The organism is Arthrobacter sp. Marseille-P9274, assembly GCF_946892675.1.
Classification (GTDB): domain Bacteria; phylum Actinomycetota; class Actinomycetes; order Actinomycetales; family Micrococcaceae; genus Crystallibacter.
In genome coordinates this window covers 226,624-1,144,160 of sequence record NZ_CAMPOV010000001.1, presented here as the reverse complement: position 1 = coordinate 1,144,160, position 917,537 = coordinate 226,624, and the positions used below count along the sequence as shown (strand labels likewise).

The window sequence follows — 917,537 nt, the reverse complement described above, 5'->3', positions numbered from 1 at the left end:
GCGCACACCCCGGATGTCAAGAACCTGCTGCCCGATCTGCAGAGCTACAAGCCGACCTTCATACTGGCGGTGCCGCGAGTCTTCGAAAAGGTCTACAACAGCTCCATGCTCAAGGCCGAGGACGCCGGCAAGGGCAAAATCTTCCACGCGGCAGCGGAAACGGCCGTCGCATGGTCCCGGGCCGAGGCCGCGGGAAAGGTCCCGCTGCTGCTGCAGCTGAAGCACAAGCTTTTCGACAAACTGGTCTTCCACAAGATCCGGGAGGCGATGGGCGGCCGGGTCGAGCATGCGGTCTCCGGCGGCGGGCCCCTCGGCGAGCGGCTGGGCCACTTCTTCCACGGCGTCGGCCTGCTGGTGCTGGAAGGCTACGGCCTCACCGAAACCACCGCCCCTGTGTCGGTTAACACCCCGCAGCTGATCAAGATCGGCACGGTGGGCGCACCGCTGCCCGGCAATGCGGCGCGCATTGACGACGACGGCGAAGTCCTCGCCAAGGGTGCGTGCGTCATGCGCGGCTATTACAACCGGCCGGACCTCACCGGCGAGGCTTTCGTCGACGGATGGTTCCGGACCGGGGACATCGGGGAGCTCGACGACGATGGCTTCCTGAAAATCACTGGCCGCAAGAAGGAAATCATCGTCACGGCGGGCGGCAAGAACGTCATCCCGGCCCTGCTGGAAGACCAGATCCGCGCCGACGCCCTGGTGTCCCAGTGCGTGGTGCTCGGCGACCAGCGCCCCTTCATCTCCGCGCTGGTCACGTTGGACGAGGAGGCCCTGCCGGGCTGGCTGGAACGGCACGGGCTTCCCGCCGGCACCAGCGCCGCGGAGGCCGCCGGGCACGAGAAGGTGCGCGTGGCAATCCAGGCCCTGATCGATGAAGCCAACAGGAGCGTCTCGCAGGCCGAGGCGATCAAGGAGTTCCGTGTCATCGCCGAGGACTTCACCGAGGCCTCGGGCCACCTGACTCCATCCTTGAAGATCAAGCGCGCCCAGGTCATGAAGGACTACGCGGAGATCGTCGAGGACATCTACGCGCCCGCGGCTTCCCGCCGCTAGCGGAAGCGCTCCCCCGCCGGCGGGACCGGCCGCGTTCGGTCCGCCTACGCCCGAGCTGGCTGGGCTTCGATGCCGAGGGACAGCAAAGCGTTCTCGACCACTTCGGCCAGCGCCGGGTGGATCCAGTACTGCCCCCGGGCCATGGAGGCCACGTCCAGGCCGAAGGACAGCGCCTGGATCAGCGGCTGGATGAGCAGCGACGCCTCGTGGCCCATGATGTGGGCTCCGAGCAGCTGGCCGCTGCGCCTGTCGGCAACGAGCTTGACGAAGCCGGTGCTGTCCTCCATAGCCCAGCCGTAGGCAGTGGTGCCGTACTCCTGGACCGTTGTGACGACGTCGTACCCCTTCAGCTCGGCTTCCTGCCGGGCCTCGGCCTCCGTCAGGCCCACCGCGGCGATCTGCGGCTGCGTGAACACGGCCGAGGGGACGAAGCGGTGGTCGCTGCTGCGCAGGTCCTCCGGGTGCTCCAGGTTGTGCGCGACGACCCGCGCCTCATGGTTTGCAACATGCTTGAGCTGGTACGGGTTGCTCACGTCGCCGAGCGCGAACACGCCGTCCGCAGGTTCCCCGTTGCGCAGCACGCGCTGGCACGCATCGACCGCGACCCTGCCGTCCTGTTCCAGGTCGTAGCCGGCCGCCTGGACGTCGAGAGTGTCCGAGTTCGGCACCCGGCCCGTCGCCACGAGGACAATGTCCGCCTCGATGGTCTCCTGGCCGCCCTCCGCACCGTTAATGACCGCCTTGACCCCGGCGCCATCTTCGTGGACCGCCGCCAGCGTCCAGCCCAGCCGCACGTCCCAGCGGGAGGCTGCTGCAGCCGTGAAACGTTCGGAGACCAGGGCATCGGCCGACTTCAGCAGCGGTGCCGAGCGGTTGATCTGGATGATCTGCGAGCCGAAGGAGGCGAACACGGCCGCGAATTCGGCCGCCACGAAGCCGCCGCCGACAATCAGCACCCGGCCCGGCAGGTCCGGGAGCCGCATCACGGTGTCCGAGGTGTGCACCTGCGGCAGGTCGATCCCCGGTACGTCGGGCAGCACCGCCCGGGAACCGGCGGCGATGACGATCTGTCCGGCCTCGATCGACTGGCCGCTGTCCGTGACGAGCGTCTTCGGCCCAGTGAACCGCACGTGCTCGGAATAGAGCGTGACGTTGTCCAGCTCCTCGTCCCGGTAGCGCCGCCCGCCGTCGGAAATCGCGTCTATCCGGCCGAAGATCCGGTCCCGGATGTCCCGCCAGTGCACCTTGCCCAGCGTCAGCTCCACACCCAACCCAGCGGCTTCCTTGGCAGCGGAAGCCAGCTGGGCCGGGTAGGCATACATCTTGGTCGGGATGCACCCGACGTTGAGGCAGGTCCCGCCGAAAGTGCCGCCGTCAATAATGGCGACCTTCCGGTTGTCCCAGAAGGGGGTGATGAGCGAGTTGCCGGAGCCGGAGCCGATGATGGCCAGATCATAGTAGGTCACAGCCATGCATTTTAGCCCTACTCGATGACCAGCAGCAGATCACCGCCCTGCACCTGCTCGACGCCCGAGAACGCCAGCCGCTTGACGGTGCCGGAAACCGGGCTGGTGATGCCGGCTTCCATCTTCATCGCTTCGATCGTGGCCACGGTGTCGCCGGCCTTGACGCTGTCGCCGGCCTTGGCGACGAGCGTGACGGCGCCGGCGAACGGCGCGGCAACCTGGCCCGCCACAGCGGGGTCGGCCTTCTCGGCGACCTTCACCGAGGACTCCACGCTGCGGTCACGCACCGAAACGTTGCGCTGCTGGCCGTTGAGTGTGCAGTGCACGGTGCGCATGCCGCGCTCGTCAGGCTCGGAGATGGCGCCCAGCATGGCAATCAGCTTCACGCCCTTGTCCAGCTCAATGACGTGCTCGGCACCGCGCTGGAGACCGTAGAGGTAGTCGCGGGTGTCCAGCACCGATACGTCGCCATAGGTCTCCCGGACGTGCTGGAACTCCTTGGTGGGCCCTGCGAAGAGCAGCCGGTTCAGCGTGCTGCGCCGGGTCGCGGAATCGGCCTGGAGCGCGGCCGAATCCTCAGCGCTCAGTTCGACGTCGCGGACCTTCACCTTCCGGCCCTGCAGGGCCTTGGTGCGGAACGGCTCCGGCCAGCCTCCGGGCGGGTCGCCGAGCTCGCCGGAGAGGAATCCGATGACCGAGTCCGGGATGTCGTAGTTCTGCGGATTCTCCGCGAAGTCCGCCGGCGGCACGTTCGCGCCGACCAGCTGCAGGGCCAGGTCGCCGACCACCTTCGAGGAAGGCGTCACCTTGACCAGACGGCCGAGGATGCGGTCCGCTGCGGTGTACATGTCCTCAATGGCCTCGAACTTTTCGCCCAGGCCCAGGGCGATCGCCTGCTGGCGCAGGTTGGACAGCTGGCCTCCGGGAATCTCATGCCGGTAGACGCGGCCGGTGGGGCCGGGCAGGCCCGATTCGAACGGCGCGTAGACCCGCCGCACGGCTTCCCAGTACGGCTCAAGCGACCCGACCGCATCCAGGCTGATCCCGGTGTCCCGCTCGGTGTTGGCCAGGGCCGCCACGAGGGCCGAGGCAGAAGGCTGGCTGGTGGTGCCCGCCATCGCTGCGCTGGCGACATCTACGGCGTCCACGCCGGCGTCGACGGCGGCGAGCAGCGTAGCGAGCTGGCCGCCGGCCGTGTCATGCGTATGCAGGTGGACGGGCAGGTCGAAGCGTTCGCGCAGCGCGGTCACCAGCTTGGCCGCGGCCGCCGGGCGCAGCAAGCCGGCCATGTCCTTGATGGCGAGGATGTGTGCACCCGCGTCCACGATCCGCTGGGCCAGCTCGAGGTAGTACTCGAGCGTGTACAGCTTCTCATCCGGATCAAGCAGGTTGCCGGTGTAACAGAGTGCCACCTCGGCCACGGCGGTGCCGGTCTCGCGTACGGCCCGGATGGCCGGCTCCATTTGCGAGACATCGTTGAGCGCATCGAATATCCGGAAGATGTCGATGCCGGTGGCCGCCGCTTCCTTCACAAAGGCCTCGGTAACCTCCTCCGGGTACGGCGTGTAGCCGACGGTGTTGCGGCCGCGGAGGAGCATCTGCAGGCAGATGTTCGGAATGGCCTTGCGCAGCGCCGCCAGCCGCTCCCACGGATCCTCGCCGAGGAAGCGTAGCGCCACGTCGTAGGTGGCCCCGCCCCAGGCTTCCACGGAGAGCAGTTCCGGGGTGAGCGTCGAGATCGCCGGGCCCGCGGTGACCAGGTCCCGGGTGCGCACACGGGTCGCCAGCAGCGACTGGTGCGCGTCCCGGAACGTCGTGTCCGTGACCGCCACCGGCGTCTGCTCGCGCAGGGCACGGGCGAATTTTTCCGGGCCGAGTTCCTGCAGCAGCTGCCGGCTGCCCCGTGCCGGGACCGCCTTCAGCACGCCGGTGGATTCGAGGGCCTCGCGGGCGGAAAGGGGCAGCTTGTCGGCCGGAGCGGTTGCGGCGGCCAGCGGCCCGTTGGGCTTGTTGACGGTGACGTCGGCGAGCCAGGTCAGCAGCTTCGTGCCGCGGTCCGCGGAGACCCTGGCCTTGAGCAGCTCGGGACGTTCGTCAATGAAGGACGTGGCGACGTTGCCGGCCACGAACTCCGGATCGTCGAGCACGGCCTGCAGGAACGGGATGTTCGTGGAGACGCCACGGATGCGGAATTCGGCCAGCGCACGGCGGGCACGTGCGACGGCGGTGGCATAGTCCCGCCCGCGGCAGGTCAGCTTCACCAGCATCGAGTCGAAGTGCGGGCTGATCTCGGCGCCCGCATACACGGTGCCACCGTCCAGGCGGACCCCCGCACCGCCGGCGGACCGGTAGGCGGTGATCTTGCCGACGTCGGGGCGGAACCCGTTACTCGGATCCTCAGTCGTGATGCGCGACTGCAGGGCGGCACCCTTGATGGAGACGTTGTCCTGGCTCAGCCCGAGATCGGCCAGCGACTCCCCTGCGGCGATGCGCAGCTGGGCCTGGACAAGATCCACGTCCGTGATTTCCTCGGTGACAGTGTGCTCCACCTGGATCCGCGGGTTCATTTCGATGAACACGTGTTCGCCGGCACGCTCTCCGACGGTGTCCACGAGGAACTCCACGGTTCCGGCATTGGCGTACCCCAGCGCCTCGGCGAACTTGACCGCGTCCCGGTAGAGCGCCTGGCGGATGTTGTCGTCCAGGTTCGGCGCCGGCGCGATCTCAATGACCTTCTGGTGCCGGCGCTGCAGCGAACAGTCGCGTTCGAACAGGTGCATCACGTGGCCCTGCTGGTCCGCCAGGATCTGCACTTCGATGTGCCGCGGACGAAGCACGGCCTGCTCCAGGAAGACGGTCGGGTCGCCGAAGGCGGTGTCCGCTTCGCGCATCGCCGCGGCCAGCGCCTCCGGAAGCGCTTCGCGGGTGTCAACGCGTCGCATCCCGCGCCCGCCGCCACCGGCGACGGCCTTGACGAAGATGGGGAAGCCGACCTCGTCGGCCTCGGCGATCAGCTTCTGCTGGTCGGAACTCGGTGCCGAAGACTTCAGCGTCGGGATGCCGGCAGCCTTGGCCGCATCGAGGGCACGCACCTTATGGCCGGCGAGCTCCAGCACGTCCGCCGGCGGACCGACGAACGCGATCCCCGCCCCCGCCGCAGCGCGGGCCAGCTCCGGGTTTTCGGAGAGGAAGCCGTACCCGGGATAGATCGCGTCGCAGCCGGACTCCTTGGCTACGCGGATGATTTCGTTGACGTCGAGGTAGGCGCGGACGGGATGCCCTTCCTCGCCGATCAGGTACGCCTCGTCTGCCTTCTGGCGATGGATCGAGTTGCGGTCCTCATGGGCAAAGACGGCCACCGTCTTTGCGCCGAGTTCGTAGGCGGCACGGAAGGCACGGATGGCAATCTCGCCACGGTTGGCCACCAGGATTTTCGAGAACATAGCGCTCCTGCGTCATCGCGGTTAGTCGGGGGTTGTGGTGCAAGTCTCAGGTAACTGCCGAGGCAATAGCAAGCCGGTGTAGTGCAGGTCACCATTTTCCCATACGGCGGGCGTAATGAACGGCCATAGGTAACGACGGCGGCCACGGCAAGGGCGACCGGCCAACGGTGCGCGGGGGCCGAATCAGGCTATGGCCGGGCGGCACCATATGATGGTGGGGGAACAATCGCGCCCGCAGGTCAGGGCCTGCGTTCCCGTCAAGCAACACGCAGCCGTCATGACTCGACATGTTAGGTTTTGGTTTTACACGTGCAAGTAGTGAGCATCAGCAGTCTCAAGGGCGGCGTCGGCAAGACTTCAGTGACACTGGGCCTGGCCTCGGCGGCACTGGCGGCAGGGATTCCCACGCTCGTCGTCGACCTTGACCCCCACGCCGATGCGACGACAGGCCTGGGTGTCCGGCCGAGCCGGCAGACGGACATCGGCCGGCTGCTCAAGAACGTCCGTCGCGCGGATCTTGGCGCGAACGTCATATCCAGCGGATGGGTCGCCACCGCCGCCTCCAACGGCGGACACAATGTCGGCCCGAAGGTCCTCGACGTTGCCGTCGGTTCGGCCTACACCGGAATCTATGACCGCCCGGACCTCAGCCGCCGCGACCTGCGGCGCCTGGCGACCGTCCTGTCCCGGGTGGAGGGCTACTCCCTCGTCCTGATTGACTGCCCGCCCTCGCTGAACGGCCTGACACGCATGGCCTGGTCCGCGAGCACCCATGTCCTGCTGGTCGCGGAACCGAGCCTGTTCTCTGTTGCCGGCACCGAGCGGACCATGCGCGCCCTCGACCTCTTCCGGGACGAATTCGCCCCGGACCTGACGACGGCGGGGGTGGTGGCCAACCGCGTGCGGACAGGGTCCAACGAGCACGCCTACCGGCTCGCGGAAATGAAAACCATGTTCGCGGACCTGCTGCTCTCCCCCACCATTTCCGAGCAGGCCAACTGGCAGCAGATCCAGGGCGCGGCGCACCCCATCCACCACTGGCCGGGCGAGTCGGCCCGCCAGGCCGCCGGCCTCTTCGACGAGTTGCTCAAGAACCTCACGGAGACGGGCGGGCTGCGCAACCGAGTGCTCCGCCGCTAGCTGACGCCGCCGGACCATCCGCTGCTGTGCCGAATGCGGCACAAAGAAAGGGCACCCCGCCGGGGTGCCCCTTGTGTTGGAGTGCCGCCGGAGGGGTCCGGCGGATTTGTCAGCTGATTTTGCGCGCGGCCCGGCGGCGGCTGAGCTCGTCGTCGGGGAAGTCCGGCTGGTCTCCGACATGCTCGCTGGGCAGCTGAGCCAGGCTGCCTTCGACTTCGCGCCAGACCCGGCCGACGGCGATTCCGAAAACGCCCTGGCCGCCTTGGACGAGGTCGATCACTTCGTCGGCGGAGGTGCACTCATAGACGCTTGCACCATCGCTCATGAGCGTGATTTGGGCGAGGTCTTCTACGCCGCGCTCGCGCAGGTGGTCCACAGCGGTGCGGATCTGCTGCAGTGAGACGCCGGTGTCCAGCAGTCGCTTGACGACCTTCAGGACCAGGATGTCCCGGAAACTGTAGAGGCGCTGGGAACCAGAGCCCGAGGCGCCGCGAACGGCGGGTTCCACGAGGCCGGTCCGCGCCCAATAGTCGAGCTGGCGGTAGGTGATGCCTGCCGCTTTGCAGGCCGTGGGGCCACGGTAGCCGGCGTCCTCGTCCAGTACCGGCAGATCCTCGGTGAACAGCAAACCCTGGGCGCTTGCGGGTAGGCCGGCACCCGGTTTCACCGCGCGGGACTCGCCCGCATCACCTTTAGGACTCACGTGAACCCTCCTTGTCGAAAGTTCCCTAGGGGGAAGTCGGCGCCGCCGGCAACTCAGGGGTCAGATCTAAGTCTGCCCTGTGCCGCGCGCCGGTGCAATGGGAACTGTATTCTTTGACGTTAGAACCACGGGGGCCGGCGGTCAAAGATGCTGGCCTTTTCACGTTCGGCGTGTCGGATGTCCCTGACCTCGGCCAACAGGCCCCGGAGCTCCGTTCAGGCCCTAAGGTCCAGCCGTTGAATGCCGGACCGGTTTCCTACTTCTCGAAGTCTTCGGGCTCTACGTCGGCCAGGAATTCCCTGAACTCGCGCATCTGGTTCTCGGCGTTTCCCTCCGGCGCCGCGGCGTCGTCATCCTCGGCGGCCTCGGCGATCTGCACTCCTGCCTCTTCCAGCACTTCCTCGGCACAGAAGATCGGGCAAGGCACGCGCAGAGCCACGGCCAGCGCGTCCGACGCCCGGGAACTGACCGTAGTACCGCCGTCGAACACGAGCTCTGCATAGAAGACGGTGTCCTGGACCGTCACCAGCCGCACCTCCGTGATGGTGCGGCCGAGTTCGGTGACCACGCTGCACAGCAGGTCGTGCGTCATGGGCCGCGGCGGCTTGATCCCCTGCTGGGCAAAGGCGATGGCGCTGGCTTCCGGCGCGCCGATCCAAATGGGAATGTGCCGTTCTCCGGCCTTCTCCTTCAGCAGGACCAAAGGCTGGTTGGAGGGCAGTTCGATGCGAACCCCGACAACCTCGACTTCGAGCATGGTTCCTCCGATCAGCGATCCATTCGCGCGATGTGCCCGTGGACGAGGGCGCTGTGCAGGTTCAGGCAGAGGTCGCTGATTTCCTTGGCAGCTTCGGCCGCCCGCGCTTTCGACGCTACATCCTTCCGGGACGAAAGGGGCGCGACGGCCCGTTCGACCAGTCCCATCTCGCGGTCGGCTGCCGATCGGAACGGACGCAGGTGGCGGGGCTCGATGCCGTGCGTCCCGAGCTTCGCGCAGGCCTTGACGACCTTCAGCGCGTGCTCATCGTAGCGTGCGTCGGTCTCCTGGATCAGCCCGAAGCTCAGCAGCTCGCGGATCAGTTCCTCGGAGGCGCCGGCCGCCTCCTGCAGCTGCGGAAGCGTGAAGGAGCGGGCACGTCCCGCCAGCTCCTGGGCCAGTCCGTCGGAGACCATCCGCGGTGACAGGGACATGCCGCCGGGGAGGGCCTCGGGCCGCTCGCCGCGGTCAATGGCGTCCACGTAGTCCTTGATGACCTTCAGGGGGAGGTACTGGTCCCGCTGGAGGGCCAGCACGAAGCGCAGGCGCTCGACGTCCTGTGCCGAGTACTTGCGGTAGCCCGCGGGGGTCCGCTGCGGGCTGATCAGCCCCTTCTCCTCGAGGAACCTGATTTTGGATGCGCTGATCCCGGGGAAATCATTGCTCAGTTCCTGCAGGACTTCCCCGATGTTGAGGACTGTGCTGCGGAACGTGTCCCGTCCTGAGCCGAGACCGCGCCGTGCTGGCTGCGATGCGGGCACTGCCTAAGCCTGGCCCTTCGGCGCTGCTTCGCTGGCGTAGTAGGTCAGGCGGAACTTGCCGATCTGGACCTCGTTTCCACTACGCAGGGCGAGGCTGTCGACCCGGTCGTTGTTGACGTAGGTGCCGTTCAGGCTTCCGGCGTCCACCAGCGTGAAGCCGGTCCCGGTGCGCCGGAACTCGACATGCTTGCGGGAAACGGTTACATCGTCAAGGAAGATATCCGCGTCCGGATGCCGGCCCGCCGAGGTCACGTCCTGGTCCAGCAGGAAACGCGCCCCGCGATTCGGTCCGCTGTGCGCAATCAGCAAAGCCGACCCCGCTGGCAGCGCGTCAACCGCGGCCTGTTCCTCCAAGGTGAGCAGGGGCTTGGGATGGAGTGTCGTGGCTGCGGGCGGCAGTCCAATGGAAGTGGTCTCGGCCGCAGGTTCCCGAGGGCCACCGGCCTGTCCGGAACCTGCTGCGTTGCGCTCGTCGCCCACCATGAAGAAACTTCCTCCCATGCACTGTTGCAGCAACCGGCCTGCCGCCGGTTGCTCGTTCAAATTCCCATTCCGGTAGCTCTAGCCTACCTGCTGTTCGTACTCCGAAGCACTGAGCAGCGATTCGACAGCCGAGGCGTCCTCGAGGCGGACTTCGAGCAGCCAACCATCGCCGTACGGATCCGAATTGATCAGTGCGGGATCAGATTCCAGCGCGTCGTTTGCGGCGACGATCTCGCCGGACACCGGGGCATAGATGTCGCTCACGCTTTTCGTCGACTCGACCTCGCCGATCACATCGTTGGCCGTGATCTTGGTACCGGCTTCCGGCACCTGCACAAAGACGACGTCGCCGAGCGCGTCCTGGGCAAAATCCGTGATGCCGATGCGGACGACGCCTTCGGCACCGGCCTTGGCGATCCATTCGTGCTCGGCGGTGTAATGCAGTTCTGCGGGAACGTTGCTCATGAGTCGGGCCTTTCTCGCGTGGATCGAATATCAGCCGTGGTTCCGGCGGCCGGGGGCCACCGCTGAAAGTATAGGCACAGACGTTCACCGTCCACACGTCGGTTCGCCGCTTCGCGACGCCCGTCCCGCTGGCCCGCCGGACTCCCCCGCAGGCCCGGAATGCGGAAAGTCCCGGCCGCTCCGAAGAGCGGCCGGGACTTTCCCACCGTCGGGTTGACAGGATTTGAACCTGCGACCCCTTGACCCCCAGTCAAGTGCGCTACCAAGCTGCGCCACAACCCGTTGTTCCTTCCGGACCTTCCCGGCGGAACCACCTCAAATACTGTACAGCATTTTTGGCGAAGGTCTGACCACCACCGCTGACGCGGGTCAGGGTCAGCGTTTACGCGCCCGCTTTTCGCGCACGCGCATGCTTACCTCGATCGGGGTCCCCTCGAAGCCGAAGGTTTCGCGCAGCCGGCGCGTAATAAAACGGCGGTACCCGGGGTCGAGGAATCCTGTGGTGAACAGCACGAACTTGGGCGGCCTCGTCGAGGCCTGGGTGCCGAAGAGGATACGGGGCTGCTTGCCGCCCCGCAGCGGGTGCGGGTGCGCCGCCACAAGCTCCCCCAGGAAGGCGTTGAGCCGTCCGGTGGGAATGCGGCGGTCCCAGGATTCGAGCGCACGGTCCAGCGCCGGCACCAGGCGATCCTTGTGCCAGCCCGTGCGGGCGGACAGGTTCACTCGGGGCGCCCAGTCCACGTGCGCGAGGTCCTGCTCGATCTCCCGCTCCAGGTAGCGGCGCCTGTCGTCATCGAGCAGGTCCCACTTATTGAAGGCCAGCACCAGGGCGCGGCCCGAATCAATGGCCGTCTGCAGGATGCGCACGTCCTGCTCGCTCAGGACTTCGTCCACGGCCAGCAGGACTACGGCGACCTCGGCCCGCTCGAGCGCGGACTGGGTCCGCAGCGAGGCGTAGAAGTCGGCGCCGTGCTGCATGTGGACGCGGCGGCGGATCCCGGCGGTATCGACGAACCGCCACATCCGGCCGCCCAGTTCGATCATCTCGTCCACCGGGTCCCGGGTGGTGCCCGCCAGCGAGTCCACGACGACGCGGTCGCTGCCGGCCAGCTTGTTCAGCAGGGAGGACTTGCCGACATTGGGGCGGCCGATCAGCGCCACCCGGCGCGGCCCGCCCGTCCGGATGACGCCCCCGTGGGCGGAGAATTCGGGCAGCACTTCCATGACAGCATCCAACATGTCCGCGGTGCCGCGCCCGTGCAGGGCGGAGACGGGGTAGGGCTGGCCGAAGCCGAGGCTCCAGAGCGCTGCGGCCTCCGCCTCCTGCACCATGTCATCCACCTTGTTGGCGACGAGGATGACGGGCTTCTTCTTGCGCCGCAGCATCCGCACGACCGCCTCGTCCGTGGCCGTTGCACCGACGTTCGCGTCGACCACCAGCAGCACGGCGTCCGCCATATCCGCGGCGATCTCGGCCTGCTCGGCAACCCTGGCATGGATGCCCTTGGCGTCGTGCTCCCAGCCGCCGGTGTCCACGAGGGTAAAGTTGCGGCCGTTCCAGTGCGCCGAATAGGACACCCGGTCTCGGGTTACGCCCGGGGTGTCCTCGACGACGGCCTCGCGCCGGCCGAGGATGCGGTTGACCAGGGTGGATTTGCCGACATTCGGGCGTCCCACGATCGCCAGCACCGGATCAGGCTTCGGCGGGGCCTGCTGCTCGGGCTCCAGGTCCAGGCCGGCCAGCAGCGCCGCGTCCTCCTCGTCGAGCTCGTAGTCCGCCAGGCCGGCCCGGAGCGACTCGGCACGCAGGTCCGCTTCGTCGTCGTCGATCTGTTCCAGGCGCTCCGCGATACTGTCCTCGCCGGCGGGCTCGTAATCGCCGTCGGGGTAACCCTCGTCGCGGGGCCCGTTGCCGGTGGGTGTGGCACTCATGGTCAATATCCTTCGTCAAGCATGGGAGGTGTGCTGGCGTGTCCATTCAAACACGCAGCGGTGACGCGCGTACCGCCTGGGGCGGGCCGGCGCTGAGGAACGAGTCAGTGCGCCGCGCGGCGGACGACTTCGAGAACGGCGTCGATGGTCTCTTCGAAATCCAGATCGGAGGAATCGACGGTGAAGACGCCGTCGGCCGCTTCGCTGAAGTTCACCACGGTGGAGTCCTTCGCGTCGCGGGCGATCACCTGGTTGTGCAGGTCCTGCTCGGACTGGGTGCCGCCAAGCTGGAGCCCGCGGCGGCGAAGCCTGGCCTCCTCGCTCGCGGTCAGCAGGATGCGGACCTCGGCGTCCGGGGCCACCACGGTGGTGATGTCGCGGCCCTCGGCCACGATCCGCCGGCCGGAGTCCGCGATGATCTGCTGCTGCCGCCGAATCAGCTCGGCGCGGGCGCCCAGCGTCGTGGCCACGGCGCTGACAGCCCCGGAGATTTCCGGTTCGCGGATGGCTTGGGTGACATCTGTTCCGCTGACCGTGACCTGCTCGTGGTCCGGATGCGTACTGATCCGCAGGTCCACCTCGCGGGCGGCCTTTTCCACTTCCGCAGCCTCCTGCAGCGCGACGCCGGTCTTGAGGCAGTACCAGGTCACCGCCCGGTACATTGCGCCGGTATCGAGGTAAGCGGCGTGCAGGCGCCGGGCGGTCTCGCGGCTGACGCTCGACTTTCCCGAACCGGAGGGACCGTCGATGGCCACCACCAGCGGCTTGCCCAGCCGGTATGTCTTCATGTCAGTTGCGGCCTCAGTGGCAGCCGGGGTCATTGCAGCACCTTCCATCCGTGCGAATCCAAGTAGTCGATCAGTTCCTGGCGCCTGCTGGGCAGCACCGAGATTTCCACCATGCCCACGTCCTGTCCGGACGAATGGTCGAGGCGGAGGTCCTCGAGGTTGATGCCCACCTCGCCGATTTCCGTGAGCAGCCGGGCAATCTGGCCCGGCCGGTCGTCCACGAGCACGGTCAGCCAGGCGAAGGACTGCGGCGGGGCGCCGTGCTTGCCCGGGATACGGGCCTGGCCGGCGTTGCCTTCGCTCATCAGCTGGGCCAGGTCCAGCCGTGCTCCGGGTGCCTCCGGCTGCTCCAGCGTGCCGATCAGCCGGTTCAAGTCCTCGCGGACACCGTACAGGATCTTGACCAGCCGCGGAGCGTTGGCGCCGAGGATCTGGACCCACAGCGCCGGGTCGCTCGCGGCAATCCGGGTCACGTCGCGCAGCCCCTGGCCGGCCAGCGCCAGCGCGTGCGGCTCCGTGTCCTGCAGCCGGCTGGCCAGCAGCGAGGACATCACCTGCGGGAGGTGCGAAATCAGGGCGACGCTCTGGTCATGTTCCTCGACCGACATGCGCGACACGACGGCCCCGAGGTCGATGGCGAGGGCCTGCGCAGTCTTCAACGCGGCTGCGCTGGTCGAATCGTGCGGGCACAGCACCCAGGGCATGGACGTGAACAGCTCGCCGCGCGCCGCCACCGGGCCGGACTTCTCGCGTCCGGCCATCGGGTGGGTTCCGACGTAGCGGGCCATCTCCTCAGGGCCCAGCTCAGGATCCGCCTGCAGCTCGGCCAGGACCGACGCCTTGACGCTGGCAATATCAACAACGACGGCGGACGGGTAGTCGCGCAGGGCCCGCGACACGATGCGGGCGGTGACGTCCGGAGGGGAAGCGACGACCACGAGCTGCGGCGTAGCGTGCTGCCCCGGCTCGAGCGCGCGTCCTGCGCCGATGTCCTGGGCGACGGCCTGAGCGGAGGGCGAGAGGTCGGAGAGCAGGACCTCGATGCCGTGGGCGCGAAGTCCCAAACCGATGCTGGCGCCGAGCAGGCCGGTGCCGATCACCAGCACCGGCCCGGCCAGATGGGTGGCCTGAAGGCGTGATGGGTTCAACGCCTACATCCCCACCAGGGCCAGCAGATGGCCGGATTCCGTACGGCCCAGGGCCCGGATGCTCCCCTGCCGCTGGTCGCCGAGCCGGATCGGCCCGACCTGCGTACGCACCAGGCGCTCCACCGGGTGCCCGACGGCGTCGAACATGCGCCGCACGATCCGGTTCTTACCCGAGTGCAGCACGACTTCCACCAGCACGTGGCCGGGGGTGGAATCCACCAGGCGGAAGGAGTCGACCCGTGAGACGCCGTCCTCGAGCTCGATTCCATCCCTCATCTGAGCTCCGACGCCCTGCGCCATCGGCCCCCGGACCTGCACGAGGTACGTCTTGGGAACCTCATACGAAGGATGCGTGAGGCGGTTGGCCAGTTCGCCGTCGTTGGTCAACAGCAGCAGGCCTTCCGTGGCCTGGTCCAGCCGGCCCACGTGGAAGAGCCGCTGGTCCTTGTTCTTCTTGAGGAAGTCGCTGATGCAGGGCCGGCCTTCCGGATCCTCCATGGTGGAGACGACGCCCTTGGGCTTGTTGAACACGTAATAGACGAGCGTCTCGTCCGTCTGGATGCGGATGCCGTCGACATGGATGACGGCGGTGGCCGGGTCAACGCGGACTCCGAGCTCGGTGACCACGGCGCCGTCCACCTCCACGCGGCCGGCCGCGATCATGTCCTCGCACACCCGGCGGGAGGCAACGCCGGCCTGGGCCAGCACCTTCTGCAGCCGCACGCCATTGGGGTCGTGCAGGCCCTCGGTACTGCCGCCGGCCTGGCCGCCCTCGGCGCGCTGGGGGCGCGGACGATTGCGGACCGGACCGAGGTTCTGTCCGAACCGTTCCCTGCCGAAGGGACGCGGCCCGGCCGGCTGGGCCTTGGCTCCCGGCTTCCGTCCGGCGGCGGGCTTGCCCGGACGGGCCTTGCCCTGGCCCGCCTTTCCGCTTCCCGCGGCGCTACCGGGGCGGCCGGAGCCGTCACGGCGCTGTCCGGGAGCCGGCTTACCGCCGCGCTCGGAACCGAATGCCGGCTTACCGCCGCGCTCGGAACCGGAGGCAGGCTTACCGCTGCGGTCCGACCCGAATGCCGGCTTCCCGCCGCGGCCCTGTCCGGAGGAGGGCTGGCCGCCACGGCCTTGTCCGCCGGCGGCACCCGGCTGGCGAGCCGGCTTGCCTCCTGGCTTCGGGCCCTTGCCGCCGCCGCGGGGGGTGTTGCGGCCGGAACCGGATCGGGGCGCCTGTGTCATTTGTGTCCTTAAATACTCGCGGAACGGTACATCTCAATAAACGGATTCGTCGATATCTGCCAAGTGTTCCAGCCCCGGCAGATGTGGTGCCAGTTCGGGGAGCTCGGAAAGACTTCCTATACCCAATCTTTCCAGAAAATACGAGGTGGTCCGGTACAGCACTGCCCCGGTCTCCGGATCGGTGCCGGAATCCTCGATTAATCCGCGCTGCACGAGGGTCCGGACCACCGAGTCCACATTGACACCGCGGATGGCGGAAACGCGGGAGCGCGCCACCGGCTGGCGGTACGCGATCACGGCCAACGTCTCGAGAGCGGCCTGGGTCAGGCGTGCCGTCTGGCCCTCCAGCACGAAGCCCGACACGATATCCGCGAAGTCGCTGCGGGAAAAGATGCGCCACCCCCCGGCCAGCTTCCGCAGTTCGAAACCGCGCGGTGCCCCGCCGGGCGAGCCCCCGCCGTCGTAATCCTCCTGCAGTTCATGCAGCAGCGCGCTGACCTGGGCCACCGGCAGGTCGACGGCGGTGGCCAGTTCGATGTCCGTGGCGGGCTGGTCCAGGACCATCAGGACGGCCTCGAGGGCGGCCCGGGCACCGCCCGGCAGGCTCTCCACGCCCGCCGCTTCCCCGCCGGGCCCTTCCCCGCCGGCCGGGGCCTGCTGCACATCCTCACTCATTGGTCTCCTGTATGTCCTCGTATTCTTCGCTCAGCCGCTCCGGCGTCCAGTCTCGGTCGGCGCCGGCCCAGCGCACGGTCAGTTCCCCAAGCGGCGCAGCCTGGTCGAAGGCAATCACCGCATCGCGGAAGAGCTCCAGCAGCGCGAGGAACCGTGCGACGACCACGAGGGTGTCCGGCGCGTCGGCCGTCAACGCACGGAAGGAGAGCGGCGTCCCGGCCTGCAGCCGCCGTGCGATGATCCCCGCCTGTTCCTTCACGCTCACCGGCGGGGCGTGCAGGTGCGCCAGGCCTACTTCGGTGGGTTTGGGCTCCTTGGGCTCGAGGGCCTTGGCCGCGAGGGCGGCGAACTCGGCCGGCGGCGTCCGCCAGACGAGCTCGGGCAGCAGCGCCGCGAACTGCGGTTCCAGGCCGACCTGCCGCGGGTAGCGCAGGCCCTCCTCTTCCAGCCGCTGGCCCATCATGGCCGCAATCTGCTTGAATGCGCGGTACTGCAGGAGCCTGGCGAAGAGCAGGTCCCGGGCCTCGAGGAGGGCGATGTCTTCGTCGTCCTCGACCTCGCCGGCGGGCAGCAGCCGAGCAGCCTTGAGGTCCAGCAGCGTGGCCGCGATGACCAGGAACTCGCTGGCCTCGTCCAGGGCACGGTCCAGGCCCGCTTCCTGGAGCCGGCGGATGTAGCCGATGAACTCGTCGGTGACGCGGGCGAGGGCCACCTCGGTGATGTCCATCTCGTGCTTGGAGATCAGCCCCAGCAGCAGGTCGAAGGGCCCGGTGAAATTGTCCAGCCGGACCTCGAAGCCCGCGGTCCGGCTCCCTGTTTCCGGTTCCGGCAGCGGCGTCTCCGCCGGCACCGCAGCCGTCATTACGGGGCGCCGCCGCGGTAGATCAGTTCCCTGGCCAGCTGGCGGTAGGCCTCGGCGCCGGGATGGTTGCCGGCATAGGTGGTGATCGGCTCGGCCGCTACGGTGGCATCCGCGAACTTGATGGTCCGCTTGATCACGGTCTCGAACACCTTGTCGCCGAAGGCCTCCAGCAGGCGGCCGATGACCTCTCGGCTGTGCAGGGTCCGCGCGTCGTACATGGTGGCCAGGACGCCGTCGATCTGCAGCCGCGGGTTGAGCCGGTCCTGGACCTTCTCGATGGTCTCCACCAGCAGCGCGACGGCGCGCAGCGCGAAGAACTCGCAGATCAGCGGGATCACGACGCCGTGGGCCGCGGTCAGCGCGTTGACGGTCAGCAGGCCGAGCGAAGGCTGGCAGTCGATCAGGATGACATCGTAATCATCGCTGACCTTGCGCAGCGCCCGGTCGAGGACCTGCTCGCGGGCCACCTCGTTGACCAGCTGGACTTCGGCGGCGGAAAGGTCGATATTGGCCGGCAGCAGGTCGATGTTCTCGATCTCGGTGCTCTGGATCGCCTCGTAGATATCCGCCTTGCGGTCCATCAGGACGTTGTAGACGGTCAGGTCGAGCTCGTGCGGGTTCGTCCCGAGGCCCGCCGAGAGCGCGCCCTGCGGATCGAAGTCCACCAGGAGGACCCGGCGGCCAGCTTCCGCCAGCGCCGCTCCGAGGTTAATGGTCGAGGTAGTCTTGCCGACACCGCCCTTCTGGTTGACCATCGCGACGATGCGGGCGGGGCCATGTGAAGTCAGCACGGGCGGTTCGGGAAAATCGGTCTGCGGCCGGCCGGTGGGCCCCAGGACGGCTTCTTCCTGCAGAGTCGTCGAACCCTGTTCGCTACTCACGTATCAATCCCAGCTTCCATGGTTGCTTGGCTGTCCATTTATCCCCCAAGGCTACAGCGACGGTGCCGCATTCCGCCGAATGTGGCGCACGGTACCGGCGAGCCTTTAGCTTCAAGTAGAGGTCTAAAGTTTAGACTGTGCCGTTTGGCTTCCACTGCCACGGACGACGGCGGTGCACCCGGTCAAGAATCGGGTGCACCGCCGTCGTTGTGCCAGGTAGCTGCGGCTCAGCGGTCAGCGTACGCCGGCCAGCTCCCGGTCGGCTTCCCGGTCCGCCGCAGCCGAATCGGCCGCTTCCGAGGCGTGGCCGTGGCCAGCCTCCATGGTCTGCTCGTCGAAGGGCAGCCGGCGCTCCAGCACCTCGTCCACGCGGCTCCGGTCGATCTCCTTGGTCCAAGTTCCGATCAGCACCGTCGCGACGGCGTTGCCAGTGAAGTTCGTCAGCGCGCGGGCCTCGGACATGAAGCGGTCGATGCCGACGATCAGCCCGACGCCGTCCACCAGGTCCGGGCGGTGGGACTGCAGGCCGCCGGCGAGCGTGGCCAGGCCGGCGCCGGTGACCCCCGCCGCACCCTTGGAGGCGATGACCATGAAGACCAGCAGGGAGATCTGCTCGCCCAGCTCCAGCGGCTTGCCCATGGCTGTGGCGACGAACAAGGCAGCCATCGTCAGGTAGATCGCGGTGCCGTCCAGGTTGAAGGAGTAGCCGGTGGGAACGGTGACGCCGACGACGGGCTTGGACACGCCGAGGTGTTCCATCTTCGCGATCAGCCGGGGCAGCGCCGCCTCGGAGGAGGAGGTGGAGAAGATCAGCAGGTACTCGCGGCCCAGGTATCGCATCAGCTTGAAGATGTTGACGCCGGTGACGAGCTTCAGGATCAGGCCGAGGACCACCACGATGAACAGGACGCAGGTGATGTAGAAGCCGATCATCAGGGTGGCCATGCTGATGATCGCCTGGACGCCGGTGGCGCCGACGACGGCGGCGATGGCACCGAAGGCGCCGATCGGGGCCAGCCACATCACCATGATGAGGATGCGGAAGACCAGGGCCTGGATGTGGCCGACGCCGCGCAGGATCGGCTGGCCCGCCGGGCCCATCTTCTGCAGGGCGAAACCGACGATGAGGGCGACGAACAGCGTCTGGAGGATGTTGCCTTCGGTCAGCGAGGACAGCAGCGAGGTGGGAATGATGCCCAGCAGGAAGTCCACGGTGCCGTGGCTCTCCGTCGGCTCGGTTTCGTAGCTGGTGCCCTGGATGTCCAGCCCGGCGCCGGGGTGGATCAGGTTGCCGACAAAGAGACCGATGCCCAGGGCGAAGGTGGACATGACCATGAAGTAGAGCAGCGCGAGCCCGCCGACCTTGCCGACGGTGGCGGCCTTGGCGATCGAGCCGACGCCGAGCACGATCGTGCAGAAGATGATCGGGGCGATCATCATTTTGATCAGGCCGATGAACGCGGTGCCGACAGGCTTGAGGGACTGCGCGAAGTCCGGTGCCACCAGGCCGACGATGGCGCCGAGCACCACGGCCGCGATGACGGCGATGTAAAGGAAGTGGGTCCTGTCCTTCTTCGGCTTGGAATCAGCCTTCGGGACCTGCGTGGTCGCTGCCAATGATTTACTCCTTGGAGGTGTGATGCCGCTCTCGGGCGGCGGGCTGGAACCATCTTGCTCCGCGCAGTGACGCTGATCACCATTGCGTTCATACTGTTCTCGGCAGGGAAAGCAGGGAAATAGGAGACCGATGAAGCACTGGAGCCTTGCCTCCCGGATCCTCGTCAGCCAGCTGGCGTTCCTCATCCTCCTGACGGCGGCGGTCGCGACCTTCCTGTTCCTCGACGCGCGGCACCAGGCCTATGACCGCGCCGGGCAGCGGATGACCTCGGTTGCCGTGGCCATCGCCGATAGCCCTTTTGTGCTCGATGCGGCGCAGTCGGCGGATCCCGCAGGGCGCCTGCAGCCGTACACGGAGCGGGTCCGCCGGGACGCCGCCGTCGACTTCATCACGATCATGTCCCCGGACGGGACCCGCTTCACGCACCCGGACCCGGCGCAGATCGGCGCCGAATACATCGGCAGCGTGGACGAGGCGCTGGCGGGACGGCCGCAGACCGAGGTCTTCGCCGGGACGCTCGGCCCGTCCATCCGCGCCATCGTGCCGATCAAGGACGGATCCGGAAAGGTCCAGGGGATGGTGGCCTCAGGTGTCACGGTTTCCAACGTGTCCGTGGCGGTCGCGGCCCGGCTCCCCTTCGTCATCCTCACGGCGCTGGCCGTCATGGCGGTGTCGTCGCTGGCGTCATGGCTGCTCAGCCGCTACCTGGACCGGGTGACACTGGGCTGGGGGCCGGCCCAGCTGTCCCGCATCTTCGTCTTCTACGACACGGTGCTGCACTCGGTCAGGGAAGGCATGCTGCTGGTGGACACGGAGGGCAGGCTGGTGCTCTACAACGACCAGGCCGCCCGCATGCTCGACCTGCCCGTGCGCAATCCCGGCGATCCGCCGACCGATGTCGCCGAGCTCCAGCTGCCGCCGGCGCTGAAGCAGCTGCTGCTCGAGCGCCGGACCGTCCACGAAGAAGTCCTCGTCACGGACCGGCACGTGCTGCTGGTCAGCCAGGATCCCGCGGCGACTCCCCGGAGCGGAACAAGGAGCCCGGCGGAGGGTGCCCTCGACGCACCCGCTCTGGGCGTGGTGGCGACCCTGCGCGACCGCACCGAGGTCCAGTCCCTCGCCGGCGAACTGGAGTCCATGCGTACCCTCCGCGATGCCCTCCGTGCGCAGACGCACGAGCACTCCAACCGCCTGCATACGATCGTGTCCCTGATCGAGCTCGGCCGGCACCAGGACGCCCTCGATTTCGCCTCCCGCGATCTGCAGCAGTCCCAGCAGCTGACGGACGAGGTCGTCGGCGCCATCGACGAGCCCTTCATCTCCGCCCTGCTGGTCGGCAAGGCGGCCCAGGCCAACGAACGCGGCATCGAACTGCACATCGCGGCCAGCCCGGGCGCAGGTTCGGCGACGCCGCTGCCCGGCCGCCCGGGCCTGGATCCGGAAGCCTTGGTCACCATTGTGGGCAACCTGCTGGACAACGCTTTCGACGCCGTTTCCTCCTGCGAGCGCAAGGAAGTATCCATCGACTTCCTCACGACCGAGGACCGGCTGTGGATCCAGGTCCACGACAGCGGGCCGGGGCTGCCCGACGGCGAGCGCGACGACATCTTCACCTTGGGCTTCAGCTCAAAGAAGAGTGACGGCGCGCAGCGCGGCGTCGGCTTGTCCCTCGTCCGGCTGGCGGTCACTAGAATGGGCGGGGAACTGACCGTAGACAATGACGAAGGGGCGCTGTTCACCGTGTCGCTGCCGCTGGGCGGACCTGCGTCTTCCGCCAACGGATTCCGGGACCCGCGGCATGGCTGAACCGATCCGCGTGCTCGTCGTCGAGGACGAGTCCGTCGCCGCTGCCGCGCACGCCGAGTATGTCCGGAGGCTTGCCGGCTTCGAACTGGCCGGCGTCGCTTCGACTGGCTCCGAAGCGCTCGCCCTGCTGGGGCTGTCCGGCGGACCGGCCGCCGGCAAGGCGCCCCGCATCGACCTTGTGCTGCTGGACATGAACCTGCCGGATCTGCATGGGCTGGACGTGCTTCGCCGCATCCGCGGATCCGGGGCCCCGGTTGAGGTCATCGCGGTCACCGCCGTGCGCGAGCTGCCGATCGTCCGCAAGGCCATCTCCTCCGGTATTGCGCTGTACCTGATCAAGCCGTTTACGTTCGCCGCCTTCAGCGACAAGCTCCACCATTACCGGCAGTTCCGCGACAGCCTGGCCCAGCACGGGAGCTCCACTACCCAGGCCGCCGTCGACCGAGCCTTCGCCCAGCTGCGAGCGCCCTCCCCGACGGCCCTCCCCAAGGGCCTCAGCGAAGAGACGCTGAACAGCGTCGTCGGTCTGCTCAAGTCCCGCCAGGCGCCGGTCTCGGCCGTGGAAGTCACCGCCGAAACCGGCATGTCCCGCGTCACCGCGCGCCGCTACCTCGAGCACCTCGCGGACCAGAATTCGGCTATCCGCACGCCCCGCTACGGGACCCGCGGACGGCCGGAGTTCGAGTACAGCTGGCGCCGGGACTGACCCCGCCCGGCGGTCAGGACCGGATCGTGCGCACCAGATCGTCGATCACCGAGGGATCCTCGATGGTCGAGGGCACCGTGTAGTCTCCCCCGTCGGCGATCTGGCGCATGGTCTTGCGCAGGATTTTGCCCGAGCGGGTCTTCGGCAGCGCGGCCACGACGCGGACCTCCTTGAAGTCCGCCACCGGCCCGATCTGCTGGCGGACCAGGGACACGAGCTCGCTTTGCAGCTGGGCCGGGTCCACCCCGGCGCCGGCCTTGAGGACCACGTAGCCGCTGGGCCGCTGGCCCTTAAGCTCGTCCGCAACGCCGACGACGGCGCATTCGGCCACCGCGGGATGCTGCGCCACGACCTGTTCCATCGCCCCCGTGGACAGCCGGTGCCCCGAAACGTTGATGACGTCGTCGGTACGGCCCATGACGAAGAGGTAGCCGTCGGCGTCGAGGTATCCCGAATCGCCCGTGGCGTAGTAGCCGTCGAAGGTGCGCAGGTAGGAATCCACAAAGCGCTGGTCGTTTCCCCACAGGGTGGCGAGCGTGCCCGGCGGCAGCGGCAGCTTGATCACGATGTTGCCCTCCGTGCCGGCCGGTACCGGCTCTCCCATCCCGTCGACGATGGCGACCTGGTATCCCGGCACCGGCACCGTGGGTGAACCCGCCTTGACCGGCAGCTGCTCGAGGCCGAGCGGATTGGCGGCAATCGCCCACCCGGTCTCCGTCTGCCACCAGTGGTCGATGACCGGCACGCCCAACGCGGCGGCGATCCATTCGTACGTCTCCGGATCCAGCCGCTCCCCCGCAGCGAACAGCGTCCGAAGGCTGGAACGGTCGTAGTCCGCGAGCAGTCGGGCCTGCGGATCGGCCTTGCGGATGGCCCGCAAAGCGGTCGGGGCGGTGAAGAGGACATTGACGCCGTGCTCCTGGACCACCCGCCAGAATGCCCCGGCATCCGGGGTACCCACCGGTTTTCCTTCATAGAGCACCGTGGTCGCACCGGCGAGCAGCGGCCCGTAGACGATGTAGGAGTGGCCGACCACCCAGCCGACATCCGAGGCCGTCCACATCACGTCGCCCGGGCCGACGTCGTAGATGTTCTTCATCGACCACGCCAGCGCCACGGCGTGCGAGCCGTTGTCCCGGACGACCCCCTTGGGGGCGCCGGTGGTGCCGGAGGTGTAGAGGATGTAGAGCGGATCGGTGGCCGCGACCGGCACGGCGGCGGCCGGCTCTGCCGAGGACGTGAGGTCATCCCAGTCGAGCCAGCGGGCGGTGCCGCCACCGAAGGTATCCACCCCGTGGGAAAAGCCCTCGCGGGCCTTGACGACGACGTGGGGCACCTGGTGCGAGGCCATCCGGATGGCCTCGTCCACGGCGGGCAGGTACTCCACGCGGCGCGAGGGTTCGATGCCACCGGTGGCCGTGACCACTGCCGCCGGCTTGGCGTCGTCGATCCGGGCCGCCAGCTCCCGCGGGGCGAAGCCGCCGAAGACCACCGAATGCACCGCACCCAGGCGGGCTGCGGCCAGCATTGCGATGGGCGCCTCGGGGATCATCGGCATGTAGATGATCACCCGGTCGCCGTGCCCGACGCCGAGGCTCCGCAGCGCACCGGCGAAGGCCGCCACCTCGGACAGCAGTTCGTCGTAGGTGTACCGGCGCTGGATGCCGAGCATGGCCGAGTCGTAGACCAGAGCCGTATGCGCTCCCCGGCCCGCGGCGACGTGCCGGTCCAGTGCGTTGGCGCAAGTGTTGAGTTCCCCGTCCGGGAACCAGCGGTAGATCGGAGCCCGGCTGCCGTCCAGCGCCTGCTGCGGGGATTTCGACCATTCGATGGCGCCGGCTTCCCCCAGCCAGAACTGTTCCGGATCATCCACACTGGCCTGGTAGGTGGCGCGGTAGCTGGCTCCCATGGCTTCCCCTCAATACTCGGAACGAAGGACTGTGACGCACATCATCCTAGCCGGGCAGGACGGGGGCAGGTCAAGGGTTTTGTATACACCACGAGTTTAAGGTCAACAGGATTCTCGGGGAAAGCCTTGACCTGTGGACGTCTGTGTATACAATCGAAGCGTGAGGCACCGGACATTTGAACCTGCGGCGAAGGAGGCCCGGATGCGTGCCAGCGAACGCGCCTACTGGGCGCTGCGCGAAGACATCGTCGAGTGGCGGCTGCCGCCCGGCACGGTCCTGGCCGAAGTGGAACAGGCCGAACGCCTCGGCGTATCGCGCACTCCGCTGCGGGAAGCGCTGGGCCGGCTGACCGCCGAGGGACTGGCGGCGCCGCATAGCGGTCGCGGAGTCGTGGTCGCGGATATTTCGCTCGAGAACATCACGGAAATATTCGAACTGCGGTCTGCGCTCGAATGCCAGGCGGCCGCGCTTGCCGCCCGCCGGGGAGACCGGGACGCCTTCGGGAAGCTGCAGCAGGAGTTCTTCTCGGCGGCCGAACTGCTGCGGCGGGACGACCCGGCCCTGCACGACTACTACCAGCTCGTCGCGCGCCTGGACTCCGCGATCGACGAGGCCATCCGCAACCCCTACCTGCTGCAGGCGCTGAGCAACCTGCGGGTCCACCTGGTCCGGATCCGCCGGCTGGCCAAAGACAACCCGCTGCGCCTGCTGGCGGCCGCCACCGAACACGCCAACATCGCCGGAGCGATCGCCGCCGGGGACAGCCAGCTGGCCGCCGCCGCGACGGCCGTCCACCTGCACCAAAGCCTCGAACATCTTAAATCCACCCAGCAGACAGCCGAGAGGACAGCTTCATGACCGTCAACCACAAAGTGCGCGTCTACCGCAGCGAAGAGAACCTGCCGCGGGAGGACCAGCTCGCCTACAAGATCGCCAGGGTCGCCGTCGACCCGGTGGAGGTCACCGACGAAGTCACCGAGATGGTGATCAACCGCATCATCGACAACGCCTCGGTGGCCATCGCTTCGCTGAACCGCGGCCCCATCGTCGCCGCGCGCGCCCAGGCGCTGAGCCATCCGGTCGCGGTCAACGGCAAGGGCGCCGGCGTCTTCGGCATCATCGAAAAGTCCTCGCCGGAGTGGGCGGCCTGGGCCAACGGCGTCGCCGTCCGCGAACTGGACTACCACGACACCTTCCTGGCGGCCGAGTACTCGCATCCGGGCGACAACATCCCGCCGATCCTCGCCGTCGGCCAGCACGTCGGCGCAAGCGGACGCGACCTGATCCGCGGCATCGCCACCGGCTACGAGATCCAGGTCGACCTGGTCAAGGCCATCTGCCTGCACAAGCACAAGATCGACCACGTGGCCCACCTCGGCCCGTCCGCCGCGGCCGGCATCGGCACCCTGCTCGGACTGGACGCGGAGACGATCTTCCAGGCTGTCGGGCAGGCATTGCATACGACGACGGCGACCCGGCAGTCCCGCAAGGGTGAGATTTCCACGTGGAAGGCCCATGCCCCCGCGTTCGCCGGCAAGATGGCCGTGGAAGCCGTGGACCGCGCCATGCGGGGACAGACCTCCCCCGTGCCGATCTACGAAGGCGAAGACGGTGTCATCGCCTGGCTGCTGGACGGGCCCGAGGCCTCCTATGAGGTGCCGCTGCCGGAGGCCGGCGAGGCCAAGCGCGCCATCCTCGACACGTACACCAAGGAGCACTCCGCCGAGTACCAGGCGCAGGCCTGGATCGATCTGGCCCGCAAACTGCACCGCGAGCACCCCGAGGCGACGGATCCGAAGAACGTGGCCTCCGTCAAGATCAAGACATCGCACCACACCCACTACGTCATCGGCTCCGGGGCCAACGACCCGCAGAAGTACGATCCGACCGCGTCCCGCGAGACGCTGGACCACTCCATCCCCTACATTTTCACCGTCGCCCTGCAGGACGGCGCGTGGCACCATGTGGAGTCCTACGCGCCGGAACGTGCGGGCAGGGCGGACACGGTCGAACTGTGGCATAAGGTGACCACCGAAGAGGATCCGGAATGGACCCGCCGCTACCACTCGCTGGACATCGCCGAGAAGGCCTTCGGCGGTTCCGTGGAAATCACGCTCGCCGACGGCACCGTCATCCGGGACGAAATCGCCGTCGCCGACGCCCATCCGCTCGGCGCCCGCCCGTTTGCCCGCGAGCAGTACGTCAACAAGCTGCGGACGCTGGCCGCCGGCCTCGTCGAGGACGCCGAAATCGACCGCTTCCTGGCCGCCGTCGAGCGCCTGCCCGAGCTGGCCGCCGGTGAACTGGACCAGCTCAACATCACCGCCGCGCCGGGCGTCATCGACCTGGCGGCCGGGCCGAAGGGACTGTTCTAGATGCTCTATTCACAGACCACTCCGGAGCAGAAAAGGGCGGCGCTGCGTGCCGCGCTGGGCTCCGGGACGATCCAGCAGTTCCCGGGGGCGTTCAATCCGCTCTCCGCCCGGCTGATCCAGGAGAAGGGGTTCGGCGGCGTCTATATTTCCGGCGCGGTACTGGCCAATGACCTGGGCCTGCCGGACATCGGCCTGACCACCTTGACCGAAGTGGCCACCCGCGCCGGGCAAATCGCGCGGATGACGGACCTGCCCGCCCTCGTCGACGCGGACACCGGCTTCGGCGAGCCCATGAACGTGGCGCGGACCATCCAGGAACTGGAAAACGCCGGCCTGGCCGGGTGCCACATCGAGGACCAGTTCAACCCCAAGCGCTGCGGCCACCTCGATGGCAAGAACGTGGTCGATCTGGACACAGCTTCCAAGCGCATCCGTGCCGCCGCCGACGCCCGCCGTGACCCCAACTTCCTCATCATGGCCCGAACCGACATCCGCGCGGTCGACGGCCTGGAAGCGGCGCAGGACCGGGCCCGTGCCCTGGTGGACGCCGGAGCCGACGCGATCTTCCCGGAGGCCATGCGCACCCTCGAGGAGTTCCGGGCCATCCGCGACGCCGTCGACGTCCCGATCCTGGCCAACATGACCGAATTCGGCAAGAGCGACCTGTTCGGGGTCGACGAGCTGGCCTCCGTCGGCGTGAACCTGGTCATCTATCCCGTGACGCTGCTGCGCATCGCCATGGGCGCGGCCGAGCGCACGCTGGACACCATCAAGGCCAGCGGCAGCCAGGAAAAGGAGGTCGGCAACATGCTCACACGTGCACGATTGTACGAATTGGTGGATTATGAGGCTTATAACCACTTCGACACGTCTGTCTTCAACTTCCACGTACCCGGACAGCACCAACCGCAGACGAAGGAGTCGCTATGACTACCCAAGCAGCAACCGAAGTCCCGGAGATCCACAAGGGTCTCGCCGGCGTCGTCGTTGATACCACGCGCATCTCCAAGGTGAATCCGGAAACCAATTCCCTGCTCTACCGCGGCTACCCGGTCCAGGACCTGGCGGCCCGGTGCAGCTTCGAAGAAGTGGCCTACCTGCTCTGGCACTCCGAGCTGCCCACCGCGGAGGAGCTGGCGGAATTCACCGCCCATGAGCGGGCCGGCCGTGCCCTGGATCCGGTCGTGAAGTCCGTCATCGACACCCTGCCGCTGAGCGCGCATCCGATGGACGTCTGCCGCACCGCGGCCAGCGTCATCGGAGCCCGGCACCCGCAGGCGGAGGACTCCTCGCCCGAAGCCAACCTGGCCAAGGCCAAAGACCTCTTCGCCGCCTTCCCGGCCGTGGTGGCCTACGACCAGCGCCGCCGCCGCGGGCAGGACATCGTGGAGCCGCGGGAGGACCTGGGCTACTCGGCGAACTTCCTCTACATGACCTTCGGCGAGGAGGCTGCCCCCGACGTCGTCGACGCCTTCAACGTCTCGATGATCCTGTACGCGGAGCATTCCTTCAACGCCTCCACGTTCACCGCCCGGGTGATCACCTCGACGCTGGCTGACCTGCATTCGGCCGTCACCGGGGCCATCGGCGCGCTCAAGGGCCCGCTGCACGGCGGCGCCAACGAGGCGGTCATGCACACCTTCGAGGAGATCGGCTCCGAGGGTCCGGACATCACCGCGCGGGCCAAGACATGGCTGGATGACGCGCTGGCCAGCAAGAAGAAGATCATGGGCTTCGGCCACCGGGTCTACAAGAAGGGCGACTCCCGCGTCCCGACCATGAAGGCCGCGCTCGACAAAATGGTGGCGCACTACGACCGTCCGGACCTGGCGGAGCTGTACGCCGCGCTGGAATCCGCCATGGCGGAGAAGAAGAACATCAAGCCCAACCTGGACTACCCAGCCGGCCCGGCCTACCACCTGATGGGCTTCGACACCCCGACGTTCACGCCGCTCTTCGTCTGCGCCCGGATCACCGGCTGGACCGCGCACATCATGGAGCAGCTGGAGGCCAACTCCCTGATCCGTCCGCTGAGCGAATACAACGGTCCGGAGCAGCGGGCCCTGTAGCCCGGCCCCTCCTAAACCGTCAGAGCGGAACCGCGGCCCGGACCGTCGCGTTGTCCTCGTTGAGGATGATGCGCAGGTTCGGGCCGTGCCCGTCCAGGGCCATCGGCAGCCAGGTGCCGGCATCGTGCCACATCAGTTCCAGCGGCAGCCGCCCGACGTCGTACCACTCGGGTGCGATCTCGTCCGACTCCGCCGGCTCCCCCTCCCAGCTGCGCGTGACGTACAGCAGGGTGTCCATGTTCAGCTCGGGCCGGTAGGGGAAATCGAAGAAGATCCTGCCCGCGGGGACCAGCGCCTCCGGCCGGACCACCACTCCGGTCTCTTCCAGGACCTCGCGGCAGGCGGCCTCGAGCGGCCCTTCACCGGGCTCCAGCTTGCCGCCCACACCAACGACCTTGCCGGTGCCGAAGCCCGTTTTCTTGTGCCCGAGCAGGACCGAGCGCACCCCGTCCCGTTCGCGCAGCAGGAAACACAGGACGACGTTGAGCGGCTTCATGGCACCGAGTCTAGCCGCGCTCCCCCGCTGCCGCGGTCCAGCTCCGATCAGCGCGGGGCTGCTAGCCGAGGGCCCGCGGGTGCGCCGCCGCGTAGACCTCGCGCAGCGTATCCGCCGTCACGAGCGTGTAGACCTGCGTCGTCGTGACCGAGGCATGGCCCAGCAGTTCCTGGACCACGCGGACATCGGCGCCGCCCTCCAGCAGGTGCGTGGCGAAGGAATGCCGCAACGTGTGCGGAGAGACATCGCGGTCGATCCCGGCCTTTTCGGCGGCAGTCTTCAGGATCGTCCAGGCGCTCTGGCGGCTCAGCCGTCCGCCGCGCGCATTCAGGAACAGGGCGGGCGTGCCGCGCCCCTTCGAGGCGAGCAGCGGGCGGGCGCGGACCAGGTAGTCGTCAATCGCCTTCGCGCCGTAGGACCCCAGCGGCACCACGCGCTCCTTGGAGCCCTTTCCGAACAGGCGGACGACGGCGGTGCCCTCCTCCGCGTCGATCGCGGCGACATCGTCCACGTCCAGTCCGACCGCCTCGCTGATCCGGGCCCCGGTGGAGTAGAGGAACTCCAGCAGCGCCCGGTCCCGCTGGCCGGTGGCGGACTCGGTGTTGACGGACTCGAGGATCCGGGTCACTTCATCCACCGTGATCGCCTTTGGGAGCCGCTTGCCGGGCATCGGAGGATGCACGTCCGCGGCGGGATCTCCCGCCGTGATGCCTTCCAGCACCCAGAACCTGTGCAGGCCCCGCACCGCGACAATAGTCCGGGCCGCGGACCGCACGCTCAGCGCCGAGGCCCCGTCCGAACCGTCGGACAGGGCCTGGGCGAAGGCGGTCACATCATGCCGGGTGACCTGCTCAGGCGCCTCGATCTGCCGCTGCGCCAGAAACTGCAGATACCGCCGCAGGTCGCGCCGGTACGCCGCCAGGGTGTTGGCTGCGAGGCCGCGTTCAACCGCCATGTGCTGCAGGTAACCGGCTACGGCGCGGCCGGCAGCGGTGGCGCTGAATTCGTCGGCGGCAGCGGCCGGCGCGATGGCAGCCATTACCTCAGCGGTCGGCGTCCGCGCGGACGGGCAACTCACTCCGCTGGCTCGGATGCTCGGGCCAAGGCGCATCCGCCGGACGCAGCCCGGTGAACCCGGAGCGTGCGGCCTGGGCTGCGGCCAGGATGCCGGCCACCGCCGAGGGGTTATGCACCCGCCCCGACAGGATCGCCGCGACGGCCTCCTCCAGGTCGACCCAGAGGTGCTCGATCTCCGCTTCTTCTTCCGTGCGTGTATGCCGCTCGTCCTCGGGGACGTCGGCCAGGTCGCGCGCCAGGTAGATCCGGATCGCTTCGCTGGAGGAGCCCGGCGAGTTGAAGAAGTCCACCAGCACGTCCCAGCGGCCTGCCGTCAGGTCGGCTTCTTCCGCCAGTTCCCTTGCCGCCGCCGCGACGAAGTCTTCGCCTTCGACGTCCAGCAGGCCGGCCGGGACCTCCCACAGGGACATCCTGGCCGGCTGGCGGTACTGCTTGAGGAGCAGGACGCGGTCCTGGTCGTCCAGGGCCACGATGGCGACCGCCCCCGGATGGGAGATGTAGTCGCGGACCAGCACGTCGCCGTCGTCCCCGGACAGGGTGAACGCGTCGCTGACGACGTTCCAGATCCGCCCCTCATAGAGCGTCTCCGACTTGATCACCCGGCGCGGGTCATGCTCGTCGGCGAACCCCTGGCCCGAGGCCATGCTAGGCGCCGGCCTTTTTGCCGTTGCTCAGGGCGGCGGCGACCAGGCCCGCGAAGAGCGGGTGCGGCCGCGTCGGCCGGGAACTCAGTTCCGGGTGCGCCTGGGTGGACACGTAGTACGGGTGGACCTTGCGCGGCAGCTCGACGAACTCCACGAGCTTGCCGTCCGGCGAGGTGCCGGAGAAGACCAGGCCGGCCGCCTCGAGCTCCGCACGGTACTTGTTGTTGACCTCGTAGCGGTGCCGGTGCCTCTCGGCGACCTTGGTGGCGCCGTAGGTCTCGGCCACGACGGAGCCGCTCTTGAGCGCGGCGTCGTAGAGTCCCAGACGCATGGTGCCGCCCAGGTCGCCCTTGCCCTCGACGATGTCGAGCTGCTCTTCCATCGTCGCGATGACGGGGTACTTGGTGTCCGGGTCGAACTCGGTGGACGACGCGCCTTCCAGCCCGACGACGTTGCGGGCGTATTCCATGACCATGGACTGCAGGCCCAGGCAGAGGCCCAGGGTCGGCAGCTTCTTCTCGCGCGCGAACTTCAGGGCGCCAAGCTTGCCCTCGAGGCCGCGGATGCCAAAGCCGCCGGGCACGCAGATGGCGTCCACGCCTGCCAGCGAGCGGGCGGCGCCCTCCTCGGTGGCGCAGTCATCCGACGGGACCCAGCGGATCCGCACCCGGGTCTGGTTGGCGAAACCGCCGGCCCGCAGCGCCTCGGTCACGGAGAGATAGGCGTCCGGAAGGTCGATGTACTTGCCGACCAGGGCGATCTCGATCTCGTGCTTGGGGTTGTGGACGGCTTCGAGCAGCCGGTCCCACTTCGACCAGTTGACGTCCTTGAACTTCAGGTCCAGGTGCTGCACGATGTACGCGTCCAGCATCTGGGCGTGCAGGGTCTTCGGGATGTCGTAGATGCTCGGGGCGTCCGGGCAGCTGATCACGGCGTCCGGGTCCACGTCGCACATCCGGCCGATCTTGTCGCGCATGGCGGCGGGGATCTCCCGGTCCGAGCGGATGACAATCGCGTCGGGCTGGATGCCGATGGACCGCAGGGCGGCCACGGAGTGCTGCGTCGGCTTGGTCTTCAGCTCCTGCGACGGGCCGATGTAGGGCACCAGGGAGACATGCAGGAAGAAGACGTTGTTGCGTCCCACGTCCTGGCGGACCTGCCTGGCCGCTTCGAGGAAGGGCTGGGACTCGATATCCCCGACCGTGCCGCCGATCTCCGTGATGATCACGTCCGGGGTCTTCTTCGCCTCAGCGGGGAGGCGCATCCGGCGCTTGATCTCGTCCGTGATGTGGGGAATGACCTGGACCGTATCGCCGAGATATTCGCCGCGGCGCTCCTTGGCGATCACGGTGGAGTACACCTGGCCGGTCGTGACGTTGGCCATGCCGTCGAGGTTCTCGTCCAGGAACCGCTCGTAGTGTCCGATATCCAGGTCCGTCTCCGCGCCGTCGTCGGTCACAAAGACCTCGCCGTGCTGGAACGGATTCATCGTGCCCGGATCCACGTTCAGATAGGGATCGAGCTTTTGCATGGTCACTGAAAGGCCACGCGCCCGGAGCAGGTGACCGAGGCTCGACGCCGTCAGACCCTTCCCGAGAGAAGACGCCACACCACCGGTGACGAAAATATGCTTGGTCGTCTTGGACGACTTGGAAAACCGGGAATTCGTTCGCTGCACCACGGAATTCGAGCCTATCACCTTTCCCGCGGCTTGGCCGCGTCGATCAGTTCCTGCGCATGCGCCCGGGCCAGCTCGGACTCTTCCTGGCCTGCCAGCATGCGGGCCAGCTCGGTGACCCGCTCCTCATCGGTGAGCAGACGCACGTCGCTGGCGGTCACGCCGTCATCCTTGGCCGTGGCCTTGGTCGAGGACTTGTAGACCCGGATGTGGTGGTCGGCGAACGCCGCCACCTGAGGCAGGTGCGTCACGACGATCACCTGCACGTAGCGGGCCAGCATGGCCAGCCTCCTGCCGATCTCGACGGCCGCCTTGCCGCCGACGCCGGAGTCCACCTCGTCGAACACGAAGGTCGGCACCGGGTCCACGGCGGCCAGCACCACCTCGATGGCCAGCATGACGCGCGAGAGTTCGCCGCCGGAGGCGCCCTTGCCCAGGGGCCGGGCGGGCGCGCCGGGATGCGGTTTGAGGAGGAAGGCGATGTTGTCCGCGCCGTGCGGCCCGAGCTCGCCGGCCGGCTCGACATCGATCTGCAGCTTGGCGTCCGGCATCGCCAGCGCGGTGAGTTCCTGCCCGACCTTCTTGGCGAGGTCGGCGGCGGCCTTGGCACGCACCGCCGTGATGATCCCCGACAGCGACGCCAGCTCCGCATCCAGCGTGGCCAGCTCCGACTCGAGCGCCTCGATCCGGCTCGAATCATCGGTCAGTTCGTCCAGCCGTGCACGGGATACCGCGGCCCATTCAAGCACCTCGTCGATGGACGGCGCGTATTTGCGCACGAGGACGGCAAGGTCGCCGCGGCGGGCCTCCAGCTCCGCCAGCCGTTCCGGGCCCTCGCTGTCCAGCGAGGCGCCGTAGCTGGCCAGCTCCGTGGCCACGTCCGCGATGATGTAGCCGACCTCGGCCAGCCGTCCCGCGGCCTTGCCGAGCTCCGGGTCCTCCTCCTGCACCTGCTCGAGCGTCCGCTTGGCCGTGTCCACCAGCGACGTCGCGTCCCCGGTTTCGGTGAATTCCTCGGCGACCAGCGCCTGGTGGGCCAGCAGGGCCGCCGCGCGCAGCTGCTCGACGTTGGCGAGCTTGGTGGCCTCGGCCTTGAGCTGCTCGTCCTCGCCGGGCTGCGGGTCCACCCGGTCGATCTCCTCCAGCGCCAGCTGCAGCCCCTCGGCCTCGCGGAGCCGCTCCCGCGCTTCGCTGCGCAGCGTCTGCAGCTCCCCCGAGGCCTCGCGCCAGCGTCCGTACGCCGTCCGGTAGGCCGCCAGGGGTTTGGCGAGTTTGGACCCGGCGAACTTGTCCAGGGCCTCGCGCTGGGCGCTTTGGCTCCTGAGCCGCAGCTGGTCCGACTGCCCGTGGACCGCCACGAGCTGCCCGCCGATCTCTGCGAGCGTGCCGACCGGGGCAGTCCGGCCGCCGACGTGGGCCCTGCTGCGGCCGTCCGCGTTTACGGTCCGGACAAGCATTAGTTCCGCGTCGCCGTCGTACTCCTCGATGGACGCACCGGCCTCCGCCGCCCGGGCCAGCGCGGGACTGTCCGGGGCCAAGCGGAGCACGGCCTCCGCGACCGCGGACCGGGCGCCGGTGCGGACCGCTCCGGCATCCGCCCGGGCGCCCAGGAGCATGCCCAGTGCGGTCACGACCATCGTCTTGCCGGCGCCGGTCTCGCCGGTAACCACCGACAGCCCCTTGCCCAGCGGCAGCGTGGCGTCGGTGATGACGCCCAGGTTGCTGATGCGGATCTCTTCGATCACGGTTTGGCCTCCCCTTCCGGCACGATGTGGTGCGGCTCGACCGTCCTGACGGTCGGCAGCGATGCGGTGGCCGGCTGCTCTTCGTCGGCCCGGACCGGTCCGCGCCAGCCCTGCGTCGGCAACTCGAATTTGCGGACCAGCCGCTCGGAGAACGGGGTCCGGCTGGTCCTCGCCAGGCGGACCGGCTTGTCCGAGCGGGTCACTTCGACGCGCGATCCGGGCGGCAGTTCGAGGCTCCGGCGGCCGTCGCACCAGAGCACCCCGTTGGCATCCGTGCGGTTCAGGACCTCCACCGCCATGATCGAATCCGGCGCCACCACCAGCGGCTTGGCGAACAGGGCGTGGGCGCTGATCGGGACCATGAGCAGCGCGGCGACTTCCGGCCAGACCACGGGCCCGCCGGCCGAAAAGCCGTAGGCCGTGGAGCCCGTCGGCGTCGCCATCACCACGCCGTCGCAGCCGAAGGTGCTGATGGGCCGGGCATCCACTTCGACGACAACCTCAATCATCCGCTGCCGGTCGGCCTTCTCCACCGTCGCCTCGTTCAGCGCCCATGTGTGGCCGATCTTCCGCTTGTCCAGCCAGACCTGCACGTCAATGGTCATCCGCTCTTCGACCGTGTACTCGCGCTCCACCACCCAATGGACGGTCTGCGCCAGGTCGGCACGCTCGCTCTCGGCCAGGAACCCCACATGGCCCAGGTTGACGCCCAGCAGCGGGACGTCGGACTCGCGGACCAGTTCGGCCGAGCGCAGGATCGTTCCGTCCCCGCCCAGCACCATGCCCAGATCGATCTCGTCCAGGCCCACATCCTCGCCGAGGATTTCCACCGGCGCGGCCAGTTCGCCGTAGACCTGGCGGCAGTGCTCGGCCTCGGCGCGCCGCAGCACCGGCACCAGCCCGGAGGAGTGCAGCTGCGCACAGGTCTCCTGGGAGGCAGCCATGGCGTCCTTGCGGCCGGTATGGGCCAGGACCAGTATCTTCCTGCTCATGCTGTCTCTCCCGATTGTTGGTGCGGTGGTTCGTGCCCGGCGGCCGGATAGAGGGCCAGCGCCCTTCCGACGGCGGCCTCAAGCTCATCTCCGATCCTAGGCTCCCGTACTGACAGGGGAACCTTGATCCACAGGAAGAACTCCACGTTGCCGTCCTGGCCGGGCAGCGGACTTCGGGCTATGCCCTCGATGTCGAGCCCCTCGGCCAGGGCGGACCGCAGCACCAGCCCCACGGCGCGGCGGCGTTCGTTTTCGGAACCAACGACGCCGGTGCTCGCCAGGGCTTCGCGTCCCACCTCGAATTGCGGCTTGACCATCAGGAGCATGTCGCCGCCGGCAACGGTGGCTCTGCTCAGCGGCTGCATCACCAGGGTCAACGAGATGAAGGAGAGGTCCGCCACGGTCAGCGCCGCCGGGCCGCCGATCTCGGCGGGATCCAGGTAGCGCACGTTGAGTCCCTCGAAAACATGGACGCGGTCATCGTCGCGCAGCCGCTGGACCATCTGGCCGTGGCCGACGTCCACCGCTGCGACCTCGCGGGCACCCGCACGCAGCAGCACGTCCGTAAAGCCGCCGGTGGAGGCCCCTGCGTCCAGGCAGCGCAGGCCGGACGGAGAAACCGCGGGGAAGGCCTGCAGCGCCCCCGCCAGTTTGTGTCCTGCGCGGCTCACGTAGTCCGGGCCGGACCCGGCATCCACGGAAAGCTCGTCGGCTGGCACCACCGTTGTGGACGACTTGGTCAGGACGGCACCGCGACGGCTGACCCGCCCCTCAGCGATAAGTTTGGCGGCGTGGGTGCGCGACCGCGCCAGCCCCCGCGCCACAAGTTCCTGGTCAAGTCGGGACATACGGAATCAATCGGCTCCGGCTTCCAGATCGGCCAGGAGTTCGTCGTGGATGCGCTCGAACACCGCCGCCTGTCCAGCGACGGGGACGTCGGGCAGCTGCGGCAGCACAGAGATGATTGCATCGACGTCGTCGTCGGCCGTCGCACCCACCGCCTGCGGCCAGTGGACCACTGCCGGATCCCGGGCGGCGTTCCCGCCTGTCTCCGGGCCGGTTTGATGCTGGTCCATGGTTGTGCGGGAACTCCTCAGGTGAGTTGATGAGTGGCGGTCTGCTTCGTTCAGTCTAGCCGCGAGCCATGTTCGATCGGAGGAACAGCAGGCCCGTCCGTGTCCGGAACGGCGGCCCACCAGGCCGCGCATGCCGCCCGCCACGCACCCAGCCCCGGTTCCCCGGCCAGGTGCAGCGTGCCGTCACGGACTTCCGCTGAGGCGCCTCCACAGCGGAACACCGTGCCAGCGCGCAGCGGCTCAGCATACGGCCGGTACAGCTCGCCGAGGCCTGACAGCAGATAGCGCGGACGCTCCGCAGTACGGGCCGCCAGCACACTTTCGACCGTATCGACGCCCGTGAGCACGACGGCGGTATCCATCCCGGCGTTGTTGCCGCCCAGGATATCCGTGTCGAGCCGGTCACCCACCACGAGCGGCCGTTCGGCTCCGAGCTGAGCCGCCGCCGTGCGGAACAGGGCAGCTTCGGGCTTGCCCGCGACCAGCGGCTGCGCGCCGGTCGCGGCGCTCACGGCTGCCACCAGCGAGCCGTTGCCAGGGGCGATGCCCTCCGCCCGCGGAATCGTCAGGTCGGTATTCGTGGCCACCCAGAAGGCGCCGGCCGCGATGGCGTAGGACGCCTCGGCCAGGTCGGTCCAGCCGATCATGGGATCGAAACCCTGGATCACCGCCGCCGGTTTGTCCTTCGCCGAGCCGACGGTCACGAAACCCCTGTCCTGCACCTCGCGGGCCAGGGTCTCGCTGCCCGCGACCAGGACTTTGGCTCCGGGCTCCACATGGTGGGCCAGCAGCTCCGCTCCGGCCCGCGCCGAGCCGAACACCTGCTCGGCCTCAGCCGGTGCCCCCAGCTCCCGCAGGTGCGCCGCCACCTGCTCGGCCGAGCGGGAGGCGTTGTTGGTGATGTAACCCAAGGCAACCCCGACGGCCGCCAGCCCCTCCAGGGCTTGGGTCGCCCCATCGATGGCTCCGGCGCCGGCATAGACGACACCGTCGAGATCGCAGAGAAGCGCGTCGTAACCGGCGATCAGGATCGGCTCAGTCATCGGAGCGTTTGGCACTCTCGCTTGGCTCTGCCTCTGCCTCTGCCTCTGCCTCTGCCTCGTCGTCGGCCGGCTCCAGGTCATCCACTGGCTCAACCTCGCCCTCGCCGGCAGCGAAATCCTCCGGCCCGACCTCATCAACCGGCCCAACCTCATAAACCGGCTCAATGTCGCCCTCGCCCGCCGCGAAGTCCTCCGGCAATTCCTCAACCGCGGAATCTTCGACTGCCGGCGCCTCCTCGCCGCTGGCCGACGGCTCCGGTGCGTCATCGCGGAACGGCCGAGAAGGCTTCACAGGTTCATCGTCCCCGCCCACGTCGAAGATCTCGGGTTCCTCGAACTCGCCGACGCCCAGCGCGCTCTCGGCCACGCGGGCCTGCCGGCGCCAGTCCTCGGCCTCCGCTCCGCGGCCGGCGGCCTCCAAGGCGTCGGCGTACGCGCGGAACAACCGCGGGCTGAACGAAAACGCCCGGTTGCGGTCCAGCTGCGGAATCTCCAGTGCCGAAACCGCTGCCTCGGCCTGGCCCAAGTCGCTACGGGCCCCGGATACGACCATCGCCAGCTCAACCTTGCCGGCTGCATCGAGCTCGGCCGCATCCTCCGACCGCGCCATCTCCAATGCACGCTCCGGCCTACCGAGGCCGCGTTCGCAGTCGGCCATGACCGGCAGATGCATGTTGGAACCGCTGATCCGGCGGAACGTCCGAAACTCCCGCAGGGCCTCCCCGTAATGTCCGGCGGCATAAGCCGTCAGGCCCACGGCCTCCCGCACCGGCGCCATCCGGCCGCCGCGACGGCTGGCCGCCAAGGCGTGCTGGAATGCCAGCTCTGGCTCCTCGTCCATGAGTCGAGCAGCCATCACCAGATGCTTGGCGACCCACTCGGCACTCTTGGACTCCAGGGTCCGCAGCTGCGCCCGGACCGACCGGTCCAGCTCCTGACCCGTCACGTCGTCGTCGATATCCGGAGACCTCGGTCGATCCGGCCTGTTTGAGCTGCGGAGGTCGTGCCGGGTTGGCTCTTCCCGACGTGCAGCGCCGCGCTCTTCACGGCCCGGCACCCCCTCACTGTCCCAGCGGGGCCTGGGCTCGAAGCCACCCTTGTGCGAATCATCGCCACGGGGACGTTCATCCCGTGCGCGGAATCCTTCGCCGCCACGGCGCCGGTCTCCGGAGCCCTGCCCCTCCGACCGACGCTCATAGCCGCCCTCGCGACGTTCGCCGCCGGATCGCTCGTCACGGCGACCGTAGCCACCCTCGCGACGGCGATCGGAACCGCCTTCATCGCGGCGCCCGTAGCCGCCTTCGCGACGCGGACCGCGATCGGAGTCCTGGAGGCGCGGCTTGAATCCCTCGCCGCCACGGCGCCGGTCTCCGGAGCCCTGCCCCTCCGACCGACGCTCATAGCCGCCCTCACGGCGTTCGCCGCCGGACCGCTCGTCACGGCGCCCATAGCCGCCCTCACGGCGTTCGCCGCCGGACCGCTCGTCACGGCGACCGTAACCGCCCTCGCGACGTTCGCCGCCGGACCGCTCGTCACGGCGACCGTAGCCACCCTCGCGACGGCGATCGGAACCGCCTTCATCGCGGCGCCCGTAGCCGCCTTCGCGACGCGGACCGCGATCGGAGTCCTGGAAGCGCGGCTTGAATCCCTCGCCGCCACGACGCCGGTCTCCGGAGCCCTGCCCCTCCGACCGACGCTCATAGCCGCCCTCACGACGCCCGCCCTCGGCGCCGTCGTTGTAGCGCGGGCGTTCGCCGTACTCGCGGCGAGGGCCCCGCTGGTTGAAGCCGCCTTCCTTGCGACCTTCGCCGTCGCCGCGTGAACGGAAGCCCCGAGGCTCCCCGCCGGAGTTGCTGGTGCCGCGGTACGGACCACCCTGGCCGCTGCGGCTGCCGCCTCCGCGCTTGCCGGGGCCGGAACCCTGACCCGAACGGCCAGCCGAACCTCCACGGCCGCTGAACCCGCCCCGGCCGGCATCGCCCTTATCGTTCCGTCCATCGTGAGCACGGAAATCAGCCATGCCGGAGCTCCTCTCAATGCGGGCCGGAGATCTCTGCTACCCGGCGGCCGCCGTACGCTGTTTATCTTGTGGTTGGGGGGTGATCGAAAAGATCAGAAAAGGCGCAGTGCGCCACGGCCATTCTAGTCGAGTACGACGCCGTACCGGTGCCAAGGCCGCATGTGGCTGGTGTGGGGTGGGGTGGTTAAAGCGGTGAGGGGCGCCGCCGTCGTTGGCGGTGCCCCTCATCGTGGTGGTTGTGTCCGGCGGTGACCTACTCTCCCACACCCTCCCGGGTGCAGTACCATCGGCGCTGCGGGTCTTAGCTTCCGGGTTCGGAATGGGACCGGGCGTTTCCCCCGCGCTATGACCGCCGTAACTCTTTCTCACGCCCCCCTGGTGGTTGCCGGGGGTGTGAAGTGTTCGGGTTACGGCCAGTACCTGCGTGGTGACTGGACGTTATTCAATTATGGTGTTTTCCCTGGACGACGGTTGTTGTCTGGGAACCACATAGCGGACGCGTAGCACTCATTGTTTAGTGTGGTGTAAGTTATCGGCCTATTAGTACCGGTCAGCTTCACAGGTCGTTAGTCCCTGCTTCCACATCCGGCCTATCAACCCAGTGGTCTGGCTGGGGGCCTCTCCCCCTTGCGGGGATGGAAATCTCATCTTGAAGCCGGCTTCCCGCTTAGATGCTTTCAGCGGTTATCCAATCCGAACGTAGCTAATCAGCGGTGCACTTGGCAGTACAACTGACACACCAGAGGTTCGTCCGTCCCGGTCCTCTCGTACTAAGGACAGACCTTCTCAAATTTCCTGCGCGCGCAGCGGATAGGGACCGAACTGTCTCACGACGTTCTAAACCCAGCTCGCGTACCGCTTTAATGGGCGAACAGCCCAACCCTTGGGACCTACTCCAGCCCCAGGATGCGACGAGCCGACATCGAGGTGCCAAACCATGCCGTCGATATGGACTCTTGGGCAAGATCAGCCTGTTATCCCCGAGGTACCTTTTATCCGTTGAGCGACGGCCATTCCACAATGTGCCGCCGGATCACTAGTCCCGACTTTCGTCCCTGCTCGAGATGTCTCTCTCACAGTCAAGCTCCCTTGTGCACTTACACTCGCCACCTGATTGCCAACCAGGCTGAGGGAACCTTTGGGCGCCTCCGTTACTCTTTAGGAGGCAACCGCCCCAGTTAAACTACCCATCAGGCACTGTCCCTGACCCGGATTACGGGCCGAAGTTAGATGTCCAGAGTGACCAGAGTGGTATTTCAACGATGACTCCGCCCGAACTGGCGTCCGGGTTTCACAGTCTCCCACCTATCCTACACAAGCCACACCGAACACCAATACCAAACTATAGTAAAGGTCTCGGGGTCTTTCCGTCCTGCTGCGCGTAACGAGCATCTTTACTCGTAGTGCAATTTCGCCGAGTTTATGGTTGAGACAGCGGGGAAGTCGTTACTCCATTCGTGCAGGTCGGAACTTACCCGACAAGGAATTTCGCTACCTTAGGATGGTTATAGTTACCACCGCCGTTTACTGGGGCTTAAATTCCCAGCTTCGCCCCAAAGGGGCTAACCGGTCCTCTTAACCTTCCAGCACCGGGCAGGAGTCAGTCCGTATACCTCGTCTTGCGACTTCGCACGGACCTGTGTTTTTAGTAAACAGTCGCTTCCCCCTGGTCTCTGCGGCCCCGATCCCCTCCCCGCCGCGCGGGCGGTTCAAGGTTGGGGCCCCCCTTCTCCCGAAGTTACGGGGGCATTTTGCCGAGTTCCTTAACCATAATTCTCTCGATCGCCTTGGTATTCTCTACCTGATCACCTGTGTCGGTTTGGGGTACGGGCGGCTAAAACCTCGCGTCGATGCTTTTCTCGGCAGCATAGGATCACCAGATCCCCCCGTACGGGGGTCCCGTCAGGTCTCAGGCTTATGAACGGCGGATTTGCCTACCGTTCGCCCTACACCCTTGGACCGGGACAACCATCGCCCGGCCTGGCTACCTTCCTGCGTCACACCTGTTAATACGCTTACCTCCCCGGATCAGGTCCCGCGCGCCCCGCACACACCGGCCCCGAAGGGCACACATGCACGGTTTGGGCGGTTAGTATCACCGGCTCGGTATTGGCGGTTTTTCGCCGGTACGGGAATATCAACCCGTTGTCCATCGACTACGCCTGTCGGCCTCGCCTTAGGTCCCGACTTACCCAGGGCAGATTAGCTTGACCCTGGAACCCTTGATCATTCGGCGGACGGGTTTCCCACCCGTCTTTCGCTACTCATGCCTGCATTCTCACTCGTGTAGGCTCCACCACTGGTTTACACCGCGGCTTCACCGCCCACACGACGCTCCCCTACCCATCCACGCTCCTGAACCACGAAGGCTTGGAAAAATACGCGGATGCCACAACTTCGGCGGTGTACTTGAGCCCCGCTACATTGTCGGCGCGGAATCACTTGACCAGTGAGCTATTACGCACTCTTTCAAGGGTGGCTGCTTCTAAGCCAACCTCCTGGTTGTCTGGGCAACTCCACATCCTTTCCCACTTAGCACACGCTTAGGGGCCTTAGTTGGTGGTCTGGGCTGTTTCCCTCTCGACTATGAAGCTTATCCCCCACAGTCTCACTGCTGCGCTCTGACTTACCGGCATTCGGAGTTTGGCTGACGTCAGTAACCTTGTAGGGCCCATCGGCCATCCAGTAGCTCTACCTCCGGCAAGAAACACGCAACGCTGCACCTAAATGCATTTCGGGGAGAACCAGCTATCACGGAGTTTGATTGGCCTTTCACCCCTACCCACAGCTCATCCCCTCCATTTTCAACTGAAGTGGGTTCGGTCCTCCACGACGTCTTACCGTCGCTTCAACCTGGCCATGGGTAGATCACTCCGCTTCGGGTCTAGATCACGCCACTGCATCGCCCTGTTCAGACTCGCTTTCGCTACGGCTTCCCCCCACGGGTTAACCTCGCGACGTAACACTAACTCGCAGGCTCATTCTTCAAAAGGCACGCCGTCACAGTAACAAGACTGCTCCGACGGATTGTAAGCACACGGTTTCAGGTACTGTTTCACTCCCCTCCCGGGGTACTTTTCACCTTTCCCTCACGGTACTTGTCCGCTATCGGTCATCAGGTAGTATTCAGGCTTACCAGGTGGTCCTGGCAGATTCGCACGGGATTTCTCGGGCCCCGTGCTACTTGGGATCCTCTCCAAGCGGCGGCATACATTACGGTTACAGGGCTAACACCTTCTCCGGCCGGCCTTTCAAGACCGTTCACCTATGCACCCGCACTCACTTCAGCTGTCCGGCAGAACAGCAACGGAAAGTCCCGCAACCCCGGCCATGCAACGCCCGCCGGCTATCACACATGGACCGGTTTGGCCTCGTCCGCGTTCGCTCGCCACTACTAACGGAATCACTATTGTTTTCTCTTCCTGCGGGTACTGAGATGTTTCACTTCCCCGCGTTCCCTCCACGCACCCTATGTGTTCAGATGCGGGTCACCCGGTCACTCGCGCGCCGGGCGGGGTTTCCCCATTCGGACATCCTGGGATCACGGTCCGGTTATCGACTCCCCCAGGCTTTTCGCAGATTCCCACGTCCTTCTTCGGCTCCTGATGCCAAGGCATCCACCGTGTGCTCTTAAAAACTTGACCACAAAGATCAAATCAGCATTCTCGAGAGAACCACGGACCCAAAGATCCAGGTTCACAAAAATTGCGTCATTTATAAGATGCTCGCGTCCACTATGTAGTTCTCAAACAACAACCCCGTCACACCCCTCCCCCGGAACCCGCCCCGCGGCACAAACACCACGACACAAACCCGGACCAGGACATGCAGGAAAACCGAAACAACCAGACACCGGCCCCCCAAAAAAGGAACCGGCCCTGTTGCCTCAAAACCCAACAGTGTGCCAAACAACAACCCCCGCAGCCCGCCGGCGCGCTTTCCCCGCACCCCCTCTTTACGAAAAAAAGAAGGCACCGTACTCACACCCAACAGACCACAACAGGGCCGCCTATCCGCTGATATTCCACCCTCGAGCACCCGCCGGATGACAAACGCATCCGCAACGGGCTCTCCTGCAGACCCCCGCCACCGGCACACAGACCGGCACGCAAAAGATCCGAGGCGCTCCTTAGAAAGGAGGTGATCCAGCCGCACCTTCCGGTACGGCTACCTTGTTACGACTTAGTCCCAATCGCCGGTCCCACCTTCGACGGCTCCCTCCCGCAAGGGGTTAGGCCACCGGCTTCGGGTGTTACCAACTTTCGTGACTTGACGGGCGGTGTGTACAAGGCCCGGGAACGTATTCACCGCAGCGTTGCTGATCTGCGATTACTAGCGACTCCGACTTCATGAGGTCGAGTTGCAGACCTCAATCCGAACTGAGACCGGCTTTTTGGGATTAGCTCCACCTCACAGTATCGCAACCCTTTGTACCGGCCATTGTAGCATGCGTGAAGCCCAAGACATAAGGGGCATGATGATTTGACGTCGTCCCCACCTTCCTCCGAGTTGACCCCGGCAGTCTCCTATGAGTCCCCGCCATCACGCGCTGGCAACATAGAACGAGGGTTGCGCTCGTTGCGGGACTTAACCCAACATCTCACGACACGAGCTGACGACAACCATGCACCACCTGTGAACCGGCCCCGAAGGGAAACCGCATTTCTGCGGCGATCCGGCCCATGTCAAGCCTTGGTAAGGTTCTTCGCGTTGCATCGAATTAATCCGCATGCTCCGCCGCTTGTGCGGGCCCCCGTCAATTCCTTTGAGTTTTAGCCTTGCGGCCGTACTCCCCAGGCGGGGCACTTAATGCGTTAGCTACGGCGCGGAAAACGTGGAATGTCCCCCACACCTAGTGCCCAACGTTTACGGCATGGACTACCAGGGTATCTAATCCTGTTCGCTCCCCATGCTTTCGCTCCTCAGCGTCAGTTACAGCCCAGAGACCTGCCTTCGCCATCGGTGTTCCTCCTGATATCTGCGCATTTCACCGCTACACCAGGAATTCCAGTCTCCCCTACTGCACTCCAGTCTGCCCGTACCCACTGCAGACCCGGGGTTGAGCCCCGGGCTTTCACAGCAGACGCGACAAACCGCCTACGAGCTCTTTACGCCCAATAATTCCGGACAACGCTTGCGCCCTACGTATTACCGCGGCTGCTGGCACGTAGTTAGCCGGCGCTTCTTCTGCAGGTACCGTCACTTCCGCTTCTTCCCTGCTGAAAGAGGTTTACAACCCGAAGGCCGTCATCCCTCACGCGGCGTCGCTGCATCAGGCTTGCGCCCATTGTGCAATATTCCCCACTGCTGCCTCCCGTAGGAGTCTGGGCCGTGTCTCAGTCCCAGTGTGGCCGGTCACCCTCTCAGGCCGGCTACCCGTCGTCGCCTTGGTAGGCCATTACCCCACCAACAAGCTGATAGGCCGCGAGTCCATCCAAAACCAAAAAATCTTTCCACCCCCCACCATGCGGTGAAGAGTCATATCCGGTATTAGACCCGGTTTCCCAGGCTTATCCCAGAGTCAAGGGCAGGTTACTCACGTGTTACTCACCCGTTCGCCACTAATCCCCGGTGCAAGCACCGGATCATCGTTCGACTTGCATGTGTTAAGCACGCCGCCAGCGTTCGTCCTGAGCCAGGATCAAACTCTCCGTTAATGTTCAAACAGACACACACCCGCCACCAAGGAAAATTGGCGGCCAGGCATGCACAAAATTCAAATCCAGGCTAAAAAACATCGCAGCACACCACGGGGGTGGCACACCACGACAATAATTCAACCAATAAAACAATTGGTATCAACAAACTTGGCACACTATTGAGTTCTCAAACAACAGGAGCAAACAAATACTTTGGAAGACCCGCGTTCCGTTTCCGGTTCGCATTGTTTCGCTTTTCTTTGCTGCGATGTTTCTAAGTTATTCCATCCTTTTTGTTTCTGTCAAATCGGCGTTTTTCGCGATTTTCCGTTCCCAAAAGAATGAACCCATGACGAATTACAAAGCATATCCGGCTTCTGCACGGGGCATAACCGAACCACTTTGAATTCTCAGGGGGTTTGGCCGCCTGCTCGTAGTCCGTTTTCACGGCCTCGGCGGCGACTCAGAAGACATTACACGCCCCCCGACCGGTTCGCAAATCGGCGCCGCATCCGTCCCTAAAACCGAGCGGGCCCGGCCTGCTGCCCGCCCTCATGGGACGATGCAGCAGGCCGGGCCCGCTCGTTGGTTCCCGCTGCGGGAACAACCGGCTAGGACGCCGCGACCACCATGGCCAGCGTGCGCTTGCCGCGGCGCATGAGCAGGTACTTGCCATGCAGGAGTTTCGCGGAATCGATCACGGTTTCCGGATCGGTGATCTTGTCGTTGTTGACGTAGGCTCCGCCTTCGGAAATGGTGCGGCGGGCCGCGGAATTGCTGGCCGCCAGCCCCGAGGCCACCAGCAGGTCGACAATGTTCAGCCCGCCGTTGCCGGCCGCGGCACTGGGCAGCTCAGCCGTCGCGGCGACGAGCGTCGCCTCATCCAGCGCAGCGAGATCGCCCTGCCCGAAGAGGGCGGCGGAGGCGGCAATGACTTTGTCCGTTGCCTCGGCACCGTGGACGATCGAGGTCACATCGTAGGCGAGGGCGCGCTGCGCTTCGCGGGTATGCGGCCGTTCGGCAACGGCCCGTTCCAGCTCTTCGATGTCCGCCTTGCTGCGGAACGTGAACACCTTCAGCCGCTGCACCACGTCCGCATCGGCGGTGTTCAGCCAGAACTGGTACATGGCGTAGGGCGAGCACATGGCGGCATCGAGCCAGATGGCGTTGCCCTCGCTCTTCCCGAACTTCGTGCCATCCGCGTTGGTGATCAGGGGCGTGCCGACCGCATGCACGCTCTTGCCCTCAACCTTGTGGATCAGGTCGATGCCGCTGGTCAGGTTGCCCCACTGGTCCGAGCCGCCTGTCTGCAGCACGCAGCCGTACTGCCGGAACAGTTCCAGGAAGTCCATGCCCTGGAGGATCTGGTAGCTGAACTCTGCGTAGCTGATCCCCTCGTCGGAGTTCAGGCGGGAGGCGACGATGTCCTTCTTGACCATCGTGCCGACCCTGAAGTGCTTGCCGATGTCCCGCAGGAAATCGAGCACGCTCATCGGCGCCGTCCAGTCGAGGTTGTTCACCATCCGGGCGGCGCTGGCTCCGTCGAAGTCCAGGAACCGCTGCACCTGACCCTGCAGGTAACCGACCCACTCCGCGACGGTCTCCTTGGTGTTCATGGTGCGCTCCGCCGTCGGACGGGGATCCCCGACCAGGCCGGTAGAACCGCCCACCAGCGCCAGGGGCCTGTGGCCCGCCAGCTGGAGGCGCCGCATGGTCAGCAGCTGCACCAGGTTGCCCAGGTGCAGGCTGGGCGCCGTCGGGTCGAACCCGCAATAGTACGTGACCGGCTCCCCGGCGAGCAGCTTTTCCAGCTCGGCCTCGTCCGTCGAAACTTGGACCAGGCCACGCCATTTGAGCTCCTGCCAAACATTGGCGAAGCCTGGATCATTCTTTTGGGAACTCAGAAACGTATTCGTTGACACGGGACCTAAATTATCAGCCTTCCAAGCCTGCCGGGATATCGCGTGCCGCGATGACGCGCAGCCGCTGCGTCGGCCGGGTCATGGCCACGTACAGGTCTCCCACCCGGCCGGCGGCACCTTCGAGGATTTCCGCCGGTTCAAGCAACAGCACGCCGTCGAACTCCAGGCCCTTGGCCTCCTTGGGTCCTATGACAGCGATGTCCTGGTCCAACCCGCCGGCACCGCCGCCGACCCTGCCGTCGTAGGCCCCGGCCAGGGCCCGGCGCAGGTGCGGAACCCGGCGCTCGGCGGCGATGACGGCCAGCAGGCCGCCGTCGAGCAGTCCCAGCTCCTGCGGCACCGCGTCCATCATGTGTGCGGCAACCTCGCCGTGGTCCACCCGGTCGACGACGGGTGCCCACTGGCCTTCGCGGACAGCCTTCGGCGCCGAGACCACCTGCCCGGCGGCGTTGGCGACGCGCACCGCGGCCTCGGCGATCTGGGCGGGCGTGCGGTAGTTGACCGTCAGCTCCTCCAGCCGCCAGCGGTCCTTCGCGAAGGGCTCAAGCGCCTGCTGCCACGACTGCGCGCCAGCTGATGAGCTGGTCTGCGCGATGTCGCCGACGATCGTGAACGACTTCAGCGGGCAGCGCCGCATCAGCAGGCGCCACTGCATCGCCGAAAGCTCCTGTGCCTCGTCCACAATGATGTGTCCAAACGCCCAGGTCCGGTCCGAGGCGGCACGTTCCGCGGCCGTGAAGCGTGTCTCTTGGGCCTGGTTATGGGCGGCCAGATCCTCGGCGCTGACGAGGCCGTCGATGCCGGTTTCCTTCAGCATCTCGTCCACGTTCCTCAGCGACTGTTCCGCATTGGCCACGTCGCGGGCCCGGTCGTGCTCGCGCTGGGCCCGGTCCCGGCCGGCCGAGGCGTCCATCGGGCCGAGGAGTTCCGCCGCCTCATCCAGCAGGGCAACGTCCGCCTCCGTCCAGGCGGCGTCCCGCGGCCGCAGCAGCAAGGCGCGTTCCTGCTCGGTGAGATTGGGGGCGGCGGCCTCAAGGTGGGTCGGCTTGCTGAACAGCTCCCCGATCAGCTGCTCCGGAGTCAGCGGCATCCAGCACAGGTTCAGCGCAATCCGCACGTCGCGGGAGGTCCTGACGTCTTCGGTCAGGTAGGCGCGGTCCGTGTTGTTGCCGGCCCCGGCGGACCTGTTCAGCACGTCCGTGAGCTGCTCCGTGAGCTCGCGCAGCAGGATCTTGACGAAGCTCGTCCGTGCTTCGTTGTGCGGTTTGCCGGTGGCCCGGGCCTTGTCCCGCGCGCGGATCACCTGCCGGGGCGTCAGCGTCAGCGTGGTCCCCTCGACGTTGAGCTTGCGCGGGCCGGCGGGAATGCGCTGGCGGTTGGCGACGGCGCGGGCGACCACCTTGGCCATGGACGCGCGGCCTTTGAGCTCGGCCACGGCGGGATCCGCCTCGGCGACGGCGTTGATGCCCGGCATGAGCCGGCCCACGGTCGACATGACGACGCCGGTTTCACCCAGTGAGGGCAGGACGCGTTCGATGTACTTCATGAAGGAATTCGACGGGCCGACCAGCAGCACGCCGGCCGACTTCAGCCGCTCCCGGTGCATGTAGAGCAGGTACGCAGCGCGGTGCAGGGCCACCGCCGTCTTGCCCGTGCCCGGGCCGCCCTGGACGACGAGCACGCCCGGCATCGGGCTGCGGATGATCCGGTCCTGTTCGGCCTGGATCGTTCCGACGATGTCCGACATCTGGCCGGTCCGCTTGGAATTCAGCGCGGCCAGCAGCGCGCCCTCGCCCTGCAGGCTGCTGGAGTCCGTCAGCATCGACGCGTCCAGCACGTCGTCCTCGATGGCCTTCACTTCCCGCCCCTTGAGGACAAGGTGGCGCCGGCGGCGCACGCCCTGGCGCTCGAAGGCCGTGGCCTGGTAGAAGACCCCGGCTTCCGGGGCGCGCCAGTCCACCATCAGCCGCTGCAGGTCCGCGGTGCTCAGGCCGATGCGGCCAATGTACCGTGACTCGCCGCCGTCCAGGTCCAGCCGGCCGAAGACCAGCCGGTCATCGACGGCGTTGAGCTGCTCAAGGCGGTCTTCATACATCGTCGCGAACGCGTCGCGCTCCGAGATGTTCTGCATGGATCCGACTGCGCCGGTGCGCCGGACGCGGTCGAGCTGCTCCTGCTTTTCGGCACGGAGTTCATCGAGCCGGCGGTACAAACCCGCCACATATTCGCGCTCAAGGCCAAGTTCGGCGTGAGCTGCAACCGTTTCCTGCATTTTCCCGTTCCCCTCCCGCAAAGGCAGACCATCCATTTTACAGTGCCGCGGGTGAATTTTCCTTCAACCGCTGGCAAACCTGCGGGAACGGCAGGAAACCGGGGTGCCTACTCGCGGACGAGGGAACGGATCCGCCGGCCGGCGAGGTTGGCCCGGCCGCGCAGTCCCGCCAGTTCCAGGACCACGCCGAACCCGGACACCTGGACGCCGGCGCGTTCGAACAACCGTGCCGAGGCGGCCAGCGTGCCGCCCGTGGCCAGCACGTCGTCGAGGATGAGCACCCGCATGCCGGGACGAAGGTCGTCCATGTGCAGCTCCAGCGTCGCGGTGCCGTACTCCAGCGTGTAGTCCTCCGAGTAGACGCGGCGGGGCAGCTTGCCCTTCTTACGGACGGTGACAACCCCGGTGCCCGAGGCGTAGGCACCGGCGGCGGCCAGCAGGAAGCCGCGGGCCTCGATCCCGGCCACCGCGTCGAACTGGCCGTCGAACGGATCAATCAGCGCGTGCACGATGCTGTGCAGGGCCGGGCCGTCAGCGAAAACCGGAGTCAGGTCGCGGAAGACGACGCCCGGCTGCGGATAGTCCGGGACGGTAGCCGAGAGCCGTCCAATGATCGGTTCAACAGGTTCGGAAGAGCGTTCTCGCACCCGTCTACCCTACCTGCCCCGGCCGGCAGGTCAGTCGGCGCTGCGGCGACGCGGCTTGGCGGACCGGTAGGGCGAGACGGTCTTTTCGCCTTCCAGCCAGAACCGCCACGGATAATTCTCCGAGCCGCCTTCGCCGCTGACGCCTACCCGCGGCCCGCTCCGGACATGGGCGGCCGGGGCCGGCACCGGCGGCAGGTGCAGCTCGAGTTCGCCGGGCACGAAGGCCCGGCCGTTGTCCGCCAGCGTCAGCCCCAGCGCCTGCGCCAGCCGGGCCGGGCCCCTGGCCAGTTCCAGCGCGCCGCGGGCGGAGGGCCGGCGCCGTTCGGCCAGCGGCACCCCGTCTACGACTTCGCCGGCGCGGATCAGCACTCCGGTCGCCTGGCCGGGATGTCCGCAGACGATGTTCACGCAATGGTGCATGCCGTAGGTGAAGTAGACGTAGATGTGCCCGGCCGGACCGAACATGGCCTTGTTGCGGTTGGTCTGGCCCCGGAAGGCGTGCGACCCGGGATCGTGCTCCCCCAGGTATGCCTCCACTTCGGTGATGCGCACGCCCACCGTGCCTTCCGCCGTCGTACTGGCGAGTCTGGCCCCCAGCAGTCCGGGCGCGACGTCGACCGCTGACCGCGCGAGCCATTGCAGCAGTGCGGCGTCCACTACGGCTGGGTGCCGCCGGTCTGCCGCCGGTAGAAGTGGGTCAGGGCCTCCAGCCGGTGCGCCGAAAGATGGACTTCGCCGCCGGAGAGCATCACGGCCAGGCCGTCCAGCCTGTGGTGCCAGAACGCCAGCAGCTCGGCCGCGCGGGCAGGCGACCTGAGGTTGTGCCGCAGCTTCAGCAGGGTCCGGCCGTTGCCGCCCTCCAGCAGCCAGTGGACCGCGCTGTCCTGGACTTCGGGACTCCGCCAGCTGTGCTCGAGCCCCTGGCCGTTCTGCACGTAGGTGACGTCGCCCTCCATGATGAACGTGTCGAAGTCCAGCCGAATGCCGCCCCCGGCCTGCAGCTCGAGGCTTCCGGGCGCCAGCCAGCGGGAGAACTGCGGCTCCTCTGTCAGCGCCTGCCAGACGGTTTCGCGGTCCGCCGGCAGCAGCCGCTCGAAGCCGATGCACGGGTGTCCGGAGTCCTTGTCCAGGTTGCCCATGGTGTTCGAGAGCGAATACTCGCGCGCGTAGGCGTCGCGCAGCTGGTCCCAGCGGCCCGGTTGCGGCTGCGGGGTCCGGCCGGCCGCCACCTCCTCGAGCGCGTCCAGGAGCGTGTCCCAGCCGGCGCTGCCTTCGGTCAGGAAGTCGCGGTTCTCGGCCCGGGACCGGAACTGCAGCAGGGTTCCGCCGCTGCTGTCCAGCGTCCGCCATTCGATCACGGACTCGTCGCCGAGTTCGTCTTCCCAGGTGAACTGGAGGCTCAACGGCGGATTCAGCTGCAGGACCGTTCCGGTGACTGCTCCCCCGCCGACATCCAGCTCGTAGGGCTGCCCCAGTTCGAACCCGGAAATGGGCTTGCCCAGCCACTTGGCCAGCTGGTCCGGTTCCGTCAGGAGGCTCCAGATGTAGCGGCGCGGGTAGTCGATTTGCCGGTCGAAGGCCAGCACGTAGTCCGAATCCACCCGTTCGATCCGCCCGGAGGGGACCGCCTTCTCCTCATGCGAACTCAGCGTCGTCATCGTCACATCCTCCGCTTCGGTTGACTCGGGGCTTCGAGTCACAAACTACCCCAAAGACCGTTGTTACCGGCGGGTAACCTCGTCCTTCCGGCCGGTAAAAAGGACGACGCCGGGTGCCCGCCCAAAGCGGGGCGGGTACCTCAGCGTCGTACGTCGTCCAGCGGTGGTGTCAGGAGCCCTCGGCGTACCTGCGGACGGCCTCCAGCTGGCCGGCGAGCTGCTCCAGCTGGCGTGCCACTGCTGTGGGCGCGGTCCCGCCCTGGGAGCTGCGGCTGCCGAGCGAGCCCTCGACGGTCAGCACCTCGCGGACCTGCGGAGTCAGGTGCTCGGAAATACCGGCGTAGTCCTCGTCGGTCAGGTCCCACAGCTCGACGCCGCGGCCCTCCGCCAGCTGAACCGCTGCGCCCGAGAGTTCGTGTGCGTCGCGGAAGGGCACGCCCTGGCGGACCAGCCACTCGGCGATGTCGGTGGCGAGGGCGAAGCCCTGGGGCGCCAGCGATTCGAGCCGCTCGGTGTTGAACTTCAGCGTGGCGACCATGCCGGAGACCGCGGGGAGCAGCAGTTCGAGGGTATCGGCGGCGTCGAAGACCGGTTCCTTGTCCTCCTGCAGGTCCCGGTTGTACGCCAGCGGCAGGCCCTTGAGCGTGGCGAGGAGGCCGGTCAGGTCGCCGATCAGCCGTCCGGCCTTGCCGCGGGCCAGCTCCGCGACGTCCGGATTCTTCTTCTGCGGCATGATGGACGAGCCGGTGGAGTAGGCGTCGTCGAGCGTGACGAAGGAGAATTCCTTGGTCGCCCAGAAGATGACCTCCTCCGAGATGCGCGACAGGTCCACTCCGATCATGGCGGCGACCCAGGCGAACTCGGCGAACACGTCCCGGGAGGCGGTGCCGTCGATCGAATTCCAGGTCGCGGAGTCGAAGCCGAGCTCCTCGGCGACGGCGTTCGGGTCCAGGCCCAGCGAGGAGCCGGCCAGCGCGCCGGAACCGTAGGGCGACACGGCGGCGCGCTTGTCCCAGTCCTGCAGGCGCTGCACGTCGCGCAGCAGAGCCCAGGCGTGGGCCAGCAGGTGGTGGCTGAGCAGCACCGGCTGGGCGTGCTGCAGGTGGGTCCGGCCCGGCATGGCGACGCCGCGGTGTTCCTTCGCCTGCCCCACCAGCGCCTCCACGGTGGCCAGGACGCCCCGGGCGATGATCCGGGCATGGTCGCGGAGGTACATCCGGCCCAGGGTGGCGATCTGGTCGTTGCGGGAGCGGCCGGCCCGCAGCTTGCCACCGAGCTGGGGTCCGGCGCGCTCGATCAGGCCGCGTTCGAGCGAGCCGTGCACGTCCTCATCCGTCTCCGCGGCCGTGTACGCGCCCGAGCGGACGTCCGCGTCCAGCTGGTCCAGCGCGGCGAGCATGCCCTTCAGCTCGCCGTCGTCCAGCAGCCCGGCCTGGTGCAGCACCCGGGCGTGCGCCCGGGAGCCGGCAATGTCATACGGAGCCAGCCGCCAGTCGAAGTGGGTGGACTTGCTGAGGGCGGCGAGCGCGTCCGCGGGACCGCCGGCAAAGCGGCCTCCCCAGAGAGCTCCTTCATTCGTTCCGTGGGCAGCCATGGCTAGAATCCTTCGTCCGTAAGTACTTGTTCGCTGATCAGTAAATCTATGTCCGACGCACGCAGTCCCGCGCACCGGGGTGCGCGCCGCCGTCGTGCCGGTGACGGAGACCTGCCCCTCAGGCCTCGGTCTGCTGCGGGTCCGCCAGCGCGAGGAAGCGGGCGGCCATTTCCTCGCCGCCCTGCGGGTCGCGGGTGACCAGCAACACCGTGTCGTCGCCGGCGATAGAACCCAGGACGGCGGGCAGCACCGAGTGGTCGATGGCCAGGGCCAGGAAATTGGCCGCACCGGGCGGCGTGCGCAGCACCACGATGTTGCCCGATGCCTCAGCGGTGACCAGCAGCTCGGCGCAGAGCTTGGCCAGCCGGGCGTCCAGCACCTCCTGTGTCACGCCGGTCTGCGGCAACCGGCTGCCGCCCTCGCCCCGGATGGCGTAAACGAGCCCGCCGTCCACGCCGCGGACCCGGATCGCGCCGAGCTCCACCAGGTCCCGGGACAGCGTCGCCTGGGTGACCTGCACGCCCTCGTCCGCCAGCAGCGCCGCCAGCTCAGCCTGGGACCGCACCGATTCCGCCCCCAGGATGGCCTTGATCCTGGCCTGCCGGGCGGTCTTGGTGGACGGCTGCGAGGCCGGCTGCGCGCTCATCGCCCGCGGGCCGCCGAGGGTTCCGACGCGGCCAGCCCGGAAGCGGTGAGCAGCCAGGCCATCAGCGCCTTCTGCGCGTGCAGCCGGTTCTCCGCCTCGTCCCAGACCACGGACTGCGGACCATCGATGACGTCCGCGGCGATCTCGTAGCCGCGGTAGGCGGGCAGGCAGTGCAGGACGACGGCGTCCGGGTCGGCGAGCTTCATGGCCGCGGCGTCCACGGCGTAACTGCGGAACAGCTCCTGCCGCGCCGCCTTCTCCTCTTCCTGTCCCATCGACACCCAGGTGTCCGTGGCCACCACGTCCGCTCCGGCGAGGGCATCCGTGGGGTCGGTGGTCACCATCACCGAGCCGCCGGTTTCCGCGGCGCGCGCCCGGGCCGCCTCGACGATCCGCTCCTCCGGCAGGTAGCCCTCGGGGCCCGCGACGCGCACATGCATTCCCGCCGTGGCGCCGGCCAGCAGATAGGAGTTGGCCATATTGTTGGCGGAGTCGCCGAGGTACGCCATGGTCAGCCCGGCCAGCGTGCCCTTGTGCTCGCGCACCGTCAGCAGGTCTGCCAGCAGCTGGCACGGGTGGTAGTCGTCGCTGAGCGCGTTAATGACCGGTACCCGCGAGCCGGCCGCCATCTCCTCCAGGCCCGACTGTGCGTAGGTCCGCCAGACAATGGTCGAGACCATGCGGCTCAGCACTTTGGCCGAATCCGCAATCGACTCCTTGTGGCCCAGCTGCGACTCCCCCGGGTTCACGATCAGGGTGCTGCCGCCGAGCTCGGCGATGCCCGCGGCGAAGGAGACGCGGGTGCGGGTGGACGTCTTGTCGAAGAAGACGGCCACGGTCTGCGGACCGGCAAGCGGCCGGTAGCCGTAGCGGTCGCGCTTCATCGCCTCGGCGAGGTCCAGCACTTCGGCCTGCTCGGCCGGGCTGAGGTCCGTGTCCACCAGGAAGTGGCGGACGACGGCGGGGTTGGGGGTGGTCACTTTTCCTCCTTGGTGGCGGCGGCATAGAGATCCGGCAGCGCGTCGATGAACCGCTGCACCTGTTCTGCCGTCACGATGAGCGGCGGAGCCAGGCGGATGGTCGCCGGACCCGTGGAATTGACGATGAAGCCGGCGTCCAGCGCGCGCTGCACCAGCGCCGGCGCGGCCTCGGCGGCGAGGTCGAACCCGATCAGCAGGCCTTCGCCGCGGACCTCGGTCACGAAGTCCAGCCCGGACAGCGCCGCGCGGACGGCCTGGCCGGTCTGCCGCACGTGCTCCAGCAGCTGCTGCGACTCGATGGTGTGCAGCGTGGCCAGCGCCGCCGCGGTGGCCACCGGGTTGCCGCCGAACGTGGTTCCGTGCTGGCCGGCGGTCAGCAGAGTGGATACGTCCGGGCCGAAGGTGATCATGGCGCCGATCGGGAAGCCTGCGCCGAGTCCCTTGGCGAGCGTCATCGCATCCGGGAGCACGCCTTCGGAGGCGAACCACTTGCCGGTGCGGCCGATGCCGGTCTGCACCTCGTCGAAAATCAGCAGCGCCCCCGCTTCGCGGGTCAGCTCGCGGGCCAGCTGCAGGTAGCCTTCCGGGTAGCCGCGGACACCGGCTTCGCCCTGGATCGGCTCGATGAACACCGCCGCCACGGTCTCGTCCACGGCGGCGCGCAAGGCGTCGGCGTCCCCGGCCGGGAGGTGCTCGACCCCGCCCGGCAGAGGTTCGAACGGCTCCCGGTAGGCCTGCTTCCAGGTCAGGGCCAGAGCGCCCATGGTGCGCCCGTGGAAAGCATTCTCCAAGGCGAGGATCCGCACCCGCTTGCCCCCGGCGTCGTTATTGCCGCGGCGGCGCGCGAGCTTGAAGGCGGCCTCAACGGCCTCGGTGCCCGAGTTCGCGAAGAACACCTTGGACCCGGCCGGCGCCGCGGACAGGCCGAGCAGCTTCTCGGCCAGGGCGATCTGGGACGGGCTCGTGAAGAAGTTCGAGACGTGGCCGAGCGTGGCCAGCTGGCTGGAAACCACGCTGGTCAGAAGCGGGTGGGCGTGTCCGAGCGCATTGACAGCGATCCCGCCCAGCAGGTCCAGGTACTCCTTGCCGTCCGCGTCCCATACAGTGCAGCCGCTGCCGCGCACCAGCACGCGCTGCGGCGTGCCGAAGACACCCATCAGGGACTGGTTGTAGCGGCCGAGCAGCTCCTGGTTGTGCAGGCCCTCGAAGCCCGCGAGTTCCGTTGCCGACGTTCCCGCCGTTGCTGTCGGGTTCTGGCTCATTCCGTGTCTCCGTCCGGTACGATCTGGGTCCCGATACCGGCCGTGGTGAAGACCTCCAGCAGGATCGAGTGCGCCATCCGGCCATCGACGACGGCCGCGCGTTCCACCGTGCCGTCGACGGCCTTGAGGCAGGCCTCCATTTTGGGAATCATGCCCGATTCCAGTCCCGGCAGCAGGTCGCGCAGCTCGGAGGCGGTGAGCGAGGAGATCAGCGAGGACTTGTCCGGCCAGTTCGCATAAAGGCCCTCGACGTCGGTCAGGATGACCAGCCGCGAGGCACGCAGGGCGTCGGCGACGGCCGCCGCGGCGGTGTCCGCATTGACGTTGAGCACCTGCCCGGCGTTCTCGCCGTCGCGGCCGGTTTCCGGGGCCACGGTGGAGATGACCGGGATGCGTCCGGCCTCCAGCAGGTCCAGGATGGCCGACGGATTGACGCCGACGACCTCGCCGACCAGACCAAGGTCCACGTCCTCGCCGTCGACCACGGTGCCGGTGCGCACGGCCTGCAGCAGGCCCCCGTCCTCGCCGGACATCCCCACCGCGTACGGGCCATGGGCGTTGATCAGCCCCACCAGCTCGCGGCCGACCTGGCCGGTGAGCACCATGCGGACCACGTCCATGGCCTCGGGAGTCGTCACCCGCAGGCCGCCCTTGAACTCCGACTCGATGCCCAGCCGCTCCAGCATCGAGTTGATCTGCGGGCCGCCGCCGTGCACGACGACCGGCCTGATGCCGACGTGGTGCAGGAACACGATGTCCTCGGCGAAGGCACGGCGCAGTTCATCGTTGATCATGGCGTTGCCGCCGTACTTGATCACCATGGTGGTGCCGGCGAAGCGCTGGATCCAGGGCAGCGCCTCGACCAGCGTGGCCGCCTTGTCCTGCGCAACAAGCATCGAGTTGTTCGGGGATGGCATGGCTTCCTTCCGTTGCCGCGCCGGGGGTACCGGCGGTCAGCTGGAGTAGGCGGAGTTCTCGTGGACGTAGTCGTGGGTCAGGTCGTTGGTCCAGATGGTCGCCGACTGGGTGCCCGCCTTGAGGTCAATAACGACGGCGACGTCCCGCCCCTCGAGGTCGACCTGGTCCCGCGGATCGCCCACGCCGCCGTTGCGGCAGACCTGGACGCCGTTCATGGTGACATTGAGGTTTTCCGGCTCGAAGACCGCGTCGGTCGTGCCGACCGCGGACAGCACCCGGCCCCAGTTCGGGTCCTTGCCGAAGATCGCGGTCTTGAAGAGGTTGGAGCGGGCCACCGCGCGGCTGACCGTCTCGGCGTCGCGCTCGGACGCCGCGTTGATGGTGGTGACGGCGATGTCATGGCTGGCGCCCTCGGCGTCGGTGATCAGCTGGCGGGCGAGCTTCGAGCAGAGCATGCCGAGGCCCCGGCTGAACTCGTCCAGGTCCGGCACCGCGCCCGACGCGCCGGAGGCCAGCAGGACCACCGTGTCGTTGGTGGACATGCAGCCGTCCGAATCGGTGCGGTCGAAGGTGAGGCGCGTTGCCTCACGCAGCGCCATTTCGAGGGCTGCCGCTTCGATGTGAGCGTCCGTGGTGATGACCACCAGCATGGTGGCCAGGCCGGGGGCCAGCATCCCCGCGCCCTTGGCCATCCCGCCGATCGTGTAGCCGGTGCCGTTGAACACGGCCTCCTTGGCGACGGTATCGGTGGTCATGATCGCCTCGGCGGCGTCCGCTCCCCCGTCCGCGCCGAGTGCCTTGGCCGCTGCCTCCACGCCGGGAAGCAGCTTGTCCATGGGCAGCTGCTCGCCGATCAGGCCGGTGGAGCAGACCAGCACGTCGCCGGCGGAGACCCCGAGGAGTTCCGCGGTTTTTTCGGCGGTGCGGTGCGTGTTCTGGAAGCCCTCGGCGCCAGTGCAGGCATTGGCGCCGCCGGAGTTCAGGATGACCGCGTCCGCGCGGCCGTCGCTGATCGCCTGGCGGGACCACTGCACGGGGGCCGCCGCGACGCGGTTTGAGGTGAAGACGGCCGCGGCGGACCGGGACGGGCCGTCGTTGACCACCAGCGCGACGTCGGGCTTCCCCGAAGCCTTCAGGCCGGCGGTAACGCCGGCTGCGCGGAATCCTTGGGCTGCGGTGACGCTCACGGGGCAACTCCCTGGTGCGATAGGCCTGTGGTCTCCTCGAGACCCAGGGCGATGTTCATGGACTGGATCGCTCCGCCGGCCGTCCCCTTGGCCAGGTTGTCGATGGCGCAGCTGACGATGACGCGGCCGGCGTGCTCGTCGTAGGCGAGCTGCAGGGCCACGTGGTTGGAACCCTGGACGGCCTTGGTGTGCGGCCACTGCTCCTCGGGCAGCAGGTGCACGAACGGCTCGTCGGCGTAGGCCTCGGCCCAGGCGCCGCGCAGCCGCTCGCCGTCGACGCCGGATTTGACCCGGGCCGTGGCGGTAGCGAGGATCCCGCGGCTCATCGGGGCCAGCGTCGGAGTGAAGGACACCTTCACCTGCTCGCCGGCGGCCGCGGAGAGGCCCTGCTCGATTTCCGGCGTGTGGCGGTGGCCGCCCCCGACGCCGTAGGGACTCATCCCGCCCATGACCTCCGAGCCCAGCAGGTGCGGCTTGGCCGACTTGCCCGCGCCCGAGGTGCCGGACGCCGCCACGATGACGACGTCGTCGGCCTCCAGCAGCCCGGCGGCGAAGCCGGGCGCGAGGGCCAGCAGCGAGCTGGTCGGGTAGCAGCCGGGCACGGCGATGCGCTTGGCCTTGCGGAGACGCTCGCGGTGGTCCGGAAGTTCGGGCAGGCCGTACGGCCAGGTGCCGGCGTGCGCCGTCCCGTAGAACTTCTCCCACGCCAGCGGGTCCTCCAGCCGGTGGTCCGCCCCGGCGTCGATGACCAGGGTGTCCTTCGGCAACTGGGCCGCGATCTCCGCGCTGGCGCCGTGCGGCAGCGCCAGGAACACCACGTCGTGGCCGGCGAGGTTCTCCACCGTAGTCTCGGTCAGCACCCGGTCGGCCAGCGTGTGCAGGTGCGGCTGCAGCCCGCCGAGAGTGCCGCCGGCGTTGCTGTGGGCGGTGATGGCTCCGATCGCCACTTCAGGATGGGACGACAGGAGCCGCAGGACTTCGCCTCCGGCATAGCCGCTGGCCCCGGATACTGCTACGGAATAAGTCATGGCGCCACTCTACAGCAGTTTTATTCACAACAAGGGATATTTATGCACGTTACGATGGTGCCAAGGTGCGCCGACCGGCTCTCCACGGCCCGATTCTAGCCGTCTTCCAGGCCGGTCCCGCACCCTGCGCGAAGAACCGGTCTTTTTATGAAGGAGTGGCAGAGCCCATGGCAAAGGCAATCGTTGCGGCAGCACCCGGCGGACCCGAGGTCCTGGAACTGCACGAGGTCGACAAGCCTGTACCCGGCCCCGGACAGCTGCTGGTGAAAATGGCTGCCGCCGGCGTCAACTTCATCGAGACCTACGAACGCAGCGGCGTCTACAACGTCAAGTTCCCCTACACACCCGGCAGCGAAGGGGCCGGGACGGTGGAAGCGGTCGGGGACGGCTCCGGGAACTGGGCTGCCGGGGACCGCGTGGCCTTCTGCGAGGGGGCGCGCACTTACGCCGAATACTCGCTCGTCGACGCGGACAAGGCCCTTGCCGTGCCGGACGGGATCAGCGACGAAACCGCCGCCGCCATCCCCCTGCAGGGACTGACGGCACACTACTTGGTCAATTCCAGCTTCACGGCAGCCGAAGGACAGACTGTCCTGACCCACGCAGGCGCAGGGGGTGTGGGCCTGATCCTGACACAGCTGCTCAAGGCCAAGGGCGTCCGCGTCATCACCACGGTCTCCTCGGACGAGAAGGAAGAGCTCGCGCGCGCCGCCGGCGCCGATGAAGTCCTGCGCTACGACGGCTTCGCCGACAAGGTGCGGCAGCTGACCGGCGGTACGGGTGTCGACGCCGTGTACGACGGCGTGGGCAAGGACACGTTCGACGGTTCCCTCGCCAGCCTGCGCACCAGGGGCACCCTGGTGCTGTTCGGCGGTGCCTCCGGACAGGTTCCGCCCTTCGACCTGCAGCGCCTGAATTCCGGCGGCTCACTGTTCGTGACCAGGCCGAAGCTCAAGGACCACCTGCTCGATGCCGACGAGCGCGGGTGGCGCGCCCGCGAGATCTTCGGCGCGGTCGCTGCCGGCGACCTGGACATCAGGATCGGTGCTTCCTATCCGCTGGCGGACGCTGCCCGCGCCCACGAGGACCTGCAGGGACGGCGGACCACGGGAAAACTGCTGCTCGTTCCGTAAGGTTGCGCACTTTACACCGTAATTGGGGCCGTTTGTTCATTTCGATGGGGGAAACTTGGCCGAATGACCTCCTTTGCCCCCCAGCTGCCCGGCTCAATGGAGACGCCGGCGCCGCGCACCCTCATCGACATCCTCGTCGCGAGCGCCGAGGCGTTTCCGGACGCCACGGCGCTCGACGACGGCCGCCAGCCGTTCAGCTACAGCGAGCTGATGGAGGCTGTGCGGGCCAAGGGCCGCCAGCTCCATCTGGCCGGCCTGGGCGCCGGAGACAAGATCGGCATCCGGATTTCTTCCGGCACGCGCGAGCTGTACATCGCCATCCTGGCGACGCTGTACATCGGGGCGGCCTACGTCCCGGTCGACGCCGATGATCCGGAAGAGCGCGCGCGGCTCGTCTTCGGCGAGGCCAAGGTTGCAGGCATCCTGACCGACGGAGACACCATCCAGGTCACCCCTGGCCGCCCCGCCCCCTTCCCTGCAGCACGCCCGGCCGAGCTGACCGACGATGCCTGGGTGATCTTCACCTCGGGGTCGACCGGCACCCCGAAGGGCGTCGCCGTGACCCACCGGTCCGCGGCGGCCTTCGTGGACGCCGAGGCACGGATCTTCCTGCCCGCCGAGCCGCTGGGGCCGCAGGACCGGGTGCTGGCCGGTTTGTCGGTGGCCTTCGACGCCTCCTGCGAGGAAATGTGGCTGGCCTGGCGCCACGGCGCCTGCCTGGTCCCCGCGCCGCGGTCGCTGGTGCGCAGCGGCATGGACCTCGGGCCGTGGCTGCTCAGCCGCAATATCACCGCCGTGTCCACCGTGCCCACCCTGGCGGCCCTGTGGCCGGCCGAGGCCCTCGAGAATGTCCGGCTGCTCATCTTCGGTGGCGAAGCGTGCCCGCCCGAACTGGCCCGGCGCCTCGCCGTTGAGGACCGCGAGGTCTGGAACACCTATGGCCCGACCGAGGCCACGGTCGTTGCCTGCGCCGCCCCGCTGGGCGGCGACGGGCCGGTGCGGATCGGGCTTCCTCTGGACGGCTGGGACCTGGCCGTCGTCGACGAGGCCGGAGTTCCGGTCCCCGCGGGCGGCACCGGCGAACTGATTATCGGCGGCGTCGGCCTCGCCCGCTACCTCGACCCGGCCAAGGACGCCGAGAAGTACGCGCCGATGCCGACGCTCGGCTGGGAGCGGGCCTATCGCAGCGGGGACCTGGTCACCTACGACCCCGCCGGACTCCTCTTCGTCGGCCGCGCCGATGAACAGGTCAAGCTCGGCGGCCGGCGGATCGAGCTGGGCGAGGTCGACGCGGCTCTGCAGGCCCTTCCCGGCGTCTCCGGCGCCGCCGCTGCCGTCAGAACGACGGCCGCCGGCAATCAGCTGCTCGTGGGCTACCTCGCCACCGCGGACGGCTACGACCTGGAGCGGGCCCGCGAAGTCCTGGCCGGCCAGCTGCCGGCCGCCTTGGTTCCGCTCCTCGCCGTAGTAGATACGCTGCCCGTCAAAACCAGCGGCAAGGTGGACCGCAACGCGCTGCCCTGGCCCCTGCCCGGCGCGCAGATCGCCGACAAGGCCGGCGTCCCGGACCTGGACCCGGAGGCGGCCTGGATCGCCGAGCAGTGGGAAGCGGTGCTGGGCACGCCGATCGCCTCCCTCGATGCCGACTTCTTCACCCACGGCGGAGGCTCGCTGGCCGCGGCCCAGCTGGTCTCCGCACTGCGGAGCAAGTATCCGACGATCGCGGTGTCCGAGATTTATGCCCATCCGCGCTTTGGCGCGCTCGTCGACGCGGCGCGGCAGTCCGTCCCGGACGACCAGCCCGCCCATCCGCGCGAACGTGACGTCCGCCGGACCACGCGCAGGGCCCAGGTCTTCCAGACGCTGATGGGCATCCCCCTGGTCATGCTGATCGGCCTGCGCTGGCTGACCTACCTGATGGTCATCAACAACGTGCTCTCCTACACGGGAGTCCTGACCGCCGCGCCGACTGTGTCCTGGTGGTGGGTTCTCGCGCTCTGGGCCGTCTTCGTCAGCCCGGTCGGCAGGATGGCCATTGCCGTCGCGGCCGCGCGGCTGCTCCTGCGCAAGGTCACCCCCGGCAACTATCCGCGCTCGGGCAAGGTCCATCTGAGGCTCTGGCTCGCTGAGCAGATCGCGGACATGGCCGGCGCCGTGTCGCTGGCCAGCGCGCCCTTCGTGCCCTACTACGCCCGGGCACTGGGCGCGAAGATCGGACGCGACGTCGACCTGCACTCCATACCTCCCGTGACCGGAATGCTGTCCGTGGGCACCGGCGCGGCCATCGAACCCGAGGTCGACCTGTCCGGCTGGTGGATCGACGGCGACCGCGTCCACATCGGGCCCGTCCTGATCGGTGCCGGCGCCTCTGTCGGCGCCCGCAGCACGCTGATGCCCGGCGCCAAGATCGGCGCCCACGCCACGATCGCCCCGGGTTCCGCGGTCAGCGGCAAGGTCAAGGCCGGCCTGCACTTCTCCGGTTCGCCGGCTTCCCGGAAGGGCAAGGCGCGGCAGGAGTGGCCGGACGCCCCGCCGAAGTCGTCGCCGCTGTGGTCGCTGTTCTACCCGCTGGCTTCGGCGTTCCTTGCCCTTATCCCCTACGCGGCCGCCGCGGCGGCCGTCGCCGTCGTCGTGCTCCTGGTCCCCTCCGAAACCAGCCTGGCGGAGGCATTCCTGCCGCTGCTCGCGAGCGTGCCGCTGGCGGCCGCCGTCTGGTTTGCCGGGCTGATGCTGCTCGTGGCCCTGACCGTACGGCTGCTGGGCGCTGGGCTGAAGCCCGGCTTCCACCGCGTGCGCAGCCGGATCGGGTGGCAGGTCTGGGCCACTGAACGCGTCCTGGACATGGCCCGGGACCTGCTCTTCCCCATCTACGCCAGCCTTTTCACCCCCACGTGGCTGCGCCTGCTCGGCGCCAAGGTCGGCAAGAACGTCGAGGCCTCGACCGTCCTGCTCATTCCCAAGATGACGACCATCGGCGAGGGTGCCTTCCTAGCCGACGACACCATGGTGGCCTCCTACGAACTCGGCGGCGGCTGGATGAAGGTCGGCCCGGCCAAAATCGGCAAGCGCTCCTTCCTGGGCAACTCAGGGATGGCGGGCGCCGGGCGGCGGGTTCCGAAGAACTCGCTGGTCGCGGTGCTCTCCGCTACCCCGGCCAAGGCCAAGTCCGGGTCCTCCTGGCTGGGCAGCCCGCCGGTGCGGCTGCACCGCACGGAGGTCGCTGCGGACGTGAGCCTCACCTACGACCCGCCCGCAAGGCTGAAGCTCGCCCGATCGCTCTGGGAACTGTGCCGGTTCGTTCCGGTCATGGTCACGGTCGCCCTGGCGCTGGCCGTCCTGGCCGCGCTCGACTGGGCTGCCGGAGCCTACGGCTACCTCGCGGCCGGGCTGGCCGGAGGCCTGATCCTTGCCGCGGCCGGTGCGGTTGCCGCCGGCAGCTCGGTGCTCGCCAAATGGCTGCTCGTCGGCCGGATCCGCGCCGGTGAACACGCTCTCTGGAGCTCCTTCATCTGGCGCAACGAGGTCGTCGATACCTTCGTGGAGCTGGTGAGTGCCCCCTGGTTCGGCCGGATCATGTCCGGTTCCCCGCCTTTGGTCTGGTGGCTGCGCGGGCTCGGCGCGAAGATCGGCCACGGCGTCTGGTGCGAGAGCTACTGGCTGCCCGAGGCCGACCTCGTCGCGCTGGGCGACGGCTCGACCGTCAGCCGGGGCTGCGTGGTCCAGACCCACCTGTTCCACGACCGCGTGATGAGCATTGATACCGTGGAACTGGCGGCCGGCGCCACCCTGGGCCCGCACGGAGTCATTCTCCCCGCCGCTTCCATTGCCGCCGGAGCAACGGTCGGCCCCGCCTCGCTGGTCATGCGCGGCGAGACCGTCCCGGCGGCCAGCTACTGGATGGGAAACCCCGTACGACCGTGGATCACCGGAGCATGAGTTCAAACGCCGACACCCGCCCGGTGGAAGCCGGCGCCACCGCAGCCCCGCCCAGGGCGCTGAACCCGGCCTTCCACCGCCCCGACCCCTATCTTCCGGGATCGGGCAGCACCGCCTTCACCGTCTCGCATTACGACCTTGACCTCGAAGTGAAGCTCGCGGCCAACAGGCTCTCGGGCCGCGCCCGGCTGACGGCGCGGGTCCTTGAGTCCACCCAGCGGCTGGAGCTGGATCTGGCACGCCTGACGGCGTCCAAGGTCCTGGTCAACGGCCGGCGGCCGAAGAAAGTCTCCCACCGCGGTGGCAAACTGATCCTGGCGCTGGCCGCGCGGTTGGACGCCGGGGCGGACGTGGAACTCGACATCCGCTATGACGGCTCGCCCGCTCCGATCCGCGGCCTGTGGGGCGAAGTCGGCTGGGAAGAGCTGACCGACGGCGTCCTGGTCGCCGGTCAGCCCAACGGCGCCCCGTCGTGGTTCCCCTGCAACGACCGCCCCGCCGACAAGGCCACCTACCGGATCGCGGTGACCACCGACGCGGGCTACCGGGCCGTCGCCAACGGGGACCTCGTCCAGCACAGCAAGAAGTCGAGCAGGGAAACCTGGGAATACCGGATGGACCAGCCGATGGCCAGCTACCTTGCCACGGTCCAGATCGGCCGGTACGGCCTCGAGGATCTGGCAGACGGGCGGCCGGAACCCGTCACCCGCAGCCGCGGGATCATCCGGCAGTACATCGCCGTCCCCGGCCCGCTCGCGGCCGACGCGCGCAGCAGCCTGGCCCGCCAGAAACACATGATGGAAACCTTCATCGAACGGTTCGGGCCGTACCCGTTCAGCCAGTACACCGTCGTCGTCACCGAGGATGAGCTGGAAATACCGCTGGAGGCACAGTCGCTGTCGGTGCTCGGGAGCAACCACCTGCACTCCACCTGGGAAGACCAGCGGCTGATCGCGCACGAACTCTCGCACCAGTGGTTCGGCAACTCCCTGACGGTGGCGCACTGGCAGGACATCTGGCTGCACGAAGGCTTCGCCTGCTATGCGGAGTGGATCTGGTCCGAAGAGTCCGGCTCGATGCCCGCCGCGGCCCGCGCCAACGCCGCGTGGAAGAGGCTGGCGGCGCTTCCGCAGGACATCGTGGTCGGCGATCCCGGCCCGGAGCTCATGTTCGACGACCGCGTCTACAAGCGCGGAGCCCTGACATTGGAGGCCCTCCGCCGATCGGTGGGCGACGCCGCCTTCTTCCGCGTGCTTCGCCACTGGGCCACCGAGCACCGGCACGGCTCGGTGGACACCGGCATGTTCATCGCAGTGGCGGAGGCCGAAACCGGCTTCGACGTCCGGGGACTTCTGGACGCCTGGCTGTTCAGCCGCGCGCTGCCAGTTCTTCCCGGAAGATAATCCCCGGTTGGGACGAGCCGCCGACGGCCAGTGACGCGGCCAGCGAGGCCGGGACAGGGCTCCCGGCCTCGTTGGCGGGCAGGTCGAGGTCGAGGAGCCGGATTCCCGGCCGCTCCCCCGCGTGCCCGGGCCAGAGCATCAGTTTGGGGCTGCCGTCCGTATCCGCCACACCGACGAGATCCGGGGCCAGCCGCAGGCCATGGCCCGTCGACTTCAGCAGCGCTTCCTTGCGGGTCCACAGCCGTGCGCGCATCAGCCGGGCCGAGTCCGAGGACCTGACCAGTTGCCGTTCCTCCTCGGTGAGGGCGATGGCGTCGATGTTGTCGGTCTCCCCGAAGGCGTCCGAGTCGGCGTCTTCCAGATCGACTCCCAGCAGGACCGGCCGGAAAATGAGCGCCACCAGCAGCCACCCCCCGTGCCGGCTGTAGCTGAGCCGGACCGGGGAGGGAGCCCCGTCGAGCTGCAGCTGCGGCTGCCCGTGGCTGCCGTCGTTCCCTCGCTCGCAGTCCCGGCAATCGAACAGCAGCTCCAGCCGCTCCCGGGCCACGTCCAGTTCCTCGGCCGCGAGGAGCAGGACCCGCTCACGCGCCCGCCGGCGGATTCCGTCGCGGCGCATATGCTGTCCGCTGTCTTCGGCGTCCGCCTCGAGATGGACCAGCCGGATAATCACCTCGGCCTTCATACCTGCATCATTTCCTACCCCCGGTGGCGGCGGGACCTGGGTGTCCCGCCCGGCCCCGCCGTCGTTGTTCACACTTATTACTTGCTGGAGCGCCCGCTGCGGAGCGCGGAGTCAGCGTTGGACGGCACCGAACCGCTCCGCGGCCAGCGCGACGGCGGCCGCGCGCGCCTCCGAGGCCTCGTCCGCGGTCAGCGTGCGGTCGTTAGCCCGGAAGCGCAGGCCGAAGGCCAGCGACTTCTTGCCGGATTCGATCCCTGTGCCGGAGTAGACGTCGAAAAGCGCGATTTCCTCCAGCAGCTCCCCTGCACCCTCGCGGAGGGTTTCCAGCACCATGCTGGCCGGGGTCTCCTGGTCCACCACCAGCGCCACGTCCTGGGTGGCCAGCGGGAACGTCGAGATGTGCTTGGCCACGATGACGTCCGGGGCCGCCGCGAAGAGCAGGTCGGCATTCAGCTCGAGCGCCACCGTGCGCGCCGGGAGGTCCCGTGCCGCCAGCAGCTTCGGATGCAGCTCGCCCGAATAGCCCACGGTCTCGCCGCTGCGCAGCAGGATCCTGGCCGTGCGGCCGGGGTGGAAGGCCTGGTGCAGCCCCTGCTCGATGACCAGTTCGACGCCGAGGACGTCGCCGACCAGGCGGGCCATGTCCAGCGCGTCGGCCCAGTCCCACGGGTGCGGCGTGTGGCCGGCGCCGGCCGGCGAATCATGCCCCATGAAGACTGCCGCGATGTGCAGCGGCTGGTCCGGAATGCCGTCGTAGAGGCCATCCAGCACGTCTTCGTCCGGCAGTGCACCCAGCGGCGGGATCGATGCCGAGCCGAGCCGCTCGCCCGGCAGGAACACCAGGCCGGCCTCGTAGAGGGCCAGGTCGCGGAAGCCGCGCGAGTGGTTGCGCCGCGCCGTCTCCAGCAGGCCCGGCAGGACGCTGGTGCGGAGATAGCCGTGCTCGTCGCTCAGCGGGTTGGCCAGCTTCAGCGCGCTGCGGCCGGTGCCGTCCGGCGAACCGAAGGTGTCATTGTCCGCCTTGGTCGCGAACGGGTAGGAAAGCACCTCGGTCAGGCCGGCGTCCGCCAGCGACTGCAGGACGCGCCGCCGCTGCTGCTGGCTCCGCGTCAGGCCCCGTCCGGGCGGAGCGACGGGCAGCGTGGCGGGAATCTTGTCGTAGCCGACCAGCCGCGCGATCTCCTCGGTCAGGTCCTCCTTGATGACCAGATCCTGGCGCCAGCTGGGCACCGTAACGCGGTAGCCGCCGTCGTACTTCTCCACGCCGGCGCCCAGGTCCTGCAGGGAGGAGACGATCTGGTCCTCGGAGAATTCCATGCCGATGCGCTCGGCCGCGTAATGCGCCGGGAGGTCGATAACGACGGCGGCAGGCTCCTGCCCCGCGTCCGTGGCGGTGGCTTCGGCGGTACCGCCGGCCAGCTCGGTCAGCAGGTCCACGGCACGCTGGGCCGCCTCGTCCGCGACCTGCCAGTCGACGCCGCGCTCGAAGCGCTTCGAAGCCTCGGACGGCAGCTTGTGCCGCCGGCGGGAGCGGGCGATGCCGACTTCCTCGAAGTGGGCCGCCTCGACCAGGACGTTGACGGTGCTGTCCGAGACTTCGGTGGCGGCGCCGCCCATGACGCCGGCGATGCCGATGGCGCCGGATTCATCGGTGATGAGCAGGTCTTCGGGATCCAGCTTACGGACCTTGCCGTCCAGCGTCTCGAGCGTTTCGCCCTGGTTCGCGCGCCGTACCACGATGTCGCCCGCGAGCCGATCCAGGTCGTAGAAGTGCAGCGGCTGGCCGAGTTCGAGCATCACGTAGTTGGAAATATCGACGACCAACGAGATGGACCGGATGCCGGCCAGCCGCAGCCGCGAGGCCATCCACGGCGGCGTCGGCCGGGAGGGATCCACACCGCGTACCGTGCGCGCCACGAACCGGTCGCAGCCGGGCTTCCCGTAAATCGGGGCCTGGTCCTCGAGCCGGACCGGGTAGCCCGGGCCGTCCGCCGCCGCCACCGCCACGCGCGCGGCGGGATCCGTGAATTCCGTTCCGGTCGCATGGGCATATTCGCGGGCCACGCCGCGGATGGAGAAGCAGTAGCTCCGGTCCGGCGTGACGTTGATCTCGGCTGCCTCGTCGTGCAGGCTGAGGACCTCAAGGGCGTCGCTGCCGATCTCGGGGTCCAGTCCCAGGGTGGAGAGCACGAGGATTCCGTCGTGGTCCTCCCCGATGCCGAGTTCCCGCACCGAGGCGATCATTCCCGCGGACAGGTGGCCATAGGTATTGCGCGGCGTGATCCGGAAGTCACCGGGCAGGACAGCGCCGGGCAGGGTCACGACGACCTTGTCGCCCGGTTTGAAGTTGTGGGCGCCGCAGACGATGCCCTGCACGCCGGAGGGGTCGATGCCCTCGCCGGTGAGGGTCTGCTCGCTGCCTTCGGGGACCACGCGGACCTGGCACCAGTTGATGGTCTTGCCGTTGGACTGCGGCTCCTTCTCCGCGGAGAGCACCTGGCCGACCACGATGGGGCCCTTCAGCTCGTCCAGCGGACGATGGACCGCCTCTTCCTCGAGGCCGACCTTGACCAGTTGGGCCATGACGTCTTCGGCCGTCGCTCCGGCCGGAACCTGGGCATACTCCCGCAGCCAGGAAAGTGGGATACGCATTACTTAGATCTCCATCCCGAAGTGTTCGCTGAATCGGACGTCGCCTTCGATCATGTCGTGCATGTCGCCAACCTCGTTGCGGAACATGAGCGTGCGCTCGATGCCCATTCCGAAGGCGAAGCCGGAGTAGACCTCTGGATCGATGCCCGCGGCGCGCAGCACGTTGGGGTGCACCATGCCGCAGCCTCCCCACTCGATCCACTGAGGGCCGCCCTTGGCACCGGGGTGCCAGATGTCGAGTTCGGCGGAAGGCTCCGTGAACGGGAAGAAGTTCGGGCGCAGCCGGATGGACGCTTCGGCGCCGAACATCTGCCGGGCGAAGTGCTCCAGTGTGCCGCGCAGGTCCGCCATGGACAGGCCCTTGTCGATGGCCAAGCCCTCGAACTGGTGGAACACGGGCGTGTGCGTGGCGTCGAGCTCATCGGTCCTGAAGACCTTGCCCGGGCACAGCACGTAGACCGGCAGGTCCCGTTCCAGCATGGAACGCACCTGGACCGGTGACGTGTGCGTGCGCATCAGCAGGTGTGCTTCAGGCGGCTCGACGAAGAAGGTGTCCTGCATCTCGCGGGCGGGGTGGTCAGGCTTGAAGTTGAGCGCGTCGAAGTTGAACCACTCGGACTCCACCTCGGGGCCTTCGGCGATCTCCCAGCCCATCCCCACGAAGATGTCGCTGACGCGGTCCTGCAGAACGGACAGCGGGTGCCGGGCACCGGCACGACGACGGCGGGGGGCCGCCGTGACATCGACGGCTTCCTCCACGAGGATCTGGGCGTCGCGCGCGGCTTCGAGTTCCTCGGTCCGGACGGCGAGCGCCTTGTTCAGGCGGCCGCGTGCGGGTCCGACCAGCTTGCCGGCGGCGGCTTTTTCCGCCTTGTCCAGCTTCCCGATCTCCCGGTTGGCCAGGCTCAGCGGCGACTTCTCCCCGGTATGGGCAATCCGCACGGCCTTGAGTTCCTCAAGGTCGGCCGCAGCCGCCATGGCATCCAGTGCGCGCTCTACGGCGGCGGCGATGGCTGCTTCATCAAGCGGGTGCGGCACGGCGGCAACCTGGGGGGACTCGGTCCCCACGGTGGTTTCAGACATGTGTGAGTACTTACCTTCGGTTAGCGTACAAGCGCCGCGACAGCGCCGATGCGGCGCCGCTGGCCCGGCAATCGGGCCTGTCGTGGCACCCCTAAGTCTAGTGGACACCACCGACGCCCACTGAACGCGGCAACCTATGATGAACCTATGACCGCCGGGGAACGCCTGCGCCGCCTGCTCAACTGGATCAACCTGTCAACCCTGCTTGGGCTCGGAACGGCCAAGCTGGCCCGCTGTTCGCTTCGCGACGGTCCCCGGGGCCTGATCCTCGCCCACGGCTACACGTGGCCGCTGCCAAAGGCCGCCGCCTTCACGCTCGGCAACGTTGTCCTGTTCCGGCCGGAGTCCGCCCGCCTCGCTGATAATCCGGTGCTGCTGGGGCACGAAGCCCGGCACAGCACCCAGTACGCCCTCTGCCTCGGGCTGCCCTTCCTGCCCCTTTACCTGGCGGCGGCGCTGTGGTCCCTGCTCCGGACCGGCGACCCGGCCTCCCGGAACCCCTTCGAGCGTTCGGCGGGATTGCGCGAAGGCGGTTACCGCGAGCGCCCGCTGCGACCTCTCCGGGCCGACGGCGGTTACCGTGCGCGCCCGCGGCTGCCCTTCCGGGGCGACGGCTACCGTGAGCGCCCGCCGCTGCCCTTCCGGCGCAGGCAACACCGCCCTTGAGCAATACTCGAATATGTGTTCGAATAGATAAATGCGTTGGGATGGACAGTCATTGGTGGCCGAAGACACATCCGCCCTGCCAGGCCTGACCCGGCTGGCGGGGCTGGTCCGGTCGGTGCAGACACCCGAATTCGCCGGGGTGACGTTCCACGAGATCGCCTGCAAATCGGCGCTCAGCCGGGTTCCGGCCCAGTCTGGCATGCCCTTCGAGTGGACCATCAACCCCACGCGCGGCTGCCTGCATCAGTGCACGTACTGCTTCGCACGGAAGACCCACGAGTACCTGGACCTGGACGCCGGACGGGACTTCGACACGCAGATCATCGTCAAGACGAACGTCGTCGAGGTGCTCCGCAGGGAGCTGTCCCGCCCGTCCTGGAAGGGCGAGCCCGTCGCCCTGGGCACCAATTCGGATCCCTACATGCGCGCTGAAGGCCGTTACCGGCTCATGCCCGGCATCATTCGGGCCCTCGCTGACTCCGGCACATCCTTCTCCATCCTGACCAAGGGCCCCCTGCTCAAGCGCGACCTGCCGCTGCTGCAGGAGGCCTCAGCCAGCGTGGACGTCGGTATCGGTGTCTCGCTGGCTTTCGCGGACGCCCGGCTGCAGCAGCAGGTGGAACCCGGCACACCGACGCCGAAAGCCCGGCTGGACCTCATCCGGGCGGTCGCGGACGCGGGCTTCGAATGCGGCGTGATGGCGATGCCGATCCTGCCGTGGCTGACCGACAGCGACGAGCATCTGGACCGTCTTTTTTCCCAACTGGCGGCGGCCGGCGCCTCCGGGGTGACCACTGGCGCCCTCCATCTGCGGCCGGGTGCGCGGGAGTGGTTCCTCCAATGGCTGGCCCGGGAGTATCCGTCCTTGGTCGGCCGGTACCGCGACCTGTACAACGGCGGCTCCTACGCCTCGAAGGACTACCGCCAGTGGCTGGCTGGGAAAGTCAGGAAATTCAAGCTCCGCCACGGACTCACGGACGGCGCCGCCCAGCTGCGGGTATCAGCGACGGCGGCGGCCCGACGCGGGGCGGTCCCGCCCACGGCGGAGGCTTCCTTCGAGGCACTTCCGGTGCATGAACCCACCCTCTTCTAGGCAGCGCCGGCCGGCTTCTAGGCAGCGCCGGCCGGCCGCCCTCAGGGCAGGCTGCTGTGCGCCGTTTGCGCGGCCTCCAATACGGCCGAGACGATGGGGAAATCCGCCGGAATCCAAGGCAGCGCCGTCAGCTCTTCCGGCCGCAGTTGTATCCAGCGCAGCTCATCGTGATCCTCCAGCGGGCGGGGCTCGCCGTCAACGATCCGCGCGTTCCACACGCGCATGGCGGCCGCATCGTTCAGGGGCCACCCCTGGTCGAGCGGGCCGACGACTTCCGTCCCGAGCTCCACGTCGACGCCAAGCTCCTCGCGGATCTCGCGGCGAAGGCCGTCTTCGCAGCCCTCCCCGGGTTCCACTTTGCCGCCGGGAAACTCCCACATGCCGGCCAATTGCTCGGGTGCGCTCCGCCGGGCGGCGAGCAGCCGCGTGGGGCTCTCCAGCGAATCCAGGATGGCGGCGCCGACAATCTGCTTCAGTCGTGGTTCCACCCCACGAGTCTACGGCCAAGGTCCGCACCGGACCGCCCGGAAAGTGTCCTCCGCTACAGGGCGCCCCGGACTACGGCGTCGAAGTGTTACGTTTACGGCACCGCCCGACTCATGGCCGATCCGGCCTCGCCTACCCGGAGTCCCATAAATGCTTTCCAAAGACGACCATGACCCCGCGCACAGCTACGGGCGTGTCCCCATCGCGGCAGCCATCATCGCCCTCGCGGCCGGCGGCTTCGGCATCGGGACCACGGAGTTCGCCATCATGGGTCTGCTGCAGAACGTGGCGGAGGGCCTGCAGATCAGCATTCCGCAAAGCGGCCAGCTGATTTCCGCCTACGCCCTGGGTGTCGTCGTCGGCGCCCCGGTACTGGCCGCCCTCGGTGCGCGGCTTGCCCACAAGCACATGGCGCTGGGGCTGATGGCGCTCTTTACGGTCGGAAACCTGTCCTCGGTCCTCGCCCCGGACTTCGGCTCCATGCTGGTGACCAGGTTCATGTCGGGCCTGCCGCACGGCGCCTACTTTGGGGTTGCCGCCGTCATTGCGGCCTCCCTGGTCGCCCCGTCCAAGCGCCCCCGCGCCGTCGCCGCGGTCATGCTGGGCCTCGCCGTGGCCAATGTCGTGGGCGTTCCCATCGTGACCTGGCTTGGACAGAACTACGGCTGGCGCCTGATGTTCGTGGCCGTCGGGATCATCGGCGTCATCACGCTGCTCCTGGTCCAGCGATTCGTGCCGTTCCGGCCCGCGCACGCCGAGGCGAGCATGCGCCGCGAGCTGCGGGCGTTGAAGCGCATCCAGGTGTGGCTTGCCCTGCTGATCGGTGTGGTCGGCTTCGGCGGATTCTTTGCCGTCTACTCCTACATCAGTCCGACCATGACGGACGTCGCAGGCCTGCCCGAATCTGCGCTGCCGCTCGTCGTCGGGCTGTACGGACTCGGCATGGTCGCCGGCAACATCCTAGGCGGACGGCTGGCCGAGCGCTCGGTGATGGGCAGCATCTACCAGGTGATGACAGCCATCGTGTGCGTGCTCGCCCTCTTCTGGGTGGTCGCGGATGTCGCCGTCCTGGCCGTGGCTATGGTGTTCCTGATCGGCGTCGCCGGTTCCAGCCTGATCCCCGGGCTGCAGACCAGGCTCATGGACGCCTCACCGGACGCCCAGACGCTGGCGGCTTCGTTGAACCACTCTGCGCTGAACATGGCCAATGCCCTCGGTGCCTTCCTCGGCGGGGCCGTGATTTCCGCGGGCTGGGGCTACAAGGCGCCCGCCTTGGTCGGGGCGGGCCTGGCTGTCCTCGGCCTGGCCGTGGCGGTTATCTCGGGCCTCCTCGAGCGGAAATCCCAGGCGTCGGCCGGTCCCGGCACGGATGCCGCTTTGTCGGACCGGAAGATACTCGGCTCCAGGTAGAGCACCCCGGCGATCGGTACTGCGTCCCGGATCCGCCGCTCCACACCGTCTATCCGGCGGCGATCTCCCGCCATGTGCTAAGCGCCGTAGTCCGCCAAGCTATACCCGATCACGCTGGGCCCGGGCGGAAGCATACAAGCAGACTGTTGCCGCGGTACCGACGTTCAGGCTCTCGGCCTGGCCGTACAGGGGAACCGCCACGCGGTAGTCTGCGGCGGCCAGCTCCGCTTCGGAGAGGCCCTGGGCCTCATTGCCGAATAACCAGGCCGTCTCGCCTTCCAACGCCGGGCCCGCGGCTCCCTCGCGGCCCGTAGCCGCTGGTCCCCCGCCGCCCCGGCGTAGGGCGCTCTCATCCTGCAGCCGGTCCAGGTCGATGTCACCGTAGCCGTCTGCCGCCAGCACGGCCACGTGCTGCTCCCTCAGCTGGTCCACGAGCGAATCGAAGTCGGCTCCGATGACGACGGGCAGGTGGAAGAGGGAGCCGGCGGTCGACCGGACCGCCTTCGGGTTGTAGATATCCACACTCCCGCCGATCAGGATGACAGCGTCCGTGCCCGCCGAATCGGCCGCGCGAAGCACCGTCCCCGCGTTGCCCGGGTCCTGGACCCGAACCATGACTGCAAGCAGCTCGGGTCCGGCCGCCAGCACCTCCTCCAGGGGCCGGTCCAGATAGTGGCAGACGGCCAGAATGCCCTGCGGACTGACGGTATCGGACATGGCCGCGATGACGTCGTCGTTCGCCAGGCGCAGGTCCACGTCCGCTGCCAAGTCGCCCAGTTCCGGGTAGCGTTCCAGGCACGACTCGGTGGCGAAGACCTCGGACACGACCGGAGGCCGCCGCTCCCCCATGGCACTGCGGTGGGCCACGAGCGCCTCCCGCACCGCCTGGGGACCCTCGGCCAGGAACTGCTGGCGCTTTAAACGCGCCGGGCGCCCAGCCAGCTTCGCTACGTCCTTGACCCGATCTGCTCGGGGGTTGGACATAACTGCTGGTGGGCGCCCGGTAATGCTCATAGAGCGACTATAGCGTTAGTGCAGGCTGCCGCCTGATTCGCAGAATTACTCGGCGATCTTCTGGCGGGCTTCGCCGCCGGCGGGCTCGTAGCCGGCGGCCTTGGCGGCCTCTACAGTGCTGAACCAGTAGACCGGAGTGGTCTGCTCGTACCAAGTCGAACCCGGCACGTGGTACTTGTTCGACTGGTTGCCCTTGATGGCGAAGCCCTCGGGAGCATCCTGGCCATCGACGGCCTTCACAGCGCCGGACAGCTCGCCCTCGGCGGCAGCCGGAGCGGCGGCGGGAGCAGCCTTCGCGGCGGGGGCGGCCTTGGCAGCCGGAGCAGCCTTGCGCTCCGCCGGGGCCGAGGTGTCGGCGGGCAGCGAGTCCTTGGCGATCTGGACCAGCGCGGCGAAGGTGGCAGCGTCGGAGACGGCCAGCTCGGCCAGCATGCGGCGGTCAACCTGGACCTCGGCAGCCTTCAGACCCTGGATCAGGCGGTTGTAGGTCAGGCCGTTGGCGCGGGAAGCAGCGTTGATGCGCTGGATCCAGAGGCGGCGGAAGTCACCCTTCCGCTTGCGGCGGTCGCCGTAGCTGTACACGAACGAGTGCAGCAGCTGTTCCTTGGCCTTGCGGTAGAGACGGGACCGCTGGCCGCGGTAACCGGACGCGCGCTCAAGAATTACCCGGCGCTTCTTATGGGCGTTGACTGCCCGCTTCACACGTGCCACGTGCGTACTCCTTTAGGTGTTGGACGGCGGGAACTGGGCCCCGGCGTCGGAAAATGCTGAAACGACTGGCAACGGCAGCTGCGGCCGGAACCTGGTCGGAAAGGGTGTGTTAGATGCCGAGCATCTTCTTGATGTTCTTCACATCAGCCGGTGCAACAATCTTGTCGCTCGCCAGACGGCGGGTGAGCGTGGAGGGCTTGTGCTCCAGGTAGTGGCGGCGGTTGGCCTGCTGCCGCTTGAGCTTGCCGCTGCCGGTGAGCTTAAAGCGCTTCTTGGCGCCACTGTGGGTCTTCTGCTTCGGCATAGCTGCCGTTCTCCTTACGTATCCTCAGGCCAGAGCCGTCGGTTCGTGCGGCTCCCTGCGGGAACGCGCGGTTGACATGTCTACCGGAGTCCGGGAGCGCAATGCTCCCGGACTGCCAGATGAACCCGGTCTGTCGTCAGCTCTTGGAGCTGCCGCGACCGGAAGGTTTGGGTGCGGACGGCTTGGCCGGGCCCGGCATGGGCTTCGGCCGTGCCTGCGGCTTCGGCATCGCCGCGGGCTTCGGAGCGGCCGCCGGCTTCGGAGCCGGCGCCGCCTTGGGGGCGGCTTCGGTCTGCGGCTTCGGCGCCTGCTGGACCGGCGGCCTAGGCGCCGATGCCTGCGGCTTCGACTCCTGCTGCGCCCGGGGCTCGGCCTTCGGCTCAGGTGCCTTCTCGGCCTTCGGCTCAGGCGCCTTCTCGACCTGCGGCTCAGGCGCCTTCTCGGCCTTCGGCTCAGGCGCCTTCTCGACCTGCGGCTCAGGCGCCTTCTCGGCCTGCGGCTCAGGCGCCTTCTCGACCTGCGGCTCAGGCGCCTTCTCGACCTGCGGCTCAGGCGCCTTCTCGACCTGCGGCTCAGGCGCCTTCTCGACCTGCGGCTCAGGCGCCGCTGCGGGTGCAGCCTCGGCAGCGGACGGCGCTTCCGCCGGTTCGGCCGCGCTCGTGGTCAGTCCTTCCGGCAACAAGTCGCCCAGGCTCTGCGTCATCGGCGCCTGGTCGGAGGAAACGTCGACGCGCTCATTCTTGGCGGCGTTGGCTGCCTTGGCCTCTGCCTTCTGCGTGGCACGGCGGGCTTCGGCCTTGGCTTCCGCCTTGTTCTTGGTCGGGCCGATCACCATGACCATGTTGCGGCCGTCGATGCGGGGGCTGGACTCAACAATGCCGACCTCGGCGACGTCGTCCGCAAACTTCTGCAGCAGACGAATGCCCATCTCCGGGCGCTGCTGTTCACGCCCGCGGAACTGGATCATGGCCTTGACCTTGTCGCCCGCGCCGAGGAAGCGGAGGGCGTGCCCGCGCTTGGTCTCGTAGTCGTGCTTATCGATCTTCAGCCGGAACCGGATTTCCTTCAGAACAGTGTTGGTCTGGTTCTTGCGGGCTTCACGGGCCTTGACTGCTGCTTCGTACTTGTACTTGCCAAAATCCATGAGTTTGCACACCGGAGGCTTGGCCTGCGGTGCTACCTCAACAAGATCCAGGTCCGATTCGGCGGCCAGACGCAGGGCGTCCTCGATGCGGACGATCCCCACCTGTTCGCCGGCAGGACCTACCAACCGCACCTCGGGGACGCGGATCCGATCATTGATTCGTGGCTCGCTAATGTGTGGCTCCTGATTGTTGTGGTCACGGTGACCGCCCCGCAACAGGAGAAGGCCCCCTATTGCGTGCGCAATCGGAGGCCTCGGATGCCGGCGTTCGGCGCCGCCCCAAAAGGGACTGCGCGCATCAGCTTCCCCAGCGGGGACTGTATGCCGACCGGAACCCGGCAGCTGTGGATAATCCATGCCGACAGGTGGGAGACGAATCCGCTTGCAGATTGATCCGTTATTCCTTCCGGAATCCCGGTGTGCCCTCGGGCACGAAAATAACAGGAATCAATTGGTCTGTGACAAGCTTACCAGTATGAGCACCCCAGATAACAACCCTGCCCCCGATGCCGGCCACCGCCATTCGTTTGACGGCCCGGAAAATGCCGGCCAGGACCAGGAAGTCCTTGCGCAGATGCGGGACATCGCGGAAGTACCTGCAGTGGAAGTCATTACGACGGCGGCTGTCCACCTGATGAGCGCCGCGGCAGTCAAGTGCGGGCTGGCAGCCGGCGAGGATGCCGAGCAGCTGAAGGACCTTGACGAAGCCCGCAAGCTGATCACCGCCTTGGCCGGGTTCGTCACCGCCGCGGCACCGGAGATCGGCAGCCAGCATGCCGGCCCGTTGCGCGACGGGCTGCGTTCCCTGCAGCTGGCCTTCCGTGAAGCATCGGTGCTCCCCGACGCTCCGGGCCAGGGTCCGGGCGAGAAGTTCACCGGGCCGGTCAACTGACAAGGCAACAGCTTTCGCGAAGAGGCGCCGTGGCACAGACCCGGCGCCTTTTCGCTGCCCGCGGTCGGCCCGGCATGCCCAGCCCTTCCGGACCGGGATGCCCGGCCTGGCGTGCCTGGGCCCTTGCACGCCGGCAGCAGCCTAGCTCTTTGCGTGCCCGCCGGCCGCGTCCCGGACAAAACTGATCTCCAGCGAATCCACCCGTTCGGCGAAGTCCTTGGACGCACCCAACCGGGCTTGCAGCCGCTCGGCCAGTCCCTGCAGCTCCGCCTGGCTTAGACCGTCCTTGACAGCCAGGACCAACCGCAGCTCCGGTCCCGGCCCGCCGCCGGCAAGAACGCGCCCCGAGGCCGTCCTGGAGGCGATGCCGCTGCCGGGCGCCAGAGCGGTGTGCAGAACGTCCGGTTCCCTCCCGACCGCATCGGCGACGACGTCCGCCAGCGAAGGATCGGCATAGGAGGGCACCCACTCGTGCTGCTGGGCCAGCGCCCAGACGCCCGGGCGGCGCACAACGAAGGTCACCTCGGAGCCGGGGTCCACGACCAGCAGTTGGGCGCTTTCCGCCACGGCCGACAAGGCCGCCCGGGCGGCATAGACGGCCACGGGCCTGGCATCGGCGTGCCAGGCCTCCAGGGCGGATGTGGAGGTGAACACCGGCAGCGCCCGGCGCCCGTCGGGCGCCTGCAGCGTTACCAGAGCCATGTCCGCCTGCTTGTCGGCGGCGAGTTCGTTGGCTCCGGCCGCTTCCTCACCGAGCTGCGCCACAATCGGAACGAAGACGCGGGCCGATGCCAGAGCCTGCAGCACCTGGGACTCTCCCCCGGTGCCGTCGGCCAGCGCCGCGATGGCCTTCAGGTAGCCCTGGTCGGCGCCGCCGTCGTCGTCGTTGAAATTGTGCAGCGGGTTGCCCGGCCCGCTCAGGTCGCGGCCGCTCCACGGCCTGCCCGCCGAGTCCGTCGCGCCGCCGGCACCGGCCAGTGCGGCCGCGATGTGGCCCGGCAGTTCCCTCTTGTCTGCCAAGGCTCAGCGGCGGCCGGCGGTATCGAGTGCCTGGGGCAGCGTGAACTTCCCGGCGTACAGCGCCTTACCGACAATCGCTCCCTCGACGCCGTGCGGCACCAGGGTGCGCAGGGCCGCGAGGTCATCGAGGCTGGAGATGCCGCCGGAGGCAACCACCGGCTTGGCCGTGCGGGAGGCGACCTCCTTGAGCAGGTCAAGGTTGGGACCCTGGAGCGTGCCGTCCTTGGTCACGTCAGTGACGACGTAGCGCGCGCAGCCGGCGTCTTCCAGACGGGCCAAAACGTCCCAGAGGTCGCCGCCCTCCTTGGTCCAGCCGCGGGCCGCCAGGGTGGTGCCTCGGACATCGAGTCCGACGGCGATAGCGTCGCCGTAGCGTTCAATCGCCTTGGCCGTCCACTCAGGGTTCTCCAGCGCCGCGGTCCCGAGGTTGACGCGGGCAGCGCCCAGTTCCAGCGCACGGTCCAGCGATGCATCGTCACGGATGCCGCCGGACAGCTCAACCTTGATGTTCAGTTCCCGCACCACGCGCTGCAGCAGGTCGATATTGGAGCCCCGCCCGAAAGCCGCGTCAAGGTCCACCAGATGGACCCACTCGGCGCCGTCGTTCTGCCAGGCCAGGGCCGCGTCCAGCGGATCACCGTAGCTTGTCTCGCTGCCGGCCTCGCCCTGCACAAGCCGGACCGCCTGGCCGTCGGCGACGTCCACGGCGGGCAGCAGTTCGAGGATCGGGGCATCTTGCGTCGTCATAGGGGGAATCCGCTTTCTGAACTAGTCGAAGGAATTACTCGGCCGGGCCGAGAGTAAGCAGGTAGGCGGCCACGAGGGCCATGGCCGCCAGGAACCAGAAACTGATAATCAGCCATTTCGGCGCCTGCTGGCCGCGGAAGGCAATGGCGCCTCCGGCGAGGAGGCCGGCCAGACCCATCAGGACAACACTCCACATACCGGGTCAGCCCAGGGTCCGAAGCCAGTTTTGCAGCATGGCGGCGCCCGCGTCCCCGGACTTCTCGGGGTGGAACTGCGTTGCGCTCAGCGGACCGTTCTCGACGGCGGCAATGAAGGGACCGCCGTGATCGGACCACGTGACCATGGGAGGAGTCATGGCCGGCTGGTTCACGTCGAAGTTCCAGTGCTGGACGCCGTAGGAATGCACGAAGTAGAACCGCTCGTCTTCGATCCCGGCAAACAACTGGCTGCCTTCCGGGGGCCGAACGGTGTTCCACCCCATGTGCGGGACGACCTCGGCGGCCAGGCGCTCGACGGTGCCCGGCCATTCACCGATGCCTTCAGTCCTCACGCCGTGCTCGACGCCGGCCTCGAACATCACCTGCAGTCCGACGCAGATCCCCAGGACCGGGCGGCTGCCTGCGACGCGCCTGCCGATCCAGCGGATGGCGTCGACGGACTTGAGTCCTTCCATGACGGTCGCAAAGGCCCCGACGCCGGGCACAACCAGGCCGTCGGCCTCGAGGACTGCCCGCGAATCGTGGCTGAGCGTCACCTCGGCGCCGACGTGCTCCAGCGCCCGGACTGCCGACCGGATGTTGCCCGACCCGTAGTCCAGAACGGTCACCTTGGGCGCCATAATCAGAGCGCTCCCTTGGTCGACGGAATGCCCTCGACGCGCGGATCCGGCTCCACGGCGGCGCGCAAGGCGCGGGCGAAGGCCTTGAACTGGGCCTCCACAATGTGGTGCGGGTCCCGGCCGCCGAGCACCCGCATGTGCAGGCAGATCTGCGCGTGCAGCGTGATTGCCTCGAAGACGTGGCGGGTCAGGGAACCGGTGAAGTGGCCGCCGATCAGGTGGTATTCCTGGCCGGCCGGTTCACCGTCGTGGACGAGGTAAGGCCTGCCCGAGATGTCGACCACGGCATGGGCGATAGCCTCGTCCAGCGGGACGGTGGCTTCGCCGAAACGGCGGATCCCGGCCTTATTGCCAAGCGCGTTCTTCAGGACTTCCCCAAGCGTGATGGCGACGTCCTCGACCGTGTGATGGGCGTCGATGTGCGTGTCCCCCGAGGCCTTCACTGTCAGGTCGATCAGCGAGTGCTTCGAGAGGGCCGTGAGCATATGGTCGTAGAACGGCACGGTGGTGCTGATATCGGACTGCCCGGTGCCGTCCAGGTTCAGCTCAACCAGCACCGACGACTCGCTGGTGGTGCGTTCGAGGCGTGCTGTGCGTGCAGTGGTGGCGATATCCGCGGTCATGGAATTCCTTTGTGGCAAGAGGGGTCATTGCGGGTCCGCACGGAACCCGCACTTATCAGTCTAGAAGACTCCGCTCAGAGCAGTTCCCGCAGCCGGTCGAGGAATGCGGTGGTCTCGGCCTCGGTGCCGGCGGTGACGCGCAGGTGCCCGGCGATCCCGACGTCGCGGATCAGCACGCCGGCATCCAGCAGCCCCTGCCAGACCCTGTGCGGGTCCTTCAACCCGCCGAAGAAGACGAAGTTCGAGTCCGACGGCGCGGGCTGCAGCCCCAGCGACGTCAACTCGCTAACGATCCGGTCCCGCTGGCTCTTGATCTCTTCGACATTGGCGAGCAGCGCGCCGGCATGATCGAGCGCCGCCAACGCGGTCGCCTGCGTGACGGCCGAGAGGTGGTAAGGGAGCCGGACCAGCCGGAGGGCGTCCGCAATCTGGGGAGCTGCGGCAAGATAGCCGACGCGGGCGCCGGCGAGGGCGAAGGCCTTGCTCATGGTCCGCGAAACGATCAGCCGCTCCCTGCCCGGCAGGAGCGTCAGGGCACTGTCCGTCCCGACATGGGCAAATTCTGCATACGCTTCATCGACGATGACGATCGCCTGGCTCGCTTCGCCGGCTTCGTAGACAGCTTCGACGACATCGAGCCCGAGCGCGGTCCCGGTCGGATTGTTCGGTGAACACAGGACGACAATGTTGGCTGCGGTATCACGGACCGCCTTGGCAGCTTGGTCGGCGGTCAGGCCGAAGTCCGCGTCGCGGCGGACGGTCACGTACTCCGTGTCCGTGCCGCTGGCAAGGAGGGGATACATCGAGTAGGTGGGCGGAAAACTCAGCAGCCGGCGCCCCGGGCCGCCGAAGGCCTGCAGTATCTGCTGCAGTACCTCGTTGGACCCGTTCGCTGCCCACATGTTCCCGGCGGAGAGCCCGTGACCGAGGTAGTTGGCCAGCGCCTCCCGCAGCTCCGTGAATTCGCGGTCCGGGTAGCGGTTCAGGCCCCCCACCGCCGACTGGACGCGCGCCGCAATCGCGTCGGCAACCTCCTGAGGCAGCCCGTGCGTATTTTCGTTGACGTTGAGAAGCACGGGTACGTCGAGTTGCGGAGCTCCGTACGGTGTCAGCCCGCGCAGGTTGTTGCGCAGGGGCAGTCGGTTGAGTAGATCCAGCTGGTCGTTCACCTGACCAGCTTAGGCTCCGGCGGGCCCGGGGCAGGAATCGGGCCTGCCGGAGCGGCTCTTATTACAGCTGCTAGTCCCCCAGCGGGACGAACAGCCGCTGTCCGGCACGAACGACGGAATTCGGCAGATTGTTCAGCTGCTGGATCTCGGCAATGACATCGTGCGGGTGGCGGTCCGGCGCTGCCAGCACGGCCACATCCCACAGCGTCTGGCCGGGCGCGACGGCGACCGACACGGTGCGGCCGGGGCCAAGGTCAGGCCCCGAGCTGGCCAGGGCCGGCGCCGTAAAGAAGCCGATCAGGGTCAGCAGGACTGCGACGCCAAGCATCAGGGGCAACCCGATGAGCACCAGGCGGCCGCGGCGGGTGAGCCGCAGCGCGGGCGTCGAGCCGGGCAAAGCCTGCGGGGCGACGTGCGGGGCGAGCTGAACAGACATGAGGGTACCTTCCCGTTCCGCGTGCATATGCATCTTGGTTTCGAACGCATATTCGAACTGTCGGTTTCCATTTGTAGCACTTGTGATCGAATGTTGTCGAGACTCGATCGAATAAATGTTTGAGATCGTAGTAGGGCTGCCCTAGGCTTGAAGAAATGGCGGCCATGCCTGAGTCCATCAGCTGCCACTGACAACATTGGACCGGCCACCCCTGGCTAGCCCGGGGTGGCCGGATAGAGAACCGGGGCCAGTTCATGTCGAGGAAGATTGCAGCTACTTCAGGTGCCGACGGCACGGGAACCGCACGCAAGCGCGCGGCCGCGTCCCCCAAGAGCCTGACGCCCCGCCAGAAGAAGATCCTCGAAAGCATCCAGCGTTCCATCAGCGCCAAGGGCTACCCGCCGTCGATGCGCGAGATCGGTGACACCGTCGGGCTCGCCAGCCTCTCCAGCGTCACGCATCAGCTCTCGCAGCTGGAGAAGCTCGGCTATATCCGCCGCGATCCCAAGCGGCCGAGGGCCATGGAGGTCCTGACGCCGCTGACGCTCGAGAAAGGGGCGGTGGAGATCGAAGGCATGGCCGAGCCGGAGAAACTCCGCAGCATCGGCGGCCTGTCGGTATCGGAACTGGCCACGGCTTCCGATACGGCGATCGTTCCGCTGGTCGGCAGGATCGCCGCGGGCGGGCCCATCCTGGCGGACCAAGTGGTCGAGGACGTCATGCCCCTCCCCCGGCAGCTCGTCGGGCACGGCGAGCTCTTCATGCTCAAGGTCTCCGGCGATTCCATGATCGATGCCGCCATCTGCGACGGAGACTGGGTCGTCGTCCGCCGGCAGCCGAGCGCCGTCAACGGCGAAATCGTCGCCGCGCTGCTGGACGACGAGGCTACCGTCAAGACTTTCCGGCAGCGGGATGGCCACACCTGGCTGCTGCCGCAGAACACCCAGTATGAACCGATCCTCGGCGACGGCGCGACGATCATGGGCAAGGTCGTTTCGGTGATGCGCGCCCTGTAGCCGCCGCCCGGCGGGCCCTCAGCCCGCCAGGCGCTGCAGGATCTGGAGCGCCGTCGCCCGGTCCTTCGTCGACCAGAACGGCGGCAGCGCCGCCCTGAGGAAGCCCCCATACCGGGCATTGGCCAGTCTCGAATCGAGCACGGCCACCATGCCCCGGTCCCCCGCGGCACGGATAAGCCGTCCGGCACCTTGGGCAAGCCGTACCGCGGCGTGCGTGGCCGAAATGGTCATGAAACCGTTCCCGCCCGCCTGCGACACTGCCCGCGTGCGGGCGGTCATGAGCGGATCGTCCGGCCGGGGGAAGGGAATCCTGTCGATGACCACCAGGCGGCAGGCCTCTCCCGGCACGTCGACCCCCTGCCACAGCGTCATCGTCCCGAACAGGCAGGTATTCGGTTCGCTCGAGAATTGCCGGACCAGCGCCGCCATCGACGACTCGCCCTGGCAAAGGATCGTGAAGGGCAGCCGCTTGCGCATCTCCGCGGCGGCATCCTCGGCGGCCCGCCGCGACGAGAACAGTCCGAGGGCACCTCCATTGGAGGCGCGAAGCAACGCTTCGAGCTCGTCCAACTGCTCGGGGCTTGTCCCCCGGCCTGGCTTTGGCAGGTGGGAGGCCACATAGAGCACGCCCTGCTTCGGGTAGTCGAACGGGCTCCCGACATCGGCGCTGCTGTACTTCGGCGCTCCTTCGCCCAGCAGGCCCAGCGAGCCGGCGACGGCGTCGAAGGCGTTGCCGATGGCGAGGGTCGCGGACGTGAGGACGACGGTGTGGCCCTCGAAAAGCCCCTCGCGAAGCCGGGAAGCCACCGACAGCGGCGCCACGTTCAGCATCGGCGGCAGGGTCTCGTCCGGAGGTCCGTAACCGCTGCCCGCTGTGAAGCTGCTGGGACGGGTTATCCATAGGACCTCCCGGCTGTGGGCGGTGGACACTACCCGGTCGCACAGCTCCAGGATGGCCGCCAGCCGTGACCTTGCCATCTGCCTGCCGCCGTCCGCCGCGCCCGAGCCATCGGGCTTGGAGTCGGACAGTGCCGTTCGAGCCGCCTCCCGCAGCTGGGTCAACGCCAGTTCCTGCTCGGGCCGCAATCCGGCCGCCATGAGTCCGGACGGAACCGAATCGAATGCCGCTTCGAAGCTCTTGGCGGCAGCGTTCAGCGCATCGACGCTGATTGCCGTGTGCTTGCGGGCACTGGAGGCGGCGGCGGTGATCATGGCGGCCGAGAGTTGTCCGGAGACCGCCCCCGTCACGCGATCCTGCAACTCATGGGCCTCGTCAATAACAACGAAGTCGTAGTCCGGCAGGACGGCCAGCCCCTCGAACGCGTTGATGGCCAGCATCGCGTGGTTGGTGATCACCACGTCGGCCTCTGCCGCGTGCATGCGTGCGCGCTCACTGAAGCATTCCGCCGCGACCGGACACCGCTGGGCCCCGAGGCACTCCATGGCGCTCACGGAGACCTGCCGCCAGGCCCGGTCGCTGACCCCAGGGACAATCTCGTCCCGGTCCCCCGTGTCGGTCTCCTCGGCCCAGGCCCGCAGCCGCTTGATTTCCTGTCCCAGAGCGGTGGTCGGCCCGGGGGCCGGCGCCGGATGCGGGACGGTCTCATCGGCGAGGTCGAAGAGCGCCTCCGGAGCATCGTCCGCCGGGAAACCGCCGTCGACCTTGTGCAGGCACAGGTAGTTGTTCCGGCCCTTGAGCAACGCGGCATCGATCGGTCGCGGAAGCTCATCGGCGATGGCTTCCAGCAGCCGCGGCAGGTCCCGTTTGACGATCTGGGACTGCAGGGCGAGGGTAGCCGTCGCGACGATCGCCGGCTTCTCGCTCTCCAGCGCATGCACGATCAGTGGAATCAGGTAGGCAAGGGACTTGCCCGTTCCCGTGCCCGCCTGGACCAGGAGATGTTCACGCCGCCGGAAGGCCCCATCGACCCGGCCGGCCATATCGTGCTGGCCCTGGCGGTCCTGCCCGCCCATCGCCTGCACGGCGACGTCGAGCAGGCGCAGGGCCTCCGCCTGTCCCTCAGCCACGCCGGATGAAGGCCTCGAGTTCGGCCGCCAGGCCCTCCCTGACCATGACTTCGAGTTCGGTGCCCTCTTCGCCATGGTCCATCGACAGGATCTCCGCGTCCGGGCTGTGCAGCCGGCTCACGACGTCGCCCCTGTCATAAGGAATCAGGAGGTCGAGCTTGACGGCGGGCCGGGGAATGCCGTCGCTGATGGCCTGGAGCAGTTCGGGGATGCCCTGCCCGGTACGGGCCGACACCACGACATGCCGCGGTTCCCGCTGGCGAAGCCGTTCGATGACGAACGGATCAGCTGCGTCAGCCTTGTTGAGCACGATGATCTCGGGAATCTTGCGCGCATCCACTTCCGTCAGCACCTCGCGGACCGCTGCGATCTGGCCTTCCGGATCGGGATGGGATGCGTCCACCACGTGGAGGATCAAATCCGCGTCGGCGGCTTCCTCAAGAGTCGACCGGAACGCTTCCACCAGTTGCGTGGGCAGCGAGCGGACGAAACCGACGGTGTCCGCCAGCGTGTAGCCGAGCCCGTCCGAGGTTTCGGCCTTGCGGACCGTCGGGTCGAGGGTCGCGAACAGCGCGTTCTCCACGAGGACGCCGGCGTTGGTCAGCCGGTTGAGCAGCGAGGACTTGCCGGCGTTGGTGTAGCCGACGATCGCGACCGATGGCACGGCGTTGCGCTTGCGGTTGGCCCGTTTGGTCTCCCGCGCCGGCTTCATTCCGGCGATCTCGCGCCGCAGTTTGGCCATGCGCGTGCGGATGCGCCGCCGGTCCAGCTCGATCTTGGTTTCGCCGGGGCCACGGGAACCGATTCCGCCGCCGGCCGCGCCGACGCGGCCGCCGGCCTGGCGGGACATGCTTTCGCCCCAGCCACGCAGGCGCGGCAGCAGGTATTCCAGCTGGGCGAGTTCGACCTGTGCCTTGCCCTCGCGGCTCTTGGCGTGCTGCGCGAAGATATCGAGGATCAGGGCGGTGCGGTCAATGACCTTGACCTTGACGATGTCTTCAAGACCACGCCGCTGCGAGGGCGACAGCTCGCCGTCGACAATCACCGTGTCAGCGCCGGTGGACATGACGATGTCCCGCAGTTCCTGCGCCTTGCCCGATCCCAGGAACGTTCCGGGGTCCGGCTTGAGGCGGCGCTGGACGACGCCGTCGAGGACTTCCGACCCCGCGGTCTCGGCCAGTGCGGCCAGTTCACGCAGGGAATTGTCCGCGTCTGCCGCCGTCCCCTCGGTCCACAAGCCGGCCAGCACGACCCGCTCCAGTCGGAGCTGGCGGTACTCGACCTCGGTGACGTCTTCCAGTTCCGTCGACAGCCCGGCCACGCGCCGCAAGGCGCGCCGCTCCTGAAGGTCCTGCTGCTCGCCGTCGAACTCCGAATGCTCTTCGTCCAGCGCGGAGATGGCCTGTGCCTTGCCCCGGAAACCGCTGCCGGTCTTGGTGCGGGCTGCGGAATCCTTGGCCAGAATCCGGTCGATGACGGCCTGGATCTCCTCCGGGGTCAGTTCCGGTTCCTCTGCCGGCTGGCCGGCGCTGCTGTTGGTCATGCTCTCCTTCGGAAGGTCTGTAGATCTATGGTAGTCCTCCGCTGCTGCGCGGGGGTGGTTTGCCTGCTGTGGTTGTTGTCGGGTCATGGGAGTCTCCTGACGGGGAAGGCGGTCCCTGGTGCGCTGATCCGGGGCCATGCAGCCGCGATGCGCTGGAGGGCGCAAGGAGGTGCAGGGGCAGTTGCAGCCAGGGGACGCGTGGGAATGACAGATTGGTTCGCGGTAGTGGTGCCTACCGATCCCGGAGCCGGGCTCAACGGGAGCGGCGTCTGATGCGGGCCGAAGCCGGCCTAGACCACCGCAGTCACTTGTTTGCCATGCGGACCAGCATAACAGGCTCCGCGCGTGGCTTAGGCAGGCCTAGATACAAATTCCGCCGAGGGCGCACTAGTCTGGCGGATTATGGCCACCGATCATTACTTCAGCGCCGAGCCGGGCAAGCCGGAAATACGTAAGCCGCTGACCGTCGAACTCGACGGTCAGGTCCGGCACTTGACGACGTCGAACGGCATCTTCAGTCCCGAGGGAATCGACAAGGGCACGGCCGTGCTGCTGGCCGAGGTTCCCGCCCCTCCGTCGGCCGGCAATTTGCTCGATATCGGCTGCGGCTGGGGTCCGATCGCGCTGACGCTGGGTCTGAAGTCACCTGCTGCGGCGGTGACGGCGGTCGATGTCAATACCCGCTGCATTGCATTGACCAACGACAATGCGCAGACACTGGGGCTGCACAATGTGCAGGCCTGCCTGCCGGACGAGGTGGACCCCGAACTGCGCTTCGACGCCATCTGGTCCAATCCGCCAATCCGAATCGGCAAGAGCGAACTTCACGACCTGCTGATGCTCTGGCTTCCGCGCTTGGCGCCCGGCGGCAACGCCTGGCTGGTCGTGCAGAAGAACCTCGGTTCGGACTCCCTGCAGCGCTGGCTTGCGGCCGAGCTGCCGGCGGAGTTCCGGGTCAGCCGCGAAAGCACCGCCAAGGCCTTCCGGATCCTGCGGATCCGCCGCGCGGCTGCTACGCGATAACCCCGCGCGCCACGAGGGCGGCGGGCCCGCTCAATTCGACATGTTCGCGCCCATCATCGGCGACGAAGAACCGCACGTTCACGGTGCCGCCGGGCACGTTGACCCGCCAGTCGTCCGGCGCGCCGGCGCCTGCCCAGTAGCGGATGGCGACGGCGGACGCGCAGGCGCCGGTTCCGCACGATTGTGTCTCCCCGACGCCGCGTTCGTGCACGCGCATGGTGATGTGGCCGGCACCGTTGTGGACCAGCGGTTCAGCCGGCACGACGAATTCGACATTGGTTCCGTTAACCGGCTTCGGCTCGACCTCCGGTGCCTCATACAGCCCGGTCGCAGCCAGCTCGGCGAGCTCGGCAAGCGCGACCACGGTGTGCGGGTTGCCCATGCTGATGCTCAGGGCGGGCCGGGGCACCTCGAGGCCCGCCGCATTGACGACGGAGTCCGTGGCCTTTGCTGCGGCCTGGTCCGGATAGATGAACTCCCACGGGCCCATGTCCACGGCATAGCCGTCTTCCGAACGTGTGATGACCTTGATGCCCGCACGCGTACCGATGGACATGGACTTGCCCTCCGCGAGGTCGGCCAGGCCCTGGTCAAGCAGGAAATGCACGAAGACGCGTACACCGTTGCCGCACATTTCCGAGACCGACCCGTCCCCGTTGCGGTAGTCCATGAACCACTCGGCTTCCGGAGCCGACGCGAGCAGTTCCCGTCCTTCCGGAAGATGCTCGGAACGGACTGCGCGGATAAGACCGTCGCCGCCGATGCCCTGATGGCGGTCACACAGCACGGAAACGGCAGCCGAGTTGATCTGGTGGTCGCCGTTGGGGTCGGCGACCAGCACGAAATCGTTGCCGGTGCCATGGCCCTTGGAAAAGGACAGGCCGGTCAGGGAACGCAGGACAGCAGAGGAAGATTCGGTCACTGTCCAAGCTTATCGACGAGTGCAAATGCGGTGTCCACCAGCCGCGGGTCCTTCCAGTCGAGCCACTCGATCCGCGGATCGGCGCCGAACCAGGTCTGCTGCCGGCGGGCGAACTTCCGGGTGGCCACGATGGTGTCCTGCACGGCCTCGTCGATGGTCAGTTCGGCATCGAGGACCCGGAGGAACTGTGAGTAGCCGAGCGCTTTGGACGCTGTTTTGCCGTCCCGCAAGCCCTCCCTCTCGAGCCGGCGGACCTCTTCCAGCAGGCCCATATCCACCATCCGGTGCACCCGGAGGGCCAGTCGTTCCTTTAGCTCCTCCCGGTCGACCTTGAGCCCCAGCTGTAGGGCCGGCTGCCAGTAGCGCCGCTCCGGCATGAAGGAGCTGAAGGGCCGCTGCGTCAGCTCGTACACTTCGAGGGCACGCACCACCCTGCGGGCGTCGCCCAGGCGCGCCGCAGACACCGGGTCGACTTTTTCCAGCCGGCTCCGCAGCGCGGCCAGACCGTCGGTTGCCAGTTGCAATTCCAGCTTGGACCGAAGCTCCGGATTGGTGCCGGGAAACTCGATGACGTCCAGGGCCGCCCGAACGTAGAGACCCGATCCGCCGGCCAGAATGGCCCGCCGGCCGCGGCGGTGAATGCCGGCGATGGCCGCGCGGGCCTGCTCTTGGAAGGCCGAGACGCTGGCTTCATCGCGGACGTCGAGGATGTCCAGCAGATGATGCGGCACACCCTGCCGCTCGGTCGGCGTGATCTTGGCCGTACCGATGTCCATTCCGCGGTAGAACTGCATGGCATCAGCGTTCACGACTTCGCCGTCGATCCGCTGTGCGAGTGCCACAGCCAGGTCCGACTTGCCCGATCCGGTGGGACCGACTACAGCGATGACAGGCGGTACCTGCTCCGGTTCGCTCACCATCCGGCGGCGTCAGCCGCGCACGGGCAGCGCCGGCATGCCGAGCGAAACCGCCTTGCCGCCCGCCGTCGTTCCCGGCGCCGGCGCGGCACAGGAGTCTGCCTGCGACCGGTCCCACGCGTCCCCCGCCCGCGAACGGCGGACCGAGTAGTCTGCTGGCACCGGGTCGGCGATGAGGTGGAACGGTGCGGCCTCGGTCACCGTTACGGTGACCAGGTCGCCGGGGCGCGGCACTGCCGCTCCGTCCGGCACCGAGAAATGGACCAGCCGCTGGTCCCGCGATCGGCCGGAGAGCCGGTGTGTCTCACTGGCCTTGCGCCCCTGCTGCGCGGTAACCAGCACCTCGACCTGCGTGCCGACCTGCTTGGCGTTCTCTTCGGCGGAGATCCGGTCCTGCAGGGCGATCAGCCGCTCGTACCGCTCCTGCACGACGGACTTGGGCAGCTGCTCCGGCAGGTCGGCGGCAGGAGTTCCGGGCCGCTTGGAGTACTGGAAAGTGAACGCCGTGGCGAACCGTGACTGTTCGACGACGTCGAGCGTTGCCTGGAAATCTTCCTCGGTCTCGCCTGGGAAACCCACGATGATGTCGGTGGAGATGGCGGCGTGCGGAATGCGATCGCGGACCTTGTCCAGGATGCCCAGGAACTTTTTGGAGCGGTAGGAGCGGCGCATGTCCTTGAGGACTTTGTCAGAGCCGGACTGCAGCGGCATGTGCAGTTGGGGCATGACGTTGGGCGTTTCGGCCATCGCCTCGATGACATCGTCGGTAAAGGCGGCCGGGTGCGGGCTGGTGAAGCGGACGCGCTCAAGGCCGGCAATGTTCCCGCACGCGCGCAGCAGTTTGGCGAAGGCTCCCCGATCGCCGAATTCCACGCCGTATGAGTTCACGTTCTGGCCCAAGAGGGTCACTTCGATGGCGCCGTCGTCCACCAGGGCCTGGACCTCGGCCAGGATGTCTCCCGGCCGCCGGTCCCGTTCCTTGCCCCGGAGCGAGGGAACAATGCAGAAGGTGCAGGTGTTGTTGCAGCCGACGGAGATGGACACCCAGCCCGAATACACGGCGTCGCGCTTGGTGGGCAGGGTGGAGGGAAAGACATCGAGCGATTCGAGGATCTCCAGTTGGGCTTCGTTGTTATGGCGCGCACGCTCAAGGAGCGCCGGCAGCGAGCCCACGTTGTGGGTGCCGAAGACGACGTCGACCCAGGGCGCCTTCCGCAGGATGGTCTCGCGGTCCTTCTGCGCCAGGCAGCCGCCCACCGCAATCTGCATCCCGGGACGGCGTTCCTTCACCGGCGCCAGCTGTCCCAGGTTGCCGTACAGCTTGTTGTCGGCGTTTTCCCGCACCGCACACGTGTTGAAGACGACGACGTCCGCCTGCCCGTCCGTCGCTTCGACCAGGCCGGCGTTTTCCAGGAGTCCGGCCAGGCGCTCGGAATCGTGCACGTTCATCTGGCAGCCGAAGGTGCGCACCTGGTAGGTGCGCCCGTCGGCACTTGAAACAGTCGGATCGGGGGCAGGGAAGGTCACGCTCACTTCTTAAGGGTAAGACCTTCCCCGCCGGCCGCCACAATCCGCGGTGCGCGGCAACGCCCCTGGGTGCCCGCCGGCGGGAGGGAGCCTGGAGGTCCGGGGTCGGGAGCCATTGCAGTCCGCGGTTCTCAGTCTGCCTGCACGGCGTCCAGTTCCTCGGACACTACCCTGAAGGCGACCGCGGGCGGGTAGCCCTTCCTGGCCAGCATGGATGCCAGCCGGCGGGTGTGCTTGTCCTTGACTTGCCGTTCGTTGAGGTCCCAGTCCGGCCGGATCTTTCGGCGCACCAGTTCCCTGGCACTGCCCAGTTCATCGTCCGGGCTGAGCTGCTCGAGCGCTTCTTCAGCCAGCTCCGGCGCGATGCCCTTGTCCGCCAGTTCGCGCTTCAGCGCCCCGCGAGCCAAGGACTTGGTCTGGAACCGGCTCCGGACCCACATGCGGGCGAACTCGGCATCGTCGATCAGCTGAAGCTCTTCGAAGCGGTCCAGGACGGCCACGGCAACCTCTGCCGGAACGTTGCGTTCGGCCAGCTTGTCAGCCAATTGCCGCCGGCTTCGCGGCCCCATGGTCAATTGCCTGAGGATGATGGACCGCGCGACATCGCCGGGGTCGGCCTCAGGCGTCAGGTCTGCCGGGGAGTCGGGAGTCGGTTCCTGTCCTCCCCGGCGGCTTCGGCCCTGCACGCCGATCAGAGGCCGTCCACGGCCTTGAGCTTCGGTTCCTTGGCGACCCCTTCGGTGCCCTCTTCCGGCTTGTCGATACCGAGCTTCAGCCGGATGCGCCGCTCGATCTCGTCCGCCAGATCCGGGTTGTCCCTCAGGAACTTCCGGGAATTCTCCTTGCCCTGGCCGAGCTGGTCGCCGTCATACGTGAACCAGGCGCCGGACTTCTTGCAGATGCCATGCTCGACGCCCATGTCGATCAGGCCGGACTCGCGGGAGATTCCCTGCCCGTACATGATGTCGAACTCCGCCTGCTTGAAGGGCGGGGCCATCTTGTTCTTGACGATCTTGGCGCGGGTGCGGTTGCCGATCGGGTTTGAGCCCTCCTTGAGGGTCTCGATCCGGCGCACGTCGATGCGGACCGAGGCATAGAACTTCAGGGCCTTGCCGCCGGTGGTCGTTTCCGGGCTGCCGAAGAAGACACCGATCTTTTCGCGGAGCTGGTTGATGAAGATCGCCGTCGTCTTGCTTTGGCTCAGGCGTCCGGTGATCTTCCGCAGGGCCTGGCTCATCAGGCGGGCCTGGAGGCCGACGTGGCTGTCGCCCATTTCGCCTTCGATCTCGGCGCGTGGCACCAGGGCCGCCACCGAGTCGATCACGATGATGTCCAGCGAACCGGAGCCGATCAGCATGTCCATGATTTCGAGGGCCTGCTCGCCCGTGTCCGGCTGGGACACCAGCAAGGCATCCGTGTCCACGCCCAGTTTCTTGGCGTACTCGGGATCCAGCGCGTGCTCGGCGTCGATGAAGGCAGCGATGCCGCCGTTGCGCTGGGCGTTGGCGACAGCATGCAGGGCCACGGTGGTCTTACCCGACGACTCCGGACCGTAGATCTCGACAACGCGGCCCCGCGGCAGGCCTCCAATGCCGAGCGCGACGTCGAGGGCGATGGAGCTGGTGGAAATCGTTTCGATCGGGGCACGCGTCTCGTCGCCGAGACGCATCACGGAGCCCTTGCCGAACTGCTTGTCAATCTGCGCGAGTGCTGCTTCCAAAGCCTTCTCGCGGTCCGGTGCTGCGGCCATTATTCACCTCGGTTTCTTATGGCCCTGCGGGCCGTGTTCTTCGCTCGCTTCGACCGTATCGCCCCGCTCCGACAGAATGCGCAGCCGCCTGTGCGGCTGTGGACAATCCGTCGATGCGGCGCCGGTTCCCGGCTCTGTGTAGGAGCATAGCCGCCCCCGGAGACAGATTCGAACATATCTGCGAATATCGTTGGGCGTGTCTTCTTCAGCGCGAAGGCTTGATGTCGCGGCCCAGGCGCCGCGCAGGTGGCACTTCCTGCATCTCGCAGACGGCCAGCCAGACGGTCTTCGGCGGGACTCCGGCCGAGAGGGCCTCGGCCGCGGTACGCCCGCCGAGCATCGTGAGGACCAGATCCGCGGCCAGGACCCTTGAATAGCCGGAGCCGAACTCCTCGTCCATCAGCCGCCAAAAATCACTCAATCGCACGCTGATATCTTCTCACGGCTGCCGTCCGGCCGCAGTCGCCGGCGGCTCACTACAATAGCGTCATGACCGGACAGGATTCTGCGCGGCAGGATGAGGACTTCGAGAGCGCCATCGACTCGCTGGAGCAGCAACTGAGCATGCTCTGGCGCCGCGCCCGCGCCAACTCCCACCGGGTAGCGCGCGAGGTCCATCCCGACATGGAACCAGCCGCCTACGGGCTGCTGACGGTGCTGCAGCGCGAGAAGTCCATGCGGTTGACCGACTTGGCCGCCAGCATCGGCGTCGGGAAGCCCTCGGTCAGCCGCCAGGTGGCCATGCTGGAGCAGCTCGGCCTCGTCAGCAAGGAAACCGACCCATCGGACGGCCGCGCCCAGTCGATTTCGCTCACGGAACTGGGGCTGCAGAAACTGAAGTCGGCGCAGTCGGCCAGGAGGTCCGCCTTCGTCTCGCAGCTCGAAGACTGGTCCGTCAGGGATCTCAATTCCCTGGCCGGGCTGTTGGACCGGCTCAACCGCTCCTAGTCCGGCCGGGCTGGAACCGCCTCCGGTAGGCGCGCGGCCCCTCTACCGCGCCGCGGCGGCGCGGGTAGCCCGTCGCGGCAGGCTCCAGCCAGGGGGCGCCGGCGCCAGGAACGCCCAAAAAGCGGGGTGTCAGAGCGCGAAAGAGCCGGGCACAGGGTGCCCGGCTCTTTCCGGCGCACGGCCGGGGGCGTCAGGAACGTGCCGAGGCCAGTCCCCTGCTGAGGTCTTCGGGCAGTTCGTCCGGAATCTCGGCGACGAATTCACGCGAAAGCTCCTGCGGGACGGTGTCCGGAATGACAACGCCTTCAGCGTCCGCAACACGGTCGCTGACCTCGCGCAGCATCAGGGACAGCGGAACATCCAGAGCCGAACAGATGGAGGACAGCAGCTCCGAGGAGGCCTCCTTCTGGCCGCGCTCAACTTCACTCAGGTATCCGAGGGAAACACGAGCGCTGTGTGAAACTTCACGCAGGGTCCGGCCCTGGCGCTGGCGTACGTCACGCAGGACGTCGCCGATTTCGTGGCGTAGCACTACCATCTTGCGCTCCTTCTTTTCCCGTTGCGTCTCGTCGGACAGACCCACATCACGCCAACGGACAACCCCGTTCACGGATACGGGTTGCTTGACCATTTGTATCGCCTTACTCCCTCTGTGTACACGGGTTCCACCGCGTTTTCTAAAGCTTATGGCACCAACCTTGGAAGTTGCTGCCACCTTGGATAACTATCCGGAACATTAATTTGTTCCCCCGCCACCTCGCGGGCGCCCGGAGCGCACCCTCCCGCCCGGTCCTAACGCGTAGCGGCGGTGGCCGACTCGACGGCCGCCAGCAGGGCGGACAGGGCGGCGTCTCTTGCCTGCTCCCGGATCCTTGCGCGGTCACCGGCGAAGGAGAAGGCGGCAGCATGGGAACCGGCCTCGGTGGCGACGCCGACGTAGACGGTGCCCACGGGTTTGCCGCCGTGCGGTTCGGGCCCGGCCGCCCCGGTCGTGGCCACCGCGATATCCGCGTCCAGGCAGCGGCGCGCCCCCTCAGCCATCTCGCGCGCAACCTGCGGATCGACGGCCCCGTTGCGCTCCAGCAGCGACGCATCCACGCCCAGCAGGCCGGACTTGACATCGTTCTGGTAGGAGACGACCGCGCCCTGGAGGGCACCGGAAGCACCCGGGACGGTCGCCAGCGCTGCTGACACCATGCCCGCCGTGAGCGATTCGGCCGTCGCGATGGTCAGCCCCTTCGCCACCGCCGCCAGAATGACCTTTTCGGAAAGGTTCTGCCGGTCCACGGCTCAGTGTCCCCGTCCGGCCGACCGGAGGCGCAGGGCCTTGATCACGTAGTCCGCGCCGGTCACGACCGTGACCGCGACCGCGACGAGCATCACGATATAGGCGACGACGGCGGCCCAGTCCCCCAGCCACGACTCCAGGGGCAGCAGGTAAAGGAAGATCGCCAGCGTCTGGAGTACCGTCTTGAGCTTTCCGCCGCGAGAGGCCGGCATCACGCCGTACCTGATGACGACGAAGCGCAGCAGCGTGATGCCGAGTTCGCGGACGAGGATCACCACGGTGATCCACCACGGAAGTTCGCCCAGGACGGAGAGCAGGATCAGCGCCGATCCGATCAGCAGCTTGTCGGCGATGGGGTCGGCAATCTTGCCGAAGTTCGTGATCAGCCCGCGGCTCCTGGCCAGGTCCCCGTCGAGTTTGTCCGTGTAGATGGCCACCGCAAAAACGGCGACGGCGAGCCAGCGCAGGAGGCCGTCGTTGCCGTTGTCAGCCAGCATGAACCAGATGAAGAACGGCACCAGCACGATCCGGATGGTGGTGAGGACGTTGGCGATGTTAAGGGTCGGTACCGGGCTGGCAGGCGAATCAGTCACGTCCCTACACTACCGAACCCGCTAACGCCCGGTGAGACTCCAGGCGTCCTCTTCACCCGACTCGCCGTCGTCGTCGTAATAGTCCACCGCCTGCGCGCGGGCGTCCAGGTCCTCGGCCACGAGGTCCCGGGGGCCGTCGAAGCCGTGGTTGGCGTTGGCGTTGTCCGCCAGGGCGGCGGTGCGGGGATCGGCCGCCGCGGGCGCGGCCGGGTCCGCCGGGGGCGGCCCGTCTCCCCGGATGGCGGCCAGCGTGGCGGCCAGGTCATCCGGCTGGACCAGCACGTCGCGCGCCTTCGAGCCCTCGGAAGGGCCCACCACTCCCCTGGACTCCAGCAGGTCCATCAGCCGTCCCGCCTTGGCGAAGCCGACGCGCAACTTGCGCTGGAGCATGGAGGTCGATCCGAACTGCGTGGTGACCACGAGCTCCGTGGCCTGCAGCAGCACATCGAGGTCGTCCCCGATATCGTCGTCGATCTGCTTCTTCGGCGCCTCGACGGCGACGTCCTCGCGGTACTCGGCCTTCAGCTGGCTCTTGACATGCTCCACGACCTCGTGGATCTCGGACTCCGAGACCCAGGCGCCCTGGACACGCATCGGCTTGGAGGCGCCCATCGGCAGGAAGAGCGCGTCGCCCTGGCCGATCAGCTTCTCGGCGCCGGGCTGGTCCAGCACGACGCGCGAGTCGGTGACGGACGAGGTGGCGAACGCCATGCGGGACGGAACGTTGGCCTTGATCAGGCCCGTGACCACGTCCACCGACGGGCGCTGAGTCGCCAGCACCAGGTGGATGCCGGCGGCGCGCGCCAGCTGCGTGATGCGCACGATCGAGTCTTCGACGTCCCGCGGAGCCACCATCATCAGGTCCGCGAGCTCGTCCACGATCACCAGCAGGTACGGGTAGGGCTTGATGACCCGCTGCGAGCCCTCCGGCGGAACCACCTTGCCGTTCCGCACGGCCTTATTGAAGTCGTCAATGTGCTTGTAACCGAAGTTCGCCAGGTCGTCATAGCGGGTGTCCATCTCGCGGACCACCCACTGCAACGCCTCGGCCGCTTTCTTCGGGCTCGTGATGATCGGCGTGATCAGGTGAGGGACGCCTTCGTACGCGGTGAGCTCCACGCGCTTGGGGTCCACCATCACCATGCGCACCTCATCCGGCGTCGCACGCATCAGGATCGAGGTAATCATCGAGTTCACGAACGAGGACTTACCGGCCCCGGTGGCGCCGGCGACCAGCATGTGCGGCATCTTGGCCAGGTTGGCGACCACGAAGCCGCCCTCGACGTCCTTGCCGACGCCCATGACCATCGGGTGCTCCGTCTTGCGCGCGTTGTTCGAGCGCAGCACGTCGCCAAGCGAGACGGTCTCCCGGTCCGTGTTCGGGATCTCGATGCCGATCGCCGACTTGCCCGGGATCGGGCTGAGGATGCGCACGTCCGAGCTGGCGACGGCGTAGGAGATGTTCTTGGAGAGCGCCGTGACGCGCTCGACCTTCGTCCCCGGGGAAAGCTCGATCTCATAGCGGGTGACCGTCGGGCCGCGGGAGAAGCCGGTCACCTTCGCGTCCACCTTGAACTGGTCCAGGGTTTCGGTCAGGGCATTAACGACGGCGTCATTCGCCTCGGAGCGTTCCTTCGACGGCGGCCCCGGAGGGAGGAAGTCCGACGGCGGCAGCGTGTATGTCACGTCGCCGGAGAGCTGCAGCTGCTCCGTGCGCTGCGGAATCGGGGTCGCGGGAGGCTGCGGCTGCACGGGGTTGGCAGGCACCGGCGGCACCGCGGGAGCAGCGTGCGGCAGGACCGGAAGGGCTTCGGTGGCACCCTCCGGCAGCAGCCCCTGCTCGCGCTTGAGCTGTTCGGCCGCCAGTTCGGACTGGGTGGGGCGCCGGACTCCCGGCGGCACCTTGGGCGTCGCCGGGAGCGTCGGTACCGGGCCCGTCACCGGCGCGTCATCGATCACCGGCGTTTCGAACGCTTCGTCCCCGTAGAAGCCCCCGTCGTCGTAATCCCCCTGCTCTTCCGCCGGCTTGTCCCGCCCGAACACTCGTTTGCGCTGCTTCTTCTGCTTGGGCCGCTCGGGCTCGTCGCCGTACAGGTAACTCTGGTCGTGCTCGTCCCCGCGCTGGGGACGGTGAGCCGGTTCCTGCCCCATCAGCTTCTCGTAGACGGCGCGCAGCCGGGCCGGAATATGCCGGAACGGGGTCGCCGTGATGATCAGGAGGCTGACGAAGGCCAGCAGCGAGTAGACGACGACGGGCAGGACCCAGGTGATGGTCGCCAGCGGCGAGGAGATGAGGAAACCCACCATGCCCCCGGCGGCCCAAAGCGCGTCCAGGCCGTCCGCGAGGGCGGGCTGGCCGCCGATGATGTGGGCCAGGCCCGTGCCCGAAAGCGTCATCAGGGACAGCCCGATGGCGATGCGGTTGTTGCCGGCGACGTCCTCCGGGCTGCGCATCAGCCGGACCGAGAAGACCAGGAGGAACATCGGCAGCAGCAGCGCCATCCAGCCGAACGTGCCGCCGAAGACCGCATGGACGACGTCGGCGAAACCACCCTTGAGCGCCCACCATTCGACGGCGGCGATCATGGCCGCCAGCAGCAGCATGAAGAAGCCCGTGCCGTCCCGGCGCAGTTCCTTGTCGGGAAGCACGTCGGGGCCGAGCTTGCGTACACCGGCTGCCACGAGGTGGGCGACGCCCATCCACGCACCGCGGACCATCCGCAGCGGCAGCGGCAGCGGGTCCTCGGCCGGCAGCTCGATGGCCTTGGTCTTGGCGGTGGAACGCCCAGACGATGAGCGCGCAGTACTGCCCGTGGTTTTACCGCGCGACTGCTGGGTGCCTTTTTTGGCAGGGGAAGTTCGAGTCGCCATACCGGAAAGACTACCTGCCGAGGCCGTCCGGCGTCGGGATTGACCTACCGGTCAGCGCACCGGTGTCAGCCGGATCACGCCCTCGCCGCCGGCCTCACGCCTCGAGTACCACCGGGACGATCATCGGCCGGCGCCGGTGCCGCTTGTTGACCCAGCTGCCGATGACCCGGCGTACCACCTGCTGCAGCTGGTACGTGGTGTGGTCCTTGCTGCTGACCACGGCTTCTTCGAGCGAGGCGATGATCTGCGGCTTGATGTTATCGAACACCGAGTCGTCCTCCGCGAATCCGCGGGCGTGGATCTCCGGGCCGGAGACGATCTTTCCGGTGCTCCGGTTGACCACGCAGATCACGGAGATGAATCCCTCCTCGCCGAGGATCCGCCGGTCCTTGAGGTCCGCGTCGGTGATCTCGCCGACGCTGGATCCGTCCACATAGACGAACCCGCACTCGATCTGGCCGACGATCCTTGCCGTGCCGTCCGCCAGGTCCACGACCGTGCCGTCGTCCCCGAGCAGCACGTTCTCCGCGGGGATTCCGGTGGCCTGTGCCAGCTTGCCGTTGGCGATCAGGTGCCGGGTCTCGCCATGGACCGGCATGGCGTTGCGCGGCTTCAGGATGTTGTAGCAGTAAAGCAGCTCGCCGGCGGCCGCATGGCCGGAGACGTGGACCTTGGCATTGCCTTTATGGATGACGTCCGCGCCGAGCTTGAGCAGCCCGTTGATCACCCGGAATACGGCGTTCTCGTTGCCGGGGATCAGCGACGAGGCCAGGATGACCGTGTCCCCCGCGCCAACCTGGATCCGGTGGTCCCCGTTGGCCATCCGGGACAGCGCCGCCATGGGTTCCCCCTGCGAGCCCGTGGACATCAGGACCACCCGGTCGTCCGGCAGTTCCTCGACGTTCTTCAGGTCCACGATGATGCCGGCGGGAACGTTCAGGTAGCCCAGCTTCTCGGCGATCGCCATGTTCCGGACCATCGACCGGCCCACGAAGGCGACATGCCGGCCATGGGCGGCCGCGGCGTCGAGCACTTGCTGCACGCGGTGGATGTGCGAGGAGAAGGAGGCAACGATGATGCGCTTTTCGACCTGGCCGAAGAGCCGCTCCAGGACCGGCCCGATCTCCTTCTCGGCGGTGGTGAAGCCCGGGACGTCGGCGTTGGTGGAGTCCGCCATGAAAAGGTCGACGCCCTCTTCGCCCAGCCGGGCGAAGGCGCGCAGGTCCGTGATGCGGCCGTCGAGCGGCAGCTGGTCCATCTTGAAATCGCCGGTGTGCAGCACGTTGCCGGCCGCGGTCCGGATGAACACGGCCAGCGCGTCCGGAATCGAGTGGTTGACCGCGACGAATTCGCACCCGAACGGCCCGAACTGCTCGACCTGGCCTTCGGTAACCGTGACGGTGAACGGCCTGATGCGGTGCTCGGCGAGCTTCGCCTCGACCAGCGCCAGCGTCAGCTGCGAGCCGATCAGCGGCAGGTCCCCGCGCAGCCGCAGCAGGTACGGCACGGCGCCGATGTGGTCCTCGTGGCCGTGCGTGAGCACCACGCCGACGATGTCGTCGAGCCGGTCCTCGATGTAGGAGAAGTCCGGCAGGATGAGGTCGACGCCGGGCTGGTACTCCTCGGGGAACAGGACGCCGCAATCCACAATCAGCAGCTTCGAATCGATTTCGAACACGGCCATGTTCCGGCCGATCTCCCCGAGGCCGCCCAGCGGGATGATCCGCAGGGTCCCATCGGCGAGCTTCGGCGGGGTGCGCAGCTGTGAAATTGTGGATTCGCTCATGCTGTTGGTCAGGCCTCCAGGTGCCAGCCGGCCTCTTCGAGGTCCGCGCGGATCGGTGCGATCTCGGCCTCGGTCGGCTCCACCAGGGGCAGGCGGACCACCGAGTTGGACAGTACGGACTGCCACTTGAGGATCAGTTTGGCCGCGACGGCGCCCTGGATGTGGGACATCACGGCGCGCTGCACGGGGTCCAGTTCGAAGTGCAGGCGGCGGGCGGTGGCGAGGTCGCCGGCCAGCATGGCGTCGACGAGCGCCCGGTACTTGGCGGTCGCCACGTGCGCGGTGACGGAGACGACGCCGACGGCACCGGCTGCCATCAGCGGCAGGGTGAGTCCGTCGTCACCGGAGTAGACGTCCAGGTCCGTGTTGGCCAGCACTCGGGTGGTCTCCTGGTAGTTCGCCTTGGCGTCCTTCAGGGCCACGATCCGCGGGTGTTCCGCGAGCCGGTAGAGGGTCTCGGTTTCGATCGCGATCCCGGCGCGGCCGGGGATGTCGTAGACCATGACGGGCAGGTCCGTGGCGTCCGCCACGGCTTCGATGTGCGCGCGCACGCCGGCCTGGCTCGGCTTGTTGTAGTACGGCGCGGTGACCAGCAGCCCGTCTACGCCCAGGTCCGCCGCCTGCTTGGAGAGCCGGACGGAGTGGCGCGTGTCGTTGGTTGTGGAGCCCGCGATGACCTTCGCGCGGCCGCCCACGGCCTCCTGGACCGTCTTGAACATGCCCAGGTTCTCTTCGTCCGTCAGGGTGGAGGTCTCCCCCGTGGTGCCGGTGACGACCAGGCCGTCGCAGCCGTCGTCGACAAGCTTCTCTGCGAGTTCGCCGGTCTTCCGGTAGTCCACCTCACCGTCCTCCGTGAAGGGGGTGACCATGGCGGTCACGAGGGTTCCGAAAGTGTATTCGCGGGCAGTGGACTCAGACATAGAGGAAACGTTACCGTGCCGGCCTGCGTTTCCAGCAACGGCGGCGGAGAGTTTCGTATCACGACGGCGCGGGCCGCGGACCTGCCGGCGGCCTCCGGCGACCTGCGCCGCTGGAGGAGCACGGCGGGCCCGCTGTGAGAATATCGGACCATGGCATCCACACAGACCGGCCGCCGTCTCGCCGGCATCGATGCGGCGCGCGGCTTGGCGCTGCTGGGCATGATGGCTACCCACATCTACCCGCTGTGGACGCAGGGAGCGGATCCGCAACCGAACTTCACCGGCCTGGTACTCTCGGGCCGCTCCTCCGCCCTGTTCGCAGTGCTGGCCGGCGTGGGGCTGGCCCTGCTCTCCGGCGGCAGCAAACCGCACCACGGGCGTGCGCTGCTCGCCGACCGCGGGGGCATCGCGGTCCGGGCGGCGCTGATTGCCGCCGTCGGCCTGATGCTCGGCACCTTGGAAGTCAATATTGCGGTCATCCTGGTCCACTACGCCGTGCTCTTCTGGTGCGCGCTGCCGTTCCTGCAGCTGAGGCTGCCGGTGCTGGCCGCGTGGGCTGCGGGGTGGCTGCTGCTCTCCCCCGTCGCCGCCTACCTGATGCGCGGCGGACTGGAGGCGGCGCTGGATCCGCCAAGCCTGGGGCACAATCCCAATGTGCTGGACGTTTTCACGCCGGCGACGTTCCTGGCCGACATCTTCGTGACCGGCTTCTACCCGGTGCTGCAGTGGCTCGGCTACATCCTGGTCGGGCTCGTCATCGGCCGGCTGGAGATCCGCAGGACGGTGGTGCAGCTGTGGCTGCTGGCCGGCGGGCTCGCGGCCGCCGCCCTGGGCAAGGCTGGTTCCGCACTCGTGATGGGGCAGCTCGGCGGCCTGTCGGGGCTCGCGTCCACGGAAGCGGCGCAGCAGCCGGATTTCGGCTTGATCTACCAGGTCAACCTCGGCTGGGTCGACATGGACGACTCCTTGTGGTGGCTCGGGGTGGCGGGACCGCACTCGGGCACCACCTTCGACCTGCTGCATACCTCCGGCACGGCGGCGGTGGTCCTCGCCGTCTGCCTGCTGCTCACCAGCCGCCGGCCGAGGCTGCTGCTCCCCCTCTCGGGCGCGGGAGCGATGACGCTCTCGCTGTACGCGGCGCATGTGTGGGTCATGAGCATCCTGCCGGACGGAGCCGCGGCCCCGTCCGACCACATGCTCTATTGGGGCCAGGTCATCGTCGCGCTGTCGGTCGGCGCGGCGCTCAGCGTGCTGTCGATGCGGGGGCCGCTGGAGCTGGTGACCTCCTCCGCGTCCCGCCTGGCCCGGAACGCCCTGCGCGGGAACCGCCAGCTCCGCTAGGGCCCTCGGCCGGACTCCCCAACAACGGAACGGGCCGGATCAGCCCTGCCGGCTGAGCGAGATCGCGTGCCGCATCGACTCCCGGGCGCGCTTGCGGTCCCGGGCGGCATCGTAGGCGCAGGACAGCCGGAACCAGCTGCGCCAGTCCTCCGGCGCGGCCTCCGCCTCGGCCTTGTACTTCTCGAACTCGGCGTCCGCCGCGTCCTGCACGATCCGTCCGCCGGGGGTGCGCGGCAGGTTGTCCGGCGGCAGCCCGCCCTCGGCCTCCAGCACCTTGGCCAGGCGGGACATCCGGGCCCCAAAGAGCACTTCCCGGATCAGCGCCCAGGCGCCGACGAGCGGGAGGATCAGCAGGGCGGCGCCGATCGCCTTGGCGATCAGCTGCGGGTCCTGCAGGAGCAGCCACGCCCGGTGCACGGTCAGCGACATGTAGGCCAGCAGCAGCAGGATAATGACGGAGACCCAGATCTTCTCGCCGTGCCGCGCATACCAGGTGACCGTGCGCTTTGTTCCGCCCGCTGGCTCAGTCCCCGCTGGCTCAGTCCCCGCTGGCTCAGTCCCCGCTGGCTCAGTCATTGAGGTCAAGGTAGCCGTCCAGCCCGTAGGTCAGACCCGGGTGTGCCGCCACCTGGCGCACGCCGAGGAGGACCCCCGGCATGAAGGAGGCCCGGTCGAAGGAGTCGTGCCGGATGGTCAGCTGCTCGCCCGGCCCGCCCAGCAGCACTTCCTGGTGGGCCACCAGGCCGCGGAGCCGGACGCTGTGCACCTTGACGCCGTCGACATCCGCGCCGCGGGCTCCCGACAGCGACTTGGTGGTGGCATCCGGGCTGGCCGGCACGCCCGCCTGCGCACGGGCGGCGGAGACCAGCTGCGCGGTCCGCACGGCGGTGCCCGACGGCGCGTCCACCTTGTCCGGGTGGTGCAGTTCGATGATCTCGACTGACTCGAAGTAGCGGGAGGCCTTGGCCGCGAACGCCGAGGCCAGCACGGAACCGAGCGCGAAGTTCGGCGCGATCAGCACGCCGATCTGCGGGTTCTCCTCCAGCAGCGCGGCCAGGGCGTGGCGCTTGCCCTCGTCCCAGCCGGTGGTGCCGACGACGGCGTGCATGCCGTGTTCGACGGCGTAGCGTACGTTCTCCTCGGTGCTGTCCGGCGTGGTGAGGTCGACGACGATATCGGCGCGCGCCTCCACGAGGGTCTGCAGGCTGTCCGAACGGCCCAGGGCCGCCACGAGCTTCAAATCTTCCGCGGCGTCGACGGCTTTGACCGCCTCCGCGCCCATCCGTCCGCCAGCGCCCAGCACGGCCACCGCCAATTGTTCAGTCATGGGTTCCAGCCTATCGTTACTGGCCGATACCCACCCATTCGGTGCTGCCGTCGGCGAAGCGCTGTTCCTTCCAGACCGGCACCCGTTCCTTCACCGTGTCTACCAGTTCGGCGGCGGCAGCAAAAGCCGATGCACGGTGGGCCGACGCGACGGCGGCCACCAGCGCCGCATCCCCGATCTCCAGCGCTCCGGTCCGGTGCGCGACCCAGATGCGCACGCCGTCATACTTCTGCGCGATCTCCGCGGCGACGTCGGCCATGACCCGCCCGGCGGACGGATGGGACGAGTACCCCAGCGCCGCCACGGGCTGGCCGCCGTCGTGGTTGCGGACCACGCCGCTGAACGTGACCACGGCTCCGCACTCGGCGGACTCCGCCGCCGCCATCGCAACGGCGACGTCGAGCGGCTCCGCGGTGACCTCCGCGTGCAGGACCTCGCTACTGACCATCAGGACCTCCGGTGTGTTGTGCGGGGGCGGCCGGGTGCCCGGCGTCGCGCTGCCCCGCCAGCTGTGTGCAAATGTGTTCAAGGATCGGAGCGAGGACCTGAAGCCCGTCCCGCACGCCGCCGGCCGATCCGGGCAGGTTGGCGATGAAGGTTTGGCCCGAGACGCCGGCCAGCCCGCGGCTGAGCACCGCCAGCGGCGTCTTGGCCGCGCCGGCGGCGCGCATCGCCTCGGCGACGCCGGGAAGCTGTTTCTGGAGGAATCCCGCGGTCATTTCCGGGGTCAGGTCGTCCGCCGTGATCCCGGTGCCGCCGCTGGTGATGATCACGCCGGGCCCCTCCTCGAGCAAGGCGGCCAGCGCCTCCCGGACCGGAGCGCCGTCAGGCACGACGCGGATCGGAAGCGGGGCGAACCCCTGTTCCTGCAGCCATTGGCTGATGATCGGCCCCGTGCGGTCAGGATAGGAACCGGCCGCCGCGCGGTTGGAGGCAATAACGACGCCGGCGGTGCGGTTCACGGGGCGCGGAGCCGCGGGTTCGGGTGCTGCGGGCAGCGGGGCGGAGGCGTCTGCCGAGTTCACAGCGACCAGTCCCCGCTCTTGCCGCCGGACTTGGCCAGCACCTTGATGTCCCCGATCACGGCGTGCTTGTCCACGGCCTTGATCATGTCGTAGAGGCTGAGGGCCGCGACCGAGGCGGCGGTGAGGGCCTCCATTTCGACGCCGGTCACGCCACGGGTGCGCACGGTCGCCTCGATCCGCACGTCGCGTTCGCCGGGATGGAAATCCACGGTGACCTTGCTCAGCGGCAGCGGGTGGCAGAGCGGGATCAGCGAGGGCGTCTGCTTCGCGGCCATGATGCCGGCGATCCTGCTCACGGCTAGCGCGTCCCCCTTGGGCAGCCCGCCGGAGACGAGCAGCTCGACCACGTCCGGCCGCATGCTCAGCACGGCCTGGGCGGTCGCTTCGCGCGTGGTTTCCGGCTTGGCGCTGACGTCCACCATGTGGGCGGAGCCGTCCTCGCGGACATGGGTCAGCGCGGCGGTTGTTTCGGAGTCCTTCATAGCAGCCATATTTCCACGTTTTCGCCGGCCGCGGCCGAGCCCGCATCCGCGGGCAGGTGCACCAGGGCGTTCGCCTGCGCCAGCGCGTGCAGCAGGTGGGACCCCGCACCGCCCACGAGGCTGACCGCGGCGCCGTCGTAATAGCCCCTCCGGACCTGGTGCTTGCCCTTGGGGGATTCCACGGCCTCGGCCAGCGGCACGCGCAACACGGTCCGGAGTGCCGGCGCGCCCAGCACTTCGCTCAGCGCCGGCCGCAGGAACATCTCGAAGGAGATGAGGGAGCTGACGGGGTTGCCCGGAAACCCGAGGAAGGCGACCGAGTCCACGGTGCCGATGGCCTGCGGGCCGCCCGGCTGCATCGCGACGGATTCGAACCGCACGTCCTCGGCGGCCAGCGCCTGCTTGACGACTTCGAAGGCGCCCTTGCTGATCCCGCCCGAGGTCACCAGCAGCTGCGGCCGGTGCTGCCGCAGGTCCTCGCGCAGCCGTGCACTGAACGCTTCCGGCGAGTCGGCCAGGATCCGGCTGCCGGCCACGTCCGCGCCGGCCTGCGCCAGCGACGCGGCCAGCAGGGTGTTGTTCGCATCGAAGATCTGGCCCGGTGCTGGTACCGTGCCGGGCGGCACTACCTCGTCCCCGGTGCTGAGCAGCAGGACGCGGGGCCGCGGCAGCACCGGCACCCGGTCCAGGCCGAGCGCGGCCAGCAGGCCCAGCTGCGGAGGGTCGAGCCGTGTGCCACGGCGCAGCGCGAGGGTTCCGGCAGCGATGTCGCTCCCGGCCGGCCGGACGAACTGCCCGGCCGGGACGCGGGCCGGCAGGGTGACGGTCTGTCCCGCGCGGAACGGCCTGAAGCCGTCCGGCAGGGCCTGTTCGATGGGGACGACGGCGTCCGCGCCGGGAGGCAGCATCGCCCCGGTCATGACCGGGAGGGCCGTCCCGGGCGGCAGCGGCGGGGCCGGGTGTCCCGCGGCGACGGTCTGCCCCACCGGGAACTCGGTGCAGGCGTGCGTGGACTCGCTGGACACGGCGTATCCGTCCATCTGCGAATTAGCGAACGGCGGCAGGCTCACGGGCGCAGTGATGTCCCGGGCAAGCGGCCGGCCGATGGCTTGCAGCAACTCCACGGTCTCAGCATCGCCCGCGAGGCTCGCCAGCGCGGTGCGTAGCAGCTCAGTGACCGCGTCCCGGTGCTCGGCTACCGATCTTGCCACCGGCGTCTCCCTTCCCTCTGGTGCCATCCTAGGGCAACGCCTCCGCTGCCTAGGGCCCGCCCGTCAGTTCGCGCTGCGCGCCGGATAGACGGCCACCTCGCTGGCTTTCACCGCGAAGAAGACCCGGCGCCCGGGCTGGAGGTCCAGGTCCGCGGCCGCGGCGTGCGTGACCTCGGCGGCCAGCCGGCCGGCCCGGACCACTAGATGTCCGGTGGCCGGTTCAAGTTCTTCGATGGCGGCTTCGAGAACGTTCCGCGGGCTGCCGTGGGGGCGTTCGGTGAAGACGCTGACGGCCGCCGGGCTGAATGCCGCGACCGCCGGCTCGCCGTCGAGCAGTTCCGGGGCCCGGTTGCCGAAGACCACGCTGCCGGCCGGGATGGGGGGCTGCTGGGCCGCCGCGCCGAGTCCGCCTTCCGCGGCGCGGCCGCTGATGAGGTTCAGTCCGGCCAGCCCGGCGGCGAAACTGCTGCGCGGTCTGGAGAGCAGCTGCCGCGGCGTCCCCTCTTCCGCCACCCGGCCGTGCTCCAGCACCACGACCCGGTCTGCCAGGTGCAGCGAGTCCAGGATGTCGTGCGTGACGATGAGGGCACGCCGGCCGTCCAGTACCCGCCGCAGCATCCGCCGGATCACCGGTGCGACGGCGACATCGAGCGCGGCCAGCGGTTCGTCCAAGAGCAGCAGCGACGGCTCGGCGGCCAGGGCGCGGGCGATGGCCACCCGCTGCGCCTGCCCGCCGGACAGCGCGGCCGGCCGGCGCTCCGCCAGCTCGGCGGCCTCGGCCTCCGCCAGCCAGCGCCGGGCCTGCTCCCTGGCTTCCCGCCGGGATGCGCCGCTGCTGCGCGGCCCGAAGGCCACGTTCTCCAGCACGGTGAGCTGCGGAAACAGCAGCGCCTCCTGCGAGAGCAGGGCCACCGAACGCCGGTGCGGCGGCACCCAGTGGCCCGGGCCGAACAATCTGCGCCCTTCCAGCATGGCCTCGCCCCGGTCGGCACGGAGCAGCCCGGCGGCCAGCCCCAGCACGCTGGACTTGCCGGCGCCGTTGGCACCCATCAGCGCCACGGTTTCGCCGTCCCCGATTCGCACTCCCACGTCCAGGCCGCGGTCCGCGAGCCCGGCGGTCATCGTGAAGGTCATCCCGCGCCGTCCCGGCCGAGGGACGTCCGGCTGTACGTCAGGGCCACGATCACGACGGCGGTCGCCACCAGCAGCATGGACAAGGCCATGGCCGCCTCCGGGTCCGTTTCGTGCTGCAGGTAGATTTCCAGCGGCAGCGTCCGGGTCACCCCGGCGAGGCTGCCGGCGAAGGTGAGCGTGGCTCCGAATTCCCCCAGCGCCCGGGCGAAGCAGAGGATCGTGCCGGACAACATCGACGGCAGCAGCAGCGGCAGTGTCACGCGCCGCAGGACGGTTCCCGGCGCGGCCCCAAGGGTCGCGGCCACCCCCTCGAACTTGGTACCCGCCGTGCGGAGCGCCGCCTCGACGCTGAGCACCAGGAAGGGCAACGCCACGAACGTCTGTGCCAGTACCACTGCGATCGTCGAGAACGCGATCTGGATTCCGAGGACCTCGAAGGCCTCGCCCAGCAGCCCGCGGCGCCCGAAGGTGTAGAGCAGCGCCATGCCGCCGACGACGGGCGGCAGGACCAGCGGCAGCAGCACAAGTGCCCGCAGCAGCTTCAGGCCGCGGAACCGGCCACGGGCTAGCACCAGGGCGAGCGGCGTGCCCAGCACGACACAGAGCAGGGTACTCACCGCCGCCGTGCGGAGGCTCAGGCCCAGGGCGGCCAGTGCGCCGCTGCTGGTGACCAGCGCCGGGAAGTCGGCCCAGTTGGTGCGCAGCGCCATCGCGAGCAGCGGGAGCACGATCAACAGCGCCCCGGCACCGGCGAGGGCGAAGACCCAGCCGGGCAGTCCGAGGGCCATGGCCCGGGCGCCGCCCGCGCGCGGCAACCCGGCCGTCCGCTGTTCCTCGGCGAGTTCGCGGGTCATGGCTTCCCGAACCCGGCCTGTGCCAGGACGTCTTGGCCCTTCGCGCCCGCCACGTACTCCACGAAGTCCTCCGCCAATGCGGAGCGCTCCGACGCACCGGCGGACCTGGTCACCCCGATCGGATAGGTCACGGCGGCCCGGTCCGCATGCTCGACCGGGATCGACTCGACCTCGCCGCCCGCCCGCACGGCGTCCGTGCGGTACACCAGGCCGGCATCGGCCTCGCCGGCACGGACTTTCGCCAGCACCGCTGTCACCGAACTCTCCTCGCTGACCGGCCGCAGGGTGACCGAGTTGGCCGCGGCCAGCCGCCGCCCGGCCGCCCCGCACGGTACCTGCTCGGCGCACACGACCACGGCGACGCCGTCGTCCTCAAGATCCGCGAGCCCGGTGATCCCGGCCGGGTTGCCCGCCGGCACCACCAGGGCCGGAACGTTCGACGCGAAGTCCCGGGGACCGCCGTCGAGCTCCCCCGCGCCGTCCACGCGCTTCATCGTGGCCGTGTCCGCCGCCGCGAAGACGTCGGCCGGAGCCCCCTCGAGGATCTGCGTCGCCAGCTCCGAGGAACCGGCGAAATTCAACCGGACGGACGAGCCTGGTTCAGCCGCCTCGAAGGACCGGGCGAGTTCGGTGAACGGCTCGGCAAGCGACGCGGCGGCGTAGACCGTCAGCACTTGCCGTCGGCGGTTTCCGGGCCCCGGTCCGGTTCGATGTGTCCGCGCAGCCGGACAGCAGCAGGTGCCCGCGGCCGCGGACGCCAGCACCGCCGTACGGAGGGACCGTCCGTAGGCCGCCCGCCCCGAGCCGCCCGTCCCGCCGGACCGCCCGCCCGGGCTCGGCGCCCTCACGCCCGCTGCCTCTGCGCCGGGGCGGACGGCGTCTGCACGATCACGTTCGTCGCCTTGATGACGGCGGTGGCGACCGATCCGGGTTCCAGCCCGAGCTCCCGCACCGCCTCCGCGCTCATCAGGGACACCACCCGATGCGGGCCGCACTGCAGCTCCACCTGTGCCATGACCTTGTCCATGACAACCGACGTGACCAGCCCGACGAAGCGGTTCCGTGCCGAACTCCCCGCCGCGGCGGTGTCCGGGGGCAGTTCTGCCTGCTTCTTGGCCAAGGCCGCCAGTTCCGTCCCCTCCACCACCGTCCGGCCGGAGGCGTCGCGCGCCCCGGACAGGGCCCCTCCGTCGATCCAGCGCCGGACCGTGTCATCGCTGACGCCCAGAAAGCGCGCTGCGTCGGAAACTCGTATTTGCGTCACAGAAGCCATCTTAGAACCGCAGATGCGCCAGCAACAGAGGCGACGCTGCCGCAGCCGACGGAAGTTCCGCCGTCGTCCCCTGCAACGGCGCCGCGCCTGACGTACCCTCGATATATGAGCGTTGAGTTGGGTATGCCCCGGGTCCCAGGGAGTTCCCCTGAACCGGCGCGCCCGCCCGGTACCGGGCCCGACCTGGTCGACAGGTTCGGGCGCCGCGCAACAGACCTGCGGATCTCGCTGACGGACAAGTGCAACCTGCGCTGTACGTACTGCATGCCCGCCGAGGGACTCGACTGGCTACCCAAGGAGCAGGTCCTCGCCGACAGCGAGATCGTCCGCCTGGTGCACATCGGCGTCGAACACCTCGGCGTGCGCGAACTGCGGCTCACCGGCGGCGAACCCCTGGTCCGGGCGGGCCTTGCGGACATCATTGCGGCAGTCCGCGCCAACCATCCGGACCTGCCGGTCTCGCTGACCACCAACGGCCTCGGCCTGGACAAGAAGGCGCGCGAACTCAAGGCCGCCGGGCTGACGCGCATCAACGTTTCGATGGACTCGCTGCACCCCGAAACCTTCGCCCGGCTGACGCGCCGCCCGTTCCTGGACCGCGTGCTCAAGGGCATCGACGCGGCCCGCGACGCCGGGCTGGGGCCGATCAAGATCAACGCCGTCCTGATGCGCGGCATCAACGACCAGGAGGCGCCTGGGCTGCTGGACTGGGCCGTGACCCGCGGCTACGAACTGCGCTTCATCGAACAGATGCCCCTGGACGCGGACCACGGTTGGACCCGGCAGGACATGATCACCGCCGCAGAGATCCGCGGGCTCCTCGAGCACGGTTTCGTCCTGTGCCCTGACCCCCGGCGGCGCGACGGCGCGCCGGCGGAACGCTGGGAAGTACGACGGCGGAACTCGCCGGAGGAGCTCATCGGTACGGTCGGCATCATCGCCTCGGTGACGGAACCGTTCTGCGCGGACTGCCGGCGCACCAGGATCACGGCCGAGGGCAAGGTCCGCTCCTGCCTCTTCTCGCACGAGGAGACGGACCTGCGGGACCTGCTCCGCAGCGGCGCGGGCGACGAGGCCGTCGCCGACCGCTGGCGCGCGGCCATGTGGGCCAAACCGCGGGCGCATGGCATGGACCATACGGGCCTGGACAGCGCCGACTACGTCCAACCCGACCGCAGCATGAGCGCGATAGGCGGCTAAATGATCATCAGGTATTTCGGCGCCGCCCAGGCCGCGGCCGGCATCGGCGAGGAGACCCTCGACCTGCCGAACGGCAGCACTCTCGGAGAGCTCCTGCGGCTGCTGGCAGAGCGCCATGCCGTACCGGCGGCGCCGGGCGCACCGGAACTGGCCACGGTCATCAACCGCAGCAGCTTCCTCGTCAACGAACTGGCCGCCCGTGACCGGGCGATGAAGCTCATCGATGCCGACACGATCGACATCCTCCCGCCCTTCGCCGGCGGGTAGGCCGTACCGGAACGGCCGGCCCTCCACCTGCGGAACCGCCGCCCTATCCTGACCAAAAAAGGCCGTTGCCTCCCGCTTCCGCAGGTGGCAACGGCCTTCAGCGCCGGAAGGTCCTCAGAGCCCGAAGTCGGCCGGGCTGTCGAAGGGCCCGACCACAGTGATGGTCCGGGGCGCCGCGGCGAGTTCCGCGGCCAGGGCCTGGACCTCGGCGGCGGTGACGGCCTGGATGCGTGCCAGCGTTTCGTCCGCATCGAGGAACTCGCCGGTCACGAGTTCCGCCCGGCCGAGCCGCGACATCCGCGATCCGCTGTCCTCGAGGGCCAGGACGATTCCGCCGGAGAGCTGCCCCACGGCCTTGCGCAGCTCCTCGTCGGTGATGCCCGTGGCCGCGAGCTTGTCCAGCTCGGCCCCGAGCAGCCCGATGACCTGCTTGGTCTTGGACGGCGAGCAACCCGCATACATTCCGAAGTACCCGGCGTCCGCGTAGGCGCCGGCGAAGGAGTAGGTGGCGTAGACGAGTCCGCGCTTCTCCCGGATCTCCTGGAACAGCCGGGATGACATTCCGCCGCCGAGGACGGCATTGAGCACGCTCATGACGAACCTCTGCGGGTCCGTCGCGACGATGGACTGGCAGCCCATCACGATGTTCACTTGCTCGACCGGCCGCCGGTGGACGTGGATGCCGGGGATCGAGTTGATCGGGGCCGGTTCGGTGGGACGCCGCTCGACGGGTTCCGCACCGGGCTCCAGGGCCCAGCCGGCACTCTCCAGGGCCTGCAGGACCAGGGCGCACACCTCGTCGTGGTCCAGGCCGCCGGCAGCCGTGACGACCAGTTCGTCCGGCCGGTAATAGCGCTCGTAGTGCTCCCAGACGGCCTGCCGCGGCACGGCCATGATGGCCTCCGGGCTGCCGCCGATCGGCCGGCCGAGCTCGTGTCCGGCCAGCACCGCCTCCACGAACTTCTCGTGGCAGACGTCGGAGGGATCGTCATTGTCCATGGCGATTTCCTCGAGAATGACGTGCCGTTCCTGCTCGAGCTCGTCCTTGTCGAGGACCGCTGACGTCACCATGTCGGCGATGACGTCGATGGCCATGGGCAGGTCCGTGTCCAGCACCCTCGCGTAATAGCAGGTGTTTTCCTTCGCCGTGGCCGCGTTGGATTCCCCGCCGACCTCGTCGAAGGCCGAGGCGATGTCCAGCGCGGTGCGGTTCCGGGTTCCCTTGAACAGCAGGTGCTCGAGGAAGTGCGTGGACCCGAAGTGGCCTTCGGCCTCGTCCCTGGATCCGACGCCTACCCAGAAACCCAGGGTGGCCGAGCGCAACCCGGGCATGGCTTCGGTCAGGACGCGGACGCCGCCGGGCAGCACGGAACGGCGGACGATGGCGGTGTCCTGGCTGCTTAGGCGGATTTCCATGGGCATAGCGGAACTCCCCGCCGCCGAGCCTTGCTCTGCAGCGGGGAGTTCCCGGTCAAATGCTTCAGGCATTTAGTCGTCGGAGCCTTCCGCAGGTTCCTCGGTGTTGCCCGGCGCTTCGGCCTGGCCGGCCTCGGCGGATTCCTCGGCCACGACCGGGGACAGGGAGAGCTTGCCGCGGTCGTCGATCTTGGTGATCTCGACCTGGACCTTCTGGCCCACGGAGACGACGTCGTCGACGTTGTCAACGCGCTTGCCGCCGGCGAGCTTGCGCAGCTCGGAGATGTGCAGCAGGCCGTCCTTACCCGGGGTCAGGGAGACGAAGGCGCCGAAGGTGGTCGTCTTCACGACCGTGCCCAGGTAACGCTCGCCGACCTCGGGGATCTGCGGGTTGGCGATGGCGTTGACCGCTGCACGGGCGGCCTCGGCCGAGGAGCCGTCCGTCGCGCCGATCAGCACGGTGCCGTCGTCCTCGATGGAGATGTCGGCGCCGGTGTCTTCCTGGATCTGGTTGATCATCTTGCCCTTGGGGCCGATGACCTCGCCGATCTTGTCCACCGGGATCTTCACCGAAATGATCCGCGGAGCGAACTCGGAGAGCTCATCCGGGGTATCGATCGCCGCGTTGATCACGCCGAGGATGTGCAGCCGCGCTTCGCGGGCCTGCTTCAGCGCCGCCGCGAGGACCGAGGCGGGGATGCCGTCCAGCTTGGTGTCGAGCTGGATGGCGGTCACGAACTCGGACGTACCGGCGACCTTGAAGTCCATGTCGCCGTACGCGTCTTCGGCACCCAGGATGTCCGTCAGCGCGGCGTAGCGGGTCTCGCCGTCGACCTGGTCGGAAACCAGGCCCATGGCGATACCGGCAACCGGAGCCTTCAGCGGCACGCCGGCGTTGAGCATCGACAGCGTCGAGGCACAGACCGAGCCCATCGAGGTGGAGCCGTTGGAGCTCAGCGCCTCGGAGACCTGGCGGATGGCGTACGGGAACTCCTCGCGGGAGGGCAGCACCGGAACCAGGGCGCGCTCGGCGAGGGCGCCGTGGCCGATTTCGCGGCGCTTGGGCGAACCCACGCGGCCGGTCTCGCCCGTGGAGAACGGCGGGAAGTTGTAGTGGTGCAGGTAGCGCTTGTGCGTGACCGGCGACAGCGAGTCAATCTGCTGCTCCATCTTGAGCATGTTCAGCGTGGTCACGCCCATGATCTGGGTCTCGCCGCGCTCGAAGATAGCGGAACCGTGCACCCGCGGGAGCACCTCGACCTCGGCGGTCAGCTTGCGGATGTCCGTCAGGCCGCGGCCGTCGATGCGGACCTGGTCCTTCAGGATGCGCTGGCGGACTACCTGCTTGGTGACGGAGTTGAACGCGGCGCTGATCTCACGCTCGCGGCCGGCGAAAGCGGAGTCCTCGGAGCCGGCAAGCTGCGCCAGGACCTCGGCCTTGAATTCGTCGGCGGCGTCGTTGCGGGCCTGCTTGTCGGCGATGGAGAAGATCTCCGTCAGCTTGCTGGCAGCAGCGGACTCGACGGCGGCGTAAGCGTCCTCTTCGTAGTCCTTGAAGACCGGGAACTCGACCGTCGGCTTGGCGGCGCGGGCCGCGAGGTCCGACTGAGCCTCGCACAGGGCGCGGATGAACGGCTTGGCAGCCTCCAGGCCCTCTGCCACGACCTCTTCGGTCGGCGCGGTGGCGCCCTCGTCCTTGATCAGGTTCCAGGCGTTGTCGGTGGCTTCGGCCTCGACCATCATGATGGCGACGTCGTCGCCATTGGCGTCGGAGACCACACGTCCGGCCACGACCATGCTGAAGACAGCGCGTTCCAGCTCAGAGTGCTTCGGGAAGGCGACCCACTGGTCCTCGACCAGGGCAACGCGGACGCCGCCGATCGGGCCGGAGAAGGGCAGGCCGCTCAGCTGGGTGGACATGGACGAAGCGTTGATGGCAACGACGTCGTAGAGCACGTCCGGGTTGATCGACAGTACCGTCACGACGATCTGCACCTCGTTGCGCAGGCCCTTGACGAAGGCCGGGCGCAGCGGGCGGTCCATCAGGCGGCAGGCCAGGATGGCTTCCGTGGACGGGCGCCCTTCGCGGCGGAAGAAGGAGCCGGGGATGCGGCCGGCAGCGTACATGCGCTCCTCGACGTCCACGGTCAGCGGGAAGAAGTCGAAGCCTTCGCGCGGGGACTTGCCGGCGGTCGTCGCCGACAGCAGGGCGGTGTCTTCGTCGATGTAGACCATCGCGGAGCCGGCGGCCTGCTGCGCAAGGCGGCCGGTTTCAAACCGGACGACGCGCTGGCCGAAGCGGCCGTTGTCGATGACGGCTTCGGAGAACTGGATTTCGGGACCCTCCAAGAGAGCCACCTCCGTTTCTGTGGTGGCGGAGGAAACCGGCACCGCCGCCAGGCTTGCCTGCCGGCCACTGTGGTCGGCGCCTGGTTGCGGCCGTTGGGCCGGATCAACACCCGGTCTTCGATCGAGACGCCCGGGGCGGCGCTGCGGTGCAGCTGCCTCCCGGAGGTCACTACCGAGGACCGCGAATGCTGACGATGCCGGTCAACTCCTGTTGATGTAATTGTGGTGGTGCAAACAAAAGGCGGCTCCCCCAGGTGCGCTCAGCAGTTCCGAGGGAGCCGCCTTCGTTGTCAGACTAGCGGCGCAGGCCGAGACGCTCAATCAGCGTACGGTAGCGGGCGATGTCGGTGTCATGCAGGTAGCCAAGCATGCGCCGGCGGCGACCGACCAGGGCCATCAGGCCGCGGCGGGTGTGGTGGTCATGCTTGTGCATCTTCAGGTGTTCCGTCAGGTCCGAGATGCGGCGGGACAGAACAGCGATCTGTACCTCGGGAGAACCCGTGTCGCCCTCGTGGGTGGCGTATTCCTTGATGATTTCCTGCTTGATAGCGGCGTCCAATGCCACAGTAACTCCTAGAAGTTGTGCCGTGAGGCCCGAATCAGCACTTCGCTGCCGGGGGCTCCGCAACCCTGCGACGGACTGGCCGGCAGGCACGGATAAATCCAGCCGCCACGGACCGCAGCCGGATTCGCCCTCAAGTCTACCGGCCCGGACTTACTCTGTCGAAAGCAGGGCCCGGCACTGGGCCACGTCAAGCTGCATCTGGGTCACCAGCGCCTCCGCCCCGGTGTACGCCACCATCCCCCGCAGGTGCTGCACGAATTCCACCACGACCTGCTGGCCGTAAAGGTCGAAGTCCGCGGTGGGCTCCGCAGGCCGGTCGATGACGTGGGCCTCGACCCGGCGGCTGGCGCCGACGAAGGTCGGATTGGAGCCGACGGAAATCGCCGCCGGCCACCGCGTCCCGGTCTGGTCGATCAGCCACCCGGCGTACACGCCGTCGGCCGGCACCAGGCCGCTCGCGTCCTTGGAGAGGTTGGCAGTGGGGAACCCCAGTTCGCGCCCGCGGGCATCCCCGTGCACGACTTCGCCGCGCACCCGGTGAAGCCGACCGAGGATCTGGGCGGCCGTGGCGACGTCGCCCGCGATCAGCGCCTCCCGAACCCAGGACGAGGAGCAGCGCCGGTCACCGTTCAGCACGTCCGGGGCGTCCGGCTGGTCCGAGCCGTACTCCTCGATGACGTCCACGGCGAAGCCGAACTGCTCGCCGAGTTCCTGCATGGTGACCAGGTCCCCCGAGTTGTCCTTGCCGAAGCGGACGTCGTGGCCGATGACGACGGCGCACACGCCCAGGGTCTCCACGAACACCTTGCGGACGAACTCTTCCGGGGTGTCGGCGGCCAGCTCCAGCGTGTAGGTCATCATCAGCAGGCCGTCGATGCCGGTTTCTTCCAGCGCGGCGACGCGGTCAGCCAGGCCCATGATCTGCGGCGGGGCGGACTCCGGACGGTGGACCTGGGCCGGATGCGGGTCGAAGGAGATGGCGACCGCGCTGGCGCTGTGCCGCGCGGCGGTCTCCACCAGGGTGGTGAGCACCTGCTGGTGGCCGCGGTGAACGCCGTCGAAGTTGCCCAAAGTTACCACTGAGGGACCAAAGCCGGACGGTACTTCGGCCAGGTCTTTCCAGTAGTGCACAGTTTCTCCTCGCGTAGTTCGGCTTCGGCGGCGGCTGCCGGCCCGCGCTGACGCGGGCGGGAAGACCTCATCCATTATGCAGACGGCGGCGCCGTTACCGCATTTCGGTACTGCCCGGCCGGTGCCTCCACAGCCACCATAGTCCCAGCAGCGGCAGCAGCAGCGGCACGTAGCCGTAGCCCTTGCCGAAGCCGGACCAGACCGTGTCGTCGGGCAGCAGCGCGGCGTCGAACACGCTGAGCAGGCCGACCACGAGCACCCCCAGCAGCTCCACGCTGATGGCGGCCACCGAAATCCAGTACCAGCGCAGGCCCTTCTTGGCCAGGGCGACGGCGGCGAGGATGTAGACGGCCGCGGCGAACGCGGACAGCAGGTACGCCACGGGAGCCTCGGAGAACTTGGTGGCGATCTGGTAGGCCGCCCGCGCCGTCGCGGAGACGGCGAAGATCCCGTACACGGCGATGATCAGCCGCCCCGGGCCGCTGGCGCGCTGCTCCATGCCGGCGGCGCGGTCAGCCTGCCCCTGGTTGGATTTCCGTCCGGCCGGACTGGTTGAGCTCATGGTTCCTAACTTCGCTTTCATAGTGCCGTTCCGGCTATGTCCCAGATCTGCTCCATGCGGACCAGCATCACGGCGATGGTGAGTCCGACGGCGCCCAAGACCAGGTTGCTCCAGCGGCTGCGTTCCAGCATGGACCACCAGAACGCGGCGACCGGGACCAGGAGGGCCGTGATCCAGTAGCCCCAGAACTCCCAGGCCTCCCCGGCAACCGGTTCTCCCCCGAGCTGCCGGAAGATCGCGGCCACCCCGTAGACGAGCAGGAAAAGTTCGACGGCGGCCACGGCCAGAATCGTGATGTCGTTCGGTGGCTGCCGGATGACCGCGGCGACGATGCAGATCAGCGCCGAAACCAGGCAGATCACCACGCCCGTGATGAAGAATCCGTCGACGACCACTAACGCCCGGCCTCGTCGTTGCCCGGTGCGAACACCAGCAGCGGCTTCGCATCGGAACCCTTGTTGTCCAGCAGCGCCACGAGCTGTCCATCGGGCGCGAACGCCGCGACCGGACCCGCCTCGGTGCTGGCGGAGATGCGGCGCCCGTGCGAGAGGTCAGCGGCCTCGGCCGGTTCCAGCTCCCGGGCAGGAAAGAGCGCGCGGGCCGCGTCGTCCAGTTCCAGCAACTGCAGCTCCTTGGCCAGCTCCTCGAGCGTCGCGGCTGAGTCGATCCCGTAGGGACCAACCTGGGTCCGCCGGAGGGCCGTCAGGTGTCCCCCGACCCCCAAGGCGTCGCCGAGGTCCCTGGCCAGCGCCCGGATGTAGGTGCCGGACGAACATTCCACGGTGGCATCGATGTCGAGAAGCTTGCCGCCCCGTTCGCGCCGGATGTCATGGATGTCGAAGCGGTGGACCGTGACCGGCCGGGCGGGTAGGTTCACTTCGGCGCCGGCCCGCACCCTCGCATAGGAGCGCTGGCCGTTGACCTTGATCGCGGAGACGCTGCTGGGGACCTGCTCGATGTCACCGGTCAGGTTGGCGACGGCGGCGCGGATCGCGTCCTCGGTGACGGCCGCGGCGATGGTCTCGTTCGTGACGTCGCCCTCGGCGTCGTCGGTCACGGTCGACTGGCCCAGCCGGATGGTCGCCGTATAGGTCTTCCTGGTGCCCACGATGTAGGTCAGGAGCCGCGTCGCCCGGTTGATTCCGACGACCAGGACGCCGGTGGCCATGGGGTCCAGCGTGCCGGCGTGGCCCACTTTCCGGGTACCCGCCAGGCGCCGCATGCGGCCGACCACATCATGACTGGTCCACCCCTGCGGCTTGTCCACGATTATCAGTCCTGAACGGAGCGGCCCGGAATTCACGCCTTCCAGTATATGGGTGCCAGGATGCTGCGAACGACGGCGGCGTCTCAGTATTCGGTCTTAGCGTCCAGTTGTTCCCAGCTTCGGAAGGGTTCCTGGGAGGTCGGCACCGTGATCTGGGAGACGGGCATCAGCGATTCCTGGCCCCGCCCCATGATGTAGTCGTAGAAGGCGGCGTCGTCGAAACCCGCCCGTGCGGCGTCATGGCGGTCGGCGGCGAAATACACCCGGTCCAGCCTGGACCAGAGCGCGGCGGAAAGGCAGAGCGGGCACGGCTCGCAGCTGCTGTACAGCGAGGCGCCGTCCAGGTTGAACGTCCCGAGCTCTTGGCAGGCGCGCCGGATGGCGACGACCTCTGCATGGGCGGTGGGGTCGTTGCTGGCGGTGACCCGGTTGGTGCCTTCGAAGACCCGGCCATCCGCAGCGACGACGATGGCGCCGAAGGGACCGCCCTGGGCGTCGACGTTCCTGACCGCCAGTTCCACCGCCTGGGTCAGGTATTCGGCGATCTTGTAGTCCATGGCACCACCTTGGTTCGGGGCTAATGCTTCGGTCGCTGACAGCTGCCGCTGCGCGGATAGCTTGACCCTACTGCACCAGCTTGTGCAGTTTCCACGCTGCCGCTGGCTGTGGGCCTGGGCCTTTAGCACCAGCGTGCCGCCTGCAGCCTTTCGAGAAGCGGCACAATCCGGACGAAGACGTGACGTACGGGTTCCGGGACGTCGAGAGCAGAGCATCCAGCTGCGAAGAAGCCCGGAGCCGTGGAGATCGCGCATAACACGCTCTTCGCCACGGTCCGGGCAGTTCCGGTGTCTCCCCCGGCGGGCAGGCGCTGAGCCGGCCCCGGGATCAGGTCAGCGGGATTGGATCAGCGGGTACCGTCGCGCTCGTCGGGATCCGCCGCGAAGTCTTCCTCGTCGTCGTCCTCTTCATCCTTGCGGTAGGGATCGGAGTCCCCGGCGAAGGTCGCGCCCTCGGCGAGGGCGGCCACTTCCGCATCCCGGGCCTTGGCCGTCCGCAGGAGTTCCTCCAGGTTGCTGGCGTTGACCGGGATCTCGTCCGGCACGAACTCCAGGGTCGGCGTCAGCCGGGCCGTGATGTTCTTGCCGACCTCCGAGCGGAGGATGCCCTTGGCCGACTCGAGGGCCTTGCGGGTGTCGCTCTGCTGCGCCTCGTCACCGAAGACGGTGTAGTACAGCGTGGCGTGCTGCAGGTCGTTGGTGACGCGGGCGTCGGTGATGGTGACGAAGCCGAGCCGCGGATCCTTCACCCTGCGGTCCAGCGCCTGTGCTACGACGACCTTGATCCGGTCAGCCAGCTTGGCTGCGCGGGCTGGATCAGCCATGGGTCCCCTCCTCATGTCGGGTGGTTAAGGGGCGGACGCCTGGCCGGCTGTGCGGCCGGTCCAGGCGCCCGCCCGGGAGAACTGACTAGACGCGCGGCTTCTCGCGCATCTCGTAGGTCTCGATGATGTCGCCTTCCTTGAGGTCGTTGAACGACCCCAGGCCGATGCCGCACTCGAAGCCCTCGCGGACCTCGGTCGCGTCGTCCTTGAACCGCTTGAGCGACTCGACGGTGAGGTTCTCACCGATGACGTTGCCGTCGCGGGAGACGCGCGCCTTGGAGTTACGGCGGATCGTGCCCGAGCGGACAATCGAGCCGGCGATGTTGCCGAACTTGGAGGAACGGAAGATCTCGCGGATCTCGGCGGTGCCGAGCTGCGCTTCCTCGTACTCCGGCTTCAGCATGCCCTTCAGCGCCAGTTCGATGTCATCGATCGCGGCGTAGATGACCGAGTAGAAGCGCATGTCGACGCCTTCACGGTCGGCCAGTTCGGCCACGCGCTCGGCCGGCTTGACGTTGAAGCCGATGATGATCGCGTTGTCCACGGTCGCCAGGTTGACGTCGTTCTGCGTGATCGCACCGACACCGCGGTGGATGACGCGCAGCTGCACATCTTCGCCGACATCGATCTTGAGCAGCGAATCCTCCAGCGCTTCGACGGCACCGGACACGTCGCCCTTGAGGATGAGGTTGAGGGTGTCAACCTTGCCCTCAGCCACGGCCTTGTCGAAGTCCTCGAGGCTGATGCGCTTGCGGCGCTTGGCCAGCGCGGCGTTGCGGTCCGCAGCTTCGCGCTTCTCGGCGATCTGGCGGGCGGTGCGCTCGTCGTCGGTCACCAGGAAGGTGTCGCCCGCGCGCGGCACCGTGGACAGGCCCAGGACCTGCACCGGACGCGACGGAGAAGCCGCCTCGACCTGGTCGCCGTTCTCGTCGAACATGGCCCGCACGCGGCCGTGTGCAATGCCGGCCACGATCGTGTCGCCAACCCGCAGCGTGCCGGACTGGACCAGCACGGTAGCGACCGCGCCGCGGCCCTTGTCCAGGTTCGCTTCGATGGCGATGCCGCGAGCGTCCTTGTTGGGGTTGGCCCGCAGGTCCAGCGCCGCGTCAGCGGTCAGCAGGACGGCCGAGAGCAGGTCATCGATGTTGAGGTTCTGGCGTGCGGAGACGTCGACGAACATGGTGTCGCCGCCGTACTCCTCGGGTACCAGGCCGTACTCGGTCAGCTGCCCGCGGATCTTGTCCGGGTTCGCGCCTTCCTTATCGATCTTGTTCACGGCCACCACGATGGGCACGCCGGCGGCCTGCGCGTGGTTCAGCGCCTCCACGGTCTGCGGCATGACGCCGTCGTCCGCGGCGACCACCAGGATGGCGATGTCGGTGACCTTCGCACCACGGGCACGCATGGCGGTGAACGCCTCGTGGCCCGGGGTATCGATGAAGGTGATCCGGCGCTGCCGGCCGTCGTGGTCGAAACCGATCTGGTAGGCACCGATGTGCTGTGTGATGCCGCCGTGCTCGCCCTCGACAACGTTCGAGTGCCGGATGGCGTCGAGCAGGCGGGTCTTACCGTGGTCCACGTGGCCCATGACGGTCACAACAGCCGGACGCTTCTCCAGGTCCGCGTCGCCCTCCGCCTCGAGTTCGGCCTCAAGGTCGATGTCGAACGAATCGAGCAGCTCGCGCTCTTCGTCCTCGGGGGAAACAACCTGGATCTTGTAGCCCAGTTCCGCGCCGAGGACCTCGAAGGTCGCCTCGTCCAGCGACTGGGTGGCCGTGGCCATCTCACCGAGATGGAACAGCACGGTCACCAGTGCGGCCGGGTTCGCCTCGATCTTGTCGGCGAAGTCCGTGATGGAGGAGCCACGGCGAAGGCGGACAACCGTGTTGCCATCGCCGCGGGGAACGCTCACGCCGCCCAGCGACGGTGCGCTCATCTGCTCCAGTTCCTGGCGCTTCGCGCGCTTCGACTTGCGCTGCTTGCCGCGGCCGGCGCCGCCCTTGCCGAAGGCGCCCTGCGTGCCGCCGCGTCCGCGGCCGCCCTTGCCGAAGCCACCGCCGGCCGGTGCACCACCCGGGGCACCGCCCGGACGGCCGGGAGCACCCGGACGAGCGGGACCGCCGGAGCGGCCGGCGGGTGCAGGACGCTCGGTGCGGTTGGGCATCATGCCCGGAGTCGGACGCGCGCCACCGGGACCGCCGCCGGGCCGCGGGGCGCCGGGACGGGGTGCGCCCGGACGGGGCGCTCCGGGACGGGGTGCGCCGGGACGCGGCGCGCCCGGACGGGGACCGCCCTGGCCGGCTGCGGGACGGGGACCGCCCTGACCGGCAGCCGGGCGGGGCGCGCCGTCACGGCCGCCCCGGGGCATGCCCTGGGACGTCGCGAAGGGGTTGTTGCCCGGACGCGGCGCACGATCGGAATCGCGGTCGCCACGGCCCCGGGGCATACCCTGGGACGTCGCAAAAGGATTGTTGCCCGGACGGGGGCCGGAAGGCCGGGGTGCGCCGGGGCGCGGGGCGGCGGAACCGGGCTTGGGAGCAGCCGGGGCCTCGTTCGGGGTTGCCGGAGCGGACGCAGCAGCCGGAGCGGACGGCGCAGCCTGGGCCGCAGGTGCCTGCGGTTCGACAGGTGCCGAGGGAGCGGTCGGCGCCGCAGGTTCGGCCGGCTGGGACGCGGCCGGAGCCGGCGAGGGCTTAGCGCCCGGACGCGGCGACGGGGCGGCACCGGGCTTGGGCCCGGGAGCCGGACGTCCTGCAGGCGCAGGCCGTTCGGCGGGCGCAGCGGCGCCCTTGGCACCGGCGGCCGGGAAGGCATTGCGAAGCTTCCTGACTACGGGTGCCTCGATCGTCGACGAAGCGGACCGGACGAATTCGCCCAGTTCCTGCAGTTTGGCAACTGCATCTTTAGAGGTAATACCGAGCTCTTTCGCGAGCTCGTGTACGCGGACCTTGGCCACATTTCTCCTGTCTCGGTCCGCACCGAGCCAGGTACGAACCGTCTATTTCTTGCTGCGGTCTCCCGCACCGCACGTGGGGTGCTGCGGAGAACGACCGTGAGCAGTGCACAACAGATAAGTCATCGTTGGGCACTCATCGCTTGGCACTCATCGGGTTTCCATCAGTTTTCTGACCCGCTTTCAGGTTGGACGGTTGTTCGCGCGTTGAAGTAGCTTTCGACCGCGCGGCTATCAACTTTACCCCTAAAGGCTCGGTTAAAGGCACGCCGTTTCAAAGCCAAGGCCATGCACGCGGAATCCGGGTGCAACCAGGCACCCCTCCCGGGCAAGCGGCGGTGGAGATCGACGACGACGGCACCAGGGCCGTCCGGCGCGATGGCCAAACGCAGCAGGCCGGGCTGGTCATCCTGCTTCCGGCAGCCAATGCAGGTACGCTGCGGAGGCTTCCGGGGAGACCGGACCGTAATCATTCTAGCGCTTTCGGCAAGCCGGCCACGAACCGGGCCGGTCAGATCGGGCAGGGATGCTATTGGACGGCCACCGCATCCGAGACGATGTCGATCCGCCAGCCTGTCAGCTTGGCCGCGAGGCGGGCGTTCTGGCCCTCCTTGCCGATGGCCAGGGAAAGCTGGTAGTCCGGCACCACCACGCGGGCTGACCGGGCGTCCGTGTCCGTGATCGTGACGGAGGTGACGCGCGACGGCGACAGCGCGTTGCCGATGAAGGTCGCCGGGTCATCGCTGAAGTCCACGATGTCGATCTTCTCGTCATGCAGCTCGGTCATGACCGCGCGCACCCGCGAACCCATCTCGCCGATGCAGGCGCCCTTGGCGTTCAGGCCCGGAATGTTCGCCTTGACGGCGATCTTGGTCCGGTGCCCGGCCTCGCGCGCCAGCGCGACGATCTCGACGCTGTGGTCCGCGATCTCCGGAACCTCGAGTTCGAAGAGCTTGCGGACCAGGCCCGGATGCGAGCGGGACAGCGTGATCGACGGGCCCTTCAGGCCGCGGTGGACGTCCACCACGTACGCCCTGAGGCGGGCGCCGTGCGGATAGCTTTCCCCCGGCACCTGCTCGGGCGGCGGCAGCAGCGCCTCAACCGTGCCCAGGTCAACCTGCACCATGTTCGGATTGTGTCCCTGCTGGATGACGCCCGAGACAAGCTCGCCTTCCTTGCCGCGGAAGACACCGAGCACGTTGTCATCCTCGGCATCGCGCAGGCGCTGCAGGATGATCTGCCGGGCGGTCGATGCCGCGATGCGGCCGAAGCCGTTGGGCGTGTCGTCGAACTCGCCGACGACCTCACCGTCCTCGTCGACCTCGGCGGCCCAGATGGTCACGTGCCCGCTCTTCCGGTCCAGTTCGGCCCGGGCCTTCTCGATGGAGCCGGGCGTCTTGTGGTACGCCACCAGCAGCGCCTGCTCGATCGTCGGAATGAGCAGATCCAAGGGGATTTCGCGTTCGCGTTCCAGCAGCCGCAGGGCGCTCATGTCGATATCCATGTCAGTCTTCCTCATTCTCAAGTTCGCCGCGCTGCTCAGCTGCGGCCAGTTCTTCGTTCAGCTGGGTGAATTCTATTTCCACTTTCCCGCTGCGGATGTTGCCGAAGGCCAACTCCACGGGATCGCCTTCCTTGGGCTTCATCCCCTTCCGGACCGCCAGCTGCGGGCGGAGTGTGACGCCGTCTTCCCGGACCTCCAGCAGGCGCCCGGTCACATCCTCACCGTCAATCACCTTGGCCCGCACCAGCCGGCCGAGGTTCCGCCGCCAGTGCCGCGGTTCGGTCAGCGGCCGGCTCACTCCGGGCGACGACACTTCAAGATCGTACGGGTCGGCGGCATCGTGCGGATCCTCGTCCAGGATCTTCGAGAGCACCTGCGACAGCTCCGCGATGGTGTCCAGTCCCACACCACCCAGCTGGTCCTCGGGCAGGTCCACGATGACATGCACGGTGCGCTGGGTGCCGGTGGTGCGCACCTCGACATCCTCCAGGTAGAGCTCCTTGGCGGCCACGGCCGGCGCTACGAGTTCCTTCAGGCGATCCGCCTCTGCATTGGTGCCGGTTGGATTCCCCGGCTGGAACCCGCCGGTGCGATCGGGCCGATCCGCCATTGCTGCCTCCCGCTAGATGATGTTGTAGCTACTAGCCTAGCGACTTTCCGGGGCAGTCGTTGACGCGCGCCCCGGCGCGGCATGGCATCATCGACTGTTGTGGAACCGTCTCCTGCACCGTCCGCCGCCGCGAAGTCCGGGCGGTTCCTGCGCCGCACGCTCCTGCTGCTGCTGGCCGGTGCCCTGGTCATCGGCCTGGGCACCGTCGTCACCCCTATCGACGACGGCCCGCCTCCCCTGGAGACCACCGAACAGCTGCGCGTGGACGCGGAGGATAGCCTGCTTGATGCCGCGGGCAGCCTCGAGGCGCTGGCCGGAGCGGAGGGGGAAAATAACGACGGCGGGTCCCGGCTGGCCGCCCGGCTCGCCGGAGACCTGCGCCGGCAGGCGGCGCTGTTCCCGCTGGTCACTACCTGGCCGTCCGGTTCCCCCGCGGCGCAGGACGGTCCAGCCGAGACGCGCCCTTCCGCAGGGAGCATGCCGCCCGCGGGCGGGGAGCCCTCCGCCGCCGCATCCGGCGCGGCCACGAGCGAACCCGAGCCGAGCCCGCAGCAGGCACTCAACGCGCTGTCGGCCACGTACCGGCTCCTGCTCGACGGCTCGCAGGCCGCCGATCCGGGGCTGGCGCGGCTGCTCGCCTCCGTCGGCGCCGCCGTCTACAGCCAGGCCACCGCCCTGCACGGCGCCTTCCCCCAAACCGAGCCTCCCGCGCGGTGGACGCCGCCGCCGGAGGCATCCCCGACGGGATGTGCGCCCGCCGCGAGCGGAGCCCCCTCGTCCTCCCCCGCCACGATGCCTCAGCCCGAGGACAGCACCTCCCCGGGCACCCCAGGCGGCAACGAAGCGCAGGCCGTGGCCGGCGTCGTCGTCACCGAATACCGCACGATCTTTACCTACGAAGCCGCGCTGCCCAGGCTCTCGGGCAAGGAACGCGCCGCCGCCGAGGAACGCTACGCGGCGCACCGCGCGCTGGCGGGGAGGTGGGAGGATCTCGCCGCCTCGGCCTGCCTCGGGCTGCCGGAGCGCGCGGCCGCCTACCCGTTCCCGGCGGATCCGGCCGCGCAGCCGCTTGACGCGCTGGCGGCAACCGAGCGGGACGCGGCCTCCGCGCTGGCCGATGCCGTCGCCTTCAACCGGTCCCTCCGCGGTGCGGCGGCCGCCGACCTTGCGGCGGCGGCTGTCCGGCTCGCCGAGACCGGAGGCCGGCCCCCGCTCACCCCGGGACTGTACGAGGACGGCCGCGAGGGCTGAGCCGGACGCGCGGGCAGGTTGCAAACGCGCGGGCGGCGGCCAACGGGCGGTCCAGCCGGCGGAGCTACCGGCCCAGCACGTTCTCCTGCACCACGTCGTAGCCGAGCTTGATGATCAGCGCGGCCACGACCACCAGGAACACGACGCGGATGAACCGGCTGCCCTTGGTGATCGCCATCCTGGCGCCGACGTAGCCGCCGGCCATGTTGGCCACGCCGAGCAGCAGGCCGAGGCCCCACAGCAGGGCACCGCTGGGCAGGAAGAACATCAGGGCGCCGGCGTTGGTTGCCATGTTGACGATCTTGGCCTTGGCGCTGGCGGCCAGGAAGTTGTAGCCGAGCATGGCCACCATGGCGATGATCAGGAATGAGCCGGTCCCCGGCCCGATCAGGCCGTCGTAGAAGCCGATGACGAGCCCGATCCCTGCAGCGGTGCCGAAGTGCCGCACGCCGCTGTAGCGCAGCTTCGTGAGGGTCCCGGCGGTGGGGCGGAGCGCCGTAAAGACGGCGACGACGACCAGGGCGACGATGATGATCGGCTTGAATACCTCGGCCGGCAGCATCGTGGCCACGATGGCCCCGCCGAAGCTGCCCGCCAGCGCCACCCCGGCCATCGGCAGCGCCGTCTTCAGGTCGGGGTGGGCCCGGCGGTAGTAGGTCACGGCGCTGGTCGTAGTGCCGAAGATGGAGCCCATCTTGTTGGTGGCCAGCGCCTGGACCGGGGCGATGCCGGGCACCAGCAGCAGGGCGGGAAGCTGGATCAGCCCGCCGCCGCCGACCACGGCATCGACCCAGCCGGCGGCGAAGCCGGCGGCGAGCACCAGCAGGATCGTCGCGAGCTCGAGTTCCTCGAGCCCGGAGATCACTTTCCGGCCAGCGCCGCCACGTGGGCGACAGCGTCCTCCAGGGGAATGTTCTGCGCCTCGCCGGTGGCGCGGTCCTTCACTTCCACCACGCCGTCCGCCAGGCCGCGGCCCACCACCACGATCGTCGGCACGCCGATCAGCTCGGCGTCGCCGAACTTCACGCCCGGAGAGACCTTGGGCCGGTCGTCATAGATAACGTCGAGGCCCGCAGCTTCGAGCTCGTCCGCGAGCTCGGCGGCCGCCTCGAAGATTTCGGTCCCCTTGCCGGTGGCCACCAGGTGAACGTCTGCCGGTGCGACGTTCCGCGGCCAGACCAGCCCCCTGGCGTCATGGTTGGACTCGGCCAGCGCGGCCACGGCACGGGTAACGCCGACGCCGTAGGAGCCCATGGTCACGGTGGTGAGCTTGCCGTTGGAGTCGAGGACCTGCAGGCCGAGCGCCTCCGCGTACTTCCGGCCGAGCTGGAAGATGTGTCCCATTTCGATACCGCGGGCGGCCTCGAGCGGGCCGGAGCCGTCCGGGGCGGGGTCGCCCGCGCGCACCTCCACGGACTCGATCACGCCGTCCCAGCCGAAGTCGCGCCCGGCGACGAGGCCGAACACGTGCTTGCCGTCGAGGTTGGCGCCGGTGATCCAGCTGCTGCCGGAGACCACGCGCGGATCCACCAGGAACAGCAGGCCGGTCTTGCCGTCGGTGCCCAGCACCGCGGCGTCGAGGCTCTCCCCAGGCCCGATGTAGCCCTTGACCAGGCCCGGGTGCTTCTTCAGGTCGTCCTCGGTGGCCGGCTCGATGCCCACTTCGCCGCCAACCGGCAGGAAGCCCGCGATGTTGGCCTCCACGCGCTTGAGGTCAACCGCGCGGTCGCCAGGGACGCCGATCACCAGGATCCGACGTTCCCCGGTGGGCAGCATGGCGGCCAGCACCACGTTCTTGAGCGTGTCAGCGGCGGTCCACGGCCTGTCGGCCCGGGGCGCGATGTCGTTGGCGGCGGCCACGAGGGTTTCGATGGTCGGCGTGTCCGGGGTGTCCTTCACCTCGGCCGCGGGCGCTCCGCTGAAGTCGATGGCCGGCGGAACCACGGTGGTGACGGCCTCGACGTTGGCCGCATAGCCGCCGGCCGAGCGCACGAACGTATCCTCGCCGACCTCGGTCGGATGCAGGAACTCCTCGCTCTTCGAGCCGCCCATGGCTCCTGCGGTCGCCTTGACCGGGATGACTTCCAGCCCGAGCCGGTCGAAGATCCGCAGGTACGCGGCGCGGTGCGCAGCATAGCTCGCGTCCAGCCCGGCGTCGTCGATGTCGAAGGAGTACGAGTCCTTCATGATGAACTCGCGGCCGCGCAGCAGGCCGGCCCGCGGGCGGGCCTCGTCGCGGTACTTCGTCTGGATCTGGTACAGGCAGACCGGCAGGTCCTTGTAGGACGAGTACAGGTCCTTGACCAGCAGCGTGAACATTTCCTCGTGCGTGGGCGCCAGCAGGTAGTCCGCGTCCTTGCGGTCCTTCAGCCGGAACAGCCCCTCGCCGTACTCGGTCCAGCGGTTCGTCGCCTCGTACGGTTCGCGCGGCAGCAGCGCCGGGAAGTGGACCTCCTGCGCGCCGATCGAGTTCATCTCCTCGCGTACGATCGCCTCGACCTTGGCCAGGACCTTCAGGCCCAGCGGCAGCCAGGAGTAGATCCCCGGGGCGGCCCGGCGGATGTAGCCGGCGCGGACCAGCAGCTTGTGGCTGGCGACCTCTGCGTCAACCGGGTCTTCGCGCAAAGTGCGCAGGAACAGAGTGGAAAGTCGCAGGACCACGCTTGGAATCCGTTTCTGGGTCAGGGAGGAAGAATCAGTTACCCATCCTACGGTTCCTCACCCCGCAGGCGTGAACCGGGCGGCCCGCTGCCTGTCCGCCCGGCGCGGGGACTTCAGAACAGCACGGTCGCGAAGGTGCCGACGCGGGTGAAGCCGACCCGCTCGTACGCCAGGATCGCCCGGTGGTTGTAGTCGTTCACATAAAGGCTCGCCACCGGGGCGAACCTGCGGGAGAGTTCGACGACGGCGGCCAGGGCCGGCGCGGCCAGTCCCCGGCCGCGGTACTTGGGATTGATCCACACGCCCTGCAACTGCACGGCCGCGGCAGAGACGTTGCCCAGCTCGGCCTTGAAGACCACCTCGCCTGTGATGTCGCGCTGGATGAGCGAATGCCCCTTGGCGATCAGGCTGCGCACGCGCTGGCGGTAGTGCTGGCCGCCCCCGGACATCGGCGAGTAGCCGACTTCCTCTTCGAACATGGCGACGCAGGCCGGCAGCAGCACGTCCAGGTCCTCCGGCTCGGAGAACCTGACGTCGGGCGAAGCGGGGACCGCCGGTTCGCCGCGCAGCTCCATCAGCGGCTGCCGCGGGCGGACGTCGAAGGGCCGGCTCGCGGTCTGCTGGTAGGACGACCAGATGCCCAGGACCGCCTCGGCCGGACCGAAAATCGACGACGTGCGGCGGTTCGCCGCGGCCAGGAAGCTGCCGAGGTGGGCGCCCTCCTCGGCGCTCAGGCCGGTCGGGACGACGTTGACGCCGGCCCAACACGCCCCGGTCAGTCCTTCGGGGGTGAAATAGCCGAGGATCTCGGCGCCGGAGCCGGTCGGACCGGCGGTCTTGGCGGCCTCGAGGTGGGCAGCGAGGAACACGTTGCCCACCGGATCCCGGTTGACCACGTCCCACAGGGCCGACGTGTCCTCGTCGGCCAGGACCCGGATGCCGGCCTCACCGGGGGCCGCCTGAGCGGCACCGGTGGTGCGGTCCCGCTGCCTGCTAGCTGACGGTAACCACGGGGCTACCCTGGACAGCATCTTCGCCATCGGCGTCCCCCATTTCCTCGGCAATTCTCATTGCTTCTTCGATGAGTGTCTCAACAATCCGGTCCTCAGGCACAGTCTTGATGACTTCGCCCTTCACGAAGATCTGGCCCTTGCCGTTGCCGGAGGCCACACCGAGGTCGGCTTCCCGGGCTTCGCCCGGACCGTTGACGACGCAGCCCATGACGGCCACGCGCAGCGGAACCTCCATCCCTTCCAGTCCGGCGGTCACCTCGTCAGCCAGGGTGTAGACGTCCACCTGGGCCCGTCCGCAGGAGGGGCACGAGACAATCTCGAGCTTCCGCTCGCGCAGGTTCAGCGACTGCAGGATCTGCAGGCCGACCTTGATCTCCTCCACCGGCGGCGCCGACAGCGAGACGCGGATGGTGTCCCCGATGCCCTTGGACAGCAGCGCGCCGAAGGCGGTGGCGGACTTGATGGTGCCCTGGAACGCCGGACCGGCCTCGGTCACGCCCAGATGCAGCGGCCAGTCCCCGCGCTCGGCCAGCAGCTCGTAGGCGCGGACCATGACCACCGGGTCATTGTGCTTGACGGAAATCTTGAAGTCGTGGAAGTCGTGCTCCTCGAAGAGCGACGCCTCCCACACGGCGGATTCGACGAGGGCCTCGGGGGTGGCCTTGCCGTACTTCTGCAGCAGCCGGGGATCCAGCGAGCCGGCGTTGACGCCGATCCGGATCGAGGTGCCGGCCGCCTTGGCCGCATCCGCGATCTCCTTGACCTGGTCATCGAACTTGCGGATGTTGCCGGGGTTCACGCGGACGGCCGCACAGCCGGCGTCGATCGCGGCGAAGACGTACTTGGGCTGGAAGTGGATGTCCGCGATGACCGGGATCTGGGACTTCTTCGCGATGATGGGCAGCGCCTCGGCGTCGTCGGCGCTCGGGCACGCCACCCGGACGATGTCGCAGCCGGCGGCGGTGAGCTCGGCGATCTGCTGCAGCGTCGCGTTGATGTCCGTGGTGGGCGTAGTGGTCATGGACTGGACGCTGACGGGCGAGTCCGACCCGACTCCGACCGAGCCGACTTTGATCTGGCGGGTCTTGCGCCGCGGAGCCAAAACGGGCGGCGGCGCCGCCGGCATTCCTAGGTTGACCGAAGTCAATGCATCCTCCATGAGCCTTGGGGCAGTTGCTGATCAGGTTTCATTATCCTCCTCGCGGCGCGGCCTTTCGATTGCGCGCCGTGTGGGAAACCTCATGCGTAGTCGGCGAACGCTCCCGTAACCGGCTGCCACTCGGTGACCTTCAGTGCCGAGACCAGGTTCTGCACGTTGAAGGGGTCCTGCTTCAGCTCCTGCAGGAGGCCGGCCTCGTCCTCCGCGGTAAAGATCAGCAGGGCGCCGGCGCCGTCTGCATAGGGCCCGGAGGCCAGCAGCCTGCCGCCGGCAACGAAGCCGTTGAGCCATTCGCGGTGTGCCGGCCGGTACTCGTCGCGTGCGGCTTCCGAGTCGGCGGCGTAGACATACTCCACAGCAAAAACAGTCATGGTGGACACCTTACCCGCCTCGGGGACCGCCGGATTAATCACTGGTACGACACGAACCACGGCGCCGGACTGACGCCCAGATACGTCCGCTCGGGCGTGAAAACGGGCATGTCCTCGTCGTAGAAGTTCTTCCATCCCATCCACGTCCCCTTCGGCAGGTCCTGCCGCAGGGCCCGCCAGGTGTCCAACTTCTGTTCCGGGGTGCCGTGCCCGTCCGCATGGACGACGACGGCGACCTCCTCGTGCGACATGTCCAGGCCTTCGCGGTTGGTGATCATGCGCAGCTGGAACTGGTGCAGGACCAGCACCTTCTGCGGCAGGTTGTTCCGGCGGGTCAGATTGGCCAGCCAGGCCGAGACTTCGTTGACCTCCGCCGCCGGCACGGAGCCGATCTGCTCCATGTGCCGCTGCCCCTCCTGCAGCCGCCACTCCGGGTCGAGGGCCAGGCCGACATGCGGCAGCTTCAGCAGTTCTTCGTAGCGCTTGGCCTGGGTCAGGAAATCCGTGGTTCCCGGCTGCAGGTCCAGCACCACGTAGACGCCCGCCTCGCCGGCCGCGTCCACCCAGCGGCGCAGTTGGGACACGTCCGACTCCGCCGAGTAGTCGCCGTCCGCCCCGGCCGAGTCGGTGGCGACGGTCGCGATGATCTCGAAGGCCGGCTGCACCGGCTCGTCGCTGTACGGCTGGTACTGCTTCGCGAGCTCCTTCGCCCGCTTGATCGACGCCTGCACGCCCTGCTCCCCCAAAGCACCGAGCGCAGCACCGGACGAATGGCCGTAGAGCGCCACCATGCGCCGTGTCGGGAACGCAAGCAATCCGCCGCCCGGGAGTTCCGGCACAGTGAGGGCCGCCTCGACACGGGCGGCGAAAACGTCGGCATCCCCGAAGGCCGCACCCAGCCCGATCACGTTGTTGTCCGGTGCCGCCCGCAGGAAGTCAATGGTCTCCGGGGCTTCGCGCGGGTCCGCCGCCGGGTCCTGCTGCACGCGCGCACCGGCAGCCCGGGCGACCGCCACCGCCGCCGGCAGCTCGCCTTCCGCCTCGGGAGCCAGCAGCACGGAGCCGGGCGCCGTTCCGCCGGCTCCGGCGGGCCGCTCCGCCGGGTCGTCCGGACCGAGGAGCCCGATTCCGGGCAGCAGCGAAGACCACCCGGCTGTTGGCGTTGCCGACGATGCCCTCGCCCCGGATGTTTCGGCGGGGCGCGGACCTTGGGCCGCTCCCCCGCCGGCAGCGGGGGAGGCACCCGGGCCCGCCGTCGTCGTCGTGCTCTGCGCGGGAGTGCCGAAGACCTTGGCGCTGCGCACCCCCAGCCGTTCAAGCTCGGCGTTCAGCCCGTCGCCCGCCAGCAGGACCGGCACGCCCAGGCTGACCGCTTCCGCGGCGGCCTGCTTGACGGCCGCGGGGTCTTCGGGCGGCGCGAGCACCGCGAGGGGACTGGACTCGAAGAGGGCGCGGCTGGCCGCGAGGGCCGCCTCGGCATCAGGCCCGGCAATCAATTCGGGTGCCGCTCCCCCGGATTTCAGGACGACGCGGGCCCGCTCGTGTTGGGCCGACTGGCCCGGAGAGGCGCCGCCCTCCGCCACGGAACAGCCGCCGAGGACCAGCGCCGCCGCGGTCGCGGCCGCCGCCAGCGCCCGGGCACGACGCGGGTACCCTCCCGAGAGCACCCGCCCCGGTTGCCTGTCCGCCATCTCTCCCCTCCCGCCGTCGTCAGTACTGCCAGACTAGGCCGATCGCGAAGCATTGGGGAGGCAGCTACGGTCCCCGGGCGTGTCAGGGCGACAGGGGGCAGGGCGGCGACCGCGCGGCGGCGACCGCGCGGCGGCGGGGGCTATCCGAAAATGTTCACCGGTTTGACGATGTCCGCGTAGATCAGCAGCGCGCCCATGCCCAGCATGAGGATCGCGACCGCGTACGTCAGCGGCAGCAGCCGGGCGATGTCCACCGGCCCCGGGTCCGGGCGGCGGAAGAGTCTGGCCACGCCGCGGCGCACGGCCTCCCACAGCGCGCCGGCGATGTGTCCGCCGTCCAGCGGCAGCAGCGGGATCAGGTTGAAGACGAACAGGGCCAGGTTGACCGAACCGACCAGCCCGATCAGCGACGCCACCCGTGCCTCCATCGGGATCTCGTCCATCGCCGTGATTTCGCCGGCAATCCGGCCCACGCCCACCACGCTCATCGGGCCGTTGGGGTCGCGCGGTGCATCGCTGAACGCGGCCTCGGCGACGTCGGCCAGCCGCTGCGGGAGGTGGAGTACGACGCCGGTGATCGCCTGCAGGTTTTCGCCCACCGCGGGCAGTACCTCCGTGGCGGGCTGCGGGGCCAGTTCGGTGGTGGAACCCATGCCGACGAAGCCGGCCTGCTCCACGACCGGGTCGCCGTTGGCATCCAGCACCGGCTGGTTGTCCTCGCCCAGCACCGGGCGCTCGGTCAGGATCGGGGTGATGGTGGTGCGGATGGTCTGTCCGCCGCGTTCGAGCACGATCGGGGTCTGCTGGCCGGCGGCCTCGCGGATCCAGCGGGTGAGCTCGTACCAGTCGGTCACGGGCTTGCCGTCGAATTCGGTGACGGTGTCCCCCGGCCGGATGCCGGCGGCCGTGGCGGGCGCCTCGGGGTCGGAGGGCAGGCAGTCCGTCTGGCCGGTCTCGGCCTGCTGGCTGGCGGGGACCACGCACTTGTTGACCTGCGCGATGGTGGTGCTCGGCTGGGCAGTGCCGAAGCCGACCATGACAATGCCCAGCAGGACGACGCCGATCAGCAGGTTCATGAACGGGCCGCCGAGCATGATGATGATCCGCTTATAGACGGGCAGCTTGTAGAACAGCCGGTTCTCGTCCCCGGGCTGCAGCCGCTCGGCGTCGGCTGTCCGGGCGTCCTCCGCCAGCTGCTGGAACAGCCCGGTGCTGGACTTGCGCACCCTGCCGTCCCCGCCCTTCGCCGGCGGATACATGCCGATCATGGAGACGTAGCCGCCGGCCGGGACCGCCTTCAGTCCGTACTCCGTCTCCCCCTTGCGCCGGGAGAACAGGGTCTTGCCGAAACCGACCATGTACTGGGTGACGCGCACGCCGAACAGCTTGGCCGGCACGAGGTGGCCCACCTCGTGCAGCGCGATGGACGCGGCGATGGTGACGGCCACGAAGAGCACGCCGAGGACAAAAAGAAGTACGGTCACAACATTCCTAAACGCTCGCGTGCGGTTTTCCGTGCCCACCGTTCTGCGGCCAGCACCGATTCGACCGTCAGCTCGCCGGAGGGTGCGTGCTGCTCCAGCACTGCCGCGATCGTTTCCACGATGGCAGGGAAGCCGATCCGGCCCTCGTGGAAGGCATGGACGGCCTCTTCGTTGGCGGCGTTGTAGACAGCCATCCCCGTGCCCGATGCGGCGCTGGCCTCCTTGGCCAGCCGCACCGCCGGGAACACGTCCTCATCCAGCGGCTCGAACGTCCAGCTCGTGGCCTTCGACCAGTCGCAGGGCGGGGCTGCGCCGGGCACGCGGTCCGGCCAGCCCATGCCGAGGGCGATCGGCAGCCGCATGTCCGGCGGCGAGGCCTGGGCGATGGTGGAGCCATCGGTGAACTGCACCATCGAGTGCACCACCGACTGGGGGTGGACCACGACGTCGATCCGCTCCAGCGGCACATCGAACAGCAGGTGCGCCTCGATCACTTCGAGCGCCTTGTTGACCATGCTCGCGGAGTTCGTGGTGACCATGCGGCCCATGTCCCACGTGGGATGGGCGAGCGCCTGCGCCGGCGTCACGCCGGCCAGCTGCCGCCGCGTGAAGCCGCGGAACGGACCGCCTGACGCGGTCACGATCAGCCGGTCCACCTCGCCGGCGGTCCCCGCGCGCAGGGCCTGGGCCAGCGCCGAATGCTCGGAATCCACCGGAACGATCTGCCCCGGCCAGGCGGCCGCCTTCACCAGCGGGCCGCCGGCAATCAGCGACTCCTTGTTCGCCAGCGCGAGCACGTGCCCGGCTTCGAGGGCGGCCAGGGTGGGTGCCAGCCCGATGGAGCCGGTGATGCCGTTGAGTACGACGTCGGCGTCCTCCCAGGCAGCGGTCCTCGCCGCCGCGTCGGGGCCCGCAAAGAGCTGCGGCGAATAGCCCGCGAGCGCCGCGTCCTCTGCGGCGGCCTTGATCGCCGTCGACAATTCCTCCACTGTTCCGGAAGCGATGCCGACGGCCTGGGCACGGGTGTGGACCGCCTGCCGGGCGACCAGTTCCAGCTGTCCGCCGCCGGCGGCGAGCGCGGTCACTTCGAAACGCTCCGGCACGGCGTCGACCACGTCGATGGCCTGGGTGCCGATGGAACCCGTGGAGCCGAGCAGCACGACCTTCCGTCTGGTCGGCGGGGCAGCGTCTCGGCTCTGGTCGCGGAACTCCATAACTTCCAGTATCCCGCACCGGCCCGCCGCCTTGGACGGGCCCGGGCGGCGCATGGCCACCCCCGGCTAACCAGGCGGCGGCGCTCCGGCCTACCAGTCGGCGGCGCTCCAGCCTACCCCCCGGTCGAACCCGGAGCCGTCCCCGCTGCCTCCAGCGCATTGCGGTGCCCTTCCTCGGTCCACATCAGGCAGGTCCGGCTGGCCGTGGCAACGACGACGCCGTGCTGGTTCCGCCCCGTGTGCGCCATCGTGACGATTCCCTGGCCTGGCCGGGAGGACGAGGGGCGCTTGTCGGTCACGACCGTCTCCGTGTAGAGCGTGTCCCCGTGGAAGAGTGGATGCGGGAACGTCACGTCCGTCAGCCCCAGCTGCGCCACGATCGTGCCCTGGGTCAGCTGGGTGACGGACTGCCCGACCACGGTGGCCAGGGTAAACATGGAATTAATCAGCCGCTGGCCGAACGGCTGGGTCTCGGACCAGGCCGCATCCAGGTGGAGTGCCTGCGTGTTCATGGTGGCCGTGGTGAACAGCACGTTGTCGGTCTCGGTCACGGTCCGGCCGGGGCGGTGGACATAGGTCGTCCCCACCTCGATCTCGCCGAAGTAGAGGCCGCGCTGGACGACGGTCTTGTTCATACGTCGTCCACCTCATGCTCCTCGATCCTCAGCTCCGCTCCCGTCGCGGCGACCACCTCGTCCACCGAGACGCCGGGCGCGACTTCGCGCAGCACCAGGCCGCCGTCCGTGACATCGATGACCGCCAGGTCCGTGATGATCCGGTCCACACAGCCCTTGCCGGTGACCGGGAGCGTGCACTCGGTCAGGATCTTCGGACTGCCGCTGCGGTCCACGTGCTCCATCATCACGATCAGCCGCTTGGCGCCGAAGACCAGGTCCATCGCGCCGCCCATGCCCTTGACCATCTTGCCCGGGACCATCCAGTTGGCCAGGTCTCCGTTTTCGGCGACCTGCATGGCGCCGAGCACGGCCACGTCCACGTGACCGCCGCGGACCATGCCGAAGGACGTGGCGGAGTCGAAGATCGCCGCGCCCTTGTTCAGGGTCACGGTCTCCTTCCCTGCGTTGATCAGGTCCGGGTCCACCTTGTCGTCGGCAGGATACGGTCCGACGCCGAGGATTCCGTTTTCGGAGTGCAGCACCACCTCCACGCCGGCGGGAATGTAGTTGGGTATCAGCGTGGGCATCCCGATACCCAGGTTCACGTACTGCCCGTTCCTGAGTTCCCGGGCTGCCCGGGCCGCGAGCTCGGTGCGGGAGAGCGCCATGTCAGTTCCCCTCTCCGCCGGTTCCGGCCGGCAGCGGCGCGGCAACCGTGCGCTTTTCGATCCGCTTCTCCACGTTTCCGGCGACGACGACGCGCTGGACGAAGATGCCCGGGGTGTGGATCTGCTGCGGGTCCAGCTCGCCCGGGTCCACCAGCTCTTCCACCTCGGCGATGGTGATCCGGCCGGCCATCGCGCACAGCGGGTTGAAGTTCATCGCCGTTACGTGGAAGACCAGGTTCCCCAGCCGGTCGCCCCGCCAGGCATGCACCAGCCCGAAATCCGGGCGCAGCGATTCCTCGAGCACGTAGTCCTCGCCCCCGAAACTGCGCACCTCCTTCGGCTCGGACGCGATCGCCACGTTCCCCTCGGCGTCGTACTTCTGCGGCAGTCCGCCCTCGCTGACCTGGGTACCCACCCCCGCCGGCGTATAGAAGGCCGGGATGCCCGCGCCGCCCGCGCGCAGCTTCTCAGCCAGAGTGCCCTGCGGGGTAAGGACCACCTCCAGCTCTCCGGCCAGGTACTGCCGCGCGAACTCCTTGTTCTCGCCCACGTAGGAGCTGATGGTGCGGCGGATGCGCCCGTCCCTGAGCAGCACGCCCAGGCCCCAGTCGTCCACTCCGCAGTTGTTGCTGATGGTTTCCAGGTCGGTGGTGCCGGCGTCGTGCACTGCCTGGATCAGCGCCACGGGGATGCCACAGAGCCCGAATCCGCCGACCGCCAGCGAGGCGCCGTCGCGGATGTCCGCCACGGCCTCCGCGGCGCTGGCTACAACCTTATTGATCACTGCAGTCCTCCTTTGGGCCTCGGCCGGCGCCGGGTTACAGGCCCAGTCCCCGGGCGATCAGCATCAGCTGCACCTCCGTGGTTCCCTCCCCGACTTCGAGGATCTTCGAGTCCCGATAGTGCCGGGCCACCCGGAACTCGTTGATGAACCCGAAGCCGCCGAAGATCTGCGTGGCATCCCGGGCATTGTCCATAGCCGCTTCGCCTGACACCATCTTGGCAATCGCGGACTGGGTTTTGAAGGGCTTGCCCGCCAGCATCCGGGCCGCGGCATCGTAATAGGCCAACCTGGCGGTGTGCGCGCGCGCCTGCATCCGGGCGATCTTGAACTGGATGGCCTGATAGTGCCCGATGTTGTGGCCGAACGCCTGCCGCTGTTTGGCGTAGGTCAGCGCCTCGTCCACGCAGCCCTGCGCCGCGCCGGTGGCCAGGGCGGCGATGGCGATCCGCCCCTCGTCCAGGATCTGGAGGAAGTTCGCATAGCCGCGCCCGCGCTGCCCGAGCAGGTTGGCCTCCGGCACCCGCACGTCATCCAGCGTGAGCGGGTGCGTGTCCGAGGCGTTCCAGCCGACCTTGTTGTAGGCCTTCTCCGCGGTGAAGCCGGGCGTGTCCGTGGGCACCAGGATGGTCGAGATCTCCTTGCCGGCACTCCCGTCCGCCCGCTGCACGGTGCCCGTGACCGCCGTGACCGTGACCAGCCGGCTGATCCGCGTCCCGGAGTTGGTGATGAATTCCTTCCGGCCGTTGACCACCCACTGGCCGTCCTCCAGCCGCGCGGTGGTCTTGGTGCCGCCAGCGTCCGAGCCTGCCTCCGGCTCGGTCAGCCCGAAGCCGGCGAGGGCGTCGCCGCTGGTGAGCATGGGTAGCCACTGCCGGCGCTGCTCCTCCGTGCCGAAGCGGTACACCGGCATGGCCCCGAGCGAGACGCCGGCCTCTAGCGTGATGGCCACGGACTGGTCCACCCGCCCGAGCTGTTCGAGCGCAAGCGCGAGGGCGAAGTAGTCGCCGCCCATGCCGCCGTACTCTTCCGGGAACGGCAGCCCGAACAGGCCCAGCTCGCCCATCTGCTTCACGATCTCGTACGGGAACGAGTGCTCCTCGTCATGCTTCGCGGAGGCCGGCGCGACGACCTCGTCGGCAAATTCGCGCACGGTGTCCACCAGGTCCTGGTAGTCCTCGCTCAGGGAGAAATCAGGCATCTCTTGGCCTCTTTCTGTACGGGCCCGGCCGAACGGCCTGGAAGGGCCGCCGGGCACCCTGCGGCGGCGCGCTCCGCACCGCGTTCGCGAGGCACGCCGGGCTGGTAATGTCCACCCGGGAAGGCAGAGTCCACATCGACGTCTTCTTCCTCTGGCGGGCCGCGGAGCCGGCCCGGGACTGGCCTTGGCCAGCCGTTTTGGTTAGTGTGGATTAACTGAAATTCAGCGTAATGTCCGTCACATCAAATGTCCAGCACCACCGCTGGCAGGAGGAAATGCCGTGTCCGTCAACGCCGCAGCCGACGCCGGACGGGTCACCGGACGCAGCAAGGCCAAGGCATCCCGCCGTGCGGCGCTGCTGGCCGCCGCAGCGCAGCTCTTCGCCGAACGGGGCTTCAACGGAGTCTCCATCGAAGACCTCGGCGCTGCCGCGGGCGTCAGCGGGCCCGCCGTCTACCGTCACTTCAGCAGCAAGCACGCGGTCCTGTCCGCCCTGCTGACCGGGGTCAGCCAGGACCTGCTGGACGGCGGTCGTGCCGTCGTCGACAGTTCTCCCGACCCCGAGGACGCCCTGCGCGGGCTGATCGAATTCCATGTTGACTTCGCCCTGAGCAATCCGGAGGTCATCCGCGTGCACGACCGGGACCTGGACAGCCTCCCGGCGGAGGAATCGGCGCACGTGCGGGACCTGCAGCGCCAGTATGTCGAGGTCTGGGTGGCCGTGCTGTCCCAGATGCTCCCGGCCCAGGACGGGCCGCGGCTTCGGATGCGCGCCCACGCGGCCTTCGGGCTGATCAATTCCACGCCGCACTCGCTGCACCGGGGCAAGCGCCAGCGGGACAGGGGCTGGCGCCGAAACCTGCTGGAACAAATGGCATGGGCAGCCCTGAAAGCCGAGTAGTCTGTTGAGACCACCTAGACCCGAAAGGTTCCAAAATGATTGAGCTGCGCCCCGTGGAGCCGGCGGACCTGGACAAGTTCTTCGAGTACCAGCGGGACCCGGATGCCAACCACATGGCCGCATTCTCCGCCAAGGACCCTTCCGACCGAGGCGTCTTCAACCACCACTGGCAGAACATCCTCAACGATGAGCAGATTGTTGTCCGCACCGTCACCGCAGACGGCGAGGTCGTCGGCAGTGTCCTGGTCTATCCGTCCGAAGGCTACCCGGAACTCAGCTTCTGGACCGCCAAGTCGCACTGGGGCCGCGGCATCACGTCCGCCGCGGTAGAGAAGTTCCTGGCCGAGTTCACCGCCCGCCCGATCCGCGCCCGCGCCGTCAAGGACAACCTGGGCTCCATCAAGGTGCTCGAAAAGGCCGGTTTCAAGCCGGTCGGCGAGTCCAAGGGCTTCGCCAACGCCCGCGCAGCAGTGGTGACCGAGGAGATCCTCGAACTGGTCTGATCAGACCATCGCCAACAGCACGGCGGGGTCGCTGATGATCGCGCCGACGTCCGCCAGGAACAGCGCCGCCTGCTCCCCGTCCACCAACCGGTGGTCGAAGGACAGGCTGAGCGTCATCACCTGGCGCAGTTCAATCCCGCCGCGGTATTCCCACGGCCGGCGCTGCACCGCGCCGGTCGCCAGGATGGCCGCCTCCCCCGGATTCAGGATGGGTGTGCCGGCGTCGATCCCGAATACGCCGATGTTGGTCAGTGAGATGGTGCCGCCTGAGAGCTCGGCCGGGGCCGTCTTGCCCTCGCGGGCCCTCCGGGTCAGCTCCGCCAGCGCCCCGGCGAGTGCCGCCAGGTCCAGCGTCTGGGCGTCCCTGATGTTCGGGACCAGCAGTCCTCGCGGTGTCGCGGCGGCGATGCCCAGGTTGACGTAGTTCTGCTGCACGATCTCCTGGTGCTCCTCGTCCCACCGTGCATTGAGCAGCGGGTGGCGGTCCAGCGCGATGCAGAGGGCCTTCGCCGCCAAGGTCAGCGGGGTCAGCTTGGTTCCGGCGAAGGCGCGCTGCCCGTGGAGGCGGTCCAGCAGTTCCAGGCCCGCCGTGGCATCGACCGTCAGGAATGACGTCGCATGCGGAGCCGTGAAGGCGCTGGCCACCATCGCCGCGGCCATCTGCTTACGCACGCCCTTGACCGGCAGCCGGCTTTCACGCTCCGTGGCGCCGCCAAGCCAGCGCCCGCCGCCGGCAGCCGCGGGCAGTCCTGCGGGCGGCAAGGCGGCACCGGCGCGGAAGCCTTCGACGTCCGCACGCGTGATCAGCCCCTCCCGCCCCGTGCCGCGCACGAGGGCGAGGTCCACTCCGAGCTCCCTGGCCAGCTTGCGCACCGGCGGCGTCGAACGCGGCCGTTCCTTCACCGCCGGTTCCGTCCCGCCGGCAGCGGCGGGGGCAGGATGGTCCGCAACCGGCACAGCGGCGGGCAGCGGCGCATCAAAAGTACGACGGCGGCGCGCCGGTTTCCCTGTCCCCTCGGCCTGGGCGCCGTACCCGACCAGGACTGCCTCGCGGGCCGGGGCGGCCGCCGAGGCCTCCGGCGCCGCGGATCCACCCTCTGCAAGCCTGGTTGGTCCGGCATCCGCCTGTCCGGTATTCACCTCGCCGGCCACTTCGAAGGAGACGATCGGTTCGCCCACGTTGACCGTGGTTCCCGGAGCCTCATGCAGGGTCTTGACCACGCCGGCGAACGGCGACGGCAGCTCGACGACGGCCTTGGCCGTCTCGACTTCGCCCAGGATCTGGTTGAGTTCGACCTTGTCCCCCTCGGCCACCCGCCAGCTCACGATCTCCGACTCGGTCAGGCCCTCGCCCAGGTCCGGCAGCTTGAACACGCGCACGGCCATCAGTGCCCCTCCCCGCCGCCGAGCGAATTCCGGCGGTCCAACACCCGGTCCACGCCGTCGAGGATGCGGTCCAGGTTGGGGAGGTGGTGGTGCTCCATTTTCGCCGGCGGGTACGGAATGTCGAAGCCGGTGATCCGCTCCGGGGCGTGCTCCAGATGGTAGAAGCAGCGCTCGGTGATGGAAGCGGCCAACTCGGCGCCCAGGCCTCCGGTCCTGGACGCTTCATGGGCCACGACCAGCCGGCCGGTCTTGCGCACCGAGGCCTCCACGGTACCGAAGTCGATGGGCGACAGCGAGCGCAGGTCGATCACCTCGAGGGAGATCCCCTCCTCGCGGGCTGCTGCCGCTGCCTCTCGTGCGACCTGGACCAGCGGCCCGTAGGTGACGAGCGTCGCGTCGTCGCCGGACACCTCCACCCTGGCCTGCTCCATCGGGTAGCTGTCCAGCCCGGCCTCCTCGTCCACTTCTCCCTTGGTGTGGTAGCGGCGCTTGGGCTCGAAGAAGAGCACCGGGTCATCGCAGGCAATCGCCTGCTGGATCATGAGGAACGCATCCTGCGGGTTCGACACAGAGACCACGCGCAGGCCCGGGGTGTGCAGAAAGTATGCTTCCGGCGATTCCGAATGATGCTCCGCCGCCCCGATTCCGCCGCCGAACGGAACCCGGATGGTCAGTGGCATCTTGACCCTCCCCCGGGTGCGGTAATGCAGCTTGGCCACTTGGCTCACGATCTGGTTGAACGCCGGATAGATGAACCCGTCAAACTGGATTTCGCACACCGGGCGGTATCCGCGGTAGGCCATGCCGACGGCCGTACCCAGAATCGCGGATTCCGCCAGTGGGGCATCGATGACCCGGTGGGCACCGAAGTCTTTTTGCAGCTCGTCCGTGATGCGGAAGACGCCGCCGAGCATCCCGATGTCCTCGCCGATGAGGACCACCTTCGAGTCCCGTTCCAACGCGCGGCGCAGACCGGAGTTGATCGCCCGGCCAAAGGTCATGGTGCTCATGACGTGCCTCCCGGACCCGTCTCGAAGGATGCCAGGTACCGCTGGTAGTCCCGGCGCTGGCCGGCCAGGACCGCGTGGGGCGTCGCGTAGACGTTGTCGAACACGTCGAGCTCGCCCGGCTCGGGGATGCTGACGCACGCCTCGCGCAACTCGTTGGCCGCCCGGTCCGCGGCCGCCCGGATCCGTTCTGTGAAGTCCGTCCCGAGGAGCCCCTCCGCCTCCAGCAGCCGGCCGAGCCGGTCGATGGGATCGCGCCCCTTCCAGTCCTCCAGCTCGTTGGGATCCCGGTAGCGCGACGGATCATCCGCCGTCGTATGCGGACCCATCCGGTAAGTCACCGCCTCGATGAAGGCGGGACCGCCACCGCCCCGCGCCCGCTCCAGGGCCTGGCGGGTCACCGCAAGGCAGGCCAGCACGTCGTTGCCGTCCACCCGGATGCTCGGGATGCCGAAACCGGGAGCGCGGTCCGCAATGTCGCGCTGCGCCTGCAGCCGCACCGGCTCCGAGATGGCCCACTGGTTGTTCTGGCAGAAGAAGATGACGGGAGCCTGGAAGCTGGCGGCAAACACCATCGCCTCGTTCGAGTCCCCCTGGCTCGTTGCGCCGTCGCCGAAATACGAGACCGCCACCGCGTCGGCGCCGTCGAACTTCGCGGCCATCGCATAGCCGGTTGCGTGCAGCGTCTGCGCGCCGATGATGACCTGCGGCGTAGCCATGTTGACGGCGTACGGATCCCAGCCGGAGGGCGCGTTGCCGCGCCAGACCCGGAGCATGTCCGCATAGCCCACGCCCCGGCAGTAGGCCACGCCGTTCTCGCGGTAGCTGGAGAAGACGAAATCGTCCTTGCGCAGGGCGCGGCCGGAGCCGATCTGTGCCGCCTCCTGCCCCAGCAGCGGCGGCCACAGCGCGAGCTCCCCCTGCCGTTGCAGGGCGGTGGCTTCCTGGTCGAGCCGGCGCACCACGACCATGTCTTCGTAGAGGCCCTGCAGCGCCGCGCCGTCGACATCCTCGATCCACTCTTCGAAGCCGGAGCTGCCGGTCCGGCTGCCGTCCGGCGCGAGAAGCTGGATGAGGTCTTCCTGTGGAACCGGGCCCATGCCATGTAGGGACACTGCTGCACGCGCTCCTTCGCTCGTGGTGTTCGCCGACCCGGTGTTCTTGTGGATGTCCGGACCGGCGTAGGGCCTTCCGACGCGATTGTCGGAAGGTAGTTGTGACGATACTCACATGGGGCATCAAGCGCAATCACCCTCGCCGCGTCTGCGCATAATGCTCTGCCGGAGCGGGTTTGATCGTGCTAACGTTTCGCACTATGCGGACCTTGGACGCCACTGACATCCGATTGCTGACGGCTCTGTCGCGGGACGCCCGCAGCACCGTCGTCGCCCTCGCGCAGCAGTTGGGGCTATCCCGCAACACCGTGCAGGCCCGGCTTTCCCAGCTCGAGGCCAGGGACGTGTTCCTGACGTTCGAGCGCCGGATCAGTCCGGCCGCTTTGGGCTACCCGCTGATGGCGTTCATCCACATCCATGTGCAGCAGCGCAAACTGGAGCAGATCACCGCGGAGCTGGCGCTGATTCCCGAGCTGCTGGAGGCCTACGGTGTGACAGGCAATGCGGACATCCTGGCCCAGGTGGTCTCGCGCAGCGCCGAGGACCTGTTCCGGATCAACAGCCAGGTGCTCGCCATCGACGGCGTGGAGCGCACCGACACCTCCCTAGCCATGCATGAGCTGGTCCCATTCCGCGTCAGCCCGCTGCTGCACCGGGCCGAAGTCCCTCCGGTCGGCTGACTACTGCACAGCCGTGCGGTTCGGGAGTAGGCTCGGGGCACGACGGCCCGCGCACCAGCCGCCAGCAGGAGTACGACGGCGGCCCGTGGGCCCCAGGTGCGAAGGAGTCAGTGCCATGCAGATCGGCGTTCCCCGCGAAGTCAAGAACAACGAGTTCCGGGTGGCGATCACCCCTGCCGGCGTCAATGAGCTCATCCTGGCCGGCCATTCCGTCACGGTGGAATCCGGGGCCGGCCTCGGCTCCTCGATCACCGACGAGGACTACATGGCGGCGGGAGCCCGGATCGCCACCTCCGCGGACGAGACCTGGTCGGAGTCCGAACTCGTCCTGAAGGTGAAGGAGCCTGTGGCGGAGGAATACCACCGGCTCCGCCCGGACCTGACCCTCTTCACGTACCTGCATCTGGCCGCTGACGCCCAGCTGACCGCGCAGCTGTGCGAACAGCGGGTGACCGCGGTGGCCTACGAGACCGTCCAGCTGCCGGACCGCACGCTCCCGCTGCTAGCACCAATGTCCGAGGTCGCCGGGCGGCTGGCACCCCAGGTCGGAGCCCAGACCCTGCTCAAGCCGCAGGGCGGCCGCGGCGTGCTCATGGGCGGCGTGCCGGGCACGCACGCCGCCAACGTCGTCGTGATCGGCGCGGGCGTGGCTGGGACCAACGCCGTCTCGATGGCGGTCGGCATGCGGGCCAACGTCACCGTGTTGGACACGAACGTGCGCCGGCTCCAGCAGCTCGACGAGCTGTACCAGGGGCGGGTGAACACCATCGCGAGCAACGCGTGGGAGCTGGAGACGGCGGTCCTGCAGGCGGACCTGGTGATCGGCGCCGTCCTGGTCCCCGGGGCGAAGGCGCCAAAGCTCATCACCAATGAACTCGTCTCGCGCATGCGGCCGGGCGCCGTCCTGGTCGACATCTCGATCGACCAGGGCGGCTGCTTCGAAGACTCCCGCCCGACCACGCACGCGGATCCCACGTTTCCCGTGCATGACACCGTCTTCTACTGTGTCGCCAACATGCCCGGCGCCGTCCCGCGGACCTCGACCTACGGGCTGACCAACGCCACGCTGCCCTACGTCAGGGCGATCGCCGAGGAGGGCGTGGACGGCGCCACCCGGCGGCTGCCCGAACTCCTGCTCGGCGTCAACACCCGGGACGGCCACATCGTCTCCGAACCGGTCAAGCTCGCCCACCCCCAGCTGGCCTGACCCCGGAACCCTTCCGCAGCCGCCGGGACGACGGCGGGCGGGCCCGGAATGCTCCGGACCCGCCCGTGGTCTATCCGGCTCCGGCCGCTGGAACGGCCGCCGGCGCTGTGAGGCCTAGTGGTCGACCGCCTTCTCGGCACCTACGCCGGTGAGCGAACGGACTTCCATCTCGGCCTGCTTCGCCGGGTCCTCGACCGTCTTGTCCAGCACGGTGCCGAGCCATCCGAGGAAGAACGCCAGCGGGATGGAGACGATGCCCGGGTTCTTCAGCGGGAACCAGGCGAAGTCGGCGCTGGGGATCATGGACGTTTCGGCCCCGGAGACCACCGGGGAGAAGACGATCAGGACGACGGCGGCGGCGAGGCCTCCGTACATCGACCACACGGCACCCCGGGTGGAGAACTTCTTCCAGAACAGGGAGTAGATGATCGTCGGCAGGTTCGCCGAGGCCGCGACCGCGAAGGCCAGCGCCACGAGGAACGCCACATTCTGCCCCTGGGCGCCGATGCCGCCGAGGATCGACAGGACGCCGATGACCACGACGGTGCGGCGTGCCACCTTGACCTCGCCGTCCGCGTCGACCTTGCCCTTGCGGACCACGTTGGCGTAGATGTCGTGGGCGAAGGACGCCGCGGCCGTGATCGTCAGGCCGGCGACGACGGCCAGGATGGTGGCGAACGCCACGGCGGAGATCACGCCCAGCAGCAGCGGGCCGCCGAGGTGGAAGGCCAGCAGCGGGGCCGCGGAGTTCACGCCGCCCGGCGCCGCATTGATGGCCTCGGGGCCGATCAGCGCGCCGGCGCCGTAGCCGAGCACCAGGGTGAACAGGTAGAACGCGCCGATCAGCCAGATGGCCCAGACCACCGAGCGGCGGGCCTCCTTCGCCGTCGGGACGGTGTAGAAGCGCATCAGCACGTGGGGCAGGGCCGCGGTGCCGAGCACCAGCGCCAGGGCCAGCGAGATGAAGTCGAACTTGGACGTTCCGCTCACGCCGTACTGGAGTCCCGGGTTGAGGATCTCGGGGTTGCCGGCCGTCGCAGCGGCGTCGCCGAGCAGTGCGGAGAAGTTGAACCCGTACAAGGCCAGCACCCAGATGGTCATGACGAACGCGCCGGCGATCAGCAGGCAGGCCTTGATGATCTGAACCCAGGTGGTGCCCTTCATGCCGCCCACCAGGACGTACAGGATCATCAGGGCGCCGACGACGGTGATCACGATGGACTGGCCAAGCCGGTCGTCGATGCCGAGCAGCAGGGAGACCAGCGCACCGGCGCCGGCCATCTGGGCCAGGAGGTAGAAGAAGCAGACGGCCAACGTCGTCGTCGCCGCGGCGATCCGCACCGGACGCTGCTTCAACCGGAAGGACAGCACATCCGCCATGGTGAACTTGCCGGTATTGCGCAGCAATTCGGCCACCAGCAGCAGCGCCACCAGCCACGCCACCAGGAAGCCGATCGAGTAGAGGAAGCCGTCATAGCCGTTGATGGCGATCGCCCCGACGATGCCGAGGAAGGATGCGGCGGAGAGGTAGTCGCCGGCGATGGCGGTGCCGTTCTGCGGGCCGGTAAAGGACCGCCCGGCGGCGTAGTAGTCCGCCGCAGTCTTGTTGTTCCGGCTGGCCCGGAGCACGATCACCATGGTGATGGCCACGAACAGGCCGAAGATCGTCATGTTCAGCCACGGCTCGCCCACCTGCGTGGTCTCCTGCGTGACGGTGGTGAGCGGAAGCATCACTTGGTTCCTCCTGCCGGGGGCTGCGCGGTGGACTCCAGGTCATGCCGAATACCGGCGGCGATGGGGTCCAGCTTCTTATTGGCGTAGCTGACATACCACATGGTGATCGCGAAGGTGCTCACGAACTGGAGCAGGCCCAGGACCAGGCCGACGTTGATATTGCCCACGAGCTTGATGGACATGAAGCCGTGCGCATAATCGGCCAGCAGCACGTACAGGAAGTACCACAGCAGGAATGCGATGGCCATCGGGAAAACGAAACTGCGGTGACGGTGACGGAGCTCCTTGAACTCGGGCCGCTGCTGGACTTCCTGGAAGTCCACGGCGGCCGTCGGGTCGGCCTCCGGGGTGGGATGTTGTCCCATGTCTGCCTCCTTGTGAGGGTGTGTGACAGGGATCACTCTCCTACACGGCCGCGCGTGCTGTCCTGCCCTTCGCGGGTACGATCGCCGAACGGCAATTGCGCTGCGACGAATGGCGGCCCGTTGCGCCGAACTGCCGTTAGGGTGAAGGCATGGTCAGCCCGGCGGTCGATATTGCGCTCATCGCGGCGATCGCCATTATTACCGTGGCGGTCGTCTCGTTGGTCGGCTTCAAGCTCAGCCGGTCCAGCCGGGAACTGGGTTCGGAGGCGGAACTGGCCACGTACAACACTCTGCACACGGCAGGGCTGGCGGGTCCGCACCTGCGCAGGGGCCTGACGCCGGACGGGGCGGCCAAGGCTGCGGGTTATCTTCGCGGGATGCTGGACAGCAGCCGGCTGGTGATCACCGACGAGGCCGGCGTGCTGGCGTGGGACCCGCAGACGGAGGACCGTGACGCGGACGCCATGGTGCTCGCGGCCAAGGTGCTGGAGTCCGGGCGCACCCAGGTATATCGCCGGCCCCCGGAAACGCCGTCGGACGGCGCAGCGGAGGGGTTCGCGGCGGAGGCGGTCTTCTCCCCCATCCGGGTCCAGGAGCGCGTGGTGGGAACCATCGGCGCCTACAGCGGCCAGGTGCGGCCGTCGCTGGTCCGCGCCACGAACGAGGTGGCCGCCTGGGTCGCCACGCAGATCGAGCTGGCCGAGCTCGATGCTTCCCGGACACTGCTGATGGAGGCCGAGGTCCGCGCGCTGCGCGCCCAGATCAGCCCGCACTTCATCTACAACTCGCTCAACGCGATCGCCTCCTACATCCTCACGGATCCGGTCCGCGCCCGCGAACTGGTGATCGAGTTCGCGGACTTTACCCGCTACTCGTTCCGCCGCCACGGGGACTTCACCACTGTCGCGGAGGAACTCCGGTCGATCGACCGCTACCTACTGCTCGAGCGTGCCCGGTTCGGCGACCGGCTCAATGTCAGCCTGCAGATCGGTCCCGAAGTGCTCAGCACCGTCATTCCGTTCCTGTCCCTGCAGCCGCTGGTCGAGAACGCCGTCCGCCACGGACTGGAGGCCCGGGAAGGTCCCGGCCATATCACCATCACCGGGCGGGACGACGGCGAGTATGCGGTCTTAGGTATCGAGGACGACGGCGTGGGCATGGACCCGGAGCGACTGCGCCAGATGCTCGCCGGGCACACGGCCGGCGACCACGTGGGCCTGCGCAACGTCGATTCCCGGCTGCGCCAGGTCTACGGGGACGACCACGGCCTGGTCATCGAGACCGCGCCCGGTGCCGGGACGCTGATCACGATGCGGATCCCGAAGTTCCAGCCCGGCCACGAAGTGTGAGCAGGACCGGCGCGCAAGGCCGTGCAGGAGGCCGGACCGGGCGGGGGCCGGCCAAGCTTCCCCGGCCGGAGGACTCAGTAGACTGTCCCCATGGTCAACGTTGTCATCGCCGATGATGAACTCCCCGCCGTCGAAGCCCTCGCCTACCTCCTTGCCAGGGATCCGCGAATCGGCAGGATCCACAAGGCGACCAGCGGCGCGGAAGCACTGCGGGCGCTGGAGAACCACGACGTTGACGCGATGTTCCTGGACATCCACATGCCGGCCCTGACCGGCCTCGACATCGCCAGGGTGATTTCGCGCTTCAGCCGGCCGCCCGCCGTCGTTTTTGTCACGGCTGACGAAGACCAGGCCCTGGAGGCCTTCAACCTGGCCGCGGTGGACTACCTGCTGAAGCCGGTGCGCGCCGAACGGCTCGCCGAATCGGTCCGGCGGGTCTGCGAGCTGATGGAAGACGGCGCGGCCCAGCCGGAAGTGATCACGGTGGACCAGGGCGGCATCACGAAGATGATCAGGCGGGACGAGATCAAGTTCGTCCAGGCCCAGGGCGATTATGCCCGGCTGCACACCGCCGAGGGCAGCTACCTGATCCGGGTGCCGCTGAACGACCTGGAACGCCAGTGGGCCGATGCCGGCTACCTGCGGATCCATCGCTCCTACCTGGTGTCGGTCGGCGCGATCCAGCAGATGCGCACCACCGACGGACGGACCAGCGTACTGGTGGACGGTGCCGAGCTCCCGGTCAGCCGGCGCAGCCTGCCCGCGGTCCGCGACCGGCTGGAGGCGAACCGCGTCAGGCCGGGCGGATGAGCCAGGAGCCCCAGCGCCGCCCGCCGGCGCGGGTCCGCGTCACCGCTCCCCGCACCCGGGCAGCCGCTGCCCGGAGCCGCTACAGCGTCTCGCGCGAACTGGCGGAGCAGTCCGAACTCGGCGAGATGTTCATCCGCTCGCTGATGCGTTCCCAACTCCGGCTCGCCCTGGTCGTGGCGGGCGGGTTCGGGCTGATCCTGCTCGGCGTGCCCGTGCTGATGCTGGTCTTCCCCAGCGTCAACGGCATGAGCGTCTTCACCGTGCCGCTGCCGTGGCTGCTGCTCGGCGCGGGTGTCTACCCCGTCATCTTCGTCTGCGCGGTCCTCTACAACCGGGCGGCGGCGCGCAACGAGGACCGCTTCCGGCAGCTGGTCGACGACGACCGCGGCTCCCGGCCGGCCTGGTCGGCGGAGCCGGAATGACCCCGGCGGTACTGGTCGGGCTCGCCACGGTCTGCGCGGCCACGGTGCTGATCAGCGTCTACGGGCTGCGGATTTCCAGGACCACCGGAGATTTCTACGTCGCGTCCAGGACGGTGCGTCCGTGGTGGAATGCGTCGGCGATCGGTGGCGAGTACCTGTCCGCCGCCAGCTTCCTCGGCGTCGCCGGGCTCATCCTCGTTTCCGGCATCGACGCGCTCTGGTTCCCGATCGGCTACACGGCCGGCTACCTGATGCTGCTGCTGTTCGTTGCGGCACCCCTGCGCCGCTCCGGCGCCTACACCCTCCCGGACTTCGCCGCGGCCAGGCTCGACTCGCGTCCGGCGCGGCGGGTGACCAGCGTCCTGGTGGTCACCATTGGCTGGCTGTACATCGTGCCGCAGCTGCACGGCGCCGCCCTGACCGTACGCATCACAACCGGGCTGCCCGCGTGGGTGGGCGCCGCCGTCGTTGCCGTGGTGGTGGTGGTGACCGTAATGGCCGGCGGGATGCGCTCTATCACGTTCGTCCAGGCCTTCCAGTACTGGCTGAAGCTGACCGCACTGGTGGTGCCGGCCGTCTTTGTGCTGCTCACGCTCGGTGCCCAGGGCGCGCCGATCACCGACGGCGGGGCGGCGTTCCACCAGGACCTGGACGTCACCGAGGCGGCCTCGCTCTACCGCAACGTTTCGCTGATCATCGCACTGCTGTTCGGCACCCTCGGGCTGCCGCACGTCCTGGTCCGCTTCTACACCAATCCGGACGGGCAGGCCGCGCGGCGGACCACGGTAATTGTGCTGGGACTGCTCTCGCTCTTCTACCTCTTCCCCACAATCTTCGGGGTGCTCGGGCGGATCTATACGCCCGACCTTGCGGTGGGCGGCCAGGCCGACGCCACGGTGCTGCTGCTCCCGCAGCGGGTGCTCGGATCGACCGCCGGCGACCTGCTGGCCGCGCTGGTCGTCGGCGGCGCTTTCGCCGCATTCCTGTCGACGACGTCGGGGCTGGTGGTATCGCTGGCCGGGGTGGTCAGCCAGGATCTCTTCCACGGCAGCGTCAAGGGATTCCGCTTGGCCGCCGTCCTCTCCGCTGCGGTTCCCCTGATCGTCGCCCTGGCCACCGATTCAAGGGCGCTGGCCGGCAGCATCGGCACGGTCTTCGCGTTTACGGCCTCCACGATCTGCCCGATGCTGCTGCTGGGCATCTGGTGGCACGGACTGACGGCGGCCGGCGCCATCGCCGGCATGGCCGCCGGCGCGGCGGTGTGCGGTTCGGCGATCGTCGCCGCGGCGGTCGGCGGTGAAGCGCTCGGCCCGTTCGCGGAACTGCTGGCGCAGCCCGCCGCCTGGAGCGTGCCGCTGGCGTTCGCCGTCATGGTCCTGGTGTCGAAGCTGACGGCTTCCCGCCGGCCCGCGACCGTCAGCCGCGTCATGGCCCGGCTGCACTCGCCGGAACGATCGGACACCGGCTGGCGGCCAGCGGGACCGCAGGCCTAGTCGATCGCCGCCATCAGCTCGACCGCGCGGTCCAGGAAGGCGTCCACCTGGGCCTCTTCGTAGCCCTCTTCGCCTTTGGCCTCGCGGAACACCGCCCGGCGGACCACGTCAACGCTCAGCGGCTGGTCCTTCTCCAGGTACCCCAGCAGTTCTTCGCAGAGGGCGTCCACGTCATCAACGTTGTAGCTCGGTGCGTTGCGCTTGGTCGGCCGGCGGAAGCGTTCCCCCGATCCCCGGTGCAGGCGGGCACGCAGCACGGCGGAAACCCGGCCGATCTGTCCCAGCCAGGCCTCCTCGCCCTCGGCGTCGATCAGGGCATCGCGCTCACGCTGGGCGAAGACGTCCTCCAGCCGGTCCAGGGCGGCGTCGACGGCCCCCGGATCGTATCCGCCGCGTGCCGGTTCGAAGGTCATTGCCCGGACGTCGCGGCTGGTGATCCGGCCGCCGTCGGCTTCGTGGGAATTGAAGTGCTCCCGTGCACGGGCCAGGAATTGATCCACTTGGCGGACGTTGTAGCCGAGTTCGCGGCGTCCCACCCGCTCAAAGGGCCCCGTCTCCCTGTTCCCATCACTTGCTAGTCGCGCCATGGTCAGCTGGAGCATCCCCCTTCAAGAGCGGCTTCGGTCGCCGCGGTCCAAGCTTGGTCCGGCCCTGCTGCCAGACTCATCAGATAATAGTTTAAACGGCCATTCCGCCGCACGTGCCGCTCAGCACCGTGACACCTGGTGGCCGGCGGCCGGGATCACATGATGGCGCCGGGCGCCAGCAGCACGGCCAGTACGTAGGCCACCGGCGAGGCGAAGACAATGGAATCAAGCCGGTCCATCACGCCGCCGTGTCCCGGCAGTATGTTGCTCATGTCCTTGATGCCCAGTTCCCGTTTGACCATGGACTCGGCCAAGTCGCCGGCGGTGGAGGCCGCGACCGTTGCGATGGCCAGCACGAGACCGAACCACCATTGCAGGTCCAGGATGAAGACCGAGCAGAGCACGCCCACTACGACGGCGCCGCCCACCGATCCGGCGAAGCCCTCCCAGGACTTCTTCGGGCTTATCTTCGGAGCCATCGGATGCTTCCCGAACAGCACCCCGACGAGGTAGCCGAACGTATCGTTGGCCACGACGAGCAGCAGCATCGTGGCGATTTTGAGCGCCCCGTCCTGCTCGTCGAGGAGCAGCAGCGCGAAGCTAATGAACAGCGGCACCCAGCAAAGGATGAACACCCCGGCCATGATTCGCCGCACCGCGTCCCGCGCCGTATCCAGGCACTGGTAGACCATGATGGCCACCGTCGTCCCCACCAGCGCGAAGGCCTGCGCCTCAGGCCCGCCGTAGTAGGCCGCGAAGGGCATGGCCACCGCGCCCGCATACAGCGGGGGCTTGGGCACATGGATGTCCTTGACGGCCAGCGCCCGGGATACCTCCCACACGCCGATGACGCAGAAACCGGCTACCAGTGCCACGAAGGCATCCGGCAGGAAGAACAATCCGACCAGGACCGTGACCAGCAGCGTCAGGCCCACGGCGATGGCGGCGGGGAGATTGCGGCCTGCGCGGGACGGCTGCCCGGTAGCCCGCTTCCGGCGGCGCCGGGCCGCCCGCACGCCGGCACCAGCCTCGGAAGCCGGCTGACCGCCAGCCCGGGTTGAAGGCTGGTCCGTATCCATCAGACTTCGAGCAGCTCTGCTTCTTTGCGCTTGAGCAGCTCGTCCACGTTGTCAGTGTGGGACTTCGTCTTCGCGTCCAGGTCCTTTTCGGCGCGGGAGCCCTCGTCCTCCCCGATGTCGCCGTCCTTGACCAGCTTGCCGATGGTGTCCATCGCCCGGCGGCGGATGTTGCGGATCGAGACCTTCGCGTCCTCGGCCTTGCCGCGGACCACCTTGACGTACTCCTTGCGCCGTTCCTCGGTCAGCTCCGGCAGGACGACCCGGATGACGTTGCCGTCGTTGGCCGGGTTGGCTCCGATATCGGAGTCGCGCAGGGCCTTCTCGATGTCATTCAGCGCCGACTTGTCGTACGGAGTGATGAGCAGGGTGCGGGCTTCCGGGTTCTGGAAGGACGCGAGCTGCTGCAGCGGGGTCGGGGTGCCGTAGTAGTCCACCGTGACCTTGGAGAACAGTGCCGGGTTCGCGCGGCCCGTCCGGACGGTCGCGAAGTCTTCCTTGGCCACTTCAACGGCCTTGTCCATCTTCTCGACAGCCTCGTGCAATGTTTCCTGAATCACGGTCTCTCCTTAGACATTCTGTGCCCGCCTCGCGGCGGCAGGGGCTCTGCTATCCATCCTAGGCCATGCTCCGCGGCCCTTCGGCTAAGCGGAAACTGCCGTCCCGATCTTCTCGCCGAGGATGGCACGCGTAACGTTGCCTTCACCCTCCATGCCGAAGACGACCATGGACAGCTTGTAGTCCTTGCAGAGGCTGAAGGCGGTCTGGTCCATGACCCGGATGTTCCGCCGCATGGCGTCGTCGTAGGTCAGCGTGTCGAGCTTCTGCGCCTGCGGGTCCTTCTTCGGATCGGCCGTGTAGACCCCGTCCACCCCGTTCTTCGCCATGAGTACGACGTCGGCATGCACTTCCAGCGCGCGCTGGGCTGCGACGGTGTCAGTGGAGAAATAGGGCAAACCGGCGCCAGCGCCGAAGATCACGACGCGGCCCTTCTCCATGTGGCGGATGGCGCGGCGCGGAATGTAGGCCTCGGCCACCTGGCCCATGGTGATCGCGCTCTGGACGCGGGTGTCCACGCCCGCCTGCTCGAGGAAATCCTGCAGAGCCAGGCAGTTCATCACTGTGCCGAGCATGCCCATGTAGTCGGCGCGGGAACGGTCCATGCCCGACTGGGAGAGTTCGGCACCGCGGAAGAAGTTCCCGCCGCCGACGACGATGGCGACTTCGACCTCTCCGACGGTCGCAGCGATCTGCTTGGCGATCCCCCGCACCGTATCGGGGTCGACGCCGAGCTTGCCGCCGCCAAAGACCTCACCGGAGAGCTTGAGCAGGACCCGCCGCCTCTTGGGAAGAACCTCGGGGTGCTTGGTTTCGGTTACGGTCTGGGATTCCATCGTGCCTCCCGGGCGTGCTTTGGTTCGACAGTTTTAGCTGGGTTCGTTGACGGTTTCGGGCAGGAAAAAGGGGCGGCCACCGCTGGTGACCACCCCCTCCTCGCTGGTCGGATCAGTGCCTGTTGGCGCTGGATCCTCTAGATGCTATCCGCGATGCTATCAGGCACCCACGCGGAAACGCGCGAAAGCGGTTGCGTTGGCGCCGGCCTGCTCGAGGACCTTGCCGACAGAGACCTTCGGGTCCTTGGCAAACGGCTGGTCGAGCAGCACGATCTCCTTGAAGAAGCCGTTCAGCCGGCCTTCGACGATCTTCGGCAGCGCGGCCTCGGGCTTGTTCTCGGCGCGTGCGGTCTCGTCGGCGATGCGGCGCTCGTTCTCGACGGTCTCGGCCGGGACTTCCTCGCGGGTGAGGTAGGTCGGAGCGAAGGCGGCGGTATGGACGGCCACGTCGTGGGCAGCCGCCACGGCGGCGTCACCCTCGGCGTCGACGGCGAACAGCACGCCGACCTGGGCCGGCAGGTCCTTGGACGTCTTGTGCAGGTAAGCATCGACGGTCTTGCCCTCGACGCGGGCCAGGCGGCGGACAACGACCTTCTCGCCCAGCACGGCGCCCTCTTCGACGACGACGTCGTTCAGCGGCTTGCCGTCCACCTGGGCGGCCAGCAGCGATTCCAGATCGGAAGCGCCGGAGTCGACGGCGACGGACAGGACCTTGTCGGCGAGGTCGATGAACTTAGCGGACTTGGCGACAAAGTCGGTCTCGCAGTTGACCTCGACCATGACGCCGACGGTTCCGTCGATGACCTTGGCAGCAACCAGGCCCTCGGCGGTGGAACGGCCTTCGCGCTTGGTGGCGCCCTTCAGGCCCTTGATACGGATAAGCTCCACGGCCTTGTCGGCATCGCCGTTGGCCTCGTCGAGAGCCTTCTTCACATCCATCATGCCGGCGCCGGTGCGCTCGCGCAGAGCCTTGATATCAGCAGCGGTGTAATTCGCCATTTGGACTCCAGTCCCTCCGTAGTAAGTACTAATGCTGTTCCACCAGTGCGGCTGGCCGGGTACCGGCCAGCCGCAGCAGTGGAGACCCGGCAGGCCGCAAACGGCCTGCCGGGGAGATCGGATTTACTTTTCGGTCTCGGCCTCGGCCTCGGCCGGGGCTTCGGCGGATGCTTCGGCCGGTGCGGCCTCGGCAGCCGGAGCCTCCGCAGCCGGAGCCTCGGCGGAAGCGGAACCCTCAAGCAGTTCGCGCTCCCACTCGGCCAGCGGCTCTTCGGTGCCGCCGGCAGCAGCACCGCCACCCGCAGCACGGTTGTTGCGCGCGATCAGACCCTCGGCAACGGCGTCGGCCACAACGCGGGTCAGCAGGTTTACGGAGCGGATGGCGTCGTCGTTGCCCGGGATCGGGAAGTCGACCTCATCCGGGTCGCAGTTGGTGTCGAGGATGGCCACCACGGGGATGTTCAGCTTCTTGGCCTCGTCAACGGCCAGGTGCTCCTTCTTGGTGTCCACGATCCAGACCACGGACGGAGCCTTGGTCAGGTTGCGGATGCCGCCGAGGGTGGTTTCCAGCTTGGTCTTCTCGCGCTGGAGCAGCAGGAGTTCCTTCTTGGTGTGGCTGGAGCCGGCTACATCTTCGAAGTCGATCTCTTCGAGCTCCTTCAGGCGCTGGATGCGCTTGGAGACCGTGGAGAAGTTGGTGAGCATGCCGCCCAGCCAGCGCTGGTTCACGTAGGGCTGGCCAACGCGGGTGGCCTGCTCGGCGATGGCTTCCTGGGCCTGCTTCTTGGTGCCGACGAACAGCACGGTGCCGCCGTGGGCCACGGTGGCCTTGACGAACTCGTAGGCGCGGTCGATGTAGGACAGCGACTGCTGCAGGTCGATGATGTAGATGCCGTTGCGCTCGGTAAAGATGAAGCGCTTCATCTTCGGGTTCCAACGACGGGTCTGGTGGCCAAAGTGAACGCCGCTGTCGAGCAGCTGGCGCATGGTAACGACTGGCATGTCGTCACTCCTTCCGGCAGTATCGGCGCGCTTCGCGCAGGCCATACTGCCTGTAGACGGTTGTCAGCCCGCAGCCCGGTTGGGCGGGGCTCCTGGCACCGGCCAGCCCTGGTCAACGAGGATCAGGGCGCACGTCCGGACCGGCCGAGCCGGACCGCCTGGACATACCCCGATCGGGGAGAATCCCCGGCGGGTAACAGATGCGCGTAGTCAGTTCGTTCTTCATCTCAGATCCGCACTTCGTTTGGACATGACTCATGGAGACAGGAAACTGCTCCGCCTAGTGTACTACAGCGCGAGGGCACCAACCTACGCGGGAAAGCGGCAGGACCGACACCTTCGGCACTACTCCTGCACAGGGCGGCGGCGGTAGCGGTCCGCCCACATTCCGGCACGGGCCGCGCCCATCCGGGGACCCGGTCCGGCAGGATCGGCACATGGCGATTCGTGTAACTGCGTTGCGTGCGGCCGCGCTGCCGCTGCTCGCCGCAGCCCTGGTCCTGCCGGTCCCCGCGGCGGGGACCGGCGCCGATGCGGCCGGGTTTGCACCGGACTGGGACTGGCCCGCAGAACCGGCGCCGGATGTCCTGGCCCCCTTCGATCCGCCGCCGGAGCCGTGGCTCAGCGGGCACCGCGGGGTGGATCTGGCAGCGGCGGATGGAAGCGACGTGCTGGCTCCGGAGGCGGGCCGCGTGAGCTTCGCCGGCACTGTCGTCGACCGCGGAGTCGTCACGATCGACCACGGCAGCGGACTGCGCAGCAGCTTCGAGCCCGTGGACAGCAGCCTGCGGAAGGGCGATCCGGTCGCGGCCGGCGACGTCGTCGGCACCGTATCCGGCACCACCCATTGCTCCCCGGACTGCTTGCATTGGGGCGTCCGGCTGGGCGAGGAGTACGTCAATCCGCTGCAGTTCGTCATCGACCTGCGCCCCTCGGTACTCCTCCCCCGACCCGGGCAGGACAGCTAGGCGGACGGAATCTAGACGAAGGCCGGAATTCCGGTGACGGCGCGCCCGACGACCAGGGAATTGATCTCATGCGTTCCCTCGTAGGAGTAGATGGCCTCCGCGTCGGCAAAGATTTTTGCCATCTCGTAGTCGGTGACGATGCCATTGCCGCCCAGAATGCCGCGTCCCAGCGCCACGCTTTCCCGCATGCGCGCCGTCGTGAACGCCTTGGCGAGTGCGGACTGCTCATCGCGGGCAGTCCCGGCGTCCTCCAGCCGCGCCAACTGCACCATCATCCCCATCGACGCCACGGCGTTGCCGAGGATCTGCACGAGCTGGTCCTGGACGAGCTGGAAGGATGCCAGCGGCCTGCCGAACTGCTGGCGTTCGACGGCGTAGCGCCGGGCCACATCGAATGCCGCCAGCTGCTGTCCGACCGCCTGCCAGGCGACAGCCAGCCGGGTGACCTTCAGGACCTTGTTGGTGTCCTTGAAGCTGTTGGCGCGCTTCAAGTGGTATTCGTCCGGCACGGCAACGTTGTCCAGGACGATGTCGGCGTTCTGCACGGTACGCAGGCTGATCTTGTTCTCGATCCGGGTGGCGGAATAGCCCGGGAGCGTGGTGTCGACGAGGAAGCCCTTGACCTGGTCATCCTGTACGTCGCGGGCGTAGACGACCACCCAGTCGGAGAACGTGGCGTTGCCGATCCAGCGCTTGGCCCCGTTGAGGATCCACTGGCCGCCGTCCCGCCTGGCCGTGGTGCGGGTGCCGCCGGCCACGTCGGATCCACCCAGCGGCTCGGTCAGGCCGAAGGCCCCGATCTTCTTGAGCGCGTAGATGTCCGGCAGCCAGGCCTGCTTCTGTTCCTCCGACGCCAGAGCCTCGATGGAACCGGTGAACAAACCGTCGTGGACCCCCATGAAGGTGGCGATGGAGGTGTCGGCCCGGGTGAACTCGGCGTGGATCATGCCTGCCAGCAGATTGGAGTAGCCCTGCCGCCGGACCGGCGAGACGACGTCCAGTTCGGCCAGCTTGGGAATGATGCCCATGGGAAACTCGGCCCTGTTCCAGCAATCCACCGCGATGGGCCGGACCTCCTTGTCCAGCCATTCGCGCACTTCCCGGAGCCTGTCCCGCTCGGCCGGCTCCAGCTGCCGCTCGAAGCCGAAGAAGTCTCCGTCGGGATAAGGAAGGTTGTTCAGATCGATCGAGGGTCGCCCCATTGCTGCTCCTTGCCGCTCGCCGGCGCCACGGGCGCCGGACCACTAAGTTACCCGCGAGTAACATAGCCGATCCGCGGCAAGACGGCAATGAGCGCCTGCGGGCAGGAAGCGCGCAGGGAAGATCAAATGGCCCCGACGGGTCGTCCCATAGGGGAACCGACGGGGCTTGGACTCGTCGATACAACGCGGTTCACTGCCGCGGGATTCTGGCCATGGCCAGCGTTTTTTACTGTTCTTCTTTATCGTCGAGATAGTCCAGGAGGATCTTCGGCAGCCGCGGGGGCGTCCCGCCCAGACGTTCGATCGTGCTGTTTAGACGGAGAATGTGCGGGAGGTAGATCCGATCCCTGCATTCCAGGCGGTCCACGTGTTGCCGCATGGTTTTCAGCTCTTCCTGCAGCTGGTCGATGAGAGTATATCCGCCGGCGATATGCGCCTCCTCTGTTTGCGACCGCCCGGCATGCCTGGCGTTGACACCAGTGATGATGATGCCGCTGAGGAAGACACCGAGAGCGATGACTAGTTCCATCCACTCAAACATCGCATTTGCCCTCAAGCTCTCCGCCGACGGTGCTGGATCGACCATCTTCGCTGCGCCACGGCACGCAAAAAGCTTCCCGGGGCAAGGCAGACGGCGAGGGTTCAACGCCAGCGGGGCCTGTGGTGGATGACCTGCCGGGGCCGCGTGGCATCTCCAGCCCGGACCGGAGCTTGCGTGCCAGGGAGCCGGCAGAGGCGATGGCTGGATAGGCGGTCATGGCGACAGTTCCTTCCTTGCTACTGGTTGCGGCGGTGTTGAGGTAGGTGTCGAGGACACCGGCGGGGACTGGCACTGAGCCGCGTTTTTCTTGTGATTGCGGCGTGGACGTATTCCATCGCCGATAGTCCGGGGATAGCTTGAGCATCTCCCGCAGGGGCTGGCCATGCTCGAGGATCGTCATCCGGACTGTGCTTCCGCCCCTTAATGCGGATGAGCAGGTCGAGTATCAGCTCCAACCCTGGCAGCAATATTGGGTGTTCGATTTCCCCAGTCGATATGTGTTGCGCAGTCCCATTTTCACCCTATTTGAGTTGGTGGTCAATCCTTTACGCTGGTTTTATCTGGAATTATTGAATTACTCGACTTTAGGGGTTGAATTGGGCTTTTTCGAGTTGAGCATCCGCGTTAGGCTGTCGTTATGTCAGCAGGAAAACCACACGCACCTGGCCCCCTGGCCCGCGCCGTTTCTGCCGAAATCCGCGCGGCCATGGCCCGCCTCCGCCTCTCCCAAATGACTGTCGCCGAAGCCTCGGAAGTGTCGCAGAACTATCTTTCCAAACGGCTCCGGGACGAAATGTCATTCACGCTCACCGACTTGGAACGGCTCTCCCCCGTTCTTCGCATGGCGCCGGAGGACCTTATCAACAAGGCTGTCGATAGCCTCAGCCGCGATGCGGTCGGAGAAGAAGTCGGCACGGGACCTACAGTGGCCCGCAATAAACCGCGTGCAGCGAAGGGACGGTCATCTACGGGATGGAGGACCACCGCTGGATGGACGCCGGGACGCCCTCGGCCGGACTGGTGACAGGCGGGCACCTCCGACAGGAAGCCTGGTTTATTGTTATGCCTTTGTGCTTGGCCCCGACGGCAGCAAGCGCGTTTAATGGTTTCCTCACCTGGCGGGGCCAATGGCCGGGCGGGCGGGTTGGCAACAGAAATATGAGGTTGGGGCCATGTCTGGGATGACACCTGACGATATTCGTGCCCTCCGCGGGGAACTGGAGTTGTTGCGGCAGCTGGAAGAAGTCGAACAGCGAAGGTACTCGCAGACGGGCTCAGCAACGGCGCTCCGACGGTGGCGGCTGTACAGGACGACGGCGGATAGGGTCCGGCACATACTGACCAGCTGGGATTCGGAACGGACCCTGTCCGTGCTCACGGCCGCCATTGCCCTGATTGCGGAGTAACCCGCCCGGTTGGACACCGCAGACCGGGTCGGATTAAATACCGTGCCCGGCCTGCGGCTTTGTCGTAGGGCGACTGGGACTTGAACCCAGGACCAAAGGATTATGAGTCCTCTGCTCTGACCGGCTGAGCTACCGCCCCAAACCGTTGGCTGCCCGCGGTACCGCAGCCCGCGAACAAGTCAACGTAGACATACTAGTGGTTTGGCGAGGCCAAACGCATCCCGGCGCGGCGCGGACCCCGCTCAGGACCTGAAATCTTCGGCTGAAGCCCCGCGGTACAGCTTTTCGAACGTGTCCATCGTCTTATCGATTGCGTGCCGGACGGCCTTGGTATGGCTGGCCCGGCCCATCGCCTGCAGATCCTGCTCAGGCTGCTTGAGCACCAATTCCAGCTTGGCAGCAAGGTCCACGGCGTCGCGCGGGGTGAAGAGGTAGCCGTTGACGCCGTCGTCCACCAGGTGCGGCAGCGCCATGGCGTTGGCCAGGAGTACGGGCTTGCTGGCCGACATCGCCTCCAGCGAGACCAGCGACTGCAGTTCCGCCGTTCCGGGCTGGCAGAAGACCGTGGCCCGCAGGTAGGCGCGGCGCAGTTCGTCGTCGTCGACGTAGCCGAGGAACTTCACTCGTCCGCCAAGGTTCAGTTCGGAGACCTTGGCCTCGAGCTGGGGGCGCACCTCGCCGTCGCCGACGATTTCCGCGTGCACATTTAGGGCCGGGTCGGTCTTGGCCAGGGCCTCGATCAGCACATCCACATGCTTCTCCTGGGCCAGGCGACCGACGAAGAGTACTGTGGGGTGCACCGGCCTGTCGATAACCTCCCCGTCAGCGAGCTCGTAGTGCGCGGAGTCGATTCCGTTGGACAGCGGCAGCACCTTGTCCAGGCGCGCATGATCCTTCATCGCCTTGGCTGCCAAGGGTGTCGGCGTGGTAACGACGGCGGCTTTGCCCATGATCTTGCCCATGTCGCGCCAGGAGTTCCGCGCCACGATGTCGAGGAACCACTGCGGGAACGGCAGGAACGGTTCCAGGTTCTCCGGCATGAAGTGGTTGGTGGCAATGGTGCGGATGCCGCGCCGGACGGCCTCTGCGATGGTGGCCTGGCCGATCATGTAGTGGCACTGGATATGCACGACGTCGGGCTGCACGTCGTCGAAAATCCGCCGGATCTCGGACTTGATCTCCCAGGGGAAGCAAATCCGCCAGTTCTCGTGCGTGGGAACCGAATGCGACCGCAGCCGGTGGACGCGGGCCTCCTGGCGCTCTTCGAGGTAGCTGGCACCCTTGCCGGGGCGGGCCGCGATCACGTGGACTTCGTGGCCCCTCCGGGTCATGGCCTGCGCCAGCCGAAGGCCGAAGACGGCGGCACCGTTGACGTCCGGCAGGTAGGTGTCGGCCGCGATGAGGATCTTCAGCGGCCGCTGCCCCTTGCCGTTTTCCGCCTGTTGCAGAACTCCCTGTTGGGCCATCGCAATGCTGTTCATATGCTCTATTCGTACCTAGGGTTTCCTCGTGGCCGCGGACTGTGCCCGCCGTCGTGCTTCTTCCTGCTTCTGCAAAACGTCAGGATGGTGGCGGGATAGAACGATGACCCCAACAATAGCAACCAACCCCATGCCAACCATGGCAATTGCGATCACGGGTTGGACGTCGGGTCGCAGTTCGCCGAGCAGGAAAATGCCGATGGCGATGCCGACGAGCGGGTCGATGACGGTGAGGCCGGCAATCACCAGGTCCGGCGGCCCGCTCGAATAGGCGCTCTGCACGAACCAGGAGCCGAGCCCCGCGGCCGCAGCAATGGCGATAACGCTGAAGATCGGCACGTTGGCGAGGAACCCGCCGTTGGGATTGAACAGGTTCAGGCCGATGATCCTGACCAGCACGGCAACGAAACCGAACAACATGCCGGCGCCCAGGATGTAGGTGAACGCGTTCAGGCGCCGCCGGAAAGACAGTTCCAGTGTGAGGAATACGGCAATAACGACGGCGAGCAACAGTACCGTCGACAGCTCCTCTGCGGGGGTGACCGGATGGTTTTCACCCGTGACGTTCACGGCCAGCAGCACGAAGCCTGCGCTGCCGGCAACGCAGGCAGTGATGGCCACGACGGTGATGCGGTTGAGCCGGATCCCCTGGTCCTTGGAGTTGACGATTGTCGTGATGACCAGCGCGATCGCGCCGATGGGCTGGACCACGGTGAGCGGCGCGCTCACCAGTGCGAAGACATTCAGGCCCATGCCGACGCCCAACATCAGCAGGCCGAGGACCCACCGCGGATTGCGCAGCATGCGCAGGAGGCCGCCCACCGTCAGTGACAGGCCCCCGGTGTTCGCCTGGACGGCGCTCGCCTGGCGCTGGGTTCCCAGCGCCAGGAAGAAGGCGCCGCACACGGCGCTGAGGATGGCTAGCCAGACCATGCGGTCCTGACTGCGGCCGGTACTCCCGCCGCGCGCCCGGATCCGCGGTCACTCATGGGCCCGGGCTTCCGGAACGTCGCCGCTCCCTTTCAACTGCAGCCGGCGATGCTTGAGCGATGCGGCGCGCATGTACCCCCAGCATGCGGCGATGTGCCCCAGGCAGCCGAGCGCCAGCAACACGTAGGCAAGGATCCGGAGCCACTCGTGCCCCGGTTCCAGTGCCTTATGGAGCAACAGCAGCGGCGTCCCGGCCAGGAGCAGCGCCGTGCGGATCTTGCCGATATTCGTTACGGGGAGGTCCGGGCTGCCCCGGAACAGCACCAGCGTGTAGACCAGCAGGAGGGCATCGGGTATCAGGAGGGCGAGCAGCAGCCACAGCGGCGCGATGCCCGTCGCGAAGAATGTCACGGCGACGACGATCATTGCCAGCCGGTCCGCCAGCGGATCCAGCCATCTGCCAACACTGGAGATCTGGTCGAAGCGCCGGGCGATGTACCCGTCCACCCAGTCGGTTGACCCCAGGACTGCCAGCACAATCGTCGCCTCGAGGTAGGCTTCCCGGACCACGAGCCAGGCGAATAACGGCACCGCCAGGAAGCGCAGGACCGTGATGAGGTTGGGGACGGTCCAGAAGGTGTGGAGCTCGCGGTACTCGTAGTCTTCGCGCGTCCCCGCCCCGATGATCCTCATGCTGCCCCTCCCCTCCCGGCATGCCGCCTGTCCTGCGCGGGCAGGTCAGGCGGGTTCCACAACTGTGATGCGGCCGTTACTTCCGCAGCAACCGCCGCAGCAGGACCGCGAACGTGGCCAGCGAGGCGGCCAAGGCGGCCAGCGGCTTCCACCGCTCCTGCAGGTCATAGGCCGTACCCGCGGAGCCGCTGCTCGCGCTGCGCTTGACGGCGGCGATCCGCAGCTCGGCTGCGTGCCTCGCGCGGGAAGCCGCCGAGGCTGCCTCCGACTTGATCCTCTCAGACTGTGGCTTGACGTCCAGTTTCTGGCCCAGTCCGTCACGGATCCGGGCCAGATGCTCGCGGCGTTCGCCGGCGCGGGCCCGCAGCTCCTCCAACGAGGGAGCCGGTTCCTTCGGGGCCTGGTCCTCCTTCTTGGGCTCTTCCTTCGGCTCAGGCTTCTGGTCGAGAGTGGACGGATCGAAGCTGCGCCCTTCCTTCAGGACGCCAATGTCGTGCTTGATGCCACGGATGGCGTTCTCCGGCAGCAGCGGCATTTCCTTCTTGATCCGCAGGGCCCCGATGAGTCCCAGGATGCCGCCCACGATGAGGAAGAAGGCGGCGAATAGCAACGCGGACAACCACGGGGCAATGGCCTCGCCCAGACCGAGAATCGCGGCAACGAGCAGGGAAATCGCCATGGACGCCAGCAGGAGCAGGGCCCCGGCGAGCAAGCCGGCGGCAACCCCCACCTTGACGCCCTTGCCCTTGAGCTCGGCTACGGCCAATGAAACTTCATCGTTCAGCTGGCGGGGCACCAGGCGGCCGGCCACTTGGACAAGTCCCACCAGCGACGACCTGTCGGCGACCGCAATGGTCCTGTTGTTGTCTACGCGAGTCATGGACCCTGCCTCCATTGCTAGATCGGTAGTGCTCGACTTGCCACAGTCTAAAATTATCATTCGGCGCAGCCGTAACCCGTCAGCCGAAGGAAGTACGTCTGCGCACCCAATCCGTCCATTGCAGCAGGTCACGGGGCCGAAAGCCATGGCCAAAGCGGTCCCGGGCGTTATGCTGGCGGGCAATTGCCCAGCGCAGAGCCCCCGGGGGAAAACGAATGCCCGCACAACTGCAGTTTCCGAACGAGTTCCTTTGGGGCGCGGCCACCGCGTCCTACCAGATCGAGGGCGCGGCAGCAGAGGACGGCAGGCGCGACTCCATTTGGGACACTTTCTGCCGGTTGCCGGGGGCCGTTGCCGGCTCCGACTCAGGGGGCACCGCCTGTGATCACTACCATCGCTACCCCGAGGACATTGCCCTCATGCAGGAGCTGGGGCTGGGCGCCTACCGGTTCTCAACCTCGTGGGCCCGAATCCGGCCGGACGCCGGACCGGTCAATCCCCGGGGCCTGGACTTCTATGCCCGGCTCGTCGACGGGCTGCTCGAGGCCGGCATCACGCCCTGGCTGACGCTCTATCACTGGGACCTGCCGCAGGCCTTGGAGGACCGAGGGGGCTGGGCCAACAGGGACACGTCCTATGCCTTTGCGGAGTATGCGCTGAGCGTGCACGACCGGCTGGGCGATCGGGTTCGGGTATGGACTACGTTGAACGAACCGTGGTGTTCGGCCTTCCTCGGCTACTGTTCCGGCGTCCATGCCCCAGGCAGGCAGTCAAGGCCGGATGCCTTGGCCGCCATGCACCATCTCCTGCTCGGCCACGGACTGGCGACGGCGGCGCTCCGCGAACGGGATCCCGAGGCGGAACTGGGGCTAACGCTCAATCTGACGGTGCCGGACCCGGCGGATCCGGGCGATCCGGTCGACAGGGACGCCGCGCGGCGCATCGACGGGCAGTTCAACCGGGCCTTCCTCGATCCGGTGTTCCGGCAGTCCTATCCGCCGGACTTCCTCGCGGACGTCGCGGAGTATGGGCTGGAACGGCACATCCGCCCGGGAGACCTCGAACTGGTCGGCACCCCTATCGACTTCCTGGGCGTCAACTACTACCACGGTGAAGCCGTGACCGGCCATCGGACCAGCACGCAGTTGCTCGCCCACGGCGCCCCGGTGGAGCGGCCGGCGGCCTCGCCGTACCCGGCCGCCGACGATGTCTCGGTGGTGCCGCGGGGACTTGCAACGACGGCGATGGGCTGGGAGGTCCAGCCGGAGGGACTGTTCCGGCTGCTGATGCGACTGCAGGAGGAGTACGCGGGCCCCGCCGGCACGGCGCTTTACGTCACCGAAAACGGGGCGGCCTATAACGATCGTGTCTCCGCTGACGGTTCGGTTCAGGACCTTGACAGGATTGAATTCATTCGGGCCCACGTGGCCGAGTGCCACCGGGCCATCCAGGCGGGAGCCGATCTGCGGGGCTATTTTGCATGGTCGCTGCTGGACAATTTCGAATGGGCGTGGGGCTACGCCCAGCGCTTCGGGCTTGTCCGCGTGGATTACGACACGTTGGCTCGAACCATCAAGGCCAGCGGGCGGTGGTTCGGCCGGACGGCGGCCGCCAACAGCGTTGCCGAGGGAACCTAGCCTTCGAACTCCTTCAGTGCCGCCAGGCAAAAGAGCCCGTCCTGACGGATCAGGACGGGCTCTTTATCTTTTGCTCCCCCGACTGGACTCGAACCAGTAACCCTTCGATTAACAGTCGAATGCTCTGCCAATTGAGCTACGGGGGAAAGCAGCAGAGACAACCTTACAAGGCTTTTTCCCGGAAATGAAATCCTGTTGAGCGGCAGCAACCGCTGTTCAGGACGCCTTTTTCCGAACCTCTCGGGCTCCCTCGGGCCTCAACGAGTTTACTAAAGAGCTGCGGGAAACACCAAATCGGCTCCCGCGGCCACGGGCTACTCGCTGCGCAGCGCCCGGCGCTGCATCTCCAGCTCCATCAGTTCCCGGTTCAGCCGCTGGAACGCCTCGGGGTCCGCTGCCGGGTCGGTGCGCTGCAATTGGCCCATCTTGTCCGCCTTGAGCTGCGTGATCTGGATGTCGAAGAGCCGGTTCAGGATTCCCCGGCAGTAGAGCCGGACGGCATCGTCGTTATGGGCCGGCAGCGGCGTGACCGCGAGCTCGGAGACCAGTCCCCTCAGTTCCTCGGGCACCGCCTGCCGCACGCTCTCGACCCATTGCGAGGGCGTCGCCCCGGCAAAACCGGCAGCCCGGATCGCCTCATGCACCATGGCGTGCGCCTGTGCCCGGAAGCGCGACACCGTGAAGTGCTGCCACTGTTCGGCGTCAAGCAGGCCCGGCTGCTGCAGGGCGACGATCAAGGCGTCGCGTTCCATTCGCACCGAGGGATCCCGCAGGTCCGGCAGGCTGACTACAGGCTTCGACGGGGCCGCATCTTCCGGATGACCGGCATAGGCGTCCGGAGCTGCGTAGCCGGCCTCCCCCGGGTAAGGGGAATGCTGCTGCTCGCGGCGCTCGACCGGGCGGCCCTGGCCGCCATACCGGCCGCCGTCACCCTGCCCGCCATAGCGGGAGCCATCACCCTGGCCGCCATACCGGGGGCCATCACCGTAGCCGCCATAGCGGGAGCCATCACCCTGGCCGCCATACCGGCCGCCGTCGGGGCGGCTCGGGGCGCCGGAATAGCCCCGTGGCTGGCTGCGGTCCTGGTGCTGGCTCCCTCCGCCTGGCTGTCCCTCCCCGCGGTACTGCTGGCCGGGGCCGGAGTGCTGCCGCCCGGGTTGCCGCTGCTGGGCGCCGGTTCCTTGCGGGCTGGCTGCGGCCGTGGCCGGCTGGTCCTTGGCCCGCTTGCCCGCGGCGGAAACGGCGCGCAGCACGTCTTCCACATCCACTCCGAGCCAGCCGGCGAGTTCGCGCGAGTAGGCGGGCCGCATCGCGGGGTCCCGAATCTGGGCCACTACGGGAGCGGCCGCACGCAAGGCCTGGACGCGGCCTTCCACCGTATCGAGGTCGAACCGCTTTAGCGTCGCCTTGATGGCGAATTCGAACAACGGACGGCGCGAGGAGATCAGCTCCCTGACCGCGGGCTCGCCGCGGGTCATGCGCAGGTCGCAGGGGTCCGCTCCGGTCGGCTCGACGGCCACGAATGTCTGGGCGATGAACCTCTGGTCTTCCTCGAACGCGCGCAGCGCCGCCTTCTGCCCGGCCTCGTCGCCGTCGAACGTGAAGACGACCTCTCCCCCGCTGCCGTCGTCGGACAGCAGGCGACGGGCGATCTTGATGTGGTCGGCGCCGAACGCCGTGCCGCACGTGGCCACTGCGGTGGTGATGCCCGCCAGATGGCAGGCCATGACATCCGTGTATCCCTCGACGACGACCAGCTGCCGGTTCCGGGCGATATCGCGCTTGGCCAGGTCTATGCCGTAGAGGACCTGGGACTTCTTGTACAGCGTGGTCTCGGGAGTGTTCAGGTATTTCGGACCCTGGTCGTCCTCGAACAGCTTGCGTGCGCCGAAGCCGATGGTGTCGCCGGAGATGTCACGGATGGGCCAGATCAGCCGGCCGCGGAAACGGTCGTAGATCCCGCGGTTCCCCTCAGAGAACATTCCGGTGAGCTTGAGTTCCTCGTGGGCAAAGCCGCGGCCGGTCAGGTGCTTGAGCAGCCCGTCCCAACCCTGCGGGGCATAGCCCACCCCGAAGTGGTCCGCCGCGGCCTGGTCGAAGCCTCGCCCCTCGAGGAATTTCCGGCCGGCGGCGCCGCCCGGCGTCAGGAGCTGGGCGCGGAAGAACTCAGCGGCGATCTTGTGCGCATCGAGCAGCCGCTGGCGCTTGCCGACGTCTTCACGGCGCGGCCCGGTCCCGCCGTCTTCGTAACGCAGGGTGTAGTTGATGCGGTGCGCGAGTTTCTCCACCGTCTCGCTGAAGGTGGTGTGGTCCATCTTCTGCACGAAGGAGATGACGTCTCCGCCCTCGCCGCAGCCGAAGCAGTGGTAGGTGCCGACCTGGGGCCGGACATGGAACGATGGCGAGCGTTCATCGTGGAAGGGGCACAAGCCTTTGAAGGATCCGATCCCTGCGGACTTGAGCGTGACGTAGCCGTCGACGATCTCCTTGATATCCGTGCGCTGGCGGACCTCGTCAATGTCTTCGCGTTTGATCAGTCCGGCCATGAGAACAGTTTAGGCAACCCCGCCAAATCGGCGCCCCGCCGCCCCGGCCTGTGTAGGCGGGGTCACTGACGGGAGGGCTCGCTTCAAGGACAAGGTTTGGCGGGCAGGATCCCAGCCGCGTCCCCCTCCTTAGCGGGCGGGCCGCGCTCCCTCAGAGCAGGGTGCGGTGCGAGCCCATGAGCCTCTCGTGCAGCGCGATGGCGGAAACATCGGTGAGGGACGCGATCTGGTCGATGACCACGCGGAGACGCGCACCGTCGTCGTCCGCGGCCTGCCAGTCCGCCGCGAACGCCTGCTCCAGGTGGCGGGCGCCGGTGGCATGCAGTTCGTGGACCAAGTCGGTCAGGATTTCCTGCTGGCGCTCGTAGATCGGCTGGCGGAGGTCAGCGGTCATAACGAACGTGGTCGCCAGGCCCTTCATGACGGCGATTTCCAGCACGGTCTCCTGCGGCACCACCAGTTCGGCGGCATAGCGGGTCAACGGGTCCGGCCCGTAAATGGCACGCGTGGCTACCATCGCGCTGGAGCAGAACCGGCCGATGAGCTGGCTCGTCATGTCCTTCAGCGCCGCCATGGACCTGCGGCTCCCGTCCGCTTCCGGCACCCAGACCCCGGACTCCTGGAGCCTGGTCAGCGCGGCATCAACCTCCGCCGGGTCCGTGTGCGGCAGGTACCACTGCCGGGTGTAGCCGATGACGCGGCTGCGGTGGTCGGCGGTGTCCATCCACTTGAGCTGGACGCGGCCGGCGACGATCGCGTCTTCGACGTCGTGCACCGAATATGAGATGTCGTCCGCGAGGTCCATCACCTGGGCCTCGATGCAGGACCGGCGCTCGGGCGCGCCCTCGCGCAGCCACCGGAAGACCGGCAGGTCATCCTCGTACGCGCCGAACTTGCTGGTGCGCTTGCCATGGATCACCGGCGCATCCGCGGCCGACCAGGGGTACTTGCTGGCGGCGTCGAGGCTGGCCCGGGTCAGGTTCAGGCCCGCGGGAGTGCCGTCCGGGCGCACAACCTTCGGCTCCAGCCGGGTGAGCAGGCGCAGCGTCTGGGCGTTGCCCTCGAAGCCGCCGATGGCGTGGGCGGCGGCGTTGAGCGCGGCTTCCCCGTTGTGGCCAAACGGCGGGTGGCCGAGGTCATGCGCGAGGCAGGCCGTGTCCACGACGTCCGGATCGCAGCCCAGGCTGCGGCCCAGCTCCCGGCCGACCTGCGCCACCTCGAGGCTGTGGGTCAGGCGGGTGCGGACGAAGTCGTCCGTGGACGGCGAGACAACCTGGGTCTTGGCACCGAGCCGCCGGAGGGCAGAGGAATGCAGCACGCGGGCGCGGTCCCGCTCGAAGTGCGTGCGGTAGGTGCTCTTGGCGGGCTCCGCCACCCAGCGTTCCTGGTCCGTGTCCGTGTAGCCCGGCATCAGCGGGGCGGGCGTCAGCGCCACCTGCTTAGCCACCGGAGACGTCCAGTTCGGCCGCGGAGATCATGGCCCGGTGGTTCTCGTCCAGCTCCCGGCTGTTCAGCCAGCCGTCCGGCAGGGCCGGCCGTTTGGGTGTGCCGGCCCGCCCGCGCGGTCCTTCGGCGTCCGCGCCGGGATACGGGGCGGCCGGATCCAGCTGGTCCAGCAGGCCGCGGAGGACCTCGAGCGTGGGCACGGCGGCCAGCGCCGCCCGCAGTTCGCCGCCGACCTGGTAGCCCTTGAAGTACCAGGCCACGTGCTTGCGGATGTCGCGCAGGGCCTTGCCCTCGTCCTCAAAGTAGTCGACCAGCAGTTCGGCGTGCCGGTGGAAGCTGTCCGCGACCTCTTTCAGCCCGGGCCGGAAGCGCCGGTCCGTGCCCTCGAACGCGGCCTGCAGATCGCCGAAGAGCCAGGGCCGCCCCTGGCAGCCGCGGCCGACGACGATGCCGTCCACGCCGGTCTGGCGCACCATCCGGACGGCGTCTTCAGCGCCCCAGATGTCTCCGTTGCCGAGGACGGGAATGTCCGGCAGGGCTTCCCGGAGCCGGGCAATCGAATCCCAGTCCGCCTCGCCCGAGTAGAACTGGCTGGTGGTGCGTCCGTGCAGTGCGACGGCGGCAACACCGGCGTCGCGCGCGATCTTGCCGGCGTCGATGTACGTCAGGTGGTCCTCGTCGATGCCCTTGCGCATCTTGATGGTCAGCGGAATGTTGCCCCGGCCGGCCTCGCGGGTGGCCGCCTGGACGATCGCGGTGAACAGTTCCGTCTTCCACGGCAGCGCCGAGCCGCCGCCCCGGCGGGTGACCTTGGGCACCGGGCAGCCGAAGTTGAGGTCGATGTGGTCCGCCCGGTCCTCCTCGACCAGCATCCGCACGGCGGCTCCGACCGTCTTCGGATCGACGCCGTACAGCTGGACGGACCGGACCTTCTCATCCTCGTCATGCGAGATGATGCGCATCGATTCGCGGTTGCGCTCCACCAGTGCGCGGGAGGTGACCATTTCGGCCACGTAGAGACCGCCGCCGTACTCGCGGCAGAGCCGGCGGAAGGCCTTGTTGGTGATGCCGGCCATGGGAGCCAGGACCACCGGCGTGTCGATGGTCAGCGGCCCGAGCTTCAGCGGAGGGAGCTCCAGCCGGGTGGCGGAGGCGGGTACAGCGGTAACAGTCACCTGCCTATTCTCTCAAATCCGGGCAAATCCGTGCCTGCGCCTGTGGACGGGCGCCGGGGAGAGTCCTAATCCGACTCGGCACGCCGCCGGGCCCGGCGGGTCAGCGGCCGCTCCGCAGGCCTGCCCGCCGTCACCGGACCGCCGCCGGGGACGGGAACCGTGACGGCGCCGTCGTTCCCGTCCGGATACTCTGCTGCAGGGCGCGCCGCGATGGTGGAAGAGGCGTTCAGCGCTTCGCCGCCGGCCACGCCTACCGTGACCTCCTGGGGGCGCCGGAGGCCGGTGGCCTTGACCACCAGGACCGCGATGAGCGTGGTCATCGGGATGGCCAGGACCAGGCCGATGGAACCGACCAGGGTCCGCACGATCTCTTCGGCCAGTTCCCCGCTGGAGAGCGTGTCGAACAGCGGCCGCTCATAGAGCGAGACCAGGATGAGCACCGGGAGCGCGGCGCCGGCATACGCGAACGCGATGGTGTAGACGGTGGAGGCGATGTGGTCGCGGCCCACGCGCATGGCTCCGGTGAACAGCCGGCGCGCGGAGGCCTGCGGCGCCAGCTCGTACATCTCCCAGACGGCCGAGGACTGTGTGATGGTCACATCGTTGAGCACGCCGAGGCCCGAGATGATCAGCCCGCACATGATGACGCCGGAGAGCGAAATCGTGTCCGCCATGTTGACCAGTTGGTAGGTGTCCTCGTCCCCCACGCCCGTCAGGTAGGCGGCGTCCGTGGCCCAGCCGGCCATCAGCGCCGTCACGCCAAGGCCGAACATGGTGCCCAGCAGGGCCGTGGAGGTCCGCGCCGAGAAGCCGTGCGCGAAGTACAGTACCCCGACCATGATCACCACCGAGCCGATCAGCCCCAGCAGCAGCGGCGGTTTACCCTCGACCAAACCGGGCAGGACGAACTGCGCCAGCACCACGAAGGCGCCGGCCAGGCCCAGGATCGCCCGGAAGCCGCGCCAGCGGGCCACCGCCACAACGACGACGGCGTACAGCACCGCGAGCAGCACCATCGGCACGCTGCGGACGAAGTCGACGAAGATCAGCGTGTTCGGCTGGTCCGGCATAATCCGGCTGAGGTCCAGGTAGCGGATGGAGTCCCCGGCCTCCACCCCGCGGGACTGCGCGATCTCCGGGGTGATCTCGACCGGCTGGAGCGCGCCTCCCGACTTCGGCTCGGTGTAGGCCACCATGCACTGCTGGCCTTCGCCGCCGGCGTCGATCGCGGACTGCGAGGACGGGCAGGTCTCGGTTTCCACGCGCTGCACCGTGCCGGTCTCGAAGGAGACGCCGGGGGCCGTGGCGTACGGGTCCACCACGGTCACGCCGGAGCGGTCCCCGGACGGCCACAGCGCGATCACGCCGATCAGGGTCAGGACGGTGACCGGCAGCAGGATGGCCGCGAGCAGCAGGTTGGCCTTGCGCCTGGCAGCGAGCGTCGCCGGGTCGGGTGTGGCGTCCGCGTCGTGCGTGTGGGTGTGCCCGTGTCCCACGCCTCAGTCGCTGACGATGACGGTGGCCGGGCCAGTCCTGACCGCCGTGCCCGCCGCCAGCAGCGGCTCGAGCACGGCGACGACGGCGGTCATCGAGTCATCGACCTCGACCTGGACCGGGTACTGGTGGACCAGCATCGCGAGCAGGCTGCGCACGGCCCGCTCGGCCTCCGCCGGCGCCAGTGCGGTGTCATAGCCCAGCAGCACGTCGGCCGGGGCGTCGGTTCGCTCCTGGGTGTAGCTGACGGCGAACGCGCTGATGGTGCCGCCCTGGTCCTTGGACGCACTGCGCAGCACCACCGCTCCGGAAGCGCCCGCGGCGTCGTTGAGCAGGATCTGCTGGGCACGGCCCAAGGTCATGTCCGCCCGGTCCCACACGTGCACGGAATTGTAGAAGTCCGTGACCGCCGTCGTCAGTTCCACCGAACCGGTGGCAGCTTCTTCCAGGCGCGGTCCGCCCTCCGCGGCCAGGTCCGGCAGCGGCAGGGCGCCGGGCTGCACCGTGACCACCCGCGAGGTCTGGATCGGGCTTAGCCCGGCGGCCGCGGCGAATCCGGCGCCGCTGCTATCCGGCACCACCTTTGCGCGCAGCCTGGTCACGCCCGACGGCAAGTGTTCGGCTTCCCCGCGCAGCATGCCCAGGAGCGTGGTTGCCACCCCGGCTCGGCGGTGGTCCTTGGCCACTTCGACGTAGGCCCAGAGCCGCTCGGGGTGCAGGCTCGTCTCGTAGACCACGCCCGCGGCGACCGGAACACCCTGGTCCTCGGCCACGATGCAGCGGGACCAGGGCGCGTCGGACGAGGGGCGCAGGACCGCGCGAAAGTGCTCCGCCTGGGTGGTTTCCGGGTCGCCCCAGATTTCCAGCAGGGCCAGGTCGTCGCCGTCGCGCCACTGCCGGTAGTTCAGGTCAGCCATGTTGCTCCTAGGAAGTTGCGTCGCTTGTGCTGCCGGCGCGGTTCAGGCCCCGACGAGGCGGCCGGCCAGGTAGCTTTCCACCTTGTCCAGGCTGACCCGGTCCTGCGACATGGTGTCCCGCTCGCGGATGGTCACGGCCTGGTCCTCGAGCGTGTCGAAGTCCACCGTGATGCAGAACGGCGTGCCGATCTCGTCCTGGCGGCGGTAGCGGCGGCCGATCGCGCCGGCGTCGTCGAACTCGATGTTCCAGTTCCGGCGCAGCTGGGCGCCGAGTTCCTTCGCCTTGGGAGAGAGGTCCTCGTTGCGGCTCAGCGGCAGCACCGCGGCCTTGACCGGCGCCAGCCGGGGGTCAAGCTTCAGCACGGTGCGCTTGTCCACGCCGCCCTTGGCGTTCGGGGCCTCGTCCTCGGCGTAGGCGTCGACGAGGAAGGCCATGAAGGAGCGCGTCAGGCCGGCCGCCGGCTCGATCACGTACGGGGTGAAGCGCTCGTTGGTCGCCTGGTTGAAGTAGCTCAGGTCCGTGCCGGAGTGCTTGGAGTGGGTGCTCAGGTCGAAGTCCGTGCGGTTGGCGATGCCTTCCAGCTCGCCCCATTCCGAGCCCTGGAAGCCGAAACGGTATTCGATGTCCGTGGTGCCCTTGGAGTAGTGGCTGAGCTTGTCCAGCGGGTGCTCGAAGAGGCGCAGGTTCTCCGGATTGATGCCCAGGTCGGTGTACCACTTCAGGCGGGTTTCGATCCAGTACTTGTGCCACTCTTCATCGGAGCCGGGCTCGACGAAGAACTCCATCTCCATCTGCTCGAACTCGCGGGTGCGGAAGATGAAGTTGCCGGGGGTGATTTCGTTGCGGAAGCTCTTGCCGATCTGGCCGATGCCGAACGGGGGCTTCCGCCGCGACGTGGTGAGCACGTTGTTGAAGTTCACGAAAATGCCCTGGGCGGTTTCCGGGCGCAGGTAGTGCAAGCCTTCTTCGCTGGCCACCGGCCCCAGGAAGGTCTTGAGCAGGCCGGAGAATTCCTGCGGTTCGGTCCATTCGCCCTTGGTGCCGCAGTTGGCGCAGGCGATGTCCTTCAGGCCGTTCTCGGCCGGCCGGCCCTTCTTCTCCTCGTACTCTTCCTCGAGGTGGTCTGCACGGTAGCGCTTGTGGCAGCTCAGGCACTCCACCAGCGGGTCGGAAAAGACCTCGACGTGGCCGGAGGCCTCCCAGACCTGGCGGGGCAGGATGACGGAGGAATCGAGGCCGACGACGTCCTCGCGGCCGCGGACCACGGACTGCCACCACTGGCGCTTGATGTTCTCCTTGAGCTCGACGCCGAGGGGGCCATAGTCCCAGGCCGAGCGGGATCCGCCGTAGATCTCGCCAGCTTGGAAGACAAAGCCGCGGCGCTTGGCCAGCGAGATGATCGGATCAAGCTTGGATTTGGCAGCTGCCATCAGGTGGTTCTCCAGTCTCTGCAAGGGCCGCTGGGTGCGGTCCGTGGCGTGTCAAAGCGCCGGGCCGTTTCCGCCGATGCCGCTGTGGGCGGCGGGAAGGGCCGGGCGCTGCCGTTGGTGCGTAGCAAAGCTACAAGGCTAGCCTACCGAAGTGGCCCGCGGCCGCCCGACAGGGACGGTTGCATGACGGGACGCGCTGCTTCAGGGAAAGCCGACGATGCCGGTGCGGCCGGTAATCCGCCGGGCCAGGCTCTCCATGGTCAGCCGGTCGTTGTCCATGCCCGCGTGGTCATGCGCGTCGCTGCGGCTGTCGGCCGGTCCTCGCAACCGGGGCGACCAGATCGCTTCGGCCGCCGTCCCGCCGGCGAAGAGCGCCGTCAGTTCCGGATCGGCGGCCACGTTCTCCTCGAGGCCGAGCAGCGGGGTATCCGGCTGTTCCTCCAGGGCGTGGTAAATCAGGTACAGCAGCGACTTGTTGTAGAACGTGATGCCCAGGACTTCGCACACGTCGTCGAGGGCACGCTGCCGGCCGAGGCCGAACTGCGACAGCACCCTGATCCGGTTGCCAAGCAGCGGCAGCAGGCCGGTCTTGAAGTCCGCCGCCGTCAACACCGGGTCCAGCAGCGCCAGGGAATCGAAGGCCCCGACGCCCTCTTCAAAGGCCGCCCGCAGGAAGCTGGACTGGAAAATGGCCCCGGCGCTGTGGCCGACCGCGTGCAGCCCGACGGCCCCGGCGTGGGTCCGGCTGAAGGCCGCGAGCCGGCGGGCGACGTAGCGCGACCCGCCTTCGCCGGCGACGCTGCCCGCCTTGGCCCCGGCGCGGGCGGCGCTGGCCTTGATGTCGGCCCAGACCGCCGGGCCCCCGGCGCGCCGGGCCACCCATTCAACGAACGCGTCGGCGGTTTCCTTCAGCGGCGGCAATGCCCGCGGCATCAGAGTCGGCACCGGCGCGGCGGCGCTCACGCTGCCCGCCCGCATCAGGCTCAGCGCCGGAAACAGCCCGAACCGCTGGGCACCGCGCCGGATCCGTTCGGCCAAGACCCGCAGCAGGCCCGTTTCCCAGACGAAGTAGACCGGGTAGACCCCGTTGGCCAGCCACCACTGCACCTGCCGGGCCGCCGCTTCCAGCCCGGTCTTCTCGTCCACCAGTCCCCCGTGCGCCCAGAACACCACGGGAACCGGAGCCGTCCGGCCCTGCACGAAGCGGGGCAGGTGCCGGTCAAAAATCCGGTCGACGTCCGCCGGGCTCGTGGAGGCCAGCCCGCCCGGCACCAGCCGGCCGTTGCTCAGGTTCACCAGGTGCGGGCGCAGCCCCTCGAAGCTGCCTGCCGGTTCGCTCACAGCCTGCCCCGTCCGGCGGTCCGGCGGCGGAGGACGGCGAACGAGGCGCGGGGCCAGGGCAGGGTGGCGAGCACCACCGCAACCAGGGTCAGCACCGTGCCCAGGACGGTCGCCGTCGTAATAATGGTGCCGGGTGCGGGGACGAGCATGTCGAGCAGCAGCGAGCCCAGCACCTGCCCGGCGATCATCCCGAGTCCCGTGAGCAGGACGCCGAGGGACCGGACCAGCACGGTCGCGAAGTTGATGAAGAGGCAGCCGATGGGACCGCCGAGGTAGTACCACCACTCGGCCGGGAGCGGGTTGCCCGGGCCGGCCACGGCCACCTTGACCAGCCACGCTATGTACAGCAGCACGGTCCCAACGATGAAGTTGACCATCGTGGCCGGAAAGGGCGAACCGTAGTGCGCGGACTGGGTGCCATTGAAGGCCTGCTGGAAGCTTTGCAGGAACCCCGCCGCCAGCGGCAGCAGCACCAGCGCGAGCCAGCTGGCCGGGTCGGTGCCGGCGGAAAACTTCGGCGAGACCGCCCAGGCGACGGCGGCCACGGTGAGCAGTGCGCTCAGTACGCGGAGGGGCGTGATGCTCCTCTTCCCCGCGGGCCCGAGGCCCAGCCGGTCCACGAGCAGGCCGCTGACTGACTGTCCCGTGACCGCGGCGACGGTGAAGAGCGCAATGCCGATCAGCGCGACGGTGACGCCCTGGCTCAGCACCAGGAGGGCTCCGCTGGCGCCGGCCAGCAGGTACCACCACGGGAACTTCCGCGCCCGGACCGCCGGCAGCACGCGGCGCATCCCGGAGCGGGCGCCGGGCGCGAACGCGCAGATCAGGACCATCAGCACCAGTCCGGTGCTGAAACTGACGACGGCGGCCGCCAGTCCGTCGTCGAGCCTCGCCCCGAGCGCACCGTTGATCCGGCCCTGAACCGGCATCGACAACCCCGCAAACAGGGCCAGGGGCAGGCCGACGGCGAGGGGCATTTTAGGGTTCATCGGCACACATTCACCCTATCGTCCGGCGCGTGGCTCCCCGGGAGCGCCCGACGCGGCATGATGGAACCATGGCTGCTGACGATATTGACGGAATTGAAGATGTCCACATCCGCGACGAGATGATCCGCCTGGGCCAGCTGCTGAAGCTGGCCAACCTGGCCGAGGACGGCCTGCAGGCCAAGGAGTTCATCGAGGACGCCCAGGTCCAGGTGAACGGCGAGACCGAGACGCGCCGCGGCCGGCAGCTCCACCCCGGGGACACGGTGAGCTTCGGCGGGCGGACGGTGCGCGTCGCCCGCGGCTGAGCGGAACGCTAACGACGGCGAGGGGACGGTATGCGCCGTCCCCTCGCGTTGTTCCGCGGCTACTTTGCGTTGAGCACCTTGTAGGTCAGGAACTCCTTGACGTGCGCCAGTTCCTGGGCGTTGATGCCGTGACCGATGCCGGAGTAGAGCACCTTGGTCAGGTTGACGTTCTCGTTGAGCCACGCGTGGGTGAACTCGATCTTGTCCGGCGTGATGACCTGGTCCGCCTGGTCGCGGCCCCAGAACACGGCGGGCTTGAGCGACTTGACCGCTTCGTCCTGGAAGAAGGCATCGCTGTCGGCGGGGATGACGAAACCGGACAGTCCGACGACGGCGGCGATCTCGTCCGGGCGATGGCGCATGACGGAGGTGGCCACGGCCATGCCCATGGAGAAGCCGAGGACCGAGACGCTGGAATGCTGGTCCTTGACGGAGTCCAGCCAGCTCCACACGTCCGCCACGGCGCCGGTCACCTTGTCCACGGAGAAGTCGGGCTCATGCATCAGCGGGAACCAACTGAAGCCCGGGCCCAGCGCCACCGGCGCGCGGACGGCGGCGACGGTAAACTCTTCGGGAAGGCCGGGAACCAGGCCCATGAGGTCCTGTTCGTTGGAGAGGTAGCCATGGAAGAGCACGAGCAGCGGCGTGCCGGCACGCTCGGCCTCCGGCTTGGACCAGACAACGACGGGCTTGTAAGTAGTTTCGGTCATTCCGCCATCATCCCATACGACTACTTGAAGCTTCAAGTTAGGTCGGTCGGGGTTACCGCGGCCTTTCAGCGCGGGGCTTAGTGCAGCCCCGCGGCCGATTCGATATGCGCGGTCAGCTCGGCCTGGAATTCGGCCGGATACTCAAGGTGCGGCGAATGCCCGCAGTTCGGCAGTACCACCTCCCGGGAACTGCCGCCGCGGGCCGCGTACTCCTCAAGCAGTGCACGGGTCTGGGCGACCATCGGCTGCGGCGGTGCAACGTCCTCGCCGGGCCAGCCCGGAATAATGCCGGCTTTGCCCAGCTGGTTGACATCGAAGAACGACGCGTCCGAGACGATGGCATCCGCATCGCCGCGGATCCAAAGGATGGGCGGCTTCACCGTCAGTCCAGCGAGCGCGCTGACGTTGAAATACCCGGGGGCCATCGCATTCGCAATTCCCCGCTTGCCGGCGGCGAAGCCCGGCCAGTTGTCCGACGGCAGCGAGTCGCCCGGGTAATGGTCGTCGCCGGTGCGCGTGCTGAGCATCGATTCCACCCAGACGTCCTCGAGCGGGGAGCTGAAGCCGGCATGGATGTAGGCCGAGCGGAAGACGCTCAGCGGTGACGTCGGCGCCTCGGCGCTCCGGTCGCCGGCACGCAGCCGCGCCACAAAATCCGGGCTCACTCCCCCGCCGCCGCACCCGGCGTCGTCCTCGGTCAGCCGCCGGCCCTCGGGACCGGCCGTGCCGCCGAAGCCATAGGGCGGAACCGGCGCCTGCAGCGTGAGCGAATGCACCGGGTGCTCCAGCGCGTACTGCATCGCGACTCCGCCGCCCATACTCCAGCCGACCAGGTGCACCGCGGCCAGCCCCAGGACGTCGACGGTGGCGGCGAGATCATCGCTGAAGTCACCGAGGCCGCGCGTGGCATCCACGGGGGCCGGGTCGGTCGCCCCGAATCCGCGCAGGTCGACCGCGATGACCCGGTAATCCTCCGGCAGCCGGAGCATCAGCTCCTGCCAGAAGAGCGCTGACGAGATGTTGCCATGGACCAGGACCACCGGGATGCCCTCAGGACTGTCACCCTGCCGTTCCAGCACGTTGACGGTCAGCCGGTCCGTAGGCAGTCGGCGCGCAGCGATGCCATCCAGCAGCGTCATGGTTCCTCCCGAGGGGTCCACGGCAACCCTCGTTGGCCGCCTTGGACCCCAACACTAGCCCCGCTCTCATGGTGGGCGCCAGCATTTTCTGAAAGGCGATTCAGGTTTTTGGCCAACCGTTTCGGTGGCGAAGTTGGGAGGCGGGAGAGACCATGGTGCTTGTGACCAACCTGAGCCATGCCGAACCATTCTCGTCTCCGAGCCGCACGCCCGACCACCCGTGGAGCCGCTTCGTCGCGATGGGCGATTCCTTCACCGAAGGCATCGGCGACCCCGACCCTGACAGCCCCGGCGGCCACCGCGGCTGGGCGGACCGGGTGGCAGAAGAACTCAGCCGCGGCCACGCCGACTTCGCCTATGCCAACCTGGCCATCCGCGGCCGGCTGCTGCAGCAGATCATCGAAGAGCAGCTGCAGCCGGCGCTGGACCTGTCGCCGGACCTGATCTCCATCTGTGCCGGCGGCAACGACGTCATCCGGCGCAGCGGCGACCCGGATGCGCTGGCCGAGAAGATGGACGTCGCCATTGCCAAGCTGGCCGATTCGGGGGCCACGATCGTGCTCTTCACGGCACCGGACATCGGCGACACGCCCGTCATCGGCAGCGTCCGCGGCAAGGCCGCGATCTTCAACGAGAACCTGCGCACCGTGGCCGCCCGGCACGACGCGATCATCGCCGACATGTGGGCCCTGCGCCAGCTCAAGGATGCACGGATGTGGGCGCCGGACCGGCTGCATTTCTCCCCGCTGGGCCACCACACGGTCGCCGCGATGGTGCTCGATGCCTTGAATGTCCGGCACGCGCTGCACCCCGAGATTCCGAACCCGCTGCCGCCGAAGCGTTGGCGGACGGCGCGGAGCGAGGACCTGGTCTGGGCTCGGCAGCACCTGGTGCCGTGGGTGGTGCGCAGGCTGCGGCACCAGTCCTCGGGCGACGGCATCTCGGCCAAACGACCGACCGCGGGCCCCATTTTCGGCCCGGGCATGCCGCCGGGCGCGGCGGGGTAGCGCCGGATGCCGGGGGTGCTGGCGGCAGCCGCGATTCCGCGCCGGCGGCTGCTGGCCCAGCGGCTCTGGGGCCCGGGAGCCGCGGACGCACCCGCTGCCGTGAAGGCCCTGCTGGCCGTCCAGGCCCAGGAGTACGCGTACGCGCGCTGGTCCCTGGCCCAGCGGTGCGCCGGTTCCGGGCAGGACGACGCCGGAGCCGTCGATTCGGCCATCAGGGGCGGGACGGTCCTGCGGACCCACGTGCTCCGGCCGACCTGGCACTTCGTGCACCGAGGGGACCTGCGCTGGCTGATGATGCTCTCCGCCCCGCGGCTGCGTGCCGGCAACACGTCGCGGGACCGCCAGCTGGGGATCGACGCCGACACGGTGTGCAGCAGCAACGACGTGCTCGGCGCCGTCGTCGCGGACGGTCGGAACGCGACCCGGGAGGACCTGGCCGCCGCCTTGGAACAGGCCGGGCTGCTGCCGGACACCGGGGAGAAACTCATGGGCTCCCCGCTGCGCAACCAGCGGCTGGCCCATCTGGTCTACCACGCGGAGCTGGACGAGGTCCTGGTCAGCGGCGTGCCGCGGCCGACCCCCGGCGGAACCGTGCGGCAGACCTATGCCGCCTTCGACGAGCGGGTGCCCCGTCTGTCCTGCGGCTTCGACCGGGACACGGCCCTGGCGATGCTGGTCCGTCGCTACTTTTCCGGCCACGGCCCGGCCACCGTCAAGGACTGCGCGCTGTGGTCCCGCCTGACGCAGTCAGACGTCCGGCGCGGCCTCGCGGTATCGGCGGGCTGCGCGGATGGTGCCGCCGGTGTTGATTCTGCCGGTGTTGATTATTCCGGTGTTGATTCTGCCGTGGTCGACGGCCACGAGTTCCTCTGGTTCGACGACGGCGGGTCCCCCGCGCGCGGTCCGCGCAGTCCGCGGGTGGACCTGATCCAGTGCTACGACGAGTACGTCATGGGCTACACCCCCACCCGTGGCTATCTGGGCGGCGCCGCTCCCGCCCCGGCCAACGCGAAGGTGCCCAGCCACGTGGTGCTTCTGGACGGGCGGATGATCGGGAACTGGCAGCACGCACTCAAGCCGGGCACCGCCGTCGTCAATCTCCTGCTGCACCGGACGCTGGAGGATGGCGAAGAGCAGGCGCTGCACAGTGCGCTGGAACGGTACCGGACGTTCCTGGCCCGGCCGCTGAGCGCGGACATCTCCGTGCGCGCCGCCGCCGGTTAGCAGCCCGTGGAGCTGGCGCTGCCGCCGCCGGCGGAGGTGCGAAGCTAGCCGCGGGGGAAGAAGCTGGCGGCGAACTCGTCGTGCAGCTGGTGGATGTCCGTCAGGAACCCGTCGTGGCCGGTCGGCACCTGGATCATGTGGACCTTCACGGGGTTGGGCAGAGCCGCTGCGAGCTGCCGCGACTGCTCCGGGAAGTACAGCCGGTCCGAGTCGACGGCGGCGATCAGGAACTCGGTCTCCGCTCCCGCCAGGGCCTCAGCCACAGAGCCGCGTCCGCGGGCCACGTCGTGGCTCATCAGGGCCTCGGTCATGTGGATGTAGCTGTTGGCGTCGAAGCGGCCCGCCAGCTTGGTGGCCTGGTGGTCCAGGTAGCTTTCCACCGCGTAGCGGCCGCGGCCGGCGGCGGTGACGCTGCCGAAGGGCTGCTCGGCGCCCTGGGCGTTGCGGCCGAAGCGGTACTCGAACTCCGGCTCGGAGCGGTAATTGATGTGCGCGATCCGGCGGGCAATGCCGAGGCCGTCCACCGGGGCCGGACCCTCGTAGTAGTCGCCGCCGTTGAAGTTCGGGTCGAGCCGAATGGCCAAAACCTGGGCCTGGGCGAAGGCGATCTGTTCCGCCGTGCTGGCGGCGCCGCAGGCAATCACGGCGCAGCGGGCTGTGCGCTCGGGATAGGTCGCGGCCCATTCGAGCGCCCGTGCCCCGCCCATGGATCCGCCGAGGACCGCGTGCCAGCGGCGGATGCCGAGCAGGTCCGCGAGACGGGCTTCGGCGTGGACCGAATCACGGACGGTGACCATCGGGAAGCGGGAGCCCCAGGGACGTCCGTCCGGTCCCGGCGATGCCGGGCCAGTGGATCCGTAGCAGCCGCCAACCATGTTGGCAGCCACCACGAAGTACCTGTCGGTATCGATGGTTGCCCCGGGGCCCACCAGCGCATCCCACCAGCCCGGCTCGTCGGAGACTCCACGGGCAACATGCGTGCTGCCGGTCAGGGCATGCTGGATGAGCACGGCATTGGAGGCATCCTCGTTCAGGGTGCCCCAGGTCTCGTAACCGAGGACGACCTCCGGCAGATAGCCGCCGGTCTCGAATTCCAGGGCTCCGATGGATGCGTGGCGCAAGATGCCGTCCGCTGCCGTGTTCAGCAATTCCTGTGGTTGCAGTGTTGTCAAAGTGATGCCCGTGATTCCTTCATCTCTAAGCGCCTAGGCTGCGCCCTTGGCCGCGCGGAAACCGGCTTCCAGGTCCGCGATGATGTCGTCGATGTGTTCAATGCCGACGGCGAGCCGGACGAGGCCCGGGGTGACGCCGGCGGCGGCCTGGGCCTCCGGCGACAGCTGCGCGTGCGTGGTCGACGCCGGGTGGATCACCAGCGAGCGTACGTCACCGACGTTAGCCACGTGCGAATGGAGTTCCAGTCCGTCGACGAAGCGCTTGCCGGCTTCGAGTCCGCCGGAGATCTCGAAGGCGATGATGGCCCCGGTTCCCTTCGGGCCGTACTTGCGGCCGCGGTCGTACCACGGGCTGGAAGGCAACCCCGCGTACGCAACGGACTCGACGGCGTCGTTCTTTTCCAACCACTGCGCCACCTGCTGCGCGTTGGAAACGTGCCGCTCCACGCGCAGGCTCAAGGTCTCCAGGCCCTGGGCGATGAGGAAGGCATTGAACGGTGCCACCGAGGAGCCCAGGTCGCGCAGCAGCTGGACGCGTGCCTTGAGGATGTAGGCGAGGTTCGCGCCGAGCGCGCCGCCGACGCCGAGGTCGCGGGCGAAGACCAGGCCGTTGTAGCTCTCGTCCGGGGTGTTGAAGCCCGGGAACCTCTCCGGGTCCTTGGCGAAGTCGAAGTTGCCCGAGTCCACGACGACGCCGGCGATGGCGCTGCCGTGGCCGCCCAGGTACTTGGTGGCGGAGTGCACGACGATGTCCGCGCCCCATTCGATCGGACGGATCAGGTACGGGGTGGACAGGGTGTTGTCGACGATCAGCGGCACGCCGGCCTCATGGGCGGCGGCGCTGACGCCCTCGATGTCCAGGACATCCTGGCGCGGGTTCGAGACGACTTCGCCGAAGAATGCCTTGGTGTTCGGCTGCACGGCCGCGCGCCACTGGTCCAGGTTGTCCGGGTCCGCCACGAAGGTCACCTGAATGCCGAACTTCCGCAGCGTGTTCTGGAACAGGTTGTAGGTGCCGCCGTAGAGGCTCGGGCTGGCAACGATGTGGTCTCCGGCCTCCGCCAAGTTCAGGATGGAGAACGTGGACGCGGCCTGGCCCGAGGACAACAGGAGCGCGCCGACGCCGCCTTCGAGGCTGGCGATGCGGGTTTCGACGGCTTCCTGCGTGGGGTTCCCGATGCGGGTGTAGATGGGCGCCAGCTCCTGCAGCGCAAAGCGGTCGGCCGCGCTGTCGGTGCTGGGGAAGACGAACGATGTGGTCTGGTAGATCGGCAGCGCCCGGGCTCCGGTTGCCGCATCCGGCTCCTGGCCGGCGTGGATCTGACGGGTTTCGAATGACCAGTTGTTGGACATAACTGCAACTCCCTCGCTGATATGAAGGGGTCAGCACTGCGGCCGCCGGTGGCGTGGCTGCAGGTTGCGACCCGCGCTTGCTTCGCGCCTGGTGGCGGAAACCAGGTCTTCACCCGGGGCACCCCACCGCGGTTGGAGGGTTGCCGGCCAGCAAGCCGGGGCTCGATGCTGGCACTCATGACCTGTATCAAGGTTCGGCGAAGGCCTGCGGATCGGCAAGTATGTGACGGCGTGTGAATGTAGCTTAGGCCACCCTAAGTCGAGAGGCACATCACAAAATGCCAAGATGAGTTATGCGTTTCGACCACGTTTCCTATGCATGTGAACCCGATGGCCTGGCTGCCACCACCGAGCGTATTGCCTCGGCCCTAGGCATCGAGGCAGTCAAGGGCGGGGTGCATCCCCGCTTCGGCACCCGGAACACGATCTTCCCCCTTGCCGACCACCACTATCTCGAGGTCGTCGAGGTGCTGGCCCACCCGGCGTCGGACAAGGCACCCTTCGGCCAGGCGGTGCGCGCCCGGTCCGAGGCCGGCGGCGGCTGGATGGGCTGGTGCGTTGAGGTCGACGACCTCGCGCCGTTCGAGGAAAGGCTGGGCCGGCATGCCGTCCCGGGCAATCGCAAGTTCCCCGACGGCCGGGAGCTGACCTGGCAGCAGATCGGCATCAAGGGCCTGATCGCGGACCCGCAGGTGCCGTACATGCTGCGCTGGGACGAGGGCACGGAAGACCTGCATCCGTCCAAGGCCTACGATGCGACCGCCAAGCTGATCGGCCTGACCATCGCCGGCTCCTCGGCGCGGGTGGCGGACTGGCTGGGCACGCCGGTGGACGCGCTCCTGGACGACATCAAGGTCGCCTGGACGGCACCGAACGGCACGCCGGGCATCATGTCCGTGCGCTTCGAGACCCCGAACGGCATCGTCGAGCTCTAGTTCCCGGCGCCCGCGCCCCTTTTCTGCCTGAGGCTCCGTTTTGGTTGCCTGCTCCGCTTCGAACTGGAGCGGAGCAACCAAAACGGAGCCTCTTGCATTCTGCCTACACAGGATCGCCGGGGCTCTCGGGATCCACAGACCCGGACATGACCATGCACCTACCGCTCTGTCTGGCGGCAGGCTGTGGGCATGCGACTCATCTATTCCCGAGACGTCGAAATAGCAGGCCAGGACCGGCATGCGCTGGCGGTCAAGGCCAGAATCGGAAAGCTCATTAGGCTCCGCCGCGGCGTGTATGCAGAGGCGGCGCCGTTCGAAGAACTGCCGTGGTGGGAGCAACAGCGGGTCCGCATCGACGCTGTTGTCGGGACCGGGAGGAGGGACCGGGCACTGATCCGGCAATCCGCCGCCGCTTTATGGGGCATTCCGGTAATCCGCCGATCGCCCCTGGTGTACGTCCTGGCACGCGATGGTACGCATGGACGCACACGCTCGGGAGTGGCCGTCCAGCAGTGCGTGCTTCTTGAGCCGCTGACCACATATGGCGGCTATATAGTGACATCCCGAGCGCAGACGGTCATAGATATCGCCGCCAACAGCCCCTTCGCGGAAGCCGTGCCTGCAATGGACCATGTCCTTCGAGTCGACGACCGGCACGGCCTTGCTGCCCTCGACGTTGAGCGGCTCCGGTTTCTGGCTTCGATGCTGCCCCCTGCGAAACGGCGCCGGGTCGAGAAGGTGCTGGCCTTTACCAATGGGGCGGCGCAGTCTGCCGGCGAGTCCTACTCAAGGGCTCTCATGTACGTGAATCACTTTCCGGAACCGCAATTGCAGTGGCCGGTCGATGATCCGCAGGGCAGTAGGGTCGGAATCCTGGACTTCTTCTGGCCGCTCCAAAAACTGGCAGGCGAGTTCGACGGGGCCGTCAAGTACTCCCGGGACGCCTATCTGAAGGGCGACACCCCCGCAGGTGCAGTTGTTCGGGAGAAGAAGCGTGAGGATCGCATCAGGGCCACCGGTATTCGGGTTTCCCGCTGGATGTGGGATGACATCTGGCAGCCCGATTCCCAAGAGCCGCCGCGCTTGGTCTCCCTCCTTCGCCAGGCGGGACTCCCACAGGATCGTTGGAGCCAGAGCTGGACCAATATGTAGCGGCAACTGTTTCGTGCGTCTTCCGCTCCGGCTTGGTATGACGCTCCGTTTTGGCCGCGCGGCTCCAGTTCGAGTGGGAGCTCGCTGCCAAAACGGAGCGGGCCGCTTCGGCTGAGCCCGCCGCGGGGTTGCGTGAGTCGGTGCGGGAGCGGATGGGGTGGGTCAGTTGCCGATGCCGATGGCGGGGCCGAGGAGGGCGTAGCCGACGAAGCCGGCGATGTCGAGGAGGGCGTGGGCGACGACGAGCGGCATGACGCGGCGGGTCCGGGTGTAGGCGTATCCGAAGATGAGGCCCATCAGGAAGTTGCCGACGCCGGGCCCGATCCCTTGGTAGAGGTGGTAGCTGCCGCGGATCGCGGCGCTGGTGAGGATGACGGTCCAGGTCCCCCAGCCAAGCTTGGCCAGCCGGTCGAACAGGTAGCCGACCATGACGACTTCCTCCAGGACGGCGTGGCGGAGGGCGGAGAGGATGAGCACGGGAACCGTCCACCAGTACTGGTCGAGGGCAGCCGGGACCACCGCCGTCGTAATTCCCAGGGCCCGTCCGGCAGCGTAGACGCCCAGGGTGCCGGCGCCGATCAGGGCGGCCAGGCCGAAGCCGAGGCCGAAGTCGATGCCCGGCCGGGAGAAGGTGAAACCGATCTTCCTGAAGGCTGTCTTGCCGGGCGAGGTCATCAGGAGCACCACCAGCGCCACCGGCACGAGGGCAAAGAAGATGCCGAGCAATTGGTAGAGCAGGTCGAAGAACTCGCGCTCGTTGAGCACCGGGTTCAGGGACGTGGTCTGCGAGGCCAGCGGGCCGCGGGTCATCTTGTCGGCCAGGTTCACGATGGAGTAGACGGCGGACTGGCCCAGCGAGAGGCCGAGCACGATCAGGATCTCGGCCCGGTAGTACTTGCGGGTGCGGGGCATCGCCCCGGTCGTCACGGTCTCGCTCTGCATGGATCTATCTTGCCAAGCCGGCGGCTGTGGGGCATGCATACGGCGCAGGCAGGGTGTTCGGCCACCTCCCGCGATCCGCTCTCGCGCCGCGGGCGGCCCGGATGCTCGGGAACGGCGGGCATCTACCTCGCGCAGTCAGGGTTGGCTCCACTTCCCGCGATCCGCTCTCGAGCCACGGGCGGTCCGGGTGCTCGGGAACGGCGCGCATGTTCCTCTCGCAGGCCGGGCGTTGAGGCACTTGCGGCCCGCGTGGCCCGCGGCCACACTGGAGCAACGGCAGGCGAGCGTCCGAGGAGGCACCCGGCATGATCGATCTAGTTCCTGCAGCGCGCGAGGTTGCCATGTTGGCCGTGGGCATCCAGGACCGTCAGCTGGACGCTGCGACGCCATGCGAAGGGAAGACCGTCGGGGACCTGCTGGACCATTTCATGGGACTCACCGTCGCCTTCCGCGACGCGGCGACGAAGGCGTCCCTGGAGGCCGGCTACGACGACGGGCTAGCGGGATCTCCCGCGGAGATGTGGGGCTCGGGCGTGCGGCTGGATCCGGACTGGCGCCGCCTCCTTCCTCAACGACTCGATGAGCTGACGGCGGCGTGGGCCGAACCTGCCGCTTGGGAGGGCATGGCGCGGGCCGGCGGCGTCACCTTGCCCGCCGAGGTGATGGGGCTGGTCGCCTTGGACGAGCTGGTTCTCCACGGGTGGGATCTCTCCCGCGGCACGGACCAGCCCTTCAGCTGTGATCCGGTCAGCCTGAAGGCGGTCCACGGTTTCGTCCTGCAGTCCACGGAGGAACCGGCCGCCCGGGAGGGCGTGTTCGGGCCGGTGGTCGAGGTGCCGGAGGATGCCCGGCTACTGGACCGCACCCTGGGTCTGGCAGGCCGCGACCCGGACTGGACCCCATAGCCAGTCGGCCGACCTGATGAACCCCGTAGCCGGCGCGGGGCTATCCCGGGGAAGGGATCAGTCCGCCCGCTCGCCAGCGCGGGACTGTCCCGCAAGGGGCTCAGACAGCCCGTTCGCCGGCCCGCCACACGGCCGCGGTCAGCGGCATGCCCGGCCGGTAGGCCAGGTGCGTCACGGACGGTGCGTTGAGCAGGTGCAGGTCGGCGCGGTGTCCGACGGCGACCGATCCCACCGCGCGCAGGCCGTCCTCGTCCGACCCCCTGTGCCGGCCCAGCGCCAGCGCGCCGCCATAGGTCGCCGCACGGACAGCTTCGTGCACGCTCAACCCCATCTGCAGCACGGCCGTGGCCACGCAGTAGTTCATCGAACTCGTGTACGAGGTGCCGGGATTGCAGTTGGAGGCCAGCGCGATCTCGACGCCGGCGTCGAGCAGCCTGCGTCCGCGGGCCAGCGGCTGGCGGGTGGACAGGTCGCAGGCCGGCAGGCAGGTAGCCACGGTGCCCCGCTCCCCCGTCCCGCCGCGGGTGTCCCAGCCGGACCACGTGCCCGCGAGCGCGTCCACGTCGACGTCGGTCAGGTAATTGACGTGGTCAACGCTGGCGGCTGCGAACTCGACAGCCAGCTGCACGCCGGGCCCCTCGCCCAGCTGGTTGCCGTGCACCCGCAGGCCCAGCCCGGCGTCCCGGCAGGCCGCGAGTACCCGGCGCGACTGCTCCTCGGTGAACGCGCCGCGCTCGCAGAAGACGTCAGCCCACTGCACGTAGGGGCGCACCGCCGCCAGCATTCCGCCGCAGACCAGCTCGGTGTACTCGTCCGCGTCCGCGCCCGCCGGCACCAGGTGGGCGCCCAGGTAGGTCACCTGGTCCGCCACGGTGGAGGCGATCCGGGCGCTGCGGGCCTCCTGCTCGACCGAGAGCCCGTAGCCCGTCTTGGTCTCCAGGTAGGTGGTGCCGCCGGCGACGGCCTCCGCGGCGCGGCCCAGCAGGAGCCGGGTCAGGTCGTAGTCGCTGGCCCCGCGGGTGGCAGCCACCGTCACCGCGATCCCGCCGGCGGCGTAGTCCTGCCCCGCCATCCGGGCCTCGAATTCGGCCGTCCGGTCCCCGGCGAAAACCAGGTGGGTGTGCGAGTCCACCCAGCCCGGCAGCAGGGCTCGGCCCTCGGCGTCGAACCGCGAGTCCGCGTCCGGCGCGTCCGCCGCGGAGCCGAGCCAGCTGATCCGCTCACCCTCCATCACGACGGCGGCATTCCGCAGCACGCCCTCCGCGCCGCGGGCTGGGTCCACGGTTGTGAGTTCCCCTATGTTCGTGATCAGCGTCGACGGCCGGGTCATGCCGAGACGCCGTCCGCCGCGGAGACCGAAGGCTCGCCGTGCCGGCCTACGGCCCGCGCACCGGCGTCGTCCACCCGCTCGATCGCCGCGGCCAGCAGCCGTGCGGGATCGCCCAGCGTGGCGTGTATTCCGTGGCGCGCGGCCAGCCGTCCGCTCACGACGACGGCGGTAACATCCTGCGCGGTGGCCGTGAGGGCGAGCTGGTCGGGCCGGGAGCCGACGGTGCGCACGCTGGCCGGGTCCACCGCCATCAGGTCGGCGTAGCTGCCCGGCCGGAAGCCCGCCGATTTCCGCCCGAGCGACAGGGCGCCGCTGTCCGTGGCCGACTGATGGAGGTCCTCGGGCCGGAACCAGCCACGCTGGCCGGAGCGCAGCCGTTCGCCGTGTTCCAGCGCGCGCATCTCCAGCCAGGGGTCGACGACGGCGTGCTGGTCCGTGCCGAGGGCGATCCGGGCGCCCGCGTCCCGCAGCTTCGCGGCGGGGCCGATCCCGTCCGCGAGGTCCGCTTCGGTCGTCGGGCACATCACGATGGTGGCATGGGCGCGGCCGAGCAGCGCGATGTCCGCCTCGGTCAGGTGCGTCGCATGCACGGCGCTGAGGCGGTCGGTGAGCAGGCCGTGCCGGTGGAGCAGGGCCGTCGGCGTCATGCCGGTGGCCTGCAGGCACGCCTGGTTCTCGGCAGGCTGCTCCGACAGGTGGATGTGCAGCGGCAGGTCCGCTGGAAGCTGTTCGGCGATGTCCGGCAGCGCCTCGGCCGGCACCCCGCGGACGGAGTGCAGGGCCGCGCCGACCGTGACCTGGTCCGGCCCGAACTTCCGCGCCACCGTCTCGCGCAGCGACTGCAGCCGGGTCAGCCACGCCTGCGCATCGGCGTCCCCGAACCGGGCCTGCTCGGGCGCCAGCGGCTGGCCGATGCCGCCAGCCAGGTAGCAGGTGTCGAGGAGCGTCAGCCGGATCCGCGCGTTCACCGCCGCCCGGGCCAGCGCGAGCTCCATCGCATGTTCGCCGCCGGACTCCGGGCCGTAGGGGGTGCCGTCCGGCCGGTGGTGGACGTAGTGGAATTCCGCCACGCTGGTGAAGCCGGCAACGACCATCTCGGCGAAGACCGCAGTGGCCAGCTGCTCGTAGACCTCGGGCGTCAGCGCACCGGCGGCCTTGTACATCTGCTCGCGCCAGCTCCAGAAACTGCCCACTCCCATGTCGTGGGTGCGGCCGCGCAGCACCCGGTGGAAGGCGTGCGAGTGCGCATTCGCCGCCGCCGGGAATGCCACTCCGGACAGCCGGACGTCGGCGGGCTCCGGCTTCGTGCCGGTCTTCATCCGGGTCACGATTCCGCTCGCGTCGACCTCCAGCCGGACGCCCTCGAGCACGCCGCGGCCGCGGATCCAGCCCGCCTCGCACCAGACGCCGCTCACAGCAGGGCCTCCAGCACGTCCGCGAGCGCCTCGGCCCCGGCATCGGCGTCCGCGTCCTCCACGTGTTCCTCGGGAGAATGCGAGATGCCGGTCGGGTTGCGGACAAAGACCATGGCCGACGGCGCATAGCCGGCCAGCACCCCGGCGTCGTGCCCCGCTCCGGTGGCCAGCAGCGGGGCTCCGGGTAGGGCGTTGCCGACCTGCCGCTGCAGTGCCGCATCGAACTGCACCGTCCCGCTGAAGGACTCCTCGGTCAGCGTCGCCGTGCAGCCCTCGAAGGCCGCGATCTTCTGCGCCTTGCCGTGGATGGCCTCCACCAGGCCGGCCGTGACCTCGTCGTCGGGATGCCGGACGTCCAGCCAGAGGTCCACCCGGGAGGCGATGACGTTGGTCCCGCCCGGCACCGGCTGCAGCCGCCCCACCGTGGCCCGGGCGTCCCTGCGGGCGGCGGCGACCTGCCGCACGGCCAGGACGATCTGCGCGGCGGCCACCATGGGATCCTGCCGGTCCTCCATCAGGGTGGTGCCCGCGTGGTTGCCTTGGCCATGCACGCTCAGCTTCCAGCGGCCGTGGCCAAGGATGGAAGTTCCGACGGCGATGGCGGGCCCGTCCTCGCCAAGGCCGCGGCCCTGCTCGACGTGCAGTTCGACGAAGTCCCCGATCCGCCCGAGCGCCTCCTCGTCCCGGCCCAGCAGCCGGGGGTCCAGTCCGTTGCGGCGGGCCACGTCGGCCAGGGTGTTGCCGTCGTCGTCCCTCAAATTCCTCGCCCTGTCGGCATCGATGGCGCCGGTGAGCAGCCGCGAGCCGAGGCAGGCGACGCCGAACCTGGAGCCCTCCTCCTCGGGAAAGACCGCCACGGCCAGCGACCGGTTCGGCTCCACGCCGCGTGCCTTGAGCACGTCCACGGCCGCCAGTGCCGATGCGACGCCCAGCGGCCCGTCAAAGGCCCCGCCGCCGGGCACCGAATCCAGATGGCTGCCGGTGACCAGGGCGCCCCGCTGCGGTTCGCCCCACCAGGCCCAGAGGATGCCGTTGCGGTCAGTGTCGACCGCCAGCCCGCGGCGTCCGGCCTGCTCGCTGAACCAGGCGCGTAGGTCCAGTTCGGCCGCCGAGTAGACCGGCCGAGTGTAGCCTCCGCGCACCGGGTCGCGTCCGACGTCGGCAATGGAGTCCAGCAACGATGTGACGGTGTCCATGGGCACTACCCTACTCACCCATCGGGATGCGCACCCCGCGCTCGGCGGCAACCTCCGCGGCGCGCTCGTAGCCGGCGTCGACGTGGCGGATGACGCCCATGCCCGGGTCGTTGGTGAGCAGGCGCTCCAGCTTCTGCGCCGCGAGCTCGGTGCCGTCGGCGACGGAGACCTGCCCGGCGTGGATGGAGCGGCCGATGCCCACGCCGCCGCCGTGGTGGATGGACACCCAGGTGGCGCCGGAGGACGTGTTGACCAGCGCGTTGAGCAGCGGCCAGTCCGCGATCGCATCCGAGCCGTCCGCCATCGCTTCGGTCTCCCGGTACGGGCTGGCGACCGAGCCGGAATCCAGGTGGTCCCGGCCGATCACGATCGGCGCCGAGACCTTGCCCTCGGCCACGAGCCGGTTGAACAGCAGGCCCGCCTTGTGCCGCTCGCCGTAGCCGAGCCAGCAGATCCGCGCGGGCAGGCCCTCGAACTCGACGTGCTCGGCGGCCGCATCGAGCCAGCGGTGCAGGTGATCGTTCTCCGGGAAGAGCTCCTTGATCGCCTGGTCCGTGACGCGGATGTCCTCCGGGTCGCCGGAGAGCGCCACCCAGCGGAACGGGCCCAGGCCCTCGCAGAACAGCGGGCGGATGTAGGCGGGGACGAAGCCGGGGAACTCGAAGGCCCGCCCGTAGCCGCCCTTGCGGGCCTCGTCGCGGATGGAGTTGCCGTAGTCGAACACCTCGGCGCCGGCATCCTGGAACTCCACCATCGCCTGCACGTGCCGGGCCATCGATGCCTGCGCCTTCTTCGTGAAGCCGGCCGGGTCCGCCTCGGCCTCGGCGCGCCAGTCCTCGAACGCGATGTCTTCGGGCAGGTAGCTCAGCGGGTCGTGGGCGGACGTCTGGTCCGTCACGACGTCGACCGTGAGTTCGCCGGCTCTGTGCCGGCGCAGGAGCTCGGGGAACACCGCGGCGGCGTTGCCCACGTAGCCCACGGAGAGCGGACGCTTCTCCTCCTTCGCCTTCAGGACCTTTGCGACGGCGGCGTCCAGGTCCGTTTCCACCTCATCCAGGTAGCGCTTGCCGGCGCGGCGGCGCAGCCGCGACTCGTCGACGTCGACAATCAGGCACGCTCCGCCGTTCAGCGTCACGGCGAGCGGCTGGGCCCCGCCCATGCCGCCGCAGCCGCCGGTCAGGGTCAGCGTTCCTGCCAGCGTGGCTCCCTGCTCTGCGAATTTCTTGGCCGCCACGGCGGCGAAGGTCTCGAAGGTGCCCTGCAGGATGCCCTGCGTGCCGATGTAGATCCAGGAGCCGGCGGTCATCTGGCCGTACATCATCAGGCCCTCGGCCTCGAGCCGGCGGAACTCCGGCCAGTTGGCCCAGTCCCCCACCAGGTTCGAGTTGGCGATCAGCACCCGCGGGGCCCACTCATGGGTGCGCAGCACGCCGACCGGCTTGCCGGACTGCACCAGCAGGGTCTCGTCCTTCTCCAGGGTTTCGAGGGTGCGGATGATGGCGTCGTAGGCTTCCCAGCTGCGCGCTGCACGGCCCGTGCCGCCGTACACCACCAGGTCCTCCGGCCGCTCGGCGACCTCGGGATCCAGGTTGTTCATCAGCATCCGCAGCGGCGCCTCGGTCTGCCAGCTCTTGGCAGTCAGGGCGGTGCCGCGGGGCGCTCGGATGGAGCGGGAGGGATCGTGCCGGGTGAACGTCATGGTGTCGAACTCTTTCTGTCCGTCGGGGCTGTCAGGAGGCGAACGGGGCGGTTGTGGCGGCCGGATCGACCACCGTGGGGTTGGCGAACAGCCGGCCGGCTTCCGCGGCGACGAGCTCGCCCAGTGACCGCGCGGCCTCCTTGGTGGTGCGGTAGCTGGGCGCGACGATACTCAGGGCGGCCACGACCTTGGATCCGGCCAGGACCGGGGCGGCCACCGCGGTGATATCCGGCTCCACTCCGTTGGCCACGACGGCGAAGGAACCCGGTTCCACGCCGCCCGCCAGGGCTTGGCCGGCGGCGCTGCCGTCCAGCGGGAAGGCGCGGCCCACCCAGTTGACGTGCCGGACCGTGTGCGTGCCTTCTTCGATGGCCAGGTACAGGCCGTGGGCGGGGCCTGTGGCAACGCTCAGGTAGGCCGATTCGCCGGTGCGCTCGACCAGGGCCCGCAGCGAGGCGCGGCTCGTTGCGACCAGCGACTCGTGGCTCAGGGCCTGCACGCCCAGCTGCACCATCCGGAATCCCGGCCGGTAGAGCCCGTCCCCCCGCTTCGCCACAAAGCCGCTGGCCTCGAGGGTGCGCAGCAGCCGCAGCGCCGTGCTCGCCGACAAGTCGACTTCCTTGGCGGCGTCGGCGAGTTTGACGCCGTCGCGCTCGCAGACCACGCGCAGCAGGCCGAGGGCGCGGTCGGCGGCGCGGGTAGTGGCATCGGGCCCGTTGGCGGAAGCCATGGTCACGCTCCGGAATCTCGTGGATTTGTTGCACTCAGTAAAACACTCATTTCATTGACCGGCAATACTGTTGCACGAAAAGCATTGACGCGGCGCCGCGCCCTCTGTACCTTTCAGTTAGCAGTCTTGGCGTTTTACAGAACGAAATACCCCTACCGCCCTTCGGCATATCGGGAGCACACATGGTGACACAGTCCTCGGCCCTCAGGTCCGTCCGCCGCCGCACCGCTGCGGCCGCCGCAGCAGCCGCAGCCACCCTGGTACTAGCGGGCTGCGGCGGAGGCAGCCCGTCCTCCAACAATTCGGCCCCGGCCACGGGCAGCGAGGGCTCCGGGAACCTGGAACAGGTCAGCGTCGGGCTCATTCCCATCACGGACGTCGCCCCCGTCTACCTGGGCATCCAGGAGGGCTACTTCGAGGATGAAGGGATCGACCTCGAGGTCCAGCTGGCGCAGGGCGGGGCCGCCATCGTTCCGGCTGTCATGACCGGCGAGTACCAGTTCGGCTACTCGAACGCCGTCTCGCTGCTGGTCGCACAGGACAAGGGGCTGCCGATTTCCGTCGTCTCCAACGGCTCCAGCTCCACGAATGAAGCCGGACAGGACGTCACCGAGGTCGCCGCCATGCCGGAGAGCGGCATAAAGGACGCCGCCGACCTGTCCGGAAAGACCGTGGCCGTCAATGCCCTCAACAACTTCGCCGACGTCACCATCCGCAACTCGATGGAGCAGGCCGGCGCCGATCCGCAGAGTGTTGACTTCGTCGAGATGCCCTACCCGAACATGCCGGCCGCCCTCGAGCGCGGCGACGTTGACGCCGCATGGACCACCGAGCCGTTCCGCACGCAGATCCTCGACGCCGGCGGCACGATCGTGGCCAGCCCGATGACCGACCTGGCCGACAACTTCGACTCCGCCTTCTACTTCGCCTCCCAGGAGACCCTGCAGAAGAACCCCGAACTCGTGGAGCGTTTCCGGCGAGCGCTGGCCAAGTCCTTCGAGTTCGCCGCCGCCAATGACGACGAGGTGCGCACCATCATCCAGGACTACGCAAAGATCACGCCCGAGCTGGCCGGCAAGGTGGAAATGTCCACGTGGCACGAGGACGTGAACATGGACGCCCTCCAGAAGCTGGGCACCGCGGCCAAGAAGTACGGTGTCCTCGAAAAGGAGCCCGACTACCAGGCCCTGATCGCCGAGTGAAAACCCGACTTGAGCATCATCCCCGCCCGCAGCATCCGAAAGGCACCATGACCACCCCGGCTACCACTCCGGCCCCCGTCGCGGCCACCGTCACCGTCTCCACCGGCCCGCTCTCCCCCGCCGAGGTGGTCTCCGTCGCCCGCCACGGCGCCCGGGTCGAGCTGAGCGACGCTTCGCTCGCGGCGATGGCGGAGTCCCGCGCCGTCATCGAGGCCCTGGTCACGGACGACAAGCCGCACTACGGCGTCTCCACCGGCTTCGGCGCGCTCGCCACCCGGCAGATCCCCCTCGAGCAGCGGACGCAGCTCCAGCGCAGCCTGATCCGCAGCCATGCCGCAAGCTCCGGCGCCGAGGTGGACCGGGAGGTAGTCCGCGGGCTGATGCTCAACCGGCTGGCCACCATGGCGACCGGCCGCACCGGGGTGCGCCCCGCCGTCGCGCAGGCCTATGCCGGCATCCTCAATGCCGGCATCACGCCCGTCATCGGCGAATACGGTTCGCTGGGCTGTTCCGGTGACCTCGCGCCGCTGGCCCACTGCGCCCTCGCCCTAATGGGCGAAGGCCAGGTGCGCACGCACGACGGCGGTCTGGCGCCGGCCGCGGACGCGCTGGCTGCCGCGGGGCTTGAGCCGGTGGAACTGCGGGAAAAGGAGGGCCTGGCGCTGATCAACGGCACGGACGGCATGCTCGGCATGCTGCTCATGGCGGCGGACGACCTTCACCGGCTGCTGAAGACGGCGGACCTCGCGGCCGCGATGAGCATCGAGGGCCTGCTCGGCACGGACGACGTGCTGGCCGAGGACCTGCACGCGCTGCGCCCGCACCCGGGACAGATCAGCGCGGCGTCGAACATGCGCCGGATCCTGGCCGGCTCGGACCTGGTCGCGGGGCAGAAGGAAGCGGGCGGCAACGCACACCGCTTCACCCGGGTGCAGGATGCCTACTCGCTGCGCTGCGCCCCGCAGGTACACGGCGCGGCCCGCTCCACCCTGGCGTACGCCGAGTCCGTCGCCGGCTACGAACTGGCCTCAGCGATCGACAACCCGGTGGTCACGGTGGACGGCCGAGTGGAGTCGAACGGCAACTTCCACGGCGCCCCGGTCGGCTACGTGCTGGACTTCCTGGCCATCGCGGTGGCGGACCTGGCCTCCATGAGCGAACGCCGCACCGACCGCTTCCTGGACGCCGCGCGCAGCCACGGGCTGAACGCCTTCCTGGCCGGCGATCCCGGCGTGGATTCCGGCCACATGATTGCGCAGTACACCCAGGCCGGCATCGTCTCCGAGCTCAAGCGATTGGCCAACCCCGCCTCGGCCGATTCCATCCCGTCCTCGGCGATGCAGGAGGACCACGTCTCCATGGGCTGGGCCGCCGGGCTGAAGCTGCGCCGGGCGGTGGACGGGCTAACCCGCGTGCTGGCGGTCGAGCTGCTGACCTCGGCCCGGGCGCTGGACATGCGCGACGGCGGCGTCGACACCTGCCGCAGTTCGCCCGCCATCGCGGCGGCCCGGCGCCAGATCCGCAAGGTCGTCGAGGGACCGGGTCCGGACCGCTACCTGGCCCCGGAGATCGAAGCCGTCCGCGTACTGGTCGCCGGAGGCACGCTCCTCGAGGCCGTCGAGCAGGAGCTGGATTCGCCGCTAAGCTGATTCCTGTGTCCGGCCGGCAGCCTCAACGCCGGCCGTCGCTGCGCGGGAGGGGGCGCTTCGTGGAACCAGACCAGTCCGAGCCGGCCGCAGAGGGCAGGCAGATTCCGAGTCGCCGCACGCTGCTGCAGCGCGCCGTTCCCATCATCGCCGTCGGCCTGGGCGCCGGGACCGCCGGTGCGGCCGCGACCCACGCCGCCACGGGCGCCCCGGGCCTCCCGGGCAGTGGGCCCACCGTGCCGCCGTCGGACGAGGACATCGCGCGGCTGGTCGCCGATCCATCCTCGGCCACGCACCGCGCCCTCGCGGAACTCCTCCGCCCGGCCGCCGCGGGCGGCCAGGCCGCGGGCCTCCCCGCCCCGAAGAACGGCCGGACCGATCCGCGCAAGGCCGGCGCCGACGTCGTGCTTCTGGTCGGCCAGTCCAACATGCAGGGCGCCGGGCTGCCCTACGATCCCGCGCTCGACGCCGGGTTCGACGGCGTCGAGCAGCTCGCCGGTTCGGGGCCGTACGCGGGCAAGGTGCTCCCGGCCGAGGACTCGCTCTTCCACGTCACCCAGTACCTGTTCGGCGGATCGCCCGCGGTCGGGCCGGGGATGGAGTTCGGCCGCCAGCTCTGGCTCCACCAGGAGGCGGACCGCAAGGTCCTGCTCGTGCCGGCGGCCCGCGGCGGCACCGGCTTCGCGGGCAACGCGGACTACAGCTGGGACCCGGACAACAAGGCCGCGGCGGTCAACCTGGCCCGCCGCGCCGCGGACGCCTGCGCCCGGGCGCTGGCGCTGAACCCGTCCCACCGGCTGGCGGCGATCCTCTGGCACCAGGGCGAGGCGGACGCCATGGCCCGGGTGGACGAACGGTGGTACCGGCGGAAGCTGCTGCAGCTGATCGACCTGTTCCGCGCGGAGCTCGGGCCGGTGCCGTTCCTGGCCGGCGGAATGGTGCCCGAGTGGGTCGTCGCCAGCCCGTCGGCGCGCGGCATCGACCGCGTGCACCGCGCCATCTCCTCGGAACGGCCACTGACGGCCTTCGTCGAGGGACCGCAGGGGGCCGCGACCGCCGGCGACACCATCCACTACAGCGCCGCCGGTGCGCGCGAGCTGGGCCTGCGCTACTTCCGCGCCTACAGCAAACTGACCGGCGGCCTCAGCTAGCGGGCCCGCCTCTTTCCGGCGCCGGGAGGGGCCGCCTGCCGGGACTCAGCGCAGCCGCAGGTGCTTCACCGAGGACCAGGACGGATCCATTTCGGCGCCCACGCCGACCTGCCCCTCCGGCCAGTCCACGCTGCCGGCCTCCAGCTGCCAGGCGGCCGAGGTGGTGGAGTCCACGTAGAAGTGCAGGGTCCGGCGGCCGGGCGTGGTCTCCGTCGCCACGAGCCTGCCGTCCGCGCCCAGGCCGGCGGAGAGTGCTTCCTCCAGCTCCTGCAGCCGCTGCGCCGAGGTGCCGCCGGGCTGGCCGCCGCCGAGTTCCGTCTGGTAGGCCAGCCGGATGGCCACGTGCTGGTCGAAGTCCGGCCAGAAGGCGGAGACCAGCGGGACCTGGACGACGGCGGTGATCGGCTCCCCGTCCACGGCCACCCCGTGCAATTCCTCCCAGATCGGCTGCCCGTGCTCGTCCAGGGCGCCGGCGCGCAGCCGGTCGACGACCTCCCGCAGGCCGGTGAGCGGGATGTCCTCCGGATGCGGCTGCAGCACCGGCTCGACGATGCCGATCCAGGCGGCCGCATCCGCCTGCCCGATGGCGTGGTCCAGCATCACCGAGACCGGCAGCATGCGCTTGTTCTCGGGGAGCTGCGCCAGGTTGGGGTGGTAGACGGCGATGTCCGCGGAGTAGCGGTTGAGCAGCAGCCGCACGCGGAAATCCTCGGCCGCGAAGTCCTCGCCGGAGATGCCGAGCGTGAGCTCTTCGAAGTCCGCGGCCGCCTGCCGCCGGTCCGAGTATTCCCAGTGCAGGTCCGGGGCCGGGGCCGCCTTCAGCACGCGGCGGGCCAGCGCGGCCTGGGCGGGCTGCTCGGCGAAGATCACCAGCTCGTGCTCCGCCACCGACCCGGTGCCCAGCTCCCAGGCCAGGCCCCGGCTGATCCGCGAGATCCGCTGGTTCAGCCGCTTGACGTAGGGATCGGCGAAGCCCTCGCCGCCGGTGCAGATCTTCGCTGCCGCCTCGTCCTCCCACCACTGCCAGAACGCCCGCACCATCGCGTCCTGCGACGGCCGGCGTTTCTTGAGCCGGTGCCGCAGTCCCATCAGCCCCCGCCTATCGCCGCACGGGCCGCCACGAAGGCAGCGACGCACTGCTCGACGTCGCCCTTGCTGTGCGCGGCGGACAGCTGCACGCGGATCCGGGCCGCGTCGCGGGGCACCACGGGGAAGCTGAAGGCGGTGACATAGACGCCGCGCCGGAGCATCTCCTCAGCGGTCTTCGCGGCGAGCACGGCGTCGCCGAACATGACCGGGACGATCGGGTGCTCGCCCGGCAGCAGGTCGAACCCCTCCTCGGCCATCCGGCTCCGGAACAGCGCGGCGTTCTCCCGCAGCCGGCCGCGCAGTTCCCCGGAGCCCGCCACCAGATCGAGTGCCCGCAGCGTGGCGGCGACGATCGCCGGGGCCACGGAATTGGAGAACAGGTACGGCCGGGCGCGCTGGCGCAGCATCGCGACGATCTCCGCGCGGCCGGACACGTAGCCGCCGGAGGCGCCGCCGAGGGCCTTGCCGAACGTGCCGGTGTAGATGTCCACGCGGTCCGCGACGCCCGCGTGCTCGGGCGTGCCGGCGCCGCTGTCCCCCATGAAGCCGACGGCGTGCGAATCATCCACCATCACGAGGGCGTCGTACTGCTCGGCGAGGTCGCAGATGGCGCGCAGCGGGGCCAGGTAGCCGTCCATGGAGAAGACCCCGTCGGTGACGATGACCCGCCGCCTGGCGCCGCCGCCGTCGTTCATCTGCGCAGTTTCCCGCAGCCGCGCCTCCAGCTCCGCCATGTCCCGGTTGGCATACCGGTAGCGTTGCGCCTTGGACAGCCGGATCCCGTCGATGATCGAGGCGTGGTTCAGCGCATCCGAGATGATGGCGTCCTCGGGGCCGAAGAGCGCCTCGAAGACGCCGCCGTTGGCGTCGAAGCAGGAAGAGAACAGGATGGTGTCCTCGGTGCCGAGGAACTGCGAGACCCGCCGCTCCAGCTCGAGGTGCTTGTCCTGCGTGCCGCAGATGAAGCGGACGCTGGCCATGCCGAAACCGCGCTCGTCCAGCGCCGTCTTCGCGGCGGCGATCAGCTCCGGATGGTCCGCCAGGCCCAGGTAGTTGTTGGCGCAGAAGTTCAGCACCTCCGCCGCCGCCGAGCCGGCGCTGCCGGCGGTGATGTGGCTGGACTGCGGGGAGGTGATCCGGCGTTCGGCCTTGAACAGCCCGGCGTCGCGGATCCCCTGCAGCTCCGCGGCGAGCTGATCCTTCATGGCTGTGTACATCGGCCCTCCTTCAGATCCGGGTCCAGTCCAGGACGACTTTGCCGCCGGTGCCTTCGCGCGCGGTCTCGAACCCGGCGGCCCAATCGGAGGCCGGCAGCACGTCCGTGATCACCCCGGAGACCGACTCATGCAGCTGCCGGTTGGACTGGAGCATCGCGCTCATCGCGTACCAGGTCTCGAACATTTCGCGCCCGTAGATGCCCTTGAGCGTGAGCATGTGCGTGACCACCTTGCCCCAGTCGACGGCGATCTCCTCGGCGGGCAGGCCAAGCAGCGCTATCCGTCCGCCGTGCGTCATGTTGTCGATCATCTCGCGCAGCGCCGACGCGCGGCCACTCATTTCCAGGCCGATGTCGAACCCCTCGGCCAGGTGCAGCCGGGCCTGTGCTTCGTCCAGGTGCATGCGGCCGACGTCCACGGCCATGTCGGCTCCCATCCGCTTGGCCAGTTCCAGCCGAGAGGCGGAAACGTCCGTGATCGCGATCTTGCGCGCGCCGGCGTGGCGTGCCACCGCTACCGCCATCAGGCCGATGGGCCCGGCCCCGGTGATCAGCACGTCCTCGCCGACCAGCGGGAAGCTCAGCGCGGTGTGGACGGCATTGCCGAACGGGTCGAAGATGGCACCCAGTTCGGGCGTGATGGACTCGTCGTGGTGGACCCAGGCGTTGGTGTCCGGGATGACGACGTACTGGGCGAAGGCCCCGTCCCGCTGGACTCCGACGCTGATAGTGCGGATGCACATCTGCCTTCGGCCGGCCCGGCAGTTCCGGCAGGTCCCGCATACGATGTGGCCCTCGCCGGAGACGCGGTCCCCGACCTTGACGTCCTGCACCAAGTGGCCGGCCTCCACGACCTCGCCGTAGAACTCGTGGCCGGGAACCAGCGGCGTGGGGACATTCGCCTGCGCCCAGGGATCCCACGCCTGGATGTGCAGGTCGGTGCCGCAGATGCCGGTGGTCATGACGCGGATCTTCACGTCCCTGTCGCCCGGCACCGGCTCGGGCCGGTCGACGAGCTCGAAGCCCGGCTGCGGACCGGATTTGAACAACGCCTTCACGCAATTCCCTCCCGGGAGGTCTTGGCCGTGCGGTTACCGTCCTTGTACCCACTCTACGTAAAGACGGCGCCGGCGTGCCCCCTTCGTACGGACTGGTCCGGCTGGGCTAGGGTGGAGGCCACCTAAGACAGGCGGAGGGGCGCAGATGGCGGAAGTGCTGGACTATCGGGCCGCGACGATTTGCAGCGAGGACCCGTATTCGGACGCGAACCTGGCGGACCCGTACCCGCTGTTCGAGCGCATGCGCTCGGCCGGCCCCGCGGTCTACCTGGAGAAGTACGGCGTCCTCGCCTTCACCCGCTACGCCGAGTGCCGCGACATCCTAGCCGACCCCGCGACCTTCATCAGCGGGGCCGGGGTGGGACCTCGGAACCTGCACCGGGAGCCGTCGTGGAAGCCGCAGGGCATCCTGGACTCCGACCCGCCCGTGCACACCCGGCTGCGCAAGGCGATGGCCTCCGTCATCTCGCCGAAGGGCGTCCGCGCGCTCCGGGCCGGCTTCGAGGCCTACGCCGCGGAACTGCTGCCGAAGCTGCTGGCCCGCGGCACCATCGACGGGGTCAAGGACCTGGCCGAGGCCTTTCCGCTGCGGGTCTTCGGCGATGCCGTCGGCATTCCGCGCGAGGGCCGGGCGGAGAACCTGGTCAGCCAGGGCGCGATGAGCTTCAGCTACTTCGGCCCCGAGGACGAACGGCAGCGACGCTTCGTCGAGCAGGGCGCCGGCACTTTCGAATGGGTGATGGACCGCACCGCCCGGCACAATCTGGCGCCGGGCGGTCTGGGCGCCCGGCTCTGGGAGATCGCGGACGCCGGCGGAATCGGCGCAGACGAGGCGCCGCTGCTGGTCCGCGCGCTGCTCTCCGCCGGGCTGGACACCACGGTCATCGGGCTCGGCAACGCACTCAAACTGCTGGCCGGGCACCCGGACGAGTGGGCCCGGATCCGCAGGAACCCCCGGCTCACCAAGTTCGCGATCGACGAGGTGCTCCGCTTCGAGTCGCCCTTCCAGTCCTTCTTCCGCACCACCGCGGAAGACACCGTGTTCCGCGGAATGCGTATCCCGGGCGGCACCAAGATCGTGCTCTTCCTCGGCGCCGCCAACCGGGATCCCGTGCAGTTCGGCCCGGACGCGGACCGGTTCCGGGTCGAGCGTGATGCCTCCGGCATGATCGCGTTCGGCACCGGGATCCATCGCTGCGTCGGGCAGCCGCTCACCCGGCTCGAAATGGAAGTGGTGCTCGACTGGCTCGCCGCGCACGTCGAACGCCTCGAGCCGGCCGGCGAGCCGCTCCCCTACCTGCACAACACCCTGAAGGGCTGGGAGGCGCTGCCCCTGCGCCTGGTTCCGGCATGACCGTCCCACGCCGGCCTCCCGGCCCGAGCATCCCGCCTTCCGCCGTGCACCGCCGACGCCGGCCGGCGTCCTTGCCTTCGCAGGTAGACTGTGAGGCGTGCCACTTTTACGAAGGTGCGGGGGGACTGTGTGAGTGGAGCGAAGGTGCGTTCTCAACTGCAACCCGGCGCGCGGCCTGCGCAGCGGCAGGCGTACGCCGCCCATGAGCTGCTGGACCAGGCCGCCGGCGGCGTCACCCGCCGGCTGGCCCGCTATGACGGTACTGAGGACGGCGCCTTGCTGGGCGGTGACTTGCTGGACGGCGTGCGCGAGGTGGTCCGCGCTTCCTGGCAGCGCTCGCTGACCTTCGCCGATCCTGACTCGGCGCTGGCCCGGGTGGATCTGGCCGAGGACGATTTCCGGGCGTACCGGCTGAACCACCCGCTGGCCGGCGTCATGCCCGTGGTCCGCAGGCTCCTGGTCGAGCCCAGCCACGAATCCGGGATGCTGGTGGCCGTCGGCGACGAACACGGGCGGCTGCTCTGGGTGGACGGCGATTCCGCCCTGAAGCGCCAGGCCGAAGCGATGCACTTCGTCGCCGGCGCCGACTGGTCCGAACGCACCGTCGGCACCAGCGCTCCGGGCACGGCCCTGGCTGTAGGCCGCGGCGTCCAGATTTCCGGGGCCGAGCACTTCAGCCGGATCGTCCACCCGTGGAGCTGCACCGCCGTGCCGGTGCGCGACCCGGACACCGGCGCGGTCATCGGCGTCGTGGACATCACCGGCCGGGAGCAGGCCGTCGCCGCCCATACCCTGTCCCTGGTGCAGGCCACCGTTGCCGCCGCCGAGGCACAACTTCGGATCCACCGGCTCGAGCAAGGCACGCGCCTCCGCCGCACCCCCGCCCCGCCTGCCCGCAGCGCCGATGGTTCCGGCAGCCGCCGGCAGCTGCGGCCGTCACCCACGCTGAAGCTAACCGGCCGGGACCAGGGCCTGCTGGACATCGGCGGCCGCAGCATCGAGCTGTCGCTCCGGCACACCGAGATCCTGGCCCTGCTGGCGCTCCATCCGGCCGGGCTGAGCGCCGGAGAGCTGGCAGCGCTGCTCTATCCCGACGCCAGCAGCACCACCCTGCGGGCGGAAATGGTGCGGCTGCGCAAGGTCCTCGGCGCCGCGGATCCGCAGGCGATCCCGCAGTCCCGGCCCTACCGGCTGCCGGTTCCGCCAGTCCTGGATGCCCGGCAGGTCCTCGACCACCTGCGGCGCGGCGCGCACCGGCTGGCCCTCAGCCACTACCGCGGCACCGTGCTGCCCGCGTCCGAGGCGCCCGGCATCATCCGCCTCCGCCGGGAGGTGAGCGCCACCCTGCGCGAGGCGGTGCTCAGCGACGCGTCGCCGGAGACCCTGCTGCGTTACCTTGAACTTCCGGAAGCCGAGTACGACGCCGAGGGGTGGCGTGCCGCGCTCCGCCTCCTTCCGCCCCGGTCGCCCAGGCGGTCCGCCGTCGTGGCCCACCTGCAGTGGATCGAAGCCGAGCTCGGCTGACCTGCAGCACAGGAACGCGTGATAGGTTCCTGCAGTGGCTACCCCCGTACGCCCGTGGCCGGCCATGTGGTCACTGGTCATCGGCTTCTTCATGATCCTCGTCGACACCACCATCGTGTCCGTCGCCAATCCCGCCATCATGCGCGGCCTGGCTACCGACATCAACTCGGTAATCTGGGCGACCAGCGCCTATCTGCTCGCCTACGCCGTCCCCCTGCTGATCACCGGGCGGCTCGGCGACCGGTTCGGCCCGAAAAACCTGTACCTGACCGGCCTGGTCATGTTCACGCTGGCGTCGGCCTGGTGCGGTTTCGCCAGCGACATCCGGATGCTGATCCTCGCCCGCGTCTTCCAAGGACTCGGCGCCTCGATCATGACGCCGCAGACCATGGCGGTGATCACCCGGATCTTCCCGCCGGACCGGCGCGGGCAAGCGATGGGCTTGTGGGGCGCGGTGGCAGGCCTGGCCGCACTCACTGGTCCGATCGTGGGCGGCCTGCTCGTCGACTCGCTGGGCTGGGAATGGATCTTCTTCGTCAACGTGCCCGTGGGTTTCCTGGCCTTCGTGATGGCCTGGCGCTTCGTGCCGTCCCTTCCCCGGCACTCCCACCGGTTCGACGTGCTGGGCGTGCTGCTCAGCGCCACGGGCATGTTCCTGCTGGTGTTCGGCATCCAGCAGGGCGAGACCTACAACTGGGGAACCATCGCCGGACCGCTCACCGTCTGGACCCTGGTCGTCGGCGGACTGATCGTCCTGGCGCTCTTCGTGCTCTGGCAGTCCAGCAACCGCAAGGAACCCCTGCTGCCGCTGAAAATTTTCCGCGACCGGAACTTCTCCCTGGCCAACGGCGGCATCAGTACCGTCGGGTTCGCCGTCACGAGCATGTCGCTGCCGCTGATCTTCTTCTACCAGAGCGTCCTCGGCCTCACGCCGACCCAGTCCGCGCTGATGCTCGCTCCCACCGCGGTCATCTCCGCCGGGCTGGCGCCCGTGGTCGGTCGGTTGATCGACCGGTTCAACCCCAAGTACTTCGCCACCACGGGGCTGCTGCTGATGGCCGGCGGACTGGCCTGGTACGCGTTCCTGCTGACTCCGCAGACCGCAATCTGGCTGCTCCTGCTCCCCGCCGCGGTGCTGGGACTGGCCAACGCCTGCATCTGGGGCCCGCTGTCCACCACGGCGACCCGCAACCTGAAGCCAGCCCTGGCCGGCGCGGGCTCCGGCGTCTACAACACCACCCGCCAGATCGGTGCCGTCCTCGGCAGCGCCTCCATCGCCGCCCTCATGCAGGCGCGGCTCGCCGCGGAACTGCCCGGCGGCGGGTCCTCCGGAGCCCCCGCCGAGGGCGGTTCCGCTGTCCTGCCAAACGCCCTGCACGACGGGTTTGCCGCGGCGATGGGCCAGTCCCTGCTGCTGCCCGCGGTTGTCGCAGTTGCCGGCGCGCTCATTACGGTCTTCTTCGCGAAGCCGCAGCCGGTCTCCGGCTGGGACCAGGAGGAGGCGACCGCCGCCGAAGCCGCGGACCCGGCGTCGTCCCCGTCCCCCATTGCCGCGCGCCCGCCGTCGTCCCCCGAGGCCGGCACCGGACGGGCGGCCAAGCGGCACTGAGGGCAACCAGTTGCAACGTCCGTGCAACGTTGCCCGTCCTAGGCTGTCTGCTACGAGTCCGAGGTCAACGATGCCCGGCTCGAGACTGCTGAAGGAGTAGCAATGACTGTTTACGCACAGCCCGGTCAGGACGGTTCGCCGGTCAGCTTCAAGCCCCGCTACGAGAACTGGATCGGCGGAGAATGGGTGGCCCCGGTCAAGGGCCAGTACTTCGAGGACATCTCCCCCGTGACCGGCAAGCCGTTCTGCGAGGTCGCCCGCGGCACAGCAGAGGACATCGACCTCGCCCTGGACGCCGCGCACAAGGCGGCACCGGCCTGGGGCAAGACCTCGGTGGCCGAGCGCGCGGCAGTGCTGAACCGGATCGCCGACCGGATCGAGGAGAACCTCGAGCTGCTCGCCGTCGCGGAGACCTGGGACAACGGCAAGGCCGTCCGGGAGACCCTCGCCGCGGATATCCCGCTGGCCGCCGACCACTTCCGCTACTTCGCCTCCGCCGTCCGGGCCCAGGAGGGCCGGCTGTCCCAGCTGGATGACGACACCACCGCGTACCACTACCACGAGCCGCTCGGCGTCGTCGGCCAGATCATCCCGTGGAACTTCCCCATCCTGATGGCTGTCTGGAAGCTGGCCCCCGCGCTCGCGGCGGGCAACGCCGTCGTCCTCAAGCCCGCGGAACAGACCCCGGCGTCCATCCTGGTGCTGATGGAACTCATCGCCGATATCCTGCCTGCCGGCGTGGTCAACGTGGTCAACGGCTTCGGCGTGGAGGCCGGCAAGCCGCTGGCGTCCAGCCCGCGGATCCGCAAAATCGCGTTCACCGGCGAGACCACGACCGGCCGGCTGATCAGCCAGTACGCGTCGCAGAACCTCATCCCGGTCACGCTGGAGCTGGGCGGCAAGAGCCCCAACATCTTCTTCTCCGACGTGGCGGCCGAGAACGACGCGTTCTACGACAAGGCGCTGGAGGGCTTTGCGCTCTTCGCCTTCAACCAGGGCGAGGTCTGCACCTGCCCCTCGCGCGCGCTGGTCCAGGACTCGATCTACGACTCCTTCATGGCGGACGCGCTGGCCCGCACCGGGAAGATCATCCAGGGCAACCCGCTGGACACCGACACCCAGATCGGCGCCCAGGCCTCCAACGACCAGCTGGAGAAGATCCTCAGCTACATGGACATCGGCAAGCAGGAGGGCGCCAAGGTCCTGATCGGCGGCGAGCGCAACATCCTCGACGGCGACCTGGCCGAGGGCTACTACGTGAAGCCGACGGTCTTCGAAGGCACGAACAACATGCGCATCTTCCAGGAGGAGATCTTCGGGCCGGTGGTCTCGGTGACCCGGTTCGGCGACTACGCGGAGGCCATGGAAATCGCCAACGACACGCTCTACGGCCTGGGCGCCGGCGTCTGGAGCCGCAACGGCAACGTTGCCTACCGTGCCGGCCGCGAGATCCAGGCCGGCCGGGTGTGGGTCAACAACTACCACGCCTACCCGGCGGGCGCGGCGTTCGGCGGCTACAAGTCCTCGGGCATCGGCCGCGAGAACCACGCGATGATGCTGGACCACTACCAGCAGACGAAGAATCTGCTGGTCAGCTACAACGAGAACAAGCTCGGCTTCTTCTAGGATCGGGGCACGGGCATGGAGCAAAATTCCGACGCTCACCTCCGGGCCGCCGCGGTCATTCCCGGCGAAGATTTCTCCCGGGTCTCGCTGACCCCGGCCGCGGTGTCGCTGCTGGAGAAGCTCCGGGACCGCCACGGCCCGCTGATGTTCCACCAGTCCGGCGGCTGCTGCGACGGCTCCTCGCCGATGTGCTATCCCGCCGGGGACTTCATCACGGCCGAGGCCGACGTGCTGCTGGGAACCTTCGGGCTGCCCGGCGGCGAGAGCCTGGATTTCTGGATGTCGCGCGAGCAGTTCGAATACTGGAAGCACACCCATCTGACCGTGGACGTGGTGGACGGACGCGGCAGCGGCTTCTCCGTCGAGGCGCCGGAGGGCAAGCGGTTCCTCATCCGCTCCGCGCTGATCGACAGCCGGAGCTGAACCGCAGGCGCCGGGAGGGCGGCCGGACCGAGAGGTCCGGCCGCCCTTTTGGTGCGCGCCGCCGTCGTTCTCATCCTCACCAAGTGCCCGCCGCCTTGGTGACCTCCCCCATTCCCTGTCCGCTAACGACGGCGGGTGCGCACCCTTTTGCTGAGGTGCTTTTGGTGCTTTTATGTAGGGGGGCCCAAAACCCAAACATCGGAGCACCACGTGGCCGGTCAGCTGTTCAGGATTTTTCGTTCCGCTCGCCGCCACGATCTGCCGGATGTGGGTAGACGTTTCAGCCGCGGCCCTGGGCACGGGCAGGTCCGGCCATGACCGGCTGGAGCGAGGAAAACACCGCCGGTTCCGCCGGTGAAGGCGCTGTGACGCTGCTGGAAGGGACCTCCTTCTGCATCTCCTTCGCCAACGGCGACATGACTCCCGACCGGCCTCACGGCTTCTTCTTCCGCGACACCCGCTTCGTATCGGACTGGCTGCTGACCATCAACGGACATCCGGTCGAGCCGCTCGAAGCGATCTTGTACGAACCGTACCGAGCCGTCTACATCGGTCGCGCCCTGCGCACGGACGGGCTGGCGGACAGCCACCTGCTGGTGGAGCGGCGCCGGATCCTGGACCACGGCGTGCAGGAAGAAATCGTGGTGAGCAACTACTCGCGCGAGGCGGCCACCTGCCGGATGGAGTTGAGAGTCGGTGCGGATTTCGCCGACCTCTTCGAAGTGAAAGCCGGCCTGAAGGAGATCACCCACGCCCAGGCGGCCGAAAGCCGAGCGGACAAACTCATTATCGAGTCGGAGGGCCTACCGATCTCGGCCCGGATCATCGTCGCGGCCGAGGGCGCCGACATCGTTGGCAACTGCCTCAGCTACGACATGGTGATACCTGCCCAGCAGAATTGGACGGCCAAGATCACGGCCCTGCCGACCCTGGAGGCGGATCGGCCGGTCGACGATGTGCTGGCGACCCACCGGCAGGTTCGTTCCTCCCTGCCCGAAGAGCGGCTGATGGAGTGGCGGCGGAACGCTCCGCTGGCGAGGATGGACAACAAGGACTACGAGCAGGTGCTGGATCAGAGCCAGGCGGACCTCGGATCCCTACGGATCTTCGACCCGGACCACCCGGGCCGGGTCGTGGTGGCGGCCGGCTCGCCCTGGTTCATGGCGCTCTTCGGCCGGGACTCGCTGCTCACCTCCTTCATGTGCCTGCCCCTCGACCCGTCCCTGGCGCTCGGAACCCTGCAGACCCTGGCGGAGCGGCAAGGCACGGAGGTCGATCCGCGCAGCGAGGAGGAGCCGGGCAAGATCCTTCACGAAGTACGCTTCGGCTCCAGCGTCGGCCATCTCCTCGGCGGCGAAAACGCCTACTACGGCTCGATCGATGCCACGCCCCTCTTTGTCACGCTGGCCGGCGAACTGACGCGCTGGGGCTTCTGGTCTGAGATCCACGGTTCTCTCCTGCCAACCATTGACAGGGCCCTGGACTGGATCAGCCGATACGGCGACGCCGACGGCGACGGCTTCGTCGAGTACCAGCGGGCCACGGACAAGGGCCTGCTGAACCAGGGCTGGAAGGACTCCTGGGACGGTGTGAACTTCGCGGACGGGCGGATGGCAACGTCTCCGATCGCCCTGTGCGAGGTGCAGGGCTACGTCTACTCGGCCTATATCAGCCGCGCGCTGATGGCGCAGTCCGCCGGCGAGCCCGAGCTCGCCGCCGCATGGGCCGCCCGCGCTGCCGCCCTGAAAAAGGAGTTCAACGAGCGGTTCTGGCTGGAGGACAAGGGCTACTACGCCATCGCGCTGGACAACGACAAGCGCCCGGTCGATTCGTGCGCCTCCAACATGGGGCATTGCCTGTGGAGCGGCATCGTCGACGATGACAAGGCAGGGCTTGTGGCCCGCCGGCTGATGTCGGACGAGATGTTCTCCGGCTGGGGCGTGCGGACTTTGGCGACCGACATGGGCGCGTACAACCCGGCCAGCTACCACAACGGCTCGGTGTGGCCGCACGACAACGCCCTGATCGCGGCGGGGCTAATGCGCTACGGCTACATCGACGAGGCCCTGCGGATTGCCCGCGGCCTGTTCGCGGCGGCCAGCGCCTTCGGGGGGCGGCTGCCGGAGCTGTTCTGCGGACTGGAGCGCGCCACCTATCCGGTGCCGATCCCCTACCCCACGTCCTGTTCGCCACAGGCCTGGGCGGCGGCGACGCCCGTGCACCTGCTGCGGGTGATGCTCGGGTTCGACCCGTGCATCACGCACGACGGGGTGTGGCTCGCGCCGCGGATACCGGAGGAAATGGGCCGCCTGCAGATCAGCAACGTTCCGTTGGCTGGCTCCCGCATTTCGCTAACGGTCAACGACGGGCAGACGGATGTCCAAGGGATTCCCGAAGCCATCACGCTGCACCGCAGAGCACGCAAACCACTGGCGGACCTACTGGAGGTCCAGGGGAGCCAGGCCGGAAACTAGGGCAGGAGTATTGCAATGCGCATCGGCATCGTCGCGCCCCCATGGATCACGGTTCCGCCGGCGCGCTACGGCGGCATCGAAGCCGTGATCGACGCGCTCGCCAGGGAGTTTCTCGCCGCCGGGCACGAGGTCCTGCTGGTAGCGGCCGAGGGAAGCGACTGTCCGGTCCCGCAAGTCCCCGGCCTTCCCGGCGCGCGGCTGACCGTCCTCGGGGCCGGCGTTGACGAGCTGGCGCATACGGTCCTGGCCCACGAAGCGCTGGCCGGCGTCGTCGATATCATCCACGACCACACCCTCGCCGGGCCCCTGTCCCGCCACCGCCCGCCCGGCATCCCGCTCGTCACCACCGCGCACGGCCCGCTGAACGGGGCCTTCCGCACGGTCTACCGGGCCATCGCGCAGGACGCTCCCCTGATCGCCATCTCCCGGCACCAGGCGATGACCGCCCCGGAGGTTCCCGTCCGCCAGGTCATCCACCACGGCATCGACGCTTCATGCGTCCCGCTCGGCCGGGGCGACGGCGGGTATGCCTGCTTCCTGGGCCGCATGCACCCGGACAAGGGCCCGCTGCAGGCCATCGAGATCGCCCGCGAGGCCGACGTGCCGCTGCGCATCGCCGCCCGAGTGGCGGAGGATGTCGAGCGCGAGTACTTCGAGACGGTCATCAAGCCGCTGGTCAAAGCGCCCGTCGAGTTCGTCGGCGAGGTGAAAGCCGAGGAGAAGTACAGTCTGCTGGGCGGCGCCGTCGCGCTGCTGAATCCGATCCAGTGGCCGGAGCCCTTTGGCATGGTAATGATCGAAGCCATGGCAGCCGGCACACCGGTAATCGCCACGCTGCAAGGCTCCGCGCCGGAGATCGTGGAGGACGGCGTGACCGGCTTCCTGCGCGGCGGGAACCACCAGCTCGCGGCGGCGCTCCAGCAGGCGGAGACGCTGGACCGGGCGCGGTGCCGCAAGGTGACCGAGACCTACTTCAGCGCGGCGCGGATGGCGGAAGAACACCTGCGGCTCTTTGCCGAAGTGATCGACCACCAGCCGGGCCGCCGCGGCAGCCCCGCACGGGCCTCCTGACAACTTCGCCCGTCTGCCGCGGCTCAAGTTGCCCCGGCCCCTCCCGCCGGGCCTCCCCAACAGGGCCCTTCCGCACGAGCCTCTGGCTGGCTCAGTCCGTGAGGACCTGGGTCAGCACCTCTTCACCCATCCTGCGGATTGCCGGATGATCCTCCGACGCGTCCAGCATGGCGGTAGCCATGGCCAGCGCCCAGCCCCGCGCGCGGACCCACGTGGGTTCGTCGACGGCAGCCGCCGAGCCGATGCGCGCCGAGTCGATCCGGTCCCTGAAGCCGCGCCGCCCGGCCGCGTCGAAGACCAGCCAGGCCGCCGCGAGGTCCGTGGCGGGGTCCCCCGCTGCCAGGTCGCCGAAATCGATCACCGCCGCGAGCCGGCCCCCGCGCAGGATCAGGTTCTCCGGGTGCAGGTCCCCGTGCAGCCACACCGGCTCCCCGGTCCACGGCGGGGCCGCGCTGAGCTCCCGCCACAACCGACCAGCCTGGGCCGCGTGCGGGACCAGCCCGCCCGCGAGCCGCCGGCGCACCTGCGGATCCCGGGTCGGCAGCGGAACACCGCGCACGGGATTGCGCGGCGCCTCCGGCGGGGCCGGACGGTGGAACGCGGCCACGAACTCCGCCAGGCCGCCCGCTGCCCGGCGCCGCTGCCCCGGGGAGACGCGTGCCGCCGTCGTACCTTCGATCCACGGGACCACGGACCACGGCCAGGGGAAGAACGACGACGGGGCGCCGCACCGCAGCGGCGCCGGCGTCGCGACGGCCAGCCCCGCGGTGAGCTCCGGCAGCCAGCGCTGCTCGTTGCGCAGCAGCGGCACGGCCGCTTCCCGGCGCGGCAGCCGCACCGCGAGGTCATCGCCGAGACGGAACACGGCGTTGTCCCAGCCGTTCGCCGCCAGCCGCAGCGGCAGCCCCGCAAGGTCCGGGGCCTGCTCGGCGAGCAGCCGCCGCACCAGCGGGACATCGATCTCCAGGTCTGCTGCGGGCATGAGGGCCATGCCCCCCATTATTCCCGCCGCCGAACCCGCCGATCCCGCCGACTTGAACCCGCCGGCGCGGGAGCCGGCCCGCGCCCGGTCCTGCGGCTTAACCCAACCGCTCCGGTTTGGTCCTCCCGCTCCACCTCGAAGCGGAGCGGCGGCTCCGAAACGGAGCACGGGACCAAACCGGAGCAGGTCCGGTGCTACGGGGCTTACCCCTGGACGCCGAGGCGTTCGAAGATCAGCTCGCGGACACGGCCGGCGTCGGCCTGTCCCCGGGTGGCCTTCATGACCCCGCCGACGATGGCGCCGGCGGCCTGGACCTTGCCGCCGCGGATTTTCTCCGCGACGTCGGGCTGGGCGGCGAGGGCAGCGTCGATGGCCTCGAGGAGGGGGCCGTCGTCCGATACCACGGCCAGGCCGCGCTTGGCGATGACTTCCTCGGGCGTGCCTTCGCCGGCGAGGACGCCGTCGAGAACCTGGCGGGCCAGCTTGTCGTTGATCTTGCCGGCCTGGACCAGCTTGTCCAGCTCCACGATCAGCTCGGGGGTCACGCCCACGTCCACCGGATCCACTTCGGCTTCCTTGGCGCGGCGGGAGATCTCGCCCATCCACCACTTGCGGGCGGCGGCGGCGGAAGCACCGGCGGCGATGGTCTCCTCGATCGCGTCCATCACGCCGGCGTTGAGCACATCGCGGAACTCCGCGTCGGAGTAGCCCCAGGCTGCCTTGAGCTTCTTGCGCCGCTCGGCCGGCGGCTCGGGCAGCCGGCTGCGCAGCTCCTCGATCCACTCCGGGGTGGTGACGACGGGGACCAGGTCCGGCTCCGGGAAGTAGCGGTAGTCGTCCGCGTCCGACTTGGGCCGGCCTGAGGTGGTGCTGCGGGTGTCCTCGTGCCAGTGCCGGGTTTCCTGCGTGACCTTGGCGCCGGAGTCCAGCACCGCGGCGTGCCGCTGGATCTCGAAGCGGACGGCGCGCTCGACGGAGCGCAGCGAGTTCACGTTCTTGGTCTCCGAGCGGGTGCCGAACGTCGTGGTGCCCTTCGGCATCAGCGAGACGTTGGCGTCGCAGCGGACGTTGCCGCGTTCCATGCGCGCATCGGAAACACCGAGGTTCTTCACGATCTCGCGGATGGCGGCGACGTACGCTTTGGCCAGCTCGGGTGCGCGGGAGCCGGCTCCGACGATCGGCTTGGTGACGATCTCGACCAGCGGCACGCCGGCGCGGTTGTAGTCCACCAGCGAGTACTCGGCGCCCTGGATGCGACCGGTCGCGCCGCCCATGTGGGTGAGCTTGCCCGCGTCCTCTTCCATGTGCGCCCGCTCGATCTCGACGCGGAACACCTCGCCGTCCTCGAGTTCGATGTCGAGGTGGCCGTCGTAGCAGATCGGGTCCTCGTACTGGGAGGTCTGGAAGTTCTTCGGGGTGTCCGGGTAGAAGTAGTTCTTCCGGGCGAAGAAGCAGGACTCGGCGATCTTGCAGTTCAGTGCCAGGCCGATCATGATCGAGTATTCGACCGCGGCCTTGTTGACCACCGGCAGCACACCCGGCAGGCCGAGGTCCACCGGGGAGACGGCAGTGTTCGGTTCGTCGCCGAAGATGTTCGGGGCGGCGGAGAACATCTTGGTCTTGGTGTTGAGCTCCACGTGGACCTCGAAACCGAGCACCGGGTCGTACTTCTCCATGGCCTCATCGAAGGACAGGATTTCGTCCGTAACAGCGGTCATTAGTTGGCTCCTGACATGGTTTCGGCGGTGCTGGCGCTCAGGTCGGGGACCTGGGCCAGCAGCGGCCCGCCCCACTTCTCCTCCAGCAGCGATTCGAGCACGTGGCCCACCCGGTACAGCCGGGCGTCCTCACGCGCCGGGGCGAGGAACTGGATGCCCACCGGCAGCCCGTCCGCCAGGCCGCCGGGAACGGAGATGCCGGGCACGCCGGCCAGGTTCGCCGGGATGGTCGCGACGTCGTTCAGGTACATGGCCAGCGGATCGTCGAGCTTCTCCCCCAGTTTGAAGGCCGTGGTCGGCGCCGTCGGCGAGATCAGGACGTCCGCCTGCGCGAACGCGGCGTCGAAGTCTCGCTGGACCAGGGTGCGGACCTTCTGCGCCGAACCGTAGTAGGCGTCGTAGTAGCCGGCCGAGAGGGCATAGGTGCCCAGGATGATGCGGCGCTTGACCTCGTCGCCGAAACCGGCGGCACGGGTCGCGCCCATGACCCGCTCGATCGTCAGCGGGCCGTCCGTCGGCAGGACCCGCTGCCCGTACCGCACGCCGTCGAACTTGGCCAGGTTGGAGGACGCCTCGCTCGGCATGATCAGGTAGTAGGCACCCAGCGCGTAACGGAAGTTCGGGCAGGAAACCTCAACGATCTCCGCCCCCGCGCCGCGCAGCAGCTCCAGGGACTCGTCGAAGCGCTCCTGGACACCGGCGTCGTACCCCTCGCCCTGAAGCTCGCGGACCACGCCGATCCGCAGCCCGCGCACGTCCCCGTTCCGCGCGGCCTCGGCCAGCGCACCCACGGGATCGGTCAGGGACGTCGAGTCGTGCGGATCGTGGCCGCCGATGACCTCGTGCAGCAGCGCCGAGTCCAGCACCGTGCGCGAAACCGGGCCGATCTGGTCCAGCGAGGAGGCCATGGCGATGGCGCCGTAGCGCGAGACCCCGCCGTAGGTCGGCTTGACGCCGACCGAGCCGGTCACCGAGGCGGGCTGCCGGATGGAGCCGCCGGTGTCGGTGCCCAGCGCAAGCGGGGCTTCGAAGGCCGCGACGGCAGCCGCGGACCCGCCGCCCGAGCCGCCGGGGATCCGGTCCAGGTCCCACGGGTTCCGGGTCGGGCCGTACGCGGAGTGCTCGGTGGAGGAACCCATTGCGAACTCGTCCAGGTTGGTCTTGCCCAGCATCGGCATCTTCGCCGCGCGGATCTTCCTGATCACCGTCGCGTCGTACGGGCTCATCCAGCCCTCGAGGATCTTCGAGCCGGCCGTGGTCGGCTGGCCGACGGTGACGATCAGGTCCTTGATGGCGATCGGGACGCCGGCCAGCACGGGCAGGTCCTCCCCGGCGGCACGGGCCTTGTCCACGTCTGCCGCGACGGCCAGCGCTTCCTCAGTGTTGACGTGCAGGAAGGCGTTGACGCTGCCGTCCACCTCGGCGATGCGGTCAAGGTGCGCCTGCGTGACCTCGACGGAGGAAACCTCCTTGGCGGCCAGCAGTTCGGCCAGCCGCGCGGCGCTGTTACGGATAAGTTCTGTCATGTCTTTACTCCTCGTCCAGGATGGCGGGGACCTTGAAGCGGCCGTCGGCCGAATCCGGCGCGCCGGACAGCGCCTGCTCGTTGGTCAGCGTCTCGCCGACAACGTCTTCGCGGAACACGTTGGTCAGCGGGATCGGGTGGGATGTGGCCGGCACGTCGTCGCCGGCGGCCTCCTGGACGGATTTGATCGAGTCAACGATGACATCGAGCTCGCCGGCCATACGGTCCAGCTCAGCGTCGGTCATCTCAATGTGGGCCAGCCGCGCTAGATGCGCCACGGCCTCACGGTTGATCTCAGACATGAGTCTCCTACGCGGATTGATTGGGTTTTCTACCAACCAGTCTACTGGCGCGCCGGATCGGCCGGGCGCGCTGCACAGCAGGCCAGCGGCTTCACGAACACCAGCAGCGCAATATCCTCGTCCGGCACCTTCCAGTCGCGCCCGGGCTCGCGGACGAACCCGAGCGATTCGTAGAGCCGGTGGGCGCCGCGCATGTTGTCCACACTGGTCAGGCTCACCGAGTGGATGCCGGGAAGGGTCTGCGCATAATCGAGGATGGCCTGCACCATCGCCCGTCCCACGCCGCCGCGCTGCAGCTGCGGATCCACCGCAAGCATCCTGAACTCCAGCTCCCCCGGGCGGGCGATGTCCGAGTACTCCTGGCCCTCCAGCGTCAGCGCGACCGAGCCGGCGATCCGCCCGTCCACCTCGGCCACCCACACGATCGCATGCTCGGCACGGTGGGCAACGTCACCCAAGGTCTCAAGGTATTCGTCTTCCTCGCGCAGATGCCCGCCGGAAAGGTACGCCTGGCGGGTAATCCGGGCAACGTCGTCGTAATCGGCTGCAGTCGCGGGGCGGATGGTGATGCTCATGAAGCGGCTAAGGTCCTTCGGCAATCGGTGGAAGTACGACGGCGGCCTGCCGCCGTTCCATTCTGCCTCACCCCCGGCAGCGCCCAGTGAGGGTCTCGGCAGCCCCGGCCGGCCAGGCCCTCCAGCCAGCGGCTGATGGCACCAGCTAGTCAGCCCAGCATGGCCAGGCCCTCCTGTCAGCGCCACAAGCAGCCAAGCCCGCCAGTCAGCGCCACAAGCAGCCAAGCCCTCCAGCCAGCGCAGCCGCTGATGGCACCAGCCAGTCAGCCCAGCAAGCGGAGACGGCCCAGCGTCCTGCACAACGGCTACGACGTGCGGGCGCTGTCCGGCCCGTCCCGCAGCGGCGCCAACTGCGGAGCCACCCGCCGCTCGAGCGCCGCCACGGCCTCCGGTGGCAGGGCTAGCAGCCCGTCCAGTTCCTTCCGCGCCCGACGGTACGCCAATTGACGTTCAGCCGAGGTGCCTGCGCTGTCCACAGCAATGGTCAGCAGCCGCCGGGCAGTATTGAGCCGCTGGCGCTCCGGACCGCTGAAGTGCTGATCCTTGATCCGGCGGGCCTCCCGCTCGGCAATCTCGAACGCAACCTCGTAGGCACGCACGGCATCGCGGTACTCCTGCAGCCGTTCCGCCGTGGAGATGTCCTCCGCGACGGCCGGCCTCAGCCCATCCGCGGCGCGCTTGGCCCGGAGGAACCCAACCGTGAGGGGTTCGCGCACGTCCGACATCATCGGATAGTCGATCAGCTTGGCCACGTCTAGCTCGTACTCCAGCCAGCGGGCGTTCACGGCAGCATGATCCGCCATGACTGCTGCCGTGTCACGGCGAAGCTGGTCCAGCCATGCCGCCGCGCTGTCCCTGCGCTCACGCTCAGCACGCGCCTCCGCCTCGCGGCGTGCCTTGTGCTTCAGGTGTTTCCGGCGACTGCGGTGGAACTTCTGCCCCATACCTGAGAACACGGCGAAGCCCACCCAGATCATCCACCAGGGAAAACCATCCGAGAAGAGCTCATTCATCGCCGCTCACCATTACATGGTGGCATGCACCCGGCACGGGCTCAATGCCGCCCGCGGCAGGTTCACCCATCCCGGGCGACCGCCCGTGCCACCTCCCCGGGCCAGCGGGCTGCCGTGCACCCCGGAGACCTGGCTTCAGAAGGCCTCCCGAGCTCGGCGGGCTGCCCTGCACCCCGGCGACCCGGCCACCTTGCTTCCGAACGCCTCCCCGAGCTCGACGGGCTACCCTGCACCCCGGCGACCCGGCCACCTTGCTTCCGAACGCCTCCCCGAGCTCGACGGGCTACCCTGCACCCCGGCCACCTGGCTTCCGAACACCTCCCCGGCCTCAGCGGCCACCCTGCACCCGAAGATCTGGCTTCCGAACACCTCCCCGGGTTCGGACTCCTCCGGCCACCCCGTTTTTGCCCTCCACGTAGACATCGGTTGGCTTACTTCTCCACAACTGAAAAATCCGGGCCGAATCTGTCAGTAGCGGCTTATAGCGTGGGGACATGGAAAAGGTTCCAGAGGAACGGTATGAGGCGTGGATGTTCAGTCCCGCGCCCGCGCTCACTCGTGAGGGCCGCTTCTCCGTCTTCGAATATCAGCTGCATAAGGCCCTGCTCGAGCAGTGGCTGCGCAGCATGTACCCCGGCAGTGGCACCCGCCCAACGAAACCCCACGACCCCTCACCGCGCCGAAGCAACCGCGCCATCGCCGCCGGTAAGAAGGACGGCGGAATTACTGTTCCCATCGACGGGCCGAACGACGAGGAGCCCGACGCCTCAGCAACGGGCCCGGTTTCTAATACGCCTGCACCTGCCACGGACGGCGAGAGCGGCTATTCACAGGATGTCCCGGGGCCAGAAGCGTCTGACAAAGGAGTCGCATCGGTTTCCGCACCCAGCGAAGGCGAGATGAGGTCCGCGCCAGCCCTGCCGCAGGCTGATCGAGAGCCGAGCCCATCCCAGGGTGAAGCTCAACCCGTAGGGCCCCAAGTCGACCCTGCGGCGCCTCAGGCTCCCTCTGGAGCTGGCGCCGCCGCAATCCCTGTTCCTTCTCCGCCCGCCGAGGAAACCGGAACCCCGGGCCCACAACACACGGCCGAACCTCCCCTGGCTGCGTCCGGTCGGGCGGAGCCCGTTTCCGCTGATCCCCTGGCAGCGTCCGAGCCGGTACCGGCGGCGGGTGAGGCTGGGGATGGGGATGAGGTGCCGGATTGGGCGTTGTCGCCGGCCCGGCGGGTGGAGCGGGAGCGGGCCAGGGAGGCGGCCCGGCCGAAGCCGCCGGCGTTGGTGGAGCACGGTCCGGTGGAGTGGTTTCAGGCGTGGCGGGACATCGCACCCCTGGATCTGGCCGTCATTTTGGCGCGGCAGGACCTGTCCGGACTCTCTGACGGGGTGCTGCTGGAGTACCTGGCCGCGGTGGAGAAGGCCACGGCGTGGTTGCAGTCGCTGCGGGTGGTCGGGCTGGCCGAGTTCGCCGGCCGCCGGACCGAGCCCGGGTCCCCGCTGATGGGCCCGGAGGGCTACGAGCAGGGCACGGTGAAGGAGCTCAGCGCGCACCTGCACCAGTCCCGGAACACGCTGGCCCCGCAGCTGGCGGACGCGGTCCAGCTCTGCGGGCACTTCCCGGGCACGGTGGCGGCGATGGGCGAAGGGCGGGTGGATTTGGGGCGGGCGAGTGCGATCGTGCGCGGCTCCCGCGACCTGCCCGCCGCCGTACTGGCCGAGTACGAGCAGGCGGTTTTGCCGGAGGCGGAGCACGTGGTCCGCGAGACCGTGCAGGACCGGGCCCGGACGGCACGGCACCGGCTGCACCCGCAGACCCTGGACGAACGGCATACGAGGGCGATGGAGCACCGCGGGCTCTGGTTCCGGCCGCAGGAGGACGGGATGGCCGAACTGAGCGTGCATACCGGCGCGGATACCGCGATGGCCGTCTACAACCTGGTGCAGGAGCACGCGAAACACCTGAAAACCCTCGACGGGGAAACCCGCACCCTGGCCCAACTGCGCGCCGACGTCTTCACCGACCTCTGCCTCCGACCCCTCACCCCGGCAGCCCCCGCCGCCAACGGAACCGACGGCCTTGCCGACGGCGGCAGCAGCCGCGGCTCGGCGCCCGGAAACGGAAACAGGAACGGGGTGGGGAGCGGGACGGATTTCAGGGCCGCCGTCCTCCCGCCGGCCGGCGGGAACGGGGCCGGAACGGACACGCTCGCCGGCGTCACGGACGGCCGCTTCGGCGCCGCGGCCGGTGACCCCGCTGCCGGTGCCGCCGCCCAGGTCGGTGACGCCGTTGCCGGTGCTGCCTGTGCCGGTGAGGTGTGGGGCGGCGGGAACGTGAAGGCGTTTGTCGCGGTGACGATCCCGCTGGCGACCGCAGCGGGCGGGGACGAGCCGGGCGAGCTGGCCGGGTACGGGCCGATCCCGCCCGGGATGGCGCGAAGGATCGCGGGCCTGGCGAAAACGTGGCTGCCGGTCATCACCGACGAACACGACAAAGCCGTGATGGTGGCCCGCGAGATGCGGCACCCGCCCGAATGGCTCAAACGCCACGTGCGTTTACGCGACGGGACCTGCCGGGGCCTGGGCTGCCGGACGCACTGGAAGCACTGCGAGTTCGACCACACGCAGGCGTGGGAACACGGCGGCAAAACCGAACTGGACAACCTCGCCCTGCGCTGCAAACCCGACCACCTGTCCAAGCACAACGACGGGTGGCACACCACCCAGGAACCACACGGGGTCATCCGCCACCAAACCAGGACCGGACAGACCTACACCAGCTACCCGGACGGGTCCTGGATCTCCCACGGCATCACACCGCCACCGCCCCCGCCACCGGACCCCTTCACCGACACCACACCGCCACCCTTCTAGAACCGGGAAGCGTCCCGAATCGTTGCTGAATCCTGCTCGTGAAACCGCAAGAGGACACGGGCGCTATGAGCGGAGAGTCTCCACAATCAGACCAGGAACACTTCGACAGGCCTGGGCCCGCGGAAGCCGGAGAACGGCGAATCAGATCCCGCCGCATTCAGTCGCTGCCGCCATGAGAGAGCCCGAGCCGCAGGTGTCCGGACGCAGATGGATACCACTGCCGAACGATTGGGTGGAGACGGTGCGCCGCGGATAGTTCCGTCTCAGTATTCGACGACCGGCGTCAGGGTCACGTTGCCGTCATTGACGGAGAGGCTGCCCGTGAAGTTGAACTCTTCCTCTAGCGTCTGCGGCTCCGCGGCTCCAGTGAACAGGTCGATCTCAACGACGCTGAGCTTGGCCGTACCGGTGAGCGGCTCCATAACCCATGTGCCGTTGCTGGGATTGATGGCCACCTTGGGATACTTGGTGACTTCCCAATCGATGCTGTTGTCCTTGACCCGGTCCATCGAGGCGCTGAACGGGCACCCGGCCGGCTGCAGCACGGCCTGCTCGGCGCATCCGTCCAGGAAGCCGCGGACCTGCTTGTCCACCTCGTCGACCAGCTTCTCGGTCGCCTTGGTCTCCAGTGACAGCCGGGCCTCGCCCTCCTGCTCGGGATCCGTCAGCACCGACTCCACCACAGGCGCAGCAAAGAACTCGCTCGTGAAGTGGGCCTCGAACGAGCCGGGGTAGAACACCGCGAACTTGTTCTTGCCTTCGGGGAGCGCAACCCGTGTGCCGTTCAGCGATGCCTCGTTTTCGTTGACCACGCCGACTTCGACAGTGGGCAGTTCCGTCGGAACGAACCGCCATCGGTCGAAAAACAGCCAGCTCGTGCCGGACTTCTCCAGTTCGAACGACGTCGTGTGGGGCGTCCCCTCAATCGTGTAGTTCGCCGGCACCTCGACCCGGTCGCCGTCCAACTGCACGGGATCGCCGACTTCAAGGTCGCTGATATCCGCGACGGACTGTTTCAGTGGCGCGCCGTCGAGCAGCGCGGCGTTCGCGTCCGGAACCTTGGCATCGAGCAGCCCGAGCGCTCGGCCGCCGTCACCGTCCTTGAGCGCGTCGAAGTACGCGCGCACTTGGTGCTGCGGGCTGTAAACCTTGGCATTCACAATGACGATCGTGACGACGGCGGCGGCTACAGCGAGCATGAGGCAGAGCAGCCACGCAGCTGCCGTCCGGAGGACCGTCGAATTTCCCACCCTCATACGTTACCTGTTGGGCTGAAGGAAGCTTTGTCGCGTGAGCCATTACGACGGCGGTGGCTAGGTCGGCGGTGCGGCGGGAGTTCCGGCCGGGGGGGAGTGCGACGGCGGTGTCGGGCCTGGGCGGAGATGCGACGGCGGTGTCGGGCCTGGGCGGGCCGGGTACTGTTAGCGGCGGCGCCGGCGGCGGTGCCGAAGAGGCCGCGCATGAGTTCACGCCGAATACGGTCGCGGCCTGCATGGCGACGTCCTTGATCATGTCGGCTGTCTCATCCTTCTTCGGTGCCTGACGAGGCTCGTCCTGCCGCGGTGAACTGGAGCGGCCTCGTGAACCTCGACCGGGCTCGGCGGGACCAACCGTCGGGACCGGGGAGCGGGTTGGGCAGCGGGGCCGGCGGGTGGACTCGGGTATGGCGCCGGGCGGCTTGAGGGCCGGCCCAGGATTTCTTCTTCGATCCTGCGGGCCTCGGCGTCGATCTCGGCCGGCGTGGGCTGGCGGGAACCCGCGGAACAAGCGGTGCCGGAACCAGCAGTGCCGGAACCAGCAGTGCCGGAACCAGCAGTGCCGGAACCAGCAGTGCCGGAACCAGCAGTGCCGGAACCAGCAGTGCGGGAACCTGAACCTCCGGAACGGGAGGCGTCGGCCGGAGCGGGCCCCGCCGTCGTCGTACTTCCCGTGGCATCGCCGGAGGCAGGTATTCCGCTCAGTTTCTCGAACGCGGAGCGGCTGTCCACGGCCGGACCGTAGACGGCCAGCAGGGGCGAATTCCGGACCAGGCCGCCGACGGTCTCCGCGGGGGAGGGGCCGATGGTCGATTGCGGCGCGCACATGCGGGTCAGGGCCACTGGCGTGGGCGCGCCCCTCTCGTTCATGACGGTCACGACGGCTTCGCCGATGCCGGCGCTAGTGAGGACTTCCTCGAGGTCGTAGTCGCTCATGGGGAAGGTCGAGACGGTGGCCTTCAGTGCCTTGGCATCGTCCGGCGTGAAGGCGCGCAGGGCGTGCTGGATCCGGTTGGCCAGCTGCCCGAGCACTTCGGACGGCACGTCCTTGGGCGTCTGGGTCACGAAGAAGATGCCGACACCCTTGGACCGGATCAGCCGGACCGTCGTCGTGACGGATTCCAGGAAGGCCTTGGACGCGCCGCGGAACAGCAGGTGGGCCTCGTCGAGGAAGAAGACCAACTTGGGTTTCTCCAGATCGCCCACCTCGGGAAGTTCGGCGAACAGGTCGGCCAGCAGCCACATGAGGAATGTGGAAAAGACGGCCGGCTTGCCCTGCAGCGTCGGCAGTTCCAGGCAGGAAATGATGCCGCGCCCGTCGTCGGCGGTGCGCAGCAGTTCGCCCGTTTCGAACTCGGTCTCGCCGAAGAATTTGTCCATGCCCTGGGCCTCGAGGGAGACGAGCTCGCGCAGGATCACTCCGGCCGTGGACTTCGAGAGCCCGCCCAGCGCCTCGAGCTGCTCCTTGCCGTCGTCGGACACCAGGAACTGGATGACCGCGCGCAGGTCCGCAAGGTTATACAGTTCCAGGTCGTTCTTGTCCGCGTAGTGGAACACCAGCTGCAGGCTGGACTCCTGGGTCTCGTTCAGGTCCATCACACGGGCCAGCAGCAGCGGGCCGAAATCGGAGATGCGGGCGCGCACCGGGACGCCTTTACCGTCGCCGCCGAGGCTGAAGTACTCCACCGGGAACGCGGTCGAGGCCCAGTCCTGTCCCACACTCTGCGTCCGCTTGGCCAGCTTGGCGCCGCCTGCCGCCGGCGTGGAGAGCCCGGTCAGGTCGCCCTTGATGTCGGCGAGGAACACGGCCACGCCGTGGGCGCTGAGCTGCTCGGCGATCACCTGCAGCGTGACGGTCTTGCCCGTGCCGGTGGCGCCGGCCACCAGCCCGTGCCGGTTCATCATCGCCAGCGGCAGCCGGACCGGAGCGTCCGCGTAGGCGGCGTCGCCCACCATCGCCGCGCCAAGGTGCACGGTCGGCCCCTCGAACCGGTAGCCTTGGCGGATCTTTTCCAAGTGGTCGGCAGCCTCGAGTTTCGCCATGAGAGCAGACTACACAGCATCGCCCGGCAGGACGCCGGGTTTGTTCAGGCGAGCAGCCCGGCCAGCACCGTCATCGTCGGCACCGCGAGAATCGTGGTCAGCAGCACCGTGTCCTTCGCGATCACCACTCCGCTTTCGTAGCGCTGCGCGGTGACAAAGACGTTCTGCGCGCTGGGCAGGGCCGCGAGGACGACGGCGGAAAAGAGCAGGTGCCCCTCCATCCCCAGCGCGTAACGTGCGACGACGTAGGCGACGGCCGGCTGCAGGACCAGCTTCAGCGCAGAGCCCAGCAGCACATCCTTGCGGCGGCCGCCGTTGGCCTGGAGCGGCTTGGACCCGTTGAGGGAAATCCCGAAGGCCATCAGCATCGCCGGGACGGCGGCGCCACCGATCAGCCGGATCGGCTCCATCACCACCTCGGGCAGCTCCCACCCGGTGGCGGCCAGGACCAGGCCGATCGCCGTGCCGATCAGGATCGGATTCCGCACAATCTGGAGCAGGAAGCTGAAGACCGTGGTGCGGTACCGGCTGGTGGTGGAATCGAGCGCCATGAGGAACAGCGGAGAAAAGAACGCCAGCTGGAAGATCAGCACCGGCGCGACCAGCGTCGCGTCGCCCAGCACATAGGCCGCGACGGGGATGCCCAGGTTGGCGGAGTTCACCAGCGAGGAGGACATGGCCCCGATGAGCACCTCCGAGATCCCGCGCTTGAACCAGATCCGGACCACCGCGAAGTAGACCAAGGCCACCACCACGGCGCTGGCGGCGGCCACGATGAGCGTGTTGGAGAAAATGACTTCCAGATCGGATTCGCTCAGCGTCTCCAGCAGCAGACACGGACTGGCCACGAAGAAGGCGAGCCGGCTCAGCGCCATGCTGCCGCCCGGACCCAGCAGGTTGCCCCGGCCTACGGCAAAGCCGACGAGGATGATGGTCCAGACAACGGAGAACCCGGCGATGACCCCCAGCACGGCGCGGCGTTCGCAGCCGCTACTTGACGGCGAACGGCGGGCGCAAGAGCCCTTCCGTGATGGCCTCGGCCGGATCCGACCCGAGCTCGACGATCTTGTTCGCGGCATCCACGTGGACCACCTTGGGCATGTAGGCCTTCGCCTCGTCCGTGGTCATGTCCGCGTAGGTGATCAGAATGACCATGTCGCCCTGGTGGACCAGGTGGGCGGCCGGGCCGTTGATGCCCAGCACGCCGGAACCGCGTTCGCCTGCGATCGTGTAGGTTTCCAGCCGGGCGCCGTTCGTGACGTCCACGATCGAAACCAGCTCGCCGGGCAGGATGTCCGCGGCGTCGAGCAGGTCAAGATCCACCGTCACGGAGCCGACGTAATGCAGGTCTGCGTGGGTGACGGTGGCGCGGTGGATCTTTGACTTAAACATCTTCCGGTTCATCGGTTCCCAGTCTAGTCCGTGTCCGCGGCCGCAACTACGACTGGTCCTTTACGCGCGTCCGCCCAGTTGCCGGGTCTCGAGCCAACTGAGCCGGCGCCCTCCACAGAAGTGAACCGTGTGTATGCCCAAGTGAACCGCGCGGCATTGCTGGCCTGGTCCCAGGGCCGGGTCTACGCTGGAGGCAGAGGCGGCCGGCCTGCTGCGGCAGCGAACCGGCCAACGAACCGACCGGAGCAGGAGGCCCTGATGAGCACGAATGCGCAGGACAAGAACGACGGCGGTGCGCGCCGCAATGACGCGAATTTGACCGCCGATTCGGCGGCGACGTCCGGCCCGGCGGCGGGCGGCGGCAGCCGGCCGGGGGCCGAGCGGAGACGGCGCCGCAGACCACGGTGCTGGGAACGAGCGGAGGACCGGGTGCAACCGGTGCCGGGACCGATGAGACCACCGTGCTGAATACCTCGGGGCGGGCGGGGACAGCAGGGGCGCAAACGACACCACCGTGCTCGATACTCCGGGCCGGACTGGGGCGGGCACCGGTGCGGGGGGCTTCCAACGACACCACTGTGCTGGGGACGTCGGCGGCGGGTGCCGGCGCTGCTGGCGCGCGGGCTCGGCGGCCGGCGGCAACGCCTCAGCGCCGAGCGGCAGCTGGATGATGAGCGCTCCTACACGGACACCAGCGCCTACCGGCCCGTCACCCCGTTGGACCGGGACACGATGTACGTCAACCAGCGCCAGGCCTACGGCGGCGTCAAGGTCGGCTCCGCGTTCTTCGGCTGGCTCAGCGCCGCCGCCCTGACGGTGCTGCTCTTTTCGCTCGCCGCCGGCATCGTCGCAGCCGTCGGCTACAACAGCGGCGCGCTGCCGCAGGATCCGCGGTCCCTGGCGTCCGACAACAGTGCGCTTGGCATCACCGCCATTGTTGTCGCGCTGGTGCTGTTGTTCATTGCCTACTTCGGCGGAGGCTACGTGGCGGGCCGGATGGCGCGCTTCGACGGACTACGGCAGGGCCTGGCCGTGTGGGTGTGGGCGATCGTGATGGCCGTGCTGGCCACGGTGATCGGGCTGGCGACGGGCGGCATGGACCTGGTCAATACCGTCACCGGCAGCGCTGCCCTGTCTTCCATGGTGCAGGATCTGTCGGTTCCGGGATTGATCACCCTCGGCGTGGTACTGCTGGTCACGCTGGCCGGCGCGCTGCTCGGCGGCCTGGCCGGGATGCGCTTCCACCGCAAGGTGGACCGTGCCGGGTTCGAGACCCAGGAAGAGTACTAGGGAGAATCCGTTCCCAGAACGTTGTAGGGCCCTGCCGCCGGCAGGGCCCTACAACGTTCTGTGGAGCGGGCGACGGGAATCGAACCCGCGTATCAAGCTTGGGAAGCTAGCGCTCTACCATTGAGCTACGCCCGCCTGCGTCGTCCGGCACTCGGGCGACTGCCCGTCGAACAACGAGGTTTAGCTTACCCCAGAGTGGTCCCGGGTTGAATTCCATGCACTGGTGTGTCCGGACTTTTCGGAGGCAATCGGGCCGGGGCGGGGTCAGCGCAGCGGCGTCCAGCCGATGGGTAGTGGCCCGCCTATGGTGGCGCGGCGCCGATCACTGTCGGCCGACCAGCCCTGTGCCTCGTGGGTATTGGATGGGCCGGCCGCGCCGCGGGCCGGACCGGCAGGACGCGCCGAGTACGCGCAGCCCGGCCGGCACCGGGCGCAGGGGTGGTCGCCGCAGATTCCGGCGTCATGGCTTCAGCGTCGTGAGAACCGGCGGCTCCGCCGGGCTAGACGTTGGCCCGGTCGCGCTCCCGGGCGTCGGCGATTTCCTCAGCTCGGGCGGCGTTGGCTTCCTCGGTCAGGGCAGCGCCGGAGGCCGCGTCGCGGGTGAGGTTCTCGCCGGTCTCGGGGTCGAAGAGGTGCAGTTTCCGGGTGTCCAGCCAGAGCTCGGCGGGGCGGCCGCCGCGGATCCGGCTGGCTGCGTCCAGGGTCACCACGATCTGCGGGCGCAGCTCGTCCGCGTCCATGTCGCGGGCCAGGCCGTCGAGCAGGGCCCGCACCTCCGGGTCGGGATCGAAGTTGATGTAGCCGTACTGTTCGTTGCCGAGCCACTCGGTGTGGGTCAGCTCGGCGGTGAAGGTGGAGCCGTGGGGGAGTTTGGCCTCATCCACCAAAGAGGCGTCCTCGAAGAATTCCGGGCGGACGCCGACCAGGACCAGGCGCTTGCCCTCGATCGCGCTGGCCTTGCGGGAATCGACCTGGATGTCCCCGACGGCGGTCTTCAGGACGTTGCCGGAGACGGTGGCCGGGACGAAGTTCATGGAGGGCGAGCCGATGAAGCCGGCCACGAACAGGTTGACCGGCTGCTCGTACAGCTCCCGCGGCGAGGCGATCTGCTGCAGCACGCCCTTCTTCAGGACCGCGACCCGGTCGCCGAGCGTCATGGCTTCCGTCTGGTCGTGGGTGACATAGACGGATGTGACGCCGAGGCGACGCTGCATCTGCGAGATTTCCGAGCGCATCTGGCCGCGCAGCTTGGCATCGAGGTTGGAGAGCGGCTCGTCGAAGAGGAAGGCGTCGGCCTGCCGCACGATGGCACGGCCCATGGCGACGCGCTGGCGCTGGCCGCCCGAGAGATTGCCCGGCTTGCGCTCGAGATGGTCCGTGAGCTCCAGGGTCTTGGCGGCGTCCGTGACGAGGCGGCGGATTTCTTCCTCGCTGTGCTTACCCTTTCCGAGCCGGAGCGGGAAGGCGATGTTCTCGAACACGGTCAGGTGCGGGTAGAGGGCGTAGTTCTGGAACACCATGGCCAGGTTGCGGTCCCGCGGCGCCTTCTCGTTGACCCGCTGGCCGTCGATCAGCAGGTCTCCGGAGGTGATGTCCTCCAGGCCCACGATCATGCGCAGCAGCGTCGACTTGCCGCAGCCCGAAGGTCCCACGAGGATGATGAACTCGCCGTCGGCGATGTCGATGCTGACGTCGTTGACCGCGGGGAATCCGTCCCCGTACTGCTTGACGAGATGGTTGAGGGTGATCGATGCCATGGCTTCGGCTACCTTTCTGTGGCGCGGGTCAGCCCTTGACGGCGCCCTGGGTCAGGCCTGAGACGATCTGGCGCTGGAACAGCAGCACCAGCAGGACGATGGGGATGGTTACGATGATGGCGGCGGCGGAAATCGCGCCGACCGGGGCCTCGAACTGGGAGGCGCCGGTGAAGAAGGCCAGCGCCGCCGGCACCGGCCGGGCAGCCTCCGTGGAGGTGAGCGAGATGCCGTACACGAAGTCGTTCCACGCGATGAAGAAGGCGATGATCGCCGTCGTGAATACCCCCGGTGCGGCGAGCGGCACGATGGCCTTACGGAACGCCTGCCAGGTGGTGGCACCGTCCACCTGCGCCGCCTGCTCCAGCTCCCACGGGATCTGGCGGAAGAACGCCGCGAGGGTCCAGATGGAGATCGGCAGGGTCAGCGACAGGTAGGGGATGATCAGGCCGGGCCAGGTGTCGTAGAGGCCGATGTTGCGCCAGAGGTTGAACAGCGGCGTGACGATCGAGATGACCGGGAAGATCGACACCGCCAGGGCCGTGGTCAGGATCAGCTTCTTCCCCGGGAAGTCCAGCCGGGCGATGGCGTAGGCGCAGAGCGTGGCGAGCACGACGGCGATGAACGTGGCGATGAGGGCGATGCCGATCGAGTTCCAGAGCGAGCTGAGGAACAGCTCCTGGGCGTCGCCGACCAGGATCTGCTCGTAGTTCACGCTGCTCCAGTTCGTGGGCAGGAACTTGCCGGAGGTCAGGTCGCTCGGCTCTTTGAAGGAGGTCGCGAGGATCGAGGCCACCGGGAAGAGCGCGTACACCAGCACGAGGATCGAGATGATGGTCCAGACCAGCCGTTCCTTGGTCCTGGGTTTCATTATTTACCTCCTCGGGCGCCGGCGAGGTCGACTTTGAAGAGCTTGATCGCGATGAAGCAGATCAGCAGCACGCAGATGAACAGCAGGACGGACACCGCCGAGCCGAGCCCGATTTCGAGGCGGCTGATGGAGGTGCGGTAGGCCAGCAGCGAGAGCACTTCCGTGCCGAACGCGCCGTTGGTCATGATGAAGACGTTGTCGAAGATCCGGAAGGCATCGAGGGCCCGGAACAGCACGGCCACCATGATGGCCGCCTTCATGTTCGGCAGGATCACCCGGCTCATCCGCTCCCACCAGGTGGCGCCGTCCACCTCCGCGGCCTCGGTCAGCTCGTCCGGCACCTGCGCCAGACCGGCCAGCAGCAGCAGCGAGATGAACGGCGTGGTCTTCCAGATTTCCGAGGCCATGATGACGAAGAGCGAGGTGCCGCCCTGGGCGAACCAGTTCAGGTCCGGATCGATGCCGGGCACCCAGTCGAACCAGTTGTTGATGAAGCCGGAGTTGATGTCGAAGGCGTAGAACCAGGCGAAGGCCGAGACCACGGTGATGATGCCGTAGGGCACCAGGATGGCGGTGCGGAGCAGGCCGCGCACGGACTTCAGGGCCTTGTGCATCACCAGGGCCAGCGCGAAGCCGAGGATGAGTTCGACGACGACGGTGATCACCGTGATCAGCAGCGTCACGCCGAGGTCGCGCCACCAGACCACGTCCGTGAGGATCACGAAGTAATTGCCGAGGCCGATGAACTCGCGCTCGTCCGGCGCCGTGAGGCGGTAGTTGAAGAGCGAGTCGAAGACCGCCTGCAGGATCGGGTAGGCGGTGACGGCCAGCATGACCACAAAGGCCGGTCCGGCCAGCAGCCAGCCGAGCCGTCGCTCCGCCTTGGCCCGGTCGCTGTACTGCGGCGGCGGCTTCTGCACGGTCTGCGGGCGGGCGGGTTTCACTGAGGTACTCACAGCAGGTTCTCCCCTCTGAGCACTGATGTGATGAAGTCTGCGGTGGTCCGCGGCGTCCTTTGCGGATCCACGCTGGACGGCGGTGTCCAGCGCTGCTGCAGGCTGGTGGTGACTTCGTTGTAGTACGGCGTCTGCGGCCGCGGTGCCGACTGTTCCAGGGACTCGCGGATGGTGTCCGCCATCGGGAACTTCTCCTTGATGGCCGGGTCCTTATAGGCCTCGGTGTTCGACGGCGGATTGCCGTTGGTGACGAAGTATTCCGCCTGGTTTTCCGGAGACACGATGCATTCGATGGCCTGGTACGCCAGGTCCGGGTGCTCGCTGTCCGCGCCGACGCCGAGGTTGATGCCGCCGAGCGGGGGCCGTGCTTCCTCGCCGGCGTTCACCTCGGGGTAGAGGGTCCAGCCGATGTCGTCGATCAGGGACTTGTCCAGCGACCCGGATTCGACGCCGGCGTTGGTGGCGGGCCAGACGAAGGGCCAGTTCACCATGAAGGAGCCCTCGTCGCCCTGGAACAGGATCATCGAGTTGTTCTCGTCCTGGGTGGGAAGGCCGGGGCTGCCGAGGCCGTCCTTGCCGATGGTGGAGATGATCTCGGCCGCCTTGATGCCGGCATCCGAGGTCAGGCCGAGCCGGATTTCGTCGCCGGGAGCCTCGGGGTTCTCGATGATCTGTCCGCCCCCGGACTCGACCAGCGCGTTGATCCAGACCGTCATCGATTCGCCGCGCTGCCCCTGGACGCCGAGATACTTGTCCTGGCTTTCGGCGGCCTCGATCAGTTGGTCCCAGGTGACCGGCTTGCTCATGTCCAGGCCGGCGGCCTCCGCCACCGACTTGCGGTACCAGAGCAGCTGGGTGTTGGCCCAGAACGGGACGGTGACCAGCTGGTCCTTCCAGCGGGCCCCGGCGAGGGCGCCGTCGACCACGTTCGCGGTGGTCCGTTGCGCGACGTCCTCCGGGACCGGCGCGAGGAAGCCCGGCTCGGCGAGCTCGGGAATGAACGGCGGATCCAGGCTCATGATGTCCAGCGAGGAATCTCCGGCGGCCAGCCGCCGGGCCAACTGCTCCCGCTGGGAGGCCGCCTCGTTGGGCAGCAGCGACGTTTCGATCCGGTAGGCACCGTTGGATGCCTCGGTGCACTTTTGCGCAATGGCTTCCTGGCCCCCGTCGTCGGGGTTGATGTACCAGGTCAAAGTGGGCGGGCCCTCCTCGGGTGCGCACCCGGTTAACAGCATCGCGCCCAGGGCCAGCGTCACGCCGGCCAGGGCGCGGGGTCTATTTCGGCCCGTGGACTGTGGCCTCTCCGCTCGCGGCATAAATATCGCGCCTCCACCTCGTTGTAGGACGCCTTAGCAACTGTGCGCCCGGTCACTCCTAAGTAGCCTTGCCATCCGACCATATGCCCGAAAAAGGAATTTCGGCTAGTCACAGCGGCATCCCGCAACCGAAAAGATGTGGAGAGGGCCGGGTCAGCGTGCGATTTCGGGCTCGCGGGCCAGGCGGCGGACCACCGGTTCCGCGAAGCGGGCGATCACCGGACCCGCCACGGCGGTCAGCATGACGTAGGCCGTGACCAGCGCGGCCAGCTGCCCGTCGATGGCCCCCGACGCCACGGCCAGTCCGGCGATGACGATGGAGAATTCGCCCCGGGCAATCAGCGTGGTGCCGGCGCGCAGCTGGCCCCAGCGGCCGATGCCGCTGCGCCGCGCCGCCCAGGTTCCGGTGGCCATCTTCGTCGCTGCCGTCGCGACCGCGAGCAGCAGCGCCCACCCCAGCACCGGCGGGATGGTGGCCGGATCCGTGTTCAGGCCGAACACCACGAAGAACATGGCGGCGAAGACGTCCCGCAGCGGCTCCAGCACCCGCACCGCATTCTCCGCCGTCGACCCCGAGATCGCGATGCCCAGCAGGAAGGAGCCCACAGCGGCCGAGACCTGCAGGGTCGAGGCGATCCCGGCCACAAGGAGCGCGGCGCCGATGAGCCTGAGCAGGAAGGTTTCCTGGTCCGGGCTGTGGATCCAGGAGGAGATGCGGTGCCCGTGCCGCAGCGCCAGCAGCAGGACCGCGGTGACGACCAGCAGCGAGATTCCGACGGCCTGCAGGCCGCCGAGGAAGCTGGCCCCGGCGAGCACGGCCGTCAGGATCGGCAGGTAGACGGCCATGGTCAGATCCTCCAGCACCAGGATCGAGAGGACCGTGGGCGTCTCCCGGTTGCCCAGCCTGCCCAGGTCGGTCAGCACTTTCGCGGCGATGCCGGATGACGAAATATAGGTCACCCCGCCGAGCACCATGGCGCCGACCCCGCCCCAGCCGAACATCAGCGCCAGTACGGCGCCGGGGGTGAAGTTGAGGACCAGGTCCGCCAGCCCTGCCTGCCACGCCTGGCCGAGGCCGGTGACCAGTTCTTTGGCGGTGTATTCCAGGCCGAGCATGAGCAGCAGCAGGACCACGCCGATCTCGCTGGCAATGTGGCCGAATTCGGCGATGCCGCCGAACTCGATAAGCCCGCCGTGGCCGAAGGCCAGGCCGCCGAGCAGGTAGAGCGGAACGGGCGACATGCCCATCCGTGCAGCAATGCGGCCCAGCATGCCGAGGCCCAGGAAAATGATCCCGAGTTCGAGCAGCGCAACCGTCGTGCCGCCCATGGCGGCTCAGCTTCCGTTCAGGATGGCCGCGGCGGCGGCCAGGCCTTCGTCGGTCCCGACGATGACCAGGACGTCCTCGGCCCGCAGCTCCTCCGACGGCGCCGGAGAGGGCAGGATCTCGCCCTGCCGGGCGATGGCCACGATGGAGGCCCCGGTGCTGCTGCGGATATGCGCGTCGCCCAGGGGCCGCCCGGCGAATGGCGAACCCCGCGTGAGCGGCACCTGTATGGTCCTGATGCCCGGCAGCTCGCGGTGCTCCTCGCTGAGCTGGGCCACCAGCTGGGGGCCGCCCAGCAGGCTGCCCAGGGTGGCCGCTTCCTGCACGCTCAGCGGGATCGACGCGAGGCAGGCATCCGGGTCGTCCAGCTTGGAGACAATCAGCTCGGTCTCGCCGTCGCGGTGGATGACAATCCCCACGCGGCGGCCGGAGTCGAGCACCAGTTCACGTCTGACCCCGATGCCCGGCAGGGGAGTCTCTTCCACGTCCATGGCTCCACTTTAGACGGCACTGGGGCGCCCGTGGCGGCGGCGCGTACGCTGGTAGCAAACCGCCAGGCAGACACGCCAACCCGACAATGGAGCGCCATGTCCGTGGAGAAGAATACCCGCAGCTTCGAGCAGGGGATCGAGACCGATTTCTCGGACAAGATGAGCTACGGGTCCTACCTGAAACTGGACCTCCTGCTCGCCGCCCAGCAGCCGGTCAGCCGCCCCGAGCACCACGACGAGCTGCTGTTCATCATCCAGCACCAGGTCACCGAACTCTGGTTCAAGCTCATCCTGCACGAGCTGCGCGCGGTGCGGGCCGAGCTGCGCGCTGACGACCTCCGCGAGGCGATGAAGGGCATCGCCCGGGTCAAGCACATCCAGCGCACGCTCACCGAGCAGTGGTCCGTGCTGGCCACGCTGACGCCCTCCGAGTACGCGCAGTTCCGCGGCGACCTCGGTGCGTCCTCCGGCTTCCAGTCCTGGCAGTACCGCGCCGTGGAGTTCCTGCTGGGCAACAAGAACCCGGCCATGCTGAAGGTCTTCGCGGCGGACCCGGCCGCCCATGAGCTGCTATCGGACCTGCTCGATGCCACGAGTATCTACGACGAGTTCCTGGCGCTGCTCCACCGCCGCGGCTACGCGGTGCCCCCGGCCGTGCTCGAGCGCGATGTCCGCCACGCCCACGTGTTCAGCCTGGAGCTGGTGGCCGCGTTCAAGTACATCTACGAGAACACGCATGACAACTGGGACGTCTACGAGGCGTGCGAGGAACTCGTGGACCTGGAGGAGAACTTCCAGCTCTGGCGCTTCCGGCACCTGAAGACGGTGGAGCGCACCATCGGCTACAAGCCCGGCACCGGCGGCTCCTCCGGCGCGGCGTTCCTGCAGAAGGCGCTGGAGCTGACGTTCTTTCCCGAGCTGCTCGCGGTCCGCACGGAGATCGGCCGCCCCTGAGCGGACACGGAGTACGACGGCGCAGGCGCACCTTCCGCGCGCAAGGCGCGGTTCCGCCGTCGTACTTCAGGCTGCCGGCACCCGGGCGGCCACGGGTCAGCGGAAGACGTTGTAGCCGGTGAAGCCGGAACCTTCCTGGCTGCGGATGCCGAAGCGGCCGGCGGTGTAGGGGTAGTAGCGCAGGGCACCGTCCTTGAACTTCGCCATGAAGCCGGTGGAGCCCGACGCGGCGTAGCCGTAGAGCGGGGTGATGGAGGAGACCTTGTCCCAGCCGCTGCCGCCGATCTGCTTGCGCGCCGACGCGGAGGTGCTGACCGAGCCCGTGCCGTTGCCCGGATAGACGTACAGCTCTCCGGTGCGGCGCACCGCGACGATGTCCTGCTTGCCGTCCTGGTTCCAGTCCAGCAGGGTCGGCCAGTAGGCGCCCCAGCCACGGCTGAAGACCTTGCCGCCGGAGAGCCCCGCGCCGGAGCCGTTGCGGTAGTAGAACAGGGAGCCGTCCGACCAGCGCTTGGCGACCAGGCCCGGATAGCGGTCCGCAGACACCCAGCTGCCGGCGGTGATGTCGAACCTGGCGAAGCCACTGCCGACCTGCCGCGGGGCCTGGAAGCCGCCGCCGGCCCTGCCGTAGTTGACCAGCAGGCGGCCGTCCTTCATCTGCAGCAGCAGGTCGATGGTGCCGTCGCGGTTCCAGTCCACCGCCGTGCCGGTCCTGACCCCGCCGTAGGCGGTGTCGATCCGCACCCGCGCGTGCAGCCTGCTCGCGCCGCCGGGATAGCGCCAGAGCTCGCCGGCCGGGTCCGCGGCGAGGACGTCGGCATAGCTGCGCACGCTGGGCTTGCCCAGGACGTAGTAGTGCTCCATCGTCGGGATCTTCTTGGACCGCATCTCGGTGGCCAGCGCGACGCCGACGTAGCGCAGGTGCCAGGGCTCGTAGGTGTAGCCGGTGGTGGCTTCGTGGCCCTTGGGGTAGCGGATGATGAAGCCGAACTTGTAGGCGTTGGCTGCCACCCACTTGCCCGCCGCGGTGTCGCCGAAGCAGGCGGCCAGGCCGCAGGAGCCGCTCGCGAGACCGACGTCCACGGCCAGGCCGGTCTGGTGCTCGCTGTAGCCCGGCCGGGCGGAGATCCGGTCCGCGTAGGCCTTGCCGTACGTCTGGACGTAGTAGTTGTAGAGGTCGCGCTGCTGCGTGTAGGAGCGGTAGGCGCTGACGACGGCGATGGAGTGGCCGGCGTTGGCCGCCCCCGTGAACAGGCCGGAGAGCTTGGACCTCACGTCCGACCGCATCCGGTAGCCGGTGCCCTTCCAGCTCACCAGGGACGGTGTGTACTTGGCCGGACTCAGCGGGTGGTCCTTGTTGACCAGGACCCTACTGTGCCCGGGGTCCCGGACCGGCTCGGCGGCCCGGGCCGGAGCCGCGGTGAACAGGGCGAGGATCAGGGCGGCTGCGGCGGCGAGTGCTGCCAGCATGGGCCGAAGACGGCGCGGCGGTGCGGTGGTCATGCGTGTTACCCCCCTTGGAGTTGCCTCACTGCGGCGCAGCAGTGCTCCCATCTTGGCACCGGCCGGGTTGGGAGGGACAGCTTTTCTCCGTGTTGCGCGGCCGCAGCGGACGGATTCAGGGGCCGCGTGGCGGATGCGATATTTTGGGATGGTGCTGATCTCAGACCGGGACATCCGGAAAGAAATCGATGCCCGGCGCATCGTCCTGGAACCCTACCTGCCGGAGATGGTCCAGCCGTCCAGCGTGGACGTGCGGATCGACCGGTTTTTCCGGCTGTTCGACAACCACAAGTACGCCCACATCGATCCGCAGCTGGAGCAGCCCGAGCTGACCCGCCTGGTCGAGGTGGATCCGGACGAGCCCTTCATCCTGCACCCGGGCGAGTTCGTGCTCGGCTCCACCTATGAGACGGTCACGCTGCCGGACGACGTCGCCGCCCGGCTCGAGGGCAAGTCCTCGCTGGGCCGGCTGGGCCTGCTGACCCATTCCACCGCGGGCTTCATCGACCCGGGGTTCTCCGGGCACGTGACGCTGGAACTGTCCAACATGGCGACCCTGCCGATCAAGCTGTGGCCCGGCTCCAAGATCGGCCAGCTCTGCTTCTTCCGCCTGTCCTCGCCGGCCGAGTACGCCTACGGATCGGGCCAGTATGGCAACCGCTACCAGGGGCAGCGGGGGCCGACGGCGTCGCGCAGCCACCTCAACTTCCACCGCACCCGGATCGAACGCTAGGCGGCGCCGGCCGGAGGTTCGCAACCCGCCAGCCCGCCGCACGCTAAGCGGCGCCGGCCGGAGGTTCGCGGCCCGCCAGCCCGCCGCACGCTAAGCGGCGCCGGCCGGAGGTTCGCGGCCCGCTAGCTTCGGCCGAGGTGCCCTTCCGTTTGGGCAGTATTAGGCCGCCCTGCCCTTGTTTAAGGTTCAAGGATCGCTTTGACCAGCGGGTTCGTAAAGCTTGAAGCCTAAAGATGTACGGGAGGACGCCGCTCTGCCGGAGCGGCCCAAGAGGGCGCGCCCAGGAGCGGGCGGACGGGCCCCTGACACCGCTGAGGCGGCCGGAGTCGCCGCCGCTCAGGAGTCCGGGCCCCTGCCGCCGCTCAGGCGGCCGGCGTTGTGGCGGTGGGAATTTCGCGCGGCTCCTTGACCGGCAGCAGCAGCAGCAGTCCGGCGAGCAGGACGATCAGGATGCCCAGGATGCCGAAGCGCTGGGCGCCGAAGATGCCGATGCAGAGGGCGAAGAGCGAGGGAGCCAGGAAGCTGACGGCCCGGCCGGTGGTGGCGTAGAGGCCGAAGTATTCGCCTTCCTCGCCGTACGGCGCGAGCCGGGCGAGGTAGGCGCGGCTGGAGGCCTGGGCCGGGCCGACGAACAGGCAGAGCAGGAGGCCGCAGACCCAGAAGGTCGTGTCGCCGGTCCACGAGACGCCCAGGACGCTGTGGCTTTCGGCGCCGAGCAGGAAGATCGCGGTTCCGGCCGCCAGCAGGCCGATCAGCGAGCCGACGATGACTTTCTTGGGCCCGACGCGGTCGTCCAGGTAGCCGCCGACGACGGCGCCTAGGGCGGCGACGACGTTGCCGGCGATCGCGAAGATGATGACCCCGGTCAGCGGGAAGCCGAAGGTGCCTGCGGCGATGACGCCGCCGAACGTGAAGACGGCGGCCAGGCCGTCCCGGAAGACGGCGCTCGCGAGCAGGAAGAAGATGGTGTGCGGGCTGGTCCGGTAGATGGCCTTGATCCGGCGGAACAGCAGCCCGTAGGAGGCCGCGATGCCGAGCGCTGCCGCCTTGGGCTGGCGCGGAATCTCCGGGACGGTGAACAGTACGGGCAGCGCGAAGGCCATGAACCACACGGCGGAGAACACGGCGACCAGCCGGATGTTCAGGCCGTCCTCGGCGGTGGCCCCGAACCAGCCGTTCTCCGGGAGGACGAATCCGACGAGCACCAGCGCCAGGGCCACGATGCCGCCGACGTAGCCCATCGCCCAGCCGAACCCGCTGATCTTGCCGATCGTGGCCGGCGTGGAGATCTGCCCCAGCATGGCGTTGTAGTTGACCCCGGCGAACTCGGCGAACACGCTGGCCAGCGCGATCAGGGCGACGCCGAGGAAGAGGAAGCCGGGGGAGGGGTACACGAAGAAGCACAGCGCGGTCAGCACGGCCACGGCAACGCTGTTGACGCCGAGCCAGTACTTCCGCCGGCCGCCGGCGTCCGAGCGCTGGCCGGTCAGCGGGGCGAGCAGTGCGATGGCCAGCCCGGAGAGCGCGAGCCCGTAGCCCAGGATGCCGGAGGCATAGTCCTCGCCGCCGAACGCTTCGCCGGTCAGGTAGACCGTGAAGACGAACGTCGTCATGACCGCGTTGAAGGCGGCCGAGCCCCAGTCCCACGAAGCCCACGCCAGCACATGCTTCTTGTTGATTTCCCCCAGGGCTGAATTCCCGGTCCCGCTGGGCGAGGCCGGGGAGTGAGGCGAGTGGCTCATAGCCAGATGGTACCGCCCGTCCGGGAACGTAAGTATTCCATGGGTAGAATGGAACCTGTCTTCCCCCTTGTCTTGCCGTCGACCCCCAGAAGGTAGCTCCGGAGAATATCGTGCTCGTTGTGCTCGCCCTGTTGTTCTTGGTGGCCTTCGTAGCGCCCTGGATGTTTCGGAAGATCGGCCGGTCGACGTTCTATATTCTCGCCGCGGTACCTGCCGGCGGGTTCGTGTGGCTGCTGGCGACGTTTGACCGCTACACCGGAGCGGAGCAAGGCGCCCTGACCGGCGCACCCAATGCGCCGCCGTCGGAAACCGTCATGTGGATCCCGGAGCTGAAGCTCGAACTGGCGTTCCGGATGGACACCCTCTCCGCGGTGCTCTCCATCCTGATCCTCGGCGTCGGCGCGCTGGTGCTTTTTTACTGCGCCCGGTACTTCAAGGTCCAGGACCCCAACATCGGCCCGTTCGGCGCGCAGCTGCTGGCCTTCGCGGGCGCGATGTTCGGCCTCGTGATCACCGATGACCTGATCATGCTCTACATGTTCTGGGAACTGACCACGATCCTGTCCTACCTCCTGATCGGCTACGCCCGTAACCGGCTGGCCGCCCGCCGTTCCGCCCTGCAGGCGCTGATGGTCACCACCTTCGGCGGCCTGACCATGCTGATCGGCCTGATCATGGTGGGGCAGACCGCCGATACCTACCGGATCTCGGAGATCATGGCGCGGGCGCCGGAGCTGCTGCAGCAGCACGGCATGCTGATCAACGTCGCCATCTTCCTGATCCTGGTGGGCGCGGTGAGCAAGTCCGCGCTGGTGCCCTTCCATTTCTGGTTGCCGGCCGCCATGGCCGCCCCCACTCCGGTCAGCGCCTACCTGCACGCCGCGGCCATGGTCAAGGCGGGCATCTACCTGGTCGCCAGGCTGGCCCCGGGCTTCTCCGACACCGCGTTCTGGGACTGGACCGTGCTGGGCCTCGGCCTGCTCACCATGCTCGTGGGCGGCTGGCTGGCACTCAAACAGTTCGACCTCAAGCTCATCCTGGCCTACGGCACGGTCAGCCAGCTCGGCTTCCTGATGATGGTGGTCGGGCTCGGCAATCGCGACGGCGCGCTGGCCGGGCTCGCGCTCCTGCTGGCCCACGGCTTCTTCAAGGCGACGCTGTTCCTGGTCGTCGGCATCATCGACCACCAGTCCGGAACCCGCGACATCCGCAAGCTCTCGGGCATCTACCGCACCTCCAAGCCGCTCTTCGCGGTGGCCCTGATCGGCGCCGCGTCCATGGCGGGCCTGCCGCCGCTGCTGGGCTTCGTGGCCAAGGAGACGGTCTACGAGACGTTCGTGCACGAGGCCGAAAAGTCCGGGGCGGTGGGCTACCTGCTGCTGGCGGGCGTGGTCCTCGGCTCGATGCTGACGTTCGCGTACAGCGCCCGCTTCCTCTGGGGCGGCTTCGCGTACAAGCCGAACGTCAAGAAGACGGCGTTCACCCCGGTCCCGGCGAGCTTCCTCGCCGCCCCGGCGGTCCTCGCCGTAGCCACGGTGCTGGCCGGCCTCTGGCCCGGCCCGGTGGATTCGGCCGTCCAGCCGTACGTAACCCTGTACGCGCCGGACGGCGCCCCGGACGGGCACCTCGCGCTGTGGCACGGGCTGACGCCGGCGCTCGGCCTGACGGCGGTCACCCTGGCCGTCGGGTACCTGCTCTTCCGCTTCCGCGGTAAGGTCAGCTCCTTCCAGGACCGCTTCTCCGGCGGCCTCACCGGCGAGCGTGCCTACCGCGGCATCGTCGGCGTGCTGGACGAGACGGCGGTCTGGATCACCGGCCGCACGCAGCGCGGCTCGCTCATCTACTACCTGTTCGTCATCCTCGGCGTGGCCGTGGTGACGCCGCTCAGCGCCGTGATCCTGATGGATCCGCCCTGGCCGGACAGCTGGCTCCTGGCGGACACGCCAGCCCAGCTGATCGCCGGAGTGGGCATTATCCTCGCCGCGTTCGGCGCGATCCGCGCCAACAAGCGTTTCCTGGCCGTGCTGATGGTCTCGGTGACCGGCTACGGCATCGCCTTCATCTTCGCACTGCAGGGCGCTCCGGACCTGGCGCTGACCCAGATGCTGGTGGAGACCATCGCGCTCGTGGCGATCGTGCTGGCGCTCCGGTCGCTGCCCGCGCGGCTCTGGCTGCGTGCCCCCGGCGGCTTCAAGCTGTTGCGCGCGCTGGTCGGCCTGGCGGTCGGCGGGGCGATGGTGGCCATCGCGATGACCTCGATGGCCGCCCGGACCCAGCTTCCGGTGTCGCTGGAGTTTCCGTCCCTGGCGTACGACGGCGGCGGGGGCGCCAACATCGTCAACGTCACCCTGGTGGACATCCGGGCGTGGGACACCTTCGGAGAGATCTCGGTGCTGGCCATCGCGGCCACGGGCGTGGCGAGCCTGATCTTCGTGCGCAGCCGCGGCGACAAGCGCACCCGCGCCGCGGGGGTCGCCTCGGGCTCCGTGGACCGCGTTACCGAACTGCCGCAGCGGCACGGAGACAAGGCCGCGCTGCTCACGGCCCGGCGCTTCGCGACCGTTGCCAAAGAGACCTGGCTGGTGGCCGGGCGCACTCTGGCCCCGGAACGCCGCTCCATCATTTTCGAAGTCGTGACGCGGCTGCTGTTCCACTCCGTGATCATCTTCTCGATCTTCCTCCTGCTCGCCGGCCACAATGCCCCGGGCGGAGGCTTCGCCGGCGGTCTGCTGGCGGGGCTGGCGCTGACCGTCCGCTACCTGGCCGGCGGTCGCGTCGAACTGGCCGAGGCCACGCCGGTCAGCGCGGGCTTCCTGCTCGGCGCCGGCCTGTGCACCGCGTCGCTGGCGGCAGTCATCCCGCTGCTGCTCGGCGGCGAGATCTTCCAGAGCGCGATCCTGCACTTCAGCCTGCCGGTCTTTGGCGACCACAAGTTCGTCACGTCGACGGTCTTCGACATCGGCGTCTACCTCGTAGTGGTCGGGCTGGTCCTTGATGTGCTGCGCAGCTTCGGCGCCGAGATCGACGAACGCAGCGAAGACCAGCAGCCGATACCGCATCGGGGCAGGCCTCATGAAGCACCGGAACCAGTCGAGGAAGGAGTCGCGCGATGACCGTGAACATTACGCTGCTGGCGGTCATGGGCGTGCTCATCGCCGTCGGCGTCTACCTGATCCTCGAGCGAAGCCTGACCCGGGTGATGCTCGGCCTGATGCTGCTGGCCAACGGCGCCAACATCCTTCTGCTGAGCACCGGCGGGGCCGCCGGGCTCGCGCCGATCTACCGCGGGGACGTGGCGGCCGAGGACTACAACGATCCGCTGCCCCAGGCGCTGATTCTGACCTCGATCGTCATCTCGTTCGCCGTGACCGCCTTTATGCTCGGCATCATCTACCGCTCCTGGGTGCTGGGCCGCCAGGACGAGGTCCAGGACGACATTGAGGACCGCCGCGTGCGGAACCAGTCCAGCTTCGATGCCGAGGATGATACGGCCCTACCGGTGGAAACCACGGAGTTCGTCCCGGAGGACGCGGACGAGCGTCCGGCCGGAAAGAAAACGAAGCAAAGGGGAAGCCGATGAATGCCGCGTCGCTGGCGCCGCTCGCCGTCGTCCTTCCCATCGTGGGGGCAGGGCTGACGTTCCTGCTGCTCCGCCACCCGGGCGCCCAGCGGTTCTTTTCGGTCAGCACGCTGTCCCTGACGCTGGCGGTCGAACTCATCCTGCTGGTGACGGCCTGGACGTCCGGACCGCAGTCCGTGTCGATCGGCGGCTGGGTTCCGCCGTTCGGGATCAACATGGTGGTGGACGAACTGTCCTCGCTGATGCTGGTGATTTCCACCTGCGTGAGCCTGTCCGTGCTGGTGTACGCGGCCGGTCAGGGCATGGCCGACGGGGACGAGGACGGGCCGGTCTCGATCTTCCACCCGACGTTCCTGATCCTGGTGGCGGGCGTTTCGAACGCCTTCCTGACCGGCGACCTGTTCAACCTCTACGTGGGCTTCGAGATCCTGCTGACGGCCAGCTACGTGCTGATGACCATGGGCGGCACCGGGCCGCGGGTCCGTGCGGGCGTGACGTACGTGGTGGTCAGCGTCATCTCCTCGATGCTGTTCCTGCTGTCCATCGGTATGATCTACGCCGCCACCGGCACGGTGAACATGGCGGACCTCGCTGTGAAGCTGGGCGAACTGGACAGCTCGACGCAGATGATCCTGCATTTGATGCTGGTGGTCGCGTTCGGCATCAAGGCCGCGGTGTTCCCGCTGTCCTTCTGGCTCCCCGACTCCTATCCGACGGCGCCGGCGCCGGTCACGGCGGTGTTCGCCGGCCTGCTCACCAAGGTTGGCGTGTACGCCCTGATCCGCACCGAGACGCTGCTGTTCCCGGGGGACCGGATCAACAACTTCCTGATGATTGTCGCGCTGCTGACCATGGTGGTCGGCATCCTCGGCGCGCTAGCGCAGATCGACATCAAGCGAATGCTGTCCTTCACGCTCGTTAGCCACATTGGCTACATGGTCTTCGGGCTGGCGCTGGGGTCGGCGCTCGGGCTGGCCTCCACGGTCTATTACGTGGCCCACCACATCACCGTCCAGACAAGTCTTTTCCTGGTCACCGGTTTGATCGAGCGGCGCGGCGGGACCTCCAACATGGACCGGTTGGGCGGACTGGCCCGGCTGTCGCCGCTGCTGGCGATCCTGTTCTTCGTGCCCGCGATGAACCTGGCCGGGATCCCGCCGTTCTCCGGCTTCCTTGGCAAGCTGGGCCTGCTCCAGGCCGGCGTCGACCTGGGTACGCCGCTGGCCTACCTGTTGGTGGTCGGCGGCGTGCTGACCTCGCTGCTGACCCTGCTGGCCATGGCGCGGGTCTGGAACCGTGCCTTCTGGCGCACTCCGGCGGACGCGGAGCATCCGGACCCGGTCCTGCTGGCCGCCGTCCCTGACCGTGCGCCCCGCGGGGAGCACCTCGTGCCGGCGAAGGCTCCCGCCGCCGCCCTGCAGGTTGCGGCCGGAAAGGCGCCGCAGCCGACCAGCAACGTGCTGCCCAAGAGCATGGTTGGCGCCACGATCGGCCTCGTCGTCCTCGGCGTCGCGCTGACGGTGTTCGCCGGCCCGCTCTTCCAGCTCAGCGAACAGGCGGGCCTGGGCCTGCTGGAACGCGTGCCCTATATCGAAGCGGTGCTCGGGGCCGGCGCGGCGGAAGGAGCGCAGCCGTGATGCGCACCCGGATCCCGCTGCTGACCGAAATCCCGCTGCTCGTCTGGCTGGTCGTCCTGTGGGGTGCCCTGTGGCAGGACTACAGCGCGGGCAACCTCATCTTCGGCCTGGCCATCGCGCTCGTCGTCGTCAATGTCTTCTACCTGCCGCCGGTGGAGCTGGGCGGCAGACTCAATGTCCTCGCCGGCCTGGTCTTCGTGGTGCAGTTCATCGGCAACGTGGCGGTAGCCAGTTTCCAGGTCCTGTGGGTGGCCCTGACCAAGGGGCCGCGGACCAGGAACGCGGTGCTGGCGGTCCGGCTGCGCAGCCGCTCCGACCTGATCGTGACCGCCACTGGACACACCATCTCGCTCATCCCCGGGAGCCTCGTGGTGGACGTGGACCGATCCACCTCCACGCTCTACCTGCACTGCCTGGACATCGAATCCCCGGAGGGGGCCGAGCGGTTCCGGGACCAGGTGCTGCGGATCGAGGAAGGGCTGATCAAGAGCATCGGCAGCAAGGAGGAACTGGCCATCGTCAGGGACGGAAAACTGCAGGGGCAGCGGGGAGGCGCACGATGACCGGCATCATGGACGTTGTGCTGGTCATCGTCGGCGCGATCCTGACGATCGCGGCCGCGGTGGCGATCTTCCGCATCGTGAAGGGCCCCTCGATCCTGGACCGGGTGATGGGGATCGACGTCCTGCTCGCGATCGTCTGTGCCGGCATCATCGCCGACATGGCGGTCCGGAAGCACCAGGACAACATGACCCTCGTGGTCATCATTTCGCTGGTCGGCTTCATCGGCTCCGTCGCCGTGGCCCGCTACGTGATCGACAGGCGGCCCCATGAACACTGACGCTGTCCTCGAAATCCTCGCCGCGGCGTGCCTGGTCGTCGGCTCGCTGATGTCCCTGGCCGCGGCCATCGGCATGCTGCGCTTTCCGGACCTGCTCTCGCGCATGCATGCCGCTACCAAGCCGCAGGTCTTCGGCCTGTTCCTGCTCCTCATGGGGCTGGCCCTGCAGCTGCGCAGCTGGGCCGCGGTTCCGGTGCTGATCCTCGCGTGGCTGTTCCAGCTGCTCACCGTCCCGGTCTCGGCCCACATGGTCGGCCGCGCGGGTTACCGGACTAAGCACCTGCGCAGGGACACGCTGAGCATCGACGAACTGGACGAAGTGGTCCGCAAGGCGGCGGAAGAAGAAAACCTGCCCGTTCCCGAGGAGCCCGGGAGTGCCAATGCGGACGAGGCGGAGGAGTTCGACACCGCGGCCGCGGAAGCCGAGCTGGCGGCGGAGTCGGCGGCGCGGGCGGACCTGCGCCGGGACGCCGACGGCGCTGCCGGACCAGCGCCGGGACGCTGAGGTGCTGCCGGACCAGCGCCGGGACGCTGAGGTGCTGCCGGACCTGCGCCGGGAACCGGCGGTGCTGCCGGAGTTGCCGGAGCTGCGGGCCGCCGGATAACGACGACGGAGGCCAGGAGCGCGCCTGGCCTCCGTCGTCGTTATTTACCCCTAGACCAGGTCCCGCGTCTTCGTGAAGCGGTTGATGGCCTGCTGCGTCCCGCGCTGGGAGAGCACGCGGATCATGGCGCTGACGGCGCCGGAGATCACCGCGAACACCAGAGTGGCGCGGAGGGTGTTCTCCATCGCCTCGGTGTCCTGCTTCGGGGAATCCTTCCCCGTGACCAGCTTCCAGAGGATGTCGATCAGCTTCGCTCCGGCCAAACCGGCCGCGATGCTGACGCCGGTGCCCATCAGCTTCAAGATCAAATGCATTGCCGCTCCCTTGAGTAGGTAATCGTCATTTACGCCCAGCCTAACCGCTCGGCGCCGATGGGAGCTTAGGGCGGGCCGGAGTGTAGACTTGAAGGCGCTGATAACAGCACATGACGACAGGGGAGCGTCCGATCCGGGAAGGCGGCAGCAGCCGTGCACCGGGCGGGACGCTGAGAGTGCGGCCAACCGCAGACCCTCGAACCTGCTCCGGTTAGTACCGGCGAAGGGAGTCGAGTTCTCAGGGCTGCCCGTATCGGGCTGCCCTCCCCTCCTGGACCTCAGGAGGATTCCATGAGCACCTTTGAACATTCCGCGCCGGCGGCGGCCCGCAAACCCAACTACAGTTGGCGCGTCGTCGACATCGTGGTCGCGGCACTGATCGCCGTGGCCGGCGGCGTCATTTTCTGGGCCTGGTCCCAGGGCGCCAACGTCGTTTCCGCGCCGGTGAACGCCCTGTATCCGCCGCTGACCGGGCTATACGCCGGCGGCTGGATGATCCCGGCCGTGCTCGGGATGCTGATCATTCGCAAGCCGGGCGCCGCGCTGTTCTGCGAGACCGTCGCCGCTACGGGCGAACTGATCATGGGCTCGCAGTACGGCACCACGGTGCTGCTCTCCGGCATACTGCAGGGCCTGGGCGCCGAGCTGGTCTTCGCGGCATTCCTGTACCGGAAGTTCAACCTGCCGGTCGCGCTGCTCGCCGGGGCCGGGGCGGGGCTGTTCTGCGGACTGAATGATTCCTTCGCGCCGTGGGGCTGGAACATCGCGTACGAGGCGGGGGACAAGCTGTTCTACATCGTCTGCACGGCGATCTCCGGGGCGGTCATTGCCGGGGCCCTGTCCTGGGTGGCCACCCGCGGCCTGGCCAGGACCGGGGCGCTCAGCTCCTTCGCGTCCCGCAAGGCGGCGACCGAGCCCGTCTTTTCCTGATGGCTGCCTCGGTAGCAGACGCGGCGGGAACCACCGCGGCAACGCGGCCGGCCTCGGTTTCCGCGCGGGGCTGGGGCTGGCGCCATGCCGGCCGGACCGCGCCGGCCGTCCACGGACTGGACCTGGACATCCGGCCGGGCGAACGGGTGCTGCTGCTGGGCGCCTCGGGGGCCGGAAAATCCACGCTCCTGCACGCCCTGGCCGGGGTCCTGGGCGACGACGACGACGGGGCCGACGAGGCGGGCACACTGCTGATCGACGGGACGCCGCCGCGCGGGCAGCGCGGGCGTGCCGGCCTGATGCAGCAGGACCCCGAGACCCAGGTGGTGCTGTCGCGCCTGGGCGACGACGTCGCCTTCGGCGCCGAGAACCTGGCCGTGCCGCGGGACGAAATCTGGCGGCGCGTCGGCGAGGCGCTGGACGACGTCGGACTCGGCGGCCTGGCCCTGGACCACCCCACGTCCGCCCTCTCCGGCGGGCAGAAACAGCGGCTCGCGCTGGCCGGGATCCTGGCCATGCGTCCGGGTCTGGTCCTGCTCGACGAGCCCACGGCCAACCTGGACCCGGCCGGGGTGCTGGAGGTGCGCGACGCCGTCGGCCGCAGCCTGGACAAGACCGGAGCCACGATGATCGTCGTCGAGCACCGGGTCGCCGTCTGGAAGGACCTTGTCGACCGGATCGTCGTGCTGCAGCCGGGCCTCTCCGCGTCGGGAGCCCAGCAGTCCGCCGTGCTGTTGGACTGGCGGCCCGGCGAGGTGCTCGACCAGGCCGGCCGGATGCTGGCGGCGGCGGGGGTGTGGGTTCCCGGGCTGGTCCCTGCGACCCGGCCCCGGGCCAATTCCGGCAGCGGCGAACTCCTGCTGGCGGCCGAGCGCCTGGCCGTCTCCCGGGAACCCGCCCGCCGCCGCGGCCGCGGCAGGGCGCCGGTCCAGTCGGGGATCGACGCCGAGGTGTCCGCCGGCCGGGCACTGACGGTCACCGGCCCCAACGGCGCGGGGAAATCGACCTTTGCGCTCACCCTCGGTGGACTGCTGGCACCGGCTTACGGCAAGGTGGGCGCCGCCGTCGGCCTCGCCGCAGGTGCCGGGACGGACCCCTTCAAATGGAAGGCGAAGCAGCTCATCGCGCGGATCGGCACGGTCTTCCAGGAACCCGAGCACCAGTTCGTCACCGGCACGGTGCTGGATGAACTGATGGTCGGCCCGCGGCACCTGGGCCGGGGCGCCGAGGCCGTGGACGAGTTGCTCGCGCGGCTGCGCCTGGACCACCTCACCGAGGCCAACCCCTATACACTCTCCGGCGGCGAGAAGCGCCGGCTCTCCGTGGCCACCGTGCTGGCGGCCCGCCCCCAGGTGCTGGTGCTGGACGAGCCGACCTTCGGGCAGGACGCCCGGACCTGGGCCGAGCTCGCGTCCTTCCTGACCGAGCTCCTCGACGCCGGCACGGCCGTCGTTTCGGTGACGCACGACGAGGAATTCACCGCCGTCCTCGGCGGCTCGGAGCTGCGGCTCGGGTCCGCACGGCTGGAAGCGGGTGCGGCATGAGGGAAGTGCTGACCATTGGCGGCAACTCCGCGCCGCTGACCCGCGCCAACCCGCTGGCCAAGTTCGCTGCCGTGGTCTTTATCACCGCGGTGCTCGCTGTCTCCATCGACTGGGTGTCGGCCGGGACGGCGCTGGCCGCCGAGGTCGCCCTCTTCGGGCTGGCCGGGCTGACCCTGCGCCTGCTGTGGCAGCGGGGCTGGCCGCTGATCATCGCCGCCGCGGTGGGCGGCTGGAGCACCGCGATCCTTTCGGCGGACAGCGGGCGGATCCTGGTCGACGCGGGCATCTGGTCGATCAGCGAAGGGTCCCTCGAACTGGGACTCGGCTTCATGCTGCGCGGGCTGGCCATCGCACTGCCCGCGATCCTGCTGATGAGCTGCACCGACCCGACCGACCTGGCGGACGCGCTGGCCCAGAAGGCCAGGCTGCCGCACCGTTTTGTCCTGGGCACGCTGGCGGCCATGCGCCTGGTGGGGCTCATGGCCGAGGAATGGCAGACCATCGGCATGGCCCGCCGCGCCCGCGGCATCGGCTCGCACGGCACTCCGCTGCAGCGACTGCGGGCGACGTTGGGGCAGAGCTTCGGGCTGCTGGTCCAGGCCGTGCGCCGCGCCTCCCGCCTGGCCGTCACCATGGAGGCCCGGGGCTTCGGCGGCGCCGAGCGCACCTGGGCGCGGGAATCGACCTTCGCCCGGATCGACATCTGGGTGGTGCTCGGCGGGGCGCTCATCGCGGCGGCCGCCTTGGCCGCCGCCGTCACCGCCGGTACGTGGAACCCCGTGCTTTCCTGAGCCGCTGAGCCGGGCGGCTCAGTCCTGGCTGCCCTCGGCCAGCAGCTTCATGAGCTCCTCGGTCATGGGCCCGGACACCGGGATCGGCTTCCCGTCGATGCTCTTGACCGGGGCCAGCAGGCGGATGCTCGAGACGAGCCACACGGCGTCCGCTTCCAGCAGGTGGTGCGGCTGCAGGGGACCGTAGCCGAGCTGCCAACCGGCGGCCGCGGCGGCCTTGAACAGCGCCCCCTGCGAGGTCCCGGGCAGAATCCCGTTCTCGAGCAGCGGCGTGACCAGCGTCTTCACGCCGTCGTGTTCGGTGGCCATCAGGACCGTCGACGTCGGCCCCTCGAGCACCAGGCCGTCGGTCGAGGTGAAGATGACGTCGTCCGCCCCGTGCGCCTTGGCATAGCGCAGGGCGGCCATGTTCACCGCATAGGAGAGGGTCTTGGCGCCGAGCAGCAGCCACGGGGCGCGCTCGGCCAGCGAGCTGTCGTAACCACGGTCCAGAAGCAGGATGTCCACGCCCTCGCGGCGCTGCTTCCGGCCGACCGGCCCGGCCGCATTCGCCTGCACCCACGCCGTCGGCCGGCACGCGCCTTCCACGCCGCGGGTGACCAGGAGCTTGATCACGATTTCCTCGGCCGGGGGATGCTCGGCCAGCGCGGTTGCGATGGCCCGCCGCCAGCTGTCGGCGGACGGGATGTCCAGTTCCATGGTCCGGGCGGACTTTGCCAGGCGGTCCAGATGCGCGCCGACTTTGCGTGCCACGCCATCCACGGCGAGCATGGATTCGAAGATGCCGTCCCCGCGGGTGGCACCGAGGTCCGTGGCCATTAGCTGGGGCTGTGCAGGGTCTGCAACCCTGCCGTTCTCATGGGCCGGGTCGAGAAACACCAAAACTGTCATGGCTTCAGCTTAGATTGCTCCCGCCGGCAGATTAGGCTGGGGGAAGACGCGCCGGGGGACGGCGGGAAGAAAGGACGGATACTGCCGTGCTGTGGTCGCTTGCCGGTTTCGGGACACTCCCGGACTGGGCTGTCGTTCTGCTGACCGTGGTGGACTTTGCCATCCGGATCGCCGCGCTGGGCATCGTGCCGGGCAACCGCCGCCCCACCACCGCGATGGCCTGGCTGCTGGCCATCTTTTTCGTGCCGCTCGTGGGCCTCGCGCTGTTCTTTATGTTCGGCAGATTCCGGCTCTCGGACCGCCGGATCGCCAAGCAGATGGAGACCAACCGCCGTGTGCAGGCGGCCACCCAGAACCTGGAGGAGCCGCGCAGCGAACGAGAGGCTCCGGGCTGGGTGCACTCCGCGGCGGAGCTGAACCGGAGGCTCGGCTCCTTCCCGATGGTGGACAGCAACCACGTGGAGCTCTACCCGGACTACAAGGGGTCCATCGCCGCGATGGCCAAGGCCGTGCGCGAGGCGCAGGAGTTCGTGAACATCGAGTTCTACATCATGTCCCGCGACGACGTCACCGGTGAACTGTTCGATGCGCTGAAGGAGGCCGCCGGCCGCGGCGTGCGCGTACGGCTGCTGTTCGACCACCTGGGCGCCATGCGCGTCAAGGGCTACCGGCAGTTCCTGAAATGGCTGCAGGACAGCGGGATCGACTGGCGCCGGATGCTGCCGCTGCTTCCCGTCCAGGGCCAGTGGCGCCGCATCGACCTGCGCAACCACCGCAAGATCCTGGTGGTCGACGGTCGCGTCGCGTTCACCGGGTCCCAGAACCTGATCCATCCGGGCTACCACCGGGCCTCGAGCGCCCGCGTCGGCCGCCAATGGGTGGAGCTGATGGCCCGCTACGAAGGGCCCATCGTCACGGCGCTGAACATCGTCTTCGCCACCGACTGGTCCAGCGAAACCGACGACACGCTCGAGGGCGAACTGTTCACGCCGGCCCCGTCCCGCGAGCCGGGCCCAATGACCTGCCAGGTAGTGCCCAGCGGTCCGGGCTTCGCCACCGAGAACAACCTGCGGCTGTTCAACACGCTGATCTACGCCGCGGTCGAGCGGCTCTCCGTCTGCAGCCCCTACTTTGTCCCCGACGACTCGCTCCTGTACGCCATTACGACGGCGGCGCAACGGGGCGTCGACGTCGAACTCTTTGTTTCCGAACAGGGGGACCAGTTCCTGGTCCACCACGCCCAGCGGTCCTACTACCAGGCCCTGCTCGAGGCCGGCGTGCGGATCTATCTGTACCCGAAACCCTTCGTCCTGCACGCCAAGCACTTCACGGTGGACGACGAGATTGCCGTGCTGGGCTCGAGCAATATGGACATGCGCTCCTTCTCGCTCAACCTCGAGGTGTCCGTCATGATGCTGGGCGACGGCGTTGTGGGGCGGATGCGCAAGGTCCAGGACAGCTACCGGGAAGTCTCCAGGGAGATCACGCTGGAGGAGTGGACCAAGCGCAGCCGGCTGGAACGCTACGTGGACAACGTCGCCCGGCTGACCGCGACGCTGCAGTAGGACGTCCCGACGGCTGGCTCCGCGCGCTCCGGACCAGTCGGCCGGGTGGCACCGGCCGCCCGGGCCCGGGTCTTCCCGGCCCGGGCAGCGGTCAGTCCGGGAAGGCGGCGCCGAGGGCCGAGAGCACCCCGAAGGCCTTCGCCCGGACTTCGTCCCACTCTGCGGCCGGATCCGAATCGGCGGTGATGGCACCGCCCACTCCAAGGCTGAGCCGGCTGCCGTGGCGGACCAGCGTGCGGATCACGACGGACAGGTCGGAGGCGCCGCTGAGCGAAAAGTAGCCGGCCGCCCCGGAGTAGATGCCGCGGGGGCCGGATTCCAGGCGATCGAGGATGGCCATGGTGCTGATCTTCGGCGCGCCGGTCATGGAACCGGCCGGGAAGGCGGCGGCCACGGCCTCCGCCCGGGACGCGTCCGGCAGGAGCTGCGCATCGATGGTGGAGACCATCTGGTGCACGGTGGCGTAGCTTTCGATCGCGCACAGCCGGCTCACCCGGAGCGTCCCCGGCACGGCATAGTGGCTGAGGTCGTTGCGCAGCAGGTCCACGATCATGATGTTCTCGGCCCGGTCCTTCGGACTCGCCGCCAGCTCGGCCCTGGCCGCCGCATCCTCCGCCGGATCCTCCAGCCGCCGACGCGTGCCCTTGATCGGCTCCGCCCGCAGCCACCCGTCGGCGCGGATGCTCATGAACCGCTCCGGGGACGTGCTGGCCACCGTCAGGTCGCCGAACCGCAGGTAGGTGGCAAAGGGTGCGGGATTACGACGGCGGAGCGCCAGGTAGGTGTCCAAGTCGTCAAGGTCCGGAGAAGCCTCGGCAGCCAGCTCCGTGGTCAGGCAGATTTCGTAGGAATTGCCCTCCGTGATCTCCGCCTGTGCCCGGCGCACCTTGTCCAGGTAGGAGGCCCGGCTGTCCCGCAGCGTGAAGGCCGGAGCCTCGGGGGCGGAGGAGTCTTCCTGCTGTTCCCCGCCGTGTCCGGGCGCGCCGGCGGCCAGCGGTTCGATGGCCTGGCGGGCCTGCTCCCGCCACTGCGCCGCCTCCCCGAAAGCCGCATCGTCGGTGCCCGCGGCGTGGGTCAGCGTCAGCAGGTAGGTGTGCTGCCGCTGATGGTCCAGCACTATGCCGCGCCCGGCGAATATCAGCGCCGCGTCCGGAGTCGGGGCGCTGACGTCGTTGCCTCCGGACTCGCGCTTGAGCTCATAGCCCAGGCAGCCGATCCAGCCGAGCGCGAATCCTTCCGGCACGTCGTCGGGAAGCCGAACTTCGGCCCCGCCCCAGACCGAGTCCAACCAGCGGAAGAACGGACCCCGGATCCGCACGCTCACCCGGCCCCGGGTGATGGTGGTGGTCCCCGCGCGGTGCTCGGCAAGCGCCCCCAGCGTCCCGCCGCCGTCCGCCATGATGCTGACCGCATTCCGGTCCACAGGCCGGCCCGCGGCCGCGTTGGAACTGTCCAGCCAGACCGCGTGGGACGAGGCGCCGTACAGGGCACGGAAGAGGGCGGCGGAATCCGGGGAACTGGCCAGCCGTTCCACCTGAAGCTCCGGCCGCGGCAGGTGCGACCGTTCCAGGGCCAGCAGCGGCTCGAGCTGCGGCAGGTCGAGCAGCGCCCGCAGGACGGCGGAGGGAGAGAGCAGGTCCGGGCTGTCCCGGACCACGATGTCCGCGGCGCCGGCCACATCGTCGGCGGCGAGCCATTCCTCCTCCTGCCCGGCCCAGGTCTCCCAGTACGGTTCGTAGCCGTCGCCGTCCCGGGCGATGGCGCGGGTGCGCCGCTGTCCGGCGTCCGCCTCGATCCAGATGACCGCATCGAGGAGGCGGCGGGCGGCGGCATCGGCGGCGCCGACGCCCTCCAGGATCACGACCTCGGCGGGCTCGGTGACGCGGCGCTCGCCGTCGTCGTCCGCGGTCCAGTCCCAGGCCGTCCAGTCCGCGCTCAGGCCGCGCGAGAGCGGTTCCAGCACCGTTTCGCGGTACCGGCGCCGGCCGGCATCCAGGCCATTCCAGCCGGGGTAGATGTCTTCCAGATGGAACACGCCGACGCTGCGATGGCGGCGCAGCAAAGCGGCAAGCTCCAGGGCGAGTGTGGTCTTGCCCGCCCCGGACCGGCCGTCGACGGCGATCAGCACCGGCCTGTCAACGGGCTGCAAGAGCGGCCCTGACGTGCTGTACGATTCCCGGAACCGCTCCGCTGATCATGTCCCAGCTGGCCTCGAAATCCGCCTCGTCCCCGAACCACGGGTCGTAGATTCCCTGTGCCGCGGGCTCCTTGTCCGCCAGGGCGGGATCGAAGGAACGGAACATCCGGACCTTGGCCAGGGAGTCCTCGTCCGGTGCGTCCGCCCGAAGCTGCTCGTAATGGTCGATGTCCAGCGCCAGGATCAGGTCGCGGTCCCGGTACCAGGCCGGCAGGAACTGGCGGGCGCGGTGCCCGGTGCTGGGCAGGCCCGCCAGCTTGAGCCGCGCCGCCGCACGCTCGTCGATCGGCCGCCCGGCCTCCCAGTCCGACGTCCCGGCCGAGTCGACCGTTGCGCGGGCCGCTAGGCCGGCCTCCGCCAGGGCCTTGGTCAGCACGTACTGTGCCATGGGCGAGCGGCAGATATTGCCCGTGCAGACGGTGATGATCCGGTACATAGGCTCGATTGTAGTTAGAAGAAGGCCAGGATCAGGCCGACGCCGATGAACAGCGTGCCGAAGATCGTGCTCATGGTCCGCTGGCCACGGGCGCTGCGCGTGAAGCGCTGGAACGTCCGGGCGGCCGCGGCGAAGAAGAACCACATGACGAGGATATCGATCAGCACGATGGTCGCTCCCAGCACCACGTACTGCGGTGCCAGCGGCACCTCCGGCCGGATGAAGCCCGGCACGAACGCCAGGAAGAACACCACGGCCTTGGGATTGAGCAGGTTCACCCACAGGCCGCGGCGGAACATCGACCACGCGGGTTCGTTCCGCCGGCCGAGGGCCACGGCCTCCTCCGCTTCCGGCTTGGCCAGCAACTGGCGGACACCCAGGTAGATGAGGTAGGCGGCGCCCGCGTACTTGATGGCGTAGAACGCCGTCGGGGAGCTGGCCACCAGCAGGCCCACGCCCAGGGCGACGATGGCCAGGTGGACGACCAGCGCGGCCTGCTGCCCGAGGATGCCCCAAATGGAACGGCGGAAGCCGGTATTGAGCGCGTTGCTCATCGTGTTGATGGCTCCCGCGCCGGGGGTCAGGCTGATGACCGTACCGGCGCCCACCAGGGCCAGCCACAGGGTAAATTGCACGAGGAGATACTACGCTGGCCACGCCCGGGTCACCACAACGTGTCCACCAGCGCGAAATCCTGCAGCGCGAAATCCTGCAGTGGGTCAGCCTTCTTCGAGCAGGGCCATGGCGGCGTTGTGGCCGCCCAGGCCGCTGACGCCGCCGCCCCTCCGCGCGCCCGCGCCGCACAGCAGGATGCGCTCGTGGCCGGTGGCAGCGCCCCAGCGCTGCGCCGCAGTGTCCAGGGGCTCGTCGTCTTCGGCGAACGGCCAGGAGAGCGGGCCGTGGAAGATGCTGCCGCCGGGCATGGCGAGGCTGTGCTCCAGGTCAAGGGTCGTCTTGGTCTCGATGCAGGGGCGGCCGCCGGCATCGGTCATCAGGCAGTCCTCGATCGGCTCCGCGAGGACTGAGTTGAGCGAGTCGAGCACTGCCCGCTGCAGTTCCTCGCGCAGCCGGTCATTGCTGGCCTCGGTCAGCAGCCGATGCGGTGTCTGCAGGGTGAAGACGGTGAGTGTGTGGGCGCCTTCCCGCTGCAGCCGCTCCGGCAGGATCGACGGGTCCGCGAGCGTGTGGCAGTAGATCTCGGCCGGCAGCGGAGCCGGAATCGAGCCGCCCGCGGCCTCCGTGTAGGCCCGCTCCAGCTGGGAGTACGCCTCGTTGATATGGAAGGTGCCGCCGAAGGCCGCCTCGGGACCCAGGCTGCTGTCCTTGAGCCGGGGCAGCCGCTTGAGCAGCAGGTTCACCTTGGCCTGGGCGCCCTCCGCAGGAGCGGACGTCGGAGCCGAGGTCGGAGCGGCCGCGGCGCCGAGGAGCCGCTCCAGCACCCGCGGGGCCACATTGGCGAGCACAAACTCCCCGTGCACCGTGGCAGGGCCGGCGGCACCGCCGTCGTACGCCACGTCGCCGCCGGGGGACACCGCGGTGACCTCGGCCGAAGTGCGGAACTCGACGCCCGCCGCCCGGGCGGCCTTTTCGAGCGCGCCGCTGACCGCGCCCATGCCGCCTTCCGGGACGTCCCAGTGGCCGGTCCCGCCGCCGATCACGTGGTACAGGAAGCACTTGTTCTGCTGCAGGTCCTCCTGCCCGGCGCGGGCGAAGGTGCTGATCAGCCCGTCCGTGAGGACCGCACCGCGGACCAGGTCGGACCGGAACGCCGTTTCGATGGCCTCGCCCAGGGGCCGCTCGAAGAAGTCGGCCCACAGACCCTCGTCGTCCAGCAGGGCGCGGACGTCGCTGCGCCGGGGCAGCGGCTGCGTGACCGTCGGCCACAGCCGCTCGGCGATGGCTCCGGTGCGCTCGTAGAAGCGGGTGAAGGCCTCGAAGTCGGCTGCCGCGTCCACGGCTGCGAAGGACGCGCGCGTCGCCTGGGCATCTTCGTTGTCCACCAGCAGGCCCGTATCGGTGCCGGGCAGCGGCGTGTAGGAGGAGTAGCGGCGCCGGATCAGCCGCAGGTCCAGGCCGAGGTCGTCTATGATCTGCTGCGGAAACAGGCTCACGAGGTAGGAGTAGCGGGAGAGTCGGGCGCCCGTGCCCGGGAACACCTCGGCGGAGACGGCGGCGCCGCCGAGGTGGTCCTGCCGCTCCAGCACCAGCACCGAGCGGCCGGCGCGCGCCAGGTAGGTGGCGGCGACCAGGCCGTTGTGCCCGCCGCCGATAACGACGACGTCGAAATGCTCTTGTTCGTGGGCATGCAGGGGCATGGGGCTCCTCTATCGGGCCAGGACGGCCGGCGGGCGGCGCTGCTGCGCCGTCGGGTCAGGGCTTGCGGGCGAGGATCTCGCCGTTGGGAATCAGGAACCAGCCGTCCGCGGCCATGGCCCACTCCTGCCAGCCCTGCGCGATGCGGTCCAGCCCGGCCTGGTCCAGCAGGCCCCGGTCCAGCGCCTGTTCGCCGTACGCCGAGTGCAGGACCCGTTCGTACCAGACGTTGCCCCACCAGGTGCGCTGTTCCTCCGTGGCATAGAGCCAGTTGGAGGAGGACGGGCTGATGTCGCTGAACCCGGCGGCCTGCGCCCAGGACAGCAGGTGGCGGCCGGCGTCCGGCTCGGCGCGGTTGCCGCGGGCGATCTGCTGGTAGGTGTCCATCCACTCGTCCAGTTCCGGGAGTTCCGGGAACCAGCTCATCCCGTGGAAGTCCGCGTCACGCACGGCGACGATGCCGCCCGGCTTCGTCACGCGGCGCAGCTCGTACAGCGCGGCCACCGGATCGGTCAGGTGCTGGAGCACCTGGTGGGCGTGGACGACGTCGAAGGTGTCGTCGTCGTAGTCCAGGTCGTAGATGTTGCCGCTGACGAAGGTCGCGTTGTCCACCCCGCGCAGCGCGGCGAGCTCGGCGGCCTGCTCCAGCACGTCATCGGAGCGGTCCAGGCCGACCACCTCGCCGGGGGCGACGAGCTCGGCCAGGTCGGCGGTGATGCTCCCGGGCCCGCAGCCGACGTCGAGCAGCCGCATTCCCGGCCTGAGGTGCGGCAGCAGGTAGGCGGCGCAGTCCTCGGCGGTGCGGACGGCATGCGCGCTGACGACGCTCTGGTGGTGGCCGTGCGAGTAGACCTCTTCCTTCATAGTGGGAGGGTACTCTGCACCACAGCCTGAGGGGTAACAGCGCGGCCGCTTGTTGCGCTATTAGTCGCGGAGCAGGGCATTCGTCGGAGCCGGGCAAAGTATCTCCATGGTGGAGATACTTTATAGTTGAGCTAAAAGCCGCTTCCCCATAGAAAGGCCGGTCGGATGTCCCGCTGGTTGAGAGTATTCGTGCCCGTGCTGGTGGTGCTGGCCTGGTTGGCCGCGGCAGGCCTCGGGGGGCCAACCTTCGGCAAGCTCTCGGACGTGTCCACCAATGACCAGGCCGGGTTCCTGCCGCAGAGCGCGGAATCGACGGAGGCGGGGGAGTGGCAGCAGCGGTTCCTGGATTCCGAATCCGTGCCCGCCGTCGTCGTTGTTGAGTTCGATGCCCCGCTGGCGCCGCAGGAGCTCGGCGGCCTCGCCTCGCTCGGCGAGCAGCTTGGCGAGGCGGCGGGCCTAACGTCCGACGGCGGCCCGCAGGTCGCCGGTCCGATCCCCGCCGAGGATTTCACCGCGGTCCAGTTCGTCGTCCCGGTTCCCGACGACGGCGAGGTGGGTGCGTCAGTCGACGGGCTGCGCGACGTGCTGGCGGCCGAACTGCCGGACGGCGCCACCGGCTACGTGACCGGTCCCGCGGGCTTCGTCGCAGACCTGGTCGAGGCGTTCGGCGGCATCGACGGGCTGCTGCTGGGCGTGGCGCTCGCCGCCGTGTTCCTCATTCTGCTCGTGGTGTACCGGGCCCTCCTGCTGCCGTTCCTGGTGCTGCTGACCTCCATCTTTGCCCTGTGCGCGGCCATTCTGGTCGTCTACTGGTTCGCGCTCCTCGGCTGGATCCAGCTCAGCGGGCAGAGCCAGGGCATCCTGTTCATCCTGGTGATCGGCGCCGCCACCGACTACGCGCTGCTCCTGGTGGCGCGCTACCGGGAGGCGCTCGGCGAGGAGGAGTCGGCCTGGCGGGCGATGCGTACGGCGTACCGCGCCGCGGTCGAACCGATCGTCGCCTCCGGGGCAACGGTGACGCTGGCGCTGCTCTGCCTGCTGTTCTCGGACCTGAACTCCAACCGCAGCCTGGGGCCGATCGCGGCCATCGGCATCGTCTTCTCGGTGGTGGCCGCGCTGTCGCTGCTGCCGGCCCTCCTGCTGATCTTCCGCCGCGCGGCCTTCTGGCCGATCGTTCCGCGCCCGGGCCGGCACACGCACCGGTCCGCCGCGGAGGATGTTCCCGCCGGGGCGGAGGGCCTGCGGGGAATCTGGCGCCGCACAGCCGGCCTGATCGCGCGCCGGCCGCGGCTGACCTGGCTGGTCTCGCTGGCGGTCCTGGCGGCGGGATCCCTTGGCGTGCTGCAGCTGCAGGCCCACGGCGTGCCGCAGTCGGAGCTGGTCCTGGTCCAGACGGATTCCGCGGACGGGCAGGACGCCCTCGCGCGGCACTTCGATGCCGGGTCGGGGTCTCCCGCCGTCATCATTGCCAACGAGGCGCTGCGCGACGAGGTCCTCGAGGTCGTTCGCGGCCAGGATGGAGTGGCCGACGCGGAGCTGCTGGCGGCCGGAGGCGCGGTCGTGGAAGAGGACGGGCGCGTCCTCATCAACGCCACCCTGGCGGACGTCGCGGATTCTTCGGCGGCCGAGGAGACCGTGGCCGAGCTACGTACAGCGCTCGATGCGGTTGACGGCGCGGCCCTCGTCGGCGGCACCACCGCCGTCGCGCTGGATACCAACAATTCAGCCCAGGCCGACCTGCTGAAGATCATCCCGATTGTGCTGGCCGTGATCCTGGTGGTGCTGATGCTGCTGCTGCGGTCCGTTGTCGCGCCGGTGCTGCTGATCCTCAGCGTCGCGCTGTCCTACCTCACGGCCCTCGGCGTCTCGGCCTGGGTGTTCAACCATGTATTCGGATTCCCGGGCGCCGATGCGTCGGTGCCGCTCTATGGCTTCGTCTTCCTCGTGGCCCTCGGCGTGGACTACAACATCTTCCTGATGACCCGGGTGCGCGAGGAATCCCTGCGGCTGGGCACCCGGCCGGGGATCCTCCGCGGCCTTGGGGCGACCGGCGGTGTCATCACCTCCGCCGGGATCGTCCTCGCCGCCACCTTCGCGGCGCTGGGCGTCATTCCCATCCTGTTCCTGGCCCAACTGGCCTTCATCGTCGCGTTCGGCGTGCTGCTGGACACCGTGCTGGTGCGTTCGCTGCTGGTGCCCGCGCTCTCCTACGACCTTGGCCGGCGTATCTGGTGGCCGGGAAGGCTGTCACGGGAGACGCGGCACGGGGAGCCGGCCAAGCCGCCGGCCTACATCGACGCTTGATCCCTTTCGACGCGTGATCCCCCTGTGGACGCGTGATCCCTATGGAGGGGGCGGCCGGTTGGCCGCCCCCTACGGTGCTTCCGGGGCCCGGGGCCCGTCCGGGGACCCGCCCAAACTTGAGTGCCCGCGACTCAAGTTGAGTTGACATCCTCAAGGCCCTGAGTAGACTTGAGTTCAGAACGCTCAATCCCGAGCCGCCCTTTCGGGGCGGCACGTCTGAGATCCGTGGCCGCCAAGGCCAGCCAAGAAAGGACAAGCGTATGTCTCGTGCAGTAGGTATCGACCTCGGAACCACCAACTCCGTGGTTTCCGTGCTGGAAGGTGGCGAACCCACCGTTATCGCCAACGCCGAGGGCGGCCGCACCACGCCCTCCGTTGTCGCCTTCTCGAAGGCCGGCGAGGTCCTCGTCGGCGAGATCGCCAAGCGCCAGGCGGTCAACAATATCGAGCGCACCATCGCTTCCGTCAAGCGCCACATGGGCACCGACTGGAAGAAGGAAATCGACGGCAAGAACTACACTGCGCAGGAAATTTCCGCCCGTATCCTTCAGAAGCTTAAGCACGACGCCGAGTCCTACCTGGGCGAAAAGGTCACCGACGCAGTGATCACCGTTCCGGCGTACTTCAACGACGCCGAGCGCCAGGCGACGAAGGAGGCCGGCGAAATCTCCGGCCTGAACGTCCTGCGCATCGTGAACGAGCCGACCGCTGCCGCCCTGGCCTACGGCCTCGACAAGGGCAAGGAAGACGAACTCATCCTGGTCTTCGACCTCGGCGGCGGCACCTTCGACGTCTCGCTGCTGGAAGTCGGCAAGGACGAGGACGACTTCTCCACCATCCAGGTCCGCGCCACCGCCGGTGACAACCGCCTCGGCGGCGACGACTGGGACCAGCGCGTCGTGGACTACCTGCTGAAGCAGGCCAAGGCCAAGGGCGCCGACCTGTCGAACGACAAGATCGCGCTGCAGCGCCTGAAGGAAGCCGCGGAGCAGGCCAAGAAGGAACTGTCCTCGGCGTCCTCCACCAACATCTCGCTGCAGTACCTCTCCGTGACCCCCGAGGGCCCGGTCCACCTGGACGAGCACCTCAGCCGCGCCAAGTTCCAGGAACTGACCGCGGACCTGCTGGAGCGCACCAAGAAGCCGTTCCACGACGTCATCAAGGAGGCCGGCATCAAGGTCTCCGATATCGACCACATTGTGCTCGTCGGCGGTTCCACCCGTATGCCGGCCGTGTACGACCTGGTCAAGGAGATGGCCGGCGGCAAGGAGCCGAACAAGGGCGTGAACCCGGACGAGGTCGTCGCCGTGGGCGCCGCCCTGCAGGCTGGCGTCTTGAAGGGCGAGCGCAAGGACGTCCTGCTGATCGACGTCACCCCGCTGTCCCTGGGCATTGAGACCAAGGGCGGTGTGATGACCAAGCTGATCGAGCGCAACACGGCCATCCCGACCAAGCGTTCGGAGACCTTCACGACTGCGGACGACAACCAGCCCTCCGTGGCCATCCAGGTCTTCCAGGGCGAGCGTGAGTTCACCCGGGACAACAAGCCGCTGGGCACCTTCGAGCTGACCGGTATTGCGCCGGCCCCGCGCGGCGTCCCCCAGGTGGAGGTCACCTTCGACATCGACGCCAACGGCATCGTGCACGTCTCCGCCAAGGACAAGGGCACCGGCGCAGAGCAGTCGATGACCATCACCGGCGGCACCGCGCTGTCCAAGGATGACATCGACCGCATGGTCCGCGAGGCCGAGGAGCACGCCGCCGAGGACAAGAAGCGCCGCGAGGCCGCCGATGTCCGCAACTCGGCCGAACAGCTTGCGTACTCCGTGGGCAAGCTGCTGACCGACAATGACGAGAAGCTGCCCGCCGAGGTGAAGACCGAGGTCCAGGCCGACGTCGACTCTCTCAAGGCCGCCCTGGAGAAGCAGGATAACGACGACGAGGTCAAGGCCGCGTTCGAGAAGCTCCAGGCATCGCAGACCAAGCTGGGCGAGGCAATCTACTCGCAGTCCCAGGCCGGCGCTCCCGGTGAAGGCGCGCCCGCCGGCGACGGCGCTCCCGGAGCCGGTTCTGCCAACGCCGACGAAGACATTGTCGACGCCGAAGTAGTCGACGAGGAAGAGAAGAAGTAACCATGCCCCACCACGGTAACGAGCACGAACACGAGTCAGAGCCGGTGAGCTTCCGCGACAACCGGAAGATCGACCCGGAGACGGGCAAGGTCCGTGGGCCGCAGGAGGAGGCTGCCGCCGGGGATGCGGCGGCCTCCGCGGAGGCCGCCGGCCACGAGCACGAGGACGTCACGCCCGTGGACGCCGCCCATGACTCCGGGGACGCACTGGCGCAGGCCGAGCAGATCCTCAACGAGGCCTCGGCGGAACCCGCGGCCGACCAGGCCCTGGTCGAGGAGCTCCGCAATGACCTGCTGCGGCTGCAGGCGGAGTACGTCAACTACCGCAAGCGCGTGGAACGGGACCGGGCGGTGGCCGGAGAGATGGCCGTCATCGGCGTCCTGAACTCCCTGCTGCCCGTGCTTGACGACATCGACGCGGCCCGCCAGCATGGCGACCTGACGGACGGCCCGTTCGCCGCGATCGCCAGCAAGCTGGACGGCGTGCTGGAGCAGTACGGCCTGAACCGGATCAACGAGGCCGGCGTGGAGTTCGACCCGAACATCCACGAGGCCCTCATGCAGCAGCCCAATCCGGAGGTCAAGGTGGACACCGTCAACCAGATCCTCCGCGGCGGCTTCAAGTCCGGCGACCGGGTGCTGCGCGCCGCCCAGGTCGTTGTGGGCGTGCCGGAGTAAGCGGCAACGCCCAAACGGCCGATGCCGGGAGCTGCCTGCCTCGTGCAGGCAGCTCCCGGCACGACCCGTCCCGCCGGCCACGGCGGGACCCACGACATTAACGACGACGAGAAGGAGGCATCCGGATGGCCAGCCAGGATTGGGTCGATAAGGACTTCTACAAGATCCTCGGTGTCTCCAAGGACGCCTCGGACGCGGACATCAAGAAGGCCTACCGCAAGCTGGCGCGCAAGTACCATCCGGACACCAACGCGTCGGACGCCACCGCCGAGAAGATGTTCAAGGACGTCTCGGAGGCCTACTCGGTGCTTTCGGACCCCGAGGAACGCCAGCAGTATGACGCGATCCGTGCCATGGGCAGCGGAGCCCGCTTCTCGGCCGGAGGTGCCGGCGGTCCCGGCGCCGGCGGTTTCGAGGACGTCTTCGGCAACCTTTTCGGCCAGCACGCCGGCCGCGGCACCCGCTCGGGCGGCTTCGGCGGCGGCAACGTCCCGCCCGAATTCGCCGACCTCTTCGGCGGTTTCGGCGGCGGCGGCTTCCAGGCTCCGCAGGCACCGCCGCGGAAGGGCGCCGACCGGACAGCATCGACCACCATTTCCTTCGCGGGCTCGATCAACGGCACCAAGATCGGCCTCCGCGAGCCCTCCGGCGAGGTGATCGAGGTCCGCATCCCCGCCGGCATCAAGGACGGCCAGAAGGTGCGGGTCCGGGGCAAGGGCCAGCCCGGCCCGGCCGGCAACGGCGACCTGATGGTGACCGTCAACGTCCAGCCGCACGGTTTCTACACGCGGGACGGGGACAATATCCGCGTCCATGTCCCGGTTACCTTTGCCGAGGCGGCGCTGGGGGCCCAGATCGAGGTCCCCACGATGAACGGCGAGCACGTCAAGGTGAAGGTCCCGGCGGGAACGCCGTCCGGCCGCACACTGCGGGTGAAGGGGCGGGGCGTCAAGACGTCGAAGACGACCGGCGACCTGCTGGTGACCATCGACGTCGTGGTTCCGCAAAACCTGAACAAGCAGGCCGAGGAGGCCGTGAAGGCCTTCGCCGCGGCTACGTCCGACGCAGACCCGCGGGCTTCGCTGGGCGCCAAGGCCCGGTTGTAGACGCGTGAAGAAGGGAGGAACGGCGATGGGCATCGACCGCAATGCGCCGATTTTCGTGATCTCCGTGGCAGCCGAGCTGGCCGAAATGCACCCGCAGACCCTGCGCCAGTACGACCGGATGGGGCTGGTGTCTCCGTCCCGGCAGCGGGGCCGGCAGCGGCGGTACTCGCAGCGGGACGTCGACCTGCTCCGCGAAGTCCAGCGGCTGTCCCAGGAGGGCGTCTCGCTGGAGGGGATCAAGCGCATCCTCGAACTGGAGAACCAAGTCACCGCGCTGCGTTCCCGGGTGGCCGAGCTGACCGCCGAACTGGACCAGACCCGGCGCCTGACCAGCGCCGAGGCCAGCCGCGTCTTCGCCGCCGGGCTGGCCGGCGACGTGGTCACTCTGACCCGGGGCAAGCGTCCGAGGCCGCGGAGCCAGGCGCTGGTGGTGTGGCGGCCCCAGTCCTGACCGAAGCCCGCCGCGCCAGCTCCATGGCCCCCGCCAGCCGGGCGGCCAGGGCGGCGCCCACCCCGGGAATCTGTTTCAGGGCCTCGGCATCCGCGGCCAGCAGCCCGGCAGGACCACCTGCCTTCTTCAGGATGAGCTGACCCAGTTCGAGGCTGCTCGCCTCCCGCGTTCCCGAGCCGATGACCAGTGCCAGCACCTCGGCGTCCTTGAGCCGCCGGATCCCGAGCCGGGCCATTTTCTCCCGCGGCCGGTCCGGGGCCTCCATGTCCGCAATGGATGTGTGTGTCTTCATGCAGCCAAGCTACGGGCCGATGCCGGTCGAGCGGACCGGCGCGAGCCCGGATGTGCATGACGGCGCTTCAGGGCCAACCTGTGGAGGCAGGGTCAAACCCCGCCGCCCGTCCTCCGACGCACGCTTACGAATTCTGCTCCACGGCGCGTTCCAGGATGGCCAGGACTCCGTCGTCGACCTCAGCCGGGGAACGGAACCGCAGGCGCCGGCCGAAGGGATCCCCGGAGCGGACCTTGACCGCCTCGAGCCGAGGGTCGTCCGCCTCGACCCGCAGCAGCAGGTCCAGGCTGCCCTTGTTCGCCGGCGTGATCTGGGCGAACTTGCGGCGCGGGGAATGGACCGAAACGTAGGTCTTGCGTGCCTGCAGCCACACCCCGTCGAGGGAAAGCGCCATGGCCATCAGCCGGTCGGCGATCGGACGCAGCGCAGGCCGGTCGGCGTACTGGCCGTCGATCAGCTCATCGCCCGACTTGAGGAAGAACTCCGGGTAGCCGAACACCTTCCACGAAACCGCCATGGCGGCGTAGCCGGCCACGCCCTGCTCCCGCAGCCATCCGGACAGCTCCGCCTCCGTCGAGATGCCGGAGTCCCGGGCCTTCCCGGCCCAGGCCTCCGAACCCTCGCCGGTGCGCCGCACCAGCAGCTCCTCGTTCCAGTCGATCATCCCCTGCCAGGATGCAATGTCTCCCATCCCACCAGCGTACTGAGGTCAGCGGATCATCGTCCCGTCGGGGGCCACCACGTACCAGACCTCGTTGACGTTCTGGCCGGTCACGTCGCCCGGCTTCGTGTCCTTCTGCCAGTAGTAGACCGGCATGCCGTCGATGGTGACCTGCTTCTTGCCCTCCGGGGTCTCGATGGTGCCGATCTCGGCCGTGACGCCGTCGACCTTGGGGGAGTCGCTTTCGGTCAGGACCGGGGGCCAGGCCACGATGCAGTCGCCGGTACAGTTGCTGACGCCCGAATCCTTCTCGTCCTTCGTGAAGTAGTAGACGGTCATTCCCTTCCCGTCGACCACGATTTCGCCAAGCGAGCTGTTGGCCGTCTTCAGGTCGACGGAGCCGGCCGCGGCACTGCTTTCGCCCGCGGTCGGCATGGCGCTGGTTTCCGGCATCGCGCTGGTTTCCGGCGCCGCCGGTGGAGCAGCTTCGTTGTCGTCTCCGCCGCCGGCACAGCCGGCCAAACCGAGGAGGGCGGCGGCCATCAGGACGCTGGCGCCCCTGCTGCTGATCTTCATGATTGAGTCCTATCGGTTCAACGGGCTGGGTTCGGTGCAGCGCCGCCGGGTGCGGGCCACTATTGGCAAAGACGTGCCCCGGCGCCAGAATGGTTCAACTGCGCAGTCCGCGGCGCAGTTGAACCATGGGGCCACCCGCCGGCGTCTGAGCAGGTACGGGTGTCATTTCGGCGCACGCTCGAAGGGATCGGCCATGGCGATGGAAGACGAAGCGGTCGCGCAGCTGTACCGCGAGCACGCGGCCGCGCTGCGGCGGTTTGTGCTCGCCGCCACCTCCGATCCGGCGCAGGCCGACGACGTGGTGCAGGAGACCATCCTGCGGGTCTGGAAACTCGGTCCCGACGTGGAGAACATGCGCGGGTACCTCTACCGGACGGCCCGCCACGTGATCATCGACAACTACCGCCGCCGCAGCCGCCGGGCGCCGGAGACCCGGATGCCCGAAGAGGATCCGCCCGCCGAGGACAAGGTCGATACCCTGCTGCTCAAGGTGGTGGTGGAGGAAGCCCTGTCCCGGCTCAGCGTCGACCACCGCAATATCATCCTCGCCCTGTACTACCAGAGGCTCACGGCGACGGATGCGGCCAAGGCCCTGTCCCTGCCGCTGGGCACGGTGAAGTCCCGGGCCTTCTACGCGGCCAGGGCGCTGCGCTCCGTCCTCGAGGAGATGGGGGTCCAGCCATGAAACACAACCACGAACAGCTGAGTGAGCTGATCGGACTCTACGTCCTGGGCGGATTGGAACCCTCCGAGCGGCGCGCGTTCGACCAGCACCTGCGCGACTGTCCGGAGTGCGCGGCCGAGCTGGCTCGGCTTGAGTGCCTGCCCGCCCTGCTGGACGGCGTGCCGCGCGAGGTCGCCCTGGAACTGGCCCAGCCGTCGCCATCGGACGTCGAGCACAACACCAAGCGCCTGCTGTCCGAGCTCCATGTGCGCCGGCGGCAACAACGACGGCGGGTGGCCGGTTTGGTCGCGCTGGTGGCCGCGGCATCGCTCGTCATCGGAGCGGTCGCCGGTCCCGCGGTCACCGGCCCGCGGCAGGTGAAGGACAGCTACACGATGAGCGCCTCCAGCGGCCTGGAGGTGCAGCTGGACCTGGTCCATAAGGGCTGGGGGACGGAGCTGGCCATGGATGGTGAACGGCTGCCCGACAGCGGCGTCCTCTCGCTTTGGGTCACCGACTCCACCGGGAAGGCGCACGAGGTCGCCACCTGGAAGGCCACACAGGCGGGCCGGGCCCGGCTGTCGGCGGCCACCGCCGTCGAGACGGAGGAGATCGTGCGGGTCGAGATCAAGGATGCGGACAAGGTTCCCGTTGCCTCGGTGGTCACCCGGGGCTGAGCGCCGGGCGGTCTTGGGCGACTGGCCTCAGTCCGCTGTCCGGCGGAAGGTCAGGTCGAAGATACCGCGCCCGGCCTCGTGCGCCTTCTGTTCGAAGCTGGTGAGCGCGCGGCCCTCGAACCGCGGTGCCCAGCCGCCGAGTTCGTCCATTCCCTCGCCCTGGCTCGCATTGCCCGTGCTCACCGGAGCCTTGCCTTCGCGCACCGGGGCGCCGCCCACTTCCTGCTCGACTCCGCTTTCCCAGACCTGGGTGAGCGGGGATGACGGACCAGTGCGTTCGCCGTCGTGCACGTTGACGAAGTCCGCCGCCGCGTTGCCCACTTCCCGCATCTGGATGGCGTAGGAAGACCAGTCCGTGGCCAGCCGCCAGAGTCCGCCGGGTTCGAGGACCCGCGCCGCCAGCAGGGCGAAGCTGTCCTTGACCAGGCGGCGCTTTTGGTGGCGCGTCTTGTGCCACGGGTCCGGGAAGAAAACCCAGAGCTGGGCGACCGATCCCGCCGGCAGCATGGTCGCCAGGACCTCCGGCGCGTTGGCCTGCACGACGCGGACGTTCGAGAGCTGCTTCGTCCCGATGCGCAGCAGCGTATGGGCCAAACCCGGCCGGTAGACCTCGACGGCGAGGAAGTTCCATTCAGGGTGCTCGTGGGCGGCGTGGCAGACGGCTTCGCCGAGCCCGGAGCCGATCTCCACCACGAGCGGGGCCCGCCGCCCGAAGGCGGCCTCCGCATCGAACTCGTAGCCGGGATCCACGGAGGTGTCGCCCCCCACGCGCGGCACGTCGATGACGAAGGCCTCGGCATAGTCGTCCCAGGCCTGCTGGCGGCGGCCCTGCAGGCGCGAGCCGCGGCGGACGTAGCTGACCGGCTGCGTGTGGAAGGAACCCGGCGCGGGCGAAGGAGCGGGGGAGGGTCCGGCGCCGTCTGCGGCGGGGGAATCCGGAGTGGAAGGCTGGTGCATCATCCACCTCAGGATAGCCGCGGTCGGACAGCGCGCGCGTCGCTGGTAGACTGGTGGGTACTTGGAGCGTGCCCGCGGGCCCGTTCCCTGCGTCGATGAACGCTTCACACTTCTCCCGCAGTTCCAGCGCGGGGCGTCAGACCTGCAGCCAGCAGGCAGCCCACGCGAGCGGTTGACTCTGATTATTTCTTCGGCGAAACCCTGGGCCATACCGGTGCCGGGGCCACTGACCGAAAGTACCCCTCGATTTCCATGACCCTTACCACTTCCGTGCGCTCTTTTAAGCAGCTCGGCGTTCCGTCGCAGCTGGTGACGGCGCTGTCCGCCTCCGGCATCCTTGAGCCGTTCCCGATCCAGTCCGAAACCCTGCCGGATACGCTGGCCGGCCGGGATGTCCTAGGCCGGGGCCGCACGGGCTCGGGCAAGACCCTTGCCTTCGCGCTGCCGCTGGTTTCCCGGCTGGCCGAACGGGAAGCGGCCTACCGCCGCCGCGCCGGCCGTCCCCTCGGCCTGGTGCTGGCGCCCACGCGCGAGCTCGCCACCCAAATCAATGCCGTTATCGAGCCGCTGGCCAAGGAACTGGGCCTGAACACCACCGTGATCTACGGCGGCGTCTCCCAGGCGCGCCAGGAAAAGGCGCTGGCCGCCGGCGTTGACATTGTGGTGGCCTGCCCCGGCCGCCTCGAGGACCTGATGAAGCAGCGCATCCTCACGCTGGAAGCCGTGGAGATCACGGTGCTCGACGAGGCCGACCACATGGCCGACCTGGGCTTCCTGCCCGTCGTCCGCCGCCTGCTGGATGCCACCGGGTCCGAGGGACAGCGGCTGCTCTTCTCCGCCACGCTGGACAACGGCGTGGACAAGCTGGTCAACCGCTACCTGACGAACCCGCTCACCCACTCGGTGGACGAGCCGCAGGCGGCCGTCAGCACCATGGAACACCACGTGCTGGTGGCCCCGGACCTGACCGTCAAGAAGCAGCTGATCAAGGAACTGGCTTCCGGTCTGGGACGCCGCGTACTCTTCACGCGTACCAAGCACCACGCCCGCAAGCTGGCCAAGACGCTGACCGACGCCGGGATTCCGGCGGTGGACCTGCACGGCAACCTCTCGCAGAACGCGCGGGACCGGAACCTGGCCGAATTCTCCTCCGGCGACGTGCGTGTCCTGGTCGCCACCGACGTCGCCGCCCGCGGCGTGCACGTGGACGACGTGGAACTCGTCGTCCACGTGGACCCGCCGACCGAGCACAAGGCCTACCTGCACCGCTCCGGCCGCACCGCCCGGGCCGGCTCGGACGGCACCGTGGTCACCTTGTCGCTGCCCGAGCAGAAGCTCGAAGTGGGCAAGCTGATGAAGGCCGCCGGCGTGGATGTCGCTTTCGAGCGGGTGACGGCGAGCTCCCCGCTCGTGGCGAAGCTCGTGGGCGAAGCCGCGGCCGCGGTGGACCCGAAGGTTCGGCGTGCCGCCCAGGAGGCCAAGGCCGCACACCGCGGCCCCGCCCACAAGCAGGGCACCTCCACCGGAGCCAACGCGCAGCGCAAGCGTGCGGCGCGCCAGAACGGACGGAAGCAGGCCGCCGGCACCGGCGGGCAGCCCGCAGCCGCCCGCGGCGCGGGACGGGCAGCCGATTCCCGCGGCGGCGCCCGGACAGCCGATTCCCGCGGCGCGGCCCGGACCGGCGATGCCCGCACGGCCAGCCAGGCGGCAGCGTCCGGCAACGGCCGCCGTCCCGCGCGGACCGACGCCGTCCAGCAGCCCGGCCGTTCGCGCCGCCCCGCCACCGGACAGCGCGCCGCCGCGCAGCCGTCGTCGTCCCGAGGGTCCCAGCGCTCGGCTTCCGCGGCCTCGCCGGCGGGACACCGCGCCGCGGCCCCGGACAGCCGCCGCGGCAACCGTCGTGCCTCGGCCCCGGCGAGCAACACCCGCCGCAACGCCCGATAGACGGCAGCCGGGACCCGTAGCCGGGACGCGATACCAGCACCCGGCGCCGGCCACCCGGCGCCGGCCACCCGGCGCCGGCCACTCGGCGCCGGCCAAAAGGCCCTGACCCGCCCCTTTCCAAGGGGTGGGTCAGGGCCTTTCCCCATGGTGCCAGCGGCCTTCAGCGGCAACAATGGGTTGCATGAACGCTGTCCTGAATATCATCTGGTTGCTGCTCGGAGGCATCTGGCTCGCACTCGGCTACTTCCTGGCCGGCATCATCTGCTGCGTGCTGATCGTCACCATCCCGTTCGGCATCGCGTCCTTCCGGATCGGTGCCTACGCCCTGTGGCCCTTCGGCCGGAAAGTGGTGGACAAGGGCGGACGCACTTACGTCCTGTCGACCCTGGGCAACGTCATCTGGATCCTGGTGGCGGGCATCTGGATCGCGCTGGCGCATGTACTCACCGCGATTGCGCAGGCGATCACCATCATCGGCGTCCCGCTGGCGATCGCCAACCTGAAGATGATCCCGGTATCCCTGACGCCGCTGGGCAAGGAGATCGTGCCCTCGACCCACTCCTTCATCGGCTATGACCGGCACTACGCGGGCGGCTACCTGCGCTGAGCCAGGCTCATTCCACGTTCAAGCGGCGGGCGTCACTGAGGCCCATGCTCCGCCGGGACGCGGCCTGCACGCGGAAGCGGCGGCCGGTCACCTGGTCCGGGACGATCCGCATGAAGTTGTTCTTCTCGCCGGCCTGCCACGGGAAGAGCGGCAGCAGGCTGGAGGCGAGCACATCCTCGATGCTGGCGAGCCGCTCCGCCGGTCCCTTGACTACGACGCTCCAGGCGACATTGCTGGCCGGATGGTAGCCGTCCGTCTCGAACGCAACGTTGCTGCCGCCCAGGGCGCCGTCGAGCTTGGTGCCGCGCGCCGTTCGGAAGACGATCGAGCCGTGGTCGACAACGTAGTTGATCGGGAAGAGTTCCGGCTGCCCGTCGACCACGACGGCTAACCGGCCGACGTCCGTGCTCCGGAACATTTCCCAGCATTCGCTGGTGGACAGATTCTCTATGCCGTCGGGCATCTGCGTGGCCGTCATGCTCCCAGTCTATTGAGGGCCGCGGCCCGACGATAGTCCCGCCCACGGCGCGGCAACAGGGCCCCGGCCTGCGGATATATCCGCCCCTCCGGAGATGCATTCCGCTAGGGGATGTGCTGGAATTACGGTGATAGCGGCAACGCTATGCACTGTTGGGCTGCCATCCATCGGCCCGCGGGGACGCAGTGCTTGTGCCACAACCCCCAGGAGGCGTCACGATGTCCGAACTTACCCCCGAGATGTCCGGAGAGTGGCGGTTCGACCCTGCCCATACACGCATCGGCTTCTCCACCCGCCATGCGATGGTCACCAAGGTCCGCGGAGCCTTCAATGACTTCGACGGCGTCATCCGCGCCGACGTCGAGAACCCGTCCAACTCTTCGGTGCGGCTGACCATCAAGGTCGCCAGCATCGACACCCGCAACGCGCAGCGGGACGAACACCTGCGCACCAACGACTTCTTCGACGCGCCGAACTATCCGGAGATCACCTTCCGGAGCACTCACATCGACCAGGTCGAGGACCGGAACTTCATTGTGAACGGGGACCTCACGATCCGCGGCGTCACGAAGCCGGTTTCCATCCCCATCGAATTCGTCGGGGTGGAGCGGGACCCCGCCGGGAACCTGCGCGCGGGCTTCGAGGGCTCGCGCCGGATCGATCGGCAGGCGTTCGGCGTGAAGTGGAATACCGCCCTCGATTCCGGCGGCGTACTGGTCTCGGACCGGATCCTGCTGGAATTCGAAGTGTCCGCCGTCAAGGTGGAGAACGACGCCGGGTAGCGGCCGGCGTCATTCCGTTGCGTCGAGCGCGAAGATCGAGATAAGGGCGGCGAACCCGCGGCCGCTGACCGTCACGCCGTGGGTGGCGCCGGCGGAGGCAGCGCCCCCGGCGACGGTGTCGAACGGGGCAAGCTGGTCGGTCTGCGCGCCCTCCGCCGCCTCCGCCTTGCCCTGCAGCAGCACGGCGAACTGGCCCTCCGCCAGCGTCAGGGGCTGCTTCTTCGATAGCTCGGCCACGAGCACTCCGGCGCCGGCCGCGCCGCTGCGCACCATGACGTTCAGTGCCCGGCACGGGCCGGTGGGCAGCGCGCAGGAAGCCGCACTGCCGCCGTCGAACCTCAACGGCCGGAACCGCTCCAGCCTGCGGACCGTGCCGTCCACGGTGAGCTCGGCGACCTCGCCCTCGATCACCATGAAGGTGCGCTCCATTCCGGGGAATGCCGAGAACTCCCCGGGCTTCTCCAGGTCGGCGATGCTCAGGCGCCAGTCGGGGGAGGCGGCGCTGCCGCCGGAGGCAATCTCGCGTGTCGAGCCGCCGCCGTTGCGCCACGGCTGCGGCTTCAGCGAGGCAAAGGGAATGACAAGCATTATCGGCGCTCCTTGGCCTACTAGAGATTCCGGGTCCAGTTGAGCACGTAGGCGTCTTCATAGCCATCCTCACCCTGCGAGCCGAGGCCTTGAGCGGGCTCGAATCCGGCGGCCAGCACGATCCTTGCCGAGGCCGTGTTGCCGGGCCGGACCCGGGCAAGCAGCGGCGGCAGTTCGAAGAGCTCGTTGGCGTGCGCGACCACGGCGCGCACGGCCTCCGTGCCGTAGCCATGGTTCCAGAAGCGGTGGTCGAGGCGGCAGTAGAGATTAAGCACCGCCCGGCCGTCGAAGAGGACGTGCTTGACGCCGGCGAAACCGATGGGTTCCGCGCGGTCCGGCAAACGGACCGCGAAATAGCCGATGCCGTGCCGGTCCCACTGCTCGTCCCAGTGCTGGAAGAGCCCCTCTGCCTCCTCGCGCCAGTTCAGCGCATCGCCGGGGTTGTGCCTGGTGGTGCGGCGGTCGGAGAGGATGCGGAACATCGTGTCGACGTCTTCTCCGTGCGGCCGGTTCAGGATCAGCCGCTCGGTCTGCAGCGTGGTTTCGACGTCCCGGCCGAAACCGCCGATGGATGGTGCCATGGACCAAGACTAATCCCGCGGCCCGCCGCCGGTACCCGCGTGCGACCCAGCCAGCCCCTTCTCCTGCAGGCGGGCCAGTGACACGATGGGGAGCGGCGGCCGCTGGCCGGCGCATTCCGCGGGCCGCGAAGGTGCCGGGACAACTTTACTTTGAAAGTTGAGCTAAGTAGACTCAACTTAATTGCGTTGGAGCTTGTGCATGACGATGGATGGAAGGAGCTCGGATTGGACGCCAAATTCACCACCAAGAGCCAGGAGGCGCTGTCTTCCTCGGCCATGAATGCTTCGACAGCGGGCAATCCGCAGATCGAACCGGTCCATCTCCTCAAGGCGCTGATGGACCAGCGGGAGGGGGTCGCCGTCGCGCTCCTGAAGGCCGCAGGCTCGGACCCGGACACGGTCAGCGTGCACGCGAGCACGGCTATCAAAGCCCTGCCCTCGTCTTCGGGGACTTCCGTGGCCCAGGCACAGTACTCCCGCGGGATCCTGCAGGTCATCAACGTCGCACAGCAGGAGGCCGAGAGGCTGGGGGACACCTACGTCTCCACCGAGCACCTGCTGCTGGGGCTGGCGGCGGACAGCGGGGCGGCGGGCAAGGCGCTTCGCGATGCCGGGGCGTCGTACGAGGCCCTCGCGGCGGCCCTGCCGGGCGTGCGAGGCGACCGCAAGGTGGACGGCCCGGACCCGGAGAACACGTTCCAGGCCCTGGAGAAGTTCGGCGTGGACCTGACCGCCATCGCCCGGTCGGGCAAACTGGACCCGGTGATCGGGCGCGATTCCGAAATCCGGCGCGTGGTCCAGGTCCTCTCGCGCCGGACCAAGAACAATCCGGTCCTCATCGGCGAGCCCGGCGTCGGCAAGACGGCCGTCGTCGAGGGGCTGGCGCAGCGCATCGTCGCGGGTGACGTGCCGGAATCGCTGCGCGGCAAGACGCTGATCAGCCTCGACCTTGGTTCCATGGTGGCCGGGGCGAAGTACCGCGGCGAGTTCGAGGAACGGCTCAAGGCGGTGCTGGAAGAAATCAAGAACTCGGACGGCCAGATCGTCACCTTCATCGACGAGATCCACACCGTGGTCGGGGCCGGCGCCGCGGAGGGCTCCATGGATGCGGGCAACATGCTCAAGCCCATGCTGGCGCGCGGCGAGCTTCGCCTGATCGGCGCCACCACCTTGGACGAATACCGCGAGAACGTGGAAAAGGACGCCGCGCTGGAGCGCCGCTTCCAGCAGGTCTATGTGGGGGAGCCGAGCGTAGAAGACACCATCGGCATCCTGCGCGGGCTCAAGGAACGCTACGAGGCGCACCACAAGGTCGCCATCGCGGACTCCGCGCTGGTCGCGGCGGCGACGCTGTCCAACCGCTACATCACCGGCCGGCAGCTCCCGGACAAGGCCATTGACCTGGTGGACGAGGCGGCTTCGCGCCTGCGCATGGAGATCGATTCCGCGCCGGAGGAGATCGACCAGCTCCGCCGCGCCGTCGACCGCCTCACCATGGAGGAGCTGGCGCTCGCGGACGAGACGGACGAGGCCTCCCGTGAACGGCTCGAGGCGCTGCGTGCGGACATGGCCGACAAGAAGGAGCAACTGGCCGCACTCAATGCACGGTGGGAAGCGGAGAAGGCGGGGCTCAACCGGGTCGGCGACTTGAAGGCGAAGCTGGACGAGTTGCGCAGCCTCGCGGACAAGGCGCAGCGCGACGGCGACCTGGCCGAAGCCTCCCGCATCCTCTACGGCGAGATCCCGACCCTGCAGAAGGAGCTTGACGCCGCCCAGGCCGCCGAAACCCAGGTGGAGGCACCGGACCTGATGGTCTCCGAGGACGTCACGGCTGACGACATCGCCGAGGTCATCTCGGCCTGGACCGGCATCCCCGCCGGCCGCATGTTGCAGGGCGAGTCGCAGAAACTGCTCCACATGGAGCAGTTCATCGGCGGCCGCCTGATCGGGCAGACCAAGGCCGTGGAGTCGGTCTCGGACGCGGTTCGGCGTGCCCGCGCCGGAATCAGCGACCCGGACCGGCCGACCGGCTCCTTCCTGTTCCTGGGTCCCACCGGGGTCGGCAAGACCGAGCTGGCCAAGGCGCTCGCCGACTTCCTCTTCGACGACGAGCGCGCCATGGTGCGCATCGACATGAGCGAGTACTCGGAGAAGCACTCCGTGTCCCGCCTGGTCGGCGCCCCTCCCGGCTATGTCGGCTATGAGGAAGGCGGCCAGCTGACCGAGGCGGTGCGGCGCCGGCCGTACTCGGTGGTCCTGCTGGACGAGGTGGAGAAGGCCCATCCCGAAGTCTTCGACATCCTGCTGCAGGTGCTCGACGACGGACGCCTCACCGACGGCCAGGGCCGGACCGTGGATTTCCGCAACGTGATCCTCGTCCTGACGTCCAACCTGGGTTCCCAGTTTTTGGTGGACCCGACACTCGATGACGCCCGGAAGCGCGAGGCCGTCATGAACGTGGTCCACGCCAGCTTCAAGCCGGAGTTCCTGAACCGGCTCGACGACGTGATCATCTTCGATCCGCTGAGCATCGAGGACCTGTCGAGGATTGTCGACCTGCAGGTGCAGTCCCTCGCGGCGCGGCTCAGCGAGCGGCGGCTGACGCTCGAGGTAACGGATGCCGCCCGCGAATGGCTGGCACTGACCGGCTTCGACCCGGCCTATGGCGCCCGTCCGCTGCGGCGGCTGGTGCAGCGCGAAATCGGCGACCGGCTGGCGCGAGGCCTGCTCGCCGGCACCATCGTGGACGGCGACACCGTCCTAGTGGATCGCGAGGAGACAGCCGCCGAGGGAGCGGGCGCCGATCAGCAGCAGGGGCTGGTCGTGCGCGCCAAGTAGGGCCGCGGTCCCGACCGGCCGGAACGCAAAGGCCGCGCCTGTCCTTCCCGGACAGGCGCGGCCTCTGCTGCTGTTTTTGGGTGTCAGTCGATCAGCGACGCCTTGATGGCATTGCCCTTGTCCGAGACGACGAAGCAGTCGATCCGCCGGTCGCCTTCCTGCCAGGTGCCCTCGGACGGCAGTCCGTAGGAGTTCCTCAGGGCAGGGTAGTCGGCGGCCTTGTCATTGAGGTCGACGGCGCCGCAGAACTTCTCTGCCTGGACGTTGAGCGCGTCCTTGCCCGGGAACTTGTCTGCTTCTTTGTAGAAGTAGGTCCCGACCAGCTGGGCCGCGTGCGGGGTCTCGCAGGTCACCACGGTCGCGTTCTGCGTAGCCGCCTTGAAGTCGATGAAGCACTGTCCGGCCTTGAAGTCGAACGGCGTAACGTTCTCCGCAATGACCCCGTCCGCGCCCGGGGTCGCCTCGGCGCCGGCCGAACTCGAGGCGGCCTGGGAACCCGGCTCCGTCCCCCGGTTGGCCAGGCTGATGACGATGACCACGATGATGATGATCGCCGCGAGGATGCCGGCGCCGATCAGCAGCAGGGGCTTCAGCGCAGGCCGGCCACCATCCCCGGACCCCACGGCGGGCTTGCCTGCCGGCGGCGGGCCGGCGGAGAACCAGTCGCCCTGCTTCGACGTCCCGGCCGCGCCGCCTGCGCCCTTTTCCCAGCGCGAAGGAGGCGTGCGGCTCGGCTCGGAACCGGGTCCCGCAGCGCTGCCCGGGGCGGGCGGCGTGCCGCTCCCTTCGGGCTTCTTGTCCTGTTCGCTCATGGGAAAACTGGCCTTCCTCATACCCGGCCCGACGATGCGGGAGAATGTCTTTAGCCTCGACTTTAGCCAAACTACCGGGGCCGACGCAGTTCCGCCGCCTCGCGCGGCGGTCCTGGTTGTGCCTCGGCCGGCGCGGAGGTCCGATTGCGCGGGGCTGCGGGGCGGGCCGTTGGCCGCAGCACGACAAGAAAACATGTACCCTATAGGTACGACAGAATTGATCAAATATTCCGGGGCCTCGCTCGCTGCCTGAGCGACCACCTCCGGATCGACGCGAAAAAGGGGGTCACGCCATGGGGCGCGGCCGTCAAAAGGCAAAAGCTACCAAGCAGGCTCGGGAGATGAAGTACTTCACCCCGAACACTGACTACTCTGCGCTGCAGCGCGAGCTCTCCGGCGCAAAGAGTGCTTCCGCCCGGTACCCGGAGGAGCCGGCCGAGCCGGACTACTCCGAGTATGAGGACAAGTACGCGGATCAATTCGATGAATGGGACGACGACGGCGGCACCCGCCGGATCGGTTGACTCCCGCCGGCGTGACGGCCGGCATCATCGGCAGTAAACTCCCACCGCAGCGGTCTGCCCAACGGCGGCCGCTGCGGTGAGTGCTGTCCAGTTTCCTTCGCCGCCTGCGTGCGTCCCGTCTAGCCGCCGGATTACGGCCACACCTCCAGGACCTTGCGGTGCCGGTGGTCCCCGCCGGGGCGCATATCCACGAGGCAGGCCTGCCGGACATCAACCGTATCGCCCGGGTGCAGCCTGCCGACCGTGTGGCTGACATGGGGCCGGAATCCGCCGCGCGTCTGGTGCGGGCTGAGCAGATGGACCTCCGGGCCCAGAGCGTCCAGCAGCGCTTCATGCAGCGACTGGAGTCGCGCGTCGGGTTCCACGCGTGATACCTGCACCCTGCCGTTCCGGCCGAAGCGGTCGTCCTGGCCGACCGTCACCGGATAACCGACTCCAAGCGCTAGGGCCGGGCCGATGCGCTCCGCTACGTCCTCAGCTGGTTCCCGGGTATCGAAGCGCGCCAGCGTGATGTGCAGGGGCCATTGGGAGGTCTCGAAGACCAGCCCCCGGGTCACCGGCGTGACAAAGACAACGACGACGAACGCACCCATGTGCCCAGTGTGACAGAACGCGGCGTTACACAGTGCGGCTGGGGCCGTCCGCGCGAACTAAACGGAGCGGGCCCTCTCCGCAAGGGAAAGGGCCCGCTCCGTATGTTCAATATATAAGCCGTGCGACCGGACATTGTGCGCCGGCTCCGCGGAAATCAGGCGTAGCTGCCGACGAGGCGGACGGCGCCGCCGTCGACCCCCTTCGCACCCTGGACGAAGTCCGGACCGGACAGCGACGTGTCCAGGGCGCCGACCGTGCCCATGGTCCAGGCGGTCAGCCCGCGCTCGTTGAGCCGGCGCAGGGCAGCGTCGGCACCGGCCGCGTCGACGATCGCCACCATGCCGACGCCGAGGTTCAGCGTGCGCTCGAGGTCCGCCTGCGGCACGTTGCCGAGCTCGCCGACCAGCTTGAAGATGGCCGGCAGCTCCCAGGTGGAGCGGTCCACGGTGGCCATCAGTCCCTGCGGCAGGACGCGGGCCAGGTTCGCAGCGAGGCCGCCGCCGGTGACGTGGCTGAAGCCGTGAACGCCGGCCGCCTCGTAGCGGGCCAGGTCCAGGCAGTCCGCCGCGTAGACCTTGGTGGGCTCCAGCAGTTCCTCGCCGAGGGTGCGGCCGAATTCGGAAACCTGGCGGTCCAGGGCCCAGCCGGCGTGGTTGATCACGCGGCGGACCAGCGAATAGCCGTTGGAGTGGATGCCGGAGGAGGCCATGGCGATGACGACGTCGCCGTCCTTGACACGATCCGGCCCCAGCAGGTCCTCGGCTTCCACAACGCCGGTGGCCGCTCCCGCGACGTCGTACTCATGCTCGCCCAGCAGCCCGGGGTGCTCGGCCGTCTCGCCGCCCACCAGGGCGGTTCCGGCCACCTCGCAGGCGGCGGCGATGCCGCGGACGATGTCGGCGATGCGCTCCGGCACCACCTTGCCGCAGGCGATGTAGTCCGTCATGAACAGCGGCTCGGCACCGACCACGACGATGTCGTCGACAACCATCCCGACCAGGTCGTAGCCGATCGTGTCGTGGATGTCCATGGCCTGGGCGATGGCGACCTTGGTGCCGACGCCGTCCGTGGACGTGGCCAGCAGCGGCCGCCGGTACTTGAGCAGGGCGGAGACGTCGTACAGCCCGGCGAAGCCGCCAACCCCGCCGATCACGTTCTGGTTGTGGGTGGCCTTGATGGCACCCTTCATCAGTTCGACGGCCTTGTCGCCGGCTTCGACGTCCACGCCGGCGCTGGCGTAGGTGATCGGGCCGGGGCCCTGCTCAGGGGAGGTCATACGTGTTCTTTCTTGTCGTCGTCGGTCAGGAGGTTCTCCAGGTCCGAATCAGGCCCGGGATCGCAGGAGCCGTGTTCCTGTTCGGTGCTGTTGGAGCGCTCCAGCAGGTTCTTGCCCAGCCGCTCGGCGTCCGGGAGCTCGATCGGGTACTGGCCCGTGAAGCAGGCGGTGCACAGCTTCTCGCGCGGCTGCTCCGTCGCCTCGATCATGCCGTCCTCGGAGATATAGCCGAGCGAGTCGGCGCCGAGGGAGGCGCAAACGTCCGCAATGCCGATGCCGTTGGCGATGAGTTCGGCGCGGCTGGCGAAGTCGATGCCGTAGAAGCAGGGCCATTTGATGGGCGGCGAAGAGATCCGCACGTGGACCTCGGCCGCGCCGGCCTCGCGCAGCATCCGCACCAGGGCGCGCTGGGTGTTGCCGCGGACGATCGAGTCGTCGATGACCACCAGGCGCTTGCCGCGGACCACTTCCTTCAGCGGATTGAGCTTCAGCCGGATGCCCAGTTGGCGGATGGTCTGGCTCGGCTGGATGAAGGTCCGGCCCACGTAGGCGTTCTTGACCAGGCCCTGGCCGTAAGGGATGCCGGAGGCTTCCGCATAGCCGATGGCGGCGGGGGTGCCGGACTCCGGAGTCGGGATGACCAGGTCCGCCTCGACAGGGTGCTCCGCGGCGAGGCGGCGCCCCATTTCGACGCGGGCGGCGTGGATGCTGCGGCCGTTGATGGCGGTGTCCGGGCGGGCCAGGTAGACGTATTCGAAGACGCAGCCGGCGGGCTTCTTCTCCGCGAAGCGCTGGGTGCGAAGGCCGTTCTCGTCCACGGCAATGAATTCGCCGGGCTCGATCTCACGGACGAACGAAGCGCCGACGATGTCCAGCGCCGCGGTCTCGGAGGCGACAACCCAGCCGCGTTCCAGCCGGCCGAGCACCAGGGGCCGGACCCCGGACTCGTCCCGGGCTGCGTACAGCGTGCCCTCGTCCATGAAGGTGAAGCAGAAGGCGCCGCGCAGCTTCGGCAGCAGCTCCATGGCGCGTTCTTCGAGCGTCTGGCCGGGCTCGCCGGCCAGCAGCGCCGTCACCAGTGCGGTATCCGTGGTGTTGCCCTGCGCCAGTTCGCCGCGCTCGGGCCTGCCGAATTTCTCGATCACCTTGTCGAACAGGTCCGCCGAGTTGGTCAGATTGCCGTTGTGCGCCAGCGCCACGGTGCCGCCGGCGGTAGCGCCCAGGGTCGGCTGGGCGTTGGCCCAGGTGGAGCCGCCGGTGGTCGAGTAGCGGCAGTGTCCGACGGCGATGTGCCCGGTCAGCGTGTTCAGGATCGTTTCGTCGAACACCTGGGAGACCAGGCCCATGTCCTTGTAGACGTTGATGCGCTTGCCGTCGCTGGTAGCGATTCCTGCGGACTCCTGCCCGCGGTGCTGCAGCGCATAGAGACCGTAGTAGGTCAGTTTTGCGACTTCTTCGCCGGGAGCCCAGACGCCGAAGACGCCGCAGGCGTCCTGGGGTCCCTTTTCGCCGGGGAGAAGATCATGGGAGAGTTTTCCGTCACCGCGTACCACCCGAGTATTGTCTCACGAGCCCGCACGGCCGCGGCAATGGATGACGGGCTTCAGGCTGTGGTTCCGGTCTCGGTGCCGGAGTCCTTCCGGCCGCCTTCGGAGCCGCCGGGGGCGGGGCTGTCCGGATCCTCGGTTTCCACCGCCAGCATCTTGCGGCTGTGCCGCACGCTGACGCGGTCGACGACGAGCACAACGAGCGCGCCCACGAGCATGCCGGCGACGCCAAACAGCACGGCCAGGAAGCCGAAGACCGCGCCGCGGGTGAACTCGGCGCTCTCCGGCCCGGTGTAGGCGGAGACCGCGGCAACGATGATGCCGAGCACGACGCCTGCGCCCATGAACGGGCCGAACTTCGGGGCGTGGCGGACGCTGACTTCGCGGGGCTGCCCGGAGCCCGAGGGGGCGGGGAGGTGCTCAGAACTCATGCGCTTAAGCCTACCGCCCGGCCGCGGTGGCTCCGCCGTCGGGGAAGAGCGGCAGCAGGCCGGTCAGCTCGGCCCGCAGGCCGGAGGCGGAGACCTTTCCACGGCCGACGGCGGCGGACCAGGCCAGCTCGCCCGTCGCCAGCGCGAGCCACGTGGCGGCATCGCACTCGATGACGTTCGGCGGGGTGCCGCGGGTGTGGCGCGGACCCTCGATGCACTGGGCCACGCCAAACGGCGGCACACGCACCTCGACGCTGTTGCCCGGCGCCCGCTCGGCGAGCTCCTCGAGGCTGAAGCGCACCGCGGCGGCCGTGGTTTTCCGGTCCGCGGACCCCTGCCGCCACGCCCGCAGGGCCGCCTGGCCCTCGGCCGGAGCGATCCGCCGTCGTACTCCCATGCCGTGCCCTAGTCCAGCAGCGCCATCACCGGGGACGCCAGCCGGATCTTGCCGACCGGCTGTCCGCCGCCGAGCACGGGCTTGACGACCTTTTCCAGCACCGGCGCGATTTGTTCCGCGTCGATCGCGCCGGCCGCGGCCAGCAGCGTCAGGCCCACCAGGGAGCAGGCTCGTCCGTTGCCGTCCAGCATCTTGACGGCCACCGAGACTCCGGTGTCCGTGCCCATCACCATCACGCCCTCGGCGCCGAGCTTGGCGAGGATGCCCAGCTCCTCCATCACGATCGTGTTTTCCCGGCCGTTGCCCTGCACGGCCCACGGGTAGTCCAGCATCGCGGTGGCCACCGTCGCCGCGCGGGCGTCCGCGTTGCGGTCCCCGGGCGCCTTCGCGAGCCGCCCAACGGCGCGGGCCAGGCCGGTCAGCGAGACCGCGGGCACGGGGGCGCCGCAGCCGTCCACGGCCAAGTGGCGGACGTCCTCGCCCGTGTAGTCCGACACGACCTCCATCACGCGGCGCTGCAGCGGGTGGTTCGGATCCAGGTAGGTGGCGGTATCCCAGCCGTTTTCGGTGCAGGCCCAGAGGAAGGCGGCGTGCTTGCCCGAACAGTTGAAGGCAAGGCGCTGTTCGTTGCGGTCGGTGCGCACGAGCCACGCCCGGGCTTCCTCGTCCTGCGGCCAGGCCGGCGGGCAGCGCAGGTCTTCCGGGCCGAGCCCGGCGGCCTTGAGCATGCCGTCGACCACGTCCATGTGGTCGAAGGAGCCCACATGGCTGGCGCAGGCGAGCGCCACCTGGGCGCCGCGCAGCGGCACCCCGGACTGCATGGAGGCCAGCGCCTGGAACGGCTTGAGGGTGGAGCGCGGGAAGATCGGGGCATCGACGTCTCCGAGGGCGGTGACCACGGATCCGTCGGACGCCATGACGACAGCCGCGCCCAGATGGCGGGACTCGATGAAGCCATTGCGTTCGACGGCGGCCAGTTCGACCGCGTCGGCGGCTTTGATGGTTTCGGGCATGGCACCCAGTCTAGGGGGCGCAGCGTCCTGGCCGGGTGCGGAAACACTTCGAGCGCCGCGCCTCGGGCCAGTAGGCTTAGACCTTGTGAAGGTACTTGTGATCGGCCCCGGTGGCCGCGAACACGCAATTGTCCGCTCGCTGCTGGAAGACCCGTTTGTCACGGAGGTCCACGCCGCTCCAGGCAACGCCGGGATCGCCCAGTTGGTTTCGACCCACGCGATCGACGCCAACGACCCGGACGCGGTGCTGGCCCTGGCCCGCAGGCTGGAGTCGGACCTGGTGGTCGTGGGACCGGAGGCACCGCTCGCCGCCGGCGTGGCGGATCCGCTCCGCGAGGCCGGCATTCCGGTCTTCGGCCCGAGCAAGGAAGCCGCCCGGCTCGAGGGATCCAAGGCCTTCGCCAAGCAGGTCATGGCCGCCGCGAACGTCCCGACGGCGATGGCCCGGGTGGCCACGGACCTGGACGAGGCCGCCGCCGCGCTGGACACTTTCGGCGCGCCCTACGTGGTCAAGGACGACGGGCTGGCCGCAGGCAAGGGCGTGGTGGTGACCTCGGACCGCGGCGAGGCCCTGGCGCACGCCCAGTCGTGTTTCGACGCCGGCGGGCAGGTGGTGATCGAGGAGTACCTGGACGGTCCCGAGGTCTCGCTGTTCGTCATTTGCGACGGCGAGCATGCGGTTCCGCTGGTACCGGCGCAGGACTTCAAGCGCATCCACGACGGCGACGAGGGCCCGAACACGGGCGGCATGGGAGCCTACACGCCGCTGGAGTGGCTGCCGGAGGGCTTCGTGGACGAGGTCATGGACCGCGTCGCGCTGCCCACGCTCAAGGAGATGGACAACAGGGGAACGCCGTTCGTCGGCGTGCTGTACTGCGGCCTGGCCGTCACCAGCCGCGGCCTGCGCGTCATCGAGTTCAACGCCCGGTTCGGTGATCCGGAGACCCAGGCCGTGCTGGCGCGGCTGCGTACGCCGCTCGGCAAGCTGCTGCTGGCGGCCGCCAAGGGGGAGCTGGACGGGAAGGAACAGCTGCGCTGGTCCCGGGACAGCGCCGTCGCCGTGGTGGTCGCCGCCGAGAACTACCCAGGGACGCCGCGCACGGGCGACCGGATCCGCGGGCTGAAGAAGGCCAACGCCCTCGAGGGCGTGCACGTGGTCCACGCCGGGACCAAGCTGGACGAAAACCACAAGGTGGTCAGCGCCGGCGGGCGCGTGCTCGCCGTCGTCGCCCTCGGTGAGGACTTGGTCCACGCCCGCGAGAAGGCCTACGAAGGGGTCGAGCTGATCCACCTGGACGGTTCGCAGCACCGCACGGACATCGCGCTCAAGGCGGCGAACGGCGGCATCAGCATTCCGGCCCGGGGCATCAACACCGAAACCGCGAAGGAGCAGGCATGAACTTCGAGCCAGGACACCCGGAGCTGCCGGGCTGGACCCACGTCTACTCCGGAAAGGTTCGGGACCTGTACGTCCCGGAGGCAGACGCCGACGGCGACACGGTGCTGGTCGTGGCGAGCGACCGGATCAGCGCCTACGACCACGTGCTGGCCACGCCGATCCCGGACAAGGGCCGGATCCTGACCCAGCTGAGCCTGTGGTGGTTCGAGCAGCTCGGGGGGATTGATAACCATGTCGTCTCCACCGACGTGCCCGAGGCCGTGGCCGGCCGGGCCATGGTCTGCCGCAAGCTGGACATGTTCCCGGTCGAGTGCATCGCCCGCGGCTACCTCACCGGCTCGGGCCTGGCGGAGTACCGTGTATCCGGAACGGTGTGCGAGCTTCCGCTGCCCGGCGGTCTGGTCGACGGATCGCGGCTGGAGCCTGCGATCTTCACGCCGTCGGCGAAGGCCGAGGTCGGCGAGCACGACGAGAACATCACCTACGACGACATGACGGCGATCGTGGGTGACGACATCGCCGCCAAGCTGCGCGACACGACGCTCGCCATCTACCGCCGCGCCGAGGAGATCGCCCGCAGCCGCGGCATCATCCTGGCCGACACCAAGGTGGAGTTCGGCACGGACCCGGTGACGGGCGCGATCACCTTGGGCGACGAGGTGCTCACGCCGGACTCTTCGCGCTTCTGGGACGCCGCAACCTATGAGCCGGGCAAGGCCCAGCCCTCCTTCGACAAGCAATTTGTCCGGGACTGGCTGACCTCCGATGCCTCGGGCTGGGACAAGGCCTCCGATACGCCGCCGCCGGCGCTGCCGGAGGACATCGTGGCCAAGACGCGGGCGCGCTACGTGGAGGCCTACGAGCGCCTCACCGGCCGGCAGTTCGACTGATTCCGGCGGCTGCTTCCGCCTCGTCCAGCCGGCGGGAGAACTCGGCGACCGCCAGGATGTAGGCCGAGGTCCGCTGTGCGGCCGGGAGCGCCGAGGGGTCCGGCCGCAGCCGGTTGGCGCGGTCCAGCGCGCGGACCATGGCGGACGTGGCCGGGGCGGCGGGATCCGTCAGGACCTCGGCGCCCGGCGGGGGAGCGGGGTTGAGTTCATAGGCCAGCCAGCGCGCCGCCAGCGCTGCGTGGGTATCGGCCGCCGGCTGCCAGGCGGGGTCCGGAGGAACGGGACGCCGGTGCCCGATGGTTTTCAGGACATGCGCCGCGGCGGGGATGCCGGCCAGCAGGAGCAGCGCCAGCACGGTGGCGCCGGCCGCCGGGCCGAGCGAATAGGCCCACAGCAGCGGCACCAGGGCCGCTACGGCTCCGGCGAAGCAGTACCAGAATGCTGCATCCGTCCCCCCGCCTCGTGGCGCGGCGGCGGCCCGGCTGCTGGCCGCAAGGATGCCGACGCCAGCCAGCCCGGCCAGCACCAGTTGGGCGTATTCCAGCAGGCTCATGGCGACCTCCGCGCGCAGTGGCTCCTTCAGCCATTGCAGCGCCGAAGCCGGTGGTTGTCAACGTCCTTCGTAGCCGACGACGGCGTCCAGTTGCTTGAGCCGGAAGCTCTTGGGCAGCAGCCGCATCGCGGTGTTGCGGGCCTTGCGGAGCTTCTCCGAATCCAGCTGGGCCAGCCGCGCCATGGAGTGGGACTGCGAGACGATCTTGTTGGCGCGCCGGGTCCGGGCCGATTCGTAGGCGATCAGGCCGTCGGCCACCGCTTCGTGCTGGGCGAGGGCGTCCGCCAGCGCCACCGCGTCCTCCAGTGCCTGGCAGCCGCCCTGGCCGAGGAACGGCAGCATCGGATGCGCCGCGTCGCCAACGAGCGTGGCGGAGCGGGCGGACCAGACGGGTTCCGGCTTCCGGTCGAAGAGTTCGTGGGCCATGATGGCGTCCTCCGGCGTCCGCTCGATCACGGACCTGATGCCCCGGTGCCAGGGCGCGAAGGTGCTGGCGGCGGCGGTCTTCCAGCCCTGGCTCCGGTACGGGTCCAAGGCCTTGGTCGGCAGCGTGCCGTACCAGTAGACCCGGCCGCCGGGGAGCGGCGTGGCGCCGAAGACGCCGCCGTCGCCCCACATCTCCCCCCACGGAACCAAGCCGTTGTCCAGCCCGGCGGCGTCGCAGATTCCGCGCAGAGCCGTCGTGCCGGAGGAGCGGGGGGCGCCAACCCCGAGCAGGGCGCTGCGGACCACGGAGTAGAGACCGTCCGCCCCGACCACCAAGTCGGCATTCTTGCGTCCTCCCGTGCTGATTTCGACGGAGCTGCGCGGGAAGCCCAGGTGGAAGGCCGTCACTCCGAGTCCGAGATGGACGGTGTTGACCTTCAGCCGCTTGGCCAAAATCGAGGTGAGGTCGTTGCGGTGGATCATCTGGATGGGCAAGCCGTACCGGCGGCGGACCTCGAGCTGCTCCAGCAGCATGATCGGCTCGCCGTCCATGTCCAGCACGTCGCCGCGGACGGGCACAGCGGCCGCGAGGATCTCGTCCAGGACGCCGAGGCGCTCGAGCGCGGCCAGGGCATTGGGCCAGAGCGAGAGGCCGGTTCCCGGGGGTTCCAGCGATCCGGAGCGCTCCAGGATCTCGACCTTCCACCCGGCGTTCTGCAGGGCAAGTGCCGTAGCCAGCCCGCCGATTCCCGCTCCAACGATCAGCGCCTTGCGCTCTCCTTCAGCCATGGAACCAATACTTTGTGGAATCGGCGCAAAGATCAAGCCACGTGCCGGATAGGCGGGGCGCCGGCAGCCAAGGGAAGGCCGAATGGGGAAAGTTGCATGGAGGGCTGGACGGAGGGCGAGGAACCTGCGCAACTGAAAAGGACCCCCGGAGCCGGCTGAATCAGCCGGCCCGGAGGCCCTTTGGAGAGTTCCGTCGGGGTGACAGGATTTGAACCTGCGACCTCGTCGTCCCGAACGACGCGCGCTACCAAGCTGCGCCACACCCCGAAACTGAAGCCCCGCCGTCGTTGTTCACATCGGCAAAAGCAACTGTTCAAGAATAGCGGAGATGTGCGAAAAGCTGAAATCGGGGGCGCCGTGAACCGCGACACAAAGCCCGCGCCCGGCTTCCCGGCTCAGGCGGGACGCGCCGTCAGGTGGAGCAGGACGGCTTCCGGGCGGCAGGCGATCCGGATGGGAGCCATCCGCGAAGTGCCCAGCCCGGCCGAGACGTTCAGCGGGACGCTGTGGCCGGCATGCTCCCAGTAGGTCAGCCCGCGCGCCCGCCAGGTGGGCAGGTCGCAGTTGCTGACCAATGCCCCGTAGCCGGGGACGCAGACCTGGCCGCCGTGGGTGTGCCCGGCAAGGATCATGTCCGGACGGTCGGCAGTGAAGTAGTCCAGGACGCGCTGGTACGGGGCGTGCGCCACCGCGATCCGCAGGTGGTCCGACTGGCCGTCGGTGGAAGAGCCGTGGGGAAAGCCGGTGTACCGGTCGCGGCCCAGGTGCGGATCGTCGACCCCGGTGAAGTCCAGTCGCAGGCCGTGCAGCACCATGGACTGGTGCCGGTTGGAAAGGTCGATCCAGCCGGACTCGCCGAAGACGGCGTGCATGCGCCGCCACGGCAGCTCCCGGTCGGCGTAGTCCGGCGGCTGCTTGGAGGGACCGGCGAAGTACGTGAACGGATTCTTCAGGACCGGCGCGTAGTAGTCGTTGGAGCCCGGCACGAAGACGCCGGGGAACTCGCGGAGCGGGCCGAGGGCGTCCAGCAGCGGGTCGAGGGCCTGGCGGTGGCTGAGGTTGTCGCCGGTGTTGACGACGAGGTCCGGTTCCAGGTTGGCCAGGGCCTGCAGCCAAGCCTGCTTGCGCTTCTGGCCGGGCGTCATGTGGATGTCCGACAGATGGAGCAGCTTCAGCGGGCGGCGACCGGGCGGCAGGACCTGCAGGGTTTCTTCCCGCACTCCGAAGAGGTTGCGTTCGATCAGGCTTCCGTAGGCCAGCACGGCACTGCCGGCCGCGGCGGCACCAAGTGCCACCCGGCCGGCAGTAACAAGGGTGCGGCGCAGAGTGTCAGCGGCCACGGTCAGTCGTCGTTATTTCCGTTGCCGCCGTTGTCCGAAGACCGGCCCGGCTCGTTGACCAAACTGCTTGGCGGGCTCCCGAAGCTGCCGGTGTCGTAGAGCGGAGCGACCGCGGACATGTAGTCGGTCCACTGCGCGCCGGCGATGGTGGCGCCGTCCACATAGTCACGGGAGACGCCGTTGATCGGGATGTCGTTCAGCGACTCGTAGTTGGTCCAGTTGCCCACCCACGAGGCGGTGGAGATGCCCTTGGTGTAGCCGACGGTCCAGGTCTGCTCCGACACGTCGGTGGTACCCGTCTTCGCCGCCGCGGGGACGCCGATGGGGTTCATGTAGCCGGGACTGTCGTTGACCAGGTTCTCCAGCGGGACCGTCACCGCCTTGGCGACGTCCTCGGAGATGGCTCGTTCACAGGACTTTTGCGGCACCTCGTACTTCTTGCCTTGGGCGTCCGTGACTTCGTTCAGGGAGATGGGGGTGCAGTACATGCCGCCGCTGGCGATCGTGGCGAAGGCCGCCGACATGGTCAGCGGCGACACCTCCTGGCCGCCGATCACGAAGGACGGGCTGTTGACCTCGAACGGCTTGCCGTCCACGGCCCGGTGCACGCCCATCCGGGTGGCGGCGTCGCGGATGTCGCACAGGTCCAGCATGGCCGCCTGGGCTACGGTCGCGGAGTTGACCGACTTGGTCAGGCCGTAGCTGACCGACATCGGCCGGGTGTAGCCGGGGAGCGCGTTCTTGAAGTCCCACTTGTCGAACCAGGCGCCCGCAGGCAGGCAGCTGGCGTTCCAGTTGTAGCCCGCCGGGTAGGAGGTACGGGTGGCGTCGACAGTCTCGTTCAGGGTGCGGCCGGATTCCAGCCACGCGATCGTCGTGAACGGCTTCATGGTCGAACCCGGCTGGAACCCGTAGGAAGTACCGCCCATGTCCGCGTCGACGTTGAAGTTGAGCTCGGTGTTCTTGGCGCCCTGCTCCGGGCTGTACTTCGTGTTCTGGGCCATGGCGAGGATCTTGCCGGTGCCCGGTTCCACCGACACCATCGACGAACCGGCGCCCGACTCGTCGCCCATCGGCACCTCTTCCTCGATCTGCTTCTGGGCTTCCTTCTGCAGCCGGGAGTCGAGGGTGGTCTTGATGGTCAGGCCGCCGCGGGCCAGGAGCTTGGCGCGCTCGGTGGCGTCCTTGCCGAACTGGTCGGACTGCATGATGACGTGCTGGACGTAGCTGCAGAAGTAGTCGGCGAAGCTGGCCGCGACGCAGCCGGAGCTGACCGGCTGCAGGTCTACGCCCAGATCCGATGCGGCAGCCTTGTCGTACTCTTCCTGGGTGATTTTCTTGGCGCTCAGCATGGCGGCGAGCACCGAGTTGCGCCGCTCCTTCGTGGCCTCGGGGTTGGACACCGGGTTGAAGTAGTTGGGCGACTGGACCATCCCGGCGAGCATGGCGGACTGCTGGATGTTCAGCTTGGAAGCCGGAATCCCGAAGAACGTCTGGGCCGCCGCCTCGATGCCGTAGGTCTGGCCGCTGAAGAGCACGATGTTCAGGTACCCCTGCAGGATCTCCTCTTTGGAGTACTCCTTCTCCAGCGCGATGGCCAGCTTGGCTTCGCGCAGCTTGTCCCCGATGGACTTGGTGCCGCTGATGGTCAGTTCGTCGGCGCTCTTGCCCTCGGAAGCTCCGGCGTCGATCAGGACGTTGTTGACATACTGCATGGTCAGCGTGGACGCGCCCTGGAGGCTGCCGCCGGCCATGTTGGTCACCGCGGCGCGCATGATGCCCTGGGGATCCACGCCGCCGTGCTCGTAGAACCGCACGTCTTCGATGGAGACGATGGCGTCCTGCATGTGCTGGGAGACCTTGTCCAAGGTCACAGGCACACGGTTCTCCGCATAGAACGTGGCGATCAGCTTGTTGTCCGCCGAGTAGATCTTGGAGGGCTGGGACAACGGGTTGGTCTGCAGCTCGTCAGGCAGCTGGTCGAAATAGTCGATGGATGAGGTTGCCCCGACGCCTGCCACAGCCGCTGCAGGAACGAGCAGACCGGCCGCCAGAACGCCGCAGAGCGCACTGATGCCAAGGAATGCCACGATTTTGCCCAGCGTTGTAGCAGTGTCAAAAAGGGGGGATTTACGAGCCGCCATGCGCCCTAGTTTACAAGCAGGCGTTACCGTTGACTTATGACGAAATGGGAATACGCCACTGTACCGCTCATTATCCACGCCACCAAGCAGATTCTCGACCAGTGGGGCGATGATGGCTGGGAGCTGGTCCAGGTAGTTCCGGGACCGGACTCCACCAACCTTGTTGCCTACCTGAAGAGGGAGAAGAACTAGCATGGCGCAGCAGCAGGATGCCCGCGTATCAGCCGTCGAGGAGCGCCTCGCCGAGCTCGGCCTGACCCTCCCGGAAGTGGTGGCCCCCGTGGCCGCCTACGTGCCCGCCGTGGTCTCGGGCGACTACGTCTACACCTCCGGCCAGTTGCCCATGGTCAGCGGAGAGCTGCCGGCGAAGGGCAAGGTGGGCAACGGTGCCGACGCCGTCTCCGCCGATACCGCCAAGGACCTGGCCGCGACCTGCGCCCTGAACGCCCTGGCGGCGGTCAAGAATGTCATCGGCGACCTGGACCGCATCACGCGGATCGTCAAGGTTGTGGGCTTCGTCGCCTCCGAGCCGGACTTCACCGGCCAGCCCGCCGTTATCAACGGCGCGTCCGAACTTCTGGGCAAGGTCTTCGGCGAGGGGGGCTCCCATGCCCGTTCGGCGGTCGGCGTGGCCGTCCTGCCCCTCGACTCTCCGGTTGAGGTGGAACTGATTGCCGAGTTCAGCTAGCCCGCTCCGCCAGACAACGCGGCGGTTCCAGCTGCCGCCGGAGCAGCATGCCGCGGCCCGGAGCTGGTTGGAGCACGGCGAGCGGTCGCCGCTCAAGGCCCGCCTCGCCAGCAGCGTCGTCCTGGTGCGGGACGGGGTCGACGGGGCCGAGACCTACGTTGGCTACCGCTCCGGCAAATCGCCCCTGGGCACGATTGCCTTCCCCGGGGGCAGCCTGGACGAGGCGGACTACGGGCCCGTCGGCTGGTTCGGTCCGACGCCCGGCAAATGGGCCGAGAACATGGGCATCGAGGACCACCAGCAGGCCCGGGCCCACGTCGTCGCGGCCATCCGGGAGCTGTTCGAGGAGACCGGAATCCTGCTTGCGGGCCAGGACGAGGTCTCCCTGGTCGAGGGCGGCAACAGCGAGGACTGGATGCGCGCCCGCCAGCTGGTGGCCGAACAGGAAAGCAGTTTTCCCGCGCTGCTGGACCGCTGGGGACTGGGCCTGCGCACCGATCTGCTGCGCCCGCTGTCCCGGTGGATCAGCCCGGACTTCGCCCACCGGCGCTTCGACACCCGCTACTTCGCCGCCACCCAGCCGGTGAACCAGCAGCCGGTCCGGCTGGACGGCAAGGGCGTGTGGGGCTCGTGGGTCAGCGCCGCGAGGGTGATCGCGGAGAGGGACACCAGCAACCTGGGGGACACCGCGGACCAGGAGGATACGCGCGGCCGCACCCTCAGCGAGGTGACATCGCCCGCCGTCGAAACCATGCTGGAGAAAATCTCTACCGCCCGCGGCTGCGTCGCGTACCTTTCCCATAAGCGGCAGCCGCAGACCTACCATCCGCAGCTGGTCGTCGTGGACGGAATCCCCATGCTGGAGGTTCCGACGGCGGTGGGAACCGAAGGCGGTTCGGTCCAGCGCGGGCGGTAGCTGCGTCCGGCGGGGGCGGTAGCAGCCTTGGACCAGGACGTTAAATACAGCGGCGGCGGCCACCTGCGAAAGGTGGCCGCCGCCGTCGTCGTTAAGCCGGTTTAGCGGGAACGCTGACGCAGCCGCTGGATGTCCAGGATCACGACCGCGCGGGCCTCGAGCCGGACCCAGCCGCGCTGGACGAACTCGGCCAGGGCCTTGTTCACCGTTTCGCGGGAGGCGCCGACGAGCTGGGCCAGTTCTTCCTGGGTCAGCTCGTGGGCGACCAGGATGCCGTCGGTCGCCGGGCGGCCGAAGCGGTCCGCCAGGTCGAGCAGTGCCTTGGCCACGCGGCCGGGAACGTCGGAGAAGACCAGGTCGGCCAGCGAGTCGTTGGTGCGGCGGAGCCGGCGGGCCAGGGCCTGCAGCAGCTGGGCGGAAACCTCGGGACGGGTCTCCAGCAGGCCGCGCAGGTTCTCGTTCTTCAGGCCGGCCAGGCGCGTCTCGGAAACGGCCGTGGCTGAGGTGGAACGGGGGCTGGGATCGAACAGGGCCATCTCGCCGAAGAGCTCGCCCGGGCCGAGGATGGCCACCAGGTTCTCGCGGCCGTCCGAGGCGGTGCGGCCGAGCTTGATCTTGCCGGAAACGATGAAGTACAACTGGTCGCCCTGGTCACCTTCACGGAACACCGAGGCACCACGCGAGAGGTCAACCTCTGTCAGCTCATCCGTCAGCGCGGCAAAAACGTCGTCGTCGAGGGAAGCGAAAAGAGGTGCGCGGCGAAGTATCTCGATGTCCATTTAGTCTCCTGATTCAGTCATTTTGCTTGGCAGCTGGAACAGAGCCAGCTGCGGCACTGCCTACCATTCTGCCGCATGAGCAGTCGATGTGACATCTTCCACAGGGCGATTTCGCTCAGAGACAACGGGATGCCCCTCCACTCGAGAGCCCACGGCAGGGGTGCCGTAGCGCTTAACCAGTCCGGCCCCGGGCATATTCCCAGCCTCGGATATTAGACTTGTGCATAAACCCCCGGCCATCGATGGAGACAGCTTGCTATTCGGCCTGACGGTTCTCGACGTCGTCCTGATCCTGATCCTGCTTTCCTACCTCATTGCGGGCCTGCGCAAGGGGTTCTTCGTGACCCTGGGCGGAATCGTCGGCTTCATCCTCGGCGCGATCGCAGCCTTCCTCGCCATTCCGTACGTGAGCATGTGGGTGCCCGACCCGGCCTGGCGGCTGACGGCCATCATCGCGGGGGCAATCCTGCTGGTCATCCTCGGGCATGCGATCGGATCCGGCATCGGCCGCGCCATCCGCGGGCGGATCGACTTCCCCACGGTCAGGCCGGTGGACCGGCTGCTGGGCGGGGCGGCGAACCTGGCCGTGGCAGCGCTCGTGATGTCCATGCTGGCCTTCAGCATCGGCGCGCTGGGCATCCCTTTCGTCTCCCAGCAGATCGCCGCCTCCAAGGTCATCCAGACGATCGACTCGGTGACGCCGAATCCGGTCAAGACCTGGCTGGCGCAGGCCCGGTCGATCGCCGTCCAGGACGGTATCCCGATGGTGACGGACCAGGCCGCACCGGCGACCCCGGCACCCGTTCCCGACGCCAGCGTGGACACCCCCGCGCTCAACCAGGCCGCCGCGTCCGTCCTGAAGATCGCCGGCACAGCGTTCCAGTGCGGCCAGAACCAGACCGGCTCCGGGTTCGTCATCGCGCCGGACCGGGTGATGACCAACGCCCACGTTGTCGCCGGCGTAAACGAGCCGATCGTCGAGATTCCGGACGGGCGCGTGCTGCCCGCCCGGGTGGTGCACTTCGATCCGCAGCGTGACATCGCCGTGCTGGCGGTGGAGGACCTTCAGTTGCAGCCCCTCGCTATCGGGGACGTGCTGCCGAACGGTGCCCTCGCGGCGTTCCACGGGTATCCGGCCGGCGGGCCCTTCCAGAGCCACCCGGCCACGGTCCAGGGTAAGTCGACCGTGCTGGTGCAAAACATCTACGGCGCCGAGCCCTCGAAACTCGAGGTGTACACCCTGGCCGCCAACGTGGAGCAGGGTAATTCCGGCGGTCCGCTGCTGGACGACGAAGGCCGGATCTCCGGCATGGTGTTTGCCAAGGCCACCGACGACGTTCCGGTCGGCTATGCCCTGTCGCTGGCGGAGATCCGGCCGGTGATCGACGAATCGATGGTTTACCAGGAAACCGTGGCGGCCGGGCAGTGCGTCCGGAAGTAGCGGAGCGCTTCCGCGGCGTCCGGACGTAACCGGGCAGCATCCGGGCACTGCCCCGGCCGGGCAGCCCGGGCCGGACAGGCCGGGGCAGGTTTCCTAGACCCGGTCCGCGAGCAGTTCGATCGCGAACCGGTAGCCGCTGATGCCGGCGCCGGCGATCACGGCCTCGGCAATGCCGGAGATGTAGGAATGGTGGCGGAATTCCTCGCGGCGGTGGACGTTGCTGATGTGGACCTCGACGACGGGCAGGTCGACGCCCGAGAGGGCATCGCGCAACGCGACGGAGGTGTGCGTGAAGCCGCCGGGATTGATGACGATGCCCGCGGCGGTGCCCCGGGCCGCGTGTACGGCGTCGATCAGGGCGCCTTCGTGATTTGACTGGAAGCACTCCACGGTCATGCCCCGCGTTTCCGCCGCGTCTGCGGCGAGTTTTTCGACGTCGGCCAGCGTGTCGGCGCCGTAGATGTGCGGTTCCCGGGTGCCGAGCAGGTTGAGGTTGGGGCCATTGAGGATCAGGAGTTTGCGGCTGCTGCCGCCGGCGGGATCGGTCATGGTTCCACTATGCCGCACCTGCATGTCCGGCCGGAGGTTCGCTACGCCGCCCCGACACGCACGGGGGCGCCGCAGCTGTGCTGCGGCGCCCCCGTGCGGATGGTGCTGGAGGATCAGCCCTTGAGCGAGGTGGCGATCTGCTGCATGACGGTGTTGTCCGCCAGGGTGCTCGCGTCACCTGCCTCGCGCCCTTCGGCGATGTCCTTGAGCAGGCGGCGCATGATCTTGCCCGACCGGGTCTTGGGCAGCTCCGGCACGACCAGGATCTGGCGGGGCTTGGCGATCGGGCCGATCTCCTTGCCGACGTGGTTGCGCAGCGTTGTCACGATCTCCGGGTCCTCCGCGGCGCTGCCGCGCAGGATCACGAACGCCACGACGGCCTCGCCGGTCGTGTCATCCGCGGCGCCGACGACGGCGGCCTCGGCGACCGACGGGTGGCTCACCAGGGCGGATTCGATCTCGGTGGTGGAGAGCCGGTGCCCGGAGACGTTCATCACGTCGTCGACCCGGCCCAGCAGCCAGATGTCCCCGTCGTCGTCCTTCTTGGCGCCGTCCCCGGCGAAGTACATGTTGTCGAACCGGGACCAGTAGGTGTCCTTGTAGCGTTCCGGGTCGCCCCAGATGCCGCGCAGCATCGCGGGCCACGGCTCGCGCACGACGAGGTAGCCGCCGTGTCCGTTGGGCACCGGCTCGCCCAGTTCGTCCACGACGTCGACGGCGATGCCCGGAACCGCGACCTGCGCCGAGCCCGGCTTCGTCTCGGTGACCCCCGGCATCGGGGCGATCATGTGGGCGCCGGTTTCGGTCTGCCACCAGGTATCGACGATGGGGGCCTTGTCCGAACCGATGACGCGGCGGTACCACATCCAGGCCTCGGGGTTGATCGGCTCGCCGACCGAGCCGAGGACGCGGATGGAGGACAGGTCGAACTTGGCCGGGATGTCCTCGCCCCACTTCATCATGGTGCGGATGGCCGTCGGGGCGGTGTACATGATGGACACCTTGTACTTCTCCACCAGTTCCCACCAGCGGCCCTGGTGCGGGGTGTCGGGCGTGCCCTCGTACATCAGTTGGGTGGCTCCGTTGATCAGCGGGGCGTAGGTGACGTACGTGTGGCCGGTGACCCAGCCGATGTCCGCGGTGCACCAGTAGACGTCCGTCTCCGGGTGCAGGTCGAAGGTCGCCTTGTGGGTGAACGCACCCTGGGCGAGGAAGCCGCCGGTGGTGTGCAGGATGCCCTTGGGCTTTCCCGTGGTGCCGGAGGTGTAGAGGATGAAGAGCGGGTGCTCCGAGTCGTGGGGAACTGGCGTATGGTCGGCCGAGGCGGTCTCCACCACGTCGTCCCACCACTGGTCGCGGCCCTCATGCCAGTCCACGGCTTCGCCGTTGCGCTTGACCACGACGACGTTGCCGACGCTGTGGCCTTCCGCCTCCAGCGCGGCGTCCACCGCGTTCTTCAACGGGCTCGGCTTGCCCCGGCGGTAGGTGCCGTCCGCGGTCACGACGAGCTTGGCCTCGGCATCGTCGATGCGGCTGCGCAGGGCGTCCGCGGAGAACCCGCCGAAGACGACCGAGTGGATCGCGCCGATCCGCGCGCAGGCCAGCATCGTGATGACGGCCTCGGGGATCATCGGGAGGTAGACGGCAACCCGGTCGCCCTTGGCCACGCCGAGCGACTCGAAGGCGTTGGCGGCCTTCTTGACCTCTTCGGTCAGCTTCGCGTACGTGTAGGTCCGGGTGTCGCCCGGCTCACCCTCGAAGTAGATGGCCACCCGGTCGCCCAGGCCGTTCTCGACATGGCGGTCCAGCGCGTTGTAGGCAGCGTTGAGGGTGCCGCCGACGAACCACTTCGCGAAGGGGGCGCCCGACCAGTCCAAGGTCTGGGTGAAGTCCTTGTCCCAGGTCAGCAGTTCGCGGGCCTGCTTGGCCCAGAACGCCACGCGGTCGGCGTCCGCTTCCGCGTAGATATCGGCGTGAACGACCGCGTTCGCGGCGAACTCCGCACTGGGTGCGAACTTCCGGTTTTCCTGTAGGAGGTTCTCCAGGGCATCGCTCTTGGCTGCGGACGAGGCACCGTTGGCTTCAGACATTCGAAGACCTTTCGTGTTGCGGCTTGCATGGCCTGCCGATGGCAGCGGCTGCCATCCGTGTCGATTATCACACTAGCGCCTGCCTGTGACACCAGTGTGCGGCGTCACATTCGACGATGTGAAAGGCTGCAAATCTGCGCCGAGCGGTCAGATCGGGTTCGGTCCGCTGCCGCGGTTCGGCTAGTGAAGGCCCACATCGTTGACTACGCTGAAATCAGCTGGCACTGGTGGCCGAAACGAACGGAGATAGACCATGACTGATCCTGCCGTGACCAACCGCGACGGCGTGGGAGAGGCGGTGGCAGGTCCCTTTACGATGCGCGACATCACCGTGGCGCTGGCCGTAGTCCTGCTGTTCCTCGCGTCGGTACTGCCCGCGGGGGTGTTCCGAGGAATTGTTTTCAACATCTGGAACTCCGCAGGTCTCTTCCAGCTCGGCCTCAGCATTCTGCTGCCGGTCATCGTGCTGGTTCTGTTCGCCATCCGGAGGCTGGCACCGAAGACCAAGCTGCGGATCGGATCCCTGTCCGTGGACCAGTTCGCCTCCGTGGTGGCGTGCTTCAACGCCGCCTACTACTTCCTGGAGCTGGTATCGGGGCTTCAGCCCGTGTCCATCATCGGGTTCGTCGGTGGTCTGGGCCTGCTGGCCGCCACTGTCTGCGCGCGTTGGATTCCGCAGTTCCGGGCAGACTTTGTGGGACGGCCGGAGACCACCGCGCACCCGGTGGCCCGCGACGCCATCGAGCCGCGGCCGAAGACGGCCAAGCCCAAGGCGGCCACGGCTCCGGCAGCCCGGGCGGACCAGGCCGCTGCAGCCGGCGGTGCTTCAGCCGGGGCGGCAGCGGCAGATGCGGCCGGCGGGCCCGCGGGGCACAGCGCCCTTGCATCCGCCGCCGAAGGGTCACGCCCCGGAGCCGGGGATCGGCAGGGCAGCACCGCCGTCCCGACGAAGAGCGAGTCCAAAGCTGCTTCCGGCCCCTCGCCGGCAGCGGGATCAAAGGCCGCAGCTGCAGTCGCCGGAGCCGCCGGAGCTGCCGCAGCCGGGGCGGGCTCTGCAGCCTCGGCCGGCACTCCCGGCACCGGTGCAACCGGAGCAGCAACCGGAGCCGCGGCCGGAGCCGGCACGGCGCGCCCGTCAGGCTCTTCCGGCTTGTCAGGCATCTCGGGAGCCGGTGCGGCAGGCCGCACCGGTAAGACCCATGGGGTGACGGCGCCGACGGGGCCGGCGGCAGAGACCTCCGCCGCGGCAGCGGACGATGAGGCGGCGCCGGGTGCAGCCGACGGCGAAGCCGTGGGAATCCCGGTCTCGGACGACGAGGCTGTTGCCTCCGCCGCAGGACGTTCCGCCCGACAGGGCAGCGCTGCTGCTTCGGCCGCGGCCGCCAAGGAGGCCACGCCGCCCGCAGAACTCGGAGCCAAGACCGAGGCGAACAGCATTGCGGGCGCCGGCTCACGCGGCCCCGACGCTGCCAAGGGTCAGCCCGATGCTGCGCTCTCCGCGGCCGGAGCCACCGGCCGGACCGCTCCGGAGACGGACCGCGCCCCGCAAGAACAGGACCGCGCCCAGCGGGAAGAACGCGCAGAGGAGGCAACGGCGTCGTACCCCAAGACCGCAGCAATGGGCTCCGTGGCTGCGGGTAACAGGACGGCCTCCGCAGGGCCGATCAGCGCCACGCGCGAACACTATGAAGAGCCGGAAGAGGAAGTCACGTACGAGGCGTTCTGGTTCGCCGTGGGCCGGACGCGCCCCGTGTTCGATGAGAACACCGGCCAGGTGGCGTTCACCCTGGAACCCGGTGCCTGGATCCTGGCACTGCAGGACCGCGGCGATGAGTTCCTGGTCCAGCACACGGACGGGCGCGTCGGGGTGCTGCGGGATCTGACGAACATTGAGCGTGCCTGAGAAGGCTGCGCGCAGGCCGCGCAGGACCGGCGCGGAAGAGACTCCGCTGGCGCTCAAGCGGCGGGCGCGGCGGATCAACAAGATCCTCGCCGAACAGTACCCCTACGCCGTCGCGGAACTGGACTTCCGCAACCCTTTCGAACTGGTCGTCGCGACGGTCCTGTCCGCGCAGACGACGGATGTCCGCGTGAACGCGACGACTCCTGCCCTGTTCGCACGCTATCCGGATGCCAGGGCCATGGCCGAGGCGGATGAGGCGGAGCTGCAGGAGATGATCCGGCCCACCGGGTTCTTCCGTGCGAAAGCCCAGAGCCTGCTGGCGCTCTCGAACCGGATTGTCGACGAGTACAACGGGGAGGTCCCGGGCAGGCTCGAGGACCTCATCACCCTGGCAGGAGTGGGCCGCAAGACGGCGAACGTGGTGCTGGGCAACGCCTTCGGGATTCCGGGCATCACGGTGGATACCCATTTCGGCCGCCTGGCCAGGCGCTTTGGCTGGACGGCTTCCACCGATGCGGTCAAGGTCGAGTTCGACGTGGCCGAATTGTTCGAGCCCAAGGACTGGACCATGCTGTCCCACCGCGTGGTGTTCCACGGCCGCAGGGTCTGCCATGCGAAGAAGCCGGCCTGCGGTGCCTGCGCCGTGGCCGACCTTTGCCCGTCCTTCGGTGAGGGGGAAGTCGATCCGGACAAGGCCGCCAAACTCCTGAAGTACGAGCTGGCTCCCGGCCGGGAGGAGCTGCTGGCCCGCATGCGCGCAGGCCAGACGCGGGCCGAACTGCGCGCCGCCGGTTTTAAGCTGGATGCATGAGTGCCAAGGCGGATCTCGAAAAACTGGTGAGCGTGCCGTTCCACGAACGGCTGTCGGTCCGCGACCGGGAACGCTGGTACAACGTGGAGCTGGACGAGGACGAAGCCCGCACGGCTGCCGTCCTGATGCTCTTCGGAGCCCTGGACGATACGCCCGCCGAGTTCCATCACTCCGTGGTGCCGGACGATCTCGACCTGCTGTTCATCGAACGGGCGGCGACGCTGTCCTCCCATCCCGGTCAGGTAGCGTTCCCCGGCGGGGGGATCGACCCGGACGACGACGGACCGGTGGCGGCCGCGCTTCGGGAAGCGGTCGAGGAAACCGGCCTGGACGCCGGCGGTGTCGAAGTCCTCGGCACGCTGCCAGAGATCCCGCTCTCCGTCAGCAATTTCCTCGTGACACCCGTCCTTGCGTGGTGGACCTCGCCGTCTCCCGTCTCCGTGGTGGATTTCGCGGAATCGGCGCAGGTCTTCCGGGTCCCCGTCGCCGACCTGCTCGACCCGAAGAACCGGCGCACGGCGGTCGTCGAGCGTAGCGGCAACGTCTTCAAGAGCCCCTGCTTCCTGGTCCACGGGGTGACGGTCTGGGGCTTCACCGCGATCCTGCTGAGCCATCTTTTTGACGACTTGGGGTGGACGATGCCCTGGGATTCGTCGCAAGAAATCCCTGCTCCGCTGCGTCCCGCCCGACCGGCCGGGGAGTAGCGCCGAGCTTCACCCGCAGCCGCGCCGGCATGACGAGCGCTCCGGGCGTGATCGAGGGGAGCGCGGGCGCAGCAGCCGCGCGGAGATATCCGTTGGGCGACGCTGTTTCTCCGGCATCCTGGACCCGGCCATGCTGCCGGCTGGCGCCCACCGCGACAATCGAAAACCTCGACCCGAAGTCCAGGTTGTGGATGACCCTCCAGGCGAAGGACGAGCCTGCGGGGCCTCCGTGGGCCGCGCCGCCCGCCGCCCGTTCCAGGCCGGTCTTGGCCGCCTTGGCCAGTCCGTGCGACAGGATGCCGGCCGGTCCCGAAGCGGCGAAGGAGAGGGCGTAGTCACCGCCCGTGCGTGCCGTCTCCAGGGTGCGGCCTGCGGGCGTGGGGCCGCTGAGGCCGTGCAGCCGGATCACCGGCTGCCGCATCCCGTCGGCCAACGGCAGGACGGCGGTCCGCAGGCTCTTCGGCAGGCTGCCGGCCAGCGCCGATCCGGAGGTGCGCAGCAGCTGCCGCGCGATGCCGGCGTCGGCGGCGAAACGATCGGTGACCGCTTGGAAGACCCGGACCGCCGTCAGGAGCCGGCCGGCCGCCGCGGCATTCGCGAGCAAGGCCCCGATTCCCGCGCTGAGCACGGACACGAGGACCGAGACCCCGACGGACACGGCGACGTCGCGCACGAAGGACTCGATTTCGGTCGCAAGCTGGGCGTGGGCGTCCTCGACCATTCCGGCCATGTGCGCGCAATCGCCGGCGAGGGCACGGCATGCCCCGGCGATGTCCAGGCAACTGCGGTGGAGCTGCCCGTGGTGCTGTTCGAGCAGGGCGACGTCCGCGGCCCGCTGGCCGGCGAGGGGCAAGGTGGCCGAGGATAAAGCGCGGGCCGATTCCGCCTCGAGTTCGGCCGCGACGTAGGACCAGGCCGCGGCCGTGGAACGCATGGCCGAGGCATCGCCCGACGGCCAGGCGCGGCCTGCGGCGTCCGCGACCACCTGGCCGAACTCCGGCATCAGCGGGACCCGGCCCCCTACCGCGGAAACGGCCTGCGGCCCGCACACCCAGGCGACCGGTTCCGGCGGGACTTCGTACGGCACTGGCGCTCCGCCGGACAACTGCTCCGTGAAGGCGTAAAGCGATGCCGCTACCCGGGTATGGAACCCGGCCGAGGCGTAGGCTGCCGACAGCTGGTCCAGTGCGGTCAGGATGCCGGCCGCGGCGGTATCGTATGCCTCGCCCCATGCCAGGGCCTCGGTTTCCCAGCCGGACATGCCGGCAGCGGCGGCCGACCTGCCGACGGCGTCCCGGCGCAACGCGGCCAGATTCGCGGCGGCGCCCTCCGCCGACGCGGCCGACGCGCCCAGCGCCTCGATGTCGATCGTCAGAACAGCCATCTTCCTCCTCCGCCGCCCGGCCTTCCTCCTCCGCCGTCCGGCCTTCCCTGCCGTGCTCGGGACGAGGCTATGCGACTCAGGCCCCGGCGGCCACGGCCCCTCCGCGGGCTGTGGAAAAGCCGCTACTTGGCATCGGCATAGGAATCGACGCACGCGATGCTGACGGGAAATTCGACCGGTATGCGCCCGAACATCAAACGGGTGGCATCAGCGGCAGCCTCCGCCACGAGGGCGCAGGCGGCGTCGGCCTGGTCCCGCCGCACATGCAGGACCACTTCGTCATGCAGGAAGAACACCAATTCCCCGATGAAGGTGCCGGACGCCGCGGAGGCGCGCAGCCGCCGTCGTACTTCCGCCAGCCAGCACAGGGCCCACTCCGCCGCCGTCGACTGGACGATGAAGTTGCGCGTGAAACGGCCCCGGCTACGCGCGGCCGCATCGGCCCGGCGCTGTTCCTCCGCGGTGGCGGTGAGCTGGGCGCGCCGCCACGCTGCCGGGGGCTCCGGGCAGCCCCGGCCCAGATGGCTGCTGACGACTTCGCCGGCCTCGCCGGCCCGGGCCGCACGCTCAACGGTCGCGAGGGCCCGGGGATACGTCCGGGCGAGCTGCGGCACCAGGCGGCCGGATTCGCCCGTCGTCGCCCCGTACATCGCGCCCAGCATGGCAACCTTGGCCTTGGCCCGGTCCCCGCCGAAGCCGGCATCGGCGATGCCCTGGTAAAGATCTTTGCCACGCGCGGCCGCCGCCAGCGCATCGTCCCGGCCAGCGCGGCGAGGATGCGCGGCTCCAGCTGGGAAGCATCGGCCACCACCAGCCGGTGGCCGTCGTCCGCGCGGCCGCGTCCCGGACCTGCTGCGGGATCTGAGGCCCCGCCGCCCCGCGAAGCCCACCGCCCCGTGACGACCCCGCCGACCACGTACTCGGTCCGGAACCGTCCTCGCCGGCCCAGGAATCCAGCCACTCCCAGCCGTTGGCGGAGGCCAGCCGGGCGAGCTTTTGTATTCCAGCAGCGGCCCGATCGCCGGTGCCGTGTTCCGCAGCCCCAGGAGCGTGTGCTCCGGACTTCGATGCCCGCACGGTGCAGGGCCCGCAGCAGCTCCTGGGGCGAATCCGGATTGAACGCGGGAACCCCGAGCAACCGGTACAGCTCGCGGGCGAGCAGGTCCAGCCGGGACGGGCGTTGGCCCGGCCGCGGGCGCGGGCCGAGCAGCCGGGTGAGGATCTCTTCGTGCACGTCGCGGCGCCAGGGCAGGCCGGCCCGTTCCATTTCGGCGGCGACCAGTGCCCCCGCGGATTCGGCCGCCACGAGGAGCTGGAGCCGTTCCCAGCGAGGCGAACCTGCGACGGCGGCCAGCTGGTCCTGCAGTTCCAGCAGCACCGATTCAATGGTCGCTGACGCCGGCTGCCGGTCGAAGAGCGTGAATTGGTCCGGTTCGTCGTCCTGGCGCGGCTGGCCCGCCGGCCGGCGCTCGCTGTCGGCGCGCAGGGCCCGGACGTAGGGAGTGTCCGCCGCGTACTGCGACAGGACCAGCAGTTCCCGGGTCAGGGACAGGTCATGGCAGCGTTCGACAGTGGTCCCGGCACGAAGCAGAGGCAGGTAGGTCCTGCGGGTTCCCTCCCAGACCCAGCGCAGGGACGGCCCTTCCAGCGCCGCCACGGCGGCGGGAAGGTCCGCTGAACTAACGACGGCGGCCGGCGCCGCGGGCGCGCCGGTTGCGTCCGCGCGTTGCAGCAGGAAGGAGGCATCGCCGGCGGCGCCGACGTCGCCGGGGGATCCCGGCGCTAGAACCATGTACACCCAGCCATTTTCGCCCACGGTTGGCCTGCGGCTTGTCCTCCACAGGCCGCGGCCGTCCACAGCGGCCGTATCGGCGGTTTCGTCGCCGCCCGCGGAAGGGGCAGGTTGGTCGTATGCAGACGGAAAGTTTGGCGGCACGGCATTGGACACCGCGGCACGACGGAGCCGAGGTGCTGCTAGTGACGGCGTCGGCGCGCCTGCGCGACGAAGTGGCACGGGTTGCGGCGGCGGCCGGCGTGGACGTTCGCCTGCTCGAGGTCGAGGAGGCCGGGCACATTCCCGAAGGCAGCGTGGTGGTGCTCGGCAGCGACGCCGCCGCGAGATTGCCCCGGCTGGCGGCGGACGTGATCGTCGCGGGGTTCCCGGACGAATCAACCCTTTTGTGGGAGCAGGCGGCTGAAGCCGCGGCCCATCGGGTGGCTGTGCTGCCCGAGGCCGCGGGCTGGCTGGCCGAGTACCTCAGCCGCAGCCGGCACGGCGACGCACGTGGCGCGGTGGTCGCGATCCTGGGAACCAACGGCGGTATCGGCTGCTCAACGCTGGCCTGCTGGCTCGCCGCGGATGCCGCCGCCCGAGGCTACGCGAGCTTGCTGGTGGACACGGATCAGCTGGGCGGAGGGCTGGAAGCCAGCCTGGGATGGGATCACGCCGAGGGGCTGCGCTGGCCGGATCTGGCCGGGGTGCGGGGCACTGTCAATCCCGCACAGTTACGCGCCTCGCTGCCCGCCGCCCAAGGCTTTTCCCTGCTCGGCTGGGGCCGCGGCGGGGAAGCGGTGGACATTCCCAGGCAGGCCGTGTCCGAAGTCATGACGGGCGCGGCGGCCGGTTTCGACTTGGTCATTGTCGACGCCGGCCGGGTCCGCGCCGAAGCGGGCAGTTGGCTCGCCGTGGCGGACCGGGCGGTGCTGCTCATGCCGGCGGGTACCCGCGGGATCGCGGCAGCTGCCGCGGCGGCCGACTTTCTGCGTCCTGTGCCAACCAGCGCCGTGGTCCGCGGCCCGCTGCCGGCCGGCGTGGATGAAGACCTGGCCGCGGAACAGGCCGGGGTGGAACTTGCCGGCTACCTGCCGCGCCTGCACGGGATGGCGGCCGCCCAGGACCGCGGGAGGCTGCTGGAGAAAGGGGCGCACCGCAGCGTCCGCCGCTTGCTGCTGCGCCTAGGCCCTGCCATCTCGCCGGCCCGGACGAGGGCGGGCTGAGCGGTGGATTTTCGGACAGGAACGCATGGACGCCGGGCCGCCAGGGCCTCACTGGGAACTCCGCTGGACCTGAGCGCCTTCCGTGACGCAGTGCTGGCGGACCCGTCCCCGGTTACCGGAGCCCGGGTGGCGGCGGCCGTCCAGACGAGCGGCCAGGTTCTTGGCGCGGCGGCCGTGCTGGAGGCCGTTGAGACCCTCAACGCGGACCTGCGAGGCCTGGGTCTGCTGCAGCGTCTGGCACAGGAAAGCGGGGTCACGGACATCCTCGTCAACGGGCCGGATGACGTGTGGACGGACGGGGCGGCAGGGCTGCGGCGGAGCGACGTGGTGTTCGCCAGCGACGCCGAGGTCCGGGCCCTGGCCGCCCGGCTGGTGACGGCCGGAGGACGCCGGCTCGATGACAGCAGCCCTTGCGTGGACGTGCGTCTGGAGGGCTACCGCGTCCACGCGGTCCTCCCGCCGGTCTCCACCCAGGGCACACTGCTCTCGATCAGGATCCGGCGTCCGCGGGTCTTCACCCTCGCCGAACTGCTCGGGCAGGCGCCGGCCTGGATCCCGTACCTGGAAGCCGTCGTGGGCAGCCGCCTGAGTTTCCTGGTCAGCGGCGCCACCGGATCCGGCAAGACCACGCTGCTGTCCGCGATGCTCGGGCTGGCCTCCGCCGACGAGCGGCTGGTCCTGGTCGAGGATGCCGCCGAACTGAACCCCGATCATCCCCACGTCATCGGCCTGCAGAGCCGGCACAGCAATCTGGAAGGCAGCGGCACCGTCGACCTGGGCGAACTGGTTAGGCAGGCGTTGCGGATGCGGCCGGACCGGCTGGTGGTCGGAGAATGCCGCGGCGCCGAAGTGCGCGACTTTCTCGCTGCCATGAATACCGGACATGCCGGGGCCGGCGGCACCGTCCACGCCAATTCCGCGGCCGGGGTGCCGGCCCGCCTGGCGGCCATGGGCGCACTCGCCGGGCTGTCGCCGGAGGCAGTGGCCTTGCAGGCCGGCAATGCCCTCGACTTGGTCATCCATCTGGAGCGGACAGAGGGCGGCCGGGCAGTCGCCGAGCTGGCCCTGATCCGCTGCACGGCGGCGGGATCGTTGGAGACGGTGCCTGCACTGGCCATGGACGGCGGTGTCCTGCGGCAGGGGCCGGGATGGACCGCGCTGCGGGAACGGCTGTCCCGGTGGGGCTTTTCCTTTCCGGCGGCTGAGGCGGCATGAGCGGGCTATCGGTTTTCCTGCTGTGCCTCGCGGCCGCCCTGTTGTTCCGCGTGCAGGGTTCCGTCCGCCGCCGGAGGCACCAGCGGCGGCGCAACCGCACGCGCGCCGCCGGCAGCAAGGCCTATGCGGACTGCCTGCACGAACTGCCGATGTTCGTCCGGCAACTGGCCGCATTGCTGCGTTCGGGCAGTATACCCGCCCGGATGTGGGCCGAAGCGGACAGGATCTACGGTACGGGTGCCGACGGACCGGCTAGTCCAGCCGGGCCGGATCCCGGCGTCCCGGAGACCCTGCGGCAGGCCGCGCTTTCCGCCCTGCTGCAGCCTGGAATCCGCGCCGCCAGCCAGGCCGCAGGGCTGGGACTGAGCGTTGCGGCCGCGCTGCGGCACGTCAAGCTTCCCGCGGGCATGCCAGCGGAGACCAGCGCCATGACCGTGCGGCTCTGGCGGGATCTCGGCGCGTGCTGGGACGCAGCTGAACAGACGGGGGCGCCGCTGGCACTGCTGCTGGAAAACTATGCGCACCACCTGCAGCACCAGCTCGACGCGGCGGCCGCCCGCAGGACCGCGCTCGCAGGACCTCGGGCGACGACCACGCTGCTGGGCTGGCTCCCGCTGCTCGGGCTTGGCCTGGGTATGGCGATGGGTGCTGATCCGCTGGGCATCCTCTTGGGGTCACCCTCGGGATGGCTTATTCTCGCCGTCGGGGTGGCCTTGCTGGCGGCCGGCCGTCACTGGTCCGTGCGGCTTGTCAACGCCGCGGCCCGGGAGTAGTCCGGATGCTGACGGCACTTGCGGTGGCACTGCTGGCCCTGGCCGGCTTCTTGCTGCTCGACCCGCCGGGATCAGGTGGCCCGCCCCGGCCCGTGTCCGGACCTGAAACAGGCAGCAGAGCGGCGCCATCGCGTCTCGGTGGAGGCGACCGGGCCGGTACGCCGCTACCCGATCCGGCGCTCATGCTGGACCTACTGGCCGCCATGTTCCGGGCCGGCACCTCGCTGCCGGCGGCGGTACGGACGCTCGCTAGGGCGGCCGAAGGAGACGGCCGAATACGGCTGGAAAAGGTTGCCGCGGCTCTGCAGCTGGGTACCGAATGGGGCAGCGCGTGGGCGCTCGCAGGCGACGACGAAGGCCTGGCCCGGATCCGCGAGGCACTGACTTTCGGCGCGGCGACCGGGGCGCCGTCTGCCGAGATCCTCCATGCCCAGGCCGAACAGCTCCGGCGGCGGCGCAAGCAGGAAGCCGAGCGCCGCGCGGCTGCCCTGGGCACCCGGCTGGTGCTGCCGCTGGGCCTGTGCGCCCTTCCATCCTTTGTCGCACTCGGCATCGTTCCGGTCCTGATCTCGCTGCTGCCCCGGCTTTGACCGGCGCGAGTCATCCTCCACAACAGAGGCGGATGCGGCGGATATCCACCTAGGCGAAGAGCCCACTGATCGTCCGGAGCCCCATCCGGAAAGCTCGTGAATACCGCAACACCGCGGCAAACCACAGGAGGAAAAATGTCACCAACACCATCCCTGGCACCCCGCCCCGCAGGCACTGCCGCGGAACCGGAACCGGCCGCCGGCCGGGACGCGGACATCATCGAGTTTCCGGCCGCCCCCGCCGAAAAAGCGGAGCGCCGGTGGCAGGACCTGACAGGGTCCGAAGCGGGGATGGCCACTGCCGAGTACGCCATCGCCACGCTGGCAGCAGTCGCCTTCGCCGGGTTGCTGGTGCTGATCCTGCGCAGCGGCGAAGTGCGGGGGCTGCTGATGAACCTCGTTGAGCTCGCCCTGACCGCAGTGTGAGCACCATGGTCCGGCTTTCGGCTCTGCGCATGCACAGGGCATTCCGCCCGGCAGCGAAGCCGCCGCGGCCGACGGAGGTCTGCAGCGAACGCGGTTCGGTGACCGCCGAAACAGCGATCGCACTTCCGGCGGTGGTGGCGGTGCTGGCCATGCTGCTGGCGGGAGCGACGGCCGGATCAACCCAGCTCCAGCTCGAGAAGGCGGCACAGACTGCGGCCCGCCAGCTTGCCCGGGGCGAGTCCGGAGCCGATGCTGGCTCGGCCGTCAGGCGTATTGCCGGGTCGCGGGCGGTACTGGCATCCGGGAACACGGGCGGGTGGATCACGGTGGAGGTCAGCACAACCGTGCCCGGCCCCTGGGCCGGCGCCGGTGGGTGGAAGCTGACCGCCGAGGCCTCGGCTCCGGCGGAGCCGCACGCCGGCTACGGGACAGTCCCATGAGCCGCGCGCTGATCGGCTGTCGAGCTGCCGGGTGCCGCAAGGAACTCGGCGCAGGCACGGTCCTGGCGGCCGGGATCGCCATCCTGCTGTGCCTGCTGCTGGCAGCCGTGGCGATGGCGGTGCAGGCAGGCGCGGCGTCGTCCCGGGCAGCGAAGACGGCCGACTTGGCCGCACTGGCAGCTGCCGATGCCGCGCGCGGCCTGATCAGCGGCGAACCGTGTTTGCGGGCGGCGGAAGTCGCCCGCAAACACGGCGCCGCGCTACAGGACTGCCGCCGGATAGGGCCGTCCGGGCACATCGTGGACGTCGACGTTGCCGTTCCGCTGCGGCTGCTCGGCTGGCTCGATTCACCCTGGCGGGAAGCCAAGGGCGTCAGCAGGGCCGGCCGGCCGCCGGGACGCGGGCCATGAGTGCCTACGCGGGCCGGCAATGCCTACGCGGCCGTGAGAGCCTACGAGACGGGCTGTTCCAGGGGCGTCTTGGCAGCGTGCAGGAGGGCGTTGAGGAGGACGACGGCTCCGGCCTTGTCCAGCGGATTGTTCTTGTTGCCGCACTTGGGCGACTGGACGCACGAGGGGCAGCCCGAGTCGCACTCGCAGGATTCGATGGCGTCCCGGGTGGCCGAGAGCCAGATGCGCGCAGCGTCGTAGCCTCGCTCGGCGAAGCCGGCCCCGCCTGGGTGGCCGTCGTAGACGAAGATGGTCGGCTTGCCGGTATCGGCATGCAGTGCGGTCGAAACCCCGCCGATGTCCCAGCGGTCGCTGGACGCGACGAGCGGCAGCAGGCCGATCCCGGCGTGTTCGGCGGCATGGAGGGCGCCCGGGATCCTCGCCGCGGTCAGGCCGGCGGCGGCCAGGTCCGGCTCATCGATGGTGAACCAGACGGCCTTGGTGAACAGCTCGCGGGACGGCAGCTCCAAGGGTTCTTCGCCGAGAATCTCGTTGGAAATGAAGGCCTTGCGCTGGAAGGAGATGACCTTCGTCGTGACTTTGACATCGCCGAAGCAGGCACGGACGGAGCCCCATTCTTCGCCCCGCAGTTCTCCGAGCACCTCGATCTGGGTGACATCCCGTGCCTGCGTGTAGTAGTCAGGGTTGGACCGCGTGACCATGGCGCAGTGGTCCTGTTCGTTGAGCTCCTCGACCAAATAGGTCGTGCCCTGATGGACATAGACCGCCCCGGTATGGGCCTGGTAGTGCGACTGGGGAGAGTCCATGGTCCCGAGTAGGGTGCCGGATTCGCTCTCGACGATGCTGATCGGACCGCCCCCGTCGGCCCGGAGATTCACCATGGCAGCGGCGCTTTCTGCATGCGTCCAGAACCAGCCCGCCGGACGACGGCGCAGGAAACCGTCCGCCGTCAGTTCGTCGACCAGCCCGCCGGCGGACGGGCCGAAGAGCTCGACGTCGTCTGCCGTCAGCGGCAGCTCCTGGGCGGCAGCGCACAGATGCGGGCCCAGGACATAGGGGTTGGAGGGATCGAAGACCGTGGCCTCGACGGACACGTCGAAGACCGCCTCCGGGTGGTGGACCAGGTAGGTGTCGAGCGGGTCGTCGCTGGCGACAAAGGCGGCCAGCGCGTCCTGGCCGGCTCGCCCAGCGCGCCCGATCTGCTGGAACAGCGATGCGCGGGTTCCCGGCCAGCCGGCGACGAGCACCGCATCCAGTCCGGAAATATCGATCCCCAGTTCCAGCGCCGATGTGCTGGAGACGCCCAAGAGCTGGCCGGAGCGCAGCTTGGCTTCCAGTTCGCGCCGCTCCTCGGGCAGGTACCCGGAGCGGTACGCCGCGATCCGGCCGGGCAGGGAAGGATGGACCTCCTCGAGCAGCCGTTTCGTAATGCTGGCGATGGTTTCGGCGCCCCGCCGCGACTTGATGAAGGCAATCGTGCGCACCCTTGCCGATACTAGGTTGGCCAGCAGGTCGGCCGTCTCCGCGATCACGGTTCGGCGCTCGCGGGCGCCGTTTTCCCCCTTGAGGTCCGTCAGCTGCGGTTCCCAGAAGGCGACCGTGGTGCTGCCGTGCGGGGAACAATCGTCTGTGACGCTGCCGGCCGCCGCTCCGATGAGCCGACTGAAGGAGGCCGCCGGCTCGCCGGCCGTGGCGGAGGCGCCGATGAACACCGGGTCGGCTCCGTAGCTCGCGCAGACCCGGCGCAACCGCCGCATCAGGTTCGCCACATGGGAACCGAAGACCCCGCGGTAGCTGTGGGCCTCGTCGACGACGACGAACTTCAGGCGGCGGAAGAACCGCGCCCACCACGTGTGGTTGGGCAGGATGCCGAAGTGCAGCATGTCCGGGTTCGCGAGCACGAAATTGGCGTGGTCCCGGATCCAGCGCCGCGCACCGGGGTCGGTGTCGCCGTCGTACGTCTCGGCACGGACGGTCGGCAGCCTCAGGGATTTCACTGCTGCCAGTTGGTCGGCCGCCAGCGCCTTGGTCGGTGCAAGGTAGAGGACAGTGGCGCCGGTGGGCTCCAGACGGGCCTGGTCCTCGAGGGCGGTGCGGTGGATGGCATCCAGCGCGGGCAGTTGGTAGGCGAGCGACTTTCCCGACGCAGTGCCGGTGGCGATGATCGTGTGCTGCCCGGCATGGACCTGCGAGGCCGCCTTGAGCTGGTGCCGCCACGGCTGCGCGACACCCAAGGATGCATAGGCACCAACGACGTCGGGGTGGACCCAGTCCGGCCAGGGATCGTGGACGGCTTCGCGCGCCGGCACTTCGCGCACGTGCATGAGCTGTTCCGGATCGGCGCCGGAACCGAGCAACGGAATCAGCGAATCATGCAAGGCCACCACAGCATTGTTTCATCCCGCTGGGGCAACCGCTGGATCGCGGCGCCAGCGGCAGGATGGCACCGGCAATCGCGGGATCGCGCTAACAGCGCCGGGAACGATGCCCCTGCGCAACTGCCGAGCGTCGTGGCGGTTTGCGGGCGGCCGCCTCAGGCAGCGTCCGTGGGTTTGAGGATCATGACGTCGCACACGGTATCCCAGCCCAAATGCTGGTAGAGCATGCGGCCGTCGTGCGACGCGATGAGCAGCCCCATCTCGACGATGTGCTCGAATGCCGAGGCCGCCAGGGCGCGCATGATGTGGGTCGCCAGGCCGCGGCGGCGGAAGTTCTCATTCGTTTCAATGTGGTCGAAGATAGCGAAGCCGTCCACAACGGCCATCACGCCGTGGGCCGCTTCCTCGTCGCCGAACATGACGCGGGCACGATGCACGTTGCCGTCCCGGTCGATCTCCGTCTTGAACTCGGGGTCGCGGTACCAGGGATCCTCGGCGTCCTGGTCGGACATGTTCGTGACCATCATGGACTGGTCACTGTGGTGCACCCGAAGACCGTGCTGCGGGGCCAGAGCCTTGAAACGCTCGGTTTCGCGCGTCAGCACTGTGAAGATGCGCTTGGGAGACGCGATGGTGTTCCTGGCCAGTTCGGCGAATTCCTCGTCGCCCGGTTCATAGGCAAAAAACTCCCAGTCACCCGTCTTGTCAGAGAGGACAATGGCCGGATGGCCCGCCTCCTCGGCCGCCGTGTAGCCGCGGCAGGCCGACCAGCCGGCGACCCAGGCCGGGAGCAAGTTATCGGGTACGTCTGCAGTGAAATCGAGGCCCATAGGATGACAGTACCTAACCTCGCGCACTCTGGATATGCACCGGTGATCAGGCGCGGTCACAATCTGCGGTTTGGTGCTGCGTCGTAACCTTAAAGACGTGGCTCTTAACCGAATTGTGCTTTACTACGCCTTCGCTCCGATTCCTGACCCAGAGGCCGTGCGCCTCTGGCAGCGGGCTCTGTGCGAGAAGCTCGGGCTCACCGGGCGGATCCTGATTTCCAGAGACGGCATCAATGGAACGGTCGGCGGTGAAATCAACGCGGTTAAGCAGTATGTCAAGACCACCCGCGAGTACCAGGCCTTCCGCGGCCTGGACGTGAAGTGGTCCGACGGCGGCGCCGAGGACTTCCCGCGGCTCAGCGTCAAAGTCCGCGATGAAATCGTTTCCTTCGGCGCGCCGGGCGAGCTGAAGGTGGACGAAAACGGCGTAGTCGGCGGCGGCACCCATCTTCGGCCGGAGGAATTGCACGAGCTCGTCGAGGCGAAGGAACAGGCAGGGGAAGAGGTCGTTTTCTTCGACGGCCGAAACGCCTTTGAAGCCCAGATCGGCAAGTTCCGCGACGCCGTCGTGCCCGACGTCGCCACCACCCATGACTTCATCCGCGAACTCGACTCCGGCAAGTACGACGGGCTGAAAGACAAGCCGGTGGTCACCTATTGCACCGGCGGCATTCGCTGCGAGGTCCTTTCATCGCTGATGGTCAACCGCGGCTTCCAAGAGGTGTACCAGCTCGACGGCGGGATCGTCCGGTACGGCGAACAGTACGGGGACGGGGGCCTCTGGGAGGGCTCGCTCTACGTCTTCGACAAGAGGATGCATCTGGAGTTCACGCCGGAGGCCAAGACAATCGGCGAGTGCGTGCGCTGCCAGGCCCCCACGAGCAAGTTCGAGAACTGCTCCAACCAGAGCTGCCGGAACCTCACGCTGTACTGCACCGAATGCGCCGCGAGTCCGGAGACCTTGCGCTGTCCCGACGGCTGCGCGGCATGACTCCTACGGCTGGACCGAAGCCGCGAGAGTTGGATAGCGCGGCCTGATCAGTTCCGCCTGCCGCGCCGGACGCCTCGGCCGTCGACTCGTCCGCGCCGGAAACCTGGGCCGTCGACTCGTCCGCGCCGGAAACCTGGGCCGTCGGCTCACCCGCGCCGGAAACCTGGGTCGTCGGCTCGTCCGCTTCGCCCGCCGGGCCGGACGCCCTGCCCCTCCCCGCACCCGCCCCGCCTAGACTTTCCTCCGTGACTGAGTTCAATACCGGCAACGTTCCGCATGCCCCGCAGAGTACTGATCAGCGGCTGATCGCGGCCCTCGCCAGGGACCTTCGAGCCCTCGATTACACCGTCGACGGCGTCGAGCGGCTGCTGGGGCCGGCGGCCTATGAGGCGCTCGGCCGCGACCAGCTGGTCCCTGCCAAGCTGGCGACCGAACGGAAACCCGAAGCCGATGCGCCGGACCCGCTGGCCGCCGTCGTGCGTTTATGGCTGCTGGGCGAGGACGTCGAGGAGGCGCACCTGGCTGCCGCCCTGCCGGAGCTGGGTCTGGACGGGCTGGCCGCGCTGGGGCTGGCCACTAACGACGGCGGGCGGGTCCGCGCCAGCGTGGACCTGCGGCCGTATGCGTTCGATGTCACGAATCTCTGGGTGGCCAGCGACCTAGGCGCGCACCAGCAGGCGGGAGTGCTGCGGCACGACCATGTGCTCGGCATCGGCCAGGCGTCGCTGACGCTGGCGCAGCTGACCATCCGCCGCGACCTGGACCGCGCGCTGGATCTGGGCACCGGCTGCGGCATCCAGCTGTTCCACCTGCTCAGCCACGCGCGGCACGTGACCGCCACCGACATCTCCGAGCGGGCGCTGGCGTTCACCCGCTTTAACCTGCTGCTGAACGCGCCCACGCTGGACCTGGACCCGGAGGACCTGGCCGCCCGCGTCAGCCTGCGGCTGGGCAGCCTCCTGGACCCCGTCGCGGGGGAGCGGTTCGACCTGGTGGTTTCCAACCCGCCCTTCGTCATCACGCCCCGGACGTCGGAGACGGCGGCTGATGAGCTGTTCACCTACCGCGACGGCGGCCTGCCGGGGGACGACATCGTGGCCACGCTGGTGCGCCGGCTGCCGTCGGTGCTGGCGCCGGGCGGCGTGGCGCAGATGCTCGGAAACTGGGAGATCCCCGCGGACGCGCCGTCCTGGCACAGCCGCCTGGAGTCCTGGCTGGACCCGGACACCGAGGCCTGGGTCATCCAGCGCGAGCAGCTCAGCCCCGCCGCCTACGCCGAGACCTGGCTGCGGGACGCGTCGGAGAACCGGGATCCGCGGCTGTACGAGAGGGTCTACCGGGCCTACTTGGAGGACTTCGGGACGCGGAACGTCGAGGCCGTCGGGTTCGGCATGGTGTGGCTGCGCCGTTCCGGCGCGGCTCTGAGGCGCGACGGCGGCGGGCGGGTCTTGGGGCGCGACGGCGGCGGGCAGGTCTTGAGGCACGACGGCGGCGGGCAGGTCTTGGGGCGCGACGGCGGCACGTCGGTTTCCGGGGCCGGCGACGTCCAGACCCACGATGGCAGCGGCGGGATGCTGCGGCGGTTCGAGGAGCTGACGTATCCGCTGGAGCAGCCGATCGGGCCGCACCTGGCGGCGGCCGTGGAGCGGCACGATTGGCTGGCCGCGCACCGCAGGGACTTCGCAGATCAGCGGCTGACCGTGGCGGAGGACATCACCGAGGAACGGCACCAGCGCCCGGGGGCCGAGCACCCGGGCGTCATCCTGCTGCGCCAGGGCGGGGGCCTGCGGCGGACCAACCTGATGAGTTCGGAACTGGCCGGCCTCGTCTCCGCCAGCGACGGCGAATTGACCGTGGGCCAGCTGGTGACCGCGCTGGCGGCCCTGCTGGAGCAGCCCGGGGAGGAATTCGCAGCGCGGCTGCTGGAGGAAACCCGGAACCTGGTCCTGGACGGCTTCCTGCTTCCGGCGGCGCCGTGACGAGCCGGCGGCGCCGTGAGGATCCGGCGGCGCCGTGATGACCCGGCCGCGGCATGCCGGAGGCCCGGTAATGCAGGTGCCGGCACCCCTGCCACCCGCGGCGGATGAAGCTGGTCACCTGGCCCGCGCGGCGGGATAGACTTACTGTTCATGACAAAAGGTGCATCGCCCTCCCTCGACCCTGTCGCGGGGGAGGCTTCGAACGGCCCGGCGGACCGGGTCAATATTTCCGATGCCAGGGCGATCAGGGCGCTGGCGCATGCGGTGCGCCTGAAAGTCATCGAGGAGCTGTTCGATACCCAGCAGCCGGCTACCGCGACCGAACTGGCCCAGCGGCATGGCCTGACCCCGAGCGCCATGAGTTACCACCTGCGTGCGCTGGAGAAGTGGGGCTTCGTCAAGCGCAGCGCCAACCAGGGCGACGGCCGCGAGCGGCACTGGCAGGCGGCCGCCGGACGGCTGGACGTGACGTCGGTGGCGGACAGCCGCGCCGCAACGCTGGGCGTCGTCGACGTCGAACTCAACGACCTGCGAGAACGCCTCAGTAAATATGTGAAGCGGGACAAGGAAACCCCCAACCCGGATACCTGGCGGCAGGAAGGGCACCTGGCGGCGCTGAGCACCGGCCGGTTCTATCTGACGCCCGAACAGCGCGCGGATCTGGGCCGCCGGATCGGCGAAATCCTGCTCGAATACAGCCCGACGACCAACCCCGACAAACGGGGAGAGGGCGCCGAAAAGCTCTACTACGTCTTCTCGTTCCTGCCGGGCGATATCGACGACGCCTGAGTCCTCCGGAAGACTTCCGTGGGCGGCCCCGCTTCCGTTTTGCGCTAATGTTGCGGCTACCCTAGTGCAGGTAAGCACCGTCGAGCCCCAGCGGCGGCGACGCACCCGCAGAACCACAGCAATTCGTCAGTAGGAGCAACGTGCCAGCGAAGGCCCGCGAGAAGACCGGCAAGAAACTCGTCATCGTCGAGTCTCCTGCCAAGAGCAAGACCATTGCCGGGTACCTCGGCGAGGGCTTCGAGGTCACAGCATCGGTGGGCCACATCCGTGACCTGCCGCAGCCATCGGACCTGCCGGCCGAGCTGAAGAAGACCTCGGTGGGCAAGTTCGCCGTCGACGTCGAGAACGGGTTCGAGCCCTACTACGTGGTCTCGCCCGGCAAGAAGAAGACGGTCGCCGAGCTGAAGTCGCTGCTCAAGGACGCCGACGAACTCTATCTGGCCACTGACGGTGACCGCGAGGGCGAGGCCATCGCGTGGCATCTGCTCGAAGTGCTGAAGCCGAAGATTCCCGTGCACCGGATGACGTTCTCCGAAATCACGCCCGAGTCGCTGCAGCGCGCACTGAACGAACTGCGGGACATCGACACGGACCTGGTGGACGCGCAGGAAACCCGGCGCATCGTGGACCGGCTGTTCGGCTACGAGCTCTCGCCGGTGCTCTGGCGCAAGATCAAGGCCGGGCTGTCGGCCGGCCGTGTCCAGTCCGTCGCCACCAGGCTGGTGGTGGAGCGCGAGCGTGAGCGGATGGCGTTCCGCTCGGCCTCCTACTGGGACCTGCTGGCCACCGTCGAACCGCTGGAGACGGCCAAGGGCGGCAGCTTCAAGGCGAAGCTGGCGCAGGTCGACGGCGACCGCGTGGCCACCGGCCGCGACTTCGACGACCGCGGCGCGCTCAAGACCCGCGGCGCCGTGCATCTGGACGAGGCCGCCGCCACCGCGCTGGCCGAGGCGCTGCAGGGCGCCGAGTTCGCGGTCCGCTCGGTCGAGAACAAGCCCTACACCCGCCGCCCCGCGGCCCCGTTCACCACCTCCACGCTTCAGCAGGAAGCCGCGCGCAAGCTCGGGTTCTCCGCCCGGACCACGATGTCCCTGGCCCAGCGGCTGTACGAAAACGGCTACATCACCTATATGCGTACGGACTCGCCGGCGCTGAGCGACCAGGCCGTCAACGCCGCCCGTCGGCAGGCCTCCGAACTGTACGGCCCCGAATACGTGCCGCAGTCGCGCCGCGTCTACAAGGGCAAGTCCAAGAACGCGCAGGAAGCACACGAGGCCATCCGTCCCGCCGGCGACTCGTTCCGCACCCCGGGGCAGGTCCGCAGCCAGCTCGGCAACGACGAGTACCGGCTGTACGAACTGGTCTGGAAGCGTACCGTCGCCTCCCAGATGGAGGATGCCCGCGGATCGACGTCGACCGTCCGGCTCGGGGCCACGGCTTCGGACGGGCGCGACGCCGTGTTCACCGCCTCGGGCACGGTCATCACCTTCCCCGGCTTCCTGGCCGCCTACGAAGAGGGCAAGGACGCCAGCCGCAACGAACAGGACGACACCGAGGGCGGGCGCCTGCCGAACCTCGCCGAAGGTGACGGGCTGACGCCGCAGGAAGTGACCGCCGTCGGCCACGAAACCTCGCCTCCGCCGCGCTACACCGAAGCCTCCCTGGTGGCCGAGCTGGAAAACCGCGGAATCGGCCGCCCGTCGACCTACGCGGCGACCATCTCGACGATCATGGACCGCGGCTACGTCCGCAAGCGCGGCTCCGCACTGGTGCCGAGCTGGATCGCGTTCTCCGTGGTCAAGCTGCTGGAGGACCACTTCCGCGACTACGTGGACTACGACTTCACCGCAGAGCTGGAGCAGGGGCTGGACCGGATTGCGGCGGGCGAGGCCAAGCGGACGGACTGGCTCAACGGGTTCTACTACGGTGACCGGCACGAGACCGGGCTCAGCACCGTGGTCAACGACCTGGGCGAGATCGATCCCCGCGTCGTGAACTCCATCGACATCGCCGACGGCATCACCCTGCGCGTGGGCAAGTTCGGGCCGTACCTGGAGCGGGCCGGCCAGGAAGGCGCGGAGGAACCGCAGCGGGCGAACGTGCCGGAGGACCTGGCGCCGGACGAGCTGACCGCGGAAAAGGCTTTGGAGCTGATGGAGACCCAGGGCCCCGGCGAGCGGGAGCTGGGCCAGGACCCGGAGACCGGGCGAACCATCGTGGCCCGGGAGGGCCGGTACGGCGCGTACGTCACCGAGGTGATCCCGGAGCCGACGGCGGAGGAACTCGCCAACCAGCCGGTGGAGTACTACAAGAACGGCAAGCCGAAGCCGCCGAAGAAGCCTGCCAAGATCAAGCCCCGGACCGGTTCGCTGTTCAAGTCGATGACCGTGGACACCGTCACGCTGGAGGACGCGCTGAAGCTGCTCAGCCTGCCGCGGGTGCTGGGCGCGGACGCCGAAGGCAACGAGATCACCGTGCAGAACGGACGCTTCGGGCCGTACCTGAAGAAGGGCACGGACTCGCGCTCGATCGGCTCCGAGGAGGAGATCTTCACGATCACCCTCGAGCAGGCGCTGGAAATCTATGCGCAGCCCAAGCAGCGCGGGCGGCAGGCCGCGGTCCCGCCGCTGGCCGAGTTCGGCGTCGATCCCGTGTCGGAGAAGAACATCGTGGTCAAGGAGGGCCGCTTCGGCCCGTATATTACCGACGGCGTCACGAACATTACGGTGCCCCGATCGACCACCATCGAGCAGCTGACCCGGGAGCAGGCGATCGAACTGCTGAAGGAAAAGCGGGCGAAAGGCCCGGCCAAAAAGCCGGCGACGCGGCGCAAAGCCGCCGCCAAGAAGTAAGGCCCGGATGCCGCCGGTCCGCCGCTATGCTCCGGGCGATCCGGTCTGCGTTCAGCTGGCCCGGACCTCAGGCCACATAATGGGACCATGCGTCTAGGCGTCCTCGATATCGGTTCCAACACGGTCCACCTGCTGCTCGTGGATGCCCACCCCGGCGCGCGGCCGGTCCCGTTCGCCTCGCACAAGCGTCCGTTGTCGCTGGTGGCCTACCTGGACCGTGCCGGCAACATCACGGAGTCCGGCCAGCGGGAGCTGGTCTCGTTTGTCCGCGAGGCCTGGCGCTTCGCCGTCCAGCACAGCGCCGAAGACATGCTGGCGTTCTGCACCTCCGCCATCCGGGAATCGACCAACGGCGACGCGGTGCTCGCCCGGGTCAAGCGGGAGGCCGGCGTCGAGCTGCAGGAGCTGAGCGGGCCAGAGGAAGCGACGATGACCCTGGTGGCCGTTCGCCGCTGGTACGGCTGGGGCGCCGGTACCGTGCTGGACCTGGACATCGGCGGCGGTTCCTTCGAGATGGCCATGGCCCGCGACGAGCAACCTGAGGTGGCGGTGTCGGTGCCGCTCGGCGCAGGCCGCCTGACCCGGGAATGGCTGCCGCAGGACCCGCCCAGCGCGGGGAGCGTGAAGGACCTGCGGAACCACATCCGCAATACCCTCGAACCGGCCATCAAGCAGTTCGACGGGCTCGGCGTGCCGGACCTGGTCGCGGGAACGTCCAAGACGTTCAGGTCACTGGCGCGCATTACCGGCGCGGCGCCGTCGGCCGCCGGACCCTACGTCCGCCGGGAACTGCGCCGGAACGACCTCTCGCTCTGGACCCAGCGCCTGGTGGCCATGCCGGTCGAGGACCGCGTCCACCTGCCCGGCGTCTCCCGGGTGCGGGCGCCACAGCTGCTGGCCGGCGCGATGGTTGCGGAGGCCGCGATGGAAATGTTCGACGTCGACACCCTGCTGATCTGCCCGTGGGCCCTGCGGGAGGGACTGATCCTCAAACGCTTCGACCACCTGCTCTACGACAGCGACGCCCCGGTCCGTCCGGTTGGGACCGCGCTGGTCCAGAAGGCGCTCCAGCCCGCGTCGGCAAACGGCAACGTGCGGCCGTGACGGCGGCGGCCGCTGCCCCAGGCAACGGCGCCGGGATACCAGTGGCACTGTCCAGCGCTTCCGTCTATCCGCTGGCGGTCCACGACGCGTTCGCCGTCGCGGCGGACCTCGGCTACGACGGCGTGGAAGTCATGGTGACCAACAACCAGGACTCGCAGGACCCGGACGCGCTCCGGAACCTGCGCGAGCGCTACCAGCAGCCGATCGTCGCGATCCACGCGCCGACCCTGCTGCTGACCCAACAGGTCTGGGGCAAGGCCTGGAACAAGGTCGTCATGTCCGCGGCCATGGCGGCCGAGGTCGGCGCCTCCACCGTCGTCGTGCATCCGCCGTTCCGCTGGCAATCCGGCTACGCCGAGAACTTCCCCGAAGGCATCCGCAACATCATGGAGGACTTCGGGGTCACCATCGCGGTGGAGAACATGTACCCGTGGAAGGTCCGCGGGCGCGAAACCAAGGCCTACTTGCCGCACTGGGACCCGCGTCCGCTAGACTACCAGCACATCACCTGGGACTTCTCGCACGCCGCCTCCGCCGGAGTGGATTCCCTGGCGGAGATCAAGCTGCTGGGGGACCGGCTCAGCCATGTGCACCTGGCGGACGGCTTCTACACCAGCTGGGATGACCATCTGGTTCCCGGACATGGCGACCAGCCGTGCGCGGAGAGCCTGCAGCATCTCGGCAGCAGCGGCTGGCCCGGGATCGTCGTCGCGGAGGTCAGCACGCGCAAGGCCCGAGGCGCGGGCGAACGCGAGGAATGGCTGGGCGAAACGCTCGACTTCGCCCGCCGGAACCTGGGCCTCGGCGCCGCCGCCCAGGCCGCGGAAACACGTCCGCGCCGGACATAGCCGGGCCTTGCACGCTCGGTCATACTGATGCCATGAATGACTCTGCGACCCGGCCGCGGCGCCTGCTGCTCGGGATTCTGGTCCTGGTCGGAGTCCTCGTGGTCGCGGCGCTGGCCCTGGTTCTCACCCGGGGCGCGCCGAAACCCCTTGACGCCGCCACCCCCGCCGGGGTGGTCCAGCGCTACACGGCCGCAATCATCGACGGCGATGAGGACGCGGCGGCGCAGTATCTGACTGCTCACGCGCGGGAACGCTGCAGCGAGCCGGAGCAGCCCTACACGGACAATCTCCGGGTCTCGCTGATCTCCACGGTCGAACGGGAGAGCTCAGCCGACGTGAAGGTGCTCATCGTGACCTCCAGCGACGGCGGACCCTTCGGCATGTCCGAATACGAGACCGAGGAGGTCTTCGACCTCGTCAAGGAGGACGGCCGGTGGCTCGTCGAGTCGACGCCCTGGCAGTTCGCCCTGTGCACGAGCAAGGCGGCGTCCCTGTGACGGCGGCGCTGGCACCGGCCCCGGGCCCCGGCGCGGGGACCGTGCAGCGGACCGTGCGCCATCTGGTCGTCTACACGCTGCTCTTCGTCCTGGTGTGCATCGCCGCCAGCGGCGCCGCGGCCCTGCTGGGACGGCTGTTCGGGATCGGGTCCGAATTCGTGGCCGGCGACGTCGCCGGCCTCGCGCAGGGATTCGCCTTCTTCCTCATCGGTGGTCCGCTGGCCGCAGTTCTCTGGTGGTCGGTGTGGCGGCGGTTGGCAGAACCGGCCGAGCGTTCCTCACTGGCCTGGGGCCTCTACGTTGCCGCGATGTACATCGTCTCAATGATCATCTCCACGACCTCGCTGCTGGCCACGCTGTCCGAACTGATCGCCGGCCGGACAGCCGGATGGGGAATGACCATCGGCGGCGCGCTGGTCTGGGGCACCGTCTGGTTCGGGCACCGGTGGATGTGGCGGCATGCCGGAAAGGGCCCCCTCCGGCTCGCCCAGGTTCCCACTGTCGCCGGAACCGTCTACGGCCTGGTCATTGGCGCCGGCGGCAGCGTCACCGCGCTGGCCGCGCTGTTCGACTCAGCGGTTGATTCGTTGACGGGTACGACGGCGGTGGGCAAGCCGTGGTGGGTGTTCGCACTGCAGGCCCTTGCGTGGGCCGTTGCCGGCATCCTCCTCTGGCAGTGGCACTGGATCCACGAAGGAGGCAAGCGCCTGCGCTCCCGGCTCGCGGACGTGGCGCTCGTGGTGGCCGGCGTCCTCGGAGCCAGCGTGCTGGCCGTGACGGGCTGGGGAACACTGCTGTTCATTATTCTGCGGCTTGCTTTTGACCGGTCCGAGCCGGTGGGGGACTTGCTGGAGCCGCTGGGATTTGCGGTCGCGGCGGCAGCGGTTGGCACGGTGGTCTGGCTTTACCACTCCTCGGTGGCGACCGGCCGGGCGGAAGCTACCCGGGAGGGAGCGAGACTCGTGGTGTGCGGGGTGGCCCTGGCAGCCGCAGCGACGGGAATCGGCGTCGTCGTGAATTCCCTCCTCGCACTCGCCGGCACCACGCTGGCAGGAACGGACCCGCGCACGCTACTGCTCGGCGGGATCAGCGCCCTCGTCGTCGGCGGACCCCTGTGGTGGCGCAGCTGGCAGCCGGGCAAACCCGGACGGGCAGCGGCGGCTCCAGCGGAACCGGCAGGCCGGAGGGTCTACCTGATCACGGTGTTCGGTGTCAGCGCGGTGGTGGCACTGGTGACCCTGCTAGTGATCGGATATCGGGTGTTCGAACTCCTGCTCGACGGCACCACGCCGGGCAGCCTGGTTGACCGGATCCGCGCGCCGTTCGGCCTGCTGGCAGCCACCGGATTGGTCGCCGGATACCACTTCAGCGTGTGGCGGCATGAGCGGCCGGCCGTCCCCTCCCGCGCGCCCGGCCGGTCGCGGCCCATCGGCCACATTGTCCTGGTGGCCGCGGGAGACCCCGAACCCTGGCGCCGGGCGGCAGAGGAAGTGACCGGCGCCCCGGTCACGGTCTGGACACGAGCCGGTTCGCAGCAACTGCCGGTCGCAGGTCGGGAAGGGCCTGGACAGGAGGAATCGGAAGCCGTGCGCCTGGAGCGGGCGCTGGTGGATATCCTGGCCGAACGCGTCCTGGTGATCGCCGGGCCCGGTAACAGACTGGAAGTCATCGCGCTCGCCGATTAGTCCCTCAAGGCGTTTACTCCCCTCCCGTGTCGGCACTCCCGCCGATTAGTCCTCCTGCGTTGACACCGCCACGCTAACTGGCCATCGAGCACGCCGAGGGTTTACGTTCGTCATCCGCTACCCGGGGCGCCCGGGACACCGGCCATTTCCTACGGGCCATGGCATCGGTCCAACCCCGAGTGCCCGCAAGCTGGTGGCAGCCTTGGGCGGGTTCTTCCGGCGGTCGTCCGCGGAGGTGACCCTGTGAGACCTGGGCTGCGGCCGTCGCTTCGTGACGGAGCTGTCAATTGGCCTGTGCGTTTAAGGACAGGGGGTGCCGGTATCTGTTGCGTCGTGGGACTTGGGATGGGTCGGTGTAGGCGGGCGGGATGAACCACGGTATCCCGTCTATCGATTCGATGATCCAGTCTCCGGCGTGGATGAGGTGGTGGTGGAAGGAGCAGAGGAGCACGCCGTTGGCGACGGAGGTGCGGCCTTTGTGTTTCTTCCAGTAGCGGATGTGGTGGGCTTCGGTCCAGTGGGCTGGCATGGTGCAGCCGGGGAAGGCGCAGCCTTTGTCGCGGGCGACGAGGGCGCGGCGCTGGGCCGGGGTGAAGAGCCGCTGTGCGCGTCCGATGTCGAGGACTTCGCCTTTGCCGCCGAACACGATGGGGATGAGGTCGGCGTCGCAGGCCATTTTGCGGACCGTGCGGGGTGTGATGAGTCCGGTGAAGACGGCCTGGCCCGAGGTGCCGGCTTCGGTTGCACTCATCAGGTCCTGGTAGTCGATGGTGACCATGACCTGGGGCCGGTGGCCTCCGCTGGCGGGAAGCTTGTCCGTGGACAGCGCGATCTTGCAGGCTCCGACCAGACCCTGAAGCAGTAGCTGGGGCCGGGTGGGCATCGGCCAGTCCGGGTTTGGCGCATCGTCGTCCGTGAGCGCGGCTTCGGCCCCGGCAGCTTCGCCGCCTTCGGCCGTGACAGCTAAATCACGGCCCGCGTTCGTTCCAGACTGGCCGCTTTCGGGTTCGAAGGTCGCTTGTAGTCGCGGATTGGTTGCCGTGTTCATGGCGGTGATCAGGTGTTCGTACTGTTCATCCGTCGCACACACTTCGAGCCGGTGCAGGCCCCAGCGCTTCCGTTTGATGAAGACGCCTTGCTGGGCGGCGAGCTGTTCCATACTGGGTTCGCGTCCGTCCGGATCAATGGCCGCTTCCCAGCTCCTGGCCACGATGCGGAGCGTATCCAAATCCGCCTCCGCCGCCTGCCGGGTCAGCTGCTGCTCCATGGCGGCCAGGTGGTCCGGAGCGGCGACCGGGCGGATGCGTTCCAGGGTGTCGTGGATGAGCGTGGCAGCCGTGCCGCCGATTTCAGACTCTGCCAGTCCGGCTGCCAGGTGTTCATACTTCGGCGGTGCCTCGCCGCCGCTGATGAGGGTCTCCGGCATCGTGCCGGCACCCACTCGGATCCGGCGCCGGGCTTCGCTCCGGCTGATCCGCAGCCGGGCCCGGAGGTAGTCGGCGGTGTCCCGGAATTCGGACTTCGACTCCGGGTTGCCCGGGTCCCGGCCCGTCATGGTGGACACGCCCAATTGCTCGATGGCATGCGCGCCGGTCAACTGCAGTTGCTCGACGGTCCTCGAAAGATCCTCGAACAGCCCCACACACTCCGCCAGGACTCCGGGGCTCTGCAGGACGGCCTCCTGACGGAAGACGGACGCGAATTCCTGGAGTTCGTCGCGCATCGAAGCGAGGAAGCCCGCGGCTTCCCGAGTCGCTTCGAACGTCCTGACTGCCATAAATCAACGCTATCGAGCGCATCTTCTCAGCGCACTCGAAAATGGGTCGTGTGTAGGACAGGAGAGGAAGCCGCGGCATAGAAGGGTCAGGGCCCGGTGAGGACCTCGCCCAGGCGCGGGAGATCGCCGTCGTACTTAGCGCGAATTTCCCGACACGTGCCATCAACTAACGGCTGGCTCAGGTCTGCTTCTGCTTCCAGGAGGCGTGGCCCAGGGCGGCGATAACCGTCAGGAAGATGCTCGCCACCAGGCCGAGGAGGAAGATCGTGCCGTACTGCCGGTCGTCGGCGAGCCCGGCGGTGACGAAGTTCTGCAGCGAGCTGCCGAGGAACAGCGAGCCGGCAAACAGTGCGACGCTCGTGGCACGGGCCTGCGGGGCGATGTCGGTGGCCCATCCCTGCATGGAGGAGTGAAGGACGGCATTGGAAACGCCGACAAGCACCGCCGTCGTTGTTAACGCTGCGGGGACGTGCCACAGCGACGAAACCAGGAACGCAGTGACTAGCACGGCTCCTCCGATGGCGATGAGCTGGGTGCGGGTGAACCCCTGGACCAGCCGGCGCATGATGCGGGCCCCGAGGATTACTCCGACGCCGAATCCTGCGGCGAGCATGCCGGCCAGACTGACCCCAACCCCGGCGTGCTGCAGGGCCGGGACGATGTACGTCAGGATTCCCATGAGCACGGCGCCCTCCAGGACCGCCAGCCCGTAGATGCCCAGGGCGGAGGGCGAGAACGCGTGCCCCAGCCGGACGCCGCCGCGCCCGGAGTGCCCGTCGATTTCCAACCCGCGCAGCAGGATCAGCAGGACCAGGCAGCCTACGGCCGGCAGCACAAACACCAGCCGCCAGTCCACCAGCGCGGCCAGCGTGCCGGTGGCGAGGGCCGCGATGGTCGTCCCGAGCGACGAATAGATCTGCAGGTCGGACAGCCCGCGGGCCCGCTCGATCCCGGTCCGCGTATCGCCGAGGATCGTCATCAGGGTCGGATACAGCGCGCCGGCCATCAGCCCCGTGAACGCCCGCGCCAGGAGCAGCGGGACGTAGCTGCCGGACAGCGCGCTGGCCACCGACCCGACCAGGACCCCTGCCAACGCCGTACGCAGGATCGCCAGGCGGCCGAACCTGTCGCTCAGCAGCCCCCACACCGGCTGCCCGATGGCGTAAAGCAGCGCATACGCCGCCACCAGCTGGACGGCCTGGCCGAGCGACAGGCCCGTCCGGTCAGCCAGCACCACGAGCATCGGCGGCGTGCCGAAGCGGTCGAAGAAGGATAGGAAACCCACCGACCGCAGGACGGCATCGGATACACGGTTCCGCGGCTTGTCGGGCTCTCCGCCGGAACCGGCTGCACTCGCCATCATCTAGTCAGCATTTCCTTGTCGTCGCAGGCCGCCCGCGGAGGACCCGGTGCGTCCGTGGGGGGAGCGGGAAACCAGCCTTCAGGATAGTGAAAATTACGACGGCGGCGCTCCGGACACGCGTTCGGGTCACCGTCCGGAATCTACCGGTCCGCTGGCATAGCAAAGCATATGAACGCCCGCAGCCACTCATTTGGGGGTTCCTCCCATCCCCAGAACTGGAATCTGGTTCGCCGGCGCCGCGGAAGGCAGACTCAGAGTGTGCCGGATCGCCCGTCCTCCTTGGGACGGCCCGGCCGCGGAGCGGGGCCGACCCCCAGACCCGTTCCTTTGTGCCCCTCCCGCGAAGGGGCGGCGGCATTGCCCCGGGAAGCCTAGGCGCCCGGGGCGATGTCGTTTCCGGGGTGCTGAACCTCTGCCGGTTAATCTGCCAACAACCCGCGCAAGAAACCTGCGGATTCTGGTTGCGCCGCTTTCAGTCGTCTAGCCTGTGAGCACAGCGGACCTACCTCTAAGGAACACTTCCATGCGGAACACCGTCAGGCTTCCAGCGGTTCTGATCACCGGGCTCCTGCTCGTCCTGGGCATGGTCGGCTGCAGCGCCAGTCCGTTCGAGGACGGACAAGCCAGCGCCGGGGCGGCCGGGTCCCAGGCGCCCTTGCTCGTGGGATCGGCGAATTTCCCGGAGAGCGAGACCCTCGCCGAGATCTATGCAGGGGCTTTGAACGCCGGAGGCCTTCCCGCGGCAACCAAACCGCGGATTGGCTCCCGCGAGGTCTACGCCCGGGCAGTGCAGGACGGCTCCATCGACCTGGTGCCCGATTACAGCGGCAATCTTCTGCGCTATCTGGACGAGGGCACCTCAGCGCGGAGCGCCGAAGAAGTGATGAAGGAACTGCCCGGAAAGCTGCCGAAGGGGCTTGCGGTACTGGAACCGGCTGCCGCGGAGGACAAAGACGCGCTCGTCGTCACGCAACAGACTGCGGACAAGCACGGACTGGAATCCCTCGAGGACCTGGGCAAAATCTGTGACCGTATTGCCCTCGGAATGCCGCCCGAGGCCCAGGAGCGTCCGCAGGGACTGTCGGGGCTTGAGGCAGTTTATGGATGTGTCCCGAAGGAGTTTGTCCCGTTTAGCGACGGCGGCGGGGCGCTGACGCTCCAGGCGCTGCTGGACGACCGGGTCCAGGCCGCCAACATCTTCACCACTTCCCCGTCGATCGCGGCGAACAGGCTGGTCGCGCTGAAGGACACCAAGGACCTCTTCGCGGCCCAGCAGGTGCTTCCCCTGATCCGCACCGACACCGTCGGCAGCGAGGCCAGGGACATCCTGAACAAGGTCTCGCAGGTACTGACCACTGAGGACCTCATGCAGCTCAACGAGCAGGTCTCCGGGGACGCGAAGCAGAACCCCCGTGACGCCGCAGCCGCCTGGCTCAAGGACAAGGGACTCGCCTGATTGGACGCCGCCGGCCGGCAGGGCCGCTGCAGTGAATGAAGTCCCGGCGAGACCGGCCGGCGCTCAGCTGCACTAGCGGACCGCGGGCCTACCTGGCAAGCCCCTGCAACCTTCACCCGCGCGGCGGGTAACAGGACGTGACCTTCCGTCATGTTCGCCGGAAACCGTTGCCGCCAGCCGCCGGCGCGGCATACCTTTGCAACAGATCACGAGTTCCAACGCGAAGCCCTGGCTGGTTGGACGGCAACCCTCTTCGTGGTGGGGTGCCCCAGGTGAAGATCCGGCCGGGCACAACCGTGTTCCGGCAAGCATCGAGCCGGCTCAAACGTGAGCCCTCCCGCACAGACGGAACCTCCCCATGTCCTTCATCTGCCTCATCCTCTCCGGCGTGGCACTGCTGACCAACGGTCTGGCCCTGCTCGGACGCATACCGCCGCGCGACAGCGGCACCCTGAACCTGCTCATCGGCGGCCTCCAGCTGATCCTGGCCACCCTGATTGCCGTGACCGCCGCGGGCGATCCGGCCGAGCTGCTCAGCGCCGCCGGTGTCGTCCTCTTCGGCCTGACCTACACGTACGTCGGCCTGAACTCGCTGTTCGACCTCGGCTCGGCCGGCGTCGGCTGGTTCTGCGTCCTCGTCGCCGCGCTCGCGGTGGTCTACGCGGTCTCCAACCTGGCCGCCGACCCGTTCTCCGCGGTGCTGTGGGCCAGCTGGGCCGTGCTGTGGACGCTGTTCTTCCTGCTCCTCGCCCTCGGCAAGTCCGCGCTCACCGCCTACACCGGCTGGGCCACCCTGCTCACCAGCCAACTAACGACGACGCTGCCCGCCCTTTTGGGGCTGAACGGTGCCTGGCCTTCGGGCTGGGGGAGTGCCGCGGCAGCCGCCGTCGTGATCGCCCTCCTGTTCACGGCCGCAAGGTTCCTGGCCCTGCGCACCGGCCGCGCCGCCGTCGTACTTCCCAACCCCGAACCCGCTCGGGCAGACAAGGTCCGCGCGTCCGCCGACGCTGAACTTCCGAAGCCCGTCCAGAAGCCGGCGCCCGCCGCCGTCTGACCCGCCAGACTTCCAAATTCCCGCAACAACGAAAGGCCCGTCATGACCTCCGTAACCACGCACACCACGCACGCCGCCGAGACCGACTACGAGACTCTTGCCAACCGCTTCCGCCCGATCTTCGCGCGCATCGCCGAGGGTGCCAGCGCCCGCGAGCAGGACCACCAGCTGCCGTTCGACCAAATCAAGGAGCTGACCAAGGCGGGCTTCGGCGCCGTGCGCGTTCCGGTGGCCGACGGCGGTGCCGGCGCCACCCTGCCGCAGCTGTTCCGCCTGCTGACCGAGCTCGCCGCCGCGGACTCGAACATCCCGCAGGCGCTGCGCGGCCACTTCGCCTTCGTCGAGGACCGGCTGGTCTCCTCCGGTCCGCAGCGCGCGGTCTGGCTGGAGCGCTTCGTGAACGGCGAGATCGCGGGCAACTCGTGGACCGAGGTCGGCAGCGTGAAGATCGGCGACGTCATCACCAAGGTCAGCCCGGACCCGGACTCGGCCACCGGCGGCTTCCGCGTCAACGGCACCAAGTACTACTCGACCGGCAGCATCTTCGCCGACTGGATCGACACCTTCGCCCAGCGCACGGACAACGACGTCAAGGTCATCGCCGTCGTCAATGCGCACCAGCCGGGCGTCACGCATTCCGACGACTGGGACGGCTTCGGCCAGCAGACCACCGGCTCCGGCACCAGCACCTTCAAGGACGCCGTGGTCGAGGCCGAGAACGTCATCGACTTCGACACCCGCTTCAAGTACCAGACCGCGTTCTACCAGGTCGTCCTGCTCGCCGTCCTCGCCGGCAGCATCAAGGCCGCCGAGCGCGACATCGCCACCGAAGTCCGCAACCGCACGCGCATCTTCTCGCACGGCAACGCCGACTCCTTCCGCGAGGATCCGCAGATCCTGCAGGTCATCGGCGAGGTCTCGGCCCGCGGCTACGCAGCCGAAGCCACCGTCGAGCGCGCCGCCCAGGCACTGCAGCGCGCGTACGAAGCCGCGTTCCTCGGCGACCTCGAGCGCGAAGAGCACCTCAACGACCTCGCCGAGCTCGAAAGCGCCCAGGCCCAGGTGGTCCTGACCGACCTCGCCACCCGCGCCACCTCGGACATCTTCGACGCGCTCTCCGCCTCGGGCACCAGCACGAAGAAGAACTTCGACCGGCACTGGCGCAACGCCCGCACGGCCGCGAACCACAACCCGTGGGTCTTCAAGGCGCGCATCATCGGCGACTACTCGGTCAACGGCACCGTCCCGCCGCGCGTCTGGGCCATCGGCGCCGGCCCCGGCGCCAAGAAGTAGGAACGGGGCCAAGAAGCAGCACCGGCGGCACCTGAAGCGGCGGCGGGGACATTCCCGCCGCCGCTGTCGCCTGCCCCGCCCGACATCGGACCAACCGTTCGGTGCTGGACTGGTGGCGGACTGCGGAGATACTTAGCGGCGCACGCTCGCAGGTGAAACAATCTCGACGCGCTCCCGCCCTTCGCATAAAGTGGCCGAACGCATTCTTCAACGTCTTGGGGGCCTCGTGGGTGTCATCAACAGAATGTTCGCAGTGCTGCTGGCCGTGTTCGTGTGCCTCGGCCTGGTCGCTCCCGCCGCGACGGCGGCGACGGTCAACGGCTATGAGATCGACGAGGTTTCCAGCCTGCAGGTGGTGGTGAACAAGCACCGGAAGCTGAACCCGCAGAGCTATGTCCCGTCCCGCATGGTGAGGATCCAAGGCCAATCGCTGCGGGCGGAAGCCGCCGATGCTTACAAGAAGTTCGCCAGCGCTGCCAAGAAGGCGGGCGTCAGCATCGTGCCCGTGAGCGGATACCGCTCCTACAACCAGCAGGCCAGCCTCTACAACAACTACGTGCTGCAGTACGGCCAGGAAACGGCCGACACCCTCGCTGCCCGCCCCGGCTACAGCGAGCACCAGACCGGCCTGGCCATGGACATCGGCAACCCCGGCGGAACCTGTGCCCTCGATCCGTGCTTCGCGAACACTCCGGCCGGCAAATGGGCCGCCGAGCACGCCGACGACTACGGCTTCATCATCCGCTACCCGAAGGGAGCCGAGGCCACCACCGGCTACACGTACGAGCCATGGCACCTGCGGTACGTCGGCACGTCCCTCGTGGCGGACATGAACGACGGCGATTTCCTCACCTTGGAGGATTTCTTCCGGCTGGACGCAGCGCCTGACTACCCCTGAGCCGACGGGGGTACGCCCAGCAGGGCAGCCGCTACCGTCTCGAACCTGGCGGTGATGTCCTTCCCGGTCGGGGCGGCTGCGTCGAGGAAACCCGCGGCCTGGCCCGTGGTGTAGCCGTCGGTCAGACGCAAGAGGATATCGACGATGTGGTCGATTGGTGCGACCGGGTGGAATTCGCCGTCCTGGGTCCCTCGTCTGATCAGAATCGCGTTCACCGTGTCGGCGGCGATGCTTTAGATCGCCTCGTCGACTAGGTTCTCCTTCCAGCCGAAGTAGTGCTGCACAGTGCCGATGGACACCCCATCGACCGCACCGTCACCCGCGAGCGGGACTGGCAGCAGCTCTCCGGCCTCGTCACTCAGGCTTTCCCGGCCTGGAACCCGACCGCGTTGCAGCCAAGATGTGCATGGTCACGGATTCCCCCGACGGCCAGTTCCTCCTCGGCCGCCTGCACCCGGGCTCGCGCATCATCGTCGCCAGCGGCGACACCGGCCACGGCTTCAAGCACGCCCCCGCCATCGGCGAACTCGCCGCCCAGATAGCCCTCGGCGAGACCCCTTTCATCGACCTGGACTTCCTGGACCCCGCGCGTTTCGCCGCCGACAGGCCCCTCGTTAGGCCCATCGGCCGGTAGATAACCAAGCTAACAACGACGCCGGTGCGCCCGGGATGTCTCCGGGCGCACCATCGCCGTGGAGCCGTGGAGCCGTGGAGCCGTGGAGCCGTGGAGCCGTGGAGCCGTGGAGCCGTGGAGCCGTGGAGCCGTGGAGCCGTGGAGCCGTGGAGCCGTGGAGCGGTGGAGCCGTGGAGCGGTGGAGCTGTGAAGCATTGGTGATAGCGGAGCCGGAGAGTGGAGCCCGTGGGAGCGCGCTCCACTGTTCGGTTTTTCTAACCGGTATGCATGGGAAAAGCCCGCTTTACCCTATGCATGGGCAGCCTGCATGCTGGATTGGCGGAATCACATCAACGGCTAATGAAAGGCACTTCGCATGAGCCACTCAAGGACGAGTACTCTGACCACTCCAGCAGCGCCCGGCAGGACCGGCCTGTTTTCGGCGGAGAACCTCGGCCCGTACGACGCCCCGTGCTCCGAGCCGGAGTGCGCCTACTGCGCCGGACCGGAGACGGACTGAACGTTTGGACCCTCCGAGGCCTCTCCTGCACCATCCCGCAACTGAAAAACGCTTGAAGGAGCGCGAGTTTCTACCAGGGCGGTTCGTTCGGTTGCAGCGGTCCGTCGCCGAATGGGCGACTCCAGTTGTCGGTTGATTCGACAGGGGCCGGGGCCGGAGGACTGGCCGTGGCGGTGAGCACTGGAGATCCTCCTGATGGCTCGTTGCAGCCGTCTGTCTGTCGGGCCGGAGCCGTCAATTGGCCTGTGTGTTTGAGGACCGGCGGGTGCCGGAATCTGTTTCGTCGTGGGACTTGTGAGGGGTCTATGTAGGCGGGCGGGATGAACCACGGTATGCCGTCGATCGATTCGATGATCCAGTCTCCGGCGTGGACCAGGTGGTGGTGGAAGGAGCAGAGGAGCACGCCGTTGGCGACGGAGGTGCTGCCTTTGTGTTTTTTCCAGTAGCGGATGTGGTGGGCTTCGGTCCAGTGGGCCGGCATGGTGCAGCCGGGGAAGGCGCAGCCCTTGTCCCGGGCGACGAGGCCGCGGCGCTGGGCGGGGGTGAAGAGCCGCTGTGCGCGTCCGATGTCGAGGACTTCGCCTTTGCCGCCGAACACGAGGGGGATGAGGTCCGCGTCGCAGGCCATCTTGCGGACCGTGCGGGGTGTGATGAGTCCGGTGAAGACGGCCTGGCCGGTGGTGCCGGCTTCGGTTGCACTCATCAGGTCCTGGTAGTCGATGGTGACCATGACCTGCGGGCGGTGGCCTCCGGCGCTGGGAAGCTTATCCGTGGACAGCGCGATCTGGCAGGCCCCGACCAGACCCTGCAGCAGTAGCTGGGGCCGGGTGGGGTTCGGCCAGCCCGGGGGCGGTCCTGCTTCTCCCGCCGGGCCGGCTGCCGCTTCGCTTGCCTCCCCGGCGGCGCCGTCCGTGAGGTGGCCGAGGCTGCTATGGGTAGCCTGAGGGTCGCCGGCTTCGGGGCCGAAGGTGGTTTGCAGGCGCGGATTGGTGGCCGTGTTCATGGCGGTGATGAGGTGCTCGTACTGTTCATCCGTGGCACATACTTCGAGCCGGTGCAGGCCCCAGCGCTTCCGTTTGATGAAGACGCCTTGCTGGGCGGCGAGCTGTTCCGTGCTGGGTTCGCGTCCGTCTGGATCAATGGCGGCTTCCCAGCTACGCGCGATGATGCGCAGCGTGTCCAGATCGGATTCCGCCGCCTGCCGGGTCAGCTGCTGTTCCATGGCGGCCAGGTGGTCCGGGGCGGCAACCGGACGGATGCGTTCGAGGGTGTCGTGGATGAGCGTGGCGGCCGTGCCGCCGATCTCGGACTCGGCCAGTCCTGCTGCCAGGTGTTCGTACTTCGGCGGCGCCTCGCCGCCGGAGATGAGGGTTTGCGGCATGGTGCCGGCGCCGACGCGGATGCGGCGTCTGGCTTCGGTCCGGCTGATCCGTAGCCGGGCGCGGAGGTAGTCCGCGGCGTCCCGGAACTCCGACTTTGACTCCGGGTTGCCCGGGTCCCGGCCCACCGCGCTTGCTACGCCTTGCCGCTCCACCGTATGCGCCCCGGTGACCTGCAGCTGCTCGACGGTCCTCGAAAGATCCTCGAACAGCCCCACGCAATCGGCCACGACCCGCGGGTCCTGAAGGCCGGCATTCTGACGGAAAATCGTGGCGAATTCCTGTAGCTCGTCGCGCATCGAAGCGAGGAAGCCGGTGGCTTCCTGAGTCGCTTCGAGGGGTGCGATCGCCATGCCTAATTCTATCGAAAATGCGTTCTGATAGCACGATAAATCTGCGCTGTGTAGGACGAGTCAGGGCTCCTTTGGACGGCCACTTATGGTGTCCGTGTAAGTAGACTCCCCGCATGTGAATCGGGCTCGGTCGCGGCTAGCGGTTAGGAGATCCGGGCCAAGAAGAGCAGTTCGAGGTCCGCGTGTTATACCGGCGAACAAGCCCAGCTCTTATCCCGATGGATGGATGGAAAGCGAGCCGATATCCATCAGTGCGGGTTCGCCGTCAGCCACTCCAGGACCTGCTGCGCGTGCTTGTTCGGCGGGAAGATGGGGTAGAAGACGTGTTCGATGATGCCATCGAGAATCACTAGTGTCAGCCGCGAGTACAGCTTCTCGTGCCCCGGGGCGGAGAACACCGGCAGGTCCAGGGCCTCCTGGAGCATAAACTCCTGGTCCGAGAGCATCGGGAACGGCAGTGACAGCCGCTCGACCACTTCCCGCTGATAGCCGGTGTCCTGGCTGGAGAGTCCAAACACGCGCGAGACTCCGGCCGCGGCCAGCTCCTTGAAGTGGTCGCGGAAATCGCAGGCCTCGGTCGAGCAGCCGCGGGCGCCGGGGATCTCGTCCCAGCCCGCCGGCAGGTCCACCCCGGGCCGGCCGGTCAGCGGGTAGAGGTAGATGATGGAGCGGCCCGATCCCAATTCGGCCAGGTTGACCTGCTGCCCGTCCGTCGACGGAAGCGTAAGCGCAGGTACCGCCAGGCCGGGAAGGTGCGCCGCACCGCCGTCGTCCGTTGGAATAGGCAAACCCTCGGGCAAAACGCTGTAGTCGGTCATGGCGGAAGTCTCCAGACTGTTGAAGGAACGCTCCGCGCCGTCCTGCATGCGTTTGGCGAGCAGCGCGCGGCGGGCGGTGAGCAGGGCAATGGCGCGGTCCAGCTCGCTGATGCTGTCCCGGTAGGCGGCCAGCGACGCCGGACATTCGTCGCCGTGGACGTGTCCGGCGTCGAGGCACTCGATGAAGGGCGCCGCACGGCTCGGCGCGATCCCGCACTCGGCCAGCTGTCGGACCTCTCTGACCGCGCGCACGTGGAACTCGCCGTACTCGCGGTACCCATTCGCCCGCCGTTCCGGGACGATCAGCCCGAGCGACTCGTAGTACCGCACGGCCTTCGCCGTGACCCCGGCCCGTTCCGCCAGTTCTCCGATCCGCATCTTGCCCTCCTCACGCCCCCACCGTAGACCTTGCCCCTAAGGGCAAGGTCAAGTGCGGACCAACACCGCGTTCGCGGCACTACCGCGGACGGGTCATGAGTCCTTTGAGGGCCGCGACAAGCTTGTCGATCGCGCCCGGCGAGAGGACACGCAGCGGCACGTTGGGTGCGCGGCTCTTGAAGTCGGTCGCCCTGAATTTCTCTGCGACGGGCCTAAACTCCGGGATATTAGCGAGATCGTTCAGGAACACCTGCAATATTTCGGTGGGAGGCCGCTCGTCCTCCGGCTTGGACGCCAGGCGATTGAAGTTCAACTCGACGGAAGTGCCCATGCCGCTGTAGGCGAGCACGGAGAGGGTGCCGAGTTGCTGCCCGGAGCCGTCCAGGATCGGAAACCCCGCGGCGGGTTTGGCCGCCAGCGAGCCGGTGAGCATCAGCCCTGCCAACTCCGCGGCGGACACGAGCACATCGAACCCGGCGATGGCCTGCGAATCGTTCTGCTGTATCCACGAACGGTACGTGGGCAGGTCCCATACCACTCGGTCTGTCCCGGACCGGTTGGCCTTGGCCTCCGCCGACTCCTGCCCGTAGACCTCCGGAACCAGGAGTTCAACCTCCCCGTGGCTCATCCGCGTGTACGCGACGGCGATCACCGACGTTTCCGGTCCGCTCATGGCGTTCAGGTACTCGACCATGCGCTTCAGCGGCTTGTTGAGGTCGTCCGCGGCCAGGACAAGCCGGAACCGCCCGCCGGACAGGTTCCGGGCGATCGCTTCGCGCAGCACCTCGGCCTTCTCATCGTCCAAGGCCTCCAGCAGATCGGGACCTCGACGACGCCACTTGGCCAGGAAGTCGTTGACGTCCATCTTCCAGAAACAGGACGCGTAGTCGAAAAGCTGTCCAATGATTTCCCGCCGGACCTGAGGGTTCGCAGCGAGCTTGCATTCGACCAGCGTGAGCTCCCCATGCTCATCCACGATGACGAGGTCTATCGGCCCCGGCTCCGTCAGGAATTCACGGCAGGAGCGGGCGCCAGGTCCAACCCCGGGGACCAGCGCAGGATGTTCGGCAAGGAGCGCCTGCACCTCGCTTTCCAGCGCATACCCGGCGACTTTAGGAGCAGTCCAGCCATTTTCCTGCCTGAGCAAAATCTCAGTCATGCTCCTGTTCCCTTCCCCGGTTGCATCACTATAGTGCTCGGACGGCAAAGGCACCACGGGCCAACGTCCTGCAGTCCGACCGGAGATCTGACCGCAGTTTCGTGCACCCGTTTCCACGAACCCTGCACCCAGATCCAAGTCGACGGCCTCGCTCCCGGACAAGACTGGAGCATCAGTTAGGTGAGCTGCATCACCGCAGAGTTTGGGAGGCCAAAGATGGCGGTCAACGAGTTGGATTTCATTGTGGTCGGCGCCGGTTCCGCCGGTTCGGTCCTGGCCCGCAGGCTGATCGACGCGGGCAAGACGGTAGCGGTACTGGAGGCTGGCGGCGAGGATACCAACCCGGTGATTGCCGATGTCTTCGCGGCAGGCGCGCTCTGGCACGGCCCCGAGGACTGGAACTACTTCACCACCGAGCAGGAAGCCTGCGGGGGCCGGCGCCTGCACCTGCCTCGCGGCAAGGTCACCGGCGGCTCGCACGCGCTGAATGCGACCATCTGGGTCCGCGGCGCCAAACAGGACTACGACACCTGGGCCTACCTGGGCTGCCCGGGCTGGAACTGGGAGGACGTCCTGCCGGTCTTCAAGGCCATTGAAAAGTACGACGGCGGTGCCTCCGAGACGCGCGGCGGTTCCGGCCTGCTCGACGTCGTTAAGGACTTCCCGCGCAACCCGGTCCAGAACGACATCCTCGAGGCCGCGCAGGAAGTCGGCGTAAAGCTCAACGAGGACTACAACTCCGGCGATGTCGAGGGCGTCTCCAAGATGCAGCTCAACGTCCGCAACGGCAAGCGCTTCAACACCTGGCACGCCTACCTGAAGCCCGTCGTCGGACACGAAAACCTCACGCTCATCACCGGCGCGCACGTCCGCCGCCTGCTGCTCGAGGACGGAACCGTCACCGGCGTCGAATACGAAAAGGACGGCCGGCTGCACACGCTGACCGCGGGGGAGACCGTGCTCGCCGCCGGCGCGATCAACTCGCCTGAGCTGCTGCTGCGCTCCGGCATCGGCCCGGCCGAGGAGCTGCGCGAGGCCGGCATCGAACCCGTGCTGGACCTGCCCGGAGTCGGCAAGAACCTGCATGACCACCTGCTCTCGCCGGTCATTTACACGACGACGAAGAAGGAGGTCCCGCCGTCGGAGGTTGCCGCCGCGGAAGTGCACCACTTCTGGAAGAGCAGCCCGGACCTGGCCGTGCCGGACACGCAGCCGATCCACTTCTCCATCCCGATGTACTTCCTCGACGAGATGACCGGCCCGGAGAACGGCTTCTCGCTGATCGGCGGCATCGTCCGCCCGCTCAGCCGCGGCGAGATCACGCTCTCCGGCCCCAATCCGGAGGATCCGATCCGGATCGACCTCGGCGCGCTCAGCGCCGAGGAGGACGTCCGGGCCCTGGCCGCCTCGGTCCGCCAGTGCCGCGAGATGGGCCGCACCGCAGCCCTCGCCGAGTGGGGGCCCGAAGAGGTCTACCCCGGCCCGGAGTACTCGGACAGCGACGAAGACCTCGAGCGCTACGTCCGCGAAACCGCCGTCACCTACCACCACCAGGTCGGCACCTGCAAGATGGGCCTGGACGAGCTCGCCGTCGTCGACCCGCGCAGCCTCAAGGTCCGCGGCCTCAACGGCATCCGCATCGCCGACGCCTCCATCATGCCGCTCGTCCCCACCGGCAACACCAACGCCCCCTCAGTGCTGATCGGCGAAAAGGCCGCCGAATTCATCACCGGCACCCCCGCCGGCACCGAGGCCTAGAAAAGCAGATCCATTACCCACTCCGGCGCCACGCTGGGCCTTGTCGCCGGCGAACTGCTGGCCGGCGAGATCCTGACGGGGAGATGCATCCGATGCTGGCGACCTTCCGGCCGGAGCGCTTCGCCAAGTAGCCGCGGGTTGAAGGAGGACGGGACGGAACCGCATTTCACCGTGGTCCGTCCCGTCCTTCGCGCCTGCCCTGTGTGGTCAGTGCCGGGGCGGCGCCGCCGATCCGCGCTCGATGAAGCGCGACTTGAGTGTGTGCACTTCGGGCTCGGGATCCTCCCCCTTGATCCGGGCAAGGAGCCGTTCGGCGGTGAGGGCGCCGGGCCGCAGCATCGGCTGTTCGATCATGGTCAGCGGGGGATCCATCACCGCTGCCCAGGAACTGTCATCGAAACCGATGAGCGAGATATCGCCCGGATACTTCAGCCCTGCGGTGCGGACGGCGCGCAGGGCGCCTGTCATGGCATCGCTCTCGGCGCATAGCAGGGCGGTCGGGGGATCCGGCAGCCTGAGCATTTATGGGCCGGTGTAGCCGAGGGCCTCGCTCGCCGAACGGGCCGCTTTCGCGACAATCGGCCCCAACGTCCCCACATCCGCCGGTCCCACGCGCTGCGTCGGAAAACCCAGTCCGAGCGCGCCCGCGAGTTGGCCGGCGTGGTCGAAGACTGGGGCGCTGATGGAGCCTACATCGCTGTGGCGCTCGCCGAAAGCCGAGGCGAAACCGTGCTTGCGTGTTTCTTCAGCCTGGCGGTCGAGATCGGCAAGGTTTTCGGGGGTTGTGGGTGTGAACTTCGTCAGAGGTGACTCGACGATGGCCCCCCGTGCTTCCGGATCAAACGCGAGGAAGACCTTTCCGGCCGCGCCGGCATGCATGGGCATGACCTGTCCAACCATGAAGGGCCGCATCACCACGTGGCGGGTTTCGGCGACCGCCACAATCGTCCGGTATGCGCCGTCGCGGACGTAGAAGCACGCGCTTTCGCCGGTATCGTCACGCAGTTGCTGCAGGACTGGCCTGACCAAACGTACGACGTCGAGTCCAAGCGTTCCGGGGGTCGCCCACCGCACGAGGCCAATCCCGATCCGGTACCGGTCGCCGTCGCGGTCCAGGAAACCTTCCCGCACCATGTTTTGCACCAACCGCTGACAGGTGCTGGACGGCAGGCCGGTCCTTCGGGTGATCTCCTGCAGTGTGGGGTCCGGTGCTTCGATGGAGAAGCAGTCGAGGATCTGTGTCACCTTGTGGAGGACCAGGATCGGGGACGATGCGCCGCTATTCTCCGCTGCCAAACTACGTTTCCTTGCCCGTGATTTTTCCTGTCGGATGCCCGGTAATCCTACCGCTCCTTCCCGCGGTCCCCGGGCGCCAGGAAGCAGTCGGAGGGCTTGGCTCGATGTGATCCAGTTGACATTGGGCGGAAATAACCCGCATCATGGTTTCCGATCCCACCAAGTGGGTTTAGGACATTACCGAAGACCGTGGAGAAAATACGTGAGCACCCCTGACATTGCATGCGAGACCGTTTCTGCCCCGAAGCAGGCCGGACTGTCCCGCATCGGACTGATCGTTCCCAGCTCGAACACGACCATGGAGACCGAACTGCCGGAGCTCTTCCGCCGCCAGTCTGAGGCCACCGGTCACAGGTACACCTTCCATTCGGCGCGCGCTGGCATGAAGAACGTGAACCGCGAAGAGCTGCTGGCCATGGTGGGCAAGGCCGCAGACTGCGCTGCGGCGGTCTCCGATGCCAACGTCGACGCCATCGCGTATGCGTGCTTGGTGGCTGTGATGGCACAGGGGCCGAATGCCCACATCGGATCGGAGGAGAGCATCGCGCAAGCTGCCGCAGACAACGGCCACCCGGCCGCGGTTACCAGCAGCGCCGGCGCGCTGGTCCGCACCCTCCAGGAGATGGGCGTCCGGAAGATCGCCATGGTGACTCCGTACATGAAGCCGCTGACCCAGATGGTGCGCGAGTACATCGAAGGTGCGGGCATCGAGGTTCTCGAGGCCGTCAGCCTTGAAGTTGCGGACAACCTCGCCGTCGGCTGCCTGGACCCGCAGAACCTGCCGGAGATTGCGCGCAACCTCGCGCGCGAAGGCGCCGATGCAATTGTCCTGTCCGCCTGTGTGCAGATGCCGTCGCTGCCTGCCGTCCAGATGGTCGAGGACGAGCTGGGCCTGCCGGTCATTACGGCAGCCACGGCAACCACGTACGAGATCCTCAAGGCCCTGGACCACAAGCCCTCGATCAGCGGCGCCGGCAGCCTGCTGTCCGGTGCGCCGGCCAAGCTGCCTGCCGGCATCTAAGGGGAAGCAGCCATGTCAGTGTCCCTCATCGCCTTCGCCGTACTGGTCGTGGCCTTCGCGATCGGCTCGTTCACCCGGATCAACGCCGGCCTGATCGCCACCGTCGCTGCCTTCGGCGTCGGTACCTTCGTGGCCGGACTGTCCATCAAGGACGTGATCGGCCAGTTCCCGGCAGGGCTGTTCTTCATCCTCGTCGGCGCCACCTTGCTCTTCGCCATCGTGCGGATCAACGGCACGATCGACCTGCTGGCGTACTGGGCCGAAGTGCTGGCCGGAAACCGGCGCTTCCTGGTGCCGGTCCTGATGTTCCTGCTGACCGCAGCCTTGGCCTCGGCCGGAGCGTTCACGCCTGCCGCTATCGCGATCGTTGCTCCCGTCGGCTTGGCCCTCGGTACAAGGTTCGGGATCAGCACGCTCGCCATGGGCCTGGTGATTGTCCAGGGCGCCAACGCAGGCGCTTTCTCTCCCGTGAACCCCTTCGGCGTGCTGGGTAACGTTATGCTCAGCGATGCCGGCGCCTCCCAGGACTCGCTGAAGCTATACCTTTACTGCTTCGCTTTCAACGCTGTGCTCGCAGTGCTCGCCTACCTGCTCATCGAAAGCATCATGAAGAAGCGGGCCGCCCGCGCCGCGGCTATCGAAAGCAGCGGCGCCCCGCAGTCCGGGGGCGAGCGTCCCGGATCGCCCGCGCCGGTCGTAGGCGGAGGCGCAACGGCCCTCCTGACCGCACCCGCCACCGTCGACGCCCCCGAAAGGACGCCGGTCAAGGTGGCCGCGACCCCGATCCGTATCGCTACCTTGCTCGGGATCGGCGCCCTGCTGGTCATGACCACTACGTTCGGGCTGGATGTCGGCGTGGCCTCGTTGGTGGTCGCGCTGGCACTGATCATCCTGAACCCCGGTGTCCAGAAGCCCGCCGTAGAGAGCATGCCTTGGTCCGCTATCGTGCTGGTGACCGGCATCGTCACCTACGTGGGCATGCTGGAGGAGATGGGCGCCCTCGAGGAACTCCAGGCCGGCATCGCCGGGCTGGGCAACAGCTCCGTCGCCGCCCTGATCACCAGCTACGTCGTCGGCATCGTGTCGGCCTTCGCCTCGACTACCGGCACCCTAGGCGTCATCAGCCCCATCGTGACCCCGATCGCCATGGATCCGTTGCTGACTCCGATTGGCGTCGTCACTGCCATTGCGATCAGCTCGTCCGTCGTCGACGTCAGCCCGATGTCCACCAGCGGCGCTCTGCTGATGGCCAGTGCGCAGCCCAAGGACGAGCGCATGTTCTTCCGGGCCCTGCTGCTGTGGGCCGTGGCCATGATTGCGGTCGTGCCCCTGCTCGTGTGGTTTGTCTTCGTGCAGCTCGGCATCGGCTGATTCTGGCTGCGCCCGCCGGGTTCGGTGAAGGAAAGTACGACGGCGGCCCGCCCCTTTATGACTTCGGTTCCGGAGTCGAGGGGCGGGCTGCCGTCGCATCTGTGTGAAGGTTTTCCGTTATTCCTCCACTGGGCCCGGACGGAAATGGCCCGGCCATTCTGCTTTCCTGATCCGCTTGATTTCGCGCACCTCGCCCATCGTTCCCCATTCATCCAGGCCGAGTCGCGACAACGGATCCAGCTGGTCGACCCGCGGATGCGTCCCCTCCAAGACATCGGACGAGACGGCAGCATGCACTACCTCTCCGAATACCAACGTACAGTCGCCCATCGGCAGTAGTTGGTGCAGTTTGCACTCCAGCGCCACAGGGGACTCCTGCACTCGCGGCGGCTTTACTATCCGGCTCGGTTCCCTCGTCACCTCGGCTGCGTCAAACTCGCTCACCTCAGGATCGAAATTCGTGCCGGTGGCATTGACCTCAGCCATCAGGCCCGCCGTGGCAAGGTTTACGACAAATTCCCCGGTCGCCCTGATATTCCGCAGCGAGTCCTTCTCACCCACCGACGTGAACTGGACAATCGGCGGTTTCACCGATGCCACCGTGAAGAATGAGTGCGGTGCCAGATTGTCCACGCCGTCCGCAGACGTGCTCGAAACCCAAGCGATCGGCCGAGGAACCACCACTGCTGTCAGCAGCCGATAGAAATCCCGGGACGATAGTTCCTCAGGGCTGAAGTCGCTTCGCATGGTTCCACCCTAGCCAGTCCTTTCCTTCTGGCCTCGCCGCGAAGCAACAGCGCTGCTGGTCAGCGTGGGTCGGCAAGAACCCGCACGACCAGTTGCTCTTGCCGGTCATCTACACGACACGCTCTCCGACCCCCAGCGGAGGACCCGATCTGGATCGACCTAGGCGCGCTGACCGCCGAAGAGGACGTCCGCACCTTGGTCGCGTCGGTCCGGCAGTACCGCGAGATGGGCCGCACAGTGGCGCTGGCCGAGTGGGGACCCGAAGAGGTCTACTCCGGACCGGAGTACTCCGACAGCGACAAAGACCTCGAGCGCTACGTCCGCGAAACCGCCGTGACCTACCACCACCAGGTCGGCACCTGCAAGGTGGGCCTGGACGAACTCGTTGTCGTCGACTCTCGCAGCCTCAAGGTCCGCGGCCTGGACGGCGTCAGCATCGCCGACGCCTCCATCATGCCGCTCGTCCCCACCGGCAACACCAACGCGCCCCCGGTGCTGATCAGCCAAAAGGCCGCAGAATTCATCACCGGCATCCCCGCCGGCACCAGCGCCTAGTCAGGAGCGGGAGGTCTTCGCAAAGTTCATCCGCGGCGACCTCCCGTATCGGCTTAGCGCTGGAGGCCACAGTTCATGCGGTCTTAGACGGCAGACCCCGATCCTTTGCGGTGTGACAGCTGCTGTTACTCTGGCCCATTTCCTCGACGGCCGAGTTCCCAGCCAACGATGTCCAAGGCGCGCAGCGGACTGATCTTGGGACCGGGTGCGAGAGCAGCTAGCTCCTGCCAGGAGGCTAGCTGGCTAATGAGGTCATCCTTCACCGCCGGTAGCCAAGCTTTCAGGTAGCCCTTCCAGCTGCGCTCGGGGTCTTTCGGCACCGGCGGATCTCCCAGCTCGCTGTAGCAGCGGACGATGTTCTTATCGAATAGCGGGAGCAGCTCCGGCTTTTTTAGGTGCACGATCTTGGCGACCTTCGTGGGCCCGGGCACAAACCGCGTCGGAAAGTCGCTGGTGATGCCTAGCAGTTCTGCGATGGCGCCCAGAGTATTCGGTCTGGCATCCTCGAAGGTCCCGGCTAGGGCGGGATGCGCGAGACGTCGGTTGAGCTCGGGTAGCAGTTTCTCCAGTCCGTAGTACGTCTCAATCGCGTTGTGCCCGGCGTTCAGCAGGGTGATGGCTAGTAGGTCCTGCCTGCCGAGCTCCCCGCCCGGGGTTCCCGGGTAGGTATCGTAGGCCGGGTACGCGTAAGTGCCGCTTTCGTTGCGCAGGTATCTGCCGGCGATCTCGCGTGCCTCTGTGAAGCTGATGGCGGCGCCGCCAACTCGCAGGAAGTCTGTCATAACTGAATCCTCGCATCCATCTATATCAGCCCTGCCACGCCCAAGAAGTTCCGGTAGTCCTGATCGTGATTGAGTCAGTGGTCATGTGGACATCAGTTAGTCTCTGTGAGGGGCTGGATCAAAACCGACTTGATCGACAGGGAGCTAGCTGGACGCAGCGTCGAGGAAGGTGACGCGCAGTCCGAGCGAGCCGAACATGCCGGTCAGCATGGTCTTGGTGTTCTCGGCAGCCTGCTTTCGAAGCTCCGACTCCTCCGCGGCGGCGCTCATCTTCGTTTCGGCGAGTTTGTAGAACTGCTGCTGTTGGGGAGTCTCGATCGCATCGGCGATCCGGTCGACAACGCCGCGCTTCTGATCGAACATGTAGGACCGGTCTTGATCAAGGTTGGGCTTGTCCAGCTGCGGTTCAGGCAGCCGCACCGTCACCGACTTGCCGTCCTCGGACAGCTTCAGGTCCTTATCAGCGAGACCGGACAAGTCGACATAGGCGTTGACGGTGCCCGCCGCTACAAACAGCGTCCGCCGTCCAGCGATAATGTCGGGCATCCACGCTATGTCGTCGTCCTCGCGGTCGACCACCACCTCGAAATTACCGACCACGGAGTGGTACTGGCTGATGTCCTGAATTGAGGTCAGCAGCGCGGGCTGGCTCCGGTCGACCTGGCTCGACTGGAACGGGCTGAACCCCAGATTGTTTGCTGCACCGAGCAGGCCCAGCGCTAAGAGCGCGCCAACCACCACGGAGGCGACGTGTTTGAAAAGCTTGGCCATCATCGGCACCCTTCTACCCTTGAAATGCCCCCAGGGCAGTACCTATCAGTATGCCTGACCGATGGAGTCCGGCTGGGCTGATCTACCTCCGTGTAGCGTTCCGAGTTAACTCGGCCGCCATGCCCATGCGGAGCCTGCCTTTGGCGCATCCGCCATCTGATCGCATCACGCTTCTGACGAGCAAGGGCAGGTGATCTTCGGCGAAGTTGGGTCATCGTTGGGATTCCAGCACGGCTCGGACCATGTCTTGGTAGGCAGCAAGACCCAGATCGCCGTGCCTCGCCATGATGGTCACGACGAAGTCTGTGCCGATCGCGGTTCTCTCGGCGCTTCCAGGCTTTGGGTCTTTTGCTACGAACTTGTAGTTCTGGTTGCCGTCTTCGATCTTCGTGACGAGACAGTCGTGCAATCTGTCCGCCTGCTTCCGACTGACGCGCACGTGGGTGTGCAATTCGCGGGCTAAGGCATCGTTGATGGCGACTTGGATTCGGTCGATGGATTTTCGGCGTAGGGCGAGGCGGATCGGTATCGAGGACAGCAGGACGAGCAGGAACACCGCAAGGGCAATGCCGGCGTTGCCGCCGCTCACAGAGGCGATGATCAGCCACAACAGGGAAGCCAGCACGGCGAATCCCAAGAGACAGCCACCCGTCGTCCGTTTCGTCACTTCGACGTCGACGCAAGTGGTGCAGGATTGCGCACTGGCATTATCGGGGCGTTTCTTCATCGCCACTCCTTCAATTCGGCCAGTGCCTCAGCTTCGCGGGCCAGCTGCAGGGCTTCGCGGAACTCGGGGAGTGCCTGGGCGGGCACCGTGGGCAGCGGTTCCCCGAGTGCGGCCAGCGAAGCTAGATGGGCTTGTCCCTCGATGAGTTTCTGAGCTACATCGAGCCGGTTACGGGCTTGGACGAGCTCACCGCGTACGGCGTTGAGTTTGTTCTGGCGTCCCTGCTCGTGGCGGAGTTGGGCTTTCCAATGATCGCGATTTCTTTCAGCTGTAGCCAGCATCGTCTTGCCGGTCTCGATGAGGCCGGTGACGCGGGGATCGGAGATATCGGCAGCGAGCAGCTTGTGAAGGGTGTCTTGGTAGCCGGCGACGATCTCCCGGTAGTGCTGCGATGTCTTCAGTGCGATTTCGAGCGCTGGCCTGAGACCGTCCGCTGCATGCTCGATGGACTCTATGGCGGAATCCAGCCGCTCTCGCGTTTCTGCGTAATTGTTAACGTCCGGTCGATGACCTGGCATTTTTGTTCCCCCAACTACAAACTTCTATCGGTCCTGTTCCGGTCCTCATCAGTCGTACAGGGCACCCCGCACCACCAAAGGCTCCACGTCATAGAGCTCGGCGATGTCGTTGAGCGACAAGCCGCCGTGGAGCAGTTCCATGAGTACGAGACGATCGGGAAGTCCCGTCGCGCTGTGCGTGTCGACGCGCCAGTTGTAGCCGCACTCATCGTTTTGGCAGGCCCACTCAGGGGCGTCGGGGCCGATGACACATCCTGCCATTACGGCCTTCGGCGCTGGCTTATCCCGCTCTGGAATCCACATCCCGAAGCGGACGGGCCAAGCTTCGTTCGCGCACCGGGGGCAGATGGTCGTGCCATCCTTCGCTACCTTGGGACGTTTCCTCTCGACTCCCGTCCACCCGCCCATGGCCCGCACTATTTCTTCCGCAGGGATCCGTAGAGCCCTTGAGACTCGACGTAGGGAAATGCCCTGACGATGCAATTCGACGACACGCGGCCAAAGCTGGCTGTTCCTCAAATCCCCGTCCATCAGTTTTCCTTTCCAGGTTCAGATTGTTCGAAGCCTGCAGGCTTGTCCTAAGCGGCCAAGGCCAGCGGTGAGCCGACCAGCTGGTTGCGTGCTTCTTCCCTCACACCGGCGGTCAACTGATATGTCTCCTCGTCCGAGAGGCCCGCTTCCTGGCAGCGCCGCGAGAGCACGGCCAGACGGTCCGCGAAGATGTTGGGCAGATTGTCCGCATGGCCCTTGACCCAGCGGAAATCCACGTTGGTGCACCGGACGATCCCTCGAATACGCAGGACTTCGCTGACGCAGCGGGCATCGGCCGACGGCGGTTCGAAGCCGGGCTCATTGATCATGCGGAGCGCAAGCCGGCTGTCCGAGCTCACTGTCACGGCGCTATGGCCATCCAACGCGCCTACGTAAATCTCTCGGGCTGCCAACAGGCCCAGTCTGAAAGCCCGGAGCTCGCCCTCCAACACACTGCCGCCGTCCATGGCCTTGTGTCCGAGTGCGGGCTTTGTCCCACCTGGAAACACCAGGACCCAACCATGCCCCACCCAACGGGAACGTCGGCTGCGTGAGGCATCGGTCGCAATCTCCACGGTGGCGAAGAGCTCCTCGACCTGCGAAGTGATCACTTCCTGCAACCCCAGGACCGCAGGCGCAGGAGGATATAGAGCCGAAACTTCTAGACCGAATAGGCGCAGTGATTCCGCCCTGTCCTCACTTTGGCAGAAAACATCCAAGGAGGTGCCGCTCTGAAGCTGCCGAACGGCATCGTAAATTGCCTTCAGCAGCCCATGTTGACTGCCGTTGACCGATTCGGTAACCACCGACCCGGAGCGGGTCCCTACGACATGCTCGCCCACTGTTCGAACGGCTGCCCAGAGGAAATGGCCTCGGCGGTACTCTGTGTTGACGGAGATTCCGCTGCGGCTGGTGACTTCGTCGGCGGCGCTGATGAAGCGGCGGACGGGTGGAACGGGTACTGGAAACTGCATGGCGACCTCCTCGGCCTGTAGTTGGTGTGGGTGCTGGCGTTCCTTTGCTGTATGGACTAAGTTGTCCGGCGGCCGAGCCGGCGAAGTTCGGTCATGATTTTGGCAGCCTCGATGTCGTAAACCTGCGTGAGGCTCGTGATCGGCCGGCCGGTGGTCTTCATGAGGAAGGCCAGGGCTTCGTCCTTCGAACGAAGCCCGGCAGCACGAAGACCGTCGATGATTTTGAGCCGATTGGTCTGTCCGAGCAGAAGCCGAACCGGATCTCGCTGGTCATTGCCAGTGTCGAAAATTGCATAACCGTCGCTCATGATTCCCCCAAGAACGTCCGCGATTTAGTTGTGGCAGCGGATGCCTGCCCCACTTTTCACGGTAAAGGTTGCCTCTGACAGTTTTCGAGCCTCACCTTTCAGGGAGCAACGCGCTCATCGAGAGGAGTTAGGGGGGGCGCGTGTTGGCATCTGCCGCTCGGCATCATCCAGCTTGTCAATACGGCGGTCCTCATGGTCATGGCGAACGAATGGTTGTCGCCAAATTCGTTAGGTCTCCACGTCAGCGAGCGAAAACGAAAAACGAATGAGAACCTAGGCGAGGGTTACGTCTGCGGCCTGTGGTTGAATTGGTGTCGCTGCCACCGTCTGTGGTGGATGTGAGTTTGGGGGAGGGGACAAGACATGACCACCGAAAACAAGGTGCCTGTTCCAGTATGGACGCTCGCGACGGAGGCTGTGAGCGTGCCGAACGTGCTAGGCAATCACAGTATGAATCCGGCTCGACTTGCAGAATTGAGAACAGCTCTGGCAACGCTTGCAGATTCCCCAATCGCAACTCTGGAAGCGCATCCGATGCCGGCCGAACGTGGTCGGAACGGTGGGATTCGGCTTCATGCAGCCAGTCCGCTCGCGCAGCAGTTATCGCGCCTCGTGGCGCAGACCGCGAAGTCGACACCCGCGAAGCTGAATGTTGCCGATAGCGGCGAGGTGCTTTATCGAATGGTGGTACCGGCAAAAGTAGCCGCGCAGGTCGGTAAGGGACTAGTAAAACCAATGGCTTCGAAGGCGGTTGCCGGAGGCGTGTACAGCGCATTGCGCGGCCCTACCGGCATCGTAGCCAAAGCGACGTTTGTTCCCGTTGCTGGTAAGGCGGCGGCTACAGGTGCCGCAACCGGTTCGGCCACAACAGCTGGTGTGGCGGTAGCCAGTGCTGGAGTGTTGACAGTGGCTGCGCCACTTGTGCTGATGGCCGTAGCAGTGGGCGCCAGCGCATACGCCGATCACCAGCGCCAGCAAGCGATCGAGCGCATCACCGACCTCTTGGAGCAGTTACACGAAGACAACCTCGAGAAGGAACGCGGTGAGCTGGACGGTTGTCGCGACGCAATCGACAAGGCGACGTCGATTGTTTTGGATCAGGGCAGAATAGGCCTGTCGCTGGGACTAGATTCCTCGTCGTACGCGATCAGCACGGCGATAGAACGAGCGAAGCGTCGACTTATGAAATGGCAGAATGGGCTAGATGCTCTGCCTGATGGTCCGGTTGAAGTCGGTGCCCTGACCAAAACATTCCCGGGCATCAACGAGGAAGGCGGAACATTCCGCGCACATTTGGAGCTTGCGCGACTCGCTATCGCTCTCAAGCGCCGAGTACTGGTGCTGCAAGCAGTCGAACACGCTCAGCTGGAGGGAACGGGCAATCCGTTCAAGCGCTTTATGGGAACACTTCGCGACGACGAACGTCGAGTCGACGAGTTGGAGGCAGACATCAGTTCAATACTCCTTCGACTCTCCACTCTCGAGTTGAAGCGAAATGGCGGTTTCCGGATCCCCGCGTTTACTCCAGGCGAGGTCGACGAACTACTCGAAGCTGCATACCGCCTCCGTGCGATGGGCGATGGGCTCAATGGGGGAACCCACCAGACAGACGTTGCAATTGAGATCGAACGAAACAATGACGGATCACTCGTAGTGTTCCCCGCAGTCGCTGCCTGACAGGACGCCGCGCAAGCTAATCGACCGTTGCGACCTCGCGCGTCGGCAATTCGATGAAGGAAATCTGTCCTCAATGCCATCGGGGCTGGTGCCATTGAGGACAGGCCGGTTGCGTGCGTGGCAGTCACAGGGCCGGGGAACGAAGACCGAGGCAGCCTTACGCTGCCGTGAGGACCAGCCGCCCCGCCATCTTCATCGGGGCTCGTGTGAGAGGCGGTGCAGCGCGAGGCGGAAGCGGGGTTTGGGCTGGCGTTGGGCGGCGCGGACCTTAACGAGGGCTTTTTCGGGGGTCATGCCGGTGACCATCGCGCCGTAGAGGGCGGCGACGGTGAGGGTGCGGCTTTCCATGCGGACGCAGTTCAGCAGGACGCGCTTTCCTTCGAAACGGGAGAGTGCGACGGCGGCAGCGGCTTCCCGGAGCACGTAGTCCAGGTGCGCGTTGAAGTCGGCGCCGGCTTCGTCCAGTAGGCAGAACGAGGCATGGTCGGCAGGGTCCACGTGAGTTTCGGAAGTGCAGATGCGGGAGAGGGAAACGACGCCGTCGTAGTCGGTCCGGGACAGCGCCGGGCAACCGCCGAGGAAACTGGCTAATGAAATAGTGGGCAGCCAAGCTTGATATGTAGCTTCGGGAGCCCAGAATTCAGAACACGTCTGGGAGAAAATGCTCCAAGCGGGCGCGAAACCTTTGCCCTACCTTTCTCGGCTGGGATGCGTGCGGTCAATTCGATCTTCCTTCTACGAAACGGGCCATGGCTTGGGGGCCGACGGTCGCCGAACCGTCGAGCAGAGAGGAAACTTTAACCCCTGCTATGCGATCGAAAACGGAGATCCTCGCTAGCCGAATGCGTGGATCTGACAAGGACGCCGCGTCTTTCATGGCGTCGTAGAGGGCACGCTGCTTCCATCTAGGAGCTCCGCCTGCACTGAGTACACCCGGCGTAGCTGGTAGTCCGAACATCGACTCGCAGGACGGATTCGTCCACCGTTTGCCCCATCGTCCAGCGCTCAGACAGAGGGGCTCGTGAGCCATTGAGAACCGGCAATAATCGGCGTGCCAAGGAAGTCGTTTCGACCAGTTGGGCTCGAGAGTCAGCGTGCGGTAGCGGTTGAAGTGGAGTTCCTCGTCGAGCTCGACGACGAGCCCGCCCTTGAATGCAAGGTCCCAAGAGCCCGGACGCAAGTTAGGAGCTTCTTCTACTCCGCCGAGTTGCCTATAGAGGTCCAGTACATCGGTCGCAAGTCCCGGGGAGAGATCAGAAATGCGAGGTGCTCCCGGGGTAGCCACAGACTCGTAGCCGGAGCGAGACAAGAGCTGCTCGAGCGCTACGCCACGTCTGCCAGTTCGTACCATGATTCGCCTGTCTACATGGAGATTGGCGGAATTAGCTTGCTGTGACGACTTCGTAAACCTTCCCCAACGCGGGCAAGTGAATCAGCGTCTCGACCACCGGCCTGCCCGTGGCCGCGAAGACAGCCTCGCGGTATGCGTCCATTTGGCCGAGGTAGTTATCCCGGATGTGCTCGGCGGGTTCCTTGCCGGGATAGCTCTTGTGATCGACCAGGACGTAGCCCTCCGACGTCTCCAAGAGCAAGTCAATCCAGCCTTCCATCACCTGATCAGCACCGTTGCGCCAACCGATCGGAATCTCCCGCTGTCTCTCGGCCCCCGGGTAGTTGTCGGCCAGGAAATCGGCTAGGCGCTCACCCGCCCTCACCAGCATGTTGGCGCCGACTAGATGGCGAACGTTCCATCTGTCGACGATCTGCTCGGCCAAGCCCAGTTGCTCGTCCCGGGACAGTGCCTCGTAAGCCGTCCCGAGGTAGGTGTGGATTGCGGAGCCGACGGCGTCCCAGCTTTGATCGCCGTGGGCAACCAGTCGTGAGCCTAGATCCGACTTCTCGGCGACTTCGGCGGTGCCGTCCGTGGATGCCTGCTTGCTGGCTTGGATGCGCGCGGGCAGATGCACCTCTTCGTCGCCGGTCTGCGGCAACACGTCCGTGTACTGTTCTACGGCGGCCGCTCTGTCGCGCTGCTCCGCTTCCCCAGGAGCGTAGGAGAATGCCGTGCCCGGAAGCGGCGCTGCGGTGCCGGCCACGCGGATGCTCCCTGCGCCGTCGGATCCGGACCAGGAAATGAGCTCCGGGATACCGAGCAGGTTCAAGCCCGCGGGCTCCGCCGTCTTCGAGGTCAGCACCGTCGTCTCCACCGACCGTGTCATGCCCACGTACATCAGGCGGGCCAGGTTCTTGCGCTCGCGGTCCTCGCTGCGGGTGGCCACCGCGGTGTTCCGAGCCGCCTCGTCCAGCGGCGACCCACCATACGGGAACGGTGAGGGCCAAAAACGGATCCAGCGTCCGCCGAGCGGCGCGGCCAAGTCGAAGGCTCCGTCCTGCTCCACGGCGGTGCCGAAAGGACTGGCGCCGCTTTTCTTGTCCAGGCTCTCCATGATGACCACCGGCCACTCGAGTCCCTTGGCTTTGTGGTATGTCAAGACGTTGACGACGTCGTCGCCCGAGTTCTCCGCGCCCTTCTGCTCCTCTTCTGCGAGGAACCGGAGACAGCCGCGCAGCGTGCCAGGGGTCCTGAGCGCCTTGCAGGACTCGTAGTAGCTGTTGAGGCTGGCTCGGAAGGCATCCAGGTTGCGCAGCCGGGTGGCCGGCAAGGACCAGGACTTGATCATCCCGGGCAAACCCAGCAGTCCAACGACCTCTTCGAAGACCTCCGTGGGCGTGGCACGGCCCGCTCGTTCGCGCAACGCTGACAGCGAGGCGATGAGCGGGTCCGCCGCCCATGCGGCCAGCGCGTCGGCGGGCACGACGGCGCCGAGCAGCTCCTGCTGCCAGTTCCCGTGTGCGGCGTGATCCGGATGCAGGGCGACGATTTCGGTCAGCGCGACGGTGTCCCCCCTGTCTGCGACGAAAGCGAGCGCGGCGCGGACCAGCTGGATTTCGCGGGGCTCAAAGAGGGACTGCTCATTAACACTCGCGCGGATCCCCAGATCGGCCAGCGCAGCTGCGATGGCGGAAACATCGGCATTGGAGCGGCACAGGACGGCCACGTCGGAGGGCTTTAGCTCCGGGCGGCGGCGGAGCAGGTCGGCGACTCCGGCGGCGGTGGCGGCCAGCCGGTCCTCGTCCTTGGACTGCCCGCGTGTCCAAGCCTCCAACGACCCCTCGGGCCAGTCGGCATGATCCTCGGGTTGATCCAGCAGGACGGACTCCGGCTTCATGCCAATGAGATCGAACACCGGCACGAACACGGCGTTGGAGAGGTCAATGACCGCCCGCTGGGACCGCCATGAGTAAGAAAGCCGTTTGACGTGCCTTACGCCTGCCACGACGGCGCCCATCAACTCCGGGTCGGTCCCGCGGAACTGGTAGATGGCCTGCTTGGGGTCGCCCACCCAGACAACCTCATCCACCAGGCGGCTCAGTTGCAGGAACAGCTCCAGCTGCAGCGGGCTGGTGTCCTGGAATTCGTCGACCACCAGGAACTTCACCCGCTGGCCGAAGGAGGCGCGGAAGGCCTCGTTGTTGCGGAGCAGTTCCACCACCAGGGTCTCCTGGTCCACGAAGTCCATCAGGCCATGCAGGCGCTTGAAATCGGCGAACGCCTTGAGGCAGTCGGCGGCGCAGGCGAAGACCAGACGGATGTACTGCTCGACGTCGTCGTGGAAGGCCGGATTCGAGAGCAGGCCGTCCCGGACGGCGGTGCGGGGCCCCTCGAAGTGGCTCTTGATCCAAGCCGCGGAATCACTCGGAACAGCTCCGCGCCACTGCTCCCAAGAAATGTTCTCGACAGTGTCCATGGCCGAGATCCTGTCGTTGATCACTGGCCACTTGCCGGCGAAATTGCCGCCCGAAGTCTTGACCGGCTTCCCAGCAGCGTCCACGCCGGTCCGGGCGACCGACACCAGCTCTGGCAGCGCCTGCCGGAACTGATGCAGCCAGCTGGACCGGTCGTCCGTCGCAGGCTCATCCAGCAACTCTCTGAAACCGGCCCAAGAACGCTCGGCGCACTCCGCGAGAGCCTCCGGTCCGAGCAGGTTGTTCCGGGCGGCGTCGCAGATGCTGCGCACCGTCTTGTCCCACGCGCCGTCGTCCTCCAGTTGGCTGAGCCGCTGCGCCAGAGGCAGGATCTGCCCGGCATAGTCCGCCAGAACGGCGTCAGTGGCGAGCCGGAACATGCCCGCCTGCTCCTCCTCCGCGATCACCTCTAGGGCAGGGGATAGGCCGGCGTCGATCGCGTATTCCTGCAGCAGCCGACCGCAGACGCCGTTGACCGTGCCGATCAGGCTGACGGACAACTGCTGGGCTGCGTCCCGAAGCCGTGCCGGGTCCTGGCCGTCGCCGGGGTGGTCCAGCAGCTTCGCGGCGATCCGCTCCCTGAGCTCGCCCGCGGCCTTCTTCGTGAAGGTGGTGGCCATGATGGCCGAGGCGGGAACACCTTGGGCGATCTTCGAAGCGATCGCGTTGGTCAGGTAGTAGGTCTTACCGGTCCCCGCACTGGCGGAAACCATGGTGATGTTGTCCAACGCGTTCACGAAAAGTCCCCCTTGAGTCCGCAAAGCCTGCTGAAGTCACAAAATTTGCAGGGCGGCTTCCCGTACAGCCGGCCATCCCCCTCCGCCAGTTCTTCGCCCGAAGGTTCGCCGGCGGCAGCCAGGGCGGCGTCCAGCAGCGGTCCGGCGGCCACGCGGCCGTTGACCACCTCGTTGATGGAGAATTCGGCCGCCGCGATGGCCTTGCCCCACAGCTCCGCCGGCTTCTGCTGGGCCTGGATTGGGTTGCCGAAGGCCGCGGCCGTCGATGCGAACGTGCCCTGTTTCAGCAGATAGTACGCCGTCGGTGAGTCCGGCACCTCGTCGCCGTCGTCGTTCAGCGCCCACTGGTAAAGGGTCAGCTGGAGGGACTTGCCCTCGCGCACTTCGGCCAGCCGGTACTTGTCCCGGTTGTGCCATTTGAGGTCGATGACCGCCCGCTGACCGTCGGCGTCGATCCCGACGACGTCGGCGGACCCGGTGACGGGGATGCTCACCTCGGCGCCGTCCACAATGAGTGCCAAGTCCTTCTCGAATTTCTGCTCCATGGACTGGATGACGATGCCGGCCTTGCTGAGCGTTGTAAAGAATTTCAGCACCGAGGCACCGACGACCCTGTGCAGGTGCTTTAGCCCGCTGCGCCGGCCAGGCAACAGAAGTTCTGACGCCAGCTGGGGCAGCAGCTGGTCGATCTTCGCGGCCACCTGATCTGGAGTGGGCACCGACTGGTTCGCGGCTTGGAGGTCCCGGTGGAGCTCCTCGACCACCTTGTGCATGAAGGTGCCTATCATCTTGTTGCCGCCGGGCACGCTGCCCGCGTCCGCAACGTGCAGCCTCACTTTCCTGTCCAGCACCCAGGCGAGCGTGCATCCGATCAGGTTGCCTAGCTGTGAGAAGGACAGTGAATCCGGCCTGAGGTCCGGGCGCTGTCCGATGTCGAAGGACAACGGCGGGGCCGCGGCTTCGCGCGCCGGTACCGGTACCAACCGGGCCGAACGGCCCGCCAAAGCCCAGTCGGCGCCGTTGTTCACGTCCCCGGGAGTGACCTTCCGACGCTTGACGAGCTCGGCGATGCCCGGCTGCCGGCCGTCTGGCCCGGGCAGGACCGGCTGCGCCGCGACAAGGGCCTCGAGCAGCGGATTGCCCTCGACGCGTTCGCCGTCCTGATGCGTGGTCTGGATGATGAGCAGGTTCTTACAGCGGCTGGCGGCGGTGACCGTTTGGGCCACTTGCAGCGCCGCGAGGCTTTCTGGCGAGGGAAGTTCGACGCCGAGCCGGGCGAGCGCGGCGACGTCCCGTTCCTCCCAGCGCCGGCCCGGCGCCGGTGAGCTCGACTGGAAGCCCCACCATAGGACGTCGTCGACGTCGTCCATCAGCTCGTTCAGGTGGTTCAGCCGCAACCAGGGTGATGCCTCGGCGGCGGCAAACGGGCTCGAGGTCTCGGTGACAACGGAGGAGATCATCCGCCGCAGGTCGGGCCGGGAGACACGCGGCATGCCGTCGAGTAGTGTCAGCAGACTCTGCAGCTGCGCGGACGTTGTCTTCGATGATTCGTCGCGCGCGGCCAGGCTGCCCAGCCGTCCGGCCAGCCACCTGCTTTTTTCCACGATGTCGGCACCGCTGACGCCGTTATCCTCGACGAGAAGCTGGCCAGAGAACAGTGCGTCCAGCTCGGTGGCCATGCCCGGCCCGAGTTCTTCGTCGTCGGCGATGGACCGCAGGGCGTCCTCCCAGGCCGCGCCTCCGGTTCCGGGCTCCTCGGCCAGGGCCTTCAGCAGTGCCCGAGCGGCCTTGGCTCGGACCGGCCCGGGGGAGAGCGGGAGGGACAGGAACTCGCCCAGAAGCTGCACGTTCACCGGGCCCCAGATCACTTCCATGAACAGCGGGACGATCTGGTCCTGCGCCCGCCAGGCGGACTTCTCGCTGATGCCGAGCCGGGGGAGCGCGTGGCTGGACAGATGCTGGTCCAGGACGGCTGTCGACCGGGAGGCGACGACGGCGGTGGTCTCCTTGCGTTCCCCGGCGGCGAGCCAACGCGCGGCGTGCTCGGCGGCCTCCCATTCGGTCTCCGTCTCCAGGACGGTGATAATGGGCGCCTCCTCGGCCTGGGGATGAGGCTCTTGGACCCGCACGCCGCGGGCGGCCAACTTGCCGAGAATCGTCCGCCAAATGGCTGGCAGGGCGGCGCTTGGGTGCTGAAGTTCGATGACGGAGATGCCGAGCGGAAGCGGCGAGTCCAGCGCGGATACCAGTCCGGAGACGTCGTCGGCCAGGGAGGGCGCGAGGGGCAACCCGACCTGCTCGAGCCCGGCCAGGCTGTGCACCAGGTCGGAGACTTCGTCATCCGGCAGCGAGCCGTCCCAGCCGTTGGCGACGAGTTCGTCGCGGGCGTACAGGAGGTCTTGGGCTGTGCCCCACGGGTCCACCGCGAAGGACCGGTGGAACCAGGCGCCGGGAGCATCGAGTGCGCGCAGCCTGGCTGCGTACTGGTTGACCCGGAGGGTATGGGTCGTTTCCGGTCGGGTGGTGCCGAGCCTCGTTTGGAGCAGGGCTGTCAGGCCCAGCCGGCCTACGCGCACCGCATTGAGTCCCGGCGCCCTGAAGGCCCAAGGCGCGCGGTCTAGAAACCAGCCGAATTCAACTCTCATCATTCCCCCTGCTAACGAGCCCCCGGCGCCGCCATGGCGGAGCGGGGGTCAGTTCCTGAATCGTTCTACCACGGTCGGTGCCTGGACCGGCGGTTCCCCCAACCGCGGCGCCGGCTCTTGGTGCTATCACTGTGACACCTGCTTCGGACACTTTTGGCCGCTGCCCTCGTGCGTTTGGACTGAGCCCCGCCGACGGTGGACCCGTCGCGGAAATGGACGGCCGCACCAACTATTACGGGCTCTGGCACCAGCTCGTCACGCTCGGAGTCCACCTACCGGATAACCGGCTGAGGGTCCCCTCGCTCCTATCCGGCCACCATGTCCACAGCGGGTTCCATATATGGGTCCCAGGCCTCGGCGCGCTTTAGTTCGGCGGCCAGCCGCGCTCCGCCGGCCTTCTCAAGCAGGGCCGGGTCGCCGACGACGACCAGCAGGCTGCGGGCCCGGGACAGCCCCACATACAGCTGCTCCGGCGCGCGGGCGGCTTCCTTGAACCCGTTGACGCACAGGACAACGACCGAGCGCTCCAAACCCTTGAAGCCCAGCACGTGCCCGTAGAACTCGGCCTCGTTGGCGTGGAACTCCCGCCAGTATTCGGGGACGGTCCCCTCTTCGAAATGCCTCTGGTGCTCGGGATGCCGGCTCCGGGTGGTCAGCAGTGCGATCTGGTTGCTGGCCCAGCCCTCGCCGATGAGTGCGTCCACGCAGTCCCCGGCCGCATCCAGCGCGTCCGCGGTAGCACAGCTGACGAACCGCACGGGCAGTCCGGTACTTCCCTTTGGCTTGAAGGGCTCGCCGACGAACACGCCGAAGGTTTCCGCAATGCGCCGGGTGTTGCGCAGATTGTCGTCGATCCGGATCGGCACCAGATCCACCGCGCCCAAGGCGGCGCCGACGGCGGCCTCATCCCAGCGCCGGTAGACATCCTGCTGGTCGTCCATGAAGGCGTAGACCTCGCCCGACGCAGGATCCTTCAGGCAGGCCAGCAACGCTTCCCACCACAGAGGAGCGAAATCCTGCGCTTCATCGACGACGACGGCGTCGAGCTTGTCCCGTTCCGGCAGCAGGGCGGCGGTTTCCCTGAGCAGGCGCGGCATCTCCACGTCGAAGTAGGCTTGGCCGTCGCCGTCCGGCACTCCTAGAGAGCGGACATATTCGTGGAATTCGCCCACGAACACCGGCTTGGCATGCCGCCAACCGGACACCTGGTGCTGGAGGTACTGGCCGAGGCCCTTGTTGTAGCAAAAGAGGCCTACGCGCTTGCCTTGGCGGCACAACCGGCGGGCCTTCTCCACCGCCAACCAGGTCTTGCCACTGCCTGCTCCGCCGGAGAACCGGATGCGAGAAATATCCCGCGTAGCCGATAGCAGAACTGCCTGCTGTGCAGTCAAACGCTCCTGATCGTCTTCCTGCTCTTGGCTGCTCAGGCGCGGCCCCTCGTCGGGCTGCAGCGTGCCGGCGAGCTTGGCGGCCACGCGGTCGGCGTACGACGACGCCAGCTGGCTGGCGCCGCTGCCTTCCTGCTCGATGGCGCGCCGTATTTGTTCGGCAGGGTTATTCAGGTCTCCTTCGTCCAGAACCAGGGAGCGCAGGCACCCAGCCATGGTCCAGTCCGCGGGCACGTGCGTGTAGGGCAGGCACACCATGTAGGCGAAGCGGCTGGTCAGGGGAGTGCCGAGCTGGTCGCCGATCCACGCCTTGAAGGCGTGGGCCGAACTCTGCGACTGCGCGACCGGACTCTGGATGCAGCGCCTTCCGTCCTTGCCGCCGGACTGGTACCACTGCCCGTTTTCTATGCTGACGAGCCCGCCCTTAACCTCGATCGCGGCCAGCCCTATGCCGGGCCACAGCACCAGCAGGTCGATCTCGTGCTCGGCCCGCCCGTGCCGGACCTGCACCGAGTGGGCCAGGACGACGTCGTCGGGCAGACAACTGCGCAGCTTCTCCCAGACGGCCTTCTCCGCCGACTGCCCCTCGCTGAACTCCGGCTCCTCCGGAATGCACCGCATTTTCGACCCCCCGATCCTGACGGCCGGAAGTCTGGCCCGGCACGTGTGCCTCCACCGTACCGTGGCCCGTTCCCTGCTCCCAGCAGGCCAAGCAGTCCGAGGCGGTGGCGCCATCAGTCCGGGCGGGGAGCATCCTCGTCGGCGACCAGCCCGTACGGCTTCATCCACTCGAGGTGCTCTTGGAGCTTCTCGTCGAGCGCCTCGAGCGCGCCCGGAGGAACGTCTTGGGGGCGGGTTTTCTGGAGCTCCAGCAGTTGCTCGTACTTTTCGAGCAGCTGGCCCGTCGTCGTCTCCGCATGCCCTAGTACGGCGCGGGTTTCGATGTCGGTCTCTTCCTCCCGGGACATGAATGCATCGCCCGGACGGCTTAGATCATCGGTCATATGATTCCTTCCACAAGGTACGGGGAGGGCCGTCGCGGTCCCTCAGTACAGGTCCATCTTCTCCGGGTGCAGCTCCGTCACTGAGGCCTGCGGCGCGGGTTCGGGCAGCGGCGACAGGAACGCGCGGCCGAACCGGCCTTCGCAGGGGCGGTAGGCGGTGCCATTCACGTAAGCGATACTGCGGGCGACCACTTCCGCGCAGGCGGTCCCGTCCTCGTGGTCGGCGCCCAGGCCGGACGCGCTGAGGACGCCGGAAACGTTGTCCAACCCGTTGAACAGCCGCACCTTGCGCCCCAGCACATCCGTCGCCGGGCCCTGGCACGCCGCGCACAGATAGTTCCGCGGGACCAAGCGGTCCTGCCGCTGGCCCCCGCAGTGCGGGCAGGCACGTTCCCGGTTTGCTCTCACTGATCTTCCAGTGAGAGCCGGCGGAGCGCTTGGCGGAAGCCGTGGTTCGGGCGGGCGTTGGGCAAGACCTCGCGGACCTTATCGAGGGCTTCCTCGGGGGTCATGCCGGTCATGAGGGCACCGTAGATGGCGGCAACGGTAGGAGTACGGCTTTCCATCCGGACGCAGTGCAGGAGCACGCGCTTTCCTTCGGATCGGAAGAGTGCGACGGCGGCAGCGGCTTCCTGGAGCACGTATTCCAGATGCGCATTGGAGTCAGCGCCTGCTTCGTCCAGCAGCCAGAAAGAGGCGTGGTCGGCAGGGTCCACGTGCGTTTCGGCGGTGCCGACGCGGGAGAGGGAGACGACGGCGTCGTAGTCGGTCCGGGACAGGGCCGGGGCGCCGCCGAGGAGCACGCCCGAGTCCAGCGGGTGCTCGGCGACCTCGGTCCGCGTCGGGCTGATGTAGGCGGAGTTGTCGAAGACCGGCAGGTCGGGCCAGCTTCCCTCGGTACGCCCCTTGCCGCGGGCCAGCTGGAGGGCCAGCCGCTGCAGGTCGCGCGCCGTGTATCCGGGCCAGCCGTGCAGCTTTCGGCGCCATTCGAACGGCACTGCGGTGTAGCCGTAGGCCGCGCCGAGCAGTCCGCCGGCGATCGCGGCCACCGTGTCGGTGTCGTTGCCGCCGCGGACCGCTGCCTCCAGGGCGGCACGCAGGTGGGCCGGACCGGAAGCCGCGCCCGCCGTCGTCGTTATTGCGGACCATGCGGCCTGGAACGCCTCGACGACCCAGCCGTTGCGGGTGAAGTCCCGCGGGAACTTAACTTCGGCTGCCTCGATCCGTCCCGCCCAGAGGACGGCGCGGTCTTCGGGTAACAACTCCAGCCCGACGCGAATATCGAGTTCGCCGGTGAGGACCGCGTGACGGATGACCAGGCACCAGAGCGCGCAGGCTTCGCCGGCTTCGGGGTCGAAGTGGGTCAGGGCACTGACCTCGACCGCCGCGTCCCGCAGCGCTGCCGGTTCGGCGCCGAGGAAGGCCAGAGCCAGGGGAGCGGTGCGCATGAGAGAGCCGTTGCCGCCGGACCGGCCGGAGGAAAGGTGGACCTGCTCGGACGCGGCGTAGGCGTCGGCGGCCGTGATGCTGGAGCGGCCGCCGGTGGCGGCAGCCTGCCGTGCGCGGCCCAGCACCGAGCTGGTCTGCACGCCAACGTCCTTCGCGGCACGCGCCCACTCGGACCAGGACTGCGCCATCGCGCCCTTGGTCGGCTCGTCCAAGCCGCGCCCGTCACCGGCCGCCTCGAGCAGGGACTCGGCGATGACGATCGCCATGGACGTATCGTCCGTCCACTCGGCGGGGGCGAAGCCGAACGGTCCGCCGCCCTTCATGCTGACCGGCGCGCTGTCCGGCAGGGCCGGCCCGAATTCGTAGCCGGCGCCCAAGGCGTCGCCGGCGGCGAGGGTGACCAGGACGCCGGCGGCGCGGTCGTTCTGCAGGGAGTTTAGGTTCATAGGGCCTCCAAAGGCTAGGGGGTACTGCGGGTTTGAGGAGATGAGGTGAGCGGCGGCGGTTAGATCGCCATCATCGGGTGGCGGGTGTCCCAGCCGCTCAAGTGTGCGAGGGCGGGACCGGTCTTGGCCGGTGCCGAGATTCCGCTGACCGCGACCGGCCCGACGTTCTGGGCGAAGCCGTGGGGGAGTGGCGGGAGGCTGAGCTCCATCACCCGGACGGCCAGGTCCCGTGCCGACTGCGCCGGCGTCCCGACGCTGGGCACGTGGCCGGCCGAGACCTGGATGTCCAGCCACGCCGCCTCGACCATGGAACGGTAGTGCTGCGCAAACAGCCTGTGGCTGCCGAAGAGCTCCAGCATCAGGGCCTTGCCGCCAAAGCCAACGACGACGCCGCGCTGGCCGTCGACCGGTGCCGGCAGCTTCGTCAGGTTCAGGGCTGCGTGACGGGTGCCGGCGTCGAGGTGCTCCACCAGCGAGCCCGAGGCCGACATGGTGTGCATGCCCTGGAACCGGGCCACCCGTTCCCAGACGCGGCCCTGCGTCCCATGGTCACGGACGGATCGATTCAGTTCCGCCCGCACGTTCAGCGGGGCTCGCCGTCCGGACCGGCCGTGCGCCGAAGCGCCGCCCCACCGGCCCTGCTCCACGCAGTAGGTGTCCACGTCGCGGCTTTCGCCCGGAGCCAGGATCATGTCCCGGGCGCAGACCCGGTGCTGGTGGCCGCCTTCCAGCAGCTCACCTTCGAGCAGCAGGACCGGCTGGGTGTCGCGGTTGGTGACGGTCAGTTTGGAAACCTGCGGGCCGGAGGCAAGCTCCGTGACCTCCAGGTTCGCAGCCGCGCCGGTTGCCAGTCCGATGGTGCCTCGTCCTTCTGCCCAGACCGGAAAGAGAGTGAGCGGGCCGAGCCGGGTTCCGGCCCCTATGTGCAAAGTGTTGATCTTCATGATTCCCCCAATCTGCCGCCGGTTTTCTCCTCAGCTTTGAGGTTCTATCCCCCGCGGCGAATCTTTTGAGCGTTTCTGCTCTTATTCGAGAGTAGGGCGCTTGGAGAGTTTGCGCAACTGTGAGCTAATTGATTCTGTGGAAGCAACTAACGACGCCGGCAAGAGCCTGAGTGCCTATCCCCGCCCTTCGGTAGCAGTAGACGCGGCGGTACTGACAGTTTCCAACGAAGGACTGTGCGTCCTGGCCGTCTCGCACGACAAGGCGCCCGGGCACGACTGGGCCCTGCCAGGGACGTTCCTACACGAGGGGGAGCGGCTGGCCGACGCCGTCCTCCGCTCCCTGCGGGAGAAGGCCCACGTCTCCGGGCGCCAGCCAAAGCAGCTGCATGTCTTCGATGACCCGCAGCGCGATCCCCGCGGCTGGGTCCTCTCCGTCGCCCACGTGGATGTCGTGCCGCTGGAGGAACTCGAGCCGGCCCTCGCCACCGAGGGCGTCAAACTCCTGCCCGTGGCCAACCGGATTCCCGACCTGCCGTATGACCACCCCGCCATCGTCACCAAGGCTGTCGAACGTGCCCGCGCCGCCTATGCTGCAGAGCCGGACCCGGGGGGCCTGCTCACAGGAGCTTTCACTCTCCGCGACCTGCGCATGATCCATCAGGCCGTTATAGGCGAGGAGCTGCAGCGCGACACCTTCCGCCGCGCCATGGAACCCAAGCTCGTCCCCACGGGCGAAATGACAGACGGCGCCCGCGGCCGCCCCTCGAGGTTGTTTCGTATAAGGCTTCCCTAAGGCCCAAAGTCAGAGGTGCCTCATGACGTTGGGCTGTGCAAGCGTTGCGGCTGCCGCGGCGGAGTCTTTCGTCCGGATCGACAAGGTTCTGACAGCAAGATCTAGAGGCAACGCTGCAGAGAACTTGAGACCTTCAACGGCGTCAGGCGCTATCGCAGGGAAGGCGTCGTGCACGCGACTTGATGCCGCGCGCACCTGATCCAGTGGTACCCAGGAGGGCAGGCGGATCTTGCTGTTATCGGCTTTGCAGTCTTCGATGTTTAGTGCGGCGAGAATTGTGAGATTTGCCTTTAGACCTGCCCAAGTCCAGACGCGCTGCTCCTTATCGCCTCTTTCAACAACTATCCCGGCCTCATCAACGGAATTGCTGCCTTCGTCCCTGATTTCTGCCAGGTGTTGAACGGCCCGCTTCGAGAGCTGGATATCCGGCGTGGCGCCCAACAGGACCTTACGCATAGCTTGCATCAGTTCGAACGACTGAGGGACCGGGTCGCTTTCCCACTTCGAGCGGCCTTTCTCCTTCAATTCACTGACACGGACGATGTGCTTATCCCACTCGACGGCCTCCACACACCACGACCGGCCTGACAGGAGGAGCTTTAGGCCTTCGCCGTTGGTATTGCGCTGTGCCAGCGTCAGGGGAGAGACAGACCCAATCTCCCGTTGACCGGCGATGACTCGGAGCTCAGGAGCGGCAGTGAACGCGCTGAGGACGTCCATAAAGTGCCGCCGGCCGAATTTCTTCTCCGCTTCAGGACCTATGAACAACATCCCCCCGTCGGTTTCCAGGTATCCCGCACTTCGGAGGTACTCCAGGATCTCTGTGGCTTGCTCCATGACCGGTAAGGATCCCCACCACTGGGCCCAGCGATTAGCGCCAACCTGGCTTTCCTGAAGGGCTAAGGCCAGCAGTTGCTGAGCAGCTATATGGTTGGGCGACGGCGGGGGGAGAACCGGTTCAACAAAGCCTTGCGACCACAGATGCAGAATGGCAGCAGCACGCAACAGTGACTCATGGGTGGTTGTCAGGAACAGCGTGTTGCGTGTGGTGCCCGTTCTACGGCCTGTCCGTCCCAAACGTTGCAGGAACGAAGATACTGTCCACGTCGAATCGATCTGAATGACCCGGTCCAGATCACCCACATCGATTCCCAGTTCCATCGTTGAAGTAGACACGATGACACAATCCCTCGACTCGGCAAAGGCGCTTTCACTGATCCTGCGTTCATCCGCCGATAGGGATGCATGAGATACGAATGTTGTGACGTTCCGCTGCCGGAGTGCATAAGCGAGTTCTTCTGCATCTGAACGCGAGGAGCAGAACGCAAGACGCTTTTCACCCCGGTGCAGTCTGGAGATTACTTCAGCTGCATTGTCGAGCGTACCGACATAGTCAAGGACTATTTCCGGCATCAGGGCACTCGCGATTGGATCCTCGACGATAACTCTCGACGGCCGGCCGTTGTCAACGCCGGATCCTTGCAGCCAGCGAAGGATGCTGTCCGGATTGCCGAGCGTTGCGGAAAGGCCAATACGCTGAAGTGGTTTGTCAGCGAGGCGCTGAATACGCTCCAGGACGGCGAGCAGATGCCAACCACGGTCATCTCCGGCGAACGCATGGACTTCGTCGATGACGACGGCCCGTAAGTTCGAGAACAGGGCTCGGTGATCCACCCTCCGCGACACCAGCATGGCTTCGAGCGACTCAGGAGTAGTCAGAAGGACCTCAGGCGGGTCATTGAGCATCCGGCGGCGTAGGGTAGGCCCGACGTCGCCGTGCCACAAGCCGACGCGGTGCCCGGTCCAGGCAGCGTAGGCCTCAAGCCGCGGATGAAGATTGTTTAGCAGTGCACGCAACGGCGTGATGTAAAGAATGCAAAGCCCGCGCCAGCTTTCCTCGACCACTTGGGACAACAACGGAAAGAACGCGGCCTCGGTCTTGCCGCCGGCGGTAGGAGCCAGGAGCAAGCAGTCATCGCCTGAGCGTATCGGCTCGACGGCAGCCTGTTGGAGAGGCCTCAGCGCCGGCCATCCGAGCGAATTGACAACGTGGTACTCGACGGCTTCGTTTAGGCCGGTTCCTGACACTACAGATTCAACTCCACGTCATCCACGGAACCAGGAGACAGCGTATTTCCAAGCCTAGTTACGGCCGCTTCCTCATCCGTCAGCTCTCGAGAAGACACTGTGAGCGAGTAGTCTTTCCTAGGATCGAAATCCGCAAATTGATCAACTCTGTCCAGTACGTCTGCCACAAGTTTTTTGACGAACAGGCGTGGTGCCACGCCGGCTTTGCCACCCAGTTCACCGGCAACCGCTCGCGATAGGTCAGAGATGTACTTGTCATCCACAATCGCGGAGATGCGCGGTGAGGTTCCGGATCCGGACGCATAGATGTCTCTAACTTTGATCCCAAGCCCTGTGAGGGAGTCGAGATTGAACCCTGGAAGCCGAATCTGTGGAGCACGAGGGTTGTCAAAGCGTGCATCAGTGGAGAAATCCACGGCGAGCCGCTGAGCTAGGGGCGGCAGCCGCTGCATGCCCTGGGAACCATCGAAGAATGCGGGGGTGCCAGTGATGACCAGATACAGCCCGGGAAATTTTCCGGCATCGATCTCATCAACAAGCTGGCGGAGAGCGTTGAGGGATTTTTCCCGTACATCAGAGCGGACCCTTTGAAGGGTTTCCACCTCATCCAAGACCAAGATCAAGCCCTTGTACTCGCTATCCCGCAGGATTGTCAGCAGGCCCTGCAGAGAACCGAGTGCTCCGAAATGATCCAGTTCTCCACGTATGCCCGCAGCTCGCCGGACTGAAGCCGCAACATGGGGCTGGCCGCCGAGCCAGGCGAGAAGTCCTTCCGCCTGCAGCTGATCCCCGTCAAGCATGGCCTGGTGGTATCCACGAAGAACCGTGGCGAATGCCGGTGCGGTACGTACAACGGAGTCGAGCCTGCGTTCCATGAGAGTGAGCACCGCTGCGTTAAAGGCCGAATGATTAGCACGATCACCGCCGGAAGCTTCAACATCCTGTTCCAAGGTGAAGAACCACCCATCGACGACGTCGCGCAGGGCACTAGGAGCGAATTCGGATGTCGCGAGATTCTCCGTGACTCTGCGGTAGATGGTTTCAAGCCGGTGCAGAGGTGTTTCGGTCTCCGAAATCTGGACCTCGGCGGAGGCGAAACCCAGTTTCTTTCCTTTTTCTATGAGCCAGCGCGAGAAAAAAGTCTTACCTGACCCGTACTCGCCCCGAACCGCTTTGAAGACGCTTCCTCCCGAAGCGACCATGCCGAGTTCGTCTGCTGTGGCTTCCTCGAAACGCCCCAGGCCGACGGCAAGGACATCCAGACCTTGCTGAGGGACTGTGCCCCGACGGAGGGCATCCACGACTTCACGGCGGCGGCGCCCACTGATTTCAAGCACTTTGGTGGTCCAGTTCAAACTGCTCGGACAGCAGTTTCAGATCAAGAAGAACAGTCACGCCGTCGCTGTCCTGCGAAAGCACCGGGTACCCTTCCACGTTCAGCAGTCGCTTCAAAGCGGCGAGTTCTGAATTCATCTGTGCAGAGCTGACACTTGAGGCTTGTGCCAGGGTGTCTTTGTGGACACGACCCCGATACTCGACCAGCACTTGAAGGATTGCCTGCACCCGACCCGGGGTCAACGCGCGCCGGCCGGCGCGTTCGCTTTGCTCATGGTAGATGGTACTGGCCAGAACAGATTCCGCAATGGACATTTCTGCACCAACAGGTGCTCGAACTGCCGGCGGGTGTTCCAGCTCAAACAGAGTATCCGGCATTTGTTCAAGGCTTGGACTAGCCGTCTGCTTCTTCTTGCGCGCGGACTTCTGTTCCCTCCGGCCACCAGGCACTGGCTCGGCGGCGATGACGCGTTCGTTCCACCAAACGGGAGCCTGTGGCGGTGCAGGGGCCCATCCCGCGGGGCTGGGCCAGCCAGGCCTGCTGAACACCAGTAGTGGAATCGCCATCTCTGCCAGACTTGCACCACCGTGGTAGCCCGCCTGCAGGTTTCCATAGCGTATGTCTTCCAGCCAAGGCAGTACCGCTTTCCCTCCGGGGGCTAGAACCCGGAGGCCTTCGAAGAGTATCTCTCCGTCTGAGGGAGGCCCGGACGTCTCCGGACGCCAGCGCGTGCCTGCACCGGGCACCGGCCTCGATGTACTTCCACGCTCCACGACATGGCCATGATCGGAGGTGAGGATCACTGTCCGGCCATGCTCCAAGGCCGAATCAAATAGCTCACGCAGATACTGAATGTTTTCAAGTCTCCACTGAGTGCCGCCCGGGTCATGCTTGGCGAGAGTATCGTCAATGGTATTAAGAACGACGGCGACCAAGGGCTGGTGCTGATCTGCTAGCGCAGCACTCAGTTCGGTCGAAAGCCGCTGGCCGGCCGGCGCCCGGAGGTCGTTCTTGTGGAATAGCGGTCCATTGAAAAGGGCCTTTTCGTCGGATTGCTGACCAGCCTTCAGGTACCCGGCGAAGAGTGAAGTTCGCGAGTATGTCGTCACGGTAGGAAATACTGCGAGGGCCGCCATTCGTTGAGCGGCGCCCCCATTAGCAACCCGGACCTGTTCTTGCCATCCTCGGGCGGCCGCACCCTCTGCTATTTCCGTGGCATTTGACGCACTCATACCGTCCAGGACTATCAGCAGCGAACGCGACTTCAGGGGACGCACTACGTCCTCAAGTACCGATTCGATGCAGGGAACCGACTGCATGGATGTACCGGCGCCGGCCTGGGTCCACTTTGAAGCCTGGGCAGCAGCTACTCCATCTCGGGATGCGCGCCGGGCCGCCGCCTGATCGGCGAGCTTGTTATACGAGACCGAAATGGACTCATGAACCGAACCGGACCAAACTGCCGACCGGGCACGGTCTATCCAGGCGCCATCCGTCATTTGAAGGGATAGCGACTCCTCCAGAGATGCAGTCGGCTTCTCAACCCGTGTAAGCCACCGGCCTACGCGGACGGCCATCTGGGCAGCCACAATCTCGGGATTAGTTGGTTCGGCCTTGTGATGTCCAAGAATCTCCCGAAGAGCTCCTTCGGCGGCGAGGACATTTTCGGTGCGTACGTTGTCAGTATCCAGAGCTTGCCCCAGCATACGGAGACGCGCGGCGAGGCCTTGCGGCAGGATTGAAGAACGCTCTGCGCCTTCGGCCCAGCCCAGGTCGTTCAGCAGTTCCTCGGCCTGGGTCAAGACCTGCATGAGCTGCGGTGTATCGTTCAAACCCCTTCGGAGCACCATTGCGATAGCTGAGTCGGCTAGTCGTCGGGCCGCGCCTGCGTTTATCGGACCGTTTCCGAATCTTTCTACCCGGGTCCGGGCGGCCACTTGGTTAGGCTCGGCAGAACCAGAAATATCAGGCCATAGGACATCGAAGGCAAGCCCGAACGCCAATGTGGAAATGGGCGACTCTGAGGCAAGAGTCAACGCCAAGCTCGCAGCGGTACCGAGTACATCCGAGGTCCATGCAATCAATTCCTGCCTGAGTTCGAGAGGAGCGTTTCGCCAGGCAGACCTTGAGGATGGGTTATCTAGAATTTCAAGAAGCCGCACTTCGTCCAGATCAGGCCCGGTACTTCCAAGGACCGAGGACAGAAGAGCAAACAGCACGACGTCGCCGGTGAGCGAGCCGTTTGGCACCTGAGGCCATCCCGAAGCAGGTCTTCTTTCGAGAAGCGCCGCGGGCACCCAGTTCCCACGTTGGGTCAGACTCCGGTCCAAGGCGGTCGCCCCAAACAGGGACGGTACTGCGCTCCACTGGTCCAGAATTTCCACTGACTGGTTACGCGTATGCACCATAACTGCGTCGCCGAGATCGGCTGCAGACATGTCCGTCAGGAGGATCAGAAACTCGTCCTCTGATACGTCCACGATGGCTTCAATGGCGGCGAGCTGGGAGCTCACCGGCTGAACATGGACGGCAGTTCCTCCAACGTCCATAACCGGTTCGCCCTCCCACCGCGGCAGGGCCTGGAGGACCTGAAGTCGCGCCGACTTCTGCTCCACCAACCGTTTGGCATATTCACGAACCAGAGCCGTGGACGCCGTCGGCAGCATCGTCGATTCCATCATTCGAGCCACCACTTTATGCGAAGCTTCTTGCCGGGGTTGTTCGTTAGGGTTTGCTGCACCCGATTTTGCAGCGCTTGAAAATCTGATTGCAGATTATCGACATCAATCGTCAACTCGATCTCATCTACGGTCTCTGCGCCGTACCCATCGACAGGAGGGGTGGGCCCCAATGGTTCCTGCCCGCCAGTGTCTGGTTGTTTAGGAGGCTGGGGGCGCCTCGACGTTCCGAGGATGAGCGATAAGGCGTCCTCTTTTGCTTTTTTGAGTCGGGGGGCCAACTGAATGTGTAGCTCTTCTGCCTTGGCGCCTTCGGCCAACGTCTGTCGAACGTTTGCTGCACTGGAGGACTCCATGCTGTGCAGCTTTTCCAGGACGTTCCAATCTGCACCTTCCAGCGCAGCCAGAACTTGCGACGAAGTCACGAGAGATTTCACGAAGGCTTCGGGCTCCTGCGGAAGGTCGAACTCAGCCAGAACCGTAATTAGCAGAGCGTCGTCCGCTTCCGCAGAAAGAGCGCCAGCCAACTCCGCTGCGCGCTTGGCAGTCACGAAACGAGATGAATCGTCGGGAATTCCCAATATCTCTTTGTGTAGATGCAAAGCACCAACAAGCCGCTTCGAAGGGTCCATCAATGTCCGGGCTTTTTCCCGGACTGCCCGCGCCGTCCGTAAGACGCTTTGGGTGCTTAGGCGAGGTTCGCCCTGCACGCCGAAAAGCGATTGGGCTCGTTTAGAAGCAATAGCCCAGTCTTCCTCGGCGGGCAGCTCAGGAACGCGAAGGGCCATGTCGTCAGTTAGAGAGCCGACTGCGGGCACCGCGACGAGGGGCGCCGATGCACGCAGCCACTGCCTGTCCTCCAGCATGGACCACACGAGAATTAGAACGTCCTCGACTTCGCGGGTCATACCGAAGACTTCAAGCTCATCGCGGAGATCCCGGATATAGACGTCGCTTGTGGCACCTGCCGTCCAGCGGGTGAAGCCTTCCCTCCAGCCAAAGTTGGCTGCGCTCAACGAGTAGACGCTTTCGCGCGGCTCTCCGAGTTGCAGCGGAGCGGCTACCCGATGCAGGACGGCGGCCTTGCTCCGGTCGATTCCCTCAATGCGACCACCAGCGCTGATGGCCTTTTCGGCCAGGTCGACGACTGTGGCCAGGTCTGCTTTCCGGACTTCTGTTTCACTTGGCTCAAACTTGGGGTGCTTGGGATACAACTCGTCCTGCCCTTGCGCCAGCGCTTTGTTCAGGGCGTTTTTCAGGTCTGCAGCCACCGGCGGATGGATGTTCAGCCCGGGGACCAGGGTGGAAAAGACTTCGTTCACCTGGATGACAACGTCTACGTCATCCTTTTTCGCCGTATCGACGCCGTAGGCCTGCCGAAGTGCTTCCTGCAGTCTGGAACGCAAATTGGTCCTTTGACTTTCCAGTTGCCGGCGCGCCAGGGGACGGTCGGCGGGTGCTAGTCCTGTCGCGTTCTGTTCGAACTGTTCGCCCGAGCCTTTTAGCAGATGCTCCAGCAGAACCAACTGTCCGACATCGTTCATCCGCGCTGCGGTCAGGAAGTGCGGAACCCAGGCCAGCGTCTTGCTATCCAGGCCACCGTCGCGGAGTTTTGCCAGTCTGTTCAGGTCTTCTTGGGCGCCATGGTCCTCGGAATCAAAGGGATAATCGATGACCACCTTCCAGCGATTTCCGTCAGCCCTGAGGGCGTCGTCCGGCACCTCGGCAGTGTCCCGGATGTTGCCAAAAATCACGTCAACGGTGATTTTTTGGCCCCGCCACACTAAGGTATGTTCCCGGTGGGACATGAGTCCCACGGCCTCGGGAATGCCCAGGGAGGCGCTGATCAAGGAACGGATCAGGGTGCGGCGGGCATTTGGCGTGTCTTCGCCTTGGACCCGCTCGACGATGGCATCAGAATCCACGCCGGTCAGGCTGACGCTAATGACGGGATCGGCCGTCGAACCTTCCAACGTGACTTCGCCGAACTCTTTAGCCCAGTCACGCACGTGTTGCAGGACGGTCTGGCTTTCCTGGCCCGGGATAAATGACCTGATGGTGCCGAAGTTGAGCGCCGCGAGTTTGGCGGCGGTGAGGTTTTGCAGGGAAACGGCGCCGGGGGCAATCTCGGCAACCAGCAGGGTACGGGCGAGTCGGTCCTCGGTACGGAAGACGTGGTCCCGTGACAGCCCGTGTGTTGAAGACTCCTCCAGCCCGTGTTTTCTAAGCAGGTAGGGGCGCATCTTCTGCATGTAGAAAGTCGCCGCAATCTCGAAACGCTTCTTCATGTCTGAGGTCAGGGGCTTGGCCTGCCCTAGCACGATGAGCTCGAAAACATCCCCAACAGGCACAACGTCAGTCACCCGCAGCTCGTCGCGGCCGGCGCTGAGCAGTTCACCCAGGATTTTCAGCGCGGTCCGCTCCCGCTGCATGATCGCAGAGAGCGCCACAAGTGCATCAATCAGGGCAGGCGAAAACGGGTACACGAGTTCGAAATCGGTTTCGTTGGAGCCTGCTTCGTCGGCCAAAAGATGCCGCATGGCGCCCGGGTTGCTTTTCACCGAAGCGGTAGCTGCACTTAGAGCCTGCCGTCCGTCATCAGTCTTTGGCTGCAACAACCGCTGATGCACAATGCGAGGCAGATCAGCAGCTTCGAGGGTAATAGCCTCAAACCGGTCTTCCCACCACTGGAAGCTTTGGCCGATGGCTTCGCGTTCGGCGCCAATTGCCGTGCCGCCCAAGAAGTCCTTCAGGTCACGCTGCCTGGCGACGAACGACACTAGTGGCAGAGCTAATGAACTCGCGCCGGTCTCCACCAGCTTGGCAACCTTGGAGGTCTCGGACTGGATAAACGAGGTGTCGCCGAGGTGTTGGGCGAGCCAGAGGACCAGTTCGTCCAGGAAGAGTATGACGCCCTCGTACCCAAGACCCTGAGCGTGCAGGGTCATGGCCTGGAGTCCGTCAGTGATGTCCAGCCAGTCGCCGGTCTTGGTGTAGCTGCGGAACATCGTGGACGTCAACGCCTGGACAAGACGTGTTCTTTCACCGCCGGCGACAGGTTCCCGGATCGCTGCGTCAAAGGTGGCTGAATCCCACGCTGCGGCAAAGGCTCCCCAGCCCGAGGATGAGCTGCTGGCCTCATTGAGCTTTTTGAAGAACGCATCATCGCCCAGGATTTCCCGGGTCTCAACAGCGTCTTCAAATAGGCGGCTGCTTTGGTGAAGAACGGCGGGAGCAGCATCGGGACGCTCTCGAGCAACCGTGTCCAGATAGCCCTTGAAAAGCGCACTCTCGAAGCTTTCGGCTCCCAGCAAGTGGTAGTCAACAGCCAGGAGCTTCTTCTGCAACGTTGCCTCATGCTTGGCGACGGCCGCCTGCAGATTCTTGAGCTGACGAGCTCTTGTGTTCCCTGCCAGCAGCAGATGAAGAACGGCCATGAAATGGCTCTTACCCGAACCGAACGAACCATGGACGAAAGCGCCCTTGCTTCTCCCGTCGGCCAGAGTCCGACCTACCAAACCAAGGGCCTCGTCAAAGGAGCGTGCGAGCGAATCCGTAATGACATATTCGCCGATCGTCCGGTCTGCTGCCTCAACGCCGTTGTGGAGCTGCAGGACAAAGTCCGAGGCGTCTACGCGTTCCGGGATGTCCAATGCATCTTTAAGCATCATTGCGTCTACCCCGTTCATGCGTTTTCCCCTTCCTTCACCTGTGCACTCTTGCGGCGGCGTCCCGTCGCGGTTGCTGGCGCCCTCCATGACTTGAGGTCTTCACGCGTCAGCCCGAGTCGCAGCAGGTACTGATCCAATAGTCCTGAGATAGCGGCAGCTGGGCTCCCGCCGATAGCTGGGTCCATCTCGGCATGCCACTGAGCAACCCAGGATTCGAGTTCCTCCAAGCCAGCCAGGAGCGGGACCATGTCATCTTTTGATGCGCCGCTGGCATCCTGCTCAGTCAGCGTCCGGGCGAGCGCCAGTGCAGCTTCCGCATGGTTCCAACCGGCCCAGCCGAAAATTTGTGAGCCGTCTCCCGGCCGGTGGACATTTGGATAGCTGATGAAGCGTTCCTTAGGCACATCCAGTTTTCCACGGGCCTGCCAATATGTCGTCTTCAGGAAATCCGTTGGCTTGTACTTTGGCGGCACCGGAATCTCGACTTTGTCCCCGGCGTCCTCGCGGCGTTGGAGAGCCCAGACATGCTGCCAGTCGCGGAACTTTGTCAGTCCCGATTCTTTGTACCGGAATTGCGCGACGAACGGCACCGCTTCATCGGTTATGAGCGACGTTAGCGCGGGCACCAGATCGATGTCCGCTGTTCCGGTGAGGACCTGCAGGGCCTGTGTTAGTTTGGCGTCGCCCTTGACGGCATCAGCCAGCTGAGCCACGGTGCGGTGAACAGGACCTTGGCCGTCTTGCCAGTACTTGGGGTCTTCCAGTCGATCTCGAACAAAGTCCGTTAGCGCGTCACGCTGCTGTGCTTCCCACGGGACACTTGCCCAGCGGCGCTTGAATTCGGGCCGTTCCAGCAAGGCAATATCGGGGTTGCTTCCGATCAGATCCAGACGCTTTTGAACCAGCACATGGTAGTCCTCCGGCCACTCAGCCGGAATATCGGTGCGAGGCGAAGAGCTGTGGCGGTCAAACCAGGCTGATTCTTCCTGACCTTTCGCCATGTTCCGGGCCAGATGAATTTCGAAGGCCCGTTCGCCCAGGTTCAGCTCAGCAAGACTTTGGCCGTGATAAGTGAGGTCCTCCTCTACCAACCCGTACGACTTGTAAACTTTCCAATCCAGCTCTTCCTGTAGGAAGACCATTCGGGCACGCAATTTTTCCGAAAGTTCTCTGCCCTCTGCGAGCAGAATGGCCAGGGTGTCTGTGACCGTTCCATCTCCAAAGGCCTTGACGATAGCACCCGGGAGAGCATTGGTCAGGGCAGTAGAAGCTCCGTCTATTTGCTCAGGTAGGTTGGCATTCAAAACGCTGGGCAAAGGAAAACTTTGGAGCTTGGTGCCGGTAAACTCATAGAAGTCTTCCCATGGAACCTGGGTCTGCCGAGCGCCCTTCGTGTCAACCGTGCTGCCCTTGTTATGGCAAACCTGCTTGAGCCAGAAGCAGGCCGTGGAGGAGTTGAGGACCCCGAGAAGCTTCAGATGATCCTCCTCAGTAGCGTCGGCCGGCAGCTTGATGACGGGGGCGGAACGGTTAAACACCTTCCCACCGCGGTCGAGCACGAAGTGATTGTGGGTGGCAACGAAAGCAAACGTAATTGACATCGGTTGGACATGACGTTTAGCGAAATACATTGCGTGGTCGAACCAGCGGAGCCCTCGTTGTTCGGGAGTCTGTCCAAAATAGATTCTCTTGGCCAGCTGTGAGCGAAGAGGCCAGAACCATTGCGCTAGCTCAGAAGTAGGTTCTAGTGGGGTACCAGTAATAGTGACTGGAAGTAGCGTCCGTTCTTCGGTATCGATTCTGTAGTCTCGAACGCGGTCGCCTTCAACGAAAACTGGGGCATGAGCGATCCATCCAAGCCGTCTTGCAACTCGTTGAGGGACAGTAAAGGCGTCGTCTTCGCCGGTTAGATCCGTGAGACCAATGTCCACACCTTCGGAAGCAAGCCTCATTTTGCCAAATGCATCAAGAGCCTGCTTTAGGTCGCCAGCTCCACCTCCCGAAAGTGACCAAGGATGTGTGGCAAAGACTTCCCGTGGGGGCGTTGCTACAGTGACGTAAGATCCATTGTGTTGCGTAGCTCCGATGTTTTCGACAATTTCTGACCAGACCAACCCTTTAGCGGGATTCGCTGGCTGGCCCGGTTCACCACGGACACCCAGAACGGCACGGACAGTATCAGCCACAGGATGGCGTCGTCGGCCAACGAGGATGACGGTAGGCGTTCCGTGACCGGGAATGTACGCGCCCGAGGTATCAATAATCGCAGTCAGATCGACGGGGTTTGAAATTGACTTTCCGGACAACAGATCCTGAATGACCTTCTTGCCAAATTCGCGCTTCATAAACGAGTTCGACGTAATCTGGCCAACATACCCTGCTGCTGACTCTGCCGTACCACGGATGGCCAGTCGGAAGAACAGCTCCATGAACGGGACAGACAGGGCGTACTTACCTGCGCACGTCTCGTACGCTGCCCTGTACCACTCGTTGAGGGCCTTGTCCTTCACCGTGATGTAGGGAGGGTTTCCGACGACGACGTGGTACTGATCCGGCCGCAGAATATCCCCGTACTCGCTGACATCTTCTGCCGCATAGGAGAACTCGGAATCTTCGGCAAACAGGTCTCCCTGCCGGCCCTGCGCGCCAATCAGCGAATCGCCGACGGCCAGATGGTAGCCAAAGGCAGGTGCGCTGGTCAGGGTTTTCTCTCCGATGGTCTTCAGCGCGGCAACTGTCAAGCGGAACCTTGAAATGGCGACGGCGAAGGGGTTGAGGTCGATCCCGTGAATGGAATCGAGGGCCTTCTGTACGCGTTCACGCTGACCGATGCCGGGAGCGAATTCCGTCCATTCCCTGTTGAGGCGCTCAAACGCGCCGAGGAGAAAGTGGCCGCTGCCGCAGGTCGGGTCGATGAGTTTGAGCCCGTCCAACCCGAACTCCGCGATGGCCGGAGTCAACGTTTGGTCGAGGATGAACTCCTCCACAAAATCCGGGGTCTGAAGCAGGGCGAATGTCTTCTTCGCATACTCGGACAGATCTTGATAGAGATCCCCGAGGAACCGCGTTTCCAAGTCCGGATCACGGAAGTCGTGGACCAGCCGGCCGTCGTCGTGGGTTGCCCGCCAGAAATTCAGAAGGTTTCTGGCCGCTTCGGAACTGATAGGCGCATTCCAGACTGCATTGTGCCGCCGGTCAACTAGAGCTCGTCCGGCCGGCAGATCAGCCAGGACGCCGAAGGCCTCGCGGAGCCAATCACGGGCATTCGAGGTTGGATGTTCCACGAAGAACGCCGTTTCAGCCTCGACCGCACGGTTCAGGGCCGTGTCATTTCCTGCTATCCAATGGGAGGGCAGCAACCTGTTGTCTTCACAGAAACGGATAAAGGTCGAGGCAACGATCCAGGCAACTGAAGCCTGCGAAACTTCGCCTTCCAGCCAGTCCGAGAATGTCCGTGCCGTGCGACCCTTTCGCGTGGCTTCCGCGTGCTGGTTCTTCAGTGCATCTGACCAGAGCAGCGACTCCTCGCCGGACGGACGAGTCGCCTCGGCTCGCAAGTCCGCCTCCAGAAGCTTGAGCTGTTTCTTCAAATCGGCCAGCAAAAGCTTGGAGTCGATCATGCGGTTTCCTTCCGTGATGAGTTGAGGTCGTTGGTTGTGAGCAGATCAGAAAGATTACGCGGCATGTCGATCCACCCGTCCGGGCCCATGGGTACCGGCTTGCCATCTACCTTGGGTGTCTCGTCGTACCCTCGCCGGTGGGCTAGAATCCAACGGGCCGCAGGGCGTTGGTGCGAGAGATCCAAAAGTTTGGAGACGTCGGGACCGAAGCCATAGCGGATCAATGGACCAATATTGGTCAAGAGCACCGGACCGGGTACCTGCATCATCTCACCCCACATCGGGCGGATTGCTGCCTGCGCCAATCGGGTGAGGTTGGTAAAGTCGCCCGATGACTTCGGCTCGGAGTCAGAGCGGAGCACCAGTTCCCAGCTGACATCTGCTTGCCTGGCAGTGGATTTGATTACGCGGAGCACCTCTGCGGCAATATCGATCCGTTTCACCCCAAAGCGCTGGGCGAGCGTGGAAGCAGCTTTGAGGTAGTCCCGCGGATGTGCAGCGAGTGTCAATGCAGACTTCCGGTCCAGCGAGTCCCGCAACCTCCGCTCCAGTTCGGAAACCGATCCTGAAGCAATGAAGGTGTAGGTGGAGGAGCCTGCGACCGAAGTCTGGCCGTGCTTGTCAACGACGGTATAGCGGTTCTGGTCCCATCGCATATCCGGCAAGGCACGTTGGACCAACTTATCCAGCCCGGGCCGTTTGGGGATTTCCGTGATGAGGGGGAACCTTGAGGTGACCCGTCGTCTCAGGCCGGGCTCGGAGAGCTCCCGCACCACTGCTTCCCGCAGTGCAATGACTACTGCCTCCTCGGCAGGAAGGCTGACCTCATACAGCTCACCTCGGCCGGACAGCGCGGTGCGGCTCGAGGCTGCGACGGCCAGCCGAATGATTCGCTCGTCAGTCAGCGAGAGGCCGTGGTCTTCGATGGAACGCAGAGCGGATCGTGCCGTTGCCCCCGCGACAAGCGGGATTTCTGCGTCTTTGACCACCATTACGAGTTCATCCGCTTTGGAGCCGAGCTGCTGGGCATAGTCGAGGAGGTGATCAGGGTCCAGCCGGAACTTTTCCACTGCCGCCATAGCAGCCACCACGACCCGGCCGGTTTGCCGATCCCGCCTGATGTAAAGCTGTGGATCGGTGGAGCGAAGATCAGTTTCATAGGCAGCGCGGACCAGCCCGGCAGCCAAGCGCGCACGGCCTGAACCGATCGCGGACGAACCGTGTCGAGCCAACAGTGCAGCGGCAACCTCTGAAAGTTCTGCCACACCGCCTTCAGCGGAAATGATTTCGGATATTTCGTCAACGACAGCAGGCAGGTCTTTGCGTCCAGACCAGCGTTTGGCTGCTCCGTCCACCAACTGGGAAATACGGCTGCTTGTAACTCCGACCTCATTCGCCAGGTCCTTGACCGTCGGCCAATGCGTGTCGGTGACTACCAAATCATCCAAGGCTCCAGAGGGCCGAGCAGTCGGAATGCCGAGCAACAACCGTTGGGTAAAGACATCTGCCGCGTTGACCTTGGTTGGTGTAGGAACGAGCGACTGCAGCAGGGTTTCGATGCTCCGGTCTTCACCTGCGGGTTGCCTGTGCTGATGGCCAGTTGTTCCAGCAGACAATAGGCGTGATCTCCAGGCACGGATACGGCGCTGAATTTCTTTTCTCGTTTGCTCGCCCTGGCCCCTGATCGAGTTAATGATCATCGGTGAGGTGCCGAGTAGTTCGCCGACTGTACTGACGTCCAGCCTAGAGGCCGCGGAGAGCGCCCGAGCCGAGAGGCCCGATTGGGGGAGAGGAGTGTCGAGTGTCGCCGCCTCTGCAAGGCGGTCCAACGACGGATTGTCTGGCTCCTCCTCGCCACTTGGTCCTGCCAGGTTTTTGAAGTTCTCCCTCCAAGCGAGGGCCAGTGATTCGAGATCCGGGAATCGCTTTAACGAATCCGGGTTCAGGGCCTTCGTGAAGAACTGCCCGAGATTCTTGGCCACCGAGGCTTCGAATAGGCTGTCTGCCACGACGACGGTGTCTGTGGCAGACGCCGGCGAGGCGTCACCCTCCGACCACCACGGCATGGTCGCCGTTGCCATTTCAAACAGCGTGACCGCAACCGAATAAAGCTCGGCGGCTTTATCGTACTGGCGCCTCCGGCCTTGCCCCAGGAACGGATCGAGATAACCCCGCGTACCCGAATCGATGGCAGTCAGAGGTTCGCGCGCCAGCGAGAGGTCAAACAGGACGAGCCTGGGCTTGCGGGTTTTGGAGTCGCGTTTGATGCCGAGGTTGGAAGGCTTGATATCCCGATGGAAGATCCCGGCCGCGTCAAGGTGGGCCACCGCATCGAACAGATCGGAAGCATAGGATTCCAGCTGCTCGATGGTTGCGCGACCCTCGGCCTCGATCCGAGAGGCCAGGGTTTCAGCCCCTGCGTCGCTCAAGATCAAAGCCGTCTTGCCATCTACATGAATGGGCCCTTCGATCAGCTTAACGATCCGCGGGCTGTCAAGAGCTTGGATGACTTCGGCTTCGACGCGGAGTCGGGATGCTGCCGAATCATCCTTGGCTACCTTGAGGATGACGCCTTCGCGTTCTGTCGCATAGTCATCCACTTCGAAGGCGACACCTGTGGAACCGCTGCCGCGTCGGGCCTTGACTTCGAACCGGTCGCCAATGATGCTGCCGCGGCCTGCATCGAGTGGATTGGGGGCCACCGGCTTTTCGCCGGGTTCGGGAGCCGTGAATTTCTCGATCGCTTCGTCAAGCTGCTGCAAGAAGATATCGATGCTAGCCGTTCGATCACTTTCGACGGCCCGGGTTGCGTTGTATACGACGTCGACGAACGGCTCCGCAATGTCGTTGTGGCTGGCCAGACTCAAGCCGCCCTGTTCGCTGAGCGTTTTCTCCAGCTCGGCCATTGTGGCAGCGGGCGCCTTACTGCCGAGGATGAGATATGCAAGCGCACCCAGGCCGTAGACGTCGAGGGGTACGTCTGGCAGGTCCTGACCCCCGCGCAAAGTTTCGGGAGCCAGATAGGTCCAGGAGCCCTGGCTGATGAGGTCTTTGGGTGCCTGGGTTCCCATGGACGTCATCGTGTAGGTCGCAGTGGCTGTGGCGGTGCTGCGTGACTTGGATCCGGTGTACCAGTCCCGGATTTTCGTACGGAGAGAGGTCCCGCCCCGGCGGACAAAGACCTGTTTGGGGGTCAGCGTGCGGTGGCGCAGGTGGCGCCGGTGGGCAAATCTCAGGGTCTCGCCGATGTTTCGGATGAGATTCAGCCGATCATCGAAACCGAGAGAGGCACCGTCCGAGACGAGGAAGTCCTCCAGGGACTGCTCGCCGTCGTCGTAAGAAAACACCAGAGCTGGCCCGGCAGCGTCATTGAGGAATTCCATCGGAGTTACGATGCCCTCATGCACAATGCCCTGGGTCATTTTGACCTCGCGGCGCGCAGACTGTTCGATTTCTGCCCGTGCTGCAGCTGATGAACCTGGCGCGATGTCAAACAGGCGGATACGCCGGTATACGCCGGGCAAATCCGGGTGGCCGGCCTTTAGGTCCTGCCAGCTGGGCCCCTCGCCTAGGGGGTCGGCCTTGTCGATTGAATACTGACCGACAAATCTTGTCTTGGGAGTCGGTTTGAGCCCTGAGGCTTCAAGGAGCGCGCGGATTTGCTTACACCGTTGCAAGTCAACGAGCGCCTTTTCGTCGAGGACAGGTGCCTTGAGGAAATCAGAGAACGATTTCCCGTGAAGTCCTTTGACGCTGTAGCCATCCAAGGCAAAGACGCCGGTTTGGCCTAGTTCATCCAGCTTTATCTGGGAATCCTGTCCGTGGAACACAACTAGGGCTTTGACGAACGGGACTGTCTTCTGTGCACTCGAGGGCGCCTTCATTTTGAGCAGCCCTGCGAGCCTCTTGGCCTTGGCCTCGGTAAGGATGTAGGGATTGCGTTCGTAACGGCGGACACCGTTGGGCGCAATGTGCTGCCAGTTCTGCTGGTTCCCGGAAATCGTTCCATGCCAGCCCTTGAGCTCGACGACGAACAGACCCTGCTTGGTCAGCAGGAGGACGTCTACTTCATTGGTACGGCCGTCCTGGCTGAGGAATGTGACGTTGGGCCACGCGTAGGTTACGCCGTCGTCCGGAAGGAGCTCACGAAACCGGTCAAGTGCCAACTGCTCTGCCGGCGTCGCCGCTGGACCCATCTCGATCCAATGATTTGAACCAGCTTTCATAGGTCCCCCTCCCTATTCTTAGATTGCGGATCGCAATGCTCCTTGCTTCGAGCACTATGAGCCACGGCATCTAGCTTAAACGATGTTGAACGAAGATTGATGCCGCCGTTCTGCTACGGCTGACCGCCGGCGCACAGGATCTGGATGACCGGGAACATCAGCTCCGCTCGAGCAATCAGGAACCGCTCATAATCCTTGGCGACCTGGTCGCCGTCGTACTCGCTATAAGGTCCTGCCACTGCCAGGTCGTTGTAGGGAATGACATGTGAGGCGAGGCGTGACTGGATCTCCGTCTCGCCCAGCTCCGCCTTGCTTGTCCGGTCTTGGAGGTATTCAAGCGGCGGCTTGCTCGAGATGGTTCGATTGGTGCTCCAAGTAATGAGAGCGCAGTTGAGTGCTCTCATCGACTTGCTTGGCTCCAGGTTGCCGATCTTCGTAAGCAGGGCATCCGGAAAGAGGTGGTGGTACTCCCGGGACTGCAGGTGCGCCGCCGTGACAGTCTGGTCGTCTGCTATATCGCGCGCTCCAGCCCGAAGAGACACTGCGAGGATTCCCCGCGCGAGAATTTCACGTCCTTTAGGCCATCCTGCGGCAACCAAATCCTGAGTGATGGGGAGCGGCGTGACTTCTTCGTCGAAGATGGGGGCAGCGGCCGGGCGTGATTCCCTGACACCTGTCAAGAGCATCTTGAGTCCACGGTAGTCCTGGAGAGCACGGGATCCAGCTGCCTGGTCGTAGCGTCTGGTAAGAAACGCGCGCCACATGTAGGCCCGGATAAGCTGCCTGGCATTTCCAGCTGCATCCAAGGCCTGCGGCAAGTGCTGGTGGATTGCCGCAAGGACGGGCAGCACGACGATGGAAGGCAGCCGCTGCGCATCGAAGACGCGCTCGGACTCAAGGAATTCGATGGCCCACTTGATGCCGGCTACCATGTCGTCCCATTGCTCGCCGACCTCCTTGAGATTGAGCTTTTGGTAGCTTTGCTGGACCGCAGCTCGGTCTGATCGCAGGGCAGCCACATCGAGGGCGAGATTGCCGGCGTCTGCGTAGCGATGCAGCGAAGGAACCTGGGCCCGAAGATCATCCACGAGGTCGTGCAGTGACTGGCCCATCGCCTCTTCCAGCTGTGCTACTACGATGTCGAAGGCACTGAGACGGACGGACGAGGTGTTCATCTTGATGAAGACATCCAGTGCAACGTCCTTTGGCGTTGTCACCGGCAGGCTGAGGAACGGCACGTTGTATGACTTCACGCTTGCCGACAGTTTCGCTATCTTGTCGCTAATCTCCCAGACCATATCGGCGTCGTCGTCGCACGCTTGCCGTGCCCACGCACGAGCCTTTGAAGAATCTTCGTTGAGCAGTTGGAGGGGGATGTATCCGCGGTCCCAAGTGTCAGCAGGATTGTCGCACCAAACCGGGTAAGTAGTGCCACGCCATGTCCAGCGTTTCTGAGCGAGTACGACGGGGACTCTTCCGCCGTGTTCCTCATCCTCCTCGAATCGAAGAAGATACTTGCGGTCCGGATAATTGTCATGGAGTGAGCGCCACAAAGCTGTCAGCCGCTGCTGTCCGTCAAGTAGATGCTCAGTGACTCGTTCTCTAGGGACTGGAGCGCTTTCCAAGGGCCTGCTGACGAACGGCTCTCGGTCGCCGACTTCGAGAATCAGGGTCGCGCCTGAGGGGAGCCCCCGCAGAACAGTCTCGACGAGGCCAGCTACTTCATTGTGGCTCCAGGCCTCGAATCTTTGAAACCGTGGTAGTCGCAACTGTCCCGTCCTGATCCGAGCAAACCAGTCGTCCAGTGACCTGTTACGTGCATCCACTTGTTGCTGCCCCCCGTGCGGTTCATTGACTTAGCTCAAATCAGAGCTTATCGATCCATGTGTCTTCTTCGCGGTTATCCCAAGCGCTGCCGGTTGTGTCCCCGGCTCTCTGCGAATAAGCATCGAGACGGCGCAGAATCGGGCGGACGTCCCTGGCGTAAAGGTCTCTGAGGGAATCTACATGTCGGATGGTGCAGCTAATAACAATCTGCTGGCGTTTCTCCTGGCTTGTGACGCCTGCGCGCTCAAAGGCGGAACGGACTGCTGAGATCTGCTCTCTTGAGATGGGGCGCTCTGCAGAGACGCCGGCATCATGAGGTTCGGCAGAGGGGAGATCAAAAAGGGAATTGTCAGCTTCTTGCATCAGTCCATCATACGAATTCGAAACACAATGCTGCGGAACCAAAGACAATGCCGTGCGTGTAAGAGCTCGTGCCGTACGATCAAGTTCCTTTCGCACGTCCGTGCTTCATCCACCGCTGGCGTCAGTTCCCGCGGTCACTCTAAGGAGTCCCGATCAGTAAGTATTCAGACGTCGAGGAGCCCGCGCTTCTTGCGTACAGACTTGTCAAGTCTCTCGAGGCACAGGGAGCCAGTTTCTACGAAGCTGTTCGCGATATCGCTGTGGAGATGGAGCTCGAGCCCAATGACTTGCGTCGACTAGTCCGCAAAGCTGATGACGTGAGGGCGAAAGCAGCGCGCACGCGAGACGAACTCGAGCGTGAAATCCACGCCATTGAGGCAGGACAGCGATTGGCCCGGTTCGTAACGGTGACACCGGAACTGGCTCAGGCTGTTGCTTTTGCGATGCCAGTTGGGGAACGCATGGTCCTGGCATTCGATTCTCTGGATCTGGGAGAGGACGAGGAGGGGGCGCTGGAAGCTATCGGTCGGGTCTTCGAGCGGTCGGATGAAACTGGGCGGTTGAAAGCCGTGCTGGAGGTATCCCGAGAGATGCAGCTGCAATCTGCAAATGATCTTCGTCATTGGGTGCGCTCGGCGGAAAAACTTGCGGTGGGTTATGCGATGTCTGAGGGGATTGAGGAACATCTCCAAGGTCTATACGAGGTCCGCGCGGAACTCGCATCTTTGGACAAGGATTGGGGCGTTTCCACTTAGGGGATCGCCGCACAATTGATCGCCTTTGGGACTTAAACGTTTAGGTAGAGTCGAGGTAGAATTTGACAGACTATTTTATAGCTGTTGGGGGAATTTCGTGGGGTCAGCGCCAAGTGCCCGATTGAGCACCGATGCTCGCAAAAAGCTTCTTGCCCAAATGCGGGCATGGCGGGAGGACTTGCTGTCAATCGACAGGCGTCAGAAGCTCGTCTACTTTTCACACCCCAAGAGCGGGTCTTTCGAAATCATTGAGCCGGGCATGGTGGGCATTGAACAGTTGGTCCGCACTGGTACCGTCCATTTGCGTGCAGAGGAGTCAGAAGAGGGCGAAGGCGACACTGCAGTCGACCTCGGACTCCCAGCGATCGACGAAAACCGGGTCTTTCGTGTCCGAAGCAAGACAAACCAGCAGATCGTGTCGACGTGTAAGCGGCTGCACCAACGGTCGGAACAGGAGTACGCAGACAAAGGCATCTGGGTTCTTTATCTGGGACTCGGCATGCTTACCTGGGTTGATCCAGCCGACAAAAAGAAGGTCAGTAGCCCACTCCTGATGGTGCCCGTCCGCCTCACCAAGGCCGGGCAGGTGTATGTCCTTGGGCGCACGGACGACGAGCCCTTCCTCAATACCGCTCTGTCGTTGAAGATGAGCCGGGACTTCGGAATTGAGCTGCCGGACTTTGACGACGACGACGTTTCGATCGTCGACGTAGCCGAGCGTGTCTTACAGGCCACGAGCGGCCAGCCGACATGGACAGTGGATTCGCGGGCCATCCTTATGCCCTTCAGCTTCCACAAAGAGGCGATGTATAAGGACCTGGAGCAGAACGAAGACACGATTATCAGCAGCGACCTCATCCAGCTGCTCTCTCTCGGTCCCGAGGCGCCGAGCGCCGGTTCCTTCGCCTATGAGCCACCGTCTGACGAGCAGCTCGATACTGTCATCGCGCCGGAGAATCTCCACAGTATCCTGGACGCAGACGGCAGCCAGCGTCGTTGTGTGATTGCAGCACGCGACGGCAGTAGCTTTGTCATGGATGGTCCTCCTGGTACGGGTAAGAGCCAGACAATCGCCAACATCATTGCTGAGCTAATGGCTACCGGAAAGAGCGTGCTGTTCGTATCCGAGAAAGCAGCGGCCCTTGACGTGGTGCGTGACCGCCTTGCAGCCCGAAACCTGGATCCCTTCCTGCTCGAGCTGCACAGTCACAAGGCAACCCGCAAACAGGTCGTGCAGACCTTACACGCGGAACTACTCAAAAAACCCGTTGCTCGCGAATCGTTCGGAGCCGTGGAGCAGAAACGGCTCGGGCAGACGCGTTCAGAGTTGAGTGCATACGCGCAGGCCATGAACGAGGTTCGTCGACCGCTGGGAAGATCTCTGCATGACGTACTCGGCCGACTGTCCCAGCTCACCGGCGTCGAGAACTATCCCACAGGTGATAAAGATACGTTCTCCGAGCTGAGCGCTGAGCAGCTTGCCATGCTCTTGGAACATGCGATTCAGCTTGCGGGCGTTTGGCGACCCGCCGAAGATGGCGATGCCTTCCTATGGCGCGGACTGCGAGGCGAATTGATGTCGATGAGCGACCGCAAGAATGCCGAGGATGCTGCTCTGGCGGCCGCAAAGGCCGTCAGCGGTGTGGTAGACGCCGCACAGTTTTTCGACTCGTCTCTGCCGTTCAGGGACTTCGATCTGAATGACGACGGACTTCGGCAACGCCTCGAAGTGCTCAAGGTCTATGGCGTAGGACGTTTCGTTCCTGCTTCTTGGTGGACCATTGATCAACTCGATGAGTTGGACCGTCGGGTCATCGAGCTGCGCCGGATCACCAATGAACGGCTAACTGCGATCGAAGAGATTGCCGCGAATTTCGGGGCTGCTTGGAGGTCAGAGGACCGTCAACTTTTCGATGCTCTGGGAAACGCGATGGCCGCGGACCCAAATGTATTCCCCGAAGCATTGGGCGACATGACAGTCGTCGATATCAAAGAAGCCGCAGGCAACCTCCGCGGGCTCATTCAGAATTTTGGTCAGCTGGCCGAGATAGCAGGAAAGCTCGGCAAGCTGTTCAAGGTCGATCCTGACACTGTTTCGATGGGCAGACTGCAAGCTTTGATCGCCCTGGCACGGTTGTCCCAGTCGGGGAATCTGCCGGAGGCCAACTGGTTGAACCCGAGTGTGCAGGGAGCGCTGGATGAGAGCGCCCGAGTCCTCGACAATTTGACCGCCATGGTGCGCGAACGCGAAGAGACTCTGAATTCCGTTTTCAAGCCGGAAGTATTGGACCTCGACTTGGTAGGTCTGAAGGTCCGCTTCGCCGAGCGCAAGGGCTTCAAGGTTTGGAGCAAACAAGCGCGGGAGGACAAGAAGACGCTGCGGGGAGTGACGCAGAGCGGCGGCGCCGGCAAGGAAATCATTGCGAGGTTGGATGAAGCCTTGGCCTGGCAGCAGGCACAACGGGATTTGAGCAGTGGTGAAACGGAGTATTCGCCACGTCTAGGCGAGTATTATCACGGGACCAGTACGGACTTCGGCCGGCTTAGCGCCGCCCTCGAAGTTGCACGGGAAGCTATCCGGTTGGCTGGCCAAGACATTGCGCCAGGCGCTCTGGCTTCTCAAATCGCCAGGGGCACTGAGCCTGAGTTCGACCTCATCCCCACCGCGGACCGTGCTGAAGAGCAACTGAGCAGCGTCCGTGAAGAAGTCCGGTCACTTCTGCATTCCGAGTACGGGAGTGCGCTCTACACTCTGCCGCTGCCCGAGGTCCTGACCCTTCTAGGACAGGTGGCGGAGCGCTTGTCCAACTCCTCAGCGGAACGCGAGCGGTTGGAAGCGATGGGCGGTTCAGGTCTTACACTGCATGCTTGTGTCGAGGGAATCGGCAAGATCGGCATGCTGCATGAACTGGAAGCAGCAGTTGAGGCTGCCGCTACGGATGATGCGGAGCTTATCGGCTCCCGCTACCAGCGGTTCGAGACAGACTGGGACGAGACCGACGCCGACCGGAAATGGTGCCGCGAAGTACGCGACGTCGTGAAGGCGCCGCTGGACGCCACAGCGGTGCCCTTTTTGGAAGAATTCCGTCCGGAGGACCATTCCTTGGTTGGACTTGTGGACACATGGCGGGCCGCGAGGGAAAATCTGCTGGATTTTTTCGCGCCGGTTCAACGGACTGAACTCGAGAACACGCTTAACGAGTCGTTGTCCTCTGCAGATGCGTTGCTCGAGGAGATGGCGGACAGCGCAGCCACGGACATCGACGTCTGGTTCGAATTCAGCCGCCTTACCAACGTCATGGCCAGGGAAGGCATGTCGGACGTCATTCCGGCGTTAGAGGCTAAAGCCGCACCCGCAGCCGAAGTTTGCGACGCCGTCGAACGCGCTGCATTGGAGCCATGGGCCGAATCCGTCATCGGGGTCGACGAACGACTCAAGTCCCACCGTGCCGATAACCGAGATCAGCTAGTTGGCTCATTTCAAGAACTCGACAACCGACTCGTGCAAGAAGCCTTCAGCGCTGTTGTCACTGCCTGCGCAGCACGACGGCCGCGTTCGAACGCAGGTCCGGCCGCAGTCATAGCCCACGAGGCCAATAAGAAGACGAGGCATAAGCCAATTCGGAGGTTACTGGCAGAAACCGCGGGACTCGCACAGGCCTTGAAGCCCTGCTTTATGATGAGTCCGCTCTCGGTCTCACAGTACCTGCCTTCAGAGCTTAAGTTCGACGTCGTTATCTTTGACGAGGCTTCCCAGGTAATGCCGGCGGACGCCGTGAACTGCATCTATCGCGGACGACAGCTGATGGTGGCCGGCGACCAGAAGCAGCTGCCGCCAACTCGTTTCTTCGCCTCCGCTGACGCGGAGAGTGAAGACGAAGAGGCGCCGGACGACTTCGACAGTGTTCTTGACCTCTGCAAGGCATCAGGCTCACTGCCTTCGCTGCCATTGACCTGGCACTACCGGAGCCGGCACGAGGACTTGATCACTTACTCGAACTATAGGTTCTATGAGGGAAAACTAAGCACCTTCCCCGGGGCGACGCATGAGGCCGGCGACCTAGGCGTTCATCACGAATATGTAGCCGACGGAGTCTATCGGCGCGGTGGCGACCGTTCCAACCCCATCGAAGCAGAGAGGGTAGTTGACCGGATCGTCGAGCACCGGCGAAACAACAGCGACCTTTCGCTCGGTGTAGTCACCTTCTCGACAGCGCAGGCAGATGCAGTCTCCGACGCCATTGAGCGGCGTGTGGACACTGAACCGTTGTTGCGTGGTCTGATGGAGGACCACGACCGCTTGCACGGTTTCTTCGTCAAAAACCTCGAATCCGTTCAGGGCGACGAGCGCGACATCATCATCTTCAGCATTGGCTACGGCCCTGATGAGCATGGAAAATTCACGATGATGTTTGGTCCGTTGACTAAGAAGGGCGGCGAACGTCGACTCAACGTTGCCATAACTCGTGCCCGCCGGCGCGTCGAGATTGTCAGTTCCTTCCGCTCGAGCGACATGCAGGAGACAGGCTCGGACGGAAACAGGCATCTGAAGAACTACTTGGATTTCGCTGAACGAGGCCATTCCGCTCTCGCTGAGGATATGTCAGGAAGCGTGGGCGATGTTGAGAGTCCGTTTGAGGAGGAAGTCGTTCGAACCATTCGGTCCTGGGGCTATGGTGCGGTTTCTCAGGTGGGCTCGGCTGGTTACCGCATCGATATCGGGGTACCTCATCCAGACCAGCCAGGCCGCTTCGTGCTCGGCGTGGAATGCGACGGCGCTGCCTACCATTCCGCTAAGACTGCCCGCGACCGAGATCGTTTGCGGGAGTCGGTGCTTCGGGGACTCGGCTGGGAAATCCACAGGATCTGGGGAATCAGCTGGTACCGCGACAGGGCGACGCAGGAGGAACGGTTGAAGGCGGCTATCCAGCAGGCCATTCGAGCTGCCGATCAGCCGAAAACCCAGCCAAAAACGGCCAAGGTCGAGCCGATGGAACAGCTTGAATACCAAGAAGTAGACTTAGAGGCTGCTCCCGAATGGACCGTGCCCTATCGAAAGTACAGTCAGCGCGATGAGTCGTATAGATACGAGCCCGGTAAGGTAGATGCACTCCCTGATCTGATCTCTTACTGCTCCGCTGTGCTCTCTGTCGAGGCCCCTGTGCATGTGGATACCGTGCTGGAACGAGTGAAGGCAGACTGGGGCGTCGGCCGTGCGGGATCGCAGATTCAGAAGAACGTGCGTCAAGCTCTAGGGATGGCGCGCGTCAACGGTTCTAGGGCGAAGGTCTATGCAGACGGATTTGTTAGGGTTCCGGGAGATGAATCAACACCGGTTCGTACACCAGATGACGACGGTGACATCCGCAAAGTGAACCTCATTCCACCGGAAGAGATCGAAGAAGCCGTCGTGAGAGTGGTTGCTGATGCTGTCTTCGCCAATGAGGAACAGATCAAGCAGACCGTTCGGGGTATTTTCGGCTGGAACCGTTCGGGAAACGATATCCAAACTGCGGTCCAAAAAGCACTGTTCAAAGTCGTGAAAAACCGCCGGTGCGTCAAAGACGACAGCGGCAACTACTTTGTAGCCTGAACCGTCACCGGTCAGTCTCGGAATAATGTCGGCGGTCGCCGCTACTGTTTAAAACGCAGCTCATGGCTGCATCGGCGCGGTTAGTTAGGGGAGTTTCAGTGTCGGTTGGGGAAATAGCAAGCAGCAAGATTGAAGAACTCAGGCGGGAACAGGAGTATTTCGACGCTGCGCAGGCCGCTCGAGACCACGCTACGGACGGATGGAGCGCGGATAAATGGTCTGCGGGAACCGCGGTTGAGCGCCGAGCCTTCAAACGGGCCGTGGAGAAAAAACAAACCTTCTCCTCGGACGATGAGGTGGCTTTCGGCCGCATCGATCTCGAAGACGGTGAGACCTATTACGTTGGCAAGGCGCCCATTTTCGACGTCGAAAAAAACCTTCTGGTCGTAAACTGGCAGGCGCCAATCGCAGCTGCTTATAACCAAGCAACAGCCAAGGACCCAAAAGGTTTGGTCCGGCGGCGCAAGTTTGATGCTCCTAAGAACCGCATTCAGGATTTCGAAGACACAGTATTCAAAGAGCTTGCAGCGGCTGTCGCAGAGCTCGAGGGGTGGGACGAGCCGGACGACGAACTTCTGAAAGCGTTGAGCCGCAAGCGAAGCGGCTCAATGACAGACATCGTCAAGACAATTCAAGCCGCCCAGGACAAAATCGTCCGAGCGGAAAAGGACCGGCTGTTGATCGTGCAGGGCGGCCCCGGTACAGGTAAAACGGCCGTAGCACTGCACCGCGTGTCCTGGCTCCTCTTCAATTATCAGGAAGAGCTGGATCCGGAGGATGTATTGGTCGTTGGCCCCAACCCGACATTCACACGCTACATTCGCCGTGTCCTGCCAGACTTGGGCGACAACGACGTAGTTCAGCGCTCCCTACAGGACCTGTTGGCGCCTGGCATTACTTCGTCTGCGATGGAAACAGATGACGTTGCAGCGCTGAAGGGATCAGCTGTCATGGCCGACGTGTTGGCGGCGGCTCTGGATGACCGAATTAAGGAACCGAAGGAGCCAGTAAGAGTCCAGCGACGTGACAGCGGTTTGTATGTGTCGATTCCGGCCGAACCACTCGCTAAGCGAATCAAGGAACTGAAGAGCGAGATTTACCTTGAGGGCCGTGCGAAACTTCGCCAGTCATTGACTGAAATGGCGCGGCAAGAATTGCCCGTACGCGGAATGCAAGCTGCTGCGGATCTTTTGGATCCTGTTTCCCTGAATGACGCAGTCAATACGATGTGGCCGCAGCTCAATGCTCCGCAATTTGTCCGCGAGTTGCTGGGGTCGAAGGACCGTCTCATCAAGGCCGCAGGCGACCTGCTTCGGGCTTCGGAGGTCGGAATGCTTCATAGGCCGATGGCAAGACGAATCGCGGATGAGCCGTGGACGTTGGCTGACCTGGCGCTGATGGACGAGGCCACGGAACTCCTTCGTGGAGAGTCAGAGATCTACTCCCACATTGTCGTCGATGAGGCGCAGGATTTATCCGAGATGCAGCTAATGGCCATTCGCCGTAGGTCCCGCGATGGGTCCATGACAGTCGTCGGTGATATCGCTCAATCCACCGGTCCTTACGCGACCGATTCTTGGGACAGTGCGAAGACTCTGCTTAAATCGAACCTCCCGACGGAATTGGTGGAACTCGAACACGGGTATCGTGTTCCCGCAGAAGTATTTGAAGTTGCTCGGCCTGTCCTTGAAGTGGCGGCACCAACCGTGAGCGCGCCGGAAATCGTACGCTCGGCTGGTGCCGATCCAGAATTCACCGGTATCGATACCGAGGACCTTCCCACCGAAGTCGCAAAAATTGTTACTCATCACAGTGGTAAAGGTCGCTTTGTCGGAGTTATCGCTGTCGCGGAACAGTGGGAGGTAATCCGGAAAGCCTTTTCCAGCCAGGACATTCAGTGGAGTGAATCGACTTCAGGTGACCTAAGCAATGCTATAAACCTAGTTACTCCTGAAGACTCTAAAGGTCTGGAGTTCGACGCTGTCATTGTCGTCGATCCGCAAGCAATATTGGATATGCATCACGGCGATCGAATGCTCTACATCGCTTTGACTCGAACTACTACTAGGCTCGACATCGTTTACCCCGAGGGCCGGCTTCCTCGGTTGCTGAGCGGAGCACCAGTTGCCGGTGACAAAGAATCGGAGACACCTGACTCTGCTGGAGATGAATCGAACCAGGACAAAGGACTGGCGGATGAAGAAGCGGAGGCCGTCAAAAAAGACGAAGGTGAGCCGGAGCCTACGAGGCTGTGGGAGACACCGATCCAGAGTCGGACCGAGCGAACTGTCGTGAAGCTGGAACCTCTGGAACAGAAGATTGCTGAAGGCGCTGCGCAGCTTCTGGCTGAACAAATTTTGTCGAGTGTGCAACCGAAGCTTTTCGATGCCGTTATCGCGGAGTTGGAGCGCATCATGCAGGATCACAAGTAGCAGATTCGGGCGGCCAGCCACTATCGACAGGTGTAGATATGACAACTATGACCAGCATGGTTGAAGGGCTTTCGTTCAGCCACAGGCTAATCAGGCCGCAGTCCTGGTGGATTGCCACTGAGCTCTGCAGACGGCATCCGCAGTTTCGCATCGTCGAAACTCATCCGGGAGGAGGCATGTACGACTGCCTCGGGCTGCACGATGACCGTGTGAACGTGACTGCCGTACATCTCAACCGCAACGGCAGCATTCATGTGGGTCATGGGGCGCGTCCCGGAAGTTTTGGTTGGGCTGAGGCGTTTTCCCGTGATTCGTTCGAGTTCATCGAACACCTTGAAGATCTGATGGGTTTGAAGGCGCCCAATAGCACGTCAACAACAACAGCTCGCTTGCTTTGTTACCGCGTCATAACAAATATCCTGCTCCAAAGTATGAACGCCAGGAAGCCTTGGGACGCTCATTGCCTCGAAGAAGCGTTTTGCGATGACGAGGGAAAGAAGAAGTTCGTTACCCAGTTTCCAGGAATCGAGCTGGACACTGAGAGAAGCGACTCTTCTTACCTTGATGGGTCTATCGCCAGGCATTGGATGCTGCGCCGAAAAGATGGACGACCTGAACTGGTCCTGAATGATGATGGCATGCTTTATCGGCGCGATAGCCGGCCAACCGATCTCTACAAGCTATTCAAAGGCAACTCGCGGAGCATCAGCGCAACCGTCGGTCTCGGATTGGGCGACATCGTCAAATAGCCACACTGAGGCCATTGTGGACAGCAGCGCTGATCCGACAATTGAGCGATTCACTGCCAGAATGACACCATGGCGAGGCCTTTTACTCTGATCCAGCTGCGGTACTTCGCGGTGGTGGCGGAGACGGAGAATATGACGACGGCGGCGCGGCGGCTGCGCATTACCCAGTCGGCGTTATCGAATGCGATTTCGCAGCTGGAGCAGGAGTTGGAGGTGCAGCTGTTCATCCGGCTGCCGCAGCGGGGGTTGAAGCTGAGCCCTGCCGGGCGGGAGTTCGCGAAGGAGCTGCCGGCGTTCCTAGAGCATGCGGATTCGCTGTATGAGTCGGCGCGGGGAATGTCGGAGAACCTGACTGGCGATCTCAAGGTGGGGTTGTTCGCGCCGCTGGCTCCGTTCCGGGCGCCGGTGATCCTGCAGGCGTTCGAACAGCGCTATCCGGATGTGCGGGTTTCCTTCCTGGAGGGTGACCAAGAGTTCCTGCGCCGGTCGCTGCTCGAGGGGCGCTGCGAGGTGTCGCTGATGTACACGCTGGGGCTGCTGGACGGCGTGAGCACTCAGTTGGTGGAGCGGGTGCCGCCGCATGTGCTGGTGCACGAGGGGCATCCGCTGGCGGCGGATCCGGACGGGGAAGTGGCGCTGCGGGAGCTTCAGGACGAGCCGATGATCCTGCTCGACCTTCCCCATACGCGCGAGTACTACTTGCAGCTGTTCCAGATCGCCGGCATCACGCCGAACATCCGGCACCGGGTGTCGGGCTACGAGACTGTCAGGTCATTCGTGGCGCGCGGACACGGCTACTCAGTGCTGAACCAGCGGCTGCATCATGACCTGACGTATTCGGGCGGCAAGGTGGTGCCGCTGCGGCTGGTGGACGAGCTGCCGGGGATCGAGGTCGTCATCGCTCGGCCGGCGGGACTGCGGCCGACCAGGCGGGCCTTGGCCTTCGAGGAGATTTGCAAGAAGCTGTACGGCGCGGACCGGTAGAGGAGATGACTGCGCAAGACCGACGCCGCCGTCGTTCTCGCATTGATGGAATCGATGGAGACTGTGGAAATTATGAATTGGACAGCTGTGAGGGGTATCACAGAGACTGGTGTGCATTCCGAAGAGGTCGAGCCGGCGGCGATGGAGTTGTTCCCCGTGAAGATACGGGGGAGCGGCCGCGGCTCGGCCAACGCAACCAGGAGGAACTGCATTGCGACAGAACCTGCCATGTTTCCGTTCGATTGCCGGGGGACCCGCTGAGCCGGCCCCGGCGCGAAACTTTTCCCGCCCGAACGCTTTACAGCGCCGTAACGTCGGGCAACTGAACCGCAATTCCGCCTCCGTACGGTGGGAGTCATGACGACCAACGAAACCCGGATGCGGCCGGGAGCCGCCAGCGCTGAGGCCTTCGCGCAGTCCACCAAGACCAGCGGGATGCAGAAGCGCGTCCTCGCCGGCGGCAGCGTGGGCCAGTTCATCGAGTTCTACGATTTCGCGCTCTACGGCCTCTCCGCCGTGACGCTCTCGCAGCTGTTCTTCCCCGGCGAGAACGCCCTGATCGGCCTGCTGGCGACGTTCGCGACGTTCGGCGTCGCGTTCGTGGCGCGTCCGATCGGCGGCCTGTTCTTCGGCCAGCTGGGTGACCGGATCGGCCGGCGCAAGGTCCTCTACATCACGCTGGTGACGATTGGCGGGGCGACGGCGCTGATCGGCCTGCTGCCGCCGTACGCGGCGATCGGTGCGCTCGCGCCGGCGCTGCTGGTGCTGTGCCGGCTGCTGCAGGGCTTCTCGGCCGGCGGCGAGTCGGTGGGCGCCCCGGCGTTCGTGTTCGAGCACGCCCCGGTGCACCGCCGCGGCTTCTGGCTGAACATCACGCTGGCGGCCACCGCGCTGCCGTCCGTCGTCGCGGGTGCGATGATCCTGATCCTCAGCCAGAGCTTGTCCGACGAGGCGTTCTTCGCCTGGGGCTGGCGGATTCCGTTCCTGCTGGCGCTGCCGCTGTCCCTGTTCGGCGTGTGGATCCGCTCCAAGACGGAGGAGTCCGAGGCGTTCAAGCAGGTCGCTGCGAAGGCCGAGCAGAAGGAGTACAGCCCGATCCGCGAGGCGTTCCGCGAGAACAAGCTGCGGATGGTCCAGGTCATCTTCGTGATGGGCATGACCGCGATGGGCTTCTACTTCCTCTCCGGCTACTTCGTGGGCTACGTGCAGACCACCGGCAACCTCAGCCGCGAGTCGTCCCTGCTGGCTAACGCCGTGGCGATGCTGTTCTACGCGCTGCTGCTGCCGATCGGCGGAATCATCGGCGACAAGGTGGGCCGCAAGCCGATGCTGATTGCCGGCTCGGCCGCGATCGCGCTGCTCGCGTTCCCGTGCTTCATGCTGGTGACCAGCGGCTCGCTGGGCCTGGCGATGCTCGGCCAGCTGCTCTTCGTGGTGCCGCTGTGCATCTACGGCGGCGGCTGCTACACCTTCTTCGTCGAGATCTTCAGCACCAAGACCCGCTTCACGTCGGCGGCGGTCAGCTACAACGTGGGCTACGCGCTCTTCGGCGGCACCGCTCCGTTCATCGGCACCGCGCTGGTCAACGCCACCGGAGTCTCGTACTCGCCGGCCTACTGGCTCTGCGGCGCGGCGGTGATCGTGTTCCTGCTGCTGACGCTGACCAAGGTGCCGGAGACCCGCGGCCGCATCGGCTAAAGGAGGACGACGGCGGGAGCCCGGCTTCCGCCGTCGTACTTTCCTTCCGTTTTCACTGACTTCCGCCGGCCCCTCATGCCGGCGCTGCACTTCACTTTGAACTAGGAGTACTTCGCCATGTCCGCTGATGCCTTCCTGAAGGATTTCCACCACGTCGCCACGATCGGCGCCACGCCCAACAACGGCGTGGACCGGCAGGCGGCGACCGAGGAGGACCGCCGGACCCGCGACTGGTTCGCCGGGTTCGCCGCCGAGCGCGGCTGGGAGGTCCGGGTGGACGGGATCGGCAACATGTTCGCGCTGCTCGAGTTCCGGCCCGGGGCGAAGTTCGTGCTGGTCGGCTCGCACCTGGATAGCCAGCCGCTGGGCGGACGGTTCGACGGGGCGTACGGCGTGATCGCCGGACTGCACGCGGCGGCGCGGCTCGAGGAGCAGGTGCGGGCCGGCGGGGAGCTGCCGCCGTTCAATCTGGCGGTGGTCAACTGGTTCAACGAGGAGGGCGGGCGGTTCGCGCCGTCCATCATGGGCAGCTCGGTGTTCGCCGGAATCATGGACCGCTCGACGATGCTCGAGGTGCGGGACCTGCAGGGCGTGTCCGTGCGGGAGTCGCTCGGCTCGATCGGGTACCTGGGGACCGACGCCGGGCCGGAACCGGTCAGCTACGCGGAGATCCACATCGAGCAGGGCCGCATCCTGGAGCGCGAGGGGCTGCAGCTCGGCGCCGTGGATTCGAGCTGGTACACGCAGAAGCTGGACATCGAGGTGCTCGGCGAGCAGTCCCACACGGGGGCGACGGCGATGGCGGACCGGCACGATGCGCTGGTGGCGGCGTCGAAGATCGTGCTGATGGTGCACGACGTGACCGGCGACTTCGAGGAGGAGGCGCTGGTGTCCTCGGTGGGGCAGCTGACGCTGGAGCCGAACTCGCCGATCGTGGTGCCGCGCCGGGTGCACCTCGTAGCGGACCTGCGCTCCAACGCGAAGTCGATTGTGCAGGCGGCGCGGGATTCGCTGCTGCGGGACATCGCGGCGCTGGCCGAGGAGCACGACATCCGGATCAACGTGAAGGACTTCGACATCCGGAGCAACCAGTACTACCCGGAGTCCGGCGTGGAGCTGACCGAGAAGCTGGCCGCGAACCTGGGCCTGGGCGTGCGCCGGATGCAGACGATGGCCGGACACGACTCGGTGGCGATGAACCGGATTGTGCCGTCGGTGATGATGTTCATTCCGTCGGTGGACGGGGTCAGCCACTGCGAGCGGGAGTTCAGCACGGACGAGGACATGGTGGCCGGCGTGGAGGCACTGACCGCCGTGGCGCGGGAGCTGGTGTTCGGGGCGCTGGTGGAGGAGGACGCGTCGTCGGCCGCTGCTGCCGGGGCGGGTGCGCGATGACCAAGCTGCATTACCTGTCCGCGGTCGAGGCGCTGGGCCTGTTCCGTTCCCGCGAACTGTCGCCGGTCGAGCTGATGGAGGCCGTGATCGAGCGGGCGGCCGAGGTGAACGGGACGGTCAACGCCTTCACGGAGCAGCTGCAGGACGAGGCGATGGCCGCGGCCCGCCTCGCCGAGCGGTGGTATCTGGCGGGGGAGTACGACGGCTCGGCTCTGCTGGGGCTGCCGGTCGCGACGAAGGAGAAGCACGCGATTGCCGGGCGGAGCTTCAGCCAGGGGCTGCTGGCCTGTGCGGAGGACGTCGCCGCCGTCGACCACCCGGTGGTGGAGCGGATCAAGACGGCCGGCGGGATCATCCACGCGCGGACCACGTCGCCCGAATTCAGCTGCGCGACCGTCACGCACAGCCCGATGTGGGGCGTCACGCGGAACCCGTGGAACCCGGACTACTCGCCGGGCGGTTCGTCGGGTGGAGCCGGGGCCGCGCTTGCCGCCGGCATGACTACCTTGGCCACCGCATCGGATATTGCGGGATCGACCCGGCTTCCGGCGTCGTTCACCGGAAACGTGGGCTACAAGGCGCCGTACGGCCGGATCCCCGGGATGCCGCCGCTCTCCGCGGACTGGTACCGCGGCGACGGGCCGATGGCGCGGACCGTGGCGGACACGGCGCTGCTGGCGAACGTGATGGCGGGCCCGCACCCGTTGGACCACACCTCGGTGGGCCCGGCGGCGCCGCTGCCTCTGGAGTTCGAGGGCGTTGAGGGGATGCGGATCGCGCTGTGCATCCGGCTCGGCGACTACCCGGTGATGTCCGACGTGGAGGCCAACACGCGTGCCGTCGCCGCCGCGCTCGAGGCGGCCGGCGCGGTCGTCGAGGAGATCGAGCTGCCGTGGACAAGCCGCGGGATCAGCGAGACCATCTTCACGCACTTCGGCCACATCCTCGGGCCTGCGATGGAGAGGGCCACTGCCGGCAACGAGGACAGGCTCGCCGCGTACACCCGCCGCTTCATGGCAGATGCGCGCGCGGCCGCGTCGCGCCATACACTGCTGGACGGGCTGACGGCCGAGGCGCGGATCCAGGCGCAGCTCGCCGATGCCATGGTCGGCTTCGACGCGCTCATCTGTCCGGCCTCGGCAGTCTCCGCGCTCAAGGCGGACGAGGACTACCTGGACGGGATCGACGTCGGGGGAGTGAAGCTCGAGCACTATTGGGAGGCGCACATGACCGCGCCCTTCAACATCAACAACCGTTGCCCGGTGCTGGCTGTCCCCAGCGGCCTGGCCGATGTCGGCATCCCCACCGGCGTGCAGATCGTCGGGCACCCCTTCGACGACCACACCGTCTTCCGCATCGGCGCCGCCGTCGAGAAGATCAGGCCTTGGGCCGGCATGACGCCGCCGCTGTAGTTCCTGCCCGGATTCGGCATTCATTGGCCCGAAACGACCTGTTTAGACGCCGTATCCAGCCATTTCCGGCCAATCGTTAAGCCTGGCTGCTTTCGTGGAGGTCGGGCTGGCTGTTGAGCGGGGCTGGCTGCGAAGCGGGGCTGGCTGTTGAGCCGGGCTGGCTGTTGAGCCGGGCTGGTTTCGTGGGGCCGGCTTCGCGTGAGGGTCAGGCCTGGGCCATGGCCTGCTGGGCTTCGGCGGGGTCGACGAGCTCTTCGGCGACGAGCCAGGTGATGGCGTGCTGGCGCATGCGCCTCTGGTGGAAGGCGTACCAGTCGTCGCGGATCTTGGGGTAGTGGTAAACGGCGTCCTTGAAGCGGCGGTAGGGCCGCTTCCCTTCGATGGCGTGGTGCAGGGTGGCGCGGGCCTGCTCGTCGTCGAGGGTGGCGATGAAGTCGCGCATGTCGCGGTAGCCGCGCTGGGGGTCGTCCGGGGGGATGGGGACGGCGCCGTGGTCGTCGAGATCCCAGGCGGGGAGGGAATTGCCGGCGTCCTCGCTGGTCATTTCTACTTGTCCGGTGCTCGGATCCAGCCACCATTGGGCTTCGAAGGTGTCGCTGATTTCCATGGCCGTAATCAGCAGGTCCATGTCGATGGCGTCGATGCTGAGCATGACTGCCTCCAGGGGCGGCGTTAGGTGAGGGATGAGATTAAGCGTAGTCCTGCATGCCGGATCTGGCACCGGCCCGCACAGATGCGGAATCCGTCGGTAGCGTGTGTGGCATGGCGGAGCTGGACGGAAAAGCGCCGCCAGTGCACACGGGTTTCGGCGCGCCTCAGGCGGCGTCCGCCGTCGTTGTTCTCCATGTGCGCGGGACCACTATTCGCTGTGCTATCTTAGTCCAGATAAATCTGATTTATTGTCGGCTAGGCCACTCGAAATCAGATGTAAAGAGGCGTCTGAGGAGTTTCCCATGGCAGATCAGAACCTGCCCCCGATTGTTGTGATGGGTGTTCAAGGATCCGGGAAGTCGACGGCCGGCCGGGCCATCGGCGAACGCCTGGGCCTGCCTTTCATCGACGGCGACGACCTGCATCCGTTGGCCAACAAGCAGAAGATGGCCGCCGGGAATCCGCTGACCGACGAGGACCGCGAGCCGTGGCTGGCCATTATCGGCCGCAGCCTGGCCGAGGGGCTCCGGCACGGGGAAGCGCGGGTGATCGCCTGCTCCGCGCTCAAGCGCCGTTACCGCGACCAGATCCGTTCCTTCGCGCCGACGGTCCGCTTTGTCCACCTCGCGGGCGAGCAGGACCTGATCGCGGGCCGGCTCACCGGGCGCAACCATGAGTACATGCCGCCGGCGCTGCTGGACTCGCAGTTCCAGGCGCTGGAGCCGCTGGAGGCCGACGAGGCCGGTCTTCGGCTGGACATCACGCTTTCCCCACATGACATCGCCGAGGCCGTGGCCGACGCGCTCGCCGGCGGCCGCTAAGGCGCCGGCAGTTCCCCCACCCCTGATAGGACAATGATGACCGACCTCGAACTCAACTGGACGTTGAGTACGCCGGCCCTGCTGGGCGTTGCCGCCGCGGCGATCGCCGCGCTGCTGGTGCTGATTATCCGCTTCCGCGTGCACGCGTTCCTCGCGCTGATCCTGGTCAGCCTGCTGACCGCCGTCGCCACCGGAATCGGTGCCGCCGACATTGTGCCGACGCTGCTGCTCGGCTTCGGCACGACGCTGGGCAGCGTGGCGTTGCTAGTGGGCCTGGGCGCGATGCTCGGGCGCATGCTGGAAGTCTCCGGCGGCGCGGACGTGCTGACCAACGCGCTGATCCGCCGGTTCGGCGAAAAGCGTGCCCCGCTGGCGCTGTCCGTGGCGTCGCTGCTGTTCGGCTTCCCGATCTTCTTCGACGCCGGCCTGGTGGTCATGCTGCCGATCATCTTCACCGTGGCCCGCCGGCTGGGCGGTTCGCTGCTGCTCTACGCGTTCCCGGCGGCGACCGCGTTCTCGGTGATGCACATCTTCGTGCCGCCGCACCCGGGCCCCGTGGCCGCGACCGGCCTGCTGGGCGCCGACGTCGGGCTGGTGCTGGTCCTCGGCCTGGCCATCGCGCTGCCGACCTGGTACATCGTCGGCTACCTGTTCGGTACGTTCCTGGGCCGCCGGATCCAGATCCCGGTGCCGACCATCCTTGACGCGCCGCAGGGCTCGGCCGAGTCCGAGTTCAAGTCCTCGCCGAAGCTGGGCACCATCCTGTTCCTCCTGCTGCTGCCGCTGGTGCTGATCTTCCTCAACACCGGCCTGAACATGCTGGCCACCGCGGGCGTTGTCTCGCTGGAGGACACCTGGGTCCAGATCCTGCGCACGCTCGGCGAGACTCCGGTGGCGCTGCTGATCACCGTCTTCATGGCGATGTGGATGCTCGGCCACCGGCAGGGCAAGCCGCACAGCCTCACCGAAACCGTGGTGGACAGCGCGCTCGGCCCGGTCTGCTCGATCATCCTGATCACCGGCGCCGGCGGAATGTTCGGCGGCGTGCTGCGCGCCAGCGGCATCGGCAACGCGCTGGCGGAGTCGCTGGACGCGATCGGCCTGCCGGTCATCGTGGCCGGCTTCCTGATCGCCGCGATCGTCCGCGTGGCCCAGGGTTCGGCCACGGTCGCGCTGACCACGGCCGCGGCGCTGGTCCAGCCGGTGGTGGCCGGCAACCCCAGCTACAACCCGGTGGAACTCGCGGCGATCGTGCTGGCCCTGGCCGCCGGCTCGGTGTTCGCGGGCCACGTCAACGACTCCGGGTTCTGGCTGGTCAGCCGCTTCTTCGGCATGGACACCAAGACCACCCTGAAGACGTGGACGGTGGGCCAGGCGCTCATCGCCGTGATCGGCTTCATCCTGGCGCTGGCCATCTTCCTGATCGCCACATCCTTCTAGCACCCCTCCAGCACCTCTAGCACCGGGAGCGGGGACGGCGCCGTCGTCCCCGCTCCGCAAGGGAACACTATGCCTGTGAACATGTTCGACATCTCCGGCCGCGTCGCCCTGGTGACCGGCTCCAGCCGCGGCATCGGCAACGCGATCGCCCGGGGCCTGGCCGCCGCCGGCGCCACGGTGGTACTCAACGGGCTGGACCCGGCCCGGCTGGAGGGCGCCCGCGCGAAGCTGGCGGCGGAGTTCGGCGGGGAGCGGATCTTTGCCAAGGCCTTCGACGTCACCGACGCGGAGGCCACGGCCGACGGCGTTGCCTGGGTCGAGCGCGAAGTCGGACCGCTGCGGATCCTCGTCAACAACGCGGGAGTCCAGCACCGCGTGCCGATGCTGGACCTGGACGTGGCGGACTGGGACCGGGTGCTGCGGACCAACCTGACCAGCGCCTTCCTGGTCGGGCGCGAGGCGGCCCGGCACATGATTCCGCGCGGCGAGGGCAAGATCATCAACATCGCCTCTGTGCAGACGGACCTGGCGCGGCCGACCATCGCCCCGTACACCGCGTCCAAGGGCGGCATCCGGAACCTGACCCGGGCCATGACAGCCGAGTGGGCCGCCTCCGGCCTGCAGATCAACGCGATCGCGCCCGGGTACATCCACACCGAGATGACGCAGAACCTGGTCGACGACGAGGCGTTCAACAACTGGATCCTCGGCCGCACGCCGGCCCACCGCTGGGGCACGGTCGAGGACATCATCGGCCCGGCCCTGTGGCTGGCCTCCGATGCCGCCAACTTCGTCAACGGGCAGGTCGTCTTTATCGACGGCGGCATGACCACCGTTGTCTGACCCAGCAGAACCACAAGGAGCGTCCGAGATGACTGAACTTCCCACCCGGGCCCTGGGCGTCGTCGCACACAGCGCCGGCGACCTCCGCGTCGAGCCCTTCGAACGGCCCGAACCGAAGCCGGACGAGGCCGTCGTCGAGGTCGTCTACGGCGGGATCTGCGGCTCCGACCTGCACTACTGGCAGCACGGCGCGGCGGGGGAGTCCATCCTCAAGGCGCCGATGCTGCTGGGCCACGAGGTCGTCGGACGGGTTGCCGCGGCGGCTGCTGACGGAAGCGGGCCCCAGGCGGGCACCGCCGTCGCGGTCCACCCGGCGACCCCGGGACCCGGCGACGGCACGCGCTACCCGGAGGACCGGCCCAACCTGTCCCCGGGCTGCACCTACCTGGGCAGCGCCGCGCGTTTCCCGCACACCGAGGGGGCGTTCGCCCGCTACATCAACCTGCCCGCGCGGATGCTGCGCGAGCTGCCGGCCGGGCTGCCGCTGCGCCGGGCCGCCCTGGTGGAGCCGGCCAGCGTCGCCTGGCATGCCGTCTCGCGGGCCGGCGAGGTCAAGGGCAAGCGCGTCCTGGTGATCGGTGCCGGGCCGATCGGCGCCCTCATCGTCGCCGTGCTGCGGAGGGCCGGCGCGGCGGAGATCATCGCCGTCGACATGCACGACAAGCCGCTGGAGATCGCCCGCGAGGTCGGCGCCACCCGAACGCTGCACGCCACGGACGCGGAGGCGATTGCCGCCGTCGACGCCGATGTCTGCTTCGAGTCCTCCGGCAACCACCACGGCCTGGCCTCCGCCGTCCGCGGCGCGACCCGCGGCGGGCGCGTGGTCATGGTCGGCCTGCTGCCCTCCGGCGAACAGCCCGCCCTGATCTCGCTCGCCATCACCCGCGAGCTGGAGCTGGTCGGCTCCTTCCGGTTCAACGACGAGATCGACGACGTGATCGCGGCGCTGGCCGAGGGCAGCCTGCAGGCGGACCCGGTGATCACGCACGAGTACGGCGCGGAGGATGCGCTCGCGGCCTTCGGGACGGCGCGCGACTCGGCCAGCAGCGGCAAGGTGCTGCTGCGCTTCGGCGACGCGGACTAGTAGGCGGAAACCGAGTAGCGGGGCACGTACGATCCGGCGCGGCGGTGTCACCAGCCGCCGCGCGTCGGTGTGTGCCCCTTGCGGGCATCGTCGGGCATGGCCATTTCGGCCCGCAGGCCCAGGAGCCGGATGGGACGGCCTGCTTCGATCGCGGTTGCCAGGTCCAGGGCCCGCGCGAGGACTTCGTTCCGATCGAACGTCTCTGGAATCTTCTTCGCGTGGGTCTTGGTGAAGAACGGCGCGTACCGGACCTTCAGGGTCAGCCCGACGACGGGCCGTCCTTCGGCCGCAACATCCTCCAGGACATGCTTGGCAAGCTCCCTCACGGCGTCGTCCACCTGGGCGGGCTCGGTCAGGTCGCGCTGGAAGGTGGTTTCCCGGCTATGCCCGCGGGCAACCCACGGGGTGTCGTCTACGACGCTGGCGCCGTCCCCGCGTCCGAGCTCCGCGTACCAGGGGCCCATCCGGGGGCCGAACTCCGGGACCAGGTCCTGGGGGTCGGCCGCGGCGAGCTCGGCGACGGTGTTGATGCCGAGTTTGGCAAGCCGGCCCGACACCTTGGTGCCGACGCCCCACAGGTCCTTGGTGGGACGGCTGCCCATGACGTCGAGCCAGTTCGCGGCGGTGAGGCGGAAGACGCCGGCCGGCTTGCCGAATCCGGTGGCGACCTTGGCCCGGACAAGGGTGTCGCCGATGCCCACGCTGCAGTGCAGCCGCGTCCGCTCCAGGACGGAGGACTGTATTTGCCGGGCGTAGGCCTCCGGGTTCTCCGTCTCGGTCCCGACGAAGGCTTCGTCCCAGCCCAGCACCTGCACGGTGGCTCGGGGCTGTTCGCGCAGGGTGGCCATCACCGTTTCGGACGCCGCGAGGTAGGCCTCGTGGTCGACGGGCAGGATGACGGCGTCGGGGACTTTCCGGGCCGCGATGCGCAGGGGCATTCCGGAGCCCACGCCGAACGCCCTGGCCTCGTAGGATGCGGTCGACACCACGGCCCGTTCCGTGGGGTCGCCCCGCCCGCCGACAATGATCGGCCTGCCCGCAAGTTCCGGCCGCCGGAGCACCTCGACCGCCGCGATGAACTGGTCGAGGTCGACGTGCAGCACCCACGGGATTCCGCTCACGCGACCAGTCTGCCTCAAACTTCCCCGGCTGGCACCGCTCTCCGCGGGGTTTGATGCCTGGACGTGGCAGCTTCAGCCGAAGACGCGCGGCTCGTCCCGCCAGACGCTCTCGACCTCGGCCACGGTCCGCCGCATGATCTTGTCCATCGCCTCGCGGGCCGCCTCGGGCTGCCCGCTCTGGATGGCGTTGGCGACGTCGACGTGCAGCTGCAGCGCCTCCTCGTGCGGATGGGTAGGCATCAGGCCGTAGTCAGTGCGGCCGCGCAGCACCTCGGCGATCATCGACTCCATCTGCGTGAACATCTCGTTGCCGGAGGCGGCGAGGACCAGTGCGTGGAAATGGATGTCCAGCTCAAGGAATCCCTGCAGGTCTCCGGCCCGGCCCAGCTTCCGCATCCGGGCGGCCACCGCGAGCAGTTCCGCCGCGATGTCCTCGGGGGAGTGCTGCGCCGCCAGCTCCGCGGCCGCGGGTTCGACGGCGGCGCGCAGCTCGGTCAGCGACCGCAGCTGCGCGCCCTTGCCCGCGTCGGCCAGCCGCCAGCGGATCACCGACGGGTCGAAGACATTCCAGCGTTCCCGCGGCAGCACGCGGATGCCCACGCGCTTGACCGTCTCCACCAGCCCGAGCGACTGCAGCACCCGCACCGCCTCGCGGGCCACGGAGCGGGAGACGCCGAGCTCCTCTTCCAGCCGTTCCGAGAACATGGTGGCGCCCGGAGCGAGCTCCCCGGAGACGATGCGCCGGCCGAGCGTCTCGATGACCAGGCTATGCAGCCGCGAACTCATGCCGTCCCCCGGGTAAATGTCACCCGCTCATTCTATGTGGGCGCTCGCGTTACCCCGCCTGGCAGCGCGCCTCGATCCACGCGATGACGGGCTTGACCGTCTCGTCGGAGTTGGATTCGAAGATCAGGCCGTGGCCGTTGCCCTCGATGCCGTGTTCCTTCAGATGCAGCAGCTCGGCGTCCGCCCCGGCTGCCTGCAGGAAGGAGACGACGTCCGGTTCGAAGCCGGCGAAGGGCGAGGCGCTTCCGACGACGACGGCCACCGGCTTGCCCTCCAGGCCGTCAATAGCGAGGGTGTCGGGATCCGCCTCCCGCGCTTCCTCGGCGGTGGCGAATTCCTGGCGGTAGCCGATCGGCGCGGAGGTCAGCCCCCACGAGAGGGTGCCCATGCCCGGCAGCTCCGCGAAGGGCGGGCCGACGGGCTCGACGGCGGCGATCCCCTTGACCAGGTCCGGCCTGGCGTCAGCTGCCAGCCAGCCGGCGGGGCCGCCGGCGGAATGCGTGACCAGGACGGCGGGCCCGATGAGGTCGAGCAGCGCGGCGAGGCGGTCCGCATCCATGGCCTGCGATTCGGCGAGGTCGGCCGGCAGCGGCCCCATTGACGCCGTCAGCTGGTCCAGATGCCAGGAGCCGACCTCGCGGTCGTAGCCCCACTGGGTCTGCGCGCCGGCAGCGTCCTCGGGCAGGAACAGCCCTCCGGCGGCCTCGTACGGGAACGCGCCGCCCATCGGTCCGACGACGTCAGGGTGGTACGGCGAGCGGCCGTGCGCCGGACGGTCAACGATGTAGACGGCGAAGCCGGCCTCGACGAACCGCTGGGCCCAGCCCGGCCGTCCGTCCGGCGTCCCGGTCCAGTCGGTGCCCTGGCCGCCGCCGCCGTGCACCAGCACGAGCGGGTAGGGCCGGGTGACGGTCTCAGGTGCCTCCCACATGACGAACATGGGCCCGCGCTGGACGGTGCCTCCCGGCGTCGCCACTCTCTCCCCGGGCACCCAGAACTGTCCGCGGCGCGAGGTGACCAAAGGTGTATCTGCAAGGTGGGGTGCGGTGGACATTCAGGACTCCTTCGTGGTGAGCGCGCGCAGCAGGCGGCGCATAAGGATGACGGCGTCGACATTGATGTGGTGTTCGGGGTCGTCATAGGTGGTGAGTTCGACGGCGGCGCCCGCCTTGGAGAGTGCGACGGCGGTGGCCTCGATCCGCGGCAGCGGTACCCAGGCGTCCTCCGCGGCAGAGGCGAGGAGGACGGGCACGCCGTCGAGCGCTCCCTCCTCTGGCCAGCCGTGCTCCACCGGACCGAGGTAGCCGCCGGTGTGCAGGACGGCGGCGGCGTAGCGGTCCTGGTGGCGCAGCAGGTACTCGGAGAGCAGGCATGCGCCCTGCGAGAAACCCAGCAGCACGGTCCGCTCCGGGCCGAAGCCCCGGGCACGCAGACCGTCGAGATGGGTGCCGATGGCTTCCAGTGCGTGGTCGAGGTGCGGCTGGTTGTCTTGGATCGGCTGCATGAAGCCGCCGGGGTACCAGGTGCTGCCCGACGCTGCGGGCAACAAGTAGCCGAAGCCGGGCAGCCCGATCCGGTCCGCCAGATCCTGCATGAAGGCGGGGGACTGGCCGCGGCCGTGGACCGCGAGGACGGCGAAGTCGGCATCGTCCAGCGCGGCCCCGTGGAGCACCGGTTCCGGTTCGAGGTGCGGGTTGGGCGTCATGAGAGGGCCGAATGGTCGCCGAGGTGGTGCCAGGTGCGGTTGTGGTAGACCAGCGGGTGCGACTGCCCGGCGGCCCGGGCCTGGTCGTCGGGCACCTTGACCTGGAGCACCTGGACGGCGACGACGGTCGAATCGCCGGCGTCCATCTGGTTCACGATCTTCCCGCGCAGCCACGCGTTGGCCGAGGGAAGGACCGGTTCGCCGGTGACCAGCCGGGTCCAGCTGCCGGCGTCCGCGAAGCGGTCGATCCCGCTGGTGGAGAACGTCTTCGCCAGATCCAGCTGGTCCGCGCCAAGCAAGTGCACGACGACGGTTTCCGCCCTCCTCAGGGCCGGCGCCGAGGAGGAATGCCCGGAGAGCGAGAACACGAGCAGCGGGGGATTGGCGGAGACGGAGAAGACCGAGGTGGCAGTGAGGCCGACGGGGCCGTCCCCGGGGTCCGCGGTGACGATGGAGACGCCGGCCGGGTGGTTGCGGAAGGCCGCCTTGAAGTCGTCCGCCGCGAGCAGCTGGTCGAAGTGTGCGGCCGGGCGGTCCGCGGCCTGGGTGGAGGTGCTGGGCATGAGGGGCTCCTTGAGGTCGCCAGAGATGATCGAAGGCGTGCCGGCCGAAGGCGCCGGCCGGCACGCCGTGGGTGAATGCCTACTGGTCCTTCAGCTCGAGGAAGACCCAGTGGGCGTTGGGTGCCAGCCCGGCCAGGTGGCGGCCGCAGTTCTGCAGGACCACCGGCCCGGAGGTGACGTGCTGGGTGCCGGCATGCATGTCGCGGAAGAAGCGCTGCAGGTCGCCGGAACGCAGCGCCGCGGTGGCGGCCCACTTGTAGACCGTCATAACGACGTCGTGGGCGGACCAGGTGGTGTTGTTCAGCGTCAGCCGGGTCAGGGTTTCCTGCTCGGTAGAGAGCAGCTCGCCCTCGTCCAGGGTCGCCTCGTTGTCCGCCCAGGTTTCCATGACCAGGGCACGCGCCGAGCGGAGTTTGGCTTCGGCCTGCGCGAAGGCCGCGTGGAACTGGTCGGTGTCCACCGAGGCGCCGGGAGCACCCGACTTCTTCTGCGCGAGGTCCTTCATCTCGTCCAGGACGCGGCGTGCGACGCCGAGCGCCCAGCCGGTATGGCAGATGCCGGACATGTTGGCCAGGCCCAGGTGGTAGATCGCGCCGCCGTTCAGGGCATCCATGGTGGACACCTCGTAGACGTAGCTCTCCGGCACGAACACGTCCTCGATGACGTAGTCGATCGAGCCGGTGGCCCTCAGGCCCATTACGTCCCAGTTGTCGATCAGGGTCGCCTGCTCCTTGGGCAGGGTGAACACCAGCGCCTGCCCGGTCTCTTCGCAGAAGGCCGCGGTGTGGATGTGCGTGGCCTGGTGCATGCCCGAGGCGAAGGACCACGACCCGGAAAGCCGGTAGCCGCCGTCGGCCTTCACCGCCTTGCCCAGGCGGGTGCCCTGACCCGCGATGAGGGCGTATTCGTCGCCCCCCGGGAACAGCTCGGCGGTGGCTTCTTCGGGCAGCCACGCCGCGGTGGTGCCGGTGATCATCTGCAGGGCCATGAAGACCCAGCCGGCGGAGGCATCGGCGTAGGAAATTTTCTCGATGGCCTGGATCACCTGTCGGGGCGAGAATTCGTAGCCGCCCAGGCTGCGGGGGATGCCGACCTTGTAGGCGCCGGATTCCTTCAGCGCGGCTTCCACCTCGGGGGTGAGGCGGCCGCCGGCTTCGTTCGCGTCGGCGTTCGCCTTGAGCAACGGTGTGATGGCGTCGAGGCGCTCCATCAGGGCATCGAACTCGTCGCTGACATGCAGCCGCGACGTGGCGAGGGTCTGTTCAGTCATGGTGTTCTCCTTGGTCTGACGGGTGCCTAGACGTCGATGTGCTCGAGCTGTTCGAAGATTTCGCCGCGGCGGTGCTCGAACTGTTCCGGAAGCTGGAAGGCGCTGCCCAGTTCCTGCGGGGACTCGTCGCAGGTCCAGCCGCCGTCCTCGTGGGTGACGGCCAGTTCGAAGAGGGCGCCGCCCGGGGTGCGGACGTAGACGGACTTGAAGTACTTGCGGTCCTTGAGCTCGGAGATGTCGGTATAGCCGGCGCCCTCGATCCCGAACTTGACCTCGTCCTGGTTCTTGAGGGTGTCCAGGTTCCAGGCGAAGTGGTGGTAGGTGCCGGAGCCGTAGTGCCAGGTGCCCTGGTCCTCGCTGATGTTCGCGGTCAGTTCGACGTGGTTGCCGTACTTGGCGTTGCCCACCTGGAACCGGGCGAGGTCGCCTTCTTCGGAGAGGTTGCCCTGGGAGAAGAAGGTGTCATTGGCGAAATCCACCATGCGCTCCGGGGTGGTGACATGGATGCCGACGCCGTGGATGCCGTGGATGGCGTGTTCGGTCGGGACGCCGTTGCCGGCGAAGCCTTCGCGCTCGTCGCCGACGGTGGGGACAAAGACGTATTCGATGCCCGAGGGGTGGCGGAAGGCCAGGCGCCGCTGGTCGAACCGCTCGATGTTCTCGACCTCGACCTTGTGCTCGGTCAGGCGCTTCTGCCAGAAGTCCAGCGAGCCTTCGGGTACGGAGAGAAGTACTTCGCGGGCCTGGTTCGTGCCGCGTTTGCCGTGGAGGCCGGCCTGGGCCCACGGGAAGGTGGTGACGACCGACGAGGGATCTCCGTTGGCATTGGAGTAGTACAGGTGGTAGATCGGCTTGGAGCCGTCGAAGAGCACCGTCCGCTTGATGAAGCGCATGCCCAGGGTCTTGACGTGGAAGTCCACGTCCTCCTGCGCGCCTCCGACTGACAGCGTCACGTGGTGCGAGCCTTCGATGTAAGTCATGGTTGTCTCCTTCGACATGTTCTGAACCCGGGTCTTGCTGACGGGCTTGGCACCAACCGTAGTTGTGATCCGTGCCACTGAAATCACGTGAGAGTGAGCTGCAATGTCGAATGCGTGCAGCGTTGGCGGAGCACAGGGCGCGGGACGGCGCGTGGGGAAAGAGGCAGGCTGGCGGACGGCCGGTGGATGGTGCGGCCGGGCGCCCTGGGCAGGGGAATGGAGTCGGCGGCCGGTTGGACGTCGTCAGGAGAGGGGCGGGATCAGCGGATTCCTGCGCCGGCGCGGTGCCGGAATTCAGCCGGTGTCAGCCCGGTTGCGGCCTTGAAGATCTGGCCGAAGTGCGAGGCGCCCTTGAAGCCCCAGCGGCGGGCGATCGCGGCGGCCGGCACGTGGGTGAGTGCCGGGTCGGCCAGGTCGATGCGGCAGCGCTCCACCCTTCGGTCCCGGATCGATGCCGCGACGCTGGTCCCGCTCTCCTGGAAGAGGCTGTGGAGGTACCGCACCGATATGAAATGCGCGCCGGCGACTTCCTGCGGACCGAGTTCCGGGTCGCCCAAATGCTCGTCGATGTACTCGTGGATACGTCGCAGCAGGGACACGCGGGTCTCTTCGGGGCGTACTGGTGCGGGAGCGCCGGCCTGGCTGGCAAGCATCGCTCCGACCAGGTTCATGACACTGCTGACGGTCGAATAACGGTTGACGTTGGAAACCGAATCGACGGTCTCGCTGAGTGTGCTCAGCAAAGCCCACACCGAGGGAGCCAGGCCTGAATCGGCGTCGAGGCGTGTGGCAGTGAGCTCGTCCAGTGCCTCGCCCGAGGCTGCCACGAGTTTCTTCGGAAACTTCAAGCAGAGCGACCGGTAGTCGTCGCTGCTGGAAACCGACGCCGGCTTGCTGGAGTCGTAGAACGCGAACTGGCCCGGCTTGAGGATGGCCGTCCGGTCATCCTGGGTGAGGCGGAACTCGCCGGAGAGCTGCAGCGTCAGCAGGTATTCCGGGCGCTGACTCTGGTTGATTTTCGAGGCGTCCCGGTAGGCCGCGTGCCGGCCGCACGCCATATTGATGAACTCAAGGTCCGCGAACGGCCTGCTGCTCACCGCTCCGGTGAAGGACTTCGGCTCGTCGAAATCGAAATCGAAGTGCAGCAGGGATCGGGCGACCGTGTCCCGCCAGCCGACGGACGACACGGGCTGGTCCAGTGCAGGACCGCGCGACACGGGTCCTGCTGAGTTGGCTTGAGCCACGCACACTCCCTCCCTGGAATGCCTGGTTGAAACCTCGTGCAGTCCCGCGGGGCCGCGACGCCGGCGGGTTGATGCATTCTAGCGCGTCTCCTGTGCCGGACATCACAAAATGTACGTCCATTGCCGTGGGCGCGGGCTTGGGGCAGCAGCGCCTGGCGGGCAGTGCGCGCATTCGACAGCGTTCTGCAGGCTGTAAGGATCGCAGTGACGCATGCCACTTGTAGGCTCTGAGTGTGCAAGCCATATCCCGGCAGACCGGTAGAAAGGAATCAAGCGTGGTTACATCCCTCATGCTGCCCCGCAACCTGCGCGTGGGCGGAGGCGCCATCGAAGAACTGCCTGACGTTCTGACCCGTCTGGGCGCCGCCAGGCCCCTGCTGGTTACGGATTCCTTCCTCGTCGGCACAGGTCTCGCCGAAAGGCTGCTGGCCGGACTAAGGAACGCGGGCCTGGACGCAGGGCTGTTCGCCGGGACTGTTCCGGATCCCACCACCGACTCGTTGGTTGCCGGCGTACAGGCGGTCCAGGCCCACCGGGCCGATTGCCTGGTCGGCCTCGGCGGCGGTAGCCCGATGGATACAGCCAAGGCGCTCGCGCTGCTCGCCGTCCAGGGCGGAGAAATGCGCGACTACAAGGCTCCCCGGGACAACCGCGGTCCCGCCCTTCCGGTGGTCGCAATTCCAACCACCGCCGGCAGCGGCTCGGAGGCAACCCAGTTCACCATCATCACCGACAGCGCCTCCGACGAGAAAATGCTCTGCACCGGCCAGGCCTTCCTGCCGGCCGCGGCGATCGTCGATTACGAACTGACGGTGTCCATGCCCCCGCGGCTGACGGCGGACACCGGCGTCGACGCCCTGACCCACGCTGTGGAAGCATTTGTCAGCCGGAAGGCGAACGCCTTTTCCGACGGGCTGGCGCTGACCGCAATCAGCACCATCAGCCGCAATATCCGCAGGGTCTATGAGAACGGCGAGGATCGGCAGGCCCGGGAGGCGATGATGTTCGCCGCCACCCAGGCTGGCATCGCGTTTTCGAACTCCAGCGTCGCTTTGGTACACGGCATGAGCCGTCCCATCGGCGCGCACTTCCACCTGGCGCACGGGCTGTCCAACGCTATGCTGTTCCCGGCGGTCACGGCCTTTTCCGTCGGCGGTGCCGAAGCCCGGTACGCCGAATGTGCCCGGTCCTACGGCGTGGCCGGCGAAGCCGATTCGGATGCCTTGGCCGCCGGCAGGCTGGTCGAGGCGCTCGCGGTCCTGTGCAAGGACCTGGACGTCCCGACCCCGCAAACCCTGGGCATCGAGCAGGCCAGGTGGCAGGAGCTGGCCCCGCTGATGGCGCAGCAGGCGCTCGCCTCCGGGTCCCCGGGAAACAACCCGGTCATCCCGACTGCAGAGGAGATCGAGAAGCTGTACGCACAGATCTACAGCTGAGCAGCCGGTCGCACCATGGCTTCCCGGCGCGGACATTGACGACGGCGGATCAGCCTTGGGTGCCGACGGCGGCATCGGCGCGTGCCCGGACCGCGGCCCGGGTGTCGTCGTTGACGAGGTCGGCGTTGACGGCGGCGCCGGCCAGGACACCGGCTCCGGCCGCCGAGGCGACCATGGAGCCGAGGTTGCTGACATTGCCGGCGGCCCAGACGCCGGGGATCTTCGTCTCGCCCATCGGGCCGGCCTCGATGAACCGCCCCAGGGGCATCTCCGCCAGGCTGCCGCCGAGCTGCTCGTACAGGTCGGCCTGCGCCACGAAGCAGGGCGCGACGACGACGGCGTCCAGCTGGTACTCGTTCCCGTCCTCGAGCACAACGGCGCGCAGGGCGTCGTCCTCGCTGCGCAGCCGCTCGACCTTCCCGCGCACCACGTTGATGTCCAGCGCGGCCAGCTGCTCCCACGCGGCGTCCTCCGGCTCGGGCATCGTGTTCAGGAAGAGTGTGACGTCGTCGCTGAGCTGCCGGAACAGGAGCGCCTGATGGATGTTGTGGTCGCTGGTCCCGAGCACGCCGATCCGCCGGCCGCGCACTTCGTAGCCGTGGCAGTACGGGCAGTGCAGCACGCTGCTTCCCCAGTGCTCCCGCACGCCCGGCACATCCGGCAGTTCGTCGATCAGTCCCGTGGCAAGCAGCAGCCGCCGCACGCGGACGGAGGCACCGCCGTCGTACTCCACCTCGAATCCGCCGTCCACGCGGCGCGCGGCGACGGCCCGCCCCTCGCGGAACTCCGCCCCGTACTGCTCGGCCTCGCGCCGACCGGTTGCGGCCAGCTCCAGCGGGGAGATGCCTTCCCGGCCGAGGACGTTGTGCGCGGCGTGCGAGGGTGCGTTGCGCGGCTCGCCCGCATCGATAACGACGACGGAACGCAGCGAGCGTCCGAGGGCGACTGCCGCGCTGAGGCCGGCTGCGCCGCCGCCGATGACGGCGACGTCGTGGGTGAAATCAGTGCTCATGGTGGGCTCCTTGGCTCAGATGGTTTTTCGGGGCAAGTCGTGTTCAGGGACGGCGGGCGGCCCAGGCGGTGCTGCTAACGCGGACCGCCAGGTCGTTGCGGTTGAGCAGGGCGTCCGGATTGTCGGCGTCCAGGAGATGGTCGAGGGTCCGGCGGTCGGCGGCGGAGAGTTCGCCGTCCAGGGCCCGCCGGACGCGGGCCAGGAAGGCATCGGCGTAGCGGCCGGCTGCCTCGCCCGGCCGCGCCTCGGGGGTGAAGCTGCGCTGCGCCGCGATCCGGAAGCCCGCCCGCTCCAGCGGAAGCCGCCAATCCGGGTGCGCGTTCCAACCGGCACGGGCGAGGGCCTCGTGGCAGCGGAGCTCCAGCCCGGGTGCGCCGAGTCCGACGTCGTGGGGCAGGAAGCGGGGCAGGGTGTCCATTTCGATGGCCACCAGCAAACCATTCGACGCCAGCGAGGAAAAGGCGTCTGCCAGAATCCGGTCCGGCCGCGCGACTTCATGCAGCGACGACGCGGCCCAGACCAGGTCGGCTTCCCGGATGCCCGGCCACTCCTCGTCCAGGTCCGCCGGCACCGTGCGGATGCGGCTGGCGAGCCTGTGGCGGGCGGCGGCTTCCCGGACGCGCTCGAGCATGTGCGGGGAATTGTCGACGGCGGTCACCTCGGCCGACGGGAAGCGCCGCGCCAACGCGATGCTGCCGGCCCCGGTGCCGCAGCCCAGATCGACGATGGTCCGCGGGGCTGCCGCGACGAGCTCTGCGGCCCAGGCCGCGATCTCGTCCGAGTAGGTCCCCAGGGCCGCCGCCTCGAGTTCCAGCAGCTCCGCCACGCCGGCCTTGCCGCCGTAGTCCTCGTGACTGTGATCGTGCCGGTGCCCGTGTTGATCCTGCCCGGAAAGGTGATGATGCTGCGTCGTCATGGTTCTACCGTAGGCCGCTCCTGCTCCTTTGGCATACAATCTTGCTCATGACGCAAGAACTTGACCTGGATGCCGTGATCCGCCAGCGGATCCGCGGCCTGCGCCTGGCCCGGGGCTGGTCGCTGGACTCGCTGGCGGCCCGCTGCTTCATCAGCCCGTCCTCGCTCAGCCGGATCGAGACCGGGCACCGCCGGATCGCGCTCGACCAGCTGGTGCCAATCGCCCGCGCCTTGGGCACCACGCTCGATGCGCTCGTCGAGTCCGCCGAGGACGAGGACGTCGTCATCCGGCCCGAGCCCGAGCATGCGAAGGGGCTGACCACCTGGCTCCTGTCCCGCGAGGGCGCGCTGAACGGCATCACCGTGGCGAAGATGCGCATCACGCCGGACCGCGAGACCGAGCAGCCGCAGGTCCATCCCGGCCGCGAGTGGTTCACCGTACTCTCGGGCACCGTCCGCCTGCAGCTGGGGGAGCGGACCATCCTGGTCGAGCCCGGCCAGGCCGCCGAATTCTCCACGATGGTCCCGCACGGCATCGGTGCGCACGCCGGCCCCGTCGAGATCCTGACCATCTTCGACCACGACGGCGACCGCGCCCACCTGCACGGCCCGGACGGCGACCGCGCCAAGCAGCCCGCATCGAAGGACAGGCCGAAGAAGTGATGCGAACGTTAGGCGGGATCCGGAGCGAAGGCGGATGCCGCCGTCGTACATTGGGCAGATGAACCCCCTGAGCCGTTGGGCCGCCGCTGCGGCGCTTGCCGCCATCGCCGTCCTGGCCCTGCTGCTGCGTGAACCGGGCGAGGCGTGGTTGCCAACGATCTTGACCGCCGCAGTGCTGCTGGCTGGCGCGTGGGCGGTCAGCCCGGCCTTCCGCGGTCCGCACACGCCGTGGTCCAGGCTGCGGGAGGAAGCGGCCCGGACCGGCGGGGTGGTGATCTTCTGGCGGCCGGGCTGCATGTACTGCCTGCGGATGATGGCTGTGCTGGGGCCCTCGGGGCGTAAGGCCAGATGGGTCAACATCTGGCGGGATGCCGCCGCCGCGGAATTCGTCCGCCGGCGCAATGGCGGCAACGAGACCGTGCCGACCGTCATCCTCGCCGGAGAGGTGCTGACCAATCCCGCCCCCGGCCTGGTGAAGCAGGCGTTGGCCGCAGGCTAGCAGGGCCCGTCCCCGTCGGAGCGAGCGGCCGGTTCATGCCGCGGGCGGCCGCTTTGGGGGCGGTGCGTCGATGGTAGCTTTGGCAGGAGCGAAAGAGCCGAAGCAAGGGGTTGAACCATGGCAGACCTGCACCTGGCCGGAGAACCGGCGGCCGACGAACTGCTGGGGACCAATCCGTTCGCGCTGCTGACCGGGATGCTGCTCGACCAGCAGATCCCGATGGAAGCGGCCTTCAGCGGTCCGGCCAAGCTGGCCGAGCGGCTCGGCGGGCTGGACCCGCAGCGGGTCGCCGACATGGATCCCGAGGAGTTCCTCGAGGCGTTCCGGCAGAAGCCCGCCGTGCACCGGTTCCCCAAGTCCATGGCCGGCCGCGTGCAGGACCTCGCGCGCGCCATCGTCCACGATTACGACGGCGACACGTCCCGGATCTGGACCACGGGGGACCCGGACGGGGCCGAGGTCCTCACGCGCCTGAAGGCGCTGCCCGGCTTCGGCGAGCAGAAGGCCAAGATCTTCCTCGCGCTGCTGGGCAAGCAGTTCGGACTCCAAGCCGCCGGCTGGCGGGAGGCCGCGGGGGATTACGGGCGCGAGGGCGTCACCATGTCCATCGCCGACGTCAGGGATTCCGACTCGCTGCTGGCCGTGCGCGCGTACAAGCAGGAGCAGAAGGCCAAGAAGAAGCAGTGAGCGATTCCGGAATACTGGACCAGCGAGGTTCCGAGGGAACGGACGGCCGGAGCCTCCGGGGGAAGGCGCCGCGCCAGTCCCTCCGCGAAGTCCAGAAGCAGCTGACGCGCGAACGGCTGATCGAGGCGGCGCAGGAGGAATTCCGCAGCCGCGGCTACAACGAGACGACCGCTGAGAACATCGCCAAGGCCGCCGGCGCGAGCAGGGCCACGTTCTACGTGTACTTCCGGAGCAAGGCCGAGGTGGTTGCCGAGCTCATGCTGCGTGGCGAGGAAGGCGTCCTGGCCGCGTACCGGAGCCTGGATGCCCTTGAGGATCCGGACCTGGGCGCGATCATGGACTGGCTGGACGGCACCATCGAGCTGTGGCGGGAGCGGGCCAGCGATTTCAACACCATGGAGCAGGCTCTGGCCAACGACGAGCTCGTTACCGAGACCTGGATCAAGGTGCTGGGCAACAGCTACAAAGTCATGCCGAGGATTTTTTCGCGGTTTCCGGATCCCGACGAGCATGAACATGCCCGGCTCCATTTGCTCACGCTGCAGATGGCGCTGGATCGCACACTCTTCTTCGCCGTCATCCGCCAGCGGCCCGTCGATATGAAGATCCTCAAGGAAGTGCTCGCGGCCCAGTGGCTGGAGTTTGTCCGCCGCGGCACGTAGCAGGAGAAGATCCGGGCCGAGGAATTCCTCCCGGACATATGGCGTCCGGAAGGAACCCAAGCCGGGAGCCGCGCCAAGGCCGGGAGTCCCTGGAGGGGCTCCCGGCCTACGTGCCTTCCCGGCGCCGGTCAGCGGCTGGTTTGTGGTTAGTCAGCGGCTGGTCAGTGGCTCGCTACCTCGGTCAGGCGCACGCTCTTGGAGAGGGAGAACGCCGCGGCAATGGCGATGACGCAGACGATCGCCGCGGTGAGGAAGCCGAGGCTGTAGTTCCCGGCTGGCGGCAGCGGCGCCGCGGGCGTTGTGTTCAGGCTGATGATCGCGGCGTAGATGGCCGTTCCGATGGAGGATGCGGACAGCGCGATCCCGACGTAGATGGAGGCGGTGCCCGCGCCCTTACCCTCCGGGGCTTCCGCGGCGATGATCGAGATAGCGATGGTCAGCACCGTGGTGTAGGCGACGCCGTAGAACAGGATGCCGACGATGACGGCCCACAGCTGGGTGTGCATGAAGTACAGCCAGATGAAGGAGAGCATCAGCAGGAAGGCGCCGGCGGCCAGCGGTGCGCGCGGCGGGACCTGGTGCAGCAGGCGGGGGATGAAGACCGAGACGACGATGCCCGCGACGGTCATCGGGATGAACAGGAACCCGGCCGTCAGCGGGTTCAGGCCGAAGCCGTAGCCGGCCAGCTGCGGCGGGGTCATGGCCAGGCCCATGACGAAGTTAAACAGCATGATGCCGGCGATGCCCAGCGAGATGAAGACCAGGTAGGCCGGCAGCAGGCGGGTGCTCAGCAGGAGGCTGATGTCGACCAGCGGCTGCTTGCTCCGGGACTCGGCGATCAGCGCCAGCACCAGTCCGGCAACACCGGCGATGACCCAGGTCAGGGTTGCGGCGGAGAAGAGGCCCCAGGCGGAGCTCTGGCTGATGCCGATGCAGATGGCGGTGAGCGCGAAGCCAAGGAGGACGACGCCGGTCACGTCCAGGCGCTGCTGACGGCCGCGGTTGCGCAGGACGGCGTCCGAGTCGGAGCCCCAGAGCAGCATGCCGACGAGGCTGAGGACGGTCAGGACGGCGCCGATCCAGAAGGTGGTGCGCCATGTGGCGCCCAGGACGACCATGAGCCCGCCCAGGCCGAAGCCGAAGGTCACGCCGATGGCCTGGCCGCCAGCGATGATGCCGATCGCCTTCTTGCGGTCGAAGTTGCTGAGCCTGTCGTTCATGATGCCGACAACTAGCGCCTGTCCGGCCATGATGCCCGTGAGCGCGCGCCCGATGACCAGGACGGCAAAGGTGGAGGCAACGGCGGAAATAACGTAGCCCGCCAGGATGCCGAGGATGCAGAGGATCATCACCTTGCGGTGGCCGAACAGGTCACCCGCCTTGGAGAGCAGCGGAATCGACGCCGCTCCCATCAGCAGCGTGGACAGCAGCGCCCAGGAAACCTGGGCGGGAGTCAGCCCCAGTTCCAGGCTCATCGACTGGTAGAGCGGAATCGCCATCATGGCGCCGATCTCGTTGAGCATCTGCAGGCCGGAAAAGGTGATGGCCATCAGCATGCCCGCACGCTTCCAGGGCAGGGTGCCCCGGGTCAGCGGCAGGTCCGCCGTGGCGCTCGGAGTGAAGGGAGCAGTCATGGTTCTCCTACAGGAATGGCCCCGCAGGGCCGCGAAGATGCCGGCGCGGGAAGCGGCTGCGCTGATCGGGCAGGGGTGCCGGCATGGAAAGCAAACAGGACTAACACGGAAAAGGGTGTGACGCGCCTCATAAGGAGCTGAAGCGAGAACAGCATATCGCTGGACATACGTCTGGCAATAGGACAGCCGCATTCTTTTTAACTATGGGTCCGGGTTTTGACTAGACACATGTCTTGTGAACTGCAACACTAGTGTCCACGATCACAACCCAAGCCCGCTCCGTAGGGCGGCCAACAAGAAGGACAGGCTATGAATCTCGAAGGCAAAGTGGCGTTCATTACCGGCGCAGCATCCGGAATCGGCCTGGCCACCGCCCGGGCCTTCGCCGCTGCCGGAGCACGGGTAGCCGGCGCGGATCTCTCCGAGGCTTCGCTGGCCAAGGAGTTCGCCGCCATTGAAGGCTCCCTCCCCGTCGCGCTGGACGTCACCGACAGCGCCGCCGTCAATGACGCCTTCGCGAAGCTGGACGCCGAGTTCGGCCGCCTCGATGCCGTGATCAACGCAGCAGGGGTCAACGCGCCGAATAAAGCGGCTAACGACAAGCTGGTGGAGTCCAACGTGCGTTCCTTCCGGGCGGCGCAGTCCGGCGAGGAGTATTTCCCGGACTTCCTAGGCGACATCTCCGATGAGGACTTCCGCCGCGTGCTTGAGATCAACCTCTTCGGCCCCTTCTACGTCATGCGGGCCGCGGCTCCGCTGCTCAAGCGCACCGGCGGCGGCGCGATCGTCAATGTGTCCAGCTCCGCGGCCCTGATCGGCGTTCCGATGCCGCTGTATTACCCGGCGTCGAAGGCCGGCGTGCTGGGCATGACCCGCGGCGCGGCCGCCGAGCTCGCCCCGTTCAACATCCGCGTCAACGCGATCGCCCCGGGCGCAGTGGACACCCCGCTCTTCCGCCAGCAGCCGGAGGAGATCACCGGCATGCTGATCGGCATGCAGCCGATCAAGCGCCCCGCAAGGCCGGAGGAAATCGCCGAAACACTGCTCTTCCTGGCCAGCGACTCCGGCGCCTACTACACCGGCCAGACCCTCGAGCCCTCGGGCGGCCTGCACATGTAGTAGGCCTGCGCCCCAAAGCACCTCTGCGCCACTGCAACGTACGACGGCGGCGGCGCACCGCCGTCGTACGTCCCGCCTTCCCCCACCCCAGACTTCCGCGACCCACAGGAGAAGACTCCATGAGCCACGACTTGAATCCCGAGACCCTCGAACTGCTCGAGACCACCATCCGCAACGACATCGGCGCCGGAGACTACGACGGCGCGCGCGTCATCGTCGCCCGGCACGGCGAAGTGGCGCTGGACGCCACGCTCGGTTGGGCGGACCGGGCGGGGCAGCGCGAAATGCGCGAAGACAGCATCTTCCGGGTGCTGTCCCTGACCAAGGCGTTCACCAATGCGCTGGTCTACCAGGCCCTCGGCGAGGGAAAGCTGGCCCTGAGCACCCGGGTTGTGGACGTCATCCCGGAGTTCTTCGGCCCCTCGCGCTTCCGCGCCCTGCGCAAGGACCGGGTCAACCTGGCGCACCTGCTGACGCACCGCTCCGGCATGCCGGCCACGCCCGAGCCGCTGCCCACCGAAGAACTGGGCAACCTCGCCAAGACGATCGAGGCGATCTGCAACCTGGACGTCATCCACGAGCCCGGCTCCAACCTGACCTACTCGCCGGCCGTCAACCACGCGCTGATGGGCGAAATGCTGCGCCGCGTCTACGGGGCGGACTCGTTCCGGGACCTGGCCGAGAAGAACCTGTTCGGACCGCTCGGGCTGAAGGACACCCGCTTCGGCCCGCTGGAGGAGTGGCAGGAGCGGATCGTGCCGCTCAAGGCGTACATTCCGGACAGCGGCTGGCTCTCCGCCCGGGACGTCGAGATCCTCAACGAGGTGGTGGACGAGGAAGCCGAGATGCCGTGGGTCGGTTCGGTCAGCACCGCGGCCGACGTCTTCGCCTTTGCGGAGATGATCCGGCGCAAGGGCGAGTCCGGCGGCCGGCAGCTGATCGCGCCGGCGGTCCTGGACGCGGCCACCACGCTGCAGACCGGCGACATGACCAATGACCTGTACGCCATGATCGCCCGTGCCCGAGGCTGGGAGGAGCCCAAGGGCAACTTCGGCCTGGGCTTCTCGCTCAGCGGCACCGGCACGCACGCGTCCTTCTTCGGCCCGTTCACCAGCCCCCGGACCCACGGTAACTACGGCGCCGGATCCACCCTGTTCTGGATCGACCCGGAGCGGGACATGACCTTCGTCTGCCTCACCGCCGGCGTCATGGACGAGGGCGACAACGTCCTGCGCTTCCAGAAGCTTTCCACCATCGCCGCCTCCGCGGCCCTCTGATTGGAACCCTCATGAGCACCGAGACCACCCAGGTCCGCGAACGCGGCCCGCTGGCCCCCGACTTCGACCCGATGGGCGACGACTACTACCGCGACCCGGCACGCCACTTCGCCGACGTGCGCGGCGACTCGCCCACCTTCTTCTTCCCGTACCTGAACGCCTGGATCGTTACCCGGCGGGCCGACGCCGAGATGATCCTGCCGGACTGGCAGAAGTTCTCGAGCGCCTCCAACGCCGGCCTGATCACCGTGCCGGAGAAGCATGCCGAGACCATGCCCGCGGAGCTGATTTCGCGGATCCTGGTCGGCTCGGATCCGCAGGGGCACACGATTGCCCGGCGCGTGGCGCAGAAGGCGTTCCTGCAGCCCCGGATGGATGCACTGCAGCCCGAGATCGAGGCCCGCGCCCACCGGATCATCGACCGCATCGAGGCCGACGGCGGCGGGAACCTGATGGACGCCTACTGCCTGGAGCTGACCACCCAGACACTGATGGCGCTGATGGATCTGTCGGCCGAGCTGGAACCGATGATGCGCCAGCTGCGCGACGACTTCTTCCAGGTGCTGGCCAGTGCGCAGGAGCCGCTGCCGGAACCGCGCCGCACCGAGGTGTGGGACCGCTACGTCGCCGCCCAGCTGGTGCTGCGGGACATTGTGCGCGAACGGCGGGAGAGCGCGGCCGACGACCTGATCTCCGTCATGGCCCGCGACAAGGGCCGGGACGGCAACTACTCGCTCTCCGAGGCACAGATCGCCCTGCACCTGGGCGAGTTCTCCGCGGCAGGCACGGACACCACGGCCCAGGCCATGGCCAACGCCGTGATCTTCCTGACCGAGAACCCCGCGGTGCTTGAGAATGCCAAGGCTGACGGGCTGTGGCAGCGGGTCTTCGACGAGACCGTCCGCCGCCGGCCGTCCTCCACCTTCGCCTCCCGCCGCGCCAACGTGGACGTGACCATCGGCGGGGCCGACATCAAGGCCGGCGACATGATCTGGATCGCGCTGTCCGCGGTAAACACCGACCCCGAGTACTACGACCGGCCCTTCGAGTTCGATATCCACCGCGAGGACCCGCGCGACCACCTGGCCTTTACCAAGGGACGGCACACCTGCCTCGGCCAGCCGCTGGCCCGGGTGCAGGGGTCGACCGGACTGCACGTCCTGTACGAGCGCCTGCCGAGCCTGCGCCCGGCGAAGGACTGGGGACTCGACTTCATCCGGATGGCGCTGCTGCCGGTGCGCCGCAGCCTGGACGTGGAGTGGGATGTCGCGGCCGCAGCGCCGCAGCACGCCGTCGAACTCCCCGCCGATCCCGCGGCGACGCTGGAGCTTCGGGTCAGCGAATGCCGGCAGGAATCCGAGGGCGTGCTTTCCCTGACCCTCGAGGACCCGGCCGGGGCGCCGCTGCCCGCGTGGACTCCCGGGTCGCACATCGACGTCCATGTCGGTGGCTTCGTCCGGCAGTACTCGCTGTGCACCCCGGGCGGGAACCAGGAGGCCTGGCGCGTCGGCGTGCTGAAGGAAGAGGCCGGCCGCGGCGGTTCGCGGGCCATCCACGAGACTGTCCGCGCTGGCGGGACGGTGACGGTCAGCCAGCCGCGGAACAACTTCGTCCTCCAGCCCGCGGGGCGGTACGTCTTCATCGCCGGCGGTATCGGGATTACGCCGATCCTGGCCATGGTCGAGCAGGCGGAGCGCGAGGGCGCGGAGTGGACCTTGGTCTACGGCGGCCGGTCCCGTTCCACGATGGCCTTCCTCGACGAGCTCGAAGGCTACGGGGACCGGGTGCGCTTCGTCCCCGAGGACACGGACGGACGCGTTGACTTCGGCGCCTACCTGGCCGAGGTGCGGCCGGACACGCTGATCTACTGCTGCGGTCCCGAACCGCTGCTGAACGTCGTGGAAAAGGCGTCCTCCCACTGGCCGTCCGGGAGCCTCCATGTGGAGCGCTTCGTCGCGAAGGACATCGACACGACCGGGGACGTGGCGTTCGAGGTCGAGTTCGTAGACAGCGGCGTCACGCTGACCGTACCGGCGGACAAGTCCATCCTCGAAGTCGCCGAGGCCGCAGGACTGCCGGCGCTCTCCTCCTGCAACGAGGGAACGTGCGGGACCTGCGAGACCCCGGTCATTTCCGGCCGGCCCGACCACCGCGACTCCATCCTGACGGACGACGAGAAGGAGAGCAGCGAAAGCATGTTCATCTGCGTCTCGCGCTCCCAGGGCGGCTGCCCGCTGAAGCTCGCTCTCTAGGCATTTATGCCTGAGGCAGGCGGTCGCTTCGGCTCTCCCGGGCTAGGGCGACCGCTTCGCTCGGGGACCGAGCAGGACCTCGACGAACTTGGATGCCACCTCGGTCAGCGCCCGCTGCGAGCTCCACATTGCAACGACGTGCAGCGGCGGCAGGGGCGGGTCGACGTGCCGGGTGACGACTGTGGTCTTGGCGATCTGCTGGATTTCGGGCGGCATGATGCTGATGCCCATGTCCGCAGCCACCAGCGGCAACGTCGTCTGCAGGCTCGTCACCGACTTCATGCGGGGCAGGGACAGCCCCTGCTCCAGCCAGTAGTCGACCATCAGTTCGGTGATGCCCGGCACCCGGATGGTCGGCGCGGGCAGAAGCCAGGTCTCCTCCATCAGGTCCGCGAGGCCTACGGATTTGGGGGAGTCCTTGAACCGGTTCGGCAGCACGGCGGACAGCGAGAGCTTCGAGATGGGCTCGATCACCATGTCCTCCTGGTACATCGTGCGCAGCTTGGCGGGGGCTCCGGTTGCGACGATGGCGATATCGAGGCTCCCCGAACGGATGCCTTCGATGACGGTCGCCGACTGGACGTCGGTGAGGGTGACATCGGCATTGGGGGAGAGGTCGCCGAAGCGCGCCAGGACTCGGGGCAGATACGCCCAGGCAAACGGCAGGATGACGGCGAGGTGAAGGCTGCCGCTCAGCCCTTTGCCCTGTCGGCTCAGTTCCCGCGCAAGCTGGTCCGTCTCGTCGACCAGCCGGGTGCCCTTCTGCAGCAGCAGTTCGCCCGCCCTGGTCGGGACGATGCCTCGCGCCGTGCGCTCGAGCAGCTTGACGCCCAGTTCATCCTCCAGGTTCTTGAGCGCTGCGCTCAAGGGCGGCTGTGTCATTTGCAGCACCTTGGCCGCCTTCGAGATCGACCCTTGGCGGCTGATCTCCAGGAAGTAGCGAATGTGGCGAATATCCATACTTTGAGTGTATGTCTAACCCGCTCGGTTTGTTGTAAAAGTATGGCTGTGTCGCCTGCGTCACCTTAGGGTGGTCTCAAATCAGTGACAGCTATCACACGACAAGAGCAAGGAGGCTGCATCGTGACCATCGAAGCCAACCCCCGGATTCAGGACGACTGGAACCCGATTGAGGTGACCGACTACCCCTCCGAATACGACCGGCTGCGGGCGGAGCGTCCGCTGGCTTTCACCAGCGACTACGACGGCTTCTACGACTTCACGCGCTACGCGGACGTGCAGAAGGGCTCCCGCGACTGGCGGACCTACGCGAGCGGGCAGCCGTTCCTGGAGTTTCCGGAGTTCATGCGGTCCATCCCAATCCAGGAGAACCCGCCGACCCACACGTTCTTCCGCAAGTTCCTGGCGCAGTACTTCACCCCGCAGCGGGTGGCCATGCTTGTGCCCGACATCGAAGATATCGTGGCCCGCAGCCTTGATCCCCTGATCGAAGCGGGAGGGGGCGACATGATCGAGGAATTCGGAACGATCGTGCCGCAGCAGGTGTTGGCCAAGTTCATGCTCCTGCCCGACGATGCCTGGAAGACCATGGCCGCCAGCCTTGCGAAGGCGGACGCCGTCCGGCACGACGTCGAGGCCCTGCGCGAGGTCAACAAGAACCTGTGGAATCCGACGGTCGAGGCGCTCATCGAGGACCGCCGCGCCAACCCGCAGGACCCTGCCATCGACATCATGACCGGCGTGCTGGAGCTGGAGCCCGAGGGCCGGCCGGTGACGCACGAAGAGGCGGTCGCCATCGGCGTGCAGATCTTTTCCGCCGGAGCCGACACGACGACCGCGGCCATCGGTTCCATCATGTCCTACCTCGGCAGCCATCCGGAGGCGCAGGACGAGCTGCGCCGCAAGCCGGAGCTCATTGAGTCAGCCGTAGAAGAGCTGCTGCGGCTGGCGCCGCCGCTGCACCACACGGGCCGCAAGGCCACCAAGGACGTCGAGGCCTACGGCATCACGATTCCGCAGGGCTCGAAGGTGGGGCTGAACGTGTACTCCGCCAACCGCGACGAGGACAAGTTTGAGCAGGGGAACGAATACCGCGCGGACCGTTCCCCGAACCCGCACCTGACCTTCGGCCACGGGCCGCACCAGTGCATGGGCGCGCCCATTGCCCGGGCAGAGCTGCAGACGATGCTGGCGCAAATCCTGGCCAAGACCAGCAACTTCGAACTGGCCGCCGAACCGGTGTCCAACGGCCGGCCGCTCCGGACCGGGTGGAGCCACGTCCGCGTTCGTTTCGAGAAGTAAGGAGAAGACGACATGACTGCCGAAACTTTGCAGCGGCCCCTGACCGTGCTGGACCGCACCCCCTTGCAGCTCCGGACCAAGCGCAGTGCCTCCGACTGTGTCGCCGAACTGGAACTGGTCCACCCGGAGGGAACTGATCTTCCGGTATGGGAGCCGGGCGCACACATCGAGGTCCATCTGCCCTCGGGGCTTAGCCGCCAGTACTCGCTGTGCAGCGCGCCGGAGGCCAGCGGATCCTACCGCCTGGGCATCCTGAACGAGCCTGCGGGCCGGGGCGGTTCCCGGTACATCCACGAGGAACTGCGCGAGGGCGATATCGTCGAGGTGTCCGGCCCCCGGAACAATTTCCCGCTGGTGGAATCCCCTGCCTACCACTTCATCGCGGCAGGCGTGGGCGTCACCCCGATGATGCCCATGATCGAGGCGGCAGAGCGGCAGGGCGCGGACTGGAAGATGACCTTCATGGGACGCTCACGCTCTTCGATGGGCTTCTGGAAGGAACTCGCGGACGCGTACCCCGGCAAAGTCGAGATCCGCCCGGATGATGAGTTCGGCTTCCCGGACCTGGCCGCCCTTTTGGGGACTCCCCGCGAGGACTACAAGATCTATGCCTGCGGTCCCGAGGGGCTGCTGCGGGCGTTGGAAAGCACGACGGCGGATTGGCCCGCCGGGACATTGCACCTGGAGCGCTTCGCGCCCAAGGACGCTGAGGCGCTGACGGCCGCAACGTCGTCGTTCACGGTCAGGCTCGCCCTGAGCGGACTGGAAATCGAGGTGCCCGCGGACCGTAATATCGTCGAGGTCGCCGAGGAAGCGGGGGCGCCCGTGATTTTCTCCTGCATGGAAGGAACCTGCGGAACCTGTGAGACCCGCATCCTGTGCGGCGAGGCCGACCACCGCGATTCCATCCTCAGCGACGAGGAAAAGGCTTCCAACGAGATGATGATGATCTGTGTCTCCCGGGCCAAGTCCGACGTCATCGAACTCGAACTCTAGATCAGGCAGGGACATCACAGCATGAACAACGAGCAGCAGCAGCCCGTCCTCATCATCGGAGCCGGACCCGTTGGCATCCTCAACGCTTTGGGCTTGGCCCGGGCCGGCGTTCCGGTGGCGGTTTTCGAGCGGGCGGCCGAGGTTGTGCAGTCGCCGCGGGCCATGGTGTACCACTGGTCCGTCCTGGACGGGCTGGAGCGCCTGGGCCTGTTCGAGGATGCTACCGCGAGGGGCTTCCTCAAGCAGGACTACACCTACAAGGTGCACAAGACCGGCGAGGAGATCCACTACGGGCTCAAGTCCCTCGAAGGACACGTCAAGCATCCGTACAACCTGCACCTCGGCCAGAACGTCCTCGTCGAGATCGCCCTTGAACATCTGTCCCGCTACCCGAACGCCGAGGTCTTCTGGAACCACAAGTTCGTCGGGCTGGAGCAGGACGCGGACTCGGTGACTGCCAGCTTCGAAACGGCGAAGGGCACGGTCACGGCGTCAGGTTCCTGGCTGATCGGTGCCGACGGAGCGCGGAGCCGGGTCCGCCAAAGCCAGGGCATCGACTTCGACGGCATCACCTGGCCCGAGCGCTTCGTGGCTACCAACATCCGCTATCCCTTCGAAGCTGCGGGCTACAGTCAGACCACCATGCTCATCGACGACCAGTACGGCGCGATCATCACCAAGATCGATAACAGCGGCGAGACGGGGCTGTGGCGCTACACCTACTGCGAAGACGCGTCCCTGCCGGAAGAACAGGTCGCGGAGCGCATGCCCGGCTTCTTCGCCTCCATCGTCAAGGACCCGGAGAACGTGGTCGTCGAGGCCTTCTCGCCCTACAGCATGCACCAGCGGGCTGCTACCTCGTTCCGCTCCGGACGGGTGCTGCTGGCCGGAGACGCGGCCCACGCGACCAACCCGACTGGCGGGCTCGGGCTGACCAGCGGCCTCTTCGATACCTACGTGCTTGCCGAGGCGCTGGCCGCGGTTATCCGGGGCGAGGCCGACGACGCCGTGCTGGATGAGTACGCCCGTGAACGCCGCCGGGTCTTCACCGAGATCGTCAACCCGACCGCCAGCAACAACAAGCGGATGGTCTACCATTCGTCGGATCCCGAGCGGCTGGAGGAAGACCTGGCGGCACTCCGCCGGCTCCGCACGGACGAGGAAGCCGTGGTCAAGCGCCTGCTCTTCCCGAAGTCCCTGGAAACGCCTTCCCTGATCGGAGCGTGGTAATTATGGCCGGCATCAGCGACTTCGCCGGACGGACGGCCGTTGTCACCGGCGGCGCCAGCGGCATCGGCTTCGCCATGGCACAGCGTTTCCTGCAGGAAGGCATGCGCGTGGCGATTGCCGACGTCGAGCAGTCCGCCCTGGACAAGGCGACCGGCGAACTCTCCGCCCACGGGGAGGTCGTTGGGGTCCGCACCGACGTCCGCAGGGTCGAGGACCTGCAGGCGCTGGCCGACGCGGTGCTGGCCAAATTCGGCCGCGTCGACGTCGTCTGCAACAACGCCGGGGTGGAAACCGGCGGCAGCTTCCTGAGCATTCCGGAGGAGGCCTGGCGCTGGGTGATGGACGTGAACTTCTTCGGCGTGCTCAACGGCTGCCGGGTGTTCCTGCCCCTCCTCGAAGCGAACGGCGGCGGCCACATCGTCAACACCGCTTCCGTGGCCGCCTTCAACTCGGGCACTGCGACCATGACGCCGTACTGCGCCTCGAAGTTCGCGGTGCTGGGGATGAGCGAGTCCCTGGAGATCGAGCTGCGCACCGGAGGCAGCAACGTCGGTGTCTCGCTCCTGGCACCGGGGCCGGTCAAGACCCGCATGGTCGAGGCCGAGCGGAACCGGCCGGCCGACGTGCCCGCCGCGACCGAGCCCGGCCGCGTCGCCGTCATGGAGCGCCTGGCCGCGACGACCGCGGAGATCGGGCTGGAGCCCGCCGAGGTGGCCGACAAGGTCCTCGACGCGATCCGCGACAACAGCTTCTTCGTCCTCACCCATCCCCAGATGGCGCAAGCGGGTGTCCGGCGGCGGCTCGACTGGATGACTACGGGCATCCCGCCCGCGGCACGTCAAGCCGGCTCCTGATCATTAGAACTGTCCACGAAGGAACGCAATCATGACTGAAACCATCATCGAGGCGCCGGTTTCCGACTACGACGCCTTTACCCTCGAGTCGCTCCACGACGTCCACCGGTACGACGGCGAACAGCGCGAGATCGCACCCGTCGTCTACATGGAGAAGTACGACTACTACGCCATCACCCGCTTCGCCGAAATCCAGAAGGCGCTGCGTGACTGGCGGACGTTCTCCTCGACGGACCGCCCGTTCTACGCGCCCTCGCCGTTCCGCCCGCGCACCCTGATCCTGGAGGACCCGCCCGAGCACACGGCGTCGAAATCCGCCGTGTTCAAGGTCTTCGACGCGGACAACCTGGCCAAGATGTCGGAGTACTTCAGGGCCGAGGCCGAGAAGCTGCTCGACAATATGCTGGCGGACGGCCCGGCCGAGATCAACGCCTACAACGACCTCTCGGTCAAGTACGTGCTCAAGGTCTTCCCTGACGTGCTGGGCCTGCCCGAGGAAGGCCGCGAGCTGCTGCTGAAGTTCGGGGACGCCGTCTTCAACGTCTTCGGGCCGCCCAGCGACCTCCAGGCCCGGAAGCTGGCCAGCGGCGCCGAAGCCATGGAATGGGTCGAATCCAACACGGCCCGCGAAGTGCAGCGCGAGGGCGGCATCGGCTGGCAGCTCTACTCGATGGCGGACGAGGGCAAGATCTCCGAGCACACGGCCCAGCAGATCCTGAAGTCCATCTTCGCAGCCGGTTTCGATACCACCACCGCATCGATCGCCTCGATGATCCGCGCCTTCGCCGATAACCCGGGGGAGTGGGAGAAACTGCGCGCCAACCCGGACCTCGTCGACAACGCCTGGGAGGAAGCGATCCGTTTTTACCCGGCTTCCCGGTACGGCGGCCGGTACGCGGCCAAGGAGACCGTCCTGGGCGGCGTCCGGATTCCCCAAGGCGCCAAGATCCTCACCATGTGGCTCGGCGCCGGCCGGGACCCGCGCCAGTATGACGCACCGAACGAGTTCCGCGTCGACCGGGACCTGAAGGGCGGGCACCTGTCCTTCGGCTTCGGCATCCACACCTGCGCCGGCAACCAGGTGGCCCGGCTGGAGGCCCGCACCCTGTTGCGCGCTATGGTCGAACGCATCGAGAAAATCGAGCTGGTCGGCGAGCCGCGCCAGACTGTGAACTACCAGGCCTTCGGACATGACTACGTGCCCGTCCGGCTGACTCCCGCGGTCTGACGGGTATGCCAGCGATGGCTGAAAACGCTGCCGGTCCGCACCACAGCGCCTTGGCGCGTACGGTGCGGACCGGCGGGTTCTTCCTGCCCGGCGATCTGCAGGACTCCGGAAGGCGGGCGTGGCAACTGGGCCCTGCCTGGGTCCAGTGGGAGGCTCCGGCCTCCGGGACGGACAAATGCCCGTTCGTCTTCGTCCACGGCGGCGGCGGGCAGTCCACCGACTGGCTCGGCGTGGCGGACGACGTCCCCGGCTGGGCGCCGCAAGCCGTGGAACAGGGTTTCCCCGCGTACCTGCTGGACCGGCCCGGGCACGGGCGCTCGCCGTATGACCCGGAGCGGTTGGGGGCGCGCACGGGGTTCCCCGGCTATGCGGGGGCGGCGGCGGTTTTCGTGCCGGAAGAGGGAAGTGCGACGGCGGAAAGTACGACGGTGGGAAGCATGACGGCGGTCAATCCCGCCTGGGCATGGGGCCGTCGACCCGGTTCGGCAGAGCTGGATGCCCTGGTCGCCTCCTCGTCCGGCATGCTGACGGACACGCCCCTCGGGCAGGAGCTGGACGCCCGGCGCATCGCCGACCTGCTGGAGCGCACCGGCCCGGCGGTGCTCGTGACCCATTCCGCCGGTGCCGCCGGCGGCTGGCTGGCCGCCGCCCGGGCCCGCCATAACGTCCGCGCCATCGTCGCCGTCGAACCCATCGGGCCTCCGTACCAGTCCCTCGGGCCTCGCGGGCGGCTGGAGCACGGCGTGACTGCCGTCCCGCTGGAGGCGCCATTCGGTAGCCACGAGCCGCCCCTGGGTGGAGTGCCGGTGCTCGTAGTCTCCGCGGAAGCCTCCGGCCGGGCGGACAACGACGCCAAGACGGTGGCCTTCTTGAACAGCGCGGGGGCAGTCGCTTCACAGCTGCGGCTGGAGGAGCTGGGGATCTCAGGCAACGGGCACGGATTGATTTTCGAAAGCAACACCAAAGACATTTTTGCGCCGGTCCTGCAATGGCTCGCCGGTCTCGACATCAGCTAGGAGCACGCAATGACGCAAGCTACGCCTCTGTCCGCCCGCCGGCAGGAGGTCCCGTCGACCAACCTGCGCATGTGGGGACTCGATTCACCCAAGATGGACATCGATGCCGCCCATCTGGTGGTCGGTGCCGAGGGAACCGTCCGGATTCCCCTCCCCGCGTACCTGATCGAGCACGAGCAGGGACTGGTCCTGTTCGACACCGGCATGAACCCCCTGGTCTGCGACGATCCGGGACTCGTGTACGGCGAAGGCCGGCCGGAGCGGGACATGATCGTGGGCGAACCGGAGCAGCGGATCGACCGGCAGCTGGCCAAGCTCGGGTACCGGCCGGAGGACGTCACACATGTGGTTCTCTCGCATACCCATGCAGACCACGCGGGCGGCCTGTACCTCTTCCCGCAGGCCAAGTTCTACGCCGGCCCCGGTGAACTGCAGTGGCAGGCAGGCCACGGTCCCTCCACCTCGCATCTCTTCAACCCCACCGACTTCACCGAGGAGGTCCAGGCGTTCGACTGGCATACCGTCCAGGCACCGAGCCAGGATCTGTTCGGCGACGGCGCCATCACCATCCACCACACGCCCGGCCACACACCGGGGGAACTGAGCGCACTGGTCCGGCTGCCGTCCCAGAACATCCTCCTGACCGGCGACACGGTGCACCTGCGCGAAGCGGTGGAATGGGACGAAGTCGATCCCTCGGACTGGGACTTCGACGAGGGACGAGCCTCCATCGCGAAGCTGAAGCACCTGCGCGACACGGAAGATGCCAGCCTGTGGATTGCCCACGACCCGAGGGACTGGGAAGACTTCGGCGGTGCGCTGCAGGAAATCGTCTGATGGCGCGCCTGCTCTTCGACTACCGCTGCACAGAGTGCCGGGCTGACATCGAACTGTTCGTGCCCACACCGGCCCCGCCCAGCATGGAATGCCCCGCTTGCGCGGGTGAAGCCCGACGGCGGTACACCAGCAGGGGACTCGCCCTGCGCGGGGAGAGCCTACGGGCGGTTGCGCCGGCCTCCGGCGGCGTCGAATGTCGGGACAACGCCGACGTTCCCGGGCTGTGCCACGTGGCTCCGGCCGCCCGCCGCCGCCTGATCTCACGCCACCGCGGGGACGTGGAGACGTACGAGGCGGAAACCAAGCGGCAGACCCGTGAGTTCGAGGCCAAGGGGCCACCCAAGCTCCACCAAGTCATCAGCCAAAGCCACTAGGCGGCAGCACAGCCGCGCCGGACCGCGCAGACGGGTCCGGCGCGGCTGCGCCAGCTCGGCGGCCAGGATCGTGCGTCGAGCAGGCCCGCGTGACCGATCATCGGATAACAAAGAACTGTCCGGCCAGCTCCCGCAGCTGGCCGGACAGTTCTTTGTGGTTGGCTTGTCCCCGGTACGCGTCGTTAGCCGTTATGCCCCGCCCAGCGGGCGATCTCCGTGTGGTCGGCCGTCGGCTCGAGCTCGGCTGCCGCCTTCGACCACAGCTCGACGGCGTAGCTGCCGAGCACGCTCGGCTGTTTGATGTCCGCTGCCAACTGGGTTGCGATCCTCATGTCCTTGAGCATCAGCCCCAGCCCGAAGCCGGAGTTGTAGCCGCCCGTGAGGACGAAGTTCGGCCACTTGTTCTCGGTGGAGCCGCTGCGTCCGCTGGAGGAATTGAAGACCTCCAGCATGGTTTGCGAGTCCAGTCCGAATTCCTGCCCGGCGACCATGGCCTCGGACGTCGCCAGGAGGTGGGTGGCGGAGAGCAGGTTGTTCAGGGCCTTCAGCGCGTGGCCTGATCCCACTGCGCCGGTATGGCGCACGCGGCCGAGCACCGAGAGCACGGGGGAGAGCGACTCAATCGTCTCCGTTTCGCCGCCGGCCATGATGGTCAGCGTTCCCTTTTCCGCCCCGCCGACGCCTCCGGAGACGGGCGCGTCCACCAGTTGCGCAAGGCCCTGGGCCGCCAGCCGTTCGGCAAGGGCCCGAGTGCGCAGCGGCTCCGAAGAACTCATGTCCACGATCACGGCGGATGCAGGCAAAGCCGCGGCGACACCGTCGTCCAGCAGGACAGACTCGACGATGGCCGAGTTGGGCAGCATCAGGATCAGGACGTCGGATGCCGCGGCGACCTGGGCCGCGGTTTCGACGGCGGTTCCCCCGGCCCGGGCCAGACGGTCACGGTTTTCCTCGGCGAGATCGGTGCCGGTGACGGAGAATCCGGCCTCGACCAGCCGGCCGGACATCGGGGTTCCCATGTTGCCCAGGCCGATGAAGCCGATCCGGGGCTTGGCCACCTCAGACATTGACGCTCATTTCCTTGATCGTGGCTTCGGCGATCCGGAAGGACTCCAAAGCGGCCGGAACACCGACATAGATCGCCGTCTGCAGGAGCACCTCCCGGATCTCCTCGGGCGTGACGCCGTTGTTGATGGCTCCCTTGACATGCACGGAGAGTTCGTGGCCGCGGTTCAGGGCGGTCAGCATCGCAAGGTTGACCAGGCTGCGGTCCCGGCGCTCCAGTCCAGGGCGGGACCAGGTAGCGCCCCAGCAGTACTCCGTCACGAGTTCCTGGATGGGGCGGGCGAATTCGCTGACGCTGGCCATCGACTTCTCCACGTGCGCGGCGCCGAGCACCTCCTTGCGGATTTCCAGTCCTTCGGCAAATGTCTCTTCGTGGGTATGGTGCTTTTCCATGATTTCCTTTCCGGGGGCGGTACGTGGGTGGCTGCCGGGCTAGCCGGCGGGCGTCGGTTCGGTGCCGGCAGGGGCGAGCACGATGTCGAAGCGCGCCCGGGTCCAGCCGGAAGCCAAGGCGCGGCCGTCCGGAGTCGGCGTGCCGGCCGGCTGCTGGACGAAGTCCTTGACCAGCGACTCCTTGACGCCGAAGACCGTGTCCGACTTCAGCAGCTCGTCGCCGCGGACGAAGATGTGCGTGACCAGGGTGCGCAGCCCCTCGGCGGTGACCATGAAGTGCAGGTGCGAGGCTCGCATCGGCGACCGTCCGGTGGCCTCGAGCATCTGCCCGACCGGGCCGTCGTGCGGAATCGGGTACGGGGTCGGCGTCAGGCCCCAGAACGAGTACTTGCCCTCCTCGTCGGCGAAGAGGTGGGCCCGGCCGGCGACCCGGTTATCGGAGTACTGCACGTCGTAGAAGCCGTCCTCGTCGGCCTCCCAGACCTCGATCCTCGCGTTCGGTACGGGGTTGCCGTCCGTGTCGGTGACCGTGCCTTCGATCCAGCAGGGCTGGCCTGGCGCGCCGCCGGCGATGTCGCCGCCGTTCGGGATCTCGGGCGCGTCATCGACGAAGAACGGGCCGAACACGGTCGCCTCGGTGGCGACGGCGCTGCCGGTGCAAGTCGGGTTGTTCACGGCGATGGTCTGCATCGAGGCGCCGAGGACATCGGATAGCAGGATGAATTCCTGGCGCTTGTCGTCGGTGATGTGCCCGACGGCGGTGAGGAACCCGATCGCATGGTTCCACTCCGCCTCGGTCAACCGGACGTCGCGGATGAAGCCATGCAGGTGGGTCACCAGCGACTGCATCACCTGCTTGAGCCGGGCGTCCGGGGCGTTGTCGAAGGAGGCGAGGACGTTGGCGACCAGGCGCTCCTCCACGGCCGACTGGTCGGCGGTGACCTTCCTTGGCATGGGCTGGTTTGTTTCGGCAGTGCTGCTCACGGTCGGCTCTCCTTCGTTCAGGTCGTGGCCAGGGCCCGGACGGCCGGGACCTGCCCTTCGAGGGCGGCGTGCAGAAGCGCCGTGACGCTTTCCTCGGCCACGGCAGCAGGGTTCGACGCCGGTGCGGCCTTGACGATGCGGCGCACAGCCTCGGGGATGTCGGCTTCGGTGAAGCCGTGGTCCCGCAGCGAGACCGGGGCGTTCAACCTGCTCCGCAGTTCGTTGAGCAGCTCCACGGCTTCCTCTGCGGCGTCGGTGCGGCTACCGGAGGCTGAGGCCGCTCCCATGCCGGACCGTAGGGCACCGGCGAGCCGGGCAGCGGCGTCGGGCGCGGCCGGGCCGTTGAATGCGAGCACGTACGGCAGCACGGTCGCGTGGGTTTCCGCGTGGGGCATGTTGAACGTCCCGCCCAGGACGTGGCAGATCTTGTGGTGCAAACCCGAACCTGCCGAGGCGAAGGCCACGGCGGCGAGGTAGGCGCCGTAGAGCGCCGTCTCGCGCCCCTCCAGGCCTTCGGGATTCCCTGCGATGCGGGGGAGGCCGTCGGCCAGGGCGCGGACGCCTTCGGCCGCGAGAGCCTGGTTGATCGGGTCGGCCTTCGGCGCCCACAGCGAATCGACGCAATGCGCGAGGGCGTTCAGACCCGATGCGACTGATAGGGCGACCGGCAGGCCGACGGTGAGTTCGGCGTCGTAAATCACCGCCGCGGGAAGGACCTTGTCATCGACGCCGGTGGTCTTGGTTGCCCCCTCCGTCAGGCCCCAGACGTTGGTCGCCTCGGACCCTGCGTAGGTAGTGGGAACCGCAACGATCGGGATGCCGCTGGTCAGGGCAACGGCCTTGGCCAGGCCGGTGGTGGAACCGCCGCCGACACAAACGATGAGGTCGATGTCGCCGTCGGCGGCAGCCTTGCGGGCCTTCTCCGCCGTCTCGACGGGAACGTGCTGGACCACGTCGGAATGCCACAGGACTACGTCGATGGAAGCAAGGGCCTTGTCTGCAAGGCTTCGCTCGAATTCCGAGGAGATGCACATGACCCGGCGGGCTTCGTGCCTGGCCACCTCCTTGGCGACGTGTTCGGCGGCCTTGCCCGTGCCGAAGAGCACTCGCTGGCCGAGGGTGATGTGTTCGAAGTTCATGGTTTCCTTCCGGAAGAGGCAGTGGACTGGCTAGTTGGCAGCGACAGGAACGGATTCCCGGGGATCGAACAAGCCCTCCTGCGATTTGCGCGCCTGGGCGAGCACGGCCAGGCGGACCAGGCAGATCATCGAGATGGCCAGGGTCGCGGCGACGAAGACCGGCACGGCGTAGAGGTTCCCCGTCGAATGGAGCAGCCAGGTGGCGATCATGGGCGTGAAACCGGAGCCGACGACGTTCGCCAGCTGGTACCCCAGCGACATGCCGGTGAAGCGGACTTCGGCCGGGAACGCGTCGGCGAAGAGGGCGGGCTGCAGCCCGTAGCAGATGGTGTACAGCCAGCCGAAGCCGACCGCGTACGCGACGCCGACGAGCAGCGGCTGGGCGGTGGAGACGGCCCAGAACATGAAGAAGATCGCGACGATGGCGGCCACGGAGCCGATGATGATGAGGCCCCGGCGGCCGTACTTGTCGGAGAGGTGGCCGGAGAAGAGGATCATGGGGATCTGGATGGCGAAGGAGAGCATTGTGAAGGTCAGCATGGTCGACGCCGGAATGCCCATGTCCTTCTGGCTGTAGCCCACCAGATACGTCATGACCACCACGGAGAAGGCGCCGAAGCCGAGGAAGCCGCCGGCCACCAGGAGCACCGCCCGCATGTTGTTGCGCAGGACCGAGGCGATCGGAACCTTGACATCGCGGCCCTGGTCCTTGGTCGCCTGGAACTCGGGGGATTCGGCGATCTTGAGCCGGATGAACATGCCCACGATGACGAGGACGAAGCTGAACAGGAAGGGCAGGCGCCAGCCCCAGGCCATCAGCTGGTCCTGCGGCAGCAGAGTAACCAGCAGGAACACCGCATTGCCCAGCAGTGCACCGGTAGCCGGGCCGACCTGCGGGATCGCGGCGAAGAGGCCGCGCCTGTTCTCCGGGGCGTACTCGAAGGCCATCAGGATGGCGCCGCCCCACTCGCCGCCGAAGGCAATGCCCTGCAGGAACCGCAGGGCGGTCAGCATGACCGCTGCCCAGATCCCCACCTGCTCGAAGGTGGGCAGCATGCCGATCGCCAGCGTCGCGACACCCATCAGGAGCAAGGTGATGACCAGCATGGGTTTGCGGCCGATCCTGTCGCCGAAGTGTCCGAACACGACGGCGCCCAACGGGCGGGAAATGTATCCGACGGCGAGCGTGCCGAAAGTGGCGAGGGTCGCGATGAACGGATCATTGTCCGGGAAGAACAGCTGGGGAAAGACGAGCGCGGCAGCCAGTCCATAGATGGAAAAGTCGTAGTACTCGATGGCGTTGCCGGCAAGGCTGGCGCCTGCCACACGGCGTAGCGCGCTGCGCGGAGCCTCGCTTGTCTGGAGCGGGAGCGACACGGGCTTCCTCCTTGAAGACAGTTGTCTGACGTTGGTGTCCAGCCACGACTGTGCGGCAGGTCACTGCGATACTAGGAGCGCGGACACATACGCTACAAGTAAGTCAGACCGGGTAGGCATAGCGAAAAACTATGCCTCGCTCCTGGTGCCGCCGTTCCAGGAGCCGAAGCCCGCCTATTGTTTCCCCAACCCCCGGGTGGAAGTATGCCGTCATGGCAAAGTCACTGACCGTCGGCTACGCGGCCATGCTCGAGCAGTTCCACCCCAGCGAGGCGGTGGCGCTGTCCGAGCATGCGGAGCAGCACGGCTTCTCCGGCGTCATGGCGGCCGACCACTTCCAGCCGTGGGTGCCCGCGCAGGGCGAATCGGCCTTCGTCTGGAACGTGCTCACGGCCCTGGGGGAGCGAACCAAGGGCGACATCGGGCCGGGCGTCACCTGCCCGAGTTTCCGCTGGCACCCGGCGATGGTGGCGCAGGCGTCGGCCACGCTCGCGGCCATGTATCCGGGCCGGCACTGGCTGGGGCTGGGGTCCGGCGAGGCGCTGAACGAACACATCGTGGGGCAGTACTGGCCGGAGCCTCCGGAGCGGATCAACCGGATGTTCGAGGCGATCGAGATCATCAACAAGCTCTTCGCCGGTTCGCTGGCGGGCAAGGACGTCCGGCACAGCGGCACCTACTACAAGCTGGAGTCCACGAGGCTGTGGACGATGCCGGAGGTGCCGCCGGAACTCCTGGTCGCAACGGCGGGCCCGGTGACCGCCAAGCGCGCGGGCAAGAACGCCGGCGGGCTGATCACCGTCGGCGCGCCGCTGGACAAGGTCGCGATGCTCTTCGACCGGTTCGACGCCGGAGCCAGGGAAGCGGGTAAGGATCCTTCCGGCATGCCGAAGGTGCTGCAGCTGCACCTGAGCTGGGCCCCGACCTATGAAGAAGCGCTGTCCAACGCGATGACGGAGTGGCCCAACGGCGGCATGAAATTCCCCAAGGCGGACATCCGCTCTCCCTTCGAGCTGGAGCAGATGGCCAAGCTGGTGCGCCCGGAAGACTTCGAGGGCCGGATGGTCATCTCCGAAGATCCGGACGTGCACCGTGCCGCCATCCAGAAGTTCGCCGACCTGGGCTTCGACCGCATCTACCTGCACAACGTGGGCCGCAACCAGCGCGAGTGGATCGAGGTCTTCGGCGGCACCGTGGTCCCGGCGCTGACGCGATGAGCCCGCGCGCGCTGTCTGTTTTCGCCGTCGAGGGGATCGGCGAGATCACCGCCGGCGACGACCTGGCCGCCGTCATCGAGGCGGCCGCGGGCGGTGACCTCCAGGAGGGCGACATCCTGGCGGTGACGTCCAAGATCCTCTCCAAGGCCGAGGGCCGCCTGCTGTCGGCGGCGGACCGGGAGGACGCGATCACCGCGGAAACGGTCCGGGTGGTCGCGACGCGTGCGCATGACAACGGCGTGACCCGGATCGTGGAGAACCGGCTGGGCGTCGTCTCCGCAGCCGCGGGCGTGGATGCCAGCAACACGCCCGAGGGGACCGTGCTCCTGCTGCCGGTTGATCCCGACGCGTCCGCCCGCCGGCTGCGCGCGGAACTGCACCGGCGCTGCGGAGTGAACGTCGCCGTCGTTATTACGGATACCCTCGGCAGGCCCTGGCGGAACGGGCAGACGGACGCCGCGATCGGCGTCGCCGGGCTGGCGCCGCTGGCCGACCTGCGCGGTTCCGTGGACAGCGCGGGCCGCCGGCTGAGTGCCACGGTCACCGCCGTCGCCGACGAGATCGCGTCCGCCGCGGACCTGGTCAAGGGCAAGACCAGCGGCTGCCCGGTGGCCGTGGTGCGCGGGCTGGGCGCGCTGGTTAAGCCTCCAAACAACGACGGCGAAGCGAGCCTCGGGGAGGCGGGTGCGGCTGCGCTCATCCGGTCCGCCGAGCAGGACATGTTCCGCCTGGGCACGGCCGAGGCGATGGAGGCAGGGCGGCAGGAAGGGCTGGAGGCCGGCCGCCGCGAGGGATTCGATGCCGGCCGGCGGGAAGGCTTCCGGCAGGGCTACACGGCCGGACTCGCGGAAGGCTCGCGCGGCGTGGGATCCGCCGAAGCATTCCGAGGCGCGGGATCCGACGATGAAGCACCGTGCGCAGGATCGGACAACGAAGGCGCGGAGGGCGGGGCCTCCGGCAACGGGCCGAAGGCCACCAGCGGCCTGCCCGTGAGCGGGTGGTCCAGCACGACGGCTTCGACCCCGTAGACCCGGCGGATCAGGGCGGGCACCAGGACCTCGGCGGTGGGACCTGCCGCGGCGACCCGGCCCTGGTGCAGCACGATGACCCGGTCGCAGTAGGCCGCCGCGAGGTTGATGTCGTGCAGGGCGGCCAGCACGCCCACGCCGCCGGCCGCCAGGTCCCGGACCAGCTCCATGGTGGACAGCTGGGCGTTGACGTCCAGATGGTTGGTGGGTTCGTCGAGCAGCAGCACTTCCGGTTCCTGGGCGAGGGCCTTGGCCAGCTGGACCCGCTGGCGCTCGCCGCCGGACAACGTGGAGTACCGGCGGCAGGCAAAGTCTTTCAGCCCCACCGCCTCGAGGCTCCGTCGGGCGGTGTGCAGGTCCTCGCCGCCGGTGCCGGCCAGCACGGAGCGGTAGGGCATCCGGCCCAGCAGCACCACGTCCAGCACGGTCAGCGGCAGGTCGGTGGCGGCACTCTGCTCGACGAAGGCCAGGCGGCGGGCGCGTTCCTTCCGCGGCAGCGCGTGGAGGCTGGCGCCGTCCAGCAGGACGGTGCCGGCATGCGGCGCGGCGACGGCGGCCAGCAGCTGCAGCAGGCTCGTTTTGCCCGCGCCGTTGGGGCCCAGCAGCCCGGTGACGCTGCCGGCCGGGACCGGGCAGTCCACGCCGTCGAGAATCAGTGTGCCGCCTGCCCGGTATTCGAGGTCGACTCCGCGGAGGTTCATGCCGCGTCCCTCCTGTGCCAGAGCATGGCGATGAAGACGGGGGCGCCGAGCAGCGCGGTGATGATGCCGACGGGGATTTCCCGCGGGTCGAACAGCGTCCTCGCGAGCGTGTCCGCCCAGACCATGAAGACGGCCCCGGCCAGGGCCGCGAGCGGAAGCAGGGCGCGGTGCCGGGCACCGGTCAGCAGCCGGACGGCGTGCGGCAGGACCAGGCCGACGAAGCCGATGGAGCCGCTGACCGAGACCATGGCCCCGGTGAGCACCGCGGTTCCGCCCAGCAGGAGCCAGCGGATGGCGCTGACGTTGAGGCCGAGGGCCGCCGCCGCGGTGTCTCCGAAGGCGAAGCCGTCGAGGATCCGGCCGGCCAGCAGCACCGGCACCCCCGCCGCCACGAAGGCGGTCCCGGCAATGGCCACCGAGCTCCACGAGGCGGCGGACAGCGAGCCCATCATCCAGCTGAGCACCTCGCGGTAGGAATCGCCCTGCGCGGAGAAGAAAATGATGAAGGCGGTCAGGGCGGAGGCCAACGCGGAGACGGCCAGCCCGGCGAGCACGGTGCGGGTCGGGGTGATGACGCCGAGCGCCGAGGCCAGGCCGAGGGTGAGCACCATCGCCGCCATCGCGCCGGCGAACGCGGCCACCGGCAGCAGCATGGCGGCACCCAGCAGGAGGACCGCGACGGCGCCGAGTGAGGCTCCGGAGCTCAGCCCCAGCAGGTAGGGGTCGGCCAGCGGATTCCGCGTGAGCGCCTGCATGACCGCGCCGCTGACGGCCAGGCCGGCACCGACCAGTGCCGCGGTGAGCAACCGGGGCAGCCGCAGCTCCCAGATGATGGCGTCCTGGATCGGCGTCAGGTCCGCGGCACCCGGCGACTCCGGGCGGAGTCCCAGATGCTGGAGGATCGAACCGAGGACCTGCTGCGGAGACAGGTTGGCCGGCCCGAACGAGACGGCGGCCAGCACCGAGGCCGCCAGCGCGGCCAGCAGGACCAGGCCCCACAGCACGCCCGACCCCGGCGTCAGGTCCGCGGAGGCGGGCGCCGCCGTCGTCATTTTTTGCCCGCTGTGCTCGCGAAGGCTCATGGTGCGTCCAGCTTCGCCAGCTGGTCCGTCAGCGACTGGACGGTTTCGACGCTGCGGACGCCGGCTTCGGAGGCGGCGAACGGCACCACGAGGTACCGGCCCTCCTTGACCGCGTCCAGCTGCGAGATCACCGGATGCTGCTCCAGCACGCCGATCTTCTTCTTGACGCTGCTCCAGCTGGAATCCACCAGCACGATCACGTCCGGGTTCCGGTCCGCAACCGCTTCCCAGGACAGTGGCGACCAGGCCTGGTCCACGTCGGCGGCAATGTTCCGCAGCCCGGCCGCCTCCATCACCAGCTGCGGAGCCCCGGTGCCGCCGCCCACATACGGGGTATCGGACCCGGAGCTGTACCAGAGCGCGGACAGCCCCTTGCCGTCCGGCTCGACGGCCTCCAGCTGCCTGCGCTGTTCGGCGACGAGTCGGTCCGCCCGGGCGCCGGCGTCGAAAATTGCCCCGACCTCCCGGATGTCCGCGAAGATCTGGTCGAAGGTCAGCGGATCCGGCTGGTAGCCGGGCTCCCGGCAAGCCGCGGGGGAGACGTAGGTGTTGATCCCCAGCTTGCCCAGCGCCGCGCGCTCGCCGGCGCCGTCGGCGGAGAAATTCGATTCCCAGCCGGCGTAGACGAAGTCCGGATCCAGGACCAGCACCGGCTCCTGCGCCGGGAGCTGTTCGGAGATCACCGGCAGGTCCTGCCGCCACCGCTCGGGGACGGGGCCGTCGGCGAAGGCCGTGCCGACGATCCGATCGCCCAGGCCAAGGGCGAGCAGCAGTTCCGTGCTGGTCGACTTGATCGTGACCACGCGCCGGGGCGGGGCGCTGACTGTTACCTCGGTGCCGCAGTTGTCCACGGTGAAGGGAAAGGCCGACGCCGGAGCTCCCGCGCCGTCGTCGGGTCCGGTTGCGGAACCGGTTGCCGCGGCGCCGGGCGCGGTCCCGGCCGGCGCGGGCCCGCCGCACCCGCTGAGCAGCAGGGAAGCGGCGGCCAGGACGGGTAGCGTCCGGAGTAAAACGGCGGGAGTGCGCATGGGACCTCGGTTCGTCAGCCGGCGAGGGGTGTCGAAACAACCGGCGCTGCAAAGGGACCGGCAACGGCCGGAGACCGGCGGCCTAAGTCCAGGCCGCGGGAGCCGGCCATACGCAACCGGCGGGTCTGGCACAGAGTATAGGCGCGCGAACCGGAGCCGGGCGAGGATCCATGCCTCCCTGCCATGGTTTTCCCAGCATCGTGGGGCTAATGTTTCAGGCACGAATCGATACACGTTTGTCTGATGCGCGTAGGACCGGATATCGGAGGCAGTCGATGACCATTGTTAGGGCAGCACTCACGCAGACCACCTGGACCGGGGACGAGGAGTCCATGGTCCGCAAGCACGAGGACTTCGTCCGCAAGGCGGCGGCGGAGGGCGCCCAGGTGATCTGCTTCCAGGAACTCTTCCACGGTCCCTACTTCGGCATTGTCCAGGACAGCAAGTACTACGGATTCGCGCAGCAGGTGCCGGGGCCGCTGACCGAGCGCTTCTCGACCCTCGCGGCCGAGCACCACATCGTCATCATCCTCCCGGTCTACGAGGAGGAGCAGCCCGGGATCTACTACAACACCGCCGCGGTCATCGACGCGGACGGCAGCTACTTGGGCAAGTACCGCAAGAACCACCTGCCGCATGTGGACAAGTTCTGGGAGAAGTTCTACTTCCGGCCCGGCAACCTCGGCTGGCCGGTTTTCGACACGGCCGTCGGCAAGGTCGGCCTGAACATCTGCTATGACCGGCACTTCCCCGAGAGCTGGCGCGTCCTCGGCGTCAACGGCGCGCAGTTGGTGTTCAACCCGAATGCGTCCAAGCCCGGGCTGTCCAACCGCCTGTGGGAGCTCGAGCAGCCCACCGCCGCGGCGGCCAACGGCTACTTCGTGGTGGTGCCCAACCGCGTCGGCTCCGAGGCCAACGAGTTCGGGGATGAGGCGGTGAACTTCTACGGCACCTCCTACGTCGCAGACCCGCAGGGCAACTACGTCGGCGAGCTGGGCAGCGGCACCGAGGAGGAACTGCTGATCCGCGACCTGGACATGGACCTGGTCCGGACCGCGCGCAACAACTGGCAGTTCTACCGCGATCGCCGCCCGGACGCGTACGGGCCGATCGTCGCACCGTAACCAGCAGAGGACCGAGCGGCAGGAGGAGCAGCCATGCCAACAACTTTGATTACCGGCGGCACCGTGGTCAGCTCCACCGGCCGCGCGGAAGCCGACGTCCTGATCGACGGCGAAACAATTGCCGCCGTGCTGGCCCCCGGGTCCGCCCTGCTGGGCCACGACCTGAAGTCCTCCGTGGACACCGTGCTGGACGCCGCCGGCAAGTACGTCATCCCCGGCGGCATCGACGCGCACACCCACATGCAGATGCCCTTCGGCGGCACCGAGGCCAGCGACACCTTCGAGACCGGCACGCGGGCGGCGGCCTGGGGAGGTACGACGACGATCGTGGACTTCGCGATCCAGAAGTACGGTGAGCGCGTGATGGACGCGCTGCAGTCCTGGCATGGGAAGGCGGACGGCGAGTGCGCCATCGACTACGGCTTCCACCAGATCATTGGCGACGTGAACGACGATTCGCTCAAGGCGATGGAGGGCCTGATCGGCGAGGGGATCTCCAGCTACAAGATGTTCATGGCGTACCCCGGCGTCTTCTACAGCGACGACGCGCAGATCTACAAGGCCATGCGCGTCGGCGCGGAGACCGGCCTGATGACCATGATGCACGCCGAGAACGGCCCCGCCATCGACGCCATGGTCGCCGAACTGCTCGCCCAGGGCAAGACCGATCCGTACTACCACGGGGTGGCCCGCGCCTGGCAGATGGAGGAGGAGGCCACCCACCGGGCCATCATGCTGGCCAACCTCACCGGCGCCCCGCTCTACGTTGTCCACGTCTCCGCCAAGCAGGCCGTCGCCCAGCTGGCCGCCGCCCGGAGCAGCGGCCAGAACGTCTTCGGTGAAACCTGCCCCCAGTACCTGTACCTGTCGCTGGAGGACCAGCTGGGCGCGCCGGGTTTCGAGGGTGCCAAGTGGGTCTGCTCCACGCCGCTGCGGTCCAGGCACGAGCATCACCAGGACCACATGTGGCAGGCGCTGCGGACCAACGAACTCCAGATGGTGTCCACGGACCACTGCCCGTTCTGCATGAAGGGCCAGAAGGACATGGGCGTGGGGGATTTCTCCAAGATCCCGAACGGCATCGGCGGGGTGGAACACCGGATGAACCTGCTGTACCAGGGGGTGGTGGAGGGCAGGATTTCGCTGGAGCGGTGGGTGGAGATTACAAGTACGACGCCGGCACGCATGTTCGGGATGTATGGCAGGAAAGGTGCCATTACCCCGGGAGCCGATGCCGACGTCGTTATCTACGACCCCGCCGGGCACACCTCGATTGGCCTGGAGAAAACCCACCACATGAACATGGACTATTCCGCCTGGGAAGGGTTCGAGATCGACGGCCACGTGGACACGGTCCTGTCCCGGGGCCGCGTCATCATCGACGACAACCAGTACCTGGGCAGCAAGACGCATGGCCGGTTCCTGCGGCGTGATCCCAGCCAGTACCTGATCTAGGAGCGAGCCATGGAATTCGGAGTTGTCCTGCAATGCGACCCGCCGGCCGCCCGTACGGTGGCGCTGGCGAAGAAGGCCGAGGAGCACGGGTTCGACTACGTCTGGACCTTCGATTCGCACCTGCTCTGGCAGGAGCCCTACGTGATCCACAGCCGGATCCTGGCCGAGACGCGCACCATCAAGGTGGGGCCGATGGTCACCAACCCGGCCACCCGGGACTGGACCGTCACGGCGTCGACCTTTGCCACCCTGAACGAGATGTACGGCAACCGGACGGTCTGCGGAGTGGGCCGCGGCGACTCGGCGGTGCGCGTGATCAACGGCGCGCCGACCACCCTGAAGACCCTGCGCGAGGCCATCCACGTGATCCGCGAGCTGGGCAACTCCCGCCCGGTCGAGTACAAAGGGGCCACCCTCCAGTTCCCGTGGAGCAAGGGGTCGCAGCTGGAGGTGTGGGTCGCCGCCTACGGCCCGATGGCGCTCAAGCTCGCGGGCGAGGCGGGGGACGGCTTCATCCTGCAGCTGGCCGACGTCGATATTGCCGAATGGATGATCCAGACCGTACGCACGGCCGCGGCCAACGCCGGCCGGGATCCGATGGCCGTCAAGTTCTGCGTCGCCGCGCCCATGTACGTTGGCTCGGACGTGGACCACATGCGGGACCAGTGCCGGTGGTTCGGCGGCATGGTCGGCAACCACGTGGCGGACATCGTGGCCAAGTACGGCTCCGACTCCGCCGTGCCGCAGGCCCTGACCGACTACATCGCCGGCCGGCAGGACTACGACTACAACGAGCACGGCCGGGCCGGAAACGTGCACACGTTGTTTGTCCCGGACGAGATCGTCGACCGGTTCTGCGTGCTCGGCACGGCGGAGCAGCACATCGAGAAGCTGGAAAAGCTCAAGGCGCTCGGGGTGACCCAGTTTGCCGGCTACCTGCAGCATGACAATAAGGAAGAGACGCTGCGGGTCTACGGCGAAACCATCATGCCGGCGCTGCGCGAGCACGTGGTGGCCAAGGCCTGAGCGAACCCGCTTTTGCAGTTCCCTCCGGCCGGAGTTGGCCAAAGGGGTTGTTATCTGCCGCCGCCCTCGCCAGAGTGGTAAGCGACCTGATTATCTGATGCAGAGGAGCGCGTTATGCAGATCGACAAGCAGCAGATCCTAGACCTTCTCCGGTCGACCGGCGACACCAACAAGGCGGACCAGGCAGACCAGCAGTTGCCGGATCAGGTGGACACGGAGCGCGACTCCGGCCTGCTGTCGAACCTGGGCATCGACGTCAACGACCTGCTCAGCAAGCTCCCCGGCGGACTGGGCGACAAGCTCGGCGGACTGGGCGACAAATTCGGCCTCTGATGTTGTAGGCCTTTCCTGACTCCGGCCCGGCACGAACCACATTGTTTGGGGGGTGCCGGGCCGGTCTTTTTCCTGCCGCCCAGCAAGGAGCACTGCATGTTCATCCTCTTCGGATTCACCAGTCGGCCGCGCGTACTGACCATGCGCCCCGGTTCCTGCTCCTACTGCGGGGTGCACGGGCCGCACCGCATCATCGAGGAGGCCGGGAAATTCTCGGTTTTCTTCATCCCGCTCTTCACGACCAGCCGCAAGTACTACTCGATCTGCGCGAACTGCGGCGGCCGCACGGACATGTCCAGGCAGCAGAAGGACGCGCTGCTCCGGGCATGATGCGAAGCAGAAGCCGAAGCTAGGGGCGGCGGCAGCTCAGGCGGGGACAGGCACGATGTTGTGGTTCAGCCGGAAGAGGTTGCCGGGGTCGTAGCGGTTCTTTAATGCGAGCAGCCGCTCGTAGGTCTCCGGACCGTAGGCTTGGCGCGCGGCCTCCGTTGCATCGTGTCCGAGTTCTGCGCCTAGGAAGTTGACGTACTGGCCGTGCTCGGCAAACGGCTGCATGAGCGCGTAGGCCTTGCGGGCGAAGTCGCTCAGCCGCTTGTCTTCGGCGGGGTCGTGCCAGAAACCATAGATGTTCAGCCAGTACTTCGCCGAGCGGTTGGGGAACGCCGTCGCGTCTTCCGGCACGCGCCCGAAGGCCCCCTGCATGTGGTGGATGTCGATCCCGGTTCCGGCCCAGGTCACCTCGGAGGCGAAACCAACCAGGACGTCTACGGCCTCCTGGTCCAGCCGGGAGAAGGACACGTTCTTCCAGTACCCCCGGGAGCCCTTGGGAAAGAGGTCGTCCATGGCGGACTGCCACTCCAGCCAGGCGGTGGGGCCAACCTCTTCCGCGTCGGGAGGCGCGGCGACCCGCAGGCGCTCGATCAGCCCAAGCCCGGGCTGGTGGTCCTCCGAGGCCCAGTTGAAACCGACGATCATCCACGGGTCTTCGCCCATCCCCAGGTCGGGCGGGAGCACCAGGAAGGAGACGATCGGGTTCATGTCCTCGGGCAGGTCCTGCGTCCAGCGGTCGAACGCGGTCAATGTGCTCTTCCAGTGCTCCGGCCGGTAGAAGAAGTTCCCGCCGAGTACGGCGGCGGGCAGCGGCCGGGCGCGGAAGACGAAGGAAGAGACTACGCCGAAGTTTCCGCCCCCGCCCCGCAGCCCCCAGAACAGCTCGGGGTTCTCCTGCTCGCTCGCCTGCAGATGCTCCCCGGTGGCGGTGACAACGTCGGCGGAGACGAGGTTGTCCAAACTCAGGCCGTTGGAGCGGGTCAGCCAACCCACCCCTCCGCCGAGCGTCAGCCCGGCGACGCCGGTCGCGCTAATCACCCCGAGCGGCACGGCGAGGCCGTGCGGCGCGGTGGCCTCGTCGACGTCCTTCAGCGTTGCCCCCGGCCCGACGGTCACCAGCCGCTGCTCCGGGTCGACGTCCACGCTCCGCAGTGGGCCCAGGTCCAGCACCAGGCCGCCGTCGGCCGTGCCGTGACCGGCGATGTTGTGCCCGCCGCCGCGGACCGCCAGCGGCAGGCCGGTGCGTTTGGCTGCGTCCAGGACGGGATCGATGTCCGTTACGGCGGCCGCCCGGACGACGGCGCGCGGATGGAGGTCGATCATGCCGTTCCACACCGCCCGGGCGTCGTCGTAATCCGGATCCTGCGGTTCGATCACCGACCCCGCCAGCTGTCCGCGCAGCTCCTGCAGGACGCGCTCTATTGCGCCGTCCTGGTTTCCGTCATGCCCAGTGTTCATCGGTCTGCTCGTTCCGTGCCAAGGGGCTGATGCCCCCGGTCCAATAGTGGATGGCTCGCGCCGTGATCCGTGCCGCCGGACGGACCCTTCGGCGGACGCCCGGTCCTGAAGTCCCGCCCGGTCACGGTCCAGCCGGAAATGCGCTGGAGCAGCTTGTGGTGGTGGCCCCAGTATAGGGTCGCCCGTTGGAGCGGACAACGGACCAGATGGGGGTCGATATGAACTGGTCCCCAGAAGCTGGACCGGATAAATAAGAGCCTAAGCCGCGAGGGCCTGAGCACGGTATTGCACCGGACTCAGGCCCTCAAGCTTTGTGGAGATCCTTTCGGTGTTGTACCAGCGGATGTAGTCGTGGAGTGCTGATTCCAGTGCGCTGGTGCTGAGGAATCGGACGTGGTGGAAGAGTTCTTCCTTGAGGTGACCGAAGAAGTTTTCCATCACGGCGTTGTCGTAGCAGTTGCCCTTGCGGGACATCGATTGGATGGCGTTGGCGTGCTGTAAGAGTCTCCGCCACGAGGCGTGCTGGTACTGGAACCCCTGGTCCGAATGCACGAGCGGTTTCTGCTCATGCTCGAGCGTTCTCAGCGCAATACGCAGTGAGGTGTTGGTGAGCTCCAGGTTCGGGGACAGGCCCACGGCGTAGGAGACGATCTGCCGGTCGAAGAGGTCCATGACGGGTGAAAGGTAGAGCTTTCGGCCGTCGACTCTGAACTCGGTCACATCCGTTACCCACTTCTGGTTCGGGGCATCAGCGTCGAATTCCCGGTTCAGCAGGTTGGGGGCAATTTTGCCCTGTTCGCCTTGGTAGGAGTTGTAGCGTTTCTTTTGCCGAACCTTGCAAACGAGCTGCAGGGAGCGCATGAGCTTCAGTACGGTTTTCTTCGCGACCGTCCAGCCTTGCTTGGTCAGTTCAGTGTGGATGCGGCGGTGCCCGTATCTGCCGTGGTTGTTGGTGAAGATCTTCGTGGCGGCGGTCTTGATGGCTTCCTTCGGATCGGGAGCCCGGATGCGGGCCTGGTGATAGAAGAACGTCGATCTTGCAAGGCCGGCGACCTGCAGCAGAACCGGGAGTGAAAAGTCGGCCTTGAGGGCGATGATGGCCTGAACCTTCACCGTTGTTTTGGTGCCCTCAAGGCCCGTAATTTTCCCAGGTAGGCTACTTCTGCCCGCAGCCGTTCGTTCTCCCGGCGCAATCGTTCCAGCTCAGATGGCTCCGCAGGCGGTGGAGCGTCGGGTCTCCGTGGTCTGCCCTTAGGCTTCGGGCGCAAAGCGTCGGCACCCTCCCGGCGATACTTCCGTACCCAGTGATCGAGCAGGCGAGCCGAGGACAAGCCCGTCTCCGCGGCGAGGTCCTGAGCGGTCTCACCAGCAAGGAATCGTTTGACCAATGCGATCTTGAACTCGAACGGGTACGACTGCCGTGTCGGTTTGGCCATGAGCGCTCCTCGACCGTGGATTTTCCATCGCCGATAGAGAAGCTTGACTGGCCAACGAGACACACCCAGTAGTCTCGCCGCCGCACTGTCGGCGACACCCTTCTCAAACCACGCTACAGCGGCCTCCCGCTGGTTCTCCGACAACGAACTACGTGCATCCATAAAAACTGCTCCCCGGAAGTGGAACTGAATTTCTCAGTCCAACTTCTGGGGAGCAGTTCAATAGCGGTACCGGGTCCTTCGGAAATGCGGTTAGCAGGGCTTCACGGCGGTGCCGAGGACGAACGGGTTCACGGGGAGCCAGGCGGGCTCGAGGACGAACTGCTCCTGCACGTCCGCGGCGAAGCCGGCGGCGGCGATGGCTGCCGGGGTGTCGCGGTTGATCTGGCAGCCTTGGGCCCCGAAGGACCAGAGGGGCCGGAGGAGGTCCTGGGCCTTGGCGTGCCGGCCCGTGCCGCGGATGTGTTCGAGGAAGAGCAGCCGGCCGCCGGGTTTGAGGGCGCGGCGGGCTTCGGCGAGGGCTGCGGGCTGGTCGGGGACGGTGCAGAGCACGAGGGTGAAGACGACGGCGTCGACGGTTCCGTCCGCGGCGGGCAGGGCCTCGGCGGAGCCGGCTGACACGGTGACGGCGGCGTTGGGGGCACCGGAGGCCACCTTTTCTTCGAGGCGCCGCCGCATGTGCGGGTCCGGTTCCACGGCGGTGACCGTGCACGACGGCGGGAAGTGGGGCAGGTTGGCGCCGGTGCCGGCCCCAACGTCGAACACGCTGCCCGCCAGCCCGGCGAGGAGCGCGGCACGGCGGCGGCCGAGCTCGGTCTCCTCGATGCGGCGGGTGGCCGCGTCGTAGCGCGAGGCGAACACTGCGCTCCTGATGCCCATCTGCGTAGGTGCCTTCCGACGTCGTTATGGTTGCCTGCCGGGATGGCAGCTATTCGCGGAGCAGTCCGTACTGGAGGACGGCGTTGCCCTTGCTGGTGATCTGCGACTGCTGCAGCTCCAGCCGGGTCGTGGGATCCTCGGGGCCGAAGAGGCGGCGGCCGGGGCCGGCGATGACCGGGTGGAACATGACGGTGAGGGAGTCGAGCAGGCCGGCGAAGAGCAGCTGGCGGACCACGGAGATGCTGCCGCAGACGGCGATGTCGCCGCCGGTGCCGCCCTTGAGCTTCCGGACGAAGTCCTCCAGGTCGCCGTCGATGAGCTGCGAGTTCTGCCATTCGAGCTCACCGGTGAGGGTCCGGGAGGCGACGAACTTCTGCACCGGGTTGATGAAGTTCCCGAATTCGTCGGTGGCCGTCGGCCAATAGCCCGCCCATTCCTGGTAGCTGACACGGCCGAGCACCACCGTGTCCGTCCGGCGCATCATGTCGTCCAAGCCGTTGCCGAGCTCCTCGTCGAAGCTGTCGAACTGGAATTTGAAGGGGTCCTGCACCACGCCGTCCACGGAGCTGAAGAGCCCTGCCGTGAGTTTCCGCATGTCGAACTCCTTCTATTGGACGTCTTCGTCCAATTCGTCGTCGGCCTCGTCGTCCTGGGCAGCCTCCGGCGCCGGGCCCAGCGCGGCGAGGACTTCGCGGGCGACGACGTCGCTGGAGGCCGGATTCTGCCCGGTGATGAGGTTGCCGTCGCGGACCAGGTTGGGCTGCCACGCGGGACCGGCCTGCACGATGGCGCCGCTGTCCCGCAGCGTGGATTCGACCAGCCACGGGGTGTTCTCGCCGGTGCCGCCGCCCAGCTCCTCTTCGTCCGTGAAGACGGTCAGCTTCCTGCCTGCGAAAGCGAAATCCCCGGCGTCGTCGGTGGCACTGAGCAGGGCGGCGGGGCCGTGGCAGAACGGGGCGATGATGATGCCTTCGCGGTCCGCCTCCACCAGCAGCCGGCCGAGGTTCGCGTCCGAGGCGAGGTCCGCCATGGGCCCGTGGCCGCCGGGCAGCACGATCGCGTTGTAGTGGGCGGCGCTGACTTCGGAGAGCACCAGCGGCGAGGCCAGCTCCGGCTCGATCTCCTCGAGGTAGGCGGCGAAATCGTCCGCTTTGGCCTGGCCGCCCGCGTTCTCCGGGTTGAGGCTGATGGCGTCCACGGTTGGCTTCTTGCCCCCGGGCGTCGCGATGTTCACGGTGTGACCGGCCTCGGCGAGCAGCCGGTGCGCGGTGACCAGCTCCTCGGCCCAGAAACCGGTGGGATGCTCCGTCCCGTCCTTCATTGTCAGGGAATCGGCGGCCGAGACGACCATCAGGATCCGTGCCATGTGCTGCTCCTCTTTGCCGGCCCGCGCCGGAGCGGCCCGCTGATTGGTGAGCCGTGTAGGGGAAGACCGGCTACTGGAAGGCTAGTCCGGGACGGGAAAGCAGGACAAGGGCAGGATGCCTTTTCAGGCTGACTTGGGGCTTCGCCGGCGGCGCCGATTGCCCTATTTACATCCCCGCGGAAGAGTGCTTCCATTGGTTTCACGTTCCACCCCGCGGGTGGATCAAAATAGGTGGATTTTGGGGTCAGTTTTGCCGGGGGAGGGGCCGTGGCATTTCGCATCGCCGTTCCGGCCGCCACCGCGCGCGTCTGCATCGCGGCCGGCCTCGGTGCCCTCGGGTGGACTCTTCTGACAACGACGACGGCGGATGCCGCCGATTCGGACGCCGGCGGTTTGCCGTCGGCGGACTCGGTCGTGCACATGGCGGAGGAGCCGGCTCGCCATGTGGCGGGCCGGGCGGCGGGCGCCCTCGATGGAGTCGGCGGGGTGGCCAACGGGGCAATTGGTGGAACAGCAGGTCTACCGGGCGGGACCGCAGCGGAATTGGAAGCCGCTGCGGCTCCGGCCGGAGCCGCGGTGGCCCAAGTCGTCGCGCCGGCTGCGACGCCTGAGGTACCTGTCGTGGAGCCGATCGTTGGCCCGGTCACGCATCCGGTTACCGGCTCTGCCGCGGGGACCATCGCACAGGCCGCCAACTGGGCCGCGCCCGCCGACCTGGCACCTGTTGCCGAACTCGGTGCCTTGATCGAGACCCCGGTAGGGGAGCTCGCCAAACCCGTCGCCGAGGTCGTCGCCCAACCTGTCGGCGCCGTAACCAAACCGGCCGGCGAGGTGCTCGCGTCGGTGACGGATCAGCTCAAGCCTGTCACCACCGCTGTCGGCGAAGTGCTCAAGCCAGTGACGGATCCGCTCCGTCCCGTGACCGACCAGGTAACTCCGGGGCTACCCGGGCTGCCTTTGTCGCCAGAGGATCCGGTCCTGCCTGGTGCGCCCGAGGAACCATCCGACCCTCCGACTGCAGCCCCGCCCGCGGGACCCGCCGACCAGGCGGACGATCCTGCGCCCGGGACGGCAGCTATCGAACCGGACGCAGCGGCGGTTCCGGTTCCGCTGCCGTCGGTCAGCTCTACCGACCCCGATCCAGCGGTTGAGGCTGGGGTCGCGAATGCCCGGCCGGATGCCGGCACAGCCACGAGCCAGCGGCAGTCCCGGACCCTGGGCTACCTGGACCTTCCCGGCATCGCGGGCTCGGGCACAGCTGCGCCGACGATCGGCGCGATTGACCGCCCTGCGGTGCTTCCCCCGAACTTCGGCGGCACTCTTTCCGGGTCTGTCCCCGTGGCCAACGGCGGCACGGGGAGCGCCGGCACAGGAGCTGCCGGACACGTGTCGGCCGACGCCTTCCTGGCGGACGGGCCGAACCTTGAGCTTGCCAGCCTGTTGACCCGGACGGCGGACAGCACAGTCCTGCCCGCTTCCCCGGCATTCGATCCTGGCTCCACGCCCGACTGATCCACCCGAGCCTGCCCATGGTTTTTGGCACGCGTCTCCCGAATGACACTTCCGCACCCAGCCCCGGCATCCTGAGCGCCCGGGCCGCGAACGGACCGGCTTTGCCCCGGTAGCCGCGGCCACACGCCGATGCCCCGCGGGCCGACCGCAACCATCGCGGGGGCCAGCGCTTCACTGAACGCCGCCCTTGCAGGCTTCCCGTCGGTTACCGCCCCAGTGCGGACCCTAGGAACATCATCTGCCGAACGCCGTCGCGTGACGGGCCCGGCCGGAGTACCCATGGAAAGGGTGAGACCCATGAAGGCTTGGGATTGGTAACCGCGAGCTGAGGGGTGCCCCGCCGCGAAGGCGGGGTGCCCCGCCGTCGTACTCCTCTTCGTTGCCGGGAGCTACCTGCTCCGGATCTGCCGCACGGCCGCGGAGCCCAGCTGGACCAGGCGAATGCACGCGGCGGTGGCCAGCGGCGCACCGATCAGGACACCGGTGGTGCTGGTGCCGCCGGTCGCGAGGATCGCCGCGCCGGCCGACAGGACGACGGCGTAGAAGACAGCGAGAATGACCGGGGTTGCTGCGTCGGACGCGACGGCGCGGCGGATCGCGGCAAGGGAAAACATGGTCTGTCCTGGAGACTGGAAGGGACGGGCGAAAGCCCTGGCACGGAGGTGCTCCTTCAAATTATCGGGCCAGTTCAGCGGCTCCTTTGACGCAACTCAATATGGCGTTGCTCACTAGCAGCCCCGTTATCCACAGGCGGGAGAATGAACGTTCAAATCACGGGCGGCGCTCAGTAGGGTGGGCGCCAGCCCACTCTCCCCAGGACCTGCGCTACACCCAGCCACGGGAATGGCGGAAAGCCGCTGTCAGCGCTCCCGCACTATGCGGCTACCTGTGGCTAAATGTTTCATCTAGCCCCGGATTATCCGGTGCCCGGGCAACCACCGCCGCAGCAAAAGAAGGGCCTGGCCATTACCGCGCTGGTCCTGTCGATCGTCGCACTCGTGCTGTGCCTGATTCCTGTCATCAACAACTTTGCCATCGTGCTGGGTCTGGTCGGACTCGGCTTCGCTATTGCCGCACTGGTCATCGCATCGAAGCGCCAGCAGAAAAAGGGGATGGCCATCGCCGCGTTGATCATGTCCGTGGTCGCGATAATCGGCGCCATCGTGTCGCAACTGATTTTCGTCGCGGCGCTCAACAGCGTCAGTGATGCGATTGAAGAGGGATCCGACGGCGTCGTTCCTCTGACGCAGGAGCAGCAGTCCGAGGCCGCTGAGAGGCCGGCGCTCGGGCTCGGCGAATCCTCTGCCGTCGGCGATGAGTACAACGTAATGGTGAACGCGGTGAACTTAGACGCCACCGAGGACATCCTCGCCGTCAACGAGTTCAACGAGGGGCCTCAGGGCCAGTTCGTACTCATTGATCTGTCCGTCGAATACACCGGCAGCGAAGAGGGCGATCCATGGATCGACCTGGGCGTGAACTTCGTTGGCAGCGACGCCCGGCAGTACGACTCAAGCACGTGCACTGCCGTCCTGGAGAAGAATGGATCGGACGTGCCAACGCTTGAGAACGGCGGCAAGGGCGACTACCAGGTCTGCATGGACGTGCCGGCCGAAGCAGTGCAAGATGCCCAGATTTTCGTCGAGCCGACCGTGTCCTTCGACAACGACTCTCGGGTTTACTGGGCAGTGAAGTAGGCGGCGGGGGCCAGCCACCGCTTAAGCACGACGTATTAAAACACGACGTCGGCACCCGACTTGGGCGCCGACGTCGTGCTTTCACAAGTAAGGGTCAGGCGGCCGCTCTGGCGGGTGGCCGGTTCAGGGCTGGACGGCGGGTTCGAGGCCCGGGATGCCGTTCGGCAGGTGGGCGAACATACGGTCGAAGACATTGCCGCGGTCGAACTGCAGGGCGAACCTGCGGGCCCGGCGCTCCTGCTCGGCACGCTCGGCCGGGCTGGTCTCCAGGATGGCGTGGTCGAGCGCGGCGGCGATGGCGGCCGGGTTGTCCACCGGGACGAAGGCGGCGCAGTCGCCGACGGCCTCGCGGATGCCGCCGGTGTCGGCGGTGATGACGGGGCCGCCGCCGGCGAGCATCTTCTCGGCCAGGGCGATGCCGAAGGTTTCGACGAATTCGGGACGCGGCTTGCTGGGCAGCACGAAGGCGGCGCAGCCGGCCATCAGGTGCGGCTTCTCGGCGTCGTCGACGTCGTCCAGGAAGGTGATCCGGTCGGCGGCGGGAGAGGCCGCCGCGAGGTCGCGCAGCTGGTCGGACTCGGGGCCGCGGCCGGCGATGACCAGCTTCAGGTCCGCGCCGGAGCGGCTGGCGGCGAAGCCGTGGATCAGGTCGTCGACGCCCTTGGCCGCTGCCAGGCGGGAGAGGAAGAGCACGTAGCCGTCCTTCGCGAGGCCGCGCGCGGAGAGGACCCGCTCCTGCTCGGCCGGGTCCAGGTCAAGGTAGGCGGCGGTGTTGATGGCGGGGTAGGAGATGCCGATGCGTTCGCGGCACTGCGGGGCGAACGAGGTGCCGTGGCGGGCATCGATCTGTGCCGCGGACTCGATGATGAGGTCCCGGGTGTACTCGGAGACGGCGACGCAGTGGTCCTGGCTGAGGTAGCTGGAGAGGATGTGCGCGGCGGCGCCGAAGCGGCCTTCGGTCACGCAGGCGCGGACGACGTTGGTGACGTCCGAGCCGACGGCCTCGGCGATGGTGGTGACGTTGACGGGCAGGCCGGTGCTCCAGGCCGCGCGGACGGCGTCGGTCACCGCGACCGTGTGCGGGCTGAGGTAAAGGGAGAGGCAGACGGTGGGAACGCCGTCGGTAAACAATTCGATGAGGCGGCCGGTCAGACCGGCGAGGTAGCGGCCGTCCGGGACCTTGTAGTCGCCCACGGGCTCAGGCCGCTCCACGACGATGCCGTTGCTGTAGGGCAGGACGCCGTCCAGGGGTTTGAGCGGGAGGCCGGCGGCTTCGAGCCGTTCGATGGGCCAGGTGATGATGCGGACTTCGTCGAAGCCGCGCTGCCGGGCGGCCTCGGCCAGGTTGCGGGCCTCGCCTGAATGGCCGCAGATCACGGGATCGGCGCGGACAACGATGACCAGGCGGTTCACGGGCTGTCGGGTCATGATGCGAGTACCTCCGAGGGTGTCGACGGGTTTGAGGTGGAATCCGAGGGCGGCCGGTTGGCCGTGCCCCACCCGGATGGGTCGGGGCCGAGATGCAGGACGAGCTGGCCGCCGCGGTGCAGCTCGTTGCCCCGGAGCCAGCTGCGTTCCAGGGGCTTGCCGTTGAACTCGGCGGACTGGACGTACTGCGGCGGGCCGCCGTGCTCCGGTTCCCTGAAGCCGCGGGTGAGGATCTCCAGCGACTTGTCGGCGATGCTGACCGTGGCTTCACCGAAGGACGGCGCGTTGACCAGCACCAGGTTCTGCCCCGCGACCGGGAACAGGCCGAGGGATGCCCAGACGTACCAGGAGCTCAGCCCGCCGGAGTCGTCATTGCCGGGCAGGCCGCCGCGGCCGGTGCCGAACTGCTGGTGCACGATGTCGTGCACGATGCCGGCGGTCCGGTCCGGGCGGCCGGCATACTGGTAGGCCCACGGGGCGTCCATGTCCGGCTCGTTGTTCAGGCCTTCGAAGCGCCCCAGCGAGTAGCCGGCCAGCAGTTCCTCGACCGAGGGGTGCAGTCCGGGCTGCTTGACCGGGTCCGCGCCGACGCCGAAAAACTGGTCCAGCAGTGCCATGAACGGCCCGTCCCCGCCGGCCAGCTGGATCCGCGCGGCCATGTCGTGCAGCAGCCGGAACGAGTAGTTCCACTTGCTGCCTTCGTAGTACGTGGAGTCGATCAGCAGGCCGGTGGTTGGGTCGAAGGCGTTGGTCCAGCGCCGGATCAGCGGCTGGAACTCGGTCGCCAGGGCGTTGTCCCGCACATACCGGGCGACCTTCGAAGTGCACCAGTAACCGAGCGCCAGGTCCAGCGTGTGGCTGATCGGATGGGCCAGGCCTGCGACCAGGTAGTCCTCGCCGTAGGTCCGGCGCAGGTCGTTGTGCATGTGGACGAGCGCCCAGTCCCAGTCGATGCCGGGCAGCTCCAGCTGGCACAGGTCGCCCAGGAAGGTGTGGGCCAGGGCGCTGCCCTGCCGGGAGAACCGGTCTTCGCCGCGGGCCATGCGGTAGCCGATCGGGAAGTTGCCTTCCTCTTCGCAGATCGTCAGGAGGGCGTGGCCAAGTTCGACGGCGCGCGCCGGCAGCAGCGTGGTCAGCAGCGGCAGCTGGGTCCGGTAGATGTCCCACATGGTGCAGATGTCGAAGGCGAAGGGGCCGCGGGTGGGCCAGAACGGGCTCTCGTTCTCGGCCAGGCAGGGCTTGATGAGCGAGTGGTACAGCGCGGTGGAGAAGATGGTCTGCCGGTCCCGCGACGGAGTGTCCACCTTGACCAGGCGCAGGTGGTCCTTCCACGCCTCGTTGGTCTGGGTCCGGCGGGCGCTGAAGCGGCCCGGGCCGGTGCCGCAGTCCCGGTGCAGGTTCTGTTCGGCCTGTGCCACGCCGCGGAGCGAGAAGCCGAACCGCAGTTCCACCGACTGGCCGGGCTCGCTGGGGCCGGCCCACATGAGCCCGAAGGGGCGCAGCGTCGTCGGCCGGATGTGGTCGAAGTCCAGGCGGGTGCCGCCGGGCATCAGCCGCCGGTCGTACCAGAGCATCTGCCGCCACTGCAGCGCGTCGCACTCGATGTGGACGGCCAGCGGGGCGCCCTCCATCACGATCTCGCCCTGTGCCACGCCGGGACCGACGGATTCCAGGTGCGCCCGCAGCGGCACGGTGATGCCGTAGGGAATGGAGAGGCCGCCGAGGGAGAAGTCCACCACCAGCCGGGCGTCGCGGTGGCGCGGGAAGGTGTAGCGGTGCACGGCGCTCTTCGGCCCGACGGTGATTTCGGCGCGCACCCCGGAGTCCAGCGTCGCGGCATACCAGCCCGGCTCGGCGCGTTCCTCGTCCAGATCCCAGTGCCGGCCGAGCGAATCCAGCGGCTCGAGCATCGGGGTGACACGGAAGTAGTTGTAGTACTTGCGGATGGCGCCCGTGCCGGATTGCTGGAAATGCGTGAAGCCCGAGGCGACCTGGCGGTCGTGGATGGTCGGCGGCAGGCCCTCGGTGGACAGATCGTAACGGCCGTAGCCGGTGGGGTAGGCGCCCGAGTACGAGCAGGCCGACACCATGCCCAGCGGATAGGCGGCACCCGGATGCGTATTCCCCACGGCGGGTTTCGGCCACCACCAGGTGGCCGGAAGGCCGGTGGGCTCGGGCAGGTCGGTGATCTCCGTTCCGATGAACGGATCCACCCGCTCTATCACCGGCTGCTCCCCGCGGGCCCCGGCGGCTTACCGGGCGCTCTCCGGGCGGCGTCGATTCTCATGGGTGGAGCGTACTACCAACAAATAGCCGCGTCATGAGCGGCAGATGACAATTTCGTATCGGGGACCGAACCGCCCGGGTACTAGCTGCCCTCGCCGGTGAGCGCCTGCAGGCCGACGGCGCCGTCGGCGTCGAGGTAGTCGGCGAAGTAGGCGGCGATGGCATTGCGGGCCGTGCTGCCGGCGGCGGCCGGGTTGCCCGTTTCGATGGCGTGCAGGATGGCGCGGTCGCGTTCGACGGATTCCTGCATGGCGGTGGTGCTGTCGGCGGACCGGTCCATCCGGTCGTTCATGAGTTTGAGGATGGAGCCGGCGACGGCCTCGCCGCAGATGCGCAGCAGGGCGTTGTGGCTGGCATCCCAGACGGCGGCGTGGAAGTCCAGGTCCGCTCGGTTGAAGCTGTCTGAACCGTGCGCCACTTCGGCTTCCATGCGTACGACGGCGTCGCGCATCTTTTCGAGCTGTTCTTCCGTGCGCAGGGCGGCGGCGAGCTGGCAGGCGGAACTTTCGAGCACGATCCGGAACTGGACGAGCTCGGAGAGCGAGAGCGATGCGATCCGTGCGAGGTTGGTGAAGGAGCGGCCGAGACTGTCGGGGGAAAGGGCCTGCACCTGCGGGCCGCCGCGGCCGCCGGGTTTCGAGGCGATCAGGCCCTGGCTCTGCAGGACGCGCAGGGCTTCGCGGATGGTGGGACGGCTGACGGAGAACTGGACCATGAGGTCGCGTTCGCTGGGCAGATGCTGGCCGGGTTTGATGCTGCCGGACAGGATGGCCTGCTCGATCTGTTCGACCACGCGCTGGTAGGTGAGCGTGGGTACGGCCGGAGAAAAGGTGATGTCGCCCACAACCTGCCTTCCGTCGTCGTTATTTTAACTCAACTGGTCAGACCATGTAACTAGATAGCAACATCATCCTGCCATAGTGTTGGATGGATCACACTGATGGATTTGAGCCGGTTCGATGGAGGGCCCATGCGTTCGAATAAGAAGTTCGGTCTGGCCGCGGCGGTGCTGGCCGGCGCCCTGTCCCTGACAGCGTGCAATGCCGGCGCGGGTTCCACCGCGTCGCAGGAGGCGCAGCAGGACTCGGTCACGGTGGCGCTGACGGGGGAGCCGGTGAACCTGGACTTCACGACGACTGCCGGCGCGGCGATTCCGCAGGCGCTGATGTCCAATGTGTACGAGGGCCTGGTGGAGATCGACCAGGAGGGCAAGATCCAGCCGCTTCTCGCCGAATCGTGGGAGCTCAGCGAGGACCGGAAGACCTACACCTTCAAGCTGCGCGAGGGGGCGAAGTTCTCCAACGGCGAGCCGTTCACGGCCGAGGACGTGAAGTTCAGCATCGAGCGCGTGCAGTCCGATGAGTGGGTGTCCAGCCTGAAGTCGAAGATGGACGTGGTGGACGCCGTGACCGTGCTCAGCGATACCGAGGTCGAGGTGGTGCTGAAGCAGCCGAGCAACGCGTGGCTCTTCGACATGGGCACGCTGGTCGGCGCGATGTTCGACCCGAGCGGCGTCGACGACCTGGCCAACACGGCGATCGGCACCGGCCCGTACGCGATCGAGGCGTGGAACCGCGGGCAGTCCATCGAGCTGGCTGCCCGCGACGACTACTGGGGCGAGAAGCCGGGCGTCGAGACCGCGACGCTGCGCTACTTCGCGGACGCGGTGGCCACCACCAACGCGCTGCAGTCGGGCGACGTCGACGTGGTCTACAACATGCAGGCCCCGGAGCTGCTCTCTTCGTTCGAAAGCAACGACAAGTACCAGGTGCTCGAGGGCACCTCCAACGGCGAGATCGTGCTGTCGATGAACAACAAGGAGGCCCCGTTCGACGACGTGCGGGTGCGCCAGGCGGTGATGCACGCGATCGACCGGCAGGCCGTCGTCGATACCGCGTGGAACGGCTACGGCACGGTCGTGGGCGGGCCGGTGCCGCCGACGGATCCGTACTTCGAGGACCTCAACAACGTCTACCCGCACGATCCGGCGAAGGCCAAGGAACTGCTGAAGGAAGCCGGCGCGGAGAACCTGGACATCACGTTCACGGTGCCGACCCGGCCGTACGCGACGGCGGTGTCCGAGATCGTGGTCTCGCAGCTGGCAGAGGTGGGCATCAACGCGAAGATCGAGTCCGCCGAATTCCCCGCCGTCTGGCTGGACCAGGTCTTCACCAAGCACGACTACCAGATGTCCGTGGTGCTGGCGGTGGAGAGCCGGGATGTGCTGACGATGTTCAACAACCCGGACTACTACCTCGGCTACGACAACTCGAAGATCAAGGACCCCGCGGCGAAGGCCGACGCAGCCGACGAGGAGGGCTACGTCGAGGGCATGAAGGACGTGGTCCGCACCATCGTCGACGACGCCGCGGCGGACGTGCTGTTCATCTTCCCGAACATCGTGGTGGCGGACGCCAACGTGACCGGCATTCCGGCCAACTCCGTCACGGAAGCGCTGGACCTGACCAACATCGGCTGGAAGTAAGCCCTCCGTGGCGATCCGGCTGCTGATCAACCTTGCGCGGTTCGCGGTCACCTACGTGGCCGCGACCGTGCTGGTGTTCCTGTTTATGCGGGCCATCCCGGGTGATCCGGCGCAGATCGCGCTCGGCGTGAACGCGACGCCGGAGCTGCTCGCCCGGACCCGGGCGGAGTTCGGGACCGACCGGCCGCTGATCGTGCAGTACTTCGACTGGGCGCTCGGGCTGCCGTTCGGCGACTTCGGCACGTCCTACGTGACCCGGCAGGACATCAGTCCGCTGGTGCTGGACCGGGTGCAGGTCAGCCTGATCCTGGTGGTGCTGGCGATGATCGTGGCGCTGCTGATCGCGATCCCGTTTGGCACGCTCGCGGCGGTCAAGCACCGCAGCCCGGGCGGCATCCTGGTCAGCGGCCTGAGCCAGCTGGGCGTGGCCGTGCCGAACTTCCTGGCCGGCATTCTGCTGGTGGTGGTCTTCGCGGTGGGGCTGGGCTGGTTCCCGGCGAACGGCTGGACCCCGCCGGGGCAGGACTTCGGCGACTTCGCCTCCCGCGTGGCGCTGCCGGTGCTGGCGCTCGCCTCGGTGCAGGGCGCCATCCTCACCCGCTATGTCCGCTCCGCCGTGATGGAGGTGATGAGCGAGGACTACCTGCGGACCGCGCGGGCGAAGGGCCTGGGCAAGATGGAGGCGCTGTTCAAGCACGGGCTGCGCAACGCGTCCATCCCGGTGCTCACCGTCACCAGCGTGCAGCTGGCCGCGCTGATCATCGGCGCGGTGGTGATCGAGCGGGTCTTCGTCATCCCGGGCCTCGGCTCGATGTTGCTGGACGCCGTGGGCAACCGGGACCTGCTGACCGTGCAGTCCGTGGTGATGGTGCTGGTGGCCATCACGCTCATCATCAACCTGGTGGTCGACGTGCTCTACACGGTCCTCGACCCCCGCATCCGGAAGGCGTCATGACTACCCAGCCCGCCGCCGTCGTCCGTTCCACCCGCCGCCGGCCGGCACCGACCCTGCTGATCGGGGCCGCGCTGGTGCTGCTGGTGGTGCTCGCCGCGCTCATCTCCTTCGTCTGGACGCCGTACGACCCGGTGCAGGCCGCCCCGGCGGACCGGCTGCAGGGCTCGAGCGCCGCGCACCTGATGGGCACGGACCGCTACGGCCGCGACGTCTTCTCCGGGATTCTGTACGGCGCCCGGATCACCCTGCTGGTGGGGCTGGTCGCCGTCGGCATCGCCCTGCTCATCGGCACGCCGCTGGGGATCCTGGCCGGGATGCGCGGCGGGGCTGTGGAGGAGGTGTCGATGCGCGCCGCGGACATCCTCCTCGCCTTCCCCGCGCTGCTCGTCGCCATCATGTTCGGCGCGGTCTTTGGGGCCAGTACGACGACGGCGATGCTCGCCATCGGGATCGGCTCCATCCCCGGTTTCGCACGGGTCGCGCGGAGCGGGACGCTGCAGGTGATGAGCACCGAGTACGTGCTCGCGGCGAAGGCCTCCAGCCAAGGCCAGTTCCGGATCGCGCGGCGGCACGTGCTGCCGAACATCGCCGGCATGGTCGTGGTGCAGTGCTCGGTCTCCTTCGCGATCGCGGTGCTGGCCGAGGCCGCGCTGTCCTTCCTGGGCCTGGGCACGCCGCCGCCGGTGCCGTCTTGGGGCCGGATGCTGCAGGAATCGCAGCAGTTCCTCGGCACCTACCCGATGCTCGCCGTCTGGCCCGGCCTGGCCATCGCCGTGGCGGTGCTCGGGTTCAACCTGCTGGGCGACGGCCTGCGGGACAAGTTCGATCCGAAGCTGAACGGAGGCCGCTGAGCATGGAACGCGCAAGCGATGACGTCCGCGGGTACAACTCCGGGCACGACTCCGCCGAGCCGCTGCTGCGCGTTGAGTCCCTCACCGTCTCCACCCCGGACCGCCCGCTGGTCTCCGGCTTCAACCTCAGCATGGCGAAGGGCGAGCGGATCGGCCTGATCGGCGAGTCCGGCTCCGGCAAGTCCATGACGACGACGGCGCTCATGGGGCTGCTGCCCGAGGGCGTCTCCGCGACTGGTTCCATCCGGCTCGCCGGTCACGACCAGGACCTGGTCGGCGCGCCGGACAAGCGGCTGCGCCGGATCCGCGGGAACGACATGGCCATGGTCTTCCAGGAACCGCTGACCGCGCTGAACCCGCTGATGAAGGTCGGCCCGCAGGTCGCCGAGATCATGCTCAAGCACAAGACCGTTCCCTCCGGTGCCGCGGTGGCGGCACGAGCCGTCGAGTTGCTGGCGGACGTGAAGCTACCGGACCCGGCGGAGGCAGCGAAGGCGTATCCGCACCAGCTCTCCGGCGGGCAGCGGCAGCGCGTTATGCTGGCGATGGCCCTCGCCAACGACCCCGCGCTGCTGCTCTGCGACGAGCCAACCACCGCGCTGGACGTCACCGTGCAGCGGCAGGTGCTGGACCTGATCCTCGAGTCCGTGCAGCGGCGCGGCACCGGCCTGCTGTTCATCACCCACGACCTGTCGGTCGTGGCCAGCATCTGCGACCGCGTGCTCGTGATGCACCACGGCGAGGTTGTGGAGGAGGGGTCCACCGAGGAGGTCTTCGCCCGGCCGCAGCACGCCTACACCCGAGGACTGCTGGCAGCCTCGGACCTGGACGCCACGGACGAGGCCGGCCGGCTCTACACCGTGGCCTCGGCAGGCGGCTACACCCCGCCCGCCCCGGACCACGTCATCGAAGAAGTGCCCGCCGCCGCCCTGCACCTGGCCGGCGAGGCGGCCACGCCGGACGACGGCACCGCCGGGTTCGGTCCCGCAGCGGCGGATGCGGCCGAAACCGCCGCCGCCCTGAGCCCCGCCGCCGATGGCCCGGTCGTCGAGCCTCCTGCCGACGCGGCCGCCCTGAGCCCCGCCGCGGAGCCGTCTGCTTCCCGCGCAGCCGCGTCGGCCCCGGAGAAGGCGACCGCCCCCGCGGAGCCGGCGGGCGCCGTCGTCGTGGGCTCGGAACACATGCGCGACGCCGGCACGCCGGTGATCCGCGTGCGGGACCTGGTCCGGACCTACCAGCGGCAGCGGACCTCGCTGTTCGGCAAGCGGAGCGAGGTGCAGGCGCTGCGCGGGATCTCGTTCGACGTCGCCACCGGCCAGCGCTTCGGTGTGGTGGGCGAGTCCGGGTCGGGCAAGTCCACGCTGCTGCGGATCCTCGCCGGGCTGGACCAGCCGACCTCGGGCAGCGTGCGGGTGGCCGGCAACGAGGTGGCCGGGGCCAAAGAGAGCGAGCTGGCCGAGCTGCGCCGGCAGCTGCAGATTGTCTTCCAGGACCCGATGGGCTCGCTCAATCCGCGCATGAAGGTGCAGGACATCGTCTCCGAGCCGCTGCTGGCTCCCGGCCAGAAAGTGGACAGCGCGCGGCAGCGGAGGCTCGTCGCGGAGATGCTCGGCGCCGTCGGGCTTCCCGCTGATTCCGCCGATCGCTTCCCGCACCAGTTCTCCGGCGGCCAGCGCCAGCGCATTTCGATCGCCCGCGCGCTGATCTGCCAGCCGCGGGTGCTGGTGGCGGACGAGCCGGTCAGCGCGCTGGATGTCTCGGTCCGCGCGCAGGTCCTGAACCTGCTCTCGGACCTGGTGGACGAGTACCAGCTGACCCTGGTCTTCGTCTCGCACGACCTCGGCGTAGTGCGGTACATCTGCGACAACGTGGTGGTGATGAACCGCGGCCAGATCGTGGAGAGCGGCAGCACCGAGCAGATTTACGAGGCGCCGGGGCACGAGTACACACGGACGCTGGTCAATTCGTCCATGTCGCTGCGCGCCGAGCTGGCCGCCCGGGAGGCAGCCATGTCCGGCTGACGGCCGGGCGCAGGCGGGCTGTGCCGGCCCCTTGAACCTGCCGTCGGCGTCCAGCAATCTTGATCCATTCCCGCTTCATCGGAAGGCCCGCATTATGTCCCAGCAGCCCCGTTCCGCACTGCACAACCTCACCGCCCGGGAACTCGGCGAGGCCTACGCAGCGAAGGAGCTTTCGCCGGTGGAGGCGGCCGAAGCCGTCATCGAGCGGGTCGAGGCGCGGGAGCCGGTGCTGAATGCGCTGTACCAGTTTGAACCGGAGGCCGTGCGTGCGGACGCCAAGGCGAGCGAGCGGCGCTGGATGGAGGGCGCCGCCCGCGGCCCGCTGGACGGCGTGCCGATGACCGTCAAGGAGAACATCGCCCGGGCCGGCGTGCCGATGCCGTCCGGGACCGCGCTCTCCAGCCCGAAGGTGCCGCAGGCCAACGCGCCCATCACGGACCGGATCCTCGAGGCCGGCGGGGTGATCGTGGGATCGACGGTGATGCCTGACTGGGGCATGCTTTCCTCCGGCGTCTCCAGCCTGCACGGCATCACCCGCAGTGCGTGGAATCCGGCCTGGACCACCGGCGGCTCGAGCTCAGGCGCCGGTTCTGCCGCCGCCGCTGGCTACGGCCCGCTGCACGTCGGCACGGACATTGGCGGCTCCATCCGGCTGCCCGGGACCTGGCAGGGACTGGCGACTCTCAAGCCCAGCGCCGGACTGATTCCGCTCGATGTTCCATATATCGGCCGGGCCGCCGGACCGATGGCGCGGACGGTCGGGGACGCGGCGCTGTTCATGGCCATCCTGGCGCAGCCGGACATCCGGGACTACACCGCCCGGCCCTATCCCGCGATGAACTGGGACATTGCCGACGAGTTGGACGTGTCCACGCTCAGGATCGCGCTGCAGACCGACGCCGGCGCCGGGGCCTGCCCCGATCCGGAAGTCCTCGCCGCCGTCGAGGCCGCCGCCGAGCTGTTTGCCGCGACCGGCGCCACGGTGGAGCGGATCGGCCCCTTCATCAACCAGGACATGCTCGACGGCCTCGACAACTTCTGGCGCACCCGGTCCTGGGCCGACTACCGGGAGCTGAGCCCTTCCGAGCAGGACAAAGTCCTGCCGTACATCGTGCGCTGGTGCTCCCGCGGCGCGGAGTTCGACGGCGCCGAGACCATCCGCAATTTCGGCAGCATTGACCGGATGCAGCAGGCGACCATTGCCGCAACGGCAAATTACGACGTCGTTCTCTCACCTGTGGCGCCGATGGCCGCCTTCCCCGCGGAGCAGGCAATGCCGGTGGACGATCCGGACCGCACCATGGCCCACATCGGCTTCACCGTCCCGTACAACATGTCCGGCCAGCCCGCGGCGACCGTCAACTGCGGCTTCACCAGCGACGGGCGTCCGATCGGCCTGCAGCTGGCCGGCCACGTCGGGGCGGACGACTTCATCCTCCACGCCGCCGCCTGGTACGAGGCCGCCCGTCCCGCCTCGGCCGTTCCCGACTGGGCCGGCCTCGACTAGCGCCCCCCAATTCCACGGGTGGAACTGCTGAACCATTGCCGGCCGTTCCACGACCGAACCGGACTGAGCAGCGCAGGGATCGGCAGGACTGTCACGGGCTGATCGCGACCGGTCACTGCCGACCGGCACCCGCTCTTCCTCGGAGGGCGGCGCGAGGATTCAGAAGGGCGGAGCGGGGATCCAGAAGGGCAGGAGACGGGGGATCAGAGGCGCGGCGCGGGGATTCAGAAGGGCGGTGGCGTTGGATCGGCGAAGGGGTCGGGCGGCGGTTCCGGCGGTGGTTGGACGCCGAGGCGGATCCAAGTGCCGTCCGAGTAGCTGATGTATGCGTGGCCGCTCTTGCCTTGATGGCGGAGCACTCCCTTGTCCTCCTGCGTGGTGCGCCAACCACCCTCGTGCTTCGCAATGTGGTCCGGTTTGCAGTACGGCGCGAGGTTAGCCAGCTCGGTCTTGCCGCCGGCTTCCCAGGCGATGGTGTGGTCCAGTTCGCAATGCCTGGAATCGACGAGGCAGCCGGGTCCGCGGCAGCTTTCGTCACGGAGCCGGACCGTGCGTTTGAGCCATTCCGGCGGATGCCGCATCTCCTTTGCGACGGCCACCGCCTCGCCGCCTTCATCGACCAGCACCGGCAGCCAGGTCTTCGCCAATGCGGCGATATTGCGGGCGGTCTCCGGCGGGATCGGTCCGTATCCGGCGAGGTGGCCAGGCTCGGTGCCGATCCTGGCGGCGGTCGCTAGGGGGATAGTTACCGCAACCGACGCCGTGATGTTGCCGCCTGCAATGACCGGGCCAGGTCCGCGGGCGCATGATCCGCAAGCCCCGTCGGGACTGACGTCGCCGGGGCTGGCGGCTGAGGCCGGCTGGAAGGCATGTCCCGGCGCCTTCAGGAGCAGGTCCGCCAGGACATCGGCGCGGAGCTGGCCCAAGGTGCGGGTTTCCTCGGCGGTTTTGAGGGACATGGCGTGTGCCTGAAGCAGGTTGTAGATCAGCAGTGCCTTGTCGGCACTAGTGCGGATGTACAGTTCGGCCATGCCGTCCTCTTGGGGAAAGAACGAGACACCCCGTCCTTCCATTTCGCGCTCGTGCCGCACGGTGAGGCCTTCCGGGTGCAGATCATTGCGCACGCCCCGGATTCGAGCCTGCAGGGACTCCTTCAGGATATTCTCGGCGCCCGGGAGTACGTTCGCTTCGTAGACGGGTAGGAGATCGTCCGGCAAGCCGCGGGCGCCGTGGGCGATTGCCGCTGCCCGTGGAAGGTCGATGGTGCCCGAATCCATCGCGGCCACCGTGCCGGGCAGCCAGTTCCACAGCTGCACGGCGTCAGCCAGCTCCTTACTGACGGAGCGCTTCGATTGATGGATGTGCGGGGCGATTTCCCCGGAGGCAAACCGGGAGTAGCCTCCGTGGCCCGTGATGCCGGTCCCGTCCTCGGTCCGGTGCTGCGCGAAGCGGGCCAAGCCGCGGACTTTCATCGCCTGCGCCCATGCCGTTACTCGTCCGGTCGCGGCCAGGTAGTCCAACGTGTCTGCGTCGGAGAGTGAACAGACGTCAACGGCGTCGAGGAGGACCGCCAGCGTCGCGGGCGGGACCTGTTCCCACACATCCCGCCAGTCCACGGGGGACGCATTCTCCGCGGTTGTCTCCAGGTCCTTGCCCGTGGGCGCAGCCTGGTCAGGGTCATCGGAGGACGAGATGTTGTGGGGCGAGGTGCCCTGGGTGGGCGTGGTCGGAGACGGCGTGGCCTGGGGCGGGACGCCCAGGGCAGCAGGTATCCGGGATGGTTCGACCTGCCGGGTTGACGGTTCTGAGCGGCGCACCAGTTCCCGGGAGGCGGATTTCCCTTCCGGTGGATCAGCAGGGGTACGGTACCCGGACGGCGCCGGGACAAAGTCCGGTTGGACGATCGAGTCCTCGTTGGGCGGATCGCCTGCCTCCGGGTACATCAAGCGGAGGCGCCGTTCGAACATGGCCCTGTGGAGGTGGTATTCGAGCAGGGAGAAAGCGCCGGCGGGCCGGGACGGTAAGCCCCGCCACGCCGTCGGACCTTCTTGCTGGAACTCCTCCATGCATCCACGGTAGTCGCCGCTACTGACAGTATTGGGGCGGCCGCAGGCGGGGTTTATGATCCGGAACTTTGTGCTCTGTTTAATCCGCCGGACCGGGACTAGCATGTGCCTCATGCCGAACCACGGAGCGTCACCGGAAACGGAAATCCTGGACGAACAGGAATGCTGGAGGCTTCTGCGGGGCGTCTCGTTGGGCCGACTTGCCCTGTGGGTGGAGGACCATCCGGACATCTTCCCGATCAACTACACCGTGGACCACGGCTCCTTGGTCTTCAGGACCGGGGCCGGGATCAAGCTGCGGACCCTGCGTGCTATCGAGGGGGACATTCCGCTGGCGCTGGAGGCCGATGGCGTGGATGCCAAGGCCGGCATCGCCTGGAGCGTGGTGCTGAAGGGCTATGCCAGCGAGATCGACGTGACCGACGAGTTCCTTGATTCGGTGGCGAGGGTCCTCTTCCCGTGGCAACCCGGTCGCAAAGACCACTTCGTCCGGATTGTGCCGTCATCTGTCAGCGGCCGCCGTTTCGCCGTGGTCCAGCCCAAAGCGTGGTGGATCTCCCTGGACGAAGCGACGCGCGCGGGACTCGAATGAGCGGATAGAAGGGAGACCCGGCCATGATGTGGTGGGACGGCGGCGGCTGGGGTGGTTGGGGGATGGCGGCCTGGATGGGGATCAGTGCCCTGCTGGCGCTGGCCGGTGTGATTGTCTTGGTGGTCCTGCTGGTTCGGGTCCTGGGCGGCGGGGTCGCTTCCGGCGGCCGGCCCGGGCTTCCGCCCCTGCCCAGGAGCAACGCCGAACACATCCTTGAGGAGCGGCTGGCCCGCGGGGAACTGACGGTGGACGAGTACCGCGAGCTGCTCCGGGTGCTCCGGGGCGGATCGGTCGGACCTGGCGGACCGGGTGGAATGGGCGGGCCCGGCGGTCCGGCAGGAACTGGTGGCGCTGATGCAACCGGCGGGCCGGACAGAACTGGCGGCCCAGGTGTGCCCGGTGGAACCGGTTAGCCGCCGTCAGCTGCTGCTGTGGGGCGCGGGCGGGCTCGCGGCGACGGCCCTCGGCACAGCCGGGCTGGTGCGCGGAGCGGCGCTACTCGACGGTGCCGCGGGCGGAGCCGTGGCCGTGCCGCGGGAGCTTAAGAGCAGCGGAAGGAATCTCGAGGTGCAGTTGGCGGCGGCGCGGGGGCCCGTCCGGCTTGGCAGCGGGGAAGCGACGATGCTGCGCTACAACGGAATGCTGCCGGGGCCCACTCTTCGCCTGCGCCCTGGAGACCGGCTGAAGGTGGCCCTGCGCAACGACCTGTCCGAGGCCACCAATCTGCACGTGCACGGCCTCCATGTCTCGCCGCAGGACAACGGGGACAATCCGTTCGTCCATATCGAGGCCGGAAGCACTTTTGACTACGAGTACGAGCTGCCGGCGGACCACCTGCCCGGGGTGTATTGGTACCACCCGCACCTGCACGGAAGCGTGGCGGAGCAGGTATCCGGTGGTCTCTACGGTGCCATCATCGTCGAGGACCCGGAACCGATCGCCGCCAGCAGGGAGCGCGTGCTGATGATTTCGGACGTGGCGCTGGGTCCTTCGGGAAGGATCGAGCGCCCGTCTTCCATGGAGCGGATGATGGGGCGCATGGGCGGCGTCCTGCTGCTCAACGGCCAGGTCCGGCCCCGGCTGGAGGCCCGCCCGGGCGAACGGGAACGGTGGCGCGTAGTCAATGCGTGCGTTTCGAGATATCTGCGGCTGAGGCTGGACGGGCAGCAGATGCAGCTGCTCGGTATGGATTCCGGACGCTATGCGGTTCCCCGCGCAGTCGACGAGATGTTCCTGCCGCCCGGCAACCGGGCGGACCTGCTCGTCACGACTGCCGCGGGGACGTCGCGGCTGCGCACCTTGCCCTACAACCGCGCCAACATGGGCGGCATGGGCAACATGATGGGACAGGACTCCGGCGGGGAACACACACTCGCCGCGCTGGTGGTGGCGGGGGAGCAAGCCCCGGCCCCGGCACCCGTGGCCGCCCAGCCGGGCTCCCGCGACCTCCGGGGCGAGTCGCCCGCGGCCACGCGTGAACTGGTGTTCTCGGCAGCCTTCGGCGGAATGATGGGCGGAGGTCCAGACGGAGGTCAAGACGGACCTGGCGGCGGACCGGCTTTCGGCCGCTTCACCATCGACGGCCGCGAGTTCGATCCGGCGCGTACCGACGTCCGGGCGAAGGCGGGCAGCGTGGAGGAGTGGACGCTGACCAACACCAGCCCGATGGACCATCCCATCCACCTACACATCTGGCCGATGCAGCTTGTCGAAACCGGCGGGCGGCCGGAGCAGGAAATCCTCTGGCGCGACGTGGTCAACGTTCCCGCGAACGGGCAGGTCCGCGTCAGGATCGCCTTCGACGACCACGTGGGCCGCTCCGTCTTCCACTGCCACATCCTCGATCACGAGGACAACGGCATGATGGCGGTCATCGAGGTGCGCTGACAGGGACGGTCGGGAGCGTTCCAGGGGTGCCGGATGCCAAGGGAAGACGAGGTGCCGAGGGAGGACGAGGTGCCGGGGGCGGCCGGCGTCGCGTGGGTTGTCGAGGGGCGGCGGGAGCCCGGGCGTCAGGAGTTCGGCGGGTCGAAGCGCCCGTCGACCGCCGTCCACCCGCCGTCGACCATGAGCACCGAGCCGGTGACGTAGGTGGAGGCGCGGGAGGCGAGGTAGACCACGGCGCCGGCGAGCTCGTCGGGCGTGGACCAGCGGCCCAGCGCGCCCTTTTCGGCGTAGGCGTTGTACCACTCGGGGTTGTCCTTGATCTGCGCCGTGAGCGGGGTTTCGACCACGCCGGGGGCGATGACGTTGACCCGGACGTTGGACGGGCCGAATTCGGCGGCGGCGGTGCGGGCGAGCTGGACGAGGCCGGCCTTGGTCGCGGCGTAAGCGCCCTGGCCGGGTTCCACCGTGAACGCTCGGATGGAGGCGAAGCCGATGATCGAGCCGCCGCCGTTGGTCGCCATCTTCGGGCCGAACGCCTGGATCAGCGCGAAGGAGGCTTTGAGGTTGAGGTTGACCACCCGGTCGAACTCGTCCATCGTGTAGTCCGCGATCCGCTTGCGGACATTCGTGGCGGCGGTGAAGACGAGCGCCGCGATGTCGGAGTACTCCTCCGCGGCGGCGCGTACGGCGTCCTGGTCCAGCACGTCCACAACGGTGGACGTGGCGGAGCCGCCGATCATCGCGGCGGTCTCTGCCGCCGTCGTACTGTCCCGGTCCGCGCAGATCACACTGGCCCCGTGGGCGGCGAGGGCGAGGGCGGCTTCGCGGCCGATCCCGCTGCCGGCGCCGACGACCAGGACGCGGTCGCCGTCCAACTGGAAAAGCCGGGTGTAGTCCATAGTGCGTCCTTCGTGCGGGGTCATGGGCGGATCATCGCCATGCGCGTGACGGTGAATTCTTCGATGGCGAAGCGCGGGCCTTCGCGGCCGATGCCGGAGTCCTTCACGCCGCCGTACGGCATGATGTCCGAGCGGAAACCGGGGATCTCGTTGACCACCACGCCGCCGGCCTCCAGTTCGTCCACCGCGCGGAAGGCCGTCGGCAGGGACTTCGTGAAGATGCCGGCCTGCAGCCCGTAGCGGGACTGGTTGACCAGCGCGATCGCGGCGTCGATGTCGGGAACGGTCTGCAGGCAGACCACGGGCCCGAAGATCTCCTCGCACCACAGCTCGGAATCCGCGGGCACGTCCGCCATGACCGTCGGCTGGACGCTGCGGCCCTCCAGCGCGCCGCCGGCGAGCACCCGCGCGCCGCGTTTGCGCGCGGCGTCGATCCAGCCGAGGATCCGCCGCGCCGACGCCTCGTTGATGACCGGGGCGACCCGGGTTTCCGGCGAGCGCGGGTCTCCGACGGTGACCTCGCCGAGCCGGGCCAGCAGCGCCCGCTCGAACTCCGCGGCGATCGGCTCCTCGAGCACGATCCGCTGGATCGAGATGCAGGCCTGGCCGTTGGCGTAGAAGCCGCCGCGGAGCACGGCATCCACGGCGTCGGCAACCACGGCATCCGCCGCGACGATGAAGCCGGTGTTCGACCCGAGTTCCAGCACGGCCTTGCGCGGGGCGGCGGCGCGGGCGATCCGGTGGCCCACCGCGGCGGAGCCGGTGAAACTGACGACGGCGGCGCGCGGGTCCGCGACGAGCGTTTCGCCGACGTCGACCCCGCCGGTGACCAGCTGCACGGCCGAGGGGTCGATGCCCTGGGCGGCGAGGGCTTTGCGGATCAGGTGCACGGCCCACAACGTGGCAAGGGGCGTGTTCGGAGCGGGCTTGAGGATGATCGGGCAGCCGGCGGCGAGGGCAGGCGCGAGCTTGTGGCTGGCCAGCAGCAGCGGATAGTTGAAGCCGGCAATGCCAATAACGACGCCGGCGGGGCGCCTGGTCCAGTAGCCCACCATTCCTTCGCCCAGGGGCTGCAGGTCCAGCGGCACAGTCTCGCCGTGGGTGCGGGCCACTTCTTCCGCGGCGGCCGCCCAGGTGGTGAGCGTCCGGGCGACCTCGGTGCGGCAGTCGACGAGGGGCTTCCCGGTCTCGAGCACCAGCAGTTCTTCCAGCTCGGCAGCGCGTTCGGCCAGGGCGTCGTGGACCGCGATGAGCAGGGCCCGCTTGCGTCCGGCGCCGAGGCCGGCCACTTCCTTGAAGACCTTCTCGGCCGCGTCCAGTGCCTGCCGGGCGTGGTCCACCGTTCCCACGGGAGCATAGCCGACGACGGAGCCGTCGAAGGGGAAAACAACCGGAGCGCTGTCGGCGCACGGAACCCAGCCGCCTCCGACGGGCAGTCCGTCCGGGTGGGCCTTCGAATAGCTGGACACGCTTCCTCCTCAGCTCATCCACGGGCAGCTCGTTGACTGGTCAGACCAGTGGCTTCGTCAGGCTAGCCAATGGTTCTAGCGCCGGTCAATACTTTTCGTGGTGCACGCCACAATTCCGTCACGAAGCGCTGCGAAGGACACCGCCGTCGTACCGTGGCTGGCGAGACCCCGTCACGTGATCAGGAAGGTAACCCCTGTGCGCAACCATCGGATCGCCGTCGTTCCCGGCGACGGCATCGGCCCGGAAGTCATCGACGCCTCCCTACAGGTGCTCGCCGCGGCGGAAACCGCCTTCGGATTCGGCACGGAGCTGACGCGGATCGAGGCGGGCGCGCGGCACTACCTGCGCACGGGCGAGCTGTGGACACCGGACCTGGAGGAGCAGTTGCGCGGCCACGACGCCGTGCTGTTCGGCGCGATGGGCGACCCTGCAGTGAAGCCGGGAGTCCTGGAACGAGGCTTCATCCTCGCGATGCGCAAGGCGTTCCAGCAGGCGGTGAACCTGCGTCCGGTCAAGCTGTACGCGGGAGTGGCGACGCCGATCGCCGGGCTGACGCCGGAGCGCTGCGACCTGGTGATCGTGCGGGAGAACACCGAGGGTGCCTACGTCGGCCGCGGTTCCACGGTGCACGCCGGCACCCCGTATGCGGTGGCCGTGCAGGAGTCCGTCAACACGCGGCCCGGGATCGAGCGCGTGGTCGACTACTCCTTCCAGCTGGCGCAGCAGCGGCGGAAGAAGCTGACGCTGTGCCACAAGAAGAACATCCTCATCGAGGCCGGCAATCTCTGGCAGGACACCGTGGACGAGGTCGGCCTACGCTATCCGGATGTGGAGGTGGACTACGTGCACGTCGACGCGATGTGCTTCCACCTGCCGGTCGCGCCGGAGCGGTTCGACGTGGTTGTGACCGACAACCTGTTCGGCGACATCATCACCGACCTCGGCGCCGTGATCCAGGGCGGGCTGGGGGTGGCGGCCAGCGCCAACCTGAACCTGGACGGCTCGGCCCCGAGCATGTTCGAGGCGATCCACGGGTCTGCGCCGGACATTGCCGGGCGGGGCTGGGCGAACCCGGTGGGCGCCGTGCTCTCCACCGCGATGTGCCTGGCCTCGCTGGGCGAGCGGGAGGCGGCTCTGGCGATCGAGGCCGCGGCCGTGCAGGTGCTGGCCGGCCTGCCGCAGCTTTCCGGGTCAGGCATGGGCCTGGACACCGCGGGCGTCGGGAAGGAGATTGCGTCGCTGGTCGGGGCCGGGCTGCCTCCGGTCCCCGGGCGGTCGGTGATGGAGGACCTGGCCGGGGCGGGACACGGGAAATAGCCGGCGCCCTGACTAGCCTGGGCGCCCTGACTAGCATAGGAGTGAAGTACGCCACGGCCGTCGTCAACGATGGGCGGCCCGCGGGCGACGCAGCCGAGGAAGGGGAATCCCATGCAGCTCGTAACAGCCGTTGTCCAGCCCGCGAAGACCGAGGCGGTGACGCAGGCCCTGCAGGATCTCGGCGTGCGGGGCATGACCGTCTCCTCCGTGTCGGGAATGGGACGGCAGCGCGGCCACACTGAAACCTACCGCGGCGCGCGGATCCAAACGAACACGGTGGACAAAGTGCGGATCGAGATCCTGGCCCACGACGAGGAACTCGAAGGGATCATCGGCGCCATCGTGGCCGCGGCGCGCACCGGGGAAATCGGCGACGGGAAGATCTGGGCGGTTCCGCTGACCGACGTGGTCCGGGTCCGGACGGGCGAACGCGGCCCCGACGCGATCGACTGAGCCGGGCGGGGCCGCCGGGCTACTTGCCGTAGGTGTACCAGCCCTGACCGGACTTGCGCCCGAGCTTGCCCTCCGCGACCAGGCGGGCGATGGCCGGGTGCGGAAGGTCGTCGTCGTTCCCGGTCTCCGCGTGCGTCGCCTCGGCGATGAACGCGATGACGTCCAGGCCCACCATGTCCATCAGTTCGAACGGCCCCATCGGGTGGCCGAGCGCCGCCTTGGCGGTCGTGTCGATGTCCCCGACGCTCGCGATGCCCGCGCTGTGGAGGGCGAGTGCTTCCTTCTGCACGGCGCCCATCAGCCGGTTGGCGACGAAGCCCGGGATCTCGCGGTTGATCAGGACCGGCTCCTTCCCGAACCGGCGGGCCAGTTCCATGGTGGCCTCGACGGTGGCGTCCGATGTCTGCCCGTGCCGGACTACCTCTACACACTTCATGACCAGGGCCGGGTTGAAGAAATGCATGTTGCAGACCTGTTCCGGGCGCCCGCTGGCGTCGGCGACCTTGGAGGAGCCGAGGGTGGACGAGTTGGTGGCGAGGACGGCGTGGGCCGGCGCGAGTTCCCCCAGCCGCTCGAAGATCTGCCGCTTGACGTCCAGCCGCTCGGTGGCCGCCTCGATCACGAAGTCGGCGTCCGCCGCGGCAGCCGCCAGATCCGTGGTGAACGTGAGCCGGCCCAGCGCCACCTCCGCGTCCTCGGCGTCCGTCCTGCCCTTGGCGACGTTGGCCTGCATCCGCGCGGTCAGCTGCTCTTTCGCCTGCGCGAGCATGTCCTCAGCGATGTCCTGGACGCTCACGCGGTAGCCGGCGAGGGCCGCGACCATGCCGATCTGCGAGCCCATGGCGCCGGAGCCGATGACGAGGATGTGCTTGATGTTCTCGATGCTGGGGAAGCTCATGGTTTCCTTCGGGTAGGCGCGGGAGGCGGACGACGGCGGGTGGCCTGGGGAGCGGGTGGCGGACGACGGCGGGTGGTCGGGTCATGCGCCGGGCCCCTCGGAGTCCGGGCTATACGCCGGCCGCTCCGCCTCGGAGGTAGACGGTGGTGGTGTGGGTGAAGAAGTCCTTGGCCGCGGCGCCCTGTTCCTTGGGGCCGTAGCCGGACTTCTTCGCGCCGCCGAACGGGACGTGCGGGTCGGCTCCGGCGGATTCGGAGTTCACATGGAGGATGCCGACGTCCAGGTCGTCGATGGCATCCAGGGCGCGGGTGACGTCCTGGGTGAACAGGGCGGCGGAGAGGCCGAACTCGCTGTCGTTGGCGAGCTCGAAGGCCTGCTCGGTGCTGGCTGCGCGCCGGACGGCGAGGACCGGGCCGAAGAGCTCTTCGCGCCAGACGTCCAGCTCGCGGTCGGCCGGCAGCTCCAAAATTGTCGGAGGGACGAAATAGCCTGAGGCGAGCACACCGTCGTCGTACGCTTTGCCTCCGGCAATCAGCTCCGCGCCCTGGGCAAGCGCGGTGCCGATCCCGTCCAGGATGGACTTGCGTGCGGCGTCATTGACCACGGGCCCCATGGCCACCGATGGATCGGTCGGGTCCCCGACCGATAGGGAAGAGACGCGTTCGGACAGCGTCGCAAGGAATTCGTCCGCGATGGCTTCGGCCACGATCAGCCGCGAGGTGGCGGTGCACTTCTGCCCGGTGGAGCGGAAGGCGCCGAGCATGACCTGTTCGGCGGCCAGTTCCAGGTCGGCGTCGGCGAGCACGACGGCCGCGTTCTTGCCGCCCATTTCGGCCTGCACCGGGATGCCCCGGCCGGCGGCCGCGGCGGCGAGCCGACGCCCTACGCCGGTGGAGCCGGTGAAGGTCAGCCCGTCCAGCGCGGGGTGTTCGACGACGGCGTTGCCCATGGAACCGGGGCCGATCAGCAGGTTCAGCACACCGGCCGGCAGCCCGGCGGCGTCGAGCGCCTGGGCCAAGCGCACGGCCAGCAGCGGCACGGTGCTGGCCGGTTTCCAGACCACCGTGTTGCCGTAGGCCAGCGCCGGGGCGATCTTCCACGCCGGAATGGCAATCGGGAAGTTGAACGGGGTGACCACGCCGATCACGCCGAGCGGCTTGCGGGTGACGAGGATCTTCTCGCCGCGCCGCGGGGACGCGAAGATTTCGCCGGCCGTGCGGTCGCCGTCGTTGCCGTAGTACCGGAAGATCTGGGCCGCGCGCAGCACCTCGCCGCGGCCCTCGGCGACGGTCTTGCCTTCCTCTCGGGCCAGCTCCAGCCCCCAGGCGTCGGCGTTCCGCTCCAGCTCGGCGGCCGCGCGCAGCAGCACCGCGCCGCGCTCGTGCGCCGGGGTGCGCGCCCACTCCCGCTTGGCGGCGGCGGCTGCGGCTGCGGCCCGGTCCACCTCGGCGGCGCCGGCCTGCCGCCCCCGCGCTACGGTCTCCTCCGGGCGGGCCGGGTTGGTGCTGGCGATCGGGGAACCGTCGCCCTCGAGCCAGGCGCCGTCGATGTAGTGCTGCAGCTGTACGGGCGTGGGGGAGTTCATGCGCGCTCCTTGGACGTAACAAGAGGGGAGGAAAGGTGGAGGGGCAGGACGGGCAAGGGCGGACAGGCAAGAGACCAGGATGGGCCGAAGCCCGGGCCCGGCCGCGGAGCTGACTCATCCCGCGGCCGGACGCGGCCCGGCTACCGGAAGGCCCGGCTACCGGAAGGCGGGGATGCCCGTGATTTTGTTGCCGAGGACCAGGGTGTGGACTTCGTCGGTGCCTTCGTAGGTGCGGACGGATTCGAGGTTGTTGGCGTGGCGCAGCGGCGAGTAGTCGAGCGTGATGCCGTTTCCGCCGAGGATGCTGCGGCATTCGCGGGCGATCTCGATGGCCTCGCGGCAGTTGTTCAGCTTGCCCACGGAGATCTGGTGCGGCTGCAGCTGGCCGGCGTCCTTGAGCCGGCCGAGGTGCAGCGCGAGCAGGAAGCCCTTGTTGATTTCCAGCGCCATGTTGACCAGCTTTTCCTGCGTGAGCTGGTAGCCGGCCAGCGGCTTGTCGAACTGCAGGCGCTCCTTGGAGTAGTCGACGGCGACCTGCCAGGCGTCGCGGGCCGCGCCCATCGAGCCCCAGATGATGCCGTAGCGGGCCTCGTTCAGGCACTCGAACGGGCCGCGCAGCCCCTTGGCGTTGGGCAGCAGGGCGTCGGCGGGCAGCCGCACGTCGGTCAGTTCGATGTCGCACTGGATCGAGGCGCGCATGGACAGCTTGGGCTCGATCGGGGTGGCCGTGAACCCGGCGGTGTCGGTTGGCACCACGAAGCCGCGGACGCCGTCGTCGGTCTGTGCCCAGATCACGGCGACCTTTGCCACCGAGGCGAGGCCGATCCAGCGCTTGGCGCCGTTGATCACCCAGTCGTCCCCATCGCGGCGGGCGAAGGTCTTCATGCCGGCCGGGTCGGAGCCGGCGGTGGGCTCTGTCAGGCCGAAGCAGCCGATCGCCTCGCCGGCGGCCATCTGTGGCAGCCACTCCTTCTTCTGCTCCTCGGAGCCGTGCTTGTAGATGGCGCTCATCGCCAGCGAGCCCTGCACGGAGACGAAGGTGCGCAGGCCGGAGTCGCCGGCCTCGAGCTCGGCGCCGGCCAGGCCGTACTCGACGGCGGAGCGGCCGGCGCAGCCGTAGCCCTTCAGGTGCATGCCGAGCAGGCCCAGCTTGGCCATCTCCGGCACGATCTCCAGCGGGAAGACGGCGTCCTCGTACCAGCCGGCGATGTTCGGCTTGATGGCGGAGTCGACGAAGGAGCGCACGTTCTTCTGCAGCAGCCGCTCCTCCTCGGTCAGGAGGGATTCGAAGCTGATCAGGTCGTAGTCGAGGGACATCGTGATGCTTTCTGTAGGGAGGTGCGGCGGCTGGGTGGAAGGGCTAGCGACGGCGGCTGGCCGGGTGGCTGACGACGGCGGCGGTCAGGCGAGGGCGGGAGCGGCGGCTTCGTCGGTGCGTGCGCCGGCCTCCGCGGCCACGTCCAGGATCGCCTGGCGCAGCACCGCCAGCCCGTCGCGGAGCAGTCCGTCCCCGATGACCAGCGGCGGCAGCAGCCGGATGACGTTGCCGTGGGTGCCGCAGGTCAGGGTGAGGACACCCTGGGCGTGGCAGCGCGCGGAGATTTCCTTGGCCAGGTCCGCGCGCGGGGCGAGCGTGTCCTGGTCCGCGAACTCGAGGGCGAGCATGGCGCCGCGGCCGCGGAAGTCGGCGACGATGTCCGTGCCAGCCACGAGCGGTTCCAACACTTCGCGGGCGGCGGCTTCGATGGCGCGGGCATTGGCCAGCAGGCTGCCGTCCTCGAACGCCTCGAACACGGCCAGCGCCGCCTCGCAGGCGAGCGGGTTGCCGGCGTAGGTGCCGCCGAGGCCGCCGGCATGGACGGCATTCATCAGGTCGGCCCGCCCGGTGACGGCGCTGAGAGGCAGGCCGCCAGCCAGTGCCTTGGCGCTGAGCGTCATGTCGCCGGCGATGCCCTCGTGCTCGCTGGCGAACAGGGCGCCGGTGCGGCCCATGCCGGCCTGGATCTCGTCGATCACCAGGACGATGCCGTGCCGGTCCGCGATTTCGCGCAGTCCCTTGAGGAAGCCGGGCGCCGGCACCACGAAGCCGCCTTCACCCTGGATCGGCTCGATGACCATTGCGGCGAAGGTGTCGGCCCCGTGCTCGGCGAGCGTTGCCTCGACCGAGGCGAGGGCCGCGGTGGTGACGTCGGCACCCGACGCGGGGCCGCCGTCGTCGTTGGTTCCTGCCGCGGAGGCAACGGCGCTGGCGCCGGGACGCAGCGGGTTGGCCGACGCCGCGCGCACGATCTCGGCGGGGAAGGGGCCGAAGTTCAGCCGGTACGGATTCTCCTTGGCCGTCATGGCCATGGTCAGCAGCGAGCGGCCATGGTAGGCCTCGTCGAAGACCAGGACCTTGGGCCGGCCGGTGGCGGAGCGGGCGATCTTGACCGCGTTCTCGACGGCCTCGGCGCCGGTGGAGAACAGCGCCGTGCGCTTCTCGAAGTCGCCGGGCGTGTGCTCGTTGAGCCACTGGGCGACCTGGGTGAAGGACTCGTACTCCGTGACCATGAAGCAGGTGTGCGTGAAGCGCTCCAGCTGTGCGGCCACGCGCTCGCGGACCCGCCGGTGGCTGGCGCCGATGCTGGTGACCGCGATGCCGGAGGCGAAATCGATCAGCCGGTTGCCGTCCACGTCCGCCAGGATGCCGCCGTCTGCGCGCTCGACGAAGACCGGCAGGGCGACGCCGAAGCCGTCGGTCACGTGCGCCTGCCGCTCGGCGTGATGCGCCTTGGAGCGGGGCCGGGGATGGCGGTGGCCAGATGGCGGGACTGGGGAGCGGGCGGGGCCTGAGGTCTGTGCGGTCATGGGACCACGCTAGCGGCGGCGCAACCGTCCGGTCATTGGACGCTCTGTCCACGGATACCCGCCGCGTTGGATAATCGGACCATGGTTTCGCTCGCCCAGCTCAGCGCGAACTCGGCCTTTCCCGCACCGCGCCGTTCCCGGCACGGTGCCCGGCGTCCAGCTCAGCGGCGTGCATGTGTCCGAGCTGGAGGACCCCACCGCCTATCTGGAGGGCGGCGAGCTCCTGCTGACCACCGGCATTCCCCTCGGCGGAACGGCGGCTACGGCATCCGAGTACGTCCGCCGGTTGGCGGCCAGGGGCGTCGCCGCGCTCGGGCTGGGGCTCGGCGAGGGGCTGGACAGCGTTCCGCCGGCGCTCATCGAGGCCTGCGCCGGGGAGCGGCTGGAGCTCATGGTGGTGCCGGACGGCGTGCCGTTCCTCGATGTTTCGCGCGCGTTCTGGGACCTGGCCGGGCGCAGCGGGCAGGCGGACCTGATTGCCGGACTGGGTACGCAGACCGCGCTGGCCCGCGCGGCGATGCGGCCCGATGCACTGCCGTCGGTGGTGCAGGGGCTGGCGCAGGCGCTCGGCGGCTGGGCCGCTTATTTGCCGGCCGACGGGGGAGCCGAGACGATCTGGCCGACGGGATCCGCGGCGCTGCTGCCGCACCTGCGCGAGGAGACGGCCCGGCTGAACCGGGCGGGCGCGCACTCGGCGGCGACGTTCTGGCTGCACGGCAGCCCGGTGGTGGAGTACCCCATCCTGGTCGGCCGCCGGATCGAGGGCTTTCTCGCCATCGGCTCTGGGCGCACCCTGGCCAAGGCGGACCGGCAGATCATCATGACGGTCTGCGTGCTGCTCGCCCTCAAGGCCCAGCAGCACGAGGAGCTGACCGGCACGTCGGCGGTGCTGGGGTCCGCAGTGGCCAAGCTGATTGTCCGCGGGCACGTCGAGGCGGCCCGGCTGCTGGCGGCCGACGTCGGGCTGGGCCCGCTGCCGGAGCGGGTGCGCATGCTCGCGGCGCGGACGGAAAACGGTGACCTGCGGGCCCTGGCCGCCACCGTTGCCGGGCTGCCGGCGGAAGACGGTGCCCCGGGGCCGGGCGCGGCCCTGGCCGTGAGCCGGCTGCGCTTCGCCGAGGACGGGCTCGGCTTCTTCCTGCTGGACACGACCGACTTGGTGCCGATTGCCGCACCCGAGCCGGAAGAGTACGACGGCGGACTGCTGCCTTGGGAGGGCGGGCCCGACGCAGCGGGCGGGGAGCAGTCGAGCCCGTCCGATGCCGCCGAGCGGCCGCGCACCGGTGCGGCCTGGACCGAGCCCGTGCCGCTGGCCGACGCTGCCTCCCAGGCCGCCGTTCTGCGGCGCGCCGCCCTGCAGGCACCGGCGGGCCGGCTGGTCGGGACCTCGGGGGATGAGGATTCCCGCGCGGAACGGTGGGCGGACGCGCTCGCCGGCTACCAGCGCGCGGACCTGCTTGGCGCCGTCGCCGCCTACCTACGCCGCCGCGGGCATTGGGAGGACACAGCGCGCGATCTCGCGATCCACCGGAACTCGCTCCGCCATCGGATCGCCGTTGCGCAAAGGCTGCTCGGCGTCAGCCTTGATGATCCGGACACCGCCGCCCACCTCTGGCTCGCCCTCCGCCGCCGCGGACTCTGACTGCGCCGGACTTCACCTTTAGCGGAGTGGTCCAGCCTCTCAGCGGCGCAGCCACTCCAGCACGGACTCGGTGTGCTCGCCGAGGGCCGGCGGGGCGCTGCTGCGCGGTGCGAAGGCGGGAGTCCAGCTGATCGGATGCCGGACCTGCCGGCCGACCGTCTCGCCGGCGGCGTCCTGGACGTCGATGGTCGGCTGCAGCCCGAGGGAATCGGCGTACTCGATGCCGGCGTCGATGGTGGCCACGGGGCCGGCGGGAACGCCCACACCGACGAGCTTGTCCTGCCAGACGGCGGCGGTCGCGGTGCCAAGGGCCTGCTCCAGTAGCGGGATCAGTTCGGTGCGGTGTTCCACCCGGGCGCTATTGGTGGCGAACCGCGCATCCCCCGCCAGCCCGGGCCGCCCCAGCACTTCGGCCAGCCGCCGGAACTGCCCGTCATTGCCGCACGCTACCGCGAGCGGCCCGTCGGCGCACTCCAGCAGCTGGTAGGGCACGATCGAGGGGTGCTCGTTGCCCATCCGGCCGGGCACCTTGCCCGCGCCGAGGTAGGCCTGCGCCTGGTTGGCCAGCGCGCCCTGCAGGCTGGAGAGCAGGTTGACCTCCAGCAGGCTCCCGCGCCCGGAATTGTTGCGCGCGGTGAGGGCCGCGAGGATGCCGATCGTCGCGTCCTTCGCCGTCAGCACGTCGACCAGCGCGACGCCGGCCTTGTAAGGGGAGCCGTCCGCCTCGCCGGTAATGCTCATCAGCCCGCCGACCGCCTGCACGATGAAGTCGTAGCCCGGCAGCGACGCGCCCTGGGCCGACCCGAAGCCGGAGATCGAGGCGTAGACGAGCCCGGGATTTTCCGCCGACAGCTCGTCGTAGCCCAGGCCCAGCTTGGCCATGCCGCCGGGCTTGAAGTTCTCCACCAGCACGTCCGCCCGCAGCGCCAGTTCCCGGGCCACAGCGAGGTCCCCGGGGTCGGACAGGTCCAGGCAGACGGACTCCTTGTTCCGGTTGACGCTCTCGAAATAGGTCGATCCGGTCGCGGAGAACGGCGGGCCCCAGCTGCGGGTGTCGTCGCCGGCCCCCGGCCGTTCCACCTTGACCACCCGCGCGCCCAGGTCGGCCAGCGTCATGGTGGCCAGCGGCCCGGCCAGCACGCGGGAAAAGTCCGCCACCAGAACGCCTTCCAACGGGCGTGCAGCGGACGACGGCGGGAGGCCGGGCTGTGCAGGCATCGGTGCCCTTTCGTTGGGGAGGGGCCGGACGATTGTCGGCCCGGAACTGGCGACCAGTCTAGGGAGGCCTTCGGTGCTCCGCATTGGACGACTCGGCCCAGAGGGGGATGGAATGCACAAGGGTCGGGCAGCCCCACGAGGCGAACGGTTCGCTCGGGGCCCGGCGAGGTTCGGGCTGGATAGGAGGGAGGCCGGAGCGCAGGGATCGGACGGGAGTGCGGTGTCCGCACGGGATCGGGCGGGACTGCGATGTCTGCAGGGGAGCAGGCGGGACTACGATGTCCGCATGGGAGACGGGCGGGTGCCCGAGGGCTGCGCGGGCCGGGTAGGCGGAGCGGATCGGGACGGCCAGGCGGCGGCCGCGATTCTGGCGCGGCTGGACGAACTGGAGCCGTTCAGTGCGCGGGATCCTGCGGGGGAGGACGTAGAGCCGGGCTCGCCGCTGGCTTTGATGGACCGGCATTTCGCTTCGTCGCGGAGCGTCAGCAGCCTGCTGCAGCAGTCGCTGGCGGCGGCGATGGACAACCTGCAGGCGCTGCGGCGGCTGCTGTTCGTGGAGGACCCGTCCGGCGGGGTGTTCTACCGGCTGAACTCGCATGCGCCTTATTCGCTGGTCCGGACGGTGATCGAATGCGGCACGACGGTGCTCTGGGCGCTACAGCCGGAGGAGGGCCGCGAGCGAATCCGGCGCAGCCTGGTGCTGGTCGCACGGGATGTCTTCAATGCGGCCTCCTTCTGGGACGCCTACCTCGAGGAGTTGCATCCCGACCTGCATCCGGACGCGCAGGTTAGCTTCGAGGGACTCCGTCATGAGGTGAACGAGGCGGCCCGGGCGGCTGGCCTGCCGCCGATCTTCACCAAGAAGGCCGAGGGCCGCTGGGGCTACGCGACCAAGAACAGGACGCAGACGGCGATCCTCAAGGATCTGAGGGCCGACGGCGGCGTGCCGGCCGAGCTGATCTACATCTGGCAGTTCTGCAGCGGCTACTCCCACGGCCTGGAGTGGGCCACCGGGAAGCCCGGTAGTTATCCCGGTCCCTTCAGCAGTCAGGGCGGCGAGCTCCGCCGTCCGAGCACTGAGCCCGGCAGACCAAGCAGCAAGCGCGCCGGTTCCAGTGCGGAGCACGGTACCGCCGGCGGCATGGAGCAGCTGCGGCGGGCTTCGGACGCCGCCTGCGATCTGATTCCCCGGGCCTGGGGGCTGTACGACCTGCGGCGCCGGGTCTGGCCCCTGCTGTAGCTGCAGAAATCTGTCGGAAATAAAGCTTTTCCTGATGTTTACAGCCTTCGTGGGCTGCGCCATACTCCGCGGATTGGCGGACGAAATAGCGTGGCGATAGCGCGGCATCAGCATTCAGAACTTCGATGCCGCCAAGAAAACTTCCCGAACGGCCCTTGCGTTCTAAAACATTCATTTATAGGGTTTTTCCGTGATGGCGATCACGTGGTCTTCGTCACAACGGGGAATGGGGCTCCTCGAAGACCACGCCTGGCCGCATATAACTATGAGTCCTGAAGGAGCGCAATGTCCGCCGAAATGACGCGGCCCGCTGGGGAGGCCGGCATCGATGAGGATGCCGAGCATCTGGCCAGCCTAGGCTACTCGTACGATCAGCAATTCAAGCGCGAAATGACTTTCTGGGGGAACGTCTCCCTCGGCTTCACCTACCTTTCTCCGGTGGTGGGCATCTACTCGCTGTTCGCCGCGTCCCTGGGGATCGCCGGGCCGCCCATGTTCTGGTCGCTCATTATCGTCGGCGGCGGCCAGCTGCTCGTGGCAACCGTGTTCGGCGAAGTGGTTTCCAACTACCCGGTTGCCGGCGGCGTGTACCCCTGGTCCCGGCGCCTGTGGGGCCGCAAGTGGGGCTGGATGAACGGCTGGGTCTACCTGTGCGCGCTGCTGGCCACCATTGCCAGCGTCGCCTACGGCGCCGGCCCGTTCCTCAGCTCGCTCCTCGGCATGGAAAGCAGCGTCAACTCGGTCATCCTGGCGGCGCTGGGAGTCATCCTGCTCGCAACGATCCTGAACCTCGGCGGCACCAAGGTGCTGAACAAGGTCGCCATGCTCGGACTGCTCGCCGAGCTCGGCGGCGCGCTGGTGGTCGGGTTTTGGCTGATCGTCACCGCCCGGCACCACGACCTGAGCGTCCTCTTCCAGAGCTTCGGCGCTGGGGAGGGCAGCAATTACTTCATCGCCTTCGCGGCGGCCGGCCTGATCGGTATCTACCAGTACTACGGGTTCGAGGCGTGCGGCGATGTGGCCGAGGAAGTTCCGAGCCCGGGGCGCACCATCCCGAAGGCCATGCGGATGACCATTTACATCGGCGGTTTCGCCGCGATGTTCGTCTGCCTGTCCCTGATTCTGGCGGTGCCGGACTTCGGTGCAGTGATCAGCGGGACCGACGCCGATCCGGTCGGCAACGTGCTCCTCTCGGCCTTCGGTCCGGTCGGCATGAAGGTGGTCCTCGCCGTCGTCCTGATCTCCTTCGTTTCCTGCGTACTGAGCCTGCAGGCGGCGTCCTCGAGGCTGGCCTATTCGATGGCCCGCGACGGCATCCTCCCGGCGAGCAAGCTGCTCAGCAAGTTCAGCGAGTCCCGCCACGTGCCGCCGTATGCCCTGCTGCTGGCCGGCCTGGTCCCGGCGCTGATCGTGATCGGATCCAAAGTGTCCGAGGATGCGCTGGTCACCATCATCTCCTTCGCCGCGATGGGCATGTACATGGGCTTCCAAATGGTGGTCCTGGCCTCCCTGCGGGCCCGGCTCAAGGGCTGGCGTCCGCGAGGTGCCTTCCAGCTCGGCGCCTGGGGCATTCCGGTCACCGTCGCCGCGCTCGCCTGGGGTGTGCTCGGCATGGTCAACATGGCGTGGCCCCGGACCCCGGAGGCGGGCTGGTTCTCGAACTACATCGTGCTGATCTCCGCCGTCGGCGTCGTTCTCCTGGGGCTGGTCTACATGGCCTGGAAGAAGCCCTATCTCAAGGGCGATGCCCCGGCCGGCGACGCCATCCCGTCCGGACCGCGGCACTCCTTCACCGACTGAGCACCCCTCGGCCCTCGGGCACCCACCAGTAGCACACAGACGAAAGAACAGGTTCCACCATGAGTACGTCCACCGTTGAGGTTCCCTACCTGAACATCTCGGACCCGTCGTTCGCGATGCAGTCCGAAGAGCTCCGCACCGCCCGCGAGCAGAGCTGGTACGCCCGGACCAACTTCGGGCTGGCCGTGCTGCGCTACGACGAAGTGAGCAAGCTGCTCAAGAGCCCCAAGCTCTCCCAGGGCAGCGCCAAGTGGCCGGCGCACAACGGCGTCCACGGCGGGCTGTTCTTCGACTGGTGGACCAAGAACCTGCTGGTGCTGGAGGGCGAGGACCACCACCGTATCCGCCGGCTGCTCAATCCGGCCTTCTCCCCGCGCCTGATCAAGGAGCTGGTGCCCCGGTTCCAGGAACTGGCCAACGAGCTGGTGGACGCGTTCATCGAGAAGGGCGAGTGCGAGTTCATCCGCGACTTCGCCGAGCCCTACGCCACCCGCGTGCTGACCATCCTGCTCGGCATTCCGGAGAGCGAGTGGCCGAAGATCGCCCGGCTCGCCTCCACCGTAGGCCTGGCCCTGGGCGTGACCTTCAAGCAGGACCTGGACAAGGTCGAGGCGGCCGTCGCCGAACTCTACGACTATGCCGAGGAACTGATCCGGGACCGGCAGGCAAACCCGGGCGAGGACTTCGTCTCCCGCCTGGTGCTGGCCAGCCGGGACGGCGACCGGCTCAGCGACGAGGAACTGCGCAACGCGCTGGTGCTGCTGATCTTCGGCGGCATGGACACCACCCGCAACCAGCTCGGCCTGGCCATGCAGTCCTTCATCCGCAACCCGCAGCAGTGGGAACTGCTGGCGGAGCGGCCCGAGCTCGGCGGCAAGGCCGTGGAGGAAGTCATGCGCACCAATCCGACCGTCACCTGGGTGACCCGCGAGGCCGTCGAGGACTTCGAATACCAGGGCCTGACCATCGAAAAGGGCACCACGGTGCACCTGTTCACCCAGTCCTCCGGCACGGATCCGCTTGCCTTCCCGAACCCGGAGATGGACCTGCTCGGCGAGCACGCGCCGCACTACGGTTTCGGCGGCGGGGTGCACCACTGCCTCGGCCACTTCGTCGCCCGGGCGGACATGAGCGAGGCGCTGCCGCTGCTGGCGGGCCGCCTGGCCAAGCCGCACCTGATCGGCGGCGACGAGTGGCTGCCGGACTCCGGCAACACCGGCCCCATCCGCCTGCCCATCGGCTTCACCAAACGCTCCTAGCACGCCAACTGCTCCCCAGCACCACAGCACCACCTACGGAAGGACTTTCCCATGCGGACCATCGACGTCGACCGCAGCCTCTGCGACAACCACGGCCAGTGCGCCATCGCCGCCCCGGAGGTGTTCCGGATGAACACCGACGGCGTGCTCGAGTACGAACCGACCTTCGACGACACCCTGCTGGACGAGGTGGAGGAAGCCATCGACGTCTGCCCCGTCCAGGCGATCTTCCTTAAGGACTGATGATGACCCGCAGAATTGCCGTCGCCGGAGCCTCGATGGGAGGGCTGCGCGCCGCCGAACAACTGCGTTCGGCCGGCTGGGAGGAGGACATCGTCGTCCTCGGCCAGGAGGCCCGTCCGCCCTACAACCGGCCGCCGCTGTCCAAGGAACTGCTGGCGGCGCCGGGCTCGGCCGCCGAGGCGCTGGCCGCGGTCACGCTGCGCCAGCGAAGGACCGCCACCGGCATCGACTGGCGGCTCGGCGCGCCGGTCACCCGGGCCGACCTGTCCGCCCGCACGCTGACGCTGGCCACCGGCGAGGAGCTGGCCTACGACGGCCTGGTCATCGCCACCGGCCTCCGCCCCGCAAGGGTAGAGGTGCCGGGCCCGCGCCATGGCCGCCACGTCATCCGCACGATCGATGACACCCTGGGGCTGCACCGGGAACTGCGGCCGGACACGCGCGTGGTGGTGGTCGGCGCCGGCTTCATCGGCTGCGAGGCCGCGGCTACTGCGACGTCCCTGGGCTGCCGGGTCACGCTCGTCGAGGGCGGCAGCGGCCCGATGGAGCGTCCCCTCGGCCGGCGGCTGAGCGTCGGCGTCCGCGGCTTCCTGGAGGGCAACGGCGTCCGCTGCCTCTCGGGCCACCGGGTGGTGGAATTCCTGTCAGAGACAGGGGACGAGACGGGAAACTGGTCCGGTGACGGGTACGACGGCGGATCGCACCTCAGGTGCGCCGGTGTCCGGCTGTCGGACGGCACCGAGGTGCCCGCCGACGTCGTGATTGAAGCCGTGGGATCAAAGCCGAATACCGAATGGCTGGCCGGCAACGGCCTGGACCTGGCGGACGGCGTGCTCTGCGACGAGTCGATGCGCGTCATCGGCGCCGGCGGGGCGCTGCCGTCCGTGGTGGCCGTCGGCGACGTCGCCCGGTACCCGGACCAGCGGGCGGGCACCGGAGCCCGCCGCGTCGAGCACTGGGCCACCCCGGCGGACACGGCCAAGATCGCCGCGCCCGCCCTGGTCGCCGGGCTCAACGGCGCGGAGGTTCCGGAACCCGCGGCGCCGCTGCCCTCCTTCTGGACGGACATCTTCAAAATCCGGATCCAGGGCGTCGGCAGCCCGGCGCTCGCCGAGCGGATCGAGGTGCTCGAGGGTGACCCGGACCGCCCCGCCGCCGGCGCCGCGCTGGGCTACTACCGCAGCGGCCGGCTCATCGGAGCCGTGACCTGTGCCCTGCCCGCCGACAAGCAACTGCACTACCGCAAGCTCGTGACCGATGCCGGTGTGGCCGCACGCCTGGCCGCCGCCTAACCGCCGGCTACGAACGACTGAAAGAAGACTGCCATGACTCTCACCCCCGTACGGCCCGATTCGGCCGGAACCGACCTGCTGGCCGGACTTAACGACCGCGAAGCGTTTGCCCGCCACCGCGAGCGGAACCTGCGCCCTGACGTCGTCCGCGACCTGGGACGCAAGATCCAGGAAGCCGGCGTCGAGTACGTCTATTACGCGCTGCCGACCATCGGCTCGCGCATGGTGGCCAAGATGGTCCCGGCCAACCACTTCAAGCGCAACCTGGAAAAGGGCATCTGCTTCCACCGCACCGCCCTGTCCGACCTGCAGAACGACCGCTACGGCAACCTGATCGGCGGCGGCATCGAGGCCCGCGAGTTCTGGGCGCTGCCGGAGCCCGACACCTTCGTGGTGCTGCCCTGGGACACCTCGGTGGCGCGGATCTTCTGCACCGCCTACGAGCCCCCGCACCTGCCGGAGGTCGGCGGCCGCCTGCTGCCGATCGACACGCGCTCGCTGCTGATCCGCAGCCACGAGGACTTCACCGCCCGCACCGGCTTCGAGGTCCGTTCCGGCACCGAACCCGAGATGACCTGGGAAGGCCCGGGCCTCGAGGTCGTCAAGAAGCCCGGCACCAGCCCCGCCTACCAGGTGGAGAACCTGGAGCGGATGCGCCCGATCTACAAGCAGATTGTCACCTACGCGAAGGCGATGGGGCTGGACATGATCGAGGGCGACTATGAGGACGACGGCCAGCTCGAACTGAACTGGATGTACGACCGCGTGGAGAACACCGCGGACCGGCTGGTCACCTACCGGCAGATCTGCAAGCAGGTGGCCCGCGAGTTCGGCGTCACGGCCAGCTTCATGCCCAAGCCCTACAACGGCCAGATGGGCAACGGCTGCCACCACAACCTGAGCCTGTGGGACGGGGACACCAACGTCACCGAGGACCCGGGCCGGGTGGAGCTGCACGTCTCGCAGACCGCGCAGCACGCCATCGGCGGCCTGCTCGCGCACGCCCCCGGTTCCATGGCGGTCATGGCCTCCACGGTCAACTCCTACAAGCGGTTCTGGGACGCCGGGCAGTTCGCCCCGAGCACGGCCAACTGGGGCCTGGACAGCCGCGGCTGCCTGGTCCGGATCTCCTCCAATGGCCGGATGGAGTACCGGGTGCCGGACGCCGCCGTGAACCCGTACCTGTCCCACACGCTGCTGATCGCGGCGATGGAGGACGGCCTGAACCGGCAGCTGGATCCGGGGCAGCCCGACGACGGCGGCGCGGACGTGCCGGCGATCGGCGGCCAGCTGCCGCTCACCCTGGGGGACGCCATCGACGCGTTCGTCTCGGACACCTACCTCACCTCGGCGCTGCCGGCGGACCTGGTCTCCATCTACACCCAGCTGAAGCAGGAGGAGTGGGCGCGGTACTGCGGCGCCATCACGGAGTGGGACCGCGAGATGTACTGGGAGACCATCCCGTGAGCCGCGGAGCAACCCTTTCCCCCGGCGTCCTGCGGCTGGCCTGCATCGACTCGGAGGCCCCGCCGCTGTTCAACCTGGCCGACGGTGGACACCGGCGCGGCTACGAGCCGGCCGCGGCCGAGCTGGCGGCCTCCGTGCTGGGCCTGCGCGTCGAGTGGGTGTTCCTGGCCTGGGACGACATGCTGCCGGCCGTGCGCGAGCACCGCGTGGATGCCGTCTGGTGCGGCCAGGGCATCATCCCGGAGCGCCAGGCGGTAGTGAATTTCACCGACCCGTACGCCGTGTTCGACGAGACCGTGCTGGTCCGCAAGGGCGATCCGGCGCGCTCGCCGGAGGACCTGGCCGGCTACAAAGTGGCGGCGATCGAGGGCAGCGCGAATATGAAGCTCGCGGTGACCTTCCCCGGCGCCGTCCCGGTGCCGTTCACCGGCGAGGACGTCTTCGGGGACATGCTCGCGGCCCTTCGCAACGGGGAGGTGGACGCCATGGTGGACGACGACGTCGTCACCGTCCCGCTCGGCGGGGACCCGGCCTACGACGTGGCCTTCACGCATCCGACCGGAAACCGATGGGGAGTGGGCGTGGCCCAGGACAACCCGTTCCTGCTCGCCGACCTCAACACCGCGCTCGCCACGGTGGTGGCCGACGGCCGGCTGGAGCGGATCTGGGGGCAGTGGATGCCGCAGCTGCCGTTCCCGCTCGGAGCGGAGGTGGCCGCATGAGCCGGCCGCTGATCGGGGTGCCGGGCATGTGGTCCAGCTCGGTCCACGGGCTGCGCTTCGAGGGGGTGGCGGTGGCCGCCCAGGTGCTGCGCAGCATCGCCGCGGCCGGCGGCGAGCCGGTGATCATGTTCCCGGAGGGCGCGGCCGCCGCGGACCAGGTGGAAAGGTTCGACGGCGTGGTGCTGCCCGGGGGCGCGGACGTTTCGCCCGCGCTGTACGGGGCGGAGCCGGACGAGCACTACTGGCCCGCCGACTACGCGGGACAGGACGCGTTCGAAACCGAGGTCCTGGCCGCGTGCGTCGCCGCGGGGGTGCCGACGCTGGCGATCTGCCGCGGGCTGCAGCTGCTCAACGTGGCCCGCGGAGGCACATTGATCCCGCACCTGGAGCCGGGCCGCGAAGCGGACAGCGTCCAGCACAAGGGCGCCGTGCACCCGGTCACGGTCGCGGCCGGGTCGCTGCTGGCGTCCGTGGTCGGGGCCGGGCCGGTGGACGTCTCCTCCTACCACCACCAGGCGGCAGGGGAACTGGGCGCGGGCCTGCAGGTCACCGCGCGGGCCGACGACGGCGTCGTGGAGGCCCTCGAGGTTCCGGGCGCGCCGCTGCTGGCCGTGCAGTGGCACCCGGAGGACACCGCCGACAGCAATCCCGCCGACCATGCCCTGTTCGCCTGGGTGGTCGAGGCCGCCCGGGCCTACCGCGGCGGTGAAGGGCAAGGCCCGTCGGCGCGGGGTGCTGCCGCCGGCCCGCAGCTGGCAGGTGCCCGGTGAGCGCGGAACCGCTGCGCGTGGATCCGGCCGCGGTGCTGCCGGACAACGGGACGCTCGGCCCCGAGGCGCCGCGCATCGCCGTCGTTGTTTCCCTGACCTTCCCGGGCATGACGGAACAGACGCTGGAACTGATGGAGCGGTTCACCCGCGTGGCGTTCGAGACGCTGCACGCGGCCGGCGCGCGGGCCGAACTGGTGGACAGCGCGGCCGAAGAACTGCTGCCGGAGGCCGCGCTGGCCGGCTACGACGGGGTGCTCTTCCTCGGCGGCGGGGACGTGGACGGCTCGCTGTACGGCCATACCGATCCGGTGCCGAACGCGTACGGCGTGGACCTGCGCGCGGACGAGTACTGCCTGGAGCTGATCCGCGGGGTGCTGGAGCGGGACCAGCCGCTGCTGGCCATCTGCCGCGGCTCGCAGCTGCTCAACGTGGCGTGCGGCGGGACGCTGATTCCCGACCTGGACCCGTGGCACCTGCACCGGGGCGGGCCGGGGGAGCCGATGTTCCTCGACGAGGAAGTGGACCTGCTGCCGGGGTCGAAGGTCGCCGCCATCCTGGGCCGGGACTCGGTGACCGTGCGCTCGGGCCACCATCAGGTTGTCGGGACCGTGGCCCCGGAGCTCGCCGTGGCGGCGGTGGCGCGGGACGGCGTGGTCGAAGGCACCGAACATCCGGGCAGGACCTGGGTGGTCGGCGTGCAGTGGCATCCGGAGGATTCCGACGGCGACGCGGGGCACCGCTCGCTGCTGTTCGAGGAATTCGTGCGGCAGAGCCGGGCCAACGCCGTGGCGGAGGTGCGAAACCTAGCCGAGGCGGGTCGGACTTGAGGCGGGCCGGACCTGATGCGGCGGCCGGCCTGGTCTGTGCGGCTACTCAGCCGCGCAGATCAGGCGCAGGTCGAGGTTCGGCACGTTCAGCGGGATGAAGCAGAAGCCTTCCGGCTCCGTCTTGACCCGTTCCCCGACGATGAAGCGGCCCGAGTTTCCCAGGATGACCCGGTTCTGGCCGTTGAGGATCGCGGCGTCGCCCGGGATCCTTCGGACGAACGGGATGAAGGTATTTTCCAGGTCCCGGATCCGGATGTCGCAGCCGGTGACCCCGATGAACTGCCCGTGGACGTAGCTGGGTACGGTGCAGGTCATGATGTACTCGTCGAAGCCCAAGTAGTCGACGTACGGACCGGCGATGGACTGCCGGCCGGTCTTGGCCGCAATGGAAAACCATGGGAGTTGCTCGTAGTCGTAGAACCGTTCGCCTTCGGGCGCCAAATCGAAATCCAGCTTTTCGATTTCCCCCGCGGCATTCCGGAACCACCATTCCAGGACGCCTTCCGCGTCCTTTAATGCCGAAATGGAGAAAATGACTCCTGCCCCGACTACAATAGGGTGGGAATTCAGGAATTCGACGGATATTCCACGCAGTCCCGAAATGTCATTCCGGGAGACTTTATCGCCCGCATGGATCTTCGCTTCCAGCTGCTCCTCCACCTGGGCGGAGCAGGACGAGAGGTCCCGGTACAGCGCGTTCAGCCACGACTCGATGGCCGTGCCCATGGACGTGGCCACGGCCCGGGCCGATACGGGCGCGTTCATGGGATCTCCTGTTCCTCGACGGAATGGGTCAGCGTGAGCTTGGTGTCGATCAGATGATAGGTGTTCCGCCGGATGTGCTCCTGGACCAGCCGCTGGGCCCTGTCCGGATCATCCGCCCGCACGGCGTCGACGATCTCCAGATGCTCCCGCGCGGCTGCCGCGGAGTCGAAAATAGCGGCCAGCGGCGTCCACAGCAACTGGCCGACTTCCGCCTGCAGCCGGATCTCCTGCGCGGTCAGCCGGGGTGACTGTGCGACCACGGCCAGCTCGATGTGGAAGCGGCTGTCCGCCCGAGCCCGGCCCTCCGGGGAGTCGGCGCGCTCGAGCCCGCGGGCCAGCTGTTCCAGCCGGTCCAGGTCATTGGGGTGGGCGCGGTCGCAGGCCAGGCGGGCGGCGGCGGACGCCACTGCCGTCTGCTCATCGCCGAGGTCGCGCAGGTCCGCGATGGAGGTCTCCCGCAGGTACCGGCGCAGCTGCTCAGCCTGCGTGGCCGGGGACTTCACTACGAAGGTTCCGCCGTTGCGGCCGCGCCTGGTCTCCACCACGCCCTGGTCGCGGAGCGCCGCCAGCGCCTCGCGCAGGGTCGCACCGGCGACGCCGAACATCTCGGACAGCTCCGACTCCGCCGGGAGCCGTTCGCCGACCCGCAGCATGCCGAGCGAGATGGCCGTCGAAATCCGGCGCACGATGGCTTCCGAGCGCTCCATCTCGGGCAAGGAGCGGTAGATCTGCGACTGCAGCACCGGGGGTGACGCCACGATCTCTCCTTACGGCCGGATCCAGGCAGGCATGACGGCTGGCCACTGCCGGGAATGACGATATTCTACTCTGCCGGCGCGGGGATATTTCAACATTGCCGATCGATTTGTTCGCGCATGGGATAAATCCGAAGAAATATGGGGAAATGCTGGAGCGGCCACCCTGATAAGGAGATATTTTGATGAGCATGAGTCATTACCAGAGCATCAATCCAGCCACCGGGGAAACGATCTTCGAAGCACCCACCGCCAGCGACGAGGAAATCCAGACCGCGCTGAAGCAGGCACAGACGGCTTTTGAATCGTGGCGGCATTCCGCCGTCGGGGACCGCTCCGAGGTCCTGCGGCGCGTGGCCGCGCTGTACCGCGAGCGGCGACAGGAACTCGCCGAGCTGATCAGCCTCGAAATGGGCAAGCCGGTCAGCCAGGCGCTGGGCGAGGTAGGCCTGGTGGCCGACATCTACGAGTACTACGCCGAAGAGGGCCCCGGGTTCATGGCGGACGAGCCGCTCAAGGTCCGCGGCGGCGGCGAGGCGGTAGTCCGCTCCGCGCCCGTTGGCGTGCTGCTGGGCATCATGCCGTGGAACTACCCCTACTACCAGGTGGCGCGGTTCGCGGCACCCAACCTGATGCTCGGCAACACCATCCTGCTCAAGCACGCGCCGAGCTGCCCGCAGTCCGCGCTGGCCATGGAACAGATCTTCCGGGACGCCCAGCTGCCCGAGGGCGCCTACGTGAATGTCTTCGCCACGAACGGGCAGGTCGCCGACATCATCGCCGATCCGCGCGTCCAGGGCGTCTCCCTGACCGGCAGCGAACGCGCCGGCGCCGCCGTGGCCGCCCTGGCGGGGCAGCACCTGAAGAAGTACGTGCTGGAACTCGGCGGCAGCGACCCGTTCATCCTGCTGGATTCGGAGGACCTGGACGCCACCGTGAAGGCGGCGGTGGGCGGACGGATGGGCAATGCCGGCCAGGCATGCACCGCGTCCAAGCGCTTCATCGTCGTCGAGGACCTCTACGAGGAGTTCGTCGAGAAGTTCACGGCTCGGATGGCCCGCATCACGCCCGGCGATCCCCTGGACCCGGCCACCCGGTTCGGGCCGCTGTCCTCCCGCGCCGCCGCCGAGGGGCTGGTGGAACAGATCAACGATGCCGTCTCGAAGGGGGCCACCCTGCACACCGGCGGCCACCTGGTCGACGGCCCCGGCGCCTACGTGGAGCCTACGGTGCTGACCGGAGTGGAGCCGGGTATGCGGGCCTACACGGAGGAGCTCTTCGGCCCGGCCGCCGTGGTCTACAAGGTCGCGGACGCCGCGGAAGCGATCGAGCTGGCAAACAGTTCTCCCTACGGCCTCGGCGGAGCGGTATTCAGCGCCGACGTGGAGAAGGCCAAAGACGTCGCGGACCGGCTGGACACCGGGATGGTCTTCATTAACTCGGTTGCGGACACGCAGGCGGACCTGCCGTTCGGCGGCGTGAAGCGCTCCGGCGTGGGCCGCGAGCTGGCGAGCTTCGGGATGCAGGAGTTCGTGAACAAGAAGCTCATCCGCGTCCCCGCCGCCCGGTAGGAGGCGGCCAAGTAAGAGATGGCCGGCGGCGGGTCGCTCCGCCGCCGGCCGCTCCGGCTACCCGTGCCGGCGGAGGACCTCCTCGAAGACGGGCAGGCTGCGCCGGACCATGTCTTCGCTGGCGGTGAGCGAGACCCGGAAGAAGCCCGGGGTCTCGAACAGGGCGCCGGGCATCACGAGGACCCCGTCCGCGCCCACTTCCTCAGTGAAGGCCATGTCGTCCGGGCCGGGGGAGGGGATGTAGAGGTAGAAGCTGCCCTCCGTCTTCCGGATGCGGTAGCCCATCCCGGACAGAGACTCCACCATCAGGTCCCGCTTCCGTTCGAGGGCGCCGATATCGATGGTGAACCGCTCGAGCGCGGGCAGCGCATGCTGAAGGACGGCGTTGGGGTAAATCCAGCCCATCGCCAGCTGGAGGGCGGCCAGCGCGTCGGCCAGCTGCCGGCGGACCGGCATGGCGGCGGGCAGGGCGAGGTAGCCGATGCGCTCACCCGGGGCCAGGTGCGTCTTTCCGTAGGTGTAGGCGACCAGGGTGTAGGGGTAGAACTCGGCGGGACTGTGGAAGCGGGCGCCGTCGAACACGATGCGATTGTAGGCTTCGTCGGAGATCAGGTAGATGCGCCGCCCGATGCGCGCCGAGGCCTCCTCGAGCAGCGCCGCGAGGGCGGTGAGCAGCTCCGGCGGGTAGATCCGGCCGGTGGGGTTGTTCGGCGAGTTCACGATCACCGCCCGCGTGCGCGAAGTGATGGCCGCGGCGATGGCGGCCAGGTCGACGTCGAACGTGTCCGTGTTGATCTTCACCTTGGCCGGCACCAGCGCGGCCTCGGTGATCAGCGGTTCGTAGCAGAACCACGGCGGCAGGCTGTAGATGACCTCGTCGCCGGGATCCGCGATGGCCTTCAGTGCCATGGCGATCGCCGTGAAGCCGCCGGTGGTCAGGTAGAGGTCCTCGGCGTGGAAGCCGACGCCAAGGTGCCGCTCCAGCGAGGCCGCGGCGGCCTCCCGGGCGGCCGGCTCGTTGGTCTTGTAGGCGTACCAGGCCTCGTTCCGCGGGCTGAGCGCCTCGCGGTAGGCGGAGACGTACTGCTCCGAGGGCATGTCGTGCGGGTTGCCGAGCGCAAAGTCGCAGACTCCGGGCTCGTCCCGCCGCCGGGCATAAACCGAGGTTGTCAGGAAGTCGTTGATCCGCCGGTAGGAGGCGACGCCGGCGATTCCTGCGGCACGGTACGACGCCGGTGCCTCGGTGGCCGGGGCGGGTGCGCCTTCGTCCGGGTGCGGCATGGCTGCTCCTCTCCGAAGGCCATGTTCCTCCTGGACCGGCGGATGCGGCAACGGCCGATTGTCCCTGACCCGGACGGGACGGGACGGATAACGCCTGCCCGGCCACCCGCCGTCGTCCGTCAGTTCCCGGTGGGAACGGTCCCGGCCGAGGGGAGGCGCACGACGAATTCGGTATGCCCGGGGCGGCTGTCGACGCCGACGGTGCCGTCGTGCGAGGCGACGATGGCCTTGACGATCGAAAGGCCGAGGCCGTGCGTGCCGTTGCGGTCGGAGCGGGACGCGTCGGCGCGGGCGAAGCGGGAGAAGATCTGGCCGACGAAGTGCTCGGGGATCCCGGGGCCGTCGTCCGCCACACTCACCCGCACGTAGCCGTCGCCCCGGGCCAGCGAGGTGACGACCGTGGTCCCCTGGCCGGTGTGCCGGTGGGCGTTGGTCAGCAGGTTGACCAGGACCTGGCGCAGCTGTCCCGGATTGGCGCGGATCGTGACCGGGTCGTCGGGGACGTCGAGGACCCAGCGGTGGCTCGGCGCGATGGCGCGGACGTCGTTGACGGACTCGGCGACCAGTGCGGTCAGGTCGACCTCGCTTTGCTCGGCGCGCTGGCCTTCGTCCATCCGCGCGAGCAGGAGCAGGTCCTCGACCAGGGCGGTCATCCGCTTGGCCTCGGATTCCACTTTCCCGATCGAGGACCGGCCCTGCGGGCTGAGCTGCTCGGTCAGCCGGATCATTTCGGAGTAGCCGCGGATGGCGGTCAGGGGAGTGCGAAGTTCGTGGCTGGCGTCGGCCACGAACTGGCGCAGCTTGGTCTCGCTCCGGTGCCGGGCATCGAAGGCACCCGCGACGTTGTCCAGCATCAGGTTGAAGGCATGGCCGACTCGCCCGACCTCCGTGGTGGGGGCGGCGATCTTTGCGGGGACGCGTTCGCCGATGGCGACGTGGCCCCGGCCCAGCGGCAGCCGGGAGACCGAGGTGGCGACGCCGGATAGCTGCCCGAGCGGGCGCAGGGTCCGGCGGATGATCAGGGTGCCGATGAGGGCGGCCGCCACCAGGCCCGCGACGGACACGCCGGTCATGGTCCGGGTCAGCGAGTCGAGGGTCTGTTCTTTGGCCAGCAGGGGCAGGCCGGTGACGATCGTGGCCTCGCGGCGCTCGCTCCAGCGGGCGACCAGCCGGTACTCGCCGAACGAGAGCTGGCGCTCTACGGGGGCGGCGTTCAGCTCCAGGCCGGTGATGGCCCGCATGTCCGCCGCGGTGAGGTCCTGATGTTCGCCGTCGGGCATAAAGACACCCGCATTGCGGACGTCGCTCTCGCTGATGCGCGCGTTCAGCACGCCGACGACCTGGCCGGGGGTGGTCAGGGGATCCGCCGGTTCGGGTGCCTGTCCGGACCCGTTCTGGTCCGACTCGCTGTCGCGGCCGTCCCCGTTGCGGTCGTCCTCGTCTTCGGGGCGGAAGTCATCCTGCGACCGCAGGGCACGGGTGGAGGCCTGTTCGAGCTGCTCGTTCAGCTGGCCGCTGAGGAAAGATTCCATGGCGGCGTGGGCAGAGAGGCCGACCGCGGCGCAGATCGCGGCGATCAGGGCCAGGACGATGATCACCAGCTTGGTCCGCAGCTGCCACGGCCGGAACAGGCGGCGGCCGCGGCCGTGCCCGGGCAGCTCCCGGGGCACGGCCGCTTCGGTGCCCCCCTGCGCCGTGTCCGGCTTCCCCCGATTGTCCATGTTTGTCTTCCGGATCTGTCCTTCGCGAGCGGAGCTCCCAGCTCCTTCCCAAGGTGATGAGGTAACTGTAATGGCTATTGTTGGTTCAGTATCTGCCCGTTGACGTGATCTTCAGGAGCGCTTGTATGGCCGCGCAGGATTCCCTCGACTTCGTGGCCAGCCTGCCCCGGCTGAGCCGTCCGGACGGCAGCCGGATCCGCGCCCTGGTGGTCGACGACGAACCACAGCTGTCCGACCTGGTCCGCATGGGACTGCAGCTGGCCGGCTGGGAAGTCGCGGTGGCCGACGACGGACCGTCGGCCGTGCGGCTGGCCCGGGAGACGCGGCCGGATGTGCTGGTCCTGGACGTGATGATTCCGGGATTCGACGGACTGGACGCGCTGAACCGGATCCGGACCTTCGCGCCGGAGGTGCCGGCCCTGTTCCTGACCGCCAAGGACGCGGTGTCCGACCGGATCACCGGCCTGGCCGCCGGCGGCGACGACTACGTGACCAAGCCGTTCAGCATGGAGGAGCTGCTGCTGCGGCTCTGCCGGCTGGTGCAGCGGTCCGGTGCGGCGGCGGCGCGGACGGCCGAGCTGGTGGTCGGGGACCTGGTGATGAACCTGGACACCCGTGAGGTCACGCGCGGCGGCGAGCCGGTGCAGCTGACCACCACGGAGTTCGACCTGCTGCACTACCTGATGGACAATCCGCGGACCGTCCTGAGCAAGGGCCAGATCCTGGACCAGGTCTGGAACTACGATTTCGGCGGGCACAACAACATCGTCGAACTCTACATTTCGTATCTGCGCAAGAAGATCGACGCCGGACGGGCGCCGATGATCCATACCCTTCGCGGCGCCGGGTACGTCCTCAAGCCGGCCGCTGCCTAATCGTCCCGCCACTCGGCCTCCGCGAGCCATTCGTCGTCGTCGCTGTCCGAGCCGTTGCCGGCGTCGGCCGAGGTCTGGTCGTCCCAGTCGTCCTGCTGGTCCTGCCAGTCCTGCCAGTCTTCCTCGTCATCCGTGGTTCCGACGTTGTCATCGGTGCCCCTGCCACGGTCCTGGTCTGGCTGGTCGTCGCAGTTGTCCTCGGGCGCAGCGGAGGGCGATGGCGTGGCGGAGGGCACGGGCGCGGACGAAGTGTTGTCCGCGGAGGCGGGCGAGACACCTCCAGTGAGGGCCTCGAGATCGGTGCGCAGCTGGGCCAGCGCCGCCTCGGCCTGGAGCCACTGCTGCCGGGGCAGCTCTCCGGTGGCACCCGCGTCGCGGACGTCGTCGGTCAGGGAATCGATCTCTGCAAGCGCGCCAGTGTAGTCCTTGTCCTTGGCCAGCTGCATGACGGACTGGGCGCGTTCCTGCAGCGAGCCGGGAGCGGCCGGCGAGACCTTGGCCTGCTGGGCCGAGCAGCCGGCCAGCAGCAGGGCGGCGAGCGTGCCGCCGATGAGGGGCTTGGCGAAGGGCGCTGAAATGTTCATGGGGCCAGGCTTTCTTCGAGCAGGGTCAGGTTGTCGTCAAGCCGCTGGAGGACGGCCGGATTGGGGGCGGAACCCGCCGGGTCGGAGGGAAAGACGGCGGGAAGCATGGCGGGCAGGACTGCGACGCCGGCCAGGGCCGTGGCGGCGGCCGAGGCGAGGATGGCGGCGCGCCGTCTTGGGAAGGGTCGTCGACGGGCAGCCGGCGGCGCGTCGGGGGGGAGGAGCTGGCCGAGGCTGGCTGTCGGCGGTGCCGGCGCCACGGCCACGGGCAGGAAGGCCCGGGTAGCGTTGGTAAGTTCGGCGGGCCGCAGGGCGGGAAGCAGCGGCGCCAGGTCCGGCGGCCGGAGCCCTGGCGTCTCGTGCTGCGCGGGGTCGCGCAGCCGGCGTGCGGTGTCCGGATCGCTGCCTGCCCGCCTCAGCGAGAGGGTGACTTCCGCTGCGGTGGGGCGGTGCGCCTCGTCCGAGTCCGTCATGGCTTGAAGAAGTTCCGCCACGCCCCCGGGAAGGTCCGCGGGAATCCGCGGCGGACGGGTCAGCCGGGCCAGCGCCGAGTCGATGGGCGGACCCTGGTATTCCGTTTCGCCCGTGAGGCACTGCAGCAGCACCAGCCCGAGCGAGTAGATGTCCGACGGCGGGCCGGCCTCCCGTCCGCGGACCTGTTCGGGGCTGAGGTAGGCGGCGGTGCCGACGGTCAGCTCCGGTACGGGCCGCGGCCGCCCGATGAGCGCGGCGATACCGAAGTCGGCGAGCTTGGGCTGCAGGTCTTCGTCGTCGGAATACCTGGCCAGCAGGATATTGCTGGGTTTAATGTCGCGATGGATGGTTGCCCGGCCGTGGACGTAGTGGAGAGTGGCGGCCAGCCGGGCCCCGAGCCGCGCCGTCGTCTCCAGCCCCAAGGGAGCTGCCGCCAGCTGGAGCCGCAGGTCCACTCCCGCGACGAGCTCCATGACCATGAAGGACAGCTCCTGCCTGTCATGCCTGGCGGTGCCCGCGTCGTAGAGGGCGACGAGGCCGGGATGGTTCAGCCGCGCCATGGTCTCGGTTTCCAGCCGCTGCGAGTCCAGCAGGCCCGGCTGGTGGAGATCCGGGTGGAACACCTTGACGGCGACTTCCCGCCGAAGGACGTGGTCCACGGCCCGGTAGACGGTTCCCATGCCGCCCCGGCCGATCATCGGACCCACTTGGTAGCGGTCGTTTAGCAGGCTGCCCCGGATCTCCGGGGCGGTCGTGCTCGACATGGGAACCTCCTGTGCTGGCAGGGCCGGGGCCGGTCAGGCAGCGCCGGTCGCCTGGAGGGCGTCGATGATCTGCGTCAGGATGGGTAGTACGAACCTGATGAACAGGTAGACGCAGATTCCAAGGAACAGGACCACCAGCAGCAGCACGAAGATGAACTCGGGCCGCCGTATCAGCGGAAGGCGCGGCTCATCGTCCTGCGGTGCGGGATCAGGATCGCTGCCTCCGGTTGAGCCGTAGAGGAAGGTGTGCGGTGTGTTTTCAGAATGATTTGTCATGCTTCCACGGTGCGGCCCGGGCCTAAGCCGCCACTGTGGCGTAACTGTGAAGCTGCTGTGGAACGGGCCCGCTTCTGCTGCCCTCAGGAAGAAGCCGGACGTGCGCTGCACACGATCGTTCCGGCCGCGCCGTCCACGGTGATTGTGTCGCCGGTGGCAATGCGAAGGGTCGCGTCCGGGACACCAACGACGGCGGGGATCCCGTATTCGCGCGCCACCACAGCTCCGTGCGACACGGGTCCGCCCATCTCCATCACCAGGGCCCCGGCGGTCAGGAAGAGCGGAGTCCAGCCCGGGTCCGTGGACGGAGCGACCAGGATTTCGCCCGGCTCCAGCCGGGCCCCGGCCGGGTCCAGGATGACCCGGGCGGTTCCGGTCACTGTGCCCGCGGAGGCCGGCGCCCCGACGAGGGTTCCCGGCGGAAGCCGGTCTCCCGCCGTCGTTGTTGCCGCTGCGGCGAGGGCCGCCTCCACGTCCGTGCCGTCGGAGAGGATCAGCCGCGGGATGTGCCGGCGGCGCAGTTCGCGGGCGTAGGTGCGGCGGCGACCGGCCACGATGCCGTGCAGGTCCGCGCCGCGCAGGCCCACCCGAGCCTCGGCGAGGTCGAGGAAGAAGACGTCCTCGGCCGCCGCGACGGACCCGGCGGCGGCGAGCTCTTCCCCGACCTTCCGCAGTTGCGCGCGCAGGGCGGCGAGGGCCGTGACGAGCCGGTACTTCGGGTACTCGCGCATTCCGGCGCTAGCGCGGGCCCGGCGAAGGCCGTAGGCGATGAGCCGGCTGCGCACCGGACCGAACGCCTCGGCCCGCCGGACCAGGTCTGCGACCTTGGCGTCCGCCTGCGCTGCGGCGCGCGCGAACTGGCGGTCCGGCGCCTGCTGGGGATCGTCCAGCCGCAGGTAGTTCGCGATGACGTTGATGATGTGCGACGGATCCTCCGCCCAGCGCGGCACGCCGATGTCGATTTCGGCGACCGCGCGGTGCCCGTACGCGGCCAGGAAGGCCGCGAGCCGGCGCTGCGCCTCCGCCGGAAGGGTGCCCTCGCGGTAGGCACGGGCCAGCTCCTCCGGGGCCGCGGACCGGATGGCCTCCGCGGAGGCGGGGTCCCGGCCGATGGCGGCGGCGGCATCCCAGAGCTTGAGGTCCATCTCGGTCGTGACGTTGTGCGGCAGCCCGCGCAGCACCTCCTGCACTTCGCCGCGTTCGACGAGGGACCCCAGCAACCAGCGGGCCACACCCAGCCAGAGGTAGCCGGCGGCCGGCGGGGGCAGCAGCCGGAGCAGGCTCTCGGTGACCTCCCGGCTGAACATCTGTTCCACGAAGTCCAGCCGCTGCGCGGGGGTGGCCGGCTCGGGCAGCCGGAGCCGGGCGTCGAACTCCCGCTCCGCCGCCCGGGAACGCCGCAGCGCGGCAGCCGGCCGGAACAAGGCATGCAGCACGGACGGCAGCAGCACCAGCTGGGGGACGGACCGGAACAGCCCGGCGGGGGAGCGCGGCACGCGGCGCCTGGCCACGGCGAAACGCGGATCCTCCATCAGGTGCTCGAGCACGCCGACGGACCGGGCGTCTGCGCCCTTCATCATGCGCGGGAGCAGCCGCCGGCCCCCGGGGCTGCGCAGCACCGGGGTGATGTCCACAAAGAGCCGCAGGCCGACGCTGAGGTAGCGGAACGCTGGCGGTGGTCCTGACCCGCCGCCCGCCGGCTTCCAGGCCGCGGCGAGGGTCTCGAACGCGCACAGCCCCATCGGCGTCAGCGGCCGCGTCAGGCCCTGCAGCAGGCTGGCGCAGAGGTAGGCCCGGGTGCTCTCGTCCGCCTCAGGAAGCGGGTACAGCGTGGTGATGGGCCGGGTCTGGACCAGCGCGAAGCCGCCGGCGGGGGAGAGCGTCCATTCCAGGTCCTGGGGCGCCCCGAAGAGCTCCTGCGCGGCGCGGCCGAGCCCCGCGAGCTCGCGCACCTGCTCGTCGGTGAGGCTCGGTTCGCTCCCGGCGGCCAGGGGCAGCTGCTCCGTGCCGCCGCCGGGCAGCGGCCTGACCTGCACCAGCTTGTCGCCCACCCTGCGCTCCACAATCCGGCCGGTTGCCGTGTCCACGACAAACTGGTCCGGGTTGACGGCGCCGGAGACCACGGCCTCGCCCAGCCCGGGGCTGGCGTCCACCACGGTCTGCCCGCGGGTACCGGTGAGCGGGTTCGCGGTGAACATGACCCCGGAAACGGCGGCGTCCACCATGCGCTGGACAACGACGGCGAGGCGCACCTTCCGCTGGCCGATCCCGTTCGCGTAGCGGTAGGCCGTGGCCCGCTCGGTCCAGAGCGACGCCCAGCAGCCGCGCACGGCCTCGAGCAGCGCGTCCGCGCCGACGACGTTGAGGAAGGTGTCCTGCTGGCCCGCGAAGCTCGCCTCGGGCAGGTCCTCGGCGGTGGCGGACGAACGCACGGCCACCGGCACGTCCTCGCCGAGCCGGGCGTAGGCGCGGCGCAGTTCCCGTTCGATCCGTGCCGGCACCGGCGCGGCGGCCAGCCGGTCGCGCGCCTGCCGGGCCAGATGCTGCAGGCTGGCGGCGGTGGCCGCGTCCCCGGGTGGCCTGCCATGTTCCGCCGACGGCCGCACCGTCTCACCGGCGGCGGATTCCATCGCGGCGAGCAGCCACTCGAGCCCCGCCGCCGTCGCCACCTGGCGGTAGGCCGCCGTCGTTAGGCAGAAACCATCCGGAACCGGGAGCCCCGCGGCGAGCATGACGCCGAGGTTGACCGCCTTTCCGCCGGCCTCGGCCAGCATGCCCGCGCCGACCTCGCCCAGCGGCACCGTGATGCTGTCCATCGTCGGCCCCCTAGCTCTGCAGCGGGTCGGACCGGCGCGCCGATTGCTGCGCGGATGGCGGCCCGGCCGGCTGCGCGGATGGCGGCGCGGCCGCCTGGCGCGGCTCCAGCAGCACTCTGGCCACCTCGCGCACCCGCGGATGCTCAGGGTCCTTACGGTCCGCCTCGCCCTTCTCCCACCGGATGGCCAGGCCGTTTACGGTGTCCTCAAGTGTGGCCAGGTTGTTGTCGAACCAGGGGCCCTTCAAGCCCCGCCACATGAACGGGGGCTCAGGCACCTTGATGGAGCGGGCCACCAGCGCACCGACGGGAGTGGCCACGCCGTAGGACATGACCGCAGTGAAGGAGCGCATCAGCCGCGGCAGCGGATTGCGGATGGGCGAGCAGACCGCCTGGACGATCCGGCTGCCGGTGGAGCGCTGCACCTCGGAGGCGTAGGAGTAGTGCACGTCCCCGGAGAGGAACGCGATGATCGCGGGAGCGGGGCCGCGCCGACCGTCCGCTACCTCCTGCACCAGGCCGGCGACCTCGCGGAAGCTGTTCTGGAAGGCCGCCCAGTGCTCCAGGTCGATGGCCTGCCGCAGGCGTTCGCCGATCCAGCCGGCCAGCGGGCCCCAGGCCCCTTCGCTCATCGCCTCGTTCCAGGACTCGACATGGTGCAGGCCGGGAGGCAGCAGGAAGGGCAGCGACGTGCCGATCAGCAAGTGGCGGAACCCGCCTTGCAGCTGTTCGTCCAGCCACGCCAGCTCGTCCTCGTCCACCAGCGCCCGGCGTTCCGGGGCCAGCTCCCGGGCCGCCCGCGAGTCCACGACGATCAGCCGGGTGGAGCCGAAGTCCCGGCAGTAGCTCCAGCGGTAGCTGCGCGGCTCCTTATCGGCCCGGTCGGCGAAGGCTTCGAGGTCCTCGGTGAGGTCCAGCTCGCGGTCCCCGCCGTCGTCGTTCCCTGCCTGGTACGCGGCGATCCGCCGCCAGAGCGGGTCCGTCGCACGCTCCGCGGGGGAGAGGTTGCCCAGGTGCTGGTAGACCCAGTAGGAGGTCAGGCCCGCGACGATCCGCCCGTGCCACCAGGACGTCGCCTCCATCTTCCGCTTCCAGCTCAGCGAGGCGTTCCAGTCGTCGCGCACGTCATGGTCGTCGAAGATCATCGCGCTGGGCACCGTGGAGAGGAGCCAGCGGTTGGCTTCATCCGAGTAGGCCAGCCGGTACAGCTCCGCGTACTCCTCGTAGTCCTTCAGTTCCTTGCCCGGGGGCTCCTTGATGTTGCGGCGGGCTCGGATGAACTTCTGCATCTCCTTGGTGGTCGAATCCGCGTAGACCTGGTCGCCCAGGAACAGCAGCAGGTCCGGCCACCGGTGCTCCGGCTCGCGGGCCAGCCGGAGCGCGAAAGCCCGCAGCGAATCCACGCCGTGGGTGCGGTTGCCGGACTTGCCGTGGTCGGTGCTGGTGCGGCAGGATCCGAAGGCCAGGCGCAGCTGCCTGCCCGCGGCCAGGGTGGGGATGACGGGCGGCGGGAAAGGTGAGTCGAGCTCCGGCCAGGCCTGGAGCCCGTTGACTTCCAGGCTGTAGGGGATGGATGAGCCGGGTTGCAGTCCGTCGACTTCCACCAGGGCGTAGTGGTGCCCCCGCACACTGAAGGTGCGGGCCTGCCAGCTGCGGGCCTCGGCGCGGACGACCACCCGGGCGGCCTCGCTCGTTTCCACCCAGATGCTCGCCGAGGTCTGGTCGACATTCCTCATCATTGGTCCGAGGACCAGAGGGGCTTTCCCCATGCATCAGTTGTACCCGCTGGGCAGGCAGTTCAACCAGCGCGGGGGCGGAAAATGCTACTGGTTTGGTTGCGGTGCGTCCTTGGGCAGCGCCGGCACGTCCTTCACATCGCTGTCGGGCTTGCCCGGCGCGGGCAGGACGTCGTCTTCGGGGAGCGAAGGTACGACGTCGGAGGGCTGCGTCTCGCGGGCATCCTCCAGCAGCTTTTTGGTTGCGTCGCCGGCCTCGGACGGAATGCTGCCGGGATCTTTGACAGCGCCATTGCCTGCCTGCTCCGGTAGCGGGGCAGGCTCTGCAGGATTGCCGGAGCCAGACTCTGAACCGGAGCCGGAGTTTCGGCCGGTTTCATCGGCGGAACGGCTGCCGCCGGAAGTTTCCTCCGCCTCTGCGCCGGAACCTGCGGTTCCACGGTCCGCCGCGCCGGTACCCGAGCTGTCGCCCGGGTTCCCGCCGGCGGGCTGCTGCGGCGCATCCGATTCCCCGGTCTTCCCATCGGTCGACGGCCCTGCCTGCCGGCCGTCATCCGACGGGTCGAAGAATCCGACCACCTGATCCACCGCGGTTCCGGCTGCGGCACGGAACTCGGGGCTCGCAGCGGCAACGCCGGAGACGCCCAGTCCGGTGGCGGCCACGACGGCCAGGCCCAGCGCCGCACCGCGCACTGTCCGGCGGCGGCGGAGCGGAATGACCTGCCCCGTGGGTGAGGACTCGGGTGAGGACTTCGGGGCGGCGGCAGTCCCGGCAGCGGACGTGACCGGCAGGACGGAGGTGGCCGGCGCTTCCGGGTCCGGCAGGACGGACGTGGCTGGCACTCCCGTGGCCGGCGCGGCTGCGGGGCCCATGAAGGCCAGCAGCTCGGGGGAGGGGGCGGTCTTCATGGGTTCGTGGCCCGCTGCCCGGAGCGCCATCAGCGAGGCCTCCAGCGGAGCCGTCTGCTGCAGGCCGGCTTCCTCCAGCAGGTGGCGGACGTCGTCGTCGTTATGGCTCACTGCACGGTTCATACCAGGGCCTCCTCCCGTTCAACGATCGATTTGAGTTTGAGCAGCGCCCGGCGCTGCAATTGCTTGATCGAGCCGGTGGACCGGCCCATGATTTCGGCGACCTGCTCCAGCGACAGGTCGGCCACTACGCGGAGCAGCAGCACTTCCTGCTGCTCCGGTTTCAGCTGCTTGAGCTGCTGGCCGATGCCGGTCGCGTCCAGCGCTTCGAGAGCGGCGGTCTCCGCCGAATCCACCGCGCGGACGTCCGTGTCCGGGTCGTAGCCGGAAACCTGCGGCTGGCGGGCGCGCCTGCGAACGGCGTCGACGTAGCGGGCGTGCGCCACGGAAAAGATAAACGTGCGCAGGCCTTGGAAGCCGCCGTGGACCGAGCCGATCCGCGAGAACACAGTGAGGAAGACTTCCTGGGCGGCGCCTTCGTGGTCCTCGAGCCCGCGGACCTTGAGGTAGCCGTTGACCCCGGGCGCCAGGGTTGCGTAGATCCGGCTGAAGGCAGCAGCGTCCCCGGACTGCGCGGCGGCCACCACGTCATCGGGAAGAGCTGAGCTCAAGACTGGGTCCTTACATCTGTTCGGGCGGGCGCGGGCGCCATCAAGTGTAGCGGCCCGCGCCCCGCCCGGACGCGGAATTACTTTCCGGCGTTGGCGCTGCCGGAGACGGACACGCCGGTCCCGGCGCGCAGTTCAGCGGCGTCGGTGCGGGCATCGATCTTCGCCTGGGCGTCGGCATTGGCGGACTCGGGCAGCTCCGGAGTGGCCGGGGTCGCGGGAACGGCGGGTTCGCCGTCGGTGCCCGGGATGGCCGGGGTCGCGGGAACGGCCGGGGTCACGTCGGCGCCCGCGCCGACCTCGGCGGCTGCCTCTTCGGCGGCAGCCTCGGTCTGTGCGTTGGCCTCGGCCTCGGCTTCGGCTTCGGCTTCGGCACCTTCTTCGTCGGCCTCAACCTCGGCGGCCGCGTCGGTCTTGGCCTTGGCCTCGGTCTCCGCGGGGGTCGCTGGAACGGCCGGAACTGCTTGCTCGGCGTCTTCGGCGGAAACGGCCGGGGTGGCGGGGACGGCCGGAGTCACGGCGCTCACGTTCTCCGGAGCGCTGGTCAGGGCCGGTGCGGCCACTGCTGCGCCGGCTCCGCCGACGGCGATGATGGCTGCCAGTGCGGCGCCCTTGGCGGGCAGGCTCAGGGTACGGAAACGGTTGGTCATGGATCTCCTCAATCATTGGCGACGGCGGCGCCACGGCTTCTGCCCGCGGCGTGCCCGTACACCCGACTAATCGAGGCGGGAGGGTGAAAGGTTACGGTTTCACGATGTTTTTTCGCAGCCCGTTACCCAGCAGCCCGTTACTCGAACGGGGAAGGGTCTCCCATGCCGCGCCGCACGATTTCCGCGTAGCCGTCCGAGAAGTCGACGACCGTGGTCGGCTCGGGGCCGCAGTCGCCCGAGTCCACCACGCCGTCCACCTGGTGCTCGAGCCGCTCCTTGATTTCCCAACCTTGGGTGAGCGGATCCTCCTGGTCCGGCAGCAGCAGCGTGCTGGATAGCAGCGGTTCCCCGAGCTCGTCCAGCACGGCATGGACCACCTTGTGGTCGGGGATGCGTACGCCGACCGTCTTCTTTTTCGGGTGCAGCATCCGGCGCGGCACCTCCTTGGTTGCCGACAGGATGAAGGTGTAGGGGCCCGGGGTAGCGGCCTTGATGCTGCGGAACACGTTGTTGTCGATGTTCACGAACTGGCCGAGCTGGGCGAAGTCCTTGCAGACGAGCGTGAAGTGGTGCTTGCTGTCGAGCTGCCGGATCAGGCGGATCCGGTCCAGTGCCTCGCGGTTGCCCAGCAGGGCCCCGAGCGCGTAGCAGGAGTCCGTCGGGTAGGCGATCAGCCCGCCGGAGCGCAGCAGCTCGACAACCTGCCCGATCGTGCGGGGCTGGGGGTCCTGCGGGTGTACGTCGAAGTATCTGGCCATGTCGAAAGCCTAGGGCCGGACCGCCGAAACGGGAACCTCAGGCCCACGGCCGGCTAGGCAAACCGGAAGGCCGGCAAGGGAAGGATCTGCCAGGCGCCGGCGTCGATCTCGTTCCCCGGCTCGCAGCGCAGGGAGGTGTCGTCGCGCAACTGGCTGACGGCGTCGTCCGCATTGACCGCGGGCCGCGCGAATGTGTGCACCAGTTCCCAATTGCCGGCCAGCAGCTCCGGGTTGTCCAGCGCCTCGGCCAACTGCTCGGCGAGGAGGCCCGGCTGGCCGCGGTAGATGCGCAGGGGCGGCGCGATGGCTCCGGGCAGCTGTTTCTGGAAGACGGCGAAATGCTCTCCGTGGGTAGTCAATGGATGCTCCTGACGTGCCGATGAAATATTCTCCAAGCTACTTCGGTTGTCGCCCCCGTGACTACATCGCAGAGAACCATGACCGAGTCTCCCCTCCTGTCCTTCCATGACGGCCGCACCATCCCGCAGCTTGGTTACGGCGTCTGGCAGGTCGAGGACCAGGTGGCTGAGAAGGTCGTCGGCGAGGCCTTCCGCGCCGGCTACCGCCATATTGACACTGCACGCATCTACGGCAACGAAGAGGGCGTGGGAAGGGCTATCGCCTCGTCCGGGCTGGACCGCAGCGAGCTGTTCATCACGACCAAGCTCTGGAACGCGGACCAAGGCTACGAGAGCACGCTGCAGGCCTTCGACGAATCCATGGAGCGGCTGGGCCTGGAAACCCTCGACCTCTACCTGATCCACTGGCTGCAGCCGAAGCAGGGCAAGTACGTGGACACCTGGAAGGCGCTCATCGAGCTTCAGCGGCGGGGCCGGGTGAAGAGCATCGGTGTCTCCAACTTCACGGTGGACGCCCTTGAGGAAATCATCGCGGAGACCGGCGTCGTTCCGGTCATCAACCAGGTCGAGACGCATCCCTACTTCAACCAGGCGGAGCTGCGCGCCTTCGAGGCGGACAAGGGTATCCTGCACCAGGCCTGGTCGCCGCTTGGCCAAGGCCAGGGCCTGCTCGAAGATGCGACGCTGCGCGCCATCGCGGACCGGCGCGGCGCTACTGCCGCGCAGGTCGTCATCGCCTGGCACCTGGCGCTGGGCAACGTGGTGATCCCGAAGACCGTCACGGCAGCCAGGATCGCCGAGAACTTCGGAGCACTCGACGTGGTGCTGGAGGACGAGGACATCGCCGCCATCGACGCGCTCGACAAGGGCGCGGCAGGACGCATCGGCGCGGACCCGGCCACGGCGGACTTCGCCTAGGCGGTACACGCCGAAACGGCGGAAACGACGACGACGGTGCCTCGATGCGCTAGAACGCATCGAGGCACCGCCGTCGTTGGTGGAAGTCGGGCCTAGTAGGCCTTGACGCGCTGGTCCACGATCAGGTGGATCAGGGCGAAGGTCTTGTCTTCGTCGATGGCCTTCAGCGCGGCCTGGACGGCGGCGGGGACGTCGGCATCCTGCTCGACGCGGACGCCGAAGCCGCCGAAGGCCTGCGCCATGAGGGCGAAGTCCGGGTTCTTCAGCTGGGTGCCGGAGATCCGCTGGGGGTAGTGGCGTTCCTGGTGGGTGCGGATGGTGCCGTATTCCTGGTTGTCCATGACGACGACCAGCGGGGTGGCGCCGTACTGGGCGGCGGTGGCCAGCTCCTGGCCGTTCATGAGGAACTCGCCGTCACCGGCGATGGTCACGACGCGGCGGCCGGGATGGGCCAGCGAGGCGGCGACGGCGGAGGGGATGGAGTAGCCCATGGAGCCGTTGCGGGCGCTGATCATCGAGGCGTAGCGCTCGGTGGGGAAGTAGCGGTGGGCCCAGTTGGTGTGCTCGCCGGCGCCGAGGGTGATCACGGCGTCCTCGGGCAGGGTGGGCACGAGGTTGGCGATCAGGGTGTCCATCCTGGCCTGTCCTGCGGAGGGCTCGGCCGGGGGCAGGGCGGCGAACTTCTCCTGCTCGGTGCGCATGCGCTGGGTCCAGGCCTTCCATTCTTCCTTGACCGGCATGTCCATCATGACCAGGTCGCGGACGAACACGTCGGGTTTGGCCACGATCTGCCAGGAGACCGGGCCGGAGCGGCCGCGCAGGGAGGGGTCGATGGTGACCAGGAAGTTCTTCTTTTCCCAGTCCTGCCGGACCAGGAAGCCGTCGGTGATGACGTCGCCCGGGACGGTGCCGACGAAGACCAGCAGGTCCGTCTCTTCGAGCAGGTCGTAGGTGGGCTTGGGCCGGCCATAGCCGATCGGGCCGACGTAGGACGGGGAGCTGAACGGGATGTTGCCCTCGCAGCGCCATTCGGCGGCGGCGGGGATGTTGTGCTCCTCGAGCCACTGGGTCAGCAGGGTGGCGCCCTCCTGGGTCCAGTCGTTGCCGCCGGTGACGAAGAGCGGCTTCTTGGACTCTTCCAGCGCCGCCTTCAGCGCCTTCCAGTCGGTGACGCTCATGCCGCCCGGGGCGACGGGGATCGCCGGGTGCAGGGTGGCGTCGACCTGTTCGCGGATGATGTCCTCGGGCAGGCCGACGACAACGGGCCCGGGGCGGCCGCTCATCGCGGCGAACATCGCCTCGGCGACGATCTCGGAGGCGCGCTCCGGGTGGTCGAGGACCATCACGCGCTTGGCGCCGGTGTCGAACCAGCCCTTGATGTCGAACTCCTGGAAGGCCTCGCGGTCGCGGTGCTCGAACGGGATCAGGCCCACGAAGAGCACCATCGGGGTCGAGTCCTGCCAGGCGGTGTGCAGGCCGACATGGGCGTTGGCCGCACCCGGGCCGCGGGTGACCATGGCGATGCCGGGCAGCTGGTTCATCTTGCCGTCGGCCTCGGCCATGTAGGCGGCGCCGCCTTCGTGCCGGCAGACGATCGTCTCGATCGGGGACTCGTGCAGGCCGTCCAGCACGTCCAGGAAGCTTTCGCCCGGGACGACGTAGGTCCGCTTGACGCCGTGCGCCAGGAGCGTGTCGACAATGACATGTCCGGCCGACTTCATCGATGTGCCGGACGCCGGCAAGGCCTCGGCCTGCTCCGCTGCGGTCTGCGTCATTCTGCTGTCCTTCTTTCCCCGTTGAACCAAAGTACTTTTGCGGGACGCGTCAATGTGCGGATGCATGATTTGCGCTCGCCCCGGTTGAGCAAAAGGTACAGCAATTAGCCGGCCGGACGCCGATGGGCAGGACACAGTGCAGTAATGATTGTGAGCGGGGCCATACTACCGGCCGGTATTCTGCGAACGACGGCGGCCTTCCGCAGCTTGCGCTTGGCGCCTTACCTTTCCAGCCGGAAACCCTCGGCCAGCGCGATCCGCCGGCCGCTGATTCCGGTGGGCACGATCTCCACGTAGGTCGTCTTCATCGTCGACGTCCACGGATGCAGCGGCATGGCCTCCGCCCTCGCCAGTTCCGCCTGCGTCTGCAGGATCCGTGCGGTGCCCTTCGCGACGACGGACCAGAACGAATGCAGCGACCTGCCGTCCGCCTCGAGTGCCACGGTGCTGTTCACCGTGGCCGCGGCGAGCTTCGTGCCCTGCCCCGTGCGGATGAGGATGCGCCGGTCGTGCGCCAGGAAGTTGACCGGATACAGCTCCGGGCGGTCCCTGACGCTCACCGCGAGCCGTCCGAGCATCGTGCCGATCAGCAGGTCCCAGCACTCCTCCGGGTCCAGCTCGAGCACGGGATTCTCCGGCCCGGGGAGCGGCGGTACCGGCGCGACCGGTGTGGAGTCGGGGAGTTTCGGCTCCGTGATGCCGGCCATGAACGGCCGGCGGTGCGGGCTCGTTGGATGCTGCTCGGACATGCCGGCTCCTTGCTGGGGTTCTCGGTCAGTAGCGTTCTTCGGGTCCGACGGCGATGCGGCGGCCGGTGATCTTATCCGGGCTGAGTTCCAGGAAGGCGCTGTCCGGAGCGAGGATCCAGGCCCGCAACCGGCGCTGCCGGACGGCCTCCAGTTCCTCGGGCCGATCGAGCTCCCTGACGGTGCCCTTGGCCATCACGCTCCAGACGGTGCCGGCCTCCCGGCCGTCCGCCTCCAGCGCGACGTGCTGACTGGAACGCCCGACGGCGACGAGCACGTTCTGCGGGCCGTGCACCAAGAAGGTTGTCCCGTGGGCCCAGAAGTTGACCGGGAAAATGTCGGGCTCGTTGCGGCGGCTGAGTGCCAGTCGCCCCAGCTGGGCACCGGCCAGCAGTTCCCGGCATTCGGCCTCGGTGAGGACCTGCACGGGGTGCTCGGCATCCGTAGTCCGCGGGAGGTCATTCATGCCGCCACTCTGCCACGGAACTCCGTCGGCTGAATAGGGCGGTGCTGCCCGGCGAAGGCCGGAGACTGCTGTCGGTCCCATCCAGTGGAAGGCGAGGCTGGGCCGCCTATGTGATGCACGCTACACTTCTGGGTTCATGAGCATGACGGCCAGGTCCCTGAAGTTCAGCACCACCGGCATCCCTGCTGCCAACCGCATGGAGCTGTGGGCACACCACAATGCCAAGGCGCTCATCTCGCTGGACATCCGCACCATGGACGAGGCCCCGCTGAGCGCGGCGGAGGTGAACCTGCATCTTCCGTCGCTGCAGTTCGCGCACGTCAAGGGCAGTCCGCAGGTTATCGAGCGCAACGAAAAGTACATCCGGCAGAACCCTATGGATGTCGTCGCCGTGTTCTTCGCGCTGGAGGGCGAGGCCTTCTTCTACTACCAGGGCGGCCTCGAGGCGCTCCGGCCGGGCCAGGCCGTGATGTGCGACGTGGACCGGCCGTTCATGCGCGGCTTCAGCAGCGGCGTGCGCGAAATGGTGCTGACCATTCCGCGCGAGGAGTACCGCGAACTCTCCGGCGGCCGGGACCTGGTCCGGCCGAAGGTGTTCGACTTCAACCGTCAGGGTGCCGCGGACCTGCACATGCGCGCCCTGGCGAAGCTCGTCAGCGGCACCCTGCGGGACCCGGCCGCCAACCCGCGGTCGGCCGAGCATCGCGCGCTCGAGCTCCTAGGCCTGTTGACCGCCGGCTGCCGCAGCGGCACCGGCGATGGATATCTGGCCGCCGCGAAAGCCTGCATCGAGGACCGCCTAGGCAATCCGGCCCTCAGCCCGGCGGTGGTGGCAGCCGCGGTGGGCGTCAGTGAACGCCACCTTGCCCGCATCTTTGCCGCGGAAAACGGGGAGCCGCCCAGCCATTACATTCTCGCCAGGCGGCTGGAGCTCGCCCGCAGCATCCTGGCCGATCCGCGCAGGAGTACGACGCCGGTCGGGGCCATAGCTGGCCAGACCGGATTCGCGTCCCAAAGCTACTTCAGCCGCGCCTTCAAGGCCCGCTTCGGCATGACGCCGGTGCAGGCGCGCAGGGAAGCCGCGACCCCGCCGTCGTAGTTTTTGCACTTGGCGGACGCGCTTTTTCACTCTCCCGCCGCATTCGCGGTCCGGCCACCCATGGGTCGATGTGACTTGGAACACTCATGACTGCCGGAAGGACAACCGGCGGCATGAAGGAGAGTGACATGACCACCACCAACCAGTCGTCGCCCGGTCCCCGCGGGCGGGCGGCCGGAACGTCGACGATCGATCCGCGGGAACTGCGCAACACCTTCGGCCAGTTCGCCACCGGCGTCACCGTGGTGACCTGCCGGTCCGCGGACGGCACACCGCACGGCGCCACCGTGAACGCGTTCACCGCGGTCTCGCTGGACCCGCCGCTGGCGCAGGTCACGCTGACCCGAAGCTCCAAGGCGGCTCAGTACCTCGAAGACGCGCCGTTCGCGATCAACATCCTCTCGCAGGGCCAGCTGGACGTCGCCTGGCACTTCGCCGGCAAGGCCCTGCCGGAGGAACCGGCCTGGACCCTCGACGGCGAGGTGCCGGTGCTGCTGGAGAACAAGGCCACCCTGGAGTGCCGGCCCTGGCGGATCTACGACGGCGGCGACCACATCATCGTCATCGGCGAGGTCCACAAACTCGAGGTCACCGAGCGGGACCCGCTGCTGTTCTTCGGCGGCAAGTTCCGCGAGATCGGGCCCCTGTCCGGTCCCAGCCCGTGGCACCACTGTGGCGATTCGCTGGACGCCGGCTGGTTCTCCGGCGCCGATTCCTTCAAGACCCTGGTCCACGCCTGACCTGCAGGCCGGGACCCTCCCCTAACCGCCGGCGGCAGCCGGCCCCTCCACCCCGCACGGAAGGAAGCACCACCATGACCGAAACCCTCGAGACGCAGGAAACCACCGCCGTCGATATGTCCGCCCGGACCACTCCGGCCAACCCGCTCAAGCCCCAGACCGGCGACGAATACATCGAGTCGCTCCGGGACGACCGCGAGGTCTGGATCTACGGCGAACGCGTCAAGGACGTCACCACGCACCCGGCCTTCCGCAACTCCATCCGCATGGTCGCCCGGCTCTATGACGGCTTCCACAAGCCGGAGACCGCCGACAAGCTGCTGGTTCCCACCGACACCGGTTCCGGCGGGCAGACGAATCCGTTCTTCAAGGCGGCCCGCAGCATCGATGACCTGAAGGCATCCCGCACCGCGATCGAGACCTGGGCCCGGATGTCCTACGGCTGGCTCGGCCGCTCGCCCGACTACAAGGCGGCGTTCCTCGGCACGCTCGGCGGCATGCCGGACTTCTACGAGCCCTACCAAGACAATGCCATCCGCTGGTACAACGAGTCGCAGGAGAAGGTCCTTTACTGGAACCACGCCATCATCAACCCGCCGGTGGACCGCCACCTGCCCACCGACCAGGTGGGTGACGTGTTCATGAAGGTGGAGAAGGAGACCGACGCCGGGCTGGTGGTCTCCGGGGCGAAGGTCGTGGCCACGGGCTCGGCCATCACGCAGTACAACTTCATCGCGCACTACGGGCTGCCGATCAAGAAGAAGGAATTCGCCCTGATCTGCACCGTCCCGATGGACGCACCCGGCGTGAAGCTCATCAGCCGCGCCTCGTACAGCCAGCAGGCCGCCGTCATGGGTACCCCCTTCGACTACCCGCTCTCCTCCCGCCTGGACGAGAACGACTCGGTCTTCGTCTTCGACAAGGTGCTCGTGCCATGGGAGAACGTCTTCGCCTACGGGGACGTGGAAAAGGTCAACAACTTCCTCCCGCAGACCGGCTTCCTCAACCGCTTCACCTACCAGGGCGTGATCCGCCTGGCGGTGAAGCTGGACTTCATCGCCGGCCTGCTGCTCAAGGCCCTGGAGATCGCCGGTACCCAGGACTTCCGCGGCGTCCAGGCCCGCGCCGGCGAGGTCATCGGCTGGCGCAACATGTTCTACGCCCTCGCCGACGCCATGGCCGCCAACCCCGACCAGGGCCCCAACGGCACGGTCCTGCCCAAGCTGGACTACGGCCTCGCCTACCGGATGTTCATGGCGACCGGCTACCCCCGGATCAAGGAAATCATCGAGCAGGACGTGGCCTCCGGCCTGATCTACCTCAACTCCTCCGCCCTGGACTTCAAGACCCCCGAGATCCGCCCGTACCTGGACAAGTACATCCGCGGGTCGCACGGCATCCAGGCCATCGACCGGGTCAAGCTCATGAAGCTGCTCTGGGATGCCATCGGCACCGAGTTCGGCGGCCGCCACGAGCTGTACGAGCGCAACTACGCCGGCAACCACGAGAACGTCAAGGCCGAGATCCTGTTCGCAGCGCAGGCCCAGGGCCACACCGACATGATGACCGGCTTCGCGGACCAGTGCATGAGCGAGTACGACCTCGACGGCTGGACCGTACCCGACCTGATCAACAACGACGACGTCAGCATCTTCCTCAAGAACCACTGACCTCGGCCGGACCCGAGCACGGCCAACACGCCGGTGCCCCGCCCCTCGGAGGCCGGGCACCGGCGTCGTTGTTGTCCGACCAGGCTCAGCACCACCGCCGGTCCCAACCCGCCACCAGCCGCTACTGCTCCACCTGCGCGATGCCTGCGACGCCCGCCTCGATATGGACACTCGCGGCGGTGTGGAGGGGCGCGCCAGGCCGGCTGACGTAGGGGACCACCTTGTAGTCGCTGCGCCAACTGGCCGGGGTCAGCTCGCAGCGGACGTAGCCGCGCTGTGAGTTATGGAATTTCATGTGCGGATTCTCCTGCAGCCAGACCAGGCCGAGGTCGTCCATCGGCTTGCCGTCGCGGCCGGAACTGATCGACGTGCCGAGGAACTCGGTCCCCACGGTCGCCGAGGACGGGTCGTTGAAGTCGGTCTTCAGGTCCGCCGCGGCGCTGCGGTGCGCGTCGCCGGTGAGGATGACGAAGTTCTCCACGCCCTGGTCCCGGACGCCGTCGAAAATCCGCTGCCGCGCTGCCGCGTAGCCGTCCCACGTGTCCAGCCCGAAGCGCGTTGGCTCGCCGGCTTCGTGGTCCGCCTGCATGGCGAAGATCTGGTTGCCCAGGACGTTCCAGGTGGCCTGTGACCGGCCGAGCCCGTCCAGCAGCCAGTCCTCCTGCGCGGCCCCGAGCATGGAGCGGTCCGGATGGAGGCGGTCGGCCTGCTCCGCGACCTGGTCGTCGCGGTACTGGCGGGTGTCAATCATGTTGATCTCCGCCAGCCGGCCGAACGCGAGCCGCCGGTAGAGCTGCATCTCCGCCCCGTTCGGCTTGGAGGCCAGGCGCAGCGGCTGGTTTTCATAGAACGCCTGGAAGGCTGCGGCACGGCGCTGCAGGAAGACCGCCGGATCCTGGTCCGGTTCCTTGTCCACCTGCGAAATGCTCCCGGCCCAGTTGTTCTCCACCTCGTGGTCGTCGACCGTGACCAGCCACGGCGCCGCAGCGTGGGCGGCCTGCAGGTCGGCGTCCGCCTTGTATTGGCCGTAGCGGACGCGATAGTCGGCTAGCGAGAAGATCTCCGCCACGGGCAGGTGGCCGCGGCCGATGCTGCCCTGCCCGCCGGTCTCGTAGATATAGTCGCCGAGGTGGATCACCAGGTCCAGGTCCTCGTTGGCCATGTGCCGGAAGGCAGTGAAATAGCCGTCCGGGTAGTTCTGGCAGCTGGCGAACGCGAAGCTGAGCGAGGCAAGCGCCGCGTCGGGGGTCGGCGCGGTCCTGGTCCGTCCGGCCTGGCTGACGAAGCTGCCCACTCGGAAGCGGTACCAGTACTCGCGGTCCGGCCGCAGCCCGTTGACCTCCGCGTGCACGCTGTGGCCGAGCTCCGGCACCGCGTGTTCCGTCCCGGCCTTCACCACGCGGGCGAAGGCCGGGTCCTCCGCGACCTGCCACGTGACCGGGTAGCTCGACGCCGGCATGCCGCCGCTGCCGTCGGGTGCAATGGGGTCCAGGGCCAGGCGGGTCCAGAGCACGACGCCGTGGGGCAGGGGATCGCCGGAAGCGACACCGAGGGTGAAGGGATCGGACGCAAAACGGGGATCGGCGACGGCGGGGGCCGACGACGCCATCATGCCCGCGGCAATGGCCACGGCGCCCCCGCCGGCCAGGGTCAGGAATCGGCGGCGGTCGGGCAGGAACAGGGGAGAGGGCATGGCAAAGCTCCTGGATGCTGGGGGAGTGATGCTGGGGAAGGAACTGCCTCTCCAGTACTTCGCACGGAAGTGAATGGTTCTATCCCGCCGAGTAAATCTCCGGCGTCCCCCAGGAAGCCGCCCCTGAACGTTTGGCGACGCCGGTGAACGCAAGGTTCCGTACCGGACGGGTCGCTGAACCCTAGGCCAACACTCGCCGAACCTGCCGGGTTCCGTGGCTCCGCCACCGGGCGCCGGCCCTACGTTGTGGCTGTGAATGACTCCTCCGCACCAGCAGCAACCGCCCCCGAGACACCTTCCGCCCCTGATGCCCCTTCCGCCCGCGCCGCCGCACCACTCGTGCGCCACCTGAAGCGTAGCGCCCTCGCGGCCGCCGCGACCCTGGCCGCCGGTGGCATCGTGCTGCCCCTCGTCCTGCCCGGTACCGCCGTGGCCGGTTCCGGCTCCCTCCCCGCCGTGACGTCCTCCCTCCCTGCCGCCAACCGCGGCGCGCTTCCGGACGCCCCGTTCCTGGACCTCGGCGCAGCCAGCCTTTCCGAAACGCGGACCGCCCGGGAGCTCGCGCCGGGCGTGACCCATACCGCGATTGCCCGCGGCACCGGCAACGAGCAGTTGCCCTGGACCGTCGAAGTGAAGCTGCCCTCCGGCGTCGCTGGCGTTGCGGATGCAGCGGTGAGGGACGAGGACACCGCCCGCCGGGTCGCCGGCGAGCTGGCCGCTTCCGGCATCGAGGCGCGGGTGGAGCGCGTCGTGTCCGAACGGCTCGCCGATTCCGGCGGCGACCTCGGCTACCGTGTCCGGGCCGGCGAGTTCGGCAGCCGCGAGGACGGCGCCGGCACGGTGGCCCGCATCAAGACGGCCGGCTATGCCTCAGCTGTTTGGTATACCGGCTGGGACGGGGACTCCGCCGGCGCCAATCAGCAGCAGGGCCCTTGGAACCTCGAGGTCCTGACGATCGACCCGAAGGAGTTCGACGGCGAGCTCGCGGCGGCCTTCGGACCGGACCTTGAGCAGCGCGAAACCACGAGCCAGTTGGCCGCCGCTGCCGACGCCCTGGCCGCGGTGAACGGCGGCTTCTTCGTGTTCAACGCCTCCCACGGTGCAGAGGGTGATCCGGCCGGTGCCGGAGCCTACAACGGCAAGGTGCTCAGCGAGGCCGTCGGCGACCGCCCCTCGCTGGTGATCGACGGGCCCAAGGCCCGCGCCGCCGTCGAACGCCTCACCTGGCAGGGAACCGTCGCCGCGGGGGGAGAGGAGCTGGCGCTGGACGGGATCAATCGGGTGCCCGGCCTGGTCCGCAACTGCGGCGGCACCGACGACCAGCCGACCGAGGCGCCGAAACACGACGCCACCTGCACCGACGCGGACGAACTGGTCGCGTTCACCGCCGATTTCGGGTCCGCGACGCCATCCGGTCCCGGTCTCGAGGTCGTCCTGGACGCGAGGGGCAAAGTCACGGCCATCAACGGCAGCCGCGGCACCGCGGTCCCGGCCGGCGGCCGGACAGTCCAGGCCACGGGCGGGGACGCCGACCGCCTGGCGAAGCTGGCACGGAGCGGGACGCCCCTGAAGGTCAGCTCCGCGTTCGCCGGCGCGGACGGCAAGGACCTGCGGCTGGACAAGGACAGCCACGTGGTCAACGGCGGCCCGCTGCTGCTGCAGGACGGCGAGCTCATGGTCACCGCCGAGCGTGACGGCATGGTCCACGCCGACAACCCGGGCATGTTCTACGGCTGGGTCCACCAGCGCAATCCCCGCACCATTGCGGGCGTGGATGCGGCTGGCCGGCTCATGCTGGTCACCGCCGACGGTCGGCAGACCTCGGCGCTCGGCCTCAGCATCCACGAGGCCGCCGCGGTGGCCAAGTCGCTGGGCATGGTCGACGCCGTCAACCTCGACGGCGGCGGGTCCACCACTATGGTTGCCGACGGCGAAGTGGTCAACGTGCCCTCCAACGACGGCGGTGCCCAGCGGGCCGTGGGCGACGCCCTGCTGGTGCTCCCGTCCCGGAAGTGAGCCAGTAGCCGGTGCCTTGGAGGACGCGCGGGTTCGCGCCGGATGCAAAAGTGCCTGCGGCCGGATCTGCCGCTTTGGGTGTTGGGCCGGCATGATGGGCGGTATCGTAAGCAACCTGACTAATTGATGCATCTTACGTCAGGACCCCACCGTCGAAGGAGAAGCAATGAGCACCAAGGTCGACAAGCGAATCCTCGTCAATGTTCCAGTCAGCACCGCGTACAACCAGTGGACGCAGTTCGAGGATTTCCCGCAGTTCATGGGCGGAGTCAAGAGCGTGACCCAGCTGAGCGACGATCGGCTGGAATGGGTCGCCGAGATCGCCGGCGTCAAGCGGCGCTGGGAGGCCAGGATCCTGGAGCAGGTTCCGGACCGCAAGGTGGCCTGGGCCGCGACTGAGGGCGCGACCAACGCCGGCTCCGTGGAGTTCGAGGACGTGGGCGGCGGCCAGACGTCGATCAGCCTGTCCCTCGAATACGAGCCCGAGGGCCTGGTCGAAAAGGTCGGCGACAAGCTGCACGTCGTCGAAAAGCAGGCCGAGGGCGACCTCGAACGCTTCAAGGAGTTCATCGAGTCGGAGCGGTACGCCACCGGCGCCTGGCGCGGCTCCGTCAATGAAGGCGCAGCGGTCGGAACGCCCGGCACGGAAGCTGCCGCAACGTCGCTCGGTGATTCGGGCAAGGCGGGTATCTCCGGCAAGGCCGCTGCCGCCGGCGTAGCCGCGGCGGGTGCGGCAGCCGCGGGCGTGGCAGCAGCAGCGGCAGCCGGGAAGAAGGACGACGACGAGACCGTGGTCGTCACCGAGGAAGTGCTGACACCGCCCGACGCGGTCGTGGTGGAAACGGAGAGGACGGTCATCGAGGGTAACGATCCGGACCTCGGGACTACGCAGGGGCGGACCGGGCACGTCGATCGGGGCGACACCCTGAAATAGTCCGGTTGGTCCTAGTGGACCGGCACAGTCGCTCCAGGCCCGCGGTTTCCATAACCGCGGGCCTGGGGCGTCTTTTTTCTCAGATTCGCGCCTCGTGGGGAATCAGCGGCTTTTCGGCGCGCACCTTCATCTGCTGCACGGCCCAGGTGTTGCCGTCCGGGTCGCTGAAGCCGAAGAAGGTGCCCCCGTCGCGCGGGTCGATGACGGAGATGTCGCTGCATTCCACGCCGCGGCCCAGCAGCTCCTCGCGGGCCGCCTCTGCATCCGAAACCACCAGCTGCAGGCCGCGGAGCGAGCCCGGCGCCATGTCGCTTTGCCCCGGCAGGTTCCCGATGACGATCGAGCAGCCGGAGCCGCGCGGAGTGAGCTGCGCGAAATCCATTTCCCCGTGCACGGTGTGGTGGTCCAGGGCAAAGCCCAGCTGGTCCCGGTAGAACCGGATGGCCCGGTCGATATCGCTCACGGGGACGATGACAACTTCGAGCGTCCAGTCCAATGGAGGCTCCTTTCCGGCGGTTCAGCTGGCCTGCGCCAGGAGGGTGTCGAGTCGATCGTAGCCTTCGGTCATGCCACGCTCCATCCCTTCCTCCAGGTAGTGTTTCCGGGAGTCCAGGTCGGGGAAGACGGAGCGCCCGGTGAGCCGCGACCGGCCGCCCGGCAGGTCCTCGAACCTGGTGTATTCGAGGGTGACGACGTCCGGCCAGCCCTCGTATTCGAAGGTGTTGAGGATGAACTCGCCCTCCCGCACGTTGTGGACTGTGCCGCGGAAAGCGTACTCGACGCCGTCGTGCCCGTGCTGGACGAAGCGGAAGGACCCTCCCGCCCGATAGTCGTGCTCGTCGATCCGGGTGGTCAGGCCGTGCGGGCCGATCCACTGCAGGTACAGCTCCGGGTCGGTGTGCGCGCGGAAGACGGCGGCGGCCGGGGCGTCGAACTCGCGCTCATATTCGGTGTAGGGCAGGCCCTCGGGATTCCTGACGGTCAGTGCGTTGCTCATGGTGTGCTCCTCTCCAGTGTCCGGTCCGGCACCCGGGCCGGGCGCCGGCGTCGTTGTTTCAAGACACCCGCTGCGCGGCGAGCAGTTCGTCCAGGCGCTCGTACCCCTCGCTCATGCCGCCCTCCATGCCGGACTGCGCCATGCCATCCCTCGCCTCGAGGGTGGGGTAGACGGCGTGTCCGACCAGGCGGCAGCGCCCTTCGCCGAGGTCCTTGAAGGTCATGAATTCGATGCTCACGACGTCCGGGTAGCCGCCGAACTCGAAGGTCTGGACGGCGAGCTCGTTCTCGCGGACCGTGTGGAAGATTCCGCTGAAGGTGTACGGCGTCCCTTCCGGATCCGTGTGGATGTAGCGGTAGCTGCCGCCGGTTCGGAAATCGTAGTGCTCCACCTCCATGTGCAGGCCGCGCGGCCCGAGCCACTGCTTGAGGAGGGCCGGGTCCTTGTGGGCGCGGAAGACGTCGGCCACGGAAAAGTCGAAATCGCGCTCGTAGTCGATGAAGGGCAGGTGTGCCGGGAGATCGAGTTTCAGATCGTTGCTCATGGTCATTCCTTAAGTTGCGGGCCGCCGGCGGCGGCTTGGGAGCGAAGGACGGCGTCGAGGCTCCTGAACTGCGCCTCGCGGACCAGCCGGTACTGGTCGATCCACGACGTCAGCGCCTCCAGCCGGGCGGGATTCAGGTGGACGGGCCGGCGCTGTGCCTCGCGGGTGCGGGTCACCAGCTGCGCCTGCTCGAGGACCTGGATGTGCTTCGAAACCGCCTGCTTGGTGATCTCAAACGGTTCCGCCAGTTCGTTGACTGTAGCGGGCCCCCGGCTGAGCCGGGCGATGATGCGGCGGCGGACCGGGTCGGCCAAGGCCATGAAAGCCAGGTCGAGGGTGCCGTCGTCCGTGTCCATTAGTCAACTTCCTCATTTATCAACCAATTGGTTGACTATGAATCTACTCCCGGCACTCCCAAGGGTCAAGAGGCACGACGATGGGATTTGGGCTGCGTGCCAAGGGCAGGCTTTTGGCCGTGCCGGGTTGCGGCTGGGGGTACGTGGCGCCGCCCGACCCGGCGTGCGGTTGGGAAACCCCGACCGTCCGATGCGGGTGGTGCATTGTGGTGGAGGGGAGGAAGCTGGGGGTTGTTGGAACGAACGACAGGCACCTGCCAGTGAAGGAGTCTTGAGCATGTTGTCCGATACTTCCACCCCCGTTATCAAGGCGACGCTCCCCGTAGTGGGGGAGAACATCCAGGAGATCGCCAAGCGCTTCTACCAGCACATGTTCGGCGAGCACCCGGAACTGCTGGACGGGCTGTTCAACCGCGGAAACCAGGCGGACGGCCGTCAGCAGCAGGCGCTAGCGGGATCGATCGCCGCGTTCGCCACCACGCTGATCGAGAACCCGGACGACCTGCCGGACCACTTGCTCTCGCGGATCGCGCACAAACACGTGTCGCTCGGCCTGCGCCCGGACCAGTACCAGATCGTCCACGACAACCTGATGTGGGCCATCGTGGACGTGCTGGGCGAGGCCGTGACCGAACCGGTGGCCAAGGCCTGGGACGAGGTCTACTGGCTCATGGCCAACCTGCTGATCAACAAGGAACGCGGGCTCTACGACGCGGTCCACCTGCAGCCGGACACGGTCTGGCGGACCTGGCGGGTGGCGGAGCGGATCGAGGAGTCCGCCGACGTTGTGACATTCGTGGTGGAGCGGACGGACGACCGGCCGGTCAAGCCGTCGCTGCCCGGGCAGTACGTGACGCTTAAGCAGCTGATGCCGGACGGCGTGCACCAGCCTCGGCAGTACAGCCTGACCCGGGCCGACGACGGCGAGCACCGGCAGTTCGCGGTCAAGCGGGTGCACGAATCCGGCAAACCCGACGGCGAGGTCTCGACCCTGCTGCACCGGGACATCAAGGTCGGCGACGAACTGGTGCTCTCGGCACCCTTCGGCGATGTCGTGCTCGAGTATTCGGACCGGCCCATCGTGTTCGCCAGCGCCGGCATCGGCATCACGCCGATGGCCGGAATGCTCTCGCACCTGGTCAAGGACGGCTCGACCCGGACCGTGGTGCTGTTCCACGCCGACCACTCCGAGGAGACGTTCGCGCTGCGCAACCAGGTCACCGAGGACCTGGCGAAGCTCCAGTACGGCTCGATGGCAGTCTGGTACGAAGAACCGGGCCACCGGACGCAGGAGGTCGAGGGCGTCAATGTCGGCTACATGGACCTAACCGACACCGAACTGCCGGCCGACGCCGAGTTCTACCTCTGCGGCCCGCTGGTCTTTATGAAGGCCGTCCGCAGCGCGCTCATCGCCCGCGGCATCCCCGCGAAGGACATCCAGTACGAAGTGTTCGGCCCGGACCTCTGGCTGGCCGACTTCGAATAAGCCCTTTGCCGGCTTCCAAGAAGCCAGGTGCCGGCCCCGCCGCGCCCGGATCAGCCGCGTCCTCGATCCGTCAGTGAAGGCGGGTCGAAGATCCAGGGTTCCCGCGGGAGCCGTGCCGGATCGAAGGACGGCAGCGCGTCCGCCAGCGTTCCCGGCGGGAGGCCGAGCGAGGCCAGGATGAGGTGCCGCACGTCCTCGGCGCCGAGCCCGGCCAGGGCCAGGGATGCGAGGGTGACGGCGCCGTCGCGTTTGGCGAGCCGCCGGTGGTGTTCATTCAGCGCCAGCGGTACGTGCGCGTAGTGCGGGCCCGGCAGCCCCAGCAGCGAGGCGAGGTAAGCCTGGCGCGGGGCCGAGCTGAGCAGGTCGTCCCCGCGCACCACCTGGTCGATGCCCTGCTCGGCATCGTCGACGACCACGGCGAGGTTGTAGGCGGGGACGCCGTCATTGCGCAGCAGGACAAAGTCGTCCACGGTGCCGGTGAAGTCTCCGTGCAGCTCGTCGGTCACGGTGTACTCGGTGACCGAGGCCCTCAGCCGCAGGGCCGCGGGACGTTCCTGCCGCCGTCGTTCCCGTTCGCGGTCCGTGAGGTTGCGGCACGTCCCGGGGTAGGCGCCCGCCGGCGCGTGCGGAGCGCTCGGGGCCTCGGAGATCTCCCGTCGGGTGCAGAAGCATTCGTAGACCAGTCCGGCCTCTGCCAGCTGCACCACGGCGCGTCGGTAGCGGGGCATGCGGTCCGTCTGGCGGGCCACGTCGCCGTCCCAATCGAGTCCGACGGCGGTGAGGTCGGCTAGCTGCGCGGCTTCGGCTCCCGCGCGGGCGCGGTCCAGGTCTTCTATCCGGAGCAGGAAGCGGCGGCCGGTGCTGCGGGCGAACAGCCAGGCGAGGACGGCGGTGCGCAGGTTCCCCACATGCAGATCGCCCGACGGGCTGGGGGCGAAGCGGCCGGCGCCGCGGTGGGTCTGGGGCACGGTCACTAGTCTACAAAGCGGCTCCCGGTGCCTGTGCCGGGAGGCCCCGGTGAAGGCGGCGGGACTTAAGGCCCTCCCCGCCGTCACAGTTCCGTTACATGCTTAAACGACGTGACAAGGACCGGTCGAAGCGTGGGCGGCTGGTTCATCCCCAGCACGAAATTCATGGACTCATCATTGGAGCGAAGATGCCCTTCCTGACAACCCGCCCGTCGCAGTCCGGACCGATCCGCCTGGCCACCCCGCAGCGTCCATTTTGTGAGGCCTGCGGGAGCGATGAATTCCTGGTCTACGAGGAGTTTGTCCCGGCCCGAGTGCTGACGGCCGGCGCCGCCAAGCCGGCCGAGGCCAGCTATACCTGCATCGAATGCGGCCAGTTTTCCGCACACGCGGTCCCGGACGGCTGGGAACCGCCCGGCTGGTTCTGGTACGCCTGAGGGCGGCCGCGCCGGTCATCGGCGGCGTACGAGAGCCCGTCCGGGGCGTCGCCTTATGCCCTTGCGGCGCGTCCGACCGGCTGGAAGTCTTGACCTTGTGCGGCCCCAACCGCACTGTCCTGACGTGAGGAGCTAGAAATGAATGAAGTTTTCAAGCGGCCCTCTTTCGACCTGCGGCGCTCGCCCTTCGAAATGATGGAGCCACTGCGCCGCATGTTCGAAGGGGACTTGGAATCCTCTGCCATCCGTGTTGAGGAACTGGTGGACGGGAACACCCTGGTGGTCCGTGCGGAGCTTCCGGGCATCGATCCGGAGCAGGATGTTGATATTTCCGTCGCGGAGGAGCACCTGCACATCCGCGCGGAGCGGCAGGAGCGGAAAGAGGAGAAGGGCAAGGACCGCTACCGGTCCGAGTTCCGGTACGGCTCGTTCTCGCGCAGCATTCCGCTGCCCAAGGGCGTGAGGAACGAGGATATCTCGGCTACCTACCGCGACGGGGTGCTGGAGGTCCGGGCACCGCTGCCGCCCGAAACGGAGCAGGAACCGGCCCGCAAGATCCACATCACGCGCGGCTAGCGAGCTGCCGAGCGGTGCGGTTCGGCCCCGGCGCCCCGGGAACGCGTGTGTCCGGGCCCGCGGTCAGCCTGACCTGCGGACCCGTCCGCGCGGATTGATCTGATTCATCCTGCTGGCCCGGCTTGCTGACCGCAGCCGGGCCGGCAGCACGCGTGCGCAGGACCAGCGGTGGTGCCTCGCGCGTCAGTGGCGGTGCCGCCTGTGGGTGCGGAACCAGTCGGCGGCGGAAACCATCAGCCCGGCGCACAGGGCGATGATGCCGAGCATGGCCAGCAGCAGCGAGTTGCCGGCGATCCCCACAAAGAGCAGCAGCGCGCCGGCCAGCGCCACGAGGACGCCGGGCCCGATGGTGAATCCGAAGAACCTGAGTCCGTTCCCGGAGAGGGATTTAGCGAGGCGCGGGTCTTCCTCTTCCAACTGGCGCCCGAGGCTGGCCAGCCGTTGTTTTTCTTCGTCCGACAGGGACATGTCGACCTCCAAGGAAGAGCGTTGCGCCGTACCTCTAAATGTACGCTTCCTACGTGCGCTCCGTGCATGAAAATCCGCGGCTCCTTGCGCCGCGGTCCGGATCGTCATGCGCGGATGCTTCGAAGGACGGCGCAAGCTCACGGGACCTTCATACCTTGTCTTGGATCACATCGAACGGGAAGATGGTCAAGGATGGCGCCAGCACCCGGCCGGGTTAGTGGGGAAGCCGGGAAGCCGCGCTGCGGGAGGGGAGAGGCGTTATTTCGTGAAGCTGCCATCGGATCAGGCCGCAAGGGACGACACCAAGCGGCTGCGGATTTTCATCCTGGACGACCATGAGGTCGTCCGGAGAGGCCTGCAGGACCTGCTGGAGGGCGAAGGCTTCGAGATCGTCGGCCAGACCGGTTCCGCGCGGGAAGCCACCAAGATGATCCCCGCGCTGCACCCCGACGTGGCCGTGCTCGATGTCCGCCTGCCGGACGGGACGGGGATCGAAGTCTGCCGGGACGTCCGTTCCATCGACCCTTCGCTGCGCTGCCTGATCCTGACCAGTTACGACGACGAGCGGTCCCTGCGCAGCGCTGTCCTCGCCGGCGCGGTGGGGTACGTCCTCAAACAGATCAGCGGCAATGACCTGGTCGCCGCGCTGCGCCGCGCCGCCGCCGGCGAAACCCTGTTCGATCCGGGCATCGAGTCCCGGGTGGTCGAAGGCATGACGAAACCCGGCGCCGTCGACCCCCGCATGGAGGACCTCAGTCCGCAGGAGCAGCGGATCCTGGGACTGATCGGCCAAGGCCTGACCAATAAGCAGATCAGCGAGGAGATGTTCCTTGCGGAGAAGACCGTGAAGAACTACGTTTCCTCCGTCCTTGCCAAACTTGGCTTCGAACGCCGCACGCAGGCCGCCGTCTACGTTGCCAAGCACGGGGCGGACGGACCCGTCTCGGGAAACCTGTACGACTTTTAGGCCAGCGGCACCTGCCAGCGGACAAGGGTTCCCCGGCCGGGCCCGCTGACCAGCTCCAAGGAGCCGCCCAGCAGGACGGCGCGCTGCTCTATGTTGGCCAGACCGCTGCTGCGGATCTCACCGCTGATCCCGGAGCCGTTATCCTGGACCAGCAGCTCCACGGATGCCGGTCCACCGGCGGCTTCTTCGTGGACCGAAACCACCACGTCGATGGCTGTGGCGCTGGCGTGCCGGATGGCATTGCTCAGCGCCTCGGTCAGTACGGCCAGCAGATGGGCGGCCACGCCTTCGGGCACCGGCCCGTCGACCCGGCCTTCCATTCGGACCCGCGGGGAGAACGGCATTGACTTCACCGTATTCTGCACGGTTTGGAGGATCCGGCTGCTGAGCAGTTCCCCGGTGCCGGTTGGTTTAAGCGAGTAGATGGTATCCCGCAGTTGGCGGATGGTGTCATCCAGGTCCGACGCGAGGGCACTAATCCTGTCCTGCACGGCTTCGCCCGCAGTATAGCGGCGCAGTATCTGCAGGTTCAGGCCTGCGGCAAAGAGCCGTTGGATGACCACGTCATGAAGATCCCGGGCGATCCGGTCGCGGTCCTCGAAGACCACCAATTCCTCCCGCAGCCGCTGGCTCCGCGCGGAGTCCAAGGCCAGCGCGGCGTGGGTGCAGTAGACGGTGCTCATCTTATGGTCGACGCCGGGCACCGGGCCGGTATTGCGCTTGCGGCCAAGGACGAGCACACCCGTTGGTCCTTCCAACGGGCAGATCGGTGTCAGCAGCAACGGCCCCAGGTTCGAGCCGAGTTCCTCGCCGAGGAACTTCGTGGCATCGTCGAGGACCGCCGGTTCCTCCAGGTCCCAGAGGGACGACAGGACCGGCGAAGGCAAGGTGAGTTCCGGCGGGCCGGATGCTCCGGCCAGCTCGCCCCCAACGGCGGCAAAGCGGAGTTGGCCGCCGTTCTCGGGCGGGAAGCCGATTCCGGCCCAGGCCCAGCCGGACACGGCCAGGACCTGCCGGACGATGATATCGGCCGCGTCGGCTGTCTTGGACGAGACCTCCGCGCCGACGGCCATGGAGGCTTCGAGCCACTGCTCGCGGCGTTCCGATTCGGCGAACAGCCGGGCGTTATTGACCGCAACGCCGGCGGCCGCGGCCAGGGCGACGACCAGTTCCTGGTCCTCCTCGGTGAAGTCGCCGCCGCCACGCTTCTCGGTCAAATACAGATTGCCGATGATCTTCCCCGAGACACGGATCGGAACGCCCAGGAACGAGTTCATCGGCGGGTGGTTCGGGGGAAAGCCATAGGAGTCGGGATGCTTGCCAAGATCATGCATCCTGATCGGCTTCGGATCGCGGATCAGCAGGCCCAGCACGCCATGCCCGACGGGGAGATGCCCGATCCGCTCGATCTCCTCCTGCGTCATGCCGACGGTGATGAAGTTTTCCAGGACCTGGCCGCTGGAAACCACTCCTAGGGCGCCGTACCGCGCGTCCACCAGCGTGCACGCCGCCTGCACCACCTGTTCCAGGATCGTCCCAAGGCTGTGGTTCTCGGCGATGGAGACGATGGCCGAAATCAGTTCCTGGATATGGTGTTCCGCGCGCGCCAGATCATTGGAATCCCGCACCCTCCACGGCGCCATGATCCACCTCCTGTGGCCGCACGACAGACGTTGGACAGCCCCCCAAAGCCCAGGACCGCCGTCGTTACTGGCAGGCTAGCAGAGCGGAGGCGGGACCTTTAGCCCTATTGGCCGATTGCCTCGGGCGGGAAGCTGGAATCCGGGCGCGCCCGACGCTTCAGCAGCAGGGGGCCTGCCGGACCAGCCGGTAAGGGTCAATGGGGACAAGGACCGGTGAGGGCGCGCCCGATATTTTCTTTAACGATCCGTTTCCGCGGCGGGGCCCGGGCTGCCCATGCCGGAGGCTCAGCGCTGCTCGGGGCGGGGATGCCGCGCGGCACCAAGGGGCCGGGCTCGGGTATCGGCAGCGGGCCGGGGCCGGACCGGCGAGGGCGAGGCGGCGGTTCCCGCCCGGAGTGCCTGGTTCGGGCCCGGGTCCGGAAAGGTCCGGCGCAACCGGATCCGGTCCCGGGTTCGGGAAGGGCTCGGGTTCAACGGGCTCCGGTCCGCCCGGCGGCGGCTGCGGCGAAGTGGGATCCGGGCTGGGCTCGGGCGGCGGCTGGGGGATGGTCATGTTCGGCCCCTTGACTCTGCGATGGCCGGCTGGGGGATGGTCCGGGCACCGGGTGCCCGCGTGCTGTCAGGATACGCCGCATGCCGAGGGCCGGACAATCATGCCGCTGAGGGCCGGGGGAGCTCCGCCCGCCACCAGCTCACGGTCTCGGCGGCGGCATCGGCCAGTGGCGTTGGCGTAAGCCCGAGCACCGACTGTGTGTGGCCCGACTCCAGCACGAACGGCTCCTCGAACTGATAGAGGGTTTCTGCCAGCTCGCGCAGATCGGGAAGCGCGATTCCCAGGGTGCGGATCAGCCAGCCCGGCAGCGAACCCACTCTCGGCGCCGCGACGCCGGCTGCATCGGCAAAGACCCGGACGAGGCCTTCCTGCGTCAGGGCCGGGACGGTCGGGGCATGCAGCACCGAGTTCCACACGCCCGGCTGTTGCGCAGCGCGGATCATCGCCGCGGCCAGGTCCGGGACATAGGTGAACGAATGCGGCATATCGGGCCGGCCCATGACCCGGACGGTCTTTCCCGCCAGGACCGCCGGCACCATGCGCTCGCCGGCATGGGCGTTGCGGACCCGCGGACCGAAGAAGTCAGAGGCGGCCACGCTGACCGTCGGTGTGTCCGAGGCCTCCCGGGCCTTGAGCAGCTGCGTGCGGATGCCGCGCTTGCCGCCGGCGGCGGCGCGCGGGCTGTCTTCCGCCATGGCCGGTTGCGGCCGGTCGTACGAGTAGAGGCTTTCGGGGAATACGACGACGGCGCCCGCCGCACCGGCCGCGCCAAGTACCGCCTGTTCGGCGGCGGGTAATTCGGCGGCCCAGGCCCGGGCACTGTAGGCGCTGCCGTGGATGCAGTGGAAAACGGCGGCGGCCCCGTCGAACTCGGCTTCGAGCAGGTCCGGCTGCGAGACGTCGACGGACCGCCGTTCGACCAGCGGATGTTCGAGGCCGGAGCCCGAGCGGGTCAGCACGCGGACCGGGTGGCCCTGCGCCGCCAGCTGTTCGGCGATGGTCCAGCCGACGGGTCCTGCTCCGGTGACGATCTGTAGCTGCGGCATGAGGTCTTCCTGTTCCTTGGGGCCGGAGGTTAGAGAGCGCTGCTCTCTCTTTCACGATCGCGGGTGCGTCCGTCAATGTCAAGAGCAGTGCTCTTGAAAGTTGACAGCGCTCTCTCTTGAGGCCAAGGTGGAGCCATGTCCGGCACCCCGCGCGAACGCGCCCGCGAACGAACGATTGGCGATATCGTCCGGATCGGCCGCGAGCATCTGGCCTCCCACGGTGCGGCGGCGCTCTCGCTCCGGGCGGTGGCCCGTGACCTTGGCGTCGTCTCCTCTGCGGTCTACCGGTACGTCAAGAGCCGGGACGAGCTGCTGACCCTGCTGGTGGTCGACGCTTACGACGAGCTGGGCGACGCGGTCGACGAGGCGGTGGGCGGGCTGCCCGCAGCGGACTTTCCCGGAAGGCTCCGGGCGCTGGCGCGGGCCGTCCGCGGCTGGGCCCTGCGGGAGCCGGCGCGCTACGCGCTGCTGTTTGGCAGTCCGGTACCCGGCTACGAAGCGCCGTCGGAGCGGACTACCGGGCCGGGGACGCGCGTTGTGCTGGCGCTGGTGGCGATTGCTGAAGCCGCCTGGCGGGCCGGAGCCCTTGCGGTGCCGGAGGAAGGTCCGCTCCCCAAGCAGCTGGCACAGGACCTCGAGGCAATCCGGGGCGAGTACGCGCTGGAAGCGCCCGCCGCCGTCGTTAGCCGTTGGCTGCAGGTCTGGGCCACGCTCTTCGGCGCGGTGAGCTTCGAGGTGTTCGGGCAGTACGGCGGAACGCTGACCCGCCCCGGGGAGCTGTTCGAGCAGCAGCTGGACACACTGGTGCAGCTGGCGGGGTTGGGGGCGGCGGCGAGCCGGGCCTAAGCCAGCCTGCCGAGCAGGCTGGTGTCGAACGCTGCCACGAGCTCCTTCGGGTCCCGGTAGATTTCCGCAGCGCCGGCTTCCCGCAGCTCGGCGCCGCTGGTGCCGCCGCAGGTGAGCCCGATGGTCGGCATGCCCAACTGCTGCGCGGCCTGGACGTCCCACACGGTGTCGCCGACGTACAGGCAGTCGCCGGCCCGCAGGCCGCCCGCGGCCAGGGCGGCCTCGAGAATGTCGGGCGCCGGCTTGCTTTGCTTCGCGTCGGAGGCGCTGGTGGCCGCGGCGATGGCATCGTCCGCACCCAGGGCCGCGGTGAGCACGTCCAGCTCCTTGCGTGTGGCAGAGGAGGCGAGCACCACGGTCAGCCCGGAACCGGCGCAGCGCAGGAGCAGGTCCTTGGCTCCGTCGAAAGCGCGGACGGACGACCAGTAGGTGGAGAAGACCGCGGCATGCGAGTCCTCCATGACGGAGTCCAGGGTGCGGTCCCGGTCCTCGCCGAGCAGGTGGTCCATCAGCTTGTCGGCGCCCATCCCCACCGCGCGGTGGATGAACGCCATGGGCACCAGCACGTCCTGCTGCCGGAACGCGTGCCACCAGGCGAGCGTGTGCAGGTAGGTTGTGTCCGTCAGCGTCCCGTCGACGTCAAAAAGGACGCCGGGCTTCCCCGAAGTTGTCATGAAAGCAAACTCCTGCCTGGTCTGCGGTGATGCTCAGAGTGTAGCCAAATGCAGGGGGTTTGGGCTGAAAGTGCGGTCCGCCGGCGATGTTTATCCGCGCCGATCTGGAGTAACCTAGGAGGGCAAAAATCTACGGCAGCAGGGGTCCTTCGCCTCCGTCGACGCACGCGGACCCCGACGACCTGCCCCGCCATGTGCCTGACCGGATCGAGTATCGCCGTGTACCAGCTCAAGGACGGGTCGCCGCGCTATGGCGTGCGGACCCAACACCAGGACAGCGAACAGCTCCAGCCTGCTCTCCAGCGCGGCAATCCCGAGGCCATCGCCCAGGAAGCCGCGCAGCTGGGGCTGCATCATCTGGGGGCGGCTGCGGACCACCGCCTGACCCGGAAATGGGCGGACCATGACGACGAGCTGCTGGTGCGGCTGCGGGAGGCACACCCGGCGGAGCTGCAGGAGGCAGAGCAGATCGTCAATGCGAAGCTGGGCAAACCCAAGCGGTGGCTGCTCAAGGCCCGCTCCAACTATACCCGCGGACTCGCGCCCGTCATTGCCCGCCGGCAGGAGGCCGGCATGCTCCCGCGGGCCATGTTCCTGAGGCTGTTCCTGATCGTGCTGCTGATCGTGCCCTCCGTGCTGGCCGTGAGCTTCTCGGTGCCGCTGCTGTACCTGGTGTTCATTGGCATCGCTTCGATCCTGCTGGCCCTGTATCTGGGCGGGGTCGTCACCGAGTGGCTGCGCCTGCCGGTCCAGCCGGGCATCCGCAGCGGCTGGCTCAAGGAACTGCGGCAGGACATCGTGGACGCCACGCTGCTGGCGGTGCTGGAGAACAAGCGCGCGCTCGTCGACAGCCAGACCTCGGCCGCCGCCCGGCGCGGCTGGAAGCACATCCGCTTCGTAGCGGCCCAGGTGGACCGGATCGACCAGGGGCCGGGAGCCTGAGCCGCAGCGGAAGGACAATTTACCTTTCCGCAACCGCGCCGCCATCCGGAAGGGGCCCGGCTGAGCGTACGATCAGTGCATGTCCGACGCTCTCGAGACCATAGGTCTGATCTCGGAGCTGGTGACCTGGGCGACGCTGGCTCCGGGGCTGGTGCTATTGCTCGTAGCCTGGCTGGTCAGGGTTGCCGGCGTGAAGTGGCGCAGCGCCGAGGGCGTGGCGTTCGACGACGGCGTGCGGAGCGGGATCCGCTGGTTCGACCATGATCACGGCTTCCTCGAAGCGGTGCTGGCCCCCGGCGAGACTATTCCGGCGGCATCCGGATCGGACGTGCTGGTCTACTACGACTCCCACGACCCGACCCGCTGGCGCACGGCGGAACCGCCCAAGCGCGGCGAAGTGCCGCTGTTGCTTGGCAAGATCCTGACCGCAGTCGGCGTGCTGTCCCTGCTGGTGGGCTTTCTCGTCATGATCCTCTAACGGAACCGGGACCTTCTCCCTATGGTCGGAGCCATGCGCTGATTTAGCATGGGCCGGGGGTAGAGGAAGAGCCGCCATGTCCCACCCAATAGCCTTTGAGCGGGCGGGTGCCCGCTGATGCGCGGTGTTTCGAAACGCCGGTCTGCGGTTCCCTATGCCGGGCAGGCCGTCGTCGCCGCCGTAATGCTGTTCGCCGTGTGGATGGCCGCAACCTACCTCCTCGAGGGCCTGCGCCTGACGCTGCAGCGGCCGGATGCCATCACGGACCGGCTCGTGTACGCGCTCGTCGCGAACATGGTGATCGGCGTCCTGGGATCGGTCCTGGTGCTGTGGATCTTCGCGAAGGCCGGCACGGTGGACATCCGGCGGGCCGGGTTCAACCCCTGGAGCTACTCCTTGATTGCCGTACTGGCCGGCGCCGTGCTCGGCTTTGTGCTCTACCTTGCGCAGGGCGGCTGGCTGCTGGAGCCGATGGTCCTGGTGAACGTCTATGCGCAGGTCCTGGTGGTGTCGATGGCCGAAGTCCTGGTCTGCTGGTGCGTGCTCGGCAGCCTGGTGGAGGCGTCGCTGCTGCACCGCAACCGCTGGCTGGCCGTCCTGGTCGCCACCGTGGTCTCGAGCGTGCTCTTCGGGCTCTACCACTTCGCCCACTCGCCGCCGTTCAACACCTGGGAGCTGGCGCTGCTGCTCACACTGATCGGCCTCGTGACCAGCATCTTCTTTTTCGTCTCCCGCAGCGTCTACGGGACCATCGCGTTCCACAACTCCCTGGCGATCTACGGCGTGATCGACACCCTGGAGGCCTCCGGTTCGCTGGACGTTTTCCGCGAGCCGGTGGTGCCGCTGCTCGTGATGGCGGCCGCCGCCGTTCTGGTGCTGATCGGCGGCCACCTCCTACTCGTGGCCCGCACGCGGCCGGGCCACGGCTGACTATGCGTCGAGGCGGCCAAGCAGCCCGCGGACCTGCGCGTCCAGGTCCCGGATCCGCTGGACCTCGATGAGCGACTTGCCCGCGGTGTCCTCCACGGCCCAGTCCTCGTAGGCCTTTCCCGGATAGACGGGCAAGCTGTCGCTGATGTCCAGGGTGATCACGAGTCGGACGCGCGCAGGACGTCGTCGGTCAGCGGTTGAGTGGAAGGACACCCATCCGGCGCGTAATGCATCGAACGACGGCGGATCCCGGGTAAACGTTTTGAGTCTCCACGCGCTGTTCTGCGGTGGCGCATGCCGGATTCTGCCGGACGTGTCCCATACTGTCCGTGGGGAGGCCCCACAGCAACGGGCGGCACTCCCTCTCCGCTCGTTCTCTGCAGGCTCGCATCACTGGGGGTTAATCATTAAACGTCTCACCTCATCGCAGTTGCCCGGGACGGTACGGACCGCGGCCACGGCACTCGCGCTGTCGGCCTTGGTCCTGGCCGGGTTGCCGGCCCAGGCTGCCACCGCCCAGCAGGGCGGAGGAACCGCCTCGGACCGGGCCACCGCCGCTGCCACCACGCAGCCGTCCACGGCCGATGCCTCCGAACCGGCACCGTCTTCCGCGCCGGCCACCGAGCCGGGGGCTGCACCGACCTCCGGCTCCGTATCCTCTCCGGCCACCGAGCCGGGGCCCGACCCCGGCACCGGAGCGGAAACCGTCCCGGCCCCCGGATCCGTTCCTGTTACCGAGCCGGGGACCATGCCGGCCACGGAACCGGGAACGTCGGCTCCTGCAGAGCCCTTACCCGCAGTGCCGCAGACGGGCGCTCCCGCGGAAGGCACCGTCCCGCCGTCGTCCGCGTCCCCATCACCTGCCTCCCCTTCGCCCAACCCCGAACCGGAGCGCAGCCAGGCCGCCGCTCCCGCCAACGACGGCCGCGAGGCGATCGAGGCCAAGGCGGAAGAGCTGAAACTGGTGCCGCACAACGAGTTCAAGTGCGGACTGGCCGGCGACGGCTGCGTGCGCACCTACACCTCCGAACCGGAGGGGACCAAGCGGATCGCGATCTACTGGAGCCCGGCCACCGGGGCACACGCCGTCGACCTGCAGCACTACGTCGGCAGCGTCTTCAAGCTGGCGCGGTACGAGGCCGGCGAGTACGGCTATCCGGCCTCTGACCTGGTGACCGACGGCGCCGGCAACGCCTCGCAGGCCTTCCAGCACGGCAAAATTTCCGCGACACGCGGCGAGCTCGCGGTGGATGACCGCGCCCGCGAGCTGCGGCTCCTGCCCGTCAATGACTTCAAGTGCGGGCTGGCGGGCGGAGGCTGTGTGCGCAGCTACAAGCCCTCGGCCTCGAGCAGCAGGGTCATCGCGGTCTACTGGAGTGCCGATACCGGCGCGCACCCGGTCGAGCTGACGCACGCCGTGGGGAAGACGTACCGCGCAGCGGGCTGGGAGGGCGGCAAGCTGGGCTATCCGACCTCGGACATGGCCACGGGGCTGAAGGGCAAGGGGGCGCGGCAAAGCTTCGAGCACGGCCAGGTCGCCTACTCGCCGGCGACGGGCGCCGTCCCGGTGCTCGAGCCGTTCCTGGCCGCCTGGCAGAAGCGGGGCAGCCAGGACGGGTCGCTTGGCTACCCGAAGGGCTGGGCGAAGACCACCGCGGGCGTGCTGCACCAGCCCTACCAGGGCGGCGTGCTGGTGGCCGGCTCCGCCGGAGTGTCGGTGGAGAAGACGCACGTGTTCCACGGCCAGCGGGCCCTGGACGCGCGGGCCAAGCAGCTGCGCTACGTCCCCGTGAACGGCTACAACTGCAACCTGGTCGGCTCCGGCTGCGTGCGGACGTATAAGTACTCCTCGACCAGCACGGCCCGGGTGGCCCTGTACTGGACGGCCAAGACCGGCGTGCGGGCGGTGAACCTGAAGCACGCCGTCGGCCGCAAGTTCGCCGCAACGGGGTACGAACGCGGCGGGATGGGATATCCGACCTCGGATGTGGCCTGCGGGCTGCGGGGTTCGGGCTGCGTACAGCCCTTCCAGAAGGGGCAGATCAGCTATTCTCCCGCCGCGGGCGCGCACACTATGAGCGCGCAGATCCTGCACAGCTGGAAGCAGCGCGGCGGTGCAGGCGGCGCTCTGGGCTATCCGATCCAGGACAGCGTCTCCCGCAGCGGCAAGACCACCCAGGTCTTCCAGAGCGGCTCGCTGGTGGCGGCCAACGTGGGCGCGGTGATGTACCCGAAGAACGAATGCTGGGCGCTGGGAGCGCACAAGACCCGGTACGCGCATTACTGGAAGGACCGGATCTCGTTCGCGATCTCGGAGAAGTACGGCACCTACAAGGCCAGCTTCATCAACTGCGTGCGGGTCGGCTCGGTCTACCGGCAGGAGTGGAAGACCACGAAGGCAACGGTCGGCCTGAGCGGGTTCAAGAAGCCGGGCGTCGCCTCGGGCCACACCATGTACCGGTGGTCCCCGCAGGGCAGCTTCTCCGTGACCGAGTCATTCGGGGAGGGCAATCCGGGCACCGGCTTGGCCTACCGGAAGCTCAATTCGCGCTCGCAGTGGTCCGGAACTCCGGGAGGCGGCTACAACAAGTACTTCGAGTCGTCCTTCAACCGCTGGCCGGATGAGCAGATGTACAACATCATGCGGGCACCCACCGGCGACTACCGGCAGGGCGCGGTGATCAACTACAACCGGCCGCCGGATTCGCCGATCAGGCAGGGAGCGGGCTTCGCGATCTTCCTGCATGCGAACCCCGTGCCGACCTACGGCTGCATCGCGCTGGACCTGTCCAACGTCACCAAGTACCTGAAGACGGCCAAACCCGGGGACCGCATCGTGATGGGCGTCCGGGCGGACATCTTCAAGTCCTGACCGCCGCCGCACGCGGGGCGGGAGCCGGTCCACGCGGGCCGGTTCCCGCCCCGCGTCGCTGTCTTCCCCGCGGGCGGCCGGGGCGAAAGGCTGCCTCTACTCAGGGGCGCGGCACTCCCATAGTGTGGGTACATGGAAGAGGTCGTGCTCGTAGGTTTTGATGGTTCGCCCACCAGCAGGCAGGCCCTCGACTGGGCCCTGGCCGAAGCGAAGACCCGCGGTTGGCCGGTGCAGCTGGTCAGCGCCTTCACCCCGGCACCGGTTGACGATCCAATGGTCAGCGAACGCTACGCCGATGCGGCCGCGCACGGCGGGCACACGCTGCTGCAGGAGGCGCTTGATCGGGCCAAGGCCGGCAACGTCCCGGCGGAGAGCCGCGTGGTGGCGGGGGACCCGAGCGAAATCCTGGTGGACCTCTCGCACGATGCCGGACTCGCCGTCGTCGGCAAGCGCGGACGCGGCGGATTCACCGGCCGGCTGCTGGGGAGCGTTTCCTCGGCGCTCGCGGCCCACGCCGCCTGTCCCACCGTGGTGGTGCCGCAGAACTGGACGGCCGGCGGCGGCCGCAACGGCGGGACCGCGGACAACGGCCGCGTGAAGGCCCGCCGCCCGGGGACCGGCTACCTGCCGTGGCTGGTCTCCTCGCCACCCGGCATGCGCGGCAACAAGGGGCTGCATCCGGACGACAAGGACTCCAGCTGGAACTACGGCGGCCAGGTGGTGGTGGGTATCGATGCCCTGGGCGTCAACAACCCGGCGGTCTGGGCAGCGGCATCCACGGCGCAGTCGCACGGCCGCCCGCTGCGGCTGGTCTCCACGCGTGCGCCGTTCTACCGGGACTCCATCTGGCTTGATCACGGCGAGAATGCGGACCGTTTCCGTGAAGACGTCGCCGGCGAGCTGGACCCGGTGCTCGCCGAAGTCCGGGAGCGCTACCCGGAGCTGGACGTCAGTTGGAACTTCTACATCGGCAAACCGGCCGAGATCCTGGTCCACATCACGCACACGGCCGAACTGATGGTGCTCGGCACCCGCGGCCACGGCGGCTTCCCGGGCCTGCTGCTCGGCTCGGTCAGCCAGGCCGTCCTGCATCACGGCAGCTGCCCGATGATGGTGGTCCCGAAAGAGCCTGCGTGACCGGCAGAGGCCGCCGTGCGCCCGGAGGGCCGCAGGGTTGGACGGCAGTCCCGGACCTGCGCGGGTTGGATTTTCATGCGTTTGCATGCAAAGATGCCAATGACGGAGGATGGCCGGACGCGGCAGGGAGCCCGCTCCGCTTTGGCAGGCTGCTCCTGTTCGAAGCGGAGCAGGATGGCCAAAGCGGAGCCGGCACCTAGCTGGCGCAGCGGCACGGAAGGAAGAGGAAGCAGGGAGCCATGAGCAATCTTGAACGGGACCCGCTGGAGCTGGTCTGCGAGGAAGAGGGGAAGGTCCGGCTGGCGCAGTCGCCGGTGGAACTGCTGGAACCGCGCGACGTTCCGCTCGGCGGTCCGCGCGCCATGAACGTGCGCAGAACGCTGCCGCAGCGCAACCGCTCCCTGATCGGCGCCTGGTGCTTCCTCGACCACTACGGCCCGGACCGCGTGTCGGAGACCGGCGGCATGCACGTGCCGCCGCATCCGCACACCGGCCTCCAGACGGTCAGCTGGCTCTTCACCGGCGAGATCGAGCACCGCGACAGCGCCGGCTACCACGCGATGGTCCGCCCCGGCGAGCTGAACCTTATGACCGCCGGCTCCGGCATCTGCCACTCGGAGATCTCCACCCCCGGAACGGATATCCTGCACGGCGCCCAGCTCTGGACCGCGCTGCCGGAGAAGGCCCGCTTCGTCGAGCCCCGGTTCGACCACTATGCGCCGGAGCCCGTCATCACGGAAACCTACGAGCTGCGGGTCTTCATGGGATCGCTCGCCGGCAGCACGTCGCCGGTGCCGCTGCATTCGCCGCTGCTGGGCGCCGAACTGCTGCTCGAGGCCGGCGCCAGCGTGGCGTTCGACGCCGACACCTCCTTCGAGCACGGCGTCCTGGTGGACAGCGGCAGCGTGCGTTTCAACGGGATGCTGACGACGGCGGATCAGCTCGCCTACCTGCCTCCGGGGCACGGCACCCTCGAGCTTTCCGCAGAGCCGGGGGAGCGGGTCCGGCTCCTGCTGCTGGGCGGCGAGCCGCTCGGAGAGTCCATCGTGATGTGGTGGAACTTCGTCGGCCGGGACCACGACGAGATCGTCGAGTACCGGAAGAACTGGCAGGCCGAGATCGGCGCCGAACCACGCACGGATGGCAGCGCCGAAACCGACCAGTTCGGCAAAGTGGTCGACAATACCCTGGACTACCTGCCCGCCCCCGTCCTGCCCAACGTTCGAATCCGTCCGCGGCGCTGACCGGCGCCGCGCCAGAAAGGAAGACATGGCCTCCGAAACCCCCGCCCAGGACGAAAGCCGGCCGATCGCCGTCGTCCATAATGCCGACCGCCGCCGCTATGAACTGCAGGACGACGGGAATGCTATCGGCTTCACCAAGTACCGCTACCGCTCCGAGCAGAACCAGATGGTCTTCGTCCATACCGAAGTGGACGACGCCTACTCCGGGCAGGGGCTGGCCTCGAAGCTCGCCCGGTTCGCCCTGGATGACGTCCGGTCGCTGGGCCGGCGGATCGTGCCGCTGTGCCCGTACATCCGCGCCTATATCCGCAAGCATCCGGAGTACGCCGACATCACCGACCTGCCCTCGGAGGAGCAGATCGAGGCACATGACCGGGCGGAGCAGGCCGCGGGGGGAGCCAAGTGAGCCAGGTGACGGCCGTCAAGCACGACCGGGTGTTCCTCGACAAGCAGCACCCGGCGGCCTATCGGGCGCTGAACGGCCTCGGCCTGAAGGCGCGGGAGGCCGCGGAGGAGGCCGGCTTCGACCGGAAGTTCGTCGAGCTGATCAACGTGCGGGTCTCCCAGATCAACGGCTGCGCCTACTGCCTGAACATGCATGTCAAGATGGCGCTGGACGCGGGCGAGAGCCAGCAGCGGCTCGCTGTGCTGACCGCCTGGCGTGACACGGCACTGTTCTCCGAGCAGGAACGCGCGGCCCTCACCCTGGCCGAGTCGATCACCGACCTGCCCCCGCATGAGCTGGCCGAGCATGATTACGCCTTCGCCCGCCAGCGGCTGACGGCGGACCAGACCTCGGCGATCAGCTGGGTGGTGCTGACCATGAACGCGTTCAACCGCCTGTCCATCGTCAGCCAGCACCCGGTGCGCCCGGACTCATCGGACTGGACACCGGGCAGCTGAGCCTGCTCAGCGCCTGAGCGCCGCGGCGAAAGTCGATACGGCGGTGGCCGGACGGGACTCGGCAGCGACGAACCCGTCCGGCCGCACCAGGTAGAACAGGCCCTCCTGCAGCCGCCGGTTCCCGTGCAGCGGCAGCACGTGCACCTCGAGCCCCAGCGCCGAGCGGACGTGGTGCGCGGCCACGGCCGGCATGGCCCCGTAGGCATGGACCTGCCACTGGAGCGAACGCAGCGGCCCGAAGTTGTCTCCGGTGTACTGCAGCCTCCGTCCGACCACGAGGCCGCGCCGCCCGCGCGCGGCCTCCTTGGCGCCCTCCGACATCCAATAGTGGACCCGGATCTGCGAGACGTACTCGAACAGCTGGGACGCCCGCCGGGTCCGCGGGGCCAGGAACGTCGCCACCGGCGCCAGCACGGGCATCAGGCCGCGCCGCAGTGTCCGGGCCAGCGGGTTGACGGAGGTGACGAAGCCAAAGAGCCGGTCCGTCGTCGCCACGAGCCGGCGCGCCACCGGCCGCCGCTCGGCCTCGTAGCGGTCCAGGTACGATTCGCTGGCGCGGCCCCGCAGCACGTCTGCCAGCTTGAAGGCCAGGTTGTGCGCGTCCTGCAGGCCGGTGTTCATGCCCTGCGCGCCCACCGGCGAGTGCACGTGCGCGGCGTCGCCGGCCAGGAAGACCGCGGCGTCCCGGAACCGGGCGGCGATCCGGTGGTGGACGCGGTAGGTGGCGAACCAGGCCGAAGGCCCGTAGGTCACGCCGTACACCCGGGCCAGCCGCTCCCGCACCTCCTCCTCGGTGAGGGTGCCCGGTGCAGCGGGAAGGTCCGACGGCGGAGCCTCCAGCGGGGGAGGGGAAGTGTCCCGGACCGTGCCGATCAGCCGGACGTGGGCGTCCCCGCCCATCGGAAAGCCGAGCAGGAAGTCCTCGGTGCCGGGCCGGACGTTGACGCCGTCGGGGGCGAGGCCGCGCACCCTGGTCGCGTCCGCTACATAGAAGGTGGCGGGGTTGGTGATGCCCTCAAAGGGAATTCCGCGCAGGCCGCGCACGGTGGAGGAGCCGCCGTCGGTCCCGACGCAGTAGCGGGCCCGGACCTCTGCCTCGCCGTCCGGCCCGGTCAGCGCCGCGCGGATCCCCGGGCCGTCCGCGTTGTCGTCCAGGGCCGTGAGGCGGTGGTTCCAGAGCACGCCCGCGCCGAGGGAGGAGAGGTTGCCGGCCAGCAGCTTCTCGTTCTTGCTCTGTTCGTAGAAGGTGATGCCTTCGAAGGGCGTCAGGCCGCGGGCGAACCGGCCGATCGGCAGTACGCCGAACATCCTGGCTTCGTAGCCCAGGTACAGCCGCCGGGCGCGGGTGCTGTCCGCAACCACCGCTTCCGCCAGGCCCAGCTGGTCGTAGATTTCCAGGCTCCGCGACTGCAGGCCGAGAGCCCGGGACTCGCGGGTGGGACCGGACTTGCCGTCGGCGAGCACCATGGCGACACCGAGCTTGGTCAGCCAGTTGGCCAGCATCAGCCCCGTGGGGCCGGCGCCGACCACCAGTACCTCTGTCTCGATCTGCCGCCTGTCCATGGGTGCGACCTCCTGCCTGTGAGAGTACTCCGGTGAATCGGTAGCAAGCGGTGCAAACAGGACTATGATGCTGGAATCAATCACTGGAAGGAAGGTCCATTGTGGACAAGGCCTCGGAGAACGCAGGTGCCGCTTCGGCCGCACCTGCCGATGCGAAGTTCGGGCAGCTGCTCGACGAGAAAATCGCCGAGGCCCGGGCCCAGATCGACCGCCTGACGCTGGACATCCAGGAGGCGACGCTCGCCGCCAAGGATTTCCCGGCCGACGACGAACATGACCCCGAGGGGTCGACCCTGACACTGGAGCGGGCACGGGAGGTCACGCTGCTGGAAAGCACCGAGGAGGCACTGGGCGAACTGCTCGCCGCCAAGGCGCGGTTCGATGCCGGGACCTACGGCCGCTGCGAAAAATGCGGCAAGGTGATCCCCGATGAGCGGCTCGAGGCCCGGCCGGAGGCCCGGTTCTGCATGGAGCACGCCGGGAGCCGCCGGCACTGATGCGGCCCGGCGTAGCCCGGCGCAGCGATTACGCTGATGCCATGACCTCGCCTGAACCATCCGGCAGCAACCGCATGCTCGCGCGCATTGTTGCGATCCTCGACGCCGTGGAGGGTTCCGCGGCTTCCGCCAGCGAACTGGCCCGCCGGTCCGGTCTCTCCGTGTCGACCGCGCACCGGCTGGCGCTGTCCATGGTGGAATACGGTTTCCTGCGCCGGACCGAGAGCGGCGGTTTCCGGCTCGGGCACCGGTTTGTGCGGACGGCGCTTGAGAACGCCGCGCTGCCAGTCCTGACCGCCCTGCGCGACGAGACCGGAGAAACCGCCCAGCTATGGCTGCGCCGGGGCGACGAGCGGATCTGTGCCCTGACCATCGACAGCCAGCAGGAGCTGAAGGCGACCCTGCCGGTCGGATCGCGGCTCGCCCTGCCGGCAGGGTCCAGCGGCAGGCTCCTCGCCCGGGACCCGGACGCGCTGGACGAACTCGAGCGGCTGGGCTGGGTGGAGTCCGTCGCCAAGCGCACCCCGGGGCTGGGGTCCGTCAGTGCGCCGGTCATGGCACGCGGCGAAATGATCGCGACGGTGTGCCTGGCGGTGCCGCTGACCCGGGTACAGGCGTCGCCCGGCCAGGACTTCGGCGGACAGGTGCGCGCCGCGGCAGAGCACATCGGGCTGGAATTGGACCAGTCCACGCAGGACTGAATCTGCCCCGCACCAGCGGCCGAAAAAATCCGTTTGCCTCAAGGCTTGTGTGTGCCCCAGCTCACTTGCTAGCATCTTCCCGCTAAACGGCATGCAGTTCCCATTGGCTGGGAAGTTGCAGCTACGGGATGATGAAAGCAGGATCTGTGACTGAGAATCTACGGCTGGCCAACAGCCTTCCGCTGGAGGGCATCCGCGTGCTCGAGCTGGGCAACTTTATCGCCGCTCCGTTCGCCGCGAGACTGTTCGGTGACTTCGGCGCCGAGGTCATCAAGATCGAACGGCCCAACGGCGGAGACGAGCTGCGCGACTGGCGCAAGACCCGCGGCCAGACCTCGATGCTGTTCCGGACGCTGGGCCGGAACAAGAAGTCCGTGACCCTGGACCTCCGCTCCGAGGCGGGCCAGGCAGCAGTGAAGAAGATCGCCGCACAGTGCGATGTGGTGATCGAGAACTTCCGCCCCGGCACGCTGGAACGCTGGGGGCTGGGGCCGGACGTGCTCACTGAGCTGAACCCCGACGTCGTTATTGTCCGGATCTCCGGCTACGGGCAGACCGGTCCGTACAAGGACCGTGCCGGCTTCGGCAGCTCGGCCGAGTCCTTCGCCGGGCTGCGCTACATCACCGGTGAGCCGGACCGGCCGGCCGGACGTGCCGCGGCCAGCATGGGCGACACCGTGGCCGGGCTCTACGGCGTGATCGGCGCGCTGATGCTGATGCTGCAGAAGGCCCAGGGCGTCAAGCACGAGGGCCCGCAGACCGTGGACGTGGCACTGTACGAGGGCGTGTTCAGCCTGCTCGAATCCCTGGTACCGGACTATGACGCATACGGGATGGTGCGCCGGCGCACGGGCGGCCAGCTGCCCGGCGTCGTACCCACCGGCTCCTACCTCTGTGCCGACGGGCTGGAGGTGGTCATCGGGGGCAACTCGAACTCGGTGTTCGTGCGGCTGATGAAGGCCATGGGCCGCGAGGACCTGGCGGCGGACGAGTCACTGCTCACCACCGAGGCGCGGGCCGCCCGCGAGGACGAGCTGAATGGCGCCATTTCGGCCTGGACCGGCAGCTACAAGCTGTCCGAGGTGCTGGACCTGCTGGACGCCGCGGGTGTCCCGGCCGGACCCGTGTACGACGCGCCCAGCATCGCCGAGGACAAGCACTACCTGGCCCGCGGCATGATCCAGACGCATGAAGTGGTGATCGAGGACAAGCCGGAGAAGGTCCGCTTCCCCGGCGTCGTCCCGAAGATTCCGGGCCACGACGGCGAGGTCAAGTGGGTCGGCCCGGAACTGGGCGAGCACACCGAAGAGGTGCTGCGCGACCTGGCCGGCCTGGATGAGGAAGAGATCGCCGACTTCACCGCGGGCGGTGTGCGCGCATGAAGGTCCGGATCACCGACGTCTTCCTCCGCGACGGCCTCCAGGACGAGGACGTCGTCGTCTCAACAGCGGACAAACTGGCCATCGCCGAGGCGCTGGTCGCCGCGGGCGTGGACCGGATCGAGGCCGGCTCCTTCGTCAATCCGAAGAAGGTGCCGCAGATGGGCGATGCCCCCGAGGTCTTCGCCGGGCTGCCGGGCGCCGGGGGCATCACCTACACCGCCCTGGCCCTCAACGGCCGCGGCATCCAGCGCGCCGTCGACGCCGGCGTGCGGCACATCTCGGTGGTGACGTCGGCCAGCCAGGCGCACAGCAGCGCCAACGCCGGCCAGAGCATCGAGGACGCGCTGGCCAGCCTCGGCGAGGAAGTGGCCCGCCATCCGCAGGCCGAGTTCGTCGCCGGGATCTCCACGGCGTTCACCTGTCCGTTCGAAGGCGACATCGATCCGGCCTACCTGCTCCGCGTGGTCCGTGCCTTCAAGGCGATGGGCATCAGCAACATCGGACTGGCCGACACGCTCGGCACCACGCCGACGGACCGGTTGATGGCGAGCCTGGACTACGTCCGCGCCGCCGAGCCGGACCTGACCTACTATCTCCACCTGCACAACGCCCACGGCCAGGCGCTCGCTACCGTTAGCGCCGCCGTCGACGTCGGAATCACGAATTTCGACGCCGCCCTGGGCGGCTTCGGGGGCTGCCCGTTCGCCCCCGGGGCGCACGGCAATATCGCCACCGAGGAACTGGTCCGCCATCTCCATGCCGGCGGACACGAGACCGGGATCGACGAGCAGCGTCTGGCCGAAGCCGTCAGCCTGGCCCGCTCCATCGTCGCGGCTTCACCGGCCGTTCCCGCCATCCAACCCGCCGCAGGCTGATTAGCGGACCTTCCTTCGACGCGGCCGGCCCGTCCAGGGCCTGCCGCTCCCAATCCACGGGAGACAACGATGTCCAATACCACCCAAACGAGCGGCCCGTCCGCGAACGACGCGACCGCCGAAACCGCGCAGCAGGCCCCGGCCGCGAAGCTGCCGGGCGTGCACTACCCGGGCCCCCGCGGCTTCCGGATCACCAGCATGCCCGGCGGGATCTACTTCGCCCTCTTCGGCCTCCTGCTGGTCGCGGCCCTGACCGGGAACCTGCCGGACACGATGATCGCCGGCTTCGCGGTGACCATCATCTTCGGCGGGCTGCTGATCTGGATCGGCAACCTCTTCCCGGTCGTGCGGGACTACGGCCTGCCCACCATCCTGTGCACCTTCGTCCCCGCCACGATGCTGTTCCTGGGCCTGATCCCGGAGAACGCCGTGACGGTGGTGCAGAACTTCGTGGACGGCCACGGCTTCCTCGACTTCTTCGTCGTCACCATCATTGCCGGCTGCATCCTGGGCATGCCGCGGGCGCTGCTGCTCAAGGCCGGCCCGCGGTTCGCCGTGCCGGTGGTCGGCTGCCTGGTCGCCACCTTCGGGCTGGTCGGCCTGCTCGGCGCCGTCACCGGGTTCGGGTTCCTCGAGGGCATCCTCTTCATCGCCGCCCCGATCATGGCCGGCGGCCTGGGCCTCGGCGCGGTGCCGATGTCCGAGATGTACGCCGCCCGCACCGGCGGCACCTCCGAAGCGTTCATGGGCGACCTGATCTCCGCCGTCGTCATGGCGAACGTCGTCTGCATTCTCATCGCCGGCATCTACAACGGGCTGACCAAGCGCGGCACCCAGCTGTTCGTCGGCTTCAACGGCCACGGCCAGCTGCTGCGCGTGAAGGGCAAGTCCGAGGACCTGACCATGCCGCCGGCCAAGGACGTGTCCTCCTTCATCTCGCTGGGCAAGGGCCTGGTCATCGCCGGCTGCCTCTTCGTCCTGGGCCAGCTGATCGGCGCCTACCTCCCGGCCCTGCATCCCTACGCCTGGACCATCATCGCCGCGGCGGCCATCAAGATCTTCGGCCTCTTCCCGAAGGAGCTCGAGGAAGCCAGCTCCGAGTGGGGCGACATGATCTCCAGCACCATGGTTCCGGCCCTGCTGGTGGGCGTAAGCATCACCTTCATCAACATCGAGGAAGTGCTTGCCTCGCTGAGCAACCCGATGTTCATCGTCCTCACGGTGGCCACCGTCATCATCGCCACGCTGACCTCGGGCCTCCTGGGCTGGCTGGTCAAGTTCCACTTCGTCGAGGCGGCCATTACTCCGGGCCTGTGCATGGCGGACACCGGCGGCAGCGGCGACGTCTCGGTGCTCAGCGCCGCCAACCGCATGCACCTGATGCCCTTCGCCGCGCTGACTAACCGGGTGGGCGGAGCCCTGGTGCTCTTCCTGACCTCGCTGCTGGTCCCGCTGTTGGCCGGCTGAGCGGCAGCAAAACAACCATAACGACGTCGGTGCCCCGCCTTCCCAAGGCGGGGCACCGACGTTGTTGGTTACCGGGATCGCGCTGCTGCGCTTGGTAATGCCTACTCGGGCAGTTCCAGGGCCGGGCTCTCCTGGCGCAAGGTGCCGCCGCGGAAGAACTCCGGCCGGCGGCGCCGCATCCAGAGCATGACCAGCAGGCCGAGGGCGATGATGCCGACGCCGATCACGAAGACCAGGCCGACCCCGAAGAGCTCGGAGCCGCTGCCGAACGCGGGATCCCAGCTGTCCACGGCCGTCTGCAGGAACACGACCACCAGGGCCAGCCCGCCCAGCAGCGGGAAGACGAAGCGGAACCACAGGTTGCGGGCGCTGCTGAACGCGGTGCGGCGGAAGTACCAGACGCAGGCCAGCGCCGTGAGGCCGTAGTAGAAGCAGATCATCAGGCCCAGCGCCATGATGGTGTCGTTCAGGACGTTGTCGCTGACGAACCGCATCAGGGCGTAGAACCCGGCGGAGATGGCGCCGGCGACCACCGTGGCGAAGACCGGGGACTTGCTCCGGGCGCCGACTTTGGCGAAGCTATCCGGCAGGGCCTTGTAGTAGCCCATGGCCAGCAGGCTGCGGGCCGGGGAGATCATGGTGGACTGCAGGGACGAGGCACAGGAGGAGAGCACCGCAAGCGAGAGCAGGATGGCGAACGGGCCCATGACCGGCCCGGCGATCGCGGTGAAGACGTTCTCGGAGATATCCGGGTTGTTCAGACCGAGCCCGGTCTCCCCGGTGCCGGCGAACATCACCGTGGCGACGGACCCGGCCAGGTAGATGGCCAGGACGGCGACTGCGGTGATCGCGGCGGCCGCCCCAGACGTGCGCCGGCCATTGGTGGTCTCCTCGTTCACGGTCAGGCAGACGTCCCAGCCCCAGAAGGCGAAGATGGACAGCGACAGGCCCAATGCGAAGGCGGAGAAGGACTCGATGCCGAACGGGTTGAACCACTCCCAGCTGAAGGCCAGCGGCTCGGTCCCGGGGACGCTGCCGATCCGGCTGAGGGCGCCGACGGTGAACCAGGCCAGCACGCCGAGCTGGAACGCGACCAGGATGTACTGGACGTGTTTGGTGGTCTTCATGCCGCGGCAGGAGACCCAGACGGCCAAGGCCATGAAGGCCAGGCAGGTCAGGACATTGACCGGCTTGTTGGCCGCCAGCTCGGCGAGGGATGCGTTGCCGGTCAGCTGGGCGAGGAAGAGGTAGAAGAAGTCGACGGCGACGCCGGCCAGGTTGGAGAGGACGATGATGTTCGCGGCGAGCAGGCCCCAGCCGCCCATCCAGCCGATGAACGGCCCGAACGCCTTGGTCACCCAGGTGAAGGTCGTGCCGCTGTCCGGCGAATCGGCGTTCAGCTCGCGGTAGCCCAGCGCGACCAGGAACATCGGGATGAAACCGACGATGAAGATGGCCGGGAGGTACGGGCCGATGGCCTGGACCGTGGGGCCGAGGGTGGAAGTCAGCACATAGGCCGGCGCGATCGTGGAAATGCCGAGGACGACGACGGCGAGCAGGCCCAGCTGCCCGGCCGCGAGGCCCTTTCCGCGCTGCCGGTTCGGCGGCGCTTCGGAGGGGGTGTGGGTGGTGCTCATGGGCGGGCCTTTCGGGACGGGCGCGGCTGCTGCTGCGTGATGCAGTGGATGCCGCCGCCGCGGGCGAACAGTTCGCGGGCATCGACGCCGACGACCTCGCGGCCGGGATAGGCGCCGGCCAGGATGGCGAGAGCCTTTTCGTCTGCCGGGTCGTCGAAGGTGCAGGCGATGACCGCGCCGTTGATGACCAGGTGGTTGATGTAGCTGTAGTCGACGAAGCCCTCGGCGTCGCGCAAGGTGTGCGGCGCCGGCACTTCGATGATGTTCCAGTCCCGCCCCGCGGCATCGGTGGTGCCGGCGAGGCATGCGACGATCTCTCGGCTGACCTCGTAGTCGGGGTGCTCGGGGTTGTCCTGCATGTGGACCAGCACGGTTCCGGGGGAGGCGATCGCCGCGACGATGTCAACGTGGCCGCGGGTGCCGTAGCGCTCGGAGTCGCGGGTCAGTCCTCGCGGCAGCCAGATGGCCTTGGTGGCGCCCAGGGTGCGGGCCAGCTCGGCCTCCACCTCGGCCTTGCTGAGGCCGGGATTGCGGAACGGATCCAGCTGGACGGTCTCGGTCACCAGCACGGTGCCTTCGCCGTCCACCTGGATGCCGCCGCCCTCGTTGACCAGGAAGGAACCGATCCGCTCCGCGCCGGCGAGCCCGGCGATCCGGGCACCGATCATTGCGTCCTTGTCCCAGCGGGCCCAGTCCTGCTGCCCCCACCCGTTGAAGACCCAGTCCACGGCACCCAGCCGCCCGCCGTCGAAGTTGTTGAGGACGAAGGTGGGCCCGATGTCCCGCATCCAGGCGTCGTCCAGCGGGGCCTGCTCCAGCTCGACGGCGGGGGACAGGTAGGTGCGCGCGGTGTCCGCGTCCTTCGGCTCCACCAGCATGGTGACCGGCTGGAACCGCGCGATGGCATTGGCGACGGCGGCCCAGGTGGACCGCGCGGCGTGGGCCTGCTCTGCGGTTTCGCCGAGCGTGTAGCCGCCGGGCGGGAAGGCCATCCAGATCCGTTCCTGCTCCGCGGTCTCGGCGGGCATCGTCCAGCCCATGGTCAGGCTCCCGCCTGGACCGGGGCCGCGGCGGGCGTACCGAAGGGCTCATCGCGCCGGACCGGTTCGGCGAGCCGGGCGTAGGTGTCCGGGCGGCGGGTGGCCAGGAACGGGAAGAGCGCCAGCCAGTCCCGCCGCTGGTCGAGGTCCAGGTCCGCGACCAGCACGGCGGATTCGTCCCGCGGGGCCTGCACGAGGATGCGCCCGTACGGATCGGAGATGAAGGACGAGCCGTAGAAGGTGTTGGTGCCCTCGTTGCCCCAGCGGTTCGGCGCGACCATAAAGAGGCCGTTGGCGATGCCGTTGCCGACGATGACCTGCTGCCACAGCGGCCGGGTGTCGAAGTCCGGGTGGTCCGGCTCGGAGCCGATCGCCGTCGGGTACACCAGCAGTTCGGCCCCGCCAAGCGAGTACATTCGGGCGACCTCGGGGAACCATTCGTCCCAGCAGGTGGGCAGGCCGAGCCTCGCGCCGCCGAGTTCGGCCGGGGTGTGGACCTGGTAGGCGTCCGCGTCGGCCGGGCCCTGGCGGAAGTACTGGTCCTCGTAGTAGCCGGCGGTCACCGGAATGTGCAGCTTGTGCGTGCGGGCCACCAGTTCGCCGGACGGGGAGACGAGGATGGCCGTGTTCAGGCCGAGCTCGTCCTCGGTGCTGTCGGCCCGCTGGTAGAGCGAGGCGTGCACGCAGACGTTGTTGGCGCGGGCCGCCTCGGCTGCGAACGCGAACGTCGGCCCGGTCAGCAGGTCCTCGGCCAGGTCCGCAGCCCGTCCCCGGGGGAGGGTGTCCGCCGGGTAGCGGGAGAGCGTTAGTTCGGGGAGGAAAACGACGGCGGCGCCCAGCGCAGCGGCGCGGGCGATGCCTTCGTTCAGTTCGGCTATCGTATCGGCGGGGTCGGGATGCCAGCGGTGCTGGACGAGGCCCACCCGCAGCGGCGGCCGGCCGCTGGCCTCGGTGCGGGCGGGGGAGGCGGGCGGATCCAGCCGGGACAGTTCTAGCATGGCGAGTTCTCCATGGGACGCAGATCACAAATGAACAAGATTCATTTATACAGGGCTGTGGGCCGCAGCACAATAGGTAAATGAATGACGTTCTTTTCTCCGAAGCTCCCGCTGGTCCGACCGGTGATCCGGCTCAGGGCGGGACATGGGTAGCTTCGCGTTCGCTGGTCGGTCAGGAATCGAAGCCCATGCCGATGGCGTCCATCGCCTTCAGCCACAGCCCGCGCCGGCCCTGGTTTTGGTCCGCCCGGACGAGGGCCGCCGTCGTTGCCTTGACGCCCAGCCACGCGAGCGGCTCGGGCGGGAAGGGCAGCGGCTTGCGGCGCACCATGGCCAGTTCGGTGCGTTCGGTCGGCGTGCCGCCGAGCAGGTCCAGCATGACGTTCGCACCGAAGCGGGTGGCTCCGACGCCGAGCCCGGTGTAGCCCGCGGCAAAGGCAACCCGCCCGCTTTGGGCCGTGCTGAAGAACGGGAAGAAGCGGCTGCAGGTGTCGATCGCCCCGCCCCACTGGTGGCTGAACTTCACGTCGCCGAGCTGCGGGAAGGTGGCAAAGAAGTGCGCCGCCAGCCGCCGGAAGGTCTCCGGCCGGTGCTCGTACTCGGGCTTCATGGTGCGGCCGAAGCGGTAGACCGCGTCGTAGCCGCCAAACAGGATGCGCGTGCCGCCGGCGGGGTCGGTGGCCAGCCGGTAGTAGTGGAAGCGGTTGTCCAGGTCCGCAAGGCCCTGCCGGTTCTGCCAGCCGATGGCCCGCAGCTGCGCATCGGAGAGCGGTTCGGTCATCAGGGCGTAGTCGTAGACCGGCACGATGTGCAGCCGGGTGCGCTTGAGCAGCGACGGGAAGACATTGGTGCCCAGCGCCGCCTGGCTGGCCGTGACCGTCCCGTGGTCGGTGGCCAGTTCGACGGCGTTGCCTGCCCTCCGCAGGCTCCGCACCGGGGTGTGTTCGAAAATTTCGACGCCGGTTTCCAGGCACGCGCGCTGCAGTCCCCAGGCGAGCCGGGCCGGATTGAGCATCGCCGTGCCCTTCCTGTCCCACAGACCGGCACGGAAGAGCGGGGACGCGACTTCCTTGTGCACGGCCTCCCGGTCCAGGAAGACCACATCCGGGCCTGCGCCGCCCTCCTCCTTGAGCCAGCCGACGTGGTGGTCCGCCGTCGCCACGGAGAGCGTGCCGGTCCACTCGAAGCCGCAGTCGATCCCGTACCGGGCCACGGTGTCCGCGATCTGCTGCAGGTTCTCCCGGCCGAGTCCGCGCAGCCGCGCCGCCTCCTGCGGCAGGTGCTTCTCTCCGTTCGCGTCGCCGTGCGTGAGGCTGGCTTCGCAGAAGCCGCCGTTGCGGCCGGAGGCGGCCCAGCCGATCCGCCGGCCTTCCAGCAGCACCACCCGGCGGCCCGGGTCCCGCTCCTTGGCCATGAGCGCGGTCCAGAGCCCGGAGTAGCCGCCGCCCACTACTGCCAGATCGGTGCGGGCGTTGCCGGCCAGCGGCGGCAGCGGCTCGGGGCGCGCCGGATCGTCCAGCCAGAACGGCCCGGCGGAGGCCCCGGCCAGGGCGGCCGCCGTCTGCGCGCGCGGGACCAGCCGTTCGGCCTGCTCGTAGGTGGTGCAGTTGGCGCGGCCGGCCGTGCTCATGCCGCCGCCCCCGACCGTTCGCGGCTGTGCACGATGCGGCCGCCGACCATGCTCAGGGCCGTGCCGACGGTGTGCAGGTCGCCCGGGTCCAGTCCGAACGGATTGCGATCCAGTACCACCAGGTCGGCGGCCTTCCCTGGGAGGATGGCACCGCCGTCGTCATGGCGGTTCAGCCAGGCTGAACCCGCCGTGTAGGCCGAAAGCGCGGTCTGCAGCGTGACAGCCTCGGCGGGCACCAGCGGCGGCGCGTCCGGGTAGGCCGGGTGCGTGCGGTTGACCGCTACGTGGATGGCCTGCCACGGATCCGGCGTGGAGACCGGCCAGTCGGACCCCATCGCCATCCGGGCGCCGCCGGCCAGCAGCGAGTGGAACGGATACTGCCAGCCGGCCCGTTCGGCGCCGATCAGCGGCAGCGTCATCTGCAGCATCTGGTCGTCGTTGCAGGCCCACAGCGCCTGGGCGTTGACGGTCACCTCAAGGGCGGCGAAGCGGGCAATGTCCTGCGGGTGGATGATCTGCAGGTGGGCCATGTGGTGCCGGCCGCGGAAGCCGCCGGGCGTGCGCGGATTGCCGGCCCGGAGATGTTCGATGGCGCCCAAGCCCTGGCGCACGGCCCGGTCGCCGATCACATGCATGTGCAGGTCGAAGCCGGCTGCGTCCAGCGCCGCGGAGACCTTCGTGAGCACCTCCTCGGGCAGGTACAGCAGGCCGCGGCTGTCCTCGTCCTGCGCCGGTGCGCGGCCGCCGGGTCCTTCCGCATGCTCGCAGCGGCAGGGGCGCAGGTAGGGATCGAGCATGGCGGCGGTGCGGTTTTCCGGGACCCCGTCCACCATGATCTTGGCGCTCGTGCTGGCGAAACCTGCCTCGCGGTTTATCCGCCGCCGCTCCTCGAAGTTTGCGACCAGCTCGGCGGTATTGTCCGCCGTGGTGCTGCGCGGGACCCAGAGCGCGCCGGTGGCCCGCCCGGTCAGCTGGCCGCGAGCGGCCAGGCTGCGGTAGGCGCTGCTGGCGTCCGGATAGCCTGCATAGTCCCCGAGGATCGCCTCCTGCCAGCCGGTGACGCCCACCGAATGCAGGTAGCGCTGTGCCTCGAGCAGCCCGGCGCAGAGATCCGCGTCGGTCAGCGGCGGCAGGCAGCGGCCGACCAGGTCCATGGCGCCTTCGTGCAGGGTGCCGGACGGAAACCCGTCGGCGTCCCGGTCCATCCGGCCGTCTGCGGGATCCGGTGTGACGGCGTCCAGTCCGGCGAGCTCGAGCGCGCGGGTATTGACCCAGGCGCTGTGGTGGTCCGCGTTGATCAGGTAGACCGGGCGGTCCGGCACGACGACGTCGAGCAGGTCGCGGGTGGGGTAGCCGGTGGGGAAGTCCGCCTTGTGCCAGCCGCCGCCGGTGATCCAGGGCTTGTCCGTCGACGCGGCGCAGCTGCGGATGCGCTCCAGTACGGCGTCCAGCCCTGACACTTCGGAGAGATCGCAGCCGAGGCGCTCCACGCCGCCGTAGACCGCGTGGACGTGGGCGTCCGTGAAGCCGGGAGTGAGGAGCCGGCCGCCGAGGTCCACGGCTTCCGCAGCGGTCCCGGCAGCGGCCCGGACCTCGGCGTCGCTGCCGACGGCGGTGATCCGGCCGTCCGTGACGGCCACGGCCGTGGCTGTTGGATGGAGCTGCAATCCGTCGAAGATCCGGCCGGAGTGGAAGATCCAGTCTGCACTCACAATGTCCTGCTTTCCCGATGCGGTGGCGTCGATTGAGTGAGTCTTATCGAACTGAAAGCCGCTTTGATTGTCAACGGTGTTGACTCCCCCAGGGTTGTGAGATGAATCACATTCATTATGAGTTGTCGCCCAACGCGGGCTGTGGAAGTGTTCTGTCAACGTTGTTGACAGTGCTGTTGACTCCATCGGAAGGAAGGACCACCATGTCCCGCACCTCGTCCCTGACGGCTCTCACGCCTAAAGTCGTTACCGGTTTCCTGGGAACCTGGGTTTTGGCGCTGCTGGCCGCCAACCTGGTTCCCGTCCTGATCGGCGCCCTGGTGGCCGACCTCGGCATGTCGGTCGGTGCGGCCTCCACCTTGGCGACGGCGATGTCCCTCGGTACCGCCACCGGCATCTTCGCCACCAATAAGTTCGTTGCCCACGGCGACCGGCCGAGGATTGCCAGGGTCGGCCTGGTGGTCATGGCATTGGGCTTCGGTGCAGGCGCGGTGATCTTGGCGGAGCCTGCTGTGGTCATCGGCGTGGTTCTTGGCGGCATCGGGGCGGGAGTGGTGGTGGCGACGGCGACCGCCGCCTCCGCCGCCACCCGGGACCCGGATAAGACGGTCAACACCGTGATGATCGTCAACCGGTTGGCTGCTGCGGCACTGCTGGCTATCGTTCCGTTCCTCGGCAGCGACCTGCGGAACATCCTGATGATCCTGGCCGCGCTGGGCCTTGCCGGGCTGCTGGCAGCCGGTGGATTGCCGAACCTGCCCATCGAGGCTGCGCAGAAGCCGGCCACCGAGCGGCGGTTCGGGTCCAAGGCCGTCATCCTCGCAGTGGTTTTCGGGGTCTGGAGCATGACCGAGGACCTGGTCTATGCCATCTCCGGCGTGATCGGGATGGAGAGCGCCGGCATGAGCCTGGACAGCGTCTCCTTCGTTATCTCGCTCAGCGTCGTGGGCGGGTTGCTGGGCGCCCTCGCCTCGCCGCTTGCGCTGAAGCTGCTCGGCCGGTCGGTGGCCGTCGTCGCCATCATCACCATCGGCTCCCTTTGCAAGTACGCCGTCCTTACCGCGGGCTCGGCCGCCGTCCTGTCGGTAGGAATCGTGCTGGCCGGCACCATGTACGGCGCTGTGCTGGCCCTGGTCTTCGGCCTGGCCGCCCGCATGGACCTGTCCGGCCGGGTCGGAACCCTGGTCATGGGCGTCTACATTGTCGGCGTGGCCCTGGGACCCGTCATCGGCGGCAACCTCATCGGGCTGATCAGCGCCCAGGCGCTCGGGTTGGCGATCGGCATCCCGAGCCTGGTCCTGGGAGCGCTGCTCTTCTGGATTTCCCGCCGCAGCGGCGTCTCGGAACGCGGCGGCGAACTGGCCGTGGCAGCCGAAGGCCGCGAGGGCCAGCCGACCTTGGCCGGGTGACCGCCGCCGGCACCGGCCGCGGATGACGTGCGCGGCTACAGTAGGATGACTGCTCGGCGGACAGGAGGCAAGCGATGGCAGCAACCGGAACCAGCACCCAGCGGCAGAGGGCCAAGGGCCTCTCGCGCGAGGTCATCATCGATGCCTGCCTGCAGTTGGCCGACGAGTCCGGCAGTTCGGCGCTGACCTTCCGCCGCATTGGGCAGCTGTTGGGTGCCGATCCGACGGCCCTCTACCGCCACTTCAAGGACAAGGACGAGCTGCTGCTGGCGCTCGCGGACCGGCTGATCGGCGAGGCACTGAAGGACTTGGAGCGGGAGGGGTCATGGCGGGCCACCATTAAGGATCTGATGGTACGGGGCCGGCGGGCATACTTGGCCCACCCGCAGGTGGCGGCGCTGGCCGCGGTGCGGGTGACGCGGCAGGAATCCGAAATGCAGTTCATCGAGACCATGCTGGCCACTTTCCGCCGTGCCGGATTCGGCCCGGAGGAGGCGGTGCGGATGTACCGGGCCTGCGGCGACTTCATGCTCGCATGGACAGGATTCGGTGCGGCGTTGAAGTCGCTGGGGGAGAAGTCGGAGGCGGATAACCGCGCCTGGGCGAAGGCTTATGCCGAAGCACCAGCGGAACGCTTCCCGAATGCCTCGGCCTCCGCCGCCGCGATGGCCGGGATCAGCGACGAGGACAACTTCGCTTTCGCCCTGGACCTGCTGCTCGATGGCATCGAGGCCCGCCTGCTCCGTTCCTGAACATTGGCCTGGCTCGCGCTGGCTCCGCGGCACCGTAGTGCAACAATCGGGGCATGACACCTCTCGGCGAGGCCCACCGGTCCGCGGCGGCGAACGTGCTGTCGCCCGCGGCGCTGGACTGGCTCAGGGACGGTGATCCGTCGATCCGCTGGCAAGTGCTGCGGGACCTCGCGGACGCTCCCGCCGCCGAGGTCGAGGCGGAGCGTGCCCGGGTGGCGGCCGACCCCGCGCGGCGGCGAGCCGGAAACCTGCGAGGCAGGCATGGCGGTCCTGCTCTCCGCCGGGTTGGGGTATCTGGGCGGGGAGCCGCAGATCGAACGGGCGGTTCAGTGGCTGCTGGGGGAGCAGCTGGACGACGGCGGGTGGAACTGCGAGGCGCGGCGCGCCGGTTCGCGCCACGGGTCCTTCCATACCAGCATCTCGGCCCTGGACGCACTCACCGAATACCGGAACGCGGGCGGGCAGCAGGAGGTGGACGCCGCCGTCGTCCGCGGGCAGGAGTTCTTCCTGGCGCACCGGCTCTACCGTTCGCACCGGACGGGGGAGCCCGCGAAGCCCGCGTTCCAGCGGTACCCGTTCCCGCCGCAGTGGCACTTCGACGTCATGCGCGGGCTGGAGCACTTCCGGACCTGGAACGTGCGCGACGCGCGGCGGGAAGAGGCCGTCGACGTGGTGCGGCGGGGCCGGAAACGGGACGGCACCTGGCACCGGCACAATCCCTACCCGGGGAGGTACTGGTTCGAGCTGGAACCGCCCGGGCCGAGCCGCTGGGCGACGCTGCGGGCAGCCCGCGTGCTGCGGTGGTGGGACGGGCCGTAGTAAGCGGCGGAATAGGGGGGGGCGGGCGGAAGAACCCCCGCCGGCCCCGCCGAAGTTGGTATAGGACCGCGCGTCAGCCTTCGGCGTGCTTGTCCGCCGTTTCCAGGGCCGCGTCCAGGATGGCCAGGCCGGCCCGGGCGTCTTCCGCCGAAATGTTCAGCGGCGGGACCACATGGATGCGGTTGAAGTTGGCGAACGGCAGGAGCCCGCGGGACTTGCAGGCGCCGATCAGCTCATTCATCGCGGGGCTGGAACCGCCGTAGGCCGCGAGCGGCTCCCGGGTCTGCTGGTTCTTGACCAGCTCGATCGCCCAGAAGGCGCCGACGCCGCGGACCTCGCCGATGGAAGGGTGTTTGGCGGATAGCTCGGCTAGCCCCGGCCCGAAGACGGTTTCGCCCAGGTCAGCGGCATGCTCCACCATCTGCTCGTCCCGCATCGCGTTGATGGTTGCGACGGCGGCCGCGCAGGCCAGCGGGTGGCCCGAGTAGGTCAGCCCGCCCGGGTAGGCCCGGTCGGCGAAGGTCGCGTAGATCTCCGGGGACATGGCCACGCCGCCGAGCGGGACGTAGCCCGAGTTCACGCCCTTGGCGAAGGTCAACAGGTCCGGCACCACGTCGAAGTGGTTGATCGCGAACCACTTGCCGGAGCGGCCGAAACCGGCCATGACCTCGTCCGCGATGAACATTATCCCGTACTTGGTGGCCAGCTCGCGCACGCCCTGGATGTAGCCCGGCGGCGGGACCATGATGCCGGCGGTGCCCGGGATGGACTCCAGGATGATCGCGGCGAAACGGTCGGCGCCCTCGAGCTGGATGGTCGTTTCCAGGTGCTCCAGTGCGCGCTGGGTTTCCTCGGCCTCGGTGGAGGCGTGGAACTGCGAGCGGTACAGGAACGGCGCGTGGAAATGCACCGTGCCGGCGTTGCCGTAGTCGTTGGGGATGCGGCGCGGGTCCCCGGTCACGTTGACGGCGAGCGCGGTGCCGCCGTGGTAGGAGCGGTAGGCCGAGAGCACCTTGTAGCGGCCGGTGTGCAGCCGTGCCATCCGGATGGCGTGCTCCACCGCGTCCGCGCCGCCGTTGGTGAAGAAGATCTTGTCCAGTTCGCCCGGCGTCAGCTCGGCGATCAGCCGCGCCGCCTCGGACCGCGCGTCATTGACGTGCTGCGGGGCGACCGTGCACAGCTTGCCTGCCTGCTCCTGGATCGCCGCGACGACCTTCGGATGCTGGTGGCCGATGTTGGTGTTGACCAGCTGCGAGGAGAAGTCCAGCAGCTTGCTGCCCTCGCCGTCCCAGACATAGGAGCCCTCGGCGCGGGTGATGGTCATGGGCTTGATCTGCTCCTGGGCGGACCAGGAGTGGAATACGTGCTTGCGGTCCAGCTCGTAGGCGCGCCGGCCGGCCTCGAGCTCGGCCTCGCTGACCTCGGCGCCGGTGTGCGCTGCGGTGGTGGTCATTCAGGTCTCCTTTTCTAACAACGACGACGGCGGTGGGCTGGGCGCGCTGCCTCAGGCGTTCTGCGGGAACCCGAGGTTCAGCCCGCCATGGCTCGGGTCCAGCCAGCGCGTGGTCACGACCTTGCCGCGGGTGAAGAAGTGCACGCCCTCGGCGCCGTGCGCGTGGCTGTCGCCGAAGAGCGAGTTCTTCCAGCCGCCGAACGAGTAGTACGCCATCGGCACCGGGATCGGCACGTTGATGCCCACCATACCCACCTCGACCTCGTTCTCGAAGCGCCGGGCGGCACCGCCGTCGTTGGTGAAAATCGCCGTGCCGTTGCCGTAGGGGTTGGCGTTGATCAGGGCCAGCGCATCGTCGTAGGTCTCGGTGCGGACCACGGAGAGGACCGGGCCGAAGATCTCGTCGGTGTAGACGGACATGTCCGGCGTGACGTTGTCGAACAGGGTCGGGCCGAGGAAGAAGCCGTCGCCTTCCGCGTCCGCCTTCACCTGCCGGCCGTCCAGCACCACGGTGGCGCCCGAGGCCTCGCCGGCCTCGATGTAGCCGGCCACCTTCTCCCGGTGCGCCTTCGTGACCAGCGGGCCCATGTCGGTGCCGCGCAGGCCGTCGCCGATCCGCAGCGTCCGGGTGCGCTCGGCGATCTTGGCGACCAGCTCGTCGGCGATCCCGCCGACGGCGACCAGCGCCGAGATGGCCATGCAGCGTTCGCCCGCGGAGCCGTAGCCGGCGCTGACGGCGGCGTCCGCGGCCAGGTCAAGGTCGGCGTCCGGCAGCACGATCATGTGGTTCTTCGCGCCGCCCAGGGCCTGTACGCGCTTGCCTGCGGCCGTGCCCTTCTCGTAGACGTACTTCGCGATCGGGGTGGAGCCGACGAAGGAGACCGACTTGATCTCCGGGTGATCCAGCAGCGTGTCGACGGCCTCCTTGTCGCCGTGCACCACGTTGAAGACGCCGTCCGGCAGGCCGGCTTCCTTCCAGAGCTCGGCGACCCAGTTCACGGCCGTCGGGTCCTTCTCGCTGGGCTTGACCACCACGGTGTTGCCGGTGGCGATGGCGACCGGGAAGAACCACATCGGGACCATGGCCGGGAAGTTGAACGGGCTGATGATCGCCACCGGACCCACCGGCTGGCGGATCGAGTGCACGTCCACCTTCGTCGACGCGTTCTCCGTGTAGCCGCCCTTGAGCAGGTGCGGGATGCCGCAGGCGAATTCCACGACTTCCTGGCCGCGGCTGACTTCGCCGAGGGCGTCGTCGAGGACCTTGCCGTGCTCGGCGGTGATGATGGCGGCGAGCTCGCCCTTGCGGGCGTTGAGCAGCTCGCGGAAGTTGAACAGGATCTGGACCCGCCGGGCGAGCGAGGTGTCGCGCCAGGCCGGGAAGGCACCCGCGGCCGCGGCCACTGCCTCGTTGACGACGGCGGCGCTCGCCAGCGCGACGCGGCCGGAGACTTTGCCGGTGGCGGGGTTGGTGACGTCCGCGTGGCGGCTGTCGGCGGGGGAGGCATAGGCGCCGTTGATCCAGTGCTGGATGGTCTGCATGAAGGAAACTCCTGATGGTTCGCTGGTGAAACTGGCCGGTGGTCTGCCGCTGACACCATCCTGCGCCTTTCGGACCCGCACGCACCATTGCCAGACTGTCAGGAGAACGGCGGTCTGGTTTACACTGTGTCAATGCATGTCACGCTCGAGCGCATCCTGCGGCTGCCACCGCTGGCTTCCGGCCGCCCGGAGGTGCTGTCCGGGACCGGCCGGCTGCAGGAGCCGGTCCGCTGGGTCCACGTCGCTGAGCTGAAGAGCCTCGCGGGTCTGCTGGAAGGCGGCGAGCTCGTCCTGACCACCGGCCTGGGCTTCGGCACCTCGGCCGCCGAAGCCGCCCGCTACCTGGGTGAGCTGGCCGCGCTGGGGGCCGCCGGCGTCGTCGTCGAAATCACCGCGGACCGCCCCGAGGCCGAAGCCGCACTGCGGCAGGCCGCTGGCGGTGCAGCGCTGCCTGTGGTGGTGGTGACGCGGCGGGTCAGGTTCGTGGAAGTGACAGAGGTAGTGCACCGGCTGATCGTCGCCGCCCAGCTGGAACGGGTGGAGAAGGCCCGCGAGGTGCACGAGGTCTTCACCATGCTCAGCCTCGAAAGCGCCTCGCCGGAGGAGATCGTCGCGCGCACTGCAGAGCTGATCCAAACCGCCGTCGTGCTCGAGGACGTCGCCCACCTGGTCCTCGCCTTCGACCCCGCCGGCACCGCGCCGGGGGACCTGCTGGCGGACTGGAAGCGCCGGTCCCGGGCCGCCCACTTCCGCGAGGAGACCGCGCGCACCGGCGACGAGGGCTGGCTGCAGACACCGGTGGGACTGCGCGGCCAGCGCTGGGGCCGGCTCGTGGTGCCGGGCCTGCCCGGCGATGAGGCGGAGGCGGCGATGGTGCTGGAGCGGGCCGGGCAGGCGCTGACCATCAACCGGATGGCGGAGCGGGACCAGCGCGAACTCGGCCACCAGGCGCAGGCCGGCCTCCTGCACGAGCTGCGCCAGCCGCGTTCACTGGACGAGGCGGAGGCGCTGACGCGCGCCGCCGCCCTCGGGCTGCCGCCGGCCCCGCTCTACGTGCCGGTGGTGCTGCGCCTGGACCACGCCTCCGCCTCGGAACCCATCGCCCTGCAGCGCCGCGAGCGCGCCCTGCTGGAACTGGTCAACCGGGTGCTGGCCGCCTCGCGGAACTCGGCGCTCGCCGCCAGCCTGCAGACCGGCTCCGTCGCCGTGCTGCTGGCCCTGCCCGCACGGCAGCTGGAGGACTCCGTGCTGGAACGCATCTGCGGCGAGCTGGCCGACCGGTCCGCCGGCGCCGCCGAGGATCTCCGCTGGACCGCCGGAGTGGGCCGCCCGCATGCCCGGCTGCTGCAGGCGGCCGCCGGGCTGGATGAAGCCGGCCAGGTCGCCGAGACCGCGAGCACGCTGCCCGCCGGCGCCAAACGCTTCTACCGCTCCACCGACGTCCGGCTGCGCGGCCTGCTCACTCTGCTGCGGCACGATCCGCGCGTGCAGACCTTCGTGGAGGCCGAGCTGGCCGGCGTGCTGGAGTCCGGGAACGACGGCGGGGATCTGGACCTGCTGCAGCGGTACCTCGAGAGCGGCGGCAACAAGTCGGAACTGGCCCGCAGCGGGTACCTGAGCCGGCCCACGCTGTACGCCCGGCTGGCCCGGCTGGAGCAGCGGCTGGGGGTGCGCCTCGACGACGCCGAATCGCGGACATCCCTGCACGTGGCGCTGCTGGTCCACAGGCTGCAGGGACTCTAGCGGAACTGTCCTTGCCCGCTGGTAGTGGGCGCGGCCAGCGGGGCGAGGATGGCTTAGGCGCCTTTATGCCGCCTCCGGGCCCCAGGGTACAGGAGTACCGCTAGCTCGCGGTGACGATGATTTCCCGCTTGGCGAGCACCGCCGTCGTGATCCAATGCGTGAGCTCGACGGTCAGCTTGTACTTTCCCGGCACCGGCGGGCGCAGCAGCATGTCGTAGCGTTCGGCGGCTCCGAAGTTCAGTGCCGAGGCCGTGAGCGGGCCGTCCGTCTCGCCCACGGGCAGCGCAGGGCCGACCGGGTCCGAGGTGTCGCGGAAGGCCCGGCCGTCGTGCGAAATCAGCTCGGCCATGCGTACGGGGTTGCCGGCCATGTCGGTGAAGTAGGCGTTGACCGGAAAGAACTCGCCGTTGAGCAGCCGTAGCAGCGTCGGTTTCCGGCCGTTGCCTGCCACATTGGCCCGCATGGAAGACAGAATCAGCGGGCCCTCCTTCCGGGGCCGCTTGGCCAGTTCGCCGCCGAGCAGGTAGAAATGCTTGGGATCGAACTTGTCCAGGCGGGCGTCCTCGCCGGACAGGCCTTCTGCATGGTTCATTTCGTGCCACCGCGGGTCGACGGCATAGGCGACCAATAGAGTCTCCGTAGCAATGTCATATTCAGGTCCGTCCACGAAAGCCCGACGGGCGCCCGGGCTAACCGGATAGTCGGGATGCACGTACGGGTCGATGATCAGCGGGCCGAACATACCCATCTGCACATGAAGCGGAGTGTTGACGTGGCAATGGTAGAAGTAGGTTCCCGAGGAGCCGAAGTTCGGGTTGCCCGGGCGGCCGCGCTCCGGCCGCCACTGGTAGGTGTAGTGTCCGGACACCTCGAAGGAGGTGTGGCCGACGCCGTCATTGCGCGGATCGGGTTCGATGCCGTGCCAGTGGATGGTGTGGACCTTCTTGCTGGGCTTAACAGTGCCTTGGAAGAGCTGGCCTTCGGTGAGCCGCAGCAGCGGCGCGGGGAAGATCCGGCCTGAGTTCTCCGTCTCAAAGGTCCACATCTCGAAGCGGCCGCCGTCGTCGAACTTCATTTTGCGGCTAAAGAAATCGAACTCTTCCTTGCGGTCCGCCTTGAGCGGGAACTCGGTCTTCGGGCTGCCCTCGTGGATCTGGTCCGAGCTGAAATCCACCTGGGTGCGGTAGCGCTTGTGGTCCGGGGGCTTGATGGCAGTGCCCGGTTTTGCGGTCAGGGCACGCGGCGGTTCGGCATTAGGCCCGGGCGGCGGAAGCGCCCCCTCCGGAGGCACCGGCACATCCGCGGGTTCGGCCACGGTCCAGTGGCCCACCAGCCCGCCGGGATACATGCCGCCTCGGGCAACCTGCGACGGTTCCGCGTGGCAGTGCATCGGATAGTGCCAGTCGCCGGATCTGGCGTCCCAGATCTGGTCGGTAGCCTCGGGCGGGCGGCGCACGGGCAGGACGGAGTCCTTGCGGTCCAGCGGATGGACCTCCACCACATCCTCCCACTGCTGCAGCACCACGTGGTTCTCGTCGTCGACGAAGCCGCCGCTGCGCGGGAAGAACGTCCCGTTGCGGCGGACGGTCCAGATGTGGTTTCCGTGGAAGTGCAGCTGGTGGTGGACCACGCCGGCATTCACGAAGCGCATCAGCTGGCCGGTCCGCACTGTGTCATCCGTGGCGCGCTGGCTGAAGTTCCGCACGTCGATGGAGCGGGCGGAGCCGGACATCAGCGAGTCCTCTTCGCGCTCTTCGTTGAGCGCTTCGTCGGTGCTGATGCCCAGTGACTGGAAGCCAGCGCGGCCGTTCAGCGTGAAGTAGCGCGGGAACGCCGGCGTCTTGTCCGGGTCCACCTCCACGCCGCGCGAGGCCTGGCGGGCCCACTCCGGATCCACGTTGTGCAGGATCCACAGCCACTGCCGCTCGAACTCCGGCCCCTCCGGCTGCAGGCGCCACGGCTCGTCGGGGTCCGTGACCAGCAGCGCTCCGTACAGGCCGAGGATGCGCTGCACCGGATCGGCCGTCGGGTCGTCTTCGTCGCGGCCGGGATCGCAGTAGACGTAGGTGCCCGGGGCAGGCGCCTCGAACTCCAGCTCCGCATCGTCGCCGGGAGCGATGCTCCCGGTTCCAACATGGGTGCCGGGTCCGTCGACGTCGAGGAACTGCAGGGCCTGCGGCTGGGCGAGGTTGTTCCGCACCCGGAGCCGGATGGTGCTGCCGGTTTCGGCGATGAGCGCGCGCTTCGGGTAGAAGCTGGCCCAGAATGCCCGCCGGACCAGGTACTCGCCGGGATTGAACGGATCCTTGTAGGCCGGCTCGGGCCGGCCGAGCGGCGGGAGCTCGGCGTCCAGCGGGTAGTGGCGGGTCTCCACCACGCCGCCGTCCCGGGTGAACACGTGCGGGCCCAGGGCCAACGCCGGTTCAGGATCGGTTGTGGCGGTGTGGCGTTCGCCGTAGCCGCGATGGTAGACCAGCGAGCCGTCGACCATCGGCAGGTAGCCGTCATTGATGTGGATGTCCAGGGCGCTCATGATCGCTCCATCACGGTGACGAGTTCGGGCACGCGCAGTTCCGCCACGCTGTCCTGCAGCGGATCGGTGAATTCGACGATGAACCGCCCGGCCGTCTCGGGCGCCAGGAAGCTGACCCATACGTGCTCAACGGCTCCCGGTGCCAGCGGACCCGCATCCCGGCCCGAGTCCTGCAGGCTGGTGCTCATGGCGTTTCCGGCCGGCCGCAGCCGCAGCTGGCCCGGCGAGAACGGCATGGGCGCGCTCCCGGTATTGGCCACTTCGAGCTCGAGCAGGACGATATCGCCCCAGGTGTGGTTCTCCGGTTGCGGCCACCGCAGGCCCGGAATTGCGCCGCCGTGACCGTGGCCGGTAGCCGCCGGCACCGCGATCCCGACGCCGGCCCCGGCGATTGGGACGCTGTCGCCCGACAGCCTGGCCAGCGCCAGCCGCCCGACCAGCGGCGAGCGCGAACCGTCGGCCGAGAGCCGGGCCAGCCGCGCGGCACGCAGCAGCCGCACCGAGCCGAACGCCGTTCCGGCCTGGACCTGGGCGTGCTGGACCGTCTTCGCGACGACGCCGAAGCCGGCGCCGCCGATGATGACGGCGGCGCCGCCGCCGAACAGCAGCCCGAGCTGCCGCCGGCTGAGCACCGTTCCGCCCAAGCCCCGATCTTTCCCGTCGTCATCCTCATCAAAATGCGACATGGCCTTCGCCTCCCCCTTTGGCGTTAGTCAGGCACGATGGTCACCCGGGAACCTTGCAAAAGCCTTGTTTACTTTCCGTTCACTTTGTGCCGGTGCCGCCGCGGGGAAGCAGAGAAGTACGACGCCGGGTGGCCGGCTTTATTGCTTAGCCGGCCACCCGGCGTCGGACGCGGGAACGGGAAGGGACTGCTACAGGTGGTTCAGGCCCTCCGTCAGGACGGAGCGAAGGATCTGCTCGATCTGGTCGAATTCCCGCGGGCCGATCGTCAGCGGGGGAGCGAGCTGGACCACGGGGTCACCGCGGTCGTCGGCGCGGCAGTAGAGACCGGCGTCGAACAGCGCGTTGGAGAGGTAGCCCCGGAGCAGCCGCTCGGATTCATCATCCGTGAAGGTCTCCTTGGTGGCCTTGTCCTTGACCAGTTCGATGCCGTAGAAGTAGCCTTCGCCGCGCACGTCTCCGACAATCGGCAGGTCCAGCAGCTTCTCCAGCGAGGCGCGGAACAGGGGCGCGTTCTGCTTCACGTGGTTATTGAGGCCCTCGCGCTCGAAAATGTCCAGGTTTTCCATGGCGACGGCGGCGGAGACCGGGTGGCCGCCAAACGTGTAGCCGTGGTAGAACGTCGTGTCCCCGTGCTTGAACGGCTCGAACAGCCGGTCCGACGCGATCATGGCGCCGATGGGGGAGTAGCCGCTGGTCATGCCCTTGGCGCAGGTGATCATGTCCGGGATGTAGCCGAAGTCGTCGCTGGCGAACATGGAGCCGATCCGGCCGAACGCGCAGATCACTTCGTCCGAGACCAGCAGGACGTCGTACTCGTCGCAGATCTCCCGGACGCGCTGGAAGTAGCCGGGCGGCGGCGGGAAGCAGCCGCCGGAGTTCTGCACCGGCTCCAGGAACACGGCGGCGACGGTGTCGGGTCCCTCGAACTCGATGGCCTCGCCAATGCGGTCCGCGGCCCAGCGGCCGAATGCCTCCGGGTCTTCGAGCCCCTCCGGTGCGCGGTACTGGTTGGTGTTCGGGACCCGGAAGGCGCCGGGCACGAGCGGTTCGAACGGGGCCTTCATGTCCGGGATCCCGGTGATGGACAGCGCCCCCTGCGGGGTGCCGTGATAGGCCACCGCACGGGAGATGACCTTGGTCTTGTTCGGCTTGCCCTGCAGCTTGAAGTACTGCTTGGCCAGCTTCCACGCCGTCTCCACCGCCTCGCCGCCGCCGGTGGTGAAGAAGACGCGGTTCAGGTCGCCGGGGGCGTGGTGCGCCAACCGCTCGGACAGGTCGATGGCGGCCGGGTGGGCGTAGGACCAGAGCGGCATGAATGCCAGCTCCCGGGCCTGCCGGGCCGCAGCCTGCGCGAGCTCCTCGCGCCCGTGGCCCACCTGGACCACGAAGAGCCCGGCCAGGCCGTCGATGTATTCGCGACCCTGGTCGTCGTAGATCAGGTGGCCCTCGCCGCGGGTAATGACGGGCACGGTGCCGCCGCCGGCCAGGTTGGAGTGGCGGGCCATGTGCATCCACAAGTGGTCGCGGGCCGCCTGCTGGCGGTCGGTGCCGCGCGGCGTGCTGTAGGTTCGTTCGGTGCTGGTTTGAGTCATCGGGTTCCCCAGTTGTATTCCTGCTTCCGCAGGGAGAGGTACATGAACGTTTCCGTGCTGAGAACGCCGTCGATGCCGCGGATCTCGGTGATGAGCCGCAGCAGGTCATGGTCGTTCTCGCAGATCACTTCGGCCAGGATGTCGAAGGAACCGGCGGTGACCAGGCAGTAGTCCACCTGGTCCAGCGCCGCGATCCTGTCGCCAACGGCCACCAGATCGTCGTCGGCCTTGATTCCCAGCATGGCCTGGCGCGAGAAGCCGAGCTGCAGGGGGTCCGTCACGGCGACGATCTGCATCACGCCGCCGTCCGTGAGTTTCTGGACCCGCTGCCGCACGGCCGCCTCGGAGAGCCCGACGGCCTTGCCGATGTTCGCGTAGGACCGCCTGCCGTCTTCCTGCAACTGCTCGATGATCGCCTTGGAGACGTCGTCGATCGGGCCGTTCGTCCCGGGAACGGCGCCGCTGCCGTGCTGGGTGCTCAAGGGAGTTCCACCTCCTTCGAAGGCTTCGTGGGAATGCTGCTATTGAAGTCGTTGGCGGCGGCGTGCGCAAGACCCTTAGGCTGCGGAACCAGTGGAAAATCGCCAATCCGACGATGAGATCAGTTGAGTAACAAAAAATTTACAACTGAAAACCTTGTCTGCGTGTTGGGGGTCTGCCAGTATCGACGGCACAACAGCATCCGCCTCTGACCAGGAGCCCACATGCCACAGCGCCTACCCGACGACCCCCGCCTGCGCCGCCTGGTATCCGCCCAGCTCTCGCGCCGCAACATGCTCATGGGCACCGGCGCCTTGACGTTGGCCGGGCTGCTGGCGGCCTGCGGAACGGGCGGCTCCGGCACGTCGGCCGCGGACGGGAGCCCGACCGCAGCCGCGGACCGGTCGGATGCCGACAGGGTGGTCAACTGGGCCAACTGGACCCTCTACCTGGACTACGACGACAAGGCGCAGGCGTACCCGTCGCTGGAGGCCTTCTCCAAGTCCCGCGGCATCCAGGCCAACTACTCCGAAGACATCGACGGTAACGACACCTACTTCGGCAAGGTGCAGGCGCAGCTCGCCGCCGGCCAGGACATCGGCCAGGACATCATCACGCTGACGGACTGGATGGCCGCCCGGCTGATCCGCCTCGGCTACACGCAGGAGCTGGACCTCGGCAACATCCCCAACTCCAAGAACCTGCTGGAGACCCTCCGGAACGTGGACTTCGATCCCGGCCGGAAGCACTCGCTGACCTGGCAGTCCGGGTTCGCCGGGATCGCGTGGAACAAGCAGGCCGTCCCCGGCGGCCTGCGTACCGTGGCGGACCTGTGGAAGCCGGAGCTCAAGGGCCGCGTGGAGGTGCTGGACGAAATGCGCGACACGATGGGCCTGCTAATGCTGGACAACGGCGTGGACATCTCCGGCGAGTGGGGCACTGGCGAATTCGACAGCGCGCTGGACGTCCTCAGCAAGCAGATCGCGGACGGCCAGATCCGGCAGGTCAAGGGCAACTCCTACAAGGAGGACCTGATCTCCGGCGACGCGCTCGCCGTCATCGCCTGGTCCGGAGACATCACGCAGCTGAACTTCGAAGAGGGCGACAAGTGGGAGTTCGCCCTGCCGGACGCCGGCGGCACGCTCTGGTCGGACAACCTGATGGTGCCGATCGGCTCCCCGCACAAGGCCAACGCGGAAGCCCTGATGGACTACTACTACGATCCGGAGAACGCCGCCACCGTGGCCGCGTACGTAAACTACATCTGCCCGGTCGAGGGCGCCCGCGAGGCCATGGAGGCCATCGATCCGGAGCTGGTGGAGAACCCGCTGATCTTCCCCACGGAGGACTTCCTCGCCAACGCCCACGTGCTGCGCACCCTGTCCGCGGAAGAGGAGACGGACTTCAGCGACCGGTTCCAGAAAGCGATCGGCAATTGATGGTCCAGGAACACCTTGCGGAGGAAACAACGACGGCGGCGGGCCGGGACAGCGGGGGAGCGGACCTCGTCCTGGATTCGGTCACGAAGCGGTTCGCCGACTTCGTCGCCGTGGACGAGCTGGACCTGACCATACCGGCGGGCTCGTTCTTCGCGCTGCTCGGGCCCTCCGGCTGCGGCAAGACCACCACGCTGCGCATGGTGGCGGGGCTGGAGCAGCCCACCTCCGGCGCGCTGCGCATCGGCGGCCGGGACATCACCCGCACCGGCGCGCACGAGCGGCCGGTCAACACCGTGTTCCAGAACTACGCGCTGTTCCCGCACATGAGCGTGCTGGACAACGTGGCCTTCGGCCTGAAGCGCCGCAAGGTCCGCGGCGCCGAGGCCCAGGCCAGGACCGCCCTGGAGCTGGTGGAGCTCGGCCACCTGGCCGCCCGACGTCCGGCCCAGCTCTCGGGCGGGCAGCAGCAGCGCGTGGCCCTGGCCCGCGCCATCGTCAACCGGCCGGCCGTGCTCCTGCTGGACGAGCCGCTCGGCGCCCTGGACATGAAGCTCCGCCGGCAGATGCAGGTGGAGCTGAAGAACATCCAGCTGGAGGTCGGCCTGACCTTCGTGCACGTCACGCACGACCAGGAAGAGGCCATGACGATGGCGGACACGGTCGCCGTGATGAACGCCGGCCGGGTGGAGCAGATGGGCGCACCGCGGGAACTCTACGAGCTTCCGCGCACCGCCTTCGTGGCGAACTTCCTGGGAAAGTCCAATCTCGTCCCCGGTGAGGTGGTCGAGGACCGCGGGGACGCCGTCGTCGTTAATGCCCGGGACAACCGGCTCACCGTGCTCAAGGAACGGGCCGCCATGCACCACGGGCGGGTGCTGGTGGGCATCCGGCCGGAGAAGCTGAAGATGATGTGGCCGCAGGACGCCGTGGGGGACCCGGACAACATGCTGCACGGCCGCGTGGCGGATACGTCGTTCACCGGCGTCAGCACCGACTACCTGGTGGACGTCGCCGGAGTGGGGCGGCTCGGCGTGTTCTCGCAGAACCACGGACAGCAGCTGGCCCGGCCGGGGGACGAGGTCGTGCTCTGCTGGGACACAGCGCACGCCTTCGGACTGGACGGCCGCGAGGACTCCAGCGCCGGCGCGGCCGAGGCCGCGGGAGCCGCGGCGCCATGAGCCTGCTGGCCCGCAACCACGGCAACATTCCGGACGCACAGGACCTGCCCGGCAATGCCGCCCGGCGCGGCCGGAAGGACCCCCGCAGCGCCGGCGAAATCGGAGCCGACCGCCGCCGCGGCCGGACGGGCTACTGGCTGATCCTGCCCGGCTTCGCGTTTATGCTGCTGTTCTTCGTGCTGCCGGTGTTCTCGCTGCTGGCCACCTCGCTCTACACCAAGCCGCCGGGCGCCGACGTCGGCCAGTTCGTGCCGGCGCTGCAGTTCAGCAACTACGCCGACGTGCTCGGCGCCTACTGGCAGGAGCTGCTGCGCTCCTTCGCCTTCGCCCTCGTCGCCACGATCGCGGCGCTGCTGATCGGCTACCCGATGGCCTACCTGGTGGCGGTCCGGCTGCGCGGGCGGAAGCTGCTGCAGGGCATCCTGCTGGTGCTGATCATCGCGCCGTTCTTCACCAGCTTCATCCTGCGGACCCAGGCCTGGAAGCAGATCCTGGCCGACGAAGGCCCGGTGGTGGCCGTGCTGCGCGCACTGTCCCTGCTGCCCGAGGACGGTCGGCTGACCGCCACGGCCTTCGCTGTGGTCTGCGGCCTGACCTACAACTTCCTGCCCTTCATGACGCTGCCGATCTATGCCAACCTGGAGCGGCTGGATACCCGGCTGATCGAGGCCGGCAACGACCTGTACGCCAGTCCGTTCCAGACCTTCCGGACGGTCACGCTGCCGCTGTCCATGCCCGGCGTGATGGCCGGAACCCTGCTGACCTTCATCCCGGCGTCCGGCGACTACATCAACGCGGCCCTGCTGGGCAATAACCAGGACACCACCATGATCGGCCAGGTCATCGACTCCAGGTTCTTCCGCGTGGTGGATTATCCCGGCGCCTCCGCGCTGTCCTTCGTGCTGATGCTGGCGATCCTCGCCCTGGTCATCCTCTACGTCCGGCGCTTCGGCACCAAAGAACTACTTTGAGATAAGGAGGTCAGGCGGCATGCGGCAAACCATCGGACGCTGGCTGGTCCCGGTCATCGGCGGGCTCGCCTTCCTGTTCCTGCTGGTCCCCATCGCGTACGTGTTCGCGTTCTCCTTCAACGACGCCGGACGGACCAACCTGTCGTGGCGCGGCTTCACGCTGGAGAACTGGCAGAACCCCTGCGGCGCCCCGGCTGTCTGCCAGGCACTCGGCAACAGCCTGCAGATCGGCGCCACCGCGACCCTGCTGGCGACGATCCTCGGAACGGCCATCGCCATCGGGCTGGTGCGGTACCGCTTCAGGTTCAACGCCACGGCGAACCTGCTGATCTTCCTGCCGCTGGCCACGCCGGAAGTGGTGCTGGGCGCGTCGCTGCTGGCGCAGTTCCTGAACATCGGCGCCGACTTGGGCATTGGCACGATCATCATCGCGCACACGATGTTCTGCATCTCGTTCGTCGTGGTGACCGTCAAGGCGCGCGTGGCCAGCCTGGATCCCAAGCTCGAGGAGGCCGCCGCCGACCTCTATGCCTCGCCGATACAGGCCTTCTGGCGGGTCACCTTCCCGCTGCTGCTGCCCGGCATCGTCGCCGCCGCGCTGCTCGCCTTCGCCATGAGCTTCGACGACTTCATCATCACGAACTTCAACTCCGGCAACGTGGACACGTTCCCGAAGTTCATCTACGTCGCGGCGACCAGGGGCATCCCCGCGCAGGCCAACGTCATCGGCTCGGCCATGTTCATCGCCGCCCTGCTGGTGGTCATCGGCGGACAGGTCCTGGCCAACCGCCGGGCCAAGCTGCTCGCAGCCCGCTAGCCGGCCGGGCCGCCGGCCGACCGATGGGTATGGTCAGCGCGCAGCCCAGGTGTCGCGCTGCGCCTGCAGCCCGCCGATCAGCCCCTCCAGCCCGAGCCGGAAGGCCGCATCCGCGGCCGATCCGCCGGTGCCGAGGTCCTGGCTGCGGACGGCGGACGTGAACTTCGGGTTCGCCTCGGCGAGTTCGCCGGACTCGAAGATGTCCTCCGGCGCCGTGACGTCGAAGGCGGAACCGAAGATGAAGGACTCCAGCGCCACGATGGCGGGCACGATCAGCGGCTCCGGCCAGCCGTCGTCCAGGAAGGCTGCGGTCAACGTCTCGTACATCCGCAGGGTCTGCCCCGCGCCGGTGACCGGCAGCACCGCGATCACCGGGATCAGCGGCGTGTGCCGGGTGAAGACGTCCCGGTACGACCAGGCCCAGCGGCGGATTGCGGCCTCCCACGGCTCGGTCCCGAAGGCGGAGACGTCAATGCTGGTGATGATGTCGTCCTGCACCAGCACCAGCACATCCTGTTTGGAGGCCACATGGTTGTACAGGGCGGATGGGGCAACCTGGAGCGACTTGGCCAGGGCGGACATCGTCAGCCGTTCGTAGCCGCCGGCCTCGATGAGCTTCAGCGCCGCCGCCGTGATGCGCTCCTTGGACAGGACCTTCTGCGTTGGCCTTCCCGCCGGGCGGTGCGCCCCGGATGCTGCCTCGACTGCCATACCTGCGGCTTCCTCCATTGGCTACGCGTACGGATCTCCGGGCGCCGGCTCGGGGCCCGGACTTCATCCTACGTTCTGTCTTCACATGGGCCGTCGGTGCCGCTACCATGGATGTAAATGAACATCATTCATTTATGAGACCCGCAGGAGTGGAGACCATGACCAACATGGAACGTGACGTCGTCGTTATCGGGGCAGGACCATCCGGCCTGAGCGCAGCCCGCCGTTTGCAGCAGGAGGGGCTCTCCGTGGCCGTCCTCGAGGCCCGGGACCGGGTGGGCGGCCGTACGTGGACCCAAACCATCGACGGCGCCATGCTGGAAATCGGCGGCCAATGGGTATCCCCGGACCAGACGGCGCTGCTGGAAACGCTGGAGGAACTGGGCCTGGAGACCTTCCAGCGCTACCGCGAGGGTGACTCCGTGTATCTCGCCGCGGACGGCACCCGCACCCGCTACACCGGCGAGATGTTCCCGGTCAGCGCGCAGACCCAGGCCGAGATGGAACGGCTGATCGCCCTGCTGGACACCCTCGCGGCCGAGGCCGGCCCCCTGGCGCCCTGGACGCATCCGCTGGCCCGCGAGCTGGACACCATCTCCTTCCACCACTGGCTCCGCCGGCAGTCCTCCGATGAGGAAGCCTGCAACAACATCGGACTCTTTATCGCCGGGGGAATGCTCACCAAGCCCGCCCACTCCTTCTCCGCCTTGCAGGCCGTGCTGATGGCGGCGTCCGCGGGTTCCTTCAGCAATCTTGTCGACGACAACTTCATCCTCGACCGCCGCGTTGTGGGAGGCATGCAGCAGGTGTCCGAACGCCTCGCCGAACAGCTGGGGAACGATGTCGTACTCAACAGTCCCGTACGGACGCTTCATTGGGGCGGCGAAAACGGCGAAGGCACGGGAGTAACCGCCGTCTCGGACCTCGTGACGGTGCAGGCGCGCTACGCCATCATGGCGGTTCCGCCGAACCTCTATTCACGCGTGTCCTTCGAACCCCCGTTGCCGCGCCGGCAGCACCAGATGCACCAGCACCAGTCGCTCGGCCTGGTCATCAAGGTCCACGCCGTGTACGGCACGCCGTTCTGGCGGAAGGACGGACTGTCGGGCACCTGCTTCGGTCCCGGCGCCCTGGTGCAGGAGGTCTACGACAACACCAACGACGGCGACGACCGCGGTACGCTGGTGGGTTTCGTTTCGGACGAGAAGGCGGACGCGGTGTTCGAGCTGGCCGCCGACGAACGCCGGCAGCGCATCCTCGAATCCATCGCCGGCTACCTCGGCCCGGAGGCGTTGAACCCCGAGGTCTACTACGAATCCGACTGGGGCTCCGAGGAATGGACGCGCGGCGCCTACGCCGCCAGCTACGACCTGGGCGGCCTGCACCGCTATGGGCCGGACCAGCTCAAGCCAGTGGGCCCCATCTACTGGTCGTGTTCCGACCTGGCCGCCGAGGGGTACCAGCACGTCGACGGCGCCATTCGGATGGGCCGGCAGACGGCGGATCGTATCCTCGCCGCCGACCGGGCATCGTCGGCCGTGCCCCGCTGACGGACGTACCGCGGCCCGCGGCGGTACAGTGGCAGCATCGTCAGGGAGGACGCAGATGACTGAGGGCACTGATTACACCCCCGCCTACGTGGCAGATCTGGCCCAGGAGCACGGCCTCGAGCTCATTCCCGCCAGCGTGGACTTCAACGAAGCGGGCCTGGACTATCTGGTGGCATTCGCAACCGCGAAGGACGGCAAGGCCTGGGTCCTGCGGATTCCGCGGCGGCCCGATGTCTCCGGCAAGATCGCCGACGAGGCCCGCATCCTCAAGCTGGTCAGGGGCCGGCTCTCGGTGGCCGTTCCCGACTGGCGCATCCGGAGCAGGACCCTGGTGGCCTATCCCGCGCTGCCCGGGCATCCGGGGCTCACCTTGGAGGACGGCGAAGTGGCCTGGCATTTCGACCGGGACTCGCCGGCCTACTGCCGGTCCCTGGGCCGGCTTATTGCCCAGCTGCACCGGGTCGATGCCGAGGCGGCCCAGGCAGCCAGAATCCCGACCCTTACTCCGGCCGAGGTCCGCGAGGAGTGGCGCACCAACCTGGCCAAGGTCGGCGCGGAATTCAGCATCGCCGAGCGCCTGCTTGACCGGTGGAACGCCTGGCTGGACGAGGACAGCTACTGGCCCGATTTCACGGTCTTTACCCACGGCGAGCTCTATCCCGCCCACCTGCTGCTGGACGACGACGCCGAAATCGTCTCGGTGCTGGACTGGACCACGGCGAAGGTGGGCGACCCCGCGGTCGACTTCATGTTCCACCACAGCATGTCCACGCCGGAGGCCTTCGAACTGACGGTCCGGACCTATGTCGGTGAAGGCGGCCGCATTCCCGGGCGGCTGGCGGAGCAGTGTGCCGAAATCATGGCAGCCGGGCCGATCGGCTACGGCGCGTACGCGCTGGCGACCGGCGACCCGGACCACTGGGCAGCGGCGGCCGCCCAACTCGACCCGGAGGAGTGACGGGCGCGCCGAGCGCTACGCAGCCGAAAGAACCGGCGAGAGCAGCAAAGAAGGGCCCTGCCTTCACGGAAGGCAGGGCCCTGGCTCGCAGCGGGGCGGATCGGCACAGTGCCTCAGGCGCTTCGTCCCCGGGGCTTGCCCGACTTGGACTTGGTGCCCTTGCCCTTGGCGAGAAGGTTGCTCTTGGCCGGTTTCCCGGCCGCCGCGGGCTTGCCGGATGAAGCAGTTTTTTCGGCCGCGGCCGGCTGCGCTGCCGGACGGGCCGGTGCTGCCTTGGGGCGGGCCGGGGCGGACGCCGCGACGTCCGGACGGGCCGGTGCGTTCCGCCTGGCGAGGGCGGCGGGGTGGCCGGCGCTGCTACGGCGGGAACGCCGCCGTCGTTATTGATACCACCGGCACCCACGGCATGCTCAGGGACGGCCAATGGGGACGCGTCGCCTGGGGCGCTGGAGCGGGCGGGCGGAAGCCGCCGGGCGGCGGGATTGCGGAACGGTCGCCGTGCCGGAGGCTTCCAGGAAGACCGGCTGCGGCCTGTTGGCGTCCGGGCGGCGCCCCGCGGACTCGGGCCGAAGAACTTGTCCGTGTGGCCGAGCCGTTCAATGATCGTCCAGACCGATGCGGCGGCGATGACCAGGGTCAGCAGCACGGCGGCGCCGGTGCCGTAGATCCGCACGAGGGCCTCGACGGGCGAAATCGCGTTCTGCTGAGCGTAATTCGCGAGCCTCAGGGCAACCCAGAACACGGCAATGACGGCCAGGACGGCAAGGGGAACACCGATGCCTGTTTCCCGAATCCGCTCTACGGCGTGGTGCCAGCCGTCCATCAGGCGGCTCGCGGGTGTTGTCCGGCGCTGCTCTGAGGTTTTGCTGGGAGACGGGGAAGTCACTTGGTGCTCCTTTCCTTAGGTTGTGGAGTCGCCCGGGTGCGAGGCGACGAGTTCGCGGACAAAGCGGTCGAGGAGGGTGGCCAGCGCCTGCCGGTCCTTCTTGGACCAGCCGGCGAGCAGTTCGTCGAAAAGCTCCGCTCCTGCGGCGCCGATCCGGCGCTGCAGTTCGCGGCCTTCCGGCGACGTGCTGACCAGGGTGGCACGGGCGTCATCCGGGTCGTTGTGCCGTTCGATGAGGCCCTTGCTGTCCAGCCTATTGACCTGGGGTGTCATGGTCGACTTGTCCACGCCATGGTGGCTGGCCAATTCCGAGAGCCTGACCGGTCCGAAGTTGTGGATGAAATCGAGCAGGACGACGTCGTTCGCGGACATATCCTCCGCCGCGGGGCCGAAAAGTTCCTTGCGGCCCTGGGACCTGGCGGTCCAGCGCATGAGCTGCGTGACGCCGGCGCGGACGAGGTCCCCAGGTGTTGGGGATTCGTCTGATGGGGGATCTGCGGAGGCTTCCTGCATGCCTCGATTCTAGTCCGTTTTAGTTTGATTTGGCCAATCAAACTGTTTGATTCGCCCAACCAAATGGGCATTGTGGGCAAGCTCACTGAGGGGTGCTTCGACTGGACCGGAACCGCATGTTCGACGGCCTGCAAACGGAGAGCCGGATTCTGCACTAAGCATGCTTATGACTGGCTATACTGGGGGTCATCAGGGGAGCCGTGATGCTTCCGGCTCGCTGGAAGGAGTTCTAAGGATGACCGCGGAAAGCGCTCCGCAGTACTGGGCAATGGACGGGGACGACGGCGCCGCCGACCCGTGGTGCACCGAATGCGGCACGGACGAGTATCTGATTGTCGAGGACCTGGAGCCGGCCGTCGGCGCTGATCCTTCCGGCCGCCCGCTCTGGAACATCAGCTACTCGTGTTCCGAATGCGAAAGCTTCTATGGGCACCTGACCCGCAGGCCGTTGCCGGGGCTGGAGGACAGCCTGAGCCGGCTCGTCGCCGACGACGCTGGGTACGTCCACTGCGGCGAGCCGATGCAGCCGGTCGAGGCCGGGCTGCGCCCAATCTACGATCCGGTGTCCAATGATGGTCCGATGGAGGGCCCGGTCCTGCCGCTGGTCCAACTGGAAACGGTGCTGCTGAGCTGTGCGTGCGGCTTCCGGATGGAAGTGCCCGCGGAAGCGTCGTCCGAGGGCAACTGACGCGGACGACGATGCGGAGAAGGCGGGCCCGCCGGCGGGCCGTGTCAGGAGGACGGCGCTGCGCGGAACGCTTCCTCGGCTACCGAGGCCGCGCCGGGCACGGCCTCGCGGATTACGGAGGCCGCCTCGCGGGCCCGATGCGCGGGCGCCATCGTCTCCTCTTCGGCCCCGGGCGTCCATGACAACGTAATTTGCATGCCGTCTGCGAGTTCACTGATCCGCAGCGTCAGGTCTTCGTCGTAGAGATCACGACGCCGTCCGAGGCCTTCGCTTTCGGCCTGGGCCGTGAGATGGGCAACCGCGAGGGCCATCGCCCTGCCCCAGTCGTACGGGTGCTTGCTGTTCGTCTTCGTGGTGGCTGAGTACTGGAAATCCTGCATTCCGTGTCCTTTGGCTCTCCGATGCGCGGCTCCGTTGCCGCACGCAGATCATCTTCAGCATAGGACGCGCTCCGCCGGCGTGTCTTGGGTCTTTCGGCAGGGAATCCGATGGCCCCCTGTGTGGGCCGGCTAGCGGACTGCGGCCTCGGGCTCGAAGCCCATCAGCAGCTCGGGCTCAAGCTCGATGGTCTCGCAGTTGAGCACGTGCGCGTGCGGCTCGCCGCGAAGCAGGCCCATCGTGACCCGGATGAGCGTGCCGTGGGCAACGGCGATGATCCGGCGGCCCGCATTTTCCCGGACGAGCTGCTGCAGTGCCTCCACGCTGCGCGCCGCGACGTCGGCCTCGGACTCGGAAACCAGCAGCAGCTTGTCGATGTCCTCGCGCTCCATGCCGAGCAGGACGGAGCCCTCGGCCCCGCGGAAGTCGCGTTCGATCAGGTCGGGAACGGTGAGTGAGAGGTCGAGGCCGACGTGGCTGCCGATGATTTCTGCGGTTTCGACCGCGCGCCGCAGCGGGGAGGATACGAGCAGGTCCCAATCCTGTGCGGCGAGGGCGGCGCCAGCGTCGTTCGCCTGCCTCCGGCCCAGGTCATTCAGCGGAATGTCAGTCCGTCCCTGCAGGCGTCCCGCGGAATTCCAATCCGTTTCGCCATGTCGCACCAGTGCCAGCACCCTTAGGCCTCCTCATTTCGGTCCCTCTCCATCCTGCCCTAACGTCCAGTGGATCGGAAACGCGGGCCCAGGGTTGGTAGGGCCTGGTGAACGGCGGGTAAACGATTCATGAGGGGGCTCTCATCAAGGAATCATTCTCGTTTCATGAAGGCTCGGTTCACTAGTGGATGTCAACGGAACCCGCACCAAGGAGCAAGCAAATGAGCCTCGTAATCCACCCCAGCGATTTCCCCTCGATGGCGGACTCGCACGTTGATCCGGAACGGCTGCGCCGCGCCAAGAAGGCCTACACCACGCGTTTCCTGGCCGATGCGCTAACCCTGGACGCCAGCGGTTATGAACTGTGGGATGCCACTCCCTCGGCCGGCGACGTCGTCCTGGCCCGCGTGACGGACATCGGGCACCACAAGCGCCTGGAAAGCCCGGCCTCCCGCCGGCAGAGCATGTTCGTGGGCGACGAGATCCTGGTCGCATACGGCAACCGCTACGCACCTGACCAGTTCCGCGCCGTGGTTCCCGCAGACCTTGGCCCGTGCTCGCTGGTGGCCGGCGGCGGACTGGCCGCCACGGTCGTCGAGCAGCACGCCGACATCATCCGGGCCACCTCCATCGAGCCGCTCGGGTTGCTCGCCAGGAATGGCGTGGTGGTCAACCTGCAGGACTCCGCCCCGCACCGGGTCAGCTCTGTGACGGCGCTGCCCGGCCGGCCGCAGGTCATCGCGGTGCTGGGCACCTCCATGAACTCGGGCAAATCGACCACGTTGGGCTGCCTGGTCAACGGCCTGGGCCGGGCCGGGCTGACGGTGTCCGCGGGGAAGGCGACCGGCACCGGCGCCGGCAACGATCCGCGTCTCTTTACCGACGCCGGGGCCAAGCGCGTGCTGGACTTCACGGACTTCGGCTTCCCGACCACCTACCTGCTTGACTACCCGACGGTCCGCGGCCTGCTGACCAGCATGATCGACGCGCTGACCACGGCGGAGACCGACGTCGTCGTGGTGGAAATCGCGGACGGCGTCTACCAGGGGGAGACAGCGCGGCTGCTGCGCGATCCGGTGTTCCACAGCGCGGTGGACCGAGTGGTCTTCGCGGCCGCCGATGCCCTCGGCGCCGCGGCGGGCGTGGAGGTCCTGCGCCAGGCCGGCGTGGCCCTGGCCGCCGTGTCGGGCCTGCTGACGGCGTCGCCGCTGGCCGCCCGGGAAGCGTCCGGCGTCATCGACGCACCCGTCATCGACACCTACGAGCTGTGCAACCCGTCGACGGCCGTGAAGCTGCTGCCGGCGCGCAAGTAGGCCGCCGCACCATGACGGATAACTCCCTGCCTAAGCTGCTCGCCGGCCGGCGCCGGGGGCTGATGGCCCTGCTGATCGGGACCGGTCTGGCCATGGCCGCCCTGGCGGGCGCGAGCGCGCTGCTGATGACGCGGCTGCTGGACGGCGGCCCAGCGGCCGGCAGCACGGGGCCGGCGGTCGCCGGACTCGCCGCCGCCGCGCTGGGTGTCGGCGCGCTGCGTGCACTGGAGCGCGTGCTGGCCGAAAAGCTGGGCCAGGACTACATCCATGAGATCCGCAAGGGCCTGGTGAAATCGGCGCTGGCCACCGACCGGGGGCCGTCGCCGGGCGTGACGATCGCCCGCAACACCAACGACCTCTCCAGCGTGCGGAACTGGATCGCGCTGGGAATTGCGCCGCTGGCCGTGGGCATCCCGCTGATCCTTGGAACAGCCGTGGCGCTGTGGTTCCTTTCACCCGCACTCTCCGCCGCCGTCGTCGTTCCCCTGGTGGTGCTCACCGGCGGACTGGCTCTGCTCGCCCGTCCGGCCTTCCACCGCGCCCGGACGCTCCGCCGGCAGCGCGGACGGCTGGCGGCGCGGCTGGCCGACACCGTGATCGCCGCGGGCACCATCCGGGCCGCCGGCGGCGAGGCCCGCGAGGTCAGGCAGGTGGACAAGGCCGGCCGCAAGGTCGTCGATGCCGCCGTCCACCGCGCGGCGATCGCCGGCTGGATCCGCGGGTCCGCAGCGGCCGGCGCCGCCCTGGGCAGCGCCGCGGTCGCCGCCGTCGGCGTGTGGCAGGCGGTTCCGACGCCTACCATTGCGGCGGGGCTGACGATCGTGGGCATGATCGCCGCACCGGTGGCGGACTCGGGCCGGGTGGTCGAGTACCGGCAGAACTTCAAGGCCGCCCGGCGCATCCTCGCGCCGGCGCTGGCCGTGGCGGCAGAAGCCAGGGAAGAACGACGGCGCCGCGGCCCCGGGGCGGTCCCGTCCGGTGCCGGCGCGGCGGCGGGAATGGACGGCGGGGACCTGCCGGGTTCGGTGCTGGTCACCGGCCTCTCCGAGTGCCGCAACTGTGCGGTGCCTGACCTGCACGCCGGCCCGGGGGACCGGGTGCGGATCCGGTCGGCGGACCCGGCCACGGAGACACGCGTGCTGGAGAAGCTGATCGGCGTGCGCAGCGAACCGGATGCCTACACGCAGATCGACGGGAAGTCCCTGCTGGACAGCGGGGGCCGGACGCGGCGGGAGCTGCTGGGCTATGTGGCCGCGGGGACGTACCTTGAGCGCGGTTCGATCGCGCGCAGCGTCCGCTACCGGATGCCCGATCTGGATCCGGCGGCCGGAACCTCGGCGCTGGAACGGGTGGGGCTTGCCGAGCGGATCGCCCGGCTGTCCCGCGGCGAGCAGACCCAGCTGAAGCGCGGCGGGGAGCCGCTGTCGACGTCGGAGCGGGCACGGCTGCTGCTGGCCAGGGCCGCGCTCGGCGACCCGCCGCTGCTGGTCCTGAACCGGATCGACGCCGACCTGGACCACGCGGGAATGGCGGTGCTGGCAGGCCTGGTCCGGGACTATCCGGGCGTGGTCCTGTTCGCCTCGGACCACCCCGGCTCCGTGGCGGGGGAGTACACCGAGTGGAACGTCGACTGCCCGCACGCCGGGCTGGACCTGGTGTGGGCGTCCTACAGCTGGAAGGGCGACCGGGCCAGCATCTGACCCGCACAGTTCCGAACGAGCACGTGGTCGTCGAGCGGTGAAGCGTCCTGGCGCCGGCTTAGGGTTCTGCCTGGAGCCGGCGCTCCAGTACGTGGTCGCGCAGGACCAGCCGGGCGGTGGGAAAGTCCATGCCGCCGACCGTGCGGAAGCCGTTCTTGGCGTAGAACTTCTGCGCGCGCAGATTGTGTTCGTTGACGGAGAGCCACACGGCATGGGCGCCGGCGCGCCGCGCGGTGTCGAGGGTCGCGGCCATCAGTCGTTGCGCCAGCCCGCTGCCGTGGGCGTCGGCGCGGACGTAGAACTTGCTCAGCATGGACGCCGGCTGGACGGTGAGCGCCGCCCGCACCTCTTCATCCGCGGGCGGGGTGTGGATGAGCATGCTGTAGCCCGCCAGGACCGGCGAAACCTCCGCATCGTCCTCGACCACCAGCAGGCTGCGGCGCGGATCGGCCAGGTACTGCTCGAAATGCTGTGCGCCAAGGTTGGCCGCCACGTAGCCGGAGATGTCCTCGGCCGTCATCTCGGGCGGGCAGGCCATGGGGAAGGTGGCGGCCGCGCACTCGGCAAGTGCGGTGCCCTCGCCCGGGAGGGCGGCGCGGATGCTTGACGACGGCGGTGCCTCCGCGGCGGGAGGGGTCACGTTACTCACGCGCACCATTTTAGGCGCGCACCGCCGTTGTTCGTCGAAACGGGTCTGCCGGGCTACTCGCTCCGGATTACGTGGCAGTGAGGGAACGGCGCGGATTCTTCGGGTCCAGGATCAGCGACAGCGCGATGCCGAGCATCCAGACGTCCTTGGCCAGGGCGGTGCCCTCGGTGGTCGGGCGGACGCTGCCTTCCTGCGTCATGCCCGGAGTCTTGAGGTACATGCCGACCAGCGAACCGGAGAAGACGGCCAGGGCCAGCCCGGCGAGCCGGCTCGGGATGAAGGGCGCCAGCAGCATGCTGCCGACGGCGATCTCCCCGTAGCTGACGAACTTGCCGAACTGCTCGGGTTCCATCTGCTTGACCTGCGGGAAAATGTTGGCGGCCATGGCCTGGATGCCGGCCGCGCTGTCCCTGTCCAGGCCCGTCTTGCCGAGGCCGGAATTGAGGATGAATCCGCCGGTGGCGAGGCGGAGCGGGATATGGCTGAGCTTCATGATGGTCCTCTCGTACGCCGGAATACGGTCGACGTTTTAGAGCCTACGTCCCTGCGGCGCGTGCCGCCAGAGCGCAATAATCCGTAGTTCGACGGCCTGTTAACTTGAAGTTTGAGCCCCGTCTGCTTGGATGGATTGTAGTAAGAACCGTTAAACCCGGTTCAACCAGCAGAAAGCAAATGATGGATTACATCCAGGCCGAGCATCCCAGGCCGAACCATTTCATACTGCACATGAGCGACACCCATCTGGTGGGCGGCTCGGATCCCCTCTATGGAAGCGTCGACAGCGAGGCACGGCTGCGCGAGGTCTTCGACGGCCTCGAGTCGTCGGGATCGCAGCCGGAAGCGATCGTTTTCACCGGCGACCTCGCGGACAAGGGGGAGCCAGAGGCGTACGAGAAGCTGCGCGCGATCGTCGAGCCATCCGCCCGGCGCCTCGGGGCCGAGGTGATCTGGGTGATGGGCAACCATGACGACCGGGCGAACCTGCGCGCCGGGCTGATGGACTTGCCGGCGGACATGGCGCCGCTGGACAAGAGCTACGACGTCGGCGGCCTGCGCATCGTGACGCTGGACTCCACCGTCCCCGGCTTCCATCACGGCGAGGTCAGCGACCAGCAGCTGCAGTGGCTCGAGGACGAACTGGCCGTCCCCGCGCCGGACGGGACCATCCTGGCCCTGCACCACCCGCCGGTCCCCAGCGTGCTGGACTTGTCCGTGCTGGTGGAGCTGCGGGACCAGCGCCGGCTGGCGGACGTGGTGCGCGGCAGCGACGTGCGCTCCATCCTGGCCGGCCACCTGCACTATTCGACGACGGCGACCTTCGCCGGCGTCCCCGTCTCCGTCGCCTCCGCCACCTGCTACACCCAGGACCTGAACGTGCCCGTGGGAGGCACCCGCGGCCGGGACGGCGCGCAGGCCTACAACCTGGTGCATGTCTACGACGAGACGATCGTCCACTCCGTCGTGCCGGTCGGCGAGCACCCGACCGTCGGGCAGTACGTGGACGCCGAGGAGACGCAGCGCCGGCTGGAGGCCGCCAAGATCCGGATCCCGGACGGCAGCCGGGAGCTCAGCCGGGTCTAGCAGGAGCTGCCGGTTACAGAGGCATCCCCTGGGACCGGTTCAGCTGGGACCGCTTCAGCGGTTCCGCGCGGCGGAGACAATCCGGGCGACCGCCTGTCCGCTGACCCAGACCAGCGGAATCATGACGGCGAGCACGGCGATCGGGTTCGGAATGAAGCTTGCCCGGCCGTTCTCGTCCGCGGCCAGGATGCCGACCGGAAGCACCGCGCCGCCCCCGCCCCCGCCGCCGTCGTTCCCGGTTCCGCCGCCGCCGAAACCGACCTTAACCAGCGCCACGGGAATGACCTGCTGGTCGCCCACCTGCACGGGATCGCCGAAGGAGCGGCGCCAGGCAAAGGACTTGAAGTCCTCGGAGAGCATGGACAGGATGCTGCGCCGTTCGCCCGGGGCAGCCGTTGAGGAGTCGTTGGACATGCTGCCAGCCTAGATGCCGGCGGACCGGGCGGGAAGTAGCAAAGGGCCCGCGCGGCGGGCGGGAAGCGGGCGTCGGCCAGCGGTGCCCTAACGCCTCCGGGGTCACTTCTCCCAGGGCGCGGGGACCGGGAAGTACTTCTCGAGGAAGTCCGTCACGACATTCTGCCGTTCGTCCGCCGGGACCTCCGGGAAGCTGCCGTCGTTGAGGCAGAAGAAGTCATGGTTGCGCTTCTTGAGCAGCCGGGCCAGCTGCCTCAGGCCGGAGTACATGGTGGTGTCGACGTACTTCACCTTGGCCTGGGTCTGCGTGACGGCGCGGCCGGTGAGCAGGGCGTAGTAGTGGTACAGCGAGTTGGTGACCGAAATGTTGTCCTTGGCGCGGAAGCGGCTGGCGGCGGTGGCGGTGAACTGCTCGGCGAAGACGTCCTCCATTTCGAACAGTACGCTCTTGCGCAGGGGCGCGGCGCAGTGCTCGAGATGGCGGGTGGTGATCCGGCCGAAGCGTTCGTAGAGCAGCTTTCGGTTGACCCGGGCGGCGTTCTCGAAGCCGGAGCGGTCCAGATGGTTGTCGCCGAGGCCGATCCGGGTGCTGGCCTCGATGAACTTGGTGATGCCGCCGGGGGAGAAGAAGACATCCGGGCCGACGGGGCGGCCGAAGAACATGTCGTCGTTGGAGTAGAGGAAGTGTTCGCTCAGGCCCTCGATGTGCTGGAGCTGGGCCTCCACGGCCTGCGAATTGTGGGTGGGCAGCACGGAGGGGTCTTTGAAGTGCTCCTCGCTGCGCACGATGGTGATCGCTGCGTGCTCCGCATCCAGCCATTCCGGAACGGGGGAGTCCGTGGCGATGAAGATGTGCCGGATCCAGGGAGCGAACATGTGCACGGAGCGCAGCGCATATTTGAGCTCGTTGATTTGGCGGAAGCGGGCATCCGCCTCGTCGCCTTCGCCGAGGGCGACGCCTTCCTGGCGCTTGCGGCGGGCAGCCTGGTAGGCCGGATCGTTGCCGTCCACCCAGGAGAAGACGATGTCGATCTCGAAGTCGATGTCCGTGGCGTGGTCCGCGAACATGTTCTCGATCGTGGGCCACTCCAGGCCGTAGCGGAAGACGGTGCCCCGGACGGCTTCGGCGGCGGGAAGCGAGCGGCGGGTCAGCGAATTCTCGATCGGCAGGACCACATGGTCGCCTTCCCAGCGCCAGAGTTCGATCTGCACGCCGGCGGACTGCCCGTAGACGAGGCCGCCGTTGGGCTCGATGCGCGGGCGGTAGAGCCGGAAGATGCGGGCCTTGTTGCCCTCGGCGAGGAGGCCGTCGCCGACCAGCAGCGCGGTCTTCTTCTTCGCGTCCACGGTCATCGAGTAGAAGGGCTCGTTGCGGCAGGCTTCGGCCAGCGCCGACTGCAGTGCCTTGCGGTCTTCCCAATTGACGGCGATCACCGGGCGCGCGTCGTTGCCGCGGACCAGCAGATAGCGCAGGCCCGCGTCGTCGAGCACGCGGCGGATGAAGAGCAGGTCCTCGACCATGGCCTCGTGCGGCGTGCGATCCCGGTTGACGAGGGCGTAGCGCCGCTTGACCTTGACGACGTCGGCGCGGTCTTCCAGGCGTGCGACGGCGGCGGGTGAAGTGACCTCGACGACGTCGCGCTGGGTCTCCTCCGGCTCCGGCGCACCGAAGTAGGCGCCGGCAATGTCAGTTGGGGCAAGCGAGTCCGTGATGGAAGGATCCTCTTTCATGGGCAGGGCAGATGTAGCGGATTCCCTCCATAGTAAGCCCAGCGGCGCTGCGGCCGTCCCGTCAGCTTCCGGTGCGCGGAGGATGGACCGTGGCGGCGAGCAGCCGCTGCGTATACGCATGCTGCGGGGAGGAGAAGAGGTGTTCCGCCGGACCCTGCTCCACGATCCTGCCGCGCTGCATTACCGCCACCCGGTCGCTCATGTGCCGGACAACGCCGAGGTCGTGGGAGATGAACAGGTAGCTCAGTCCGAACTCCCGCTGCAGGTCGTCCAGCAGGTCCAGGATCTGTGCCTGTACGGATACGTCCAGCGCCGACGCCGGCTCGTCGCAGATGATGATTCTCGGCTTGGGGGCCAGCGCCCGGGCGATCGCCACGCGCTGGCGCTGACCGCCCGAGAGGGTCCGCGTGCCGCGGGCCGCGAAGCGGGCCGGCAGGCCGACCAGATCCAGCAGCCGCGCCGTGTCCGCCGCCTGCGCTTTGGGGTTCAGGCTCCGTCCGCCGGACAAGGCATCGGCCAGCAGCTGGCCGACCGTCAGCCGCGGGTCGAACGAGCTGAGCGGGTCCTGGTAGACGGCGCCGATCAGTGCGCGGCGGCTGCGGCGCTCCCGTTCGGGGAGTCCGCTCCAAGGCTGGCCGAAGAGCCGGACCTCGCCGCCATCCGGCTCGGCCAGGCCGAGCACCAGGCGGGCGGCGGTGGTCTTGCCCGAGCCCGATTCGCCGACCAGGCCCAGCGTCTCGCCGGCGGCCAGTTCGAAGGAGACACTGTCGACGGCGGTGAACGGCTTCTTGTCCGGCGTACGGAAGGATTTTGTGAGCCCGGCAGCCTGCAGGACCGGGGCGGCAGCGGGCGCTTTATCGGCCTGCATCCGAGCGGCAACCGTCAGTTGGCCGGCCGCGGCCGGTCCTGCGGATGCGCCGGATCCGCCAGGTGTTTCGGCGGCGCCGGCTGCCGCCCTCCCGGAAACGTGCGAAGCTGTCTGGTCAGCCGGCTCGGGGGACGCGGAGAGCCGGGTGCCTCGGGGGTGGTCGGCGGGCACGGCACGCAGCAGCTTCCGGGTGTATTCATGGCGCGGCGAGCCCAGTACCTGGGCGGCGGGCCCCAGCTCCACGATCCGGCCCTCCGTCATGACGGCGACCCGGTCCGCGACCGACTCCACGACGGCCAGGTCGTGGCTGATCAGCAGCATCGCGGAGCCCCGCTCCCGCAGGGCGGCGAGGAGGTCCAGGATCTGCGCTTGCACCGTCGCGTCCAGCGCGGTGGTGGGTTCGTCGGCGATGATCAGCTCCGGATCCAGGGCGATGGCCGAGGCGATGAGGGCACGCTGGCGCATGCCGCCGGAGAGCTCGCCGGAGCGCTGGCCGGCGCGCTGGGCCGGGTTGTCCAGGCCCACGTCTTCGAGCAGCGACAGAATCCGGCGGGCCCGGTCCCGCCGGCTGTCTTTCGAGCCGAGCCGGAGCGCGTCATCGATCTCCCGGCCGATGGTGCGCAGCGGGTCGAGCGAGACCAGGGCGTCCTGCAGGATGAAGCCGATCCGGCTGCCGCGCACCTGCTGCCAGGCGCGCTGGCTGAGTCCGGCCAGGTTCCTGCCGGACAGCTCAAGCCGGTCCGTGCTGACCTTCGCGCCGGCCCCGGCCAGGCCGATGAGGGCCCGCGCGGTGACGGACTTGCCGGACCCGGATTCGCCCACCAGCGCCAGGCACTCACCGGCCCGGATCTCCAGCGAGACGCCGCGCACGGCCGGTTCGCCGCCGAAGGCGACATTCAGGTTCTCCAGCCGCAGCACGGCGTCGTTCTTCGAATTCACCGCGACACCGCCCGCCGCTGCAGGGCACGCCCGAGTACCGTCGAGGACGCGGCCGCCAGCACGATGGCCAGGCCGGGGAAGAGCGTCATCCACCACGCCGTGCCCAGATAGGTCCGGCCGGCGGCGAGCATCGCGCCCCATTCGGCGGCCGGCGGCGGCGCCCCGAGGCCAAGGAAGCTCAGGGACGACGCCCATACCACCGCCTGGCCCAAGCCGAGGGTGCCAAGCACAAACACGGGGGAGAGGGCGTTGGGCAGGATGTGCCGCGTCAGCACCTGGGCCGGGCTGCGGCCCAGGACGACGGCGGCCTCCACCATCGGCGAGGAACGCACCTGCACGATCTGGCCGCGGATGATGCGGGCGTAGCCCGGTGCGGTGGACAGGCCGACGGCGACGACCGATGTGGTGATGCCGGGACCCGCGATCGCGATGAAGACCAACGCGAGCAGGAGCCCGGGCAGCGCGAACAGAACCTCTAGGATCCTGCCGATGCCGAAGTCCAGCCAGCGGCCGCCCAGCCCGGCGGCGGTGCCGAGCAGCAGCGCCAGCCCCAGGCCGATGGCTGTGGCGGCGGCGCCGATCAGCAGCGAGGGCCGGGCTCCGTGGACCACGCGGGAGAAGATGTCCCGGCCCGATTCGTCGGTGCCGAACCAGTGCTCGGCGGAGGGGCCCTGGAACGCGTCGCTCGGGTTGATGGCCAGCGGGTCGAACGGGGCCAGCAGGGTCGGGAAGCAGGCGGCGAAGACCAGGAAGAGCGCTACGGCGGCCGCGGCGATTTCCAGGCCGCGCAGGCCCGGGAAATGCGCGGCCAGCGCCGGATCCCGGTGGGTGCGCCTGCTGGAGAAGATGCTCATGCCGTCCGCAGCCTCGGATCCGCCGCCCGTTCGGCGACGTCGCTGGCCGCCATGACCAGCACGTAGGCCAGCGCGGAAACCAGGGCGACGCCGGTCACGAGAGGGATGTCCCGCAGCGTCACGGCGTTCAGCAGCGTCCGGCCCAGCCCCGGCCGGGCGAAGATCGATTCCACCACGACGGCGCCGCTGAGCAGATTCCCGAAGGCCCAGCCGGAAAGCGCGATGCCCGGCAGCGCTGCGTGCCGCAGGGCATGGCGGAAGAGCACCCCGGACTCGCCCTCGCCGCGGGCCCGGGCCGAAAGCGCGAACGGGCTGGACATGGCGGCGAGCATCGACTCGCGCATGACCTGCCCGAGGAAGCCGGCCAGCGGCAGCGCCAGCGTGACGACCGGCAAGATGAGCCCGTCGGCGGAACCGGTGTTCACCGGAGGCAGCCAGCCGAGCGAGTTGCTGAACAGCAGGATCAGCACGCTCGCCAGCCAGAAGTGCGGCACCGCTGCTGCGGCGATCTCAAGCCCGGAGGCGACGACGGCAGCGGCCCTGCCGTTGAGCGTGGACCAGCCGGCGAGGCCGAGGGCCAGCAGCCAGGCCACCAGCAGGGACAGCGCCGCCAGCAGCAGCGTGCCCGGCAGCTGGTTGGCGATCAGGTCCGCCACCGGCATCCGCAGCGAGTAGGAATCGCCCAAATCGCCCCGGAAGAGCCGAGCCAGCTGCGCCGCGTACTGCACCAGGAGCGGCTGGTCCAGGCCATAGTCCCGGCGGACCTGCTCGAGGGCCTCCGGCGAGGCCTGCGAACCCGGTCCGCCCAGGATCGCTTCGGCGGGGTCCCCGGGAATCAGCCGGATGCCGAAGAAGATGAGCGTGGCCACGGCCCAGAGCACGAAGACCGCGCCCAGGACCTTGGCCAGCACCCAGCGGACGGGCTTCAGTTGGTCAGCCACGCATCGTGGAAGGTCGGCGTGGAAACGGTGGGCAGCGCCTTCACGCCGGAGACCTCGGAGCGGTTGAGGAAGTGGTTCTGCTGGTCGTAGAGCGGCAGGATGTAATAGCCCTCGAGCACGATCTTCTGCGCCTCATCGTAGAGCTTCTCGCGCTCCGTCGGCTCCGAAGTTTCGCTGGCCTTCGTCAGCAGCTCGTCCAGCTCATCGGACTTCACCTGCGACAGGTTGGCGAAGTAGCCGCTGGGTGCGGGCTTGGTGCTGTCCGAGTGGTACAGGATCCGCAGGACATCCGGCCCGACCTTGGTATAGGGGGCGCTGACCAGGTTGTAGTTGTTGTCGGCCAGCGCGCCGTACCAGCTGGAGAGGTCCAGCAGGTTCAGCTTGACCTCGAACCCGGCCTCCTTCGCCGTGGCCTGGAACTGCTCGAACAGCGACTGTTCCGCCGGAATCGACTGGTTGGTGCTGACCGGGAACTGCAGCGTCAGCCGCTTGCCGTCCTTGACCCGGTAGCCGTCCGAATCCCGCTCCGTCCAGCCGGCCTCGTCCAGGAGCCGGTTGGCTTCCTCCGGGTCGTACCCGAACAGGGACTGGTCCGAATAGGCCAGCGGTTCCACGCTGGACAGCGGTGAGTAGGACCTCTCGGCGGTGTCGAAGAAGAGGGTGGACACGCCGTCGTTCACGTTCACGGAACGGACAAACGCCTCCCGGACCTTCGGGTCATTGAACGGCGCCTTGCTGCTGTTCAGCTCCAGGCGGTTGGACGCGCCGGGCCGCGGGGCGTCCAGGTGCTTGATGACGTCGCTGCCCTCGGCCGCCTTGATGGTGTCCGGCTGCGCGTTGTCGATGACCTGTACCTCGCCGGCCTGCAGCGCCGCGTACCGGGTGGCGGATTCCGGAATGAACCGCCAGGTGATGGAGTCCAGGTAGGCCGGGCCCTCATGCCAGCCTTCCGCGGGCGGAGCCGAGTAGTCCTCGTTGCGCACCATCGTGACGGATTCCTGCTTGACCCACTTGTCCACGATGAACGGCCCGGTGCCCACCGGGGCGGCGCAGTTCTCCTCCTGGCTGCGCTCCAGGGCCTTCGGGGACTGGATCGCCACCCACGGCATGGTGAAGGACTCGAGCAGCGCGCTGTCCGGCGAGCTCAGCGTCAGCTTCAGGGTCTGCGCGTCGACCGCCTCGGCGCTCTTGATCTTGCCCAGCGCCAGGTAGCCGGTCGAGGATGCCGTCGCGGGGTCCTGCACGTGTTCGATGTTGGCCTTCACGGCCTCGGCGTCCAGCGGCGTGCCGTCCGTGAACTTCACGCCCTCGCGGAGCGTGAAGGTCCAGCTCAGGCCGTCCTCGCTCTGCTCCCAGCTACTGGCCAGCCACGGGATGATCGCGCCGTCGGAATTCTTCGACACCAGCGGCTCAAGGTACTGGCTGGAGATCAGCGCCTGCGGGTAGTTGCCGCCGACATGCGGGTCCAGGCAGGTGGGCTCTGCGTCGCCCGTCGCGTAGACCAGATTGCCCCCGCTGACCGGCTCCCCGCCGTCGTCGGGGGAACTGCCGCCCCCGCTGCATCCGGCCAGAAGTACGACGGCGGCCACGGCACCTACCGCGGCAGGCACACCCCGGACGGGGGTACGGAAGGGAAACGACATTGGGCAACTTCCTCAACTTATCGGCGGGCGGCGGCTGCGCACCCGCGGCAGGGCCCTGCTGGGTAAGACCTGCACCCATCAATGCTAGGCCAGCGGATGCCCCGGGTGTATGCCGCGGGCCTGTGATGTGGGCGAATCCGGCGGTTCTGCAGCCTGTGGAGGACCACAAGCGCGGCCGGCTGTAACCGAAGTCTCATTCGGCCCGGCGGAACCGTACTATGGTGCTGGACCGGCCGGCGGAGCAGCCAGTGCCGGTCCAACAGCACGGGCAGGACCGCCGCCGGTGCTGCCCGCAGCCGAAGATTCTCGAACTGGAGCCTGTCGCGTGCTTGATCAGACGACCATTGAAAAAATTGCCGATGAACTGGTGGACGCCGGCCGGAACCGCCAGCCGGTGCCGCGGCTGACCGCGCGCTACCCGGAGATGACCGTGGAGGATTCCTACGCGGTGCAGAACCTCTGGCGGGAGCGCAGCGAGGCCAACGGCCGGAAGCTGGCCGGGCGCAAGATCGGCCTGACCTCCAAGGCCATGCAGTACGCCACCGGCATCTCCGAGCCGGACTACGGCATCATCTTCGACGACATGATCCTCGAAAACGGCTGCACGGTGAAGTGGGACCAGTACACGCACCCGCGCATCGAAGTGGAACTGGCCTTCGTGCTGAACCGCGACGTCAAGGGCCCCAACGCGACGATCTTCGACGTGCTGAACGCCACCGAGTACGTCGTCCCGGCGCTGGAGATCCTCGACTCCCGGATCGAGATGGAGGGACGCACCATCGTCGACACCATCTCGGACAACGCGGCCATGGGCGCGATGGTCATCGGAGGAAACCCGGTCCGGCCGCAGGACGTGGACCTGCGCTGGATCTCCGCCATCCTCTACAAGAACCAGACGGTGGAGGAAACCGGCGTCGCCGCCGGCGTGCTGAACCACCCGGCCGCCGGGGTCTACTGGCTGGCCAACAAGATCGCACCCCATGGCGACCACCTCAAGGCCGGCGAAACCATCCTCGCCGGTTCCTTCACCCGGCCCATGTGGGTCTACGAGGGTGACACCGTCTTCGCCGACTACGGAAAGCTGGGAACCATCACATGCCGTTTCGAGTAGAAGCCGCGCCGTCCTTCAAGGACCTCATCCGCTCCACCGACCGCACCGTCGCCGGCATGTTCGTCTGCTCCGGCGACGCGGGCGTCGCGGAGATCTGCGCCGGGTCCGGGCTGGACTACCTGCTGATCGACGGCGAGCACGGACCCATGGGCCTGGAGTCGATCCTGGCCCAGCTGCGCGCCGTCGCAGGCTACCCATGCCTTTCGGTGGTCCGCGTGCCGTTCAATGACGCGGTGCTGATCAAGCAGTACCTGGACCTCGGTGCCCAGACCCTGATCGTGCCCATGGTCAACAACGCCGAGCAGGCCGAAGCCGCCGTCGCCGCCATGCACTATCCGCCCCGCGGCATCCGCGGCGTCGGCTCGGCGCTGGCCCGTTCCGCGCGCTGGAACCGGATCCCGGACTACCTGAACCGGGCCGGGGACACCCTGACGCTCATCGTGCAGATCGAAGCGGCGGAGGCCGTGCAGAACGGCGCGGCCATCGCCGGCGTGGACGGCGTCGACGGCGTCTTCATCGGTCCTTCTGACCTGGCCGCCTCGATGGGCGTCCTCGGGCAGCAGGAGCACCCGGACGTGGTCGAGGCCGTGCTGCAGAGCATCCGCGAGGTCAAGGCCGCGGGCAAATTCGTGGGGGTCAACGCCTTCGTCGAAGCCTCCGCCCGGCGCTACATCGACGCCGGCGCGGACTTCGTCAACGTCGGCGCGGACGTCGCCCTGCTGGCCCGCGGCACGGAGGCCCTCGCCGCCAAGTTCATCCAGGCACCCCAGGACGCCCCCGCCGGCACCCCCGCCAGCTACTGAGCCCGCCAGGAACCGGGGTGATCCGTGCGCAGAGGCGGGCCGCCCCGGTTCCACATTCATTGGCCTTTAGTGGCTGGAATGGCCGCTGAATCCAGCCACTAAAGGCCAAATGAATGCGTCCGTAGGGCCTGGCCCGCGCCGGTCCAGCCGCCTGGTCAGGCCAAGAAGGCCTTGGCTTCGAGGTTGAGCGTGCGCCGCTTCACCTCGATGGCCTTCGTGTAGTAGCCCACCAGCTGCTCGCAGAGCACCGGCCAGGTCCGGCCGCGGACGGCGTCCCGGGCGGCCCGGCCGAAGGCGCGGCGCTTGATGTCGTCGCCCACCAGATCCATGACGTAGCCGCGCAGCTCATCCAGCCGGCCCGGCGTGTACAGCCAGCCCGTGCGCGAGGGATTCACCAGATCCAGCGGCCCGCCCCGGCCCACGGCCACCACGGCAACGCCGGCGGCCTGCGCCTCCTGGATCGTCTGGCAGAACGTTTCGGACTCACCCGGATGGACGAACAGGTCGAAGCTGGACACCATCCGCGCCAGGTCCTCGCCGCCCTGGAAGCCGGCGAAGTAGGCCCCGGGGAGCTTCTGCCGGAGAGTGTCCTTCAACGGACCCGAACCAACAATGACCAGCCGCGTGCCCGGAATGTCGGACAGCACGGCCAGATCCTCGACCTGCTTCTCGGCGGCGAGGCGGCCCACAAACCCGATGATCCGCTCACCGTTCGGCGCCACGGAAGCCCGCCACCCGGCGTCGTACTTCTCCGGATTGAAGCGCGCGCTGTCCACGCCCCGCCGCCACAGATGCACCCGCGGCACCGAGTGTGAATGCAGCTGGTTCATCGCGAAGCTCGACGGGGCCAGCGTGACGGTGGAAAGCTCGTGGATGTTCTCCACGTGCTGCCACAGCAGCTGCTCGAGCCAGGGAGCCCCGTAGCGGGCCGCGTAGGCGGGCACTTCGGTCTGGTAGATGGAGACCGCGGGCAGGCCGAGCTGGTGCGCCGCCTGGACCGCACGCCAGCCGAGCACGAACGGCGAGGCCACGTGCACCACGTCCGGCGCGAAATCGGCCAGGATCCGCCGGATCCGGGTGACGGTCCCGGCGGCCACGCGGACGTTCGGATAGCCGTGCAGCGGGATGGACGGCAGGCGGTGCACCGGGTAGCCCTGGACCTCGGCGGGCGCCTCGTCATCGAGCCACGACGAGGCCGGCGCGATGATCAGGGCGTCGTCTCCGCGGCGGCGCAGATGCGCAATCACTTGGAGGAGCGAGTGGGTGACGCCGTTCATATGCGGCAGGAACGATTCAGCAACAATGGCTATCCTCACACAGCCAGCGTGGACGCCGCGGTAGGACGGCGGGGGAGCGGGACGTGACGTGACGGTGAACACCAAGCCAAAGCCTGACGACGGCGGCGCCTCGCCTGGGCGGGCACGCGGCGGCATGCTGTGGTGGCTGTGGCACGGGACATAGCGTCTAAGGTGGGTCGGTGACTATTGGACTGCTCGGCGTGATTCTGGTGGCGATCTTCATGGGCTCGGTGGCCCAGCGGATCGCCGGTGTGGGCTTTGCTCTGCTGCTCTCCCCGGTCCTGGTCATGCTGCTGGGAGCCCACACCGGCATCATGATGATCAACATCTGCAGCGTCGTCTCCTGCGGGCTGATTGTTCCCCGCGTGTGGTCCCACATCGACTGGAGCATGTTCCGCTGGCTGAGCGTTCCGGCTTTGGCCGGCACAGTGGGCGGATCGATGCTGGCGGTCAAACTTCCTGCCGCCCCGCTGGTCATCGCCGTCGGGGCGGTAGTGATCGCCGCGCTGGCGCTGTCCGTCCTCCTGAACCGGGCCTCCGTGACAGTCAACGGCAACCCGCCCAAGGCGCTCGCCGGATTGGGCTCCGGACTGACCAACGCGCTGGCCGGGGTGGGCGGCCCCACGGTGAGCGCTTACGCTGTCCTGGCCCGCTGGCCGCAGCGCGAATTCGCCGCCACGCTGCAGCCCTACTTCCTGCTGCTCTGCCTGGCAACCGTCGGTGTGCGGACCTGGCTTGATCCGAACGATGTCCCGCAGTTGCGGTGGTGGATGTGGGCCGCGCTCGCCGGCATGATCGTCGCCGGGATCTGGGCGGGGGAGAAGCTTATGCGGCACATCAAGGACCACCATGCCCGGACCGGCGTCATCGTGATCGCCTTTGTCGGCGCCGCCGCGGCGATGGTCAAGGGCGTGCTGGACCTGAACGCGTAGCGGCATCCTGTAGCCGGCGTGGCTGACCCGCTGGCTCCTCATGGGCCCCGGGGCTGGGAAAGCTTCCGACGTGGGCCTTTCTTTAAGCCGCTGGCTTTTATTTTTTTATCGGGTATGGTGTGGATTTACCGATTGTATTTCTGCTTGAAGGAGCTGGAATGTCAGAAAAATCCCCACGCGGCGCGAATAATAAAAAACAGGGAAAATCCGTTAAGGAAAAGCGCGCCGAGAAGCGTGCCAAGGCGGCCACCGAGGAATTCCTCCCGAAGCGCCGCAAGGACGCCCGCTAGTCCGGATGCCGGGCTGCAGCCGCCTTAGGGAATTGCGGCCCGAACAATAAGCGGGCGGAGGATCTCCGTTGCCTTCCGCGGACAATGAGGTTTGCGTCGATTTGCCGGAGAGGTTTATCCGCCTGACAGGGGCGGCTGGTTTTCTTTTGTGGAAACCAGCCGCCCTTTCCAATTCCCGCCGTTATTTTCGCAGCGGCATGAATGTGGCGCCGGGCGAACCGGCCGGGGCGGGACTACGGTCCGGAGAACGTCTTCCACGGCAACCAGAACATCCTGCCGGCGGCCGCGGAACCTGTCGCAGGCTGATCCGGACAGGCGGAAAAGAGGAGGCACCGGCGTCGTACGTTCCCCTAGCCCGGCTCCAGCCGGGCGCGTACCGTGGGACAAAACCCGCCGGTAAAGGGCCCCGCGCGGCCCGCGGATCAGCGACAGGAGCTCCTGGGATGAAAGCACTGACCTGGCAAGGTAAGCGGCAGTTGAGCGTCGAGGAGGTTCCCGACCCCACGATCCAGGAGCCGACGGACGCGATCATCCGGATCACCTCGACGGCGATCTGCGGCTCGGACCTGCATCTGTATGAGCTCATGGGCCCCTACCTGCACCGCGGCGACATCCTCGGGCACGAGCCGATGGGAATCGTGGAGGAGGTCGGCAGCGCCGTCACGAACATCAAGCGCGGCGACAAGGTGGTGGTCCCGTTCAACATTGCCTGCGGCGACTGCTTCATGTGCAACCTCGGCCTGCAGTCGCAGTGCGAAACCACGCAGGTCCGCGAGACCGGATCGGGCGCCGCGCTGTTCGGCTACACCGAGCTCTACGGGTCGGTACCCGGCGGGCAGGCGGAATATCTGCGCGTGCCCTTTGCCAACTACGGTCCGATCAAGGTCGGCGACACCGGGATTCCGGACGAACACTATCTGTTCCTGTCCGACATCCTGCCCACTGCGTGGCAGGCGGTCGACTATGCGGACGTGCCCGACGGCGGCACGCTGGCGGTGTTCGGACTGGGACCGGTCGGGCAGCTGGCGAGCCGGATCGGCCGGCACCTCGGCTACCGGGTGATCGCAGTCGAGCGGATTCCGGAGCGCCGGGCGATGGCGGAACGGCACGGGATCGCCACGCTGGACTGGAGCAAGAGCTGCGCCGATGACCTGCGCGAGGTGACCTCGGGCCGCGGTCCGGACGCGGTGATCGACGCCGTCGGAATGGAGTCGCACGGCTCACCCGTGGCCGCGGCGGCGCAGGCCGCCGTGGGGGTCCTGCCGCACCCGGTGGCGAAGCTAGCGATGAGCCACGCCGGCGTGGACCGGCTGGCCGCGCTGCATGCGGCCATCGACGCCGTGCGCCGCGGCGGCACGGTGTCCCTGTCCGGCGTCTACGGCGGCGAAGCGGATCCGATGCCGATGCTGAAGATGTTCGACAAGCAGATCCAGCTGCGCATGGGACAGTGCAACGTGCGGCGCTGGATCAGCGACCTGCTTCCTCTCGTGGAGGACGACGCCGATCCGCTGGCTTTGTCCGATCTGGTCACCCATCGTGTGCCCCTGGACCGCGCGCCGGAGATGTACGAGATCTTCCAGAAGAAGGAAGACGGCTGCATCAAGGTGGTGCTCCAGCCTTAGCCGTCTTGGTCGGAATGGGCTCCGGCCCGCGTCGCTGAGCGGCGGCGGCGCCGGGAACTGGCACCATGGAAGCAATGAAACTGACATGGCGACCGGGCGGCCAGAGCGGACTGCCCATGCCCCTTTGGCTCCAGGGGGCCTTCGAACTCTTCCAAAGCGCGCTGCTCTCCGCGATCGTGGTGCTGCTGCCGCTGGTGGGCGTCTGGTTCGCCGACGGGTTTGAGGACCGCAGCTTCGATTCCCTGGCGCGCTTGGGCGGCCAGGCCTGGCTGCTGATCCACGGGGTGCCGCTGCAGCTTGAGGTCATGATGGGCGCCAGCTCGGCTGACACGCAGCACGGCACGCTCTCGCTCATCCCGCTGGGGCTCTCCCTGCTGCCGTTCTTCCTGTGCTGGCGCGCGGGGAGGCGGCTGGCCCGCGCGTCCTATACGGACCAGCTCTGGCAGGCGTTCCTTGGCGCGCTCGGCATCTACGCGTTCGTCGGCGGCGCCACCGCCTACCTGGTGCAGACCGACGAGGTGCGGATCTCGCTGGTCGCCGGCGCCCTGATTCCGCTCCTTCCCGCGGGCGCCGGCCTGATCATCGGCGCCTATCGCGAGGCCAAATCCTGGGGCCGGCTGATCGGCGTGGATGCGGCGGCATGGGTGGCCAAGACCAGCCAGCATTCGCGCTGGGCCGGGTCCTACGTCTGGGCCGCCATCCGCGCCGGGCTGCTTGCGACAACCGCCGCCGTCTGCCTCTCCGCGGCGCTGCTGGCCACGGACATCGCCCTGCACTGGGCGGAGGTTCTCGAGATCTACCAGGAGCTGAGCCCCGGCATCATTGGCGGTGTCGTCCTCACGGTGGCCCAACTGGGCCTCCTGCCGAACTTCGTGGGCTGGACCCTCGCCTGGTCCAGCGGTGCAGGTTTCGCCGTCGGGACGGGCAGCTCCGTCACCCCGATGGCCACCACCGTCGGCCCGATGCCGGCGTTCCCGCTGCTCGGCGCGCTGCCCACCGGCGAGCTCACCTACGGCCTGGTGGCGCTGGCCCTGCCCGTGCTGGCCGGGGTGCTGGCCGGCTGGTGGTTCCTGCGCGAGGGGGAGAACCACCTCGACGAGTGGCTGTCCATCAAGATGCGCTCCCGCTGGTTCACCGCGTCGGCGTCCACCGTGGTGCTCGGGCTGCTCATCGGCCTCGTGGCCGGCGCTGCAGCCGCAGGCCTGCTCTGGCTCACTCGCGGCTCGCTCGGCGTCGGCCGCCTGGTGGACCTCGGCCCGAACCCGCTGTGGGCCGGACTATGGATCGCCGGAGAAGTCGCGCTCGGCGTCGTTATTGGCCATGCCCTGGGACCGTGGCTGGAGCGCGAACCGCGCCGTGCGAAAGCCTCCGCGCAGAAGAAGTAACCGGCTTCAGTCCTGCGGATTGAACATCTTGTTGTACTGCATCAGCCGGTCTGAATAGTCCTTGGTGCAGGCCTCCTGCGCCGACTGTGTGACTGCCGCGCTGGTGCAGGCCTCGAAGTCGGCGGTCACCGGCCAGAACACGATCTGGGCCAGGCTGGTGAGCAGGAAGAAGCCCGCGGCGATCAGGCCCAGCACGAAGGTGATCCGGAACGTTCCCGGCAGGCCGGCCCGGACCACCTTGACGAGGCCCACGATCGAAACGACCGCCGTCACCAGGGCGATGGCTGCAGCCGCCGCCTTCCACGGCAGCGGAAGCGACGACGCCAGCAAGGTGGCCAGCATGAGCAGCAGGACAATCCGCAGATAGAGGCTGGACGTCTTGAGCTGTTCATCGGTCGGCCTCGGCCGCGTCTGCTGTTGCATGGGTTTAAGCCTAGGCGAGCCCGGAGCATAAAGTTGACCGCATGCGCATAGTGGTACTCGTCTCCGGTTCCGGCACCAATCTCCAAGCCGTCATCGATGCAGTCAAGGGCGGCGAGCTCGACGCCGAGATCCTCGCCGTCGGATCGGACGTGCCGGGCTGCCTCGGACTCGAGCGGGCGGAGAAGGCCGGCATCGCGACCTTCACCGCTGCCCCAGGCGACTTTGCCAGCCGCGCAGAATGGAACCGAGCCCTGCAGTCCCGCATCACGGACTACGCCCCCGACCTGGTCCTCCTCGCAGGCTTCATGCGGATCCTCGACGCCGAGTTCGTGGCCGCCTTCGAAGGACGCATGGTCAACACCCACCCGGCCCTGCTCCCTTCCTTCCCTGGGGCCCACGGCGTCCGCGATGCCCTCGCCCACGGAGTCAAAATCACCGGCGTTACCGTTCATCTCGTCGACTCCGGAGTCGACACCGGGCCCATCCTGGCCCAGGCCGCAGTGCCCGTCCTCCAGAACGACACCCAAGAGACCCTGCACGAGCGCATCAAGACCGAAGAGCGCAGACTCCTCGTCGAGACCCTCGCCAGTCTCAGCGCCAGCATCGGCTGACGCCAGGGCGAAGCTCCAATTATTTTGGCCTCGGGACCCCCAAAGGCCTGTGGATAAGGTTCACGCCCGCTTAAACGTCTGACTACACTGGCGGCAACACCGACTCATCAGCCGACCAACGGGGGTCTGAGCCACATGTTCCTTACCGACGCACGCCCGCGTGCCCGCCGCCTCGCCGCCAGCGCCTTGCTGGCCGCGGCAGCGCTCGCCCTCACGGCCTGTGGCGGGGACGCCGAAGGCCAGCCGGACCCCACGGCATCTCCTGCACCCTCGGCCGCTGCCGAGACTCCCGCTCCTACGCCGACAGCAACACCTAGCTACAAACCCGCCTCCGCCGACGGGCCCGCCGAAAACGTGCCCCTCCCCAAGATGCCTAAGGACGCCAAAGAAAAGACTCATGCCGGGCTAGAGTCCTTTGCTCGCCATTGGTATGCCCTTCTGAACTACGCCTATGAGTCTGGCGATGTTGAGCCAATCCGTGCCATCACATCAGCAAAATGCGCCAGATGTGAGGAAGTCTTCAAAGGAATTGAGGACTGGAACATGGCCAAGAGTTGGACAGTGGGCGGTAGGGTCGAAGTTCTGGAAGTAAGCACCAATTTCACTGCGAACTCCTCAGAGATTTATCAACTCCCTGTGCAGATCCGCCACAGCGCTGCGGTCAACTATGAAGGCGGCACAAAGGTTTCAAATGACCCGGCCACAGCTGCATCCATTGATTTGCTGATGGCTAAGCACGTTCGGGCCGGTTGGAAGGTAGAAGATATCGGTGTCGTACGTCCAGAGTCATGATGAGGCGTTCACTAAAGAGCGGCATCGCAGTGGCTCTGTTGAGTTGTCTCACCTCGCTGCCGTCTCAAGCCACGGCTGTCGAATCGGGTAAACCTCCTCGCTGGCAAGAATCTGGAGTTGGTATTGAAGACTACGAACTAGTCGAGGGCACCGATCAATGGGCGCTTATTCCGGGTGGCGGATTGACCGATGATCGACAGTGGAAGTTTGAGGCTGCCTGCCTAGAAGACGAAGACATTGCCATCGACTGCCTGCCCATGGCGCCCGAATGCGACGCGGGGGAAGACGGTAGGCCAGTCCAGTGGCTTTGGCGTAGTGAATCGCTCGGGATTGACAGCTGGACGCCCTACGACGAATTCGGGTGCGTTTACGCAACCAATCCAAATGACGTCTTAGAGGACATCGCCGATCGGATCTTGTCCGAGTTCCGGAATCTGCCCATACATGCAGGCGACATCGAAATTCAACCGAGTCCCCACACGCTCATTGGTGCTAACACGAATGTTTACGCTTCGGTCGAGTCGCAGACCCTAGAAACTGAGCTGCTCGGACAAGACATCGAGATCGAGGCGACACCCGTAGAGTATCGGTGGGACTACGACGACGGCTCGTCGGCTGTAGCCCTGGCGATACCGGGCGGCCCCTTGCCCCGCGAACGTTGGGGCGAAGCGACTCCAACTAGTCACGTTTATGAATCCACTGGAGACTACGCCGTCTCGTTAACGACGACGTTTAGCGGAACGTACAGCGTGAATGGCGGCCCGGCAATACCGATTCCTGGCACCGGCACTTTCACAGCTGCCCCTGTCACGATCAGCGTGTGGCGGTCGGTCGTCAACAACTATGCGGATAACTGCCTGGAGAATCCGAATGGGGCTGGATGCTGATTAGTGGAGTTCGGCGCCTTTAGTTTCGGGCGCGAACTTGGCCATCCAGAGGACGGAGATGACGACCAAGGCTGCGGCGATGGCGAAGGACGTTGCGAGGCCGAGGTAGGGCCACATGACCGAGACGAAGATGAGCGGCCCGAAGCCGGCGCCGACGCGGGAGAACGTGGAGGCCCAGCCGAAGCCGGAGCCTCGGAGTTCAGTGGGATAGAGCTCGGAGACGTAGGCGTAGAGAACCGGGATCGCAATCTGGACGATGAAGCCGTAGATCAGCAGCCAGGTAACGACTGCGGCCGGGACTTCGACACTGAGGGCAACGATGACCAGGGTGAGTGCTGATAGCGGGCCGGTGATGGCGAGGATCCATTTGCGGCCGGTCTTTTCGACGAAGTAGGCCGCGACGATGACGCCGAGCAGGCCGACGGCGGCCATGCCTGCGGTGGTAATGAAGGCTCTGACTTCGGCGAAGCCGGATTCGATGAGGATGCGGGGCATCCACGTCAATGCCAGGTAATAGACGAGGAGGATGGAGAAGAACAAGGCCCATGCCGCCGTCGTAATTTTCCAGTTGAAGCGCCAGACGGCGCGCAGCTGGTCGGCGACGTTGCCGACGGAAAGCTTGGGTGCCGCCGCCGGGTCCGGCAGCCGCCAGTTGGTCGCCGTGCCGCCGGTCTTGCGGACGAGTTCGTCGATAATGCTGCGGGCTTCCTCGCCGCGCCCCTTGCTGATCAGGTACAGCGGCGATTCCGGAACGGAGCGCCGGATCCAGAAGACGAGCAGGGCGGGCAGGACCATGATGAGCATGGTGTACCGCCAGTCGGCGAAGGTCGCCATGATGGCGGCTGAGACGAAGCCGCACAGGGCTGCCCCGACGGGCCACCAGCCGTCCATGGCCGTCAGCACCCGGCCGCGTTGGCGGCGCGGGGTGAATTCGCCGACGAGGGCGTAGTCCACGGGAACGCAGCCGCCGAGGCCGAAACCGGCGATGAAGCGGAAGATGCAGAACCAGACGATGTCGGGGGCGAACGCGCCGCAGACGGTGAAGATCGAGAAGACCAGGAGGGTGGCGGTGAAGGCGACCTTCCTGCCGATGAGGTCGGCGACGGAGCCCCACACGAAGGCGCCGAGGGCCATGCCGATCAGGTTCGCGGTGCCGATCCAGGCGGCCTGCGACGGCTGAAGGTCCCAGTGGTCCGAAAGCAGCGGGATGAGTACGCCGTTGAGGGTCACGTCCCAGGCATCGAACATGAAGCCGAGGCCGCCGATGAGGAAGATCTTTCCCTGGACCTTCCAGCGCCACGGCAGCTCCTGCACGATCTGGTCGCCGGTGGGAAGCCGTTGGGTCTCGGTCATGGTGCCTTCCGGGGGAGGGGGAGCGGAACGTCAGGCCGAATGCGCCTGTGGCTTGGCCTTTTGCATGATGAGAAGGCCCTCATGTGCCTCTCCTCATTGTCTCACTTTCCCCCGGCAGACTTCCGTGCAGTAGGACTTCGCACACACGAGGAAGGCTCGACATCATGAACAAGCGTAGTTTCTGGATTGCCACAGGTTCGCTCTCCGCCCTGGCGTTCGGCGCCGGGGCAGCGGTAGCCGCAGGCGGGCCGGAGGCGCCCGAGGACCTGGGCGGCAGTGTCACGGATCGGGCGGCCGTTCTGGATACGGCCAGCGTGGCGGAGACGAACATGTCCCCGGCAAGAGTCGACCTGTCCGACCATCCGGTGAAGACGGCGGCATCGGCGGCGACCTCGCCGTCGGCCCCATCCCCGGCGTCGGCGATGACCGCGGTTTCTCCGGTATCGGCGCCCAGCCCGGCATCCGCACCGACGGCGGCAACGGCACCGTCGGGTCCGAGCCCGGTGTCCCCGGTTTCGGCTCCGAGCGCCGCTTCAGCTCCCAGCGCGGCGACGGCGGACTAGCCCTCCGTCTGCGCGCGGCCTGGCTGCCCGGCTTCACAGTCACGGGGCGGCCGGGCGCGTGAACTAGACTGGGACGCAACCCCTACTGAAGAACCTTTGGAGTTTGCGTGAGCTTGAAGCAGCTTGACCGTGTTCCCATCCACCGGGCCCTGATCTCGGTCTACGACAAGACAGGGCTGGAGGAACTCGCTCAGGGTCTGCACAAGGCCGGCGTGAGCATCGTGTCCACCGGCTCCACCGCCAAGCGGATCGCCGAGGCGGGCGTGCCCGTCACCGAGGTCTCGGAGGTGACCGGCTTCCAGGAGTGCCTGGACGGCCGGGTGAAGACGCTGCACCCGCGCGTCCACGCCGGCATCCTGGCGGACCGCCGCCGCGACGACCACGTGGCCCAGCTGAAGGAACTCGGCGTCGAGGCCTTCGACCTCGTGGTCGTGAACCTCTACCCGTTCGTGGACACCGTGAAGTCCGGCGCCGGCGAGGACGACGTCGTCGAGCAGATCGACATCGGCGGCCCGTCGATGGTCCGCGCCGCAGCCAAGAACCACCCGAGCGTCGCCGTCGTCGTTGATCCCTCGAGGTACGCGGAGGTTGTCACCGCGGCTGCGGAGGGCGGCTTTGACCTTAACGCACGACGGCGGTTGGCGGCTTCCGCGTTTGCGCACACCGCTGCGTACGACAACGCAGTCGCCAGCTGGACCGCGGCGCAGTTCGGCGACGGTACCGAGGAAGGTAAGGCCTGGCCGCCGTACGCCGGCCTGGCGCTGGAGCGCTCCGAGGTGCTGCGGTACGGCGAGAACCCGCACCAGGCGGCCGCGCTCTACGTCGAGCACGGTGCCACCCCGGGCATCGCCCAGGCGGACCAGCTGCACGGCAAGCCGATGAGCTACAACAACTTCGTCGATGCGGACGCCGCGCTGCGCGCCGCCTTCGACCATGCCGACTCCGCGGTGGCGATCATCAAGCATGCCAACCCCTGCGGCGTGGCGGTGGCGACGCCGGGCGCCGAGGACCCGATCGCTGACGCGCACGCCAAGGCCCATGCCTGCGATCCGGTTTCCGCGTTTGGCGGCGTGATTGCCGCCAACCGCACGATCACCGCCGGCATGGCCAACACGGTCAAGGACATCTTCACGGAGGTCGTCATCGCGCCGGACTTCGAGCCGGAGGCCGTGGAGATCCTGTCCCGGAAGAAGAACATCCGGCTGCTGACGCTGCCCGAAGGCTACCGGCGCGACCCGGCCGAAATCCGCCAGGTCTCCGGCGGCGTGCTGGTCCAGGTTTCGGACACGCTGGAGGCCGACGGCGACGCCCCGGCCAACTGGACGCTAGCGGCAGGTCCGGCCGCGGACGAGTCGACCCTGGCCGACCTTGCCTTCGCCTGGAAGTCCGTGCGGGCTGCCAAGTCCAACGCGATCCTGCTGGCCCATGACGGCGCCGCCGTCGGCATCGGCATGGGGCAGGTCAACCGGCTGGACTCGTGCAAGCTGGCCGTGGAGCGGGCCAACACCCTGGGTGTGGCCGTCGACGGCGGCGCTGACGCAGCCGGCGGCGCGGCCAACGTCGAGGGCGCCGGTGCTCCGGAGCGGGCCCGCGGTGCTGTTGCCGCCTCGGACGCCTTCTTCCCGTTCGCGGACGGACTGCAGATCCTGATCGACGCCGGCGTCCGCGCTGTGGTGCAGCCCGGCGGTTCCGTGCGGGACGAGGAAGTCGTCGCGGCGGCTAACGCGGCCGGCATCACCATGTACTTCACGGGAGCCCGCCACTTCTTCCACTGACAGATCAACGCCCGCACCTCGGGTAAGTTGAATATCGAGACCCCAATAGAAACCCACAGTTCAGGGAGACGCCTCACTCATGGCCAAGATTATCTATACCCACACTGACGAAGCGCCCATGCTGGCGACCTATTCGTTCTTGCCGATCGTCGAAGCCTTCGCTTCGAAGGCCGGTGTGGAAGTGGAGACCCGGGACATTTCGCTGTCGGGCCGCATCATCGCCGCCTTCGGCGACCACCTCACCGAGGAGCAGCGGGTCAGCGACGCGCTGGCCGAGCTGGGCGAACTGGCCAAGAAGCCGGAAGCCAACATCATCAAGCTGCCGAACATCAGCGCCTCCATCCCGCAGCTGAAGGCGGCCATCGCCGAACTCCAGGGCAAGGGTTACGCGCTGCCGGATTACCCGGATGACCCGTCCTCCGACGTTGAAAAGGAAATCCGCGCCCGCTACGACAAGATCAAGGGCAGCGCCGTCAACCCCGTGCTGCGCGAGGGCAACTCGGACCGCCGCGCCCCGCTGTCTGTGAAGAACTACGCGCGCCAGAACCCGCACAGCATGGGCGCCTGGTCCGCCGATTCGAAGACCAACGTCGCCCACATGGAATCCGACGACTTCCGCTCCAACGAGAAGTCCGTGGTCATCCCGGCTGACGACAAGATCAAGATCCAGCTGGTCGCCGAGGACGGCACCACCACGGTGCTGAAGGATTCCTTCCCGATACTGGCCGGCGAGCTCATCGACGGCACCGTCATGCGCGCCGCCGCGCTCGACGAGTTCCTGGCGGCCCAGGTCGTCCGCGCCAAGGAAGAGGGCGTGCTGCTCTCGGCGCACCTGAAGGCCACCATGATGAAGGTCTCGGACCCGATCATCTTCGGCCACGTGGTCCGCGCCTACTTCCCGGACCTGTTCGCCCAGTACGGCGAGCAGCTGGAGGACGCCGGCCTGAGCCCGAACAACGGCCTGGCCTCGATCCTCAACGGCCTCTCCGAACTCCCGGCCGACGTCCGCGAAGGCGTCGAAGCCGCGATCAAGAAGGGCTACGAAGAGGGCCCGGCCCTCGCGATGGTGGACTCGGACAAGGGAATCACCAACCTGCACGTGCCCTCGGACGTGATCGTGGACGCCTCCATGCCGGCCATGATCCGCACCTCCGGCCACATGTGGGGCCCGGACGGCAAGGAAGCCGACACCCTGGCGGTCCTGCCGGACAGCTCCTACGCGGGGATCTACCAGGTCGTCATCGACGACTGCCGCGCCAACGGTGCGTTCGATCCGACCACCATGGGCACCGTGCCGAACGTCGGCCTCATGGCGCAGGCCGCTGAGGAGTACGGCAGCCACGACAAGACCTTCGAGATCCAGACCGCCGGCACGGTCCAGATCATTGACGGCTCCGGCGCAGTCCTGATCGAGCACCAGGTCGCCCCGGGCGATATCTGGCGCGCCTGCCAGACCAAGGACGTGCCGGTCCGCGACTGGGTCAAGCTCGCCGTCAACCGCGCCCGTGCCTCGCAGACTCCGGCCGTTTTCTGGCTGGACGAAGAGCGTGCCCACGACGCCAACCTGATCGCCAAGGTCAAGGAATACCTCAAGGAGCACGACACCGAGGGCCTGCAGATCGAGATCATGTCCCCGGTCAAGGCCACCGCCTTCACCCTGGAACGCATCCGCAAGGGCGAGGACACCATCTCCGTCTCCGGCAACGTGCTGCGCGACTACCTGACGGACCTGTTCCCGATCCTCGAGCTGGGCACCAGCGCCAAGATGCTCTCGATCGTCCCGCTGATCAACGGCGGCGGCCTCTTCGAAACCGGCGCCGGCGGCTCGGCCCCGAAGCACGTGCAGCAGCTGCTGAAGGAAAACCACCTGCGCTGGGATTCCCTCGGCGAGTTCCTGGCGCTGGCCGTCAGCTTCGAGCACCTGGCCACCACCACGGGCAACAAGCGCGCCCAGGTCCTCGCCGACACGCTGGATCGCGCGACCGGCACCTTCCTGCTGGAGAACAAGTCCCCGAGCCGTAAGGTCGGCGAGATCGACAACCGCGGCAGCCACTACTACCTGGCCCAGTACTGGGCACAGGAACTGGCCAAGCAGGACCAGGACGCCGAGCTGGCCTCCGCCTTCGCCCCGGTCGCCGACGCGCTGACGGGCAGCGAAGAGCAGATCAACTCCGAGCTGCTGGGCGCCCAGGGTTCCCCGGCCGAAATCGGCGGCTACTACCGCCCGGAGGACGAGAAGGCCGCGGCCGTCATGCGTCCCTCGGCCAAGCTGAACGAAATCCTGGCCACGCTGTCCTAACCGACCGCGCCAGGCCATAACGAAGGCGGCCGGTACCTTTCCCCGCGAAAGGTGCCGGCCGCCGTCGTTCGCGGAGGGCACCGGACGATGCCCAAGGTCATGAATTTACGCCGCGGGCGATGCGGCTGGAACGATACTCGTTATGCCAACTGACTATTCCTCCCGCCCGCAGGCGGTTCGGACGGCCGATCCTGCCGCGGCGGCCGCCTCCAGCGCCGAAGAACGCAGCGCACGCGTCGCGGTGACCCTCTTTCCCCTTTTGATCCTCGCCGGCGGCGCGCTGGCGCTGTTCTTCCCCTCGCCCTTCACCGGCCTGGCGGCCTTCATCAACCCGGCCCTGATGCTGATCATGTTCGGAATGGGCCTGACCCTGACCCTGCCGGACTTCGCGCTCGTGGTCCGACAGCCGCTGCCGGTGCTGCTCGGCGTCGTGGCGCAGTACGTCATCATGCCCCTGCTCGGCCTCGGCGTCTCGCTGTTGCTCCAGCTGCCGCCGGCCCTCGCAGCCGGCGTCATCCTGGTCGGCTGCGCGCCCGGCGGCACGGCGTCCAACGTCGTGACCTACCTGGCCAAGGGCAACGTGGCGCTCTCCGTGACGATGACGAGCGTCTCGACCCTGCTCGCTCCGGTCTTCACCCCGCTCCTGACGCTCTGGCTTGCCGGACAGTACATGCCGGTCGACGCCGGCGCGATGGCGCTGAGCATCGTCCAGATCGTGCTGATTCCGGTGGTTCTGGGGCTCGCCGCCCGGACGTTCATCCCCGGCCTGGTCGACCGCGTGATCCCCGCGCTGCCGTGGGTTTCCGTCCTGGCCATCACCTTCGTCGTCATCGCGGTCGTGGCCGGCAGTGCCGAGGCCATCTTCAGCGCCGGCCTGCTGATCCTGCTGGCCGTGGTGCTGCACAACGCAGGCGGCTACCTGCTGGGCTACGGTGCCGCCAAGCTCTTCCGCCTGCCGGTACCGTCGTGCCGCACGATGGCGGTTGAGGTCGGGATGCAGAACTCGGGCCTGGCGGCCGGCCTGGCCAAGACCTACTTCGCACCCGAGGCGGCGCTGCCCGGGGCCGTGTTCTCGGTCTGGCACAACGTCTCCGGCGCCATCGTCGCGGCCTTCTGGCGGCGCAGCAGCAAGTAGTCCGCGAACCAGTCCGACGGCGGCCGGCACCTTTCACACGGAAAGGTGCCGGCCGCCGCTGTCAATGGTCAGCCGATGACAGCGGCGACGGGCCAGGTATGGACCGGCAGGTTGCTGTGCATGTTGGAGGCATACAGGCTGGTCAGCCGCGCCAGCGCCGCACCGCGGTCCAGGCCGTCGGACTCCAGCCGCTGCAGCGTCTCGATCTGCCACTTGGCGCCGTTCTGTTCCGACTGCGCCCGGTCCCGCAGCACCCCAAGGTACTCCTCGATCAGGTCGGCATCCACGCCCAGGTCGGCCAGGCCCTCGGCGGCGAGCGGCAGCAGGTGACGGATGATCAGCTCGACGACGGGCAGGTCGCCGATGCCCGGCCAGTACACGGTGGCCTCGAGCCCGTGGCGGGCGCAGGCCAGGAAGTTGGCCTCGGCGCTCTTGAACGCGAGCCGGGACCACAGCGGCCGGTCGGCGGTCCTGAGCCGGCGCACCAGCCCGAAGAAGAACGCCGCGTTGGCCACGGTGTCCAGCACGGTCGGGCCGGCCGGCAGCAGACGGTTCTCCAGCCGCAGGTGCGGCAGGTCCCCGCTCGGGTCGTAGATGGGGCGGTTCCAGCGGTACACCGTCCCGTTGTGCAGCCGCAGCTCCGGCAGCAGCGGCGCCCCGCCGCGGGCCTGGCGGCCGGTTGTGCGGGAGAGCTCGGGGAGCAGCGACGGGAAGTACCGCACGTTCTCCTCGAACAGATCGAAGATCGAGGTGATCCACCGTTCCCCGAACCACACCCGCGGCCGCACGCCCTGGTTGCGCATTTCGGGCGGCCGGGTGTCGATGGCCTGCTTGAATACCTCGATCCGCGTCTCGTGCCAGAGCAGCTTCTCCATGAAGATCGGCGAATTCGCCGCCAGCGCGACCTGCGGGCCGGCGATGACCTGCGCCGCGTTCCAGACCGGGGCGAACTCCGCCGGCTCCAGCTGGACGTGCAGCTGCACGCTGGTGCACGCGGCCTCCGGCGCGATGTTCTTGGCGTAGAAGGACACCGACTCCAGGCCGCGCAGGTCCATCAGCACATCCTCGCCGCGGGCCTGCAGCACGGAGGTGTTCAGGGCGGCATAGCGCTTGCCCGGGCTGAGCCAGGACATGTCCTCCACCAGGTCCTGCTTCAGCGTGGGCAGGATGCCGATCATCAGGATCTGTGCGCGGACCGCCGCGGCCCGCTCCTCGGCGCGGTTCAGCTGCCGGCGCAGCCCGTCCTCGAGTTCCTTGAGCCCGGCCCCGGAAACCGAGAGCGCCGGGTGGTTCATTTCGATGTTGAATGCGCCGATCTCGGTCTGGAAGGACGGGTCGGCGATCGCTTCCAGCACGTCGGAATTGCGCAGGGCGGGGGAGCAGTCAGCGTTGGTGAGGTTCAGCTCCAGCTCCAGGCCGATCGTGCCGGTGTGGGCGAAAGTGCCTGTGGAGAGGTAGTCGGCGAAGGTTTCCAGGTTCTCGAGCAGCCGCTCCCGGTAGCGGGTCCTTTGTTCGCGGGTGAAGGTCTTGGTCTTGACTTCTGCGCCCATGGTTGAAGGTAATCACTGCGTCCCGCCGTTGTACAGCACAGGTGGCATCAGGACGCGTACGACGACGGGACGCGCCTTCCGTGCGGAAGGCGCACCCCGTCGTCGTTATCGGGTCGGTCAGCGGATTGGACGGATTAGGCGTCGGCCGGCTTCTGCTCGGCGCCGCCGGCTTCCACAGCACGGTCGGCCGGCGCGCTGACCACCTCGATCTTGCGCGGCTTGGCCCGCTCGCTGACCGGGATGGTCACGGAGAGCACGCCGTTCTCGTAGTGCGCCGTGATCGCGTCGATGTCGATCCCCTGGCCGAGGTTCAACTGGCGGAGGAAGGACCCGCCCTCGCGCTCCCTGGTCAGCCACTTGACGCCGCTGTCGGGACCCCGCAGGGTCCGTTCGGCGCGGATGGTCAGCAGCTGTCCGTCGACGTCGATGTCGACCGAGCCCGGATCGATGCCGGGCAGGTCTGCGTTAAGGACGTAATGGTCCCCGTCGCGGTAGAGATCCATCGGCATCAGGCGCAGGCCCGAGCGGTTTTCGAAGAGGGCACCGGCCACGCGGTCGATTTCGCGGAACGGGTCGAATCGAGCAGCCATCACTATCAACTCCTGTAGTTCGTTGTCCTTGCGGGCTAATCCATGAGGATAGTTGAGCGTCTTTGACTCAACTACAATTCTAAATTAGCACTCCGCGCTGCGAGTGCCAAGCGTCCGGATGATTGCCCAGAGCGAACAGGGGAGCCGACTGGAAGATGGGGAGGGCGGGCAATCAGCGGCCTGCCGTAGACGCCCCGTGTTGACGGTCGTAATCTGTTTCATGGATCGTTTATCCGGCAGACCGCGGGGGTGGTTTCCATGGGCCTTGGCTCATTGGATCAGGTTTGCTGCCTCATGCGCCGTGCCCTGCTGATCTCCGGCGCAACCGTTGGGCTCGCGCTGCTGGGTGTTTCCGCGGCGCAGGCCGCTGGGGATGAACCCGGCGGACTCGGCGGAGCGATCGCGACCGTTACCGAAGCTGTGGAAGTGCCGGCCTCCGAGGCCGGCGCGCATGCCGCCGAGCCGGTGCAGGAGGTTGACCGCGCGGCGTCGCCGGTGGCGGAGGCGGCCGTGCCTGTAGCCGGGGCCGCCCAGCCCTTGCTGGATAAGGCAACGGCGTCTGCCGTGCCGGCCGCGGCTGCCGTGTTCGAGCCCGCGGGCCAGACGGCCCATCCCATCACCGCCACGGTCGCCGAACCGGTGGGTCAAATGGCTCAACCCACCATTGCTGCGCTCGCCGAGCCGGTGGACGCGGTCTCCCGACCCGTGCTCCAAGCCGTCCGCCCCGTAACAGGAGCCGTCACGGAAGTGGTTTCCGACGTCGCGCAGCCTGCTCTTGAGGCAGCCCGGCCCGTCCTTGCGTCTGCCGGTGGCAGCGTCGAGTCGGTGGCCGGGCAGCTCGACCGCGCGGTCGCCCCGATCGAAGAATCCCTTGAATCGGCAACCGGTGGAGCGGCCTCCGCCCCTTCAGCGGACAGCCCCGCTCCGCAGCAGGTGGAGCCGGTTGTCGAGGTCCTTTCCAAGGGGCCGACCGCTTCCGCTGATTTGAGCGTCACGGCCGCGCCGGAATTGGGGAAGGGAACGCCCGAGGCGTCTGCCACCGCGCTATTTAACGTCGCAGGGCCAGGCATCGTTTCGCCGGTTGCCTCCGTCTATGAGGGCGGAAGCGTGCTGCGTGATGCCGCTGCAAACGCCGGGACCGTTCCGCCCGCGGAGTCCCAGCGTCCTGCCCATCCGGTGCAGCCCGCCCTGCCTGCCGCCGGTCCTTCGGGAGCCCTGGCCGGAGCAGGGCCGGCGTCCGGTTCTGCGCCTGCCGATATCGCGCCCGGCACTGGGCTTGACCCCCGGCTGCTCGTCCACGTCCTGCCGACTGGTGGCTGGACCCTGCCATCCTCTCCTTCGCAAAGTCCCGGTTCTTCACCTGATTGATGCCGTCCGTGCCGCTCCCATGTGAGCGGCGGGCGGACCGGCCGGCTGACACAGCCGGCACAGACTCAATCAGGAGAAGGACAATCATGCGAGCAATAATGCGGACGACGCTGTGCGGCGTCGCTCTGAGCGGAGGACTGTTGGTCCTCGGAACAGCCGCGGCTTCGGCCGCCGAAACCGAACCACCCGAAATTCTAGTGACGGACAATGCCGTGTCCGTGGAGGCAGACGCTGCCGCCGACGTCGAGGTCCTCTCGTCCGACGCCGTGGCGGATGCCACCGCTTACATCGACCTCGACGCCGAAGTCCTCGGCCTTGATGCGACGGCCGACGTCCCGATCGAAGTGCAGGTCCTGGCCGATGGCGAGCCCGCGCCGACCGAGGAGACGCAGCCGATAGCCGATGTGGTTGTCGATGCCGATGCGGATGTCAAGGTGGGTGGAGCCGGCCATGCTGTTGCCGCCGAGCCGGTGGCCGAGGCTGCCGCGGACGCGGCGGCCGATGCTGACGTCACGTTGATCGGTGCGGGAGATCCGACGGCTGCTACGGCCGAGGCAGTGGTAGATGCCGACGCCGCCTTGGGAGCCCAGGGATCTGCTGTCGATGGCGGCGCGGCCGATGCCGTGGCCGACGTCGACGTGGCCCTGGGATCCGTGGAGGAGGCGTCCGACGCCACGGAAGGCGTTGCGGCGGACGTTGCCGCGGAGGTCGACGTGGTTCTCAGTGGTACCGAAGCCGCCGTGACTGACGCCACGGCCGACGTGTCACCCAATGCCGATGCCGCATCGGGTGCAACTGGGGAGACTGTGGCTGAACTAGCTGCGGATGTCGCAGCGGAGGTGGGCGCCGGTGACGGCAGCCTGTCCTCCGCCGATGGGCTCGGTCTCGCAGCCGACATCTGCCTCGATGCCGCGCTCGCGCTGGGCGGATCCGCCTCGGCAAGCGGGTGCGGCGGGGCTGCAGCGGGCGACGGCACCGCAAGCGACGGCGCCGGTTCAACCGGAGGTGACAGCGGAAACGGCGCGGGCGAGGAAAGCACGACCGGCTGGGAAGCCCCGGCCGGCAGCGGCCCGCAGTTCGGTGAAGAAGGCCGTGCTGCTGCCGAGGGCGCAACCCCGTCCGGTGACAGTGACCGCGAAGCGACTATGGGCATCAGCGCCGTAGCCGGGGATGCGGGCGCTGCGTCCGCCGGTTCGGGCACTGCGTCCGCCGGTTCGAGCACTGCGTCCGCCGGCTCGGGCGTTGCTCCGGTTGTTGCTGCCGCCTCGGCCGATCGCTCGCTGGTGGCCGCAAGTGCCGCTCCGGCAGCGGGCGGTGATGCCCAGGGCAGCGAAAGACTGGCAGAGACGGGCTGGTCGACCGGGCAGCTTCTGTGGTCCGGCCTGTTGCTGATCGTGGCCGGGGCATGGGTATCCCTGTCCCGGGTTCGGACCCAAAGGTTGCCGGTCCAATAACCGCGCGATAGGCGGCCGCGCGGCCCTCCGTCCCGGGCCATCTCCCGGGGCGGAAGGGCCGTGCGGCTGGCCTGCCCAGCTGGGCTGCGGACCGGCGGCTCGGTCATGTACGGCGTGGCGCGGGCCGGGAGCCGGGTCGTCTAGTCCAGGACCGGGACGGCCTTGTCGTTGGCGTAGCTGACGCCGATCTGCGCCCGGACCCCGTCGAAGAGCCGCATCGTGTTGAGCGTGTCCTCCAACGGCATCGTGGGGCTCTCCGTCAGCCCCTCCTGGATGCAGCGGGTCACTTCGCGTAGCTCGTACACGTAGTTCTGGCCGATCCGGCCGAACTGCTCTGTCCGCTGGCCGCCGGTGTGCCGGTGGATGGTCAGCTCGGTGGGGTGGTGCAGCGGCGCGCCCGAGCGCAGCCAGCCGGCGCTTCCGCAGACCGTGGCCGTCCTCGGGGAGGAGGCCACCAACGACGACGTCAGTTGGGCTTGGGCGCCCGAGCCGTACGTGAGCGTCAGGGCGTTCTGGGCGTCCACGCCGTCGTCGTTAAGATGGCCGCTGGCCAGGACCGTCCGCGGGAAGCCAAAGATGCCCAGCGCCCAGGTCAGCGGGTAGACGGTCACGTCCAGCAGCGCTCCGCCGCCGGCCGCGGGATTCCAGAGCCGGGAGGCAGCGTCGTACGGGGCCGGGAAGCCGAGGTCCGCCTGCAGCCACTCGAGGTCGCCCAGCTCGCCGGAATGGGCGATGTCCCAGGCGCGGTGGATGACGGGCAGGAAGCGGGTCCAGACGGCCTCCATCAGGAACAGGTTCCTAGCACGGGCCAGTTCGGCCAGTTCCAGGGCCTCGCGGGCGTTGATGGTCAGCGACTTTTCGCACAGCACGTGCTTGCCGGCTTCCAGGGCCAGCTTCGCGATTTCGTAGTGCTGGCCGTGCGGGGTGGCGACGTAGACGACGTCGACGTCCGGATCCGCGAAGAGCTGGTCATAACCCTTCCCGGCGGCGCCGTCGAAATAGGACGTGGCGAAACCGAGCCGGTCCGCAAAGGCGCGGGCGTTGGCCTCGACGCGCGAGCTGACGGCCTGCAGGACGGCATCTTCGAGCAGGGCCAGGTCCCCGCTGACCTTGCCGGCGATCCTGCCCGTGGAGACGACGCCCCAGCGCAGCGGGCGACCGGTGGCCTGCAGCGGACTAGGCGCCCCCGGCTCGGCGCAGGGCGGTGTGATGATCCGCGGTGGCATAGTCATGCGCACCATCATTCCTGCTCAGCACGGCATCGTCCATTGTGCGCGTTCCCTATGCCGGGGGAGCAAGCAGTGATACAAAAGTAAGTACGCTGAGGTTCCCGTCCAGCAGGAAGAGGCGCAATACCCATGGATTCTTCAACAATTATCTGGATAGTCGTAGCGGTTGTCGTGCTGCTCATCATCATCGGCCTGATCGCCTACCTTGCCAGCAAGCGGAATAAGGCCAAGGTCCTCGAGCGGCAGGAGGCCGACCGCCGCAAGGCCGCCGATCTGCGCCAGGCCGCCCAGGCCACGGAACTGGGGGCGCGCGAGCGCGAGGCCCAGGCCCAGCGCGTCAAGGTGGATGCCGAACAGGCCGACATCGAGGCGGAGCGCGCGCGTATGGAGGCGGAACGGATGCGCAGGGAAGCCGAGGCGCGGGCCGAGGACGCCAAGGGCATTCGGGAGCAGGCCCAGGGCAGGCTGCGCGAAGCCGACGAGCTGGACCCGGACGTCAATACGGACAAGCGGGCCCGCGGGGACCGGACCGCGGGCGCGGCTGATTACGACCGCGGCGCTACCACCGACGCCGACCGCGGCGTTAGCACCGATGCCGACCGCGGCGCTACCAGTGAAGCCGACCGGGGCGTGGTTCGTGACGCCGACCGCGGTGATGAGGGCCGCCATGTGGCACCGGAGGGCGACGTCGGCGACCAGCGTCCGCGGGAGCGCTGACCGAAAGGCTTATCGGCGGCGCCGCAGTCCGGCCTTTAGTGGCGGGGCTGCGGCGCCGTTCTGTGCCCACCCGGCCGGACCGCTGGCCCGGCCGAAGGAGAGGGGCGGGCAACGGTCAGGAGGCGGCTTCGCGGTGCAGCTTGGCCAGCTCCACGTAATGGGACGCATTGTCTAGGACCGACTGGTACTCGTCATCATTTAGTTCCCGGCGTACCTTGGCCGGAACTCCGGCCACCAGGGAGCGCGGCGGAATCTGCGTGCCCTCCAGCACCACGGCGCCGGCCGCCACCAGGGAGCCCTCGCCCACGACGGCGCCGTTCATGATGGTGGCGCTCATGCCGATCAGGCAATTGTCCCCGACGGTGCAGCCGTGGACGACCGCGGAGTGGCCCACGCTGACTCCCGCGCCGACGGTGCACGGGAACCCGGCGTCCGCGTGCAGCACCACGTTGTCCTGCAGGTTGGTGCCTTCGCCGACGCGGATCGGGGCGGAGTCGCCGCGGACGGACACGCCGTAGAAGGCGCTGGCGCCGGCGGCCAGCTCTACGTCGCCGCTCAGGACGGCGGTGGGCGCGAGGAAGGCGGACGGATCTGCGGCCGGGGTCTGCCCGGCAATGGTGATGATGTGAGCCATGGCACCACCCTACTGGCTTTCGCGGCGGCGCCCGGTCAGAACTTCGCGAGGATGAAGTACTGGAAATGGCCGGGGTGGCCGGGGGACTCCCAGGTGGTGAAGTCCTTGACGCTGCCGTGCGGCTCGAAGAGGCTCAGCACCGTTTCGTCGGAGCGGAGGCTGGAGAAGCGGCGAGTGGCGTAGCCGTCCACCAGGTCCAGTCGTTCCTCGTCCTCGCCGGAGCGGAGCCCCACCGCCAGCGGCGCCCCGGGTTTGAGCACGCGCAGGAACTCGTCCAGCACCCCGTAGAGCTCGGTGTTCGAGACGTGGGTCAGCGTGCCCATGCACCAGGCGGCGTCGAAAGTCCGGTCGGCGAACGGCAGTGAATCCGGGGCGGCGACCGATGCTTCCAGATGCCTGGCGCGGGCGGCCCGGACATGTGCCTCGGAGCGATCGACTCCCGTGTAGTTGATGCCGGCGGCCTTGAAAGCCAGACCGTCTTCGCCGGTGCCGCACCCGATCTCGAGCAGTTGGTGCCGGTGCTCGCTGGTCAGCCGCCGGATGAACTCGTCCCGCTTGGCATCGCGGTCCGGATCCCGATCCGGCTCGTTTCCCGGGTTGCCCATGGTCCGACCCTACGCGGAGTCCGAGCGGACCAGAAGGCCGGGCCCCGAAAAGGCGCGGGAACCCGCGCGGTCGGCCTCCGCCGTCGTCAGTTGAAGATGACGGTGCGGTGGCCGTCCAGCAGCACGCGGTGCTCGGCGTGCCACTGCACCGCCTGGGCAAGCGTGCGCGCCTCGACCGCTTCGCCCATGGTGACAAACTGCCGGGCCGACCGGGAGTGGTCCACGCGGATGACTTCCTGCTCGATGATCGGCCCCTCGTCGAGGTCCGCCGTCACGTAGTGCGCGGTGGCGCCGATCAGCTTGACGCCGCGGTCGTGGGCCTGGTGGTAGGGTCGGGCGCCCTTGAAGGACGGCAGGAATGAGTGGTGGATGTTGATGGCCTTGCCCTCGAGCTTGCGGCAGAGGTCGTTGCTGAGCACCTGCATGTAGCGTGCCAGGACCACCAGCTCGACGTTGTGCTCCGCGACGAGATCCAGCAGGTCCTGCTCCGCGCTGGCCTTGGTCTCGGGAGTAACAGGGATGTGGTGGAACGGGATGCCGTAGAAATCCGCCAGGCCGGCCAGTTCCGTGTGGTTGGAGACGATCGCCGGGATCTCGATGGGCAGCGTTCCGGAGCGCTGGCGGAACAGCAGGTCATTGAGGCAGTGCCCGGACTTCGACGCCATCACGAGCGTGCGCATCTTGGCGCCCTGCGGGTCCAGGCTCCAGTCCATGCCGTAGGACTCGGCGACGGGGCCAAGCCGGCGTTCGAGTTCCGCCCGAGTCCGGTCCGAAGCTACCGCGACGCGCATGAAGAACCGGCCGGAGGCGGGGCTGCCGTACTGCTGCGAATCCACGATGTTGCAGCCGGCCTGCACGAGGGCTCCGGACACGGCGTGGACAATGCCGGGCTGGTCGGCGCAGGAAAGGGTCAGATTGTAGGCGATCCGGGTATCCGGGGCGGCGTCAGTCACGCAGACAAGGTTACCCTGCGGTCAACGTCCGCCTTGAGCCTGCGCAGTGCCGCCGCGGCCCCGGCGCGGCCGGCTCGGGTCGCCCCCACTGTGGACGCGGAGGAACCGTAGCCGACCAGGAACAGCCGGGGCTCGCGCACCACGGACACGGCGTCCGGCGCCATCAGGATTCCGCCGCCAGGCTCGCGCAGCTGCAGCTGGGCCAGATGATCCAGCGAGGCGCGGAAGCCAGTGGCCCACAGGATCACGTCCACCTCTTCGCGCGAGCCGTCCGCAAACACCACGGCATTCTCCGTGATTCGGCTTAGCTTGCCGCGGGAGACCAGCACGCCGGCCTCGATACCGGCGCGGTACGTCTCGGTCAGCGGCAGCCCGGTGGCGGCCACGACGCTCAGCGGCGGCAGGCCGGCGCGGGTGCGTTCGTTGACGCGGCGCTCCACGTCGACGCCCCACTCGGCGTCGAACGGGGTGGCGGTGAAGTCAGGGGCCCGGCGGGTGGACCAGAACGTCGTTGCACCCGCGGCGTCCAGCTGGAGCAGGAACTGCAGCGCCGACGTGCCGCCGCCGACCACCAGCACGCGCTGGCCGCGGAATTCCTCCGCGGACCGGAAGTCATGGGTGTGCAGCTGGCGGCCCGCGAAGGCCTCGCGGCCGGGGTAGTAGGGCCAGTACGGGCGGTCCCAGGTGCCGGTGCCGCTGACCACGGTGCGGGTCAGCCAGGTCTCGCCGGAGGCCGCGGTCACCATGAGCAATCCGTCCGGCCCGTCGTCGATCCGCGCCACCCGAACCGGCCGCTGCACGGGGAGGCCGTACTGCTGCTCGTAGCTTCCGTAGTAGCGGCTAACGACGGCGGAGGCCGGTTCCTTGGGGTCCGGTACCCCGAGCGGGAGTCCCGGGAGGTCGTGGAGTCCGTGCGCGGCGTCGAAGGTGAGCGACGGCCAGCGGTGGCGCCAGGCGCCGCCGGGTCCTTCGTTGGCATCGAGCACCACGAAGTCGCGTTCCGGCCGAAGCCCGCGGTGCTGCAGGTAGTAAGCGGCGCTCAGGCCGGCCTGGCCCGCGCCAATGACGACGACGTCGAGCGGCCCTCCGCGCGTGTCCGCCACGGCGGTTGCGCCTGCTGTTCCCGCAGATTCCATCCGTTCGACCTTTCCATAAATGTTGAACTGTCAACTAATGGGTTCAACCGGCCGTTGGTCCGCGATATTCCGGCCGATTGGGCCCCTGCGAAAAAAGTCATTGATTCTTGACCTCATGTCAGCTATTTTTTACATCAAGGCCTAGGGGGGGAGCACGGAAATGGGTTCGGAGGAACGAAGCGCCTGGATCATGCTGGTGGTGACCATCGCCGCTTACGGCGCATACGCCGTCGTTATTTTCACCAGGTCGGCCTCGATGCCGCTCAGCGAAGTGCCTTACGTGGGCGCCATGCTGTGGAGCATCGGCGGAGCCATCGCCGGAGGGATCCTGCTGAACATTCTCTCCGGAATGCTGCTGATGAGGGGTACGCCGCGGAAGGACCAGCGGGACCGGGAGATCTACAGGTTCGGCGAGTACGTCGGGCAGTCGTTCCTGGTCGTCGGCGGCGTGGGTGCGCTCATCATGGCGATGGCGGAAGCGCCGCACTTCTGGATCGCCAACACGGTCTACCTCGCGTTCGGCCTCTCGGCGGCATGCGCCTCCGTGGCGAAACTGGCCGCCTACCGCAGGGGCCTGCCGGCGTGGTGAAGCCGACGAAGGTCAGGAACGAGATCCGGCGGCTGCGGTTCGCCAGCGGCGAGATGACCCAGGCCGAACTGGCGGAGCGGATCGGAGTGACCCGCCAGACCGTGATCGCCATCGAACAGGGCCGCTATTCGCCCTCGCTCGAGATGGCCTTCCAGATTGCGCGGGTCTTCGGGGTCCCGCTCGACGAAGTGTTCCAGTATCCGGTTGAAGAGGGGGAGGCATCATGAAGGCGATCGTGCAGGATGCATACGGCGAGTCCGAGGTGCTGCGGGTGGAGGACGTCGGCAGGCCCGAGCCGGGGGACAACGAGGTCCTGGTGCAGGTTCGTGCGGCCGGAGTCGACGCCGGTGTCTGGCATCTCATGGCGGGACGGCCTTACCTGCTGCGGCTGTTCGGTTTCGGGCTCCGCGGTCCCAAGCTGCGGGTCCGCGGCCGCGATGTCGCCGGCGTGGTGGCGGAGGTGGGCCGCAACGTCACACGGTTCCGTCCCGGCGACGAGGTCTTCGGCACCTCGCTGACCGGGACCTATGCCGAGTTTACGAGTACAAGCGAGGACCGGCTCGAGCTCAAACCCGTGAACCTCGGTTTCTCGGTGGCGGCGGCGGTGCCTGTCTCCGGCTGCGCCGCCCTGCATGGCCTCCGCGACGCCGGGCAGCTGCGGCCGGGGCAGGCCGTGCTGATCATCGGCGCCGGCGGCGGCGTGGGCACCTTCGCGGTACAGCTGGCCAAGGCCTGGGGTGCCGAGGTCACCGGGGTGTGCAGCGCGTCCAAAGCGGAGCTGGTTCGCTCCCTCGGGGCGGACCGGGTCATCGATTACGCGCGCGAGGACTTCGCCGACGGCACGGGGCGCTACGACCTCATCCTGGACATCGCCGGCAACAGCGCGCTGCGCCGGCTCGGCCGCGCGCTGGCGCCCGGGGGAACGCTCGTCATTGCCGGGGGTGAAGGCGGCGGACGCATCCTCGGCGGCGTCGATCGGCAGTTGCGGGCGCTGCTGCTCTCGCCGTTCTCCCGCCGGAAGCTGCGCATCCTCATGTCGGCAGAGGGCAGGCAGGACCTGAAGGACTTGAAGGACCTGATCGAATCCGGCAAGCTGGCGCCCGCGGTGGACCGCGTGTATCCGCTGGGCGAGGTTTCGGCGGCCATCGGCCGGCTTCGTGCCGGGCAGGTGCAGGGCAAAGTGGTGATAGCGGTAGGATGAGAACGCCGCGACTGGCGTTAGATGGGGCACCATCAGGAAGCGGCGGCCGGCGGGCAACCGCAAGCCGGCACAGCGCAGACCACGGATCGCACGCCTGGGCCGAGGGTCATGTCCGGCCGGTCATGATTGCGCGCCCGTGACATGGATCATGCGGCGGCGCAGGCACAACCGGTAGCCTGACCTTTAGCACAACTGCTTCCATTCCCAGGAGAAACCGTGACGTCTTCCACCCTGCCAGTCACCGATCTGCCCTTAGCTGAGGTAGACCCCGAAATCGCCGCCGTCCTCGACGCCGAGCTCGGCCGCCAGCGCGACACGCTGGAAATGATCGCCTCGGAGAACTTCGCGCCGCGCTCGGTGCTGGAAGTCCAGGGCTCGGTGCTGACCAACAAGTACGCCGAGGGGTACCCGGGGCGCCGCTACTACGGCGGCTGCGAGCACGTGGACGTGGCGGAAAACCTGGCGATCGAGCGGGTCAAGGCCCTCTTCGGCGCGGAGTTCGCTAATGTGCAGCCGCATGCCGGCGCGCAGGCCAACGCCGCCGCGCTGGCCGCGATGATCAACCCGGGCGACAAGATCATGGGGCTGTCCCTGGCCCACGGCGGGCACCTGACGCACGGCATGAAGCTGAACTTCTCCGGCAAGCTGTACCACGTCGCCGCCTACGAGGTGGACCCACAGACCTTCCGCGTTGACATGGATAAGGTCCGCGAGCAGGCGCTGGCCGAGCGGCCCAACGTGATCATCGCCGGCTGGTCCGCCTACCCGCGCCACCTGGACTTCGAAGCTTTCCGCTCGATCGCCGACGAGGTCGGCGCGTACCTCTGGACCGACATGGCGCACTTCGCCGGCCTGGTGGCCGCCGGCCTGCACCCGAGTCCGGTGCCGCACTCCGACGTCGTTACGTCCACGGTGCACAAGACCCTCGCAGGCCCGCGCTCGGGCGTGATCCTCGGCAAGCAGGAGATGGCCAAGAAGATCAATTCCAATGTGTTCCCGGGCCAGCAGGGCGGACCGCTGATGCACGTCATCGCGGCCAAGGCCGTGGCCTTCAAGATCGCGGGCAGCCAGGAGTTCAAGCAGCGGCAGGAGCGGGTGCTGGAAGGCGCCCGCATCCTGGCCGACCGGCTGACCGCGCCGGACGTTGCCGAGGCGGGCGTCTCCGTACTGACCGGCGGCACGGACGTGCACCTGGTGCTTGTGGACCTGCGCAACTCGCAGCTGGATGGCAAGCAGGCCGAGGATCTGCTGCATTCCGTGGGGATCACGGTCAACCGCAATGCGGTGCCGTTCGACCCGCGGCCGCCGATGGTCACGTCCGGCCTGCGGATCGGCACGCCGGCGCTGGCGACCCGCGGCTTCGGCGCGGCCGAGTTCACCGAGGTGGCCGACATCATCGCCGCCGCGCTGAAGGGCGGCGCCGATGTCGAAGAACTGCGCAACCGCGTAACCAAACTGACGCAAGAGTTCCCGCTTTACCCGGGACATGAGGAGTGGTGATGAACCTGTACACAACCCCGCAGCCGGCCCGGATCCTGGACGGCAAGGCAACCGCGGCGACGATCAAGTCCGAGCTCGCCGAGCGCGTGGCGGCACTGAAGGCCAAGGGCATCACGCCGGGGCTGGGCACTGTGCTGGTCGGGGAGGACCCCGGCAGCCAGTGGTACGTGGCCGGCAAGCACCGCGACTGCGCGGAGGTGGGCATCGAGTCCATCCGCCGCGACCTTCCCGCGGACGTCTCGCAGGCTGAGCTGGAAGCGGTGCTGGACGAGCTGAACGGCAATCCGGCCTGCACCGGCTACATCGTGCAGCTGCCGCTGCCCAAGCACATCGACACCAACGCCATCCTGGAGCGGATCGACCCGGCCAAGGACGCCGACGGCCTGCACCCGACCAATCTGGGGCGTCTGGTGCTCAACGTGAACGAGCCGCTCGATTCGCCGCTGCCCTGCACGCCGCACGGGTGCGTGGAGCTGCTGCTGCGCCATGACATCGACCTCAAGGGCAAGAAGGTGCTCGTGGTCGGCCGCGGCGTCACGGTCGGGCGCCCGCTCGGCCTGCTGCTCACCCGCCGCTCGATCAATGCCACCGTCACGCTCGCCCACACGGGAACGGAGGACCTGGCCGCCGAGCTGAGCCAGGCCGACGTGGTCATCGCCGCGGCCGGCATGCCGCACATGATCAAGGGCGATGACATCAAGCCCGGCGCGATCGTGCTCGATGTCGGAGTCAGCCGCGTGGAGGATGAGGAAACCGGCAAGGCCAAGGTCACCGGCGACGTCGATCCCGAAGCCAGGGAAGTGGCGAGCTGGATCTCGCCCAACCCCGGCGGCGTCGGCCCGATGACCAGGGCGATGCTGCTGGCCAACGTCGTGGAGGCGGCCGAGCGCCAGGCCCGCTGAGCTGCCCGCAGGCCACGGAAGGCCTCAGACGAGCGAAGGGGACGTACTCCTGCCAGGAGTACGTCCCCCTGTTTTACCTTGCCGGCGCCGGGGTCCGCTGCGTTCATCCGCATCGGATGATGTGTCCGCGCGTGAGGGCAGGCAGTATGGGCGGGTGACCCACTCTGCCGGCCCATCCCGCCGGTTTCTCCTGGGTGGAAGGAGATGATCGCATGACGAATTCGGCATCGCAGGCGGCAGCAACGGACGATCACGTGGCCAGGTTCTTCGACGAACTCGGGCAGCGCGGCGACGAACCGTTATTGCGCAAGGTCTCCGGGCGGGTCCGGTTCGATCTTGTGGACGGGCCGAGCGTGGAACCCAGGCTCGTGGTTATCGATGAGGGCAGGCTCACCGTGGCACGCGATGCGTCCCCGGCCGACTGCACGGTTCGCGGTGAAGTTCCGGTCTTCAGGGAACTCGTCGCCGGCCGCATGAACTTCATGGCTGCTGTCCTGCGTGGTGAGCTGGCCTGCCATGGCGATCTCGAGTTGATGTGGGCTATCCAGCGGATTCTCCCCGCCCCGCCCCGAGGGTGGGACCCGACCGCAGGCACCAGGAGCGCGTGATGAGCGACGGTATGGTGAAGATCCTCAACGGCAACACTTTCGTCGTCAGCGACGCGCGGGGCGATGTCGAGGCCTCGCCATCGGACCCGACGGGGCTGTTCTCGTTCGACACCCGGTTCTTGTCCAAATGGGTGCTGACCGTCAACGGCGACCGTCTGATGTCGCTGTCGACCGACGACCTGCAGTATTTTGAGGCCCGGTTCTTCCTCGTCCCCGGGGTAGGGAGCGTCTATGTGAACGCGACGCTGTCGGTGATCCGCCAGCGTTCGGTCGGCAACGGCTTCCACGAAGTGCTCGCGATCCTGAATCACGATGACGCGCCGGTCGACCTCAGGGTGCGGATCGACGCCGATTCCGACTTCGCGGATTTGTTCGAGGTCAAGGACACGCTGCAGAAGCAGGGGTCCTATGCGAGGCAGGCAGGCGGAAGCTCGCTGCTCCTGCTGTACCGGCGCGGCACCTATGCGCGGTCGACGGCGATCTCGTCGTCGCAGCCGTGCGCATTCGACGAGGGCGGGCTGACGTTCACGATCACGATCGCCCCGCACGCGACCTGGACGACCGAGCTCGATGTCGCCATCCAAATGCTGGGACAGCAGATTGCGGAGCCCGGACAGGAAATCGGGGGCGCAGCCCGGACGCTCGAGGACCAGGTGAAGCGGCCGATCCCGGACATGGCACGGAACCTCGCCCGCTGGCTCGAGGAGGCCCCGCGGCTCGAGTGTGATTGGGAAACACTGCAGAGGACCTACCGCCGCAGCCTTGTGGATCTGGCCGCGCTCCGCTTCTCCCCGCTGACGGCCGGCGGCAACAGCCTGCCCGCTGCAGGATTGCCGTGGTTCATGACCATGTTCGGGCGCGACAGCATTTTCACGAGCCTGCAGGCACTGCCCTTCACCGCGGGGCTGGCGGCGACGACGCTGCGCGAGCTCGGGCTGCGCCAGGGCACCCGCATCGATGACTTCCGCGACGAGGATCCCGGGCGGATCCTGCATGAGATGCGCTACGGCGAGATGACCGCGTTCGAGGAGCGTCCGCACTCCCCGTACTTCGGCACTGCCGACGCCACGCCGCTGTTCGTGGTCTTGCTGGACGAATATGAGCGGTGGACGGGAGACACGGACCTCGTCCGCGAGCTCGAGGGCGAAGCCCGCGCCGCGCTGCATTGGATCGACGCCTACGCCGACCTCCAGGGCAACGGCTACATCTCCTACGAGCGGCGCAACGCCGAGACCGGCCTTGAAAACCAGTGCTGGAAGGACTCCTGGGACTCGATCTCCTTCCGGGACGGCACGCTGCCCGGCTTCCCGCGTGCCACCTGCGAGCTGCAGGGCTACGCCTATGACGCCAAGATGCGCGGCGCCCGGCTGGCACGCGAGGTGTGGCACGATCCCGTATTCGCGAGCCGGCTCGAAAAGCAGGCTGCCGAGCTGAAGCAGCGCTTCAACCGGGACTTCTGGGTCGCCGACGGCGAGTACTTTGCGATCGCCCTCGATGCCGACGGGCGGCAGGTCGACTCGCTGACCTCGAACAACGGGCACCTCCTCTGGAGCGGCATCGTCGACGAGTCGAAGGCCAAGGCCGTCGCCGGACATCTGATGAGTGACCGGCTTTTCTCAGGCTGGGGCATCCGCACCCTTGCCGTGGGGGAGAGCCGGTACAACCCGATCGGCTACCACAACGGGACAATCTGGCCCTTCGACAACTCGTTCATCGCCTGGGGACTGCGCCGCTACGGCTTTAAGGACGAGGCTGCCGCGGTCGCAGCCGGCAACCTCGAGGCCTCCGGGTACTTTGACGGACGCCTGCCCGAAGCCTTCGGCGGCTACCCGCGGTCGATGACGAAGTACCCGGTGCAATACCCCACCGCCTGCAGCCCCCAGGCATGGTCCACCGGCGCACCGCTGCTGTTCCTGCGCACCATGCTCGGCCTCGAACCGGTGGGCGACCATCTGGTGGTGGATCCGGCGCTCCCGATGGCCATCGGCCGGCTGGAGCTGCTCGATATCGCGGGGCGCTGGGGACGAATCGACGCATTTGGACGCGGTCGCGTCGACACCTCCCATCTGTCCAGCCAGGGTGAGGGCGCTGACCGCTGAGACGGAGTTCCGCAGCGCCTGGAAGCGGTGCGCTCGCCGCCGTCGAACTCAACCTCCACAACGCAGATGGCTCCCGTCCGGTTCTCAGGAACTGGACGGGAGCCATCCGCTGATTGGCGCTCCGGCGGCGCTGCTAGGCGTCGGCCCTTACCGGCTCTTCGTAGGCGGCGGCGCGGCGGGTGTCGAAGATGGTCGCCCCGACTTCCTGCTCGGCCTGGTTCTTGATGCTCAGGTCGATGCCCGGGCGGTCACGCAGGATCAGCACGGCGGCGATGGAAACGGCCGTCATGACGAACAGGTAGACCGAGACCGCGGTGCTGGTGCCGGTGGCCTGCACCAGGGCTGTGGCGATGGTCGGGGCGAAGGCGCCGCCCAGGATCGCGCCGAGGGCGTAGGAGATGGACACGCCGGAGAAGCGCACCGAGGCCGGGAAGATCTCGCTGTACCAGGCGGCCTGCGGGCCATAGCCAAGGCCCAGCCCGACGGTGAACAGTCCGAGCGCCAGGTAGAGCATCGGCAGCGACCCGGTGTTGATCAGCCAGAACAGCGGGAAGACCGCCAGCAGCTGCGCGGAGAAGCCGATCAAGTAGGTCTTCTTGCGGCCGATCTTGTCCGACAGGATGCCGGCCAGCGCGGTGAAGACGAACCACATGGCGGCCGCGAAGGTGATGGCCAGCAGCACGTCGGTGCGCTCCAGGCCGACCGCGTCGCTGGTGGCGTAGCTCGGGATGAAACCGCCGGTGGCCATGTAGCCGGCCGCGTTGTTGCCCGCGAAGACCAGGGCGGCCAGGATGACCAGCAGCCAGTGCTTCTTGAAGAGTTCGGCGGCGGGAGCCTTCGCCTGCTGCTTCTTCTCGGCGATCTCCTGGAAGACCGGGCTCTCGTCAACGGTCCGGCGGACGATGTAGCCGACGATGATCAGCACGAAGCTGAGCAGGAACGGAACGCGCCAGCCCCACTCGAGGAAGGCGTCGCCGGGGGAGATGACGCCGGTCATGAGTGCGGTAATGCCGGAGGCGAGCAGCATGCCCAGCGGGACACCCAGCTGCGGGAAGGACCCGGCGCGGCCGCGGCGGTTCTTCGGGGCGTGCTCGACGGCCATCAGGACCGCGCCGCCCCATTCGCCGCCGGCGGAGATGCCCTGGACGATGCGGAGCAGCAGCAGCAGCACGGGTGCCATGACGCCCGCGGTTTCGAAGGTCGGCAGGACGCCGATCAGGGTCGTCGCGCCGCCCATGAGCAGCAGCGTCAGGACGAGCATGGCGCGGCGGCCGATCTTGTCCCCGTAGTGGCCGGCCAGGAAGGCGCCCAGCGGCCGGAAGAGGAAGCTGATGCCCACCGAGGCGAAGGAGAGCAGCAGGCCGATCTGGGAGCCTGCGGGCTCGAAGAACAGCTGGGCGAAGACGAGGCCGGCGGCCGTGGCGTAGATGAAGAAGTCGTACCACTCCACCGTGGTGCCGACGATGGTGGCAAAAGCCACGCGCCGCTGATTGGCGGCAGCGGAGTGCGCGCGAACGGAATTGCTCATGAAGTTTCCTTATCCAGGAGCCATGTCGCCATGGCCTGAGGTGTTACACGGGTGTAGCCAGTGTCACATGTGATCTTCCTCCAGTAAACTTCATAAAACTGCATTACTTCTTTGATCGGACTGAACAATGCCGGACTTCACGCTGCGCCAGCTGGAACTCTTCGCCGCCCTGCCGGACCACACGACCCTGAGCGCGGCGGCGGCGAGCCTGCGTATCTCGGAATCGGCGCTCTCGCAGGCGATCACGGCCCTCGAGAAGCTGGTGGGCGAGCAGCTCTGTGTGCGGCGGAAGGCGCGCGGCCTGCAGCTGACTCCGGCGGGCGTCTTCTTTGCCCAGCGGGCACGGCTGCTGCTGCAGCAGGCCGACGGCCTGGTCCACGACCTGGCCGGCCGCACCGGCGAGCTGAAGGGGCCGGTGCGGCTGGGATGTTTCGGCAGCTTCGCCAGCAACGTCCTTCCGGCCATTCTCCAGGGGCTGCCGGAGGCCTACCCGGGGATCAGCATCGAGGTCACCATCGGCACCCATGACGACCTGCTGCCCGCCCTGGACGCCGGGCTGCTGGATTTTGCCATCGTCTACGACATGCTGCTGCCCGGCGGCTACAGCCAGCGCACCATCTACGCGACGGAACTCGAAGCCGTGCTCCCGCCCGGCCATCCGCTGGCGGCACAGGAGAGCGTGGACCTGGCGCAGCTCGCCGCCGAGCCGCTGATCATGTACGACACGAGCCCCAGCACCGCCAACACCTACCAGGTCTTCGCCGAGCGCGGGCTGCGGCCCAAGGTCCTGACGAACATGCCGCAGCTGGTGCTGGTGCAGGCGTTGGTGGGGCGGGGACTGGGCTACGCGCTGCTGATGTCGCGGCCGAACTCTCCGGCGGTGTCGCTGGAGGGCCTGCCGGTGGCGGTCCGGCCGATCAGTCCGCCGGCCTCGCGGACCTCGGTCGTCGGGATCTGGCCGCAGGAAATGCGGCTCAGTCCGCGGGCGCAGGCTGTGCTGGGCTTCGCCGTGGAGGTCCTGCACGGCGAAGCCCAGCGCTCTCAGACAGCGGCGGCCGCGGCCTTGGAGTAGGCCTTGAAATCGAAGCTGAGGTCGGCGGCCTGTTCCGGCGGCAGGCTCCGTTCCTGCGCGAGCAGGCGCCGGGCGGCCATGTGGTCGGACGGCTGGTTCACGGATTCGACGGCGACGAGCCGGCCCTTGCGGTAGCAGAAGACGGAGAACTTGCCGGTAGCGGGGTCGCCGCGCAGCACGGTCTCGTCCCCGGGCTGGACAATGCCGGCGATCTGCAGGCGCAGGTCGCCCTGGTTGGACCAGAACCACGGCAGCTCGCGGTAGTGCTCGGCGTCGCCGTGGCGGCCGAGGACGGACTTGGCGGTGTGCCGGGCCTGGTCGGTGGCGTTCTGCACGGATTCCAGCCGGGTCCGGGTTTCGGCGTGGTGACTGGGGTAATTGGCGCAGTCGCCGAGCGCGAAGATGTCCGGATCCTCGGTCCGCATGGCGCTGTCAACCAGGATGCCGTTGGCGACGGCCAGGCCGGCGGCCTCGGCCAGTTCGGTGCGGGGGATGACGCCGATGCCCACGAGCACCAGGTCCGCCGGATACGTCCGGCCGGTGGTGCTGACCGCGGCGGTGACCCGGCCGCCGTCGTCCGTGGCGAAGGATGCGATGCCCTCCCCGAGGCGCAGGTCGACGCCGAGGCCGCGGTGCGCCTCGGCGAACCAGGCGCTCGTCACCGGCGACAGCGCGCGGGCCATCGGCCGGTCCGCGTACTCGAGCACGGTGACCGCCAGCCCGCGCTTCCGCGCGGCCGCGGCGAACTCCAGCCCGATGAAGCCTGCTCCGATAACGACGACGGTGTGCACCTTCTCAAGCTGCGCCTGCACGGCTTCGGCGTCGGCGAGGGTCCGCAGGCCGTAGATGCCCTCGGCTTCGCTGCCGGGCACGGTCAGTTCGCGGTTGGCCGCCCCGGTGGCGAGCACCAGCTTGGAGTAGCCGAGGCTGCTGCCGTCCGACAGCGACACGGTATGACCGGACCGGTCAATGGAGGTGACCTGCACGCCCAGGCGGGAGTCGACGTCGTTCTCGGCGAAGAATTTCTCCGCCCGCAGCGGCAGCGGGGACGCCGCCTTGTCCGCGGCCATGTAGTCCTTGGACAGCGGGGGCCGCTGGTACGGGAAGTGCTCCTCCTCGCCGACCACCGTGACCGGCCCGGCGAAGCCCTCCCTGCGGAGGGAATCGATGAGCTGGATGCCGGCCTGGCCGTTGCCGACGATGACGATGCGTTCCTCGGAGGTCATGCGTGCTGCCTTTCGATGGATCAAATCTGGCTGGCGGGAAGATCGACTTCGATGCTATCGAAGGCTTCGCCGGCCTTGAGCTGGCAGCCGAGGCGGGAGCGCTCGCCGTCGCGCTCCTCGGTGGTGCAGTCGAGCATTTCCTCTTCGTCGTCGCCGATCCCGGGCAGTCCGTCGAGGTATTCGGGGCGGACGTAGACGTGGCAGGTGGCGCACATGGCCTGGCCGCCGCATTCGCCGATGATGCCGTCGATGCCGTTGGTCACGGCGGCGCGCATGATCGAGGTGCCGGGGTCCACGTCCAGGACGTCAACGTTGCCGTCGGAGTGGTGGAAGCTGATTTTCGCCATGGTGTTGGCCTTTCTGTAGGGGAGCGGGACTACTTGTTGTCCCAGAGCACGGGGAGGGAGGTCATGCCGCGGAAGACCCAGCCGGCGTCGACCGCGGGCTGGGCGGGATCCAGCCGCAGGTTGGGCAGTTCGGCGAAGAGCTGCGGCAGGGCGATGCCGGCGACCGAGGCCTTCGCCACCCACGCCCCTGCGCAGTAGTGGTTGCCGCCGCCGAAGGCCAGGTGCGGCTTCTTCGCGCGGAAGATGTTGAAGCTCTCCGGGTCTTCGAAGACCTTCGGATCGCGGTTGGCGGCGCCGACCACGACGCCGAGGCGGGCGCCCTTGGGCAGCTGCACACCCTCGAGCACGGTGTCGCGGGTGGTTTCGCGCGGGTACATGCCGATCGGCGCGACCCAGCGGACGGACTCTTCGAAGACGGCGGGGAAGAGGGAGGTGTCGGCCAGCACGCGGTCCAGCTGCTCCGGGTGGGAGAGCAGGGCCCAGACCGCGACGCCGAGGACGTCGCGGGGCTCGTTCAGGCCGCCGCCGATGGTCATCTTCATGTTGGCGCGGATGGCTTCCAGCGGGATCGGCATGCTGGTCATGCCGGAGAGCAGGCTGGAATCCGGGTTCTTGCGCAGGTAGGGCAGGATCTCGTCGATCGCGTCGTCGACCTCGTTGTAGGACTGCTCCGAGGCGGCCCAGACCTCCGGGTCGTCCGCGTAGTTGCCGGTGCCGTTGATCATGGTCTGCGACCAGCGCTGCATGTCCTCCTGGGTGGCGTTGTGGAAGCCCATGATGAGGCGGAGGTTCTCGGCGGCGTAGGGCGCGGCGTACTCCCGGATCAGGTCGGCACCGGGGCCGGCGGCCTTGAGCCGGGCCAGGTACTTGTCGCTGTTGGCCTGGAAGATGGCGTTCCAGTGCTCCTTGATGGCCTTGGGCCGCAGCACCGAGCCGTAGGACTTGCGGTCCACGTCGTGCTCCGGATCGTCCTTGCGCAGCATCGAGTGGCCCATGGCCCGCTTCATCAGGGAGTTCGTCTCGTTGGCCGAGTAAACCGCCTGGTCGTTCTCGATGATGTGGCAGGCCTCATAGCTGGTGACCATGTAGCGGTTGACCGCGGGAACCCAGTGCACCGGAGCCTCTTCGCGCATCTTGCGGAAGATCGGGAACGGATTGCGGTGCAGGTCGGGGATGGTCACCCAGTCCGCGGTGGGAACGGGGCTGGCCTCGAGTGCTTCGGCGGTCATGTGCGGCTCCTTTGCTCTGCTGTCTTGCGTGCGTCCTGCGCCTGCAGGCAACCTTCTGCTTGCGGTCGACGGGTACGACGCCGGCGCTGTGCTCTGTCTCTCACAAGAGTGTGACCCGATCCATATCCGCAGGTAAAGTTCAAAGAAGCGGGATATCACCCCTGAAAAATAGTGGTAGTGCGGGCGGCGCGACAAAACATAGCGGCGATCCGGGACGGCGTTGGACGATGCGGGATGGAAGGGAGGGCGAACATGGCGCGGTATACATTGCGGCAGCTGGCCTACTTCACCGCGGTGGCGGACGCGGGCTCGATTTCGGCGGCGGCGGCGAAGCTGCACGTTTCGCAGACGGCGGTCGCCGCGGCGGTGACCGAGCTGGAGAGGATCTTCCGCACCCAGCTGACGGTCAGGCGGAAGGCCCACGGCGTCTCGCTGACCCCGGCGGGCAGCTACCTGAACGCCAGGGCCGCCGAGCTCCTGCGGGCCGCCGAAGAGCTCGAGCTGAGCACCGCGAGCGGCGGACGCCAGCTGGCCGGTCCGCTGGTCATCGGCTGCTACCAGACGGTCGCGCCGACGATCCTGCCCGTGCTGATCGAGGGGTTCAGCGTCAACCATCCCCAGGTCGGCCTCGACTTCGTTGAAGGCGCCCAGGACGTGATCCAGGAGCGGCTGCTGGCCGGCGACATGGACCTGGCCATCGTCTACGACATGGATCTGGGGCCGGGACTCGGTTCGGTGCTGCTCTATGACGTTTCCGCCTACGTGCTGCTGCCGGCCTCGCACCGCCTCGCGGACCAGCCCGACGTCACCTTGGCCGAGCTGGCCGAGGACCCGATGATCCTGCTGGACGCACCGCCGAGCAGCCACCACACGCTGTCGCTCTTCGAGAAGGCCGGCGTCCGACCCGACATCCGGTACCGGACCCGCGACTTCGAACTCACCCGCTCGCTGGTGGGCAGGGGAGTGGGCTACTCGGTCCTGGTGCAGCGGCCGGCGGTGGACCGCTCCTACGAAGGGCGGGCCGTGGTGGCCAAGCCGATCAGCCCGGCGGTCAGTCCCGTGGCGGTGAAGATGATCTGGCCGGAGTCCATCAGGCTGACCGACCGGGCCGAGGCGATGGTGGCCTTCGCCGCCAGCGCTGCGCCGAACACACAGCAGCCCCCGCCGGAACCCGAAGGCGGAAGCTAGGGCCCGCCGCCCGCCGTCGTCAGCCCGCTGCCCGCGCCGGAGGACGGCTCGTGGATCTCGTCGTGGTGGATCCGTTCGTCCAGGCTGCCCAAGGGCTGGCCGCTGCCGCCCCACTGCTCGGCGATGATCTCGGCGGCGATGGACACCGCGGTCTCCTCCGGCGTGCGCGCGCCGAGGTCCAGCCCGATCGGGCTGCGCAGCGGGGCCAGCTCCGCGTCGGTGAGGCCGGCCTCGCGCAGCCGGGCCAGCCGGTCCCCGTGCGTCCGCCGGGAACCCATCGCCCCGATGTAGGCCAGCGGCCCGGCCCGCAGGGCGACTCCCAGCAGAGGCACATCGAACTTCGGGTCGTGGGTCAGCACGCACACCACCGTCCGGGCATCCACCACGCCCCGTTCCAGCTGCCCCGCGAGGTAGCGGTGCGGCCAGTCGACGATGACCTCGTCCGCCTCCGGGAAACGGGCCGGCGTGGCAAAGACCGGCCTGGCATCGCAGACCGTCACGCGGTAGCCAAGGTAGCTGCCCATTCGGGCCAGCGCCGCGGCAAAATCGATGGCGCCGAACACCAGCATCCGCGGCCGCGGGGCGAAGCTGGAGAAGAAGACGCGCATGCCCTCGCCCCGGCGCTCGCCGTCCGGACCGTACGTCAGCGTGGTGTTGCGGCCGGCGGCAAGAAGGCCCTGGGCGTCGTCGCTGACCGCATGGTTGGCCCGCGCGGAACCCAGGTCGCCGTCGAAACCGTGCGGGCGCACCACCAGGTGCCGGCCCAGCCAGGCCTCGTCCGGGTGCTCGATCACGGTGGCGACGGCGGCCGGCCGCGACGCCTCGACGTCGGCCCCGACCTCCTCAATGTCCGCGAAGGTCTGCCGGGACACCGGCTCCACGAACACGTCGATGATGCCGCCGCAGGTCAGCCCCACCGCGAACGCGTCATCGTCGCTGATGCCATAGCGCACCAGCTCCGGTCGGCCCCGCTGCACCACCTCGGTGGCCAGTTCGTAGACCGCCGCCTCCACGCAGCCGCCGGAGACCGAGCCCACGGCCTCGCCGCCCGAGGTGACCAGCATCGAGGCGCCGGCCGGCCGCGGCGCGGAGTCGAAGGTCCGCACCACCGTGGCCAGGCCCGCGGTTCCGCCGGCCCGCCAGTCGCGCAGCAGCGCCTGGAGGACATCACGCATGGCGGCTCCAGCTGCGTCCGGGTGAGCAGCGGCCGGCAAGGTAGCCGAGCACCGCTGCCGCCGCGAGCAGGGCGAGGACCTTGCCAGGGCTCGCCAGCTGGTCCGCGAGCATTCCCCTGGCCACGGCCAGGGCGTCCAGGCCGGAGTCAGCGGACGACGGCGGGGCGCTCGTGCCGTGCGAGGTGCCGGTTGGGCCGGTGGTTTCCGTCGGGGCAGCCGCGGCGGCTGCGGCGGGCGGGGGCGGGGCCGTGGTCTCGCCGGGCGCGGCCCCGGCCGTGGTCCCGACGGGAGGTTCGGCCGCCGGCTGCTGCGGCGACCCGCCGGCCGGCGCGGGATTGCTGGAAGAGTTCAGCATGCTTTGCAGATTACCCGTGAAGGCGCCGAGCATCTGGTCGGCAACGCTGCCGATCACGCTCCGGCCCATCACCGCGGCCTTCCCGGAGAGCGTGATGGCCGCGGAGGCAGTCCCCGTCGTCGTACTTCCCTCCTCCGCCAACTGCAGGTCCACCCGGGCCTTGGCCGTCCCCTGCCCGTGTGTTTCCTGCGCCTGGCCCTCCATGACGGCGCGGCGGGCGGCCTCGTCGCGTTCCACCACGTTGAGCGTTCCCTTGTACTGCATGCTGACCGGCCCCAGCTTGACCTTCATGCCCACCTGGTAGGTGTCCTCGGAGAGCTTCTGCAGCACCTGCGCCCCGGGCACGCACCCGGCCACGCGTTCGATGTCCATCAGGGCATCCCAGACAGTGCCGATAGGTGCGTTGACGGTGAAAGTACGCTGGAGGTCCATCACAGTATCCTTCGTGTCGCGGTGGCGGGTTCGCCGGCGGGGCCGGAGCGGATGGCGGACGCCAGTTCGGCGAGCGCGTCGTAGCTGTGGCCGCTGACAAAGGCGTCGCAGAACGGCAGCGCCGCGGCCATGCCGCCGGCCAGCGGCTGGTAGCCGGGGGCGGCCTTGCGCGGATTGACCCAGATGATCCGGAACGCCAGCCTCCGCAGCCGTGCCATCTGGGCCGCCACGTCCTCCGGGTCATCCCGCGCCCAGCCATCGGAAAAAATAACGACGACGGCGCCCCGCGCGGCCCCGCGCCGGCCGTACGCGTCGATGAAGCTGCGGAGCCCGTCCGCCAGCCGGGTGCCGCCCGACCAGTCCTCGGCTCCGGCAGCTGCCCGCGCCAGGGCCAGGTCCGGGTCATGCAGGGCCAGCTGCCGGGTGAGCCTGGTCAACCGGGTGGCGAACACGAAGGCCTCGGCTTTCGCGGAAGCCACCGCGGCCTGCAGCACCGTGAGGTAGGCCCGGGTGAATGCCTCCATGGAACCGGAAACGTCGCAGAGCATGACCAGCTTGCGCGGCTGCCGGCGGCGGCGCGTTCTTTTCGCCCCGGGCTCCCATGAGCTCCGCGTCGTCGTCGTACTCGCCGAAGACCGCGGCGAACACGGCGTCGAAGAGCGGAAGCTGGTCCTTGCCCGAAACCAGGACGGTGCGGCAGGTCCAGTAGAGGCTGGCGCGGGTCGCCGGCGGCACCAGCCGCAGTGCCTGGGCGAGCCAGACGGCGCGTTCGGGTGAACCGCCGGCGCCGGCGCGGTGCAGGGCGGCGACCAAGGCCGCGGCCAGCTCGGCGGGCTCAAGGCGGCGGAGCGCGGTCTCAGCCATGTCCGCCTCCGGCCAGCCACGCCGCGCCGCGTTCCTTCGCCGCGGCCAGGTCCTCCCGGTTCTTCAGGACCGCGCCCCAGGTCTGTTCCACGGCCCGGGCATCGAGATGCTCCGTCCCCAGCATGTCCAGGGCGGAAGCCCAGTCGATGGCTTCGGCGATGCCCGGCGGCTTTACCAGGTCCAGGGCGCGCAGCCGGGTGATGGCCGAGGCCGCCTCCAGCGCTATCGGAGCGGCGCTGCCGGGTACCTTGCGGCGGACAATCCTGGCGATCCGCTCGGCCGACGGGTAATCGATCCAGTGGTAGATGCAGCGCCGGGTCAGGGCATCGTGCAGGTCCCGGGTCCGGTTCGAGGTCAGCACCACGATGGGCGGGTGGAGCGCGCTGATGGTGCCGAGCTCCGGTATGGTGACCGAGGCTTCGGCCAGCAGTTCGAAGGTGAACGCCTCGAACTCGGCGTCGGCCCGGTCGATCTCATCCAGCAGCAGGACGGCGGGCCGCGGACCGGGATGCTCGACGGCCTGCAGCAGCGGCCGGCGCAACAGGTACCGCCCGGAGAACAGATCCGATTCGTCGAGGCTGTCCTCGTGCATCTCGGCGAGCCGGATGCCCAGCAGCTGGCGCTGGTGGTTCCACTCGTAGAGCGCCTCGCCGGCGTCGATCCCTTCGTAGCACTGCAGCCGGAACAGCGGCGTGTCCAGCACCCGGGCCAGCGCCTTGGCTGCCTCTGTCTTGCCCACGCCGGCCTCGCCTTCGAGCAGGATCGGCTGCGGCAGCCGCAGCGCGAGGAAAAGGGCGGTGGCGAGACCGTCATCGGCGAGGTAGTCCGCGTCGTCCAAGGCGCGGGCCAGCGCGGCAGGGTCCGGAAAACGCTGCCGCAACTCCTCCCGCGGATCTTCCTCCGGGGCGCCCATCATGCGCTCCGCAGCCTGGCCAGAGCTTGCTCATAGTCCGCCTCGGTATCGATATCCGGCGGGATCCCGCCCGGTACCGGGACCTCTGCGACCTCATCCGCCCGCCGGTCCAGCATTTTCCACACGCCCTTGTCTCCGTGCAGGGCGGCCAGATCGTCGAAGACGCCGCGGGCGAAGGCGAAGGGATGGCCGATTCCGTCCTCGTAGCGGCAGACGGCCAGCGGGGCATCGCCGCGTCCGGCCAGCAGGAGCCGTACGCTTTCCGCCCGGATGCCGGGCTGGTCCCCGAGCAGCAGCACCAGCAGCTCAATGCCGGGGTGCAGCGCCGGCAGGGCCGCGGCGATCGACGAGGAGCAGCCGGAGCCGAAGTCCGGGTTGTCGGCCAGCTCGAAGCCTGAGGTGTCCACCTGTCGGCGCACTTCTTCCCCGGCGCTGCCCAGGGCCAGGAGCAGCTGGTCGAACCCGCACCGGCGGACGGTCTGCAGGACGGCGTCGAGCACGGTGCCGCCGGCATAGGGCAGCAGCTGCTTGGGCCGGCCGAGCCGCCGCGATGCGCCGGCGGCCAGGACGAGGCCTGCGGTCCGCGGGTCAGGAGGCTTGGGCATAGCGCTCCGGTGCGGCCAGGAACGCCTTGCGGCAGCCGGCCGAACAGAAGTAGATCGTGGCGCCCGCGTGTTCCGCGTGCAGGCTGGCCTCGACGGCCGCGACGCTCATGCCGCAGACGGGGTCGACGGCGGCGGCCGGGGCGGCGGCTGGCTGCAGGGAGGGTGCGGGGCTGCGCAGGCGGCGCTCCGCAACCAGCTCGGCCAGGATGGACAGGGCGGTCTCCGCCGGCGTCCGGGCGCCGAGGGCGAGCCCCGCGGGACAATGCACGCGCGCCCGGTCGGCATCGGAGACGTCGAGCGAGGCCAGCACGTCGGAGCCGCGCCGGCCGCTGGCAACCAGCGCGACGTACCGGACGCCGGCCCGCAGTGCGGCTTCGAGCGCCGGCTCTTCATCCGCGCCGTGCGACGCCACAATCACGGCGGCGTCCGCTGCGGTCGGCGACAGCGCCGCGCCTTCTGCCAGCTCGGTTTCGAAGCCCAGCACTTCTCCCAGGGCCTGCAGGGCCCCTGCCGTCGGGGAATTCCCGACCACCAGCACCCGCGGAGCGGGCAGCCGGGGCTGCAGGAAGATCTCCACGGCGCCGCCGCTCAGGCAGGGGTTCGCCACGTTTACGGCTCCCTCCCCGGGGTCCTCCGGGAGCGGGCCGGACAGGACGCGCAGCAGCAGCGGTTCATCCGCGGCCAGCACGCGCAGGCCGTGATCACGCACCGAGGCCTCCACGCAGTTGCCGCCCACGAAGCCTTCGATGCTGCCGTCGGCCAGGATCACGGCGGTGTCCCCGGGGTGCGCACTGCTGGGATGCTGGGCGCGCACCACCGTGGCCAGGACGTGCGGCTCCCGCCGGTCCTCGAGTTCCCTGGTCCGCGCCGACAGCGCTTCGCTCTGCCGCGCCATGTCACACCGGCGGGGTCGGCCGGCCCTGCATGGCCTCCCAGACGCGGGCCGGAGTGCAGGGCATGTCCATATGCGTAACGCCGAAGGGAGCCAGCGCATCCACCACCGCATTGACGATGGCCGGCGGCGAGCCCACGGTGGCCGATTCGCCGATGCCCTTCGCACCAATGGGATGGTGCGGCGAAGGGGTCACGGTGAAGCCGGTCTCCCAGTCGGGCACCTCCATCGCGGTGGGAATCAGGTAGTCCATGAAGGAGCCGCCGAGGCAGTTGCCGTCGTCGTCGAATTCGATGATCTCCATCAGCGCCATCCCCACGCCGTCCGTGAGCCCGCCGTGGACCTGGCCCTCGATGATCATCGGGTTGATCCGCGTGCCGCAGTCGTCGACGGCGATGAAGCGGCGGACTTTGACCCGTCCCGTCCCGGGGTCCACGTCCACCACGCAGATATAGGCGCCGAACGGGAAGGTCAGGTTCGGTGGATCATACGTCACCTCCGCGTCCAGGTTCCCGTCGATGCCCTCGGGCAGCGCGAGTGTGCCGTGCGCGGCCAGCGCGATCTCGGCGATGGTCCTGCCGGCGCCCGGATCACCCTTGACGAACCATCGGCCCTTTTCCCATTGGAGGTCCTCGGCCCGCGTCTCCAGCATGGCAGCGGCGATGAACTTGGCCTTCTCCCGCACCTTGCGGGCGACCAGGGCGACGGCGCCGCCGCTGACGGGCGTCGACCGGCTGCCGTAGGTGCCCAGGCCGAAGGGGGTCTGGTCCGTGTCGCCGTGCACCACGTCGATATCCTCCGGCGGGATGCCGAGTTCCTCGGCGACGATCTGCGCGAACGTTGTTTCGTGGCCCTGTCCCTGGGACTGCACGGAGAGCCGGACCACGGCCTTGCCGGTCGGATGCACGCGCAGTTCGGCGCCGTCCGCCATGCCCAGGCCGACGATGTCGAAATGCTTCCGCGGGCCGGCACCGACGGTCTCGGTGAAGAAGGCGACGCCGATGCCCATCAGCTCGCCGCGTTCGCGCTTCTCCGCCTGCTCGCGCCGCAGGTCCTCGTAGCCGGCCAGCTGCATGGACAGCCGCATCGCCGGCGCGTAGTTGCCGGAGTCGTACTCCCAGCCGGTCTTGTTCTTGTAGGGGAACTGCTCGGGCCGGATGAAGTTCTTCAGCCGCAGCTCCGCCGGGTCCATCTGCAGCTTCGCGGCCAGCACGTCCACCATCCGCTCCACCAAGTAGACGGCCTCGGTGACCCGGAAGGAACAGGCGTAGGCGACTCCGCCGGGGGCCTTGTTGGTGTAGACGCCGGTGACCGAGCAGTAGGCTGCCTCAAGGTCGTAGCTGCCGGTGAAGATGCTGAAGAAGCCGGCCGGGTTCTTGGTCGGCTGGGCGGTCGCGTTGAACGCCCCGTGGTCGGCCAGCACGTTGGTGCGGACAGCCAGGATCCTCCCGTCCTTGGTGGCGGCGATTTCGCCCTTCATCAGGTAGTCCCGGGCGAAGGAGGTGGACATCAGGTTCTCCGACCGGTCCTCGACCCACTTGACCGGCTTGCCGGTGAGGATCGAACCGACGACGGCCAGGATGTAGCCAGGATAGATGCCCACCTTGTTCCCGAAGCCGCCGCCGATGTCCGGCGAAACCACGCGGATCTTGTGCTCGGGGATGCCGGCCACCATGGCGAAGAGCGTCCGGTGGGCATGCGGGGCCTGCGTTGTTTCGTACAGAGTCAGGCCGCCGTCGATCGGATCGAAGTCCGCCACGGCGCCGCAGGTCTCCATCGGTGCCGGATGCACGCGCGGATAGACCATCTCCTGGGCAACCGTCACGTCGGCCCGCGCGAACACCGCGTCGGTGGCGCCCGCGTCGCCCATCTCCCAGTCGAAGATCCGGTTGTCGGTGCGGCCCTCGATATCGTCCCGGATGACCGGGGCGTCCGCGTCCAGCGCCCGGCGCGCGTTGACCACCGGAGGCAGGATGTCGTACTCCACCTCGATCAGTTCCAGCGCGTCCCGGGCGGCGTAGCGGTCCTCGGCCACCACGAAGGCCACTTCCTGGCCCTGGAAGCGGACCTTGTCCGTGGCCAGCACCGCCTGCACATCCGCCGACAACGTCGGCGCCCACGCCAGCTTGAGCCCCTCGAGGTCCTTGCCGGTGACCACGGCCTTGACCTTGGGATGCGCCGCCGCGGCGCTGGTGTCGATCGAGACGAGCCGCGCGTGCGCCACGGGCGAGCGCAGGATGGCCCCATGCAGCATGCCCGGCAGCACGATGTCGTCGATGTAGCGGCCCTTGCCCCGGATGAACCGGGGATCTTCCTTGCGCTGGATCCGGCCGAAGCCGACCGGCCGGTCCGGATCCCCGGCGGCCGGATTGGCAGGATGCTGCTGGGTGGTGGTCATGCCGGCACCTCCTCCTCATCGGTACCGGTGCCGGTTGCGTCCCCGGCGCCGGCCGGATGCTCCGCCGCCCACTGCACGGAGCGCACGATCGTGGCGTACCCCGTACAGCGGCAGATTTGCCCGGAAATGGCCTGCCGGATCTGCAGCTCGTCCGGGTGCGGATTCTTGTCCAGCAAGGCCCGGGCTGTGAGCATCATGCCCGGCGTGCAGAAGCCGCACTGCAGCCCGTGCTCGGCCATGAAGCCTTGCTGGACCGGATCCAGCGACCCGTTCGACGCCAGCCCTTCCACCGTCCGGATGTCATGCCCGTCCGCCGAGGCGGCCAGGACGGTGCAGGATTTCACCGGCTGCCCGTCCAGCAGGACCACGCAGGTGCCGCAGTTGGTGGTGTCGCAGCCCCAGTGCGTGCCGGTGAGCCCGAGCTCCTCGCGGATGAAGTGGACCAGCAGGACCCGCGGTTCGATCTCGCGCGTGACCTCTTCGCCATTGACTTTCATGCTGACCTGCATCGTTCAGCCTTCCTGCTCCGCACCCGCGCGCTCGCAGGCCCGGCGCAGGACCCGCCGGGTGAGCTCGTCGGCCAGATGCCGCTTGTAGTCCACCGGTCCGCGCTGGTCCGCCACCGGGTCGCACGCCGCCGCGGCCGCCCGGCCCGCTTCGGCGAACAGTTCCTCGGCGGGACGTTTCCCCCGCAGCAGCGCTTCCGCTTCCGTCGCCGTTCCCTCAAGCCCGACGGCGGTGAGTCCGACGGCGGCGTCATCGATGGTTCCGTCCGGTGCCAGTGCGACCGCTGCCCCCGCGGCAGCCACGGCCCAGTCGCCGACCCGGCGCTCGACCTTTTCGTAGGCGCTGCCGGAACGCTGCCGGACGGGCAGTCTGACTTCGCACAGCAGCTCGGTTTGTTCGAGCGCGGTCTCGTACGGGCCGCGGTGGAACTCGTCCATCCGGAGCACGCGCTCGCCGCCCGGCCCGCGGATCACGGCTTCGGCCCGCAGCACCCTGCACACCGTCGAGAGGTCCTCGGCCGGATCCGCCTGGCACAGCGATCCGCCGATCGTGCCACGGTTGCGGACCACGGGATCGGCGATCACCTGCTCGGCGTCGTGGACGATCGGGAAAAGCCGGCCCACGTCTGAGGATTCGAGCAGCGTGGTATGCCTAGTCATCGCGCCGACGCGCAGCACATCCGCGTCCTGCCGGATGTAGTCCAGTTCGGTCAGTTCATTGATGTCGATCAGCCACTCGGGCCGGGCCAACCGGAGCTTCATCATGGGCAGCAGGCTGTGCCCTCCGGCCAGCACACGGGACTCCGGGCCGTGCTGCTGCAGCAGGGCCAGGGCGTCGTCGATGCTGCTGGCACGGACGTAATCGAAGGCAGCAGGAATTTGCATATGCACCACATCCCCAACATTCGCCCCGCATCGTCGAGGGGCTCGAATACGGCCAGTGTTGTTGGTGAAAGTGGATAAGTCAAGCAAACCGGGCATCGATTGGCTTTCCTCAATCGCGGCTCTGTTCTAGGCTGGTTGCGTGTCCCACGCCACAGTCCCGAAACAGCTGACCAAGACCGTCATTTCGGCCCGCGACCTCGTCAAGAGGTACGGCGATTTCGCCGCGGTCGACGGCATCTCCTTCGACGTGCCGGCGGGGGAGTCCTTCGGCCTGCTCGGGCCCAACGGCGCCGGCAAGTCCACCACCATGCGGATGATCGGCGGCGTCTCGCAGCGCACGTCGGGCGGGCTGTCCATCATGGGGCTGGACCCGGAGCGGAACGGGCCGGAGGTGCGGGCCCATCTGGGCGTGGTGCCGCAACAGGACAACCTGGATGACGAGATCCGGGTCCGCGACAACCTGATCGTCTACGGCCGGTACTTCGGCCTGCCCTACAGCTACCTGCGGCCCAAGGCGGACGAGCTGCTGGAGTTCGCGCAGCTGACGGACAAGGCGAAGGCGCGGGTGGACTCTCTTTCCGGCGGCATGAAGCGCCGGCTGACCATCGCCCGCTCGCTCATCAACGAGCCGAAGATCCTGCTGCTGGACGAGCCGACCACCGGCCTGGACCCGCAGGCCCGCCACATCCTCTGGGACCGGCTGTTCCGGCTGAAGGAGCAGGGCGTGACGCTGGTGCTCACCACGCACTACATGGACGAGGCGGAGCAGCTCTGCGACCGGCTGATCGTCGTCGATAAGGGACGGATCATGGCGGAAGGTTCGCCGGCGGCGCTGATCCACGAGTACTCCACGCGCGAGGTGCTGGAGCTGCGCTTCGGATCGCAGCGCAACTCCACGGTCGCGGGCCAGCTGGAGGGCATCGGCGAACGGCTCGAGACCCTGCCGGACCGGGTCCTGGTTTACGCGAACGACGGCGAAGCGGCCCTTGAGCAGGTGCATTATCGGGGGCTTCATCCGGTGACCTCGCTGGTGCGCCGCTCGAGTCTGGAGGACGTCTTCCTCCGGCTGACCGGCAGGAGCCTCGTTGACTGAGCCGCAGCGGCCGACGCTCCGGGAAGCCGACGCGACGGCGCCGCTGCTTTCCCTGCGGGTGCCGCTGACCCCGGAAGAGTCCGCCGCCAAGGCACGGCGGTTCGGCTCCCTGTATTTCGCCGAGCACTGGCTGCGCACCATGCGCGGCTACGGCTGGACCGTGCTGATGACCGCCGTCGGGACGCCGCTGGTGTACCTCTTCGCCATGGGCGTCGGGCTGGCCACGCTGATCGACGCGAACACCGGCGCCTCCCTCGGCGGCGGCAGCGGTGCCGGCCTGCCCTACCTCGTGTTCGTGGCGCCGGCATTGCTCGCGACCGCCGGCATCATGGTCGCCTCCGAGGAGAACACCTACTCGGTGATGTCCGGCTTCAAGTGGCGCCGGACCTACTACGGCCCGAACGCGTCGCCGCTCTCCAGCGCGCAGCTGGTCAACGGGCACAGCCTCGGCGTGCTGTTCCGGCTGCTCTTGACGACCGGGCTCTACTACCTGTTCCTGCTGCTGTTCGGCGCCGTCCCGGAACCCGCCGGCTGGCTGATGATCTTCACCGCGGCACTGGGCGGCATGGCCTTCGGGCTGCCGCTGATGGCATACGCCTCCAGCATTGTGGAGGACAAGGGCCAGTTCGCCATGGTGCAGCGCTTCGTCGTCATGCCGCTCTTCCTGTTCTCCGGCACGTTCTTCCCGCTCGCGTCGATGCCATGGGCCGTGCAGTGGATCGGCTGGATCTCGCCGCTGTGGCACTCCACCGAGCTTGGCCGGGTGCTCAGCTACGGCTATGCCGAACCGGCGTGGCTGACCGCGGTGCACGTGCTCTACCTCGCAGTCCTGGCGGCGGCCGGCTGGGTCCTGGCCAAGCGCAACTACTCCAGGAGGCTGGGCCAATGACCCTCCGCAATGACCAGGCCGGACCGGCACCGTCCCCGACCGGCGGGCTACGGCTGGGCGCCCCGCGCCGCCCCCTCGGCTCCCTCTACTCCGGAAACGTCCGTGCCGTCGTCGGACGCGGACTGAAGGCGACCTGGGGGAGCAACTGGGCGGTCATGGCCAGCGGCTTCGTCGAACCGGTGCTGTACCTGATTGCCATGGGGATCGGGCTCGGCTCGCTGGTGGGAACCGTGGAGGGCCCCGGCGGCACCGAGATCAGCTACATCGCCTACATCGCGCCGGCGCTGCTGGCCGTCTCCGCGATGAACGGCGCGGTGTACGACTCGACCTGGAACGTGTTCTTCAAGCTCAACTTCGCCAGGCTCTACCAGGGCATGCTGAATACCTCGCTGGGGCCGCTGGACGTCGCGCTGGGCGAAATCACGCTGGCCCTGCTGCGCGGCGCGCTCTATTCCACCGGCTTCACCGCAGTGATGGGCATGATGGGCCTGCTCACCACGCCGTGGGCGCTGCTAATGATCCCGGCCTCGGTGCTGATCGCCTTCGGCTTCGCCTCGTTCGGGATGGGCATCACCAGCTTCATGAAGACGTTCCAGCAGATGGACTGGATCAACTTCTTGATGCTGCCGATGTTCCTGTTCTCCGCCACGTTCTACCCGCTCAGCGTCTACCCGGAACCGATCCAGTGGCTGGTCCAGGCGATGCCGCTCTGGCACGGCGTGGAACTGCTGCGCCAGATCAGCGCCGGCGCGTTCACCTCGGCCACCGGCATCCACGTCCTGTACTACGTGGTCATGATCGGACTCGGGCTGGTGCTGACCACCGGCCGGCTGCGCACGCTGTTCCTGAAGTAGCGCGGCGGGACGTGGCCCGCCGCCTCGTCCGGCGGCGGCCGCCCCGGGACCGCTATCCTTGGGACGTGTCAACAACCAACGGGAATCGGCTTGAACTGGGCTTCCTCAGCTTTGTCCACAACACCGGCGGGCGCACCAACAGGGCTGACGCCGCGGCGGCGCTCCAGGCTGGAATCGACCTGTTCCGCCACGCCGAGGACCTCGGATACGACGCCGGCTGGGTCCGCAACCGGCATTTCGAACCGTTCCTGTCCTCGCCTCTGCTCTTCCTGACCGCAGTATCCCAGCACACCCGCCGCCTCAGGCTTGGCACCGCCGTCGTTCCCATTCGCTACGAGGACCCGGTCCGGCTGGCCGAGGACGCGGCGAACCTGGACTTGCTCAGCGGCGGCCGCTTCGAACTGGGGCTGAGCAGCGGTTACCAGGCGCCGGTGCTCGAGGAGGTCTTTGGCGCGAGCGGGCTGGACTTCCGCGACGAGGTCCGGCGCCGGCTGGATCAGTTGCTGGCGGCCCTGCGCGGCGACGTGCTGGCCGTGCCGCAGGAACAGTTCTCCACGCTGCCGGCCGGGACCGAGCTGACGCTGACCCCGCCGGCCCCTGAACTGATGGGCCGGCTCTGGTACGGCGCCGGCAGCTTGGCCACGGCCGAGCGTTCCGCCCGGCAGGGATTCGACCTGCAGGTGTCCACTCTCAATACGGAGGAGACCGGGCAGCCGTTCGAAGTCCGGCAGGCGGAACAGATCCGCGCCTACCGGAAGGCGTTCGCCGAAGGGCAGCCGAAGCGCACGCCACAGGTCAGCGTCTCGCGCATCATGATGCCGTACCTCGACAAGCGCGACGGCGAGGAGCTGCAGGGCTGGCTGCGGTTCTACTCGGACCGGATGGATGACGAGGGGAGGCCCAAAAACGGCGCGAAGATGCGCTTCAGTCCGGCCTACCACGGCGATCCGGAGGCCATCGTGGAGGCGCTGCTCAAGGACGAAGCCCTGGCCGAGGCGACCCACCTGACGGCCACGCTGCCGTCGCTCGCTTCGCTGGAACTGCACCGCCGGACGCTGGAACTGATCACCACGCACATCGCCCCGCATCTGGGCTGGACTCCGGCGGCCTGACGGCCGATGAGCGGGCAGCGGCCGCGGGCCGTTCGCCTGCGGTGGAAGCCGGCCGCGTTGGGGGCCCCGATTTGAGAGAATAGGCGCATGCAATCCTTGGGCAGCTCATCCCCGAATACGTCCGCCAGCCGGGCCGTCCCCTTCAAGGCCGGAAACATCGGCATCGCCGTGATGGTGCTGGTGTTCCTCTTCGCCGTGGTGTTCGCGGCCAACCAGAACGATGTGATCGGCTGGATCGTGGCCATCGTCGCCCTCGGCTGGCTGGTGCTGGCCGCGTTCGTGGTCTTCAGCGTCCGCGGCGCCACCAGGAAGGCTAAGGAGAAGTTCGCCACCGCGCAGGCCGGCTTCGCCGCGCAGCAGGCTGCCGCCGCGCCCGGTACAACCACGCTGGTGGAGGAGCATGTGGCCCGCGCCAACTCGGTGCGCGACGAGAAGCTGGACCACAGCTTCAAGATCGTGCAGGTGCAGGCGAAGGTGATCCGGGATCACCTGGGCAAGGACCAGGGCATGGTGGACCGCGCGATCGAGACCATCGAGATCACCGCGCACAACGGGCGCGGCATGATCAAGAACAACGACGGCGAGGGTCCCGTCACAGGCACGGTTATCAACTGAGCTGCGCGCTTGGGTAAGGTAGTCGAGTGAGTTTGGCACCCGAAAGCGTCATTGAGGATTCCACCGGCTCGGCAGTGGCAGCAGCCATGTCCGCGGGGCACCGGCTGAGGGTGGCCACGGTCAACGTCAACGGCATCCGCGCCGCCTACAAGCGCGGCATGGGGGACTGGCTGGCGGACCGGGACGTGGACATCCTCTGCCTCCAGGAAGTACGCGCTCCGGACGCAATCGTCCGCAGCCTGCTCGGCGACGGCTGGCACATCCTCCATGCCGAGGCGGAAGCCAAGGGCCGCGCCGGCGTCGCCATTGCCTCCCGCGTCGCCCCGGTCGCCACCCGCGACCATATCGGGGACGAATACTTCCTGACCTCCGGCCGCTGGGTCGAGGCGGACTTCGAGGTCCCGGAGGCCGGGGGCACCAAGCTGCTCACTGTCGTCAGCGCCTACGTGCACTCCGGCGAGGCTGACACGCCCAAGCAGCTGGACAAGTACCGCTTCCTCGATGTCATGGCCGGCCGCTTGGCGGACCTGCGGAACGGCAAGGACTACGCGCTGGTGGTCGGCGACCTGAACGTCGGACACACCACGCTGGACATCAAGAACTGGAAGGGCAACGTCAAGAGGTCCGGGTTCCTGCCCGAGGAGCGCGCCTACTTCGACCGGTTCTTCGGGGACGAGTTCGGCTGGAGGGACGTCCAGCGCGTCTTCGCCGGCGACGTGGCCGGGCCCTACACCTGGTGGTCCTGGCGCGGACAGGCCTTTGACAATGACGCGGGCTGGCGCATCGACTACCAGTTGGCCACCCCCGAACTCGCGGAGCTGGCCGCCCACGCGGTCGTCGACCGCGCCGCCAGCTATGACGCCCGCTTCTCGGACCACGCCCCCGTGGTCGTGGACTACCAGTTCTAAGGACGAGATGACCAGCACAACCGAAACCAGCGGAAAGCCCGAAACGAGCGGCAGCCCGGCGACCGCCTCCGGCCTCGCGCAGGCCACGCGGCGGCGGCTGCTCTCCGGCATGCAACCGTCGGCGGATTCCCTGCACCTGGGCAACTACCTGGGGGCGCTCGTCAACTGGGTCAGCATGCAGGACGAATACGAGGCGATCTACTTCGTCCCGGACATGCACGCCATCACGGTGCAGTACGACCCGGCGGACCTCGCCCGGCGCACCCGGGTCACGGTGGCACAGTACATCGCCGGCGGCATCGACATCGAAAAGTCCACCCTGTTCGTCCAGTCCCACGTGCCCGAGCACGCCGAGCTGGCGTGGGTGCTCAACTGCATCACCGGCTTCGGCGAGGCCTCGCGGATGACGCAGTTCAAGGACAAGTCGGCCAAGCAGGGCTCGGAGAACGCCAGCGTCGGCCTGTTCGCCTACCCCGTGCTGATGGCCGCTGACATCCTGCTCTACCGTCCCTACGGTGTGCCGGTGGGAGAGGACCAGCGGCAGCACCTGGAGCTGGCCCGCAACCTTGCCCAGCGCTTCAACCACCGCTACGGCGAGACGTTCGTAGTGCCGGAGGCCGTGATCCCGGCCGAGGGCGCCAAGATCTACGACCTGCAGAACCCGAACGCCAAGATGTCCAAGTCGGCGGATTCCCCGGCCGGCCTGATCAACATCCTGGACAACCCGAAGGCCGCGGCGAAGAAGATCAAGTCGGCGGTCACGGATGACGGCACGGAGATCCGCTTCGACCGCGAGGCCAAGCCGGGCATCTCCAACCTGCTGACCATCTATTCGACGCTGAGCGGCAAGAGCATCGATTCGATCGTCGGGGACTACCAGGGCAAGATGTACGGACACCTCAAGGTGGACCTGGCCGAGCTGGTGGTGGAGCGGCTGGCGCCAATCCAGGCCCGGGCCCAGGAGCTCCTGGACGATCCGGCCGAGCTGGACCGGCTGCTGGCCCGCGGCGCCGAGAAGGCCCGCGCCATCGCGTCTTCCACTCTGGCGGATGTCTACGACAAGGTCGGTTTCCTTCCCGCGGGAGCCAGGCGCTAGCAATGTGCGGGCAGCACCTGCAGTCCAACGCTACCGTCGCCAAGGACGGCGATGCCCGCCCGGGTGCCCGGACCGGCTGCGTCGGGGTGGTCATCGCCGTCCCCGAACCGATGGCGGGGGAACTGGAGAGCTGGCGGGCGTCCTTCGGGGACCCGCTCGCGGCGGTGATTCCTCCGCACATCACGCTGGTCACGACCACGCCCGTGCAGGACTGGGAGGAGACCGCCAGGCACGTGCGCCGGATCGCGCGCTGCCAGGCCCCGTTCCGCATTACCCTGCGCGGCACCGGCACCTTCCGTCCGGTGTCCCCGGTGGTGTTCCTGAGGATCGCGGAAGGCTTCGACGAGTGCGTGGACCTGCACGGCAAACTGCAGTCCGGTCCGCTGCAGCGGGACCTGGAGTTCAGCTTCCACCCGCACCTCACCGTGGCGCATGACGTCAGCCAGGCCGGGATGGACGCCGCGGAAGCGAAGTTGGCCGACTATGCCTCGTCTTTCACGGTCAGTAGCATGGGCTTGTACGAGCACGACCAATCGGGCGTGTGGATCCTACGGGAAGAGCTGAGCTTTGACGCGGAGCCGGAGCGTGCCGGCTGTGCCGGAGGCGGCCGGGACTGACTCTCCGGAGCCGCTTCCGCTGAAGCGCGGGCAGCTGCGCAACGAGGTGTTCCGCCGCCGGCGCGAGTTCAGCCGGGCCCGGCGCGAAGCGGGGATCGTCAGGCAGCTGGTGGTATTGGGCAGCTACGCGACGGCCTGGTTCAACGCAACCCGTCCGCTGCGGGTCTGGAACCTATACCTGATGCGCCGCGGACCGCTGATGGCCGCAGGCAGCGCCTACAACATGTTCTTTTCGGTGGCGGCCATGCTGGTAGCCGGCTTCGCCGTGTTCGGCGTGGTCGTTTCCAACACACCGCGGCTGCAGTCTGCCATTGTCTCGGTGATCAACTATTCCGTCCCGGGTCTGATCGACACCGGCAGCGGCGGGTTCGTCACCCCGGAGCAGCTCTTCTCGCACGGCGCGACCTTCAGCGTCACCCTGGTGATCTCGACCATCACGCTCCTCCTGACCTCGCTTGGCTGGATCGCCGGCCTGCGTGACGGCATGCGCGGCATTTTCGGGGTGCCGCGGCTGACCAGGAACTATTTCCTGATCAAGCTCAAGGACCTGGGCGTGCTGCTGTTGCTGGCCGTGGCACTGGTGCTCACCTCCATCCTGGTCATCGTCGCCGGCAGCCTGCTCGACGCGGTGGCCCATTGGCTGCAGTTTGTCGGCGCAATGGCAGCGCCGCTGGCCCTGGTAACCGGCGTGCTGGTGATGCTGCTGCTTGACGTGGCCGTCGCGGTGGTGCTGTTCCGGCTTGCCGCGGGACTGCGGATGAAGCGGGCCGTCATGTGGCAGGCTGCGCTGATCGTGGCGGTGGGCAGCGCCGCCCTGCGGTTCTTCGCCTCCGCGCTGCTCGACGGCGTGGCCAAGAATCCGCTGCTGGCGCCGTTCGCGGTTGTCCTCGGCCTGTTCGTCTGGTTCTTCTTCCTTAGCCAGGTCTATCTGGTCGCTGCGGCCTGGGGCGCGGTGGGAATGGCTGACGCGCACTCGCCGGTCAGCAGCAAGGACGTGCGTCGGCGCGCCAGGTCGGCACGGCAGCAGTCCAGGCGCCTGAACGGCCGGCAGGGTCCGCGGCCGCGCCGCCGGCGGGCCACCCACGCCGGCGCCTGACCCGGTTCAGCCAGCCGGCAGGTACCCATCGACCCAGGCCGCGACCAGCCCGGCGATCCGTTCGGCCTGCCACCGCTCCGTGAGCAGGTGGTCGCAGCGGTCCAGCGAGATGAAGGACTTGGGATGCATCGCCGCCTGGAAGATTTCCCCGGCGTTGTCGATCCCTACCGTCTCATCGGTGGGGGAGTGCATGACCAGCAGCGGGCGGTCCAGTTCGCGGATGCAGCCGCTGAGGTCCGCCCGCTCGAGGTCTTCGATCAGCTGCTTGCGGATCTGCAGCCGTTTGCCGCCCAAAGTGACTTCCCCGACTCCCTTCCGCTCGACGTCGTCCATGGCCTCGTCGAACAGATGCGCCACGTGGATGGGCTGGTACGGCGCTGAAACCGTCACCACGGCCTTGACCTCGGGCAGGGCCGGCGCAGCGCCCAGGACTGCGGTCCCTCCGAGCGAGTGGCCGATCAGCACAGTAGCCGGCCGGCCCGAGGACGCCATGAATCCGACAGCCTGCTGTACGTCCTGGACCTTCGTCGTGAAGGTGGTCTGCGACCAGTCGCCGGTGGACCCGCCCAGCCCGACTGCGTCGTAGCGCAGGACGCCGATGCCGCGCCGCGCCAAGGCCTTGGAAGTCCGGGCAGCGGCCGCGCTGTTCTTGCCCAGCGTGAACCCGTGGCAGAAGACCGCCCACGCCCTCGCCCCGCCGTCGGGAATGTCAACGGTTCCGGCGAGGACCTCCCCGGTGACGGAAGGAAACTTCACGGACTCGATGCTCGTCATGGGGATATCCTTTCGCCGGCCGGCGGCGGGTTAAAGCCCAAGGTGCCGACCCGTGTGGAGCCGGCACCTTGGCTGGTCAGCGGACCTTACCGGTCCATCGATCCGTGACGGATCAGATCTTGCGGTTCAGGACCGCCTGCTTGACCTCGGCGATGGCCTTGGTCACCTGGATGCCGCGAGGGCAGGCCTCGGTGCAGTTGAAGGTGGTGCGGCAGCGCCACACGCCTTCCTTGTCGTTGAGGATCTCCAGGCGCATGTCGCCGGCATCGTCGCGCGAATCGAAGATGAAGCGGTGTGCGTTGACAATCGCGGCAGGGCCGAAGTACTGGCCGTCGGTCCAGAAGACCGGGCAGGACGAGGTGCAGGCCGCGCACAGGATGCACTTGGTCGTGTCGTCGAAGCGCTCACGGTCCTCGGCCGACTGCAGGCGTTCGCGCGTCGGCTCGTGGCCCGAGTTGATCAGGAACGGCATGATCTCGCGGTAGGACTGGAAGAACGGCTCCATGTCCACGATCAGGTCCTTCTCCACCGGCAGGCCCTTGATCGGCTCGACGAGGATCGGCTTGTCCGTGTCCAGGTCCTTCAGCAGCGTCTTGCAGGCGAGGCGGTTGCGGCCGTTGATGCGCATGGCATCCGAGCCGCAGACGCCGTGGGCGCAGGAGCGGCGGAAGGAAACCGAGCCGTCATGCTCCCACTTGACCTTGTGCAGGGCGTCCAGCACGCGGTCCGTGCCGTACATGGTCAGCTTGAACTCGTCCCAGCGTGCCTCCTCGGAGACCTCCGGGTCGTAGCGGCGGACCTTGAGCGTGATGTCGAAGCTGGGGATTTCTCCGCCGCCACCGACGCCGGGGGCGAGATCGACCTTGGATGCAGGTTCCACAGTTTCAGCGGTCATTAGTACTTCCTCACCATCGGTTCGTAGCGCGTGAAGACAACGGGCTTGGTCTCCAGGCGGATGCCGGCGACGGACTCCGATGTGGCCATCTCGTCCTTGTACGCCATCGAGTGCTTCATGAAGTTGGCGTCGTCACGGTCCGGGAAGTCCTCCCGGAAGTGGCCGCCGCGGGACTCCTGGCGGTGCAGCGCTGCGACGGTCATGACCTGGGCCATGTCCAGCAGGAAGCCGAGCTCGACGGCCTCGAGCAGGTCCAGGTTGAAGCGCTTGCCCTTGTCCTGCACGCCGATGTTCTTGTACCGCTCGCGCAGCGAGGCGATCACGTTCAGCGTTTCGGTCAGGGTCTCTTCGGTGCGGAACACCTGGACGTTGGCATCCATGGTGTCCTGCAGTTCCTTGCGGAGCTGGGCCACGCGCTCGGTGCCGGCGGCGGCGCGGACACCCTCGACCAGTTCGATGGTGAACTGGTCCGCAGCCTCCGGAACCTCGACGAAGTCCGCCGACTTGGCGTACTCGGCAGCAGCGATGCCGGCGCGCTTGCCGAACACATTGATGTCCAGCAGCGAGTTGGTGCCCAGGCGGTTGGACCCGTGGACGGAGACGCAGGCGACCTCGCCGGCGGCGTAGAGGCCCGGGACAACCGTGTCGTTGTCCTGCAGGACCTCGGCCTTGATGTTGGTCGGGATGCCGCCCATGGCGTAGTGCGCGGTCGGGAACACGGGCACCGGCTCGGTGTACGGCTCCACGCCCAGGTAGGTACGGGCGAACTCGGTGATGTCCGGCAGCTTGGCGTCAATGTGCGCCGGCTCCAGGTGGGTCAGGTCGAGCAGAACGTAGTCCTTGTTCGGGCCGCAGCCGCGGCCTTCGCGGACCTCGTTGGCCATCGAGCGGGCGACGATGTCGCGCGGCGCGAGGTCCTTGATGGTCGGCGCGTAACGCTCCATGAACCGTTCGCCTTCCGAGTTGCGCAGGATCGCGCCTTCGCCGCGGGCGGCCTCGGAGAGCAGGATGCCCAGTCCGGCGAGGCCGGTCGGGTGGAACTGGAAGAATTCCATGTCCTCCAGCGGCAGGCCGCGGCGGAAGGCGATGCCCATGCCGTCGCCGGTCAGGGTGTGGGCGTTCGAGGTGGTCTTGAAGACCTTGCCCACGCCGCCGGAGGCGAAGACGACCGACTTGGCCTGGAAGACGTGGATCTCGCCGCTGGCCAGGTCGTAGCTAACGACGCCGGCAACGCGCTTCTGCTTGTAGGGTGTGCCATCGGCGCGGGTTGCGTCTTCTTCCACGAGCAGCAGGTCGAGGACGTAGTACTCGTTGTAGAACTCAACGTTGTGCTTAACGCAGTTTTGGTACAGCGTCTGCAGGATCATGTGGCCGGTGCGGTCCGCGGCGTAGCAGGCCCGGCGGACCGGGGACTTGCCGTGGTCGCGGGTGTGTCCGCCGAAGCGGCGCTGGTCGATCTTGCCTTCGGGGGTGCGGTTGAACGGCAGGCCCATCTTCTCCAGGTCCAGCACAGCGTCGATGGCCTCCTTGGCCATAACCTCGGCTGCGTCCTGGTCAACCAGGTAGTCACCGCCCTTGACGGTGTCGAAGGTGTGCCACTCCCAGTTGTCTTCCTCGACATTGGCCAGGGCGGCGCACATGCCGCCCTGTGCTGCACCGGTGTGGGAGCGGGTGGGGTACAGCTTGGTCAGTACTGCGGTTCGCGCGCGTTGGCCGGATTCGATGGCTGCGCGCATACCGGCGCCACCGGCACCGACGATGACGACGTCGTACTTATGGACCTGCATACTGGATGCTCTTTCTGTTGAAACTAAAGGTTCTTCTCAAGGAAGCGGGCGCTGCGGTTGGCAGCGCCCGTCATGCCCTTACGGTGCCGGGCAGAAGGACGGCAGCAAGTCGGCTGCGGCGTTCGGCGGGCACGGATCGAAGGTGAAGATCACCAGGGTTCCAAGGACGATGATGACGGCGGTCGCCGCGTAGAGCACGGCCTTGAGCCAGAAGCGGGTGCCGTCCTTTTCCGCGTAGTCGTTGATGATCGTGCGGACGCCGTTGGTGCCGTGGAGCATGGCGAGCCAGAGCATGGCCAGGTCCCAGACCTGCCAGAACGGGTCGGCCCACTTGCCGGCGACGAAGCCGAAGTCGATGGCGTGGACGCCCTCGCCGACCATCAGGTTGACGAACAGGTGCCCGAAGACGAGCACCACGAGTACGAGGCCGGAGACGCGCATGAACAGCCACGCGAACATCTCGAAGTTGCCGCGGCTGCTGCCGTGCCGGCTGTACTCGGGAGCGATGCGCCCCGAGCGGGGCGCCTGGATTTCAGTTGGTGCTGCCATGATTAGTGACCCCCGGTGAACGCGAGCGTGAGGTGACGGATGAGGAACGGAACCATGACGATGACCCACAGCCCGATAACGCCCCAAAGCAGCTTGGCCTGGTACTTCGGGCCCTTCTTCCAGAAGTCCACGAGGATCACGCGGAGGCCGTTGAAAGCGTGGAAGACGATCGCGGCAACGAGGCCGGCTTCCAGGAGAGCCATGATCGGGTTCTTGTACGTATCGATCACGACGTTGTATGCCTCAGGAGATACGCGCACCAGAGCGGTGTCCAGAACGTGTACCAAGAGAAAGAAAAATATTGCGACGCCGGTGACGCGGTGTCCTACCCAGGACCACATGCCTTCGCGGCCGCGGTAGAGGGTCCCTGCTGGTGTCTTCGACACTGAATTAACCTCCCTGCATCGCAACGGCGCCAGCGTGGACCACGCAGAATTACGCCAGTGCGAGAGTGCTCTTTGTCAGATCTAATCTAGGCTTCGCTCAGAGCTTATTCAATTTGGGAACTCGCGGTGTGAGCTTTTTAACACCTCCGCCGCAGCGGCGCGGAATGGTGCGGGATGCGCCGGGGGTGGCGGCGGGATTTACGTAACTTAATTGTGCGCTAATTTCCCGCCGGCGGCGTGGCTCCTGCCGGGCCGGGACCATATGCCGCCGTCAGTGAAATCAGTCTTTGGAATGACCCGCCAAGGCAACGCCTGGTTTACCTTTGGAGTGATGACTACTGACAGGCCGCTGGGCCAGGACCCGGCTGATGACGATGTGCTGGACCGGTTTTACGGGGTGATTCCGGCTGGTGGGGTGGGGACCCGGTTGTGGCCGCTGTCGCGGGCCGCGGCGCCGAAGTTCCTGCATGACCTGACGGGTTCGGGGAGCACGCTGATCCGGGCGACGTACGAGCGGCTGCGGCCGTTGTGTGACGGCCGGACGATGGTGGTGACCGGGGCGCTGCACCGCAAGGCGGTGATGGCGCAGCTGCCGGAGCTGGGCAAGACGAACCTGGTGCTGGAGTCGGAGCCGAAGGATTCGGCGGCGGCGATCGGGCTGGCCGCGGCGATCCTGTACCGGCGGGATCCGAAGATCATCATGGGTTCGTTCGCCGCGGACCAGGTGATCACGCCGGTGGAGCAGTTCCAGGACGCGGTGCGGGCGGCGGTGCATACCGCGGCCGAAGGGTACATCGTCACGATCGGGATCAAGCCGACGCATCCGTCGACCGGGTTCGGGTACATCCGCACCTCGGGCAGCCTGGGCATCGCGGCCGCGCCGACGGCGGAGGGCGTGGCGGAGTTCGTGGAGAAGCCGGACCAGGAGATGGCGGAGGCGTACCTGGCGTCCGGGGAGTACCACTGGAACGCGGGCATGTTCGTCGCGCCGGTGGACCTGCTGCTGAGGCACCTGGAGACGAACGAGCCGCTGCTCTACGCCGGGCTGATGGAAATCGCCGCGGCGTGGGACACCCCGAAGCGGCGCGAGGTGGTGCGCCGGATCTGGCCGGGGCTGCCGAAGACCGCGATCGACTATGCGGTGGCCGAGCCGGCCGCGGCGGCCGGCGACGTGGCGATGGTCCCGGGCGTGTTCTCCTGGGACGACGTCGGGGACTTCGCCGCCATCGGGCGGCTGAACGCGGCGTCCGAGACGAACAACCTGACCGTGCTCGGCGACGGGGCGAGGGTCTACGCGGACAAGGCCACCGGCGTCGTGGTCTCCGATACCAAACGCGTGATCGCGCTGATCGGTATCGACGACGTCGTGATCGTCGATACCCCGGACGCGCTGCTGGTGACCACCAAGGAACACGCCCAGCAGGTCAAGAAGGCCGTCGAACACCTCCGCGCCAGCGGCGACACCGACGTCCTCTAGGACCCTCATCGCGGCCGGGCCGTAAGCGCCGGGCAGGATTTCCGCGCGGGGGAAGGGCGCGGTCCGACGGCACTCGGTACAGTTTGTCTGTGCAGACAATTACGGAGACCTCGGACAGCATTCCTCGGATCGGCGTGTGGGCGGCACCGTTCGTGGATGGTTTGCGGCGCTTCCGGCGTGATCTGCACCAGCACCCGGAGCTCTCGCATAAGGAATTCAAGACGACGGCCAAGCTGCTGGAGCGCCTGCGCGCGGCCGGGCTCGACCCGGTGCCGCTGGAGGGCACCGGGCTGTACGTGGATATCGGCGAGGGGCCGATCGCGATCGGCCTGCGCGCGGACATCGACGCGCTGCCCATCATGGAAGAGACCGGGCTGGAGTATGCCTCGGTGAACCAGGGCATCAGCCACGCGTGCGGCCACGACATCCACACCACCGTCATGCTCGGCGTGGCGCTGGTGCTGTGCAAGCTCAACGAGGAGGGCCAGCTTGGCGGGCGCGTCAGGGTCATCTTCCAGCCGGCCGAAGAAACGATGCCCGGCGGCGCCCTGGCCGTGATCGAGCAGGGCGTGCTCGAGGAGATTCCCCGGATTCTGGCGCTGCACTGTGATCCGCGTGTCGACGTCGGACAGGTGGGCACGCGGATCGGCGCCATCACCTCCGCGTCCGACACTATCCGGATCGAACTCGCCGGCCGCGGCGGCCACACTTCCAGGCCGCACCTGACCGAAGACCTCGTGTTCGCGCTGGCGGAGATTGCCGTCAATGTGCCCGGCGTCCTCAGCCGGCGGATCGACGTGCGCAGCGCCGTGTCCGTGGTCTGGGGCCAGATCCGCGCCGGTGCCGCCCCGAACGCCATCCCCGCCCACGGCTTCATGGCCGGCACCATGCGCTGCCTGGATGGCGACGCCTGGCACGCCGCCGGCGAACTGCTCGACGAGGTGGTCCAGCAGGTGGCCGCGCCGTTCGGCGTCGAGGTCAAGCTCGAACACATCCGCGGCGTCCCTCCCGTGGTCAACACCGAGCGCGAGACGGGCCTGATCGAAGCGGCCGCGCGGCTCGAACTCGGCGGCGGCGCGGTGACGCTGACGCCGCAGTCCATGGGCGGCGAGGACTTCGCGTGGATGACGCAGATGGTGCCCGGGGCCATGATGCGGCTGGGCACGAGGACGCCCGGCGGCGAGACGTTCGATCTGCACCGCGGGGACTACACCCCGGACGAGCACGCCATCGGCGTCGGCGTCCGGGTGATGGCCGCCGCCGCGGTGCTGGCCTGCCACGGCAAGCAATTCTGACCGCCCGGCAGCTACCGAAAAGTAACAAGTTTTCAACAATGTCGGGCCATCGGGATGGATTCGTTACACTCGCCCGCCCCGCCCACTAGGGTGGCTGTAGCCGCCGCCCGCGGACCACGGGCACGGAGCATCGCATCTTTCCTGGAGGAACATTGAAGAAATCACTGCGCATGACCAAGCGTGGCACCGGCCTCTCCGCCGCGGTGCTCGCGTCTGCCGCACTCGTCCTTGCCGGCTGCGGCGCGCCGCCGGCCGAGAATGCGCCCAGCGGGTCGGCTGCAGCCGGTGCCTCGGACTACCTGGGCTGCATTGTCTCGGACCAGGGCGGTTTCGACGACCGCTCGTTCAACCAGTCCAGCCATGAGGGCCTGATGAATGCCAAGCAGGATCTGGGTATCGAAACCAAGGAAGCCGAATCCAAGGCCGAAACCGACTTCGTGCCGAACCTGGACAGCATGATCCAGGCCGGCTGCGACCTGACCCTGACCGTGGGCTTCCTGCTGGGCGATGCCACGAAGGACGCGGCCAAGGACAATCCGGACAGCCACTTCGCCATCGTGGACTATTCGGACCCCGAGTTCACCGACAACGTCAAGCCGATTGTCTACGACACCGCGCAGGCGGCGTTCCTGGCCGGCTACCTGGCTGCCGGCACCAGCAAGACCGGCAAGGTCGCCACCTACGGCGGCGCCGAGATCCCCACCGTCACGATTTTCATGGACGGTTTTGCCGACGGCGTGAAGTACTACAACGAACAGAAGAACAAGAAGGTCGAGCTGCTCGGCTGGGACAAGGCCGCGCAGAACGGTACCTTCGTGGGCAACTTCGAAGACCAGGGCAAGGGCAAGACCAACACCCAGAACTTCATCAACGAAGGTGCCGACGTGATCATGCCGGTGGCCGGCCCCGTGGGCCTGGGCACCCTTGACGCCGTGACGGAGGCCAACGCCGGCGGCAAGAAGGACGCCAAGGTCGTCTGGGTGGACTCGGACGGTTACGAGACTGCCGGTAAGGCCGAAGAATACATCCTGACTTCCGTGATGAAGCTGATGGGCCAGGCGGTCGAGGACGTGGTCAAGACGGACCTGGAAGGCAATTTCGACAACACCCCGTACGTCGGGACCCTGGACAACGGCGGCGTGGCACTGGCCCCGTTCCACGATCAGGACAAGAACGTTCCGGCGGAGCTGAAGAGCGAGCTGGACACGATCAAGGCGGACATTATCGCCGGCAAGATCAAGGTCGAGTCCGCGGCCAGCCCCAAGTAGGCAGGCCCGGACCAGGACCGAACCGCCGCCTCCAACGCGGTCATGCCGCGCCGGGGGCGGCGGTTCGTTCTGTCCAGGCACCGGGTTAGGCTGTAGCCAGATCCGGATCGGACCGCCGCCCGGGGCCGGTCAGCACCCGGCCCCGGCGGCCGTGACATGTTCAGGATAGGTGGGTTGGAGTTGTGAAGCTCGAACTTAAGGGAATCACCAAGAAATTCGGTACTTTGGTCGCCAACGACCACATCGACCTCGTGGTCGAGCCCGGCAAGGTCCACACCCTGCTGGGCGAGAACGGGGCCGGCAAATCCACGCTAATGAATGTGCTCTACGGCCTGTACCAGCCGACGGAGGGCCAGATCCTCGTCGACGGCACGCCGGTTTCCTTCGGCGGTCCCGGGGACGCGATGGCGGCCGGGATCGGGATGGTGCACCAGCACTTCATGCTGGTTCCGGTTTTTACCGTCGCGGAGAATATCGCCTTGGGCAACGAGGCGACCAAGGCCGGCGGCCTGCTTAATCTGGACGAAACCCGGGCGAAGATCCGCAGGATCTCGGACGAGTATGGGTTCGATGTGGATCCGGACGCGCTGGTCGAGGACCTGCCGGTCGGCGTCCAGCAGCGGGCCGAGATCATCAAGGCGCTGGTCCGGGACGCCGAGGTGCTGATCCTGGACGAGCCGACGGCGGTGCTGACGCCGAAGGAGACGGACGAACTGCTGGCCATCATGGGCCAGCTGAAGGCGGACGGCAAGGCCATTGTGTTCATCTCGCATAAGCTGCGCGAGGTGAAGGCCGTGTCCGACATCATCACCGTGATCCGCCGCGGCAAGGTCGTCGGCGATGCTGATCCGGACGCGCCGGCGACCGAGCTGGCCTCCCTGATGGTGGGGCGCTCGGTAAGCCTGGCCCTTCAGAAGGCCCCGGCACAGCCCGGCGAGGTCACCTTCCGGATCGATAACCTGACCGTCACCGCCGCCAACGGCCAACGTGCGGTGGACGGCGTCACGCTGCAGATCGCCCGAGGCGAGATCCTCGCCGTCGCCGGTGTCCAAGGCAACGGCCAGACCGAACTGACCGAAGCCATCCTCGGGCTGAAGGAGCACGTGGCCGGCTCCATCACGCTCGACGGCGAGGAACTGGTGGGCCGGAAGGTCAAGGACATCATCAACGCCGGGGTGGGCTTCGTGCCCGAGGACCGCAGCGTCGAGGGCCTGGTGGGCGCGTTCTCGGTAGCCGAGAACATGATCCTGAACCGCTACGACCAGGCTCCCTTCGCCAGGGGCCTGGCCATGAATCCGGCCCGGGTGGCGGAGAACGCCGCGCAGCGCATTGCCGAATTCGATGTGCGCACGCAGTCCGCGGCCGCTGCGGCCGGCACCCTGTCCGGCGGCAACCAGCAGAAGGTCGTCATGGCCCGCGAACTGTCCCGGCCGCTGAAGCTGTTCATTGCCTCTCAGCCCACGCGCGGGGTGGACGTCGGTTCCATCGAGTTCCTGCACCGGCGGATCGTGGCCGAGCGGGACGGCGGCACGCCGGTGATGATCGTCTCTACCGAACTGGACGAAGTGCTGGACCTGGCGGACCGCATCGCGGTCCTCTACCGGGGCCGGCTGATGGGCATCGTGCCCGGGAACACCTCGCGGGACACGCTGGGCCTGATGATGGCCGGCATGTCGGCGGAGGACGCCGAAGCGGCCCGGGCCGATTCGGCAGGGACGGATAGTGCGGGAGGAGACAAATGAGCACGCACAGGCCGGACGACGGCAGGTCGGCAGGAGCCGAGGCCAGATCCGAGGCGATAGCGGAGGAACAACGGCTAGAGGCCGCAGTGGAGACCGACGACGGCCGGATGGCGCCGACGGCCGTGCCGCCCTCGGCGCAGAGCGGCCAGCTGTACCCGGAGCGGGCCGGAACCGAGCCGCTGCTGCAGCGGATCCTGGCCAGCGAGACGATGGTCGCCGTCCTGGCCGTCCTGCTGTCGCTCATCGTCGGCGGCGTGCTGATCGCCCTGACGGATGAGCAGGTAGCTGCCGCCTCCTCGTACTTCTTTGCCCGGCCGGGGGACATGCTGGGGGCGGCCTGGACCGCCGCGTCCCAGGCGTATGCCGCACTGTTCCAAGGCGCCGTCTTCAATTTCGAAGGCGAGACCTTCGCCCGGATGATCTACCCGCTGACCCAGACGCTGACGGTGGCCACACCCCTGATCTGCGCGGGTCTTGGCGTGACGCTGGCCTTCCGCGCCGGGCTGTTCAACATCGGCGCCCAGGGCCAGATCATCATCGGGGCCACGCTGGCCGCGTGGGTCGGTTTCACCTGGCATCTGCCGGTGGGGCTGCACCTGCTGCTGGTGATCCTGGCCGGAATTTTCGGCGGTGCCCTGTGGGGCAGCCTGGTGGGCCTGCTCAAGGCCAGGACGGGTGCGCACGAGGTGATCGTGACGATCATGCTCAATTACATTGCGATCTACCTGGTGGGATACCTGCTCACTACCCCGGGCTTCCAGCGGCCTGGCTCATCCAACCCGATCAGTCCCCAGCTCGATGACACGGCGCTGTACCCGCCGCTGTTCGGCGACGCCTTCCGGCTGCACTGGGGCTTCGTGGTGGCGGTGCTGGCCACGGTCTTCGCCTGGTGGCTGCTCAACCGGTCCACCATCGGCTTCGAGCTGCGCGCCGTCGGGGCGAATCCGATGGCGGCGCGTACCGCCGGCATTGGCGTCACGAAGAGCTACGTGGTGGTCATGCTGGTCGCCGGCGGGCTGGCCGGGCTGGCCGGCGTTGCGCAGGTGGCCGGCACAGAAGGCGTGCTCACCGCGGGGGTGGCCGCCAGCTTCGGTTTCGATGCGATCACCGTCGCGCTGCTGGGACGTTCGACGCCGTGGGGCACCTTCGTTGCCGCCCTGCTGTTTGGCGCCTTCCGCGCCGGAGGCGTCACCATGCAGACCAACACCGGCACCAGCATCGACATCGTCCTGGTGGTGCAGTCGCTGATCGTCCTGTTCATCGCCGCCCCGCCGCTGATCAGGTCCCTTTTCCACCTGCCGGAGCCCGGCGAGGTGCGCCCGGCCAAGACCGGAAAATCCGGAAAAACCGGTTCCCCCGCAGCGACCGGAGGTGCGGTATGAGCACGACGACAGCAACCGTTTCGGACCAGGCCGCTACCAGAAGCACCGTGCGCAACTGGAAGACGCCCATCATTCTGTCCGTGCTGGCCATCGTCGCCCTAGTGGTCTTCGCCCTGGGCGCCCCTGCCAACTCGGTGACCTTCCGGCTGTCCGACCCCTCGGACGCCGTGGTGCTGCCTGACCTGGTGCTGTCCGCGCCGGTGACGGGCTGGATCTGCGCCCTGCTGATGCTTGCCGCCGCGGTGCTTTCCATCCTCGAAGTCCGGGCCGGCCGGCGGGTACCCGGCTGGCTGGTGGCGGTCTTTGCGGTGCTCTTCGTGGTGGGCTTCCTGACCTGGGTGGTCGGCAGCGCCACTACACCGAACGTGGCCCTGTACGGCTTGCTGGCCGGTTCCGTCACGCTGGCGGTGCCGCTGATTTTCGGTTCGCTCTCCGGCGTGCTGTGCGAACGCTCCGGGGTGGTGAACATCGCGATCGAAGGCCAGCTGCTGTTCGGCGCGTTCGCGGCGGCCGTGGCCGGCTCGCTCTCCGGCAGCGCCGTGGTTGGCCTGCTGGCGGCCGCCGTGGCCGGGGTGCTGGTCTCGCTGGTGCTGGCGGTGTTCAGCATCAACTACATCGTCAACCAGGTGATCGTCGGCGTGGTCCTGAACGTGCTGGTCTCGGGCTTGACCGGCTTCCTGTTCTCCACGGTGCTCAGTGCCGATGCGGAGACCTGGAATTCGCCGCCGCGGCTGCCGGTGCTGCCGATCCCGTTCCTGTCCGAGATCCCGGTCATCGGCCCGATCCTGTTCCGCCAGACCATCGTCGGCTACCTGATGTACGTAGCCGTGGCAGTGATCTACGTGGGGCTGTTCTACACCAAGTGGGGCCTGCGCACCCGCGCCGTGGGGGAGCATCCCAAGGCTGCGGACACACTTGGGGTCCAGGTCAACCGGATGCGCTTCACCAACGTGCTGCTGGCCGGTGTGGTGGCGGGCATCGGCGGATCCTTCTTCACCCTGGTCTCCGTCTCGGGCTTCGGCCGGGACATGACCGCGGGCCAGGGGTACATCGCCCTGGCCGCGCTGATCTTCGGCCGCTGGAATCCGATCGGCGCGTTCTTCGCGGCGCTGCTGTTCGGCTTCGCCACCAACCTGCAGTACGTGCTCAGCTTCCTGGGCACCCCGGTGCCGAACGAGTTCCTGGCGATGCTGCCGTACGTGGTGACAATCTTTGCCGTAGCCGGGCTGGTGGGCAGATCCCGGGCGCCGGCCGCGAGCGGCATCCCGTACATCAAGGGCTGACAGAGGGAGCTGTATGGACACCGTCAATACCGGCCGCAACACAGGGCCGGACGTCGACTGGGACGCGTTGCTGCACGCGGCGCGGGCGGCCATGGCCCGGGCCTACGTGCCCTACTCGAAGTACCCGGTCGGGGCTGCCGCGCTGACCGAGGACGGCCGCATCGTCTCCGGCTGCAACATCGAAAACGCCTCCTACGGCCTCACACTGTGCGCGGAGTGCTCGCTGGTCAGCCAGCTGCACATGACCGGCGGCGGCCGGCTGGCGGCCTTCAGCTGCGTCGACGGCGAAGGCAACGTGCTGATGCCGTGCGGCCGCTGCCGCCAGCTGCTGTACGAATTCCGCGCCCCCGGCATGGTGCTGCTGACCGTGTCCGGCGTGCGGACCATGGACGAAGTGCTGCCGGACGCGTTCGGACCAGAGAACCTCACCTGAGAAGGAGCCAGAGCCAATGACCGAGAACTTCGACGCCGTCGACATCATCCGGATCAAGCGGGACAAGGGCACGCTCACCGCGGAGCAGATCGACTGGACCATCGACGCCTACACGCGCGGCGTCATCGCGGACGAGCAGATGTCCGCGCTGAACATGGCCATCCTGCTCAACGGGATGGACCGGGCGGAGATCTCGCGGTGGACGACGGCGATGATCGCCTCCGGGGAGCGGATGGACTTCTCCTCGCTCGGCAAGGCGACGGCGGACAAGCATTCCACCGGCGGGGTGGGGGACAAGATCACGCTGCCGCTGGCCCCGCTCGTCGCGGTTTTCGGCGTCGCCGTCCCGCAGCTCTCCGGCCGCGGACTCGGACACACCGGCGGCACGCTGGACAAGCTGGAGTCCATCCCCGGCTGGCGCGCCGACCTGACCAACGATGAGCTGATGGCCCAGCTGGCGGACGTCGGGGCGGTCATCTGCGCCGCCGGGGCCGGGCTCGCTCCGGCGGACAAGAAGCTCTACGCGCTGCGCGACGTCACCGGCACCGTGGAAGCAATCCCGCTGATCGCCTCGTCGATCATGAGCAAGAAGATCGCCGAGGGCACCGGGGCGCTCGTGCTGGACGTCAAGGTCGGCTCCGGTGCTTTCATGAAGGACGAGGACAGCGCCCGCGAGCTGGCCGAGACCATGGTCGCGCTGGGCCAGGACGCCGGGGTCACTACCGTCGCCCTCCTGACCAACATGGCCACCCCGCTCGGCCTGACCGCCGGCAACGCGATCGAAGTCGAGGAAGCCGTGGAAGTGCTGGCCGGCGGCGGGCCCGAGGACGTCGTGGAGCTGACCGTACGGCTCGCCGAGGAGATGCTCCAGGCCGCCGGGGTTTCCGACGCGGATCCGGCCGCCGCGCTGAAGGACGGGCGCGCCATGGATGCCTGGAATGCTATGATCGCCGCGCAGGGCGGAGACCCGAAGGCCAAGCTGCCCGAGGCGAAGCACTCCGACGTCGTTTATGCCCCGGCGGACGGGGTGCTGCTGGAACTGGACGCCCTCTCCGTTGGCGTCGCCGCCTGGCGGCTGGGAGCCGGCCGGGCCCGCAAGGAGCACCCGGTCCAGGCGGGCGCAGGAGTCCGCCTGCACGCCAAGCCGGGCGCCGTCGTCCGCGCCGGCGAGCCGCTCATGACCCTGCTGACCGACACCCCGGAAAAGTTCGACCGCGCCCGCGAGGCCCTGGCGGAAGCCGTCCTGATCGCTCCCGAGGGGGACCGGCCGGCCCAGCAGCTGATCATCGACCGGATCTCCTGAAACCTCAGGTCCGGATCAGGGCGACACCCGATGGCGGCACTAATTCAGATGTGAAACCGTTGGTATTACCGACCAGCGGATAGGACTTTCTCGTGCAGGCTTTTATGGACGCGCTCAACGTCTTCATCATCGATGCGGCGGCCCAGTGGTGGGTCTATCCGGTGCTCCTCGTCTGCTGCTTCGTCGACGGCTTCTTTCCCCCGATCCCGAGCGAATCCGTGGTTGTCGCCCTCGCGGCGCTGGCGGTGTCCTCCGGCGCCCCGATCCTCTGGCTCGTCGCATTGGTGGCCGCCGCGGGTGCCATTGCGGGAGACAACGTCGCCTTCCTGATCGGCCGCAAGGTCGGCACCCGGGGCTTCCGCTGGATGCATCGGCCGCGCGTGATGTCGGCCTTCGCCTGGGCCCGCAAGGAGCTGGACCGCCGCGGCGCGCTGCTGATCCTCAGCGCCCGCTACATCCCGGTCGGCCGCGTCGCCGTCAACATGACGGCGGGAGCCACCGGGTTCGACCAGCGCAAATTCGTCTTCTTCAGCGTCATCGCCGGCATCTCCTGGTCCGCCTATTCGGTCGCCATCGGCGCGCTGGCCGGCCAGTGGTTCCATGACCACAGCCTCGTCGCCGCCGGCATCGCCATCGTGCTCGCCTTGCTGCTTGGCTTGCTGGTGGACCATGGACTGAAACTGGCCTACCGCCATCGTGCCCGCAAGGCCCGGCGGGCGGCCGAAGCCGCCGCGGCGGAACGCGGCGGCCAGGCGAGCGACCTGCCCGGGGACACCCGCGAGGATGCCTCCGCGGCGTAGCCGCTTGCCGCAGGGAGGTTCCCGGGCCGGGGCCGTCGCGTATGGTGGTGCCTGTGACTGAGCCTAACTTCTCTGCCGAACCTGCCTCCGACGTCGATATCGACATCCGCAGCCTGCCCAAGGTCTCGCTGCACGACCACCTGGACGGCGGGCTGCGGCCGGCCACCATCATCGAACTGGCCGCCGAAGCCGGGCACCAACTGCCGTCGACGGACCCGGTGGCGCTGGGCGAGTGGTTCCTCGAGTCGGCTGATTCGGGGTCGCTGGAGCGCTACCTCGAGACGTTCGACCACACCGTGGCCGTCATGCAGACGAAGGAGGGCCTGTTCCGGGTCGCCAAGGAGTTCGTGGAGGACCTCGCGGACGACGGCGTGGTGTACGGCGAGGTGCGCTGGGCGCCGGAGCAGCACCTGGCCAAGGGGCTCACGCTGGACGAGGCCGTCGAGGCCGTGCAGTCCGGGCTGGAAGCCGGCGTTGCGGCCGTGGAAGCGACCGGCCGGCCGATCCAGGTGGGCCAGCTGATCACCGCCATGCGCCACGCGGACCGCGGCCAGGAAATCGCCGAGCTGGCGGTCCGGCACCGCGACAAGGGCGCGGTGGGCTTCGACATCGCCGGGGCCGAGGACGGCTTCCCGCCCTACCGCTTCAAGGACGCCTTCACCTACCTGGCCGAGAACCAGTTCCCGGTCACCGTCCACGCCGGCGAAGCCGCCGGGCTGGACAGCATCGTCGACGCGCTGGTCAGCGGCCGCGCGCTGCGCCTCGGCCACGGCGTCCGGATCGCCGAGGACATCCAGATCGACTTCTCCGGCGACAACGGTCCCGAGGACGAGGCCGAGGTCGGCCTGGTCACCCTCGGACGCGTGGCGGCGTGGGTCCGCGACCGGGGCATCCCGCTCGAGTGCAGCCCGTCGTCGAACCTGCAGACCGGCGCCATCTCGGTGTTCGGCGAGGGAATCGAGAGCCATCCGTTCGATCTGCTGTACCAGACCGGCTTCAAGGTCACCATCAATCCGGACAACCGGCTGATGAGCGGCGTGAGCCTGTCGGACGAGTACGAGCTGCTCGTGGAGACGTTCGACTACGACCTCGACGACCTCCTCCAGCTGACGCTCAACGCCGCGGAGTCCGCGTTCCTGCCGCTGGAGGAGCGCGAGGCGCTGGTCGAGTACATCGCCGAGGGATTCCGTGCGGCCCAGGGCTGACGCCTGCCATGGGCGGAGGGCCAACGGGTGGAGGGCCGACGGCGGTGGCCCGGCTCGTGGAGGTCGTGGCGCAGCTGCGCGAACACTGCCTGTGGACCGCGGCCCTGACGCACGAATCGCTGGTGGAGTACCTGGTCGAGGAATCCTACGAGCTGGCCGAGGCGATCGAGACGGGCCACACCCGTGCGGAGGACGCCGAGGAGCTCAAGGGCGAACTGGCCGACGTCCTCTTCCAGGTGCTGCTGCACGCCCGGATCCAGGAGGAGCGCGGGACGTTCGATTTCGACGAGGTCGCGCGGTTCCTCACTGGCAAGCTGGTCCGCCGCAACCGGCATGTGTTCCGGCCTGACGGGACCCTGCAGGATTCGTTCCCGGCCACGGTGGAGGAGATCGTGGCCGGTTACGATGCCGCGAAGGCGGCGGAGAAGCCCGGGCGCAGCACGCCGTTCGACGGCATTCCACGTTCCCTTCCGGCGCTGACGCTTGCGGCGAAGTCGCTGGACCGTGCCGCGCGGGCCAGGATCGCGGGAGCGGAGGGAACCGACAGTCCCGCGACCACGCCCCCCGCCGAAGCCGCCGCCCCCGTAACGGAAGACGACATCGGGAACCTGTTGTTCGACGTCGTACGCCACGCCGTGACGAACGGGGTGGACGCCGAGCAGGCGCTGCGTGCGGCGGTGAGGCGGTTTCAACGCGACGTAACGGGCCCGTGAGGGACCGGCGTTCTCGACTACGCTTAGAACGACAGTGCTGCCGCTAACGGCTGTCGTGACGAGATCCAACTTTTCGTTCCCTCTTGAGTTCCAACGAACAGGAGCAAATCAATGGCGCTAATCGATGCCATCCATGCGCGCGAGATCCTCGATTCCCGCGGTAACCCCACGGTCGAGGTCGAGGTGCTGCTTTCGGACGGCTCCATGGGCCGTGCCGCAGTGCCCTCCGGTGCCTCCACCGGTGCATTCGAAGCGGTGGAACGCCGCGACGGCATCAAGGACCGCTACCTGGGCAAGGGCGTCAGCGAGGCCGTCAACGCCGTCATCGACACCATCCAGCCGGCGCTGCTGGGCATCGACGCCACGGACCAGCGCCTGATCGACCAGACCATGATCGACCTGGACGGGACGTCGAACAAGTCGAACCTGGGCGCCAATGCCATCCTGGGCGTTTCGCTGGCCGTCGCCAACGCCGCGGCCGAGTCCTCGAACCTGCCGCTGTACAAGTACCTCGGCGGACCGAACGCGCACGTGCTGCCGGTGCCGCTGATGAACATCCTGAACGGTGGCTCGCACGCCGATTCCGACGTGGACATCCAGGAATTCATGATTGCGCCGATCGGTGCCGCCACCTTCTCCGAGGGCCTGCGCTGGGGCGTCGAGGTCTACCACACCCTCAAGTCGGTGCTGAACGAGAAGGGCCTGTCCACCGGACTGGGCGACGAGGGCGGCTTCGCCCCGAACCTGCCCAGCAACCGCGCCGCGCTGGACCTGATCTCCGAGGCCATCTCCCGCGCCGGCTACACCCCGGGCAAGGACATCGCGCTGGCGCTCGATGTCGCCTCCTCCGAGTTCTACAAGGACGGCGGCTACCAGTTCGAGGGCAAGTCCCTGAGCGCCGCGGAGATGAGCGAGTACTACGCCCAGCTCGTGGCCGACTACCCGCTGGTCTCCATCGAGGACCCGCTGGACGAGTCCGACTGGGAGGGCTGGGCGAAGCTGACCGCGGACCTGGGCGACAAGGTCCAGCTGGTCGGCGACGACCTGTTCGTCACCAACCCGGAGCGCCTGCAGCAGGGCATCGACTCCAAGACCGCCAACTCGCTCCTGGTGAAGGTCAACCAGATCGGTTCGCTGACCGAGACCCTCGAGGCCGTGGCCCTGGCCCAGCGCAGCGGCTACACCACCATCACCTCGCACCGCTCCGGCGAAACCGAGGACACCACGATCGCCGATATTGCCGTCGCCACCAACGCCGGCCAGATCAAGACCGGTGCCCCGGCCCGCTCCGAGCGCGTGGCCAAGTACAACCAGCTGCTGCGCATCGAGGAAGAGCTCGACGACGCGGCACGCTACGCCGGTGCCTCGGCTTTCCCGCGTTTCAAAGCCTGAACCGCCGCAGGACTGGGTATCGTCTTAAGGACGGCGCCGCGAAGAGGCGCTGACCTAGACGGAAGTCCCAAGGAGTTGCATGTCCACCCGACGTCCCAAAGTGCCGCGGGCCGCCCGTCCGGCCGGAGGCAACGGGTCCGGACCACACGGTCCGGACCACGGGGCGTCGGGTGACGGCGTTTCCGGGGGAAAGGTGATCCGCGCCGACTTCAACGGCGGCAAGGACCCTGCTCCGGAAAGGCCTGTGTCGGAAAGGCATCCGGCGCCAGGGAGGGCCGCGCGGCCGCCGGCCGAAAGAGCAAAGCCCACGCCGTCCGAGGCGCGGGCCGCCGAGCGGCAGGAACTTTCGGAGGCCATCCGGCAGCCGGGCGGGAAGCGGCCTTCGTCCCCGGAACCGAAGTTCCTGGAACTGCACGACGACAACGCCGCACCGGTCCCCGCGAAGGCGTTCTCCGGCCGCATGCTGGCGCTGGCCGTGGTGCTGGTGACCATCACCGTCCTGCTGGCCCCATCGGTGCGCGTTTTCATCGAGCAGCGCTCCGAGATCGCCGCGCTGCAGCAGGACATCAGCACCGAGCAGGAACGCCAGGACAAGCTGGAGCGGGAGCTGGCCCGCTGGGACGACCCGGCCTACATCAAACAGCAGGCGCGGGATCGCATATTCTATGTAATGCCGGGTGAAACCCGCTACCTGGTGACCGGCGCCGAAGGCCTGGGCGATTCCGAAGAGCACGCCTCCGAGGCGGCTCCGGCCAAACTGCCGTGGGTGGACGCCCTGTGGGACTCGGTCAAACGCGCGGCCACGGACAAGCCGGCCCAGGACTAGCCCGCCCGCGCCGCCGCATCGCCTATCGAAGCGCGACCAGTCTTCGACAAGAACCATTTGGAAGGACCCCCGCGCCATGGATACCGCCCAGCGCACGCCCACTCCGGCGGACCTCGAAACCATCAGCCGGCAACTGGGGCGTCCCGCCCGCGACGTCGTGGAAATCGGGGCGCGCTGCATCTGCGGCAACCCGCTGGTTGCGACCACGGCGCCGCGGCTGGGCAACGGGATCCCGTTTCCGACCACGTTCTACCTGACCCACCCCGTCATCACCTCGGCGGTCTCCCGGCTGGAGGCCGCGGGCGTCATGACGGAGATGACGGAGCGGCTGGAGCGGGACGAGCAGCTCGCGGCCGCTTATCGGCGCGCCCATGACGCGTACCTGCGCAGCCGGGACGAGATCGGGCAGCGCACCGGCGTCGGCGCGGTGCCCGAAATCGCGGGCGTCTCCGCCGGCGGGATGCCGTCCCGGGTCAAATGCCTGCACGTGCTGGTCGGGCACTCGCTCGCCGCCGGCCGGGGCGTGAACCCCCTCGGGGACGAGGCTCTCGACGGCATCGCCGAATGGTGGACCACGGACCGCTGCTACTGCGGCGGCGCCTGGGACGAATCCGGGCCTGTCCCTGACCGGGACCTGAGCCGGCACACCAAGACACAGGGGCTCAGCCCCGAGGAACTCGAAGCCAAGCGCGCCGAACGCCGTGCCGCCCGGGAAGCCGGGCAGGACGCAGGGGAAGAAGGACTGTCATGAGGGTCGGAGCCATCGACTGCGGAACCAATTCCATCCGCCTGCTGATTGCGGACGTTGACGACGGCGGACGCCTCACCGACGTGGTTCGCACCATGAAGGTGGTGCGGCTGGGCCAGGGCGTGGACGCAACGGGAATACTGGCGGACGAGGCGCTGGCCCGAACGTTCGCCGCGGCCGAGGAGTATGCCGGCCAGCTGCGCGGACACGGCGCTGAGAGCCTGCGCTTCGTGGCGACGTCGGCCACGCGGGACGCCGGCAACCGCCAGGTCTTCGTGGACGGCATCCGCGACCGGCTCGGAGTCGAGCCGGAGGTCATCAGCGGCGGGGAAGAGGCGGAGCTGTCCTTCACCGGCGCAGCCAGCGCCTTGTCTGCGCACCCGGACGAGCGGATCTTGGTCGTGGACCTTGGCGGGGGCAGCACCGAGTTCGTCCTCGGTAACGGGTCCGGCGTCCTGGCCGCGCGCAGCACCGACATGGGCTGCGTCCGGTTCACCGAGCGGCACCTCGTGACCGATCCTCCCTCGGCGGCCGAGATCGAGGCCGCCGAGAAGGAGATCAACGCCTACATCGACGAGGTGCTCCGCGACGTGCCGCTGGGGGATGCCGACCGGCTGGTGGGCGTCGCCGGATCCATCACCACGGTGACCGCGCACGCGATGGGCCTGGCCGAGTACCAGCCGGACGCCATCCACGGCACGGCCCTGGACGCCGCCAAGACCAGGGCGGCCTGCACCTCGCTGCTGCGGATGAGCCGCGCCGAACGGGCTGCCCTGCCTTATATGCACCCGGGGCGCGTCGACGTCATCGGCGCCGGCGCCCTCATTTGGCGCACCATCAACGACCGGGTTGGAGAGCTGACCTCGGGCCGGGTCGACGGCGCGACCGCCAGCGAACACGATATCCTCGATGGCATTGCCCTGAGCGCCGCCCGGCCGCGCTCCGAGGCCAACTAGCCGAAACCGGAAATCCGTAAAGTGGGAGAGATGGACGACAAGCAGCCGCGAGCCGCACGCCGGAACCGCCGGCCCGGGCCGGCCACCATGCGGCGCACTGCCCGCACCCTCGTGCTGTCCATGGTCTCCGTGCTGGCCCTGGCCGGCGGCGCCGTGTTCGCCCCGGCCGCCGTCGCGGACGAGCACCGGGAGAAGGAATACTGGCTGGATTCCTCCGGCATCCGGGACGCCTGGAAAACCTCGCAGGGGGAGGGCGTCAAGGTCGCCGTGATCGACAGCGGCATCGATGCAAAGCACCCGGACCTGAAGGGCGCGGTGGTCGGCGGCGCGGACGTCTCCGGGGCGGGAGACCCGAACGGCCAGAGCGGCATCGGCCAGACGCCTGAGCACGGCACGCTCGTCGCGACCCTGCTGGCCGGACGCGGCCACGCATCGGACAAAGAAAAGCAGGACGACAAGAAGCCGGCGAGCGGCGTCGGCGCCGGATCCGACGGTGTCATCGGTGTCGCGCCCAAGGCGGAGCTGCTCGCCGTGTCCACCTGGCTTGGCTCGCCGAACCCCGGCGGCGTAGGCATCGAGGAACAGATTCCGGCCGCCGTACGCTGGGCCGTCGACAGCGGCGCGAAGGTCATCAACATGTCGCTGACCAGCTCCACGACCTCCTGGCCCGAAAGCTGGGACGACGCCTTCCTCTATGCGGAACAGAACGACGTCGTTATTGTCGCCGCCGCGGGCAACCGGGCCGGCGGGACCGAGCAGTCCGGTGCCCCGGCCACGATTCCCGGCGTGCTGACCGTCGCCGGCCTCAGCCGCGACGGCAAGGCCAGCGAGAAGGCATCCGCGCAGAGCATCGTCATCGGCGTCGCCGCCCCCGCGGAGGACCTGATCGGCGGCATGCCCGGCGGACAGTACGCGGACTGGTCCGGCACCTCCGGCGCCACGCCGCTGGTCTCCGGCGTCGCTGCCCTGATCCGGTCAAAGTATCCGCAGATGAGCGCCGGGGAGGTCATCAACCGGATCATTTCCACCGCGTCCGACGCCGGTGTTCCCGGCCACGACCCCATCTACGGCTTCGGCATCCTCGACGCTGAGGCCGCCCTGAACGCGGACGTGCCCGAGGCGGGCGCCAATCCGCTGGGATCAATCGCCCAGTGGATCACCATCCACCGCAGGGGCGAAGTCGCTCCGCCCAGCGAGGTGCCCGTGAACAAGAACGTCAAGGAAGAGCCTGCCGTTCCCGAGCCCACCACACCCGCGGCCGAGGAACCCAGGCTGGAGGGCGACGTGCTGCCCGGCATCCTCGTGGTCGGGTCCGGTGTCCTCCTGTTGGTGATCGTGGGCCTGGGCGTCCAGCAGACCTTCCGCGCGCGCAAGCAGTCCGGCGCCGGAACGGGCTCGGCGGACCGAAAGCCAGAGGGGCCCGCCAACCCATCCGGCCGCTGAGGGCGGACTCCGGCAAGGCCGGAAAAGCGCGCCCGGGCGGGCTAAAGGATGCGGCTGCATGAGTTCGTGAAAACTTTCACAATTGAGGCTACACTGGTGTCATGGCATACACTCCTGCGCTCTCAGACCGTCCCCGCGTCCTGGTCGTCGGCGGCGGCTACGTCGGCCTTTACGTGGCTCTCAAACTCCAGAAGAAGGTCCGGGAACACGGCGGGATCGTGACCCTGGTGGACCCGCTGCCGTACATGACCTACCAGCCGTTCCTGCCCGAGGTCGCGGCCGGATCCATCGAATCCCGCCATGCCGTGGTCTCTCACCGCATGCACCTGAAGCAGACCGAGGTCATCACCGGCCGCGTCACCTCGATCGACCACGCCAATAAGACCGCCACGGTCGATTCCGAAGACGGCGTGACTTTCGAGCTGCCGTACCGCGACGTCGTGATCGCCGCCGGCGCCGTGACCCGTACGTTCCCGATCCCGGGCCTGGCCGAGCAGGGCATCGGCCTGAAGACCATCGAGGAAGCGCTCGAACTGCGCAACACCGTGTTGGAGCGCATCGAAGCCGGCTCCATCCTGCCGGACGGCCCGGAGAAGAAGCGCGCGCTGACCTTCGTCGGCGTCGGCGGCGGCTTCGCCGGTATCGAGGCGATGACCGAGATCGAGGACATGGCCCGCCATGCCGCCGAGCAGAACCCGCGCCTGAAGCGCTCCGACCTGCGCTTCGTGCTGGTCGAGGCCATGGGCCGGATCATGCCCGAGGTCACCGAGCACCAGGCCGAGTGGGTCGTCGAGCACATGCGCTCGCGCGGCATCGAGGTCCTGCTGAACACCTCGCTCGCCTCCGCCGTGGACGGCAAGCTCGAGCTGATCAACATGCCGGACAAGAGCCCGGCCCAGTCCTTCGAGGCGGACACCCTGCTGTGGACCGCGGGCGTGCAGGCCAACCCGGTGGTGCGCAACTACGGCTTCGCCCTTGACGAGCGCGGACGAGTCAAGGCCAATGCCGAACTGCGTGTCATCGACGATAACGGCCAGCCGGTCGAGGGTGCCTGGACCGCGGGTGACGTGGCGGCCGTACCGGACCTCACCGGCGGCGGCGTCGGCGGCTTCTGCGTCCCGAACGCGCAGCACGCCGTCCGCCAGGCCAAGCACCTGGCCAAGAACATCTACGCCGAGCGCTGGGGCGTGGGCCAGGTGACCGAGTACAAGCACGAGAACCTCGGCGCCGTGGCCGGCTTCGGCATCAACAAGGGCGTAGCCAAGGTGATGGGCATCAAGCTCAAGGGCACCCTGGCCTGGCTGGCGCACCGCGGCTACCACGGCTTCGCCATGCCGACCTGGGAGCGCAAGGTCCGCGTCATCGCCGACTGGTTGCTCAACGCCGTCCTTGGCCGCGACACCACCGAGATCAGCGACCTGGAGACCCCGTACCGGGCGTTCCGGACCGCCGCCACGCCAGCCAAGAAGCCGGCGGCGGCCAAGGCAGAGGACGCGAAGGACGGCCAGAAGGCAGAGGACAAGGCCGGCGCCCAGACGAAGTAGGCGCGCAGGCCGAGTAGCGGTGCCGGATCCGGTCTGCACCGGACCACAACGACGGCGGGACAGAGGTAGCGCAGCAGCGGAACCTTTGGTCCCGCCGTCGGGCGTTAACCGCACGGTGGCACGGCGCGCCCGACGGAAGGAAGTGCGATGACGGTGGAGACGGTGGAACTGCGCAGTGAACGGCCGGAGGACCGGGACGAAGTGCTCCGGCTGACGGGGCGCGCCTTCGACGGTGGCGACGGCCGGGAACCCGTGGAGGTGCATTTGCTCTCCGAACTCTTCGGCTGCGACGAGTACCTGCCGGACCTGTCCATCGTGGCCGTCGCCGGGCGGCCGGGCGGCGGATCCGCGATCGCGGGGCACTCCATCACGACGCGCGGCTGGATCGACGGGCAGCCGGCCCTGGGCCTGGGACCGATCTCGGTCCTGCCCGAATTCCAGGGGCAGGGCATCGGTGCCGCCCTGCTGGAAGAAACCAAAAGCCGCGCCGAGGCCCGTGGCGATTGCGTGATCGTGCTGCTTGGGCACACCGGCTACTATCCGCGCTTCGGCTACCGTCCCGCGGCGGAGCTCGGCATCCAGGCGCCGGACCCGCAGTGGGGCGAGCACTTCATGGCGCTGCGGCTGGCAGGCCGCGAGGTGCCCGCCGGCCCCTTCCGCTACGCCGAGCCCTTTTCCCGCCTCTAACCAGCGCACCCTCCCGGCCCAAGCTCCGGTTTAAGGCTGAAGCTCACGCCCCGGTTCTCGCGGCGGTAGCGCCGCCGTCGTGCTCCGGGGCCCCGATCCAGTACGCTGGATGAAGCCCTTCACACGGGGCCCGCCCCAGTAGCCCAATGGCAGAGGCAAGCGACTTAAAATCGTTTCAGTGTGGGTTCGAGTCCCACCTGGGGTACCAATGGGCCGCCCCTGCAATTCTGAACGGTTTGTTTCCGATCGGTGTCGGCCGCTGTGACGAGCGTTACGAGGATGTAACCCAATAGCCTTATTTTTTGTTGCTTTCTGCACTAGTTTCTTTTCATAATCACCGAATCCATGGTGGTTGCATCGAGGGTTCGCGGACCTTGTGATCGAGGAGAAGACTTTATGACTGCAACACGTAATGCAGTGCTGTTCGGCAACGGTGCGCGTGGCGCCAAGCTGGCGGCGCTTGGCTTGGGGGTAGCCCTCTTCGCATCAGCCTGTGGCGGTTCCGGCACACCCGAGCAGGGAGGCGAGTCGTCGGCGCCGGCCGCCTCGGGCCTGACCTGCCCCGAACCAACGCAGAACGGCGCGGGAGCCAATCGCACCAAGGGCGATCCGTCCGCCGTTCCGGCGAGCAAGGGCTCCACTGACCAGCCCTTGAAACTCGGCACGCTGCTGCCGACCACGGGCACGCTGTCCTACCTTGGTCCGCCCGAAATCGCTGCCACCAACCTGGCCGTGAAGGAGATCAACGCCGCCGGCGGCGTCCTGGGCAAGGACGTGGACATCGTCCACCGTGATTCCGGCGACACGACGACCGACATCGCCACCCAGTCCGTCACCGACCTGCTGGGCCAGGACGTCAGCGCCATCATCGGCGCGGCGTCGTCGAGTGTCTCTTTCAACGTGATCGACCAGGTCACTAACGCCGGGGTGGTGCAGTTCTCGCCGGCCAACACGTCGCCCGACTTCACCGACTACAAGGACAACGGACTCTACTTCCGCACCGCCCCGTCGGACGTCCTGCAGGGCCGGACACTCGGCAGCTACATGATCTCCTGCGGTGCCCAGACCCTCGGCATGATCGTCCTGAACGACCCGTACGGCACCGGCCTGCAGGGCAACGTCAAGGAGTCGTTCGAAGGCGCCGGCGGACAGGTCGTGGCCGAGGAAATGTTCAATACCGGCGACTCGCAGTTCAGCTCGCAGGTGGACGCGGTGGTCGCGGCCAAGCCGGACGCGATCGCGGTGATCACGTTCGACGAGATCAAGAGCATCGCCCCGCTGCTGCTCGCGAAGGGCGTGGCCCCGAATCAGCTGTTCCTGGTGGACGGCAACACGGCTGACCTGAGCAAGGACCTGGATCCGGGCGCGATGGAAGGGGCGCAGGGAACCATCCCGGGCACCTTCGCCAAGGATGACTTCCGGGCGGACCTCAAGACGGTGGACAAGGACCTGAAGGACTACGCGTACGCGGGCGAATCCTACGACGCGACGACGATGATCGCCCTGGCCGCCGAGGCGGCCGGCAGCACCGCGGGCAAGGACATTGCCAAGGAGCTGGAGGGCATCTCGAAGGAAGGCGAGAAGTGCACGGACTTCCCCAGCTGCGTGACCCTGCTGCGCGAAGGCAAGGACATCGACTACGACGGGCTGTCCGGACCGATTACGTTCAGTGACAAGGGCGACCCGACCGAGGCCTACATCGGCATCTACAACTACGACGCCGAGAACGTCCCCCAGCCGGCCCGCGAGGAGTTCGGCAAACTCTAGAGCTTCAGTCCCTCACTCGCACTGAAGCAGGAAGCCCCCGCCAGTCCAAGCACTAGCGGGGGCTTCCTCGTGCCCGGCGTCCGTCCGGGCCCGGCCCCAACGGCAGCACGCGGAACGGCGACCTCCCCGCACCGGGGGAGGCCGCCGTCGTGCGCTGTGGCAGCTGGCCTGCTACGCGGATTCGGCCAAGGTGCCCAGGTAGAGCTGGATGACCTTGGGGTCCTTCAGCAGCTCGCGCCCGGTGCCGGTGTAGGCGTCGCGGCCCTGGTCCAGCACGTAGGCCCGATCGCAGATCTGGAGGCAGCGCCGGGCGTTCTGTTCGACCATGATGACCGAGACGCCGGCCCGGTTGATCTCGTGCACGCGCAGGAAGGTCTCGTCCTGCTTGACGGGGGAGAGGCCAGCGGAGGGCTCGTCCAGCAGCAGCACGGCGGGATCCATCATGAGCGCACGTCCCATGGCAACCATCTGGCGTTCGCCGCCGGAGAGCGACCCGGCGCGCTGCTGGCGGCGCTTGCCCAATTCAGGGAAGATGCCGGTGACGAAGTCGAAGCGTTCCTTGAAGTCCTTCGGTCGCTGGAACATGCCCATCTGCATGTTCTCCTCGATGGTCAGGGTGGCGAAGACGTTGTTGGTCTGGGGTACGAAGCCGATGCCCTGGGAGACCAGCTTGTTGGCCTTGAGGCCGGTGATATCCCGCCCGCGCACGATGACCTTGCCCGAGTGGATCTTGACCAGGCCGAACATCGCCTTCAGCAGCGTTGACTTGCCCGCGCCATTGGGGCCGATGATGCCGATCAGCTCCCCGGGACGTGCCTCGATGCTGCAGCCGTTGAGGATGTTGACGCCCGGCAGGTACCCTGCGACGAGGTCCGTCACCGTGACGACGGCGTTGCCGCCCTCCGGAGTCTGCTGGCTCATGGTGCGTCCTTCCTGTCCCGGCCCTCGTCCGGATCGCGGCCGTCCTGTTCGGTGATTCCGCGGCCGAGGATGCCCTCGTCTGCGGTGCCGACGACGGACTCCTTGTCCTGCGCCAGCTGGTGTTCCAGCACCTCGATGCCCTCGGCCGCCCCCAGGTCCACGTCATGGTGCGCGCCGAGGTAGGCGTCGATCACGGCCTGGTCCTTCATGACCTCTGCCGGCGGGCCCTCGGCCACGATCCTGCCCTCGGCCATGACCACGACCCAGTCGGCGATGTTCCGGACCATGTGCATGTCGTGCTCGACGAAGAGTACCGTCATGCCTTCGGACTTCAGGTTCCGGACGTGGTCCAGCAGCGACTGGGTCAGGGCCGGGTTTACTCCTGCCATCGGCTCGTCCAGCATCACGAGCTTGGGGTCGGCCATCAGGGCCCGGGCCATTTCCAGCAGTTTGCGCTGGCCGCCGGAGAGCGAGGCGGCATAGTCCTCGCGCTTGGTGTCCAGCTTGAACTTTTCCAGCAGCCCGTCCGCGTGACGGGTGATCTCCCGCTCTCGGCCGCCCCAGATGTTCTTGAAGAGCGCCTTGGAGAGCTTCTCGCCCTCCTGCTTAGTGGCCCCGAGGCGCATGTTCTCGATGACCTTGAGCTTGCCCATGACCTTGGTCAGCTGGAAGGTGCGGACCATGCCCATGCGGGACACCTTGTAGGACGGGACGCCGTGCAGCGATGTGCCGTCGAAGGTCCACTCGCCCGAGTTCGGCTGGTCGAAGCCGGTCAGCAGGTTGAAGAACGTGGTTTTGCCCGCGCCGTTGGGGCCGATCAGCGCGGTGATCTTGTGCCGGGGGACCTCCAGGTACTCGACGTCGACGGCGTTGATCCCGCCGAAGGCGCGGGTAACGTTTTTGGCCACCAGGATCGGGTCCCGCTTCCGGCAGCCCGGAGCGGCCGGTTCGGAGGCGATGGGACGCGTGTCGGTCATGTAGTCCACGGCGTCGGTCCGGACGCCGGCAGTTCCGGACTCGTCCGGCGTTGGATTGGCCATGCTCACGAGTACACCAGCTCCTTCTTGTTGCCCAGCAGGCCTTGCGGTCTGAAGATCATCAACAGCATCAGCGCCACACCGACCATGATGTAGCGCAGCTGGCCGGCCTGGGGGATGGAGATGAAAGTAATGTAGCCCGCGCCGATCGCGCCGTACAGCAGGCCCTGGGTCAGCGAGAGCACGACCCAGAACAGCATGGCGCCGACAACCGGCCCGAGCACCGTGGCCGCGCCGCCGAGCAGGAGGCACGTCCACAGGAAGAAGGTCAGCTCGGTGCCGTAGTTGGCCGGCTGGACGGAACTGCGGGGGAGCGTGAACAGGATTCCGGCCAGTGAGCCAAAGACGCCGCCGATGATCAGCGCCTGCATCTTGTAGGAGTAGACATTCTTGCCGAGCGAGCGGACGGCATTCTCGTCCTCGCGGATGCCCTTGAGCACACGGCCCCAGGGGCTGCGGACGAGGAGCCAGACGATGAAGCAGCAGACGGCAACGACCGACCAGGCAACCACGCGGACCCAGAGGTCCCGGGCGCTGAGGGTAATGAAGCCGAGGTTGTACGTTCCCTCGGGGAAGGGATTGAGGGCGTAGAAGCCGCCTGCGAAGCCGTTGAGCCCGCCGGCGGAACCGGTGATATCGGTCAGCTGGTTGGTCGTCACGATGTAGCGAATCACCTCGGCGGCGGCGATTGTCACGATCGAGAGGTAGTCCGCGCGCAGCCGCAGGGTCGGGATGCCCAGCAGGAAGGCGAAGGCAACCGAGCAGGCCAACGCGACCAGGATCGCGGCCCAGAAAGGCGCGTTGAATGTCAGGATGGCAATGGCGAAGCCGTAGGCGCCCATGGCCATGAACCCGGCCTGGCCAAAGTTGAGCAGGCCCGTGTAGCCGAAGTGCAGCGCCAGGCCGAGGGCAGCCAGCGCGTAGGCGGCCGTCGTCGGGCTGATGATTTCGCCGAGTGCACCGCTGAGAATATTGAGAAAGTCCATTCCGAGCCTCCTAACCTACGCGCTCTTTGCGGCCCAGGATGCCTTGGGGCCGGAACAGCAGGACAATGATCATGATCAGCAGGGCACCGACGAACTTGAGGTCGGCTTCGAGCCAGATCGTAGATACTTCGACGAAGATGCCGACGATGATCGAACCCACCAGGGCGCCGAAGACGGTGCCCAGGCCGCCCAGGACCACCGCGGCGAAGATCAGCAGCAGGATCTGCTGTCCCATATTGAAGGTCACACCGGGCCGGTAGTAAGCCCAGAGGATGCCGCCGAGTCCGGCCAGGACGCCGCCGACCGTCCAGACGATCCGGATCACCCCGTCCACGTCGATGCCGGAGGCGGACGCCAGCGCCGGATTGTCGGCCACCGCGCGGGTCGCCTTGCCGATCCGGGTCTTCAGCAGCAGGAAGGCCACCACCAGGACCACGACCGTGCTGATGACCAGCGAGATCAGCGTGTTCTGGGAGATCGATACCGACCCCAGTTCGATCTGCGGGCTGCGTGCGCCCGGCAGCTGCCGGGTGCTGCCGCCGAAGAACAGCTGGATGGTGTAGCGGGCCGCGAGCGCAAGACCGATGCTGACGATCATCATCGGGATGATGCCGGTCCCACGCCGCCGCAGCGGCTTCCACAGGCCGGAGTCCTGGAGATACCCGGAGAGGCCGCCGCCCAGGACGGCCAGGACGGCCGCCAGCCAGACCGGCATGCCGAGGCCGCTGAAGAAGAACATCAGCACCGCCCCGAGCGTCACCATCTCACCGTGCGCGAAGTTGGTGAGCCCCGTGGTGCCGAAGATGAGCGACAGGCCCACCGAGGCCAGCGCCAGCAGCAGGCCGAAGCTCAGGCCTGCCAGCACGCGTTCGACGAGCAGCTCCCCGAACGACTGGGTTTGGACCACGATTCCTGCGCCGAGCGGAAAGATCGCTCCGGCGTTGGACGTGTTGGCGAACGTGACCTGGCGCGGGTTCTGTGCCCCTTCTGCCAGCGTGACGCCCTCGGGAAGCGTGCTGACGTCCAGCTCCACCTCGTACGTGCCCTGGACCGGGACGCCGATGCTCCATCCGCCGGTTGCGGAGGAGACGGCCTCGCCGCTGAAGCCCTCGCCGGTCGCCCGGATGGTCACTCCGGCCACCGGCTGCCCGGCATTCCGCAGGACGCCGTTGATGGTATTGGGGAAGGACTCAGGGGTGCCGGTTGGTTCGGCTGGCGATGGTGCCGGTGTCGAGGTGGAAAGCGGGGCAGCCATGGTCTGGGCCTGCCCGGCCGGTGCCGATAACAACAGGGCTGCGAAAACCGCCAGCAAGGCGAACAGCAGTCCCATCGGCCGAGCAAGCTTCGGCAATCTTCTCAAGTTATGAACCTCCACAGTGGGGGCTTGCCGGCCCCACGAACCGGCAACGCTGACGACGCCGTGTGAACTTGGTCACTGACGTGTCGTTCATGTTACTCGGGGAATGTGTTCAGCATGTTGCGAAATGCTTGCTTTTGGTCGCGATCGCATAACAACTGCCCACGTGGAGGGCACATAGGGGCACGGCCCGGCGCAGGTCCGCCGGGCGGCTAGAGGTAGAGTCCGGTGCCTTTGTCCGTTTCCTCGGGTTCGGCGACGGCGTGGATGTCCCGTTCGCGCAGGAGGATGTAATCGGTGGCGTTGACCTCGACCTCGGCGCGGTCCTCCGGGTCGAACAGCACCTTGTCGCCCACGCCGACCTGCCGCACGTTCGGGCCTGCGGCCACCACGGTGGCCCAGCCCAGGCGCTTGCCCATGGCGGCCGTCGCCGGAATCACGATCCCGGACGAGGAGCGGCGCTCGCTGCTGTCCTTGTCCGGGGCCACCAGGATGCGGTCGTGCAGCATCCGCAGCGGGAGGTTGGCGGGCGCGGAGCGTTGGTTCCGTTCGGCGGCGGGGCGAGGATTCACGCCAACAGTCTAAGCTCCCGGCAGGCCGCGGAAATCCGGCGGGATAGAACCGGAGGCGCCGAGCGTTGCATTGATAGGGTTGAAGTAGCTCGTACCCCCTGATCGGAGGACAAATATGGCCATGGGTGGAAATCCCGTATTCAGTAATCCCAACGTATTCCGCAGCCAACCGCAAAGCTCCGCGAACGCAGGCGCCGGCATGCTCGCCGGCCAGTCGCAGATGTCCAGCGAGCAGCTGCAGGATCTGTACAACCAGCCGTCGGCAGGGCCGGCCCAGACCGGGCGGATGACCTACGACGACGTCATCATGAAGACGCTGGCCTGCCTGGCCCTCGTCCTCGCCGGCGCGGCCGTGGGCTGGATGGTCCCCGCGCTAATGATCCCGGGCATGCTCGCCGGCCTGGTGCTGGGCCTGGTCAACGCCTTCAAGAAGGAGCCGTCCAAGGGCCTGATCCTGACCTACGCCGCGGCTGAGGGCCTCTTCGTCGGCGGCCTGTCCGCCATGCTGGACGGAATGTTCCCGGGCATCGCCACCCAGGCCGTCCTGGGCACCGTCTGCGTGTTCGCCGTAACCTTGGCGCTGTTCAAGAGCGGCAAGGTGCGGGCTACGCCGAAGGCCATGAAGTTCTTCATGATCGCCATCATCGGCTACGCCGTGTTCTCGCTGGTCAACCTCGGCCTGACGATGTTCGGCGTCATGGACAACCCGTGGGGCATTCGCGGCGCGGACATCCCGGGCACGAACATCCCCTGGGGCGTAGTCATCGGCCTGTTCGCCATCGGCCTGGCGGCCTTCTCGCTGATCATGGACTTCACCTCCATCGAGGAAGGCGTGCGCCAAGGCGTGGACCGCAAGTACTCCTGGACCGCAGCCTTCGGCCTGACCGTCACGCTGGTCTGGCTCTACGTCGAGATCCTGCGCCTGCTGGCCATCCTGCGCGCCGTCGCGGAGGACTAGGACCGGGCGTCCGGAACAACAACGTGGGACTCCGCCTCGGCGGGGTCCCACGTTGTTTTAACGGCCGCATCTTTGGCAGGCGCCCCCATCGCCGGGAGTGGCCGCATCTTCGGGGCGTTTCAGGCGAGCCGGCCGGCGCCGTCCGCTGCGGCGACCGGGAAGATGTCCGGCCGGGCGTGGCCGGCAGCCTGGAAGGCATTAACGACGGCGTTGCCCACCGCGGCGGCGAAGGACCGGGGTACCAGGGCAAGGGCCGAGCCGCCGAAGCCGCCGCCGGTCATGCGGGCCCCCAGCGCACCGTGCTCGAGGGCGGTTTCCACGGCGAGGTCGAGTTCCGGGCAGGAGACCTCGTAGTCGTCGCGCAGCGAGGCATGGCCCTGGGTGAGCAGCGGCCCGATGCTTCCCGGCCCGCAGGCTTCCAGCAGGTGCACGACCTTTTCCACCCGTTCGTTCTCCGTGACGACGTGGCGGGCCCGGCGGAAGGCCAGCGCGTCCAGCCGTGCATCGGAGCCCGCCAGGTCGTCGCCGGACAGTTCGCGGAGGGAGCGGACCCCCAGCAGTCCGGCGGCCCGTTCGCAGTCGCGGCGCCGCTCGGCGTAGCCCCCGCCGGCGTTGGCGTGGGAGACCTTGGTGTCCATCACGAGCAGGCTCAGCCCGTTCTCCTGCAACCGAAGCGGGACCGGGCGGGTGGTGCCGCTGCGGAAATCCACCAGCAGGGCATGGCCGCGGCGCCCGCCGAGCGACGCCGTCTGGTCCAGGAGGCCGGTCGGCGCCCCGGCCATCTCGTTCTCGGCCTGCTGGCACAGCCGGGCCAGCCCGGCGCTCCCGAGCCCGGTGCCGAGCAGGTCGTCCAGGGCCACTGCGACCGCGCACTCCACGGCCGCCGAGGAGGACAATCCGGCCCCGAGAGGCACGTCCGTCTCCAGGTGCAGGTCCAGGCCCGGCACCGGGAAGCCGGAGCCGGCGAAGGCCCAGACGACTCCCAGCGGGTAGGCCGCCCACCCGGACACCGCCCCCGGCGAGATTTCCGTGGCCGGCAGGCTCACGCCGTCGTTCTTGTCCTGCAGTGACTCCTGCAGTGACTCCTGCAGTGACGTTGACACCCGGACGGTCCCGTCCCGGCGGAGCGCGGCGGCGGCCACGGTCGCGCGGTCGATGGCCAGCGGAAGGGCCAGGCCCTGGTTGTAGTCCGTGTGCTCGCCGATCAGGTTGACGCGGCCGGGGGCGGCCCAGAGTCCGTCCGGGGCAGAGCCGTAGCGGGCAGCGAAACCGGCGCGGGCGGCCGCCGCCAGCGCGCCGGGATGCGGGCTGCCGGCGGCCGCTCCGGTCACGCCGTCGCCGCCTCGCGGAGCCGGGCCGCGGTCTCCTCCGGCACGGTGTCGTTGATGAAGGCACCCATGGCGGCCTCGGATCCGGCCAGGTACTTGAGCTTGTCGGCGGCGCGGCGCGGCGACGTCAGCTGCAGGTGCAGATGGCCGGCCGGGCGGAATTCGGCGTCGACCGGGGCCTGGTGCCAGGCCGCGATGTAGGGCGTGGGGGAGTCGTAGAGGGCATCGAACCGGCGCAGCAGTTCCGGGTGCAGCTCGGCCAGTTCGTCGCGTTCCTCGCCGTGGAGCCCGGCCAGGTCCGCCACGTGGCGGTGCGGAACCAGATGCACCTCCAGCGGCCAGCGGGCGGCGAACGGGACGAAGGCGCTGAAGTGCTGCCCCTCGAGCACCATCCGCGAGCCGTCGGCGCGCTCCGCGGCGAGGATGGCGGCGGTCTGGCTCTCCAGGCCGCCGGACCGGAGGAAGTGCCGCCGGGCCTGTTTGGCCATCCGGGCCGCGCGCGGCGTGACGTAGGGGTAGGCGTAGATCTGGCCGTGCGGGTGGTGCAGGGTGACGCCGATTTCCGCGCCGCGGTTCTCGAAGCAGAACACCTGCTGCACGCCGGGCAGGGCCGACAGCGCCTCGGTCCGCTGCGCCCAGGCATCGACCACCGTGCGCACCCGCTCGTAGGGAAGTTCGGCGAAGGAGCCCGTGTGGGAGTCGGTGAAGGCGATGACCTCGCAGCGGCCGTAGGCGGGTTCCGAAACCTGGCCGACCTCGGGACCGGGATCCGCCGGGAGGACGCCGTGCTGCGGGCCGAAGGACGGGAACCGGTTTTCGAAGACCGCCACCTCGTATCCGGTAGGGATTTCGGTCCGGCGGGCCCCGTCCGAGGGGCAGAGCGGGCACTCGTCCTCCGGGGGAAGATGGGTGCGGTCCTGGCGGTGCGCGGCGACGGCGACCCATTCTCCGATCAGCTCGTCGAAGCGGACCTGGCCGGAACCCGTGCCGCGGGCCGGCAGGCTCCGGCGGTCCCGGACCTGCTCCGGATCCCGGTGGCGCCCGGCGGCTTCCTCGCCGGCGTCGAAGTACAGCAGTTCCCGGCCATCCGACAGCCTGGAGGGGGTCATGATGGTCATCGCGGCTCCTGCGAGGATTCTCCGGTACGTTTTAGCTATGAGCCACCATACCTTTGCCACCGGCGAACAGTTCAGGATCGAGCGGGGCAACTCGTATGCGGTGATCACCGAGCTGGCCGGCTGCCTGCGCATCTTCGTCAAGGACGGCATCCAGCTCACGGAGTCCTTTAACGACGGCGACATCCCGCCGGGTGCGTCCGGCATCCTGCTCGCGCCGTGGCCGAACCGCGTGGCCAACGGCAAGTGGACCCTGGACGGCAAGGTGCAGAAGCTGGATATCACCGAGCTGACGCGCGGCCACGCCAGCCACGGCCTGCTCCGCAATACCGGCTACCGGCTGGTGGACCGCAGCGAGGACGCCGTGGAACTGTCGGCCGAGATCTTCCCGCAGCACGGCTACCCGTTCCGCCTGACCCACGTGGTCCGGTACCGGATCGACGAGGCCGGGGACCTGGCGGTCACGCAGGAGCTGGTCAACCACTCGGCCGCCGCCGCCCCGGTGGCGCTGGGCGCTCATCCTTACCTGCGGCTCGGGGACCTGGAGGCGGCTGACCTGACCCTGAGCGTCCCGGGAGCCACCTTCCTGCATGCGGACGAGACGCTCATTCCGTCCGGTTCCGCGCCGGTCGCCGGGGAGACGGACCTGCGGGGCGGCGCCGCCGTCGGGCCTTTGCGGAAGCTGGACCGTGCCTACACCGACCTGGCGACCGCCGGCGGTCGGGCCGAGACGACGCTGGCATCGGCCGACGGCCGCTCCGTCACGCTGTGGCAGGATGAGTCGTTCCCCTATGTGCAGGTTTTCGTGACCGACACCTTCCCCGGGCGGACGCTGGCGGTAGCCGTCGAGCCCATGACGGCCCCGGCCAACGCGCTGAATTCCGGCGACGGGCTTGTCTGGCTCGAGCAGAGCGAGCGCTTCGGCGGCAGCTGGGGCATCAGCGGCCGGCTTCATCCAGCCGTAGCCGGCTGAGGATGTGAAATTATTGTCTCTATGAGTCAGCCTATCCCTGACAGCACCCCGCAGGGCCCCGCCGGTCCTGTGCCCCGCGTGCCGGACTCGACCCGGGACGATGTTCCCTACGCGCTGCGGATTGCCGCTTCCTGGGCCTGGCGGATCGGCCTGGTCATCGTCGTGGTCGGGGTGCTGATCTGGCTGCTGAGCTACGTTTCGCTGCTGCTTATCCCCGTGATGGTCGCCGCGCTGATGGCCGGCCTGCTGCAGCCGGTCGTGCGGTTCCTGCTCAAGGCCAAGGTGCCGAAGGGCCTGGCCGTCGGCATCACGATCCTGGGCTTCCTGGGCCTGATCGGCGGGGCGCTATCGCTCGTGGGCCGGCAGCTCTACTTCGGTTTCCGAGAGCTGTGGGACCAGGTGCTCGAGGGCGTGCGGCAGATCCAGACGTGGCTGATGGACGGGCCGCTTAGCCTGACCTCGGCACAGCTGAACGACTACATCAACGACCTGCTGGTCCAGCTCCAGAACAATAGCAGCACCATTCTCTCCAGCGCCCTCAGCGTGGGCTCCACCGCCGGCCACCTCGTGACCGGCCTGCTGCTGGCGATCTTCTCGCTCATCTTCTTCCTGCTCGATGGCGAGCGGATCTGGATGTTCATCGTGGGCCTGATGCCCCGCCGCGCCCGTTCGGCCACCAACGGTGCCGGCCGCAAGGGCTGGAATTCGCTGGTCCAGTACATCCGCATCCAGGTGTTCGTCGCCGCCGTCGACGCCGTCGGCATCGGTGCCGGCGCGGCCATCATCGGCGTGCCGCTGGCCCTGCCGCTCAGCGTGCTGGTGTTCCTGGGCTCCTTCATCCCGATCGTCGGCGCCCTGGTCACCGGCTTCGTCGCCGTCCTGCTCGCGCTGGTCGCCAATGGATGGGTCAACGCCATCATCATGCTGGCCATCGTGCTGGGCGTCCAGCAGCTGGAAAGCCACGTGCTGCAGCCCCTGATCATGGGCAAGGCCGTCTCGCTGCACCCGCTCGCCGTGGTCCTGGCCGTCGCCGGCGGCACTATGGTCGCCGGCATCCCGGGAGCCCTGTTCGCCGTTCCGGTGATGGCCATTATGAATACGGTGGTCAAGTACATCGCCGCCCGCGGCTGGGAGCACGACGACGCGCTGGGCGGCCGGCTGCGGCCACCCGACGCCGCCGTGCAGGTCGAAGCCGGGAAGGCGCGGACGACCGCCAGAACCAAGCGCCAGAAGGAAGCCCCAGGCGGGGACGAGAGTGGCACCCCCACCGAAGACAGGAACGAACTGCCGAAATGATAGATCTGAAGACCTTGCCGGTCACCGTGGATGACGTGATGGACGCCGCCGAGCTGCTCGACGGCATCATTGAGACCACGCCGATCGAGCAGTCCCGGGCCTTGGGGCGGATGACCGGCTCCGATGTCTACTTCAAGTGCGAGAACCTCCAGCGCGCAGGATCCTTCAAGGTCCGCGGCGCCTACGTGCGCATGGCCAAGCTGAGCGAAGAAGAGAAGGCCCGCGGCGTTGTCGCGGCCTCGGCCGGCAACCATGCCCAGGGCGTCGCTGTCGCGGCCGCACGCCTGGGGATCAAGGCACGGATCTACATGCCGCTCGGCGTCGCACTGCCGAAGCTGGCGGCTACCCGCGGCCACGGCGCCGAGGTCGTGCTCCACGGCCACAACGTCGACGAGGCCCTGGCCGAGGCCCAGCGCTTCGCCGAGCAGTCGGGCGCCGTCTTCGTCCACCCGTTCGACAACGCCGACATCATTGCCGGACAGGGGACCATCGGCCTCGAAATCCTCGATCAGATCCCCAACGTGGACACGATCGTCATGGGCGTGGGCGGAGGCGGCCTGCTGGCCGGCGTCGCCACCGCCATCAAGGCCCGCGCCAAGGAGCTCGGCCGGGAAATCCGGGTCATCGGCGTGCAGGCCGAAAACGCCGCGGCCTACCCGCCCTCCCTCGCCGCGGACGCGTTGGTCCCGCTGAAGAAGGTCTCGACGATGGCGGACGGCATCGCCGTGGGCCGTCCGGGCCAGCTGCCGTTCTCGATCATCCGGGAACTGGTCGACGACGTGGTCACGGTCAGCGAGGACGCGCTGGCCCGGGCCCTGATCTTCCTGCTCGAGCGCTCCAAGCTGGTGGTCGAGCCGGCCGGCGCCGTCGGCGTCGCGGCGCTAATGGAAGGCGTCATCGAGAACCCCGGCACCACCGCGGTGATCCTCTCCGGCGGCAACATCGACCCGATGCTGATGCTCAAGGTCATCCAGCGAGGCCTCTACGCCTCCGGCCGGTTCCTCTCGGTGCGCATCATGCTCGACGACCGTCCCGGCTCCCTGGCCAAGATCTCGCGCATCATCGCCGAATCCGACGCCAACGTCACCCGCGTGGACCACACCCGGATCGGCGGCTCGATCAGCATGGGCGACGTGGCGATCACCATCGACATCGAGACGAAGGGCCACGAGCACTGCGAACTGGTGCTCGGCAGCCTTCGTGCGGAGGGCTTCCAGCCCGTCGTCGTGCACTAGGCCGTGCAACAGGTGGAGCGCATTCAGTGAGCGGGGCCAGCCGGGGAACCCGGGCACGACGCGCGCTCGGCGCCCTGCTCGGTATGGCAGGGGTGCTGTGGGCGGTCTTCCTGCTGACCCTGCTCGCCGGGAGCCAGGTCTATTACCTGCTCGGCAACATCCCGCGCCGGATCGAGGGCCTGGACGGCATCGTCTTCTCGCCGCTGCTGCACGCAGACGTCAACCACCTGGCCAGCAACACGCTGCCGCTGGTGGTGCTGGGATTCCTGGTGTTCCTCGAAAGCGCCCGGCGCTTCGCTGCAGTGCTCGCCATAAGCTGGCTGGTGTCCGGCATCGGGGTCTGGCTGACCGGCCAGGGCCTGACGGTCGGGGCCTCCGGCGTAGTGTTCGGCTTCCTCGCCTACCTGCTGGTCCGCGGGTTCTACAACCGCAGCTGGCGGCAGGTCCTGCTTGCCGTCGTCATCTTCCTCTTCTACGGCTCGGTGCTGCTGGGCCTCTTGCCGACGGCGGGAGCAGGGGTCTCCTGGCAGGCGCACCTGTTCGGCGCGGCCGGGGGAGTGCTGGCCGCCGTGCTGATGCGCAAGGACCGGATCCGCGGCCGCAGCCGGCAGCGGCTGCGGTAGCCGCAACCTGGGCCGGTGCCCGGCGCTTCAGGCCCTGGCATCCGCCGGGTACGGCAAAGGGCGGGTCGGCTCTCCACTGGGAGTAACCGACCCGCCCTCAGCCGGGCGGCAGCGCCGCCCCTGGTTAGCCTGCGTACGGCTTAGCGGAGATGATCTCCACCTTGATTTCCTTGCCGTTGGGCGCAGTGTAGGCGACGGTCTCGCCGGCCTTCTTGCCGTTGATCGCCGCGCCCAGCGGGGACTTCTCGCTGTAGACGTCGATGCTGGCGTCGCCGGCAACTTCGCGGCTGCCGAGCAGGAACGTCTCGGTATCCCCGGCGATCTTGGCCTCCACGACCATGCCCGGTTCGACGACTCCGTCATCCGCGGGAGCTTCCCCGACATGGGCATTGCGCAGCAACTCGGTCAGCTGGCGGATGCGAGCCTCGGCCTTGCCCTGTTCCTCCTTGGCGGCATGGTACCCGCCGTTCTCCTTGAGGTCCCCCTCGGAACGGGCCTGCTCGATGCGGGCGACGATCTCCGTCCGGCCCGGGCCGGACAGGTAATCCAGTTCAGCCTTCAGGCGGTCGTAAGACTCCTGAGTGAGCCAAGCCACGGATGCGCTGGATGTAGACACGTACTTCTCCTTAGTATGGCCTTCGGCTGCGGCGTGCCGCTGCCTCAGCATGGGTACTCCCTCGCCCGACTAGGCCGCTGAGGCCGCCACATCAAGCAAAGACCCCGCTCTCTGGTGACTCGTTCATATCTGAATCGGAGAGACCACCGGAGGGGCGGGGCAGAATGTATTGAATAAGTGTAGTCAGTCCTCCGGGCATTTCCCAAGAACCGAGACGACTCTGAAACATTTAGTGCACTCGCGGCGGCGGTGCGCGAAGCTACTTCACGATCCAGCAGGCGTTGACGCCGCCGGTAACGGAAGGCGATTCAGTCCTTAGCTGAATCCGGTGCACGGTGGTGCGTCCGCCGTCGTTCCCTTCGCCTTCTGCGGCGGGGCCGATGGTCGCGACCTTCCAGCCGACAATGGCGTAGGTTTCGTTGAGGGCCTGGATGGCGCATTGGGCGGTCGCTTCCGGGTCCTTCGTGACCTGGAAGTCAACGGTCGCGTGGTGGGGATCCGACACGTTGAAGCCGACGTCGGTGCCGGAGACGGAGGGCTTGCCCTGCACGAAGGCGAAGTAGCCGGCCAGCACTACCGCGACCGCCAGCGCTGCGATGACGATGCCGCGCTTGGCTCCGCGGCCCAGATGCTGCTTTGGGGCCCCGTACCGATTGGCTACGCTTATCCCTGAAGAAGTAGGGTGCGTGGGGGTCGGGCCGGTAGTGCTCACGCCTCCAACCTTACCGTGTTGCACGTTGTGTCCGATCATCAGGAGTTTGAGTTGAGCATCCCCGCAAAAGCTGCCGAACGAACCTCGGAATTCCGCCGCGGTGATGGGCTGCGCCTCCTGACCGTGCATGCCCACCCTGACGACGAATCCAGCAAGGGAGCGGCCACCATGGCCAGCTACGCCGCCACCGGCGTCGAGACCATGGTCGTCACCTGCACCGGCGGCGAACGGGGGGACATCCTCAACGGTCAGGTCGCATCCGAGCCGCAGGCACTGCGGGACCTGCCGGGGCTGAGGCGGCGTGAGATGGCCAAGGCCGCCTACGAACTGGGGGTTGCCCATCGCTGGCTGGGCTTCGTCGATTCCGGCCTCCCGGAGGGCGATCCGCTGCCGCCCCTGCCGTTCGGCAGCTTCGCGACCCTTCCGCTGGAGCGGGCGGCCGCCCCGCTGGTGCGGCTGGTCCGATCGTTCAAACCGCACGTCATCGTCAGCTACGACGAGAACGGCGGCTACCCGCATCCGGACCACATCATGGCGCACAAGGTCGCCGTGGAGGCATACCACGCAGCGGCTGACGCGGACCGCTACCCGGAAGCCGGCGAACCCTGGACGCCGCTGAAGCTCTACTATGACCGCGCCTTCAATCCCGAGCGTTTCCGCGCCCTGCACTTCGCCCTGGAGGAAGCAGGCCTGCAGTCGCCTTACGCCGCGCGCCTTGCCGCGTGGCAGGAAGCGGACGCCGAAGGCCACCAGCCGCCCATGCCGACGCACCGGACCACCACCCAGATCGACTGCGGTGACTACTTCGAGCACCGGGACCGCGCCCTGCTCTCGCACCGGACCCAGATCGAGCCCGAGGGCTTCTTCTTCGCCGTGTCGCCGGACATGCAGCGCAGGATCTGGCCGTGGGAGGACTACACCCTCGTGGACGCGAGGGTGGAGACAACGCTGCCCGAAACCGACTTCTTCGCGGGCATACGATAGAGGTAGCCCGCCCCTGATTTTCCGGACCGCCGCCGCGTTTCGGTCCTTGCCAGAAAGAGATCCATCTTGCAACTGCTGCACCTGCTCGCCGCCGCCGGACCCAGCGGGGAACCGACGCTGAAGCCTGGCCTCGACCCGAACCAGGTCACGCCCGGTCCGTGGGGCTTCTTCATCACGTTCGGCCTCGCCGTCGTCGTTATCCTGCTGATCTGGGACATGAGCCGGCGCATCCGCAGGGTGCGGTACCGCGAGCAGCTGGAGCAGGACGCGCATCGTGCGGCTGCTTCGGGGCAGCAGGTTCCTGACGCGCCCGACGCCGGGGGCGTGCCCGCCGCGTCCGGCCGCGGGGAGCGCAGGGAGACCCAGGAAGAGCGCCAGCGCCGCCTGGACCGGGAGCTCAACGGCAAGGTGACCGGCCGCCGGGACCCGGGTTCGCCGGCGGACGACGCGTCCGGACGCGGTCCGTCCGGGGACGGGCCGACAGGGAGCTGACCATGGCCGGCAGACTGCGCAGCGAAGCCTCGGCCTACCTGCGGCAGCATGCCGGAAACCCCGTCGACTGGTGGCCCTTCGGCGACCAGGCCTTCGAACAGGCACGTCTGCGCGACGTGCCTGTTTTCGTTTCCGTGGGCTACGCCGCCTGCCACTGGTGCCACGTCATGGCGCACGAATCGTTCGAGGACCAGGCGACCGCGGACTACCTCAACGAACACTTCGTGAGCATCAAGGTCGACCGCGAGGAGCGGCCCGACGTGGACTCCGTCTACATGGCGGCCACGCAGGCGATGACGGGCCAGGGCGGCTGGCCCATGAGCGTCTTCACCCTGCCGGACGGCCGGGCCTTCTATGCGGGGACCTACTACCCGCCCCGGCCCGCGCCCGGCATGCCGTCCTTCCGGCAGCTGCTGGAGGCGGTCACCGACGCCTGGGATCAGCGCCGGCCCAGCGTGGAGGCCAGTGCGGCCGCCCTGGTCGAGGTCCTTGAGGGCGCCGCGGACAACAACCGCAAGCTGATGGGCAACCTCCTGCCGTTCGACCCCGGTACCGGGCCAGCCTCGCTCGGCATTCCGCGCTCGATGCTCGACGACGCCGTCCGGGTGCTGGCCGGAGAAGAAGACCGCGACTATGGCGGGTTCGGCGACGCACCTAAGTTCCCGCCGTCGTCCACTATCCAGTTCCTGCTGCGCCACGCCGCCGTCGTCCGGGCGGAGGCAGAGGGCACCGCATCCGGCGAGGACCGTGAGAACGGGGAACCCGCTGCAGAACCGGCGCGCGGCTTGGCCGAGCGGACGTTGGAGGCCATGGCGACCTCGGCCCTCTACGACCAGCTCGAGGGCGGCTTCGCGCGCTACGCCGTCGACCGGCAGTGGTCCGTGCCGCACTTCGAGAAGATGCTTTACGACAACGTGCAGCTGCTTCGCGCCTACGCACAGTGGGCGACCCAAGCCGCCCCCGGCTCCGATCGCGATTTCGCCTGCGCCGTCGCGGCAGGAACCGCCGACTGGATGATCCAGCGGCTCGGCCTGCCCGGCGGGGGCTTCGCCTCTTCGCTCGACGCCGACACCGTGATCGAGGGCGTGCACCAGGAGGGTGGCACCTACCTGTGGAGCCTCGATCAACTGCGGGAGGCGGTTGGCGAGGAAGCCGAGTGGGTCGCGGACGCCATGGGAATCGGCGAGTCCGGAACCGTGACAGCGACCGGCTCGCCGCTGCATCCCGGACGGCGGCTGGACCCGGAAGACCAGCGGCGGTGGGACAGGCTGAAGCCGGCGCTTCTCGCAGTCCGGAACCGGCGGCCGCAGCCTGCCAGGGACGAGAAGGTGGTAGCGGGCTGGAACGGCCTCGCCATCGCCGCGCTGGCGGAGACCGCCGGGCTCCTGGGCCGCGAGGACCTGCTGGCGGCTGCCGTCGGGGCGGCCGAATACCTCCAGCGCGTCCACCTCGACGACGGCGGAACGCTCGTACGGGTTTCCCACGACGGTTCCGCCGGTGTTGTCCAGGGGCTCCTCGAGGACTACGCAGGCTTCGCCGAAGGACTCTTCGCGCTCTACGCCGCCACCGGAGATGACCGCTGGTATCTGCTCGCCGAACAACTGGTCCTGGACGCCGAGCGGACCTTCCTGAACGACGGCGTCCTCGGTGACACCGCCATCAAGCCCAGCCAGCTGGCGGCAGCCAGCGGACCGGCCAATCCCGCCGATCCGTTTGAAACCGCAACGCCCAGCGGTACCAACCTGCTGGCCGGGGTGCTGCTGACCTATGCCGGCTACAGCGGCTCGTCCCGGCACCGTCAGCTCGCCGTGCAGCTGCTGCAGTATCTTGAGCGCGTTGCACCGAAGGTCCCGCGCGTGGCGGGCTGGGGCTTGGCTGTCGCCGAAGCCGCACTGGCGGGACCGGTGGAACTGGCCGTCGTCGGCGAGCCCGGACCGGCGGACGAGTTGGTGCGCGCAGCCAAGGCCACGGGCAGCCCCGGCATGGTCGTCGCCGTGCGGACGGCTGCCAGGACCTCGCAAGCCCGGGACGCAGCCGGCGCCGAGCCGGGGACTCCTGGATCCGGTGCCGAACGGGTGCCTCTCCTTGAAGACAAGCCGGCGCCGGAGTCCGGTGCCGTGGCGTATGTGTGCCGCGGGATGGTCTGCAGGCGCCCGGTCTCCACAGCGGATGAGCTGGTTGCCGAACTGTCGTCCGAAAGGTAGCGGCGGGAAATCGGGAGGGTGGCAGCAAGTCTTGGAAGGGGCCATGTGGGGGCGCCGGCCGTCGTGTAGACGCACCGGGTGGTCCTTGAGGAGCGGGGTGTGTTTGATCAGGGCTGCTGCCTTTTAGAAGGGTGGCGGTTCATCGGTGCCGCTGGCCGGGACTCCTGGGTGCGGCGTGCCGGCGTACGGCGGCTCTGCTGGTCCGGCTGGTTCGGATTGTCCGGTTTGTTGGTGTTTGCGGTTGTAGTAGGCGCGGAGTTTGGTGTTGATGGTGTGGATTTCGTGGTGTTCGAGGATGCTGGCGAGTTCTTCGGGCGGGGTGTGCACCAGGGGCTCGGGCCTGGTCGGGTAGCCGATTCCTGCGGGAGAGGTCCAGTCGAATTCGCCTTGGTTGGGTTGTTGCAGGTTCCAGTCGGTTTCGGTTTTGAGGCGGTGGTGGCGCTTGCATTCCGGCCCGAGGTTGGCCGTGTTGGTGGATCCGCCGTCGGCCCAGCCGATGGTGTGGTCGAGTTCGCAGTGGTCGCTGGAGCGGGAGCAGCCGTAGAACGTGCATTTTTCGTAGAGCAGGCGCAGGTAGCGGCGTTGCGCGGCGGTGGGCCGGTACTGTTTGCGGTCCATGGTGAGGACCGCGCCGGTGACCGGGTCGGTCAGGACGCGGGTGAACGAGGGGGCGTTCGCGGCCAGGCGGGCGGCTGCGTCGATGGGGATCGGCCCGTATCCGTCGAGGTGGGCAGGTTCCTGGCCGAGGCCGAGCAGTGTGAGGGCGGGGATGGTCAGCGCGACGGTGGGCACGATCCCGTACCCGGTGCCCGGGGGAAGGCCGCCGTCCAGGGCGGGGTGTTCCCGCGGGTCCACGGGCCCGGGACCCCCAAACCCGCCGGCAGCAAGGCCGCCAGCGGGTTTGGGGGTCCCGGTGAGCAGGAGGTGGGTGAGGGCGTCGGCGCGGAGCTGGGTCAGGGTGCGGGGTTCTTCGGGGCCCTGCACGGAGAGCGCGATGGCCTGGACGCGGTTGAACGCGGCGACGGCGGTTTCCGCGGGCAGGTAGGCGGAGAGCCAGGCCATGCCGTCGTAGTCGGGTTTGAGTTCGAGGTGGCGGTCGGCTGCTTTCTTGGCGCGGCGGGCGGTGATGGTTTCGGGGTGGCGTTTTTCGCGGAGTGTTTTCGCGCGGCGGCGCAGGCTGCTGGTGGAGCATGCGGGGGCGAGCTCGAGGAGTTCGTGTTCGAATCCGGGCCGGGCCTGGGGCGGCAGCGATGTGGTTTCGTCGGTAATGATGGCTGCCTGCACGCCGGTCAGGTTGCCTTGTTCGAGGGTTTCAAGGGTGTTGGGGCATTCACCGGCGATGGTTCGGGCATAGTTGATGCGGATCGCGGCGGTCCTTTCCGGGATCTGCAGTGCGGCGGCGGCTTCGGCGATGGCCGCGGCTTCGGCCAGATGTTCGTCCGGCGTGCCCGGCCCGAGGGGTGCGGGCCAGCCGTGGGGCTGTTCGTTCACGGCCTCGCGGACCAGGGCGTTGAGCAGGCGCAGGATGCGGGCCTCCAGCCAGGCGGAGGCGCGGCGTGCGGCGATGAGTTCGTGCGCGGCTTCCTGGTACAGCATGCGGGACGGCTCCCGGGACCCCAGCAAGGGCAGCAGGTCCTTCACCTGCCCGGACCGGGCCGGCAGCACAGGCTCCCACGCCGGCGGTGTAAACGCGCCGCGGCTTCCGGCCCACGGGTCCTCCTCCAACGGGGCGTCATGTCCGGTCAGCACGTAGAGCGGGATCGGGGCATCCGGCGCGTCGAGGGGAATGCCCTCGGCATCCACGGCCTCGCCCTCCTCCCACGAGTTCTCGTCCCACGGCGGACGGCACGAGAACGGATCCGCCGGCCGCAGACCAAACACGGGAACAGCCGCAAGAACGGCTGAAGGCTCAGGGCCGGCAGATCCTGAGGGGCTGGCATGCGCGCCACCGGGACGGCCCGAGGCCTCCGGGCCTTCTGCCTCCTGCGGTGATTCCGCTGGTGTGTTCGCCATCACACCATTCTAGTAGAATAAACGTTCTATTCCTAGGGGTGTGGATAAGTAGCGCAGCTGAATCGCCTCCGTCTAGGTGGGCCTCCGTTTACGTGCGACCGAGGACGGCGAGCATGATGGCGGCGAAGTGGCAGCTGAAGGCCACGACGGTGAAGGCATGGAAGAGCTCGTGGAATCCGAACCATGTGGGGGAGAAGTTGGGCTTCTTGATGCCGTAGAAGACGGCGCCGGCGATGTAGAAGGCGCCCCCCACAACGACGAGGACGGCAGCGGCGGGACTGGCCGTGAAGAAGTCCGGGAGGTAGAAGAGTGCACCGAGGCCGAGGGCGCAGTAGATCGGCACGTAGAGCCAGCGGGGTGCATGCGTCCAGATGACGCGGAAGGCGACGCCGGCGATGGCGCCGCACCAGATGAGCCACAGCAAGAGTGTCGCCTTGGACTGCTCGAGCAGCGCCCAGGCCAGGGGTGTGTAGGTGCCGGCGATGACCAGCATGATGTTGCTGTGGTCGAGCCGCTTGAGGACCAGCTTGGTTTTCGGCTGCCAGTTTCCCCGATGGTAGACGGCGCTGACTCCGAAGAGGAGCAGACCGGTGACTGCGTAGATGGCGGAGGTCGTCTTGCCCGCCGCTGTGGGGGCCAAGGTGACGAGGACGATGCCCGCGATGAGGGCCAGCGGAGTGGCTCCTGCATGCAGCCAGCCGCGGAATTTGGGTTTGATATTGAGGGCGTCGGCAAGGCTCTCGACGGCGGTTTCAACAGGGCCGTCGATGCGATCCGGGGCCCCGGCCGGCTGGGGCGAAGGGGCGGGGCCGCTCGGGTTCATGGGCCGATTCTACCGCCGCCGACGGGCACCGGAATACCGGCCGGTAACAGCCGGAACATGACGGTCGGGTGCGGTGCCGGGCGGCCGGCGTCGGTTCCCTTAAGGTCTAAGCGATAGAATCTTTCCCGGTGTCCGCTGTCCGGCGGCAGTCCTCGAAGCGGTAATAGAAAGGCAGGAGCGGTTTGAGATTCCCCGCAGTTGCCTACCGCATGTACGAGCGCCGGCTGCAGCGTTCGCTGGCGGATGACCGCATTCCCCGGCACATCGGCGTCGTTGTTGACGGGAACCGCCGGTGGGCAAAGCTGGCGGGAAGCCCCACTCGCGAGGGCCATCAGGCCGGTGCTGACAAGATCCTCGAGTTCCTCGGCTGGTGCGATGAGCTAGGCGTCAAGGTCGTCACGCTGTACATGCTCTCGACCGACAACATGAACCGATCCAGCGAGGAGCTGGACCAGCTGATGGGCATCATCGCCAACACTCTGGACCGGCTGGGCGAGGGCAAGAACGTCCGGGTGCGGCCGGTGGGCGCGCTCGAGACGCTGCCGGCGTACCTGTCCGGCAAGCTGCGCGCGCTCGCGGAGCAGACGGCCGAGGTCCAGGGCGTGCACGTGAATGTGGCCGTCGGCTATGGCGGCCGGCAGGAGATCGTGGACGCGGTCAAGGAACTGCTCCGGACCGCCGGGAAGGCCGGTCGCGACGTCGAATCCGTGGCGGAAACCCTGGACGTCGACGACATTTCCCGCTACCTCTATACGAGGGGACTGCCGGACCCGGACCTGGTCATCCGCACCTCGGGGGAGCAGCGGCTCTCGGGCTTCCTGATGTGGCAGAGCGCGTACAGCGAGTACTACTTCTGCGAGGCGCTCTGGCCCGATTTCCGCCGGCTGGATTTCCTCCGGGCGCTGCGCGATTACGCGAGCCGCCAGCGGCGCTTCGGCGCCTGAAGCGCGCCGCCGGGCGACTGGCTCCCGCCTTCCGGGCCTGCTCCGGCAGGGGTCGAAAGTGGCCGCTGCATGCATCGCTGACGACGGCGGGTGGCCGGCTTCCGGGGTCCGGCCGCGTTCACAGGGAATTTACCCAATCGTCCCGCCGGGGGCATTGTGCACCCGAATTACAGGGGCGTAGTTTGGGGGTATCAGTCAGCAACCCCGCCGATTGATCGGGAGGTCGCCACATGCAGATGCATGGGGGGAGGCCGGTACCGGCCAGGTGGCCTCACCGCGTCGCCCCAATCCGAGCGATTCGGAGCAACAGCGCTCCGGACGGGAGTTAATGTGGCCACCTTTGAAATGACGAGCCGGACCGGAAACGCGGCGCAGGAAATAGGTGGGCATGCGGCCCAATCCTTCGTGCTCGATACGTCGGTGCTGCTGTCCGACCCGCTGGCTTTGAAACGTTTCGCCGAGCACGAAGTGATTCTGCCTGTCGTGGTGATCACCGAGCTGGAGGGCAAGCGGCACGATCCGGAACTTGGCTACTTCGCCCGGAAGGCGCTGCGCCTGCTGGATGACCTGCGGGTCGAACACGGCGGCCTGAACCATGCGATCCCTCTCGGGGAAGAGGGCGGATCGCTGCGGGTGGAGCTGAACCACATTTCGCCGGACGTGCTGCCCGCGGGCTTCCGTGGCGGCGACAACGACAGCCGGATCCTGGCGGTGGCGAAGAACCTCGCCGACGAGGGCAAGAACGTCACGGTGGTCTCCAAGGACCTGCCGATGCGTGTGAAGGCCTCCGCGATGGGGCTGCAGGCGGACGAGTACCGCAATGAGCTGGTGAAGGACTCGGGCTGGACCGGCGTCGCGGAGCTGGAGGTTCTCGAGGACGACGTCAACGAGCTCTACAACCACGAGCCGGTCTTCATCCCGGCGGCGGCCGAGATGCCGAGCAACACCGGCCTTGTCCTCCTGTCCAACCGCGGTTCCGCGCTGGGCCGGGTCGGAGCCGACAAGCAGGTCCGCCTGGTCAAGGGGGACCGCGACGTCTTCGGGCTGCACGGCCGCTCGGCGGAACAGCGGCTGGCGATCGACCTGCTGATGGACCAGGAGGTCGGCATCGTTTCCCTGGGCGGCCGCGCCGGCACCGGCAAGTCAGCGCTGGCCCTCTGCGCCGGCCTGGAAGCCGTGCTGGAGCGCCGCGAGCACCGCAAGGTAGTGGTCTTCCGGCCGCTGTACGCCGTGGGCGGCCAGGAGCTGGGCTACCTCCCGGGCTCCGAGTCGGAGAAGATGAACCCCTGGGCGCAGGCGGTCTTCGACACCCTTGGCGCGCTGGTTTCCACCGAGGTGGTCGAGGAAGTGATGGACCGCGGCATGCTCGAGGTCCTGCCGCTCACCCACATCCGCGGCCGCTCGCTCCATGACGCGTTCGTGATCGTCGACGAGGCGCAGTCTCTGGAGAAGAACGTCCTGCTAACGGTCATGAGCCGGATCGGCCAGAACTCGAAGATCGTGCTGACCCACGATGTCGCGCAGCGGGACAACCTGCGGGTCGGACGGCACGACGGTATCGCCGCCGTCGTCGAAACCCTCAAGGGCCATCCGCTCTTCGGCCACATCACCCTGACGCGGTCCGAACGGTCGCCGATCGCGGCGCTGGTGACCGAGCTGCTCGAGGGCGCGGAAATCTAGGCAGGCTGCACGCCGAGGAAGCGGGCCGCCTCCGGGTGGCCCGCAACCTCGAGCGTCCATTCGGGCCTCCGGAAGTCCTCCGGCACCAGGCGCATGCGCTGCATGTTGGTGACCTGGCTGCGGCCGCCGGAATGGCGCCAGACTCCGTTGAGTGCGTAACCGAGCGACCGGGAAACGGCCAGCGAGGCCTTGTTGAAGTCCATCGCCTCGCTCTCCGCGACCTCCGCGCCGAGGTAGTCAAAGGCATAACCGACGACGGCGGCGCGCATCCGGGTGCCGACACCTTGCCCCTGTGCCGATCGCTTGAGCCAGGAGCCGGTGCTGACGGTTCGGGTCTCGGCGAAGCTGGAGGCGAGCAGTTCCTGGCAGCCCAGGAACTCGCCGCGGCGCCACACGCCGAACAGGAGTGACCAGCTACCCGGGCTGGTTTTCGAGCGCTGCTGCCAGACATGCATGGCGGTGTTGCGCGGCAGGTCTTCGGGCGGGACGTCTGTCCACGGGAACGCAAACGGCGACTCGCCGGGTTCGTGGATGCCGCTCAGGACGGCGTCGACCAGCGGCGGAAGGTCGTCATCGGCGACCGGACGCAGCGTCAGGTCTCCGGCCCCCAGCGTCAGGCCGAAGGGCGGCCACAGGTCGGTCAGTCGCGTCATCTCCCTTGTGTATCACGCGGGCAGCCTGACCAGGACCTCCGTTCCCTGTCCGGGCGCCGAATGCAGCGACAACGTCCCTCCGGCGGCCTGCACCGTGTCCCGCAGGATCTGCAGGCCGAAGTGCCCCGCCTGTTCGGCGACCTCGGGCGCGAACCCCTCGCCGTCGTCGTACACGGCAAGCTCAAGGTGCCCCGAGGCGGCATAGGTGAGTGAAACGCTGACCAGGCTCGCGCCCCCGGCGTGCTTGACGGCGTTGGTGACCGCCTCCCGGGCGGCCCGGTAAAGCAGCGCGGATTGCTGCTCGTCGGCCTCCGGCGCCCCGTGGAGCCGCAGCGACCAGGCCATGTTGCGGGCGCGTACCGGGTCGCCGAGCCGCTCGAGGGCTCCGGCCAGGCCGAGAGCCGCCAGGTCCGGCGGATAGAGCTCCGTGGTGATGCCGCGCAGGATGCTGATGTTGTCCTGCACCAGCATGCGCGTGCGGCCCAGGAACTCCCGGCCGGGCGGGCGGTCCTGCAGCTCGTAGGATTCGAGCGAGTAGGCCAGTCCGGAGAGGTCCTGGATCACCTCGTCGTGCAGGTCGCGGGCGAGCCGCTGGCGCTCCACTTCCGAGGCGTCGATGGCCTGCTGGAGCAGGGCCCTCTTGGTGGCGTTGTCCCGCTGCAGGCGCTGGGCCATGCGCAGGGCGGGCACCAACTGGACCAGTTGCAGCACGGCCAGCGCGCCGAGGATCGGCGGGAGGATGCCCAGCATCATGCCCCGCTGGTCCGCCTCCACCTCGTCGGCGGTGTAGTAGATCTCGAAGATGATTGGCTCTCCGGCGGCGCTGTTCGTGCCGACGTACACCTCGACGAGCTTGCCGGAACCTGCCTCCAGCTGGTTTTCGGACTCGCTCTGTTCCTCGAAATGCGCGAAACCGGGTCCTCCGGCCAGCAGCTGGTCAGAGCCTTCCGGCAGGCCGAAGTTCTGGCCGATCAGCGAATGCTGGTCCGAATAGAGGATGGTGCCGTCGCTGGACCAGATCTTGATCCGCATGATCGCGTTGCGTTCGAACCGCGGAGCGAGCAGGCGGTCCATCCAGGCCAGGTCTTCCGGATGGCGCTGCACCAGATGTTCGGTGACGAAGGGTCCGACGGCGAAGTCCGCGGTTCCCTGCGTGCGCTGGATCGCGTGGTCCAGCGCCTGGTCGCGCGCGATCGCGCTGGCACCGAACACCACCGGGACCACCACGATCAGCAGCGTTGCGAAGGTGCTGATGGTGAAGCGCCGCATGGCCTTGTGCAGTTCCGAGCGGTCAGCGCGGTCCGCGCCGAACCCGGCAGGATCGGACCTGCGGACGAGACGGGCAAGGCGTGCCGGCATCCTGCCCCACGCCCGCCTGCGCGCCCCGTTGCCGGCGGGCAGGGCCGGTTCCGGGTCGCGCTGCTCGGGTGTTCGGACCTCGAGCGCGCTACTCATGGTGGGCGGAGGCCAGCAGCCCCAGCCGGCCGGCGACGGCGACAGCTTCCAATTGCGTGTGCGCGTCCAGCTTCGCGAGGATGGACTTCACGTAGCCGCGGCAGGTGTTTTCCGTGATGCCCAGATGTTTGGCATTGGCCCGCACATCATGTCCCTGGGCCATCAGCGTCAGGACCTGCCGTTCCCGCGTGGTCAACGCCGGCGCGTCCGGCTGCTCCGGCACCGTCTGCTTGCCGATCATGGCGAGCAGCGACGGATGGATCACCATCGATCCGCTGCGGGCGTGCCGCAGTGTGTCCAGCAGGGTGGTCAGCGAACCGTCCTTCGGCAGGAAGCCGCAGATTCCCGACCCCGCCAACTGCGCCAGGATGTCCGCGGCGGCGTTGCCGGTCAGCATGATGATCCTGGTAGCCGGACGGTCCGCCAGGATCTCGCGGGCGGCATCCAGCCCGTTGCCATCCGGCAGGTGGTAATCCATGACCACTACGTCCGGCTGTTCCGCGCGGCACAGCGCGATGCCTTCCTGGACGCCGCCGGCGGTGCCGGCATTCTCCAAATCCTCCTGCCGGTCCAAAGCGTCCGACAGCAGTTCCGCAAACGTCGTATGGTCGTCAACGACCACGACTCGGGACGTATCCCGCGTTTTTTCTTCGGTCATAGCAAGTCCCCAACCCAAGCCCCCCGACACGGTCATAATGCAGTATGCGCCATGGCTGAACCGTTGTACATAGCCGCGGTTTGCCGGTCGCGCCGCCACAAGGGTCGATGACGCCTTGTGACGGCGCAGCCGGTCCCGTTTGCCGCAAGCCAAGTACGACGGCGCCGGCGCACCTTTTGCGCTTAGGCGTTGGCCAGGGCGCGGTTCAGGAAGGTGCTGATGACCCTGCCGGCCCGTTCGTGCCCGGGGCCTGCCGGGAACGAACGGGATTTGGCCGGAACCGCAGCCCGGGTGGCCGGCGGCAGCGGACGGCTGTGCATCTGGTCATTGAGGTAGAGCAGAGCCTCGAGCACCTCTGACAGGTCGCCGTCGGAGGCCGCCGTGGCCTGCAGCAGCCGGGCGTGCGCGGCGCGGAGGCCCGGGCCCGGGGTACAGCCGAGGTCGCGGTCCAGCAACCGGCGGCACTTGTCGTAGGCCTGCAGCCCCTCGGAGTAGCGGCCGGCCGCCTCGAATCCGCTGACCAGGGCGGACCAGGCCCGCTCATTCAGCGGCTCGGCGGCCACGGCCTGCTGGCTCCAGTGCACCGCCTTATCGGCCTGGCCTGCGGCGCCCGCGGCCTCCGCCGCCATGACCTGCACGGCCGTGACATCGGCGGCGTGGTTTTCCCGCGCCTCCTCGGCCCACTCCGGTGCGAGCTCGTCGCCGAGCAGCGGCCCGGTTGCCAGGCCCAGCGCCTCGACCAGCAGCGGGTACGCCTCGGCGGGCGTGCTGTGCTCCGCGCGGAGCATCAGCGCGTTGAACCGGTGCAGGTCCAGGTCCACCAGCGACTGCTCCAGTACGTAGCCGCCGTTCGCGGTGCGCAGCGGGCCGGTCTTCGCGCAGCCCGGCTGCAGGTTGCGCCGCAGCACGCTGACATAGCTTTCCAAGGTTGCCAACGCTTCGCCGGGTGCGCGGCCGCCCCAGAGAAGTTCGATGAGCCGGTCCTTGGAGACCGGCGTGCCCAGGTTCAGCAGCAGGATCTCGAAGATCTGCCTGGGCTTCGGGCCGCCCAGCGAGGCCGCGGTCAAGACCGTTTCGCCCCGGTGGACCTGCAGGTTGCCAATGATTCTGACGGAAATGGGCATGGCATGCCCGGCTGACATTTGCTCCACGACGTCCCCCTCGTAGTAAGCACCCCCAACGAATGCTGGTTCCATAGTGCTGGTTGGTGATACGAGTAACAACCCCCAATGTGCTCCATACTGCCCCCCAATGTTGGGGGGTGGCGCAGCCCCTCCTTTATCGGTTCACAGCCCAAGGGTTTTCCCAATAGGCCGGGACGAAGGTTGTTGAACCTGCAGCAGCGGCTGCCAGGCAGGACGGATGTCCGGCAATCGTGCAGGTGGCGCCAGACAGCGCCGTTGATGAAAGAACCCGGGCCTCGGCATCGCCCCCAAACGCCGGGGCCCGGGCTTTTCTCCGGGCGAGTTTTCGGCAGGTCCTGCGCATTCCCGCTGTCCCGGAACCGGAGCAAAGACCCGCCGGCTCAGGGCAGCCCGGGCTGCAGCGGCCAGGGTATGTGGGCGCGCACGTCGGTGAGGTTCATGCTCACTTCAACGAACAGGTCGTCCAGCATGTATTCGTCGACGCCGTGGATGGCCAGGCTGTGACCGGCACCCGCGGCGGGCCCGTCCATGGCGTGGCTGTAGACGCAGACGGCGGTCTCCCAGTCGAGCCGCACCAAAGTCCTGCCGGGCGCAAGAAGCGGATGACCGGCGTCGTACGGGCGATAGCCCTGGTTCGGGGAGAGGACGGCTTCCAGGACCCGGCGGCCCTCGTGCTCTGCTTCGCTGACGGCCAGCAGCTCCGCCACGTTGGCGTACGGTGTCTCGAAAGACACGGGCGCCGGCCCGGCCAGCTCCACCGGGTCCAGCATGGCCGACCACCGGCCGTTGCCGAAGACGGGTTCGCCGTAGGCGGCCTCCGGGCGGCGGCGGACCAGGCCCTCGCTGGTGTAGACCGGGTGGACCAGCTGTGGAGGCAGTAGCCAGGAGCGGCGGGTGGCGCTGACGTAGAAGTCGTCCTTGGAGTCGTTGATGTCCGTGGTGCTGTAGAGCAGCAGGCCCTCGAGCGATTCGACGCGCAGCGCGTTCGGCCGGCGGGCCCAGGCGCGAAGACCGGACGCTGCCGAAGCGTCCTGGCCTTCGGAATCGGCGCGCAGGGCACGATACTCAAAGCGCAGGCTCTGCCAGCGCCAGGGCGAGGAGCGGCACAGGCAGCGGAAGCGTTCGGCGTCCGTCAGGCTGACCATATCCACAGTGTAGGTCTTCGGTCCGCCCGGTGTGCCGGGGGTGAAGTACGTTGGGACCATGCTCCTGGAACTGTCGCGGCTGTGGCCGGCATACCCGCTCGCGTTCAGCGCACTGTTGGCCGCCGGAGCCTACCTGCTGGTCATCGGGGCGCGGCTGAGCTGGATAGACCTGCGCACCCACCGGCTGCCCAACCGGATTGTCTTCCCGGCGTACCCGGTGGCGGGCGTGCTGCTGGGCACGGCGGCGCTGGCCGGTGACGAGCCGGGCCGGTTATGGGGGCTCGCGGCGGGCGGGGCGCTGCTGTGGCTCTTCTACTTTGCTGTCCGGTTCGTGTATCCGGCCGGCATGGGCTTCGGGGACGTTAAGCTGGCCGGCGTGCTGGGGCTGTACCTGGGCTACGTGGACTGGATCCTGCTGCTGTGGGGGACGTTCGGGGCATTCCTGATGGGCGGCCTGTACGGGGTCGCGATGATGTTGCTGCGCCGGGCCGGACTGAAATCGGCCATCCCGTTCGGCCCGTTCATGATCTCGGGCGCGCTGCTGGCGCTCACGCTCCCGGCATCGGGGTGAGCCCGGCTGCGCCGACCGGCGGGCGCCGGACAGTACGCTGGAGGAATGCCCACCCCTGACTTCATCCTTGAGCTGCGCAAGAAAATCGGCCACGACCTGCTCTGGCTGCCCGGCACCACCGCGGTGGTGCTTGACGCGGACGATCGGGTGCTGCTCGGCCGGCGCGCCGACAATGGGGTGTGGACGCTGATCACCGGCATCCTCGAGCCGGGGGAGCAGCCGGCGGTGGGCATGGTCCGCGAGATCTTCGAGGAGACCTCGGTGGTTGCGGAGGTTGAACATCTGGCCGAGGTCTACGCGGGCGAGCCGATGGAGTTCGTCAACGGTGACCGGGCACAGTTCCTGACGCTGAACTTTCGCTGCCGCTACGTCTCCGGCGAGGCAAAGGTGAACGACGACGAGTCCTCAGAGGTGGGCTGGTTCCGGCTCGATGACCTGCCGCCGCTGCCGCCATACCACCAGGACCGGCTGCAGTCGGCGCTGCGCTCCACTGGCGTTCCGGAGTTCGTTCGCTAATCCGGACAATGGTTGCATGCCGCCCCCGCGGCGGATACATTACGTGCCATGTCTGAAGGACAGGAACCGGGGGATTCCGCTTCACGCCGCCTGGGGGAACAGCGAGCGCCGGAGCGCACCATGCCGCGCCGGCCGCAGATGTCGGACCTGACACCGGCGCCGATCCACGCGCGGATCCCGCCGCCTGGGACCGTCAAGGCGGCACGGGCTGCCTGGGTGCTGAGCTTCCTCGCGGCGGCGCTGATGGGGGCGATCGCCTATTTCGACAGGGACAAGGAACTGGAGCGGCTCCGCCAGCTGATCAACGGGATGCAGCAGGCGGACGCGGACACGCTGCACGCTGTCGCATCGGGGGCGCTGTGGGGCAGCCTGGCCGTCATGGGACTGGTGGTGCTGGTGGAGATGGTCCTCCTGGCCGCAATGATGCGCCGGCGCAGCGGCGTCCGGTGGATCCAGCTGGGAGTCCTGCTGCTCCACGGCGGCGCCACGGTGCTGGCCGACGCCGTCCTGGTGGACGTCGCCGAGCAGGGAAACTATCTTCGCGGGCTGCTCCTGGCGCAACTGGCGCTCGCCGCCGCCGGGCTGCTGATCAGCCTGCTGCCGGGGGCGGAGCGCTGGTTCCGGGCCACGCACGAGCCGACCCGCCGCACCCTGCCCTGACGCTCGCGGCGCCGCAGACTAAGCCGTAGCAGCCCCCGCTGATGCGCGCGGCGCCGCCGAATGGGACCCCGCCGAATGGGACCCCGCCGGCACCGGCAGCTCCGGCCTTCCCGTTGCCGCCTGCTGCGACCCGACCGACGCCGGCTGCAGCTGGGCGAGAATCGCTTCGCAGCTGCGCTGGACCACCTGGCATACGCCGGCGGCGGAGCGGCCGGTGAGCGGGTTGGCGGCCAGCGCCCGCCAGCGGTGCAGGCTTTCCAGCGCGCGTTCGCGCAGCTCGGTGCCGGTGGCCTCCTCGTCCAGTCCCAGCCGGCGGGCTGGGCCGATGCCGTGGCCGCCGATCAGCCGCTCGGCTTCCAGCGCGTCTGCCGAAGCCAGGCCGAGGCCCGCGGTGCGGGCGTCCGCCAGCAGCCGCAGCTCGCGGAACTCGTGGGCGTTCGACTGGATTCTCTCCAGCGCTGCGTCCAGCGGCTCGATCCCCGGGCGCGGGCGTTCGCGCAGCAGCTTCTCCACCCCGATCAGCGCGGTGCGGGCCTTGAGCTGCTCCGCGCGGGCTTTGAACTGTCCGGCCAGCAGCTGGAGCAGGTCGTTCAGTCCGCTGCGCCGCGCCAGCTCGTGGGCCAGCTCCGTCGGGTCCGCGATGCCGCCGCGGATGAGCACCGCGGCCAGCCGGATGCCGAACAGGCCGAAGCGGTCCAGCAGCTCGGCGCGTTCCCGGTCGGTGCCTCCGCTGCCTCCGCTGCCGCCGCCGTCGCGCACGAAGCGGTCTGCCGAGAGCAGCAGCCGCTCGCGGGCGTCGCGGTCCAGCCGGGCGATATCCCGCAGCATGGCGAACTCCCGCTGGCGCAGGGTGCGTGCGCTTTGGGCGAGCAGGCCTGCGATCGGCACCACGCCCAGGGCCAGTGTCCGCAGCCCGGGGTCCTGCCGGTAGCGTTCGGCGATGCTGGCCGCCGAGAGCAGCGAGTCGATCCGGCCGGCGCCGATTTCGTCCGCGCGCGAGAGCACGGCCAGCGCGTTGACGGTGCCGGACTGGCCGGTGGCTGTGTCGCGGAAGGCCTCCAGGAAGTTCAGGTCCGAGGCGTGCAGGTGGCGCATCAGGTAGACGGCGGCGTCCGCCTCGGAGGGCTTGTCCTCCGGCAGCAGGAAGCTGCTGGTCCGGGCGGACACGTCGGTGGACAGGGAGGCGATGCCGGGGGTGTCGATGAGGGTCAGCTCGCGCAGGCTGCGAGCCGGCCAGTCCACCACCAGCCGCGCGACGTCTTCGGCCCGGAACCCGCCGAGGTCGAACTGCAGCCGGCCGGCCGATCGCCGCACCGGCAGCGCGCGGGGAACCCCGGCCGCAGGATCGGCCGGGTACAGGGTGATCCCCGGCGTATCGCCGTGGCGGTACCACGTGACGATCCTGGTGCACTCGCCGGTGTCCGTGGGCGCGATCTCTTCGCCGATGATCGCATTCAGCAGGGTGGATTTGCCGGCCTTGACCATGCCCGCGATGGCCACGCGCAGCGGCTCCCGGAGCCGCTGCGCGTAACCGGTGAGCAGAGCGGACGCGTGTGCGTCGCCGTCGTAAATAACGACGGCGTCCCGCACCAGGGCGGCGACCTCCGCACCGATGCCGGATGGGCCGATGGCGGGCGGGTGGACCGTCACGGCCGGCCCGCCAGCGCCGATTCCGGTGCAAGGGACTGGGCCTGCTTGTGCAGTGCTTCGACCTTCTTGAGTTCGAGCTGGATCGCCCGGATGCGCTGCTCCCTCTCCTTCGCGTAGGTGGTGGCCGCCTTCTGCGCCGCGGCGACCGAATCGCCCAGGGAGCGGTGGTGCTCCTCGGCGATCTCGGTGAAGTGGTCCCGGGTGGCGCGCTGGATCAGCCGCAGCCGGTCCTTGAGCTGCTTGCCGACCTGGAAGATGACGTCGTCGATGTAGCGGCGGACCAGGTTCTTGGCGTCGGCCTGGCGCCGCTTGAGCCGGTTCTCTTTGTCCTCCTTGTAGGCCTTGCCGCCGAGCAGCAGGCCGGCACCGACGGAGAGAGGGTTGATCAGCGCCATGCCCACCACGCCGGTCAGTAGGCCGAACATCAGTACCCCGCCGTAGGAGCCGCGCATGCCGATCAGTACCTTTTCGAGGGGCCCGAGCCGGCCCGGGTCCAGCTCCGGCACCAGTTCCACCGGGTCCAGCACGTCCTCGGTGTCTTCGACCCTCAGCATTGGCAGTGGCGGCTCGTCCTCGGCGAAGTGCCCCGCGACCTCGGCGGCCAGCCACTGGCCGCGTTCGCTGGTCCAGACGAAGGTGTCGGAGACGGCCGCTGCGCTGCGCTGCTCCAGCCATTCGACGAACTGCGGCCAGATCTTGCCCGGATCCGAGACGTCGATGGCTTCCTCCGCTTCGCGCTGGATCCGCCGCAGCCGGTCGCGCAGGTCGTGCTCCATGTCGGAGATGAGGTCGCTGATGCCGTCATTGAGCGTCACCTGCCAGCGCGACGAGCGGCGGCGCAGGTCGTCGGCACGCTCCCTGGCGGCCTCCAGTCCGGCGATCATCGCGGGCGTGCTCTCCGGGTCCTGCAGCGCGCTGAGCTCGGATTGCAGCGACAGGCGAAGGTGGTCGGAGGCCGAGAGCAGGTCCTGCGCCACGGAGCGGCGCTGCAGTTGCTCGGCGCGCCCGAGCACGTCCCGGCGCAGGTAGGAGATGAGGGCAGGGAATCCCGACTCGGTGTTGAGCTCGGTGTCCTGGAGCCGGGCGGCGTGCAGCCGGAGGTCGGCGGAGACGGGGAAGAGTCCGACGCCGGGGGCTGCCTCCGCCAAATGTGTCCGGTCGAGTGCGGCCACCTGCCGCCATTGCGGGTAGAGGTCCGTCTTGGTCAGCACGCAGGCGGCGTTCGGGCAGACCCGCATGGCCTGGCGCAGGAAGCGGACCTCCGGCTCGGTGTACTCCTGCGAGGCGTCGGAGACCAGGAGCATGGCATCCGCCGTCGGCAGCGCGGTAAGCGTGGTGAAGGAGTGGGTCGAATTGAGCCCGCCGACCCCGGGGGAGTCCACCAGGGTCAGCCCGCCGGAGAGGAGCTTGCGCGGGAGGAAGACTTCCGCGGCGGCCAGCCGGTGCCGGTTGCCGGAATTGCCGTTCTCGGACACGTAGCCGGCCAGGTCCTCGATCGGTACCTCGCGCCGCTCGAGTTCGGGTTCGCCGCCGGTGTCCTCGCCGCCGTCCCGGGGGACCATGATCCTGGCGGAGGCCGGATTTCCGTGCCGGACCACGGTTGGCACCGAGGTAGCGATGTCGTCATCAACGGGACAGACCGGGGCGTTGACGAGCGCGTTGATCAGTTTGCTCTTGCCCTGCTTGAACTCACCGACCACGATGACGCGGACGGTCGGGTCGAGCACTCGCCGCCGGGTCTGCTCCAGCCGCCGGCGCAGATCCGTCCGATCGGCCTCCGCCGCCAGCGCGATGCTCTGCTCCACGAGTTTGACCAACTCAGCCATACCTGCCTCCTCCTGCGTGCCAGCTTTAAGCACAGACCTGCCCGGCAGGAACTCCCTCCCTTCCTGCCGGGCCGGCTGTGCGCCAGTGAAGTCTGCGTCGATGATTAGTCGACCACGACTGCGCTGTCTTCCTCGACCTCGTTGTCCGCTACGACGACGTTGTCCTCGACGGTGGTGGTCGTGTCGTTGAAGGACTCCTCGAATTCGACGTCCAGGTTGTTCTCCTCGTTGGCGACGTCCTCGAGGTTCGTGGAGTTGTCCGAGTTGTCCTGGAAGGAGTCCTCGACCACCACGTCCACGTTGGTTTCCTCGTTGCCGACGTCCTCGAGGTTTGTGGAGTTGTCCGAGTTGTCCTGGAACGAATCCTCGATAACGACCTCGGTTTCCTCGTTGCCGACGTTGTCGAGGTTTGTGGAGTTGTCGGAGTTGTCGTTGAACGAATCCTCGAGCTCGACGTCGACGTTGGTTTCGGTGACATCGACGTCGTTGTTGTTGCCATCGATGCCGTCGTTGTCTTCGCTGTTGTCCTCGTTGAAGGACTCATCGATGTCGATGTCGGTGTTGTAGGAATCCTCGACCGTCTCTTCTTCGTTGAAGGAGTCGACAATCGTGGTGTCTTCGCTGCCGATTTCGATGTCGGCATCGCCGTCTACATCGATGTTGGTGGAGTTGTCCTCGGAGTTGTCCTGCTCGACGTCTCCTCCGGCTGCGATGGAGTCGTCGCCTTGCGCCACGTTGGCGTCGTCGCCGGCAGCTACCGCGTCATCGCCGGAGGCAACCACGGAATCGTTGTCGAAGATCTGGTGGACGTCGCCATCGGCCCAGATGTTCTGGTTCACGGACTGGTCGACGATCGTGTCGCGGTCGTCCACCTCGGAGGTGTAGGAGTAGTGGTTCAGGATATGGGTCAGCTGGGTGACGGCGTGCCCGTGATCGTCGTCCCAATCGTGGCCGTTGTCGTCGTCATCATCGTCGTCCCAGTCCCGGCCGTTATCGTCGTCGTCCCGGTCCCGGCCGTTGTCGTCGTCGTCCCAGTCCCGGCCGCCGCCCCCGCCGCCCCCGCCGTTGTCGTCGTTGTCGTTGCGGCCGTTGACCGGGTTGAACGGGTTGTTGTCCTCAATGGAGGACTCGTTGCGGCCGGTGTTGTACTCCCGGTCAAAGGATGAGTCGACGGAAACCGGTGCGAAGTCCAGGATGACCGGGCGGACTGCGTCGACATCGCTGCTGCAGACCCCCTCAAGCCCGGCAGCCTGGAGCACACGCTCCGGATCGTCGCGGAATTCCGCAGCCTTGTCCGGGTCGCGGAACAGATCCATCAGGAAATCAACCAGCATGGTCGTGATCGAAGTCGTCATTGCAAACCCCTCATTCGAATGTGCTTGTGAAGTTCGTTCACCAGGCTCGATGCTTGGCTGGTTACAACGTAGGTCCGGGGGACCGGGGCCGGCATCGGTGATAGTTCCCCTACCGAAACCCCGATAGTGGGGGGATCCGGCCGCCCCCGATTAGGGAGGGAGGGGCCCTAAGGCACGGGGGATGGGAGACCCCCGGATGAGGGGGCCTCGTCCTCGAGTTCAAGACGGAGCTGGTCGAGCAGCTCGGAGCGTGAGGAGGCGCCGAGCCGGCGGCGGATCCGGGCGATGTGGTGCTCGGCGGTGCGCGGCGAGATGAACATTGCTTCGCCAATCTCCCGGTAGGTCTTTCCGGCCAGGACATGCCGGGCAACATCGCGCTCGCGGCTGCTGAGCCGCGCGCTCTGCCCCGCATCTGCCGGCTGGGGCGGTACCGGCGGCGCGGAAGCGCTGCCGAGGGCGGCCGGGCGGCGTTCCAGCGGCGGTTCAGCCGGCGCCGGCGTATTGACCGGATCGAGGTTTTCGGCGGATCCCGGATGGAGGTCGCGCGCGCAGGCAAGAAGCCTTGCGGTATCGCGGCGCTCCTCAGCGCGTCCGGCCGCGTGGCCGGCGAGCCTCGAACCGTCCCAAGTCAAGCCGACCGTAGCCAGTCCCCGGGCGGCGGTCTCGACGGCGTTTGCCTCCACCTGCCCGGACAGCACCTGCAGCCAGGCCCGGCCGGCGGCCGCGAGCACAGCGGCCAGATGGTTGCTGCGCGAGGCCCGGACCAGGGCGGCGGCGTGCGGTGCCAGGTCGGCGGGGCGCTCGGAGAGGATGCCGGCCTGCACAGCCTGCCAGTGCAGCGGAACGGCCCAAAGCGGCGGGTCGCCCAGCCGGTCCAGCAACGACCAGGCCTCGGCGAGATGCGGCTCCAGCCTGGCGGTCTCGCGGAGCCTTGCCGCCGCGACCATCAGTTCGCCGAGCGGCAGCAGGCTGAACAGGTCGATGGCCACGTGCAGCAGGCCTTCGCGAGCACGCCGCCAGGCCCGTACCAGCGCCGGAACGTCGTCCGTCCGGCGGGCGAGTCCGACGTCGAGGGCGAGCAGCAGCAGTTCGTCGCACGGCGCGACGGGATGATCGACGGCGGCGGCCTCGGCCATAGCGGTCCGGGCACCTTCGGGGCGGTCCTGCAGCATGCGTGTCCACGCGCGAAGCAGCAGCAGGCGCCGGCGGCCGACGGTTCCGCCCTGGCCGCCGTCAACGGCCGCGGTGAGGACAGAATCCGCGATGTCGAGTTCGCCGGCATGCAACGCGGCCAGCGCGGCGAGGGCCGCGGGCAGTTCGGGCAACGGGTCCAGTGAGCCGGAGGCGGTCATCATGTCGGAGGCCCGGATCAACGTCGGCAGGACCAGCGCGGGCGCATCACCGATGGTCGCCAGGGTGCCTTGGGACATCAACCGGACGGCCACCGCCTTCAGCGTAGGCGAACCGCCCGCGGGCGCAGCGGCAGCCATCTCCTCCGCTCCGTGCCGGTCCCCGGTGGCGACCATGGCAACTACCGCCAGCGGTGCCGAGGCTCCAGCCCGCTCCAGACCGAGCCAGCGGTAGACATCGGCCCCGCGCAGGAACATGCCGCGCTGGGCCCACATTGCGGCGGCCACGTCGGCACCGCGGAGCACGTCCGGAGCGTCATCGTGCACCAGCAGTCCGTCCAGGATCCGGCCCGCGCCGTCGAGGTCGCCCAGGACATAAGCCGCCTGGGCGCGGCGCGCTGCGGTTTCGAGCCCCTCCGCTCCCGCGGCCCGGGCTTCGTCGTAGAGCTCGGCGGCGAGGCCGGGCTGGGTGGGAAGGGCACGGTCTGCCGCACGCTCCAGCGCGGCCGCGACCCGGGCGTCCTGAAGCCCGGTGTGCGCGAGCGGCCTGGCCGCGCGGCCAAGAGGGAGTCCGCCTGCAGTCAGGCTGTCGACCAGGGCTCGTTGCAGGCCATGCAGCTGGTGGGAGGGTGTCGTCTCCAGCATGGTGCGGCGCAGCAGCGGGACCAGCCGGCCATCGGGCAGCAGCAAGCCGGCGTCCTTGGCCTCGAGCAGGAGCCGGTCAGGATTGCCGAGTTCCTCCACCGGTGGGGCAGCGGCCGACAAATCGAAGCCGACCGCAAGGACCAGCAGCAGCTGCCGTAGCGCCGGCTCCAGCCTGTCGAGCTCATAACCCAGTTGGTCCAGCAGACCGGGCGGGAGCGGACGGTCGTCGCCCTCCGAAAGGACACCGGGCCAACCCGCGGCAGCGCCGAGATATCGATGCACCAGCCAGGGCAGCCCGCCGGTGGCCTCGAGAATGATTTGGCCCAAGGCCTCCGGTTCCGGTACCGCCTGCAGTTGAGCGGCGCGATCGACGATCTCGACTGCGGTGAGCGGGCCGAGCACTACAGGGGCACGGTGTTCTTCGAGTTGGCGCACCAGCAGCTCCAAGGCGTTCGATATCCGCCGAGGGCGGTACGCGACCACGAGGCTTATCTCCGGATCAGCGACGAGCGCGTGGATCCTGGACAGCCCGCTGTCGCCGAGCATATGGGCGGTGTCGACGAGGACCGCTCCGCGCGCGGGCAGGGCGCAGCAGCCGAGGTCGTCCTGGATGCGGCTGACCGGAACGCTGCGGGCGGAAAGGCGGCTGTCCAGCTCGTCGAGCAGGGCGGTCTTGCCGGTTCCACCGGCGCCTGCAATGGCCGCCAGCAGCCGGCCGGGCGGAATGGATTCGGCGTCGCCGAGAATGCCGCCCCAGGCGGCGGCCGGCAGCAGGCAGGCTGAACTGCGCGATGATGTCGCGGGATTCAACCGGCTCACCCCTCCGGTGCCGGCGGGACCGGGTCGGAAGGAGGTGCGGGGGCGGGTTCCGAACTCGGCGCCACCGTTTCGGGCGCGACCGTCGGTTCAGGCGCAGGCACCGGTTCAGCGGGAGCCGGGTCGGACGCGGGCGGAGGTTCGGCCGGGGCCGGATCGGATACGGGCGGCGGTTCGGCGGGGTCGGATCCGGCACCGGTTCTGGCGCGGGATCGGGTGCCGGCGCGGGGTCGACGGGTGCAGGATCCGACGGCTGGGTGGGCTCCGGGCCGGGGCGGGTGACTCCGGCTGCGTCACCGGGGTCGACGGCGCGGGTGCCTGGGTGCCCGGCGGTGCCGGGAAGGGCGGCGGCAGGGTTCCCGGAGGACTGTGTAGCCGGGCCGGACGCACCATCGGCGGCTCGCGCACTCGGGCGCGCGGCCGCCGCGGCCTGCTGCTGTTCCGCGCCGCCTGTCGGGACCCGCGGAGCCTCTCGCCGCCGGCCAGGGTGGACGGGCTGGGGAACCGGGGCCGGCGTTGCCGTCAGGCCCGTACCATCAGGGCCGAGCGGGAAGGCAGGCACGGCTCCGGCGCCGCCGGCAGCCTCCGCCTCCCGCGCCACCGGTGCCCGCGGTGCTGGCGGTTCCCTGCGGTGTGGCGGCGTCGGCAGCGCCGGCGCCCGCGATGGACCCAGGATCCCAGGTCCAGCGGCGCCTGCGCGGCGGTTGCGCTGATCACTGCCAGCCCGGCGACCGCCGCGGCCACGGCCCGGCCCGCACTGCGGTGTGCTGGCGGGGCTTGGCCGCCGCCGGCCGGTGCGTCGGGGCGGCACCGAAGAACGTGGCCTCCCGGGCCTCCTCCGCCGCGGTACGATCCGCGCTTGGGCCGTTGCCGCCGTCGTCCGTTGCCGCTGGTTCCTCGGTTGCCGGCACGGGCAGGGCCGCGGCCGCCGCGAGCGCGGCACCCAGGCTGATCGACGCCTTCGGGTCGGCGTCGATGGCGATGGGACGGTCCAGCCCGGCTGAGAGCTGCTGCGCCACCAACGGGATGCGCGAAGAGCCGCCAATCAGCAGCACGGCACTGAGCTGCGCGGGATCGACGCCGGCCGCCTCCAGCGTGTGGCGGAGCGTGCCGATGGTCTGCCCGATGGCGCCGTCGATCATGGCTTCGAATTCCTGCCGCACCAGCCGCACCTGGGTCTGCGCCCCGGGCAGCAGCACGGGGATGGTCGCCTCCGAGTCGGACGACAGCGCCTCTTTGGCCTCGGTGCATTCCCGGCGCAGCCGTGCGAGCGCCAGCAGAACCGCAGGATCGGCGGTGTCCAGTCCCTCGAAGGCCTCGGCCGCGCCGGCGGTCACATGGTTGAAGACGGCGTCGTCGAAGTCCGCACCGCCAAGCTGGTCGATGCCGTTCGGCCTGCCCAGCGGGCTGAAGCTGGTCCCGCTGTCCTTGCGGAGGATGGCGGCGTCGAAGGTGCCTCCGCCGAGGTCGTAGACGGCGACCAGGCTGCCGTCCGGGACGCGCTCCTGCGAGGCGTAGTGCAGGGCCGCCGCCTCGGGCTCGCTGACCAGGGCGGCATTCGCGAGGCCGGCCTGGGCCAGGGCCTGGCGCAGCAGTTCGGACTTGTAGCCGCCCCAGGACGCGGGATGGGACACGGTGATGGCCTGAGGCGCGGAGCCCTCGCGTTCCGTGGCGCGGTCCACCACCCAGCGGGCCATGGTGGCGAGGAGTTCTTCCGGGGCGGCGAACCGGTCGCCGACGATGATAGGCACGGAATCGCCGACGCGGCGCTTGAACTCGCGCACCACGCGTTCGGGCTGGGCGACGCCCCGCCGCTCGGCGGCATCGCCGACCAGCACCTGGCCGTCACCGCCGAAGAAGACCGCCGACGGGATGGTTGCGGCACGCTGGCCTAGGTGAAACGATTGCGGTCCTGCCGGACCCTGCGAGCCGGTCCGGGCTACCGCCGCGGCCGTAAAACTCGTGCCGACATCAATGCCAAGTACGTACGCCATGGTCCCCCCAAGGGCGAGCGCACCAACTCCCCCGTGGACGAAACCTGCGAGCCCGGCCGTCCAGAGTTGCTGCTCGGAATGTCCCCTACAGTAGCACCGGGACCACCCACGGGGAGGGAAAAGAGGCCCCCCACGTTTGGGGGTTGAACGGGCAACCTGACCGGCTGGGGACGGGGAAGGCCCGACGGCGGCGGGGCCGGCCGCACGCATCCCCGGTTTCCTGCCGATCCGCGGGGAGCGCGGGGGCGGCAGGGTGCCTACCTACAGGCGACGGGGAAGAGGTAATCCCCACCAGCGAGGGGCGGGGATTACCTCGTACGAGGGGCACGTGTTACGAACGGCCCGCACACCGTTTCCCGGTCGGCCTAGGGGCGGGAGGCCGTCTCCCGATCGGCCTCCGGAGCCTCGGCACGCAGGTGCTCCGTGGCGAGCCGCTCAGCTTCCAGCCGCTCGGCTTCCTCGCCGCCGATGGCCTCGCCCCGGGCCACCATGCCGGCCACGTCGGAGAGCGGGATCTGCTTCATCGTCAGGGCCAGGACGAGCGCGATGACCAGGAACGGCACCAAGTACCAGAAGACCGGCGCCAGCGACTCCGCGTAGGCGGTGACGATGCCTTCCCGGAGCTGCTCCGGGAGCTGGCTCATGGCATGCGGTTCGAGGCTGGCTGTGGCATTGGCCGCGTCCCGGGCTGAGGCGCCGAAGCCGGAGAAGACGTCGGTCAGGGACGTGGTGAGCCGGGAGGTGAACATCGCGCCGAAGATGGCGACGCCGAGTGCCGCGCCGACTTCGCGGAAGTAGTTGTTCGAGCTCGTGGCGGTGCCGATCTGGTCCGCGGTAACGGAGTTCTGCACCACGAGGACCACGACCTGCATGATCAGGCCAAGGCCGGCGCCAAAGAGGAACAGCTGGGCACAGATCACCCAGATCGGCGTGGCCGCGGCCAGCGTGGTCATCCAGAGCATGGCCGCAATCACCACGGCGGAACCGGCGACGGGGTAGGCCTTGTACCTGCCCGACTTGGTGATAGCGATGCCGGACCAGATCGAGGTGCCCATCATGCCCACCATCATCGGCAGCATCAGCAGCCCGGAGACCGCGGCCGAGGTGCCGGAGGACATCTGCAGGAACGTCGGCACGAACGCGATCGCCGCGAACATGGCCACGCCGAGGGTGAACCCGATGGCGGTGCTGTTGACGAAGATGCGGTTGCGGAACAGGCTCAGCGGGATGATCGGGTCCTCGGCCCGGCGCTCCGCGAGCACGAACAGCACGGCCGCGAGCACCATGCCGGCGCCGAACAGCCAGGTCAGCGGCGCATCCCAGCCGTAGTCGTTGCGGCCGCCGAAGTCGGTGAAGAAGATCAGGCACGCCGTCGCCGCGGAGAGCAGTACGACGCCGGCCATGTCGATCCGCTTCTGCGCCTTCTTTGTGGGGAGGGTGAGGGCGAAATAGGCGATGAGGAACGCGCCGATGCCGATGGGGATGTTGATGTAGAACGCCCACTGCCAGGTCAGGTGGTCCACGAAGTAGCCCCCGAGCAGCGGCCCGGCCACGGCCGAGAGGCCGAAGATGCCGCCGAGCGGGCCCATGTACTTGCCGCGCTCGTTGGCCGGCACGATGTCCGCGATGATGGCCTGGGAGAGGATCATCAGTCCGCCGCCGCCCAGGCCCTGCATCGCGCGGAAGACGACGAAGGTCCAGAAGTCCGGCGCGAAGGCGCAGCCCACCGAGGCCAGGGTGAAGATGGCGATGGCGAACAGGAAGAGATTGCGGCGGCCCAGCACGTCGCCGAACTTGCCGTAGATCGGCATCACGATGGTGGTCGCCAGCAGGTAGGCCGTGGTGATCCAGGTCTGGTGCTCCACCCCGCCGAGCTGCCCGACGATGGTGGGCATGGCGGTGGAGACGATGGTCTGGTCGAGGCTGGAGAGCATCATGCCGGCGATCAGCGCGGAGAAGATGATCCAGATCCGCTTCTGGGTCAGCAGCAGCGGTTCGGTGCGTGCAGCTGTGGCTGCGGTTGCTGCGGTAGTTTTCACAGGAGTCCTTGTTCGGGGGCCAGGAGGGCCCGGGCGGTGTTGACGGTGTCGGTAAGGATGTCGCGGTAGCTGCGGGTGTTCCACTCGGCGAAGAACTCCGCTCCGGCGCGCTCGACGACCGCGGAAAGGAGGCTGACGGCCAGGCGGATGCGGCGGTCCTCGGGAAGCAGTCGTTCGCGGGCCGCCAGCAGTTGGGCGAAGGCGTCCTGCGCCTGCCGGGTGCCGTGCGTGGCCTTGGCCATCAGCTTGGGTTCGCTGGAAATGGCCTGCTGGAGCCGCAGGAGTTCCTTCCGGCTCATGGCCAGCCGCTCCGTCATGGCGGCGGCCAGTTCGATGAAGTCGTCGAGCAGCGTCGGCGTCAGGGCGCCGGACTGCGGCGCCGGAGCAAACTTCCGGCCGCCCTCGACGAAAGCCTTGGCCAGGGATTCCGGGATGCTGTCGGTCGGGTCGCCCAGGATGGCGTCTTCCTTGCCGGGGAAGTAATTGAAGAAGGTGCGGCGCGAGATGCCGACCTCTTCGCACAGCTGTTCCACGGTAAAGCCGCTGACGCCGTGCGCCGCCGTCAAGGCACGGGCGGCATCGGTAATGGCCAGGCGGGTAGCCGCGCGTTTGCGCTCCCTCAGCCCTCCGCCGTCGTACTTTGCACTCTCACTCACGAGAGTAAATTTTTGCACTCAGGAAGCAAAAGTGCATAACAATATGGCGGGAAACACGGCGGCGCCCCCGGTCCGCGGGGGACCGGGGGCGCCGACAGGCCGGAGGCTGCCTACTTGGCCTGCGGCGGGGTGGTCATCGAGAGCACGTCCAGGGCGCTGTCGAGCTGCTCCTCGGTCAGCTCGCCGCGCTCGAGGAAGCCGAGGGCCACGACGGACTCGCGGACGGTCAGGCCTTCCTTCACCGAGTGCTTGGCGATCTTGGCCGCGTTCTCGTAGCCGATGTACTTGTTCAGCGGGGTCACGATGGACGGCGAGGCCTCTGCCAGGAAGCGGGCGCGCTCCACGTTGGCGGTCAGCCCGTCGATCATCTTGTCCGCCATCACGCGGGAGGTGTTGGCGAGCAGGCGGATGGACTCGAGCAGGTTCGCCGCCATGACCGGGATACCGACGTTGAGCTCGAAGGCGCCGTTGGTGGAGGACAGCGCGATGGTCGTATCGTTGCCGACGACCTGCGCGGCGACCATGATCGCGGCCTCGCAGATGACGGGGTTGACCTTGCCCGGCATGATCGAGGAGCCCGGCTGCAGGTCGGGGATGGCGATCTCGCCCAGGCCGGTGTTGGGGCCGGAGCCCATCCAGCGCAGGTCGTTGTTGATCTTCATGAAGGAGTAGGCGATGTTGCGCAGCTGGCCGGAGGCTTCGATCAGACCGTCGCGGTTGGCCTGGGCCTCGAAGTGGTTGCGGGCCTCGGTCAGCGGCAGGCCGGTGTCCGCGGCCAGCAGCTCGATCACGCGGGCGGAGAAGCCGGCCGGGGTGTTGATGCCGGTGCCGACGGCAGTTCCGCCGAGGGGGACCTCGGCCACGCGCGGCAGGGAGGCGTTGATGCGCTCGATGCCGTAGCGGACCTGCGCTGCGTAGCCGCCGAACTCCTGGCCGAGGGTGACCGGGGTGGCGTCCATCAGGTGGGTGCGGCCGGACTTGACGACGTCCTTGAACTCCTCGGCCTTGCGCTCCAGCGAGGCTGCCAGGTAGTCCAGGGCGGGGATCAGGTCGTTGATCAGCGCGGAGGTGGCGGCGACGTGGACCGAGGTCGGGAAGACGTCGTTGGAGGACTGCGAGGCATTCACATGGTCGTTCGGGTGGACAACCTTGTCGCTGCCCGCGTCCTTCAGCGCACGCGTGGCGAGCTCGGCGACAACCTCGTTGGTGTTCATGTTCGAGGAGGTGCCGGAACCGGTCTGGAACACGTCGATGGGGAAGTGTCCGTCGAATTCGCCGCCGGCAACCTTGTCCGCGGCTTCCTCGATGGCCTTGGCCAGCTCGCCGTCCAGCACGCCCAGCTCCGCGTTGGCGGTCGCGGCGGCCTTCTTGATGCGGGCCAGCGCCTCGATGTGTGCGCGCTCGAGCGTCTTGCCGGAGATCGGGAAGTTCTCGACGGCGCGCTGGGTCTGTGCGCGGTAGAGGGCGTCTACCGGAACGCGGACCTCGCCCATGGTGTCGTGTTCAATGCGGTACTCAACGGAGTCGGCAGTCGTGGAAGTCATGGCTCCAAGCTTATGCCTGCGGCCGCGCCGGGTCCGAATCGTGTTGCGCACCCGGCGGCGGCGTCCCAGGGCAGTATGCGAAGGCTAGAGGGCGCCGTGCCCGGCGACCAGGTCCGCGTGTCCGTCGGCAAGACGGTAGGCGACGCCGACGACGGCCGTCCGGCCCGCGTCGACCGCCTCTGAAATGGCCCGCGAGCTGTCCAGCAGGCGCGCCGAGGACTGCCGCACGTTTTCGATCACCATGTCGTTGAGGTTGTCGTTGCCGGCCCGCCGGGCTGAGAGCACGGACGGCGTGATGCGCTCGACCAGGTCACGGATGCCGCCGCGGGGCATCTCACCGGTGTCCACGGTTTCCTTGGCGGCCGTCACTGCGCCGCAGCTGTCATGGCCCAGGATGACGATCAGCGGGACCTCGAGGACGTCGACACCGTACTCCAGCGAGCCGATCACGGCCTCGTCCAGGACGTGCCCGGCGGTGCGGACCACGAAGGCGTCGCCCAGGCCCAGGTCGAAGATGATCTCGGCGGCCAGCCGGGAGTCGGAGCAGCCGAAGATGATGGCGAAGGGATGCTGCGCATTCACCAGCGAACTTCGCCGGGCGGCGTCCTGGTTGGGGTGCATGGAGGAGCCCGACACAAAGCGGGCGTTGCCTTCGAGGAGTTTCTTCCAGGCTTCTGCGGGGGTGAGGTTGGTAGTCACCCTGCTTACTTTACTTTGTGGCCGGGGCGTCCAGTTCCTTGACGACGGCGGCGGCCAGGGTGTCGAACTCGTCCAGTTCCGCGCCTCCGCTGAGGATGACGGTGTAGCCGTCCTTCTCGAGGACCAGGTGCTTCTCGCCTTCCCCGCGGTCGCGGAGTTCCCAGGATTCCCCGCCGGCCTTGCGGTCGCTGGTGACGGGGGCGTTGTCCGTTGCCTGTGCCGTCCACGTGGGGTTGGCCTTGTCCGTCTGGACCAGGGCGATGTGCTGGCCCTTCGGTGTCAGGTAGCCGACCTCCCAGGCCGGCACCCGGCTGCTGCTGCCGGAGTTCCAGCGGGCATAATTGGCCCGCCACGGCTTCGCCAGTTCGACCGTGAGGGGCAGGTAGCCGGCCGTGCCTTCCGCCTGGGCTGCCACGCTGGCGACGTCAATGTTACGTTCGTAGACTTCCGACTTACTGCTCGGGTTGAGGAAGAAGACCGGCAGGAAGACGGCGATCGTCAGCCCGATGGCAATCAGCATGCCGGTGACGGTCGCGTTGGCGCGTTTGGCCTGCTTCGCCGTCAGGACAGGGGTCGGGGCCGGCTGGTCGGTCGCTTCGGGACGCACTTCACTCACCCCACCATTGTCCCTTAATACGCAGGGGCCGGGCACCGCCGTCGTACGCGGTTGCCGGTTGCGTGCGCACAGTCACAAACGCCGCGACGGGTGCGGCGGACTATGATCGAAGTGAAGCACAAACGTGTCCAACCGCTCGAAGATGAGGTTCTCGTGTCCAAAGCTGTTCAGGCCGCCCAGTACTCCACGCTCTCGCCGTCGCTGGCGGTGCGCGATGATGAACCGGACCGCAACCTCGCGCTGGAACTGGTGCGGGTGACCGAAGCCGCAGCGATCGCCGGCGGCCACTGGGTGGGCTACGGCGACAAGAACGCCGCGGACGGCGCCGCCGTCGACGCCATGCGCTCCTTCCTCTCCACCGTCCACTTCAACGGCGTCGTGGTGATCGGCGAAGGCGAGAAGGACGAAGCACCGATGCTCTTTAACGGCGAGCGGGTCGGCGACGGCTCCGGCGCCGAGTGCGACGTGGCCGTGGACCCGATCGACGGTACCCGCCTGACCGCGCTGGGCATCAACAACGCGCTCTCCGTGCTGGCCGTCTCCGAACGCGGCACCATGTTCGACCCGTCCGCCGTGTTCTACATGGAGAAGCTGGTCACCGGGCCGGAGGCCGCCGACCTGGTGGACCTGCGCCTGCCGATCAAGCAGAACCTGCACCTGATCGCCAAGGCCAAGGGCAAGAAGATCAACCAGGTGGTCGTGATGATCCTGGACCGCGACCGGCACAAGCCGATGGTCCAGGAGATCCGGGACGCGGGCGCGCGCACCAAGTTCATCATGGACGGCGACGTGGCCGGCGCGATTGCCGCTGCCCGCGAAGGCACCGGCGTGGACGTGCTCATGGGCATCGGCGGCACCCCCGAGGGCATCGTGGCCGCATGCGCCATCAAGTCCCTGGGCGGCGTCATCCAGGGCCGGCTGTGGCCGACCTCCGACGAGGAGAAGCAGAAGGCCCTCGACGCCGGCCACGACCTGGACCGGGTGCTGACCACGGACGACCTTGTCACCAGCGACAACTGCTACTTCGTGGCAACCGGCATCACCGACGGCGACCTGCTGCGCGGCGTGCGCTACAAGCCGAACACCGTGCTGACCCAGTCCATCGTGATGCGTTCGAAGTCCGGCACCATCCGCTTCGTCGAGGGCGAGCACCGTGCGGACAAGTGGGAGACCTACGCGCGCAAGCGCTGAGGCTGCCGCTTCAGGCTATGGGGAACCCGCTTCGGCTTTGGCCGGGGCGGGTTCCTTGCTTTTCGGGCCTGGGTGCAGGGGGCGGGACCGAACTTCCCGCGTTTGAGGCTAACTTTCCAGGTTTAGGCTTCAAGCAAAGCCCTGACGTGGGCCGATGCCGGCGGCCGGTTTTAAACGTGGAAGGTTGCGCGTGCAGGCCGGCCGACGGCACCGCTCTACGGCGGCGCGCCCGGCCAACTGGACAGGATTAGACCGCCTTAGACATCTTTAGGCTTCAAGCAACGCGCTGACGTGGGGCGATGCCGGCGGCCCGTCTTAATGCTGTGCAGGATGACCGACGGGCACCGCGCTAGGGCGGCGCGGAAGAGCCGGGCCGGGGATTGCCCGCGGGCGGAAGATCAGGGCCTGAGACTGTACGCGGGGAGGAAGGGCCGGGCCGGGGACTGTCCGCGGGGCGGATGGGCCTGAGACTGTACGCGGGGAGGAAGGGCCGGGCCGGGGACTGTCCCCGGGGCGGGGCGGGCCGACGGGCCGCCCGGTCGGGGCGTCCCCGGCGGCAGGTCAGCGGCTGCTGCGGGCCTTGCCGACGGCGGTGCGGGCCTTCTGCAGAACGGGGCCGACGGCGGTGCGGGCCTTGTGCAGCGCGGGACCGGCGGCGTCCCTCAGTCGGCGGGCGATGCCGTAGGCGGTGTGCATGGTCTTGTTGACGGGGAGGTCCCAGGAGCCGGGGTAGGCGACTTCGAAGCCGCCGAAGGAGCGCTTGAAGCGGGAGAAGCCGGCCCATTTGTGGTCGGGTTCGTCTTCGGGGGAGACGCCCCACATGTCGAACCGGCTCATGCCGGCCTGCTTGGCGTCCATCATCATGTTGACGACCAGCGGGATGCCGGCGTTGAGCTTGCGGTGGTTGTCGTCCGCGGCGGCGTGGGCGTAGACGCGGGTGGTGTCCGTGTCGTACGAGAGGGCGGCGGCGATGGGGGTGCCGTCCAGCTTGGCGATGAAGAGCTTGGCCGCGCCGGCCGGGATGAGGGTGCGGGCGGCGTGGGCGAGGTAGTCGTCCGACTGGGCCTTGAAGTCCGCGCGCTCGGAGACGTCGTGGAGGAACCCGAGCAGGATGGAGATGTCTTCCGGGTCGGTGGAGACCTCGAAGGTCACGCCCTTCTTGTGGATGTTCCGATAAAGGTTCCGGCTGGTGCTGCGCATCCCGGCGAGGATGGCGTCCTCGTCCTGGGTCAGGTCCACCATCCAGGTCAGATGCGGCTGGACGTCGGCCGGGGCCTTGACGAGGCCGAGGCCGGACAGGACGGCGGTGGCGTCGGCGCCGAGATCTGCGCCGACCGGCTCAACCCGGACGTAGTGGGCGCCTTCGGCCCGGGCCAGTTCGGCCAGGGCCTCGAGGGCGCGGTCCAGGGCCGGCACGTCGGCGGCGGTGGGCCCGTAGGGGGTGTAGAGGAAGCTGCCCAGCGGGGTCTTCTCCTGGATCGCCAGGAAGGACCAGCCGTCGCCGCTTTGTTCGAAGACCTTCTTCCCGAGGCTGCGCTGGAAGGTGGCCCAGGCGGCGGACTGCAGGATGGAGGAAGTCATTCGTCGGTTTCCGTTCTTTGTTCGTCGAATTCAGCGGCGTTGCCTGCACAGGTGACAGCGAAGAGCACGGCGGGCGAACCGCCGTCGATCACGGGATGGACCAGCACTGGCTGCTCCGAGGCCGGGATGAACGCGGAGTCGCCGCGCCGCAGGGTCAGGTCCGTCACCGGCGAGTCCAGCATAGCCCCGCCACTGACGGCCAGCACCACAGCGGGACCGTGCTGCGCCAGCGCCACGGGGGTGGCGCCGTCGTTCAGTTCGATCCGCTGCAGCTGGAACTCGGCGAACGGCGGGCAGTAGAGCTCCTGGCCGGCGTCGGTGAACTGGGGCCGAACGTAGGGCGGCTCGATCGGCTGGAAGTCCGTGATGTTGAGCAGCTCGGGAATGTTGATGTGCTTGGGAGTCAGCCCGCCGCGGAGCACGTTGTCGCTGGTGGCCATCACCTCGATGCCCAGGCCGTGCAGGTACGCGTGGACGTTTCCGGCCGGGAGGTAGAGCCCTTCGCCCGGCTCCAGCGTCACCAGGTTGAGCAGCATCGAGATCAGGGTCCCGGGGTCCTTCGGGTACAGCTCGATCAGCCAGCGGACCGTGGTGAGCTCCGGCCCGATGCCGCCCTCCGGCAGCTTGTCCAGCACGTTGGCGGTGCTGTCGACCAGAGCTGCGGCGTCGGCGCCGCCATCGAGCAGCGCAACGAAGGCGTCCCGGATGGCGGCGGAGGGCTCGGGTCCCTCGAGCAGTGCGATGACGCGCTCCAGCAGGCCGGTCTGGGCGTCGGCCGTCACCAGGTGCTCGAGGAGGTTGCGGAAGAGCGCTGCGGACTGCGCCGGCTCGCGGAAGCCGCAGAGCGCTTGGAACGGCGTCAGCGCGAAGATCATTTCGGGCTTGTGGTTGTCGTCGCGGTAGCTGCGCTCCGGGGCGGTGAACGGGATGCCGGCCTCGTTCTCCCGGGCGTACCCGGCGCGGGCCTGTTCCAGCGTGGGGTGCACCTGCAGGGACAGGGCTTCCTCGGCGGCCAGCACCTTTGTGAGGAACGGCAGCTTCGGCCCGAACAGTCCCATCGCGTCGTCGCCGAGGGCGAGGCCGGGGGCATCATCGATGAAGTCCGTTAGCGGCTGTTCCTCGCCGTCCGGCAAGGTAACGGTCGACGGCGAATCGGGGTGGGCGCCGATCCAGAGTTCGGCTTCGGGGCCACCCGAGGGCTTGCGGCCGAACAGGTCCGCGATGGCGGTCAGCGAACCCCATGCGTAGGGTCGCATCACGTTGGTCAACCGATACATGCTTGATGCCTCTTCTGTCGGATCCTGCCCGCCGCAGCGGATCTGCCTGCCTGGTATGTCCTGCAGCCCGGGGGCCGGGGGCCTCCCTAGGGGTAAGCCTAGGGCACCTTGCAGTTGCCGTTGTCCGCCAGCAGTGTCCCGAGCGTGGCGGTGTCGCCGATCTCGGCCAGCTGCTGCAGGTACTCCTCGGTGATCTCGGGCTCAGCGGTGGCCGGCGCCTGTTCCGCCGGCGTTTCCTGCGCGGCCGAATCCCCGCCGGAGCCGCTGCCCGAGGTTCCCTGGTCCGCGGAGCCGCTGCCGCCGTCGTCGTTGCCCGATTCCTTGGGCTTGGACGCGGCCTTGCTCTTAGTCTCCTCTTTCTGGATGAACTTCTCCTGAACACGGGAGTGGACCTGGTCGAAATCGGGGTAGGTGACGAAGTTGTCCGCGGCGGTGCCGAAGTCCGGCGGCCCGACCGTCAGCCTCTCGATCTTCTCGCCCTTGGCCTTCATCGCCAGCGAGACGAAACTGCCCAGCTGCTCGCCCGGGATGTCCGTCTCCACGACCTGCTCGCCGGCGGCCGCCAGCTGCTGGAAGCGGGTCAGGACGGTGGCCGGGTCCAGCTGCTTGACCATCGCCTGCATCACGCACTGCTGGCGCTGGACGCGGTCATAGTCCGTGGCGAATTCGCGCGACCGCCCGTACCAGAGGGCATGGTAGCCGTCGAGCTTCTGGACGCCGGGGGCGATCCAGCCCTTCGGGGGATAGTGCTGGTTGGTGCCCGGGATGGTCCTGTTGGAAATCGGAACCCAGTTGCCGGCGTCGACGGTGATTCCGCCCATGGCGTCCACCAGCTGCTCGAAGCCGCCCATGTCCACCAGCGCGTACGCCTGGATTTCGATGCCGAGGATGCCGGTGACGGCGTCCTTCATGCCCTCGGCGCCGGGGTCCTTGGCACCGGGGTAGAGATCAGCGTGGTTCTGGACGACATCCTCGTAGAGCGCGTTGATGATGCACTCGTCGCCGCAGTCGAAGCCGTTGGGGTAGACCTGCTTCAGTGGCGAATCGTCGGGGAACGGCGCATTCTGCAGGTTGCGGGGGATGCCGAACATGACGGTCTGGCCGGTCTTGGCGTCGACACTGACGACCTGGATGCTGTCCGGCCGCAGCCCGGTGCGTCCGGCGCCGGCGTCCCCGCCCATCAAGAGGAAGTTGTAGCGCCCGTCCACCGGATCGAAGGCGGGCCGGGACTCGAAGATGCTGCCGATCGTGTTGCGGCTGACGTTGAGCAGATAGGCCGAGTAGCCCAGCGTGCCGGCGGTCAGTCCCATCAGCGCCACGAGGCTGACGGCGATGATCGGCCGCATCCCCGGCGCCAGCAGCTTCGGGCGGATGATGCGCAGCGTGTCGAGGAACAGGAAGGCCCAGAACACGGCCAGGAGCGCCAGCACGCCGACCAGTACCAGCGAGGTCCAGCGGTGGGTGACGATGGTGACCAGGAGCGTCCAGTTGACCAGCGCGATGATGCCAGCCGCGATGAGCAGGACCCACACGCTGAGCGTGACCGCCAGTGCCTTGCGGCCCAGGCTGCGGCTGCCGGCGACTAGCTGGGCGCTGCCGGGAATGAAGACGGTCAGCAGCAGCAGGACGAAGGCCCGCTTGGTCCGGACCGGCGCGGCGGCGCTCTGCGGGTAGCGGACGGGGTCGGTGGACCCGTAGCCGCTGCGGCGGTTCCCGCGTTCGTTGTCCATGCTCATGACAACTTGGACCGCAGCGCCGCACCCTTGTCATAGGCGCTTTGGCGCAGTTGCGTGGCGAACTCCGCCAGCTGGGGCCGCAGCCGTCCGGCCAGCTCGTCCGTCCCCGCGGCGAGCATGCGAACCGCAAGCAGCCCGGCATTGCGGGCGCCGCCGATCGACACCGTGGCCACGGGCACGCCCGCCGGCATCTGCACGATCGACAACAGGGAATCCATCCCGTCCAGAGTCTTCAGTGGCACCGGCACTCCGATCACGGGCAGCGCCGTCACGGAAGCCAGCATGCCCGGCAGGTGCGCGGCTCCTCCTGCCCCGGCGATGATGGCCCGAAGCCCCCGGTCCTGCGCCTGCTTGCCGTAATTGATCATGTCCTCGGGCATGCGGTGCGCTGAGACCACGTCGGCTTCGTAGGGGACGCCGAATTCCGCCAGTGCGTCGGCGGCTGCCTGCATCACCGGCCAATCCGAATCGGAGCCCATAACGACGCCGACCAGTGGGGTTTCGCTCATTAGTTACCTTCCTGCGGGTCTGTCCCGTCGCGGATGATGGCAGCCACGCGCGATGCCTTGCGGCGCAGCTCGTCAACGTCCGGACCCTTCCGGCCCACCACGTTAACATGTCCGATCTTCCGTCCCGGACGCACGGACTTGCCGTAACCATGGACCTTGACGTCCGGTTCCGCCGCCAGGGCCTGCGGATATGCGCTGAACAGGTCGGTATTGGCGCCGCCCAAATAATTCTTCATAACGACGACGTCACCGAGCGGCTCGGTGCCCCCGAGGGGCAGGTCGAGGACCGCGCGCAGGTGCTGCTCGAACTGGCTGGTCACGCAGCCGTCCATGGTCCAGTGGCCGGTGTTGTGCGGGCGCATCGCCAGTTCATTGATGACGAAGCCAGCGCCCTGGCCGGGGGTTTCGAAGAGCTCGGCGGCCATGACCCCCGTGACACCGAGTTCTTCCGCGAGCCGCAGCGCGGCCCGGCGGGCGGCCTCGGACACCTCGGCGGGAAGTTCCGGCGCAGGGGCGATGACCTCGTCGCACACGCCGTCCACCTGGATGGTGTGCACGACCGGCCAGGCCTTGGCCTCGCCGGACGGGGTCCGGGCCACGAGGGCCGACAGCTCGCGGCTGAAGTCCACCTTGTCCTCGGCCAGCAGGGGCTCCCCGGTGAACCAATCGGCGGCCTCGGCGGCGGCTTCGGGGCCGTCGATCATCCGGACGCCCTTGCCGTCGTAACCACCGCGCGGCGTCTTCAGCACCACTGGCCACCCGGTCTTGTCCCCGAAATCCACCAGTTCTTCCACGGTGGACACCGCGGCCCAGGCCGGATTCGGCAGCCCCAGCTTCTCCACAACGGAGCGCATGATGAGCTTGTCCTGGGCGTGGATGAGGGCGTCCGGGTGCGGCTGGACGTTCACTCCCTCGGCGATCAGGGTCTGCAAATGTGCGGTGGGGACATGCTCGTGGTCGAACGTCATCACGTCCAGGCCCTGCGCGAAGCGGCGCAGCGTCTCCAGGTCCTTGTAGTCGCCCACCGGGGCATTGGCGACGGCGGCGACCGCCGAGACGTCTTCGGCCTCGGCCAGGACGCGCAGTTCGAAGTTAAGGGCAATTGCGCAGGGCGCCATCATGCGCGCGAGCTGGCCTCCGCCAACCACGCCGATTACGGGGAAAGTCACCCAGTAAGCGTACCGAACCAGCCTGTGCCTCGGCTGTCAGCGGCCGCCGGGACCCACCGGAGGGCGGGCCTTTCTTAGGAATCATCCAGCCGGCGGTCCTACAATGGGCCGTTGGCCTCCGCCCGGGGCGCCGGCGTCCATGAGAGGAATCGAAGCGCAGCTTATGCACAGAACGATGGCAGAACGCATCCGGGGCCTCGTCTCGCTCTTCTGGCGCGAAGTCGCGAAATTCGGCACGGTAGGCGGCGTCGCCTTCGTCATCGACAACGGGCTCTACTGGTGGCTGATCAACGGCCCGATGTCCCAGAGCGAGGTCAAGGCCCGGCTGGTCTCGGCCTCCGTGGCCACCCTGTTCTCCTGGCTGGCCAACCGCTACTGGACGTTCCGGGACCGGCGGCAACCCAATCCGGTGCGGGAACTCGTCATGTTCGTGGTGATCAATGTCATCGGCATGCTGATCTCAGCGGGCTGCGTCTGGATCGCCAAGTACCTGCTGGACATCGACGGCCGGACCGAACTGCTGGCGGCCGGGGTCTTCGGCACCGTGCTGGCCACCGTCGTGCGATTTTTCGCCTACCGCTTCCTCGTCTTCAACGCCGAACTGGACGCCGAGCCGGAATTCGCGCACGACCACGAGATCTTCGACCACGAAGAGGAACAGCCGCAGAGCCAGCACGGCCGGCACAGCGGCCACGGGACCCGCCCGGCCCCCAACCGTCCCGAGGCCGGCAGCACCCCGGAGCGCTGACAGCGGCCCGGGCCCTGTCTGGCGGCAGGCTATAGCTGCTCGCTGATCCGCTCGTTCTCCACGATCTTGGGGCTGTGCGCCGCCGGGTGCACCAGCACCACCGTGCCGCCGCCAAGCCAGGTGGCCACCGCGGCCCGCAGCACGTCCGCCCAGTCCGCCGTCGCCGGCACCAGAATGTTCCGCGCCGCAGGCTCCAGCTGCAGCAGCTGCGCAAAGGTGACCTCCCCGCCGTCGTGCTTCAACGCCGTGGCGTGAAGATCGGCGGACCCGGCCCCCAGGAAAACATCCGCGTAGGAACGCACCTCGGCCGCGTAGTCCAGCACCCCGTCCGGCAGTTCGCCCGGCCACCCCAGCGCGAGGGCGCCCTCGGCCACCGCCACCTGGTAGGCGGGCCCGGACCCCAGCGTTGCCGGATCGGAACTGACGACGACGTCCGCACCTTCCGCCCCGCCGTTGCCGCCGGAGGACACATCCACCGTCGCGCCCACCTGCCAGCCGGCCAGCGCCCAGACGACCGAGCGCCAGTGCGGTGCCATCTCCAGCAGGACCACGGCGCCCGGCTCGGCGTCCAGTTCCTCGGCCAGCAGGTTGGCCGTCTTGGCCACCCAGTTGTCCAGCACCCGCCCGGAGAGCTCCACGCGTTCGCCGTCCGGGCCGTACCAGATGAGGGCGGGGGAGGAATCCGGGCGCAGCAGGGCGAGCAGCTGGTCGATGGTGCGGGCTTGGCTCACGGTTTCTCCTGTGGATCATGGGCCTGTGCAGAAGAACACAGGCGGTGGCAGCTCTCTAATGGTTAAAGCTATCGTCAAAGGGGCGGCGGGCTTTGGCCAGCCTGCTTGCACAAAAGCATCCCACGCGCCCGGGCGTGGCGTACACGCAAATATCGATGGCCAGTGGCTAAGATTCCCGCCTTCGCTTGACTTAGCAGTATTACACCAATGTAATTATGGGTGGAACAGCAAGGCCGCGGCGGCTGCGATCCGGCAGAAGCAGAACTTGGCAACAGGCTGGTACATCAGAACCGGGAGGGCTCATGGGGCAAGCAGAGCGAATTCAGTACCGTGAAGACTTGGAAGCGCAGGCTTCGGTCAGCTACGGTTCCCGCGGCGTACCCGCAGACTGGTATGTCGATCCGGCCGATCCGTCCGCGGCGGACCGTTACCGGGAAGCGAGCCGGCCGTCCCTGGACGACGCGGCGACGGCTTTCCTGGCCGCGCACGAGGCCCTGGACGCCGGGGTAGGCGATGCCCCGGAAGAGGCCGAGGCGCTGCAGGGCCCCAGCCGCCGGCTGCGCGAGGCGCCGGAGCGCAAGGAGCAGGCCGTCTGGATCGGCCTGCCCGGCCTGGATCCCGCGGACGACGGCGAACTGGCCTGGCAGGCGGACGCCCTCTGCGCCCAGACCGACCCGGAGGCGTTCTTCCCCGAAAAGGGCGGTTCCACCCGGGACGCCAAGAAGGTTTGCGGGTCCTGCACGGTGCGGGCGCAGTGCCTGGAGTATGCCCTGGAACATGACGAACGGTTCGGGATCTGGGGCGGGCTTTCGGAGCGCGAGCGCCGCCGCTTACGGAAGAGAGCAGTCTGATTCACCAGCAAGTTCGCGTAACGGCCGTCGTCGTAGCCCATAACGGCGCCGGCTACCTGCCCCGCACCCTCAAGGCCCTCGATGCACAAACCCGCAGGGCCGACTTTCATATAGGCGTGGACGCCGGTTCGACCGATGCGTCCGGCTACGTGCTGCGCTCGACCCTGCCGGAGGGCAGCCCGGTGGCGACGGCGCCGGACCGGAACGGTTTCGGTGCCGCGGTCCGCGTGGCCGTAGACGAACTGGGCAGGCATCCCTTTGAGCAGGCGGATACGGCCGACGGCGAGGCGGGCCCGGGCAGCAAGGTGCAGGAGTGGCTGTGGCTGCTGCATGACGATTCCGCCCCGGAACCCCAGGCTCTGGAAGAGCTCCTGCTCGCGGTCGAAACCGCGCCGTCGGTGACCATCGCCGGCTGCAAGCAGGTGGACTGGGACAACCCGCGCAAGCTGATCGATGCCGGGTTGACCATCAGCCGCGGCGCCGAACGGCTCACCATGATCGATCTGGACGAGCTGGACCAGGGCCAGTACGACGGCCGCAGCGACTTCTTCGCCGTGAATTCCGCCGGCATGCTGATTCGCCGCGACGTGTTCGACCAGCTGGACGGCTTCGACCCGGGGCTCCCCGGGATCGGCGACGACGTGGACCTCTGCTGGCGCAACAGGCTCGCCGGGCACCGCGTGGTGGTCGTGCCGACGGCTATCGTCCGGCACGCTACCGCGGCCCGGGCCAACCACCATTCGTCCGCCATGGCCGCCCGCCAGGCCCAGGTGCACCTGCGCCTGAAGCACGCGCCGTGGTGGAAGCTTCCGTTCCTCTGGGCCGGCAGCCTGCTGGGCGGGCTCTTCAGCTTCGTCGCCAGCACCGTGGCCAAGGATCCCGGGCACGGCCTGCGGCAGCTGATCGCGACGGTACAGGCTCTGTTCCGCCCGATGGACTTCCTCCAGTCCCGCAGGCAGGCGGCCCGGACCCGCGCAACCTCCCGCAACATCGTCCGCCCGCTGATGGTCCGGCGGCAGGACGTCTTCGCCTACCGCCGCTCGCTGATGGAATCGCTCAGCGCCGAGCACGTCGTCGGGGACGGCACCGGCACGGACTCCGCCGGGAGCCATGAGCCGACCGGCGGCTCGGACGATTTTGCCGCCCTGGCCGCGCCGCTGCGCTCCTGGGTGGGCACCGGCGCCGTCGTTGCCGCCCTGGTCCTGGCTTTGGTGTCCGTCATTGGCATGTTCGGCTTCCTGGGCGCGCCCGCGCTTGCCGGCGGTGCCCTGCGGCCGGTCTCCGCGGACCTGGGCGAAATCTGGAACAACGCCTCGACATGGTGGATTAGCCTGGGGTCGGGCCTTCCCGGCCACGGCGACCCGTTCGGCTATGTGCTGTGGCTGCTTGCCCTGCTCGGGCTGGGCAATGGGTCGGCCGCCGTTCTGACGCTGGTCCTGCTGGCGATGCCGCTGGCCGGTGTCGCCGCGTGGATGGCGGCCGGCGCCTTCACCCAGCGGCGCGCCCTGCGATTCTGGGCCGCGTTCTTCTGGGCCACGGTGCCCGCGCTCCAGGTGGCGCTCGGCTCCGGCCGCCTCGGTGCGCTCATTGCCCACCTGATGATCCCGTGGGCCGTGCTCGGCCTGGCCCGCGCGACGGGTTCGGCCCTCCAACGGCAGAACCCGGACCCGCTGAAGCCGCGTCCCGAGATCGTGCACAAGCCGGGCATCAACGGCATCCCGTCCTGGACCGCCGCCGCCGCCAGCGGCCTGGCCCTCGCCGTCATCACCGCTTCCGCGCCGGCGCTGCTGCCGGTGATCATCGTGTTTGTCGGCATCCTCAGCCTGTCGCTCGGCCGGCGCGCCCGCACCGTCTGGTGGGCACTGGTGCCGCCGCTGGCGCTGGCGCTGCCGATGGTCATTTCCGCCCTCGATACGCCGCGCGCGCTGCTGGGGGACCCGGGCGTGCCGCTGGGCTTCGACGCCGCTCCGCTCTGGCAGCAGCTGATGGGCTTCCCCGTGGATTTCGACGCCGGTGCCGGACTCAGTGCCTTCGGCCTCGTGGAGTCCTGGGCGGCGGCGCCCTGGGCGCTGGTTTTCGCGCTGCTGACTGCGGTGCCCATGCTCGTGCTGGCGGCGGCGGGACCGCTGCTGCCGGGACCCGGCCGCGGCGTGGCACGGCTGGCTTGGCTTGGTGTCGCGGCCACCCTCGCCGCCAGCTGGCTTTCCGCCATGGTGGCCACCGGCATCGCGCCGGGAACCATGGTCACGCCCTTCACCGGGCCGTTCGTCTCGCTCGCGCTCTTCCTGCTGGCCGTCGCCGCACTGATCGGGGCGGACCGCTGGCTGGACAGGCTGGACGGCCTGGGCCGCACACGCCAAGGCGCCTACCGCGCGGTCGCAGCCATCGCCGTCGTTGTCCTGGCCGCGGGGCCGGTCCTCAACCTGGCGCACTGGCTGCTGCCGCAGCTGATCCAGGAGGAGACGGTGGCGGCCGAGGGCCGGAGGCTGACGGATTTCGGCACCGGAATGCTCGTGGCCCCCAGCGGCGAACGGATCCTGCCGGCGACGGCGACGGACCGCGGTATGTCTGCGGAGCGCGCCCGCACGCTGGTGCTGGGGACCGAGGGCGGGGAAGTTTCGGCGGCCGTGATGCACAGCGGCGGCACCACCATGGACCAGCTGTCCAGCATCTACGCCGCCCGGCCCATCACCGGGGGCCTGCTGGACCCGGCCCGGCGCGAGGACGACGGTGCGGCCGCGGCAACCCGGGACACGGTCGCGGTCCTGGCTGCCGCCAGCGGTGCTGATCCGCGTGAAGAGCTCGCCCGCCTAGGGGTCGGTTTCGTCGTGCTGCAGCAGTCGGATACCGCCGCGGAGCTGCTGGCCCGCAAGATCGACTCGGTCCCCGGGCTGGCCGCCGTGGGCCGCACGGATGCGGGCTGGCTCTGGCGCGTGGTGCCGGAGGGATCCGAGGAAGATCCCGCGGCCGGGACGCTGACCAGCCGCGTGCGGGTGGTCGACGCCAACGGCAAGCTGCTGCAGACCGTCGACTCATCCTGGGTTTCCGCCGGTGCCACCGTCCCGGAAGGTCAATCGGGGCGCACGGTGCTGCTGGCCGAGAGGATCAACCCGGGCTGGCGGGCGACGCTGGACGGCCAGCAGCTGGACGTGGCCGACAACGGGTGGGCCCAGGGATTCAGGATTCCCGAGAATGCCGGTGGCGAGCTGCGGATTTGGCTGAGCAACCCGTGGGGCGTCTGGATCGGAACCGTGCAGGTGCTGCTGATCGGAATCACCGTGCTGCTGGCAGTGCCGATCCCTGCCCGCCGCCGATTCGTCCCGCGGCGGATCGACCATGTGAAGACCACAGGCTCCGACAGCAGCCCGGGCGAACTGCTGGTGGCGGCGCACGAGATCGACAGCATCGAGGACTACCGGGGCGACGGCGAGTCCGAGGCCCCGGACGACGACCGGGAGGAAAGCCCGGCAGCCGGGCACCGGGACGGAGCGGAGCCGGATAACGAGCGTGCTGACGATGACCGCCGGGACGACTCCGTGCCTGCCACGGCCGGGAAGGACGCATAGCCATGGCGGACAAGCCAGGAGAAGAGCAACTGCCGGGGCCGGACGCCGCTCCGGCCGGGGGACGCCAGGCGCGGAAGGCCGCTCGGGAAGCCGAGAAGGCCCAGGCCGCGCGGGAAGCTACCCGCGACAAGGCTGCCAAGGTAGCGCACAAGGCGCAGGCCGCCAAGGAAGCCAAGGAAGCGAAGAAGGCCCGGAAGGCCGGGAAGACTGACAAGGCCACGGCGGCCGGGCAGGCTGCCACCGTGACGGCGGCAGGGGCTGCTGGCACGGATGCTGCAGCCGGGGCCTCGACTGTCCCGCCGGCGCAGGCCGAGCAGGGTCCGACGGAGGCGGCCGGTGCCGGCCCGGCCCCGACCCGGACGGCTGGTTCCGCCGGTTCCGGCCCTGCCTCGGCCCGGACGGCTGGTCCCGCCGGTTCCTCCGCGATGCCAGGCGGCGGAGGCGAAACCCAGGCCGCCAGGCGGAAACGTCCCCTGCTCGGTGCGGCAGCCGGCGTCGGAGTTCTCTTGCTGGGCGTCGGGGCGGTGGCAGCGGGCAGCCTGGTCGAGCCGCCGCGCGGCGCCGCGCCACTGGACCCCATTTCCGCCGCAGTCCCCGCCGGCAACCTCATCGGCGTGTGCCCTGAGCCGCTGAAGCTGCTGGACAGCGCCGCCGATGAGGTGGACCCCGAGTTCAGTCCTGTCTCGAAGACGGCCGTTACCAAGGCCCGCGCCACGGTGTTCAGCGACCTCGGCGGAACCATCCCAGGCAGCGCCCTGACCGAGCTCGGCGCGGACTCGCCCTTGGTGGAGATCGCGGACTTCACGGGTAAGGCCGGCTCCAGGGGCAGCAATGAGGCCGGGGAGACGAAGATTGTGGCCAAGGTGGTAGCCGGCCAGGACATTACCGCGCCGACGGTGCTGTCGGTGGAACCGCTAGGCGAACAGCATGCGCGCGCCGGTGCCGCCATGAGCTACACCGCCTCGGACGGCGACCTGCGGGGCCTGGCGGCCGCCAACTGCCTCACCCCGTCGAACGATTTCTGGTTGCTCGGCGCCTCCACCACCGTGGGCGCCAGCTCCGTGCTGAACCTCTACAACGCGAGCGAAACGCCGTCGACCGTGGACCTTGAGCTGATTGGCGCCGCGGGCGCCATCCAGGCCGCCGGAAGCCGCGGGCTGCTGCTGGCGCCGGGGGAGAGCCGTTCCCTGGTGCTCGCCGGGCTCGCCGCCGGCCAGGAATCGCTGGCCGTGCACGTCAGTTCCTCGGGCGGGGCGGTCGCCGGAACGATCCAGCAGAGCGTTCTGCGCGGGCTGACCCCTGGCGGCGTCGAACTGCTGCAGCCGGGCAACGGCCCGGGCCTGCGCGAGGTGGTCACGGGCATCGAGGTCCAGGACGCGAAGGTGGCCCGGCAGATCCGCGGCCAGAGCGGCTATGAGAAGGCGGCGCCGGCCCTCGAAGTGGTGGTCCCGGGCAGCGGCGATGCCACGCTCGAGGTCCGCTTGCTCGGTCCGAAAGGCCAGGTCGAGCTGCCGGGTGGTGGCGTGCTGACGGCTGCGGCCGGAAGCGTGCTCTCAATCCCCCTGGACTCGCTGCCGGCCGGCACGTACTCGGCGGACATCTCGTCCAATGTCTCCATCAACGCCGCCGCCCGGGTCAGCCGCGGCACGGGCACGGACAAGCCAGTGGACTTCGGCTGGGCGCCCTCGTCCGGGCGGCTCGGCAACGAGCACCTCGCCGTCCTGCCGCCCGGCGGGAGCTCCAAGCTGTCCTTCACCGCGCCGGACGGGGATGCCCAAGTCAGCCTGCGCCCGGTGGACTCGAAGGGCAATATCGGCGCGGAGCGGAAGGTCGCGGTGCCTGCCGGGACCACCGTGACGGCCGGCGCTAAGGACGGCGGGGATACTGCCGCGCTCCTGGTCAGTGCCACGGGCGAGGCGGTCTACGGTTCCCAGATTGTCACCAACGGATCCAAGCCGGACATTTCGGTGCTGCCGATCCCGCAGGGTACGCAGGGCCAGCAGAGCGTGCCGGTCGTCATCGGCTACTGACGGGCGGCAGGGGCGCTGGCTGCCTCCTCGCTGGGGCCGACTCATCACCGGGCCGTGACGGAAAGCGGCGGTTTCAGCCAAAACCTGCGGGAATCCGTCGGACGCGTCCAGCGTCCGGAGTGGTCAGGATCCGGTGTGGCCGTAGCCGGGATCGACGGCCTCGGGGGACATCCCGAGCAGCTGCGCGGTCTGTTCGACGACGACGTCGTGGACCAGTTCCGGCAGCTCTTCCTTGCTGTGGGCGGCGATTTCCACCGGCCTGCGGTACACGGTGACGACGGCTGGCCGTCCCGGGCCGGCAGGCGTAAAGCTTCCGAGCGGGGCAGGCTCGCCCCGCGCGACGAGAACCTCCAGATTCGGCGGGATGTCCGCCACCACGAACTGCGCGGCTTCGATCGGGTCGCCCCAGAAATAGTGCAGCCGTTCCGCGGAATCGGAGACCCAGCCTTCGAACCGTTCCGCCCGGCTGAGGTTGCCCGGCAGATGGGCAGGCAACAGGGGACCGCGCAGTCCGCGCCCATGGCGGTTCCGCCGTCGTTCCCCAAACGAACGCGGCGTGGCTGCTGGATCCGCCGAATCACCCACCCTGATGCTGAGTGAAGGTCCGTTTTCCATATATCGACTCTAGCCCCGCGCCCGGCCAAACGCACGGTGGCAGGGGAGGGACCGGCGTCGTAAACGTGGCTCCCTGGCCGTCTGCACGGCCCCCGCACAGGACGGGCCCGCATGGAACCCGGGGCGTATTCCTGCCTCGACCGTGCCGCTTTCCCGTCCCGGCTGGATTGGCGGGTAAGATGCTTAGTCGTGGGATCCATACGTCAATGTTCACGCTCGGCCTGCCAGCGTTCGGCCATCGCAACTCTGACGTATGTCTATGCCGATTCCACCGCGGTGCTGGGGCCGCTGGCCACCTACGCCGAGCCGCATAGCTACGACCTGTGCGCCGACCATGCCCAGCGGCTGACCGTCCCGCGGGGCTGGGAGGTGCTGCGGCTGGCCCTGCCGGACCAGGCACCGGTGCCCAACACGGATGACCTGATGGCGCTGGCCAAAGCGGTCCGCGAGGCGGGCTCGGAGCCAGCGCCCTCGGAAGAGCCGCCCGCGCAGCGCGGCCCCCGCGAACCGCTGGAGCCGCCGGCCGAACCGGGCGGCGCACGGCGCGGGCACCTGCGTATCCTGCGCGGGCCGCAGTAGCGCCCAAGACCAACAGAACGGACCCCCATGGCCAACCTTTCCCCGGAGCTGATTGCCATCCTGCGCTGCCCCGTCACGGGCAGTTCACTCGAGCAGCAGGGCAGCGAACTCGTGACCACCGGTATTGGTGCCGACGGGCAGAAACGGCGGTATCCGATCGAGCAGGGCATCCCGCTGCTGCTGCCGCCGGACCTGCTGGCCGCTGCCCGCGAGGCGAATCCGCGCACCTCGCACAGCGCCTGAACACCGACCACGCCTGACTTTCCGCACCACTACCCAGGAGCCCGCATGTCATTCGATTACAAGGTCAAGGACCTCTCCCTGGCCGAGGCCGGACGCCACCAGATCCGGCTCGCCGAGCACGAAATGCCCGGGCTGATGGCCCTCCGCGAGGAGTTCGGCGCCAGCCAGCCGCTCAAGGGCGCCCGGATCGCCGGTTCCCTGCACATGACCGTGCAGACGGCGGTGCTGATCGAGACCCTGACTGCGCTCGGCGCCGAGGTCCGCTGGGCGTCCTGCAACATCTTCTCCACCCAGGACGAGGCGGCTGCTGCCGTCGTCGTCGGCAACGGCACTCCGGAAGACCCGCAGGGCGTCCCCGTGTTCGCGTGGAAGGGCGAGACCCTCGAGGAATACTGGTGGACCGCCGAGCAGATCATGACCTGGCCGGGCGCCGCCGAGAACCCTGAACTCGGCCCCAACATGATCCTTGACGACGGCGGGGATGCCACGCTACTGCTGCACAAGGGCGTGGAATTCGAAGCCGCCGGCGTCGTGCCGGAGGCCACCGCCGAGGACGCGCACGAGTACACGATCATCCTCGACGTGCTGCGCAAGTCCCTCGCCGCCGACCCGCAGAAGTGGACCCGGACCGCCGGCGGCATCCTCGGCGTGACCGAGGAAACCACCACCGGCGTGCACCGCCTCTACCAGCTGGCCGAGCAGGGCCAGCTGCTGTTCCCGGCGATCAACGTCAACGACTCGGTCACGAAGTCCAAGTTCGACAACAAGTACGGCATCCGCCACTCGCTGCCGGACGGCATCAACCGTGCCACCGACGTGCTGATCGGCGGCAAGATCGCCGTGGTCTGCGGCTACGGCGACGTGGGCAAGGGCGCCGCCGAAGCGCTGCGCGGCCAGGGCGCCCGCGTGATCGTCACCGAGATCGACCCGATCTGCGCGCTGCAGGCCGCGATGGACGGCTACCAGGTCACCACCCTGGACAAGGTGGTGGGCGAGGGCCACATCTTCATCACCACCACCGGCAATAAGGACGTCATCATGGCCGCGGACATGGCCAAGATGCGGGACAAGGCCATCGTGGGCAACATCGGCCACTTCGACAACGAGATCGACATTGCCGGGCTGGAAAAGATCGACGGCGTCCGGAAGGTCGAGATCAAGCCGCAGGTCCACGAGTGGACGTTCGACGCCGGCACCGACCATGAACGCTCCATCATCGTGCTCTCCGAGGGGCGACTGCTCAACCTGGGCAACGCCACCGGCCACCCGTCCTTCGTGATGAGCAACTCCTTCGCCAACCAGACCATCGCGCAGATCGAGCTGTTCACCAAGGCCGGCAAGCCCGCGGCGGATTCGGCCACCGGCGAGCCCGAGTACGCCAAGCAGGTCTACGTGCTGCCGAAGATCCTGGACGAGAAGGTCGCCCGCCTGCACCTTGACGCGCTCGGCGTCGAGTTGACCAACTGACCAAGGAGCAGGCCGCCTACCTGGACGTGGATGCGGCCGGCCCGTTCAAGCCGGACCACTACCGCTACTGAGCCAAGGCGCTCCGCCTCCGGGTTTCCGCTAACGACGGCGGGCCGGTCACCTTCGCGTGGCCGGCCCGCCGTTCCATCTGGTCGGTCCGGCTGGCTCCGGTGGCCGCCGCGCCCACCTGCCCGAGGCCGGGCCCACCGGCCCCGAAGCCGTGCCCACCCGCCCCGACGCCGGCTTACCTGGCGCGCCGCCGGCCTTCCCAACACCAACTCCCCGCCCCGACGCCGGGCCCACCGCCGCCCGCCGGCTTCCCCCCATTTGGCTGGCCAGCGTCGGTTCCCTGGCGCGCCGCCGGCCACCAGCACCCGGCCGACACCAACTCCCCGCCCTTCAGCAGCCCTCGGGAGAAAGGCGCAGGTCAGGGGCTTGCTTGAAGCCTAAAGCAGGAAAGGAACGCCCAAGCGAGGGAAGTTGGGCCAGGCTCCCGGGCCGAGGTGAGCGCAAGGTCCTCTCGTGGCAGTTTGCCCTCTGAGGCGCCCGCCGACCGCGCCGCCCCGCATCTTCGCCCGGAACCATGGCTCTGCCGTACATCATCAGCCGCTCTTGAACACCTTTAGGCTTCAAGCAACGCACTGACGTGGGGCGATGCGGGACGACTCTTCCAAACGTGGGCGGCACGTCGGCCCGCCGGCGGCCATGGGACGGCCGTGGCGCCGCTAGTCCCGGAAGGGCAGCGAGTGGAGGCGCTGACTGCGCTGCTGGGAGCTTTCGTACTGCCGGCTCAGCCGGGCGAAGTCGCGTTCACGCCGCTCGGCCATCACGGCGATCAGGAACATCTCCGGCGCGGTCCCCGGCGGCGGCGCCGGCGACACATACTGGGCCGTCTCCGTGGCCAGGTCGACGGCCAGATGCTGCCGCGAGGCCGGGATCATCTTCGGCGCCTGCGTGAGGAACTGCGAGACGCGCCGCGCCAGCGATTCCGGCAGCCGGCCCATGTCCACCAGCTTGACCCACGGCACCAGCTGCGGCGGCGTCTGCGGCAGTTGCTGGTGGATGACGCCGACCCGCTCCCGCATGCTGTACGTGCCGGCCAGCAGATCGCCGAGCCGCTTGGACCGGTCGTTGAACAGGGCCGTCAGGAACGCGACGGACCCGAGCAGCAGGTAAAGCTCGAACACCCCCAGAAGTCCCCGGATCAGGGCATGCCGGAAACGGATGGCACCGCCGTCGTCGCGCACTATCCGCAGCCCCATGATCAGCCGCCCCAGCGACTTCCCCCGCGTCAATGTCTCGAGGCCCACCGGCACGATCACCAGGAAGAACACGAACATCGTCAGGCTGAGGGCCTGCACCGCGGCCGCATCGAAGTTCAACTGCAGCGTCTCGGCGAGGAACGCGATGGCCAGCACCAGCAGCAGGAAGTTCGTGACGCAGTCGATGATCGAGCTCACCGCGCGCACCCCGAAGGACGCCGGCCGCAGCTCCAGGACAACGGCCTCGCCCGTGACGATGTTGCTCATACGTTTACTCTAGCGGCGTCCCGCGCGCGTGCATTGCCCGAAAACAACGACGACGGCGCGCGGGCCCGGCACCGCGGGCAGGGCGGCTGCCGATAGGCTGGGAGCGTGGATATCGATGCCTTCACAGCGGTGCACCAGCATGACTGGAAGCGCCTGGATGAGCTCAGCGCCAAACGCCGGCTGACCGGCGCGGAGGCGGACGAGCTGCTGGTCCTCTACCAGCGCGCCTCGACGCACTTGTCGATGATCCGCTCCATCGCACCCGAGAGCCAGCTCTCGGCCGCGCTCTCCACCCGGATTTCCCGCGCCCGGACCCGGTTCACGGGCGCACGCTCCAACTTCGCCGAGGACGTCGCCAACTTCTTCGTCTTCGCTTTGCCCGCGGCGTTCTACCGGCTGCGCTGGCTGACGGTCATCATCGGCGCCGCCTTCATCCTGCTCTCCTGGCTGTTCGGCGCCTGGGTAGCCGGCAACCCCGAGGTCATCAAGGCGATGGGCTCGGACGCCGAGCTGCGCCGGTACGTGGAGCAGGACTTCGTCAACTACTACTCGGAGAACCCGCACGCGTCCTTCGCCGGGATGGTGTGGACCAACAACGCCTGGATCGCCGCCCAGTGCGTGGCCTTCGGCGTGACCGGCGTGTGGGTGCCGCTGATCCTGTGGATGAACGCCCAGGGTGTCGGCATGGCCGGCGGCATGATGGCGGCCTACGGCGAGCTCGACACCTTCTTCCTGTACATCCTGCCGCACGGGCTGATGGAGATCACTGCGATCTTCATTGCCGGCGCCGCCGGGCTGCGGATTTTCTGGGCCTGGGTGTCGCCGGGACGGATGAAGCGGTCGGCGTCGCTCGCCCGGGAGGGCCGCTCGCTGATCACCGTGGCGCTCGGCCTGGTGCTGGTGCTCTTCGTGTCCGGGCTGGTTGAGGGTTTCGTGACGCCGAGCGGGCTGCCGCACTGGGCGCGGCTGGGGATCGGCGCGCTGGTGCTGGCGGGGTACTGGGTGTACGCGCTGGTGCTCGGCAGGCGCGCGTACGAGGCGGGCGAACGCGGGGACTTGGGCCATTTCGATGCCGGAGAGGTCGCCCGGACGAGCTGATGCAGCGCTGGCTGTCCCGCGGGTGGGCGCGGCGCAGGATATGTGCTTCGGCGGGAACGACGGCGGTGGCGCGGGTCCCGCGGAACGGTTCGGGGAGTTCCGGGGTGGCATTCCGCAGCGGTCGAGGGGGACGCAGGTACTGTCGATACTGAGGGTCAGCAAGGACATTCCAGGAAAGAGGACAACGTGGCGCGCGAGGACAGGAAAGCCGACAGGTTCGAGGTGAACCGCGGGTCGGACCAAAACCCGGGACGGCTGTCCGATGGCAGCGCCGGGTTGGCTTCGGTCCCGCCGGAGTCCGCCGGGCGGATGGGCGGGGCGGACGAGGGGGTCAAGGCCGGGCTGGGCGAGGCGCCGCGGAGCGGCAGGTCTTTTGAGGGCTTCCGCCCCGACGCCGTTCCCGGTTGGGGCGAGCCGACACCTCCCGGAATGGTGGCAGGATCCGCAGTCGCGGAAGTGAACGGGCCGGCTGCCGGGGCGGCGGGGCAGGAAGACAAGCCCGCGTCTGCCGGCGGAGTGAGTCGCGCCGACAAGATCCGCTTTCTCGGAGGCATGTTCGGGGCCGGTAAGGAACCGGGCGCGAGCGGACGCGACGGTCGCCAGAGCGACGGTGGCAATCCCGAACGGCCGACGGACCAGGGACCCCGGGAGCGACCGGCCGGCCAGGGCATCCAGAAGCGACCGGCCGACAACGCGGGCCAGGACCGCACGGGCCGGCCAAGTGCACCGGCCGGTGTCGCGCCGGAAGAGTCGCGCGATGCTGCCCTGAAGAACGCTGCGCGGCTCGCGGCCGGAGGAGCGGCTTTCGCCGCCACTTCGACGGGTACTGCCGCCTCAGCCGGGGCCGAGGAAGAGACTGCCGGCAGGGAAGGCCGTCCCGAAACCCGGCCCGAGGAAGAGAACGCGGGCAGTGGAAGCCGCGCCGAAACCCGGCCCGAGGAAGAGAGCGCGGGCAGCGAAAGCCGTCCCGAAACCTGGGGCGGGGAAACGGGCAGCGAACGCCGCGCCGAAACCCGGCCCGAGGAAGAGAGCGCGGGCAGCGAAAGCCGTCCTGAAACCCTGGGCGGGGATGCCGGAAGCGAAGACCGCACCGAAACAAAGGGTGAGGGGACACCGGCGGGGGGAACGCCGCCGTCGTCTGCGACAAAGCCCTCTGGTGTGGCGGTGGGCGCCGCCGCGGTAGGCGTCGCAGGCGCGGCAGCCGTAGCCGCCCAGGCCGCTAAGCGAGGAACAGCCGGAAAACCGGACGAAGCCGCCGTGCCGCCCCGGGACGGAGAGCCGACTGCGGCCGACGAAACCAGCGAAGCAGGCCACGCAGCCCAGGCGGGCAATGCGGCCCAGACCGACCTGCCCGTTCAGACAGGCGATCCGGCCCAATCGGACCTGCCCGCGCAGGCCGACCTTCCCGGCCCCCTCGCCAAGCCCGGTCGTGTTGACAAGACCAATCCTGCGCATCAGCCCGCCCACGCCGCCAAGGGAATGAAGAGCCACCGGGCGACGAAGGACCAGAAGAACGGCAAGGACCTCAAGAAGGACAACGCGCCGCAGGACGCCACCTTGGACGAGGCCAACCCTGGAACCGGCTCGCTGTCCATCAGGCCGCCGCGTTCCGAGGTCATCAAGCGGGCCAACCAGCGCGAGGAGGCGCTGCGGGCCAAGCCGTTGGCGGGGCGGATCCTGCAGGTTGTGCTGGCCGCCTGTTTCCCGTTCCTGCTGCTGATCGGTGCCATCCGGCTGGTGTGCACGCCGCTGTTCCTGTGGGCGGAGTACAACCGCCCGGGTTTCCCCGCGGACAGCTTCGGCTTCAGCACGGATGACCGGATGACCTACGGTTCGTACGCAGTGGACTACCTGCTGAACTGGTCCGGACCGCGGTACCTCGGTGACCTCGCCGGAACGGACGGGCGGCAGCTCTTCCTCGACACCGAAGTGGGCCACATGGCGGACGTGAAGGCCGTCATCATGGGAGCCTGGATCGCCGGCGCCGTCCTGCTGGTGCTGGCCGTCGTGTCCGCGATCTACCTGGCGCGGCGCTACCCCGGAGGAATCCGGCGCGGGCTGTTCGCCGGGTCCGTGGCGACGGTGCTGCTGATCGTGGTCCTCGGCGTGCTGGGCGCGCTGAACTGGCAGATGTTCTTCACGGAGTTCCACCGGATCTTCTTCGCCGAGGGGACCTGGACGTTCTTCACCGACGACACGCTGATCCGGCTGTTCCCGGGCCAGTTCTGGATGGACGCCGGGATCGTGATCGGGCTGCTGGTGTTCGGGGTCTCGTCCCTGGTGCTGGCCTTCACGTGGCCGACCAAGTCGCGGCGGGTGCACAGCTCGGAGAAGCTCGAGGCCACCCGGGCGCGGTACATGGGGGAGCCGGAGGAGACCCGGTAACCCCGGCCCGGCCGACCGGCGCCTCCGGGGGCGGCTAAGGCTTCCCGTAGAGCCTCTCGACCTCGGCGGCGAAGTCCTCGATCACCTGGTTCCGCTTGAGCTTGAGCGACGGGGTCATGTGGCCCGAGGCTTCGGTCAGCTCCTGCCGCAGAACCCTGAACCTACGGATCTGCTCGGCGCGGGAGACGAGGCGGTTGGCATGGTCCACGGCCCGCTGCAGTTCGGCGAGGACGTCGGGATCCGTGGCTGCGGCGCCGATGTCGAGGTGCGGCTTGCTGTGGATGCGGCACCAGCGGGCCAGCCCCTCGGGGTCCAGGCCGAGCAGGGCGGCAACGAAGGGCCGGCCTTCGCCGATCACCACGCCCTGCGCCACCAGCAGATGCTCGCGCAGGGCATCTTCGAGCGGACCCGGCGCCACGTTCTTGCCGCCGGCGGTGACCAGCAGGTCCTTCTTGCGGCCGGTGATGGTGAGGAAGCCGTCGTCGTCCAGCCGCCCGAGGTCGCCGGTGCGGAAGAACCCGTCTGCGAAACCGGCCGCGTTGGCCTCGTCATTGTGGTGGTAGCCGCGGGTGATGCCGATGCCCCGGATCAAGACCTCGCCGTCATCGGCGATCCGCACGGTGGTGCCGGGCAGCGGCAGGCCGACGGTGCCGATCTTGTTGCGGTGCGGCAGGTTGACCGTGGCGGGGGCCGTGGATTCCGTGAGTCCGTAGCCTTCCAGCACGGGGATGCCGATGCCGGTGAAGAAGTGTGCCAGCTCCGGGCTCAGCGCACTCGCGCCGGAGACAGTGAAGCCGACCTGCCCGCCGAAGGCCGCGCGGAGCTTGGCGTAGACCAGCTTGTTGAATACGGCCCGCTTGGCCTTGAGCAGCAGCGAGGGGCCGACGCCCTCGCCGCGGGATTCGGCGTCGACTGCCTTGGACAAGGCGATCGCGGTGGCTGCGGCGGCGTCGAAGATCCTGCCCTTGCCGCCGTCCTCGGCCTTCTGCCGCGCGGTGGCGTAGACCTTCTCGAAGACGCGCGGCACCACCAGCAGGAACGTCGGGTTGTAGGTGCCCAGGTCCTCGATCAGCTCGCCCATGTTGGCCGTGTGCCCCATCTTGACGCCGGCGGCGAGGCAGATGACCTGCACGGCGCGCGCCAGCACGTGCGCCAGCGGCAGGAACATGAGCGACTTGGCGCCGGGTTCCTTGAGGATCTCGGCGAGGAACTCGGTGGTGTTGACGGCGAGTTCGGCGAAGTTGCCGTGGGTGATGATGCAGCCCTTGGGCCGGCCCGTCGTGCCGGAGGTGTACACCAGCGACGCCGTGTCCTCCAGGGTGCGTGACGTCCGGGCCTGCTCCAGCGCGTCATCGGTGACGTCCGCTCCCTTGGCCTGCAGCTCCTGCAGCCCGGAACCGGGCCCGGTCATCGTCCACACGGGCAGCGGCTCGGGCAGCTCCTCCATCGACCTCTCCACGGTCCCGGCCCGGGCGGCGTCCTCTGCGAAGACCAGCTTGGCGCCGGAGTCGGCGAGGATCCACTGGACCTGGTGCGGCGAGGAGGTCTCATAGATGGGGACGACGACGGCGCCGGCGTACCAGCTGGCCAGATCGACGAGCGTCCACTCGTAGCGGGTCTTGGACATGACGGCGATCCGGTCGCCCGGCTCGATGCCGGCGTTGATCAGGCCCTTCGCCAGCGCGCTGACCTGGCCGTGCAGCTCGGCGGCCGAGACGTCGGTCCAGGCGCCGTCCCGCTTGACCGCGTAGAGGGCGCGTCCGGGCTCCCGCCGCTGCCGGGACACCAGCAGGTCGGTGATGTTGGTGCCTTCGGGCATCCGGGCCAGAAGTTCAGTTGCCGCTTCCCGCATCTGCGCGCCTTTCGTCGTTGAGAAGTTGGTCTGGTCCGCCGGTCATACCCAGCTTGGCATCCACATCCGCCACCGCCAGTCCTGGTACGGAATCTGCTCCGCGGTCCAGACGGGCAGGAAGAACGCGGCCACCAGCAGCGCGGCGACCAGGAACAGGCCCACGATGACCAGGCCCTGCCGGCGCCGCCACGGCGGGTCGGTGCTCCGCCCCAGCGCCAGCCCCAGCACGTAGGTCAGGGCGAGGATGAGGAAGGGCTGGAAGGCGATCGCGTAGAAGAAGAACATGGTCCGCTCCGGATAGAGGAACCAGACCAAGTACCCGGCGGCGATGCCCGAGAGGATGGCGCCGGCCCGCCAGTCGCGCCGCCCCAGCCAGGCGAAGACGACGGCGATCAGGGCCAGCGCGGCTGCCCACCAGATGATCGGGTTGCCCACCACGGTAACCGAGGTAGAGCAGTCCGCGACGGGACAGCCGTTCACGCCCTGCTCTTCGCCCTGGTAGTAGAAGGACGTCGGCCGTCCCATGAACAACCAGGTCCACGGGTTGGATTCGTACGGGTGGGAGGAATCCAGGCCGCTGTGGAACGTGTAGGCGCTGCGGTGGTATTCGGCCAGCGAACGGAGCGGGTCGGGGATCCAGCCCCAGATGCCGCCGCCGTGGTCGCGGGCCCACTGCCGGTCATAGCCATCGTCCGAGAGGAACCAGCCGGTCCACGATGCCAGGTACGTGGCCGCGGCGAGCGGGATCATGGTGAAGAACGCGGGCAGCCCGTCCCGCACCACCCCGGCGGCGAACCAGTGCCGGATCCCGGCGACACGGCGCGCGTTCATGTCCCACAGCACCGCCGTCAGGCCGAAGACCGCAACGAAGGCCAGCGCCGACCATTTGGTGCCCACCGCCAGGCCCAGGCAGACCGCGGCCGCGAGCCGCCAGGGGCGCCACAGCACCGGCGGCCCGTACAGCAGCTCCGACTCCCGGGGAGTACCCCCGCCCCGGGCGAGGGCCGCCACTCTGGCGGCCAACCGCCGTCGTCCGTGCTCCCGGTCCAGCAGCAGGGCGCCGAACGCGGCCACGATCCAGAAGCTGAGGAAGATGTCCAGCAGGGAGGTGCGCGAGTGCACCAGGTGGTGGCCGTCGACGGCGGTCAGCAGCCCCGCGATGCCGCCGAGCGCGGTGGACTTGAACAGCTTCTGCGCGATCAGGGCGATGAGCAGGATCGACACGGTGCCGGTCAGGGCGGCGCCGAACCGCCAGCCGAAGGCGTTGTCCGTGCCGAAGAGCGCCATGCCGAAGGCGATCATCCACTTGCCGACGGGGGGATGCACCACGTACTCCGGCTCGTCCCGGGGCTGGCCCGGGCTGCCGGCGTTGAAGGCATCGTTGGCGTCCTCCGGCCACTCGCGCTCGTAGCCGAAGTGCAGGTAGGAGTAGGCGTCCTTGACGTAATAGGTCTCATCGAAGACCAGGGAGCCGGGTTCGCCGAGCCGGTAGAAGCGGAGGACGCCGCCGATCGCCGCCACGAGCAGGGGGACCAGCCAGCCCCACTTCCCGAAGAATTCGGGGGAGCCGAGCAGGCGCCGCGTCAGCACGGCCTCGGAGAAGGCACGGGCGGGGGATTCGATCCAGCGCCGTTCGGGGGCCCGCGCGGCGCCGGTGGCGTAATTCACGTCCGCCATCCTACCCGCCGGTAACCTCAGGAGTGCGCCGCGGGGAGCCGCCGTCTGGGCGGCGGATCGACCCGGGGACGGATGAAGCCACCCTCCGACTCTAGGGCATCCGCCCGGCTGCGGCGGCACGCCGGGTTTCGGGGGTGGCGTGGCTTCCAGTATCCTCTCAGCCGGTTGCCATAACGTTTACAGAGTGCCTAAGCCTCATCTGTCCTTGCCGGATTCCCTCACCAAGCGCGGGAAGATCGCCCTGTTCCTGGCGGTCAGCGCGCTGTGCGGCGTCCTCACGGCCGGGCTGCTGGTTCCGGCGACGGCGGTGGCGGCGTCGGGCGGCAGCCAGGTCGCCGAACTGTTTGAACACCTCCCCGGCGAGCTGGAGCGCGGGCCGCTGGATGCGCCGTCGAAGATCTACAGCGCGGACGGGAAGCTGATCGCCTCCTTCTACGCCGAGAACCGCGAGCCGGTGAAGCTGGACGAGGTTTCGCAGCACATGCAGGATGCGATTATTTCGATCGAGGACGCCCGGTTTTACGACCACGGCGGCGTGGACCTGCAGGGCATGGCCCGCGCGCTGGTGAACAACGCCGCCGGCGGCGGGCTGCAGGGCGCGTCGACCATCACCATGCAGTACGTCAACAACGTCCTGATCGATGCCGGCGTCCAGGCGGGCAAGCCGGTCGAGGAACTGACGATCAGCGGCACGAAGTCCCTGGCCGATAAGGTCCGCGAGGCCAAGCTGGCCGTCACGGTGGAGCGCGAGTACTCCAAGGACGAGATCCTGCAGGGCTACCTGAATATCGTGCTGTTCAACCGCCAGACCTATGGGGTGGAGGCGGCATCCCAGGCCTTCTTCGGGATTCCCGCCAAGGAACTCAACATTGCGCAGTCGGCCATGCTGGCCGGCATGGTCCAGTCGCCGAACTACTTCGACCCGGTAACCAACCCGGACGTGACCAAGGAACGCCGCGACATGGTGCTGGCGGCGATGCTTGAGAACGGCAAGATCACCGAGGACGAATACAAGGAGGCCAAGGCGTCCGGGCTGGACCTGGACCCGCAGCCGATCCATTCCGGCTGCACGGCCGCGGCGATGGCCGATTACTTCTGCAACTACGTGGAGAACCTCGTGCTGCAGTCCGACGTGTTCGGCAAGGACGCCACCGAGCGGGCGAGGCTGCTGGCCCGCGGCGGGCTGACCATCAAGACCACGCTCGACTCGCGGCTGCAGGAGGAGGCCCAGACGCAGATCGAGAAGCAGGTGCCGATGGGCGACGAGTCCGGCGCCGGCTCCTCGATGGTCTCCGTGGAACCGGGCACCGGCAAGATCCTGGCGATGGCGCAGAACACGAAGTACAGCCCGGAACCCGCGGCCTCCAACACGGAGCTGAATTTCAACGTGGACGCCTCCATGGGCGGCACGCCCTACGGCTTCCAGCCCGGTTCCACCATGAAGCCGTTCACCACCGTGGCCTGGCTGGAAGCGGGGCGGGCGCTGAACGAGGTGGTCGACGCCAGCAGGACCTTCTACCCGGAGGGCTACGACTGGAAGGCCAGCTGTGCCCCGAAGAACACCGTGTTCAGCCAGTGGAGCTTCAAGAACGCCCTGCCTGGTTATGCCCGGCCCATGACCGTCAGCGAGGGCCTGACGAATTCGGTCAACTCCGCCACCGCGGCGCAGGCGGCCCAGCTGGACCTCTGCGACATTCAGGATGCCGCCACGCGGATGGGCGTGCACCGTGCCGTCGACGGGAAGCCGCTGGAGGTCGCCAGCCCGTCCTTCATCATCGGCGGCCAGGAGGTCTCGCCGATGACCATGGCCGCGGCCTATGCCACCTTCGCCTCCGGCGGCCGCTACTGCGAGCCGATCGCGCTGCTGGAAGTCACGGACTCGCAGGGCACCAAGTACGACGTGCCGGACCAGAAGTGCAGCCAGGCCATTTCCCAGGACGTCGCGGCGGCGATCAGCAAGCCGCTGCAGAAACTCGTGGAAAACCGGCCCGGTAGCATCGAGCCGATCGGTGTGCCGGCCGCTGCGAAGACGGGCACCACGGACCTGTCCGAACAGACCTGGACCGTCGGCTACACGCAAGGCATTTCGACGGCGTCATGGGTCGGCACCTGGCAGTCCTACTCGTCGCTGAACTACGTGCCGGTCAACGGGGTGGCCCGCGAGTTCGTGGATGGCTCCTCGATCGCCGGCGCGCAGTGGACCGGGTACATGAAGAAGGTGGCGGAGTACTACGACACTGGCGGCTTCGGCAGCGTCCCCGCGAACATGCTCTACCCGTAGGCGCTCTGCCCGCGGGCTCCGGGACGGGAGCGCCGCCCGGTAGGGTTGATGCTGTGAATGAGCAGGTAGCCGGCGGCCCCGGTCAGATCGTCCTGGCGGGAACGCCGATCGGCAACATCGGCGACGCCTCGCCGCGGCTGGTTGAACTGCTGCAGACCGCGCACGTCGTGGCGGCCGAGGACACCCGCCGGCTGCACAAGCTCCTGCATGCCCTGGGCATCACGGCCGGCGGGCGCATCATCAGCTACCACGAGCACAACGAAGCCACACGCACGGCCGAACTGCTCGACCTGGTCCGCTCCGGCAGCACCCTGGTCATGGTGACGGATGCCGGCATGCCCGCCGTCTCCGACCCGGGTTTCCGGCTGGTGGAGGCCGCGGTCACCGACGGACTCGTGGTGACGGCCGTCCCCGGTCCGTCCGCGGTGCTGACCGCCCTCGCGCTGTCCGGCCTGCCGACCGACCGCTTCACCTTCGAAGGGTTCCTGCCGCGCAAGCAGGGCGAGCGGCAGGCCCGGCTGACCGAGCTCGTCGACGAAAAGCGCACGATGGTCTTCTTCGAAGCTCCGCACCGGCTCGAGCCGATGCTGCGGGCGCTGGACACGGCCTTCGGCCCGGAGCGCCGCGCGGCCGTCTGCCGGGAGCTGACCAAGCTGCACGAGGAGGTCCTGCGCGGACCCGTCCGCGAGCTGCTCGAATGGGCGGAGTCCTCCGAGGTCCGCGGCGAGATCGCCGTCGTCGTGTCGGGAGCGCCGGATGCCCCGCCCGAGCAGGCCAAGGACCACGTCGCGGCAGTCACCGAGCTGATCGGGCAGGGCTCGCGGCTGAAGGACGCCGTCGCGGCGGTCGCCGCCGATGCCCGGATCAGCAAGCGGGAGCTCTACTCCGCCGTCCTCGCCGCCCGGCCGCCCAAGGCCTGAGCGCCGGCTTTCCCCCGGCGCGGGCCCCAGCCGGAGGACCCGTTTCGTCACACAGGATCGTACAAAGATCCTTTGTCTATCTGCACAGCACCTCGGATGTAATGTAGTGCAGTACCGCATTTACCTGCGTGAGGCTCAGCACCTACGGTGGATGCAGTAGGGCACTGAAGCCCAACCAATCACTTACCAACATTGGAGGCACCGCTATGGCTGAAACCGCCAACCGCGAAGCGGAACTGCTGGCAAAGGTTCCCACCGGTCTGTTGATCAACGGCGAGTGGCGCGACGCTGCCGGCGGCCAGACGCTGGACGTCGAAGACCCCGCCACCGGCAAGGTCCTGCTCACCATTGCCAACGCGCAGCCCGAAGACGGTGCCGCCGCGATGGACGCAGCTGCAGCCGCCCAGGCCGACTGGGCCAAGACCGCCCCGCGCGAGCGCGGCGAAATCCTGCGCCGTGCCTTCGAACTGGTGACCGAGCGCGCCGAAGACTTCGCGCTGCTGATGACCCTGGAAATGGGCAAGCCTCTGGCCGAGGCCCGCGGCGAGGTGGCCTACGGCGCCGAGTTCCTGCGCTGGTTCTCCGAGGAAGCTGTCCGCATCGGCGGCCGCTACGCCACCGCGCCGGACGGCAAGAACCGCCTGCTGGTTCAGAAGAAGCCTGTCGGCCCCTGCCTGCTCATCACCCCCTGGAACTTCCCGCTGGCCATGGCCACCCGCAAGATCGCGCCCGCCGTCGCTGCCGGCTGCACCGCGATCCTCAAGCCGGCCACGCTGACCCCGCTGACCAGCCTGCTCTTCGCCCAGGTCATGCAGGAAGCCGGCCTGCCCGCCGGCGTCCTGAACGTCATCCAGACCTCCACCGCCGGCAAGGTCACCGGCCCGCTGATCAAGGACGAGCGGCTCCGCAAGCTCTCCTTCACCGGCTCCACCCCCGTGGGCCAGGCCCTGATCCGCGACTCGGCCGACCGCGTCCTGCGCACCTCGATGGAGCTCGGCGGCAACGCGCCGTTCCTGGTCTTCGAGGACGCCGACCTGGACAAGGCCGTTGACGGCGCGCTGGCCGCGAAGATGCGCAACATGGGCGAGGCCTGCACCGCGGCCAACCGCTTCATCGTGCAGGATTCCATCGCCGACGCCTTCGCCGAGAAGTTCGCCGCCAAGATCGCCGAGCTGACCCCGGCCCGCGGCACCGAGCCCGAGTCCAACGTCGGCCCGCTGATCGACGGCAAGGCCCGCGACGGCGTGCACGAGCTGGTCGAGGACGCCATCTCCCACGGCGCCAAGGCCGTGACCGGCGGCGCTCCGGTGGACGGCCCCGGCTACTTCTACCAGCCGACCGTGCTCACCAACGTCTCGCCGAAGGCACGCATCCTCGCCGAGGAGATCTTCGGCCCGGTCGCCCCGATCGTCACCTTTAGCACCGAAGAGGACGCCGTCCGGCTGGCCAACGCGAGCGAGTACGGCCTGGTTGCCTACGTCTACACCAAGGACCTCAACCGGGGCCTGCGCGTGAGCGAGAAGCTGGAGACCGGCATGCTCGGCCTGAACGCCGGCGTCATCTCCAACGCCGCGGCACCGTTCGGCGGCGTCAAGCAGTCCGGCCTGGGCCGCGAGGGCGGCGAAGAGGGCATCGAGGAGTACCTCTACACCCAGTACGTCGGCATCGCCGATCCGTACGCGGACGAGCTGTAACCGACCTGCACCGAGCGGGGCGGCGGGCCATGGGCCTGCCGCCCCGCTTGTCGTTAAACGCCCGGCGCCCGTCCCGCACGGGGAGGCTGCGGGTGCGTAGACTTGCCCGTGAACCGGCAGGTGCAGGAGGACGCATGGACGACGAGTATTTTGAGGGCGACGACCGGTCGATGCGGGAGCGGATGCTCGCCGGCGACCTGTACATCGCCGACGACCCGGAATTGGCCGCGGACAGCATGCGCGCCATCGAGCTGGCGGACCGGTATGCGCGGGTCTGGCCGGGGAACCGGGAGGAAGCGGCGGGACTGCTGAGGGAACTGCTCGGGGCGCTGGGCGAGGGCACCGAGATCAGGCCGCCGCTGTTCGTCGACTACGGGAAGTACATCACAGTGGGCGCGCGCACCTTCATCAACTACAACCTGACCGCACTCGACGTCGCCCCCATCACGATCGGGGACGACGTGCAGATCGGCCCGAACGTGCAGTTGCTGACTCCCACCCACCCGGTGGGGGCGGAGCTGCGGCGGGAAAAGCTGGAAGCGGCCAAGCCCATTGTCATCGGCGACAACGTCTGGATCGGCGGCGGAGCCATCGTCCTGCCGGGCGTCACGGTGGGCCAGAACACCGTGATCGGGGCCGGGGCCGTTGTCACCAAGGATCTGCCGGCGAACGTCATCGCCGTCGGCAATCCCGCCAAGGTCGTCCGCAGCATCTGATCGGGTGCGGCCGCTGCCGTCCACCTCGGCAGGAGCACGTCAGCGGCGGACGAACAGCGAGCGGGGGAACAGCAAACCAAGCATGCGCTGCCGCCACGAACTGTGCCTGCGCAGTCCGCTCGTGACCGTCTCAACGTCGCTCCATTGCCGTCGGCCGCCGGTTTCATCCGCGGCGAGCGGAACGGCAGCCGGAACGGCGCCGCGGATTGCGGGGCTGCCAAGACGCGGAACGGCAGGGTTGGCGTAGGCCGCGACCTCGTAGTCCTCGCGGAGCCGCGATAGGGCAGCGGCAGCGCCGCCTCCGAGCTCCTGCCCGAGCCGTCGCTCGAAGGCACGCGCGGACTCCTCAGCCGCGGCACTGATGCCATAATCGGCGGCGGCGTCACGGGCCTCGCGCCAGGCAACGAGGGCGGTATCGCGGTTGGGGCTGTCCATGGCGAGCAGCTGGTTACGACGGCGGCGGGTGCGGGAGCTGCGGATGAGGCCCGGAGCAGCCAGCGCGAGCACCAGGATGCCGAGGGCTGCCGCGGTCCACAGGCCGGTAGCCGGTGTGTCCTCCGCGGCATTCGAACCGCTCCCGGATTCCCCCGAGCGGGGCAGCGCTGGCTGGGACGGAGCGGGATTGCCGCCGGGGTTGAGGTTCTCGCGCTCGGCCTGGTCCGGGACACGCACAGTGGGCTGCTGCGCGTACGCGGGGACGGCGCCGCGACCGGGCGTGGGTTCAAAGGCGACCCAGCCGATGTCCTCGAAGAAGAGCTCGGGCCAGGCGTGGGCGTCGCGGGAATCGACCTCGTGCTCCGTCAAGTCCCGACCGTCCACTTCCACGGTCTCGCCGGTTTCGCGGCCGGGAGCATAGCCGATGGCGATGCGGCTGGGGATGCCGGCCTCGCGGGCCATGATGGCCATGGTGGCGGCGTAGTGGACGCAGTAGCCGGCCTTCTCTTCCAGGAAAGCGGCGACCACTTCGAAGCCGCTCTGGTCATAGCCGCCGTCCACAGGCGCCTGTTCGGAGTACACGAAGCCGGGGCCGCGCAGGTAGCTCTGGATGGCCATCGCCTGGTCGTACGGCTCCCCCAGCCCGTCCAGGACCTCCTCGGTGGTGTCGACGATGATGTCCGGCATGTCCGAGGGCAGGCTGGTGAAGATGCCGTCCACGGTCGGAGACTCCAGCGGGTCGGCATCCTGCAGGGTTTCCCGGGTCAGGTCCGAGGTGACGCTGCGGACGATGTAGTCCTGGTTGGCGCTGCTCGTTCCCAGCGACGCCTGGACCGCCAGCGTTCTCGGGTCCCAGGACCAGTCGCCGTCGACGCCGATGATCTCGGCGGGGGCATAGGGGGCCGGCAGCCACGGGCTCGTGAAGGAACGGGTCTCGATGGCGGTGGTCGTCACGGTGCCCTCGTCCAGGAGCTCGCGGATCCGCGGGGTGCCCATCTCTTCCACCCCTTCGCGTTGCTGACTCCGGGTGTCCGTGGGACTCCAGCGGGCGCCCGTGAGGTTCTCCAGGGTGACGGTCCGAAGGTAGAGCGGCGTCTTCGAATCGGTGGCATAGGTCATGCGGCCGAAGGCACCCGGCCGGCGGAGGTTGTCGCCGAGGCTGAGGATCGGGTTGAGGCCGGTCGGCGCGCCGAGCCAGTCCAGCCGGGAACCCTGCGGGAAGGCACCGGAGGTGAAGCCTGGGATGCCCAGGGGCAGCAGCAGGGCGAGGACGAGCGCGCCGGCGCCGATGCCTGCGGCCCGGCCGAACTGGCCGGCGGCGGTCCGGCCGGGCGGCGCCTGGTCCAGTCCGTCCAGCCATTGGGCCGCGGCAAGGATCGCCAGATAGCCTGCGGCCGCCGCGAGGAAGCCGGCCGGGCCGAGGCTGTGGGGCTTGATGATCGCCGGCACCACCAGGATGGCCAGCAGGCCGAACCCGGAAGCAGCCGGCAGTTGCAGCGGCACGGCCATGGTGTCCACAAGCAGGGCGACCAGGCCCACTCCGACGCAGGCAACCATGACGATGCCCGGGGATGCCAGCACCGGCGCCACCTGGGAGACGACCGAGTCCTGCGCATCGGCGATGAGGAACTCCAGCGCCCGCAGGCTCCCCGGCCCGGGGAGCACGAGGAGGAAGCTCGTGGCGGGCAGGAACAGCGCCGTCAGGGCGCCGACCAGCCCGGCCAGGCCCAGCAGCGTACCCGCGACCGGGGACCAGCGCATGGCCCTGGCCAGGCCCGGTCCTGCCTCCACGGCCAGCACGGTAATGACCACCGGCCACAGCCAGCCCCAGTGTTCGATCACGCCGTGGATGTTCGCCGCCGCCAGGATCGTGGCCAAGGCGACCGCCCCGGACATGAGCCACGGTGCAAACCCCGGCACGCGCCGTCGTCGTTCGCCGCCCTGGGATGGCCGGTCCGGCGCCACGGGCCGGTCCAGCATGGCGGTCATCGCGTGGCCTCGGAGGAGTCGGCGGCCGCGCCGTGCCGGCGCCAGCCGCCGCGGGCGGTGGCCGCGCTGACCGGGGATAGGTCATCGAAGTGGCTCCACGCCGCGGCGTGCGATGCCTTGGCGCTCACCGCCACGGCCCGCCAGCCGGCGTCGCGCAGTGCCTGGAGCGCCGGCGAATCGTGCGGGTGGTCGCAGACGACCAGGGCAAACGCGTGCGATCCGAACTCCGCCGCCGGCGCCAGCCGCGCCGCGTCGTCCGGCCCGATGTCGCCCAGCACTGCCAGCAGCGGGCCCTTGAGCTTGTGCGCCGCGAGCTTGTCCATCAGCCGGTCGCCGAACGCGTCGGTCTCGGCATGCGGGCGCTCGGGCCGCCGGTGCGCTTCACCTGCCAGCCCCAGCGCGGCCAGCCCCTCGGCCAGGTTCTGGTAGCCCGGCAGCCCAGTGAAGCTGTCGTCCCCGGGCCAGGGGGCCGACGGGGACCGGAGCGTGCCCGGCTCGCCGTGGCAGTCCAGCAGGCGGACGGTGTAGTTGCGCTGGATGAAGTCGTGGGCGGCGGAAACGACGGCGGTGATCGCCCATTCGAACGACGGCGAGGTGTGCAGCAGGCCGCCGTCGTCGGCATGCGCGCCGGCGTGCGAGGGCAGGAAGCCGGACTCGAAGAGAGGGGCGCGCTGGTCCAGGATGATCGTGGCCTGCGGCGTGGTGACTGACTCCTCCTGGCGGACCATGAGCTCGCCCTGCCGCGCCGTGGCCGGCCAATGTACGCGCCGCATCGGGTCGCCGTGCCGGTACTCGCGCGTCATCACATCGTCGTCGCTCGGGTTGGCCTGGCGGCGCGTTGTCGCGGTTCCGTCCGTGCCGCGGGCGGCGGTCAGCGAGGTGGCCGGCAGCTCCAGCGGAGCCGGCGTGACGACCAGGCGCGAGGCCTCGCCGAGGCTATGCCGGTGCCGGGCCAGCCCGAACGGATCCTGGAAGTCGGCCGTGACCGGCCCAATCGCAAACACCCCGCGCCGGGCCGAGCGCAGCCGGTATTCGTAGACGCTCGCGCCGGTGGCCGAGGGGAACCGGGCCGGGAAACGGAAGGAGGGCGAGTTGCCGAAGCGCGCGGGCAGCTGCTCCTCCATAAAGGCCATGCCGAAGCCCCTGTTCCTGCGCAGTGCGAGATGGACCTGCGTCGCGAGGCCGGTTTCCACCGAAGGCGGGCGGAATCTGCGTTCGACGGCGAAGCCGGGCTTGAGCAGGACCATCGCCCCGGCGGCGGTGAGGGGTAGTGCGGCCAGGAAGACGGCCAGCACCAGCAGGTCCCGCCGGCCTAGGATCTGCGCCAGCAGCAGGACGGCGACAGCGGTGGCGATCATGCCCCAGCCGCGCGGCGTGATGTAGCGGGTGGGCAGCCAGCCGAGCCGGTCCATGGCCTGGCCTAGGAGGCCGTGCGGCGGGCTTCTGCACCCACCGGAACCTTGGCCAGGATGCCGGCGACGATCCCGGAGGCATTTTCGCCGGCCGTGATGGCCTTGCGGTCGAGCATGAGGCGGTGGGACAGGACCGACTCGGCCACCGAGGCCACGTCGTCCGGGAGCACGAAGTCCCGGCCGTCCAGCGCGGCCGCGGCCTTGGCGGCGCGCAGCAGCTGCAGCAGCGCCCGCGGGCTGGCGCCCAGCCGCAGGTTCGGGTGCTCGCGCGTGGCGCGGCCGATACCGACGACGTACTCTTTCACCGCGGGGGAGACGTACACGTCCTGCACGGTCGCCACCATGGCCCGCACCTCCCCGACGCCGACCACGGGGCGGATCTCCCGCAGCGGCGACGTGGACTGGTGGGTCTCCAGCATCAGCATCTCCGCGCGCGGATCCGGATAGCCCATGGAGATGCGCGCCATGAATCGGTCGCGCTGGGCCTCGGGCAACGGGTAGGTGCCCTCCATCTCGATCGGGTTCTGGGTGGCGACCACCATGAACGGGGCGTCCAGCATGTAGGAACGGCCATCCACCGTGACCTGGTGCTCCTCCATGCATTCGAGCAGCGCGGACTGCGTCTTGGCGGAGGCCCGGTTGATCTCGTCGCCGATCACGATGTTGGCGAACACCGGACCGGGGCGGAACTCGAAGTGGTGTTTGTCCTGGTTGTAGATGGAGACGCCGGTGACGTCCGAGGGCAGCAGGTCCGGGGTGAACTGGATCCGGTGGACGCTGCAGTCGATGGTCCGGGCCAGCGTCTTGGCCAGCATGGTCTTGCCCACGCCCGGAACGTCCTCAACCAGCAGATGGCCCTGGGCGAGCAGGACCGTCAGCGCCAGCCGCGCGGCTTCCTGCTTGCCCTCGATCACGGTGTTGATCGAGGCGAGGATGCGCCCGCAGGCGTCGTGGAAATCAGCCAGCGGCAGTCGGGCAGCCGGCTCCGGTCCGCCGGCGTCTTCCTCGGACGATCCGGAGTGGACGGAACCGGTGGCTGCAGTGTGCTGCTGGATATCCATGCTGAACCTTCCGCATCGCCTTCCCCGCAGGCGGGATGTAACCACAGTACTGGCAGAAGTTTCACCGCGATAGAGCCTGAAACGACTCCTTCGCATGTTGGAGGCGCCGCAGCCGTAATGTTGAATCATGCCTGAGAACGCCCTAGCCGTGCCCGGAGAGACACCCGCCGCCTACCTCCCGGAGGAGGCAGCGCCGGAAGGAGCCCGCACCCGCAGCCCCGAAGAGGAAAAGAGCGGCCGGCGCCGCCGCCTGGACTATCCGCCGGCGCCCGAACCGCTGCCGGTGCCGGTCATGGACAACCACACCCATCTGGACTTCGGTGACGGCGACGTCTCCGTGACGGTGCGGGATGCGCTGGACGCCGCCGAGGCGCTGGGCGTCAAGGGTGCCGTCCAGGTCGGCTGCGACGTGGAGTCCTCCCGCTTTACCGTGCAGGCGGTGGAGGCGGACGCGAGGCTCCTCGGCGCCGTCGCACTCCACCCCAACGACGCCCCGCCGCTCGCCGCGGACGGACAGCTTGAGGAAGCCCTCGCCGAGATCGAGCAGCTGGCGGCGCACCCGCGGATCCGGGCCATCGGCGAGACCGGGCTGGATTACTTCCGCACCCAGGGGGAGGGGCTCAAGGCGCAGGAGTACTCGTTCCGCCGGCACATCGACATCGCCAAGCGGCTGGGGCTGGCACTGCAGATCCATGACCGTGACGCGCACGACGACGTGGTGCGGGTCCTGCACGAGGAAGGTGCCCCGGAGAAGGTAGTCTTCCACTGCTTCTCGGGCGACGCGAGGCTGGCTCGGATCTGCAACGAGAACGGCTGGATGATGTCCTTCGCCGGTACCGTCACGTTCAAGAACGCCCAGGACCTGCGGGATGCCCTGCTGTTGGCCGATCCTGCGCTGGTCCTGGTGGAAACCGACGCCCCGTTCCTGACCCCCCATCCGCACCGCGGCAGGCCCAACGCCAGCTACATGGTGCCCTACACCTTGCGCTCAATGGCGGCGGTTCTGGACAAGGACCTGGGCTTGTTGTGTGAGGAAGTGGCGGGCAACACGGAAAAAGTTTACGGGCGATGGAACGACTAAACTACCGGTCGGTATTTTTCCTAGTCAGACGTGAGTTTCGCTCGTTTCACCGGCGCTGACGTGGGCCTTCGCCGCGTGTCCGATCCGTGACATTTGCCCGATTCGGTTTTGCGGGAAGTCACGGTTCGGTTACGGTAGGGGACTATTGGCCGGGGTCGGGGAAGGCATCCGGACAGTACACTCCGCACCGAGGTTGGTTGGACGTTCCGTTCGTACGCCCAAACATTCTCCAGTTTGGTTTGCCTGCACAAAGCATCGTGCCGTGCGATTCGGCGCGCTACTGCTCGTGTCTTCATGTCCCCGTGCCCGGATGTTCGAGACAAAGTTGGGTACCGTGGCAAACGCACTGAAGAACCGCTGGGTGAAAATCACCGGGCAGGTGGTCGTGATGACCGCACTCGTTTTTGGCCTCGTGGCCTTCGTAGGCAATAACAAGAGCGTCACCCTGACCGTCGACGGACAGGCAAGCAACATCTCCACCTTCGGGACTACGGTCCAGGACGTGCTCAACGAAGCCGGTGTCCAGGTGGACGGGTACGACGAGGTGACTCCCGCCGTCGCAACCGAAATAAGCAATGGCGGCAGCATCCAGGTCATTACCGCCAAGCCCGTGAAGCTCACCCTGGACGGCGCCAGCAAGACAGTGCAATCCACCTCTGCCACGGTCAAAGACCTGATCAACGAACTGGGCGTCGAGGAAGACTCCGAACTCTCCGCGCCCCTGGACGCCGACCTGGCCTCCGTCAGCAACGTGGTGATCTCCACGCCCAAGACCGTCACCATCACCGTGGACGGCAAGACGAAGGACAAGATCACCACGGCCGCGACCGTCGGCGACCTGCTCGCGGAGCAGAAGATCACGCTGGGCAAGGACGACGAGCTGTCCAAGCCGAAGTCCACGCCGATCAAAGAGAAGCTGAAGCTCAAGATCACGCGCATCGACCGCGACCAGAAGATCGAGATCACCGAACCGATCGCGTTCGAGACCGAGACCAAGAAGGACTCCTCGATGTACGAGGACGAAAAGGCCGTCACTCGCAACGGCATTGCGGGCGAGCGCACCAAGACCTACGCGCTCGTGCTGGTCGACGGCAAGGAAACGGAGCGCGAGCTGGTCAAGGACCGCGTCACGACCGAGCCGGTCAGCGAGAAGGTCTCCGTCGGAACCAAGAAGCGGCCGGCGGAACCCAAGGCTGACAACACCGACGTCGGAGGAACCTGGCAGGCCCTCGCCCAGTGCGAATCCGGCGGCAACTGGTCCATCAACTCCGGCAACGGCTACTACGGCGGCCTGCAGTTCAACCAGAGCTCCTGGCTCGGCGCCGGCGGCGGCAAGTACGCCCCGCTGCCGCACATGGCCAGCGCGGCCGAGCAGATCGCCACGGCCGAGGTGCTGCGCAGCAACGGCGGCTGGGGCCACTGGCCGGCCTGCGCCGCCAAGCTCGGGCTGCTCTAGCCACCTGCCCGGCGGCGCGCAGGCGGGAACCTCTGCGCCCCTGCCGTTTGGCCTCGTCGCGTCGGACCCCCGGGAAACCGGGGGTCTCACCCGTTTAAGGGGAACGGCCCGGGCTGGGCCCTGCCCGATTGGACGGCTTCCGATGGGCCGCGCGGGGTTGGAAGGGCTTTCTTGGCCTGTGCGGCGGGCCTTCCTCCTCAGCCCGCCGCGCGGCTGACCTTCCTCCTCAGACCGCCGCACGGTTCGGCCTGACAGGCCCCAATTGAGGCGCCGAGCCACCAACTTCCCTCGGTTAGGCACTCGTTCCCTGCTTTAGCCTTCAAGCAATGCTCTGACAAGGGCCGATGCTGGGGGCCGAGGTGAAGCGAGGGAACGAGTGGGCCCCCGTGCCCGATCGACCGCGTCCTGTACAGCATTTGACCGGCTTGAACAGCTTTAGCTATCAAGTAACGCTCTGACCTGCGGCGTTACCACGGTGCTCGTGGTAATGCTGGGCAGGCAGGACCCTCGGGCCGCGGGGAGCCGCGAGGAAGGCGCGGGATGGGGCGGCGTTGCGGTCCGGGCGGGGAGTGGTGGGCAGGCGGGGCCCGCGGCGCGTTCGAGCCCATGTTCAGACCCAACGGTCCACGTTTCCAGCTTTCGCAGCGCACCGACGTGCGGCGATGCCGGAAGTCCTTCCAAAACCTGAGCACGAACGGAGTGGAAAGCCGGTCGAATGCTGGCGGAGGGGCCTGCCCGGCGGGTGGCCCGGAGGAAACCACAAGGCGGCTAGCGCTGATGGAACTGCCCGGCGGCGGCTGCTCCTCGAGTCGGGACATGGGCGGACCAGCCCTGGGATCCGCGGGGTACACCGAGGAATGGTCGGTAAGGCGCGAAGACGATGGTTCGGGATGCACCGCGGAGCCAAGGCTGCGCCGGGGGTTACGGGCCGGTTAACGGGCGGGCGGGGTTGTATGGCTACGATGGCACAGTGACAGATGCGAATGCCTCCGGCCTGCCGGGCCAGCCCCAGTCCGATCCCGGGCGTGGGCCTGCTGCCGACGACGCGGCCGGGGAGCGGCCGTCGGCGCGGGATGCGGGGACCGCCGCGACCGGTGCCGGGACCTTTGCAACGGGGTCCGGGCACGACGGCGGCACCGGGGCACAGCGCGGAACCTTGCCTCTGCTGGGGGCCGCGGATATCCGCCGGCTGGCGGAGGAGCTGGATGTCCGGCCGACGAAGACGCTGGGGCAGAACTTCGTGATCGACGGCAATACCATCCGGAGGATCGTGGCGGCGGCCCACGTGGAGCCGGACGAGACGGTGCTGGAGGTCGGACCCGGGCTGGGCTCGCTGACGCTGGGCCTGTTGGACGCGGCCGCGCACGTCGTCGCCGTCGAGATCGACCCCAAGCTGGCCGCGAAGCTCCCGGACACCGCGCGGAAGTTCCGTCCCGACGCGGACGGACGGCTCGACGTCGTTCTGGCCGATGCGATGCGGGTGACGGAACTGCCGCGGGAGCCGTCCGCGCTGGTGGCCAACCTTCCCTACAACGTGGCCGTGCCCGTGGTGCTGCACCTGCTGGAACATTTCCCGTCGCTGCGGCACGGGCTGGTCATGGTGCAGGACGAGGTCGCGGACCGGCTGGCGGCCGTGCCGGGCTCGAAGATTTACGGCGTGCCGAGCGTCAAGGCCGCCTGGTACAGCCAGATGCGCAAGGCCGGGGTGATCGGCATGAACGTGTTCTGGCCGGCGCCGAAGATCGCCTCCGGCCTGGTCGGGTTCACGCGGCGCGAGCCGCCGGCCACCCGCGCAACGCGGCAGGAGGTCTTCGCGGTGATCGACGCGGCCTTTGCCCAGCGGCGGAAGACGCTGCGGGCGGCGCTGGCGGGCTGGGCCGGGAGCGCGGCGGCGGCGGAGGAGGCCCTGCGCGCGGCTGATGTTGATCCCCGAGCGCGCGGCGAGGTGCTGGATGTCGAGGCCTTCGCCCGGATCGCCGAGTACAAGCGGCCCCCGGTGGCCTGAGCTGGAAATTCGCACTGTGGAGGCAGACTGATGGGCAAGACTCGATCCGTGCGCGTGATGGCCCCGGGCAAGATCAACGTGTCCTTCCGGATGGGTCCGCTGCGGCCGGACGGCTACCACTCGGTCGCCAGCGTGTACCTGGCCGTCTCGCTCTATGAGGAGGTCACGGCGACCAAACGCGACGACGACCAGGTCACCGTGAGCGTGCGCAACGGCTCGCCGCTCCCGCTGGACGTGGAGGACATCCCGCTGGACTCATCCAACCTCGCGGTCAAGGCGGCCGAGCTGATGCGTTCGCTGACGGGCCAGTCGACCGGCGTCCACCTCGACATCGTCAAGCGGGTGCCGATCGCCGGCGGCATGGGCGGGGGATCCGCGGACGCCGCCGCGGCGCTGGTGGCCTGCAGCACGCTCTGGGATACCGGGTTCTCCCGCGACGAGCTGGTGCGCATCGCCGCGGACCTCGGCGCCGACGTGCCCTTTGCCCTGCTCGGCGGGGTGGCCGTGGGCCTCGGCGTGGGCGACCAGCTGACCCCGGCACTGGCCCGGCGGGACATGCACTGGGTGCTGGTGCCGGCGTCGTTCGGCCTGTCCACGCCCAAGGTCTACGCCACCGCGGACCGGCTGCGCGAGGAGGCCGGCTTCTCCGCCGCGGAGCCTGACAACGTGGACCCGCGGATCCTGAAGGCCATGCACGCCGGCGACGTCGACGGACTGGCCAACGCGCTAGGCAATGACCTGCAGGCCGCCTCGATTGAGCTCGCGCCGGAGCTGGCAGATATTCTGGACCTTGGAATCGCCGAGGGCGCGCTGGCCGGCATGGTCTCCGGATCCGGGCCCACGCTGGCCTTCCTGGCCGCGGACCGGCTGGACGCCGAGGAGCTGTCCCAGCGACTGTCGGACGTGGCCGGCGTGGCGGCCCTGGCCGTCCACGGGCCCGTGCACGGCGCCCGCATCATGGCCTGACCGGCCCTGCAACCAACAGAAAGACAGACATTGGCCCACCTGCTCGGCGCTGAGAACATCAGCGTCTCCTACGGCATCCGCACCGTCCTGGACTCGGTCTCCCTTGGCCTGAACGAGGGCGACCGGATCGGCATGGTCGGGCGCAACGGCGACGGCAAATCCACCCTCATGCGCCTGCTGGCATTAAGGATTACGCCGGACGAGGGCCGCGTGACCAAACGCGGCGACGTGAACATCGGCTACCTGGACCAGCAGGACGTACTCGACGGAGACCTGCCCGTCGGCGTCGCGATCGTCGGCGAGGCCGCGGACCACGAATGGGCGGCCAACCCCCGGATCCGCGAAATCATGGCCGGCCTGGTGGAGGACGTGGAGTGGCACGCCAAGGTCTCCTCGCTCTCCGGCGGGCAGCGCCGCCGCGTGGCCCTGGCCAAGCTGCTCATCGAGCCACACGACGTCATCATGCTGGACGAGCCCACCAACCACCTGGACGTCGAAGGCGTGGCCTGGCTGGCCCGGCACCTGAAGGAACGCTGGCGGTCCAACGAGGGCGCCTTCCTGGTGGTCACGCACGACCGCTGGTTCCTCGACGAGGTCTGCACCCGCACCTGGGAGGTTCACGACGGGACTGTGGATCCGTTCGAGGGCGGATACGCCGCGTACGTTTTGGCCCGCGCCGAACGCGACAAGATGGCCGCCGTCGTCGAAAACAAGCGCCAGCAGCTGGTGAAGAAGGAGCTGGCCTGGCTGCGCCGCGGCGCGCCCGCCCGCACCTCCAAGCCGAAGTTCCGGATCGAGGCGGCCAACGAGCTCATCTCCGACGTGCCCGAGCCGCGGGACACGGTGGCGCTAAGCAAGATGGCCACGGCCCGGCTCGGCAAGGACGTCCTCGACCTGGAGAAGGTCAGCTACACCCCGCCGCCCCGCGAGGGGGATGTAAAGAACGACGGCGGTGCGCCCCTGTTCGACAACATCACCCTGCGCCTGGCGCCGGGGGAGCGGCTGGGCCTGGTAGGCGTGAATGGCGCCGGCAAGACGACGCTGCTGCGGCTGCTCAACGGCGAGATCCAGCCGGACTCGGGCAAACTCAAGCGCGGCAAGACGGTCCAGACCGCCATCTTGACCCAGGAAGTCCGGGAGCTCGACGATGTGCTGGACCTGCGCGTCACCGAAGTCATCCAGCGCGAACGGCAGGTCTTCAACGTCGGCGGCCGCGAACTTTCGGCCGGGCAGCTGGTCGAACAGCTGGGGTTCTCCAAGGAGAAGCAGTGGACGCCGGTACGCGACCTCTCCGGCGGCGAGCGGCGGCGGCTTCAGCTGCTGCGCCTGCTGGTCGGCGAGCCCAACGTACTGATGCTCGACGAGCCGACCAATGACCTGGACACCGACACCCTGGCGGCCGTCGAGGACGTGCTGGACGGCTGGCCCGGCACGCTCGTCGTCGTCTCGCACGACCGCTACCTGCTCGAGCGCGTCACCGACCACCAGATGGCGCTGCTCGGCGACGGCAAGCTTCGCGGGCTGCCCGGCGGCGTCGACCAGTACCTGCAGCTGCGCGAAGAGGCGCTCGCTTCGGGGGAGGCCAAGGGAACGACGACGGCGACCGCCGCGGGCTCGGGCCAGGGGCAGTCCGGTGCTGCGGCCGGCGGCTCCCCGGCCCAGCCCGGCGCGAAGTCCGCGCACAGCGAGGCCGAGAAGCGGCAGGCCAAGAAGGACCTGAACCGGATCGAGCGGCAGCTGACCAAGCTCGCCCAGCAGACGGACAAGCTCAAGGAACAGATGAACGACGCCGGCTCCAAGGCGGACGTCGACTTCGAATTGCTGGCGGAGCTGAACGCGAAGCTGCAGGACATCTCATCCGAACAGGAAGAGCTCGAGATGGAGTGGCTCGAGGCCTCCGAGATCCTCGAGTAGGAGCCTCCGGAAGCACCGGCCCGTCTGGCTTTGGGTCAGCCCTTTTGCCCGCCGGGGTTCTGCCAGAGGCCGGCGTCCCGGATCGAGGACTGGATCTTGGCGGCCGCGGAAAAGAGGGCCTCTCGTTCCTCGTCGGTCAACGGGTCGAAGACGTTCTCGCGGACGAAGCGTACGTGGCCGGGGGCGGCCTGCACGATGGCGTCGCGGCCGGCCTTGGTCATCATGATGTTGTAGCCGCGGAGGTCGGAGGGACACTCGGCCCGCGTGACCAGACCCTTGGTCTCCATGCGCTTGAGCAGGTGGGAGAGGCGGCTCCGCTCCCAGTCCAGCTGCCGGGCGAGGTCGCGGGCCCGCAGGACGCCGTCCTCGGCCTCCGACAGGGCAGCGAGGACGGAGTACTCCACGGCGGACAGTTCGGAGTCCCGAATCAGCTGGCGGTCCATGGCGGACTCGAAGCCCCACAGCAACTCTCGCAGGGCACGCCAGATCTCCTGTTCGTGCTCGTTGAGCCAGCGGGTGTCGGAGCTCACGATCGGCCTCCCCTTCTTTATGGTTGACAATTCAAGTTTCCCTCGTGCATGATTGACATGTCAACAAACGACGACGTGTCAACAACCTGAAGGGGTTTACCACATGACCAAGATTGCTATTGTCACCGGCAGCACCCGTCCGGGCCGCAACAACAAGGGCGTAGCCGACTGGGTTCTGTCCCAGACCGCCGGCCGCACCGACGCCGAGTTCGAACTTGTCGACATCGCAGACTTCAACCTCCCGCTCCTGGACGAGGCCTACCCGGCCGCCTACCAGAACTACCAGAATGACCACACTAAGGCATGGTCTGCCAAGATCAGCGAGTTTGACGGCTTCATCTTCGTGACCGCCGAGTACAACCACACGCTGACCCCGGCACTGGCGAACGCCCTGTCCTACCTGAACGTCGAGTTCAACAACAAGGCCGCCGGCATCGTTTCCTACGGCTCCATGGGTGGCGCCCGCGCCGCCGAGCACCTGCGCAATGTGCTCTCCGAGCTGCAGATCGCCCATGTCCGCAACCAGGTCATGTTCTCCCTCTTCACCGACTTCGAGAACTTCTCCGAGTTCAAGCCGACCGAGCAGAACGCCGGCACCCTGGCCCCGATGCTGGATCAGCTCATCCCGTGGTCCCGCGCCATGGAGGCCGTCCGCGCCGAGGCCGCCGTCGCCTCCAACTAAGTTCGAAGCAACTTCAGCGCCGAAGATCCGGCGCACCGCAGGCCCCGATTCCAACCACGTGGTTGGGAACGGGGCCTGCGGCTTTTTCGCGCCCGGGGCAGGCCGGAAATGCCGCGTTTTGGAAATCTGCCGACGAATCGAACCCGCGGCAGAATTCCAAAACGCAGCAGAATCAGGGCTTGGGGGAGCGGCGGGTCTGCCCGTCCGCCGGCAGGCTTGAGGAGACACCGGGGGCGGGGAGCGGCGGGTCTACCCGTCCGCCGGCTCCTGCAGGGCGGCGAGCACGTGCATGTGCTCCCGGTTGGAGGGGTACAGCTGTCCGTAGGTGGCGTACAGCTTCTCGTACAGCGCCGCGGTGGACGGATCCGGCTCGACCGCCGCCGCCGTCCGCGCCCAGTCGGTTTCAGCGGGCACCGCCCCGGTACCGATCGCGGCGAGGAGGGCGTCCCCGTAGCTGGCCCCGATGGTCTGCTCCGGCACGAGCTGTTCGCGCCCGGTGATGCTGCTGACGATCTCCGTCCACAGCCTGGCCTTGGTGCCGCCGCCGACGGCAACGACCCGCCGGATGGGCTCGCCGGCATTCTCGAGGTACTCCAGGATCTGGCGGATGCCGAAGCCGATGCCTTCGTAGGCGGCCCGGAACAGGTGGCCGCGGCCATGCCGCAGCGAGAGCCCGGTGACCAGTCCGCGGGCGTCGGGGTCGAACACGGGCGTCCGCTCGCCGGCGAAATACGGCAGCAGGAGCAGGCCGTCCGAACCGGGCGGCACCGCCGCCGCCTCCGCGACGAGCTGCTCGAACGGGACGTCGTCGAAGAGCCGCTGCAGCCAGGTGGTCAGGCTGCCGGAGGTGGACATTCCGGCGGCCAGCGTCAGGGAGCCCGGGTCCACCCCGGCCGTGGTCCAGAGCTTGGGTTCGGCACGGAACTCCCCGAGGACCTGGACGAAGAACATGGTGGAGCCGTACATCAGCATGAGGTCGCCGGGACGCCGCACGCCGGCGCTGAAGGCCTCGGCCCACGCATCCACCGTGCCCGCGCAGACCGGCACGCCCTCCGGCAGCCCGGTCGCTTCTGCTGCCCGGCGGTGGACGCGGCCGCCGACTTCGGCGGGCCACGCGAGCCGGGGCTGGGGCAGGTGGTCCGCCACCGCGCCGTACCGCTCGTCATGCCAGCGGTTGCCGCGCAGGTCGTACAGGGGATCGCACTGGCTGGCGGTGTGATGGTCCAGGACCAGCTCGCCGGTCAGCTTGGCGAGGATGAAGGAGTTCAGGCTGTGCCAGTTCCGGGCGCGGGCAAAGACCTCCGGTTCCCGGTTGCGCAGCCAGCGGAGCTTCGGCCCCACTGCCTGCGAGGACAGGACCTTCCCCGCATCGCGGAAGATCGCGTCCGCACCGAATTCCTCCGTGAGCTCGCGGATCTCGACAACGGCGCGCGCGTCGATCCCGTACAGGATCGCCGGGCGCAGCGGCACCAGGTCTTCGTCCGTGACGACCAGGCAGGGACCCATCGAGCTGACGCACACGCCGGCGACAGCCCCGGCGTCGTTCCTGGCAAAAAGCTCCCGGCACAGCCGGACCACTTCCGCCCACGCCCCGCCCTCGGCGTCGAACTCGGCCCAGCCGGGCCGCGGGTAGGAGACGTCGTGCGTGACGGTCGCGCTGTCCAGGACTCGCCCGTCGGCATCGGCCAGCACCGCCTTGCTGCTGCCCGTGCCGATGTCGATGCCCAGGAACATGCCGCCCTGACCGCCCGCCACTAGGCGCGGCCGTGCGACGTGCGGGACTTGCGTGAAACGGCGTCGAGGATCACGGCCAGCAGCAGGACCAGGCCGGTGATCATGTAGCGGAAGGACGACTCGAGGTTCAGCAGGGTCAGGCCGCTGGAGATGGACTGGATGACCAGGATGCCCAGCAGTGCCGAGAACGCCGAGCCGCGACCGCCGAACAGGCTGGTCCCGCCGATCACCGCTGCGGCGATGGCGTTCAGGTTGACGTCGCCGGTGCCGCTGCTTTGCGCCGACGCGGCGAGGCGTCCGGCGGCCAGAATCCCGCCGATCGCGGCGAAGCTGGAGCAGAGGACGAAGATTGAGGTGTAGATGCCGTTGACCTTGATGCCGGCCCTGCGGGCCGCCTCCCGGTTGCCGCCGACGGCGTAGACCGACCGGCCCCACCGGGTCCGGGTGAAGGCGTAGTGCATGATCAGCACCAGGGCCGCGAAGAAGACGAACATCCAGCCGACGCCGCGGGCCTGGTTCAGGTACCAGACCGCGAAGAGCAGGATCACGGCCAGCAGGACGGACTGGATCACGACCAGCCGCATCGGCCGTCCGGACAGGCCCGCCTTGACCCGCTGCCGCGACAGCGACAGCTGGCTGAGGAAGAAGCCGGCCACGCCGACGATGGCCAGCACGTAGGACAGCCAGACCGGCACGAACGCCTGCTGGCCGAACCAGACCAGGAAGGAGTCGAACGGCAGGTTGATGGTTCCCTCGACGCCGAGCACGAACAGCTGCAGGCCGAGGAAGCCCAGCAGGCCGGCCAGTGTGATCACGAAGGACGGCACCCCGAACTTGGTGTAGACCTGCGAATAGACCAGCCCGATGGCGGCGCCCGTGGCGATCGCGGCCAGGATCGCCAGCCCGATCGGCCAGTCCTGCTTCACGAAGGTGACGCCGACGATCGCGGCCGACAGGCCGCTGACCGAGCCGACGGAGAGGTCGATCTCGCCGACCAGCAGGACGCAGACGATGCCGAGTGCGATGACGCCGACGGCGGCGCTTTCCAGCAGCAGGTTCACCAGGTTGGCGCTGGAAAGGAAGAAGGGATTGAGCAGCTGGAAGATGGTCCAGATGACCAGCAGCCCGACGACGATGGGCAGCACGCCCAGGTCGCCGCCACGGACCCGGTTGATGCCGACCTTGACCGCGCCCTTGAAGCCCTCGGTGCGGATCAGCCGCTCGTCCTGCAGGTCGGTGGCCACCGGAACGGCCGGGCTGGCTGGATTCGTTGTCATGGTACGGTCCCTTCTTCCGGTGCTGCCCCGGGGCCCGATTGCCCTGTGTTGCCGGCCTGTCCGGGCGGGAGGCCGCCCCCGCCGGGCCCTTGCCCGCCTTGCCCTTGCCCGCCCGGGCCCTCCTCCTGCGCGTCGGCCGCGTCGGCCGCGGCTGCAGAGCCTGCCGCGGCTCCCATGCCTGCCGCCGCCCCGGTCTGCGCGGCCCGCTGTGTCACGACATTGTCGGTGGCGCCGGTGATGGCGGCGATCAGGTCGTCGGCGGACACGTCCTTCATCCGGAACGTGCCGTTGTTCTTGCCCAGCCGCAGCACCGCCACGCGGTCCGAGACGGCCTGCACGTCCTGCATGTTGTGGCTGATCATGATGACCGCGAGGCCGTTTTCACGCAGCCGCTCCACCAGGTTCAGCACCTCGGCCGTCTGGGCCACGCCGAGCGCCGCCGTGGGCTCGTCCAGGATGATGAGCTTGGGGCTGCCGAGCAGCGACCGGGCGATCGCGACGGTCTGCCGCTGCCCGCCGGAGAGGGAGGCGACAGCGATCCGGACCGACGGAATCTTCGCCGAGAGCTGGCGCAGCAGCTTCCAGGACTGGACCTCCATCTCCACCTCGTTCAGCCGCCACGGTGCCAGTTCCCGGCCGAGGAAGAGGTTGTCCACGACGGTGAGGTTGTCGCAGAGGGCCAGGTCCTGGAAAACCGTGGCGATGCCCAGCTGGATGGAGTCCACCGGCGAGTGGATCGTCACGTCCTTGCCGTCGAAGTTCACGGTCCCGGCGTCCTGCGGATGCACGCCGGCCAGGATCTTGACCAGGGTCGACTTCCCGGCGCCGTTGTCGCCGACCAGCGCGACGACCTCGCCGGCGTGGACGTCCAGGTCGATGTCGGTCAGGGCGGCAACCGCACCGAAGTGCTTGCTCACGCCCCGCATGGATAGCACCGGCGCGGTTGCCTCCGGCCGTTCCGCTGACAGAGTGGACACTGCCTTCCCCTTCCCGTAACGACGGCGGTGCCGCGGTGTGCGCGGCACCGCCGCCGGCCGCGGCTGAACTACTTGATGTCGAGCTCGTCGCAGCCCTTCTTGTATTCGCCGGTGCAGACTTCCGACGCCTCGTAGATGCCGCTGTCGAAAATCACTTCCTTGACGTTCTCCTTGGTGACTACGGTCGGCACGAACAGCGCGGACGGGGTGTCGAAGAGCGTCGCGTCGGCCTCCGGGGTCTCGCCCCTGAGCAGCTGGACCGCCACCTCCGCCGACTTCTCCGCGACGATCTTGATCGGCTTGGAGATGGTGTTGTACTGGTCGCCGCTGATGATGCGCTGGATGGCGGCGACCTCGGCGTCGTTGCCAGTGACCGGCGGGAAGGGGGTGACACCGGCGGCCTTCAGGGCGGCGATGGAGCCGCCCGCGGTGCCGTCGTTGGCGGCCACGATGCCGGTAATCTTGTCGCCGAACTGGGTGATCTGACCGGCGACCCAGTCCTGGGCCTTCGAGGGCTGCCACTCCGGCGTGTCATAGGATGCCAGCACCTCGTGCTCGCTCGCATCGACGGCTTCGTTGGCGCCTTCCTTGATCAGCTGCGCCGCGCGGTCAGTGGGGGAGCCGTTGACCATCAGCACGCCGCCGGTCGTGTCTCCGTCGGCGTCGAGCTTCTCGACCAGGTCCGTGGCGATGAGGTTGCCGATTTTCTTATTGTCGAACGAGACGTAGAAGTCGGCCGGCGTGTCCGGGACCGGCCGGTCGTAGGTGACGACCTTGATGCCCTGGCCCTTGGCGGTGCTGACCAGCGAGGCTGCTGCGGTGCTGTCCACCGCATCCAGCACCAGGACCTTGACGCCTTGGGTGATCATGGCGTTGGCCTGCTGCTGCTGCTTGTTCGCGTCGCCGTCAGCGTTCTGGTAGAGCACCTCGCAGTCGCTGCAGAGCTCTTCGACCTTGGCCTTGAAGAGCGGGCTGTCCTGCTGCTCGTAGCGGGTGGAAGCCCGGTCCGGCATCAGGAACGCGATCTTGCCCGAGGCTTCGCCGCCCCCGCCGCCCTCGGTGCCGCCCTCACCACCGCCGCCGTTACCGCAGGCGGTCATGCCGGCGGCCAGAAACAGGGCGGTGGTGAGGCCCAGGATTCCCCGTAGGTGCTTCTTCATTGGAACTCCTCTTTGCTGGTGGTTGCCCCGTTGCCGTTCGTTGCGTCGGCGCCTCGCGGTCACAGCCGCTGGGGGTAGATCATCGCCTTAAGCGATTCGGGCTCGGTTGTGGTGTTTTCCAGGGCGGCCGCCGTCCGGGACAGCGGGAAGCTGTGCGTGACCAGGCCCTCCAGATTGATCCGGCCGGAGGAAACCAGGTCGATGCCCAGCGGCCAGGTGTTGTTGTACCGGTTCACCATCGAAATGGTGATCTCTTTCCAATTGAGCATCGACAGCGGCAGCGGTACCTCATCGGTCTTGGCCAGCCCGACGACGGCGGCCCGACCCGCCTCGTGCAGCCGTCCGAGGGCGGAGGCGAGGACGCCGTTGGCCCCCGAGCACTCCAGCAGCACGTCGAAGGTCCTCGAGGCCGGGGCATCGCTCTTCTCCACGCCGAACCCGTGCTCGCGGGCGATGCCGAGCCGGTAGTCGGAGATGTCCGTGAGCGTGACGCTGCCGGCGCCGAGGGCCCGCGCCGCCTCGGCGGCGAGCAGGCCGACCGGCCCGGCCCCGGTGACCAGCACGTCGTCGCCCGGCCGGAGGTTCGCACGCTGGCAGCCCCACAGTCCCACGGACAGCGGCTCGATCAGCGCGCCGTCCTCGTAGCTCATCGAGTCCGGGATCGGGAAGTAGCAGCGGGCATCCATGGCCAGGTACTGCAGGAGCGCGCCGTCGTAGGGCGGCGTCGCCAGGAACTCCAGGTCGGGACAGAGGTGGTAGCGTCCGGCTCGGCACTGGTCGCAGGTGCGGTCCGGTGTGCCCGGCTCGACGGCCACCCGGTCGCCGACGCGGACATTGCCGACTCCATCACCGACGGCCACCACCTGGCCGGAGACCTCGTGGCCCAGAATGAAGGGGCCGTCGACGACGAACGGGCCGATTTTCCCGTAGCGGTAGTACGCGACGTCCGAGCCGCAGACTCCCACGGCTTCCACTCTGATCACGGCCTGGCCCGGAGCGGGTTCGGGCACGGGGCGCTCTTGAATTTCGATGCTGTTCAGACCGGTCATGACTGCGGCGGCGTTGCCCATCCAGGACTCCTCATCGAGCCGTCACGGAACCTGGCGGTCCCGCCTGCACGTGTGATTCAGCGCACATGCACACGCATATGCTAACCCCGCAGCAGGGCCGCGGCTATATAACACCGCAGGTCAAAGTTCCGCGGGGCGGAGGAAGGGCTGAGGCGGCCGGGCGGAGCAAGGTTTTCCAAGGTGCGGTTCGGGAGCATGGCGGTGAGGGGCCGGCGGCGGCAGGCGCCGCGGGCGGCCACGCCGGGCGGGGCTGTGGAAACATTCCCGCGGTTTCGCGCGAAGGCCGGTACGCTCGGGGGCAGGGGAAGGGCGGCGCGGCGCCGCGTTTCCCGGGGGAATACTATGGGGAGGACGGGGTTATGCAGGTTGACTCGCGTGAAAGGGTCGAGTTCCAGGTGAGTGAGCGTCAGGAAGCACGACGGCGGCTGGTGCTGGCCGTGGGCGTCGTGCTGATTGTGTTCGGGGCGGCCGCCCTGACGTGGGGCATTATTCTCGCCCTGACCTGATGTGCTAAGGCCGGTTCCGCCGGCGGACGCCGTAACAGGTCTGGCCTGTTACGGCCCTGCGGGTGATTACTCGCCGACGCCGAGCAGGTAGGAGGCGATGGCTTCGCGGAAGATGGACACCCTGCGTGTCCGGGCGGCCGGTTCCTGGTGGTCGGGCTCCAGCAGGCTGCGGAAGGCCAGGCCTTCGACCAGCGCCGTGAAGCCCTTGGCCAGCATGTCCGGCTCGGCCGACCCGAGGGCGTCGAACAACTCGCGCATCTGCCGCTGGGAGACCAGGACGTCGGAAATGATGCCGGCGAACTCCTCGCGCTCGGACAGTTCGAGGGTGAGGGCGATGCGTGCCTTAATGTGGTGCGGCCGCGTGCTGAGCTGGATGTTCAGGTAATGCGCGATGTGCGAGGCGATGTCTTCAATGTCTCCGCCGCCGTGGATCGCATTCGGCACCTCGAGGGTGGCCTTCTCGTAGTCCGCGGCTGAACGCGTGCGCAGGTAGCGGACGATGGCTTCCAGTAGTTCGTCCCGGGTCCGGTAGTAGTAGCTGGTGGATCCGGTCGGCAGGTCCAGATGCGTGTCGATGGCGCGGTGGGTCAGGGAGCGCAGGCCTTCATGGGCGATGATTGCAGTCGCGGCCTCGGCGATCAGGGTGCGCCGTTCCGTGCGCTGCTCCGGCTCCGGGGAAGCGGGAACGGGGACCGGGGCGGCGGCATGCGCCTGGGCAGCGGACAATAAGGGTTCCACGGACAAGTGTTCTCCTGATGGTGCGGGCATCTTCGATCAACTCTACCGCTGTAGAGTATCGTGTTTGCGCAGGCAGCCAAGCCCTCCCGCGGCAAAACGGCCGGTCAGCGGGCCAATTATGGCGAACCTCACGGCCGTCCTCCCAAAGCGGCGAGCTCCTCCACGATGCTGGTCCCGTGTTCCGGCCTGGACTCCCACTGCCACGTTTCGCGGAACTGGACCCGTCCGTCGTCGAGCACGGCGATGCGGGTTTCGCAGACGCCGCTGGCCGTCTGCAGGTCGATGTTCAGGTGCGAGTAGCGGAAGCTCATCCGGTCGCCGCTACGGGTGCCGACCAGGTAGCCGCGCACGACGGCGCCTCCGGAGTACTCCGCCCAGATGACCTTGCCGTCCTGGTGGTAGTGGAAGACAGTGGTGGCGCCGACCTCTCCGGAGGCGGTGTTGGCCACGGGTGCGAACTGCTTGCCGTCGATGACGGCGGCGGCCGCGGCCGGGTCCGCGAGCGGCTCTCCCGGCTCCGCCGGGTCAGGATTCCCGAGCGGCTCGACTGGCTCCGCCGCGGCCGGGTCCGACGGGTCGGCAATTTCGCGTTCGTTCACAGTGGTCGGTGAGACTGGATCAGACATGCGCCCAGCCTATGGTCCAAAACCGGCGGTTGTGAACTAGAGGCGGCACGCGCGGGCTCCCCAAACGTGGATTGCCGTGTCACTATAGCGTTACAGCTTTAAGCAGACCACTGGCCAGTTCGGGGCGGGGTCAGTATGCTAGCGCGCAGATGCAACAGCGCCGACGTTGGGGAATGTGTGGCAGGTGTGAGCAGTGAACCAGTTCAAAGATCCGTGGACAGCCGTGCCTTGGGGGTGCCGGCGGATACCGCCGCGCATGTAGGTGCCACCGGCAGGGGCCAGGGAGCGGCCCGGCCGCGGGGCGTTTTCATCGGCCGCTCAGAAGAGCTCGACGGCGTTTCGGCTGCCCTGCGCGACCCGGCCCGGCTGGGCGCCCTGTTGCTCGGCGGTGCCGGCATCGGCAAGACGGTGCTGGCCCTCGAAGCGGTGCAGGCCGTCCAGGAGACCCACCATATAGTGCACGTCCGCGGCAGCGCCGTATCGTCGAAGCTGCCCTACGGCGCGCTCGGCTACCTGCTCAGTGAACTGCCGGAACGCGCGCTGGAGCACCCGGTACTGGCCTACCAGGGGCTGGCGCGGCTGCTGCGCCGGAAGGCCGCGGGCCGCGCGGTGCTGCTGCTGGTGGACAACGCCCATGAACTGGATGCGATGTCGGTGACGGCGGTGATCCAGCTGGCGCTCTCGGGCCAGGCCCGGCTGCTAGTGCTGGCCCGCGGGCTCACCGGCGCGGCCGAGGAGTTCGTGCAGTTGTGGTCGGACGGGCGGCTGAAACGTTTCGACCTGGCGGCGTTCACTCCGGAGGAGGCGGAAACCTTCGCGTCCTGCCTGCTCGGCGGCATGGTCTCGCGCAGCGCCGCCGAGGAGCTGTGGGCCCAGACCGCGGGGAGCCCCCTGTACCTGCGCCTGCTGGTCCGCGAACAACGCGAGGCAGGGTCGCTGGTCCTGCAGGACGGCGTGTGGGACCTGGTCGCGCCGGTGGTGCGTTCGGGCGAGATCGCCGACGTGGTCCGCGCGCAGGTGGCCCGGCTGCATCCCGGCCAGCGCAGGATCATCGAGTTGCTGGCCTTCGCCGGCGAGCTGCCCCTGGAGGTGCTGCTGCGGCTATCCGATCCCTTCGAGCTGGACCGGCTGGAGGAGGACGGGCACCTGCGCGTCCTGCCCAGCATCCCGCCGGTGGTCCAGCTGAACCAGCGGCTGATGGCGGAAGTGGTCCGCGAATCCGTGCCGCCGGCCCGTAGCCGGCAGCTGTGGGAGGCGCTCGCCGCCGTCGTTAGTGACGTGGAGATTCCCGCCGGAACGCTGCTGGGTTTCGCGGCGTGGAGCATCGCGTGCGGGGTGCCGTTGGCGGCTCCGACGGCGCTGCGGGCCGCCCGCCGCGCCCGGCACCTGCAGGATCCCGCCACCGCCCTGCGGTTCGTGCGCAGCGTGCCCGGCTACGGCCTGGATCCGGAACTGGTGCTGGAGGAAGCGTCCGCCCTGCACGCGCTGGGACGGCTCGACGAAGCCGCGGCCGTGCTCGAGGCCGCCCAGCCGCGGGCCGTGGCGGACCTGCGGCTGTGGGTGCGCCTGGGCGTGGAACGACACCGCGTGCTGCGCCGGCTGCCGGGCCGGGGACGGGAGGCGGCGGACGCCGTCGTCGCCATTCGCCGGGCCGTGGCCGCCGCGCCGGGGAACAACGACGGCGGTGCCGCACTGGCCTGGGAGGCCGTGCTGCTCGAGGCGGAGTTCGCAGCGTTCGAGGGCCGGCACGCGCAGTTCCCGCGGGAGCTGGAGGACCTCTACGGTAACGAATCGCTGCCCCTGGGCATGCGGCTCTACGCCGGCTGCCTGCTGGCCGAGGCGTGGGCGCTGACCGGCCGCTGCGGGGACGCCCTTGCCATCGTCGCCTGGCTGGAGGCCGGCGCCGGCAACCCCTCGCTTTCGCCGTCGATGCGCGACACGGTGCTGGTCCGGATATTCGAGGTCCTGCTCGCCAGCGGGCAGTGGCGGCGCTGCCGGGAGCTGCTGGCCCCGCAGCGGAGTGCCGGCCGGGTCGGCGCGGCCCGCGGCACGGCCGGGGAACTGGCGGCCGGGCTGCTGCACGCCGCCTGCGGGCATCCGGACGAGGCGCTGGAGCTGCTGCTGCCGGCGTTGGCCAAGCTGAAGCGGCGGGATCCCGCGGGGACCGCACCCCTCGCGCTGGCCGCGGCGGCCTATGCCAGTGCGCTCCAAGGGGACGCCGGGCGGGCCGAGCGCTGCCTGCACGAGCTGGAGTGCTCGGAGCAGGAGCTCGCGTGGAGCATCCGCTCGTGGACCCGGTATTTCGAGGTGCTGGCGCGGGCGGCGCTCGCGGGCTTCGGTGTGGTGGGGGAACGCCCCCGCCAGGCCAAGGCAACCGAGGCCGCCGGCGCCGGACGGTTCACGGCCACACTGCTGGCGGAGGCCGAACACGCCTCCCGGCTCGGCCTCCCCGCCTCCAGCGGCGCGTTCCTGACCGCGGCCGCCCGGCTCGGGGACGCCGAGGCCGTGGCGCGGCTGCTCGCGGAAGGCCCGCGGGACTGCGGGCCGGCGGGCGAATTGGGCGAGCTGTTCGCGGCAGGACTCGTGGGGAACGACGGCGCCGCGCTGCTGCAGGCGGCGCGGCTCGCCTCCGCGGAGGGAAACGACCTGTTCGCCTGCGAGGCGGCCGGCGCGGCCCAGCTGTTCGCGGCCGACCAGCTGGCCGCACGGCAGGCGCGGGAGCTGGCCAACTCCAGCTTCCGCCGGCTCCGCCCGGAGCACGGACTGCGCCGCCGGTTCGCCATGCTGGGCCGGTTCGAGCAGGAGCTGACCGTTGCGGCCGCGGGTGGCAAAAGCAGTTCCGAGCTGGCCAAGGAGCTCAACCTCTCGCCGCGCACCATCGACTGGCACCTGGGCAAGATCTACGTGAAGCTGCACGTTTCCAGCCGCGCCGAACTCGCAGAGTTGTTGACGTAGGCGTTATGGAGGGATTCGGGGGACTCTCTCTGGTAGGTCGGGACGCTGACGTCCGGGCCGTCGTCGACGCGGTCACCGAGACCGGCGGGGCGCTGCTGGTGGCGGACCAGGGCCTGGGCAAGAGCGCGGTGTCCAAGGCCGTGCTGGCAGAGCTGGGTGACGGCGTCATCCCGCTGTGGATCCACGCGAGCCCGACGCTGTCCCGGGTACCGTTTGGGGCGCTGGCGCCGTACCTGGCCTCGCTACAGGAAGACCAGACCAACTCGGTGCTGGCCGCGATGCGCTCCGTGCTGGCGCACATCAACGCCCTGGCGCCGGGGCAGACGCCGGTGCTGCTGGTGATCGACGACGCGCATGACCTGGACGAGTCCAGCACCATGCTGGCCGCGCAGCTGGTCGCCTCCGGGGCGGTGAAGCTGCTGGCGATGAGCCGGACGCTACCGGCGGTGCCCCCGGAGCTGGAGTCGCTCGCCTCGGACGGCCTGATCGTACGCCGGACGCTCCAGCCGCTGGACTCGGGCGCGGCCCTCGAACTTTGCCGGCAGGCCCTGGGCGGGCAAATCCTGCCGTGCCTGAGCGAATCACTGGTTGCGGCCTCCGCCGGAAACCCGATGTTCATGCTGGCGCTGCTTGCCCAGGAACGCCGCGACGGAACGCTGGTGGAACGCAACGGCGTGTGGCTGCTTACCGGGGAACCGCCGCGGCCGGACCGGCGGTTGACCGACCTGATCAAGGGGCACTTCAGCGGCTGCACGCCGGAGCAGCGGCAGGTGCTGGAGACGGTGGCGCTGGCCGACCCGATCCCGCTTCGGCTGCTGCTGGAATCGGCAGACGGCGGGCTGGTCGATGCGCTCGTGGAGTCGCGGCTGGTGACCGTCGGCGACGACGCGGAGCGGCTGGTCCGGGTGGCGCACCCGCTGTATGGGCAGGTGCTGCGGGCGATGGTACCGGCGGCCCGGAGCCTGCGGCTGCGGCGGCAGCTGGCCCGCCGCCTGTCTTCCGGCCGGCCCACCCTCCAGTCGCTGCTGCGGCAGGTCGACTGGTCGCTCGAGTGCGGCCTCCCGGTCCCGGCGAGCCGGCTGGTGGAGGCGGCGCGGCTGGCCAACGGGCTGTTCAACTCGCGCTTCGCCCTCCGCGCCGCCGGCGCCGTCCCGCCCGGCCCCTACCGGGGCGCGGCGCAGGTGGAAACGGCCTGGGCGCACTACCACAACGGCGAATTCACCCGGGCGGAAGAACTGCTCGCCGGGGTGCTCCAGCGCGCCAGGGACCTGGGGACGGCGAAGTCGGCGGCGGTGCTCAGCGCGCAGCTGCTGCGGTTCCGGCGCGGAGGGGCCGCCGAGCTGGACGGCCTGGCCGGCCAGTGGTCGGCCACCCTGGACCGGCTGGAAGCCGAACACCCGCGCCTGGCCGGGACACCCGCCGTCGTACATTCCCGCACCGGCTGCCGGCTGCTGCGGATCCGCGGAATGATCGACGACGGGCAGCTGGCCAGCGCCGAAACGGAACTGCTGCAGGTGCTGGACCGCCCGGGGCCTGACCCCGAGATCGAGCTCGTGGCGCGGACGCTGCTGGCGGAGGTCTTCGGTGCCACCGGCCGGCTGCTCTCCGGGGCCGCCCTGACCCGGCGCGGGCTGGAGCTGCTGCACGCGCATGAGGGCGCGCTGCTCGGGTACTACGAATTCGTGCTGGTCCCGCATGTGACCGCGCTGCTGCGGCTGGGGGAGTACGACGACGCCACCCGCGAGCTGGAACGTTACGCCGGCACTGGACTGCGCGGCCTCTTCTACTTCAGCGGCACGGTCGCCCTGGCCTCGGCCGCGCTGGAGATTCTGCAGTCCAGGCCGATGCCGGGACTGGGACTGCTGGCCGCGGCGGTCGAGGGCCTGCGCCAGCTCGATCTTGAGCACCTGCTGCCGCTGGCCTTCGCCGCCGGCGCCCACACCGCCGCTGCCGCAGGACTGAACGAGCTGGCGGAGGAGTACCTGGCGAACTACGCGGAGGTCGCGGACCAGCCGCGGCAGCGGGTGCGCCTGATGTGCGACGGGCTTGCGGCGGCGGGCAGGATCCGGTTGCGGCAAGAGCCAGCTGAGCTGGACCGGCTGTTCGACCTCGTCGAGGACGCCAGGCGGCGCGGCTACTTCAGCGAGGAGCTGGACCTGAGGGTGCTGGCGCTGCGGCTGGGCAGCCTGCGCGGACTCGACCAGCTGGTCAAGCTGGCCGAGTTCACCGAGGGAGCGGCCGCGGGACAGCTGACCGTGCTGGTGCGTGCCCTGCGTGACGAGGACATGCCCGCCCTGCTGCGGATTATCGGCGGCGCCGCGTCCCGCCCGTCGCTGCACGCGGCGCTGCTGAACCTGCGCCCGCCGGTGCTGGCGGGCGAGGATTCCGGGGGGACTTCGAGCCAGCGGGAGTTCCTGGCGCAGGCCATGCGGCAGCTGCAGAAGGCCCTGCCGCCGGAGCCGGACGCAGGTCCGGCCGGTGTTGTGGCGGCAGGCGGAAGGATGGCGCGGCGAAAGCTGCTGGCGGCGGTGCTGCGGGAGCCGGCGCGGCGGGAGCCGGGGCCGCCTGGGCAGGACGGTCCGGGCCGGGGCGGCGGATGGCCGGTGCAGGGCGCACCGGGGTTGCCGGGGCGGGCGGCGCGGGGCGTCCTGCGACCGTGCGTTCGGGGGCATTGCGGGGACTGCGGCCGCAGCCACGGAACCATGGCCGCCGGGACCAAAGTGGACGTGCCCCACGCCCGCCCGTCAAGTTGACCCGGCGCGAGCACGAAATCGGCACGCTGGTGCTGGAAGGAATGCAAAACGCCGACATCGCCGAGCAGTTGGACCTCTCCGTGCGGACCGTGGAGGGGCACATCTACCGGATGTTCGCCAAGCTGCACATCCGCAGCCGGGACGAACTCGATGCGGCCCATCTGGGCTGAGGGGCCCGGCGGCCCGTGCTGCCCGCCGGACCGCAGGTATCCCTCCGAGTACAAGCCCGCGGCGGCATCCGGGTTTTTGCAAGAAGCGCCGAGTACGATGCTTCCATCGGTTCCGAGGACCGGTAGGTCATACGCAAGACGCGGTGCCGTGCCGGTTCTAGGCTCGAAACACAGAGCTTTAGCTAACGGGGTCGTACGATGCTGAGCAACCACTCGCACCCACAACAGCCACCATCCACGCCGCCCGGCCTGCCACCGGTTCTCCTTCCGGCGGGCGGTCGGGTTCAGGCCTCTCCCGAAAAACCGGCGCAGCGGCCCGGATCCTCACGCCCTTATGCGCGTCGGATCCGGAACCTCGCCGCGATGGCCCCGTCCAACCCCGGAGCCCGGGACGGGGCCATCGGCCGGTTCCAGGAGGACCAGCTTTTTCACTTAGCACGCCGGCTCCCGCGTGCGGATAACAGGATGTCGGACCGGCCGCGGGAATGCGTCCCGCGGGCCGGCAGCACGCGGAACACGCCGAGCGGACGGGAACGGCAAACCGCCGCCGCTGCGGCGTGTTCCGGCAACGCGGCCATCGCGGCACGGCGGCAGCAGTCCATCCGCACGGCGGGGCAGTTGCTGCGGAACTATCGGAAACTGCAGGCTGGACCGCCGGTTTCTCCGGCCGGCTCTTCCGCCTGGATCCGGGGGAGGCACGCCGTCCGCCGCACGGCTTCATAAACGACGACGGCGGGCGGCCGCACCTTCGAAGGGGAACGTTGGGGAATCATCATGGGGGAGCACATCCTGCATGCTCGCGCCGCCATCGAGCTGGCCGCGAGCCTGCACAACAACGCTGTCCGGGGCGCACTGATCGTGGGGACACCCGGGGCGGGCAAGACAACCCTGCTGCAGGACATGGCCGGGCAGCTGGCCGGCGAGTTCCGGTTCATCCGCCTGACCTGCGCCCCGGTGGCGGAGCCGGCGTCGGCTGGCCCGTCAGGTCCGGCAAAAACGGCACCTGCACCCGCACACGGGCACGCACCTGCCCTGGCCCCGCCGTCGTTCGGCACGCTGGCCCCGCTGCTCGGGGACCGGAAGCCGGCGCGCGCTATGCCCTCGCTTGCGGTGCTGCGGCAGATGCTCACGCACCTGTCCGGGCTGCCGCAGGCGCCGGTGCTGGTGGCCGACGATGCGGCAGAGCTCGACGAGGGAAGCGCCGAGCTGCTGGCCGGGCTGGCCGGCAGCGGCGCGGTCCAGATCCTGCTGTCGGCCCGGCCGGGCGTTCAACTGCACGACGGGCTGGCGGAACTGGCGAACGAGGGGCTGCTCAGCCGCCACACGCTCGGTCCGCTCGACCAGCGGGAGGCGCTGGCGCTGTGCCGGCAGGTCCTCGGCGGACCGGTGCTGCCGGCCGTCGCGCTGCTGTTGTCCCGTTCCGCCGGCGGTTCGCCACGGAACCTGGTGGCGCTGCTCGATGAAAGCCGGCGGCAGCACCGCCTGGTGGAACGGGACGGCTGCTGGCTGCCCGCCGGAGTGCTGCCGGAGTCCGGGGAGGTGCTGCAGGACGTGTTGCGCCGGGAGCTGGAGCGGCTGACCAGTGCCCAGTGCCGCGCCGTCTATACGGTAGCGTTGGCTGGCCCGCTGCGGCTGCCGCTGCTGGCCAGGATTGCCGGGCCTCGGTTGTTCGAGACGCTGCAGGCCCGAGGCGTCCTGGATTTCGAGCCGGCGGACGACGATGCGCAGCTGGCGCGGGGACCGGCGGTGCGGTTGGCGCCGGCGTTCCCGGCGCCGCCGCTGCGCCGGATCGTCCCCTCCGACCTGAGCCGGGAGCTCTTCGAGCGGTATTCCGCGGCGGTCTCGGCGTCCCCGGAATGGGCGGCGGAGGGCGTCGGCCCGGCCCGTTGGGCGTTGGATCTTCACCTGACGCTGCCGGACCCAGCGCTGGTCGAGACGGCACGGCAGGCCAACCGGAGCCGCGACACGGCGCTGGCGTTGCGGAGTGCCGCGCTGGTGTCGGCGCCGGAGCTGAGGCCGGCCGCCGAGGTCGAGATTGTCCGGCTCTACCTCCGCCGGGGCTACGCGGGCCGGGCGGCCCTGCGGCTGGCAGGCGTGCTGGCGCGGGCAACGGAGCCGGAGCTGCTCCGCCAGGCGGCGCTGCTGGGCCAGGAAGCCGTGGTGCGCAGCGGCGGGGGCACCGCCGAGCTGGATCGGTTGGACCATGCATGGGCCCGCGCGGCGGCCCGCACGCCCGAGCTGCGCGGGGAGCGCCGCATCGGACGGCTTCTGCGCCACCATGCCATGCAGTTGGAGGGGCGCTTCGCGGAGAGCATCCCCGGGCTGCGGCAGCTGACCGCGGAAACCAACGACGACGGCGACCCGGTACTGGTCGCCCGCACGCTGCTCGCCGAAGCCGAGCTCGCTGTCGGCAGCCCCTCCGACGCAGCCGGGCTGGCCGCGGAGACCCTCCAGCGGCTCCAGGCGCCGGCCGGGACGGAGGCCATCCTGCACAACTCGCTGGCGCTGCGGAACATCAGGTGCCTGGTTCAGGCCGGGCACCTGGCGGCGGCCGCCGCGCAGCTGGACCGATTCGAGCACCAGCGCATGGAGTCGTTGGTGGTCTTCGGCGGCACGGTGGAATTCCTGCGCGCCTGGATCGTGTTCAGGCAGGGCCGGCTGCACGAGGCACTCCAGATGCTGACCGCCGTCGTCCAGGCCCTGCGGCTGCAGGATCCCCACCAGCTGCTGCAGTATGCGTTGGGACTGACCGCCGACGCGGCCGGGCAGCTGGACGAACCGGACATCCTGGCGGCCAGCTCCGAGGCGTTCCGCGATCTGCTCATGCACGGCCGCCGGAACATCCACGCGGCGATGCCGGTGACGGCCCGGGCCCGGATCATTGCCGCCGGTGCCGCGGCGGGTGTTCCGTTCGCACTCGGAGCCGTGCCGGCCGCCCCACCCGCCAACGGGAGCACGCTCGAGGTGGAGCCCGCCTCCCGAGGGGAGCTGGCCGTACTGGCCGCCGCACTGGCCGGCGCCGGACGGATCACCGAAGAGGCCGAGGTCCAGCTGCTGCGCCTTCGGCTGGACGATTCGGATGCGCTGCAGCGGCTGCGGGACCTTACCGCTGGGGCAGGCGGTACGGAGCGGGATCTCCTGCACGTCCTTGCCGAGGCCCTGCTGGCGAAGGATGCCGAGGCGCTGCTGGCGATGGCTCGAGCGGCCGCGGCTGCCGGCTACCTGCTGCTGGCGGCAGAGGCGGCCCGGCACGCAGCCCGGCTGCTGGCTGGGCAGGGGATGGGCGGCCGCTACCGGGATGCGGTGCGGCTGCTGCAGAAACTGCGCCGGCAGCTGCCGGGGGTGGTTTCGTCACTGCAGTTGGATGAGCTCCACGCCCCCGGCCAGCTCACCATCCGGGAAGGTGCCGTGGCCATGCTCGCGGCGTGCGGGCTCCGCGGCCCCGACATCGCCCAACAGCTCGGCAGCCCGGTTCGGACCGTGGAAGGCCACCTCTACCGCATCTACGACAAGCTGCGCGTCCATAGCCGCTCCGAGCTCGCCGCCGCCCTCAGGGAACCGACGCCGGCGTTCGCGGCGGCCGCCGGCCCGGCCCTGGCCGAGCCCGCCTTCACCGAACGTCCGGCCGCGCTTCCGGCAGCCGTCGGCCACGCCACGCCGGAGCCCGCCCGCGCAGTCTCCGGGGCGAGGTAGGTACCGGATGGACAGGACCGGTAGGCCTTACTCAAGCGACGTCACGGCTGCGTTCGTAAGCTGGACACGTCATCCCGTCCTGTTCGCCCCGACCCGTCGGGTCAAGCAGGCCCCCATAAGGACGGCGCCGGCAGGGGGTAGCCGCAGGGCGCGCTGTCCTTAGCATGGCAGGGCCGGTGGTGTAGGAAGTCTCTTGAGACCGAGACTTTTGCCCCAGCACCGCCGGCCCGGCCGCCACCCCGTCACCGTGCCGCCCTGCCGGGGAAGACGGCCAAGGTGGCTCCAAGCAAAGGGGAGTACCTTTGCAGGCATGAAGCACTTCATGCTCGCGATCCAGCAGCCCGACGGCGGTCCGCCCGCGCCCGAGGCGCTGGAGCCGATCATGCGCCGCGTCGAGGCGTTCAACACCGAACTCAAGGCCGCGGATGCCTGGGTCTTCGCCGGCGGGCTGCAGCAGCCCGAGGCCGCGGCCGTCGCCCGCCTGAGGGAGGGGGAGGTGGTGCTCGCCGAGGGGCCTTATCTACCCGGCACCGAGCACGTCGGCGGCCTGACGATCCTGAAGGCGAGGGACTTCAAGGAAGCCCTCGGCTGGGCGCGCAAACTGGCCCGTGCGACCACGCTTCCGGTGGAACTTCGCGAGTTCCAGGGCGAGATGCCCGAGCACCTGCCCTAAAGCGTCTGCTGCTGCGACCATGGGAAAGAAAGCCGCCTCATCGCGCCATGGGAAGCAGGAGGAGCCATGTTCCATCGCAGTGTCGCCGACGGAATACATCTGGTCGAGCATGCAGACGTCAATTGCTACATCGTGGAGGACGGGGGCCGCCTGCTGCTCGTTGACGCCGGCCTGCCCGCCATGTGGCGGATGACGGGAGAGGCTATCCGCCAGCTCGGCCGCTCACCCCGGGACATCGAAGCGCTCGTGCTGACCCACGGGCACTTCGACCACGTCGGGTTTGCCGCCCGGCTTCAGCGCGAGCTTGGTGTGCCGATCTACGTGCATCCCGGAGATACCTACATAACGGCCCATCCTTACCGGTACAAGCACGAAAAGAACCGCCTGCTCTACCCGATCAGGTATCCGCGCTGCATTCCCATCTTGACGCGGATGACCGTTGCAGGCGCACTGAACGTGAGGGGCGTCAGCGACGTGCGCTCCCTGCAAGCCGACATGACGCCGGGGCTGCCCGGACGGCCGTCTATCGTCTACACGCCCGGACATACCGAGGGCCACAGCGCCCTGCATTTCCCGGACCGGGATGCCGTCCTGACGGGAGATGCCCTGGTGACCCTGGACCCTTACACCGGAACGAAGGGGCCGCACATCGTCTCGGCAGCCGCGACGGCCGACACGCACCAAGCGTTGGAGTCGCTCACCGCGCTGGCCGCCACCGGCGCCCGATTCGCGTTGCCCGGTCATGGCGAACCATGGGGCGACGGCGTGGCCGCGGCGGTTGAACAGGCGCGGCGGCGCGGAGCCAGCTAGCCGGGTGGCCCCATGCCCTGCCAAAGCGGCGCCAAACTAAGTAGGCTTAGCTTCATCCGGTGGTCGACAGACGAGGTGTTGAAATGAAGCTGCGGACGAAGCGTGCAAGTTGGATGCAGGCGCTGGCAGTCACGGCCGCGGGTGCCCTGGTGCTCACCGGTTGCTCGCAGGACGAAGGGACCGGTGCCGGTCCGGAGGCCGGCGGGGCGGGCGGTTTCGACACCGGTTCCGTCATCGGCGTTGCGCTGGAGGAGGGCGGGCAGAGCGAGGCGCAGCTGTTTGCCCAACAACTCGAGGAATCGAACTTCGAGGCGCAGGTCCAGACCGCGGCCGACCCTGCCGAACAGGTGGAGCAGCTGACCAAGATGATCGAGGGGGACATGGAGGTCCTGATTGTGGATGCCGTGGACCCTGCGGGCCTGGGTGAGCAGTTGGAGGCAGCCAAGGCGAAGGGTGTCCCGATCATTGCGTACAAGACCCTGGTCACGGGGACGGATGCGGCCGACTATTTTGTCTCCGGCGACGCCTTCGAAGCGGGGGCCGGGCAGGCGCAGGCGTTGCTGGACGGCCTCGGGGAACGTCACGGCAAGGGCCCGTACAACGTCGAGCTGTTCAGCGGCGATGCCGGGGATGGGGTAGCCCGGAGGGTCTTCGACGGGGCCATGAGCGTGCTGCAGCCGGCGGTCGATAACGGCACAGTTGCCGTCGCGTCCGGCCAGACGTCCTTCGAAGATACCGCGACAAAAGGCGCTGCCCCGGACGAAGCGAAGAAGCGGCTCGACGGACTGCTGGGCGATACGTACAAATCCGAGGATCTTCAGGGCGTCCTTGCGGTGGATGACGCGGTAGCGCAGGCCGTGCTCGGCGCCGCCGGTTCGAGCCGGCCGGACATCGTTGTTGTGGGCGGCGGCTCGGCTGCCGAGGCCGTGGAGTCGATCATGAAGGACGAACAGTACGCCACGACCTACACGGATCCGACCGCCTTGATCAGCCAGGCGGTCTCCATTGTCCGCAGGCTTTCGCAGGATGATCAGCCTGCAGCCGACGATCCCGAGTCCTACGACAACGGCGAGGAGGCTGTGCCTGCCTTCCTGGCCAAGGTAGAGACGGTCACCCGGGAAAATGCGCCGGACGTCTACGCCGAAGACCCGGAGTTGTCCAAGCTGGCCAAATAGCACCCGAACCCAAGGACTCTGGCGGAGCTACCCGCTGCTAGTGCTAGGCTGCCTCTACTCACAGCGAGTACGCGAAGAAAGGTCCGACATGGGCGCATTCGAGCTGTATCAGGACTCCGATGCACAGTTCCGCTTCAGGATCCTGGACGACGACGGCCGGCTGGTCGCCGAATCCGTTCCGCACGCGTCAAAATCCGAGGCCGTCGATGCCATTAACACCACGCGCAATTGCGCCGCGGGTTCCTTGGTCAGGGACCGCACGGCGGGCGGGCAGGTGGCCCGGTGAACAAAAGCAGACCGCTCGCGCCGAAGGACCCGTTCCCCTCCGATTTGGCCGCGCTGGCCAACGAGGAGCTGGAGGATCTGGCCGGACGGTTGCAGGAAGAAGTCTTCCGGGAGTGCAACGGCCGCGCCGGCCAAGCCTCCGACGAGACGCTGCATCGGCAGTCACTGGTGGAACTTGAACTTTCCGTGCGCGGCCTGGAGCCGTCCTTCAGTCCCGGTCCTGCCTGAGGAAGTACAGGATTCCGGCCGCGATCAGCACGCCGGTGCCGACGTAGACAAGCAGCCGCACCGTCTGGACGGCGATGCCCAGGACCAGCAGGACAACGGCGGCGATGGCCAGGAAGACGAGCAGCTGCTTCATGTTTTCAGTATGCCTTGCCTGCCGTTGGTGTCAGTGCCGCATGTTTGGATAGAACCATGGATATCACCAGCGAACTCAACGACCTCCAGCGTTCGGTCCACCAGGTCCGGACGGACGGCCTCGAGGGGATCGGCCTGCTGCTGCGCCGTGACTACCAGGCGGCAGCCGAGGACGTATGGAAGGCCCTGACGGACCCCGCAATGCTGCGGCGCTGGTTCCTGCCGGTGTCCGGCGAACTCGAGCCCGGCGGGACATTCCAGCTGGAGGGCAACGCGGCCGGCAACATCCTCAAATGCGAGGCTCCGGCCCTGCTGCGCCTGACCTTTGGCAGCCCGACCAGCGTGGTGGAAATCCGGCTCGTGGAGCACGGGAGCCACACGTCACTGGAATTCGAGCACACCGTGGACCTGGAAACCGCCGGCAGCGGTGCCGGCGCCCTCTTCGTCGGGCCGGGCTGGGATCTGGCGCTAGTGGCCCTCGGCCTCTTCCTCGCCGGAAGGTTCACCGGAGATCCCAGCGAGTGGGAGAACTCCCGGGAGGTCCGGGAAGCCTCGCAGCTCTCGATCGATGCCTGGGCCGCGGCCGCCGAAGCCTCGGGCACGGCGACGGCCGAGGAGATCGAGCAGGGCGTCGCGGTCGCCACGGCGCAGTTCACCGAGGATCCCGCTGCCGGAAACTGACCTGGACCCGCCGGCCCGGCGTGTGCGCCGCGCGGGTCCCAAGTCGCATCGGGCTCGGCAAACGTGGCAAAATGATTTCTTGTGCCAAGCAGCACGGGGTGTTCCGCCCTGCGCAGTGCGGCACGGTCCGCCCTGGTGTAATGGCAGCACCCCGGCCTTTGGAGCCGTGGAGTCTAGGTTCGAGTCCTAGGGGCGGAACGCGGACGGCCCGCCGCGGGTGGTGCCGCTTCCGGCAAGTAGCATGGCTTTAGTCCCTGCTGAGCTTCAAGACGGATTCCCATCCGGGTAGGAGTGCCACTTAGTGAGCCCCACAGACAACAGTCCAGCCAACCCAGCGCCGGCGCAGAACCCGGCGGCGGTCATCGTTCTCGCCGCAGGCGCCGGCACCCGGATGAAGTCGCAAAAGCCGAAGATCCTCCACGAGATCGGCGGCATCTCGATGGTCGGCCACGCCCTCGCCGCGGCCCGCGGGCTGGCACCCAAGGTGCTGGCCGCCGTCGTCCGCCACGAACGGGACCGCGTCGCCGAGCACATCCAGGACCTGGACGCGGACGCGCTGATCGTGGACCAGGACGAGGTTCCGGGCACGGGGCGTGCGGTGGAGGTAGGCCTCGAGGCGCTGCCCGCTGAGCTGGACGGCACCGTCGTCGTCACCTACGGCGATGTGCCGCTGCTCACCACGGACCTGCTGCGCGAACTCGTCGCCACCCATGACCGGGACGGCAATGCCGTGACCGTGCTGACCGCCGTGCTGGACGATGCCGCCGGCTACGGGCGGATCATCCGCAGCGCGGACGGCACCGTGCAGGGGATCGTCGAGCACAAGGACGCCACCGAGGACCAGCGCGCCATCCGCGAAATCAACTCGGGCATCTACGCCTTCGACGCGAAGATGCTGCGCGACGCGCTGAAGCAGATCACCACGGACAACGTGCAGGGGGAGAAGTACCTCACGGACGTGCTGGCCATAGCCAACGACGCCGGGGGCCGGGTGGCCGCGGTGGTCACCACGGACCGGTGGCAGGTCGAGGGCGCCAACGACCGGGTCCAGCTGGCCCAGCTCGGCGCGGAGCACAACCGCCGGGTGTGCGAGGCGGCAATGCGTGCCGGCGTGAGCATCGTGGACCCGGCCACCACCTGGATCGATTCCACCGTGACCTTCGGCACGGACGTGACGCTGCTGCCCGGCACCCAGCTGCACGGCGCGACGCACGTGGCGGGCAATGCCGTCGTTGGTCCGGACTGCACGCTGACCAACGTGGTCATCGACGAGGGCGCCACCGTCACCCGCACCCACGGCTCGGACAGCCGGATTGGCCCGAACGCCAAGGTCGGCCCGTTCACCTACCTGCGGCCGGGCACGCAGCTGGGGGAGAAGGGCAAGATCGGCGCCTTCTACGAGACCAAGAACGTGATCATCGGCAAGGGCTCCAAGCTCAGCCACCTCGGCTACGCCGGGGATGCCGAAATCGGCGAGAACTCGAACATCGGCTGCGGCAACATCACGGCGAACTACGACGGCGTGAACAAGCACCGCACGGTCATCGGCTCGGAGGTGCGCACCGGCTCCAACACCGTGTTCGTGGCGCCGGTGCAGATCGGCGACGGCGCGTACTCCGGTGCCGGCGCCGTGATCCGCAAGGACGTGCCGCCCGGCGCGCTGGCCCTGAACGTGGCCGCCCAGCGCAACCTCGAGGGCTGGGTCCAGCAGAACCGCGCCGGAACCGCCGCCGCGACGGCCGCCGAAGCGGCGCAGTCCGCCCATCAGACTTCCTCCACCCCCACCCCATCAGAAAGTGATCATTCATGACCGGAATCAAGTCCCAAGGCGAAAAGAGGCTCGTCCTTGCCTCGGGCAGGGCCCACCCGGAGCTTGCCAGGGAGATCGCGAAGGAGCTGGAGATTGATCTGCTCCCCACCAGCGCGTACGACTTCGCCAACGGCGAGATCTACGTCCGCTTCGAAGAGAGCGTGCGCGGTACGGACGCCTTCGTGATCCAGGCGCACCCGGCCCCGATCAATGAATGGCTGATGGAACACCTGATCATGGTGGACACGCTCAAGCGTGCCTCGGCCAAGCGCATCACCGTGGTCGCCCCGTTCTACCCGTACGCCCGGCAGGACAAGAAGCACCGTGGCCGCGAGCCGATCTCCGCCCGCCTGGTGGCGGACCTCTACAAGACGGCCGGCGCCGACCGGCTGATTTCGGTGGACCTGCACACCGCGCAGATTCAGGGCTTCTTCGACGGCCCCGTGGACCACCTGATGGCCATCCCGCTGCTGGCCGACTACATGCGGACCCGCGTGGACCTGGACAACGTCACCGTCGTCTCCCCGGACACCGGCCGCGTCCGTGTCGCCGAACAGTGGGCCGAGCGGCTCGGCGGCGCACCGCTGGCCTTCGTGCACAAGTCGCGCGACGTGAACGTGCCCAACCAGGCCGTGTCCAAGCAGGTCGTCGGCCAGATCGAGGGACGCGAATGCGTGCTCATCGACGACATGATCGACACCGGCGGCACGATCTCCGGCGCCGTCCAGGTGCTGAAGAACGCCGGCGCCAAGGACGTCATCATCGCCTGCACGCACGCCGTGTTTTCCGACCCGGCCGCACGCCGCCTCGCCGAGTCGGGTGCACGCGAGGTTGTGGTTACCGATACGCTGCCGATCCCGGCGGAGAAGCAGTTCCCGCAGTTGACCGTGCTGTCGATCGCCCCGTTGATCGCCCGTGCCATCCGCGAAGTGTTCGACGACGGATCCGTCACCAGCCTGTTCGACGGCAAGGCCTGACGCCAGGCCCTCCACACCTGATCGACTGAAGCAGCTGAGGCCCCTTCCTGGACGGAAAACGGGCCTCAGCTGCTCGGTCGTTAAGCCCCTTTGTCCGGCGGGAAGCGGGGTTTCCGCGGCTACGCGCTCAGCAGGGTCTCGAGCCGGCGGCTGCACTCTGCCCGCTGCTTGAGGCCCAGCATCATGCGGCGCTCCATGACGAAGTGCAGCGGGTCGCCGACCAGGTAGTCGAGGAGGCCCAGCCCCAGCCGCGGCAGCACAAACCGCCGCGGCACCAGCAGCCTGAGCCAGCCGGTGTCCCGGTCCCGGACCAGCAAACGTGTCCGGCCGCCGCGCATCGGCTGCAGGATGAATGCCCACGTTCCCACCACCAGCGCCCGGCCGGGCTCCAGCACGGTCACGTCGGCGCCGACCGACAGCTTCCCGATGGAGCCGGTATTGATCCGGTCGCCGACCCGCAGGTCCTGCAGTTCCGGGTGGATCCGCTGCGCCGAATGCGTCTTCTCCGCATAGTGCACCAGGCCGGGGAAGAGGAGCCGATCGAGCCAGTCGTAGCTGTAGAACCCGGCCCTCCGGTCGCCGATCTGCACCAGCCACGGCCACACGTCCTCCGGGTCGGCCTCGATGGTCACGGCCTTCGTGTAGTGCTCGCGCACGTCCGCGGGAACGTCATCGCCCGCCAGCTGCATCGTCCGCTCAGCAGCCGTGCTTCCCCAGTTGCGCATCCACGGACGGAGCACGGCGTCGTACCCTATGGCCGCGAGCAATCCCTCGGCCAGCAGGGCGAGGCTCCGGTCCGACATACCGTTCTGGTCCTTACTAGACGCCTGCATGGGCCCAGTATTCCAACCCGCGCCCCGGGTGTCATGGGCCCTTTGCCCCGCCGGATCGGCCGGAAACCTTGAAAAATTCTTGGGAAACCTGGCCCGCGGCCAATGAACTAATGGATTCACCTAGCCCCGCCGCGGGTGCGCCACTACGCTTTCGAATACCGCCGGATCCTCTCCGTCAGGACGGCCGGCGGCCGGTGGCTTCTGCGCGCACTGCAGTGCGGACGGAGGCGACCGTGGGGACGCAGCCTCTGGGGGAGGCTGCGTGGTGCGGCCGGTCGGGAGGGCGGCCGCAGCGTGCTTCGGCGCGCTCATGAGTCAGGCGGACGGGGAAACGGGTCCGCGCATTCGCACCTGGGACGGCCCGCGAGCGGGCCGGCGAGAGGGAACTTCGATATGGGTGATTCCATGCATTGGTACGGCCGGCCGGACGGGGACGGCGGCAGCCGGACCGGCGGCAACACGAGGCGCAGGCGGCTCCGAGGGGCGCTGGGCGCCGCGGCGGTGTGTGCGTTGACCGTCGGCGGCGTCATGCCGGCAGCTATAGCGGACGACGGCGGGGGCTCACCTACCGTCGACAGCGCGGCCGAGCTGGTCAAAAAGGCTGCAGCCGCGCCGGCCGGAGCCGTGGTTGCCGAAGCCTCGGCAGCCGAGCCGGCACAGGCCGAGCCGGCGGCCGCCAGCGACCCTGCAGCGCAGCAGGCACCCGCGGCGCAGCCTCCTGCGGTACCGGCCGCCGTGGAACCGGCCCCCGCTCCGGCGCCGGCCGAACCGGCCGCGGCAGAACCGGTGCCCGCGCCGGAAGCTGCCCCGGCTCCGGGACCTGACACGGCAGTGCCCGAAACGGCACCAGCGCCCGAGGCTGTCCCGGCCGACGAGGCCGGCGCCGAGGGCGAGGACTTCGGGCAGCAAGCCGAGGCGGAGTCAGAGGCCGGAGGCGAGGAGGAATCCGAGAGCGAGGAAGAGTCCGAGCACGACGAGTCCGAGGACCATGACGACGACGGCGACCATGGCAAGGATGCCTCCGTCCGCGTCGATAAGAAGTGGAACATCGACGGCGAGTACTACGCCGAGGGCGAGCAGCCGGACGGCTTCGACGCCGACCTGAAGCTCTCGCAGCCGAAGGACGAGGACCAGTTCCGCGACGCCGAGTGGGGCTACACCTACGACGACTACCGGAGCGGCAAGGACCTGACGATCAAGGAGGAGACCGACCTCCCTGACGGCTGCTGGCTGGATAGCAAGCAGGGCCTCGGCACCTTCGAGCTGGGGGACGGCGCCAACGAGTTCGTCGTCGTTAATGAGGTCAACTGCGAAACGACCCTGAAGCTCGTCAAGAAGATCGAGCCGTACGGCTACTCGGAAGAGGAGGGCTGGTTCTGGCTCACTGCCACCGCGGAGGGCGAGGACGCCGCCGTCGAAGGTCACAGCGGGGTCTCCGCCCGCGTTGACGCCGGGACCACCTACACGCTGGACGAGGAGGCCACGTTCGACGGCAACGAGGAATTCGAGGAGGGCGACTGGTCCTGCGAGGCTGACGACGGCGAGGTGGAGCAGGACGGCGACACGGTCAGGCCGAAGCATGGCCAGGACGTGACCTGCACCGTCACCAACGAACTCCATGCCAAACACCTCGAGATCGAGAAGAGCGCCGGTGACGCCATCGATGTCGGTGCCGGCATCTGGGAGATCGACTACGAGGTCACCGTGACCAACCCGTCCAGGTTCGCCGACCGCGAGTACGACCTCACGGACACGCTGGAATTCGGCGAGGGGATCACCGCCACGGATGCGGCGTGGCTCCTGGATCACGACGACGAGGACGGCGTCTGGTCCGATCCGTCGGGCGAACCGACGGCGACTTTGGCGGACGACCGCGAGATCGAGGCCGACTCCGTCCACACCTACAACGTCTGGGTGCGCGTCGAGGTCGATGAGGACGCGGACGAGGACCAACTGGACTGCGAGCTGAACGGGGATGACGGCACCGGCCTGCTGAACCGCGCCGTGCTGAACCACAAGTACGAGGCCGAGGCCTGCGCCGAAGTCGAGGTCCCGGAGGAAGAGGGTTACGAACACGGCGAGGAAGAAGAGGAAGAGGAAGCGGCGCCCACTCCGTCGCCGGCCCCGACCCAAGCTCCTTCGCCCGCTCCTGCACCGGCCCCCGCCCCGGCACCGATGCCCGGTGCAGCGGCTCCGCAGCCGGCGCCGGTGGTTCGGCCGCAGCTCGCGCAGACCGGCACGGATAGCCTCTGGCTGGTGCCCGGCGCGGCGCTGCTGATCCTCGGCGGCGCTGCGGCGACGCGGCTGTCGCGCAGGAAGGGCTGATCAACTCGGCTCCGCGGCTGTCGCGCAGGAAGGGCTGATCAACCCGGCTCCGCGGCTGGCCGGGGAACGGCCACGGCCGCGGAGCCGGCTTGACCGGCTGGAGTGAACCGGTTTCAAAAACCGAGGCCGCCGTCCGGAAAGCCGGGCGGCGGCCTCACTCGCGACCGCGCCCGGCGTTCTGCAAACCCGACGTGTTGCAAATGAACCCTGCAAATGAAAACTGTTGGCCCGTAGTGGCTGGATAGAGCCCCCTATCCAGCCACTACGGGCCAACAGATTTGGGTCGGGAGCCTCGCGCGGGGGACGGTTCGGAGGGGCATGATGGAGCCGTGGACAACTTGATCATGGCCGTGCGGGAAGCCGCGGGCGGCCAGGACGTCGGCTGGTGGGAGGTCTTGGGTGCGCTCACGCCGCTGGCCACACTGCTGGCGGCGGCGATCGCCGGAACGATCGCGTGGCAGGCCTTGAAGCAGCGGTCTTTGGCGGACCGCCGGGCCGAGTGGTGGGGCCGGGCGCAGTGGGCGCTGAATGCGGCGCTCTCGGAGGACCCTGCCCTGAAGGAAACCGGGCTCGGTATCCTGGGGATCCTGGCCACGAGCAGCCTCGCCACGGACGAGGAGATCGAGATCCTCTCAGTGGCGGCGGTGCAGCCCCTCGCCCAGGCGTCCCGGCCGTCGGCCCTGCCTGAGCACGGGCCCGGCCAGGCGGAGCAGGGGCCGGGCGGGCAGCAGCGCAAGGACTGGCCAGCGGAGGCGGAGGGCCGGATTGTCCGGCGGGCCGCGAAGCTGCAGGTCGTGACAGACCGGCGCCTCGGCCGCCCGACGCAAGAGTGGGTCCGGCGCCTCGCAGCCGATGGAACTTAGGCGCCGCCCGCCGTCGCTAATGGACGCGGAGCCGGGATACCGCCGTCGGTAATATACGCGGAGCCGGGATGCCGCCGTCGCAAACCAACACAAATAGGGGGACACAAATGAGGGGGTGCGGCCCGCTGGCCGCACCCCCTCATTCGGAGCCTCGAAGGATCAGTCCTTCTTGAAGGCGTCCTTGACCTTCTCGCCGGCGTCCTTCAGGTCCGCCTTGCTCTGGTCAGTCTTGCCTTCGGCTTCCAGGCGCTCGTTGTCGGTAGCCTTACCGGCGGCTTCCTTGCTCTGGCCGCCCAGGCGTTCCGCGGCGTTCTCGATCTTGTCGTCCAAACCCATGGTTTTCTCCCTTCGTTTGGTCGTACCGACTGGCGGTTTGTCAGTCGGCTTAGTTTTTACTCTAACCCTAGGATCGGTCGCTGTGGTCCGGAGGCTGAAATTCGGTGCCGGTCCCGGCTGGAGGGAACCTGGCCCCCAATCCGCGGTCCACCAACTGGTCCTATGGTGTTTGCAAGGGCCCGTTGGTACGTTGGACCTACGCATTTCCCGCAGGGGGCGGGAAGGCTCGCACGAAGGTGTTGGGGCGGCACCAGTTGGTGTGGACCGGGAACGCGCACCGTTCCGGCCACCATTTCCGCCGCCTCCCGTTGGGGGAAGCAGCGGAGAACCCGGACCGCCGGGTCTTGAAGAGGTAGAGGTTGGCCTGGGCCAGCGGCGCCGGCGACGGCGTTGCAAGGCTTGGGTGACGTACAGCCAGTTGGGGGCGTACATGAGGCAACGACGACGGCATTCGGCGTTCGGCTTAAGGGCCGTGCTCGCCGCTTTGCTCACGTGTGCCCTGCTGCTGATGGGCTGGCAGGGGGCCGGCGCCACCGAGGTGGAGCCGACGGAACAGGCTGAGTCCTGGGACGATTCGGCTTCCGCGACGGCAGCTCCGTCGGCACCTGCGCCCATCGAGTCTTCTGCGCCGGAGTCTTCTGCACCGACGCAGTCCGCGTCGCCAACTCCGGCCCCGCCCGCGCCTTCCGGCGTAACGCCGCCGGCGCCGGCGCCGTCTCCGTCGCCGCAGCCCTCCGCCGTCGACCCCGTGGTCACGACGCCGCCGGCAACGCAGCCGCCCGCACCTGCTCCGGCCGAGATCCCGCCGTCGACCGCCCCTGAGACTCCGCCGGCCACCAGCCCGCCAGCGACGACCCCGCCGGCGACAACCCCGCCGGCGACAACCCCGCCGGCCGTGGACCCGCCGGTCGTGCCGCCGGCCACAGGCACCGACGGCACGGACCCGGCAGTGCCGCCGGCCGAGCCGACCGTCCCCGGCGCGGAACCCGCGGATCCGGCCGACGAGCCAACGCCGGCAGAACCGGATAAGGACGGCAAGAACGACGACGGCGACCAGCCCGGCTCGGGCGAGGACCCGGACGGCATCGCCCCCGATGTCATCAAGAAGCCCGTCACCGAGGCCCCGGACGTCGTGGACGGTGCCCCCGGGGACAACTCCGGCAGCGGCGGCCCGGCCGCACAGTTGCTGGTCGATCTGGCCTGGCAGATCAACGGCCGCGCCGCCACCCCCGAGGAAGTCGCCAGCCTCGGCGTCACGGGCGGCCTGCTGATCTCCCCGGACCCCAACAACCCTGCCCGCGTCGGCGTCCCGCAGTCCGGCTATGAGGACGGCAGCGAGATCGCCATCAAGGGCAGCATCTCCACGGGCAAGCAGTGCCAGCTGGTCTCCCGCAGCATGATCGACGGCGACGGGACTGAGGCCATGACGGACGCCGGCCTCACCACGGAACTGGACGAGGGCCTGAACCGCTACACCCTCCGCAACAACCTCGAGTGCGGCCAAAGCGAGGGCGACCTGGAGCTGATGAAGACCGCCGTCACGCCGCAGGAACGCGCGCCCGGCGTCTGGACCGTCGGCTACGACATCAGCGTCACCAACACCTCGGAGGACACCGCAGAGCCCTACAGCCTCCAGGACACCCTGGACTTCGGCCCCGGCCTGAGCATCATCTCGGCCAGCTGGCAGCGCACAGGTGACGGTCCGCCGTCGTCCGGGACGTGGCCCACGCCGGACACCAACCGGACCGCCACGCTGGCTCCGGCAGGCACGAAGCTCGGCTTCGACACCGACCGCGACATCGTCCACACCTACCACGTGGACGCCGTCGTCTCGGTCCCGTCCGGCACTCCCGCGGCGGACCTGGACTGCCGCTTCAACTCCGGCCGCGGCACCGGCCTGACCAGCAGCGTGCAGCTCAACGGCCTCACTGCCAAGGCCTGCCAGCCGCTGCCGGTGCGTGTCGCCGTCGAACAGGACTGGAACATTAACGGCACCCACTACCGCCGCGGCACCCAGCCCCAGGGCTTCGACTCCGCGCTGCTGATGCCCGCGGGACCGGGCGGCGTCGCCAAGGGGGAGTGGGGCGCGTGGTACGCGTACGACGGCGGCACTCCGGTCTCGCTGACCGGGAACCTTGAGCTTCCCGCCGGGTGCGAGGCAGCCGGCACGGACGGTGCGGGGCGGGTCGGCAGGCTCAAATCGATCAACACCGTCACCATCGTTGCCTCGGTGAAGTGCGAGCAGCTGCTGACGCTGGTCAAGGTCCCGATGGCGGATCCCGTCAACGGCGTCACCCCCGCCGACTGGAACCTCTCCGCGACGCCCCGCGGGGAAGCCGCCCCCGCCGTCGTTGGGACCTCAGGCGTGGCCGCCGAGGTGGCCGCCGGAAAGACGTACAACCTGGGGGAGAGCCCGCGCTTTGTCGGCGGGGCCGAGTTCTCGCCCGGCCGCTGGGACTGCGAGTTGACCGCCGGGACGGGCCCGCTAGTGCACGGGGAAACCTCCGTCACGCCCGGCTACGGCCAGCAGATTGCCTGCCAGGTGGCCAGCGACTGGCATGCGCCGAAGCTGAGCGTGACCACCAGTGCCCGCGAGCCCGTTCGGGCCGACCAAGCCGGCGCCGGGGTGTGGGACGTGTCCTACGAGGTCGCCGTGCAGAACCCGTCCGTCATTTCCGGCGCCAGCTACAACCTGATGGACACGCTGGACCTCGGGCCGGGCATCAACATCATCTCGGCCAAGTGGATGCTGCTCGGCTCGGACAATTCCGGTGAGTGGATCCGGCCGGGGCGGAATCCCGCGCAGCTCCTGGCGCTGGACCGCAGCATCGGCGTGATGGACAGCCATGTCTACCTGATCGACGTGCGCATCCGCGTCGACGAGGGGACGCCGGACGCTGCGCTGGACTGCTTCGGCGGCAGCCGCACCGGGCTGGCGAACGTTGCCACCCTGGAACGGGCCGTCACCGCGCGTGCCTGCGCCCCCATTCCCGGCAGCGGACTGGAAGAGGCCGGCAGCCCCCAGTAGGCGGCCCCAGTAGGCCGCCTGCCGCGTCCTCTTGCACCCGGGCCACCAGAATCTATCCTTAAAGCAGCGGACGCCTCATGGGTCCTGCCCATCCTGACAGGAGAGGCGGCCACAGATGGGAAGACGGCTATGACCGCATCACAAAGCACGCATGCACACGGGGCGCACCCGGCAGTCCGGACGGCAGCGATGACTGTCGGCATCGTGTTCCTGGTAGTCGGCGTCCTCGGCTTCATCCCCGGGGTCACCACCAACTACGACGAGATGGCCTTTGCCGGGCACGCGTCCGGGGCCATGCTGCTGGGCGTGTTCCAGGTTTCCGTGCTGCACAACATCGTCCACCTGCTGTACGGCATCGCCGGTGTCGCCGCGGGCCGGGACGCCTGGGCGGCCCGCAACTACCTGGTCTATGGCGGCGTGGTGTACCTCGCGCTGTGGATCTACGGCCTGATCGTCGGCCCCGAAGCCACGGCCAACTTCGTCCCGCTGAACACCGCGGACGACTGGCTGCACTTCGTCCTGGGCGCCGCGATGATTGCTGTCGGCCTGCTGCTCACCAGCGGCCGGCGCAAGGTCGAAGGCCACGGGCACCGGACAGCACATCCGTAACCGAACAACGGGCCGGCTATCCCTTCTTGGGGGAGCCGGCCCGACTCCGTCCCGCACCGGGAGCGGAGCAAACTCAGCAAACAACGACGCCGGGGCGCGGCTGCCGCAGGGGCAGTTCCGCAGCGCGGGCGTCGGCAGGCAGCGGGGGGACGGCCACGTGTTCGAGCAGCACCGTTGGGCGTTGGAGCACGCGGCGAGCGTCGCCGAGCGCGATGCCCTTCGCCGGCGAATCGCTGCTGAGGAACTCAGGCGGCTGCGCGCGGAACTCGGCCCCGTGGCCGCTGCGAAGATCGAGCGGCAGATGCTGCGTATCATCGAGGATGAGCGGCGCAAGGACATCCGCGCCGCGGCATCGGATGCGCGGCCGGAGGAATCCGGCGACTGACAGTGCGCCCGCGCGGCGTGCCGCTGACTTGGGCGGATGGATTCGACGTTTGAAAATCCCTTCCGGGGCTGCGACGTGATGTCAAACACATCTCGGCGTGTCGGCCTTGCAAAGGACTTTGGCCCCGGGACGGGCTTGACGGTCTGGGTTACCCTTTAACCACAGCCGTCACTGTAGCCTCATATTTAACGCGCGCCCGGGGGAGCGCTTCCTCATGAAACTTTCAACCTCAGCCGAGACCTCTGCGCCTTTTTGGAAGAAACGATTGACCGGTTCGTGCACCCGCGTCCTGACTGCGGCCACGGTCCTGTCCGTCGCCGTCGGCGGCGTCCTCGTGGCGCCGGCATCCGCTACCGCAACCGCACCGCAGCAGGCCGCCGAAACGGCGCCGGCCGCGCAGGGCACCGCCCGGCCGACCAGCAGCGCCCTGCCCGAGCCCGCACCGGAAGAGACCTCTCCGGCCCCGTCGGCGACTGTTCCTACACAGCCGGCGGCGCCCGAGACCACGGCACCCGCCGACCCAGCACCCGCGGCTCCCGCCACCGAGGAGCCGGCCCCGGCTGAGGAAACCGACAAGGCGACGGTCGAGGACATCCCGCTGGAGGAGATGACCCAGGCACAGAAGCTGGCCCTGCTGGAAAAGGTGCAGGGCGAGCACGGCGCGGAGATGGGCAAGGGCCTGGAGATGCGCCAGGAGCGCGAGGCCGAGCTTGAAGAAGCGCCGGCGCAGGAAGAGCTGGCAGAGACGCTCGACGTGCTGGAGATCGACCGCACCGCCGCCGTCACGATCGCCGCCGCAACGGACCGGTATCACTGGAGGCCCTCGGGCGTCCAGGGCATGGATGTCTCCGGCTGGCAGCCCAGCGTGAACTGGCAGTACGAGTGGAACCTGGGTGCCCGCTTCGCCTACATCAAGTCCACAGAATCCACCACCTACAAGAACCCGTCCTTCGGCTCCCAGTACACCGGCTCGTACGACGTCGGCATGATCCGCGGCGCCTACCACTTCGCCATCCCGAGCGTCACCAGCGGCAAGACCCAGGCGGACTACTTCGTGAACAACGGCGGCGGCTGGTCGGCGGACGGCAGGACGCTGCCGCCGCTGCTCGACATCGAGTACAACCCGTACCCGGAGCTCGGCAACACCTGCTACAACATGAGCCCGTCACAGCTGGTCAACTGGGTGCGCGACTTCTCGAACCAGATCAAGGTCCGGACCGGCCGCGTGCCCGCCATCTACACCAACGGCTCCTGGTGGAACCAGTGCCTGGGTTCCAGCACTGCCTTCAAAGACCATCCGCTGCACATCGCGCACTTCTCCACCGGCAACGTCACCTACCCGTGGCTCCCGGCCGGCTGGACCCGGTACGACATCTGGCAGTACAGCGAATCCGGGCCGTTCCTCGGCGACTCCAACGTCTGGCGCGGCACGCTGACCCAGCTGAAGGACTTCGCCAGGTACCCCTCCGGCGTCAAGCCGGCCACGTCGACGGTCAATCCGGTCAGCACCACCGTCACCTCGGCAGCGCCGGGCGACCTCAACATGGACGGACACGCGGACCTCGTGTCCCGCCGGACCGACGGCTACCTCTGGTTCTACCCGGGCAACGGCTCCGGCGGCTACGGTACGCCCGTCAGGATCGGCAGCGGCTGGCAGGTCTACAACAAGCTGATCGGCGCCGGCACCTTCAACGGGGACCAGTACCCGGACCTGCTCGCCCGGCACAACGATGGCGCGCTGTGGTTCTACGCCGGCACGGGCGACGGCAAGTTCAAGGCCCGCGTCAAGGTAGGTTCCAGTGGCTGGAACTCCATGACCGACGTCGTTGTTACCGGCGACCTGAACGAAGACGGCAGGCAGGACCTGCTGGCCCAGCACACCAACGGGACCGCCTACCTGTACCCCGGGAAGGGGACGGGCGCCCTTGGCACGCGCAGCACTGCAGGCAGCGGCTGGGGCGCGTTCACCCAGCTGATCGCCATGCAGGACTTCGACGGCGACCGGCGCGAGGACGTCGCGGCGACGCGGGCGGACGGCACGCTCTGGCTGTTGCGCGGCAACGGCGCGGCGACCAGCTCCGGCAAGCTCTTCAATGCCGCGCAGAAGATCGGCAGCAGCGGCTGGCAGGCGTTCCAGCAGGTGCTCGGCGTCGGCGACAACAACCGCGACGGCAAGGGCGACATCCTGGGCGTCTACTCGAACAAGACGCTGCGGTTCTACGCCGGCACCGGTTTCTCGGAGCCGGAGGGCTACAAGCGCGGGGTTGCCAAGGGCGATCCGGTCTGGGACGAGTTCAGCCAGATGGTCGCGCCGGGCGACTACAACGGCGACGGCCTGGCCGACCTGATCGGCTCGAAGCCCAACGGCCAGCTCTGGTTCGCGCCCGGCGACGGCACGGGCAGCTACGGCGCGCGGGTCAAGATCGGCAACAGCGGCTGGCAGGCCTACAAGCACCTGACGGCGGTCGGCGACTACAACCGCGACGGCCGGAACGACCTGGTCGCCGTCGACAAGGACGGCCGGCTGTGGTTCTACGCCGGCACCGGCAAGGTCGGCTCCGGCAGCGAGGGCCTGCGGCCGCGCGTAAAGATCGGCAGCAGCGGCTGGACCGCGTTCACGCACCTGGAGGGCGTGGGCGACCTCAACCGCGACGGTAAGAACGACCTGCTGGCCGTCCATCCGAACGGCAGCGCCTATCTCTACGCAGGTTCCGGCACCGGCAAGAGCCACGGACCGCGCACGCTCATCGCGAGCGGCTGGTCCGGCTACTCCGGCGTTGCCCCCGTCTCGGACTTCGACGGCGACGGCACCAAGGATGTCGTGTTCCGCAAGGCCGACGGCACCATCTGGCTGCGCACCGGCCTGGCCCAGCGCTCCGGAAGCGCCTGGCTGTCCAACGAGCGGAGGATCGGCTCGGGCTGGAACGTCTACACCCGCGTGGTGGGCACCGGCGACTTCAATCGGGACGCCAAGGCGGACATGGTCGGCACCCGCTCCGACGGCTCGGCCTGGTTCTACGCAGGCACCCAGTTCAAGGTGTCCAACGCCGTCCGGCCCGGCATCAACACCGACACGCTCTAGGCCGTCCGCAGCATCCTGCGCGAGCGAGGGGCCCCGCCATGGATTTCCATGGCGGGGCCCCTCGCCCGTTTCCGGCCCCGGCGCGCCACCCGACGCGGATGATCAGCCCTCCGGCACGATGCGGGGCGCCTCCGCGGGGGTTTCTTCGGCTGCGCCGTCCGTCCCGCCGTCCCCGTCCCTCCGAGTGCCACCGCGCTTGGCTGCCCTCTTCCTCGCGGCCTTCAGCTCCCGGTGCAGGGCGGCGTTGTCCTCCTCGAGCCTGAGCACCTTGCCCACGCCCGCCAGGTTCAGCCCGTCGCCGACCAGCTCGCCGATCCTGCGCATGCGGTCCACGTCGTTCTGGCTGTACCTCCGCGTGCCCCCGTCGGTCCGCGCCGGCTCCACCAGGCCCTTGCGCTCGTAGAGCCGCAGGGTCTGCTCGCCGACGCCGAGCAGATCGGCAGCGACGGAGATGCCGTAGACGCCGCGGTCGGCGCCGTGCCGTTCTTCTGCCAACTTGCCCTCCAAAAACCACTTGAAAACAGGATACTCCGGAGTCATAATTTCTGTGTCGGGAGACATAGATAATCCTTCCGGCACACCGACAAGAAGAACTGAAGGAGGCAGTCATGTTGATGAGGACCGATCCCTTCCGTGAGCTGGACCGCCTGACCCAGCAGGTCTTCGGAACGCAGGGCCGGCCCGCGGCAATGCCGATGGATGCATGGCGCGAAGGTGACGAGTTCGTCGTCGAACTGGACCTGCCCGGCGTTGATCCCTCGACGATCGATCTGGACGTTGAACGCAATGTCCTGACCGTCGGCGCCGAGCGCAAGTCCCGCGTCGAGGACCGCCAGGACGTGGTGGCGGCCGAGCGGCCGGCGGGCACCTTCAGCCGCCAGCTGATCCTCGGCGACACGCTGGACACGGACGCGGTCACGGCCAATTACGACGCCGGGGTGCTGACACTGCGCATCCCCATCCGTGAGCAGGCCAAGCCACGCAAGATCGAGATCAACAGCAGCGATACGAAACAGCAGATCAACGCCTGATCTGCAGCCAGAGGTGGACGCGGCCGGCGGTTCGGGTTCCACTGGACTCCGGCCGGCGTCCGCCGCTTCAGCGAGGTTGCCATGGAAGAGCCGGATCTCTACGACATCCTCCAGGTTCCTTCGACCGCGGGCCCGGAGGACATCCGGCGTGCCTACCGTGCGCTCCTGCGGAAACACCATCCGGACATGCACAAACCGCGCGACGCCGTCGAGGCCCGCCGGCTGGCCCGGAACGTGGCGGCGATCCACCACGCCTACGAGGTCCTCTCGGATCCGCACCGCCGGGCCGCCTACGACCGGCGGAGCCACCGTCCGCAGGCCGTACCGGAGCCGCGCGGCCGGGACATCCATGTCCGCGTCCGCGTCCGCCGCAGCGGTGAAACGCGCGGGCCGGCCGGGCCGTCCGGTTCCTCCCCGCAGACAGGACCCCGCCGGGCGGCCCCCCTGGAAAGGGACGAGGTCAGGGTTGTCCGGGAGGATCCGCGGCAGCGCCAGGACGACGGCTGGGTTGTTCGGGACGATCCGCGGCAGCGCCAGGACGAGGTCTGGATCTCGCCGGCCTGGCTCCGGCCGCGGCAGGACGACGCCATCTCGCTATGTCCGGATGAATCGCCCCTGCGTCCGCCGCCCGACGTCTTCGAGCGCCTGCTGTGGCGTTGGTTCTTCCCGTAGCCGGACAGCAGCCCGGTTTCTTCCGATTGGCACGCAAGAATCCCGTTGGCACTTCAGAAAGGAGCAGCTCCAATGTCCAGTTGGCGCCGCTATGACTACCACCTCTTCCCGATCTTCCACGAGAGGTTCGAAGAGCGCTGGGGGCCCGGAACGGCGCCCTTCCTGGACCCGAGCGTCTACGAGGAGGACCAGCCCCGGCCACGCGCCCAATGGATCAATGTGGACACAGGTGCCGCCGTCGCCGTCGTTCCCGTGTGGGAAGACGACCGCGAGCACCGCTCCTTCGCCGTGTTCTACCTGCCTCCGACGGGCGGGATCTGGGCACTGCGTCCGGGCTTCACGGATTACGTCGAGGCGGAAGCGAAGGGCGACTTTGACCAGATCGCGCTGCGGAACGACTCGTTCAAGAAGGCGGTCGCGCACGCAGAGGAATTCATTTTCGGCCACCGCCATAGCCAGGACTGAGCGGCTGTTGCATGGGGCAAAGGTCCCGCACACCGGGGGTAGCGCTATCCGCTGCCCGGCCCCGGAGCCCCGCGCGCCTGGTGGCGGTAGCTCTGACTGCTGGGCCGACCCCGGATCGTCCAGCTGATGAGGCCGCCGGGCGCCGATTCGGTTCGGCCGTTTCCGCTGGCCAGGCCGGCCGGCGTCTACGCGCTTCGGCCGTCCCAGGCCTTCTCGATCAGCCTCTTCCTGATCTTGGCCACGGCTTCGCGAGCGCCGTCGAGCATGTGGTCGCCGGAAATCCTGATCTCGTCCCACCGGGCGGCGGCGACGTTCTCGGCCCGGCGGATGTCCCTGCGCACCTGCTTCGGCTGGTTATGGGGATCGCCTTCATACTCGATGGCGATGCGGTACTTCGGGTAGGACATGTCCCGGGATGGCGCTCTATGAGGCGAGCGAGTTCAGCCAGAGTGCAGTATGGCTTCTCGTGACCCTCGAACCATGGCCTGGGAATACGGACCAGGTGATCGGCAACAATGACGAGCAGATCCAAGCTTGAGCATTCGGCCAAGTCCAGCCAGGTGCGGGCTCGTGAGGTGAGGAAGATGCCGTCCAATTCCTGAATCTCATCTGGATAGATGAGGGAGCGGTGGCAGACGACGTCCTTCCGCCGGATTCGGGCGGCTCCGGAGGGGCGCGTGAGGTGCAGGGGCTCCTCCGATAGCCGCCGTTGGAAGCGGGAAAGCCCCAGATGATGGCGGCGCTGGCGTGGGAGGCGCAACTGCGCTCGTTGACACGGGTATACGGCCGGAGACGGCCCGCGAAATCCTAATCCGCGTTCGTGGGCGTCCGGATGCTGCGGCCCGTCCTCAGAACCGTGTCGTTGCGCATGCGGCCGCGGCTCAGCCCTGCCTTTCGTCCGTCCAGGATGGTAAACGCGGAATCCTTCAGATGGCTCGGCAGCGGATATGGCTTGCGCATGCCGACAGTATGCCGAGGTTGGCGGGTGCCTTGCGGAAGTTGTCCACAGGCTCATCGGTTGGCCCGTAATGGCTCGATAGATCCCCTAAAGGGGTCGTTTCCGGCCAGCAGCTTTCTGGGGAGGCGCGGGCTCGGTGCAGCCGCCGTCACAGCAGGGCGCTGAAGGACTCGGCTTTCTCCTTGGTGCCTTGGACGATGATCTGGTCGTCGTCGTAGAGCACGGTCTGCGGGGTGGTGTGTTCCCAGTGGCCGCCCTGGCGCTTCACGGCGACGACGGTGATGTCGAATTTCGAGCGAAGCTGCAGTATTTCGAGGGGCCGGTCCTGGGCGAGGCTGGGCGGAGTCGTCCGGATCATGACGAAGTTGTCTTCGAACTCGACGTAGTCCAGCATGGCGCCGCCGACCAGGTGGGCGACGCGGCGGCCCATGTCGTGCTCGGGCCGGATCACGTGGTGCACGCCAAGCTGCTCCAGGATCTCCGCGTGCGGCTCGCTGATCGCCTTGGCCCAGATTACCGGCTTCGCGAATTTGAGCAGCCGCGACGTCGTCAGGATGCTGGCTTCCACGTCGGTGCCGATGCCGACGACGGCGCGGTCGAATTCGTGCACGGAGAGCTGCCGCAGCGCCTCTTCCTTGGTCGAGTCGGCGCGGACCACGTGCGTGAGCAGCCCGTTGAACGCCTGCACGGTATCCTCCACGGCATCGATCCCGAGCACCTGCGTGCCCTGTGATTCGAGCTCAAGGGCCAGCGCGCCGCCGAAGCGGCCCAGGCCAATAACGACGACGGCGTCCGCCTCCGCGATGCGGTCAAAGGAGCGTGCGGGGAAGGGGTTCCTAGCCAATTAACGGCCTCTCTTTCGGGAATTCGTACAGGACGGGCCGCTGCCGTAGCGCCAGCGCGGACGCCAGCGTGACCGGGCCGAGACGGCCGACGAACATAAGGATGATCAGGATTACCTGGCCAGCGGGCGGGAGGCCGGCGGTGATGCCGGTGGACAGCCCCACGGTTGCGAACGCGGAGACGACCTCGAACAGCAGACGCTCCATTCCGGCGTCGGACATTAACATCAGCGCCATCGTGGCCCCGACCACCAGGGCGATCGCGAGCAGCACCACCGTGATGGCCTGGCGGTGCACCGACCGGGAGAGGCGCTTGCCGAAGATGTTGACGGCTGCCTCGCCGCGGATCTCTGTGTAGAGGATGAAGAACAACACCCCGAAGGTCGTGATTTTCAGGCCGCCCGCCGTGCCCGCGGGCCCGCCGCCGATGAACATCATGATGTCCATGCCCAGCCAGGAGACCGGGTGCATCTGGCCGATGTCGACGCTGTTGAAGCCGGCCGTGCGCGTGATGACGGACTGGAAGGACCCGGCCAGCACCCGTGAGCCCGGATCCAGCGCCCCGAGCGTGGCCTTGTTTGTCCACTCCGCCGCGGTGAGGAAGATGGTCCCGCCGGCCAGCAGCACGCCTGACCCGGCCAGCACGAGCTTGGTGTTCATGGACCAGTGGATCGGCCGCCTGTACTGCCGCGCCAGCTCGAACAGCACCGGGAAGCCGAGCCCGCCGATGATCACCGCGGCGGCGATTGGCAGGCAGATCCACGGATCCGACACGAAGCCCATCAGGTTGTCCGAGTACAGCGCGAAGCCGGCGTTGTTGAAGGAGGAGACGGAGTGGAACACACCATGCCAGAGGGCCTCGCCGGGCGCGTAGTCGTAGCCGGTCATGAAGCGCGCCGTGAGCACCAGCGCCAGCGCGGCTTCCGTGAGCAGCGAGATCTTCAGGACGCCCAGCAGGACCGTCCGGACGTCGCCGAACCCGGTGCTCTTGGTCTCCGCGGCGGCCGAAATCCTCGCGCGCAGGCCCAGCCGCCCGGCCATCAGCACGCCCAGCAGCGACCCGAAGGACATCACGCCGAACCCGCCCAGCTGGATCAGGACCAGGATCACGACCTGCCCGAACGTGGTCCAGTAGACCGGGGTGTCCACGATGATCAGTCCGGTCACACACACCGAGGAGGTGGCGGTGAACAGCGCCTCCAGGAAGGTGGCTCCGCCCTCGCCCTGCTTGGACATCGGCAGCATCAGCAGCCCGGTCCCGGCGAGCGTGGCGCCGCCGAAACCGAGGGCGATCACCTGCGCCGGGTGCCGCGGGCGGAGGCGTGCGGCAAGTACGACGGCGGCGCGCGCCAGCCGTCCCAGCGCGGCGGTCGGGCGCGCGAGCCAGGGTGGCCGGGCTGGCTGCGTCCGTCGCACCCCGCCGGCACCTCTGGCCAGCTGCTGCCGGCGCGCCTTGCGGGCACGGCGGGCCTGTGAGGCCTTGGCAGCCATAGGGTTCTTTCCTTCCTATATTGCACGTGGGAGCCCGGGCCTGGGACAGAGGCTACTGCAGAGCGCTGGCATTCACGCCGCTGGGGCGGCTTTGGCTGGCCGATCCGCGCAACTCGGCTCCGCGCCGCGCCGCAAGCCGGAATCGCCCGCGGTCTCATCTGTTGGCCGGTAATGGCTCGATAGATCCTCTAGGGGTCGTTTCCGGCCAATGCTTTCTAGAGATGGCCGGGACGGGGCTGGGTGGGGAGGCTCGGGTGATGGGTGATGGGTGATGGGTGAAGGGGCGGGTGGCTGGGGACAAGGGAGGGGCGGGTGATGGGGTGATGGGCCGGGGTTTCGGGAGAGGGGCGGGCGGGTCGAGCGGGTCAGCCGACGTGGACGCCGGGGCGGCGGAGCGGGTTGGGCTCGTTCTGCCGGATGATCTCGCGCACTACGGGGCGGTGTCGCCCTGGCCGAGGAGCAGGTAGCGCATCAGATGGGTGAGCGGGTTGCCTTCGGACCATTCGAAGTAGGCCTGCGGCATCACGCCGGTGGCGTCGCGCAGCGCCAACAAGATGGCGGCCAAGGCGTTCGGCGCCGCGGGGCTTTGCGCCCTCAGGATCCGGTGGCCGCCGGCTTCCTCGCCGCGCACGTAGAGGGTGTCGCTGAAGCCGGAGGGGTCGTTGATCTCGATCTCCAGGAAGATCACGTCGGCCAGGCCCGGGACCGGGTTGATCCGGCGCTGGGTCGCCTCCTTGTCGGCGTAGGCCCAGGTCCCGGTCGCCCGGGGTTTGTGTGCGATGAGGCTGATCCGGCCGTCGTACTCGAGGGTGTCGCGGATGAAGCGGCGGGCCTCGTCGTCGAACACGATGTGGTCGGCGCGCAGTTCGGTGGTCCGGCTGACGCGGGAAACCAGCGAGATGGCGATGATGCCTCCGATGAACAGCAGCGAGATCATCAGGCCGTCAGGCTTCTCCAGTATGTTCGCGACGAGCGCGTAAAGGAGCACGAGCGTCAGGAGGGAGTACGCGACGGCGGGGAGCCGGCGCCGGGCTCGGGAGGAACGGTGCCGGTCCTGCGCCTCGCTAAGATGGCGGCCGGCCGGGGCATCGCCGTTCTGCCGGGCGGGGGAAGGGTAAGGCGGGCCGTCGGCGGTGGACGGTTCTGTGGGGGAACCTTTGCCGGCGGCCCGCCAGCATGAGATGGCCACGGCGGCGGAGGCCGAAACCATCATGGCCAGTACGCCGGTGGCATAGGCCCCGGCCTGGGCGTTCACGTCCGCCTTGAACGCGATGGTGATGACGATGCTGACGCCGGTGTACACCAGGACCACCGGCCGGATGGCGCGGCTCCAGTCCGGGGCCATGCCGTAGGAGGGCAGGTAGCGCGGCACGATGTTGATCAGCCCGGCCATCGCGGAGGCGCCGGCGAACCAGAGGATCAGGATGCTGGAGATGTCGTAGACCGTACCGAAGCCTTCCCCGAAGCGCTCGTGCGCCAGGTAGGCCAGGGCGCGTCCGTTCGCCGCCCCGCCTTCCTGGAACTCGGCCGCCGGAATGAGCAGCGTGGTCACGAGGCTGCTGCCGAGCAGGTAGACGCTCATGATCGCGGCGGCGGAGGTCAGCAGGCGGCGGGTGTTCTTCACGCGCGAGGCCATCCGCTCGGCCGGGGTCGCGCCCGGGAGGCGACCAGCGGCATCATGCTCACGCCCGTCTCGAACCCGGACAGCCCCAGGACCAGCAGCGGGAACGCCAGCAGCGCCGGCAGGATCAGCCCGCCCACGCCCCCGAGCCCGAGGTCAGCGCCCCGGCCCAGTCCGCCCCACGCCGGGGGTGGCCACGACGTCGTAAATTCCCGCCCCGATGACCACGGCATTCAGCACCAGGAACAGCGCCACCACCGGGATCGCCACCGCCACGGCCTCGGTGAAGCCCAGCAGGAACACCCCGCCCAGCACCAGCAGCATCCCAATGGTCACCGGCAGCTGCTGGCCCTCGAGGAACTGCGGCGCCCGCGGGTTCTCCAGCAGATGGACCGTCGCGTCGGCCGAAGACAGCGTGATGGTGATGATCCACGACGTCGCCACGAACCCCAGCAGGATCAGCACAAACAGCTTCCCGCGCCAGAACGGCAGCAGCTTCTCCAGCATCGCCACCGACCCCTGCCCGTGCGGGCTCGCCAGTGCCACCCGCCGGTACATAGGCAGCATCCCGCACACCGTCAAGATCACGATCAGCAGCGTCGCCAGCGGCGAAAGCGCGCCGGCGGCCAGGGCCGCGATGGCCGGCAGGTAGGAGAGCGTGGAGAAGTAGTCGACGCCGGTCAGGCACATGACCTTCCACCAGGGGTGCTCGTGCGCGCCGGCCTCGGCGCTTTCCGGCCCGACCGGCTGGACCCGGTGTTCGAGCAGCCAGCGGGTGAACGTCCCGCCCGGCTTCCCGTGCCCGGTGGGGCGGGGGACGCTGGCGGGGACAAAGAACTGGGTTGAGGCACCCAACGCGGTCTTCTTTCTGGTGCGGTGCGAAAGGCTCCGGTTTCCGAAGCGATTGACCACACTACTCCGGCGGGGCGGGCCTGACGTGCGGTTTGGCGTTAAGAAAACATCAAAAATAACGACGGCGGGGCGCGGGTTGCGCCGACAATGGAGCCATGGGAACAGGGAGCCGGGGGACCGGCGGCGAGGCCGGTCCGCGGGAGCATCCCGGGCCGGCCGAAGGGCCGGGTCCGCGGGAGCATGCCGGGCCGGCCGAAGGGCCGGGTTCGGGCGAACGGCCGCGTCCGAGCGAGCCTGCGGGGCCGGACGGAGGGCCGCGTCCGGGCGAACGGCCGCGGGCACAACCGAGGACGCGGGCCAAGGGCTCCAAGGGCTCGAAGGGCGCCGTGCGCGAGCCGGCGCAGGCGAAGCGGAGCGTGCGCGAGCGGGCCGTGGTCGGGTTGTCCGGCGGTCCCGAGGGGCAGCTGCTGGTGCGCAGGGCGGTGCGGATCCTTGCGGGGAGCGAGGGAGCCGAACTGCATGCCGTGCACGTGCGGACGTCCCGGGCCGGCGGCGGCTCGCCGGCGGAGCTGGACCGGCAGCGTGCGCTGGTGGACCGGCTCGGCGGCAGCTACCACTCCGTCGGCGGGACCGACATCGCCGCGGCGCTGGCCGACTTCGCCCGCGGCATCAACGCCACGCAAGTCGTCGTCGGTGTCCCCGCGCACGGCCGGCTTCCGCAGCTGCGCCGCGGTGTGGGCGCCCGTTTGCTGCGCCTGGCCCCCGGCATCGACGTGCACCTGGTCAGCCACGGGCAGGGCCCGGCCACCGTCGCCGTACCCAGGCCGCGCTCGCCGTTGGGGCGCGGCCGCCTCATCGCCGGGTTCGTGCTGGCGGTGCTGCTCCCGGTGCTGCTCCAGTTCCTGCTCGGCCTCTTCGAGCACGGCCACTTCGCCACCGACATGCTCGTCCAGCTGAGCGGCACGATCGCCGTCGCCCTCGTCGGCGGACTCTGGCCGGCCGTCCTTGCCGCCGTGCTGTCCAGCGCCGTCGTCAATCTCTCCGCCGTGCACCCGGTGGGAACGCTGGGCATCAGCGATCCGGAGAACGTGCTCGCCCTGCTCATCTTCCTGGCCGTCGCGATCGCTGTCTCCCTCGTCGTCGGCCTCTCCGCGCGGCGCAGCCGGGAAGCCGACGCGGCCGGGGCGGAGGCGGCGGCGCTGGGCGAGCTGAGCCGCAGCACTCTGGCCCAGCACTACACGGTGGACGACTTCATGGAGCGGATCCGCGAGTACTTCCAATGCCAGGGGGCCGGGCTGTACGTCCTCAAGGCCGCCGGCGGAGACGCGGACAACCCGGAGGAACCGGGCAGTCCTGGCAACCCGCCCGGCCGCTGGCGCCTCGCCGCCGCCGCGGGCAAGACCGCTGCGGAGCCCAGCGGCAACGACATCGTCGAGCCGCTCGACCCGGAGCACACGCTCGCCCTGTCCGGCCGCCCCTTCAGCCAGCAGGAACGGCACCTCCTCACCGCTTTCGGCGCGCACCTGCTCGCCCTGCTCCAGCGGGACCAGCTCCGTGCCAGCCAGCGCGACATCGTCCGCCTCGCCGAGGGCAACCGCATGCGCACCTCGATCCTGCGGGCCGTCTCGCACGACCTCCGCACGCCGCTGGCTGGGATCAAGCTCGCCGTCAGCAGTCTGCGCCAGGACGCCGTGCAGTTCCCGCCCGAGGTCGAGGCCGAACTGCTCGCCACCATCGAGGACTACACCGACCGGCTCGACGTCCTCGTCGGCAACCTGCTGGACATGTCCCGCCTCACCGCCGACTCCGTCACCCCGCTGATCCAGCCCACCTACTGGACGGACGCCGTCGCCGCCGGGCTGCGCGGACTGCAGGCCGAGGGCGTGCGCGTGGACCTCCCGGACAACCTTCCGCCGGTGGACGCGGACCCCGGGATGCTCGAGCGGGTCATTGCCAACGTCGTCGAAAACGCCCTCAAGTACGCCGGCCCCGACGTCGTCATCACCGGCTCCGCCACCGGCATGGGCAGCGCCACCGTGGACGGCAGCCCCGCCGGCGAACTGCGCATCATCGACCACGGCCGCGGCATCCCCGCCGACCAGGTGCTCAGCATGTTCCGCCCCTTCCAGCGCCTCGACGACAAACCCGCAGGCACCGGGATCGGCCTGGGCCTGGCCGTCGCGAAGGGCTTCACCGACGCGATGGGCGGCCGGCTGGCGGCGGAGGAGACGCCCGGCGGCGGGCTCACCATGGTGATCAGGCTGCCGCTGTCCACCGGCGCGTGACACGAGTCCTGCGGTGGGCACCTGCCGCACGAGGCCGGCACCCCGCCGTCGTTCGCGTCCCGTTCGCGGCCGTTGTGATTCCGCAAAGATTCGGCCTACCGGCGTGAAGAAAGCATCAAGAACGACGGCGGCGCCTAGGTTCTGCGGTTTGCTGGAGTCATGCGGACGCACCTTCGAAGCCGCCTGACCGGGGAGACCTGTAACTGATGAACGAGCTCGAGCTCTGGGAGATGGCGGGCCTCTTTGCCACCGCGGGAGTTGTCCTGTGGCTGCTGGTCCGCGCCTTGATCCACGAGAAGGAGAGGTCCAAGTGGTGGTGACGGCGGCGCGGAGCCGGGCCGGCAGGGCAGAATAGGCGTAGCAGGCGGCAGAGTGAGGAGGATGCGGCAGGGATGGCCAATGTCCTGATCGTCGACGACGAGCCGCAGCTCCTTCGCGCCATGCAGCTCAACCTCGCCGCCCGGGGCTACCGTACCTTCACGGCGGCCACCGGCGGGGCCGCGCTCGCGGAAGCCGCCAAGTCGCCGATCGACCTGGTCATCCTGGACCTCGGGCTGCCCGACATGGACGGCGTGGAGGTCATCCGCGACCTCCGCGGCTGGACCGACGTCCCGATCATCGTGCTCTCCGCCCGGCACGCCTCCGCCGAAAAGGTCGAGGCCCTGGACGCGGGGGCGGACGACTACGTGACGAAGCCGTTCGACCTCAACGAGCTGCTCGCCCGGCTGCGTGCCGCGGACCGCCGGATTGGCAGCACCGCCCAAGGTCCGTCCGTGGCCACCGCGGACTTCGAGATCAACCTCAACGACAAGCGCGTCATGCGGGACGGGCAAGCCGTGCGGCTGACGCCGAACGAGTGGAACATCCTCGAGCTGCTCGCCCGCAACCCCGGACGCCTCGTCTCGCAGCAGCAGATCCTGACGCACGTCTGGGGACCCGCGTACCTCAAGGAAACCCAGTACCTGCGCGTCTACATCGCCCAGCTGCGCCGCAAGCTCGAACCAGACCCCGCCAAACCCCGCTACCTGCTGACGGAAGCCGGCATGGGCTACCGCTTCGAACCCGGCCCGCCTGCCTGACAAGCCAGCCCCGATTTCCTACCTGACAAGCCCGGGCTGCGCCTGACAAGCCCGCTCCCGAATTCCCACCTGACAAGCCCGGGCTGCGCCTGACAAGCCCGCTCCCGAATTCCCACCTACTGCGCGCAGTGGAAACTCCTGCATCGACCACAGCCTCGATCGATGCAGGGTTTCCCGCCGATGATGAAGGTTGCTACTGCCGGCAAGCTGTGCGGGCGGCCAGTTGCTTCAGCACAGGCAGGGCCATGACCCCGCGGGCTGCCCCCGCCCTCTTCAGGCCGAGTGCAACGTTCTGCACCCGCTGCATCTCGCCTTCCTTGGCGCCCAGGACCATGACCCAGCCAGCAAAGACCGGGATCGTCCACTGCAGGATCTTGAGCTGTTTCTGGGCTGACGCAAGTTCCTGGGAGGAAGCCGGCGCCGGTTCCGTTGCACCTTCTGCCCCTTCACCCGAAAGCATATCGACCTTGCGGCCCACCATGCCGGCGTACAGGGTCACCGCGGCGCCAACTAGGGTGACCACGGCCTTGTACACCGAGAGCCGCATGACGCCGTGCTGCTCGGCAAGCCGGTCCCGGTTTCCCAGCGTGAGCGGAATGCCGGCACCGAGGTGGGCGGCGAAGGCAGCCGTTTGGACCGGGGCCCACTTCTTCCAGCCGAGGCTGGATAGACGTGTGCGCTCAGTCGGGTCCTTGGCCTCTGCGGTCGCGCCGTTGAGGCCGATGGCACCCATCAGGGATCCGCCGAACCAAGCCCCCGCGGTTAGATCGTGGATGGAGCGTGCAATGAGATTTCCTGACATTGTTGTTCTCCTCGCGCTCATAGATAGTAAGGAAGCTGATTATCTTCCGGAGCTCACAGTCTATGGGCTGGCGACTCTAATGGGAACGGGCTGGCGACCCTTATGGGAACGCGGGGGAGCGGATTCCCGGCTGTAGGGAAGGCGGCGCCTACTGCCCGTTGTCCAGCGTCTCGGGGCTGGGGACAGCGCCGGCCACGCGCAGCAGGGCCGTCTCGTAGTCACCGCCGAAGCTGATCCTGGTGATGTCCTTGAACGGCAGTTTGATCAGGAAGTTCTCCCACTGGGCCGCGGGGTCGACGGTGAGCAGCCACACGGACTTCTTGCCCCAGTCCATTGGCGCGCCGATCAGGCACGTGTCGGGACGCGTGGCTTCGCGGAACACGGCGACCAGGGTTTCCTGTGCCGCCGCAGTGTCCATAATGGTCCGCGGATTGGCGATGTCCAGCTTCGCTGGCTTCTTCGGCGGCCAATGGGAGTCCTTCTTCAGGATCGGCAGGAACGTCTCCTCCGGTTCGACCATGCGCAGGTCCGCGATCCGGAGCGCCGTGTAGCCGTCCAGGTAACCGCCGTCGCGAAGGGAGGCCAGCAGGATCCAGTCCTTGCCGATCTCCAGCACGGTTCCATGGAGCACTTCGTTTTTCTGGACGCTGCGCCTAATGCTCAGCGGCAGCGACTCCTTCACGGATTGTTCGAGGAGAGAGTGGATTTTCTTCGTCGACTGGGTCTTGTTGGCCATGCCGTAATCCTCACATGCCGCCGGATGCTCCGCCACAGCAAGTGGCCACGCAGGCCGCTCCAGCATCTGTGCGGGGCGTGCTCGTTCGGCGGAAAGATTGGGTAAGACAGTGGTCGATAACTCCGCCTCGGACGTCACGCGTCTGCCTACCAAGGCGGTTCGGCCGGCTGCGCTGGCCCGTCGCCGAAGGGTCGGTTCCAGCCCAGGGTGGGTTGTGCCGCAGCCGCCGACTGTTCGGTACGTTTGAGAACGGGCGGGTGCCGGTATCTGTTGCGTCGTGGGACTTGTGAGGGGTCGATGTAGGCGGGCGGGATGAACCACGGTATTCCGTCTATCGATTCGATGATCCAGTCTCCGGCGTGGACCAGGTGGTGGTGGAAGGAGCAGAGGAGCACGCCGTTGGCGACGGAGGTTCTGCCTTTGTGTTTCTTCCAGAACCTGATGTGGTGCGCCTCGGTCCAGTGGGCGGGCATGGTGCAGCCGGGGAAGGCGCAGCCCCTGTCGCGGGCGACGAGGGCGCGGCGCTGGGCCGGAGTGAACAGGCGTTGTGATCGTCCGATGTCGAGGACTTCGCCTTTGCCGCCGAGGACGATGGGTATGAGGTCGGCGTCGCAGGCCATTTTGCGGACCGTGCGGGGTGTGATGAGCCCGGTGAAGACGGCCTGGCCGGTGGTACCGGCTGCGGTGGCGTTCATGAGGTCCTGGTAGTCGATGGTGACCATGACCTGGGGCCGGTGGCCTCCGCTGGCGGGAAGCTTATCCGTGGACAGGGCGATCTGACAGGCACCGACGAGACCCTGGAGCAGCAGTTGGGGCCGGGTGGGGGAAGGCCACCCGGGAACGAACCCTGTTTCTCCCGCCGGTCCTGCTTCTGCCGCCGGGCCGGTTGCTGCTGCGCTTGCCTCCGCGGCGGCGCCGTCCGTGAGGTGGCCGGGGCTGCTGTCGGTGGCCTGGAGGTCGCCGGCTTCGGGTGAGAAGGTGGTTTGCAGGCGCGGATTGGTTGCCGTATTCATGGCCGTGATCAGATGCTCGTACTGTTCATCCGTGGCACATACTTCGAGCCGGTGCAGGCCCCAGCGCTTCCGTTTGATGAAGACGCCTTGCTGGGCGACGAGCTGTTCCGTGCTGGGTTCGCGTCCGTCGGGATCAACGGCGGCTTCCCAGCTACGCGCGATGATGCGCAGCGTGTCCACATCCGATTCGGCGGCCTGCCGGGTCAGCTGTTCCTCCATGGCAGCCAGGTCATCCGGGGAGGCGACCGGGCGAATGCGTTCGAGGGTGTCATGGATGAGGGTCGCGGCCGTGCCGCCGATCTCGGACTCGGCGAGCCCGGCTGCCAGACGTTCGTACTTCGGCGGCGCCTCGCCGCCGGAGATGAGGGTTTGCGGCATGGTGCCGGCACCCACTCGGATACGGCGCCGGGCTTCGGTCCGGCTGATCCGCAGCCGGGCGCGGAGGTAGTCGGCGGCGTCCCGGAATTCGGACTTTAACTCCGGGTTGTTCGGGTCCCGGCCCCCCGCGCTTGCTACGCCTTGCCGCTCCACCGTATGTGCCCCAGTGACCTGCAGCTGCTCGACGGTCCTGGAGAGGTCCTCGAAGAGCCCTACGCAATCCGCCACTACCTGCGGGTCTTGAAGGCCGGCATTCTGACGGAAAATCGCGGCGAACTCCTGCAGTTCATCGCGCATCGAAGCGAGGAAGCCGGTGGCTTCCTGAGTCGCTTCGAGAGGTGCGATCGCCATGCCTAATTCTATCGAAAATGTGTTCTGATAGCACGATAAATCTGCGCTGTGTAGGACAAGTAGAGGGATCGGGCAAGCGGCCTCTAACCCTGAGTTCCCCGGATTACAGGAGACGTGACCTGAGGCTAAATTCGCCGGAATTTTGATCTGCGGGCAGGGCTGTTTGCGGGGCCTCTGCTGCCCTCATGTGTCTTGGTGGTCATGCCACGGGCGTTTCCAGCACGACGGGGGACGTGACGGCGGCTCGGGCCTCTTCGGCCGGGTTGCCACCCCACAGGGATCCTCGGGGGAGGTTTTCTCCCTTCATCACGAAGGAGTCGGCGGCGACGACGACGCGGTCTTCGACGGTTACGCCGTAGTGGACAAGTGCGCCGACGCCGAGCGTGACGTCGTCGCCGATGACGTCGTAGTCGGACTTGAACATCCCGTCCTCTTGGGAATGGGACTGGATTTGGGTGCCGCTGTTCAGGGTGCACCGGGAGCCGATCGTCACGAGTGTCCGCTCGGGGATAAAGCAGCCGTCGTCGAACACCCTGGAGCCGATCCGCACGCGCAGTAGACGCCATGCCACCGGCTTGAAGGGGGTTCCGTTGAGGAGCGACATGTATCGGCTATTGGCCTGCACCTTCCAGTACCGCTCGTGCCACCAGAAGTAGGGGTCGTAGATCGAGCAGAGCTGGGGCTTGAGCCGCCGGAACCCCAGCACGAGGTGTTGGATGCCAATGGGGGCCAGCACGCCAACTATAAGCATCAGGAGAAACGATCCACTGAAGGCCAGGAAACCGAATTGATCGGACAGCTCGACGCCGGCAAACATTACCAGTACTGCAAGCGTCGCGTTGAGCCAGCGATCAAGCATAAAGAGGGCCATCGTACGAAGGTTGTGCCTGTTCTTGGCCGCGAGGTCACGGCGGAAGTTGGCGCGGCCGGCATGCTCCTTGGGAAGGGCGTCCCGCAGGACCGAGCGTGGGATCTCGAACGGTGGTGAACCAAGCAGGCCTACGTCGTGGCGGACCAATCCGTCGATGGGAACCATCACCTTGGTCGCGAGCAGACAGTTGTCCCCGGTCTTGGCGTCGGCCGGGTAGAGCACGAAGTTGCCCAGGAAGTTGTGCGCGCCGAGCGTCGTCCGGCTGACCTTGAACGACGTCGCCGAGTAGTCCGCGTTCATGAATGACACCCCGTCGGCGATCATGCTTCCGGATCCTATCGACGTCAGGAATGGGTTGTCGTGCTTGAACGACTGGCCCAGGTTCGATCCTGTCTGTTGGACCTGCGGCTGGCGGTACCCGATGGCCCGCACGTAGTTCACGACGTAGGAGCTATCGCCGAACAGCGATGGAAGCATGCGGCTGTTGGTCATCCTCCCCACCGCCCGTTCGGCCCCGTGCCGCAGCCCGAACATCGGATACACCGTGTCCGGCTTCAGGGCGAGTTGGAGCACCCGCGGCACGGTCGTGATCAAGAGGAACGCCGCGATCGTCCCGCCGAAGACGCTCAAGCCGGCATAGAAAAGAGCGTCGGCGTAGAAGACCCAACTGGTGAACGCAAGAGCCTGCGTCTCCAGAAGCGCCGCAACATTCGGATCAGCCAGAACGATCAGGATGATCGCCTGCCCCGCCAGGATGCGGCCCAGTCCGAGCGTGGCAATGAGCTGGGACGTGGCGAACAATCCCCGGCGCCATGGGCGGTAGGGTGTCCGTTCGACCCTGTTGTAGTCCACGTCGGCGCGCCTGCCCGGGGAACCGTGCCAATGCTCGCCCGCAGGCACGGCTTGGCCGGTGTAAAGGGTGGACCGGTGGCCCAACTGCGTGTCGTCTCCCATCGTCGTGTTGATGTCCAGAACGCTGCCCTCGCTGACGGTGACGTCGCGGCCCAGCGTCACCGCACCTATCTGGATGACACCGCCGTGGGCGCGGTAGCCGTTGGCGAGTACGTCCTTGCGGATCACCGTGCCTTCACCGATGGTGAGCAAGTCAGTGCAGACCGGCAGTCGGTTAGTCAGGATCGTGACGTTGCGGCCCACCTTGGCGCCCATGGCCCGCAGGTAGAAGGTCGTCAGCGGCGAACCGGTCATTAGCAGGAGTGGCGAGGTGCGTATCACGGTCTTGACCAGCCAGAAGCGGAAGTAGGCAAGGCTCCAGATGCGGATCTCTTGGGGGCGGAAGCGCCCGATGATGATCCATTTGGCCGCCACGGGCAGTATGCACAGGGCCACGAATACCACCGCTGCGTAGGCCGTCGACCGCAGGTAGATCTCCCAGAAGCTCATGCCGTGTTCGCGCCATTCGTGGTTCCCCGGGCCCGCGGCCGGGAACACCCACTGGTACCAGACGACCGTCAAAAGGCCTGCAACCACGCAGTAGCCGAGATAGACGAGCGTCTGCAGAACGCCACAGGTGATGTACTCCCACGTCCGCGCGTCCATCGGTGGCGGTGTCTCCGGAACGGAGGCTAGTGTCGGTGACGGTTCCTGTGGCTTCTCCTGCTCTGCGGGGGCCAAGGCAGCAGCGAGGGCGGAGACACTCGGGTTGCTGTAGATCTCCTTCATGGATACCGCGGGAAGGTCGGGCTGCTTGCGCACCCTGGCGCAGAACTTCGCCATCACCAGCGAATCCGCGCCCAGGTCTTGGAAGAAGTCGTCGCCCAGTGCGACCTGCTCGATGCCGAGCACGCCGGCGAGCACCTCGGCCAGCCGCTCCTGCACCGGCACGGACACCACTTCCGCCGGTGACAGAGCCGCGGCCAGTGCCGCGATCGTCGGGTTCTGATAGACGTCCTTGATCGACACCGTTGGCAGATCCGGCTGCTTGCGCACGCGGGCGCAGAATCGCGCCATGACCAGCGAGTCCGCGCCCAGGTCTTGGAAGAAGTTGGCGTCCACCGGCACGTGCTCGACGGCCAGCACGCCGGACAGCACCTCCGCCAGCCGGTCCTGCACCTGCACTTGCACCGTCGCCGACGACTCTTCCGGCGGTGCCAGGGCCGCGGCCAGTGCCGTGATCGTTGGGTTCTGGTAGATGTTCTTGATCGACACGGCAGGCAGGTCCGGCTGCTTGCGCATGCGGGCACAGAACTGCGCCATGACCAGCGAGTCCGCGCCCAGGTCCTGGAAGAAGTTGGCGTCCACGGGGACGTCGTCCTGCTTCACCACCGATGCGAGAAGATCCGCCAGCCGGCGCTCCAGAGCAACGCCACCCGTGGCCAATCTGGCCGGAGAGCCGTTCCCCGCGGGAGCCGCGGGAGTCAAGTCATTCGTTGGAGTTGTGGACCGTGGAGCCCCTTGCAGGTGGTCGACACGCATTTTCACTGCACAAAACTCCTTCGTGAGGCCGGGTCGGATCAGCGCGTAACGCTCTTCTCCCCAGGAACCTCACGAAGCTGCAAAAATTGGAATGTCTTTAATGTGGACTACCCCGTTACCCGTTATCGAGGCGTTATCGGTACGTTAGGCCGAAAACTGCTCCTCGCCAGGTTTGCGGACTGCAAACTGGGTCGACTTTGACGGCTCGGGGGGTGATTGACGGCTCGGGGGTGACTTTGACGGCCCGGCTGACAGGCGGCTACAGGGGCGACAGAGTCAAACCGGGCCCAGCGACCATCTCCCCGTCCATCGGGGACTGAAGAAATGCAACGGGGGATAGATTTAACGGGGGCTCAGGCTTAGCGGGACCCGGACGACGGCGGCCGGCCAACCGCGCGGCCACGCCCCGCAGGTGCGGCAACCGTGTTCACCTTGCGGCCAACCCGCCCTGTTAAAATGCGGGATCGGCAGCACGGCGCATCGACGCGCCAGGGGAGACTGCAACAAACTCAAGGAGGAGGCCCGGATGACCGAGGCTGGCAGTACATGGACACCGGAAGACCGCTGGCTGGTCCGCGACAACCTGCGTGAATTCATCGACCAGCTCGTCGACCTCGGCTACGAAGTGCACGGCAGCCAAGGCGAGGACCCGGAGCTCATTAACCCGGGCGGATCCGCCGTCGAAACCTGGCGCGAGGACTACCCGTATGAGGAGCGGATGACCCGCGAGGAGTACGAGGTGGAGAAGTACAAGCTGCAGATCGAGCTGCTGAAGTTCCAGTACTGGGGCCAGGACGAGGGCCACAAGCACGTCATCGTCTTCGAAGGCCGCGACGCCGCCGGCAAGGGCGGAACCATCAAGCGCTTCACCGAGCACCTCAATCCCCGGGCGGCCCGCGCCGTCGCACTCACCAAGCCCTCGGACCGCGAACACGGCCAGTGGTACTTCCAGCGCTACATCCAGCACCTGCCTACCGCCGGCGAGATCGTCATGTTCGACCGCTCCTGGTACAACCGTGCCAACGTCGAGCGCGTCATGGGCTTCTGTACCCAGCAGGAGTACGAGACGTTCATGGAGCAGGCCCCGGTCTTCGAGAAGATGCTCGTCGACTCCGGCATCCACCTGACCAAATTCTGGTTCTCGGTCACCCGGCACGAGCAGCGCACCCGCTTCGCCATCCGGCAGATTGATCCGGTGCGCCGTTGGAAGCTTTCGCCCATGGACCTCGCTTCCCTCGACCGCTGGGAGGACTACACGAACGCCAAGGAAGCCACCTTCCTGCGCACCGACACCGACCATGCGCCCTGGACCACCATCAGGTCCAACGACAAGAAGCGCGGCCGCATCAACGCCATGCGCTTCTTCCTCAACCAGTTCGACTACGAGGGCAAGGACACGTCCGTGGTCTACCCGGCGGACCCGCACATCGTCCGCCGCGGTCGCGACGCCGTCGGCGACTGATCCACGGGACAACAACGACGGCGGCGCCTGCCGTGTGCGGGGCCGTCACCCGAGTTTCTGCCCTCCTGATGCGGGGTGTGCTCATACCCGTGCCACATCTGTAGCACACCGGCTATTCTTGAAGCATGGGCATGGTGGGTATACGGGAGCTGCGCAATCGGACTGCTGATCTTCTGGCCCGCGCGCGCGACGGTGAGGACATCATCATCACAAGCCACGGAGTGCCGGCGGCCCGGCTGGAGGCCATCCGCGCAACGGGGAGGCCCTTCTTGACCAAAGCCGATCTGCTGGCGTTCCCGCAGGCAGATCAAGGGCTGAGAGACGAACTCGCCCGGTTGTCCAGCGACACCACAGATGACCTGGGCGAGATCCAGTGACAGCGAGCAGGGCGCTGCTCGATGCCAGTGTCTTCATCGCCCACGAATCGGGTCGTGAGCTCGAGGCTGCGGCTCTCCCGGATGAGCTGTACGTCAGCGTGGTGTCGCTGGCCGAACTGCATGCGGGTGTCTATGCGGCAAAGGATACGGATACGCGGGCGCGGCGCCTGGAGACAGTCGAGTCCTTGGCCCGGTTCGAGCTCCTGCCCGTCGGCGCCGAAGCTGCGCGGCATTGGGCACGCCTGCGTTATCGGCTTGCCGAAGCCGGACGGAGGATCAACGTCAACGATCTCTGGATCGCCTCTGTTGCGCTCGCCAACAGGATGCCTGTGGCGACGCAGGACCGGGACTACGATGCGCTCGAAGGTCTTGAAGGCCCGGTTGTCATCCGCGTTTAGGCGTCGGGGAGCACGAGGAATGTCTATTCCGCTGGAAAAGCCGGGGGTTCGCCGCACTTTGCCAGCTTCATGGGCGATCCTTTGGTGATGGACTCGAGCAAGCATGAGCCGCCGGGCGGACAAGGCGTAGCGGGGGAGCTGCGCGGCGACAGGCTGCCCGGCGGGCGGGATCCGGCGAGCTGGCACAGCCGGTTCGGCCGCTTACTGGCCAGCGCCGCGGAAAAGGCCGGTGCCCGCCTGGGGCCGAACCCGACGCTGATCCTGCTCCTTGCCACAGGCGTTGTCATTGCCGTCGTCCTGACGGCTGCGTTCGCCGGGGTCTACGATGCGGTGACCGAGGGCGACGGCGTGGCCGAGCTGGACCACCCGATGCTGGCGTACGCGAAGACCCTCCGCTCGCCCGGGGTCGATCTGCTGGCCACGGCCTACACCGACCTCGGCGGAACCGTCGGCATGCCGATCCTCGCCGTCCTGGCCACCATCACGCTGGCCTGGCGCCGCCGCTCCTGGACGCCGGTCATCCTCATCCCGGCGGCGGCGCTCGGGTCGCTGCTGATGACGGTCTCCGGCAAGCCGTTCTTCGGCCGCTCCCGCCCCGCGCTCAGCGACGCGGTCCCGCCCTACGAACACTCGGCGTCGTTCCCCAGCGGGCACGCCCTGAACTCGATCGTCATCGCCGGCATCGTCGCCTACCTGATCATCCTGCGGCTGCGTTCGCGGCGTGGCCAGTACCTGACGATCGCCGCCGCCGGGTGCTTCGCGCTGCTCATGGGGCTGAGCCGGGTTTTCCTCGGCCACCACTGGTTCACCGACGTCCTCGCCGCGTGGGCCCTCGGGGCGGCGTGGCTCGCCGTCGTTATTACCGCCCACCGCATGTACCTGACGGTGAGGCACAGAACCCCCCACTGAGCCTCCGCGCGGACCGCGGCTGCGCTACGGCAGCTCGCCGTCGCCACGCGCGGCCAATGCCTCCTGCAGGCGGCGACGCAGCTTATCCTCCGCGGCGCGGCGGCGTCTCATCACCTCGATCAAATCCTGATGGGCGAAGCTGCCGGTGTCAGTGGGACGCTTCGCAACCGGCAGGGCGGCACCGCGGCTCGAGCCCGGCTGGCCGTCCGAAAAGGCTCCGTTTCCCATGTTGTACATCCCCTTGCGTCAAAAAAGCTGGAGCGAGATCCGCGCAACCGGGGCCGGCCTATATCCGGCCGGGACCGGCGGATGCTCTCCACTAGAAGCAAAGCATGCTTATTATATCTTGTGGAGCCAGTTTCCGCATGACCCGGGCAGCTGGGGAAAGGACCGGGTCGAGGAGTGTCGGTCATCGAGCAGGAACTCATGAGTACTGACACGCGGCCCCTGAGGTCAGGCGGGCGCCAAATGAAAGGATCGTGTAGTGGTTGAAAAGAAGCCGATGGAACGCAGCAATGTCCAGCGCCAGTTGGCCATCTTCGAAGTGGCGCGGCGTGCGCGCGGTAAGAGCCTGCCGGAAATCCGGCAGATGCTCCGGGACGCCTTTGCGCGGCGACGGCTGCCGAATCCTCCGGGCACGTGGACGGAAGCGGTGGCGTCCGAAGCGGCCTCCGGGAGGCCCTACATCGTTGACCTGCCGGCCGCCGTTGCCGTGGAGGGCGCCGTCCCCGCCGCGGAACCGGGACTGCAGGAAACGCCGGCGCTGCGGTCGCTGCGGAAAACCGAGGGCTTCACTGCCGGCTCTGAAGACCGGCCCGCGGGGGCGGTCCAGCCCTCGCGCCGTTCCGGCAGTCGGGTTGCCCGGGGTGATGCCAGACGGGCCGGGGGGAGTGATGCCGGACGGGCCGGCGGGAGTGAAGCCGCCCGTGCCGATCGCAGTCTCGCCGCAGTGCGGACCGTTGTCGTCGCCGCCATCGCGCTGACTTTGGCCTTCTCGGCTGTGGAAGTCTTCCGTGCCATCGCGCGGTCCCGGGCAGCCGGCAGCCCGGCGCCGGTGGAAGCCACCCGGCTGCAGACAGTTGGGCTCGGGGAGCGGTAGCGCCAGGCGCCGAATCGGTGGTGCGGCGGCGTTCGATTCAAGTTCTGCAGTATGGATAAAGGCCCAGTGCGACTACCGGAGTTGTAGGCTTGAGGAAGCCGCGAAGTAGCCCGGAGGTTTCGACTTGATCAGCTTTATTGGGTTCTTCCCGGGGATTGCACATATGGATCAGGAACGGGGCCACCATGGCCAAGACGGCGACGAATGACGTGGTTTGGGCTGGTCTGGCCGAGTATCTGCAGGATCTCGTGCTGAACAGCTCCGATGTCGAGGTCTTCCTGCAGGAGCTGGCGGTCTATTCGTCCGGCATGCTCTCCGGATCGGATCCGGAGATCTATTGCGGGATTACGCTGGTTCGGCGGAAAAGGTCCATTACGATTGCCAGCAGCGATGAGACTGCCCGCGAGCTGGATGAGCAGCAGGCCAGGTATGGAGACGGTCCGTGCCTGACGGCCATCCGCGAGAACAGGCCGGTCCTCGTTCCGGATGCCGATGCGGAAATTCGCTGGCCCGAGTACATGGAAGCGGTGCGTGAACACGGCATCGGGTCCATCCTCGGCGTCCCGTTCACACTTGACGGAGCAGCGGAGGCAAGCCTGAACGTTTATTCCGGATCCGCCCACACGTTGTCCGCCCCAATGATTGAACGGGCCGAGACGTACGCGTTGAGAGCCTCGAAGGCATTGAACCTATCGGTCCGCATGGCGCAATTGACCGAGGCCCGGGACAACCTCAAGGCCGCGATGGAATCGCGGACCACGATTGACTTGGCGGTCGGAGTCATCATGGGCCAGAACCGCTGCAGCCAAGACACGGCCTTCGAGATTCTCCGGAAGACCTCGAGCGACCGTAACGTCAAGCTGCGTGAAGTTGCGGCCACTATCGTCGCCGGGGTTAATCAGGGCCGTGAGGCAGAGACCCGGTTCGATGAGTAGAGGTTTCCTGCCTGCAAGTGCCGGCCTTATTCGCGGTCTTGCCCGTCGGGACGGCTCTGGTCCGCCGATTCCTCCGCTTCCGGCTGGTGGCGGGGTTCGACGGCGTCGCCGGTGAATTCGTCGGAGTACGGTGCTCTGGGGCGGGGGATTTCCTCGATGAGCTCGTTCGCGGCCATGGCCAGCAGGTCCCGCTGGAGTGCAGGCAGGGCCAGTAGGCCCTGCAGATAGGCTTCAACCTCATATTCGCCTACCGCGCCGCCAAGGCTGAAGTAATGCAGCCAGAGGTCTCCCACGCTGATCCCGGCAACCTGCAGCGCCGAACGGAGCATGGCCCGCTGTTCCGGTTCAGACGGATCGAAGCCCATCCGGTACCCCCGGCTATTGTCCGGTCGCCGGCGTCCCGGCGACCAGGGTGAAGCTGAACTGCCGCAGCGGTGTCCCCGCCTTGCGGGCCTGGAGCATCAGGGCCTGGAGGGCTTCCTCGTTGCCCAGCCCGTGGCGTTCCATCAGCACCCCGCACGCGCGGTTGATCAGGTCCCGGCTATGCAGGGAAGACTGCAGGGTTTCGCTGATTCGGCGGGGAACTTCGCTGGCTTGGACGTGGGAGAGCAGGGTGGCGGCGGGTGCTGCGAACATCTCCAACAGGCGCCCCGTTGACTCGGAATAGGCAGCGGGAACGGCGGCGTAGACTTTCAACGCCCCGAGGCATTCCTTGTCCGCGATCAGCGGGCTGCTAACCACGGAGCGGATGGGCAGCCCCGCCACGGCTGAACCCCACAGCGGCCACCGGGGATCGGTATGGGCGTCGTCCACGATGACGGTGTCCTCGGCGGCCCAGGCCGACAGGCATGGGCCCTGTCCCAGCTCGTACTGGAGGGCATCAGCCTGTTTGACGACCCGATCGGTGAATCCGTTGCTGGTCCTGTGTCCCCGGGAATCCAGCAGTGATACTCCGGCACCGATCGTCCCGGGCACCGCGTCCTTGATTGCCCGGGCAAGAACCTGGACGGCGCTGTCGACCTTCTCTTCCGTCAGCAGCAGGCCCTCGATTCTGGCGATGACTGATGAGAGTTCATCCAAGGGAAGTTTCTGGTCCATATCATTCTCCGGTAGGGCTTTGAGGCGAACCAGCCCGCAAACATCCCCGCCAAAGGAACCGCGGTCTCGCAAAAAGGTCAACCACTTCCAGCATACGCACCTGCGGATCTCTTTGACCCTAGAGACCCTGCATATTGGGGGGAAGACGGGCGGACGCTCTCCGGCAGAGGGCCAGTCAGGGCCATGATCGACGCAACGCTCACTAACCACGAGGTAGTCCGATTGCCCCCGCGCAGGAACCGGGAGTTGTAGGCTGGAGGTAGCCGTCGAGCAGCGCGCGGTCCCAGGAATTTGATCCCTTCCGGTTTTCCGGAATGGTTCCAGATCGAACACGAACGGGACTTATCATGGCTGACGCAACGGACGGCGTTCCGGTGGAGGGCAGCGCCGAGTATCTGCAGGACCTGGTGCTCACCAGCCCCGATGTCGAGCAGTTCCTACATGAACTGGCTGTCTATTCGGCCGATCAATTGTCGGACCCGAAACGGAGAATCTACTGCGGCATCACGCTCGTGCGGCGTAAGAAATCCGTCACGATCGCCAGCAGCGACGAGAACGCCAGGGACCTGGATGAACAGCAGACCAGGTTCGGGGACGGTCCGTGCCTGACTGCCATCCGGACCGAACAGAGCACGCTCGTTCCGGAGGTGGACACGGAGCATCGCTGGCCTGACTACATCGAGGCTGCGCACGAGCACGGCGTCAGGTCGATCCTCGGTGTCCCGTTTGCCCTAGATGGAGAGGCGGGGGCAGGTCTGAACCTCTATGCCGGATCCGCCCATGCCTTTTCGGGTGAGGCCATCGACCGGGCCGAGAACTACGTAGCGACCGCGTCGAAAGCGTTGAACTTATCCCTCCGCATGGCACACCTGACTGATGCCCGGGACAACCTGAAGGCCGCGATGGAATCACGCACCACCATCGACATGGCCGTGGGCGTGATCATGGCACAGAACGGCTGCAGCCAGGATGCAGCCTTCGAGGTTCTCCGGAACGCGTCCAGCGCCCGCAACGTCAAGCTGCGGGAGGTCGCGGCCGCCGTCGTTGCCCGGCTCAATGAGGGACGCGCAATTGAAACCCGGTTCGACGAGTAAGGGATGCGAGCAACACCGGTACCCATTGCCCAGGCCATTCGATCGCTCACACTCTTTTCCAGGGGGACGACGTGGAAGAATCAGACCAGCAAATCCTTACCGCGGCCGTGATGCGCGAAGTCGGGCTGAGCGTGCCCGTGCTGTGGGTGCATTATCTGAGTATCGGCGGGTCGGAAATGGCAAACCCGGTAGCGGCGTACCTTGACGGCTTTGGCGTGCTGCCGACTGAAGAACGCGACCTGATCTCACAGGCCCTCAATGAGCTGATCATGGATGTGCCGTGGATGCCCCAGGCGCCTCACAGTGGAACCCCGCTCGCAACGGAACCCGGGCCTTAGAGAACGCGGGCCGTGCCCTGATCGGCATCGCCGCCTCGGACGAGGCCTCGCTTCGCCCGGCCTGCTGACCGGGCGGGGGCAACGGCACCGGCCCGTTTTCAACAACGACGGCGGCAAGGCGATCCGCGGTCAGGTTTCCTTCCGCTCAGCTCCGTTCGCGGAGGAGGCCGACGCCGTCACCGGCGAGTTCGTCGAGGTAGGCGGGGCGGCCGGTCATGGCCATGATGAGGGCGAGCGTGGGGCCTTCGACCAGCGGGCCGGTGCCGGCGGCAAAGGGGCCGTCCGTCGCGGCCAGCCGGAGTCCGGCGACGCGGCTCTTGGCGACGACCACCATGTCTGACTGCTGGTAGTAGCCGGCGACTTGGGTGAGGACCTCGGGCGGGTACGGGCGCCGCAGGCCGAGCGGGCGCCGGATGTCTTCGCCGTGCACCACGGTCTCGCCGAGGATGGCGATCCGCGGCAGCGGCGGGGACACGGTGCTGGCCAGCACGCTGCGGAACCGGGCGAGCGTCTCGGCAGGCGTGGCCCCGAGGTGCTCGGCCAGGCGCATGGCCACCTGCTTGTCGAAGTCGAACCGGCAGCGGATCACGCCGGCCATCCATTGGACCGGGTTGAGGCTGGCCGCGGCGGTCAGGTGGGCCAGCACCTCCCGCACGGATAGCCCGGCACAGAGCGACGGCGTCGCCCACCGGCCGTCGGGAAGGCCGGCGAGGTCGCGGCACAGTGCGTTCCGCTCGGCGTGGATCAGCGGCCACAAGGAGTCCATGCCGATAGCCTAGGGCGCTTGTGCGTGGTCGTGGGCCGCCGGCAGCGCCCATTTGGTTGGCACCCGACGTTGCCTGACCCGCAAAAACGAGTGCTACGGAGCGTGGCGGCGCGCCTGTTGCCGGGTGCTACGAAGAGTAGAGCCGAGGCGGATGCCACGTGCAGGCTTGCCCGTCTTGCTGCTCGCTATGTTGAGGAGAACCTCAGCCAGAGCGACCACAACGGAGTGATCCACGAGACTCGGAGAAAAACTTGGGGCAGCCCGCAAGAGGGCAGGGCTCTCACAAGACGAACGGCGTGGGACGGTATGATTTAACGATTGATCAGTCTCGGTCGTCCGGTAGGGCGGCCGCATCCTGTTGGGGGAAAATTTGAAGAAGCTTATGCGCGCCTGCGCTGCGGCCGTCGCGGTCATATCGCTCGCGTTGTCGGGCACCGCCATTGCAGCAGCCGCGCCGGCGCCCGCGTCCGTCGCCGTCGTTGCCGCCGTCAAGTCAGCACCGGTGGTCATCAGGACCATTCCGAACAAGACCGTCACGGGGTCAGCGAAGGCAAAGATCACTCCGCTGGTGTCGGCGACCAAGGCGGCGAAGGTGACGTCCAAGCGCCTGACTGTCAAGCAGGGGAAGAAGGCGGTCGCCTCAAACGTGGCATCGGCGTCCCTGAAGGCGGGCACCTACAGCGTGACCACCACCGTGAAGTACAAACTGGGCAAGGCTGCCAAGTCGGCCACCAAGACCCAGAAACTGGTGGTCACCAAGAAGGCCTCCGTCCGGAGCACCGCGATCAGCGGCAAGAACTGCCCGAAAGGCTACCCCGTGAAGGGCAACCGCACCGGGAGCAACAAGGAGTGGAAGTACCACGTGCCCGGCGGCCGGTTCTACAACATCACCACGCCCGAGGAGTGCTTCAAGACCGAGGCCGCGGCACGGGCCGCCGGCTACCGGAAGTCCAAGCTCTAACCGGCAGTGAGTGGATGCCCCCGCGGCCCGTTTTCGACGGCCGCGGGGGCATTTTCATGGGCACCTGTGTGCCGGGAGGCCGACGGCGTCGGCAAGCCGGGGCAAATGCCTCCTCATCAGGGAGAATGGCCGGGTGGATGTGAAGGGGAAGGGCACGCGGGTGGTCCAGGCGGTGCTCGCGGTGCTGCTCGGCTGGGTGGTCGTCGGCTATCCGGTATTCATGCTGGCGGTGGTCGCGATGGTGAATTTCAGCGGCTGCTTCCTGGAGTGCTTCGACCCGGATCCGTGGGCCGGTTCGCTGGCGGCGGGCGCTGCCCTGCTCCTGGTTGCCGGGCCGGTGCTGGTGGGGTGGAGCGTGCTGCGGCCGGGGTCCCCGGCGTGGAAGTACGGCGTCGGCGCGGTGGCTGTCCTCGCCGTCATCGGTCTTGCCGGGACGATCTACGGCTCGCTGTAGCCACCGAAAGAAGCGGAACCCGGGCGCCGCCGTCGTAATCCCTGAACGGAAGGTGAACGGCGGCGTAATTCCCGCACCCCGCCCGGCCACGAAAACGCGACTCGTGCCCCGTACACTGGGCCGCGGAACTGGAGGAGAACAAGATGGAACCGACAACGCCGGGCCCCGCAGCGGGGGAGCCGCTGGCCAAGGGGCCGACGCCGGCAGGGGCGCCGATGCGGACCGAGGCACCGACGCCGGCCAGGGCGCCGATGCCGCGCTTCGTGCTGATTTGCCTGGGACTGGCCGGGCTGGCCGTGTTCCTGTACTTCGTGCGGGACCTGAGCAGCATCATCGCGCCGGTCTTCCTCGGCCTGAACCTGATGATCGTCGCGTACCCGCTGCAGCTGCTTTTGGCGCGCCGGCTGCACCGCTATCTGGCGGCCGTGATCACGCTGGTCTTGGTGCTGGTGCTGATCCTGGTGTTCTTTGCGGCCACCACGTGGGCGGCGACCGAACTGCTGCGCGAACTGCCCCTGTACAACCGGGAATTCACGAAGCTGTGGTCGGACATCGTCGGGCTGCTGGCGAGCGTGGGGATCAGCGAGTCGACGCTGCTGGACCAGCTGAGGTCGATCGACGCGAGCAACGTGATGAGCTTCGTGACGCCGCTACTGGGCAACGTCACCTCGGTGCTGTCGGTGCTGGTCACCGTGGTGATGACGGTGTTCTTCCTGGGCATGGACTCCGTCCAGATCCGCCGCCGGCTGGCCTCGGTCAAGGCCGGCAACCCGCGCTTCACCGAGGCCGTCGTGACGTTCAGCCGCGGCGTGCGCCGCTACTGGGTGGTCACCACGGTGTTCGGCCTGATCGTGGCGCTGCTCGACGTCGCCGCGCTGGCCATCATCGGCGTCCCGCTGATCTGGGTCTGGGGTGTGCTGGCGTTCCTGACCAACTACATTCCGAACATTGGCTTTGTGATCGGACTGGTCCCGCCGGCCCTGCTCGCGCTGCTCGACAGCGGCCCGGGCCCGGCGCTCGCGGTGGTCGCCGCCTACAGCATCCTCAACTTCTCGGTGCAGTCCATCATCCAGCCGAAGTTCACCGGCGAGGCCGTGGGCGTCACCCCGACCATGTCCTTCCTGTCCCTGCTGTTCTGGTACTGGGTGCTCGGCTGGCTGGGCGCGCTGCTGGCGCTGCCGGCGACGCTGCTGCTGAAGGCGCTGCTGGTGGACGCCGACCCGCGGGCAAGCTGGATCAACCTCCTGATCTCGAGCCGGCCGCCGCGGCCGGACAGCCGGAAGAAGCCGGCGCGGGCCATAAAGGCCGTGGCGGCGGGGGAGCCGGATCCCGGCAAGGCGGCGCCGGCTCCTGCCGGGACTGACTGACAGTACGACGGCATGTACCTGAACGGTGCGCGGCCTTGAACATAATGGGTAGCGGACAGCATCCGCGCGTGCGGATGAAAACGTTGGGCCGGGAGAGCGCGTGGACGTCAGGCAGTTGAAGTATTTCCTTGCGGTGGTGGACTACGAGGGGTTCAACCGCGCGGCCGAGCAGCTGCTGATCGCGCAGCCGTCGCTGTCGCAGACGATCAAGACGCTGGAGCAGGAGGTCGGCGTGCCGCTGTTCCACCGGGTCGGGCGGCGGGTGGTGCTCAGCGAGGCGGGCCGGGAACTGGTGGGGCCGGCGCGCGCGGTGGTGCGGGACCTGGAGGTGGCGAGGTCCGCCGTCGTTGCTGTGAAGGGTCTGCGCAGCGGGCGGCTGGATCTGACGGCCATGCCGTCGCCGGGGATCGAGCCGCTGACGTCGATGATCGCGGCGTTCTCCCGCCGGTATCCCGCGGTAGTGGTGAACGTGGATGCGGCGTTTACCACGGACGACGTCGTTGCCTCCATCCGCAGCGGGAGTTCCGAGATCGGGATCCTGGGTTCCGACCGGCCGATCAGGCCGGCGGGGGTGGAGGTGATGCAGCTCGAGCGCCAGCCGCTGGTGCTGATTATCAATCCGGAGGCGGACACGTTCGGTCCGGGCGAGGCCATCGGGCGGGAGGACCTGGACGGGCACCGCGTGGTTGCCTCGCAGCGCGGTTCGCTGATGCGCTGGCTGGTGGATGACATCGTGGCCAGCGGGGTGAACGTGGAGATCGCGGTCGAGGTGGCGCACCGGACGTCGATCCTGCCGCTGGTGCTGGCGGGTGTCGGCCATGCGGTGATGCCGTCCTCCTGGTCGCCGCTGGCGCGCCAGTCGGGGCTGCGGGTTGCGCGGATCGAGCCGGTGGCGGAGCTGCATGTAGCCGTGCTGAGCCGGCAGGCGGCGGCGCTGACGCCGGCGGCGCAGGCTTTCCTGGCCGTCGCGGCGGAGCATGCGGCGTCGCGGGCGGACCTGAATGGATAGGTAGAGCCTATTTAGCGTATTCAAATCCGGTCTTGGACGCGATCACTCGGCCGCCGGTCTAATTGATTTCGACGCCGCAGCTGTGATGCGGAGCACAGGTCAACCAAGATCAAGCAGGAGTGAAATACGCATGAGTGACAACCAGGTTTTCAAGATCGCTTCCATCCCCGCCGACGGCGTGGGCAAGGAAGTCGTCGCGGCCGGCCGCCGGGTCCTGGACACGCTCGCCGAGCAGTCCAACGGCAAATTCTCGTTCGACTGGACCGAGTTCCCCTGGGGCTGCGAGTACTACGCGAAGCACGGCATCATGATGGACCCGGACGGGCTGGAGGTCCTGAAGGCGTTCGACGCGATCTACTTCGGCGCCGTCGGCTGGGAAAACGTCCCGGACCACATCAGCCTGTGGGGGCTGCGGCTGAACATCACGCAGAACTTCGACCAGTGGGCCAACATCCGGCCGGTGAAGTTCCTGCCCGGCGTCCAGTCGCCGCTGCGCAAGGCCGACAACACCGAGCTGGACTGGATCGTCGTCCGCGAGAACAGCGAAGGCGAGTACGCCGGCCTGGGTGGCCGCAACCTCAGCGGCCGCGGACAGGGCAACGAGGTCGCCCTGCAGACCGCGCTGTTCACCGAGAAGGGCTGCGAGCGGATCATGCGCTTCGCCTTCGACCTGGCCCGGACCCGGACGGTCAAGAAGGTCTCCAGCGTCACCAAGTCCAACGCCCAGCAGTACGGCATGGTGCTGTGGGACGAAGTCTTCAACCGCGTGGCGCTGGACTACCCGGACGTGGAGACCGAGAGCGTGCTGGTGGACGCGATGAGCGCCAAGTTCATCCTGCGCCCGGAGGACCTTTCCGTCGTCGTTGCCTCCAACCTCAACGCGGATATCCTCTCCGACCTCGGCTCCGCCCTGGCCGGCAGCCTGGGCCTGGCCGCCAGCGCCAACCTGAACCCGGAGCGCCGCTTCCCGAGCATGTTCGAGCCGGTCCACGGCTCCGCCCCGGACATCGCCGGCCTCGGCATCAGCAACCCGATCGGTGCCATCGCCAGCGCCGCGCTGATGCTGGACCACTTCGGCCTGCACGAAGAGGCCCGCCGCGTCGAGGCGGCCATCGAGGCCGCCACCGGCTCCGGCCAGCTCACCCGCGACATCGGCGGCACGGCGGACACCAAGGCCGTCACTGAGTCCATCGTCGCGGCGCTCAGCGAAGAGCTCGCCGCCGTCTGATTCGCGCTTCCCGGGTCCGGCCGGCACGCCCGCCGGCCGGACCCGTCCCTCCGCGGGCATGCGCTCCTACAAGCATGCCCGGCCCACTGCCCTTCCTGTCCGCGGCTTCCAAGACGTCCCGCGGAGCATGATCTTCCAACAATGAGGTAGGAACCATGGACCACACATTGGACAGCGGCACCCGCCGCCCGGCCCGGCCCCGGCGCTGGTACCGGCAGCTGTACTTCTGGGTGCTGGTGGCGATCGTCGTCGGCATCTTCGTCGGCTGGCTCGCCCCGGCAACCGGCGAAGCCATGCAGCCGATCGGGACCACGTTCGTCGAGGCGATGAAGATGCTCATCGGACCGATCGTGTTCCTCACGATCGTCGGCGGCATCGCCAGCGTCGCGGACCTGAAGAAGGTCGGCGTGACCGGGCTCAAGGCCCTCACGTACTTCCAGATCGGCACCATCTGCGCCATGGTCATCGGCCTGGTCGCCATCAACATCTTCCGGCTCGGCGACGGCGTCAACGCGGACGCCAGCAAGATCGAGACCACCGGCACGGCCGCCGAGCTGATCGAAAAAGGCGAGAACCAGCAGTGGTGGGAGTTCCTGACCCACATCATCCCGGGCAGCGTGGCGGGCCCGTTCGTCGAGGGCGACATCCTCCAAATCATCTTCATGGCGGTCATCTTCGGCATCGCGCTCAACGCCGTCGGCAAGGTCGGAGCCCCGGTCCTCGACGCCGTCCAGCGGCTGACCAAGATCGTCTTCAAGGTCCTGAACTTCATCATGAAGGCCGCCCCGCTCGGCGCCTTCGGAGCCATGGCCTTCGCCGTGGGCAAGTACGGCGTGGAAACCCTCTCCAGCCTCGGCTGGCTGATCCTGCTCTTCTACGGCACCTCGATCCTCTTCGTCATCGTGGTCCTCGGCGGCGTGATGGCCTTCCTGAAGCTGAACATCTTCAAGATGTTCAAGCACTTCAAGGAGGAGCTGCTGCTGATCCTGGGTACGTCCACCGCGGAGCCGGCCCTCCCGGGGCTGATGCGCAAGCTCGAACATGCCGGCGTCAAGAAGGAGACCGTCGGCCTGGTCGTCCCGACCGGCTACAGCTTCAACCTCGACGGCGCCGCGATCTACCTCTCGCTTGCCGCGGTCTACATCGCGCAGGCCACCAACACGGAGCTGACCATCGGCCAGCAGCTGGGCATGCTCGCGGTCATGCTGCTCACCTCCAAGGGCGCCGCCGGCGTCGCGGGCGGCGGCTTCATCGCCCTCACCGCGACGCTCAGCACGCTGGGCACCATCCCCGCGGCGGGCATCATGCTGATCTTCGGCATTGACAAGTTCATGTCCGAGTGCCGCGCGCTGGTGAACTTCTGCGGCAACGCCGTGGCCACGCTGTTCATCGCCTGGTGGGACAAGTCGCTGGACGTGGACCGGGTGCGCCGGGTCTTCAACGGCGAGGACGTGGAGCCACTGGGCACGGCAACCAATAACGACGGCGGCGCCGGGGGAGGTGCCCTGGCCGCGGGCGGCGTGGCGGATACTAACGACGACGGTGCTCCGGTTGCTGCCGGGGCGTCCGCCAGGACGGAGGTACCAGCCGGCGCCGAGCGGCCCGGTCGACGGGCAGCCGCGGAAGCCGACAGCTCCGCGGCGGCCGAAACCGTTCCCGCCGAGGCCGGCGTCCGATGAGCACGATGAAGATCCTGGTGGCTCCCGACAAGTTCAAGGGCTCGCTCAGCGCGGCCGAGGTGGCGCAGGCGCTGGAAACCGGCCTCCTGGCCGGCGGCAGCAGGGACAGCGGCGCTACTGTTGTTCCCGCCGGAGCCTCACAGGCCGGCGGCCAGCAAGCCCGTGGCCCGCAAATCAGCTGCCGCCTGCTGCCGCTGGCCGATGGCGGGGACGGCAGCGTCCAGGCCGCGCTGGCCGCAGGCTTCCGGCCGCTGGCAGTGGAGGTCGCCGGCCCGACCGGCGGCCCCGCTTCCGCCACCGTCGCCTTCGACGGCCACGCGGCCGTGGTCGAAGTCGCGACAACCTCGGGGCTGCAGATGCTGCCGGCCGGCGGGCTGGCCCCGATGGCCAGCAGCAGCGCCGGCTTCGGCCAGGCCATCCGGGCGGCGCTCGGGCAGGGGCCGCGCCAGCTGGTCCTGGCGCTGGGCGGCAGCGCCAGCACGGACGGGGGAGCCGGCATGCTCCACGCCCTCGGCGCCCGGTTCTTCGACGCCGCCGGCCGCGCCTTCGCCCCGAGCGGCGGCTCGCTGGCGGACATCGCACGGATCGAGCTGGACGGCCTGCCCGGGCTGGCAGGCGTGGACATCGTGGCCGCCAACGACGTCCGGAACCCGCTGCTCGGCCCGGACGGCGCGGCCGCAGTGTACGGACCGCAGAAGGGCGCCGACCCCGAGGACGTGCAGCTGCTCGAAGCCGGACTGGCCAACCTGGTCCGCCGGCTCGAGGAAGCCGGCTCGGCGGCGGCGTCCTGCGCGGAGGCCCCCGGCGCCGGGAGCGCCGGCGGGCTCGGATTCGCCGCGATGCTGCTCGGCGCGCGCATGGTCTCCGGCGCCGACTTCTTCCTGGACCTGCTCGGCTTCGAGCAGGCCGCCGCCGGCTGCGACCTGGTCATCACCGGCGAGGGCAAGCTCGATGCCCAGACCCTGTCCGGAAAGCTTCCCCTGGTCGTGGCCCGGCGCTCGGCACCCAAGCCGGTGGTCGCCGTCGTCGGCCACAACGCCCTGGCGCAGGACGCCCTGCCGGAACACGGAATCGGCCAGATCCACGCGCTCAGCGCCATGACCGGCCAGGACTGCGCCGCGGACCCGGAGCTGTCCCGGCGGCTCCTCGCCGAACTCGGCCGCGATATCGCCCAAACCCTACAGCCCAGCAAGGACGCCATCCCCTCATGAGACGCGCCAAGATCGTCGCCACCTTCGGACCCGCCCTCGACACCTACGCCAAGACCCTGGCCGTCCTCGAGGCCGGCACCGACGTCGCCCGGCTGAACATGAGCCACGGCGACCACGAAGCGCACGAGCAGACCTACGCCCACATCCGCAAGGCCGCCGCCGAACTCAGCAAGCCGGTCGGCATCTTCGCGGACCTCCAAGGGCCGAAGATCCGGCTGGGGCGGTTCGCCGACGGCCCGCATTACCTGGCCGAGGGGCAGCGCTTTACCATCACGGTGGAGGACGTCGACGGCATCGGGCGGATCTGCTCCACCACGTACAAGGGGCTGCCGCAGGACGTCGCGCCGGGGGACACCCTGCTCATCGACGACGGCAAGGTGGCGCTGATGGCCCTCGAGGTCACCGACACCGAAGTCCGCGCGGAAGTCACGGTGCCGGGGCACGTCTCGAACAACAAGGGGATCAACCTGCCCGGCGTCGCTGTGGGCCTGCCCGCGCTGACCGATAAGGACGAGGCGGACCTGCGCTGGGCTCTGAAGACCGGCGTGGACATGGTCGCGCTGTCCTTTGTGCGCGACGCCGCCGACATCCGCCGCGTCCACGAGATCATGGACGAGGAGGGCCGCCGCGTCCCGGTCATCGCCAAGATCGAGAAGCCACAGGCCGTCGACGCGCTCGAGGAAATCGTCGACGCCTTCGACGCCATCATGGTGGCGCGCGGCGACCTCGGCGTCGAAGTCCCGCTGGAGGACGTGCCGCTGGTGCAGAAGCGCGCCATCGCCCTGGCCCGCCGCTGGGCCAAGCCGGTCATCGTCGCCACCCAGGTGCTCGAGTCCATGATCGGCAACCCGCGGCCCACCCGCGCCGAAGCCTCGGACTGCGCCAACGCCGTGCTCGACGGCGCCGACGCGGTCATGCTTTCCGGCGAAACCAGCGTCGGCAGCTACCCGGTCGAAGCCGTCCGGACCATGGCGCAGATCATGGAGGCCTCCGAAGAGCAGGGCCGGGACCTGGTGCCGCCGCTGGGCAGCAAACCCGCCACCCGCGCCGGGGCCGTCACCCGCGCCGCCGTGGACATCGCCGACCAGCTCGGCGCCGCCTGCATCTGCGCCTTCACCGAGACCGGCGACACCGCGCGCCGCCTCTCCCGGCTGCGCCCCGCCAGGCCCGTCTTCGCCTTCACCCCGTCGCTGGCCACCATGCACACCGCCACCCTGGCCTGGGGAATCCAGCCCGTGCTCATTCCCGCGCAGCACCACACCGACGAAATGACCTTCGAGCTGGACCGCCGGCTCCGGGAACTCGGCCTCGCAAGCACCGGCGACCTCACCGTCGTCGTCGCCGGCTCGCCGCCCGGCACCCCCGGCTCCACCAACCTGCTCAAGGTGCACCGCGTCGGCCAGGCGGATTGACACCCCGGGCAAATCCCGCGACAGGATCCGATGCCGGCGGCCGTCAGCGGCGGTGGCATGATGGGCCCATGAGCCAAAACCCGGATTCCGCCCTGCGTTCCATCGAGCTGTCCCGCACCGCCACCGGCCGCTACACCGCCCGCAATGCTGCCGGGGCTGAGGTCGAATTCGGCCAGGGCGAGGGCCTGCTGTCTCCCGTGGAGCTGCTGCTGGCCGCCATCGCGGGCTGCTCGGCCATCGACGTGGACATCGCGACTTCCCGCAGCTCCGAACCCTCGGAGTTCCGGATCGAGGCCACGGGGAACAAGATCGTCGAGGAGGGCGGGGCGAACCGGATGGAGGATCTGAACCTTTCGTTCAGGCTCGCCTTCCCCGACGACGACGGCGGACGCAAGGCGGCCGGCATGGTCGAACGACTCGTCGCCCTCTCGCACGACAAGTACTGCACGGTCTCTCGGACCGTGGAGCACGGCACCGCCGTCGGGCATGACGTCAGCGTCGGCATCGACGGCGCCCCCGGCGCCCCGGAGGAGGCGAAGTAGCCGCCCCCGTCCTGTCTGACCTGAGATAATCGGTGGCGATGAAAGCGCACGAAGCAGTGATGAATTGGGTGACCGAGGAGCTCTCCAGCGGCCGCCTGCGCATCGGCGACCACCTGCCCAGCGAGCGAGCCCTCGCCGAGACCCTGAAGGTTTCCCGCAGCTCCCTGCGTGAAGCATTAAAGGTCCTCGAGGCGCTGGGAACCATCCAGGCCTCGACGGGCTCCGGCCCGCGGTCGGGCACCGTTGTCACCGCGGCACCCGCCCAGGCGATGGCGCTGCTGCTCAACCTGCAGATCGCGACGAGCCACGTCGAGCACTCGCACGTGTACGAGATGCGCCTGCTGCTTGAGACGTGGGCTGCGGAACACTCGGACCCGGGCAGGGGAGACTGGGACTCGGCCGAGCGCCTCCTGAAGCTGATGGATGACCCGGACATCGCCGTCGAGGACTTCCTGCAGCTCGATGCCGAGTTCCACGTGACGGTTTCGCGGACCGCCGGGAACCCGCTCATCAGCACGCTCATGGACGCGCTGCGTACTGCCATTGCCGACCACACTCTTGCCCGCGCCCAGGCGCTTCCGGACTGGACGACCACCGCCGCCCGCCTGCGGTCCGAACACCGCGCGATCTTCGACGCCCTGCGCAGCGGGGAGCGCCAGCGGGCCGCGGAAGCCGTGCGTGAACACATCCGCGGGTACTACCTGGAAACGGCCAACTAGCCCGCCCATCAGGATTGGCGAGTGCCGAGGCCGGGGTAAATTACAGCCGGGCGGCGTCTACGTCCCCGCATGCTTCACTTCGAGCACCTTCAGCGCTGCCGCATCGATCTTCGCCCGGAAGGCAGGATGGGCCAGCGCGTAGTTGTGCAGGTACCGCTGCATGGCGGGCAGGTCGCGGGCGTCGGTGCACAGCAGCATGGTGCCGCCGGCGTTGAAGAAGGCACGTGCCCGCGTGCTGTAGGACCAAGGGGAGAGCTGCGCCGCATTGCACAGGTCGTCGGAGATCACGATGCCGGTGAAGCCCAGTTCGGTGCGCAGCATGGTTCGCATGATGGTTGGCGAGAACGGGCCGATGTGGCGGGCGTCGATCTTTGAATAGTAGGCGTTGGACACCATGACCCAGCGGGCACCCGCACCGATGCCGTCCTTGAACGGCCGCAGGTAGGCATCGCGGCGCGTCGTGACGGTGTCCGTGACGCCGCGCGAAATGTCGGTGTTCAGATGTACGCGGCCCAGCCCCGGGAAATGCTTGATGACCGGGGCGACCCCAGACGCCTTCATGCCCTTCGAAAACGCCACCACGTCGGCGGCTACGTGTTCGGGGGTGTTGCCGAACTCGCGGTTCCAGTAGCCGATGGGAAGGTTGTAGGCCCCGATGGACGCCGGAACGGTATCTGCCACCGGCGCCAGGTTCACATTCACCCCGGCAGAGCGCAGCTGCCCGCCCCATCGCTGAGCGCTGACCTGCACGGAACGTGGAAGCCAGCGGCCTTGATGCAGAGCGGTCGGAATTTTTTCAAAGCCCGGGCCGCTGAGCACCTGGACATATCCGCCTTCCTGGTCGGTGGCGATGAACAGGGGAATGCCACCGGTGGAGCGCGAGGATACGGTCGCGCGCAGGGCGTCGGTCACCCTTCGGGTGGCGGCGACGCCCTTGGAACTGCGGCCCGACAGGAAGATATTCCCCATGTGGAAGCGCTTGATCATGGCCAGGTCGCTGCTGCTGGCACCGGTAGCCGGGACGCCGCCCATGACCACCTGGCCGATCCGCTGGTCCAGGGTCAGCTTGGCCAGCTGCTGCGCCGGGGTGGGAACCGCGGCCGTAGTCTCCAGGACAAGGGACGACGGCGGACTGCTCGCCTGCGCCGGTCCTTGGGGTGCCGCCGTGGTCAGGCCGAGCACCACGGCCGCCGCAAGGGCCGCAGTCCAGCGAAGTGACATATCCCTGCTCCTCATGACGGGCCGGACGGAAGATCCAAGCAGCACTCTACGCGCGGCCGCGCTGCCCCAGGCCGGCCGCAAGGTTCCAAATGGGAAACGATTCAGTGAGCGCCGGGCTATGCGCATCGATCGGAATGAAAGCTGCGCCACACCTTGACGTGGCAGCAGTCACACCCTACAGTTTTCTGTGGTCGGACCACATGGTAGGGCCACATAGGCTCCGATTCCCATAGGAGAAATTCGTGACGGTCACTACGTCCTCGCAAAAAACCCAGACCCCGGAGAAGCTGAACTACCGAGTGCTGCTCGGCAGCCTCAGCGGCAGCGTCATCGAGTGGTTCGACTTCCTCGTCTACGGCACGGTTGCAGCCCTGGTCTTCAACAAGCTCTTTTTCCCGAGCGACAACGAGTTCGTGTCGACGCTGCTCGCCTACATCTCGTTCTCGCTGACGTTCTTCTTCCGTCCCCTGGGCGGCATCATCTTCTCGCATATCGGCGACCGCATCGGCCGCAAGAAGACCCTCTTCATCACGCTCATGCTGATGGGCGGCGGCACCGTCGCCATCGGCCTGCTGCCCGACTACGCGGCCATCGGCATCGCCGCCCCGATCCTGCTCATCGCCTTCCGCATCCTGCAGGGCCTGGGCATCGGCGGCGAATGGGGCGGCGCACTCCTGCTCGCCTACGAGTACGCGCCGAAGAACCGCCGCGGCCTCTACGGGGCCGTGCCGCAGATGGGCATCAGCCTGGGCATGCTGCTCGCCGCCGGCGTCGTCGCGCTCCTCACGATGCTCCCGGACGGGCAGTTCATGACGTGGGGCTGGCGCGTGCCGTTCGTCGGCAGCGTGGTGCTCGTCTTCATCGGCCTCTGGATCCGCAACGGCCTCGACGAGACCCCCGAGTTCAAGCGGGTGCGGGAGAAGGGCGCCCAGCTGCGCCTGCCGATCAAGGAGGTCCTCACGAAGCACCGCGGCGCCGTGCTGGTCTCGATCGGCGCGAAGGCCGCCGAAACGGGCCCGTTCTACATCTTCGGCACCTACGTCATCGCCTACGCCACCGGCGTCCTCGGAGCGCGGCAGAATACCGTCCTCCTCGCCGTCGCGGCGGCCGCGCTCGTTGCGACGATCTGGATGCCCATCTTCGGGCGCATCTCCGACAGCATTCCGCGCGCCAAGCTCTACCGCTGGTCGGCCACGGCTACGATCCTGCTCGTGGTGCCCTACTACCTCGTGATCAACACGGGTGCCACCGTGGCACTGTTCGTGGGAACTATCGTCGGATTCGGCATCCTGTGGGGCAGCGTCAACGCGATCCTCGGCACGCTGATCGCCGAAAACTTCGCCCCCGAGGTCCGCTACACCGGCGCCTCGCTCGGCTACCAGCTCGGCGCGGCGATCTTCGGCGGCACCGCCCCGATCATCGCGGCCTGGCTCTTCGAGGTCAGCGGTGGACAGTGGTGGCCCATCGCCGTCTACGTCGCCGGCTGCGCATCCGTTTCGATCGTGGCGTCCTTCTTCATCAAGCGCGTCGCGCACCAGGACAGCTAAAGCACCCGGCAGCACCGTTTCCGGACAGGACTGTTTCCAGGATTTCCAGAGAGGACCAGCACCATGAACCGCCAGCTTCCCAAACCCGCAGAAATCTTTGAACTCATGCAGTTCAAGAAGCCCGAGCTGAACGGCAAGAAGCGCCGGCTCGACGCGGCACTCACCATCGACGACCTGCGCCGCATCGCCAAGCGGCGCACCCCCGCGGCCGCCTTCGACTACACCGACGGCGGCGCCGAGGGCGAGATCTCGATGCAGCGCGCCTGCCAGGCCTTCGAGGACATCGAATTCCACCCGGACATCCTCAAGCCGGCGGCCCACGTCGACACCTCGACCACCATCCTCGGCGGCCTCTCGGCCCTGCCCTTCGGCATCGCCCCGACCGGGTTCACCCGCCTCATGCAGACCGAGGGCGAGGTCGCCGGGGCCGGTGCCGCCGGAGCCGCGGGCATCCCGTTCACCCTGTCCACGCTGGGCACCACCTCCATCGAGAACGTGAAGGCCGCCAACCCTGCCGGCCGCAACTGGTTCCAGCTCTACGTCATGCGCGAGCGCGAAATCTCCTACGGCCTGGTAGAACGCGCCGCGCAGGCCGGCTTCGACACCCTCATGTTCACCGTCGACACCCCCGTCGCCGGGCACCGGATGCGGGACAAGCGCAACGGCTTCTCCATCCCGCCGCAGCTCACCGCCGGCACCGTCCTGAACGCGATCCCGCGCCCGTGGTGGTGGATCGACTTCCTGACCACGCCCAAGCTCGAATTCGCCTCGCTGTCCTCGACCGGCGGCACCGTGGGTGACCTGCTGAACTCCTCGATGGACCCGACCATCTCCTACGAGGACCTGGAGATCATCCGCGCGATGTGGCCGGGCAAGCTCGTCGTCAAGGGCGTGCAGAATGTGCCGGACGCGGCCAGGCTCGTCGAGCTCGGCGTCGACGGCATCATCCTCTCCAACCACGGCGGCCGCCAGCTCGACCGCGCCCCCGTGCCGTTCCACCTGCTGCCTAAGGTGGTCCGCGAGGTGGGCCGCGACGCGACGGTCATGATCGACACCGGCATCCGGAACGGCGCGGACATCGTCGCCGCCGTCGCCCTCGGCGCGAAGTTCACGCTCGTCGGCCGCGCCTATCTCTACGGCCTGATGGCCGGGGGCCGCGAGGGCGTCGACCGCATGGTCGGCATCCTCCGCAGCGAGATCGAGCGCACCATGGCCCTGCTCGGCGTCTCCTCGCTCGAGGAGCTCGAACCCCGGCACGTCACCCAGCTCAGCCGCCTCGTGCCCGTGCCGGAGTCCAGCGTCACCGCAGCCGAGTGCCTGGCGTAAACAACGACGGCGGCGCCCACCTCCGCGCTATCGGCGGCGGCGCCTGCGGCCGGCACCAACGACGGCGGTGCCCGCCTTTGCCGCGGCAGTATCGGTTCGCTTCGCGCGGGACGATACTGCCGCTGTCGCCATTTCGCGGGGCCTGAAAACGTGCAGAAGGCTGCCCTGGCCGTCGGCGCCGTCTTTCTCCTCGTCGGCATCCTCGGCTTCATCCCCGGGATCACCTCGAACTACGACCAGCTCGGCGCAGCCGGCCACCACTCGGAGGCGCTGCTCCTGGGCGTCTTCCAGGTCTCGATCCTGCACAACATCGTGCACCTGCTGTTCGGTGCCGCCGGCATCGCGGTGGCCCGCAGCATTTCCGGCAGCCGCAACTATCTGATCTGGGGCGGCGTGATCTACCTGGTCCTGTGGCTCTACGGGCTGTTCATTAATAAGGACTCGGCAGCGAACTTCGTCCCGGTGAACACCGCCGACGACTGGCTGCACTTCGTCCTGGGCGTCGGCATGATCCTGCTCGGCGTCGCCCTCACCCGGGATCGCCGCCGCGATACCGTCCGGTAGCGTCCCCTATTCCTCCCCGGGCGCCCGGCAGGTCATTCGCCATCACGGCCTGTGACCGCCGGGCGCTTTTCCCTGTCAACGTTTCCTTCGTGTCCCGCCGACGACGGCGGCGCCAGCGGCGAGTGCGCCGGCCAGCAGCAGGCGTGCCCTCACCGAGCGCCAGCCGCCCGTGACCGCGTTGGACTCGGGCCGGGGCGCGAACACGGTTCCAGTGTCTGGGGCAACGTGAGGTTCCCCCAATGCTGCGCCGGGTCTCCCGAGGGCAATCCGGTCCATTAGGACGGGGACCAGCGCGTCATGGACGCGGGGGAGCAGGTCGTGCAGCGGGACGAAGGTCCGCTGTGCCAGCCCGGCCATGGCCTCGGGCCGCGGACGGGACGCCAGCTTCACGATCTGCCGGGCCACGCGCTTCGGCCCGGCCACGGGCGGCAGCGGCCTGACATTGTGCCCGGTGTAGTTCGCGGCGTGCTGGAAGATCGGCGTATCGATGGACGCGGGCAGTACCAGGCAGACGTGGATGTCCTTCTCTGCATGCAGTTCCTGGCGCAGCACCTCGCCAAGCCGGAGCAGGCCGGCCTTGCTCGCGGCGTAGGCGGAGACATACGGCGTGCCGATCCTCGAATAAATGGAGCCGACCATGATCAGCACGCCCCGGCCCTGCTCCCGGAATTGCGGCAGCACCGCCCGGATCCCGTGCAGCTGCCCGGTCAGGTTGGTCTCGAGCAGCCGGCGGAACACGGCGACGGGTGTCTGTTCCACGGTCCCGTACGCGTAGACGGACGCCGCGCCGACCCAGACGTCGATCCGGCCGAATTCCCGCACCGCGGTCCGGGCCAGGCGCTCCACCTGCGCCTCGACCGTCACGTCGGTGGGCACGGTCACGGCCTGTCCGCCCAGCGCGCGGCATTCCTCCGCAGCCTCGGCCAGACTGGATTCGCTCCGCGCCGCGAGCACCAGCCGGGCGCCGCGCCGGGCGAACTCGTGCGCCGTTGCGCGACCGATCCCGCTCGAGGCGCCGACGATCACCACCACGGGCGCCCCGCCGTCGTCGTTCCTGTGGCGGCGCACCACCTACCGGAACCCCTCGCTCTGGGTCTGTTCGTCCGCCACCCGGACCCCGTAGTGGTAGGCGAGCATCCCGCCGAGGTAGCCCGACGCGGAGAGCAGGCCCAGCCCGATGATGCTAAGGATGAAGCCGACCACGCTCAGGTCCTGGTACCCGGCGGCCTGGCGGACCAGGAACGCGATCAGGAACAGCACGGTGACCAGCAAGTTCAGCGCCATGTGGATCGTCGCCGTCCGCTTCGCCTTGGTGCCCGCTGCCAGCTGTGCGTAGTCGAGGAACCCGAAAATCGCGGCGACCAGCGCGCCGACAATGCCGATCCCGGTCAGCCACACGGCGCCGCGCGCGAACACCTCCGAGTCCTCGGTGAAGATGGCCGCGAGGTCGAAGATGACCACGGCGATCCATGCGCCGATCGGGACGGTGATCAGGATCGGATGGAAGGGGTGGCCGTACGGCCCGGCCAAGGCGGTTCTGGGCTGCTTGGCCCGCTGCTGCGCCGACTGGTCTGCCATGGCTCCTCCTGAGGATGGAGTTTCGGATACACCTGCCGCCATCCAAGCACCAGCTGCGCGGAAGCAACAGGGCCCAAGGTGGATTGCCCTTGCTTGGGTGGAGGCGATGCATCGGGAAAGCCGAAGGGTATCCATCACGATCCGTTGATTTTGCTGATGGGCGTGACGGTGCATACTAGATCGGGACGATGATGCCTGCCCCTCACCGCCCGTCCTAGCGGCTAGGGGATCCCTTACGAAACTTCCGGTCCACGCTCGTCTTGGCCGGGCCGACCGCGCCCGCCTCACGGTGCCGCGGCGCCGGAGTTCTTCCAATCAAGGAGTACGTTTCATGCGCTCTGACGCGCCTACTCAGCCGGCCGGCGCCGCATCGCCCGGCCTGTCCAAGTCGCTGAAGCCCCGGCACCTGTCGATGATCGCCATCGCCGGCGTCATCGGCGCGGGGCTGTTCGTCGGCTCCGGTGCCGCGATCCAGCAGGCCGGCCCCGGCATCCTCGTGGCCTACGCCGCCGCGGGCCTCGTGGTGATCCTGGTGATGCGGATGCTCGGCGAAATGGCCGCCTCCAACCCGGAGACCGGCTCCTTCTCCACCTATGCGGACAAGGCACTGGGCCGCTGGGCCGGCTTCAGCATCGGCTGGCTCTACGCCTGGTTCTGGATCATCGTGCTCGGCATCGAGGCCACCGCGGGTGCGGCGATCGTGCACCGCTGGGTTCCCGGCGTGGACCAGTGGGTCTGGGCGCTGATCCTGATGGTGCTGCTGACCCTGACCAACGTCGCCTCGGTGAAGTCCTTCGGCGAGTTCGAGTTCTGGTTCGCCTCCATCAAGGTGGCCGCGATCGTGGGCTTCCTGCTGTTCGGCATCGCCGCGATCCTCGGGCTGCTGCCCGGCGTTGACGCCCCGGGCCTGACCAACCTGACCGGCCAGGGCGGCTTCTTCCCGAACGGCGGCGCCGCCGTGCTGGCGGGCATCCTCGTCGTCGTCTTCTCCTTCTTCGGCGCGGAAATCGCCACCATCGCCGCGGGCGAATCCGCCAACCCGGTCGACGCGGTTAAGAAGGCCGTGCGCTCCACCGTGTGGCGCATCCTGGTCTTCTACATCGGCTCGATCGCGATCGTGGTGACCCTGCTGCCGTGGAACGACACCTCCGTGGCGAAGAGCCCCTACGTGGCGGTCATGGAGCTGTACGGGATCCCGGGCGCCGGCGTGATCATGGACATCATCGTGCTGACCTCGGTGCTGTCCTGCCTGAACTCCGGCCTCTACACCGCCAGCCGCATGCTGTTCTCCCTCTCCACCCGCGGCGACGCTCCGCGCTCCTGGACCAGGATCTCCAAGCGCGGCGTGCCCGTGGCCCCGGTGCTGGCCTCGACCGTGGTCGGCTTCATCACCGTGGGCCTGAACTACATCGCACCGGACACCGTGTTCCTGTTCCTGGTCAACACCTCGGGCGCCATCGCCCTGTTCGTCTGGCTGGTCATCGCCGCCTCGCAGCTGATCCTGCGCCGGCGCTTGGGTACAGAGGCCAAGAACCTGACGCTGAAGATGTGGTTCTTCCCGTACCTGACCTGGCTGGCGATCGGCAGCATCGTCGCGCTGCTCATCGGCATGGTCATCCTCGAGGAGACCCGTGAGTCGCTGATCCTGTCGGTGGCGCTGGCCGCCGTCGTCGTGGCGCTGGGCGTCTGGCGGTACCGGCGCGGTGGGAACGCCTCGGTCGAGGTGGACGCCGCTGCGGGCGAGCCGGAACGTGCGGCCGAGCCGGAAGCGGCCGCCGAACCGGAGCCCGCGCTGCGCAAGTAGGCCTGGCCCGCCGCGGCCTGCCACCCCATCCGCAACGGCGGCGCCGATTCATCGGCGCCGCCGTTGCCGTGCGGAACAGCCCCGAACCCGCGTCCGCCGCGGCCCATACGATCCCGATATGGAACAGCGCGGCAGGGATAATGGTTTGGACGCGGGCCCGTGGCTAGGCTGGCGGCATGAGCAATCGATCACTTCTGCACTCGGACCTCTCCCGTCTGGATCGGGAAACCGGCATGTTCCTGGCCACCGTCTCGTCCCTCTCCGACGACGAGCTGGCCGCTCCCTCCCTGTGCGAGGGGTGGACCCGGGCCGACGTCATCGCCCACGTCGCCTCCAACAGCCACGCCCTGCTGAACCTCATCGACTGGGCAACGTCCGGCGAGGAGCGCCCGATGTATGCCTCGCCGGAGGCCCGCGCGGAGGCGATCTCCAACCTGGCGGCCCTGCCGCGGGAAGAGCTCGTTGCGGAGCTGCGGGAGTCCGCCCGGAACTTCGCCGAGCAGGCCCAGCGGCTGGGCGGGGAGCTCGCGGCCCCCGAGGTGCGGGTCAACACCAAGGTTCTTCCCTCGACGTCGATCGTGGCGCTGCGGATCGCCGAGGTGGTGGTGCATCATCATGATCTGGACACGGCCTGGACCATCGAGGAGGCCGACCCGGACTCGCTGCTGAATGCCCTCGACTCCGTGGTGGGTACGCTGCGCAGCAAGGACGCGCCGGGAATGACGCTGGTGACCGAAGAGGGCGACGAGTGGGTCATCGGCGACGGTGGCCTGCGCGTCGAGTCCGACCGCGAGGGCCTGCTCCAGTGGCTGTCCCGCGGCGATGCCGAACATATCCAGGCGGAGGGCCCGTTGCCGGCACTGCCGTCCTGGTAACCACGCGGACCGGCTCAGCCGACGTGGACCTGCGGGCGCCGGGCGGTGTCCGGTTCTGCTTCGCGGAGCACCTCTCGGGTGAGCGGAGCGATTTCGCCAACGCCCAGGAAGAGGAAGCGCAGGAAGTTGGCGAGGGGACTGCCCTCGGTCCAGCGGAAGTAGATGTGGGGCATCAGCCCGGTGACGTCGCGGATGTGGAGCAGCACGGAGGCGATGGTGTTGGGGACGCCCGGGCCGTGGACCTCGAGGACCCGGTAGCCGTGCCGGGTCACGCCTTTGACCCGCAGCTCGGTTTCGAACTCGGAGGAGTCGTCGATGACCACTTCGAGGAAGAGCGGCTCCTCGGTGAGGGGCAGGTGGCCGATTTCGACGGCGGCGGCCACCTTCTGCCGGTAGTCGGCGGCGCCGCTGTCCGAGGGCTCGTGCGCGATCAGCGCGATGGGTCCTTCGAGGATCGGGGCCATGAACTCCAGCGCCTGCTGGTCCAGGTGGACTCGGGTGGCGTGCAGCTGGAAGGACCGGCCCACCCGGGACAGCAGCGAGACGACGATGATGCCGGCGATGAAGAGGGCGGCGATCCGGATGCCCTCGGGCCGTTCGAAGATGTTGGCGACCGTGGTGTACGTGAAGACCAGCGAGATGGCGCCGAACGTGATGGTCCGGCGGTGCTGCTTCCGGCGGCGGGCCGAGAGCGTGGCCGCCACCGCTGCCGACGTCATCAGGACCAGGAAACCGGTGGCGTAGGCCCCGCCCTGAGCCACCACGTCGGCGCCGAAGAGCCAGGTAATCAGGAAGCCGATGAGGCTGAACACCAGCACCAGCGGCCGGACGGCCTTGGCCCAGACCGGGGCCATCCCGTAGCGGGGGAGGTACCGGGGGACTAGGTTCAGCAGGCCCGCCATCGCGGACGCGCCGGCGAACCAGAGAATGGCGATGGTGCTTAGGTCGTAGAGGCTGCCGAAGCCAGCTCCGAAATGCTCGTGCGCCAGGTAGGCCAGCGCGCGCCCGTTGGCCTGCCCGCCGGGCTGGAATTCTTCGGCCGGGATGAGGACCACGGTGACGAAGCTGCTGCTCATCAGGAAGACGCTCATGATCACAGCGGCGGTGGCCAGCATGTGCCGGGTCCTGCGGATCCGGCCCTCCGGCTTGTCCTCGGTGTCGTCCTCGTCGCCGCGGATCTGGGGCATCACGGCCACGCCGGTTTCGAAGCCGGACAAGCCCAGCGCCAGCTTGGGGAAGACGAGCAGGGCGATGCCCACCGCCAGGAACGGGTTGCCGTGCGACATCCACAGGGCGGACCACCAGTTGTCCAGGGCCGCCGGATGGGCCAGGACTTCCAGCAGCGCGTTGGCCACGACCACCGCGTTGAGGCCCAGGTACAGGACGACCAGGACGACGGCGACCCCGATCGCCTCCGTAAAGCCGCGCAGGAACACCGCTCCCAGCAGCGCCAGCAGGAAGAGCGTGACCAGGACGTTCTGGCCCTCCAGCCAGCCCGGGGCGGCCGGGTTCGCCAGTGCGTGGACCGTGGCGTCGGCGGCCGAGAGCGTCATGGTGATCATGAAGTCGGTGGCGGCGAAACCGAGCAGGACCAGGACCAGCAGCTTGCCCGCCCAGCCCGGCAGCAGCCGCTCGAAGATGGCGATGGACCCTTCGCCATGAGGGCTTTCCCGGGCCACCCGCCGGTAGACGGGCAGCGCGCCGAGCAGGGTCACGGCGAGCAGCACCACGGTGGCCAGCGGGGAGATCACCCCGACGGCCAGCGCCGCGATCGCCGGCTGGTAGCCCAGGGTGGAGAAGTAGTCGACGCCGGTCAGGCACATCACCTGCCACCACGGGTGCTTCTTCTCATAGGGCGCGCTAACCCTGCCGGGGCCCAGATGGGTTCCCTTGCTGTCCTGCAGCCCAAACAGCAGCCAGCTCCTCAGCGCTTCCCTGCGGCTTGGCCGCGGAGCCGATGGATCGGCCGGCGGCCAGCTCAATGTCGTCATGGCTTCCGTCCCGCACCGCCCGGCGCGGCGCGTTCACAGTTGCAGTAAACACCGGCGGGACAGCGTGCGCACCCTCCGGGGCACTTTCTTGACGGATCATTTACGCCCGCCATTCATGGCCGGGAGTACGACGGCGGATGTGCGGCCTGAGTGCCTGCCGTCAGCTCAACGTGAGCTACCGGAGAAGACCCGGCGGGGAACGTTGGCCGAACTTTTGCCGACATGGGCTTCGGCCCGCCGGACGGTGGGGCAGAGTGGGGGTGCGAGACGACTCGCACCCGCCGGAGCGCGTCCTGCCGTCCGGGGGTGGAAGCCGCCACCGGAGGATGACCATGGAAACTTACGACGTTCTGGCCAGCCGACACTGCAACGATCGCTGGACGGCCGACACCGTCCGTAGCATGGCGCCGCGGCTGCAGTCCGATCCGGAGCTCGCCGAGTTCGTCGCCACGGCTCCGGACATGGCCCGCGCGCTGAAGGCCGTCCTCAACCTGGACCTCGGCGAGGACGCTGAACGCCGCGTTCGCGCCGAAATCAACGCCGTCCTCCGCCGCTCCGCCAACCCGCTGCTGCCCCCGCGGATCTAACCGGCGCCTTCTTCGTTTGGCGGAGCCGGACGCCCCGGCGCTAGGGTTTAGTCCATGATCCGCATCCTCACCATCTGCACCGGCAACATCTGCCGCTCGCCCATGGCCGAGCGTATCCTCCAGCAGAAGTTCGACGAGATCCGGCCGGGCCTGTTCGAAGTCCGCAGCGCCGGTATCCAGGCCCTCACCGGGAAGCCCATGGACGCCCGGGCCGAAGGCTTGCTCCACGTGCTCGGCGGAACCTCGGACGGCTTCGTCGCCCGGCAACTACAGGAGATGCATCTGGCGAACGCGGACCTGGTCCTCGCGATGGGCGTCGAGCACCGGGACCGGATCCTGAACCTCATGCCGCGTCTGCTCAAGCGCACCTTCACCGTGCGTGAACTCGCCCGCATGGTGGGTGCGATCGCAGCAGACCCTGAGATGGACGTTCCGGGGGGAACATCTGACGAGGAGGTGGAGTACCGCTGGAAGCGGCTGCCCCATCTCGCTGCGCTGAAGCGGCATCAGACCCACGCAGCCGACCCGCTGGAGGACGAGGTCGTGGACCCCTACCGCCGCGATGACGAGGTGTACCGGCAGATGGTGCATGAGTTGGTTCCGGCCCTCGACAGACTCGTCGATTTTGAACGTTCGTACCACCAGCGGGCCTATTTCGGCTAAAACTACGTAAACGATTAACGACCCCGGCTTCTTATTCGAATAGCCACCGTATAATTTTCAGCGGGAATGATCCTGTCCGATCGGGCAGGGGTCGAGGGGGAAATAGATGGGTCCAACAGTGGAGCAATCGAGGAATTCGACTGAAACGATTGAGCGGGAGTCGGTCTCAGTCGACGCCAAGCCGACACAGGATGAAGCTCGCAAACAATTGGCTGCCGGCCGAGTCGAAGAGGAACGTGACTGGGGCAAGTCTCTCAAAACCAGGCTCCTCCTCACGGACACAGTGGTAATCATCGTCTCGCTTCTACTCGCGCAGGTCCTTCGGTTCGGTGTTTCGGACGAGGAACTCGTCGGCTCCGTCTTCGGCGATGCGTATTGGATCATTTCCGCCATCATTGCGGTGCTATGGCTTCTTGCGCTCATGATTTCGCAGAGCCGCGCCCTGCCCGTTCTCGGCGTGGGCAACGACGAATACCGCCGCGTTATCAACTCGACCTTGGGCACCTTCGGCGCCGTAGCCATCGCTGCCATGCTGCTCAAGTACGACGTCGCCCGCGGCTATCTGGCGATCGCGCTTCCTGTAGGGCTCGCACTGCTCTTGGCCACCCGGCACTCCTGGCGCCGCTGGCTGGTCCGCCAGCGAGCAAAGGGCCGCTTTACTCACCGCGCCCTGATCGTGGGCTCGATGTCCGACGTGGAATTCGTGGCGGGCAAGATCTTCAAGTCGCCGCAGACCGGCTATCGCCTCCACGGCGCCGCCGTACGCCCTTCGGAGGAAACCGTCGTCACCATCGACAGCCGTCACACCATCCCCATCGTGGCGAGCCCGGATTGCGTTGTCGACGTCGTCAAGCAAGATGGCTATGACACCGTCATCATCGCGGGCACGGCAACAAATGGACATCGCTTCCTGAAGGAACTCAGCTGGGCTCTCGAAGGAACGAATACGTCCTTGGTCGTGGCCAGCAAGCTGGTCGACGTGGCCGGCCCCCGCATCCATTGGAAGCCGGTCGAGGGCCTCCCGCTGATGAGCGTGGAGATGCCGCAATACGACGGCACCAAATTCATCTGGAAGCGTGCCTCGGATGTTCTCGCCGCGGGTTTTGGCCTACTGGTCCTGTCGCCCATCATGCTCGCCGTTGCCCTTGCCATCAAACTGGATGACCGCGGTCCCATCTTCTTCAAGCAGGAGCGGGTTGGTATCCAGGGGAGCCGGTTCGGGATGATGAAGTTCCGCTCCATGGTCGTGGACGCCGAAGCACGTCTGAGGGAGCTCGTGGCTCAGAACGAGGGCAACGGAACGTTGTTCAAGATGAAGAAGGACCCTCGGATCACCCGGGTCGGCGCCTTCATCCGCAGGTATTCCCTCGACGAGCTGCCTCAACTGTGGAATGTGCTGGTGGGGGACATGAGCCTTGTCGGACCCCGCCCCCCGCTGCCTCGTGAGGTCGCCGAGTATGAGCAGCACACCCACCGCCGGCTCCTCGTCCGCCCCGGCATCACCGGCCTCTGGCAGGTCAGTGGCCGTTCCGATCTGTCCTGGGAAGAGAGCGTCCGGCTGGACCTCTACTACGTGGAGAACTGGTCTTTGGCGGGCGACCTGACGATCATCGCGCGCACAGTCAAGGCCGTCGTGGGCAAGGACGGCGCGTACTAACCCTCCTTCGTTCCAAAACAAGTCCCGGTCCTCATCAAGGGGCCGGGACTTTTGTGTCGCTATACGCCGGGGTGCCGGGCCTCGTTGCCCGTGTTTGCTTCACCTCCCGCTGCCGCTACGAGGCTTGTTCTTCACGTTGACGATCAGTGATGGACGTCGGCTCGGTGGATAAAAACGGTGTGCAGCCTCTGGAATGATTCCCTGCAATTGATCGCCGCGAACCACTTCCGTTTCGTTAGGGCTGGCAGAAGCGGGGAACGGGCCAACATACGCAAGAGGCCGATACAGTCCTTGACTGCATCGGCCTCTTGTAAGTGAAATCGCTTTAGCGCCGTGAGGGCGGCATCCTTCTCGCTGACACCGGCTCACCTGACAGGAGAGCCTTGAACTCGTCCTCGGGCTCCAGCTGCATTGTGGCTACGGGCTCGGGAGCCGCGGTGCGGCGGGGCTGCTTGCGCCGTCCTTTCTGGACCGGTTCGACCTCGTCCTGCTGGTAGTACTGGCCGTAGTAGCCGTACTGGGCGGCATCGGCGCCCTGTGTGGGGACACGGTTGAGGATGGCGCCAAGTATGTGCGCGTCAACCTTCGCAAGGTTGCCGAACGCCTTGCCGATTTCGTCCAGGGACGTGCGCCCCGCATTGATGACCACCATTGCCCCGTCCGCGATCCTGGACAGGATGGCCGCGTCCGTCACCGGGAGCAGCGGGGGAGCGTCAATGAGAACCGTGGCATGCGCCGCGAGCTGTTGGAGCATATCTGCCATGGCCTTGGAACCCAGAAGCTCGCTGGGATTCGGCGGGACTCGTCCGGCGCCTAGGACGGCAAGATTCGGCACATGGCCCCACACCTGCAGGACATCCTCGAGCTCGGCCTGGCCGCTGAGGACGTCGGTAACACCGGCGCCCGGTACCAACCCGAACATGCTGGTGACGACGGGGCGCCGCAGGTCACCATCGACGACGACAACGCGCTTCCCGGACGCTGCAATCGTCACCGCCAGGTTGGCGGTCACGCTCGACTTGCCTTCGCCGGGGACGGAGCTTGTCACGGCGATGATCTTCGGCGGATTGTCGACGTCGACAAAACTAAGGTTCGTGCGAAGTTCCCGCAACGCTTCCGACATGGCGTGCGCCGTGCGGTCGCTGTTGTTGTCGATAGCGCCAGTCTCGACGACCTGCCGATGGTCCTGCATCCGCTTGTCCAACGGGATGGTGCCGATGACAGGTACGCCGAACTGCTGCTCGATCACGTCGGCAGAACGCACGCGGCGGTCGAGATGATTGCGAATTAGCGCGTAGGCGACTCCGAGCATCAGGCCTAAGACCGCGCCGATGGCCAGGGTCAGCTTGACATTGGGCGACACTGGAGAGGTTGGCAAGGCAGCTTCGGCGAGGGGAACCAGCCGGACTGCCGCCTGCGCATCTTCAGTTCCGGCGGACTCTATCTGCTCAACCTGCGCCGCGAGTGCGGTTACCCAAGCGTCGGCCAGATTACGTGCTTCAGCGGGGTCTCCTGCGGAAGCCGTAATTCGGAGTTCGGAAGTGTCAACCGGAGCCTCGACTTCAATATTCTCTAGTAGGGCGCTAGTGCTCAGCGGCAATCCGAGTTCATTGATAACAGCTTGGGCAACCGGGCGCGTTGTCGCCATGTTCTGGTAGACAGTGGCCTTCGATTTGGAGAGCTCATCGGCTGCCAGCGCGGCGTTCAGGTCTTTGGCGCCCGAGGCCATGACGTTTCCGCTGGCCTCGGCCTGGTAAATCGGCTTCTGGAAGAACGTCCAGCCGAAGGCCAGGAGCGTGACAACCAGTGCGATAGCGGCGATTCCTCGCCAGTAAGTGTGGAGAACCCGCAGATAGTCACGGAGTTCGAGGCCTTGTGGCTGCTCTTCAGTTCGGTTCAATTCCACGAGACTTTTGCAGTCCTTCCCATTGCGGTGATTCGGCCCCAAGTCAGCCTAAAGTCTAACCCAGCACGCATGAACAGAAGGTAACGAGACTTCCCTTTATCCGTCCGGGCTTAAAGATTTCATGGGTGGGCCATAGAAGGTGGAATTTCTGGGACAGAGATGGCGCTGTTAGGATGGACGGCGACGCCTAGGCGAGGGAGCATCCTCCATTCGAGAATGTATCCGTTATCGACGGTGGCTAGATAATCAACTCTCTAGACATTCCCTGCAGCTCCGGCATTCACCCGTTGAGATCTAAGTAGGAGACAACATGTCTGACCTGAAGCTTTCCGCAGAAGTCCGCCGCGAATTCGGCAAGGGCGCCGCCCGCCGGGCCCGCCGCAACGAGCAGATCCCCGCCGTCATCTACGGTCACGGCGCCGAGCCGCTGCACGTGCTGCTGCCGGCCAAGGCAACCACGCTGGCCCTGCGCACCGCCAACGCCCTGCTGACCCTCGATGTGGAAGGCGAACAGCACCTGGCCCTGGCCAAGGACATCCAGCGCAACCCGCTGCTCCAGATCATCGAGCACGTCGACCTGCTGACCGTGCGCCAGGGCGAAAAGGTCCAGGTCGACGTCAGCGTTCACGTCGACGGCGAGATCGCCGCGGGCGCCGTGTTCAACCTTGAGCACCCGACCGTCCTGGTCGAGGCCGACGCCACCCACCTGCCCGAAAACCTCACGGTCAACGTCGAGGGCCGCGAGGTTGGCGAGCACGTCCACGCCTCCGATCTGGTTCTGCCGAAGGGTGTCGCCCTACTCGTCGACGCCGACACCATCATCGCCACCGTCTCCGCCCCGGCCGTGACCGAGGAAGCCGCTGAAGGCGAAGTCGCCGAAGAGGGCGCCGAGGCTGCTCCGGCCGAAGAGTCTGCCGAGTAATCTTCCTTGGCGGAAAACACCTGGCTCGTAGCCGGGCTCGGAAACCCCGGGCCCGGCTACAGCCGTAACCGCCACAATGTGGGCCAGATGGTCCTCGATGAACTCGCCTCGCGTTTCGGCGGCGTCTTCAAGTCCCACAAGGCCCACGCCCAGGTGGTGGAAGGCAGGCTCCGGCCTGGCGGACCGCGCGTCATCCTCGGCAAGCCGCTGACCTTCATGAACCTCTCCGGCGGTCCGGTGTCGGCCCTGGCGAAGTTTTACGGTGTGGAGCCGGATCACGTCATCGCGGTACACGACGAGATCGATATCCCCTTCAACACGGTGAAGCTCAAGATCGGCGGGGGAGAGGGCGGGCACAACGGTCTACGCGACATCTCCAAGGCACTCGGGACCAAGGACTACTACCGTGTGCGGGTGGGCGTCGGCCGTCCCCCGGGTCGCATGGACACAGCCGACTACGTGTTGAAGGACTTCGCCACGGCCGAGAAGAAGGACCTGCCGTTCCTGCTTAGTGATTCTGCCGATGCCGTCGAACTCCTGATCGACGAAGGCCTGCTGACCGCGCAGCAGAAATTCCACACAAGCGGCCAGTAGACGAATTCTGTCCACTGACTTATGATCGAGTGTCGGAAGATGGACGTCTTCCGCCAGAGCGACGTGTCGCTCACAGCCTATGTGGCTCCGAAAACGGGGGGCCGACGATGGGCGGCCTCTGAGACTGGGCCACCCCCATCCCATCGTCGGTCCCCTTTTTCGTGCCCGAATTCCCGGGTTCCAGACGATAATTTAGGCCATGCTCAGATGAAGTAGCGAAAGCATCGTGGGAAGATTAGGTCAAAGTTGTCTTGCGTAATCGCCAGACGCCTAGTCCTGACCGCGAACCAAGGAGCGCCTCCCGTGCCAGTGGTGTCCACACCAGCCACACTCAAGCCCGCCGTCGGCGCCATCGACAACGCCGAGGTCCTGCGTATCCGCAATGACTTTCCGATCCTGGATCAGAAGGTCAACGGCAACCCGCTGGTCTACCTGGACTCGGGAGCCACCTCGCAGAACCCGCAGTGCGTGCTGGAGGCCGAGCAGGAGTACTACGAGCAGCGCAACGCGGCCGTCCACCGCGGAGCCCACACCCTCGCAGTCGAGGCCACGGACGCCTTCGAAGCGGCACGGGAAACGGTCGCCTCCTTCATCGGAGCACGCTTCAACGAACTGGTCTGGACCTCTAACGCTACCGAAGCCATCAACCTCATCACCTACGCCTTCTCCAACGCCTCGATTGGCCGCGGGGGAGAGGCAGCCGAGCAGTTCGTGCTGCGACCCGGGGACGAGATCGTCGTGACGGAGATGGAACACCACGCGAACCTCATCCCGTGGCAGGAGCTTGCCTTCCGCACGGGTGCCACCTTCCGCTATATTCCCGTGAACGACGACGGAACCCTACAGCTCGAACACGCCAATACCGTCATCGGCCCCCAGACCAAGATCCTGGCCTTCACCCACGCATCCAACGTCCTTGGCTCGATCAACCCCGTTGAGACCCTGGTCTCCATGGCGCGGGAGGTTGGCGCGTACGTGGTGCTCGACGCCTGCCAGTCTGTACCGCACCTACCGGTGGACGTGAAGGCTCTGGACGTGGACTTCGCCGCCTTCTCAGGTCACAAGATGCTGGCACCCACGGGCATCGGCGCGCTCTACGGCAAGGCAGAATTGCTGAACGCGATGCCGCCGTTCCTGACCGGCGGTTCCATGATCACCACGGTCACAATGGAACACGCCGCCTATCTGCCGTCGCCGACGCGCTTCGAGGCCGGCACCCAGCGGATTTCTCAAGCCGTCGCGCTGGCCGCAGCGGTCAACTACCTCAAGGAGACGGGCATGGAGCGCATCCATGCCTGGGAGCAACGGCTCGGTCAGCGGCTGGTGGAGGGCCTGGAACAGATCGACGGCGTCCGCGTCCTTGGCCCGCGAGCGGGCGAGGAACGTATCGGTCTGGCATCCTTCGACGTCGACGGCGTGCACGCGCACGACGTCGGTCAGTTCCTGGACGACAAGGGAATCGCCGTGCGCGTGGGGCACCACTGCGCGCAGCCCCTGCACCGTCGGCTCGACCTTGTCGCCACGACGCGGGCCAGCACCTACCTGTACAACACCACGGACGACGTCGACGCCTTCCTCGAAGCCGTTGCGCAGGCCCGCCCGTTCTTCGGAGTGAAGTAAGTGAGTTCGGATCTCGAGCAGCTGTATCAGCAGATCATCCTTGAGCACGCCAAGCTCCGCCATGGCGCGGGCCTTGCCGACGCTCCCGACGGCGACAAGGTAGGGGAGTCGCACATGCTGAACCCCACCTGCGGCGACGAGATCACTTTGCGCGCCGCCGTGCACCAAGGACAGGATGCTCAGACCCTGTCCTCCATCAGCTGGGACGGCCAGGGCTGTTCCATCTCCATGGCCTCGGCCTCGGTGCTCCACGACCTCGGACTCAACCTGGATCGGGACAAACTGCTGAAGCTCGTGGATGAATTCCGTAGCGTCATGCGGTCGCGGGGGACGATCGAGGCTGACGAAGAAATCCTCGGGGACGCAGCCGCCTTCTCCGGCGTCTCCAAGTACCCGGCCCGGGTGAAGTGCGCGATGCTGGCCTGGGTCGCTCTGGAGGAAGCACTGCTCGCGGCGAACTAGCGCAAGACAAAAAAGTAAGGCTCCGAACCCGCGGATGAACTGGTCCCCTGAAGCTGGACTGGGTAATTAAGAGCCTAAACCTTGAGGGCCTGAGCACGGTATTGCACCGGGCTCAGGCCCTCAAGCTTTGTGGAGATCCTTTCGGTGTTGTACCAGCGGATGTATTCGTGGATGGCTGATGTGAGTGCGCCGGTGCTGAGGAATCGGACATGGTGGAAGAGCTCTTCCTTGAGGTGTCCGAAGAAGTTTTCCATCACTGCGTTGTCGTAGCAGTTGCCCTTGCGGGACATCGATTGGATGGCGTTGGCGCCCTGCAGGAGTCTCCGCCATGAGGCGTGCTGGTATTGGACGGATTCAACCGGTCGTCGCAACACCTCGATTCTGGAGGTAGTGATGGGCAGGCCGGCGGGCTGGATGAAGGCGTTGACGGGCAGGTCTGCGATGAGATCGCCCGGGAAGCCATCATTACGGCGCGACACTGAGCGGGCGTTCTGGCGTGCGATCGCGACGGGGTGCACGAGTGAGGCGGCGGCGGCGTCGGTCGGCGTGTCGCAAGCGGCTGGAACGCGCTGGTTCCGGGATCGTGGCGGCATGCCGACGTTCATGCTTGCCCCGCTCCAAGGCCGGTACCTGTCGTTCGAAGAACGTGAGGAGATAGCGCTGTGGAAAGCGCAGGGGGCAGGGGTGAGGAAAATTGCCCGGGCGCTGAGGCGGGACCCGTCAACGATCTCCCGGGAGCTGCGCCGCAATGCGGCTACTCGCGGAGGGAAGCTCGATTACCGTGCATCAGTCGCGCAATGGAAGGCTGAACGGTTCGCCCAGCGCCCGAAGACCGCCAAGCTTATAACGAATGAACGGCTGCACCAGTACGTGCAGGACAAGCTCGCCGGCGTCGTCAGAGCACACGACGGCCGTGTCGTCGCCGGCCCTGGTGCTCCGGCATGGACGGGCAGGAACAAGCCGCACCGGGGCGACCGCGAGTGGGTGACGGCATGGAGTCCGGAGCAGATCTCGAACCGACTCAAGGCCGATTTCCCGGATGATAAGTCCATGCGCATCTCCCACGAGGCGATCTATCAGGCGCTCTACGTCCAGGGCCGCGGAGCGCTCAAACGCGAACTCGTCCTGCACCTGCGCACGGGGCGTGCATTGCGCGTGCCAAGAGCTCGGTCGAAGCGGCAGTCCTGGGCGCATGTCACCGAAGAGACGCTCATCAGCAAACGCCCTCCCGAGGTTGCCGATCGCGCCGTTCCCGGGCATTGGGAAGGGGACTTGGTGATCGGCCTGCAACGATCGGCGATCGGTACTCTGGTCGAGCGGACGACACGGTTCACGGTGCTGATCCACCTGCCCCGCGGAGAGGGCTACGGCATCATCCCACGGACGAAGAACGGAGCCGCGCTGGCCGGATATGGCGCAGTGGTGATGGCAGACGCCCTCGCCAGGACGATCACAACACTGCCCCAACAACTGCGGCAGTCGGTGACCTGGGACCGCGGGAAGGAACTCTCCGATCATGCCAGATTCACTGTCGACACCGGGGTAAAGGTCTACTTCGCCGACCCGAAGAGCCCCTGGCAGCGCGGCACGAACGAGAACACGAACGGGCTGCTGCGCCAATACTTCCCAAAAGGCACTGATCTGTCCCGATGGAGCAGCGATGACCTCGCAGCCATCGCCCACACGCTCAACACCAGGCCACGCAAGACACTCGGCTGGAAGACACCTGCCGAAGCATTTGACGAACAGCTACGATCGATCAAACAACCCGGTGTTGCGACGACCGGTTGAATCCGTCTTGGAATCCCTGGTCTGAGTGCACGATCGGTTTCTGCCCATACTCGAGCGTTGCCAGCGCCATACGCAGTGAGGTGTTGGTGAGCGCCAGGTTCGGGGACAGGCCGACGGTGTAGGAGAGGATCTGCCGGTCGAAAAGGTCCATGACGGGTGAGAGGTAGAGTTTTCGACCGTCGACTCTGAACTCGGTCACATCCGTTACCCACTTCTGGTTCGGGGCATCGGCATCGAAGTCCCGGTTCAGCAGATTGGGGGCAGTTTTGCCCTGTTCGCCTTGGTAGGAGTTGTAGCGTTTCCTTTGCCGGACCTTGCAGACGAGCTGCAGGGAACGCATGAGCTTCAGCACGGTCTTCTTCGCGATCGTCCACCCTTGCCGGGTCAGTTCAGTGTGGATGCGGCGGTGCCCGTATCTGCCNTGGTTCTTTGTGAAGATGGTCGTGGCAGCGCTCTTGACTGCTTCCTTCGGGTCGGGAGCCCTGAGTCGGGCCTGGTGGTAGAAGAACGTCGAACGGGCCAAGCCGGCGACCTGCAGCAGAACCGGCAGCGAAAAGTCGGCCTTGAGGGCGATGATGGCCTGAACCTTCACCGTTGTTTTGGTGCCCTCAAGGCCCGCAATTTTCCCAGGTAGGCCACTTCCGCCCGCAGCCGTTCATTCTCCCGGCGCAGCCGCTCCAGTTCAGATGGCTCCGCCGGCGGTGGAGCGCCGGGCTTCCTCGGTCTGCCTTTAGGCTTCGGACGCAGGGCGTCCGCGCCCTGGCGGTGATATACCCGTACCCATGTCTCGAGCAGACGAGGTGAGGACAGGTCCGCCTCAGCCGCGAGGTCCGAAGCGCTCTCACCGGCCAGGAACTTCTCTACCAAGGCGAGCTTAAACTCGAACGAGTACGCCTTTTTTGTCGGTTTGCCCACGAGCGCTCCTCGACCATGGATCCTCCACCGCCGATAAAGGTGCCTAACCGGCCAGCGGGCCACGCCCAGTATGGTTGCGGTCGCCGTATCTGCGATGCCCTTCTCGAACCACGCTACAGCGGCCTCCCGCTGCACAACCGACAACGAACTACGTGCATACATAAAAGTGCTCCCCGGATGTCGGAACTGAATTTCTCAGTCCAACTTCCGGGGAGCACTTCAGGATTCGGAGCCTTACTTAGTGCTCTGGGAACGACTAGGCGTTCTTGCGGCGGGAAACTACCACAGCGGCTGCGCCGGCACCGAGGGCCAGCACGCCAGCGCCGCCCCACAGGAGAGCGCTGGACTCGAGGCCGGTGTTAGCCAATTCGTCGCCGTTTTCTACGGCTGCTTCGTCGGCGTCAGTGACGGTGCCGCTCCCGTTGCCGCCGATAGTGGAAGGATCAACGACCTTGATCGTCTGGCTGACCACCAGAGGCTCGCCGTCTGCACCTGTTCCCGAGGCTGTCAGCTGGTAGGTGCCGGTCTCAGTCGGCACGAACTGGAACGAGAAGTTCCCTTCAGCGTCAGCGTTTACAGTATCGGTGATGACCTGAGCGGGGACAATGATGCCGTAGACGCCGGCAGCGAAGCCGCCGCCGATTCCGGCGCTGCCACCTGCACCAGCGGCGCCGGCTTCTTCGTTGCTGATGGTGATGACGATGGGCGATCCGGGAACAAATCCTGAACCGCTGAAGGTGACGGTTTCCCCGACGACGAAGAAGCCGTCGTTGTTGCTGTCTTCAACGGTCCCGGTCTCGTCCGGTGCGTAGCCGCCAATTACGTTAGCCTGCGCGGCACCGGCTCCCAAGAAGGTGAGAGATCCGGCGATCGCCAGGGCGGTCAAGGTCTTCTTCATGTGTGATCCCCCATGGGTCATTGAAGTGTGGTGGTGCCTAGGATCTGACAACGGATAAACGTTGTTCCTATGGAAAACTAACAGGCAAGGCAAACGAATGCAATTCGTGCTCACGACGTTTAACCACGGGTTAACAAACTTAGCCACACTCCTTGCTGGCTGTGGTCGGCTGAAGAACTTCGGATGTCGGCTGAACCGTCGGCGTGACCTTCAGAGAAGGGGCTTCAGTTTCATAGGGAGTGGAAAACTCGAATTCGACCGTTGTCGATTCCCCAGGCGCTAGGCTGATCGTCGCTGCTGCAACTGGCCGCTCATCATGCTCGTATGAGCCAAAAGGTACTTTGGCTCCATCTCGCGCGGCGGAATTAAGCAACCACTCGGCAGGACCATAGGCGTAGACGTTCGTCTGCACCGTCCCGGGCTCGACGCCAAAGACTCCTGCCCCGGTGACATAATCGGGGAGTGTCCTTCCGGCGTCCGAAGGCGCATTGTTACTCAGCGTTGTCTGCACTGCATAGCGATAATATCCATCAGGCTCACAACGCTTTTCCAGCTTGACTTCGCGGCGAACGTAATAGTCCATCTTCGCGCCCGTACCATCATTGAAATAGACGCCGATCTCCGGATTTTCAGGTGTCCCCGCCACTACGCCCCCAAGCGGCGAACTGGCGATTACCTTCTGCTCGTCAGCAACGCCAGACCAGACGAGCAGTCTGCCTTCTGACGTTCCCTTTTGAAGGGCCTCTATCAACTTTGAGGCATCGATGCTGCCGCCGGTCATCCCAGAGAAGACCTCTCCTGCCAAGGCCGCAAAATAGGCATCCTGGCCCGCAGGCTCATCGATCTCCTGATACACGTCCGATAGCAGCGTCGGCACGACATTCTCGTGTGTCAACGTTGTCGGCAGGGAACCTTGATCGGCAGGAATGGATTGGAGCCCCTCGAGTTCAATGGGGCCAGTCGCCTCCAAGAGGTAGCCGAGGGCGACAGGATCGATGGAAAGAACGCCATCAATCCTTGAGTCCGCGTTCTCCTTCTCCCACATCTTCCGGGCCGTGCTTGCCGCCGTCGGAAAATCTGGAGTGAGGTTGACGTTCTGCATGTAGGCACCGAGGCGGGCGGTGTATATCCGCACCTGCTCTTCATCAACTCCAAAGGCAGGAGTGAACCGGCCGATGTCACTCGCGCTTCCGTGGTCAACGAGTTGTAATTCTCCCTTATCAGCAGTTAGGACTACGAGCGCTCCGGGAATTCCACCAGATGCACGTGCTTCCGAATTGTTCTGTACGAGGATTAGGTAGTTGCGCTGACCGTCGGCTCCAAGCATAGAGGGAAGAATCTGCGCTGCTTCGGCTGCTCCATTAAGCGCCCCTGTAAGCTTATCCATCGCGCCCGCTGCTTCCCCCAAAGGTTCGGCGAGTTGGGGAAGTAGATCATCTCGGTTAATGGCCGCGATGCTGTCGTTCGCGGAACTGACGGTTGCGGCCGCTCTGGACAGCTTAGGCGAGGCCTCTTGCAGTGCCTCGATGTTGATCCTTCCATGCTGGGGGGCAAACAAGGAAGGGCTGAATGTCCCAGAGGAGTCAAGGAGCGAGGCCACTGCGCCAACGGTAATGTCGGCGGCAACTGCAGCATCGGTTACTGCCGCAAAGTTGCCTCCGACCCCCGGGACGATGCCGGCCACCCGCCACAAAGGATCCGTGCTCGCGTTTCGGGCCGTCCCAGTGTGTTCCTTTACTTGGTTTAGCCGATCCTCGGCACCCTCGAGGTCACCGGCAGCGATAAGGCCTGTGACTGAGGAGGTAAGTCTCATAGCGGCTTCCATACTGTCTTTCACCTGGAGCGCGCGATATCCCAACCATCCGAGGCAAAGCAACAAGAGACCGATGCAGACGGCAATGGGAACGATGAGCTGAGATGCTCGGCGATGGCTGCGTCTTGCGCTTCCACGGCTGCGGTGCTGTCCAGGCCAATCTGAATCTGGGGCTTCACTGATCGAACCTGCGGCGCGGGGCATAAACGTCCTTCGGGAAGTGATGTCGAGCAACATTGGTAATGCTATCCGCTGTATTGCCGCACAGCGAACGCAGATTGAATGCCGCGATCAATTCTAGGAATGCAATATTAAAGTGATTTCCGGCTCAGGGAACGGCCAAATTAGTTCAAATGATTCCTCTGCAGTACGATGTTGACGGCTGCCAATGGGGGCGGGCATCCCGTCCCCGACGTATGACCGACATCATATATTGCTCTCCGCCGGGTTCGTCCCGACCAGAGGCGTCCGCCGCGACGATGACCCAGTTTGAGCGAAGGTGCCATGAGAATTCTTCATGTTTCGGAATGTTATGCAGGCGGCGTTAGTAGGGCTATCGACACGATAGCTAAGCTCTCGAGCCAGCACGAGCACTGTCTTTTGTGGAGCGGGGACGATGACCCCTCTAAGGACAAAATCTACGATGAAATTTTCGAACTGCCAACGTCGCACTTAAAGCGGCTGGCTTCTATCAACAAAATCGCGAAGCTGGTCAAGGCTGACATCATCTATGCCCATTCCAGTTTTGCTGGATTCTACTGTCGGTTACTTCCACCTGCAGCGCCCGTAGTCTATGAGCCGCACTGTTTCGTCTTCGATGACCCTGACCGGTCACAGATCTCGAGATGGATATATCGGGCTGCCGAAATGCTGTTGAGCCTGAATTCGAAATTGGTTGTTACTCTCACGCCGCACGAAGAGAAGCTTGCAAAAGCTCTTAGGCCAGGGATCACGGCTGTACAACTTCCAAATGTGCCCACCATCGTACCCACGATCGTCAGGGAAGCCGGCGACAGCAAGGCGACTAGTCGAGTTGTGTGCATGATCGGAAGAATCGCACCTCAGAAGGACCCTGGTTTTTTCGCCTCTCTAGCTGCGACAACAGCGGAACTAGACGATTCCGTCAAATTTGTCTGGATTGGTGATGGAGACCCTATCGCCCGTGCAAATCTAGAGCGGCATAACGTAACGGTCACTGGCTGGGTCGATAAGACTCGACTAGTGGAACTCCTGGTTAACTCGACTCTCTATTTCCACAGTGCTAAGTATGAAGGCTTTCCATTAAGTGTTCTTGATGCTGCGGCATGTAGCCTGCCGGTCCTGGTACGGGACATTCCTTGCTTTGAGGGTTTCGGCTTATGGTCTGTAGATTCCGTGGAAGAAGCAGCAGAAATGATCATCGAAGCGGTAAACACCGGAAAGTTGTTGAATCGTATTCGTAAGTCGAGCGATGACCTACTGGATAGAATGAATGAAGAAAATCAGATTCGTGCATTGAACGAAATATACTCAAGAATGGCGGTTTACAAATGAAGATCTTCATGCCATCCCGAATACTTGATCGTCATGTAGGTGGGAATACCACCTATGCGCGTAGGCTTGCTGAAGGTTTGATAGAGGCGGGTCATAGCATCGCTCGCATTCCAGCGGCCAACAAATTCCGCCCTATGACGATGGCATACGAAACTGCGGTCGGACTGAGTAAGGGGCAGCCCGAGGAAATTCTCCATTTCGTTGCTGATACCGGCCCACTGTTGCCAACGCGACGACCGTCAGTAGTGACGGTACATGGAGTAGCTAGTCGCTGGATAAGTACTGCACGGTCGTCCATCGCTGATCGTGCGTGGCGGGCAAGAGTCACCCGAGCGATACGCAGTACCGACCACGTCCTCACTGTTTCACAGTCGAGCGCTGACGACGTTAGTGAGGTATTCGGGATATCCCAGCAAAACTTGACCGTCATTCCCCACGGAATTGATGTTGAGAAATTTTCTACTCCCACACCACTGTCGGATGAGCTACGTGCTAAGCTCCCGGATCAGTTCGTGCTTTATTTGGGCAACATTGAGCCTCGAAAAAATCTGCTATCACTCGTTCGTGCCTTTGAAACGCCAGAGATTCAATCGCTAAATCTACCATTAGTAATTGCTGGAAAACAGGCCTGGGACTACCAAGATACGATGGCCGCCATTGAGGCGGCGCCCAACGTTATTCACTTGGGCTTCGTATCTGATCAGGAACGAACTGCCTTGATGCAGAACTGTAGTCTTTTTGTATTTCCAAGCCTGTATGAGGGTTTCGGCTTTCCAGTGCTCGAAGCCCTGGCCGCCGGGGCCGTGGTGGCGGCATCGTCGCGGGGATCGTTGGCTGAAGTGGCGGGACCGTCTATCGGTCTGGAAGAACTGACTGTCGAAGGACTAGCGGCGGGACTCGAGGCGGCACTCAATGACCAACAGCGCAGGGAGGTCTGCTTGCGACAAGGACGTCGTTGGGCCCAGCGCTTTTCTTGGGACGAAAGCGTGTCGTCCCACATTCGGGCATATGAACGGGTGATGAATCTGTGAAGGTACTAGTATTACACGCTTACAGTGCAAGCAATTTGGGTGACGGATTGCTGGTGCGAGAAACGCTGGCTCTTATTAGATCAGCATTCGGGGACGAAGTTGAGATCACCATCGCTGCCTCGCATCCGTCAACTTTTGCCAATATTGGTGCACGAGTTCTTAATTCAATGCCGGGTTGGCGCGGGTACAATGCTACGTATTTGAAGACTCTCTTCAATATCAATGATTTTGATGTCGTAATAGGTGTAGGTGGGGGGTACCTGCGGGCTGGGAATCCGATGGAAGCCCTAAAAACGGCCATTATTCACGGTCCTCAGCTTGCGGCCGCGAGTGCCAGAGGACGGGGAACGGTGTACCTCCCACAAAGCGTGGGGCCTGCGAGGGGTGGGACTAGAAATCTTCTTAGCAGGGGATTGCAACGCCTTCAGACGGTGATGTTTCGAGACGATCGCAGCATTTCCGAGTTTCGGGACGTGACAGCGATTCGAGTACCCGACTTGGCCACCACGAATATTTCGCGTGATACGGAGAAAGGCGTTCCCAGTTCCGTTCCAGTACTTTCGATTCGCGCAATCCGCAATAGGGTTCCAGATGCAATTTATGGTATGGCGGAGAGGTTGGGCGGATACGATGCATATATCCAGAGTACTTCGTCCGGCAACGACGATAGGCCGGCAACAAAAAGTCTGGATCCGCGGAGAATACTCTCTCGCTCGGATTTGTTGTCTCTTGAGGGGCCGCGTCGGGTTGTTGTGGCTGTTCGGCTTCATGCTGCCCTGATGGCGCTTCAAGCAGGGCACTATGTGGTCCATCTTGCCTATGAACGAAAGGGGTTCGGCGCCTTCGCCGATCTTGGCCTCAGTAACTACGTGCACAATGTAAACACGTTCGACGTAGAGAAGGTGCTTCAGCAGGTCCAGGCGTTGCTCACTGATGAAAGATGCAGGAACGAATATGAGGAACTGCTCTTAGGATCAGATGAAGTCCGACGCTCCATGAGACAACGGTACGTGGACTTGATACGGCAAGCAGCTGCTGCCTAGAACTGTCCGATCTCAAGCTAAGTCAGCTAAATAGAAACTCGCAGATGTGCCATTGGAAATATGACTGGAATTCCTGGCTGAAACGATATACGGGTAACGATGAACCTAATCTCATTAAATACTGAACGCCACAGGACTGGTTCCTCTGCGAAGAAGTCCGCGGTAAGACTTGATATACAGGGTCTGCGAGCTGTCGCGGTTCTCCTCGTGGTTCTATACCACGCTAATGTTCCCTTCATAGCGGGAGGCTACATTGGCGTAGATATCTTCCTGGTCATCTCTGGATTTTTGATAACGACCCACCTTCTCGGGTCGATTGTTGATGAAGGTCGGATAAGCCTTATCGGGTTCTATGCAAAGAGAATGAAACGTCTCTTGCCAGCTGCATTCTTAGTCATTGTGGCGACCCTGGCCGCGGCATTGGCGGTCCTTCCTCCTGTGCGCGTCATGGACGTCACGCGCGACGCCGCAGCAGCAGTTCTATATGTGCCAAACTTGTGGTTGGCATATAAAGGTACCGACTATCTTACCGAAGACTTTCCGTCCCCATTTCGCCAATTTTGGTCCCTAGGATTAGAAGAGCAATTCTATCTAATATGGCCTATATTGCTTGTGGCAATGTGGAAGATTTTTGGGAGGACCTTGAAAAGTCTTACTGCCGGACTAGTGGTCTTGATCCTTGCTTCATTACTCGCGAGCATTGTGCTGACGCCCACATACGGCCCATTTTCATTTTTTACTCTCCCGACGCGTATGTGGGAATTCGGGTTTGGTGGGCTGGCTGCTGTGCTTGTTTACTCCAAGGGCCACGCTTCTATTAGTCGCGGACTCAAGGCACAGATCCTGGGTTGGACCGGGCTAGGACTCGTTCTGGTCTCAGCCACTATCTATGATTCCAGTGTGCTCTTTCCCGGATTCGCCGCAATCATGCCTGTACTCGGAGCGACACTACTCGTAATCTATAGCAATGACTGGACGGTGGCTGGTCCTGGGCATGTGTTGAAACTTCGGCCGTTTACGGTTCTTGGCGACTGGTCCTACTCGATCTACTTGTGGCATTGGCCGCTGCTCATCATTCCGCTGGCGCTGTGGCCTGACATGGGTCTAGGACTCACCCTCTTGCTAGCCGCAGTCAGCCTCCCGTTGGCATATGCAACTTACAGATTTGTAGAGAACCCGGCTCGTCGCTCTGTGAGCCTGTCATCGATGCGTCCGAGGTTGTTGGTCGGCCTCGGTGCCACCCTTTCGATTGTTATCGCCGCTGGCTCCGTTTTCGCAGGTATCGGACTGAATAAACGAGAAATCGCCTCTGATCGAAATGCAACCGATATTAGTTTAGTTTCCTCCCCCACGTTCACAGACTTCGTACCAGCCAATGGCATGCCGTCCTTGCAGAACGCAAATTATGACCTTCCGGCGCCCTCAAGCGATAATTGCAGCCCAGGCACTTACGAAAGTGATCCCGTGTTATGTAATTACGGTGTCACAGAATCCGATTCAGTAATTGTTCTTTTCGGAGACTCACACGCAGCTCAATGGTTCTCCGCCGTCGAAAAACTCGCAGTCTCTGTGAAAGCACGGCTAGTTGTCATTACGAAACCTGGCTGCGCTTCGATAGATATTCCCCGCTTCGAACAAGGAAAAATTGACCCGTTCTGTGCGGAGTGGCAATCCAAAGCCGTCGAAAAGATCAATTCTTTGAATCCAGAGTTGATATTTCTCTCAAATTTGCACCACCGAGCGAAGCCAAATGGGTCATTATTCACCTCAGCGGAATGGAGCCAAGGTACCACCCGTTCTATGGCTGCATTTGAAGAACCAGAGAAGGTAGTTGTGATCGCTGATACTCCGTGGTTCGATCTTTCTCCCATCCAATGCCTTTCATTGAATGTCGATGACACGAGACCTTGTGCGGAGTTGCGTAAGGACGTTGTAGATGAATCTTGGATTCAGGCGGAAAAGTCCGCCGTCGGCAATGCCGGAGGCAACTATCTCAATATGACCGAATACTATTGCAATGCGGTCCATTGTAATGCCTATATTGGGAATGTTCTCCTCTATAGGGACGCGCATCATCTGTCTGACACGTATGTTTCATCTCTGTCGGACGAATTCGAGGACGAAGTTTCAAAATTGAACCTACGATTGCCGTTATCCGAGTAGCTTGTGAATTTGAGTTACGGTCTGGAGTCTTGATTTTCTTTGCGTCCATATAATTGCTAGAGATGATTGAAGGTAGAAATTAAACATGACGGAACAGATTAGTTGTGACGTTGTTATCCCTGCCTATAACGCGGAAGATTCTGTTGTTCGAGCCATCGAATCTGCAATAGCCGCTGGTGTTGCTAACGTGATTGTGGTTGACGACGGATCGAGAGATCGGACGGCCGAACGGGCTGCTGCCGCCGGCGCTACCTGCGTAGCTCAGGAGAATAGTGGGGCAGCCAAGGCGCGCGTAAAGGGAGCGAAACTGGCTCGGTCGAAGTATCTGATCTTCCTCGATGCAGACGACGAATTGATTTCCGCCGGTACTAGGGAATCGGTCAAAGTGCTAGAAAGTGACCCAAGTCTTGCAGTCGCGGCAGGGACCGTAGTCGGTGTCGGTAGGCGGGGGATGGAAAAGAGGTTTCCGGTCAGATATTCCCCAGTAACGACCGAATCGCTTCTCGTTCAGGGCTATGGCCCGTGGCCTCCTTGCGCTGCCGTAATTTCTACTGCTGCTTTTCGCTCTTCACACGATATGAAGCCGGAGAAGATGGAGCCAAAATTTGCCGAGGATTATGAGCTGCTGATCAGGCTGTCGATGGTCGGGGGTATCAGCGTCCGAAATGAACCAACCGGACGATACAGCCTGGCGGGGGGAAAATCCGTGAAGTCAGCTCTTAGCGCGATTAGGGCGAAGGAAGCGATTAGGGCTCACTATGCTCAGCATCTCGACATCGAAATTACGTCCATGAATGAAAGAGAGATGGAGATGGCAGCTCGTGTGCGCATAGCTCGGGCGTATTGGGCGTCTGGATATCGATTCAGGAGTTCCAAAGAGATTGCGAAGTGGGCGTTCATGGACCCCGCCTCCGCAGTAAAGAAGCTTGGAACTCAGCCATGGAAGCGCAACTGACCATCCATTCCTAGCCGTGCCGTTCGAAGGCAATGAGCCCCGAATGTGTTGCTAAGATGAACCACTCAACTCAGTGAAAGCCCCCCTATGAACGTATATGTGTGGTCAACAGGACAAGATGATAATATTGGCGATTCACTTCTCAGAAGAGCATACTTAGACTCGCTTAGACCATTGGGGTCTCTCGAGATTTGGATTGGGAAAGCATCATCCGATTTCCAGACTGGACTGGGCCTCAAAGACCGTGATCGGACTTGGAGATCATTTCTCAATTGGTATATATCGGCGATGGTGAATGCTTTTAGGGGTAAAAGCACCGTTGCTATAAATGCTGGGGAGGTGCCAGTTTCCCGCCGGGGTGCAGCCAAAATGCTGCCCCTCGCTGTGCTGCTGATTGTCTGCAAGATGACGGGACGAGACCGAATTTGGATTGGTGCCAGTGTTCCCAACGTCCACCCTGTTTTCGGACTACCTTATCGGCTTGTGGCCCGGCTATGTAATGTCATCCGGTGGCGCGATCGCCGATCAGAACACAATATGGGCGTTCGGGGAGTTAGCCCGGACTGGGCCTTCGCGCTGGGAACAGAAGCTGGCAAATGGAATGAACTCCAAACGCGCACGCGCTTGGGCGTCGTGCTTCGAGGGGATCGGCCCGAACCGAGCCAGGAGTGGAAATATTGGATTAGGCAGCTGGCGGACGACCTGCACCTGCGTCTAACTTTCGTTGTTCAGGTTCGCAGGGACGCCCAGCGAGCTGAATCACTTGCGGCTGAACTTGGAGGTGACCTTCTTGAGTGGCACATGTCAGATCATGCCAGCCAAGAAGCAGCCGTTCGTCAACTGTATTCAAGCTGTGCGCTGGTTATTGGTGACAGACTCCATGGGCTGATTGTGGCGGCATCCGAGGGAGCCGTCCCTCTCGGTTGGGTGGAATCTTCGGCTGGAAAGATCGGACGTCATTTCGAGGTAATTGGGCTTAACTGGGTAGCTGTGCATGAAGGCTCTGATGCAACTGCCTTGACACAGATGGACGCTGAAGACTTAAGGCAAAAGAGCGCGGAGCTCAGCAAAGCCATCTCGTCCGCAAGAACATGGATTAGTGCCACCGGGACAATGCTATCTCGATCGGCGCAGTAGAGAATGAACATCGATAATGGTTGGTGTCAAGAATTATCACTGGAGGCGAGATGAGTGCGGCACCAACTACAGATGACCTTGGCGGCAGGGCGGTGCGCGGTGCCTCGGCAACGTTGGCTGGCCAAGGGATCAGGATTTTTGTTCTACTTGTTTCGACAGTAGTTCTAGCGCGGATCCTTCGACCGGAAGACTTTGGTCTATACGCGGTAGTTGCGAGCCTAATAGCCTTTGGAGAACTCTTTCGAGATTTCGGCCTGTCTTCGGCTGCGTCCCGAGCAACGAAGATTTCTCGCAGACAGAAGTCAAACCTATTTTGGATTAATTTGCTTTTGGGGATTGTCCTAGGAATCATTGCGTTTCTGTCCGCTGGGCCCATAGCTGCGCTATTCCGACAACCCGAATTGACGGGAATCGTGGAAGCGCTGGCAGTGACGTTTCCCTTGTCAGGATTTGCCACCCAGTTTCGCGCTGAAATAAATCGTTCCCTAAGGTTTCGAGCGTTGGCGATAGTCGACACTTTACCGGTTGTTTTTGGTCTAGCGTCCGCCTTGGTCTACGCCTCCTTCGTAGGCGCTGACTACTGGGTCCTCGTGGTTCAGCAAATAGCGGCAGTGTTTTCAGGAGTCGTACTGGCTGTCATTTTTGGTAGGTGGTTTCCTGGTCTGCCGAGCCGGCATGAATCTATCCGAAGTTTTCTAAACTTTGGTCTGGGAGTCTTTGGGACTCAGGCTATTGCATACTTCACAAAGAATGCGGACAACCTTGCCCTGGGCTTTTTTTGGGGGCCGGGCCCATTGGGTATATATAGCCGGGCCTATCAAGTACTGATGCTGCCACTAAATCAAATTGCGGCACCTATGACTCGTGTAGCTGTGCCTGTTCTTACCCGAGTTGCAGATCAGCCCATAAGATTTGAACGTTACCTAGGGCAGGGCCAATTGCTGGGGGGCCTGGGACTAGGACTTATCTACGGATCCGCCCTCGGCCTGGCAGATGCCTTGATTCCTCTGGTCTTCGGTCCAGGCTGGGAAAGCATGGTCGTGGTTTTCCAAATTTTGGCAGTCGGAGGTATCTTCCGTGGTTTGAATCAGGTCACTTTCTGGGCTTTCCTCGCCAAGGATAAGACAACTTCGCAGTTGCGATTTTATGCTTGGTCGCAGCCAATCATCGTCGGTCTGATGCTTGCTGGTCTTCCTTGGGGGCCGGTAGGCGTTGCTATCGGACATTCGATCGGCTATTTCGTGAATTGGCTACTTGCGGTTGGATGGTGTGCTCGTGCCACTGGTGTTAAGGCGAAGCCGCTCCTCCGACAAGGCTTTCTGACGGTGGCAATATTTGTCGCACCTGTATCTTTGATCTGCTTTGCGGCGACATTAGTTATGGTGGACTATTGGCTGCAAGTGGCAATGGCGATAGTGGGAGTTGCTGCTTACCTCCTGATAAGCTGGAAGTTGTCGGCACATGGACGCACAACGATGAACTTGGTCAGACAGGGTTTGGCGCACTTCGGGCGTTCATGAGATCTATGGCTGCTAAAGCGAGGCTATTGGTTTGCCTAGGCTGGCTCAAATGAGGCATCATTCATGATTCGCTAGGGTGCGTTGCACTGCTTACCATCCAGACAGAGTGTATTCGACGATACGCCCGTAACCTCTTTTTTCGCAGCTCGTAAGCGCCCGTAAAGGACAGCCATAGATGATTGTGGCATTACCTGCTATTGACCCTGCGCTGCCGTCTATACCAATGAAAGGCGGAGCATGTAGGAAGCAACCCACGCGGATCTGAACAGAGCGATCTTGAGTTGCTTATTCCAGGAGGGGGCAAAAAATTCACCGCAGATCGACGTTGCGGAACGACGCGTGACCGGTGCAATGCCGTATAGGCAGCCGAGTGTCCGGCGGTTTCGAACTGCTTCCGTCGTCGATGGTCAGGAGTATCGTTGCGGCGGTCCTGATGTCTGCTCCTGGCATGGACATCAAGACTCAGGAAATAGGGAAGTCGAAATTGCCCTTTGCTGCCTCAGTTCCTTGATCTGGCCGGAAACCCCTGGATGACTAACTCCACTGCTTCGGCGCCTGTCACGGTCACGCTCTGTTCGCCGAGCGCAATGAAGAATGCGTCGATCAGGTGCATCGGATCCTTCCGGTTGTGGTTACGTGGCCAGCGCAGTACGTTGCCCCGTCCGGCCGCCCGCAGGCCAACGGACCGACATACTCAATGAGCATGTCCAGCACCAGAACCCTCGTCAGCGCGTCACCGGGAAGACGCGTTCTGAAGACGCGTTCTAATACCGGGGAATGTCCGCAGCAGCAGCGACCGCAGGCGGTTGATCGCGCAGGTGCACGCGGGTCAGGTTCGCGTCGAAGCCGAAGAGGATCTTCAGCGCCACCAGGACCTGGCTGTCCCGGTCAACTGTCTGTAGGGAGTGCGGCATCGATCGGGCGGTCTAGGCGATGATGAACCCGTCCTTCGCATCGGTCTTCGACTTCCCAGATGCCAGACACCTGGGACGGTGGTGATCATGCTCGTGGGCGCCGGCGGGCCGGTCGAGGTCGCCAGCCAAGGCTTGGCCCTCCTTGGCTGCCGTCCATCATCGACGAATCCTTCTCCGACCATGAAGAAAAGATCCAGGCTGATTACCGATCTGTGCCACATTCTGCCCGGGAAAGCCGAGTTCCTAGCTATCGCCACCTGCCCGGACGGCTCCTCGAGCCGGGGCCGCACTGATCAAGGAGAGGATGGCCGAGTGCGTGGCACTGGGCCAGGATCGGCGGTACAGAGTAGGGCGAAAAGCATTAGGTCTGGTCGCGGCCAGCACCGCTTAGCGCACAGCGATCTGCTCGCTCTGCCGACGGTGTCCGCGGTGGGCACTATAGACGAGATCGCATGACAGCTATCTTGATTTCTGGTAACTGCCAGGTGTCGGCGCGTGTACGCCATGGGGAAGGGTGCCTTTTCCGTACGCGATCGCTTTCCGATCGTTTTCTTTTCGGTTCGTTGGCAGTTTTACTTGCTGTAATGCAAAGATAAAGAGTACTGGAAGCCAGTACTGATACTGAGTGTAGAATGCCGCGGTCGCGCTGAAGGTGGCCAGGGCGGCCAAGACGGCACCGCCTAGGGGAACCCTCTTGTATCTTAGGGATCTGCCAATGAGCAGAAGTGCATTGCCGGTGACAATAATTGCCGCGAGGAAGAGCAGAAAACCGCCCTGATACCAAGATCGAAGAAGAAAGTTGTGAACGACCGTGAAGCCGTCGAACGTGCCCGCATTCATTCCGTCCATGCCCACACCGACGAACCAACTCTCGTTCATAATGTAGTTCCACGCATGGGCGTAGGTTTGTTCTCGGACATCCAAGGACGCGGTACCTGAGTCAGAGTTTCCCGTAACTACGTCGATTCTGTCGGTCACGACAGTAGCCAAACCCAATTCTTGAGGGCCTTGGCCGATGTAGAGGACCCCAACCATCAAAAAACAGACAATTGCCGACAACACCGTTCGAAACATCGCCCGGACGGCAATCAGAAGGACGATTAGTCCTACTCCCAGTGAGAGCATAGAACTAAGGCTGCCCGTAAAGATCAGTGCAAACGTGTTGATGGAAAGCAAAGGAAGAACGGCAAGGACGCGGTTCACCCGACCGCTTAGGATTAATCCGGTCAAAATCAGGACGGCTATCACGGCCATAATGCCCAGGACGTTCGGATGTCCTGCCAGCCCGTTTATTCTCCCAAGTCTTGCAGTTTGTCCGAGAATAGCGTTGCCGCTCAGTTGAAGAAGTCCTAGACATGCAGAGATGGTTTGGGAACCGAGGAATGCGACGATCACGTTCCGTGAGAAATGCTTACTGTGACGGATGTAGTAGCTAAGGACGAAAGGCGAAATCCCAAGGAGCGTGCCAAGCAGGGCACCTGTAAGCGTGCTGGCGGCCATACTTGAATTGAAGCCCGAAATGAAGCCTCCTGCCGCGCACAAGAACATGACGATGTACCAGCTTCGGCCCCCGCTGGGAATTGATACCCGACCAAAGGAGGCTGAAAGGACCAGGAGGACGATGACCAGTTCGAACACAAGTGGACTTACGGAAGAAGTGATCATTCTTTCCACAGGGACGCAGAATGCCACCAGCACCCATGCGCAGTGTCCTAGTCGCGTCGAGACCACTCTGTGCTTGCCCAATACTGTGTCCTTCATTCGTACCTCAAGAATTCTTTGCGGTGCTATGGCAGGTCATGCACGTGTGCTGTAGCAGGGTATTTGCTGAGCATTCCGTTGTTGGTTGCACGGTCAGTCGCACAAGAGCACAAAAGTGATACTACGGGACCCGCTTCCCGCATATGGATGTGAAAGTCCTCCGCCGAGGCTACGGCCGAGAGGGCATCGAAGGATCGGCTATCGACGGTCATCCAGAGCGCCTGCTTGGTCGACTTCGATGAGGACGGTTCCGCATGCCCAATCCAAGAGATAGCACTGCGCTTTGGCCTTGCCACCACTTGTCGACAGGGACGAGACCACGGCGCTCATCGAAATTCCCAATCCTCTCATTACGATTTTTTATTTCGTTTCTATCCCTTGACGTGGCGGACCCCCTCGCCGGTGCTCTCTGACCACACACGGGCTGACGGGATAGACCAACTCATCTTTTGGGGTTCGCAAACCTGCCCACTGAAAAATCCTCGACGCTTTCAGCACCCACCACGTTACCGGCATCAATGAGATCCTTCTTGGCAAGTTGCGGGTGTGCAGCTGGAGCGCAACCGCCAGAAAAGTGTCGCTAGTCGTCCCGTCGACAGGCAAGACACATCTGGCCGTGGGACTGGCACGCGCCGCCACCCAAGCTGGGTACTGCACCTCTTCACCTCCGTTGCAGACCTGGCCGCCCGCTGTTAGGAAGCCGTTCTCGAAGGCCGATAGTTGACCAGACGTTGCTCGGTCGGTCCGAACCCGGACCCAAGGGTCATTGAGAGGGTGGCGGTGGAGTCAACGGTGTTATGGCCGGATCCTAGTCGCTCAGTCCGAGATAACGGGCCTTCGCGCCCACGGCGGTGGCCCCGTCCGGAACATCGCTACTGATGACGGTCCCCGCACCAACGGTGACGTTGTTCCCGACGTTTACGCGCCCAACGGCGGCGGAGTTCACGCAGAATAGTACTCCGTCTCCAACCGTCGGCACGTTTGTTCTGTCGTGCCCGAAGCCGCGCAGGGTCACCCGATGGTAGAAGGCAACACCGGCGCCGATCCTCACATTCGGGTGTATCGCGATCCCGCGCCCGCCGTGTGGCAACCGTAGCCCTGGGCCGCAATGGACGCGCCCCGGCATGTCAGCCCCGACAACGCCCTGCATCCACACTACGTCCAGAGCCTTCGCGAGGACTCGCTTCAGCTTGCGTGCCCGGCTGCGGTGCGCCCACCGGTTGACACGAAACGCAGTCACGGTGATGCGGCCTAGCAGCCGCTTATTCACCCGGTAATCGGCGGAAAGATCGGATTTGAGACTCATGTGCCACAGCATACGGTAACGATTCAACGCCGAATAACACCGGCCTCGAAGGGCTTCCCATGGGCGCGTCAACAAGGATCAGCGCTAAAAGCAGGTAGTACCACTGAAACCGCGTATTGGAGCGGCGATCAGTCGCTAGCGATCATATGGATAGACCCCATCGTGAGATCCAACCGAACTTGAGCATCGTCGCGCTCGTTGTCCCAGGCATTACCGTTTTTGGCCTCTCACTTAGCTCGCTTCATACCCGGGACGGTGTGAAGAAGGGCATTTACCTGCCCATATGTCTCCCGGCTACTGAACGTCTCCCCACGCCGATGCTAGCGTCCTGCCGCGCATATTCATTCCAAAGGTGGGCGAAAGTATGTCAACGGGGTACTTCGGATCTTCCTACGGCGGAAGGCGACCAACCGGCCGCAACCCTTTGTCCGCCATCGTTTCCGTCCGTCGGCTGCAACGCTGCTGACGTCGATGGAGCCGCCGTGGCGCTCGACGATTTTCTCGACGTCCACTCGGCGGAGGCCAACGCTGTGGATGCCGGTGCGGCGGAAATGGAGCGGAAGAAGCGGCCGAAGACGCGGAGCTGGCGGGTCTTGTCCCTCCCGTAGCAGGTGTCGGCGATCTCGAGCCCGGAGTGGCCGCCGTGGCTGCCGCGGACTGCACGGAGGCTCGCACGTTGGGGAGATCGGGGACGGATTTCCAGGTACCGGTGGAGGCGGAGAGGCAGTCGGAGATCAAGGCGAGCACCCGAGCGGCGTCACGGGCCTGGCACGACAGTGAGTCTCACCGTCGTTCGTGGTGGAGCTAAGGATGAGCGCGGTGGTCTGCAAACTAACTTGGCGATCAGCGGGGAACCACAGTCCTAGGCAGATGTCGCTAGGGACGTCGATAGTTCACCGGACATGGTCCCCCTCCGTCAGCGAAGTTTCTTCTGACGAGTACTTCAAAGACAAGGCTTTCGTTCCGCGACCCCGAATCTGACTAAGGTTCCGACAATGAGTTCGTTCCGGAGGAGGAGAGCGTCAAATTGAAGGGAATCATCAAAGGTGGTTCTCTAACTTAGCTATGAGCACGTATTCCAGCCCGCGTTCTTTGTTTACTGCCTGTTAACACCGAACGAGGCTGATGGTTCTCCGGCCGCGCTAACGTTTCACCGAGCAAGAGCAGTTCGGCCTTGCGCTCAGCATTTCAAGGGGAGAATCATGATCAAAAAAGCCGTTATACCTGCCGCTGGACTTGGCACTCGGTTCCTTCCCGCGACGAAGGCGATGCCGAAGGAAATGCTTCCCGTGGTGGATAAGCCGGCCATTCAGTATGTGGTGGAAGAAGCCGTGCGGAGCGGGATTTCTGATGTCCTCATGATCACTGGGCGTAACAAGCGCCCCCTCGAGGACCATTTTGATCGGGTGCCGAACCTCGAGTGGGTTTTGGAACAGAAGGACGACCAGAAGAAGCTCGGACTGGTTCGTGAAGCATCCGGCTTGGCTGACATCCACTACGTGCGGCAAGGCGACCCGAAAGGACTCGGCCACGCCGTACTGCGGAGCCGGCTGCATGTCGGAGACGAGCCGTTCGCGGTGCTGTTAGGTGACGATCTGATCGACGCGCGAGACAACGTGCTGGATGAGATGATCAGGGTCCAGCAGGAGACAGGCGGCTCCGTCATTGCCCTGATGGAAGTCGAGCCGGAGCAGATCAGTGCCTACGGATGCGCCGACGTCAAACAGGTCGAGGGCGAGAGCTTCTTTTCGATCAACTCGCTGGTCGAAAAGCCCTCTGCGGATGATGCGCCATCCAACCTCGCCGTCATCGGCCGTTATGTCTTGCACCCAGCAGTCTTCGATGTGCTGGAGAAGACGGAGCCCGGCCGTGGCGGGGAAATCCAGCTCACAGACGCGCTGCAGACGTTGGCCCAGTACGACGGAGAGGGCGGCGGTGTCTACGGGGTGGTTTTCTCCGGTCGACGGTACGACACAGGAGACAAGCTCAGCTATATCAAGACAGTCGTGACCCTGGCAGTGGAGACCAGCAGCTTCGGCGGAGAACTGCGGGACTGGCTGGAGCGTGAATACGGCTCCGTCATACCCGACGACATCGCGGCGCTAGAAGACACGCACGCTTTGCTTGCCAGCGAGCAGGCCGCGCTGGAGCCAGCCCTCCGTAACTAGGCCTGGCCGGCCTGCTGCTGCGAAGCCATGGCGTCGTGGATCTGGAGGGCGAACCAGAGCTGGGCGAGGGAGGCGGTTTCGGTCATGTCGAGGCCGATGAGCTCGCCGATGCGGCGGATGCGGTAGATGACGGTCTGGCGGTGGGTGAAGAGGGCGGCGGCGGTCTTCTGCCAGGAGCGCTGCTGCTCGAGATAGGTGCGCAGCGTCCTGACGAGCTCTGATTGTTTGTCCCGGTCATGTTCGAGGAGCGGGCCGAGCAGGCGCTGGACCAGGGCCTGGCCTTCTTCGACGGCGGTTAACCCCAGCCAGCTGGGGCCTTCTTCGTAGCGGACGAGCCGCTCGCCGGTGCGGGTGGCGGTGCCGGCGGCCCAGAGGGATTCCTGCAGGGCGTGCCCGAGTCCTGCTGCGCCGGTCGGGCGGCTGATGCCGATCCGGGCGTCCTCGGGCAGGGCGTGCAGCAGGCCGTCGTCGGGGGAGTCCGGCAGGAGCAGGTGCAGGGTGTCGGCTTGCTGGAGGCTGATGAACGGGAGGCCGTGGCGCCACAGGTCCACGGGGATGCTAGAGAAGTGCTCACGCTCCAGGCCTCGCACCGAGGCGACAACGAAGCGGTCCGGTGACAGGCCGAACTTCTTCAGCTGTCGCTCCATTTCCGCTGCACCGTAGCGGCCGTCAAGGGCCTGCGCCAGGAACTCGGCGCCCAGCCGGCGCTCGTCTTCGAGGGCGAGCATGGTGCGGGAAAGCTCCAGCCCGAGCACCGAGGCGGCGTGGAGCAGGACGACGGCGTCCGGATGCGGCTCGGAGTTCGGGACGACGACGAGCAGCGCGTCGTCGTGCGTGGGAACGTCCATCATCAGCAGGTGGCCCGCGGCCGTGCTGTGCCATTGGAACTTCTTGCCCGCCGTCGGCGCAGAGCTGATGTACGGCCGCAGCGCCTCGGCCAGGGGTTGGGGGAGCGGCGCGCCTCCGGGATGCCACGGGTGGTGACAGTCCCGGTCCACCACGAATAGCCGGGAATACAGCTCGGCGGCCAGCCCCTGCGTGAGTGCCTGCCACTGGTCCGGAGCGCCGGCCAGCCGCAGCAGGTCATAGATTCGGGCCGTCTGGCGCAGCCGGCGCGATTCCTCCAGCAGCGAGGACTCGGCGACCGACTTGGCGATGGCGATGAAGGGCAGCGGATACGGCACGTTGAGGACCGGCATGGGCAGCCGGTCGCAGGCCTCGATGAACTCGGCGGTCAGCGCGGGGGCGTGCATCTTCTCGCCGATGGCCAGCGCGCTCGCGCCGGCGGCGACCAGAGCCTCTGCGAGCTCAACCTTGTCGGCCGGATCGGCCGGGATGGACAGGCCGTTGGTCATCATCAGCTCGCCGCCCGTGACCCACTCCCACAGCCGCGGCAGGTCCGAGGTGTGCGCCCAGGTGATCCGGTGCTGCAGGCCGGCCTCGCCCGCGAGCAGGCTCAGCCCCAGCTGCGGCTCGGCCAGCAGCTCGGACACGGTGATGGACACGCAAGGCTCCCTTCCGCGCCCAACTTGAGCGCCGTCGTCGTTGTTTAGACAAATGTATGGACCCTTGGTCCGTTTGTAGTCAATCAGCGTATAGGACGCGTGAGCCCGGTCACGAATGATGGGTTCACGATATTCCCGCTCCGGTGCGAGCATTCACGAGAGAGAGCTGCAATGAGCGCAACAGGCAACCTCATTGACGACGCCCCGCTGACCAGGTTCCACAAGCGGCTGACCTTCTTCGCCTCGGGCGGCCCGTTCATCGACGGCTACGCGCTGTCGATCATCGGCATCGCGCTGATCACCATGACCCCCGGGCTGGACCTCAGCCCCGGCGAGATCGGGCTGATCGGGGCCGCGAGTCTGGTCGGCATCTTCTTCGGCGGCGGCCTCTTCGGCTGGCTCACGGACAAGATCGGCCGGCACAAGATGTACATCGCGGACCTAATCGCGCTGGCGGTCTTCTCGCTGCTCAACGGCTTCGCCACCGAGGTGTGGCAGGTGGTCCTGTGCCGGTTCTTCCTCGGCATGGCCATCGGCGCGGACTACCCGATTGCGACGTCCCTGCTGGCGGAGTTCCTGCCCAAGAAGGTGCGCGGGCGCCTGCTTGGCGCGACGTTCGTAGTCTGGGCCGTCGGCGCAGCCGTGGCATACGCCGTCGGCTTCCTGCTGCGGGACACGGGACCGGACGCGTGGCGGATCATGGTGGCCAGCCCCGCGGTCTTCGCCATCATCACGCTGCTGTGCCGTCTGGGCACGCCGGAGTCGCCGCGCTGGCTGCTCTCCCGCGGGCGGGTGGATGAGGCCCGGGCCGTGATCAAGAAGGTGTACGGCCAGCAGTACGACATCTCCGACGTGTCCTCGGACGCCGCCGGCGAATCGAAGCAGGGCCGCTTCGCGGACATCTTCAGGGGCCAGTACTGGAAGCGGACCCTCTTCGTCTCGATCTTCTGGACGGCCCAGGTGATCCCGCTCTTCGCGGTCTACACCTTCGCCCCGGACCTGCTGGCCTCCTTCGGCATGACCGGCGACGCGAACCTCTACGGCGGGTCCTTCCTGATCTCGATGCTGTTTGTGGTGGGCGGCGTGCCCGGGCTGTGGCTGGTGGAGAAGATCGGCCGGCGCCGACTGCTGCTGTGGACGTTCGGCATCATCTCGGTGGCGCTGGCGATCCCGGTCTTCATCCCGGACGTCCAGGCCGGCCCGCTGTTCCTGGCCCTGGCCGTGTTCGCGCTGGCCTCCGGCGCCTCCAGCTTCCTGGAGGTCGTCTACCCGAACGAGCTGTTCCCCACCGAGGTCCGCGCCACGGCGGTGGGCTTCGGCACCGCGATCAGCCGGGTCGGCTCGGCGGCCAGCACCTACCTGATGCCGCTCGCGATCCTCAACTTCGGCGCCGCCGGCTCGCTGATGATCGGCGCGGTGATCTCGCTGGTCGGGCTGGCCGCCACGTTCCTGCTGGCCCCGGAGACCGCGAACAAGACCCTGCACGAACTTACCTCGGACCCAGCGCCCGCGGCCCCCGCCGCCGTCGTCAAGTAACCCACGTACACCACGCAAAGGAGCACCCATGACCAACCACCAGCCGATCGGCCCCGTCGACGCCACCAAGGTTCCCCGTTACGCGGGCCTGGGCACCTTCGCCCGGTTGCCGCAGATCGACCGCGTCCCGGACTATGACATCGCGATCGTCGGCGTCCCGTTCGATGGCGGCACCTCCTTCCGTCCGGGCGCCCGGTTCGGTCCGGCGGGAGTCCGGGAGGCCTCCCGGCTGCTGCGGCCCGGCTACCACGTCGAGCTCGACGTCGTGCCCGTCAACGAGACCCAGGTGGTGGACGCCGGCGACATCGCCTGCACCCCGTACGACATCACCCGTGCCGTGCGCGAGATCGAGGAGCAGGCGCTGCCGCTGCTGGGGGAGGGCAAGCGGCTGATCTCCATCGGCGGCGACCACACCATCGCCCTGCCGATGCTGCGGGCGCTGAACAAGGCCCGCGGGCCGGTGGCGCTGCTGCACTTTGACGCGCACCTGGACACCTGGGACACGTACTTCGACCAGCCGGTCACGCACGGAACGATGTTCCGCCGCGCCTTTGAGGAAGGCCTGCTGGTCGAGGACAAGTCCATGCACATCGGCATCCGCGGCCCGGTCTACGACCGCGACGACTTCCTCCGCGACCACGAGTTCGGCTTCCAGATCATCCGCTGCTCCGATCTGGACGTGATCGGCGTGCCGGCGGCGGTGCAGCGGATCAAGGAGCGGTTGGGCGATACGCCGGTCTACGTGTCCATCGACATCGACGTGCTGGATCCGTCCTTCGCGCCGGGGACCGGGACGCCGGAGATGGGCGGCCTGCACTCGAGGGAGCTGCTGGCCCTGCTGCGCGGGCTGAACGGCATCAACATCGTCGGCGCGGACGTGGTGGAGGTGGCGCCGGCCTACGACCACGCCGACATCACCACGCTCGCCGCGGCCACCGTGGTGTTCGACCTGCTGGCGCTGATGGTCAACCGAGACAAGGGCATCTCGGCGCTCGGCGAGGAGCTGGAAGCGTCGGCCGTCTGAACCCATTTATGCACTAGTGATCCCGGGGCCCTCATGGACCCCGGGATCACTGCTGCGTGCGGTGTGACTTGTTCCATACGCGCGAGGGTTCTGGTCCTGTAGCTTGGGGGTTGATGGTTTGATGCGAATGGGACAGCCTGCGCTGCAGGACGAACTAGGTGGGGAAACTGCAATGAACCTTCGACGACTGCGCCGCAAGTGGAGCCGCATGAGCCCGGCAACTCATCGGGCGATCGGGAACACGATCGTGGGCCTGCTGGTCCTAGCCACCGCGGTGGCCGCTGCCTACACCTTCCTGAGCTGACTGTTCGCCGGCGCCGCCACCGGACGAGGCTGGAACCTCAATTTTTCCCGATTTCGGGGACGAAACGGCGGCCGCGGGAGCACAATGGAGTTCTCGCAATGAAGGGAGGTAGCACCATGCGCGGCAGCAATCTGATCTGGACCATCGTCGGCATCCTGATAGCCATTGCGTTGATCATCTGGATCGCATCGTCCATCTAAGGACTGGTCGCTAGAGGAAGTTCCGGCACGGGGCAGCCGGGCTTCGCCAGATGCGGCTCACCCTTCGTTGGCGGGCGCGACGGCGGCGAGTCCGGCGTCGTGCAGGGCCTCGGCAAACACCGGGGCCAGAAGGCTGTGCCCTTCGGGCTTGAGGTGCAGGCCGTCCTCGTACAGATACCGGGCCAGACGCTTCTCCGCTACCCAGCCCGTGGCGTCGATGAAGGCCGCGTCCTGCTGCTCCGCCACGTTCGCGAGGATCTTGCTTACTTCGACGCGGCGTGAGGCCGGGTCGCCGCCCTGATTCAACGGGCTTACGACGGCAAAGGGCACGTCTGGATATTTCAACTTCAGCATCTCTACAGTGTCCGAGGCGGCCGCCTCGATCTTGCGGTCGGGATACTTGAGGTCGTTGCCGCCGCCCTGCACGACGACGAGGCCGACGTTGTTTTCGGGCAGGTCGTAGACACCCTTCTTCAGCGATTCCCGGTAGGACGGGTGTCCGTCCTGGGGGCGGCCCTTCAGGAAACCGGTTCCGCCGTAGCCCTCGATCCTGGGCACGTAGCCGGCCTGGGCGAGGCCCTGGGAGACCCACGAGTCGCTCGTCGGGACGGCATTGCCGGCGTTGGCCTGCGAGTCGCCGATGACCAGGGCGATCGGGGCCGGTTTGGCAGCGGGCGCCGTTCCATCAGGGCCCGGGGAAGAAGCGCTCGGGGCCGTCGCGCAGCCCGCCAGGGCCAACAGCGCCAGCATACCGAGCCAGATGACCTGCATGTTCCGGCTGAGACTTCGGCGTTTCCAGACGTTCGGCATTGCAGATCTCCCCATCGATTCCCCCGCAGACTGGCAAATTCTAGCCCACTCTTTGCGGCTCAACGCAGTGGTTGATCCGCTGCAGTAAATGCCACGACATCGAGTGTCGTGAAGGACTACGCAGCCCCGCTTCTGGGCCGCGGATTGCTCGGCTTCTACGCCGCTCTGGCGAAGCGCGACAGCTCCCCCGTGGACGTGTTGGTACTGGGCGACTCGATCAGCGAGGGCTACGGTGCCGGGTCTCTGACGGAGCGCTACGCGGGCCGGCTGCTGTCCAACTTCCGCACCCGCTACGGCATCACTGGCGGGCTGGGCTACCTCTCCTCCTGGCACGCCTCCTCGGACATCGCGCCGCTCGGCCCGACCGCCACCGGCAACGCCGTGAAGAACGCCAACGGGTCGCGTGGTCTTGGCCTCCGCTCCTACACTCTCGGCGCGGACACGGGCGCAGGCCTCGGGAACCTGACCTTCACGTTCACCGGCACGTCGTTCAAGATGCTCGCCGCGCAGCGTGTCGCCGCGGGCACGGATTCGGTCCGTATCGTGATCGACGGCGCGCCCTATGTGGAGTGGGAAGTCGTAGACGGGACCGGGACGAGTGTCTGGGATTCCGGCCCCCTGACGGCAGGAGCGCACACTGTGAGCGTCACGGCACGCTTCGGGCTGGCCAGCATCGAAGGCTTCATGCTCTTCGACGGCGACGAAGACGCCGGTATCCGGTTGTGGAGGGCGCGAAGTCGGGTACCCGCGCACAGCAGTTCTCCGCAGCTTCGGGCGGCTCTGACGGCTGGGGCGACCGCGCTGCCGCACGTCGACCCCGATCTGGTGGTTATCGCGTGGATGACCAACGACATCAGCAGCCGCACCTCCGAAGTGTACCGCCTTTGCGGAACGTGGTCGCGCTGGTGCGTGGCGCGAAGCCTTCCGCGCCGATCCTGTTCACGGCCATGTACGAACGCGGAACCGTGGGCCAACTACGTGGCAGCCATGAAGAAGGTGGCCTCGGAGTACCCGTGGACGGCATTCTTCGACATCGGCACGCACATCCCGAACCTGGCAGGTACGGGCGGGTCAGACCCGTAGGGCTGCTCGCTGATTCCGTGCACCCGTCCGCACTCGGCGCGACACTGGTCGGGGACGCGATCACTTCGCACTTGACGCAGAACATCACGCCCTCACTTCCGCCCACGCCGCCGGCCCCATTCGAGGCCTACGACATCGGCATCGACACCTACGACCACCGCTACATCGCGGACAGGTTCACGGACGCCGACAACACGATCATCGGCACCTGCGCCGACGAAACCGGGGCCTCGGCGCTCACCGCAGCAAGCGTGCCTGTCCTCACGCAGGAAGGCCACAGGTACGTCAACGCGGGGCCGAACGCCGCGGTCCTCGCCGGCACGCAAGCCCTCGCCGGGCCGATCACCGTGGCAATGGTCGCACGACGCAAGGGCGTGGGACTGTACGCGCTCGAACTGGCGAACTACCGCATCAGGGCGCCAACGGTGCCACCACCTGACAGGTCAGCGGTTCGTGGTCCACCACCAAGACGGGTTCGGACGCGACCCGTTGGGCTGTCGTCATTGCCCGCTTCGACGGGGCGAACTCCAAACTGTTCGTCAACGGCGCAACCCCGGCTGCTATGGGCATCACCGGCCCGGCTGCCACCGGAGTGAGCGACGTGATCCGCTCGGCTTCTGCGCCACCAATCCGGCATTATTCGCGGAAATCATGACCCTTCCCGGCAGCCCTCTCGGACGCCGATATTGCCACGCTGAACACGAAGATGACCGCCTACTACGGCATGCTCATCGGGCAGGCCTAAATCGGCTACCGGGTGAGGAGCGAGGCCCTCACCCGGTCTAATTCCTCACCGGAACGGCCAAGGTCACGTTCTCGAAAGTGCAGAACTGAAAGTCGCAGTTCCACGGAATGAACACCGAGGTCATATCCGAAGTGACAATTTCCTCCGGGTCGCCAAGGAAAAAGTTGCGGCCTGTGATGTCGGGGCTTCCGAGGATTTTGAGAGGCCCCTGAAGCAGGCAGTCAACGGCAGTCACGTCATGAATCCGGTTGGCCCTGTTGCTGACCAGATCGGGCAGGAAGATCGTCTGACCCTCGAACCGCCGCTTCACTTGGCCCAGGTGGTGGCCCGGTCCACTTCCATTGCAGGGACGCCCTGCACGGTGGAACGCGGAGCAACGTCCCGGCTGACCGTCGAGTTGGCTCCTACACGCGCCTTCTCCCCGACCAGCACGGGACCGACAACGACTGCCCCGGTGTAGATCGTCGCCCCGTTTGCGATCTGGGGTACGGAACGCTTCGGCCCTCCCCGCCCAAGCATCACGCGGGGGAAGATCGCCACATCGGAACCAATGACCACGTCCGGATGAATGGCGATGCCACGCCCGCCATGGGGCAAGCGAAGGCCGGGACCACACTTCACCCGGCCAGGCATGTCCGCCCCGACGATGCCTTGCATCCATGCTGCGTCCAAGGCTTTCGCCAGAACACGCTTAACCTTGCGCAGCTTACCGCGCTGGGCTGCCTGATTGATGCGGAATACGGTCACGGTGATACGGTCCAACAGCCGGCCGTTCACCTTGAAATCGGATTGAAGATCAAATTTGAGACTCATGCCGCAAGTCTAGGGCAACGATTCACCCCGCAAATAAAACCGGTTAGGTGCGCAGCGTAGATAACGTTCGGGCCGGTCGACGGGCACCGGTCAACTGAGAGCCGGCGGCTGTAGTGACCCGCTTCAGACGGAAGGGGACCTGCCACTAGCGACCGAGGCCCCGCCGTCGTTGGTGTCCGCCGCATCAGCCGCCGGAACGGTGAGAGTGAGGGCGGTGCCTTGGCCGAGGGCGCCGCTGACGTCGATGGTGCCGCCGTGGCGTTCGACGCCTTCCTTGGCGACGACCAGGCCGAGGCCGGTGCCGTGGATGCCGGAGCGGCGCTCGGGGCTGGAGCGGAAGAAGCGATCGAAGACACGGAGGCGGTCGGCATCGTCCATGCCGTAGCCGGCGTCGGAGACCTCGAGGCTGCCATCACGACGGGCCAAGAACGGGCGCGCCGATGCCCGAACCCACCCACGTGGACTCCCGCTTCTACGGCACAACCGAGCTGCCGAACATCGTCGAGAAGGCGGCGGGCGCGGTGCAGGACAAGCTCAAGAAAGAATGATTTCAGGCGTGCGGCTGCACTTCCCCAATTCCTAGAGGGGGGCAGACGGCCGGGTCAATCGTGATGTCCCCGCTCGGCGGCGTCGCTTCCTGGGGGCGCTCGGGGAGGGGCGCCGTTGACATAGAACGACGCAGTTGGTGGTTTTAGGTTAGGCTAAGCTAATGTTCCAGCTGTGATTCAACCTTGGGGAGGCGTAGGCCTCGAGGCCAGCGGCCTGGTGCTCCGGTACGGCGATCGAGATGTGGTCCACGGAGCAGGACTGCGGCTTGAGCGCGGCAGGATCGTCGCGCTTGTGGGGCCGAACGGCAGCGGCAAGTCGACGCTGCTGCGCGCCCTCGCCCGGCTGCACCAGGTGTCTTTGGGACGCGTGGCAGTTTCCACCGACGATGGCAAGGAGAGCGACGCGCTGCTGATGAAGCGCAGCGATTTCGCCCGGCATGTGACGTTGTTGTCGCAGAGCCGGCCGGTGCCGCACGGGCTGAGCGTCCGCGATGTGGTGGAGTTCGGCCGCCATCCGTACCGGGGACGCTGGCGGGCTGCCGATCCTGAGGGGAGAGCCGCCGTCGAACGCGCGATGGCCCTCACCGGCATTACGGAACTGTCCGGACGCGGGGTGCACGAACTCTCCGGCGGCCAGCTGCAGCGTGTCTGGCTGGCAAGCTGCCTGGCCCAGGACACCTCCGTGCTGCTGCTCGATGAGCCGACGAACCATCTGGACCTGCGCTACAAGGTGGAAATTTTCGACCTGGTCTACGACCTGGCCCGGGTCCACAACGTAGCGGTCGGAGTGGTGCTCCACGACCTGGACGAAGCGGCGGCCCTCGCCGACGAAGTGGTCGTCCTCTCCGACGGGCGTATCGCCGCGGCCGGGCCTGCCCACGAAGCCTTGGACTCCGAGCTGCTCAGCCGGGTCTATGCCATCCCAATTGTCACCCACACTGATCCGCTGACCGGCAGGCTGCGCACCCGCGCGGTGGGCCGGCACAGCGACCGTCTGCATGACCAACCTGAAAGGACACTCCGTTCATGAAGATTCCCCAGGCCCTTGCCGCCGTCGGCGCGCTGGCGCTGCTGCTCACCGGCTGCGGTACGACCGAGGACCCTGCCGAACCGGCAGCTGCCGCCGGTGACAGCCTCACCGTCACGGACTCGCGCGGCGTCGAGGTCGAGCTCGACGGCCCGGCCAAGCGAGTGGTCGGCACCGAATGGAATGTGGTTGAAAACCTGGTCACCCTGGGCGTCACGCCCGTGGGCGCGGCCGACGTCGAGGGCTACAGTGCGTGGGTTTCGGGCGTTCCGCTCGACGACAGCGTGACCGATATCGGTACCCGTGGCGAGCCCAGCCTCGACACCATCGCGTCGCTGGATGCGGACCTGATCGTCGCCACGACTGACCTGGCCGAGAACGTGATCACGCAGCTCGAAGAGCTGGCCCCCGTCGTCGTTGTTAAATCCGCCGACGCGAGCGGCCAGATCGACCAGGCCAAGAACAACCTGACCCTCGTCGCCGAGGCAACCGGCACGGAGCCGAAGGCCGAAGAGGCCATCGGCGAATACGATGCCGCCGTTGCCGAGGGCAAGGCGGCGCTCGAGAAGGCCGGGCTGGCCGGCTCCCGCGTGGCTTTCGCCGATGGCTGGGTGGCGGACGGCCAGGTCTCGATCCGGCCCTTCGCCAAGGGATCGCTGCTGACCGACATCAACACCGAACTCGGCCTGGTTTCCCCGTGGGAGATGGAAGGTGACGCCGCCTACGGACTGGCGTCCACCGACGTCGAGGGCCTGACCAAGCTCGATGCGGACAGCTTCGTGTACATCACCAATGACGCCGACAAGGACTTCACCGAAGAGCTGGCCGGCAACGCGGTGTGGAAGTCGCTGCCCTTCGTGAAGGCCGGCGAGGTGCACCGCCTCGAGGACGGCATCTGGATGTTCGGCGGACCGGCCTCGATGACCCAGTACGTCGACGCGCTCGTCGCGACCCTGACGAAGTAGCGCACCGGGCACGATGACCGAGACTGTCAAGGCCGCCGCCCGCTCTGCCGGTCCTTCCGCTGCGGGTACGCCCGCTGCGGGTGCGCGGCATCCGGCTCCGGCGGGGGCGCGCGGCCGGTCCGGGGCTGCCCTGGTGGCCGGCGGCGGGGTGGTGATCCTGCTGCTCTTCTCGCTGGTCCACCTCACCCAGGGCACCGCTGCCGTGGGGCCGGCCGAACTCATCGGCCTGCTCACCGGCAGCGGTTCGGACCAGCAGTCTGCCGTCCTGGTCGCGTCCCGGATTCCGCGGCTGCTGGCCGGGGTGCTGGTCGGCGTGGCGCTCGGGGTGGCGGGTGCGGCGCTGCAGTCCGCCACCCGCAACGTGCTCGCCTCGCCGGACACTTTGGCGGTCGACGCCGGGGCCCACCTGGCGATCGTGGCCGTGGCGGCGTTCGGGATTACGCTGCCCGCGCTGCTGTCGGGCGGCCTGGCCTTCGCGGGCGGGCTGGCGGCCGCGCTGCTGGTACTGGCCCTGTCCGGCGCGGGGGCCAACAGCAACGGCGGCCCGATCCGCCTGGTGCTGGCCGGCACGGCGCTGGCCCTGGGCCTGCACTCGGCAACCCATGGCCTGCTGCTGCTGTTCAGCCAGGAAACCACGGGCCTGTATGCCTGGGGCAAAGGCAGCATCGCGCAGACCAGCAACGACGAGCTGGTGCAGTTTGCGCCGGTGATCCTGCTGACCGTCGCCGGGCTGCTCCTCATGGCCCGGCGGATGGACCTGCTCGGGCTCGGCGACGACGCGTCCCGGCTGGCCGGGGCGGATCCGCGGCTGGCGCGCACCGGGGCAGTCGTCCTGGCGGTGCTGCTGTCCGCCTGCGCGGTGACCGTTGCCGGGCCGATCGGTTTCGTGGGCCTGTGCGCGCCGGCCATTGTGCGGTTGCTGGCTTCCCGCGTCCGCGGACTGGGGCGGCACCGGGTGCTGCTTCCCATTTCCGGTCTGGCGGGTGCAGTGGTGGTGATCGGCGCCGACGTCGTGGTCCGCGTGGTCCTCGGCGCGCAGGCCGGAGTGGAAGTGCCGACCGGAGCCGTGACGACCGTCTTCGGTGCCGTGTTCCTGGTGATTCTGGCGCTGCGGATGTCCGATGCCGGGCTCAGCGCTGCCGGCGATGCACTGGCGCGGCTCCGCTCCCGCAGGTTCTACCTGGGCGTACTGCTGGGACTGATCGTCCTGCTGGCCGGCTTGCTGGTGGCCGGCGCGCTGCTGGGCGATGCGAAACTGCTGCTGGGGGACCTGGCCAACTGGCTCACCGGGCAGTCGGGGGACCGGGTCAGCGCCGTGCTGGGCACCCGGATGCCGCGCGTGGTGGCCGCGGTACTCGCCGGGGCGGCGCTGGCGATCGCCGGCGCCCTGATCCAGGCCGTGGCGCGGAATTCCCTGGCGGAGCCGGGCATCATCGGCGTGTCCGGCGGCGGCGGTCTCGCGGCCATCATCGTGCTCACGAGCGTTCCGATGGCCAGCGCCTGGCTGGTGACCGGCTCGGCGCTGGCCGGCGCGGCCTTGATCGCGCTGCTGGTGTTCGGGCTCGCGTTCCGCAGCGGGCTGCAGCAGAACAAGCTGGTCCTGATCGGCATCGGCGTCTCGGCAGGACTTCTGGCCATCATCTCGGTCCTGCTGGTGACGACCGACCCGTACAACCAGACCAAGGCGCTGACCTGGCTCTCCGGCTCCACCTACGGCAGGACCTTCGCCTCGGTGCTGCCGCCGCTGCTCGCTCTGCTGCTGGCGGTGCCGGTGCTGGCCGGCCTGCGGCGTGGCCTGGACCTCATCGCCGTCGACGATGATTCCCCTCGTGTCCTCGGGATCGGGTTGACGCCGTCCCGTGTCCTGCTGCTTTCGACGGCGGTGCTGCTGACCGCCGGGGCCGTGTCATCGGTGGGGGTGATCGCGTTTGTCGGCCTGGTGGCCCCGCACGCCGCCCGGTCCCTCGTCGGCGCGCGGCATTCCCGGGTGCTGCCCGTCGCCGCGCTGCTCGGTGCCTGCACGGTGGTGCTGGCGGACATCATCGGGCGCACGGTGATCGCGCCGGCACAGATCCCGGCCGGCATCATGACGTCCTTGGTGGGAGCGCCCTACTTCATCTACCTGCTCTGGCGGTCACGAGTGGACCGTCAGGCCTGAGGCTGCCGCGCAGGCCGGCCCTACCTGTGGCTGTAGGTGAGGCAGTCCGCGTTGTCCGCTCCGGGCCCGACATGGATTGTCGGCGCCTGGCACATCAGGTGGTCATTGTGGGTGCATTCCGAGCGCTGGCAGGCGCCGATGCTGGCCAGGACCTTGGGCAGTCCGCCATGCGCCCCGGTGTCAATGAAGGTCGCGCAGGCTGCGTGGTTTTCACCCCCGGCGACGGTAATCGCGGCGGCATTGCATTCACTGTGATCGTTGAAGGAGCAGTTCGTTACGCTGCAGTCGCCGACATGCGAGGTCACGGTCATGATAATTCCTCCAGACTCGGCCGCCTTTTCGGCGGCGCCTCTAATTACGGTATGCCTGTTGACGTAATTCAAAAAGGCACATTCGTGTGACCTAATGCCGGACCGTATTCGCGGCCTATGCGGGAAGTGCTAAGATGCGCTACCCGGACCTGACCGCTGCAGGCCTCGCGGGGAGCCGGCGGGCTAATTCGGTACGGAAGGCTCTGGCCGCTCTGGCGGAGCGGCGGGACCATGAAGCATGGATCAGCACAGTAGGAATTTGACCACCGTTGCCTTTGCCTTGGGACTGGCTTTGTCGATGGCAGCATGCGATTCGCCGGAGCAGGGGGCTCCGACGACGGCGGGGCCGACACAGACCCAGATGGCTCCGAGCGCGACACCCGGGGAAGGCGGAGCCGGCGGCAGTCCGGCCGCAGTAGGGGAACTCAATGCCAGCGCAGCCCTCCTGACCGCCCTCGCCGCGGTCCGGGGCGGCGACGCCATCGATCTGGACTTCCGCCCAGGGAGCCAGGCATGGCGCGTGGACGTGATCGGCGCCGATACCGAATACCGGCTGCTGGTCTCGCCCGACGGCAGCGAAGTACTGGAGCAGCATCCCCGGGCGGCCGATCCGGAGCACCGCTCGGAGCTGCAGCAGGCTAAGATCCCGATGAGCGAGGCGATCACGACCGGACAGCAGCAAGCCGGCGGCGAGATTAGCGAGGTCTCGCTGGACGACGAGAACGGCAAGATCGTGTGGAAGGTCGAGGTCATAAGCACCGACGGCCAGCGGACCGAAGTCCTGGTCGATGCCGTGAGCGGCGAGGCGCTCAAGTAGTACCTCGGGCCGTGTGACTTGTTCCATACGCGCGGTCGATCAGGATCCGAGAACTGTCCAACTAAAGTCAGGCAGAGGGTGACCGGTCTGCCTGAACCCGGGCGTCGCCGTCGTTCGCGACCCTAGGCTGAGGAGCGGCGGCGGGGACCGTGACGGTGAAGGTGGTGCCTTCGCCGAGGGCGCTGCTGACGTCGATGGTGCCGCCATGGCGTTCGACGATCTCCTTGGTGACGACCAGGCCGAGGCCGGTGCCGTGGATGCCGGAGCGGCGGGCGGAGCTGGAGCGGAAGAAGCGGTCGAAGACGCGGAGCCGGTCGGCGTCGTCCATGCCGTAGCCGGTGTCGGCGACCTCGAGCACCGAGTGGCCGGCGTGCTGCCAGCCGCGGATGGTGACGGTGCTGCCGGCGGGGGAGTACTTGATGGCGTTGGAGAGCAGGTTGTCCAGCACCTGGCCCATCCGGGCGGGGTCGGTAGCGGAGACGAGCTCGTGGTCCACCTGGTTGTCCAGCGCGATGTCCTTGGCGGCCGCGGTGGCTGCCGCCGACTGCACGGAGGCGACGACGACGGCGGCGAGGTCGGCTGGTTCGGGGCGGATCTCGAGGGTGCCGGCGGAGGCGGAGAGGAAATCGGAGATCAGCGTGAGCAGCCGCTCGGCGTTGCGGTCCGCCACCTCCAGCTGGGCGGCGACGTCGGCGGGCAGGTCCGGGTGCTCGAGGGCGAGGTCCAGGTAGGCCAGGATCGAGGTCAGCGGGGTGCGCAGCTCGTGCGAGATGCCGGACATAAAGTCGTCCTTGGCCGCCAGCTCGGCCAGCTGGTCCGTCACGTCCTTGAACAGCACCACGGAACCGGACGGGCAGTCCTCGTCCTGGCCGTCGATTGTCCGGGCCGTGGCGGAAACCGCGATCTGCTGCGGCTCCTCGCCGAGCCAGAGCAGCTGCCCGGCGACCTCCTGCTTCGCCGCGGCCCGCCGCACCGGACGGGACTCCGGCGGCAGGAAGGTGACCCCGTCGCCGTCGTAAATCCTCTGCCGCTCCTGCTGCAGGTCCGGTGCCGCCTCCTTGCCGCCGCCCGCGCGGACGGCGAAGGCCCCCTGCTGCCGGTTGGCCAGCGTGACCCTGCCGTCCGCGTCCAGGGCGACGAGGCCGACGTCGATGCTGTCCACCACGGCGTGCAACAGCTGCTCACGCTCGCGGCTGGCCGCCAGCAGCCGGCGGACCTCGGCCTCCTTGGCAGCGATCTGGTTGCGTTGCGAGTCCATGCTGTTCGCGACGATGTGGACGGAAATCGAGATGGCCAGCATGACCGCGGGCAGCAGTACCAGGCGGAGCAGGTGGCCGGCGTCCAGGGCCCAGCCTTCCAGCAGCGGCATGACCGCGGCGAGCAGCGACCCGGCGAAACTGATCAGGACGCGGCTCTTGAGGACACTGACCGAAAGCCAGATCACCGGGAACACCAGCAGCAGGGCCAGCCCGCTGTAGGCCTGGTCCACCGCGTGCATGAGCAGGGCGATCAGCGCGAAGTCGATCACCGGCACGATCTGGAAGCTGCGGACGGGGAGGCGCTCCCACGGCACGATTGCGCAGGCGGCCAGCAGCACGCCATGCAGCAGCAGGCACAGCTGGAACCACGGCTTGGCGAACATCGCCGGCTCCGCCAGGGCGAAGACCGCGGCCACCACGAGCATGCAGGAGAACAGCGGCAGCTGGCAGAGCACCACGCGGGCGCGCAGGCCGAGGCTGTGGAAGCTTGTGGCGAAGGGCAGCTGGGCGGCCTGCTGGGGCATGCGTCTTCTTTCCATGTCGACGGCGGGAGGCCGGGGCGATGAAACGGTAATCCCTCGGAAAGAATAGCCGCCGGGGAGGGCTGATGTTGAGCTTTTAGGACGATTCTTGAGCCTGCGTTGAGGTGGTTGGGCGGGCTTGAGCCGGCGGCGGAAACCTTGCCGAAAGGTTGAATCTGAAGCGGCACGATCCTTGAGGATGCGCGCGGATAGTTGCCGATGTCAGGCCGGAAGAGCGGCCCACCGAAACCCGCACGTTCAAAGGACAGATGACATGGCCATCAGCATGAAGACCACTTCCGGCAAGCTCCTCGCCTCCGCCGCGCTCGTCGCGACCGCCGCCGCCGTTGCGGGCCTCGGCACCTATGGCGGATTCACCGATTCGACTGCTGCCGACGCCAAAGTGACTGCCGGCACCGTAGATATCAACCTCGCCAACGGCGAGGCAGGGCTAACCGTCCCGGCCGCCGGCGTCCTGCCCGGTGACACCATTGAACGCGTGGTCGCTCTGAGTAACGCGGGTAACCAGAATCTCTCGAAGCTCACATTGACCACGACTGATACCGCCACGACTCCGAGTGCCCTTTCCACCAACGGCACTAGCGGTCTGCAGTTGAAGGTTGAAAACTGTGCCCAGGCTTGGGCACTCAGCGCGGGCTCGTACACCTGTCAGGCCCAAGGCGGGGCCACCACTGTGGTTATCTCCTCGCCGATCATCGGTGCCAATCGTGATCTGGGGAACACCCTCGGCTCGCTGGACGCAGGCGGGACCGACTACCTGAAGATCACCGCCTCGCTGCCCTCCGGCGCAGACAACACCTTCCAGGGCCTGGCCAGCACGATCAAGTTCGACTTCAACGCCACCCAGCGAACCGCCACAACCAAGTAAACCTGCAGGGTCCGCGGCTTTCGTTGGGGGAGCCGCGGATCCGCTCTTCCATCCCGCACGACTATCCGGCACAGCAACCAGAGGATAACCGCCATGACCACCATGTCTGCACGCTCCGGCCGCACGGCCCGTTCGGCCGGCGGCGGCAGTCGGCACGCTGCGGAAACCGGCCCGGCGACTCCGCCGCGGAAACAAGGCAGCCGCCTGGGCACGATCCTAACGACGGCGGTGCTCATCCTTGCCGCCGCGGCTTTCCTCTTCCTGGCTATCGGTCCGCGGGTGCTGGGCTACCAGACCTCCACCATGCTGACGGGTTCGATGTCCCCGTTGATCAACCCTGGCGACGTCGTCGTTTCCGTCCCCGTGCCCGTCGGCTCGATCACCGAGGGCGACATCATCACCTACCACATCCCGGTCGAGGACCAGCGGGTCGAGACGCACCGCATCATCGAGGTCACCACCAACGCCGACGGGACCACCGCCGTCCGCACCAAGGGCGACGCCAACAACGGCGCCGACCCCTGGACCGCGACGCTGCAGGGCGACACCGTCTACCGGCACGCCTTCACCATCCCGCATCTCGGGACGGTCATCCGCACCCTGCGCGAACCCGCGGTGCGCAACACCCTGATGTACGGCGCCCCGGCTCTGCTGGTCGCCGGCATGCTCGTCAACATCTGGCGTAAGCCCAAGGACGAGGATGCTGCCGAAGCCGTTTCAGCAGGCACCGCCCAGACTGCCCCCGCCGCCGACGCCACTACGGAACCGACGCGCCATGGCTGATACCGACCTGCCCGACCTCGATTCCAACCGGCCCGCCAGCCTCGCGGACGACCCCCTGGAGGAACTCGCGATGCGGACCTTCCTCCGCAACTACCTGCAGCTGCTGCCCGTACGCGTCGGCCGCGTGCTCGACACCCTCCGCCGCGGCGACTCCGAGGATTCGATGGACGCCGTCCTGAGCCTGAAGGTCTCCTCGCACATGGCCGGCGCCCTGCGGATCGAACGCCACTGCCTCGGCCTGGAAGCCGAGCTCCGCGCCGGCTCGGTCCCCGGACCCGGCCCCGCCGGCGAACTGCTGACCGGGGCGATGCGCTCCGTCCTCGCCGCCGCCGGCCTCCCTGCCGTGCACAGGGCGGGGTAGGAGAATTGCGCCTTTCTTGAGGCTCCGTCTCCGGGAACCTTGAGCCGCGTACCCCACACTGAAGTACGACGACGAGGAGAAGGGAGCAACGGACGTGGCACTCAACGTGATCCACCGGATAAGGCTCCGCGCCGCCGTCGTCCTCGCCCTGACTCTCACGCTCCTTGGGGTTCCCGCCATGGCCCAGGCCGCCTTCACCGCCTACGCCGGCGCCACCACTTCCGTCAGCACAGCCACCATCCAAAAGCCCAGCCCCACCGTCACCGTTGTTTGCCAAGCGGGCACGGTCAGCATTGATGTGGGTCCTTACACGCCGGTTGCATTCGCCAACCGTCATGAGATCCAGCTCTTCGATGTCAATAAGAAGCTGATTCAGAAGAAGAGCCTCCTCGGTCCTGACGGTGGGGACATCCAACTATCCGGCGGCCGTGGCCAATACAACGGGTGGAAGTTTGAACTGAGCGGGTTCTACGACGTTCCTGGAACCACCAACACCTGGACCGGTACCGCCCTCATCGGCACCGTCGTCTGCACCTGAGATTTCTCCTCCCGAAGGACTACGAGTGCCGCGCCCCGGACTGGCATCATCGCCATGTCCTACACCGTCTGGTCGAACCGAGCGCCCGCCGTCCCGGATGGGAAGGAGAACGCGGCTGCCCGCCAGGGGCACTGAATCACTGATCACCCGGAAGGGATGACGACTGCCGGCCGCACCCGGACCTACTCTGTGCACGTGAGACCGATCCTTATCCTCGCCGCCATCCCCGTGCTGGCCGGAGCGCTGGCCGGCTGCTCCGAGCCCAGAGGGGAACCGCCGGAAACCCGCCCGGCGATGTCGCCGACCCAGTCGGGGCCGACGGGAAGCATGTCACCCCCGTCCGCCGGGCTGGGCGTCCTGTCCGATTTCAGATGCGCTCCCGACGAAAACGGCGTGTGGCGCGGCAAAGCGACGCTGCGCAATGTCGGCAGCAACCCCAACACCTACACGGTGCAGTTCTCGGTGGTGCGTACTGCGGATTCGCAGGTGGTCGGCGTGAAGAAACAAGACTTCACGGTTGAGCCGGGAGAGTCTGTCGACGTCGCGTTCCCGACCGTCGCCACCACCAGCGCCAGCGGGCTGGAATGCCAGCCCAGCGTGACAGCGGAACCTGCATCTTCGTCCCAGAGCGGATCCCCCAGCCCTTGAGCAGAACCCGGGCTGGCGCCGTCCGCGCGCGAGGCCATAATGGGACGATGAACCGCTCGGGGACAGGTTCCCGGGACAGCACGCCGCCGCAGCCGCGCTGGTACATCCGGCTGGCAAGCACCGTCGTGCTCTGGCTGCAGCGGACCGCCTACTTGCTGGTCACGGTGCTGGCTGGATGGGCGGTCTACGAGCTGGTGGTCGCCGAGATCAGCGACGACGCCCGCCTGCTCTGGGCGTTCTTCGTTATCTGGGTGCTGGCGGCCTACATCCTGCTGCCCAGACTGACCCGGCTCCTGACCCGGATCTATGTGCCGGCCTATTTCATTGGCAGGGCCAGGACGGCCGATGGTCTGTTGGGCGACCCGATCAATCTCGCCGTCATCGGGAGCGCGGACTCCTTGAGGAAAGCGATGGCCGCGGCGGGCTGGATTGAGCCGGACCCGGTCACGCTGTCCAGCAGCTGGCGGATCATCCGGGACTCGCTCCTGCGCCGCAGCTACCCTTCGGCTCCGGTCAGCCCGCTGTTCGTGTTCGGCCAGAAACAGACCTTGGCGTTCGAGCTCGAAGTGGCCGGCAGCCCGGCCCAGCGGCACCACGTACGGTTCTGGGACTGCCCGCCCGAATGGAGGCTGCCCGGCGGCTGGGAGGTGGACCTCGTCGGAGCCGCCACCTTCGACCGGCGCGTCGGCTTGTCCCTCTTCACCTTCCAGATCACCCACAAGATCGCCGAGCAGACGGACACGGAACGCGACCTTGTCACCGCCGCGCTTGCCGGCACCGGCGCCAGCGTCCACATCGTCCGGCACTTCTCGACCGGCTACCACACCCGGAACGGCGGCGGCGACGCAATCGAAACCGACGGCGACCTGCCCATCATCGCCCTGGCCCCGCCGTCGTCGGCTAAAATCGTCACTTGAGTTTTCCGGCCATGCCAAGGATCCTGAGTCCGTCGTCGATCCAGTTTCCGTAGCTCTTCATCTGGACTGCTACTGGACGTGCGGTCCAACGCCGCACGATTTCGTCCACGTTACTCGTCGCGACAGTCGCTCCGTGCTGCCGCGCCGCCCGATTTTCCGCTTCACGGGCAGCCTTTCCGCATTCTGTCCCCGGTTCGAGGATTCCCATTGCCGCTTCAAGCTGGTGGGTGACGTCGCTGCTGTCCAGCTGCGGTGTCTCCGCGACCGCGTGGGCGAACGTGAGGGCGCAGTGGGTGAGCATCTTCCGTGCTGGACTCTGCCCGTCGGCGAGATCCTCCGCCAAGGGGCCGCCGGTCTCAAGCATCTGTTTGAGCAACGTGTCGCGGGCTTTCCAATCGTTGCTCACCTGTTCATCGATTCGCCATGACATCGGTTCCTCGCCCGGCTTCAATAGGGCTGACTCGCCCGGGAGCATGTAGGCGTACTGATACTTCCCGTCCAAGTCCTCGCGGAATGACGCGGCCTCGCTTGACTGCTGCACTTGCTCGATGTGGCCACCGGTGCCGTAGAAGGCCCACGCCGCGTCGCTGTTGTTTATGACGACGGTCTCCGACTCGTTGGCATCCGTGCAGAGGAGAATGTCGTCGAGATACTCCTCTTCGTCGGGCGTTTCCGCCAAGGGTTGTGATCCTAGGGGCCACGCAGACGGACATCCGCTGGAAAGCTCGAGTTGGCCAGGGACATCGGCGGGGATGGTCTCCTCGGGCGTCGTCGGTTGGTACGGATCCTCCACGCCGCCCGGCGGCGCGTAGGTGTCGCCGCCTGATTCTTCGCCATCGGATCCGCCGCACCCGGCAAGCGATGCAGCCATGATGAGGACTGCGGCCGTGGAGTGGCGCGAAGGCGACATCAGGCGGCTAAATTGGAATCTGCGGGAATCGCTAAGCTCCGACATGGCAACAGGCGCTTTCTTCCCCCGCCGCTTACTTCACGAGTTGCAGTGAGGATACTCCCGCTGCGGCGGCTGAAGCCACGGACTTAGGTCCCGCCGCCGATGCGGTCGTCCACATTGGCCGGCAATTTCCACCGGCTGCCGGGGTAACAGCGGACTCGGGCGGAGCAGAAGGCGACCTGCCCATCGTCGCCCTTGCCCCGTCGTCGTCATTGGATACCGATCCGCGCCGCTAAGCTACCGGAGTGAAAACTCGATACTTGTTGGTGGCGTTGCTGATACCGGTTCTCGCCGCCTGCACTCCGGCCGCCGCGGACGACTTCACGTTCGTGGCGCACCGCGGTGGCCACGAGGCTTATCCCGAATCTTCCCAAGAGGCGCTCGCCGCCGCTGCCGCCGCCGGTTTTCCCGTGGAGTTCGACTTGCGGCAGCTGGAGGACGGCCAATGGGCTGTCGCGCACGATGCTGAGACCGGGAAGACCGTAGTGGGCGCTTCCGGGCCGATCGATGAAATCACCACGGCGCAATGGGAATCGGCAACAATCACGGAAGACGGGCGCGAAGGCCACCCTGCCACCTGGGACTGGGTGGTCACGCAGATGCCGGAGAACGTCCTGCTGGTGCCGGAGCTGAAGGACCCTCTGATAGCACCGGCAAAGTTCGCCCAGGCCGTGAAGCTTGCAGGCCTTGAAGACCGAGTGGTGGTGCAGAGCTTCGACTTCGGCAAAGCCAAGGAACTGGCCGAACTCGGTCTCGATACGCTCTTCCTGACGAAGGCTGACAGCCCGGAGAAGGCCACTGAAATAGCGGCTGCCGGAATAGCATTCGTTGGTCCCAGCAACGAAACGAGCGAGAGCCGGTTGCGCTCATTCCACGACGCGGGCCTAACCGTCTGGGTGTGGACGGTGAATGACCAGGCATCAGCAGAGGCTCTGCGCGGCGGCGGCTATGTGGACGGCGTGTTCACCGATAAGCCCGTTGCGTTGTCAGGTTCGTAGCCATGCTCTTAGTTGATCCCGTGACGGCATCTCGGAAAGCGGACCTAAGGGGAGGTCCGTGGCCAGATGTCATCGGGTAACCACTGTCCGGCCTGAGCCTACAACCGTATCGCGGCCGGAAACCAAGGTCTTAAGACCCTCGGCAATCGCTCGGAATCACCGCCGTTCCGCGCAATCACTGGCTTGTCTGCAAGACGCACCGACGGGCCGAGCGAAGCCCGACGAATTGTTTCAGCGGCTCATCTGGGGCTCAAGGTTTTCCCAAGGCCGGCTCTATAGCCCTTGGAATCCGGGTGACGGTCTCCTCCGATCGGGGTCCTGAACGGAGTGTCACCATGGCAAAGAAACAAAGACAAGCGGCTAAACGGCTGACTCAAGGGGTGGAGTTAGTACGTCGCACGATCGGAGTTCCAGCATGAATACCAGATCCTCAACCAAAGTCCGCCGGCTTGCACCGGCAGTTCTGCTAGCTGCGGGACTTTTGACGGCTCCACAGGCCTCAATGGCGGCTCCTCCCGATCCGCCGCCTGCCGACAGTTCGCTCACGCTTCCGTTGCCCGGGCTTCCCACTACGGCGGCGTGCGACTTCCCCATACGGATTGACGCAACAGGCTCCAAGGTTCATTCCAAGGAGTTCACAGACGCGGAAGGCAACCCGGTTCGAATAATCAAGGCGGGCAAGGGAGCCACCTTGACCTTCACGAACCTCAACACTTTGATCTCTACCACGGTGGATCCAAGCGGATCTGTGGAGCGAACAGTAATCAATCCCGACGGCACCAGCACGGTGACATTGAGCGGACACAACGTGCTCATCCTTTTCAGCACTGACAGTCCAGCCGGTCCGAGCACGGTGCAGTACACGGGCCGTGTCGTCTACACCGTCGATCAGAACGGCAACTTCACTGTAGAAAGCACTTCAGGCCGGCAACGGGATATCTGCGCCGAAATAGACTGACCCTAAAATTACGATCCCAAAGAGGCGGTGCCGGGTTCCCGGCACCGCCGTTGGCGTGTTCCAGGTAGTGCGTCAGAAGGGGCGCGTCACGGCAGCCTGAGAGGTCAGTCCGCCAGCCCGAGGAATACCATCAGGGCACGTTCAACCTCAACGAGCTGGGCTGCAGGGAGGCGCCCGACGCGCTCCTGAACGTTGGAGCGGCGGACCGTCGTGAGCTTGTCGATCATGATGAAACTGGCACCCTGGAGGCCGGTGGTCGGCGTGGGCTGAAGTCCGATCCGGAGCAAGGGGGCATCGACTTCGGACGTGGTCAGAGGCAGGACCGTGACTGAGTCAGTCGCGTCATAGCGGTCGTCTTGAATGATGAGCGCAGGACGCGGCTTAGTTGCATAGACGCCCCCAGCGACCGTCCAGATATCGCCGCGATTCACTCGTCCCACTCAACCGACACGGCTTCGATGAAGTCCTGATCGTCGGTGTTCCGTCCGGCGTCCGCGACGGCGGACGATTGCCGGTGTGCTTCGGCTGCAAACTGTTCGGTGCGGACGTCCGGCACCCAGACTTGAACCGGGCGATAGCCCTGCTCGCGCATCCGCCGTCGATATTCGCTGACCCTCTCCCGAACTGCCATACCAAAAATGTTACATGTAACAGTGACGTTATGTCTTCGAACCGGGGTTGTAGGTTGATGGCGCGCGCACTGACTGTCGGAGGCAGGCGGTAAACTCGTGGACGTGATCCCGGGGTTCTGACCAACTTCGGGTTCTCATGTTGCCTGAACTCCTGAGCGCCCCGGAGATGACCGCAGCGCTCGCTGGCACCGGTGCCAGCGTCCACATCCCTCCGGAACTTCTCCACCGGCTATCACGCGCGGAACGGCGGAGGCGACGCGATCGAAACCGATGGCGACCTGTCCATGATCACCCTCGCCCCGCCGTCGTCCACCTCCTGGCGGCCGCCATGGCGACCGCGGGTGGGAAGGCCACGGATGCCTCCTGTTGGTACCTGCGACGGGGCTAGGGGACAAAAAGAGGTACGGGTTTTTGTTTCGCAATCCGGTGCGACGACTTTCGCAGGGGGTGTACCTTCATCTCAGGATCGGCAATTGATAATCTTGCGTTCCTTTGCGGGCTCGACGAGCCACAGGAGTGGTCGGGCGTCCCCCGATCATCAGAGGGGCTGCGTGGCTGACTTGGCTTTCTATCAGCTCCCGCCCCTGACTTGCGCTTTCATGAGGTGCACTCTCCGCTGTTGTCAGCCAAGCACAGCAAGCGATTGGAAAAATCATGAAAACTGGAAGCGGGCCTCGCCGGCCCTTCATTTTGGCTGCATTGGCATTGGCGTCGCTGTTTGCCATGACTGGTTTGACGGCCGCCCCGGCCCCGGCGGCAGGACCTGTCGGAGTGGCCGTGAGCCAGTCGGTGGATACGCAGGCCGCCGATCGCTACATTTCAGTGGCGTGGTCCCCGTCCACGCTGGGTTGGTATTCCGTCAGGTCGTCCGATAAAGACAGGGCCGTTAACCGCAGTCTGGATCTATGCAATCTGCATAAGTCGAATAACACCTACGACTGCCTTTCCGCAGGCTACGCAGTGAACGCATACCTGGCCCTCGCTCTTTCCTGGGCGAACGGTCCCGCAGGTTACAGCTCCGGCACAACGGCGACTTATGCGGGCAAGAATGCGGTGGCCTGGTGCAAGTACTACGGAGGCGGTGATTCCTGCCGCGTGGTCTTTAACATGCATGCAAGCGAATAACACGTCGTGGCCCGGATGCTGACGGCGGACTAGCCATCCGCGCGCGATCCGCCGTTGACCGTCGGACGCGGCGGCAGTTATCAGCTTGTCCTATCCGTTGGCATGGGCATCCTTCCCTGATGAGGCAAAGTTCCGATCCCGGTCCCGTTACTGACGACGGGACCGGGCACAAGGGAGTACAGCGATGAAATCAGTAAACGAAAGACGGCCGCGCGTCCTCATTCTGCTGGCCGTCCTAATCGCGGCGCTTTTTTCGACGGGAGGCGTGGCTGCCTCTGCCGAGATTGAGGCAGCACAGACGGAGAACATCTCGGTCCAGGCGGACCGCTGGATCGCGTATGCGCTGTCTCCGTCCGCGCTCAACGGCTCGCACGGCTACTACAGCGGCACGGATACCGGCCGCTTGATCCGCGCGACAATCGACCACTGCAACGCGAACAAGTCCAATGGGGCCTATGACTGCGAACCCTTCGGACTCGGAAAAAACGAGTACCTGGCCGTAGCGGTTTCCTGGAGCAACGGACCGCGTGCATGGAGGACGCACCCAACCAAGAGCGTTGCCAGCAAGGAAGCCCTCGACCTCTGCAATAACACCTACGGCGGCGGGGGCGAGTGCTACATCCTCTTCCTGGGACACAGTAGCGATTACTGAAACGCGCAGGCACAACAGCAAGCCACGGTGCGGGACGGGCAGTACCAGCCGTCCCGCACCGGAGGCCCCGCCCCAAATCTCGGCTCACATCTCGGGTAGGGTGCCGCCGCCTTGACTGTCGGAGGCAGGCGGTAAACTCGTGGACGTGATCCCGGGGTTCTGACGAACTTCGGGTTCTCGTGTTGCCTGAATCCGCCGACGCCCCGGAGATGACGAAGATGAGCCTGAATGGACTGCGGACCGCGCTGGCCGAGGACAAGTCCTTTGGACGGGTGCGCACCCAGGCCTCGAGGCCGGCGGGGGAGCGCAGCGAGGACCTGCAGATCGGCGCGCCTCCCGGGCTGCGGGCGGCGCTGCTGGCGGAGATGGTCGAGGGGCTGGACGGGGGCGCGGCCGACGGCGGGCGGGCGCCGGTGGTGCTGGCGGTTACGGCGACCGGCCGCGAGGCGGAGGACCTGGCGGCGGGGCTGCGCTGCTACCTGCCGGCGGAGTCGATCGAGGAGTTCCCGAGCTGGGAGACGCTGCCGCACGAGCGGCTGTCCCCGCGCTCGGACACGGTGGGCCGGCGGCTGTCCGTGCTGCGCCGGCTGAAGCACGGCGAGGAGGGCACGGTGCCGCTGCGCGTCGTCGTCGCTCCGGTGCGCGCGGTGCTGCAGCCGCTGGTGAAGGACCTCGGTGACCTGATGCCGGTCTCGCTGAAGGTCGGCGACGAGGTCGAGTTCACGGACGTGGTGAAGCAGCTGGCCGCGGCGGCGTACGCGCGGGTGGACATGGTCTCCCGGCGCGGCGAGTTCGCGGTCCGCGGCGGCATCCTGGACGTCTTCCCGCCCACCGAGGACCACCCGATCCGCATCGATTTTTTCGGCGACGAGGTGGACCAGATGCGCTGGTTCGCGGTGGCCGACCAGCGCTCGCTGTCCGGCGAGCACATCAAGCATCCGGAGGCGCTGTACGCACCGCCGTGCCGCGAGCTGCTGATCACCCCGGCCGTGATGAGCAAGGCGGCGAAGCTGAAGGACCAGATGCCGGCCGCGGCGGACATGCTGGAGAAGATCGCCGGCGGCATCGCGGTGGAGGGCATGGAATCGCTCGCGCCGGTGCTTGTGGAGGCGATGGTCCCGTTCCTCGGCGAACTGCCGGAGGCGAGCATCGCCGTCGTTATTGAACCGGAAAAGGTGCGCGCCCGCGCGCACGACCTGGAGGCGACCAACGCGGAGTTCCTCGCCGCGGCGTGGGCCACCGCGTCCGACGGCGGGGACGCGCCTTTGGACCTGGCGCTGCAGGGGGACCTGGAGACGGCGGGATTCCGTTCGCTCGCGGACACGCGCACCACGGCGCTCGAGCACAGCGTCTCCTGGTGGTCCATCACCACCTTCAACCCGGACGACGAGACCGTGCTGGACATCGACACGCTCACCCTCGCGGCCCGCGAACCGCGCGGCTACCAGGGCGACGTGGCGGAAATGATGGACTTTATCGGTTCCCGCGTGCGCGACCAGTGGCGCGTGGTGGTCGCGACCGAGGGCCCCGGCCCGGCCTCGCGCCTGGCCGAACTCTTCCACGACAATGACATCCCCGCCGCGCGTGTGGAGTCGCTGGAGAAGGAACCGCAGCCCGGGATCATCGAAATTACGACGGCGACCGCGGGCAAGGGATTCGTGTTCGATGGGCTGAAGCTCGGGCTGCTCACGGAGGCGGACCTGCTGGGCCGGACCACCGCGTCCGGCACCCGGGACATGCGGAAGATGCCCTCCAAGCGGCGCAACGCCGTCGACCCTTTGCAGCTCACCGAGGGCGACTATGTGGTGCACGAACAGCACGGCGTCGCGAGGTTTAAGGAGCTGGTGCAGCGCTCGTCCGGCGCGGGGCCGACCAAGACGATGCGCGAGTACCTGGTGCTGGAGTACGCGCCGAGCAAGCGCGGGGCGCCGGGGGACCGGCTGTTCGTGCCGACGGACCAGCTGGACCAGGTCACCCGGTACGTGGGCGGCGATGCGCCCGCGCTGTCCAAGATGGGCGGCTCGGACTGGGCGAAGACAAAGAGCCAGGCGCGCAAGGCGGTCAAGGAGATCGCCGGCGAGCTGATCCGGCTGTACTCGGCGCGGATGGCGTCGAAGGGGCACGCGTTCGCGCCGGACACGCCGTGGCAGCGCGAGCTGGAGGAGGCGTTCCCGTACGTGGAGACGCCGGACCAGCTGACCACGATCAACGAGGTCAAGGCGGACATGGAGCGCGAGATCCCGATGGACCGGCTGGTCTCCGGCGACGTCGGCTACGGCAAGACGGAGATCGCGGTGCGCGCGGCGTTCAAGGCGGTGCAGGACGGCAAGCAGGTGGCCGTGCTGGTGCCGACGACGCTGCTCTCGCAGCAGCACTACGAGACGTTCTCCGAGCGGTTTTCCGGATTCCCGGTGCGGGTGAAGCCGCTGTCCCGGTTCCAGACCGCGAAGGACTCCAAGGAGACGCTGGAGGGCGTCAAGAACGGCTCGGTGGACGTGGTGATCGGCACGCACCGGCTGCTGTCCAAGGAGATCGGGTTCAAGGACCTGGGCCTGGTCATCGTGGACGAGGAGCAGCGGTTCGGCGTGGAGCACAAGGAGGCGCTGAAGAAGATGCGCACCAACGTGGACGTGCTGGCGATGAGCGCGACGCCGATCCCCAGGACCCTGGAGATGTCGCTGACCGGGATCCGGGAGACGTCCACGCTGGCGACGCCGCCGGAGGAGCGGCACCCGGTGCTGACCTACGTGGGCCCGTACACGGACAAGCAGACCTCGGCCGCGATCCGGCGCGAGCTGATGCGGGAGGGGCAGGTGTTCTTCGTGCACAACCGGGTGTCCTCCATTGACAGGCAGGCCGCGCATATCCGCGAGCTGGTGCCGGAGGCCCGGGTGGAGGTGGCGCACGGGCGGATGTCCGAGGCGCGGCTGGAGCAGATCATCGTGGACTTCTGGGAGAAGAAGTTCGACGTGCTGGTCTGTACGACGATCATCGAGACCGGGCTGGACATCTCCAACGCGAACACGCTGATCGTGGACCGGGCCGATTCCTACGGGCTCTCGCAGCTGCACCAGCTGCGCGGACGCGTGGGCCGCGGGCGGGAACGGGCGTACGCCTACTTCCTCTACCCGTCGGAGAAGCCGCTGGGCGAGGTGGCGCTGGAGCGGCTGAAGGCCGTGGCCTCGCACAACGAACTCGGCGCCGGCATGCAGCTGGCGCTGAAGGACCTCGAGATCCGCGGCGCCGGCAACCTCTTGGGCGGCGAGCAGTCCGGGCACATCCAGGGCGTCGGCTTCGACCTGTACATCCGGCTGGTCGGCGAGGCCGTGGCGGACTTCCGCGGCGAGGCCGAGGAGAAGGCCGCCGAGATGAAGATCGAGCTGCCGGTCAACGCGCACCTGCCGCACGACTACGTCCCGGGGGAGCGGCTGCGGCTCGAGGCCTACCGGAAGCTCGCCTCCGCGCTCACCAACGAGGCGATCGACGAGGTGGTCGAGGAACTCAACGACCGCTACGGCATGCCGCCCGAGCCGGTCACGAACCTCATCGCCGTTGCCCGGTTCCGGGTTGGCGCCCGCGCCGTCGGCCTGACCGATGTCGCCACGCAGGGCAACTTCATCAAGTTCGCCCCGGCGGCCCTGCCCGAGTCGAAGGTCATGCGCCTGAACAGGATGTATCCCGGCTCGCAGGTCAAGCCGGCCCTGGACTTCATCCTCATCCCGAAGCCCAAGACCGCCCGCATCGGCGGCAAGGACCTGGCGGACCAGGCCATCCTCGACTGGGCGCAGCAGGTCATCGACGCCATCTTCAAGGAGTGAGCCCCTCTCCTCGGCGACGAGTGGTGCAGGTGAACAGTGCCGCTGAAGCGACACGTTGTAAAAAACGTGTACGCTACTGCGGCGACCACCCGCGCAGCAATCTACACCCGAATCTCGAAGGATCTAGCCCAAGAAGGGCTTGGAGTAGCCCGTCAGTTGGCCGACTGTCGCGCCTATGAAGTCAGGACCATGTTCTCCAACTTCAGCATCGAAGGTGCAGAGGTCCGCAATGCGTCGCCGGAGCACGAAATAGACGATTCCTGGGTGGTCACAGAGCAGTACCCGGTGTCCGGGTTCATCCTGCAAGAGGACACTCCGGTGGCGATCACAGTCGCGCCATCGGAAGAGACCAAGCGTCACTGGGCCTACATGGAGGAGCAGCACGAGATTGACCTGGCCGCAGAGAAGGCAGCGGAGGCCAAGAAGAAGGCTGAGGCGAAGGCCGCCAGGGAAGAGGCAAAGGCCGAGGCCAAGGCGGAGGCAGAGCGGAAGAAGTACGAGGACGAGTGGGTCATCCGGTACATCCTGGAATCCGATGCGCCTATCGACCTGGCGACCTACACGACCATGGTCGGTGGGTCCACCAGCCAGACGCAGGACTCTTCGGCGACCAAGAACAACCTGGTCAAGACGCTGAAGTACCCGGCCGGCGCTTTCTCCGGCACCTACAAGGTCTGGTCCTTCGGGGTCGACGGAATGGCCGGACCCTATGCCAGCACTATCACCTGCCGGATTGAGGTTAACGGAAAGATCGTTGAGGAGCAGACCTCGACCGGCCCGTATTCGAGCGCGATGTGCAACGACGGCGGCTATGACATCAACTTCTGACCGCACTCCCGCCATGACACCCTCTGACCGCCGGTGGAAGCTGATCGGCCGAGGAGCGGTACTAGGCCTGGCGATCGGCTCTATCACCGGCAGCCTGCTGGCGGGCCTGTCCGAGATCTTCTTCGACACAGATGTCCCGCCGCTGCCGTACTTCATCGGCGGCGCCGTGGTCGGTGGACTGCTGGGCCTGTGCAGCGGGTTCCTGGCCGCAGTCCTGTCCCTGATTGCCGAGTCCTTCTCCCGCCGCTGGCGGCAGGCACTGCGCAAGGCGGCGACCGGGCTGGCGGCGTTCATCGGGACGCTGCTGCCATTCACGCTCTTCGGGCCCACAGTCTTCGTGGACCTGCAGTCCTGGTGGATGACCGCAGTGATCTGGGGTGCGGGATGGGCCGCGATCCCCCTGTCACAACGCTACCTGCGCCGCTACCCGATCAGGCCTGCCATGTGACCAGTAGGTGCCTTCGGGGGCCTCGATAAAGTACTCCACCCCTCAGTCCGTGACTGGTGTGGTCTCCGTACCGTGCCGTTCTTTCAGCCCTACCGTTCCTGCTCCGTATGCCGGAGTGCGTTGCGCAGGTCTGCTGCAATCTCCCGCGATCGGGTCGCGCCCACCGAGTGCAGCGCCCGCTGGTCCCTCGGCAGCCATTCGTCCTCCGAGATCAACTGACTGATCGGCTCCGCAGCCGAGAGCGCGTCGAGGACGAGCTCCCATTGGGTACGGTCCATCCGCACCGTGCAGACGGCCTCGGGTGGCCATGTGTCCGGAGTGGCTCCTGTGTCAGGCCAACCGGGAACCTGCGCCCATACGGCCTGCCGGATCGGCAGAACCCGTTTCGACAGGGCAGGGTCAGCAAAGCTCGCGAGGGCACCATGACCATTCAACGTGCCGTCTATCAGCGCCCAGTCCGCAATCGGCAGCGTCACGGCTAATGGCTGATCTTTCATGACAGCAGCATAAGGTGCGCCATTGCCCAGCCGTGCCGAGAGATAGGCGTGTCTGCTGACCCGCAACGCATCACCCGATCGAGCCGAGTAGTCAGCACTCGGCGGCGCCGATCCCCGTATGCTTGTTGCCTGAACCACTTTCACCTTCGCGTCTATCTGTTGGGGATTTTCATGAAACGATTCGCCTCCGTCCTGCTTGCCGCGGGACTGGTCCTCGGCGGCGGAGCGGCCGCCGTCCAGCCGGCCCAGGCCGCACCGGTCGTCCAGATCCAGGCGGCCACTACGGTCAGGACCGCCATCACGTCGCAGCCGAAGACGCAGACCGCCGTGCACGGCTCTACGGTCAGGCTCTCGGTCTCCGCCAGGGGCACGTCACTGAAGTACCAGTGGTACAAGAAGGGTCCGAAGTCCAAGACCTGGTCGAAGGTCGCCAACACGTCCCGGACGCTCACCCTGAGCAAGGTGAGTGTGGCCTCGAGCAAGACCCAGTACCAGGTCTCGGTGGCCGGCCGGGCCGGCAAGGTCTGGTCGAAGCCCGCGACGGTCACGGTCCGCTACGCCTACAAGCCGGCCGTCACTGCGCTGTCGCCGGCGTCCACCGTGGTCGGCAAGGCCCGTTCCGTCGCGGTCACCGGCAAGAACTTCCACGACGTCACCCGCGTCTACGTCGCCGGCAAGTCGGTCCCGTTCAAGAAGACCAGCACCAGGATCACCCTGACCGTTCCGGCGTCCTCAACCGAGAAGAACGTGACCATCACGGTCGCCTCGGCCACCGGCAAGGCGTCGAAGACGTTCACCTATTTCAAGTACCTGGGCGCGACCGACCGGGCCGAGATGCTGGCCGACATCGACTGGGCCCAGCGCACCTACGGTGCACCCCAGGTGCCGGTGAAGGCGGCTTACGATACCGCCCGGAGCTATATCCGCTCAACGAGTGCGCACGAAGGCGCCGCGATCAAGCAGTACCTGATCGCCCTGTATGCGATCGATTACTCCTCGTTCACCCGCGAGGCCGCACTGGCCGACAGCGACTACCGGCAGTGGAAGACCGAGTACGACATCGCTATCCAATTCGGCGACACCGCCCGGGCCAACGAGTACAAGGCCGAAATGGATGCCGCGGCCGCGGACCGGGATGCGTTCCGGGACAGCGCGAAGACGGCGCTGGGGAACATCCGGTCGCTTGGCGGGAAAGTCTAGGAGACAAAAAGAAGGCCGGCCGCACCCCCACGCGCGGCCGGCGTCCCCGTCCGTTTCCCACGCTAACCGGGAAGGGTTGGGAAAAGCATGTGCGGGCATGGGTGTTGCCCCGGTCTGGGGGGATCCCTCCGGGGCAACACCTGACTCCCTACTCGCAAGGGAGGCGCCGGCCGGATCCGATTCGGCCGGGTCCGGGGCCGCTCCCATCTCCATGGTGAACGTTCCTGGACTATCCCAGTCTTGCTGCCGCCGAAGGCGAAAACCAGATTCCAATTTCGGGTGCCCGAGGACCCCCAACTCAGGTTGAGCGCTCAGTCGGCCGGTGCGGCGAGCTCAGGTTCTCCCATGCCGTAGGCCTCAACCGCCACTCCGGTGATCTCCTCCGGCACCTTGTCGAAGGCGCCGATCATCACAGCCTCACCTTTGGCCAGAGGGTCGACGTTGCCGCTGTTCAGGTACTTGTTGTACAGGTCGGTGGACTGGCTGTTGAGGGCTTCACCGGTGGCTTCATCCAGCTTCGTGCCATCCGACAGCAGGTATTCGTAGTCCTCGGTGTAAGTGGGTCCCCATTCGCCGATGTGGCTGACGGATGCGTCCTCGAAGACGTACGTGTTGCCCTCCGGATCGTAGAGGGTGACCTGGTACAGGCCCACGGACGTCGACCCCTTGCGGTTGTCGATCTGGGCCGTCATGTAGGTGACGGGGTCGGCGCCGACGTCCTTGCGGAAGCCCTCGATGTCGGCCGGAGGGTCAGAGGGAATCTGCATGGTGATCCGGGCCCCGTCCGCGGTGGTCAGCTCGAACTCTCCTGGTCCGAAAATTTGCTGGCTGGGTTCGGGGGCCTGGGTTTCAGGGGCGGCGGCAGGAGCTTCCTGCGGTGCGCCGTCCGGGGACGACTCCGGGCTGCCGCACGCTGTAAGGATCAGGACGAAGGCTGCGGTCAGGGGTATCGATGTGGTGCGCATGGACCTCTCCTTACGGATGGTTACACCTTGCATCCTAGCCAGCAGACTAGCCCTGTCGACACCGACGGCCGGATCGGTCAGGCCAGGGTGCCCGGTTCGCGGCTCACGGGCGCGGCACCGCCGCCGGGGCCTTCGATGAAGTACTGAACCTCGTTTGGCTCGGGCCAGGCATCGACTACGTCATCGGCTGATTCCTCGGTCTCGTCCACCGCTTCGATGGCAAGGTGGTCAAGCTTGCCGTTATAGACCTGCAGCGTCACCTGCAGAGGGACACCGTTCTCGGCTTCGAAGCGGGCGGTGACCGGGAAGACCTGGGTGTGCGGGACGGCGCGGGGCAGGCCATCCGGGACCTTGAACTGGGCCGTCGTGACGAAGTCCTCCTCCCAGTAGATTTCCTGGGCCTGCTGCAGCTGCGCGAGCAGGGCGTCGGCCCCGGGCACGTCGGCGGCCCGCAGGATGCCCTCGGCCAGGTCGCGGACGGCCGGTGTCACGGGGCGGAGCTGTTCCAGGTCCTCGAGGGTCACCGCCTCGTGCTCTTGCCGCCGGGCCGCGGCCCGGTCGAGGAGGAACATGGCGAAGGTCAATGCGGCCGATCCTGCGGCCAGCCAGGGCCGCCGGCGGGTCACCCCGACGCCGTGCAGAGTCCTGATGGCGCGGGCGTCCAGTGCCTCGGTGAGTTCGGCAAAGCGCAGGGTTGCGGCGCCCGCGGCCAGTCCGGCTACCAGGTTGAAGGGCACCAGCGTTACGCGGCCGCGGCCGATGGTGGCAGCGGTGTAGAGCCCGGTCACCGCCGCGGTGGCGACCCGCAGGGCCTGCAGCTGCTGAGGGCTCAGTTTCGCCGGGTCAATCAGGGTTAGTCCGCCGATCGCGGCGGTTGACACGATGCCGAACGCCGGCGATGCCGGATCGGTCAGTACTTGCCTCTGGTCTTTGAATACCGCCACGGGTCTGTCTCCTGTCTCTGCGGTCACGAGCTCGACCACTACCGCGATCCTAGCGATATGGTTCCGCCGGAAAGCGGCTGCCCGCGAGGGACACGTCGCCGGTGCGGGCCGAGGGACAGAAAAAGACCCTGCTCACTGCTGAACAGGGTCGGTCTTTGGGCTGGGTTGTGCCGGCCGCACCCCCACGCGGCCGACTTTCCCCGTCCACTCCACACGTTAGTGGCCACGTCTTGGAGAAAGCATGTGTACGCAGGCAGGGGCATTGCCCCGGGTACTGGGGGCGGTTTCCCCGGGACAATGCCTTCGCCTCCCAGGACGGAGGCCGGCGGCCCTGCCAGTCTCAGGTGGCGTGCCGTCAGTGACGACAATATGGTCGCTGACTTGCAAAAACACCGGATCGCTGAATGCGAAATGGCCCGAAGCCAGGCCTCCCCAGGCCATCTCGCTTCGAGCCATTTCGCTCCGACTGCAATCCACGGGCGTGAGCCCCGGCCGTTTCCGGCCGCCCCCAAGGAGAAAAGCTGTCCGTCGCTTCGGGTCCGTTCAAAGTCCGAGGCGACTTATCCAGTATCGCGGGGCCCGCGAGGACCTAAAGCGGTTGACTTGTCGTGCAGCACCCTAGTGTTCGGTTACTGGGGTAGCACCAGGATCGGACGTCCGTCTGATCTGACAGAGGATGCTTCATATGGCCGTCAGGAATCCTCCGCCCAACAGTACAGCCCGCCGCAGGAGGCTCCGCCGGCTCGGGGCCGTCGCTGCCGGTGCTGTGGCGCTGGTTTTGTTCTCCACCGCCGCCAACCTCACCCTGGAGCATGTGGAGCGGTCCACGATCGAACCCTACGGGGAGAGGATCCAGATCAGCGGCGGGTCCGTGAACGTCCATCATTCGGCTGGCCCAGGAGAAACTATCGTGCTGCTGGGTGGGCTGGGAACGCCGTCCCCCGACCCTGGACTTTGCCCCGCTGATCCGGGTTTTGGACGACTACAACGTCGTCGTGGTCGAGGGGTTCGGCTATGGTTACGCGGACCAGGCCGCCGACGACGACCGGACGGTTGAGAACATCGCCGACGAGCTGCACGAAACGCTCGGCCAGCTGGGAATCGGCGAGCCCTACGTCCTGGCCGGCCATTCATTGGCCGGCTACTACATGCTCTCTTACGCCAACCAGTATCCCGAGGAAGTGTCGGCCGTCATCGGCATCGACCCGACGTTGCCGTCTGATGATCACGGGCAGGGCGCGGCACAGGCCGCGGAAAGCTCTCCCGGGTTCAACTGGGGGCGGCTGCTCTCGATTACCGGTCTGGTCCGCTGGACCATAGCGATCGCACCCGGCCTCGCCGAACCGGACGGCAGTGCGTTTACCCCGGATGAACTCGAGCGGATGCGGTTGATGGCCAGCTGGAACTGGGACACCCCGGCGGTGGTCGAGGAGACGGCCAGGATGGGGCAGAACGGCGGCGCGGTCCGGGGGCTCACCTACCCGGACGAGCTGCCGGTGCTGACGTTCCTGGCCCGCGGGAACGGGATGTCCCCAGACAGACTCGGGCGCTATGAGGAGCGGCTGCGCAACGTCCGCGACCACAAGATCGTGGTGCTCGACGGGGGACACTACCTTCACTGGACGCACTCGGCAGAGATGGCCGAGCAGATCACCGCGTTCCTCAGTGAGCACTGACGAGACCTGCTCAATCCCGCCCGTAGAGCACGTCGACGATGTGCTCCATGACCGGGGCGATGTCGCCCGGGTGTACCGCGCCGGGTGCTGCATCGGTGATACCGCCGTTGATCCGGCGTGAGAGCTCCTCCTCGGAATCGATGCCGGGCGGCAGGCACATCAGCCAGACGAAGCCGCGCGGCGGCACCTGAACGCCGGCGTCGCGCAGGTAATCCTCGATGGACTCATCCACGATCTGCCGATCCCGGGCGGTGAACGGCTCGAAGTGCGTCTCGCTGACGCCCCCGGCTTCGGTTGTGACCCGGACCTGCCGGCCGGTGTCGTCGACGGGCCGGCGGCGCAGGTTATCGGTTCCCGCGGCCCAGGCCGCGAGCATGCCCCAGCCGGACTCCGGTACCTCCACCCAGCCGGGCCCGTCCTCGCCGTCGGGAACCGCCTCCCAGTCAGTCACCATGGCCCGGCTCCGGTTCCTCTGGAACGCCGGGCGGAAGGTACCTCGACAATTCGCCGTATCGCCTCTGCCGCGCCATGTATGACCGGATGATCAAGGGTCAGTGGTTCCGGGTCGCCGACCGGGGTGAGGCCGCTGATGTCCCAGAGGCCGATGCTGGCCCAGCGCGGTTCGTAGTAGGACCACCAAGAGACACCTGCCGTGCCGCCGGCATCGTAGATCGCTCTGGCCCAACGTTGAGTTGATGGCCGATCGCGGGCAACCACCTGGCTAGGGCGCAGTCCCCAGTCCACGAGAGTGTAGGGGTCATCCAGATCTAGGACGTCCGGCTCGCCGTCGTACGCCACCAGCGCCTTGATCGTGCCGGACGGTGCGACCTTAGGTGCCTCCAGGATGGCAGGAGTCCAGCGGATGAAGCGGCCGAAGGCTTCAGCCACCGCACCCATCGGGGAATCTCCGACGTACAGCACGAGGTACTCCCGCTGCGAGTCGTCGACGCGACCTGCTCCCTGCCGCGGCCAAACATAGAGCGGGTGCCCGTTGTCCTCGGCAGTATTCGCGGCCGGATTCCAGTTGAGAACGCGCCAGAACCGCACTAGGCGAAGGCCCCCTGCTCATAGGCTTTCATCGCTTCGATTACCGGCCCCGCCCCCTCCAGCCGGTAGACGTCGATGGGCCGCGCATTCAGGTACGGATCATGGCCGTCGAGCCACAGGACCGCCTGCTCCGGAGTGAAGGCAGCGAGCAGGTGGCCGGCCAAGGCGTCCAGGTCCGCGAGCTGCATCCGGTTCTCTTCGTTCGGTTCAGCCTGGCCGGACGCCCATCGGTTGGGCCGGTCCTGGTTCACGTCGAGCAGCGCAGCCACGGTGTTGTTACCAAGGACGTCGATGACCCTGCGGGCTACAGCAGCGGTTGAATAGGAGCCGGCCTGCTTTACATAGCGGACCCTTACATTCTTAGAGGCCCTGCGGGGGCCAACGAACCGTTGCGTGCGAAGGTGGCCGGACGGCAGCGCTAGGGACTTGGGGAGCAGGACTTTGCCGTCCCTGATTGTTGCTGGAACGGATTTTCCCTCGAACTGAATCAGCACGAACTCGTCTTTAGATGGGTTGGCCTCCATACAACCAACACTATCCGTTGGTTCATCCGTCGGGAAGCGAGGTTCGCCTCCAGCTCCTGCTGAAGGTCCTGCGGCCCAACCTGTCCTCACTCCCGGGTGAAGTAGACCAGGTAGTCACCGGAGTCGGCTTTGAGGACCGGCATGAAACCGAAGGACTCCCAATACGAGCGCAGCGCGGCCTTCGCCGTCTCATGCTCCGGCGTCCCTTCCTCCGGTCCGTCGTCGTCCAGCAGCGGTGCAGCGCGCAGGGCGACGAGGTCGACGTTGCGTCCAATGGTCGCCAGGATCGCGCGCAGCACGTGGTGGCCTAGTTCCTGGCCGCGGTAGTCGGGTTTGATCTCCAGGCTGGTGAGGATCAGCAGGTCCCCGCCGAACTCAGTCATGCCGGCTTCCTCCAGCAGGTCGGGACGCATGGTTCCGAAGACCTCGCCGAAGGACGCCAGATCGGCGTCGACGGCATCGAGGGTGTCGAACAGGTCGATCATCCCGGCATCCGGAACGATCTCGGCTTCGGCCGATCCGAGGGAGTGCTGCTCGCCGTCGCCGTCGTCGTCCGGAAAGATCTCGGCGCTGATGTCGATCTCCCAGGACAGCGGATACGTCTCCGGCGCTTCCCGGTGGTCGGGGAGTCCGTGGTAGGCCAGCCGATAGGACAGGGTCATGTAGTGGGGTTCGACGTCGATCATGGTGCCCTGCTTCTGTTAGGTGGCGCTGCTGCCTTCAGTGTATGTGCGCGGGCCGGAGGGCTCCGGCTGCCGCACCGTCGGTGGAGTCCCTCGCCGTCGTTCGGCGTAGACATCCAGGGAAGGCGCCGGACACATAGCGGGCATGAAGAAGATTGCTACCGCGGCGGCACTGGCCGCAGCCCTCCTGCTCACCGGGTGCGGCTCCTCCTACACCGGACCTGCCAAGGTGGCCAACCTGGAGTACGACGACCCGGATACCGTGAAGAAGCGGAAGAAGGTCGGCAAGACCTGGAAGACAACCACCAAGCGTGAACCGGCAGAGTGGGAACTCACCGTGACCACCGGGAACGGCGAGCAGCTCGAGTTCGAGATCCCGCAGGCACGGTTCAATTCCCTCCGCAAGGGCGACACCGTCCAGATCGTCAACGGCGACCTGGCCCGCTAGCCACGGTGAGCATCCGGCGGGAGCCCCTAACTCTATGAAACTGCTGTCACGGAGCGTCGGCGGGCGTGACGGCAAGCGCCCACATCCCCGAATCCTCCGCGCCCTCGACTGCAATGGTCACCTTGCTGGCGGGAAGCTCCATGGTGGTTCTCACTTCGGACCCGCAGCTCGTGTTCCCGGTTCCGAGATCGCCGTCGGCCACTGTTACCGTTACGGCGATGGATTCGGCGCCCTCACAGGCCATCCCGATGGCATACCAGCCTGCCTTCCCGGGGGTGAACTCGAGGCCACCGTCACTGCCGGGTCCAATGCCGCCAGCCCCTTGGTGGACGCCGGGCTCTCCCCACCGTTCTTCATTGAACTGCTGGTTGGCCCACTCGGTGAGGGCGGGCTGAGTCGTGGCGCCCTCCGCTTCCAAGGAGACGCCGGCAGGCCCGCAGGCGGCCACCGCCAGCAGCAGGGCCGTGGCCAGGGCACCGATCGCCGGACGAAGGGTCATGGCCGCAGCCTACCCGG

The 917,537-nt window shown here is 67.8% G+C and carries 819 protein-coding genes, 7 tRNA genes, 3 rRNA genes, 6 pseudogenes and 3 riboswitches (1 of these 838 running past the window's edge); of the genes and pseudogenes, 391 read left to right on the top strand and 444 right to left on the bottom strand.

What is annotated here, in order from left to right; translation table 11 throughout:
- On the top strand, positions 1-1,059 hold the 3' portion of the coding sequence (locus OC550_RS05180; RefSeq protein WP_262104218.1) for a long-chain fatty acid--CoA ligase. 750 nt of this gene lie to the left of the window's left edge; the window shows 1,059 of its 1,809 coding nt (coding positions 751-1,809); its start codon lies beyond the left edge, outside the window; it ends in the stop codon at positions 1,057-1,059.
- Between the two features lie 44 nt (positions 1,060-1,103).
- Here the strand turns inward: OC550_RS05180 and OC550_RS05175 are convergent, their stop codons facing one another.
- On the bottom strand, positions 1,104-2,525 hold the full coding sequence (locus OC550_RS05175) for a mycothione reductase (protein ID WP_262104217.1): 1,422 nt from the start codon (positions 2,523-2,525) through the stop codon (positions 1,104-1,106).
- 17 nt (positions 2,526-2,542) lie between these two features.
- Complete coding sequence (locus tag OC550_RS05170) at positions 2,543-5,968, bottom strand: pyruvate carboxylase (RefSeq protein ID WP_262104216.1); 3,426 nt, start codon at positions 5,966-5,968, stop codon at positions 2,543-2,545.
- A gap of 309 nt (positions 5,969-6,277) precedes the next feature.
- On the opposite strand from OC550_RS05170, the gene OC550_RS05165 reads away from it, so the two are divergent.
- Complete coding sequence (locus OC550_RS05165) at positions 6,278-7,108, top strand: ParA family protein (protein WP_262104215.1); 831 nt, start codon at positions 6,278-6,280, stop codon at positions 7,106-7,108.
- A gap of 109 nt (positions 7,109-7,217) precedes the next feature.
- On the opposite strand, the gene OC550_RS05160 is transcribed toward OC550_RS05165, so the two are convergent.
- The 14 genes from OC550_RS05160 to OC550_RS05095 form a co-directional block, all read right to left on the bottom strand.
- Positions 7,218-7,811: a MerR family transcriptional regulator gene (locus OC550_RS05160; protein ID WP_306556911.1), complete on the bottom strand. Its 594-nt coding sequence runs from the start codon at positions 7,809-7,811 to the stop codon at positions 7,218-7,220.
- A gap of 256 nt (positions 7,812-8,067) precedes the next feature.
- The gene (locus tag OC550_RS05155; protein WP_262104214.1) at positions 8,068-8,568 is read right to left on the bottom strand and encodes a bifunctional nuclease family protein; all 501 of its coding nucleotides are present in this window, start codon (positions 8,566-8,568) and stop codon (positions 8,068-8,070) included.
- Between the two features lie 11 nt (positions 8,569-8,579).
- Entirely contained in the window at positions 8,580-9,257 is a 678-nt protein-coding gene (locus tag OC550_RS05150; protein WP_262106260.1) for a MerR family transcriptional regulator, read from the bottom strand.
- 75 nt (positions 9,258-9,332) lie between these two features.
- Complete coding sequence (locus OC550_RS05145; protein ID WP_262104213.1) at positions 9,333-9,812, bottom strand: FHA domain-containing protein; 480 nt, start codon at positions 9,810-9,812, stop codon at positions 9,333-9,335.
- 78 nt (positions 9,813-9,890) lie between these two features.
- Complete coding sequence (gene gcvH, locus OC550_RS05140) at positions 9,891-10,277, bottom strand: glycine cleavage system protein GcvH (RefSeq protein WP_262104212.1); 387 nt, start codon at positions 10,275-10,277, stop codon at positions 9,891-9,893.
- Positions 10,278-10,485: 208 nt separating this feature from the next.
- Positions 10,486-10,559, bottom strand: a tRNA-Pro gene (locus OC550_RS05135).
- A 93-nt stretch (positions 10,560-10,652) separates the two neighbouring features.
- Positions 10,653-12,209 carry a ribosome biogenesis GTPase Der gene (gene der, locus OC550_RS05130; protein ID WP_262104211.1) on the bottom strand — a complete coding sequence of 519 codons (1,557 nt, stop codon included), beginning with the start codon at positions 12,207-12,209 and terminating at the stop codon, positions 10,653-10,655.
- 104 nt (positions 12,210-12,313) lie between these two features.
- Positions 12,314-13,030, bottom strand: coding sequence for a (d)CMP kinase (gene cmk / locus OC550_RS05125; RefSeq protein WP_262104210.1), 717 nt, complete (start codon positions 13,028-13,030; stop codon positions 12,314-12,316).
- Positions 13,027-14,145 carry a prephenate dehydrogenase gene (locus OC550_RS05120; protein ID WP_262104209.1) on the bottom strand — a complete coding sequence of 373 codons (1,119 nt, stop codon included), beginning with the start codon at positions 14,143-14,145 and terminating at the stop codon, positions 13,027-13,029. The genes cmk and OC550_RS05120 overlap by 4 nt, the downstream gene beginning before the upstream one ends.
- Before the next feature lie 3 nt (positions 14,146-14,148).
- On the bottom strand, positions 14,149-15,378 hold the full coding sequence (locus OC550_RS05115) for a pseudouridine synthase (protein ID WP_262104208.1): 1,230 nt from the start codon (positions 15,376-15,378) through the stop codon (positions 14,149-14,151).
- 33 nt (positions 15,379-15,411) lie between these two features.
- The gene (locus OC550_RS05110; protein ID WP_262104207.1) at positions 15,412-16,053 is read right to left on the bottom strand and encodes an SMC-Scp complex subunit ScpB; all 642 of its coding nucleotides are present in this window, start codon (positions 16,051-16,053) and stop codon (positions 15,412-15,414) included.
- Positions 16,046-16,915 carry a ScpA family protein gene (locus tag OC550_RS05105; RefSeq protein ID WP_262104206.1) on the bottom strand — a complete coding sequence of 290 codons (870 nt, stop codon included), beginning with the start codon at positions 16,913-16,915 and terminating at the stop codon, positions 16,046-16,048. Before OC550_RS05105 ends, OC550_RS05110 begins: the two co-directional genes overlap by 8 nt.
- A complete protein-coding gene (locus OC550_RS05100) occupies positions 16,915-17,796 on the bottom strand; it encodes a ParA family protein (protein ID WP_262104205.1) in 882 nt (293 codons plus the stop codon). Before OC550_RS05100 ends, OC550_RS05105 begins: the two co-directional genes overlap by 1 nt.
- 234 nt (positions 17,797-18,030) lie before the next feature.
- Positions 18,031-19,413 (bottom strand): cation:dicarboxylase symporter family transporter, encoded by a 1,383-nt coding sequence (locus tag OC550_RS05095; protein ID WP_262104204.1) that lies wholly within the window; start codon positions 19,411-19,413, stop codon positions 18,031-18,033.
- A gap of 130 nt (positions 19,414-19,543) precedes the next feature.
- On the opposite strand from OC550_RS05095, the gene OC550_RS05090 reads away from it, so the two are divergent.
- The gene (locus OC550_RS05090) at positions 19,544-21,220 is read left to right on the top strand and encodes a sensor histidine kinase (protein WP_262104203.1); all 1,677 of its coding nucleotides are present in this window, start codon (positions 19,544-19,546) and stop codon (positions 21,218-21,220) included.
- Complete coding sequence (locus OC550_RS05085) at positions 21,213-21,926, top strand: response regulator (protein WP_262104202.1); 714 nt, start codon at positions 21,213-21,215, stop codon at positions 21,924-21,926. Before OC550_RS05090 ends, OC550_RS05085 begins: the two co-directional genes overlap by 8 nt.
- A gap of 13 nt (positions 21,927-21,939) precedes the next feature.
- Here the strand turns inward: OC550_RS05085 and OC550_RS05080 are convergent, their stop codons facing one another.
- Positions 21,940-23,835 (bottom strand): propionyl-CoA synthetase, encoded by a 1,896-nt coding sequence (locus OC550_RS05080; RefSeq protein WP_262104201.1) that lies wholly within the window; start codon positions 23,833-23,835, stop codon positions 21,940-21,942.
- Positions 23,836-24,037: 202 nt separating this feature from the next.
- On the opposite strand from OC550_RS05080, the gene OC550_RS05075 reads away from it, so the two are divergent.
- The 4 genes from OC550_RS05075 to OC550_RS05060 are packed head-to-tail and all read left to right on the top strand — an operon-like array spanning position 24,038 to position 28,280.
- Positions 24,038-24,694: a GntR family transcriptional regulator gene (locus tag OC550_RS05075; protein ID WP_262104200.1), complete on the top strand. Its 657-nt coding sequence runs from the start codon at positions 24,038-24,040 to the stop codon at positions 24,692-24,694.
- Positions 24,691-26,211, top strand: coding sequence for an MmgE/PrpD family protein (locus OC550_RS05070; protein ID WP_262104199.1), 1,521 nt, complete (start codon positions 24,691-24,693; stop codon positions 26,209-26,211). The genes OC550_RS05075 and OC550_RS05070 overlap by 4 nt, the downstream gene beginning before the upstream one ends.
- Positions 26,212-27,141: a methylisocitrate lyase gene (gene prpB, locus OC550_RS05065; RefSeq protein ID WP_262104198.1), complete on the top strand. Its 930-nt coding sequence runs from the start codon at positions 26,212-26,214 to the stop codon at positions 27,139-27,141. It begins immediately after the preceding gene.
- Positions 27,138-28,280, top strand: coding sequence for a bifunctional 2-methylcitrate synthase/citrate synthase (locus OC550_RS05060; RefSeq protein ID WP_262104197.1), 1,143 nt, complete (start codon positions 27,138-27,140; stop codon positions 28,278-28,280). The genes prpB and OC550_RS05060 overlap by 4 nt, the downstream gene beginning before the upstream one ends.
- Positions 28,281-28,299: 19 nt before the next feature.
- Here the strand turns inward: OC550_RS05060 and OC550_RS05055 are convergent, their stop codons facing one another.
- The 10 genes from OC550_RS05055 to OC550_RS05010 all read right to left on the bottom strand — a co-directional run bounded on the left by OC550_RS05055 (position 28,300) and on the right by OC550_RS05010 (position 37,977).
- Positions 28,300-28,776: an 8-oxo-dGTP diphosphatase gene (locus tag OC550_RS05055; protein WP_262104196.1), complete on the bottom strand. Its 477-nt coding sequence runs from the start codon at positions 28,774-28,776 to the stop codon at positions 28,300-28,302.
- A 61-nt stretch (positions 28,777-28,837) separates the two neighbouring features.
- The gene (gene xerD / locus OC550_RS05050) at positions 28,838-29,815 is read right to left on the bottom strand and encodes a site-specific tyrosine recombinase XerD (RefSeq protein ID WP_262104195.1); all 978 of its coding nucleotides are present in this window, start codon (positions 29,813-29,815) and stop codon (positions 28,838-28,840) included.
- A 4-nt stretch (positions 29,816-29,819) separates the two neighbouring features.
- On the bottom strand, positions 29,820-30,497 hold the full coding sequence (locus tag OC550_RS05045) for an NUDIX hydrolase (protein ID WP_262104194.1): 678 nt from the start codon (positions 30,495-30,497) through the stop codon (positions 29,820-29,822).
- 1 nt (position 30,498) lies between these two features.
- Positions 30,499-32,196 carry a CTP synthase gene (locus OC550_RS05040; protein WP_306556910.1) on the bottom strand — a complete coding sequence of 566 codons (1,698 nt, stop codon included), beginning with the start codon at positions 32,194-32,196 and terminating at the stop codon, positions 30,499-30,501.
- Positions 32,193-33,920, bottom strand: coding sequence for a DNA repair protein RecN (gene recN, locus OC550_RS05035; RefSeq protein ID WP_262104192.1), 1,728 nt, complete (start codon positions 33,918-33,920; stop codon positions 32,193-32,195). The genes OC550_RS05040 and recN overlap by 4 nt, the downstream gene beginning before the upstream one ends.
- On the bottom strand, positions 33,917-34,912 hold the full coding sequence (locus OC550_RS05030) for an NAD kinase (protein ID WP_262104191.1): 996 nt from the start codon (positions 34,910-34,912) through the stop codon (positions 33,917-33,919). Before OC550_RS05030 ends, recN begins: the two co-directional genes overlap by 4 nt.
- Complete coding sequence (locus OC550_RS05025; RefSeq protein WP_262104190.1) at positions 34,909-35,760, bottom strand: TlyA family RNA methyltransferase; 852 nt, start codon at positions 35,758-35,760, stop codon at positions 34,909-34,911. The genes OC550_RS05030 and OC550_RS05025 overlap by 4 nt, the downstream gene beginning before the upstream one ends.
- A gap of 6 nt (positions 35,761-35,766) precedes the next feature.
- Positions 35,767-35,988 carry a hypothetical protein gene (locus OC550_RS05020; RefSeq protein WP_262104189.1) on the bottom strand — a complete coding sequence of 74 codons (222 nt, stop codon included), beginning with the start codon at positions 35,986-35,988 and terminating at the stop codon, positions 35,767-35,769.
- Between the two features lie 50 nt (positions 35,989-36,038).
- Positions 36,039-37,031 carry an HAD-IIA family hydrolase gene (locus OC550_RS05015; protein WP_262104188.1) on the bottom strand — a complete coding sequence of 331 codons (993 nt, stop codon included), beginning with the start codon at positions 37,029-37,031 and terminating at the stop codon, positions 36,039-36,041.
- Entirely contained in the window at positions 37,024-37,977 is a 954-nt protein-coding gene (locus OC550_RS05010; RefSeq protein WP_262104187.1) for a hypothetical protein, read from the bottom strand. The genes OC550_RS05015 and OC550_RS05010 overlap by 8 nt, the downstream gene beginning before the upstream one ends.
- A gap of 153 nt (positions 37,978-38,130) precedes the next feature.
- On the opposite strand from OC550_RS05010, the gene OC550_RS05005 reads away from it, so the two are divergent.
- Entirely contained in the window at positions 38,131-38,853 is a 723-nt protein-coding gene (locus tag OC550_RS05005; protein ID WP_262104186.1) for a hypothetical protein, read from the top strand.
- Between the two features lie 438 nt (positions 38,854-39,291).
- Here OC550_RS05005 and rrf read toward each other — a convergent pair.
- From rrf to argC, 15 genes are all read right to left on the bottom strand, one after another.
- Positions 39,292-39,408: ribosomal RNA gene (gene rrf, locus OC550_RS05000) — 5S ribosomal RNA — on the bottom strand.
- A gap of 162 nt (positions 39,409-39,570) precedes the next feature.
- A 23S ribosomal RNA gene (locus tag OC550_RS04995) occupies positions 39,571-42,695 on the bottom strand.
- Between the two features lie 489 nt (positions 42,696-43,184).
- Positions 43,185-44,708: ribosomal RNA gene (locus OC550_RS04990) — 16S ribosomal RNA — on the bottom strand.
- The 16S, 23S and 5S rRNA genes sit together here, the layout of an rRNA operon.
- A gap of 593 nt (positions 44,709-45,301) precedes the next feature.
- Positions 45,302-46,612, bottom strand: a complete 1,311-nt coding sequence (tyrS, locus tag OC550_RS04985; protein WP_262104185.1) for a tyrosine--tRNA ligase — start codon at positions 46,610-46,612, stop codon at positions 45,302-45,304.
- Between the two features lie 13 nt (positions 46,613-46,625).
- A complete protein-coding gene (locus OC550_RS04980; RefSeq protein WP_262104184.1) occupies positions 46,626-48,884 on the bottom strand; it encodes an AAA family ATPase in 2,259 nt (752 codons plus the stop codon).
- A gap of 107 nt (positions 48,885-48,991) precedes the next feature.
- On the bottom strand, positions 48,992-49,531 hold the full coding sequence (locus OC550_RS04975; protein ID WP_262104183.1) for an adenine phosphoribosyltransferase: 540 nt from the start codon (positions 49,529-49,531) through the stop codon (positions 48,992-48,994).
- 30 nt (positions 49,532-49,561) lie between these two features.
- Positions 49,562-50,188: a DNA-3-methyladenine glycosylase gene (locus tag OC550_RS04970; RefSeq protein ID WP_262104182.1), complete on the bottom strand. Its 627-nt coding sequence runs from the start codon at positions 50,186-50,188 to the stop codon at positions 49,562-49,564.
- Positions 50,188-51,189, bottom strand: a complete 1,002-nt coding sequence (locus tag OC550_RS04965; protein WP_262104181.1) for an SRPBCC domain-containing protein — start codon at positions 51,187-51,189, stop codon at positions 50,188-50,190. Before OC550_RS04965 ends, OC550_RS04970 begins: the two co-directional genes overlap by 1 nt.
- A gap of 169 nt (positions 51,190-51,358) precedes the next feature.
- A complete protein-coding gene (argH, locus tag OC550_RS04960; protein ID WP_262104180.1) occupies positions 51,359-52,783 on the bottom strand; it encodes an argininosuccinate lyase in 1,425 nt (474 codons plus the stop codon).
- Positions 52,784-52,901: 118 nt separating this feature from the next.
- On the bottom strand, positions 52,902-53,429 hold the full coding sequence (locus tag OC550_RS04955) for an arginine repressor (protein WP_262104179.1): 528 nt from the start codon (positions 53,427-53,429) through the stop codon (positions 52,902-52,904).
- Positions 53,426-54,409 (bottom strand): ornithine carbamoyltransferase, encoded by a 984-nt coding sequence (gene argF, locus OC550_RS04950; protein ID WP_262104178.1) that lies wholly within the window; start codon positions 54,407-54,409, stop codon positions 53,426-53,428. The genes OC550_RS04955 and argF overlap by 4 nt, the downstream gene beginning before the upstream one ends.
- A complete protein-coding gene (locus OC550_RS04945) occupies positions 54,406-55,671 on the bottom strand; it encodes an acetylornithine transaminase (protein ID WP_262104177.1) in 1,266 nt (421 codons plus the stop codon). Before OC550_RS04945 ends, argF begins: the two co-directional genes overlap by 4 nt.
- On the bottom strand, positions 55,668-56,588 hold the full coding sequence (argB, locus tag OC550_RS04940) for an acetylglutamate kinase (protein ID WP_262104176.1): 921 nt from the start codon (positions 56,586-56,588) through the stop codon (positions 55,668-55,670). The genes OC550_RS04945 and argB overlap by 4 nt, the downstream gene beginning before the upstream one ends.
- Positions 56,589-56,624: 36 nt before the next feature.
- Positions 56,625-57,776 (bottom strand): bifunctional glutamate N-acetyltransferase/amino-acid acetyltransferase ArgJ, encoded by a 1,152-nt coding sequence (gene argJ, locus OC550_RS04935; RefSeq protein WP_262104175.1) that lies wholly within the window; start codon positions 57,774-57,776, stop codon positions 56,625-56,627.
- Positions 57,773-58,804: an N-acetyl-gamma-glutamyl-phosphate reductase gene (gene argC, locus OC550_RS04930; protein ID WP_262104174.1), complete on the bottom strand. Its 1,032-nt coding sequence runs from the start codon at positions 58,802-58,804 to the stop codon at positions 57,773-57,775. The genes argJ and argC overlap by 4 nt, the downstream gene beginning before the upstream one ends.
- A gap of 167 nt (positions 58,805-58,971) precedes the next feature.
- Between argC and OC550_RS04925 the strand changes: the two genes are divergently transcribed.
- The 3 genes from OC550_RS04925 (at position 58,972) to OC550_RS04915 (ending at position 65,276) form a co-directional block, all read left to right on the top strand.
- Positions 58,972-59,937 carry a quinone oxidoreductase gene (locus OC550_RS04925; protein WP_262104173.1) on the top strand — a complete coding sequence of 322 codons (966 nt, stop codon included), beginning with the start codon at positions 58,972-58,974 and terminating at the stop codon, positions 59,935-59,937.
- 63 nt (positions 59,938-60,000) lie between these two features.
- On the top strand, positions 60,001-63,873 hold the full coding sequence (locus tag OC550_RS04920) for a Pls/PosA family non-ribosomal peptide synthetase (protein WP_262104172.1): 3,873 nt from the start codon (positions 60,001-60,003) through the stop codon (positions 63,871-63,873).
- Positions 63,870-65,276 (top strand): M1 family metallopeptidase, encoded by a 1,407-nt coding sequence (locus OC550_RS04915; protein WP_262104171.1) that lies wholly within the window; start codon positions 63,870-63,872, stop codon positions 65,274-65,276. Before OC550_RS04920 ends, OC550_RS04915 begins: the two co-directional genes overlap by 4 nt.
- On the opposite strand, the gene OC550_RS04910 is transcribed toward OC550_RS04915, so the two are convergent.
- The 3 genes from OC550_RS04910 to pheS all read right to left on the bottom strand — a co-directional run bounded on the left by OC550_RS04910 (position 65,242) and on the right by pheS (position 69,693).
- Positions 65,242-65,958, bottom strand: a complete 717-nt coding sequence (locus tag OC550_RS04910) for a 4'-phosphopantetheinyl transferase superfamily protein (protein ID WP_262104170.1) — start codon at positions 65,956-65,958, stop codon at positions 65,242-65,244. The genes OC550_RS04915 and OC550_RS04910 overlap by 35 nt on opposite strands.
- 111 nt (positions 65,959-66,069) lie before the next feature.
- Positions 66,070-68,610, bottom strand: a complete 2,541-nt coding sequence (pheT, locus tag OC550_RS04905; RefSeq protein ID WP_262104169.1) for a phenylalanine--tRNA ligase subunit beta — start codon at positions 68,608-68,610, stop codon at positions 66,070-66,072.
- 3 nt (positions 68,611-68,613) lie between these two features.
- A complete protein-coding gene (pheS, locus tag OC550_RS04900) occupies positions 68,614-69,693 on the bottom strand; it encodes a phenylalanine--tRNA ligase subunit alpha (protein ID WP_262104168.1) in 1,080 nt (359 codons plus the stop codon).
- A gap of 147 nt (positions 69,694-69,840) precedes the next feature.
- Here pheS and OC550_RS04895 point away from each other — a divergent pair, with 147 nt between their 5' ends.
- Positions 69,841-70,359: a hypothetical protein gene (locus OC550_RS04895; RefSeq protein WP_262104167.1), complete on the top strand. Its 519-nt coding sequence runs from the start codon at positions 69,841-69,843 to the stop codon at positions 70,357-70,359.
- 31 nt (positions 70,360-70,390) lie between these two features.
- Positions 70,391-71,452, top strand: a complete 1,062-nt coding sequence (locus OC550_RS04890) for an Rv2578c family radical SAM protein (protein ID WP_262104166.1) — start codon at positions 70,391-70,393, stop codon at positions 71,450-71,452.
- Positions 71,453-71,493: 41 nt separating this feature from the next.
- Here the strand turns inward: OC550_RS04890 and OC550_RS04885 are convergent, their stop codons facing one another.
- Complete coding sequence (locus tag OC550_RS04885) at positions 71,494-71,940, bottom strand: (deoxy)nucleoside triphosphate pyrophosphohydrolase (protein ID WP_262104165.1); 447 nt, start codon at positions 71,938-71,940, stop codon at positions 71,494-71,496.
- Between the two features lie 148 nt (positions 71,941-72,088).
- Here OC550_RS04885 and OC550_RS04880 point away from each other — a divergent pair, with 148 nt between their 5' ends.
- Positions 72,089-73,348 (top strand): MFS transporter, encoded by a 1,260-nt coding sequence (locus OC550_RS04880; RefSeq protein WP_262104164.1) that lies wholly within the window; start codon positions 72,089-72,091, stop codon positions 73,346-73,348.
- Positions 73,349-73,447: 99 nt separating this feature from the next.
- On the opposite strand, the gene OC550_RS04875 is transcribed toward OC550_RS04880, so the two are convergent.
- The 4 genes from OC550_RS04875 to infC form a co-directional block, all read right to left on the bottom strand.
- Positions 73,448-74,362: an RNA methyltransferase gene (locus tag OC550_RS04875; protein WP_262104163.1), complete on the bottom strand. Its 915-nt coding sequence runs from the start codon at positions 74,360-74,362 to the stop codon at positions 73,448-73,450.
- 45 nt (positions 74,363-74,407) lie between these two features.
- Positions 74,408-75,073, bottom strand: coding sequence for a 50S ribosomal protein L20 (gene rplT / locus OC550_RS04870; RefSeq protein ID WP_262104162.1), 666 nt, complete (start codon positions 75,071-75,073; stop codon positions 74,408-74,410).
- Between the two features lie 109 nt (positions 75,074-75,182).
- Complete coding sequence (rpmI, locus tag OC550_RS04865; RefSeq protein WP_262104161.1) at positions 75,183-75,377, bottom strand: 50S ribosomal protein L35; 195 nt, start codon at positions 75,375-75,377, stop codon at positions 75,183-75,185.
- A 136-nt stretch (positions 75,378-75,513) separates the two neighbouring features.
- Positions 75,514-76,737: a translation initiation factor IF-3 gene (gene infC / locus OC550_RS04860; protein WP_262104160.1), complete on the bottom strand. Its 1,224-nt coding sequence runs from the start codon at positions 76,735-76,737 to the stop codon at positions 75,514-75,516.
- 259 nt (positions 76,738-76,996) lie between these two features.
- Between infC and OC550_RS04855 the strand changes: the two genes are divergently transcribed.
- Entirely contained in the window at positions 76,997-77,413 is a 417-nt protein-coding gene (locus OC550_RS04855) for a DUF1844 domain-containing protein (protein ID WP_262104159.1), read from the top strand.
- Positions 77,414-77,554: 141 nt separating this feature from the next.
- On the opposite strand, the gene OC550_RS04850 is transcribed toward OC550_RS04855, so the two are convergent.
- The 7 genes from OC550_RS04850 to OC550_RS04820 all read right to left on the bottom strand — a co-directional run bounded on the left by OC550_RS04850 (position 77,555) and on the right by OC550_RS04820 (position 82,246).
- On the bottom strand, positions 77,555-78,433 hold the full coding sequence (locus OC550_RS04850; protein WP_262104158.1) for an SseB family protein: 879 nt from the start codon (positions 78,431-78,433) through the stop codon (positions 77,555-77,557).
- Positions 78,434-78,436: 3 nt separating this feature from the next.
- A complete protein-coding gene (priA, locus tag OC550_RS04845) occupies positions 78,437-79,180 on the bottom strand; it encodes a bifunctional 1-(5-phosphoribosyl)-5-((5-phosphoribosylamino)methylideneamino)imidazole-4-carboxamide isomerase/phosphoribosylanthranilate isomerase PriA (RefSeq protein ID WP_262104157.1) in 744 nt (247 codons plus the stop codon).
- A 34-nt stretch (positions 79,181-79,214) separates the two neighbouring features.
- Positions 79,215-79,358 carry a hypothetical protein gene (locus tag OC550_RS04840; protein ID WP_262106348.1) on the bottom strand — a complete coding sequence of 48 codons (144 nt, stop codon included), beginning with the start codon at positions 79,356-79,358 and terminating at the stop codon, positions 79,215-79,217.
- 24 nt (positions 79,359-79,382) lie between these two features.
- The gene (hisH, locus tag OC550_RS04835) at positions 79,383-80,018 is read right to left on the bottom strand and encodes an imidazole glycerol phosphate synthase subunit HisH (RefSeq protein WP_262104156.1); all 636 of its coding nucleotides are present in this window, start codon (positions 80,016-80,018) and stop codon (positions 79,383-79,385) included.
- A gap of 2 nt (positions 80,019-80,020) precedes the next feature.
- Entirely contained in the window at positions 80,021-80,641 is a 621-nt protein-coding gene (hisB, locus tag OC550_RS04830; protein WP_262104155.1) for an imidazoleglycerol-phosphate dehydratase HisB, read from the bottom strand.
- Positions 80,642-80,715: 74 nt separating this feature from the next.
- Positions 80,716-81,810 (bottom strand): histidinol-phosphate transaminase, encoded by a 1,095-nt coding sequence (locus OC550_RS04825; RefSeq protein WP_262104154.1) that lies wholly within the window; start codon positions 81,808-81,810, stop codon positions 80,716-80,718.
- A gap of 70 nt (positions 81,811-81,880) precedes the next feature.
- Positions 81,881-82,246, bottom strand: coding sequence for a LysM peptidoglycan-binding domain-containing protein (locus OC550_RS04820; protein ID WP_262104153.1), 366 nt, complete (start codon positions 82,244-82,246; stop codon positions 81,881-81,883).
- 254 nt (positions 82,247-82,500) lie between these two features.
- Here OC550_RS04820 and lexA point away from each other — a divergent pair, with 254 nt between their 5' ends.
- Positions 82,501-83,262, top strand: coding sequence for a transcriptional repressor LexA (gene lexA / locus OC550_RS04815; RefSeq protein ID WP_262104152.1), 762 nt, complete (start codon positions 82,501-82,503; stop codon positions 83,260-83,262).
- Positions 83,263-83,280: 18 nt separating this feature from the next.
- Here the strand turns inward: lexA and OC550_RS04810 are convergent, their stop codons facing one another.
- The gene (locus OC550_RS04810; protein ID WP_306556929.1) at positions 83,281-85,236 is read right to left on the bottom strand and encodes an ATP-dependent DNA helicase; all 1,956 of its coding nucleotides are present in this window, start codon (positions 85,234-85,236) and stop codon (positions 83,281-83,283) included.
- Between the two features lie 46 nt (positions 85,237-85,282).
- Positions 85,283-86,833, bottom strand: coding sequence for a GTPase HflX (hflX, locus tag OC550_RS04805; protein WP_262104150.1), 1,551 nt, complete (start codon positions 86,831-86,833; stop codon positions 85,283-85,285).
- Between the two features lie 402 nt (positions 86,834-87,235).
- Between hflX and OC550_RS04800 the strand changes: the two genes are divergently transcribed.
- The gene (locus OC550_RS04800; protein WP_262104149.1) at positions 87,236-87,856 is read left to right on the top strand and encodes a class I SAM-dependent methyltransferase; all 621 of its coding nucleotides are present in this window, start codon (positions 87,236-87,238) and stop codon (positions 87,854-87,856) included.
- Here OC550_RS04800 and dapF read toward each other — a convergent pair.
- The 6 genes from dapF to OC550_RS04770 all read right to left on the bottom strand — a co-directional run bounded on the left by dapF (position 87,846) and on the right by OC550_RS04770 (position 93,399).
- The gene (gene dapF / locus OC550_RS04795; protein WP_262104148.1) at positions 87,846-88,778 is read right to left on the bottom strand and encodes a diaminopimelate epimerase; all 933 of its coding nucleotides are present in this window, start codon (positions 88,776-88,778) and stop codon (positions 87,846-87,848) included. The genes OC550_RS04800 and dapF overlap by 11 nt on opposite strands.
- Positions 88,775-89,698, bottom strand: coding sequence for a tRNA (adenosine(37)-N6)-dimethylallyltransferase MiaA (miaA, locus tag OC550_RS04790; protein ID WP_262104147.1), 924 nt, complete (start codon positions 89,696-89,698; stop codon positions 88,775-88,777). Before miaA ends, dapF begins: the two co-directional genes overlap by 4 nt.
- A 9-nt stretch (positions 89,699-89,707) precedes the next feature.
- Positions 89,708-91,228, bottom strand: coding sequence for a tRNA (N6-isopentenyl adenosine(37)-C2)-methylthiotransferase MiaB (gene miaB / locus OC550_RS04785; RefSeq protein ID WP_262104146.1), 1,521 nt, complete (start codon positions 91,226-91,228; stop codon positions 89,708-89,710).
- Between the two features lie 125 nt (positions 91,229-91,353).
- Positions 91,354-91,767, bottom strand: a complete 414-nt coding sequence (locus OC550_RS04780) for a regulatory protein RecX (RefSeq protein ID WP_262104145.1) — start codon at positions 91,765-91,767, stop codon at positions 91,354-91,356.
- 146 nt (positions 91,768-91,913) lie between these two features.
- Complete coding sequence (recA, locus tag OC550_RS04775) at positions 91,914-92,972, bottom strand: recombinase RecA (RefSeq protein ID WP_262104144.1); 1,059 nt, start codon at positions 92,970-92,972, stop codon at positions 91,914-91,916.
- Positions 92,973-93,177: 205 nt separating this feature from the next.
- The gene (locus OC550_RS04770; protein WP_262104143.1) at positions 93,178-93,399 is read right to left on the bottom strand and encodes a DUF3046 domain-containing protein; all 222 of its coding nucleotides are present in this window, start codon (positions 93,397-93,399) and stop codon (positions 93,178-93,180) included.
- Between the two features lie 62 nt (positions 93,400-93,461).
- Here OC550_RS04770 and OC550_RS04765 point away from each other — a divergent pair, with 62 nt between their 5' ends.
- The gene (locus OC550_RS04765) at positions 93,462-93,920 is read left to right on the top strand and encodes a MarR family winged helix-turn-helix transcriptional regulator (RefSeq protein ID WP_262104142.1); all 459 of its coding nucleotides are present in this window, start codon (positions 93,462-93,464) and stop codon (positions 93,918-93,920) included.
- Between the two features lie 190 nt (positions 93,921-94,110).
- Here OC550_RS04765 and OC550_RS04760 read toward each other — a convergent pair whose 3' ends face one another.
- The 6 genes from OC550_RS04760 to dapA all read right to left on the bottom strand — a co-directional run bounded on the left by OC550_RS04760 (position 94,111) and on the right by dapA (position 101,378).
- Positions 94,111-94,551: a helix-turn-helix domain-containing protein gene (locus tag OC550_RS04760; protein ID WP_306556909.1), complete on the bottom strand. Its 441-nt coding sequence runs from the start codon at positions 94,549-94,551 to the stop codon at positions 94,111-94,113.
- A gap of 161 nt (positions 94,552-94,712) precedes the next feature.
- Positions 94,713-95,207, bottom strand: a complete 495-nt coding sequence (locus OC550_RS04755) for a CinA family protein (RefSeq protein ID WP_262104141.1) — start codon at positions 95,205-95,207, stop codon at positions 94,713-94,715.
- A gap of 3 nt (positions 95,208-95,210) precedes the next feature.
- Positions 95,211-95,801 (bottom strand): CDP-diacylglycerol--glycerol-3-phosphate 3-phosphatidyltransferase, encoded by a 591-nt coding sequence (gene pgsA, locus OC550_RS04750; RefSeq protein ID WP_262104140.1) that lies wholly within the window; start codon positions 95,799-95,801, stop codon positions 95,211-95,213.
- 21 nt (positions 95,802-95,822) lie between these two features.
- Positions 95,823-98,672, bottom strand: coding sequence for a DNA translocase FtsK (locus OC550_RS04745; RefSeq protein WP_262104139.1), 2,850 nt, complete (start codon positions 98,670-98,672; stop codon positions 95,823-95,825).
- Between the two features lie 94 nt (positions 98,673-98,766).
- A complete protein-coding gene (locus OC550_RS04740; RefSeq protein WP_262104138.1) occupies positions 98,767-100,458 on the bottom strand; it encodes a ribonuclease J in 1,692 nt (563 codons plus the stop codon).
- A gap of 8 nt (positions 100,459-100,466) precedes the next feature.
- Positions 100,467-101,378: a 4-hydroxy-tetrahydrodipicolinate synthase gene (gene dapA / locus OC550_RS04735; RefSeq protein ID WP_262104137.1), complete on the bottom strand. Its 912-nt coding sequence runs from the start codon at positions 101,376-101,378 to the stop codon at positions 100,467-100,469.
- Positions 101,379-101,528: 150 nt separating this feature from the next.
- On the opposite strand from dapA, the gene OC550_RS04730 reads away from it, so the two are divergent.
- Complete coding sequence (locus OC550_RS04730; protein ID WP_262104136.1) at positions 101,529-102,719, top strand: DUF1624 domain-containing protein; 1,191 nt, start codon at positions 101,529-101,531, stop codon at positions 102,717-102,719.
- A gap of 39 nt (positions 102,720-102,758) precedes the next feature.
- Here OC550_RS04730 and OC550_RS04725 read toward each other — a convergent pair whose 3' ends face one another.
- The 10 genes from OC550_RS04725 to OC550_RS04680 all read right to left on the bottom strand — a co-directional run bounded on the left by OC550_RS04725 (position 102,759) and on the right by OC550_RS04680 (position 110,016).
- The gene (locus OC550_RS04725) at positions 102,759-103,148 is read right to left on the bottom strand and encodes a hypothetical protein (protein WP_262106258.1); all 390 of its coding nucleotides are present in this window, start codon (positions 103,146-103,148) and stop codon (positions 102,759-102,761) included.
- Between the two features lie 139 nt (positions 103,149-103,287).
- The gene (gene dapB / locus OC550_RS04720) at positions 103,288-104,046 is read right to left on the bottom strand and encodes a 4-hydroxy-tetrahydrodipicolinate reductase (RefSeq protein WP_262104135.1); all 759 of its coding nucleotides are present in this window, start codon (positions 104,044-104,046) and stop codon (positions 103,288-103,290) included.
- A gap of 16 nt (positions 104,047-104,062) precedes the next feature.
- A complete protein-coding gene (locus OC550_RS04715) occupies positions 104,063-104,494 on the bottom strand; it encodes a molybdenum cofactor biosynthesis protein MoaE (RefSeq protein ID WP_262104134.1) in 432 nt (143 codons plus the stop codon).
- The gene (locus OC550_RS04710; protein WP_262106257.1) at positions 104,484-105,044 is read right to left on the bottom strand and encodes a MogA/MoaB family molybdenum cofactor biosynthesis protein; all 561 of its coding nucleotides are present in this window, start codon (positions 105,042-105,044) and stop codon (positions 104,484-104,486) included. The genes OC550_RS04715 and OC550_RS04710 overlap by 11 nt, the downstream gene beginning before the upstream one ends.
- Positions 105,045-105,067: 23 nt before the next feature.
- A complete protein-coding gene (gene moaC / locus OC550_RS04705) occupies positions 105,068-105,562 on the bottom strand; it encodes a cyclic pyranopterin monophosphate synthase MoaC (RefSeq protein ID WP_262104133.1) in 495 nt (164 codons plus the stop codon).
- Positions 105,550-106,764 (bottom strand): gephyrin-like molybdotransferase Glp, encoded by a 1,215-nt coding sequence (glp, locus tag OC550_RS04700; protein WP_262104132.1) that lies wholly within the window; start codon positions 106,762-106,764, stop codon positions 105,550-105,552. Before glp ends, moaC begins: the two co-directional genes overlap by 13 nt.
- Before the next feature lie 63 nt (positions 106,765-106,827).
- On the bottom strand, positions 106,828-107,898 hold the full coding sequence (locus OC550_RS04695; protein ID WP_262104131.1) for a sulfate/molybdate ABC transporter ATP-binding protein: 1,071 nt from the start codon (positions 107,896-107,898) through the stop codon (positions 106,828-106,830).
- A complete protein-coding gene (locus OC550_RS04690; RefSeq protein WP_262106256.1) occupies positions 107,895-108,686 on the bottom strand; it encodes an ABC transporter permease in 792 nt (263 codons plus the stop codon). Before OC550_RS04690 ends, OC550_RS04695 begins: the two co-directional genes overlap by 4 nt.
- A 62-nt stretch (positions 108,687-108,748) precedes the next feature.
- Positions 108,749-109,426, bottom strand: a complete 678-nt coding sequence (modA, locus tag OC550_RS04685; RefSeq protein ID WP_262104130.1) for a molybdate ABC transporter substrate-binding protein — start codon at positions 109,424-109,426, stop codon at positions 108,749-108,751.
- Positions 109,427-109,596: 170 nt separating this feature from the next.
- On the bottom strand, positions 109,597-110,016 hold the full coding sequence (locus OC550_RS04680) for a molybdopterin-binding protein (protein ID WP_262104129.1): 420 nt from the start codon (positions 110,014-110,016) through the stop codon (positions 109,597-109,599).
- 114 nt (positions 110,017-110,130) lie between these two features.
- Between OC550_RS04680 and moaA the strand changes: the two genes are divergently transcribed.
- Positions 110,131-111,225 (top strand): GTP 3',8-cyclase MoaA, encoded by a 1,095-nt coding sequence (moaA, locus tag OC550_RS04675; RefSeq protein ID WP_262104128.1) that lies wholly within the window; start codon positions 110,131-110,133, stop codon positions 111,223-111,225.
- Complete coding sequence (locus tag OC550_RS04670) at positions 111,226-111,492, top strand: MoaD/ThiS family protein (RefSeq protein WP_262104127.1); 267 nt, start codon at positions 111,226-111,228, stop codon at positions 111,490-111,492. It begins immediately after the preceding gene.
- Between the two features lie 114 nt (positions 111,493-111,606).
- Here OC550_RS04670 and OC550_RS04665 read toward each other — a convergent pair whose 3' ends face one another.
- The 13 genes from OC550_RS04665 to rimP all read right to left on the bottom strand — a co-directional run bounded on the left by OC550_RS04665 (position 111,607) and on the right by rimP (position 125,230).
- Positions 111,607-112,914, bottom strand: a complete 1,308-nt coding sequence (locus OC550_RS04665) for a pitrilysin family protein (protein ID WP_262104126.1) — start codon at positions 112,912-112,914, stop codon at positions 111,607-111,609.
- A 66-nt stretch (positions 112,915-112,980) separates the two neighbouring features.
- Positions 112,981-115,257: a polyribonucleotide nucleotidyltransferase gene (locus OC550_RS04660; RefSeq protein ID WP_262104125.1), complete on the bottom strand. Its 2,277-nt coding sequence runs from the start codon at positions 115,255-115,257 to the stop codon at positions 112,981-112,983.
- Positions 115,258-115,552: 295 nt separating this feature from the next.
- Positions 115,553-115,822, bottom strand: a complete 270-nt coding sequence (gene rpsO, locus OC550_RS04655) for a 30S ribosomal protein S15 (RefSeq protein WP_262104124.1) — start codon at positions 115,820-115,822, stop codon at positions 115,553-115,555.
- 150 nt (positions 115,823-115,972) lie between these two features.
- The gene (locus OC550_RS04650) at positions 115,973-116,953 is read right to left on the bottom strand and encodes a bifunctional riboflavin kinase/FAD synthetase (protein ID WP_262104123.1); all 981 of its coding nucleotides are present in this window, start codon (positions 116,951-116,953) and stop codon (positions 115,973-115,975) included.
- 94 nt (positions 116,954-117,047) lie between these two features.
- The gene (locus tag OC550_RS04645) at positions 117,048-117,452 is read right to left on the bottom strand and encodes a hypothetical protein (protein WP_262106255.1); all 405 of its coding nucleotides are present in this window, start codon (positions 117,450-117,452) and stop codon (positions 117,048-117,050) included.
- Between the two features lie 80 nt (positions 117,453-117,532).
- Positions 117,533-117,910, bottom strand: coding sequence for a hypothetical protein (locus OC550_RS04640; protein WP_262104122.1), 378 nt, complete (start codon positions 117,908-117,910; stop codon positions 117,533-117,535).
- Complete coding sequence (gene truB, locus OC550_RS04635; protein WP_262106254.1) at positions 117,910-118,785, bottom strand: tRNA pseudouridine(55) synthase TruB; 876 nt, start codon at positions 118,783-118,785, stop codon at positions 117,910-117,912. Before truB ends, OC550_RS04640 begins: the two co-directional genes overlap by 1 nt.
- An 80-nt stretch (positions 118,786-118,865) precedes the next feature.
- Positions 118,866-119,339, bottom strand: a complete 474-nt coding sequence (locus OC550_RS04630; RefSeq protein WP_262104121.1) for a nucleoside deaminase — start codon at positions 119,337-119,339, stop codon at positions 118,866-118,868.
- Positions 119,340-119,686: 347 nt separating this feature from the next.
- On the bottom strand, positions 119,687-120,163 hold the full coding sequence (rbfA, locus tag OC550_RS04625) for a 30S ribosome-binding factor RbfA (protein WP_262104120.1): 477 nt from the start codon (positions 120,161-120,163) through the stop codon (positions 119,687-119,689).
- 85 nt (positions 120,164-120,248) lie between these two features.
- Entirely contained in the window at positions 120,249-123,119 is a 2,871-nt protein-coding gene (gene infB / locus OC550_RS04620) for a translation initiation factor IF-2 (RefSeq protein WP_262104119.1), read from the bottom strand.
- A gap of 161 nt (positions 123,120-123,280) precedes the next feature.
- Positions 123,281-123,589 carry a YlxR family protein gene (locus tag OC550_RS04615; RefSeq protein WP_262104118.1) on the bottom strand — a complete coding sequence of 103 codons (309 nt, stop codon included), beginning with the start codon at positions 123,587-123,589 and terminating at the stop codon, positions 123,281-123,283.
- 56 nt (positions 123,590-123,645) lie between these two features.
- Positions 123,646-124,620 (bottom strand): transcription termination factor NusA, encoded by a 975-nt coding sequence (nusA, locus tag OC550_RS04610; RefSeq protein ID WP_262104117.1) that lies wholly within the window; start codon positions 124,618-124,620, stop codon positions 123,646-123,648.
- Position 124,621: 1 nt separating this feature from the next.
- Positions 124,622-125,230, bottom strand: coding sequence for a ribosome maturation factor RimP (gene rimP, locus OC550_RS04605; protein ID WP_262104116.1), 609 nt, complete (start codon positions 125,228-125,230; stop codon positions 124,622-124,624).
- Between the two features lie 81 nt (positions 125,231-125,311).
- Here rimP and OC550_RS04600 point away from each other — a divergent pair, with 81 nt between their 5' ends.
- Positions 125,312-126,481, top strand: a complete 1,170-nt coding sequence (locus OC550_RS04600; protein WP_262104115.1) for a ferritin-like domain-containing protein — start codon at positions 125,312-125,314, stop codon at positions 126,479-126,481.
- A gap of 64 nt (positions 126,482-126,545) precedes the next feature.
- Here OC550_RS04600 and OC550_RS04595 read toward each other — a convergent pair whose 3' ends face one another.
- The 12 genes from OC550_RS04595 to OC550_RS04540 all read right to left on the bottom strand — a co-directional run bounded on the left by OC550_RS04595 (position 126,546) and on the right by OC550_RS04540 (position 139,341).
- Positions 126,546-127,346: a TSUP family transporter gene (locus OC550_RS04595; protein WP_262104114.1), complete on the bottom strand. Its 801-nt coding sequence runs from the start codon at positions 127,344-127,346 to the stop codon at positions 126,546-126,548.
- Entirely contained in the window at positions 127,343-129,142 is a 1,800-nt protein-coding gene (locus OC550_RS04590) for a proline--tRNA ligase (RefSeq protein ID WP_262104113.1), read from the bottom strand. The genes OC550_RS04595 and OC550_RS04590 overlap by 4 nt, the downstream gene beginning before the upstream one ends.
- Before the next feature lie 113 nt (positions 129,143-129,255).
- Complete coding sequence (locus OC550_RS04585) at positions 129,256-130,182, bottom strand: DUF4081 domain-containing GNAT family N-acetyltransferase (RefSeq protein WP_306556908.1); 927 nt, start codon at positions 130,180-130,182, stop codon at positions 129,256-129,258.
- On the bottom strand, positions 130,136-131,302 hold the full coding sequence (gene ispG, locus OC550_RS04580) for a flavodoxin-dependent (E)-4-hydroxy-3-methylbut-2-enyl-diphosphate synthase (protein WP_262104112.1): 1,167 nt from the start codon (positions 131,300-131,302) through the stop codon (positions 130,136-130,138). Before ispG ends, OC550_RS04585 begins: the two co-directional genes overlap by 47 nt.
- Positions 131,303-131,394: 92 nt before the next feature.
- Positions 131,395-131,685, bottom strand: coding sequence for a YciI family protein (locus OC550_RS04575; protein ID WP_262104111.1), 291 nt, complete (start codon positions 131,683-131,685; stop codon positions 131,395-131,397).
- Between the two features lie 38 nt (positions 131,686-131,723).
- Entirely contained in the window at positions 131,724-133,376 is a 1,653-nt protein-coding gene (locus OC550_RS04570) for a hypothetical protein (RefSeq protein ID WP_262104110.1), read from the bottom strand.
- A 140-nt stretch (positions 133,377-133,516) separates the two neighbouring features.
- Positions 133,517-134,860, bottom strand: coding sequence for an RIP metalloprotease (locus OC550_RS04565; protein WP_262104109.1), 1,344 nt, complete (start codon positions 134,858-134,860; stop codon positions 133,517-133,519).
- On the bottom strand, positions 134,857-136,074 hold the full coding sequence (gene dxr, locus OC550_RS04560) for a 1-deoxy-D-xylulose-5-phosphate reductoisomerase (RefSeq protein WP_262104108.1): 1,218 nt from the start codon (positions 136,072-136,074) through the stop codon (positions 134,857-134,859). Before dxr ends, OC550_RS04565 begins: the two co-directional genes overlap by 4 nt.
- A 113-nt stretch (positions 136,075-136,187) precedes the next feature.
- Positions 136,188-136,709, bottom strand: a complete 522-nt coding sequence (locus tag OC550_RS04555) for a MaoC family dehydratase (protein WP_262104107.1) — start codon at positions 136,707-136,709, stop codon at positions 136,188-136,190.
- On the bottom strand, positions 136,706-137,359 hold the full coding sequence (locus tag OC550_RS04550) for a CoA transferase subunit B (protein ID WP_262104106.1): 654 nt from the start codon (positions 137,357-137,359) through the stop codon (positions 136,706-136,708). Before OC550_RS04550 ends, OC550_RS04555 begins: the two co-directional genes overlap by 4 nt.
- Position 137,360: 1 nt before the next feature.
- Complete coding sequence (locus tag OC550_RS04545; RefSeq protein ID WP_262104105.1) at positions 137,361-138,143, bottom strand: CoA transferase subunit A; 783 nt, start codon at positions 138,141-138,143, stop codon at positions 137,361-137,363.
- A gap of 34 nt (positions 138,144-138,177) precedes the next feature.
- Positions 138,178-139,341 (bottom strand): acyl-CoA dehydrogenase family protein, encoded by a 1,164-nt coding sequence (locus OC550_RS04540; protein ID WP_262104104.1) that lies wholly within the window; start codon positions 139,339-139,341, stop codon positions 138,178-138,180.
- A 280-nt stretch (positions 139,342-139,621) separates the two neighbouring features.
- On the opposite strand from OC550_RS04540, the gene OC550_RS04535 reads away from it, so the two are divergent.
- Positions 139,622-140,242, top strand: a complete 621-nt coding sequence (locus OC550_RS04535) for a TetR/AcrR family transcriptional regulator (protein WP_262104103.1) — start codon at positions 139,622-139,624, stop codon at positions 140,240-140,242.
- Between the two features lie 35 nt (positions 140,243-140,277).
- Complete coding sequence (locus OC550_RS04530; RefSeq protein ID WP_262104102.1) at positions 140,278-140,745, top strand: GNAT family N-acetyltransferase; 468 nt, start codon at positions 140,278-140,280, stop codon at positions 140,743-140,745.
- Here OC550_RS04530 and OC550_RS04525 read toward each other — a convergent pair whose 3' ends face one another.
- From OC550_RS04525 to pdhA, 3 genes are read right to left on the bottom strand one after another with little or no spacing between them, the layout of a single operon-like run.
- Positions 140,746-142,131 (bottom strand): dihydrolipoamide acetyltransferase family protein, encoded by a 1,386-nt coding sequence (locus OC550_RS04525; protein WP_262104101.1) that lies wholly within the window; start codon positions 142,129-142,131, stop codon positions 140,746-140,748.
- On the bottom strand, positions 142,131-143,141 hold the full coding sequence (locus tag OC550_RS04520) for an alpha-ketoacid dehydrogenase subunit beta (protein WP_262104100.1): 1,011 nt from the start codon (positions 143,139-143,141) through the stop codon (positions 142,131-142,133). Before OC550_RS04520 ends, OC550_RS04525 begins: the two co-directional genes overlap by 1 nt.
- On the bottom strand, positions 143,138-144,238 hold the full coding sequence (gene pdhA, locus OC550_RS04515; RefSeq protein WP_262106252.1) for a pyruvate dehydrogenase (acetyl-transferring) E1 component subunit alpha: 1,101 nt from the start codon (positions 144,236-144,238) through the stop codon (positions 143,138-143,140). The genes OC550_RS04520 and pdhA overlap by 4 nt, the downstream gene beginning before the upstream one ends.
- Before the next feature lie 215 nt (positions 144,239-144,453).
- On the opposite strand from pdhA, the gene OC550_RS04510 reads away from it, so the two are divergent.
- Positions 144,454-144,933, top strand: a complete 480-nt coding sequence (locus tag OC550_RS04510) for an Lrp/AsnC family transcriptional regulator (protein WP_262104099.1) — start codon at positions 144,454-144,456, stop codon at positions 144,931-144,933.
- 115 nt (positions 144,934-145,048) lie between these two features.
- Positions 145,049-146,140, top strand: a complete 1,092-nt coding sequence (gene ald, locus OC550_RS04505) for an alanine dehydrogenase (RefSeq protein WP_262104098.1) — start codon at positions 145,049-145,051, stop codon at positions 146,138-146,140.
- A gap of 114 nt (positions 146,141-146,254) precedes the next feature.
- On the opposite strand, the gene OC550_RS04500 is transcribed toward ald, so the two are convergent.
- Complete coding sequence (locus tag OC550_RS04500) at positions 146,255-147,871, bottom strand: cation acetate symporter (protein WP_262106251.1); 1,617 nt, start codon at positions 147,869-147,871, stop codon at positions 146,255-146,257.
- The gene (locus OC550_RS04495; RefSeq protein ID WP_262104097.1) at positions 147,871-148,239 is read right to left on the bottom strand and encodes a DUF485 domain-containing protein; all 369 of its coding nucleotides are present in this window, start codon (positions 148,237-148,239) and stop codon (positions 147,871-147,873) included. The genes OC550_RS04500 and OC550_RS04495 overlap by 1 nt, the downstream gene beginning before the upstream one ends.
- 149 nt (positions 148,240-148,388) lie before the next feature.
- Here OC550_RS04495 and OC550_RS04490 point away from each other — a divergent pair, with 149 nt between their 5' ends.
- The 4 genes from OC550_RS04490 (at position 148,389) to OC550_RS04475 (ending at position 152,313) form a co-directional block, all read left to right on the top strand.
- A complete protein-coding gene (locus tag OC550_RS04490) occupies positions 148,389-149,588 on the top strand; it encodes a histidine kinase (RefSeq protein WP_262104096.1) in 1,200 nt (399 codons plus the stop codon).
- 90 nt (positions 149,589-149,678) lie between these two features.
- Positions 149,679-150,398 (top strand): LytTR family DNA-binding domain-containing protein, encoded by a 720-nt coding sequence (locus OC550_RS04485; RefSeq protein ID WP_262104095.1) that lies wholly within the window; start codon positions 149,679-149,681, stop codon positions 150,396-150,398.
- Entirely contained in the window at positions 150,395-150,820 is a 426-nt protein-coding gene (locus OC550_RS04480; RefSeq protein WP_262104094.1) for a hypothetical protein, read from the top strand. Before OC550_RS04485 ends, OC550_RS04480 begins: the two co-directional genes overlap by 4 nt.
- Entirely contained in the window at positions 150,817-152,313 is a 1,497-nt protein-coding gene (locus OC550_RS04475; protein WP_262104093.1) for a cation acetate symporter, read from the top strand. The genes OC550_RS04480 and OC550_RS04475 overlap by 4 nt, the downstream gene beginning before the upstream one ends.
- On the opposite strand, the gene OC550_RS04470 is transcribed toward OC550_RS04475, so the two are convergent.
- The 6 genes from OC550_RS04470 to rpsB all read right to left on the bottom strand — a co-directional run bounded on the left by OC550_RS04470 (position 152,310) and on the right by rpsB (position 157,371).
- Positions 152,310-152,915 carry a DivIVA domain-containing protein gene (locus tag OC550_RS04470; RefSeq protein ID WP_262104092.1) on the bottom strand — a complete coding sequence of 202 codons (606 nt, stop codon included), beginning with the start codon at positions 152,913-152,915 and terminating at the stop codon, positions 152,310-152,312. The two genes, OC550_RS04475 and OC550_RS04470, sit on opposite strands and share 4 nt — an antisense overlap.
- Positions 152,916-153,055: 140 nt before the next feature.
- Positions 153,056-153,979 carry a phosphatidate cytidylyltransferase gene (locus tag OC550_RS04465; protein WP_262104091.1) on the bottom strand — a complete coding sequence of 308 codons (924 nt, stop codon included), beginning with the start codon at positions 153,977-153,979 and terminating at the stop codon, positions 153,056-153,058.
- Positions 153,979-154,536, bottom strand: coding sequence for a ribosome recycling factor (gene frr / locus OC550_RS04460; protein WP_262104090.1), 558 nt, complete (start codon positions 154,534-154,536; stop codon positions 153,979-153,981). Before frr ends, OC550_RS04465 begins: the two co-directional genes overlap by 1 nt.
- Positions 154,537-154,620: 84 nt before the next feature.
- A complete protein-coding gene (gene pyrH, locus OC550_RS04455) occupies positions 154,621-155,370 on the bottom strand; it encodes a UMP kinase (protein WP_262104089.1) in 750 nt (249 codons plus the stop codon).
- Between the two features lie 159 nt (positions 155,371-155,529).
- The gene (gene tsf / locus OC550_RS04450; protein ID WP_262104088.1) at positions 155,530-156,369 is read right to left on the bottom strand and encodes a translation elongation factor Ts; all 840 of its coding nucleotides are present in this window, start codon (positions 156,367-156,369) and stop codon (positions 155,530-155,532) included.
- A gap of 123 nt (positions 156,370-156,492) precedes the next feature.
- Positions 156,493-157,371: a 30S ribosomal protein S2 gene (rpsB, locus tag OC550_RS04445; protein ID WP_262104087.1), complete on the bottom strand. Its 879-nt coding sequence runs from the start codon at positions 157,369-157,371 to the stop codon at positions 156,493-156,495.
- A gap of 437 nt (positions 157,372-157,808) precedes the next feature.
- Between rpsB and OC550_RS04440 the strand changes: the two genes are divergently transcribed.
- Positions 157,809-158,339: a M23 family metallopeptidase gene (locus tag OC550_RS04440; RefSeq protein ID WP_262104086.1), complete on the top strand. Its 531-nt coding sequence runs from the start codon at positions 157,809-157,811 to the stop codon at positions 158,337-158,339.
- Positions 158,340-158,350: 11 nt separating this feature from the next.
- Here OC550_RS04440 and OC550_RS04435 read toward each other — a convergent pair whose 3' ends face one another.
- Together OC550_RS04435 and OC550_RS04430 are read right to left on the bottom strand one after the other, a co-directional pair.
- Positions 158,351-159,541 (bottom strand): acyl-CoA dehydrogenase family protein, encoded by a 1,191-nt coding sequence (locus tag OC550_RS04435; RefSeq protein WP_262104085.1) that lies wholly within the window; start codon positions 159,539-159,541, stop codon positions 158,351-158,353.
- A 226-nt stretch (positions 159,542-159,767) separates the two neighbouring features.
- On the bottom strand, positions 159,768-160,127 hold the full coding sequence (locus OC550_RS04430; protein ID WP_262104084.1) for a hypothetical protein: 360 nt from the start codon (positions 160,125-160,127) through the stop codon (positions 159,768-159,770).
- Positions 160,128-161,254: 1,127 nt separating this feature from the next.
- On the opposite strand from OC550_RS04430, the gene OC550_RS04425 reads away from it, so the two are divergent.
- Positions 161,255-161,488: a hypothetical protein gene (locus OC550_RS04425; RefSeq protein WP_262104083.1), complete on the top strand. Its 234-nt coding sequence runs from the start codon at positions 161,255-161,257 to the stop codon at positions 161,486-161,488.
- A 65-nt stretch (positions 161,489-161,553) separates the two neighbouring features.
- Here the strand turns inward: OC550_RS04425 and OC550_RS04420 are convergent.
- From OC550_RS04420 to OC550_RS04400, 5 genes are all read right to left on the bottom strand, one after another.
- A tRNA-Ile gene (locus tag OC550_RS04420) sits at positions 161,554-161,627 on the bottom strand.
- 103 nt (positions 161,628-161,730) lie between these two features.
- Positions 161,731-162,954: a glycosyltransferase gene (locus tag OC550_RS04415; protein WP_262106250.1), complete on the bottom strand. Its 1,224-nt coding sequence runs from the start codon at positions 162,952-162,954 to the stop codon at positions 161,731-161,733.
- Between the two features lie 30 nt (positions 162,955-162,984).
- Positions 162,985-163,902: a DMT family transporter gene (locus OC550_RS04410; RefSeq protein WP_262104082.1), complete on the bottom strand. Its 918-nt coding sequence runs from the start codon at positions 163,900-163,902 to the stop codon at positions 162,985-162,987.
- Positions 163,903-163,950: 48 nt separating this feature from the next.
- On the bottom strand, positions 163,951-164,592 hold the full coding sequence (locus tag OC550_RS04405) for a CDP-alcohol phosphatidyltransferase family protein (RefSeq protein WP_262104081.1): 642 nt from the start codon (positions 164,590-164,592) through the stop codon (positions 163,951-163,953).
- A 76-nt stretch (positions 164,593-164,668) separates the two neighbouring features.
- A complete protein-coding gene (locus tag OC550_RS04400) occupies positions 164,669-165,472 on the bottom strand; it encodes a phage holin family protein (RefSeq protein WP_262104080.1) in 804 nt (267 codons plus the stop codon).
- Between the two features lie 215 nt (positions 165,473-165,687).
- Between OC550_RS04400 and OC550_RS04395 the strand changes: the two genes are divergently transcribed.
- Complete coding sequence (locus tag OC550_RS04395; protein ID WP_262104079.1) at positions 165,688-167,109, top strand: GH1 family beta-glucosidase; 1,422 nt, start codon at positions 165,688-165,690, stop codon at positions 167,107-167,109.
- Positions 167,110-167,182: 73 nt separating this feature from the next.
- Here the strand turns inward: OC550_RS04395 and OC550_RS04390 are convergent.
- The 9 genes from OC550_RS04390 to OC550_RS04350 form a co-directional block, all read right to left on the bottom strand.
- Positions 167,183-167,255, bottom strand: a tRNA-Asn gene (locus tag OC550_RS04390).
- Between the two features lie 168 nt (positions 167,256-167,423).
- Positions 167,424-169,655 carry a DNA primase gene (gene dnaG / locus OC550_RS04385; RefSeq protein ID WP_262104078.1) on the bottom strand — a complete coding sequence of 744 codons (2,232 nt, stop codon included), beginning with the start codon at positions 169,653-169,655 and terminating at the stop codon, positions 167,424-167,426.
- Positions 169,656-169,806: 151 nt separating this feature from the next.
- Positions 169,807-171,066 (bottom strand): deoxyguanosinetriphosphate triphosphohydrolase, encoded by a 1,260-nt coding sequence (locus OC550_RS04380; protein ID WP_262106249.1) that lies wholly within the window; start codon positions 171,064-171,066, stop codon positions 169,807-169,809.
- A 28-nt stretch (positions 171,067-171,094) separates the two neighbouring features.
- Entirely contained in the window at positions 171,095-172,276 is a 1,182-nt protein-coding gene (gene dusB, locus OC550_RS04375; RefSeq protein WP_262104077.1) for a tRNA dihydrouridine synthase DusB, read from the bottom strand.
- Positions 172,277-172,341: 65 nt separating this feature from the next.
- On the bottom strand, positions 172,342-173,772 hold the full coding sequence (locus OC550_RS04370; protein ID WP_262104076.1) for a YibE/F family protein: 1,431 nt from the start codon (positions 173,770-173,772) through the stop codon (positions 172,342-172,344).
- Positions 173,773-173,775: 3 nt separating this feature from the next.
- On the bottom strand, positions 173,776-174,687 hold the full coding sequence (locus OC550_RS04365; protein WP_262104075.1) for a GNAT family N-acetyltransferase: 912 nt from the start codon (positions 174,685-174,687) through the stop codon (positions 173,776-173,778).
- A gap of 42 nt (positions 174,688-174,729) precedes the next feature.
- Positions 174,730-176,118 carry a glycine--tRNA ligase gene (locus OC550_RS04360; protein WP_262104074.1) on the bottom strand — a complete coding sequence of 463 codons (1,389 nt, stop codon included), beginning with the start codon at positions 176,116-176,118 and terminating at the stop codon, positions 174,730-174,732.
- A gap of 201 nt (positions 176,119-176,319) precedes the next feature.
- A complete protein-coding gene (locus OC550_RS04355; protein WP_262104073.1) occupies positions 176,320-177,459 on the bottom strand; it encodes a hypothetical protein in 1,140 nt (379 codons plus the stop codon).
- A complete protein-coding gene (locus OC550_RS04350; RefSeq protein ID WP_262104072.1) occupies positions 177,456-178,454 on the bottom strand; it encodes a DMT family transporter in 999 nt (332 codons plus the stop codon). The genes OC550_RS04355 and OC550_RS04350 overlap by 4 nt, the downstream gene beginning before the upstream one ends.
- Positions 178,455-178,516: 62 nt before the next feature.
- On the opposite strand from OC550_RS04350, the gene OC550_RS04345 reads away from it, so the two are divergent.
- Positions 178,517-178,753 carry an RNA-binding S4 domain-containing protein gene (locus OC550_RS04345; RefSeq protein ID WP_262104071.1) on the top strand — a complete coding sequence of 79 codons (237 nt, stop codon included), beginning with the start codon at positions 178,517-178,519 and terminating at the stop codon, positions 178,751-178,753.
- Between the two features lie 59 nt (positions 178,754-178,812).
- On the opposite strand, the gene OC550_RS04340 is transcribed toward OC550_RS04345, so the two are convergent.
- Together OC550_RS04340 and OC550_RS04335 are read right to left on the bottom strand one after the other, a co-directional pair.
- The gene (locus tag OC550_RS04340; RefSeq protein ID WP_262104070.1) at positions 178,813-179,463 is read right to left on the bottom strand and encodes an alpha/beta hydrolase; all 651 of its coding nucleotides are present in this window, start codon (positions 179,461-179,463) and stop codon (positions 178,813-178,815) included.
- Positions 179,464-179,540: 77 nt separating this feature from the next.
- Positions 179,541-180,602: an alpha/beta fold hydrolase gene (locus tag OC550_RS04335; protein ID WP_262104069.1), complete on the bottom strand. Its 1,062-nt coding sequence runs from the start codon at positions 180,600-180,602 to the stop codon at positions 179,541-179,543.
- 239 nt (positions 180,603-180,841) lie between these two features.
- Here OC550_RS04335 and OC550_RS04330 point away from each other — a divergent pair, with 239 nt between their 5' ends.
- Positions 180,842-181,609 (top strand): SGNH/GDSL hydrolase family protein, encoded by a 768-nt coding sequence (locus OC550_RS04330; protein WP_262106248.1) that lies wholly within the window; start codon positions 180,842-180,844, stop codon positions 181,607-181,609.
- A gap of 15 nt (positions 181,610-181,624) precedes the next feature.
- Positions 181,625-182,833 carry a winged helix DNA-binding domain-containing protein gene (locus OC550_RS04325; RefSeq protein WP_262104068.1) on the top strand — a complete coding sequence of 403 codons (1,209 nt, stop codon included), beginning with the start codon at positions 181,625-181,627 and terminating at the stop codon, positions 182,831-182,833.
- A gap of 44 nt (positions 182,834-182,877) precedes the next feature.
- Here the strand turns inward: OC550_RS04325 and OC550_RS04320 are convergent, their stop codons facing one another.
- The gene (locus OC550_RS04320; RefSeq protein ID WP_262104067.1) at positions 182,878-184,005 is read right to left on the bottom strand and encodes a homoserine O-acetyltransferase; all 1,128 of its coding nucleotides are present in this window, start codon (positions 184,003-184,005) and stop codon (positions 182,878-182,880) included.
- 33 nt (positions 184,006-184,038) lie between these two features.
- Positions 184,039-185,358 carry a bifunctional o-acetylhomoserine/o-acetylserine sulfhydrylase gene (locus tag OC550_RS04315; RefSeq protein ID WP_262104066.1) on the bottom strand — a complete coding sequence of 440 codons (1,320 nt, stop codon included), beginning with the start codon at positions 185,356-185,358 and terminating at the stop codon, positions 184,039-184,041.
- A gap of 68 nt (positions 185,359-185,426) precedes the next feature.
- Positions 185,427-185,541, bottom strand: a riboswitch (SAM riboswitch).
- Positions 185,542-185,651: 110 nt separating this feature from the next.
- On the opposite strand from OC550_RS04315, the gene OC550_RS04310 reads away from it, so the two are divergent.
- Both OC550_RS04310 and OC550_RS04305 read left to right on the top strand, forming a co-directional pair.
- Complete coding sequence (locus OC550_RS04310; protein WP_262104065.1) at positions 185,652-186,293, top strand: VOC family protein; 642 nt, start codon at positions 185,652-185,654, stop codon at positions 186,291-186,293.
- A 189-nt stretch (positions 186,294-186,482) separates the two neighbouring features.
- Complete coding sequence (locus tag OC550_RS04305) at positions 186,483-187,445, top strand: hypothetical protein (protein WP_262104064.1); 963 nt, start codon at positions 186,483-186,485, stop codon at positions 187,443-187,445.
- A gap of 162 nt (positions 187,446-187,607) precedes the next feature.
- Here the strand turns inward: OC550_RS04305 and OC550_RS04300 are convergent, their stop codons facing one another.
- Entirely contained in the window at positions 187,608-188,387 is a 780-nt protein-coding gene (locus tag OC550_RS04300; protein ID WP_262104063.1) for a CPBP family intramembrane glutamic endopeptidase, read from the bottom strand.
- A 305-nt stretch (positions 188,388-188,692) separates the two neighbouring features.
- Here OC550_RS04300 and OC550_RS04295 point away from each other — a divergent pair, with 305 nt between their 5' ends.
- Complete coding sequence (locus OC550_RS04295) at positions 188,693-189,292, top strand: TIGR03086 family metal-binding protein (RefSeq protein ID WP_262104062.1); 600 nt, start codon at positions 188,693-188,695, stop codon at positions 189,290-189,292.
- A 100-nt stretch (positions 189,293-189,392) separates the two neighbouring features.
- Here the strand turns inward: OC550_RS04295 and OC550_RS04290 are convergent, their stop codons facing one another.
- The 5 genes from OC550_RS04290 to OC550_RS04270 are packed head-to-tail and all read right to left on the bottom strand — an operon-like array spanning position 189,393 to position 195,662.
- Positions 189,393-190,622 carry an imidazolonepropionase gene (locus OC550_RS04290; protein WP_262104061.1) on the bottom strand — a complete coding sequence of 410 codons (1,230 nt, stop codon included), beginning with the start codon at positions 190,620-190,622 and terminating at the stop codon, positions 189,393-189,395.
- On the bottom strand, positions 190,619-192,037 hold the full coding sequence (locus OC550_RS04285; protein ID WP_262104060.1) for a formimidoylglutamate deiminase: 1,419 nt from the start codon (positions 192,035-192,037) through the stop codon (positions 190,619-190,621). Before OC550_RS04285 ends, OC550_RS04290 begins: the two co-directional genes overlap by 4 nt.
- Positions 192,034-193,233: an allantoate amidohydrolase gene (locus OC550_RS04280; RefSeq protein ID WP_262104059.1), complete on the bottom strand. Its 1,200-nt coding sequence runs from the start codon at positions 193,231-193,233 to the stop codon at positions 192,034-192,036. The genes OC550_RS04285 and OC550_RS04280 overlap by 4 nt, the downstream gene beginning before the upstream one ends.
- A 10-nt stretch (positions 193,234-193,243) precedes the next feature.
- Positions 193,244-194,932 carry a urocanate hydratase gene (locus OC550_RS04275; protein WP_262104058.1) on the bottom strand — a complete coding sequence of 563 codons (1,689 nt, stop codon included), beginning with the start codon at positions 194,930-194,932 and terminating at the stop codon, positions 193,244-193,246.
- A 31-nt stretch (positions 194,933-194,963) separates the two neighbouring features.
- Entirely contained in the window at positions 194,964-195,662 is a 699-nt protein-coding gene (locus tag OC550_RS04270; protein WP_262106247.1) for an IclR family transcriptional regulator, read from the bottom strand.
- A 182-nt stretch (positions 195,663-195,844) separates the two neighbouring features.
- Here OC550_RS04270 and OC550_RS04265 point away from each other — a divergent pair, with 182 nt between their 5' ends.
- The 3 genes from OC550_RS04265 to OC550_RS04255 are packed head-to-tail and all read left to right on the top strand — an operon-like array spanning position 195,845 to position 199,661.
- On the top strand, positions 195,845-196,864 hold the full coding sequence (locus tag OC550_RS04265; protein ID WP_262104057.1) for an ABC transporter substrate-binding protein: 1,020 nt from the start codon (positions 195,845-195,847) through the stop codon (positions 196,862-196,864).
- Between the two features lie 47 nt (positions 196,865-196,911).
- Positions 196,912-198,513, top strand: a complete 1,602-nt coding sequence (gene hutH / locus OC550_RS04260) for a histidine ammonia-lyase (RefSeq protein ID WP_262104056.1) — start codon at positions 196,912-196,914, stop codon at positions 198,511-198,513.
- A 59-nt stretch (positions 198,514-198,572) separates the two neighbouring features.
- Positions 198,573-199,661, top strand: coding sequence for a sialate O-acetylesterase (locus tag OC550_RS04255; protein ID WP_262104055.1), 1,089 nt, complete (start codon positions 198,573-198,575; stop codon positions 199,659-199,661).
- 45 nt (positions 199,662-199,706) lie between these two features.
- Here OC550_RS04255 and OC550_RS04250 read toward each other — a convergent pair whose 3' ends face one another.
- From OC550_RS04250 to tdh, 3 genes are read right to left on the bottom strand one after another with little or no spacing between them, the layout of a single operon-like run.
- Positions 199,707-200,750: a DUF695 domain-containing protein gene (locus OC550_RS04250; protein ID WP_262104054.1), complete on the bottom strand. Its 1,044-nt coding sequence runs from the start codon at positions 200,748-200,750 to the stop codon at positions 199,707-199,709.
- Positions 200,750-201,967 (bottom strand): glycine C-acetyltransferase, encoded by a 1,218-nt coding sequence (locus OC550_RS04245; protein WP_262104053.1) that lies wholly within the window; start codon positions 201,965-201,967, stop codon positions 200,750-200,752. The genes OC550_RS04250 and OC550_RS04245 overlap by 1 nt, the downstream gene beginning before the upstream one ends.
- 10 nt (positions 201,968-201,977) lie before the next feature.
- Entirely contained in the window at positions 201,978-203,024 is a 1,047-nt protein-coding gene (gene tdh / locus OC550_RS04240) for an L-threonine 3-dehydrogenase (protein ID WP_262104052.1), read from the bottom strand.
- A gap of 145 nt (positions 203,025-203,169) precedes the next feature.
- On the opposite strand from tdh, the gene OC550_RS04235 reads away from it, so the two are divergent.
- From OC550_RS04235 to OC550_RS04205, 7 genes are all read left to right on the top strand, one after another.
- Positions 203,170-204,378: a cytochrome P450 gene (locus OC550_RS04235; protein ID WP_262104051.1), complete on the top strand. Its 1,209-nt coding sequence runs from the start codon at positions 203,170-203,172 to the stop codon at positions 204,376-204,378.
- Between the two features lie 144 nt (positions 204,379-204,522).
- Positions 204,523-205,902: a GAF domain-containing protein gene (locus OC550_RS04230; protein ID WP_262104050.1), complete on the top strand. Its 1,380-nt coding sequence runs from the start codon at positions 204,523-204,525 to the stop codon at positions 205,900-205,902.
- Positions 205,903-205,966: 64 nt separating this feature from the next.
- Positions 205,967-207,511: a DHA2 family efflux MFS transporter permease subunit gene (locus OC550_RS04225; protein ID WP_262106246.1), complete on the top strand. Its 1,545-nt coding sequence runs from the start codon at positions 205,967-205,969 to the stop codon at positions 207,509-207,511.
- A gap of 102 nt (positions 207,512-207,613) precedes the next feature.
- On the top strand, positions 207,614-209,137 hold the full coding sequence (locus tag OC550_RS04220) for an aldehyde dehydrogenase family protein (protein WP_262104049.1): 1,524 nt from the start codon (positions 207,614-207,616) through the stop codon (positions 209,135-209,137).
- Positions 209,138-209,152: 15 nt separating this feature from the next.
- On the top strand, positions 209,153-209,560 hold the full coding sequence (locus OC550_RS04215) for a DUF779 domain-containing protein (RefSeq protein ID WP_262104048.1): 408 nt from the start codon (positions 209,153-209,155) through the stop codon (positions 209,558-209,560).
- Positions 209,561-209,874: 314 nt separating this feature from the next.
- Positions 209,875-212,034, top strand: a complete 2,160-nt coding sequence (locus OC550_RS04210; protein ID WP_262104047.1) for a glycogen debranching N-terminal domain-containing protein — start codon at positions 209,875-209,877, stop codon at positions 212,032-212,034.
- A 15-nt stretch (positions 212,035-212,049) separates the two neighbouring features.
- Positions 212,050-213,105: a glycosyltransferase family 4 protein gene (locus OC550_RS04205; protein ID WP_262104046.1), complete on the top strand. Its 1,056-nt coding sequence runs from the start codon at positions 212,050-212,052 to the stop codon at positions 213,103-213,105.
- Positions 213,106-213,196: 91 nt separating this feature from the next.
- Here the strand turns inward: OC550_RS04205 and OC550_RS04200 are convergent, their stop codons facing one another.
- The 6 genes from OC550_RS04200 to OC550_RS04175 all read right to left on the bottom strand — a co-directional run bounded on the left by OC550_RS04200 (position 213,197) and on the right by OC550_RS04175 (position 219,220).
- Positions 213,197-214,096 (bottom strand): aminoglycoside phosphotransferase family protein, encoded by a 900-nt coding sequence (locus OC550_RS04200; protein ID WP_262104045.1) that lies wholly within the window; start codon positions 214,094-214,096, stop codon positions 213,197-213,199.
- 194 nt (positions 214,097-214,290) lie between these two features.
- Complete coding sequence (gatB, locus tag OC550_RS04195) at positions 214,291-215,805, bottom strand: Asp-tRNA(Asn)/Glu-tRNA(Gln) amidotransferase subunit GatB (RefSeq protein WP_262104044.1); 1,515 nt, start codon at positions 215,803-215,805, stop codon at positions 214,291-214,293.
- Entirely contained in the window at positions 215,805-217,331 is a 1,527-nt protein-coding gene (gene gatA, locus OC550_RS04190; protein WP_262104043.1) for an Asp-tRNA(Asn)/Glu-tRNA(Gln) amidotransferase subunit GatA, read from the bottom strand. Before gatA ends, gatB begins: the two co-directional genes overlap by 1 nt.
- 4 nt (positions 217,332-217,335) lie before the next feature.
- The gene (gene gatC, locus OC550_RS04185) at positions 217,336-217,632 is read right to left on the bottom strand and encodes an Asp-tRNA(Asn)/Glu-tRNA(Gln) amidotransferase subunit GatC (protein ID WP_005268888.1); all 297 of its coding nucleotides are present in this window, start codon (positions 217,630-217,632) and stop codon (positions 217,336-217,338) included.
- Between the two features lie 41 nt (positions 217,633-217,673).
- Complete coding sequence (locus OC550_RS04180; RefSeq protein WP_262104042.1) at positions 217,674-218,207, bottom strand: GNAT family N-acetyltransferase; 534 nt, start codon at positions 218,205-218,207, stop codon at positions 217,674-217,676.
- A 305-nt stretch (positions 218,208-218,512) separates the two neighbouring features.
- Positions 218,513-219,220, bottom strand: a complete 708-nt coding sequence (locus OC550_RS04175) for a hypothetical protein (RefSeq protein WP_262104041.1) — start codon at positions 219,218-219,220, stop codon at positions 218,513-218,515.
- A gap of 1,193 nt (positions 219,221-220,413) precedes the next feature.
- Between OC550_RS04175 and OC550_RS04170 the strand changes: the two genes are divergently transcribed.
- Positions 220,414-222,087, top strand: coding sequence for an HNH endonuclease signature motif containing protein (locus OC550_RS04170; RefSeq protein WP_262104040.1), 1,674 nt, complete (start codon positions 220,414-220,416; stop codon positions 222,085-222,087).
- A gap of 263 nt (positions 222,088-222,350) precedes the next feature.
- Here OC550_RS04170 and OC550_RS04165 read toward each other — a convergent pair whose 3' ends face one another.
- The 4 genes from OC550_RS04165 to panD all read right to left on the bottom strand — a co-directional run bounded on the left by OC550_RS04165 (position 222,351) and on the right by panD (position 226,790).
- Entirely contained in the window at positions 222,351-223,337 is a 987-nt protein-coding gene (locus tag OC550_RS04165; protein WP_262104039.1) for a hypothetical protein, read from the bottom strand.
- 258 nt (positions 223,338-223,595) lie between these two features.
- Positions 223,596-225,386 (bottom strand): DUF853 domain-containing protein, encoded by a 1,791-nt coding sequence (locus tag OC550_RS04160; protein ID WP_262104038.1) that lies wholly within the window; start codon positions 225,384-225,386, stop codon positions 223,596-223,598.
- Between the two features lie 44 nt (positions 225,387-225,430).
- Entirely contained in the window at positions 225,431-226,357 is a 927-nt protein-coding gene (locus OC550_RS04155) for an AEC family transporter (protein WP_262104037.1), read from the bottom strand.
- 19 nt (positions 226,358-226,376) lie between these two features.
- On the bottom strand, positions 226,377-226,790 hold the full coding sequence (panD, locus tag OC550_RS04150) for an aspartate 1-decarboxylase (protein WP_262104036.1): 414 nt from the start codon (positions 226,788-226,790) through the stop codon (positions 226,377-226,379).
- A gap of 588 nt (positions 226,791-227,378) precedes the next feature.
- On the opposite strand from panD, the gene OC550_RS04145 reads away from it, so the two are divergent.
- A complete protein-coding gene (locus tag OC550_RS04145; RefSeq protein ID WP_262104035.1) occupies positions 227,379-228,068 on the top strand; it encodes a hypothetical protein in 690 nt (229 codons plus the stop codon).
- A 61-nt stretch (positions 228,069-228,129) separates the two neighbouring features.
- On the opposite strand, the gene OC550_RS04140 is transcribed toward OC550_RS04145, so the two are convergent.
- The 7 genes from OC550_RS04140 to OC550_RS04110 form a co-directional block, all read right to left on the bottom strand.
- A tRNA-Gly gene (locus tag OC550_RS04140) sits at positions 228,130-228,203 on the bottom strand.
- A 365-nt stretch (positions 228,204-228,568) separates the two neighbouring features.
- Positions 228,569-229,825 (bottom strand): ABC transporter ATP-binding protein, encoded by a 1,257-nt coding sequence (locus tag OC550_RS04135; protein ID WP_262104034.1) that lies wholly within the window; start codon positions 229,823-229,825, stop codon positions 228,569-228,571.
- 28 nt (positions 229,826-229,853) lie between these two features.
- Complete coding sequence (locus tag OC550_RS04130; protein ID WP_262104033.1) at positions 229,854-230,693, bottom strand: carbohydrate ABC transporter permease; 840 nt, start codon at positions 230,691-230,693, stop codon at positions 229,854-229,856.
- Positions 230,693-231,649, bottom strand: a complete 957-nt coding sequence (locus tag OC550_RS04125; RefSeq protein WP_306556907.1) for a carbohydrate ABC transporter permease — start codon at positions 231,647-231,649, stop codon at positions 230,693-230,695. The genes OC550_RS04130 and OC550_RS04125 overlap by 1 nt, the downstream gene beginning before the upstream one ends.
- Entirely contained in the window at positions 231,646-232,884 is a 1,239-nt protein-coding gene (locus tag OC550_RS04120) for an extracellular solute-binding protein (RefSeq protein WP_262106244.1), read from the bottom strand. Before OC550_RS04120 ends, OC550_RS04125 begins: the two co-directional genes overlap by 4 nt.
- A 234-nt stretch (positions 232,885-233,118) precedes the next feature.
- Positions 233,119-234,294, bottom strand: coding sequence for a cation:proton antiporter (locus tag OC550_RS04115; protein ID WP_262104032.1), 1,176 nt, complete (start codon positions 234,292-234,294; stop codon positions 233,119-233,121).
- 6 nt (positions 234,295-234,300) lie between these two features.
- Positions 234,301-234,783 (bottom strand): cation:proton antiporter regulatory subunit, encoded by a 483-nt coding sequence (locus tag OC550_RS04110; RefSeq protein WP_262104031.1) that lies wholly within the window; start codon positions 234,781-234,783, stop codon positions 234,301-234,303.
- 96 nt (positions 234,784-234,879) lie between these two features.
- On the opposite strand from OC550_RS04110, the gene OC550_RS04105 reads away from it, so the two are divergent.
- Positions 234,880-235,737 carry a tryptophan 2,3-dioxygenase gene (locus OC550_RS04105; RefSeq protein ID WP_262104030.1) on the top strand — a complete coding sequence of 286 codons (858 nt, stop codon included), beginning with the start codon at positions 234,880-234,882 and terminating at the stop codon, positions 235,735-235,737.
- Between the two features lie 96 nt (positions 235,738-235,833).
- Here the strand turns inward: OC550_RS04105 and OC550_RS04100 are convergent, their stop codons facing one another.
- Positions 235,834-237,240 carry a D-alanyl-D-alanine carboxypeptidase family protein gene (locus tag OC550_RS04100; protein ID WP_262104029.1) on the bottom strand — a complete coding sequence of 469 codons (1,407 nt, stop codon included), beginning with the start codon at positions 237,238-237,240 and terminating at the stop codon, positions 235,834-235,836.
- 151 nt (positions 237,241-237,391) lie between these two features.
- On the opposite strand from OC550_RS04100, the gene dcd reads away from it, so the two are divergent.
- Positions 237,392-237,973 (top strand): dCTP deaminase, encoded by a 582-nt coding sequence (gene dcd, locus OC550_RS04095; protein ID WP_262104028.1) that lies wholly within the window; start codon positions 237,392-237,394, stop codon positions 237,971-237,973.
- A 362-nt stretch (positions 237,974-238,335) separates the two neighbouring features.
- Here the strand turns inward: dcd and OC550_RS04090 are convergent, their stop codons facing one another.
- A complete protein-coding gene (locus OC550_RS04090; protein WP_368736935.1) occupies positions 238,336-239,715 on the bottom strand; it encodes an MFS transporter in 1,380 nt (459 codons plus the stop codon).
- A gap of 110 nt (positions 239,716-239,825) precedes the next feature.
- Here OC550_RS04090 and OC550_RS04085 point away from each other — a divergent pair, with 110 nt between their 5' ends.
- The 6 genes and pseudogenes from OC550_RS04085 to mnhG all read left to right on the top strand — a co-directional run.
- Entirely contained in the window at positions 239,826-242,828 is a 3,003-nt protein-coding gene (locus OC550_RS04085) for a Na+/H+ antiporter subunit A (RefSeq protein WP_262104027.1), read from the top strand.
- A complete protein-coding gene (locus OC550_RS04080; RefSeq protein ID WP_262104026.1) occupies positions 242,825-243,295 on the top strand; it encodes a Na(+)/H(+) antiporter subunit C in 471 nt (156 codons plus the stop codon). The genes OC550_RS04085 and OC550_RS04080 overlap by 4 nt, the downstream gene beginning before the upstream one ends.
- Positions 243,292-244,932 carry a Na+/H+ antiporter subunit D gene (locus OC550_RS04075; protein WP_262104025.1) on the top strand — a complete coding sequence of 547 codons (1,641 nt, stop codon included), beginning with the start codon at positions 243,292-243,294 and terminating at the stop codon, positions 244,930-244,932. Before OC550_RS04080 ends, OC550_RS04075 begins: the two co-directional genes overlap by 4 nt.
- Complete coding sequence (locus OC550_RS04070; protein WP_262106242.1) at positions 244,932-245,495, top strand: Na+/H+ antiporter subunit E; 564 nt, start codon at positions 244,932-244,934, stop codon at positions 245,493-245,495. Before OC550_RS04075 ends, OC550_RS04070 begins: the two co-directional genes overlap by 1 nt.
- Positions 245,492-245,773 carry a monovalent cation/H+ antiporter complex subunit F gene (locus OC550_RS04065; protein WP_262104024.1) on the top strand — a complete coding sequence of 94 codons (282 nt, stop codon included), beginning with the start codon at positions 245,492-245,494 and terminating at the stop codon, positions 245,771-245,773. The genes OC550_RS04070 and OC550_RS04065 overlap by 4 nt, the downstream gene beginning before the upstream one ends.
- A pseudogene (mnhG, locus tag OC550_RS04060) lies at positions 245,763-246,110 on the top strand (monovalent cation/H(+) antiporter subunit G); the annotation flags it as partial. The gene OC550_RS04065 and the pseudogene mnhG, both read left to right, overlap by 11 nt.
- A 318-nt stretch (positions 246,111-246,428) precedes the next feature.
- On the opposite strand, the gene OC550_RS04055 reads toward mnhG, so the two are convergent.
- Positions 246,429-246,692 carry a DUF4235 domain-containing protein gene (locus OC550_RS04055; protein WP_262104023.1) on the bottom strand — a complete coding sequence of 88 codons (264 nt, stop codon included), beginning with the start codon at positions 246,690-246,692 and terminating at the stop codon, positions 246,429-246,431.
- 108 nt (positions 246,693-246,800) lie between these two features.
- A riboswitch (TPP riboswitch) is annotated at positions 246,801-246,938 on the top strand.
- A 45-nt stretch (positions 246,939-246,983) separates the two neighbouring features.
- Here OC550_RS04055 and OC550_RS04050 point away from each other — a divergent pair.
- Genes OC550_RS04050 through OC550_RS04040 form a run of 3 tightly spaced genes read left to right on the top strand, consistent with a single transcriptional unit; the run spans position 246,984 to position 249,957 of the window.
- Positions 246,984-247,622, top strand: a complete 639-nt coding sequence (locus tag OC550_RS04050; RefSeq protein ID WP_262104022.1) for an ECF transporter S component — start codon at positions 246,984-246,986, stop codon at positions 247,620-247,622.
- Complete coding sequence (locus OC550_RS04045) at positions 247,622-249,166, top strand: ABC transporter ATP-binding protein (RefSeq protein WP_262104021.1); 1,545 nt, start codon at positions 247,622-247,624, stop codon at positions 249,164-249,166. The genes OC550_RS04050 and OC550_RS04045 overlap by 1 nt, the downstream gene beginning before the upstream one ends.
- Positions 249,163-249,957: an energy-coupling factor transporter transmembrane protein EcfT gene (locus tag OC550_RS04040; protein ID WP_262104020.1), complete on the top strand. Its 795-nt coding sequence runs from the start codon at positions 249,163-249,165 to the stop codon at positions 249,955-249,957. The genes OC550_RS04045 and OC550_RS04040 overlap by 4 nt, the downstream gene beginning before the upstream one ends.
- A gap of 18 nt (positions 249,958-249,975) precedes the next feature.
- Here OC550_RS04040 and OC550_RS04035 read toward each other — a convergent pair whose 3' ends face one another.
- Positions 249,976-250,848, bottom strand: a complete 873-nt coding sequence (locus OC550_RS04035) for an aminodeoxychorismate lyase (protein WP_262104019.1) — start codon at positions 250,846-250,848, stop codon at positions 249,976-249,978.
- 86 nt (positions 250,849-250,934) lie between these two features.
- Between OC550_RS04035 and cls the strand changes: the two genes are divergently transcribed.
- Positions 250,935-252,413 carry a cardiolipin synthase gene (gene cls, locus OC550_RS04030; protein WP_262104018.1) on the top strand — a complete coding sequence of 493 codons (1,479 nt, stop codon included), beginning with the start codon at positions 250,935-250,937 and terminating at the stop codon, positions 252,411-252,413.
- 91 nt (positions 252,414-252,504) lie between these two features.
- Here cls and pabB read toward each other — a convergent pair whose 3' ends face one another.
- The 5 genes from pabB to OC550_RS04005 form a co-directional block, all read right to left on the bottom strand.
- On the bottom strand, positions 252,505-254,562 hold the full coding sequence (pabB, locus tag OC550_RS04025; RefSeq protein ID WP_262104017.1) for an aminodeoxychorismate synthase component I: 2,058 nt from the start codon (positions 254,560-254,562) through the stop codon (positions 252,505-252,507).
- A complete protein-coding gene (locus tag OC550_RS04020) occupies positions 254,549-255,046 on the bottom strand; it encodes a low molecular weight protein-tyrosine-phosphatase (protein WP_262104016.1) in 498 nt (165 codons plus the stop codon). The genes pabB and OC550_RS04020 overlap by 14 nt, the downstream gene beginning before the upstream one ends.
- 14 nt (positions 255,047-255,060) lie before the next feature.
- Positions 255,061-255,681 (bottom strand): LysE family transporter, encoded by a 621-nt coding sequence (locus OC550_RS04015; RefSeq protein ID WP_262104015.1) that lies wholly within the window; start codon positions 255,679-255,681, stop codon positions 255,061-255,063.
- Between the two features lie 84 nt (positions 255,682-255,765).
- Complete coding sequence (locus OC550_RS04010; protein WP_262104014.1) at positions 255,766-257,361, bottom strand: NAD(P)/FAD-dependent oxidoreductase; 1,596 nt, start codon at positions 257,359-257,361, stop codon at positions 255,766-255,768.
- A gap of 55 nt (positions 257,362-257,416) precedes the next feature.
- Complete coding sequence (locus OC550_RS04005) at positions 257,417-258,223, bottom strand: class I SAM-dependent methyltransferase (RefSeq protein WP_262104013.1); 807 nt, start codon at positions 258,221-258,223, stop codon at positions 257,417-257,419.
- Positions 258,224-258,388: 165 nt separating this feature from the next.
- On the opposite strand from OC550_RS04005, the gene OC550_RS04000 reads away from it, so the two are divergent.
- From OC550_RS04000 to OC550_RS03980, 5 genes are all read left to right on the top strand, one after another.
- On the top strand, positions 258,389-260,527 hold the full coding sequence (locus tag OC550_RS04000; RefSeq protein WP_262104012.1) for an MMPL family transporter: 2,139 nt from the start codon (positions 258,389-258,391) through the stop codon (positions 260,525-260,527).
- A 260-nt stretch (positions 260,528-260,787) separates the two neighbouring features.
- Positions 260,788-262,659, top strand: a complete 1,872-nt coding sequence (gene dnaK / locus OC550_RS03995) for a molecular chaperone DnaK (protein ID WP_262104011.1) — start codon at positions 260,788-260,790, stop codon at positions 262,657-262,659.
- A gap of 2 nt (positions 262,660-262,661) precedes the next feature.
- The gene (locus OC550_RS03990; protein WP_262104010.1) at positions 262,662-263,336 is read left to right on the top strand and encodes a nucleotide exchange factor GrpE; all 675 of its coding nucleotides are present in this window, start codon (positions 262,662-262,664) and stop codon (positions 263,334-263,336) included.
- A gap of 125 nt (positions 263,337-263,461) precedes the next feature.
- Positions 263,462-264,442: a DnaJ C-terminal domain-containing protein gene (locus OC550_RS03985; RefSeq protein WP_262104009.1), complete on the top strand. Its 981-nt coding sequence runs from the start codon at positions 263,462-263,464 to the stop codon at positions 264,440-264,442.
- Between the two features lie 25 nt (positions 264,443-264,467).
- The gene (locus tag OC550_RS03980; protein WP_262104008.1) at positions 264,468-264,893 is read left to right on the top strand and encodes a heat shock protein transcriptional repressor HspR; all 426 of its coding nucleotides are present in this window, start codon (positions 264,468-264,470) and stop codon (positions 264,891-264,893) included.
- Here OC550_RS03980 and OC550_RS03975 read toward each other — a convergent pair.
- The 3 genes from OC550_RS03975 to OC550_RS03965 all read right to left on the bottom strand — a co-directional run bounded on the left by OC550_RS03975 (position 264,823) and on the right by OC550_RS03965 (position 266,422).
- Positions 264,823-265,185 carry a UPF0758 domain-containing protein gene (locus OC550_RS03975; protein ID WP_262104007.1) on the bottom strand — a complete coding sequence of 121 codons (363 nt, stop codon included), beginning with the start codon at positions 265,183-265,185 and terminating at the stop codon, positions 264,823-264,825. The two genes, OC550_RS03980 and OC550_RS03975, sit on opposite strands and share 71 nt — an antisense overlap.
- A gap of 124 nt (positions 265,186-265,309) precedes the next feature.
- Complete coding sequence (locus tag OC550_RS03970) at positions 265,310-265,876, bottom strand: DUF5655 domain-containing protein (RefSeq protein ID WP_262104006.1); 567 nt, start codon at positions 265,874-265,876, stop codon at positions 265,310-265,312.
- Between the two features lie 18 nt (positions 265,877-265,894).
- Positions 265,895-266,422, bottom strand: a complete 528-nt coding sequence (locus OC550_RS03965; RefSeq protein ID WP_262104005.1) for a hypothetical protein — start codon at positions 266,420-266,422, stop codon at positions 265,895-265,897.
- A 193-nt stretch (positions 266,423-266,615) separates the two neighbouring features.
- On the opposite strand from OC550_RS03965, the gene OC550_RS03960 reads away from it, so the two are divergent.
- Complete coding sequence (locus OC550_RS03960; protein ID WP_262104004.1) at positions 266,616-267,107, top strand: sigma-70 family RNA polymerase sigma factor; 492 nt, start codon at positions 266,616-266,618, stop codon at positions 267,105-267,107.
- Positions 267,104-267,763, top strand: coding sequence for a zf-HC2 domain-containing protein (locus OC550_RS03955; RefSeq protein ID WP_262104003.1), 660 nt, complete (start codon positions 267,104-267,106; stop codon positions 267,761-267,763). Before OC550_RS03960 ends, OC550_RS03955 begins: the two co-directional genes overlap by 4 nt.
- A 27-nt stretch (positions 267,764-267,790) precedes the next feature.
- Here the strand turns inward: OC550_RS03955 and trmB are convergent, their stop codons facing one another.
- On the bottom strand, positions 267,791-268,723 hold the full coding sequence (trmB, locus tag OC550_RS03950) for a tRNA (guanosine(46)-N7)-methyltransferase TrmB (protein WP_262104002.1): 933 nt from the start codon (positions 268,721-268,723) through the stop codon (positions 267,791-267,793).
- Positions 268,724-268,972: 249 nt separating this feature from the next.
- On the opposite strand from trmB, the gene OC550_RS03945 reads away from it, so the two are divergent.
- Positions 268,973-270,664 (top strand): DEAD/DEAH box helicase, encoded by a 1,692-nt coding sequence (locus OC550_RS03945; protein WP_262104001.1) that lies wholly within the window; start codon positions 268,973-268,975, stop codon positions 270,662-270,664.
- A gap of 181 nt (positions 270,665-270,845) precedes the next feature.
- Positions 270,846-271,271: a YccF domain-containing protein gene (locus OC550_RS03940; protein WP_262104000.1), complete on the top strand. Its 426-nt coding sequence runs from the start codon at positions 270,846-270,848 to the stop codon at positions 271,269-271,271.
- A 7-nt stretch (positions 271,272-271,278) separates the two neighbouring features.
- On the opposite strand, the gene OC550_RS03935 is transcribed toward OC550_RS03940, so the two are convergent.
- On the bottom strand, positions 271,279-271,749 hold the full coding sequence (locus OC550_RS03935) for a pyridoxamine 5'-phosphate oxidase family protein (RefSeq protein WP_262103999.1): 471 nt from the start codon (positions 271,747-271,749) through the stop codon (positions 271,279-271,281).
- A gap of 218 nt (positions 271,750-271,967) precedes the next feature.
- Here OC550_RS03935 and OC550_RS03930 point away from each other — a divergent pair, with 218 nt between their 5' ends.
- Positions 271,968-272,531 carry a YceI family protein gene (locus tag OC550_RS03930; protein WP_262103998.1) on the top strand — a complete coding sequence of 188 codons (564 nt, stop codon included), beginning with the start codon at positions 271,968-271,970 and terminating at the stop codon, positions 272,529-272,531.
- Positions 272,532-272,540: 9 nt separating this feature from the next.
- Here OC550_RS03930 and OC550_RS03925 read toward each other — a convergent pair whose 3' ends face one another.
- A complete protein-coding gene (locus OC550_RS03925) occupies positions 272,541-273,119 on the bottom strand; it encodes a HutD family protein (RefSeq protein ID WP_262103997.1) in 579 nt (192 codons plus the stop codon).
- 20 nt (positions 273,120-273,139) lie between these two features.
- Positions 273,140-273,700, bottom strand: a complete 561-nt coding sequence (locus OC550_RS03920) for a GNAT family N-acetyltransferase (protein WP_262103996.1) — start codon at positions 273,698-273,700, stop codon at positions 273,140-273,142.
- A 225-nt stretch (positions 273,701-273,925) separates the two neighbouring features.
- On the opposite strand from OC550_RS03920, the gene clpB reads away from it, so the two are divergent.
- The gene (gene clpB, locus OC550_RS03915) at positions 273,926-276,538 is read left to right on the top strand and encodes an ATP-dependent chaperone ClpB (RefSeq protein ID WP_262103995.1); all 2,613 of its coding nucleotides are present in this window, start codon (positions 273,926-273,928) and stop codon (positions 276,536-276,538) included.
- A gap of 83 nt (positions 276,539-276,621) precedes the next feature.
- On the opposite strand, the gene OC550_RS03910 is transcribed toward clpB, so the two are convergent.
- A complete protein-coding gene (locus OC550_RS03910) occupies positions 276,622-277,350 on the bottom strand; it encodes a septum formation family protein (RefSeq protein WP_262103994.1) in 729 nt (242 codons plus the stop codon).
- 293 nt (positions 277,351-277,643) lie between these two features.
- Here OC550_RS03910 and OC550_RS03905 point away from each other — a divergent pair, with 293 nt between their 5' ends.
- Complete coding sequence (locus OC550_RS03905) at positions 277,644-277,874, top strand: DUF3073 domain-containing protein (RefSeq protein WP_262103993.1); 231 nt, start codon at positions 277,644-277,646, stop codon at positions 277,872-277,874.
- Between the two features lie 131 nt (positions 277,875-278,005).
- Here OC550_RS03905 and OC550_RS03900 read toward each other — a convergent pair whose 3' ends face one another.
- From OC550_RS03900 to OC550_RS03875, 6 genes are all read right to left on the bottom strand, one after another.
- A complete protein-coding gene (locus OC550_RS03900; RefSeq protein ID WP_262103992.1) occupies positions 278,006-278,467 on the bottom strand; it encodes a 2'-5' RNA ligase family protein in 462 nt (153 codons plus the stop codon).
- Between the two features lie 155 nt (positions 278,468-278,622).
- A complete protein-coding gene (gene purM, locus OC550_RS03895; RefSeq protein ID WP_262103991.1) occupies positions 278,623-279,744 on the bottom strand; it encodes a phosphoribosylformylglycinamidine cyclo-ligase in 1,122 nt (373 codons plus the stop codon).
- Positions 279,741-281,297, bottom strand: a complete 1,557-nt coding sequence (purF, locus tag OC550_RS03890) for an amidophosphoribosyltransferase (protein ID WP_262103990.1) — start codon at positions 281,295-281,297, stop codon at positions 279,741-279,743. The genes purM and purF overlap by 4 nt, the downstream gene beginning before the upstream one ends.
- Positions 281,298-281,347: 50 nt before the next feature.
- Positions 281,348-281,722 (bottom strand): hypothetical protein, encoded by a 375-nt coding sequence (locus OC550_RS03885; RefSeq protein ID WP_262103989.1) that lies wholly within the window; start codon positions 281,720-281,722, stop codon positions 281,348-281,350.
- Between the two features lie 10 nt (positions 281,723-281,732).
- A complete protein-coding gene (locus tag OC550_RS03880; protein ID WP_262103988.1) occupies positions 281,733-282,119 on the bottom strand; it encodes a sterol carrier family protein in 387 nt (128 codons plus the stop codon).
- Positions 282,120-282,127: 8 nt separating this feature from the next.
- On the bottom strand, positions 282,128-283,132 hold the full coding sequence (locus OC550_RS03875) for an asparaginase (RefSeq protein ID WP_262103987.1): 1,005 nt from the start codon (positions 283,130-283,132) through the stop codon (positions 282,128-282,130).
- An 85-nt stretch (positions 283,133-283,217) separates the two neighbouring features.
- Between OC550_RS03875 and purD the strand changes: the two genes are divergently transcribed.
- Both purD and OC550_RS03865 read left to right on the top strand, forming a co-directional pair.
- On the top strand, positions 283,218-284,531 hold the full coding sequence (purD, locus tag OC550_RS03870) for a phosphoribosylamine--glycine ligase (RefSeq protein WP_262103986.1): 1,314 nt from the start codon (positions 283,218-283,220) through the stop codon (positions 284,529-284,531).
- Positions 284,528-285,421 (top strand): phosphoribosylaminoimidazolesuccinocarboxamide synthase, encoded by an 894-nt coding sequence (locus tag OC550_RS03865; RefSeq protein ID WP_262103985.1) that lies wholly within the window; start codon positions 284,528-284,530, stop codon positions 285,419-285,421. Before purD ends, OC550_RS03865 begins: the two co-directional genes overlap by 4 nt.
- Here OC550_RS03865 and OC550_RS03860 read toward each other — a convergent pair.
- The 5 genes from OC550_RS03860 to OC550_RS03840 all read right to left on the bottom strand — a co-directional run bounded on the left by OC550_RS03860 (position 285,399) and on the right by OC550_RS03840 (position 290,673).
- A complete protein-coding gene (locus OC550_RS03860; protein WP_262103984.1) occupies positions 285,399-285,974 on the bottom strand; it encodes a hypothetical protein in 576 nt (191 codons plus the stop codon). The genes OC550_RS03865 and OC550_RS03860 overlap by 23 nt on opposite strands.
- 57 nt (positions 285,975-286,031) lie before the next feature.
- Positions 286,032-287,189 carry an FAD-dependent monooxygenase gene (locus OC550_RS03855; protein WP_262103983.1) on the bottom strand — a complete coding sequence of 386 codons (1,158 nt, stop codon included), beginning with the start codon at positions 287,187-287,189 and terminating at the stop codon, positions 286,032-286,034.
- Between the two features lie 193 nt (positions 287,190-287,382).
- A tRNA-Pro gene (locus OC550_RS03850) sits at positions 287,383-287,456 on the bottom strand.
- Positions 287,457-287,584: 128 nt separating this feature from the next.
- A complete protein-coding gene (locus OC550_RS03845) occupies positions 287,585-288,529 on the bottom strand; it encodes a metallophosphoesterase (RefSeq protein WP_262103982.1) in 945 nt (314 codons plus the stop codon).
- 2 nt (positions 288,530-288,531) lie between these two features.
- Complete coding sequence (locus OC550_RS03840; RefSeq protein WP_262103981.1) at positions 288,532-290,673, bottom strand: transglycosylase domain-containing protein; 2,142 nt, start codon at positions 290,671-290,673, stop codon at positions 288,532-288,534.
- 36 nt (positions 290,674-290,709) lie between these two features.
- On the opposite strand from OC550_RS03840, the gene OC550_RS03835 reads away from it, so the two are divergent.
- From OC550_RS03835 to OC550_RS03825, 3 genes are read left to right on the top strand one after another with little or no spacing between them, the layout of a single operon-like run.
- Positions 290,710-290,865, top strand: a complete 156-nt coding sequence (locus OC550_RS03835; RefSeq protein ID WP_262103980.1) for a DUF4177 domain-containing protein — start codon at positions 290,710-290,712, stop codon at positions 290,863-290,865.
- A gap of 1 nt (position 290,866) precedes the next feature.
- Positions 290,867-291,361, top strand: a complete 495-nt coding sequence (locus OC550_RS03830) for a RidA family protein (protein ID WP_262103979.1) — start codon at positions 290,867-290,869, stop codon at positions 291,359-291,361.
- Positions 291,345-292,277 (top strand): NUDIX hydrolase, encoded by a 933-nt coding sequence (locus tag OC550_RS03825; protein ID WP_262103978.1) that lies wholly within the window; start codon positions 291,345-291,347, stop codon positions 292,275-292,277. The genes OC550_RS03830 and OC550_RS03825 overlap by 17 nt, the downstream gene beginning before the upstream one ends.
- A 101-nt stretch (positions 292,278-292,378) precedes the next feature.
- On the opposite strand, the gene OC550_RS03820 is transcribed toward OC550_RS03825, so the two are convergent.
- Positions 292,379-293,056: a Crp/Fnr family transcriptional regulator gene (locus OC550_RS03820; RefSeq protein WP_262103977.1), complete on the bottom strand. Its 678-nt coding sequence runs from the start codon at positions 293,054-293,056 to the stop codon at positions 292,379-292,381.
- A gap of 253 nt (positions 293,057-293,309) precedes the next feature.
- Here OC550_RS03820 and OC550_RS03815 point away from each other — a divergent pair, with 253 nt between their 5' ends.
- Positions 293,310-294,497 (top strand): MarP family serine protease, encoded by a 1,188-nt coding sequence (locus OC550_RS03815; protein WP_262103976.1) that lies wholly within the window; start codon positions 293,310-293,312, stop codon positions 294,495-294,497.
- Positions 294,498-294,590: 93 nt separating this feature from the next.
- Here OC550_RS03815 and aroQ read toward each other — a convergent pair whose 3' ends face one another.
- On the bottom strand, positions 294,591-295,046 hold the full coding sequence (gene aroQ, locus OC550_RS03810) for a type II 3-dehydroquinate dehydratase (RefSeq protein WP_262103975.1): 456 nt from the start codon (positions 295,044-295,046) through the stop codon (positions 294,591-294,593).
- Between the two features lie 113 nt (positions 295,047-295,159).
- Positions 295,160-297,136: an acetate--CoA ligase gene (gene acs, locus OC550_RS03805; protein WP_262103974.1), complete on the bottom strand. Its 1,977-nt coding sequence runs from the start codon at positions 297,134-297,136 to the stop codon at positions 295,160-295,162.
- A gap of 253 nt (positions 297,137-297,389) precedes the next feature.
- Here acs and OC550_RS03800 point away from each other — a divergent pair, with 253 nt between their 5' ends.
- Genes OC550_RS03800 through OC550_RS03790 form a run of 3 tightly spaced genes read left to right on the top strand, consistent with a single transcriptional unit; the run spans position 297,390 to position 300,554 of the window.
- Entirely contained in the window at positions 297,390-299,039 is a 1,650-nt protein-coding gene (locus OC550_RS03800) for a hypothetical protein (RefSeq protein ID WP_262103973.1), read from the top strand.
- A complete protein-coding gene (gene nth, locus OC550_RS03795; RefSeq protein WP_262103972.1) occupies positions 299,026-299,850 on the top strand; it encodes an endonuclease III in 825 nt (274 codons plus the stop codon). Before OC550_RS03800 ends, nth begins: the two co-directional genes overlap by 14 nt.
- The gene (locus OC550_RS03790; protein ID WP_262103971.1) at positions 299,847-300,554 is read left to right on the top strand and encodes a CoA pyrophosphatase; all 708 of its coding nucleotides are present in this window, start codon (positions 299,847-299,849) and stop codon (positions 300,552-300,554) included. Before nth ends, OC550_RS03790 begins: the two co-directional genes overlap by 4 nt.
- On the opposite strand, the gene OC550_RS03785 is transcribed toward OC550_RS03790, so the two are convergent.
- Positions 300,442-301,938, bottom strand: coding sequence for a hypothetical protein (locus tag OC550_RS03785; RefSeq protein ID WP_262103970.1), 1,497 nt, complete (start codon positions 301,936-301,938; stop codon positions 300,442-300,444). The two genes, OC550_RS03790 and OC550_RS03785, sit on opposite strands and share 113 nt — an antisense overlap.
- A gap of 122 nt (positions 301,939-302,060) precedes the next feature.
- Positions 302,061-302,600, bottom strand: a complete 540-nt coding sequence (locus OC550_RS03780; RefSeq protein WP_368736934.1) for a DNA polymerase — start codon at positions 302,598-302,600, stop codon at positions 302,061-302,063.
- A gap of 416 nt (positions 302,601-303,016) precedes the next feature.
- Here OC550_RS03780 and OC550_RS03775 point away from each other — a divergent pair, with 416 nt between their 5' ends.
- The 8 genes from OC550_RS03775 to OC550_RS03740 all read left to right on the top strand — a co-directional run bounded on the left by OC550_RS03775 (position 303,017) and on the right by OC550_RS03740 (position 308,789).
- Positions 303,017-303,334 (top strand): hypothetical protein, encoded by a 318-nt coding sequence (locus OC550_RS03775; protein WP_262103968.1) that lies wholly within the window; start codon positions 303,017-303,019, stop codon positions 303,332-303,334.
- A 515-nt stretch (positions 303,335-303,849) separates the two neighbouring features.
- Positions 303,850-304,935, top strand: coding sequence for a septum site-determining protein Ssd (gene ssd / locus OC550_RS03770; RefSeq protein ID WP_262103967.1), 1,086 nt, complete (start codon positions 303,850-303,852; stop codon positions 304,933-304,935).
- A gap of 63 nt (positions 304,936-304,998) precedes the next feature.
- Complete coding sequence (locus OC550_RS03765; protein WP_262106241.1) at positions 304,999-306,150, top strand: TadA family conjugal transfer-associated ATPase; 1,152 nt, start codon at positions 304,999-305,001, stop codon at positions 306,148-306,150.
- The gene (locus OC550_RS03760; RefSeq protein ID WP_262103966.1) at positions 306,147-306,923 is read left to right on the top strand and encodes a hypothetical protein; all 777 of its coding nucleotides are present in this window, start codon (positions 306,147-306,149) and stop codon (positions 306,921-306,923) included. Before OC550_RS03765 ends, OC550_RS03760 begins: the two co-directional genes overlap by 4 nt.
- A gap of 5 nt (positions 306,924-306,928) precedes the next feature.
- Complete coding sequence (locus tag OC550_RS03755) at positions 306,929-307,513, top strand: type II secretion system F family protein (protein ID WP_262103965.1); 585 nt, start codon at positions 306,929-306,931, stop codon at positions 307,511-307,513.
- 135 nt (positions 307,514-307,648) lie between these two features.
- Positions 307,649-307,939 (top strand): DUF4244 domain-containing protein, encoded by a 291-nt coding sequence (locus OC550_RS03750; protein ID WP_262103964.1) that lies wholly within the window; start codon positions 307,649-307,651, stop codon positions 307,937-307,939.
- A gap of 29 nt (positions 307,940-307,968) precedes the next feature.
- Positions 307,969-308,379: a TadE family protein gene (locus OC550_RS03745; RefSeq protein ID WP_262103963.1), complete on the top strand. Its 411-nt coding sequence runs from the start codon at positions 307,969-307,971 to the stop codon at positions 308,377-308,379.
- Positions 308,376-308,789 carry an Rv3654c family TadE-like protein gene (locus OC550_RS03740; protein WP_262103962.1) on the top strand — a complete coding sequence of 138 codons (414 nt, stop codon included), beginning with the start codon at positions 308,376-308,378 and terminating at the stop codon, positions 308,787-308,789. The genes OC550_RS03745 and OC550_RS03740 overlap by 4 nt, the downstream gene beginning before the upstream one ends.
- Before the next feature lie 41 nt (positions 308,790-308,830).
- Here the strand turns inward: OC550_RS03740 and OC550_RS03735 are convergent, their stop codons facing one another.
- Together OC550_RS03735 and OC550_RS03730 are read right to left on the bottom strand one after the other, a co-directional pair.
- On the bottom strand, positions 308,831-311,173 hold the full coding sequence (locus OC550_RS03735) for a DEAD/DEAH box helicase (RefSeq protein ID WP_262103961.1): 2,343 nt from the start codon (positions 311,171-311,173) through the stop codon (positions 308,831-308,833).
- Positions 311,174-311,322: 149 nt separating this feature from the next.
- Positions 311,323-311,997 (bottom strand): GNAT family N-acetyltransferase, encoded by a 675-nt coding sequence (locus OC550_RS03730; RefSeq protein WP_262103960.1) that lies wholly within the window; start codon positions 311,995-311,997, stop codon positions 311,323-311,325.
- 97 nt (positions 311,998-312,094) lie between these two features.
- Between OC550_RS03730 and OC550_RS03725 the strand changes: the two genes are divergently transcribed.
- From OC550_RS03725 to OC550_RS03690, 8 genes are all read left to right on the top strand, one after another.
- Entirely contained in the window at positions 312,095-312,988 is an 894-nt protein-coding gene (locus tag OC550_RS03725) for a rhodanese-related sulfurtransferase (protein WP_262103959.1), read from the top strand.
- Between the two features lie 245 nt (positions 312,989-313,233).
- On the top strand, positions 313,234-314,967 hold the full coding sequence (locus OC550_RS03720; RefSeq protein WP_262103958.1) for a methyltransferase: 1,734 nt from the start codon (positions 313,234-313,236) through the stop codon (positions 314,965-314,967).
- A gap of 150 nt (positions 314,968-315,117) precedes the next feature.
- The gene (locus OC550_RS03715) at positions 315,118-315,756 is read left to right on the top strand and encodes a helix-turn-helix transcriptional regulator (protein ID WP_262103957.1); all 639 of its coding nucleotides are present in this window, start codon (positions 315,118-315,120) and stop codon (positions 315,754-315,756) included.
- 140 nt (positions 315,757-315,896) lie between these two features.
- Positions 315,897-318,608: a type I DNA topoisomerase gene (topA, locus tag OC550_RS03710; protein WP_262103956.1), complete on the top strand. Its 2,712-nt coding sequence runs from the start codon at positions 315,897-315,899 to the stop codon at positions 318,606-318,608.
- Between the two features lie 87 nt (positions 318,609-318,695).
- Complete coding sequence (locus OC550_RS03705) at positions 318,696-319,712, top strand: Ppx/GppA phosphatase family protein (protein WP_262103955.1); 1,017 nt, start codon at positions 318,696-318,698, stop codon at positions 319,710-319,712.
- A gap of 35 nt (positions 319,713-319,747) precedes the next feature.
- Entirely contained in the window at positions 319,748-320,560 is an 813-nt protein-coding gene (locus OC550_RS03700; RefSeq protein ID WP_262106240.1) for a sugar phosphate isomerase/epimerase, read from the top strand.
- A 32-nt stretch (positions 320,561-320,592) separates the two neighbouring features.
- Entirely contained in the window at positions 320,593-321,057 is a 465-nt protein-coding gene (locus OC550_RS03695) for a hypothetical protein (protein ID WP_262103954.1), read from the top strand.
- Positions 321,054-322,742 carry a DUF5671 domain-containing protein gene (locus OC550_RS03690; protein WP_262103953.1) on the top strand — a complete coding sequence of 563 codons (1,689 nt, stop codon included), beginning with the start codon at positions 321,054-321,056 and terminating at the stop codon, positions 322,740-322,742. The genes OC550_RS03695 and OC550_RS03690 overlap by 4 nt, the downstream gene beginning before the upstream one ends.
- Before the next feature lie 283 nt (positions 322,743-323,025).
- Here the strand turns inward: OC550_RS03690 and OC550_RS03685 are convergent, their stop codons facing one another.
- Together OC550_RS03685 and OC550_RS03680 are read right to left on the bottom strand one after the other, a co-directional pair.
- Complete coding sequence (locus tag OC550_RS03685) at positions 323,026-324,519, bottom strand: HNH endonuclease signature motif containing protein (protein WP_262103952.1); 1,494 nt, start codon at positions 324,517-324,519, stop codon at positions 323,026-323,028.
- A 178-nt stretch (positions 324,520-324,697) separates the two neighbouring features.
- Positions 324,698-325,882: an MFS transporter gene (locus OC550_RS03680; protein ID WP_262103951.1), complete on the bottom strand. Its 1,185-nt coding sequence runs from the start codon at positions 325,880-325,882 to the stop codon at positions 324,698-324,700.
- A gap of 523 nt (positions 325,883-326,405) precedes the next feature.
- On the opposite strand from OC550_RS03680, the gene OC550_RS03675 reads away from it, so the two are divergent.
- The 4 genes from OC550_RS03675 to OC550_RS03660 all read left to right on the top strand — a co-directional run bounded on the left by OC550_RS03675 (position 326,406) and on the right by OC550_RS03660 (position 330,583).
- Positions 326,406-327,338, top strand: a complete 933-nt coding sequence (locus OC550_RS03675; RefSeq protein ID WP_262103950.1) for an ABC transporter substrate-binding protein — start codon at positions 326,406-326,408, stop codon at positions 327,336-327,338.
- A 204-nt stretch (positions 327,339-327,542) separates the two neighbouring features.
- Positions 327,543-327,655, top strand: a riboswitch (SAM riboswitch).
- 41 nt (positions 327,656-327,696) lie between these two features.
- Positions 327,697-328,392, top strand: coding sequence for an AmiS/UreI family transporter (locus OC550_RS03670; RefSeq protein WP_262103949.1), 696 nt, complete (start codon positions 327,697-327,699; stop codon positions 328,390-328,392).
- Positions 328,393-328,434: 42 nt separating this feature from the next.
- A complete protein-coding gene (locus tag OC550_RS03665; RefSeq protein ID WP_262103948.1) occupies positions 328,435-329,685 on the top strand; it encodes an acyl-CoA dehydrogenase family protein in 1,251 nt (416 codons plus the stop codon).
- A gap of 244 nt (positions 329,686-329,929) precedes the next feature.
- Positions 329,930-330,583, top strand: a complete 654-nt coding sequence (locus OC550_RS03660; protein WP_262103947.1) for a D-alanyl-D-alanine carboxypeptidase family protein — start codon at positions 329,930-329,932, stop codon at positions 330,581-330,583.
- On the opposite strand, the gene OC550_RS03655 is transcribed toward OC550_RS03660, so the two are convergent.
- Positions 330,574-330,798 carry a hypothetical protein gene (locus OC550_RS03655; RefSeq protein WP_262103946.1) on the bottom strand — a complete coding sequence of 75 codons (225 nt, stop codon included), beginning with the start codon at positions 330,796-330,798 and terminating at the stop codon, positions 330,574-330,576. The two genes, OC550_RS03660 and OC550_RS03655, sit on opposite strands and share 10 nt — an antisense overlap.
- A gap of 116 nt (positions 330,799-330,914) precedes the next feature.
- On the opposite strand from OC550_RS03655, the gene OC550_RS03650 reads away from it, so the two are divergent.
- Complete coding sequence (locus OC550_RS03650) at positions 330,915-331,217, top strand: FAD-dependent oxidoreductase (RefSeq protein ID WP_306556928.1); 303 nt, start codon at positions 330,915-330,917, stop codon at positions 331,215-331,217.
- A 355-nt stretch (positions 331,218-331,572) separates the two neighbouring features.
- Positions 331,573-331,716, top strand: a complete 144-nt coding sequence (locus tag OC550_RS03645) for a hypothetical protein (RefSeq protein WP_262103945.1) — start codon at positions 331,573-331,575, stop codon at positions 331,714-331,716.
- A 70-nt stretch (positions 331,717-331,786) separates the two neighbouring features.
- Here OC550_RS03645 and OC550_RS03640 read toward each other — a convergent pair whose 3' ends face one another.
- From OC550_RS03640 to OC550_RS03630, 3 genes are all read right to left on the bottom strand, one after another.
- Entirely contained in the window at positions 331,787-333,448 is a 1,662-nt protein-coding gene (locus OC550_RS03640) for an HNH endonuclease signature motif containing protein (RefSeq protein ID WP_262103944.1), read from the bottom strand.
- Positions 333,449-333,696: 248 nt separating this feature from the next.
- A complete protein-coding gene (locus OC550_RS03635; protein WP_262103943.1) occupies positions 333,697-334,644 on the bottom strand; it encodes a redoxin family protein in 948 nt (315 codons plus the stop codon).
- Positions 334,645-334,723: 79 nt separating this feature from the next.
- Positions 334,724-335,803, bottom strand: coding sequence for a hypothetical protein (locus OC550_RS03630; RefSeq protein ID WP_262103942.1), 1,080 nt, complete (start codon positions 335,801-335,803; stop codon positions 334,724-334,726).
- Between the two features lie 216 nt (positions 335,804-336,019).
- Here OC550_RS03630 and OC550_RS03625 point away from each other — a divergent pair, with 216 nt between their 5' ends.
- Together OC550_RS03625 and OC550_RS22285 are read left to right on the top strand one after the other, a co-directional pair.
- On the top strand, positions 336,020-337,561 hold the full coding sequence (locus OC550_RS03625; protein WP_262103941.1) for a GMC family oxidoreductase: 1,542 nt from the start codon (positions 336,020-336,022) through the stop codon (positions 337,559-337,561).
- A 9-nt stretch (positions 337,562-337,570) separates the two neighbouring features.
- Positions 337,571-337,692: pseudogene (locus tag OC550_RS22285) on the top strand (D-amino-acid oxidase); the annotation flags it as partial.
- A 76-nt stretch (positions 337,693-337,768) separates the two neighbouring features.
- Here OC550_RS22285 and OC550_RS03620 read toward each other — a convergent pair.
- The gene (locus tag OC550_RS03620) at positions 337,769-338,083 is read right to left on the bottom strand and encodes a substrate-binding domain-containing protein (protein ID WP_262103940.1); all 315 of its coding nucleotides are present in this window, start codon (positions 338,081-338,083) and stop codon (positions 337,769-337,771) included.
- The gene (locus tag OC550_RS03615; protein WP_262103939.1) at positions 338,084-338,857 is read right to left on the bottom strand and encodes an IclR family transcriptional regulator; all 774 of its coding nucleotides are present in this window, start codon (positions 338,855-338,857) and stop codon (positions 338,084-338,086) included.
- A 202-nt stretch (positions 338,858-339,059) separates the two neighbouring features.
- On the opposite strand from OC550_RS03615, the gene OC550_RS03610 reads away from it, so the two are divergent.
- Together OC550_RS03610 and OC550_RS03605 are read left to right on the top strand one after the other, a co-directional pair.
- On the top strand, positions 339,060-339,878 hold the full coding sequence (locus tag OC550_RS03610) for an Asp/Glu racemase (RefSeq protein WP_306556906.1): 819 nt from the start codon (positions 339,060-339,062) through the stop codon (positions 339,876-339,878).
- Positions 339,879-339,890: 12 nt separating this feature from the next.
- Positions 339,891-341,249 carry an SLC13 family permease gene (locus tag OC550_RS03605; RefSeq protein ID WP_262103938.1) on the top strand — a complete coding sequence of 453 codons (1,359 nt, stop codon included), beginning with the start codon at positions 339,891-339,893 and terminating at the stop codon, positions 341,247-341,249.
- Positions 341,250-341,366: 117 nt separating this feature from the next.
- Here the strand turns inward: OC550_RS03605 and OC550_RS03600 are convergent, their stop codons facing one another.
- On the bottom strand, positions 341,367-341,996 hold the full coding sequence (locus OC550_RS03600; protein ID WP_262103937.1) for a flavin reductase family protein: 630 nt from the start codon (positions 341,994-341,996) through the stop codon (positions 341,367-341,369).
- 27 nt (positions 341,997-342,023) lie between these two features.
- Between OC550_RS03600 and OC550_RS03595 the strand changes: the two genes are divergently transcribed.
- The gene (locus OC550_RS03595) at positions 342,024-342,551 is read left to right on the top strand and encodes a GMC oxidoreductase (protein ID WP_262106237.1); all 528 of its coding nucleotides are present in this window, start codon (positions 342,024-342,026) and stop codon (positions 342,549-342,551) included.
- 125 nt (positions 342,552-342,676) lie between these two features.
- On the opposite strand, the gene OC550_RS03590 is transcribed toward OC550_RS03595, so the two are convergent.
- The 7 genes from OC550_RS03590 to OC550_RS03560 form a co-directional block, all read right to left on the bottom strand.
- Positions 342,677-343,333 (bottom strand): DUF6308 family protein, encoded by a 657-nt coding sequence (locus OC550_RS03590; protein WP_262103936.1) that lies wholly within the window; start codon positions 343,331-343,333, stop codon positions 342,677-342,679.
- 144 nt (positions 343,334-343,477) lie between these two features.
- Positions 343,478-344,107, bottom strand: a complete 630-nt coding sequence (locus tag OC550_RS03585; protein WP_262103935.1) for a DUF4230 domain-containing protein — start codon at positions 344,105-344,107, stop codon at positions 343,478-343,480.
- Between the two features lie 208 nt (positions 344,108-344,315).
- The gene (locus OC550_RS03580) at positions 344,316-344,831 is read right to left on the bottom strand and encodes a hypothetical protein (protein WP_262103934.1); all 516 of its coding nucleotides are present in this window, start codon (positions 344,829-344,831) and stop codon (positions 344,316-344,318) included.
- Positions 344,828-345,349 (bottom strand): hypothetical protein, encoded by a 522-nt coding sequence (locus OC550_RS03575; RefSeq protein ID WP_262103933.1) that lies wholly within the window; start codon positions 345,347-345,349, stop codon positions 344,828-344,830. Before OC550_RS03575 ends, OC550_RS03580 begins: the two co-directional genes overlap by 4 nt.
- Positions 345,350-345,397: 48 nt before the next feature.
- Complete coding sequence (locus tag OC550_RS03570) at positions 345,398-345,610, bottom strand: hypothetical protein (RefSeq protein ID WP_262103932.1); 213 nt, start codon at positions 345,608-345,610, stop codon at positions 345,398-345,400.
- A 317-nt stretch (positions 345,611-345,927) separates the two neighbouring features.
- Entirely contained in the window at positions 345,928-346,854 is a 927-nt protein-coding gene (locus OC550_RS03565; RefSeq protein ID WP_262103931.1) for a ribonuclease HI, read from the bottom strand.
- 56 nt (positions 346,855-346,910) lie between these two features.
- Positions 346,911-347,162, bottom strand: coding sequence for a hypothetical protein (locus OC550_RS03560; protein WP_262103930.1), 252 nt, complete (start codon positions 347,160-347,162; stop codon positions 346,911-346,913).
- Positions 347,163-347,525: 363 nt separating this feature from the next.
- On the opposite strand from OC550_RS03560, the gene OC550_RS03555 reads away from it, so the two are divergent.
- Positions 347,526-348,839 (top strand): hypothetical protein, encoded by a 1,314-nt coding sequence (locus OC550_RS03555; protein ID WP_262103929.1) that lies wholly within the window; start codon positions 347,526-347,528, stop codon positions 348,837-348,839.
- 192 nt (positions 348,840-349,031) lie between these two features.
- Here OC550_RS03555 and OC550_RS03550 read toward each other — a convergent pair whose 3' ends face one another.
- The 8 genes from OC550_RS03550 to OC550_RS03515 all read right to left on the bottom strand — a co-directional run bounded on the left by OC550_RS03550 (position 349,032) and on the right by OC550_RS03515 (position 361,259).
- Positions 349,032-349,337: a hypothetical protein gene (locus OC550_RS03550; protein WP_262103928.1), complete on the bottom strand. Its 306-nt coding sequence runs from the start codon at positions 349,335-349,337 to the stop codon at positions 349,032-349,034.
- A gap of 884 nt (positions 349,338-350,221) precedes the next feature.
- Positions 350,222-353,383, bottom strand: coding sequence for an exodeoxyribonuclease V subunit beta (locus OC550_RS03545; protein WP_262103927.1), 3,162 nt, complete (start codon positions 353,381-353,383; stop codon positions 350,222-350,224).
- Positions 353,380-356,031, bottom strand: coding sequence for a PD-(D/E)XK nuclease family protein (locus OC550_RS03540; protein ID WP_262103926.1), 2,652 nt, complete (start codon positions 356,029-356,031; stop codon positions 353,380-353,382). The genes OC550_RS03545 and OC550_RS03540 overlap by 4 nt, the downstream gene beginning before the upstream one ends.
- A gap of 302 nt (positions 356,032-356,333) precedes the next feature.
- Entirely contained in the window at positions 356,334-358,037 is a 1,704-nt protein-coding gene (locus tag OC550_RS03535; RefSeq protein WP_262103925.1) for an NERD domain-containing protein, read from the bottom strand.
- A gap of 113 nt (positions 358,038-358,150) precedes the next feature.
- The gene (locus tag OC550_RS03530; RefSeq protein ID WP_262103924.1) at positions 358,151-358,420 is read right to left on the bottom strand and encodes a hypothetical protein; all 270 of its coding nucleotides are present in this window, start codon (positions 358,418-358,420) and stop codon (positions 358,151-358,153) included.
- A 42-nt stretch (positions 358,421-358,462) separates the two neighbouring features.
- On the bottom strand, positions 358,463-358,828 hold the full coding sequence (locus OC550_RS03525; RefSeq protein WP_262103923.1) for a hypothetical protein: 366 nt from the start codon (positions 358,826-358,828) through the stop codon (positions 358,463-358,465).
- Positions 358,825-360,315 carry an ADP-ribosylglycohydrolase family protein gene (locus OC550_RS03520; RefSeq protein WP_262103922.1) on the bottom strand — a complete coding sequence of 497 codons (1,491 nt, stop codon included), beginning with the start codon at positions 360,313-360,315 and terminating at the stop codon, positions 358,825-358,827. Before OC550_RS03520 ends, OC550_RS03525 begins: the two co-directional genes overlap by 4 nt.
- Before the next feature lie 59 nt (positions 360,316-360,374).
- A complete protein-coding gene (locus OC550_RS03515; RefSeq protein ID WP_262103921.1) occupies positions 360,375-361,259 on the bottom strand; it encodes a DUF6569 family protein in 885 nt (294 codons plus the stop codon).
- A 136-nt stretch (positions 361,260-361,395) separates the two neighbouring features.
- Here OC550_RS03515 and OC550_RS03510 point away from each other — a divergent pair, with 136 nt between their 5' ends.
- Complete coding sequence (locus tag OC550_RS03510) at positions 361,396-362,052, top strand: NUDIX domain-containing protein (RefSeq protein WP_262103920.1); 657 nt, start codon at positions 361,396-361,398, stop codon at positions 362,050-362,052.
- A 9-nt stretch (positions 362,053-362,061) separates the two neighbouring features.
- Here the strand turns inward: OC550_RS03510 and OC550_RS03505 are convergent, their stop codons facing one another.
- The 8 genes from OC550_RS03505 to OC550_RS03470 form a co-directional block, all read right to left on the bottom strand.
- The gene (locus OC550_RS03505; protein ID WP_262103919.1) at positions 362,062-364,140 is read right to left on the bottom strand and encodes a DEAD/DEAH box helicase; all 2,079 of its coding nucleotides are present in this window, start codon (positions 364,138-364,140) and stop codon (positions 362,062-362,064) included.
- Positions 364,140-365,495: a BREX system ATP-binding protein BrxD gene (gene brxD, locus OC550_RS03500; RefSeq protein WP_262103918.1), complete on the bottom strand. Its 1,356-nt coding sequence runs from the start codon at positions 365,493-365,495 to the stop codon at positions 364,140-364,142. The genes OC550_RS03505 and brxD overlap by 1 nt, the downstream gene beginning before the upstream one ends.
- Positions 365,470-368,157 (bottom strand): BREX-2 system phosphatase PglZ, encoded by a 2,688-nt coding sequence (pglZ, locus tag OC550_RS03495; RefSeq protein ID WP_262103917.1) that lies wholly within the window; start codon positions 368,155-368,157, stop codon positions 365,470-365,472. Before pglZ ends, brxD begins: the two co-directional genes overlap by 26 nt.
- The gene (locus OC550_RS03490) at positions 368,154-371,843 is read right to left on the bottom strand and encodes a DUF6079 family protein (protein WP_262103916.1); all 3,690 of its coding nucleotides are present in this window, start codon (positions 371,841-371,843) and stop codon (positions 368,154-368,156) included. Before OC550_RS03490 ends, pglZ begins: the two co-directional genes overlap by 4 nt.
- On the bottom strand, positions 371,840-375,445 hold the full coding sequence (gene pglX, locus OC550_RS03485; protein ID WP_262103915.1) for a BREX-2 system adenine-specific DNA-methyltransferase PglX: 3,606 nt from the start codon (positions 375,443-375,445) through the stop codon (positions 371,840-371,842). Before pglX ends, OC550_RS03490 begins: the two co-directional genes overlap by 4 nt.
- Positions 375,442-379,671 (bottom strand): BREX system serine/threonine kinase PglW, encoded by a 4,230-nt coding sequence (pglW, locus tag OC550_RS03480; protein ID WP_262103914.1) that lies wholly within the window; start codon positions 379,669-379,671, stop codon positions 375,442-375,444. The genes pglX and pglW overlap by 4 nt, the downstream gene beginning before the upstream one ends.
- Before the next feature lie 113 nt (positions 379,672-379,784).
- Positions 379,785-381,497 carry a DUF262 domain-containing protein gene (locus OC550_RS03475; protein WP_262103913.1) on the bottom strand — a complete coding sequence of 571 codons (1,713 nt, stop codon included), beginning with the start codon at positions 381,495-381,497 and terminating at the stop codon, positions 379,785-379,787.
- A gap of 40 nt (positions 381,498-381,537) precedes the next feature.
- Entirely contained in the window at positions 381,538-381,861 is a 324-nt protein-coding gene (locus OC550_RS03470; RefSeq protein WP_262103912.1) for a hypothetical protein, read from the bottom strand.
- Between the two features lie 266 nt (positions 381,862-382,127).
- On the opposite strand from OC550_RS03470, the gene OC550_RS03465 reads away from it, so the two are divergent.
- From OC550_RS03465 to OC550_RS03430, 8 genes are all read left to right on the top strand, one after another.
- Positions 382,128-382,616, top strand: coding sequence for a hypothetical protein (locus OC550_RS03465; RefSeq protein WP_262103911.1), 489 nt, complete (start codon positions 382,128-382,130; stop codon positions 382,614-382,616).
- 121 nt (positions 382,617-382,737) lie between these two features.
- Positions 382,738-388,209: a DUF3320 domain-containing protein gene (locus OC550_RS03460; RefSeq protein ID WP_262103910.1), complete on the top strand. Its 5,472-nt coding sequence runs from the start codon at positions 382,738-382,740 to the stop codon at positions 388,207-388,209.
- A gap of 98 nt (positions 388,210-388,307) precedes the next feature.
- Entirely contained in the window at positions 388,308-390,641 is a 2,334-nt protein-coding gene (locus OC550_RS03455) for a UvrD-helicase domain-containing protein (protein ID WP_262103909.1), read from the top strand.
- A gap of 38 nt (positions 390,642-390,679) precedes the next feature.
- Positions 390,680-391,390, top strand: a complete 711-nt coding sequence (locus OC550_RS03450; protein WP_262103908.1) for a hypothetical protein — start codon at positions 390,680-390,682, stop codon at positions 391,388-391,390.
- Positions 391,391-391,459: 69 nt separating this feature from the next.
- On the top strand, positions 391,460-392,374 hold the full coding sequence (locus OC550_RS03445; RefSeq protein WP_262103907.1) for a LysR family transcriptional regulator: 915 nt from the start codon (positions 391,460-391,462) through the stop codon (positions 392,372-392,374).
- 357 nt (positions 392,375-392,731) lie between these two features.
- Entirely contained in the window at positions 392,732-394,072 is a 1,341-nt protein-coding gene (locus tag OC550_RS03440) for an MFS transporter (protein ID WP_262103906.1), read from the top strand.
- Positions 394,073-394,189: 117 nt separating this feature from the next.
- Positions 394,190-395,467, top strand: a complete 1,278-nt coding sequence (locus tag OC550_RS03435; protein ID WP_262103905.1) for a M20 family metallo-hydrolase — start codon at positions 394,190-394,192, stop codon at positions 395,465-395,467.
- Positions 395,464-396,879, top strand: coding sequence for an amidase (locus OC550_RS03430; RefSeq protein ID WP_262103904.1), 1,416 nt, complete (start codon positions 395,464-395,466; stop codon positions 396,877-396,879). Before OC550_RS03435 ends, OC550_RS03430 begins: the two co-directional genes overlap by 4 nt.
- 205 nt (positions 396,880-397,084) lie before the next feature.
- Here the strand turns inward: OC550_RS03430 and OC550_RS03425 are convergent, their stop codons facing one another.
- Positions 397,085-397,531 carry a UPF0158 family protein gene (locus OC550_RS03425; protein WP_262103903.1) on the bottom strand — a complete coding sequence of 149 codons (447 nt, stop codon included), beginning with the start codon at positions 397,529-397,531 and terminating at the stop codon, positions 397,085-397,087.
- A gap of 301 nt (positions 397,532-397,832) precedes the next feature.
- On the opposite strand from OC550_RS03425, the gene OC550_RS03420 reads away from it, so the two are divergent.
- The 4 genes from OC550_RS03420 (at position 397,833) to OC550_RS03405 (ending at position 401,718) form a co-directional block, all read left to right on the top strand.
- On the top strand, positions 397,833-398,351 hold the full coding sequence (locus OC550_RS03420) for a gluconokinase (RefSeq protein ID WP_262103902.1): 519 nt from the start codon (positions 397,833-397,835) through the stop codon (positions 398,349-398,351).
- Positions 398,352-398,384: 33 nt separating this feature from the next.
- Entirely contained in the window at positions 398,385-399,791 is a 1,407-nt protein-coding gene (locus tag OC550_RS03415; protein ID WP_262103901.1) for a GntP family permease, read from the top strand.
- 69 nt (positions 399,792-399,860) lie between these two features.
- Positions 399,861-400,634, top strand: coding sequence for an SDR family oxidoreductase (locus OC550_RS03410; protein WP_262103900.1), 774 nt, complete (start codon positions 399,861-399,863; stop codon positions 400,632-400,634).
- A 28-nt stretch (positions 400,635-400,662) separates the two neighbouring features.
- A complete protein-coding gene (locus OC550_RS03405; protein WP_262103899.1) occupies positions 400,663-401,718 on the top strand; it encodes an L-idonate 5-dehydrogenase in 1,056 nt (351 codons plus the stop codon).
- A gap of 47 nt (positions 401,719-401,765) precedes the next feature.
- On the opposite strand, the gene OC550_RS03400 is transcribed toward OC550_RS03405, so the two are convergent.
- From OC550_RS03400 to OC550_RS03365, 8 genes are all read right to left on the bottom strand, one after another.
- Positions 401,766-402,821, bottom strand: coding sequence for a DNA polymerase IV (locus OC550_RS03400; RefSeq protein ID WP_262106236.1), 1,056 nt, complete (start codon positions 402,819-402,821; stop codon positions 401,766-401,768).
- Between the two features lie 90 nt (positions 402,822-402,911).
- Positions 402,912-403,625: a FadR/GntR family transcriptional regulator gene (locus tag OC550_RS03395; protein WP_262103898.1), complete on the bottom strand. Its 714-nt coding sequence runs from the start codon at positions 403,623-403,625 to the stop codon at positions 402,912-402,914.
- A 49-nt stretch (positions 403,626-403,674) separates the two neighbouring features.
- Complete coding sequence (locus OC550_RS03390; RefSeq protein WP_262103897.1) at positions 403,675-404,679, bottom strand: alpha/beta hydrolase; 1,005 nt, start codon at positions 404,677-404,679, stop codon at positions 403,675-403,677.
- Positions 404,680-405,330 (bottom strand): alpha/beta hydrolase, encoded by a 651-nt coding sequence (locus OC550_RS03385; protein ID WP_262103896.1) that lies wholly within the window; start codon positions 405,328-405,330, stop codon positions 404,680-404,682.
- Positions 405,327-405,893 (bottom strand): flavin reductase family protein, encoded by a 567-nt coding sequence (locus tag OC550_RS03380; protein WP_262103895.1) that lies wholly within the window; start codon positions 405,891-405,893, stop codon positions 405,327-405,329. The genes OC550_RS03385 and OC550_RS03380 overlap by 4 nt, the downstream gene beginning before the upstream one ends.
- 79 nt (positions 405,894-405,972) lie before the next feature.
- Positions 405,973-407,163 carry an acyl-CoA dehydrogenase family protein gene (locus OC550_RS03375; RefSeq protein WP_262103894.1) on the bottom strand — a complete coding sequence of 397 codons (1,191 nt, stop codon included), beginning with the start codon at positions 407,161-407,163 and terminating at the stop codon, positions 405,973-405,975.
- A gap of 26 nt (positions 407,164-407,189) precedes the next feature.
- The gene (locus tag OC550_RS03370) at positions 407,190-408,143 is read right to left on the bottom strand and encodes a VOC family protein (RefSeq protein ID WP_262103893.1); all 954 of its coding nucleotides are present in this window, start codon (positions 408,141-408,143) and stop codon (positions 407,190-407,192) included.
- 260 nt (positions 408,144-408,403) lie between these two features.
- Positions 408,404-409,387, bottom strand: coding sequence for a helix-turn-helix domain-containing protein (locus OC550_RS03365; RefSeq protein WP_262103892.1), 984 nt, complete (start codon positions 409,385-409,387; stop codon positions 408,404-408,406).
- Between the two features lie 275 nt (positions 409,388-409,662).
- On the opposite strand from OC550_RS03365, the gene OC550_RS03360 reads away from it, so the two are divergent.
- Positions 409,663-410,823 carry an iron-containing alcohol dehydrogenase gene (locus tag OC550_RS03360; protein WP_262103891.1) on the top strand — a complete coding sequence of 387 codons (1,161 nt, stop codon included), beginning with the start codon at positions 409,663-409,665 and terminating at the stop codon, positions 410,821-410,823.
- A 49-nt stretch (positions 410,824-410,872) separates the two neighbouring features.
- Here OC550_RS03360 and OC550_RS03355 read toward each other — a convergent pair whose 3' ends face one another.
- On the bottom strand, positions 410,873-411,835 hold the full coding sequence (locus tag OC550_RS03355; protein ID WP_262103890.1) for an NAD(P)/FAD-dependent oxidoreductase: 963 nt from the start codon (positions 411,833-411,835) through the stop codon (positions 410,873-410,875).
- Between the two features lie 43 nt (positions 411,836-411,878).
- Positions 411,879-412,751, bottom strand: coding sequence for a trans-aconitate 2-methyltransferase (locus OC550_RS03350; RefSeq protein WP_262103889.1), 873 nt, complete (start codon positions 412,749-412,751; stop codon positions 411,879-411,881).
- Positions 412,752-412,798: 47 nt separating this feature from the next.
- Here OC550_RS03350 and OC550_RS03345 point away from each other — a divergent pair, with 47 nt between their 5' ends.
- From OC550_RS03345 to OC550_RS03330, 4 genes are all read left to right on the top strand, one after another.
- Positions 412,799-413,413 carry a helix-turn-helix domain-containing protein gene (locus tag OC550_RS03345; RefSeq protein WP_262103888.1) on the top strand — a complete coding sequence of 205 codons (615 nt, stop codon included), beginning with the start codon at positions 412,799-412,801 and terminating at the stop codon, positions 413,411-413,413.
- A 58-nt stretch (positions 413,414-413,471) separates the two neighbouring features.
- Positions 413,472-413,912: a glutaredoxin domain-containing protein gene (locus OC550_RS03340; protein WP_262103887.1), complete on the top strand. Its 441-nt coding sequence runs from the start codon at positions 413,472-413,474 to the stop codon at positions 413,910-413,912.
- Between the two features lie 117 nt (positions 413,913-414,029).
- Complete coding sequence (locus OC550_RS03335) at positions 414,030-414,599, top strand: HhH-GPD-type base excision DNA repair protein (RefSeq protein WP_262103886.1); 570 nt, start codon at positions 414,030-414,032, stop codon at positions 414,597-414,599.
- The gene (locus OC550_RS03330; RefSeq protein ID WP_262103885.1) at positions 414,596-415,261 is read left to right on the top strand and encodes a TetR/AcrR family transcriptional regulator; all 666 of its coding nucleotides are present in this window, start codon (positions 414,596-414,598) and stop codon (positions 415,259-415,261) included. Before OC550_RS03335 ends, OC550_RS03330 begins: the two co-directional genes overlap by 4 nt.
- A 161-nt stretch (positions 415,262-415,422) precedes the next feature.
- Here OC550_RS03330 and OC550_RS03325 read toward each other — a convergent pair whose 3' ends face one another.
- Entirely contained in the window at positions 415,423-416,895 is a 1,473-nt protein-coding gene (locus OC550_RS03325) for an MFS transporter (RefSeq protein ID WP_262103884.1), read from the bottom strand.
- A gap of 309 nt (positions 416,896-417,204) precedes the next feature.
- On the opposite strand from OC550_RS03325, the gene OC550_RS03320 reads away from it, so the two are divergent.
- The 3 genes from OC550_RS03320 (at position 417,205) to OC550_RS03310 (ending at position 421,543) form a co-directional block, all read left to right on the top strand.
- Positions 417,205-418,014 (top strand): SDR family NAD(P)-dependent oxidoreductase, encoded by an 810-nt coding sequence (locus OC550_RS03320; RefSeq protein ID WP_262103883.1) that lies wholly within the window; start codon positions 417,205-417,207, stop codon positions 418,012-418,014.
- A gap of 119 nt (positions 418,015-418,133) precedes the next feature.
- Entirely contained in the window at positions 418,134-419,291 is a 1,158-nt protein-coding gene (locus tag OC550_RS03315; protein ID WP_262103882.1) for a serine hydrolase, read from the top strand.
- 11 nt (positions 419,292-419,302) lie between these two features.
- Positions 419,303-421,543: a cytochrome P450/oxidoreductase gene (locus tag OC550_RS03310; RefSeq protein WP_262103881.1), complete on the top strand. Its 2,241-nt coding sequence runs from the start codon at positions 419,303-419,305 to the stop codon at positions 421,541-421,543.
- 42 nt (positions 421,544-421,585) lie between these two features.
- Here OC550_RS03310 and OC550_RS03305 read toward each other — a convergent pair whose 3' ends face one another.
- Positions 421,586-422,503: a LysR family transcriptional regulator gene (locus OC550_RS03305; RefSeq protein WP_262103880.1), complete on the bottom strand. Its 918-nt coding sequence runs from the start codon at positions 422,501-422,503 to the stop codon at positions 421,586-421,588.
- Positions 422,504-422,626: 123 nt separating this feature from the next.
- On the opposite strand from OC550_RS03305, the gene OC550_RS03300 reads away from it, so the two are divergent.
- The 8 genes from OC550_RS03300 to OC550_RS03265 are packed head-to-tail and all read left to right on the top strand — an operon-like array spanning position 422,627 to position 430,340.
- Positions 422,627-423,805 (top strand): cytochrome P450, encoded by a 1,179-nt coding sequence (locus tag OC550_RS03300; RefSeq protein WP_262103879.1) that lies wholly within the window; start codon positions 422,627-422,629, stop codon positions 423,803-423,805.
- A gap of 12 nt (positions 423,806-423,817) precedes the next feature.
- Positions 423,818-424,801 (top strand): PDR/VanB family oxidoreductase, encoded by a 984-nt coding sequence (locus OC550_RS03295; RefSeq protein ID WP_262103878.1) that lies wholly within the window; start codon positions 423,818-423,820, stop codon positions 424,799-424,801.
- Between the two features lie 21 nt (positions 424,802-424,822).
- Positions 424,823-426,031 carry an NAD(P)/FAD-dependent oxidoreductase gene (locus OC550_RS03290; RefSeq protein WP_262103877.1) on the top strand — a complete coding sequence of 403 codons (1,209 nt, stop codon included), beginning with the start codon at positions 424,823-424,825 and terminating at the stop codon, positions 426,029-426,031.
- A gap of 2 nt (positions 426,032-426,033) precedes the next feature.
- Positions 426,034-426,885: an SDR family NAD(P)-dependent oxidoreductase gene (locus OC550_RS03285; RefSeq protein ID WP_262103876.1), complete on the top strand. Its 852-nt coding sequence runs from the start codon at positions 426,034-426,036 to the stop codon at positions 426,883-426,885.
- 31 nt (positions 426,886-426,916) lie between these two features.
- Complete coding sequence (locus OC550_RS03280; protein ID WP_262103875.1) at positions 426,917-428,113, top strand: cytochrome P450; 1,197 nt, start codon at positions 426,917-426,919, stop codon at positions 428,111-428,113.
- Positions 428,114-428,127: 14 nt separating this feature from the next.
- On the top strand, positions 428,128-429,129 hold the full coding sequence (locus tag OC550_RS03275; RefSeq protein ID WP_262103874.1) for an alpha/beta fold hydrolase: 1,002 nt from the start codon (positions 428,128-428,130) through the stop codon (positions 429,127-429,129).
- Positions 429,130-429,138: 9 nt separating this feature from the next.
- Positions 429,139-429,966, top strand: coding sequence for an N-acyl homoserine lactonase family protein (locus OC550_RS03270; protein ID WP_262103873.1), 828 nt, complete (start codon positions 429,139-429,141; stop codon positions 429,964-429,966).
- Entirely contained in the window at positions 429,966-430,340 is a 375-nt protein-coding gene (locus OC550_RS03265; protein WP_262103872.1) for an FmdB family zinc ribbon protein, read from the top strand. Before OC550_RS03270 ends, OC550_RS03265 begins: the two co-directional genes overlap by 1 nt.
- Before the next feature lie 182 nt (positions 430,341-430,522).
- On the opposite strand, the gene OC550_RS03260 is transcribed toward OC550_RS03265, so the two are convergent.
- Genes OC550_RS03260 through OC550_RS03240 form a run of 5 tightly spaced genes read right to left on the bottom strand, consistent with a single transcriptional unit; the run spans position 430,523 to position 435,298 of the window.
- Positions 430,523-431,407: an NAD(P)-dependent oxidoreductase gene (locus tag OC550_RS03260; RefSeq protein ID WP_262103871.1), complete on the bottom strand. Its 885-nt coding sequence runs from the start codon at positions 431,405-431,407 to the stop codon at positions 430,523-430,525.
- The gene (locus OC550_RS03255; protein ID WP_262103870.1) at positions 431,400-431,798 is read right to left on the bottom strand and encodes a carboxymuconolactone decarboxylase family protein; all 399 of its coding nucleotides are present in this window, start codon (positions 431,796-431,798) and stop codon (positions 431,400-431,402) included. The genes OC550_RS03260 and OC550_RS03255 overlap by 8 nt, the downstream gene beginning before the upstream one ends.
- Before the next feature lie 39 nt (positions 431,799-431,837).
- Entirely contained in the window at positions 431,838-432,752 is a 915-nt protein-coding gene (locus OC550_RS03250; RefSeq protein WP_262106235.1) for an intradiol ring-cleavage dioxygenase, read from the bottom strand.
- Positions 432,753-432,799: 47 nt separating this feature from the next.
- Positions 432,800-433,921 carry a maleylacetate reductase gene (locus OC550_RS03245; RefSeq protein WP_262103869.1) on the bottom strand — a complete coding sequence of 374 codons (1,122 nt, stop codon included), beginning with the start codon at positions 433,919-433,921 and terminating at the stop codon, positions 432,800-432,802.
- A gap of 30 nt (positions 433,922-433,951) precedes the next feature.
- Positions 433,952-435,298 (bottom strand): MFS transporter, encoded by a 1,347-nt coding sequence (locus tag OC550_RS03240; protein WP_262103868.1) that lies wholly within the window; start codon positions 435,296-435,298, stop codon positions 433,952-433,954.
- Between the two features lie 212 nt (positions 435,299-435,510).
- Between OC550_RS03240 and OC550_RS03235 the strand changes: the two genes are divergently transcribed.
- Together OC550_RS03235 and cofE are read left to right on the top strand one after the other, a co-directional pair.
- Positions 435,511-436,515 carry a TIGR03557 family F420-dependent LLM class oxidoreductase gene (locus OC550_RS03235; protein WP_262103867.1) on the top strand — a complete coding sequence of 335 codons (1,005 nt, stop codon included), beginning with the start codon at positions 435,511-435,513 and terminating at the stop codon, positions 436,513-436,515.
- Positions 436,512-437,237, top strand: a pseudogene (cofE, locus tag OC550_RS03230) (coenzyme F420-0:L-glutamate ligase); the annotation flags it as partial. The gene OC550_RS03235 and the pseudogene cofE, both read left to right, overlap by 4 nt.
- Before the next feature lie 107 nt (positions 437,238-437,344).
- On the opposite strand, the gene OC550_RS03225 reads toward cofE, so the two are convergent.
- The 3 genes from OC550_RS03225 to OC550_RS03215 are packed head-to-tail and all read right to left on the bottom strand — an operon-like array spanning position 437,345 to position 440,354.
- Positions 437,345-438,244, bottom strand: a complete 900-nt coding sequence (locus OC550_RS03225; RefSeq protein WP_262103866.1) for an ABC transporter ATP-binding protein — start codon at positions 438,242-438,244, stop codon at positions 437,345-437,347.
- Positions 438,241-439,326, bottom strand: a complete 1,086-nt coding sequence (locus OC550_RS03220; RefSeq protein WP_262103865.1) for a putative F420-0 ABC transporter permease subunit — start codon at positions 439,324-439,326, stop codon at positions 438,241-438,243. Before OC550_RS03220 ends, OC550_RS03225 begins: the two co-directional genes overlap by 4 nt.
- Positions 439,323-440,354, bottom strand: a complete 1,032-nt coding sequence (locus tag OC550_RS03215) for a putative F420-0 ABC transporter substrate-binding protein (protein WP_262103864.1) — start codon at positions 440,352-440,354, stop codon at positions 439,323-439,325. Before OC550_RS03215 ends, OC550_RS03220 begins: the two co-directional genes overlap by 4 nt.
- Positions 440,355-440,629: 275 nt before the next feature.
- On the opposite strand from OC550_RS03215, the gene OC550_RS03210 reads away from it, so the two are divergent.
- The 5 genes from OC550_RS03210 (at position 440,630) to OC550_RS03190 (ending at position 444,622) form a co-directional block, all read left to right on the top strand.
- Complete coding sequence (locus tag OC550_RS03210; protein ID WP_262103863.1) at positions 440,630-441,478, top strand: nitrilase-related carbon-nitrogen hydrolase; 849 nt, start codon at positions 440,630-440,632, stop codon at positions 441,476-441,478.
- Between the two features lie 33 nt (positions 441,479-441,511).
- The gene (gene hydA / locus OC550_RS03205) at positions 441,512-442,933 is read left to right on the top strand and encodes a dihydropyrimidinase (RefSeq protein WP_262103862.1); all 1,422 of its coding nucleotides are present in this window, start codon (positions 441,512-441,514) and stop codon (positions 442,931-442,933) included.
- A 9-nt stretch (positions 442,934-442,942) separates the two neighbouring features.
- On the top strand, positions 442,943-443,959 hold the full coding sequence (locus tag OC550_RS03200; RefSeq protein WP_262103861.1) for a TIGR03842 family LLM class F420-dependent oxidoreductase: 1,017 nt from the start codon (positions 442,943-442,945) through the stop codon (positions 443,957-443,959).
- 114 nt (positions 443,960-444,073) lie between these two features.
- The gene (locus OC550_RS03195; RefSeq protein WP_262103860.1) at positions 444,074-444,292 is read left to right on the top strand and encodes a hypothetical protein; all 219 of its coding nucleotides are present in this window, start codon (positions 444,074-444,076) and stop codon (positions 444,290-444,292) included.
- A gap of 96 nt (positions 444,293-444,388) precedes the next feature.
- Positions 444,389-444,622 (top strand): zinc ribbon domain-containing protein, encoded by a 234-nt coding sequence (locus OC550_RS03190; RefSeq protein ID WP_262103859.1) that lies wholly within the window; start codon positions 444,389-444,391, stop codon positions 444,620-444,622.
- A gap of 36 nt (positions 444,623-444,658) precedes the next feature.
- Here OC550_RS03190 and OC550_RS03185 read toward each other — a convergent pair whose 3' ends face one another.
- The 6 genes from OC550_RS03185 to OC550_RS03165 form a co-directional block, all read right to left on the bottom strand.
- Complete coding sequence (locus OC550_RS03185) at positions 444,659-446,080, bottom strand: FAD-binding oxidoreductase (protein ID WP_262103858.1); 1,422 nt, start codon at positions 446,078-446,080, stop codon at positions 444,659-444,661.
- Positions 446,081-446,338: 258 nt separating this feature from the next.
- Positions 446,339-447,193 carry an IS3 family transposase gene (locus OC550_RS03180; RefSeq protein WP_262103857.1) on the bottom strand — a complete coding sequence of 285 codons (855 nt, stop codon included), beginning with the start codon at positions 447,191-447,193 and terminating at the stop codon, positions 446,339-446,341.
- Complete coding sequence (locus OC550_RS22345; protein ID WP_368736933.1) at positions 447,190-447,516, bottom strand: helix-turn-helix domain-containing protein; 327 nt, start codon at positions 447,514-447,516, stop codon at positions 447,190-447,192. Before OC550_RS22345 ends, OC550_RS03180 begins: the two co-directional genes overlap by 4 nt.
- A 252-nt stretch (positions 447,517-447,768) precedes the next feature.
- On the bottom strand, positions 447,769-448,395 hold the full coding sequence (locus OC550_RS03175; RefSeq protein ID WP_262103856.1) for a class I SAM-dependent methyltransferase: 627 nt from the start codon (positions 448,393-448,395) through the stop codon (positions 447,769-447,771).
- A 49-nt stretch (positions 448,396-448,444) separates the two neighbouring features.
- Positions 448,445-448,990 carry a dihydrofolate reductase family protein gene (locus OC550_RS03170; RefSeq protein ID WP_262103855.1) on the bottom strand — a complete coding sequence of 182 codons (546 nt, stop codon included), beginning with the start codon at positions 448,988-448,990 and terminating at the stop codon, positions 448,445-448,447.
- A 12-nt stretch (positions 448,991-449,002) separates the two neighbouring features.
- Positions 449,003-449,761, bottom strand: coding sequence for a type 1 glutamine amidotransferase domain-containing protein (locus OC550_RS03165; protein ID WP_262103854.1), 759 nt, complete (start codon positions 449,759-449,761; stop codon positions 449,003-449,005).
- Between the two features lie 267 nt (positions 449,762-450,028).
- On the opposite strand from OC550_RS03165, the gene OC550_RS03160 reads away from it, so the two are divergent.
- On the top strand, positions 450,029-451,273 hold the full coding sequence (locus OC550_RS03160) for a hypothetical protein (RefSeq protein ID WP_262103853.1): 1,245 nt from the start codon (positions 450,029-450,031) through the stop codon (positions 451,271-451,273).
- A 389-nt stretch (positions 451,274-451,662) separates the two neighbouring features.
- Here OC550_RS03160 and OC550_RS03155 read toward each other — a convergent pair whose 3' ends face one another.
- Positions 451,663-451,887 (bottom strand): hypothetical protein, encoded by a 225-nt coding sequence (locus tag OC550_RS03155; RefSeq protein ID WP_262103852.1) that lies wholly within the window; start codon positions 451,885-451,887, stop codon positions 451,663-451,665.
- A gap of 282 nt (positions 451,888-452,169) precedes the next feature.
- Here OC550_RS03155 and OC550_RS03150 point away from each other — a divergent pair, with 282 nt between their 5' ends.
- A complete protein-coding gene (locus OC550_RS03150) occupies positions 452,170-452,970 on the top strand; it encodes a DUF4190 domain-containing protein (protein ID WP_262103851.1) in 801 nt (266 codons plus the stop codon).
- A gap of 123 nt (positions 452,971-453,093) precedes the next feature.
- Here the strand turns inward: OC550_RS03150 and OC550_RS03145 are convergent, their stop codons facing one another.
- The 3 genes from OC550_RS03145 to OC550_RS03135 form a co-directional block, all read right to left on the bottom strand.
- Complete coding sequence (locus OC550_RS03145; RefSeq protein ID WP_262103850.1) at positions 453,094-454,398, bottom strand: glycosyltransferase; 1,305 nt, start codon at positions 454,396-454,398, stop codon at positions 453,094-453,096.
- The gene (locus OC550_RS03140) at positions 454,395-456,623 is read right to left on the bottom strand and encodes a glycoside hydrolase domain-containing protein (RefSeq protein ID WP_262103849.1); all 2,229 of its coding nucleotides are present in this window, start codon (positions 456,621-456,623) and stop codon (positions 454,395-454,397) included. The genes OC550_RS03145 and OC550_RS03140 overlap by 4 nt, the downstream gene beginning before the upstream one ends.
- Before the next feature lie 143 nt (positions 456,624-456,766).
- Positions 456,767-457,528: a FadR/GntR family transcriptional regulator gene (locus OC550_RS03135; RefSeq protein ID WP_262103848.1), complete on the bottom strand. Its 762-nt coding sequence runs from the start codon at positions 457,526-457,528 to the stop codon at positions 456,767-456,769.
- Positions 457,529-457,654: 126 nt separating this feature from the next.
- Here OC550_RS03135 and OC550_RS03130 point away from each other — a divergent pair, with 126 nt between their 5' ends.
- The 5 genes from OC550_RS03130 (at position 457,655) to OC550_RS03110 (ending at position 464,503) form a co-directional block, all read left to right on the top strand.
- The gene (locus OC550_RS03130; protein ID WP_262103847.1) at positions 457,655-459,169 is read left to right on the top strand and encodes an ABC transporter substrate-binding protein; all 1,515 of its coding nucleotides are present in this window, start codon (positions 457,655-457,657) and stop codon (positions 459,167-459,169) included.
- A 7-nt stretch (positions 459,170-459,176) separates the two neighbouring features.
- Positions 459,177-460,124, top strand: coding sequence for an ABC transporter permease (locus OC550_RS03125; protein ID WP_262103846.1), 948 nt, complete (start codon positions 459,177-459,179; stop codon positions 460,122-460,124).
- Positions 460,121-460,975, top strand: a complete 855-nt coding sequence (locus OC550_RS03120) for an ABC transporter permease (RefSeq protein WP_262103845.1) — start codon at positions 460,121-460,123, stop codon at positions 460,973-460,975. The genes OC550_RS03125 and OC550_RS03120 overlap by 4 nt, the downstream gene beginning before the upstream one ends.
- 2 nt (positions 460,976-460,977) lie before the next feature.
- On the top strand, positions 460,978-462,996 hold the full coding sequence (locus OC550_RS03115) for an ABC transporter ATP-binding protein (protein WP_262103844.1): 2,019 nt from the start codon (positions 460,978-460,980) through the stop codon (positions 462,994-462,996).
- A 94-nt stretch (positions 462,997-463,090) separates the two neighbouring features.
- A complete protein-coding gene (locus OC550_RS03110) occupies positions 463,091-464,503 on the top strand; it encodes an amidase (protein ID WP_262103843.1) in 1,413 nt (470 codons plus the stop codon).
- Between the two features lie 224 nt (positions 464,504-464,727).
- Here the strand turns inward: OC550_RS03110 and OC550_RS03105 are convergent, their stop codons facing one another.
- Positions 464,728-466,569 (bottom strand): HNH endonuclease signature motif containing protein, encoded by a 1,842-nt coding sequence (locus OC550_RS03105; RefSeq protein ID WP_262103842.1) that lies wholly within the window; start codon positions 466,567-466,569, stop codon positions 464,728-464,730.
- Positions 466,570-466,681: 112 nt separating this feature from the next.
- On the opposite strand from OC550_RS03105, the gene OC550_RS03100 reads away from it, so the two are divergent.
- Genes OC550_RS03100 through OC550_RS03090 form a run of 3 tightly spaced genes read left to right on the top strand, consistent with a single transcriptional unit; the run spans position 466,682 to position 469,048 of the window.
- A complete protein-coding gene (locus OC550_RS03100) occupies positions 466,682-467,161 on the top strand; it encodes a pyridoxamine 5'-phosphate oxidase family protein (protein ID WP_262103841.1) in 480 nt (159 codons plus the stop codon).
- A gap of 23 nt (positions 467,162-467,184) precedes the next feature.
- Positions 467,185-467,574, top strand: coding sequence for a hypothetical protein (locus OC550_RS03095; protein ID WP_262103840.1), 390 nt, complete (start codon positions 467,185-467,187; stop codon positions 467,572-467,574).
- On the top strand, positions 467,561-469,048 hold the full coding sequence (locus OC550_RS03090; RefSeq protein ID WP_262103839.1) for a multicopper oxidase family protein: 1,488 nt from the start codon (positions 467,561-467,563) through the stop codon (positions 469,046-469,048). Before OC550_RS03095 ends, OC550_RS03090 begins: the two co-directional genes overlap by 14 nt.
- 125 nt (positions 469,049-469,173) lie before the next feature.
- On the opposite strand, the gene OC550_RS03085 is transcribed toward OC550_RS03090, so the two are convergent.
- Positions 469,174-469,947 (bottom strand): SDR family NAD(P)-dependent oxidoreductase, encoded by a 774-nt coding sequence (locus OC550_RS03085; protein ID WP_368736941.1) that lies wholly within the window; start codon positions 469,945-469,947, stop codon positions 469,174-469,176.
- A 20-nt stretch (positions 469,948-469,967) separates the two neighbouring features.
- On the bottom strand, positions 469,968-471,416 hold the full coding sequence (locus tag OC550_RS03080) for an aldehyde dehydrogenase family protein (protein WP_262103837.1): 1,449 nt from the start codon (positions 471,414-471,416) through the stop codon (positions 469,968-469,970).
- Positions 471,417-471,612: 196 nt separating this feature from the next.
- Between OC550_RS03080 and OC550_RS03075 the strand changes: the two genes are divergently transcribed.
- Together OC550_RS03075 and OC550_RS03070 are read left to right on the top strand one after the other, a co-directional pair.
- Positions 471,613-472,734 (top strand): 3-isopropylmalate dehydrogenase, encoded by a 1,122-nt coding sequence (locus tag OC550_RS03075; RefSeq protein WP_262103836.1) that lies wholly within the window; start codon positions 471,613-471,615, stop codon positions 472,732-472,734.
- A gap of 111 nt (positions 472,735-472,845) precedes the next feature.
- Positions 472,846-473,187, top strand: coding sequence for a P-II family nitrogen regulator (locus tag OC550_RS03070; RefSeq protein WP_262103835.1), 342 nt, complete (start codon positions 472,846-472,848; stop codon positions 473,185-473,187).
- Between the two features lie 19 nt (positions 473,188-473,206).
- Here the strand turns inward: OC550_RS03070 and OC550_RS03065 are convergent, their stop codons facing one another.
- The 4 genes from OC550_RS03065 to OC550_RS03050 form a co-directional block, all read right to left on the bottom strand.
- Positions 473,207-474,085 (bottom strand): 3-hydroxyacyl-CoA dehydrogenase family protein, encoded by an 879-nt coding sequence (locus OC550_RS03065; RefSeq protein ID WP_262103834.1) that lies wholly within the window; start codon positions 474,083-474,085, stop codon positions 473,207-473,209.
- 109 nt (positions 474,086-474,194) lie between these two features.
- The gene (locus OC550_RS03060; RefSeq protein ID WP_262103833.1) at positions 474,195-475,670 is read right to left on the bottom strand and encodes an aldehyde dehydrogenase family protein; all 1,476 of its coding nucleotides are present in this window, start codon (positions 475,668-475,670) and stop codon (positions 474,195-474,197) included.
- 156 nt (positions 475,671-475,826) lie between these two features.
- A complete protein-coding gene (locus OC550_RS03055) occupies positions 475,827-476,987 on the bottom strand; it encodes an acyl-CoA dehydrogenase family protein (protein WP_262103832.1) in 1,161 nt (386 codons plus the stop codon).
- Between the two features lie 84 nt (positions 476,988-477,071).
- The gene (locus OC550_RS03050) at positions 477,072-478,517 is read right to left on the bottom strand and encodes an aminotransferase class III-fold pyridoxal phosphate-dependent enzyme (protein ID WP_262103831.1); all 1,446 of its coding nucleotides are present in this window, start codon (positions 478,515-478,517) and stop codon (positions 477,072-477,074) included.
- Positions 478,518-478,662: 145 nt separating this feature from the next.
- Here OC550_RS03050 and OC550_RS03045 point away from each other — a divergent pair, with 145 nt between their 5' ends.
- A complete protein-coding gene (locus tag OC550_RS03045) occupies positions 478,663-480,159 on the top strand; it encodes a PucR family transcriptional regulator (RefSeq protein WP_262103830.1) in 1,497 nt (498 codons plus the stop codon).
- 39 nt (positions 480,160-480,198) lie between these two features.
- Here OC550_RS03045 and OC550_RS03040 read toward each other — a convergent pair whose 3' ends face one another.
- Positions 480,199-481,377: a CaiB/BaiF CoA-transferase family protein gene (locus tag OC550_RS03040; RefSeq protein WP_262103829.1), complete on the bottom strand. Its 1,179-nt coding sequence runs from the start codon at positions 481,375-481,377 to the stop codon at positions 480,199-480,201.
- 286 nt (positions 481,378-481,663) lie between these two features.
- Between OC550_RS03040 and OC550_RS03035 the strand changes: the two genes are divergently transcribed.
- From OC550_RS03035 to OC550_RS02995, 9 genes are all read left to right on the top strand, one after another.
- Positions 481,664-482,617 carry a hypothetical protein gene (locus tag OC550_RS03035; RefSeq protein ID WP_262103828.1) on the top strand — a complete coding sequence of 318 codons (954 nt, stop codon included), beginning with the start codon at positions 481,664-481,666 and terminating at the stop codon, positions 482,615-482,617.
- Between the two features lie 285 nt (positions 482,618-482,902).
- Positions 482,903-484,417 (top strand): APC family permease, encoded by a 1,515-nt coding sequence (locus OC550_RS03030; RefSeq protein WP_262103827.1) that lies wholly within the window; start codon positions 482,903-482,905, stop codon positions 484,415-484,417.
- A gap of 59 nt (positions 484,418-484,476) precedes the next feature.
- On the top strand, positions 484,477-485,676 hold the full coding sequence (locus OC550_RS03025) for a cytochrome P450 (RefSeq protein WP_262103826.1): 1,200 nt from the start codon (positions 484,477-484,479) through the stop codon (positions 485,674-485,676).
- A gap of 51 nt (positions 485,677-485,727) precedes the next feature.
- Positions 485,728-485,919, top strand: a complete 192-nt coding sequence (locus OC550_RS03020) for a ferredoxin (protein ID WP_262103825.1) — start codon at positions 485,728-485,730, stop codon at positions 485,917-485,919.
- A gap of 2 nt (positions 485,920-485,921) precedes the next feature.
- Positions 485,922-487,211 carry an NAD(P)/FAD-dependent oxidoreductase gene (locus OC550_RS03015; protein ID WP_262103824.1) on the top strand — a complete coding sequence of 430 codons (1,290 nt, stop codon included), beginning with the start codon at positions 485,922-485,924 and terminating at the stop codon, positions 487,209-487,211.
- 33 nt (positions 487,212-487,244) lie between these two features.
- Positions 487,245-488,678 carry a glutamine synthetase family protein gene (locus tag OC550_RS03010; RefSeq protein WP_262103823.1) on the top strand — a complete coding sequence of 478 codons (1,434 nt, stop codon included), beginning with the start codon at positions 487,245-487,247 and terminating at the stop codon, positions 488,676-488,678.
- On the top strand, positions 488,675-489,400 hold the full coding sequence (locus tag OC550_RS03005) for an ABC transporter substrate-binding protein (protein ID WP_262103822.1): 726 nt from the start codon (positions 488,675-488,677) through the stop codon (positions 489,398-489,400). Before OC550_RS03010 ends, OC550_RS03005 begins: the two co-directional genes overlap by 4 nt.
- Positions 489,397-490,170, top strand: coding sequence for a gamma-glutamyl-gamma-aminobutyrate hydrolase family protein (locus OC550_RS03000; protein WP_262103821.1), 774 nt, complete (start codon positions 489,397-489,399; stop codon positions 490,168-490,170). Before OC550_RS03005 ends, OC550_RS03000 begins: the two co-directional genes overlap by 4 nt.
- Positions 490,167-490,997: a gamma-glutamyl-gamma-aminobutyrate hydrolase family protein gene (locus OC550_RS02995; RefSeq protein WP_262103820.1), complete on the top strand. Its 831-nt coding sequence runs from the start codon at positions 490,167-490,169 to the stop codon at positions 490,995-490,997. Before OC550_RS03000 ends, OC550_RS02995 begins: the two co-directional genes overlap by 4 nt.
- A gap of 42 nt (positions 490,998-491,039) precedes the next feature.
- Here OC550_RS02995 and OC550_RS02990 read toward each other — a convergent pair whose 3' ends face one another.
- Positions 491,040-491,762, bottom strand: a complete 723-nt coding sequence (locus OC550_RS02990) for a cache domain-containing protein (protein ID WP_262103819.1) — start codon at positions 491,760-491,762, stop codon at positions 491,040-491,042.
- A complete protein-coding gene (locus tag OC550_RS02985; RefSeq protein ID WP_262103818.1) occupies positions 491,759-492,520 on the bottom strand; it encodes a FadR/GntR family transcriptional regulator in 762 nt (253 codons plus the stop codon). The genes OC550_RS02990 and OC550_RS02985 overlap by 4 nt, the downstream gene beginning before the upstream one ends.
- A gap of 182 nt (positions 492,521-492,702) precedes the next feature.
- Between OC550_RS02985 and OC550_RS02980 the strand changes: the two genes are divergently transcribed.
- On the top strand, positions 492,703-494,088 hold the full coding sequence (locus tag OC550_RS02980; RefSeq protein ID WP_306556905.1) for an NAD-dependent succinate-semialdehyde dehydrogenase: 1,386 nt from the start codon (positions 492,703-492,705) through the stop codon (positions 494,086-494,088).
- Positions 494,089-494,145: 57 nt separating this feature from the next.
- Here the strand turns inward: OC550_RS02980 and OC550_RS02975 are convergent, their stop codons facing one another.
- Together OC550_RS02975 and OC550_RS02970 are read right to left on the bottom strand one after the other, a co-directional pair.
- On the bottom strand, positions 494,146-495,369 hold the full coding sequence (locus OC550_RS02975; protein WP_262103817.1) for an aminotransferase class I/II-fold pyridoxal phosphate-dependent enzyme: 1,224 nt from the start codon (positions 495,367-495,369) through the stop codon (positions 494,146-494,148).
- A 119-nt stretch (positions 495,370-495,488) separates the two neighbouring features.
- Entirely contained in the window at positions 495,489-497,090 is a 1,602-nt protein-coding gene (locus OC550_RS02970) for a cell wall metabolism sensor histidine kinase WalK (RefSeq protein WP_262103816.1), read from the bottom strand.
- Positions 497,091-497,215: 125 nt separating this feature from the next.
- Here OC550_RS02970 and OC550_RS02965 point away from each other — a divergent pair, with 125 nt between their 5' ends.
- Positions 497,216-497,965 (top strand): response regulator transcription factor, encoded by a 750-nt coding sequence (locus OC550_RS02965; protein WP_262103815.1) that lies wholly within the window; start codon positions 497,216-497,218, stop codon positions 497,963-497,965.
- Here OC550_RS02965 and OC550_RS02960 read toward each other — a convergent pair.
- The 10 genes from OC550_RS02960 to OC550_RS02915 all read right to left on the bottom strand — a co-directional run bounded on the left by OC550_RS02960 (position 497,962) and on the right by OC550_RS02915 (position 507,958).
- Positions 497,962-498,549, bottom strand: a complete 588-nt coding sequence (locus OC550_RS02960) for a hypothetical protein (RefSeq protein ID WP_262103814.1) — start codon at positions 498,547-498,549, stop codon at positions 497,962-497,964. The two genes, OC550_RS02965 and OC550_RS02960, sit on opposite strands and share 4 nt — an antisense overlap.
- Positions 498,546-499,787 (bottom strand): serine/threonine-protein kinase, encoded by a 1,242-nt coding sequence (locus OC550_RS02955; protein WP_262103813.1) that lies wholly within the window; start codon positions 499,785-499,787, stop codon positions 498,546-498,548. The genes OC550_RS02960 and OC550_RS02955 overlap by 4 nt, the downstream gene beginning before the upstream one ends.
- A gap of 33 nt (positions 499,788-499,820) precedes the next feature.
- Positions 499,821-500,063 (bottom strand): hypothetical protein, encoded by a 243-nt coding sequence (locus OC550_RS02950; RefSeq protein WP_262103812.1) that lies wholly within the window; start codon positions 500,061-500,063, stop codon positions 499,821-499,823.
- Between the two features lie 83 nt (positions 500,064-500,146).
- The gene (locus OC550_RS02945) at positions 500,147-502,879 is read right to left on the bottom strand and encodes a PEP/pyruvate-binding domain-containing protein (RefSeq protein WP_262103811.1); all 2,733 of its coding nucleotides are present in this window, start codon (positions 502,877-502,879) and stop codon (positions 500,147-500,149) included.
- 10 nt (positions 502,880-502,889) lie between these two features.
- Positions 502,890-504,647 carry an alkaline phosphatase D family protein gene (locus tag OC550_RS02940; RefSeq protein ID WP_262103810.1) on the bottom strand — a complete coding sequence of 586 codons (1,758 nt, stop codon included), beginning with the start codon at positions 504,645-504,647 and terminating at the stop codon, positions 502,890-502,892.
- Between the two features lie 54 nt (positions 504,648-504,701).
- Positions 504,702-505,646 (bottom strand): hypothetical protein, encoded by a 945-nt coding sequence (locus OC550_RS02935; protein ID WP_262103809.1) that lies wholly within the window; start codon positions 505,644-505,646, stop codon positions 504,702-504,704.
- Positions 505,643-506,194, bottom strand: a complete 552-nt coding sequence (locus OC550_RS02930) for an RNA polymerase sigma factor (RefSeq protein ID WP_262103808.1) — start codon at positions 506,192-506,194, stop codon at positions 505,643-505,645. Before OC550_RS02930 ends, OC550_RS02935 begins: the two co-directional genes overlap by 4 nt.
- 77 nt (positions 506,195-506,271) lie before the next feature.
- Positions 506,272-506,841 carry a hypothetical protein gene (locus OC550_RS02925; RefSeq protein ID WP_262103807.1) on the bottom strand — a complete coding sequence of 190 codons (570 nt, stop codon included), beginning with the start codon at positions 506,839-506,841 and terminating at the stop codon, positions 506,272-506,274.
- A gap of 137 nt (positions 506,842-506,978) precedes the next feature.
- Positions 506,979-507,599, bottom strand: coding sequence for an L-threonylcarbamoyladenylate synthase (locus OC550_RS02920; protein WP_262103806.1), 621 nt, complete (start codon positions 507,597-507,599; stop codon positions 506,979-506,981).
- Between the two features lie 53 nt (positions 507,600-507,652).
- Entirely contained in the window at positions 507,653-507,958 is a 306-nt protein-coding gene (locus tag OC550_RS02915) for a hypothetical protein (protein WP_262103805.1), read from the bottom strand.
- Between the two features lie 78 nt (positions 507,959-508,036).
- Here OC550_RS02915 and OC550_RS02910 point away from each other — a divergent pair, with 78 nt between their 5' ends.
- Positions 508,037-508,876, top strand: coding sequence for an aldo/keto reductase (locus OC550_RS02910; protein WP_262103804.1), 840 nt, complete (start codon positions 508,037-508,039; stop codon positions 508,874-508,876).
- Positions 508,877-508,968: 92 nt separating this feature from the next.
- Here the strand turns inward: OC550_RS02910 and OC550_RS02905 are convergent, their stop codons facing one another.
- The 3 genes from OC550_RS02905 to OC550_RS02895 form a co-directional block, all read right to left on the bottom strand.
- Positions 508,969-510,651, bottom strand: coding sequence for a thiamine pyrophosphate-dependent enzyme (locus OC550_RS02905; protein WP_262103803.1), 1,683 nt, complete (start codon positions 510,649-510,651; stop codon positions 508,969-508,971).
- A 221-nt stretch (positions 510,652-510,872) separates the two neighbouring features.
- Positions 510,873-511,400: a pyridoxamine 5'-phosphate oxidase family protein gene (locus OC550_RS02900; RefSeq protein ID WP_262103802.1), complete on the bottom strand. Its 528-nt coding sequence runs from the start codon at positions 511,398-511,400 to the stop codon at positions 510,873-510,875.
- A gap of 25 nt (positions 511,401-511,425) precedes the next feature.
- Positions 511,426-511,863 carry a pyridoxamine 5'-phosphate oxidase family protein gene (locus OC550_RS02895; protein WP_262103801.1) on the bottom strand — a complete coding sequence of 146 codons (438 nt, stop codon included), beginning with the start codon at positions 511,861-511,863 and terminating at the stop codon, positions 511,426-511,428.
- A 136-nt stretch (positions 511,864-511,999) separates the two neighbouring features.
- Between OC550_RS02895 and OC550_RS02890 the strand changes: the two genes are divergently transcribed.
- The 3 genes from OC550_RS02890 (at position 512,000) to OC550_RS02880 (ending at position 515,372) form a co-directional block, all read left to right on the top strand.
- A complete protein-coding gene (locus OC550_RS02890; protein WP_262103800.1) occupies positions 512,000-512,962 on the top strand; it encodes an AraC family transcriptional regulator in 963 nt (320 codons plus the stop codon).
- A 128-nt stretch (positions 512,963-513,090) separates the two neighbouring features.
- Entirely contained in the window at positions 513,091-513,702 is a 612-nt protein-coding gene (locus OC550_RS02885; RefSeq protein ID WP_262103799.1) for a flavin reductase family protein, read from the top strand.
- A 74-nt stretch (positions 513,703-513,776) separates the two neighbouring features.
- A complete protein-coding gene (locus OC550_RS02880) occupies positions 513,777-515,372 on the top strand; it encodes a 4-hydroxyphenylacetate 3-hydroxylase family protein (protein ID WP_262103798.1) in 1,596 nt (531 codons plus the stop codon).
- A gap of 121 nt (positions 515,373-515,493) precedes the next feature.
- On the opposite strand, the gene OC550_RS02875 is transcribed toward OC550_RS02880, so the two are convergent.
- On the bottom strand, positions 515,494-517,065 hold the full coding sequence (locus OC550_RS02875; RefSeq protein ID WP_262103797.1) for an alkaline phosphatase: 1,572 nt from the start codon (positions 517,063-517,065) through the stop codon (positions 515,494-515,496).
- Positions 517,066-517,317: 252 nt separating this feature from the next.
- Between OC550_RS02875 and OC550_RS02870 the strand changes: the two genes are divergently transcribed.
- Together OC550_RS02870 and OC550_RS02865 are read left to right on the top strand one after the other, a co-directional pair.
- The gene (locus OC550_RS02870; RefSeq protein WP_262103796.1) at positions 517,318-519,081 is read left to right on the top strand and encodes a phosphodiester glycosidase family protein; all 1,764 of its coding nucleotides are present in this window, start codon (positions 517,318-517,320) and stop codon (positions 519,079-519,081) included.
- Between the two features lie 166 nt (positions 519,082-519,247).
- Complete coding sequence (locus OC550_RS02865; RefSeq protein ID WP_262103795.1) at positions 519,248-520,015, top strand: SRPBCC family protein; 768 nt, start codon at positions 519,248-519,250, stop codon at positions 520,013-520,015.
- 79 nt (positions 520,016-520,094) lie between these two features.
- Here OC550_RS02865 and OC550_RS02860 read toward each other — a convergent pair whose 3' ends face one another.
- From OC550_RS02860 to OC550_RS02845, 4 genes are read right to left on the bottom strand one after another with little or no spacing between them, the layout of a single operon-like run.
- Positions 520,095-520,511, bottom strand: coding sequence for a VOC family protein (locus tag OC550_RS02860; RefSeq protein ID WP_262103794.1), 417 nt, complete (start codon positions 520,509-520,511; stop codon positions 520,095-520,097).
- Between the two features lie 21 nt (positions 520,512-520,532).
- Positions 520,533-521,012, bottom strand: a complete 480-nt coding sequence (locus OC550_RS02855) for an SRPBCC family protein (RefSeq protein WP_262103793.1) — start codon at positions 521,010-521,012, stop codon at positions 520,533-520,535.
- Positions 521,013-521,070: 58 nt separating this feature from the next.
- Positions 521,071-521,556, bottom strand: a complete 486-nt coding sequence (locus tag OC550_RS02850) for an SRPBCC family protein (RefSeq protein WP_262103792.1) — start codon at positions 521,554-521,556, stop codon at positions 521,071-521,073.
- Between the two features lie 2 nt (positions 521,557-521,558).
- A complete protein-coding gene (locus OC550_RS02845) occupies positions 521,559-521,912 on the bottom strand; it encodes a helix-turn-helix transcriptional regulator (protein ID WP_262103791.1) in 354 nt (117 codons plus the stop codon).
- 277 nt (positions 521,913-522,189) lie between these two features.
- Between OC550_RS02845 and OC550_RS02840 the strand changes: the two genes are divergently transcribed.
- The gene (locus tag OC550_RS02840; RefSeq protein ID WP_262103790.1) at positions 522,190-523,398 is read left to right on the top strand and encodes an FAD-binding oxidoreductase; all 1,209 of its coding nucleotides are present in this window, start codon (positions 522,190-522,192) and stop codon (positions 523,396-523,398) included.
- A 50-nt stretch (positions 523,399-523,448) separates the two neighbouring features.
- Here the strand turns inward: OC550_RS02840 and gluQRS are convergent, their stop codons facing one another.
- Entirely contained in the window at positions 523,449-524,366 is a 918-nt protein-coding gene (gene gluQRS / locus OC550_RS02835) for a tRNA glutamyl-Q(34) synthetase GluQRS (RefSeq protein WP_262103789.1), read from the bottom strand.
- A 188-nt stretch (positions 524,367-524,554) separates the two neighbouring features.
- On the opposite strand from gluQRS, the gene OC550_RS02830 reads away from it, so the two are divergent.
- Positions 524,555-524,803, top strand: a complete 249-nt coding sequence (locus OC550_RS02830) for a hypothetical protein (RefSeq protein ID WP_262103788.1) — start codon at positions 524,555-524,557, stop codon at positions 524,801-524,803.
- A 138-nt stretch (positions 524,804-524,941) separates the two neighbouring features.
- Positions 524,942-525,379, top strand: coding sequence for an Hsp20/alpha crystallin family protein (locus OC550_RS02825; RefSeq protein ID WP_262103787.1), 438 nt, complete (start codon positions 524,942-524,944; stop codon positions 525,377-525,379).
- A gap of 183 nt (positions 525,380-525,562) precedes the next feature.
- Here OC550_RS02825 and OC550_RS02820 read toward each other — a convergent pair whose 3' ends face one another.
- Entirely contained in the window at positions 525,563-525,847 is a 285-nt protein-coding gene (locus OC550_RS02820; protein WP_262103786.1) for a DUF3040 domain-containing protein, read from the bottom strand.
- Positions 525,848-526,112: 265 nt separating this feature from the next.
- Here OC550_RS02820 and OC550_RS02815 point away from each other — a divergent pair, with 265 nt between their 5' ends.
- Positions 526,113-526,814 (top strand): response regulator transcription factor, encoded by a 702-nt coding sequence (locus tag OC550_RS02815; RefSeq protein ID WP_262103785.1) that lies wholly within the window; start codon positions 526,113-526,115, stop codon positions 526,812-526,814.
- On the opposite strand, the gene OC550_RS02810 is transcribed toward OC550_RS02815, so the two are convergent.
- Entirely contained in the window at positions 526,811-528,457 is a 1,647-nt protein-coding gene (locus OC550_RS02810; RefSeq protein WP_262103784.1) for a GAF domain-containing protein, read from the bottom strand. The two genes, OC550_RS02815 and OC550_RS02810, sit on opposite strands and share 4 nt — an antisense overlap.
- A gap of 651 nt (positions 528,458-529,108) precedes the next feature.
- Positions 529,109-530,056 carry an NAD-dependent epimerase/dehydratase family protein gene (locus OC550_RS02805; RefSeq protein ID WP_262103783.1) on the bottom strand — a complete coding sequence of 316 codons (948 nt, stop codon included), beginning with the start codon at positions 530,054-530,056 and terminating at the stop codon, positions 529,109-529,111.
- A gap of 135 nt (positions 530,057-530,191) precedes the next feature.
- Here OC550_RS02805 and OC550_RS02800 point away from each other — a divergent pair, with 135 nt between their 5' ends.
- Positions 530,192-530,902 carry a TetR/AcrR family transcriptional regulator gene (locus OC550_RS02800; protein WP_262103782.1) on the top strand — a complete coding sequence of 237 codons (711 nt, stop codon included), beginning with the start codon at positions 530,192-530,194 and terminating at the stop codon, positions 530,900-530,902.
- On the opposite strand, the gene OC550_RS02795 is transcribed toward OC550_RS02800, so the two are convergent.
- The gene (locus tag OC550_RS02795; RefSeq protein ID WP_262103781.1) at positions 530,899-531,576 is read right to left on the bottom strand and encodes an HAD family hydrolase; all 678 of its coding nucleotides are present in this window, start codon (positions 531,574-531,576) and stop codon (positions 530,899-530,901) included. The two genes, OC550_RS02800 and OC550_RS02795, sit on opposite strands and share 4 nt — an antisense overlap.
- A gap of 219 nt (positions 531,577-531,795) precedes the next feature.
- On the opposite strand from OC550_RS02795, the gene OC550_RS02790 reads away from it, so the two are divergent.
- The 3 genes from OC550_RS02790 to OC550_RS02780 all read left to right on the top strand — a co-directional run bounded on the left by OC550_RS02790 (position 531,796) and on the right by OC550_RS02780 (position 533,926).
- The gene (locus tag OC550_RS02790; RefSeq protein WP_262103780.1) at positions 531,796-532,518 is read left to right on the top strand and encodes a hypothetical protein; all 723 of its coding nucleotides are present in this window, start codon (positions 531,796-531,798) and stop codon (positions 532,516-532,518) included.
- A 79-nt stretch (positions 532,519-532,597) separates the two neighbouring features.
- Positions 532,598-532,996: a hypothetical protein gene (locus OC550_RS02785; RefSeq protein WP_262103779.1), complete on the top strand. Its 399-nt coding sequence runs from the start codon at positions 532,598-532,600 to the stop codon at positions 532,994-532,996.
- Positions 532,997-533,113: 117 nt separating this feature from the next.
- Positions 533,114-533,926 carry a CPBP family glutamic-type intramembrane protease gene (locus OC550_RS02780; protein WP_262103778.1) on the top strand — a complete coding sequence of 271 codons (813 nt, stop codon included), beginning with the start codon at positions 533,114-533,116 and terminating at the stop codon, positions 533,924-533,926.
- Here OC550_RS02780 and OC550_RS02775 read toward each other — a convergent pair whose 3' ends face one another.
- Positions 533,927-534,088, bottom strand: coding sequence for a hypothetical protein (locus OC550_RS02775; protein ID WP_262103777.1), 162 nt, complete (start codon positions 534,086-534,088; stop codon positions 533,927-533,929).
- Between the two features lie 268 nt (positions 534,089-534,356).
- Between OC550_RS02775 and OC550_RS02770 the strand changes: the two genes are divergently transcribed.
- From OC550_RS02770 to OC550_RS02750, 5 genes are all read left to right on the top strand, one after another.
- Entirely contained in the window at positions 534,357-536,798 is a 2,442-nt protein-coding gene (locus OC550_RS02770; protein ID WP_262103776.1) for a L,D-transpeptidase family protein, read from the top strand.
- 132 nt (positions 536,799-536,930) lie between these two features.
- Entirely contained in the window at positions 536,931-537,935 is a 1,005-nt protein-coding gene (locus tag OC550_RS02765) for a universal stress protein (protein ID WP_262103775.1), read from the top strand.
- A gap of 239 nt (positions 537,936-538,174) precedes the next feature.
- Complete coding sequence (locus tag OC550_RS02760; protein ID WP_262103774.1) at positions 538,175-539,179, top strand: pirin family protein; 1,005 nt, start codon at positions 538,175-538,177, stop codon at positions 539,177-539,179.
- A 25-nt stretch (positions 539,180-539,204) separates the two neighbouring features.
- Positions 539,205-539,585, top strand: a complete 381-nt coding sequence (locus tag OC550_RS02755) for a GNAT family N-acetyltransferase (RefSeq protein WP_262103773.1) — start codon at positions 539,205-539,207, stop codon at positions 539,583-539,585.
- A 5-nt stretch (positions 539,586-539,590) separates the two neighbouring features.
- The gene (locus OC550_RS02750) at positions 539,591-540,082 is read left to right on the top strand and encodes a carboxymuconolactone decarboxylase family protein (RefSeq protein ID WP_262106233.1); all 492 of its coding nucleotides are present in this window, start codon (positions 539,591-539,593) and stop codon (positions 540,080-540,082) included.
- Positions 540,083-540,088: 6 nt separating this feature from the next.
- On the opposite strand, the gene OC550_RS02745 is transcribed toward OC550_RS02750, so the two are convergent.
- Positions 540,089-541,645: an FAD-dependent monooxygenase gene (locus OC550_RS02745; protein WP_262103772.1), complete on the bottom strand. Its 1,557-nt coding sequence runs from the start codon at positions 541,643-541,645 to the stop codon at positions 540,089-540,091.
- Positions 541,646-541,746: 101 nt separating this feature from the next.
- Here OC550_RS02745 and OC550_RS02740 point away from each other — a divergent pair, with 101 nt between their 5' ends.
- From OC550_RS02740 to OC550_RS02720, 5 genes are all read left to right on the top strand, one after another.
- Entirely contained in the window at positions 541,747-542,142 is a 396-nt protein-coding gene (locus tag OC550_RS02740) for a TraR/DksA C4-type zinc finger protein (protein WP_262103771.1), read from the top strand.
- A gap of 41 nt (positions 542,143-542,183) precedes the next feature.
- Complete coding sequence (locus OC550_RS02735; protein WP_262103770.1) at positions 542,184-542,843, top strand: IclR family transcriptional regulator; 660 nt, start codon at positions 542,184-542,186, stop codon at positions 542,841-542,843.
- Between the two features lie 146 nt (positions 542,844-542,989).
- Complete coding sequence (locus OC550_RS02730; protein ID WP_262103769.1) at positions 542,990-544,225, top strand: CaiB/BaiF CoA-transferase family protein; 1,236 nt, start codon at positions 542,990-542,992, stop codon at positions 544,223-544,225.
- Positions 544,222-545,100, top strand: coding sequence for a hydroxymethylglutaryl-CoA lyase (locus tag OC550_RS02725; RefSeq protein ID WP_262103768.1), 879 nt, complete (start codon positions 544,222-544,224; stop codon positions 545,098-545,100). Before OC550_RS02730 ends, OC550_RS02725 begins: the two co-directional genes overlap by 4 nt.
- A 69-nt stretch (positions 545,101-545,169) precedes the next feature.
- The gene (locus tag OC550_RS02720) at positions 545,170-546,567 is read left to right on the top strand and encodes a 2-hydroxycarboxylate transporter family protein (RefSeq protein WP_262103767.1); all 1,398 of its coding nucleotides are present in this window, start codon (positions 545,170-545,172) and stop codon (positions 546,565-546,567) included.
- A 101-nt stretch (positions 546,568-546,668) separates the two neighbouring features.
- Here the strand turns inward: OC550_RS02720 and OC550_RS02715 are convergent, their stop codons facing one another.
- The 5 genes from OC550_RS02715 to OC550_RS02695 form a co-directional block, all read right to left on the bottom strand.
- Positions 546,669-548,204, bottom strand: coding sequence for an APC family permease (locus OC550_RS02715; protein ID WP_262103766.1), 1,536 nt, complete (start codon positions 548,202-548,204; stop codon positions 546,669-546,671).
- Entirely contained in the window at positions 548,201-549,244 is a 1,044-nt protein-coding gene (locus tag OC550_RS02710) for an agmatine/peptidylarginine deiminase (RefSeq protein WP_262103765.1), read from the bottom strand. Before OC550_RS02710 ends, OC550_RS02715 begins: the two co-directional genes overlap by 4 nt.
- 2 nt (positions 549,245-549,246) lie before the next feature.
- On the bottom strand, positions 549,247-550,242 hold the full coding sequence (locus tag OC550_RS02705) for a nitrilase-related carbon-nitrogen hydrolase (RefSeq protein ID WP_262103764.1): 996 nt from the start codon (positions 550,240-550,242) through the stop codon (positions 549,247-549,249).
- Between the two features lie 172 nt (positions 550,243-550,414).
- Positions 550,415-551,872, bottom strand: coding sequence for an FAD-binding oxidoreductase (locus tag OC550_RS02700; protein WP_262103763.1), 1,458 nt, complete (start codon positions 551,870-551,872; stop codon positions 550,415-550,417).
- The gene (locus tag OC550_RS02695; protein WP_262103762.1) at positions 551,869-553,584 is read right to left on the bottom strand and encodes an amidohydrolase; all 1,716 of its coding nucleotides are present in this window, start codon (positions 553,582-553,584) and stop codon (positions 551,869-551,871) included. Before OC550_RS02695 ends, OC550_RS02700 begins: the two co-directional genes overlap by 4 nt.
- Before the next feature lie 203 nt (positions 553,585-553,787).
- On the opposite strand from OC550_RS02695, the gene OC550_RS02690 reads away from it, so the two are divergent.
- The 3 genes from OC550_RS02690 to OC550_RS02680 all read left to right on the top strand — a co-directional run bounded on the left by OC550_RS02690 (position 553,788) and on the right by OC550_RS02680 (position 556,564).
- Positions 553,788-554,993 (top strand): MFS transporter, encoded by a 1,206-nt coding sequence (locus tag OC550_RS02690; protein WP_262103761.1) that lies wholly within the window; start codon positions 553,788-553,790, stop codon positions 554,991-554,993.
- A 74-nt stretch (positions 554,994-555,067) separates the two neighbouring features.
- Positions 555,068-555,745 carry a TetR/AcrR family transcriptional regulator C-terminal domain-containing protein gene (locus OC550_RS02685; protein ID WP_262103760.1) on the top strand — a complete coding sequence of 226 codons (678 nt, stop codon included), beginning with the start codon at positions 555,068-555,070 and terminating at the stop codon, positions 555,743-555,745.
- 204 nt (positions 555,746-555,949) lie between these two features.
- The gene (locus OC550_RS02680; RefSeq protein WP_262103759.1) at positions 555,950-556,564 is read left to right on the top strand and encodes a hypothetical protein; all 615 of its coding nucleotides are present in this window, start codon (positions 555,950-555,952) and stop codon (positions 556,562-556,564) included.
- Positions 556,565-556,637: 73 nt separating this feature from the next.
- Here OC550_RS02680 and OC550_RS02675 read toward each other — a convergent pair whose 3' ends face one another.
- Complete coding sequence (locus OC550_RS02675) at positions 556,638-558,017, bottom strand: aspartate aminotransferase family protein (protein WP_262103758.1); 1,380 nt, start codon at positions 558,015-558,017, stop codon at positions 556,638-556,640.
- 51 nt (positions 558,018-558,068) lie between these two features.
- The gene (locus tag OC550_RS02670) at positions 558,069-559,559 is read right to left on the bottom strand and encodes a CoA-acylating methylmalonate-semialdehyde dehydrogenase (protein WP_262103757.1); all 1,491 of its coding nucleotides are present in this window, start codon (positions 559,557-559,559) and stop codon (positions 558,069-558,071) included.
- A 132-nt stretch (positions 559,560-559,691) separates the two neighbouring features.
- Here OC550_RS02670 and OC550_RS02665 point away from each other — a divergent pair, with 132 nt between their 5' ends.
- Complete coding sequence (locus tag OC550_RS02665; RefSeq protein WP_262103756.1) at positions 559,692-561,302, top strand: PucR family transcriptional regulator ligand-binding domain-containing protein; 1,611 nt, start codon at positions 559,692-559,694, stop codon at positions 561,300-561,302.
- A gap of 100 nt (positions 561,303-561,402) precedes the next feature.
- Here the strand turns inward: OC550_RS02665 and OC550_RS02660 are convergent, their stop codons facing one another.
- From OC550_RS02660 to OC550_RS02645, 4 genes are all read right to left on the bottom strand, one after another.
- Positions 561,403-563,835, bottom strand: coding sequence for a multicopper oxidase domain-containing protein (locus OC550_RS02660; protein ID WP_262103755.1), 2,433 nt, complete (start codon positions 563,833-563,835; stop codon positions 561,403-561,405).
- Positions 563,832-564,521, bottom strand: coding sequence for a hypothetical protein (locus OC550_RS02655; protein WP_262103754.1), 690 nt, complete (start codon positions 564,519-564,521; stop codon positions 563,832-563,834). Before OC550_RS02655 ends, OC550_RS02660 begins: the two co-directional genes overlap by 4 nt.
- A gap of 189 nt (positions 564,522-564,710) precedes the next feature.
- Entirely contained in the window at positions 564,711-566,114 is a 1,404-nt protein-coding gene (locus OC550_RS02650) for an aspartate aminotransferase family protein (protein ID WP_262103753.1), read from the bottom strand.
- The gene (locus tag OC550_RS02645; RefSeq protein ID WP_262103752.1) at positions 566,111-566,596 is read right to left on the bottom strand and encodes an Lrp/AsnC family transcriptional regulator; all 486 of its coding nucleotides are present in this window, start codon (positions 566,594-566,596) and stop codon (positions 566,111-566,113) included. The genes OC550_RS02650 and OC550_RS02645 overlap by 4 nt, the downstream gene beginning before the upstream one ends.
- 222 nt (positions 566,597-566,818) lie before the next feature.
- Here OC550_RS02645 and OC550_RS02640 point away from each other — a divergent pair, with 222 nt between their 5' ends.
- From OC550_RS02640 to OC550_RS02625, 4 genes are read left to right on the top strand one after another with little or no spacing between them, the layout of a single operon-like run.
- A complete protein-coding gene (locus OC550_RS02640; protein ID WP_262103751.1) occupies positions 566,819-568,033 on the top strand; it encodes a spermidine/putrescine ABC transporter substrate-binding protein in 1,215 nt (404 codons plus the stop codon).
- Complete coding sequence (locus OC550_RS02635) at positions 568,033-569,211, top strand: ABC transporter ATP-binding protein (protein WP_262103750.1); 1,179 nt, start codon at positions 568,033-568,035, stop codon at positions 569,209-569,211. Before OC550_RS02640 ends, OC550_RS02635 begins: the two co-directional genes overlap by 1 nt.
- Positions 569,208-570,182 carry an ABC transporter permease gene (locus OC550_RS02630; protein ID WP_262103749.1) on the top strand — a complete coding sequence of 325 codons (975 nt, stop codon included), beginning with the start codon at positions 569,208-569,210 and terminating at the stop codon, positions 570,180-570,182. Before OC550_RS02635 ends, OC550_RS02630 begins: the two co-directional genes overlap by 4 nt.
- A gap of 19 nt (positions 570,183-570,201) precedes the next feature.
- On the top strand, positions 570,202-570,999 hold the full coding sequence (locus tag OC550_RS02625; protein WP_262103748.1) for an ABC transporter permease: 798 nt from the start codon (positions 570,202-570,204) through the stop codon (positions 570,997-570,999).
- 33 nt (positions 571,000-571,032) lie between these two features.
- Here OC550_RS02625 and OC550_RS02620 read toward each other — a convergent pair whose 3' ends face one another.
- Positions 571,033-571,710 (bottom strand): TetR/AcrR family transcriptional regulator, encoded by a 678-nt coding sequence (locus OC550_RS02620; RefSeq protein WP_262103747.1) that lies wholly within the window; start codon positions 571,708-571,710, stop codon positions 571,033-571,035.
- Between the two features lie 158 nt (positions 571,711-571,868).
- Between OC550_RS02620 and OC550_RS02615 the strand changes: the two genes are divergently transcribed.
- The 3 genes from OC550_RS02615 to OC550_RS02605 all read left to right on the top strand — a co-directional run bounded on the left by OC550_RS02615 (position 571,869) and on the right by OC550_RS02605 (position 575,077).
- Positions 571,869-573,260: an NAD(P)/FAD-dependent oxidoreductase gene (locus OC550_RS02615; protein WP_262103746.1), complete on the top strand. Its 1,392-nt coding sequence runs from the start codon at positions 571,869-571,871 to the stop codon at positions 573,258-573,260.
- A gap of 55 nt (positions 573,261-573,315) precedes the next feature.
- Entirely contained in the window at positions 573,316-574,218 is a 903-nt protein-coding gene (locus OC550_RS02610) for a macrolide 2'-phosphotransferase (protein WP_262103745.1), read from the top strand.
- A 583-nt stretch (positions 574,219-574,801) separates the two neighbouring features.
- Entirely contained in the window at positions 574,802-575,077 is a 276-nt protein-coding gene (locus OC550_RS02605) for a hypothetical protein (protein ID WP_262103744.1), read from the top strand.
- 42 nt (positions 575,078-575,119) lie between these two features.
- On the opposite strand, the gene OC550_RS02600 is transcribed toward OC550_RS02605, so the two are convergent.
- On the bottom strand, positions 575,120-575,617 hold the full coding sequence (locus OC550_RS02600; protein WP_262103743.1) for a MarR family winged helix-turn-helix transcriptional regulator: 498 nt from the start codon (positions 575,615-575,617) through the stop codon (positions 575,120-575,122).
- A 235-nt stretch (positions 575,618-575,852) separates the two neighbouring features.
- Here OC550_RS02600 and OC550_RS02595 point away from each other — a divergent pair, with 235 nt between their 5' ends.
- On the top strand, positions 575,853-576,305 hold the full coding sequence (locus OC550_RS02595) for a hypothetical protein (protein ID WP_262103742.1): 453 nt from the start codon (positions 575,853-575,855) through the stop codon (positions 576,303-576,305).
- Positions 576,306-576,349: 44 nt separating this feature from the next.
- Here OC550_RS02595 and OC550_RS02590 read toward each other — a convergent pair whose 3' ends face one another.
- Both OC550_RS02590 and OC550_RS02585 read right to left on the bottom strand, forming a co-directional pair.
- Positions 576,350-576,685, bottom strand: coding sequence for a hypothetical protein (locus tag OC550_RS02590; RefSeq protein WP_262103741.1), 336 nt, complete (start codon positions 576,683-576,685; stop codon positions 576,350-576,352).
- 129 nt (positions 576,686-576,814) lie between these two features.
- A complete protein-coding gene (locus OC550_RS02585; protein WP_262103740.1) occupies positions 576,815-577,357 on the bottom strand; it encodes a histidine phosphatase family protein in 543 nt (180 codons plus the stop codon).
- Positions 577,358-577,557: 200 nt separating this feature from the next.
- On the opposite strand from OC550_RS02585, the gene OC550_RS02580 reads away from it, so the two are divergent.
- Both OC550_RS02580 and OC550_RS02575 read left to right on the top strand, forming a co-directional pair.
- Complete coding sequence (locus tag OC550_RS02580; RefSeq protein WP_262103739.1) at positions 577,558-578,649, top strand: DUF1611 domain-containing protein; 1,092 nt, start codon at positions 577,558-577,560, stop codon at positions 578,647-578,649.
- Positions 578,650-578,660: 11 nt separating this feature from the next.
- The gene (locus tag OC550_RS02575; RefSeq protein ID WP_262103738.1) at positions 578,661-580,349 is read left to right on the top strand and encodes an ABC transporter ATP-binding protein; all 1,689 of its coding nucleotides are present in this window, start codon (positions 578,661-578,663) and stop codon (positions 580,347-580,349) included.
- 58 nt (positions 580,350-580,407) lie between these two features.
- Here the strand turns inward: OC550_RS02575 and OC550_RS02570 are convergent, their stop codons facing one another.
- Entirely contained in the window at positions 580,408-580,998 is a 591-nt protein-coding gene (locus OC550_RS02570; RefSeq protein ID WP_262103737.1) for a GNAT family N-acetyltransferase, read from the bottom strand.
- 67 nt (positions 580,999-581,065) lie between these two features.
- Complete coding sequence (locus tag OC550_RS02565; protein WP_262103736.1) at positions 581,066-581,491, bottom strand: DoxX family membrane protein; 426 nt, start codon at positions 581,489-581,491, stop codon at positions 581,066-581,068.
- A 182-nt stretch (positions 581,492-581,673) separates the two neighbouring features.
- Here OC550_RS02565 and OC550_RS02560 point away from each other — a divergent pair, with 182 nt between their 5' ends.
- Positions 581,674-582,579, top strand: coding sequence for a phosphodiesterase (locus OC550_RS02560; RefSeq protein ID WP_262106232.1), 906 nt, complete (start codon positions 581,674-581,676; stop codon positions 582,577-582,579).
- A gap of 54 nt (positions 582,580-582,633) precedes the next feature.
- Here the strand turns inward: OC550_RS02560 and OC550_RS02555 are convergent, their stop codons facing one another.
- The 6 genes from OC550_RS02555 to OC550_RS02530 form a co-directional block, all read right to left on the bottom strand.
- Entirely contained in the window at positions 582,634-582,993 is a 360-nt protein-coding gene (locus OC550_RS02555) for a hypothetical protein (protein ID WP_262103735.1), read from the bottom strand.
- 102 nt (positions 582,994-583,095) lie between these two features.
- Positions 583,096-584,724 carry a stealth family protein gene (locus OC550_RS02550; protein WP_262103734.1) on the bottom strand — a complete coding sequence of 543 codons (1,629 nt, stop codon included), beginning with the start codon at positions 584,722-584,724 and terminating at the stop codon, positions 583,096-583,098.
- Between the two features lie 61 nt (positions 584,725-584,785).
- Entirely contained in the window at positions 584,786-586,531 is a 1,746-nt protein-coding gene (locus OC550_RS02545) for an ABC transporter ATP-binding protein (protein ID WP_262103733.1), read from the bottom strand.
- On the bottom strand, positions 586,528-587,385 hold the full coding sequence (locus OC550_RS02540) for an ABC transporter permease (protein ID WP_262103732.1): 858 nt from the start codon (positions 587,383-587,385) through the stop codon (positions 586,528-586,530). Before OC550_RS02540 ends, OC550_RS02545 begins: the two co-directional genes overlap by 4 nt.
- Entirely contained in the window at positions 587,382-588,326 is a 945-nt protein-coding gene (locus tag OC550_RS02535; protein WP_262103731.1) for an ABC transporter permease, read from the bottom strand. The genes OC550_RS02540 and OC550_RS02535 overlap by 4 nt, the downstream gene beginning before the upstream one ends.
- Positions 588,311-589,969, bottom strand: a complete 1,659-nt coding sequence (locus OC550_RS02530; RefSeq protein WP_262103730.1) for an ABC transporter substrate-binding protein — start codon at positions 589,967-589,969, stop codon at positions 588,311-588,313. The genes OC550_RS02535 and OC550_RS02530 overlap by 16 nt, the downstream gene beginning before the upstream one ends.
- A 325-nt stretch (positions 589,970-590,294) precedes the next feature.
- On the opposite strand from OC550_RS02530, the gene hpaH reads away from it, so the two are divergent.
- The gene (gene hpaH / locus OC550_RS02525; protein ID WP_262103729.1) at positions 590,295-591,080 is read left to right on the top strand and encodes a 2-oxo-hept-4-ene-1,7-dioate hydratase; all 786 of its coding nucleotides are present in this window, start codon (positions 590,295-590,297) and stop codon (positions 591,078-591,080) included.
- A complete protein-coding gene (locus tag OC550_RS02520) occupies positions 591,065-591,883 on the top strand; it encodes an HpcH/HpaI aldolase/citrate lyase family protein (protein ID WP_262103728.1) in 819 nt (272 codons plus the stop codon). Before hpaH ends, OC550_RS02520 begins: the two co-directional genes overlap by 16 nt.
- 155 nt (positions 591,884-592,038) lie before the next feature.
- Here the strand turns inward: OC550_RS02520 and OC550_RS02515 are convergent, their stop codons facing one another.
- Entirely contained in the window at positions 592,039-593,199 is a 1,161-nt protein-coding gene (locus tag OC550_RS02515) for a glycosyltransferase family 1 protein (protein ID WP_262103727.1), read from the bottom strand.
- Between the two features lie 161 nt (positions 593,200-593,360).
- On the opposite strand from OC550_RS02515, the gene OC550_RS02510 reads away from it, so the two are divergent.
- The 4 genes from OC550_RS02510 to OC550_RS02495 all read left to right on the top strand — a co-directional run bounded on the left by OC550_RS02510 (position 593,361) and on the right by OC550_RS02495 (position 597,410).
- On the top strand, positions 593,361-594,113 hold the full coding sequence (locus OC550_RS02510) for a sulfite exporter TauE/SafE family protein (RefSeq protein WP_262103726.1): 753 nt from the start codon (positions 593,361-593,363) through the stop codon (positions 594,111-594,113).
- Positions 594,114-594,271: 158 nt separating this feature from the next.
- The gene (locus OC550_RS02505; protein WP_262103725.1) at positions 594,272-594,403 is read left to right on the top strand and encodes a hypothetical protein; all 132 of its coding nucleotides are present in this window, start codon (positions 594,272-594,274) and stop codon (positions 594,401-594,403) included.
- A gap of 443 nt (positions 594,404-594,846) precedes the next feature.
- Complete coding sequence (locus OC550_RS02500; protein ID WP_262103724.1) at positions 594,847-596,025, top strand: zinc-dependent alcohol dehydrogenase; 1,179 nt, start codon at positions 594,847-594,849, stop codon at positions 596,023-596,025.
- Positions 596,026-596,099: 74 nt separating this feature from the next.
- Entirely contained in the window at positions 596,100-597,410 is a 1,311-nt protein-coding gene (locus tag OC550_RS02495) for a DUF6350 family protein (RefSeq protein WP_262103723.1), read from the top strand.
- A 6-nt stretch (positions 597,411-597,416) separates the two neighbouring features.
- Here OC550_RS02495 and OC550_RS02490 read toward each other — a convergent pair whose 3' ends face one another.
- Positions 597,417-597,833 (bottom strand): hypothetical protein, encoded by a 417-nt coding sequence (locus OC550_RS02490; RefSeq protein WP_262103722.1) that lies wholly within the window; start codon positions 597,831-597,833, stop codon positions 597,417-597,419.
- Between the two features lie 41 nt (positions 597,834-597,874).
- Between OC550_RS02490 and purN the strand changes: the two genes are divergently transcribed.
- From purN to OC550_RS02475, 3 genes are all read left to right on the top strand, one after another.
- The gene (gene purN, locus OC550_RS02485; RefSeq protein ID WP_262103721.1) at positions 597,875-598,444 is read left to right on the top strand and encodes a phosphoribosylglycinamide formyltransferase; all 570 of its coding nucleotides are present in this window, start codon (positions 597,875-597,877) and stop codon (positions 598,442-598,444) included.
- A 135-nt stretch (positions 598,445-598,579) separates the two neighbouring features.
- Positions 598,580-599,236 (top strand): DUF6318 family protein, encoded by a 657-nt coding sequence (locus OC550_RS02480; RefSeq protein ID WP_262103720.1) that lies wholly within the window; start codon positions 598,580-598,582, stop codon positions 599,234-599,236.
- Between the two features lie 29 nt (positions 599,237-599,265).
- On the top strand, positions 599,266-600,123 hold the full coding sequence (locus OC550_RS02475) for a PKD domain-containing protein (RefSeq protein ID WP_262103719.1): 858 nt from the start codon (positions 599,266-599,268) through the stop codon (positions 600,121-600,123).
- Here the strand turns inward: OC550_RS02475 and OC550_RS02470 are convergent, their stop codons facing one another.
- Positions 600,124-601,476 carry an MFS transporter gene (locus OC550_RS02470; protein ID WP_262103718.1) on the bottom strand — a complete coding sequence of 451 codons (1,353 nt, stop codon included), beginning with the start codon at positions 601,474-601,476 and terminating at the stop codon, positions 600,124-600,126.
- Between the two features lie 164 nt (positions 601,477-601,640).
- Between OC550_RS02470 and OC550_RS02465 the strand changes: the two genes are divergently transcribed.
- The 4 genes from OC550_RS02465 to OC550_RS02450 all read left to right on the top strand — a co-directional run bounded on the left by OC550_RS02465 (position 601,641) and on the right by OC550_RS02450 (position 607,248).
- Positions 601,641-602,039: a hypothetical protein gene (locus tag OC550_RS02465; RefSeq protein WP_262103717.1), complete on the top strand. Its 399-nt coding sequence runs from the start codon at positions 601,641-601,643 to the stop codon at positions 602,037-602,039.
- Positions 602,040-602,146: 107 nt separating this feature from the next.
- Positions 602,147-603,814, top strand: coding sequence for a bifunctional phosphoribosylaminoimidazolecarboxamide formyltransferase/IMP cyclohydrolase (gene purH / locus OC550_RS02460; protein ID WP_262103716.1), 1,668 nt, complete (start codon positions 602,147-602,149; stop codon positions 603,812-603,814).
- A 79-nt stretch (positions 603,815-603,893) separates the two neighbouring features.
- Positions 603,894-606,113 carry an NADP-dependent isocitrate dehydrogenase gene (locus OC550_RS02455; RefSeq protein ID WP_262103715.1) on the top strand — a complete coding sequence of 740 codons (2,220 nt, stop codon included), beginning with the start codon at positions 603,894-603,896 and terminating at the stop codon, positions 606,111-606,113.
- 142 nt (positions 606,114-606,255) lie between these two features.
- A complete protein-coding gene (locus tag OC550_RS02450; RefSeq protein ID WP_262103714.1) occupies positions 606,256-607,248 on the top strand; it encodes a bile acid:sodium symporter family protein in 993 nt (330 codons plus the stop codon).
- Positions 607,249-607,316: 68 nt separating this feature from the next.
- Here the strand turns inward: OC550_RS02450 and OC550_RS02445 are convergent, their stop codons facing one another.
- Both OC550_RS02445 and OC550_RS02440 read right to left on the bottom strand, forming a co-directional pair.
- Positions 607,317-608,798, bottom strand: a complete 1,482-nt coding sequence (locus OC550_RS02445) for a glutamate--cysteine ligase (RefSeq protein WP_262103713.1) — start codon at positions 608,796-608,798, stop codon at positions 607,317-607,319.
- A gap of 134 nt (positions 608,799-608,932) precedes the next feature.
- The gene (locus OC550_RS02440; RefSeq protein ID WP_262103712.1) at positions 608,933-609,388 is read right to left on the bottom strand and encodes an Hsp20/alpha crystallin family protein; all 456 of its coding nucleotides are present in this window, start codon (positions 609,386-609,388) and stop codon (positions 608,933-608,935) included.
- A gap of 294 nt (positions 609,389-609,682) precedes the next feature.
- Here OC550_RS02440 and OC550_RS02435 point away from each other — a divergent pair, with 294 nt between their 5' ends.
- Positions 609,683-610,756 carry a hypothetical protein gene (locus OC550_RS02435; protein WP_262103711.1) on the top strand — a complete coding sequence of 358 codons (1,074 nt, stop codon included), beginning with the start codon at positions 609,683-609,685 and terminating at the stop codon, positions 610,754-610,756.
- Between the two features lie 86 nt (positions 610,757-610,842).
- Complete coding sequence (locus tag OC550_RS02430; RefSeq protein WP_262103710.1) at positions 610,843-612,210, top strand: hypothetical protein; 1,368 nt, start codon at positions 610,843-610,845, stop codon at positions 612,208-612,210.
- A gap of 140 nt (positions 612,211-612,350) precedes the next feature.
- On the opposite strand, the gene OC550_RS02425 is transcribed toward OC550_RS02430, so the two are convergent.
- Complete coding sequence (locus OC550_RS02425; RefSeq protein ID WP_262106231.1) at positions 612,351-613,436, bottom strand: Gfo/Idh/MocA family protein; 1,086 nt, start codon at positions 613,434-613,436, stop codon at positions 612,351-612,353.
- Positions 613,437-613,568: 132 nt separating this feature from the next.
- On the opposite strand from OC550_RS02425, the gene OC550_RS02420 reads away from it, so the two are divergent.
- Entirely contained in the window at positions 613,569-614,156 is a 588-nt protein-coding gene (locus OC550_RS02420) for a hypothetical protein (protein WP_262103709.1), read from the top strand.
- 115 nt (positions 614,157-614,271) lie between these two features.
- On the opposite strand, the gene OC550_RS02415 is transcribed toward OC550_RS02420, so the two are convergent.
- The 4 genes from OC550_RS02415 to OC550_RS02400 form a co-directional block, all read right to left on the bottom strand.
- Positions 614,272-614,790, bottom strand: coding sequence for a gamma carbonic anhydrase family protein (locus tag OC550_RS02415; RefSeq protein WP_262103708.1), 519 nt, complete (start codon positions 614,788-614,790; stop codon positions 614,272-614,274).
- A gap of 35 nt (positions 614,791-614,825) precedes the next feature.
- Positions 614,826-615,395: a class I SAM-dependent methyltransferase gene (locus tag OC550_RS02410; RefSeq protein ID WP_262103707.1), complete on the bottom strand. Its 570-nt coding sequence runs from the start codon at positions 615,393-615,395 to the stop codon at positions 614,826-614,828.
- An 86-nt stretch (positions 615,396-615,481) separates the two neighbouring features.
- Positions 615,482-616,348 (bottom strand): formyltetrahydrofolate deformylase, encoded by an 867-nt coding sequence (gene purU / locus OC550_RS02405; protein WP_262103706.1) that lies wholly within the window; start codon positions 616,346-616,348, stop codon positions 615,482-615,484.
- Positions 616,345-617,484: an NAD(P)/FAD-dependent oxidoreductase gene (locus OC550_RS02400; protein WP_262103705.1), complete on the bottom strand. Its 1,140-nt coding sequence runs from the start codon at positions 617,482-617,484 to the stop codon at positions 616,345-616,347. Before OC550_RS02400 ends, purU begins: the two co-directional genes overlap by 4 nt.
- A 160-nt stretch (positions 617,485-617,644) precedes the next feature.
- Between OC550_RS02400 and OC550_RS02395 the strand changes: the two genes are divergently transcribed.
- From OC550_RS02395 to OC550_RS02365, 7 genes are all read left to right on the top strand, one after another.
- Entirely contained in the window at positions 617,645-618,073 is a 429-nt protein-coding gene (locus OC550_RS02395) for a hypothetical protein (RefSeq protein WP_262103704.1), read from the top strand.
- On the top strand, positions 618,067-618,300 hold the full coding sequence (locus tag OC550_RS02390) for a helix-turn-helix transcriptional regulator (protein ID WP_262103703.1): 234 nt from the start codon (positions 618,067-618,069) through the stop codon (positions 618,298-618,300). The genes OC550_RS02395 and OC550_RS02390 overlap by 7 nt, the downstream gene beginning before the upstream one ends.
- Complete coding sequence (locus tag OC550_RS02385; protein WP_262103702.1) at positions 618,297-619,274, top strand: NAD(P)-dependent alcohol dehydrogenase; 978 nt, start codon at positions 618,297-618,299, stop codon at positions 619,272-619,274. Before OC550_RS02390 ends, OC550_RS02385 begins: the two co-directional genes overlap by 4 nt.
- A 216-nt stretch (positions 619,275-619,490) precedes the next feature.
- Positions 619,491-620,774 (top strand): serine hydroxymethyltransferase, encoded by a 1,284-nt coding sequence (gene glyA, locus OC550_RS02380; RefSeq protein WP_306556904.1) that lies wholly within the window; start codon positions 619,491-619,493, stop codon positions 620,772-620,774.
- On the top strand, positions 620,774-621,676 hold the full coding sequence (locus OC550_RS02375; protein WP_262103701.1) for a bifunctional methylenetetrahydrofolate dehydrogenase/methenyltetrahydrofolate cyclohydrolase: 903 nt from the start codon (positions 620,774-620,776) through the stop codon (positions 621,674-621,676). The genes glyA and OC550_RS02375 overlap by 1 nt, the downstream gene beginning before the upstream one ends.
- Positions 621,677-621,888: 212 nt before the next feature.
- Positions 621,889-622,284: an SCP2 sterol-binding domain-containing protein gene (locus OC550_RS02370; RefSeq protein ID WP_262103700.1), complete on the top strand. Its 396-nt coding sequence runs from the start codon at positions 621,889-621,891 to the stop codon at positions 622,282-622,284.
- Positions 622,284-624,383 (top strand): glycogen debranching N-terminal domain-containing protein, encoded by a 2,100-nt coding sequence (locus OC550_RS02365; protein WP_262103699.1) that lies wholly within the window; start codon positions 622,284-622,286, stop codon positions 624,381-624,383. The genes OC550_RS02370 and OC550_RS02365 overlap by 1 nt, the downstream gene beginning before the upstream one ends.
- Positions 624,384-624,516: 133 nt before the next feature.
- Here the strand turns inward: OC550_RS02365 and OC550_RS02360 are convergent, their stop codons facing one another.
- Complete coding sequence (locus OC550_RS02360; RefSeq protein ID WP_262103698.1) at positions 624,517-625,911, bottom strand: MFS transporter; 1,395 nt, start codon at positions 625,909-625,911, stop codon at positions 624,517-624,519.
- Between the two features lie 127 nt (positions 625,912-626,038).
- Between OC550_RS02360 and OC550_RS02355 the strand changes: the two genes are divergently transcribed.
- Positions 626,039-626,983 carry a LysR family transcriptional regulator gene (locus OC550_RS02355; RefSeq protein ID WP_262103697.1) on the top strand — a complete coding sequence of 315 codons (945 nt, stop codon included), beginning with the start codon at positions 626,039-626,041 and terminating at the stop codon, positions 626,981-626,983.
- Here OC550_RS02355 and OC550_RS02350 read toward each other — a convergent pair.
- Genes OC550_RS02350 through OC550_RS02340 form a run of 3 tightly spaced genes read right to left on the bottom strand, consistent with a single transcriptional unit; the run spans position 626,953 to position 629,785 of the window.
- Positions 626,953-628,209, bottom strand: coding sequence for an NAD(P)/FAD-dependent oxidoreductase (locus OC550_RS02350; RefSeq protein WP_262103696.1), 1,257 nt, complete (start codon positions 628,207-628,209; stop codon positions 626,953-626,955). The genes OC550_RS02355 and OC550_RS02350 overlap by 31 nt on opposite strands.
- Positions 628,210-628,229: 20 nt before the next feature.
- Positions 628,230-628,556, bottom strand: a complete 327-nt coding sequence (locus tag OC550_RS02345; RefSeq protein WP_262103695.1) for a 2Fe-2S iron-sulfur cluster-binding protein — start codon at positions 628,554-628,556, stop codon at positions 628,230-628,232.
- A 29-nt stretch (positions 628,557-628,585) separates the two neighbouring features.
- Entirely contained in the window at positions 628,586-629,785 is a 1,200-nt protein-coding gene (locus OC550_RS02340; RefSeq protein ID WP_262103694.1) for a cytochrome P450, read from the bottom strand.
- A 252-nt stretch (positions 629,786-630,037) separates the two neighbouring features.
- On the opposite strand from OC550_RS02340, the gene OC550_RS02335 reads away from it, so the two are divergent.
- Positions 630,038-630,973 carry a LysR family transcriptional regulator gene (locus OC550_RS02335; protein WP_262103693.1) on the top strand — a complete coding sequence of 312 codons (936 nt, stop codon included), beginning with the start codon at positions 630,038-630,040 and terminating at the stop codon, positions 630,971-630,973.
- Here the strand turns inward: OC550_RS02335 and OC550_RS02330 are convergent.
- Genes OC550_RS02330 through OC550_RS02320 form a run of 3 tightly spaced genes read right to left on the bottom strand, consistent with a single transcriptional unit; the run spans position 630,970 to position 633,483 of the window.
- A complete protein-coding gene (locus tag OC550_RS02330; RefSeq protein WP_262103692.1) occupies positions 630,970-632,148 on the bottom strand; it encodes an XdhC/CoxI family protein in 1,179 nt (392 codons plus the stop codon). The genes OC550_RS02335 and OC550_RS02330 overlap by 4 nt on opposite strands.
- On the bottom strand, positions 632,141-632,935 hold the full coding sequence (locus OC550_RS02325) for an SRPBCC family protein (protein WP_262103691.1): 795 nt from the start codon (positions 632,933-632,935) through the stop codon (positions 632,141-632,143). Before OC550_RS02325 ends, OC550_RS02330 begins: the two co-directional genes overlap by 8 nt.
- Positions 632,935-633,483 (bottom strand): VWA domain-containing protein, encoded by a 549-nt coding sequence (locus OC550_RS02320; RefSeq protein ID WP_262103690.1) that lies wholly within the window; start codon positions 633,481-633,483, stop codon positions 632,935-632,937. Before OC550_RS02320 ends, OC550_RS02325 begins: the two co-directional genes overlap by 1 nt.
- Here OC550_RS02320 and OC550_RS02315 point away from each other — a divergent pair.
- Complete coding sequence (locus tag OC550_RS02315; RefSeq protein WP_262103689.1) at positions 633,482-633,712, top strand: hypothetical protein; 231 nt, start codon at positions 633,482-633,484, stop codon at positions 633,710-633,712. The two genes, OC550_RS02320 and OC550_RS02315, sit on opposite strands and share 2 nt — an antisense overlap.
- Positions 633,713-633,791: 79 nt before the next feature.
- On the opposite strand, the gene OC550_RS02310 is transcribed toward OC550_RS02315, so the two are convergent.
- The 6 genes from OC550_RS02310 to OC550_RS02285 are packed head-to-tail and all read right to left on the bottom strand — an operon-like array spanning position 633,792 to position 639,998.
- Positions 633,792-634,715, bottom strand: coding sequence for a MoxR family ATPase (locus OC550_RS02310; protein WP_262103688.1), 924 nt, complete (start codon positions 634,713-634,715; stop codon positions 633,792-633,794).
- Positions 634,712-635,317, bottom strand: a complete 606-nt coding sequence (locus tag OC550_RS02305; RefSeq protein ID WP_262103687.1) for an NTP transferase domain-containing protein — start codon at positions 635,315-635,317, stop codon at positions 634,712-634,714. Before OC550_RS02305 ends, OC550_RS02310 begins: the two co-directional genes overlap by 4 nt.
- Positions 635,301-636,212 (bottom strand): XdhC family protein, encoded by a 912-nt coding sequence (locus tag OC550_RS02300; protein WP_262103686.1) that lies wholly within the window; start codon positions 636,210-636,212, stop codon positions 635,301-635,303. Before OC550_RS02300 ends, OC550_RS02305 begins: the two co-directional genes overlap by 17 nt.
- A gap of 1 nt (position 636,213) precedes the next feature.
- The gene (locus tag OC550_RS02295; RefSeq protein ID WP_262103685.1) at positions 636,214-638,607 is read right to left on the bottom strand and encodes an aerobic carbon-monoxide dehydrogenase large subunit; all 2,394 of its coding nucleotides are present in this window, start codon (positions 638,605-638,607) and stop codon (positions 636,214-636,216) included.
- Positions 638,604-639,116, bottom strand: coding sequence for a (2Fe-2S)-binding protein (locus OC550_RS02290; RefSeq protein WP_262103684.1), 513 nt, complete (start codon positions 639,114-639,116; stop codon positions 638,604-638,606). Before OC550_RS02290 ends, OC550_RS02295 begins: the two co-directional genes overlap by 4 nt.
- 3 nt (positions 639,117-639,119) lie before the next feature.
- Positions 639,120-639,998 (bottom strand): xanthine dehydrogenase family protein subunit M, encoded by an 879-nt coding sequence (locus OC550_RS02285; protein ID WP_262103683.1) that lies wholly within the window; start codon positions 639,996-639,998, stop codon positions 639,120-639,122.
- Positions 639,999-640,137: 139 nt separating this feature from the next.
- Here OC550_RS02285 and OC550_RS02280 point away from each other — a divergent pair, with 139 nt between their 5' ends.
- The 9 genes from OC550_RS02280 (at position 640,138) to OC550_RS02240 (ending at position 648,278) form a co-directional block, all read left to right on the top strand.
- Positions 640,138-641,091 (top strand): ABC transporter ATP-binding protein, encoded by a 954-nt coding sequence (locus OC550_RS02280; protein ID WP_262103682.1) that lies wholly within the window; start codon positions 640,138-640,140, stop codon positions 641,089-641,091.
- On the top strand, positions 641,084-641,980 hold the full coding sequence (locus tag OC550_RS02275; RefSeq protein ID WP_262103681.1) for an ABC transporter permease: 897 nt from the start codon (positions 641,084-641,086) through the stop codon (positions 641,978-641,980). The genes OC550_RS02280 and OC550_RS02275 overlap by 8 nt, the downstream gene beginning before the upstream one ends.
- A complete protein-coding gene (locus tag OC550_RS02270) occupies positions 641,977-642,834 on the top strand; it encodes an ABC transporter permease (RefSeq protein ID WP_262103680.1) in 858 nt (285 codons plus the stop codon). Before OC550_RS02275 ends, OC550_RS02270 begins: the two co-directional genes overlap by 4 nt.
- A 65-nt stretch (positions 642,835-642,899) precedes the next feature.
- Complete coding sequence (locus OC550_RS02265) at positions 642,900-643,946, top strand: LLM class flavin-dependent oxidoreductase (RefSeq protein ID WP_262103679.1); 1,047 nt, start codon at positions 642,900-642,902, stop codon at positions 643,944-643,946.
- An 87-nt stretch (positions 643,947-644,033) separates the two neighbouring features.
- Positions 644,034-644,561 (top strand): hypothetical protein, encoded by a 528-nt coding sequence (locus OC550_RS02260; protein WP_262103678.1) that lies wholly within the window; start codon positions 644,034-644,036, stop codon positions 644,559-644,561.
- Positions 644,562-644,647: 86 nt separating this feature from the next.
- Positions 644,648-645,469, top strand: coding sequence for an exodeoxyribonuclease III (locus OC550_RS02255; protein ID WP_262106229.1), 822 nt, complete (start codon positions 644,648-644,650; stop codon positions 645,467-645,469).
- Positions 645,470-645,476: 7 nt separating this feature from the next.
- The gene (gene trpS / locus OC550_RS02250; protein ID WP_262103677.1) at positions 645,477-646,565 is read left to right on the top strand and encodes a tryptophan--tRNA ligase; all 1,089 of its coding nucleotides are present in this window, start codon (positions 645,477-645,479) and stop codon (positions 646,563-646,565) included.
- Positions 646,566-646,567: 2 nt separating this feature from the next.
- Complete coding sequence (locus OC550_RS02245) at positions 646,568-647,182, top strand: 2'-5' RNA ligase family protein (RefSeq protein ID WP_262103676.1); 615 nt, start codon at positions 646,568-646,570, stop codon at positions 647,180-647,182.
- Complete coding sequence (locus OC550_RS02240; protein WP_262103675.1) at positions 647,151-648,278, top strand: YihY/virulence factor BrkB family protein; 1,128 nt, start codon at positions 647,151-647,153, stop codon at positions 648,276-648,278. Before OC550_RS02245 ends, OC550_RS02240 begins: the two co-directional genes overlap by 32 nt.
- Positions 648,279-648,284: 6 nt before the next feature.
- Here OC550_RS02240 and OC550_RS02235 read toward each other — a convergent pair whose 3' ends face one another.
- The 5 genes from OC550_RS02235 to sdhC form a co-directional block, all read right to left on the bottom strand.
- Positions 648,285-649,052, bottom strand: coding sequence for a S9 family peptidase (locus OC550_RS02235; protein WP_262103674.1), 768 nt, complete (start codon positions 649,050-649,052; stop codon positions 648,285-648,287).
- Positions 649,053-649,164: 112 nt separating this feature from the next.
- Positions 649,165-649,947 carry a succinate dehydrogenase iron-sulfur subunit gene (locus OC550_RS02230; RefSeq protein ID WP_262103673.1) on the bottom strand — a complete coding sequence of 261 codons (783 nt, stop codon included), beginning with the start codon at positions 649,945-649,947 and terminating at the stop codon, positions 649,165-649,167.
- Complete coding sequence (sdhA, locus tag OC550_RS02225; RefSeq protein ID WP_262103672.1) at positions 649,947-651,734, bottom strand: succinate dehydrogenase flavoprotein subunit; 1,788 nt, start codon at positions 651,732-651,734, stop codon at positions 649,947-649,949. The genes OC550_RS02230 and sdhA overlap by 1 nt, the downstream gene beginning before the upstream one ends.
- Before the next feature lie 78 nt (positions 651,735-651,812).
- Complete coding sequence (locus OC550_RS02220; protein WP_262103671.1) at positions 651,813-652,283, bottom strand: succinate dehydrogenase hydrophobic membrane anchor subunit; 471 nt, start codon at positions 652,281-652,283, stop codon at positions 651,813-651,815.
- A 2-nt stretch (positions 652,284-652,285) separates the two neighbouring features.
- Positions 652,286-652,669: a succinate dehydrogenase, cytochrome b556 subunit gene (gene sdhC, locus OC550_RS02215; protein WP_262103670.1), complete on the bottom strand. Its 384-nt coding sequence runs from the start codon at positions 652,667-652,669 to the stop codon at positions 652,286-652,288.
- A 331-nt stretch (positions 652,670-653,000) separates the two neighbouring features.
- Here sdhC and OC550_RS02210 point away from each other — a divergent pair, with 331 nt between their 5' ends.
- The 20 genes from OC550_RS02210 to OC550_RS02115 all read left to right on the top strand — a co-directional run bounded on the left by OC550_RS02210 (position 653,001) and on the right by OC550_RS02115 (position 674,933).
- Entirely contained in the window at positions 653,001-654,146 is a 1,146-nt protein-coding gene (locus tag OC550_RS02210; RefSeq protein WP_262103669.1) for a mannose-1-phosphate guanylyltransferase, read from the top strand.
- 119 nt (positions 654,147-654,265) lie between these two features.
- Positions 654,266-655,441, top strand: coding sequence for an amidohydrolase (locus tag OC550_RS02205; protein ID WP_262106228.1), 1,176 nt, complete (start codon positions 654,266-654,268; stop codon positions 655,439-655,441).
- 170 nt (positions 655,442-655,611) lie between these two features.
- Positions 655,612-656,709: a BMP family protein gene (locus tag OC550_RS02200; protein WP_262103668.1), complete on the top strand. Its 1,098-nt coding sequence runs from the start codon at positions 655,612-655,614 to the stop codon at positions 656,707-656,709.
- Positions 656,710-656,891: 182 nt separating this feature from the next.
- Positions 656,892-658,451 (top strand): ABC transporter ATP-binding protein, encoded by a 1,560-nt coding sequence (locus OC550_RS02195; protein WP_262103667.1) that lies wholly within the window; start codon positions 656,892-656,894, stop codon positions 658,449-658,451.
- Positions 658,448-659,833, top strand: coding sequence for an ABC transporter permease (locus tag OC550_RS02190; RefSeq protein ID WP_262103666.1), 1,386 nt, complete (start codon positions 658,448-658,450; stop codon positions 659,831-659,833). The genes OC550_RS02195 and OC550_RS02190 overlap by 4 nt, the downstream gene beginning before the upstream one ends.
- Positions 659,830-661,116, top strand: a complete 1,287-nt coding sequence (locus OC550_RS02185) for an ABC transporter permease (RefSeq protein ID WP_262103665.1) — start codon at positions 659,830-659,832, stop codon at positions 661,114-661,116. The genes OC550_RS02190 and OC550_RS02185 overlap by 4 nt, the downstream gene beginning before the upstream one ends.
- A gap of 13 nt (positions 661,117-661,129) precedes the next feature.
- Positions 661,130-661,549 carry a cytidine deaminase gene (locus OC550_RS02180; RefSeq protein ID WP_262103664.1) on the top strand — a complete coding sequence of 140 codons (420 nt, stop codon included), beginning with the start codon at positions 661,130-661,132 and terminating at the stop codon, positions 661,547-661,549.
- A 16-nt stretch (positions 661,550-661,565) separates the two neighbouring features.
- Positions 661,566-662,852: a thymidine phosphorylase gene (locus OC550_RS02175; RefSeq protein ID WP_262103663.1), complete on the top strand. Its 1,287-nt coding sequence runs from the start codon at positions 661,566-661,568 to the stop codon at positions 662,850-662,852.
- A gap of 92 nt (positions 662,853-662,944) precedes the next feature.
- Entirely contained in the window at positions 662,945-663,652 is a 708-nt protein-coding gene (locus OC550_RS02170) for a DedA family protein (protein ID WP_262103662.1), read from the top strand.
- A gap of 53 nt (positions 663,653-663,705) precedes the next feature.
- A complete protein-coding gene (locus tag OC550_RS02165) occupies positions 663,706-664,857 on the top strand; it encodes an adenosine deaminase (RefSeq protein ID WP_262103661.1) in 1,152 nt (383 codons plus the stop codon).
- Between the two features lie 44 nt (positions 664,858-664,901).
- Positions 664,902-665,570 carry a MazG nucleotide pyrophosphohydrolase domain-containing protein gene (locus OC550_RS02160; protein WP_306556903.1) on the top strand — a complete coding sequence of 223 codons (669 nt, stop codon included), beginning with the start codon at positions 664,902-664,904 and terminating at the stop codon, positions 665,568-665,570.
- 111 nt (positions 665,571-665,681) lie between these two features.
- A complete protein-coding gene (gene eno / locus OC550_RS02155) occupies positions 665,682-666,962 on the top strand; it encodes a phosphopyruvate hydratase (protein ID WP_262103659.1) in 1,281 nt (426 codons plus the stop codon).
- A 79-nt stretch (positions 666,963-667,041) separates the two neighbouring features.
- Positions 667,042-667,788, top strand: a complete 747-nt coding sequence (locus OC550_RS02150) for a septum formation initiator family protein (protein WP_262103658.1) — start codon at positions 667,042-667,044, stop codon at positions 667,786-667,788.
- A gap of 76 nt (positions 667,789-667,864) precedes the next feature.
- Positions 667,865-668,539, top strand: a complete 675-nt coding sequence (locus OC550_RS02145) for a DUF501 domain-containing protein (RefSeq protein ID WP_262103657.1) — start codon at positions 667,865-667,867, stop codon at positions 668,537-668,539.
- The gene (locus OC550_RS02140) at positions 668,536-669,492 is read left to right on the top strand and encodes a Ppx/GppA phosphatase family protein (RefSeq protein WP_262103656.1); all 957 of its coding nucleotides are present in this window, start codon (positions 668,536-668,538) and stop codon (positions 669,490-669,492) included. Before OC550_RS02145 ends, OC550_RS02140 begins: the two co-directional genes overlap by 4 nt.
- 120 nt (positions 669,493-669,612) lie before the next feature.
- Positions 669,613-670,935 (top strand): S8 family serine peptidase, encoded by a 1,323-nt coding sequence (locus tag OC550_RS02135; RefSeq protein WP_262106227.1) that lies wholly within the window; start codon positions 669,613-669,615, stop codon positions 670,933-670,935.
- Between the two features lie 101 nt (positions 670,936-671,036).
- Positions 671,037-672,479, top strand: coding sequence for an NAD(P)/FAD-dependent oxidoreductase (locus OC550_RS02130; protein WP_262103655.1), 1,443 nt, complete (start codon positions 671,037-671,039; stop codon positions 672,477-672,479).
- Between the two features lie 147 nt (positions 672,480-672,626).
- Positions 672,627-673,166 carry a GNAT family N-acetyltransferase gene (locus OC550_RS02125; protein WP_262103654.1) on the top strand — a complete coding sequence of 180 codons (540 nt, stop codon included), beginning with the start codon at positions 672,627-672,629 and terminating at the stop codon, positions 673,164-673,166.
- Between the two features lie 132 nt (positions 673,167-673,298).
- Positions 673,299-673,374 (top strand) — tRNA-Leu (locus tag OC550_RS02120).
- A 188-nt stretch (positions 673,375-673,562) separates the two neighbouring features.
- Entirely contained in the window at positions 673,563-674,933 is a 1,371-nt protein-coding gene (locus tag OC550_RS02115; RefSeq protein ID WP_262103653.1) for an ABC transporter substrate-binding protein, read from the top strand.
- 171 nt (positions 674,934-675,104) lie between these two features.
- Here the strand turns inward: OC550_RS02115 and OC550_RS02110 are convergent, their stop codons facing one another.
- From OC550_RS02110 to OC550_RS02090, 5 genes are all read right to left on the bottom strand, one after another.
- On the bottom strand, positions 675,105-675,854 hold the full coding sequence (locus OC550_RS02110) for an ABC transporter ATP-binding protein (RefSeq protein WP_262103652.1): 750 nt from the start codon (positions 675,852-675,854) through the stop codon (positions 675,105-675,107).
- Positions 675,851-676,894 carry an ABC transporter ATP-binding protein gene (locus OC550_RS02105; RefSeq protein WP_262106226.1) on the bottom strand — a complete coding sequence of 348 codons (1,044 nt, stop codon included), beginning with the start codon at positions 676,892-676,894 and terminating at the stop codon, positions 675,851-675,853. The genes OC550_RS02110 and OC550_RS02105 overlap by 4 nt, the downstream gene beginning before the upstream one ends.
- A gap of 2 nt (positions 676,895-676,896) precedes the next feature.
- Positions 676,897-677,877, bottom strand: a complete 981-nt coding sequence (locus OC550_RS02100; RefSeq protein WP_262103651.1) for a branched-chain amino acid ABC transporter permease — start codon at positions 677,875-677,877, stop codon at positions 676,897-676,899.
- Positions 677,878-677,887: 10 nt separating this feature from the next.
- On the bottom strand, positions 677,888-679,207 hold the full coding sequence (locus OC550_RS02095) for a branched-chain amino acid ABC transporter permease (protein WP_262106225.1): 1,320 nt from the start codon (positions 679,205-679,207) through the stop codon (positions 677,888-677,890).
- 239 nt (positions 679,208-679,446) lie between these two features.
- On the bottom strand, positions 679,447-679,806 hold the full coding sequence (locus OC550_RS02090) for a co-chaperone GroES (RefSeq protein WP_262103650.1): 360 nt from the start codon (positions 679,804-679,806) through the stop codon (positions 679,447-679,449).
- 115 nt (positions 679,807-679,921) lie between these two features.
- Here OC550_RS02090 and OC550_RS02085 point away from each other — a divergent pair, with 115 nt between their 5' ends.
- Complete coding sequence (locus tag OC550_RS02085) at positions 679,922-680,764, top strand: Bax inhibitor-1/YccA family protein (protein ID WP_262103649.1); 843 nt, start codon at positions 679,922-679,924, stop codon at positions 680,762-680,764.
- 119 nt (positions 680,765-680,883) lie between these two features.
- On the opposite strand, the gene galK is transcribed toward OC550_RS02085, so the two are convergent.
- Together galK and galT are read right to left on the bottom strand one after the other, a co-directional pair.
- The gene (galK, locus tag OC550_RS02080; protein ID WP_262103648.1) at positions 680,884-682,095 is read right to left on the bottom strand and encodes a galactokinase; all 1,212 of its coding nucleotides are present in this window, start codon (positions 682,093-682,095) and stop codon (positions 680,884-680,886) included.
- Entirely contained in the window at positions 682,092-683,210 is a 1,119-nt protein-coding gene (gene galT / locus OC550_RS02075; RefSeq protein WP_262103647.1) for a galactose-1-phosphate uridylyltransferase, read from the bottom strand. The genes galK and galT overlap by 4 nt, the downstream gene beginning before the upstream one ends.
- Before the next feature lie 37 nt (positions 683,211-683,247).
- Here galT and OC550_RS02070 point away from each other — a divergent pair, with 37 nt between their 5' ends.
- From OC550_RS02070 to OC550_RS02055, 4 genes are read left to right on the top strand one after another with little or no spacing between them, the layout of a single operon-like run.
- Positions 683,248-684,180 carry an aldose 1-epimerase family protein gene (locus OC550_RS02070; protein ID WP_262103646.1) on the top strand — a complete coding sequence of 311 codons (933 nt, stop codon included), beginning with the start codon at positions 683,248-683,250 and terminating at the stop codon, positions 684,178-684,180.
- A gap of 21 nt (positions 684,181-684,201) precedes the next feature.
- Positions 684,202-685,476: an AI-2E family transporter gene (locus OC550_RS02065; protein WP_262103645.1), complete on the top strand. Its 1,275-nt coding sequence runs from the start codon at positions 684,202-684,204 to the stop codon at positions 685,474-685,476.
- The gene (ilvA, locus tag OC550_RS02060; protein WP_262103644.1) at positions 685,473-686,711 is read left to right on the top strand and encodes a threonine ammonia-lyase; all 1,239 of its coding nucleotides are present in this window, start codon (positions 685,473-685,475) and stop codon (positions 686,709-686,711) included. The genes OC550_RS02065 and ilvA overlap by 4 nt, the downstream gene beginning before the upstream one ends.
- A 26-nt stretch (positions 686,712-686,737) precedes the next feature.
- On the top strand, positions 686,738-687,334 hold the full coding sequence (locus OC550_RS02055; protein ID WP_262103643.1) for a rhomboid family intramembrane serine protease: 597 nt from the start codon (positions 686,738-686,740) through the stop codon (positions 687,332-687,334).
- Between the two features lie 124 nt (positions 687,335-687,458).
- Here the strand turns inward: OC550_RS02055 and greA are convergent, their stop codons facing one another.
- Together greA and OC550_RS02045 are read right to left on the bottom strand one after the other, a co-directional pair.
- The gene (gene greA, locus OC550_RS02050) at positions 687,459-688,001 is read right to left on the bottom strand and encodes a transcription elongation factor GreA (protein ID WP_262103642.1); all 543 of its coding nucleotides are present in this window, start codon (positions 687,999-688,001) and stop codon (positions 687,459-687,461) included.
- A 208-nt stretch (positions 688,002-688,209) separates the two neighbouring features.
- On the bottom strand, positions 688,210-688,662 hold the full coding sequence (locus OC550_RS02045; RefSeq protein WP_262103641.1) for a DUF4307 domain-containing protein: 453 nt from the start codon (positions 688,660-688,662) through the stop codon (positions 688,210-688,212).
- Between the two features lie 51 nt (positions 688,663-688,713).
- Between OC550_RS02045 and mca the strand changes: the two genes are divergently transcribed.
- The 3 genes from mca to OC550_RS02030 all read left to right on the top strand — a co-directional run bounded on the left by mca (position 688,714) and on the right by OC550_RS02030 (position 692,342).
- Positions 688,714-689,646 (top strand): mycothiol conjugate amidase Mca, encoded by a 933-nt coding sequence (gene mca, locus OC550_RS02040; protein ID WP_262103640.1) that lies wholly within the window; start codon positions 688,714-688,716, stop codon positions 689,644-689,646.
- A gap of 66 nt (positions 689,647-689,712) precedes the next feature.
- Complete coding sequence (locus OC550_RS02035) at positions 689,713-690,138, top strand: hypothetical protein (protein ID WP_262103639.1); 426 nt, start codon at positions 689,713-689,715, stop codon at positions 690,136-690,138.
- 2 nt (positions 690,139-690,140) lie between these two features.
- Positions 690,141-692,342, top strand: coding sequence for a thioredoxin domain-containing protein (locus tag OC550_RS02030; protein ID WP_262103638.1), 2,202 nt, complete (start codon positions 690,141-690,143; stop codon positions 692,340-692,342).
- 123 nt (positions 692,343-692,465) lie between these two features.
- Here OC550_RS02030 and OC550_RS02025 read toward each other — a convergent pair whose 3' ends face one another.
- Together OC550_RS02025 and OC550_RS02020 are read right to left on the bottom strand one after the other, a co-directional pair.
- Positions 692,466-694,223 carry an HNH endonuclease signature motif containing protein gene (locus tag OC550_RS02025; RefSeq protein ID WP_262103637.1) on the bottom strand — a complete coding sequence of 586 codons (1,758 nt, stop codon included), beginning with the start codon at positions 694,221-694,223 and terminating at the stop codon, positions 692,466-692,468.
- 220 nt (positions 694,224-694,443) lie between these two features.
- On the bottom strand, positions 694,444-695,178 hold the full coding sequence (locus OC550_RS02020; RefSeq protein ID WP_262103636.1) for a hemolysin III family protein: 735 nt from the start codon (positions 695,176-695,178) through the stop codon (positions 694,444-694,446).
- Positions 695,179-695,360: 182 nt separating this feature from the next.
- Here OC550_RS02020 and OC550_RS02015 point away from each other — a divergent pair, with 182 nt between their 5' ends.
- Complete coding sequence (locus tag OC550_RS02015) at positions 695,361-696,122, top strand: isoprenyl transferase (RefSeq protein WP_262103635.1); 762 nt, start codon at positions 695,361-695,363, stop codon at positions 696,120-696,122.
- A 345-nt stretch (positions 696,123-696,467) separates the two neighbouring features.
- Positions 696,468-697,802 (top strand): PhoH family protein, encoded by a 1,335-nt coding sequence (locus tag OC550_RS02010; RefSeq protein ID WP_262106224.1) that lies wholly within the window; start codon positions 696,468-696,470, stop codon positions 697,800-697,802.
- Here the strand turns inward: OC550_RS02010 and OC550_RS02005 are convergent.
- The 5 genes from OC550_RS02005 to OC550_RS01985 form a co-directional block, all read right to left on the bottom strand.
- On the bottom strand, positions 697,799-698,455 hold the full coding sequence (locus tag OC550_RS02005; protein ID WP_262103634.1) for a GNAT family N-acetyltransferase: 657 nt from the start codon (positions 698,453-698,455) through the stop codon (positions 697,799-697,801). The two genes, OC550_RS02010 and OC550_RS02005, sit on opposite strands and share 4 nt — an antisense overlap.
- Positions 698,456-698,467: 12 nt before the next feature.
- On the bottom strand, positions 698,468-699,910 hold the full coding sequence (locus OC550_RS02000; protein ID WP_262103633.1) for a sensor histidine kinase: 1,443 nt from the start codon (positions 699,908-699,910) through the stop codon (positions 698,468-698,470).
- Positions 699,903-700,568, bottom strand: coding sequence for a response regulator transcription factor (locus OC550_RS01995; protein WP_262103632.1), 666 nt, complete (start codon positions 700,566-700,568; stop codon positions 699,903-699,905). Before OC550_RS01995 ends, OC550_RS02000 begins: the two co-directional genes overlap by 8 nt.
- Positions 700,569-700,750: 182 nt before the next feature.
- Complete coding sequence (locus tag OC550_RS01990) at positions 700,751-701,710, bottom strand: BTAD domain-containing putative transcriptional regulator (protein ID WP_262106223.1); 960 nt, start codon at positions 701,708-701,710, stop codon at positions 700,751-700,753.
- 383 nt (positions 701,711-702,093) lie between these two features.
- Positions 702,094-702,858 (bottom strand): hypothetical protein, encoded by a 765-nt coding sequence (locus tag OC550_RS01985; protein WP_262106222.1) that lies wholly within the window; start codon positions 702,856-702,858, stop codon positions 702,094-702,096.
- Between the two features lie 58 nt (positions 702,859-702,916).
- On the opposite strand from OC550_RS01985, the gene OC550_RS01980 reads away from it, so the two are divergent.
- The 3 genes from OC550_RS01980 to OC550_RS01970 are packed head-to-tail and all read left to right on the top strand — an operon-like array spanning position 702,917 to position 704,605.
- A complete protein-coding gene (locus OC550_RS01980; protein WP_262103631.1) occupies positions 702,917-703,429 on the top strand; it encodes an A24 family peptidase in 513 nt (170 codons plus the stop codon).
- Positions 703,430-703,474: 45 nt separating this feature from the next.
- Entirely contained in the window at positions 703,475-703,945 is a 471-nt protein-coding gene (locus OC550_RS01975) for an NUDIX domain-containing protein (protein WP_262103630.1), read from the top strand.
- Positions 703,946-703,993: 48 nt separating this feature from the next.
- Positions 703,994-704,605 carry a hypothetical protein gene (locus OC550_RS01970; protein ID WP_262103629.1) on the top strand — a complete coding sequence of 204 codons (612 nt, stop codon included), beginning with the start codon at positions 703,994-703,996 and terminating at the stop codon, positions 704,603-704,605.
- A gap of 18 nt (positions 704,606-704,623) precedes the next feature.
- Here the strand turns inward: OC550_RS01970 and OC550_RS01965 are convergent, their stop codons facing one another.
- The 10 genes from OC550_RS01965 to OC550_RS01920 form a co-directional block, all read right to left on the bottom strand.
- A complete protein-coding gene (locus OC550_RS01965; protein ID WP_262103628.1) occupies positions 704,624-706,255 on the bottom strand; it encodes a dynamin family protein in 1,632 nt (543 codons plus the stop codon).
- Positions 706,252-708,081, bottom strand: a complete 1,830-nt coding sequence (locus OC550_RS01960) for a dynamin family protein (RefSeq protein WP_262103627.1) — start codon at positions 708,079-708,081, stop codon at positions 706,252-706,254. The genes OC550_RS01965 and OC550_RS01960 overlap by 4 nt, the downstream gene beginning before the upstream one ends.
- A gap of 104 nt (positions 708,082-708,185) precedes the next feature.
- Positions 708,186-709,436, bottom strand: a complete 1,251-nt coding sequence (locus OC550_RS01955; protein WP_262103626.1) for an IniB N-terminal domain-containing protein — start codon at positions 709,434-709,436, stop codon at positions 708,186-708,188.
- Between the two features lie 167 nt (positions 709,437-709,603).
- Positions 709,604-712,249, bottom strand: a complete 2,646-nt coding sequence (locus OC550_RS01950) for a helix-turn-helix transcriptional regulator (protein WP_262103625.1) — start codon at positions 712,247-712,249, stop codon at positions 709,604-709,606.
- Between the two features lie 710 nt (positions 712,250-712,959).
- Positions 712,960-714,240: an Hsp70 family protein gene (locus OC550_RS01945; RefSeq protein ID WP_262103624.1), complete on the bottom strand. Its 1,281-nt coding sequence runs from the start codon at positions 714,238-714,240 to the stop codon at positions 712,960-712,962.
- 365 nt (positions 714,241-714,605) lie between these two features.
- A complete protein-coding gene (locus tag OC550_RS01940) occupies positions 714,606-716,279 on the bottom strand; it encodes an MDR family MFS transporter (protein WP_262103623.1) in 1,674 nt (557 codons plus the stop codon).
- Entirely contained in the window at positions 716,276-716,935 is a 660-nt protein-coding gene (locus tag OC550_RS01935) for a TetR/AcrR family transcriptional regulator (protein ID WP_262103622.1), read from the bottom strand. The genes OC550_RS01940 and OC550_RS01935 overlap by 4 nt, the downstream gene beginning before the upstream one ends.
- A gap of 110 nt (positions 716,936-717,045) precedes the next feature.
- Positions 717,046-718,479 (bottom strand): class II fumarate hydratase, encoded by a 1,434-nt coding sequence (locus tag OC550_RS01930; protein ID WP_262103621.1) that lies wholly within the window; start codon positions 718,477-718,479, stop codon positions 717,046-717,048.
- A gap of 84 nt (positions 718,480-718,563) precedes the next feature.
- Positions 718,564-719,178 (bottom strand): carbonic anhydrase, encoded by a 615-nt coding sequence (locus OC550_RS01925; protein ID WP_262103620.1) that lies wholly within the window; start codon positions 719,176-719,178, stop codon positions 718,564-718,566.
- A gap of 10 nt (positions 719,179-719,188) precedes the next feature.
- Positions 719,189-719,794, bottom strand: a complete 606-nt coding sequence (locus OC550_RS01920; RefSeq protein WP_262103619.1) for a DUF4245 domain-containing protein — start codon at positions 719,792-719,794, stop codon at positions 719,189-719,191.
- Positions 719,795-719,947: 153 nt separating this feature from the next.
- Between OC550_RS01920 and glpX the strand changes: the two genes are divergently transcribed.
- Positions 719,948-720,985: a class II fructose-bisphosphatase gene (glpX, locus tag OC550_RS01915; RefSeq protein ID WP_262103618.1), complete on the top strand. Its 1,038-nt coding sequence runs from the start codon at positions 719,948-719,950 to the stop codon at positions 720,983-720,985.
- Positions 720,986-721,546: 561 nt separating this feature from the next.
- Here the strand turns inward: glpX and OC550_RS01910 are convergent.
- The 5 genes from OC550_RS01910 to OC550_RS01890 form a co-directional block, all read right to left on the bottom strand.
- Positions 721,547-722,566, bottom strand: coding sequence for a peptidoglycan bridge formation glycyltransferase FemA/FemB family protein (locus tag OC550_RS01910; RefSeq protein WP_262103617.1), 1,020 nt, complete (start codon positions 722,564-722,566; stop codon positions 721,547-721,549).
- Positions 722,563-723,843, bottom strand: a complete 1,281-nt coding sequence (gene manA, locus OC550_RS01905; RefSeq protein ID WP_262103616.1) for a mannose-6-phosphate isomerase, class I — start codon at positions 723,841-723,843, stop codon at positions 722,563-722,565. The genes OC550_RS01910 and manA overlap by 4 nt, the downstream gene beginning before the upstream one ends.
- 98 nt (positions 723,844-723,941) lie before the next feature.
- A complete protein-coding gene (locus OC550_RS01900; RefSeq protein WP_262103615.1) occupies positions 723,942-725,573 on the bottom strand; it encodes an LCP family protein in 1,632 nt (543 codons plus the stop codon).
- Positions 725,574-725,575: 2 nt separating this feature from the next.
- On the bottom strand, positions 725,576-726,088 hold the full coding sequence (gene purE / locus OC550_RS01895; RefSeq protein ID WP_262103614.1) for a 5-(carboxyamino)imidazole ribonucleotide mutase: 513 nt from the start codon (positions 726,086-726,088) through the stop codon (positions 725,576-725,578).
- Positions 726,088-727,257: a 5-(carboxyamino)imidazole ribonucleotide synthase gene (locus tag OC550_RS01890; RefSeq protein ID WP_262103613.1), complete on the bottom strand. Its 1,170-nt coding sequence runs from the start codon at positions 727,255-727,257 to the stop codon at positions 726,088-726,090. The genes purE and OC550_RS01890 overlap by 1 nt, the downstream gene beginning before the upstream one ends.
- A gap of 163 nt (positions 727,258-727,420) precedes the next feature.
- On the opposite strand from OC550_RS01890, the gene OC550_RS01885 reads away from it, so the two are divergent.
- On the top strand, positions 727,421-728,005 hold the full coding sequence (locus OC550_RS01885) for a GtrA family protein (protein WP_262103612.1): 585 nt from the start codon (positions 727,421-727,423) through the stop codon (positions 728,003-728,005).
- A 29-nt stretch (positions 728,006-728,034) separates the two neighbouring features.
- Here OC550_RS01885 and OC550_RS01880 read toward each other — a convergent pair whose 3' ends face one another.
- Positions 728,035-728,736 (bottom strand): TIGR03089 family protein, encoded by a 702-nt coding sequence (locus OC550_RS01880; protein WP_262103611.1) that lies wholly within the window; start codon positions 728,734-728,736, stop codon positions 728,035-728,037.
- A gap of 302 nt (positions 728,737-729,038) precedes the next feature.
- Between OC550_RS01880 and OC550_RS01875 the strand changes: the two genes are divergently transcribed.
- From OC550_RS01875 to OC550_RS01865, 3 genes are read left to right on the top strand one after another with little or no spacing between them, the layout of a single operon-like run.
- A complete protein-coding gene (locus tag OC550_RS01875; RefSeq protein WP_262103610.1) occupies positions 729,039-729,587 on the top strand; it encodes a WhiB family transcriptional regulator in 549 nt (182 codons plus the stop codon).
- A complete protein-coding gene (locus tag OC550_RS01870; protein WP_306556927.1) occupies positions 729,533-733,153 on the top strand; it encodes a glycosyltransferase family 2 protein in 3,621 nt (1,206 codons plus the stop codon). Before OC550_RS01875 ends, OC550_RS01870 begins: the two co-directional genes overlap by 55 nt.
- 2 nt (positions 733,154-733,155) lie before the next feature.
- Complete coding sequence (locus OC550_RS01865; protein ID WP_262103609.1) at positions 733,156-735,183, top strand: DUF5719 family protein; 2,028 nt, start codon at positions 733,156-733,158, stop codon at positions 735,181-735,183.
- Between the two features lie 123 nt (positions 735,184-735,306).
- Here OC550_RS01865 and OC550_RS01860 read toward each other — a convergent pair whose 3' ends face one another.
- A complete protein-coding gene (locus OC550_RS01860; RefSeq protein WP_262103608.1) occupies positions 735,307-735,798 on the bottom strand; it encodes a metallopeptidase family protein in 492 nt (163 codons plus the stop codon).
- Positions 735,799-735,987: 189 nt separating this feature from the next.
- Here OC550_RS01860 and OC550_RS01855 point away from each other — a divergent pair, with 189 nt between their 5' ends.
- The 3 genes and pseudogenes from OC550_RS01855 to ahcY all read left to right on the top strand — a co-directional run bounded on the left by OC550_RS01855 (position 735,988) and on the right by ahcY (position 738,158).
- The gene (locus tag OC550_RS01855) at positions 735,988-736,377 is read left to right on the top strand and encodes a DUF3499 domain-containing protein (protein WP_262103607.1); all 390 of its coding nucleotides are present in this window, start codon (positions 735,988-735,990) and stop codon (positions 736,375-736,377) included.
- Positions 736,378-736,404: 27 nt separating this feature from the next.
- Positions 736,405-736,620 carry a Trm112 family protein gene (locus tag OC550_RS01850; protein WP_262103606.1) on the top strand — a complete coding sequence of 72 codons (216 nt, stop codon included), beginning with the start codon at positions 736,405-736,407 and terminating at the stop codon, positions 736,618-736,620.
- 45 nt (positions 736,621-736,665) lie between these two features.
- Positions 736,666-738,158: pseudogene (gene ahcY, locus OC550_RS01845) on the top strand (adenosylhomocysteinase).
- Between the two features lie 654 nt (positions 738,159-738,812).
- Here the strand turns inward: ahcY and OC550_RS01840 are convergent.
- The gene (locus OC550_RS01840; RefSeq protein WP_262103605.1) at positions 738,813-739,616 is read right to left on the bottom strand and encodes an RDD family protein; all 804 of its coding nucleotides are present in this window, start codon (positions 739,614-739,616) and stop codon (positions 738,813-738,815) included.
- A 105-nt stretch (positions 739,617-739,721) separates the two neighbouring features.
- Between OC550_RS01840 and OC550_RS01835 the strand changes: the two genes are divergently transcribed.
- Both OC550_RS01835 and OC550_RS22280 read left to right on the top strand, forming a co-directional pair.
- A complete protein-coding gene (locus OC550_RS01835) occupies positions 739,722-740,714 on the top strand; it encodes a stage II sporulation protein M (protein ID WP_262103604.1) in 993 nt (330 codons plus the stop codon).
- Between the two features lie 186 nt (positions 740,715-740,900).
- Positions 740,901-743,099 carry a TIGR01906 family membrane protein gene (locus OC550_RS22280; protein ID WP_306556902.1) on the top strand — a complete coding sequence of 733 codons (2,199 nt, stop codon included), beginning with the start codon at positions 740,901-740,903 and terminating at the stop codon, positions 743,097-743,099.
- A 34-nt stretch (positions 743,100-743,133) separates the two neighbouring features.
- On the opposite strand, the gene OC550_RS01825 is transcribed toward OC550_RS22280, so the two are convergent.
- On the bottom strand, positions 743,134-744,951 hold the full coding sequence (locus tag OC550_RS01825) for a long-chain fatty acid--CoA ligase (RefSeq protein WP_262103603.1): 1,818 nt from the start codon (positions 744,949-744,951) through the stop codon (positions 743,134-743,136).
- A gap of 42 nt (positions 744,952-744,993) precedes the next feature.
- Positions 744,994-746,628, bottom strand: a complete 1,635-nt coding sequence (locus OC550_RS01820) for a dolichyl-phosphate-mannose--protein mannosyltransferase (protein ID WP_262103602.1) — start codon at positions 746,626-746,628, stop codon at positions 744,994-744,996.
- Between the two features lie 184 nt (positions 746,629-746,812).
- On the opposite strand from OC550_RS01820, the gene OC550_RS01815 reads away from it, so the two are divergent.
- The 4 genes from OC550_RS01815 to OC550_RS01800 all read left to right on the top strand — a co-directional run bounded on the left by OC550_RS01815 (position 746,813) and on the right by OC550_RS01800 (position 752,239).
- Entirely contained in the window at positions 746,813-748,909 is a 2,097-nt protein-coding gene (locus OC550_RS01815) for a transglycosylase domain-containing protein (protein WP_262103601.1), read from the top strand.
- Positions 748,910-748,962: 53 nt separating this feature from the next.
- Positions 748,963-749,829 (top strand): 16S rRNA (cytidine(1402)-2'-O)-methyltransferase, encoded by an 867-nt coding sequence (gene rsmI, locus OC550_RS01810; protein WP_262103600.1) that lies wholly within the window; start codon positions 748,963-748,965, stop codon positions 749,827-749,829.
- 206 nt (positions 749,830-750,035) lie between these two features.
- Positions 750,036-751,523 (top strand): NAD-dependent succinate-semialdehyde dehydrogenase, encoded by a 1,488-nt coding sequence (locus OC550_RS01805; protein ID WP_262103599.1) that lies wholly within the window; start codon positions 750,036-750,038, stop codon positions 751,521-751,523.
- Positions 751,524-751,657: 134 nt separating this feature from the next.
- Positions 751,658-752,239: a sugar O-acetyltransferase gene (locus tag OC550_RS01800; protein WP_262103598.1), complete on the top strand. Its 582-nt coding sequence runs from the start codon at positions 751,658-751,660 to the stop codon at positions 752,237-752,239.
- Positions 752,240-752,278: 39 nt separating this feature from the next.
- On the opposite strand, the gene OC550_RS01795 is transcribed toward OC550_RS01800, so the two are convergent.
- Genes OC550_RS01795 through OC550_RS01785 form a run of 3 tightly spaced genes read right to left on the bottom strand, consistent with a single transcriptional unit; the run spans position 752,279 to position 757,136 of the window.
- Entirely contained in the window at positions 752,279-754,663 is a 2,385-nt protein-coding gene (locus OC550_RS01795) for a DUF3488 and transglutaminase-like domain-containing protein (protein WP_262103597.1), read from the bottom strand.
- A complete protein-coding gene (locus OC550_RS01790; RefSeq protein ID WP_262103596.1) occupies positions 754,660-756,075 on the bottom strand; it encodes a DUF58 domain-containing protein in 1,416 nt (471 codons plus the stop codon). Before OC550_RS01790 ends, OC550_RS01795 begins: the two co-directional genes overlap by 4 nt.
- Before the next feature lie 8 nt (positions 756,076-756,083).
- Positions 756,084-757,136, bottom strand: a complete 1,053-nt coding sequence (locus OC550_RS01785; RefSeq protein WP_262103595.1) for a MoxR family ATPase — start codon at positions 757,134-757,136, stop codon at positions 756,084-756,086.
- 127 nt (positions 757,137-757,263) lie between these two features.
- On the opposite strand from OC550_RS01785, the gene OC550_RS01780 reads away from it, so the two are divergent.
- The 5 genes from OC550_RS01780 (at position 757,264) to OC550_RS01755 (ending at position 764,558) form a co-directional block, all read left to right on the top strand.
- Positions 757,264-758,217 carry a TatD family hydrolase gene (locus tag OC550_RS01780; protein WP_262103594.1) on the top strand — a complete coding sequence of 318 codons (954 nt, stop codon included), beginning with the start codon at positions 757,264-757,266 and terminating at the stop codon, positions 758,215-758,217.
- Between the two features lie 334 nt (positions 758,218-758,551).
- A complete protein-coding gene (locus OC550_RS01775) occupies positions 758,552-759,673 on the top strand; it encodes a resuscitation-promoting factor (protein ID WP_306556901.1) in 1,122 nt (373 codons plus the stop codon).
- A 1,156-nt stretch (positions 759,674-760,829) separates the two neighbouring features.
- Positions 760,830-761,678, top strand: coding sequence for a 16S rRNA (adenine(1518)-N(6)/adenine(1519)-N(6))-dimethyltransferase RsmA (gene rsmA, locus OC550_RS01765; protein ID WP_262106220.1), 849 nt, complete (start codon positions 760,830-760,832; stop codon positions 761,676-761,678).
- A gap of 30 nt (positions 761,679-761,708) precedes the next feature.
- Positions 761,709-762,644: a 4-(cytidine 5'-diphospho)-2-C-methyl-D-erythritol kinase gene (locus OC550_RS01760; RefSeq protein ID WP_262103593.1), complete on the top strand. Its 936-nt coding sequence runs from the start codon at positions 761,709-761,711 to the stop codon at positions 762,642-762,644.
- Between the two features lie 30 nt (positions 762,645-762,674).
- A complete protein-coding gene (locus tag OC550_RS01755; protein ID WP_262103592.1) occupies positions 762,675-764,558 on the top strand; it encodes an ABC-F family ATP-binding cassette domain-containing protein in 1,884 nt (627 codons plus the stop codon).
- 35 nt (positions 764,559-764,593) lie between these two features.
- Here OC550_RS01755 and OC550_RS01750 read toward each other — a convergent pair whose 3' ends face one another.
- The gene (locus OC550_RS01750) at positions 764,594-765,088 is read right to left on the bottom strand and encodes a MarR family winged helix-turn-helix transcriptional regulator (protein WP_262103591.1); all 495 of its coding nucleotides are present in this window, start codon (positions 765,086-765,088) and stop codon (positions 764,594-764,596) included.
- 103 nt (positions 765,089-765,191) lie between these two features.
- Between OC550_RS01750 and OC550_RS01745 the strand changes: the two genes are divergently transcribed.
- Positions 765,192-765,770, top strand: coding sequence for an NADPH-dependent FMN reductase (locus tag OC550_RS01745; RefSeq protein WP_262103590.1), 579 nt, complete (start codon positions 765,192-765,194; stop codon positions 765,768-765,770).
- Between the two features lie 249 nt (positions 765,771-766,019).
- On the opposite strand, the gene OC550_RS01740 is transcribed toward OC550_RS01745, so the two are convergent.
- The 7 genes from OC550_RS01740 to OC550_RS01710 form a co-directional block, all read right to left on the bottom strand.
- Positions 766,020-767,525, bottom strand: coding sequence for an FGGY-family carbohydrate kinase (locus OC550_RS01740; protein WP_262103589.1), 1,506 nt, complete (start codon positions 767,523-767,525; stop codon positions 766,020-766,022).
- Positions 767,525-768,781, bottom strand: coding sequence for a sugar ABC transporter permease (locus tag OC550_RS01735; RefSeq protein WP_262103588.1), 1,257 nt, complete (start codon positions 768,779-768,781; stop codon positions 767,525-767,527). Before OC550_RS01735 ends, OC550_RS01740 begins: the two co-directional genes overlap by 1 nt.
- Complete coding sequence (locus OC550_RS01730; RefSeq protein ID WP_262106219.1) at positions 768,778-769,707, bottom strand: ATP-binding cassette domain-containing protein; 930 nt, start codon at positions 769,705-769,707, stop codon at positions 768,778-768,780. The genes OC550_RS01735 and OC550_RS01730 overlap by 4 nt, the downstream gene beginning before the upstream one ends.
- Before the next feature lie 119 nt (positions 769,708-769,826).
- Entirely contained in the window at positions 769,827-770,918 is a 1,092-nt protein-coding gene (locus OC550_RS01725; protein WP_262103587.1) for a sugar ABC transporter substrate-binding protein, read from the bottom strand.
- 59 nt (positions 770,919-770,977) lie between these two features.
- Positions 770,978-771,988: an NAD(P)-dependent alcohol dehydrogenase gene (locus OC550_RS01720; RefSeq protein ID WP_262103586.1), complete on the bottom strand. Its 1,011-nt coding sequence runs from the start codon at positions 771,986-771,988 to the stop codon at positions 770,978-770,980.
- Between the two features lie 572 nt (positions 771,989-772,560).
- Positions 772,561-773,232 (bottom strand): TetR/AcrR family transcriptional regulator, encoded by a 672-nt coding sequence (locus OC550_RS01715; RefSeq protein WP_368736940.1) that lies wholly within the window; start codon positions 773,230-773,232, stop codon positions 772,561-772,563.
- A 128-nt stretch (positions 773,233-773,360) separates the two neighbouring features.
- Positions 773,361-773,858, bottom strand: a complete 498-nt coding sequence (locus OC550_RS01710; RefSeq protein ID WP_262103584.1) for a hypothetical protein — start codon at positions 773,856-773,858, stop codon at positions 773,361-773,363.
- A gap of 213 nt (positions 773,859-774,071) precedes the next feature.
- Here OC550_RS01710 and OC550_RS01705 point away from each other — a divergent pair, with 213 nt between their 5' ends.
- The 9 genes from OC550_RS01705 to OC550_RS01665 all read left to right on the top strand — a co-directional run bounded on the left by OC550_RS01705 (position 774,072) and on the right by OC550_RS01665 (position 786,600).
- Positions 774,072-776,813: a helix-turn-helix transcriptional regulator gene (locus OC550_RS01705; protein ID WP_262103583.1), complete on the top strand. Its 2,742-nt coding sequence runs from the start codon at positions 774,072-774,074 to the stop codon at positions 776,811-776,813.
- 5 nt (positions 776,814-776,818) lie between these two features.
- Positions 776,819-779,566: an AAA family ATPase gene (locus tag OC550_RS01700; RefSeq protein ID WP_262103582.1), complete on the top strand. Its 2,748-nt coding sequence runs from the start codon at positions 776,819-776,821 to the stop codon at positions 779,564-779,566.
- A complete protein-coding gene (locus OC550_RS01695; protein ID WP_262103581.1) occupies positions 779,563-779,736 on the top strand; it encodes a helix-turn-helix transcriptional regulator in 174 nt (57 codons plus the stop codon). The genes OC550_RS01700 and OC550_RS01695 overlap by 4 nt, the downstream gene beginning before the upstream one ends.
- Before the next feature lie 774 nt (positions 779,737-780,510).
- Positions 780,511-783,429 (top strand): AAA family ATPase, encoded by a 2,919-nt coding sequence (locus tag OC550_RS01690; RefSeq protein ID WP_262103580.1) that lies wholly within the window; start codon positions 780,511-780,513, stop codon positions 783,427-783,429.
- Positions 783,430-783,739: 310 nt separating this feature from the next.
- Positions 783,740-784,102 carry a YciI family protein gene (locus tag OC550_RS01685; protein WP_262103579.1) on the top strand — a complete coding sequence of 121 codons (363 nt, stop codon included), beginning with the start codon at positions 783,740-783,742 and terminating at the stop codon, positions 784,100-784,102.
- A 66-nt stretch (positions 784,103-784,168) separates the two neighbouring features.
- Positions 784,169-784,912, top strand: a complete 744-nt coding sequence (locus OC550_RS01680; RefSeq protein ID WP_262103578.1) for an MBL fold metallo-hydrolase — start codon at positions 784,169-784,171, stop codon at positions 784,910-784,912.
- Positions 784,913-784,995: 83 nt separating this feature from the next.
- Positions 784,996-786,087: a substrate-binding domain-containing protein gene (locus OC550_RS01675; RefSeq protein ID WP_262103577.1), complete on the top strand. Its 1,092-nt coding sequence runs from the start codon at positions 784,996-784,998 to the stop codon at positions 786,085-786,087.
- A gap of 88 nt (positions 786,088-786,175) precedes the next feature.
- Positions 786,176-786,373, top strand: a complete 198-nt coding sequence (locus OC550_RS01670) for a DUF1508 domain-containing protein (RefSeq protein ID WP_262103576.1) — start codon at positions 786,176-786,178, stop codon at positions 786,371-786,373.
- A complete protein-coding gene (locus OC550_RS01665; RefSeq protein WP_262103575.1) occupies positions 786,370-786,600 on the top strand; it encodes a hypothetical protein in 231 nt (76 codons plus the stop codon). Before OC550_RS01670 ends, OC550_RS01665 begins: the two co-directional genes overlap by 4 nt.
- Here OC550_RS01665 and OC550_RS01660 read toward each other — a convergent pair.
- Entirely contained in the window at positions 786,581-786,733 is a 153-nt protein-coding gene (locus OC550_RS01660; RefSeq protein WP_262103574.1) for a hypothetical protein, read from the bottom strand. The two genes, OC550_RS01665 and OC550_RS01660, sit on opposite strands and share 20 nt — an antisense overlap.
- Positions 786,734-786,789: 56 nt before the next feature.
- On the opposite strand from OC550_RS01660, the gene OC550_RS01655 reads away from it, so the two are divergent.
- The 4 genes from OC550_RS01655 (at position 786,790) to OC550_RS01640 (ending at position 790,200) form a co-directional block, all read left to right on the top strand.
- Positions 786,790-787,413, top strand: a complete 624-nt coding sequence (locus OC550_RS01655) for an SRPBCC domain-containing protein (protein ID WP_262103573.1) — start codon at positions 786,790-786,792, stop codon at positions 787,411-787,413.
- A 126-nt stretch (positions 787,414-787,539) separates the two neighbouring features.
- Positions 787,540-787,611, top strand: a tRNA-Gln gene (locus tag OC550_RS01650).
- Between the two features lie 103 nt (positions 787,612-787,714).
- A complete protein-coding gene (glmU, locus tag OC550_RS01645) occupies positions 787,715-789,223 on the top strand; it encodes a bifunctional UDP-N-acetylglucosamine diphosphorylase/glucosamine-1-phosphate N-acetyltransferase GlmU (RefSeq protein WP_262103572.1) in 1,509 nt (502 codons plus the stop codon).
- On the top strand, positions 789,220-790,200 hold the full coding sequence (locus OC550_RS01640) for a ribose-phosphate diphosphokinase (protein ID WP_262103571.1): 981 nt from the start codon (positions 789,220-789,222) through the stop codon (positions 790,198-790,200). Before glmU ends, OC550_RS01640 begins: the two co-directional genes overlap by 4 nt.
- A gap of 119 nt (positions 790,201-790,319) precedes the next feature.
- Here OC550_RS01640 and OC550_RS01635 read toward each other — a convergent pair whose 3' ends face one another.
- Positions 790,320-791,033, bottom strand: coding sequence for a hypothetical protein (locus OC550_RS01635; RefSeq protein WP_262103570.1), 714 nt, complete (start codon positions 791,031-791,033; stop codon positions 790,320-790,322).
- 393 nt (positions 791,034-791,426) lie between these two features.
- Here OC550_RS01635 and OC550_RS01630 point away from each other — a divergent pair, with 393 nt between their 5' ends.
- Both OC550_RS01630 and OC550_RS01625 read left to right on the top strand, forming a co-directional pair.
- The gene (locus tag OC550_RS01630; protein ID WP_262103569.1) at positions 791,427-793,358 is read left to right on the top strand and encodes a hypothetical protein; all 1,932 of its coding nucleotides are present in this window, start codon (positions 791,427-791,429) and stop codon (positions 793,356-793,358) included.
- Between the two features lie 329 nt (positions 793,359-793,687).
- A complete protein-coding gene (locus OC550_RS01625) occupies positions 793,688-794,221 on the top strand; it encodes a hypothetical protein (RefSeq protein ID WP_262103568.1) in 534 nt (177 codons plus the stop codon).
- A 159-nt stretch (positions 794,222-794,380) separates the two neighbouring features.
- Here the strand turns inward: OC550_RS01625 and OC550_RS01620 are convergent, their stop codons facing one another.
- Positions 794,381-794,557, bottom strand: a complete 177-nt coding sequence (locus OC550_RS01620; RefSeq protein ID WP_262103567.1) for a CsbD family protein — start codon at positions 794,555-794,557, stop codon at positions 794,381-794,383.
- Between the two features lie 895 nt (positions 794,558-795,452).
- On the opposite strand from OC550_RS01620, the gene OC550_RS01615 reads away from it, so the two are divergent.
- The 4 genes from OC550_RS01615 to OC550_RS01600 all read left to right on the top strand — a co-directional run bounded on the left by OC550_RS01615 (position 795,453) and on the right by OC550_RS01600 (position 801,661).
- Positions 795,453-797,585 (top strand): DUF11 domain-containing protein, encoded by a 2,133-nt coding sequence (locus tag OC550_RS01615; protein ID WP_262103566.1) that lies wholly within the window; start codon positions 795,453-795,455, stop codon positions 797,583-797,585.
- Positions 797,586-797,714: 129 nt separating this feature from the next.
- Positions 797,715-798,194, top strand: coding sequence for a DUF4383 domain-containing protein (locus OC550_RS01610; protein WP_262103565.1), 480 nt, complete (start codon positions 797,715-797,717; stop codon positions 798,192-798,194).
- A gap of 157 nt (positions 798,195-798,351) precedes the next feature.
- Positions 798,352-798,579 (top strand): hypothetical protein, encoded by a 228-nt coding sequence (locus OC550_RS01605; RefSeq protein WP_262103564.1) that lies wholly within the window; start codon positions 798,352-798,354, stop codon positions 798,577-798,579.
- A gap of 265 nt (positions 798,580-798,844) precedes the next feature.
- Entirely contained in the window at positions 798,845-801,661 is a 2,817-nt protein-coding gene (locus OC550_RS01600; protein WP_262103563.1) for a GH25 family lysozyme, read from the top strand.
- Positions 801,662-801,763: 102 nt separating this feature from the next.
- Here the strand turns inward: OC550_RS01600 and OC550_RS01595 are convergent, their stop codons facing one another.
- Positions 801,764-802,156, bottom strand: a complete 393-nt coding sequence (locus OC550_RS01595; RefSeq protein ID WP_306556900.1) for a MerR family transcriptional regulator — start codon at positions 802,154-802,156, stop codon at positions 801,764-801,766.
- Positions 802,157-802,269: 113 nt separating this feature from the next.
- Between OC550_RS01595 and OC550_RS01590 the strand changes: the two genes are divergently transcribed.
- From OC550_RS01590 to OC550_RS01580, 3 genes are all read left to right on the top strand, one after another.
- Positions 802,270-802,692: an Hsp20/alpha crystallin family protein gene (locus tag OC550_RS01590; RefSeq protein WP_262103562.1), complete on the top strand. Its 423-nt coding sequence runs from the start codon at positions 802,270-802,272 to the stop codon at positions 802,690-802,692.
- Positions 802,693-802,773: 81 nt separating this feature from the next.
- Positions 802,774-803,364 (top strand): J domain-containing protein, encoded by a 591-nt coding sequence (locus tag OC550_RS01585; RefSeq protein WP_262103561.1) that lies wholly within the window; start codon positions 802,774-802,776, stop codon positions 803,362-803,364.
- A 72-nt stretch (positions 803,365-803,436) separates the two neighbouring features.
- On the top strand, positions 803,437-803,829 hold the full coding sequence (locus OC550_RS01580) for a hypothetical protein (RefSeq protein WP_262103560.1): 393 nt from the start codon (positions 803,437-803,439) through the stop codon (positions 803,827-803,829).
- 185 nt (positions 803,830-804,014) lie between these two features.
- Here the strand turns inward: OC550_RS01580 and OC550_RS01575 are convergent, their stop codons facing one another.
- The 5 genes from OC550_RS01575 to OC550_RS01555 all read right to left on the bottom strand — a co-directional run bounded on the left by OC550_RS01575 (position 804,015) and on the right by OC550_RS01555 (position 809,596).
- Entirely contained in the window at positions 804,015-804,236 is a 222-nt protein-coding gene (locus tag OC550_RS01575) for a hypothetical protein (RefSeq protein WP_262103559.1), read from the bottom strand.
- Between the two features lie 699 nt (positions 804,237-804,935).
- Positions 804,936-805,631, bottom strand: coding sequence for a TrkA family potassium uptake protein (locus OC550_RS01570; RefSeq protein WP_262103558.1), 696 nt, complete (start codon positions 805,629-805,631; stop codon positions 804,936-804,938).
- Positions 805,624-807,120: a TrkH family potassium uptake protein gene (locus tag OC550_RS01565; protein WP_262103557.1), complete on the bottom strand. Its 1,497-nt coding sequence runs from the start codon at positions 807,118-807,120 to the stop codon at positions 805,624-805,626. The genes OC550_RS01570 and OC550_RS01565 overlap by 8 nt, the downstream gene beginning before the upstream one ends.
- A 430-nt stretch (positions 807,121-807,550) precedes the next feature.
- Positions 807,551-808,744 carry a hypothetical protein gene (locus OC550_RS01560; protein ID WP_262103556.1) on the bottom strand — a complete coding sequence of 398 codons (1,194 nt, stop codon included), beginning with the start codon at positions 808,742-808,744 and terminating at the stop codon, positions 807,551-807,553.
- A 153-nt stretch (positions 808,745-808,897) separates the two neighbouring features.
- A complete protein-coding gene (locus OC550_RS01555; RefSeq protein ID WP_262103555.1) occupies positions 808,898-809,596 on the bottom strand; it encodes a hypothetical protein in 699 nt (232 codons plus the stop codon).
- A 152-nt stretch (positions 809,597-809,748) separates the two neighbouring features.
- On the opposite strand from OC550_RS01555, the gene OC550_RS01550 reads away from it, so the two are divergent.
- Both OC550_RS01550 and OC550_RS01545 read left to right on the top strand, forming a co-directional pair.
- Positions 809,749-811,878 carry an ATP-binding protein gene (locus OC550_RS01550; protein WP_262103554.1) on the top strand — a complete coding sequence of 710 codons (2,130 nt, stop codon included), beginning with the start codon at positions 809,749-809,751 and terminating at the stop codon, positions 811,876-811,878.
- A gap of 392 nt (positions 811,879-812,270) precedes the next feature.
- Positions 812,271-812,957 carry a response regulator gene (locus OC550_RS01545; RefSeq protein ID WP_262103553.1) on the top strand — a complete coding sequence of 229 codons (687 nt, stop codon included), beginning with the start codon at positions 812,271-812,273 and terminating at the stop codon, positions 812,955-812,957.
- 193 nt (positions 812,958-813,150) lie between these two features.
- On the opposite strand, the gene OC550_RS01540 is transcribed toward OC550_RS01545, so the two are convergent.
- The 4 genes from OC550_RS01540 to OC550_RS01525 form a co-directional block, all read right to left on the bottom strand.
- The gene (locus OC550_RS01540; RefSeq protein WP_262103552.1) at positions 813,151-813,759 is read right to left on the bottom strand and encodes a hypothetical protein; all 609 of its coding nucleotides are present in this window, start codon (positions 813,757-813,759) and stop codon (positions 813,151-813,153) included.
- Between the two features lie 148 nt (positions 813,760-813,907).
- Positions 813,908-814,495 (bottom strand): hypothetical protein, encoded by a 588-nt coding sequence (locus OC550_RS01535; protein WP_262103551.1) that lies wholly within the window; start codon positions 814,493-814,495, stop codon positions 813,908-813,910.
- Between the two features lie 146 nt (positions 814,496-814,641).
- Positions 814,642-816,237 (bottom strand): HNH endonuclease signature motif containing protein, encoded by a 1,596-nt coding sequence (locus tag OC550_RS01530; protein WP_262103550.1) that lies wholly within the window; start codon positions 816,235-816,237, stop codon positions 814,642-814,644.
- A gap of 199 nt (positions 816,238-816,436) precedes the next feature.
- Positions 816,437-819,541 carry a Pls/PosA family non-ribosomal peptide synthetase gene (locus OC550_RS01525; protein WP_262106218.1) on the bottom strand — a complete coding sequence of 1,035 codons (3,105 nt, stop codon included), beginning with the start codon at positions 819,539-819,541 and terminating at the stop codon, positions 816,437-816,439.
- Positions 819,542-820,067: 526 nt separating this feature from the next.
- Here OC550_RS01525 and ppk2 point away from each other — a divergent pair.
- The 4 genes from ppk2 (at position 820,068) to OC550_RS01505 (ending at position 822,687) form a co-directional block, all read left to right on the top strand.
- Positions 820,068-821,003 carry a polyphosphate kinase 2 gene (gene ppk2, locus OC550_RS01520; RefSeq protein ID WP_262103549.1) on the top strand — a complete coding sequence of 312 codons (936 nt, stop codon included), beginning with the start codon at positions 820,068-820,070 and terminating at the stop codon, positions 821,001-821,003.
- 125 nt (positions 821,004-821,128) lie between these two features.
- Positions 821,129-821,380, top strand: a complete 252-nt coding sequence (locus tag OC550_RS01515) for a type II toxin-antitoxin system Phd/YefM family antitoxin (protein WP_262103548.1) — start codon at positions 821,129-821,131, stop codon at positions 821,378-821,380.
- Entirely contained in the window at positions 821,377-821,778 is a 402-nt protein-coding gene (locus OC550_RS01510) for a type II toxin-antitoxin system VapC family toxin (RefSeq protein ID WP_262103547.1), read from the top strand. Before OC550_RS01515 ends, OC550_RS01510 begins: the two co-directional genes overlap by 4 nt.
- An 87-nt stretch (positions 821,779-821,865) precedes the next feature.
- Positions 821,866-822,687, top strand: a complete 822-nt coding sequence (locus OC550_RS01505; RefSeq protein ID WP_262103546.1) for a phosphatase PAP2 family protein — start codon at positions 821,866-821,868, stop codon at positions 822,685-822,687.
- A 24-nt stretch (positions 822,688-822,711) separates the two neighbouring features.
- On the opposite strand, the gene OC550_RS01500 is transcribed toward OC550_RS01505, so the two are convergent.
- On the bottom strand, positions 822,712-822,915 hold the full coding sequence (locus OC550_RS01500; protein WP_262103545.1) for a hypothetical protein: 204 nt from the start codon (positions 822,913-822,915) through the stop codon (positions 822,712-822,714).
- A gap of 256 nt (positions 822,916-823,171) precedes the next feature.
- Between OC550_RS01500 and OC550_RS01495 the strand changes: the two genes are divergently transcribed.
- Both OC550_RS01495 and OC550_RS01490 read left to right on the top strand, forming a co-directional pair.
- On the top strand, positions 823,172-823,786 hold the full coding sequence (locus OC550_RS01495) for a hypothetical protein (RefSeq protein WP_262103544.1): 615 nt from the start codon (positions 823,172-823,174) through the stop codon (positions 823,784-823,786).
- A gap of 185 nt (positions 823,787-823,971) precedes the next feature.
- Positions 823,972-824,721: a GAF and ANTAR domain-containing protein gene (locus OC550_RS01490; RefSeq protein WP_262103543.1), complete on the top strand. Its 750-nt coding sequence runs from the start codon at positions 823,972-823,974 to the stop codon at positions 824,719-824,721.
- Between the two features lie 26 nt (positions 824,722-824,747).
- Here the strand turns inward: OC550_RS01490 and OC550_RS01485 are convergent, their stop codons facing one another.
- Positions 824,748-825,086 carry a hypothetical protein gene (locus OC550_RS01485; protein WP_262103542.1) on the bottom strand — a complete coding sequence of 113 codons (339 nt, stop codon included), beginning with the start codon at positions 825,084-825,086 and terminating at the stop codon, positions 824,748-824,750.
- Between the two features lie 13 nt (positions 825,087-825,099).
- The gene (locus OC550_RS01480) at positions 825,100-825,819 is read right to left on the bottom strand and encodes a GAF and ANTAR domain-containing protein (protein ID WP_262103541.1); all 720 of its coding nucleotides are present in this window, start codon (positions 825,817-825,819) and stop codon (positions 825,100-825,102) included.
- Positions 825,820-826,166: 347 nt separating this feature from the next.
- Here OC550_RS01480 and OC550_RS01475 point away from each other — a divergent pair, with 347 nt between their 5' ends.
- A complete protein-coding gene (locus tag OC550_RS01475; RefSeq protein ID WP_262103540.1) occupies positions 826,167-826,913 on the top strand; it encodes a GAF and ANTAR domain-containing protein in 747 nt (248 codons plus the stop codon).
- A gap of 71 nt (positions 826,914-826,984) precedes the next feature.
- A complete protein-coding gene (locus OC550_RS01470) occupies positions 826,985-827,251 on the top strand; it encodes a hypothetical protein (protein ID WP_262103539.1) in 267 nt (88 codons plus the stop codon).
- A 145-nt stretch (positions 827,252-827,396) separates the two neighbouring features.
- On the opposite strand, the gene OC550_RS01465 is transcribed toward OC550_RS01470, so the two are convergent.
- Positions 827,397-828,017 carry a maleylpyruvate isomerase family mycothiol-dependent enzyme gene (locus OC550_RS01465; RefSeq protein ID WP_262103538.1) on the bottom strand — a complete coding sequence of 207 codons (621 nt, stop codon included), beginning with the start codon at positions 828,015-828,017 and terminating at the stop codon, positions 827,397-827,399.
- Positions 828,018-828,387: 370 nt separating this feature from the next.
- On the opposite strand from OC550_RS01465, the gene OC550_RS01460 reads away from it, so the two are divergent.
- From OC550_RS01460 to OC550_RS01415, 10 genes are all read left to right on the top strand, one after another.
- Complete coding sequence (locus tag OC550_RS01460) at positions 828,388-828,978, top strand: hypothetical protein (RefSeq protein ID WP_262103537.1); 591 nt, start codon at positions 828,388-828,390, stop codon at positions 828,976-828,978.
- Positions 828,979-829,111: 133 nt separating this feature from the next.
- Entirely contained in the window at positions 829,112-829,432 is a 321-nt protein-coding gene (locus tag OC550_RS01455) for a hypothetical protein (protein ID WP_262103536.1), read from the top strand.
- Between the two features lie 143 nt (positions 829,433-829,575).
- A complete protein-coding gene (locus OC550_RS01450) occupies positions 829,576-830,799 on the top strand; it encodes an AI-2E family transporter (RefSeq protein WP_262103535.1) in 1,224 nt (407 codons plus the stop codon).
- 100 nt (positions 830,800-830,899) lie between these two features.
- Positions 830,900-831,808 carry a LysR family transcriptional regulator gene (locus tag OC550_RS01445; protein ID WP_262103534.1) on the top strand — a complete coding sequence of 303 codons (909 nt, stop codon included), beginning with the start codon at positions 830,900-830,902 and terminating at the stop codon, positions 831,806-831,808.
- Between the two features lie 130 nt (positions 831,809-831,938).
- Positions 831,939-833,036, top strand: coding sequence for a tartrate dehydrogenase (locus OC550_RS01440; RefSeq protein ID WP_262103533.1), 1,098 nt, complete (start codon positions 831,939-831,941; stop codon positions 833,034-833,036).
- A gap of 155 nt (positions 833,037-833,191) precedes the next feature.
- A complete protein-coding gene (gene dctA, locus OC550_RS01435) occupies positions 833,192-834,715 on the top strand; it encodes a C4-dicarboxylate transporter DctA (protein ID WP_262103532.1) in 1,524 nt (507 codons plus the stop codon).
- Complete coding sequence (locus tag OC550_RS01430; RefSeq protein WP_262103531.1) at positions 834,712-835,926, top strand: glycerate kinase; 1,215 nt, start codon at positions 834,712-834,714, stop codon at positions 835,924-835,926. Before dctA ends, OC550_RS01430 begins: the two co-directional genes overlap by 4 nt.
- A complete protein-coding gene (gene pyk, locus OC550_RS01425) occupies positions 835,923-837,338 on the top strand; it encodes a pyruvate kinase (protein ID WP_262103530.1) in 1,416 nt (471 codons plus the stop codon). The genes OC550_RS01430 and pyk overlap by 4 nt, the downstream gene beginning before the upstream one ends.
- Positions 837,339-837,406: 68 nt before the next feature.
- Positions 837,407-837,880 carry an OsmC family protein gene (locus tag OC550_RS01420; protein WP_262103529.1) on the top strand — a complete coding sequence of 158 codons (474 nt, stop codon included), beginning with the start codon at positions 837,407-837,409 and terminating at the stop codon, positions 837,878-837,880.
- A 38-nt stretch (positions 837,881-837,918) separates the two neighbouring features.
- Complete coding sequence (locus tag OC550_RS01415) at positions 837,919-838,599, top strand: FadR/GntR family transcriptional regulator (RefSeq protein ID WP_262103528.1); 681 nt, start codon at positions 837,919-837,921, stop codon at positions 838,597-838,599.
- 57 nt (positions 838,600-838,656) lie between these two features.
- On the opposite strand, the gene OC550_RS01410 is transcribed toward OC550_RS01415, so the two are convergent.
- On the bottom strand, positions 838,657-839,820 hold the full coding sequence (locus OC550_RS01410) for a glycoside hydrolase family 3 N-terminal domain-containing protein (RefSeq protein ID WP_262103527.1): 1,164 nt from the start codon (positions 839,818-839,820) through the stop codon (positions 838,657-838,659).
- 242 nt (positions 839,821-840,062) lie between these two features.
- On the opposite strand from OC550_RS01410, the gene OC550_RS01405 reads away from it, so the two are divergent.
- The 3 genes from OC550_RS01405 to OC550_RS01395 all read left to right on the top strand — a co-directional run bounded on the left by OC550_RS01405 (position 840,063) and on the right by OC550_RS01395 (position 843,257).
- Positions 840,063-841,367: an MFS transporter gene (locus tag OC550_RS01405; protein WP_262103526.1), complete on the top strand. Its 1,305-nt coding sequence runs from the start codon at positions 840,063-840,065 to the stop codon at positions 841,365-841,367.
- A 63-nt stretch (positions 841,368-841,430) separates the two neighbouring features.
- A complete protein-coding gene (locus OC550_RS01400) occupies positions 841,431-842,693 on the top strand; it encodes an alpha-hydroxy acid oxidase (RefSeq protein ID WP_262103525.1) in 1,263 nt (420 codons plus the stop codon).
- A gap of 150 nt (positions 842,694-842,843) precedes the next feature.
- Complete coding sequence (locus OC550_RS01395; RefSeq protein WP_262103524.1) at positions 842,844-843,257, top strand: DUF4383 domain-containing protein; 414 nt, start codon at positions 842,844-842,846, stop codon at positions 843,255-843,257.
- A gap of 75 nt (positions 843,258-843,332) precedes the next feature.
- Here OC550_RS01395 and OC550_RS01390 read toward each other — a convergent pair whose 3' ends face one another.
- Both OC550_RS01390 and OC550_RS01385 read right to left on the bottom strand, forming a co-directional pair.
- Positions 843,333-844,325 (bottom strand): SDR family NAD(P)-dependent oxidoreductase, encoded by a 993-nt coding sequence (locus OC550_RS01390; RefSeq protein ID WP_262103523.1) that lies wholly within the window; start codon positions 844,323-844,325, stop codon positions 843,333-843,335.
- A 3-nt stretch (positions 844,326-844,328) separates the two neighbouring features.
- Entirely contained in the window at positions 844,329-844,835 is a 507-nt protein-coding gene (locus tag OC550_RS01385) for a DUF2231 domain-containing protein (RefSeq protein WP_262103522.1), read from the bottom strand.
- 331 nt (positions 844,836-845,166) lie between these two features.
- Here OC550_RS01385 and OC550_RS01380 point away from each other — a divergent pair, with 331 nt between their 5' ends.
- Together OC550_RS01380 and OC550_RS01375 are read left to right on the top strand one after the other, a co-directional pair.
- Positions 845,167-846,639, top strand: a complete 1,473-nt coding sequence (locus tag OC550_RS01380) for an amino acid permease (RefSeq protein WP_262103521.1) — start codon at positions 845,167-845,169, stop codon at positions 846,637-846,639.
- 176 nt (positions 846,640-846,815) lie between these two features.
- On the top strand, positions 846,816-847,514 hold the full coding sequence (locus tag OC550_RS01375) for a maleylpyruvate isomerase family mycothiol-dependent enzyme (RefSeq protein WP_262103520.1): 699 nt from the start codon (positions 846,816-846,818) through the stop codon (positions 847,512-847,514).
- 14 nt (positions 847,515-847,528) lie between these two features.
- On the opposite strand, the gene OC550_RS01370 is transcribed toward OC550_RS01375, so the two are convergent.
- Positions 847,529-849,505 carry an amino acid transporter gene (locus tag OC550_RS01370; RefSeq protein WP_262103519.1) on the bottom strand — a complete coding sequence of 659 codons (1,977 nt, stop codon included), beginning with the start codon at positions 849,503-849,505 and terminating at the stop codon, positions 847,529-847,531.
- Positions 849,506-849,837: 332 nt separating this feature from the next.
- Between OC550_RS01370 and OC550_RS01365 the strand changes: the two genes are divergently transcribed.
- The 3 genes from OC550_RS01365 to OC550_RS01355 all read left to right on the top strand — a co-directional run bounded on the left by OC550_RS01365 (position 849,838) and on the right by OC550_RS01355 (position 852,412).
- Positions 849,838-850,092 (top strand): hypothetical protein, encoded by a 255-nt coding sequence (locus OC550_RS01365; protein ID WP_262103518.1) that lies wholly within the window; start codon positions 849,838-849,840, stop codon positions 850,090-850,092.
- Between the two features lie 54 nt (positions 850,093-850,146).
- The gene (locus tag OC550_RS01360; protein ID WP_262103517.1) at positions 850,147-850,755 is read left to right on the top strand and encodes a low molecular weight phosphatase family protein; all 609 of its coding nucleotides are present in this window, start codon (positions 850,147-850,149) and stop codon (positions 850,753-850,755) included.
- 283 nt (positions 850,756-851,038) lie between these two features.
- Entirely contained in the window at positions 851,039-852,412 is a 1,374-nt protein-coding gene (locus tag OC550_RS01355; protein ID WP_262103516.1) for a sugar transferase, read from the top strand.
- A gap of 325 nt (positions 852,413-852,737) precedes the next feature.
- On the opposite strand, the gene OC550_RS01350 is transcribed toward OC550_RS01355, so the two are convergent.
- Entirely contained in the window at positions 852,738-854,318 is a 1,581-nt protein-coding gene (locus OC550_RS01350; protein WP_262103515.1) for a polysaccharide biosynthesis tyrosine autokinase, read from the bottom strand.
- A 310-nt stretch (positions 854,319-854,628) separates the two neighbouring features.
- On the opposite strand from OC550_RS01350, the gene OC550_RS01345 reads away from it, so the two are divergent.
- The 4 genes from OC550_RS01345 to sufU all read left to right on the top strand — a co-directional run bounded on the left by OC550_RS01345 (position 854,629) and on the right by sufU (position 857,916).
- Entirely contained in the window at positions 854,629-855,240 is a 612-nt protein-coding gene (locus tag OC550_RS01345) for a 50S ribosomal protein L25/general stress protein Ctc (protein ID WP_262103514.1), read from the top strand.
- 6 nt (positions 855,241-855,246) lie between these two features.
- On the top strand, positions 855,247-855,834 hold the full coding sequence (gene pth / locus OC550_RS01340) for an aminoacyl-tRNA hydrolase (protein WP_262103513.1): 588 nt from the start codon (positions 855,247-855,249) through the stop codon (positions 855,832-855,834).
- A 303-nt stretch (positions 855,835-856,137) separates the two neighbouring features.
- Positions 856,138-857,454: a cysteine desulfurase gene (locus OC550_RS01335; RefSeq protein WP_262103512.1), complete on the top strand. Its 1,317-nt coding sequence runs from the start codon at positions 856,138-856,140 to the stop codon at positions 857,452-857,454.
- Positions 857,455-857,916, top strand: a complete 462-nt coding sequence (gene sufU, locus OC550_RS01330; RefSeq protein ID WP_262103511.1) for a Fe-S cluster assembly sulfur transfer protein SufU — start codon at positions 857,455-857,457, stop codon at positions 857,914-857,916. It begins immediately after the preceding gene.
- A 74-nt stretch (positions 857,917-857,990) separates the two neighbouring features.
- Here sufU and OC550_RS01325 read toward each other — a convergent pair.
- Positions 857,991-858,212 (bottom strand): annotated as a pseudogene (locus OC550_RS01325) (transposase); the annotation flags it as partial.
- Between the two features lie 118 nt (positions 858,213-858,330).
- Between OC550_RS01325 and OC550_RS01320 the strand changes: the two are divergent.
- Positions 858,331-859,707 (top strand): IS30 family transposase, encoded by a 1,377-nt coding sequence (locus OC550_RS01320; RefSeq protein ID WP_262103510.1) that lies wholly within the window; start codon positions 858,331-858,333, stop codon positions 859,705-859,707.
- On the opposite strand, the gene OC550_RS01315 is transcribed toward OC550_RS01320, so the two are convergent.
- The 4 genes from OC550_RS01315 to OC550_RS01300 form a co-directional block, all read right to left on the bottom strand.
- Positions 859,676-860,299: an IS3 family transposase gene (locus OC550_RS01315; protein ID WP_262103509.1), complete on the bottom strand. Its 624-nt coding sequence runs from the start codon at positions 860,297-860,299 to the stop codon at positions 859,676-859,678. The two genes, OC550_RS01320 and OC550_RS01315, sit on opposite strands and share 32 nt — an antisense overlap.
- The gene (locus OC550_RS01310) at positions 860,296-860,622 is read right to left on the bottom strand and encodes a helix-turn-helix domain-containing protein (RefSeq protein WP_262103508.1); all 327 of its coding nucleotides are present in this window, start codon (positions 860,620-860,622) and stop codon (positions 860,296-860,298) included. Before OC550_RS01310 ends, OC550_RS01315 begins: the two co-directional genes overlap by 4 nt.
- 256 nt (positions 860,623-860,878) lie before the next feature.
- The gene (locus OC550_RS01305) at positions 860,879-861,520 is read right to left on the bottom strand and encodes an LPXTG cell wall anchor domain-containing protein (RefSeq protein ID WP_262103507.1); all 642 of its coding nucleotides are present in this window, start codon (positions 861,518-861,520) and stop codon (positions 860,879-860,881) included.
- A 139-nt stretch (positions 861,521-861,659) separates the two neighbouring features.
- Positions 861,660-863,333, bottom strand: coding sequence for a DUF4012 domain-containing protein (locus OC550_RS01300; RefSeq protein WP_262103506.1), 1,674 nt, complete (start codon positions 863,331-863,333; stop codon positions 861,660-861,662).
- A 504-nt stretch (positions 863,334-863,837) separates the two neighbouring features.
- Between OC550_RS01300 and OC550_RS01295 the strand changes: the two genes are divergently transcribed.
- From OC550_RS01295 to OC550_RS01270, 7 genes are all read left to right on the top strand, one after another.
- On the top strand, positions 863,838-864,866 hold the full coding sequence (locus OC550_RS01295; RefSeq protein WP_262103505.1) for a glycosyltransferase: 1,029 nt from the start codon (positions 863,838-863,840) through the stop codon (positions 864,864-864,866).
- Positions 864,863-865,897 carry a glycosyltransferase family 1 protein gene (locus OC550_RS01290; protein WP_262103504.1) on the top strand — a complete coding sequence of 345 codons (1,035 nt, stop codon included), beginning with the start codon at positions 864,863-864,865 and terminating at the stop codon, positions 865,895-865,897. The genes OC550_RS01295 and OC550_RS01290 overlap by 4 nt, the downstream gene beginning before the upstream one ends.
- Entirely contained in the window at positions 865,894-866,940 is a 1,047-nt protein-coding gene (locus tag OC550_RS01285) for a polysaccharide pyruvyl transferase family protein (protein ID WP_262103503.1), read from the top strand. The genes OC550_RS01290 and OC550_RS01285 overlap by 4 nt, the downstream gene beginning before the upstream one ends.
- A gap of 99 nt (positions 866,941-867,039) precedes the next feature.
- Positions 867,040-869,103, top strand: a complete 2,064-nt coding sequence (locus tag OC550_RS01280) for an acyltransferase family protein (protein ID WP_262103502.1) — start codon at positions 867,040-867,042, stop codon at positions 869,101-869,103.
- An 85-nt stretch (positions 869,104-869,188) separates the two neighbouring features.
- Entirely contained in the window at positions 869,189-870,058 is an 870-nt protein-coding gene (locus OC550_RS01275) for a glycosyltransferase family A protein (protein WP_262103501.1), read from the top strand.
- An 87-nt stretch (positions 870,059-870,145) separates the two neighbouring features.
- Positions 870,146-871,195 (top strand): polysaccharide pyruvyl transferase family protein, encoded by a 1,050-nt coding sequence (locus tag OC550_RS22340; RefSeq protein WP_368736932.1) that lies wholly within the window; start codon positions 870,146-870,148, stop codon positions 871,193-871,195.
- A 50-nt stretch (positions 871,196-871,245) separates the two neighbouring features.
- Positions 871,246-872,715: a lipopolysaccharide biosynthesis protein gene (locus OC550_RS01270; protein ID WP_262103500.1), complete on the top strand. Its 1,470-nt coding sequence runs from the start codon at positions 871,246-871,248 to the stop codon at positions 872,713-872,715.
- A gap of 764 nt (positions 872,716-873,479) precedes the next feature.
- Here the strand turns inward: OC550_RS01270 and OC550_RS01265 are convergent.
- Both OC550_RS01265 and OC550_RS01260 read right to left on the bottom strand, forming a co-directional pair.
- Positions 873,480-873,629 carry a hypothetical protein gene (locus OC550_RS01265; RefSeq protein ID WP_262103499.1) on the bottom strand — a complete coding sequence of 50 codons (150 nt, stop codon included), beginning with the start codon at positions 873,627-873,629 and terminating at the stop codon, positions 873,480-873,482.
- A 459-nt stretch (positions 873,630-874,088) separates the two neighbouring features.
- Positions 874,089-875,390 (bottom strand): O-antigen ligase, encoded by a 1,302-nt coding sequence (locus OC550_RS01260; RefSeq protein ID WP_262103498.1) that lies wholly within the window; start codon positions 875,388-875,390, stop codon positions 874,089-874,091.
- A gap of 538 nt (positions 875,391-875,928) precedes the next feature.
- Between OC550_RS01260 and OC550_RS22335 the strand changes: the two genes are divergently transcribed.
- Positions 875,929-876,114 carry a hypothetical protein gene (locus OC550_RS22335; RefSeq protein ID WP_368736931.1) on the top strand — a complete coding sequence of 62 codons (186 nt, stop codon included), beginning with the start codon at positions 875,929-875,931 and terminating at the stop codon, positions 876,112-876,114.
- A gap of 84 nt (positions 876,115-876,198) precedes the next feature.
- Here OC550_RS22335 and OC550_RS01250 read toward each other — a convergent pair whose 3' ends face one another.
- Entirely contained in the window at positions 876,199-876,696 is a 498-nt protein-coding gene (locus tag OC550_RS01250) for a hypothetical protein (RefSeq protein WP_262103497.1), read from the bottom strand.
- 482 nt (positions 876,697-877,178) lie between these two features.
- Between OC550_RS01250 and OC550_RS01245 the strand changes: the two genes are divergently transcribed.
- Together OC550_RS01245 and galU are read left to right on the top strand one after the other, a co-directional pair.
- On the top strand, positions 877,179-877,304 hold the full coding sequence (locus OC550_RS01245; protein WP_262103496.1) for a hypothetical protein: 126 nt from the start codon (positions 877,179-877,181) through the stop codon (positions 877,302-877,304).
- A 594-nt stretch (positions 877,305-877,898) separates the two neighbouring features.
- Positions 877,899-878,864 (top strand): UTP--glucose-1-phosphate uridylyltransferase GalU, encoded by a 966-nt coding sequence (gene galU / locus OC550_RS01240; protein WP_262103495.1) that lies wholly within the window; start codon positions 877,899-877,901, stop codon positions 878,862-878,864.
- On the opposite strand, the gene OC550_RS01235 is transcribed toward galU, so the two are convergent.
- The gene (locus OC550_RS01235) at positions 878,861-880,369 is read right to left on the bottom strand and encodes a PucR family transcriptional regulator (RefSeq protein WP_262103494.1); all 1,509 of its coding nucleotides are present in this window, start codon (positions 880,367-880,369) and stop codon (positions 878,861-878,863) included. The genes galU and OC550_RS01235 overlap by 4 nt on opposite strands.
- Positions 880,370-880,540: 171 nt before the next feature.
- Here OC550_RS01235 and OC550_RS01230 point away from each other — a divergent pair, with 171 nt between their 5' ends.
- The 3 genes from OC550_RS01230 to OC550_RS01220 all read left to right on the top strand — a co-directional run bounded on the left by OC550_RS01230 (position 880,541) and on the right by OC550_RS01220 (position 883,233).
- A complete protein-coding gene (locus OC550_RS01230) occupies positions 880,541-881,905 on the top strand; it encodes an MFS transporter (RefSeq protein ID WP_262103493.1) in 1,365 nt (454 codons plus the stop codon).
- A 28-nt stretch (positions 881,906-881,933) separates the two neighbouring features.
- The gene (speB, locus tag OC550_RS01225) at positions 881,934-882,929 is read left to right on the top strand and encodes an agmatinase (RefSeq protein WP_262103492.1); all 996 of its coding nucleotides are present in this window, start codon (positions 881,934-881,936) and stop codon (positions 882,927-882,929) included.
- Between the two features lie 172 nt (positions 882,930-883,101).
- Positions 883,102-883,233, top strand: a complete 132-nt coding sequence (locus tag OC550_RS01220) for a hypothetical protein (RefSeq protein ID WP_262103491.1) — start codon at positions 883,102-883,104, stop codon at positions 883,231-883,233.
- A gap of 257 nt (positions 883,234-883,490) precedes the next feature.
- Here OC550_RS01220 and OC550_RS01215 read toward each other — a convergent pair whose 3' ends face one another.
- The gene (locus tag OC550_RS01215) at positions 883,491-884,243 is read right to left on the bottom strand and encodes an SGNH/GDSL hydrolase family protein (RefSeq protein WP_262103490.1); all 753 of its coding nucleotides are present in this window, start codon (positions 884,241-884,243) and stop codon (positions 883,491-883,493) included.
- Between the two features lie 108 nt (positions 884,244-884,351).
- On the opposite strand from OC550_RS01215, the gene OC550_RS01210 reads away from it, so the two are divergent.
- Together OC550_RS01210 and OC550_RS01205 are read left to right on the top strand one after the other, a co-directional pair.
- Entirely contained in the window at positions 884,352-885,326 is a 975-nt protein-coding gene (locus OC550_RS01210) for a hypothetical protein (RefSeq protein ID WP_262103489.1), read from the top strand.
- 71 nt (positions 885,327-885,397) lie between these two features.
- Complete coding sequence (locus OC550_RS01205; protein WP_262103488.1) at positions 885,398-885,922, top strand: hypothetical protein; 525 nt, start codon at positions 885,398-885,400, stop codon at positions 885,920-885,922.
- Between the two features lie 186 nt (positions 885,923-886,108).
- Here OC550_RS01205 and OC550_RS01200 read toward each other — a convergent pair whose 3' ends face one another.
- The 3 genes from OC550_RS01200 to OC550_RS01190 form a co-directional block, all read right to left on the bottom strand.
- Complete coding sequence (locus OC550_RS01200) at positions 886,109-886,381, bottom strand: hypothetical protein (RefSeq protein WP_262103487.1); 273 nt, start codon at positions 886,379-886,381, stop codon at positions 886,109-886,111.
- The gene (locus OC550_RS01195; protein ID WP_262103486.1) at positions 886,378-886,884 is read right to left on the bottom strand and encodes a hypothetical protein; all 507 of its coding nucleotides are present in this window, start codon (positions 886,882-886,884) and stop codon (positions 886,378-886,380) included. Before OC550_RS01195 ends, OC550_RS01200 begins: the two co-directional genes overlap by 4 nt.
- Positions 886,885-887,007: 123 nt before the next feature.
- Positions 887,008-887,310, bottom strand: a complete 303-nt coding sequence (locus OC550_RS01190) for an ATP-binding protein (protein ID WP_262103485.1) — start codon at positions 887,308-887,310, stop codon at positions 887,008-887,010.
- A 5-nt stretch (positions 887,311-887,315) separates the two neighbouring features.
- On the opposite strand from OC550_RS01190, the pseudogene OC550_RS01185 reads away from it, so the two are divergent.
- The 4 genes and pseudogenes from OC550_RS01185 to OC550_RS01170 form a co-directional block, all read left to right on the top strand.
- Positions 887,316-887,432, top strand: a pseudogene (locus OC550_RS01185) (manganese catalase family protein); the annotation flags it as partial.
- A gap of 172 nt (positions 887,433-887,604) precedes the next feature.
- Positions 887,605-888,462, top strand: a complete 858-nt coding sequence (locus tag OC550_RS01180) for an ABC transporter ATP-binding protein (RefSeq protein WP_262103484.1) — start codon at positions 887,605-887,607, stop codon at positions 888,460-888,462.
- Positions 888,459-889,424 carry an ABC transporter substrate-binding protein gene (locus OC550_RS01175; protein ID WP_262103483.1) on the top strand — a complete coding sequence of 322 codons (966 nt, stop codon included), beginning with the start codon at positions 888,459-888,461 and terminating at the stop codon, positions 889,422-889,424. Before OC550_RS01180 ends, OC550_RS01175 begins: the two co-directional genes overlap by 4 nt.
- Positions 889,425-889,437: 13 nt before the next feature.
- Positions 889,438-891,582, top strand: a complete 2,145-nt coding sequence (locus OC550_RS01170; RefSeq protein ID WP_262103482.1) for an iron ABC transporter permease — start codon at positions 889,438-889,440, stop codon at positions 891,580-891,582.
- 20 nt (positions 891,583-891,602) lie between these two features.
- Here the strand turns inward: OC550_RS01170 and OC550_RS01165 are convergent, their stop codons facing one another.
- The gene (locus tag OC550_RS01165; RefSeq protein ID WP_262106217.1) at positions 891,603-891,887 is read right to left on the bottom strand and encodes a DUF1540 domain-containing protein; all 285 of its coding nucleotides are present in this window, start codon (positions 891,885-891,887) and stop codon (positions 891,603-891,605) included.
- A gap of 265 nt (positions 891,888-892,152) precedes the next feature.
- On the opposite strand from OC550_RS01165, the gene OC550_RS01160 reads away from it, so the two are divergent.
- Positions 892,153-892,710 (top strand): PepSY domain-containing protein, encoded by a 558-nt coding sequence (locus tag OC550_RS01160; RefSeq protein WP_262103481.1) that lies wholly within the window; start codon positions 892,153-892,155, stop codon positions 892,708-892,710.
- Positions 892,711-892,777: 67 nt separating this feature from the next.
- Here OC550_RS01160 and OC550_RS01155 read toward each other — a convergent pair whose 3' ends face one another.
- Positions 892,778-894,493, bottom strand: a complete 1,716-nt coding sequence (locus OC550_RS01155; RefSeq protein WP_262103480.1) for a cell wall metabolism sensor histidine kinase WalK — start codon at positions 894,491-894,493, stop codon at positions 892,778-892,780.
- A 271-nt stretch (positions 894,494-894,764) separates the two neighbouring features.
- Between OC550_RS01155 and OC550_RS01150 the strand changes: the two genes are divergently transcribed.
- From OC550_RS01150 to OC550_RS01125, 6 genes are all read left to right on the top strand, one after another.
- A complete protein-coding gene (locus tag OC550_RS01150; protein WP_262103479.1) occupies positions 894,765-895,379 on the top strand; it encodes a CalY family protein in 615 nt (204 codons plus the stop codon).
- A 93-nt stretch (positions 895,380-895,472) separates the two neighbouring features.
- The gene (locus OC550_RS01145; protein ID WP_262103478.1) at positions 895,473-896,162 is read left to right on the top strand and encodes a signal peptidase I; all 690 of its coding nucleotides are present in this window, start codon (positions 895,473-895,475) and stop codon (positions 896,160-896,162) included.
- Positions 896,155-896,523, top strand: coding sequence for an Hpt domain-containing protein (locus tag OC550_RS01140; protein ID WP_262103477.1), 369 nt, complete (start codon positions 896,155-896,157; stop codon positions 896,521-896,523). Before OC550_RS01145 ends, OC550_RS01140 begins: the two co-directional genes overlap by 8 nt.
- Before the next feature lie 94 nt (positions 896,524-896,617).
- Positions 896,618-897,061, top strand: coding sequence for a hypothetical protein (locus OC550_RS01135; protein WP_262103476.1), 444 nt, complete (start codon positions 896,618-896,620; stop codon positions 897,059-897,061).
- 195 nt (positions 897,062-897,256) lie between these two features.
- The gene (locus OC550_RS01130; RefSeq protein ID WP_262103475.1) at positions 897,257-897,709 is read left to right on the top strand and encodes a hypothetical protein; all 453 of its coding nucleotides are present in this window, start codon (positions 897,257-897,259) and stop codon (positions 897,707-897,709) included.
- 47 nt (positions 897,710-897,756) lie between these two features.
- Positions 897,757-898,626, top strand: a complete 870-nt coding sequence (locus OC550_RS01125; protein ID WP_262103474.1) for an LssY C-terminal domain-containing protein — start codon at positions 897,757-897,759, stop codon at positions 898,624-898,626.
- Here the strand turns inward: OC550_RS01125 and OC550_RS01120 are convergent.
- A complete protein-coding gene (locus tag OC550_RS01120) occupies positions 898,619-899,497 on the bottom strand; it encodes a hypothetical protein (RefSeq protein WP_262103473.1) in 879 nt (292 codons plus the stop codon). The two genes, OC550_RS01125 and OC550_RS01120, sit on opposite strands and share 8 nt — an antisense overlap.
- Positions 899,498-899,844: 347 nt before the next feature.
- Here OC550_RS01120 and OC550_RS01115 point away from each other — a divergent pair, with 347 nt between their 5' ends.
- Together OC550_RS01115 and OC550_RS01110 are read left to right on the top strand one after the other, a co-directional pair.
- Complete coding sequence (locus OC550_RS01115; protein ID WP_262106216.1) at positions 899,845-900,576, top strand: glycerophosphodiester phosphodiesterase family protein; 732 nt, start codon at positions 899,845-899,847, stop codon at positions 900,574-900,576.
- 415 nt (positions 900,577-900,991) lie between these two features.
- Complete coding sequence (locus tag OC550_RS01110) at positions 900,992-901,534, top strand: hypothetical protein (protein WP_262103472.1); 543 nt, start codon at positions 900,992-900,994, stop codon at positions 901,532-901,534.
- A gap of 104 nt (positions 901,535-901,638) precedes the next feature.
- Here OC550_RS01110 and OC550_RS01105 read toward each other — a convergent pair whose 3' ends face one another.
- Both OC550_RS01105 and OC550_RS01100 read right to left on the bottom strand, forming a co-directional pair.
- Complete coding sequence (locus OC550_RS01105) at positions 901,639-901,965, bottom strand: type II toxin-antitoxin system PemK/MazF family toxin (protein WP_262103471.1); 327 nt, start codon at positions 901,963-901,965, stop codon at positions 901,639-901,641.
- Complete coding sequence (locus OC550_RS01100; RefSeq protein ID WP_262103470.1) at positions 901,962-902,165, bottom strand: antitoxin MazE family protein; 204 nt, start codon at positions 902,163-902,165, stop codon at positions 901,962-901,964. The genes OC550_RS01105 and OC550_RS01100 overlap by 4 nt, the downstream gene beginning before the upstream one ends.
- 655 nt (positions 902,166-902,820) lie before the next feature.
- On the opposite strand from OC550_RS01100, the gene OC550_RS01095 reads away from it, so the two are divergent.
- The 5 genes from OC550_RS01095 to OC550_RS01075 all read left to right on the top strand — a co-directional run bounded on the left by OC550_RS01095 (position 902,821) and on the right by OC550_RS01075 (position 909,037).
- Positions 902,821-903,291 (top strand): DUF4189 domain-containing protein, encoded by a 471-nt coding sequence (locus OC550_RS01095; RefSeq protein ID WP_262103469.1) that lies wholly within the window; start codon positions 902,821-902,823, stop codon positions 903,289-903,291.
- A 184-nt stretch (positions 903,292-903,475) separates the two neighbouring features.
- A complete protein-coding gene (locus OC550_RS01090) occupies positions 903,476-903,943 on the top strand; it encodes a DUF4189 domain-containing protein (protein ID WP_262103468.1) in 468 nt (155 codons plus the stop codon).
- 218 nt (positions 903,944-904,161) lie between these two features.
- A complete protein-coding gene (gene mfd, locus OC550_RS01085) occupies positions 904,162-907,761 on the top strand; it encodes a transcription-repair coupling factor (RefSeq protein ID WP_262103467.1) in 3,600 nt (1,199 codons plus the stop codon).
- A gap of 189 nt (positions 907,762-907,950) precedes the next feature.
- Positions 907,951-908,589 carry a hypothetical protein gene (locus OC550_RS01080; protein ID WP_262103466.1) on the top strand — a complete coding sequence of 213 codons (639 nt, stop codon included), beginning with the start codon at positions 907,951-907,953 and terminating at the stop codon, positions 908,587-908,589.
- Positions 908,590-908,602: 13 nt separating this feature from the next.
- Positions 908,603-909,037: a hypothetical protein gene (locus OC550_RS01075; RefSeq protein ID WP_262103465.1), complete on the top strand. Its 435-nt coding sequence runs from the start codon at positions 908,603-908,605 to the stop codon at positions 909,035-909,037.
- Between the two features lie 89 nt (positions 909,038-909,126).
- Here the strand turns inward: OC550_RS01075 and OC550_RS01070 are convergent, their stop codons facing one another.
- Positions 909,127-909,534, bottom strand: a complete 408-nt coding sequence (locus tag OC550_RS01070; protein ID WP_262103464.1) for a hypothetical protein — start codon at positions 909,532-909,534, stop codon at positions 909,127-909,129.
- A 171-nt stretch (positions 909,535-909,705) separates the two neighbouring features.
- Here OC550_RS01070 and OC550_RS01065 point away from each other — a divergent pair, with 171 nt between their 5' ends.
- The gene (locus tag OC550_RS01065; RefSeq protein ID WP_262103463.1) at positions 909,706-910,734 is read left to right on the top strand and encodes an IPT/TIG domain-containing protein; all 1,029 of its coding nucleotides are present in this window, start codon (positions 909,706-909,708) and stop codon (positions 910,732-910,734) included.
- A gap of 311 nt (positions 910,735-911,045) precedes the next feature.
- Here OC550_RS01065 and OC550_RS01060 read toward each other — a convergent pair whose 3' ends face one another.
- Both OC550_RS01060 and OC550_RS01055 read right to left on the bottom strand, forming a co-directional pair.
- Entirely contained in the window at positions 911,046-911,699 is a 654-nt protein-coding gene (locus OC550_RS01060) for a hypothetical protein (RefSeq protein WP_262103462.1), read from the bottom strand.
- A 77-nt stretch (positions 911,700-911,776) separates the two neighbouring features.
- A complete protein-coding gene (locus OC550_RS01055) occupies positions 911,777-912,643 on the bottom strand; it encodes a hypothetical protein (RefSeq protein ID WP_262103461.1) in 867 nt (288 codons plus the stop codon).
- A 920-nt stretch (positions 912,644-913,563) separates the two neighbouring features.
- On the opposite strand from OC550_RS01055, the gene OC550_RS01050 reads away from it, so the two are divergent.
- Positions 913,564-914,319 (top strand): alpha/beta hydrolase, encoded by a 756-nt coding sequence (locus OC550_RS01050; RefSeq protein ID WP_262103460.1) that lies wholly within the window; start codon positions 913,564-913,566, stop codon positions 914,317-914,319.
- 10 nt (positions 914,320-914,329) lie between these two features.
- Here the strand turns inward: OC550_RS01050 and OC550_RS01045 are convergent, their stop codons facing one another.
- The 4 genes from OC550_RS01045 to OC550_RS01030 form a co-directional block, all read right to left on the bottom strand.
- Entirely contained in the window at positions 914,330-914,773 is a 444-nt protein-coding gene (locus OC550_RS01045) for a DUF5956 family protein (RefSeq protein ID WP_262103459.1), read from the bottom strand.
- The gene (locus OC550_RS01040; protein ID WP_262103458.1) at positions 914,767-915,366 is read right to left on the bottom strand and encodes an RES domain-containing protein; all 600 of its coding nucleotides are present in this window, start codon (positions 915,364-915,366) and stop codon (positions 914,767-914,769) included. Before OC550_RS01040 ends, OC550_RS01045 begins: the two co-directional genes overlap by 7 nt.
- Entirely contained in the window at positions 915,366-915,890 is a 525-nt protein-coding gene (locus OC550_RS01035) for a hypothetical protein (RefSeq protein WP_262103457.1), read from the bottom strand. Before OC550_RS01035 ends, OC550_RS01040 begins: the two co-directional genes overlap by 1 nt.
- Positions 915,891-915,976: 86 nt before the next feature.
- A complete protein-coding gene (locus tag OC550_RS01030) occupies positions 915,977-916,576 on the bottom strand; it encodes a hypothetical protein (protein WP_262103456.1) in 600 nt (199 codons plus the stop codon).
- 142 nt (positions 916,577-916,718) lie between these two features.
- Here OC550_RS01030 and OC550_RS01025 point away from each other — a divergent pair, with 142 nt between their 5' ends.
- A complete protein-coding gene (locus tag OC550_RS01025) occupies positions 916,719-917,021 on the top strand; it encodes a hypothetical protein (RefSeq protein WP_262103455.1) in 303 nt (100 codons plus the stop codon).
- 46 nt (positions 917,022-917,067) lie between these two features.
- On the opposite strand, the gene OC550_RS01020 is transcribed toward OC550_RS01025, so the two are convergent.
- On the bottom strand, positions 917,068-917,520 hold the full coding sequence (locus OC550_RS01020) for a hypothetical protein (RefSeq protein ID WP_262103454.1): 453 nt from the start codon (positions 917,518-917,520) through the stop codon (positions 917,068-917,070).
- Positions 917,521-917,537 lie beyond the last annotated feature (17 nt).

Excerpts from the sequence above, each read along its gene's own strand:
- OC550_RS05170 (WP_262104216.1), bottom strand. The coding sequence starts at position 5,968 with ATGTTCTCGAAAATCCTGGTGGCCAACCGTGGCGAGATTGCCATCCGT.
- OC550_RS05155 (WP_262104214.1), bottom strand. The coding sequence starts at position 8,568 with ATGCTCGAAGTCGAGGTTGTCGGGGTTCGCATCGAACTGCCCTCCAAC.
- OC550_RS05145 (WP_262104213.1), bottom strand. The coding sequence starts at position 9,812 with ATGGTGGGCGACGAGCGCAACGCAGCAGGTTCCGGACAGGCCGGTGGC.
- gcvH (WP_262104212.1), bottom strand. The coding sequence starts at position 10,277 with ATGAGCAACGTTCCCGCAGAACTGCATTACACCGCCGAGCACGAATGG.
- der (WP_262104211.1), bottom strand. The coding sequence starts at position 12,209 with ATGAGTGCCACACCCACCGGCAACGGGCCCCGCGACGAGGGTTACCCC.
- cmk (WP_262104210.1), bottom strand. The coding sequence starts at position 13,030 with ATGACCCCGGCTGCCACTGAGGCCGCAACTGACATGAAGACATACCGG.
- OC550_RS05115 (WP_262104208.1), bottom strand. The coding sequence starts at position 15,378 with ATGACACAGGCGCCCCGATCCGGTTCCGGCCGCAACACCCCCCGCGGC.
- OC550_RS05110 (WP_262104207.1), bottom strand. The coding sequence starts at position 16,053 with ATGAGTGAGGATGTGCAGCAGGCCCCGGCCGGCGGGGAAGGGCCCGGC.
- OC550_RS05105 (WP_262104206.1), bottom strand. The coding sequence starts at position 16,915 with ATGACGGCTGCGGTGCCGGCGGAGACGCCGCTGCCGGAACCGGAAACA.
- OC550_RS05090 (WP_262104203.1), top strand. The coding sequence starts at position 19,544 with ATGAAGCACTGGAGCCTTGCCTCCCGGATCCTCGTCAGCCAGCTGGCG.
- OC550_RS05085 (WP_262104202.1), top strand. The coding sequence starts at position 21,213 with ATGGCTGAACCGATCCGCGTGCTCGTCGTCGAGGACGAGTCCGTCGCC.
- OC550_RS05080 (WP_262104201.1), bottom strand. The coding sequence starts at position 23,835 with ATGGGAGCCAGCTACCGCGCCACCTACCAGGCCAGTGTGGATGATCCG.
- OC550_RS05075 (WP_262104200.1), top strand. The coding sequence starts at position 24,038 with ATGCGTGCCAGCGAACGCGCCTACTGGGCGCTGCGCGAAGACATCGTC.
- OC550_RS05070 (WP_262104199.1), top strand. The coding sequence starts at position 24,691 with ATGACCGTCAACCACAAAGTGCGCGTCTACCGCAGCGAAGAGAACCTG.
- prpB (WP_262104198.1), top strand. The coding sequence starts at position 26,212 with ATGCTCTATTCACAGACCACTCCGGAGCAGAAAAGGGCGGCGCTGCGT.
- OC550_RS05060 (WP_262104197.1), top strand. The coding sequence starts at position 27,138 with ATGACTACCCAAGCAGCAACCGAAGTCCCGGAGATCCACAAGGGTCTC.
- OC550_RS05055 (WP_262104196.1), bottom strand. The coding sequence starts at position 28,776 with ATGAAGCCGCTCAACGTCGTCCTGTGTTTCCTGCTGCGCGAACGGGAC.
- xerD (WP_262104195.1), bottom strand. The coding sequence starts at position 29,815 with ATGGCTGCCATCGCGCCGGCCGCTGCCGCCGACGAATTCAGCGCCACC.
- OC550_RS05045 (WP_262104194.1), bottom strand. The coding sequence starts at position 30,497 with ATGGCCTCGGGCCAGGGGTTCGCCGACGAGCATGACCCGCGCCGGGTG.
- OC550_RS05030 (WP_262104191.1), bottom strand. The coding sequence starts at position 34,912 with ATGAGCAGGAAGATACTGGTCCTGGCCCATACCGGCCGCAAGGACGCC.
- OC550_RS05025 (WP_262104190.1), bottom strand. The coding sequence starts at position 35,760 with ATGTCCCGACTTGACCAGGAACTTGTGGCGCGGGGGCTGGCGCGGTCG.
- OC550_RS05020 (WP_262104189.1), bottom strand. The coding sequence starts at position 35,988 with ATGGACCAGCATCAAACCGGCCCGGAGACAGGCGGGAACGCCGCCCGG.
- OC550_RS05015 (WP_262104188.1), bottom strand. The coding sequence starts at position 37,031 with ATGACTGAGCCGATCCTGATCGCCGGTTACGACGCGCTTCTCTGCGAT.
- OC550_RS04980 (WP_262104184.1), bottom strand. The coding sequence starts at position 48,884 with ATGCAGGAAACGGTTGCAGCTCACGCCGAACTTGGCCTTGAGCGCGAA.
- OC550_RS04965 (WP_262104181.1), bottom strand. The coding sequence starts at position 51,189 with ATGACGACGCTGAGTTCGCATGAGGAGAAGGCGGTCCCCTCCGGGCGG.
- argH (WP_262104180.1), bottom strand. The coding sequence starts at position 52,783 with ATGGCTGCCCACGGAACGAATGAAGGAGCTCTCTGGGGAGGCCGCTTT.
- OC550_RS04955 (WP_262104179.1), bottom strand. The coding sequence starts at position 53,429 with ATGAGCGCGCAGCCGGCCTCGCAGCCGTCCACCAAGACCGCCCGGCAG.
- OC550_RS04945 (WP_262104177.1), bottom strand. The coding sequence starts at position 55,671 with ATGAGCCAGAACCCGACAGCAACGGCGGGAACGTCGGCAACGGAACTC.
- argB (WP_262104176.1), bottom strand. The coding sequence starts at position 56,588 with ATGCCATCCCCGAACAACTCGATGCTTGTTGCGCAGGACAAGGCGGCC.
- argC (WP_262104174.1), bottom strand. The coding sequence starts at position 58,804 with ATGACTTATTCCGTAGCAGTATCCGGGGCCAGCGGCTATGCCGGAGGC.
- OC550_RS04925 (WP_262104173.1), top strand. The coding sequence starts at position 58,972 with ATGGCAAAGGCAATCGTTGCGGCAGCACCCGGCGGACCCGAGGTCCTG.
- OC550_RS04920 (WP_262104172.1), top strand. The coding sequence starts at position 60,001 with ATGACCTCCTTTGCCCCCCAGCTGCCCGGCTCAATGGAGACGCCGGCG.
- OC550_RS04915 (WP_262104171.1), top strand. The coding sequence starts at position 63,870 with ATGAGTTCAAACGCCGACACCCGCCCGGTGGAAGCCGGCGCCACCGCA.
- OC550_RS04910 (WP_262104170.1), bottom strand. The coding sequence starts at position 65,958 with ATGAAGGCCGAGGTGATTATCCGGCTGGTCCATCTCGAGGCGGACGCC.
- pheT (WP_262104169.1), bottom strand. The coding sequence starts at position 68,610 with ATGCGTATCCCACTTTCCTGGCTGCGGGAGTATGCCCAGGTTCCGGCC.
- pheS (WP_262104168.1), bottom strand. The coding sequence starts at position 69,693 with ATGTCTGAAACCACCGTGGGGACCGAGTCCCCCCAGGTTGCCGCCGTG.
- OC550_RS04895 (WP_262104167.1), top strand. The coding sequence starts at position 69,841 with ATGACCGCCGGGGAACGCCTGCGCCGCCTGCTCAACTGGATCAACCTG.
- OC550_RS04890 (WP_262104166.1), top strand. The coding sequence starts at position 70,391 with ATGCGTTGGGATGGACAGTCATTGGTGGCCGAAGACACATCCGCCCTG.
- OC550_RS04880 (WP_262104164.1), top strand. The coding sequence starts at position 72,089 with ATGCTTTCCAAAGACGACCATGACCCCGCGCACAGCTACGGGCGTGTC.
- OC550_RS04875 (WP_262104163.1), bottom strand. The coding sequence starts at position 74,362 with ATGAGCATTACCGGGCGCCCACCAGCAGTTATGTCCAACCCCCGAGCA.
- rpmI (WP_262104161.1), bottom strand. The coding sequence starts at position 75,377 with ATGCCGAAGCAGAAGACCCACAGTGGCGCCAAGAAGCGCTTTAAGCTC.
- OC550_RS04855 (WP_262104159.1), top strand. The coding sequence starts at position 76,997 with ATGAGCACCCCAGATAACAACCCTGCCCCCGATGCCGGCCACCGCCAT.
- priA (WP_262104157.1), bottom strand. The coding sequence starts at position 79,180 with ATGACGACGCAAGATGCCCCGATCCTCGAACTGCTGCCCGCCGTGGAC.
- OC550_RS04840 (WP_262106348.1), bottom strand. The coding sequence starts at position 79,358 with ATGGGTCTGGCCGGCCTCCTCGCCGGAGGCGCCATTGCCTTCCGCGGC.
- hisH (WP_262104156.1), bottom strand. The coding sequence starts at position 80,018 with ATGGCGCCCAAGGTGACCGTTCTGGACTACGGGTCGGGCAACATCCGG.
- hisB (WP_262104155.1), bottom strand. The coding sequence starts at position 80,641 with ATGACCGCGGATATCGCCACCACTGCACGCACAGCACGCCTCGAACGC.
- OC550_RS04820 (WP_262104153.1), bottom strand. The coding sequence starts at position 82,246 with ATGTCTGTTCAGCTCGCCCCGCACGTCGCCCCGCAGGCTTTGCCCGGC.
- lexA (WP_262104152.1), top strand. The coding sequence starts at position 82,501 with ATGTCGAGGAAGATTGCAGCTACTTCAGGTGCCGACGGCACGGGAACC.
- OC550_RS04810 (WP_306556929.1), bottom strand. The coding sequence starts at position 85,236 with ATGGGCGGGCAGGACCGCCAGGGCCAGCACGATATGGCCGGCCGGGTC.
- hflX (WP_262104150.1), bottom strand. The coding sequence starts at position 86,833 with ATGACCAACAGCAGCGCCGGCCAGCCGGCAGAGGAACCGGAACTGACC.
- OC550_RS04800 (WP_262104149.1), top strand. The coding sequence starts at position 87,236 with ATGGCCACCGATCATTACTTCAGCGCCGAGCCGGGCAAGCCGGAAATA.
- miaA (WP_262104147.1), bottom strand. The coding sequence starts at position 89,698 with ATGGTGAGCGAACCGGAGCAGGTACCGCCTGTCATCGCTGTAGTCGGT.
- recA (WP_262104144.1), bottom strand. The coding sequence starts at position 92,972 with ATGGCCGCAGCACCGGACCGCGAGAAGGCTTTGGAAGCAGCACTCGCG.
- OC550_RS04765 (WP_262104142.1), top strand. The coding sequence starts at position 93,462 with ATGACCGGACAGGATTCTGCGCGGCAGGATGAGGACTTCGAGAGCGCC.
- OC550_RS04760 (WP_306556909.1), bottom strand. The coding sequence starts at position 94,551 with ATGGTCAAGCAACCCGTATCCGTGAACGGGGTTGTCCGTTGGCGTGAT.
- OC550_RS04745 (WP_262104139.1), bottom strand. The coding sequence starts at position 98,672 with ATGGCGACTCGAACTTCCCCTGCCAAAAAAGGCACCCAGCAGTCGCGC.
- OC550_RS04740 (WP_262104138.1), bottom strand. The coding sequence starts at position 100,458 with ATGAGCGAATCCACAATTTCACAGCTGCGCACCCCGCCGAAGCTCGCC.
- dapA (WP_262104137.1), bottom strand. The coding sequence starts at position 101,378 with ATGTCTGAGTCCACTGCCCGCGAATACACTTTCGGAACCCTCGTGACC.
- OC550_RS04730 (WP_262104136.1), top strand. The coding sequence starts at position 101,529 with ATGGCATCCACACAGACCGGCCGCCGTCTCGCCGGCATCGATGCGGCG.
- OC550_RS04725 (WP_262106258.1), bottom strand. The coding sequence starts at position 103,148 with ATGTCGCTGACCGTGCACCGGGCGTGGCTGCTCCTGCAGGACCCGCAG.
- dapB (WP_262104135.1), bottom strand. The coding sequence starts at position 104,046 with ATGACTGAACAATTGGCGGTGGCCGTGCTGGGCGCTGGCGGACGGATG.
- OC550_RS04715 (WP_262104134.1), bottom strand. The coding sequence starts at position 104,494 with ATGGTCAGTAGCGAGGTCCTGCACGCGGAGGTCACCGCGGAGCCGCTC.
- moaC (WP_262104133.1), bottom strand. The coding sequence starts at position 105,562 with ATGGCTGCTATGAAGGACTCCGAAACAACCGCCGCGCTGACCCATGTC.
- OC550_RS04695 (WP_262104131.1), bottom strand. The coding sequence starts at position 107,898 with ATGACCTTCACGATGACCGCCGGGCTCGCGGACCGCGGCCTGGACGTG.
- OC550_RS04690 (WP_262106256.1), bottom strand. The coding sequence starts at position 108,686 with ATGGCCCTCGGACTGCCCGGCTGGGTCTTCGCCCTCGCCGGTGCCGGG.
- moaA (WP_262104128.1), top strand. The coding sequence starts at position 110,131 with ATGAGCGTTGAGTTGGGTATGCCCCGGGTCCCAGGGAGTTCCCCTGAA.
- OC550_RS04670 (WP_262104127.1), top strand. The coding sequence starts at position 111,226 with ATGATCATCAGGTATTTCGGCGCCGCCCAGGCCGCGGCCGGCATCGGC.
- OC550_RS04665 (WP_262104126.1), bottom strand. The coding sequence starts at position 112,914 with ATGCCCATGGAAATCCGCCTAAGCAGCCAGGACACCGCCATCGTCCGC.
- OC550_RS04645 (WP_262106255.1), bottom strand. The coding sequence starts at position 117,452 with ATGGAGCAGCGCGCCAGCGGCCCGGGGCGGCTGATCATCGCCGTGTAC.
- OC550_RS04630 (WP_262104121.1), bottom strand. The coding sequence starts at position 119,339 with ATGGACTACAAGATCGCCGAATACCTGACCCAGGCGGTGGAACTGGCG.
- rbfA (WP_262104120.1), bottom strand. The coding sequence starts at position 120,163 with ATGGCTGATCCAGCCCGCGCAGCCAAGCTGGCTGACCGGATCAAGGTC.
- OC550_RS04615 (WP_262104118.1), bottom strand. The coding sequence starts at position 123,589 with ATGATTACGGTCCGGTCTCCCCGGAAGCCTCCGCAGCGTACCTGCATT.
- nusA (WP_262104117.1), bottom strand. The coding sequence starts at position 124,620 with ATGGATATCGACATGAGCGCCCTGCGGCTGCTGGAACGCGAACGCGAA.
- rimP (WP_262104116.1), bottom strand. The coding sequence starts at position 125,230 with ATGGCGGATCGGCCCGATCGCACCGGCGGGTTCCAGCCGGGGAATCCA.
- OC550_RS04600 (WP_262104115.1), top strand. The coding sequence starts at position 125,312 with ATGGCATCATCGACTGTTGTGGAACCGTCTCCTGCACCGTCCGCCGCC.
- OC550_RS04585 (WP_306556908.1), bottom strand. The coding sequence starts at position 130,182 with ATGGCGAAGATGCTGTCCAGGGTAGCCCCGTGGTTACCGTCAGCTAGC.
- OC550_RS04575 (WP_262104111.1), bottom strand. The coding sequence starts at position 131,685 with ATGACTGTTTTTGCTGTGGAGTATGTCTACGCCGCCGACTCGGAAGCC.
- OC550_RS04570 (WP_262104110.1), bottom strand. The coding sequence starts at position 133,376 with ATGGCGGACAGGCAACCGGGGCGGGTGCTCTCGGGAGGGTACCCGCGT.
- dxr (WP_262104108.1), bottom strand. The coding sequence starts at position 136,074 with ATGGAGTTCCGCGACCAGAGCCGAGACGCTGCCCCGCCGACCAGACGG.
- OC550_RS04555 (WP_262104107.1), bottom strand. The coding sequence starts at position 136,709 with ATGAACAAGACCGTCGTCCAGCGCGGCCTCTACTTCGGCGAGATCGAG.
- OC550_RS04550 (WP_262104106.1), bottom strand. The coding sequence starts at position 137,359 with ATGGCGCTCTCCCGCACCGAGCTCGCGGCCCGGGCAGCCCGGGAACTC.
- OC550_RS04540 (WP_262104104.1), bottom strand. The coding sequence starts at position 139,341 with ATGCCTGATTTCTCCCTGAGCGAGGACTACCAGGACCTGGTGGACACC.
- OC550_RS04530 (WP_262104102.1), top strand. The coding sequence starts at position 140,278 with ATGATTGAGCTGCGCCCCGTGGAGCCGGCGGACCTGGACAAGTTCTTC.
- OC550_RS04525 (WP_262104101.1), bottom strand. The coding sequence starts at position 142,131 with ATGGCCGTGCGCGTGTTCAAGCTGCCGGACCTGGGCGAGGGCCTGACC.
- OC550_RS04520 (WP_262104100.1), bottom strand. The coding sequence starts at position 143,141 with ATGAGCACCATGACCTTTGGCCGGGCGATCAACTCCGGTCTGCGCCGC.
- pdhA (WP_262106252.1), bottom strand. The coding sequence starts at position 144,238 with ATGGGCCCGGTTCCACAGGAAGACCTCATCCAGCTTCTCGCGCCGGAC.
- OC550_RS04510 (WP_262104099.1), top strand. The coding sequence starts at position 144,454 with ATGCGGACCTTGGACGCCACTGACATCCGATTGCTGACGGCTCTGTCG.
- ald (WP_262104098.1), top strand. The coding sequence starts at position 145,049 with ATGCAGATCGGCGTTCCCCGCGAAGTCAAGAACAACGAGTTCCGGGTG.
- OC550_RS04500 (WP_262106251.1), bottom strand. The coding sequence starts at position 147,871 with ATGCTTCCGCTCACCACCGTCACGCAGGAGACCACGCAGGTGGGCGAG.
- OC550_RS04495 (WP_262104097.1), bottom strand. The coding sequence starts at position 148,239 with ATGGGACAACATCCCACCCCGGAGGCCGACCCGACGGCCGCCGTGGAC.
- OC550_RS04490 (WP_262104096.1), top strand. The coding sequence starts at position 148,389 with ATGGTCAGCCCGGCGGTCGATATTGCGCTCATCGCGGCGATCGCCATT.
- OC550_RS04485 (WP_262104095.1), top strand. The coding sequence starts at position 149,679 with ATGGTCAACGTTGTCATCGCCGATGATGAACTCCCCGCCGTCGAAGCC.
- OC550_RS04480 (WP_262104094.1), top strand. The coding sequence starts at position 150,395 with ATGAGCCAGGAGCCCCAGCGCCGCCCGCCGGCGCGGGTCCGCGTCACC.
- OC550_RS04475 (WP_262104093.1), top strand. The coding sequence starts at position 150,817 with ATGACCCCGGCGGTACTGGTCGGGCTCGCCACGGTCTGCGCGGCCACG.
- OC550_RS04470 (WP_262104092.1), bottom strand. The coding sequence starts at position 152,915 with ATGCTCCAGCTGACCATGGCGCGACTAGCAAGTGATGGGAACAGGGAG.
- OC550_RS04465 (WP_262104091.1), bottom strand. The coding sequence starts at position 153,979 with ATGGATACGGACCAGCCTTCAACCCGGGCTGGCGGTCAGCCGGCTTCC.
- pyrH (WP_262104089.1), bottom strand. The coding sequence starts at position 155,370 with ATGGAATCCCAGACCGTAACCGAAACCAAGCACCCCGAGGTTCTTCCC.
- tsf (WP_262104088.1), bottom strand. The coding sequence starts at position 156,369 with ATGGCGAATTACACCGCTGCTGATATCAAGGCTCTGCGCGAGCGCACC.
- rpsB (WP_262104087.1), bottom strand. The coding sequence starts at position 157,371 with ATGCCAGTCGTTACCATGCGCCAGCTGCTCGACAGCGGCGTTCACTTT.
- OC550_RS04440 (WP_262104086.1), top strand. The coding sequence starts at position 157,809 with ATGGCGATTCGTGTAACTGCGTTGCGTGCGGCCGCGCTGCCGCTGCTC.
- OC550_RS04435 (WP_262104085.1), bottom strand. The coding sequence starts at position 159,541 with ATGGGGCGACCCTCGATCGATCTGAACAACCTTCCTTATCCCGACGGA.
- OC550_RS04430 (WP_262104084.1), bottom strand. The coding sequence starts at position 160,127 with ATGGTCGATCCAGCACCGTCGGCGGAGAGCTTGAGGGCAAATGCGATG.
- OC550_RS04425 (WP_262104083.1), top strand. The coding sequence starts at position 161,255 with ATGTCTGGGATGACACCTGACGATATTCGTGCCCTCCGCGGGGAACTG.
- OC550_RS04415 (WP_262106250.1), bottom strand. The coding sequence starts at position 162,954 with ATGGCCCAACAGGGAGTTCTGCAACAGGCGGAAAACGGCAAGGGGCAG.
- OC550_RS04410 (WP_262104082.1), bottom strand. The coding sequence starts at position 163,902 with ATGGTCTGGCTAGCCATCCTCAGCGCCGTGTGCGGCGCCTTCTTCCTG.
- OC550_RS04405 (WP_262104081.1), bottom strand. The coding sequence starts at position 164,592 with ATGAGGATCATCGGGGCGGGGACGCGCGAAGACTACGAGTACCGCGAG.
- OC550_RS04400 (WP_262104080.1), bottom strand. The coding sequence starts at position 165,472 with ATGACTCGCGTAGACAACAACAGGACCATTGCGGTCGCCGACAGGTCG.
- OC550_RS04395 (WP_262104079.1), top strand. The coding sequence starts at position 165,688 with ATGCCCGCACAACTGCAGTTTCCGAACGAGTTCCTTTGGGGCGCGGCC.
- dnaG (WP_262104078.1), bottom strand. The coding sequence starts at position 169,655 with ATGGCCGGACTGATCAAACGCGAAGACATTGACGAGGTCCGCCAGCGC.
- OC550_RS04380 (WP_262106249.1), bottom strand. The coding sequence starts at position 171,066 with ATGCCGGGCTACACGGACACGGACCAGGAACGCTGGGTGGCGGAGCCC.
- OC550_RS04365 (WP_262104075.1), bottom strand. The coding sequence starts at position 174,687 with ATGGCTGACCTGAACTACCGGCAGTGGCGCGACGGCGACGACCTGGCC.
- OC550_RS04360 (WP_262104074.1), bottom strand. The coding sequence starts at position 176,118 with ATGGCAGCTGCCAAATCCAAGCTTGATCCGATCATCTCGCTGGCCAAG.
- OC550_RS04345 (WP_262104071.1), top strand. The coding sequence starts at position 178,517 with ATGGCTGCTGACGATATTGACGGAATTGAAGATGTCCACATCCGCGAC.
- OC550_RS04340 (WP_262104070.1), bottom strand. The coding sequence starts at position 179,463 with ATGACCGAAACTACTTACAAGCCCGTCGTTGTCTGGTCCAAGCCGGAG.
- OC550_RS04335 (WP_262104069.1), bottom strand. The coding sequence starts at position 180,602 with ATGACGCTGCTGGATGGCATCGCTGCGCGCCGACTGCCTACGGACCGG.
- OC550_RS04330 (WP_262106248.1), top strand. The coding sequence starts at position 180,842 with ATGGGCGATTCCTTCACCGAAGGCATCGGCGACCCCGACCCTGACAGC.
- OC550_RS04315 (WP_262104066.1), bottom strand. The coding sequence starts at position 185,358 with ATGTCCAACAACTGGTCATTCGAAACCCGTCAGATCCACGCCGGCCAG.
- OC550_RS04310 (WP_262104065.1), top strand. The coding sequence starts at position 185,652 with ATGCGTTTCGACCACGTTTCCTATGCATGTGAACCCGATGGCCTGGCT.
- OC550_RS04305 (WP_262104064.1), top strand. The coding sequence starts at position 186,483 with ATGCGACTCATCTATTCCCGAGACGTCGAAATAGCAGGCCAGGACCGG.
- OC550_RS04300 (WP_262104063.1), bottom strand. The coding sequence starts at position 188,387 with ATGCAGAGCGAGACCGTGACGACCGGGGCGATGCCCCGCACCCGCAAG.
- OC550_RS04295 (WP_262104062.1), top strand. The coding sequence starts at position 188,693 with ATGATCGATCTAGTTCCTGCAGCGCGCGAGGTTGCCATGTTGGCCGTG.
- OC550_RS04290 (WP_262104061.1), bottom strand. The coding sequence starts at position 190,622 with ATGACCCGGCCGTCGACGCTGATCACGAACATAGGGGAACTCACAACC.
- OC550_RS04280 (WP_262104059.1), bottom strand. The coding sequence starts at position 193,233 with ATGGACACCGTCACATCGTTGCTGGACTCCATTGCCGACGTCGGACGC.
- OC550_RS04275 (WP_262104058.1), bottom strand. The coding sequence starts at position 194,932 with ATGACGTTCACCCGGCACGATCCCTCCCGCTCCATCCGAGCGCCCCGC.
- OC550_RS04270 (WP_262106247.1), bottom strand. The coding sequence starts at position 195,662 with ATGGCTTCCGCCAACGGGCCCGATGCCACTACCCGCGCCGCCGACCGC.
- OC550_RS04265 (WP_262104057.1), top strand. The coding sequence starts at position 195,845 with ATGGTGACACAGTCCTCGGCCCTCAGGTCCGTCCGCCGCCGCACCGCT.
- hutH (WP_262104056.1), top strand. The coding sequence starts at position 196,912 with ATGACCACCCCGGCTACCACTCCGGCCCCCGTCGCGGCCACCGTCACC.
- OC550_RS04250 (WP_262104054.1), bottom strand. The coding sequence starts at position 200,750 with ATGGGACTGCGGCACCGGCTCAAGAAACGCCGGCCGTCGCAGGACGCG.
- OC550_RS04245 (WP_262104053.1), bottom strand. The coding sequence starts at position 201,967 with ATGTACACAGCCATGAAGGATCAGCTCGCCGCGGAGCTGCAGGGGATC.
- OC550_RS04235 (WP_262104051.1), top strand. The coding sequence starts at position 203,170 with ATGGCGGAAGTGCTGGACTATCGGGCCGCGACGATTTGCAGCGAGGAC.
- OC550_RS04225 (WP_262106246.1), top strand. The coding sequence starts at position 205,967 with ATGTGGTCACTGGTCATCGGCTTCTTCATGATCCTCGTCGACACCACC.
- OC550_RS04220 (WP_262104049.1), top strand. The coding sequence starts at position 207,614 with ATGACTGTTTACGCACAGCCCGGTCAGGACGGTTCGCCGGTCAGCTTC.
- OC550_RS04215 (WP_262104048.1), top strand. The coding sequence starts at position 209,153 with ATGGAGCAAAATTCCGACGCTCACCTCCGGGCCGCCGCGGTCATTCCC.
- OC550_RS04210 (WP_262104047.1), top strand. The coding sequence starts at position 209,875 with ATGACCGGCTGGAGCGAGGAAAACACCGCCGGTTCCGCCGGTGAAGGC.
- OC550_RS04205 (WP_262104046.1), top strand. The coding sequence starts at position 212,050 with ATGCGCATCGGCATCGTCGCGCCCCCATGGATCACGGTTCCGCCGGCG.
- OC550_RS04200 (WP_262104045.1), bottom strand. The coding sequence starts at position 214,096 with ATGGCCCTCATGCCCGCAGCAGACCTGGAGATCGATGTCCCGCTGGTG.
- gatB (WP_262104044.1), bottom strand. The coding sequence starts at position 215,805 with ATGACCGCTGTTACGGACGAAATCCTGTCCTTCGATGAGGCCATGGAG.
- gatA (WP_262104043.1), bottom strand. The coding sequence starts at position 217,331 with ATGACAGAACTTATCCGTAACAGCGCCGCGCGGCTGGCCGAACTGCTG.
- gatC (WP_005268888.1), bottom strand. The coding sequence starts at position 217,632 with ATGTCTGAGATCAACCGTGAGGCCGTGGCGCATCTAGCGCGGCTGGCC.
- OC550_RS04180 (WP_262104042.1), bottom strand. The coding sequence starts at position 218,207 with ATGAGCATCACCATCCGCCCCGCGACTGCAGCCGATTACGACGACGTT.
- OC550_RS04175 (WP_262104041.1), bottom strand. The coding sequence starts at position 219,220 with ATGAATGAGCTCTTCTCGGATGGTTTTCCCTGGTGGATGATCTGGGTG.
- OC550_RS04160 (WP_262104038.1), bottom strand. The coding sequence starts at position 225,386 with ATGGCGAAACTCGAGGCTGCCGACCACTTGGAAAAGATCCGCCAAGGC.
- panD (WP_262104036.1), bottom strand. The coding sequence starts at position 226,790 with ATGAACCGGAAGATGTTTAAGTCAAAGATCCACCGCGCCACCGTCACC.
- OC550_RS04135 (WP_262104034.1), bottom strand. The coding sequence starts at position 229,825 with ATGGCATCGATCACCCTCAACCATCTCGTCAAGCAGTACGGGGACGGA.
- OC550_RS04130 (WP_262104033.1), bottom strand. The coding sequence starts at position 230,693 with ATGAAACCCAGGACCAAGGAACGGCTGGTCTGGACCATCATCTCGATC.
- OC550_RS04120 (WP_262106244.1), bottom strand. The coding sequence starts at position 232,884 with ATGCTGTTAACCGGGTGCGCACCCGAGGAGGGCCCGCCCACTTTGACC.
- OC550_RS04115 (WP_262104032.1), bottom strand. The coding sequence starts at position 234,294 with ATGGGCGGCACGACGGTTGCGCTGCTCGAACTCGGGATCATTTTCCTG.
- OC550_RS04110 (WP_262104031.1), bottom strand. The coding sequence starts at position 234,783 with ATGGACGTGGAAGAGACTCCCCTGCCGGGCATCGGGGTCAGACGTGAA.
- OC550_RS04105 (WP_262104030.1), top strand. The coding sequence starts at position 234,880 with ATGTCCGTGGAGAAGAATACCCGCAGCTTCGAGCAGGGGATCGAGACC.
- OC550_RS04100 (WP_262104029.1), bottom strand. The coding sequence starts at position 237,240 with ATGACCACCGCACCGCCGCGCCGTCTTCGGCCCATGCTGGCAGCACTC.
- OC550_RS04090 (WP_368736935.1), bottom strand. The coding sequence starts at position 239,715 with ATGAGCCACTCGCCTCACTCCCCGGCCTCGCCCAGCGGGACCGGGAAT.
- OC550_RS04080 (WP_262104026.1), top strand. The coding sequence starts at position 242,825 with ATGACCGTGAACATTACGCTGCTGGCGGTCATGGGCGTGCTCATCGCC.
- OC550_RS04075 (WP_262104025.1), top strand. The coding sequence starts at position 243,292 with ATGAATGCCGCGTCGCTGGCGCCGCTCGCCGTCGTCCTTCCCATCGTG.
- OC550_RS04070 (WP_262106242.1), top strand. The coding sequence starts at position 244,932 with ATGCGCACCCGGATCCCGCTGCTGACCGAAATCCCGCTGCTCGTCTGG.
- OC550_RS04065 (WP_262104024.1), top strand. The coding sequence starts at position 245,492 with ATGACCGGCATCATGGACGTTGTGCTGGTCATCGTCGGCGCGATCCTG.
- OC550_RS04055 (WP_262104023.1), bottom strand. The coding sequence starts at position 246,692 with ATGCATTTGATCTTGAAGCTGATGGGCACCGGCGTCAGCATCGCGGCC.
- OC550_RS04050 (WP_262104022.1), top strand. The coding sequence starts at position 246,984 with ATGAGCACCTTTGAACATTCCGCGCCGGCGGCGGCCCGCAAACCCAAC.
- OC550_RS04045 (WP_262104021.1), top strand. The coding sequence starts at position 247,622 with ATGGCTGCCTCGGTAGCAGACGCGGCGGGAACCACCGCGGCAACGCGG.
- OC550_RS04040 (WP_262104020.1), top strand. The coding sequence starts at position 249,163 with ATGAGGGAAGTGCTGACCATTGGCGGCAACTCCGCGCCGCTGACCCGC.
- OC550_RS04035 (WP_262104019.1), bottom strand. The coding sequence starts at position 250,848 with ATGACAGTTTTGGTGTTTCTCGACCCGGCCCATGAGAACGGCAGGGTT.
- OC550_RS04020 (WP_262104016.1), bottom strand. The coding sequence starts at position 255,046 with ATGTACCGGATCATCACCGTCTGCACGGGCAATATCTGCCGCTCGCCC.
- OC550_RS04010 (WP_262104014.1), bottom strand. The coding sequence starts at position 257,361 with ATGCCCCTGCATGCCCACGAACAAGAGCATTTCGACGTCGTCGTTATC.
- OC550_RS04005 (WP_262104013.1), bottom strand. The coding sequence starts at position 258,223 with ATGAAGGAAGAGGTCTACTCGCACGGCCACCACCAGAGCGTCGTCAGC.
- OC550_RS04000 (WP_262104012.1), top strand. The coding sequence starts at position 258,389 with ATGTCCCGCTGGTTGAGAGTATTCGTGCCCGTGCTGGTGGTGCTGGCC.
- dnaK (WP_262104011.1), top strand. The coding sequence starts at position 260,788 with ATGTCTCGTGCAGTAGGTATCGACCTCGGAACCACCAACTCCGTGGTT.
- OC550_RS03990 (WP_262104010.1), top strand. The coding sequence starts at position 262,662 with ATGCCCCACCACGGTAACGAGCACGAACACGAGTCAGAGCCGGTGAGC.
- OC550_RS03985 (WP_262104009.1), top strand. The coding sequence starts at position 263,462 with ATGGCCAGCCAGGATTGGGTCGATAAGGACTTCTACAAGATCCTCGGT.
- OC550_RS03980 (WP_262104008.1), top strand. The coding sequence starts at position 264,468 with ATGGGCATCGACCGCAATGCGCCGATTTTCGTGATCTCCGTGGCAGCC.
- OC550_RS03975 (WP_262104007.1), bottom strand. The coding sequence starts at position 265,185 with ATGAAGACACACACATCCATTGCGGACATGGAGGCCCCGGACCGGCCG.
- OC550_RS03970 (WP_262104006.1), bottom strand. The coding sequence starts at position 265,876 with ATGGGAGACATTGCATCCTGGCAGGGGATGATCGACTGGAACGAGGAG.
- OC550_RS03965 (WP_262104005.1), bottom strand. The coding sequence starts at position 266,422 with ATGAAGATCAGCAGCAGGGGCGCCAGCGTCCTGATGGCCGCCGCCCTC.
- OC550_RS03960 (WP_262104004.1), top strand. The coding sequence starts at position 266,616 with ATGGCGATGGAAGACGAAGCGGTCGCGCAGCTGTACCGCGAGCACGCG.
- OC550_RS03955 (WP_262104003.1), top strand. The coding sequence starts at position 267,104 with ATGAAACACAACCACGAACAGCTGAGTGAGCTGATCGGACTCTACGTC.
- trmB (WP_262104002.1), bottom strand. The coding sequence starts at position 268,723 with ATGATGCACCAGCCTTCCACTCCGGATTCCCCCGCCGCAGACGGCGCC.
- OC550_RS03945 (WP_262104001.1), top strand. The coding sequence starts at position 268,973 with ATGACCCTTACCACTTCCGTGCGCTCTTTTAAGCAGCTCGGCGTTCCG.
- OC550_RS03940 (WP_262104000.1), top strand. The coding sequence starts at position 270,846 with ATGAACGCTGTCCTGAATATCATCTGGTTGCTGCTCGGAGGCATCTGG.
- OC550_RS03935 (WP_262103999.1), bottom strand. The coding sequence starts at position 271,749 with ATGACGGCCACGCAGATGCCCGACGGCATAGAGAATCTGTCCACCAGC.
- OC550_RS03930 (WP_262103998.1), top strand. The coding sequence starts at position 271,968 with ATGTCCGAACTTACCCCCGAGATGTCCGGAGAGTGGCGGTTCGACCCT.
- OC550_RS03925 (WP_262103997.1), bottom strand. The coding sequence starts at position 273,119 with ATGCTTGTCATTCCCTTTGCCTCGCTGAAGCCGCAGCCGTGGCGCAAC.
- OC550_RS03920 (WP_262103996.1), bottom strand. The coding sequence starts at position 273,700 with ATGGCACCATCCATCGGCGGTTTCGGCCGGGACGTCGAAACCACGCTG.
- OC550_RS03910 (WP_262103994.1), bottom strand. The coding sequence starts at position 277,350 with ATGAGCGAACAGGACAAGAAGCCCGAAGGGAGCGGCACGCCGCCCGCC.
- OC550_RS03905 (WP_262103993.1), top strand. The coding sequence starts at position 277,644 with ATGGGGCGCGGCCGTCAAAAGGCAAAAGCTACCAAGCAGGCTCGGGAG.
- OC550_RS03900 (WP_262103992.1), bottom strand. The coding sequence starts at position 278,467 with ATGGGTGCGTTCGTCGTCGTTGTCTTTGTCACGCCGGTGACCCGGGGG.
- purM (WP_262103991.1), bottom strand. The coding sequence starts at position 279,744 with ATGACCTCCCCTGAGCAGGGCCCCGGCCCGATCACCTACGCCAGCGCC.
- OC550_RS03885 (WP_262103989.1), bottom strand. The coding sequence starts at position 281,722 with ATGAGTTCTGAGCACCTCCCCGCCCCCTCGGGCTCCGGGCAGCCCCGC.
- OC550_RS03880 (WP_262103988.1), bottom strand. The coding sequence starts at position 282,119 with ATGGGAGTACGACGGCGGATCGCTCCGGCCGAGGGCCAGGCGGCCCTG.
- OC550_RS03875 (WP_262103987.1), bottom strand. The coding sequence starts at position 283,132 with ATGCCCGAAACCATCAAAGCCGCCGACGCGGTCGAACTGGCCGCCGTC.
- OC550_RS03865 (WP_262103985.1), top strand. The coding sequence starts at position 284,528 with ATGAACTTCGAGCCAGGACACCCGGAGCTGCCGGGCTGGACCCACGTC.
- OC550_RS03860 (WP_262103984.1), bottom strand. The coding sequence starts at position 285,974 with ATGAGCCTGCTGGAATACGCCCAACTGGTGCTGGCCGGGCTGGCTGGC.
- OC550_RS03855 (WP_262103983.1), bottom strand. The coding sequence starts at position 287,189 with ATGGCTGAAGGAGAGCGCAAGGCGCTGATCGTTGGAGCGGGAATCGGC.
- OC550_RS03840 (WP_262103981.1), bottom strand. The coding sequence starts at position 290,673 with ATGGCGGCTCGTAAATCCCCCCTTTTTGACACTGCTACAACGCTGGGC.
- OC550_RS03835 (WP_262103980.1), top strand. The coding sequence starts at position 290,710 with ATGACGAAATGGGAATACGCCACTGTACCGCTCATTATCCACGCCACC.
- OC550_RS03830 (WP_262103979.1), top strand. The coding sequence starts at position 290,867 with ATGGCGCAGCAGCAGGATGCCCGCGTATCAGCCGTCGAGGAGCGCCTC.
- OC550_RS03820 (WP_262103977.1), bottom strand. The coding sequence starts at position 293,056 with ATGGACATCGAGATACTTCGCCGCGCACCTCTTTTCGCTTCCCTCGAC.
- aroQ (WP_262103975.1), bottom strand. The coding sequence starts at position 295,046 with ATGACCGATCCCGCCGGCGGCAGCAGCCGCAAACTCCTGATCCTCAAT.
- acs (WP_262103974.1), bottom strand. The coding sequence starts at position 297,136 with ATGTCTGAAGCCAACGGTGCCTCGTCCGCAGCCAAGAGCGATGCCCTG.
- OC550_RS03800 (WP_262103973.1), top strand. The coding sequence starts at position 297,390 with ATGACTGATCCTGCCGTGACCAACCGCGACGGCGTGGGAGAGGCGGTG.
- OC550_RS03790 (WP_262103971.1), top strand. The coding sequence starts at position 299,847 with ATGAGTGCCAAGGCGGATCTCGAAAAACTGGTGAGCGTGCCGTTCCAC.
- OC550_RS03785 (WP_262103970.1), bottom strand. The coding sequence starts at position 301,938 with ATGGCTGTTCTGACGATCGACATCGAGGCGCTGGGCGCGTCGGCCGCG.
- OC550_RS03780 (WP_368736934.1), bottom strand. The coding sequence starts at position 302,600 with ATGCTGGGCGCGATGTACGGGGCGACGACGGGCGAATCCGGCCGCCTG.
- ssd (WP_262103967.1), top strand. The coding sequence starts at position 303,850 with ATGCAGACGGAAAGTTTGGCGGCACGGCATTGGACACCGCGGCACGAC.
- OC550_RS03760 (WP_262103966.1), top strand. The coding sequence starts at position 306,147 with ATGAGCGGGCTATCGGTTTTCCTGCTGTGCCTCGCGGCCGCCCTGTTG.
- OC550_RS03755 (WP_262103965.1), top strand. The coding sequence starts at position 306,929 with ATGCTGACGGCACTTGCGGTGGCACTGCTGGCCCTGGCCGGCTTCTTG.
- OC550_RS03750 (WP_262103964.1), top strand. The coding sequence starts at position 307,649 with ATGTCACCAACACCATCCCTGGCACCCCGCCCCGCAGGCACTGCCGCG.
- OC550_RS03745 (WP_262103963.1), top strand. The coding sequence starts at position 307,969 with ATGCACAGGGCATTCCGCCCGGCAGCGAAGCCGCCGCGGCCGACGGAG.
- OC550_RS03740 (WP_262103962.1), top strand. The coding sequence starts at position 308,376 with ATGAGCCGCGCGCTGATCGGCTGTCGAGCTGCCGGGTGCCGCAAGGAA.
- OC550_RS03730 (WP_262103960.1), bottom strand. The coding sequence starts at position 311,997 with ATGGGCCTCGATTTCACTGCAGACGTACCCGATAACTTGCTCCCGGCC.
- OC550_RS03715 (WP_262103957.1), top strand. The coding sequence starts at position 315,118 with ATGACAAAAGGTGCATCGCCCTCCCTCGACCCTGTCGCGGGGGAGGCT.
- OC550_RS03705 (WP_262103955.1), top strand. The coding sequence starts at position 318,696 with ATGCGTCTAGGCGTCCTCGATATCGGTTCCAACACGGTCCACCTGCTG.
- OC550_RS03695 (WP_262103954.1), top strand. The coding sequence starts at position 320,593 with ATGAATGACTCTGCGACCCGGCCGCGGCGCCTGCTGCTCGGGATTCTG.
- OC550_RS03685 (WP_262103952.1), bottom strand. The coding sequence starts at position 324,519 with ATGGCAGTCAGGACGTTCGAAGCGACTCGGGAAGCCGCGGGCTTCCTC.
- OC550_RS03680 (WP_262103951.1), bottom strand. The coding sequence starts at position 325,882 with ATGATGGCGAGTGCAGCCGGTTCCGGCGGAGAGCCCGACAAGCCGCGG.
- OC550_RS03675 (WP_262103950.1), top strand. The coding sequence starts at position 326,406 with ATGCGGAACACCGTCAGGCTTCCAGCGGTTCTGATCACCGGGCTCCTG.
- OC550_RS03670 (WP_262103949.1), top strand. The coding sequence starts at position 327,697 with ATGTCCTTCATCTGCCTCATCCTCTCCGGCGTGGCACTGCTGACCAAC.
- OC550_RS03665 (WP_262103948.1), top strand. The coding sequence starts at position 328,435 with ATGACCTCCGTAACCACGCACACCACGCACGCCGCCGAGACCGACTAC.
- OC550_RS03660 (WP_262103947.1), top strand. The coding sequence starts at position 329,930 with ATGTTCGCAGTGCTGCTGGCCGTGTTCGTGTGCCTCGGCCTGGTCGCT.
- OC550_RS03645 (WP_262103945.1), top strand. The coding sequence starts at position 331,573 with ATGAGCCACTCAAGGACGAGTACTCTGACCACTCCAGCAGCGCCCGGC.
- OC550_RS03640 (WP_262103944.1), bottom strand. The coding sequence starts at position 333,448 with ATGGCGATCGCACCCCTCGAAGCGACTCAGGAAGCCACCGGCTTCCTC.
- OC550_RS03635 (WP_262103943.1), bottom strand. The coding sequence starts at position 334,644 with ATGCGGATCGGAGAACTGGCGGAACGGGCCGGGGTCACGGCGAAGGCC.
- OC550_RS03630 (WP_262103942.1), bottom strand. The coding sequence starts at position 335,803 with ATGACTGAGATTTTGCTCAGGCAGGAAAATGGCTGGACTGCTCCTAAA.
- OC550_RS03625 (WP_262103941.1), top strand. The coding sequence starts at position 336,020 with ATGGCGGTCAACGAGTTGGATTTCATTGTGGTCGGCGCCGGTTCCGCC.
- OC550_RS03620 (WP_262103940.1), bottom strand. The coding sequence starts at position 338,083 with ATGCTCAGGCTGCCGGATCCCCCGACCGCCCTGCTATGCGCCGAGAGC.
- OC550_RS03605 (WP_262103938.1), top strand. The coding sequence starts at position 339,891 with ATGTCAGTGTCCCTCATCGCCTTCGCCGTACTGGTCGTGGCCTTCGCG.
- OC550_RS03600 (WP_262103937.1), bottom strand. The coding sequence starts at position 341,996 with ATGCGAAGCGACTTCAGCCCTGAGGAACTATCGTCCCGGGATTTCTAT.
- OC550_RS03590 (WP_262103936.1), bottom strand. The coding sequence starts at position 343,333 with ATGACAGACTTCCTGCGAGTTGGCGGCGCCGCCATCAGCTTCACAGAG.
- OC550_RS03585 (WP_262103935.1), bottom strand. The coding sequence starts at position 344,107 with ATGATGGCCAAGCTTTTCAAACACGTCGCCTCCGTGGTGGTTGGCGCG.
- OC550_RS03580 (WP_262103934.1), bottom strand. The coding sequence starts at position 344,831 with ATGAAGAAACGCCCCGATAATGCCAGTGCGCAATCCTGCACCACTTGC.
- OC550_RS03575 (WP_262103933.1), bottom strand. The coding sequence starts at position 345,349 with ATGCCAGGTCATCGACCGGACGTTAACAATTACGCAGAAACGCGAGAG.
- OC550_RS03570 (WP_262103932.1), bottom strand. The coding sequence starts at position 345,610 with ATGGCAGGATGTGTCATCGGCCCCGACGCCCCTGAGTGGGCCTGCCAA.
- OC550_RS03565 (WP_262103931.1), bottom strand. The coding sequence starts at position 346,854 with ATGCAGTTTCCAGTACCCGTTCCACCCGTCCGCCGCTTCATCAGCGCC.
- OC550_RS03560 (WP_262103930.1), bottom strand. The coding sequence starts at position 347,162 with ATGAGCGACGGTTATGCAATTTTCGACACTGGCAATGACCAGCGAGAT.
- OC550_RS03555 (WP_262103929.1), top strand. The coding sequence starts at position 347,526 with ATGACCACCGAAAACAAGGTGCCTGTTCCAGTATGGACGCTCGCGACG.
- OC550_RS03540 (WP_262103926.1), bottom strand. The coding sequence starts at position 356,031 with ATGATGAGAGTTGAATTCGGCTGGTTTCTAGACCGCGCGCCTTGGGCC.
- OC550_RS03535 (WP_262103925.1), bottom strand. The coding sequence starts at position 358,037 with ATGCGGTGCATTCCGGAGGAGCCGGAGTTCAGCGAGGGGCAGTCGGCG.
- OC550_RS03530 (WP_262103924.1), bottom strand. The coding sequence starts at position 358,420 with ATGACCGATGATCTAAGCCGTCCGGGCGATGCATTCATGTCCCGGGAG.
- OC550_RS03520 (WP_262103922.1), bottom strand. The coding sequence starts at position 360,315 with ATGAACCTAAACTCCCTGCAGAACGACCGCGCCGCCGGCGTCCTGGTC.
- OC550_RS03515 (WP_262103921.1), bottom strand. The coding sequence starts at position 361,259 with ATGAAGATCAACACTTTGCACATAGGGGCCGGAACCCGGCTCGGCCCG.
- pglZ (WP_262103917.1), bottom strand. The coding sequence starts at position 368,157 with ATGATGGAATCGACGATGCTGCCGACGGCGTCCACGGCTCTGGTTCGT.
- OC550_RS03490 (WP_262103916.1), bottom strand. The coding sequence starts at position 371,843 with ATGAACGGGGTAGACGCAATGATGCTTAAAGATGCATTGGACATCCCG.
- pglX (WP_262103915.1), bottom strand. The coding sequence starts at position 375,445 with ATGATCGACTCCAAGCTTTTGCTGGCCGATTTGAAGAAACAGCTCAAG.
- pglW (WP_262103914.1), bottom strand. The coding sequence starts at position 379,671 with ATGAAAGCTGGTTCAAATCATTGGATCGAGATGGGTCCAGCGGCGACG.
- OC550_RS03470 (WP_262103912.1), bottom strand. The coding sequence starts at position 381,861 with ATGCAAGAAGCTGACAATTCCCTTTTTGATCTCCCCTCTGCCGAACCT.
- OC550_RS03465 (WP_262103911.1), top strand. The coding sequence starts at position 382,128 with ATGGAGCTCGAGCCCAATGACTTGCGTCGACTAGTCCGCAAAGCTGAT.
- OC550_RS03450 (WP_262103908.1), top strand. The coding sequence starts at position 390,680 with ATGACAACTATGACCAGCATGGTTGAAGGGCTTTCGTTCAGCCACAGG.
- OC550_RS03445 (WP_262103907.1), top strand. The coding sequence starts at position 391,460 with ATGGCGAGGCCTTTTACTCTGATCCAGCTGCGGTACTTCGCGGTGGTG.
- OC550_RS03440 (WP_262103906.1), top strand. The coding sequence starts at position 392,732 with ATGACGACCAACGAAACCCGGATGCGGCCGGGAGCCGCCAGCGCTGAG.
- OC550_RS03435 (WP_262103905.1), top strand. The coding sequence starts at position 394,190 with ATGTCCGCTGATGCCTTCCTGAAGGATTTCCACCACGTCGCCACGATC.
- OC550_RS03430 (WP_262103904.1), top strand. The coding sequence starts at position 395,464 with ATGACCAAGCTGCATTACCTGTCCGCGGTCGAGGCGCTGGGCCTGTTC.
- OC550_RS03425 (WP_262103903.1), bottom strand. The coding sequence starts at position 397,531 with ATGCTCAGCATCGACGCCATCGACATGGACCTGCTGATTACGGCCATG.
- OC550_RS03420 (WP_262103902.1), top strand. The coding sequence starts at position 397,833 with ATGGCAGATCAGAACCTGCCCCCGATTGTTGTGATGGGTGTTCAAGGA.
- OC550_RS03415 (WP_262103901.1), top strand. The coding sequence starts at position 398,385 with ATGATGACCGACCTCGAACTCAACTGGACGTTGAGTACGCCGGCCCTG.
- OC550_RS03410 (WP_262103900.1), top strand. The coding sequence starts at position 399,861 with ATGCCTGTGAACATGTTCGACATCTCCGGCCGCGTCGCCCTGGTGACC.
- OC550_RS03405 (WP_262103899.1), top strand. The coding sequence starts at position 400,663 with ATGACTGAACTTCCCACCCGGGCCCTGGGCGTCGTCGCACACAGCGCC.
- OC550_RS03395 (WP_262103898.1), bottom strand. The coding sequence starts at position 403,625 with ATGAGTTCGCGGCTGCATAGCCTGGTCATCGAGACGCTCGGCCGGCGC.
- OC550_RS03390 (WP_262103897.1), bottom strand. The coding sequence starts at position 404,679 with ATGTCCACCGCACCCCACCTTGCAGATACACCTTTGGTCACCTCGCGC.
- OC550_RS03385 (WP_262103896.1), bottom strand. The coding sequence starts at position 405,330 with ATGACGCCCAACCCGCACCTCGAACCGGAACCGGTGCTCCACGGGGCC.
- OC550_RS03380 (WP_262103895.1), bottom strand. The coding sequence starts at position 405,893 with ATGCCCAGCACCTCCACCCAGGCCGCGGACCGCCCGGCCGCACACTTC.
- OC550_RS03375 (WP_262103894.1), bottom strand. The coding sequence starts at position 407,163 with ATGACTGAACAGACCCTCGCCACGTCGCGGCTGCATGTCAGCGACGAG.
- OC550_RS03370 (WP_262103893.1), bottom strand. The coding sequence starts at position 408,143 with ATGACTTACATCGAAGGCTCGCACCACGTGACGCTGTCAGTCGGAGGC.
- OC550_RS03355 (WP_262103890.1), bottom strand. The coding sequence starts at position 411,835 with ATGAGCACTGATTTCACCCACGACGTCGCCGTCATCGGCGGCGGCGCA.
- OC550_RS03350 (WP_262103889.1), bottom strand. The coding sequence starts at position 412,751 with ATGACGACGCAGCATCATCACCTTTCCGGGCAGGATCAACACGGGCAC.
- OC550_RS03345 (WP_262103888.1), top strand. The coding sequence starts at position 412,799 with ATGACGCAAGAACTTGACCTGGATGCCGTGATCCGCCAGCGGATCCGC.
- OC550_RS03340 (WP_262103887.1), top strand. The coding sequence starts at position 413,472 with ATGAACCCCCTGAGCCGTTGGGCCGCCGCTGCGGCGCTTGCCGCCATC.
- OC550_RS03335 (WP_262103886.1), top strand. The coding sequence starts at position 414,030 with ATGGCAGACCTGCACCTGGCCGGAGAACCGGCGGCCGACGAACTGCTG.
- OC550_RS03325 (WP_262103884.1), bottom strand. The coding sequence starts at position 416,895 with ATGACTGCTCCCTTCACTCCGAGCGCCACGGCGGACCTGCCGCTGACC.
- OC550_RS03320 (WP_262103883.1), top strand. The coding sequence starts at position 417,205 with ATGAATCTCGAAGGCAAAGTGGCGTTCATTACCGGCGCAGCATCCGGA.
- OC550_RS03315 (WP_262103882.1), top strand. The coding sequence starts at position 418,134 with ATGAGCCACGACTTGAATCCCGAGACCCTCGAACTGCTCGAGACCACC.
- OC550_RS03310 (WP_262103881.1), top strand. The coding sequence starts at position 419,303 with ATGAGCACCGAGACCACCCAGGTCCGCGAACGCGGCCCGCTGGCCCCC.
- OC550_RS03305 (WP_262103880.1), bottom strand. The coding sequence starts at position 422,503 with ATGGATATTCGCCACATTCGCTACTTCCTGGAGATCAGCCGCCAAGGG.
- OC550_RS03295 (WP_262103878.1), top strand. The coding sequence starts at position 423,818 with ATGACTGCCGAAACTTTGCAGCGGCCCCTGACCGTGCTGGACCGCACC.
- OC550_RS03290 (WP_262103877.1), top strand. The coding sequence starts at position 424,823 with ATGAACAACGAGCAGCAGCAGCCCGTCCTCATCATCGGAGCCGGACCC.
- OC550_RS03285 (WP_262103876.1), top strand. The coding sequence starts at position 426,034 with ATGGCCGGCATCAGCGACTTCGCCGGACGGACGGCCGTTGTCACCGGC.
- OC550_RS03280 (WP_262103875.1), top strand. The coding sequence starts at position 426,917 with ATGACTGAAACCATCATCGAGGCGCCGGTTTCCGACTACGACGCCTTT.
- OC550_RS03275 (WP_262103874.1), top strand. The coding sequence starts at position 428,128 with ATGGCTGAAAACGCTGCCGGTCCGCACCACAGCGCCTTGGCGCGTACG.
- OC550_RS03270 (WP_262103873.1), top strand. The coding sequence starts at position 429,139 with ATGACGCAAGCTACGCCTCTGTCCGCCCGCCGGCAGGAGGTCCCGTCG.
- OC550_RS03265 (WP_262103872.1), top strand. The coding sequence starts at position 429,966 with ATGGCGCGCCTGCTCTTCGACTACCGCTGCACAGAGTGCCGGGCTGAC.
- OC550_RS03260 (WP_262103871.1), bottom strand. The coding sequence starts at position 431,407 with ATGTCTGAGGTGGCCAAGCCCCGGATCGGCTTCATCGGCCTGGGCAAC.
- OC550_RS03255 (WP_262103870.1), bottom strand. The coding sequence starts at position 431,798 with ATGGAAAAGCACCATACCCACGAAGAGACATTTGCCGAAGGACTGGAA.
- OC550_RS03250 (WP_262106235.1), bottom strand. The coding sequence starts at position 432,752 with ATGCCAAGGAAGGTCACCGCCGACCAGTCGGCCGTGGAGGAGCGCCTG.
- OC550_RS03245 (WP_262103869.1), bottom strand. The coding sequence starts at position 433,921 with ATGAACTTCGAACACATCACCCTCGGCCAGCGAGTGCTCTTCGGCACG.
- OC550_RS03235 (WP_262103867.1), top strand. The coding sequence starts at position 435,511 with ATGGCAAAGTCACTGACCGTCGGCTACGCGGCCATGCTCGAGCAGTTC.
- OC550_RS03225 (WP_262103866.1), bottom strand. The coding sequence starts at position 438,244 with ATGAACCTCCGCGGAGTCGACCTCGAATACCGGGCAGGCGGCACACTG.
- OC550_RS03220 (WP_262103865.1), bottom strand. The coding sequence starts at position 439,326 with ATGAGCCTTCGCGAGCACAGCGGGCAAAAAATGACGACGGCGGCGCCC.
- OC550_RS03215 (WP_262103864.1), bottom strand. The coding sequence starts at position 440,354 with ATGCGCACTCCCGCCGTTTTACTCCGGACGCTACCCGTCCTGGCCGCC.
- OC550_RS03210 (WP_262103863.1), top strand. The coding sequence starts at position 440,630 with ATGACCATTGTTAGGGCAGCACTCACGCAGACCACCTGGACCGGGGAC.
- hydA (WP_262103862.1), top strand. The coding sequence starts at position 441,512 with ATGCCAACAACTTTGATTACCGGCGGCACCGTGGTCAGCTCCACCGGC.
- OC550_RS03200 (WP_262103861.1), top strand. The coding sequence starts at position 442,943 with ATGGAATTCGGAGTTGTCCTGCAATGCGACCCGCCGGCCGCCCGTACG.
- OC550_RS03195 (WP_262103860.1), top strand. The coding sequence starts at position 444,074 with ATGCAGATCGACAAGCAGCAGATCCTAGACCTTCTCCGGTCGACCGGC.
- OC550_RS03190 (WP_262103859.1), top strand. The coding sequence starts at position 444,389 with ATGTTCATCCTCTTCGGATTCACCAGTCGGCCGCGCGTACTGACCATG.
- OC550_RS03185 (WP_262103858.1), bottom strand. The coding sequence starts at position 446,080 with ATGAACACTGGGCATGACGGAAACCAGGACGGCGCAATAGAGCGCGTC.
- OC550_RS22345 (WP_368736933.1), bottom strand. The coding sequence starts at position 447,516 with ATGGCCAAACCGACACGGCAGTCGTACCCGTTCGAGTTCAAGATCGCA.
- OC550_RS03175 (WP_262103856.1), bottom strand. The coding sequence starts at position 448,395 with ATGGGCATCAGGAGCGCAGTGTTCGCCTCGCGCTACGACGCGGCCACC.
- OC550_RS03170 (WP_262103855.1), bottom strand. The coding sequence starts at position 448,990 with ATGCGGAAACTCACGGCAGGGCTCTTCAGCTCCGTGGACGGCGTGGTG.
- OC550_RS03165 (WP_262103854.1), bottom strand. The coding sequence starts at position 449,761 with ATGGCACGGATCCTGATGGTCGTCTCGGCCGCCGATTCCCTGACAATG.
- OC550_RS03155 (WP_262103852.1), bottom strand. The coding sequence starts at position 451,887 with ATGTTTTCCCTTGCCGCGATCCGCCGCGCCGTCGCGTCCGACGCAGCA.
- OC550_RS03150 (WP_262103851.1), top strand. The coding sequence starts at position 452,170 with ATGTTTCATCTAGCCCCGGATTATCCGGTGCCCGGGCAACCACCGCCG.
- OC550_RS03145 (WP_262103850.1), bottom strand. The coding sequence starts at position 454,398 with ATGACCCGACAGCCCGTGAACCGCCTGGTCATCGTTGTCCGCGCCGAT.
- OC550_RS03130 (WP_262103847.1), top strand. The coding sequence starts at position 457,655 with ATGCGTTCGAATAAGAAGTTCGGTCTGGCCGCGGCGGTGCTGGCCGGC.
- OC550_RS03120 (WP_262103845.1), top strand. The coding sequence starts at position 460,121 with ATGACTACCCAGCCCGCCGCCGTCGTCCGTTCCACCCGCCGCCGGCCG.
- OC550_RS03115 (WP_262103844.1), top strand. The coding sequence starts at position 460,978 with ATGGAACGCGCAAGCGATGACGTCCGCGGGTACAACTCCGGGCACGAC.
- OC550_RS03110 (WP_262103843.1), top strand. The coding sequence starts at position 463,091 with ATGTCCCAGCAGCCCCGTTCCGCACTGCACAACCTCACCGCCCGGGAA.
- OC550_RS03105 (WP_262103842.1), bottom strand. The coding sequence starts at position 466,569 with ATGGAGGAGTTCCAGCAAGAAGGTCCGACGGCGTGGCGGGGCTTACCG.
- OC550_RS03100 (WP_262103841.1), top strand. The coding sequence starts at position 466,682 with ATGCCGAACCACGGAGCGTCACCGGAAACGGAAATCCTGGACGAACAG.
- OC550_RS03095 (WP_262103840.1), top strand. The coding sequence starts at position 467,185 with ATGATGTGGTGGGACGGCGGCGGCTGGGGTGGTTGGGGGATGGCGGCC.
- OC550_RS03085 (WP_368736941.1), bottom strand. The coding sequence starts at position 469,947 with ATGGACTACACCCGGCTTTTCCAGTTGGACGGCGACCGCGTCCTGGTC.
- OC550_RS03070 (WP_262103835.1), top strand. The coding sequence starts at position 472,846 with ATGCAGCTCGTAACAGCCGTTGTCCAGCCCGCGAAGACCGAGGCGGTG.
- OC550_RS03065 (WP_262103834.1), bottom strand. The coding sequence starts at position 474,085 with ATGAGCTTCCCCAGCATCGAGAACATCAAGCACATCCTCGTCATCGGC.
- OC550_RS03060 (WP_262103833.1), bottom strand. The coding sequence starts at position 475,670 with ATGAACTCCCCCACGCCCGTACAGCTGCAGCACTACATCGACGGCGCC.
- OC550_RS03055 (WP_262103832.1), bottom strand. The coding sequence starts at position 476,987 with ATGTCCCTCGACTACGACCTGATCAGCTTCGAATCCCTCCTGACCGAG.
- OC550_RS03050 (WP_262103831.1), bottom strand. The coding sequence starts at position 478,517 with ATGACCGCACAGACCTCAGGCCCCGCCCGCTCCCCAGTCCCGCCATCT.
- OC550_RS03040 (WP_262103829.1), bottom strand. The coding sequence starts at position 481,377 with ATGCCTGCACAGCCCGGCCTCCCGCCGTCGTCCGCTGCACGCCCGTTG.
- OC550_RS03035 (WP_262103828.1), top strand. The coding sequence starts at position 481,664 with ATGGGAGACGGGCGGGTGCCCGAGGGCTGCGCGGGCCGGGTAGGCGGA.
- OC550_RS03030 (WP_262103827.1), top strand. The coding sequence starts at position 482,903 with ATGTCCGCCGAAATGACGCGGCCCGCTGGGGAGGCCGGCATCGATGAG.
- OC550_RS03025 (WP_262103826.1), top strand. The coding sequence starts at position 484,477 with ATGAGTACGTCCACCGTTGAGGTTCCCTACCTGAACATCTCGGACCCG.
- OC550_RS03020 (WP_262103825.1), top strand. The coding sequence starts at position 485,728 with ATGCGGACCATCGACGTCGACCGCAGCCTCTGCGACAACCACGGCCAG.
- OC550_RS03015 (WP_262103824.1), top strand. The coding sequence starts at position 485,922 with ATGACCCGCAGAATTGCCGTCGCCGGAGCCTCGATGGGAGGGCTGCGC.
- OC550_RS03010 (WP_262103823.1), top strand. The coding sequence starts at position 487,245 with ATGACTCTCACCCCCGTACGGCCCGATTCGGCCGGAACCGACCTGCTG.
- OC550_RS03000 (WP_262103821.1), top strand. The coding sequence starts at position 489,397 with ATGAGCCGGCCGCTGATCGGGGTGCCGGGCATGTGGTCCAGCTCGGTC.
- OC550_RS02990 (WP_262103819.1), bottom strand. The coding sequence starts at position 491,762 with ATGAACGCGCCCGTATCGGCCCGGGCCGTGGCCACGTCCATGGGCACG.
- OC550_RS02980 (WP_306556905.1), top strand. The coding sequence starts at position 492,703 with ATGAGCATGAGTCATTACCAGAGCATCAATCCAGCCACCGGGGAAACG.
- OC550_RS02975 (WP_262103817.1), bottom strand. The coding sequence starts at position 495,369 with ATGCCGCACCCGGACGAAGGCGCACCCGCCCCGGCCACCGAGGCACCG.
- OC550_RS02970 (WP_262103816.1), bottom strand. The coding sequence starts at position 497,090 with ATGGACAATCGGGGGAAGCCGGACACGGCGCAGGGGGGCACCGAAGCG.
- OC550_RS02965 (WP_262103815.1), top strand. The coding sequence starts at position 497,216 with ATGGCCGCGCAGGATTCCCTCGACTTCGTGGCCAGCCTGCCCCGGCTG.
- OC550_RS02960 (WP_262103814.1), bottom strand. The coding sequence starts at position 498,549 with ATGAACATTTCAGCGCCCTTCGCCAAGCCCCTCATCGGCGGCACGCTC.
- OC550_RS02955 (WP_262103813.1), bottom strand. The coding sequence starts at position 499,787 with ATGTCGAGCACGACCGCCCCGGAGATCCGGGGCAGCCTGCTAAACGAC.
- OC550_RS02950 (WP_262103812.1), bottom strand. The coding sequence starts at position 500,063 with ATGACAAATCATTCTGAAAACACACCGCACACCTTCCTCTACGGCTCA.
- OC550_RS02945 (WP_262103811.1), bottom strand. The coding sequence starts at position 502,879 with ATGGACAGCATCACGGTGCCGCTGGGCGAGGTCGGCGCGGGCATGCTG.
- OC550_RS02940 (WP_262103810.1), bottom strand. The coding sequence starts at position 504,647 with ATGGGGAAAGCCCCTCTGGTCCTCGGACCAATGATGAGGAATGTCGAC.
- OC550_RS02935 (WP_262103809.1), bottom strand. The coding sequence starts at position 505,646 with ATGAACCGTGCAGTGAGCCATAACGACGACGACGTCCGCCACCTGCTG.
- OC550_RS02925 (WP_262103807.1), bottom strand. The coding sequence starts at position 506,841 with ATGACCAACCGTTTCCGTACCCTGAGCCTGCCCGCCAAGGGCGCCGCA.
- OC550_RS02920 (WP_262103806.1), bottom strand. The coding sequence starts at position 507,599 with ATGGCCAGATACTTCGACGTACACCCGCAGGACCCCCAGCCCCGCACG.
- OC550_RS02910 (WP_262103804.1), top strand. The coding sequence starts at position 508,037 with ATGACCGAGTCTCCCCTCCTGTCCTTCCATGACGGCCGCACCATCCCG.
- OC550_RS02905 (WP_262103803.1), bottom strand. The coding sequence starts at position 510,651 with ATGACGCAGACCGCAGCGGAGCAGGCCGAGGCCTTGCCGGCGTCCGGC.
- OC550_RS02900 (WP_262103802.1), bottom strand. The coding sequence starts at position 511,400 with ATGTCCGAGCAGCATCCAACGAGCCCGCACCGCCGGCCGTTCATGGCC.
- OC550_RS02895 (WP_262103801.1), bottom strand. The coding sequence starts at position 511,863 with ATGAATGACCTCCCGCGGACTACGGATGCCGAGCACCCCGTGCAGGTC.
- OC550_RS02890 (WP_262103800.1), top strand. The coding sequence starts at position 512,000 with ATGAGCATGACGGCCAGGTCCCTGAAGTTCAGCACCACCGGCATCCCT.
- OC550_RS02885 (WP_262103799.1), top strand. The coding sequence starts at position 513,091 with ATGACCACCACCAACCAGTCGTCGCCCGGTCCCCGCGGGCGGGCGGCC.
- OC550_RS02880 (WP_262103798.1), top strand. The coding sequence starts at position 513,777 with ATGACCGAAACCCTCGAGACGCAGGAAACCACCGCCGTCGATATGTCC.
- OC550_RS02875 (WP_262103797.1), bottom strand. The coding sequence starts at position 517,065 with ATGCCCTCTCCCCTGTTCCTGCCCGACCGCCGCCGATTCCTGACCCTG.
- OC550_RS02865 (WP_262103795.1), top strand. The coding sequence starts at position 519,248 with ATGAGCACCAAGGTCGACAAGCGAATCCTCGTCAATGTTCCAGTCAGC.
- OC550_RS02855 (WP_262103793.1), bottom strand. The coding sequence starts at position 521,012 with ATGAGCAACGCACTGACCGTCAGGAATCCCGAGGGCCTGCCCTACACC.
- OC550_RS02850 (WP_262103792.1), bottom strand. The coding sequence starts at position 521,556 with ATGAGCAACGATCTGAAACTCGATCTCCCGGCACACCTGCCCTTCATC.
- OC550_RS02845 (WP_262103791.1), bottom strand. The coding sequence starts at position 521,912 with ATGGACACGGACGACGGCACCCTCGACCTGGCTTTCATGGCCTTGGCC.
- OC550_RS02840 (WP_262103790.1), top strand. The coding sequence starts at position 522,190 with ATGTTGTCCGATACTTCCACCCCCGTTATCAAGGCGACGCTCCCCGTA.
- OC550_RS02830 (WP_262103788.1), top strand. The coding sequence starts at position 524,555 with ATGCCCTTCCTGACAACCCGCCCGTCGCAGTCCGGACCGATCCGCCTG.
- OC550_RS02825 (WP_262103787.1), top strand. The coding sequence starts at position 524,942 with ATGAATGAAGTTTTCAAGCGGCCCTCTTTCGACCTGCGGCGCTCGCCC.
- OC550_RS02820 (WP_262103786.1), bottom strand. The coding sequence starts at position 525,847 with ATGTCCCTGTCGGACGAAGAAAAACAACGGCTGGCCAGCCTCGGGCGC.
- OC550_RS02810 (WP_262103784.1), bottom strand. The coding sequence starts at position 528,457 with ATGGCGCCGTGGAGGGTGCGGGATTCCAATGATCTGGCGCGCGCGGAA.
- OC550_RS02805 (WP_262103783.1), bottom strand. The coding sequence starts at position 530,056 with ATGCCGCAGCTACAGATCGTCACCGGAGCAGGACCCGTCGGCTGGACC.
- OC550_RS02800 (WP_262103782.1), top strand. The coding sequence starts at position 530,192 with ATGTCCGGCACCCCGCGCGAACGCGCCCGCGAACGAACGATTGGCGAT.
- OC550_RS02795 (WP_262103781.1), bottom strand. The coding sequence starts at position 531,576 with ATGACAACTTCGGGGAAGCCCGGCGTCCTTTTTGACGTCGACGGGACG.
- OC550_RS02785 (WP_262103779.1), top strand. The coding sequence starts at position 532,598 with ATGTCCGACGCTCTCGAGACCATAGGTCTGATCTCGGAGCTGGTGACC.
- OC550_RS02780 (WP_262103778.1), top strand. The coding sequence starts at position 533,114 with ATGCGCGGTGTTTCGAAACGCCGGTCTGCGGTTCCCTATGCCGGGCAG.
- OC550_RS02765 (WP_262103775.1), top strand. The coding sequence starts at position 536,931 with ATGGAAGAGGTCGTGCTCGTAGGTTTTGATGGTTCGCCCACCAGCAGG.
- OC550_RS02760 (WP_262103774.1), top strand. The coding sequence starts at position 538,175 with ATGAGCAATCTTGAACGGGACCCGCTGGAGCTGGTCTGCGAGGAAGAG.
- OC550_RS02755 (WP_262103773.1), top strand. The coding sequence starts at position 539,205 with ATGGCCTCCGAAACCCCCGCCCAGGACGAAAGCCGGCCGATCGCCGTC.
- OC550_RS02745 (WP_262103772.1), bottom strand. The coding sequence starts at position 541,645 with ATGGACAGGCGGCAGATCGAGACAGAGGTACTGGTGGTCGGCGCCGGC.
- OC550_RS02735 (WP_262103770.1), top strand. The coding sequence starts at position 542,184 with ATGACCTCGCCTGAACCATCCGGCAGCAACCGCATGCTCGCGCGCATT.
- OC550_RS02725 (WP_262103768.1), top strand. The coding sequence starts at position 544,222 with ATGAAGGTCCGGATCACCGACGTCTTCCTCCGCGACGGCCTCCAGGAC.
- OC550_RS02720 (WP_262103767.1), top strand. The coding sequence starts at position 545,170 with ATGTCCAATACCACCCAAACGAGCGGCCCGTCCGCGAACGACGCGACC.
- OC550_RS02715 (WP_262103766.1), bottom strand. The coding sequence starts at position 548,204 with ATGAGCACCACCCACACCCCCTCCGAAGCGCCGCCGAACCGGCAGCGC.
- OC550_RS02710 (WP_262103765.1), bottom strand. The coding sequence starts at position 549,244 with ATGGGCTGGACGATGCCCGCCGAGACCGCGGAGCAGGAACGGATCTGG.
- OC550_RS02705 (WP_262103764.1), bottom strand. The coding sequence starts at position 550,242 with ATGCTAGAACTGTCCCGGCTGGATCCGCCCGCCTCCCCCGCCCGCACC.
- OC550_RS02700 (WP_262103763.1), bottom strand. The coding sequence starts at position 551,872 with ATGAGCACGGCCGGCCGCGCCAACTGCACCACCTACGAGCAGGCCGAA.
- OC550_RS02690 (WP_262103761.1), top strand. The coding sequence starts at position 553,788 with ATGTCCCGCACCTCGTCCCTGACGGCTCTCACGCCTAAAGTCGTTACC.
- OC550_RS02685 (WP_262103760.1), top strand. The coding sequence starts at position 555,068 with ATGGCAGCAACCGGAACCAGCACCCAGCGGCAGAGGGCCAAGGGCCTC.
- OC550_RS02675 (WP_262103758.1), bottom strand. The coding sequence starts at position 558,017 with ATGACCACCACCGCAGCGCACACCGGCGCCGAGGTCAGCGAGGCCGAG.
- OC550_RS02670 (WP_262103757.1), bottom strand. The coding sequence starts at position 559,559 with ATGCAGACCATCCAGCACTGGATCAACGGCGCCTATGCCTCCCCCGCC.
- OC550_RS02665 (WP_262103756.1), top strand. The coding sequence starts at position 559,692 with ATGCATGTCACGCTCGAGCGCATCCTGCGGCTGCCACCGCTGGCTTCC.
- OC550_RS02660 (WP_262103755.1), bottom strand. The coding sequence starts at position 563,835 with ATGAGCGCCCTGGACATCCACATCAATGACGGCTACCTGCCGATGGTC.
- OC550_RS02655 (WP_262103754.1), bottom strand. The coding sequence starts at position 564,521 with ATGTCGCATTTTGATGAGGATGACGACGGGAAAGATCGGGGCTTGGGC.
- OC550_RS02650 (WP_262103753.1), bottom strand. The coding sequence starts at position 566,114 with ATGACTCAAACCAGCACCGAACGAACCTACAGCACGCCGCGCGGCACC.
- OC550_RS02640 (WP_262103751.1), top strand. The coding sequence starts at position 566,819 with ATGCCACAGCGCCTACCCGACGACCCCCGCCTGCGCCGCCTGGTATCC.
- OC550_RS02635 (WP_262103750.1), top strand. The coding sequence starts at position 568,033 with ATGGTCCAGGAACACCTTGCGGAGGAAACAACGACGGCGGCGGGCCGG.
- OC550_RS02630 (WP_262103749.1), top strand. The coding sequence starts at position 569,208 with ATGAGCCTGCTGGCCCGCAACCACGGCAACATTCCGGACGCACAGGAC.
- OC550_RS02625 (WP_262103748.1), top strand. The coding sequence starts at position 570,202 with ATGCGGCAAACCATCGGACGCTGGCTGGTCCCGGTCATCGGCGGGCTC.
- OC550_RS02620 (WP_262103747.1), bottom strand. The coding sequence starts at position 571,710 with ATGGCAGTCGAGGCAGCATCCGGGGCGCACCGCCCGGCGGGAAGGCCA.
- OC550_RS02615 (WP_262103746.1), top strand. The coding sequence starts at position 571,869 with ATGACCAACATGGAACGTGACGTCGTCGTTATCGGGGCAGGACCATCC.
- OC550_RS02610 (WP_262103745.1), top strand. The coding sequence starts at position 573,316 with ATGACTGAGGGCACTGATTACACCCCCGCCTACGTGGCAGATCTGGCC.
- OC550_RS02600 (WP_262103743.1), bottom strand. The coding sequence starts at position 575,617 with ATGCAGGAAGCCTCCGCAGATCCCCCATCAGACGAATCCCCAACACCT.
- OC550_RS02595 (WP_262103742.1), top strand. The coding sequence starts at position 575,853 with ATGACCGCGGAAAGCGCTCCGCAGTACTGGGCAATGGACGGGGACGAC.
- OC550_RS02590 (WP_262103741.1), bottom strand. The coding sequence starts at position 576,685 with ATGCAGGATTTCCAGTACTCAGCCACCACGAAGACGAACAGCAAGCAC.
- OC550_RS02580 (WP_262103739.1), top strand. The coding sequence starts at position 577,558 with ATGAGCCTCGTAATCCACCCCAGCGATTTCCCCTCGATGGCGGACTCG.
- OC550_RS02575 (WP_262103738.1), top strand. The coding sequence starts at position 578,661 with ATGACGGATAACTCCCTGCCTAAGCTGCTCGCCGGCCGGCGCCGGGGG.
- OC550_RS02565 (WP_262103736.1), bottom strand. The coding sequence starts at position 581,491 with ATGAAGCTCAGCCATATCCCGCTCCGCCTCGCCACCGGCGGATTCATC.
- OC550_RS02560 (WP_262106232.1), top strand. The coding sequence starts at position 581,674 with ATGGATTACATCCAGGCCGAGCATCCCAGGCCGAACCATTTCATACTG.
- OC550_RS02555 (WP_262103735.1), bottom strand. The coding sequence starts at position 582,993 with ATGTCCAACGACTCCTCAACGGCTGCCCCGGGCGAACGGCGCAGCATC.
- OC550_RS02550 (WP_262103734.1), bottom strand. The coding sequence starts at position 584,724 with ATGAAAGAGGATCCTTCCATCACGGACTCGCTTGCCCCAACTGACATT.
- OC550_RS02540 (WP_262103732.1), bottom strand. The coding sequence starts at position 587,385 with ATGAGCATCTTCTCCAGCAGGCGCACCCACCGGGATCCGGCGCTGGCC.
- OC550_RS02530 (WP_262103730.1), bottom strand. The coding sequence starts at position 589,969 with ATGTCGTTTCCCTTCCGTACCCCCGTCCGGGGTGTGCCTGCCGCGGTA.
- OC550_RS02520 (WP_262103728.1), top strand. The coding sequence starts at position 591,065 with ATGCCGTTTCGAGTAGAAGCCGCGCCGTCCTTCAAGGACCTCATCCGC.
- OC550_RS02505 (WP_262103725.1), top strand. The coding sequence starts at position 594,272 with ATGTCAGAAAAATCCCCACGCGGCGCGAATAATAAAAAACAGGGAAAA.
- OC550_RS02500 (WP_262103724.1), top strand. The coding sequence starts at position 594,847 with ATGAAAGCACTGACCTGGCAAGGTAAGCGGCAGTTGAGCGTCGAGGAG.
- OC550_RS02495 (WP_262103723.1), top strand. The coding sequence starts at position 596,100 with ATGAAACTGACATGGCGACCGGGCGGCCAGAGCGGACTGCCCATGCCC.
- OC550_RS02490 (WP_262103722.1), bottom strand. The coding sequence starts at position 597,833 with ATGCAACAGCAGACGCGGCCGAGGCCGACCGATGAACAGCTCAAGACG.
- purN (WP_262103721.1), top strand. The coding sequence starts at position 597,875 with ATGCGCATAGTGGTACTCGTCTCCGGTTCCGGCACCAATCTCCAAGCC.
- OC550_RS02480 (WP_262103720.1), top strand. The coding sequence starts at position 598,580 with ATGTTCCTTACCGACGCACGCCCGCGTGCCCGCCGCCTCGCCGCCAGC.
- OC550_RS02470 (WP_262103718.1), bottom strand. The coding sequence starts at position 601,476 with ATGACCGAGACCCAACGGCTTCCCACCGGCGACCAGATCGTGCAGGAG.
- OC550_RS02465 (WP_262103717.1), top strand. The coding sequence starts at position 601,641 with ATGAACAAGCGTAGTTTCTGGATTGCCACAGGTTCGCTCTCCGCCCTG.
- OC550_RS02455 (WP_262103715.1), top strand. The coding sequence starts at position 603,894 with ATGGCCAAGATTATCTATACCCACACTGACGAAGCGCCCATGCTGGCG.
- OC550_RS02450 (WP_262103714.1), top strand. The coding sequence starts at position 606,256 with ATGCCAACTGACTATTCCTCCCGCCCGCAGGCGGTTCGGACGGCCGAT.
- OC550_RS02445 (WP_262103713.1), bottom strand. The coding sequence starts at position 608,798 with ATGGGCGCAGAAGTCAAGACCAAGACCTTCACCCGCGAACAAAGGACC.
- OC550_RS02440 (WP_262103712.1), bottom strand. The coding sequence starts at position 609,388 with ATGGCTGCTCGATTCGACCCGTTCCGCGAAATCGACCGCGTGGCCGGT.
- OC550_RS02435 (WP_262103711.1), top strand. The coding sequence starts at position 609,683 with ATGCGCCGTGCCCTGCTGATCTCCGGCGCAACCGTTGGGCTCGCGCTG.
- OC550_RS02430 (WP_262103710.1), top strand. The coding sequence starts at position 610,843 with ATGCGAGCAATAATGCGGACGACGCTGTGCGGCGTCGCTCTGAGCGGA.
- OC550_RS02425 (WP_262106231.1), bottom strand. The coding sequence starts at position 613,436 with ATGCCACCGCGGATCATCACACCGCCCTGCGCCGAGCCGGGGGCGCCT.
- OC550_RS02420 (WP_262103709.1), top strand. The coding sequence starts at position 613,569 with ATGGATTCTTCAACAATTATCTGGATAGTCGTAGCGGTTGTCGTGCTG.
- OC550_RS02415 (WP_262103708.1), bottom strand. The coding sequence starts at position 614,790 with ATGGCTCACATCATCACCATTGCCGGGCAGACCCCGGCCGCAGATCCG.
- OC550_RS02410 (WP_262103707.1), bottom strand. The coding sequence starts at position 615,395 with ATGGGCAACCCGGGAAACGAGCCGGATCGGGATCCGGACCGCGATGCC.
- OC550_RS02400 (WP_262103705.1), bottom strand. The coding sequence starts at position 617,484 with ATGGAATCTGCGGGAACAGCAGGCGCAACCGCCGTGGCGGACACGCGC.
- OC550_RS02395 (WP_262103704.1), top strand. The coding sequence starts at position 617,645 with ATGGGTTCGGAGGAACGAAGCGCCTGGATCATGCTGGTGGTGACCATC.
- OC550_RS02385 (WP_262103702.1), top strand. The coding sequence starts at position 618,297 with ATGAAGGCGATCGTGCAGGATGCATACGGCGAGTCCGAGGTGCTGCGG.
- OC550_RS02375 (WP_262103701.1), top strand. The coding sequence starts at position 620,774 with ATGAACCTGTACACAACCCCGCAGCCGGCCCGGATCCTGGACGGCAAG.
- OC550_RS02370 (WP_262103700.1), top strand. The coding sequence starts at position 621,889 with ATGACGAATTCGGCATCGCAGGCGGCAGCAACGGACGATCACGTGGCC.
- OC550_RS02365 (WP_262103699.1), top strand. The coding sequence starts at position 622,284 with ATGAGCGACGGTATGGTGAAGATCCTCAACGGCAACACTTTCGTCGTC.
- OC550_RS02360 (WP_262103698.1), bottom strand. The coding sequence starts at position 625,911 with ATGAGCAATTCCGTTCGCGCGCACTCCGCTGCCGCCAATCAGCGGCGC.
- OC550_RS02355 (WP_262103697.1), top strand. The coding sequence starts at position 626,039 with ATGCCGGACTTCACGCTGCGCCAGCTGGAACTCTTCGCCGCCCTGCCG.
- OC550_RS02350 (WP_262103696.1), bottom strand. The coding sequence starts at position 628,209 with ATGACCTCCGAGGAACGCATCGTCATCGTCGGCAACGGCCAGGCCGGC.
- OC550_RS02345 (WP_262103695.1), bottom strand. The coding sequence starts at position 628,556 with ATGGCGAAAATCAGCTTCCACCACTCCGACGGCAACGTTGACGTCCTG.
- OC550_RS02340 (WP_262103694.1), bottom strand. The coding sequence starts at position 629,785 with ATGACCGCCGAAGCACTCGAGGCCAGCCCCGTTCCCACCGCGGACTGG.
- OC550_RS02335 (WP_262103693.1), top strand. The coding sequence starts at position 630,038 with ATGGCGCGGTATACATTGCGGCAGCTGGCCTACTTCACCGCGGTGGCG.
- OC550_RS02330 (WP_262103692.1), bottom strand. The coding sequence starts at position 632,148 with ATGCGTGATGTCCTCCAGGCGCTGCTGCGCGACTGGCGGGCCGGCGGA.
- OC550_RS02325 (WP_262103691.1), bottom strand. The coding sequence starts at position 632,935 with ATGGACCTCCAGCGTACTTTCACCGTCAACGCACCTATCGGCACTGTC.
- OC550_RS02315 (WP_262103689.1), top strand. The coding sequence starts at position 633,482 with ATGACCAGCTTGCGCGGCTGCCGGCGGCGGCGCGTTCTTTTCGCCCCG.
- OC550_RS02320 (WP_262103690.1), bottom strand. The coding sequence starts at position 633,483 with ATGCTCTGCGACGTTTCCGGTTCCATGGAGGCATTCACCCGGGCCTAC.
- OC550_RS02310 (WP_262103688.1), bottom strand. The coding sequence starts at position 634,715 with ATGATGGGCGCCCCGGAGGAAGATCCGCGGGAGGAGTTGCGGCAGCGT.
- OC550_RS02305 (WP_262103687.1), bottom strand. The coding sequence starts at position 635,317 with ATGCCCAAGCCTCCTGACCCGCGGACCGCAGGCCTCGTCCTGGCCGCC.
- OC550_RS02300 (WP_262103686.1), bottom strand. The coding sequence starts at position 636,212 with ATGGCGCGGCAGAGCGAAGCGCTGTCGGCGCGGACCAGGGAACTCGAG.
- OC550_RS02295 (WP_262103685.1), bottom strand. The coding sequence starts at position 638,607 with ATGACCACCACCCAGCAGCATCCTGCCAATCCGGCCGCCGGGGATCCG.
- OC550_RS02290 (WP_262103684.1), bottom strand. The coding sequence starts at position 639,116 with ATGCAGGTCAGCATGAAAGTCAATGGCGAAGAGGTCACGCGCGAGATC.
- OC550_RS02285 (WP_262103683.1), bottom strand. The coding sequence starts at position 639,998 with ATGCAAATTCCTGCTGCCTTCGATTACGTCCGTGCCAGCAGCATCGAC.
- OC550_RS02270 (WP_262103680.1), top strand. The coding sequence starts at position 641,977 with ATGACCCTCCGCAATGACCAGGCCGGACCGGCACCGTCCCCGACCGGC.
- OC550_RS02260 (WP_262103678.1), top strand. The coding sequence starts at position 644,034 with ATGCAATCCTTGGGCAGCTCATCCCCGAATACGTCCGCCAGCCGGGCC.
- OC550_RS02255 (WP_262106229.1), top strand. The coding sequence starts at position 644,648 with ATGTCCGCGGGGCACCGGCTGAGGGTGGCCACGGTCAACGTCAACGGC.
- trpS (WP_262103677.1), top strand. The coding sequence starts at position 645,477 with ATGACCAGCACAACCGAAACCAGCGGAAAGCCCGAAACGAGCGGCAGC.
- OC550_RS02245 (WP_262103676.1), top strand. The coding sequence starts at position 646,568 with ATGTGCGGGCAGCACCTGCAGTCCAACGCTACCGTCGCCAAGGACGGC.
- OC550_RS02235 (WP_262103674.1), bottom strand. The coding sequence starts at position 649,052 with ATGACGAGCATCGAGTCCGTGAAGTTTCCTTCCGTCACCGGGGAGGTC.
- OC550_RS02230 (WP_262103673.1), bottom strand. The coding sequence starts at position 649,947 with ATGACCGCTGAAACTGTGGAACCTGCATCCAAGGTCGATCTCGCCCCC.
- sdhA (WP_262103672.1), bottom strand. The coding sequence starts at position 651,734 with ATGCAGGTCCATAAGTACGACGTCGTCATCGTCGGTGCCGGTGGCGCC.
- OC550_RS02220 (WP_262103671.1), bottom strand. The coding sequence starts at position 652,283 with ATGGCAGCACCAACTGAAATCCAGGCGCCCCGCTCGGGGCGCATCGCT.
- OC550_RS02210 (WP_262103669.1), top strand. The coding sequence starts at position 653,001 with ATGACTACTGACAGGCCGCTGGGCCAGGACCCGGCTGATGACGATGTG.
- OC550_RS02200 (WP_262103668.1), top strand. The coding sequence starts at position 655,612 with ATGACCAAGCGTGGCACCGGCCTCTCCGCCGCGGTGCTCGCGTCTGCC.
- OC550_RS02190 (WP_262103666.1), top strand. The coding sequence starts at position 658,448 with ATGAGCACGCACAGGCCGGACGACGGCAGGTCGGCAGGAGCCGAGGCC.
- OC550_RS02185 (WP_262103665.1), top strand. The coding sequence starts at position 659,830 with ATGAGCACGACGACAGCAACCGTTTCGGACCAGGCCGCTACCAGAAGC.
- OC550_RS02180 (WP_262103664.1), top strand. The coding sequence starts at position 661,130 with ATGGACACCGTCAATACCGGCCGCAACACAGGGCCGGACGTCGACTGG.
- OC550_RS02175 (WP_262103663.1), top strand. The coding sequence starts at position 661,566 with ATGACCGAGAACTTCGACGCCGTCGACATCATCCGGATCAAGCGGGAC.
- eno (WP_262103659.1), top strand. The coding sequence starts at position 665,682 with ATGGCGCTAATCGATGCCATCCATGCGCGCGAGATCCTCGATTCCCGC.
- OC550_RS02150 (WP_262103658.1), top strand. The coding sequence starts at position 667,042 with ATGTCCACCCGACGTCCCAAAGTGCCGCGGGCCGCCCGTCCGGCCGGA.
- OC550_RS02145 (WP_262103657.1), top strand. The coding sequence starts at position 667,865 with ATGGATACCGCCCAGCGCACGCCCACTCCGGCGGACCTCGAAACCATC.
- OC550_RS02140 (WP_262103656.1), top strand. The coding sequence starts at position 668,536 with ATGAGGGTCGGAGCCATCGACTGCGGAACCAATTCCATCCGCCTGCTG.
- OC550_RS02135 (WP_262106227.1), top strand. The coding sequence starts at position 669,613 with ATGGTCTCCGTGCTGGCCCTGGCCGGCGGCGCCGTGTTCGCCCCGGCC.
- OC550_RS02130 (WP_262103655.1), top strand. The coding sequence starts at position 671,037 with ATGGCATACACTCCTGCGCTCTCAGACCGTCCCCGCGTCCTGGTCGTC.
- OC550_RS02125 (WP_262103654.1), top strand. The coding sequence starts at position 672,627 with ATGACGGTGGAGACGGTGGAACTGCGCAGTGAACGGCCGGAGGACCGG.
- OC550_RS02115 (WP_262103653.1), top strand. The coding sequence starts at position 673,563 with ATGACTGCAACACGTAATGCAGTGCTGTTCGGCAACGGTGCGCGTGGC.
- OC550_RS02110 (WP_262103652.1), bottom strand. The coding sequence starts at position 675,854 with ATGAGCCAGCAGACTCCGGAGGGCGGCAACGCCGTCGTCACGGTGACG.
- OC550_RS02105 (WP_262106226.1), bottom strand. The coding sequence starts at position 676,894 with ATGGCCAATCCAACGCCGGACGAGTCCGGAACTGCCGGCGTCCGGACC.
- OC550_RS02100 (WP_262103651.1), bottom strand. The coding sequence starts at position 677,877 with ATGGACTTTCTCAATATTCTCAGCGGTGCACTCGGCGAAATCATCAGC.
- OC550_RS02095 (WP_262106225.1), bottom strand. The coding sequence starts at position 679,207 with ATGGGACTGCTGTTCGCCTTGCTGGCGGTTTTCGCAGCCCTGTTGTTA.
- OC550_RS02085 (WP_262103649.1), top strand. The coding sequence starts at position 679,922 with ATGGCCATGGGTGGAAATCCCGTATTCAGTAATCCCAACGTATTCCGC.
- galT (WP_262103647.1), bottom strand. The coding sequence starts at position 683,210 with ATGACCATCATGACCCCCTCCAGGCTGTCGGATGGCCGGGAACTGCTG.
- OC550_RS02070 (WP_262103646.1), top strand. The coding sequence starts at position 683,248 with ATGAGCCACCATACCTTTGCCACCGGCGAACAGTTCAGGATCGAGCGG.
- OC550_RS02065 (WP_262103645.1), top strand. The coding sequence starts at position 684,202 with ATGAGTCAGCCTATCCCTGACAGCACCCCGCAGGGCCCCGCCGGTCCT.
- ilvA (WP_262103644.1), top strand. The coding sequence starts at position 685,473 with ATGATAGATCTGAAGACCTTGCCGGTCACCGTGGATGACGTGATGGAC.
- greA (WP_262103642.1), bottom strand. The coding sequence starts at position 688,001 with ATGCTGAGGCAGCGGCACGCCGCAGCCGAAGGCCATACTAAGGAGAAG.
- OC550_RS02030 (WP_262103638.1), top strand. The coding sequence starts at position 690,141 with ATGGCCGGCAGACTGCGCAGCGAAGCCTCGGCCTACCTGCGGCAGCAT.
- OC550_RS02020 (WP_262103636.1), bottom strand. The coding sequence starts at position 695,178 with ATGAACCCGAGCGGCCCCGCCCCTTCGCCCCAGCCGGCCGGGGCCCCG.
- OC550_RS02010 (WP_262106224.1), top strand. The coding sequence starts at position 696,468 with ATGACGAGCCGGACCGGAAACGCGGCGCAGGAAATAGGTGGGCATGCG.
- OC550_RS02005 (WP_262103634.1), bottom strand. The coding sequence starts at position 698,455 with ATGACGCGACTGACCGACCTGTGGCCGCCCTTCGGCCTGACGCTGGGG.
- OC550_RS02000 (WP_262103633.1), bottom strand. The coding sequence starts at position 699,910 with ATGAGTAGCGCGCTCGAGGTCCGAACACCCGAGCAGCGCGACCCGGAA.
- OC550_RS01995 (WP_262103632.1), bottom strand. The coding sequence starts at position 700,568 with ATGACCGAAGAAAAAACGCGGGATACGTCCCGAGTCGTGGTCGTTGAC.
- OC550_RS01990 (WP_262106223.1), bottom strand. The coding sequence starts at position 701,710 with ATGTCAGCCGGGCATGCCATGCCCATTTCCGTCAGAATCATTGGCAAC.
- OC550_RS01985 (WP_262106222.1), bottom strand. The coding sequence starts at position 702,858 with ATGGTCAGCCTGACGGACGCCGAACGCTTCCGCTGCCTGTGCCGCTCC.
- OC550_RS01980 (WP_262103631.1), top strand. The coding sequence starts at position 702,917 with ATGCTCCTGGAACTGTCGCGGCTGTGGCCGGCATACCCGCTCGCGTTC.
- OC550_RS01975 (WP_262103630.1), top strand. The coding sequence starts at position 703,475 with ATGCCCACCCCTGACTTCATCCTTGAGCTGCGCAAGAAAATCGGCCAC.
- OC550_RS01970 (WP_262103629.1), top strand. The coding sequence starts at position 703,994 with ATGTCTGAAGGACAGGAACCGGGGGATTCCGCTTCACGCCGCCTGGGG.
- OC550_RS01960 (WP_262103627.1), bottom strand. The coding sequence starts at position 708,081 with ATGGCTGAGTTGGTCAAACTCGTGGAGCAGAGCATCGCGCTGGCGGCG.
- OC550_RS01955 (WP_262103626.1), bottom strand. The coding sequence starts at position 709,436 with ATGACGACTTCGATCACGACCATGCTGGTTGATTTCCTGATGGATCTG.
- OC550_RS01945 (WP_262103624.1), bottom strand. The coding sequence starts at position 714,240 with ATGGCGTACGTACTTGGCATTGATGTCGGCACGAGTTTTACGGCCGCG.
- OC550_RS01930 (WP_262103621.1), bottom strand. The coding sequence starts at position 718,479 with ATGACTTCCACGACTGCCGACTCCGTTGAGTACCGCATTGAACACGAC.
- OC550_RS01910 (WP_262103617.1), bottom strand. The coding sequence starts at position 722,566 with ATGACTTCCTCCATCCTGCAGTCCGCCGCCTGGGCCACCTTCCAGCGC.
- manA (WP_262103616.1), bottom strand. The coding sequence starts at position 723,843 with ATGTATCGGTTGACCAACGTGATGCGACCCTACGCATGGGGTTCGCTG.
- OC550_RS01900 (WP_262103615.1), bottom strand. The coding sequence starts at position 725,573 with ATGGACAACGAACGCGGGAACCGCCGCAGCGGCTACGGGTCCACCGAC.
- purE (WP_262103614.1), bottom strand. The coding sequence starts at position 726,088 with ATGAGCGAAACCCCACTGGTCGGCGTCGTTATGGGCTCCGATTCGGAT.
- OC550_RS01885 (WP_262103612.1), top strand. The coding sequence starts at position 727,421 with ATGCACAGAACGATGGCAGAACGCATCCGGGGCCTCGTCTCGCTCTTC.
- OC550_RS01875 (WP_262103610.1), top strand. The coding sequence starts at position 729,039 with ATGGGGCAAGCAGAGCGAATTCAGTACCGTGAAGACTTGGAAGCGCAG.
- OC550_RS01865 (WP_262103609.1), top strand. The coding sequence starts at position 733,156 with ATGGCGGACAAGCCAGGAGAAGAGCAACTGCCGGGGCCGGACGCCGCT.
- OC550_RS01860 (WP_262103608.1), bottom strand. The coding sequence starts at position 735,798 with ATGGAAAACGGACCTTCACTCAGCATCAGGGTGGGTGATTCGGCGGAT.
- OC550_RS01850 (WP_262103606.1), top strand. The coding sequence starts at position 736,405 with ATGGCCAACCTTTCCCCGGAGCTGATTGCCATCCTGCGCTGCCCCGTC.
- OC550_RS01840 (WP_262103605.1), bottom strand. The coding sequence starts at position 739,616 with ATGAGCAACATCGTCACGGGCGAGGCCGTTGTCCTGGAGCTGCGGCCG.
- OC550_RS01825 (WP_262103603.1), bottom strand. The coding sequence starts at position 744,951 with ATGCGGGAAGCGGCAACTGAACTTCTGGCCCGGATGCCCGAAGGCACC.
- OC550_RS01820 (WP_262103602.1), bottom strand. The coding sequence starts at position 746,628 with ATGGCGGACGTGAATTACGCCACCGGCGCCGCGCGGGCCCCCGAACGG.
- OC550_RS01805 (WP_262103599.1), top strand. The coding sequence starts at position 750,036 with ATGGCTGAAACCGCCAACCGCGAAGCGGAACTGCTGGCAAAGGTTCCC.
- OC550_RS01800 (WP_262103598.1), top strand. The coding sequence starts at position 751,658 with ATGGACGACGAGTATTTTGAGGGCGACGACCGGTCGATGCGGGAGCGG.
- OC550_RS01795 (WP_262103597.1), bottom strand. The coding sequence starts at position 754,663 with ATGACCGCCATGCTGGACCGGCCCGTGGCGCCGGACCGGCCATCCCAG.
- OC550_RS01790 (WP_262103596.1), bottom strand. The coding sequence starts at position 756,075 with ATGGACCGGCTCGGCTGGCTGCCCACCCGCTACATCACGCCGCGCGGC.
- OC550_RS01785 (WP_262103595.1), bottom strand. The coding sequence starts at position 757,136 with ATGGATATCCAGCAGCACACTGCAGCCACCGGTTCCGTCCACTCCGGA.
- OC550_RS01780 (WP_262103594.1), top strand. The coding sequence starts at position 757,264 with ATGCCTGAGAACGCCCTAGCCGTGCCCGGAGAGACACCCGCCGCCTAC.
- OC550_RS01760 (WP_262103593.1), top strand. The coding sequence starts at position 761,709 with ATGGGCAAGACTCGATCCGTGCGCGTGATGGCCCCGGGCAAGATCAAC.
- OC550_RS01745 (WP_262103590.1), top strand. The coding sequence starts at position 765,192 with ATGACCAAGATTGCTATTGTCACCGGCAGCACCCGTCCGGGCCGCAAC.
- OC550_RS01735 (WP_262103588.1), bottom strand. The coding sequence starts at position 768,781 with ATGACAACGAATCCAGCCAGCCCGGCCGTTCCGGTGGCCACCGACCTG.
- OC550_RS01730 (WP_262106219.1), bottom strand. The coding sequence starts at position 769,707 with ATGCGGGGCGTGAGCAAGCACTTCGGTGCGGTTGCCGCCCTGACCGAC.
- OC550_RS01725 (WP_262103587.1), bottom strand. The coding sequence starts at position 770,918 with ATGAAGAAGCACCTACGGGGAATCCTGGGCCTCACCACCGCCCTGTTT.
- OC550_RS01720 (WP_262103586.1), bottom strand. The coding sequence starts at position 771,988 with ATGGGCAACGCCGCCGCAGTCATGACCGGTCTGAACAGCATCGAAATT.
- OC550_RS01710 (WP_262103584.1), bottom strand. The coding sequence starts at position 773,858 with ATGTCTGATCCAGTCTCACCGACCACTGTGAACGAACGCGAAATTGCC.
- OC550_RS01700 (WP_262103582.1), top strand. The coding sequence starts at position 776,819 with ATGGAGGGATTCGGGGGACTCTCTCTGGTAGGTCGGGACGCTGACGTC.
- OC550_RS01690 (WP_262103580.1), top strand. The coding sequence starts at position 780,511 with ATGGGGGAGCACATCCTGCATGCTCGCGCCGCCATCGAGCTGGCCGCG.
- OC550_RS01685 (WP_262103579.1), top strand. The coding sequence starts at position 783,740 with ATGAAGCACTTCATGCTCGCGATCCAGCAGCCCGACGGCGGTCCGCCC.
- OC550_RS01680 (WP_262103578.1), top strand. The coding sequence starts at position 784,169 with ATGTTCCATCGCAGTGTCGCCGACGGAATACATCTGGTCGAGCATGCA.
- OC550_RS01675 (WP_262103577.1), top strand. The coding sequence starts at position 784,996 with ATGAAGCTGCGGACGAAGCGTGCAAGTTGGATGCAGGCGCTGGCAGTC.
- OC550_RS01670 (WP_262103576.1), top strand. The coding sequence starts at position 786,176 with ATGGGCGCATTCGAGCTGTATCAGGACTCCGATGCACAGTTCCGCTTC.
- OC550_RS01660 (WP_262103574.1), bottom strand. The coding sequence starts at position 786,733 with ATGAAGCAGCTGCTCGTCTTCCTGGCCATCGCCGCCGTTGTCCTGCTG.
- OC550_RS01655 (WP_262103573.1), top strand. The coding sequence starts at position 786,790 with ATGGATATCACCAGCGAACTCAACGACCTCCAGCGTTCGGTCCACCAG.
- OC550_RS01640 (WP_262103571.1), top strand. The coding sequence starts at position 789,220 with ATGACCGGAATCAAGTCCCAAGGCGAAAAGAGGCTCGTCCTTGCCTCG.
- OC550_RS01635 (WP_262103570.1), bottom strand. The coding sequence starts at position 791,033 with ATGCAGGCGTCTAGTAAGGACCAGAACGGTATGTCGGACCGGAGCCTC.
- OC550_RS01630 (WP_262103569.1), top strand. The coding sequence starts at position 791,427 with ATGGGTGATTCCATGCATTGGTACGGCCGGCCGGACGGGGACGGCGGC.
- OC550_RS01620 (WP_262103567.1), bottom strand. The coding sequence starts at position 794,557 with ATGGGTTTGGACGACAAGATCGAGAACGCCGCGGAACGCCTGGGCGGC.
- OC550_RS01610 (WP_262103565.1), top strand. The coding sequence starts at position 797,715 with ATGACCGCATCACAAAGCACGCATGCACACGGGGCGCACCCGGCAGTC.
- OC550_RS01590 (WP_262103562.1), top strand. The coding sequence starts at position 802,270 with ATGTTGATGAGGACCGATCCCTTCCGTGAGCTGGACCGCCTGACCCAG.
- OC550_RS01585 (WP_262103561.1), top strand. The coding sequence starts at position 802,774 with ATGGAAGAGCCGGATCTCTACGACATCCTCCAGGTTCCTTCGACCGCG.
- OC550_RS01580 (WP_262103560.1), top strand. The coding sequence starts at position 803,437 with ATGTCCAGTTGGCGCCGCTATGACTACCACCTCTTCCCGATCTTCCAC.
- OC550_RS01575 (WP_262103559.1), bottom strand. The coding sequence starts at position 804,236 with ATGTCCTACCCGAAGTACCGCATCGCCATCGAGTATGAAGGCGATCCC.
- OC550_RS01565 (WP_262103557.1), bottom strand. The coding sequence starts at position 807,120 with ATGGCTGCCAAGGCCTCACAGGCCCGCCGTGCCCGCAAGGCGCGCCGG.
- OC550_RS01550 (WP_262103554.1), top strand. The coding sequence starts at position 809,749 with ATGGGAACAGGGAGCCGGGGGACCGGCGGCGAGGCCGGTCCGCGGGAG.
- OC550_RS01545 (WP_262103553.1), top strand. The coding sequence starts at position 812,271 with ATGGCCAATGTCCTGATCGTCGACGACGAGCCGCAGCTCCTTCGCGCC.
- OC550_RS01540 (WP_262103552.1), bottom strand. The coding sequence starts at position 813,759 with ATGTCAGGAAATCTCATTGCACGCTCCATCCACGATCTAACCGCGGGG.
- OC550_RS01535 (WP_262103551.1), bottom strand. The coding sequence starts at position 814,495 with ATGGCCAACAAGACCCAGTCGACGAAGAAAATCCACTCTCTCCTCGAA.
- OC550_RS01530 (WP_262103550.1), bottom strand. The coding sequence starts at position 816,237 with ATGGCGATCGCACCTCTCGAAGCGACTCAGGAAGCCACCGGCTTCCTC.
- OC550_RS01525 (WP_262106218.1), bottom strand. The coding sequence starts at position 819,541 with ATGCGTGTCGACCACCTGCAAGGGGCTCCACGGTCCACAACTCCAACG.
- ppk2 (WP_262103549.1), top strand. The coding sequence starts at position 820,068 with ATGACCGAGGCTGGCAGTACATGGACACCGGAAGACCGCTGGCTGGTC.
- OC550_RS01515 (WP_262103548.1), top strand. The coding sequence starts at position 821,129 with ATGGGCATGGTGGGTATACGGGAGCTGCGCAATCGGACTGCTGATCTT.
- OC550_RS01505 (WP_262103546.1), top strand. The coding sequence starts at position 821,866 with ATGGACTCGAGCAAGCATGAGCCGCCGGGCGGACAAGGCGTAGCGGGG.
- OC550_RS01500 (WP_262103545.1), bottom strand. The coding sequence starts at position 822,915 with ATGGGAAACGGAGCCTTTTCGGACGGCCAGCCGGGCTCGAGCCGCGGT.
- OC550_RS01490 (WP_262103543.1), top strand. The coding sequence starts at position 823,972 with ATGGCCAAGACGGCGACGAATGACGTGGTTTGGGCTGGTCTGGCCGAG.
- OC550_RS01485 (WP_262103542.1), bottom strand. The coding sequence starts at position 825,086 with ATGGGCTTCGATCCGTCTGAACCGGAACAGCGGGCCATGCTCCGTTCG.
- OC550_RS01480 (WP_262103541.1), bottom strand. The coding sequence starts at position 825,819 with ATGGACCAGAAACTTCCCTTGGATGAACTCTCATCAGTCATCGCCAGA.
- OC550_RS01475 (WP_262103540.1), top strand. The coding sequence starts at position 826,167 with ATGGCTGACGCAACGGACGGCGTTCCGGTGGAGGGCAGCGCCGAGTAT.
- OC550_RS01465 (WP_262103538.1), bottom strand. The coding sequence starts at position 828,017 with ATGGACTCCTTGTGGCCGCTGATCCACGCCGAGCGGAACGCACTGTGC.
- OC550_RS01450 (WP_262103535.1), top strand. The coding sequence starts at position 829,576 with ATGGAACCGACAACGCCGGGCCCCGCAGCGGGGGAGCCGCTGGCCAAG.
- OC550_RS01440 (WP_262103533.1), top strand. The coding sequence starts at position 831,939 with ATGAGTGACAACCAGGTTTTCAAGATCGCTTCCATCCCCGCCGACGGC.
- dctA (WP_262103532.1), top strand. The coding sequence starts at position 833,192 with ATGGACCACACATTGGACAGCGGCACCCGCCGCCCGGCCCGGCCCCGG.
- OC550_RS01430 (WP_262103531.1), top strand. The coding sequence starts at position 834,712 with ATGAGCACGATGAAGATCCTGGTGGCTCCCGACAAGTTCAAGGGCTCG.
- pyk (WP_262103530.1), top strand. The coding sequence starts at position 835,923 with ATGAGACGCGCCAAGATCGTCGCCACCTTCGGACCCGCCCTCGACACC.
- OC550_RS01420 (WP_262103529.1), top strand. The coding sequence starts at position 837,407 with ATGAGCCAAAACCCGGATTCCGCCCTGCGTTCCATCGAGCTGTCCCGC.
- OC550_RS01415 (WP_262103528.1), top strand. The coding sequence starts at position 837,919 with ATGAAAGCGCACGAAGCAGTGATGAATTGGGTGACCGAGGAGCTCTCC.
- OC550_RS01410 (WP_262103527.1), bottom strand. The coding sequence starts at position 839,820 with ATGTCACTTCGCTGGACTGCGGCCCTTGCGGCGGCCGTGGTGCTCGGC.
- OC550_RS01400 (WP_262103525.1), top strand. The coding sequence starts at position 841,431 with ATGAACCGCCAGCTTCCCAAACCCGCAGAAATCTTTGAACTCATGCAG.
- OC550_RS01385 (WP_262103522.1), bottom strand. The coding sequence starts at position 844,835 with ATGGCAGACCAGTCGGCGCAGCAGCGGGCCAAGCAGCCCAGAACCGCC.
- OC550_RS01380 (WP_262103521.1), top strand. The coding sequence starts at position 845,167 with ATGCGCTCTGACGCGCCTACTCAGCCGGCCGGCGCCGCATCGCCCGGC.
- OC550_RS01375 (WP_262103520.1), top strand. The coding sequence starts at position 846,816 with ATGAGCAATCGATCACTTCTGCACTCGGACCTCTCCCGTCTGGATCGG.
- OC550_RS01370 (WP_262103519.1), bottom strand. The coding sequence starts at position 849,505 with ATGACGACATTGAGCTGGCCGCCGGCCGATCCATCGGCTCCGCGGCCA.
- OC550_RS01365 (WP_262103518.1), top strand. The coding sequence starts at position 849,838 with ATGGAAACTTACGACGTTCTGGCCAGCCGACACTGCAACGATCGCTGG.
- OC550_RS01360 (WP_262103517.1), top strand. The coding sequence starts at position 850,147 with ATGATCCGCATCCTCACCATCTGCACCGGCAACATCTGCCGCTCGCCC.
- OC550_RS01345 (WP_262103514.1), top strand. The coding sequence starts at position 854,629 with ATGTCTGACCTGAAGCTTTCCGCAGAAGTCCGCCGCGAATTCGGCAAG.
- OC550_RS01320 (WP_262103510.1), top strand. The coding sequence starts at position 858,331 with ATGAAGGCGTTGACGGGCAGGTCTGCGATGAGATCGCCCGGGAAGCCA.
- OC550_RS01305 (WP_262103507.1), bottom strand. The coding sequence starts at position 861,520 with ATGAAGAAGACCTTGACCGCCCTGGCGATCGCCGGATCTCTCACCTTC.
- OC550_RS01300 (WP_262103506.1), bottom strand. The coding sequence starts at position 863,333 with ATGAGACTTACCTCCTCAGTCACAGGCCTTATCGCTGCCGGTGACCTC.
- OC550_RS01295 (WP_262103505.1), top strand. The coding sequence starts at position 863,838 with ATGAGAATTCTTCATGTTTCGGAATGTTATGCAGGCGGCGTTAGTAGG.
- OC550_RS01290 (WP_262103504.1), top strand. The coding sequence starts at position 864,863 with ATGAAGATCTTCATGCCATCCCGAATACTTGATCGTCATGTAGGTGGG.
- OC550_RS01280 (WP_262103502.1), top strand. The coding sequence starts at position 867,040 with ATGAACCTAATCTCATTAAATACTGAACGCCACAGGACTGGTTCCTCT.
- OC550_RS01275 (WP_262103501.1), top strand. The coding sequence starts at position 869,189 with ATGACGGAACAGATTAGTTGTGACGTTGTTATCCCTGCCTATAACGCG.
- OC550_RS22340 (WP_368736932.1), top strand. The coding sequence starts at position 870,146 with ATGAACGTATATGTGTGGTCAACAGGACAAGATGATAATATTGGCGAT.
- OC550_RS01270 (WP_262103500.1), top strand. The coding sequence starts at position 871,246 with ATGAGTGCGGCACCAACTACAGATGACCTTGGCGGCAGGGCGGTGCGC.
- OC550_RS01265 (WP_262103499.1), bottom strand. The coding sequence starts at position 873,629 with ATGCCGCACTCCCTACAGACAGTTGACCGGGACAGCCAGGTCCTGGTG.
- OC550_RS01260 (WP_262103498.1), bottom strand. The coding sequence starts at position 875,390 with ATGAAGGACACAGTATTGGGCAAGCACAGAGTGGTCTCGACGCGACTA.
- OC550_RS01250 (WP_262103497.1), bottom strand. The coding sequence starts at position 876,696 with ATGAGTCTCAAATCCGATCTTTCCGCCGATTACCGGGTGAATAAGCGG.
- galU (WP_262103495.1), top strand. The coding sequence starts at position 877,899 with ATGATCAAAAAAGCCGTTATACCTGCCGCTGGACTTGGCACTCGGTTC.
- OC550_RS01230 (WP_262103493.1), top strand. The coding sequence starts at position 880,541 with ATGAGCGCAACAGGCAACCTCATTGACGACGCCCCGCTGACCAGGTTC.
- speB (WP_262103492.1), top strand. The coding sequence starts at position 881,934 with ATGACCAACCACCAGCCGATCGGCCCCGTCGACGCCACCAAGGTTCCC.
- OC550_RS01220 (WP_262103491.1), top strand. The coding sequence starts at position 883,102 with ATGAACCTTCGACGACTGCGCCGCAAGTGGAGCCGCATGAGCCCGGCA.
- OC550_RS01215 (WP_262103490.1), bottom strand. The coding sequence starts at position 884,243 with ATGCCGAACGTCTGGAAACGCCGAAGTCTCAGCCGGAACATGCAGGTC.
- OC550_RS01195 (WP_262103486.1), bottom strand. The coding sequence starts at position 886,884 with ATGAGTCTCAAATTTGATCTTCAATCCGATTTCAAGGTGAACGGCCGG.
- OC550_RS01175 (WP_262103483.1), top strand. The coding sequence starts at position 888,459 with ATGAAGATTCCCCAGGCCCTTGCCGCCGTCGGCGCGCTGGCGCTGCTG.
- OC550_RS01170 (WP_262103482.1), top strand. The coding sequence starts at position 889,438 with ATGACCGAGACTGTCAAGGCCGCCGCCCGCTCTGCCGGTCCTTCCGCT.
- OC550_RS01155 (WP_262103480.1), bottom strand. The coding sequence starts at position 894,493 with ATGCCCCAGCAGGCCGCCCAGCTGCCCTTCGCCACAAGCTTCCACAGC.
- OC550_RS01150 (WP_262103479.1), top strand. The coding sequence starts at position 894,765 with ATGGCCATCAGCATGAAGACCACTTCCGGCAAGCTCCTCGCCTCCGCC.
- OC550_RS01145 (WP_262103478.1), top strand. The coding sequence starts at position 895,473 with ATGACCACCATGTCTGCACGCTCCGGCCGCACGGCCCGTTCGGCCGGC.
- OC550_RS01140 (WP_262103477.1), top strand. The coding sequence starts at position 896,155 with ATGGCTGATACCGACCTGCCCGACCTCGATTCCAACCGGCCCGCCAGC.
- OC550_RS01125 (WP_262103474.1), top strand. The coding sequence starts at position 897,757 with ATGAACCGCTCGGGGACAGGTTCCCGGGACAGCACGCCGCCGCAGCCG.
- OC550_RS01120 (WP_262103473.1), bottom strand. The coding sequence starts at position 899,497 with ATGGCTGCATCGCTTGCCGGGTGCGGCGGATCCGATGGCGAAGAATCA.
- OC550_RS01110 (WP_262103472.1), top strand. The coding sequence starts at position 900,992 with ATGAATACCAGATCCTCAACCAAAGTCCGCCGGCTTGCACCGGCAGTT.
- OC550_RS01100 (WP_262103470.1), bottom strand. The coding sequence starts at position 902,165 with ATGGCAGTTCGGGAGAGGGTCAGCGAATATCGACGGCGGATGCGCGAG.
- OC550_RS01095 (WP_262103469.1), top strand. The coding sequence starts at position 902,821 with ATGAAAACTGGAAGCGGGCCTCGCCGGCCCTTCATTTTGGCTGCATTG.
- OC550_RS01090 (WP_262103468.1), top strand. The coding sequence starts at position 903,476 with ATGAAATCAGTAAACGAAAGACGGCCGCGCGTCCTCATTCTGCTGGCC.
- mfd (WP_262103467.1), top strand. The coding sequence starts at position 904,162 with ATGAGCCTGAATGGACTGCGGACCGCGCTGGCCGAGGACAAGTCCTTT.
- OC550_RS01080 (WP_262103466.1), top strand. The coding sequence starts at position 907,951 with ATGTTCTCCAACTTCAGCATCGAAGGTGCAGAGGTCCGCAATGCGTCG.
- OC550_RS01075 (WP_262103465.1), top strand. The coding sequence starts at position 908,603 with ATGACACCCTCTGACCGCCGGTGGAAGCTGATCGGCCGAGGAGCGGTA.
- OC550_RS01070 (WP_262103464.1), bottom strand. The coding sequence starts at position 909,534 with ATGAAAGATCAGCCATTAGCCGTGACGCTGCCGATTGCGGACTGGGCG.
- OC550_RS01065 (WP_262103463.1), top strand. The coding sequence starts at position 909,706 with ATGAAACGATTCGCCTCCGTCCTGCTTGCCGCGGGACTGGTCCTCGGC.
- OC550_RS01060 (WP_262103462.1), bottom strand. The coding sequence starts at position 911,699 with ATGCGCACCACATCGATACCCCTGACCGCAGCCTTCGTCCTGATCCTT.
- OC550_RS01045 (WP_262103459.1), bottom strand. The coding sequence starts at position 914,773 with ATGGTGACTGACTGGGAGGCGGTTCCCGACGGCGAGGACGGGCCCGGC.
- OC550_RS01035 (WP_262103457.1), bottom strand. The coding sequence starts at position 915,890 with ATGGAGGCCAACCCATCTAAAGACGAGTTCGTGCTGATTCAGTTCGAG.
- OC550_RS01030 (WP_262103456.1), bottom strand. The coding sequence starts at position 916,576 with ATGATCGACGTCGAACCCCACTACATGACCCTGTCCTATCGGCTGGCC.
- OC550_RS01025 (WP_262103455.1), top strand. The coding sequence starts at position 916,719 with ATGAAGAAGATTGCTACCGCGGCGGCACTGGCCGCAGCCCTCCTGCTC.
- OC550_RS01020 (WP_262103454.1), bottom strand. The coding sequence starts at position 917,520 with ATGACCCTTCGTCCGGCGATCGGTGCCCTGGCCACGGCCCTGCTGCTG.